Below are 910449 nucleotides of genomic sequence, written 5' to 3' on the forward strand. Positions count from 1 at the left end.
TGAGCCGCCGCGCGTCGGACCACGCTCTCGGCCTTGGCAGGCGGAGCGTCGAACCATTCCCCTTTTTTGGCGTAGCCCAGCCGCCGCAGGGTCTTGTGCGCGAGCCATTCAGCATGGCGGCGCCCAAGCGTGGGAGCAGCGACATACAGGTGGTAGCCCCTGTCGGGGTCACCGGTGTTGTAGCTGCTCAGCCTGCGGCGGGGATCGTTGGTCTGGCCTACCTTGACCCATCCGGGGAAGTGGGGATGGGTGATGACGTAGACGTAGCCAGACGGATCAGAAGTCTGACCCAAGGTCGTCGTCGAGTGCCAGTTCCTCCGGCACATAAGGGACGAGACGGCCGGTCACCCGGTCGTATCGAACACTGCCCGCCAGCCCGGTGATGCCCGAGTAGCGGTTCTTGAGGACGCGGAAGTTCGCCACGTCGCGCACCTCGTCCTCCTCGGACTGCTGGTTGCGCTCCAGGCCGATCACGATGTCGGACAGCTGGACGATGGAGTGGCTGCCCCGCAGGTGGGCAAGGCTGATCTCGGCGCCCTGTTCATGCCCCTTGTCGCCCGAGGGGCGGCGCAGGTGCGAGACGAGGTGCATCGACACTCCGGTCTCCTCGACGAGGGACCGCAGGTTCGTCATCAGCCGGTCGATGGTCTTGCGCTCATCGTCGTTGTCCTCCATGCCCGACACGATGATCGAGAGGTGGTCGAGGATGATCGTCCGGCATCCGCACCCGACCGCGAGGAACCGCAGCTTGGACAGGATGCTCTCGGACTGGATGGACCCGAAGTGGTCGAAGGTGAAGAACCGTCCGGTGCCCAGAGTTTCCTCATAGGCGCGGCGCAGCTCGTCCTTGGACACCTCGTTGCCGGGGAGGTGGATCGGCTTGTTGAGGTGGAGCCCGACCATCCGCTGGGCGGATCGGCGGACGTTCTCCTCGAGCGCGACATAGCCCACGTTCTGCCCTTCGAGCAGGCGGGCATAGCCGATCTCGGCGACGGCGGTGGACTTGCCCATGCCGGACCCGGAGGTCCAGGTCACGAGTTCGCCGAACCGCTCACCATAGGTGACGTCGTTGAGGCTGGCCCATGGGTACGGACGGCCGAGTTCGATCTCGGTCGTCAGCTGGTCCCACAGGTCGAGGCCGTTGACGATGCCGTCAGGCCGATAGAGCCGCGCCTCCCAGAAGGCCGACACGAACTCCTTGATCCGGCCGTCGACCAACATTTCGTTGGCGTCCTTGACCGGCAGCTCCATGACGTGAGCCTTGCCGGGGGTCAGGAGGCGGACGCACTCGTCGACCGCTTCCCGGCCCGGCTCGTCCATGTCGAAGCCAAAGATCACCACGTCGTAGCTCTCGAGGAACTCGAGGCTCGCCTTGACCGCCTTGGCAGCGGACTGAGCACCGTTCGGGATCGAGACGACCGGCCAGTTGCCGAGCATCTGGTACGCCGACATGGCGTCGATCTCGCCTTCGACGACAAGAATGCGTTTGCCCCCGTCCCGCCAGAGGTGCTGGCCGAACAGGGTTGCATCCTTGAAGTCACCGGTGGTGCGGAACTTCTTGCCGGCGGACCGGACCTTCTGGCCCACGATCTGCCCCGCCTTGTTGCGGTAGGGCGCGACCTGGACCTTCTGGCCTCGATCATCCTCGGCGATGAAGTAGCCGAACTTCTCGCACGTCGCCTCGTTCAGGCTCCGGGCCGGAATGGCCTGGTAGTGTCCGAAGGGGACGAGCGACTTGTCCTTGGGTTGCTTGGGGGCGGACGAAGGGGCCTCGCCCTCCGCCGTTTCATAGTGCTTGCAGGAGAAGCAGTAGCCATGCCCGTCGTCGTATCGCGCGAAGGCGTCGGACGATCCGCAGGTTGGGGCTGGGCAGGGAAGGCCGGTCTCGACGACCTCGCTCAACGGGCCTTCCAGCACTCGCGGACAGCGTCGAAGAACGAGGGAGCGTCGTTGTCCTTCCACTCCTCCGCGAACGCCCGGCCGGCCTCGGCGGAGGAGGCGATGAGCATCAGGACGAACAGGGTAAGCGCTGCGGGGATCAGGGCGAAGGCGAGGGCGAGGCGCCGCAGGAGCGTGTTCTTGATCCGGTAGATCAAAGCAGCACGACCATGTTGGGGCCGAGGACGGTGATGAACGTGACGAGTGTGGTGGCACACGCCAGCATGAGCCAAGCGAGAGGGGTCAAGAGTTTCCTCCGAATGTGGAAATGACGATGTTGCCGTCCGGCTTGAACCACGCGTTGTGGACGGTGAGACCCGGAGAGGCGTGTTGTTGCGCCTCCCATCGGGAGGCGAAATGCCAGAGCAGCCCGGTGGCTGGGTCGACCACATCGGCACCACGTCGGGCACCTAGGACGACCCAGAAGTCGGGCTTGCGATCAGGAAGCAGCGGAGAGCGCCTTCGGCTCCGGGGAGACGAAGTAGCGCGTGTACCGCTGACCCGTCGCCGGATGCTTGCGGTTCTGGCGCTGGACCTCGTAGCCGAGTGCCTCGAGGTCGTTGATGCGCCGGGCCAACGACATGATGCCGTAGTCGTCGATGGCCGAGCGCGGGGTGATGTACCCGACCATCTTGCAGTGGGTCAGGATTTGACGCAGCTGCGGGCGGAGTTTGTCCTGCACGTTAATCAATTGGATCAAGTCCCTCATCGTTCTCATTCACCTCACACCACCAGAGCCGGAAGCCGGGCTCCTCGCCCTTGCCTACCCAGCGTTTGACCACGGTCAGGGACACGATCTGCCTGTCATCCAGCCACGACTTCCCGAGCTTCGTGATCAGGTCCATCGGACCCTTCGCGAAGTTGTCCACGTCGCCCATCGGGGCCGTGTGGTCGGTCTTTTTGGGGGCCGGGCAGTTGACCTCGACGACGAGCGCCACGTTCCCCTTGAGTGGGACTGTGGGCATCGCCTCGATGGCCGGCTGCGCCGACTTGATCCAAGTCGTGTAGGATTTCGGGTAGTACGTTCCCCATCTTGTGACACGGGGACGCCCTGCCGGGACCGGCTTGCCGCCGATCCAAAGCGAAAAGAGGCCCGCGCGAGCGAGCCCCTTGAGTTGTTCGACCGCCGCTAGGGCGAGATTAGAAGTCGCCACCGTTATCGTCGCCGGTGTCACCATCGTCGCCGGCATCTGCACCGCCGTCGAAGTCCTCGACGTCGTTGATGTCGAAGCCGTCGATGTCGTCGAGCGCGTCGAGGTTGGCACCGCCGCCCGCGTTCTTCTTGACCAGCTGTACGACCGTCAACTGCAGGCTCACGCCGAACATGATGACGTCGATGATCTTCTTCCCCTCTTTCACCTTCTCGGTTTTCTTGTAGGCGTAGAGGGTGGTCACGTAGCGCACCTCGTCACCCGAGCGGGCTTCGATACCCTTCCTCAGGGCCTGCCGCTTCGTGTCGACGACCGTGGGCTTGTGCTTGGTCGAGGCCTTGAGGATGATCTTTCCCTCGAACTCCTCCTTGTCGCCCTCATACTCCTTCCACGGAAGATGAAGATCGGACAGGTCGTCGTTGGGGAACACCTCGGCCGCGAAGTCGCGCACCTTCTTCTCGTGGTCGGACATGTCCGTGTCGCCGTCGAGGACCAGCTGACCCTTGAACTTGTTGTCGGCGTACTGGCCCTTGGTGTCGGGCTTGTGGTGGTAGGCGTAGGCGGCAATGCCAACCGGGGTCACGAGCTTGACCTTCGGCTGCTTCGTCTTGGTCTCAGCCATGCGGCTCAGTTCCCTTCGATGTGCTTGGAATAGATGTCGCGAACGAGGCGCGTGAGCTTGCGCCGTTCGCTGCGGTCGAGGCGGGCCATGTCGAACACGACGCCCTCGGGAGTGGTCAGGTCGTAGTGGGCAGCGCCCATGCGGATGCGAATGCCGAGCATGTGGATGGTTCCTTTCAGCGAGAGGGGGACAGGCCGCGCGTCATCAGTTCGACCTGGAGGTCGAGCGGCAGCGGCTCGTGGCGGCGCCGGTGAAACTGGGCGGCGTCGATCAGTTCGTCGTTGGTCAGGTCCGACCACATGCGTGTTGCTCCGTCAGGGTGTTGCGCTTGTCAGGGCAAGAGGGTCCACTAAATGCGGACCCCTCGCCGTCAGGTCATTTGCCGGGGTACTGCGCCCACGGGAGCTGCCAGTGCGGGCCGTCCTTGAAGGACTTCCAGTCACCGCCCCACTCGATGGGGACGCCTTCCAGCTTGGCCGCCTCTTTCACGGCGCGGGCGAGCAAGTGGTAGAGCGGCCAGTCCCAGCGGATTTCCCCAACGAATGGGGCAATGTCGACGGCATGGGCGTAGCCGTTGGCAGCCGGAATGTGCCGGCTGTTCAGCGTGGTGCTGGCGCCCGAGGCCTTGAGCTGCTTCTGCCGGGCCAGAGTGCGAACCCCCTCGATCACGGTGAAGTCGACCGTCGAGAGTGTCAGGGCGCGGCGGATAACCCGCACCAGATCGGGATGGACGCCCGCGAGGTTGCCCTCGGAGCGCTTGGAGAACACGAACATGCGTGGCCTTTCAGTTATAGAGTTATGCTTGTCGTCAGGCAAAGAAGAACTCGGAGTCCAGGCACTCGGAGACGTCGAAGTCGCCGGGTACGATGAACTCCGAGTAGTGCGGAACCTCGGCCAGCCCCTCGGCCTGCGCGTTGAACTCCGCCTGCAGGATTTCCAGCCAGTCCTGCTGATACATGACCACGAACTGCTCGCGGAGGCACCGCGACAGGTCATCGACCCGCGCCGCGTGGACGCCGAAGCTGTCGTGGATCATGGCGAACGAGACGTTTGGACCCAGACGCTCGGCCATGGCGTTGACCGTCATGGTCAGGTGCGCCGCGTCGAACGAGTGGATCAGGTTGGGTGCCGCCGCCAGCATCTGCTTGCGACCCTGCAGCCCGCCCGTCCTGTCCTCCTCCCAGAGGACCAGCTTGCCCGCGATGGTGTTCAGGCGCAGCCGGTTGAGGGTGTAATAGGACTGTCGGACCTTGTTGCCGGTGGGCGTGGTAAAGTCGAACGGCTTCTCCGCCTCGGCGAGAGCCATCGCGGTGGCCTGCAGCCACGCCATGACCCCCTTGGCAGACGTGATGGTCTCGTCGAGAGCCGCCACGATCTTGTCCTTGAGGTAGGTTGCAGCCTGTCCCTTCTTGTCCATGCCCTCGGTGTGACCGTCGTTCATCAGCTGCTCGGCAATGCCGCGCTCGGTGACGCCGTAGGGCGTGGTCATCACGGCCCGCTTGACCACCTTGCGCGTGATCTTGCCGATCCACTCGTGCGCCAGGGCGACCCCCGCGACGGCGTCTTCCGACACCAGCCGCTCAACGACGGTGGCCACCTGTGTGTAGATGTCCTGCCGCACCTTGTTCGCCGCGACGTTGGTGGCACGGGCGCCGATGGGATCACGACCCATCGCCGACAGGTGCTGCAGCCCGTTGCACGACCCGTCCTGCGGGACGGGCTGGTGGGACACGTATGTGGTCGGGTCCACCAATGACCACGCCTCGTGCAGCTCCCGGCAGGTAGCGAGGAAGCCCCACGGCTCGTCAGCCTCGGCCCAGAATCGGCCCCCGTCTAAAGGGTCGACTGCGCTGTCGATGATCTGGACGCGATGCTCCTCGACCCACTTCACGCGAGCGGCCAGAGACATCTTGTCCTCGCCGAAGCAGTTGGCTGCGCGGATGCAGAGCCAGAACAGCCCGCGCTTGCCCAGCTCCACGCCCTCGGCGAACTCAAGGAGTGCCTTGCCGAAGTCGTCACACTGCGGGTGGAGACCCTGCGGCATCGGGTAGAACCGGGTGCGGAAGTCGAGGAAGTGCGGGAACCAGATCGCGGGCTGATTTCGCATGGTCTCGGCGATGTCGATCTGGGTGAGCAGCGCCTTGCGACGGCTCTCCATGCGGGCGTTGTGGCCGTGGATCGAGGACAGGTGGAACTTCCACTTGTTCCGCTCCTCCTCGGTCATCGCCTCCCACTCCTCGGTCGACTTCTTGGGGAGGTCGACGGTGTCAGCGTAGGGTAGCCCGCCCAGCTTGGAGCCGGACCGGTACGCCTCGGTCATCACGTCGAGCAGCCAGCCGTTGATCTTCCAGGGCGTCCGCTGGATGGCGTTGAGGGCGTGGAGGGTGCAATCCGACACCGGCGCTTCGAGCGCCCGGGTGTGGGTGTGCAGCCCGGTGCGGACGAGGTCCGTGTTCAGGAGGTAGTAGCCGCCTTCGTACTTCGACTGGGACTGGGTCAAGTTCTGCGCACTCTTGAGGATGGTGGGATGGCTGATGAAAGCGGGAGGGGATAGGCTCATGCCGCCACCTTCCAGTCTGCCGGAGGGATGATCGTGGGGAGCAGCGAGGGGCGGGACAGTTCACACTGCTGCCCGATGCGGAACAGCGCCTCCTTCGCCGCCTCGGTGAACACGAACTGCTTCTCGAAGCGCCCTCCACGGAGGCGAGCGTCCTCGATTTGGAACCATTCGGGCACCGCCTCTGAGAGCAGCATGAGGAGCCGGACGCCGAAGCTGATGCCGTCGTCACGGGTCCAGCGCTCCTCGCGCTTGCGGCCCATCTTCTCGCGGAGCCGCTTGAGGTTGCGGGCGTTCATGTCGTAGTTCTTGAAGAACCGGTCGACGGTCTCCTTGTCCGTCCCACGCCACTCCTCGAAGTCGATCTGGTCGCGGAGAGAGGCGTTGATGTCGGAGGCCAGCCCCGTCAGCGCCGGGTTGAACGTAAAGTCTCGAGGCATGAACGACATGCACTTCTTGACGGTGATGACGGCGAGCGTCTCGGCCTTGAACGTCAGGATGAGGAACCACCACGGAGCTGGACGTCCCCGCTCTCCGGCGGCAAGCCCATCGGCGGCCTCCTTCTGTGCCGCCTTGATCCGCTGGATCAGGAGGGGTACTGCCCGCTGCTGTAGCTGCGAGCCGAGTTCACTGTCAGCGACTCGCTGACTGTCGAGTTCGTCGCGGACCTTGCGGACCCCGCGCTCCACTCCGTCGAGTTCCCAATGCTTCTGCAGCTCGATGTCGTGCAGGTCTGGGGTGTGCCAAAATTGTGCCAAAAGCGCCTCTGGTAAAAAGGTGTTATGCGTCAGAGAGTTACGCTTCTACCTTCGCAAATAGACAAGGAACCCCAAGGGGTTAAGCCATTACGGGGGAACAGGTATTCCGAATGGTGATCACTCTTTTAATCGGATGGTCGAGGGTTCGATCCCCTCCCGGCATACCAATTCTTTCCGATCCGTCATTTTTCTTAACGCGATGATGGCGTCGCGAGCTTTGCTCGAGGCCGTGTCGCGCCGAGCCCCGCGCATCCAGCCGGCGCGTCAACGTAGGGCAGTCCGTTGGGGATGCGCATTGCGCCGGGCGGCACCTTGCACTAACGTCTTTCGTGACACGAAACGTAACCCCGCGATCGGGCGCCGCCGGCATCAGCCGGCTGTTGCGACCGAGCGGGACAGGAGTTTGATGGTGACCGATCTCGATCGGTCCGCAGTCGACGATCCGCCCACCGGCGGGTCGCGGCTCCGCCAACGCGACAGGCAGCCGCCTGCGCGCGGCCCTTCGGCCGGGGCGGACAGGCGGACACAAACCGGGCCCTCGCGAAGGCCACGCGGCCCGCTCTATGCCGCGCTCGACCTGGGCACGAACAATTGCCGGTTGCTCATTGCCCGGCCTCACGAAAACACCTTCCGCGTGCTCGATGGCTTCACCCGAATCGTCCGCCTGGGCGAGGGGCTTTCGAGCACCGGCCGGCTCTCCGATGCAGCGATGACGCGCACCCTCGAGGCCCTGAGGCTCTGCCGCAACAAGCTGCGCGAGCATGAGCCGACGCGCATGCGCCTCATCGCCACCGAGGCCTGCCGCGCCGCCGCGAATGGGGCCGAGTTCATCGCCCGCGTCGAGACCGAGCTCGGGCTGGCGCTCGAAATCGTCGACCGCCGGACCGAGGCCGAGCTCGCCGTCACTGGCTGTGCCGATCTCATCGAGAAGGACAGTGCGGGCGCGCTGATGTTCGACATCGGTGGCGGGTCGTCGGAACTGGCCTGGCTCGATTTTCGCGGCGGCCGCCCGCGCCGGCAGGGCAAGACGGCATCCTCGATCCGTTCCTGGCAATCGCTGCCGGTCGGCGTGGTGTCGATCGCCGAGAAATTCGGCGGCGTCGAAGTCAGCAGCGAGACCTTCGAGGCGATGGTCGCGTATGTCGCGAGCTTCCTCAGCCAGTTCCGTGGCCGCGAGCGGCTGCGCCAGATGATCGCCGAGCATCCCGTGCACCTCATCGGCACGTCGGGCACCGTCACGACGCTTGCCGGGCTGCATCTGGGGCTCGAACGCTACGAGCGTCAGAAGGTCGATGGCCTGTGGATGACGCGCCAGCAGGTGGACGATACGATGAAGGCGCTTCTGGGCATGTCGTTCGAGCGGCGCGTCAGCCACCCGTGCATCGGGCGCGACCGCGCCGATCTCGTTTTGCCCGGATGCGCGATCTTCGAGGCGATCCGCCGCGAATGGCCGACCGACCGGGTGCGCGTTGCCGATCGTGGCTTGCGCGAGGGCATTCTGATCTCGCTCATGGATGCGGATCGGTCCATGCGGGCCGGCGGCCAGATGGGGAAACGCTGATGGCCAAGGGCAAGGCAGGCGGCACGCTGGGCGGTGGCCGCATTTCTGAAAAGGACCTGAAGGTCCGCGTCAAGACGGCCAAGGGCCGAAAGATCGGGTCGACGCTGTGGCTGCAACGCCAGCTCAACGATCCTTACGTGGCCAAGGCGCGGTCCGAGGGCTATCGCTCGCGCGCCACCTACAAGCTGACCGAGCTCGATGAGCGCTATCGCCTGCTGCGCAAGGGCATGCGGGTGGTCGATCTGGGCGCCGCGCCGGGCGGCTGGTCGCAGATCGCGGCCAATGTCACCGGCTCGACGGACGAACACCCCCTGGTCGTGGGCATCGATTATCTCGACATGGACCCGATCCCCGGCGTCATCCTGCTCAAGAAGGATTTCACCGACGACGATGCGCCGCAGGTGCTGATCGACGCGATGGGCGGCTACAAGGCCGATCTCGTGATGTCGGACATGGCGGCGCCCACCACCGGCCATCGCGCCACCGACCATCTGCGCATCGTCAATCTCGTGGAACTCGCGGCCCATTTTGCCATCGACGTGCTCAACCCGGGCGGCACCTTCATCGCCAAGGTGTTCCAGGGTGGCACAGAGCATGAGCTGCTGTCGCTGCTGAAGCGCCATTTCGCGACGACACTGCACGCCAAGCCCAAGGCCTCGCGCAAGGAATCGGCGGAGACCTATCTGGTGGCGCGCGGCTTCAAGCCGGCTGGCCCCGTCGACCCTGATGGCGACACGGCCGAAGACTGAGCGGGCGCCGGCCCGGCGTCCGGACGCGGCCGGACAAGACTGGAGCTTCGCGCCGTTTCAGGAAACCGGTGAAAAGCTCTAGCCGCGCTGCCGGCGTTTCTGCCCCGAGATGTCGCTGCCGGCATCCCGCGGCAGGCCGAAGTAAAAGACCATCGCAATGGCGGAAAGCGCCGATACGGCCACCCATGCGACATGGAAATCGTCGAGGCCCACCGGTCCGCCGGTGATGTTGGCGCTCAATTCGAGCACGCCGCCGGCGATCGCCACACCGAGCGCGATGCTGATCTGCTGGGTCACGGCGGTGATCGCCGTGGCCTGGCCCACTTCATTGTCGGCGACCCCGGCATAGCCCATGGCGTTGTTGCCCGAAAAGAAGATCGAGCGCATCACGCCCCCGATCAGCAGGCAGCCCATGATGAGCGGCGCCGGTGTTTCCGGCCCGAAAAAGGCGTTGGCGACCATGGTGAGGCTGGCAATCGCGATGGCAAAGGTCAGCACCCATTTGAAGCCGACGGCTGCGAAGAGCCGCTCCGCCACCACTTTTGAGAACATCGCGCCCACGGCGCTGGCAAAGGTGATGAGACCGGATTCGAGCGGCGTCATCCCGAAACCCAGTTGCAGCATCAGCGGCAGCAGGAAGGGCAGGGCGCCGAGCCCGGTGCGAAAGATCGCGCCCGAGAGCACCGACACGCGGTAGAGCCGTTTGCGCAACAGGCGGAAATCGAGCAACGGCGCGCTCTTCCTGCGGCTCGAGACCAGATAGGCCGCGCCCGCGAGCAGCCCGATGACCGCTGATCCGATGCCCGCGATGGGGGGCAGGGCCGGCAGGCTGATCACCGAGAGCCCGAAGATCAGCCCTGAAAACCAGATGGCGCAGAGCAGGAAGCCGCTCTTGTCGAGCGGCCGGGGCTCGCGCTTCTCGATCTTGGGCAAGAATTTCGAGGCCAGCACGATGCCGATGAGGCCGATGGGCACATTGATCAGGAAGATCCAGTGCCATGTGAAGATGGTGGTGATGAACCCGCCCAGCGGCGGGCCGACCATCGGCCCTATCAGGCCGGGCAGGGTGAGCCAGGCCATGGCGCCCACCAGTTCGCTGCGCGGCGTCACCCGCACTAGCACTAGCCGTGCGATAGGCGTCATCATCGAGGCGCCGAAGCCTTGCAGGAAGCGCGAGGCGACGAAGGTTTCGAGCGAATAGGAGGCCGCGCAGCAGAGCGATCCGACCACGAAGATGCCGATCGCCATGCGGAAGACAGTGTTGGCGCCGAACCGGTCGGCGATCCAGCCGCTCACCGGAATGAAGATCGCCAGTGCGACGAAATAGGCGGTGAAGGCCAGCTTCAGCGCGATGGGATCGGTACCGATATCGGCCGCGATCGCCGGCAGCGACGTGGCGATGACCGTCGAATCCATGTTCTCCATGAACAGGGCGACGGCCAGGATGAGCGGGGTGATGCGGTTCAACTGCGTAAGCGGGCCTGGTCGAGTCAGCGGGTGGGAAATTCTAGACCAACCCTTGGTCCCAGTCATGCCGCAAGCCACTAGCCTTTGTGATGAGGTGGCATGAGGGTCATTCGCGCCGCGCTCTAGGCAAAGCCGGGGACCGGTGCTAATGACCCTCGCCAACCCGGAACGCGGCGCGAGTCGCCGGCCCGGGCTTCCAGCTTTTGTCGCATCCTGCAGCGGGAAGGGGCCATCCCTTGGCGAAGATCATTTCATCCATCACCGGCGAGAGCGCCCTGACCTTTGACGACGTGCTGCTGCAGCCGGCGCATTCCGATGTGCTGCCCAGCCAGGTCGACATCAGCACCAGGGTGACCAAGGACATTTCGCTCAACATCCCGATCCTGTCCTCGGCGATGGATACCGTCACCGAGAGCACCATGGCCATCGCCATGGCGCAGGCCGGCGGCATGGGTGTGATCCACAAGAACCTTGATATCGGCGTCCAGGCCGAGAATGTCCGCGCGGTCAAGAGCTTCGAGAGCGGCATGGTGGTCAACCCCATCACCATCGGCCCCGACGCCACCCTTGCCGATGCGCTCAACCTCATGGAAGCCAACCGCATCTCCGGCATTCCGGTGGTGGAAAATGGCGGGCGCGGCGGCCGGAATCTGGGGCGTCTCGTCGGCATCCTCACCAATCGCGACGTGCGTTTCGCATCCAATCCGCGCCAGCCCGTTTCCGAGCTCATGACCCATGAGAACCTCATCACCGTGCGCGACGGGGTGAGCAAGGATGACGCCAAGCGCCTCCTCCACACCAACCGCATCGAAAAGCTGCTGGTCGTGGACGATGAAGGCCGCTGTGTCGGGCTCATCACGGTCAAGGATATCGAGAAGGCCCAGCTCAATCCCCATGCCGTCAAGGACGCGCAGGGCCGGTTGCGCGTCGCGGCTGCCACGGGTGTCGGCGATGCCGGCTTCGAGCGCTCGCTGGCGCTGATCGATGCCGGTGTCGATCTCCTCGTCATCGATACGGCCCATGGCCATTCCGAGGGCGTGCTGCGGGCCGTCGAGCGCGTCAAGCGCGAGAGCAATTCGACCCGCATCGTCGCCGGCAACGTCGCGACGGCGGCAGCGACCCGCGCGCTCATCGACATGGGCGCCGATTGCGTCAAGGTCGGCATCGGGCCGGGCTCGATCTGCACCACCCGCATCGTTGCGGGCGTCGGCGTGCCGCAGCTGGCAGCCGTCATGTCCTGCGCCGAAGAGGCTGATCGTCAGGGCATTCCGGTCATCGCCGATGGCGGCATCAAGTTCTCGGGCGACTTGGCCAAGGCGCTCGCGGGCGGCGCCTCCTGCGCCATGATCGGTTCGCTCCTTGCTGGCACCGACGAAAGCCCGGGCGAGGTCTATCTCTACCAGGGCCGCTCCTACAAATCCTATCGCGGCATGGGCTCGGTCGGCGCCATGGCCCGCGGCTCGGCGGATCGCTATTTCCAGCAGGAAGTCAACGACACGCTCAAGCTCGTGCCCGAAGGCATCGAGGGGCAGGTGCCCTACAAGGGCGCCGCCAACCATGTGCTGCACCAGCTTGCGGGCGGCCTGCGCGCGGCCATGGGCTATACCGGCGCTCACACGCTGCGCGAATTCCGCGACAAGGCGGTGTTCGTGAAGATCTCCGGCGCGGCCTTGAGCGAAAGCCATGTGCATGACGTCTCGATCACGCGCGAAAGCCCCAATTACCGCGTCGGAAAGTAACTTTCATGACGGGTAACGCGCTCTGGCTGATCGCCTCGCTCCTGGTCCTGGGGCTCCTGCCCCTAGGCCTGGTGCTGCGCCTCGGCGCCATCCGCCTGCCGCTGGTGTTCTCGGGCAAGGTCAAAGTCCGCGACATCGCGCTCTCGCGCACCAGCTGGCCCGAAGATGAAAAGAAGGTGTCGAACGCCTTCGACAACCAGTTCCAGCTGCCAGTGCTTTACGCGGTGGCCGTCTTCATCGCGTTGGCGATGGGGCCAGGGCTCCTTGAGGTCGTTCTGGGCTGGGCGTTCGTCGTCTCGCGTTATGGGCATGCGGCCATCCACATCACCAGCAACCACATCTTCCGCCGCTTCTGGGCCTATTGCATAGGGCTCGGGCTGCTTTGGGCCCTGTGGCTCTGGCTCATCATCCGCTGGGTGATGCTTCTTGCCTCTGGAGTATCCGCATGAGACTGCCGGGCCGTATGGCCGCCGCCATCGCCGTGCTCGAGGATATCGAGAGCCATCGCCGTCCCGTCGCCGAGGCGCTGAAGGCGTGGGGGCTGGCCAATCGCTTTGCCGGCGCGGGCGATCGCGCGGCCATCGGCAACCTTGTTTATGACGGCCTCCGCCGCAAGCGCAGCCATGGCTGGGCGATGCAGTCCGAGGCCGCCCGTGCGCTGGTCCTTTCGGTCGTCGTGCGCGAATGGGGCGAAAGCCCGGAGAGCCTCGCCACGCTTTTCGCGGATGATCCGCATGCGCCGGCGGCCTTGAGCCCCGATGAGGTTGCGCGCCTTTCTGCCACAGATCCTCTGGCCGGTGCCCCCGCCGCTGTCGTTGCCGACCTGCCGGACTGGATCGCGGCCCTCCTCGAGATCAGCCTTGGGCACGACTGGATCGTCGAAGGGCAGGGGCTCACCGGCCGCCCGCCGCTCGACCTGCGCGCCAATCTGCTCAAGTCCGACCGGGCTCGGGTGATGAAGGCGCTGTCGCGCTTTTCGCCCCAGGAAGGTCCGACGAGCCCCTGGGGTCTGCGCCTCGCCGCCGGCCCGCGCGATGCCCGCACGCCCAATGTGCTGACCGATGAAGCCTGGCTCAAGGGCTGGGTGGAGGTGCAGGATCAGGGCAGCCAGGTCGTTTCGCTCCTCTGCGGCGTCCAGCCCGGCGAGCAGGTGCTCGATCTCTGCGCCGGCGCCGGCGGCAAGACCCTCGCTCTGGCTGCGCTCATGGGCAACAAGGGCCAGATCTTCGCCCATGACAGCGACCGCACCCGCCTCGCCCCGATCTACGATCGCCTGAAGCGCGCCGGCGTGCGCAATGTGCAGGTCCGCCCGCCGGCCGAGACTGCGCTCGATGATCTGGTGGGCCGCATGGATCGCGTCGTCGTCGATGCGCCCTGCACTGGCTCGGGCACCTGGCGGCGCCAGCCGCACGCCAAGTGGAAGCTGACGCCGGAGCAACTGGCCCTGCGGGTCGCCGAGCAGCAGCAGATCCTCGATGATGCCGCGCGCTTCGTGAAGCCGGGCGGCAGTCTTGCCTATATCACCTGTTCGGTCCTGCCAGACGAGAACGGCGCCCAGGCGCAGGCCTTTCTCGCGCGCCACCCTGAGTTCCGCGTCGTGCCGGGGCATGGCCTCTGGCACAAGGCGTTTGGCGGCAGCGGTGCGCGGGCCCGGTTCACCGCTGAGGGCGGCATCCTGCTCACCCCCGCGACCACCGGCACCGACGGGTTCTACATCGCGAGATTCGAACGGGCTCAGTGAACCTGGCGCCAGGGTCGGGCGTTAATGGGTCATGACCCAGCCCACCTCGCCCTCGGCATCGCTGAACAATCCCCGCTCCTGGCTCGTGCTGGGATTTTTCATCCTGCTCGTCGTCGGTGTCGGCGGGCTGATCGGCACGCAGTCCATCCCCGGCCCTTGGTATGAATCGCTGACCAAGCCGCCCTTCAATCCGCCCAACTGGATTTTCGGGCCGGTCTGGTTCACCCTTTACGTGCTGATCGCCATAGCCGGCTGGCGCACCTTCGCGGTGGTTGGCGGCGACTGGGTCAAAGGTCTCTGGATCGCGCAGATGCTGCTCAACTGGGCCTGGTCCCCGGTCTGGTTCAACCTGCAGCAGGTCTGGGTCGCCCTTGCCATAATCATCGTGATGCTCGCCACGATCCTGCTCTTTATCGCCGACCGCTGGAACCGTGATCGATTGGCCGCTGCACTGTTCGTGCCCTATGCTGCATGGGTGAGCTTCGCCACTCTGCTCAATCTTTCCATTGCGATTTTGAACTGAAGTCCGTCATTTTGACTTGAGATGCTTGCGCGCCTGCCCGATCCTCCTCGGGCTGGCGCGTAATGCATTCGAGGCCCCTGGTGACGTCCCCGCTGACCCTAGACGCGTTTCTCGGCGAGCTTTTCGATCCCGGCAAGGCCCTGACCCACATCCCCTATATGCTGCTCGTCGTGTCGATGCTGATGCGCGACATGAGTTGGCTCAGGGCCTTTGCCATCACCGCCGGCGTCATCCGCATCTTCAACCGTTCTTTCGTTGACCAGGATTTCATCGTCGCCTTCTGGGAGACGGCGCTGGTCGGCATCAATGTCGGGCAATTGATGGTGCTGTGGTACTACGCCAAGCGTGCCCGCTTCTCCGAAGAGGAGAAGATGCTCATCTCAAACCTCGATCCATCGGTCTCGCGGCGCACCGTGCGCCGCCTGCTGCGGCTCGGCGAGTGGCGCAATGTCGAGGGCGATACGGTGCTGATCGAGGAGGGCCGGCCGGTCGCCAATCTCGTGTTCGTGGCCGAAGGCGTGGCGCAGATCGAGCGCGGGGAGCGCATCGTGGCGGTTTGCGGGCCGGGCGATTTCCTCGGCGAAATGAGCTTTGTTTCTGGCAAGCCCGCCAATGCCACCGTGCGCACCGCGCGGCCCGGCCGCATCCTGAGCTTCCCGCAATCGTCCCTCCGCCACGCCATGCGCAACGACGAGGAGCTGCGCCAGGCAGTGGAATCGGGGCTCAACCGCAATCTCGTGGGCAAGCTCGCAAAGTCCGGCTGACGCCAAGATCCTTGTAACAAAACTGTCGTCAAACTGGAGGAGAGGGCCCTGCGGCGGATCAGCTAGACCCGCGCGGCGAACAGGCGATGCCATTGCGCATCTTGCGGGACGGGCCATGGATTTTTCACTGCCGGAGCTTTTGCGCGGGCTCTCCAATCCGGTCACGCTGTTCGGCCATTTCACCTATGCCTTGCTGATCATCTCGATGCTGATGCGCAGCATGGTCTGGCTTCGGGTGCTCGCCGTTGTGTCGGGTAGCTGCAAGGTCATCTATCGCGCATTCTTCCTCGTCGATCCCGTCAGCGTGTTCTGGGAGGCGATCTTCACGATCGTCAACATCATCCAGCTCATACTGATCTGGTACTACCAATACCGCCACCGCTTCGACGCCGAGGAAAAGCATTTCGCCGAGCAGATGCCCCGCGGCATCGATCGCTCCTCGATCAGGCGCTTCCTCGCGCTCGGCACAGTCACTGCGCTCGACCCGGATATGGAGATGACGCGGCAGGGGCAGGCCGTGGCCGATCTCACCTATATCGCCGAGGGCATCGTCAAGGTGGAGGCCGATGGCAAGCTGCTCGCCATCTGCGGGCCGGGCGACTGGATCGGCGAGCTGAGCTTCCTCTCCGGGCGCGAGGCAACCGCCACGGCCACGGTGGTCAAGCCCACCCGCGTCATCCGCTTCAACCAGCAGCGCCTGCACACCGCCATCGCCCGCGACGCGGCCCTGCGTCGTACGCTCGAAACGGCACTCAACCGCAATCTTGCCGGCAAGCTGACCCGCAGCAATGCCATGGGTGCCATGCCCGGCTGAGGCAGGTTCACGGCCATCGGGCGCTTGCGGAATGGCGGCTGCGCGCGTAAAGCCACGCCATGATCGAGAGCACCGCCAGCATGCCCGCAGACTCCATCCTCATCATCGATTTCGGTTCGCAGGTAACCCAACTGATCGCGCGCCGTCTGCGCGAAACCGGGGTCTATTGCGAGATCCATCCGTTCCAGAACGCCGATGCCGCCTTTGCCGCGATGAAGCCGAAAGGCGTCGTGTTTTCGGGCGGGCCTGCATCGGTGCTCGATGAGGGCAGTCCGCGCGCGCCGCAGGCCGTCTTCGCCTCGGGCGTGCCCATCCTCGCCATCTGCTACGGGCAGCAGACGCTTGCGCACCAGCTCGGCGGCCGGGTCGAGGGCGGACATAATCGCGAATTCGGCCGTGCCGACGTCACCATCCACGAGCCCAGCCGCCTTTATGAGGGCGTGTGGGAGGTGGGCCAGCGTTATCCGGTGTGGATGAGCCATGGCGATCGCGTGACCGAGTTGCCCGAGGGCTTCAAGGTCGTCGGTACCTCCGAGAACGCGCCCTTCGCCATCGCGGTCAACGAGGACAAGCGCTACTACACCACCATGTTCCACCCCGAGGTGGTGCATACCCCCGATGGTGGCAGGCTGCTCGCCAATTTCGTGCGCAACATCGTCGGGCTCGAGGCGGACTGGACGATGTCGGCCTATCGCCAGCGTGCCGTCGAGAAAATCCGCGCGCAGGTGGGGTCGGGCAGGGTGCTTTGCGCCCTTTCCGGGGGCGTCGATTCCTCGGTTGCTGCCATCCTGATCCACGAGGCTATCGGCGACCAGCTGACCTGCGTCTTCGTCGATCATGGCCTCATGCGGCTGAACGAGGCCGATGAAGTGGTCTCGATGTTCCGCGACCACTACAATATCCCGCTTGTCCACGTGAACGCGGCCGACAAGTTCATCGGCGCGCTCGAGGGCGAGGCGGACCCCGAAACCAAGCGCAAGACCATCGGCCGCCTCTTCATCGAGGTGTTCGAGGAGGAGGCGGCGAGGATCGGCGGGGCCCAGTTCCTCGCCCAGGGCACGCTCTATCCCGACGTCATCGAGAGCGTCAGTTTTTCGGGCGGTCCCTCGGTCACCATCAAGAGCCACCACAATGTCGGCGGCCTGCCCGAGCGCATGAACATGCAGCTTGTCGAACCGCTGCGCGAGTTGTTCAAGGACGAGGTTCGGGCACTTGGCCGTGAACTCGGCCTGCCCGATCGTTTCGTCGGCCGTCACCCCTTCCCGGGCCCCGGCCTCGCCATCCGCCTGCCGGGTGGCGTCACGCGAGAAAAGCTCGACATCCTGCGCAAGGCCGACGCCATCTATCTCGACGAGATCCGCAAGGCCGGGCTTTACGACAAGATCTGGCAGGCCTTCGCCGTGCTCCTGCCGGTGCAGACCGTGGGCGTCATGGGCGATGGCCGGACCTACGAGTTCGTCTGCGCCCTTCGCGCCGTGACTTCGGTCGACGGCATGACGGCTGATTTCTTCCCCTACGACATGAACTTCCTCGGCCGCGCCGCCACCCGCATCATCAACGAAGTCCGCGGCATCAACCGCGTCGTCTACGACGTCACCAGCAAACCCCCCGGCACTATCGAGTGGGAATAATTCGCGCCCACCCAAACGCCGCCGATAACCGCCGGCCTCCCTCCGTAACACACTGAAAATCAACAATTTTCTCTTCGCCGTCTTTCGCCGTCAATCGCTGGGCAAGCCTCGAGATCGACGGCGGAGTTGACGGTATGGGGCGTCTTGTGACATCGCAGATTTTCATATACCGTCATGGCTTAGAGAGCTTGTGACGGTATTTTTTTGACCTTATTCCATTGAGAATAAAGGATAATTCACCGTCAGGATTGGTCGATTTTGGCCTGACGGTATTTTTAGCGGCTCTCTGGCGACTTTTGAACGATCTAGGAGGGGCCGATGCTTACCGATGCGGCAATCAAGGCACTGAAACCAAAGGATAAATTATACAAGGTCTCCGACCGTGACGGTATGTATGTCGTCGTAAACCCGTCGGGCGCCGTCGTGTTCCGCTATGACTACCGTATGCACGGTCGACGCGAGACCTTGACCCTCGGCAGATACGGGCCGGCGGGCCTCTCTCTGGCCCGTGCGCGGGAGAAGCTGATCGACGCGCAGCGCTCAATTCAGGAAGGGCGGTCGCCCGCCCAAGAGAAGCAGCGGGAGAAGCGCCGCATCAGGGAAGCAAAGAGCTTTGGCGAGTTTGGCGAACGCTGGCTGCAAGAGCACCGGATGGCGGAGAGCACCCGCGCGATGCGGCGCTCGATCTACGAGCGTGACATTCTGCCGACGTTCCGCAACCGCCTGCTGACGGAGATCACGCCCGAGGATCTCCGGGCTATGTGCGACAAGGTGAAGAAGCGGGGAGCGCCTGCCACGGCCGTCCATGTGCGTGACATTGTGAAGCTAGTCTTCGCTTTCGCGAAGCTGCACGGCGAGAAGGTGCCGAACCCCGCCGAAGAGGTCGGGCCGGCCTCGATCGCGACGTTCGTTCCCAAGGATCGCTCGCTCTCGCCCGCCGAAATTCGGGTGATGCTCGGCCAGCTAGAGCATGTGGCGACGCTGCCGACAATCCGGCTCGGTCTGAAGCTGATCCTGCTCACGATGGTCCGCAAGAGCGAGTTGCAGGACGCGGTGTGGGATGAGGTCGACTTCGAGAATGCGGTGTGGTCGATCCCGAAGGAGCGGATGAAGCGTTCCAAGCCGCACAACGTCTATCTGTGCGAACAGTCGCTCGACATCCTTGTCGCGCTCAAGACCTGTGCTGGCAATTCGCGCTACCTGCTGCCCTCGCGCTACGACGCGGATGCGCCGATGTCGCGCGCGACCTTCAACCGCGTCACCACGGCGGTCGTCGTGCAAGCCAAGAAGGCGGGCCTGCCGCTGGAACCGTTCACCGTGCATGACCTTCGCCGCACGGGCTCGACGCTGCTCAACGAGCTGGGCTTCAACAGCGACTGGATCGAGAAATGCCTGGCGCACGAGGACGGGCGCTCTTCGCGCGGCGTCTATAACAAGGCCGAGTATGAGCACCAGCGCCGCCACATGATGCAGGAATGGGGCAATTTGATCGACGCATGGGTCGGTGGCCAGAAGTACACCCCGACGCTCTATCCGGCTTCCATGGACCTCCTAGCCCCGGAGCCTAGCCTTTGACCGGACGGGTCTTCCTGAGCGTAACGTTGGGCGCCGGCGCACGCTTGGCCGTCTTCGCCTTGGAGGCTCGGCGGCGTTCTTCAAGCCAGGCCTCGACTTCGCCGAGGTCCCACACGACGGTTCGAGAGGTCAGGTAGAAGCGCTGCGGAAACTCGCCGCGCTGCTCCATCTCGTAGATGGTCGTGTCGGCCAGGGGAACGATCTCTCGAAGCTGGTGCCTGCGGATGGTGCGTTTGTTGAGAGGCGCCGGTGTCTGGCTCATCGTCCAGCCCCACCGTCTGCGATCCTGCCATTCCATGTATTCATGCCAGACCTCCTTTAATGTGGCCGGGTCAGCGACTTGGCTGCATTCCCGGCGTCTGACGAACCATGGCGAAGGACCGGCCGACGGTAGCGTGCCGCATTCGCGTTCGCTCGCGCACGGCACCCCAACCAACCGGGTTCGCACGATATGCAGTGATTAGGGGGCGCTAATCACCGCAGATCGTGCGGCGATTATTCTGGTGAGAGCGGAATCCGCCCGATGGGAGCGCAACGGCGTCGCCGGTACGACCCCCCGCCGGCATGGCAGTCAGCCCGTGGTGCGCCGGGCCTTGGCGAACCCTCGATCGGACGAGATGAAGCGTTCGAGCATCGGCACGATGAGCTTGGCGGGTTCGATGGGCGCACCGCCTTCGGCGAGGAGGCGGCCGTAGTCGGTGAGGTCGCGATGGAGCGCGGCGGGCAGCTCCAGCGCGATCTTCATGGGTTTGTCGTCGGCGATGGGGCCGAGCTTCAGCTTGGTCATGGTCAGCTCCTATAGGGTTCGAGTACCAAATCCTTGGTGACGATGACACGGACCGGGAAGCCGGGCCGGATGGTCAGCGTCGGCGGGACCTGCAACTGACGCTGGACGATCTGCTGACCGGCCTGATTGATGGTGTCCTGCGCGCCGTCGCGGATGGCGCGGATCAGGCGGTCGTTATCGTCGGTGGCGAGTTCCGCGCCGACGCCGAGCAGCGTCGAGAGCGCGGCAGCCTTGGCGAGATCCCACCAGTTATAATCGACGCCATCCTCCAGTCCGGCATAGCCTTGCGTGTCGGCGCCCGGCTGGCGCTCGAGAACGAAAGAGCGGCCATTCGGCATAATGAGGCGGTTCCAGACGAGCAGCACGCGGCGCTGCCCGAACTGGACGCTGTTGTCATACTGGCCGATGAGCCGCGTTCCCTGCGGCACGAGCAGGGTGCTGCCTGTTGGGCTGTCATAGATGTTCTCCGTGACCTGCGCGGTGATCTGGCCGGGAAGATCGGAACGGATACCGGTGATGAGCGCGGCTGAGATGACGGCTCCGGCTTGCAGGACGAAGGGCGATGCCGGCGGCGTGACGCGATCCGGCGTCACGGTGCGCCGATCGACCGCCGCATTGAGGAAAGCAAGTTGCCGGTCCTGGGCGCTCGGTTGCCCTGTGGCGGCGCTGCCGGGGTCAAACCCCGCAAGGCCGGGCGTGGCTCCCGGCATCGCGGCGGCCGTCGAGCCCTGCCGCGACTGGAAGAAGACGGTGCTGAGGCGCGCGGCTTCCTCCTCGGCGCGGCGGTGTTGCTCGGCCTCGTCGACGCCCGGCGTCGGAACGACAGGCGGCACGACGGGCTGACCGGCGTTCTGGGCGGACAAGATGGGGCCGCCGAGATCGCCCGGCAGGGCCGGGCCGAGGATCGGACCAATATAGTCGCGTGGTAGCCCGGCGAGACCGTCGGCGGTCTGCCGGTTGGCGGTGGAATAGAGTTCTTCCCCGCCATCGCCCGGCCCGCGTGTCTGGAGCGCATAGATGAGCGCCCCGCCGATGCCGACCATGGCGACGGCGGCAACGCCGGCGAGTATCTTGCGCGATAGGCGGGTGACCCGGGGCGCTTCGGCGCGCAGGCGCATGGGGGTGGCGCTGGTTTCGGTATCGCTCATGACTGCGGCCTCCCGTCGGTGCGGACGATTCTGACGGTCTGCTGGCGGTCGCCGCTACCAAGGCGCAGCTCGGCCGCGCCGAACAGGCGATCGACGATCAGGATGTGTTGATAGACGCGGGTATTGGCGATCTGGGCTTCACCCTCGGGGCCGATAACGACGATCGGCGGCATTTCGCCCTGCACGATGCCGCGCGGGAATTCGACATACACACGGCGGCCATCGTCATAGACGGCGACGGGCTTCCATGGCGGATTGCTGGAGCCGGTCAGGCCATAGCGATAATTGCGCGCGGCCATGGCCGGAATGACCGGCGTTGCCGGAACGGCCTGCCGCCCGCCGCCTGCCGGCTGCGGATAAGACCAGGACACGGCCGGCATGTAGGGCTTCTCGCCGGAACGCAGCTCGACCATGTAGGTGCGCCGGTCGGTGGTGATGACGAGATTGGTTGTGATGTCGGCGCGCGTCGGTTTTACCAGCACATGGACACGGCGGGCGACGCCGGAGCCGGATTCCGTGTCGCCGATCATCCAGCGGGCGGTATCGCCGGCAGCGATCGGTCCCGCGCCGGTCAGGCTTTCGCCGGGTTCGAGCGCGATATTGGTGATTTGGCCGGGCGCGGCATAGACCTGATAGAGCGCGCCTTCCGACCACGGATAGACCTGAATGGCGTTGAAGTAGCCTTCGCGGCGCGGCTGCACACGCGCTGCGGCGTTGGCATTCTCGACACGGCCGGTCGCCGTGCTGGCGGCCTGACCGCGGCGTGCGACCGTCCAGGCTGGAGGCACATGCAGCGGTTTCAGCCGCTCGTCCGTCACGGCTGCGGGAATGGCCGGAAGCGGCGGGACGCTATTGTCGTAGCTGATCTGCGGCGGCTTGGTGGAGGCGCAGCCGGCGAGCATGGTCGCCGATAACAACAGCGCGGGAACGGCAGATGTGCGAATACTCCGGTTCATTGGCCCATCTCCCGCGACCAGTTGATGGCGTTGACATAGATGCCGAGCGGATTGGCTTTTAGCCTATCGGCGTCTCGGGGTGGCTGGAGGCCGATAGTGAGGATCGCGGTCCAGCGCTCCGTGCCGGAGAGCTGGCCGTTCTCGAAGTGCCGCTCCGTCCAGGCGACACGGAAGCTGTCCGGCGAAGCGCGAATGACGCTGGAAACGTCCACCGCGATCTGCTGCTTGCCGACCTTGGTGAACGGGTCGTTGGTGCGGGCGTAGTCGTTGAGCGCGCCCGCACTGCGGTCGGTCGTCCACTCATAGGCGCGAAGCCAGTTCTGGCGCACAATGATGGGATCGGCCGGGATCGAGCGGACCTGTTCGATGAAGCGGGCGAGATGCCATGCGATCTGCGGATCGGTCGGCCGATAGTCGGCAGTCGCCGGCGCGACGGTCTGGGCCTGGCCGAGCTTGTCGACCTGCACCACCCAGGGAACAACGGTCCCTTGCACCGACTGCCAGACGAGCGCGGCGGCAAAACCGCCAGAGAGAACCAGCGAGCCGAAGGCCATGTATCGCCAGTTCTTAGCCTGTACACGGGCTGATCCGATGCGCTCATCCCAGACCTGCGCGGCTTTCTGATAGGGCGTCTCGGGTTGCGGGGTTTTGCAGTAATGCGTGGCGGGTCGTCGAAACAGGTTCATGAGCGTTCACTTTCAGAGAGGTTGACGGAAGAGCCGGAGCCGTGGCTGTCGCCGGAGCGGACGGCGTGGGTCGTGGTCTGGACGCCGTGCGAAAGGCGCTGAGAGCGCTGCATTCGCTTCGCCCAATCGGGCTGGCCCTTGGCGGTATGGGTGGCGGAAGCGGCGTCGGCTGCGGCATCGGCCGAACCGCCGAATGTCCCCATGGTCGAAGAGCCGCCCGTGACGCTGAAGCCGCTTTTCACGCCATCGGAGAAGCTGGACTTGACGCTGGCCGAGGCGCGGCGCCGCGGCGACATGGCGCCGGAGCCTGCCGAGCGTCCGACGCCGCCAAGACCGGATGCGGCACCCGCCGCACCGGACTGGCCAAGCGAACCAAGGCTGAAGGCCGCGGATGCCTCACCGGCGGCTGTCGCACCGCCGCGCACGGCTGCGGCTCCACCTGACAGCATGGCGGCTCCACCGCGCGCAGCGAGCATCGCGCCGCCGCCCACGGCCATGGTCGCGCCGGCGGCGGCGAGACCCGTGCCAACGGCAGCCCCCGCGCCAAGCTGCGGACCGCCGCTGACCAGGCCGGAAGCGATACCGGGACCGAAGATGCCGAGGCCAAGGAGAGACAGGGCGGCGAGCACGACAGCCATGGCGTCGTCGATGCTCGGTGTCTGTCCGCCGAAGCCTTGGGTGAACTGGCTGAACAGGGTCGAGCCGATGCCGATGATGACGGCGAGCACGAGAACCTTGATGCCGCTGGAGATGACGTTGCCAAGGACGCGCTCGGCCATGAACGCGGTCTTGCCGAAGAGACCGAACGGAATAAGGACGAAGCCGGCGAGCGTTGTCAGCTTGAATTCGATTAAGGTGACGAAGAGCTGGATGGCCAGAATGAAGAAGGCGAGGATGACCAGCGCCCAGGCGAAGAGCAGGCACGCGATCTGGATGAAGTTTTCAAAGAATGCGACCCAGCCCATCAGATCGGAAATGGATTCGAGCAGCGGCCGGGCGGCATCGAGGCCGGTCTGCGCGACCGTGCCGGGGCGCATCAGGTCGGCGGTCGAGAAGCCGGTGCCCGACGCTTTGAGGCCAAGCCCGGCGAAGCTGTCGAAGACGATCTTCGCGAGGTTGTTCCAGTTGGAAATCAGGTAGGCAAAGGCCCCGACGAACAGCGTCTTCTTGACGAGGCGTGCGATGATGTCGTCATCGGCGCCCCAGGACCAGACCAGCGCAGCCAGCGTGACATCGATGACGATGAGCGTGGTAGCGATAAAAGTGACCTCGCCGCCGAGCAGCCCGAATCCGCTGTCGATGTAACGGGTGAAGGTGCCGAGAAATGTGTCGATGACTCCGCTGCCGCCCATGCATCACCGCCTTTCGATTTGCGCGGGCGATGCCGGAGCCGGCGTGCGCCCAAGGAAGCGGTTGCGGGTCTCCGCCCAGACGCGCAAGCATTCAGGGTCATCCGCGGCCTTCTGGCCGAGCTGCTGGCAGCGGCGCTGGCCTTCGCGCAGCGGATCGGAAGTAGGTTGGAGAATGCGCACCGGCGAAGATGCCGGCGCGTCCTCTTTGCGGGTCAGCTCGATCATCGTCGCCATGACGGCGACGGCGACGAACACAATAGCGCCGAGGCGGGCCAGCATCTTGCCGTCCATGGGAATGCTCCTTCTGGCGGTTACTTGCCTGTGTTGAACATCTGCGCGTTGCCCGGCTGGTAGCCCGCGCCTGGCGTCAGAAAGCGGCGGCGCTGTTCGCCGGCCCTGTTCGGCGGCGGCGGCCCGTTCGGCCTCCGTGAGTGCGCTGGCACGGCCATTCGAGGCGAGCAGCGCCACGAGATCCGAAAGCTGCTGCGACTGGAGCGCGAGAAGCTGGTTGCCCGCCTGCGCCGCTTGCAAAGCGCCGGTCGCGTCCTGGCTCTGGTCGATCAGCGCCGACATCTGCGCGCGGTTGCTGTCGATGTTGCCGACAGCACCGGCCTGCACGCGCATGGCATCCTGTAGGCCGCCGACGGTGTTTTGCCAGCGCGAGCGCGCATTGACGACGAGCTGCTGGTCGGTGGCCGACATCGAGACGTTGCCGTACTGGCTCTGGAACGCCTGGTCGATCTTCTGGACGTCGAAGGCGATGTTCTGCGCTTGGCCGAGAAGCTGCTGGGTCTTCTGGACGTTCTGCTGCAAGGTCTGGAGGGCAGAGAACGGCAGGCTGGCGAGGTTCTTGGCCTGATTGATAAGCATCTGCGCTTCATTCTGAAGCGAGGTGATCTGATGGGTGATCTGCTCCAGCGTGCGCGCTGCCGTCAGGACGTTCTGTGCATAGTTCGTCGGGTCATAGACGATGCGCCAAGCATTGGCCGGCGTCGCCATCATCGGCGAGAAGGTCACCGGTGCCGCGGCGAGCACGGTTGTCAAACGGCGCGCAATATTGCCCCCCGATCGGCGTCCAATCTTGACCCCTTGATGAGCTGATACGGTGAGGAGGCGGCGCGGCGAAGCTGGTCGGGTTTGCGCAGCCGCGCCGGCTCCGGGTCGCTGGCGGCGCGTGGCTCAGAGCCTGTTCTTGAAGCGCCAGCTCTCGTTGCCGGTCTCGACGATGTCGCAGTGGTGGGTCAGCCGGTCGAGGAGCGCGGTGGTCATCTTGGCGTCGCCGAAGACGGAGGGCCATTCGCCGAAGGCGAGGTTCGTAGTGACGATGACGGAGCTCTGTTCGTAGAGCCTGCTGATCAGGTGGAACAGCAACTGGCCGCCGGACTGGGCGAAGGGCAGATAGCCGAGTTCGTCGAGGACGATGAAGTCCATCCGCGAGAGATAGTCGGCCATGCGACCCTGCCTGCCGGCGCGTGCCTCGGCCTCGAGCTTGTTGACGAGATCGACGACGTTGAAGAAGCGCCCCCGCGCGCCGGCACGGATGCAGGCGCGGGCGATCGCGATGGCGAGATGGGTCTTGCCGGTCCCCGTGCCGCCGACGAGGACGACATTGCGCTGATGGGCGATGAAGTTGCCGCCGGACAGGTCGCGGACGAGCGTCTCGTTGAGCGGCGTGCCGTCGAAGACGAAGTCGCCGACGTCCTTGGCGAGCGGCAGCTTGGCGATGGTGATCTGGTACTTGATCGATCGCGCCTGCTTCTCGGCGATCTCGGCTGAGAGCAGATCGCCGACGATGCGCTGGGGTTCGTGCTGGCGCTTCACCGCCGTGGTGATGATCTCGTCGAAGGCGGTCTTCATGCCATAGAGCTTGAGCTCGCCCATTGTGGCGAGAATCTCCGAGCGTTCCATCACACGGCTCTCCTGAGGCTGTCGTATCGGGCACAATCGGCGGCGGGCTCATGGCGCAGGCGCAGCGCATCGGGCGTCATGATGGTGATCGCGGCTGCCGGCTCCCGGCGCCGGGCCAGGATGTTGAGAATGACGTCGGCGGAATGCACGCCCTGCTTCAATGCCTCGGCGCAGGCGGCTTCGACCGCCGGCAAGCCGTCGCTCAGCACCGCGGTCAGGATATCGACCATCTGCCGGTCACCATCCTGCGCCGCCGCCAACTTCCGACGCACCCGGTCGAGTGCAGCTGGAAGGATCCAGTCCTTGAAGGGCGCGCCATTGCGCAGGGCGCCCGGCTTGCGGGCCAGCACCGGAACATAGTGCCAGGGATCGAAGGTCGTCTGATCGCGGCCGTAGGACCGGGCGTGCTCCCCGACGATGCGACCGTCCTGACGCAGCTCGATCCGATCGGCATAGGCGCGGATCTCGACGGGCCGGCCGATCGCGCTGGCTGCGACCGAGTACTTGTTGTTGTCGAAGCGGACCAGGCAGGTCTTCGACACAGCTGCCGGCAACGCATGGAAGCCGTCGAAGCGCCCGACATAGGGAACGAGACTCGGCCGCTCGGCTTCGAAGGCCTCCCAGATCGTCACGTCGCGTCGCTCGGGATGGCGATGCGCCTTGGCATAGCTGATCGCCTGATCCATCCGCCAGGCGTTCAGCTCGTCATAGTTCTTGACCCTGAGCCTGGGCGCGAAGAAGCGCTCGCGCACGAGGCCGACCTGGTTCTCGACCTGACCCTTCTCCCAGCCAGAGGCCGGCGTGCAGGCGACGGGGTCGACCAGGTAATGGCTGCACATCTGCAGGAAGCGCCGGTTATAGGCCCGCTCCTTGCCGACGAAGATGGTCTCCACCGCCGTCTTCATGTTGTCGTAGATGCCGCGCGTGCAGGCGCCCTTGAAGAAGGCGAAGCCCCGGTCGTGGGCATCGAAGACCATCTCCTGGCTCTCGCGGGGGTAGGCCCGTACGAACAGCATGCGCGAATGACAGAGCCGCAGATGGGCGACCTTCACCTTGGTCGTCGCGCCGTTGATGACGACGATCTCGTGGCTCCAGTCGAACTGGTAGGCTTCACCGGGCGCGAAGCTCAGCGGGACATAGGCATCGGCGGTGACCGCCGACTGCTCGCGGCGCCAACCCCGCGCGTAGCGGCGAACGGCATCATAGCTGCCCTCGTAACCGCGGCCACGCAGCTCCTCGAAGATCCGGATCAGCGTCAGCCGCTCACGCGCCGGCTTGCCTTCGTTGATCATCAGCAGCCGGTCCAGATCCGGACGCCAGGGCCCGATCTTCGGCTGCGGCTGAACCGTCCGCTCGTACTCGAACGACGTTGCGCCCGAGCGCAGCACCTTGCGCACCGTGTTCCGTGAGACATGAAGCTCGCGGACAATCTCCTTGATCGTCTTGCCCCGGACCGAAAACTCGCGCCGGATCCGCGCAGTCGTATCCACGCCCTTCATCCCCCGCCCGCCCGTCTGAAACCAAAACGGGCAATCTCACCGAAACCGGCTCAAGGGGGTCAAAGTTGGACGCCGATCTCCCGCCTTACGGGGTCAAACTTGCACGCCGAAACACACGCTCCGCTGCCTCATCGCCAAGGGCCTCGCGCACGGCGGCAAGGATGTGAGCCTTGGTGATGCGCCCGAAATAGCTCCGCACGGTCGGCGTCCAGTGCGCCGTCATGTCGAGCGTCACCGCCGTCGCCAGCTTGTTCGCCGTTTCATGGGCGCAGCGCTTGGTGGTTTCCCACGCCAGTTTCACCGCATTGACGGTCAGCGAGGCGCAATGCGCCAGCAGGGCCATCAGGCTCGCATGGTCCAGACCGGCGACGAACTCCCAGAGGTCCGCCACGTCGCGCGGCATGTCTGCCGCCCATCCACCATGGCGATCCACGAGCATCTTCGTCGTCGCCGTGTCCTCGATGCCGTCCGCGTGGGCGGCGAGGTAATTGCTCGTCGGGCTGATTTCGAGGCAATGGGCCGTGCTGCCGCCCCGGTAGTAGGTCTGCACGGCGAGCGTATGAACCACGGCGATCAACGCCATGTCCGGCTGCTCGCCAAGGGCGAGGCGCAGGCCAAGGGTGCGATGCGCGGTCAGGTCGCGAATGAGCGCGTCCGACAGCGGCTTGCCCGCATCCCCGGCGTCTTCTTCCGGCTCGGCTTCGGGAAGGTCGTCGCCTTCGCCGTCCTCGCCGTCGTTGTGGAGGATTTCACCGTTGGCGTTGACGCGCACCCCGTCGAGGACGGTTTCCCCATTTTCTGCGGTTTCCGCTTCCGGCTCCGTTGCCTCGTCCTCGGCGCGGATGAAGCCGCGCTCGATCCGCACGTCGCCGTCATGGGCGACGACGACGAACACGCCGGCGCGCGCGATATCGTCGGGATCGTAGGCGCGGCGCTTGGCGTCGATCCGCTCGATCTCGGCTTCAAGCTCGGCAAGGCGCGTATCCACCTCGGCCGGGAGGTCGACATCGGCGTCCTCCCATTCTGCGTTCAGATGCTCAAGCTCGTCCTGCGCCGCGTCGTAGGCAACCGCGTCGGCCTCGGAGAGCTGCACCGGATGCGGATAGACACGACGCAGCCCGTGGGCGTGGGGGAAGTCGAGATAGGCGGCGCTCCACTTCCAGCCCTCGGCCTGCTGCACCTCGGCGGCGATCCCTTCCAGCTTCTCGACGGCAAGCCGGTCCAGCAAGGCCGGGTCTTCAAAGAAGCCGCCGCGATCCTCGGTAAACAGGTCGCGGATGATGGTGCCGCCTGCCTCGGTATAGGCTTGCGCGCCGACGAAGACCGCGCAGCGATCCGTCGCGGGCACGTTCATCTTGGTCAGGTCGCGCCGGATGATCGACGGGTCGCGGTTATAGGACAGGTTCTCATAGACGTGTTCCTGACGCGCGTGATCGTCGGTGATGGCGAAGGCCATCAACTGATCCAAGGTCAGGTCGCCGTCGCGATAGATCTGCAACAGCTTCGGGCTGACAGCGCCGAGACGCATCCGCTGCTTGACGACATGGGCGGTCACGCCGAACCGGGCGGCGATTTCCTCCGCGCCCCATCCCCGATCCTCCGCAAGCTCGCGGAAGCGCTCGAACTGATCGGCGGGGTGCAAGTCCTCGCGCGTCACGTTCTCGTCAAGGCTGATCTCCGCCACATCGTTCGCCGTGTCGATGACGCAGCGGATCGGCTCGGTCTTCTTGATCTGCTTGCGCTTTACGCGAAGCATCTGCGCCAGCCTGCGGCCTTCACCGATGCTGACGAGATAGCAGCCGGTCGGCCCGCCCTCGGCGTTCGTTTCCGGCTCCACCACTAGATTTTGCAGGATGCCCTTGGCGGCGATGCTCGCCGCCTTCGCCTCGATGGACGCCTCGCTGTGCGGGGTCTTGCGGGCGTTCTTCGGATGCTTCTTGAGCTTGTTGAGCGGGATGAAAACGGTCGTGCCGTGTTCGGCGGTTGCGGCGGTATTGGCATTCTTGGTCATGGTCTTGATCCTCATGGGCTTGGGTTGGAGCGCAGCGCTGCGCTGCAACCCTGGCCGTCGCCGAGACCGGGGGGTGCAAGGTGCAAGGGCGACCGGGACGGAGGGGGATCACCCGGCCTGCACAAGCGGATCGGAGCTCTTGGCGAGAGTGAGAAACACGCATCCGCGCGGAAGGCTGGGGAGACCGTCCCGGTCGAGCGTCAGCGATCCCTTGCGCCGCGCCAGGGGGCGGAGCCCCAAGCAATCGGCACGGCCAGAGCGGAGCGGCGGCCGGGGGCGAAGACCGGATCAGAACGTGAGACGATGGAAAACATGAAGCTCTGAGATTTTGATCGCAGTGCTCCTTTGGTCTCCGGTAGATTCCCGCTTCAGTTTAACTATGATTATCAGCAACGCGAATGCGTTCTGGGGGGTGGCAGAGAAGTGCGGGTAAGGCGTCTAAATATCACAAATTTCCGTGGCATCTCGCAAGGCAGTGTTGATTTTGTCGGACACACACTGCTCGTCGGCGGCAACAACATCGGAAAATCAACCGTATGCGAGGCGCTCGATCTCGTGCTCGGACCAGAAAGACTATTTCGTCGGCCGGTCGTTGATGAGCATGACTTCCATTGTGGGAAGTATCTCGACGACAAGGGAGCGCCGATAGAAATCCGTATTGAAGCAGTTCTGATTGAGCTTTCCGACGAAGCGAGGCGACGATTCGGAGGTCATCTACGGCGCTGGAACGACAAGGACGGAGTGTTTCTGGATGAAGATGCGGATGCGCTGGATCAAGCCGATGGTGCTGATGCGATTTGGGCTTTGCCGCTGCTCTTCGTCGGGCGCTATGACCGGGAAGAGGATGACTTCATCGGCAATACGTTCTTCGATCACCCTACCAAGGAAGTCGATGCGCTTTACGAGGAAACCGAGATCCAACTGGGTCAAGGTCGTGCTCTATTCACTCGCGCGCATAAGCGGCTTTGCGGGTTCGTGTTTTTGCGCACACTTAGGACCGGCTCCCGGGCGCTGAGCCTCCAACGCGGATCGTTGCTCGATTCTGTCCTCAAGCTCGGAGGAGCAGGCGCGGTGGAGATGTGGCAGGATACGTTGTCGCGTCTTCAAGGGCTGGATCCAGCCATCGGCGAAATCGCGCAATTAAAGCATATCCGCGACGAAGTGCGTTCGCGGATGGGGCGTTTCGTCAACCTGGCACCAGGTGATGACTCAACGGGGTTCTTCGCGTCAGACCTGACACGCGAGCATTTGCGCGAGGTGGTGCGCCTGTTCATTGCCGCTCAGCCAGGTCAGCATCTGGTGCCATTCGGGCGATTGGGCACTGGCTCGATAAACCTGCTTGTCTTTGCACTGCTGACCTTCATCGCGGAGCTGAAGGACAAACAATCTGTCATCTTTGCCATGGAGGAGCCGGAAATTGCCCTGCCGCCGCATACGCAGCGCCGCGTGACTCGGTTCGTGCTTGCAGAGATGGGGCAGTCGATCGTCACTTCGCACTCGCCCTATGTGATCGAGCAGTTCGACCCCGAGCAAATCGTCATACTCAATCGGGATGAAAATGGTTCGCTGAATGGGCGACCAATCGACGCGGCCGCGGTGAAGCCCAAAACCTTCCGAGCGGAACGGCGCCAGTTCGCCGAAGCGATCTTGAGTCGCGCGGTACTGGTTGTGGAAGGATCGACCGAGGCATCCCTGTTTCCAATTGCATCGTCGATTACGGAAGCAAGCCTCGGCTCGGACGCCTACACGCATTTCGATCTAGCTGGCGTCAGTATCTTCAATGCGGGCGGCGATGGCGCCGTGCCCCGACATGGACCTGTGTTCTCTGCGCTCGGCAAACTGTCTTTCGGATTCTACGATAAGCCCAATGCCGCGCTGGCTGCGGACGCCACGGAGAAACTGAAGGGTTACACCCAGTTCTGGGAATCGCCGGAGAAGGGCATTGAAAACGTCCTGCTGAAACAGATGCCCGTCGCGGTGGTCCGTCGATTTCTTGAAGAGGTAAAGAGCCGTTCGGACTATCCGCCAGTCGGCGCCTATGATCCGGCGGCCGGAGACGCCGATGTTCTCACGCTGGCTAGCAAGGTGCTGAAGGCGCGCAAGGGCGACGCTTACGGCTACGCCGCCATGCTGATCGCACAATGCCAGGACGCCAACGAACTGCCGGCGACCGTCCGTGAGATTTTGGAGACGATCCACAAGGCGCTGAGCGCGGTTCCGGAAGACATTGCTGTACCGCCACCGCCGCCAGATGACTTCGCGGACCTGCTCGGATGAAGGTGGAACTGTGCGACAAGCGTAAAGCGATCATCGCGCAGGACGGGCACCTTCTGGTGCTAGGCGGTCCCGGTTCCGGCAAAACCACCGTCGCCATGTTCAAAGCACAGAAGCGGTTCGCCGAGTTGAAACCCGGTCAGGAAATCCTTTTCCTGAGTTTCTCGCGCGCGGCGATCCGCCAGGTTCTCTTGCGTTGCAGGGAAATCCTGTCGCCGGCGGAACGACGCGCGGTGACCGTGCAGACCTATCATGCCTTCTGCATGGAACTGCTGGAGGCCCACGGTCGCTTGCTGAGCGGCAAACCCGTGCGTTTCCTCTACCCCGGCGATGAGAGGCTTCAGAGGTCATCTTTCGACGGGGATTGGAACTTGGAGCGCCAACGGCAGGCGGCTGAGTCCGGCCTTTATTGTTTCGATCTTTTCGCTTCCGGAACTGCCGAATTGCTCGAACGCTGCGCCGCGTTGCGCGAACTGATTGCCGACCGCTTTCCGATGATTATCGTCGATGAGTTCCAAGACACGGATGACAATCAGTGGCGGATCGTACAGGCGCTGTCGGGCGTCACAGATGTTTTCTGTCTCGCCGATCCTGAGCAACGCATCTTCGACTATCGAGATGACATTGATCCACGGCGGCTCGACATTCTACGCGAGACCATCAAGGTTACGGAATTCGATCTCGGTGGTGAGAACCACCGCAGCCCGAACGCCGGCATCCTGAAGTTCGCCGATGCTGTGTTGCGCAACCAAAGCCCGTTGCCCGAGACACCGGATGTTAAGCAGGCGAGCTATTGGCCAAATGCGTTTGCTGCGACGGTCCATGCTGCGGTCATATGGACGTTCTCGGCCCTGCGGAAGAAGGGCGTTCAAAATCCAAGCGTCGCGGTTCTCGCGCGCAGCAATGCGCTGATCTCCGACCTATCAGCGATCCTGTCCGAGCCGCACACTTACAACAACCAGCCTTTGGCCATCGTCGAGCACGACGTGGTTTGGGACGCTGAGCTTTCGGCCGCCGCCGCCATCGTTGTTGCGTCGATTCTCGAATGGCCGACGGCTTCGGCTGTCGCGAGCCTTGTACGGACATTGCGACTGATCTCAGCCTACTACAAGCTGAAGAACGCAGAGGAACCGACCAAGACTGCGGCAGACCATGCGCGGAAATATGAAGAGGCTGCGGCTAAGGTTGAGAAGGGCGACGCACCGCGTATCAATGCAGCGAAGGAGCTAGTTGCCGCCCACGCGACCACGATCGAACTGACTGGCGATCCCGTTGCCGACTGGAAGGTCGCACGTCGCGTCCTCCAAGATATTCCGGCGCTGGCTGAACTGTTCCGGGAAGTCCGGCTGGTCCGGCTGTTCCGGGCGACGGATGCTCTCGCCTCCGGGCTGGGCGAACGATGGCTAGCTACAGGCAGCTATGCCGGGGTGAGCGAACTGGTGAAGCACATTCTCGAACAGGAGCGGCTCATTGCGGTGGAGCGCGATCCACAGGGTTGTGTTCTGATGAACATGCACAAGTCAAAGGGGAAGGAGTTCGATGGTGTCGTTCTTGTCGAAGGCGCCTTTAAGTCCGGCTTCTTCAACGAACGTGAGAAGCCTCCCTTCGAGCCGAGCCGCAGGCTGCTGCGTGTGGCCCTGACCCGCGCGCGGACTTTGGTCATGATCGTCCGTCCCCAGAAGGCGCGGCCGCTGGTCGATTAGGCGACTGTATGGCGACGGAGACGACCGGCACCGGAAAATGGACGCAGGCGGGCGTCCCCCACAAGGGCTGGAGCTGTGTCGACATTGAGGAATTAGAGGAACAGGAGCATCTCTGTGAGATGTGCGAGGGTACCCGCAGAAGGGGTCGGCCGAGACGCAAGGCTCGGGCGCAGGGGAAGGCTTTCCCCTTCCAATCGGCACCAACGCTATTCGTCAAAAAGGGGCGGTCTCCGCGCGATAGGCCACAATGCCGCTCGTTGCAAGCTGTCAGAAAATCACGCATATTTCTGACAGGGGGATGGCCATGCAACGCTTGACCGAACAAATTCTTGCACATGCGGATGGGCTGCCTGAAGGCAGGCCGGTCGCGGCCAAAAGTTTGCTCCACCTCGGAAACCGGGCGGCGGTGGATCAGGCTCTGTCGCGCCTTGCCGAACGGGGACAACTGCTTCGGGCTGGGCGGGGTGTGTATCTGTTGCCCGTTACGAGTCGGTTCGGTGTGAGGGCTCCGTCAGTGGAGCTTGCGGTGGAAGCGATCGCCGCCCAGCGCGGTGAGGTCATCGTCTCGAGCGGTGCGGCCGCCGCCAACCGTCTTGGGCTTACCACACAGGTGCCGGCCCGGTCGGTCTATCTGACGTCGGGGCGCTCCAGAAAGATGAGACTTGGCGACCAGCTCGTCGAGCTTCGCCATGCACCACGATGGCAACTCGCGCTGGCTCACCGGCCCGTGGGCGAGGCGATACGAGCCTTAGCATGGTTAGGGCCCGACAGGGCCGAGACAGCCCTGCGGACCTTGAAGGGGAAGCTTGCACCCGCTGCCTTCAACGAATTGGCCGCAGCGGCGCCGCAGCTTCCGACATGGCTGGCGCGCAACGTCGGGAAGGTCGCGCATGGCTGATTCATTCCACCTCGCCGAGATCGAGTTCGCGGACGTCATACCCGTCGGCGACAAGTTGACCGCGGCGCCGCTGTCCTGGCGTCGGAGCTGAAATGTTGCGACAGGCGGCCAAACGAACCCGAACAAAACGCGCACCGCCGATCGAGCCTGCACTTGGCTGGACCTATCTCTCTCGCGAGGCGCTCTCCCGCGCGAAGGCGCAGATGGACGAAGAGTCCATGGGCGTGCGCGACGAGATCGGTTTCCTGACGATCCACCAGCGTTACGCCGACCGCTTCTTTCCGGGCACATCGGTCCTGCATACCCGCGCCCGCTACGCGATTTTCGTGCCTTGGCTGTTCGAGGATCTCGCGGGCATGGTCGGACCGGCTGCGCAGCGCGCCTTGCGTGAGCGCGAGAGATTGCTCGCCGGACGGCTGAGCGACGCGGGCGAAGCCCAGGTGATCGGCGGCCGTGTCTTTCCAAAGCCCTCAAGCCAGCCGCCGTCCACCGTCTATTGGAACGCGCTCGCGGCTTGGGCGATTTTGCGCCCGCGACCGGACGGTCGGACGATTTCCCGTGGGCAGGCGCATGGGTTGCTGAAGACCGTCGGTTCGCCCATCGACGATGATGGTCAGCCTCTCCTGAGCTTTGAGCCGCCTTTCGTGCGGCTTCCCGATCGTCCGAGCAACTGGCAGAGTGGAGACATCACGCTTCGCCTAAAGAAGGCGGAGGCCGGGTTCCTGCGTGAGCGGCTGGCGCAGCTACGTGGCAATGGCGGCCGTGAACTGTCGCTGCTGGCAAGGCTGGTCAGAACCGAGGCAGCGGCTCCTGCCGAGATGTGGGCCAACGAAACATACGCCATCGCCGGCGCCGATCAGGGCCCGCTTGTCCGCGCGCAGCAGGCCGCCAGTCTCGCGGGCATCGGCCGCGCCATCTACGACGCGCTGCTGGAGCGGATCGTCGAGATCGATGACAAGCGGGATATCTCGACCCGTCACCGCGAGCATCTTGGGGTTATCCTCGCGGAGCAGGGTCCGATCGCAGCCGGGCTCGATATAGCGGCGCTCGAAGCGGACATTGGGTCTCTGCCGGCGAAACTGCTTGCTGTGGTCACGGCAACGAGGGACTGGATCGCTGCGGGATCGGGGAATCCTGTCGCGCTTTCCGACGTCTATACCGCAGCCGAGGCGCGCAAGGGACCGCGCGCGCGGCTTGCGCCGACCCCCAATGGGCGGGCGCGCCGACTCGAGTGGTCGAGCGATGAACATGGCTTGGCCGGACCCCTCCATTACCGGTGGCAGCAGGTCAGTACGCTTCTCGACGATCTGGCGGATCCCGAATGAGCGGCGCGGTCGACAGTTGGCCAGCTCTTTCGTTTCTGGAAGGCCTGCGTCCCGGCCCTGACGAGAATGTCGAATTGGCGTTGCTGGCGTCTTATTCGGCAGACCTTGGATCGATCGGCGCGGCCTTGCTAGCCCTCGCCGGCAAGGACAATGAGGCGGGGCGAGGCAGCCCCTCCGATTTCGCCGATGCCGTTGAACGCCTGCGCGGCAAGGTGCGGATCATCATCCAGCGCGGTCGGCTTGCGAAGATGCGGCGAACGCCGCGTATCGCGGCGGTGCTGGACCAATTCGTGCGGGAAGTCGATTTCGACGAAGCTGCCCATAGCTGGCATCCCAAGGCTGCGTTGGTACGGACACGGAGCGAAGGCGGCGAGATCGGGTGGCGGCTCTGGATCGGAAGCCGAAATCTCACCGAGTGCGTCAACCGCGACATCGGGCTTCTGCTGGTGTCAGGGGAGAATGGCGGAGGCCCGATCTCCGGGGCAGGCGATCTGGCACGCGCGTTAGCTGAGCGTGCCGAGCTCAAGGGAGTCCGGCCTGCTTCCCTCGCGACTGCGATTACGAAGATCCCGTGGCGAGCGCCCGCCGGCGTGCGCGTCGAGCGAATTCGCTGGTCTACGGGGACAGGAGGCCTGCAAGCTCCAGTTCCACCGGCAGGGGCCGATGAAATCGTCGTCGTTAGCCCGTTCATCGATAAGAATTTCTTGGCCGGACAAGTGTCGAAGGGGCCGAAGCCGGCCCGTCGCGTGCTGCTAACGACCATGCGCGAGATCGAGCGGGTTGGCCCGTCGCTCTCCTCGTTCGACGATTTGTTGGCGCTGGATGCGCCGGATTATCCCATCGGCGACCCGGAGCCGGAGCAGGCGAACACCGGATCGGCATCTGACGCAGACACTGCGGATGACGAGGAGGCAGAGATCGGCCGAGGCCTCCATGCCAAATTGCTGTTCGTGCGCGCGGGACGAAAGCGGACCCTATGGCTCGGAAGCGCGAACGCCACCATGCGGGCGTGGACGGGCCGCAACGCGGAGGTCATCGCTGAGTTGCAGATCACTGAGGCGCTGGAGAAAGGTCTGAGGGTTTTGCTCGGCTCGGCGCGGATCGTCGAGGCGCCGGATACCGAATATCCGCCGGACGCGGCGGCGCTGGAAGAAGAAGCGCTCGAGCGAGCTCGGGCGCAGGTCGCAGCGCGATGGGCGAGCACGCTCAGCATCGACGGGGATGAGGTCCATCTTGTCCATGGTTCCGATCTCTATCCCGATGGACCGCATCCTGAGGAAGCCGACATCGTGCTCGAAGTCGGCGCCTTGCACGGCGAGCTAAAAGCATGGCCGCGGCGACAGACGACGGTGGCGCTTGGGCCCACGCTTCCTGCCGAACGAAGCGAGTTCGTGCGCTTGCGTGTCAGCCGCAGCGAGAAGGGACTTTCCTGGCTGCAGCGCGCGCCCGCCGACCCGCCTTTCGGCGAAGAGCGCGATCGCGCGGCCTTCGTGCGATTTCTGGGAGCGAGGGGCTTCCTTCTCTGGCTGGCAGGACTGTTGGCTGATGATGGCCGCGATGGGGAGGATGACTGGACGATCGAGAAGCAACAGGATCGTGCAGCCCCCGGTGTAAATCCAGCGCTCGATCCCGCACTTCCGACGCTGGAGGAGATGCTCGCGGCCTGGTCGCGCGATCGAAACAAGTTCCGCGAAATCGAACGCCGCGTTTCAGAATACCTGCCTGCCGTTCTGGAGCAGGCGGCCCAGGAAGACCTGCAAACCGCTGCGATGTTGCGGCGCTTCGAGGAACTGTGGGGCAAGCTGCGGATCGGCCTCGGCGAAGAGCGCAAGGAGAAGCGTCGGTGAGCGCCCCCAAGCCGTTCCAGGCAGCAGCCGTCGATGCCGCGCTCTCGGCTTTTGCCAATCAGGGCGGGCGCCGACGCTTTCTGGTGGCCGATGAAGTCGGATTGGGAAAGACTATCGTCGCGAAGGAAGTCGCGCGCCGTATGTCGGAAGACGGTGAGCGGCCTCTCGTTATCTATTACATCGCCAACGGCCATGCGGTCTCCCACCAGAACAAGGGGCGCGTCGTCAGCTTCCTCGACGAGCCGGAACGTAAGGCGGCTGTCGCGACGCCGGATCGCCTTTCCCTGATCGCGGTCTCGAAGCGGTCCGACAAGCCGGTTCTGATCTATGCGCTGACGCCGGCGACGTCCTTCCCCGGCGCGCGTGCTCGCCTGACCGGCGGAAGAAAAGAGGAGCGGGCATTTCTCAAGGTGCTGCTGGACCGGGCTTACCCGGCGTTCGCTCGCGATCTCGATCCGGCCGTATTGCGCCTGAGCGTTGGCGCTTCCTGGGACTGGCTGGTCGAGGATGCCGAGAGGAAGCTCGCCGCGGCGCCACCGCATCTGACACGGCGGTTTCGCGAGGCGCTGGCGGCTGAATTTGGAGAGCCCGTGCGCGAAAGGCTCGAGCAAGCTCTGTATGGTGACGAGGAGCGGAAGATAAAGCCGCTCAAACCGACCACCTTCGTCGGTCATCTTCGTCGGGCCCTGGCGCTGGCGACCCTACGTCATCAGCCGCCCGATTTGGTCATTCTGGATGAGTTTCAGCGTTACAGGCAGCTATTGGACGAAAAGGACGCCGACCCGCTCCTCAAGGCCCTGCTGGAGCCCTACGGGTCAGTGGCTCGGCCAGCCATCCTGCTCCTCAGCGCAACACCCTACCGGCTGCTCAGCACGCGATGGGAGGAAGCCCAGGGCGCGCTCGCGCACGCCGAGTTGCTGGAGTTGATCGAGTTCCTCGCCGGCTCCGATGTCCGTGACCGCGCAAAGTCTCTGTTTTCTGATTTCGGCGACAAGTTGCGGGACATCGCGGTGCATGCGGAGGCGACCGATCCCCGCCTGGAGATCGAGATCAACGAGGCTGCCGGACTCAGAGATGCTCTTCGCGCACTGCTGACACCGGTCATGTCCAGGACAGAGCGGGACAGCGTCGCCTCGGGCGATCCGTTGGCTGGAACGCAATTCCTTGCGGCGGAGCCGATAGCTGAAGACTTCCAAATCTATCGGCATCTAGCAGACAGCTTTCCTGAAGACGTGCGCTACGAAGCGCTGCCCTATTGGTCGTCTGTCCCGCTGCCGGCCCAATCCCTCGGGCCTCGGTACGCGGCTTGGAAGCGCGCAACCATCAAGGCCGCGCCGAAGCTCACGAAGATGACACGGGAGCGCCGCAACAAGCTGGATGCGCCAGCGAGTTGGCCTGACGCGAAACTCAGGGCGCTCAGCGCCGCAGCGCCGGCGAAACTTCTATCCTTGCCGTGGGTCGCGCCCTCTCTACCGTGGTGGCCGCTTGCCGGCGGCTGGAAGGGTATAGTCGCCGACCCGAAACTGCTGATGTTCAGCCGGTTTCGAGCGACTCCGCCGAGCGTGGCGGCGCTCCTGAGTTTCGGGGTCGAAGCGTCATGCCTTCCCCGACAGCGTGGCGGCTACGAGAAAGCCTATCGGCGGCGGCGCTTCAAACTGGCGGCCGTTCCCGGACCGGTCATGGCCGCCTTTCATCCGTCACCATGGCTCATCCGGCATACGGATCCGCTCGCGAAAGCGGGGGAGACGATCGGTGCTATCCGCAAGCAGGTGAGGCGGCAGATTCTCGCGGCACTTCCCAAGGGGATCATCGAGAAGGACACGGTGAAGGCCCGTCGACGGCACCGATCCATCGGCCGGACCTTGGCCGCGATAGAACGGGCGGCCGGGCTGTCAGAACAGTCTGCTGCTGCTTGGAGCAGCGCCGTCGGGGAGGATCGCGCCGCCCGGTCCGCCGTCCTTAAATGGCGACAGACGCCAACGATCGAGCGCCTCTCGCCGGCCGAACTCAATGATCTCGTCGACTATGCCATCGGCGCGCCGGGCGTGGTGCTCGGCCGAGCGCTATTGCGGCATGACCCGACAATCCTTGATCCGGCGCGCTATAGTGAACTCGTTCAATTGAGCTGGCAGGGCTTGCGCGCGTATCTCGACAATCCGGTGATCCTGTCGTCCCTGCCGGGCAAGAACGCGGTCGATCAGGTGATGGGCGCCGTCGTCGATGGCGGTTTCGAAAGTGTCCTCGACGAGCATTTCTGGCTTCGCGCGCAGAATCTTCCAGAGGGTGCGGCGGGCCTTGCCAAGGATTTGCACTCTTCGCTCGGCCTGCGGGCGGGTAGTTTCAGCTTTCACAGTATTGGCGGGCCAGCGCACAAGATACCGGTACGGTCCCATGTCGCTGTTCCGTTCGGCGACGCCGAGACGGAACCGGCCGGCAAGGTGAATGGAGCGCTCGCGCCATCCGCGCCAGCGCGGCCGGACGAAGTCCGTCGGAGCTTCAACACGCCGTTCTGGCCGCATGTGCTGGCAACGACGTCGGTCGGACAGGAAGGTCTGGATTTCCATCCCTGGTGTTCGCATGTCGTGCATTGGGATTTGTCCTCCAACCCGCTCGACCTTGAGCAGCGCGAAGGTCGCGTTCAGCGCTACGCCGGGCTGGCGGTGAGGCGGCGACTTTCGAACATGTTGCGCGAAGAAGCTCTTGGACGCGTGGTTGTGTCGGGCGGCTCTGCTTGGCATCACCTGCAGCGGCAGGCGGAGAAGCTGGTTGATGTGAGCGGCCTTCGACCTTGGTGGGTGCTTGAGAATGCTGAGATCAGCCGCCACGTCTTCGAACGTCCATTTGGCCGGGACATGAGCCGCTTCGCCCAGCTTCGCGAGCAGCGCATGATCTACCGACTGGCGTTGGGCCAGCCCAACCAGGAGGACTTCATCGAGATTCTTGCGCGCGGCGGCGAGGCGACCCGCGTATTGCTGAGCCCGCTTGTGCTGGATCTCTCCGCTATGGGGCTACGTCAGGCACCCGAACCAGCCGCCCCGGATTGTCGCAGTGCCACACGGTTCCCCCTTCCCCTGGACCAAATGGGGTGATACAAATCCTCGGATAATAGATGCCACACTCCGAGCCTACGTATCGTGCCCGAAACCGCGTCCCAGCGCCGCATTGCCCACTCCGTGCTCACAGCGCGCGGTATTGCGCGTCTCGCCGAGCTGCGGGCGGCTGGAGTGACCGCGGCAACTATGAGCCGCATGGAGCGGGATGGCGAGGTGCTCCGACTTGCGCGAGGGCTTTATCAACTCCCTGATGCGCCGCTCGACGCGCATCACAGTCTGGCCGAGGCAGCGAAACGGGTGCCTAAGGGTGTGGTCTGCCTCGTCTCAGCCCTCGCGTTCCATCAACTTACCGATCAGCTCCCAAGGCAGGTGTGGATCGCCATTGGCCAAAAAGATTGGGCCCCAAAAGCAGATGGCACGCCAGTTCGGCTCGTGCGCTTCACGGATCGCCTCCTTACGGAAGGCGTCGAATCCCACACCGTCGAAGGGGTGCCCGTAAAGGTCTTTGAGGTCGCGAAGACAATCGCCGACTGCTTCCGGTATCGCAACAAGATCGGCCTGTCGGTGGCGATTGAAGGTCTCCAGGAGGCGCTGCGTCAACGCAAGACAACGCCTGGCGAAATCGTCAGGCAAGCGGAGCGAGGAGCGATCGCGACGGTCATTCGACCTTATCTCGAGGCGCTGACCGCCAATGGCTAAGGAGCTCAAAAATATCGGCGCTTCGGTGCGCGCCCGCCTCCTGCAGGTCGCCAAGGCAAGTGGCCAGAGCTTTGATCTTGTCTTAACGCGCTTTGCGCTCGAACGGCTCCTCTTCCGGCTCAGCCAATCACCGCATGCGGACCGCTTCGTTCTGAAAGGCGCGATGCTGATGATGAGTTGGTTCGAGGATCCACATCGCGGCACGCGTGACCTCGATCTGTTGGGGTTTGGTGACCCTGAACCTGAGGCGATGCTCGGGACATTTCGGGACATCCTGGCGCTCAACGATGATGATGGTGTGGAATTTGACGTCGACGCCCTTCGCGTCGATCGCATTCGCGAAGAGCTCGAATATGGCGGGCTGAGGCTGCGGACAACCGCCTCGATCAGCGGCGCCAGGATCAATCTGACGATCGACATCGGCTTCGGTGATGCGGTGGAACCCGGCGCGGAGATGCTCGACTATCCCACCATGTTAGCTTTTGCCGCACCGCGTCTGCGTGCGTACGCGCGCGAAACTGTTATTGCTGAGAAGTTTCAGGCGATGGTCGCGCTCGGACGCGCGAACAGTCGCATGAAGGATTTCTACGACATCTGGATCCTCAGCAAGTCATTCGATTTCGCCGGCGACAGGCTCGCGCGCGCGATCGCTGCGACGTTTGCCCGGCGCGAGACAGCGGTTCCTGTCGATTTGCCCGATGCACTAACGTCGGCTTTCGCCAACGATGAACAAAAACAGCGACAGTGGAACGCCTTTGTCAGAGACGTTTCCGCCAATCCGGGAAGCTTGGAAGATGTCGTGACCAGCCTGGCCGAGTTTCTAATGCCGCGCGCTATACAAGCGCGCGCTTCAAATAATAATGGTTCAAAGTTGTAATTCAGATATCTCTTTTCGAGATGACTGAAGAGGGGGCGTCGTGGATATATTCGATCTCGATCAGGCGTTGATAGAGCGATACGAATCGTTCGCGCGCTCCTTTTCGGAGATTCATGCGCCGGAAATCCGTGCTCAGGTTGATGCTGCATATAACGAGCAGCGTTTTTGGCCGGAGCCGCTCATTACCATCAATCCGCATTTCGAGGCCGGTCATTCTGTCAAACAGCTTGTCGCTCAAGGCGTGTTGGATCCGGCCCTCAGCAAGATATTCGCCAGCGGTTCGGATCGGGCGCCGATCAAGCTTCACCGCCACCAGGAGCGTGCTGTCGCGAAAGCGCGCAATGGTGAGAGTTTCATCGTCACAACCGGTACGGGGTCCGGAAAATCGCTCTGCTTTTTCGTGCCGATCGTCGATGCAGTCCTGCGCGCACGGCGCGCAGGCGAGGCGCAGCGGACGCGCGCGATCATCATCTATCCCATGAACGCGTTGGCCAACAGCCAACTTGAGGAGCTCGAAAAGTTCATCGGCGGCTCAGGGGTCGAAGAGGAGTTACGCCCGACCTTTGGCCGCTATACAGGCCAAGAGAGCGATGCGGATCGACAAGCCATCGCCAAGGCCAAACCCGACATTTTGCTCACGAACTTCATGATGCTCGAATTGCTCATGACGCGTCAGGACGAGCTCGATCGTGCCGTCATCGCCAATGCGCACGGCTTGGATTTCCTGGTCCTGGACGAACTGCACACATATCGCGGCCGCCAGGGCGCGGACGTCGCGATGCTGGTGCGTCGCGTCAAAGACCGCCTCGTCAAAGAGGGCAAGCTGCTTTGCATCGGTACGTCAGCGACGATGTCGAGCGCGCAGGATGAGATCGAGCGAGCAAGTGCCGTTGCTCGTGTCGGCAAGCTCATTTTTGGCGAAGAACTGAGTTCAGCCTCGATCATTGACGAGAACCTCGCGCGGGCCACGGACCCCAACATCAAAAGCACCAGCCTCGGAGTATCCCTCGTGGGTGCAATCCGAGCGCCTATCCCGGCTACGCTCACGGATAAGGAGCTGTACAGCAATCCGCTTGCCTGCTGGATCGAGACTGAAATTGGACTCGCTGAAGGCGAAAAATTGCGGCGTCGCCCACCCATGACGTTGAGCGACGCGACCTCCAAACTGGCAGCTCAGACGAACATTCCCTCTGGGGAATGCAGGAGCGCTCTTGCCGGAATGCTGTCTTTGATGGGGCGTCGCGAAGATCTTCGCGGCGGCATCAGCGATCGTGCATTTCTGGCGTTTAAGCTTCATCGCTTTATTTCCGGCGCGGGGCATGCCTACGCAACGATCGAATCTGCCAGCGGTCGGCGTGTCGTGTTGGAAGGGCAGGTCTTCCACCCCTCCGATCCGAATGCGCGTTTATATCCGGTCTTCTTTTGCCGAGAATGTGGCCAAGAACACCATAGCGTGCGCATTGAGAATGCGCTCGATGGTATCCGGGTTCTTGCGCGGGCCATCGACGAGCCGGCGAGTGAAGACCCAGAACCAGACGGTTCGCGAACCGGCTTCCTAATTCCCGCGGTCAATGCCGACTTTCAGTTCGGCGGCGCTGTCGCTGACTATCCGGACGATTGGCAGGAAACCACGCCGGCAGGCCAGGAACGCCTTAAAGGAGGGCACCGCGGCAAGCATGAGGGGCAACTCCTTTTTGTGAAGCCTGATGGGTCGCTCGGCGATGATGGGGTGCCAGCCTGGTTCTTCAGCGGCAAATATCGCTTCTGCCCCCATTGCCGCCATCAGCCACCTCAACAGGCACGCGACATCAACAAGCTGGCGGGCCTGTCGGCTGAAGGCCGCAGTTCGGCGACGACGCTCATCGTCTCGACCATCCTGGCTTGGATGGAGGCCGACGGAACGCTTGAGGAAAGCACCCGCAAGCTTCTGGGATTCACAGACAATCGGCAGGATGCGGCCCTGCAGGCTGGGCACTTCAATGACTTCATTTTCGTCAGCTTGCTCCGTGGCGGTATCTTACGTGCCGTGCGGGACGCGGGTCAGAAGGGCTTGGCGGACGTTCGATTCGGGGAGGCTGTTCGCACGGCGCTTGGCTTCGATCTGGAGGAATCTGAGCGGCTATCCGATTGGATGGCCGATCCGCGCGTAAAGGGATTCCACAACCGGCAGGCCGCCGAGGAAGTGCTGACGTCGATCTTGGCACATCGCGTATGGGCGGATCTTCGGAAGGGCTGGCGCTTCACAAATCCCAATCTCGAAGAAGCCGGCCTCGTGGAGGTGCGGTTTCCGGGACTGAGTGAACTCGCAAGCGATGACGAGGAGTTTTCCGACAATCCGCGACTGGCGGCCAGCACGCCCCAACTGCGGGCCCGGCTCTTCACGCTGCTTTTCGACTATATGCGTCGCGGCCTTGCGATTGCCACCGAAGCGTTGGATCGCCAGCGAATATTGCAGGTCGCCGAGACGTCCAGAAATCACCTGCGCGATCCCTGGCTGATCGATCAAAACGAAGAACAGGAACTGCGGCAGGCCGGGTTCCTGATGATTGATCCGCCGAGCAAGGCGGAGATCAGCGCGGCGGAAGATGTTCTGATTGTGCGAGCCGGCTGGCGGACGGCGTTGGGTAAGGCCCTGCGCAGCAAGGATCTGTGGGGGGAGCCGCTTCCAGTCAAAGAGTATGACGATGTGATCGCCACGCTCCTGCGTGCGGCCGAAAACCACCAGGTCGTCCGGCGGGTGGTCACCGGCGGAGACGCTCCTGCGTGGCGCCTGTCGTCGACCGCCTTGCGCCTCTTTCCAGCCATCAAGAGGGCCGACGGGAAACGCGAAAATCCATTTTTCCGTGCGCTCTACGAGGATGTCGCCGAGATGCTTGGGCAGGAAGGTAACTTGCCCTTCGCCTTCGAGGCTCGGGAGCACACTGCGCAAGTCGATCAAAAAGTTCGTGCTTGGCGCGAAGATCGATTTCGGTTCGGGAAGTCAGATATCGAAAGGATCGCCCAGAATCGGGACGAAATGCGCCAGGAAGGCGAACCCGCGAGTTTCCTCCCGGCGCTGTTCTGCTCTCCCACGATGGAGCTCGGTGTCGATATCAGCGCGCTGAACGCCGTATTTCTCCGGAACGCACCGCCAACACCGGCAAATTACGTGCAGCGAGCCGGCCGTGCTGGCCGCAGTGGTCAAGCAGCGCTGGTCGTTACCTATTGCGCTGCGCAGTCCCCCCACGACCAATATTACTTCAATAATCGGCAGGGGCTTGTCGCGGGCGTGGTGAAGCCGCCAGCCCTCGATCTTGCCAATCGAGATCTGCTGCGGAGCCACCTCCATGCCGAATGGCTGGCGGCTGCCGTGGTGCCGCTGAAGCCAGCCATCCCTGAAAACTTGAACATGGCAACACCGGAGATGCCGATCTCCGATCCAATCCAGGCGGCGTTCGAAAAGCTTGCCGCAAGCGGAGCCGCAAAGCCGACGATGCGCCGCCTTCTTGATCAGACTGTTAGTGCGGTCGAGTTGGCCGACGCTCCGTGGCTGGCCGATATCGATGCCTTCGTCGATGAAACCAACCGGGAAGCCGCGCAGAATTTCGCAAGCAGCTTCAGCCGGTGGCGGGAGCTCTACCGAAGCGCACGTCGCGAGCAGGATGAGGCGCATCAAATCCAGCAGAAGACGTCCTTCAAACCGGGTGAACGAAAAGAGGCTGCGCGCCGTCATTTCCGGGCGACTGAAGAACTTGACATGCTAGAGCGCGGACAAGCTTCGAACGGCTCCGATTTTTATACTTATCGCTATCTGGCGACCGAAGGATTTCTGCCAGGATACAACTTCCCGCGTCTCCCGCTCTACGCTTTCATCCCTGCGACCAAGCGTGCGGCCGTCCTGCAAAGGCCGCGTTTTCTCGCCATTTCCGAGTTCGGTCCCAACAGCCTGATTTATCACGAGGGGCGCGCCTATCGGGTTGTTCGTGCGAAGCTGCCGGCGCACGGTCGCCTCGACGACGGTAAACTGGCAACCACCAGCCTTATCCTGTGCGGCGAGTGCGGAGCGGCTCACACCGATGACAAGCTCGAGCGATGCCATGCGTGCGGCGCGTCGTTGGCCGGTGTGGATCGGCTCGACAATGTCTATCGAATCGACAATGTCGAAACGGCGCCGTCGTCTCGGATCACGGCGAATGATGAAGACCGGCAAAGGCGCGGCTTCGAGATCCAGACCGTTTTCCAGTGGCAATTCGAAAAGGGCGTTCCCGATATCCGCACGCTCACCTTGCGCTCGGAAAAAGGGCCGTTGCTGCTTCTCGATTATGGCGCGCGCGCGAAGCTATCGCGCGTCAACAAGGGACTTCGCCGTCGGAAGTCCAAGTCGATAAACGGGTTCTGCATCGATCCGACGTCAGGCCGATGGGTAAAGGATACGCTCAACGGCGGGGATGATGATGATATGGACGTTACGATCCCGAAGTCGCAGCGCATCGTACCGATCGTCGAGGACCATAAGAACGCGCTTCTGGTGCGGCCGCTTGCAAATTTTGACGAGCGGCAGATGGCAACCCTGCAGCACGCTCTTCTGCGAGGCATCCAGATTGTTGCCGAGCTTGAAGAAGGCGAACTCTTGGGCGAGCCGTTGCCTGCGCGCGAGGATCGCAAGGCAATCCTGCTTTACGAGGCGACCGAGGGGGGAGCGGGTGTTCTGAATCGCCTTGTCTCCGATCCGCGGCGAACGGCGGAGATCGCCCGTCAGGCGCTAGATCTCATGCACTATGATTTCGCGCCGGATGGGACTGGTCTCAAGGAGCGGTCGGATGCGTGCGTCGCTGGCTGTTACCGCTGCCTGCTCTCCTACTTCAATCAGCCCGACCATAATCTGATCGATCGTCGCGACGCGGAGGTCACAGCCTTTCTCTGCCAGCTTGCAGAGCCTGAGGTCGTGCAGGCAGAGCCGGTGGAGGCCGAAAGGGGCTGGCTTGGTGCGATAGGCCGGTGGGGATTGCCAGCACCATCCCCGCGCAAGGTCGACGGCACCTTATACGAGCTTTATTGGCCAAGCTTTCAGGTGCTCGCGGTGTCAGGTCGTGTACCGGACGGGCTTGTTACGGCATGCGCCGACTTGGGGGTGGATGTCGTCGAGCTTCCCGAGGTGCCTGGCGAAGCCGCGCCGAGGGAATTGATTGAATTACTGGGGGCGGCATAGTGGAAGCAGTTAGATTTTCCCCGGGGGATCTTGTCGAGGCGCGGGGACGCGAATGGGTCGTCCTTCCGTCTCCGGATGACGACATCCTCAATGTGCGGCCATTATCGGGCTCGGAGGCGGATGCGCAACGGATTGCGCTCGCGCTTGAAGTCAATCCCGTCAGGCCTGCGCGATTTGCTCCACCAACACCCGACCGGCGAGACACCCAGGACGGTGCGCGGTTGCTAGCAGATGCGCTGCGTCTGTCGCTTCGCCGAGGTGCCGGCCCGTTTCGAAGCGCCGCGCATCTCGGCGTGGAGCCGCGTGCCTATCAGCTCGTGCCACTGATGATGGCCTTGAAGCTGCCGGTGGTGCGGTTGCTGATCGCCGACGATGTGGGGATCGGCAAGACGATCGAGGCGGGATTGATCGTCCGCGAGATGCTCGACCGTGGTCTGATCGACCGCTTCTCCGTGCTGTGTCCGCCTCATCTCGTCGAGCAATGGGTGAGTGAGCTTGCAGAGAAGTTCGACATTGACGCCGTGGCCGTCACCTCGGCTAGGGCGCGCAGCTTGGAGCGGGGGCTTCCCGCGGCTCAAAGCCTTTTTGAGGCCTATCCGCACACTGTCGTTAGCCTCGACTATATCAAGGCCGACAGCCGCCGCGACGAATTTGCCCGGGCGTGCCCCTCCCTTGTGATCGTTGATGAAGCACACGCCTGCATCGGCGGGGACCGCGGCAGGCATCAGCGTTTCGAGCTTCTCGAACGCCTGGCCTCCGACGAGGAGCGTCACATGCTGCTGCTGACGGCCACACCGCACAGCGGTGATGAAGCGGCGTTCGATCGTCTGCTAAGCCTCATTAGCCCGGACTTCGCGGGAGGGCCTCAAGGCGATGAGAATGCGCGCACGCGATATGCTCGCCGCCTTGCCCAGCATTATGTCCAGCGGCGCCGACCCGACATCACGGAGTCCGGCTGGCACGAAAAGCGAACCTTCCCTGTTCACCAGGTGAAGGATGAGCCCTTCAGTCTCAGCGGCGAATTTAGCGCGTTCCATGATCGTGCCCTGGACTACTGCCTGGCTGTTACCCAGCGCGCCGGCGCCGACCAGCGCAGCCGACGGCTTGCTTTCTGGGGGACGCTCGCGCTCATGCGGTGCATCGGCTCCTCGCCGGCAGCCGCCACAAACGCGCTGCGCAAGCGCATGGCCGGGGTGGCGGATGAAGAGGCGATGCAGCCCGTCGTGTTCGACGAAGATGAAGGCCTGCTCGACCAAGGCGATGTGGAGCCTGGCACGGCTAGCGCCAGCGCCGAAGAGCGCGGTGAACTCGCCGAGCTGATCGCGATTGCAGAGTCCCTTGATCGCCGCCGTGGCGAGGATCCCAAGATGGCGCGGCTGCTGAAGGTTCTAAAAGGGTTACTTCAGGAAGGAGCCAAACCGGTCGTCTTCTGTCGGTTCATCGCAACGGCGGAGGCGCTGGGCGAGGAGATCAAGCGCGCTTGGCCAAAGGCTGACGTGACAGTCGTGACAGGACGCCTGCCGCCTGAAGAGCGACGAACTCGCATAGATCAGCTCGAGGATTCCGAGAGTCGAATCCTCGTCGCGACCGACTGCCTGTCCGAGGGGATCAATCTGCAAGCGCTGTTCGATGCCGTCGTTCATTACGATCTTAGCTGGAATCCGACCCGACATCAGCAGCGCGAGGGGCGCGTCGACCGATTTGGTCAGCGTTCGCCGGTCGTCCGCTCGGTGACGATCTTCGGCGACAACAGTGCGATCGATGGCGCAGTCCTGCAGGTCATCCTGCGAAAAGCGGACGCTATTCGTAAGGCGACAGGCATTTCGGTGCCGATGCCCGAAGACAGCGAAGGCGTGACCTCCGCGCTCATGCAAGCACTCATGCTTCGCGCTGGCGGACACCGAGAGCAGTTGGCTTTCGATTTCGGCCTTTCCAGCGAGCGCCTCGATAGCAAATGGCGCGACGCGGAGGAAAACGCGAAAGCAAGCCGTGCGCGCTATGCGCAAGGTGCGCTGAAACCCGACGACGTGCTGCCGGAGTGGCGGCAGATGCGTGCGCTGAACGGCGGCCCGACCGAAGTTGCGCGCTTCACGGAACGTGCTTTGAAGCGCGCCGGTGCACCACTGCAGAAGGCCGATCAACATCATCTAGTGCATCTGGATGCGATGCCTGACGCTATCAAGGAACGCTTGGAAGCGCGTGGTCTACGTGGGACGCGAAGGGTCGGCTTTGAGGATGATCCGGCGCCGGGCGTGACACATCTCGGGCGTATCCACCCCCTGGTTGCAAGTTTGGCAGAAAGCTTGGCGGAGGGGTCGCTAGATCCGGAAGGGGCAGCATTCCGTCCCCTTGGCCGATGCGGCGCCTGGCGCACCCGCGCTGTCGCCCAGATGACAACACTGATGCTGTTGCGCCTTCGTTTCAAGCTTATCACCAGCGGTCGCACAAACCGCCTGTTGCTGGCCGAGGAAGCGACGGGGATCGCGTTCGGCGGATTGACTCCGGTGCCGATTGTCGAAGGGCATTCCGCCCTGGAGCTTCTCGAGGCGGAGGCGGCCGGAAATCTCGATGAACTCGCCGCTGCGCGTCAGCTCCAGAGAGCTCACGAACGACTGGTCAGCTATCAATCGGCGATAGAGGCCTTCGCCGCCGAACGCGGAGCGGCGCTTTCTGCCGACCATCTTCGGCTGACGGAAGCCGCGCGCGGCGGAGCGACGGTTGAGGTCGTTCCTGTTTTGCCAGCGGACGTCATAGGTCTTTATGTCCTCCTTCCGGAGGGCGAGTGATGGCCCGCCATCTCAAGCGCGCTGCCAATATCGGGCTCACTGCCGTCTCGATCGAGGGAGGATTGATCTCTCCCGATCAGGTTGCGGCGATCGCCGCCACCGCTCCAGACCAGAAAGCAGCCGCGGAATATGGCTGCCCCAAAGGAACGAACCTGCGTGACGAGATCACGCGCTATTTCAGGATCGGCCAAGCGCATTGGCAGGCATATGCCAGATTAGCGGCGCCGACCGAGGTTCAGACTACCGCCTTTGTTAAGAGCCTGCTTGAGGAGGCCTTCGGGTTTGAAGGCCTACACGGCCCGAATGTTCATCAGCAGGATGGTCATACTTATAGTATCACCCTTGAGGCAAAGGGCGGCAGGGTGCCCATCGTCGTGGCCGCACCTCTCTCTGAAGCAGATGCGTTCACCAAATCGCTTTCGCACCTTGGCGACGATCATGGCGGCACGATCCCGAGGCGTTCGCCGAGCGTGTTGCTCCAAGACTGGCTCAACGCGAACTCCGAGTTCTTATGGGGTCTGGTTTTTTGCTGGCGACCGCCTCCGCCTCATGCGGGACAACGCCAGCTTCACCCGCCCAACCTATATCGAAGCGGACCTGGGCGCGATTTTCCGCGATGAGATGTTCTCGGATTTCACCGCAACGTGGCTGCTCATCCATGCAACGCGTTTTGGAGCCGAGGGGGCTTCTTCCGTAGACTGCGCATTAGAGAGGTGGCGTGAAAGCGGACTTAAAGCAGGCACCGCCGCGCGTGAGAGGCTCAGAGAGAATGTTGAGGAGGCGTTGCTAGCCCTTGGACAAGGCTTTCTCGATGCCAACCCTGAGCTACGCAGCAAATTGGATGATGGTGTTCTCGACATCCACGGCTGGTTCGAACAGCTTTTGCGGATTGTATATAGACTGATCTTTCTCGCTGTGGCGGAGGATCGTGATCTGCTACATGCGCCCGACGCATCGGTCTCGTCACGAGATCTCTACACCTCTGCCTACAGCTTCAATCACATGAGGGAACGTTCTACTCGGCGATCGCCGCACGACCATCACCATGACGCGTGGGAAGCAGCCAAGATCGTCTTCAGAGGATTGCAGCAGGGGGAGCAACTCTTGGGCTTGCCGCCGCTCGGGGCGCTTTTTGCTCAAGGGCGAACATCCGACCTAGATAATTTGAAGCTGCCAAATCGAGCATTTCTGCGCGCGATTTTCCAGCTGAGCTGGCTGGTTGAAGACGGCCGGCGCCTCCGCATCAACTGGCGTGATATGGCGACGGAAGAGTTGGGATCGGTTTATGAGGGTCTTCTTGAACTGGTGCCTACCCGGGAAGACAACGGTCGTCGTTTTTCCTTTGTAGGCGGTGCAGAGGCCCGCGGAAACGCACGAAAGACGAGCGGTAGCTATTACACACCAGATGGCCTGGTTCAGACATTACTTGATGGCGTGCTCAATCCGGCTCTCGAACGCGCCGAGGCCGAAGGCGGTGCAGAGGCGATCCTCTCTCTTTCCGTGATCGATCCAGCATGCGGTTCCGGCCATTTTCTTCTTGGGGCGGCACGCAGAATGGCAAGCCGTGTTGCGCTCCTGCGGAGCAGCGAAGCGCCAGATTATCCAGCAGCCATGCGCGATGTCGCTAGCCACTGCATCCACGGGGTGGATCGAAATCCAATGGCCGTGGAGTTGGCCAAGGTTGCCATGTGGATCGAAAGCGTAGAGCCCGGTAAGCCGCTTACTTTCCTCGACAGTAATATCCGCTGTGGAGATAGCCTCATCGGCGTCTTTGACATCGAGATGTTGAAGAGAGGGGTTCCTGACGAGGCATACAAGCCACTCACGGGCGATGATAAGGAAATCGCCAGAGCATACGGACGGTACAATAAGCAACAGCGAGATGGCAAAGGCGCGACCGGCTTGCTGTCCGAACTGCGGCCTCCGGAAAGCTTGTCCCGCGCCGACCAAAAACTTCACGCTTTGCCGGAAGACGATTTGAGGCAGGTAGAAGCGAAAAGTCGTGGATTTGACGAGCTGCGCGCATCGCTTGACTGGCAGCGGCTGAAGTCGGCGAGCGATCTTTATGTGGCTGCTTATCTTTATACCGCTGCTTACTTTGCTCGCAAATCCTCAGCTGCGTCGAGTTTCGATGATCTGCCAATCACCGGACACGTGTGGAATGCGGCCGGAGGCCGAAACGTGCCGCAGCATCTGGTGGATGGCGCGAGGAAGACCTCTGATGTGGTGCGAGCGTTTCACTGGCACATCGAGTTTCCAAGAATTTTCAATGCCCCAGACCCTGGCCGCCGTGGGTTTGACGTAGTTATCGGTAATCCGCCCTGGGAGCGCATAAAGCTACAGGAGCAAGAGTTCTTTGCAGCCCGTTCACCAGACATCGCTGGTGCTCGCAATAAGGCTGAACGTGAAAAGCTCATCAAGAAGTTGGAGAAGGCCGAACCAGATTCGCCTGACGGCCAACTCTGGGCCGAGTTTCAGTTTGCCAAGCGTACCGCGGAGGCAAGCAGCGAGTTTGTTCGGACGGCCGGCAGGTATCCCCTCACGGGGAGAGGCGATGTCAACACTTATGCGTTATTTGCTGAGCTTTTCTTTCAATTGACCAACGCACGCGGATTCGCGGGCGTCATAGTGCCCACGGGCATTGCGACTGATCTCTCGACTTCGGCCTTCTTTGGTGAGCTTATCGAGCGATCACGCTTGATGAAACTTCTGAGCTTCTACGAAATCCGGCGCTGGTTCAAAGGTACTGACGATCGGAAGGCGTTCTGTATCTTGATGATCGGTGAGGCTGGGGGAGCAGCCGACTTTTGCTTTGATATTGAGAATATTGAAGATATCGATGATCCTCGACGGAGTTTCAAACTCACCTCAAGTCAGATCGCGCGTATAAATCCGAACACAAGGACGGCACCTGTATTTCGGTCGCGTGCGGATGCAGACATAACGGCAAAGCTTTATGTTCGAGCGCCGGTGCTAGTCGAACAACGGAGTGAAGAGAGTGGCGGCGATGCGAACCCATGGGGGATCACGTTCCAAACGCTATTCCACATGTCCAACGACTCGCATCTATTTGCGACGGCGCAGGCCTTGGAAGCTGAAGGTTGGATTCGCGACGGAGTGGATTGGATTCGCCGTGGCGACCCTCCAAGCGAACGTCGTGTTCCGCTCTACGAAGCTAAGATGACTCATCTTTTCGATCACCGCTGGGCGACCTATGCCGGCGGATCGGTTGATGACGAGGAGGGGGCCCGGGATTGTACGCCAGCTGAGAAGCAGAATCCAAACTTCGAGACCACGCCACGTTATTGGGTACCAGAGGAGCATGTGAGGGTTGGTCTGGCCCGGGTTCCTGCGAGCCTCAAACGAGGCTTTCGGGAGGGTAATGCGGATCGGATCCTCAAGAGCCTTACCGAATGGTTGGTGGGATACTGGGCCGCGAGTGGGGAGAGACTCCAGGAGCCCGAGCTAGCGCGGATATTGGGTCACCACAGTTGGCGATCAATTTTAGGAAGCTCTGCCGATCGCTTCTCAATGGAAATAAAAACCATTGGGATCGGAAGGGAGATGCAGCGAGAGACGCCGCTGACTGCCGAAGATATCGAGTTCTTGAGTCACGGTTCGCGTGATCCGCTCGCTCTTGCCGCTGCGCTACTTACTCGCAAGCAGCCACGCTGGCTCATGGGGTGGCGCAGAAATGCCAGGACTGCGGACGAGAGAACGTGGATACCGAGTGTCCTGCCCAAGGTCGGCGTAGGCGATAGTATCTTTCTATGGAACACGGTTGTCGCCGATCCGAAGGCAGCCGCTGTATTGTTGGCCAACGCCTCGTCCTTAACAGCGGACTTCGCCGCAAGGCAGAAAGTCGGTGGGACTAATCTGAGCTTCTACTTCGTTCAGCAGTTTCCAGTCCTTCCGCCCTCGTCGTTCTCATCCCAGGACGTAGACTTTGTAGCTGAACGGGTATTGGAACTCTCGTATACAAGTCATGCGATGCGTCCTTGGGCAGAGGATCTTGGGTATGATGGACCGGCGTTTGGTTGGCACGAAGATCGCCGCATGGACTTGCGAGCAGAGCTCGATGCTTTCTATGCGCTTAAATACGGCCTTTCTCGAGACGAACTGAGGTATGTGCTCGATCCAGGCGACGTGAAGGGCAGAGATTATCCCTCAGAGACTTTTCGTGTGCTCAAAGCCAATGAAGAACGTCGCTTTAACGAATTTCGTACTCAGCGTCTCGTGCTTGGCGCCTACGATCGGCTGTCTAACGCGCATTTAGTGGCGAATCCGATCGAGCTTCGAACATCTCGTGCAAAGCTGCTTGTAGATGCCTTATCCGACAACGCCTGGGCTCGAACGGCGCAACCGCAGCCGGGCGACGTTGGCGCCGTGTTGGCTGCAATTCTTAAGACAATGGACGGTCCTAAGCCGATCCGTGATGTACGTCTCGTTGCCGCTTTGGCCATCGAGCCGCGCCTACTTACTCCGCTCTTGCCCGCTACCAAAGCGGCCGAGTGGAGTCGCCTGGTAGGGGCAGAGGCCGATCCTCTTGCCAGCAATGTCGCGACATTCGTCGCAAGGAACAACGCAGCGTGGGGCGCCGCACTTCGAAACCACCGCGGCAACGGACGATTGGTGGAGGATGTCCAGCGTGGAACATGGGCGTCTGGCCCCGGTTTGGACGCCATCGACACTTCCGGATGGCCTGACGGTCGCGCAGGCTTCGTGTTCGGTGCTCTCGAGAACATCAACCTAGACGCGGCGGTGGATTCGCTGCCCGCTGACATACAGCAGTGGGTGATCAATGCCGCAGCAGCCTGACCTTCTCGACCCGCAGCTTCTGACGGTAAGCCCCACTGAAGGGTTCGAAGGGCCGCGGCTTTGGGTTCGACGACTTGTCATATGGAAGGAGCCTGGTGGGGAGAAGGTGCGGGACATCGAGCTTCGCCCCGGCCTGAACATCGTCTGGTCACCTGATGGAGCAGATGATGCCGCCTCGGTAGGTCAAACAAATGCCGTCGGGCATGGTAGCGGCAAAACGCTTTTCTGCCGGCTTATCCGCTATTGCCTTGGCGAGGATCGCTTCGCCACCGAGCCTCAGCGTGATCGGATCGGCACTGCATTCCTGAACGGCATCGTGGGTGCCGAGATCATGCTAGACGGAATCTGCTGGGCGATCCTTCGCCCACTTGGCGCGCGTCGGCGGCATATGGCTGTACCGGGCGGAAATCTCGACGAGATCGCCGCTGGTGAGGGCGCTTCAACGGGAATGGAGCCGTTCGTCGAGGCGATCGATCAGCAAATCATCACCACCGCGCTGGCGCAATTGGTTCGCCCGCAAGCGAACGGGCATATTTGGCCGATCGCGCTCGCCTGGCTCACGCGGGACCAAGAGTGTCGATTTGACGATGTCCTTGACTGGCGGTCGCCGGCCTCGGACTCCGATTCACCGATGCCCGCGAGCGGACAGGAGAAGGGACCAAGGCTTGAGGCGCTCCGTTCGTTTCTGATGGCGATCACGCCTGAGGAACAGGCCACGCGTGGTGAAGTGAATAGCCTCAGCGAGGAGCGCCGAGTCCTGGATCAAGAGATTGGCCATCGCCGGTGGGAAATCGAACGCACACAAACACGGCTCGTTATGGGGCTAGGCCTTGAGGGGCAGTCGCTTCCAGAGATGCCATTGCTGATCGACCTCATGCGTAGGTCCGCCAGCACGCGCTTGGCGTCGGCAAGTAAGATTCCGACTGGTGGCGATGCTGAGCTCGCCGCAGCACGCGAGCAACGAGAGGCCGCGAGAAATGAATGGGCGCGCCTCGAAGGCGAACGTATCCGCATCGGGGCGCTAATCCCCGCTGAAGAACGTACATTGGCGATGATACGCGGGGAATTGCCGGGGCTTTCCTATTCGAAAGTCGAAGCTGAAAGCCCGATATGCCCGATATGTGAAGTCCCCATCGACCGCGCCCTGGCAGAGGGCTGCAAGCTCTCGCACAGAATTCCTGATGCCGACGCCTGCCGGCAGCGTTGGAATCAACGACAGGCTGATCACGACTCCCAAGCGAAGCGAGTTGAAGATCTGAGGCAAGAGCATACGAAGCTCTTGCCCCAGATTGCTCTGGCCAAGCAGCATTTCGATCGATCCGTTGATAACGTCACGAACATCGAGAAGACCAGGGATGCCCGAGAGTCCACTTGGTACACCGCCCGCAGGCTCCAGGACGATGTCGAACGCCTTGCCGAACTCTTCGATGCGCAAGAGGCAGGTATCAAGCGTCTGCGCGAATTGGGCACAAAACTAGAAACCGAGAGAGAAAGGCTGGGCGCCTTTCGTGACAAACAGGCCAGGGTTTTCGGACGCATGAGCGAGAAGTTCGACCCGATCGTCCGACGGTTGGTCGGCCACGATGCAAAGGGCCGGATCACCCTTAGCGGGAACGGGCTTGATCTATCGGTAGACATGGGCGGCGACCGGAGGACAGCCGCGATCGACTCTCTCAAGGTTCTGGCTTTCGACCTTGCTGCGATGTGCGTGAGCATCGAAGGCGCGACACGTGTGCCGTCATTCCTGCTTCACGACAGCCCACGTGAGGCCGATCTTGGCTTGTCAATTTATGGACGGCTCTTCGATATCGTTCAGGATTTGGAGCGCGTCGGTGGAAAACCACTGTTTCAGTACATCGTAACCACAACCACGGCACCTCCAACTGAGTTCAGGGGACGTCCGTACCTGCAGCTGAAATTGCATGGCGATCCGCCCGCACAGCGCTTGCTCGGGGTCGACCTATGAGCAGCACCGAAGGGCGTCTTCCGGCTTATCCCTTCGGCCTTCTTTCTGAGCTGCGCGATGCCGCGAACGAGCATGGATACCGTATTGGCCCTGAAGAGGCTGGTGGATGGATCTTTTTCCGGTCGGCCAGTGCGCCAGGGGAGATCGGACTGGCCGCCGCAAACGGCACCGGTCCATTCTTTCTGTCTCTGATGCTGCCGGGAGTGGCGCGAGCGCTGGACGCCCAACCCGCAGCACCTTGCGCCAAAGGTCACGCAAGTGCCTTCATATTTGCTACGCGTGATGAGTTGCATGCCGGGGTCCAAGCTGTGTACCGCCTGTCGGTTAGCCTGCCCAACTTTCCCCTTGAGAAATACGAAAACGCTGTCTCGGGGATCGGCGAGACTGAAGGCGAACGCGCACAAAAATTTAGGATCGGACAAAATATCTTTCGCGATGCCCTGATGGAATACTGGAACGGAACCTGCCCGATGAGTGGAATTTCGAGTCCTGCGCTGCTGAGGGCCTCGCACATGATCCCATGGTCGGATTGCACGACCGACGCACAGCGCCTCGACGTGCATAACGGACTTCTACTGTCCGCTCTGTGGGACTCCGCATTCGATGCGGGGCTGGTGGCATTTGATGACGACGGTTTGGTTTTGACTTCTGCTCGTTTGGAGGATGCTGCGCTTCACGCCTTGTCCTTAGATAAAGCGCCGAGGCTGCAGTTGCGCGATGAGCATCGGCCTTACCTTGCCCATCATCGTAACCACGTTTGGATCCGGAATTGATGGTGGCAGGCGCTCCGAGCCTGCACGAGGGGGTTGGGTTGGACTTCGAAGATCTGCTGACAGCGCTGGAGCCCCCGCTGAACCATGCCGGCACCGCCACGCAGCCTGCTGAGTTCAAGGAATGAGCGGGCCTGTGTCGACAGCCGGACTGGGGACGTCGACCAAGCTGATTGCTTTGACCAAGCATACCAAGCACGGCCACGTACCAAGCCCGGTTTCACCGTATTTTGCGGCGCCCGCGGCGCAGTCGGCCTTGTCTTTCAACTCGATTGCCTTGGCCGCCGCCATCGCGAGGACGGCGACGACTTGGGATGATGCACCCGTTGTCCTACTCGACGGATTGCAGCAAAGCGCACTGATTGAACTGGAGACTTTGCTCCAAGATGGATCGGCCTTTGCGCTCGAATCTCATTTCAAATTCCTCGCGGATACCGCCGGGTCGCAGTTTGCGGCCAAGGTCGGCGCCGGCATTGCCCACCTCTATATGGATGCTCTCGGCTACGCATGGCGAGCAAACGCAGCGTGCCTCTCGTCGTCGCTCGATCCTCATGCGGATTTCATTTACGAAGGTGGCAACGCGTCCGGCCATGGTGTTGTGCTCGCCGAGGCGCACGGTTCGTTCGCCAAGGATGCGAGCGCTGCCAAGATAGCGAATGCGGCGAAGAGAAAGTACGTCAAACAGGTAAAGCCCTTTGTCGCGAAGCCTTCGCCGTTCGGTAAGGTCATCCACGGCTATTCGATTGCATTCGGCGCGAAGCCCACGGTAGCGGGGAGCTTCCTGGCCGTATCGGAGACGCGGATCTCGAAGCCACGAAAACGACCTCCATCGCCAGGTGACCCGCAGAGAGGCGCGATCCCCGAAGGCACGCCGGCGCCGATGGCTCTTGCGACCCATCGCTCGAACTTTCTCTTGATGGGGGCGCCGGAGGTAACGAATTGGATCGACTGGATCCGCTTGCCAGACTCCCCAGCTCCCGAGCGACATGACGTTCCGTTTCTTCGACTAGGCTATGCCGGACGAGCCTATTTGGCTGCGCCTCGGTGTTTTTTGCGGCCGGGCGGCTCTCCGTGGTGGATCGAGGATTTCTTCGATCATCCAGAGTGGTGGCGGCTTGCTCGGCGCGCGCATTTGTCGGTATCGGGTCACCCTGGCTTCGACTTCGGCTGGTTCGCGATCGAGGAGAAAGCTGGAAGCGAATTCTTGAACGCACTCAGCAATGCGATCCGCAACCGAGCGGTCGGGCTGCCGACAACGATGAGGCTTCCGACCCTCGAACCAACAGGCTTTTCGCTCTCCGCGGAAGATCGCATTGCTCGGGCCGACGCAGACGAGCCTTACCAGTATGCGCTTTTCCGCGACGGCTTGGCCCTTCTGGGAGAGCCGTTCCGAGGGCGGCCGCGCGATGTGGTTGTCTGGTCGCCCGATGAAGGGATGGCGCTCGGATGATGCGCATCGGGTCGCGTCGCATAGCCCACTGTGCTATGAGTTCGTGACGGTACTTTCTTGGTTCTCAGCGAGACTCGTCTGCGCCGTCGAAAATAGGTCTTGAGAGGCGATAGATATCGATAGATATCGAAATCGCACAAAAAAATTTCGTGCGATTTTCCCTTTAAAATCAATACCGTAAGATTTTGACGGTCCGCGGGTCGGCTTTCGGCGTCGAAGGCAAGAAAAAACCAAGCTAGATCAATGGCCTAACTGGGTTTAGAACAATCGAGTGGGAATGACCGGCATCTAGCCGAAGGCAAAGCTGGATCTGTGAACTTGGGCCGCGGCAGCAGGCGGGTGCCGCGCAACTACCGCACGCTCGATTGTCGGCCATGAGTACGGCGATCGCCCGGCTGTCGCACGTCGATCACGTCTAGTCCGGCGCCCTGATTCCGACCGTCACCGCTGGAGCGCGCGACAGCGAGCCGACGACGTGCGCTGGAAGCAGTCGCCCGTGTCGGTGTCGGCTCGCGTGGATGGGATACCTGCCAGCCATCCCAATCCCGCCGCGCCGTCTCCTGCGATGATGCTGGCGAAATGGTCGCCCCATCACGACGCGCCGCCTGCTGGCCCATGAGGCAAGCGAAAAGCAGCTTTTGACCGGCGTAGCGGACACAATTTACGCGCGCCAAGCCAAAGCACTTATTCCAGCTTCGCACACCGGAGTGTCCAGTGAGGCTCGATCTCGTATCGAGCCTGGCCGCTTCTCCAACAACGAGACCGCCGCCAGCGACACTGCCAACCACGTGCCGAAAACGTAGCCGCTAAAGCATCAGAGGGGAGCAATGGCGGAGAGGAAGTCAGCCCTTTTTCTGTTTTTGTCGGCAGTGTTGGCAACAACAGGCCGATTTCTGGGAGTTTTCCCTATCTCCGGTTGCCACTGGTGCCAGTTCAGGCATTGTTGACAACCTCTCCCATTAGGAACGGCGTTAGGGATGGCCAAGGATAAGCTGCGCGATAGTCAGGTGCGGGCCACGTCCAAGCCCGGTCTGCTCGGTGATGGGGACGGTCTATATCTGCGCGTCTCTGCCGCAGGCCGCAAGAGCTGGGTTTTCATCTTCATCAGGCAAGGCAAGCGGCGCGAGATGGGGCTGGGTCCCTACGGCTCGGGAACGGGGCAGGTGACCCTTGCATTGGCTCGGGAGAAGGCGACCGAGGCGAGGCGCATCCTGGGCGCCGGTGGCGATCCTTTCGCCGACATGGCTGAGAGGCAGAAGCGCACGGAGATCAAGACCTTCGGCCAAGCGGCTGATGCGCTGCTTAAGGCCAAGGGCGACACGTTCCGAAACGCGAAGCACCAGGATCAATGGCGAATGACGCTTTCCGATTCCTACTGCGAGCGGCTGCGCAAGATCCCGGTGGCCAACGTGACGACCGAGGACGTTATAGCCGTTCTGCAGCCGCACTGGCTTCTCAAGCACGAAACCGCCTCGCGGCTGCGCGGGCGGATCGAGAAAGTGCTGGATTTCGCCCGAGCCAAAGGCAGGCGCGACGGTGACAATCCTGCGCGATGGAAGGGCAACGTCGAGGTGCATCTGCCGAAGCCAGCGCAGCCGATGGCGCGCGGTCATCATGCTGCGATGGCATATGCCGACCTGCCGAGTTTCATGGCCGAGCTGAAGCAACAGAAGGGCACTGGTGCCAAAGCGCTGGAATTCAGGATCCTGACCGCTGCGCGGACTGGCGAGACGCTTGGGGCAGTGTGGAGCGAATTCGACCTGGCGAACGGGCTGTGGGTGATCCCCGCCGGCAGAATGAAGAGCCATCGAGAGCACCGCGTGCCGCTGACCGACGAGGCGCTGGCGGTTCTTGCCTGGGCCGATGAGCATAGGCGCGGCGACTACGTCTTTGCGGGCATGAAGGCCGGTCGGCCACTGTCGAATATGTCGCTCGCAAAAGTCCTCAAATCGATGGAGCGGGACGTCACCACGCACGGCTTCCGATCATCGTTCCGGGACTGGGCAGCAGAGAAGACGAACTTTCCCAGTGAGATAGCGGAACAAGCACTTGCTCACATTACTGGCACCTTGACAGAAAGAGCATATCGGCGGGGGGACGCTATCGACAAAAGGCGTAAGCTTCTGACCGCTTGGGCAAAGTATGTGTCAAGACCAAACACTGTTGAAAAGTGAAAGCGGACTCCGAGGCGTACTCGCAGCCTCCAAGTGTTCTTTTTTAGTTCCTTTCACTTTGCCCGGTTGCGCATCGTTATCTTTATTGCAAGTGCTGGAAACAGGCACGAGCAAGGACAGCGCAAATGGACGCATTCCCCACCCTCATTTCGATGAACGAAGTCTGCCGCGTCACGACGTTGAGCAGGACGGCCATCAATAATTTCCGCCGCGCAGGCCAGTTTCCTGAGCCGGTCCCGCTCGGCGAAAAAAGGTTCGCATTTCTCGCGGCCGATGTTGCCCGGTGGATCGAGGCCCGCGCGAAACAGCGCGGCAAGAGCAAGCCGGCCGATCGCGAGCAGGCCGCATGAAGCGGCGCCAGCGGCAATTCGATGCCGAGAGAATGACAGTCGGCACTCGCCCGATTGGCTCCATCAAGCTTGATCCTGGGCGAGGCTTTCTCTGCTCTGACGGCGATGGGGTCTTTCTGGGCGTACGGATGACGCTGACCGACGCTCGATCGGCCCTGCTCGAGCACGACCGAGCCCGACAGGTGGCTCTGCGCGAGATCCACGGATGAAGCCGGTTCTGTTCCCGAGCAATGAGGCGCAGGGCTTGTCGTTGCGCAAGAGCCTGCGGCTGCTGGTGGCGCTGCGGCGGAAACTGATGGGCTCCGTTGGGTATGCCAGCGGCTGGGCCCGAGCCGCGGCCTATGTGTCGCGCCTGCTCGACGGTGAGGCCATGACGACCACCACCGTGATGCGTCGCGCCGAACAGATTGGGCTGATGGTTGGCGTCGATATGAGCTTCGGAATGATCTTGCGGGCAACAGACGAAGTGTCGGCCTCGATCATCAAGATTTCAGCCGAGCAGATCGGCAGTGACGTGGGTCTGACGCAAGCGGAGCGCACCGCGATCGGCGACCGCCGCATGCGCTGGCTCGATGCCAAGGATGAGAACAAGGTGGCACGGGCCAAGCGACTGAAGAGGGAGAGCGAGGCACGTCGCCGCGCCCAGCAGGGCGCGACGCCACGAAGCCAGTCCATGGCAGCGACAAAGCCTTGGGAGGCATTGAATATTTCAGAATCCACCTATCGGCGCCGCAAGCGGATGACCGGAATTCGTGGTGCTGGAGAGTCTATAGAAGAAACACAACTCCACGAAAAACGGTCACGGCCCGGCAAACTCCACGAAAAACGGTCAACGGAAAGGGTATCCCATGCGTCGTCGCGGCCCTGAGCAATTGTCCCTTCTCGATTGGGTGACACCGAGGACGGTTATTCCATTCCCCTGTGGCGCCCGCCTTGGGCGGGCTCGACAGGTTGCCAGAGACATCGGCAAGCGCACCACCGAGGCCGGCAAGGATGCAGCATGGGACCGGCATGTGGCAGCGCTGACTGACGAGCTGACCCGTCACGGTGCCACCCCCGACCAGATCAATGCCGAACTCAACAGGTTCGTCGCCTTGTGCGATCGGTTGATGGCACCGGGCGCGGATCGGCGCGAGGGGTGACGGGGTGGCCTCGATCTCTGGCGCCCCCGACCGGCGGACCCGCGCGGCCCCTACACTCGCGCATTTTATTTTTCGGAATCGGGAATCCGGATTGCGCGGGGCACTGGCCGGCCGCGAGGCGGCCGCAGCCAGTGCCAAGCCTGCTGGCTACATCGATGCAGGCAGCGGGCAAGCTGCCTGCATTCTCCCTGCCGCTACCAGGACATGCTGATCGATGGTAGCAGCCGCCCGAAAGTATGGCGCCGGAGCCCGCCGCGTCTATCGCGCGCCGGATGATCAGGCCCGCCGGCACCGGCTGCGTGAGCTGCTGTGCCGCGGGGACGCTAAAGCGGCCGCGGCGGTGATCGATGCCCTGCCGCGCCCGCTGCCTGCCCGGCTGCCTAGCGCTCTGCGGGATGGTGCCATCGTGGCCGCGGCCGACTGGCTCGCTATGGGCTGGCCAAGTCTCTCGCAGCGGCAACTGGCGGAGATCATCGGCGACATGGGCGATGCCCTCGAGCGCGGTGGCACCCCCAGAGCCGAGAGCCCCGCCATGTCACTGGCACCGGCCGATCGGGCGGAACTGAGGGAGCGTTTGGCGCCGGCCCTCGGCTGGGCCCCATGGCCAGGCACGGATCGGATCCGGCGCCTTCTTCGGGAGAATCATCAGCGCGGCGCCGACGTCGCGAAGCGAACGAGTGGGGCGTAAATGAGTAGAGATACGCCCCACTGATCCGGGCCATGGTGCCTCTCAGACGAGAGGAACCGATGAGCATTCTCAACTTCGCCAGCACAAAATCCGCCGCTGCAATTGCGGCATCCATCCCGGGTGATCGATCCGCAGCTATCGCCGAGGCCTTGGCGTCGACGGTGCCGGCTGGGCTCACCAGCAAGAGCGCGGCGCTCTCCGAGTTGCGCGCGCGCCATACCGAGCTCTGGGATGCGCATCGCGCTGCGATTGCTGCCCACATAGCGGAAAGCACCCCCGCCACGCGCAATGCGGTGACAGACACCAAGGCGGCGATGGACGAACTGGCCGAGCCCATCGCCAAGGCCCGGGCCGAGGTGCGCCGGGAGCGGGAGAAGTTCGAGCCGACCTTTCATCGTCAGGTGAAGACGCTCTATCGCCCGCTGGTCGATCGCTTGCAGGTGGCGCGGGACGTGCTCGGCGAAGTTCAGGCCGAGCTCGCCGCGATCGATGCGGCAGCCAACCAGCTCGGCATGAGCGTGCCGAACCGCGCAGGCGGCATGCCCTCGCTGCCCTTGCTCGATGCCCTGATCGAAGGACTGGCCGACGATGCCCAGACCTCAGCTTGAGAAGCCGCTCCACGTCTGCGGCTATGTCATTCCTTTCGGTCGCGAAGTGCCGATCGGCGGGTTGCGGGAGAGCGTTTCGCACGGCGCTTTCAAGCCGACAGCGCGCAACATCGGCCTGCAGTTCGCCGAGCATGTCTTCGGCGAAACTACCGAATATGCCCGAACCAAGGACGGGTCACTGACGGTTTGGGCCGACGATTTCGGCCTCGCATTCGAGGCGCACTTGAAGCCCGTCGCGGGCGTGCAGGGCTTCATCAACAGCGTGCGGGATCACTTGACCGACGGAGTCTCGATCGGCTTCGGCGAGATGTATGGCGGCGAGGCCTGGGATGCGGACGGCAAATTCAGGATGATCAACTCAGCCTCGATCGAGCACATCTCCGCGGTGAACCGGCCGGCCTATGGCGAGTGGACTGGAATATGGCATGCGGAGCGCGAACCGCGGCATCTGCCCCAGCATCTGACCGACCTCGCCAATCGCTGGCGAGCCGGTCTTTGCAATCGAACGATGATTGCCGGGCTGGGCATCGGCCCAGCGGCAGTCGCAACACGCATCTCGGCCGGCGCCTCTCCATCGTCAGCCAAGAAGGGCGGGCACATGGCCGTACCGCCCGTTGCGCGTGAGGCCGGGGCGGACCGTAATTTCCGCCCCGGCCATACCCGGGAGTATGCGAGGGAGATCCTCGCGCTCTTGAACGCTCTGAGGCTGCCACGAACTGCCATTATGGGCGCCTCGGGCTTCCACGCTGTCGCCCGGCTGAGACAGATGGCCGAGGCCAAGGGCATTCGCATCTGATGGTGCAGGGGCTGGGCCTCACGCTCCGGCTGGGGCTCACCAGGCGCCAGGACAAGCCGGCCGAGCCCGAGCCGCAGGAGCGGCAGGCGCCGGCAGCCGAGCTCGATGAGGCGCCGGCCGACGACGAAGAGGAGCCAGCCTATGCCGCCGATTGACGATGCCGACGATGACGTGGACCCGAAGCTGCGGCCGTTTCTCGCCGCGATCGACATGATCCAGACGGCGCAGGCCTTTGGCGGTTTCGACAGCGGGCCGTTCGGCCGAGCGCTTGTCGCGCGCGGCGCGGCGCTGATGCTGGTGACACGCGGCCCGGCAGAGACCGCCGAACTTTTGCGGCAGACGGCCGCGCGCCTCGATCGAAAGGGAAACTGATGGCGACCGATGTTGAAAGGCTGGTTGTCCAGCTATCCGCCGACCTGCGCCAGTATCAAAACGCCATGAACAAGGCCATGGGCGTCACCAATACCAAGGCGAGGGAAATCGAACGCCGCTTTGAGCGAATGTCGGGCACAAGCGTGGCCAGCTTTCAAAGGATCGGCGAGCGCGGCGCCGCAGGGCTCCGCCCCATCGGTGCCCAGACGTCCAATATTGCGGCGCAACTTCAAGATGTTGGCGTGCAACTGGCCGGCGGTCAGAGCCCCTTTCTCATTGCACTGCAGCAGGGAACGCAACTGAGCGCCGCTCTGGGCACGGGCCAAGGGCTGAGGGGCACCCTGGCCGGTCTTGCCGCAGGCTTTGGCTCCCTGCTCAATCCCGTGTCGCTCGCGACGATCGGGCTGATCGGCCTGGGCGGAGCGGCGGTGCAATACTTCGGGATGCTGCTCCAGGACGGGGCGGCCTCAGAGGAGCAGCTGAAGGAACAAGAGCAGCTGATCCGGCAGGTGGCCGATCGCTGGGGTGACGCTGTTCCCGCGCTTCAGGAATATGTGCGGCAGCTGGACCTGGCGAAGAGCACTCAGGACCTGAATCAGGCGACCGATATCGCGGTCGCCGGCATCTACCAGTCCATTGCCTCGACGGTTCGCGATGACCTGCGGCCCGAGCTGGTTGCAGCCCGTGTGGACCTTCAACAGCTGGGCGCGGATGCGCAGGAGCTCGACACGCTCCAGGCTGCTTTCGACGATCTCGCGCGCAAGGCCGATGAGGGCAAGGCCAGCGGCGCTGACCTCGAGGCGATCATCAAGCTCTTGTCCAACTCGACGGCCGGCAGCACGCCGATCGTGCAGGGGCTGGTGACAGTGCTTGGCAATCTGCGAGCCCAGTTCGACGAGGCGGCGGCAGCCGCCCAGCGGTTGCAGACTCAGACCGCCGAGGCTCTGGGCAACGTGCCGACGGCTGCGAGCTTCATCGCCGAGCAGGAGAGGCTCAACGCCCTGACCAGCGATCAGCTGGCCCTCGAAGCAGAGATCGGACGCATCAAGGCCGAGGCCAGCCGGGCCGACATCCTCCTGACTGAGGAGCAGGCCCTGGCGCTGGCCCAGCAGCGCCTGGCTGCCGAAGAGCGCCGAGCCCAGCTGACGAGCGATGGACGGAATGCCGGCCGCGCTACGCAGGAGGCGCTGAAAGAGCAGCAAGCGGTGCTCGAGCTGATCCAAGTGCTCGAGCTCGAGCTGGCCACCCTTGGCGCCAGTGACACGCAGAAGGAGATCAGCAACGCCCTACGGCAGGCGGGCGCTGCGGCGACCGATGAGCAGCGGCAGCGGATCGTTGAGCTGGTGACGGCCAAGCAGGCGGAGCTTGCCGCGACCGAGCAGCTGAACAATTCCCTTCGGCAGTTCTCCGACATCAGCAAGTCGGCGCTGCAGAGCTTCATCAGCGACATCCGGCAGGGCACCGACGCCACGACGGCTCTGGGCAATGCGCTGGGCAATATCGGCGATAAGATCCTGAACCTCGGGATCGACCTTGCACTGAACAGCCTGTTCTCTGGCCTGACCGGTGGGCTGGGCGGTGTGACCGGTGGCGCCTTCGGGTCGGGCCTCTGGGGTTCGGCGATCTTCGGTGGCTTCCGGGCTAAGGGTGGACCAGTCACCCCCGGCCGCGCCTACGTCGTAGGCGAGAAAGGACCGGAGCTTATGATGCCTGGCCAGAGCGGGATGATCGTTCCGAACCTGCCGGCTCCTGCCGCCGCAGCGGCGGGTGGCGGCGGCAAGCTGACTATCACGCTCGGCCCCGGCCTCGAGGCATCCATGCTAGACCAGGCAGCCCAGCAGTCCGTCGAGATCGTGAAGACGATGACGCCACGCATGATCAACAGGCAGGCCCCGACTGCCGTGGCGCAGAGCCAGCGCAACCGCGTGGCATAGGGGACCTATTGGCTGTTGTGAAACGCATCGATGTCTTGGGACACTTGTGCTGCGGCCTTCTTTGCCGCCTCCATTTCTCCCACGGCTACCAGCGGACCAACGTGCATGAGGTACTGCTCAGCGAAGTGGAGCTTTTGTTCGAGCGAAGCGACTTCAGGCCCGAGCAGTTCAGGGACCGGAAGGCCTAGACCGTCGGCCATAGCCCACATCGCGCCTGCGTTGGCGACGAAGCTTTCCTGCCAGGCGACCTGCCGGCGATTGGAAGGTTTGGCAAGAGCGAGGTTCGTCTTCAGCCTGGCCATGAGTGCAGCTAAGCGCTTTGACGGATCTTGAGCCGCGGCAGCGGGCACCTGATCCTGCGCGTCGCGAAGCTCGGTGGACAGTCGGGTTACCTCTTGCTGAAGTCGAGCCAGATCCTCCTTCTTCGCATCAATCCTGCCATTTAGGGTCTGAATGTGCTGGCGTCCCCAAGCCAGCCCTATTCCCAATCCTAGCGAGAAGACCAAGAACCCACCGGTTAGCAATGGCAGCGGGTCGCTTGATACCTTTCCCCAATAGGCCTCTAGCCAACCAGTTATGTCCACAAATTCCCCCGTCGCTATTGGCTGGGTCAATATGGCTTGAGGCGGGGGCGCCCTCAATCCCTGAGACTTGATGCCCGGCCGGACCCGCGGTCCCTGCACTCGCAGATTTTTTTCTTGGTTTCGTGATTCAGGGGTGCGAACCGGCAGCAGCCATGGCTGCCGCAAGCCCCGGCGAGCCTGCATTCAAGCCGCAACGCTATGTTGAACGATGGCGCGGAACTGGTATTTTCCAGCGAACAGTTCGCAGTGAGGTTCGCATGCAGCGCAAGATGGCCAAGAACCTGCCGACCGATCGTCACCGCGGCGGGGCAGCCTTCGTCGAGACGCGCACCGGTGCCTTCTATGGGCGCTTGGGCTATCTGGCCGGGCTAGGCCGGCCGGCCAAGAGGATCGCCGAGGAGCTGGGCGGGAGGTATGCCCCGAATACATCAACGCCACGCTGCGACGGTGGGGCGTGAGGCGCACCCGGCGACACACCTTCTGCCAGGTGCCGATGACACACCAGCTGCGCAAGGCGGTGGAATATCGGGCCGAGAAGGAGGGGATGAGCCCTGATGACGATCTGCGCAAACTGATCGCCGACGCGGTAGTGCACGATTGACCCCGATGCACAGCATCAAAGCTCTTGGCCTCCATCTGTATTTGTGACGGAGCTGCGGGCAGTATCGTGACGTAACACGGATGTTCCACCAAAGGATCATGCTTTCGACATCGCGCTTTCAACGCCGTCGACCTTGGTTGAGACGCTGGCGAATTCTGTGGAATATCGTCATGCCGCGCCGAAGCTAGAAAATTTCGATCTTCCTACCTGGAGTATCGAGCCCCTAATAATGTGGAGAGGAGGCCTAACATGGATTTTCAGGATCGGGTCAAAGATTGGATGGTCGCCTGTTTCGATACCGGAGCGACGTTCGACGTTCAGGAGCGTCTACACCGTTTTCTTGAAGAAGCGTTAGAATTGGCACAAGCCGCCGGCGGATCACGAGATGAAGCAATCGCCCTTGTGGAATACGTCTTTTCGCGACCTGCCGGGGAACCGCGCCTAGAAGCCGGCGGGGTGATTTTGACATTAGCCGGACTGTGCTCTGCTTCCGGGTTCGACATGATCGAGGCCGGTGAGGCCGAACTGGCGCGCAATTGGGATCGGATCGACATCATCAGAGCAAAACGCGCTGCTCGCCCCCGCAATTCGCCGCTGCCACAGCGCACCTGATTTTCGCCCTCTACAACCAACGAAACAACTTCATCGCGCCACATGCTGAACATTTCGTTCGACACAATCGAATTGAAGAAGCGATGCTGCGAGTACGCGACCGCCGAGGCGGCATATGGAGCGCTAGACGGCCGTGCCTTGTTCACTGCATTGGCGGACGCCGAGGCCATGGAGAACGCGGCTGACTGGATCGACTTCCGCAGCCCCGAGCTATCAGTTCAGAATGACGGTTCTCTTCTTCTAGTTTTTGGCTCAAACTTGTTTGCGAGACTGATTCCTGTGGGATCGAAGTTCGAAAGGGCTGACGATGGCAGCGTAACGTGGCACACGGTGCGGTATCTGAAGCTGGTTCAGATAGGGAACAGACACCGATGGACGAGCAGGCAGCAACCGACTGGTTCTCCAAGCCAGGCGACGCCGTCCGGGCCGTTATGCACCGCCGGGGCGTTAGCGCCCAAGAACTGTCTGCCGCATTCGAAGAGGGCATGAACACCGTGCGCGCTATCTGCGACGGTTCACTCGCCATCAATCCGAAAATTGCAAGCGTCCTTGCTGATCGTTTGGGCGGGGACGAGGCCTTCTGGTTAAAGCGTCAAGCCAATTTTGAGGTCGCGATCAATCGCGCCGTCGCGATGGCAGCGGCTTCTGAGCCTGAGGCGTGGCTGACCCGCGTGCCGGCTCCGAGCGGCAGGAAGCTGCCGGCCAACATCAATGCCGACAAGCTGCGCGAAGAACTGCGCAGCCGACTCGTGTATTTCAACGTCCCCAAGTTCGACTCTTGGGAACAGCAATACGGTTCACTGATCGGAGCGACTCGCTTCCGAACATCCGAGACCTTTAAGTCATCCGATGAAGCTGTCTTGCGCTGGCTTCGTCGTGGTGAAATGGAGGCCGAGCTGTCTGAAACCGGCGTTTGGAGCCCAGGTAATCTTCAGGATCGATTGGAGCAGATTCGCAAGCTGGTGCACGTGTCCAAGCCCGAGAGGTTCCTACCGTCTCTTCGTGCACTCTTCGCCGAGGTCGGCGTCGCCCTCATTGTTGTGCGTGCACCTAACGGTTGCCGCGCAAGTGGCGCAAGCCGCATGGTCTCGCCGGACAAGTCAATGATCCTGATGAGCTTCCGGCACCGCTCTGACGACCATTTCTGGTTCACTTTGTTCCACGAGATCGGCCACCTCCTTCTTCACAAGGCGGCGACTTTCGTGGATCAAGACGACACGTTTGGCGACGAGCAGAGCGAGCGTGAAGCAAACGATTTTGCCAGTTCTTGCCTAATCCCGATCGACCGGGTCGGAGAGCTCGAGGAGATTAACCCGACGCGGGATTCAATCATTAGGTTCAGTCGGTCAGTGGGCGTCTCTCCCGGAATTACTGTCGGCCAGCTGCAGCACCGCAAAGTGCTCGCCCATAACCAGATGAATTCGCTGAAACGCCGCTGGACTTGGGACGAGATCGAACCCGCACTCGTCTAGCCCTTGAAGTGCACGAAGTTCGTCGGGCTCTTCTGCCAATTGCAAAGAGCGTCCTCCATGACGTGCATGCCCACGCCGAGAACGCCGTCCAGCTCGTCCACGAGATCCTGCAATGCCTCAGGCCCCGTGCTGCTGTCTGCGCTTCCATCGAACAACAAGCGCGCGCCACGCGCCGGGCCGGTTGCGCCTTTAAAATAGGCCTGTCCAGCATGGATAGGAGCGATGCCGTATCGGCCGATCAGGGCAAGATAATCGAACTTCGCCAGCCGACCGAAGCTGAGGACGGTCATGCTGCTGTATAGGTGATCGAAAATGATGCCAGGCTCATTGCCGGCTTTCCTCACCTCTTCGGCGAAGAATACTTTATGGCCAGCGGCGCCAATCCACTCGAGATAGGTCGCCAGCACTTTCCCGAAGGGCCGGTTCGAGTTCGGATCGAGGCTCTCGTACTTCCTGTGGTTGCCGAACTTGCCGCCGATGCAGGTCCAGTTGGCTGCCAGCCAATCGACAAAGGACTGCGGATCCGCGGCGACCGTCTGCCAAGTCCATATCCCTTGTCCGAGTTTCCCGTAGATGTGCCGAAGCCGCAGCCAACCAGTGTCCGCAGGTCGTGCCAGATGGGTCATGAGGAAAATAAGCCAAGCCGCCTCTTCAACATCACCGTTCTGCATGTGATAGGCGACCGCGCGCTCAGCATCGAAACCAGCGTCATTTGGATCCGCTCTTCTCGGCGCAACCGCTTTGCGCTGGACCAGTTTATAGTAGTCCTCGCGCCGGAGGCTGGCGACGAACTGCACCGCCAGCGTGTCAAGTGCGACGAGGTTGGCAATTCCCGGCAACATCCGGATATTGTAGCTAAAACCCTGCAGGCCGTCGGTGATCTCCTGCTTCTGCTTCTGTCTCGTCGGCCAGATCAATCGCGCGTCTCCCGCGAACGGAATGTGCGGCGCCTTAAAGTGCGCCGACCATCGATATAGTTCTTGTAGATGGGGGTAGTCACGGCATCCCGCAACGCGTCCAATGCAGCATCGTTCCCCGCCGCCCAGAAGGCCTGATATAGGCGGACGATGTCGGCCCAGTAGTCGTCGGGCGCAACGGCGAACGCGTCGACGGACTCGCCATGCCGAAGCATGTCTTCAACACTAAGCAGCGCCGGAACAAGTTCGAACGGCGAGCCATCAGGCATTCGCGGCATCTCCACCGTCCTTTGGTGCCCCTCCTCCAGATACTGAGCCGCGGCCTCGAGCTTGTCGTCGTAGATGTGCATGCTGCCGACGTAGTGGTAGTACTCGCCGAGCTCCATCCCGAGCGTCCTAGCCATCATCTCTTGAATCATAGTGAAGCAGAACACGTCGTGCGGCAGGCCGAAATAGGCGTCGTTCGACCGCATGGTCACTGATAGATGCAGGCGTTCCTCGCGGCACAGCACCTGCAACGTGGTGGTGCATGGGATCTCCAGATAGCGCTTGGCGATGTCCTCGGCATTGAACAGCTGGATGACGGCCCTACGCGATCCCGGCGTCTTCTTGAGAAAGGCAATGACGCTGTCGACCTGATTGATGTTGCCGCGCATAGTAAAGAGCCTTGGACCATAAGCGCCGTGTATGGTCCCGTTCTCAGCATCATGCACGTATCGAGGGACATAAGGTTCAACGAATTCTAGCTTATCGGACCCGGACAGATACCAAAGTAGCTCACCCAAAGCGCTGAATGGCTTTCCGCGATCCTCGGAGCGGCTCAATCGGGCTTGCGGCCTCGTTAAACGAAGGGTCACCCCGAGCAGTTCACGCGTACCGCCCCGGGAACCGGTATTCATGGCGCCTCGCTGGATCAATGCTTCGTATAGATGCACGAGCAGGCCGTCCAAACTTTCTTCGGTGATTTCCAAATCAGTTCTCCCCTTGAGCAAAGCTCAAGGATTTCGGAGGCGTGTGCAATATTGTTCTTTTAGATTTTGCCTCGATTCAAACAATTGACCCAGGGATGGAGAGGGCCGACCGCGTTAGGGCATGCCTGAGCACCAGAGAGCGCTGCAATCAGCAGAGATCAAGCCTTTATGAACGAGCGGCTTGCGGGCGACTACAACATTGCCCCCGAGCCAAGGAACATCTACTCGAACCGTTCCCATGATGAGAATGCCCTTGTGCAACCCGAGAGCAGGGCCCTGTATCAGCGCCTACTCGATCAAGGCTGGACCGACGCGCTGCGCAAGTAGCACCCACGCGAGACGATCTACACATTCTGGGACTACATGCGGCAGAGATGGGAGCGGGATGCGGGGCTGCGCCTCGACCATTTGCTGCTGAGCAAGCAAGTGACCCGTCGCCTGGTCTCGGCCGGTGTCGATCGGGACGTCCGCGGCATGCCGGGCGCCAGCGATCATGCACCCGCGTGGATCATAGTGAACGCGGAGGTATAGGTCAGGCTTCTCCGCCTCAAAGCGGCAACTGCCATGCCGCGAGGGGAATAAATGCGACCGAGGCAACGCCGAGCCCAATAGCGGCGAACTGTGTGACCGTCATCATCTTCAGTTCGCGCGACCCGTTTGGAAGTGGCTCGCCCGGATCTATCAACAGCCTGACGTTTGTGTGAAGCGCGAAGAAACGACCGGAATAGCCCCAGTTGTAGTAGGTTACCAATCCTGAGATGAAGATGGCCACAAGCCCAGCAATCAGGCACCACATTGTGGATCGCAGGTCCGCTGTGGGCAGGCGCTCTGCTAGCTGCGCGACGAGGACTAGTCCGCCGAAGTGAGCAGCCGCCACGGTTGCAATGAGCCACCGACCATACTGGCCGACTTGATCCATTGCGAATTTCCAGCCCTCTTTTTGAACCGAATGGAACGCTTGACGTGCATCTCGGAAATCCTGGACTGAGATGCCGGCCTCCCCAGTTAGGGCTGGCTGCTGTGCTGGGGAGGGGGGCTCAACTCCCGGATGGTGTAAATCACAGCGTCGATGGCGCCATTCAAGGAGGCGAGCTCGTCGATTTCGTCTTCTGTCCAAGTTCGATGTTCACGGGACGCGACGGTCGCCAAGAGTCTTCTGCGCTCGATGAGCAGCTGAAGGTGTGCCTGAAGTTCCTGCATGATCTCCCCCCGGGTCGCCAAATGTGTAGCAGGGCTCCACAAGACGTAACAGCATCGGGTGCAGAAAGTCGGGATGAGCCCTGATGACTATCTGCGCAAACTGATCGCCGACGCGGTGGTGCCGCGCTGATCAGCGCTTGCGTCGCAGCTCGGCCATGCGCTCGACGGCTGCAGCAGCAAGGTCGGAGTAGATATCCGCGAGGGCCTCAGCCGCCGCGATGACCTCATCGGGTTGGTCATCATCCTCAATGTCTTGCAGAAGCGCGTCGGCTGCCTGGGCATGCTTTTCGAGGCCCTGATAGATCGCGACGGCCTGATCATGGGTCATTGCGGGCGAATTCAGTGCCGGCGGCACGTCAGTGACAAGCTGCTTTGCGATCCGGCCGCGCTCATCAAGCTCTTTCATCCAATCCATGGCTCTGCCCCCGTTGCTCAACGCATGAGGCGGCAAAAACCCCACGAGCGCAAGCCATCCACCCCTTGGCGAGGGTGGTGCTTGTCGATTGCTCAAAAAGGGTGCATCGTGTCCGTGGGCGTCAGAACCCGGACCAGTGATAGGCAGACAGATCGGTTGGCGCCGACCTTGCTGCCGATGCGTGAGAGCCTTGGCGGGCTCAACAGCGCTTTACGGACGCGCTTGGCGGCGCGCCGAACTCGGCCATTTAGGCCGGGGGCGGGCGCTATGTCCAGAGGGGCAACCCTTAAAAGTGTCCGGCCTGTCTCACTGGCAGGTTCTGAACCCCCGGCTGCCGGTCTGTCACCGGCACGGGCCTTCAGAAGCCCCAACCAGTGAGCCAACCATGACCCTCTCAATTCGCCGTAGGATGCGCCAGCAGACCAAAGACGCTGCGCAGGCCAGTACCCTTCCGTGCCCCGTCTTCCGTCAACTGAACAGGCTGTGCCGATTTCTCGGCGCCTCCTGCTTGCGGGCGGGGGTGCACTGGTCTCGACCGCAGCCTTTGGGCACGCCAGTAGCGTCGGCACTGGCCGAAGATCCTGCAACACGCGTCGCTCGGCTGGCCGAAGAGCTTTCCGTTGCGCTCGACAGCTATGTCAGCGGTTCCTTCCGTGCCATCATCGAGCCCGACAGCAAGTCGACCTGCCCGGTGCTGTTCCAGAATCGGCGCCGGCTCGATGCTCGCGACAGGCTCAACCGCGCCATGGGCGCGTCGCGCGATGCCTTGGCGGAAATCTATGGCTGCGATCCGGCTGACCACTCGTTTATCGGCGAGCGCAAGGGCGCGGTGGTGATCGCCGCGATGCCACCGACCGAGCGAGTGGTATGGGACTTCGAGGCGGTGTCGTGATGGGCGCGCAGCATCAGCCGGCACGCATCGAGCTTACGGCGAAGGCCGAGGCCTATGTCGAGCATCAGCGCCGCAAAGCCTTCCGAGCCCGGATCGAGGCTTGCCTCGATGAGGTCCACGCAATGATCGAGATCCTCGATCGTCTGGATGGCGACTGCGACCTCGAGCCGAACCTCGGGGCTCCTGAGATTCCGCCGCTGCGGCTTGTGGCCTGCAACGGCAATCTCTCGGGCTGGGGCAGGGAGCAGGGCGACCAAAGGCGCTGGGCTCAAGGCGCCGAGGATGACACCGAGCACGAGGACGAGCACGGCGGCGACATCCAAGACGAGCCGCACGACGCCTTGAGCGAGGGCAACGACGAGCTCGACCTCGGCTGGTCAGAATCGGTCGTCCAAGGCTGCGGAATGTGCGCACAGGGCAATATCGAGCGCGACGGCGACATGCCGGGCGGATCGCTGATCGCAGCCGAATAGGATCGAGACCGTTATGAACTGGCTTAGGATTTGAGGGCTCCCTAAAGGGGAAACGCCAATCAAATCAACATCATAATCGAAGGGGCTGGCGGAGAGGAAGGGATTCGAACCCTCGAGACAGCTTTTGACCGTCTGCTCCCTTAGCAGGGGAGTGCCTTCGACCTCTCGGCCACCTCTCCGGCACGCGAGGGTCTAGCCGCGAATCGTCGGCGAGACAAGCGAATTCGCGCCGGGCTGGGTGATTAGGCGGAGCCGCCTGTCACGGTGGACCTGCGCCCGGCCTGAGGCTGTCCATATCCACTTCCGAGTTGGCCCGGGCAAATAAAAAAGGCCGGTGCGATGGCACCGGCCCGGCATGTCGAGATCTCGGGGCAGGGTCAGTGGTTGACGACCACCAGGGCCCCGACGGTCACGCGCTCGTACAGATCGGTGACGTCTTCATTGGTGAGGCGGATGCAGCCCGAGGATACCGCCTGGCCGATCGACCACGGCTCCGAGGTGCCATGGATGCGGTAGAGCGTCGAGCCGATATAGAGCGCGCGGGCGCCGAGCGGATTGTCCGGGCCGCCGGGCATGTAGGCCGGCAGGTCGGGAACGCGCTTGCGCATGGCAGCCGGCGGGGTCCAGCCGGGCCACTCGGCCTTGCGGGTGATGCGATGGGTGCCCGACCACGCGAAACCGTCGCGGCCGACGCCGACGCCATATTTCAGCGCCTTGCCGTCTTCCATCACGAGATAGAGGCGACGCTCGCCCGTCTCGACGACGACGGTGCCCGGCTTGTACTTGCTGGCATACTCAACGACCTCGCGCCGGATCGGGCTGCCGCCGCGCGAGCGCGTGGCGACGGCAGACGCGTCTTCCCACTGATTGGAATCGGGATTGTAGACGCGGGCCGCATGGGCGGGAACCACGGTGCCGAGCGACAGCAGCGCGGCGCATAGAATGGCGATGAAGGCTTTCAGTCTGGTCATCTCGTATTGCGTCCCTGACGGCTTCGCCTCCGGCATCCTCTCGATCCGGCGGCAGGATGAAGGTGCATAGCGCGACGCGTCACACGCGAACAGGCGCCACGCCACGATTCGAACACGCCCGCCACACCTTGCGATCATTGTGTTGCCGCATTGTCGCGGTGGAAAGTCACCAATCCGTGATGTCAGCGTTGACACGCAGGCGAATCCACCCTTAGAGCCGCCGTAGAGGGGTGGAGGGGCGTCGATGAACGACTTTTTCAAATGAGCGACATCTTCAAGCGTCAGGCCGCCGAGGCGGCGATGGCCGAGCTTAGGCCCGGCATGCGGCTCGGCCTCGGCACGGGATCGACGGCGCGGCACTTCGTGGACCTTCTGGGCGCGCGGGTGGCTGAGGGCTTCGCGTGCCTCTGCATCCCCACCTCCGAGCAGACCGCTGCGCAGGCGCGCAGCCTCGGCATTCCGCTGACCGATCTCGACGCGACCCCGGAGCTCGACCTGACGGTTGACGGGGCCGACGAGATCGGGCCCGGGCTCAGCCTCATCAAGGGCGGCGGGGGTGCGCTGCTGCGTGAAAAGATCGTGGCGGCCGCGTCTTCGCGCATGGTGGTCATCGCCGATATGAGCAAGGTGGTGCCGGCGCTCGGCGCCTTCCCGCTGCCCGTCGAAGTCAATCGTTTCGGCCTCGAGGCCACCCGGCGCGCCGTTGCCGCGGTGCTGCACGCCATCGCGCCCGGCGGGGCGCTGTCGCTGCGGCAGGGGGCGGGTGGACAGCCCTTTGAAACCGACGGCGGACACCTCATTCTCGACGCATCTTTTGGCCGCATTTCCGATCCAGAAGCCGTGTCGAGGGCCCTGCTGGATATTCCAGGCGTGGTGCAGCACGGGCTTTTCATCGGCCTGGCGAGCAAGGCCTATATTGCCGGGCCGGATGGCCTCGTGACATATGAGGGCTGAAGCGGCGAAGCGGGGGCTTGCGGGCACCCGTTCCGACACCAAGGCCAGAAGCGAGATGGACAAAGCCATGATCAAGACCACACGGCATTTTGCGCGGGCCCTGACCGGGGCGCTGCTGGCGTCGATGGTACTCGCCGCCATGCCCGCTCAGGCGCAGGAGCTGGCGCCCCAGCATGTGGCGATCGCGCGCAAATATGTGGACCTGACCGACCGTGCCGGCATCTTCGAGGTGGCCCTGGTCGAGACCGCCGTGGCTACCATGCGGCAAATTTCGTCGCAAAACCCGACCCTCGTCGAGCAGACCGACGAGGCGATCAAGAAAACGCTCGAGACCTACCGGGCCCGCAAGGACGAGCTGCTCAACCAGTTTGCCCGCGTCTATGCGCTGAGCTTCACCGAAGACGAACTGACCCAGATCGTGACCTTCTACGAGACGCCGGTGGGTCGGAAGCTGACCGCGGCCAATCCCACCATCAATTCCAGTGTTGCTACGGTCATGAGCGTCTTCCAGCGCAATCTGCAGACCGAATTCTTCGCCAGCGTGCGCGCCGAGCTCGCCGCGGCGGGCTTCAACGTCTGATCCTTGCGCCGTGATCGGCGGCATCGGGGCTCCGGCATGTCCGGAGCCTTTTTTCATGCGACCGGCGGTCGCCATCGTTTCGGCCTGAGGGAGATCCTGCAATGACGCGCAGCTACGATCTTGTGGTGATCGGGGCCGGTTCCGGAGGGGTGAGGGCGGCCCGGGTGGCGGCCAATCTGGGCGCCAGTGTCGCCATCATCGAGGATTACCGGGTCGGGGGCACCTGCGTCATCCGCGGATGCGTGCCCAAGAAGCTCTATGTCTATGCCAGCCGCTTCGCCGACATGTTCGAGATTGCCGGCTCCTTCGGCTGGACCGTCGAGGCCAGTTTTGACTGGGCGACCCTCGTGGCCAACAAGCAGCGCGAGATCGACAGGCTCGAAAAGGCCTATACCGCCGGGCTCGAGGGCTCGGGCGTCGAGATCATCCGCGATCGGGGCACCATCGCCGGCCCCAATTCTGTCCGCCTGCGCGACGCCGGCGAGACGCTCGAAGCCAAGACCATCCTCATCTCGACCGGCGGCCATCCCTCGAAGCCGGCCATTCCGGGCGCCGAGCTGGGCATCACCTCCAACGAGGCTTTCGACCTCAAGACCCTGCCGCATTCGATCCTCATTGAGGGCGGCGGCTATGTCGCGGTCGAATTCGCGACGATCTTTGCCGGCCTCGGCGTCAAGACCACGCTGGTCTATCGCGGCGAGCGCATCCTGCGCGGCTTCGATGACGATCTGCGCACCGGCATGGAAGCGGGCATGCAGATGCGCGGCATCCAGTTCATCTACGGCACCACAATCTGCGGCCTGTCGCAGGCCGGACAGGATGTTTCGGTCACCCTCAGCAATGATGTGGTGGCGCCCTATGGCGCCGTGATGTTTGCCACCGGGCGCGCGCCCAATATCCACGGGCTGGGCCTCGAGACCGCGGGCGTGGCGCTGACCGAGACCGGCGCCATCGCGGTCGACGCCTATTCGCGCACCAGCTGCCCATCGATCTATGCGGTTGGCGACGTGACCGGCCGGATCGCGCTGACCCCGGTGGCGATCCGCGAAGGCCAGGCCTTCGCCGAAACGGTGTTCAACAACACTCCCACCGCCGTCGACCACAGCCTTGTGGGCACCGCCGTCTTCGGCGAGCCCGAAGCGGCGGCCGTCGGCCTCACCGAGCATGATGCGGCGTGCGCGCACAAGGACATCGACGTCTACCTCGCCCGCTTCCGGCCGATGATCAACACGCTTTCCCAGCGTTCGGAGCGCATGGTGATGAAGCTCGTGACGCTGCCCGACGGAGGCAGGGTCATCGGCTGCCACATTCTGGGGCCGGGTGCCGCCGAGATCGTGCAGATGGCCGCCATACCCATGGCGATGAAGGCCGACAAGGCTGATTTCGACCGGGCCATCGCCATGCATCCCACCGCCGCCGAGGAGCTGGTGACGTTCAAGGCGCCGTCCTGCCGTTATCGCGGCGGCATCCGCCAATAGTTGCGGCCCCACCGGGGCCGAATGCGCTTGGCAGGGCAGGTGGCGCTTGCTAGAGGGCTCGGAACCCCGAAGGTGCCCCCGGAGAGCATGAGGATCATGAGCAACTGGACCCCGCAAAGCTGGCGCGACAAGCCGATTTCACAGGTTCCGGCCTATCCCGATCCCGAGGCCCTCGCGCAGGTCGAGCGTCGGCTGGCGACCTTCCCGCCGCTGGTGTTCGCCGGTGAGGCGCGCGATCTCAAGGCCCAACTGGCCGAGGTTGCGGCGGGCCGGGCCTTCCTGCTGCAGGGCGGCGATTGCGCCGAAAGCTTCGCCGAGCACGGGGCCGACCACATCCGCGACTTTTTCCGCGCCTTCCTGCAGATGGCGGTGGTGCTGACCCATGGGGCCAGCAAGCCGGTGGTGAAGGTGGGTCGCATCGCCGGCCAGTTCGCCAAGCCGCGCTCGGCCGATACCGAGACCGTCGACGGGGTGACGCTGCCCTCTTATCGCGGCGACATCATCAACGACATCGATTTTTCCGACAAGGGACGCACGCCCGATCCCGAGCGCCAGCTCGAGGCCTATCGGCAGTCCGCCGCGACCCTCAACCTTCTGCGCGCCTTCGCCTCGGGCGGCTATGCCGATCTGGCGCGCGTGCATGAATGGACGATGGGCTTCATGAAGGGCTCGGCGGCCTATCCGCGCTTCGAGGCGGTGGCCGAAAAGATCGACGACGCCATCGATTTCATGCGTGCCCTGGGCCTCACCTCGGACAACACGCCGGCGCTGCGCCAGACCAAGTTCTTCACGAGCCACGAAGCGCTGCTGCTTGGCTATGAGGAGGCGATGACACGGCGCGACTCGATCACCAACGACTGGTACGCCACGAGCGGCCACATGCTGTGGATCGGCGATCGCACCCGCCAGCCGGGGGGCGCCCATGTCGAGTATTTCGCCGGCATCCGCAATCCCATCGGCATCAAATGCGGCCCGACGCTCGATCCGGCCGAGTTGCCCGTGCTGCTCGACCGTCTCAACCCCGACAACGAAGCGGGCCGCATGACCCTGATCTGCCGCTTCGGCTCGGACAAGATCGCCGACCGCCTGCCGGCGCTGATCGATGTCGTCAAGGCGAGTGGGCACACCGTGGTGTGGTGCTGCGACCCCATGCACGGCAACACCGTCAAGGCCTCGTCGGGCTACAAGACGCGTCCGTTCGAACGCATCCTTTCGGAGGCGCAGAGCTTTTTCGACATCCACCGCCAGATGGGCACCTATGCCGGCGGCGTGCATATCGAGATGACCGGCGACGACGTGACCGAGTGCACCGGTGGCACGCAGGCGGTGACCGAAGCGGGCCTCAAGGACCGCTACCACACCTATTGCGATCCGCGTCTCAACGCCAATCAGGCGCTGGAGTTGGCGTTCCTCGTGGCCGAGGAGCTCTCCCGCGTCCCGGCATCTCGCCGAGCGCCGGTTACCACGATATAATAAAGTTAAAGGTGGGAAGCGTCGCTGGGTGTTAGCTAGGGCGCTTCGACCCCTGCCACGCAAATCAGGCAGCCGGTAAGCCGGCGCCCCACGGACGGTGAACGGTATGCCCAAGACCTTATTTCCCGGGGCATCGCCGGAACTGCGAGCACGGCTGGAGCGGGATCCCACCGTCCACCTGGCCAACAGCTTCGACTGGTCGCAGACTGAAATCGGGCCGATCACCGAATGGCCTGAAGCCCTGCGCGCGGCCGTCCGGCTGATGATGGCCACCGAAGTGCCGATGGTCATGCTGGCCGGCGCGCAATCGGGCACCCTCATCTACAACAGGGGCTACGCCGAGTTCGCTGGCGACCGTCACCCGGCGATCTTCGGCAAGCCGGTCGAGACGGCCTGGCCCGAGATCGCTGCGTTCAATCGCGAAAACATGCGGCGTGGCTTTGCCGGCGAAAGCTGGTACCTGGCTGACCAGGAGCTGGTGCTTGACCGGCACGGCCTTGCCGAATCCGCATGGATGAACCTCAATTACTCTCCAGTGCTCGACGAGAGCGGCACTCCGCTCGCCATCATGGTCGTCGTCATCGAGACCACTCAGCGGGTGCTGGCCAACCGGGCCCTCGCCGAAAGCCGGCAGAAGCTCGACCTGGCGCTGTCGGCTTCAGGGCTCGTGGGCACCTGGGACTGGGATGTGGTCAACGACCGGGTGACGGCCGACGAACGCTTCGCCAGCCTGTTCAGCGTCCCGGTCGAGGCGGCCAGCGCCGGCGTGCCGATCGACCAGTTCGTCAACGCCATCCATCCGCACGACCAGAAGCGTGTATCGGGCGAAATCGCGCAGGCGCTCGAGCGCGGCGGAGAGACGCGCATGGAATACCGTCTGGTGCGCCCCGATGGCTCGACGGCCTGGGTGGTCGCCTCCGGCACCGTCATCCACGACGACGAGGGCAGGGCGGTCCGCTTTCCGGGCGTCGTCGTCGATATCAGCGACCAGAAGGCCATCGCCAACGCCCTGGCCGAAAGCGAAGCCCGCTTCCGCACGCTCGCCGACACCATGCCGCAGATGGTCTGGTCCACCCAGCCCGACGGCTATCACGACTACTACAATGCCCGCTGGTACGAATTCACCGGCATCCCGCAGGGCACCACCGACGGATCGGGCTGGAACAACATGTTCCATCCCGACGATCAGGGGCGGGCCTGGCAGGTCTGGAAGCATTCGCTGGCGACCGGCGAGCCCTATCGCATCGAATATCGCCTGCGCCACCGCAGCGGCGAATATCGCTGGGTGCTGGGGCAGGCCCTGCCGATCCGCGACGAATATGGCCGCATCATGCGCTGGTTCGGCACCTGCACCGATATCCATGAGGGCAAGCTCATCGCCGAAGAGCGCGACATGGTCGCCCAGGAGCTGAGCCATCGCATCAAGAACATCTTTTCGGTGATCACCGGCATCGTCAGCCTCTCGGCCCGCACCCGTCCCGAGGCCAAGGAGTTCGCCGATCAGCTGCGCGCCCGAATCTTTGCGCTCGGTCGCGCGCATGATTTCGTGCGGCCCCATTCCAAGGCCTCGGCCGGCACCAGCGTTGCGGCCTCGTTGCGCTCGCTGATCACCGAGCTGCTCAGCCCCTACCAGCAGCAGGGCGGGCGCGAGCGGGTGATCTTCGAGGGCGAGGATGCGCCGATCGACGAGGGCGCGGCGACCCCGCTGGCTCTGCTCTTCCACGAGATGGCGACCAACGCGGCCAAATATGGTGCGCTCTCGACCGAGCAGGGCGTCATCCGCGTCACCTGCCGCATCGATGGCGAGGATTGCCACCTGACCTGGAAGGAAGAGGGCGGGCCCCCGACGCTGGCCGCGCCCACGGGGCAGGGCTTCGGGTCCAAACTGATCACGCTGAGCGTCGAAGGTCAGCTGCGCGGCTCGATGGAGCGCATCTGGGACGATGACGGCCTGCGCGTCGAATTGCGCCTGCCGCTGGCGTCGCTCAGCCGATCGGCGCGGCTGCAAACCCGGCAGAGCCCTGCCAGCGATCAAACAGCCTGAGCCGACGCGGCGGCCTTGCAGCCTCCGCCTTTTCACGCAGCGAAATCGCGAACGCCACGGCCTGCTCGAGCTCGGTGCCATCGGCCGGCTTGGGCAGCACCCCTATCGTGCCCGGCACGCCGTCGCCAAGCTGCGAGGGATTGGCGGTGATGAACAGCACCGTCACGCCACGATCGGCCAGCGTGCGACCCACATCGATACCGGTCGGTCCGTCGACGAGGTTCAGATCGACAAGCGCAATGTCGGCGTCGTCGGCAAGCGCAAGGGCCGTACGCCGGTCCGCCGCGATGCCGACTGGCTCATGGCCCATGTCCGCGATGATCGATTCGATTTCGGCGGCGACGAAAATCTCGTCTTCCACCACCAGAATTCTGCTCATGGCCATGTCCTTCACCGGTCTCTGTCCGGGTCGACTTCGGTGATTGCAACGCGCCAGCATGGTCGCGGTTGCCGCGCAAGCGGGTGTGCAATGCAGCCATTCAATAAAATACGATGCATGTTTAACAGACGCTGAAGGGAGGCTTTAACCAACACCCGTTTGCGACCTGACCGTCAGTTTAGCGGAACATTAACCCTAACAGGGCATAAAGACTGCAAGTTTGCACCGCGTTTTTCTGAGGTTTGCCATGTTGCGCACGGCCGTGAGTACCCTTGCCCTGATGATGGCGACTGTGCCGGCCATGGCTGCCGACTGGGACGAGTGGTCGGATGCCGACATGTCCTTCCGCGGCTCGCAATGGGTGGAGCCCAAGGACTGGACCGAACTGGGGGACGGCACCGACTCCCTCGGCTTCGAATTCGGCACGCGCTACTGGTATTCGCTCGGGGCGCATTCGAGCAGCGTGGGCGGGCTCGACAAGACCACCGAGGATGCGGCGCACTTCGTCGAAGGCCATCTGCGCATCGAGGATGCGCGGACCCGCACCTATGCCAAGGGCCTCGCCGGCTACGCCATGGCGGTGCGCGGCAGCTATGACACCGGGCTCCGGACGGGCGAAACCCTCGACGGGCAGATCGGCTATATCGGCGCCGATATGGGCTACATGGCCTTCGGCAGCACCGAGCCGACCGAAGGCTTCGGGCCCTTGCTGGGCTATCTCTACTGGAACGACTCGCCGCGTACGACGCGAGAGGGCTACACCACCAATACCGCCGTCACCGACTGGTCGCCCGACACTGGCCAATGGTCCCTGGGCTTTGATAGCCAGGACGACAACATGGACATCCATGCCCTTCGGCTCGGCGTCCAGACGCGCGCCAAACTGGGCGAGATGATCGATGTGACGGCCGAACTTGCCGCGGTGCCCTATGCCCATGTCAGCGGCACACTGGGGTCGCACAGCAGCAATTCGGGCCCGGCGTCCTATCCGGTGTGCAATGTCACCCCGCCGGATTCCTGCCCCACCTACAGCTTCCAGTCCTCTCCCACCACCTTTTCGGGCTGGGGTTATGGCGCCATGGGCGAGCTGATGGTCGGGCTCCATCCCACCGAAAACCTCACCTTCCGGCTGGGCGGCCGGGCCTGGTACCTGCAGGGCACCCATGACGCCACCTATACCCGCCTGTCGGTAACGCCGCCGCAATTGCAGGCCCAGGTGCCGGTCTATGCCGATGATGGGGTGACCATCGAAGGCTATCGCGATCCCGATCCGCTCTACGGTGCGCCAAGCTCGGGCACCGAGGATTTCATCCAAACCTCGAACCCCTTCTCGCTCATGCGCTACGGCCTGCTGGCCGAACTGACCTACCGGTTCTAATCGGCCGGCCCGTCCGAGCTTGCTTGCCCTGCCGGGGGCTAAGCGATAAGTCTGCCGCGTCTTTTCCAACCGGACGCGCGCCTTGACCAATCGGCTTCGCATCGCCCTCGCACAGCTCAATCCCAAGGTCGGCGCGCTCGCGGGCAACCTCGCCCTGGCGCGCGCCGCTTATGCCGAGGCCGTCGCCGCCGGCGCCGACATCGTCATGTTTTCCGAGCTGTTCCTCGCCGGCTATTTCCCGGAGGACCTGCTCTTCAAGCCGCGCTTCGTCAGCGATGCGATGGCGGCTGCTGAAGCCTTGGTGGCCGAAACGACAGCCGGCGGCCCGGTGCTGGTCCTGCCCACCATCTGGCGCGATGGCGAGGTGCTGCGCAACGCGGTGCTCGTCGCCGAGGGTGGGGCGATCACGGCGCTGCGCTGGAAGCGCGAGCTGCCCAATGACGATGTGTTCTACGAACAGCGGTATTTCGCGCCCGGCCCGCTGCCCGAGCCGGTGACGATCCGCGGCGTATCGATCGGCATCCCGATCTGCGAGGATATCTGGCACCCTGAAGTCTGCGGCCATCTCAAGGCTCTGGGTGCCGAGCTCATGCTGTGCCCCAACGGCTCGCCCTATTGGCGCAACAAGCAGCACGAGCGCATGAACCTCGTCCGCGCCCGCGTCGCCGAGGATGGCGTGCCCATGCTCTATCTTAACCAGGTCGGCGGGCAGGATGAGCTGGTCTTTGATGGCGCCTCCTTTGCCATCGAGCCGGGCAACCGGCTGGTACTGCAGGGCCGCTCCTTTGGAACGGACATGCTGATTTCCGACTGGGAGAGGCAGCCCGAGGGCTGGCGCTGCACGACCCCCGCGATCACGCCGCTGTCTAAGGTGGACGAGGCGCCGTGGCAGGCGGCGATGCTGGGCCTGCGCGACTATGTCGAAAAGAACGGCTTCAAGAGCGTCCTGCTCGGCCTCTCCGGCGGCATCGACAGCGCCGTGGTGGCTGCGCTCGCAGTCGATGCCCTGGGCGCCGAACGCGTCCATTCCATCATGCTGCCCTATCGCTACACCTCGCCCGAAAGCCTCAAGGACGCCGAGGATTGCGCCAAAAGGCTCGGCGTGCGCTACGACGTGCTGCCGATCGGCCCCCCGGTCGAGGCGGCCCTTGCCGAGCTTGCACCCGTCTTTTCCGATCGCCCCGCCGATCTCACCGAGGAGAACATCCAGTCCCGCATGCGCGGGGTCTATCTGATGGCGATCTCCAACAAGCTTGGCGGGCTGCTGCTGACCACCGGCAACAAGTCGGAGATGGCGGTGGGCTATGCCACGCTCTATGGCGACATGAATGGCGGCTTCAACCCCATCAAGGACATGCTGAAGATGGAGGTCTACCATCTTGCCGCCTGGCGCAATGCCCATCTCCCGCTGGGCGCCCTCGGACCCTCCGGCGAGGTCATCCCCCAGGCCATCATCGACAAGGCCCCGAGCGCCGAGCTGCGCCCCGACCAGACCGACCAGCAGAGCCTGCCGCCTTACCCCATTCTCGATGAAATCATCACCGGCCTCGTCGAGAACGAGCTGTCCGTCGCCGAAGTGGTCCGCAATGGCGAAGGCCGTTTCGATGGCGACCTCGTGCGGCGCATCGAGCGGATGATTTATCTCGCCGAATACAAGCGCCGGCAATCGGCGCCCGGCGTCAAGCTCAGCCGCAAGGCCTTCGGGCTGGGCCGGAAATATCCCATCACCAGCGGCTATCGCGACGGGAGCGGTTCATGAGCGTAGAGCAGGCCGTCATCGTCCGTTACGCACCATCCCCCACCGGCCGCCTGCATCTGGGCAATGCGCGCCCGGCGCTGCTCAACTGGCTTTTTGCGCTGCGCCACGGCGGCACCTATGTGCTGCGGCTCGACGATACCGATCACGCGCGGTCGACCGAGGCTTTTGCGCAAGGCATCATCGAGGATCTCGCCTGGCTCGGCATCACCCCGGCCCGCATCGAACGCCAGAGCGCGCGCAAGGCGATCCACGACGCGGCCCGCGACCGCCTGATCGCATCGGGGCGGCTCTATCGCTGCTACGAGACAGAGGACGAGCTCGACCGCAGGCGCGCCCGCGCCCGCACCATGGGCCGCCCGCCGATCTATGATCGCGCCGGCCTGAGGCTGACCGACGCCGACCACGAGCGCTATGCAGCCGAGGGTCGCAAGCCGCATTGGCGCTTCCGGCTCGACGGGCGGCCCGTCGCCTTCACCGACCTCATCAAGGGGCCGCAGACGGTCAATACCGCATCGATGTCCGATCCCGTGCTGGTGCGCGAGGATGGCAGCTATCTCTACACGCTGCCCTCGGTGGTCGACGATATCGAGATGGGCATCACCCATGTCATTCGCGGCGAGGATCACGTCTCCAATACCGGCACGCAGATCGAGATCTTCGAGGCGCTGGGCGGTCCGGTCCCGCTTTTCGCGCACCACAATCTGCTGACCGGCGCCGATGGCGAAGGCCTGTCCAAGCGGCTGGGGTCACTGTCGCTGGCCGATCTGCGCACCGAGGGCTATGAGCCGCTCGCCGTTGCGCTCGTCGCCGTCCTCACCGGCACCAGCCTGCCGGTCGCGCCGCAGCCGTCGCTCGCCGCTCTTGCCGAGATCTTCGATCTGGCGATGGTGTCGCACGGGCCGGCGCGTTTCGATCCGGCCGAACTCGACAGCCTCAATGCGCGGCTGCTGCACGAAACCGGCTTTGATGCGCTGCGCGACCGTCTCGCCGCCCATGGCGTCGCCAATGAACCAATGTGGCTGGCCCTGCGCGGCAATGTCGCGCGGCTGGGTGATGTGGCCGAACTCGCGCGGCTCGTCACCGGCCCCGTCACGCCCGTCATCGCCGACGAGGATCGCGCCTTCATGGCAGCGGCGCGCGAAGCCCTGCCTGAGGAGCCGTGGGATGATGGGGTGTGGGATCGCTGGATAGCCGCCGTCAAGTCCGCGACCGGCCGCAAGGGCAGGGGGCTCTTCATGCCCCTGCGCCTCGCGCTGACCGGCCGTGACGACGGCCCTGAACTCAGGTCCCTGCTGCCGCTGTTGGGGCGTAGGGCGTGTCTGGACCGACTATCCTGACGGTTTTTTCCCCGAACTGAACCAGACGCATCGGCTCGGCCGCATTGGCTGAGGCGATGGGCATGGCCGGCGGGTCCTCGCCCGGCGCATGCGGTCGGCGCCGCGGCAGCGGCACCGACACGAACTGGCTGGGATCGACCGCGGCCGCCTGGATCACGCCGCGCCCGCGCGGATCGCGCACCGGCAGGGGCACCATCCGGCCATCGACTTCGAGCGTCGATCGCGCCTGCCCGGTCTCGGTCAGCGCCGTCGTGATCGTGCCCGTGCCGTAGGTCTGCGGCTTGCAGCTGTTGGTGAGATCGACGGCGGTGCGGTACTTGAAGGCGTTGGGCAGGGCCGAATAGGGCTCCCCGAAGAGGTTGCGCATCTGCTCGGGCGTCTGGCCGGGATTGTCGTGCATGTAGAGCTCGACATCCACCCCTGGACATTGCTCGGCGCACATGGCGGCATCGTTGGAGGCATAATCGGCCAGCGTCGAATAGCTGATCGGCCAGTAATAGCCGTCGCTCTTGCGCACGCAGAGGGTGCGCACGGTGTGATAGCTGCCATAGCCGCGGAATTCCTCTCCGCGAATGCCGCCGCCGCCGTCAAAACCCTGGTCGGCGCCACCGCCGGTGAACCCGCCAAAGAGCTGCTCGAAGAACCCGCCACGATTGGCTTGGCGGTTCACCGTGGCCGAGGAGCCGGTATTGCAGCGGAAACGGGCGCTTTCCTGCAGAATGGCCTCGCGCTGCTGGGCCACGGCATCGCCGGTATCGACCTGTCGGCTCAGCGCCGCCACCTCGTCGCGCGCCGAAAGAATGCGCCGCGCCAGATCCTGGCACTGCCGGGGCAGGGGCTGCCCGCGGCGCGCCAGATCGTTGCAGCCAGTGCGCACATAGGTGCTTTCGGCCCGCTGCAGGTCAGTCGAGACGCTGCGCAATTGCTGCGAATTGTTCTGGCGCGACCGGAACTGTCCGTTCTGCTCGAGGCTGGCGAGCGATTGGGCGAGGCGCGCGCAATTGGCTGACTGCGCATAGGCGCCATGGGCATCGAGCCCGACGATCGCCGCCGCCATGAACATGAGGAGCATGGCGCGAAGAACGACGGCGGACGTTGTACGGAAGGTGGAAGAAGTCATGAAATCAGCGAGTCTCCTTGCGCATCGCCTAGCCCGACAATATGCCGAAACGGCGACGCCGCACAGTCATCGGTGGCCGCGCAATGCTGCGCGAAACGCCGCCCCCTCCCAAAGGTTCCGCCTCACGCCGAAATGATCGGCCGCGATGCCAACGTGAACAGCCGCCGATGTCGCTTCTCAGCGGCCAAGGTAGTCTCGCTGTGCCGGGCACGCGACCGCGAAATCGAGCATGCGACCGGCCGGAAAGCGATGGAGCCCCTGATGCGACTGAACCGCCTGAGCCTGGCCGCCGCCGTCACGATCATCGCCCTCGGCAACATGGTGCCGCTGCACGCGCAGGATGCGCTGCCCGCACCCGACCCCGCCATCGCCAGCATGTCGCCCGATGAACTCGTCACGACGCGCGAGAACAAGATGAAGGAGAATGGCGGCATACTGCGCAGCGCCGCGGGGCTCACCGGCGCCGCCGCTGAAGAGGCGGCCACCACGCTCTTGCAGAACTATGTCGATTTCATTCCCCTGTTCGATCAGCGGTCGCAGTCGGCCCTCACCAACAGCGCCCTGCCCATCGCCTGGGAGGACTGGGCCGGATTTTCCGCCCTCTTCGAGCAAAGCCAGCAGGCGGCGCTCGCGATGAAAACGGCAGCCGGGGCGGGCGATCAGGCGGGCTACGTCAAGGCTGTGGAGACGCTCGGCGGCCTCTGCGGCCAGTGCCACGGCAAATATCGCCTCTAGGCCGGTCCATCACCTGCGCACAACGCGCGATCCCTCATCGCTCATGGCCGGCGGCGTGTCCGTCGGCCATCGGGGAAAGGGCTTGCTTTTGCCCCTGAGGCAAAGCAAGGTGGTGGGATGAAAACCAATTCGTTGATCGGCATCTGCTGCTCGATTATTAGCCGCTGACCACAGTCGCGCGGCCTGGTTTTCTTCATCCCTGTCTTGAGCTGAAAGAACCCGAGCGCCGCGCGCGTGACCCCGTGTCCGCCCGCGAGGAATTCCATGACGTCCGGCCCGCAGCTCAGGCTCTACAATACGCTTACCCGATCCAAGGATGTCTTTACCCCGATCGATCCGGGCAATGTGCGCATGTATGTGTGCGGGCCCACGGTTTACGACTATGCCCATATCGGCAATGCCCGCCCGGCCATCGTCTTCGACCTGCTGTTCCGGGTGCTGCGGCATGTCTATGGCGCCGACCACGTCACCTATGTCCGCAACATCACCGACGTGGACGACAAGATCAACGCGCGGGCGGCGCGTGATTTTCCCGAGCTGCCGTTGAACGAGGCGATCCGCCGGCTGACCGAGACCACGGCCGCGCAATATCAGAAGGACGTGACGGCGCTGGGCTGCCTTGCGCCCACCGTCCAGCCCCGCGCCACCGAATTCGTGCTGCCTCGCGCCGATGGCAAGGCGGACATGACGACCCTGATTCAAAATCTCATCGAACGCGGCCATGCCTATGCCGCCAATGGAGAAATCCTGTTCGATACCGCCTCGATGCCCGACTATGGCAGGCTCTCGCAGCGCCGCCTCGAGGACCAGCAGGCCGGCGCGCGCATTGCCGTCGATGCCCACAAGAAGAACCCGGAAGATTTCGTGCTCTGGAAGGCCTCGTCCGCCGGCGAGCCCGGCTGGCCCGCCCACTTCCATCTCCCCGATGGTGAGGTGACGATCACCGGCCGGCCGGGGTGGCATATCGAGTGCTCGGCCATGTCGGCGGCCTATCTGGGCGAAGTTTTCGATATCCATGGCGGTGGGCTCGACCTCATCTTCCCCCACCACGAAAACGAGATCGCCCAGAGCCGCTGCGCCCATGGCACCGATGTCATGGCCAATGTGTGGATGCACAACGGCTTCCTCCAGGTGGAGGGCAAAAAGATGTCGAAGTCCGAAGGCAACTTCATCACCATCCACGAACTGCTCGAGACCGAGAAATTCGGCGGCCGCAAATGGCCCGGCGAAGTGCTTCGCCTGGCTATGCTGATGACCCATTATCGCGAGCCCATAGATTTCACTGTACGGCGATTGCAGGAGGCGGAAGCAAAACTGGTGTCTTGGTACGAGGCATTAGTGCAGGCCGATCCAGTTGCGGACTTTCGCTCTGCCGCAGGCCAATATTCCGGAGATCTATATAATGACCTCCCCGAATTCGTAGACGCTCTCCTGGACGATATAAATTGCTCTCGTACGGTCACTGCAATTGATGGGCTGAGAAAGAAGCTTAGCAAAGAAAGCGCGCCTTTATTCGCTTATGCGATCAACTTAATGGGCGTCGACCTCGAAAGCTTTGACACATGGTATCGCGATCGAATGGCGAGCGTACCCGAGGAACAGGAAATTCAGACGCTCGTTGATCAACGCACGGCTTTTATCCTGATGGGTCAGTGGTCGGATGCAGATGAAATTCGCGCACGTCTCCTGACATGGGGTGTCGTACTGCGAGATGAGAAGGATCCCGTCACCGGCGAGCGCCGGACCAAATGGGAGCTGAAGCGATGATCGACCACACCGGCATTCACGTCACCGACTATGCCAAGGCCAAGACCTTCTACGACGCCATCTTCGGCGCCATGGGCGGCGGCATGCTGATGGAAGTGCCCGAGCAGTATACCGGCGGCTGGAAGGTCGTGGGCTATGGCCGCGAGCAGCCCGTGTTCTGGCTGAGCGAGGCCAAGGATGCCGGTCCCGGCCGGCACACCGCATTCGCGGCCCGCAATCGCGCCGAAGTCGATGCGTTTTACGCCGCGGCCATGGCCGCCGGCGGCAAGGATAATGGCGGGCCCGGCATCCGCGCCGATTACCACCCCAATTATTACGCCGCCTTCGTCATCGACCCGGATGGAAACAACATAGAAGCGGTGTGTCATGCCCCGGAATGAGACCCTGACGGGCGGCTGCCAGTGCGGCGCCGTCCGGTTCGCCACCAAGCTCGTCGGCCGTGGCTCCATCTGCCACTGCCGCATGTGCCAGAAGGCCTTTGGCGGCTTTTTCGGCCCGCTGGTCACCACCCATGACGGGCACTGGACACGCGGAGAACCAAAGTGGTTTCAAAGCTCCAACGCCGCGCGCCGCGCCTTTTGCGGGGAGTGCGGCACCCCGCTCGCCTATGAGACGCGCTTCGGGCTCGAACTCGCCATAGGCGCCTTCGACGATCCCGAGGCGGTGGCCCCGCAGATCCAGGTCAACCCTGCCGACAAGCTTGGCTTTTTCGATCATCTGGCGCAATTGCCGGTGCGTGACGATGCCGGCCCCGAATGGCGCGACTTCATGGCCGGCATCCACTCCAACCAGCACCCCGACCATGACACGGCCGACTGGCCGGCAAAGAACCGCGAGTAGACGCTTATGGATCGCGAACGCCTCTATATCTTCGACACCACTCTGCGCGACGGTGCGCAGACGGCCGGCATCGAGTTCTCTGTAGAGGACAAGATTTCGATCGTCCGGCTGCTCGAGGATCTGGGCGTCGATTACATCGAGGGGGGCTATCCCGGCGCCAATGTCGTCGATGATGCGTTCTTTTCGCAAAAGCGTACCCGGCGCGCGACCTTTACCGCCTTCGGCATGACCAAGCGGGCAGGGCGCTCGGCCGCCAATGATCCCGGCCTGCAGGCCGTGATCGGTTCGGCCGCCTCTGCCACCTGTCTCGTCGCCAAGGCCTGGGACCATCAGATCACCACTGCCCTGGGCATCGGCATCGACGAAAACCTGCGCAACATGGCCGATTCCGTCGCCGCGTCCGTCGCATCGGGCAAGGAGACGATGATCGATTGCGAGCATTTCTTCGATGGCTGGAAGAGCAACCGCGATTATGCCCTGCGCTTCGTGAAGACGGCCATCGATGCCGGGGCCCGCTGGGTGGTGCTGTGCGACACCAACGGCGGGACCATGCCCAGCGAGATCGCCGATATCGTCAGGGATGTGCAGACCGTGGCACCGGGCGACCGGCTCGGCATCCATGCCCATGACGATACCGGGCAGGCCGTGGCCAACACGCTGTCGGCGGTTCTGGCCGGCGTTCGCCAGATCCAGGGAACGCTCAATGGCATCGGCGAGCGCTGCGGCAACGCCAATCTCGTGACCCTTATTCCCACCCTGATGCTGAAGCCGGTGTTTGCCGAGCGCTTCGCCCTGGGGCTGAGCGAAGCGCAGCTGGCCGACATCACCCGCATCTCGCGCGCCTTCGATGACCGGATCAATCGCGGCTCGGCGCGGCAGGCGCCCTATGTCGGGGCTTCGGCCTTCGCGACCAAGGCGGGCATCCACGCCTCGGCCATCGCCAAGGATGTTTCGTCCTACGAGCACGTGCCGCCCGAGACGGTGGGCAACGAGCGCAACATCATGGTGTCGCAGCAGGCGGGCAAGTCGAACCTGCTGACGGCGCTGTCGCGCCACGGCATCGCCATCGAGAAGGACGACAGCCGCCTCGACAAGCTGCTCCGGACTGTCAAGGAGCGGGAATCGCGCGGCTATTCCTATGATGGCGCCGATGCGAGCTTCGTCGTCCTCGCCCGCAAGGTGCTGGGCACGCTGCCCGATTTCTTCACCGTCGAGAGCTACCGCGCCAGCGTCGAGCGGCGGCACAATGCCCGTGGCGAGCTCATCACCATGACCGAGGCGGTGGTGAAGATCCGCGTCGGCGACGACCTGCTGATGTCGGTGGCCGAAGGCAACGGCCCGGTCAACGCGCTCGATCTGGCGATGCGCAAGGATTTGGGGCGCTATTCAGAGCATATCGAGGATCTCGAGCTCGTCGACTTCAAGGTGCGGATCCTCAACGGCGGCACGGGCGCGGTCACCCGTGTACTGGTCGAAAGCCGCGATGGCACGGGCGAGAGCTGGTACACGATGGGGGTATCGCCCAACCTCATCGATGCGTCTTTCGAAGCTCTTTATGAATCGCTAACCTACAAACTGCTGAAGGTTGGAGCGCAACCGCTCCGGCCGTGAGTCGCGGGGCAGGCCGGTATGGGCCGTTGGGCCCGCGCATGGCTTGGGCAGGAGGGTCCCATGGCCAGGGATGATCGCAGGCGCATGATCCTCGTCTCCGTGGCCGGCGCCGCGGTGACCGTGCTCGTCGTCGTCTCGCTCACCATCGGGCCGACGCTGATCGGGTGCCTTGCCAATCGCAAGGGTTGGGCGGCGTGCCTGCGCCAGCAGAGCGTGGAACGCGGCCTCTTGCCACCCGGCGTGCCCGCCACCACGCCCGCCGCCGCCGATGTCACCCAAGGCCCCTCGCGTCTCGAAACCGGGCAGTCCGCGCTTCAGGAGCCTGTCGCCGCGCCGACGCTTCTGGTGCGGGCAGCTGGGCAGGCGGCCGGCTGGGTGCGTCCTTCCGGGCAGGGCGCGGCACAGGGCGCCACGGCGCTCCGTCCCCTCATCGGCATCGCCGAGGGCGCTGTGCGATCGGCCGGGGACCAACCGCCAAGGCTGCGCGAGATTTTCCGCGGCGCGGCCCTTCTGCGCCCACCCCTGGCCTCCGCCCAACCCGTTGGCAAATGGGCCGGCAATCGGCGCGAGATCGCGATGGCCGATGCGCGGGCGCCGCTGATGTTCGTCCCGCCGCTGGCCGAGGCCCGGGTCACAGGTCGCGCGGTCGCCGACACGCGCCTCAAACCCGACATGCTCCGCGCCGCCGCACGCCTTGCGCCGCCTCTGGGCGATGCGCAAGTCGAAGGGCGGTTGCGGCTTGCCGCCATTTCTGAAGCAGACGTCCGCAGCACCGCTACCGGCGCGGCCCGGCTCGTGCTGCCGAGGCTAAGGCAGGCGGAGGCCCTGGGGACGCCGCGCAGCGACTGGCGCCTCCATGTCGCCACCTCACGGGCCGCAGGCGCTGCGACCGTTCCGCCGCCGCTCGTCGCTCTGGGCACGGCACTCGGCGGCAGCGAACCTCAGATCGCGCCACAGCGCATCCGCGTGGCCTCGCGCCTCGTCTGGCCCATGCCCGAAACTGCAACGGGGCGCGCGCTGACGGGTCAGCGTCACGAACAGGCCGCCGGGCTCGCGATGGGCCTCGCGCAGATCGCGCCCGTCACGCCGCCCGCCACCGGATCGGTCAGTGCAACGAGCGCGCCTCCGCCGGCCGACCGCGCCGCCGAGACCCCCGCCATACCCCAGATGCCGCCGCCGCCGCTGCCGCCCCCGGTGCGCACGCCGTCCGAGGCGCCTCAGCCGCCCGCAGGCGCGCCATCACCTCGCGTCCAGCTCTCGCAGGCGCAGGGCACCCCACCCGCGCCCGTCCCCGCCGAACGCCGCAGCCCGTCCGCTGCACTGCCGGAGACGCAGCGGCGGATCGCAGCCGACTACGACGTGGTGCGTGGCGATACGCTCTGGGGCATTTCCCGTCGCGCCTATGGTGCCGGCCGGCATTTCCGCGTCATCTTCGAAGCCAATCGCGCAGTGATCGCCGATCCCGACCTGATTTTCCCCGGCCAGAGGCTCGCGATCCCCGAGACGGCCGGGCGCTGAGCCCGGCGCGCACTTGTCTGGCAGGGGCCCTCGCACTATATCGGTGTTCGACGATTAAAGAGGGTCCCATGCAGGACGAAGATCTGGCCGGCGTGATGCGGGCCCTCGGCCACCCGGTGCGGCTGTCCATCATGCGCATGCTCGCGGCGCAGCGGCAGAACCCCTGCTGCTGCACCGATGTGACGCAGTCGTTGCCCCTGGCGCAATCGACGGTCTCCCAGCACATCAAGGTGCTGCTCGATGCCGGGCTGATCGAGCGGCAGGCGCGCGGCACGCGCAATTGCTACACCCTGCGCATCGAGCGGCTGGCCGCAGTCAACCAGGCCTGTGGCGGGCTCTTTTCCGGCCTGTGCAAGCCCACGGCAACGCCTCACCTCGCAAACGAACTCGCCTGATGGTCCAGCAGAACGGGCCGGCCGGGAAGCCCAAGGTTTCCGGTGACGAGGGCGCGCTCCTCTCCACGGTGCGCAATCTGTGGACCTATATGTGGCCCGACAACCGGCCCGATCTGCGCCTGCGAGTCATGCTCGCCATCGCGGCGCTGCTGGTCTCCAAGGTCGCGATCACGCTCGTGCCCTTCGCCTACAAGGGCATTGTCGATTCGCTCGATGGCGCGGCGCCCGATGGCCCCTTGGTCATGGGGCTGGCCGTGCCCATCGTGCTCGTCATCGCCTATGGGCTGGCGAACGTCTTTGATGCCGGCTTTCAGCAATTGCGCGACGTGCTGTTCGCCAGCGTCGGCCAGCATGCGGTGCGGCGACTCGCCAACGAGACTTTCGAGCACATGCACCGGCTCTCGCTGCGCTTCCACCTGGCGCGGCGGACGGGCGGGCTGTCGCGCGTCATCGAGCGCGGCACCAAGGGCATCGAGACCGTGGTGCGCTTCACCATGCTCAACACCGCCCCGACGCTGGTGGAGTTCATCATCGTCGGCATCATCTTTGCCGTGATGTTCGGGATCTCCTATCTCGGCGTGCTGGTGGTGACGGTCTGGGCCTATCTCTATTTCACCATCAAGGCCTCGAACTGGCGTATTTCCATCCGTCGCGACATGAACATGAGCGACACGGACGCCAACTCCAAGGCCATCGACAGCCTGCTCAATTTCGAGACGGTGAAGTATTTCGCCAACGAGAAGATGGAGGCGCGCCGCTTCGACGAAGCGATGGCCGGCTATGAACGCTCGGCCATCCGCATCTGGACCTCGCTCGGCGTGCTCAATTTCGGGCAGGCGGCCATCTTCTACACCGGGCTGATCGTCATCAGCATCATGTCGGTGAATGGCGTCATGAGTGGCGCGCTGACGCTGGGCGATTTCGTTCTGCTCAACACCTTCCTCATGCAGGTCTACCGCCCGCTCAACTTCATCGGCTTCGTCTATCGCGAAATCCGGCAGGGGCTGACGGACATCGAGGAGATGTTCAAGCTCCTCGACCAGAAGCCCGAGATCGAGGATCGCCCCGGCGCCAAGCCGCTCGCGGTCACCGGGCCGGTCATCCGCTTCAACGATGTGCATTTCGCCTATGATGCCGAACGGCCGATCCTCAAGGGCGTGTCCTTCGAGATCCCCGCCGGCCATACCGTAGCCGTGGTGGGTCCTTCGGGGGCCGGAAAGTCGACGCTGTCGCGGCTGCTCTACCGCTTCTACGACGTCGGTTCGGGCGCCATTACCATCGACGGGCAGGATCTGCGCGACGTGACGCAGGAGAGCCTGCGCGCCAGGATCGGCATGGTGCCGCAGGATACGGTGCTCTTTAACGACTCCATCGCCTACAACATCCGCTACGGCCGGCCCGACGCCAATGACGAGGAGGTGCGCCGCGCCGCCGACATGGCGCAGATCGGCCCCTTCATCGCCACGCTGCCCAAGGGCTATGACAGCCAGGTGGGCGAACGCGGCCTCAAGCTCTCGGGTGGCGAAAAGCAGCGCGTCGCCATCGCGCGCACCATCCTCAAGGCCCCGCCGATCCTCATTCTCGATGAGGCGACCTCGGCGCTCGACACCAAGACCGAGCAGGATATCCAGTCGGCGCTCGACGTGGTGTCGGCCAACCGCACGACGCTCGTGATCGCCCACCGGCTCTCGACGGTGGTCAACGCCAACGAGATCATCGTGCTCAAGGATGGCCAGATCGCCGAGCGCGGCACGCATTTCGATCTCCTCGGCCGGCAGGGGCTTTACGCCCAGATGTGGAGCCGGCAGCGCGAAGCGACCGAGGCCGAGGAGCGGGCCCGGCGCGTGGCGGCCGATGCCGAGGGACTGCTGGGGCCGGCGCGCACCAGCGTCTAGCCTCGCGGGTATCCAACCGAGGGCGAAACGCGCTAGGAACTGCCGCAGCCCCTTGCGGCGCCGCGTCCCGATTGAGGGTCGCGTGCACCGCATCGAGGCGCCCCAGCGGACGACCTGCCGATAATGCTGCGCGTAAACCTGATCGCCAACTTCCTGGGCCAGGGCTGGTCGGCCCTGATGCAGCTCGCCTTCGTGCCGGTCTACATCCAGTTCCTCGGCATCGAGGCCTATGGGCTCGTGGGTTTTTTCACCGTGCTGCACCTGATGGTGGCGCTGCTCGATGGCGGCATCCTCGCCACCGTCAATCGCACCATGGCGCGTTTCACCGGCGGGCAGGGTACCGCCGAGGAGGTGCGCGACCTGCTGCGCAGCGCCGAGTTCGTTCTGGCCGGTTTCTGCACGCTTGCCGCCATCGTCATCGCTCTGGCCTCGGGCTTTATCGCCGGCGGATGGTTGCAGCCCGGCAGCCTCTCCCATCAAAGCGTGCAGCTTTCGGTGATGCTGATGGGCGTCGTCGTGGCCCTGCGGGTCATGGAGGGGATCTATCGCGCCTCCATCATCGGCCTGCAGCGGCAGGTGCGGTTCAACGTCGTCTATGCCTTTATCGTCACCCTCCGCAATGGCGGAGCGGCACTCGTCGTGGCGCTGATCTCGCCGACCATCGAGGCGTTCTTCATCTTCCAGGTGATCGCGGGCATCGTCAGCATCGCCGTGCTCTTCGGCTTTGCCGTCGGCGCCCTGCCCAAGGCCACGCGGCGGGGGCGGTTCTCCTGGCCGGTGCTAAAGGCCGCCGCGCCCTTTGCCTTCGGCGTGTTCCTGATCAGCGGCACCTACATGCTCTATTCGCAGGCCGACAAGCTGCTGCTGCCGCGCCTCGTCGGGCTTGCCGATTATGGCCATTACGCGCTGGCTTCGCTCGCGACCATGGCGCTGATCCTCGTCTCCGGACCCCTGTCGATTTCGGTCATTCCCCGCATGAACCAACTGGTGGCGCGCAGCGACATGGTCAATCTGCGCTACACCTTCCACCTCGTGTCGCAGCTCAAATGCGCGCTCTTGGGAACCGCTGCTTTGGTGCTTGCCGCCTTTGCCCAGCCCGCTCTAACCCTCTGGACGGGGCAGGCGGATGTGGCCGCCGCAACCGCGCCCATCCTCACTATCCTCGTTATCGGGCAGCTCGTTCACAGCTTTACCGGCATGCCCAACCAGTTGCGCGTGAGCTTTGGCGAGACGCGACTCAACCGGCGCGTGAACATGCTGGGGCTGGTGCTGATCGTGCCCGGCGTGGTGCTCGGCGCGACCGTCGCCGGCGTCACGGGCGCCGCCATCGCCGCGGCGCTCACCAGCTGCGCCATGTTTCTCGTGGTGGCTCGTTTCGGCTTCGATGACAGCCTGCCCGACCTGCGCCGGCAATATCTGCGCGACGATATCGTGCTGCCGCTGGCGGCGGCCGGAGCGGTCACGCTGGCCTGGCGCTGGGCGCTGCCCGATGATCTGATGCAAGGGTGGCCGGCGCTGCCGCTGTTCGCGCTCGTTTCAGCCACCACGCTCGTCGCCGCGCTCGCCGCCGCCCCTGCCTGCCGTCAGGCAGCGGCACAGGAAATCAGCCGGCTGCGGAAGCGCGCGGGGCGTTGAGATCGTCCTCACCCGCCGCCTTGGGCAGCGGAAAGACCACGTCGTAGCCCCAGTTGAAGACAAAGGCATAGACCATGTAGAAGCCGGCAAAGGCCAGGTCCATGATCAGCGCCTGCCACAGGCTAATGCCCAGATACCACGCCATGAACGGCAGCAGCATGGTCAGCAGCCCCAGCTCGAACAGCACGGCATGGCCGATGCGAATCGGCACCGTCTTGACCACGCTGCCCCTCAGCCGGCGCATGGCATGGTCGAAGCCCAGGTTGTAGACATAGTTCCACCCCATCGCGACCGTGGCGGCGACGAGGCTGACGATGCCGACATCATGCAGGGGCATATGGAAGACGAGCGCCCCGAGCGGGGTGACGAGCGCGAGCCCGAGCACCTCGAAGCACAAAGCGTGGCGGATACGATCGCGTGTGGTGCGCATGGGCGCCTCCTTCAACTGCCGGGTCGTCCCGACTGCCTTGCCCTGATGGGGGAGGTCGTCCTCGCAGATCCTGCGTCCCGCAGGAGGATTGGCGCGCCCAAGGGGAATCGAACCCCTGTTCCCGCCGTGAGAGGGCGGTGTCCTGACCGCTAGACGATGGGCGCGGTCTTAGTCAGATCGTCCTCATCATGACGAAAGTCAATCCTGAGGAAGTGCGTGGCGCGCCCTAGGGGAATCGAACCCCTCTCTCCACCGTGAAAGGGTGGCGTCCTAACCGATAGACGAAGGGCGCTAACGCGAGGCACCGTATAGGCGGCGAAGCTGCTGAGCGCAAGAGACTTTCTTCGCTTTTCTCCACCCTCAGCAGCTGAAAGTGACGGGCGTCTTCCGGCCACGCGGGCGCTCGCGCACATCCACATGGATGAAGGGGTGGTTGTAGTAGCAGCCCAGCCCGCCAACGCCGCTGTGCCGCATGCCATAGGCGATCAGCTTCTCCTTGGGCACGCCGGGAATGTAGAAATCGGCCGCCATGCACTTCATGTGATAGGAGGCGTCGGCCCCACCGACCTTGCCGTTGTAGAACGGGTCGCGATAGCCCGAATTCATCACGACCTTCTTGCCGAAATGGCCCTCGAAATCCCAGATCACGAATCGCAGGGCAGGGGTCAGGCAGATGGCGTTGACATTGTCGTGCGCAATGAACGTGCCCAGCGAGCGATCGAGCCCCCTGTAACCGCTGCCATTGCTCGAGGCGAAAAAGGCCAGCGGTGCGCAGCCCGCCACGAGCCCCGTCATCAGCAGGGCGCCTATCAGTTTCTTCATCGTCGCTTCCCCGGTTCGCAGAACTGGCGAACCCCGGCCGTCGCGACGTGACGCACCACCCTGCCAGAGCGCAGCGCTGCCCGCTGCGAAATGACTGGCGGCGCCGCGGCGACCAGGATGGGGGGAAGCTAGACCGGCTTGGCTAAGCCGGCCCTAAGAGGCGTGGTTAAGCGGCTCTTACCACTTACCGGTATTGGGCATCGAGGCCCAGGGCTCGGCAGGCGCCAGCGGCTTGCCCTTCTGCAGCAGCTCCACCGAAATCTCGTCGGGCGAGCGCACGAAGGCCATGTTGCCGTCGCGCGGCGGACGATTGATGGTGATGCCCATTGCCTGCAGATGCGCGCAGGTGGCGTAGATATCGTCGACTTCATAGGCGAGATGGCCGAAATTGCGCCCGCCGCTATAGGTTTCCGGGTCCCAGTTATAGGTCAATTCCACCTGCGCGTCGGGCTGGCCTTCCGGGGCAAGGAAGATCAGCGTGTAGCGTCCCTTCTCGTTCTCGGAGCGGCGGATTTCCTTGAGCCCGAGGCCTTCGCAGTAAAAGCGCAGGCTGGCATCGACATCGGTGACGCGCACCATGGTGTGAAGATATTTCATCGCATCGGCCTTCTTGAGGTTAGAAGATGAGCAGGGGCTGTTTCCCTAGCGCCACAGCGGGGCCTCGACAACAGCCGAGCAGCCAACAACAGCTCTTCAGACCCTTCCATCGCGTCCGAAAGATGGTAATCACTGCTTAACTTTTGGCAGTGAATCGGCCAGACTGTGGCAGGTTTGTGGAGTACTCCGTCGTTCGGCGGATCGGGTGTGAGGGCGCGACATGGGAGTGAAATCCTCCGCAGATGCCGATGCGGCGGTGCCGCAGGCGCGTGGCATGGCGGATGAGCGCTCCCCCTCAGGCCCGGGTGGCGACATGGACGTGGTTGAAATCGTCGGTGCCATCAAATGGTTCGACGTCGCCAAGGGCTTTGGCTTCATCGTGCCCGATGATGGGCGCCCCGATGTGCTTTTGCACGTGACCTGCCTCCGCCGCGACGGCTTCCAGACTGCCTATGAGGGCGCGCGCGTCGTCTGCGAAGCCATGGCGCGGCCCGGCGGCCTCCAGGCCTTCCGCATTCTCTCGATGGACGAATCGACGGCGCGCCATCCCTCGCAGATGCCTGCGGCGCGCACCCATGTGACGGTCGAGCCCGAAAGCGCGCTCGAGCGGCTCGAGGTCAAGTGGTTCAACCGCATCAAGGGCTTCGGCTTCCTTACCAAGGGCGAAGGCTATCCCGATATCTTCGTCCACATGGAAACCCTGCGCCGCTTCGGGCTGACCGAGTTGCGGCCGGGACAATTCGTGCTCGTTCGCTACGGCAATGGGCCCAAGGGCCTCATGGTTGCCGAAATCCGCCCCGATGGTTGGGGAGAGGCGCCGGCGTCCCACTGACCGGGCCTGCCCAGGATAAAGCCGATGCGCCCAGATTTCACCACCACCCTGCGCCGCCCCTTCGCCCGCCTCATGGCGATCGTGCTGTTCACGATGGCCCTCGCCGCGTGCAGCGCCGCCGAGGACAAGGTGACGATCACGACGGCCGCCGGCGCTTCGCACAGCTTCACCGTGGAACTGGTCGATACCGATGAAAGTCGGGCCCGCGGGCTCATGTATCGCACCGAGCTTGCGCCCGATGCAGGCATGCTCTTCGACTTCATCGACGAGCGGCCGGTGAGCTTCTGGATGATGAACACCTTCATCCCGCTCGACATGATCTTCGTGGCGAGCGACGGCACCATCCGCAACATCCACGCCAATGCCGTGCCGCAGGACCGCACGTCGATTCCCTCGGATGGGCCGGTGCGCTTCGTGCTCGAAATTCCCGGCGGCCGTGCTGCGGAACTTGGCATCAGCGCCGGCGACCGCATGGCGCATCCGCGTATCGGCAGCGATTCATGACGCTGGCGGCCGGCGCCGCGCTCCTCGCATCACTGCTGCTGATCGGCCTGGCCGGTTTCCATGCCGCCCTCGCCATGGGCGCGCCCTGGGGCGCCTATGCCTGGGGCGGGCAGCACAAGGGCGCGCTGCCGCAGCGGCTGCAATGGGGCAGCGCGGCCTCCGTGCCCGTCGTTCTGGGCATGGCGGTGGTGCTGCTGATCCGCACCGGGCTCTTGCACCCGCAGCTCTCGGCGGCCATGGAATGGGCAGTCTGGGCGATCTTCCTTTATCTCGTGCTCAACGCGGTCGCCAACTGGCGCTCCGAGAGTGAGCAGGAGCGCCGCGTGATGGGCCCGCTGGCAACCGGGCTTGCGCTACTGGTCGCAATCGTCGCCTTCAACACCTGATCTGACGCGCTGGGAGTGCCTCGGCACGCTGCCAGTCCTTGCTGTGCCGCATGCCTGCGGCGATCCGGCATCGCCCTTCGCCGCGCGGACCGCTCAAGCCCCAAAAGCAAACCGGCCGGAGCGTGAGCCCCGGCCGGTTCGATATCCAATGATCGCGCCGGAAAACCGGCGATGATCTTAGAAGTGGAAGTTCACGCCAGCACGGATCGCGTGCGAGGTGAGCGCGATGGTCGGGTTGATCCCGCCGGTGTCGTACACGGCATCGCCGTAATCGCTGTAGCGATACTCGAGGTTGAGCGAGACGTTGTCGGCAACGGCCACGTCGACACCGGCACCGATGGTCCAGCCGATGTGGGTCTGGCTGTCTTCTTCGGGCAGGTTGTTCGAACGGGTGCCGCCGGCGACGGCGAGACCGCCGGTGATGTATGGCATGAAGTTGCCGCCATCGAAGCCGAGCTTGGCGCGGAGCGAGCCTTCCCAGTCGATCGTCTGAACGGTGTCGAAGGTGGTGATATCGCCCGAGGCATTGGACCAGGAGATGTCAGCGACCACGCCGCCAACGACTGCGTCGGACAGGTAGAAGTTGGCACCGACCTGCGCACCGAGCAGCCAGCCCGACGGCGAAATGTCGTTCGTGCCCGGGCCCGAAGTGTGGTCGGCTTCGGCCGAGATGTAGCCGACATGCACGCCGACATACGGGCCTTCCCACAGGCCGCTGACCATCGGGGCAGCAACCACGGGCGGGGCGGGGACGTAGAGATCGGCGGCCTGGGCGGCGGCCGGAGCAGCCACGACGGCGGCTGCCAGCATCAGAGTCTTGGTAAAGCGCATTAAGGCCTCCTCGGCTATTAACGTCAGGGCACAATCTTCCAACGATCCTTAAAAGGCAATTTCCAAACATCCTTAACGCCCCATTTTCGCGCCATTTCAGCCGGCTTTGCCCTTTGGTGTTGCAGATTGGTCATGATTTAGGCGGTTCGGGCTTGCCCGCCGCCCCATTTTAGGCAGGTCGAACCCGACTCACTGCACTAGCACGGCATGGCGGCAGCCAAAGCCATGCACCCGCACATCAGCCTCCCCGAGGCTCAGCCCCGTGACGTCGAAGGCGGCATTGAGGATGCCATCCACGAGCGGCGCGACGGGCGCCAGAGCCAGTCGCACGGCGCTCTCATAGGCCGGTCGCAGCAGCCCGTTGAGCAGATTGAGCCCCAGAAGGGTTACCTCCACATCGAGATCCTCGAGCAGGCTCGCCGTCAGCGATTGCGCGGCGGTGCGGGTCGAGGCCGTGCGGATGGTGCCGGCCGGCACGTCGGCGGCCGTGAAGGCGAGGTTGGTCCAGCTCTCCGATTGCGCCGCCACATCGGCACTGCCGGTGATGCGCACCGCGTTCACCACCGAAACCAGTTGTGCGGCGCTCACCGAAGGTGGCGATGCCATGGCCGTGAGCGCCGCATCGCCGACCTCGCCGATTTGCGCCCGCGCTATGCCCGGGCGGGCCGCGATCACCGCTGTGGCGCCCTGTGGCCGGCCCGGCGGGCAGGAGAGGTCGGTGAGCCGCGCCTCGGCCGAGGCGGCCTCGAGATAGATCGGCAGGCGGATGCCCGTGCCCTGCAACAGCCCCGTTCCGGCGACAGTCACGAGCAGCCGCAGGCGCAATTGCGCCGTCCGCACGATTGTGCCCTCGCGCCCCACGCCGAACCAGCCGCTGCCTTGCGGCGGCTCGCCCACAACGATGGCGAGGCTGGTGCCGAGCAGCCCCGGCACCTGGAGCGAGACGCCGAGGCTCGCCTGATTGCGGCCATTAGCGAGCGATGCGGCGGCCCCGAGCAGTTCGATGACCCCGATTCGGGCATCGAGCCCGGCAGTCTCGGTGCCGATGCCGAGCGCGCCGAGCAGCCCGAGACCGAAGAGGCGATTGCCGCGCAGCCGCAATCCGGCGCCCACGGCGCCCGCGATATTTGTGGTCGCCGCGCCGGCTTCGCTGTTACGGCCGAGCACGGCGGCGGCGGCGGAAACGAGGTCGGAGAGCGCGAACTCGCTCGCGAGCAACTGGTCATAGGTGCCGGCCGAAAGCGACAGGCGGCCAGCCAGCGCGTCGAGCAGGTCGGCAACGGCGATGTCGGCGCCCAGGAGCCGATCATAGCCCATCACACCGGCCGAGGCCGAAATGCCGAGAAGCCCGTTGAGAAGCGTATTGGCCACGCCGCCCTCGAGGCTGGCAAGGCGCGATCCGACCGAAAACGCCGCTCGCGCCGAGGCCGCGGCGGTGGCGCTGACCGCGATATCGGGCGGACCGAACAGGCTGCGATAGAAATAGAGCGAGCCGGGGCGCCGCAGCGTCACGCGCACCGCATCGGGCGAAGCGCTCCCCGCCACAAAGCGCTGATGGGCCGCAAGCGCATCGGTGCCGCTATAGGCCCCGGTTTCGACCCCGACGCGCACGCCCAGCGCCGCCATCTCTGCAAGGCTGCGCCCGGCATCGAGCTGGCGCGCATCGACCAGCGCCAGCCGCGTCCGCTCTGCGGCATTGGCAGGGTCGCCGGCCGCATGGATCGCCGCCAGATCCACCGCTGCCTGCATGGCGCGGCGTTCATGGTGCAGCATCGCCTCATCGACCATCAGCGCCGCGGTGCCGATGATGACGGGCAGGGTGATGGAAAACAGCAGCGCGAAATTGCCGCCCTCGTCGCGGCAGAACCGCTTCAGCAGCTGACGCAGGCCCATGGCTCATGCGCCGCCATTGCGGATGGTGGCGCGGTGGCGGATGGCCTTGCCCGGGCCGGGCAGGGGCACGCCGAGGTTCCAGATCGGCAGCGCCGACGCATCATAGGTCAGCGTAACGAGGAACTGGTTGGCCTCGCTTGCCGAAGGCCCTGCCTCCACCCCCACCGCACCCAGCCCGAGCAGCGGATAGACCGCCGCGTTCCGATCGATGAAGCCGGTGGCAAGGTTGATGCGCTCGGCATCCGACAGGCCGGCCACGGAGGCGCGGGCGGCATCGGCGGCCAGCTGTTGCAGCGAGTGCGAGGCTGCAAGATAAAGCCCATAGGCGAGGCTGCCCATCACGAGAAACAGGAAGACGGGCAGGATGAGCGCGAATTCGACGGCCGATGCACCGCGCGCGCAGGTGCGAAAGTGCCGTTTCTCCCCAACAACAGCCATCTTGGTCATCTCCGGTGAGTGCGCCGGCAATCATGGACCGAGCTCGCCCAGAGACGGTTATTGCGGCTCTGCTCAGAGTACTGATGGGAGGCTCGCCACTACTTACGGAGAGAGCGCAGCATCGGCGCAGTGCGGAGACATCGACTGCGTCGGACGAAATGGATGAACCGGCAAGGGCTTGCGGCGCTCCCACCACAGGCCGCACCCTCACATCGCGGCCAACACCGGTGGAGGCAGCCGCCGATACGGCGCAAAACCCGCGTTAACCATCGCTGAGAGGAGTGAGAAAGCGTGGCGACCCCGGCGTGACTCGAACACGCAACCACTCGCTTAGAAGGCGAGTGCTCTATCCGGTTGAGCTACGGGGCCTCTCGCGCCGAGCTTCCTGCCCCAGAGCGCGCGCGCGCGCAAGGGAAATCCGGCCGCGCCACGCTGCGCTTGCCCGCTGCGTGGCTTCGTGGCAAAGCCGATGGCGGATGCCAGCAGGGGAGAGCTGCATGAACGGGGTGAGGGCGAAAGCCGGCCGGATCGTCATGGCGCTGGGCGCGCTCGGTCTTTGCACCTTTGCCACGACGGCGCAGGAGGCGACGGTGCAACTGGCGCGGGGCGCCTCATCGCCCTCGCTCGCTGCGCTTGAAACCAGCCTTGCCGCGGCCGGGCTGGGCTTTGGCGAAACGCTGGTTGCCGGCGATGCCGAAGCACAGCGCGCCGGGCTGCTCGATCTCGCCCTCGCGAGCGCGCCGCCCATGGTGCTGGTCATGCCCTTTGATCGCACCAGCCGCGATCTGGCGCAGGTCGGCGCCTTGGCCGATCTCCGGCCCGCTCTGGCGCTCGAGGATGTCTCGGCGCTCATCGATCCGGCCTGCGTGGTCGAGGGGCGGCTCGCCTGCATCCCCATCGGCTCGGGAAGCGATTGCGGCCCGGCCGGTCCGATCGCGGTCGTCTTTCCGGCCAGCGATGACCAGCGCGTCGTTGCGCTGCAATGGCAGACGGCGCTCACACTTTTCGATGCCGAGATTGCCGGTGCCCTGGGCACGGGCGGTTTCTGCACCCAGCCAGCACGGGAAGGCTGACCATGAAGACGATCAAGGGGCCGGGCATCTTTCTGGCCCAGTTCGCGGGCGACAGCGCGCCATTCGACAGTTTCGATGCCATCTGCGGCTGGGCCGCCGGGCTTGGCTACAAGGGCGTGCAGGTGCCAACCTGGGTCTCCTCGCTGATCGATCTCCGGCTGGCCGCCGAGAGCCGCACCTATTGCGACGAGCTGGCCGGCACCGCCGCGCGCCACGGGCTCGTCATCACCGAGCTTTCCACCCATCTCCAGGGCCAGCTGGTGGCCGCCCATCCGGCCTATGATGCGATGCTCGATGGCTTCGCGCCAAAGGCGCTGCACGGCAAGCCGGCGGAGCGGCAGCGCTGGGCCGTCGACCAGCTGCATCTCGCGGCCAAGGCCTCGCGCAATCTGGGGCTGTCGGCGCATGCCACCTTCTCGGGAGCGCTGGCCTGGCCGTACCTCTATCCCTTCCCGCAGCGGCCGGCCGGGCTGATCGAGGAGGCCTTCGACGAGCTCGCTCGGCGTTGGCATCCGATCCTCGATGCCTTCGAGCAAGAGGGCATCGATCTCTGCTACGAAATCCATCCCGGCGAAGACCTACATGACGGGGTGAGCTACGAGATGTTCCTCGAGCGCGTCAACAATCACGCCCGCGCCAATCTGCTCTATGATCCCAGCCACTTCGTGCTGCAGCAGCTCGACTATCTCGCCTATATCGACATCTATCACCCGCGCATAAAGATGTTTCACGTCAAGGATGCCGAGTTCAACCCCACGGGCCGGCAGGGCGTCTATGGCGGTTATCAGAGCTGGGTCGATCGGGCAGGGCGCTTCCGCTCGCTCGGCGATGGGCAGGTGGATTTCGGCGCGGTCTTTTCCAAGCTGACCCAATATGATTTCCCCGGCTGGGCCGTGCTCGAATGGGAATGCGCCCTCAAGCATCCCGAAGATGGCGCGCGCGAAGGCGCCCAGTTCATCTCGGCCCATATCATCCGCGTCACCGAGCGCGCTTTCGACGATTTCGCGGCGGCCGGCACCGATCGCGCCGCCAACCGCCGGCTGCTGGGCCTGGGCGAGGAGAGCTGAACATGGCTGAGACCGGAGCACGCAAGATCAGGCTCGGGATGGTGGGCGGCGGCAGCGGCGCCTTCATCGGGGCCGTGCACCGCATCGTCGCGCGGATCGATGGCGATTACGATCTCGTCGCCGGCGCCTTTTCCTCCCGCGCCGAGATATCGCGCGCGAGCGGCGCCGCCATCGGGCTCGACCCGGCCCGCGTCTATGGCAGCTATGACGAGATGGCGAGGGCCGAGGCCGGCCGGCCCGACGGTATCGAGGCGGTTGCCATCGTTACGCCCAATCACCTGCATGCCGGGCCGGCACGCGCCTTTCTCGAAGCGGGCATCCACGTCATCTGCGACAAGCCGCTGACGGCGACGCTCGCGGAGGCCGAGGCGCTGGCCAAAGTCGAGCCGCGCAACGGCGCAAAGTTCCTCCTCACCCACAACTACACCGGATTTCCGCTGATCCGGCAGGCCCGCAAGATGGTAGCCGATGGGCTGCTCGGCACCCTGCGCATGGTCAATGTCGAATATGCGCAGGATTGGCTGACAAAGCCCGTCGAGAGCAAACAGGCCGAATGGCGGCTCGATCCGGCCCGCTCGGGGGCGGGCGGCGCTATCGGCGATATCGGCACGCATGCCTATAATCTCATGCGCTTCGTAGTCGGCCAGAAGCCCGAGGCATTGGCAGCCGATCTTGCCGCCCTCGTGCCGGGGCGGGTGCTCGACGACAATGTCAACATCCTCCTGCGCTTCGCGGGCGGCGCGCGCGGCATGCTCTGGGCCAGCCAGGTCGCGCCCGGCAACGAGAACGGTCTGCGGCTGCGGATATACGGCGATCGCGCCGGGCTCGACTGGAGCCAGGAAGATCCCAACCGCCTCCATTACACGCCCTTCGGCGAACCCCGGCAGATCCTGACGCGGGGCGGGCCGATGGCCGGCGTCGGCGGGGCCGCGCCTGGCACGGGCGTCCGCGTGCCCTCCGGCCACCCCGAAGGCTATCTCGAAGCCTTCGCCACCCTCTACGCCGAATTCGCCGCCGTGATCCGTGGCGACACCGAACCCGCCGACCGCCTGCCCTCGCTCGCCGACGGCCTCGAAGGCGTCCGCTTCATCGACACCGCCGTCAGATCCAGCCAGTCCGACAGCCGCTGGCTGCCGCTCTGAACCTTCTTTCTCCCCTCGAGTAGAAGGCGCCCCCTTTGCCTTCTCCCCTGAGGGGAGAACGTGGCCCGAAGGGCCGGATGAGGGGTTCAGATTATGGGCTTAGCCGAGACCCCGAACCCCTCTCCCCGGCGGGGACAGGGGGCGATAGGGCCGAGAGCGGGGCGTAAGCCAATAGTGGCACGAGGGTGCCCCCTTTGCCTTCTCCCCTCGAGGGGAGAAGTTGGCCCGCAGGGCCGGATGAGGGGTTCAGATTATGCGCTCAAGCCGAGAAGCTGAACCCCTCACCCCAGCCCTCTCCCCTCAGGGGAGAGCGAGCCCACTCCCCACCTCCAGCACGATCTTTCCGATATGCCGGCTCGTCTCCATCCGCGCATGCGCATCGGCCGCCTTCGCGAGCGGAAACACGCTGTCGACCACCGGCTTGAACCGGCCATCGGCAACCCACGGCCACACCCGGTCGCGCACCGCCGCGACGATCGCGGTCTTTTCCGCATCGGGGCGGCTGCGGAGCGTGGAGCCGGTGATGCGCAGGCGGTTCATCATCACGCGGGCGAGATCGAGTTCGCCCATCCTTCCGCCGGAAAAGGCGATGATCGCAAGGCGGCCGCCCGGCGCCAGCGCCTTGATGTTGCCCGGCAGATAGGACCCGCCGATGATGTCGAGAATGACATCGACGCCCTTGCCGAACTCGGCCTTGATCACGCCGGCGAAGTCTTCCTCGCGGTAGTTGATCGCCCGTTCGGCCCCCAATGCCCGGGCGGCTTCAGCCTTTTCGGCCGACCCGACCGTCACGCTCACCTTCGCCCCATGCAGCCGCGCCATCTGGATGGCGGTGACCCCGATACCGCTCGTGCCGCCATGCACCAGCAGGTGCTCGCCCGGCGCAAGCGCGGCGGTGTCGAACACATTGGTCCACACCGTGGCGATGGCCTCGATCAGCGTCGCGCCTTCGACAAAGGAGAGCCGGTCGGGCAGCGGCAGCACATGCCCGGCATTGGCCGTGCAATAGCCAGCATGGCCACCCCCGGCGAGCAGCGCGACGACGCGGTCTCCGATCGCCCAGCCCGAAACGCCGTCGCCCAGCGCCGAAATCGTGCCGGAAACCTCGAGCCCCGGCAGGTCCGAGGCGCCCGCCGGTGGCGGATAGACCCCGCGCCGCTGGGCCAGATCGGCGCCGTTGAGGCCAGCCGCTGCCACCTTGATCAGCACCTCGCCCGGACCCGGTTGGGGGATCGGCCGGCGCGTCAAGGCCAGCACCTCGGGGCCGCCCTTGCCGGCGATTTCAATGGCGGGCATGTCGGTCATAGGCTGTCTCCGGTCAAAATGGTCAGGCTTTGCAGCGCGTATCGATGAACGCCCCGACCTGCCTTTGCATCTCTGCATCGTCCCAGAGCCGCGCGTCCACCATGCTGGCGCTGAGTTCCAGCACCGGCAGGCCGGCTTTTTCGAGGCTGGTGCGGCAGATTTCCGTGCCATAGGCCGAAAGCCTGTCGCCCTGAGGGGTCAGCATCACGGCGCCATGGGCACCAAAGGCTTCCGCCTGCTCGAGAATCCATCCGGCCATCCAGGGCGGCAGATGCAGCTGCTCATTCATCGAGATCGACCGGGCTGCCAGCGCGCGCAGCGGATCGTCGTCGAAATATTTGCGATAACCGTCCGAAAAGAAGTTCGTGTACATCGACCAGACGAACACCGCGCCATGGCTTTCCTCGAAGGCGCGGTAAAAGCCGGTGTTGAACCACAGCCCGGTGTTGATCCAGAGCAGCCGCACCTTCTCGTTGCCGCAGATGCCATAGCCGGTATCGACCCGCTGCTGGATCTCCTCGACATAGCTGCGCATGTGGTCCACCGCCCATTGCGAGCCGCGATTCCAGGTGGCCGCCATCACATTGGTCAGCTGGTCGGGCAGGGCGACCGGGCAGGGCCGCGCCTTGGCGATCAGGTCGCGGGCTTCCGCTGCAAGTTCGCCGGCCTCGTTGATGCGGTGCATCTCCTCGGCCAGCGTGTCGCGGTTGAGCTTGCGCCCCAGCACGCCTTCGGAAAAGCCGATCAGCGCCTCGATCTGCTCCACCTGATAATCGAGCCGGTGGCTTTCATAGAGCCATTCCCAGTTGCGCTGCGCATGGTTCCACCAGTCGGGAACCAACCGCGTCTGCGAGGGCGTATCGAGATAGAAGGCCGGGCAGTCGAAGGCGCCGGCCCATTGGGCGGTGATGCGCTGGGCGTAGTCGCCGCGCAACCGGTCGAGGATCAGCGCCGGGCGCGGCAACCCGCCATAGGGCGCCTTTTCCGGGTTGCCATCCAGCGTCGTCATCATCGGCAGGCTGAGATAGCGCGGCAGGTCGTGGTGATAGCCCAGCCGGTCCATCAGGTCGAAATAATGCGGCGACAGCCGCTTGGCCGCGATGATCGAGGAGTACCAGGTGTTGGTCACCAGCGGCACGTCCATCGCGTGGAAGATCTCGTGCGGCGAAACCGCCGCTGCGATCACATAGGGTTCGCCTTCCTCGATAGCGCGGTGCTGGAAATCCTTGAACCAGGATTTCTGCTTGTCCCGCGCCCGTGCGGTCGCGGCGAGCCGGTCCCCATCCGCTTCGGTGTCGGCTGCCGGCGAGGGCTTGGTTGCGGCGGTCATCGGCTGAGCTCCCGCACGAAGGTGGCGATGTCCGTCTGCGTCCGGTCATCGATGGACCAGTAGGATTGGCCGGTTAGGAGAATTGAAGCGACGCCGATCGCCTCGAGCGCCCGCTTCTGGGCGGGGTAGTCCCAGCCCAGCGTGTCGTCATGCGCCTCGAGCGCAAAGATCACGCCATCCACCGCCGCGTCCCGCACCCGGGCAATGAACTCGGCATCGACCGCCTCCTGCGGCAGGCGCCGCGGGCTCGGACGATGGGTCATGCAATGGGCAACCAGCGCCTGCATCGGATCATCGCTGTCCCCCACGGGGGTCTCATAAAGCGTTTCGCCCCAGTCATGATCGTCGGCCACGATCGTGGCCCCGGTGGCTTCCACCGCCCTGTAGAACCCATCATGCTCCTGCGGGCTACCCTTGATCATCAGGCGCGGTCCAGGCACGATGGTCTCGTGATGGGTCACGGCTTCGGCGATCAGGGCCGCTAACGCGTCCACAGGCAGCACCTGCCCGCAGCCGGCAAGGCGCAGCGCGGTGGTGCCACTGATCGCGGGGGGCGTCGTCCGCCGTCTGGCAACGATAGTGCCAAACCCCCTCCGCGCCGCGTCATGGCTGGCAATCGCATCCGCAATCGCCTTGTCGCTGATCGGCGCACCCGCGATCCCTCCAAGCCGAGTGCGCAACTCCTCCATTCGCGCCCGCACATAGCGAGCCGTATAGTCGAACGGGGTCTGGAGCAGATCGAAGAGGTGTAGTGCCGGCAGCCGCAGCTCCGGTTCGGTCGTCCGGATGTGCTCGACGAGGTAATAGAACTGCAGCAGCCCCTCGGAGCTACGCGGCACCACGATCAGGTCGAGAAAGCCGTAGTCCCCGGCCAGCAGCTTTTCGACTATGGCGCGCAGATAGCCCTCGCGCACCGGCTCCATATAGGCATCCGAGCGCGCCGTGCCGCGTGCCGGATCGCCGACGAGGCGGAGGGGGAACATGCCCGCGGCGGTGATGAGCTCGGTCGGCACCGTTGCACCCAGCACCCCGATCACTCTGCCGCCGTGGGCATAAAACCGGCGCGCTTCCGCTTCACGATCAGCATAGATCGATGCAATGTCTTCGAGCCGGTGTGCGGGCCCGGCGCTCACAACACGCCTCCAACCCGCATTTCGTCGATCTGGGCACGCGAATAGCCCAATTCCAACAGGATTTCATCGGTATGCTGACCGAGGTCAGGCGCGCTTTCGGTGCTGCCGGGGCCATCCTCATCGGCCGCGAAACCGGCATTGACCACCTTCATCGTCCGGTCGAGCACCGGCACGTCGATTTCGGTAAAGGTCTCGCGCCCCTCGAAATAGGGGTGCCGCGCAATGCCGGGAAGATCGCGCACCACCGCACAGGGTATCCCATTGGCGTTGAACGCAATTTCCCACGCCTCGGCACTGCGCGTCTTGAGCGTGTCGATGATTGCGGCGCGCAGCGGCTCTGCATTCTCCCATCGGCCGGCGGGGTCGCTAAACCTTTGATCTTCAAGAAGTTCCGGCAGGTTCAGCACCTTGCAGAGGCTGGCAAACTGCTCATTGGTATTCGCGCCGATCGATAGCGGCCGATCCGCCGTCGGAAACATGTCGGCAGTAGCACTGAGGCTGAAGCCGCGATTTCCAACCCGCTTAGGCTCGTCGCCGGTGCCGAAATACTTGAGCAGCATCGAGCTCATCAGCACCATCGATGCGTCGAGCATGCTCACATCAAGAAACTGCCCGCTGCCACCGCGCTCTCGTCGCAGCAATGCTGAAATAATTGCAAATGCCGCGAGGTGACCAGAGAAGGTATCGATTACAGGAAAGCCCACCTTTGTTGGCGGATCATCCGGTTCGCCTTGCAGAGACATCAATCCCGACATGGCCTGCGCAATATGATCATAGGCAGGATTGTCGCGCAGGATCGAGTCCTGTCCATAGCCCGAGATCGCGCAATAGATCAGCCTGGGATTGAGCTTGCGGCAATCCTCCCAGCCGAAGCCCTTGCGCGCAAGCACGCCTGGCCGGAAATTCTCAACCAGAACATCGGCTTCGATGACGAGCTTTCGCAGCACCTCCAGCCCTTCGGGCTTGGCAATGTCGAGCGTTATCGAGCGCTTGCCGGCATTATACCCGATGAAGTTCGCCGAGTTCCGCCCGAACCGTTTGTCATGCCCATAATACCGCATCACGTCGCCGGCGCCGGGCCGCTCGACCTTGATCACGTCGGCACCCAGCAGCACCAGCTGGCGGGTGCAGAACGGCCCGGCCATCACATGGCTGAGATCGAGAATGCGGATGCCATCCAGAGCGCGTGCCATATGCCAAGCCTAATCAGTTGTTCGAAAACGGAAATTTCAGGAGCGCGCCCTCTCGAAAGGGCGCGAGTGTCGCGGCGATGTCGGTGCTGTCCTCAAGGTCCAGCAGGGCACTAAAGCCTACCCGGGCGGCCTCGTCGGTTACCGAGCGGCGGGTGCAGTCGTGGAACTTGGTCCAGGCTTCGTCTTCGGTCAGCGGATCGCGCGGCCCGCGCCACTCGCCGCTTTCGCCAGCTTCTTCAAGCACTTGGCCGCTGATGAGACGCACGGTCAGCCGGCTGCGAAAGTCCACCGGCCCCTTGGGGCTGCCATCGGCAAGCCCGCCAACACTGGTCCTCGCCATCAGGCTTCGGATGGCCGGATCGTTGAACGCGCCACCCTCGAAATCGCCCAGTCGAACCTGCCCCTGCGACAGCGCCCGCGCCACCACGTATTGAAGGCTGAACTTCGAGGCCAGGGGCGTCTGTGGATCAGGCGTGTCGATGTTGAGAAGGCGGGTTGGATTGATGCGGATATCGATGCCAGCGATCTGATCGGGCTCGATGTTCTGCTCCCGCCGCAGTTTCAGCGCCAGCGCGATCGAGGAGTGCGTGCTGCCGCAGCAGGGATAGAGCTTGGGCCCGAGCTCTGTCGTTTCGATGGTCGAGGGGCTCATCCAGCCGCCGAGCACTTCATCCACGTCTGGCGCATCCAAGCCATTGAAAACGTGAAAGAAACCGTTCCGGCCGTCGAGCGCTGTCTCGCGGGCCGAAAAGCCCTGTTGCGCGAGGAGTGCCGCCATCACCCCGTGGCGGGCCGCCTGGCCGCAATGCAGCGGCTTGGTCATCGACCCGATATTGCCGCCAATGCCCGATGCCAGCGACGCCGCGATGCAGAGCGCCGTGGCCGTCGCCTCGGTATCGAGGTCGAGCAAAGTGGTCGCGGCGGCGGTCGCTCCGAAGATGCCGATCGTCGCACTTGGGTGCCAGCCGCGATGGAGGTGCGCCGGCACGCTGGCAATGCCGATCCGCATTGCCGCTTCAAATCCAAGCACATAGGCGAGCAGTGCCCGCCTTCCGCTGGCCCCGCAGTGCTCGCCCAAAGCCAGTAGTGCCGGGACGAGAACCGCGGACGGATGCAGCATGGCGGCAGTGGCGCAATCGTCATAATCGAGCGCGTGCGCGGCTGTGCCGTTGATCAGCGCGGCATCGAGCGGGCCCGTGGTGGCCCCGATCCCCAGAAGCGTCGATCGACCTGTTGCTCCTGCCATACCCGGCAAAGCGAGAAGGTGCTGCAAGGCCGGCTCACCCATCCCCCCCAGCGTAACGCCGACCGTGTCGAGCATAGCGTCCCGGGCCCATCGCCTCGACAGTGCGGAAAGCGGGGCGCTGCGGCTCGCCACGAGCCGCTCCGCCAGCGCGGTCGCGAGCGGTGCCGTACCGCCTTTGTCTCCTGAGCCCCTCATGTGCCGGCCTCTGTCGTTTGCATCAGGCGCAATGGCCTTGCGTCCAATGCAAGTGCATGGTTATCTGTCATAACTAAAAAATCAAGCATGTTCGCCCGGCTGGTCCGGAGTCGACGGCAGGGGGAGGGCAGATGACGGTCGCTACGACGCGCTCCATCATATCCGGTGAGGCGGGGGCACAGACGGCGCCCCGGGTGCAGGTGCGCAACCTCAGCAAGATCTATCGCACCCGACGGGGCGAGCACGTCGCACTCGACAATGTCTCGATCGATATTGGCGCCGGCGAGTTCGTCGTCCTTCTGGGGCCGAGCGGGTGCGGAAAAACCACGCTGCTGCGCTGCATTGCCGGGCTCGAAGAGCCCGATGGCGGTGAAATCCACATCAACGGCAAGCTGGTCTATTCGTCGTCGGCCGGCATCTCCGTGCCGCCCGAGGGGCGGGCGCTCAACATGGTCTTCCAGTCCTATGCGCTCTGGCCGCATATGTCGGTGGTCGACAATGTCGCCTATCCGCTGCGCAACGCCCGTGCATCGACGAGCGAGGCACGCGCCAGGGCCGCCGAAACACTTGAACTTGTGGGACTTGGCGCCTTCACGGCAGCCTATCCCGGCCAGTTGAGCGGAGGGCAGCAGCAGCGCGTGGCGCTCGCGCGCTCGATCGTTTCCAATGACGGGCTGGTGCTGTTTGACGAGCCGCTGTCCAATCTCGACGCCAAGGTGCGCGACCGTCTGCGGGTGGAACTGCTGAACCTGCAAAGCCGCATCGGCTTTTCGGCCGTCTATGTCACCCATGACCAGATGGAAGCCCTTGCGCTGGCTGATCGCGTCGCGGTGATGGATGTGGGGCGGATCGCCCAGATCGGTTCGGCCCGCGATATCTATGATCGGCCGACATCGCGCTACGTGGCCGACTTCGTGGGGTCCGCCAACGAGATTGCCGGGCGGATCGTCAGTTCGTCCGAGGGCGTCGCTATCGAGACGCCGATGGGCCGTCTCAGCGGCGTTGCCGGGAGCGACCGGCTGGCCGAGGGCGCCAAGGCGATCGCCATGGTGCGGCCCGAGCACTGCATTCTGGCTTCGCCGGGATCGGCAGCGTCGGGCAACCAGGTCGAGGGCGTTGTGGAGCGCTCGCTCTATCTCGGGCCCGTTGTGCAGCATTTCATCATGGTGGGCGAGCAGCAGTTGACCGTCAGCGTCTCCGGTGGCGAAGGACTGCAGCCCGGCTCGCGGGTCGCCATCGGTTTTGCAGCGGACCGGACCCGGATTTTTGCAGCTTAGGAGCGACGCGATGGACGCCACCACCCGCGCCGCCCCGACGCGCAAGGCCAGCGCCCTCGCCGGGGCCATTCGCAACATGACGTGGTTCAGCGCCGTTTTGTGGGCGCTGATGGCCATCGTCGGCCTTCTCGTAGTCTATCCGCTGCTGACCGCGCTCATCCATGAATTCGATCAGGTGGTGATCGGATTGGGCGAGTTGGGGCAGGGCGATCTCGCCGCCTCGGTGCCTACAGTGTTGTGGAACACCTTCGTTGTCGTGGTGGGTGGAACAGTCATTGCGCTCGTCATCGGGTCGGCGCTGGCCTGGGCCAATGAACGCAGCGATGCCAGCCTGGGGTGGATCGGTCAGCTCCTGCCGCTGGCCGCGCTGATCGTTCCGCCCATTGCCGGCGTCATCGGCTGGGCAGTGCTGCTCGATCCGCGCGCCGGGCTGATGAACCACTTCATCCGCAACATGCTGGCGCCCTTGGGCATCAGCTTCGATACCGGCCCGTTCAATATCTACACAATGGCCGGCCTCGTGATCATCACGGGGCTTTACATCGTGCCCTATGTGTATCTGGTGGTGTCTGCGGCCCTGCAGCGGCTCGACCCGGCCGTGGAGGAGGCGTCCCGTGTCTCTGGCGCCAACCCGTTCAAGACGCTCTACCGCGTAACGCTTCCCGCGGTTCGGCCGTCGCTGGTGGCCTCCGCGCTGCTTGGCGTGATCTCCGGGGTGAGCCTGTTCTCCGTTCCCGCGATTTTGGGCGGCGGCGCCCGCATCGACGTGCTCTCGGTGTTCATCTACCGGCTGCTGAGCGTCTATCCCACGCGCATCGGACCGGCGCTGGTTCTGGCGATGGGCATGCTCGTGCTGGTGCAAGTGCTTCTTGTGGCACAGCATCTGTTGATCAGGCGCGGGCAGAGCGCCGCGATCGGCGGGCGCGGCTTCCGGGGCACGCGGGTCAAGCTCGGGCCGTTCCGCTATCTCGTGCTAGCCATGGCGGCGCTCTATCTGCTCGCGACGGCGGTGCTGCCGCTGCTGGGGCTGCTGCTTGTGTCATTGCAGCCGTTCTGGACGCCTTCCATCAACTGGGCGACGCTGACGCTCGACAATTTCAAATTCGTGTTGCTCGAGAACAAGACGACGGTCAGCGCGCTCATCAACAGCATGTGGCTGGGCTTCGTCGTCGCAAGCTTCAACATGCTGCTGACCGGCGCGACCACGCTGCACTTTGTGCGCAATCCAGCCGCGCGCCGGCTTGCGGACTCGCTCACCGGCATGCCGGCGACCATTCCCCATACCGTCATCGGCGTCGCCTTCATCCTGGCGTTCAGCCAGCCGCCGCTACGCATCTATGGCACGACCGCGATCCTGCTGCTGGCCTATGTGGTGATGACGCTGCCCTATGCCGCCCGCGCCGCCAGCGCCGCCGCCGACACCATCGGCATCGAGCTGGGCGAGGCATCGCGCATCAACAAGGCCAGCGATCTCGTGACCCTCTGGCGCATCATGCTGCCGCTCGCCCTGCCGGGACTCGTGGCCGGCTGGATCATGGTGTTCGTGCACACAGTGGGCGAGATCACCGCCTCGGCCTTTCTTTCGGGCACCAACAACCCGGTCATCGGACGCGTGCTGCTCGATTTCTGGACATTCGGCAATTTCCCGCAGGTGGCGTCGCTGGCGCTGATCATCACGGTGATCAGCTCGACCTTCGTGGGGCTGATGTTGCTCGTGACGCGGCGTCGGCATGCGGTAACCGTGAGCTGACGCGAAAAGACAGACTTACCGGCGACCCGAAAACGGGCGCCAGCCAAGGAGGACCATATGACCATCGCAAAGACCGCACTGCATCGCCGGGGGCTGCTCAAGGCCATCGGACTATTAGTGGCTGCCCCGCTGCTGCTCTCGACGAGCATCACCGGCGCCATGGCGCAGATCAGCGAAGAGCTGATCGCGGCAGCCAAGGCCGAAGGTAGCGGCACGATCTATACCAGCATCGACCCCACCATCATGGCCAATGTCGCCCGGGCCTTCCAGAAGGCCTATGGCATCCCGGTCGATATCCAGCGTGCGAGCTCGTCCGCGCTCGCGCAGCGCTTCAACGCTGAGACGGAATCCAACAATTTCATCGCTGACGTCTATTACAGCACCGACCGTGCCTTCCACGACGAGTCGGGCGGCAATGGTCGCTTCCTGCCGGTGACGGAACTGGCGGGTTATGCCGAATGGCCCGCAGAGGCCAAGGACGAGACCTCCATCGTCATCGGCTACAATCCCTATTCGCTGATCTGGAACACGCAACTGGTACCCGAGGGGCTGACCAGCTGGGAAGACCTGATCGATCCCAAGTGGAAGGGCAAGGTCATGCTGACCGATCCGCGGATCGGGGTGACGTCGAACCAGTTCTACAAGATGTTCCGCGAAATTTATGGCGACGATTTCCTGCGCAAGCTGGGCGAGAACGCCACCTATTCGCCCAGCGCCGTGCCCGGCATCCAGCAGGTTGCCGCCGGCGCCCAGGCGATCTATGCGCCCGGCATCCACCAGGTTGCCGTCGGCCTGCTCGACAAGGGCGCTCCGCTGGGGGAAGCGTTCCCCGAGCCGACGATTTCGTCCAACAATATCGCGAGCCTCGTAGCCACGGCGCCCCATCCCAATGTCGCCAAGCTTTTCGTCAGCTTCCTGATGACGCCCGAGGCGCAGGCCATCAACAACCAGGATGGCTGGTCGCCGATCGAAGGCATCGAGGGAACGCGCGAGATGCCGCAGACCGTGGATATCGACCCCGAGGAAACCGCGGCCGAGGTGCCGGAGCTCCTGCAACTGCTCGGCCTGCAGCAGTAAGCCGATCGATCAGAGGCAAATGCCCGCCGTCCGGACATCCGTCCGGGCGGCGGTTTCGTTCAGCGGGGTGGGCGCACGCCAGAGAGGAATGCCGTAACCGCTTCGCGATGGGCGTTGCTCGTATAGCACATCGCCTGCGCAGTCCGGCCGCGCTCGAAGACATTGTCGAGCGAAGCTTCGAGTGAGCCGTTGAGAATGGTCTTGCCCAGTGCAAGGGCGAGGGGCGATCCGCTCGAAAGCTCGGTGGCCCAGGCGACGGCCTCCTCCACCAGCGTCTCTTCGCCGCCGCCGCGATCGGCTAGTCCGATGGCAAGCGCCTCGTCCTGACGCACCGTGCGGCCCGAAAAGATCAGTTCCTTGGCACGTGGAAGGCCGATGCGACGCGGCAGCAGATAGAGCCCGCCGCCATCGGGCACGAGGCCCATGCGGATATAGCTCATGGCAAAGCTCGCCTTAGGGGCTGCGATGATGAGGTCGCAGGCCAGAGCGAGATCGCAGCCGAGCCCGGCCGCCGCCCCGTTGACGGCGGCGATGGTCGGCTTGGGCAGGCGGGTGAGCGTGGCGATGAGCTGCTGGGTCAGCGCCTGGCTCTGCCAGCCGGCGGCGGCGATCTCTCCCGAACCCGCCTCCAGCCGCGCGCCCATGGCCTTGATGTCGCCGCCGGCGCAGAAGGCGGGGCCGGCGCCCGTCAACACTACTGCCTTCACCGAAGGGGCAGCCGCCAGTCGCTCGCAGGCTGCGATCATGGCGCGGCGGGTTGGATCATCGAAGGCATTGCGCGCCTCGGGGCGCGACAGGGTGAGGATGGCAACGGCACCCTCGCGCCTCTCGATGATGGCAGCGGAGTTCTCGGCGGCATCGGTCATGGCTCGGTCCCCGTATCTGCCCGATCTCAGTGCCCGCCGGCCAGGCGCTTTTCTCCCGCCTCGATCCGGATCGGCAGCACGTTTTGGGCCGGCGGCAGGGGGCAGACGGCGAATTCGGTGAAGGCGCAGGGCGGGTTGATGGCCTTGTTGAAATCGAGCACGATTGTCTTGTCCGTCACCTCCTCGCCATAGACGAAACGGCAGGCGGCATAGGTGCTGTCGCGCGATGTCAGGTCGCGGATGACGAATTGCGGGCTTTGCGGCGTACCGTGGGTGGCGAGGAGTTCATAGGCCACGCCATCCTTGCTGAAGACCGCCTTGTGACTGGCCTCGACCTCGGTGGTGATGGCCTTGGACGTGGTGATGGTGAGCCCCATCGGCGCGTCGAGCTTCACCCACTCGGCCGTCAGTCGCCAGCTCGGATCGTAGGGGAAATACGCGATGGGCGGCAGGGCGTCGCCCGCCTTCGATGCGGTATCGCGCACGCGCAAGGCATTTTCGCCGTTGAGCGTTGTGACCTCGAGCAGCAGCGTGCCAGAGGTGAAGCGCGGCGGGTGCGCCTTGGAGAGGGCGAGCGTGATGGGTGCGCCGCCATCGGCGGGCGTGTAGGTAACGCCACCTTCGTGGTCCTGGGTGAGTGTGCCGACATGGGCGGGCCCGGCCGGAAGCACGATGTCGTTGTCCGAGGCGCTGCCCATACGCACCGTACCTTCCGACAGCCACTCGCGCGCTATGATGTTGAGCCAGCCATCGGGCGCCTTCAGCGCCTCGAGGCGGCGGGCCTGCCACTGGAGATAGGCTTTGTGCTGGTCGGTCATGATCGTGTGTCCTTGAGGGATAGGCGCGGTACGCTGGCAAGCAACCGCTGCGTATAGGGGTGCTGGGGTCGGGCCAGAACTTCGGCTGTGTCGCCGCTTTCGACGATGCGGCTGCGTTCGAGGATGACGATGCGGCGGCAGAGCGCGGCCACCACGCCGATATCGTGGGAAACGAACAGCAGGCTCATCCTGGTGCCGAGGCTGGCCAGCAGTTCGACAATGCGGATCTTGGTCGTGAGATCGAGCGCGCTCACGGCCTCGTCGGCCAGCAACAGGCGAGGACCCGCCACGATGGCTCGGGCGATGGCGATGCGCTGGCGCTGGCCCCCGGAGAACTGGTGCGGATAGCGCCCGGCGGCATCGGCATCGAGCCCCACCGACGACAGGGCATCGGCCACCATCTGCCGGTGGTCGCCGGGAATGCGCAGCGATCGCAGGGGTTCTGCGATGATGGACGATATCTTCTGGCGCGGATCGAGCGACGAATAGGGGTCCTGGAAGACGATCTGCGCCTGCCGACGAAACTGCCGCATGAAGGCGGCGTTGCGCGGATCAAGCGACGCACCATCGAAGGTGATGGTTCCGCTATCGGGCCGGGCCAGTCCCAGCAGCAGACGGAGCAGGGTGGTCTTGCCAGAGCCGGATTCGCCTACGAGGCCGACCGTGTCGCCGCTCTCCATCGCGAACGAGACATCATCGAGAATGCGGCGCTCGGCGGTATAGCCGAAGCTGACCCGGTCGACGCTGATGAGGGTCATTGCCGCCCCTCCAGCGCCGCATCGAAGCGCCGCGCCGCCGACAGCAGGCTGCGTGTGTAATCGTGAGCCGGCTCGGAAAAGACCCGCGCAACCGGCCCCGATTCAACGGCAACGCCCTGGCGCAGCACGATGACCTGCTCCACAGCGCTTGCGACCAGCGGCAGGTCGTGGCTGATGAACAGCAGCGCCATATTGCGGTCGCGGACCAGCCGGTCGAGCAGCGCCATGATCTCGGCCTGTGTGGTGACATCGAGGGCGGTGGTCGGCTCGTCGGCGATCAGCAGGTCCGGCTCGCAGGCAATTGCCATCGCAATCGCAACGCGCTGCCTCTGCCCGCCGGATAGCTCATGCGGATAGGCCCGCGCGATGCGCACCGGATCGGGCAGGGCGACATCGACCATGATGGCGAGCACAGCCGCATCGAGCGCCTGGCCCGAAAGCGGCCGGCCATCGCGGCGCGCCCGCCGCCGCAACGGCTCGCGGATCTGCCGACCCACCCGCATCAGTGGATCGAGCGCGGTCAGGGGCTCTTGGAAGACGATGGCGACAGCCTTCCCCCGCAACTGATCGAGGTCGCGGTCCGCGGCGCCGACGACCTCGCGACCGGCCAGCTTCACCGATCCGCTGGCGCGCAGCCCCGGCGCAAGCAGGCCAGTCGCAGCTAGCGCGGTGAGTGATTTGCCGGAGCCCGATTCCCCGATCAGCCCGAGCCGCTCGCCGCGTTGCAGGGTCAGCGACAGAGTATCGACGAGGACCTTGGTTGCCGAACGAACGCTCAACCCGGTGATCTCGAGCAGCGGGCTCATGACAACGTCCTCGCGGCATCGATCCGCGCCCGCAGCCCATCGGCCAGCAGGTTGACGCCGATCGCGAGGGAAACGAGTGCAATACCGGGTGCGATGGCGCCCAAGGGAGCGGTGTAGACCGTGCCCTGCGCCTCCTGCAGCATCCGGCCCCACGAAGCATTGGGCGGTGGCGCGCCGAGCCCCAGGTAAGAAAGCGAAGCTTCCGCGATCACGGCCAGCCCGAACTGGAGGGCGAAATTCACCGAGAGCGTCGGCCAGATATTGGGCAGCACATGGATCGCGACGATCTTGGGCCAGCTCGAGCCGGAGGTTCGCGCGGCGGTGATGTAATCCATAACCAGCACGCGCTTGGCGAGAATGCGCGTGAGGCGTGCGACGATGGCTGAAAGCGCGATGCCAAGCGCGACGATGGCAGAGCCGAGGCTCGCCGTATCGCTGGCTGCCACCACCAACATGGCGATGAGCAGGGTCGGGAAGGCGATGAGGATATCGAGGGTGGCGGCCAGCGCATCATCGAGCCAGCGGCTGGCAAAGGCCGCCAGGATGCCGATGCTGACCCCGATGGTGGCCCCGATCGCCACGGCGCCAAGGCCCACGGTCAGGGCGATGCGGCTGCCGATCATCAACTGGGTAAAGAGGTCTCGCCCCAGCCGGTCCGTGCCCACCCAATGGGCAAGGCTCGCTCCTTCGAGCCGGCCACCGGTGAAGGCGTTGGGCTCATAGGGCAGCCAGACGAGGGTCAGTAGGCCGATGGCGATGTGCAGGCCGACCAGCATTATACCTGCCATGAGGGTGAGCGAGACGATACCCCTCCGGCGGTTCGGCGATGCAGCAACGTCACTCATGCCTCCACCCGCGTCCGCCCGCGCAGGCGCGGGTCGATGAGGCGCTGCGCAAGATCTGCGGCAAAGCCGATGATGAGCACCAGCAGCGTCGAGACGAACAGCACGCCCTGCACATTTGGGTAGTCGCGCTGCTGAATCGCGAGCAGAAGCATAGATCCGAGGCCGGGCAGGCTGAAGACGCGCTCGATGACGACGGCGCCGAGAAAGGTCGTCGCCAGCTCGATGCCGAGGATCGAGATCACCGGAACCGCGCCATTGCGCAGCCCGTGCCTGACGAGCGCCTCGGTGAAACCCGCGCCGAGCGCGCGTGCCGTCCGCAGATAGTCGCTGCCCAGCACATCGAGCGTTGCGGCGCGGACATAGCGCAAAAGCGACGCGCCCATCACGAGCCCGATGGTGAGCGCGGGCAGCACCATGCCGATGGCCGCTTCACCAAAATTGCTCCAGCCGCGCAGGGGGAAGCCACCCGATGGCAGCCAGCGGAGGTTTATCGCAAAGAGCGTCACCAAGAGGATGCCCACCCAGAAAACCGGGATAGCGATGCCGAGCTGGGAGATGACGGAGATCGCCGCGCCATACCAGCGATCGGCGCGAATGGCCGACAGCATGCCGAGCGGCACGGCGAGGGTGATGGCGATCAGAAAGCCCAGCGCGGTCAGCGGCAGGGTCACCGACATGCGGTTGCCGATCTCTTCGAGCACCGAAGCGCGGCTGACAAAGGATGTGCCGAGATCGAGCCGCGCGAGATTTCCGATGAACGTGCCGAACTGCACATGCAGCGGCTGGTCCGACCCCACCTGCGCCCGCGCCGCTTCGATCTGCTGCGGCGTCGCGCCGACGCCGAGCAGCGCGTTGGCCGGATCGCCGGGCAGAAGGCGCAGGAGCACGAACAGCACCACCGCCGCAACGAAGAGCGAGACGATGAGAATCAGCGTGCGGCGGAGGGTGTAGGCGAGAATGGCGGACGTCCTTGCGCGAGGGGTGTCGCAACAATAGCGGGGCTTAAAAGGCAAAGCCACCGGCTGGTCGGCCGGTGGCGGTTTTTGCGGGCAGAGCCAGTCCGGCGAGATGCTGGACTGGCCTGCGGTGAGCGCTTCAGCGCAAGCGCTTCAAGGCTCGAAGCCTATTGAGCTTTCTCGATGTCATAGGCGAAGAACTGCGAGTTCAGCCCGTTGACCGGATAGCCGGTGACATTGGCCGCCGACACCACGATCTGCGGATAGAGATAGAGCCAGTTGCTGGCCGCATCCTCGGCGATGATCTTGTTGGCCTCGGTGAGTTTCTCGAACTGCTCGGCTTCCGAGCCGGCGGCCTCGGCGTCGGCGATAAGCTTGACCACGTCGGGATTGTTGTAACCCCAGTAGAAGTCGGGATTGCCGTAGAAAACGATGTCGCGGTGGTTGACGTGCTCTTGCAGCGTCGCCTCGAAATTCCGCTCCTGGTAGATCTTGGTATACCATTCATTGGCGGTGATGATGTTGATGTTCACCGTGACGCCGATCTTGGCATATTCGGTCTGCAGGAACTGCGCGACGATCGGGTGCGGATCATAGTCCGGCGTATCCAGGGTGAAGGTGAAGCCATCGGGATAGCCGGCTTCGGCGAGCAGGGCCTTGGCGCTCTCGACGTCATAGGCATCGACGCCCGTGAGATCGACATACCACGGATCGGTAGGGGGCACGAACGAGCCGATCAGCGTGCCGTAATCGCCCCAGATCGAATTGAGCAGCCGCGCCTTGTCGGTGGCTCGGGCGAGGGCCTTGCGTACCTTGACGTTGTCGAAGGGGGCCACCCGGTCGTTATAGGCGAGCAGTTCCTTGGTGGTCGAGGCGCCCTCAGTGACCGTGTAGCTCGGATTGCCGCTGAACTGGGCCAGCGAATCCGGGCTCTGCACCGAGGTGATGATGTCAATGGCGTTGGTCAGCAGGGCGTTATTCAGCGCCGTGGCATCGGTGAAATAGGTGTAGATCACCTCGCCATTGCTGGGGGCCTCGCCCCAATAGCCATCAAAGCGCGAGAGCGCGAGGGCCGAGCCCCGACGCCATTCGGCAAGGGTGTATGGGCCGGTACCGTCCTCGGCCGAGGTGATGTCGCCCGCCGCGTCGTTGACGATCCAGACATAGGAGAGGTTGTAGGGCAGGGAAATCGACCGCGCGGACAGCGTGATCACGACCGTCTGGTCATCAGGTGTCTCGATGCCGGCAATGGTGGAGAGGCTGCGCTTGCGCGAGCTTTTGGAGGCTTCGGCAGTGACGCGCTCGATGGAGTATTTGACGTCGGCGGCGGTCAGGGGATCGCCGGAGTGGAAGGTCACGCCTTCCTTGAGCTTGAAGGTATAGGTGAGGCCATCCTCGCTCGCCTCGTAGCTCTCGACGAGGCGCGGCTCGACGGTGCCGGCATCGGTCAGTTGAAACAGCGCCTCATAGACATTGCCGTTGAAGGCCTCGTTGATGCCCTGGCCGGCGCCGGCGGTGTTGTCGAGGTTCTGCGGCTCGTAGAGCGATCCGATGCGGATGCTGGCGTCAGGGTTGAAGCCCTGCCCGAGCGCGATTGCCGAAAAGCTTGCGCCGGCAAGAAGGGCGGCGACGAAAAGCAGGGGCCTGGAGGTCATGGTAGTATCTCGGTTGAAAGCGTTGAGCCAATATAGCCCATGACCTGCCGCGTCTCCATCGCCGCCGCAATCATGGGCTTGCGCGTGCAGAGCGTCACGGCGAATGAATTTTCCACCGGCGTACGGGCGGAGAAACGATACATCTCCGAGCGCCTCGGAACGCTCATGCGCTGATGGTCAGGCGTCGAGCACTTCGGTCAGCCGCAGGATCCGGCGATCAGGCACCACCGGCGCATCGGCAGAAAGCCCGATGCCGAAGGGGTCGTACCAGATGCCCGTCATGCCCAGCCGCTGCGGCGCCAGAACGTCCCAGACGAGATCATCCCCGATCATCCCTGCGTCCTGAGGGTCGACCGCGAGTGCCGCAAGAGTATGCACATAGGCCCGGCCGTCGGGCTTGCCGAAACCGGCCTCCTCCTCGACCTGGATGTGATCGAAGCGATGGCGCAGACCGAAGCGGTCGATCTTGGCATTCTGCACCTCGGTCGCGCCGTTGGTCACGAGCCCGAGCTTGAGCCCACGCGCACGGAAGGTGTCGATGACGGCCAAGGCGTCGGGATAGAGGTACATGTTCTCTTCGCGATAGGCGGCGTAGCGATCGGCGATGGCGTCGGCGACAGTATCGAGCCCCGTGAACCCGGCCGAAAGGACGGCGTTGCGCACGACCGATCGCCTTGTCGCGACGGCCTGGAGCCGCCAGCGACGACGATTGTCGTCATCGCTGAGGAAACTCGCGGTGCTGTCGGCAATCACCGTCGCGACAGCGCCCGGATCATGGCCGGCAAGCCCCTCCGCAAACTCGCGCACTACCGCATGCCACGCCGGGGCCGGATTGGCGTAGGCGAAGATCAGCGTATCATCGAGATCAAAGAGAACCGCCCGTTTCATCGCGCACGCCCGTCGTAATGGCTAAGAATGACGGCAGCGGCGGCCCCGAGATCGACGCTGCATCCCAAGCTTGCGAGAGCCTGCCCGACCGCCAGGACGCCGGTCAGCACCGGCTGGAGTGCTGCGCGCGGACTTGTGTGGTTGAGCCGGACAAGCCTTTCGGCAGCTTCCCCGATACCGGGACCTATGCCGGTATCGAAGGGCGCAAGGGCGGAGAGCAGGTTGCCGATCCCGATGCCCGGTGGCGGTACGGCCGCCGTGGTGAGGTTGGATGCGCGATCCGGCGACACGAACGCTGTCAGTCCGAGGGCGACGAGCCCTGCCCGGGTGGCCTCCGCGGCGCGGGCGTGGCGGGCGATGACTGCGGCAAGCCCTTCGCGCTCGACCCGGTCGAGGGCGGCATCGAGGGCATGAAGCTCGAGCGCCGAGGGCATGCCGGGCAAGGCGCCGCGCCCCTTGTCGAGCCAGTTGTGCTTGAGATCGAGCAGCGAGAGAGAGGAGAGTTCCGGCGCGCCGGGCGCGAGAAGCCGCTCCCACGCAGCCGGGCTCACCGACAGCGCCGAGAGGCCGGCCGATCCGCCAAGCGATTTCTGCGCGCCGATGACGGCGATGTCGATGCCCAATGCATCGACATCGAGCTCGTGGCCACCCACCGAGGCCACGGCATCGACGATGACCAGCGCACCAGCGGCCCCGGCTGCACGCGCGATGGGCTCGAGCGGATTGAGAATGCCGCTCGAGGATTCTGCGTGGACGAGCGCTACGAGGTCGTAACCGCCTTTGGCCAGTTCGGCCTCGACGGCTGGAGCCTCGATCGGTTGCCCGCCCGAGGCGCGCAGATCGGTCACCTCCGCACCGGCCCGGCACAGCCAGCGGCCGAACCAGTCGCCATAGGGGCTTGTCACGATATTGAGGGCGCGCATGCCCCGGCGGGGGAGACTGGTCGCCACGGCTTCGAGCGCAAGGATTGCCTCGCCCTGGACGATCAGCACATCGTTTTTCGTGTTGAGGATCGCAGCCAGCCGGTCCGCAAGTTCGGCCATCCGGCTGGGCGGAAACGGTGGAATATCGAGAAGGGCGGCGGCGGCGAGGGCAGGGATCATCTAGGCCTCTCTTGATGAAGACGGGGCACGGCGGCGATCAGCGCGCGCGCCATGGGGGACGAGGGCTGGGCGATGACTCGGCCGGTGGGACCGGTTTCCACGATCCTACCCGCGTCCATGATCGCGACCCTGTGGGCCACCGCTTTGACGACTGCGAGATCATGGGAGACGAAGAGATAGGCCAACCCATCCTGGCGTTGCAGCTCGACGAGCAGGTCGAGGATCTGGCCCCTGATCGACACATCGAGCGCCGATACCGCTTCATCGAGCACAATGAGCCGGGGCTCGCAGGCCAAGGCCCGCGCGAGGGCGACACGCTGTCGCTGGCCGCCCGAAATCTCCCCGATCCCGCGATCAAGAAGGCTGGCAGGCAGCTGAACGCGGTCGAGCAGGGCGTTGGCCCTCATGCGCCACTGGCCGCGCGGCGCGAGCCTGTGGATGCGCAGAGGATCGGTGATCGCGGAAAGGACGCTGGCGCGCGGGTTGAAGGCGCCGAGCGGATCCTGGAACACCATCTGCATCAGCCGGCGCTGGCGGCGCAGGGCGCTGCCCTTGAGCCCCAGCCAGTCCTGCCCGGCAAAGCTGACCTCGCCGGCATCGGGTTCGATGAGACGCGTGATGACGCGGGCAAGGGTGGATTTGCCGCTGCCCGAGGGCCCCAGAAGTCCCAGCGTCTCGCCGGCCGACAGGGTGATCGACACGTCATCAAGCGCGGTGACCCGTCGGCCGCCGCTGATGAAGCGCCGGCTGATGGAATTGGCAACGAGCAGGGGCTCTGCACCGTCCGTCGCGAGGCCTTCCTTCATGGCACCGTCCGTCCGATGCGCGGGGTATCGGTAAGGTCGATATGCGTGCCGAGAAGATGGCGGGTATAATCGGCCTGCGGCGTCTCCACCAATTGCAGCGCCGGGGCCAGTTCGACGAGCCGAGCCTGATGCATCACCGCGATGCGGTCGGCAAGGCTCGCCGCCAGCGCGATGTCATGGGTGATGAGGATCAGCGCCATGCCATCGGCGGCGCAGAGGTCGCGGAAGAGCGCCACGATTTCGGCCTGCACGAGCACGTCGAGCGCACTGGTTGCCTCGTCGGCGATGAGCAGGCGGGGCCGGGCGGCGATGGCTGCCGCGATCGCGATCCGCTGGCGTTGCCCGCCCGAAAACTGGTGTGGATAGGCCCGCATCGCCAGTTCCGGATCCGGAATGCGGACGCGGCCCAGAAGTTCGAGCGCAAGGATGCCGGCCTTTTCCCAATCCAGCCCGAGATGGCGCTGCGCGGCCTCGGCCACCTGCTCGCCGATGCGCAGCACCGGATTTAGACTTGCGCCCGGATCCTGGAACACCATGCCGAAATCGGCTCCAGCCCTGGCGCTGCGGCCGAGCGAGGGCCAGGTGATGTTGCCCGAAAGCCTCGCACCGCGTGGCAGGAGGCCTGCCAGAGCGAGCGCAAGCGTGCTCTTGCCCGACCCGCTCTCTCCGATGATCGCGAGCTTTTCGCCGGGCGCGATGTCGAGGGAGACAGCGTCGAGCGCAGGCTCTGCCTGACGGGGGTAAGTTACGGACAATTCCGTCAGGTGCAGCAGTGCCGTCACGCCCGATCCCTCCGGGCGAGCATGGTGGCGAGACCCTCACCGAAGAGGTACACGCCGATGACGGTTGCCACCAGAGCGAGGCCCGGCACGATGGAGAGGTAGGGCGCCGAGCGCAGGACGCTACGGCCTTCGGCGATCATCGAGCCCCAGGTTACGATGTTGGGATCGCCCAGCCCGAGGAAGGACAGCGCCGCTTCGGTCAGCACCGCGCCGGCGACGATGACCGCGCTCAGGGCTAGGACCGGAGGGATGGCGTTGGGCAGCACTTCGCGCAGCGCGATCTCGAGCGGATGCATGCCGATGATGCGAGCCGAAGCGACATAATCGCGCTCGCGGATCGACAGCACTTCGGCGCGCGCCAATCTTGCCGGTCCGGTCCAGGCCCCGAGCGCAATGGCAAAAATTACCACCGGCAAGGTCGGCTGCGCCACGCTGACAAAGGCAAGCGCCAGCAGGAAGCCGGGCACGATCTGGAACGCGTCGACCACCCGCATCAGCGCTTCGTCGACGAGGCCGCCGGCAAAGCCCGCCAGCGTACCGATGATCGCGCCGATGGCCACAGCGACCAGCGCCGCAGCGATGCCCACCAGCAGCGACGCCCGCGCGCCATGCACGAGCCCGGCAAGCACATTCCGGCCCAACCGATCGGTGCCGAGCGGGAACGCGGGATCGGCAAACGGCACCAGCAGCGGTCGGCCGGCGATGCGAAGCGGATCGCCCGGAAACAATAGCGGCGCCAGGAGCGCGATGGCGGCAAGCACGAGCAAAAGCAGCGCGCCGATCACGCCTTCCGGCGAGCCGATGAACCGTCGAACCGCACTCACGAGGACACCTCTGAGGCACCCACGCGCGGATCGAGGAGCACATAGATGAGGTCGATGACGATGTTGACGCAGATCACCAGCAGCGCGCTGACCACGATGATGCCCATCAGCAGGGGCGCGTCGCGCAGGCCAACTGCCTCCTGCGCCAGCCGGCCGAAGCCGGGAATGGCAAAGACGCTTTCGATGACGACGCTGCCGCCCAGCATCGATGCGGCCTGGAGCCCCAGCATGGTCACTACCGGCAGCAACGCGTTGCGCGCAACATGGCGCAGCACGATCCGAGACGGCGCAAGACCCTTGGCGCGGGCGGCGCGGACGAAATCGAGCCGCCAGATCTCGGCCATTCCGGCGCGCATCAGCCGCAGGAAGAGCGCCAGATAGATCAGCGCGAGCGCCGAGACGGGCAGCACCAGATGGCGGGCGATGTCGAGCGCACGGTCGAGGCCCTCCTTGCCCGAGGCGATCGTCTCGATGCCGGAGGTCGGAAACCAGCGCAACTGCACCGCAAAGGTGATAGACAGGACCAGCCCCAGCCAGAAGCTCGGCACGGCGTAAAGGGCCAGCGAGCCGATCGACAGCACGCGATCGCGAAGGCTGCCCGGCTTTGCGCCGGCTACGATGCCGAGCAGGGTGCCGAATACGAACGAGAGCGCGGTGGCGCTGCCCATGAGGTAAAGCGTGTTGGGCAGCCGCTCGAGGATGAGCCCGGCGATCGGCCGGTTGAACCCCACCGACCAGCCGAGATCGAAGCGCAGGAGCGAACCGAGATAAAGCCAGAGCCGGCTCAGCGCCGACTGATCCAGCCCGTAACTCTGCCGCAACTGCGCAACCAGCGCGGCATCACCGCCTCCGATGGACACCAGATAGGCATCGACCGCATCGCCAGATGCCGATTCCAGCAGAAAGAACGTGCCGACGACCACGATCAGCAGCACAGGAATGCTGCTGATCGCGCGACGTCCCACGAGGCGCAGGGCACGGTTCAAGATGGCGCCGACTCCGGTTCCGGGATCAGCCTATCACTGCTCCAGGGCCACATCCGCCCAGTTTGACACGGCCCAGCGCGGATTGTTGCCGACATTGAGCACGGATGTGCGGGCCACCGTGATGAAGCCCCATTCGGCGACGTTGATCAGCGGCAGGTCCTCTGCCACCTTCTCCTGAAGCGTGTTGTAGAGTGCGGTGCGGGCCTCGGTATCCACCGTTTCGGCCGCCTGGTCGATCAGGGCGTCGATCTCGGCATTGGCGTAGCCGCCCTGGTTGGAGAAGCTGACCCCGGCCGGCGTGCCCGAGCGCAGCAGGATGGTGGTTGAAATCGCCGGATCGCCGCGGAAGACCGGCGGCGCAACGGCAAGATCGAAATCATGGTCCGTATAGACTGCCTTCTGGTGGGCGGCGGAGTCGTTGTTGACCAATTGCGCATCGATGCCGATTTCGGCAAGCGCCTGCCGCAGATAATCGCCGAACTGACGGGTCTCGTTGAAATAGGGAGCCGGCAGCAGCTTGAGCGAGAACCGCACGCCATTGGCGCCGCGCGGATAGCCTGCCGCATCGAGCAATTCGTTGGCCTTGGCGACATCGAAGTCGTATTGCGGCACATCCGGATTGTAGAATTCCGGCGCGTTCTGCGGCACGAGGCCGGTGGCCGGCTTGGCATAGCCGAGGAAGATTGTGTCGATGACGAACTGCTTGTCGATGGCATGGGCGATCGCCCGGCGCACCTCGACATTGGCCAGCTCGGCGCGGCGGTGATTGATCTCCACCACCAGCTGATAGGTCAGGCCCTCATAACCCTTGGAGACGACCTCGATACCCGGCACCTGCGAGATGCGTGCAAGGTCGGCGAGCGGGACAGCGGAGAACGCCGCGAGGTGAATTTCCTCGGCTTCTAGCGCGCCGGCCGCGGCGGCACGATCGGGCAGGACGCGGTAGATGATCTCGTCGAGCCTCGGCTGGCCTTCGCCCCAATACTCGGCGTTGCGCTCGAGCCGGTAATACTCACCAGGACGATATTCGGCGAACTTGAACGGTCCGGTGCCCACGAGTGCGGCATTGGCCGGGTTGGCCGCGATGTCCGTGCCTTCATAGAGATGACGGGGCAGTACGCTCGTCACCACCGGCAGCGCGTTGCGCAGCAACTGGAAGGGGGTGGGCTTGGAGAAGTTGAACACTGCCGTCAGGTCGTCAGGCGTGTCGACGCTTTCGAGATTGGCGAAGACGATGCGCCCGAGGTTCTGCAGCGGCTTCCAGACCTCGATGGCCGAGAAGGCGACGTCGGCCGACGTAAAGGGCTGCCCGTCATGCCAGACTACGCCCTCGCGCAGCTTGAACGTCGCGCTGAGGCCATCCTCAGACCCTTCCCACGACACCGCAAGCCGCGGTACGACCCCTCCCTCAGCCTCGAAATCGGCTTCCGCAAGCGCCTCGATCACTTTGCTGGAAATGAAGAACACGCCGTTGGACGCGACGATCGCAGGGTTGAGGTTGCGCGGCTCGGAATCCGCAGCCACGATCAGCCGCCCGCCGCTCGGCGTATCCTGGGCAAAGGACCACGAGGGCAGGGCAGTCGAGGCCAGCAAAAGCCCGGCTCCCTGAAGAACTCGTCTGCGCGAATAGAGGGCCATCATCATCTCCTTCGAAGCCGGGCGTCCCGCCTCGGCTGCACTGGATGAACATTAGCCCAGTTGTTTGGCCGAGCGCGAGGCACGGCCGCCTCATCTTGCCGAGCCGAGGAGCATTGCTTTTCGAGACAACCGCGCATCGCGAGACTGGCATGGCGCAAAGAGACCCGCCTTCCAAGAGTCGGTGCAAAAGCCGCTATGGAGAGAGGAGGATGGTGGGCCCGGCAGGACTCGAACCTGCAACCAGACCGTTATGAGCGGTCGGCTCTAACCATTGAGCTACAGGCCCATCCTCAGGGCGCGATGCGCATCGGTGATTAGCCCAGTGGCGCCCGGCGATCAAGACAAGGGGGCTGCAATGGAAGGTGTTGGAAAGCGCCTCAAACCATCAAAATGCATTGCGCGGCAGTTGAGAGGTCTTTGCGCGCAGTGCACTCTCGTTTCGCGGCAGAATCAGCCCTCGGCTTGCGTCGGCGAGGCACAACGTCCTGGTAGGCGGCAAGTCCGATGGTCAGACGGTCCTATGGTGTCGTGGCGCTGCTTGTGGGCGCGGTGGTGATCGCGGGCCTGGCTTTCCACCTCACGGCTCTGCGCTCCGAAACCATCCATGTCGCCGAACGCGAGGCGCTCAACCTGCGCGGCGCTCTCGTCGAACATGTCGTCCAGACACTGACCAGCATCGATCTGTCGCTGCTTGGCATCGCGCGCGAGATGTCGGCCTCAAGTGAGGACATCGCGTCGTCCCGCCTCTTGCGGGGCGGACTCGAGACACGGCGGGATGTGTTGAGCAACGTGCTGGCCTATGTCGTCGCGGACGTCGACGGCAAGGTGATCGCCAGTTCGGGCGGCGACTGGATCAATTCGCTCTCTGAACTGGCCCCGCCCGAGTTCTGGTCCGGCGCAGCGGTCAACGACCACACGCTGAGCGCGCCGCGCAGGGACCTCGCCGGGCCGGCCCAGGGACGCTGGGTGACGTCCATGACCCGCGCCATCGAACAGGACGATCAGCGGGTCGGCGTGGTTGTGGCGGTCATCTCGATCGAGCAGCTGCATGCGTTCCAGCGCTCGCTGGTGCCAGGCGATCGCGATACGTCGGGGCTGGTCACCGCACAGGGCATAGCCTTGACGCGCACGCCTTATGACGAGACGGTTCCCGGGCAGGATCTCTCGAACGGCCCCCTGTTCGAGCGGCTGAGGACGGCGGATGATGGCCTCTATCTCGCCGAAGCCCTCATCGATGGCGAACGCCGGATTTCTGCCTATACGCGAGTGCCGGAATTCTCGCTGGTGGCCTATGTCGGTCTTTCGGAGGCGGACAGGCTGGCGAGCTGGACGCTGCTGGCGATCGTCGAGATCATTCTTGCCAGCTTCGTGCTCGTCGCCATCGGGCTGGGCACGATATTTCTCGATCGCAGTTATCGCGCGCGGGAAAAGCTTGCCAGCGAGCGCCAGTCGACGCTGCGCGCTCTGGCGGAGGCAACGGCGATGCTCGTCGCTTCCGAGGGGCCTGCAACGCTGATGGCAAGGCTCGATGCCGTGCTTCTCGCCATCGTGCCGCATCGGCGTGCGAGAGCCCTGCTGTTTTCGACCCACGGTTCCGAGACCACGCCACCACTGAGCGGAGGCGGCGGCATCGTCAGCGCGCCGATCGTGAAGCCGGATGGCAAGGAGGTGGGCCTCATCGAGGCTGTCACGTCCGGCCGCGGGCAGGAGGATGCCGATCTTGTTTGGGCGCTCCGCCAGCTTGGCGCATTGACCGGCCTCGTGCTGGAGCGGCTCGAGGCCGCGATGCGCATCAACGAGGCACTGCAGCGCGCGGAAGCCGAAAGCGAGGAGGCGGACCGGGCGCGCGGCGCTCTCGATGCGATCTACTCAACCCTCACCGACGCCGTCGTCGCCTTCGATTCGCGCTGGCACATCATCTATGCCAATCCCGCCACGCTCGCCCTCACGCAGAGGGGGGCGGACCGCCTGATGGGTCGTTTGGTCTGGCAGCTGTTCCCGGGGCTGCTCGGAACCCCGTTCGAGGATGAGCTCAGGCGCGCCGCGGCGGCGCGCGAGCGGGCGACGTTCGAATTCTATTACGCACCCGAGGCTCTGTGGTTTTCCGTCAACGCATTCCCCCAGGAATTGGGGATGACGGCCATGCTGCGTGACGTCACGGCGCAAAAGGACACCGAGGCGCAGTTGCGCCAGTCGCAGCGCATGGAGGCCGTCGGTCAATTGACGGGCGGGGTGGCGCATGACTTCAACAATCTGCTCACGGTGATCATCGGCAATATCGACGACCTGCTCGAAGACCGTAGCGAGCGCGATCCCGCGACCAGCCAGCTGCGCATGGCCCTCAAGGCGGCGGAGCGGGCCGCTGAGCTGACGCAGCGCCTTCTCGCGTTCTCCCGCAAGCAGGCGCTCGACCCCCGCGCTGTCGATATCAATGGCCTCCTCGGCCAGCTCGAGCCGCTGGTGCAGCGCACCATGGGCGACGCCATCGACATTGTCTTCATTCTCGACAAGGCCATCGATCGGGCCATGGTCGATGCGGGGCAGCTCGAAAGCGCGCTGCTCAACCTGGCGATCAATGCCCTGCATGCCATGCCCGAGGGCGGCAAGCTGACGATCGAGACGAGCATGGCCTATCTCGATCGGGACTATGCCGGCAGCCGGCTCGAGGTGGCCGAAGGCCATTATATCTGCATCTCGGTGACCGATACGGGATCGGGCATGACGCCCGATGTACTGGAGAGGGTGTTCGAACCGTTTTTCACCACCAAGCCGGCGGGCCTCGGCACCGGGCTTGGTCTTTCGATGGCCTATGGCTTCGTCAAGCAGTCCAAGGGACATATCAGCATCTATAGCGAGCCCGCCATGGGCACGACGGTGCGGATCTATCTTCCCCGGGCGCGTGTGGAAGGCGTGGAGGCGAGGCAACTGCCGGAAGCGGTGGCGGTTCCGACGGGCAGCGAACGCATTCTCGTCGTCGAAGACGAGGCTCTCGTGCGCCATCACGCTGTGAACATTCTCACCGGCCTCGGCTATCACGTGGTGGTAGTGGAGGATGGCACGGGGGCTCTCGCCGCACTCGACGGGCAGGAGGTTTTCGATCTCCTTCTTGTCGACGTCGTGCTCGGTGGTGGCCTCACCGGGCGCCAGATTTCGGAAGCAGCCCAGGCGCTACAGGAGGGCATCAAGGTGCTCTTCATGTCGGGCTACACTGAAAACGCCATCGTTCATCATGGCCGGCTGGATCAGGGCGTGCATCTTCTGGGCAAACCCTTTCGCAAGGCAGACATCGCGAAAAAGGTGCGTGCAGTTCTCGACGAATGAACCCTGCCTCAAAAGCACAGGGCGAAAACGCAGGGTCACTTTAACCAAGGCATAAAGGTATTCCCGTATCCACATCCCTCTGGACGGTTGGAGCTGGCATGCCTGCTAAAGTAATGCGGCGTCTGAAATCGGACGAACGGCGATCGGGGGATTGCGCCATGGAGCCGGTTGGGGGAATCGGACCGGGTCAGAGGGTTGTTGTGATCGACGACGACCCCTGGGTCCGTGAGACGCTCGTGCAGATGACGGCCCGCCTCGGGCTCGATGCACACGGGGTTGTTCCGGATGAGAGGGTGTTCGATCAGCTCAGGGACCTCACGCCCGATCTGGTCGTGCTCGATCTCTCGCTGGGACGATCCGATGCAGTGCAGGTTCTCAATCATCTGGCATTGCAGAATTTTTCGGGTCTCGTTCTGCTCGTGAGCGGCATCGACCCGCAGACGCTCGACAATGTCCGGGCCATGGGCGCGCGCCGCGGCTTGCGGATGATGTCGCCACTGCGCAAGCCTGTCAGATCCGCCGACCTCGCCCGGGTCCTATCAGAGGCGACCGAACCCGAGGCCGGAGGCCTCGCGGTTCTCGATGCCCAGCCCACCCGGCGCGTCAACGTCGCCCATGCCCTGGCCCAGGGCTGGCTCGAGCTCTGGTACCAGCCCAAGATCTGCGTTCCGACCGGGAAGGTGGTCGGTGCCGAGGCGCTGATCCGGATGCGGCATCCCGAGCTTGGCATCATCCCGCCCGTATCCTTCGTGCCCGCATCCGGCAGCACCGCCTATGAAGACATGACGCAGTTCGTGATCGAAACGGCATCGCGCCACCACCGCGATCTTCCGATCTTCGCCCAGGGCGTCAAATTCTCGATCAATGCCTCCATCGCGCTCATGCAGAAGTCGACCTTCGTCGACATGATCCGCGATGCCTGGCCCAATCCGTTCGCGCATCCGGGCCTGATCATCGAGGTCACCGAAGACGAAGTGGTGAGCGACATTCTGGCCGCCCATGAGGTTGCCACCCAACTCAAGCTGCACAATGTCGAGCTTTCGATCGATGATTTCGGCTCCGGCTATTCGTCGTTTTCCCGGTTTCGCGAGCTGCCATTCGCCGAACTCAAGCTCGACCGCAGCTTCGTGACGGGCGCCGGCAGCGATCTGCGCAAGCGGGCCGTGTGCCGTGCGGCTTCTGCGCTCGCCCACAGCTTCCATGTGCGCTCGGTTGCCGAGGGCGTCGAAAGCGCCGAGGATCTGGCGGTTATCCGCGATTGCCAGTTCGACGAGGCGCAGGGCTATTATTTTGCCCGGCCCGTGCCGTTCGATGCCTTCCGCACCAGCCTCGTCGACGCCTTCAATCGGCCGGGCAGCGGCGATTTAAAGCGGCATCCGGCCTGAGGCAGACAGGAGGGGCGATGCTGGACGAGTTGCGGGCCTTCCTGGGGCGATTGCGCGGCGCCGGCGAACCGGATCGGGCTGGCGAGGATATCGCCATACCGGCACGGCTTGCCTCCGAGCCGCAACCGGAAGGGGACGAGCCTCAAACCCAGCGCGTGGAGCAGCCGCAGGATTTCGACCTGCGACTGGCGCAACTGAGCAGCGCCGCGCGCGCGGCCGGTGCCGCGGTTGTCGCCGGCGCCGTCGAGATGCTCGGGCTCGATGACATTCGCGCTGCCCTAGGCGATCGCTGGCCAGTGCTCGCCGATGCGATCATGGCGAGCGCCGATCACGAGCTCTCCCAGGCGCTGCGCCCAGCGGATTTCTACCGGCGCAATGGCGATGTCGGGTTCATCGTCTGCTTCGCTGATCTGGGCGTGACGGAGGCGCGCGCGGCCGGTGAGGATATTTCCCAGCGCATCCGTGCCGCCATCCTGCGCGATTTTCCCGAGCTTGCAACAGCCCTCAAGGTCGAACCGTTCATCGCCGAGGTTTCCCCCGAGAGACTGGCGCGGGGTTCCGCGACGAGCCTGATCGAGGCGCTGCACGGGTCGCTCGGCGACATGCGTCACGAAGCCCAGCAGGTCGCCAAGCGCTACCGCGCCTCGCTGGTCACCAATTTCAACCTGATCTTCGTGCCTGCCATCCATGCCCGCAGCCGCGTGACGATCTACAATCGCGCCGTGCTCGAAACGACGGCCGGATGCGCGACGCTCGAGCAGTTCCAGGCCCTCGCCGATGCCAAGCAGGTCACCCAGACCCTGGCCGAACTCGATTATATCGTGTTCACCAAGGCCCTGACGGCGCTGCACAAGGCTCTCAAGAGCCGTCGCGGCGTGATCGTGCTGATCCCGGTGAACTATTCGACGCTGGCGGTGCGGGCGACGCAGGATGAGTATGTGCGCCTGCTCGACATGCTGCCCCCGGCCTATCAGCGCCTCGTGGGCCTCGAGATTTCCGGCGTGCCGGCCACTGCGACCAAGGCTCATCTCACCACCATCGTGGAGCGCCTGCGCCCGCATGTGAAGTGGCTGGCAGTGGATGTGCAGAGCCTCGAAGCGCGCGGCGCGCTGCTTGGCATCGACGGCATCTGGGCCTTGTCCTGCAATCTGGCGGGGGCGAACAGCGCCGATCCGCGATTGCTGCCGCGCCTGCGCGAATTCGTCTCGACGGCCAATGCGTCGCGGCTCAGCACCCTCGCGCATGGCGCCAACTCCATCGGCGCCGCCCTTGCTGCCTGCGATGCCGGCTTCACCTGCGTCGATGGCCCGGCCGTGCACGCAGGGTCCGATGTGCCGCGCGTGGCGGCAGTATCGCCGCCGCAACTGCGCGCCGCCGCCGGCACGACCCGCGCGGCCCGCCGATGGTAACGCCCGCAATGCCGACATTTTTGCCGTCTTCTTCAGGAGAGATCCCCGTGTACGACACCGTCTCCGACCGGCTGGTACTGATCGAATCGCGGCCCGGTTCGCTGGCGGTGGTGGGCGAACGGGCCAACCCGCTTGGGCTGGACTGGCTGGGCATGGAGGCCGGCGACCTGGCGTCTCTTGCGCGCGTGGCGCCCAGCCACATCGCTGTCGACATCGATGGCGGCGATCCCGAGACCGTCCTTCAGTCCGTGGCGCAGGCCGCATCGGCCGCGATGGTCATGCTGGTAGGAAAATGCGATCCGGAGCGCGCCGACCGGCTCGAGCGTCTGGCCTTTGAATTGGGGCTGGCCGTCATCGGGGGCTGCGTCGCGCGAACCGATGTTGACGCGATCGACGGGTTCCTGTCGTTGCAGGGCATGCCGCCCGCCGCTGCCGAAGCGGGGCTCGCGCCAGGGTCCGGCCTCAGTTTGCGGGATGTGGACCTCGCCGCTGCCCTCACCGATGGCCAGCTCTTCATCGTGCTGCATCCGCGCATCGGGTGCTGCGATGGGCGTCTCGATGGCTTCGAAGCTCTCCTGCGCTGGCATCATCCCGAACTGGGGGCTTTGAGCGCGGCGCAGTTCATCGAACAGGCCGAGCGACTGGGCTTGCAGGAATCGGTCACCGACTTCGTGCTGGGGGAAAGCCTGGGCTGGCTTGCCCGTTCGCGCGCCGCCGGCGCCACCATGTCCGTCAATCTCTCGATGGGGTCGCTGGCCGAGCCCGATCTCTGCGAGCGCGTGCTGCATCACTGCGATCGCCATGAGGTGTCGCCGAGCCGCCTTACGCTCGAAGTACAGGCGCAACCCGGTCACCTCGGAGAAGCCTCGCTCGCCGCCATGGCGCGCATGCGCTCGCATGGCGTGCGGTTCGCACTCGATGATTTCGATGTTTCGGAGATGAGCCTGGGGCAGCTCGTCCGGCTGCCCATCGACGACGTGAAGCTTGATCGTCAGACCATCGGGGCGGCTACGGGCAGCGAGGAGACGCGCCGGCTGATCGTCGCGACCGTCGCTGCGGCACGCGCCCTCGGCCTGCGTACGGTTGCCGAAGGCGTCGAAACGCTCGAAACTTTGACGCTCCTGCGGTCCGCAGGCTGCGATCTGGCGCAGGGCTATTTCATTTCGCGGCCGATGCTGCCCCCGGCTGCCCTTGCCTGGATGGGCGCTGCGGCCTGATGTAGCGGCAGAGCACGTGGGCAATGATGGCGGGATGGTAAACTTCCCGTTACGCTTCTCGGCGCTACGGATTGCTCCGGCGCGCAGACATGATTCGCAAGTCGGTTGATCCAGAGGATAACGACGAGATGGGCGGCACAGGCGTCGACCTCCCATTTGATGGCAAGAGCCTGCAACTGCTGTCGCAAGCCGTCGCGCGACTGAAGGATATGGTCGTCATCACTGAGGCGCCCACCCAAGAGGGGGAGGGGCCGCGGATTGTCTTCGTGAACCCCGCCTTCACCCGCATCATGGGTTACGCGCCCGAAGACGTCATTGGCCGCACCCCGCGCTTCATGCAGGGTGGGCGCACGCAGCGCAGCGAGCTCGATCGTATTCGCAGGGCTCTGGAGGCCGGCGAGCCGGTGACGGCACAGGTCATCAACTACACGCGCGCGGGAAGCGAAGTCTGGTTGGACCTCGATATCTCGCCCATCATCGGTGAGAACGGCCGGCCGACGCACTGGATCGCCATCGAGCGCGACATCACCCTGCGCAAGGTCCGTGAGTTGGCGCACGCCACCGAGAGCGCCGTGATCGATATGGTCGCCGCGGGCGCCGGGCTTCAGCCGATCCTCGAAAAGATCACCCGTGCGATCGACAGCCTCTCGCCAAAGGGGCGCTCCTCGATCCTGCTGCTCAATGATGGCGAACGCTATCTGAGCGTCGGCGCGGCACCGAACCTGCCGCAAACTTTCAGCGCCGCCATCGACGGGCTCCCCATCGGACCGGTTGCCGGATCCTGCGGCACGGCCATGCATCGCAAATCGCGGGTCATCGCCACGGATATCGCGACGGACCCTCTCTGGGTGCCTTATCGACGCCTGGCGCTCGACCATGGGCTGCATGCCTGCAGGTCCGATCCGATCTTCGGGCGCAATGGCCGGGTGATCGGCAGTCTCGCGGTTTACTACCCCGATGCGCGCGAGCCCGACCCCATAGATCTGGCGCTGATCGAACGGCTGGGTCGCGTCGCCGGCAATGCGATCGAGCGCATTACTCAGGACCTGGCCCTTCGCGACAGCGAGGAACGGTTCCGGATGGTGGCGCGGGTCGCCGCCGATGTGGTGTGGGACTGGGACATCGCGCGCGGCCGTCTCTGGTTCGGCGAGGGGCTGTCGAGCCATTTCGGCTATGAGCCCGCAGAGCCCGAACTCGGCATCGAATCGTGGCTTCTGCGCATCCATCCGGACGACAGGGAGCGGGTCGATGCCGACCTGCGGGCGTTTGTTGCGTCCAAGCGCTCGTCGTGGATCGGCGAATATCGCCTCATCAGGGCCGATGGATCGGTTGCCCAGGTTCGCGATCGTGGAGCCGTGGTCCGTGATGCGCGCGGACTTGCGACGCGCATGGTCGGCAGCATGGTGGACATCACCAACGAGCAGGCGCTGCAGGAGGCGGTGCTGCGCTCGCAGCGCATGGAGGCGATGGGGCAGCTCACCGGCGGCATCGCCCATGATTTCAACAATCTGCTGACCGTCATTCTCGGCAATGCCGAAATGCTCGGTGAGGCTTTGGCCGATGACCCGCAGCTGGGTGCGCTGGCCGGCATCACGCGCATGGCGGCCGAGCGCGGCGCGGAACTGACGGGAAGCCTGTTGGCCTTTGCGCGAAAGCAGGCGCTCGACCCCAAGCCCACGGATGTCAATCGGCTGGTCTCAGGACTCGACGGGCTACTGCGGCGCACGCTGGGCGAACATGTCGAGATCGAGATCGTTCGCGGTGGCGGCCTGTGGGCGGCGATGGTGGATGGGCCGCAACTGGAAAGTGCAATCCTCAATCTCTGCATCAACGCGCGTGACGCCATGCCCGATGGCGGACTGCTGACCATCGAACTGGCCAATGCCCATCTCGACGATGCCTATGCAGCCATGCACGACGAGGTGTCGCCCGGCCAGTATGTGCTGATCGCCGTGTCCGATACCGGTGTGGGAATGCCAGCCAAAATCGCCGAGCGGGCGTTCGATCCGTTCTTCACAACCAAGGAGATGGGCCGGGGCAGCGGGCTGGGGCTCAGCATGGTGCATGGCTTCGTCAAGCAGTCGCGTGGCCATGTGAAGATCTATTCCGAGGTCGGAGAGGGCACGAGCGTAAAGCTCTACCTGCCGCGCGCCCATCGCGGGGCAACGGGGCTCGAGGCGCCGAGCCCGCCTGCGCGGTCCGTGCGAGGGTCGGGCCGCATCCTGCTGGTCGAGGATGACAGCCTCGTCCGCGAGCATGTCTGCGACCAGTTGAGCGGGCTCGGTTACGAGGTCACCAGCGTCGCCAATGCGCGCGCGGCGCTCGACCTCTTTCAACAGGGCGCGACCTTCGACCTGCTGTTCACCGATGTGGTGATGCCCGGGGGCATGAGCGGCAGGCAGCTGGCCGAAGCGGTACAGCAGATCCATCCGGACCTGCCTGTTCTGTTCACCTCCGGCTATACCGAGAACGCCATCGTCCATCAGGGCCGTCTCGATCCCGGCGTTCACCTTCTGCAAAAGCCCTATCGCCGTGCCGATCTGGCCGCCAAGGTCAAGCAGGTCATGGAGCAGGGCTAGGCCCGACCGGTTCCGCAGCGTCTTTGCCCTCAACCGAGCCAGTCGATCCGCGGCGACGGTGTGCTTTTACCGCGCTCGGCCCCCATGGAACGAATGCTGTGTCGCCCGGTTAACAATGCCTTGAGATAGGCAGTAAAGGACCTTGCCTGCATGCGTGGCATTGTGGCAACACTGCCGGCGCGACAGGGGGATATCGTGAGCGACAAGCTCAAATTTGGCACCAGCGGCCTGCGAGGGCTCGCGGGCGAGCTGCTCGACGGCTCGGCCCAGAGATACACGGCAGCATTCCTGCTCTATCTGCGCGAAGTCGGCAAGGTCGGCTCGGGTGAGGTGTTCATCGCGCGCGATCTGCGCGCCAGCAGTCCCGCCATCGCCGCCGATGTCGCCGCAGCGATCGCGGGCGTTGGCTTGACGCCGGTGGACATCGGTACGTTGCCGACACCGGCGCTGGCACTGCATGCCATGGCCAATGATGCGCCCTCAATAATGATCACCGGCAGCCATATCCCGGCGGATCGTAACGGGCTGAAATTCTATACCCCGCGCGGTGAGATCACCAAGGCCGACGAGGCAGGCATCCTTGCCGCGCTGCCCAAGGCCGGCGGGCCCTTTCCGCCCGCCATACCGCGCGATGCCTTTGCCCAGGCCGGCGATCGTTACAGGCGGCGCTATCTCGGATTGCTGCCGCCGGGTCTGCTCAATGGCTGGCGCATCGGCGTCTTCGAGCACTCGTCAGTCGCCCGCGATATCCTGGTGTCGCTGCTCACCCGAGCCGGTGCCGAGGTTTTGCGGCTGGGCAGGGCCGAGAGCTTTGTGGCCGTGGACACCGAGGCCACCCAGGATCCCCTGTTCAGTGCTCGTCAGCGCTGGATCGATTCCTACCGGCTCGACGGCATCGTCTCCACCGATGGCGATGCCGATCGGCCTCTGGTCATCGATGGCAAGGGCGGCTTCCTACGCGGCGATCTGCTCGGCCTGCTGACGGCGCGGCTCGTTGGCGCCCAATCCATCGTCACCCCCGTGACATCGAATTCGGCAATCGAAACCAAGGGCGGCGTTGCCAATGTCCGCCGCACCCGGGTGGGTTCGCCCTATGTGATCACGGGCATGGAGGGTGCACGTGCCGGCAGCGAGGGCGTCATCGTCGGCTTCGAGGCCAATGGAGGAGTGCTGCTGGGCGACACGGTGACCGTCAATGGCGTGACGCTGGCCGCTCTTCCCACCCGCGACGCGGTTCTGCCAATCCTGGCGGCCTTGAGCATTGCGGCGCAAAGCCGGTGCGGGCTTGCCGATCTCACCGATGCCGTCGGCCTCAGCCATGCGCTGAGCGACAGGATCCAGGACGTCAATATCGATAAGGCCGCGGAGTTCGTCCGTCGCCTCACCAAGGAAACGAGCTACGCCGCCGCCTATTTCGTCGGCGCGGGAAAGCCGGTCGGTCTCTCGAGCATCGATGGACCGCGGTTCCGGCTCTCGGGCGGCGAGATCGTGCATTATCGCCCCTCCGGCAACGCGCCGGAGCTGCGATGCTATGTCGAAGCCAAGACACCGGAGCGTGCCCGGACTTTGCTTGACTGGGGCCTCAAGGCCGCGGCCGAAGCGGTCGGCGGCACGCGCTGAAGCCTCCTCGTCGCTCAGACGGGCTCGGGGGTGTAACCGGCGTCCGTGATGGCCGTCCGGGCGATCCTTGCGTCGCCTGACACGCTGACGATGTGGTGTTCGAGGTCGATGTCCACCGCAGCGTCGGGCAGGGCCTTGGCAAGAGCATTGCGTACGGTGCCGACGCAGTGGCCGCAGGTCATGTCGTTGACCTGAAAGCGGGCAGGGGCCTGTTCAGTGGCCATGATGGTCTCTTTGGTTGGCGAGGTCATTGAGGATCGGACAGTCCGGACGATCATCGCCCGAACAGCAATGCACCAGGTGGCGCAGGGTATCGGTCATCGCCTGCATCTCGGCGATGCGCTTTTCGAGATCGGCAACATGCTGCACGGCGATGGCTCTGACATCGGCGCTGGATCGGGTGCGATCCTGCCAGAGTGCCAGCAAAGCCTCGGTCTCCGGCATGGAAAAGCCGAGGTCGCGCGCGCGCCGGATGAAGCGCAGCCGATGCACGTCCTCCGTGCTGTAGACGCGGTAGTTGTTGCCGGTGCGCAGCGGCGCGCGGATGAGCCCGATGGACTCGTAATAGCGGATCATCTTGGCGCTGACACCCGATGCGCGAGAGGCTTCGCCGATATTCATCGCCCAGCCTCCCCGCCGATGTTTACGCCACGCAGCCGCAGCGCGTTGCCGACCACGAACACACTCGAGAGCGCCATCGCGCCGGCTGCAAGCATGGGCGACAGAGAAAGGCCGAACGCCGGATAGAGCAGGCCGGCGGCCACTGGGATCAGCAGCACGTTGTATCCAAATGCCCAGATGAGGTTCTCGGCGATGTTGCGCGTCGTCGCCCGGCTAAGCGCGATGGCCTTGGGAACCCCCATCGGATCACCGCCGACCAGCACCACGTCGGCGCTCTCCATCGCGATTTCGGTTCCGGTTCCCATGGCGATGCCGATATCGGCCGCTGCCAGCGCCGGCGCATCGTTGATGCCGTCGCCGACAAAGGCAACCCGGCCATTGGCGCTGCGCAGGGCGTTGACGATATCGGCCTTGTCGCCGGGCAGAACCTCGGCTCTGACATCGGCGATACCCAGCGTTTCGGCGATGGCGGCGGCGGTGCGGGCATTGTCGCCGGTAATCATCGTGACGCCTATGCCCCGTCCGCGCAACTGCCTGACGGCAGCGGCGGCGCTGGGCTTCAGCGTGTCGGATATGGCAAAGAGCGCGGCGAGGCGCCCGTCTATGGCGAGATAGACCGGCGAAGCCCCGATGCCGGAGAATTTGGCGGCGGCGTCGGCGAGCGCAGTCGTGGTAATGCCCTCGGCGGCAAGATGTCGGGCGGCGCCGACCAGAATCTCATGCCCGTCTATACGTGCCGAAATCCCGTGCCCCGCCGTGGCGGCGAAGCTATCGGCAGGGGCGAGCGACAGACCGCGCACCTTGGCCGCACGCACCAGCGCGTCGCCCAGAGGGTGCTCGGAGTTCTGCTCCGCCGAGGCCGCCAGGCGCAGCGCGTCGGCTTCATCGAACCCCTCGGCCATCGCGATGCCGGTGAGTTCGGGGCGTCCCACGGTCATTGTGCCGGTCTTGTCGAATGCGACGTGGCGAACACCGCCAAGGCCCTGCAGGGCATCGCCACGGCGGAACAGCACGCCCAGCGCCGCTGCCCGGCCGCTTCCCACGAGGATCGATGTCGGCGTGGCCAGTCCCATGGCACAGGGGCAGGCTATGATCAGCACGGCCACCGCATGGGTCATCGCCAGCGAGACATCGCCAGTCAGCACCAGCCACACCCCCAGAGTGAGGATCGAAAGGCCCAGCACGGCCGGCACGAACCAGTAGGTGATCTTGTCGACGAGCAACTGGATCGGCAGCTTGTCGGCCTGCGCGTCCTCCACGAGCCGGATGATCTGCGCCAGCGTGGTATCGGCGCCGATCCGCTCGGCACGAAAGCGGAAACTGCCATTGGTGGCGATGCTTCCGCCGATGGCGGTGTCGCCGGGTGAGCGCGATACGGGCACCGGCTCGCCGGTCAGCATCGATTCATCGATATGGGAGGCTCCCGAAATGATCGTGCCGTCGACAGGCACGCGATCGCCCGGCCGCACTTCGAGGATGTCGCCGACGGCGATGGCCTCCGCGGGAATGTCGAGCACAACGCCGGCCTCGACGCGGCGCGCGCGCGGCGCCTGCAACTGCGCAATGGCGCGGATGGCCTCGCCGGCACGGCCCCGGGCACGTGCCTCGAGCAGTCGTCCGAGCAGGATCAGGGTGACAATGACGGCCGCGGCCTCGAAATACACCCCGCCCTGGCCAGCCGGCAGCAGCGTCGGCAAGAACGTCGCGATGCTGGAATAGGACCAAGCCGCGAGCGTGCCGATCGCGACCAGTGCGTTCATCTCCGGCGCGCCGCGCAGCAGCGCCGGTATGCCCTTGGCGAGAAATCGAAATCCGGGGCCGAACAGCACTGCCGTGGCAAGGGCGAAGTAGGCGATGTTCAGCGTCGCTTGAGGCACGAGCCCCAGCAGCCAGTGATGCATGCCGGGAACGAGATGGCTGCCCATTTCGAGCATGAAAAGCGGCAGCGTCAGCGCGGCTGCGATCGAGAGATCGCGCAGGAGGCCGGAATCTTCGTCCTCGTGCCGATGGTCATGAGCCGCACCGGAAGCAGCCCGCTGCTCGTGCGGCACGGCCTCATAGCCGGCTGCCTCGATGGCGGCGGTTATGGCAGGGACCGCGGTCTCGCGATTGTCGACCATCACAGTGGCCCGCCCAGTCGCCAGGTTGACGGACGCGGACCTGACATCGGGCAGCTTGGTGATGGCCCGCTCGACGCGCCCCACGCAGGACGCACAGGTCATGCCCTTTACATCGATATCGATGCGGGTGGCGGCGGATGTCACGGCAGAGTTCATGGCAACTCCCCTTTCGCCACCTCATGTAGGGATTGCCATCATGGGAAGGTCAAGGGGGCACTACGAGGGCCGCCGGCTATTCTCTTATGACGATGAAAACCGCCGCGCTCGCCATCATCAGCGCGGCCGACTTGTTGAGTCGCGACAAGGCCTTCGGGCTGCGGAAGAACTCCCGTGCCGCCGCAGCCAGAGCCGCATAGGCGCAGCCCACCGCCAGCAGCACCACGGTCACTATGATGACGAGTTCGGTGAAGGCGAGGGCGGTTACGGGCCGGTCGAGCGGCAGCAGGGTCGGCAGCAGCGCCAGATAGAACACGATGGTCTTTGGATTGCCCAGCGTCAGCGCAAAGCCCGAGAGAAATGTCCGCAGAGGCGTCTCGGGAGCACGCGCGCCGATCTGTTCCTTGCCGGGCCGCGCACTCCAGAACGTCCAGGCGATATAGAGCAGATAGGCCGCGCCCGCCCAGCGGATGAGGGTAAAGGCCTGCCCGAACCAGGTGGCCACGGCAGCCAGCCCGAACACGGCGAAAACCAGATAGATGAGGTCGCCGGCCAATATTCCCAGCACCATGAAGAAGCCGGCCTTGAAGCCCCCGCCCAGCGCCCGCGCCACCACCGCTGCGACACCCGGCCCGGGCACGATGACGGCAATGGCATAGGCTAGCGTGAAGGCGGCGAGGGTGACGAAATCCATCTGGGCAACTCCAAAAGCGGGCGGAGCTTATGGGGGCCAAAGGCAAAAAGCAATATGGTCAGCAATGCTGTCCTAATGCCTCTCACAGCTGCGTGAGGAACTCCGTGAAGGTTAACGCGTTGATCGCAACCCGGAGGTCTACACACATGCTTAGGCGAACCATCTCGCCGGCCCATGCGATGCGTCTCGAGCGCATGCAGGCCAGCACCAATTTCGAACGCGTCCTTGCCAACGCCGCTCAGCTGTCGCTGGTGCTGATCGGCTTCGTGGTGCTGCTGGCCGCGCTGAAGACAGGGCAGGTGATCCTTGCGCCTGTCTCGGTGGCCATTGTCATCGGGCTGATGTTCGGTCCGGTCGCCGACATGATGGAAAAGCGGGGAGTGCCGCCGTTTTTATCCGCCGGCGTGGTCGTGCTGCTGCTGCTGGGCTTGATCGCCGCGGGCGGCTTTCTCTTTGCCGGTCCCCTTTCCGAATGGATCGAGCGCGCCCCGGCGATCTGGGAAAAGCTGCGTTCCGAGCTGACCACCCTGCGCCAGCCGCTGGAGGCTCTGGGGGCTATCCAGCAGCAGGTTCAAGGGGCCATCGGCGGTGGCGGCGAGGGGGTCACCGTCACCATGGCCGATGACGGCAGCGCCGTGCGCGAACTCGCCTTCCTCGCTCCGGCGGTGCTGGCGCAGATCGGCATCTTCCTTGCCAGTCTCTATTTCTTCATGGCTACGCGGTCGGATTTTCGCATCTCGGTGCTGTCGCTCTGCGTAACGCGCCGCATGCGCTGGCGCACCGCGCATGTGTTCCGGGATGTCGAGCAGAAGGTCTCGAAGTTCCTCCTCTCGATCACCATGATCAATGCCGGGGTGGGCGTCGTTACCACCCTCGTGATGTGGGCGCTGGGTGTGCCTTCGCCCATGCTCTGGGGCGCGCTGGCCTTCGTCGCCAACTACATTCCCTTCGTGGGCCAGTTCACCATGCTGGTGCTGCTGTTCGCCGTGGGTCTCGGCACCCGCACTGGTATCGAGCAGGCGGTCATTCCCGTATTCGCTTACTGGGTCGTGACCCTCATCGAGAGCCAGCTGATCACCCCGCATGTGCTGGGCCGCACCATCACGCTCAACCCGTTCATGATCTTTCTCTCGCTCGCCTTCTGGCTGTGGGCCTGGGGACCGGTCGGGGGCGTGGTGGCCATTCCCTCGCTCCTGATCCTCTACTCCATCGTCCATCACATCCTGCCCTCCCGGCCGCTGGCTGTGCGCAAGCCCAAGGCGAATGCGAGGCTGCTCGATCGCGAGGCGACCAAAGACGAGCGGGCGGCTGAGGCCAAGCTGAGGGAGGCGGAAGCCGAGGTCAAAGCCGGCGAACCGGCCTTGCCCTGAATAGACCGACAATAAAGAAAAGGGGCCCGCTGGGCCCCTTTGCGTTTCTGATGCCAGCCGGCAATCAGTGCTTTTCTTCGGCCTTCGGCGACTTCTTGGCCTTCGGGCCGGGGATGGCCTTGGGACGCGCCGGGCGCGGCGGCGCCGCGATCAGTTCGAGCTTGGCATCTGGTCCAACGCCGACAACCGCAACGGTCACCGTGCCACCGTTCTGAAGCTCTCCGAACAGCACCTGATCGGCCAGCGGCTTCTTGACATATTCTTGGATGACCCGGCCGAGCGGCCGTGCACCCATCTTTTCGTCGTATCCGCGCGAGGCCAGCCATTCGGCTGCTTCCGGGGTCAGGTTGATCGTCACGCCGCGTTCGGCCAGCTGGCCTTCGAGCTGGAGCACGAACTTCTCCACCACCTGCCGCACCACGGCCGGGGGCAGGGGCCCGAACGAAATGATCGCATCGAGCCGGTTGCGGAATTCCGGCGTGAACATCCGGTTGATCGCTTCCTCGTCATCGCCCTGTTCGCGCTTGCGCCCGAAGCCGATCGGCGATTTTTGCAGCTCCATGGCCCCCACATTCGAGGTCATGATCAGGATGACATTGCGGAAATCGACCGACTTGCCGTTGTGGTCGGTCAGCTTGCCGTGGTCCATCACCTGCAACAGGATGTTGAACAGGTCCGGATGGGCTTTCTCGATCTCGTCGAGCAGCACCACCGAATGCGGGTGCTGGTCGACGCCATCGGTCAGCAATCCGCCCTGGTCAAACCCAACATAGCCCGGAGGCGCGCCGATCAGCCGGCTGACCGTATGGCGCTCCATATATTCGGACATGTCGAAGCGCAGCAGTTCCACCCCGAGCGTATCGGCGAGCTGCTTGGCCACTTCGGTCTTGCCCACGCCGGTCGGCCCGGTGAAGAGGTAGGAGCCGATCGGCTTTTCCGGTTCGCGCAGCCCTGCACGTGCCAGCTTGATCGCCGAGGCCAGAGCCGTGATGGCCATGTCCTGCCCGTAAACCACCGTGCGCAGGCTGTTCTCGAGCCCGGCCAGCAGTTCGGTATCGGATTTCGAGACCGATTTGGGCGGGATGCGCGCCATCGAGGCGATGGTGTTCTCGATATCCTCGACGTCGATGATCTCCTTGCGATCTGCAGGAGGCACCAGCATCTGGCTCGCGCCGGTCTCGTCGATCACGTCGATCGCCTTGTCGGGCAGCTTGCGGTCGTTGATGTAGCGCGCCGACAGCTCGACGGCCGCCTTGAGCGCATCGTCGGTATATTTGAGCTTGTGGAAGGTCTCGAAATAGGGGCGAAGACCCTTCACGATCTCGATCGCGTCAGGGATCGAGGGCTCATTGACGTCGATCTTCTGGAAACGCCGGACGAGAGCCCGGTCCTTTTCGAAGAACTGGCGATATTCCTTGTAGGTCGTCGAGCCGATGCAGCGGATGGCACCCGAAGCCAAAGCGGGCTTGAGGAGGTTCGAAGCATCGAGCGCGCCGCCGGAAGTGGCGCCGGCGCCGATCATGGTGTGGATTTCGTCGATGAAGAGCACGGCGTCGGGAAGCTTCTCGAGCTCCTTCATCACCGATTTCAGGCGCTCCTCGAAATCGCCGCGATAGCGCGTGCCGGCGAGCAATGCGCCCATGTCGAGCGCATAGATCACGGCATTGTTGAGCACCTCGGGCACGTCGCCTTCGATGATCTTGCGCGCCAGCCCTTCGGCGATCGCAGTCTTGCCCACGCCGGCATCGCCGACATAGATCGGGTTGTTCTTGGAGCGGCGGCACAGCACCTGGATGGTGCGGCGCAGCTCGGGGTCGCGACCGATCAGCGGATCGATCTTGCCCGCGCGGGCCTTCTCGTTGAGATTGACGCAGAAATCGGCGAGGGCCGATGTCTGGTTGCCACCGCGCTCGCCCTCCTCATGCCCGTTCGCGCCCGGTTCGCTACCACGCACTCTGCGCTCCTCGGTGGGCCCCGACTTGGTGATGCCGTGGGCGATGAAGTTGACGGCGTCGAGCCGGCTCATATCCTGCTGTTCGAGGAAATAAGCGGCGTGGCTTTCGCGCTCGGCAAAGATCGCGACGAGCACATTGGCACCCGTCACTTCTTCCTTGCCGGACGACTGGACGTGGATCACTGCGCGCTGGATGACCCGCTGGAACGCAGCGGTGGGGCGCGCATCCTGCCCGTTTGGCACGACGAGGCTGTCGAGCTCCTCGTTGATGAAATCCTCGAGATCACCCTTGAGCGCTTCGATATCGACATCGCAACCGGTCAGCACCGCGATGGTATCGCGGTCTTCGGTCAGGGCGAGAAGCAGATGCTCGAGCGTGGCAAATTCGTGCGCGCGCTGCCGGGCATAATTCATGGCCTGGTGGAGGGCCTTCTCCAAGCCGCGGGAAAATGAAGGCATGGCAGCTTCCTATTGCTTTTCCATTACGCACTGAAGCGGATGCTGGTTCTTTCGGGCAGCATCCATGACGCGGGTCACCTTGGTCTCGGCAACCTCGTAGGGATACACGCCGCACTCGCCCACCCCTTGGGTGTGAACATGCAGCATGATCGCCATCGCGTCTTCACGCGATTTGTTGAACACATCCTGCAGCACCATCACGACGAATTCCATCGGGGTATAGTCGTCGTTGAGCAGCAGGACGCGGTAGAGACTGGGACGTTTGGTCTTGGGGCGAACCTTGGTAACCGTGCCGGTTTCGCGATCGGAGTGGTCACCGCCATTCCCTCCGCGACCCGGTTCGTCCGGGCCGGACACAAGGCGCATCACCGGTGCGTGGTCCGGCGTGGCCGCGTGGGGAAGCATCATATTCAACCTGAGTTTGAACCCTTCGCTAAGCAGCGAGCCGAGGCCATTATGTAGGCAAAATTCCCCTGCTGTTAAGGCCCCGTCGTTCAATCTTTCCCTCGGGCCCGGGGCGCCATTTTCCTGCCCCGGCCGTGCCATCAATTTAGCGGGCATTTTACCGAATGGTAATCGGCGGCCCTTAGGTTGAGCGTGCGTAAGGCGCCTTCTGCTGGTCTTGGGGAAGCGGCAGCAGGCGACGATCGATGTGTAACGGGTGAGTCAACGACCCGAGTTTCAAGAGTTGGAGTAACGGGGTGGGTTTCCACACGGCTTTTTCCTCAAGGCGCGGTGCTTTCGCGCGGGCCCTGGTCGCGATGTTCGTCGCGGTCCTGGCCATGGCGACCTTCGCCCAGCCTGCAGCGGCGCAGAACCTGCGCAAATATGCGGGCATCGTGGTCGATGCAAAGACCGGCAAGGTTCTCTACGAGAGCGACGCCGACGCGACCCGCTATCCCGCGTCGGTGACCAAGGTCATGACCCTGTATGTCCTGTTCCAGGAATTGCAGGCGGGCAACGTCAAGCTCTCAGACAAGATGACGGTCTCCAAGCACGCCGCCTCGGCGGTGCCGACCAAGCTCGGGCTCAAGGCCGGGGCGACGATTTCGGTCGAGGACGCCATCAAGTCGCTCGTGACGCTTTCGGCCAACGACATGGCCCGCGTCATCGCCGAGCACATCTCGGGCTCCGAAAGCGCCTTCGCCCGTCGCATGACCGAGACGGCCAAGGGCCTCGGGATGAGCAAGACCACCTATCGCAACGCATCCGGCCTGCCCGATAGCGGGCAGAAGACTACGGCGCGCGATCAGGTTATCCTCGGCATCGCCGTCTACCAGCATTTCCCGAAATATTACGAATATTTCCAGACGCGCAGCTTCAGCTTCGGCAAGCGCACCTATGGCAATCACAACCGACTGCTCGGCTCCAACGGCGTCGATGGCATCAAGACCGGCTATATCAACGCCTCGGGCTTCAACCTGCTGACCGCCGCGCGCTCCAGCAATCGCCACATCGTGGTGGTCGGCTTCGGCTTCAACACCTCGTCGGCCCGCGACAGCAAGGTGCGCGAGCTCGTCCGCTCCTATCTGCCCAAGGCGCGTCAGGGGGATTACCTGCAGACCGCGATGATCCCGAAGCCGGGCCGTGGTGCAGGGACCACCCGCGTTGCCGTTGCCCAGCCCACCATGGTCGTGCCCGCGCCGCGTCCGAGTTTCCGGCTGGCCTCTGCCGTCGTTGCCGCGTCCGCTCCTGCGCCCACGGCTGCGCCGCAGCCCGTGACCATCACCACCGACAATATCGCCGTCGCCTCCATCGGTGGCCCGGTGCCCGCAGCCCGTCCCGCGGCGCCCGCTGATATCGGCGTGCCCAATGCCGTGGCAGCGGCCAGTGCGCTCGGTGGCGTGCAGGAGGACCGGCCTCTGGATGTGATCGGCGCATGGCTCAGCGAGACCTTCTCGCTCGGCGCGCCGCCGGCTGCGCTCGGGCAGACCCGCCCCTCCGCCCCGCTGCTGCCCCCGGTCGGGGTTGGCGCCGATGGCCAGCCGGTCGACCTGATGACCAGCGGCAGCTCTTCGGTCGCCGCCCGTCAGCCCGATCAGCCCGTCATCCAGCAGGTGGCGGCCCACTCCGCCGCCGCCGCGCCGCAGTCGGGTGGCTGGATCGTGCAGATCGGTGCGGCTCCGAGCGAGTCGGGTGCCAATTCGCTGATCAGCGATGCAGCCTCCAAGGTCGGCGGGCTCGGTTCACGCCAGTCCTATATCGAGCGGTTCGAAAAGAACGGCCAGGTGTTCTATCGCGCCCGCTTCGGCGGCTTCGACGGCCGGGATGCGGCCAACACCATGTGCAATGAACTCAAGAAGGCAAAGATGAGCTGTCTCGCCATGCAGAGCTAGAACTCGGCAGGCCCGTCTCCGTCGCGCGTGTGGCGGCGGGGCAGGGCGGCTCACCATAGGGAAGCACGTTTGTGGCATGTGTCTGGAGTAGCCCAAATGAGCGAATTGAATGGCCTCAGCGATCTGGCCAGCTTCGAGGGCCGGTCGGCTCTCACCCAAAAGGATACCGCAGCCCGTCGTCGCGCCCTCAAGGGCCTCACGGCGCGGATCGAGAATGGCGGTCCCCGCCGTACGGTCAGCGAATTGCTGGCCGTGGTGATGACACTCTCGGCCCGCACGCGACGCATGGCGGCCGAGCCGGTGGTGATTGACCTCGATGTCTTTGCGCCCAATGGCCGTCGTGCCGTCCATCTGCGGCTGCCCGGGGCGTGAGGCCTCGTTCTACGATTGGCCGGCGGGGCTCTTGAGGGCAAAGCCGATCATCATCACGAGATAGATGAGGCCGGGGGCGAGAATCGCTTCGAGCCCGAACCGGCCATAGAGCAGGGCTCCTGCGAGGCCGCCAACGAGCAGGGCGGTCCACACCTGAAGCTGCTGGAGCCAGCGCCAGGGGGGCGCCTTGCCCAAAATGGCGGCAGCCAGATCCTGCCCGGCGGCAAAGAGCGTGCCCGTGACGAAGGTCGCGCCAAGCCGGGCGCCACTGCCGCTGAATGGCAGTGTGGCGTTCTGGGCCCCTGCGCCTGCGGCCAGAACCATCATGGCCTGCGCCGCCGGCCAACCGGCCGCACGGAGCGCAAGAGCCACGCCAAGCGTCGCGATGACGAAGGCGAGCACCATGCTGGGGCCCCAGCGGCGCGACCGATAGCCGAGAAAGGCGCCGATGAAACTGCCGCCAAAGAACATCGCCACCAGCCCTGCGGGCAGGGCGACCAGCTGTTCCATGCCTCCGATTGCGGCGCCCAGCTGCGTGGTGTTGCCGCTCATGAACGAGGTGAAATAACCGCCGAGCTCGATGAACCCGACCACATCGATGAACCCGGCGCAGGCAGTCAGCAACAGGCCCAGCATCAGGCGCCGTTGCGGTGTCATGGGTCAGTCCAGCGCCCTGGAGATCGCGGTGGCCAGTTCGGCAAGCTCGCCATCATCGGCCTTGCCGCCGCCATGCCGGCCGAGCTCGACGCCCTCATAGACCGGGATCAGATGGAAGTGCAGGTGAAAGACCGTCTGCCCCGCTGGCGCTTCGTTGAACTGGGCTAGCCTGATACCGTCGGCCCCGGTCGCCTTGAGCACGGCGCGTGCCAGCCGCTGCACGAGGGGCATGACGGCGCCCAGCGTCTCCGGATCGGCATCGAGCAGGTTTCGCGACGGCGCCTTGGGTATGACCAGCAGATGGCCGCGCGATTGCGGAAAGATATCCAGCATTGCAAGCGCCGTCTCATCTTCATGCACGCGATGGCAGGGCAGTTCGCCGCGCAGGATGCGGCCGAAGATATTCTGGGGATCGTAGGTCATCAGGCGCTGTTCCGAAGGGCGGCCGCGGCCGCGTTGGATCGAAGCGGCACGTAATCCGCGATGGTTTCCTCGATGACGTCCACGGCGCGACCGGTGCCATCCTCGAGCAGCAGCTTTTCCCGCAGCGCCATGGCCGCAGCCGCAAAGCTGGTCTCGGTATCGAGATCCTCGAGCGCCTGGGCGAGAATGGCCGGCGTCAGCTTGCGCAGCCTAACCGGCCTCGGCCCGCAGCCCAGGTCGTAGACGCGCTGGCCCCAATAAGGCTGATCGAAGAACTGCGGCACAACGAACGTCGGGCGGCCGGCATAAAGCCCGGCATAGGTGGTTCCCGCGCCACCATGGTGGACGACCGCCTTGACGTGGTTGAAGAGCTTGGTGTGCGGTGCGCGAGCGATGGCATAGACGGTCGGCGGCAGTTCGTCGAGCTTGAGCCCGCCCCAGCCCTGGCTGATCACGGCCCGCCCGCCCCAGATCGACAGGGCCTTGGTGATGATCTCGGTATTGCGCTGGGCGCCCCACGGCATCGAGCCGAAACCGAGATAGATCGGTGCCGGACCGCGCTCGAGGAAGGCGCGAAAATCGTCGGGGGGTTCCCAGCCGGTCTGGTCCTCCAGCCGCCAGAAGCCCGTGACCGTGGTCGTTTCGGGCCAATCGGCCGGGGCCGGGGAGATCGCAGCCGAATAGGCATGCAGCGCCGGAAGCAGTTGCCCATGCGAATTGTGGGTGAACCCACCGCGCGCCGGCCGCTTCAATCCGAGCAGCTTGCGGCGAAGGCGATCGCGCGGAAAGTCGTTATAGGTCTGCTGCGCGCTCTGCACGACGTAGGAGAGCTTGTTGAGGATCGGATCGAGGCGCGTGCGGCTGAACAGAGGCTCCAGCGGCGGGCCCTCATAGGCGCAGTAGGGAAACTCGCCGGTCGGATTGAGCGGTTGCAGCGCCGTCATGATGGCGGGAATGTCGAGCACCTCGGCCACGTCGATGGCGAAGGTGGTGTTCATGTGGAAGACGATGGCGTCGGCCCCCTGGGCCAGCGTCCACACTTCACGATTGGCCTGCTTGAGGATCTTCTGGCCTTCACGCAGCAGCACCGGCATGTGCAGCAGGCTGCTGCGCGACATGACGCTCTCGAACTGGCTCATGCGCAGGAAGTTCTGGATATTGGAGCCCAGGCTGTGGAACTCCACGCCGTGCCCTTCCACGAACTCCTCAAAATCGGCGGATGTGCCGAGAACGACGGAAAAGCCGCGCTTCTGAAGGGCCAGCGAAAGGGCCACGAAGGGCGCGACATCGCCCATCGTTCCGATCGCTGCTATCGCCACGCGTCGTGTCATGCCGTTCAACGCTCCCACGGCGGCGCTGTGGTGCAAGGCTGCACCACCTCAACCGCCCACGCTGCGGTCAGCTGCCGGCCGCCTGAGGCTGATCGGGGCCTGCCGCATTCTCCGGCTTGAGTAGCCGGAACCGGATGTAGTTCCAATAGGCCAGCGTCGTCAATGTCACCGGCACGTAGGTAAATCCGCGACGGATGAAGAAAAGTGCAATGGATACGGCCGTTTCCGCCGACATCAGACCCTTGCCCATGGCAGAGGTGAACGCCGAAGGCACGATGTGGCGATAAAGGATGTCAGGGTCGATGTCATACTGGCGCGCCTTCACGGCGAAGGCGCGCTTGGAGGTCGAATAGTCCCTAAGCTCTGCCATCCCCATGTCGCCATGAAGCTCGACTTCGGACCCGAGGCCCCAGACTTCTGGCGGCGTCAGGCGGTCCTTGCCGATGGTGCGGAACATCTCGATGAGATCGACGAAGGTGGTGTAATTGGCATTCCAGCAATCATCGCTCTTGGCGCCGTGCGACAGGATCAGCACATCGGCCCGCTCGAGCTTCTCGCGCATCCGCTCATAGTCGCCGGCCGAGAAATCGACGCCGGACTTGGCGGTCTCGACAATACCCCCGAGGCGTTCGAGCCGCGATTTCATCGCCGATCCGAACGCGCCCGAAGCGCCGGTGATCACGAAGCGGCGCCCCTCGATCTGGCAGCCCTTGGCGAAGATGACGTCGAAGATGTTGATGAACGAGGAATAGAAGGCGTTGGGAAAGATGTGGTGCATGGCGTGGTAGGACTTGCCTACCCACCACAGGCCGAAACGGCCGCTGACCCGATCCATCTGCATGTGGTTGAAATCCATGCCTTCTTCCCACACCACCCAGATGACCATGATGGTGCGGATGACAGCTACTGCCGCGACCGGCTCCCACGGCATGACGAAAAAGAACAACAGCGTGCCCAGCATCGAGGTGCCGTATTCGGGCAGCACATGCAGCCAGATATTCTGCATCCGATAGGCCGGATCGATCTTCATCTCCGGCGTCAGGAACTTGTGGTGCACCCAATGCCAGCGGCTGAAGGTACGCAACAGCCTGTTGGGCGAGTGCTGCCAGCGGTGCAGCAGATAATGCAGCCCGTCGAACAGCAAGGTGGAGGCGAGAAAAACCACCGCTGCCTGAACGATGAAGACGCCGATCTGCCAGACTAATTCCATGCTTAAACTCCGTAGACCTCCGCATCCTAACGATCCTGAGGCGGAATGTCTCCTTTTCGGAACGGTGTATAGCGGGCCAGCACGTCCTGGCTCTCTTCCACCGCCTCGCGTTCCTGCTCGAGAAACCGTGCAACGGCCTGTCGCAGGCCCTTGTGGCCGATCCAGTGCGCCGAGCGCGTCGTGGCGGGGCCGTAGCCGCGCGCCAGCTTATGTTCGCCCTGCGCACCGGCTTCGATTCGGGACAGGCCGTGCGACAGTGCGAAGTCGATGGCCTGATAGTAGCAGAGTTCGAAGTGGAGAAAAGCTATGCTCCGTGTCGCACCCCAGTACCGGCCGTAAAGCGCGTCCTTTCCGATCAGGCTCAGGGTCCCGGCAACGGGCTCGTCTCCCTCATAGGCAAACATCAGCAGAACCCTGTCGGCCATGGCAGCCGACAGCATCGAGAAGAACGCCCGGTTGAGGTAGGGTCGTCCCCATTTCCGGCTGCCGGTATCGATGTAGAAGTCGTAGAACCGGTCCCACACCGCTTCGGTCAGGTCCGCGCCCGTGAGCCAGCGGATGGTCAGGCCCTCGGTGGCCTCGCGCCGTTCCCGCCGCAACTGCTTGCGATGGCGCGACGAGAGCGAGCCGAGAAAGCCCTCGAAGTTTCCATAGCCGGCATCGTGCCAGTGGAACTGGGTATCGGTGCGCAGGAGCCAGCCGGCACGCTCGGCCAGATCGGCCTCGTCCTCCGTCATGAACGTCGCATGCGCCGAGGAAATGCCGTTGCGGTCGGCAAGACCCGCCACCGCCTGCATGAGTGCCGCCTTGCCAGCCTCGGTTTTTGCAAGGAATCGCGGGCCGGTTACCGGGGTAAAGGGCACGCAGATCTGCATCTTGGGGTAATAGCTACCCCCGGCGCGCTCGAAGGCGTCGGCCCATCCATGATCGAAGACATATTCACCCTGGGAATGGCTCTTGAGGTAGAGCGGCGCGATGCCGGCAATGGTCTTGTCCTCGCCGCGCAACACGATGTGCTGCGGCTGCCACCCGGTCTCCACCGAGGGACTCCCGGACGCCTCGAGGGCCGCAAAGAACGCGTGATCGAGAAAAGGATTGTCGGGGCGTCCCGCGTCTCCGGGCAAAAGCCCGTTCCAGCTCCCGGCGTCGATCGCGCCGACGCCGTCGACGATATCGAGCGTAAAGGTCGTTTCACTCACTCGGGCGTGAACCCCTCGAAGACGATCTGGTCCGAAGCGCTCTGCGCATCTCGTGCTTCTACGCGGCTGCGGATGGTCCAGACCGTAACCGGCTTGCCCAGACTGCGGAACAAACGGATGGCGGGCAGGTCCAGCGCATCCTTGCTGGCGGAGATGAAATCGAAGCGCGTCCACGGCCAATGGAGAAGATGGCGGAGGAAGCGCCTGCGAGATGGCGAAAGATGGGCAGTGTCCTCATCGGACCCGTCATACAGCTCGGTGATGATGCCACGCGGACCCATGAAGCCGAAGCGAGAGACCAGCGCAACCAGCGCCGGATCAAAGGATTCAAGAGCGATCGGGCCGGCATAACCGGAGGCCTGGTCGGCGACGGTCTTGGCCAGCATGCCCGTCGCGGCCCCCGACTGCTGCTTCAGTTCGACCTGCAGCAGCACCCGTCCCCGGACCTGGTCGAGCAGTTGGTGAAAGCGCTGCGGCGTGTCTGCCGAACTGCTGCCGAGAAGCGGGATGGCGCAGAGCTCGTCGGCGGTCAGGTCGATGACCCGCCCCCTGCGCCCCGTCAGGCGATCGAGCGTTGCGTCATGGAACACCACCGGCACGCCATCGCGCGTCAGTTGCAGGTCGCATTCGATGGCATAGCCGGCGGCGACGGCGCGCTCGAAAGCCGTGCGCGAGTTCTCGATGATGCCGGCCGCCCGATCATGCAGGCCGCGATGGGCGATCGGCGTGTCGAATACGGGCCGGGGCATGCTGGAACTCGCGTGAGATGGATGGGGTCAGGCCCTGGCCTATACCTCTACGATCGCCTCGATTTCCACGGCTGCGCCGAGCGGCAGCGCCGCGACACCGAAGGCAGACCGCGCATGCCGTCCCTTGTCGCCCAGAACCCCGATGATGAGGTTCGAACCGCCATTGGCCACAAGGTGCTGTTCGTTGAATTCGGGGGCCGAGCAGACGAAAACCGAGAGCTTCAACACCCGCTTGATCGCTTCGAGATCGATGCCTGCGGAGTGGACGATCTGCGCCAGCACATTGAGCGCCGCCAGCTCTGCCGCATTGCCACCCTGCACCACGTTCATCGTGTCACCCAGCCGACCGGTCACGACGCCCGCATCGCTGGCCGAAATCTGGCCGGAAACGTAAAGGATATTGCCCGAGCGGGTGACCGGCACGTAGCTCGCGACAGGCGCGCGCGGGGTGGGCAGCTCATATCCATACTGGCGGAGGCGGTCGAGGGCTGTGGTCATCGAGGTGTCCCTTTTGGTTCATCGTCTTTGTCGAGCGGCGGCCGGCTGGGGCGGCGCCCGTAGAGCTTGCCGCGCACGAGGGCCTCGCGGCCGAATCGTTCGCGTACCCTGTCCATAGCGCGTTCAGCCGCGGCGCGTCTTGCGATCCCGGGGTCGAGGAGGTCTGCGGGATCGTCGGCTTCGGCGCGTGTGAGCCCGCTGACGCCGATGCCGATGAGCCTGAACGGCGTGCCGTCCACCTCGCGCGCCAGCAGCTGCAGTCCGGCTTGATAGAGCGTGCCGGCCAGCTGCGTGCCGATCATCAGGTGGCGGGCCCGTGTCCGCAAGCGGAAATCCGCCGTCTTGAGCTTGAGCGTCACCGTGTCGCCTGCCAGCTGCTTGGTCTTGAGCCGCTCGGACAGGCGCTCGCAGAGCGCGAGCAGCTCGGTCGACAGGGCTTCGAAATCGGCAAGATCGGCGTTGAACGTGCTTTCGGACGAGACGGTCTTCATCTCATGGTCGGTCTCGACGGCACGGGCATCCTCGCCCAGCGCCAGCCGGCTCAGCCTCAGTCCCGTCTCGCCATAGAGCCGGATAAGGTCGTGCTGCGGGCGGGCCTGGATGTCGGCGAGGGTGTGGAAACCGTCGCGCCGCAATTTTTCGGCAAACACCTTGCCGACCCCGAAGATGATGTCGACCTGCTGCCGAGCCAGGAAGCCTACCGTCTCCGCCCTGCCGATCAGCGCAAAGCCGCGCGGCTTGTCGAGGTCCGAGGCGATCTTGGCGAGGAACTTGTTGTGCGAGAGCCCGACGGAAACCGTGATGCCCAGATCGCGCTCGATCTCGCGGGAGAGGCGTGACAGCACCTGCGCCGGCGGCGCCTTGTGCAATTGCTGGGTGCCGGAAAGATCGAGAAACGCCTCGTCGATCGAGAGCGGCTGCACCGAAGGGGTCAGTGCGTCCATGCGGGCGCGGATCTGCCGGCTGACGCCGACATATTTGGCCATGTCGGGCTTTATCACCGTGGCCTGCGGGCACAATTCGCGCGCCTTGAACATCGGCATGGCCGAGCGCACACCATATTGCCGGGCGATGTAGCAACAGGTCGAGACCACCCCGCGCACCCCGCCGCCGATGATCAGCGGCTTGTCCCGAAGGCTCGGGTCATCGCGCTTTTCGATCGACGCGTAAAAGGCATCGCAGTCGATATGCGCAATCGCGAGCGCGTCGAGTTCGGAGTGGACGAGCAGGCGCGGCGACCCGCATTCCGGGCAGCGCGGGGGAGGGGTCTCGCGCCTGCCCCAGCGATCGCAATCCCGGCAGAGAAAATGCAGGTCGGCCATCGTTCAGGACTGCGGGTTGAGCCGCTGCCAGACGGCCATGAAGCGTTCCGGCGCAATGCCGGCGTTCGAGCAGAGCGCCAGCAGCAGCGGTTCGTTGCGGGCGAAATGGTCGATGAGCCCGCTCGCCAGAGCGGGCGTTCCGCGCGCAGCCATCAGGGACCGTCCGTCATATCCGGTCTCGGCCATGAAGGCGGCGAGCGCCTCGGGATTTTCGGCGAGGTAGCCAAGGCACAGCTCACCAAGTTGTGTCGTGGCCGGCACTGCCGATTGTTCGCGGATAGGCATCCCAGTGTCCTCGGGCAGCGTTCGTCATTGATGTTAAACCCTTCATCGGGCAGAACACAGGGGGCTGCGCTGGCCCGACAGGGGAATCGCCATGTCCGACAGGACGCGTCCGAAGACGGTGATGATCGTCGAGGACAACGAGCTCAACATGAAGCTGTTCAATGACCTGCTGGAGTCGCAGGGCTATATGGTGATCCAGACCCGAAACGGCATGGAAGCGCTTGAGCTGGCGCGTGCGCATCACCCCGACCTGATCCTGATGGATATCCAGCTGCCCGAGGTTTCGGGCCTCGTCGTCACCAAATGGCTCAAGGAAGACGACGAACTTGCGGCCATTCCGGTCATCGCCGTCACCGCCTTCGCGATGAAGGGTGACGAGGAGCGCATACTGGCCGGCGGCTGCGAGGGCTACATCTCCAAGCCCATCTCCGTGCCTCACTTTTTGGAAACCATTGCCCGCTACATTGGCCCTGCACGATAGCCGGGGGCTTCTCCCCGGCTGATCCATCAGGACAGTGCGGGGGCAAGGATTCGTGACGGCTCGGGTGCTGATCGTTGACGACGTCCCGGCCAATATCAGGTTGCTCGAAGCCCGCCTGTCCGCCGAATATTTCGACGTTCGCGCCGCCACCTCCGGCCCCGCCGCCCTCGATCTCTGCTTTGCCGGTGGCGTCGATGTGGTGCTGCTCGATGTCATGATGCCGGGCATGGACGGCTTTGAGGTCTGCCGCCGGCTCAAGGCCGATCCGCGCACCCAGCACGTTCCCGTCCTGATGATCACTGCGCTGGACCAGCAGAGCGATCGCGTGCGCGGCCTGCAAGTGGGCGCCGACGATTTCATCAGCAAGCCGGTCGATGATCTCCAGCTGCTTGCCCGCGTGCGCTCTCTGTCCCGCCTCAAGCTCCTGACCGACGAGTTGCGGGCCCGCGCGCGCACCGGTGGTGACATTGCCGCCGACGATATCATGCCGGCCGCGGAATCAATGACGCCCGACAATGCCCGCATCCTGCTTGTCGATCCCGACCTGCGCTCGGCCCGCCGCACCATCGAGCAGCTTGGCGCGCGCCACGATGTCGAGATGCTGTCCGAGCCCGAGGAGGTTCCTGCGCGGATCGCGGGTGGCGAGTTCGAGCTCGTCATCGTCAGCATGGCACTTGGCGACCACGACCCGCTGAGGGTGGCCTCGCAACTGCGCACCATGGAACAGGCGCGAACCCTGCCCATCCTCCTCGTTGCCGAGGAGGCCGACCGGGCCCGGGTCATGCGCGGGCTCGACCTCGGCATCAACGACTTCATCCTGCGTCCGGTGGAAAAGAGCGAACTTCTGGCTCGCGTCGCCACGCAGGTGCGCCGGCACAGATACGCCCAGGCGCTGCGGGACAATCTCTCCAATACCCTCGCGCTCGCCATCACCGACCAGCTCACCGGCCTCTACAACCGCCGCTATTTCGACCGCCACCTGACCCTGATGATGGAAAAGGCGCGCGAGCAGGACCGCGATATGGCGGTGATGCTGATCGACATGGACTACTTCAAGACCGTCAACGACACCCATGGTCATGATGTCGGCGATGCCGTGCTGCGCGAATTCGCATTGCGGCTGCGGCGCAATATCCGCGGCGTCGACTTGCCCTGCCGGTTGGGCGGCGAGGAATTCGTCGTGCTGATGCCCGATATCGACCTGCGCAATGCCGAGGGTGTTGCAGAACGCGTGCGTTCGGCGGTTGCCGACCGGCCTTTTGCCGGCGAGGACGCGCGCAGCTTCGGGCTCACCGTATCGGTGGGGGTGGCGCTCAACGAGCTGGCGGACGATACCCCCGACTCGCTGCTCAAGCGCGCCGATGTCGCGCTCTATCGCGCCAAGCGGGAGGGGCGGAACCGGGTGATCTTCGACGCCGCTTGAGGCGTGGAAAAAACCGGGCGACCCGATCCTGTCTCGGCATTAGCCGGCGGTAAGGTTAACGTTTCATTATATTGGCGGGCCAGGGTTGATGCCGGGCCTGAAAAGAGTACCTTCGCGCTCAAGGAGACGCGGCCGACGCGCCGAGCCTCCGCTGCATTCCCTACGGTCAACCTCAGGTCCGCCGCAACTCCTGGGTCCGTAGGGAGGCTGGTCCGGCAAGGCTAGAGTGGCCTCTTCGACACGCCGAGCCGGACCAGCCACTCCGATCCGCAATCGCCCATCACGCGATCGCAGCAAAAAGCCCCGCATCGATGATGCGGGGCTTTTTCATTCAGATCTGGAAGCGATCACTTATTTGATCTTGGCTTCCTTGAAGTCGACATGCTTGCGCACCACCGGATCATACTTCTTGAACGTAAGCTTCTCGGTCTGGGTGCGCGAGTTCTTCTTGGTGACGTAGAAAAATCCGGTGTCGGCCGTTGAGACGAGACGGATCTTGATCGTGTTGGTCTTGGCCATCGTGTTATCCTTGAAACACCGAGCCGCGCGGCAGGCGCGCGGCAATCAATTCGGGCGCAAACTACGGATTTCCGGCCCGAAGTCAAGCGCGACAGAGGGTCAGATCGCCGGCTGACCGGCACTTGCCGGACCGGCGCCATTGCGGCTCGTGCGATAGCGCATGAGCGTTTCCTCATTGGGCGGATAGGTGCCGGGCAGGGGGCGGCCGGCCGCGATCTCGCCGATGACAAAGGCCTCGAGCTGCTCCTGTTGCCAGGCCTCCTCGGCCACCTCCTCGGCGATTTCGCGCGGCACCACCATCACCCCATCGCCATCGCCCACCATGATGTCACCCGGAAAGACCGGTGCCGTCCCGCAGCCGATCGGCAGGTTGATATCGATGGCGTGGTGACGCGTCAGATTGGTAGGGGCCGATGGCGTGGCGCAATAGGTCTGGATCGGCAGGGCCGCGATGTCGTCGGCATCCCGGAGCCCGCCATCGGTCACGACGCCGGCGCAGCCCCGCACCACGAGGCGCGTGAGGAGAATCGCCCCCGCTGAGGCCGCCGTCGCGTCCCCGCGACAATCCATCACCAGCACATGGCCCGACGGAATGGTCTCCACTGCGTGGCGCTGGGGGTGGCGCGGATCGCGGAAGGCGGCGAGCACGTCGAGATCTTCGCGTGCAGGGATGTAGCGCAGCGTGAAGGCAGGCCCCACCATCGTCGCCTTGCGCGTCGAGAGCCGCTTGACGCCCTGCACGAACTGGCAGCGCAGACCCCGGCGGAACAGGGTGGTGGCGAGGGTAGCCGTACTCACCTCGAGGAATTTCTTCCTCAGCTCGGGAGCCATGGGCGCGAGAATGTCGGTCATGGCAGGTCTCCTAACCCTTGACGGCGCCGCCGGTGAGCGCCTGGACGATGAAGCGTTGCAGGATGATGAACATGGTCACCGCAGGCAGCATGGCGATCACCGATGCAGCCGCGAGATAGGGAATGGTCACTTCGCCTTCGGTCTGTCCGGGCGCGAAATTCAGCACGCCGATCGAGATGGGCAGTAATTCGCTGCGCTGGAGCAGGATGAAGGGGATGATGAACTGGCTCCACGAGGAGATGACGTTGAAAATCAGCGCCGCCGCGAGGCCGGGCATGGCCAGCGGCAGGATCACCAGCCGCAGCACCTGGAGCCGGCTCGCACCATCGATCCGCGCCGCTTCGTCGAGCGAGGCCGGGATCGAATCGAAGAAGCCCTTGAGCAGCCAGACGGTGAACGGGATCTCCACCGTGATGTAGATCAGGATCACGCCCAGATGGCTGTCGAGCAGGTTGAGCTGCTCGTAGTAGCGATAGAGCGGAATGGCGATCACCATCGAGGAGATCATCTGATAGACGAGCAGCAACAGCAGCAGCTGCTTGTCGAAGCGGAACCGCAGACGCGAGAAGGCATAGGCTGCGGGCGCCGAGACGAGGATGCAGCCGAGCACCGAGAAGGTGGTGAGGAATACAGAGTTCCACAGCATGCGGCCGATGGTCGTTTCGGTCAGCACATAGATGTAGGTCGAGAGATTGAAGCTCTGCGGCAGGAAGGTCGGCGGCCAGGTGAACACTTCGGTCCGGCTCTTCATCGAGAGCATTACGACCATGATGATCGGGAAGAGTGCGATGGTGACGGCCACGGCGAACCCCAGATAGAGCCCGATATTGCCCAAGAGCCTGAGGCGCGGATTGCCGACGTGATTCTGTGTCTGCTCCATGTGCATAATCCTCAATCGGCCTGGCGGTTGACGCGCAGCAGCCAGAGATAGACGAGCGTCATCAGAAGGTTGATGGCGAGCAGCAGAACCGCGACGGCGGCACCCCGCCCCAGATTCATGAACTTGAAGACCTGCTGGTAGACGCTGAGCCCGATGACTTCGGTGGCGCGCGCCGGGCCGCCCTCGGTAAGCGCCACGATCAGGTCGAAGGTGTTGACCCCGCTGATCGTCATCAGCACGAGCGAGACGAACACCACCGGCACCAGCTGTGGCAGCGTCACGTAGCGGAACCGCGCCCAGGCATTGGCCCCGTCGATCCGCGCCGCCTCATAGAGTTCAGCGGGTATCTTCTGCAGGCCCGCGTAGAGGATGATCATGGTGAAGGCGACACCGCGCCAGACATTGGCCAGGATGGCCGTCAGCAGCGCCAGCCGGGTGTCGGTGAGGAAGGGCACGGAGGTGCCGAAGGCTTCCGAAATCCAGTAGTTGAGCAGCCCATGGCTCGATGTGGAGAGCAGCAGCTTCCAGAGCACGCCCACGATCACGCCGGGGATCACCCAGGCCGCGAGGATGGAGGTGCGCACCACCACCATGCCCTTGAGACCGCGCTTGACGCCCGCATCGATGGCCAGCGCCAGCAGCATGCCCAGCGTCAGCTTGAGCAGCACGCTGCCACCGGCAAAGATCAGCGTGATCTGGAGGCTGCGCATCGTCGCCGGATCACGGAAGAGCCGGCGATAGGAATCGAAGCCATATTCGTAGTCGCCACCGATGAGGCTGGCATTGGTGAAGCTCAGGCGGATCACATCGAGCAGCGGCCAGGTGTAGAACACCAGCAGGAAGAGCCCGGCAGGCAGCAGCCAGAACAGCGGCGCTTCCTGCATCCTTGTCCAGAGGCCGACGCTTCGGCCGAGGCTTTGCGCTTTGGTCACGGCTGTGATCCCAGGGAGGAGAGAAAGGCGGGCCAGCATGGCGGCCCGCCGGCAGGGTCAGTGGGAGTTCGCGCGCGCGATCAGAGCTCGAGCTCTACGGTTGCCCAGGCCTCGTCGACGGCCTGTTCGGGCGTTGCCGCGCCCAGCACGACCTGCTGGAAGGCATTGGCGATGGCCGTTGCCACGACATTGTAGTGCTTGCCATTGGCCATGGGCATGGCCAGCGACACGCCATCGGCGAGGCTCTTATCGAGCGGGTTGTTGACGAAGGCCGTGTACTTGTCGAGCGCGGAGAGACGCGTCGGGGTGTAGCCGCCGGCCTCGCCCCAGCGGGCCATGGCCCAAGGGCCGATATAGGTGTCCATCAGGAGGTCGGTGATCAGCGCCTGCTTTTGCGCGTCCTTGGTGAACATCGCCCAGCTCCAGCCGCCCTGATACATCACGGGCGCGGCGCCATCGAGCTGCGGCATGGGCGCGAAAGCCCATTTGTCGCCATCGGGCGTGGCACGGATGCCGCCGCCCATGAAGGTGCCGCCCAGAACGAACGGCATCTCGCCCGCCGTGACGCGGGAGACGACGTCGCCGGTCGCCGAGAAGGACACGACATCGGACGGCATCACGCCGGCATCGACCTGCTCCTTGTACCAGGACAGCACGCGGATGAGGATGTCGCGATTCTCGCCCTCTCCGAAGACCGGGGTGGAATCGGCGTCATCGGCCATGATCTGACCGCCGAGGCTGGCGACATGGCTCATGAGAGTGAGGCGCATGATCTCGGGACCGCCGAGCACGAAGAGCCCGTAGCGGAAGCCGTTCTGGTCCTTGAGCGCCGCGGCCTGGGTCGCGAGCTCTTCGAGCGAGGCGGGCGGGGTCGGCACCAGATCCTTCCGGTACCACAGGCCATAGGTATAGGCCGTGATCTGGAGGTACTTCACCTCGCCGGTCTCGGGATCCGTCATGGCGTCGAGAATGCCGGGAATAAAGTCGGCCTTGTCGCCCTCCGACAGATAAGGATCGAACGGCTGGGTCAGGCTGTAGAATTTCTGGAAGTCGCGATCCTCGGTCATGATGACGTCGGCGGCGCGGTCTGCGGCGGCATCCTGCAGGCGCTTGGCCACGATCACGGCGTCGTCGCCCTGCTGCACCTGCACCTCGATCTTCACGTCGGGATGCCGATGAATCCAGCTGTCGAACGCCTCGGTCAGCGCATTGCGGCGACGCTCGTCATTGGACTGGTGCGAATAGCCAAAGCGCGGCGACATGGTGATGGTGATCGGCGCATCGGGGCGGCCGATGACTTCCGGGGTAACGAGGCTCTCCTGCGCGCCGGCCATGCCGGGCACCAGCAAGCCGATGATGGTGAGCGGGGCGAGCCAGGCACGGCGCAGCCGTGCAGGGGTGGTCATGGTCCTCATGCAATCCTCCTCCAGAGTGAACGCAGGTCGCGACGATCTCTGCCGTCGCCGTCCGGCCAGTCCGAACCGTGGCCGGATTTGCGCGTCACCCCGAGTTTTTGTCAAGCGAGATTTTATGACTTTTTACAACTTAGCATCGGTCTCAACCTCTGCAGCGTGCCGCATCCGCCTTCCGTTCACCTTGTCCAGCCGAGCCCGTCACAGACCTGTAAGGAGTTGTAATTAACCGCATCGCGGTGCTAGAAGCGCCTCAACAGATCGGTGAGGGCGAGATGAAGATTACCGGGATCAAGACCTTTCTCATGCGGGCAGGCCCGCCGCGCAATCCGCTGGCCCAGCCCAGTGCCGATGCCACCCCCAGCTTTTCGACCGGCCAGCCCGACAACGGCACGCGGCACTGGCTGTTCGTCAAGGTCACGACCGATGAAGGCATAACCGGCATCGGCGAGGGCAGCGGCTGGCCCGTGGTGGTCGAGGCCGCGGTGCGCGATCTCGCGCCTGTCGTCATCGATGAGGATCCGGCCGATATCGAGCGGCTCTGGCAGAAGATGTTCGTCGCCCAGATGGGGCACGGCCAGACGGGCACCGTCGGGGCAGGGGCCATCACCGCCATAGAGACCGCGCTCTGGGACATCAAGGGCAAGGTGCTCGGCACGCCGGTGTGGAATCTCCTGGGCGGCAAGATGCGCGACCGCATCCGCGTCTATGGCCATGCCAGCACGCCCGAGCAGGCCCGCGCCTATGTCGAGATGGGCTACACCGCGCTCAAGACGGGTGGCGTGCACCGCGTGCCCGAGAAGGTGGCGCGGCTGCGCGATGCCTTAGGACCCGAGATCGATCTGATGCTCGACCTGCACGGCGCGCCCTGGCTCACCACCAAGGACGCGATGATCATCGGGCGCAGCCTCGAGCAGTATCGTCCGCTGTTCTGGGAGGATCCGGTGGCGCCCGAAAACATCGACGGCTTGCGGCGGTTGCGCGACGCGGTCGCCATTCCGCTCGCGGCCGGCGAGCGCTGGGCCAATATCTGGGGCCTCAACCAGTTGCTCGGCGAAGGGCTGGTCGATGTCGTGCAACCCGATACCGGCCGATCCGGCGGCATCTCGCAGATGAAAAAGATCGCGGCGATGGCCGAGGCCCGCTTCATCACCGTGGCGCCGCACGCCGGCTCGCTCGGGCCGGTGGCCGAATATGCGGCGATCCACGTCATGGCGGCGATCCCCAACGCGCTGGTGCTTGAACGCTTCGCGCTCGATTGGGAGCCGCGCGAGCGCGTCATCGACCCGAGCCCCGAAATCGTCGATGGCCATGTCATCGTGCCCACGGCCCCGGGGCTGGGCGTCGACATCGTCGAGGAAGAGGTGGCCAAATATCCGCCGGGCCACAACGTCGCCGTGCGCGGCACCGCCAAGGTCAATGCCTATGAGGCCGGCACCTTCAGGGAGGCCGTCTACGTCCAGACCCGCTGGCAGCGCCAGTCGGTGTTTCCCAAATGACGGGGCGGCCCGCAGCCATTATGATGGATGGTGGGCCCATCCTCTCTGATACGGGCCGGGAAGCAGCGGATATCCTGACGGTGAGTGACGACACAACCAGCACGCAGACAAGGCAGCGCAGTCTCGCCGATATCGTCTACGAGCAGGTGCTCGCCGAGATCGTCGATGGCGTCTTTGCCGAAAATTCGCGCCTGCCGGCCGAAGGCGCGCTGGCCGAGCGATTCGGCGTGTCGCGGCCTGTCGTGCGCGAGGCGCTGGCACGGCTGCGCGACGATGGTCTCATCGTCTCCCGCCAGGGATCGGGCAGCTATGTCACCGCGCGGCCGGCCCGGGCGGTGCGCGCGCTGGCGCCCCTCTCGTCGATCTCGGACATGCAGCGCTGCTTCGAGTTTCGCGTCGGCGTGGAGGGCGATGCCGCCTATCAGGCTGCCCTGAGGCGCTCGGACGCCGACATCGCGCAATTGCGCACCGCGTTCGCGGCGCTCGACGATGTGGTGAGGCGCAATGCGCTCGGCGTCACCGAGGATTACGATTTTCACCTCGCGGTGTGCCTCGCGACGCACAACCGCTTCTATGTGGGGATGCTGGAATTCCTGCGCGAGAACATGGTGATGGGCATCAACCTCACGCGCAATCTGTCGCTCAGGCGTTCGTCCGAGCGATTGAAGCTCATCCAGTCCGAGCATGCTGCCGTCGTCGATGCCATCGTCGCGGGCGATGCCGAGGCGGCGCGGCTCGCGATGCGGGCGCATATCGAGAATGCCAAGAGGCGCGTGTTCGAGGGCGTCGACGAAGACATGGGCGCCTGAGTGGCGCCCATTTCGCTTTTCAGACCTCGGGGATCTCGCGCGGCCGGTTGGGATCAAAGCCATGCATGCGGTTGGCCCATTGCAGGCCCACGAGCCCGCCCTTGATGGAAGGCAGCATGGCGAGCGGCAGGATCACGGCCAGCGGCAGCATGGTGTAGAGATAGGTCAACGGATTGACCTGCATGGCGATTTCCATGTGCAGCATGATGCCGACAAGCAGATGCCCGACGATCATGATGGCGATATAGGGCGGGCCATCATCGGCGCGGTGATGCTTGAGCTCTTCGCCACACGCATCGCAGCTGTCAGCAACCTTGAGATAGCCGCGGAACATGTGACCCTCGCCGCAATGCGGGCATTTGAGCTTCATGCCGTTCCAGATGGCCCGGCCGACATCGCGCTTGTCCTGCGCCACGATCTTCACGCCCATGTCTATTTCTTCCTTCGGCCCGACGGCGGAGCCTTGCCGCCGCTGCGAGTGCGTCCCGTTGGTCGTCCCTTATACGTCCTAGATGGGCTTCGCCCGGCGCGTTTGAAATTGGACGGATTGACGCGGGTGCCCTCGGACAACAACTCGAAGCGCAGGGCGCCGGCAAGCGGTGCCACTTCGAGCAGCCGGACGGTCACCGTGTCGCCGAGTCGGAACATCTCGCCCGTGCGGTCTCCCACCAGCGCCTGTTCCTCTTCGACATGACGATAATAGTCCTCACCGATCGTGGAGGCCGGGATGAAGCCATCGGCCCCGGTATCGCTCAGCCGCACGAAGAGCCCGGCCCGCGTGACCCCGGCGATTCGTCCGGTGAACCGCGCGCCGATCTGACCGGCGAGGAAATGCGCCATCAGCCGGTCGACGGTTTCGCGCTCGGCCGACATGGCGCGCCGCTCGGTAGCCGAGATGTGCTGGGCGATGCCGACCAGCCGGCTCTCGTCCTCCTCCCTCAGACCGTCGCTGCCAAAGCCCAGCGCCGAAATCAGCGCGCGGTGCACGATGAGGTCGGCATAGCGTCGGATGGGCGAGGTGAAGTGGGCATAACGGTCCAGGTTGAGCCCGAAATGCCCGTAATTTTCCGGCGAGTATTCAGCCTGCGCCTGGCTGCGCAGCACCATCTCCGAAACCTGGTGGCTCTTGCCGCCGGCCTCGGCCTTGGCGAGCACGCGGTTGAAGTGTTCGGGTCGCACCGCATCTCCCGCCTGGAACGACAGCTCCAGCGAGCCGAGGAATTCGCGCAGCGCGAGCAGCTTTTCTTCGCTCGGCACGTCATGCACGCGATAGACCAGCGGGGAGCGATGCTTTTCGAGCGTCTCGGCCGCCGCCACATTGGCCGCGATCATCATCTCTTCGATCAGCCGGTGCGCATCGAGGCGCTCGGGCACGCGAATGTCGCTGACCATACCATTGGCGTCGAGGATGATCTTGCGCTCGGGCAGGTCGAGATCGAGCGGCCCCCTGCGCGTGCGCGCCCTCTTCATGCTCTCATAAGCGGCCCAGAGCGGCTTGAGGATTGTCTCGAGCAGGGGGCCGGTGACATCGTCCGGGCGCCCGTCGATGGCCGCCTGTGCCTGCTCATAGGCGAGCTTGCCGGCGGAGCGGAACAGCACGCGATGGAAGCTGTGGCTCTTCTTGTGGCCCTCGGCATCGATGACCATGCGCAGCGCAAGCGCCGGCCGGTTGACCCCGGGTTTGAGCGAACATAGCTCGTTCGAAATCCGCTCGGGCAGCATCGGCACCACCCGGTCGGGAAAATAGACCGAGTTGCCGCGCAGATACGCCTCGCGATCGAGCGCGCTGCCGGGCCGGACATAAGCCGCGACATCAGCAATGGCGATGTGGATGATGTGGCCGCCCGGATTGCTCGGGTCGCTGTCGGGCTCGGCATGCACCGCGTCGTCATGATCCTTGGCATCGGCCGGATCTATGGTGATGAGCGGAATATCGCGCCAGTCCTCGCGCCCCGAAAGCGTCGCCTCCTTTGCCGCTTCTGCCTCCTGCAAGGCTGCGGTTGGGAAGCGATAGGGGATTTCGAGGCTGTGGATGGCGATCATGCTGACCGCCCCTTCGCTTGCCGGATTGCCGATTACCGACACAACCTTGGCCCGCGGGATCATCAGCCGGCCGCTGGGCTTGACCTCCACTTCCACGAGGTCGCCATCGCGCGCCTCGCCGAGATCGCCCAGGTGGATCCGCATCTCGCGCTGCTTGCGATCGACCGGAATGAGCCGCGCACCCTCCTCGTCGCGCCGCACGATGCCGATCTGCCCGCGGCGCGGCTTGTCGAGGATCTTCATCGGGCGGGCGGTGTAGACCGGAATGCTGCCATCGCCCGCATCGATGCGCGCCAGGATGCGGTCGCCGGGGCCCGGCACCACGCGCGCCGACTTGCCGCCCAGAATGCTGACCCGAGGGGCAGGGCCCTCGTCCTCGCTCCAGTTCGCCGGCAATCCGTAGAGCGCTTCGGGATCGGCGTCGGTAGGAATATCGAGCACGGTCACGGCGGGCAGGGTGGCCGCCCGGCGCAGCGTGCGACGCTTGCGCGAGATATGGCCTTCGCCTTCGAGCTGCTTCAGGAGATCGCGAAAAGGGGCCCGCATGGAGCCGCCTATGCCGAAATGGCGCACCAGGTCGCGCTTGGTATCGAGGCCGGGCACATTGGCCATGGCATCGAGCACCGCCTCGCGCGACGGCAGGCTCGGCAGCTTTTCGGTATCGTCTTGGGGTATGCGGGGCATCGGGCCTTCCAGCAGCGGGGAATCAAGCGCGCGGAGGGCAACCGCGTCATCCTGCAATAAGATAGGACGCGCGATGCGGTTTCCCAAGAGCGGCGATTTCCGGGCGGTCAGCCCCGGCCGCTGCATCGAGGCCGGGCCTCCTGTGAGGGTCAGGCCTCGACGGACTTAGCCTTGCTGGTCGGTGTCGACTTGGCGGGAGCCTTTTTCGCGGCCGGCTTCTTTGCGGCAGGCTTTTTAGCCGTCGCGGCTTTTTCGGCCGGAGCCGCCTTGCTCTTGCTCGCGGTCTTGGCGGCGGTAGTCTTGCCCGTTGCCTTGGTAGCAGTTTTGCGCGCCGGCTTCTTGGTCGCGCCCGCACGTTCGGCCAGCAGTTCGAGCGCCTGCTCGATCGTTACGTCCTCGGGCTTTGTCGTCTTGGGCAGGGTGGCATTGACCTTGCCCTGGTTGACATAAGGCCCATATCGTCCATCGCGCACGGTGATGGCGCCATCGGCATGCTCGAAGCTCTTGATCGCCGCGGGCGTAGCGGTCCGCCGCCCGCCGCCTGCCGCCTTGGCCGCGATCAGGTCGACGGCGCGGTTGAGGCCGACGGTGAACACTTCCTCGACATCGGACAGGTTGGCATATTTGCCATCATGGAGCACGAACGGCCCGTAGCGGCCGATGCCCGCCGTGATGGGCTGGCCGGTCTCGGGATGCAGGCCCACGAGGCGCGGCAGCGACAGAAGTTCGAGCGCTTTCTCAAGCGTCAGCGACGCCGGCGTCCAGCCCTTGGGCAGGCTTGAGCGCTTGGGCTCGCTGCCTTCGCCAAGCTGCACATATGGCCCGAAGCGGCCCGATTTCAGGAAGATCTGTTCCCCCGAGTCCGGGTCGGTGCCGAGCACGCCATCGCCCGATGCTTCTGCCGTGGCGCCGGTCGCGGCATCCGAAAGCTGCATGGTGTGGCGGCACTCGGGGTAGTTCGAGCAGCCGATGAAGGCCCCGAATTTGCCGATCTTGAGCGAAAGCTGGCCCGTGCCGCAGGAAGGGCACGCGCGTGGATCCGAGCCATCGGGCTTTTCGGGAAAGATGTGATCCTTGAGCAGGTCGTTGAGCGCGTCGAGCACCTCCGACACCCGCAGGTCCTTTATCTCCTCGACCTGATGGTGGAACTGCCGCCAGAAGTCGCGCAGCACGTCCTTCCACTCGAGCTTGCCGTCCGAAATGAGGTCGAGCTGCTCCTCGAGGCTGGCGGTAAAGCCATATTCCACGTAACGCGCAAAGAAGCTCTCGAGGAACGCTGTAACGATGCGGCCGCGATCCTCGGGCACCAGCGCCCGCTTTTCGAGCCGCACGTAATTGCGGTCCTGCAGCACGGTGATGGTCGCCGCGTAGGTCGAGGGCCGGCCGATGCCGAGCTCCTCCATCTTCTTGATCAGGCTCGCTTCGGTATAGCGGGGCGGCGGCTGGGTGAAGTGCTGCTCGATATCGCAGCTCTTGAGCGCCGGGCGATCGCCTTCGGCTAGCGCAGGCAGCTCGCGGCTGTCCTCGTCTTCCGCATCGTCCTGGCGATCTTCGCGGGCTTCCACGCCATACAGCGCGAGGAAGCCGGGGAAGGTCACGACCGATCCCACCGCACGCAGGGCGATCTCGCGGCCGGCATTTTCAACCGCGATATCGGCAGTGGTGCGCTCGATTTCGGCGGCCCGCATCTGGCTGGCCAGCGTGCGGCGCCAGATCAGCCCGTAAAGCTTTTGCTGGTCGGCTTCGAGATCGCGCGAGGCATCGGGATGCCGGAACATGTCGGTGGGGCGGATGGCCTCGTGGGCCTCCTGCGCATTCTTGGCCTTGCTCTGATAGAGCCGCGGCGTTGGCGGCAGATAGGCCGTGCCGAATTCCTTTTCGATCGAACGGCGCGCCTGCTCGATCGCCTCGGGGGCCATCTGCACGCCGTCGGTTCGCATATAGGTGATGACACCTGCCTCGTAGAGGCGCTGGGCCGCCTGCATGGTGCGCGAGGGCGAAAAGCCCAACCGCGACGAGGCATCCTGCTGCAGGCTCGAGGTGGTGAAGGGGGCGTAGGGATTGCGCCGCGTCGGCTTCTTCTCGACGCCCGTCACACGGAAGGCGCCGCGATCGATCGCAGCCTTGATGGCCGCCGCCTCATCGCCATTGCCAATATCGAGCTTGTCGGTCTTGTTGCCATCCACCGCATAGAGGCGGGCCGGGAACACCTTGCCCGACTTTTCGAGATTGGCGATGATGCTCCAGTATTCCTGGGGCTTGAACCGCTCGATCTCGGCCTCGCGATCGCACACGAGACGCAGCGAAACGGACTGCACGCGCCCCGCGGAGCGAGAACCCGGCAGCTTGCGCCACAGGATCGGCGAGAGGGTGAACCCCACGAGATAATCGAGGGCGCGGCGCGCCAGATAGGCATCGACGAGGTCCTCGTCGATGGCGCGGGGGTGCTTCATCGCCTCGGTGATCGCCGACTTGGTGATGGCGTTGAAGACAACGCGGCTGACCGGCTTGTCCTTGATCGCCTTCTTTTCCCTGAGCACGTCCAGAACGTGCCAGGCAATCGCCTCGCCTTCGCGATCGGGGTCGGATGCCAGGATGATCTCGTCGGCTTCCTTCACGGCCCGCGCGATCTCGGCGACGTGCTTCTTGGAGCCGGCGTCGATCTCCCAGCTCATCGCGAAATCGTCATCGGGCAACACCGAGCCATCCTTGGATGGCAGGTCGCGGATGTGGCCAAAGCTCGCGAGAACCTCGTAGTCCTTGCCGAGATATTTGTTGATCGTCTTGGCCTTGGCCGGACTTTCAACGATGACGAGCTTCATTCGGGGTGGTTCCTGGCGCCGCTTCGATGCGGGCGCAACATGGTGAAGCGCCTCTCGGGTGTCAACCAACATCGCGGAAAGGGCATGGCGGCCGCTCTGGCCGAAGCGCTGCGCCGTGTCAGGCGCGCAACGAGACCAGTTGCCCGCTCGACCATTCGAGCCGGCCTTCGAGATCGAGCTCGATCAACAGGATTTGCATCGCTGCGGCCCGGATGCCGGTCTCCGACACAAGGTCGTCCACCGCCGTCGGCGTTATTGAGAGTGCCGAAATCAGCCGCGCCCGATCGCTCTCTGCCGGCGGCTCGGTCGGCGCCCCCAATTCGGCGATCTCGGGGGTCCAGTCCGGCTCGAAGAGCTGGGTGCGGCTCGGGTCGGCCGTCTGCAACACCTCGACGATGTCAGCCGCCGACGTGATGAGCCTTGCGCCCTGCTGGATCAGCGCATTGCCGCCTTCCGCGCGGGGGTCGAGCGGCGATCCGGGCACCGCAAACACCTCACGGTTCTGCTCGAGAGCCAGCCGCGCCGTGATCAGCGAGCCGGAGCGTTTGGCCGCTTCAACCACCAGAACGCCGAGCGAGAGGCCGGACACGAGCCGATTGCGCCGGGGAAAGTCCCGCGCCCTCGGCTCCCAGCCCAGCGGCATTTCCGTCAGCAGCCATCCACCGCGATCCGCAATCTCCTCGGCCAGCGGCAGGTTTTCGGCCGGATAGATGCGATCAAGACCACCAGCGAGCACGGCCACGGTGCCGGTGTCGAGCGTCGCCTGATGCGCCGCCGCATCGATGCCGCGGGCGAGGCCCGAAACGACCACAAAGCCGGCTTCGCCCAGGTCGCGTGACAGGATGCGGGTGAGCTTCTGCCCCGCAGCGGAGGCATTGCGCGCGCCCACCACGCCGACGGTGCGTCCAAGGTCCATGCGGCGCGCGCCCACGATGGTCACCAGCGGCGGTGGGCCGGAGATGTGATGCAGCAGCGGCGGGTAATCGGGTTCGCCGGCGGCCACCATGCGTCCGCCTAAGCGCTCGGTGGCGGCGATTTCGTCCTCGGCTTCGCCCTTGCTGGGCACGCGGCTCGCCACCCCCGACCGACCGGCGATATGGGGCAGGGCCTCGAGCGCCGCCTCGGCCGAACCGAAGCGATTGAGCAATTGCCTGAAGGTGACCCCGCCGACATTATCCGTGCGGATAAGGCGCAACCACGCGACGCGCTGGGCCGGCGAGAGCTGCCTGCCGCGCGCGCCGCTCATCTCAGCGCGGCTTTCCGCCGGAGCTCCCGATCCGGGGTTCGGTGCCCTGGATCAGCCTCGCGATGTTGGAGCGATGCTTGATGAAGAGGAGTACGGCCAGAAAAGCGGTTGTGGCCGCAAGGATCGGCCCATCCCACGCATAGGCAAAAAGCGGTGCCGTCGCCGCCGCCGTCAGTGCCGCCAGCGATGAGAACCGCTGCGCGAAGGCGATCACCAGCCAGGTGGCACAAAAGATCAGCCCGATGATCCAGTTGAGCGCCATCAGCACGCCGATGAAGGTCGCGACACCCTTGCCGCCCTTGAATTTGAGCCAGACGGGAAAGACATGGCCGAGGAACGCACCGATCGCCGCGCCATGCACGATCAGCGCGCCGTCGAGAGAGCTTTCCCAGCCCTGGAAGGGCAGGATGAAATAGCGAGCGATCAGCACCGCAACCGCGCCCTTGAGCGCGTCGAGAAGCAATGTCGCGGCAGCCAGCTTCTTGTTGCCGGTGCGTAAAACGTTGGTGGCCCCGATATTCCCCGAGCCGATCGACCGGATATCGCCGAGCCCGGCCGCGCGCGTCAGCAGCAGTCCGAAGGGGATCGAGCCCAGCAGATAGCCGGTGAGCAGGGCAAAGATCGCGCGAATGATGATATCGGTCGCGCCCGTGGCCGATTCTACCCCCATGCTACCGCCCCTCCTCGTGGGCGAACACCGTTTCGCCCGCCACCACGGTCCGCATCACCTTGCCAGCAAGTCTCGCGCCTTCAAAGCTCGTATTGCGCGAGCGCGAGCGGAAACTGGCTTCCTTGACCACCCAGGGGTAGTCGAGGTCGATGACGACGAGATCGGCCGGTGCGCCCCTGGCCAGCCGCCCCGCCTCGAGCCCCAGGATTTCAGCCGGCCGCGAGGTCATCGCCCCAAGCATCCGCAGCAGCGGAACGTCCCCCGAATGCACCAGCCGTAGGGCCGCCGCCAGCAGCGTCTCGAGCCCGATGGCGCCATCGGACGCTTCGCCGAAGGGCTGGCGCTTGACCTCGCTATCCTGCGGATCATGATCGGAATGAATGACATCGACGGTGCCATCGGCGAGCCCCGCCACCAGCGCGCGGCGATCATCCTCGCTGCGCAGCGGGGGATTGAGCCGGAAGAAACTGCGATAGGATCCGATATCGTTTTCGTTCAACGTCAACGAGTTGATCGAGGCGCCGCATGTGGCGCGCGAACCCCGGCGGCGCGCTTCCGCCATGATCTCGACGCTCCGGGCGGTGGAGATCTGTGCCGCGTGATAGCGCACCCCGGTGAGGTCGGCGAGGGCCAGGTCGCGCGAGAGCGGAATGCTCTCGGCCTCGCCAGGAATGCCCTTGAGCCCAAGCATCGTCGCCAGCGGCCCCTCGTTCATCACCCCTTCGCCAGCAAGGCTGTTATCCCGCACATGGTGGAAGACGGGCATGTCGAAATTGGCCGCATATGAGAAAGCCGACCGCAGGAGGCCGGTGGACTGGATCGACTGGCGCCCATCCGACAGGCAGACCGCGCCGGCCTCCTGGAGCAAGCCGAATTCCGTCAGCTCCTTGCCGGCCAGCCCGCGCGTGATGGCGCCGGCCGCGAGCACATTGACCCTGGCCGTGGCCTTGGCGCGGCGCTGGAGATAGTCCACCATCGCCCCTTCATCGATCACCGGCGTCGTGTCGGGCATGGCGAGAAAGCTGGTGACGCCACCGGCCGCTGCCGCCTGTCCGGCACTAGCCAGCGTCTCGCGATATTCGTGTCCCGGCTCGCCGGTGAACACCCGAAGATCGATGAGCCCCGGCGCCACGGCCAGTCCGCCAACATCAATAATCTCGGCATCGGCCGGCGCACCCGACATGCCGCCTTCGACCATATCGGCAATGCGCCCGTTCTCGATGAGCAACGCGCCGCGCGAATCGCGGCCGCTGGCGGGATCGAGGATGCGGGCATTGCTGAAAACCAGCGGACGGGGGCTCATCGCGCACCTCCCGAAAGCAGCGCATCGAGCACGGCCATGCGCACGGCGACGCCCATCTCGACCTGTTCGGTGATGACCGACCGGCTGCCATCGGCGATGGCGGGATCGATCTCGACGCCGCGATTCATCGGGCCGGGATGCATTACGATGGCGTCCGGCCGCGCAAAGCCGAGCTTTTCTTCATCGAGGCCATAGAACCGGTAATATTCCCGCACCGAGGGGATCATCCGCCCGCTGGCCCGCTCGTGCTGAAGGCGAAGCATCATCACCACATCGGCGTCGCGCAGGCCGGCCTCCATATCGGTATGCACTTCGGTGGCCAACTGGTCGATGCCGCGCGGCAAAAGGGTGCGCGGCGCCACCACGCGGGTGCGCACATTGAGCGCGCCCAGCAGCAGCAGGTTCGAGCGTGCGACGCGCGAATGCGCGATGTCCCCACAGATGGCGACGGTCAGCCCGGCCAGCCGGCCCTTGTGACGGCGAATGGTCAGCGCATCGAGCAGCGCCTGTGTGGGATGCTCATGGGCGCCGTCCCCGGCATTGATCACCGAGCACCCGACCTTCTGCGACAGCAACTCCACCGCCCCCGCCGCCGAGTGGCGCACGATGATGACATCAGGCTGCATGGCGTTCAGCGTCGCGGCCGTGTCTATCAGCGTCTCGCCCTTGCTCACCGAAGAGGTGCGCACCGACATGTTGACCACGAGCGCGCCAAGCCGCTTGCCGGCGATCTCGAACGACCCCTGCGTGCGCGTCGAGGCTTCGAAGAAGAGGTTGATCTGGGTCTTGCCCGACAGCGTCGGCAGGGACTTTCGCTCCTGCCGGGATACGGGGATCATCGCCTCGGCGCGGTCGAGCAGGTTCAGGATGTCGGGGGGAGAAAGCTGGGCGATGCCAAGCAGATGCCGATGCGGGAAGGGCGTGCTTGCGCGCAGAGCTTCCGTGGAAGCGGTGTCGGGCATGGGCGGACGTGTCCTCGGGTCAGCGCGGTCTAGCGGCAGCGCCTCGCCGGGGCAAGAGATTTGCGCCCTTCGGCGAGGTCTATCCCCGGCGAAGCCGATCGAGCGCCCCCTGCAGGATGTAGCTTGCGGCGAGCTTGTCTACGATTTCGGCCCGCCGGTCGCGCCTGAGATCGGCCTCGATCATCATGCGCGTGACCGCGCTGGTCGAGAGCCGCTCATCCCAGAACACCAGCGGCAGAGGCAGCACCCGCGCCAAGTTGCGCGCGAAAGCCCGGGTCGACTGCGCCCTCGGACCCTCGCTGCCATCCATGTTGAGCGGTAATCCGAGCACGATGCCGCCGATGGCATTCTCGCCCACCAGCGCCACGATCCGCTCGGCATCCTGGGTGAATTTCAGCCGCTTGATGGTCTCGAGCGGTGTCGCCGAATAGCGCATGCCATCCGATATGGCGACGCCGATGGTCTTGGTCCCGAGATCGAGCCCCATCAATCGGCCCGATGCCGGCAGTTGCGAAAGGTCGTGTTCGTGCATGAGGCGACCTATCATCAAATCCGGCGGCCTGCGAGTCGCGCGACGACTGGAGGCCTGCGTCAAACATGAAACTGACATGGTTTGGAGGCTCGACGCTGCGGGTGCATCTGGGCGGGCGAATCGTCGTGGTCGATGAAGAGGATGCGCCAGACGGCATCGACCGTGCAGAGCTTCTGTCGGGTGCCGATTTCAGCGTCGGGTTTGCCAGCCAGTCCCTGCCAGGGCTTGATCCGCGCAACTGGCAGCCGCCCAGATCCGCGGCGCTGCTCGATGACGGGCAGACCGACATCGCGATTGGCCGCCTTGCTGCCGACGCGCTTCTCGTTTCGGCTGCCGGCGAGCCGCCGCTCGTCCTGGCGCATGCCGAACTGCCCGAGGCCGGTCGATGGACCCGCGAGGCCGTTGTGGTGGCGTTTTCCGTGCCTGCGGCGCTGTCGGGGCTGAAGCTTTGGGCGCCGCGGCTGATCGCGCTCGCGGTGGCGCCCAAGGCTGCCGAAACGGCCTTTTCAGCCCTTGCCGCCGAGGCCGGAGGCACCGGTTTGATGCTGCTCGAGCCCGGGCTAGCGCTGGAAGTTTGACACCGGCCGGGTGCACGGTGTTTAAGACCTCGATCAAACCGCCACTTCCGAGGGTTCCATGTCGGTCGACGCCGCCACCGTCAAGCGTATCGGGCGCCTTGCGCGCATCCGCATCGAGGAAAACGAGGTCGAGACCTATCGCGGCGAGCTCAACGCCATCCTCGGCTTCGTGGCCCAGCTCGACGAAGTCAATATCGAGGGCGTCGAACCCATGACATCGGTGACGCCGATGGCGCTGCGGCGCCGCGACGACAAGGTGACCGATGGCAATTATGCCGAAGCCGTGGTCGCCAACGCGCCCTTGACCGAAGACAATTTCTTCATGGTGCCCAAGGTGGTGGAATAGGCTCATGGCCGTCTCCATCGCCATAGAGAGCCCGTTGCAGGATGAAGTGCGTGCCCTCGTGGCGGCGCTCAACGCCTATCTGTCGCCGCTCTCGCCGCCCGAATTCCAGTTCAAGATGACCGTCGAGCAGATGGCGGGCGCCGATACGACCGTCTTCATCGCGCGCGATGAGAGCGGCCGGGCGGTCGGCTGCGGAGCGCTGCGCCTGCACGCCGATGGCCTCGGCGAGGTCAAGCGCATGTATACGCTGCCCGAGGTGCGCGGCCAGCGCGTCGGCCGGGCGCTGCTCGATGCCATCGTGGGTCTTGCGCGCAGCAAGGGCCTCGCCGTGGTGATGCTCGAAACCGGCGGCCCCGATGCCATGCCGGAGGCCAAGAGGCTCTATACCCGCTACGGCTTTACCCCGCGCGGACCCTTCCTCGATTATCCGGAAAGCCCGTGGTCGGCTTTTTACGAGCTGCGCCTTGATGGGGAGGCGTCCCGATGAAGCCCCTCATCCTCGCCATGCTGCTCCTTGCCACGCCGGCCGTCGCGCAGGAAGATCTGCGCATCGACACATCGCGCCTGCACGTCACCGATCCTGCTGCCTGCGTGGCGCTCGAGGACAAGGGCGTCGATGCCTGGCTCGACATCGATTTTCGCGCACTGACCTTCGCGCGCGGTATCCAGTCGATGGAGTTCGACTGCCGCTTCTTCGACGTCAAGTCGAGCGAGGGCAGCACGCATCTGTTCATCGATGCGGTCTGCTCCACCCCCGGCGAGGTTTATCCCGACACCTTTGCCGCGATTCCGGTCTCGGAGACCGAGATCCAGGTCGTTTCCGGACGCGACGCGAGCCTCGCTCTTGCCGGCCTTATCGAGCCGCAAGACCCCGAGGCGCTGCCCGGCGCCACCACCTACACACGCTGCGACACCCTGAGCGAGATACCCCGTTGACCGACCTGACCAGACTGAGCATCGCCGACGCCCGCAAGGGCCTCGATGCCAAGACCTTTTCGGCCCGCGAACTGACGGACGCCTATCTTGCGGCCATCGAGGCAGCCAATCCGGCGCTCAACGCCTATGTCGCGGTCACACCGGACAAGGCCCGGGACATGGCAGAGGCCAGCGACGCGCGCATCGCCAAGGGTGAGGCCGGGCCGCTCGAAGGCATTCCGCTGGGCATCAAGGATCTCTTCGGCACCAAGGGCGTGCATACCCAGGCGGCCAGCCACATCCTTGATGGCTTCAAGCCCGGCTATGAGTCCTCCGTCACCAGCAATCTCTGGCGCGATGGCGCGGTGATGCTGGGAAAGCTCAACATGGACGAGTTCGCCATGGGCTCATCCAACGAGACATCCTATTACGGGCCGGTGGTGAACCCCTGGCGCGCCAAGGGCTCGGATACCGATCTCGTGCCGGGCGGCTCGTCGGGTGGCTCGGCCTCGGCCGTGGCCGCCTGGCTCTGCGCCGGCGCGACCGCGACCGATACCGGCGGGTCCATCCGTCAGCCCGCCGCCTTCACCGGCACCGTCGGCATCAAGCCGACTTATGGGCGCTGCTCGCGCTGGGGCGTCGTCGCCTTTGCCTCCTCGCTCGATCAGGCTGGCCCCATCGCCCGCACCGTTGAGGATGCGGCGCTGATGATGACCTCGATGTCGGGTTTTGACCCCAAGGATTCCACCAGCGTCGATCTCGCGGTTCCCGATTTCGCAGCCGCGGTGGAGCGTGGAGTCAAGGGGCTCGTCATCGGCGTGCCTCGCGAATACCGCATGGATGGCATGCCCCAGGAGATCGAGGCGCTCTGGCAGGAGGGGCTGAGCTGGCTCAAGGCCGAGGGCGCCGAGATCCGCGACATCTCGTTGCCGCACACGAAATATGCCCTGCCGGCCTATTACATCGTGGCCCCCGCCGAGGCCTCGTCCAATCTGGCGCGCTATGACGGCGTCAAATACGGGCTGCGGGTCACGGGCAAGGACATCACCGATCTGTACGAGATGAGCCGCGCCGCCGGCTTCGGCCGCGAGGTCAAGCGCCGCGTCATGATCGGCACCTATGTGCTGTCGGCCGGCTATTACGATGCCTACTACGTCCGCGCCCAGAAGGTCCGCACGCTCATCAAGCGCGATTTCGAGCAGGTCTTTGCGGCCGGTGTCGATGCTATCCTTACGCCCGCCACGCCGTCGGCCGCCTTTGGCATTGGCGACGCGGCGATGAAGGCCGATCCGGTCAAAATGTATCTCAACGACATCTTCACCGTGACCGTGAACATGGCGGGGCTGCCCGGCATCGCCGTGCCGGCCGGCATGGACGGGCAGGGGCTTCCGCTCGGCCTCCAGCTCATCGGCAAGCCCTTCGACGAGGAGACGCTTTTTGCCGCAGCGCGCGTCATCGAGCGCTCGGCAGGTCTCGACCTCAGCCCGGCAAAATGGTGGTAAACATGGGACAGGACGTCTTTTCCACCCTTGATTGGTCGGCTCCACCCAAGGACATGTCCAAGCCGCTCCAGGCCATGTGGTGGCTCAAGAAGGGCAGCCTGCGGGTCGGCCCCGAATGGGAACAGGCCCATGCCATCGTGCAGGCCATGGAAGGTGTCATGGAGTTCGACTGGGTGCATGCGCTGATGCACTGGATCGAGGCCGACATGGGCAATGCCGACTACTGGTATCGCCGCGCCGGCAAGAAGCGCGCCATGCCCAGCGTGGCCGCCGAATGGGAACATATCGCCCGCGAACTGAGCGGCATGGCACGCCACTGAAGCATTTCCTATATCCTGCGCATACGCAGCGGCGCAGTCTGGGTCTGCTGTCCCAGTTGCGCAGGAGAAGGTCATGGGCTCCGTCATCGTCAGGTCGCTCGGCATCACCGCCATCGCGGTCACGCTGACTTTTCTCCTGAGCTTTGCCATCAGGGGCTGGGCCGGAGCGCCGATCGATACGGTCGTGATCGTCTCTGACGCGCTCATTCCCATCGTCATCACCTTCCCGCTGTCGCTCTTCGTTTTCCACCAGGGCGAGCAGCTGCGGCGGGCGCATGAGGAGCTCAAGCTCGCCCATAGCGTGCTGACCTGCCGCGCCAGCCATGACGGGTTGACAGGGCTCCTCAATCGCGAGTCGTTCCTCGCTCAGATCGATCTCACCCGCTTCGACGAGCGCCGGGGCGTGCTGCTCATCGTCGATGCCGACCATTTCAAGCGCATCAACGACACCTGCGGACATGAGGCGGGCGACGAAGCCCTGCGCCGGATCAGCACGGCCATCACCTCGGCGCTGCCTCTGTCCGGCGCGACCGGCCGGTTGGGCGGGGAGGAATTCGGCATCCTGCTGCGGGGCGCCAGCCTCGCCCAAGCCCGTTCGCTCGCGGAAGCGGTACGTCTTGCCGTGCAGGCGACGGCATTCGCGCCCGCCGGTTGCGAGCCCGTGCCGCTTTCCGTGAGCATCGGGGGTGCCCATTGCGTCACTGGAGCCGAAACCGCAGACATCCTGCGTGCCGCCGATCGCTGCCTTTATGATGCCAAGCGCCAGGGTCGCAACCGCGTCGTCTTTGCCAGTGGGCTGAGCCCGGCGGGCTCCGTCGCAGCCTGATCGGCAGCGCGGCAATCGGGCCGCCAAAGGTTGAATTTCATTTTCGCCCGGTGCAAACCTCTGGAACAGACAAGGGAGACAGCACCGAGTGACCAAAGCGCCAGAGGCCTGCGAAACCAAGGAAGACGTGCGCGCCGAGATCGACCGGATCGACCAGGCGCTGCTGAGGCTCTTTGCCGAGCGGCACACCTATGTCACCCGCATGGCCCACATCAAGACCGATCCCCACGAGGCCTATGACAAGGCGCGGATCGATGCCATCATCTCAAAGCAGCGCAAGCGCGCCGAGGAACTGGAGCTCGACGAGGACCAGGCCGAGTTGCTGTGGCGCACGTTGATCGACTGGAACGTCAATTACGAGAAGGGCATCATCGTCGCGCGCAAGCGCATGGGATAGCCCAGCAGGAGCCGCCATGTATCCGACCGTCGCGATCAGAACCGCGCTGTCCGCCGAGGCGGAGACGCTCGCCGACATCGGATATGTCGCCTGGGATCGCGATCTGCGCCCGTTCCTCGCCGGTGCCGCAGCCTCGCGCGAGGTGCAGCGCGAACGGCTCGACCGCGACGTTGCCACCCATATCGCGCGCATCATCGTCGCCGACGTCGATGGTGTCGCCACCGGCTGGTGCATGCGGGCCCGCGGACTGAGCTACATCCCCTATCTCTTCGTTACGCCCCTGCTGCAGAACCAAGGCATCGGCTCGATGCTGCTGCGCCGCATGGAGACGATCTTCGAGCTCGAGGGGGCGGGCTATGTCCAGCTCGATACGCTGGCCGACAACGTGCGCGCCGTCACCTTCTACCAGCGTCAGGGCTATCGCATCCTGGCGCTGAAGCCACAGGGCCGGGTGGCCGGCGACACCACGATGAGCGTTCGGCTCGAAAAGCCGCTCTCGCCCTATCGCGGCCAGCTCGACGAGTAGGGTCGCCCAGCCTCGATCTGGGCCTGCGCCTGTTGCATTTGCTGTGCGGCGGGTTAGAACCGGCCAGAGATCAATGCCGGGACGGAACGCCTTGACCATCATCGACACGCGCACGCCCAACCCCAAGAGCTTCATCCAGGGGGCAACGGGCGATTGGGAAGTGATCATCGGCATGGAAGTCCATGCCCAGGTGACATCCGAGAGCAAGCTGTTCTCGGGGTCTTCGACGCTGTTCGGCAATCCGCCCAACGCCAATGTCAGCTTCGTGGATGCGGCGATGCCCGGCATGCTGCCCGTGATCAACGAGGAGTGCGTGCGCCAGGCCGTGCGCACCGGTCTCGGGCTCAAGGCGCAGATCAACAAGCGCTCGATCTTCGATCGCAAGAACTATTTCTACCCCGACCTGCCGCAGGGCTATCAGATCTCGCAGTACAAGGACCCGATCGTGGGCGAGGGCAAGGTGCTCCTCGACATGGGCGATGAGACCATCGAGATCGGCATCGAACGCCTGCATCTCGAGCAGGACGCCGGCAAGTCCATCCACGATCAGCATCCCTCGATGAGCTTCGTCGATCTCAATCGCTCCGGCGTGGCGCTGATGGAGATCGTCTCCAAGCCCGACCTGCGCTCCTCGGACGAGGCCAAGGCCTATCTCTCCAAGCTCCGCACCATCCTGCGCTATCTCGGCACCTGCGATGGCAATATGGAGCAGGGCTCGATGCGCGCCGACATCAACGTCTCGGTGCGCAAGCCCGGCGGCGCCTTCGGCACGCGCTGCGAGATCAAGAACGTCAATTCCATGCGCTTTGCCGGCCAGGCAATCGAGTTCGAGGCCCGTCGCCAGATCGACATCCTCGAATCGGGCGGCACGATCGACCAGGAGACGCGGCTCTACGATCCCAAGACCGGCGAGACCCGCTCGATGCGCTCCAAGGAAGAAGCGCATGACTATCGCTACTTCCCCGACCCGGACCTCCTGCCGCTCGAATTCGACGATGCCTTCATCGCCATGCTGGCTGAGGGTCTGCCCGAGCTGCCCGACGAGAAGAAGGCCCGCTTCGTGCGCGACTATGGCGTCACCCCTTATGACGCGATGGTGCTGACGCTCGAAAAGGAATCCGGCGATTATTTCGAGGCGGTGGCCAAGGGTCGCGATGGCAAGCTCGCCGCCAACTGGATGATCAACGAACTTTTCGGCCGCCTCAACAAGGAGGGCAAGTCCCTCGCCGAGAGCCCTGTCGATGCCGGCCAGCTCGGCGCCATCGTCGATCTCATCGGCTCGGGCGCGATCTCGGGCAAGATCGGCAAGGACCTGTTCGAGATCGTTTGGACTGAGGGTGGGGATCCGGCCCGCATCGTCGATGAGCGCGGCATGAAGCAGGTGACCGACACCGGCGCCATCGAAAAGATCATCGACGAGATCATCGCCGCCAATCCCGACCAGGTCGAGAAGGTCAAGGCGAAGCCTACCATGATCGGCTGGTTCGTGGGTCAGGCGATGAAGGTCTCGGGCGGCAAGGCCAATCCGCAGGCGCTCAACGCACTGATGAAGCAGAAGCTCGGCATCGAGTAGTCATCCTCAAGAGGAGTTCGACATGGCGACGGTTTCAGTTTCCCTCCGCAGCGTAACCGATACCGGCGCGGCCATGGGCTGGGCCGGAGGCCACACCGTCGTCATCGATCGCAATTCTGGCAAGGCAGGCGGCACCGGGCTTGGCTTCAATGGTGCGCAGATGCTCGGGCTCGCCATCGGCGGCTGCTTCTGCAACGACCTGCGCTACAAGGCCGAGGAGATGGGCATCACCATCGTCTCCATCGCCGTGGACGTTGCGCTCGAGCTCGGTGGCCAGCCCAGCCGCGTGCTCGGCTGCGACCTCGCGGTAACCGTCATGTCGGATGATGCGAATGCCGACATCGCGGGTCTCGTCGCGCAGTCCGAACAGGCCTCTACCATCGGCCAGTCGGTCATCACCGGCTTTCCGGTCAGGGTCCGCGCCTCCTGATCGGCCTCAGGGGCCTGTAGCTGGCGGGATGCCCGAGCGATCGGCGCGGCGCCCGCCCGTCAACCGTCGCCACAGCCGCCCGTCGAGCAGCAGCAGTCCGAGAAAGATGCCCACCATGCCGGCGATATGGCTGGGCTCGACATGCTCGCCCAGAAACGCGATGCCGAGGATGACGGCCGAGACCGGCGCGATGAAGGTGACGGAGGTGAAATTGGTCGCCCCGATCCGTGGCAGGATGCGGTACATCACCTGATAGGCGAACGTGGTGGCGATGAGACCGATGCCGAACGCCGCGCCCCATGTCTCGGCGCGCTCGATCTCCGGCAATCCTTCGAAGACTAGCGCTGCCGAAACAGCGCCGATCGCCGCTCCCGTGAGGCTCAGCGCCGCCACAGTGGAGGCTTCGATGCCCCGGAAAATGCGCGCGTAATTGAGCGAGACCGCGTAACATAGCGTCGCCGCAAGGCAGGTCAGGATGGCCCAGAGCTGGCTCGATCCGCCGCCCGCCAAAGCGGGTGCGGCAAGGATGGCGACGCCCGCGAACCCTGCGATGACGCCGGCAGTTTTCTGCGGCGTCGCGCGTTCGCCGCCCTTCCAGAGCTGCGACACGAGCACCGTCATGATCGGCGTCATCGCATTGATGATCGCAGCGACGCCGGCGGCCAGATGCCCCTGCGCCAAGGGAAAGAGCGCGAAGGGGATAGCGTAGCAGATGAGGCCATAAACGAGGAAATGTCCGTAGATCATCGGGTCGCGCGGCAGCGGGCGCCGCAGCGCCACGAGCACGGCCCAGCACCCTGCCGCCCCGATCGTGACGCGAAGTGCCGAAACCCAGAAGGGGCCGAGCTCGCGAATCAGGATCGCGTTGAACAGGAACGACGTTCCCCAGATCGTGCCGAGCAGCACGACCCAGAACCAGTCTCGCAGCGACATGAGGTTCCTCCGCGGATGCCTCGGCTATAGGCCCGGGCTCAGGCGGCGTCGAACCGTTTTTGACGATCGGGTCCATCACATTCGGTGATGGATGCCATCACCCGAGCCGTGCCTCGCCCCGCGCCACCATCGCCAGAGCCGCAGGGTAGAGCCGATGCTCTTCCACCAGCACCCGTTGCGTCAGCGTCTCGCGCGTATCGTCGGGATATACCGGAATGCGCGCCTGCGCGATGGTCGGCCCGTCATCGAGCGCGGGCGTCACCCAATGCACCGTGCAGCCATGTTCGGTGGCTCCCGCCGCCAGAGCCTGCCCATGAGTATCGAGGCCCTTGTAGAGCGGCAGCAGCGAGGGATGAATGTTGATCATCCGGCCCTGCCAGCGGGTCACGAAACCGAGGGAAAGGATGCGCATGAAGCCGGCGAGGCAGACGATGTCGGCCTGCCAGCCCGTCAGCACGCGATCGATCTCGGTGTCGAAGGCGGCGCGATCGGAAAAATCCCGATGCGATGCCGATGCCGTGGCGATCCCGTTGGCGCGGGCAAAATCGAGCCCGGCAGCCTCCGCCTTGTTGGAGAACACCCCGATGATCTCGGCCGGATAGTCGGGATCGCGAGCTGCCTCGACCAAAGCAGCCATGTTCGAGCCGCGCCCGGAAATCAGTACGGCGACGCGCTTCCTCGTCGTCACAGGGGCAGTGCGCCGTCAAACACCACGGCTGCCCCGGTGCGCGCCTCGAGCCGCCCGATGGCATGGGCCGGTTCGCCCGCCGCCGTCAGATGCGCGATCACGGCATCGGCCTCGTCGGCCGCAACCGCCAGCACCATGCCGACGCCGCAATTGAACGTCCGCACCATCTCGTCCTGCGACAGCCCGCCGACCCGCGCCAGCCAGGCAAAAACCGGCGGCAGACCGACCTTGTGCAGGTCGATCCGCGCGGAGAGGCTATCGGGCAGCACGCGGGGAATATTGTCCACGAAGCCCCCGCCGGTGATATGGGCCATCGCCTTGATACCAAGCCCGTCGCGCAGCGCCGCCAGCAGCGGCTTCACATAGATCCGCGTCGGGGTCAGCAGCGCGTCCGAGAGCGACTGCGTCTCGTCGAACGGAGCCGGCAGGAACCAGTCGAGCCCGGAAATCTCGACTACGCGTCGCACCAGCGAGAAGCCGTTGGAGTGTACGCCAGAAGAAGGCAGGGCGACGAGCACATCGCCCTCAGCGACATCAGCGCGCGGCAGCAGCGTGCCGCGTTCGGCGGCGCCCACCGCAAAGCCGGCCAGATCGTAGTCGTGCCCGTGATACATGCCCGGCATCTCGGCGGTTTCCCCGCCGATCAGCGCACACCCGGCGATCCGACAGCCTTCGGCGATGCCGTTGACGATCGCGGTCCCGGTCTCCACGTCGAGCCGGCCGGTGGCGAAGTAATCGAGGAAAAACAGCGGCTCTGCGCCCTGCACGATGATGTCGTTGACGCACATCGCCACGAGATCGATGCCGATCGTCTTGTGGTTGCCGGTGTCGATGGCAATCTTGAGCTTGGTGCCCACGCCATCATTGGCCGCAACCAGCACCGGATCGACGAAACCCGCCGCCTTGAGGTCGAACAGGCCTCCGAAGCCGCCGATCTCCGCATCGGCTCCGGGGCGCCGCGTGGAACGAACGGCGGGCTTGATGGCTTCCACAAGGGCATTGCCGGCATCGATATCGACGCCGGCGCGCTTGTATGAGAGGCCGTTTAATGGCAGGTTTTGCACGTCGGTCATGGACTTGGCAGCCGGCTCGGTCGGGCGAGAACGTCCCTGCGCTGATAGCGGCTCCCCCTCCAGTGTGCAAGGGCAAGACAGGGACATGACACTGCGGAATCAAGTTCTGGCCTGGGTCGGCATCTGCCTTCTGGCCATACTGACGCTTTGGCTGTTCAGGTCCATCCTGCTGCCCTTCGTCATCGGCATCGCGCTGGCCTATCTGCTGAACCCCATTGTCAGCACGTTGCAGCGGCTCGGCATTTCGCGGGGGCTCGGCACGGCCACCGTGCTTCTGGTGGTGGTCTCGATCATCATCGGTCTCTTCGTGATGGTCGTGCCGCTTCTCGTCGACCAGATCTTCGGCCTGCTTGCCCGCCTGCCGCGCTATGTCGCCGATCTGCAGGCGCTTGCCGAAGACATCGTGCCGCAGGTTGCCGCCTGGCTCGGGCCAGAACGCTCCGCGCAGTTACAGGCGACCGTCGGCGAGGTCATCTCGAATGCCACCGGCATGATCGGGGCGCTGACCGCCACAATTGCTGCCAGTGGCGCCACGCTGCTCAACATGGTGGCCATCATCGTGGTCACACCCGTCGTCGCGTTCTATACGCTGATGGACTGGGACAAGATGGTTCGCGGGCTCGATGATCTGCTGCCGCGACGGCACCGCGACGAAATCAAGGGCATTCTCTCCGAGATCGATCGCTCCATGCACGGCGTGCTGCGCGGGCAGGGCAGCGTGATTCTCATCCTCGCGGCGTTCTACGCCACTGCGCTCACGCTTGCCGGGCTCAATTTCGGCCTCGCGATCGGGCTCATCGGCGGGCTCTTCTCCTTCGTCCCGTTCCTGGGCTTCGCGCTCGGCATCGTCCTGTCGGTTGGTGTCGCCATCGTCCAGTTCTGGCCAAACTACTGGATGGTGATCGTCATCATCGCCATCTACCTCATCGGCCAGTTCATTGAGGGCAACATCCTCTATCCCAAGCTTGTGGGCTCCTCGATCAACATCAACCCTGTCTGGCTGATGTTCGCGCTGCTCGCCTTCGGCCTGCTGTTCGGCTTTGTCGGCCTGCTGCTGGCGGTGCCGCTTGCGGCCATCGCCGGTGTTCTCACCCGCTACGCTGTCCGCAAATACAAGGCATCGAGCCTTTATTCCGGCACCGCCCAGCCGGCCCCCGCGCTCATTACTTCGGCCAATGCACCGCGTCCCGGTGCCAAGGTATGAGGCCGTTTCGCCAATGAAAAGCGCGCCGCGGCAGCTGCCCTTCGCCTACGAGATGGAGGCGTCTCACGCCGAGGATGATTTCATCGTCGGCGAGGGCAATCTGCTCGCGCACGGGCATCTTCTGGCCTGGCCCCGATGGCCCGGGCCGCTGACGCTCATCGAGGGCCCCGCCAGCACCGGCAAGTCCCATCTCGCCCGGATCTGGGCCGAGCGCAGCGGCGCGCGGATCGTCACCCCGCTTCGGATTGCGGCCATGGCGGCGGAGGGGGGCGGCAGCCCGATCGTCATAGAGGACATCGATCGCGAGGGCTTCGACGAGCGGGCCCTGTTCCACCTCCTCAATCAGTCGATGCGCGATGGGCGCAGCGTGCTGATGACGGCGCGGACCCCCGTCGCCGCATGGCCCTACGCCACCGATGACGTGCGCTCCCGCGCCCGGCTGGCCGCGCGTTTTGCCCTTGCCGTCACCGATGACATCGCATTGTCACAGATGCTGGTGAAACTGTTCAGCGACCGTCAGGTGAAGGTCGAACCGCGCGTGATCGCCTATCTCGCCGCACGCATGGAGCGTTCGGCCGAGGCGGCGGTCCGTCTCGTCGAAACCATCGATCGGCTGGCTCTGGCCCGCGGCGTCGCGATCAGCCGCGCCGTTGCCGCCGAAGCCCTGGCGATCCATGAGGGGACGACGGATGCGTGGCTCGTCAACGGGTCCGGGGATGCAGGCGATGAATGAGATGACCGTAACCGAGACTGTCGATCCGGCGCCCGACGCCCTGTCCCTGCGCAACAGCCCGGCGCGCTTCGTCAACCGCGAGGTGAGCTGGCTGCAGTTCAACATGCGCGTGCTGGAGGAGGCGGGCAACACCAACCATCCGCTGCTCGAGCGTCTGCGCTTCGTGTCGATCTCGGCCAACAATCTCGACGAATTCTTCATGGTGCGCGTCGCCGGCCTCAAGGGTCAGCTGCGGGCCGGCATGGTGCGCCAGAGCGCCGATGGCATGACGCCGGCGGAGCAGCTCGAAGAGATCGCGACGCTCGCCCAGCATCTGCATCTCGAGCAGCAGGACCATTGGCAGAACCTGCGCGAGGAACTCTTCGCGCGCGACGTGGTCATCCACGAGCCCAACGACCTCAAGAGCGAGCAGCTCAAATATCTCGAACGGCTGTTCAAGGAAGAGATCTTCCCGGTCCTGACGCCCATCGCCATCGATCCGGCGCATCCCTTCCCGTTCATCCCCAATCTCGGCTTCACGCTCGCCTTTGAGATGGTGCGCCCCAATTCGACGCAGTCGCTGACCGCGCTCGTGCGCGTGCCGGGCAATCTCGATCGGTTCATCACGCTGCCGGGCAGCCTCGCCACCGAGGGCCGCGTCGAGGTCGTCACCATCGACACGCTGATCGATCTGTTTTTCCACAAGCTGTTTCCCGGCTACGAGGTCGCCGGCTCCGGTGCCTTTCGCGTCATCCGCGACAGTGAGATCGAGATCGATGACGAGGCGGCCGATCTCGTGGTCGAGTTCGAATCGGCGCTGCGCCAAAGGCGTCGCGGGCAGGTCATCCGGCTCGAGATCGAGAGCCGCATGCCGCGCAGCCTGCGCCGGCAGATTTCCGAGCGGCTCAACGTCACCGATGCCGACACGTTCGATGTCGAGGGCTTTCTCGGCCTCGCCGATGCGGCGCGCATCTGCGACATCAACCGTCCCGACCTCAAGTTCCAGCCCTATATCCCGCGCTTTCCCGAGCGGGTGCGCGACTATAATGGCGATATCTTCGCGGCCGTGCGGGCCAAGGATTTGCTCGTCCACCATCCCTTCGAGAGCTTCGATGTGGTGGCGCAGTTCCTCGTGCAGGCGGCGCGCGACCCCGATGTCGTCGCCATCAAGCAGACGCTCTACCGCACCTCGCGCGACAGCCCCATCGTCAAGGCGCTCGTGCTGGCTGCCGAATCGGGCAAGTCGGTCACGGCGCTCGTCGAGCTCAAGGCGCGCTTTGACGAAGAGGCCAATATCCGCTGGGCGCGCGACCTCGAGCGAGCAGGGGCCCAGGTGGTATTCGGCTTCGTCGAGCTCAAGACCCATGCCAAGATGAGCCAGGTGGTGCGCCGCGAGCAGGGCAAGCTCGTCTCCTACTGCCACCTCGGCACCGGCAATTATCACCCCATCACCGCCAAGATTTATACCGACCTCAGCTTTTTCACCGTCGATCCGGCGATCACCCGCGATGTTGCGCGCGTCTTCAACTTCATCACCGGATATTCCCGCCCGACCGAGCTCGAAGCTCTGGCCGCCTCGCCGGTCAATCTCAGGCAGACGCTGCTCGATTGCATTGCGCGCGAAGTCGAGTTCGCCGAGCGCGGCGAGCCGGCCACCATCTGGCTCAAGATGAATGCGCTGGTCGATCCCGAGATCATAGACGCGCTCTACGACGCCGGGCGGAAGGGCGTGCGCATCGAGCTCATCGTGCGCGGCATCTGCTGCCTCAGGCCCGGCATACCGGGCTTTTCGGACAATATTCGCGTCAAGTCGCTGGTCGGCCGGTTCCTCGAGCATTCGCGCATCTACTGCTTCGGCAATGGCGAGCCGATGCCGTCGCGGCGCGCCCGGGTCTACATGTCCTCGGCCGATCTCATGCAGCGCAATCTCGACTGGCGCGTTGAAGTGATGGTGCCCATCCTCAACAAGACGGTGCACAAGCAAATTCTGGATCGCATGCTGGTGGCCTATCTCAAGGACAATCAGCAGAGCTGGGAAGTGTTGCCCGATGGCAGTTCGCACCGCATCCGCTTGCGCGAGGGCGAAGAGCCCTTTAATGCCCATAACTACTTCATGACCAACGCCAGCCTCTCGGGTCGCGGAAGCGCAACGGTTCGGGAGCGCGAAGAAGGTGACGAGTGATAGGATTCTGGGGCACTGACGCCGATCCCACCGCGCAGGGGCGCATCAAGGGCGCCCAGCCGGTGGCGGTGCTCGATATCGGGTCGAACTCCGTCCGTCTCGTGGTCTATGAGCGTCTCGCCCGCGCGCTGACCCCGCTCTACAACGAAAAATCGAGCTGCGCGCTCGGGCGCGGCATCGCCAAGACCGGGCGTCTGGCCGATGCCAACATGGCCCGCGCCATCACCGCCATCAAACGCTTCGCCCTCGTGGCCCGCCTGATGCGCGTGGGGCAGGTGCATGTACTCGCCACCTCTGCGGTGCGAGAGGCGAGCAATCGAGACGAATTTGTCGCCGAGGTTACCCGCATCATGCTAGCCCCGGTGCGCGTGCTCTCGGGTGCCGAAGAGGCCCACTATGCGGCGCTCGGCATCGTCGCGGGCATGCCGGGCTTTTCGGGCGTCGTCGGCGATCTGGGCGGCGGCAGCCTCGAACTCTCTGCCATGACGGGTCCCGACGAGTCAGAAGGCGAAACTCATCCTCTCGGCGTCATTCGCCTCCAGGACGATTCGGATGGCGACCCGGCCAAGGCGGTCAAGATCGCGCGCGCGGTGCTCAAGGAGTCGCCCCTTGCCCGCGGCCATGCCAGTGGGCTCTTCTGCGCCATCGGCGGCACATGGCGCTCGCTCGCCAAGCAGCATCAGGTGCTGCGCGATTATCCGCTGCACATGGTGCAGCATTATTCCGTGCCGTCCGAGGACATTCTCCAGCTCTGCGACGAGATCGTCGCCACCACCTCGGCCGGCAAGTCGATGCCGGGCGCAGATGCCGTCAGCTCCTCCCGCCGCGATCTCGTGCCCTTTGGCGCCGTGGTCATGGGCGAACTGATCCGGCTTGGCCAGTTCCACACAGTGATGTTTTCGGCCCTTGGCGTGCGCGAGGGCTATCTCTATGGCGAGCTCGATGCCGCCGAAAAGGCCGTCGATCCGCTGTTGCAGGGGGCCGAGGAGCTCTCGGTGCTCCGCTCGCGCTCGCCCCAGCACGGCGAGGATCTGATCGGCTTTACCGGCCAGTTTCTCGAAGCTGCCGGATTGTCCGAGACCGAGGAAGAGCGTCGCCTGCGCATTGTCGCATGCCATCTCGCCGATATCGGCTGGCGCGGCCATCCCGACTATCGCGGCGCCCAGAGCGTCGACATGGTCGCCTACAGCTCGCTTTCGGGCATTGACCATCCCGGCCGCGCCTTCATTGGCGAGGTCACGGCGGTGCGCTATGCCGGGCTGAAGCACAAATCGGTCACCCCGGCGCTGCTCAATTTGCTGTCGCCCGAAAGCACCGCCCGCGCCAAGATGATCGGGGCGGCCATGCGGGTCGCCTATCCGATGTCGGCGGCCATGCCCGGCATCCTGCCGCGCGTGCGCTTCAGCGCCGAGGGCGAGACGCTGACGCTGCACCTGCCCGAAGACCTCGCCTTTCTCGATGGCGAGCACCTGCGCGGGCGCATGGAGCAGTTCGCCAGCGTCACGCCCTTCAAGGCCATCGCCATCGTCGTCGGCTGACCCGCGCAAAGGCAGGCACGAGGCCTGCCTTGCTACTTCTCGATTTCGATCTCGATCACGCCCTTGCGCGTCGCCGCCAGCCCAAGGCGCCCGTGCTTGATGGCGAGTGCCTTTTCCCCGAAGAGCTTACGCCGCCAGCCCTTGAGCGCAGGCACGTCGGCATCGTCATCGAGCACCAGGGCGTCGATATCCTCGGAATTGGCGATGATGCGCCCAGCCACGCCATGCTGCTCTGAGACGGCCTTGAGCAGCACGCGCACGAGGTCGCCCACGGCACCCTTGGGCGACGGCCCCCGCTGCCGGTCGGGCATATCGGGCAATTCCGATTTGGGCAGCTCCTCGACACCCTTGAGCAGGGCGATGATTTCGCCGGCGGCGCTCGAACGGCCATAGCCTCGCTGCACGGCGCGCAGCTTTTCGAAGGCTTCGGGCGTCAGCGGGCGCTGCATGGCCAGTTCCACCACCGCTTCATCCTTGAGAACGCGGCTGCGCGGCTGGTCGGTCTCCTGCGCCCGCCGCTCGCGCCATTCGGCGATGACCTTCAAGGCCGCCAGATCGCGCGGCCGCGACAGCTTGGCCTTGATGCGCTCCCAGGCCTGCTCGGGCTTGACCACATAGGTATCGATGCTGTTGAGCGTGTCGAGTTCGTCCGCCACCCAGTCCTGGCGCCGGGTGCGCTCCACCTGGTCCTTGAGCGCCTTGTAGATGTCGCGGAGGTGGGTGACGTCGGCGAGCGCATAGCGCAGCTGCTTGTCGGTCAGCGGGCGGTGTGACCAGTCCGTGAAGCGCGACGACTTGTCGATCTCCTCATTGACGATGGCGCGCACGAGGTTGTCGTAGGAGATGCTGTCGCCGAAACCGCAGACGCTGGCCGCGATCTGCGTGTCATAGATGTTCACCGGCACCTTGCCGGTGGCTTTCACGAAGATCTCGATATCCTGCCGGGCCGCATGGAAGACCTTGGTCACCTCGGCATTGGCGAGCAGCGCATAGAAGGGCTGCAGGCTGAGCCCATCCGCGAGGGGATCGACGAGAACCGCTTCATCCTCGGTGGCCATCTGCAGAAGGCAGAGACGGGGCCAGTAGGTCGTCTCCCGGAGGAATTCCGTGTCGACGGTGACGTAGTCGAATTCGGCGGCGCGCCGGCAGAACTCGGCGAGTTCCCCTGTGGTGCGGATCACATCCATGCAATCGGTCTCGTTTCTTCTCTCTTTACGCTCATAACAGGCACAGCCTGCGGGCTCCAGATGCCAATAGGCCCGCCTGGGCCGCCAACTTGACAAATCGGGCCCTGCATGCGCTTGTCGCGCCCCGATCCGTTGCCCCATTCCAGCACGAGACTGCCATGCATCGCTACCGTTCGCACACCTGTGCAGGCCTTTCCGCCAGCGACGTTGGCAACACCGCCCGTCTTTCGGGGTGGGTGCACCGCGTCCGCGACCATGGCGGCCTGCTTTTCATCGATCTGCGCGACCATTACGGCATCACCCAATGCGTGATCGACCCTGATTCTCCGGCCTTCAAGGCGGCTGAGTCGGTGCGGTCCGAATGGGTCATCCGGGTCGATGGCGAGGTCAAGGCCCGCACGCCCGAGACCGTCAACCCCAACCTGCCGACCGGGGCAATCGAGCTCTTCATCCGCGAGCTCGAAGTCTTGGGCAAGGCAGCAGAGCTGCCGCTGCCGGTGTTCGGCGAACCCGACTATCCCGAAGATACGCGCCTGCGCTATCGCTTCATCGATCTGCGTCGCGAGACGCTGCACGCCAATATCGTCAAGCGCACCAAGATCATCACCTCGATGCGCCGCCGCATGCACGATATCGGCTTTGCCGAATATTCGACGCCGATCCTGACCGCATCCTCGCCTGAGGGTGCGCGCGACTTCCTCGTGCCCAGCCGCATCCATCAGGGCAAGTTTTTTGCCTTGCCGCAGGCCCCCCAGCAATACAAGCAGCTGCTGATGGTGGCCGGCTTCGACCGCTATTTCCAAATCGCGCCCTGCTTCCGCGACGAGGACCCGCGCGCCGATCGCCTGCCGGGCGAGTTCTACCAGCTCGATCTCGAGATGAGCTTCGTCACCCAGGAAGACGTGTGGGACACGATGGAGCCGGTGCTGCGCGGCGTCTTCGAGGAGTTCGCCGAGGGCAAGCGCGTGACCCAGACCTTCCCGCGCATCCCTTATGACGTGGCGCTGCGCAAATACGGCTCCGACAAGCCCGACCTGCGCAACCCCATCGAGATGCAGGCGGTGACCGATCACTTCCGCGATTCCGGCTTCAAGGTCTTTGCCAACCAGATCGCCTCGGACCCCAAGGTCGAGGTCTGGGCGATTCCCGCGCCGAGCGGCGGCAGCCGCGCCTTCTGCGACCGCATGAACGCCTGGGCGCAGGGGCAGGGGCAGCCGGGCCTCGGCTACATCTTCTTCAAGGACGGGCAGGGCTCCGGCCCGGTCGCCAAGAACATCGGCGAGGACCGCACCGCGGCCATCCGCGAGCAGCTCGGGCTTGCCGATGGCGATGCGGTGTTCTTCGTGCTTGGCCGGCCCGAGAAGTTCTACAAGTTCGCCGGCGAGGCCCGCACCCGCATCGGCACCGAGCTCAATCTGGTCGATACCGAGCAGTTCGCGCTCTGCTGGATCGTCGACTTCCCGTTCTACGAGTGGAACGAGGACGAAAAGCAGCTCGAATTCGCCCACAACCCCTTCTCGATGCCCCAGGGTGGGCGCGAGGCGCTCGAGAGCGGCGATCCGCTCGCCATCAAGGCGTTCCAGTACGACGCGGTCTGCAATGGCTACGAGATCGCCTCCGGGTCGATCCGTAACCAGGAGCCCGAGACCATGGTCGCGGCCTTCGAGAAGGTCGGGCTGTCGCGCCAGGATGTCGAGGATCGTTTTGGCGGCCTCTATCGCGCCTTCCAGTATGGCGCGCCGCCCCATGGCGGCATGGCGGCCGGTGTCGATCGCGTCGTGATGCTGCTCTGCGGCGTGCAGAACCTGCGCGAAATCACGCTCTTCCCGATGAACCAGCAGGCAGAAGACCTGCTGATGAATGCGCCGTCGGAAGCGTCGCCCAAGCAACTGCGCGAACTCGGCCTGCGCGTGCTGCCGCCGCAGAAATAGCGGTTGCGGGGCGCGGCGGTTAGCGCCCTGTTAAAGCTCGCCAGTTAACCATGCCGGTGTCGCGCGATCCTCGCGGGTTGCGCGCAACACGCCGGGCATGGGGGCCCGGAAGCGTCACGGGCGGGGTCGGCGGACGGTGCGGTCGCGGTATTCCAACGTCTTCATGCTGCTCGCTGCCATCGCCGCCTTCGTGCCGGTGATGGGCGTCGATTTCCTGCTCGATGGTTATGTGCGCGTGCGCGAAAGCGCCGCCCTTCAGCAATCGGTCGACGAAATCGCCCGCAAGGTCCAGACCAGCGCCTATGATGGCGTGGCCGCCCTGCGGCGCATCCTCGCCGACAGCCCCTCGCTCTGCACGCCCACCTTCATGGCCAATGTCCACCAGCAGATGGAGCAGAGCCTGCATCTGCGCCAGGTGCTCGTCGAAAATGCTGATGGCGTGCAGTATTGCGATGCGCTCGGCCGTCCGCAGGCCATAACCGCCCTTGCCAAGCCCCTGAGCGTTCCAGGTCACACCGAGACCCTCTCCGTCGTGCGGCTCGGCACGCTCGCCATGCCGGTGCTGCAGGTCACCCAGGGCTTCGGCACCAACCGCCGCGTCTCAGCCTTCGTGCCGGTCTTACCCACGGCGGCCGAGGACATGCTCGCCGGGCTCAAGCCGACATCGAGCGTCCGCATGACGCTTACCGATGGCACCGGCATCATTTCGGCCGGCGATTCGACCGGCGTCGAAGCCCGCTCGGGCACCGAATATCTTGTGTCCGAAGCCTTTGCCGGCGAGCTGCCGATCCGCATCGAAGCCGCCGTGCCCTTCGCCATCGTGCGCGCCGATTATGCCGAGCTCGATGTCAGCTTCACCCTCATCGCCTGCATGATGAGTGCCGCCTTCTTCCTGCTCGCCCTGCAATATGTCCGGCGCTCGCAACTGCCGGCCTTCGATCTCGAACGCGCCATCGCCGCCGGCGAGCTCAAGCCCTATTACCAGCCGGTGATCAATCTGCGCACCGGCACGCTGGCCGGCTGTGAAGTGCTGTGCCGGTGGGAAAAGCGCAATGGCGAGCTCGTGCCGCCCGGCTCGTTCATCGATTATGCCGAGGTCACCGGCCTCGCCATTCCGATGACGCTGAGCCTCATGCAGCAGGTGCGCAGCGATCTGGGCGAACTCAGCCGCGAAGTCCCCGATCTCAAGATTTCGATCAACCTGTTCGAAGGCCACTTCCGCGATGGCACCATCGTCGAGGACGTGCAGGCGATCTTCGGCGGCTCGCCCATCAGCTTCCGGCAACTGGTGTTCGAGATCACCGAACGGCGGCCGCTCGACAATTCCGTCCAGGTCAACAGCGTCATCGCCGGCCTGCACGCGCTCGGCGCGCGGCTCGCCATGGACGATGCCGGCACCGGCCATTCCAATCTCGCCTATATGCAGACGCTGGGCGTCGATGTGATCAAGATCGACCGGGTGTTCATCGACATGATCAAGCCCGGCACCACGCAGGTCCCGGTGCTCGATGGGCTGATCTCCATGGCGCGCGACCTCGGCACCGAGATCGTGGCCGAAGGCGTCGAGACCGAGGCGCAGGCCCTCTATCTGCGCGCGCGTGGCGTAGTGATGGCGCAGGGCTTCCTCTTTGCCCCCGCGCTGCGGCCGGGCGCCTTCCGCGATCTGGCCCGGGCATTGCAGAGCCCGCCCGAGCGGGCGGAGCTTCCCGCGCCCGAGGCCGCCGCCTGAAGGCGGCATCGGGTCTTTTCTTCGCATCCGATTAGTGGCAGGAACACCCGGCCAAACGAGGGATGCCCATGTCCGCCGATCCGACCGAGCAGAAGCGAGCGCTGCGCGAAGCCGCGCTGCATTTCCATGAATTCCCCAAGCCGGGCAAGCTCGAGATCCAGCCGACAAAGCCGCTTGGCAACCAGCGCGATCTGGCACTCGCCTATTCGCCCGGCGTTGCTGCCCCCTGCGAGGAGATCGCCAGCGACGGCGAAGCGGCCTTCCGCTACACCTCGCGCGGCAACCTCGTCGCCGTTATCTCCAACGGCACGGCCGTGCTCGGCCTTGGCAATATCGGCGCGCTGGCGTCCAAGCCGGTGATGGAGGGCAAGGCCGTCCTCTTCAAGAAATTCGCCGGCATCGACGTCTTCGACCTCGAGATCGACGAGATCGACCCCAAGCGCTTCATCGAGGCCGTCGCGCCCTTGTGGCCGACGTTCGGCGGCATCAACCTCGAGGATATCCGCGCCCCCGACTGCTTCGAGATCGAGGAAGCGCTGCGCGAGCGCATGCCGATCCCGGTCTTTCACGACGACCAGCACGGCACCGCCATCATCGTCGGCGCTGCGGTGCTCAACGGGCTCGAACTGGCCGGCAAGCGCATCGAGGACGTCAAGATCTGCACCTCGGGTGCAGGTGCCGCCGCCATCGCCTGCCTCAACGTTCTGGTCGGGCTCGGCGCCCGCCACGAAAACATCTGGGTCGCCGACAAGGACGGCCTCGTGACCCACCGGCGCAACGACGTCAATGACAAGTGGCGCGGCCAGTTCAGGCGCGTCAGCGAGGCTACGACGCTGGCCGAGGTCATCGACGGCGCCGACGTGTTCCTCGGGCTTTCGGCCGCCGGGGCGCTCAAGCCCGAGATGGTCAAGCGCATGGGGCCCAAGCCGCTGATCCTCGCGCTCGCCAATCCCGTGCCCGAGATCATGCCCGAGGAGGCGCGCGAGCTCCGTCCCGACGCCATGGTCTGCACCGGGCGCTCGGACTTCCCCAACCAGGTCAACAACGTCCTCTGCTTCCCCTTCATCTTCCGTGGCGCGCTCGACGTTCAGGCCACCACGATCAATGAGGAAATGAAGCTCGCTGCCGTGCGGGCCATCGCCAAGCTCGCCCATGAGCCGGGCCTCGAAGTCTCACCCTCGGGCGCCCCGGCGGTCTATGGACCCGACCACATCATCCCCAATCCCTTCGACCAGCGGCTGATCCTGCGCATCGCCCCGGCCGTGGCACGGGCCGCGATGGAATCGGGCGTCGCCAAGCGGCCGATCGAGGATTGGGAGGCCTATCAGGACAGCCTCAACCGCTTCGTGTTCCGCTCCGGCCTCGTGATGAAGCCGATCATCGATCGTGCCCAGGGGCAGGGCAAGCGCATCGCCTTCGCCGATGGCGAGGACGAGCGCGTGCTGCGCGCCGCCCAGGTGCTGCTCGAAGAGCGCATCGCCCGGCCGATCCTCATCGGCCGCCCGGCGGTCATCGAGGCGCGCATCGAGCGGTTCGGCCTCAATCTCAGGCTCGATTCCGACATCGAGATCATCAATCCCGAGGATGATCCGCGCTATCGCGACTATGTTTCGCTGTTCCACTCGCTGGTCGGTCGCAAGGGCGTCACGCCCGACACCGCCCGCACCATTGTGCGCACCAACACCACCGTGATCGGTGCGCTGGCGGTCAAGCGCGGCGAGGCCGATGGGCTGATCTGCGGCCTGCAGGGCCAGTACATCAAGCATGTGCGCGATATCCGCTCGGTGCTCGGCCTGCAGGAAAGCGTGCGCGACGTTTCGGCGCTCTCCATGCTGATCATGCCGCGCGGGGTGTTCTTCCTCGCCGACACCTATGTGCACATGGACCCGACGCCGGAAGAAATCGTCGGCATCGCCCTGGCCGCCCGCAGCCATCTCAAGCGCTTCAACATCGAAGCCAAGGCGGCGCTGCTGTCCTATTCGAACTTCGGTTCGCGCGATGGCGAAACGGCCTACAAGATGCGCGAGGCCTATCGGCTCCTGAAGGCCGCTGCGCCCGACATGATCGTCGAGGGCGAGATGCAGGGCGATCTGGCGCTCAACGAAGGGCTGCGCGAGCGCTACATCCCGGACTCGATCCTTTCGGGCGAAGCGAACCTGCTGCTTTTCCCCAATCTCGATTCCGCCAACCTGTCGATGACGCTGCTCAAGGAAATGACAAACGCCCTTTCGGTCGGCCCCATCCTGATGGGTCCGGGCGCGCCGGCCCATATCCTTGCGCCATCGGTCACGAGCCGCGGCATCGTCAACATGGCTGCCATCACCGCCAGCGAGGCCGTCACCGGGGTCTGAGAAGCATGGCTAGCCCGCACGGATCAGCGGGATGGCCATGTCCTTGCGGAAGAGGTGGATGAGCACGCGCAGCGCCTCGCCCTCGGGCCCCACCAGCCCCGGATTGCGGGCAAGGGCGGCCGCCGCGTCGTCATGGGCCAGTTGCAGCAGGTGCCGGTGCACGTCGGGCACCGCCAGCCGATAGCCGGGCATCCCCGATTGGCGCGTGCCCAGAAGGTCGCCCTGGCCGCGCAGTTCCAGGTCCTTCTCGGCGATCTCGAAACCGTCCTCGCTCTTCCTGATGGTTTCGAGCCGCGCTTCGGCGGTCGGGCTCAGCCCGCCCTTGTAGAGCAGAAGGCAGGCCGAGCGGCCCGATCCGCGCCCGACGCGGCCGCGCAGCTGATGCAGTTGCGCGAGCCCGAAGCGCTCGGCATGCTCGATGATCATGATCGTGGCATTGGGCACGTCGACACCCACCTCGATCACCGTGGTGGCAACGAGCAGGCTCGTCCGCCCGGCCGAAAAATCATGCATCGCCTTCTGCTTGGCGGCGGCGCTCATCCGCCCGTGCACGAGGGACACCCGCTCCCCGAACACTTTTTGCAGCTCCGCGTACCGATCCTCGGCGGAAACGATATCGAGCACTTCGCTCTCTTCCACCAGCGGGGTCACCCAATATGCTTGCGCGCCCGCTTCGATCCGAGCCTTGAGCCGCGCAACGATGCGGTCATAGTCCGAGATCGACAGCACGGCCGTGTCGATAGGCTGCCGCCCGGCCGGCTTCTGGCGCAGCACGCTGACCGCCATGTCGCCGAAATGCGTCAGCACCAGCGTGCGCGGAATGGGCGTCGCTGTCATCACCAGAAGATCGGTGTCGCGGCCTTTTTCGGAGAGAGCGAGCCGCTGGTGCACGCCGAAGCGATGCTGCTCGTCCACCACCGTCAACCCCAGATTGGCGAAGGCGACGCCCGACTGGAAGAGCGCGTGGGTGCCCACCACGATGCTGGTCTCGCCCGATGCGATGCCGGCGAGTGCAGCGCGCCGTTCGCCCGCCGCCATCTTGCCGGTCAAGAGCTCGATGCCGAGTCCGACCGCGTCGCAAAGCGGCTTCAGCGTCCGATAATGCTGCGCGGCGAGAAGTTCTGTCGGCGCCATCAGCGCCGATTGTGCGCCGCTTTCGGCCATGGCCGCCATGGTCATCAGCGCCACGACCGTCTTGCCCGAACCCACATCGCCCTGCAGCAGCCGCGACATGCGATCGGGATGCACGAGATCCGCACGGATTTCGGCGATCGCCTGCCTCTGGCCGTCGGTCAGCGAAAAGGGCAGGGCGGCTTCGACCCGTGTCGTGATCTCGCCGGTCAGCATCCGCGATACGCCGCGCGCCGTCACCACCTCCGATCGCACCATCATCAGCGCCAGCTGCCCGGCGAAATATTCGTCATAGGCGAGCCGCATGCGCGCCGGTCCGCCGAGATCGCCCTGCGACGGGCTCTCGGGCCGATGCACCATGCCGATGGCCTCGCGGAAGCCCGGCCAGTTGCCGCCGGCAAAGCGCTCGGGCGGTATCCATTCGGGCAACTGGGGCACGGATCCGAGCGCCTGACCCACGAGCTTGGTCAGCGCCTTCGCTGCCAGCCCATGGGTCAGCGGATAAACCGGCTCGACCAGCGGCAGCTTCTCGAAATCCTCAACCGGCACGATGTAGTCGGGATGGGTGATCTGCTTTTCGCCATTGAAAAACCCGATCGTGCCCGAAACGAACCGCTCTTCGCCAACCGGCAGGGCGCGTTCCACCCAGCCGCCCTGTGCGCGGAAGAACACCAGCTGCACCTCGCCCGTCTCATCATGGGTGAAGACCCGATGCGGCACATGCGGCTTGCCGCGCGGCGGCGGCTGGTGGCGATCGACATGCAGGCGCAGCGTCGCGATATGCCCCACATAGGTGTTGGCCGCCCCATCCATCCGACGGCGATCGACGATGCCCGACGGCATATGGAGCAGCAGGTCGAGAACCACCGCCTCCTGACCCTCGGGCGCGCCGAAAAATCGCGCGAGCAGGGCGGAGAGCTGTGGCCCGACGCCCTTGATGGAGCTGAGCGAGCGAAACAGCGGATCGAGAACGGGCGGGCGCGACATGCCCTCTTATAGGCGATGCCGATGCGATCCGCAGCACGCCCGCTTGCGTTCAACAGCTATCGCGACGGCCGCTGCAACCGGTGGTCGGCCACGTCGTTGCTGACAAGCCGGGCTTCGCGGCGTAAACAACGGCTCCACATCGAAGAGACGCCCCGCCCATGGCCCTTTCCAAAGTCGCCGGTGAAGACATTTCCACGCGCCGTCGGCGCCTGCGCTATCGCGCCTGGCATCGCGGCATGCGCGAGATGGACCTGATCCTCGGGCCCTATGTCGACGAGCATATCGGGACGATGGAAGAGCCGGCGCTGGACCGGCTCGAAGTGCTGATGGACGAACTCGATGCCGATCTGCTGGCCTGGATCCTGGGGCAGGAGCCGGCCCCTGCCGATCTCGATCCGCAGCTCATTGCCGATCTCGCCGCCCATTGCCGCGAAAGGCACCGGACATGAATGCACCCTTCCACCCCGGTGACCGCCGCACCATCGGCAACGTGCCCGATGGCATGCAGCCGATCATCCTGGCGCGCCTCGTCGAACAGCGCCTCAAATCCGAGCCCGATGCCCGCGTCGCACTGGTCTTCGTGGCCCGCGACGGGCGACGCATGCAGCGCATGGCTGAGATTCTCGGGCAACTGCTGCCGGGACACCCCATCGCGACCCTGCCGGCCTGGGATTGCCTGCCCTATGATCGCGTCTCGCCCAATGGCGTCACCATCGCCGCACGCATGTCGGCACTGGCAGCGCTCACGTCGCCCTCGACCAAGGGGCTGATCGTCCTCACCGCCACCAATGCGCTGGTGCAGAAGCTGCCCCCGCGCGACGTGGTTGCGGGCATGTCGTTCTCGGCGCGCTCGGGGCAGGTGGTCGATAGCGAAAAGCTCATCGCCTGGGCCACCAACAACGGCTATCTGCGCGTGCCCACGGTGCGCGAGGCCGGCGAGTTCGCCGTGCGCGGCGGCCTCGTCGATCTCTACCCGGCAAGTTCAGAAGTGCCGCTGCGCTTCGATTTCTTCGGCAAGCAGCTCGAATCGATCCGCACTTTCGATGCCGGCACCCAGCGCACCACCGGCCAGCTCAAGCGCGTCGATCTGGCGCCGATGAGCGAGGTGCTGCTCAACGAAACCACGATCAAGCGCTTCCGCAGCCGCTATACGGCAGCCTTTGGCGGCAACACGGTCGATGATCCGCTCTATGCGGCTGTCAGTTCCGGCCAGCGCTTTTCGGGCATCGAGCACTGGCTGCCCTTCTTTTACGATACCCTCGAGCCTCTCGCTGCCTATTCGGGCGAGGCGCCTATGGTGTTCGACGAACAAGCCCGCGAGGCTCTGGCCGAGCGTCGCGTGCAGATCGGCGACTATTATGCCGCCCGCGAACAGGCGCGCACCGCCAAGCCCGGCACCGCTACTACCGGCGCGCCCTACAAGCCGGTTCCGCCCGACCAGCTTTACGAGATGGAAGGCGATCCCTATGCGCTGGCCTGGGCGGCCCCGCTCATTCAGTTCACGCCTTTTGCGGCGGCGGGCACCGAGGATGCGGGCGGGCGGCTGGCGCACAACTTCGCCGCCGAGCGCCAGCGCACCGATTCCAACCTCTTCCAGTCGGTGGTCGATTTTCTCGATGGCGAGCGTCGGGCAGGGCGCCGCACCATAATCACCTGCTGGTCCGATGGCTCGCGCGACCGCATGGCCCAGGTGCTCGCCGACCACGGCCTCGAGCATCCGCACATGGCCGAGAACTGGCGCGACGCCGAAACCACGAGCGCCGAAACCACCGCGCTGGTGGTGCTCGAACTCGAATCCGGTTTCTCAACCAGCACGCATACGGTCCTGTCCGAACAGGATATTCTGGGCGAGCGGCTCTTGCGCCCGCAGAAGCGCCGCAAGGCCAGCGATGCGCTGACCGAGGCGGCGAGCCTCGCCGCCGGCGATCTCGTTGTGCATGTCGATCACGGCATCGGCCGCTTCATCGGGCTCAAGGCCATCGAGGTCTCCGGCGCCCCGCATGATTGCGTCGAAATCGAATATGCCGGCAACACCAAGCTCTATCTGCCGGTCGAGAACATCGAGCTGCTCTCGCGCTACGGCTCGGATGCCGTCGTGGAACTCGACAAGCTCGGCGGCGTCGCCTGGCAGGCCAAGAAGAGCCGCCTCAAGCAGCGCATCCGCGAGATGGCGGGCCAGCTCATCAAGATCGCGGCAGCCCGGCAGCTGGTCAAGGCCGAGCCGGTCGATCTCTCGAGCGGCGCCTATGAGGAATTCGCGGCCCGCTTCCCCTATGACGAGACGGAAGACCAGCTCATCGCCATTTCGGCCATTCTCGACGATCTGACCTCGGGCCGCGTCATGGATCGGCTCGTCTGCGGCGATGTGGGCTTCGGCAAGACAGAGGTGGGCCTGCGCGCCGCCTTCGCCGTCGCGCTCAGCGGCAAGCAGGTCGCCGTCGTCGTGCCCACCACGCTTCTGGCCCGCCAGCACTTCAAGACCTTCCGGGATCGCTTTGCCGGCCTGCCGGTGCGTGTCGCTCAGGCCTCGCGCCTCGTCACCGCTGCCGAGCTCAAGGCCACCAAGGAAGGGCTGGCCGAGGGGCAGGTCGATATCGTCGTAGGCACCCACGCGCTCCTCAGCAAGACCATCAGGTTCAAGGATCTCGGGCTCCTCATCGTCGACGAGGAGCAGCATTTCGGCGTCGGCCACAAGGAGCGCCTCAAGGAGCTCAAGGCCAATGTCCATGTGCTGACGCTAACCGCGACGCCCATCCCGCGCACGCTGCAGCTCGCCCTCACCGGGGTACGCGATCTGTCGCTCCTCGCCACCCCGCCGGTCGATCGCCTCGCCGTGCGCACCTTCGTCTCGCCCTTCGATCCGCTGTCGATTCGCGAGGCGCTCCTGCGCGAGAAATACCGTGGCGGACAGGCCTTCTATGTCGTGCCCCGAATCAAGGACCAGCCCGACATCGCCGAATTCCTGCGGGCGCAGGTGCCTGAAGTGTCGTTCGTCGTTGCCAACGGCCAGATGCCGCCGTCTGAACTCGACGACATCATGAACAATTTCTACGACGGCAAGTTCGACGTGCTGGTTTCCACAACCATCGTCGAATCTGGCCTCGACATCCCCAATGCCAACACGCTGATCGTGCATCGCGCCGACCAGTTCGGGCTGGCCCAGCTCTACCAGATCCGGGGCCGCATCGGCCGTGCCAAGCAGCGCGCCTATGCGCTCTTCACCATCCCCGCCGACCAGAAGCTCACCGACACCGCCGAGCGCCGTCTGACGGTTCTGCAATCGCTTGAAAGCCTCGGCGCCGGCTTCCAGCTGGCCAGCCACGATCTCGACATCCGCGGGGCGGGCAACCTGCTGGGCGAGGAACAGTCCGGCCATATCCGCGAAGTCGGCTACGAGCTCTACCAGTCTATGCTCGAGGAAGCCGTCGCGGCCCTCAAGGATGGCGAGGAGGATTATGTCGACACCAACGAGTGGAGCCCGCAGATTTCGCTCGGCATGCCGGTGATGATCCCCGAGCATTACGTGCCCGACCTGCAACTGCGCATGCAGCTCTACCGGCGCCTGGGCGACCTCAAGACGGCCCGCGACATCGATGCGGCGGGCGCCGAACTCATCGATCGCTTCGGCCCACTGCCGGAGGAAGTCGAGGCGCTGCTCAAGGTCATCCTCGTCAAGGCGCTCTGCCGCACCGCCAATGTCGAAAAGGTCGATGCCGGCCCCAAGGGCGCGGTCATCACGCTGCGCAATGGCGAGTTCCCCGATCCGTCGGGCCTCGTGCGCATGGTTTCCGACCCCGCGATGCAGGTGCGCATCAAGCCCGATCAAAAGCTGGTGTTCGTGCGCAGCTGGCCGACCCCCGAATCGCGTCTCAAGGGCACGGCCGCCATCCTCGTCAAAATGGCCCGTCTGGCCGAAGGAAAGGCCGCCTGAGCGTCAACCGCGCCACACCGGCGCGGGAATGGCTTGGCCAGCTTGGCCCGGTCATGTTATTGCCCGAATTCGCGCCTTGAACGGCGTCAGATTTAGGGGTGGCTGCGTCGCCCCGAGGGAAGAACGCCAAGGAAGCTCGATGACGCCCAGAAACACCATTGCTGCCGCGCTCGCCGTTCTCGCACTCGCTCTGCCCGTCGGCTCTGTCTTTGCGCAGGACCAGGGAGGCGCGGCCGCGCCCGCGGCGGCGCCTGCTGCTGCGGCGGCAGCTCCGGCAGAGCGTCGGCCGACCGATAACTGGCTTAAGGTCTGCGATCCGCTCGAGGACGGCAAGAAGGCCTGCCTGATGCGCCAGGTCGTTGCCGGGCCGAACAACCAGTTCCTCGGCTCGTTCCTCCTGCGCGACAACCCCAATGAGGAGAGCCGCCTGCTGGCGGTTGCGGCCGTGCCGCTCGGGGTGCTGCTGCCCTTCGGCCTCACCTGGCAGATCGATGGCGGCAAGCCCGTCCGCGTGCCCTTCATGCTCTGCGACCCGCAGTCCTGCGCCACGCAGCTCGTGATCAACGAGGCCTATGTGCAGAGCCTCAAGCGCGGCGGCAAGCTGACGCTGACGGCCAAGAACCGGCAGAATCAGGATCTGGTCATCGAGATCAACCTGGCTGGCTTCACCGCCGTCTATGATGGCGATGCGCAGATGACGCTGCAGGAATTCAACCAGGATACCAGCGGCGAAGCGCAGCTCGAGCGCATGCTGCAGGATCGTGCCGAGCAGCTTCGCCGCCAGCTCGACAGTGGTGCCGCCCCCGCCAACGGCACCGCGCCCGCCAACAGCCAGTAAGGCTCGCGTAGCTGGTCGAATGAAAAAGGGCGCCCTCGCGGCGCCCTTTGTTTTTGGTCTCAGGCCTTGCCGCTGCCGCCCATGCCCAGCGAAAACGCCTGGCGGCGGAGGAAAGGCAGGCTCTTGAGCGCCCAGAGCCCGCCCGCCCTCAGCGCCTGCGCCGGCAGCATGCCGGCCACCAGCGAGCGATAGAGCCCTTCCACCATCGTGCTCGTGCGCACGAGGTCCGTTGCGCGCCGCTCGGCATAGGCCCGGCTTGCCGCTTCGGCCCAGCCGGCCTCCGCCCTGTCTCGGGCCAACACTGCATCGACGAGATCGGCCACATCGCGCAGACCCAGGTTGAGCCCCTGTGCCCCGATGGGTGGAAAGGCATGGGCGGCCTCGCCCACGAGCGCCAGTCCCTCCATGCCCGCCGGGCTCGCCGACAGGATGGATAGGGGGAAGATCGCACTTGGGCTTGCAAGGCTGATCGCGCCGAACAGCCCGCAGGAGCGTTCGCGCAGCGCCGCGAGCAGGGCCTCTTCCCCGCCATCGCGCGCCCTCGCCAGCACGGCCGGATCGTCGATCCAGACGAGATTGGCGCGGTCCTCGCCGGCCGGCACCAGCGTGAACGGGCCGCGCGGATAGTGGAACTCGACAGAGGTTTCACCCAGCGGCCGCCCCAGTCGCAAATCGGCCACGAGCGCAGCTTCGCCGAGCCGGCTGTCGCGGGTAGTGAATTGGCCGGCGCCCCGCACCGTCGAGCGCTTGCCATCGGCCCCTACCACCAGGGCCGTCTCGACGCTGCCGCCATCGGCGAGCGCGATGCGCCAGCCATTGCTGGTCCGCGAGAGGGCCGTGGCTCCGGTCGCGACCGTCACGAGCCCGATGGTCGCCGAGACCGCGGCGAAAACCTCCGCCAGCCTCATATTGGGAAAATTCCAGCCAAACGCCGGCAGCCCTGCCTCAGCGCTGTCAAACAGCGTTTCGGGCGCGCGGATCAGCCGGTTGGTCATATCGATGATGCGGATGCGCCCGAGCCGATGCCCGATCGCGGCCGGATCGGCCACGAGACCGGCCTCCTGCAACCAGCGAACCGAAGGCATCATCAGCGCCGAGGTGCGCCGGTCGGGCGGGGCGGTGGGAGCCAGGTGCATCACCTCAACGCCATGCCGCGCCAGCGCCGTCGCGGCGGCCAGCCCCACGAGCCCGCCGCCAACCACCGCGATTTCGCTGCGCCGTTCGTGCATCGTGCTGCCCTCCATGAGCTCGTGCGACCTCTATCAACCGTCCCATAACGGCGCCAGTGCGCATCGGGTCGCGGCGTGGCGGGGGATTTCATCAACAGCGCTCTTCCAAGCTGCTGATCGCCCGCATAGAACGGATGGTCATACAATCCTCCGGAGCCGCCGAATGCTCGAACTGCTCAGTGATCCCAATGTCTGGGTCGCGTTCGCCACCTTGACGGTCATGGAGATCGTCCTCGGTATCGACAATATCGTCTTCATCTCGGTGCTCGTTTCGCGGCTGCCGCGCGAACAGGCCGAATTCGCCCGCAAGCTCGGCATCGGGCTCGCGCTCGTCTTCCGCATCCTGCTGCTGTTCCTCATCAGCTGGATCGTGCAGCTCAAAGACCCGGTCTTCACCCAGTTCGGTGTGGAGTTCTCGTGGAAGGACATCATCCTCATCGCGGGCGGCGGCTTCCTCATCTACAAGGCCACCCATGAGATGCATGCGGCCATCGAGGATGACCATGAGGTCACCGTTGGCGGCGCGGCGCAGGCGACGCTGCAGGCCATCCTGCTGCAGATCGTCATCATCGACATGGTCTTCTCGATCGATTCGATCATCACCGCCGTCGGCATGATCCCGGCCGATCAGGTCGCCGTCATGGTTGCCGCCGTGCTCGTCGCGGTCGCCGTGATGTTCGTCGCCTCGGGTCCGATCGCGCGGTTCGTCGCCGAGCATCCCACCACCAAGATGCTGGCGCTCGCTTTCCTGCTGCTGATCGGCGTGACGCTGGTGGCCGATGGGCTCGGCTTCTACATCCCCAAGGGCTACATCTACTCGGCCATGGCCTTCTCGGTGCTGGTCGAGGCCGTCAACATCTTCGCAAAGCGGCGCAAGGGTCGGCACAAGAAGGCAGCGGCAGCCTCCGGCGTCACCCCGTTCACCGGCGATACCGGCTCGGTGTCGGTCGGCGAAGCGTTGTCGGCCATTGGCGGGCAGGGCGCCGCTGCGGCACCCGTCGCATCGTCGACCGTACGCACAGCCGGCTCGGCAGCACCCGCCGCACCGCGCAAGATTACCCCCGTCACCCGCGCCCAGTCGCGCCCGAAGTCGGCGCCGAGGAAGCCCAAATGACGGGGGCTTTCCTCGTCCGCACCCATGGCGGCGCCGACGCCATGGAGTGGACCGAGCACGACCCGGGCCAGCCTGGCCCGGGTGAGGTGCGCATCCGCCACACCGCGATCGGCCTCAACTTCATCGATACCTACCAGCGCAGCGGCCTTTATCCGATGAAGCTGCCCTTCGTGCCCGGTAACGAGGGTGCGGGCAGGGTCGTGGCCATCGGCGAGGGCGTCGAGGGCATCGCCATCGGTGATCGGCTGGCCTATCAGGGCGTTGCCGGCGCCTATGCCGAGGAGCGGCTGCTGCCGGTCTCGCGCGCCGTGCCGATCCCCGACGACATCGATGACGAGACCGCCGCTTCCGTGCTGCTCAAGGGCCTCACCGCCTATTATCTCCTGCACCTGACCTGGCCGCTCAGGGCCGGCGAAACCATCCTCTTCCACGCCGCCGCCGGCGGCACGGGCCTCATCGCCTGCCAATGGGCCGCCGCGATCGGAGCCACCGTCATCGGCACGGTCGGATCGGACGAAAAGGTGGCGCTCGCCCGCAACAATGGCTGCGCCCATGTCATCAATTACCGCAGCGAGGATTTCGTCGCCCGCGTCCGCGAACTGACCGGGGGCAGGGGCGTCGATGTCGTCTATGATTCGGTGGGCAAGGACACCTTCGAGCGCTCGCTCGAGTGTCTGCGCCCGCGCGGGCTGATGGTGAGCTTCGGCAATTCCACCGGCCCGGTCGCCGTGCCCGATCTCGGCATTCTTGCCCGCAAGGGCAGCCTGTTCCTCACCCGGCCGACCGGGGCGAGCTATTTCCAGACGCGCGCCGATACCCTTGCGGCGGCCGATGCCCTTTGGGCCATCATTCGCTCGGGCAAGGTGCGCGTTCATATCGGCCAGCGGTTTGCGCTGTCTGAGGCGCCCGCGGCGCATCGGGCGCTCGAAGGGCGCGGCACGGTCGGCTCCAGCCTTCTGCTGCCGTGATCGGCAGCGTCTGGACAGGCGCTGCCGCTAGCGATAAAGCCGTTGCCATGCGGGCAGGTGGCAGAGTGGTCGATTGCTCCGGTCTTGAAAACCGGCGGGCGCGCAAGCGTTCCGGGGGTTCGAATCCCTCCCTGCCCGCCACTCTTCTGGCCCTGCCATGAAGCCGCTGATCCAGCCCCTGGGCGATCGGGGCATGGTGGTGCGGTTCGGCACCGCGCTCGATGATGGCGCCAACAGCCGCGCCATCTCGCTGGCGCGCCGGGTCGAGGCCGCCGCTATCGAGGGTGTCGACGCCGCGACGCCCGGGCTGGTCTCGGTGTTCATCGCCTACGACCCCCACCACATCGGCTTTGCCCGTCTTGCCGGCGAGATACGTATTCTCGCCAATGGGCCGGATGGTGCCGATACAGCGTCGCGCGCCCACGATCTGCCGGTCCGCTATGGCGGCCTTGACGGGCCGGACCTCGGGCCAGTCGCCGATGCGCTCGGCCTCTCGCCCGAAGCCTTCATCGCCGCCCATCGGAACGACACGCTGCGCGTCCTCGCCATCGGCTTTGCGCCCGGCTTTGCCTATTGCGGGTTTCATCGTGAAAACCTCGCCATTCCTCGCCGACGCGAGGTGCGCCAGACCGTGCCGGCCGGCTCCATCCTTTTCGCTGCTCGCCAGACCGCGATTGCCGCAACCGAGATTCCCACCGGCTGGCATGTCATCGGGCGCACCGAGACGCCGACCCTGATGCTCGCGCCCGACGCCGCCCATTGCCTCCTCAAAGCCGGCGATGCCGTGCGTTTCCACGAGGCGCGGCCATGAGCGCTCTCATCCGCATCCTGCGCGCCGCACCGCTCACCACCGTGCAGGATCTGGGCCGGCCCAAGGCCCGCGCCATCGGCCTCTCCGCATCGGGACCCATGGACCGCTCGGCTTATGCCGAGGCCAGTGCACTCCTCGGCCAGGCCGGTGATACCGCCCTCGAATTCACGCGTGCGGGCCTCGCTCTCACTGTCGATCATGGGGCGATCAGCGTGGCCTGGGCCGGTGGAACATTTCGCGTCCGGCACAACACCGACGCTCTGCCTTGGCCCGGCATGGCCGAGATCGCTGCCGGCGATCTGCTGGAGATCGAGCCCGGGCCAGCGGGCAATTACGGCTATCTGCGTTTTGACGCCGAAGCCGGTATCGACCCCGTCCTCGGCAGCCGCGCCACGCATCTGACGGCGCGCATCGGGGGGCTTGATGGCCGGGCCCTCAAGGCGGGCGACACCATCGCCTTTTCGGGCGAGGCGTTGCCCGTTATCCGGCATTCGTCCCCGGCACGGCCCGAGGGACCCATCCGCGTCGTCTGGAGCCTTCACGCCGATCTTTTCTCGCCCACCACGCGGCAGCGTTTCGTCTCCTCGCCCCTGCGCATCTCGTCGCGGCTCGATCGCATGGGCGTGCGGCTCGAGGATAGGGCGGGCGTTTTTGCCGGCAGCACCATCCTGTCGCTCGTGTCCGATGCCATCGTCCCCGGTGATATCCAGATCCTTGGCGACGGCACGCCGATCGTCCTGATGCGTGACCACCAGACCACCGGCGGCTATCCGCGTATCGCCACCGTGATTTCGGCTGATCTCGACCGGTTCGCCCAGCTTCGGCCGGGATCGGATGTCCGCTTCATGCCGGTCACCCTTGACCATGCGCAGGCCGTTTCAAGGAGCGCTCAGTGATGCAGATCGATCTCAATGCCGATCTCGGCGAGGGCATGGGGCACGATGATGCGCTGCTCGACATCGTCACCAGCGCCTCCATCGCCTGTGGCGGGCATGCCGGCGATGACGCGACCATCCGCCACGTCCTGCGCGCCTGCAAGGCCAAGGGCGTGCGCGCCGGCGCCCATCCGGGCTATGCCGACAAGCCGCGCTTCGGCCGTTTCCGCCTCGTGCTGCCGCTCGGCACGCTCCTCGCTCAGATCCGCGGCCAGCTCGATCTCATCCGCCGTATCGCCCATGAGGAGGATGTGCCGCTGCGCTACGTCAAGCTGCATGGCGCCCTCGCCAATCAGACGGCCGAGGAACTGGCGCTCGCCGTAGCCGTCTTCGGCACCGTCGAAGCCATGGATCGCACGCTGGCCGTGCTTGCGCTCGACAACAGCGCCCAGGTGCGCGCCGCCAATGCCGTCGGGCTGCCGGTCATCCGCGAAGCCTATGCCGATCGCGCCTATACCGCCGATGGCCTGCTCGCGCCCCGCACGCTCGAAGGCGCCGTGATCCATGATCGCCAGGCGGTTGTAGACCGCTGCCTTCGCCTCGCGCGTGATGGCGAGATCGTCGCCATCGATGGCACCGTCTTTGCCTCGCAGGCGCGCTCCATCTGCCTGCATGGCGATACACCCGGGGCGGTCGAACTCGCCCGCCATATCCGCGCCGCGCTCGAAGCCGAAGGGATCAGGGTTGCGGCCGAGCCTGTGGACGCTTGACGCGCGGCCTTTGGCCTTCCGCCCTCAGCCTGCCAAGATGCGGGTCCAAAGGAATCGCCCATGAGTACCGGTCCCGGCTTCGTCCATCTCCACATCCATTCGGCCTATTCGCTGCTCGAAGGCGCGCTGCCCATCGCGCGCCTGCTTGATCTGGCCAAGGCCGACAAGCAGCCCGCCATCGGCATCGCCGATACCAACAACCTCTTCGGTGCGCTCGAATTTTCCGAGAAGGCCGCGGGCAAGGGCATCCAGCCCCTGATCGGCGTCGAACTCTCCATCGATTTCGGCGACCGCGACGAGCGCGCCAATGAGCGGACGGATCGGGGCTATTCGGGCAAGAGCGCGCTCGTGCTGATGGCGATGGGCGCCGAGGGCTTCGCCAATATCTCGCGCATTGTCAGCCGCGCCTATCTCGATGGCGAGCATGGCAATGTCTGCGCCCGGCTCGACTGGCTGGATCGTGCCAGTGCCCAGGGTATCATCTGCCTGTCCGGCGGCCCCGAAGGTGCCATCGATCCCTTGCTTTCGAGCGGGCTCGAAGGCCCGGCGCTGGCCCGGCTCGACCGATTGCACGCGCTCTTTGACGATCGCTTCTATATCGAACTCCAGCGCCATGGCCGGCCGCAGGAAACGATCAACGAGCCCCGGCTCATCGATTACGCCTATGCCAGGGGCGTGCCGCTCGTCGCCACCAACGAACCGTTCTACGCCGCGCGCGACGATTACGAGGCCCATGACGCGCTCCTGGCCATCGCCGGGGGCACCGTGCTCGCCCAGACCGAGCGCCGCCAGCTTTCGGACGCGCATCACTTCCGCAGCCGCGCCGAAATGCGCGAAACCTTCGCAGACCTGCCCGAGGCCCTCGACAACACCGTCGAGATCGCCCGCCGCATCGCCTGGCGGCCCAAGAAGCGCAATCCCATCCTGCCCAAATTCGCCGCGGCCCCGGACCTCACGGAGGCCGATGCGGTGGCCGCCGAAGCCGACGCCTTGCGCGCCATGGCCGAGGAGGGCCTGCGCGAACGTCTGGCCACAGTCGGGACCGCGCCCGGCAAGACCGAAGCCGAATATTGGGACCGCCTGAACTTCGAGCTGGGCATCATCCAGTCGATGAAGTTTCCCGGCTATTTCCTGATCGTTGCAGACTTTATCCGCTGGTCGAAGGCGCATGGCATCCCCGTGGGTCCGGGGCGCGGCTCGGGCGCGGGCTCGCTCGTGGCCTTCGCTACCACCATCACCGACCTCGATCCCTTGCGCTACAACCTGCTGTTCGAGCGCTTCCTCAATCCCGAGCGCGTCTCGATGCCGGATTTCGACATCGACTTCTGCCAGGATCGCCGGGAGGAGGTGATCCGCTACGTCCAGAAGAAATATGGCGAAGCCCAGGTCGCCCAGATCATCACCTTCGGAACCTTGCAGGCGCGCGCCGTGCTGCGCGACGTCGGCCGCGTGCTGCAGATGCCCTATGGGCAGGTCGACCGCATCGCCAAGCTGGTGCCCGCAAATCCGGCCGATCCGTGGACGCTCGAACGCGCCCTCAAGGAAGTGCCGCAGCTGCGCATGATGGCCGACGAGGATGAGTCGGTAGCCGAGCTCCTCGCCATCGGGCAGAAGCTCGAGGGTCTCTACCGCCACGCCTCCACCCATGCCGCCGGCCTCGTGATCGGTGACCGACCGTTGCAGGAGCTCGTGCCGCTTTACCGCGACCCGCGCTCGGATATGCCGGTCACCCAGTACAACATGAAGCTGGTGGAGCAGGCCGGCCTCGTGAAGTTCGACTTCCTCGGCCTCAAGACCCTCACCGTCATCAAACGCGCCGTCGACATCATCCGCCGCGATATCGATCCCGATTTCGCCATCGAGCGCATCCCCATCGACGATGTGCCCACCTACAAGCTCTATTCGGCCGGCGATACGGCAGGCGTCTTCCAGGTTGAAGGCGCCGGCATGCGGCGCGCCCTGACCGACATGAAGCCCGACCGCTTCGAGGATATCATCGCCATAGTGGCGCTCTACCGGCCGGGCCCGATGGACAATATCCCGCTCTTCTGCGCCCGAAAGCGCGGCGACGAAGAGATCGAATACCCGCACGATGCGCTCAAGACCGTTCTCGACGAGACCTATGGCATCATCGTCTACCAGGAACAGGTGATGCAGATCGCCCAGCTCATTTCGGGCTATTCGCTGGGAGAAGCCGATCTGCTGCGCCGCGCCATGGGCAAGAAGATCAAGGCCGAGATGGATGCCCAGCGCGAGCGCTTCGCCGAAGGCTGCGTGCGCTACGGGCTGAAGCCGGCGCTCGCCGATACCATCTTCGACCTCCTGGCCAAGTTCGCCAATTACGGCTTCAACAAGAGCCACGCGGCGACTTATGCGCTGGTCTCCTACCAGACGGCCTATCTCAAGGCGCATTATCCGCACGCCTTCTACGCCGCCTCGATGACGCTCGACATGGGTAACACCGACAAGCTCAACGAATTCCGCCGCGACATCCGCAAGCACGGCATCGAGATCGTGCCGCCCTGCGTCAACCGCTCGGATTCGATCTTCGACGCGCGCGATGGCCGCATCTATTATGCCATCGGCGCCATCAAGGGCGTGGGGCAGGCGGTTGCCGAGCACATCGTTGCGGCTCGCGGAGATCGCCCCTTCAGCGATCTCGCCGATTTCGCCACCCGCGTCGATCCGCGCATCATCAACCGGCGGACCCTCGAAACCCTCGTCAATGCCGGCGCGCTGGATGGGCTCGTACCCCGCCGCGAGCAGGCTTTTTCGGCCATCGATGCCATCATCGGCACGGCGCAGCGCACCTCTGCCAACAAATCCGACGGCATTTCGGACATGTTCGCCTCCGAAAAGCCCGAGCCGATCGTGCTGCCGCAGGCGGTCGCCGCCTGGACACCGGCCGAGCGGCTCGAGCGCGAGCACACCGCCATCGGCTTTCATCTCTCCGGCCATCCGCTCGACGAATATGCGGGGCTGTTCGAAAAGCTCAGGGTGCAGAGCTGGGTCGATTTCGAGCGCGCGGTCAAGGAAGGCTACACGCGGGCAGGGCGGCTCGCCGGCTCTATCGGCGCCCGCAATGATCGCCGCACCCGCAAGGGCGCGCCGATGAGCATCCTGACGCTGTCCGATCCCAGCGGCACCTATGAGTGCATCGTCTTTTCCGAGCAGATCGGCACCCTGAGCGACGTGCTCCAGCCCGGCGCCTCGGTAATCCTGACCGTGGAGGCGGACGAGCGGCCGGACGGGGTCAGCCTCAGGCTGATCGGCGCCGAATCGATCACCGCCGCGTCCGAAAAGCTCGGGCGGCGCCTCACGGTGTTTGCCGGAGATGCCAGTTGCCTCCAGCCCATTCGCGCGCAGTTGCGGCCGGGTGGGGAAGGCGTGGTCAGTTTCATCGTCATCCGCGATGGCGGGTCGCGCGAATACGAGATCGAACTCAAGGAGCGCTACCGCGTCACCCCCGAACTGGCCGGCGGCATCAAGGCGCTTCCGGGCGTCACCGACGTGCGCCTCAACTGACCCGGCAGGTGCCGCCAAGGCAACGCGGCGCTTGTCAGCATGCCAATTCTCACCTATATCGCCCACGCGTCCGATGGTCGGGCGCGATCTCACACACGTGGCCGGGCCTGCCGTTTATCGGCCGGTCCATCCGGTGACGGGACTTCCCGTCGCTCTTAGGCATACGTGGCGGAACAACCGGAAAAGGAAGACCGCAATGGCATTGCCAGATTTCTCCATGCGCCAGCTGCTCGAAGCCGGCGTCCATTTCGGCCACCAGAAGCATCGCTGGAACCCGAAGATGGAACGCTTCATCTTCGGCGTGCGCAACGACATCCACATTCTCGATCTGGGCCAGACCGTGCCGCTGCTGCAGCGCGCGCTGCAGCAGATCAGCGACACCGTCGCCGATGGCGGCCGCGTGCTGCTGGTCGGCACCAAGCGCCAGGCCGCTCCGGTGGTTGCCGAGGCTGCCCGCCAGTCGGCCCAGTATTTCGTCAATTCCCGCTGGCTCGGTGGCACGCTGACCAACTGGCAGACCATTTCGCACTCGATCGCGCGTCTGCGCGAGCTCGAGGCGCAGGAGGCGGATGGCTTCCAGGGCCTGACCAAGAAGGAGCGCCTGCTGCTCGATCGCGAGAAGGAGCGCCTTGAGCGTGATCTTGGCGGCATCAAGGACATGGGCAACCTGCCCAACCTGCTGTTCGTCATCGACACCAACAAGGAAGCCAATGCCATCAAGGAGGCACGTCGCCTCGGCATTCCGGTGATTGCGGTGATCGATTCGAACTCCGATCCCGATGTCGTCGACTTCCCGATCCCGGGCAATGACGACGCCAGCCGCGCTCTCGAGCTTTATTGCTCGCTGGTTGCGCGCGCCTGCATCGACGGCATTGCGCGCTCCTCGACCTCGCGTGGTGCCGATCTTGGCGCCGCCGAGACCGCTCCGGAAGAGCCGGCGCTCGCCGAAGACGCGCCCGCCAGCGCCTGATTGTTCTCGGGAATCGGGATTGCCCGGTTCCCGCTTCCGCTGTTCAAAGAATGAGGCGGCAGCCCGTAAAGGGGCCGCCAGAGAGGTGACACCATGGCTATCACGGCCCAGCAGGTCAAAGAGCTCCGCGACTCCACCGGCGTCGGCATGATGGACTGCAAGAAGGCGCTCGCCGAGACCAATGGCGACATGGAAGCCGCCATCGACTGGCTGCGTACCCGCGGCCTCGCCAAGGCTGCCAAGAAGGCTGGTCGCGTCGCGGCCGAGGGCCTCGTCGCCGTTGCCATCGAAGGTACCAGCGGCGCTATCGTCGAGGTCAATTCCGAGACCGACTTCGTTGCCCGCAACCAGCAGTTCCAGGATATCGTGGGCAACATCGCCCAGCTGGCGCTCGCCACCGGCGGCAATGTCGAAACCCTCGGTGCTGCCGACTATCCGGGCACCGGCCGTTCGGTCACCGATGAGCTGACCAACGCCATCGCCACGATCGGCGAGAACATGACCCTGCGCCGCAGCGCCGTGGTCTCGGTCACCGATGGCGTCGTCGGCAACTATGTCCACAATGCCGTCAAGCCCGGCATGGGCAAGCTGGCGATCGTCGTGGGTCTTCAATCCACCGGCAACAAGGATGTGCTGGCCCCCCTGGGCAAGCAGATCGCGATGCACATCGCCAACACCGCGCCGCTCTCGGTTTCGTCCGAGGACATCGATCCCGAGATCGTTGCGCGCGAGCGTGCGATCTTCGCCGAGCAGGCCCGTGAATCGGGCAAGCCCGACGACATCGTCGCCAAGATGGTCGAAGGCCGCGTCCGCAAGTACTACGAGGAAGTCACGCTCCTCGCGCAGGTCTTTGTGATCGACGGCGAGCGTCGCGTCTCCGACGTCATCAAGGCCGCCGAGGCCGAGGCTGGCGCCCCGATCAAGGTCACCGGCTTTGTCCGCTACGCCCTGGGCGAAGGCATCGCCAAGGAAGAGACCGACTTCGCCGCCGAAGTCGCTGCGACGGCCGGCGTCAACTGAGTTGACACAGCGTGACGCGGAGCGATCCGCGTCACCTCCTGGCGGAGGCTGCGCCTTCCCCGCCCCTTATGTCATAAAGGCTCGTGGTGCGGTCCATCTGCGCCCAGGGCAGCGGCTACACGAGGCATAGAATGGGCTCCCCCGCCTATAAACGCATCTTGCTCAAGGTTTCCGGCGAGGTGCTCGCTGGCGACCAGTCCTTCGGCATCGAGCCGAAATTCCTGCACGCTATGGCCCGCCAGATCGCCGACGCGCAGCGCTCGGGCCTGCAGATCGCCATCGTCATCGGCGCCGGCAACATTTTCCGCGGCATGGCCGTGGCCGCCAAGGGCGCCGACCGGGTTACCGGCGACGTCATGGGCATGCTTGGCACGGTGATCAATTCGCTGGCGCTCGGCGATGCCATCGAGCAGGCCGGCGTGCCGGTCAAGGTCTATACCTCCGTGCCCATGCCCACCGTGGCCGATACCTTCACGGCCCGCGATGCAACCGCGGCCCTGGCTGATGGTTATGTGGTCGTGTGTGCCGGAGGCACGGGAAACCCGTTCTTCACCACCGATACCGCTGCCGCTCTCAAGGCCATCGAGCTGCGCTGCGACGTGCTGCTCAAGGGCACCAAGGTCGATGGCGTCTACAGCGCCGATCCGCGTACCGATCCGGCGGCCGAACGCTATGAGACGGTGAGCTATGAGGAAGTCATCGCCCGCAACCTGCAGGTGATGGATACGGCAGCCTTTGCCCTTGCCCGGGACAACGGCTTGCCCATACTAGTCTACGCTCTGGGCGACGCAGATGGCCTCATGGGCGTTCTGACCGGGCGTACAAGAAGCACGCGCGTAGGATAACGCGCCCCAGACAAGGGAGACATCCGTGGCCCAGTCCTTCTCGGTCGACGAACTCAAGACCCGCATGCACAAGACGATCGCCTCGCTGCGCGACGAACTTGGCGGCCTGCGCACCGGCCGTGCCAGTGCCAGCCTGCTCGAGCCGGTCACCGTCGATGCCTATGGCTCCAAGATGCCGCTCAACCAGGTCGCCACCGTCAGCGTCCCCGAGCCGCGCATGCTGTCCGTGCAGGTATGGGATCGCAGCATGGCCGGCGCCGTCGACAAGGCCATCCGCAATTCCGGCCTGGGCCTCAACCCCATGACCGAGGGCGCGGTGATTCGCGTGCCGCTTCCCGAGCTCAATGAAGAGCGCCGCCGTGAATTGAGCAAAGTTGCCCATAATTATGCCGAACAGGCCCGTGTGGCGGTGCGGCACATTCGCCGCGACGGCATGGACCTTCTCAAGAAGTTGGAGAAGGACGGCATTATGGGGCAGGATGAAGCGCGCGGGCTCGGCGACAAGGTCCAGAAGGTGACCGACGACGCCGTGTCCGAAATCGATGCCGTGGTGGCAGCGAAGGAACAGGAAATCATGCAGGTCTGACCTGCCATCCTTTCACGCGCCCCCCGGAGGGCTGCCGATGTCCGTCGATCCCGCCATAAGTCCTCGCTCCGGCCACACCTCTGGCCTGAAGATTCCCGGCCATCTGGGGGTCATCATGGACGGCAACGGACGCTGGGCGACGGCGCGGGGCAAGCCGCGCACCGAGGGGCATGTGGCGGGCGTCCGGGCCCTCCGCCGGCTCGTCGAACTCTGCATCCGCTATGGCGTCGCGCACCTGACCGTCTTCAGCTTCTCCTCGGAGAACTGGAGCCGGCCGCACGAGGAAATCTCCTTCATTTTCGCGCTGTTGCGGCGTTTCGTTGCCACCGATCTCGAATCGCTGATGAGCAACAACGTCAAGGTGCGCATCATCGGCCTGCGCGAGGGGCTCGATCCCTCCCTGTGCCGGTTGATCGACGATGTCGAGCGCCGCACCGCCGACAATACCGGGCTCAACCTCATCGTCGCCTTCAACTATGGCGGCAAGGCCGATATCGTTCAGGCCACCCGGCAGATCGCGGCTGAAGTGGCAGCGGGCCGGCTCGCGCCCTCCGCCATCACCGAAGACACCATCAATCGCGCTCTCTACACCTCGGGCATCCCCGACCCCGATGTCATCGTCCGCACCAGCGGCGAGCAGCGCGTTTCCAATTTCCTGCTCTGGCAGGGCGCCTATGCGGAATTGATCTTCGTCGAGGAGAACTGGCCCGATTTCGACGAAAATTCCTTCCTGCGCGTACTCGAGGCCTATTCGGCGCGGGATCGTCGCTTTGGCGGCGTCGGGACCTTCAAGCGGTGAGCGACACGCCACCCTCCGCCGATCAGGAACAGTCTGCCCGCCGGAGATGGGCCGATCTGGGGCCGCGTTTCGCCTCGGCCGCCGTGCTCGTTCCGCTCACCTGCCTCGCGCTCTATTTCGGCGGCTATTTCTTTGCGGCCGTCGTCGGCGCCGTTTTCGCCGGTGCCTATCGCGAATGGGAGCGCATGGTCACCCTGCAGCCGCTAACCCCGTTCGGCGGCGTGCTGATCGGGGCCGTGGCGCTTTCGGCACTGGTGCAGCCGGCTTTCGGGCCATGGGCAGGGCTCGGGGTGTCCGCACTCGCGGCGCTTGCCGCGCTCGTCCGTGGCGGGCAGGCGGCGCCCTGGCGGGCCTTCGGCCTCGTCTTTTTCGGCCTCGTCATCGTCGCGCTGGTGATGCTGCGCGGGTCGGGCAGCGAAGGCATCGCCGCCGGGGTGTTCCTCGGCTCGGTCATCTGGCTCACCGATACCGGAGCCTTCTTCACCGGTCGGCAGGTCGGCGGCGAGCGGCTGGCGCCCGATATTTCCCCCTCCAAGACGTGGTCGGGTGCCATTGGCGGGCTCGCCCTCGGGGTTACCGCGGGCATCATGCTCTGGATCGTGTTCACCGATTCCCCGCTATGGATCGGGATGCTGATCTCGGTCGTGCTCAGCATTCTGGGGCAGTCCGGCGATCTTGCCGAAAGCGCGCTTAAGCGCCGCTTCCGCGTCAAGGACAGCGGCGACATCATCCCCGGCCATGGCGGGCTGATGGATCGGCTCGACAGCCTGACCTTCGGGGTGATCTTCCTCTGCATCGTCGGCGCGATGCATGCCGGCACCGATGCGGTCGCGCGTGGATTGCTCTTCTGGTAGGCTGCGGCAGCACGGCGCTTGCGCCCGGGGCTGTTCAACCGCAATCTTGACGCAAAGCCGGTCAACAAGTCCGGCGCCGCGGGGCTCCCGCGCGTTTCCGGACGTATGGAGATCGAACTGTTCGAACCGTCCCTGCAGCTGCTTTACGCCATCCCGGCCTTTCTCCTGGTCCTGACCATTATCGTGTTCGTGCACGAGATGGGGCATTATCTCGTTGCCCGCTGGAACGGCATCGCCATCCAGGCTTTCTCGATCGGTTTTGGCCCGGAAGTGATCGGCTTTACCGATCGGCGGGGCACGCGGTGGAAGCTCTCGGCCATTCCGCTCGGCGGCTATGTCCGCTTCGTTGGCGACATGAATCCGGCTGGCGTGCCGGACCATGAGGCGATCGCGGCCGCCGATCCGGAACTGGCGCGCAGCCTGTTTGTCAACAAATCCGTATGGCGCCGCATGGCCGTGGTGCTTGCCGGTCCGGTCGCCAATCTCATCTTCACTTTCCTCGTGCTCTACGCGCTTCTGCTCGGCTATGGCCGCTACACGCTGCCTCCCGTCATCGACGAGGTGATGGCCGGCTCCGTCGCGGCGGAGGCAGGTCTTGCGCCGGGCGATCGCATCGTTGCCGTCGACGGATACCGCGTCAGCGGGTTCGAGGATTTCCAGCGGCTGGTCGCGACCGCGCCCGAGCGCCAGGTCACCGTCGAGCTCGAGCGGGCAGGGGCTCCGCTCACCCTCGCCATGACGCCTGCGGCCACCGAGATCACCGACCGCTTCGGCAACACCCATCGCGTCGGCCGCATCGGGGTCACGCGCAATGTCGAGGATACCGACGTCACGCTCTATCATCCGGGGCCGGTCGAGGCCGTGTCCCTGACGCTTGAGGAAATGCGCTTCATCGTGCAGCGCACCGGCGAGTTCCTGGGCGACTTCTTCGTCGGGCGCGGCGATATCGAACAAATCGGCGGGCCGGTAAAGGTCGCGCGGGTCTCGGGCGAGGTGGCGACAATGGGGGTCATCGCGCTCATCAACCTCATGGCGCTGCTGTCGCTCAATATCGGCATTTTCAACCTGCTGCCCATTCCCATGCTCGATGGCGGGCACCTGGCCTACTACGCCTATGAGGCGGTCCGCGGCAAACCCATGAGCCAGAAGCTGCAGGAGCTGGGCTTTCGGTTCGGCTTTGCCATCGTGGTTTCGCTGATGGTTTTCACCCTCTTTAACGACACCATCCTCGAAGCCCTGCGGCGCTGGTCTTAACCCTATGTTTACCCAGCTTTTCCGGGTGTTGCCGGAATGCACGGCCACCAATCTTTTGGTAACCGCGTCGCCTGATGGCGCTTGCCCGTGGTTAAAATACCGGTAAAACCTAAAGCTGGAGTTGGCTGGGAAAGCGCTGTGCATGGCGATTCTCCCGGCAGTGGTCGCAAAGGCAATATTACGATGATCGATCCCAAGAAGCTGATGTGCGGTGCCCTCCTGGCTCCCGCCCTCATGATTGGCGCGACGCTCACCGGGGTGGGCGGCCCGCTTATCGGGGTCGAGGCAGCGCAGGCGCAGACGGTCAGTCGCATCAGCGTCAGCGGAAACAGCCGGGTCGACTCTGCCACTGTGATTTCCTACCTCTCGATCCGGCAGGGTGATCAGGCGAGCCGGGCGGCGATCGATGCCTCCATCGCCTCGCTCTATGCCACCGGGCTCTTCAGCTCGGTGACCGTGGGCGTGTCGGGCTCGACGCTCAATGTGCGCGTCGTCGAGAACCCGATCGTCGCTTCGGTCCTGTTCGAGGGCAATCGCCGCTTCCCCGATGCCGAGCTGCTCTCGATGGTCGATGTCGCCACGCGCGGCAGCGTCAGCCCCGAGCGCCTGAATGCCGATACCGAGTCCATCAGGCTCGCCTATCAGCGCGCCGGCTTTTCCAATGTCAGCGTCACCACGCGGCAGGAAGTAACCGATACCGGTCGCCAGCGCATTGTCTTCGTGATCAACGAGGGTGATCGCACCGGCATCAGCGCCATCAATTTCACCGGCAACAATTCCATCGATGCGGGCACCCTCAAGGGAATCATCCGCACCAAGGAATCGCACCTGTTGTCGTGGCTCTTCAAGGATGACGAGTACAGCGCCGACAAGCTGATGCTCGACCGTGAGCTCATCCGCCAGTACTACGCCAATCGCGGTTTCCCCGATGCGCAGGTGACGTCGGCCGTCGCCGAATACGACGCCAGCCGCAACGGCTATTTCATCAACTTCACCGTGGTCGAAGGCGACCGCTACCGCTTCGGCAATATCGGTGTCGAAACCAGCATTCCCGGCCTCGATGCCAACCGCCTCACCGGTGCCATCCGTACCCGTGAGGGTGGTCGGTATTCGCTCGCCGAGCTGCAGCGGTCTGCCGAGGATCTCGCCTTCGAGGCGACCGGGCAGGGCTATGCCTTCGCCGACGTGCGCCCGCGCCTCGATCGCGACATCGCCACCGGCACGTTCAACGTCACTTATCTCGTCGATGAGGGTGCGCGCATCTATGTCGAGCGCATCAACATCACCGGCAACCTCAAGACCCGCGACTACGTGATCCGTCGCGAGCTCGAGTTCGGTGAAGGCGACCCCTTCAACCGTTCCATCGTGCAGCGTGGCCGCACCGCCATCGAGCGTCTGGGCTTCTTCTCCAAGGTCGCCGTTTCGACCGCGCCGGGCAGCTCGCCTGATCGCGTCGTGATCAATGTCGATGTTGAAGAGCAGTCCACCGGCGATTACGGCATCTCGGCCGGCTACTCGACCGATGACGGTATCCTGGGCGAAGTGTCGGTCACCGAGCGCAACTTCCTCGGTCGCGGCCAGTATCTGCGCGCCTCGGTCGGCGCCACCGGTTCGGGCCAGACCTACGAGTTCTCCTTCACTGAGCCCCGCTTCATGGGTCTCAAGGTGTCCTCGGGCATCGACGTCTATCACCGCAATTCCGATGAGTCGGATTCCAACCGCTATGGCAGCACCTCCACGGGCGGCCAGCTGCGGCTCGGCCTGCCGGTGACGCGTGATCTGTCGCTGACCGGTCTGGTCGGCGTCGAAACCCGCAAGATCACCGATCTCGAAGCCCCCTTCACCTATCTTCTGGGTGGCGATGGCTCGACCGGTATCGAGGCGGACTTCAACAAGGCCTGGGTTGGTTACAGCCTCGTCTATAACGGGCTCGACGATCCCAAGAAGCCGCGCGAGGGTCTCTACGCCACCTTCTCGCAGCAATATGTCGGCTGGGATCACAACTACCTCAAGACCGAGGCGCGGGCCCGCTACTTCATGCCCGTTCTCGATGACAGCGGCATCGTGGCCAGCGTCCGCGGTCAGGCCGGTATCATCAACGCGCTCGGTGACGAGGCCGTCAGCCCGTTCGAGACCTTCCGTCCCGGCGCAACGCTGGTGCGGGGTTTCGAGGGTCGTGGCCTTGGCCCGCGTCATGCCGTGTCCGAGGAAATCCTCGGCGTCACCAGCTATGCCGGCATCTCCGCCGAAGTCGAATTCCCGATCCCGATGCTGCCCGACAATTTCGGCGTCAGCGGCGCGGTCTGGGCCGACGCGGCCTGGATTGACGGTGCGGGTGGCGACTTCCCGGTTCTCGCCGGCAGCATCGACGATCCGCTGAAGGCCTCGGTCGGCGCCTCGATCATCTGGGACTCGCCCTTTGGCCCGCTGCGCGGCGATTTCGCCTATGTCCTCAACAAGGCGACGCTCGACAAGAGCCAGGTGTTCCAGCTCACCATGCAGAGCCTGCTCTGATCGCTGGGCAATTGCGAAACGGCCCCGTTCCTTTGGGAGCGGGGCTTTTTCTTTGCCCGGGCGTCTTTCGTCCAAGCAATGCTTGCGGCCCGGGCGGGCGCATGAGACAGTCCGCCCCAGTTCTTCCCGATCGTCTCCAGCATTCTCCACATGGTCGATATTCGTTTTCATCACACCGCCGGCCCCCTCGCTCTGGCGGACCTGATGGCGGACGTCGGCTATGTCAGCGATCGGCGCCTCCCGCAGCTTGAGGTCGCGGGCGCCGCCGAGCTCGACGAGGCCGATGCGCAAACCATCGTGCTCGCAGCCGGCAAGCCCTATCGCGATGGCCTGCGCCACACGCGCGCCGGCGTCGCAATAGTCTCGCCCGAGCTCTCCGTTGATGTGCCCGAGGGCACATTCGCCATCGTCGATACCAGGCCCCATCTGCTGTTTTCCGCCATTCTCGAGCGGCTCTATCCCGGCAATACCCGCGCCGTGCAGCTACGCGCGCTCAATCCGGGCGCCGAAGGCGAGATCATCATCGAGCGCGGCGTGTCGATCGGCGCCAATGTGGTCATCGGGGCAGGGGCCGAGATCGGGCGCGGCACCATCATCGGGGCCAACACGGTCATCGGAGCCGGTGTAGCCATCGGGCGCGACTGCGTCATCGGAGCCAACTGCACCATAGAATGCGCCTATCTTGGCAATGGCGTCGTGCTCCAGTCCGGCGTCCGCATCGGTCAGGAGGGCTTCGGCTGGCTCGACCATGGCCGGGGCAACCGCAAGATCCCGCAACTGGGTCGCGTCATCATCCAGGATCGCGTCGAGATCGGTGCCAATTCCACGGTAGATCGCGGCGCCCTGGGCGATACCGTGATCGGGGATGGCACCAAGATCGATAATCTCGTCCAGGTCGGCCACAATTGCCGTATCGGGCGGCTGTGCCTGATCGCTGCCAAGGCGGGCCTTGCCGGCGGCTCCATTCTGGGCGATGGCGTTCTGCTCGGTGGTGGTGCCGGTCTGGCCGGCCACCTCACCATCGGCAGCGGTTCGATCGTCTATGCAGGGGCCGGGGTCACAAAGAGCTGGCCCGAAGGTTCGAAGATCATCGGCGCCCCGGCGCGCGAGATTCGTGAATTTTGGAAAGAGGCGGCCACCATCCGTCGCCTGATGAAGGGAGAACGGCCGTGACCGATGGCGGGAAGGAACTGGGCAGGCTCGAGATCGACGACATCCTGAAATGCCTGCCGCATCGCTATCCTTTCCTGATGATCGATCGGATCATCGACATCGATGGCGATGACGCGGCCGTGGGTATCAAGAACGTCACCTATAACGAGCCGATCTTTCAGGGCCATTTTCCGGACAAGCCGGTGTTTCCCGGCGTCCTGATCATCGAAGCCATGGCGCAGACGGCGGGGGCCATCGTCATCGCCCATGATGCGGCCGACGGCACCAAGAACATCGTTTTGATGCTCACCATCGACAAGGCCAAGTTCCGCAAGCCGGCGGGACCCGGCGACCGGATCGAGTTCCACATCAAGAAGATCCAGCGCCGCCGCACCGTCGGTCGCTACGAGGCGCGCGCCATCGTCGATGGCGTGCTGATCGCCGAGGCCGAGGTCGGCGCGATGATCGTGCCGCAATGATCGATCCCGGCGCGGTCATCCATCCCACCGCCATCGTTGCGCCGGGCGCCAGGATCGGCGCGGGCGCCGTCATCGGGCCCTATTGCATCGTGGGCGGCGGGGTCGGTCTCGGCGAAGGGGTCGAGCTCGTATCCCATGTGGTGGTCGACGGGTTTTCCGATATCGGGCCGGGCACCAAGATCTATCCCTTCACCTCCATCGGCAAGCCGCCGCAAGATCTGAAATATGAGGGCGAGCCGAGCCGGCTCAGCATCGGCGCCCGCTGCGTCATTCGCGAGAATGTCACCATCAATCCCGGCACGCGCGGCGGCACCATGCTCACCAGCATCGGCGATGACTGCCTGCTGATGGCCTCCTCGCATGTGGCGCATGATTGCCAGGTCGGCAATCGCGTTGTGCTCGCCAATTATGTCGGGCTCGCCGGCCACGTCACCATCGGCGATCACGTCGCCTTTGGCGGCATGTGCGCGGTGCACCAGTTCGTCCGCATCGGCGCCCATGCCTTCATCGGCGCGCAGAGCATGGTCGATGCCGATGTCATTCCCTATGGAATGGCGGTCGGCAACCGGGCCCGTCTTGCGGGCCTCAACCTTGTGGGCCTCAAGCGCCGCAAGTTCGAGCGCGAGGCCATTCATCGCCTGCGCGCCGCGTACCGGATGATCTTTTCGGCCGAAGGCACGCTGCGCGAGCGCGTCGAGGACGCGACCGGCCTTTTTGCCGATGATCCGCTGGTGCAGGATGTGCTGAGGTTCATCACCGCCGCTTCGGATCGGTCCATCTGCCTGCCCCGCAACGGGCGGGACGAAGACTGAGGTGACGACGCGGCTGGCGCTGATCGTCGGCTCGGGCGCGCTCGTGCCCGAAGTCGTCGCCGCCGCGCAGCAGCGTGGCTTCGCGCTCCGGGTCCTCAGCCTCAAGCGGCGGGCCGATCTCAAGGGGCTCGACGCCATCCCGTTCAGGCTCTCGGATCCAGATGCTGCAGTCGCGGCGATCAGGGCGTTCGGCGCCACGCATTTTGCCCTGGCCGGCGGCGTCAGCCTGTCCGATATTGCGCGCGAGACGCTGGCGGGCTTCTTTTCCGGCTCCGGCTTGCACTCGATGGGCGATACCGAGCTCTCCGATCTGGTCGCGCGGCTCGAAACCCTCACGGGCGCCAGCCCGCTCGGCGTGCACGAAATCGCGCCCCATCTTCTGGCCTCGGCGGGGTCGCTCGGCGGCCCGGCGCCCACCCCCGCGCAGCACGATGCGGCCCGTTATGGCCTTGGCCTCGGGCGAAAAGCCGGCAGTCTCGATCTCGGCCAGGCCGTTGTCGTGGCCGGTCGGCGTGCGGTGGCGGTCGAAGATATCGGCGGCACCGACCAGCTCATCGCCCGGGTTCGGCGGCTCAGATGGCGTGGCCTCGTCGCCGATGGGGCGTCTCCGCTCGTGCTGGCCAAATGTCCCAAGCCGCAGCAGCCGCTTTTCGTCGATCTGCCCGCCATCGGCCCGCGCACTGTTGCCAACGCGAAGAAGGCCGGCATCGGGCTGATCGCGGTCGCGGCGGGTGGCACCATCGTTATCCAGCGCCAGCAGGTGCGGGCGCTCGCTGATCGGCTCGGCGTCGCGGTGTTCGGGTATACTGATGCGTGAACCGCTGTCGCTCTTCATTCTTGCCGGCGAACCCTCGGGCGATCGTATCGGTGCCGATCTCGTGCGGCGCCTCAAAGCTCGCGTGCCGCTCGCGCTTCAGGGCGTGGGGGGCGAGGCCCTGATCGGGCAGGGGCTCAGGAGCCTTTTTCCCATGTCCGAACTCTCGGTCATGGGCTGGAGCGATGTGTTGCCGCGCCTCCCGCTGCTCCTCTGGCGTGTGCGACAGGTGGCGCGGGCCATCCTGTCGTCGCGGCCCGATATCGTGGTGCTTGTCGACTCGCAGGTGTTTTCCAAGCTCGTTGCCCGGCAGGTGCGGGCAGGGGGCGGGCGCATGCCCATCCTGCTTTATGTCGCTCCGGCCGTTTGGGCGTGGAAGCCCGAGCGGGCGCTCGCCCTTCCGGCACTGTTCGATGAAATTTTGTCCGTGCTGCCCTTCGAGCCGGCCGCCATGCGCGATCTGGGCGGGCCCGAAACGCATTATGTCGGGCATCCTGCGCTGGAGGCGATACCATTCATCCCGGGCCGTCCGGCCGACGGGCCCATCCTGCTGCTCCCCGGCAGCCGGGTCGGACAGATGCGGCGCCACTTGCCCCTGATGCGCGCAGTCGCCGAAGGCCTCAAGCAGTCAGGCGCAGACAGATTGGCGATTCTGGCGCCATCGTCTCTCCAGCCCCGGATCACCCAGGCGGTAGCCGACTGGCCGGTCGTGCCGGCGGTGGTGAGCGGAGAGGCGGGCAGGGGGCGGCTTTTTGCCGAGGCGCGAATGGCCGTGGCCATCAGCGGCACCATCACGCTCGAGCTTGCACTGGCCGGCGTCCCGATGGTCGTGACCTATCTGGGCGATCGTGGGCAGGCGCGGCGCTTCCGCCGCTACGGCGTGCGCTTTGCCGCCCTGCCCAATATTCTGATGCAGGCGTCGGTCGTACCGGAAATTCTGATGGAAGCACCGGAGCCCGCGCGTCTCGCCGAGGCGGCGGTCGGGCTTTATCGCGATTCCGAGGCGCAGGCCGCGCAGCGCTCGGCTTTTGCGGCCCTGCGCCGCACAATGGAAACCGGCACGCCGGAAGATCCGCGCGAGGACCCGGCGGACCGGGTGCTCGCGCATCTGGCTTGAGAGCCGATCAGCGCTGGGCGATCGGGGTATAGTCGCGGGCAGTGGCGCCGTTATAGAGCTGGCGCGGGCGACCGATCTTCTTCTGCGGGTCGGCGATCATTTCCTTCCACTGGCTGATCCAGCCAACGGTGCGGGCCACTGCGAACAGCACGGTGAACATCGAGGTCGGGAAGCCGATCGCGTCCAGGATCACGCCCGAGTAGAAATCGACGTTCGGATAGAGCTTGCGCTCGACGAAATATTCGTCCTCGAGCGCAATGCGTTCCAGTTCCTTGGCAACCTGCAAGGTCGGGTTGTTCTCCACGCCCAGGATGTCGAGCACGCGGGCCGCCGTCGCCTGCATCACCTTGGCGCGCGGGTCGTAATTCTTGTAGACGCGGTGCCCGAAGCCCATCAGGCGGAACGGATCGTTCTTGTCCTTGGCGCGGCGGATATATTCGGGGATCCGGTCGACGGTGCCGATCTGGCGCAGCATGTTGAGCGCCGCTTCATTGGCCCCGCCATGCGCCGGGCCCCAGAGGCAGGCCACGCCCGCTGCGATACAGGCGAAGGGGTTGGCATCCGAAGAGCCCGAGAGGCGCACCGTCGAGGTCGAGGCGTTCTGCTCGTGATCGGCATGCAGCGTGAAGATCAGGTCCATCGCCCGGGCGATCTCGGGGTCGACCTTGTATTCTTCCGCCGGCACCGCAAAGCACATGTGCAGGAAGTTCGACGCGTAATCGAGATCGTTGCGCGGATAGACGAAGGGCTGGCCCACCGAATATTTGTAGGCCATCGCCGCCAGCGTCGGCAGCTTGGCGATCATGCGGATCGAGGCGATCTCGCGCTGCTGCGGGTCATTGATGTCGGTGGAGTCGTGGTAGAACGCCGCCATGGCGCCAACCACGCCGGTCAGCACCGCCATCGGATGTGCATCGCGACGGAAGCCGCGATAGAAATAGTGCATCTGCTCATGCACCATGGTGTGGCGCGTCACGCGCTGGTCGAAATCGGCCATCTGGGCCTGGTCCGGCAGTTCGCCATACAACAGCAGGTAGCACACTTCGAGGAAGTTGCTCTTGTCGGCCAGCTGTTCGATCGGGTAGCCGCGATAGAGCAGCTCGCCCTTGTCGCCGTCGATATAGGTGATGGCGCTGTCGCACGCCGCGGTCGAGGTGAAGCCGGGATCGTAGGTGAACAGACCGGTCTTGGCATAAAGCGATCGGATATCGATGACGTCCGGTCCCACGGTTCCGCCCAGAACGGGGAATTCGTAGGTCTTCTCGCCTATCGTCAGTTTCGCCATGGTTTCGGTCATATCGTTCTCCTTGCGGCGCGGACGTCCGATCAGACGGTCTGACAAGACGGAGCCGACGGTGGAAATCAGGCAGAAAAGCCTGAGTTGGCGTATCCCATTTGGCCCTTCTGCGCAACAAATGGGCGAATAAAGCTGACCTATCTTACTTGAGATTGATCGCCGATACGGGCCAGCGACTCGGCCTTGCCAATCAGCACCATCACCTCGAAAATGCCCGGTGAGACGGTCCGTCCGGTCAGCGCGGCGCGCAGCGGCTGGGCCACCTTGCCCAGTTTCAACCCCTTGTCCTCGGCAAAAGCCCGCATCGCGCCATCGATGGCCGGCACCTGCCAGTCCTCGAGCCCGGCGAGCACGCTCGCGGCCTCCCCCAGCATCGCCCGCGCCTCCGGGGTGAGTTGCTGCGCCGCAGCTGCGTCGGGCGTGATCGGCCGCACGGCATAGATGAACTGTGCCAGGTCGATGAGTTCGAGAATGGTCTTGGCGCGCGGCTGCAGCTCGGGCAGGGCGGCCAGAACCGTGTCGGCATTAGCGCTCAACCCCGCAAAATCGCTTGAGCGACCGACCTCGCGAGCGGTTTCGAGCATCACCTTGTAGAGCCGGTCGGGGTCGGCGGCGCGGATATAGTGGCCGTTGATGTTCTCGAGCTTGACGAAATCGAACCGCGCCGCGCCCTTGTTGAGCCCGTCGAGATCGAACCACTCAACCATCTGCTCGGTCGAGAAGATCTCGTCGTCGCCATGGCTCCAGCCGAGCCGGGCGAGGTAGTTCCTCACCGCCTCGGGCAGGTAGCCGAGCTGGCGATAGGCCTCCACACCCAGCGCGCCGTGGCGCTTGGAGAGCTTGGCGCCGTCCGGCCCGTGGATCAGCGGAATATGGGCCATCTCCGGCACGTGCCAGCCCATGGCGTTGTAGATCACGATCTGCCGGGCCGCATTGGTCAGGTGATCGTCGCCACGCATGATGTGGGTCACGCCCATGTCGTGGTCGTCAACCACCACGGCATGCATATAGGTCGGCGTGCCGTCCGAGCGCAGGATGATGAAGTCGTCGAGGTTCTCGGCCTTGAACACCACCTCGCCCTGCACATGGTCATGCACCACGATTTCGCCGGTCTGCGGCGCCTTGATGCGGATCACCGGCGCCACGCCGGCCGGAGCTTCCGAGGGGTCGCGGTCGCGCCAGCGCCCGTCATAGCGCGGCGGCTTGCCGGCCGCGCGGGCCTCTTCGCGCATCTGCGCCAGCTCGTCCTGCGAGCAGTAGCAGTAATAGGCCTTGCCGCGTGCCAGCAGTTCGTGTGCCACCTCGGCATGCCGGGGCGCGCGCGAGAACTGCATATAGGGCTCGCCATCCCAGTCGAGCCCGAGCCAGCGCAGCCCGTCGAAAATCGCCTCCACCGCTGCGTCCGTCGATCGCTCGCGGTCGGTATCCTCGATGCGCAGCAGGAACTTGCCGCCGGTTTTTCGCGCATAGGCCCAGCAGAACAGGGCCGTGCGTGCCCCACCGATATGCAGGTAACCGGTGGGCGAAGGGGCGAAGCGGGTAACGACTGTCTGTGCCATGAGTGCTGGAAGCTGTCCCGAAAAAGGCCTGCCGTTTCCGGCTTGGCGGGGTTGCGCGGCCGTGTGTAGCATGACGGGCGGCAGGCGCAAGGGCAGCGCCGAGCCCAACACCGAGGGCAAGGCAAGTACGGGTGGGGGCCCGTGGTTCATGACCGATGATCGCACCGATCTGGCCCTGCCCGCGCCCCCGCCGCCAGCGCTGCGCTCGGACACGACCGCTCCGGTGCTGCGAAACCCTCTGCGCTTTCCGACATCGGCGCTCAGGCTGCGCCGGCGCACGCTCGGGCTCGGCGCCGCCTGCACCGCGGCGCTCGATGCGCGGCGGCTCTTTTGCCTCGTTCCCTTCGCGCTGCTCGCCGGGCTCATCATCTACGCTGCCCTGCCGGTGGAGCCAGCACCATGGGCGCTGCCCACAGCCGCGCTCGCTGTCGTCCTGCTCGCGCTCTTCCGTCTCATCCCGACGCGGCCTGCGGTTCTCACTCTTTCGGCCGCTTTCGGCTTTGCCCTCCTGCCGCTCCATGCGGCTCTGTTCGCCACCCCCATGCTCGCCTTTCCGGCCTATGGCGCCTATGAGGCGACGATCGACGAGATCCTCTCCGAAAGCCAGACCGAGCGACGGATGATCGTGTCCGCGATCACCCCCATCGATGGCGCCCGCCCGCTCGACATCCGCCGCGCCCGCATCTTCGCCGCCGCCGACACGCCGCTGCGCGCCGGCGATCGCATCGCCGCAAATTTTCGGCTCGCGCCCGTACCCGGCCCGGTCCTTCCCGGCGCGTTCGACGCCGAGTTTCATGCTTATTTCGCCGGCATCGGCGCTTATGGCACCGTCACCAGCGATCTTCGGCGCATTGCGCCGGCCGAGGGCTTCGCCTTATCCCGCGCGGTCGATGAGTTGCGCCGCAGCATTGGCGAGCGGATTTCCAGCGTCCTCAGCGGTCCGGCCGCCGCCATCGGCTGGGCCATGGTCGTGGGCGACCAAAGCTTCATCAGCGACGAGGTGCGCGAGGTGATGGCCGCCTCGGGCCTCGCGCACATCTATTCCATCTCCGGCCTCCACCTCTCGATCGTCGCGGGCGGCGCCTTCTGGCTGTTGCGGGCCGGTCTCGCGCTCTGGCCGGCATCGGTCGGCTGGCCGATCAAGAAGATCGCGGCGGTCGCCGGCCTGCTCGCCGCTTCCGCCTATCTCATGCTTGCCGGCGGCCCGGCCAACATCCCCGCCTTCCGGTCCACCCTCATGCTCGGGCTCATTTTCGGGGCCGTTCTGGTGGGCCGTCGCGCCCTCACCATGCGCAATGTCGCCATCGCCGCGATCGTCATCATCCTCATCGATCCGCCCAGCATTTTTCGCCCCAGCTTCCAGCTGTCCTTTGCTGCCGTGGTCGCGCTCATCGGCGCCTATGAACTGCCCCGCCAGCCGCGCGAACGGGCGAGGGGCATGCCGTCGCGCATGGCCGGCGCCATATGGGCCACGGCGCTCACCAGCCTCGTGGCCGGGCTCGCGACGCTCCTGTTTTCGGCCTATCATTTCCAGCAGACCGCGCCCCTCGGGGTCGTCGGCAATCTCATGATGCTGCCGGTTCTGACCTTCGTCATCATGCCCTTCGGCGTGCTCTCGGTGCTGGCTATGCCGCTCGGGCTCGATCCGTTCCTGTTGCCCATCATGGGCTGGGGCATTGACCGCATGCTCGATATCGCCACGCTCGTCACCGGCTGGAGCGTGGGTCTCGAGCAGAACCCGATCCTCGCGCCCGCGGCTCTCGTCATCGGCTTTGCCGCGCTCGGCTGGTTTGCCTTCTTCCCGGGCTGGTGGCGCCTGGCAGGGCCGGCATTGGCCGTGCCGCTGATCGCGTTTTTCGGCTTTGATCAGCGGCCCGATGTCATCATCGCCGATTCCACCCAGGCCATAGCGGTCCGGGCTGGCGAAACCTATGGCCTCCTGGCCGGCCGGACGGGCAGTTTTGCCGTCGATGTCTGGTCGGATCATTATCGGCGCGACATCGACGCCCAGCTGTCGGGCGCCCGCTGCGACGCGACCGCCTGCCTGCATGACGGCCCGCAGTTCCGCACCGCGCTTGTCCTCGGCTCAGATGCGTTCTCAGAGGATTGTGCCTGGGCCCACCTCATCGTCACGCGCCTGCGGGCCCCGATGTTCTGCGCGGCTCCCGTCGTCATCGATGCCGGCGCCATCGCGCGGGGCGGGGTGCACTGGCTGCGCTGGAGCGGAGACGGCTTTGAAATCCGCACCGCGAGGGTCGCCACCAGCCGCCCCTGGCGCGCTGATCTGCGCTGATACCAATAGCGGCACCGCCAGTCTGCGGGGCGCCACATGTTCGGCCGCTCCGCGCCATTGGCACGTCGGACTCAAGATCCGCTGGCAACACCATCCCAATCGCAGGCTCACCCTTCCGGGGTGTCTCGAGTCGAAGGGACCCGCCCGCCCGCCCGCAATGGCAGGAAAGTCTTTACAGCCGCGGGATGGGATCGGGCTGTCCGGGCACGTCCACGTTCAGTGCAAAAATGCTGCCCGCATGCGGCTGCTTTTCCAGGTCTTCGGGCGAAAGGCCCTCCCGCGCCGTCGTGACATAGAGCGTGCGCAGATCCGCCCCGCCGAAAGCCGGGCAGGTGACATTGCTGGCGGGCACCTCAACCACGCGATCGATGCTGCCATCGGGCGCGTGCCGCACCACGCAGCCGCCGCCCCACCGCGCGCTCCAGAGATATCCCGCCGAATCGACCACCGCGCCATCCGGCTTGCCGCGATGGCCGTCGGTCGAGGCGAAATCGCGCCAGGGGCCCACCGGCTTGCCCGTCTCGGGATCGAGCGGCGCAGACCGGATCACGCCGGTCTCCGTATCGGTGAAATATCCGATCCGCCCGTCTGGTGAAAAGCAGATGGCGTTCGGAATTGTGATGTTGGCGATGATCGTTTCGATCTGCCCGTCGCGATACCAGTAGATCGCGCCGGCACCCGGATCGGCGCCGCCGCGTCGGCTCATCGTGCCGATCCACCAGCTGCCCGAGGGATGCAACCGGCAGTCATTGGAGCGATTGCCGTCGCGATCGGCCTCGATCGCGATAACCCGCTCCGCCGTGTCCCGCGGCATGCTGAACCGGTAGACACCGGAAGCCGAGACGATGGCCAGATGATTGGCATCGAGCGCCGCACCCGCGCTCACCGGTTCGTCGAAGGTGAAGCGATCCACCATGTGACCGTCCGGCCGCGCCGAATACAGGGTCTGGTTGACGATGTCGAACCAGAAGAGGCGTCCAACCATGCTGTTCCAGAACGGACCCTCGCCCAGTTCGCACCGGCAATCGACGAACAGTTCCGCAGTGCTCAACTTGCCTTCTCCGCGTCATAGGCCTCGACGGCGCGGCGCGCCCGGTCGGCGATTTCATCGAACCGCATGCCCGGCTTGTAGAGATAGGTGCCCAGCCCGAATCCGGCACATCCTGCCGCGAAGAACTCGCGGAAATTGTCCGGGTTCGCCCCGCCCACGGCATAAAGCGGCACCTTGGGCGGCAGCACCGCCTTCATCGCGCGGATGCCCTTGGCGCCCAGCACTTCGGCGGGAAAGAACTTGAGCCCGTCGGCTCCGGCGCGCAGCGCGGCGAAGGCCTCCGTAGGCGTCAGCACGCCGGGATAGGAAGCGAGCCCGCGTGCCTTGGTGCGCCCGATGACATCGGCATTGGTATCGGGAGAAACAACGAAGCTGCCACCGGCATCGGCCACCGCATCGGCACCCTCGGGGGTGAGCACCGTACCGGCCCCGATCCTTGCCTGCGTGCCAAAATGGCGCGCCGCAGCCGCGATCGATTTCAGCGGCTCGGGCGAATTGAGGGGCACCTCGATGAGCCCGATGCCGGCCCGGACCAGCACGTCGCAGACATTGATGGTCTCGGCCGGGGTGATGCCGCGCAGGATCGCGATGATATGACGATGCTCGATCATAGGAGTTCCCTTGCTGCCCTGAGCCCGGCCAACGTGCAGTCGGTGGCATCGACGATGCGGCTCTTCCGCCCGATCGCGGCAAGCCCCCGGCCATAAAGCGCGCACAGCGCGGTGCTGCCGATCAGCGGTACCTCCTCATCGCCTCCCCAGTTGCGGAACCCCGCAATCTCGGTGCCGATGAGAAGCCCCGACAGGAAGCCCCGGCACCATGAGGGCGATTTGCCCGAAAGCAAGGCCCCGGTGCGCACGCGAAAGAGGCTCGACAACAGCCGTTCCGGCCGCGCCAGCGCAGCCTCGACCCCGTCGTCGAAACCGGCCTCACGCTCGCTTTCTACCACGTCGCCGGCCAGCGAATGGCGCAGAACCGTGTGCTGGGCGAGCGCCTCGAACACTTCTCCCGTCATCGCAGAGCCAAAGCGGGTCAGCCTGCGCCCGTCGAGCTCGGCCCATTTGCAATGGGTGCCGGGCAGAACCGCGAGGCCGGAAAACCCCGGCAGCAGCCGCGAGAGGCCGAGAAGCTGGGTCTCTTCGCCGCGCATCACATCTTCGCTGCCCACGCCCTTGTGGCAGACGCCGGGCTGGATGCGCGCGCTCAGGCCCGGCCTCGTGCCTAGGGGTTCGACCGCCGAGAGCGCCAGCCCGCCCAGTTCGGCAGGCACCTCAAGATAGGGGGCTTCCCGCCAGCCCTGCCGCGCTCCTGCCATGCCGCAGATCAGCACCTCCAGCGGGGCGCCGGCGGGGATGGCCATGTCGGTCAGCAATAGATCGAGAGCGGCGGGGTAGGCCTCGGGCGTAAGCCGCGCCATGCCCGCCTCGGACCGTGCGGACGCCACGATGCCGCCATCGGCCGATACGCCCCAGGCGCGGACATTCGACGTTCCCCAATCCACCGCCACCCAGGCGACCGATTCCCCCATAGCGCTCCTCCCCAGGCCGAAACCGCCAGGACCCTAGATCATTTCGTCTACCGGTTGAACGCGGAAACGCCCAATCGCCGCGCGATCTCGAAGCCTTAGTAGCGGCGCAGCAGGCCCACGAGCCGGCCCTGCACCTTGACGCGATCCTGAGGGAAAATGCGCGTCTCATAGGCCGGATTGGCAGCCTCGAGCGCGACCGACTGCCCCTTGCGCCGCAGGCGCTTGAGGGTTGCTTCCTGATCATCGACCAATGCCACGACGATCTCGCCGGTCACCGCCGAATCCTGCTTCTTGATGATGACGGTATCGCCATCGAAGATGCCCGCATCGATCATCGAATCGCCGCGCACTTCGAGCGCGTAATGATCCCCGCCGCCGAGCATTTCGGGCGGCACGCCGATGGTGTGGCTGTGGCTCTGGATCGCCTCGATCGGCGTGCCCGCCGCGATCCTGCCCATTACCGGCACCATCACCGGGCGCCCGCTGTCATCGGGCGATGGGGCAGAGCTGACCGCGGCCGGCCGCGGCGGCGGCGCAGCCACGCGCCCCAGCGTGCCCTCGATCACGCTCGGCTCGAACTTCGCCTTGCGGCCGCCCAGCGATGGATTCATCGAATCGGGCAGGCGCACCACTTCCATCGCCCTGGCCCGGTTGGGCAGGCGCCGGATGAAGCCGCGCTCCTCGAGCGCCGTGATCAACCTGTGGATGCCCGATTTCGACTTGAGGTCGAGCGCATCCTTCATCTCGTCGAAGGATGGCGGAATGCCGCTCTCCTTCATGCGCTCGTGGATGAACATGAGCAGTTCGTGCTGCTTGCGCGTCAGCATTTCGGACCCCCGGCGCAGATTCGGAACAAAGACTGAACGTTTATAGGTGTTCCAGTTCTGTTCTGCAACCGATGATCTTATCCTTCGTCAAGAAGAACGAAGCGCCGGGCCACCATATGGTGCGAAAGGCTGCGGGCCGGCACGCGCCCCGGCACCAGCATGTCGGCAAGGCCGGCGCTGTCGGGCAGCAGGGAGGCATCGACCAGAACCGTGGAAAAGCCTGGCCGCAGGCCCATTCTTGCTTCCTCCACGAGGCTCCAGAGCCGGCTGCGCAGGTCGAGCGCGGCCTCGCAGGCCGGACAGGCCGCGCCGCCCTCATGCGCATGCGGGGCGGAAAGCCTGAGTACGGCGACGCCGGGCCCGCCCACCAGTGCCGGCCCGCCATCGACGATCTTGACGCCGATTCGCTGCGGCAGTCCGTCGCCGCGTTCGGCTCGGAGCGGGCTCAAGCGGCCTTCTCCACCGCGCCGGGGATGTAGTTGAGCACCGGACCGAGCCAGCGTTCCACCTCTGCCACCGCCATGCCCTTGCGGCGTGCGTAGTCTTCCACCTGGTCGCGTTCCACCTTCGCCACGCCAAAGTAGTAGCTTTCGGGATGGGCAATATAGAGGCCCGAAACCGATGATCCCGGCCACATCGCATAGCTCTCCGTGAGCCGCACGCCCACCGCGCGCTCGGCATCGAGCAGGCGGAACAGCGTCGTCTTTTCGGTGTGGTCGGGCTGGGCGGGATAGCCCGGGGCAGGGCGGATACCCGAATAGGGTTCCCCGATCAGCTCATGGGGCGCATAGGCCTCGTCCCGCGCATAGCCCCAGAGCTCGCGGCGCACGCGCTCATGCATATACTCGGCCAGGGCTTCGGCGAAGCGATCCGCCAAGGCCTTGACGAGAATGGAGGAATAATCGTCATTGGCCTTCTCGAAGCGCTCGGCGATCGCCACCTCCTCGGGCCCAGCCGTCACCACGAACCCGCCGACATGATCCTGCTTGCCGCTGTCGCTGGGGGCGACGAAATCGGCCAGCGCCATATTGGGCTTGTCGCCGGTTTTGGAGAGCTGCTGGCGCAGGGTGAACAAGGTGGCGAGCGGGGTCTGCCGCGCCGCGTCGGCGTAAAGCGCGATGTCGTCGCCCACCGCATTGGCCGGCCAGAACCCGACCACCGCCTTGGGCCTGAACCAGCCTTCCGCGATGATCCTGCCCAGCATCTCCTGCGCATCGGCAAAAAGCTGGCGCGCCGCAGCGCCCTGCGCCGGATCGTCGAGAAGCTTGGGGTAGACGCCCTTCATCTCCCAGGTCTGGAAAAACGGCGTCCAGTCGATATAGCGCGCGAGCGTCGCAAGATCGAAATTCTCGAACACCTTCGTGCCGAGAAAGCTCGGGGCAGGGGGCGCATAGGCGCTCCAGTCCGGCACGAAGCGGTTCTCGCGGGCTCGCGCCAGCGGCAGCCGCTGCTTTTCGGCCTCGCTGCGCGCATGCCGCTCGGCCACCTGCCGATATTCATCGCGCACAGTGCGGGCATAGTCGGCTTTTGCATCGGGCGAAAGCAGGCTCGAGACCACGCCAACGGCGCGGCTCGCATCATTGACATAGACCGTCTGGCCCCGCCGATAGCGCGGATCGATCTTGACGGCCGTATGCACGCGGCTCGTCGTCGCCCCGCCGATCAGAAGCGGGATGGCGAACCCCTCGCGCTCCATTTCGCTCGCCACATGCACCATTTCATCGAGCGAGGGGGTGATGAGGCCGGAGAGCCCGATCACGTCCACCTTCTCGCGCCGCGCCGTCTCGAGGATGGTCTGGCTTGGCACCATCACGCCCAGATCGATGATCTCGTAATTGTTGCAGGCGAGAACCACGCCCACGATGTTCTTGCCGATGTCGTGCACGTCGCCCTTCACCGTTGCCATCAGCACCTTGCCGGCGCTCTGGCGGCCCGATGCGTCGCCATTGGCGGCCTTTTCGGCCTCCATATAGGGCATGAGATAGGCCACTGCCTGCTTCATAACCCGGGCCGATTTCACCACCTGGGGCAGAAACATCTTGCCGGCGCCAAAGAGGTCGCCCACCACGTTCATGCCGGCCATCAGCGGGCCTTCGATCACGTGCAGCGGGCGCTGCGCGGCCTGGCGCGCTTCCTCCACGTCGATTTCGATGAACTCGGTGATGCCGTTGACCAGCGCATGGGTCAGGCGTTCGCCCACCGGCCGCTCGCGCCAGGCCAGGTCCTTGCCGCGCGCTTCCTTGCCGGCCGTGCCCTTGTACTGCTCGGCGAGGTCGAGCAGCCGCTCGGTGGAATCGCTGCGCCGGTTGAGCACCACGTCCTCGCAGGCCTCGCGCAGGCCCGGCTCGATGGTGTCATAGACCGCGAGCTGGCCTGCATTGACGATGCCCATGTCCATCCCCGCCTGGATGGCGTGGTAGAGGAACACCGCATGCATCGCCTCGCGCACCGGCTCGTTGCCGCGAAACGAGAAGGAGAGGTTCGAAACGCCGCCCGAAATATGCACATGGGGCAGGGTGGCCTTGATGCGCCGCGTCGCCTCGATGAAGTCGACACCGTAATTGTCGTGCTCCTCGATCCCCGTCGCCACCGCGAAGATGTTGGGATCAAAGATGATGTCCTCGGGCGGAAACCCGACCGCATCGACCAAGAGCCGATAGGCGCGGGTGCAGATTTCCACCTTCCGGGCCTCGGTATCGGCCTGGCCCTTTTCGTCGAAGGCCATCACCACCACCGCCGCGCCATAGCGCCGGCAGAGTTGCGCCTGCGCGAGGAAGGCTGCCTCGCCCTCCTTCATCGAGATGGAATTGACGATGGCCTTGCCCTGCACGCATTTGAGCCCGGCCTCGATCACCTCCCATTTGGAGGAATCGATCATGATCGGCACGCGTGCGATATCGGGCTCGGCGGCCAGCAGGTTGAGGAATTCCGTCATCGCCTTCTTGGAGTCGATGAGGCCTTCATCCATGTTGATGTCGATGATCTGCGCGCCATTGTCGACCTGGTCGCGCGCCACCTCGAGTGCCGTGGCATAGTCCCCGCCGGTGATGAGCTTGCGAAACCGGGCCGAGCCGGTAACATTGGTGCGCTCGCCCACATTCACGAAGGGAATTTCATCGGTCAGAGTGAAGGGCTCGAGCCCCGCAAGGCGCAGCCGCGTCTCGATCTCGGGAATGGCGCGAGGCGGGTAGGGGGCCACTGCCCGCGCGATCGCTGCGATGTGTTCGGGCGTCGAGCCGCAGCAACCGCCCACGATGTTGACGAGGCCTTCCGCCGCGAATTCGGCGATCTGGGCCGCCATGAACTCCGGGCTCTCGTCATACTGGCCCATCTCGTTGGGCAGGCCGGCATTGGGATAAGCGCAGATCAGCGTGTCGCAGACGCCTGAAAGCTCGGCCAGATGCGCGCGCATGGCGCTGGCCCCGAGCGCGCAATTGAGCCCGAAGGTCACGGGGCGCGCATGGCGCAGCGAGTGCCAGAAGGCCGTCGGGGTCTGGCCCGACAGCGTTCGACCCGAAAGATCGGTGATCGTGCCCGAAATCATGATCGGCAGGCGCAGCCCACGCGCCTCGAACTCGGCCTCGGCGGCAAAGAGCCCGGCCTTGGTATTGAGCGTATCTGTGATGGTCTCGAACAGCAGCAGGTCCGACCCGCCCTCGATCAGCCCCGCGATCGCCTCGCGATACGCCACCACAAGATCGTCGAAGCTGATCGCCCTGTGGCCCGGATTGTTGACGTCCGTCGACATCGAGGCCGTCTTGGTGGTGGGCCCCAGCGCGCCGGCCACGAACCGCCGCCGCCCATCGGTCGCCTCGGCGCGGCGGGCGGCGCGCACTGCCACTTCGGCGCCGGCCTTGTTGAGCTCGAACACCAGCTCTTCCATCCGGTAATCGGCCTGCGCCACCGAGGTCGAGGAGAAGGTGTTGGTCTCGAGAATATCCGCGCCCGCAAGCGCATAGGCCAGGTGCAGGTCTTCGATTGCCTGGGCCTGCGTCAGCACCAGAAGGTCGTTATTGCCACGCACCGGCACCGGCCATGCGGCAAAGCGGGCGCCGCGGAAATCCTCCTCCTCGAGCCGCAGCTTCTGGATCATGGTGCCCATCGCGCCGTCGAGAATAAGGATCCTCTTTTCGGCTGCGGCCTTGAGCGCAGCGGCGACATCGCTTGTCGATGGGCGTGCGGCGGCGTCGGTCTGGGGCATGGCAAGGTCCTCGGCTAGCCGCGCCATCACGCGGCATACTCGCCATATAAAGATATCTTTATATGATTACCAGCCCCGACCTTGGGCGGAGCCTTGCCTGGTGGGCGACTATCCGCGCCCCCCTGAGAACCTCATGCTGAGGAGCGCAAAGGCGCGTCTCGAAGCACAAGTGTCGGGCGCGCCCCACCTGTCATCCAAGCAGAGAACAGCGAGGGCAGGGCAAGACAATCTAGCCACTTCGATACCGCGCCATGCACTCGTGCTTCGAGACGCGGCTCCGCCGCTCCTCAGCATGAGGGCGGATAGAGGGTGCCAACTGAATGAAAGTTGAGTCGCTTTCAGCCTACCCGCGACCTCCCTGAGAACCTCATGCTGAGGAGCGCCTAAAGGCGCGTCTCGAAGCACGAGGTTCGGGCGCCACCGCTGTCGTTCAGGTGCCACGAACTGACACCAAAGAAGGTGTCCGCACACAGCCCCGCCACAACCACGGCGTCATTCCGGCGAATGCCGGAAGCCAGTTTCGAATTGCGCCACCGCAGACAGAGGTCCCTGTTTCCACAGGACGACGGGGAGGGCATCCGTGGCACCGACCCGCCCAGGCCCGCGTGCCAGTCCTCCTAAAGCAGGAGCCTCCTTCACACCAACCACACCCGCAACCGACCCCCGGCAAGACCATCCAAGCGACCATAGCAGTCGGCCCGAAAGCGACAGCGAGATCCACACGCCTCACGACGCCTTTTCGATTTCGGAATGGCTCTTGAGCACCCGGTCGCCATCCTCCTGCGTGATGAGATAAGCCGGCTCGTCCTGGCTGGCCTTGCGGGTGATCTCCTTGCCCTTGATCGTGCGCGTCACGTCATCGGTGAAGCTCTCGTCGATCTTGCCCCGGGCCGTACCTTTGCCCCAGCTCCAGCTGACTTCGGTGCCTTTGCGATAGGTCGTCATCGTCGAACTCCTCGAACCATCCGCCCGATCAATGCCGCCGTGAACCACGCCGTTCCCAGCTCGAGATGATGTGTCGGCAGACCTGTCCGTGATGCCGGCGGATCGGAGTCCCGACGCAAGTGGCGCCCGAAACCTCAGATGGCCATCCGTAGCCGCGGCGCCTCCGTGTTCAAAAGCCCGCCGGCGCACCGGCGCGGCGATACGGACGCTGCAATTCCCGAGCACACCGTGCGCCTCCAGAGCACCCAAGACACCATACCCAAGCTGCGACGCCACGCTGGCGCACCCGTGCCGCCACACCCACGGCGTCATTCCGGCGGATGCCGGAATCCGGTTTCCCTTCCAAGTCCGCCAATCGCCATCCGCGCATCCCACGGGCGACCAACCACCCAACGCCACCGGCATCCATCCTCCCACGGGGCAGGCCCAGCACCATCAGAGGCGAGGGCACCACCCAAACCAACCTCCAACGCACCAGCCGACGGCCAAACCCGCCCCCAGCCAACCCACGTAGCCATTCGCATAAGATATATTATGGAACTATCCGATGCGGTAAACCCGCCGCGATACCACCATTCCGCCGATCCGCTTGCCGATCCCCGGGCCGCCTGATAGCCCGTCGTCAGTCCGCACCGAGGTCTCATTCGCCATGCAGATTAGTCTTACCGACGCCCCCGAGGATAAAATCCTCAAGGCCATCGCCGATGGGCTCACCGCGTTCAACGAGGAGGATGTCGGTCCGTCCGCGCGCCGGCCGCTCGTCGTGTCCATCACCGATGATGATGGCACGATCCTCGGCGGCATGTCGGGCTACACCGCCTGGGGCTGGCTCTACATCCAGTGGCTGTGGCTCGATCAGAGCCTGCGCGGCCAGAAGCTCGCCGGCCGCATCCTGCAGATGGCCGAGGCCGAAGCGGTCAAGCGCGGTTGCCAGGCGGCCTTCATCGATACCTTCAACCCCATCGCGCTCAAGGCCTATCAGCGCCAGGGCTACGAAATCTTCGGCGAGCTGCCCGAGTTTCCCAAGGGCCGCACCCGCACCTTCCTCAAGAAGTTCCTGCCGCCCGCCTGATGGAAATCCGCAACGGCTGTCGCTGACTAGCCTCTGGCGCCGCGCAGGCCCACCACGCAGGCCGCGATGATGATCGCGCCGCCGATCCACAGGGTCAGGCCCGGCACCTCACCGAAAAACACATAGCCGAACATCGCCGCCCAGAGCAGCGCCGTGTAGTCTACGAGCGCAAACAGCGAGGCCGGGATCATCTTGAGCGCAACGACAAACAGCAGATAGCCCGCCGTGCCCAGCACCCCGAGCGCCACCACCATCAGCCATTCGACGCCCTGCGGCATCACGAAGCCCGTCGCCATCGTCGCCGGCAGCGCAGCGGCCGCCACCATCATGGCCTGCGCAAAGGTGATCGCCGTGGCCGGCTCATCGGAGGCCTGCACCTTGAGCAGCACGATGCCGCCAGCATAAAACAATGGCGCCGCAAACGCCGCCGCCCACGCCAGCCAGCTGGTAGTCCCGCCGAGCCCAGCCTCGCTGTTGCCGAGCACGATCACCACCGATCCCACCAGCGCCATGGCCACGGCCGTCATCACCGCGCCCGTGATTGTCTCGCGCAGGAAAATCGCGCTCAGAACCCCGACATAGACCGGGCCGGTCATGGCGAGCGCCGTGGTCAGCGCGAGCGGCAATCCGCTCAGCGCGTAAAAGAACGACATCGCCGTGAGGCCCACCAGCACGGCGCGCGCGGCGTGGCGCCACAGCAGCTCCCGGCGCGGCCAGGCCTTGCGGAACGCGAGGATATAGATGCCGAGGATGACGCCCGTGCCGCCAAAGCGGAAGAACACGAGTTCCGCCGTGGGTATCGTCGGGGCCAGCGCCTTTACCACCACGTCGAGCAGCGTGAAGGCGGCCATGCCGAGCGCCGCGAGCCCCAGCGCCCGTGGCGCTGCGGCAGCCGGCCGAACCGTGGGTTTGGCGCTCACCCCGCCACCTTGCCGCCGGTCATCGGGGTCTTGACCCCGGTGGTGGTCGGAAAGCTGATCGGCAGATCGCGCAGACGCCGCACCGCCAGCAGCGCAAAGCACTCCGCCTCGATGGCATCGCCGCGCCAGCCCACCGCCTCGGCCGGAATGGCCTTTACACCCGCGCGCTGGGGCAGCAATGCCATGATCGCCGGATTGCGCCGCCCGCCGCCGCACACGATCAGCCGGTCCGGCCGGCGCGGCAGCAGGTCGAGCGCCTTGCCCACGGCGGCGCAGGTGAAGGCGGTCAGCGTCGCGGCACCGTCCGTGTCAGTCAGCCCCTCGGCCATCGCGGCCGAAAAATCGAACCGGTCGAGGGATTTGGGGAATGGCGCGGTCATGTAGCGATGCTCGAGCAGCCGTGCCAGCCGCTCTTCGTCCACCGTGCCGGCGAGCGCCAAACGACCATCGCGGTCCATTTCACCCAGGGCGCGCTCGCGCACGAAATCATTGATCGGGGCGTTGGCCGGGCCGGTGTCGAAGGCGATCACGGCGTCGGCGCCATCCCACCAGGTGATGTTGGCCACCCCGCCCAGATTGAGAACCGCCGTGTCGCCAGTCGTGCCCAGGGCGCGCAGCAGCGCCGCGTGATAGCTCGCTGAGAGCGGAGCGCCCTGCCCGCCCGATCGCACGTCGGCGGTGCGGAAATCATAGACCACTTTGGTGCCCAGCATCTCGGCCATCAGCGCGCCGTCGCCGAGCTGGCGGGTGTCGCCGATACGCGTTGCCGTCGGCGCGCGATGCAGCACCGTCTGCCCGTGAAACCCCACGGCGCCGATCTCGCTCATCCGCAGCCCGTTCGATTCCACCAGCGCCCGCACCGCCTTGGCCTGCGCCCGGGTCAGCGCCGCCTCGGCATCGGCAAATATCGCCGGCTCGGGCCCCTCGAAGTTCCAGGCGCGCGCCGCAGCCACGGTGTCCACCAGCAGCGCCCGCACATCCTCGCCATAAGGCGCCAGCGTCCACGGGCCGAATTCGGTCACCGTCACGCCGTCGGTCTTGAGCATGGCGACGTCGATATTGCCGTCCAGCACGGTGCCGGTCATCAGCCCGACTGCCCAGATGGGTTCCACCCGTTCCTCCCTCGCGGCCGTTTCGGCCGTTATGATCAGGCCTAGCGCAGGGCCTCGCCGATGATGGTGCCCACGGCTGGCCGTAGCGCAAAGATGCCGCTGTCGAAATGCCGGCTCGGATGCACGCGGTTGGTCAGAAGCGTCCAGGCCAGCCCGGCCTCAAAATCGATCCACAGCCCCGTGCCGGTGAAGCCGGTGTGGCCGATGGTTGCAACCGAACAGCTCGTGCCGCCCGACCAGCCCATATAGGGGTGCTCCCAGCCATGGGTGCGCCGCGCGGAGATCGGGGTGCGCATCAGGCGAATGGCGTTGGCCGAAGCCCTCTGCCCGTCGAGCAGCCCCTGCGCAAAATCGAGCACGCCTGCCGCCGTTCCGAAGAGCCCGGCATGGCCCGAGCCTTGGAGCGCATAGCAGTTCTCGTCATGCACCTCGCCCACCATAACCCTGCCGCGCCAGGCGCAATATTCGGTGGCGGCGGTGTCGCCCGGCTCGGGGCGCCACGAGAAGCCGGTTTCGAGCGGAAAGTCGCGGATCATCCGGCCTTCCAGCCGTTCCAGCGCGATGCCGAGCAGGATGAAATTGATGTCCGAATAGGCCGGCATGCCCTGCCGCCACTCGCGTTGCAGCACGAAGGCGCGCAGCGTCGCGGGGTCCTGCCCATAGGTATAGAGCGGCTCGACGGCGGGAAACGGCGTCTGGTGCCCCAGGCACTGCCGGAACGTCACCTGCCGTTCCCAGCAATCGGGATGATACTGGCGAAAGTCCGGAATCACGCTGGTGATCGGCGCATCGAGATCGATCCGCCCGGCATCGACCTGCGCGAGAATGCGCGTCGTCGTGAAGATCACCTTGCTCATCGAGGCGAGGTCAAACCACGTGCCTTCGCTCATCGGCCGGCTCTCGGGCACGATTTGCGCGCGCCCGGCATGACGTAGCACCCGCTGCCCATCGGCCGTCACGAGCCCGAGCACCCCACCCGGTATCCGCCCCGAGGCTATCGCGTCGGCCACGGGCGCAAATGCAAGGTCTGCGATGCTGTCGAGGGTTTTCTCAGTGGCTGTCATGCTGATCTTTTGTTGTCGTCACTTCCATCCGTATCCCGGGCAAAGGCCCCCTCACCCGGCGCTACCGCGCCGACCTCTCCCCCAAAGGGAGAGGTGAAGAGCGCCCCACTTAACCTCTCCCTTCGGGGGAGAGGTCGGCCGAAGGACGGGTGAGGGGGCCTTGCCGCTTGCGCTGACCGCCGCAATTGCGCACCCCAAACCCAAAATTCCGCAGCCAGAAATCACCATATCCACCGCTCGCCACCAAGGCCCCCTCACCCGCGACTACGTCGCGACCTCTCCCCCAGAGGGAGAGGTGAATCGGTCCCACTACCACATCCGTTCTTTACCTCTCCCTTCGGGGGAGAGGTCTGCCAATTCCGGGCCAAGGCCCCCTCACCCGCGACTGCGTCGCGACCTCTGCCTCAGAGGGAGAGGTGAATCGGTCCCACTACCCCATCCGTTCTTTACCTCTCCCTTCGGGGGAGAGGTCGGCCGAAGGCCGGGTGAGGGGGCCTTGCCGCCTGCGCTGAACCTAGCCATCCACCCCACCCATCACGCCGCCTCATACAAATGGCACGCCACATCGGCCACGCCGCCCTCGCGCCGCACAAGCGCCGGGCGGTCGGCGCTGCACACCGGCATCGCCATCGGGCACCGTGTATGGAAGGCACAGCCGGTGGGTGGGTTCGCGGGATCGGGCAATTCACCCTTGAGCACGGTGCGTTGGCGCGCCCTGCCCTCGCCCGGCCGCGGAATGGCCGAAAGCAGCGCCTGCGTATAGGGGTGGCGCGGGCTTTCCATGATCGCCTCGGCCGGCCCGATCTCGACGATCCGGCCCAGATACATCACCGCGATGCGGTCCGAAACGTGCCGGATCACCGACAGATCATGGCTGATGAAGAGGATCGAGAGTCCGAGCCGACGCCTCAGATCGGCGATCAGGTTGATGATCTGGCTCTGGATCGACACATCGAGGGCAGACACCGCCTCATCGGCCACGATCAGCTTGGGCTCGAGCGCCAGAGCCCGGGCAATGGCAATGCGCTGCCGCTGCCCGCCTGAAAACTCATGCGGAAAGCGCTTGCCGGCATCCTCGGGCAGCCCCACCAGCCCGAGCAGTTCGGCCACCCGTGCCCGCCGGCTGTCGCTCGTGCCAATGCCATGCACCACCAGCGGTTCGCCTATGATTCCGCCCACGGTGTGGCGCGGGTTGAGCGAACCGAACGGGTCCTGGAACACGATCTGCAGGTCGCGCCGCGCCGCCTTCATGCCGCTTTTAGAGAGCGTCATGAGGTCCTTGCCATCAAAGCGGATGGCTCCGCCGTCGGGCTCAATCAGGCGCAGCAGCGCCCGTCCCAGCGTCGATTTTCCGCAACCCGATTCGCCCACCACGCCCAGCACTTCGCCCGGCGCGATGGCAAACGACACTTCGGAAACCGCCTTCACCCGCGCGCCATTGGCGCCCGGATACGTCTTGGTCAGCCCCTCGACGGCGATCAGCGCAGTGTTGTCCATCAGGGTGCCGGCCTTTCCGCCGGGTTCCAGCACCGCACCTTGTGGGCCTCGCCTTCAAGCTCCGGGAGCGTCTCGGCGCACACCCCGATCATGGCGTGGCAGCGCGGGTGATAGGTGCAGCCCTTCGGCCGCTTGCCCGGCGGCGGCACCGTGCCGGGAATGGCCGGCAGCGCCGTTCCGGGCGGGTTCGAGGCAGGAATGGTGCGCAGCAGCGCCTCGGTATAGCGGTGCATCGGATGCGCAAAGAGCTGCTCGGCCGGCGCCTCTTCCACGATGCGCCCGCCATACATCACCGCCACGCGGTCGCAATAGCTCGAAACCACCCCCAGATCATGGGTGATCAGCAGCACCGCCATGCCCTTTTCGCGCCGCAGATCGTCGATGAGTTCGAGGATCTGCGCCTGCACCGTCACGTCGAGCGCAGTGGTCGGCTCGTCGGCCACCAGCAGCTCGGGGTCGCAGGCGAGCGCCATCGCGATCATCACGCGCTGCCGCTGCCCGCCCGAAAGCTGGTGCGGAAACCGCTCCAGCGCTGCCTTGGGCGAGGGTATCCCCACCCGCCCCAGCAGTTCCGCCGCCCGGTCGAGCGCGTCTCTGCGGCTGACGGGGCGATGCAGCCGCACCGTCTCGGCGATCTGGTCGCCGATGGAAAAGACCGGATTGAGACTCGTCATCGGCTCCTGGAAGATCATCGCGATCTCGTCGCCGCGCAGCGCCTCGAGCCCCTTCTCGTCGAGCCCGAGGATGTCCTTGTCCTTGAACCTGATGCTGCCGCCGGTGATCCGCATCGGCGGTTCGGCGATGAGCCGCATGATCGAGAGCGCGGTCACCGACTTGCCGCAACCGCTCTCGCCCACCAGCCCCACCATCTCGCCGGCGCCGATGGTGAGATTGACCCCCTCGAGGATCGGGCGACCATGCGCGGCGATCTCGAGGCCCTCGATGGCGAGCAGCGGCGGAAAGGAAGACGGCGTGGGCATGGTCGGTCCGGTTCGGGCTCCTCTTGATGGAGCGGGGCGGCCCGCTCCTCGATCCCCCGCATTCCGGGGGCTTTCGAGGCGCTTGCCCGAGCCGAATTTGTACCATAGCGTGAGGGTTGTCCAGACTGGTATTATGATTGGTATTAGATTGGGCTTGTGCTAGGCTTTCCTGACGCGGAGGGGTCCGCGCTTTGGCGCCGCTGCTTTCGGGTCGCGCCATGAAGCTGCACGACGAACGCTCTTGGAGGTAACATGTCGTTCAAAACGCTCACCATGTCCCTGTTCGCAGGCACCATGCTGGCTGGCGCTTCCGTCGCTGCGCCGCTGCAGGTGGCCATCGATTCCTCGCCCGCCGGGCTCGATCCGCATCTGATCACCGCCTTCAACAGCGTCGTGATCGTGCAGAACAACATCTATGAAGGCCTTACCGCCATCGCGCAGGACCTCTCGGTGGTCCCGGCCCTGGCCGAAAGCTGGACGATCTCGGAAGACGGCAAGACCTATACCTTCAAGCTGGCCGCCGGCGTCACCTTCCACGATGGCACCGCCTTCGATGCCGAGGATGTCGCTGCCTCGATCCGCCGCGTGCAGTCGGCCGATATCGCCTCCCCGCTCGCCAGCCGCGTCACGCCGATCACATCGATCAATATCGTCGACCCGCTGACGATCGAACTGGGCATGGATGCGCCCTTCGCGCCCATCCTCACCTCGCTCTCCACCGTCGCCATCGTGCCGGCCGAAGCCGAGACCAACAAGGAAGCGCTCCAGCAGGTGCCGGTGGGCACCGGGCCGTTCAAGTTCGTCGAGTGGCAGCCCAATGGCTTCATCCGCCTCGAGGCCAATGCCGACTACCGCGTGGCCGGCAAGCCGTCGCTTGAAGGCGTCACCTTCAACTTCGTGCCTGAGTCCGCCACCCGCCAGGTCGGCGTCACCTCGGGCCAGTATCACCTCCTGCCTGGCATCGATCCGGCCACGGCGCTCCAGCTCCAGGGCCAGCCCAATGTCACGGTCGAGGAAACCCGCGACCTCTCCTACACCCTCATCGGCATGAACGCCGAGCGCGCCCCCTTCACCGATGCCCGCGTCCGCGAGGCGGTCAATTACGCGCTCAACCGTGACGAGATCATCCAGGGCGCGCTGTTCGGCGCCGGCGTGCCGGCCGGCCCGCTCTCGCCCGCCCTCGTCAACTGGGCCATCGATACCTCCGAATATGCCTGCTACACGCAGGATGTGGAGAAGGCCAAGGCGCTGCTCGCCGAAGCCGGCGTCACCACCCCGGTCAAGGTCACCATGCCCGTTCTGCCGCGTCAGGACGTGCGCGACATCGCCCAGGTCGTGCAGCAGCAGCTTGCGGCCGTCGGCATCGAGGTCGAGCTTGTGAACCAGGAAATCGGCCAGTTCGTGCAGGATTGGCGCAATTCCAATTTCGACATGTTCGCCTCGGCCAATGGCGGCAGCCCCGATCCGGATGAATATTTCTACCGCACCTTCCGCACCGGCGGCTCCACCAACGTCTTCAAATACTCCGATGCCGAGATCGACAGCTGGCTCGATGCCGGCCGGTCGGAGACCGATGCGGCGGCCCGCAAGGCCACCTATGACGAGGTGCAGACCAAGCTGGCCTGCCAGGGCCCGGCCGCGCACATCGCTTATGGCAACTACTTCACGGCCGTGAACGCCGCCGTGCAGGGCTTCGAAATCTACGCCAACGGCCGCCTCACCAGCCTCGTCGACGTGACGCTCAACTGATCCTTGCGGGCTGCCATCCGCGCAGCCCGTAGCCTTCATCCGGGGCGCCCTCATCCTGAGGTGCTTTGCGCCAGCAAAGCCTCGAAGGACGAGGGTGCACCTCGCGGAACGGCCCATCCATGCCCCTGCGCTTTTTCCTCGCCCGGCTCATCGATCTCGTCGTGGTGCTGTTCGGCATCTCCATCGTGGTCTTCCTGATGATCCGCCTCATCCCCGGCGATGCGGTGGCCATCATGCTGGGCGCCAATACCGAGATCACGCCCGAAAGCATCGCCGAACTGCGCGGCCGGCTGGGGCTCGACCGGCCGATGATCGAGCAGTATTTCGTCTGGATCTCGGGCGTCCTCCAGGGCGATTTCGGCACTTCGATCTGGACGGGCCGGCCCGTCTCCGAAGAAATTGCCGCCAATATCTGGCCCACCATCGAGCTCACCCTGCTCTCGGTGCTGTTCGGCGCCGCCTTCTCCATTCCGCTCGGCGCCTTCATGGCGCAGGCGCGCGGGCGTGGCAGCGAAGTGGCTGTGCGCGTCGGGGCCATCGCCGGGCTCACCATCCCGTCCTTCTGGCTCGGCATCGTTTCCATCTTCATGGTCTCCAAGCTGTTCCCCGGCTGGCAGGCGCTCGGCTACGTGCCCTTCACGCAGGATCCGCTGGGTAATCTCTCGCGCATGATCCTGCCGGTCATCGCCCTCTCGCTGCCCATGCTCGCCAATCTCTCGCGCCTCGTGCGCTCGGCCATGCTCGATGCGCTGGGGCAGGATTATGTGCGCACGGCCAAGGCCAAGGGCGCGCCGCGCCGCGTCGTGGTCTACAAGCACGCGCTGCGCAATGCGCTCATTCCCTTCGTCACGAGCGTCGGCGTCTCGGCCGGCTATCTCCTGGGTGGCGCCATCGTCATCGAGCAGGTGTTTGCCATTCCCGGGCTCGGCCGCCTTGTGCTCGGCGCGATCTCCGAGCGCAATTACCCGCTGGTGCAGGCCACCATCCTCGTGATGACGGCCGGCTTCGTCATCGTCAATTTCCTCGTTGACCTGCTCTATGCGGTCATCGACCCCCGGATTTCGCGGCGATGATTGCGTTTTTCCGCCAGAACAAGCTGCTCACCTTCGCGGCGGTGTTCGTCGCCATCCAGGTGCTGCTCGCCATCTTCGCGCCCATCGTCTCCCCGCACGATCCCTTCGTGCAGGTCATGGTGCAGCGCATGAAGGGCCCCAACGCGCTCAACTGGCTCGGCACCGATCAGCTCGGGCGCGATGTCTTCGCGCGCATTCTCTATGGCTACCGCACCTCGCTGCTCACCTGCCTGGCCGCCGTGGTCATGGCGCTCCTCGCCGGCGGCTCGCTCGGCATGCTCGCCGCCTATTATCGCGGCTGGTTCGATCGCATCGTCATGCGCTTCATGGATGTGCTCTTCGCCTTCCCCATCATGCTGCTCGCCATCGCGGTCATCGCCGTGCTCGGCCCCAACATGTGGAGCGCGGCGATCGCCATCGCTATCGTCTACACGCCCATCTTCGCGCGCCTGCTGCGCGGGCCGGCCCTCGTCATCTGCGAGAGCGAATATGTGCTGGGCGCCAAGGCGATCGGCGCGGGCGACATGCGCATCATCTTCCTGCACCTTTTGCCCAACATCGCCTCGGTGGCGCTGGTGCAGACCTCGCTGCTGCTCTCGGCCGCCATCCTCGTTGAAGCCTCGCTGTCCTTCCTCGGCCTCGGCGCCCAGCCGCCCGTGCCCTCGCTGGGGCTGATGCTGTCCGAAGGCCGCAATTTCCTCCTGCTCTCCCCCTGGCCTGCCGTCTTTGCCGGCTTCGCCATCCTCTTCCTCTCCTTCGGCTTCAACCTCCTGGGCGACGCCCTCCGCGACACCCTCGACCCCCGCCTGAGAGGACGCGATTAAGGTCTGCCCGCATCCCCGCTCCACCGACGGTGCCATCCCCACGCTCACCCCCTGCGTCATTACCGCCCCGCCCACGGGGTCATTCCCGCGAAGGCGAATGCAGTTCTGGGATCGCGGCAAGCCGCAGCGAGCCTGGCAAGGCCCCCTCACCCGGCGCTACGCGCCGACCTCTCCCCCAAAGGGAGAGGTAAAGGGTGCCCCTCAATTTAATCGCGCACTGTTCCAGCGGCCCTTGCACCACCTCTCCCTTCGGGGGCTTCGAAGCGACGGCGGAGCCGGGCAATCCGTCCGGTGGACGGATTGAAGCTGAGAAGGCCATGAGAGCTACGCTCGAATGGCGTGAGGTCGGCCGAAGGCCGGGTGAGGGGGCCTTGCCCCAAACGCGATCGCAAGACACGTTCAATCAATGTAAACCCAACCCCCACCACCAGAACGCTCGCCATGCGCCTCACCACCAGCATCGACCGCTTCCCGCTTCGCCAGCGCTTCACCATCGCGCGCGGCTCCAAGACCGAGGCGGTGGTGGTCAACGCCACCCTGAGCGATGGGACGCATGAGGGCCGTGGCGAGTGCGTGCCCTATGCCCGCTATGGCGAAACCGTGGAGGGTGTTCGCGCCGCCATCGATGCGCTTGCCCCAGCCATCGCCGCAGGCCTCGACCGCACGGCGCTACAGTCGGCTCTGCCGCCCGGCGCCGCCCGCAATGCGCTCGATTGCGCCTTCTGGGACCTGGAGGCAAAACGCGCCGGCCGCCGCGTCGCCGACCTTGCCACCCTGCCCGCGCCAGCCCCTGTCGCCACCTGCTTCACCATCAGCCTCGACACGCCCGAGACCATGGCTGAGGCCGCGAGTCGGGCCGCCCATTTGCCTCTTCTCAAGCTCAAGCTGGGCGCCGAAGGTGACGAGCATCGTCTCACCGCCATCCGCTCCGCTGTCCCGCAGACCCGGCTGGTGGTCGATGCCAATGAGGGCTGGCGGATGGATGTGCTGCCTGCGCGCCTCGCGCTCTGCGCCCGCCTCGGCATCGCGCTCGTCGAACAGCCCCTGCCCGCCGCCAACGATGCGGCGCTCGCCACCATCGCGCACCCCGTGCCCATCTGCGCCGATGAGAGCGTGCATGCCCATCTCGGCGATCTCGCCGGCCGCTACGACGCCATCAACATCAAGCTCGACAAGACGGGCGGGCTGACGGAAGCCATCGCGCTGGCGCAGGCCGCGCGCGCTGCGGGGCTCAAAATCATGGTGGGCTGCATGGTGGGCTCGTCGCTGGCCATGGCCCCGGCCCTGCTGCTCGCGCCTTGCGCGAGCTGGGTCGATCTCGATGGTCCACTGCTGCTCGCGCAGGATCGCGAGCCTGGTCTTGCCATCACAGATGGCGTCATCGCGCCCTTTGGCACCGAAGTCTGGGGCTGATCAGCCGGCGCTGGTATCCGTCAGCACGCGGCCCGCGCTCACATCGATGCGCATGCCATCGAAGGCCGGCTCGACGAAATCCGGCGTTTCCCCACGCAGCGTCTCATAATCGAGATCGATATGCAGGTTGGTCAGCACCGCCTGCTTGGGCCTGTGCTGGTCGACCAGCGCCAGCGACTCCGTGAGGCTCAGATGGCTCGGATGCGGCGTGCGCCGCAGCGCGTCGAGCACCCACACATCGAGGCCGCTCACCGCAGCTTCCGACTCGGGCGGAATGCCCGAGAGATCGCAGGAATAGGCGAAGCGCCCGATCCTGAACCCCAGCGAGTCGATGTTCCCATGCACCTGCCGGAAGGCCGAAACCGTCAGCGGGCCGCCGGCGCCGGTGACCGTCACGGTCTCGCCGGGCTCGATGATGTTCTGGTTGAGGATCGGCGGATATTCGCTGTTGGGCGGCGCGGTGAAGCAATAGGCGAAGGCCGAGACGATGCGGTTGGCCGCCTCCTGGCTGAAATAGACGTCCACCCGCTTGCGGCTGTTGAGCGCCAGCACCCGCAGATCGTCGATCCCATGGGTGTGGTCCGCATGCTCATGGGTGTAGAACACCGCATCCACGGCCCCGACCCGCGCATCGAGCAACTGCTCGCGCAGGTCGCAGCCGGTATCGACGATGATCCGCGTCGGCGTCTCGACGCCAGGCGCGAAGGCTTCCACCAGCAGCGCGCAGCGCCGCCGCCGGTTGCGCGGATTGACGGGGTCGCAATCGCCCCATTTATTGCCCAGCCGCGGCACCCCGCCCGATGAGCCGCAACCCATGATGGTCGCGATGATCCGCTGCCCGGTCACGCCCCGACCCCGGTCTTGCTGAACAGCCGCCCGAAATTGGCTGTCGTTTCCGCCGCCAGCGCCTCGAGACTCAGCCCGCGCACGTCTGCCAGCTTTTCCGCCGTGTGCCGCACGAAGGCCGGCTCATTGTCCGCCCCGCGATGCGGGATCGGCGCGAGATAGGGCGCGTCGGTTTCCACCAGATACCGGTCGGCCGGCACTTCGCGGGCCACGGCCCGGATCTCCTCGGCATTCCGGAAGGTGATGATGCCCGAAAACGAGAGATACCCGCCCAGCTCCAGCCCTGTCCGCGCCAGCTCGCGCCCCGCGGTGAAGCAGTGGAGAACAAAGGGGAAAACGCCTTTTTCCGCCTCATCCTTCAATATGTTGGCCATGTCCTCATCGGCCGAGCGGCTGTGGATAACCAGTGGAAGACCTGTGGATCGCGCTGCCGCGATATGGCGCCGCAACCCCGTTGCCTGCGCCTCGCGCGGCGCGTTGTCATAGAAATAATCGAGCCCAGCCTCCCCGATGCCGACGCAGCGCGGATGCTCGGAAAGCCCGATCAGGTCCTTTGTCAATACATGCAGTTCCTCGTGGGCATTGTGCGGATGCGTCCCCACCGTGCACCACACCTGCTCATTGGCCTCGGCAATGGCGCGAATGGTCGCAAACCGCTCCACCCGCGTGCCGATGGTCACCATGCCGGTCACCCCGGCCGCCTCGGCGCGCGCCAACACCCCCGGCAAATCCGCCGCCAGCTGCTCGAAATCAAGATGGCAATGGCTGTCGATCAGCATGACGTCGATCCGCCTTCCACCCACCGCGTCATTCCTGCGAAAGCAGGACTCTCTGTTTGACGATGCTGGCCAAGTGAACGGAGATTCCTGCTTTCGCAGGAATGACCCCGAGGTTGGGTTGAACGCCCAGCCCCCATCGGCGCCGCAACAGCCCCCCTCCCGCCCGCAACAGCCTCATCCTGAGGTGAGAAGGCGAAGCCGCAGCCTCGAAGGACGAGGCGTGCCACGATGCTCTCGCCCCGCAGGACCGCACCCAAGCCCCCCGTCACGCCTTGGGCACCTCGAACTTGCGGAACACCGGCTGCGGCACGGGCAGCTGGGTGCCGGCCACCAGCCCGATACCCTCGGCCCCGGCCCGCTCGATGGTCCGCTCTGCTTCTGGCACCGCAAGCGCATCGAGCATCTTGGCCGCCGAAGCCGGCACGAAGGCCAGCGCGGCGATCGCGGCCCGGCGCACCACATCGGCGGTCACGGTCAGGATCGTGCCCATGCGCGCAAGGTCGGCCTTCAGCCCCCAGGGCGCTTGCTCGGCGAAATAGAGGTTGGCGGCGTTGAGCAGCGTCACGAATTCCGCCGTCGCCTCATGCACCAGCTGCTGGTCCATCGCGACGGTCATCCTGCCGATGGTCTCGCGCGCCAGCGTAAGGATCGCGAGATCGACATCGGCCGGCGCCGCCTCGGGCAGCACGCCGCCGAAGTTCTTCTGGATCATCGAGAGCGAGCGCTGCGCCAGATTGCCAAAATTATTGGCGAGATCGGCATTCGAGCGGTTGATCAGCTTCTCGTTGGAATAATCCCCGTCCTGCCCGAACGACACTTCGCGCAGGAAGAAATAGCGCACCGGGTCGGCCCCGAATTCCTCAACCAGCGCAAAGGGATCGATGACATTGCCGAGGCTCTTGCTCATCTTCTGCCCATCCACGGTCAGAAACCCGTGGGCGAAGACGCGATGCGGCACCTCGAGCCCCGCGCTCATCAGAAAGGCGGGCCAGTAGACGGTGTGGAAGCGGATGATGTCCTTGCCGATCACATGCAGATCGGCCGGCCAGAAGGTGCGGAAAGCCTCACTCTTGTCGTCGGGAAACCCGACCCCGGTGATGTAGTTGGTGAGCGCGTCCACCCACACATACATCACATGCCCATCCGCCCCCGGCACCGGGATGCCCCAGTCGAAGGTGGTGCGCGAAATCGAGAGATCCTGCAGCCCGCCCTTTACGAACGAGATGATCTCGTTGCGCCGCTCCCGCGGCGCGATGAAATCGGGATTGGCCTCGTAGAGGTCGAGCAGCTTCTGCTGGTAGGCCGAGAGGCGGAAGAAATAGGTCGGCTCTTCCACCCACTCCACCTCGGCGCCCGAAGGCGCGAAGCGCTTGCCGTCCTTCTCGGTCAGCTCGGCCTCGTCGAAATAGGCCTCGTCGCGCACCGAATACCAGCCCTTGTAGGTCGACTGGAAGATATCGCCATTGCTGCTGGCCGCCATGCGCTTCCAGATGTCCTGGCTCGCTGCGTGGTGGCGCGGTTCCGTGGTGCGGATGAAATCGTCGTTCGAGATCTCGAGCACGCCCGCCAGCCGCTTGAACTCGGCCGAGTTGCGATCCGCCAGTTCGCGCGGGGTCACGCCCTCGCGCGCGGCGGTCTGCACCATCTTGATGCCGTGCTCGTCCGTGCCGGTGAGAAAGAACACCTCACGCCCCTCGAGCCGCTTCCAGCGGGCGATGGCATCGGTGGCGATCATTTCATAGGCATGCCCGATATGCGGGGCGCCATTGGGATAGGAGATCGCGGTGGTCACATAAAAGGGCTTGGCGGTCATCGGGGCTCGGCGGGGGTGCGCGAAAAATGCGCCCTCATGGCGTCGAAGACCGAAACCAGCGTCTGCCTGAAATCGAGGTTGAGGCTGTCGGCATCCGAGAAAAGGGCCTGCGCCTTCTCCCATAGCTCGGAGGCTGAGGCAAGCCGCCTGCGCGCCTCGGGGCCCGCAAGCGCCGCATCGCGCGCCTCCTGCGCGATCCGCTCAAGCATCAATTCGCGCGCGAACCGTGCTGCCGCTCCATCGCGATCCCCGCCCAGCGCATCGGCCAGCGCCAGCTGGCTGCCGCGCTCGGTGGTCGCGGGGCTTTCGAGCCATCCCCGCAAGGCCGCGATGCCGGTGGCATCGGCCAGCTTCAACGCCTCGAAGCCCCGCCGCGGCCGTCCCTGCGCCAGCCCCACCGCATCGCCGATGCGCTGGGCCGGTGCACCGGCCGCCTCCAGCACCGCGCGCACCCCTGCATCGGGCAGTGGCCTCAGCGCGATCTGGTGGCAGCGCGATTTGATGGTCGGCAGCAACCCGCCGGGCCGGTGTGAAATCAGCAGGAAGGCGGTGTCGGGCGGCGGCTCCTCGAGGATTTTCAGCAGCGCATTGGCGGCGCTGGCATTGGCGTCGTCGATCGCGTCGATGATCGCCACCCGATGCCCGGCCCGCCCGCGCGTATGGTGCATCCGGTCCTTGAGCGCACGCACCTCATCCACCCGGATGACGGTATAGAACCCCTTGGTGTCGCGCGGCGCCTTGCGCAAAACGAAGAGATTGGGGTGCGATCCGGCGCGCACCTGCTCGTCCACCCGGTGCGCATCCTCGTCGCCCGTCGCAGTCAGGATCTCGCGCGCCAGCGTAAAAGCAAAAGTCGCCTTGCCGATGCCCAGCGGTCCGTGGATCATCATGCCGCTCGGCAGCCGCCCCGCCGCGATTTGATCGCGCACGGCAGCGAGCTGCGCCTCGTGCCCCACCAGGGTCGGCGTCAGCTCCGGGGGCGCCACACCCTCGATGTGGTCGGCCTCGCGTTGCGGTGCGTCCTCGCTCACGCGCCCGGCCCGGCCACCGTCTCGGGATAGCGACGCGTGATCGTGTCCCAGATTTCCTGTTCCAGGGCCTCGGCACCCTGATTGGCCGGTATCACCACGCAGCGCTCGGGATTGTCGCGCGCGATGGCCAGAAATGCCTCGCGCAGCCGCTGGTGCCAGTCGAGCTCTTCCTTCTCGAACCGGTCGCCGGTCGCAACGAGAGCCTCTTCAGGCGCCCGCTCCCGCACCCGCTCGAAGGCGAGGGCCGGGTCCATGTCGAGCACGAAGGTCAGGTCGGGCTTGCGCCCGTCGAGCGCCAGCACCTCGAGCGCCGCGATCAGCTTCTCCTCCACCCCGCCCGTCAGCCCCTGATAGGCGCGGGTGGAATCGTGGAAGCGGTCCGAGACAACCCATTTGCCGCTCTCGAGGCTGGGCGCCACGAGCTGCTTGACGTGGTCGAGCCGCGCCGCTGCGAACAGCACCGCCTCCGCCCCTGCACCCCAGCTTTCGGGCCGTCCCTGCAGGATGAACGAGCGGATCGCCTCCGCCCGTGGCGTTCCGCCGGGCTCGCGCGTCCGCACCGCCCCGATCGAGACCTTGGCGAGATTGTCGACGAGCCGCCTGGCCTGGGTGGATTTGCCCACCCCCTCCCCGCCTTCGAAGGTGATGAACCGCGCCTTGCCGCGCCCGGGCATGTCAAGCATCGCCATCGCCTTTCGACGCCGGGATCGTCACAGCCAGCCCAGCGCCAGCTGCTTCAGCGCATCGGTGGCCTGGCGCACGATGTCGCCCTTGTCCACCGTCTTGCCGGCATAAAGCGGGGTCTGCTGCACCGCATCGCCATTGCAGAAGAGGTTGAGCGTCGCCACCTGCGCGCCCTCGTCCACAGGCGGGCGCAGCGGGCCCTCATAGGTGATCGTGCCCGTCGGGCAATCGCGCGCGCCGCGCGGCATGAAGAGCTCGATCTTGTCCTTGCCCACCAGCGGCACAGATCCGTCGGCCCCACCATAGACATTGGCCCAGCCCACGATCTCGTCGCCCTCATAGAGCGTCACGAGTTCGAAGCCGCGCGTGCCCCAGGTGATGAGCTTGCGCCCTTCCTCGGCCCGCTCGCGCTCATTGGCGAGACCGTGCAGCACGGCGATCAGGCGTCGGCCGCCCTGCGTCGTCGAGGCCACGATGCCGTAGCCGGCTGCCTGGGTGTGGCCGGTTTTGAGGCCATCCACCCCGATGCCCATCTCGACCAGCGAATTGCGGTTGGGCTGGCGGATCTTGTTCCACGTCATCTCGGATTCCGAGAAATAATGGTACCAGTCCGGATAATCGCGAATGAGGTGGCGGCCCAGATCGGCGAGGTCCCGTGCCGTCGAATATTGCTCGGGGTCCGGCAGCCCGGTCGCATTGGTGAAGTGCGAGCCTTCGAGCCCCAGCTCCTCGGCCTTGCGGTTCATGATGTTGGCGAAGGTCTCCTCGGTGCCGCCGATGCCTTCCGCCAGCGCGATCGCCGCGTCATTGCCCGACTGGATGATCACCGAGCGCAACAGGTCCTCTACGCGGATGCGTGAATTGACCTCGGCGAACATGGTCGAGCCGCCCGAGGTGGTGCCGCCCTCGCGCCACGCCTTTTCGGAGATGAAGAATTCCTCGTCCATGCTGAGCCGGCCGCGTGCGATCTCGTCAAAGACCACTGCAACCGTCATCAGCTTGGCCATGCTGGCCGGTTCGAGCCGCTCGTCGGCGTCCTTCTGGAACAGCACCGTGCCGGTCTCGTGGTCCATCAACACGGCGAAGGGCGCCTTGGTGTTGAAGTCCTGCGCCTTTACGGCAAGTCCCGAGACGGAGCTTGCCAGCGCAATCCCGAACGCAAAGGCTATGGTCATGGCGCGCATGCGGCGTCCTCCCCTTTCCGCTGGCATCCGGCGGGCAACCGATCTGCCTCGGCGGCTCCATCTCGCCACTGCCCCTGCCCGGGCCGCGGCGCTCTTTGAGCCTATGGAATAGACCCCAGCCTAGTACAGGACAATGTCCCCAAGGCCAAGTTCGCTGGCCAGGGCGAGCACATCGGCGCGATCCACGCCGGGCTTGAGGCCCCTGATGCTCACCTGCGTGCGCGGGGTGCCGTCCTGCGTGATTTCAGTCAGCTCCACCGCCGCCAGCCGCGCAAAGGCCATGGCTGTCTCGCGCGCCTTGTCGGCCGCAAAGCTGCCGATCAACGCCTGCATCGCTTCGCCCTGGGGCGGCGCGATGGTGCCGCTGGCCATGGCGCTGGCTGCCGAGGCCGCGCCGGTCTCTACCGGTGCCATCGCGGCGCCATCGGCGTAGCCGAACATCGAGAACATGCCCCGCGCCATGTCGCCCAGATTGCCGGGACCCTGACCCTGCATCGGCTGCGGTTGAGGAATTGAGGGATCGACCATCGCGATCATCGTGCGCCCGCGTTCGAGCGTCGTCTGCCGGTCGACGCTCGCCATCAGCATGCGGGTGTCGTCGCCCTCGAGCGGCGCCGGCCCCACATACTGCACATGCACATTGCCCACCCCATGCCCCACATAGCCGAGGATCTCGGCAGCGCGGTGCGACAGGTCGATGACCCGGCCGCTCATGTAAGGTCCGCGATCATTGACCCGCACCAGCACGGATCGCCCCGTATCGGTGTTGGTCACCCGCGCATACGAAGGCAACGGCATGGTCGGGTGCGCCGCCGTGATGGCATTGGCCGAAAAGATCTCGCCATTGGCCGTCAGCCGGCCATGGAAGTCCGAGCCATACCACGAGGCCTGGCCACGAGCCTCATAGCTGGGGTCTTCGCTGGGCGTGTAGACCTTGCCGCGAACCGTATAGGGCTTGCCCACGAGATAGCGTCCACCCCCGCGCGGCGGATTGGGATTGCTCGTCACGCGCGGCGAAACCTTGACGCCGAATTCCTTGCTCGAAAACGCATCCCGCTTCACGGACGCTCCGAGATCGGCGAAGCCGCCACAGGCGGCCAGCAGCGGCAGCGTCACGACGGCAAGGGCGGCGAAGCGCATGCGGCGCGTCATCGATCGGGTCGGGGAGGGGCTGGTCAACTCGGCGGTCCGATATAAGAGGTGGTCGTCGATCGCCGCACTCTAAACGACCCATTCGCCCCGCGCCCGCCCCAAGCGTCGGCATGGTTTCTCATCGCTTAATTTGATTCAAATTGCCGCGATCTGCATCTCGACACGTCATGCCACGCGACTTCGTCGATTTCCCACGGTTTTGCGGCATTCCCGCACGGTATCTCACAGTGCCGCCTGTTAAGTTTCGGCACGATTCGCGTCCCTGTTCGAAAGTTATCCCCATGCAGCCATCCCGTGATCTCGACGGCCTCGTTGCCATCATGGCCGCCCTTCGCGACCCTCAGACCGGCTGTCCCTGGGATATCGTTCAGGACTTTGCCTCCATCCGGCACTACACCATCGAGGAAGCCTATGAGGTCGCCGACGCCATTGAGCGCAGCGATTTTGTTGCGCTGCGCGAGGAGCTTGGCGACCTTATCCTCCAGCCCGTCTATCACGCCCAAATGGCCGCGGAGGCCGGGCTTTTCGATATCGCCGACGTCATTGAAACGGTGACCCAGAAGCTCATCCGCAGGCATCCGCATGTCTTCGGCACCAATCGAGAAGCCGACGCCGAAGCCGCCCAGGGTCGCTGGGAGGCCATCAAGGCCGAGGAACGTCGGAAAAAGGCCGAAAATCAAGGCCCTGACGCCCCTCTCCCCTCCCTGCTCGACGATGTTCCCGCCCCCCTGCCCGCCCTCGCCCGCGCCCAGAAACTCACCAAGCGCGCCGCCTCGATCGGCTTCGACTGGCCCGATATTCCGGCCGTCATCGCCAAGGTGCGTGAGGAGTTCGACGAGGTCCAAGCCGCTGAAACACAAGAGGAAAAGCAGGAGGAGGTAGGCGATCTCCTGTTCGCTGTCGCCAATCTGGCACGCAAGCTCGGCGTCGATCCGGAGGCGGCGCTCCGCGACGCCAACCTCAAATTCACCCGCCGATTCCATTACGTCGAATCGCGCTGCCGCGAAGATAGCGTGGCCCCCGCCGAAGCTGGCCTAGACCGGCTCGACGGCTACTGGAATGAGATCAGGGCGAAAGACAAGAAGCGGGACTAAGCCGCTGCTCGGTCAATCTTTTTCCAACCTGTCCCCGAACCGTTCGGCGAAGGCTATACTGTGCCGAGGTTCAACCCGAACCTCATAGACCTGGTCGGTCTCGCCCGGCTCGCCTCGGTTCACGACTTCCGAATGGCTGTAGAGCCAGGCGACATCGGCGCCATCCTGATGAGCGATGCGCACCTTGAAGGTCCGGCTCTCCGCGCCCATCGCCCGCTCGATGGTCTGGAGCAGGAGGTCGATGCCCTCCCCCGTCTGGGCCGAGACCGGCACCGAGGCAAACACCCGCCCGGCCGGCTGTACGCCAGCCAGCGCGGGTCGCTCGCCATCGCCGGCCCGTTCGAGCATGTCGACCTTGTTCCAGACCTCGATGATCGCGACCTTCTCGCCGCTAACCCCAAGCTCCGCCAACACTTTCAGCACGTCGCTGGCCTGCGCGGCATGGTCGGCATTGGCCACGTCCCGCACATGCAGGATCACGTCGGCATCCACCACCTCTTCGAGCGTGGCGCGAAACGCAGCAACCAGGTCGGTCGGCAGGTCGGCAACGAAGCCCACGGTATCGGACAGCATCACCTCGCGCCCATGCGGCAGCTCGATCTTGCGGATCGTGGTATCGAGCGTCGCAAAAAGCAGGTCCTTTGCGAAGACGCCGGCCCCGGTCAGCCGATTGAAAAGGCTCGACTTTCCGGCATTGGTGTAGCCCACCAGAGCGACAGTGCTGAACGGCACCGCATCGCGTCGCCCGCGCTGCTGGGCTCGCGTCTTGCGCACCTTCTCGATGCGATCTTCGAGATGGGCAATGCGCTCCTGCAGCAGCCGCCGATCGCTTTCGATCTGCGTCTCACCCGGACCGCCCAGGAAGCCGAAGCCGCCCCGCTGCCGCTCCAGATGGGTCCAGGACCGGACCAGTCGGCTCTTCTGATAATTGAGATGGGCAAGCTCGACCTGCAGCACGCCCTCGCGCGTCGCAGCCCGTTCACCGAAAATCTCGAGAATCAGCGCCGTGCGATCGAGCACCTTGGCGCCCGTCTCGCGCTCCAGATTGCGCTGCTGGATGGGCGACAGCGCCGTGTCCACCAGCACGAGCTCGACGCCCATCTCCTTGACGCGCTTGGTGATTTCCGCGACGTGGCCAGCCCCGAGAAATGTTGCGGGACGGACCTCGCGCACCTTCATGATCTCGGAAAAGGCGATGTCGAGCCGAATGGCCTCGGCAAGACCTTCGAACTCGGCCTTGCGCGCCTCCACCCCATGCAGGTTGGCTTGTCCCCGCACATCGGGAATGATGAGCCCGGCACGTGTGGGGGCGGCGCGCTGGTCGATCAGGCCATCATCGTCCCGACCATCCTCGTGGATGTCACCCATGAAGCGGCCCGATCACTCGCTGTCGGCCGTATGCTCGGGATCGAAAAGCTGGATCGGCGCACCGGGCATGATCGTCGAAATGGCGTGCTTGTAGACCAGTTGCGACTGGGCGTCGCGACGCAGCAACAAGCAGAAATTGTCGAACCAGGTGATCACGCCCTGAAGCTTGACGCCGTTCACGAGGAAAATGGTCACCGGGACCTTGTTCTTGCGGACGTGGTTGAGGAACGAATCTTGAAGGTTCGGGCTTCTCTCGACGGGCATTTTGAGCCTCTTCTGGGGCAGCACTGACGCTTTGCTGCCACTTGTCCGTTTCTGTTGGCGGCCGGCTTGGGGTGCCGCCGTCGCCATGGAAAGTGCACCTTTCCACCGCAATCATTTATCGCACATCCGCGCCCTTCTGCATACCCGCAGCCGAAATCTCTCAGAGCCCCAGCGACTTGATCTTGCGGTGCAGCGCACTGCGCTCCATGCCCACGAATTCAGCAGTCTTCGAGATATTCCCCCCAAACCGCTCGATCTGCGCCAGCAGATACTGGCGCTCGAACACCTCGCGCGCCTCGCGCAGCGGCAGGCTCATGAGATGGGCCGAAGCATCGGTGTCGCCCACCGTCGGCAGCACTTCGCCGATGTCCGAAGGGAGCATGGCGGCCGTGATGACGCCGTTCTCGGGCGCCTGATCCTTCATGAGGATCAGCAGTCGCTCGATCGAATTGCGAAGCTGGCGGGCATTGCCGGGCCAGTCCTGCGCCTGGAGGACGGCGAGGGCATCTTCGCCGATCACCATCGCGCGCAGGTTGTGCATGCGGCACACCTGCTCGATGAAGAGATCAACCAGCGGCGGAATGTCTTCCCGCCGCTCCCGCAACGGCGTCAGCTGAATGGGCACGATCGACAGGCGATGGAAGAGGTCGGAACGGAACCCGCCGCCCTCGATGGCCTGCGCAACGTTCTGCGAGCTGGAGGACACCACCCGCACGTCGATAGGTACCGGCACGGTGCCCCCGACTCGGAGAAAGCGGTTTTCCACCAGCGTCCGCAACAGCGCGGCCTGGGCGGGTGCCGGGAGGCTTGCGACCTCGGACAGATAGAGCGTTCCGCCATGGGCACGTTCGAGAGCCCCGACTTCCGTACGCAGCGTGCCCATGCGCTCGCGTGCCTCTCGCCCGAAGAGAACCGTCTGCACCTCATCGGGCGCATAGAGCGAGCAGTTGATCTCGACGAATGGCGCGTCCGCCCGCTGGCTGCGCTGGTGAATGAGGCGCGCACACAGGCCCTTGCCGCTGCCTGATGCTCCAGAAATGAAGACGCGCGAATTGGTTGGCGCCGATTTCTCGATCACGGCCCGAACCTGCTGCAACGCCGGCGAGGCGCCGGCCAGTTCAGCCGCCTTGATGCTGGAGCGCTCGCGCAGATCCGCCACTTCGGACTTGAGCCGGGAGGCCTCCATGGCGCGCTGCGTGATCAGCAGCAGGCGATCGATCTTGAACGGCTTCTCGATATAGTCATAGGCGCCGCGCTTGATGGCCGAGACGGCGGTCTCGACATTGCCATGGCCCGAAATCATCACCACCGGCAGGTCGGGATGCTGGCTCTGGAAGACGTCGAGCAATTGCAGCCCGTCGAGCCGCGAACCCTGCATCCAGATGTCGAGAAACACCAGGCTGGGTCGCCGCTTCGCGATCTCGTTGAGACCCGAATCGGCATCGTGCGCCTGCCGGGCCTCATACCCCTCGTCCTCCAGAATGCCTGCGATCAGGTCCCGGATGTCGTCTTCGTCGTCGATGATCAGAATATCGCGTGCCATCAGGTGCTCGCTGCCGCCGGGACGGCTGGCTCCTCTATTTCGTCACGGGGCCTGCTGTCGCCCTCTTGCATTGCTGCGTCCAATCCTCCGGCATCCGCCCCGGCGCCGTTATGACTGGTGTCTTGGTCAGGCTTGTGTGCAACCGGCTCATCGGCGCCGGCAGCGTCGTCGTCCGTGGCCTTGCCGCGCGGCAGGGTGAATGCAAAGCAGGCCCCTATCCGGCCTGCCTCGTCGGGCTCGGCATCGACCAGTTCGACCCGACCCCCGTGCTGTTCGATGATCTTGGCCACTATGGCAAGACCCAGTCCCGTGCCCTTTTCACGCGTGGTTATATAGGGTTCGAGCAGACGCTGGCGGTTTTCCTTCGGCCACCCCTTGCCGTTATCGCAAATCGAAACCCGCACATGGGTATCCTGCGGCTGGGCGTCAACGGTGATGACCGGGTTGCGAATTGCCTCCAACCCTGCGCCCTCGATCGCTTCTACTGCATTCTTGATCAAATTCGTCAAGCATTGCGAGATCAGCCTGGCGTCGAAAAAGGCGCTGATCGGCTGCTCGGGCAGGTTCACCCAGATATCGATGGCCGGAAGGCGGACGCTTTCAAGGAACACGGCCTGCCGGATGGTATCGGAGAGATCGCCCTTTTCCGGCTGGGCGGCAGGCATGCGGGCGAAGGACGAGAACTCGTCGACCATCCGCCCGATATCGCCCACCTGCCGGATGATGGTGTTGATGCATTTGTCAAAAACGTCGCGATCGCCCTCGAGCCGCTCGCCGTAACGGCGGCGCAGGCGCTCGGCCGAAAGCTGGATGGGCGTCAGCGGGTTCTTGATTTCGTGGGCGATGCGTCGCGCCACATCCGCCCAGGCCCCGGTGCGCTGTGCCGACAAAAGGTCGGTAATATCGTCCAGCGTTGCCACGAAGCCCTTGGATTCCGTCATCGATCCTTCGCGGGTGATCTGCACCTGATAGGTGCGGTAATCCGGCCCAGAGCCCAGTTCGATCTGGTCGCGCGTCTGTCCACGGCGGGCGGACATGGCGCGCTCGACGATCGGGGCGAGTTGGGGAATGACCTTCGCGATTGGCTCTCCGATCACTGAAACCTCATCTCGCGACAGCATTTCGGCGGCGCGCGCATTGACCAGTGTCACGGCCCCGAACGGATCGAGGCCGATAATGCCGGCCGACACGCCTTCCACCACTGCTTCGGTAAACTGCCGCCGCTTCTCATTGGTTTCATTGGCTTCGAGCAGCGCCTGCCGCTGCGTCTTGAGCTGGTGGGTCATGCGGTTGAAGCGATTGGAGAGATCGCGCAGATCACCGCGACCCGCCTGAACCGGCACCTGCACATCGAGATCGCCGGCACTGACCCGGCTCGACGCAATCATGAGATTTCGGATCGGATCGACGAAGCGGTTCGCCATCGCGATGCCGGTCCAGAGCGCCGCCAGCAGCAGCACCAGTGCAAGGCCGACATAGGTGATGGTGACCGTGATCTGGAACACCAGCCGGTTGGACGCATATTCGCGATACTCGGTGATGTTCTCGTCGGTCAGTCGCATGAACTCGAGCACGACCGGGTCTACCTGTCGGGCGACGAACAGGTAGGTGTCGGTATAGCCGCGCAGCTTTACCACCGAGCCCACCAGATTGGTCCGACCCGGCGCGATGAGGGTCGGCACCCCCTCCTCCACCCCTTCGGTCAGGCCATCGGGCACGCGCGGTACCGTCCCTGGCGCGTTGATCTGGGCCCGCATGAGGGTGTCCCCGGACGCGTCGATCAGCGAGGTGAAGGGCAGCGAGCGGGTGGTGGCCAAGGCCGTCAGGATGCGCTGGAAGCGCTCGCGATCGGTCTGGTAGGTACCGCGAGCCTGTTCGAGCTCGGTCGCGACCCAGATGATGTCGTCTCGCAAGACCTGCGCGTGCTCGAGCATGTACGAGCGTGCCACCAGTCGGGAGCTTTCGACGATGGTGCGGGTGCGCTCCGAGAACCACTGATCGAGGCCCTGATTGAGCGAAAAAGTCGCCACGACCGCCACCAGAGCCGCCGGGATGGCGGCAACCAGGGCGAAAAGCGTCACCATGCGCAGTTGTAGCCCTGAACCGGCTTCCTTGCGCCAGCGCGATTGCAGCAGGAGCAGCGCTTCGGTGAGCACGAGCGCAATCAGCATCAGCACGAGGATGCCGTTGGCGACCCAGATGACGGTCCAGATTTCCGGCGTCGGCTCGATATCCGTGCCGCCGGTGAGGATCAGGAACGATCCTACCGAGACGAGCACGGCCGAAATCACCACCACCAGACCAAGTGCACGAATGGCCTGTTTGGAGCGATCCCCGAAGAACGCAACAGCAGCGACAGCCGGATTGGCCCGGCTGTCCGACAGATCAGCGCTGGCCATCGCGACATCGTTCATGTTCAGAGCCGGGTTCGGATCAGTCGGGACCTACCATGCTCCCTTTGTCGACGTCGACCCTTGGGGATAAATGTTGCCGAAATGTGACAGCGATCGGCGTTAGGTCGAACGCGCACCACAGAGGCGCGCCCGCCTAACCCTGACGGCGGCTCTGCTTGACGATCTCGATCGAATGCGTCCTGATCTTCTTGCGCAGGGTGTTGCGGTTGAGGCCAAGCAGGTCGGCCGCCTTGATCTGGTTTCCGCCGCAGGCGTTGAGCGCCATGGCGATCAGGGGCGCTTCGACGCGATCGATCACACGCTGATAAAGTCCCGGCGGTGGCAGATCCGGTTCATGTTCGCGCAGCAGCTGTGCGACATGGGTTTCGACGGCTGTCGAGACGTCCACCGGTCCGGTGGTGGCCACCAGAGGCTGCCGCTCGGCAATGTTGAGCTCCGACTGCACGATCTCGAGCGAAATCTGCTCGTCGGCATAAAGCGCGGTGAGGCGGCGAACGAGGTTTTCGAGTTCGCGGACGTTGCCTGGCCAGGAATAGTTCTGCATGAGGCGAATCGCCTCTGACGAGATGGTCTTGACCGGCTCGCCCTCGGTTTGGCTGGCCCGCAGGAAATGCTGCACCAGATCGCCGATGTCGTCGACGCGTTCGCGCAGCGGCGGCAGGCGGATGGGCACGACGTTGAGGCGATAATAGAGATCTTCACGAAACAGGCCCTGCCGGATCATCTGGCCGAGGTCCCGATGGGTTGCGGCGACGATGCGGACATTGGACTTGATCGGCGTCCGACCCCCGACCATCGTGTATTCGCCCTCCTGCAGCACGCGGAGGAGCCGGGTCTGGGCATCCATCGGCATGTCGCCGATCTCATCGAGGAACAGCGTGCCCCCCTCGGCCTGCTCGAAGCGACCGGAGGACCGGGAGGTCGCCCCCGTGAATGCCCCCTTCTCGTGGCCGAAGAGTTCGGCCTCGATCAGATCGCGCGGAATAGCCGCCATGTTGATGGCGACGAAGGGTCCGTTTCGGCGCTTGCCGAAATTATGTAGGGCCTTGGCCACGAGCTCCTTGCCGGTGCCGCTCTCGCCGGTGATCATCACCGTCAGATCGGTCTGCATGAGCCGCGCAAGGGCCCTGTAGATGTCCTGCATCGCCGTCGAGCGACCTACGAGCGGCATCTGCTCGCCCGGTTCGTCGGCCTTGCGCTCGGCAGGCGTGGGCTTCTTGGCATCGGCCAGGGCCCGCGCCACCACCGACAGCACCTCCGTGATGTCGAAGGGCTTTGGCAGATATTCGTAGGCGCCCATCTCGTTGGCGCGGATCGCCGTCATGAAGGTGTTCTGCGCGCTCATCACCACCATGGGCAGGTCGGGCCTGAGCTTCTTGATCTTGGGCATGATGTCGAAGGCATTGCCATCGGGCATCATCACGTCGGTGATGAGAAGATCGCCCTCCCCGCGGCTCACCCAATTCCACATGGTCGAGAGATTGCCCGTGGGCCGCACTTCATACCCGGCGCGTGTCAGCGCCTGATTAAGCACCATGCGGATGGCCGCATCGTCATCGGCGAGCAAGATGGTGTGGCCGCTCATGATGATTTCGCCTCTTTCTTGTGCGCCACGAAGCCACCGCCGCTCGCGACGGGCAGGAGAATGCGGAAGCGGGTGCGGCCGGGCCGGCTATCGCAGTCAATGACCCCGCCATGGTCGCCGATGATCTTGGCCACGAGCGCCAGGCCCAGTCCGGATCCGTTGGTCTTGGTGGTAACGAAGGGATCGAAGAGGATGGGCAGCAGGTCGGACGGCACGCCCGGCCCGTTGTCTTCGATGACGATCTCGAGCGGCAGCGAAATGCGCTGCGAAATGCCCTGCACGGAAATCCGGATGCCCGGCCGGAAGGCGGTGGAGATGCGGATCTCGGGCTTCTGCGTGTGCTCGAGGGCTTCGGCCGCATTCTTGATGAGGTTGAGGAAGACCTGCACGAGCTGGTCTCGATTGCCCAGCACCGGCGGCAGCGAGGGATCATACTCCTCGGTGAAATCGATGCCGCGGGCCACCCCGTTGCGCGCAAGCAGCTTCACCCGATCGAGCACCACATGGATGTTGATCGGTTCGCGATCGAGCGGGCGGTCATCGCCGAACACCTCGACGCGGTCGATGAGGTCGACGATGCGATCGGTTTCCTCACGGATGAGGCGCGCGAGCGGCAATTCCTCGGAGGCAACGCTCTGCTCGAGCAGCTGGGCGGCGCCCCTGATGCCAGAGAGCGGGTTCTTGATCTCGTGGGCCATCATCGATGCGAGGCCGGTGACCGAGCGGGCGGCGCCGCGACTGACCAGTTGCCGATCGATCTTGTCGGCCATGGTGCGCTCCTGAAAGAGCAGCGCAACCTGACCTTCGAGCTCGGCCATCGGTGTGCCGAAGACGTCGACGACCCGCTCGTCCCCGAAACGGGATGACCCCACCCGGACACGGTATTCCGTCATGGGGGCGCGACGTTCGGCCACCGATTCCACGAGCCCGATGATCGGCGAGCCGAATGCAATGAGGTCATCGAGCTTCTGGCGGCTGAGCACGCTCAGCGATGCGCCGAAGAAGGCCTCCGCCGCGTAGTTGACGAACATCACGGTCCGGCTCTCGTTGACCACGAGGATGGGCTGCGGCAAAGCCTGGAGAATGGCGGCCGAGAGCGCGCCGAGCGCGTCGGACTTCATGCGGCTTCCTTTCGGCCAGAAACGAGCGCCTCGCGAAAAAGACTGATCGCCTCGCGCGGGCTATCCGAGGTCAGCATCGTCTGGCGCAGGGCCTTGGGCGGCTCTGCGCCCTGCCCTTCGAGGTACCAGTCGAGATGCTTGCGCGCGATGCGAACTCCGAGCGCGCTGCCATAGAGCGTGAGGATATCCTCGTAATGCTCGGTGACGAGGTCGATCAGGGCCTCGCCCTCGGGAGCGCGTCCGGCGTCAGCGCCCGCCAAGGCTGCGCCGACCTGTCCAACGATCCAGGGACGCCCCTGCGCGCCGCGCCCGATCATCACTGCGGCGGCGCCCGATTGCGACAGCGCGTCCTGCGCGGCATCGAGCGTCGTGATGTCCCCATTGATCACCACCGGCACGCGAACGGCCTCGACGACCTCCCGCACCGGGGCCCAGCGCGCCTGCCCCTTGTAGAACTGTTCCCGCGTCCGGCCGTGGACGGTGACCATCCTGACGCCAAGGGCCTCCGCGCGCCGCGCCATGTCAGCTGCGTTGAGGCTTTCGTCGTTCCAGCCGAGGCGCATCTTGATCGTCACCGGCAGCCCCACCGTCATCACGGCCTCTACAAGCCGCATCGCAAGGTCCGGCACGCGCATCAGCGCCGACCCGGCATACCCATTGGTGACGCGCTTGGACGGACAGCCGAAATTGATATCGAGCACATCGGCGCCCGCGTCGCGCGCGATGGCTGCGCCGCGCGCCATCCATTCGGGCTCGCAGCCGGCAAGCTGCACCACATGCGGAATGCCGGAGACGCGGCCGAGTTTGCGCACCATATCCGCATGGCCCGTTGACAGCGCCGAACTCGCCACCATTTCTGACACGACAAGGCCGGCGCCGAACCGGTGGGCCAGCTTGCGCATCGGCGCATCGGTAATGCCAGCCATGGGCGCCAGAAACGCCCGGTTGGGCAATTCGTGGCCCCCGATGCTCAAGGGTAAGGCAGTGGTGGAAAGCGCGTGCACGCGAAACGCTCAATTCGCTGAAGTGCCTGCACAATAGTCAAAAAGCGTTCGACTGCAACCGCTTTTGCTGGGCTTGCCCTGCCCATGTGGTAACCGCTATGGCATCGATACCGCAGGGAGGTTGAGCATGGCCGTCGCGCAGCGGATCGCCGTCATTATCGTAGCTGCCGGCAAGGGCGAGCGTGCGAGCCGCGATGGCGATCCTGAGCCAAAGCAGTATCGCCTTCTGGCCGGCAAGCCCGTGCTGTCCCGGACCGTCGAAGCTTTCCTCGCAATCGACGCCATCGACCATGTCGTTCCTGTCATCCATGCCGACCATCAACAGCGCTACGCAAGGCTCGCTCTGGGCCATGATCGGCTGCATCCTCCGGTCATCGGGGGCGCGACGCGTCAGGCCTCGGTGCGCGCCGGGCTCGAAGCGCTGGCACCGCTGAGGCCAGACATTGTGCTGATCCAGGACGCCGCGCGCCCATTTGCGGATGCCGAGCTTATCGGGGGGGTCATCGCGGCGCTCGAGAGCGCGCAGGCCTCGCTGCCCGTGACGCCAGTCACCGATACCATCAAGCGCTCGAGCGACGGACGCCTGGTCGAGCGGACGGAGGATCGGCAGACACTGTTTGCCGCCCAGACACCGCAGGGCTTCCGCTTCCCGCAAATCCTTTCGGCCCATCTGCGGGCAGCGCGACTGCCGCGCGAATTCACCGACGACGCGGCGATTGCCGAATGGGCGGGGCTCGACGTCGTCCTGACACCTGGCAGCCTTCGCAACATCAAGCTGACGATGCCCGGCGATTTCGAGCGCGCCGAGCGCATGATTCTGGGAGATCGCCGGATGGAGACGCGTATCGGCACGGGCTATGACGTGCACCCCTTCGATGACGGGCAATCGGTCTGGCTCGCCGGCGTCGAAATTGCGCACACCCGCAAGCTCAAGGGCCACTCCGATGCCGATGTGGCCCTGCATGCGCTCTGCGATGCCATCTATGGGGCGCTTGGCGAGGGCGATATCGGTCATCATTTTCCGCCCAGCGATATGAAGTGGAAGGGCGCCGCCTCACGCATTTTCCTCGAGCATGCGGCTGGGCTCGTGGCCGCGCGTGGCGGGCGCATCGTCAATCTCGACATCACCATCGTGGCCGAGGCGCCGCGGATCGGGGCACATGTGCCGGCGATGCGGGACGTCATCGGCGCCATCTGCGGCATCAACCCAAGCCGCGTGGCGGTCAAGGCAACAACCAACGAGAAAATCGGCTTCGTGGGGCGGGAAGAGGGGATTTGCGCCATCGCCTCGGCATCTGTCGAATTGCCGAGGCAGGACTGATCCGATGCAGATGCCGCCCGACATCGACGCACTGGCCCGCGAGGCCGTGGCTGCGCTGATCGCCCGGCGGCTGACCGTCTCGACGGCGGAGAGTTGCACGGGTGGATTGATCGCCGGAGCGTTGACGTCCGTGGCGGGATCGTCCGAGGTGGTCTATGGCGGCTTCGTCACCTATGCCAACGAAGCCAAAATCGCCATGATCGGCGTGCCCTGGGCCCTGCTCAAGTCGCATGGCGCGGTTTCGAAAGAGGTGGCCATCGCCATGGCCGAAGGGGCACTGGCCGCTGCCGGCACGCACATTGCCGTTGCAGTGACGGGCGTCGCCGGTCCGGGTGCCTCCGAGGCCAAACCTGCCGGGCTTGTGCATTTCGCCCTGGCCGGGCCCGATGGCGTGCGCCATCTGCAACGACAGTTCAGTGGGCTCGATCGTGCAGGCGTGCGCCACGCCACTGTAGTTGAGGCGCTCAGGATGATCATCGCTGCGGCAAAGAGCGGCTAGAGCTTAAATTGTCGCGTTTCCGGACGGCAAACCGGTATCCCCTTTGCCTCGAAACGCTCTCGCCTCAGCCAAACCGCCGGTCCGCCTCGGCGACGAACGCATCCATGATCTCGCCCTGCTTCGCCGCGAAGGCGGGCTCGGCAACGGCTGCGATCAGCGGATTTGATATCTTGAAATCGATGTCGAAGGTGACGCGCGTCCCCTGCCCTTCGGGCTCGAACCGCCACGTGCTGTCGAGATAGGCGAACGGCCCATCGACCGCCTTGGCGCGGATGGTGCGCGCCGCCTCGTCCATGGTCACCCGGCTTGTGTAGGACTGGGTGACCGGTCCGAAGCGGATCGTCATCTTGGCGAACCGCTCATTGGCGGCAAGAGGACGGTCGGTCCACACCCTCATCGCTGAGCAGTTCGGCACGAAGCTGGGATAGGTCTCGAGATCGGCTACGAGCGCAAACATCGAGCCAGGCAGATGCGGCACGTGCCGCTCGAAAAACAGGTCGGGCATGGATCAGCGCTGCGCCGCGAGCCGTGCGGCCTTGAGGCGAGCAAAATCCTCGCCCGCATGGTGGGACGAGCGGGTCAGCGGTGAAGCGGACACGAGGTGGAAGCCCTTGGTCTTGGCGATGGTCGCGTAGGACTTGAACTCGTCTGGCGTCACGAAGCGCAGCACCGGATGGTGCTTGCGGGTCGGCTGAAGATACTGCCCGATTGTGAGGAAATCCACATCGGCCGAGCGCAGGTCGTCCATCAACTGCAACACTTCGTTCCGCTCTTCGCCCAGTCCGACCATGATGCCGGACTTGGTGAACATGGTCGGGTCGAGTTCCTTGACCTTCTGCAACAGCCGGATCGAGTGGAAATAGCGCGCGCCCGGGCGAACCTTCAGATATTTCGAGGGCACCGTCTCCAGATTGTGGTTGAACACGTCGGGCTTCGCAGCCACCACGATTTCGAGCGCGCCGTCCTTGCGCAGGAAATCGGGCGTCAGGATCTCGATGGTGGTGCGCGGAGTGCGCGCCCGGATCGCAAGGATGACATCGGCGAAATGCCGGGCCCCGCCATCGGGCAGATCATCCCGATCGACCGATGTGATGACGACATGCTCGAGCCCGAGCGTATCCACGGCCTTCGCCACGTTCTCCGGCTCGTTGGGATCGAGCGGCAGCGGCAGGCCGGTGCGTACGTTGCAGAAGGCGCAGGCGCGTGTGCACACCTCGCCCATGATCATCATCGTCGCGTGCTTCTTGCTCCAGCACTCCCCGATATTGGGGCAGCCGGCTTCCTCGCACACGGTGACGAGATTGTTCTCGCGCACGATCTTCTGGGTTTCGCGGTAAACCGGCGAGCCCGGCGCGCGCACGCGGATCCAGTCCGGCTTGCGCAGCACTTCGGTATCGGGGCGATTGGCCTTTTCGGGGTGCCGGGGACGGCTGTCGATCAGCGTAACCACGTGTGTTCTCCGATCAAGGGTTCCGAGCCGGAGCTTTGGCCGGAACCTGGAAGAGCGACGCGATGCCCCAGCCCAACGCGCCGAAGATGAGGCCGGGCAACGCCCCGGCAACGACTGCAGTCCAGAAGGCCGTGAGCCCCTCGACCGGCACCATGTTGAGCTTCACATGGCTCGCGCCGGGATACAGCAGCTCCACCGTGCCCGCGACAAGCCCGACGGATGTCCAGAAGATGAGGAGCACAAGGAAGATACGGCGCCGAATGGACATGGGTTCTCCTCAGGCGACCAGCCGCGCCGCCAGAATGACGATGACGGCGCCGCCCGTGGCGATGATGAATTCGCGCAGCCAGACATTATCGACGGGAATGGCAATGCCGAAATAGGACACAATGAAGCCCCCGACAATAGAGCCGAGAAGCCCAGCTGCGAGATAGCGGATCAGGCCCGTGCCGCCGACGATGCGGCTGGCCAGCCAGCCGGCCGCGAGGCCCACGAGCACCCAGATCAGGATCTGCTGTCCATCCATCCCGATCGGCTCCGGTGGCACGAGGCTGTTGCCCATCAGATATTGAGTGCCCGACCATAGGCGTCAAGCACGCTTTCCTTCATCGTCTCGCTCAGGGTCGGATGCGGGAAGATGGTGTGCATCAGCTCTTCCTCGGTGGTCTCGAGGTTCATGGCAACGACGAAACCCTGGATCAGCTCGGTGACTTCGGCGCCCACCATATGGGCTCCCAGCAGTTCTCCGGTCTTGGCGTCGAAGATGGTCTTGACCAGCCCGTCGGGCTCGCCCAAGGCCACGGCCTTGCCATTGCCGATGAAGGGGAAGCGCCCGACCTTGATGTCGCGTCCGGCTTCCTTCGCCTTGGCTTCGGTCATCCCCACGCTCGCCACCTGCGGCTCGCAATAGGTGCAGCCGGGCACCTTGGACTTGTCGAGGCCGTGAACCTTGTGGCCGGCGATGGTTTCGACGGCGATCACCGCTTCGTGCTCGGCCTTGTGCGCCAGCATGGGCGGGCCCGCGACGTCGCCGATGGCCCAGACACCCGGCACGTTGGTGCGACCATGGCCGTCAACGACGATGGCGCCGCGATCCAGCTTGACGCCGACTGTCTCCAGTCCGAGACCTTCGGTATTGCACACGACGCCAACCGCAGAAATCAGCCTGTCACCGGCAACCTGCTGCTTGTCGCCCGACTTCAGCGCGACATGGGCAACGACGCCCTTGGCCGACTTCTCGACCTTTTCGACCTTGGCATCGGTCAGGAACTTGATGCCGCGCTTTTCGAGCCGCTTGCGCACATGAGCGGCGATCTCGGAATCCTCGACAGGCAGGATCTGCGGCAGGAGCTCAATGACCGTAACTTCCGCGCCCATGGATCGGTAGAAAGAGGCGAATTCGATGCCGATGGCGCCTGATCCCATGACCACCAGCGACTTGGGCATTTCGGCAGGGACCATGGCCTCGAAATAGGTCCAGATCCGATCACCATCGGGCTCGATGCCGGGCAATACACGCGGGCGCGCGCCTGTGGCGATGATCACGTTCTTGGCTGTGTAGGTACCTGGGCCGAGCGTCGACTTCGGCGGCGGAACCTGGGGGTCCATCGCCTTCTTTTTCGTTTTTTCGACCACCACGGTGCCGGCTTTCTCCAGCCGCGCCTCGCCCCAGATGATGTCGACCTTGTTCTTCTTCATGAGGAACTGGACGCCGGTATTCATCTGGGTCGCGATGCCACGCGAGCGCTTGACGATGGCGCCCATGTCGAACCCCGGCGCGCCGGCGGAGAGGCCGTAATCCTTGGCATGCTGCATGTGCCCGTAGATTTCTGCCGAGCGCAGCAGCGCCTTGGTCGGTATGCAGCCCCAGTTCGAGCAGATGCCGGCCATGTGCTCGCGCTCGACGATCGCCGTCTTGAGCCCGAGCTGGGCGGCACGAATGGCCGCGATATATCCGCCGGGGCCCGCACCGATGACGATGAGGTCGTAGCTGTCGGCCATTGCGGGCTCCTAGATCTTGAGAATGGACTTGACGACCGGCACGAGCCCCTCGCCGATCGCACGGGTGTTGGCCGCATCGAGGTGAACGCCATCGATCGGCGTGGCTTTCGCCACGGTCGCAGCGTCGAAATAGCCGCAGCCCAGCTCTTTGGCGATCCGCCCGTAATAAAACGAAAAGAGCTTGGCCTCATCTGCGCGCGGCGCAAACATCGGGTGCAGGTCCTTGTGGTCCGTCTCGACCGTCAGCGGCGGCGAGACGATCACCACTTCGGGCACCTTAAAGCCCGGCATATAGGGATGGTGCCGCACGATTTCCACAAGTCGCTTCACGCCCATGGCAGCGCCGAACGCCGTGCCGTTGATGAAGAGCTTGAGATCGTTAGTGCCAAGGAAAATGATCACCAGATCGAGCGGCGCGTGCGTCTGCAAAAGCGTCGGCAGCACGCGCGCGCCATTGCGATCGAAGGCGGCGGCGTTGTCGTCGAAAACCGTAGTGCGCCCGCCAAGACCTTCGGCGATGACACGCGCCACGCCGCCAAGGCCAGCCTCCAGCACGCTGGGCCACCTGTCTTCATAGGCATGGCGTCCGAACACCGCAGCATCGTGCCCGTAGGTGAGGCTGTCGCCATAGGCGAGGATGGTTTTCATCTAAACTCTCTCATTCCACCTTGGCGGCAGCGTCCACACTCATTGCATCTGGGACGCAAGCTTTTGCAGGGTAAGGCCACCAATGCCAAAACTGAAGCGCACCGGAGCGCCTGCCTTAAGACCAAAAGCATTGCCTTTGGTGCTCTGCCGGATCCAATGGCCACCCATTAGCGGAGACGCGCATACCGGTTCCCCGCGGCCTTTGGCAAACTCAACGCAAAGCATGTTGAAATTGCCTCCCCGCTTTAGAAACCACTTACCCGCCTCAATCTTCTTCGAATAGCCAGACCAAGCCAGCAAACCGCCGTCAGGCGCGAAATACATCACTCCCGTCCCGGAGAATTGCAGCCGCCGCCGTACAAAATCTGGCTGAGGGCGGATCGCGATCAGCATTGTATAGCCGCTCACGAATTTCTTTGCCTGTGCCGATGACCCGTAAAAGAAGCTCTCGACCAATGCCTTGTCAGCGTTGATTACAGCGGCATCTTGCGCGCTTGCGGGCGCAGCCAAACCAAGTGACACTAGCAACGCCAAGACCGTCAGCAATGACTTCATCAAATCCCCCGAATAGAAGTGAGCGTCATTATCTAACGTGATTTGAACTGATCAAGCCAGCATCATTACCGGATTTTCGATCAGCCCCTTGAAGGCGGCCAGAAGTTCGGCCCCCAGCGCACCATCGACCGAGCGGTGATCGCAGGAGAGCGTGACGGTCATGAAGGTACCGGTCTTGATCTCGCCCCTTTCGGCGTAGACCCGCTCCTCGCCAGCCCCGACCGCAAGGATTGTCCCGTGCGGCGGGTTGATCACGGCGGCAAAGTGCTTGATGCCGTACATGCCCAGATTGGAGACCGAGGACGCGCCGCCCTGATATTCATGCGGGGCGAGCTTCCGGCTCCGGGCGCGCCCGGCAAGGTCTTTCACCTCTTCGGAGATCTGACGCAGCGACTTGGTCTCGACGGCCTTCACCACCGGAGTGAAGAGGCCACCGGGCACGGCCACGGCAACCGCCACATCGGCATGCTTGTGCAGCAGGATCGCGTCTCCCGCCCAGGTCGCGTTCGCCGAAGGTACGGCCATCAGCGCATGGCCCCAGGCCTTGACGATGAAATCGTTGACCGAGAGCTTGTAGGCCGGCTTGCCGTCCTTGTCCTTGGGGGCCAGTGCGTTGATCTGCTCGCGCGCAGCCATCAGCGCATCGATGCGACAATCGAGCGTGAGATAGAAATGCGGCACCGTCTGCTTGGATTCGGTGAGGCGCGCTGCCACCACCTTGCGCATGCCATCGGCGGGAACGAGCTCGTAGCTGCCCTCGGGATAGAGCGCCAGAACCTGGGCCTTGGTCATTCCGGCAGGCGTGGCTGCGGAACCGGCCGAAGCCGGCGGCGCGGCGGAAGGCGCGGCCTTGGGCTGGGCTTTCCCCGAGCTTGCGGCCTCGACATCGGCCTTGATCACGCGGCCTTTCGGGCCCGATCCGGCAATCGCCGAAAGATCGAGACCCGCTTCCTTTGCCAGCCGCCGGGCCAGCGGCGAGGCGAAGACGCGACCGCTATCAGCCTTCTGAGGCGCGCTCGAACCGGTGTTGCTGTTGGCGACCGAAGGCGCAGCCGCCGGAGCGCTGGCTTTACTCGCGGCTGCCGCGGGCTTTGCCGCATCCGAGCCGGTTGTCGACTTCGCGGCATCGGTCTTGGCCGCTTGGGATTTTGCGGCCTCAGGCTTGGGCTGCGGCTCGGCCTCTGCGGTCTCGCCCTCTTCGAGGAGCACAGCGATGATCGCGTTGACCTTTACACCCTCGGTGCCCTCGGCAACCAGGATCTTGCCGATCTTGCCCTCGTCGACCGCCTCGACTTCCATGGTGGCCTTGTCGGTCTCGATCTCTGCAATCACGTCGCCCGAAGAGACGGTGTCACCCTCCTTGACGTGCCATTTGGCGAGCTTGCCCTCTTCCATCGTCGGGGAGAGCGCCGGCATGGTGATGTTGATCGGCATGACCTCAGCTCCGGTAGGTGACGGCGTTGACGGCGGCGATTACTTCGTCGACGTTGGGCAGCGCCAGCTTCTCGAGATTTGCGGCATAGGGCATCGGCACGTCCTTGCCGGTGACTCGGGTGACCGGCGCATCGAGATAATCGAACGCCTTCTCCATCAGCTGCGCCGCGATCTCGGCGCCGATGCCGCCCTGCGGCCAACCTTCTTCGACGGTGACGCAGCGGCCGGTCTTCTTGACCGACTCGATGACCGTATCGATGTCCATCGGGCGCAGCGTGCGCAGATCGATCAGCTCGACATCGACACCCTGGGCAACCAGCTTTTCCGTTGCCTGTGTCGCGTAGCGCATGCCCATCGAGAACGAGACGATGGTGACATCCTTGCCCTTGCGGGCGATCCGCGCCTTGCCGATGGGCAGCACGTAATCGTCGACCTTGGGCACGAGCCCGGTCGAACCGTAGAGAATTTCGTTTTCAAGGAAGACGACCGGCGTATTGGACCGGATCGCCGCCTTGAGGAGACCCTTGGCGTCCGCCGCGCTATAAGGCGCGATGACGTAGAGACCGGGCACATGGCTGTACCAGGCCGAAAAGTCCTGGCTATGCTGGGCCGCAACGCGAGCCGCAGCGCCATTGGGTCCGCGGAACACGATCGGCGCCGTCACCTGCCCGCCCGACATGTAGAGCTGCTTGGCGGCCGAGTTGATGATCTGGTCGATCGCCTGCATGGCGAAATTCCAGGTCATGAACTCGACGATCGGACGCAGCCCGGCGAAGGCTGCGCCAACACCGATGCCGGCAAAACCGTGTTCGGTGATCGGGGTATCGATGATGCGCTTGGCCCCGAACTCCTGCAGCAGGCCCTGGGTGATCTTGTAGGCGCCCTGATACTCGGCGACTTCCTCGCCCATGACGAAGACCGTCTCGTCACGCCGAAGCTCTTCGGCCATGGCCTCGTTGAGCGCCTGGCGAACCGTCATTTCCACCATCTCGACCCCTTCGGGCAGATCGGGATCGGCAGCGGCTTCGAGCCGCGGCGCTGCGGGTGCCTTGGTCTCGTTGACGGTCGGCATCGAGGTTTCAGCGGCGGCCGCATCGGGCCCGGGCTTCTCGCTCTCGGCAGGCGCGGCTTCGGCCTTGGGCGCAGCCTCGCTCTCCTGCTCGCCTTCGGCCAGAACCAGCGCGATGGGCGTGTTGACCTTCACGCCTTCGGTGCCGGCCTCGACGAGGATTTTGGTGACGGTGCCGGAATCGACCGACTCGACTTCCATCGTTGCCTTGTCGGTCTCGATCTCGGCAAGAACGTCGCCGGGCGATACGGTATCCCCGACTTTCACGAGCCACTTGGCGAGCTTGCCCTCTTCCATCGTCGGGCTGAGGGCGGGCATCAGGATATTGGGCATGGGCGGGCTCCGGAGCGCGGGGCTATGCGGCATTGCCGGTCAGGATATTGACCAGCACAAGAAGCATGAACGGGAAAAAGGCCAGCAGGAAAACCTTGCGACCGTGCTTGAAACTGTCGATGGCGCCGGCACTGCCCGGGCCGCTGATCGCAGCGGCGGCGGAAAAGTTGCCGGTTCCGAGGTTGAACATTGCCGCAATCTTTTGGCCCTGTGGCGCAAGACGCGCCACCCCGACCCACCCCATCACCATCCGCGCAAAGCCATAAGCGGCGATGGCCCAGACGATGAAGCCGAGGATAAAGATCGCCGCCTGCATCAGGCTTCGGCGTAGACGTCGGTCCAGAGTTCGGACACGTCCGGCTCCGGATCTGAGGTGGCAAAGTCAGCGGCTTCGGTAACGATGGCGCGGATTTCGGTCTCGATCAGCTTGAGGCTTTCCTCGCTGCCATAACCGCGGTCGAGGATGCGTTTCTTGCTCTGCTCGATCGGATCGCGCTCGGCGCGCATGGTCGAGACTTCGTCCTTGGAGCGGTATTTTGCCGGGTCGGACATCGAGTGACCGCGATAACGGTAGGTCATCATCTCGAGGATATAGGGGCCCTTGCCCGAGCGCGCATGCTCGATCGCACGGGCCGCAGCATCACGCACCAGGCGCACATCCATGCCGTCGACCTGTTCGCCCTCGATGCCGAACCCGATGCCGCGGCGCGAGAAATCGGTCTGTGCCGAGGCGCGTTCCACCGAGGTCCCCATGGCGTAGCGGTTGTTCTCGATGATGTAGACGACCGGCAGGTTCCAGAGCTTGGCCATATTGAAGCTCTCATAGACCTGGCCCTGATTGGCTGCGCCGTCGCCGAAATAGGTGAGGCTGACAGTGTTCTCGCCACGATACTTGGCGGCAAACGCCAGTCCGGTGCCAAGCGATACCTGCGCGCCGACGATGCCGTTGCCGCCATAGAAGCGGTGCTCGTTGGAGAACATGTGCATCGAGCCGCCCTTGCCTTTCGACAAGCCACCACCGCGCCCGGTGAGTTCGGCCATCACGCCCTTCGGCTCCATGCCGATGACCAGCATGTGGCCATGGTCGCGATAGCCCGTGATCGAGGCGTCGCCTTCCTGGCTGGCCATGTTGATGCCGGTGACGACGGCTTCCTGACCGATGTAGAGATGGCAGAACCCGCCGATCAGGCCCATGCCATACATCTGGCCGGCCTTTTCCTCGAAGCGGCGGATCAGCAGCATGTCGCGATAGGCGCGCAGCTCCTCGTCCTTGGTGAAATCGGGTACGTTGGACTGAGCCGATGATGCGACCTTGGCGGCCGCGGCTTTGCGCGCCATGAGCTGTGCTCCGGGTTGTAGACGACAGGCAGCTCGCGCAACCCTGAGAGGATCGCGACCTGTTGAAGCTAAACCATTCCCGACGCTAACGCCAGCCTCGTCTAAGACACGTTGGAAACACAGCAAAGCCTTGTATAATCGAACATTTATCGGATAAACTGATCTTCAGTTAATCAGCGTGATGAGCCTGAAGTCGGTTGATTGGTCGCGGGATCGACCATGATCACGACGTCGCTCTCCTTGGCCATGGCCAGAAGAGCCCGCGCGCGTTCAGAAACGATATCGGGATCGAGCCTGTCGGCGCGGAACAGCTCTACGCGATGACGATAGGCATCGATCTCGGCCTGCAGCGCCGCCGAATCCGCCTCGAGCGCGACGATATCGGCCTGCATCTGCTTTTGGCCTTCGAAACCGAACTGGCCACCGATGGCGTGATAGGCCAGATAACCCTGAAATGCGACAAGCGCTCCTGCCAAGGCGAGCGGACGCCAGAAGGCTGGTCTTTTGAGGCGAGTAGGCATGGGTCGACCTGTTGCGGCGGGAACGTCTGCGACACTGGGCCCAGAGGGTTAAGAGAGCGTTGCCGTTCTCAGAACTCGTTCCAGTCCGGGTCGATGGCGGCAGAGCCAGCCGAGAGATATCGCCGCGACGCGGCCGACTGCGGCCGTGCCGATGGCGATTTCATCGGGCGATCCGGCGAACGCATCTCCGGTCCGCGGCCGCCCTTGAGGCGCTGCTGCGCCGACGCAGCGACGGGCTCCCCGAGCACGAAGGCGTCCACGATGCCATCGAGCGCGCTCGCCTGTCCTTCGGTTTGCTCGATGGCGGCGTTGGTCTCCTCGACAAGGGCGGCATTGTGCTGCGTCATCTCGTCGATCTGGCGTATGGCGGTCGCAACCTCGGCCAGCGTGCCCGATTGCTGTTGGGTGGCAGCGGCGATCTGGTTGAGCAGCGCGCTGCTTTCGTGAATGCCTTCGAGCATGATGCTGACCTTGTTGGCCGCCTCGGCAACCAGCCGCGTACCGCCGGTGACTTCGGTGCCGCTCTGCTCGATCAATGCCTTGACCTCGGCCGAAGCCTGCGCCGCCGATTGCGCCAGCCGACGCACCTCGACCGCGACGACGGCAAAGCCCCTGCCCGCTTCGCCGGCCCGCGCAGCCTCCACGGACGCGTTGAGCGCCAGCAGATTGGTCTGGAAGGCGATGTCGTCGATCATCCCGATGATGCTGGAGATCTTGCCCGACGAGGCTGAAATCCGGCCCATCGCATCGCTGGCCTTGGCGACGACGGTTCCCGCCTCTTCCGCCGTGCGAGACACGGACTTTGCCTTGCTCGAGGCGCTGACGGCGCGGTCGGCATTTTCACTGACGGTGAAGGTCAGCTGCTCCATCGCGGCGCTGGTTTCCTCGACGGCGGCGGCCTGCTTGGTGGTGCGTTCGGCCAGGTCGTTCGCGCCAGAGAGGATTTCGCCGGTCGCAGTCTTCAGCGCGCTCGAGGTCTGGCGCAGGCGGCCCACGATGTCGGCGAAGGTTTCCACCGTGTCGTTGAAGGCGATGCGCAGCGCGTCGAGATCGCCGCTGAAATTTTCGGAAATGCGTGATGTCAGGTCGCCCTTGGCCAAGGTCGCCAGAGCCGACCCGAGCGAGGCGACGGCCGCCTTGCGTGCGGTGGCCTCGGTGGCATCGGTGGCAAATTTCACCACCTTGTAGGGCTTGCCGTTGAGATCGAAGATCGGGTTGTAGGAGGCCTGGATCCACACCTCCCGCCCGCCCTTGCCGATGCGGCAGTATTCGGCGGCCGTGTATTCGCCGCGGCGCAGTTTCTCCCAGAACTGGCGGTAATCCTCGGTCTCGGCATGCTGCGGATCGACGAACATCCGGTGGTGCCGACCTTTGATCTCGGCCAGATCATAGCCAAGAGCGCGGCAGAAATTCTCGTTGGCATCGAGGATGATGCCCTGCAGGTCGAACTCGATGACAGCCTGGGCCCGGTTGATCGCGGCCAACTGGCTCTGGGCGTCCGAGGTCTCGCGCTTCTGCCGGCTGACGTCAGCCGCGACCTTCAGGATCTTGAAAGGCGCGCCCTTCCGGTCGACGACGGGATTGTAGGAGGCCTGGATCCACACTTCGCGGCCGCCCTTGGCCAGGCGGCGAAACTCTCCGCTCTCGAACCGGCCGGCGCGAAGCCGCTCCCAGAAGGCTGCATATTCAGGGGCTTCGGCTTCTCCGGGGGCGAGGAACATGCGGTGGTGCTGGCCCACGATCTCTTCGAGACCATAGCCCATGGCCTTGAGAAAATTGTCGTTGGCCTTGAGGATCCGGCCTTCGGGATCGAACTCGATCATGGCCTGCGAGCGCGACAGGGCCGCCAACGCAGCCTCATCCTCGGTCGCGCGGCGACCCTTCAGCGACAACAGCATCATCCATTCCCCAAGCAACGCTTGCTGCGTTGCCTGAAGATGCGCCACGATGATTAAGGCGAGGTCAACGACAACTTCGGCACTTTGCGCAGAGCCGAAGCTGTCAAAGTCTTTACGGGAATCAGCTCTTGAGAATTGAGCGCCCTGCATAGACTGCGGCGGCGCCGAGCTGTTCTTCGATGCGAATCAACTGGTTATACTTGGCCAGGCGATCAGATCGCGACAGCGAGCCGGTTTTGATCTGCCCGCAATTGAGCGCGACGGCCAGATCCGCAATCGTCGAATCCTCCGTCTCACCCGAGCGGTGCGACATCACCGAGCTATAGCCGGCCCTGTGCGCCGTATCGACGGCATCGAGGGTTTCGGACAGCGAGCCGATCTGGTTGACCTTAACCAGGATGGAATTGGCCACGCCCATGCTGATGCCCGACTTCAGCCGGCTCGTATTGGTCACGAACAGATCGTCGCCCACCAGCTGCACGGATTTGCCGATGGCCTGGGTCAGCGCCTTCCAGCCCTCCCAGTCATCCTCGGCCATACCATCCTCGATGGAGATGATGGGAAAGCGCTTCGTCAGGTCTTCGAGATAGCGCACCATTTCGTCGGCCCCAAGCGTGCGGCCCTCGCCGGTCATCTCATACTTGCCACCCTTGAAATATTCGGTGGAGGCGCAGTCGAGCGCGAGGCAGACATCGTCGCCCGGCACATAGCCGGCCTTCTCGATCGACGCCATGATGAAGCCGAGTGCGTCTTCGGCGGATTTGAGGTTGGGCGCAAACCCTCCCTCGTCGCCCACATTGGTGTTGTGGCCCTGCGCCGAGAGACCCTTCTTCAGCGTATGGAAAATCTCGGCGCCCATGCGCACCGCTTCGGCGATGCTTTCGGCACCCACCGGCATGATCATGAATTCCTGCATGTCGATGGGGTTATCGGCATGCGCGCCGCCATTGATGATGTTCATCATCGGCACCGGAAGCACATGCGCGTTCGGCCCGCCGATATAGCGGTAGAGCGGCAGCGCGCTGCTCTCGGCGGCAGCGCGGGCAACGGCCAGCGACACCCCAAGGATTGCGTTCGCCCCCACGCGGCTCTTGTTGGGCGTGCCATCAAGGGCGATCAGCGTCCGGTCGATTGTGATCTGCTCGAGGGCATCCATGCCCTGGATTTCCGACAGGATTTCGGTGTTGACGAAATCGACTGCCTTGGTCACGCCCTTGCCCATATAGGGCCTGCCGCCATCGCGCAGTTCCACCGCTTCGTGCGCACCGGTCGAAGCGCCGGACGGAACCGCCGCACGCCCGAAGCTGCCATCGTCGAGCACGACATCGACCTCGACGGTCGGATTGCCGCGGCTGTCGAAGATCTGGCGAGCGGTGACATCGAGGATAGTGGACATGGGCATGCCTTTCGCGGTGAAGCCATCACGGTGCGCCCCTTCCTAGAATGGGCCTTTGGCAAGGGAAAGCGAAATCGGGGCTGCCACAGCGATGGAGCCTGACCCTATGAAAAAAGGCGGCCACCGGGGCCGCCTTTCGAGAGGATTTTGCGCTATGTGCGCGTGTCAGTTCCAGTAGCGCGGAACCTTGTAATAGTCGTAGGCCTGATCGCGATGGGCACGACCATCCTCGCGGGTCAACTCCGAGATCGAATCGTGCGGGGCCGCCTCGAGCTGCTCCTTGGTGTAAGGAACGACATAGGCATCATACTCGGGGTTGAAATCGAGCACCGCCCACGGCACCGGATGGAATTTCTCACCGATCCCGAGAAAGCCGCCAAAGCCGATCACGGCGAACATGATGGCATTGTCGGTTTTGTCGAGAACCACGTCCTCGATCTTGCCGATGGTCTTGCCAGTCTGGTCCTTGACGTCGGTGCCGATGACGCGCGAGGCGCGAATGGCTGCGGTATGGCCGGACAGAGTGGTCATCTCGGTCTCCTTTGTTGTTGGGATGAAAGCCTAACGGCCGAGGGCATCTGGGGTTCCGGAAAGATCGGTGCGCCCACGCGTCGCGCTTGACCCACAAGAAGCGCTGATATTCTGCTTCGGGCGATGCCATCGGAGCTTGCACCCATGCGTGACCGTCTGAAATCGCTCATCGATTCCCCGGCCTGGGAGCGGGCGATCATCGCCATCATCCTGCTCAATGCGCTGATCCTCGGCCTCGAAACTGACCCCGGCATCATGGCGCGGTTCGGCTGGGTGCTGCAGGGGCTGGACCGCATCATCCTGGCGATCTTCGTGGTAGAGATCCTCGTGCGCCTCTACGTGCACGGGTTGAAGTTTTTTCGCGATCCCTGGAGTCTCTTTGACTTTGCGGTGGTCGCCATTGCGCTTCTGCCCGCTACGGGCCCCTTGCAGGTTCTGCGTGCGCTGCGCATCCTCAGGGTCATGCGGCTGATCTCGGTGGTGCCGTCGCTGCGCCGCGTCATTGGCGGGCTGATTGCGGCCCTGCCCGGCATGGCGTCGATCATCGTGCTTCTGGCACTCGTCTTCTACGTGTTCGCCGTGATGGCCACCAACCTCTTCGGAGCATCATTCCCCGATTGGTTCGGTTCGATCGGTGCCTCGGTCTACACGCTCTTCCAGGTGATGACGCTCGAAAGCTGGTCGATGGGCATCGTGCGCCCCGTCATGGAAGTCTACCCCCAGGCCTGGCTCTTCTTCGTGCCCTTCATCGTGAGCACGACCTACGCCGTGCTCAATCTGTTCATCGGTGTCATCGTATCGGCGATGCAGCAGGATGCGGAATCGGCTGCCGAGACGAGCCGGGAAGAGCTGCGCAATGGCAACGAGGCCGTGCTCGAGGAATTGCGAGCCCTGAGGGCAGAAATCGCCGCACTCCGGCGCGAGCGGGAGCGCTAGGATTAAGGCTCATCCCGCTTGTGCGCATCGATGAGCCGCTCGGCCTGTTCGGCCTTGGCTGCCTCCGCTGCCCGTTCGGCCTTGGTGCGGCCGTAGCGGATGCGGTTTTCCTGCGCCTGCTGTTCTTTCTCAGCCTTAGCGCGCGCCTTGCGGGCCTTGCTGAGCGACAGGATGTCCGCCATGGCGCAGTCGCTCAGACGAGCCGGCTCTGTTCCACTGCCGCCGAGATGAAGCTGGCGAACAGCGGATGCGGCTCGAAGGGACGCGACTTGAGCTCAGGATGGAACTGCACGCCGATGAACCACGGATGGTCGGTGCGCTCGACGATCTCGGGCAGCTTGCCATCGGGTGAGACGCCGGAGAACAGCAGCCCGTTCTTTTCAAGGAGCTTGCGGTAGTCCATGTTCACCTCGTAGCGGTGACGATGGCGCTCGGAAATCCGCGTGGTGCCGTAGATGTCGGCCACCCGGCTGCCGCGCGTCAGCTGCGCCGGATAGGCGCCGAGCCGCATGGTGCCGCCCATGTCGCCGGCGGCGGAGCGCGTTTCCTTGTCGTTGCCCTTGACCCATTCGGTCATCAGGCCCACCACCGGCTCCTTGGTCGGGCCGAATTCGGTGGTGCCGGCGCTGCGGATGCCGGCGGTGTTGCGCGCGGCCTCGATGCACGCCATCTGCATGCCGAAGCAGATGCCGAAATAGGGTACGCCCTTGAGCCGGGCGAAGCGCGCCGCTTCGATCTTGCCAGCCGAACCACGCTCGCCAAAGCCTCCCGGCACGAGGATGCCATGGATGTGCTCGAGGTAAGGCGCCGGATCATCCCGCTCGAAAATCTCGGAGTCGATCCAGTTGAGATTAACCTTGACGCGGTTGGCGATGCCGCCATGGGCCAGCGCTTCCGAGAGCGACTTATAGGCGTCCTTGAGACCGGTATACTTGCCCACGATGGCAATGTTCACGGTGCCTTCGGGGTTATGCAGGCGCTCCGAGACGTCACGCCACGCCGCGAGGTCGGGCTCTGCCGCATCCTTGATGCCGAAGGCCGCCAGGATTTCCCGATCGAGCCCTTCCTGATGATAGGCAAGCGGCACGTCGTAGATCGAGCCGACATCGAGACCCTGGATGACGGCGCTCTCGCGCACGTTGCAAAAGAGCGCCAGCTTGCGCTTGTCGGATGCAGGGATCGGCCTGTCGCAGCGCACCAGCAGCACGTCGGGCATGATGCCGATCGAGCGCAGCTCGGCCACCGAATGCTGGGTCGGCTTGGTCTTGAGCTCGCCCGCCGAGGGGATATAGGGCATCAGGGTCAGGTGCAGATAGACCGCGCTGCCCCGCGGCAATTCATTGCCGAGCTGCCGGATGGCCTCGAAAAAGGGCAGGCCCTCGATATCGCCGACCGTTCCACCGATCTCGACGAGCACGAAGTCGAACTCTTCATTGCCTTCGAGCACGAAATTCTTGATCGCGTCGGTGACGTGCGGGATCACCTGCACCGTGGCGCCGAGATAATCGCCCCGGCGCTCCTTGGCGATGATGTCGGAATAGATGCGGCCGGTCGTGATGTTGTCGCGCTTGTTGGCGGAGCGGCCAGTGAAGCGCTCGTAGTGACCCAGATCGAGATCGGTCTCGGCACCGTCATCGGTGACGAAGACTTCGCCGTGCTGGGTCGGCGACATCGTGCCGGGATCGACGTTGAGATAGGGGTCCAGCTTGCGCAGGCGGACCTTGTAGCCACGCGCCTGCAGAACCGCGCCAAGTGCGGCTGACGCCAGCCCCTTGCCCAGCGAGGACACCACGCCTCCGGTTATGAACACGTACCGAGCCATGGGCGATCACCTTACGTCTGTCGTTATCACGAAGAGCGCATCGCTCTCCAAAAGAAGAAGGGGATGTCGCCATCCCCTTCTCCGATTTTCGTCTTCGGCCGCTGCCTCAGTTGCCGGCAGCCGCGGGCGCCGGTGCGGTTTCAGGCGCCGTGGGAGCGGGCTGAGGAACATTGAGGCCCGAATCGCCGGCAGGCGCAGCCGGTGCCGGAACAGGCAGCTCGCCGCTCGTCTGCGACTGAAGCTGGTTAAGGGCATCGAGCACGCTGCCGCCGCCGGTGCCAGTGCCGCCTGCGCCCACTGGATCTGCGATGCCGTCGAGGATGGACTGGGTCGGTCGATCGATCTCTGCCAGGATGGTCAGGCCGATCGCCGTCGCCATGAACAGCGTCGCGAGGATCGCGGTCGTGCGGGTCAGGAGGTTCGCCGAACCCCGCACGGTAAGTAATCCGCCACCGGAATTCGTGCCCATGCCGAGGCCGCCGCCTTCGGATCGCTGGATGAGGATCACGACGATCAGCGCCAGAACGATCAGCAAATAGGCAACGATCAGGACATTGGCCATTGAAAAGGACCTTGCTCGCGGGGATTGCGGGGCCTTCTACACGCATGCCCCGGCAAATGCCATATCCGAGCGCCGAATAATTCCGGGCCCGTTCAGAGGGCCGAGATAATGGCGAAGAAGTCTTTTGCCAAGAGGCTTGCGCCGCCCACCAGCCCGCCATCGACGTTATCAACCGCCAGAATCTCGCGCGCATTGCCTGGCTTGAGAGATCCGCCGTAGAGAATGCGGACGCTGTGTCCACCCTCTCCGAACCGCTCGACCAGCCTTCTGCGGATCGCCTCGTGCATCTCGGCAATGTCCGCGAGCGTTGGCGTGAGCCCGGTGCCGATCGCCCAGACAGGCTCGTAGGCGATGACGATTCCCTCTGTGGGGACACCATCGGGGATCGATCCATCCAACTGGCGCTCCACGACGCGCACCGCCTCGCCGGAGAGGCGCTGGCTTTCCGTTTCCCCCACGCAGACGATGGGAATGAGGTCGGTTGCGACGGCAGCCGCAGCCTTCTCCCGCACCGCTTCGTCGGTTTCGCCATGGTCGGCGCGGCGCTCGGAGTGCCCTACGATAACGAAGCGCGCGCCCGCGTCTTTCAGCATGGCGGCCGAGATGTCGCCGGTATGCGCGCCTGAGGCACGGGCGTGACAGTCCTGCCCGCCCGTGGCGATCCCGCTTCGGCCCAGCCTCTCCCTCATCGCCATCAGTAATGTGGCCGGGGGACAGAGCGCCACCTCCCCGCCCCGGGCGACGCCGTGCGTGGCGACCAATGTGGCGAGCGCCTCGGCCTCGGCGAGGGCGGCGGTGACCCCGTTCATCTTCCAGTTGCCTGCGATAAGGGGAATGGGGCGAAGCGGCACGCGAGTCTCCTTAATTCTTGCTTTGGCCGGGACTTTGCCATAACCCGTCAGGGCCGCAACCCGCCTGGAAATGCAACTTTATGCTCGATAGTCTGCGCAATCTCGGTCGTACCTTTATCGGCAAGGTGCTCGTGGCCCTGCTCATCCTGGGCACAGCCAGCTTCGGCATTTCGAACGTGATCTTCGACCTGGGAGGCAACACGGTTGCCCGTGTCGGGGATGCAGACATTTCAGCGCGCGAGTTCCAGCGCAGCTATAATGCCCAGCTCAATCAATATGCCCAGCAGACTGGTCGCGTGCCGACCCCTGCCGAGGCGGAATCGCTGGGCATCCCGTCGGTCGTGCTGATGCGGCTCGGAGCCGATACGGCGCTGGCCCGGCTCGGCCAGACCTATGGTCTCGGCGTATCGGACAGCCGGCTTGGCCAGATGGTCCGCCAGGATCCTTCCTTTGCCGGCGCCGTCGGTCAGTTCGACCGCGCGAGCTTCGTGCGCGTCCTCCAGCAGAGCGGCTTTACCGAGGCCGAGTATTTCGAGCTCCAGGCGCAAGCCGCACGCCGCCAGCAACTGTCCGCGGCGTTCCTTGCCGACTACTCCCTACCAGAGACGGCGATGCAGCTTGTGGGTCGCTACGCCGGTGACACGCGGACGATCGACTATTTCGTGCTTGGCGATGAAAGCCTGCTGCCGCCCGCAGAGCCGACCGAGGAGGAGCTCGCCGCCTATCTGACGGAGAACCAGTCGCGGTTCCGGACCGTCGAGACGCGCACGGCGCAGATCATGATCTTGAGCCCGCAAAGCCTTGCCGATGGCATCGACATTACCGAAGAGGCGATCGCGGCCGAATTCGAGCGCACGCGCGATCAGCGCGCTGCCAGCGAGCGGCGCACCATCCAGCAGGTCGTGCTCAACACCGATGCGCTGCGCAGCGCCTTCGAGGAGGGCCTTGCCGCTGGTCGGAGCTTCGACGATCTGGTCGACGAAACCGGCGCGTCGGTGATCGAACTGGGCACCCTTGCCCGGTCCGAAGTGGCCGACCCCAACCTCGCCCGCGAAGCGTTCGCGCTCGACCCCAGCACCTTTGCCATCATCCCGGGCATCGGTGGCCGTCGTGCCATCAACGTCACCGCCATCGAGAGCGGATCGACCGCGACGCTCGATGAAACGCGCGATCCCATCCGCCAGAGCCTCGCGCTTGCCGAAGCGCGCCGCCAGCAGACCCAGGTGCTCGACCAGATCGAAGAGTTCCGCGCGGCGCTGCGTCCCCTGCCGGAAATCGCCGAGCGTTTCGGCCTCACGGTCGAAACCGTCGATGTCTCCGCCACCGGTGCCGGACTTGAGGGCATCGAGGAGCTTCCGGCCGGCGGCAGCCAGCTCGTGGCAACGGCTCTCTTTGCCGCTGTCGAGGGCCGCCTCGCGCCCGGCGTCGCGCTCGGCTCCAACGCCCATGCGTGGTTTGACCTCGAGGCGATCGAACCCGCCCGCGACCAGACGCTGGACGAAGTTCGCGACGCCGTTGTTGCTGCCATCACGGCAGAGCGCACTGCCGCAGCCTTGGCCGAGCAGGTCGATACGGTCGTTGCGAGGCTCGATGGCGGCGAGGATTTCGCGAACGTCGCCATCAGCCTCAATCAGTTCCCGGAGCTGTCGCCTCCCCTCGGCCGCAATGGCGATGGTTCGGCTGTGCTTACGACGGAAGTGGCAGAGGCTGTGTTCAGCGGTGGCATCGGCCACTCCGGCGCGGCCCGCAACGCCAATGGCGACTATGTGATCTTCAAGGTCGTCGATGTCGTCCCGGCGCCCGAGGGATCGGCCGAGCGGGTGCGCGATTTCCTCCAGACCTCGGCGCGCAACGCGCTTTACGCCGAGTTCGTCTCGGGGCTGCGCGACACGGCTGGCCTGCGGATCAACCAGCAGGCCCTCACCAACCTGCTCGCGACGGCAACCGGAAACTAGGCGATGGCCGACAGCGACTTCGAGAGCTTTGCCGCCGGTTACGCTGCCGGCCGCGCGCAGATCGTCTTCCGCCGCATCGTGGCCGATCTCGAGACGCCGGTCGGGACTTACCTCAAGCTCGCCGACGGCCGCAAAAATACCTTCCTGCTCGAATCGGTGCAGGGCGGCTCATCCAAGGGCCGCTATTCGATGATCGGCTGCGAGCCGGACGTGATCATGCGCGTCCGCAACGGCAAGGCCGAGATCAATCGCAACGCGCTGTTCGATCTCGAGGCCTTCACGCCGCTTGATGCGGCACCCCTCGATGCGCTGCGGGCCCTCGTCGCCGAGAGCCAGGCCGAGGTGCCGGCCGGTCTCCCCTCCACCGCAGCCGGTGTCTATGGCTATCTCGGCTATGACATGGTCCGGCAGATGGAGGCACTGCCCGACGGCAATCCGGATGTGCTGGGCACGCCCGATGCGGTGCTGATGCGCCCCTCGGTGCTCGCGATCTTCGATACGCTCAAGGACGAACTCTACCTTACCGCCCCGGTCTATGTGCAGCCGGGCGTTGGCGCCCGGCAGGCCTGGGAAGGGGCACAGGCACGGATGGACGAGGCCCTCGGGCGCCTGAGCCGCGCGCCGATGGCGACCGGCACCCTGCCCGAACGCACCAGCATCGCGGTCACCAGCAACACTACCCGCGAGCGTTACGCCCAGATGGTCGAAGAAGCACGCGAGTACATCAAGGCCGGCGACATCTTCCAGGTCGTCCTCAGCCAGCGCTTCGAGGCCGACTTCGACCTTCCGGCAACTTCCCTCTACCGGGCGCTGCGCCGCACCAACCCCTCCCCCTACATGTATTTCCTGGATTTCGAGGATTTCTCGATCGCCGGCTCGTCCCCGGAAATTCTCGTTCGGGTGCAGAAGGGCGAAGTGACCATCCGGCCCATCGCCGGGACGCGCAAGCGGGGCTCGACCCCGACGCGTGACCGTGAACTGGCCGAAGAGCTGCTCTCGGACCCCAAGGAGCGCGCCGAGCACCTGATGCTGCTCGATCTCGGCCGCAACGATGTCGGCCGGGTCGCCAAGATCGGCACCGTGCGGGTGACCGACAAGTTCTTCCTCGAATATTACTCGCACGTGATGCACATCGTGTCGAATGTGGTCGGCCAACTCGATCCGGTTCATGATTTCGTCGATGCGCTGACGGCTGGGTTTCCGGCTGGCACTGTCTCCGGGGCGCCCAAGGTGCGGGCGATGGAAATCATCGATGCGCTGGAATCGAGCCGGCGCGGCATTTATGGCGGCTGCGTGGGCTATTTCGGCGCCGATGGCTCGATGGACACCTGCATCGTGCTGCGCACCGCTATCATCAAGGATGGCAAGCTGTTCGTTCAGGCCGGCGCCGGTATCGTGGCCGACAGCAAGGCCGAGCTTGAACAGCTCGAATGCGAAAACAAGGCCCGCGCCCTGTTCAGCGCCGCCGAAGAAGCATTACGTTATGCAGGCGAAGCGCGCGTCGGCCAGTAGATGCGCCGAACGCCTGAGCGCGCCGAGGGGCTGCGCCCTTAACGACGAGGTCCAGGGGATCACCGATGCAACTGCTCGTCATCGATAATTACGACAGCTTCACCTACAATCTCGTGCACTTTCTGGGTGAACTGGGCGCAGAGCCCTGGGTCGTCCGCAACGACAAGATCACGCTGGGAGAGATCGAAACCCGCGCGCCAGACGCCATCGTGCTGTCTCCGGGCCCCTGCACGCCCAACGAGGCGGGCATCTGCCTGCCGCTGATAGAACGCTTTGCCGGGCAGATTCCCATTCTCGGCGTCTGCCTCGGCCATCAGGCCATCGGCCAGGCAATGGGCGGTGATGTGATCCGCGCGCCGCACCTGATGCACGGCAAGACCAGCCCCATCAACCACACCGGCAAGGGGCTGTTCAGAGGGCTCAATTCCGGGTTCGAGGCAACGCGCTATCACTCGCTGATCGTCAAGGCCGAGACCCTGCCGGCGGTGCTCGAGGTGACGGCCACGACCGAGGATGGTCTTATCATGGGCCTCCAGCACAAATCGCTGCCGGTGCATGGGGTGCAGTTCCATCCCGAGAGCATCGCCTCGGAAAACGGGCATGCCCTCTTGCAGAATTTCCTGAACCTCGCGCGCGACTTCAATCTCGGAAAGGCAGCCTGATGGACGTAAAGGGCGCCTTGGCGCGCATCGGCGACGGCAAGGACCTGACCGGCGAGGAAATGCGCTCGGTGATGAGCGCGATCATGTCGGGCGAGGCCACCCCCAGCCAGATCGGCGCCTTCCTCATGGGCATGCGCGTCAAGGGCGAGACGGTGGGCGAGATTGCTGCCGCCGTTTCGATCCTGCGGCAGAAGATGGTGCCGGTCGCGGCCCCTGCCGGCGCCATCGACATCGTCGGCACCGGCGGCGACGCCAAGGGGTCGCTCAATATTTCCTCGGCCACCGCCTTCGTCGTGGCGGCTGCGGGAATCCCCGTGGCCAAGCACGGCAACCGCGCCCTGTCCTCCAAGTCCGGATCGGCGGAAGTCCTCCAGGCGCTCGGTATCCGGCTTGACCTGACGCCCGAGCAGATCGGCCGCTGCATTGCCGAAGCCGGCATCGGCTTCATGTTCGCACCCCAGCACCATCCCGCGATGAAGCATGTTGGCCCCACCCGCATGGAGCTGGGCACGCGCACCATGTTCAACCTGCTGGGGCCGCAGTCGAACCCGGCCGGCGTGAGGCACTATCTGCTGGGTGTGTTCGCGCGCGAATGGGTGGAGCCGGTTGCCGCGGCGCTGCTCGCCAACCGCACGCTTTCGGCCTGGGTCGTGCATGGCAGCGACGGGCTCGACGAGATGACGACCACGGGGCCGACTTTCGTCGCCTCCATCCGCGAGGGCAATCTCACGAGCTTCGAGGTGACGCCCGAAGACGCCGGACTGCCGCGATCGAAGATCGAGGATCTCATCGGTGGCGATCCGCAGTACAATGCCGGCCGGCTGCGCGCCCTTCTCGAGGGCGAAGAGTCGCCCTATCGCGACATCGTGCTCCTCAATGCCGCCGCTGCCCTGATCGTGGGCGGCAAGGCCGAAACCCTGCCGGAGGGTGTCGATATCGCCCGCAGGCAGATCGATGACGGGCACGCCAAGGCGCGGCTCGACGCCCTCATTGCCATATCGAACGGTTGAACTCATGTCCGATATCCTGACCCGCATCGAAGCCTACAAGCGCGACGAGATCGCTGCGGCAAAAGCCGCGCATCCCTGGGCCGACGTGGTGGCCCGCGCTCACGATGCGCCTCCGGTGCGTCCCTTCCTCAGCGCCCTCAAGGCGCGCCGTGCGCGGGGCGAGTTTGCCCTGATCGCCGAGGTGAAGAAGGCGAGCCCCTCGAAGGGCCTGATCCGTCCCGACTTCAACCCCGCCGCAATCGCGCGCGACTACGAGACGGCGGGCGCCGCATGCCTCTCGGTCCTTACGGATGGGCCCTCTTTCCAGGGCGCGCCTGAGTATCTGATCGCGGCCCGAGAGGCGACCAGCCTCCCCGTGCTGCGCAAAGATTTTCTCTTCGAAACCTACCAGGTCGCCGAGGCGCGGGCGATGGGCGCCGACTGTATCCTCGTCATCCTCGATGCGGTCGGCGACGATGTTGCCCGCTTCCTGATGGATGCCGCCGAGGAATGGAAGATGGACGTGCTCGTCGAAGTTCACGACCAGATCGAGCTCGATCGGGCGCTGGGTCTCGACGCGCCCTTCATCGGCATCAACAACCGCAACCTGCGCACCTTCGAAACGACGCTCACCACCTCGTTCAACCTCGCGGGCGGAGTGCCGGAAGGGACGCATCTGGTCTCCGAGAGCGGCATCCGCGATCATTCCGATCTGCTGCAGCTGGAAAAAGCCGGCATCGGCACCTTCCTCGTGGGCGAGAGCCTCATGCGACAGGCCGATGTGGTGGCCGCCACGCGCAAGCTCTTGACCGGCGATCTGGAGGCTGTGTCGTGAGCCTCACGCATCTGAACGCCCGCGGCGAAGCGCATATCGTCAATGTGGGCGACAAGGCCGTGACGCAGCGTCGCGCGGTCGCGCACGGCACGATCGAGATGCAGGCCGAAACGCTTGCGCTCATCATGGGCGGTGGCCTCAAGAAGGGCGATGCCATAGCGGTGGCGCGCATTGCCGGCATCATGGCCGCCAAGAAGACCGCCGATCTCATTCCACTCTGCCACCCGATCCCGCTCACCAGTGTCACCGTCGACATCTCTGCCCTGCCCTCCGGCGAAGGCATCGAGGTGGTGGCAACTGCCGAGACCAATGGCCAGACCGGGGTGGAGATGGAGGCGCTGACCGCCGCCAGCGTGGCGCTGCTCACGCTTTACGACATGGCCAAGGCCCGCGACCGCGGCATGCGGATGACAGGGATCGAACTGCTCGCCAAATCTGGCGGCAAATCGGGCGATTACAGGAAGGAAGGCTGATGCTGGCGGTTGAAGAGGCACTGAAGCGCATCTACGGCCACATCAAGCCGCTGGGCACCGAGACCGTTCCCCTTCGTGCCGCCGCCAATCGCGTTCTCGCCGAGCCGGTCATTGCCCGGCACAACCAGCCGCCCTTCGATTCGAGCGCCATGGATGGCTATGCGGTCCGTGCCGCCGAGGCCGGGATCGGCAGGTCGCTGACGCTGGCCGGTACCGCCCAGGCCGGCCAACGCTTCGTTGGCATGATGGATCGCGGCCAGTGCGTGCGTATCTTTACCGGCGCGCCGCTGCCGATCGGCGCCGATGCCGTCGTTATGCAGGAAGAAACCGAGGTTCACGGCAATCAGATCAGCTTCCTCGAAGCGGTCAGGGTGGGCCAGTCGGTGCGCCGGCAGGGCAATGATTTCAAGCGCGGCGATGCGCTGATCGCGCCCGGCACGCTGCTGACCCCTGCCCGCATCTCGCTTGCGGCCGCATCTAACCTGCCCGAGCTCGTGGTCAACCGGCGGCCGCGTATCGCCATTCTCAGTTCCGGCGACGAGCTGGTGCAACCGGGCTCGAGCATCGGTGCCGACCAGATCGTCTCGTCCAACAATTTCGGGCTCGCCGCGCTCCTGTCGCCCTTTGCCGAACGCGTCGTCGACCTAGGCATCGTGCGCGACGACCCCAAGGCGATCGAGGCGGCGCTGCTGTCGGCCTTCGACGACGGCATCGACGTGCTAATCACCAGCGGCGGCGCCAGCGTCGGGGATCGCGACTATATGCAGGAGGTCTTGAAGGACCTCGGCGTCGCGATGGATTTCTGGAAGCTGCGCATGCGTCCGGGCAAGCCGCTGATGTTTGGGGTCCGCGGGCGCACGCTGATCTTCGGGCTGCCCGGCAATCCGGTCTCCGCGATGGCTACCGCCCATGTCGTGGTCAAGCCGACCTTGAAGCGCATCGTCGGGCTGGCCGAGACCGAATGGCCGCGCTTCACCGTTGCGCTCGCAGGGCCCTTGCCCGCCAACGGGCCGCGGCGGCACTATCTGCGCGGCAAGCTCATCCGCAACGATTTCGGCATGCTCGAAGTGGACCCCATTTCGGAAACCGACAGCGGTCACATCTCCTCGCTCGCCGCGTCGGACTGCTTCATCGTGCAACCGGAAAATGACGAAGGCCGAAGCAAGGGCTCGGTGATCGAGGTCATACCGCTCGACTGGGGCTGAAAATTCTGCTGGCTGTCGTCGATTCCGGCTTTTGCCACTCGACGTGAGGGTGGGCGGCGCGCGGTGCGTCAGCCAGATGAGGAGCACGATCCATGCGCATGATTTTCGTCAACCTGCCGGTCAAGGACATCGTCGAGGCGCGCGCGTTCTACGCAGAGCTCGGCTTTCCGCATAATCCCGCTTTCTCCGACGATAGCGCCACCTGCATCGTCATCTCGGAACAGATCTACGCCATGCTTTTGCAGCATGAGCGCTTCTCGACCTTTGTGCGCCAGCCGATCGCAGACGCCAACACAACCACCCAGGTGCTCCTGGCACTTTCGTGCGACAGCCGTGGCGAGGTCGATGCCCTGCACGCCAAGGCCCTTGCGGCAGGCGGGCGCGATTGGATGCCCGCGCAGGATCATGGCTTCATGTATGGCAGGAGCTTCCAGGATCTCGATGGCCATGTGTGGGAGCTGACATGGATGGATCCGGCATCCATTCCCGGTTGACCCCAACGCAACCCGCCTGTCGCGTCCGGCGTTCACACGCTGATGTGAATGCCGCCCGGTCCCGGTCGGCCTCGGACCCAGCGTCAAGGATATCTCAATGAAGCTCCGCACCCTCGTCGCCCTGGCGACCCTACCCCTCGTTCTCGCGGCCTGCGGCGACAACAACGCCAATGTCGCCGCTCCGGCCGGACAGGCGCCGGCCGCTCAGCCCGCCGCCGCCGCTCCTGCCGCGACGAGCCCGGCTGCGGCGCCAAGCAGTGCGGCGGGGGCGGCTGCGGCGAGCGCCTCGGGGTCCGATACGGAGGAATTGGGCTTCCTCTGGGGCCAGTGGGCAGCCGATCTGGCCTGGTGCCGCGATCAGACGAATGGCTCACCCATCACCATCACTTCGGAGCGGTTCGAGGGCGCCGAGAACGACTGCGCGATGTCGGGCGTGACCGACAATGGCGATGGCAGCTATTCGACCTCGCTCGCCTGCCAGGGCGAGGGCCAGCAGACCACCGAGCCGCTGGTGATGACGCCGATCTTTTCACCCTCTGGCGAAGGGCTCGTGCTCCGCTATCCCGATCGCGGCGGTGAAGCGACAACGCTTTACCGCTGTTCCTGACGCGGGGTCCTCAGGCGCTGAGGCAAATGAAAGCCGTCGAGCCGAACGCTCTGACGGGCTTTGTCGTTAGAGGCGAGCTGTGACAGGGCCTCAGCGTTTCGCAGCGGCGGCCTTGCGGTCGCGGCGGTCGGCGCGCCAGCGCTTGAACCGGCGTTCGCCACGCAGGATCGCGCTGTTGAGCGGGTGCTGGAGGAACGGCAGGTCGATCGCCAGCATTAGCAGCCCCAGCGGCAGCATCCATATGCCCAGCACGGGCAGGAAGCTGAAGATGCCGCCGAGAACCAGTACGATGCCGAGCGGAATCCTGAGGATCCGCGATGATGGTTTCCTGACCCAGGCGATGAAGCGTGCCGTCAACGGAAACCGGCGGCTGATGCGTTCGAACTGACGGTCGAGGCGGGCAGAATTCTTCGGAGCCATCATAGGTGGTTCACCCCCGGGCTGGACAGTGACGCTATCGAGCAGGCGTCCAAGGCAGTTTTTGGGACGCCGCCGGCAGACGGAAGCTTTGACAGAGAATTAATCCATTCTGGCCAATATTGCCTTAACGGCAGCGCCGTGCGGGTTCGCGTCACCGGCATGGGCGCCACCTCACGCCTGGAGCCCGCATGCACACCACCCGACGCCGTTCCATACTCGCCATTTCAGTTAGCCTTGCCATGATGAGCCTCTCCGGCTGCGCCTCGCTTGGCGGCTTCGGTGGGCTGGGCTGGGCGCAGATGTCGGAAAAGGAATGCCTCGTCAGGGCGATGTATTTCGAATCCAATCGTTCCAGTCCCGACGGCATGCTCGCCGTGGGCTCTGTAGTGATGAACCGCGTTGCCGACCATCGTTACCCCAAATCCGTCTGCGGCGTCGTCGGCCAGAAGAACCAGTTTGCCGAGGGCGTGCTCGACCGCAAGATGACCGAGCCCAAAAGCGTCGCACTTGCCAGCCAGGTTGCCGATGCGGTGCTGCGCGGCGAGCGCCATGCCGGGGTTCAGGCCGCCCAGCACTTCCACACGGCCGGCCTGACCTTCCCCTACACCAACATGCACTATGTGCTCGTCGCCGGCGGCAACGCCTTTTACGAGAAGCGCTAGCGCCGGCTGACGTCTCGAAACGCCCTAGAAATCCCCGCCGACGTCGAGGTCCCCGCCACCATCGTCTGCGGGCATATCATCGGCAGGCATATCTTCGGGCGCAGCCTCGGCCGCATTGGCTTCGCCACCGCCGAACATGCCGGCGATGGCGCTGCCCAGGAGGACGCCACCCGTGACGCCGAGCGCTGTCTGCGCCGCGCCTGCGAGAAAACCCCCGCCGCCCGCGCCACGCTGACGATCCCACGGGCCGCGATTGGCCGGCTGTTCGGGCACGGGAGCGGTCTGGGTCTGGCGCGGATTTTGTCGACCGCCATCGCCAAAAATGCTGTCGAAGAAGCCGCCGCGGCTCTGACCCTGCTGTTCGAGCTCGGCGATGCGCTGCTGGGCGGCTTCAAGCGCCCGCTCCTGCACGATGATGGTCTGCGCCATGTAGTAACCGGCGCCTTGCGTGCGCGCCCCCTCCTCCTGGATCAGGGCCTCGGCCTCATGATCCCGATCGGGATTGCGGCGGGCGACATCCCGCAGCCGGTCGAAAAGGCTCTCGATGGCGCGGCGGTCTTCGGGAGCGAGCATGGCGGTCTTCCTCCTGCACTGGGCTGAGACAGGAGATGGGAATCCCCTGCCTCGCCTGCAACGGTGCCGGACCGGGTGGCGTTGCGATCAGCCAAGAAAATCGCGCTTGCCGATCGGTACGCCGTTATGGCGCAGGATGGCGTAGGCCGTCGTTACGTGGAAATAGAAATTGGGCAGCGCGCGGGTCAGCACATAGCTCTGGCCATCGACCACGACTTCCCCCGACCGCATCTTGAGCGTGATGCTGCGGGTCTCGCTGCCATCGATATCGCCGGCTGAAAAGCTGTTAGCGAAATCCACGGCCTTGCCGATACGGGCCTTGAGATCGGCCAGCGTCTTTTCATCATCGGGCCAGGCCGGGATGTCGCGACCCGCCAGTCGCGCGAGCGAACCCTTCACATGATCGGTGGCCGACTGCACCTGGAACGAAAGCGGATGCATGTCGGGGGCAAGCCTCGACCCCACCAGCACATCGGAATTGAACTTCTTTTCATCGGCATAGGCCTGGGCCTTGTCGAGATTGTCGCGCAACGCCGTCAGAAGGCGGACGTAGACGGGTACGGTCACGGCATAAAGTGAGAGCGTCATCAGAGTTTCCTGCGAGATTGGCCTGTCGAAGGACTCAACAGCAAAAGCCCAAGGACTGTATCATTGCGCGGCGTCCAAAGGCACATGGCCCGCATCAAGGAGTGATCGCATGTCTCGCAGGCAAATCGGCTTCCGCATCGGCATCTGCGCGCTGGTCGCGCTTGCCGCCCCGCCCGCCTGGGCCCAGACCAGCGATGAAAGCGACCCCATCACCATCATGGGCACAGCCTATACCGGCGAGACGCCGCCGGACATCGCGCTGGTCAAGCAGCGCTTCATCGCCATCCATGGTGAAGACTGCGACTGGGCCATAACCGGCAGCCCCGAGATGCGCGAGCCGGAAACCTTCGACTTCACCTTCCGCTACAGCTTTGACGAAGACGGCGATCCGGATCGCCCGCTCAAGATCTATCGCTTTTTCTGCAATCAGGGCGCCTACAACCAGCAGCACGCCTATTTCGCCTGGACCGAGGATGGCCTTCGCCCCCTCAGCTTTGCCGTGCCGGTGACCGTGGCCACCTTCACCGACCCCGGAAACAGCGACAGCGACGTGGAAAGCCTCACAATGCTCGGCTTTACCACCCAGCGCACCCTGACCAATTCGGAGATCGACGCGGAAACCGGCACCATCCTCTCGACGAGCTATTGGCGCGGTATCGGCGACGCGTCCTCCAGCGTCACCTGGCGGTTGGTCGAGGGTGACTATGTGATGGAAAGCTACGATGTCGACCATTCCTACAATGGCAAGGTCGATCCGGAGCGCGTGGTGGACTATTCCGCCGCGGCGCGCTGAAAAAAGGCCGCAATCCCGTCTCCGGAATTGCGGCCTCGAATTCGGACCGGGGCCGCCTTTTGAGGGCTTGGGGGCAGGCAGCCCCGGTCACGTGTGTTCGCCAGTGCATGGGTCGTTTGCAGTCATCCAGCGAACACCACAAGATATCGGCGGCGTTTGCGGCGAAAGAAGAGCCGTCACGGGAAGGTGATCGGTCCCGGCTTGAGTGCGCGCCATTGCTCAAAGCGGGCGAAATGCCTATGCATCTGCCCATTCTGACCATGGGACGTAAAGATGCCGACGCTCAGCCCAGAACCGATGGAAACGCGAGCCTTCAACGACCCGCAGGCCGCGTGGGACTATATCGCCGCCATCTATGACCGGCAGACCGGCTTCATCCGCGACCATCTCTACGGGCTGATGGATGGGCGGATACCGGCAGGGCGAGTTCGCGCCTTCTATCCCGAGGTGCAGGTCCGTTCGACGAGCTATGGCAAATCCGCTTCGACGCTGCCCTATGGCTATCTGCACACCCCCGGGCTCTACCGCACCACGCTGACGGCGCCGGACCTGTTCCGCACCTATCTGATCGAGCAGTTCGCCGTGCTGCTCAAGAACCACAACACGGCCATCGAGGTCGGCGTCTCCTCGACGCCCATCCCGCTGCACTTTGCCGTCGGCACGCGCGAGCATCTCAATGGCGAGGTGCTGAACGAGATCGGCATTCCGCTGCGCGATATCTTTGACGCGCCGGACCTGGCCGATACGGATGACGAGATCGCCAACGGCACCTATGTGCCCCCGCGTGGCGGGCCCTACCCGCTGTCGGCCTTCACGGCGCCCCGCATCGACTATTCGCTGCATCGGCTCAGCCACTACACCGGCACGGATGCCGAGCACTTCCAGAATTTCGTGATCTTCACCAACTACCAGTTCTATATCGACGAGTTCTGCCGTGTTGCCCGTCAATACATGGCCGACGGGCATGAGCATTATGATGCGCTGGTGGAGCCGGGCAATCTCGTGACCCGCAACGCCCGGCTCGGCGGCAGCGTGGACGGCCAGGGCGCCACGCGCATGCCGCAGATGCCCGCCTACCACCTCACCTCGTCGCGCAGCCGCGGCATTACCATGGTCAATATCGGCGTCGGGCCTTCCAACGCCAAGACCATCACCGACCACATCGCGGTGCTCAGGCCCCATGCCTGGATCATGCTCGGCCATTGCGCCGGCCTGCGCAACTCGCAAGAACTGGGCGATTATGTGCTGGCCCACGCCTATGTGCGCGAAGACCATGTGCTCGACGCCGATCTGCCCGTGAATGTGCCCATCCCGGCGCTCGCCGAAGTGCAGGTCGCGCTGCAGCAGGCTGTGACCGAGATCACCCAGCTCGAAGGGCTTGAAACCAAGCGCATCATGCGCACCGGGACGGTCGCAACCTTCGACAATCGCAACTGGGAGCTGCGCGACCAGAAGGAAATCACCCAGCGGCTGTCGCAGTCCCGTGCGGTTGCGCTCGATATGGAAAGCGCCACCATCGCCGCAAACGGCTTCCGCTTCCGCGTGCCCTACGGCACCCTGCTCTGCGTTTCCGACAAGCCCCTGCATGGCGAGCTCAAGCTGCCCGGCATGGCGTCGTCCTTTTATCGCACGCAGGTCAACCGGCACTTGCTCATCGGCATCAGGGCCATGGAAATCCTGCGCGACGAGCCTGCCGAGCGGCTGCATTCGCGCAAGCTGCGCAGCTTTGCCGAGACGGCGTTCCAGTAGGGCGGCGCTCTACTCGACCGTCACCGACTTCGCGAGGTTGCGCGGCTGGTCCACGTCCGTCCCCATGAAGACGGCCGTGTGATAGGCGAGCAGCTGCACGGGAATGGTCGCGAGGATCGGCGCGACAAAGCTCGACACTTTCGGGATCAGGATGATGTCGGCGATGCCGTGGCCGGCCTGCGCCGCGCCATCCTCGTCGGTGATGAGGATGATCCGCCCGCCGCGCGCCGCTACTTCCTGCATGTTGGAGAGCGTCTTTTCCATCAAGGGGTCAGAGGGCGCCACCACGATCACCGGCATGCTCTCGTCCACCAGCGCGATCGGCCCGTGCTTCAGTTCGCCCGCCGCATAGCCTTCTGCATGGATGTAGCTGATTTCCTTGAGCTTGAGAGCGCCTTCCATGGCTACCGGATACATCGGTCCCCGGCCCAGATAGAGCACATCCTTGGCCTTTGAGAGGCTCTTGGCGATCTCGACGATCTGCCCCTCCGATTTCAGCGCCTTCGAAACGGCGCTCGGCAGGCTGATCAGCGCCCGCACCAGTTCGGCCTCGGCCTCAGGCCCGATCGCGCCGCGCGCGACCCCGGCAGCAAGCGCGAGACTGGCGAGCGCTGAGAGCTGTGCCGTCAGCGCCTTGGTCGATGCCACGCCGATCTCGGGTCCGCAGAGCGTCGGGAACACCACCTGGCTTTCGCGCGCAATGGTCGATTCCCGCACATTGACGAGGCTGGCCACGTGCTGGCCCTGCCCGGCGCAATAGCGCAGCGCGGCGAGGGTGTCGGCAGTCTCGCCCGATTGCGAGATGAACAGCGACAGCCCGTCCGCCTGCAGAGGCGGCTCGCGGTAGCGAAATTCGGACGCCACATCGATATCGACCGGCAGCCGCGCCAGTTTCTCGAACCAGTATTTGGCGATCGAGCCAGCAAAATACGCCGTGCCGCAGGCCGACATCGTCAGCCGCGAGAGCCTGGCGAAATCGAACGGCAATGTCTCGCGCAAGGCGACCCGCTCGGCGCCCATGTCGAGATAGTGGCTCAGGGTATGCGAGATCGTCTCGGGCTGCTCGTAGATCTCCTTGGCCATGAAATGGCGGTGGTTGCCCTTGTCGACCATCAGCGCCGAGGCGGCGGAGACCTGCTGCTCGCGCTGCACGATGCCATCCTGCCCGTCGCGGATGGTGACGCCGCGCGGTGTCAGCACCGCCCAGTCGCCGTCCTGCAGGTAGGAGAGGCGCGAGGTGAAGGGCGCCAGCGCCATGGCGTCCGAGCCCAGATACATCTCGGTGTCGCCATAGCCTATGGCGAGCGGCGCGCCCCGCCGCGCCGCGATCAGCATGGTGTCCTCGCCCTTGAACAGGAAGGCGAGCGCGAACGCGCCGCGCAGCACCCGCAAGGTGCGCCCGACCGCCATCTCGGGATCGAGGCCGCGATCGAGTTCGCGGCTGACCCACAGCGCCACGGATTCGGTATCCGTCTGCGTCTTGGGCAGATAGCCATCGCGCGCCAGATCGGCGAGCAGCTCGCGGAAATTTTCGATGATGCCGTTATGCACCACCGCCACACGCTCTGTCGCATGGGGGTGCGCATTGGCTTCGGTGGGCGCGCCATGGGTCGCCCAGCGCGTATGCCCGATGCCGATGCGGCCTTCGAGCGGCTCGAAGGACAGCTTCTGGGCCAGATTGCCCAGCTTGCCCTCGGCCCGGCGCCGGGCGATGTTGCCGCCCTCGAGCGTCGCGACGCCGGCGCTGTCATAGCCGCGATATTCGAGGCGCTTCAGCGCATCCACCAGCCGGGGCGCGACCGGCGCCGTTCCGATGATTCCAACGATGCCGCACATGGCCTAACCCTCCGACCGTGCCTTGCGCGCAGCCTTCTTGGCGGCGGCGCGCTCCCTCAGCTTTGATGCATAGCCGAGGCGATTTTCCTGCCGCGCGCGCCCGAGCGCCAGCGCGTCGGGCTCCACATTCCGCGTGATCACGCTGCCCGAGCCAACATAGGCCCCGGCGCCGATCGTGACGGGCGCAACCAGCGACGAGTTCGAGCCGATGAAAGCACCTTCCCCGATCACGGTGATGTCCTTGTTCACCCCATCATAATTGCAGGTGATGGTGCCGGCCCCGAGATTGGCCTTGGCGCCGATCTCTGCGTCGCCCACATAGCTCAAATGGTTGAGCTTGGCACCCTTGCCGATATTGGCCTTCTTCACCTCGACGAAATTGCCGACCTTCACGCCTTCGGCGAGCACCGCCTCCGGGCGCAGGCGGGCGAAGGGGCCGATCTCGCAGCCCTCCCCGATCGTTGCGCCCTCGATATGGCTGAAGGCCCTGATCACAGCCCCGTCGGCCACCGACACGCCTGGCCCGAACACCACATTGGGCTCAATCACCACGTCGCGGCCGATCGTCGTATCCCACGAAAAGAACACGCTCTGCGGATCGCGCAACGTCACGCCCTGCGCCATGAAGTCGTCGCGCCGCAACTCCTGGAACTGGGCTTCGGCCTGGGCCAGCTTGCGGCGGTCATCGACGCCGATCACCTCGTCAGCCGAAGCCTCGAACACCTCGATATGCCGCCCGTCCCCATTGGCGAGCTCGACGGCATCGGTGAGGTAATACTCGCCCTTGGCGTTGGCATTGCCGATGCGGTCGATCACCGAGCGCAGTGTTGCGCAGCGAAAGCCCATGATGCCGGAATTACAGAGCGTGATGGCCCGTTCCGCCTCGGTCGCATCCTTGTGCTCGCGGATTGCCAAGAGCCTCCCGCCATCGGTGAGCAGCCGGCCATAGCCGGTCGCATCGGCCGGCCTGAAGCCGACAACCACGATGTCAGCGCCCGCATCCAGCCTGGCGGCGACGGCCTGAAGCGTTGCGCGCGACACCAGCGGCGTGTCGGCATAAAGCACCAGTACGGCACCTTCCGAATGTGCATAGGCAGCTTCGGCCTGGCGCACGGCATGGGCGGTGCCGAGCCGCTCGCTCTGGGTCGAGAACCGCGCATCCGGCGCCATCAGCGACACGGCTGCGCTCACCGCGTCATGGCCGGGCCCGATTACGACCGCAAGCCCTGCTGCGCCTGCGCCCAGCGCCGCGCGCACCGCATGTCCGACCATCGGCAGCCCGCCCACCGGATGCAGCACCTTGGGCAATGCGGATTTCATCCGCGTGCCTTCACCCGCCGCAAGAATGATCGCAGTCAGTTCCGCCATGTCGTCCGTCCACCCTCGTGCCCTGCGGCAATCGCTCGTCCCGATTTATGGCAGCAACGTGTTGGCAATCCGATAACGAGGTGAACCAGTGGTAAACTGCCACGGCTTGATTCGAACAGCGAACCCACCGGAGCACCAGCCTTGCGACGCCTGAGCGACCATATTCGGCCCGCCGACGTCACCCTCTGGGGCGGGATAGCCCTTGGCTGCTGGGCTGCCGCTGTGCTTGCAGCAAACGTCTCGGCGCTTGTGCCCCCCAGCATGCTGGCCGGGTTGCACGCCTCGCGCCTCGATGGCGGAACGCTCAACCAGTTGCGCGGGCAGGTGGCGGGCCTTGAAGCAGATGCCGCACGCCTGCGCCGCGAGACGGCAGCTCTCGAACGCCGCTTCGACATGACCCAGCAGCAGGCCGGCACTGTCACCCAGCGCGTCGGCGCCCTCGAATCGAGCATTCCGCGGCTGCTCGAGGCACTGCCCAAGACGGCCGAGATCGATCGGTCGGCCCTGACCGCATCGACCGATGCCAACGGCCCGCAGCGCTTCGAAGCCGAAGGGGGCTCCGTCGTCGTCAGACACTCCCCGCTCGTTCCGCCCGCGCCGCTCGAAATGCCCATCGATGGTACAGACACCCAGCCTCTTCCCGCCGCGCTGGAGAGTGATGACGCCGCAACCGGTGATCTCGGCATCGCCATCGGGCCGGCCGTGGATGAGGCCGGAGCCGGGGCGGAATGGGCCGAACTCGAAGCACGCGTCGGCGCCCTGCTGATCGGACTGCGCCCCGTGCTGGGTGACGGCGAAGCAGGCGACGGCCGGCGCATCATTGCGGGACCGGTGGCCGGCGAGACCGAGGCCACCACGCTCTGCACCCATCTCGAAATGGTCGCGGTCACCTGCGCGCCGGCGCCTTATGTCGGCGATCCGATTGCCGCTGGCGGCTGATGCTCACCGCAAAGGCGCGGCGATCGTGTCTGGCCGTGCGGGATCAAACAGCTCGTTGGCCCAGAGCACCACGATGAGCTGGTCGGGGCCGATATTGGTCACGTCGTGGCTCCAGCCCGGCACCGTCTCGACCACCTGCAACTGATCCGAGGATGTCTCGAGCGCATGCGTTTCGCCCGACACCATATGGCGAAACCTGAAGCGCGCCTGTCCCTGCACGACGAGGAACTTTTCCGTCTTGCTGTGATGATAGTGGCCGCCGCGCGTCACCCCGGGCAAGGCCGTGAACACCGAGACCTGCCCGCTGTCCCCCGTCTTCAGAAATTCTGCAAAGAGGCCGCGCTGGTCCTCATGGGCGCGCAAGGGGTAGGCGAAATTCTGCGGCGGCACATAGCTGAGATAGGTCGCATGCAAGGCCCGAACCAGCCCGGAGCCGACCGGCGCCGTGACCAGCGAGGTCCGGCTGTCCCGAAAAGCCCGGATCTGGTCGGCGAGAGACCCGATGGTGATCCGGTGCACCGGACCGGGCGCCGCGCTCTGGCCGCTCGTAGCGATGGAGACGAACGCATCGATCAGGTCATCGATGTAGAGCAGCCCGATCTCGGCTGCCGGATCGTCGATGCGGACGGGCAGGCCGCGCGCGATGTTGTGGCAGAAGGTGGCGACGACAGAGTTGTAGTCCGGTCGGCACCATTTGCCGAACACGTTGGGCAGCCGCAGGACATGAACGGGTGCACCCGTGCGCAGACCATAGGCGCGGACAATGTCCTCGGCGTCGCGCTTGGATCGGCCATAGGGTGTGTCGCGCGCCGCCTGGATGGAGGAGGCCAGCACCAGCGGCACGATACGCCCCTGACCCGCCAGCGCGTCCACGATGCGCTGCGTGAACACGACATTGCCCGACCAGAACTCGGCAGGGTCCGCCGGACGGTTCACGCCCGCCAGATGCACGACAAGATCGACCCCTGAAAAGAGGTCCGAAAGTTGCGCGTCATCTGCCTTGTGCGGAATACCTACTGCCTCAACGCCGCGCTCGCTCAGCGCCAGCATGAGATTGGAACCGATGAACCCCCCGGCGCCCGTCACGCCGACGCGAAGCACCGCCGCGCTCATATCAGCCCCAGCCGAGCGAGCTCATCGGCCAAAGGCGAGTCGGCGTCATTGCCCTCGCCACCGAGATCGGCTGGTGCCTCCTTGGGGTCGAGATAGCGCCAGCCCTGGAAGGGGCGCTTCGGCCGAGGCGACACGCGAATGAGGTCTGGCGCCATGATGATGTCGCAACAGCCCTTGCCCTCGCCATCAGTGGCAGCGGCCAGCCGCAGGATGCGCTGTCGCGCCCTGATGACGCCCGAGATCACCCAATAGATCGAGCCCCTGCCCTCGATCTCCTCGGCGCGCTTGGGCATCATGCGGGTGCGATGCACATGCACGTCCTCGCCATAATCGGCGCCCCACCAATGGGCGCGCTCGCTGCGATAGCTTTCGAGTTCCTCAAGCGTCGAGATGCCGACGCAGAGCTTGATCAGGTGCATTGGAGACTGGGCCATTTCGGCGCTGCTTCTGCCATGCCGTGGATTTGGCGTCCATGCCCCGCAAGGCCCTCCGACGATGAGAGAAGGGGCGCCCGTGGCCCGGCGCCCCTCCAAAATCCCCTCCGATCAGGGTCGGGCCGACCTAGAGGCCGGCGATCACGGAGACTACGAGCCCCATCGCAAGCAGACAGATGAACGTCCACGACAGGCTCGGTAACGCGGCACGCCATGATGCGGCCTTTTCCTGGCTTCGCACAGTCGCTCCTTCTTACCGTTATCCGCCGATCCGCGCCTGGCGCGGCCGACATACGAATCGTTAACCGCGTCGCCCCTGCCTCGCAAGTGACCGCAAAGCCACACAGTCCGGCCTCACACCCGGCTAGAAAAGGTCGAACCAGAGGCCAGCTATGCTCAAAAAGGCAAAAAAGCCAATGACATCGGTCAACGTGGTCACAAACGTGCCCGACGCCACCGCCGGGTCCGCCTTGAGACGATTGAGCAGCAAGGGGATGAGGACGCCGGCGCTGCCGGCCACGAACATGTTGATGATCATCGCCATGGCAATCACCGCGCCGAGGCCGGGATTGCCGTAGCGGAGCGTGGTCACGATGCCGATCAGCACCGCAAATACCGCCCCGTTGACCACGCCGACGATCATTTCGCGCGAAATGAGCCGCATCACCTTGCGCCGGTCGAGTTCGTGCATGGCGAGGGCGCGGACGGTGACCGTCATGGTCTGCGTCGCCGCATTGCCGCCCATCGAAGCGACGATGGGCATCAGCGCCGCGAGCGCCACCATCTGCTCGATGGTGGCATTGAAGAGCCCGATGACCAGCGAAGCCAGTATGGCGGTGACGAGGTTGACGCAGAGCCAGACCAGCCGGCTCTTGAGCGCGCCGAAGACGCTGTCGGAGATTTCCTCGTCGCCCACGCCGGCCATGCGCTGGATATCTTCGGTGGCCTCTTCCTGGATCACGTCGACGATGTCGTCGATGGTCAGAACGCCCACCAGCCGCACAGCGTCGTCAACCACGCCGACCTCGACGAGGTCGTAGCGCTCGAATGTGCGCGCCGCCTCCTCCTGGTCCGACGCGGCGGGCACCGTCAAAGGGTCGGCATTCATGATGTCGGCGATGCGGATGTCGCGCTTGCTGCGCAGGAACTTGTCGAGCGAGAGCGTGCCCAGCAGGCGGTAGCCGGGATCAACGACGTAGATCTGGTAGAACTCGTCAGGCAGGTCTTTGTCGGCCCGCAGATAGTCGATCGTCTGCCCGACCGTCCAGAACGGCGGGATGGCGATGAAATCGGTCTGCATCCGGCGCCCGGCCGAATCCTCGGGATAGTCGAGGCTGCGCTTGAGGCTCAGGCGCTCGAAGGCCGGCAGCTGGTTGAGAATTTCTTCCCGGTCGCCGGGCTCGATATCCTCGAGGATGAAGACGGCGTCGTCGCTATCGAGCTCGGCCACGCCACGCGCGATATCAGCGTTCGGGATCGCCTCGATGAGGTCGGCGCGAACCGCGTCGTCGACCTCGGTCAGCGCTGAATAGTCGAATGCGTCGCCCAATAGCGTCACGAGCGCGAGCCGTTCGTCCTGCTCCAGCGCCTCGATGACATCGCCGGCATCAGCCGAATGCAGCGGCTCCATGAGCGCGGAAAGACGCTCGATATCCCCGGCGCGAAGGGCGTCGCGCAGCCCATCGAGCCAGCGCGCACTGACATGCCCGGTCTCGTCGCGAAGGGCGTCGGGCGCGATGCCTCCGGCTTCGCCGGCGGCGCCTGTGGTCTCATCTGTCATGGCTGGCCCGTTGCTGGCGAGAGGCGGGATGGATGAAGATGTAGCCTTTTGCCTCGGCCGGCGCCACCCACGCTCTGCATTTTGAGCCCCGCCAGAAAATCAGCCCGTGCCACATTGCCGGATTGTGGACCGCGCCTGTACAAGCCCGCTGAAGATCGTCTCGAACCCCGCAAGGCCTGCCTGACATGTCATTTCAACCTGCCGGCATTGCCTCGGCTGCACGTGTTTGGGCATCCTGATGGCGCACATGCTCGTCACGGGCGGAGCCGGCTTCGTGGGCCAGCATCTCTGCCAGCGCCTCCTTTCGGCCGGGCACGCCGTTACCGCCATCGATGATCTCTCGACCGGCAGCGCGCGAGCCGTCGAGCGCCTTTCGGGCAATGCAGGCTTCACCTTTGTTCAGCACGATGTCTGTCACCCTTATGCGGTCGAGGCGGATCTCATCTTCAATCTCGCCTGCCCGGCCTCGCCCCGACACTACCAGGCCGACCCCATCCACACCCTGCGCACCAGCGTGCTGGGCGCGATCAATGCGCTGGATCTGGCGCGTACGCTTTCGGTGCCTCTGGTGCAGGCCTCGACCTCTGAAGTCTACGGCGACCCGCAGGTCCATCCGCAGCACGAGGATTATTGGGGCCACGTCAACCCGATCGGCCCGCGCTCCTGCTATGATGAAGGCAAGCGCGCTGCCGAAACGCTGTGCTTCGATTACCGGCGCATGCACGGCGTCGACGCCCGCATCGTGCGCATCTTCAACACCTACGGCCCCGGAATGGCGGTGGAAGACGGCCGCGTCGTCTCTACGCTGATCATCCAGGCGCTGCGCGGCGAACCGCTGACGCTGTTTGGTGATGGCATGCAGACGCGCTCGTTCTGCTATGTCGACGACCTGGTGTCCGGCCTCATTGCAATGGCCGGGCCGGGCGGAGCCGAGGGCGGTCCGATCAATCTGGGCAATCCGGGTGAATTCAGCATGATCGCGCTGGCTGAGCGCGTGCTTGAGCTGACCGGCAGCAATTCGCCGATCATCTTCCAACCGTTGCCCCAGGACGATCCGCGTCAGCGCCAGCCTGACATCAGCCGAGCGATCACTCAGCTGGGCTGGCGGCCTGTGACCGATCTGCGCGAGGGTCTCCAGCGAACCATCGACAGCTTCCGCGATATCGTCGTTGACGCGTAAGCCACACCGGACGACCAACAGGAGGTCCTGATGCCAGCAACCACCGAAATGGCCCGCCTGCGCCGCGAGGTCGATTCCCTCGTCGCCGCGGTCGAACAGGACATGCGTCCCAACGCCAAGGCCCCGATGACCGCCTCTGCCCGCCTGTCGCTGCGGTCCGATCTTGAACAATGCATGCAGCGGCTCGACGAACTGCGCACCCTGCTCGCCGGCTGATCCTGCATCCTTCCAGCGTGCCGCGGCCGCTGTTTTCTCTTTGTTAACCAGGATCTTGGCTGCCACGATTTGGCGATAATTTTAATCGAATTGCCGCCTATCCCCTCCTCCGACATTGACCAGACGCTGCGCGCCGACGTCGCGGCGAGGAGGATAATATGACTGCACCGCGCCACTGCCATTCCTGCTCCGGCCCCCGCCCCCGCGCCGCCATCCGCTGCCCCTGGTGCCTGCGGGACTATGATGCAGCGCCCATGCGCCCGCAGCACCTCTTCGCCCATTTCGAAGGAGAATCGGCGCGCATGTCCGCGCCGGTGCGCGCGTCCATCCACGCCCGTTAGACACCGCCAGATGAGGAAGCGAAGGAGGTTGCGCAGCGCCCTGCGCAGCCTTGATGAAGGCGCGACACACCCTCGCGACTGAGCGCCAAAAACAGAAAAGGCCCGCCTGAGGCGAGCCCTTCATCTGTCCAGCGACGAACGCTGAAGTTTCCCTTGGTGCGGTCGAGAAGACTCGAACTTCCACGCCTTGCGGCACAGCGACCTCAACGCTGCGCGTCTACCAATTCCGCCACGACCGCACGCCAGGGGAACGCTTCGATGTCGTCCCGAAGCGAGCGAGCATGTAGCAAATCGAATCCCCGGGCTCAAGCGGTTAAATCGAAAATCGACACGATCCGCGCATCACCGCGTGCGCACATGCTTTTCGGTCACCTCGACCGACAGCCTGCCGTCCTCGACACGGATCTCGCCGCGGGCCACCAGGGTCTTGTTGGCATAGATGCGCATCGGGTCCGTTTCGGTCGTGTCGAGTTCGATGACCGCCCCGCGACCCAGGCGCAGCAGATGGTGGATCGGCATCGTCGCCGAGCCCAGTTCCACGGTGATATCGACTTCAATTGCCGTCAGACTGTCCATACATAGGCCCCACGGGCCGAATCCGGCCTCTCTGTCGCACGATCGGAGCATTCGACCCGCATGGTTACCCAATCGTTAACGAGCCCCTCTCCCGCCTGCGATTCGCCTGCAAAGCTCAAGCGCGCCGCTGGCGCCGCCGTGGGCTGGATCATCAGCGAGGGGCTGACGGGGTATCCGCTGGCGCTTGAGACGATGAAGGCCCATGCCACCGCGGTGGCTGCGGGCGAAGCGCGCGAGGCCGTCTGGCTGGTCGAGCATCCGCCGCTTTACACCTCAGGCACGTCGGCCAAAGAGACCGATCTCCTCGCTCCCGAGCGATTCCCCGTCTATGCGGCCGGCCGAGGCGGGCAGTTCACCTATCATGGTCCGGGGCAGCGCGTGGTCTACCTCATGCTCGATCTCAAGGAACGCGGCCGCGACATCCGCTGCTTCGTGCAGGGGCTAGAGGGCTGGATCATCGACACGCTCGCCGCCTTCAACATCAAGGGCGAGCGGCGCGAGGGCCAGGTCGGGGTCTGGGTGGCGCGTCCCGAGCGCGGGCCCGGCCGCTACGACAAGATCGCGGCGCTCGGCGTGCGCGTGTCGCGCTGGGTGAGCTTTCACGGCGTCTCGATCAATATCGCGCCCGATCTTGCCCACTATGCCGGCATCGTACCCTGCGGTATCACCGATCAGGGAATCACCAGCCTTGAAGATCTGGGGCAGCTTGTTGGCATGCCCGAGTTCGACGGCGCACTGCGCCGCAATTTCGAGCGTCGATTCGGGCCGGCCGAACGTGCGGCACCCGAAACCCTTGTATCCGGCTCCTGAGCGCAGCATCCTGCCGCGACAGCGAATCCGCCTTGCGCCGAAAGGGACGGGCCATGCCGATCGAGGACATCAAGAAAATCCTGCTCAGCCCCGCCCTGTTCAGGCTCGACAGGCGGCTGGCACCAAGTCTCGTGCCCCTGCTCTATGCGGTGGGGCTGTTCGGCGTCCTCATCTGGGCGGTGAAGCATCTCTTCGCCACCTTCGGCGAGAATTTCGGCAATGGCCTCTGGGGCCTGCTCGAAATCATCACCTTCGGCACGCTGGCTCTTATCGGCCTGCGGATCCTGTGCGAGGGCGTGCTCGCCTATTTCCGCATGGCCGATGACGAGGGCGCGCTCGAGCCCGAGCATCGCGTGCCCTCGACGCTGCTCGAGGACATCACCGACGCGCTCGAGGATATTGCCGACGTCGTCGATGACGAGGACGACTACATCACGCCGGCCACCGACCCGCCGCCCTATGCATCCGGTCGCCCCGGCGAACCATCATCCGGCGCCGGCGCGAGACGCCCCGGATATCGTCGCACGGCGCGGCGCACCCCTGCGCCACGCCCCTGATTGCTGGTCCCCGGCGCGATGGCGCGCTGGTGGAGCTTTTCGTGCGTTCAGTCCTTGTCGACGCTCCAGGCGCCGGGACCCGCGAAGACGAGATAGAGGAAGACAAAGCAGAACAGGATGGCCGCGTCGCCCATATTGGCCACGGGCCACGGGCTCATCGGTGCGTGACCTAGCCAGTAGGCGACGGCCATGGTGCCCGAGGAGATGAACGCGGCGATGCGGGTCTGGAACCCGACCAGCATCAAGAGGCCAGCCACGAGTTCGATGATCCCGGCGGCGTAGAAAAGACCATTCATCTCCATCGGGAAGCCGACGGGGAAGGCGAAGAGCTTCTGGGTGCCATGGGCGATGAACAGCAGCGAGGACACGATGCGCAGCGCGCCAAGCGCCTTCGGCGCATGCGGAGACAGGTTTGAAAAGATGGCCATGATGAGGGTTCCGATTTGAGAGGCGGCAAACCGACAGCATGCGCCTGCCCGGGTCGAGCCGCCTAAATCCGAACGCTGCGTTCGCTAAACCCTATTGAGCGCGGTGCCCGCAGCCACCACATGGCACCCTTGCAGCGCGACGCTGCCCTCTTTCTTGCTTTTCCTGCCGTTTCGGCTATGAGGCTGGCGCTCATGAACCATCAGACACCCAAGATCGGTCTGGTCAGCCTCGGCTGCCCGAAGGCCCTCGTCGACAGCGAGCGCATCCTGACCACCCTCAGGGCGCAGGGCTATGCCTTTTCGCGCGATTATGAGGGCGCGGACATGGTGATCGTCAACACCTGCGGCTTTCTCGACAGCGCCAAGGCCGAGAGCCTTGAGGCCATCGGTGAGGCGCTGGCTGAAAACGGCAAGGTCATCGTCACGGGCTGCCTCGGCGTCGAGGAAAGCCTGATTCGCGAGACCCATCCCTCCGTGCTTTCGGTCACCGGACCGCACCAGTATGAAGCCGTCGTCGCTGCGGTGCACCAGCATCTACCCCCGGTGCCCAATCGCTTCGTCGATCTCGTGCCCGAACAGGGCCTGCGGCTGACGCCCAAGCATTACGCCTATCTGAAGATTTCCGAAGGCTGCAACAATCGCTGCAGCTTCTGCATCATCCCGCAGATCCGCGGCGACCTTGCCTCGCGCCCTATTGCCAGCGTGCTTTACGAGGCCGAGCGACTGGTCAAGGCCGGCGTCAAGGAAATCCTGGTCATCTCGCAGGATACGAGCGCCTATGGCCTCGATCTGCGGTATGCGCCCTCGCCCTATCACGGGCGTCAGGTCGAGGCGCGGCTGCAGACCCTCGCCGAGGAGCTGGGCCAGCTCGATGCCTGGGTGCGGCTGCACTATGTCTACCCCTACCCGCATGTCGACGGCATCATTCCGTTGATGGCCGAGGGCAAGATCCTCCCCTATCTCGACATTCCCTTCCAGCATGCGGCGCCCTCGGTGCTCAAGGCGATGCGGCGGCCGGCCAATCAGGTCAAGACGCTCGACCGCATCAAGGCCTGGCGCGCCATCTGCCCCGATCTCGCCATCCGCTCGAACTTCATCGTCGGCTTCCCCGGCGAGACGGACGCGGATTTCGAGTTCCTGCTCGACTGGCTCGAAGAGGCCGAGATCGACCGCATCGGCTGCTTTGAATACGAGCCGGTGACCGGCGCCACCGCCAACGAACTCGAGGGCATCGTGCCCGACGAGGTGCGGCGGGAGCGCTATGAGCGGCTGATGGAAGTGGCGCAGGATATTTCTGCGCACAGGCTCTCGCAGCGTGTCGGCCGCACCATCGAGGCCCTCGTCGATGACGTTCGGCCCGCCGAGAACATCGCGCTCGCCCGTTCGCAGTGGGATGCGCCCGAGATCGACGGGCAGGTCATCATCGCCAACGCCGCCGGCATCAAGCCCGGCGACATGGTGACGGTCACCGTCACGGGGTCGGACGAATACGACCTCTTTGCCACTCCGGTCGGTCGGTGACGCTGCCGCATAGCGCGCATCAGATCGCCCTGCCCCGTGGCCGCGTGCTCTCGCTGGGCGCGCGTCCCACGATCATGGGCATCCTCAACCTCACGCCCGACAGCTTCTCTGATGGCGGGCAGCATGAGGGTGTCGATGCCGGCCTTGTCCATGCCGCGGCGATGGTCGCCGAAGGCGCCGACATTCTCGACATAGGCGGCGAGAGCACCCGACCCGGGGCCACGCTGGTCCCCGTCCAGGATGAACTCGATCGGGTCGTGCCAGCGCTGCTGGCCCTGCGCGCCTCCGGCATGACCCTGCCGATTTCCATCGACACCTACAAACCGCTCGTGGCCCATCAGGCGCTCGAGGCCGGCGCCGACATCATCAACGATGTCCACGGCCTGCAGCGCGCGCCGGAAATGGCGGAAATCGCTGCCCTTTTCGGCGCACCGGTCATCGTCATGCACTGGGATGAAAAGCGCGATCCCGCGCGCGATATCATGTCCGCCATACTGGCATTCTTCGAGCGGTCGCTGCGCATCGCCGAGGCGGCGGGGCTTGAGCGCGACAAGCTCATCCTCGATCCCGGGTTCGGCTTCGGCAAATCGCTGGACGAGAACTACGCCATCCTGCGCCGGCTGGGCGAACTGCATGTGCTGGGGCTGCCGGTGCTTGCCGGCACCTCTCGCAAGTCGATGATCGGCCGACTGCTCGACAAGCCCACCGACCAGCGGCTTTCGGGCACACTTGCGACATCCGTCATTGCCTATGGCGCGGGCGCGCATATCTTCCGCGTGCATGACGTGGCAGCCAACCGCGATGCGTTGCGCGTCGCTCACGCGACGGCTTACGGATTAGAGGGAGCTTGAGCCCATGGACAAGGCGTTCGACGGCGACCGCATCATTCTCACCGATCTGGGCTTTTACGGCTATCATGGTCTGATGATCGAGGAGAACAGGCTCGGCCAGCGGTTTTTCATCGATCTCACCTGCGGGGTCGATCTGGCCGAGCCGGCGCGAACCGACCATGTCGGGGCCACCATCTCCTATGCCGAAATCTACGACGTGGTGCGCGTGGCCTTCGACGAAAAGCGCTTCAAGCTCATCGAAGCGCTCGGCCAGCACATCGTCGACCGGCTGTTCGCGGCCTTCCCCTCGATTCGCTGGGTCCAGATCCGCGTCCGCAAGCCGGAGGCGCCGATCGCCATGGTGCGGGGCGAGGCTGCCATAGAACTGCACCGCCATCGGGTGGATGCCGCTTGAGCCGCGCCTATCTCGGGCTGGGCGCCAATATCGGAGACCCCGCGGCCCAGTTGGCTGAAGCCCGCAGGCGCATTGCAGCGCTGCCCGGCACCGCCATCGTCGCGCTCTCCGATGAAATCGCGACGCCGGCCTGGGGCAAGACCGACCAGCCGGATTTTCTCAACCAGGTCGTGGCGATCGACACCAGCCTTCCCCCGCACCGATTGCTCGAAGCCTGCCTCGAAATCGAGCACGTCATGGGCCGGGTGCGCATCGAACGCTGGGGTCCACGCCTCATCGATATCGACATCATCGCCTATGATCGTCTGGTGCTTGCCGACCCCCGGCTGACCCTGCCCCATCCGCACGCGGCGGCGCGGGCTTTCGTCATCGATCCGCTCCGGCAGGTCGCTCCCGACATTGCCGACTGGATTGCCGCGCAAAACCGGGCCTGAGGGCGTTCCACCCACCACACCGCCTCAAAAGCAAAAGGGCCGGCCCGCAGGCCAGCCCTTTCGAAACGTTTGGAAAGCGCTGATCAGCGCTTGGAGAACTGGAAGGACCGACGGGCCTTGGCGCGACCGTACTTTTTGCGCTCGACCACGCGGCTGTCGCGGGTCAGGAAGCCACCCTTCTTGAGCACGGCGCGAAGCTCGGGCTCGAAATGGGTGAGCGCCTGCGAAATGCCATGGCGCAGCGCGCCGGCCTGGCCGGAAAGACCGCCGCCCGACACGGTGGCGACCACGTCATACTGGTCGACGCGCGAGGCCGCCACGATCGGCTGCTGCAGGATCATCTGCAGAACCGGGCGGGCGAAGAAGGCATCGTAGTCCTTGCCATTGACGGTGATCTTGCCGTTGCCCGGCTTGATCCAAACGCGTGCAATGGCGTTCTTGCGCTTGCCGGTGGCATAGGCACGGCCCTGGTCGTCGAGCTTCTGCACATGCACGGGCGCGTCATTGGCCGCGCTGACGGTCGCGACGCTGCCCAGATCTTCGAGGGAGGAGATGATCTCGGCCATTACTGAGCCCTGACATTCTTGGTGTTGAAGGACGCGACGTCGATCTTCTGGGGCTGCTGGGCCTCATGCGGATGCTCGGCACCGGCATAGACGCGCAGATTCTTGAGCTGGGCGCGCGACAGCGGGCCACCCGGCAGCATGCGGCGCACGGCGTTCTCGAGCACGCGCTCGGGGAAGCGGCCTTCGAGCAGCTGGCGCTGCGTGCGGCCCTTGATGCCGCCCGGATGATTGGTGTGCCAGTAGAAGACGCGCTGGTCGAGCTTGCGGCCCGTCAGCTTGACCTTGTCGGCATTGATCACGACGACATTGTCGCCCATGTCCATATGCGGGGTGAAGGTCGGCAGGTGCTTGCCGCGCAGGCGCATGGCGATGATCGAGGCCACACGGCCCACCACCAGGTCGGTGGCATCGATCAACACCCACTTCTTGCTGATCTCGCTCGGTTTGGCCGAGTAGGTGCTCATGCTTGTGGTTCCTTGGAAAGTCTGAAGGATGCCGGAACATCCCCTGTTCGGCGCCCGTCTAGACGCTCCGAAGGAACCCGTCAAGCATGTTTTAATTCCGCTGCGTTATCAATCACTTACAAGCGCGGTATGATATTACCGCCGCGTAAGGTCCGCAACATACAGTGTAACGAGCCCCAGCAGCATGAAGGCCAGAACCTGATGCCCGAGCGCCATCCAGATTGGCACCGACATCAGCAGCGTTCCGATGCCCAGAGCCGCCTGCAGGATGGTGATGACGCCGATACGCGGCAGCCAGCCATGAACGCCCGAAAATCCGCCCGTCCGGCTGCGCAGAAACAGTAGCAGCGCGATATAGGCCAGAATGCCATAGGCCAGCATGCGGTGGATGAACTGCACCGTGAGGTTGTTCTCGAACACATTGCGCCAGGCCGGATCCATCACCCAGAGGCCATTGGGGATGATGGCGCCGTCCATCAGCGGCCAGGTGTTGTAGCCCATGCCGGCGTCGAGCCCGGCAACCAGACCACCCCAGAACAGCTGCACGAGAATGGCGATGCCCAGCACCACCACCGGCCAGGCCCCGCGCTCATCGGCATGCACGAGCTTGGGCCGCTCCAGCCGGCGCGCCACCCAGACGATGGCGCAGAACAGCAAGGATGCGGCACTCAGATGCGTCGCCAGCCGATACTGGCTCACCGAGGTGAGCTCCGTCAGCCCCGACGAAACCATCCACCAGCCGAGAAATCCCTGGAAGCCGCCCAAAAGAAAGAGCCCGCCCAAGGGCAGCGCGAGATCGCGCGAGAGCCGACCCTGCGCGAGGAAAACCAGGAACGGCACCGCAAAGGCCACGCCGAGGAAACGGCCCAGGAACCGGTGCGCCCATTCCCACCAGAAGATGTACTTGAAGTCGTCAAGCGTCATCCAGGAGTTGAGCAGCGTGTATTGCGGGATCTGCTTGTAGGCTTCGAACTCGGCCTGCCAGTCGGCATCGCTGAGCGGCGGAATCGTGCCCGACAGCGGCCGCCACGAAGTGATCGAAAGCCCCGATTCGGTGAGGCGCGTCGCCCCGCCCACCACCACCATCAGCAGCACGAGCCCGGCCATCACCCAGAGCCAGATGCGCACGGGCCTCAACCTGTCCGCTCTTAGAGTGTGGTGAAGGCTGGTATCGGCGGCAATGCTGGTCATGGGCGGCTCCATGCGGCGAAATCAGGTCGCGATGACGCATTCCGGCACGCTGCGCGGACTGCTAGAGCGTGTTGGTCGCGGGCGACGGCGCAGATCGAATGCGCTTGCCGACGTGGCTCTAGGCCTCCATACGCAGGGAGGCAAGGTTAGAGATTGCCGCAGGCTGGTGATGTGATGACGCAGCGCAACCGCAAGCTTTTCGGCACCATCCTGATGGTGCTGCTGATCGTGGTCTATTCGGCGCTCGCGACGGCTCTCTACCTGGCGCTGTTCACCGGCGCGCCGCCATGGGTGCTGATCCTCTATTTCGCGATCGCCGGCCTCGGCTGGGGCATCCCGGCTGCCGGGATCATCCGCTTCATGGCACGCCCCGACTGATCGCAGGGTCCTTGTCCATCAGCGAAAAGAGCGCGCCTGTCGCCAGCACTTCCACATGCCGCCGCTGCTGGAAGAGCCCGTTGAGCGAGATGCGCGGCAGCGAGGTCAGCCTGTCTTTGTGGCGCGCGTAAATCCCGCCGGGTCGCGTCGTCACCGCGGTCTTGAGCCCGAGCGCCTCCGCCATCGCATATTCCCTCTCCCCGGCCGCGACGGCGCTGCCGATGGGGTAGGAGAAATGCTCCGGCGCCCGGCCGAACTGCGCCTTGAGGATGGCGATCGACTGCGCCATCTCGTTGCGCGCTTCCGATGCGCTCAAAAGCGCGAGTTCAGCGTGGTTGACCGTATGCGCCCCGAGCGTGCACAGCGGCTCCTCGGCAAAGGTCGCGAGCGCGCCCCAATCCATGATGAGACTGCGGCAATGGGCCGTGAGATCGAAGCCATATCCCTCGGCAAACGCGGCCATCGCTTCGGCGCGGCGCGGCTCGGGCAGACTGCGCAGATGGGCATAGATCGCCGCAAACGCCGCCCCCTTCTCCTGATGGGTCGCACTTGGCAACTCGTCGCTGCCGAACCGCACATGCGGCTGGGCCGCCACGATATCTTCGAGCGCCTGCCACCACACCTGCCCGACCCCATCGACGAATGCCGTCGGAACATAGAGCGTGAACGGGCAGCGCTGGCGTCGCAGTATCGGCAGCGCGTGGACGAGCGTGTCACGATAGGCATCGTCAAAGGTGAAGGAGACGAAGGGCCGCTGGGGCCTCGGCGCCCCGATACGCACCACAGCCTCATCAAGACTGACGGTCTCGAAGCCCAGCGCCCGCACTCGGCTGATCACGTAGTCGAGATAGTCCGGCGTGACCTGGAGGATGTCATTGGGCGAAAACGCTGCCGGCGGGTCCGGCAGCACGCGATGAAGCGTGAAGATGATACCCCGGCACGAGGATGCCCGCCGGATCAGATGCGTGATCTGGCTGGCCCAGAGCAGGTCGAATGCCGCAGCGAAAGCCCGGTAGCGCCAGCCCCTCACTCACGCAGTCTCGGCGCTGTCGGGCGGCGAAACGATCTGCGCCCCGGCAAAGCCGAGCGCCTCGGCCTCCTCGGTCGCCGCCTCGATCGGCAGGCGATCCTCGCGATCGCGCGAGACCAGCACCAGCCTGCAATCGATGCCGGCAAACACCGCGAGGCTCGAGGCAAGGCTCAGCCGGCCTGTCGAGACGATCACGACCTCATAGAGATCCGAAAGCGCCTCGATGAGCGTCAGCGGCTTCATCGAGCGGCGCTCGAGCTTGCGGATGGTGCCCCATGGCACATTGGCGAGCCCGTCATGAACCTTGTGAACCACGTCCCCGAAGCTCGATCCGTCCGAGGCGAGGTCGGTCAGCCCCGCCGCCCCAGTGACTTGACCGCTGCCGGCATCGACGGTCACCACGCTGAGCCCCCGCGCCGTGGCGTCGGCAGCCAGCTTTTCCGACACGAGCCGGCAATCGGCCTCGTCCTCGACGCCCGCCAGCACGATGACGCGGGCGCGGCCGAGCGCGATATCGGCCGAAAGATTGCTGAGCGGCGTTCCCGCCTCGGCCTGTCGCGGACCGACATCGGCACGACGCAATTCGCTGACCGCTGCTGCGGCGGCCGCAGGCTGGGCGACCGCTGCCACAACCGGCGCTACCGACGCCCTATCCTGTGCCGGCGCTGACGCCACACTCTGGTCCACCATCTCGATGCGCCGCTCGGTGACCATTTCGGTTGGAGGATACGTCTCCGGCTGCGTCACCCGGGCGTAGGATCCGGGCGAGCGGCTGACAAGGGCGCGGCCGGACATCAGCTCGCCAAAGAGGATGCCACCCACCTGCAACATGATCGCGACGAAAGCGACGGCGCCCAGCGTAAGCCCGGTCTTGGGCGAAGCGGGTGTCACCGAAGGCGCCGCGATGGTCACGACACGCACGTCGGGCAGGATGGAATTGGATTCGGTGCGCGACAGCGCCTCGCGATAGCGCCCCAGATAGCTTTCGAGCAGGTCGCGCTGCGCACGGGCCTCGCGCTCGAGCGCATCGAGCTGAACCGTGCTTTCGGTCGCCGTGGAGGCCGTGATCTTAACCCGGGCCAGGTCGTCGCGCAGCGATGCCTCGATATCGCCTTCCACCCGCGCCTCGGCGTCAAGCCCGGTGGCCACGCGGCGCGCTTCGGCAGCGATCTGCGCATTGACCTCGCCGATCTGCGCCCTCAGCGCCTGCATGGTCGGGTGGCTGTCGAGCAGCGTCGCGGAACGCTGGGCCAGCTCGGCCTGAAGATCGGCACGGTTCTGCGTCAGTTGCGCGATGATCGGGTTGGCGCGAATGTCGGTCACCCCGTCGATCGGCTGCCCCGATGCCAAGACGCTGCGGATCAGCGCTGCCCGGCTCGCGGCGTTGTTCTTGCGCTCCTGGGCGGCGTTGATCTGGTCCGAGATGGTGCTGAGCTGCTGGTCGGGCAAGCTCGTCTGGTTTGACCCCATGAAGAGATCGTTGCGGATGCGATATTGCGCGACGGCCGCCTCGGCCTCCTGCACGCGGGTGCGGAGTTTGGTGATCTCCTGCTCCAGCCAGCCCGAGGCTTCGGCAGTGTCGGCGAGCGTCAGATCGGCCCGGCGCTTGACATGGGCGTTGGCAATCGCATTGGCGAGCCGGGCCGCAAGCTGCGGATCCTCGGAGGTCACCGAGACCGAGATGATCGCCGAATCGCGTTCGCGCGACACGCTCAGCCGGTCGTAGAGATTGGAGAGCACCTGCTGGTCGATATTGCGCCGCTCGTCGGCACGCCCCAGCAGCCGCATCACGAAGCCGACCGGCGAGAAGCCGGCATCGGCAAATTCGGGCACCGTGCGCAGGTTCTCGCTGTCGATCACCGATAAAAGCGTGTCGCGCGAGCGGATGAGTTCGATCTGGCTCGACATCAGCGCCTCGGCGCTGATGCTGCTCTGCGGCGAGGCGCCGGTGAAGGCGTTCTGCCGCTGCTCGACCAGCACGCCCGCCGAGCTTTCATAGAGCCGCGGCATCAGCATCAGGATGACGAAGGTGATGACGAGCAGCGCCACCGTTACCACGATCACCCGCAGCCAACGCGACAGCACCGCCCTCAGCAGCTCGGCAATGTCGACCCGGACATCCGAGTCGTCGGCGGTATTGGCGGTCATGGGCTGCTCCTGCTCCCCATGTCTATGCGCCAGCATGGTAAGAATTCGGTTAAGGCCCTCTTCGGAGAGCCGCACATTGCGACGACGGCTCCCTGGACTAGGGGATTGTTAACCACGTCGGTCCACAATGCCGATCATTGCAATTGGATCGGAACAGCTGTCGTGACGCGTTGGCGCAAGGCCCTGGCTGCCCTTTTTCTCGTTACGCTTTCGGGCTGCGCCCTGAGCCCGCGGCCTGCTACCTATCCGGTCGAGGTCAAGGGCCCCTACACGCTCGATACCGGCGACGTCGTGCGCGTGTCCGTCTATGGCGAGGAAAGCCTTTCGACCACCTACAAGGTCGAGGATACGGGCGCCATTTCCGTGCCGCTGGTCGGAGTCGTACCGGTGCGCGGCTCGACGACCCAACAGGCAGGCGCCCGGCTTGCGGCGGCGCTGGCCAACGGCTTCCTGCGTAATCCGAATGTCGCGGTCGAAATCGATACCTACCGGCCCTTTTTCATCCAGGGCGCCGTGCGCAATGGCGGGCAGTTTCCCTATGTCTACGGCATGACGGTGCGCGCCGCGATCAGCACGGCGGGCGGCTTTTCCGACACCGCCGATCGCAGCAAGGCCATCCTCTATCGCCGCTCGGGCAGCGAAATGTCCAAGGGCGGCGTCGAGCTCGATTTCCCCATCTATCCCGGCGATACCATCGTCGTGCAGGAACGCTGGTTCTAGGAGATGGCCGAGCGTCCCCTCCGGATCCTCCAGGTCCTGCGCGCGCCGCTCGGAGGGCTTTTCCGCCACGTCAACGACCTGACCCGCGAGCTTTCGGCGCGCGGCCATCAGATCGGCCTCGTGGTCGATAATCTCGTCTCGGACGGGCTTACGCGCGAGCGCCTGCAGGCGCTCGGGGGTTCGACCGCGCTCGGCATCCATCACTTCCCGATGCCCCGCGTCATCGGCCCCGGCGACCTCACCACCCCCTTTGCCGTCCGCGCCCTGGCCGACAGGCTGGGGGCCGAGGTGATGCACGGGCATGGCGCCAAGGGCGGCGTCTGCGCCCGAATCGCGCGCATCGGCCGCAAGAACCGCGTTGCCCTATACACCACCCATGGCGGGGTGCTGAACTACCGCCCGGGCTCGATGCAGAGCCGTGTCTTTCTTGGTCTCGAACACCAGCTGCTGCGCTTTACCGATGGCATCGTGTTCGAGAGCGACTTCGCCCGCCGCACCTTCATCGAGCGGATCGGCCAGCCCGACTGCGAGGCGCCGGTCATCCATAATGGCCTTACCGCACACGAATTCGACCCGATCGTGCGCAACCCCGACGCGGCCGATTTCGTCTTCATCGGCGAGTTCCGCGGCGCCAAGGGCATCGATGTCCTCATGCGCGCCCTCGCCCCGCTGAGGGCGCCCGACGGACGTCCCGCGACGCTGGTGGCGGCAGGCGATGGTCCGATGATGGGCGAGATCAGGCAGCTCATTGCCAGCCTGGGGCTGGGCGATCGCGTCACCCTCCTCGGCGTCGCCCCGGCCCGCCCCACCCTGGCGCGCGGACGCTGCATGGTGGTGCCATCCCTCGCCGAATCGCTGCCCTATGTCGTTCTCGAGGGCGCCTCCGGCGGTCTTCCGGTCATTTCCACCAATGTCGGCGGCATCTCCGAGCTCTTTGGCGGCCTCTCGCACCAGCTCGTGCCGCCCAGCAACGACAAGGCCCTTGGCGCCGCGATGCAGGCCTATCTCGATGATCCCGAGCCCATGGAAGCGCAGGCACGCGCCCATGTCGACTACATCAAGCCCCGGTTTTCGGTCTGCACCATGACCGATGGTATAGAAGCGCTTTACCATCGCGCGCTTGCGCGCCGGCAAAGGTCGATTGCCTCGGACTGATTTCACTTCCCATTCATGGCTGCGGTCCTAGCGTCGCGACAGTTTCACACTGTCCGTATTGGCGACCATGTTCAGCCTCGACCCCCGCAAGACAGCCGCAGAGCATATCGTCGCCGGTCCCTCCAGCGACTCCAATCTCAGCGAAGCCGCGCGGCAGATCATCGCCAAACCCGCCGATGCAACCCTGTCGGCATCCGTCGTGGTCGGGCTTGCGCAGGCCATCGAAGCCCTTCTGATCGGCACGCTCGGCTGGGCGATCTATGAAAGCTATGTGCGCGGACAGGACGATTCGTTCTATGTGCCGGTGATCTTTGCGGCTGTGCTGGTCGCCAACATCCTCTTCAACGTCGTCCGCACCCATCGCATCGCAGCCTACCGCACCGTGGTGCAGCAGAGCGGCCGCGTTCTGGCCGCATGGACGCTCGTCATTCTCCTCATCGGCACGGCGGTGTTCTTCTTCAGGGCGCAGGACCAGGTTTCCCGCGTCTGGCTCGTGAGCTGGTATATCGGCGGCGGCGGCGCCCTCCTGCTTTATCGTATGTCGCTGCGCGCCCTTGTGCTGCGCTGGACGGCGCAGGGCCGCCTCAAGCGCCGCGCCGTCATCGTGGGCGGCGGCAAGGATGCCGAGCCGCTGATCGATGCCATCCAGCACGGCGCGGAAAACGACATCGTGCTCATGGGCCTCTTCGACGATCGCGATGACGAACGCTCGCCGCTGCTCGTTGCGGGCTTCCAAAAGCTGGGGCGGGTCTCGGACCTCGTGGAATTCGCCAGGCTGACGCGCGTCGATCTGGTGATCGTCTCGATGCCGCTTTCCGCCGAAAAGCGCGTGCTCCAGATGATGAAGCAGCTCTGGGTCCTGCCGGTGGATATCCGGCTTTCGGCCCACATGAACCAGCTCCGCTTCACCCACAAGGCCTATTCCTATATCGGCGACGTGCCTGTCTTTGACATGGCCGATCGCCCGATTTCGGACTGGAACCTCGTGTTCAAGTGGCTTTTCGACAAGGTCGTCGCCCTTGTCGCGCTCGTGCTGCTCTCGCCGATCATGCTGGCCACCGCCATTGCCATCAAGCTCGAGAGCAAGGGGCCCGTCATCTTCCGCCAGAAGCGTCATGGCTTCAACAACGAGCTCATCGAGGTCTACAAATTCCGCTCGATGTACACCGACAAGACCGATGCCGGCGCTTCAAAGCTCGTGACCAAGAACGATCCGCGCGTCACCCGCGTCGGCCGGTTCATCCGCAAGACCTCGATCGACGAGCTGCCGCAGCTCATCAACGTCCTCCAGGGTCGCCTGTCGATCGTCGGGCCCCGCCCGCACGCACTTCAGGCCAAGGCCGACAACAAGCTCTATTACGAGGCCGTGGATGGCTATTTCGCTCGCCACAAGGTCAAGCCCGGCATCACGGGATGGGCGCAGATCAACGGATGGCGGGGTGAGACGGACACGGTCGACAAGATCATGCAGCGCGTCAACCACGACCTCTACTACATCGAGAACTGGTCCATCCTGTTCGACATCTACATCCTGATCATGACGCCGGTCTCGCTGCTGTCGCGCAACGAGGGCGCCTATTGATGCGGTCGAGGCCGCCCGCCCTGCGCTTGGGCCGCCCCTACACGCATTTGCGTTTTGGCGCCGCGTTCGCCCGATGCGATGGTGCAGGCCTGTCGCCCAGAGCGGGGCTTTTGCCATGACCACAGACATCGGCACCTTCGCCTCCCGCCCGCGCGACGGCATCAGCCTCGGCGCCCTGCGGTTCACGCTGTTTTCGCTCCGGAACCTCATCTTTTTCACCGCCGTCCTGGCGATGAACTACACCCTGATGCGGCCTTCGCCGGTCGACCTGCTTTACATCACCTCGTTCATCTTCACCTTCCTCTACATGGTGTCGATGCAGAAGCTTGCCGTCACGCCGCGCACGCTCATCTTCTCGATGATCCTCGCGGCCTGGGCGATCTCATTCCTAGTCGCCTCTCTGCCCCATCTTAGCCAGGCCTTCGTCACCTTCGAGCTTCTGGCCAAGACCTTCGCGATCTCGATCGGCTTCATCGCCGCCTTCGTGTCGATGACCTGGACACGGCGGCATTTCGAGACCTTCATGGCGGTCTATATCGCCTCCTGCGTCATCGCGGCGATCCTTGGCACCATAGGCTTCCTGACGCAGCTCGAACTGCTCACCTGGGACGGGCGGGCCAAGGGGCTGATCGATGATCCGAACATGTATGGCTCGTTCCTGATCCCGGCGATCGTCTTCTGTTCCTATTTCCTGTCGCGCGGACAAGGCAGCAAGATCGTGCTGGGCGGCGCCATCGCCGTGGTGATGCTCGGCATCCTGCTGTCATTTTCGCGCATCGGCGTGGTCGCGGCGGTATTCTGCCTTCTCACCTACATCGTCTTCCACAATCGTCGTCATCCGGGCCGGCTGGTGCTCATCGTGGCGGGTCTCGCGGTGACCGGCGTGATCATCTTCATCTTCGCCAGCCTCACCTCGGCCGAGTTCATGGACAAGCTGCTCGACCGGCTGACCTTCGCCAAATCCTATGATCTGGGCGAGGAAGGCCGCTATCGCCGCTACCTGCTGGTGCTGCCGATGATCCTGCAGGATCCGATCGGGCTTGGCGTCCTCCAGCTCGAAAAGATCTTCCCCGAGCCCATCCACAACATCTGGCTCAGCTCCTTCGTCAATTATGGCTGGGGCGGCGGGTTCAGCTACATCACCCTCGCCGTGGGCAGCGTTGTGGTCTCGATCCTCAACTATCGCCGCACCCGCAGCGAACTGGCGATCGCGCTCCTGCTCTCGCTGGCGGGAATCATCTTCTGCTCCTCCCTGCATGAGGGTGAGCACTGGCGGCATTCCTGGCTGTTCTACGGGCTGGTCTGGGGCTTCAACGCGTCGCTGATGATGCCTGCGGCAAAGCCCGCTGCCGCACCGAAAGCGCCGATCCGCAGCGCATCGCCGCCGGATCTGCGCGCTGCAGCCCTTGCCGAATTGCGCGGGCGGATCCGGCGCTGATCAGCTGAGCGTGGCAAGCTCTGGCATCGCCAGATAAGCCACGCCCAACTGCGCCGTGCCTTGTGCGAAATGATCGGCCTGCGATCGTGCCAGATCGGTTTCGGCATGCGAGCCGATCCAGGCGAGCAGCGCCATGCGTCGCAGCAGCACCATCGTGTCGAGGGCAGCCAGATCGACGGGGCCGAGCCTGCGATGCCGGGCATACCCCCTGAGCCAGGCCGCCTTAAGCGCCGGAACCTGCGGGCTCGTCTCGATGAACGAGATCGCGGCGGCAAAGTCGTAGACGAACCAGCAGAAGCCGCAGTCATCGAAATCGATGAGCGTAGTACGCCCTGGCGCGACCAGCAGGTTGGCCAGCCGCATGTCGGCGTGGATCAGCCCGAACCGGTCGGGGCCGGTGCCGTAGGCGGCCAGATCCCGGCGCAGGCGATGATCGACGGCGTCCAGTGTCGCGCGCACCGTGCCCACATGCGGTGCCGCGCGCCAGTCGCCCCACAAGCCCCCGGCGTCGAGCACGCCCCCCGCGCTCCACACCTGGCGGGCAAATCCTGCGGGCGGCTGCCAGGATTGGACATGCAGATGCGCCTCGGCGGCATAGGCGCCGATGGTTTCAAACAGCGGCTCGAGCGCATCGTGGGGCTGCGGCTCGCATCCGGGCTCGAGATGGAACATCACGGCGAAGCGGTCCGGCTCCACCTCCTGGATCGCCTGCCCGTCCAGCCCCGCAATCACGCGCGGCAGCGGGATCGTCGTGTCGCGCGCCAGAGCAGCAAGCCACGCCAGTTCACTGCCGATGCTCGCCCGGCTCTGATAGCCAGGCCGATGCAGCCGCAGGATCCTTGGCGCATACCCCTCCGCTTCGAGCCGGAAGGTGTGGTTTTCCGAAAGGTTGATGAGCCGGGGCGATAGCCCGGCGGCTTCTGGCCACCGGGCAAGCCAGGGGCGCGGATCGGGCAGGGTCAAACCGTCGGTGCCTCAGTAATAGCCGGGGCCGGCCCAGCCCAGCCCGCTCGTCGCGCAGTCCCGCACCTTGGTGACGGTCATCTCGCTCGAGGTTGCCGGGTCATATTCCTGCGCGGCCAATCGGCGGTCGCTGACCGCGGCGATGACGATGCCATCGCCCGCCGCGTTGAAGCCGACGCGCACGATCGTCTTGCCCGTCTCGCCACAGGCCTTGGCCTCCGTTGCGCTGTCGGCCGCAACGATGGTGACGCCCTCGAAACCCTCGCGGCGAATCTCGGTCAGCATCGCGGTACGCAGGGCCTCGGCAGCGGCCTCGTCGCGGGCAAAGACATCCCCGTCCTGGCTCGCCTGCGCGTAAGCGGCATTGTAGGCGGCCCAGACGATCACCTCGAGATCAAGGCCGGTGGGGAACGCCGGATCGAAATTGCTGACCGCTGTCGCGCTGAGCTCGACCGGCGGCAACGCCGGCGTTGCCGGGACCAGATCGCCTGATATGCCGGCTGCCTCGATCGCCGCTTTGGCGTCGGCTGCGCCCTTGGCCGCGGCGGCATATCCGCCGGCCATCAGCGCCTCGACGGTGATCGCGTGGCAGGCAAGGCCATCCATCGCAACCTGATAAACGGCCTGCGGCTCGGGATTTCCCGCGACATAGCCCGCATGGCAGACGCCATTCTGCTTGAGCGCGAAGGGGATAAGGCGCGGCGTCACCGCACCGGCTTCGAAACTGGCAAAGGGCGTCTGGAACTGCGGGAAGATCGCGATCTCGCCCTCGTTCACCTCCTCGCCGGTGAAGTCGGTGGAGATGAAGAAGAGCCCGGCATGGCCCAGCAGCGCCTCGCCATCGATCATGAACGGATTGAACACATCGGGTCCGACCGCATCCATGCCTGCGGCGTCGGCGAAATAGAGGATCGCCTCGCCAACCAGCGCAACCGGCGAACCGTCCGCCGGCGTGGTCACGTCCTGAGCCAGCGCCGGGCCAGAGCCCAGCCCGATCATCGCAAGGCTCAGCGCGATGCCGCTGATCCTGCCGGTAGACTTGCCTCTGCTCATCGACGGTCTCCTCGCCCTTGCCGACACGTCATCTTCTCATCTGGATGCGGGCGCGCGTCAATCGTCGACGCGCGCCTCCACCATCAATGGCTGCCAACGGGCACGGCACCTGCTTCGCCCTTGGGCCGCTTCACGAAGAAGGCGGCCGCAACCAGCAGCAACGAAATGAAGGCGCCGCAGAGGAACGCCGCATGGATGCCGCCCGCTTCCGCCACCACCGGGGCCACCCCGGCCGAGGTCAGCCGCGCTGTTTCGATGGTCATCAGCGAAACAAAGAGCGCGATGCCTGCCGCCCCCGCCACCTGCTGAAGCGTGCCGACCACGGCGCTGCCATGCGAATAGAGCCGCGACGGAAGCGCGGCGAGCCCGGAGGTGAAGAGCGGCGTGAACATCAGCGCCAGCCCGATGCTGAGCGCGATATGCATGGTCAGCAGCCATCCCATCGCACTGGTCTCGTTGAGCAGCGTCATGCTCCACAAGGCGCCCGAGGTGATGATTGCGCCGGGCACCAGCAGCGGGGTCGGCCCCAGCCGGTCGAAAGCCCGGCCCACGAACGGCGCCATCAGCCCCATCACCAGCCCGCCGGGCAGGAGCAGCAGGCCGCTCGTGATCGGGGTCAGCCCGAGCACGTTCTGCATGTAGAGCGGCAGGAGGATGATGGTGCCGAACAGCGCCATCATCGCCACGGCCAGCATCAGCACCGCCACGGTGAAGATCGGCGAGATGAAGGTGCGCAGATCCAGAAGCGCCCTGTCGGATTTCTGCAGCTGCAACTGGCGCAGCACGAACAGCACGATGATCACCGAACCGCCGACGATCGGCATCCAAACGGGCGGCCCCTCATGGCCCCCGACCGCCTCGCCGATCGCCGAGAGCCCGTAGACCAGCCCGCCGAAGCCCAGCGCCGAGAGCAGCACCGAGAGGAGGTCGAGCGGCGCATAGCGCGGCGTCGTGACGTTGACGATGCGCAGATGCCCCAGCACCAGCGCTCCGAGCGCGATCGGCAGCACCAGCCAGAACATCCAGCGCCAGTCGAGATAATTGAGGATGATGCCCGAAATCGTCGGGCCGAGCGCCGGGGCCACCGAAATGACGATGGAGATGTTCCCCATGGTCCGCCCGCGCGTCTCGGGCGGCACGAGGTTCATGACCGTCGTCATCAGCAGCGGCATCATGATGGCCGTACCGACCGCCTGGATAACCCGCCCGGCCACCAGCATCGGAAAGCCGGGGGCCAGCGCGCAGACGAGCGTGCCCACCGCAAAGCTCGACATGGCGACGAGAAAGACCGGCCTCGTATTGAGCCGTTGGAGCAGGAAGCCGGTGATCGGGATCACGACGGCCATAGTCAGGAGAAACGCCGTGGTCAGCCATTGCGCGAGGCTGGCCGAAATCGCCAGGTCCTCCATGAGCCGCGGCAGCGCCACGCCCATGATCGTCTCGTTGAGAATGACGACGAAGGCCGAGATCAGCAGCAGCCCGATGACGAGCCGGTTGCGGGCCGCCTCTTCGGCGGAGATCGGTGCATGCGCCAGGGGCTGCATGGGGGAAGCTTGCATTCTGGCGCCTCTCTGGTGCCGTTGAAAGCGGCCGGGCCCATGAAAAGGGTCCGGCTCGGCTGTCGGCACCGCCACCGGCTCTCCTCCCCAGGGCGCCGGCGTCGGTATCGGGCGCGAAGCCCTTACTGCAGGTCGGCGGCGACCTTGACGCTCAGCATCTTGTCGGGATCACGGACAGGCTCACCGCGCTTGATCAGGTCGACATTTTCCATGCCTTCGATGACCTTGCCCCACACGGTATACTGCTTGTCGAGGAACCGCGCGTCGCCAAAGCAGATGAAGAACTGCGAATTGGCGCTGTCGGGGCTCTGCGCCCGCGCCATCGAGGCCGTGCCCCGCACATGCGGCTCGGCGTTGAATTCCTGCTTGAGGTTCGGATACTTCGAACCGCCGGTGCCGCGGCCATCCGGGCAGCCGGTCTGGGCCATGAAGCCCTCGATCACGCGGTGGAAGACGATGCCGTCGTAAAAGCCTTCACGCGCCAGCTTCTTGATATGAGCGACGTGGTTGGGCGCGAGGTCGGGCCGCATGGCGATGACCACCTTGCCCTTGGTCGTTTCGATCACGAGCGTGTTTTCGGGGTCGGCATAGGTGCTCATGTGAGCCTCCTTATTGTTTTTAGTTTCGATATTCGATGCGGGCCGAGATCATGCGGTCGGGGTTGGCCACCATGCCGCTGGGCGGAGCGCCCTTCTCGAGCCCATCCACCAGTTCCATGCCCGAGACGACGGTGCCGAAAACAGTATAGGCGCCGTCCAGGTGCCGCGAGTCGGCGGTGACGATGAAGAACTGCGAATTGGCGCTGTTGGGGTCATTGGTGCGCGCCGCGCCCACCACGCCGCGCACGAAGGGCTCGGACGAGAACTCGGCCGGCAGGTCGGGCAGCTCTGAGCCACCGGCGCCGGTGCCGGTCGGGTCACCGGTCTGGGCCATGAAGTCGGCGATGACGCGGTGGAACACCACCCCGTCATAGAACCCCTGCCCGGCCAGCGTCACGATGCGCTCCACATGCTGGGGCGCCAGGTCGGGGCGCAGCGCGATGTCGATCGTGCCGCCCTCGACGGCGATCAGCAGATGCGGATTGCCCTGCTGGGCCTGCGCAAGTCCGGCACTGCCGAGCGCCATCATCGCGAAGGCGGAGACGAGCACGGCCCGGCGGCCGAAACGGGAAGCAAGGGACGTCATGATCTGTTGAGCGCCTTGAAAACGAGGGAAGGAACGAAGGCGGAGACATCGCCGCCCATCTCGGCGATCTGCCGGACGAGTGTGGCGGAGATATGCCGCACATGCGGGCTGGAGGGCACGAAGACGGTCTGGAGATCGGGCGCCATCTGCGCGTTCATCCCCACCATCTGCATCTCGTAATTGTAGTCGGTGGTGTCGCGCAGCCCGCGAATGATCAGCTTGGCCCCGTTTTGGCGCGCCGCATGCACCATGAGGCCGGAAAATTCGACGACGGTGATCTCGGTCTGGGTGCGCTTGGCCGTGGGCTCGAGGGTAGCGCGCAACAGCGCCATGCGATCCTCATGCGCAAACAGCCCGGCCTTGGCGTGGTGCGTGCCCACCGCCACGATCAGGGTGTCCACCAGCTTGCAGGCCCGCTCGATGACATCGAGATGCCCGTTGGTGACCGGATCGAACGAACCGGGATAAAAGCCGACCAGCCTGCTCATGCGTCTCCCCTTGCGCGCGGGGGGTTGTGTCACGTCATGCCGATCAAGGCAAGGCGGCCATGCTCTCACTGGCTTCGAGGGTCAGGCGCGTTTCTGCAGCGCCAGCCATACCCCGCCCAGCATGAGGATGAGCCCCGAGCCCCTGCTGATCAGCCGCACCCGCGCCGCGCTGAGCAGGCCGCGCGCCTGCCCGGCTATGACGGCATAGAGCGCATCGGTAGACCCGGCGATGGTCATGAAGATCAGCCCCAGCACCACCACCTGCCCAAAGGCCGGCCGGGATGGATCGACGAATTGCGGCAGGAACGCACCGAGAAAGATCAGCGCCTTGGGATTGGAGAGGATGACCAGAAAACCCTCCACCGCCAGCCGCACCCGCGACCGGCGATGATCGGCTTCGGCCCGCCCCAGATGTCCATCGCTGCGCAGCATGCGATAGCCCAGCCAGATGAGATAGGCCGCACCCACGAGCTTGATCCAGTCGAAGGCCCAGCCCATGAAAGCCACGAGCGCCTGCATGCCCAGGGCGACAACGGCCGTCATCACCAAAAAGCCCGCCTGCGTGCCCGCCACGATGGCGAGACCGGCACCGGTTCCACGCGACAGTGCATTGGCCACGATCACTGTCACCGTGGGGCCGGGCACGATGGCCAGTGCGAGGCAGGCAATGACATAAGGCACGAGAAGAGCAGGATCGATCATGGCAAGGCTCCGGACGCGCCCGGAACCATCCACGCCGCCGGATGAAAAGCAAGGGCTGCGATGGCCCCTGCTTTCGTCAGCGGCGATCCGTCCTCAGTGCCCCGCCTTGTAGAGCCGCATGGCCCAGCCGAAGAGCCCCACCGAGAACACTACCATCAGGATGCCGGCCAGAACCACGAGCACGAACGCGCTCATGAGCGGCGCGATGATCATCACGATGCCGAAGAGCACATACATCACCCCAGACAGCAGCACCGGCCAGATCTTGGCGTACATTTCGCGCTCGCGCAAAATGACCATGATCTCCATCACGCCCACGAAGATCGCCTGGAACGCCACGAGGTAGATGAAGAACCACACCGTCACGAGCGTGGCGAGAATCGGGCTCAGCAGCACCAGGAGGCCGGTGAGGATCGAGAGCACGTTGCGCACCACGTCGAACCAGAAATTCCCGGTCTTGGCGCCCCCGAAGGTGATCGACCATAGCCCGAAGACCCCGTCGACGAGGAAGATGATGCCGCCCGCCACTACGAGAATGGCGAGCGCAGGGCCCGGAAAGACGATGGCGTAAAGCCCCGCAAGGAGCATCACGAGGCCCCTCAGCCCCGTCAGTATGGATGGCAGTCTGCTTTTACCCGACTCAGCCATGATGGCCTCCACGATGTCTGCACATCGCCAAGCCTATCCCACCCATGCCGGCTGGCAATTGCGGCAGGTCAATTGCCGGCGCATGGCAGCCCCGCCGGCCCGGCGTTGGCCGGGATCAGCCCAGCGCCGCCTTCACCTGCCCCGAGACCTTGCCGAAATCCATGCGCCCCGGATATTTGCCGCGCAGAAGCGCGATCACCTTGCCCATGTCCTTCATGCCCTCGGCGCCGGTCTCGGCGATGGCATCACGGATGGCGGCTTCGGTTTCCTCGGCCGTCATGGCGCGCGGCAGGAACTCGGCGAGGATCGCGATCTCCTCGCGCTCGACGAGCGCCAGATCCTCGCGCCCGGCCTTTTCGTAGATCGAGAGGCTCTCCTCGCGCTGCTTGACCATCTTTTGCAGCATGGGCAGCAGATCGGCGTCCGAGAGCGCGTCCTTGCCCAGTCCCCTCGCCTCGATATCCTTGTCCTTGATCGCGGCGTTGACGGCGCGCAAAGTGGCGGTGCGGCGGGCGTCCCGGGCCTTCATGGCCTGCTTGTAGGCTTCGTTGATCGCGTCACGCATGGCAACTCTCCGCTTGTTCCGGTGTTTTCGCTATCCATATACGCACTATCGCTGGGGCGCCACTTGCGCTCCATCGGGCCTCCCCCTATGAGGAGCGCTCAACCGACAGCATCGATTTTGGAGGCCCGACCGTGACCGGCTGGCAGCAATCCCCCACGACCGCCCTTCTCATCCTTGCCGACGGAACGCGCCTCGAGGGACAGGGGCTGGGCGCCATCGGCCATGCGGCCGGCGAAGTGTGCTTCAACACCGCCATGACCGGCTACCAGGAGATTCTCACCGATCCCTCCTATGCCGGGCAGATCATCACCTTCACCTTTCCCCATATCGGCAATGTCGGGGCCAATGACGAGGATATCGAGACCGTCAACATGGCCTCGCTCTCGGGCGTGAGGGGCTGCGTGCTCCGCGCCGATATCACCAACCCCTCCAACTGGCGGGCGGTGGAAAAGCTCGACGCCTGGCTCAAGAAGCGCAACATCATCGGCATTGCCGGCATCGACACGCGCGCGCTGACCGCCCGCATCCGCGAAAACGGCATGCCCAATGGCGTCATCGCGCATTCGCCCGACGGCTATTTCGACGAGCCTTCGATTCTCGCCGAACTCAAGGCCTTCCCGGGCCTCGAGGGCCTCGATCTCGCCAAGGAAGTCACCACCGCACAGACCTATCACTGGGACCAGACCGGCTGGACCCGTGAAAACGGCTACGGCACGCTCGAGAACCCCGAATTCCACATCGTCGCCATCGATTATGGCGCCAAGCGCAACATCCTGCGCTGCCTTGCCGACCAGGGCGCGCGCGTCACCGTGGTGCCGGCAACCGCCACCCCGGCCGATGTCATGGCCCACAAGCCCGATGGCATTTTCCTCTCCAATGGCCCGGGCGATCCGGCCGCCACCGGCAAATATGCGGTGCCCACCATCCGCAAGCTCATGGATACCGGCAAGCCGATGTTCGGCATCTGCCTCGGCCACCAGCTGCTCGGTCTCGCCGTCGGCGGCAAGACCAGCAAGATGCATCAGGGCCATCACGGCGCCAATCATCCGGTCAAGGACCTGACCACCGGCAAGGTCGAGATCACCTCGATGAACCATGGCTTTGCCGTCGATGCCGACAGCCTGCCGGCCGGCGTGACCCAGACCCATGTGTCGCTGTTCGATGGCTCGAATGCCGGCCTGTCGGTCGATGGCAAGCCGATCTTCTCGGTGCAGTACCATCCCGAAGCCAGCCCCGGCCCGCGCGACAGCCACTATCTCTTCACCCGCTTCCTCAACCAGGTGCGCGTGCAGAAGGGCCTGCCGGCCAAGCCCGAGACGGTCAAGCTCGGCGAAGAATAACCGCCGACTGGAACACCGTCGAACTAAGAAAGGGCGCGATCAACCGCACCCTTTTGCTTTGTCAGAGACCGAGCTTGGCCACCAGCGCCTCGAACTCCTGCTGGTTGAGCTGCCCGCTGCCATCGGTATCGGCGGCTGTGAAGTCAGCCTCGCTGAGATCGGGAATGACCACCCGGCCCTCCCTGAGGCTGACGCTGCCGTCCTGGTCGGCATCGACTGATTCGAAATCGCCGATGCTCTGCGCGATTGCCGGCACCGTCAGTGCAACCACCGCCATCGCGGCCAGAATTGTCCTCATCGCTTTTCGCTCTCCCTTATGGTGTCGAAACGTGCGCGGTGCCGATGCTGGCATCGGCGGCCGGCCGGATGCCGGCTCAGGTTTCCTCCCCCGCGCGCCGCGATCAGTCTGCGGCGATTTTCGCTTGAGGACCAGTCTTCGGGCCTGCGACAATGTCGCATCGTCCGACAATCAGCGCCAGAGCGTCAGCAGCGCGCCGTCCGGCCCGGTCACCGGATCGCAGGTCGGCAGCGCGAGGCCTGCGATGCGCTTGTCGGCGGCGGGGCGGTCGGCGGGCAGCCCACGCATCACGTCCCAGTCCTCCTGCCCCAGCGGATAGGCTCCCACGAGCTTGAACCCGCCTGACGTTGCGACGCGGCGATGCGCCACCCCGGCGGGGATGACGATGATGTCGCCCCGCGCCACATGCACATACTGCCCCTTCGGCCCGCCCATCTGCAGCGTCGCTTCTCCGGCTATGACGCCGAGCGTCTCATGGGCAGTCGAATGATAGTGGTGGTAGTCGAAGACGCTGTCGCGCCACAGCGGCACCCAGTCATTGCTCCGGAAATGCGCCTCCATCGCTTCTGCCGTGGCCGAAAGAGCCGCGCTCGGCTCGCAATAGATCAGCACCGGGAACCGGCTGTTGGGAAAGCTGCCGTCATCGTCAAAACTCAGGACCTGCGGCGCGGCCTCAGACATTTGCGGCGAAGGTGTCGCACTGGCTGACATCGCCGGTCTGGAAGCCGCGCTGGAACCACGTCATGCGCTGCTGGCTCGTGCCGTGATTGAAGGTCTTGGGCACGGCATAGCCCTGCATGCGCTCCTGCAAGGTGTCATCGCCGATCTGGTCGGCGGCGTTGATCGCCTCCTCGATGTCGCCATTTTCCAGCAGGTTCTGCTGCCCGGCGTAATTGGCCCAGATGCCGGCATAGCAATCGGCCTGCAGCTCGATCCTCACCGACCAGCGATTGGCCTCTTCCTGCGACAGGCCCTGCCGGGCGCGATTGAACTCGGGCAAAATCCCGGTCACCTGCTGAACGTGATGACCGACCTCGTGCGCCAGCACATAGGCCTGCGCGAAATCGCCGGGTGCGCCGAACTGGCTGCGCAGCTCGTCATAGAACGACAGGTCGATATAGACCGACTGGTCGACCGGGCAATAGAACGGACCGGTGCGCGCATCGGCCACCCCGCATCCCGAATTGGTCTGGGCGGTGAACAGGATGACCTGGGGCGGGGTGTAGTCGAGATTGTTCTGCGCGAACACATCCTCCCACAACCGCTCGTTCTCGCGCACCACCACGCCGACGAAATCGGCAAGCTCATCCTCGCCGGCTTCGGGAAGCGGCCGACTCTGCGCCGAGCTGCCGGCCGGCGCCACGGCCCCGCCGCCACCGGTCAGCATGTCGAGCGGGTTCTGCCCGGTCGCAAACCAGATGATGCCGAGAATGACGATAATCCCGACAATCCCGCCGATGCCTCCGCCACCGGCCCGCCCGGTCGGGATGGGCAGGCGCATGCCCCCGCCATTGCGGCCGAAGGGGTTGCCGCCCATGCGGCCGAACCCGCCCATTCCCCCCGTGCCTCGACGGTCCTGGATGTTCGAGCTGCGCTCGCGTCCGCGCCACTTCATGGTGATCTCCCTCTGCTCGGCCCAAGACTAGCCTTTCGGCAATCGCTTGGGGAGCCATGCCCCGGTGCTGCCAAACTCGCTTGGGGCCGCCGAAGTTCCGGCCGAAACCGCCACGGCAAGAATTTGACCAGATGGTCGAAATATTCCTAGGATGCGGCGTCCGTCACGGCCGCGTCACCATGCCGGAACTAGAACCACGCATCGCACCCGCCTGCCGATCCGGCCGGCACCGGCGCTGCTCGCAGCGCAACCAAGGAGAACCCGATGAAACGTGACTATGTCCTGTCCCGACGTGCCTTCATCGCAGGCACCGCGAGCGCCGGAGCGGCCCTGACCATCCTGCACCCCTTCGCCGTTCAGGCGCAGGAAAACGAAGCGCATCTGCGTATCATGGAAACCACCGACCTGCATGTGGCGGTGTTCCCATACGACTACTATGCCGACGCTGCCAACGACACGCTGGGCCTTGCCCGCACCGCGGCGATCATCGAGCAAATCCGCGCAGAAGCCGGCAATTCCCTGCTGTTCGACAATGGCGACCTGATCCAGGGCAACCCGATGGGCGACTATATCGCCTACGAAAAGGGTCTCGCCGAAGGCACCGTGCACCCGATGATCGCGGCCATGAACACACTCGGCTATGACGCGGCGACGCTGGGCAATCACGAGTTCAACTATGGCCTCGACTACCTCGCGGCCGCAGTCGACGACGCCGATTTCCCCTTCGTTTCCGCCAACATCGTCGATGGCCCGGAACTCGGGGCCGACGCCACCACCGACAAGACCCTCTTTCCGCCCTATCGCATCATCGAAAAGCAGATCGTCGACGGCACCGGCGCGAGCCACCCGATCCGCATCGGCGTCATCGGCTTCGTGCCGCCCCAGATCCTTACCTGGGATGCCACTCACCTCACCGGCAAGGTCGCCGTCCGCGACATCGTCGAGACTGCACAGGCCTTTGTGCCCAGGATGCGCGAAGAGGGCGCCGATATCATCGTCGCCCTTTCCCACTCCGGCATCGTCGCGGGCCCGCATGTGCCGGGCATGGAAAACGCCTCGCTCCAGCTCGCCGCCGTCGAGGGCATCGATGTGGTGCTTACCGGCCACCACCACCTGGTTTTCCCCGGCCCCAACTATGCCGATATCGAGGGCGCCGACATCGCGGCGGGCACGCTCAACGGCAAGCCGGCCGTCATGCCCGGCTTCTGGGGCAGCCATATGGGGCTGATCGACCTGCTGCTGCGCCGCAGCGCCGATGGCACCTGGACCATCGCCTCGCACACCTCGGAAGCCCGGCCGATCTCCGAGCGTGTCGATGGCAAGGTGCGGGCCCTGGTCGAATCGGTCCCGACCGTCCTCGCCGCCGCCCAGACCGACCATGACGAGACCCTCGCCTATGTCCGCCGCGCCGTCGGCGAGACGGCCGCGCCGCTGCACTCCTATTTCGCGCTCGTCGCCGACGATCCGTCCGTGCAGATCGTCAACATCGCGCAGAAATGGTACATCGAGCAGATGATGAAGGGCACCGAATGGGAGGCCTTGCCGATCCTCTCCGCGGCTGCGCCCTTCAAGGCCGGTGGTCGCGGCGGCCCGGAATATTACACCGACGTGCCGGTGGGCCCCGTGGCGATCAAGAACGTCGCCGACCTCTATCTCTATCCCAACACCATCCATTCGGTGGTGATCACCGGGGCCGACGTCAAGAACTGGCTCGAACGCGCCGCCGGCATGTTCAACCAGGTCGAGCCCGGCGCAACCGACGCACCGCTGATCAACCCCGATTTCCCATCCTACAATTTCGACGTCATCGACGGGGTCACGTACCGCATCGACCTGAGCCAGCCCTCGCGCTACTCCTCGGATGGCAAGGAGGTGCTCAACCCCGATGCCAGCCGTATCGTCGACCTGATGTATGATGGCGCCCCCATTGATCCGGCACAGCGCTTCGTGGTGGCCACCAACAATTATCGCGCCGGCGGCGGCGGCGGCTTCCCCGGCATCAACAGCTCGGTGATCAACTTCATCGGGCCCGATACCAACCGCGACATCATCGTGCGCTACATCATCGAGAACGGCACGATCAACCCGGCCGCCGACAACAACTGGTCGCTGGCGCCCATGCCCGGCACCACGGTTCTGTTCGAGACCGGGCCAAAGGCGGCTGGGCTCGTCGCAGACGTCAAGGCGGTCAGGATTGAACCGACCGGCCAGACCAGCGACACCGGCTTCGGCATCTACCGCATCACGCTTTAAAAAAGGAAGGCGGCCCTCCGTGAGGAGGGCCGCCTCTTGCAATCGTCCGGATGGATTACTGCCCGTCCGGAACGACGTCCACGCTGACGGCGGGCACGTCGACATCGAGCGTGCCGCTTGCGCCGCCATTATTGTTGGCAAGGAAAATATATCCGATACCGATTGCCGCAAGAATTACCACAACGGCGAGAATGACTGCTGCTCCGCCGCCGCCACGCTCGACGATGACTGTTTCGCGCTCCGGGATTGCCATGTCCAAGCTCCTTTGATCTTCGGCCTGATAACGGCTGGCCCATCGGCCGGTTCCCCGACGCCACAAAATCTTGCTTTACGGCCGCGCCCCTGCCCGCTACCTGCCGATGCCGGTAATCCGGACGGAGCCGTTTCATGCTTATATTTCGCGATGCCGAAGCCGATGACCTGCCCTTTATCGTCGGGCTCTCGATCGCCTCGGCGGTCGGCAGCGCGCCGGACGCAGGCCAGGACTGGTCGGGGCCGGGCTATCGCGCCGCTCTTGCCGCCATCACCGCCGATCCCAACCAGCGGCTGGTGATCGTGGAGCGTGATGGCGCGCGCGTCGGCACGCTGCAACTGAGCTTCATTCCCGGCGTTCTGCGCGGCGGCATGTGGCGGCTTCTGCTCGAAAGCGTCCATGTCGTGCCCGAAGCGCGCTCGCAGGGCATCGGCGCCCGGATGATCGGCTGGGCGATGGACGAGGCGCGGGCTCGCGGCTGCGGCCTCGTGCAGCTCACCTCCAACAAGGCTAGGCTCGACGCGCACCGGTTTTACCGGCGTCTCGGCTTCGAGCAGAGCCATGAGGGGTTCAAGTTCTGGCTGTGAGCACCCGCAAGCCTTCCGCCCTGCCCACCCTGATCGGCTTTGGCGCCGTGCTGCTCTGGTCGCTGCTGGCGGTGATGACAGCGGCAAGCGGCAGCGTGCCGCCCTTCCAGCTCCTCGCCATGACCTTCGCCATCGGCAGCCTGGCGAGCATGGCGCTCTGGCCCTTTCGCCCCGGCGCCGCCAAGGCGCTCCGTCAGCCCGCGCTCGCCTGGATGGTCGGGGTGGGCGGGCTTTTCGGCTATCATTTCCTCTACTTCACGGCCTTGCGCAACGCGCCGCCCGTGGAGGCCGGGCTTCTGAACTATCTCTGGCCGATGCTCATAGTGCTGTTCTCGGCCCTGCTGCCGGGCGAAAGGCTGCGATGGCACCATGTGGCAGGAGCCGCGATCGCCCTTTGCGGCGCCGTCATCGTTGTTGCGAGCGGCAGCGACGGCCTCACCATCCGTGCCGAATATGCCCTGGGCTATGGCGCGGCCCTGCTCGCCGCCATCTTCTGGGCCGCCTATTCGGTGCTGTCGCGCAAGCTTGCCGATGTGCCCACCGATGCGGTCACCGGCTTCTGTCTCGTCACGGCACTCTTGTCGGCCGCCTGCCATCTTGCGCTTGAAACGACCGTCTGGCCGGCGAGCACACTCGAATGGCTGGCCGTGATCGGCCTCGGGCTCGGGCCCGTCGGCCTTGCCTTTTATGCTTGGGATATCGGGGTCAAGCGCGGCGACATCCAGGTGCTCGGCGCCGCCTCCTACGCGGCGCCGCTGCTTTCGACGCTGCTGCTCGTGGTCTTCGGCTATGCCAGCCTGACCCCCGCGATCCTAGTCGCCGGGCTGCTCATAACTCTCGGCGCTGTGCTGGCAGCGCGCGACATGCTGTTCACGCGCCGCCGCTGAAAGAGGACCAACTCAGCGCAGGTTGACGTTTTCCGGCTTCGGCCCGCGCTTGCCGTTCACGTCGTCGAGTTCGGCGATCGCCGCCATCTCCTCGGGCGCGAGGCTGAAGTCGAAGACGTCGAAATTCTCGGCGATGCGCCCCGGCGTTACGGACTTGGGGATCACGATCAGCCCCTGGTCGAGATGCCAGCGCAGCATCACCTGCGCAGTGGTCTTGTCATGTTTGTCGGCGATTTCCGTCAGCACGGGATGGCTGAAGAACTCGCCGCGCCCCAGGGGGCTCCAGCTCTCGATGGCGATATTGTGCGCCGCGTGGATCGCGCGCACGCCGCGCTGCTGATAGCCCGGATGCAGCTCGATCTGGTTGACCACCGGCACCACCCCGGTCTCCCCGATGATGCGCTCGAGATGCTCGGGCAGGAAGTTGGAGACGCCGACGGAGCGCACCCGCCCCTCTTCGCGCAGCCTCACCATGGCCTTCCAGCTCTCCACATAGCGGTCGGTCGCCGGCATCGGCCAATGGATGAGGAACAGGTCCATCACCGCGATGCCCAGCCGCGCCATGCTTTCATCGAAGCTCGACAGCGTCGAATCATAGCCCTGGTTGCGGTTGTGCAGCTTGGAGGTGATGTAGAGCCGGTCGCGCGCGCAGTCGCTCTCGCGGATCGCGATGCCGACGCCCGCCTCGTTCTCATAGGCCTGCGCAGTATCGATCAGGCGATAGCCCACGCGAATCGCCTCGCCGACGGCCGCCGGCGCCTCTGCGTCGGGCACCTGCCACACGCCGAAGCCAAGTTGCGGAATGCTCGTGCCGTCGTTGAGCGTGATGCGGGGCTGCTGGGGCATCTTCGTCCTCTTTGCTTCAATAGCCTTGACCTGCGCCCTTGGGCGCGACGGCGCGACTAGACAGCATCACGGAACATCGATCAACCGCCGGGCCGACGCTTCAGCGTACCAGCGCCCCATCGTTTGCCCGCTCGAGCACCGACGCAGCAACCGCTCCGGCATGCCGCACGGCCGCTTCGCTGAGGGTGGGATGCAGCAGGAACGCGAGGCTCGTCTCGCCCAGCTCGCGCGCATTGGGCAGCGGCGACGCCGGCCGCCACGGCGTGCCGTCAAAGGCCTTTTCGCGATAGACCTCGCTGCACGATCCCGAAAAGCACGGCACTCCGGCAGCGCTGATCTCGGAGACGATCCGCTCCCGCGTCCAGCCCGGCCCGAGCCGGGTCGGGTCGAGATAAGCGTAGAACCGATACTGCGCGTGAACCTCCGGCCCGTCGGCAGTATCGAAGCGGGCCTGCGGCATGCGGATCACGCCGCGCTGCTCGGCACCGGCGAGGGCCTCGGCAAGGGCGCGTGCCAGCGCGTTGCGCCGCGGGGTCCAGTCCGCCATCCGGGCCAGCTGGATGCGCCCGAGCACCGCCTGAATCTCGAGCATCCGCCAGTTGGTGCCGAAACTCTCATGCAGCCAGCGAAATCCCGGCGGATGCTGGCGGTTGTAGACCGCATCCCAATCCTTGCCATGGTCCTTGAACGACCACATCCGGCGCCACAGCGCCTCGTCATTGGTCGTGACCATGCCGCCTTCGCCGCCCGTGGTCATGATTTTGTCCTGGCAGAACGACCACGCCGCAACATGTCCGATGCTGCCCACCGACCGGCCACGATAGCGCGCGCCATGGGCCTGGGCGCAATCCTCGATGACGAACAGCCCATGCGCCTCGGCCAGCGCCATGATCGGGTCCATCTCGCAGGGCCAGCCGCCGAGATGCACGGGGACGATCGCCTTCGTCCGCGGCGTGATCATCGGCGCGATCGTCTCGGCAGTGATATTGCCGCTGTCGCGGTCAATATCGGCAAACACCGGCGTCGCGCCGGCATTCACCACGCTCGACACCGAGGCAAGGAACGTGCGCGGCGTCACGATCACCTCGTCGCCCGACCCGATGCCCAGCCCCTCGAGCGCCAGATCGAGGGCCACCGTGCCATTGGTCAGCGCGATCGCGTGACGGGTCCCGACCCAGCGCGCGAACTCCGTTTCGAAGTCGCGGCATTCGGTCCCGGTCCAGTAATTGACCTTGCCCGAGGCCAGTACCCGCGTCACCGCAGCGATTTCTTCCGCGCTGTAATGCGGCCACGGAGCGTAGTCGGGAATACTGGCCATTGTCAGTCTTTCGGTCGAGCGGGAACACCGATCATCACGCTACCGGCTTCGACATCCTTCGTCACTACCGCGCCCATGCCGATGATGGCTCCCGCCCCGATGCGCAACGGCCTGCCGGGCGTGCCCTGCCGGATCACCGCGCCGGCCCCGATATAGGCGCCCTCGCCCACCACCACATTGCCGTTGCAGCGCACGCCCGGCGCAAGCGTCACGTAATCGCCGAGCACGCAATCATGGGCCACATAGCAATGGGCGTTGATCTGCACGAAATCGCCGATGACGGTATCCGCCCCAATGAGCGAAAACGGCCCGATACAGGCGCCCTCCCCGATCCGGGCGCGCTCCAGCACCTGGGTGGGCGGCGCGATCAGCGTCTCGAACCCCACGCCGGCCGACCGGCATCGCTCGCCGATCCGCCGGCGCAGCGTCGCATCGGCAAGAGAAATGAGCACGCTTCTCGACTCGGTCGGAAGCTCCAGAAAACCGGGCCAGTCCACCACCTCATGGCCCTCGACCACCGGGCGCGGCTGGCCATCGTCGATGAACACATGCCGGATCGCGCCGGGGTCGAAGGGCATGGCGCGCAGCATCGACATCACTTCGCGGCCCATGCCGCCCGCGCCATAGATGCCGATCAGCCGCATCCTCTAGCGGCCCTCGCCCTTGCGCACCGGGCTCGTGCCTTCAAAGCGCGGCATCGTCGTGCCGCCACCGGCATCTATGCCATCGCGCCGCAACACCTTGATCACGGTGAGGCCGAGGATCCGCAGATCGAGCAGAAAGCTCAGATGATCGACATACCAGATGTCGAGCTCGAATTTCTCCCGCCAGTCGATGAGGTTACGGCCCTTCACCTGCGCCAGCCCGGTGACCCCGGGGCGCACATCGTGCCGCCGCGCCTGCGATTCGCTGTAGAGCGGCAGGTAATCCATCAACAGGGGCCGCGGTCCGACGAGGCTCATGTCACCGCGCAGCACGTTCCAGAGCTGTGGCAACTCGTCGAGGCTGGTGGCCCTCAGCCATCGGCCCAGCGGGGTCAGCCGCTCCGCATCGCTGCGCAGCCGGCCCTCGGCATCGAAGGCGTCGATCATCGAACGAAATTTCAAGAGCTCGAATGGCTGGCCATGGAGGCCGGGGCGCTTCTGCCGAAAGACCACGGGAGTGCCCATCTGAAGGCGCACGGCCAGCGCCACGAGCCCGATCACCGGAGACAGCAGCACCAGCAGCAGCGCGGCCACGACCACGTCGAGCCCGCGCTTGATCCTCGCATAGATGCGCTCACGCGGCATTGGCGGCGGTCCTCAGAACCTCTGCGATCTTGCCGACGCCATGGGCGACCGACAGGTGCGACTCATAGAACATCCGGCCGCGTTCGCCCATCCGGCTGCGCGCCTCCTCGGGCATGTCCGCAAGCGCGATCACCGCCTGGGCCAGAGCCGAAGGGTCCTGCGGCGGCACCACCAGCCCGCAGCCGGCGCGTTCGACGAGTTCGGCGGCATCGCCCCGCACGCCCATGATCACCGGCCGGCCCGCCGCCATATAGGCCTGCGTCTTGGAGGGAACGGTCAGTTCGAACAGCGGATCGTCGGCCAGATGCACCAGCAGCGCATCGGCCTGCTGCAGATAGGCATCCACCTCCGCCATCGGCACACGCGGCAAAAAGAAAACGTTGTCAGCCTTGAGCCGCCGAGCCTCATCCCGGAGCCCATCCTCGGCAATCCCGCTGCCCAGGAAGATGAACCTGATGCCCGGGCGGGCGGCGCGGACGCGCGCAGCGGCCGCGATGACCGTCTCCAGTGCCTGGGCCAGCCCCAGATTACCCGCAAACAGCACGGTGAATTCCGCTTCGGGCCAGCCCAACGGCCGGTGCTCGCCCTGCTGCCGCAGAGGCAGGTCGGCCCAGTTGTGTACTACCTCAAGTTTTTGCGCCGGCACGCCGCGCGCCGCGAGCGCTCGCGCCATGCCGTGGGACTGCGCGATGATCCGGCGCGAGCGCGCATAGACGAAGCGGCATATCCAGCCCACGCCCGTCACCAGTGGCGTCGCGTCCGCCATGCCGGTGGCCTTGAGCGAATCGGGCCAGAGGTCCTGCACTTCGAGCACCACAGGCCTGCGCCACACGATCTCTGCCAGCACCGCCGCAAGCCCGACGGTTATGGGCGGATGGTAGACGTGGATGACATCATGCTTTCCGCGGGCCACCAGCAGCAGATACCAGAAGACCGAAAAGCAGAAGCTCAGATAATTGAGGGCCCGGCCCAGCGCATTGCGGTCATGGCTGGGGTAAAGCGCCAGTCGCGTGGCCCTGATGCCATCGGCTTCCTCCCGCGACATCGGCCGGATGCGGAAGCCGGGATAGACGCGCCCGCCCGGATAATTGGGGAAGCCGGTGACGACTTCAACATCCATGCCGGTGTCCCGCAACGCCTTTACGAAGGCCAGCCCCTTGGGCACCGGCTCCGGATCGAACCATTGCGACACGAACAGCACGCGCAGCGCGCGCCCGCCGCTGGCCTTGTCTATCGTCACGACGACCACACTCACTCACCCCGCCAGCCGTAGAGGCCGGCGGCGACGTCGAGCCATAGGACACATCCGATCTGCGATGCAACGGGCGTATCTTTGGAACTGTGGCCCACTTGCTACGGTGGCTCGCTTGTCTTGAGTTCACTTCCTGTTAATCTCCCCGCGCGTCGCCAGTTCGAGGGTGGCGCCCGCCTTGTGTACCCGTGTCGGAGTTCGCCTGTTGCGCATTGCAGCCCTCGTCTGTGGTCTTCTTGCCGGCGCCGTAGGGCTCTGGATGGGGTTGTTCGCGCCGCACGCAGCCGGTTTCGACCTCGAGGCCGCCGGAACGCTGGTGCGCCTTGCACTGCTGATCGCGCTCTTCGTGGTGCCGATGATCAGCCTCGGGGGGGCGGTTCTCGCGCTCAGCAATCTCCGGCTCGGCGCGATCGTCATGCTTGCCGGCGCCGTATGCTGGCTGCTGGTGGGGGTCGCCACAGGCAATCACGTCACCCCGGCCATCGGCATCGCCATCCTGCTTTCGGTGGCCGGTGCCATCGTGGCCTTCGTTGCCGACAGTGGCGTGCTGCCCGATGGGCCCGATCTTTCGTCGCTCTTTTCCCTGCCCAGCCGCCAGAAGCCGGCCCGCAACCGGCCGCGCCTGATGCGCGAACGCTTCGTTGACGAGAGCGCCGACGACGATGAGATCGAAGAGGAGCCTGCTCCCGTTCGTCGTCGTCCCGCACCGCGTCCGCAGCCCGTGATGCGTGCCGCCGTGGCGCCGGCCCCGGTCGCGATAGAGCCCGTCCGTGCCCGCCGGGTCGAGCCTGCACCGGCTTCCCGCCCTCGCCGCGATGTGCAGCCCGAATATTTCGAGGATCACTCGATCGAGTTCCGCGTCGATCCCACCGATCCCGATGGCCGCCAGATGGGCGCGGCGCGTGGTTATCGCCAGGGCTACGAGGCCGAATATGCCCTCCTCGAGCGCGCCCAGGGCAGCTGGAGCACGCGGGTCGCTGGTTTCCTCCAGGCCGCCTTTGCATTGATTTTCGTGGGCGGGCTTGGCGGGCTCGTTACGGTTGATTACCTGCGAGGCCCCGAGTCGCTTTTGTTCGGACGCACCCAGAGCGGTGCTGTCGCGACGCAGTCCGCCCAGCCCATGCCGCCCGTTCCCGTCATCGCGCCGGCCCCCCCGTCCCAGCCGACCGCGATTCAGAACGTGCCGTCGCTCGATGCGCTGATCACTGCAACCAGTGCCGGCCGGGCCCTGCCCACCGCCGTTGCCAGCCTCTCGTCGGCGCCCGTGGTGCCCGAGCCGCTCCACACCCAGCCCTTGCAGTTCGATCCCAACGCACCCGCCAATGCCCTCGTCCCGTCGCAGGGCGCAGCCGTTGCACCGCGACAGGTCGGCGTGCCGTCTCCCGTGCCATCCGATGCCTTCCTGTCCGCGCCGGCCCCGGTCGCCGCTGTCGCCGCGCCGGCCGGTCCTACTCCCTTCCCGCGGCCCCGCATCCAGCGCTCGGCGCAGCGTGACGAGGTTGCGAGCCTCGCTTCGGTCCAGACCGCGTCGAACAGCTTTGCCGATCCCTTCGCCTATTGCGCCGCGCGCGGTACCGATCATCGTCCCGATCCCAGCCTGATCCAGGCCGACCTTCCCCTCGCCATGGTGCAGAATCTGCGCCAGATGCGCGGCGCCATGTCGGCTCCGGCACGCTGGCGCTGCGCCGACAGCAAGGTTTACGTGTGCATCGAGACCTCGGGCGCCGTCTGCTCGGTGACACCCAATGCCCAGCAGATGATCGCCTATTGCCAGGCCAATCCCGGCACCCGCAACATCGCCGCCCCCGGTGGCATGTGGAGTTGCGAGGGCGCGCGCCCGGTCATTCCGGCCGGTGAAGTCTGGCCGGTCGATGCCTATGGCTACCTGCCGCGTGCCTGGGTCGCCGCCGCACCCACCCGCTGATGCGTTGAATTGGCGCGCCTCGGCGCTGGAAATCCTCTCGCGCTTCGGCTAAGGAGCGCTCCTAACCACATCGGACGCGCCTTTTCCTGCGTGCAACAGCGCCAGGCGATGGCGCGCGCCGGCCTCAATGCAGGCAGCCCGGCTTCCAGAGCCGGTTTCGCGTCACAAAGCTGAGACAGGACCCATGCCCAAACGCACCGACATCAAATCGATCCTCATCATCGGTGCCGGGCCCATCATCATCGGGCAGGCGTGCGAATTCGACTATTCCGGCACCCAGGCGGTCAAGGCGCTCAAGGACGAAGGCTACCGGATCATCCTGGTCAACTCCAATCCGGCGACGATCATGACCGATCCGGATCTGGCCGACGCCACCTATATGGAGCCGATCACCCCCGAGGTCGTCGCCAAGATCATCGAGAAGGAGCGCCCCGACGCGCTCCTGCCCACCATGGGCGGCCAGACTGCGCTCAACTGCGCGCTGTCGCTGCGCAAGATGGGGGTGCTCGATCAATTCAACGTCGAGATGATTGGCGCCACCGCCGATGCCATCGACAAGGCCGAGGATCGCGAGCTCTTCCGCGATGCCATGAAGAAGATCGGGCTCGAGACCCCGCGCTCGATGCTCGCCCACAACACCATCGAGGCCCTGCAGGCGCTCGACGTCATCGGCCTGCCTGCCATCATCCGCCCGAGCTTCACGCTCGGCGGCACCGGCGGCGGCATCGCCTACAACCGCGAGGAATACCTCACCATCTGCGAGAGCGGCATCGACGCCTCGCCCACCAATGAAGTCCTGATCGAGGAAAGCGTCCTCGGCTGGAAAGAATACGAGATGGAGGTCGTTCGCGACAAGAACGACAACTGCATCATCATCTGCTCGATCGAGAACCTCGATCCGATGGGCGTGCATACCGGCGATTCGATCACGGTTGCCCCCGCCCTCACGCTCACCGACAAGGAATATCAGGTGATGCGCGATGCCTCGCTCGCGGTTCTGCGCGAGATCGGCGTCGAAACCGGCGGCTCGAACGTCCAGTTCGCCATCAACCCGGCCGACGGGCGCATGATCGTCATCGAGATGAACCCGCGCGTGTCGCGCTCCTCGGCGCTCGCATCCAAGGCCACGGGCTTCCCCATCGCCAAGGTCGCGGCCCGGCTTGCCGTCGGCTATACGCTCGACGAGCTCGAAAACGACATCACCGGCGGCGCGACCCCGGCGAGCTTCGAGCCCAGCATCGACTACGTCGTCACCAAGATCCCGCGCTTCGCTTTCGAGAAGTTTCCGGGCGCCGACAACCGCCTCACTACATCGATGAAGTCGGTGGGCGAGGCGATGGCCATCGGCCGCACCTTCCAGGAATCGCTGCAGAAGGCTCTGCGCAGCCTCGAGACCGGGCTTACCGGCCTCAACGAGATCGGCATACCCGGCCTCGGCCTCAATGAGGACGAGAACCGCAACGCCATCCGTGCCGCCGTCGCCGTGGCGACCCCGCAGCGGCTGCTGCATGTGGCCGAAGCGATGCGGCTCGGCATGTCGCTCGAAGACATTCATGAGGCGAGCAAGATCGATCCGTGGTTCCTCGAACAGATCCACGGCATCGTCGAGATGGAAAAGAAGGTCCGCCAGCTCGGCCTGCCCCAACAGCCGGCTCCCATGCGGCGCCTCAAGTCCATGGGCTTTTCCGATGCGCGCCTCGCCGAACTCGCCGGCCTCAAGGCCTCCGATGTGCGCAAGCTGCGCACCGGTCTGGGCGTCCGTCCGGTCTACAAGCGCATCGACACTTCGGCGGCCGAATTCGCGTCACCCACCGCCTACATGTATTCCACCTACGAAGTGCCCTTCGCCGGCACGGTCGAGAACGAGGCGCGGCCCTCCGATCGCAAGAAGGTGGTGATCCTGGGTGGCGGGCCCAACCGCATCGGCCAGGGCATCGAGTTCGATTATTGCTGCTGCCATGCCGCTTTCGCGCTCGCCGAGGCCGGCTATGAGACCATCATGGTCAACTGCAACCCCGAGACGGTCTCGACCGACTACGATACCTCCGACCGGCTCTATTTCGAGCCGCTAACGGAAGAAGACGTCGTCGAGATCCTCGAGCTCGAAAAATCCAACGGCACGCTGCATGGGGTGATCGTGCAGTTCGGCGGCCAGACCCCGCTCAACCTCGCCGATGCCGTCGAGCGCGCCGGCGTGCCGATCCTGGGCACCCAGCCCTCCTCGATCGACCTCGCCGAAGACCGCGATCTCTTCTCCAAGCTCATCGGCCGGCTCGAGCTGAACCAGCCCAAGAACGGCATCGCCTATTCGCTCGAACAGGCACGCCTCGTGGCCGAAAAGCTCGGCTATCCGCTCGTCATCCGCCCGTCCTACGTGCTTGGCGGCCGCGCGATGCAGATCGTCCATTCGCCGTCCGAATTCGAGCACTATGTGCAGGGCACGCTTACGAGCCTCGTGCCGCCCGATATCCTGTCGCGCTATCCCAACGACAAGACCGGCCAGATCAATTCGGTGCTGGCCGAAAACCCGCTGCTGTTCGATGGCTATTTGAGCCGCGCCATCGAGATCGATGTCGACTGCCTGTCCGATGGCAAGGACGTGTTCGTCTGCGGTATCATGGAGCATATCGAGGAGGCTGGCATCCATTCGGGCGACAGCGCCTGCTCGCTGCCCCCCCAGCATCTCGATGAAGCCACCCTCGCCGAACTCAAGCGCCAGGCGACCGAACTCGCCCTCGCGCTCAAGGTCGGCGGGCTGATGAACATCCAGTTCGCCCTCAAGGACGGGGTGATCTACATCCTCGAGGTCAATCCGCGCGCCTCGCGTACCGTGCCCTTCGTGGCCAAGGTCATCGGCACGCCTATCGCCAAGATCGCCTCGCGCATCATGGCCGGCGAAAGCCTTGCCAGCTTCAATCTCACCGAGCGCAAGCTCAACCATGTGGGCGTCAAGGAAGCGGTGTTCCCCTTCAACCGCTTCCCCGGGGTCGATACGGTGCTGGGCCCCGAGATGAAGTCGACCGGCGAGGTCATCGGGCTCGATCTCGATTACGCGCTGGCCTTTGCCAAGTCGCAAATGGGTGCCGGCAGCAAGGTGCCGCGCCAGGGCACGGTTTTCGTCTCGGTGCGCGACGAGGACAAGGCGCTGGTCATCGAATCGATGCGCCGGCTGGTCGCCGCCGGCTTCACAATCGTCGCCACCAGCGGCACGCAGCGTTATCTCAGCGAAAACGGCGTGGCCGCCACCAAGGTCAACAAGGTGCTCGAAGGCCGGCCGCATATCGTCGATTCGATGAAGAATGGCGGCGTGCAGCTGGTGATCAACACCACCGATGGCGCCAAGTCGATCTCCGACAGCCGCGACATCCGCCGTACTGCGCTGATGGGCAAGATCCCCTATTACACCACCATTCCCGGCGCGGTCGCCGCGGTGGAGGGTATCATCGCCTACCAGCAGGGCGCTCTCGTCGTGCGCCCCTTGCAGGATTACTTTCGCGACTGAGTTTTAGAGGAGCGCCCCGGTCTTGGGGCGCTCCACTTCTGCCTGTTGCTGATCCGGCCTATGCTCCCCAGCGAAAGCGGGGGGAACCATGCCGAAGCCAGACACTGTCGACGCCTACATCGCCAGCCTCGAACCCCACACCGCTCACATCATCGAGCAGGTTCGAGATCTGATGCACGCCATCGATCCGGAGGTGGTCGAAGCCGTAAAATACGGCATGCCGAAATTTTCCTATGCCGGCACCTATCTCTTTGCCGGCGCGTGGAAAAAGCATCTCGGCCTTTATCCGGTCTACCCCGCCGATCCGGTCTTGGAAGAGCGCATCGCCCCCTTCCGCAGCGGCAGCGACACGGTGCGTTTCCTCTATAAAGACCCCATTCCGATGGACCTCATCGAGGCCATCGCCCGCGCTCGAATCGCCGCTCCCTAACGTGGCGATTGCGCGTGAACGCGCCAGTCATGCTGCGTTCAGCTTGAGCCCCTATTGAATATCGTCGTTGTTCAAAAGTTGGTTTGGGGACCAGAATGAAAAAGCAGATCGTCGCGATCTTGATCGCCGCCGCCATGATCGTACCGGCACAGGCCGACGAAATCAGCGATACCATCCGCGAGGCCCTCGAGGCTTACGAGGCGCAGAATATCTCGGGCGCCAGCCAGTCGCTCAACTATGCCATCCAGCTCATCAGCCAGATGAATTCGGATCGCTTCGCTCAATTGCTGCCGGCCGCCCTGCCGGGCTGGACGGCCGAAGAGATCGAGAGCGAAAGCGCCGGCATGGCGATGTTCGGCGGCGGCATGCAGGTAGCGCGCAGCTATAGTGGCGGATCAGGCGATATCCGCGTCGAGATGATCGGCGATTCCCCGATCCTCGGGCAGTTCATCGGCATCTTCTCCAACCCGGCGATGATGTCGGCGATGGGCAAGCCAGTGCGCGTCGGCAGCCAGAACGGGCTCGAAGATCAGGATGGCAAGCTGACCTTCGTGGTCGCCAATCGCTTCCTTGTCACCATCGAAGGCGGCGCTGGCCGCGACGACAAGCTCGCTTATGCCAATGCCATCGATTTCAACGCCCTGTCGCGGTTCGGTTCATGATCCGGCGCGCAACCGCTCTCGTGGCCGCCCTTGCGGTGGCCACGCCTGCCCTTTCGGCTGAAATCGACGAGACGATCGCAGCCTTTATCGGCGCTCCGGGCTTCGTCGTTGCCGATGCGGCCGACGCCAATGATACGCTCGCCGGCCAGTGGACGCGCACCGATCTGATAGCGCCCGGTGGCAATGTCGGCCCTGTCGAGCAAGCCATCCTCCTTGCGGGGGCGGACGCTGCCCTCGATCACACCCGCACCTCCATCGCTTATGGCGAAGTCCTCGTCGAGGAGGATGGTGCGCCGGCGCGCTACAGTTTCGTCGAGCTCAGGCGCTACAATCTGGGTCCGGCGCTGCACGCGGCGCTGGTCGATCAACTGGGTGCCGAGAACGTCGCCGAGCTTTCCGAATTCGGCGAAGGGCCGCACCGGGCCTGGCGCCTCGTGTTCTTCCCCGTGATGGGGTCGGTCGCGGCACTTCTCGACGTCAGCGCCCGCGATATCGGCGATGATGAAGCAGCGTCCGATGAGTGCGGCGGGCGGCCGTGCCTCGATCCCGACGCCACGCTCGACGCGCGCGCCGAATGGTCGGAGGCCGATGCCGTGCTTGCCGACTGGACGCCGAATTTCCTCGATCGCGTCGATGGCGTTGCCACCGAGGCCCAGGCCATCGCCGAACTCGAGATCGCCCAGTATCTCGCCACCAGTGATGGCGGCGACTATCTCTGGACGGGCGGCGAACACCCCGAGGCGGTCGGCGACGCAACGCCCTTCCGCTTTTACGAGATCGACCGCAATCTTGGGCAGGAGCTGGTCGTCGACGCGCTGTCGGTCAACACCGAGCTCAACGACGACTCCATCCGCGACATGCTGGTGCGCCGCATCGATGTCGCCGGCGAGGTCTACTGGCTCAACGCGGCCATTCCGCGCTGACTGGAGCGTTTCCAGGCGAAGTGGATACCGGTTCGCCGTCCGGAAACGCGAAAAAACAAAGACTTAGAGACGCCGGCGCGCCTGTCACGCGCCGGCCTTGTCAATGCAGCGACGGCGCTGCCTCGACAGTCTCCGCCTTGGCTGCCTCCGCCGGGCGCAGATCGGCGACAGCTGCTTGGGCAGCGCGGCGCGCGACGATAACCAGCCCCATCACCGGCTCGCCGCGATCCTCGCGTAAAGCCTCCTCGTGCGCCGAGATGAGGGTGAACCCCGCCTCTGAAAGTGCCGCGAGCGTCGCCGCCTTTCCATGCGCATAACGCAGGCTCGGGCGCAGCACGAAGGCCTCGGGCCCGGCATGGGTTTCCACCGAGAACGCGAAGAGCCCGCCCGGACGCAGCACCCGCGCAACGCCCTCGAACAGCGGCGGCAAGGCGCCGCAATAAACGAACACATCGGCCGCCGTGACGATATCGACGAGATCGGCACTGCCAGCGAGATAGGCGTTGAGTTCCGCCTCGCTCAACTCGTCATAGATTCCCTTGAGCCGCGCCTCGGCCAGCATGCCGGCCGAGAGGTCGATGCCCGTAAGATGCGACACGGGCCGCCGCAGATGCTCGCCCATGAGCCCGGTGCCGCAGCCCAGGTCGAGCGCCTTGGCGACGCGCTCGACACCTGCATCCGCCATTGCCACGTTCAATCCCGCGGCGATGAGGCCCGGAACCCGATAGCCCAGCCGCTGCAGCAGCGCGGCATCGAAATCATCGGCATAGGTGTCAAAGAGCGCCGCCACATAGCCCGGCTCTGTGCGGTCGGGCGCGATCGCCGCGCCATGTACGGCGAGCTTGAGTGTGGCTCCGAAAATGCCTTCGGCGTCGCGCGCGGCGAGTTCACGCCACGCCGCGATGGCGCCGGCCACATCGCCTGCCGCCTCCCGGAACCGGCCGAGCAGGTCGAGCCCGGCGGGCCAGTCCGGCACCCGTTCGAGCGCCTGTTCCATCAGGTCGGCGGCTGCGGCGGGGTCGCCGCCGATAAAGAGCATCTGCGCATAGGACGCGCGGCGGTCGGCGATCAGGTCGCCAGAAGACAGGAGTGTCTTGGTCACGATGGGTCCGGAAAGGGACCGGCGAAGGCCGGCGCGCGCATTTGCCCCAAAACCGGGGGAAAAGCAATGCCCGCCGGCAGGTGGCGCTTGCCGTGCCGGCTTCAATCTCTATGGTCGGGTTTCCGATCGCGGCTCGACCGGCCTTGCGCTTTACGCCGCACGCCGGTCACCCCGTCCTCCGCCGCCGCTTTCGCCCACCCGGACCCTCGGTTCCCGGGGCGTTTGCTGTCGTCATCTTGCCATATTGTCGAAAACAAAGTTTCGCGCTACGGTCCCCTGCGTCGAATAGATCGGTACTGTCGGCAGCGGGCGTTACTGGCGCCCATGACGGCTGTGCATTCCGGGCGTTTGATTGGCTGGGTCGTCCCAATTGGGGTGGTGACCGCCACGGCATAGACTGCGAGAGGGACTTATATGGCTACCGGCACTGTGAAATGGTTCAACGGTCAGAAGGGCTTCGGATTCATCCAGCCCGACGAGGGCGGGGCTGATGTGTTCGTGCACATTTCTGCCGTGCAGCGGTCTGGCCTCAATGGCCTCGATGAGGGGCAGAAGGTCAACTACGAGATCGTCAAGGACAAGCGCACCGGCAAGTCCGCAGCCGATAACCTGTCTCCGGCCTGATATCAAACCGGCGATTGCGACAGAATTCGGCGCGGCCTCCGGCTGCGCCGTTTGATTTTGGGGCCTTTTGCGGGTTGTAAATCCGCGCCCTGCCCCGCCATATCAGCAGGCGGCGATGCGATGTCGCCTGGGCAGCTTGACCGGCCTTTTCGGCAAAGGCAGTCTTCGCCCACATATCCCAAGCACGCTGAGGCGCAAGGGCCCGATGGGCCCCCGTGCCGATTTTGACATGGAAGAGACAATGGACAAGATACCCATGACCCCCGCCGGCTATGCGGCACTCCAGGAGGAGTATCGCCGCCGCACGAGCGAGGATCGTCCGCGCATCATCGAGGCCATTGCCGAAGCGCGCGCCCATGGCGATCTGTCGGAAAACGCCGAGTACAGCGCCGCCAAGGAGCAGCAGAGCCTCAACGAAGGCCGCATCCAGGAGCTCGAGGGCATACTGGCGCTCGCCGATATCATCGATGTCTCCAAGATCGCGGGCAACACCGTCAAGTTCGGCGCCACGGTCAGGATCGTCGATGAAGGGTCCGACGAGGAGAAGTCCTACACCCTCGTGGGCGATCAGGAAGCCGACGCCAGCAATGGCCGCATCTCGATTTCCTCGCCCATCGCCCGGGCCATGATCGGCAAGCAGGTGGGTGATTCGTTCGAGGTCATGGCGCCGGGCGGCTCGCGCGGCTACGAAATTCTCGACCTCAAATACGTCTGATTCCCACATGTCGTGCATTGCGGGCCCGAAGGGGGTCCGCAATGTTGCTTTTCGGTGCGTCACGGCGCGGCATCTCGCCACTTTGGTGCCAGCCGGCTTGAACAGGCCGGCGTCCAAGCCCTATCTTAGCCTTTGGTCGGATAGTGCGGAGAAAGCGTCGCGATGCACGCCAAAGTCATCATCATAGGATCGGGCCCGGCGGGCTACACGGCCGCCATCTACGCCGCGCGTGCGATGCTCGAGCCCCTGATGATCGCCGGCATGCAGCCGGGCGGTCAGCTCACCATCACATCAGATGTCGAGAATTACCCCGGCTTCGCCGATGTCATCCAGGGCCCCTGGCTGATGGAGCAGATGCGGGCCCAGGCTGAGCATGTGGGCACCCGCATCGAGAACGATCTCATCGTATCGGTCGATTTCGATCGCCGGCCCTTCGTGCTCACCGGCGACAGCGGCAAGCGCTACACCTGCGATTCCCTCATCATCGCCACGGGCGCGCAGGCCAAATGGCTTGGGCTGCCGTCGGAAGAGAAGTTCAAGGGCTTTGGCGTCTCGGCCTGCGCCACCTGCGACGGGTTCTTTTACCGCAACAAGCATGTGCTTGTGGTGGGCGGCGGCAACACCGCCGTCGAGGAAGCGCTCTTCCTCACCAATTTCGCCAGCAAGGTCACGGTCATCCACCGTCGCGACTCCTTCCGCGCCGAACGCATCCTGCAGCAGCGCCTCTTCAAGCATCCCAAGATCGAGGTGCGCTGGAATACGGAGCTCGCCGACGTCACCGGTGCCGCCATGCCCCCTTCGGTCAATGGCGCAGTGCTGCGCGATCTGGTGTCCGGCGCCACCGAAACGCTGGCGGTCGATGGCATTTTCGTCGCCATCGGGCATGCGCCCGCCACCGCGGTGTTTTCGGGCAAGCTCGACATGAAGCCGGGCGGCTACCTCCAGGTGAAGCCGGGCACGAGCCAGACCAATATTCCCGGTGTCTTTGCAGCGGGGGACGTCACCGACGATGTCTATCGCCAGGCCGTCACGGCGGCGGGCATGGGCTGCATGGCCGCGCTCGAGGCCGAGAAATATCTCGCCGCTCACGAACTCGCAGAAGCGGCCGAATAGGCCATGCTGGATTGGGACAAGCTCCGCATCTTCCACACCGCGGCCGAGGCCGGCAGCTTCACCCACGCCGCCGAAAAGCTCAACATGAGCCAGTCGGCGGTATCGCGGCAGATTTCCGCACTCGAGGATGACCTCAAGCTCAAGCTCTTCATCCGCCACGCCCGCGGGCTCGTGCTGACCGAGGTCGGCGAGCAGCTGTTTCGCACCGCGCATCGCATGCACTGGGAGCTCCAGCAGGTCGAGACCCAGATGTCCGAAAGCCAGGAGGTACCCACCGGGCCTCTCGTGGTTACCACCACCGTCGGCATCGGGTCGAGCTGGCTGGCATCGCGCATCAACGAGTTCCTGCCGCTCTATCCCGAAATCCAGATCGAGATCCGCCTCAACGATGCCGAGCTCGATCTCGCCATGCGTGAGGCCGATGTCGCCATCCGCCTGCACCGGCCCAACCAGTCCGAGATGATCCAGCGCAAGCTGTTCACGGTGCACAACCACTTCTATGCGTCCGAGGACTATCTGGCCCGGCATGGCGAGCCCGGCACGGTCGAAGCCCTCGATTCCGAGAATCACCGCGTCATCACCTTCGGCGAGCCGGTGCCCTCTTATCTCGGCGACATCAATTTCCTCGAGCGCTTGGGGCGGCCCGATTCCAGCCCGCGTCGGCCTGTGCTCAAGGTCAATGCCATCTACGGCATGATGCAGGCTGCGCGCGCCGGCATCGGCATCGCCATGCTGCCCGATTACGTCACCGAGAACGAGCAATCGCTGCATCGGGTGCTTCCGGGCATCGATATTCCCTCATACGAGGCCTATTTCGTCTACCCGCCGGCCCTCAAGAACTCCAAGCGCGTCGGGGTCTTCCGCGACTTTCTCGTCAACAAGGCGCGTGAGTGGAGCTTCTGAGCCCTCTCGCCTGAGTGGGTCGCCAGCCGCATGCGATCAGCGCATGGCTGGCATGTTGTCGCACTGCCTTGAACGAATACCCTGCCCTGCCTATTTCCTGCGCATCGGCATCGGTTGGTCCCCTCCCTCCACCACCCATGTCGGTACCTCCAAGTGAGAGTCATGCTCTCGCTCCCTTGGCCCCGCCTCCCCCTCAGGCGGGGCCTTATTTTTTCCGCACAGTCTTTTATCATGCTGCCGACCACGCAAGCAGGCTGATGCTTAATCGGGCAGCATTGCTGACCCTTCCCTGCATGGGGCGCATAGCTGGCATGACCTTGGCCGCATTGCTGAAACCGGCCGATGCCATCATATTCGTACTTGTCGATGCGGTCCGGCCGTCTCCTCCTCCCTCGGTCCCGACCAGTCGACACCCGGTAGCCGTCGTTCCTCCTCCCTCGACGGATACCACCCGGCAAGTGGCGTTTCCTCCTCCCTCGTCCACTTGCCATCACTTTTGAGATTTGAACTTCGGTTCGATCGCAAGGCTCCATCTTCGGATGGAGCCTTTTTTTTGGCCGGTCGGCTGGACTGACTTTGGAGGGGCGGCGTGCCCGGATTGATGAGGCAAAGGAAAGAAGATGGATTCCGGCTTTCGCCGGAATGACGGGGGCTTGGGAGACGTTGGGTGACGGTTTCCGAGCCGGTCTGCAGCGTCTCATTGGTCTACCGATTCATCTCCCATCATCCCACCCTCTCCCCGTCATCCCGGCGAAAGCCGGGATCCAGTTCCCGGGCGCGCCCCGGCCCCACCACTATCCACGCCGCCCCGCCCCCACCCCACCGGCCCACCCCCTGCATGGCAGCCCTGCCGAACCGGCATTTGTCCAAGGGGCCGGCGTGGCGCATATATCGGGTCAAGAGATCGCGGTCCTCCTCCTCCCTGACCGCCTCTCTCTGATCTGCGGCTCTGTCGCAGATCCAGGGCCCCGCTCTCCCCTCGAGCGGGGCCCTTTTTCGTTCAGGCGATGCCGTCGCAGAACGCCTGGATGCGCGCCACGGCCTGCTGCAATTCGCTGTCGGCTGCGGCGTAGGAGAGGCGGAAATGCCCCGGCAGGCCGAAGGCCGAGCCCTGCACCAGCGCAACGCCCGTCTCTTCGAGCAGGGCGATGACGAAATCGGCATCGGTCGCGAGCGTCATGCCCGACCGGCTCTTGCGTCCGAGCAGAGCCGCGCATGAGGGAAACACATAGAATGCGCCTTCGGGCACGAGGCAGGTCAGCCCGTTGGCGGCATTGAGCCCAGCCGCCACCATGTCGCGGCGCCCCTGGAATGTCTTTCGCCAATCGGCCAGAAAATCCTGCGGCCCTTCGAGCGCGGCCACGGCGGCCCATTGCGATATCGAGGCGGGATTGGTGGTGGATTGGCTCTGCAGCTTCAGCATCGCGCCCAGCAGCTCGCGCGGGCCCGTGCAATAGCCGATGCGCCAGCCGGTCATGGCGTGCGATTTCGAGACCCCGTTCATCGTCAGCGTGCGCGGCTGCAACCTGGGCTCCACCTCCGCGATGGTCGCGAAGGCCCTGCCGTCATAGACGAGGCATTCATAGATATCGTCGGTGAGGATATGCACATGCTCATGAGCCAAGAGCACATCGGCCAGCCCGCGCAATTCCTCGGCCGTATAGGCCGCTCCCGTGGGGTTCGACGGCGTGTTGAGGATCAGCCACTTGGTCTTTGGCGTGATCGCGGCGGCAAGCGCCTCGGGCGAAAGCTTGAAGCCCGTCGTGGCATCGGCGACGGCGAAGACCGGCTCCGCGCCGCACAGGCGCACGATCTCGGGATAGCTCACCCAATAGGGTACCGGCACCACAACCTCGTCGCCGGGGTTAAGCGTCGCCATCATCGCGTTGAAGATGATCTGCTTGCCGCCCGATGAGACGAAGCAGTCGGCCGCCGTCACATCCAGCCCGTTGTCGCGCCGGAATTTGCCGGCCACCGCTTCCTTGAGCTCGGGAATGCCGTCGACATTGGTGTAGCGGGTATGGCCGGCGTTCATCGCCGCGATCGCGGCCTCGCGCACATGCAGCGGCGTGTTAAAATCGGGCTCGCCGGCCGCCAGCGCGATCACGTCACGCCCGGCCCGCTTCAAGTCGGCGGCCTTGCGCGTCACGGCTACGGTTGCCGATGGCTGGATGCGGCCCAGTGCCTCGGACAGAAAACCCATCTCAGTCTCCCCTGAACAAGGAGACGACTGTTAGTGCCTGCCCCGATCCGAGACAAGCAGCAGCGCGTGGTCAGACGCCCGGCAGCAAGGTGTTCGACGCCGTCGTCACCGAGATCGTCACCGGCTGCGCCGATGCCGGCATCGACAGAAGGATCGCCAGCACAAGGCAGATGGTGACCGGGATAAGTGTCATGCGCGTATGCAATTGCATGGCTCAAGCCTCCTCACGAAACGCAGTTGCCGCGGAAATGCCTCACTTCCGCCTTTGCGGCTCCATCACCAATACGCACAAGGCTGCCATTGGATCGCTGCCTTCACCCTGAAGTTATTCCAGTGAGTACCCTTATGACCGATGTGACCGCGCTTCCCGCCTCCGCCACTCCTGCTCCAGAGCATGAGGAGGCCGGCAAGGCGCAGCGGCCCTCGCCCCGTCAGCTCTGGGGCAAATTCGTGCGCTGGCCCCGGCTCCCGGTCATCTCGTTCTCCCTCACCATCGCTGCGGCAGGCATCGGGCTGCTCGCCGGCGTGCTCCCGGCCCAGGTCGAGCGGTTGACGCCCCAGATCGATACCGCCGTGGTGCTGCTGTTCGTGCCGCTCTGCATCCTCGTGCTCGCCATTCTCGCCGAAGCCGTGCGGCTGAGCCCGCGCGGGCCGGTCCGCATCCGCGACGACCGCCCGATGCGTACGCTCACCGGCTGGTCGCCGCCGCGCGCCTGATCACGGGGCGCAATAGTCCGAAAGGCCGAAACAGCGGCGCTTGTGGGTCCGCGCCGTTGCGGTAACATCCCTTGGCGGATGGAGGACCCCGATATGCATGTCGAAGCAATCTTGCAGACCAAGGGCGGCACGGTTCACACGGTGCGCAGCACCGAGCTGATCGCCACAGCCATAGCAGTGCTCAACCAGCGGCGGATCGGTGCCGTGGTGGTCGTCGATGATGCCGGGCATGTGGCGGGCATTCTGTCCGAACGCGACATCGTGCGCCGCATGGGCAGCGATCCCAACAGCTTCCTCTCGACCCCGATCAGCCAGAGCATGACCCGCGCCGTGGTCACCTGCACGCGCCAGACCTCGCTCGACGAGGTGCTCGAGATGATGACCGAGCGGCGCATCCGCCACATGCCGGTGGTCGAGGGCGAGAGCCTCGTGGGCATCATCTCCATCGGCGACGTGGTCAAGCGCAAGATCGAGTTGACGGAGCAGGAAGCGGCGGCGCTGCGCGACTATATCGCCTCGTGAGTTGAAGCGTGACATGAGGATGGCACGCTAAAGGCTTGCCCTGGCGCTACATTACCAAGCTGTCCAAATCTTCATTTCACGGCAATGATCACGTGGGGATCGGGGGGATAGTGTCAGGGCGTCGGCGTTCGGCCGGCTCCCATGCAAAGGATCCTCCCATGACCTCCCTCTCCTTCCGGCCTGGCCGCTCCCTTGCCGCCCTCGCCGTGGCCGCCATGGCCCTTGCCGCCGTGCCCGCCGTCCAGGCCCATGATTTAGGCCAGGGCCGTAATTTCGATCGCCATGATCAGATGCGGGGCGATGCCCGCGGTCCGGATCGGGCCATGCGCGGCGACCGCCGTGGCCCCGGCATGCAGATGCGCGGCGAAGGGCGGGCCGACATGCTCGTCTCCTTCTCCTGCGCGCCGCGCGCCGCCGAGCGGCTCGAAGTCGGCCTCGTGCGCCTCTCGCACCGCCTCGAGCTGAGCGGCACCCAGCAGCCGCTGTTCGATGCCTTCCGCACCTCGGCCCTCACCGCCCAGACCGGGCTCGCCGACAGCTGCGAGACGCTGCGCCCCGATCCGGCCGCCGAGACCGCAGCGCCGGCCGCCGATCCGGTTCAGTCGATCCGTGACCGGCTCTCGGTCGAATCGGCACGCATCGCCGCCATCGAATCCGTGCTGCCCGACTATGAGGCGTTCGTCACGAGCCTCACCCCCGAGCAGTCGGCGCTCCTGGCGCCTCCGTCGCGCGAACGCGTGGGCGAGATGCGCGGCGGTCGCGGCGAAGGCCGTGGCGGCTGGCGTCAGCATCACCAGGGCCCGCGCGGCCGGATGCAGCCCGCTCCCCAGCCGCCCGCCGCCGACGCTCCGGCTCCGGCCCCGCAGGGCTGATCCGTTGCGCCATTGATGACAAAGCCCGGGGCATCGTCCCCGGGCTTCCCCGTTGCCGATACGGGGCTAAACCATTACCACTTTCGTCCGTCGCAGCGTCAGCCGGACCATCCGCCCCATGCAAGAACCTAAGCTCGTTCTCGATCCCGCACGCATCCGGGCGGAATTCCCGGCCTTCCGCCAGCCCGGCCTTCAGGATCAGGCGTTCTTCGAGAATGCCGGGGGCTCCTATACCTGCGCGCCCGTGCTCAACCGCATGAAGCATTTCTACTGGAGCACCAAGGTCCAGCCCTATGGCGCCTACGGCACCTCGCGCGAGGCGGGCGACGCGATGGATCTCGCCTATCGCCGCATCGCACAGGCGCTGAACCTGCCGGTCGACTGGGTGCATTTCGGCCCCTCCACTTCGGCCAACACCTATGTTTTGGGCCGCGCTTTCGAGGGCTGGCTGAAGCCGGGCGACGCCATCATCGTCACCAATCAGGATCACGAGGCCAATTCGGGCGCCTGGCGCAAGCTCGCCGCCATCGGCGTAGACGTGCGCGAGTGGAAGGTCGATCGCACCACCGGCCGCCTGTCGCTTACCGCGCTCGATCCGCTGATCGATGCCAAGGTCCGCATGGTGGCGATGCCCCATTGCTCCAACATCGTGGGCGAGATCAACCCGGTCGAAGAGGTGGTGCGCCGCGCCCGCTCCGTCGGCGCCATCACCGTGGTCGATGGTGTGTCCTACGCCCCCCACGGCCTGCCCGACGTGCTTGCGCTGGGCTGCGACATCTATCTGTTTTCCGCCTACAAGACCTATGGCCCGCATCAGGGCATCATGGCCGTGCGTCCCGGCCTCGCGATGGAATTGCCCAACCAGGGTCATTTCTTCAACGAGGGCAAGCTGCGCTACCGGCTCAACCCGGCCGGTCCCGACCATGCGCAGGTCGCGGCTTCGGCCGGCATTGCCGATTATCTCGAAACCGTCGCGGAAATCGCGGGTCCGGGCATTTCCGGCATCACGCCCTTCCATCGCGCCCATTCGGCCATGCGCCAGCAGGAGCAGGCCCTCCTCGCCCCGCTGCTCGATTACCTCAAGGGTCGCAACAGCATCCGCCTCATCGGCCCGGACGATCCGGCCATCCGCGCGCCGACCGTATCTTTGGCGACCGACCAGCCCGGCGTTGTCCTCGCGCAAAAGCTTGCCGAGCACGGCATCATGGCCGGTGGCGGGCATTTCTATGCCTATCGCCTGCTCGAGGCGGTCGGCATCGATCCCCAGCATGGCGTGCTGCGCCTCTCCTTCACCCACTACACCCACCCCGACGAGGTGCAGCGCCTGATCACGGCGCTCGATGCCGTGCTGCAATGAGGCTCCTGGGCGGCACTATCCTGTGGAGGGCGCCGCCCGCCATCTCGCGGCCTCGCCCGTGTCGAGGCAAAAGACCGGCATAGACGGCACGGGAACGGCATGGCCAAGCTCTACTTCTCCTATGCGGCGATGAATGCCGGCAAATCCACCCTCCTCCTCCAGGCGGCCTATAATTATCGCGAGCGCGGCATGCAGACGCTGCTGCTCACGGCGGCGCTCGATGATCGGGCCGGCAAGGGCGTCATCGCCTCGCGGCTCGGGCTCAGCGAAACCGCCGACCTGTTCAATGCCACCGACGATCTGTTCGCCAAGGTCGAGGCCCTGCTCAAAAGCGGGCCGCTGCATTGCATCCTTGTCGACGAAGCCCAGTTTCTCACCGCCGATCAGGTGTGGCAGTTGGCGCGCGTCGCCGATCGGCTCGGCGTGCCGGTGATGTGCTATGGCCTGCGCACCGATTTCCAGGGCCGGCTCTTTCCAGGCTCATCGGAGCTGCTCGCCATCGCCGATTCCCTGCGAGAAATCCGCACCATCTGCGAATGTGGGGCCAAGGCCACCATGGTGGTGCGGTTGAACGCACAGGGCGCCGTCATCACCGAGGGCGACCAGGTCGATATCGGCGGCAATGAGCGCTATTTGTCCCTGTGCCGCCGGCATTGGGAAGAACGCACCGGACGTTGGACGAGGGCTTGAACCATGCAGGGCACTTCCACTGAACCCCGCGGCGCACTGACCATCCGCACGCTAGCCATGCCGGCCGATACCAACCCGGCCGGCGATATCTTCGGCGGCTGGGTGATGAGCCAGATGGACATCGCCGGCGCCATCGCCGCCGTCGAGCGCGTCAAGGGCCGGGTGGTCACCGTCGCCGTCGAGGCAATGACCTTCATCGCCCCCGTCAAGGTCGGCGATATCCTCTGCGTCTACTGCTCGGTCGAGCGCGTCGGCAAGACCTCGATCACCATCGCCATCGAAGCCTGGGTCAAACGCGAACGGCTGGGCGACCGGGTCAAGGTCACTGATGGCCAGTTCGTTTATGTCGCGCTGGGCGAAGACGGCAGGAAGCGCCTCATCTCGAGCTAGGGTGAGAGGCGATGGCGTCGCCGTTCTTTGCTCGCATAAAGTCCGACCTGCTCCAAATCGTTCGCAGCGTGCCCCCTGGTGCTGTGATCACTTACGCCGACCTTGCCGGCCATCTGGACATTTCCGCGCGCCAGGCCGCTTATATCCTCGCCACCCTTACACCGATCGAGGCCGAAACCATCCCATGGCATCGCGTTCTGGCTTCGGACGGAACGCTGGGGGCGTCTCGCAAGGGAAAGAGAGGCGATGCGCAACGGGAACGCCTCCGGCGCGAAGGTCATGGTTTCCTCGGCGAAAACCTGCTCGACTTCGAAGCTCTCTGCAGGCGCGTGGCCGAGCTGCCCCATGGCCTTCCGCCGCAAACCCGCCCGCCGGATGCGCCGCCTGCAAAACGCGTTCGCGGGAGCTGAGCGCCCGTCCAATACTGCACGCTTCGTTCAGATGGGGTTCAGCCCCGTTGCCGTTAATGGGCCCCAGCGGTTGGTTCCAAATCACCGGTTAACGATGAGCGTCGAATGCAAGCATCGGCGTTGGAACTAACTTGAAAACCAGCCCGTTATAAGAGCCGACTTGGTCAGTTGGCCCGTCAGGAGCGTCACATGAAGGCCCGTACCCGCAAACTTGTTCTCAACATCGCCACCGGCGTCGCGCTTGCCGCGACCGCTGCCGTGGTGTTCACGCCTGCCATGGCGCAGGCCGCGCCGGCCGAGGCTACGGCCAATGTCAATGTGCGCTCGGGTCCGGGCACCGGCTTCGGCGTCGTCGGCCAGCTGCGCGCCGGCCAGGATATCGATGTGGGCGAGTGCCAGTCGAGCTTCTGTTATGTTCAGGGCGCCAATATCAGCGGCTGGGTCTCTGCCAGCTACCTCTCCTATGCCGGTCCGAGCCGTCCCGGCCCGTCGCGGCCCGAACCCAGCCGTCCCGAGCCCTCGCGTCCCGATGTCGGCTTCGGCGTCCAGATCGGACCCGGCGGCGTGTCGATCGGCATCGGCACCCCGGGCTTCAATCCGCCGCGTCCTGACCGTCCGGATCGCCCCGGCCGTCCCGATCGCGAGGCCTGCTTTTACGAGCATGCCGATTATGCCGGCCGCAGCTTCTGCATGAATGCCGGCGATTCCATCAACAACCTGGCGCGTTTCGGCAACTGGAACGACCGCATCTCGTCGATCGACAATGATCGGCTGAGCGTCACGGTCTGCGAACATGCTGATTTCCGCGGCACCTGCCGCACCTACACCACCAGCACCCGTTCGCTCGGCCGCCTGAACGACCAGATCTCTTCGATCCGGGTTAACCGCTGACCGGCAGGAGATCGGGGGTCTCGGCGATCCACCATCGCCGACCCGGTCTCCCACCAGCCACGGCTGAGTGGCATTGCCACGGATTGACCTCCAGCCCGGATCAGGGGGCACCGCATTTCGATGCGGTGCCCTTTTTCATGCGCCATCGAGAGTGGCTAGAGCCGCAGGTCCGCGTCCTCGCGCGGCAGGATGTGCTTGAGGTCATAGACCACTCCACCCGACCGCCCCAGCGCCCTGATCCCCTCGGAGCCCAAAGCGCGGAACGCTTTGTGCGCCACCGCCACCACGATGCCGTCATAGCTGCCCGGCTCGGGCGTGTCGGTCAGGGTGAGCCCATATTCATGCATCGCTTCGTCGGCATCGACCATCGGGTCGGTGATCTCGACCGTGCAGCCGAAGCTCTTGAGCTCGGCCACGATATCCACCACGCGCGAATTGCGCAGATCGGGCACGTCCTCCTTGAAGGCAAGCCCCATCACCAGCACCCGGCTGCGACCGACTTCGACATTGCGCCGGATCAGCGCCTTCACCAGCTGCGCTGCGACATAGCTGCCCATGCCGTCATTGATCCGCCGGCCGGCAAGGATCATCTCGGGATGGTAGCCGATCGCCTGCGCCTTGTGCGTCAGGTAATAGGGATCGACCCCGATGCAGTGTCCGCCCACCAGCCCGGGCCTGAACGGCAGGAAGTTCCACTTGCTGCCCGCCGCCTCCAGCACCGCCTGGGTATCGATCTCCATGCGGTTGAAGATCAGCGCCAGCTCGTTGACGAGCGCGATATTGACGTCGCGCTGGGTGTTCTCGATCACCTTGGCGGCCTCCGCCACCTTGATCGAGGGCGCCTTGTGCGTGCCCGCTCGCACCACCGTGCGATAAAGCGCATCCACGAGCTCCGCCACCTCGGGCGTCGAGCCCGATGTCACCTTCCGGATATCGGGCAGCCTGTGCGTCTTGTCGCCGGGGTTGATGCGTTCGGGCGAATACCCCACGAAGAAATCGCGGTTGAAGACCAGCCCGGATTCTCTTTCCAGCACCGGCACGCAATCATCCTCGGTCGCGCCGGGATAGACGGTGGATTCATAGATCACGAGCCCGCCCGGCTTCAGCGCCCGCCCCACGGTGCGGCTGGCCGACAGCAGCGGCCCAAGGTCTGGCCGCTTGTAGGCATCGATAGGCGTCGGCACCGTGACGATGAAGGTGTTTGCCTCGCCAAGCGCTGCCGGATCGCTGGCAAAGCGCAGCGCCGTGGCCTCGGCCAGTTCCTCCCCGCTCATCTCGTTGGTGCGGTCGTGGCCGGCCTCGAGCTCGGCGATGCGCGCCGCGTTGATGTCGAAGCCGATCACCGGCCGCACCCCGCCAAAGGCCGCAGCCAGCGGCAGTCCGACATAGCCCAGCCCGATGATGGCGAGCTTCAGATCGTCGAGCCCCAGGGGCATATCACACTCCGAAATAGCTGCGATACCACGCTGCGAACCGCGCCACGCCGACCTTCACCGGCGTCCGCTCCCAGTCGCCCAGCATGCGGGTCAGGCGGCTGACATCGGCATGCGTATCGGGCACATCGCCGGGCTGGAGCGGCAGATATTCGCGGATCGCCTTGCGCCCGAGCGCCTCTTCCAGCGCGTCGACATAATCCACCAGCTGCACGGGGCTGTTGTTGCCGACATTGAAGATGCGGAACGGCGCATTGCTCGCGGCCGGATCGGGGTTCGAGGCGTCCCAGTTAGGGTCCGGTGCCGCGATGGCATCGCTCGCGCGCACCACTGCCTCCACCACATCGGCGACATAGGTGAAATCGCGCATGTGGTTGCCATTGTTGAAGAGCCGTATCGGCTCCCCGGCAAGGATGGCCTTGGTGAACAGGAACAGCGCCATGTCCGGCCGCCCGAACGGCCCGTAAACGGTAAAGAACCGCAGGCCCGTCGTCGGCAGGCGGAACAGATGGCTGTAGCTGTGCGCCATCAACTCGTTGGCGCGCTTGGTCGCCGCATAGAACTGCAATGGGTGGTCGACGCCCTCGGCTTCCGAGAACGGCAGTTTCGTATTGGCGCCATAGACACTGCTGGTCGAGGCATAGGTGAGGTGCGGCACCGCGCCATACCGGCAGCATTCGAGCAGATGGGTGAAGCCCGTGATATTGCTCTCCACATAGGAGAGCGGATTTTCGAGGCTGTAGCGCACCCCCGCCTGCGCGGCGAGATGGATCACCCGGTCGAAGCGATCGCCCGCGAACACCGCCTCCATGGCGGCCTTGTCGGCGATGTTGATCTCGTGGAAGCCGAACCGCTCCCCGCCGGCCGCGCGCAGCTGCGCCAGCCGCGCCTGCTTCAGCCTGGGATCGTAATAGGGGTTGAGATTGTCGACCCCGACCACGCTGTCGCCACGATCGAGCAACCGGCGCGTCGTGTGATAGCCGATGAAGCCGGCGCTGCCGGTCACCAAAACGCGCATCGTTCACCCCAGCCTGTTTCCCGCCACTGGTAGAGTTTGCGAAAGTCACGGTCAATCTGATCTGTTCACGAAGTTTGGAACGAAACTCCGGGGACCGCGTTTTTTCGCCATACGGTAGCAAAGAAGGAAAAACACAATGGCTATCCCGGAACGCGAAACCGTTTACAACGAAACCACCACCACCACCGCCCGCCCCGTCTACACCCGTGAATCCAGCTCCACCGGCTGGTTCGTCGGCATCATCGTGGCGCTGGCCCTCCTCGCCATCGGCTATCTCGTGTTCTCGGCCAATTCCGGCCCTGCCACGACCAATGTCGACATCACCACGCCCCCGCCGGTGACTGACACGACGACCACCCCGATGACTACGACCCCGATGGCGCCCGCCGAGACCGCTCCGGCTCCGGTCGAGCCCGTGACCCCGGCTCCGGTTGAGCCCGCGGCTCCCGCCGCTCCGGTCGAGACCGCTCCGACCCCGGCCGCCCCGGTCGCCCAGTAATCGGGCAGATCATCGTGCCTCCCCTCCCTGAGGCCACAAAGAACCCCGGATCTCCATCCGGGGTTCTTTGCATTTGGGCCCCAGGCGCGGTGGCGCATCTTGCGTGCGGCTCGCGCCATACCTAAGTGCGCAGGGTCACACATCAGGATCGGCCAATGTTCAACTTCAACGATATCGTCAAGGCGCTGCAGACCGACCCGAACACCCGCAAGCAGGCAATGACCGGTGCCGCGGGCCTCGCCGCCGGCATGCTGCTGAGCGGGGGCGGTCTCGGCAAGATGGTCAAGGGCGGCGCCAAGCTGGGCGCCCTCGCCGCCGTCGGCGGGCTCGCCTATCAGGCCTGGCAGAAGCACCAGCAGTCCCAGGCCGGCACCTCACCGCTTCCCTCACCGCGCGAGGACGCGTTCTTTCCCGCCGCCGAGCCCGAGCAGGAAGAGCTGGGCAAGACGCTCGTCCGCGCCATGATCGCCGCCGCCAAGGCCGATGGCCGCATCGATGCCGAGGAGCAGCAGGCCATTTTCAAGCGCCTCGAAGCCATGCCGCTTTCGGCCGACGAAAAGGCCTTCGTCTTCGACCAGCTCAATGCGCCCCTCGATATCGAGGCCGTCATCCGCCGGGCCGATACGCCCGAGCACGCAGCGGAAATCTATGCGGCCTCGCTCGTCGCGATCACCGCCGATACCGAAGCCGAGCAGGCCTATCTCGCCAATCTGGCACGCAGGCTCAACCTGGCCCCCGGCCTCGTCGCCGAAATCCATCGCACCGCAGGCCAGCAGGCGCCGGCACCGGCTCCCTCGCCATGGAGCTATACGCCCTCGCCCAGCAACGTCTGATCGGGCTCGGGGCCGGTTACACCGGTGTTCCGTCTTGCGCGGCACTCTCGGCAAGGCCATGTCTCGGCCAAATGCAATGGAGAGTGCCGCCATGGAGCTTGGGCTTTATTCCTTCGTCGAGAACACGCTCGAGCATTTCAGCGGGCGAACCCAGAGCCCGGCCGAGCGCGTCCGCGACCTGCTCGAGGAAATCGAGTTGGCCGACCAGCTCGGCCTCGATTTCTTCGGGCTCGGCGAGCATCATCGGCCCGACTATGTCGCGAGCGCGCCGGTCACGCTTCTGGCCGCCGCCGCTGCCCGCACCAAATCCATCCGCCTCTCGACCGCCGTCACGGTGTTGAGCTCCGAAGACCCGGTGCGCGTCTACCAGCAGTTTTCGACCCTCGATCTCATCTCCAACGGCCGCGCCGAGATCATGGCGGGGCGCGGCTCCTTCATCGAAAGCTTCCCGCTCTTTGGCCATGAACTCGAAGACTATGATGACCTCTTCGAGGAAAAGCTCGCCATGCTGCTAGCCATCCGCGAGGGCGGCAAGATCTCCTGGCCCGGCAGCAAGCACACCCGCGCCATCCCTGATCTCGCGATCTATCCCGAGCCGGTGCAAAAGCCCATCCCGCTCTGGATCGCGGTCGGCGGCACGCCCAATTCCGTAGCGCGCGCAGCCTATTACGAGCTTCCGCTGATGATTGCGATCATCGGCGGACAACCGCGCCAGTTCGCGCCTTTGGCCGATTTCTACCGCCAGACGCTCGAAAAGCTGGGCAAGAACGTCAAGACCCCGATGGGCATCTCGGCCCATGGCTTCATCGCCGCCGACAGCCGTGAAGCCCGCGACATCGCCTTTCCGGCCCATCAGGAGACCATGAACCGCATCGGCCGCGAGCGCGGCTGGGGTCCCACCGGGCGCGACCAGTTCGAAGCCGGCACCACCCCGCAGGGCGCCTATTTCATCGGCTCGCCGCAAGAGATCATCGACAAGGTGCTGATGCAGCACGAATGGTTCGGCCACCAGCGCTTCGGCCTGCAATTCTCGGTCGGCACCCTGCCGCATGACAAGGTGATGAAAGCCATCGAGCTCTTCGGCACAGTGGTCAAGCCAGCCATCGACAAGGCGCTCGGGCGCTGAGTGGATCACGCGCGCCGCACCCTCATCGAGAGGCGCCGGCAGTTCACCTGGCCGGGCTATGAGAGCTATGCCGATGCCGGGCTCGAGGGCGACTATGTCAGCCCCTACCAGCTCAGCTGCGGCAATCCCTCTGGCCCGGTGCTGCTGACCTATAATTTCCTCGATGCGCCGACGGCGCGTCGAGAGGTCGCTCGCCTGCGTCAGTCAGGCTACCTGCCCGAAATGCCGTTCAACAGGGTGCTGGACCGTGCCCTGGCGATGGCCGGGCTCGAACGTGCCGATCTCTACGTCACGCACGCCTTCCACCTGCTCGCCCGCAGCCGCTCCGAAACGCTACCGGCCCGGGCCGTCGAGGCGTCTTTCGATGCCGTGGCGCGCCATGAGATCGCCGGCCGCCCCGTCATCGCGCTGGGTCAGGTCGCAGCCATCCAGTGCCGGCGGCATGGCATCGCGCACCTGCCGCTCCCGCATCCCAGCGCGCGCGGCCAGAGCTTCGAAACGCGCGCCAGCGTTCTGGCCGACGCGCTGCTTTCAACTACTTCCCGCTGCGCTTCAGCGACTTGATGTTGAGCGGCGGCAGCCCGGACTTCTGCGCGATCTCGCGATCCTGCGCTTCGATCGCGGCCTTGGCCGGCTCGTCGCCATCCAGCCCGCCCAGCAGATTGGCCTCCACCTTGCGGTTGGAGCGCTGCGAGCCGTCCTCGTAGATCACGTCGAACAGCACATATTCCACGCGGGCGGTTGGCTTCTTGGCCATGACGAAACTCCGGTCATCAAACTATCGGGGACGGAACGCAGAGGCCGCCTAAAGGGCCGCGCGGACCATGGTCAGAAACGCCAAAGCCCTGCCCATGCGTCCGCCCGGACGCATGCGGCATCGGCCCGTGCGGTAAAATTCAGCCGAACAGGCGGTCGCCCTGCTCGTCGACGATCTGGCGGCCCTTGGCCAGCGTGTAGGTCTGGGCATCTTCCTTGGAGCCGAACCGGTCGGCCCGCACGAAATCATGCCGCTTCAGCGCGCCATCGATTTCCTTCTCGATGGTCCCGGCCAGCTGGAACTCGCTGCCGGCTGGCAGGAGCGTCGCCCTGATGGTGAAGCCCTTGTAGACCTCCTGCGGCGCATTGGTCCCGGTCGCCACGCCCGAGTCATCGCCACCGCCGGCCCCGAACAGCTTCTTCCAGAAAGACATCGGCCTTGCTCCTTGCGTGACAGACGGCCCTGTGTAGTCGAGGCGATGGAGTGGAGCAAGCGATGCCCCGCTATTCGGCCGCCTCCGACCCGCTTCGCAGTTCACCAGCAACCTGCATCTCACGCCGCAGCCATTCGGGCGCGATATCGAAGTCGTTTGGCCAGGTCAGCGCGCCATAGTCCAGAAACACGCGGTCGAACATCTCACGCGATTAGAGCTCGGGAATGAGCCCTCTTCCGGTCTCGATCAAAGATTTGAAGTCATGCTCGCCGGAGGTGCCGTCGCTGAAGACGACAGACAGTCGAAACGGACCCGTCACCTCGCACTGCTTAACTCTTACGGGCATCCAGTCCCTCAATCCGCAGCGGCGCCTCGTCACGACCAGCCCGGCGCCAGTTCTCCAGCAAGTCCTCGCGATGCAGCTGGCACCATTGCGCCACCAGCCGAGCCGCGGCCGGAGGCAGATGGCCGTCGGTCACCTGCCAGGCGGCGGATGGTCCCTCACAGACATGCGGATGGCGACGCCGTAGAAAATCGAGATCGTCGGCATCGCCAGCCATCATCAATTGTCGAGGAAGCTCCTGAGCTTGCGGCTGCGGCTCGGATGCTTGAGCTTGCGCAGGGCCTTGGCCTCGATCTGGCGGATACGCTCGCGCGTCACCGAGAACTGCTGGCCCACTTCCTCGAGCGTGTGGTCGGTGTTCATGCCGATACCGAAGCGCATGCGCAGCACGCGTTCCTCGCGCGGAGTGAGCGATGCCAGCACCCGCGTCGTCGTCTCGCGCAGATTGCTCTGAATCGCAGCGTCGATCGGCTGGATGGCGTTCACGTCCGGGATGAAATCCCCGAGGTTCGAATCCTCCTCGTCACCGATCGGGGTTTCGAGGCTGATCGGCTCCTTGGCGATCTTCAAGACCTTGCGGACCTTGTCGAGCGGCATCTGGAGCTTTTCGGACAGCTCCTCGGGCGTCGGCTCGCGGCCGATCTCGTGCAGCATCTGCCGGCTGGTGCGGACGATCTTGTTGATCGTCTCGATCATGTGCACCGGAATGCGGATGGTGCGCGCCTGATCGGCGATCGAACGGGTGATGGCCTGCCGGATCCACCAGGTCGCATAGGTCGAGAACTTGTAGCCGCGCCGGTACTCGAACTTGTCCACCGCCTTCATCAGGCCGATATTGCCTTCCTGGATCAGATCCAGGAACTGCAGCCCGCGATTGGTGTATTTCTTGGCGATCGAGATCACGAGGCGCAGATTGGCCTCGACCATCTCCTTCTTGGCGATGGCCGCTTCACGCTCGCCCTTCTGCACCTTGTTGACGATGCGGCGATACTCGGCGATGTCGAGACCCGTCTCGGAAGCCAGCGCGAAGATTTCCCCGCGCAGGTCGAGAATGGTCGCCACCTCGCGCTTCACGAACTCCGCCCAGCCCCGGCCCGGCCGTACGGCCACCGTCTCATGCCAGCGCGGATCGAGCTCGGCGCCGAAATAGGCGTTGAGGAATTCGTCGCGCTTGATGCCGTAGCTTTCGGCCAGCCGCAGCAGCCGGCCTTCGATCCGCACGAGGCGCTTGTTGATGTCGTAAAGCTGCTCGACAAGGCTCTCGATGCGGCTCTGATTGAGCGAGAGCGACTTCACGTCCCCGATCACCTGGCTGCGCAGCGAGCTCAGGCGCTCGACTTCCTCCGAGCTTGCGGGCGACTTCGACGCCAGCCGGTCCTCGGCATGGCGGTCCTGCAAGGCGCGCATCTGGCCATAGGCCTCGGCGATGCGGTCGAAGGTCTCCACCACCTGCGGCTTCAGTTCCGCTTCCATCGCCGAGAGCGACAGCGAGTTCTCGAAATCGTCGTCGTCGTCCTCCACCGGGTCCTGCGGCGGGGTCGGCTCTTCGGGCACGTAGTCGTCGTCCTCGCCGCCCGAGCGGGTCGGCGCCTTCTTGGCCGGCTTGGCCGAGCGGTCGTCGCGCGCCGGCTCGGCGCGGTCTTCCTGCGGCATCACCGGGGCGGCCTGCTTGGCATCGGGGCCGGCATAGGTCGCTTCGAGATCGATGATGTCGCGCAAAAGAATTTCGGCATTCGCCAGCTGGTCGCGCCAGATGATGATGGCCTGGAAGGTCAGCGGGCTTTCGCAGAGCCCGGCGATCATCGTCTCGCGCCCGGCCTCGATGCGCTTGGCGATGGCGATTTCGCCCTCGCGGCTGAGGAGTTCGACCGATCCCATCTCGCGCAGATACATCCGCACCGGATCGTCGGTGCGGTCCGAGCCCTCGCGGGTGTTGGACTTGCTGGCGATGGCCGTGCCGGTCTTTTCGGCCAGCTCGGTGCTTTCTTCCTCGGCGGTGTCGGGCTCGGCCTCCTCGACCTCGTCCTCGTCGACGACATTGATGCCCATGTCCGAGAACATCGCCATGATGTCCTCGATCTGGTCGGTTGAGACCTCTTCCGAGGGTAGCACCGAATTCAGTTCTTCATAGGTGACATAGCCGCGCTTCTTGGCGACCTTGATCAGCTTTTTTACGGCAGCGTCCGAAAGGTCGAGCAACGGGCTGTCGGGCGCGTCGGCGCCGGCGGTCTCCGGCTTCTCGTTGTCTTTCGTCTGCTGGGGTGCTGCCTTAGTGGCCATTGAGCTGCTCCGCGAGGCCCGTTCCGATTCGGGCGTCGTTGCCTCTTAAGTGGTGATGGCTCAAGACTTGGTAAAGGATAGCGAACGAAAGCGCCCCCGCGCCAACGTCACATGTCCGTCATCCGCACTTCGCGATAGGCTGATTCGCCTCAACGCGAAACCGCGCGTACCCGCCGCCCCCCTCAGAGGCTGCGTGCCGCGCGCCCGGATAACGAACCAAACCCTTCGATCAAAGCCTCGGTGCCATCGACGGTCGTGATCTGGTTCTGGATGTCTCGCAGCCTCTCGAAGGTTTCTTCGCTCGGGTCTTCGCCCAGCGCCAGCTCGGCTGCCTTGAGTTCCCTATTTAGCTCAATCGATTTGTAATGCAAGGCCAGCGCGTGTTTTAGCCCGGTTTCCGCGTCTGATTCGGCAGCTTCGGCGTCGCTTTGCCAGATGCCCTGCCGCATCAGCAGCTGCCGCATCCGCTCGAGCGCCTCGCCATGTCCGCGCGCGCCCAGCGCCAGCGTCAGCCCCTGCCCATCGAGGTCGTGATCATGGGTCACGAGGTCGATCACCGCCCCCAGCAGCTCGCGCGCCGCCGCACTCGGCAGGTCGAGCGCCGCCAGCGTTTCGAGCCGCGGCTCCACCAGCCGCGGATGGTTGACCAGCGCCATGATGATCGCCGCCTCGCGCGGGCTCGGGTCGTCCGCGCGCCCTGGCTTCAAAAGCCGCGAATTGCGCAGCATGTCCGAAACGACGACGCGCGGACTGGGCTGGCTGCGCCCGCCCGGCCGCCACTGGCCACCCTCGTTCCGGCCGCGCTGGCCCTGCCCCTCATTGCGCCAGCCGCCCGAGCGCCGCATCGGCTGGAAGAAGGCCGAGAGTTTTTCCTCGAAGGCCTGCATGTAATGCCGCCGCACCGATGCATCCTGAATGCTCTGCGCCCGCTCGCGCAGCCGCGCTTCAAGCGCCGCCCGCGCCTCGGGCGTTTCCGGCAGCGTTCCGTGCGTCTCGATCCCCCAGATCGCATCCGAGAGCGTCTTGGCGCGATCGAGCACGTCGGCGAAGGCTTCGCGGCCATGCTTGAGGATCAGATCGTCGGGGTCGAGCCCCTCGGGCAGCGTCGCGATGCGCACCGTCTTGCCCGGCTTGAGCAGCGGCAGCGCGAGCAGCGCCGCGCGCTCTGCCGCGCGAAGCCCGGCCGCATCGCCGTCAAAGCACAGGATCGGCACGTCCTGCAGGCTCCACAGCAGCGCCAGGTGATCCTCGGTCAGCGCCGTCCCCAGGGGCGCGATCGTGCCCTCGAAGCCCGCCATCACCGCGGCGATCACGTCGAGATAGCCCTCCACCACCACCAGCGGCTTGCCGTCGCGCGCCGCCTGCCGGGCCGAATGGCCGTTATAGAGCGTCAGCCGCTTGTGGAAGAGCTCGGTCTCGGGCGAGTTGAGATATTTGGCCGGCACGTCGGTGGAAAGCGCCCGTCCGCCGAACGCGATCACCCTGCCGCGCATGTCCGAAATCGGAAACATCACCCGGTTGCGGAACCGGTCATAGGGAAGCGGCTGCTCCTCGCGCACGATCACGAGGCCGGTATCGACCATCTCCTGCGCCGAGACGCCATTGGCCGCCAGATGCTCCTTGAGACCGTTGCGGCTGTCGGGCGCAAAGCCGATGCGGAAGCGCGCCTGCGCCTGCGCCGACACTCCACGCTCGTTGAGATAGCCGCGCGCCCGCGCGCCGATATTGTGCGACAGTGCCGCCTCGAAATACTGCGTCGCCAGTTCCATCACGTCGAACAGGGTGCGCCGCTGCGCCTCGCGCTTTTCGGTGCGTTCGTCGCGTGCCGGCATCGGCAGCCCGGCCATGCCGGCCAGCCGCTCCACCGCCTCTGGAAAGCTCAGGCCGGCCTTTTCGACGAGAAAGCGGAAATGGTCACCCGTCGCCTTGCAGCCGAAGCAGTGATAGATGCCCTTGCGGTCATCGGCGTGGAAGCTCGGCGTCTTCTCGCCATGGAACGGGCAGCAGGCCCAGAAATCCCCGCGTCCCGGCTGGCTCTTGCGCTTGTCCCAGATGACATGCTCGCCCACCACCTGCGAAATCGGCAGGCGCTGGCGGATCTCATCGAGGAAGCTGTCTGAAAAGCGCATTGTCGGCCGATGTCGTCCGTCAAAAACTACAAAACCGACGGCCGTCGTTTATGACAGCTTTGTACCGCCTGCGCCATGGCGATGCTGGATGCGCCGCAGCGCCAGCCACACCAGCAGCAGCACGGCCGGCACGAGCAGCGCCAGCGTCCACTGCTTGGTTGGCGTATCCAGCCCGGCCCCACCGAGTACATAGCTCATGATGCCGATGGCGTAGTAGGAAATCGCGATGGTCGAAAGCCCCTCGACGGTTTTTTGCAGCCGATACTGGCTGCGCCCGGTCTCCGAAATCCCTTCGAGCAGCGCCCGGCTTTGCAGCTCCACATCGAGCCCGATGCGGGTGTTGAGCAGGCGGATGGCGCTGTCGATCTTGCCCGCCAGTGCCTCCTGCCGCTTCTCGAAAGCCCGGCAGGTGGCGATGGCCGGGTCGATCCGGTTCCTCAGAAACCGCCGCAACGTCGATGCGTAACCCACTGATTCCTCATCGAGACGCCCGAGCCTGTCCATCAGCACATCGGCATAGGCAAAGGTCGCGGCAAAGCGGAAGCCTGTCGCTTCCCCCAGCCGCCCGGCCGCCACCGACATCTTGTGCAGCAGGTCGAGGGTTTCCCGCGCCTCTTCCACCGTATCGACCTCGCTCATCGCCTCGAGCGTGCGCGCCACCTCGTCCTCGAGCCGCGCCAGTTCCGGCCCCCGCTCGCGTGCTGGCGCCAGCCCCAGCAGCGCATAGGTGCGATAGGTCTCGATTTCGAGCAGGCGCCGCACCAGCACGGCCCGCCGCACCGTGCTGAGCGCGCCGCAGGCGAATTCGAACCGGGTGAAGCCGTCGTCATCGGGCTTGAAATCGCTTGCGATCTGCCCGGTCCGCGCTTCGATCCACGACACGCACAGGCTTCCGAGGTTGAAGGTCGGGATCAGCTTTTCGGGCACTTCCAGCGCATCGACGAGGTCGACGCGCGTCGCCACCAGCAGCGTGCAATCGGCCAGCGCCTCGAGCCCGATGCCCTCGGGCCAGGCCGCCCGTTCAGGCCCCGCTGCCAGCCAGGAGAGCGTAACGAATTCGGTATGCAGTTCCCATGTCACGCTGCATCCCATCGCCTCATAGCTGTGCTGGCGGCCCGTAGGCACGGGCAGCCCGGCATCGCGGCACCATTGTGCGAAGCGGGCCATGGCGCGCGAGGCGGCGTCCGGCCCCTCGGGCAGCGAAACCGCGATGCGCCGCACCCGCCCCTTGGCCGGCACGAAGACGATGGGGCGTGCATGCACCTCGTCTGCCACGAGCCGGCGTGCAGGGTGGTCGGCAAAGGGCGCACTGGTCATCATCGGGCCTCGCTCGGCGCGCTCGGCGCCACGGGCCCAGACTAGTGCGTCGGCGCTGCGCCGGCCTGCGACAAACTCGTCAACCGGCCCTCGCCGGGCTCAGACATTGGTCGAAGCCGGCGCCGTTGCGCCGGCCCCCTGCGCCCGTCAGCCTTCGGCCACCGGCTCCACATCGCCATCGGCATCGGTCTCGCTGATGCGTTCCACCGACACCACCTTCTCGCCCTCGGCAGTGCGGAAGATGCGCACGCCCTTGCTGGCACGGCTGGCAAAGCGGATGCCATCCACCGGCACGCGGATCAGCTGCCCACTGTTGGAGACGAGCATGATCTGGTCGGCTTCTTCCACCGGGAAGGCGGCAATCAGCTGGCCGATCTCGTCGAGCTTGCGCTGGTCGGTCGCCTTGATGCCCTTGCCGCCGCGATTGGAAATGCGGAACTCGTAGGACGAGGAGCGCTTGCCATAGCCATGGGCGTTGATCGAGAGCACGAACTGCTCGGCAGCCCCCATATCGGCATAGCGCGATACCGAAAGCTGCACCGCGCCCGTGCCATCGGCCTCGTCCTCGACATCGGCGTCGGTTTCGACCTCGCCATCCTCGCCCGTCGCGGCCCGGCGGATCGCGCCCGACTGCTTGAGATAGGCGGCGCGTTCTTCCGGCGACGCATCGACATGGCGCAGGATCGCCATCGAGATCACCCGATCATCCTCGCCCAGGCTGATGCCGCGCACGCCTGTCGAGGTGCCCGTCGAGCCATTGCCGCCAAAGACGCGCAGGTCCGTCGACTGGAAGCGGATGCACTGCCCCAGCGCCGTGGTCAGCAGCACGTCGTCATTCTCGCCCGAAAGCTCGACCCCGATGATGTGCTGGGTCGTATCGTCGAACTCCATCACGCGCTTGCCCAGCGTCGTGCGCGGCACGCAGTCAGAGAGCTTGTTGCGCCTGACCGAGCCGGTATTGGTGGCGAACATCACGTCCAGCCCCTCCCAGCTCGCCTCGTCCTGCGGCAACGGCACGATCGAGGTGATGCGTTCGCCCGCATCGAGCGGCAGCAGGTTGATCAGCGCCTTGCCGCGCGATTGCGGCTCGGCCACCGGCAGGCGCCACACCTTGAGCTTGTAGACCTGTCCGAGAGACGAGAAGAACAGCACCGGCTGGTGCGTATTGGCCACGAACAGCCGGGTGACGAAATCCTCGTCGCGCGTCGCCATGCCCGAGCGGCCCTTGCCCCCGCGCTTCTGCGCCCGATAGGCCGAAAGCGGCACGCGCTTGATGTAGCCGCCATGGGTGACGGTCACCACCATATCCTCGCGGGCGATCAGGTCCTCGTCCTCGAAGTCCCCCGCGCTGTCCTCGATCGATGTGCGCCGCGGCTTGGCGAACTGTTCGCGGATTTCGCTCAGCTCCTCGCGGATGATCGCGATGACCCGCTCGCGGCTGCGCAGGATGTCGAGATAATCCGCGATCGATGCGCCCAGCCCGTTGAGCTCGTCCCCGATCTCGTCGCGCCCGAGCGCGGTGAGGCGCGACAGCGTCAGCGCGAGGATCGCCCGGGCCTGTTCTTCGGACAGCCGGAAGGTGCCGTCGGCGTTCATCCGGTGGCGCGGATCGTCGATGAGCGCGATCAACGGGGCCACGTCGGCGGCCGGCCAGTCGCGTTCGATCAGCCGCTCGCGCGCCGTCGCCGGATCGGGCGCGGTGCGGATGAGGTGGATCACCTCGTCGATATTGGCGACGGCCACCGCGAGCCCGACCAGCACATGGGCGCGATCGCGCGCCTTGTTGAGCAGGAACCGCGCCCTGCGCGTCACCACCTCGAAGCGGAAATCGATGAAGGCCTGGAGGATGGATTTGAGCCCCATCAGCTCCGGCTTGCCGCCATTGAGCGCCACGAAATTGCAGCCGAACGAGGTCTGCAGCGGCGTGAACCGGTACAGCTGGTTCAGCACCACATCGGCGACGGCGTCGCGCTTCAATTCCACCACCACGCGCAGGCCGTGGCGGTCGGATTCGTCGCGCAGGTCCGAGATGCCCTCGATGCGCTTTTCGCGCACCAGTTCGGCCATCTTCTCGATCATCACCGACTTGTTCACCTGATAGGGAATCTCGGTGATGATCAGCGCCTCGCGCTCGCGGCGCACCTCTTCCACATGCACCCGGCCGCGCATCAGCACCGAGCCGCGGCCCGTCTCATAGGCCGAGCGGATGCCGGCCCGCCCGAGGATGATCGCGGCGGTCGGGAAATCGGGTCCCGGCAGGACGGTCATCAGATCGTCCACGGTCACCGTGGCATCGTCCATCAGCATGAGCGTGGCGTCGATCACCTCGCCCAGATTGTGCGTCGGCACATTGGTGGCCATGCCCACCGCGATACCGCCGCCGCCATTGACGAGCAGGTTCGGGAACCGCGCCGGCAGCACCACCGGCTCGTGTTCCGAGCCGTCGTAATTGTCCTTGAAGTCGACGGTGTCCTTGTCGAGGTCCTCGAGCATCGTGCCCGTGACCTTCTCCATGCGCACCTCGGTGTAGCGCATGGCCGCCGGCATATCGCCGTCGATGGAGCCGAAATTGCCCTGCCCGTCGATGAGCAGCTGGCCCATCGAGAAGTCCTGCGCCATGCGCACCAGCGCCATGTAGACCGACTGGTCGCCATGCGGGTGGTACTTGCCGATCACGTCGCCGACGACGCGCGCCGACTTGCGATAGGGCTTGTTCCACTCGTAGCCGTTCTCGCTCATCGAGAAGAGAATGCGCCGGTGCACCGGCTTGAGGCCGTCGCGCACATCGGGCAGCGCGCGGCTCACGATCACGCTCATGGCGTAATCGAGATAGGACCGGCGCATTTCGTCGGTGATCGAGATGGGGGCGATGTCCGAAGGCGGCAAAGCCTGGCCTTCCCCGTCTGGCGTGTCAGTCACTGGGCATTCGTCCTTGTGCGCGTCTCAGGGGAGAAAGAGAATCACTCCGACCGGCAAACGCATTGTCTTTCAACCCTCTGGGCACTTGTCCTCAGCCTGTCTCTGAGAATTGCGCCCGAGTATCGAGGCATCTGGTGCTTATAGCCGATTCCGCCTCAAAGAGCCACGAATGCTGGGTTTGCGGCCCAAATCCCCAGCAAAAGCACTGATTTGGCCGCCTCGGGGCTCCGGCGCTACTCGCTGTCGGCCCCGTGGGCACGACGCGATGCGGTGATCTCGGCGTGGTTTTCAGACGCCCAGCGGATCAGGTGCCCCAGCGGCGCCACCATCGAATGGCCGAGCCCGGTGAGGCTGTATTCCACCGAGGGCGGCTTGGTGTCGAACACCTGCCGGGCCACCAGCCCGTCCTGCTCAAGCCCGCGCAGGCTCTGGGCCAGCATCTTCTGGCTGATGTCTGGGATCTCGCGCCTCAGGCTGTTGAACCGGCGCGGACTTTCGGCCAGCGTCATGATCAGCAGCATGCTCCATTTGTCGCTGATCTTGTCGAGCACCTGCCGCACCGGGCAGGCACTCGCCGGCCCGCCGCGACTGGCCGCCCAGCGCTCCACGAAGATCGCCGCATCGTCCGCCCCGTCGCGTCTCGTGATGTCGGTCACTTGGGTTACCTCCGGGTTACCTCCTCCCCGCACGGTGCCTTCTTGCGCCGCGCCGCCGGAAAGATAGATACCAGTCACCAACGGAGAGTTAGTGGCCTGCCCCTGCGCTGGCAAGCGGCTCTCCGGCCAAAACGGAGACTGGAATGACCAAGTTCAAGGATAAGACGCTGCTGGTAACCGGCGCATCGGGCCATCTCGGCCGCATCGCCGTCGAGGAACTGCTCGCCCGTGGCGCAACGAACATCATCGCCGCCACCCGCGATCCGTCCAAGATCGCCGATCTCGCCGCCAGGGGCGTCACCGTCCGCAAGCTCGATTTCGATGATGCGGCCACCCTCGCTCCCGCCTTTGCGGGCGTCGATCGCGTGCTGCTAGTCAGCACCGACTCCGTCGGCCGGCGCGGCGTTCAGCACAAGGCTGCGGTCGATGCCATCAAGGCGGCCGGCGTCGCCCATATCGTCTACACCTCCGCCCCCGCCGCCCGCCCCGATCCCGATGCCGGCCTTGCCCCGGAGCATTTCTGGACCGAGGTGGCGATTGCCGCCAGCGGGCTCGATTTCACCATCCTGCGCAACCACATGTATGCCGAAAACAACCTGATGAGCGCTGCCCAGACCATCGCCTCGGGGCAGCTTTACGGGCTGCAGGGCGATCGCGGCACCGCCTATGTCGCACGCGCCGATACCGCCCGCACCGCCGCCGGCGCACTGCTTTCGGCCGAAGGCAAGTCCATCGCCGATGTCACGGGTCCGGCCGTCGTCACCAACACCGATCTTGCCGCAGTGCTCGCCCGCCTCTCGGGCAAGCCCGTCGCAAGCGTCCCGCTCAGCGTCGACCAGTTGCGTGGCGGCATGCAGGCGGCCGGACTGCCTGCGCCGCTGGTCGATATTCTCGTCGCCTTCCAGCGCGATGCGACGCAGGGTTATCACGCCATCGTGACGGACACGGTCAGGCGCTATTCCGGCCGCGAGCCGCAGGCGCTCGAAGCGGTGCTGGCGCCCCTTCTCGCCAGCTCGAAATGATCGCGCGGCTGCGCGCCGGCCACATCAGACGAGGGCGCCCAGGCGACGCAGGATGACAACACCGCCCGGAATTTGCGGCTGAAAGCCCCGCAAAAGCTGGACGCTCCCTGTCCCTGCCCGTAGTAATCCCGGCCATTACCATCATGGCCGGGAATCGGGACAGACATATGAATTCGATTGGCAAGCGCATCGGCGACTTCTTCGCGCGGCATCGCTCCATCGGATTTGGTCTCGAAAGGATCGGCTTTCTTACCATCGCCCACACAAAGCTGGTGGCCCTCCTCGTCATCGCCTTCACCGCGCTCACGCTGTCGGTCATCCCGCGCGCCAATGTCGATGGCGACCTGCTGCGCGTCTTTGCCAATTCGGGTCCCCATTACGACAGCTATGCCGCGCTGTCCGAAAGCTTCGGCACCTTCGAGGAAGACATCTATATCCTCGTGACTTCGCCGACCCTCACCGAGCCCGAAACGCTCGAGCGGCTGCGCGAGCTGGCCTTCGATGTCGAACTCAGCACCTATGCGGTGGGCACGCTGTCGCCCTTCTCGCTGCGCGCCCCCGATGGCGCGGGCGGCTCGGTGCCGGCCGTGCCCGAGGGCATGGAGAGCGCCGAGGATGTCAGGCAGGCGCTGAGCACCCTGCAGCAGACCGATCCGATGATGCGCAACCTGATCACTCCCGATCTCTCGGGCATCGTGATCATCATGTTTCCCAATGCCGAGCTCACCCGCGACGAGGGCACGGCGGGCATGATCGCCGATCTCCGTGCCGTCATCGCGCCCTACCAGACGGGCGATGTGCAGATCGAACTCACAGGCCCCCCGGTCTGGACCTCAGAGATGCTCAATGCGGCCGTCGACGATCAGGTCAAGTTCACCGTCTACGGCTTCTCGCTGGGAGCGCTGATCGCGCTTTTCGGGCTGCGCTCCTTCTGGGGCGCCATCATCGTCGCCTCGGCGCCCTTCGTGGCCGTGATGTGGACCATGGGCACCATCCTCCTGGTCTTCGGCTCGTTCTCGTTCCTCACCATCATCGTCACCACGGTCTGCCTCGTGGTGGCGTTTTCCGAGAGCATGTTCTTCACCTACAACTGGCTCAATTTCTGGCGCGATGGCATGGACCCGCGCGAGGCGGTGGCCCGCACCATCCGACAGGTTGGGCCCGCCTCGGCGCTCACCATGGTCACGACGGCCATCGCCTTCGGCTCGCTCGGGCTCGCGCCCGGCCAGGGCATCCAGGAATTCGCCATGGCGGGCGTCATCGGCTCCTTCCTCACCTTCCTGGTCATCATGACCTTCCTGCCGCTCGTGCTCTTCCTCGCCGTGCGGCTGGGGCTCAAGCTGCCCAAGACGCCGTCGGCGGCGCTGACGGCGGCCCTGCCCTTTTCATGGAGCGTGGTGTCGCGCTTCGCCCGGCCCCTGGCGGTGGTATCGGTGGTGGTCACCACCCTGCTGCTCATCCCCTATTTCCTCATCCAGCCGCGCTTTTCCTTCGAGGATTTCGTCGCCAGCGATTCCACCGCGATTTCTGCGGCCGAGGAGATCGACGAGGGCGTGGGAGGCGTCGCGCCGATCTATGTCCGCGTGCCGCTGCTCGATGCCAATCCGGACGTGTCCGACCGCGATTACGAGACGATCCGCACCGTCCACGAGATCCTCGAAGCCCAGCTGGGTGAGAACAAGGTCATCTCCGCCGCCGCCATGACCCATTACACCGAGGGCGGGTTCAGCCGCGCCGAGGTGCTGTCGGCCGTGGGCCCCTTCATGCGCCAGCGCTTCGTCACCGATGACGGCACCGAGGCGCTGGTCACCGGCTTCATGCCCACTATCGTGGAATCCGATCGCCTCAAGCAGGTGGTCGCCGATACCCAGCAGGCACTGGCCGATGCCGGCGTTGTAGACGCCGATGTCGGCGGCTTCCGCATCCTCACCACCTTTGCCACCGACGATATCGTGCGCAATCTCCAGCTCTGCCTGACGCTGAGCGTGCTCGTGAACATCGCCGTCATCGGCTTTGCCTTCCGCTCGGTGCGCCTCGCAATGGCCTCCGCCATCCCCAACCTCTTCCCGATCCTGGGCACCGAGGCGTGGCTCTGGATGTCGGGCGCCGGGCTTCAGCTCACCACCGTCCTGGCCCTCACCATCGCCTTCGGCATCGCGGTCAACGACACGATCCACTTCCTCTCCCATTACCTGCATGATCGCAGGGTGGAGGGGCGCGATCATCGCGAGGCTGTGCGCCACACCATCACCCGTATCGGCGGCGCGATCGTGGCCACCACCATCATCCTGTGCGCCGGCACGGCCGTGGTCGCCTTCTCGGAATTGCCGCAGGTGGCGATGTTCGGGCAGCTCTTCGTGCTCTCGATCGCGCTGGCGCTCCTGGGCGATCTCTTCATCCTCCCCGCCCTGCTCGTCGCGGGCGGCCGCTTCTTTGATCCTGTGCGCCGCAAGGCGCCCCAGGTTGATGCAAAGCCCGTGGAGGCAACCGGTCAGGATTAGCTGCGTTCACGTCTTCGCCATGTCTTGCGCTTAGACTTGCTGGACAGGACGCAATGCTGCATCTGTGAAGTGCCTGTGTGCGTCCGACCTCGTGCGACGCTGGCAAAATGTCGCAAGAGCGGGTATTGCTGCGCGCCACATTGGCGGCATCGGCCATGATTCTGGCCATGCGCGCTGTTTCGCCGGGGGGCGAAGACGAGATTGACTTGGAGGCACTGAGAGAATGAGCATGTTTCGGCCCCTGCTGCGCAATGTAGCGCTTGTCGGCCTTGTCCTGTCGTCCGCGCTGGTCGCCGCCCCGACCCAGGCAGCCCGCGCGGAGATCGAGTTCCTGTCCGGCTATCTCGGGGAGTGGCGCGGTCGCGGCACCCTCACCGGCGCCAGCTCGGAAACCGTCGTTTGCCGGCTGACCCTCAGCCCCGGCAATTCCGACAAGATCAACTACAATGGTCGCTGCACCATGGCGGGCAACAACCTCGCCATCCAGGGCACGCTGGCCTATGTCGATTCCTCGCGCCGCTACGAGGCGGTGATGTCCACCAATGCCACCTTCCAGGGCGTGGCCGTGGGCCAGCGTCGCGGCAATGGCGTGGTCTTCAACCTGCAGGAGCGCAATCGCGCCGACGGGCAGGACATGTCGATCACCGCCGCCATCGCGCTGCAGAACGGCAAGATCGACGTCAACTTCAAGGTCACCGACGCCAAGAGCGGCGGCACCATGCAGGCGAGCGTCCCGTTCAGCAAGTAACGGACGCATAAATCCAAGTGTTAAAGGGCGGCCTCATGGTCGCCCTTTTGCTTTTTGGTCGGCCTCAGGCCTCGGCCGGCGTGGGCGAGCCCGCATAGGCGGCCGAAAGCTGCCGGTAATATTTCGAGTTGAGCGCGTAGATCGTCACCAGCACGCCCAAAAGGCCGGCAATGGTGAACACCAGCGCGATGCCGCGCGGTGCGCCGGTGCCGAACCAGCCCCCGATGGCCTCGGCGCCGGAGCCATCGGTCATGAACGGGATCACGACGAATTCCGTCAGTGGCCCGATGAGGAAAGCCGTCAGCGGCGAGGCCGCCTGCTCGAGCGATTGCGCGAAGCCGAACACGCGCCCCTGCCGCTCCTGTGGCACCACCTTTTGCAGCGTCGTCTGTTCGGCTGCCTCCGCGAAGGGGCCGAGCAGCATCCACACGAAGCACCCCGCCACCAGCAGCCAGATCGACGACTGGATGGTGAAGACGCAGCACACCGACCAGGTGATCACATTGGCAAGCAGCAGCGTGCGCAGAGGATTTTTGCCCAGTCCCAGCCGTGCCACCAGGATGCCGCCCAGGATGAACGCCGTCGAAATGCCACCGAACAGGAGCCCCCAGGTCTGCACCGAAACCATCGAGAGCCCATAGGCATCGAGCAGCGCCATGAAGATGCCGCCGAGGAAATTGTTGAAGGTGGCAAAAAAGATGAGCGCGAAGAGCCCCGGCACTGCCGCCACCACGCGGATGGTTCCCGCGATATCGACCTTGCCCTTCGTCCCGCTGTCCGGCCCCGCCTCCGGGCGCGGTTCGTCGATCCGCACCGTGGTGATGTGGACAAATGCCAGCGCGGTCACGGCGAGCGCGAAGATCAGCACGCCCATCATGCCGGTCCAGGCCACCAGCACGCCCGAGATCACCGATGTGGTCAGAAACCCGATGCCGGTCGCCAGCCCAACGAGGCCGTTGGCCTTGTCGCGCCGCTCCTCGGGGATCAACAGGGTCACGAGCGTTGGCAGCGCGATCGAGCGGATATTGCCTGCCAGCACGCCCAGCATCGAGGCCAGCACGAACGACCAGAGCGCCGGCCCATAGGGATCGCGGAAGGCGTCGCCCGGCAGCGTCAGCAGCAAGACGAGCGCCAGCCCGTAGAATGCGAACGACACCGCGCTCGATCCCGCCATCACCCTCAGCTTGGGATTATGGTCGACGATGCTGCCCAGCCAGAAGCCGAGCCCGGCCGTGAAAACCAGATAGATCCCGGCGATCATGCCGGTCGCAAACACCGACTGGGTCTCGAGATAGACCCAGAAGGTGATGGCGAACCACACGGTGAAATTGGTGATGTTGGCAACCAGCGTGTTGCCGAGAACCTGATGAAACGGTGTCATCGTCTTGATCCATGCAGAGCCCAGAGCCCGTCACGGACGTCCTGAGGCTCGGAAAATCGGTAGAATGCCTATGCCCCGAGCCGGCGCGAGGCCGGTCGGGACGCCACCGCCGCGCCCTGCGCGATGGCTCCTGCACTGCTGATTTCCGAGCCGTGCGCGCCTTGAGCGCGAAGGCTCAGAACGGGATGTCGTCGTCCCCGCCGCTCTCGAAGGCCGGCTGTTGGGAGGGTCGGCGCTCGCCGCGTCCGCCCCCTTCGCCGCCGCCCCGGCCGCCAAAGCCGCCCGATCCGCCGCCACCGCCACCGCCACCGCCCGAGGAAAAGCCGCTGCTGCCCCCGCCATAGCCGCCACCACCGCCGCCGCCCTCGCCTTCACCCCGCCCGTCGAGCATGGTGAGGTTCGAGTTGAAGCCCTGCAGCACAACTTCGGTGGAATAGCGATCGGCGCCGCTCTGGTCCTGCCACTTGCGGGTCTGGAGCTGGCCTTCGAGATAGACCTTGCTGCCCTTGCGCAGATATTGCTCGGCAACCTTGGCAAGGCCTTCCGAGAAGATCACCACGCGATGCCATTCGGTGCGCTCGCGGCGCTCGCCCGAATTGCGGTCACGCCAGGTTTCCGACGTCGCGACGCTGAGATTGACGACCTTGCCGCCCGAGGGCAGGTTGCGCACTTCCGGGTCGGCACCGAGATTGCCCACCAGGATCACCTTGTTCACGCTGCCGGCCATGGCTCGTCCTCTTCGTCGCTTATGGCGCCTGGCACGAACCCGGCGCGGGCCGCCCGGACTATACAGAACCCGCCGGCCTGGCGAGCCCGAAATCGGGCGCATCCACAGTTTATGCCGACGATGTTCCTACTATGTTCGCATTTCCGGCTGTGTCAAGCCGCAACTGAGGCGGGCAGCAGCTGCCGCATCATCCTGCGATAGAGCCGATAGGCCGGCCCATTGAGCCCCATTCGCGACAAGGCCGCCGCCGGCACGATCACCCGCCAGTAGAGCCCCAGCAACTGCCGGCGCCCCGCCTCGGAGCCCATAAGCCGCCGCGCGACGGCGGGCGCTTCGGTGTAATACCGCGCAATATCGGCCCGGCCCTCTGCGAACCCGCTCATCCAGCCATCGCGCAGCCGCCTCAGGCTCTGGAGCTCCCAGCAATCATCTCTGAGCCCCACTACGGCGCAGCAGGCGGTGGTGAGAAAACAGCTGATATCGGGGTCATCGAAGATGATGTCGTTGAGGCTCGGCGCGCAGGGCGTCGTCGCGTCCCGCTCACGCATCCGCTCCATCCCCGCGATCACCGTCTCGTCGACGAATGCTGTGAAGCTCGGCGTGTCCACCGTGATGGCGCTGTAGGCAACCCCGCCGGACATGAGTTCGGCTTTGAACGGCAGGTCCGAGCGCAGCGCCTGATAGATCGTCAGCGCCGCATTGCCGCTGAAGCCCTGCGCGGTCGTGTTGGGGTCGAAACTGCCCTTGGCGAAGGCGAAGCCGCCTATGCTCGTATCGCCGCTCGTCAGTTGCAGCCCGATCAGGGCATCCTGGTCATGGGCAATCTGCACGACGCCGTAGAGGTTGCCGTCGCGCAACAGCGCCGTGATCGGGAAGGCGAGCGCGATCGTGCTGATCCCGATCGTGCCGTTTTCAAAGCGCACCAGTTCGCCCTTGATGGCCGCCTGGGCCGATTTCCGCCCCTCCGTCCACGTGCCATCGTAAAGCACGATCTCCTCGCCCAGCGCCGCGATGGGCGTCAGGAAGGTGAACTGCGCCTTGTCCGCCTCGATGAGGTAATTGGGCTCGCCATTGAATTCGGTGCCCAGATTATAGCTGATCTGGCAGGGCGCGCTCTCGGCTCTGGCCGGTCTCAGGCCCGCTATCGCGCCCACCCCCACGGCCGACAGAGCCGCCAGAAACCGCCGTCTTCCGCTCGAATGCATTGCCCTCATGCCCCCGTCCCCATTGCCATGCTGAGCTTGGACGCTTGGCGAGGCAAGTATCCTTGGCGCAAAATTGCGGGGCGCGATGGGCGAAATCACGCCTTGACCATTGCCCTCTTGTTCTGCTTGTGTTCGCCGACCTTTCGGCAATCCGCAATGTCTGCTGCGCCGTAACTCCATGTGGCGTCTGCAATGCGGCTGCGATCATTGTCATCGGGCGTTTATATGCGGCACCCCTGACACCATCTGACCGTTGTCTTGCCTTAAGGTGCCTTCTTCCCAGACTGGATCGATCATGGCCGACCTGCCCAATCCCAACCGAGACATCGTTATCCGCGGCGCGCGCGAGCACAATCTCAAGGGGGTCGACCTGCGCCTGCCGCGCGACAGGCTGATCGTGATGACGGGGCTGTCGGGTTCGGGCAAGTCATCGCTGGCGTTCGACACCATTTATGCCGAAGGCCAGCGCCGCTATGTCGAGAGCCTCTCGGCCTATGCCCGCCAGTTCCTCGAAATGATGCAGAAGCCCGATGTCGAGCACATCGAGGGCCTCTCGCCCGCCATCTCGATCGAGCAGAAGACCACGAGCCGCAATCCGCGCTCGACGGTGGGTACCGTCACCGAAATCTACGATTATCTGCGCCTGCTGTTTGCCCGCGTCGGCATTCCCTATTCGCCCGCCACCGGCCTGCCGATCGAAAGCCAGACCGTCAGCCAGATGGTCGACCGCGTCCTGGCCCTGCCCGAAGGCACGCGGCTCTATCTGATGGCGCCGATGGTGCGCGGCCGCAAGGGCGAGTTCAAGAAGGAGCTTGCCGATCTCCAGCGCAAGGGCTTCCAGCGCGTGCGCATCGATGGCACGCTTCACGACATCGAGGATGCCCCGGCGCTCGACAAGAAATACAAGCACGATCTCGACGTGGTGGTGGATCGCCTCGTCACCGGCCCGGAGATTGCCGGCCGGCTGGCCGAGAGCTTTGAAACTGCGCTCAAGATCGCTGATGGCATCGCGATCGTCGAATATGCCGACGAGCAGAACGAGGATGGCAGCCCGCGCAGCATTACCTTCTCGGAAAAGTTCGCCTGCCCCGTCTCCGGCTTCACGATTTCGGAGATCGAGCCGCGCCTCTTTTCCTTCAACAACCCCTTCGGCGCCTGCCCGGTCTGCGACGGGCTGGGCACCGAGGCCAAGATCGATGCCAATCTGGTGGTGCCCGATATCACCCTGTCGCTGCGCGATGGTGCGGTGCTGCCCTGGAGCCGCACCTCGGCGCCCTATTACCAGCAGACCCTCAATGCCGTGACCAAGCATTTCGGCGCCTCCACCGGCACCGCCTGGGAGGAGCTGCCCTTCGAGGTGCAGCATGCGGTGCTCTATGGCACCGGCAAGACCCCGATCACCTTCGTCTATGACGATGGCCTGCGCACCTACAAGACCACCAAGCCCTTCGAGGGCGTGATCGGCAATCTCGAGCGCCGCTACAAGGAGACCGAGAGCGCCGGCATGCGCGAGGAGATCGAGAAATACATGTCGGCCGCGCCCTGCGTCGCCTGCAATGGCTATCGCCTCAAGCCCGAGGCGCTGGCCGTCAAGATTGATGGCCTGCATATCGGCCAGGTCTCCGAGCAGTCGATCCGTTCGGCCCATCGCTGGTTCGCCGATCTCTCCTCCAAGCTCAACGAGACCCAGAGCGCCATCGGCGAGCGCATCCTCAAGGAGATTCGCGAGCGGCTCACCTTCCTTGTCGATGTCGGGCTCGATTACCTGACGCTGGCGCGCAATTCCGGCACGCTCTCGGGTGGCGAAAGCCAGCGCATCCGGCTGGCCAGCCAGATCGGCTCGGGGCTCACCGGCGTGCTCTATGTGCTCGACGAGCCCTCGATCGGCCTGCACCAGCGCGACAATGCCCGGCTGCTCGAAACCCTGAGGCGCCTGCGCGACCTGGGCAATACCGTCATCGTCGTCGAGCATGACGAGGACGCGATCCTCACCGCCGATTATGTCGTCGATATCGGCCCCGGCGCCGGCGTCAATGGCGGCCATATCGTAGCCGAAGGCACGCCCCAGCAGATCATCGACCATCCCGACAGCATCACGGGCAAATATCTTTCGGGCCGGCTCGGCATCGAGATCCCGTCGGAGCGGCGCCAGCCCAATCCGGCCCGCAAGCTGCATCTGGATGGCGCCACCGGCAACAATCTCAAGAATGTCTCGGTCGATGTGCCGCTCGGCTGCTTCGTCGCGGTCACCGGCGTTTCGGGCGGCGGCAAGTCGACGCTCATGATCGACACGCTCTACCAGGCCATGTCGCGGCGGCTCAACGGCGCGCGCGTCAACCCGGCCCCGCACAATCATCTCACCGGGCTCGAACTACTCGACAAGATCATCGACATCGACCAAAGCCCCATCGGGCGCACACCGCGCTCCAACCCCGCCACCTACACGGGCGCCTTCACGCCCTTGCGCGAGTGGTTCGCGGGCCTGCCCGAAGCCAAGGCCCGTGGCTACGGGCCCGGCCGCTTCTCCTTCAACGTCAAGGGCGGGCGCTGCGAGAAATGCGAGGGCGACGGCGTCATCAAGATCGAGATGCACTTCCTGCCCGACGTCTACGTCACCTGCGAGGTCTGCAAGGGCAAGCGCTACAATCGCGAGACGCTCGAGGTGCAGTTCAAGGGCAAGTCGATCGCCGACGTGCTCGACATGACCATCGACGAGGCCGCCGAGTTCTTCTCGGCCGTACCCTCCATCCGCGACAAGTTCACCACACTGCAGCGCGTCGGGCTGGGCTATATCAAGGTGGGGCAGCCGGCCACCACGCTTTCGGGTGGCGAGGCGCAGCGCGTCAAGCTCTCCAAGGAGCTTTCCAAGCGCGCCACGGGCCGCACGCTCTACATGCTGGACGAGCCGACGACCGGCCTGCATTTCCACGACGTCGCCAAGCTGCTCGAGGTGCTCCACGAGCTCGTCGAGACCGGCAACACCGTCGTCGTCATCGAGCACAATCTCGAAGTCATCAAGACGGCCGACTGGCTGATCGATCTCGGCCCCGAGGGCGGCGATGGCGGCGGTGAAATCGTCGGCGTCGGCACGCCGGAGGAACTGGCGGAAAACCCGCGCTCGCACACCGGCACCTTCCTCAAGGAGGTCATGGCCCGCCGGCCCCTCCGCCGCGAGGCCGCCGAATAGCCCTTTGCACGCCCGGCTCCATGCGCATCCCGCATGGAGCCCTTGAGCCCCGGGCGCTATCTCCGCTTCTCAAATCCCCGCACACTCCAACCTGGCGAAACCGTCGATAGGATTGACCGTCATGTTTGTCCGAGCCGTCTGGCGCATGCAGCGGCTGGTCGACATCAAGCAGACGCTGCGGGAGATGGATGTTCCCACGACACGCGACGCCGACATGCTCGGCCTCTCGGGTCCGGACTTTTCCAAGATGACCCGCGGCCTGTTCGACCGGAAACCCTGAGCCGCAAACTGTGCATCCGGCACCTCAGGCCGCTGTCTCCCCGGAGGCGGCGGCCAACAGCATGTGTACCAACACAATTGCATAGCTTTCGCGCGTGCCTGCCACGTGTATGCATCGAACTTGCCAGTGCTGCGTGGCACACGCTTAACGCCCGGTGAACGTTCACAAGCCAAGCCCTGCACACAGTGCATGGCGGTTCTGACCAATCACCGCCTGCTCAACCCACCCGAACCGCCCTAGATAAAGGTCGTCAACAACGGGAGAACTTCCATGGGTATCCGCAATACATTCCGCCGCTGGGCCGCTTATCAGCAGACGGTGCGCGAACTGAACGCCCTCGACAACCGCCAGCTCAATGATCTGGGCATCGTCCGCACCGATATCGGCCGCATCGCGCGCGATCATGCCAAGACGATCTGACCGTCTGGCGCCTCTGACGACTTCGTTTCGAACGCCCGCCTCTCCTTGAGATGCGGGCGTTTCCTTTTTCGACTTGCGCGTTACTGTTCGGCTAAGGCGTTGACCGCGCCCGCAGCTCTTCATAGGAGACGCAGACCGTCTTCGTATAGGCCGGCCGATCGCGGATACGACGGTAATAGGCTTCCACATTTGGCGTGTCGGGGCGCTGTATATCCATGGTGTACCACCGGTAGAGCGCGGCACCGACGACAATATCGCCATAGCTCATACTACCGCCCGCCACAAATGCCCGATCGCGCAACTGCGCATCGAGTATAGAAAACGCATTGGCCGCCGTTTTAAGCGCTGCTTGTATTGCCGCAGGATCCTGCTTTTCGACTGGCGTCCGCACCGTCAGCCAGAACACCGCAAGCCATGCCGGCTGAAACGTTGTTGCAGTCCAGTCGGTCCATTGGTCCACAATAGCCCGCTCGGCAACATCTTCGCGCCACAGCGTCATCGCACCATATCTTGCCGCAAGGTAGCGGACGATCGCGTGGCTCTCCCAAATAACCAGGCCACCGTCTCTCAGCGTCGGCACCAGCTTATTGGGGTTCATCGCCACATAGTCTGGCGATCCCGTACCCCCATGGCGGCCGCCCAGCGGAATCTGCTCATAGGGCACGCCCAGTTCTTCGAGCGCCCAGCCAACCTTCTGCACGTTGGACGACGTCGGCCGTCCCCATAATGTTATCGCCATCACCCCTCCAAGCGCGATTGCACCGCCCCCGGCCCCTTGCTATCTCCAACCCATGAAAACCAAGTCAAACCAACCTGTTCACGTCATCGGCGGCGGTCTCGCCGGCAGTGAAGCCGCCTGGCAGGCCGCCGAGTCGGGCGCCACCGTCATCCTGCACGAAATGCGCCCCGTGCGAACCACCGACGCGCACCAGACCGAGAGCCTCGCCGAGCTCGTCTGCTCGAACAGCTTCCGCTCGGATGATTACCGCCACAACGCCGTTGGTCTCCTGCACGAGGAATTGCGGCGCTGCAATTCGCTGATCATGCGGGCCGCGGACCATCACGCTCTTCCCGCCGGTGGCGCCTTAGCCGTTGATCGGCATGGGTTTTCTGACTTCGTGTCCCAGGCGATTGCTGCTCACCCGCGCATCGAGCTGCGCCGCGAGGAGATTGCCGGGCTTCCCCCCGCCGAGTGGCAGAACGTCATTATCGCCACGGGACCACTCACCTCGCCTCCGCTCGCCGAGGCCATCGGGTCGCTCACCGGCGAGGATGCGCTGGCCTTCTTCGATGCCATCGCCCCCATCGTGCACGGCGACACGATCGACTACGACATCGTCTGGGCCCAGTCGCGCTACGACAAGCCGGGCCCCGCCGGCACGGGCGCGGATTACCTCAATTGCCCCATGACGGAACAGCAATATAACGCCTTCGTCAATGCGTTGCTGGTGGCCCCGCTGCACGAGTTCAAGGAGTGGGAGAAGGTCCCCTATTTCGATGGCTGCCTGCCCATCGAGGTGATGGCCTCGCGCGGGCGGGAGACCCTGCGCCACGGCCCCATGAAGCCGGTCGGGCTCACCAATCCCCGCGATCCGCTGGTCAAGCCCTATGCCATCGTGCAACTGCGGCAGGACAATGCGCTGGGGACGCTCTGGAACATCGTCGGCTTCCAGACCAAGATGCGCTACGGCGTGCAGGCCGACATCTTGCGCATGATCCCGGGCCTCGAAAATGCGCAGTTCGCCCGCCTCGGCGGACTGCACCGGAACACATTCCTTAATTCGCCCAAGGTCTTGCAGCCCGACCTCACCCTGCGCGCCGATCCGCGCCTGCGCTTTGCCGGCCAGGTCACGGGGGTCGAGGGCTATGTGGAAAGCACGGCTGTCGGGCTGATCGCCGGGCGCCTTGCGGCCGCCGAATCGCGCGGGGAAACGCTGCCCACACCGCCGCCCAGCACCGCGCTGGGTGCACTCATCGCCCACATCACCGGCGGGCATCTGGAAGCAGAAGCCTATTCGGGCGCCCGCAGCTTCCAGCCGATGAACGTCAATTTCGGTCTGTTCCCGCCTGTTTCGATTACCAAGCCCGAAGGCCATGTCGGCCGTTGGAAGTCGACCGAAAAGACGTTGGCGAAAAAGGAAGCGATCACGAGCCGGGCGCTGCAGGATCTCGAGGCGTGGCGCTAGTTTTGGGACCTTCGCCGGCGAAGATCACACCCGACAGTCCGTAGACTGATACTTCGCCGCTCGCCCCGACCTCAAAGCTCAGATCATCGATGATGAGCCGATAGGCTCTGCCGGCCAGCACGAAATCCAGGACAGGATCCGTGAGTGTCTCGCCCTCTTGTCGGTCCAGCCAGGCGGCGAGGTCGATAGCAACGGACTGCCGTGGCACAGGTGTTCCGTCCGAGACCACGAGCTCAGCTGCCTTCACCACGAAAGCCAGGCCGGCACTGGCATTGCCGGTGCTGCCATAGGCCGAGAACGCGCCAATAAAAAACGGCGTGTCAGCGACATTGACCTCAATGGCCCGATCGCGGGAGCGGTATTGGCGCAGTTCATCAGGCAGCGCCGCCTCTGGAATGCCGAGAGCCTGTCGCAAAGCATAAGGGCCTGCAAGCCGGTCGTAGGCCACGCCCCGTGCCTCGGCGATCCGTAACAGCACGGCGCGTCCCTCATCGCCCTCATAGGCGAGATAGTCCAGAGCGCCACGTGCGCGCTCAGCCGCTTCGGGGGTCATCGGAGAAATTGCGATGGCCGTTTCGAGGCGCCGGGTCTGATCGGCGCGTGGCCAGGCCTCGACGTTCCAGGGCCCGATGCTCGCGATGAGCAGGAACAGCCCGGCTAGCGCGGGGATAAGGCGAATATCGCCTTTTCCCAGCAGATGAAAGCCGGTGAGCGAAGCCGCGCACAGCCCGCCCCAGATCAGGCCTACGCGCTCCGGCGTCAGCCCATAGGCAGCGATACGCTGCCACACCGCCAGGGCGAAAAGTCCGAGGGGTACGATCGTAAGCCACCACCAGAACCGCAGGAAAAACCGGACGACAGGCTGCCTGTCGAAACCGCTCGGATAAAGAATGAGCCAGGTGGCCGCACCGGTGATGGTGAAACCCATCACCATCCAGCCCAGCATGCCTTTGGGCAACGTACCCGTGACGATGATCTGGAGGCAGTAGGCGAGCAGGATCAGCGCATAGGCCAGCAGCATCGGCACGAGCACGAAGGGCCCGAGGAACCCCGAGGCACGTTGCAGCAACTCCGGCGTCTGCGCGTCGAAACCGACACCATCAGGGTGAGGCTGCACGGCCAGCCAATACACCGGGACGAAGAAGACCCCGATGACCGGGAGGACCCACTTGTAGAACACGGCTTCGACATCGAGGCCGAACAGCACGCCAAGCGAGCGCTCGATGGCAACCGTACCCAACGCAAGGACGAGGAAGGCGAGCAGTGCGAAAGCGGCAGTAGCCACCGCGACATTGTTGAGCCACCAGAACCGCATCTGCATCGCCTGGCGTTCGCTGCCTTGCCCGACACGGGTCGAGGCGGCAAGCGATAGCCAAAGCACGGCGACCACCGGCAGCGCATAAGGCACGTAAAGGTTTGTCCAATCGGGCAGGAAGGCCAGCATGGCGAGCACCGGCACCATCCAGGCGAGAGCCATCCCGAGAGCATGGCGTTCAGGCCGAGCTTCTCGATACAGCACCCCTGCCGCAGCCACCATCGCTCCGGTGGCAAGGCCCGCCGACAGACGGGCCCAGAGCTCGGAGTCCAGTTTGACCAGCTCGTTGATCCAGCCCAGGGTCACGGCGGTGAGCGCCGCAAGCAACAGAATTGCGAAAGGAAAGCGAGCGAGGGTGGCGGCCATGTCGGGTGCGAGCCGACCGAAAAGCTTTTGCCACCGCATGGTCATCTCCGGCTGTTGCGCCAGGTCCAAAGCGACAGCGCAAAGAGCTTCTGCCAGTCTGCCTGTTGGCGGGACGGCTGGAAAGCCTGCCCACCCCCGGTCCAGTCACGGAGCTGCCGCTCGATCAGCGCCATTTGCGCGAAAGCGGGTCGCACGGTGGGCGGCATTTTGCCGATCGCCGCTTTTGCCTTGGCAAGATGCTCACCGGCAAAATCATGGATTTGCCCCAGCGCTTCCGCCAAACCTTCACTGAGGGTGCCCGAGAAAATCTCGCCCTCGGTGACGCCATTGGCAGAGAGCACGGACCAAGGCAGGAAGATCCGGCCCTGCGCCGCATTGTGGCCGAAGCTTCGCAGGTGCCCGACATACGCGTGGGCAACGCCCAGATGTCCGGCGGCATCGGCCGTGTCGCCCTCGGGCCTCCCGCCCAGCATCAGCGCGACGAACTGATACAGCGTCGAGACTGTCTCGCCGGCATAGCCTTCGAACGATGTGATGTCGGGCATCGGGTCGTCATAAAGATCGAACCTCCGTGCCGCGAGCAGGCGAAGCAGGGGGACGGTCGGCAGTTGGTGCTTGGCGAGCACGTCCAGAAGCGCTGCGGCGAGTGGGTTCTGTCGGACGGCACCGTGATCCTGCCCCTGCAAAGCATCTGACCACCATTGCAGGCGGATATCACCGGCCCGCGGGTCGCGCACCCGATCGCGGATGCTGGCCACCTCTGCATTGAACGCATAGAGGGCCTGGGAATCTCGGCGAATTGAGGCGGGCAGCATCAATGAGGCGAAGTAGCGATCGCGATCAAGGCGCCGCAACTCGCTGGCGACGTAATCCGAACCTGCTGCCAGCTCGGTCATGCCTTAGCGGACGCGTGGAACGGCGATCAATGCCGCGGCAATGGAGCGTTGCTCTGCAAGCAGCACGTTATAGGTGCGGACGGCGCCTCCGGTCGCGATGGGCTCCACGACCACAGCAAGTTCGCGCAGTTGCGCGCGAAGGTCTTTTGGGAAGGCGGCGATGTCCATGCCCATCCCAACCAGCAGCACGTCGATGCTGCCGGCTTCGGCAAGCACAGGCGCCAGGGCCTCGACGTTTATGCCGCTAGCTGCTTCGGGAGCCCAGCCATACATTCCCGAGGGAAGGCAGAGCAGGGAGCCGCGATGCGACATCCCTGCAAAGCGAAAACCGCCATTGCCATAGGCCTCGATTGGCACCTGCTGGGGGTAGTGACCGAGATCCTCCAAGGGCAATCAGACGGCGGCGCCGTCGGCGCGCCGCTCCTTTGCGGGGGGCGCATCGACCTGCTCGGGCCGCGACCGCAGCCCCAGATAGATGAGGATGGGCGCGGCGATGAAGATTGACGAGTAGGTGCCGATCAGCACGCCGAAGATCATCGACAACACGAAGCTGCGGATGACTTCGCCGCCGAAAATGACGAGTGCGCCGAGAGCCATCAGCGTGGTGGGACCAGTCAGAACGGTTCGGCTCAGCGTCGAGTTCATCGCCATATCGAGCAGTGCCGGCATCGGTATCTTGCGATACTTTCGCATGTATTCGCGGACGCGATCGTAAACCACGATCGTGTCGTTGAGCGAATAGCCGATAATGGTCAGAATGGCCGCAATACTCGACTGGTTGAACTCGATGCCGGTAAGCGACATGAAGCCGAGCGTGATCACCACGTCGTGCACCGTGGAGACTACGGCGCCCACGGCAAACTGCCACTCGAAGCGGAACCACAGGTAGATCAGTATGCCGAGAACTGCCACGGACAGGCCGATGGCGCTCGAGAGGGCCAGTTCGCCCGAGACCGTGCCGCTCACCGCCTCGATACGGCGGATCTCGTAATTCTCGGCCGTCAGCGCGTCACGCACCTGCTCGACCGCCGCCTGCTGCTCGGTATCGTCATCTGACTGCGCTTCGATCTGGATCAGGAGGTCTTCGGGCGCACCGAAGCCCTGCACCTGCACGTCGCCGAGATCGAGCGCGCCGAGCACCTCGCGGACCCGCGCCGGGTCGGCCGGACCGTCATTGGACTGAACCTCGATCGAGGAGCCGCCCTTGAAGTCGATGCCCAAGTTCAGCCCCTGCACCGCGAAGAGCCCGATCGAAACGACCGAGAGGATCATCGAGGCGAGAAGCGCCGCCCGGCTCCACTTCATGAAGGGCAGCTTGGTGTTGTCGGGAATGAAACGCGTCAGCTGAACCTTGAGGGTCTTGGGACGCTTCCACGCGAACCACCGGCCCACGATCAGGAGGGTGATGAAATAGGCCGTAAAGAGCGTCGACATGATGCCGAGCGCTAGGGTAACCGCAAAGCCCTGCACCGGGCCGGAGCCCAGGTAAAAGAGCACCACGGCCGCGATGAACGTCGTGACGTTGGAGTCGAGAATGGCGCTCATCGCGTTGGTGAAGCCGGCCTGGATGGCCTGAACGGACGTTCGTCCGTTGTTCACCTCTTCGCGTATGCGCTCGAAGATCAGCACGTTGGCGTCGACCGCCATGCCCATGGTGAGCACGATGCCGGCTATGCCCGGCAAGGTCAGCGTCGCGCCAAGCAGCGTCAGCGCTCCGACCATCATCACGATGTTGAGGATGAGCGCGAGATTGGCGAAAATGCCAAACGTGCCATAGGCGATCAGCATAAAGACGATGGTGGTGACGCCGGCGATTATGCCGGCGATGACGCCGCCACGCACGCTATCGGCACCCAGGCTCGGGCCGACCGAACGCTCTTCGATGATATCGAGCGTCGCCGGCAGCGCGCCGGCGCGGAGCAGCACAGCAAGGTCATTGGCACTCTGGGTCGTGAAGCTGCCCGAGATCTGCCCCGTACCGCCGGTAATAGGCTGCTGGATGACCGGAGCGGTGATCACCTGGTTGTCGAGCACGATGGCGAAGCGACGATTGACGTTGCGCGAGGTGATCTCGCCGAAGGTCAGCGCACCGCGGGTATCGAAGCGGAAGGTGACGACCGGCCGGGTGGTCTGCTGGTCATAGCCGGGCTGGGAATCAACCAGCGACTCGCCGCCGATGGCCACGTCTTCATAGAGCAGCTCGGCGCCGCCTTCGGCGCTCGGCACGATCATGGTGCCGGGCGGCAGCCCCTGCTGCTCGGCCTGGGCCGCCGTCATGCCCGGATAGACAAGATGGAAAGTCAGGCGCGCCGTGCGCGAAATGATGTCCTTGAGGCGGTCGGAATCTTCGAAGCCCGGCACCTGGACCAGCACGCGATCGGCGCCCTGGCGCTGGATGATCGGCTCGGTGGTGCCAAGTTCGTCGACGCGGTTGCGAATGACTTCGAGCGACTGCGAGACGATCGAGGACATGCGCTCGGTGACACCGGCCTCGGTGAGCCCGACGACGATGCGGCCATCCGGCGTGGTCGAGTACTCATATTCAGGCGTGCCGACGCCCGCGAAAATCGAACCCGTGATATTGACCTGCAGGGTCTCCAGAGCCTGGCGGGCGGCATCGAGCTGGCTCGGATCGGTCAACTCGACCGTGATCGAGCGTTCCTGCGTGGTGATGATGTTGCCGATGCCGTTCTGGTTGGCCAGAACTGTGCGCGCATCGCGCCTGAGCTTGGTCAGGCTTTCGGTGACGATGCCCTCCCGATTGACCTGCAAGAGCAGATAGGAGCCGCCCTGAAGGTCGAGTCCCATCACCATCTGCTGCTTTGGCAGCCAGTCCGGCAGCACTGCGATGGTGTCGCGCGAAAGGAAGTTCGGAACCGCCGACAGCACTCCGAGAAGTGCGACGATAAGGATGACTATCGTGCGGATGGGCGAGAAATGCAGCATGGATCGACGATTCCGAAAAGATTGCGCCTAATGCGTGGCCTGCGGCGCGAGATCAGGCTTTGGCGTCGCTCACCGGCTCGGCCTTGGTGCGCACGTCGGCGATCATGTGGCGCACGATCTTGACGCGGGTGCCCTGCGCGATCTCGACCTCGAGATCCTCGCCATCGACCGCCTTGGTGACCTTGCCCACGATGCCGCCGGTGGTGACGACGGTGTCGCCGCGACGGATCGCCGCGAGCATGGCCTGCTGCGCTTTGAGCCGCTTCTGCTGCGGGCGGAAGATCAGGAGCCAGAAAATGACGATGAGCAGCAGAATCGGCATCAACGACACGAAGATGTCGGCTGCGCCTCCGGTACCACCTGCGGCCTGCGCATAGGCGGGTGTCACGAACATAGGGGGGCTCCTTGCTAGTCGAAATGGCTGTGCACTTGCTGGACGGCCGGCACCGCTTCCCTGTAGGAACGCATCCGGCGGTGGCGATGACCACCCGGCACAAAATCGCGCGGACTATACAGGCGGGTGGGGTGAATGCAAAGCCATTCCGGCAGGCAGGTCAGGCGGGCGACAGGAGGAAAATGCCAATGAATCAAGATGCCCTCGACACAATCGCAACCTCCCTGCAGAAAATCGTCACGCTGCTTGAGGAGCAGTCCGGCAAGTCGGGCCCTGCCCTGCCCGCGCTCGGTGATGCCGACGCCTATCACTGGAACGCGGAAACCGGGCGCCTTGACCCGGTCAGGAAAGTGGCGCGTGTCGATCTAGACCTGCTTCGCGGCATCGAAGGCTTGCGCGATACCCTGCTCGCCAACACGCGGCAGTTCGCGCGGGGCCATGGCGCCAACAACGCGCTGCTCTGGGGCGCGCGAGGCATGGGCAAGAGCTCGCTGGTCAAGGCGATCCATGCCGATATCAATGCCAACCCCGAGCCGGGTGCGCAGCGGCTGATCCTGATCGAGATCAGCCGGGAAGACATCGAGACGCTGCCGCAGCTGATGCGCATCATCTCCAACGAGGACGCGCGCTTCATCGTCTTTTGCGACGATCTGTCCTTCGACAAAGACGAGACCAGCTACAAATCGCTCAAGACCATCCTCGATGGCGGCCTCGAGGGACGGCCCTCCAATGTGCTGTTCTACGCCACCTCGAACCGCCGCCATCTCATGCCGCGCGACATGATCGACAATGAGCGGGCCACAGCCATCAGCCCCGGCGAAGCGGTGGACGAGAAGGTCTCGCTCTCGGACCGGTTCGGCCTTTGGCTGGGCTTCCACAATTGCGACCAGCCCACCTACCTTGCGATGATCCGCGGCTATTGCGACGCCTATGGCCTGTCTATCAGTGACGAGGACCTGCGCGCCCGCGCCATCGAATGGGCGGCGACGCGCGGCGGCCGCTCTGGCCGCGTCGCGATCCAGTTCGTGCGCGACCTGGCGGGTGAACTCGGGCGCGCCGTGCCCTGAACGAAAAAGGGCGCCATCGGCGCCCTCGTCTCGTCTGCGTGCAGTTGGGGATCAGCCGGCCAGCAGCGGAACCGGATCGACCGGCGTTGCGCCCTTGCGCAGCTCGAAATGCAGCTGCGGCTTGCTGACCGAGCCCGATGCACCGACAGAGCCGATATTGTCGCCGCGGTTGACGGTGTCGCCGCGATTGACGGCAATGGTCTTGAGGTGGGCATAGGCCGACACATAGCCATTGGAATGGCGCACCAGCACGAGGTTGCCATAGCCGGCCACGCCGTCGCCCGTATAGATCACCGTGCCATTCTCGGCGGCTCGCACTGCGGCGCCTTCGGCGGCTTCGATGTTGATGCCGGTGCCGCGCGACTGAGCAAAGTCGGTGATGACCTTGCCCGAGAGCGGCCAGCGGAACTTCTCGGCGCCCGAAACCTGCGGCTCGGCCAGGCTGGTCGCCACCGGCGCACGCTGGACAGGGGCCTGGACCGCGACAGTCTCACGCTCCTGCAAGGCCCGCTCGGGCAGAGCCGGAGCGGCCGTGGGCGCCGCAAGGGCGTTCACCACAGGCGAACTGGTGGTGTTGTCCTCGCTGGCGACAGGCGCCGGCCCGATGGCGCGGCTAGCAACCTGTGTGGTGCTGCGGCCCGGAATGGTCAGGCGCTGGCCCACGAAGATCTTGTCGGGCGAGGACATGCCATTGGCCTGAACGATGGCCTGCGCCGTGGTGTTGTAGCGGCGCGCGATGGCATAGAGCGACTCGCCGCTCTCGATGACATGCACGCCGGCTTCGGCAGGGATAGAGGCGACGGCCTGCTGGGGGAGCGCGGCCGACGGCGGCGGCATCAGCGGAGCAGGCCGGGGCGCCATGGTCATGGGAGCGGCAGAAGGCTGCGCGGACATGGTGGATGGGTTCCCGTTGGATGTGGACGACGTCAGAACTGGCAGGTCCCGGGTCGTCACCGACCCTTCGGCGGGAGCGGGCTGGAAACCCGGCGATCCGCCGATCATGCGGTTCGCGCCGCCGCGGATATCCTGCGGCGGAACAAACGGCCCTGCGGCAACCCGCATCGACTGGCTCTGCTGCACCGGCGGCAGGCTGCTCGGCATGGGCTGGTTGAGGGAACTCTGGCCGATCGATCCGGTTGAACCGGTCATCGTTCGATCCGAGAAGCCCAGCCCACCGAGCGAGCTGCACCCTGCCAGAGCCGCCGTGCCGGCAAAAAGGCCGACCATGGCTGCAGTCTTCAGTGCTGTGCCGGCTACGCGATTACTCATGAAACCACTCGTACAAGGCTACTCAACGCCCCTGACACTAGGGCGTTAAGGTAAAGACGAGTTTAAGTCCGATGCGATTTGCGCCAAATTGCGCGGGGCCGATTAGCGATGCCTTAGGGTTACCCGCAAAGGCGCTCAGAGCGCCCCGAGAGCCCCATCGAGCGCCGAAACGAGCCCGAAATCGGTGACCTGCAGCAGCACGGGCGTCACCGTCACCGCCCTGCCCTTGTGCAGCATCTCGAAATCGCTTGCCGGATCGAGCGGCTTGGGCGTCTCGGGGATGGCCACGAAGAAATGGCCCGGATTGTCGCTCTGGTAGTAGCGCATGGGCGAGCGGGCGAAACGCTGCGCAGGAACGAGCCGCATGCCCTGCACCTTATCGGGCGCACAGGGCGGGAAATTGACATTGAAATAAGCCTGAGCGGAGAGGCCCGGCCGAGCGGCGGCGGTGGCGATGATGGCGCGGATGGCGGCCTCGCCATGGGCGACAGCGGCGTCCCAGACCACTTCGCGGCTCTGCTCGTAGTTCACGCCCTGCGAGAGCGCGATGCCGAGGGCACCCTGCAAGGCCCCTTCGCGCGCGCCGGCGGCCGTACCCGAGCAGTTGATGATATCGCCCAAATTCTGCCCGTTGTTGATGCCCGAAAGCACCACATCCGGCGGGGCACCGCCCATCAGCTTCGTCGCACCAGCAATGACGCAATCGGCCGGCGAACCTCCATGGATCGCGAACTGGCGCGGGCCGCGCTCGTCGATCCGCAATTCGCGGCCGAAGGAAATCCGGTGCCCGGCACCGCTCTGGTTGCCATCGGGCGCAACCAGCCAGACCTCGGACGATATGCGCAGCGCGATCTCGTGCAGGATGCGGATGCCGGGCGCATCGATCCCGTCGTCATTGGTGATGAGGATGCGCAGGGGCGTGCTCACGAGCGACCGCCGATGCTGGTCAGCCCTCCCATATAAGGCTGTAGCACCGCAGGGACGGCGATCGAGCCATCTTCCTGCTGATAATTTTCCATGACTGCGATCAGCGCACGCCCGACGGCAACGCCCGAGCCGTTGAGGGTGTGCACATAGCCCATCTTGCCCTCGGCGGTGCGATAGCGCGCGTCCATCCGGCGGGCCTGGAAATCGCCGCAGACCGACACCGAGGAAATCTCGCGATAAGTATCCTGACCGGGCAGCCAGGCTTCGATGTCGTAGGTCTTCTGGGCCCCAAAGCCCATATCGCCCGTGCAGAGCGCCATCACCCGGTAATGAATGCCGAGCTTCTGGAGCACCGCTTCGGCACAACCCAGCATGCGCTCATGCTCGTCGATGGAGGCCTCGGGCGTCGTGATCGACACCATCTCGACCTTGTTGAACTGGTGCTGGCGCAGCATGCCACGTGTATCGCGCCCCGCAGATCCGGCCTCCGAGCGAAAGCAAGGCGTGAGGGCGGCAAAGCGCAGCGGCAATTCCGCCTCAGCGACGATGCTCTCGCGCACGAGATTGGTCAGCGGCACCTCTGCTGTGGGAATGAGCGCGAGCCGCCCGTCACCATGCGGGGTGAAGAACAGGTCGTCTTCGAACTTCGGCAACTGCCCGGTACCCAGCAGAGCTTCGTCGCGCACGAGCAGCGGCGGCTGCACTTCGGTATAGCCATGCTGGTCGACATGCAGGTCGAGCATGAACTGGCCGATAGCCCGCTCGAGCCGCGCCAGATGCGACTTGAGGACCACGAAGCGCGCGCCGGAAATTTTGGCCGCGACTTCGAAATCCATCTGCCCAAGGGCTTCGCCGAGCTCGAAATGCTGCCTGGGCGCAAAGCTCAACTCGGGCTTTGCAGGCCGCGACGCCGCTGCTGTCGTCTCCGACCCGTTGGGGCCGAAATAGGGCTGGTTGCCGGTTTCGTCCGCGCCATCGGGCACGCCCTCTAGCGGCAGGTTCGGCAGGGCGGCGAGCATGTCACGCAAGGCGGCGTCGGCTTCACGCTCCTGCTTTTCGCCCTGCTGGATCGTATCCTTGAGCGCTGCGACCTCGGCCATAAGGGCCTGCGCGCGGGCTTCATCCTTTTGTGCCTTGGCCTGCCCGATCTCCTTGGAAAGCGCGTTGCGCCGCTCCTGCGCATCCTGAAGCGTGGCGATCACGGCCTTGCGGGCGTCGTCGAGCGCCAGGAGATCGGCGGCCCGGCGAGCCTCGCCCTTGCGGCGGGCCATGCCCCGGTCGAAGGCCTCGGCATTGGCCCTGATCCATTTGATGTCGAACATAAAGCTGGCCTCGATCAGTGCTGACGTGCCGACGAACTAGCGCATTCCGGAGGCTTAAGGAAGCGTGCGACGCCCCTGGCGGCATCGGCTGCAACTCCGATGCCAGCTGCCAAGAGCTGAGAGCGTCAGCTGGCCTGCTGCTGGGCCGCTTCGCGCTGCGCCCGCCGCTTTTCGATGAACTTCACCGAGAGAATCGCTGCCTCGTAAAGAAGATAGACGGGCATGGCGAGGCCGATCTGCGAGATCGGATCGGGCGGGGTAATGAAGGCGGCAACCGCAAGAATGCCCACGATGGCATAGCGCCGACCCTTCTTGAGCTGGTCGGAATTGACCAGCTCGATCTGCGCCAGAAGCGTCAGCACAACCGGCAGCTGGAAGCAGATGCCGAAGGCGATGATCAGCGTCATCGCGAGGCTGAGATACTCGCTGACCCGCACCAGCATCTCGATCTCCTCGGTCTGCATGGCCATGAAGAACCGCATGACCATGGGCAGAACGACGAAATAGACGAGCGTGGCGCCGACGAAAAAGAAGATCGGCGTGGCCACGAGATACGGGATGAACGCCTTGCGCTCCTTGCGATAAAGGCCAGGCGCGACGAACTGGTAGACCTCGACCGCCAGATACGGGAAGCCGATGAAAAGGGCGCCGAAGAAGGCGACGCTGAGTTGAGTAAAGAAGAATTCCTGTGGCGCCGTGTAGATCAGCCGCACATCCTCGGGCACCGGCGCCACGGAGCGATAGGGCTCGACAAGGATGTCGAAGATCTGCGAGGCCACGAGAAAGCAGCCGATCAGCAGAATGAAGAGCACGATCAGCGAACGGATCAGGCGCTTGCGGAGCTCGATAAGGTGATCGAGCAGCGGCGCTTCGCTGCCCGCCAGCTCATCTTCCTCAGAGACCGTCGCACCAAGCTTCTTCTGGTCAGCCATTCAGTCCGCCTTGGGCTCGGCAGGAAGCGGTGCCGCATGGGGCTCGCGCGGGGATAGGGCTACGGTCGGCGCGACAGGTGCAGGCGCAGGCGCCGAGGCCGGCTCCACCGTTGCGCTGCCCTGCGCTGTTGAAGTGGCCGCATCGGTCGCGGCCCCAGCCTTGGCCGGAGCCCCCTCCGGCTTCACTTCATCGGAAGCAACGGTGGGCGGCGGCGCGACGACGGCGTTGATGCGCGGCACTTCGACATTGGGCACGTCCTCAACGGGCGAAAGTGCTGCATCGTGCCTGGGCAAGGGCTTGCCGGCAGCCATCACCGGGGCCATGCCCGCGGCCTGACGAATTTCGTTCACGACGCTCTGCGCGTTGGGATCGGCGGGCTTGATGGCGCCCGAGGGCTCCACCTTGCCGCTTGGCGTCGTCGTGTTGAATTCCTTGCGGATCGATTCGGCCGTCGCCTTCAGCGGGTTGGTGATTGTCGTGCGGATGTTGCGCACTTCGTCGAGCCCGGCGGAGCGGTTGATCTCTCGCTGGAAGTCCGCGCCCATCTTGCGGATCATGGCCACGAACTTGCCGGCCTTGTTCATCAGAACCGGCAGGTCCTTGGGCCCAATGACGATCAGCGCCACGACGCCGATCACCATCATCTCCGTCCAGCTGAAACCGAGCATGAGCTATCCTAACTGACCGACTGCGTCGGCCAAGCCGATCCGCTGCGGATCAGGCGTCCTTGCTCTTGTCGGTCTCGCGAGCCTCGACTGTGGTGCTCGCATCGATCTGTGCCGGCGGCACCTTGTCCTCGTCCTTGAGACCTTTCTGGAAGGCTTTGATTCCAGAGGCCACTTCACCCATCATGCCGGAAATCTTCCCACGCCCGAAGAGCAGAAGGACGACGACCGCAACGACAATGATTCCCCAGATGCCCGGCGCGTGCATGTCTTCTCTCCCTGCCTAACTCACACGTAGCACTTGCCCGAACAAATAGGTTCAATCTAGGTCAAACACAAGGACGTGTTCCGGCCTGAGGCGCAGGTGAATGTCCTTTCCCGGCACCAGAGCGGCATCGGACGCCTGCCGGATCTCCAGCGGCCGGTCGAGCCCCTCGACCCTGACCTCGCAAAGATCGATGCCGACGGCGCCGCGGATCGATACGATTCGCCCCGGCACTCCCTGCCCCGGCGCGACGAGTTCAAGCGGGCCCACGGGCCTGAGGGCGACCACGATACGCGCTCCATCCGCCCGGCCGGGGGCAGGAACGGGGCCGAGTGGGGTCGCTGCCATGCCGGACGAGACTTTTGCGACGATTTCGCTCAGCGGCGAGAAAAACCGCGCGGCCCCCAGGTCGACCGGCGTGCGGTAGATGGCGCGCGCGGTATCGATCTGCGCGATCCGCCCGCGACGAAGTAACGCAACGCGGTCCCCCAGCAGCATGGCCTCTTCGGGATCATGAGTGACGATGATCGTGGTGGCGTGCGTCTCGCGGAGAATCGCGAGCGTCTCGCCCCGCACCGTCTCGCGCATGCGCGCATCAAGGCTCGAGAACGGTTCGTCGAGCATCAAGAGGCCGGGCCGCGGCGCGATGGAGCGCGCCAGAGCCAGCCGCTGCTGCTGCCCACCCGAGAGCATGTGCGGATAGTCGCGCTCGCGCTCGGCCAAACCCACCCGTCGCAGGGCCTGCCGGGCTTGAGCCAGAGCGGCAGCGCGCCCGATCCGGCGGAGCCCGAAGGTGACGTTCTCGAGCAGCGAGAGATGCGGGAACAGGGCAAAATCCTGGAACATCATGCCGATACCGCGCCTGTCTGGCGGCAACGAGAACCCGGCGGCGGCGACCACGCGCTCGTTGATGCGCACCTGTCCCGCCGTGACCGGCAGGATGCCGGCCGCAACGCGAAGCAGCGTCGATTTGCCAGATCCCGATTCCCCGAGAAGGCAGACGATCTCGCCCGGCTTCAAAGCCAGCGATAGCCCATCGAGGACTTTCTTGCCCCCAAGGACCGCATCGACGGCGTCAAAGGACAGCCCGGCGGCAAAGCTCACACCCGCGGTGCCCCGGGGGCCCCAGGCTGCGTCGTCCCGATCCGGCTCAATCTGCGTCATGCGTTCCGATCCTCTTCCGGGCTCTCTTCGAGCCCCGGATCGTCGGGGTCAAGCGGTTCCTCATCCTCGCGCAGCGGACCATCGAAAGGCAGCGGCACCTGCATGCCGGGCGGAAGGCGGGCCGACAGCAGCCCTGCGCCCTTGAGATCCTCGAGCCCGGGCAGGTCTGCCAGCGCTTCGAGACCGAAATGGTCGAGGAAAGCCTCGGTCGTTCCGTAGGTCACCGGGCGCCCCGGCGTACGCCGACGCCCACGCATCCGCACCCAGCCCGTTTCCATCAGGATATCGAGCGTGCCCTTGCCGGTCGAAACGCCGCGCACCTCCTCGATTTCAGCGCGTGTCGCCGGCTGGTGATAGGCAATGATCGACAATGTCTCGAGCGCTGCGCGCGACAAGGGCCGCGCTTCGAGGCTTTCACGCTTCAGAATGAAGGACAGGTCTTCGGCCGTTCGGAAAGCCCAGCGCGAACCCCGACGGACCAGGTTGACGCCGCGACCCGCATAGCGCCGCTGCAGTTGCGCAAGCAGCGCATCGGGCTGGGCCTGTGGGTCGAGATAGGGCGCGATTTCGGCGGCCGAAAGCGGTTCGGCTGAGGCGAATAGGACAGCCTCGACGATGCGCAGATTGCGTTCGAGATTATCGTCGCGCTCGGTGTCATCCCTCGCGCGGGTCATGAGGCGCCTCCGTCGCGCGCCTTGCGCCTCAGCAGAAGCGGGCCGAAGGGCAGGCTCTGCTGCACGTCCAGTTGCCCCTGCCGCACAAGTTCGAGGCTGGAGGCAAAGGTGGACGCGAGCGCCGTCACGCGTTCGGCGGCCGACCCAACATGGCGCCCGAGATACACTTCGAGCGGTACCCATTCGGCGGTGTCGCCGATGAGCGTCTGGAGGATGGCCCGCGCCTCCTGCAGCGACCAAACAGTGCGGTGTATCGGCTGATAATCGGCTGGCGCAGTGCGTTCCCGCTGGCTCGCATAGGCCTTCAACAGGCCAAAGAGATCAGCCTCCCACAAGGCACGTCGCACGATGGCGATCGGCTCCGGGGCGCCGCGCGCGAAGACATCCCGACCGCGTTGGGGCCGGTCGAGCAGGCGGGTGGCCGCCTTGCGCATCGCTTCGAGGCGCTTGAGCCTGAACTGAAGCACCGCGGCCAGCATCTCGCCCGAAGGCTCGTCGTCATTGGTCGTCTGGGGCACCATCAGGCGGCTCTTGAGATAGACGAGCCAGGCCGCCATCACGAGGTAGTCGGCCGCCACCTCTATGCGCTTGTCGCGAACCGTGTCGATGAAGCCCAGATACTGCTCCGCCAGCGCCAAGACGGATATGCGCGACATGTCCACCTTCTGGCGGCGGGCAAGCTCCAGCAGCAGATCGAGGGGTCCCTCATAGGCGCCGAGCTCGACATAGAGAACGTCCGCGTTCGCCAGGGCGCCATCAGGGGCCGTGTCGATCCGGTCGTTCGATGAATGTGCACTATTCATGCGCGCGACATTTGCCGCGCGCACCCTGTCGGTCAAGCTCTGCGTTGCCGGCGCGCTCAGCTGTTGGTCGCGAAGCAATCCCCGCCATTGCTCTTGATGGCGGCGCAGATCTGCGTCGCGCTCTGGAGCGAGTTGGCCGGCAGCCGCACGCGATAGGTCACCCGCCCGCCATTGAGCTCGGCACGCTGGATCACCAGCCCCTGCCCGTTGAAGAGACTGCCCCAGCGCGACTGGATGATACCGGCCTGCTGGCGGGCTTCACCCTCCGTGGGCAGCGACATCATCTGCACATAGGCGTTGGCATTGCCGCCGCTCGACACGGTGGCGGCAGGCGCTGCCGCCGGAGCGGCCGGCTGCCCGATCACCGCAGTCACCGGGTTGCTCGCCGGCTGCGCTGCGGCAAGCGCGGCGAGCCGACTTTCGCGATTGGTGAGCCTGGGCTGAGGGACAGGCGCCACCAGCGCAGTGTTAAGCGTGGCCTCGGGGTTGATGCTGACGGGCGCATCGGGCGTGACGGCCGGCACTGCGGTGGATGGGCCGAGAGCGAGCGTGCCAGCCGGTGGACTACCGGCGGGCGTTGCACCCGAGGCATTGGGCAGGATCGTGCGCGGCTGATTCTCGGTTGCCGCCAGCAGTTCCGACTGCGCGGCGAGGCCACCCGGCAGTTGCGGCACGTTGGGCCGGTCCACCGGCAGCGCGGAGGTGCCGGCGACGGCGTCGTCACTGCTCACGATGGTGCCGTCCGGCCGCACGGTGACAGTGCGGACCTTGCGGTTGGCAAGCTCGTTTTCGCCGCCTTCGCCCGCTGCCGATGGTGGCACCTCGGCGATGACATCGGCGACATTGGTCTCGTCGCGCGGCACGAGCTGCTCGCCCCCGCTCGCGGTAACGCCATCGAGCTGGTTGAACACCACCGATTGCTGCTCGGTCGTCGTACTGGTAGCGGGCGCCGCGACCTTGGCAGGTCCGGCATCGGCGCTGAGCACTGGTGCGGCGCCGTCTTCACGGCCTGTATTCAGCACCCAGTAAAGCCCAAGGCTCGCGGCAACCAGAAGTACGCCGGCCAAAGCCAGTCCGATGAACGGACGCAGCCCGCTGCCCTCAGAGCGCGCAGCCTTCTGCCGCCGCTCACGTCGATACTTGCCTTCCTTGGGCGCAGCCTCGGCGGCGACGCGGCCGATTTCCGAACCGGTCGCTGCGGCAGCGGCGAGAATGGCCTGCTCGGCGGCCTCGACGCCGGCGTCCGGCTCCTTGATTGCGCTTTTGCGCGGCGGAAACTGGCTGCCGAGCGGCGGCACCACCGGAGCGGCCGGCGCGCCCTGCGACGGCGGCTGGCGCACTGCGCCCGTCGGTGCGGCAGAGGTGGCCTGCGGCTTGGGGGGCACGATGTCGCGCGGCGTCAGATCCACGCGAACCGCTTCGCCAATCAGGCTCTCGATCTCGGCCATCGGATCGTCGAAATCGTCGGCGGCGGCGCGCGCGCGGTCATGCCCGTGATGGGGCGAAATCGGCGGGACTGCGAAGCTGTCGGCGTCGGGTTCCCGGCGAGCAGGCGACGGTCCGCGCATCGATTGCAGCATGGATGGCGGCACGGGGTTCGCGCGCTGCACGGGCGGCTGGCGCTGCTCGATGCTGTCGAGGTTGACCCGCGGCAGCGGCGCAGCGGCGGCCCTTGCATCCGCTGCGTCCAGATCGGCACGGATCAGGGCTGCGATGGGATCAAGAACGTTGGAGCCGGCATCGGCCTCAGCAGATTTTGCGGTCGCTGGTCCCTGCCCCGAAACCTGCGGCGTTCCGGACCCAAAGCCGAAGTCGAAATCGAAGTCCCCTGCTGTGCTCGGAGCCCCGGAGGCAGGCTGCGGGTTCGGCGCGCGCCGTGGCTCGCTGCCGATATCGAGCGTCGGCTCGATCCGGCGCTGGGGCTCGGACGCAGCAGCACGCTGCGGTTCGGGACGCGATTGTTCGGACTTGGCAACGGATATGGCCGGAATTTCGATGCGCGGCGCTTCGACTTTCGGGCTCTCGAAACGCAACGGGCCGGGCTCGCGCGCTTCCGCACGGGTGAAAGCGGGCAGCTCGTCGGCTACCGGTGTCGGCTCCGGCTTCACCGGCTCGACGGGCAAGGCATCGGGGCGGGCGGCGATAGACGGGCCACCGGGAATACGCGGCTCGAAGCGTGACTGCTGGGGCGGAGCATCCGGCGAAACCGCAGGAGCGGGCCGCGCTGTCTCGGCCGCCTGGCCTTCCGGATGCACGGAGGGCCTCAGCATCGGCGCTGTGTCGCGAGCTTCCGGCTTGGGTTCGACCGTCGCCTCGGCCGAGGACGACTGCACCTGCGCTTCCGGGCTGGCCTGTTTTTTCTGCAGCACGCTCAACGGCTCGGTATTCACCACCGGCTTGAGGTCAGGCAACGCGCCAAAATCGAATTTGCTGGCCTGCGGCTGTGCGGGAGCCACTGACGGCGCCTGCACGAGGGGCGCGGCAGCTTTTTGCGTTGGCATCTCGCCCACGCGCGGCGCAGCCGGAGCAACGGTGGGTGGCTTTTCAGCAGCAAGTTTTTCCGCGGGCGGCCGTGCCGAAGCGCTAGCGTCGATGGCGGGCTTTGGAGCCGGACCCACGGCGAGGGGCTGATCCATGCCCGGAATGCGGATCGTGGGCGTCGCAGGCCGCTGCTGGGCCGGCGCTGGATTGACGGGTGCCGACTGCGGAGCCGGCGCTTGGCCGACCGGCTTCGGCGATGCCGCAGCCTTGGGCGGGGCGGCTGGCACGTCCACGGGCGTGTCCATGCCCGGAATACGGATACGCGAGGGGGCGGCCGGAGCCGGGGGCGGCGTGACCTTGGTGGTCGACGGCGCCTTTTCGTCCGATGCAGGAGCAGTGCTGGCCATCAGCCGCGCCAATTCCGCAATCAGATCGTCGGATTTATCGGCCTGGTCTGCCATATGATTCACTGCCCCACATGGCAGTGCCTTCTACTAAGACACGCACTGTCCAGAGACGCGCCCGATATCGGGGGGAGTCATCACGCCAATGCGCCGGAATTATGAAAGTTCGTCCGGCGCAGAGACCCCCAATAGTGTCAGGCCATTCACCAGAACCTGACGCACGGCGTCGACCAGTGCGAGTCGCGCCAGTGTCAGTTTTGGATCGTCTGAATTAACAAAGCGTAAGCCAACCTCCTCCTTGCCCTTCGCCCACAACCCATGCAGCGCGCTCGCAAGCTCATAAAGATAGAATGCGATACGATGCGGCTCATGCGCAAGGGCCGCCGATGCAACGATGCGGGGCCATTGCGCGATGACCTTGATGAGCTCGAGTTCGGCCGGATGGTCGAGCAGGGAGAGGTCGGCAGAGGCAAGCGCGGGCGCCGAACTGTCGAGCCCAGGCATGTCCTTGCCGGCATTGCGGAAGATAGAGCGGCAGCGCGCATGGGCGTACTGCACGTAAAACACCGGGTTGTCGCGCGTCTGCGCCTTGACCTCGAGGAAGTCGAAGTCGAGCGTCGCGTCGTTCCGCCGGTAGAGCAGCATGAAGCGGGTGGCGTCCGAGCCGACCTCGTCCACAACATCGGCCAGCGTGACGAGATCGCCCGACCGCTTGCTCATCTTGACGGGCTCGCCCCCGCGCAGGAGCCGCACCAACTGGCAGATGCGCACATCCATGTCCGCCTCGCCCTCCGACACGGCTTTCACCGCCGCCTGCAGGCGCTTGACGTAGCCGGAGTGGTCGGCGCCCAGCACATTGATCATGTGCTTGTATCCCCGCAGATATTTGTTGCGGTGATAGGCGATGTCAGCGGCGAAATAGGTGTAGGAGCCGTCGGACTTGATCAGAGGCCGATCGACATCGTCACCCCAGTCGGTGGCCCGGAACAGGGTCTGCTCACGGTCTTCCCAATCGTCAGGGGTCTTCCCCTTGGGCGGATCGAGCCTGCCGTCGTAGATCATGCCCTTCTCCCTCAGCCAGTCGAGCGTCTGCGCGATGTCGCCATCGGCGCCATGCAGCGTGCGCTCAGAGAAGAAGACGTCGTGCGCGATGCCAAGCTTGGCGAGATCGGCACGAATAAGTTCGAGCATGGCAGAGACCACCCGCTCCTTGACGAGCGGCATCGTCTCGTCCTCAGGCCGCGAGAGCAGCGAAGCGCCGAATTCAGCTGCCAGCGCCTGGCCCACCGGCACGAGATAGTCGCCCGGATAGAGCCCGGGCGGGATTTCGATGGCTTCGCCAAGCGCCTCGCGATAGCGCAGCAGCGCCGAGCGGGCGAGCACGTCGATCTGCCCACCGGCATCGTTGATGTAATATTCCCGCGTCACCGCAAAGCCGGCATAGGCGAGCAGCGAAGCGAGCGCATCGCCGAACACCGCGCCGCGCGTATGGCCCACATGCATCGGTCCGGTCGGATTGGCCGAAACGTACTCGACATTGACCTTTTCGCCGCCGCCCAGATCAGCCCGACCGAAATCGGCTCCGCCCTCGGCCACCCGCGCGAGCAGACCGTGCCAGACCGGCGTTGCAAGCCGGAAATTGATGAAGCCGGGGCCCGCCACCTCGATCGACGTGACGTCCGGGTCTCCCTCGAAGGCCTCGACGAGCTTCGACGCGACCGCGCGCGGGCTCTGGCCCAGGGGCTTGGCCGCGACCATCGCGGCGTTCGAGGAAAGATCGCCATGGGCGGGATCGCGCGGGGGCTCCACCACCATGCGGCCGAGGAGATCGGCCGGCAGGTCGGGGTAGAGCTTTTTCATCGCATCGGCGACGCGGACGGCAAACTGCGCGAAAACGTCCATCTTGTCCTTCTGTGCAGACGGGGCGGCATCGATCGGCGCCTGGCAGGCGCCGGTCCGGAGCGCTGGGCCTAGCCCAATAGCGGGGAAGCGTCAAACAGGCGGGAATATTCGGCCAGCGCATAGGGGTCCGTCATCCCGGCAATGAAGTCCGCGACGATGCGAGCTTTCGGCCCTGCCCCCGATGCTGCCGCGAACGCGGCACCCCAGCGCCCCGGCATGTCGCCCGCCTGCATGTATCGCTTGAAGAGCGCCGCGACCACGTCCTGGCTCGCGCGAACGGGCGCCATCACGCTGTCATGGCGATAGACCCGCTCGAACAAAAACGCCTTGAGCCGCGCTTCGTCGGCGGCGAGAGGGCTTGAGAACGCGATGAACCCCTGCCCGGCCCCGCGCACCGCATCGGCACTTTGAGGCGCCAGCGCGGCGATGCGCTGGTCGCTCGCACGAATGGCGTCCTCGATCATGCGGGTGATCAGCCGGCGCTGGATTTCATGGGCCTGCCGTCCGGGCTCGATGTCGGGCCAGCGGCCCACCACCTCCTCGGCAATGGGCCCTACAAGCGGCACGGCGCGGAGATCGGAGGGCGTCAAAAGACCGGCACGCAGGGCATCGTCGATATCGTGGGCGTCATAGGCGATATCGTCGGCGATCGCCGCAACCTGCGCCTCGAGCGAGGCGTAGGTTTGGGGCTCAAGAGCCGGGCCATCGGGAATATCGGCGAGCGCGGCCATGTCGCCATCGAACGGACCATTGTGCTTGAGCATGCCTTCGAGCGTCTCCCAGGAGAGATTGAGCCCGTCATGCTCGGCATAGCGATTTTCGAGCAGCGTCACGACCCGCAGGGCCTGGAGGTTATGGTCGAAACCGCCATAAGGCGCCATCAGCTCTGCCAGCACGCGCTCCCCCGCATGGCCGAAAGGCGTGTGCCCCAGGTCGTGCGCGAGCGCGACGGCTTCGGCGAGGTCTTCGTCGAGTCGCAGCGCCCGCGCGATGGACCGCGCGATCTGGCTCACTTCCAGCGTATGCGTCAGCCGCGTGCGAAAATGCTGGCCCTCGTGATGCAGAAACACCTGCGTCTTGTGCTGCAGCCGCCGGAATGCGGTGGAATGGATAATCCTGTCCCGATCGCGCTGGAACTCCGACCGCGTCGGACTGTCGGTCGTCGCATGGCGCCGGCCGCGGCTTTGCGTGGCACGCGATGCGTAGGGTGCAAGGCTCATCGGCTTGGGTGGACCTTTTATTTGACGTGGCGCGTTATTAGATTACCACGTGTGATAACGCAGGCCCCGCCAACCGGGACGCAGACCATGACCATCTCCCTAGCACCCAATGCCGTGAACCTCACAGAGCGTGCTGCGCGCCGTATCGGCCGCATTCTCTCGAAACAGGCGCCGAACATGGCGCTTCGCATCTCCGTGTCAGGCGGGGGCTGCTCGGGCTTCCAGTACGAATACGCCGTGGTGCCGGATGCTGCCGGGGACGACGATGTGCGGCTCGAGCGCGACGAGGCCCGGGTGCTGATCGATTCGCTCAGCCTCGAATTCATGGGCGGCGCCGAAATCGACTTTGTTGATGATCTCATCGGCCAGTCGTTCCAGATCCGCAATCCCAATGCCGTCGCCTCCTGCGGCTGCGGAACGAGTTTTGCCGTCGCCTGACACGGCGATGGTTGCCTCCCCGGGCAGGCGGCTTTAGCCTCACGCGCCCGAAGGAGGCCAGATTCATGCGCATCGCGACCTGGAATATCAACGGCATCAAGGCGCGCCTTGGGCTCCTCTTGACCTGGCTGGAGCAGGAAAAGCCCGACATTGTCGGGTTGCAGGAGATCAAATCGGTCGATGAGGGCTTCCCTCGCGCCGAGATCGAAGCGCTGGGCTACAATGTCGAAACCTTCGGGCAGAAGAGCTGGAACGGCGTGGCCCTGCTCTCCCGCCTGCCCTTCGATGAAGTGCATCGCGGCCTGCCCGGCGATGACAGCGACGAACAGGCCCGGCTGATCGAGGGCGTCTTCTCCATCGAGCAGGGCGTGGTCCGGGTGTGCAACATCTACCTGCCCAACGGCAATCCGGTCGATTCGCCGAAATTCCCCTACAAGCTGGCCTGGATGGATCGCCTCGCGACCTTTTGCGAGAAACGGCTGGCGCTTGAAGAACCCTTCATTCTCATGGGTGATTTCAACATCATCCCCGCCCCCATCGACGCACACGACCCCGAGGCCTGGTGGGGAGACGCGCTGTTCCGCCCCGAAAGCCAGGAGCGCTTTCGCGCCTTGCTGAACCTCGGGCTGCGCGATGGCCTGCGCGAGGTTACAGACGAAGCCAGCTACACCTTCTGGGATTTTCAGGCGGGCGCATGGCGTCGCAATAACGGTATCCGCATCGATCACCTGCTGCTGTCGCCGCAAGCCGCTGACCGGCTCGAAATGGTGAAGGTGCATCGCGACGTGCGCGGCTGGGACAAGCCCTCGGACCACGTGCCGGTTGAGGGCCGCTTCACGCTTTAAGGTCTGAAAATGCACGCCCCGCAGATCGGGGGCGGCCGTGTTCACTCAAAGGCCGCTGAACCTCGGGCTCAGCGCGTCTGCAAGCCGGGCGGCCTCCTGCCGCTGCTCTGGCGAGGCGATGGACATAGCGCTGGTCAGCATGTCGCGGATCCAGTTCTCGTCACCCGTCCCGGCGGAACGTCGCCCGGCCACGGTCAGCCACATCAGGCCCTCCACGGGCTGGGCCTCGATGCCGTTGCCGTTGAAGAGAATGTCGCCCAGCTTGGCCTGCGCCGGCACATAACCCTTCTGGGCCGCCGAATAGAGATAGCGCGCGCCGCGCAGATGATTGCCGCCGCCACTTTCCAGATAGCGCTCGCCCACCCGGTATTGCGCCTCAGCCTCACCGAAATAATCGGCGGCGTGCAGGATGAGCCGATCGGCCTTGCCGGGATCGGCGCTGAGGTCGGCAGCCGGAAGCCCCTCGCGGTAATACTCACCCACCTTGACGAAGGACTGGGCCACGATGTCAGCCTCGATGCCTTCGGGTGCCGCATTGGCGTATTCATTGGCGATCTGCGAGAAATAACCGAAGGCCTTCACCGGATCCTTGGCAACGCCATTGCCGTTTTCATACATATTGCCCAGGTGCCAGAGCGCCATGGGCTCGCCGGCAGCGGCGGCGCCTTCGAGTGCCGACATGAGGTCGGCTCCCGAAACTCCGGCCTGCGCGCCATCGAGCATCCCAGCCATGGCTTCGGCAGCATCGAGCGCCGTATTGGCCTGCGCCGATGCCGGGGAAACCGCTGCAAGACCCATGATCACGAATGAACCGGCCGCTACGGAGATGAGGGTTCGATTGACCCTTTGCATCCGCATGACACTCCCTACCCACCTGAGGCGCAGACCCTTGACGGGTCCAGCCAACTCACCAGCCACACACGGACTGCGAGGCCGTGAACCGGCCGCCGCAGATCGGGGAGCGGGGTGTCGAAGTGTTGCGAAACCGTTAGGATTTCGCACTTTCCACTCTCCCGCCCCCACGTTCCCTGATCCTCTTTTAGGGTCAGATTGTGGCGCCGCCAGTGACCAAAATGTTGAGGTGACCCCGGCAAAAGCGGGATTCGAAATCCTTGTTGCAAATTGGTCACTGAGGCGAAAACCGGGGTGGTTAAGGTCGTACTGACGCCGTGCCGAAAGGGCGTCAGCCGAGCCGTGCCAGGGCCTCCTGCAGCTTGGCAAGGGTTTCGACCGCCTCGGCGCGACGGCTCTTTTGCTCCTCGATCACCTCGGGCGGCGCCTTGGCGACGAACTGCGGATTGTCGAGCTTGCGATCGATCTTGCCGACATCGTCGGTGAGCTTGCCGATGTCCTTGCCCAGTCGCGCACGCTCGGCATCGAGGTCGATCATGCCCGCCAGAGGCAGCGCGTAAGTCGCCTCACCGATCACCATCTGCGCCGAGCTCGGCGGCACCTCTTCGGCATAGTCCACCGTCTCGAGCCGCGCGAGGCGGGAGAGCGCCGGCAGGTGGGTCGTGATCCGCGAGCGCGTGTCGTCGGCCGCGCCCACCACCACGAGTTTGGCCTTGGCGCCCGCCGGCACGTTCATCTCGGTGCGCACCGAGCGGATGCCGGAGACGAGCGCGAGAAGCCAGCCCATCTCGGCATCGGCGGCCTCATCCTCGAGACCAGCCAGTGCCGGCCATTCGCTGATGATCAGCAGCTTTTCTCGCGCCGGGCCGGTCTTGCCGGTCTCGGCCCACAGCTCTTCGGTCACGAACGGCATGAAGGGATGCAGCAGCTTCAGGATCTGGTCGAGCACGTAGGCTGCCGTTGCCCGGGTCTCGGCGGCCGCCTCGGCGTCCTCGCCGGTAAAGACCGGCTTTGCGAGTTCCACATACCAGTCGCAGAACGTGCCCCAGACGAAGTCGTAGGCGGCGTTGGCGGCTTCGTTGAACTTGTACTCCTCGATGCCACGCGTCACCGAGGCCACCGCCTTCGCCGTGGCGCTGACGATCCAGCGATTGAGCGCCTGGCTATTCGCCCTGGGGTCATATCCCTCGACGCGGCGGCACTCGTTCATCTCGAGGAAGCGCGCGGCGTTCCAGAGCTTGGTGACGAAGTTGCGATAGCCCTCCACCCGGCTCATCGCCAGCCGCAGGTCGCGGCCCTGCGCAGCCATAGCCGCAAGGGTGAAGCGCGTTGCGTCGGCGCCATAGCCATCGACCAGCTCGAGCGGGTCAATGACGTTGCCCTTGGTCTTGCTCATCTTCTGGCCGTTCTCGTCGCGGACCAGCGCATGCACATAGACGGTATGGAACGGCTCCTTGTCGAGGAACTCGATGCCCATCATCATCATCCGGGCGACCCAGAAGAAGATGATGTCGAAGCCGGTGACGAGCACGTCGGTCTGGTAGTAGCGACGGAGCTCAGGCGTATCCTCGGGCCAGCCCAGCGTCGAGAACGGCCAGAGCGCCGAGGAGAACCAGGTGTCGAGCACGTCCTCGTCGCGATGCAGCGGCGCCTTGGCGTCGCGCAGCTCGGCAAAGGGGTCACTAGCCTTGACCCTGCCCCAGGCCTCGGCATCCTTGCGGTCCTTCTGCGTCTGCTCGAAGCCGGTCAGGGCGCGCTGGAATTCGGGCGAATTGAGGCCATCGGTGTAGAACTCCACGGCCCGCCCGTAATAGGCGATGGCCTGCTCGCGCGCCTCCGCTTCCGTGCCTGCCACGAAGCATTTCGGGCCTGCCGCCGCATTGCCGAAATCGGGGTCGCTGGGCATGCGGGGACCGTACCAGGCCGGAATCTGGTGGCCCCACCACAGCTGGCGCGAGATGCACCACGGCTTGATGTTCTCCATCCAGGCGAAATAGGTGTTCTCCCAGCTCTGGGGCACGAATTTCGTCCGCCCCTCGCGCACCGAAGCGAGCGCGGGCTTGGCCAACACCTCGGCATTGACGAACCACTGGTCTGTGAGGAACGGCTCGATCACCACCTGCTTGGACTTCTCATCATGAGGCACCATGATGGTCTTGTCCTCGGCCTTGACCAGCACGCCGATGGCCTCGAGATCCGCGAGGATTGCCTTGCGCGCCTCGAACCGGTCGAGCCCGCGATAGGCCTTGGGCGCATAGCCATTGATACGCGCCGAGGTGGTGAAGACGTTGATCGGCTTGAGATTGTGCCGCTCGCCGACCTCGAAATCGTTGAAATCATGGGCCGGCGTGATCTTCACGGCGCCGGAGCCCAGCTCCGGATCGGCATACTCGTCGGCGATGATCGGAATGCGCCGCCCCACCAGCGGCAGCAGCACATGCTTGCCCACCAAGTGCTTGTAGCGTTCATCCTCCGGATGCACGGCCACGGCCACGTCGCCCAGCATGGTCTCGGGCCGGGTCGTGGCCACGACGATCGAGTCCTCTGAGTTCTCCACCGGGTAGCGCAGGTGCCACATCTTGCCGGCGGTCTCGATGTTTTCCACCTCGAGATCGGAGATGGCCGTTTCCAGCCCCGGATGCCAGTTCACCAGCCGCTTGGCGCGGTAGATCAGGCCCTTGCGATAGAGTTCGACGAAGACCTTGCGCACAGCCTCCGAGAGGCCCTCATCCATGGTGAAGCGCTCGCGGGACCAGTCGGCCGAAGCGCCCAGCCGGTGCAGCTGCTTGAGAATGGTGCCGCCGCTTTCCGCCTTCCACTCCCACACCCGGCGCAGGAATTCCTCGCGCCCGAGTTCGCGCCGCGTCGGCTGCTGGCGCTCGGCCAGCTTGCGCTCCACGATCATCTGCGTGGCGATGCCGGCATGGTCGGTGCCTGGCTGCCACAGCACATCCTTGCCACGCATGCGCTCGAAGCGGATGAGGATATCCTGGATGGTGTTGTTGAGCGCGTGCCCGATATGGAGCGACCCCGTCACATTGGGCGGCGGAATGACGATGGTGAAGGTTTCCGCGCCCGGCTTGGCACCGGCGCCGGCCTTGAACGCGCCCGCTTCGAGCCACGTCTCGTAAATCCGCGTCTCGACGGCGGCCGGCTCGTAGGTCTTTTCGATCATCGTGCAGTCCATGCAGGTGCGCCCGCTGCCGGGGCGGCGCGGGCGAGAGGGATCGGGGGTCTTCTAAAGCAAGAGGGGACGGACCGAGTCAACAGCAGCCGCTGCCACCCGCCTCCGCGACGTCAATCGACGCCGCGGGAGACGCGCTCGATTTCCTTTTCCACCATGCGTTCAACCACTGCAGGAAGGTTCTCGTCGAGCCATTCCTTCAGCATGGGGCGCATCATGTCGCGAATGAGGTCTTCGAGTGTGATGCCGGGCGCCACGGCCGAAAGCCCATTGAGGCGAGCAAAGGTGCTGCGCACGGCGGCCTTGGTCGCGGGTTCGAGCAACTCTTCCGCGATATCGGCGCTGAGGGTCGGATCGGGCAGCGGGCTCGGGCGCGGGTCCATTCTGGGCGTCTCCATGCGCGGTTCGGCCCTTGCTGAAGAAAGAGGGGCCGGGCGGGGCTCAGGCTTCGCGGCGGGCTGAAGAGGCGCCGCCACAGCAGCACGCGCTTCGTTCGCAGCCCCGGCAGCGCTCGGCTCCTCGCCCACGAATGTGATATCGTCGGGATCGATGAGCTCGGCCGGCACGGCAAATTCCGGAGCAGCCTCCGCGGCCTGCGGATCCTGGATCAGTTCGGCGAAGCTCCGCGGCCTTGCGGACACGTCATCAGCCACGATCTGCGAGGGCTTAAGGGCCAGCGGCTTGTCGTCATCCTCGGCCTTTGCAGGTGCGGGCCGGGGCGTCAGCTTGGGCGGCTCCGCCGCCGCAACGGGGGCCGGCTTTCCACCGGGCGTCGCTGCGCGCCCGGTGGCTGCATCGTCATCGGCGATGATCTGCCGGATCGAGGACAGGATTTCGTCCATCGAGGGTTCTTTTGCCGCCGGCTTGTTCATGAGCGCCTCTCGTGCCGCACGCGGCACCGCCCGGGCGCCGCAACGATGGGGATGATTCGTTGATCCACAGTCTATGTCGGGGATCGGAATGGCAAAACGGCGGCCTTTCGGCCGCCGTCGCTTTCAACAGGCAATTGCCGGTGCCGCCTATTCGATGAACGCGTAGTCCGACCAGATCTCCTCGACAGCCGCGATATAGCCATCGGCGGATTTGACCTGCACGTTGAGGCGAAGATCGCGCGCATTGAGCCGGCCCGTCGCCGCTATCAGCGAGAACGAGGCGATGGTTCGGGTTGCGGTGGCGCCGATCAGGCTCTCCTGCGCCGAGGTGAGTTCCGCCTGTGCATTGAGCACATCGAGGGTCGTGCTCTGCCCCACATCACGTTCGGCCACGACGCCTTCGACCACGAGCCGCTGCGATTCGACGGCCGTCCGGGCGGACTGGATCTGCGCATTGGCGTTCTGGAGCGTTGCCCAGGCCGTGGTCACGGCCTCGCGCACCTGGTCGCGGGTCGAAAGCGCTTCGAACTCGCTCTGGATGGCCAGCAGGTTGGCCTTGCGCATCGCCGCGCCATTGGCGCCACCCGAATAGATCGGGATCGACAATTGCAGGCCCACCGAGCCCGATACGCCAGCCTGCCCCCGATTGGTCTGGCTGTTGCCGAAGCAGTTGATGGTGCAGAGATTGCCGATCAGCGTCAGCGTCGGGCCGAAGGCGGCGCGGGCCGCTTCATACCCGGCCTGCGAGACGCGGATCGAGGCCTGCGCCGAAAGCACGGCCGGGTGCCGGGTCTCGGCCGAACGGATGGCCGGCTCGAGTGCCGACGGTACGAGGCCGTTGAAATTGTAGTCGGCGCTGAGATTTGCAGGCTTGCGCCCCACCCAGCGTTCATAGCTGGCCTGGCTGATCTGGAGATTGCCGATGGCAACGCGGTATCCGGCCGTTGCCTGGGCGAGACGGGCCCGCGCCTGCGACACGTCGATGCGGGTGCCCTCGCCGATGCGCAGCCGCTCATCGGCCGAATCGACCTGCGCCTGGAAAAAGCGCATATTCTCCGCGCGCAGCTCGACGAGCTGGGTATCGCGGATGACATTCATGTAGGCCTGCGCGACGGAGAGCAGCACGTTCTGCTCCTGATTGCGCATGGCGTATGTCGCCACCTCGGTCAGCGCGCGCGCCTGCTCGATCTGCGACTCGGTGCGGAAATTGTCCCACAGCGTCTGCCGGTAGCTGAACCCGCCCGAGAAATCGACGGCGCTGTTGAAGCCCGACTCCGTGCCGATCGAAAAAGCATTGGTGAAATCGGCAGAAAACCCGATCGACGGCAGCTTGCCCGCCTTGCGGGCCGCGATGTCCTCGGCCGAAGCCTTGACGCTCAGAAGCGCCGACATGATGTCGGGATTATTGGCGTAGGCATATTCCAATGCCTGCTTCAGGGTCACGGCAAAAGCCGGCCCCTGCAAAAATGCGAGCGCAGCGATAATCGCCGCGGCACGCAAGAGACGCTTAGGCAGCATGAGACGACCTCCGATGCCATCGACACTAGGCGGGGCAGCGCCTCACCACAACATGCGTCAAAAGGTGTTGCACAAATTAAACACGACAAATCTTTCGTCGTGACTGGTCCGCCACAGTCCTGCTGAACGGCTGATCAGGCCCAAACCGTCATCACTGCACGGAGCTTCGCGGCTTCAGAAGACGAAGCCGTTCGGCCGTTTGAAGCCCGGCAGCTCCGGCATGGTCGCATCGAATTCCGGGTAGCCGGCGGCCTTGTGCCCCGAACGGACCAGAACATGCGCGCGGGTGCGCCCATTTTCGCGCAGCAGGCCAACGAGCCGCCCCCCATCGGTCAGCATCTGCAGCAGGCCGGGCGGCACTTCCTCCACCACACCCTCCAGCATGATGGCGTCGAAAGGCGCGTGAGCCCTGGCCGCCTCGTAGGAGCCTTCAAGAATTCGCGTATTTCCCACGCCCTGCCCGGCCAATGTCCGGGCGGCATGGGCGGCAAGGCCGGCATCGGCCTCGACAGCCACCACTTCAGCCGCCAGCCGAGCAAGGATCGCTGTGGCATATCCGCTCGAGGCGCCGACATGGAGCACGCGTTCGCCGGGCGCGATGGCGGCAAGCTGGATCAGGCGAGCCAAAGGCATCGGAGCTGCCAGCTGCCGCTGGCCACCGGGAGCCGGCAAGGACTGGTCGAGATAGGCCAGCTGCGCGCGGCTGGGATCGACGAAGGCCTCGCGGGGAACCGAACCCATGGCTGCCAGCAGCCGCTTGTCGGTAACGTCATTGGGACGCAGCTGGCTTTCCACCATGCGCCACCGCGCTTCAGCCTGATCGACCAATCCAGCCTCCATCCTATGCAAGGCGCGCCTCTGGGGCGGGCATCGCGGTGAAAACACAGAGCGTGAGGAAATTCAATCGCGAGCGCCCATTCGAACCGAACCGCTCGGCAGGACACTGCACCGCAATCATCGCTATCTGGGAAACTGGAGGCCACGTCCGGAATCGAACCGGAATACACGGATTTGCAATCCTCATCCGCCCTTTGATATCCTTATACTTTTTGGCATCGTGTGCCGTGCGTGTGCCGTTCAGCCAAAAAGAGCAGCTTCGGCGGCGGCCAATTCGGAGCCGTCATCCCCTCTCGGAAACAGGTGACCGTAGACGTTCAGCGTCATGGCGATCGTGGAGTGTCCAAGCCGTTCCTGAACGACTTTCGGCGGCAGCTCGAGGCCTCCATCGGCGCGGCGATTGATCAGCCAGCTGGCATGGAAGTGCCGCAGGCAGTGAAGGCCCGTGTATTTAGGCGCAAGAATCGGATTGCCCTTGGCGTCGAGATCGCCCGTCTCCCGCGTCACCCCTGCGCGGATCTGCGCAGGGGCAAAGCCCATGGCAATGATGGGCTGGTGCGCCTCGGGCTCGCCCTTGAGGTTGGGAAACACCAACCCCTTGTCGCTTTTGGTGCCGGCCTTCTTCCAGTCTTTCAGCGTGTTCGCCACGATCGGCGGCAGCGGCACCTCGCGCTCGCCGGCTTCCGACTTCGGCCGGCCGATGGCCTTGAAGCGATCGGCGCGCTGCCGCACGTGCAGCACGCGCTTCTCAAGGTCTACATCTCGCCAACATAGCCCGCGCAGCTCGGATGAGCGCAAGCCGGTGAAGATGGCGGTGACCAGCAATGGCCGCCAGCGGCCTTCCAGATTCGCGAGGATGGCCCTCACTTCTTCCGGGCTGGGGATATCAACCCCGACGCGCAGCTTGCCCGTGGCGCGCTTCTGCGCCCGTGCATCGGCGGAGCCGCGTCGGCCGCGCATGTCGCGGATGGGGTTGCGGTTGCAGAGGCCGCGCTCCTGCGCGTCTCCGATGAGGCTGCCGAGCGAAACCAGAATCTTGCGGATCATCGCCGGGCTCCGCCCATTGTCGGCAAGCCTCTCTTCAAAGGCTCGAGCGGCGGGAAGCGTGAAGGCGTTCATGCGGATTTCGCCGATGAACGGGACGATATGCAGGTTCAGGTGCTGCCGATACTGGTCGACCGTGGTGCGTTCGCGCCCTGCCCGCTCTTTGGCGGCAATCCACAGCTTGCCCGCCTCGGCGATCGTGGCGCTGGCAGCGTCTGCAACATGCGCGCCATCCGCAACCTCTGTGGAAGCCCGTTTCTCGAAGGCCTCGGCATCCTTCTTGAGCTTGAAGTTCTTCCGGTGACGCTTGCCGGCCTGATCCACATAGTCCGCCTGCCAGGCCTCCCGCTCAACGCCCTGGGCGGTAGTCCATCTCCGCTTATGAACGGACATTAGGAGGCTCCTAGCTTGATCTCACCTTCGGGCTCGGCGCGCGCAAGGCAGGGTCTGCTGAATGTCAGGCAGACCCCCTGTGGAAAACTGCGCAGCCCTCGGCGGATTCTCGACCGTTTGAATTCAATGGGTTAGGCCAAACATGAGAACGAATGCAGATTGTCGCAGGTTTGCATGTGGACGGATGCGATTATATTGGCGGTTAACGGGGCGCAGTGCATAGAACGGAGCAAGTGAGAACACATGTGTCGCGGATTAGGGGCGTCCATCATTAACATTTGCGCGGCAATCAACTGCGATCATGCTGTTACTCGTCGGGGTGTGGGGGCAGTTGGATGGCCTTCCTAATAGTCTCTTCGGCCCCCTCCCAATATTCCGGGTGTTCCTTGAGGCTCTTTGTAAGGACGTTGGCCAAGTGCTCTGCCACCTGGTGGTTTGGGCCGCTCGCCGCGATACGGTGAAACTCTTCAATGTCTTTGATCAGGGCCGAGATCGGGTAAATGCGCGGATACTTCTCGTCGAGCGTCGCGACTATCTCGGCATTCATCGATCTGCCGTTCCGCTCTGCAGCGGCTTTGATGCGGTCACGCATGCCGTCAGGGAGGCGCAAAACGTACTTATCTTGGGGTTGCGCTTGGGGCTTCGGCATCGGCTCGATCTGCATTTCATCACTGGCGGCTAATAGCCAGCATTTTGCCGCTTGACGCAAGCATGGCTATTAGCCATTCATGGTGTGGCTAATAGCCATGGTTAAGGAGACGTGAGTGAGGCAACAGTTAGATAAGATAATGCTCCGCTTGCCTGACGGGATGCGTGACCGCATCCGCAACAAGGCGGCAGCCAACCGTCGATCGATGAATGCTGAGATCGTCCATTATCTCGACCGCGCATTGGTGGCCGAGGAAGCAAGTGGCGCGCTCGGGGCGGCAACCCCGGCGCGCCGTGATCATCCCCACCCTGTGCAAGGAAATGAGCATGAACGGGACCTCGTCTAGCACCCATTCCGCCAAAGCAGCAACATCTCCGTCGATGAGCCGGCGTCGGCTGATGCTCGCCATGGCTGGCACCACGGCCGCCCTGGCCGCGCCCGCTGCTGCCGTCGATCGGCTTATGCAGCCCTATCCCGAGATCAATGAGCATCCCGCAGATCGCATCGAGCGGCTTTCCGCCGAAATGGCCGACGCACTCGCCGAATATGCAGGAGGCCAGTTCCGGGCCGTGGTGCTGCCCGATGGGGACGTGAGCCTGCAAAACATCAATGCCCCGCCCGCGATGCTTGCCGAAGGGCACGCGCGGATCACGATCGGTCGCAAGGCGTACCTGATCGACACCGCCGACCTGCCCAGCCACACGGTGCGCGAAGTGCGCGATCCCGAATGCCCCGAATGGGGACCGGGGCACGAAACCCTCATCTCCCCTCGGCCGGGCAGCCGCTATGTGGTGATGCGGCACGATGGCAAGATCATCGCCTCGGAGTTGAGCGAATACGCCACCATCGGCACCCGCGTGGATCCCCGCGTCGGCATTCTGCCGCCTAGGGATGAAGGCGCCTATTCCGTCCGGTTCGGCTGCATGGTGCTGGGCCGTGTGATCGATGAGGTGGTGGCATGACGGACGCCATTACCGAGACTGACCAGCTCGATCTCTTGTGGGGCTGCGACGAGATCGCAGCCTTCATCCGGTGCTCGCGGCGGCAGTGTTATCACCTGCTCGAAACTCGGGCGATCCCCGCCCAGCTGGTGCGGGGCCGCTGGTGCGCCAGCCGGGCCGCGCTGCGGGCCTTCTTCTCCACGCCGATGGTGAAGGCGGGATAAATGACAGTAACAGTGCCTGGAAGGGCAAAACGGGTTCCCGATAATATCGAGGACGCCGTGGGGCGGCGCTCACACTTTTCGATCAGCCGGCTGGGCAAGGGCTGGTGCATCACGGTGCACCGGCGCGGCCGGCCCGACACCGTCACCATCTGCGCGACCGAGGGCGAGGCCAACAGGCTTCGCCAGCGGCTCTCCTCCGAAGGGCTGATCGGCCTCAATGGGGGTGCGATATGATCAAGCCTTTCAATGCGTTGGCCTGCGTAGCGCACAGTTCTGCGCATAGGGGCGGATAAATGGCCCAGACATTGCAAAAGCCTTGCCGGTGGGCGCGCCTCGCGCCTGCCGGCTTCACCGTCACCATCGTTTCGCGAGGGCTGCGATGAACCCTTCGGCATGGTCCTGGCGGCACGCCATCGTCAAGTCCGACCTGCCGCCGGTGACCCGGCATGTGCTCCTGACCCTTTCGGTCTTCATGAACGACATGGGCGGTGGTTGCTACCCGAGCACAAAGAGGCTCGCGGAATGTACCGGTCTGAGTGAGCGAACCGTCTGCACCCACCTGGCGGCCGCAGCGGATCGCGGGTGGCTGATCATCACGCAGCACGGGTTCAAAGGGCGAAAATGGAAGGCGCATCAGTACGAGGCCGCATGGCCGCAAGGTGCTGAAGGAGGTTCAGCGCCTCATGCTGAAGGTGCTGAAAGAGGTTCAGTGCCCCAACCCCCTGAGGCACTGAACGTGGTGCAACGAGGCACTGAAGGAGGTTCAGTCTATACTTCCAATAGAACTAACTATCTCTCTAGCGCGGGCGCACGAGCGCCGCGTAACGTGTTGCTCGATGTGCTCGATGAGCCAACCGCCGATGCGCTGCTGGTGCATTTCGAGCGGATGAAGCAACCGCTCGACGAGTATCGGGCTGAGCTCAAGGCGTCTCAGCTAGCAGAGCACGATGATCCTAACGCAGCGGCTCGGCTGCTGATCAAGCGAGCTTGGGTCAACTACGAGCCTGAGTGGCAGCCCAGCCCTCGCAGGGCTGGGGAGGATGATGGGGGCGGCAAGGCCAAGCCCCCAGCCACCCGCTTCGTGCACGCTGCCAAGGCCAAACCGACATGGCGCTGGTGCTGCGCCAAGACGGGCCACGATCCCAAGCAGGTCGATGAGCGCGGAGGCTGGGAGTTCCCTGCCGATCTGCTCGATGAGTTCCTGAACCTGCCGGCAGCGGAGCACGCCAATGGCCAGTGGTAAGCGTTTCGTCGCGGAGGATGGGCGGTGCTTCGTTCCGGTTGTGATCACAGAAGCCCGCGCGTTCGCCCGTGCCTGCCTTGAGGTTTGGGCCGAAGGCGAGGGCAAGGATCGCCGCGCCCGCATGTGGATGATGGACTTCAAGGCGCTCAGCGTCCCCTTGCAATACATCGAACCGGCACGAGCGCGGATGCCTGCCATCATCGCCGAAATCGAAGCCGAGGCGCGGCGCCGCAACAGGCGGTGACCACACCCACCGGGGGTGGTTGCCAACTTTGGGTCACGGGCGGTGACCGGTGCTCGGGCCTTCGTGCAAGATAGGACGGAATTGGAGTTTTCTGGTTATGTCTCAGTCACTTGGGAAAAAAATGTTGCCGTTGAGCCCGGAGCGGTTCGATCAGTTACTAGCGCCCCGGCCCAGTTCGCCCGTCATCTGGGGCGCGAAGCGGATCGCCGATCGCATCGGCCGGAGTGAGGATTTTGTGCGTCGGACTTTGGTGCACTTGCCTGGTTCGCCGGTGCAGCGCCGGGGCCGAAATCTCTGCGCCCTCGATGCCGAGCTGCTCGCCTTCTTCGGAGCCAATGGGAAAAGCTGACAGGTTTGCCCGCTTGAGCACCTAACAAGCCCAGTCGACCGTGCCGCGCCGGGTGCCCATGCTTATCGGCATGAAGCTCGGACCGTTTGAAATCACCCTCGGCCGCAAGGCTCTGACCGATGAGCAGCTGCTCGACATGCTCGGCGGCGGGCGCGAGACATCGAGTGGCATCGCGGTGTCGACGGCAACGGCGCTTCAGGTGCCGGCCGTGCAGGCTGCGGTTCGGACCATCAGCGAGGCGGTGGCGTCGCTCAGGATCGGCGTTGTCGAGATCGCAGAGGACGGCACCGAGACCGATGCGCGCGAACATCCCGCACACGCCCTGCTCACCGGCGAAGCCAATGAATGGACCTCGAGCTTCGAGCTGATCCGCACGCTGATGGTCGACGCCTTGACCCGCGATGCCGGCGGGCTGGGCTGGGTCAACTCGGTCCGGGGCGAGCCCGTTGAGATCATCCGGTACACGCCCGGCATCATCGCCGCGGAGTATGACGCGGACGGTTCGGGCCGCCCGACTTATCGGATCAACGGGCGCCCGACGCCGGCCAGCGAGATCGTCCATCTGCGGGGCGCCTTCGACAAGTCGCCCGTGACGCTTGCCCGCGAGGCCATCGGCACTGCCCTGGTCATGGAGAAGCATGCCGCCCGGCTGTTCGGCCATGGCGCGCGCCCAGGTGGCGTCATCGAGACGCCCAAGCCGGTGGGCGAAGAGGGCGTCAAGAAGATGCTCAAGGGCTGGGCCATCTCGCAGGAAGGCTCGGACAATGCCGGCAAAACGGCCGTGCTGTGGGACGGTGCTCAATGGAAGCAGATGACCCTCTCGAGCGTCGATGCGCAGTTCCAGCAGCTCCGGCTCTTCCAGCTCCAAGAGATCGCGCGGGCCTTCAACATCCCGGCAGTGATGCTTGGTGACCTCAGCCGCGCGACCTGGTCGAACTCAGCCGAGATGCAGCGCATGTTCCTGCTGCTCTGCCTCGAGCCGTGGCTGCTCGCCCTTGAGGGCGCGCTGCGCCGCGCGCTGTTTACCCGCGAGGATCGGCCGCGCTTCGCCATCCGCATCGAGCGCGACGACTTCAGCAAGGTCGACTTGTCGGTGCTGGCCGTGGCGATCAACGGGCTCGTGAGCAGCCGGACGATCAACCCTAACACTGCCCGCGAATGGCTCGGCCTGCCCCCGCGTGACGGCGGCGAGGAATACGCCAACCCGAACACCGGCAGTTCCCAGCCCGGAGCCTTACCGGCGCGCCGGACTGACGCGCCCCCAAACCAGCCCGACGATGAGGATGATCCCGATGCGCAAGCCTAGGATGCACCCGCTCCCCCCTAGCCCGCTGATCGGTCACTTCCACAAGGCGCCAGACGGCACAAAAATATTCGTCTTCTTCGATCTGCCCGAAAATCTCGAGCGCATCGAGAGGCTGCTGGCGGCCAACGACCCGGACCGCCTGCATCGCAGCGGCCACGTGGTGATCGTCTTTCCCGAGGGGGTAAGTGTTCATGCAACTCAGTGACGTAACCGGCAACGCAATTGATCAGGACAAAGGCCGCGCGATCGAGCTGGTTGACCCGTTCACCGGTGAGGCAACGGGGCTGCGGCTTTGGCTGGTCGGTCCGGACAGCGACACCGCGCGGCGCGCTCGGCTGGCTTTGACGGATGAGCTTACCGCCCTGGCCGATGCCGATGGCCGCGTGAGCGCTGAGCATCGCGAAGCGGCACGGCTCAATTGTCTCGCCAAGCATGTGCAGCGTTGGGACGTGCAGGAGGCGGGGCACCCTGTGCCGTTCACCACTGGCAACCTGCTGACCCTCCTGCGAGTGCATTGGGTGCAGGCTCAGGTCGACGCCTTCGCAGGCGATCGCCGCAACTTCGCGCCGGGGGCCTGACCATGGATCGGGTCTTTCTCGAAACCAAGATCATGGCGACCGACGATGGGGCCATCAGCGGCATCGCCTGGAAGTTCGGCGCCCCGGACCGGATCGGCGACTGGATTGAGCCAGGCGCCTTCAAGGGCGCCAAGCTGCCCATTCCGATGCTTTTCGGCCACGATATGAACGATCCCATCGGGACATGGGATGGGGCTGACGAGAAGTCGGACGGTCTGCATCTGTTCGGCAAGCTCCTGGTCGATGACCTCCAACGCGCCCGCGAAGTGCGCGCCCTTGTGAAGTCCGGCGCGGTGCGCGGCATCTCTGTGGGCTTCATCACCAAGAAGGCGAGCGCCCGCACCGGGGGCGGCCGGACCATCAAATCCCTCGAATTGCTTGAAGCGTCTTTGGTGACGGTGCCCATGCATCCCGGCGCGCGGGTCACCAGCGCGAAGTCAGCCATCGATGCCCTGCGCATCGCCGAGGCAATCAACCGCGCCAGCGTGGCGCTCAGAAAAGGAGCCTGACGTGCAGCACGTCTCTCATCGCGCCATTTTTGCCGGTGCAATTGAACTCAAGGGCGAAGACGACGATCCGATCAATGTTGTGACCAAGTCGCTCGAGGATCTGCAGAAGGCCGTCGACGAACGCCTCAAGAAGGTCGAAGGCGGTGCCGAGCTCAAGGCCCTGATGGATCGCATCGCCGACCTCGAGAAGAAGGCGAACCGCCCAGGCGGCCCGAAGCCGGCCGACGAACAGGCGGCCGTCGAGCGCAAAGCCTTTGCCTCGCTGCTCCGCACCGGCTCGGATGCGGAGATCAAGGCAGCCTCGTCGGATACCGACCCGGCTGGTGGCTATTTCGTGCTGCCGACGATCGACCTGACCGTGCGCCAACTTATGACCGACCTGTCGCCCCTGCGCGGCCTGGCGGACGTGGTCTCGATCTCAACCGACAAGTACGAGCGCTTCTACAGCCTCGGCGCGCGCGGTGCCCAGTGGGTGAGCGAGCGCGACACCCGTCCGCAGGACACCGACCGGCCCGAGCTCATCAAGCATACCTATGGCGTCTCGGAGCTTTACGCCGCACCGGCGTCGACCCGGCAGCTGCTCGATGATGCCGCCGTCGACATCGCCACCTGGCTGATCAACGACGCCACCCATGACTTCGCCGAGACCGAAGGTGAAGCCTTCCTCGAGGGGGATGGCGTCGAAGGCAAGCCTCGCGGCTTGCTCGACTACGGAACCACGAACGAGAAGGACTTCACCCGCGCCTGGGGCAAGCACCAGTACATCCCCGCCGGCCATGCCTCGGCGCCGACCGACGCGAACCTGGTGACCGCATGTATCGCCATCGTCGCCAAGCTTCGCAAGCCATACAAGGCGAACGCCACCTGGCTCATGAACTCGACCACGGCCGCGCGGCTCATGGGGATCGTCGACGAGAATGGTCGGCGTCTCTGGGCCCCGACCGGGAACCTCATCGAGGGCGTCGAGCACCCGCTGCTCGGCTATCGCGTCGAGATCGATGAAGGCATGCCCGATATCGCCGATGGTGCCGGTGCGCACCCGATCGCCTTCGGCGACTTCCGGCAGGGCTACGTCATCGTCGATCGGCAGGGCGTTCGGATCACTCGCGACGAGCTCACCCAGAAGGGGCGCGTGATCTTCGACGTCTACAAGCGCGTCGGCGGCGGCGCCGGGGACTTCAACGCCATCAAGTTCATCAAGATCGCGGCCTCCTGAGGCCCGGTCTAGGAAAGGACCCGCGCCATGCGCAAAGACAGCCATTCGAACGTCAACGTCGTCGCCTCCCTGGTACCCGCCGTGCAGGCCGCCACACTGAAAGGCTCGACGATCGACACCAAGGGCTTCTATTCGGCCCTGCTCATCGTCAATACCGGGGCGATTGCCAGCGCCGGTGACTACGTCGTGACGATGGAGCACAGCGACACCACTACTGATGGCGACTTCACCACGGTGCCGGTGGCCGACAAGATCGGCACTCTGCCCTCCACGCTCGCAGCGAGCACGGTCTATCGGCAGGCCTACATCGGCAGCAAGCGGTACCTGCGCGCCGTGATCACCAAGACGGGCGGCACCTCAATTGCCGCCGGAGCAGTGTTCGTACTCGGCATGCCGCAGCTGGCTCCGGTGGCGTGACATGGCAACGCTGCTTGAGATTGCGACAGAGCCCGATGTGTCTGACGAATTTACCGTCGCGGGCACGGACATCGTCACCCTGGTTCTAACCGGCACGGATGGGGGCATTGATGTTCGGGCCGCCGTCGAAATCCAGATCAAGGCCGATGGCGAATTCTATCCGGTCGCCCATCTCGACGGCGCCAGTGGCCAACGCGCTTTGGCAGTCCACGCACCTGGCGTCTATCGGGTTGCGCGAACGAGCAGCGGCGCCCCTTGCGGCGTCGTGAGCGCAACCTGACCCATGCCCCGGCGCGCCCCATCCATATGCGGCCTGTGCGGCAAGCTCCATCCGAAGGGTGAGAAATGCGCTCGGGCCGTGGCCATGGCGAAGGCGCGCCACGCGCGGGCTGATGCCAAGCGGCCGAATGCTGCGGCCCGAGGATATGACCGGGAGTGGGGCCAGCTCCGCGCGGACTTTCTCCGGGTCTATCCCGGATGCAAGCGGTGCGGCGGGCCGGCCACTCTGGTCGACCATATCGTTCCGATCCGGGTGGCGCCGCACCGGCGCCTCGACCCGGCCAATCTTCAATCGCTATGCGCCTCCTGCCATTCGGGCGCCAAGCAGTCGGCGGATCGCCGCAAATATGGAGCTGATCGATGACCGCCTTTCTCGCGGGCAACACCAAAACTTACATCGGCGGGGCCATGGCGCCGGCCGTTTATGATGACCTGCTGGCCTCGGCCTTCAACAGCCAGAGCTGGACCGAGATCAAGGGCGTCGAATCCATCGGCGCCTTCGGCGAGACCAGCGAAGTCGTGGCAGCGAATGCCATCGGCCAGAAGCGCCCGCTCAAGCTCTCGGGGCAGGAAGATCCCGGCACCATCGAGGTTGTGCTCAACTTCAACTCGTCCGACGCCGGGCAGCTCGCGCTCATGGCGGCGCGCAAGGCGAAGGAGAACCGCGCCTTCCGCGTGGTGATGGACGATGCGCCGGCCGGCGGCACGCCCAGCGAACGGCTCTTCGTCGCCCTGGTGACGGCGGCGCCCGAGCAGCTCGATACGGTCAACGCGGTGACCAAGGTCAATGCGGCCCTGGCCATCAACTCCAATGTCGTGAAGGTCGCGGCGGCCGGCGCCGGCACTGCACCGGTCAACACCGTGCTGCCCGCCATCTCGGGCACGGCTGAGACCGGCGAGACGCTGACCGCCACTTCCGGCACCTGGACGGGCTCGCCGACGCCTTCCTATGGGTATCAGTGGTTCAGTGGCGGGGAGTCGATCCCCGGCGCGACCGCGAGCACCTACGAGATCGAGGCCAGCGACGAAGGCAACACCATCACGGTGCTGGTCACCGCGACCAACGTCAATGGCGTGGCCTACGCGATGAGCGCGGCGACCGCGACCGTCACTGACGGGGCCTGATCATGGCGGTCGACCTGACGCTGGCCAAGGCGCACATGAACATCACCGGTTCCGGTGATGACACGATCATCACGCACTATATCGCCGCAGCCGATGCACAGGTTACCTCGCAGCTTGGTACGGGGGTGGATGACATCCCCGAGGCAATCTTCGATCAAGCGGTGCTGATGCTCGCGGCTCACTGGTACGAAAACCGCGAGGCCGTGGTGGTCGGCCTGTCGGCGGCTTTCCTGCCGATGGGCGTGGCCGAGATCATCCGCGAGTATCGAGCCTACAGCTTCGCCGATGTGGAGCCGACCGATGGCGGATGATGGTGGGCTCGCCAGGCTCAATCGTCGCATGGCCGCAATCCCCAAGGCAGTGCGCGATGCGCTCCAGCCGGCGCTCGACAAGGGCGCCGATGAGATGGTGCGCAAGATGAAGAGCATGGCACCGAAAGAGGATGGCGATCTTGTTGGCTCCATCCGAAAGGAACCGGGCCGGCATGAGCTGGGGCGCCGCATCGTTGCCGGCGGTGCGGCCACCACGAAGCCCGTCGCCGAGGGCCATTCGGCCAAATACGACTATGCGGTAGGGCAGGAATTCGGAACCGCCGAGATGGAGGCTCAGCCCTTCTTCCACCCGGCCAAGCGCGAGGTGGCGCCAAGGGCAAGGAACCGGCTGAAGCGCGAAGCCCGCAAGGCCATTCGCAGCATCTGGGGCAAGCCATGAGCGCGGACCTTGCCCTTCAGAAGGCCATCGGCGCCCGCCTGGCTGCGGCCTCGGGCGTGACTGCGCTTGTGCCGGCGGCCAACATTCTCGACCGGAACGCCCGGCCCAACCCCGACCCCTCGATCATCATCGGCGACGGGCAGGCACTGCCCGATGGCGACTATGCCCGCGCCGTTCAGCGCATCACGATAGACCTGCACATCTGGAAGAAAGAGCCCAGCCTTGCGGGGGTGAAAGCCATTGCCGGCGCGGTGCGCACTGCCGTGCGCGCCGGTCGACCGGCGCTTGATGCGCCCTATGTGTGCGGCGGCTGGCACGTCAGCGCCATGCGCTATCTGCGCGACCCCGATGGCGAAACGAGCCATAGCGTCGTCACCATCGAAGCGCTCATCAGTGAGGGGGCATGATGCGCGCCGGCAAGCTCGATCGCACGATCATCATCGAAGCGCAGGGCGCCGCTACGCTCGACGAGTACCGCACCCCGACGCTTGCATGGTCGACCTTCGCCACGGTGCGCGCCGAGCTGGTGCAGGCCTCGACGGCTGAATTCCTTCGGGCCTATGGAGAAGCGGCGGACGCGGTACTGATCTTCCGCATTCGATGGCTCGATGGGCTCACGGTCAAGCATCGCGTCAGCTATGCCGGCCGCATCCTCAACATCCGCGAGATCGTCGAGATCAACCGCCGGCGCGGCCTCGAGCTGCGCTGCGACGAGGTGCGCGCATGACACCCGAGCAGTTCACCGAGATCAACCTGGACCTCGATGAGCTTGACCGGCTCGCCCAGACTATGGCGAAGGGCCTCGCTCGGCGCGACCTGATCTCGGCCATCAGGCGGGTGCGGCGGGTGTGCGCCGATGCACTCGATGATCGGGGGGCGCAATGAAAGGCCAAAAGCCCCAGCTGATGGTCATCAATGGGAGCCTGGGGCAGTTCCCGCCTCCGCCCGCATGGCTGGCCGAAGAGGCCAAGGCCGAGTGGCGCCGCATGCAGCCCTACCTCGAGGAACGCAAGGCGCTCAACGACATCGACCTTGCCAATCTCGAAAACTACTGCGTCGCCCAGGGCCGGGTTCGCGAATGCGAAGCGGCCATGGTCGGCATCAACGACATCGATCGGAAGGCCAAGCTCTGGCGCATGCAGAAGCAGGCAATGGATGCGGCACGGGTGCTGGGCGGCGAGCTGGGCCTGACGCCCATGGCGCGCAGCCGGCCGGCCTTCCGCGAGCCCAGCCTGTTCGATGATGACGAGCAGGGCGAGGACCCAACCGCAATTGCCTGACACCTTCCCTCACTGGATCTATGACGGCTCGGAGATCCCCGACCCCTTCGGCCATGGCGATCGGGCGGTGCGATTCCTGCGCGCCCTGCGGCACCCCAAGAGCACCCTGCCGAACAAGGCCTTCCAGCTCGATCCGTGGCAGGAGCGCGTGGTGCGCCGCATCTATGGGCCGCGCCATGATGACGGCACCCGCGTAGTCAAAACGGTGGTGCTGCTCCTGCCGCGCGGCAATCGCAAGACCAGCCTCGCGGCAGCGATCGGGCTCCTGCATACGATCGGGCCCGAGCGGGTGCCGCAGGGTGAAGCGATCTTCGCGGCTGCCGATCGCAAGCAGGCCGGCATCGCCTTCAAGGAAGCGCTCGGCATCATCCGGAGCGACAAGCGCCTGGTGGCCGCCACCGGCATTTATGATGCCCACAATAGCGCAAAGAAGATCGCGTACCACAAGGAGGGTGTCGCCCTCGAGGTGATCAGCTCCGATGCCGGCACCCAGCACGGCCGAACCCCGGCGTTCGTCCTGGCCGATGAAATCCATATCTGGCCTAACCGGCTGCTCTGGGAAGCCCTGACCACCGGGCTCGATAAGACCGACAATCCTCTGCTGGTGGTCGCCACCACGGCCGGCCGAGGGCAAGAGAATGTGGCCTGGGAGGTGGTTGAGGACGCCCGAAAGGTGGCGAGGGGCGAAGTCGACGATGCCTCCATCCTGCCGATCCTCTTCGAAGCGCCGCGCGATGCTGACTGGCAGGATGAAGGGTTGTGGCACCGGGTGAACCCCGGCCTGCGCCACGGCTATCCCAGCCTCGACGGCTTTCGCCGGCATGCCCGCCGCGCGGCCCGCAGCGTGGGCGAGCGGCAATCGCTGCGCCAGCTGAAGCTTAACATATGGCTTGATGCGGCGACCGACCCGTTCGTCGATATGGATGTGTACGACGCCGGCGCCAAGCCCGTCGACATCGATGCCCTCGCCGAGGAACCCTGCTGGCTGGCCGTCGACCTCTCCTCGACCACCGACCTTTCCGTCATCGTCGCGTGCTGGCGCACGGCGGACGGCTACGCCCTGGCGGCATGGTTCTTCTGCCCGGAAGAAAACATCAGTCAGCGCGAGGACGCCTCGGGCGCCAGTTATGCGCAGTGGGTGGAAGAAGGGCTCATCGAGGCAACGGACGGCAATACCATCGACTACCGCCGCATCGAGGCCAAGCTGGTGGAGCTTTGCGAGATCCTCAATGTGCGCGAGATCGCCTTCGATCCCCACATGGCCCGGCAGGTACAGCCGCAGATCCTCGAGATGGGTCTGCCGGCCGTCGACATGCGCCAAATCCCCAGCCTCATGATGCCGGCATATCTGGAAACGGAGCGGGCGCTGCTGGCCGAGGAAGTGCGCCACGGCGGCAATCCCGTTCTGCGCCACTGCTTTGGCAACGTCGCGGTGAAACGCAACGATTCCGGCCATGTGGTGAAGTTCACGAAGTCGCAGCGCTGGCTGTCGATCGATGGCGCAGTGGCGGCTGCCATGGCCATCTCGCGATGCGCGGCCGGCGAAAGCAACGTCTCGTCATACGAGGATGCGCCCGACGATATCGAATCGTGGGCCATGGCATAAGGAGGCCGGCATGGCCGATGAAGGCAGCGCAGAGAAGCTGGCAATCGATCTCGAGGCGCGGGTGACCGACCTCGAAAAGGGCATGGTGCGGGCTCAGGCCATCGCAAATAAGGCCTATGCCGGTTTGAAGAAAGGGTCGAGTAGCGCCACCCGGCAAATGGAAGCCGACATGGCGCGCTCCACGAGCTTCATCAACAATGCCCTGGCCTCGACCTCGACCCGGATGGGCACTTTTACCCGATCCGGGCTTGGCGGCATGACGGCGGGCTTCCTCGGCGCCGTCGCGCCGATCCTGTCGGTGACGGCGGCGCTCAATACGGCACGCGCGGCGCTCTCGGACTTCGACCGGATCGGCAAGAACGCCAAGGCGAGCGGGCTTGGGGCCGAAGCCTTTCAGGAACTGGCCTATGCCGCCGAGCTGGGCGGTGTTGCAACCGAAACCTTTGCCAAGTCGATGGAGGCGCTCAACCGCAATGTCGGCATGGCGGCCGTGGGCAAGGGCGAGCTGGTGGAAAAGCTCAAGCAGTTGAACCCGCAGCTGCTCGCCAACATCGTCGCCACCGGATCGCAGGAAGAGCGGCTGCGCCTTGTGGCCGATGCGCTCGAGGCGGAAAGCGATGCCAGCCAGAAGGCCGCAATCGCCACGGCCGTCTTCGGCGATGCCGGGGTGCGCATGGTCGAGATGTTAAAGGGTGGCTCCAAGGCTCTAGACGATACGGCCGACAAAGCGCGCAAGCTCGGCATTGTAGTTTCGTCCGACCTCATCGCCCGAGCCGAGGAACTGAACGACGAATTCACCACGGCCACCCGCGTGATGGACATGCAATTCAAGCAGGTGCTGATCGACCTGGCGCCGCTGCTGATCGGCACCGCGCAGCTGGCGGGCGGTCTCGCCTGGGCGATCAGGCAGGTGGTCGACGCCTTCAAAGAGCTCGACATGAAGTCGACGGCCGGGCTGGCCGAGCGGCAGGCGACGATCAAGGATCTTCTCTCGCGCAACGCCGGCACGGCCGCGCAAGTCGATTCTGCCGGCTTCATCGTGCCTGGCAGCCCAATGTCGGTCGGCATTCCGGCCGAACAGGTTGCGCAACTCGAGGCCGAGCTGGCCGCCATCGAGGCCGTGCTCGAAACCCGCCGCAAGCTTGATGAGGCGCGCAATGCCCCGCTAGTGGTTCCTCCTGGTGGCGGGGGTGGCGGCAGCGTCGGCGGCTCTTCGGAAGACAAGGCCGCCCAGATCATCGCCGCGCTCGAGGCCGAGCGGGCAGCGATCGGGCTGACGGCCGTGGAGGTGGAGAAGCTTTCGGTCCTTCGGCAGGCCGGCGCCGACGCAACCGACATCCAGAAGCAGCGCATCATCGAGCTGGTGCAGGCCATCAACGATGAGCAAGCGGCGGCGGAAATCCGCGCCTCGACCGAAGGGCCGTTCGAAGTCATGACCGCCCAGCTCGATGAGCTGGAAGGCCTGCTCGCCCGCGGTGCTATCTCATGGGATGAATACGGGCAGGCTGCGATGCGCGCCCGCGCCATGGCCGCAGGCGAGGCCCTTGCCATGGTGGGCCAGATTACCGGCGCCATGACCCAGCTGTTCGAAGACAATAAGGCCCTGCAGCTCGCCAATGTCGGCGTGAACACAGCGGCGGGCGTCGCCAAGACGCTGGCCGACTATGGGGGCACGCCGTGGGGCTGGGCGGCCGTGGCGGGCGTGGTGGCATCCGGCGCGGCGCAGGCGGCGGCGATCATGGGCGCGCGGCCGGGCAGTTCCTCGGCGGCCGGCGCGGCTGCCAACACTGGTGCGGCTGTTGCAGCAGCCCCGCAGCAGGCACGGCAGATCGGCGGCACGGTGGTCATCAACGGTGACAGCTTCGGACCCTCGCATATTGAAGGGGTGATCAACCAGATCACAGATATGGTCAACGCTGATGGCGCGGCCAATCTGGTCCTGGCGATCGAGCGGGCGAGGCGCTGATGGCCAGCCCCGACCGCCTGCACCAGATCCTTGCTGACAACCTCAAGGTACATCTCGCCGGCCGGCCGATGAGGGTGCCCGAACCACTGCGCCCGCTCTGGGGCTGGTTTGCCGAATTGAGCGCGGCGCGCAGCTGGCACGCCAACGGGCCAAACCCGATCACATTCGCCGAGATCGAGGCCTATGGCAGGCTCATGGGCTGGCCCTTTCGCCCGCAGGACGTGGCGGCGATCCGCAAGCTTGATGAGGTTTGGCTTGCAGCAACCCTCGCCCGCATGGCGCCCGAGGGCGGCAAGGCGCGGCCTGTTCCAACCCAGCCCCTGACGACGGCGGCGTTCGATGCGGTGTTCGGATGAAGAAGCGGCGGCGATCGGCCCGAATAAAGGCATACTCAGACTTCGCCCTCGATGAGCGGGAAAGCCGCCTCCGGCAAGAGGGTGTGATTTATCGTCCTATCAATGGCCGGCCGAAGACGGGTCTTTCGCAACAAGAACAGAAGTCGGCCATCGCGCGCGTGGTGAAACTGATGTCCGAATGGCGGGCTAGTCCCTTTGAGCATGAGGCGGCATGTGTCAATGGACTGCGCTCGCAGCTGTGCCTCGACAGCGTGCCGTGGCATCCTGCCGATACTCAGGCGCGGGAAATAGTAGGCGCGGCAGAACGCGAGCTCGGCCTGAAGCGGCCCACCTGGTCGGAAGGTCAGCCCGAGCACATCGCGTCACATGACAATTGTGCATATTGCGCGGCGCCGTTGAGCGATGACCAGATCGCCCATGGTGATCGCTTTTGTTCTTCAGACTGCGCCCGATCCGTGGCTCGCCGGATTAGAAGCCGTGACAGTGCACGTCATTGCGAAGTACTCGCCTCGGCTCGGCGAGTCGTTCAAATCAGCCGCAGACCAGAGTCAACATGCAAGTGCTGCGGAAAGACGTTTCGGCCCAGAGGGGGTACAGCAGCACCAAAGTACTGCTCTGAGAAGTGCATGGGCATCGCAAAGCGGACGATGCCAGAGGCGATATGTGCAAATCCTGATTGTGGAAAAACCTTTCGCCTCGCGACGAAGAAACGGTTGGAGACGCAGCGCTTCTGCAGTAAAGCATGCGTCGACCATTCCCGCCGGCGACATAGCTGGCTTTTCGAGCGTGACTACCAATGCCAAATCTGCGGCTCGGCGTTCCGCTCGACGCATAGTGCGCCGAGGTACTGCTCTAATAGTTGCAACATATTAGCTTCGCGCTGGTCTCGCGGGATAAGCGTTCCAAAGAAAGTCACCCCGCGGGCACTTGATTATTTTGTGTTGCGCCCGGCCGAAGCCGCGCGGCCCAAATGGCTAAGCCCTGCACGATTCGATGAGCTTGCGGAGCGCGGTGGTCGCGCTTGCTAAAGTCGTATGTCGGAACCGTCGTCGCTGGCTAGGCGGCGATCGAGTTCGCGTTCGGCTCTTGCGTCCGCCATTTCCTGCGAGTTGCTGTTCAATGCCTGGATAAGGCCTCGAAGCAGGTCGTTGGTCTCCTGCTGGAGTTCGGCCTGTCGGTCGACCGACCGCTTTAACTCATACATCATTTCGTCGAGCTGATCGCTCATGGGCGTTCTCCCGTTCTCATCCGTGTGGCTAATCGTGTGCCATGGATTTGCGGGACACAATTGGGATTCGTTGAAATGCCTTGCGAATCTTTGGCACACGGCCGGCACATGAAAAAGGCCCGGATCGCTCCGAGCCTGCCGCAAGTCCCTGCAAAATCTAGTGAATTTTTGGAGGCCACGTCCGGAATCGAACCGGAATACACGGATTTGCAATCCGCTGCGTAACCACTCCGCCACGTGGCCTCTGGAGCGGCGTTTTAGTGAATGCTGACAGGGCACGCAAGGGCCTGAACGCATGCGCCACAAAAATCACGCTCGGCTAAGCCCTTGGTACCAGTGCTTCAAGCGCGAATTGAAATGGTGCCGCCGGTCAGCCGGCGACACCATTATCGTAACACGAGATCAGAGGCCGAAGCGCAGGGTCGCTTCGACGCTGTGCGCGCCGGCCGCATCGAGCGTCACCGGATCATCGCCGCCGTCAACCAGCTCGACTTCGCCGCGATAGGAGTACTTGTAACGGCCACCGAGCGACACGCCGTCGGTCAGCTGGAATTCGAGACCGGCAAAGGCCTGGGCACCCCAGGTCCAGCCATTGTCATCGAGGGCATCAGGGCCAAACTCGCCGGCGGGCACGGAGAGCGCAACGTTGACGGCACCGATACCGGCGCCAACATAGGGGCGCCAACCGCCGAGATCCACGCCATAGACCGCATTGGCGAAGAGACCGAGAGCAGAAGCATCGCCCTCCACGTCCGTCGCGCCGAGGCCGTCGATCTCCGCTTCGCTGAGGCCGGCCATGGCGTAGCTGACCTCACCCTCGAAGGCGAGGCCCATGTCGGTGAGGAAGCCTACCGACGCGCCGATGGTGTAGCCCGAATCGGTGGTGACATCGGCTCCGACGGTGTCGCCGCCGAGCTCGAAGCTCGCACCCGAGGTGGTGCCGGCAAGCCAGCCGCCATGCAGGCCGATATACAGGTTCGAAGCGGTCGGCGGCAGGATTTCCGGTGCCGGTGCGGGCACATAGAGGTCGGCGGCGTAGGCCGAGCCGATCGATGCGGCCAGCACGGCCGAGGCGAGAAGAAGCGTCTTCATGGGAGCCCCCCAGTGGTTTTGCTACCAAATTCTTAACACCAGAGGGGCGCTTGAAAAGCCCGTCCGCGATGCCGCCTGCAAATTGCCGCCGCCTGTTGCTTAACCGCCTCACCTCTGCGCGCCCGCATCAGGGCCAACTTATTTGGGCGGGCCCGTGAACGAAAATCGAAGGTCCACGTTGTTCGCAGCAGAGGCACAATACAACGGGAGCACCTGATGAAAAAAGCAGCGTCCATTTTTGCAGTCGCAGCCATGGCCCTTACCAGCTTTACGGCCAGCGCCATTCCGGCGGCGGCGCAGTCCTTCAGCTTCGGCATGGGCAGCCGTGATGGCTATGTGAACGTCCAGTCGCGCAATTTCGAGCGCCGTGGCAACAATTATTACTACAACAACCACCGTGGCTATCGCGAACGCCGTCCGGGCTATCGCTATCACAATGGCTGGTGGTTCCCGCCCGCAGCGTTCGTGTTTGGCTCGATCGTCGGCGGCGCCATCGCCAGCGGCATCGCCCGTGAAAGCCGCGGCGGTTCCTACAGCGCCCATGTGGCCTGGTGTTCGGATCGCTATCGCTCGTATCGCGCGTCCGACAACACCTTCCAGCCCTATAACGGCCCCCGTCAACAGTGCATTTCGCCCTACTGATCGGCTGACCGGCTGGACTGAGAAGAGCGGCCTCCTTCGGGGGGCCGCTTTTTTTGCTGTCCGGCCCCATATCGGCTCATGCTAGATCGGGGCCATGAGCAACGCGCCCCCCTCCTCACCCGCCAAGCCTGGCCTTCCCGTCCAACCCGTAATCGCCGGCGTCCTTGCCGCCATGGTCGGCTATGCCAGCACCTTCGCGCTGGTCCTCGCCGGCCTTGCCGCCGCTGGCGCGACCCCCGCGCAGGCTGCTTCGGGATTGCTGGCCTCGACCCTTGCGGTCGCGCTGCTCAACATCGCCGTGGCGATGCAAACGCGAGTTCCGATCTCGTTCGCATGGTCGACGCCGGGCGTGGCGCTGCTGCTGAGCATCGGATCGCCGGAGGGCGGGTTTGCCGCAACCATCGGCGCGTTCATCACGGCCGGGGCGCTCGTCGTTCTCGCAGGGCTTTGGCCGCGCTTCGCGCGTCTCGTATCGGCCATACCGTCGAGCATCGCCAACGCGATGCTGGCCGGCATCCTGCTGTCGCTGTGCCTTGCGCCGCTGAGAGCCGTCGCCGAGATGCCGATGCTGGCGCTGCCCGTCATCCTTGCCTGGGCCCTGGCCCTGCGATTCGTGCGCCGCTATGCCGTGCCAGTGGCCGTGCTCGTCACGGTGCTCGTTCTCGCGACCACCACCAGCCTGCCCCCCGGCGCCTTCGACCAGGCCTGGCCGACGCCCGAATTCGTGTTTCCCGTGTTTACGCTCGACGCCACGATCCGCATCGCCCTGCCGCTCTTTGTCGTCACCATGGCCTCGCAGAACCTACCTGGGCTGGCCGTGATGCGCGCCAACGCCTATGCGGTGCGCCCGTCGCCGCTCTTCGTCCTCACCGGGCTCGCCAGCATCACAGCGGCCCCCTTCGGCGGTCATAGCGTCAATCTCGCGGCCATCACCGCCGCGATCTGTGCCGGCCCGGAAGCCGGTCCCGATCCGGCACGGCGGTGGATCGCGCCGGTTGCTGCCGGGTTCGCCTATCTGGCTCTGGCGCTGGCGGCCGGGCTCGCGGCGGCCTTCATCGTCGCATCGCCGCCCCTGCTCATCGAATCGGTCGCCGGGCTAGCCCTGATGACCAGCCTTGCCGGGGCACTAGCGGGCGCTCTCGATGATCCGGACGCCCGCCTGCCGGCCACGGTCACTTTCGTGACGGCCGCATCCGGGATCACGGTGCTCGGCATCGGCGCGGCCTTCTGGGGCATCCTTGCGGGGCTGGTGCTGGGATGGCTGATGCGGCGGCCAAAACCGTGACAATTGCCACTGTGATTCTGGCAGGGGGCAAGGGCACCCGCCTCGGCACCGTGGACAAGGCGCAGCTGCGTCTCTGGGGCGAGACCCTGCGGGACCACGTTCTCGCGCGCCTGCCAGGGGACGGCCCGATCCTCATAGCCATCGGCTCCGGCCGTTCAGACCGTCCCCTGCCCGACGGCGTGGTCGCGATAGCAGATGGCGCCGGTGATTCCGGTCCCCTCGCCGGAGTGTTGTCGGCGGCGCGTTGGCTCGCCTCACGCCGGCCCGACTGCACCCTACTCCACAGCGTGCCCGTCGATTCCCCTTTTCTGCCCCTCAACCTCGCGGCAACCCTCGAGCGCGCCCTGCCGCCTCATTGCGCGGCCATCTTTCCCCGTTGCCACGCGCAGGTGGCATGGGCGCATGGGCTGTGGCGGATCGAGGCCCTTCTCGCCGCCGGCAAATCGCTCGAGCCGCCTCTTCCGGGGCCACGCGGGCTCGCAGCGGGCGTGAACACGGCCGTGCTCGACTGGCCGGCCGATGGCGATGAGGATCCCTTCGCCGGCATCAACACCCTTGCCGAGCTCCTGGCGGCCACGCGCAAATTTGCTCGCGCGAACAATCCACAAGAGGTGAAATCAGGGCTTGGCAAAGCCGATCAAACCGGCTAAACGGACCCTGCCTTGCAGGTCAGGGCGTGTTCCGCGATAGCTCAGTTGGTAGAGCGTTCGACTGTTAATCGAATGGTCGCTGGTTCGAGTCCAGCTCGCGGAGCCATTTTTCCCAACCCAGTCAAATCTATGGGACTGATGCGCACTATGGTGCGCAGGGGTCATGCTGGCTGCGTTCGCCCGCTGGCCTAACAGCTTTGCGTACCAGAACCGAGGGCGTCAGAGCTGCAGGGTAAGTATCGCGGCCGTGCCCTGTGGCATCCGCTCATAGCGGAAGCTGCCGCCCAGTCCCGACGCCATCGCCTTGACGATACGGCTGCCAAGCCCGGTTCCCTTGACCGCACCGTCCCCCGCATAACCGATGCCGTTATCGATGACGGCCAGCTCGCCCTGGCCTTCACCCACCGTGCGGAAGCGGACGAGGATTTCGCCGCACCTCCCGTCCGGGAAGGCGTATTTGATGGCGTTGGTCACGAGTTCGGTGACGACGACACCGAGCGATACGGCCTTGTCGGTCGCCACCCGGGCGCCCTCGAGTTCGGTGCTGAGCTTAACCTGTCGATCGCCTTCGGCCACCGAGGTCACCAGGTGCTCGAGCAGGCCTTCGACATATTCATCGAGCGACACACCGCTGACGTCATCGGAGGCGTAGAGGCGGCGATGCACCAGCGAGACTGCGTAGATGCGGGCCTGGGTCTCTTCCAGCGCATCGCGGGCTGCCTGGTCCTGCACGGCCTTGGCCTGGAGGCTGACGAGCGAGGAAACGAGCGCCAGGCTGTTGGCCACCCGATGATTGACTTCGCGCAACAGCATTTCGGCCCTGTCGCGAGCGGCCCGCACAGCGGCCTCGGCAGCGATGCGCTCAGCCTCGAACCGGGCCTTCTGCGCCGCCTGCTCCAGTGCTGCGATCAAAAGGACCGTGAAGTCTTCGCTGACCGTCTTAGGCACGAAGTCGACGGCGCCAGCCTTCAGCGCGGAAACTGCGATGGCCGTTTCCGCCGAGCCGGTGACATAGACGATGGGCGGCGCCCCCTCGCGCTGTCCGAGTTCGGCGATGAGGTCCAGTCCGATGCCGCCGGGCAGATAGTGGTCGAGCGCAATGATGTCGATGCCGCCCTGTTCGAGCCGGCCGAGCGCCGCTTCCGCGTGAGGGGCGTGCACCACCTCGAATCCGACGCGACCGAGCCTGCGCTGGACCAGTCGGACCAGCGCATCGTCGTCATCGACATACAGCACACGGATCGGCGCGGAGGACATCAGGCGGTTTCCGGCACCTGGATCACCGAGAAGAACAGCCCCAGCTGCCGGATGGCATTGGCGAAGCTCTCATAATTGACCGGCTTGGTGATGTAGACATTGGCGCCAAGGTCGTAGCAGCGCTGGATCTCGCGGCTGTCGTCCGTGGTGGTCAGCACCACGACCGGCGAGCGCTTGGTGTGGACATTGGACTTGATCTTGGCGAGAATGTCGACGCCCGTCATGTCGGGCAGGTTGAGGTCGAGCAGCACCAGAAGCTGGCGGCCGGCACTGACTTCTCCGCTGCCATCGGCGCCGAACAGGTAATCGAGCGCGACGGTTCCGTTCTGGAACGGGATGATCTCGTTGTTGACGCCGGCGCGGCGGATGTTCTTCTCGATCAGGCGCGCATGGCCTTCATCATCCTCGATCATGATGATCGTTACGGGGCGGATATCCTGACTCATTTGGCATTCCCTTCCGGGGCGATAGCGAGAGCTCTGGGCAGTATCACGGTGAAGGCGGTGCCTTTGCCGAACTCGGAGGCCACGGTAATCTCGCCGCCGAGATTGCGCACCACGGATCGGACAAAGGCGAGGCCGATACCTTCACCCGGCTGGTCTTGTGCGCCCGAGCGCCTGAACAATTCGAAAATACGTTCGAGATCCTGTCCCGCGACGCCTCGGCCATTGTCGATGACTTCGATCGCGACGCGGTTTCCCGGCATCTGCCGTCCGCGGATGGTGATTTCGAGCGGCCGGCCCTTCTGACGGTATTTTACCGCATTGTCGAGCAGGTTTCCGAAGATCTGCTCCAGCGCAAGCCGGTCCGAGCGGATTGCGGGCACCTGAACGTCCAGAACCACCTGCCCCTCGCCCTCGGCCACCTGATGCTGCACGGCATCGGCGGCGGCCCGGAGCAGCGCATCGAGTTCGATCCGCTCGGGCCTGAGCACGCGTCGGCCTTCGCGCGAGAGCTTCAGGATGGCGTTGATCAGCCCATCCATCTTGCGGGTCGATGAGCGGATGAAACCGATGGCCTCGGGCAGATCCTCGGTCGCGGCGAGCCGGGCGGCTTCAATTTCGGGATCGTCGCCGCCGGCCCGCTCGATGACGGCACGGACGTTCTTGACGCTTTCTTCGAGCTCGCTGGTAAAGCCCATGATGTTGACCAGCGGCGCGCGCAGGTCATGGGTGACGATATAGGCGAAGCGCTGGATCTCCTCATTGGCGCGCGCGAGATCGGCGGTGCGCTCGTTCACCCGGCCCTCGAGCTCGGTATTGAGGGTGCGCACCTCATCGCGGGCCTGCGTCAACTCCCGCGTATAGCGCACGACCAGCAATGCCGCGCCACCGACGACGAGAATGATGATCAGCCCGCCGATGATATTGACGAGCCGCTGCGCATTGGCGTTCGCGCGCTGGTCGCTCACGCCCGTCGTGAGCCTCTCGTCGGCTGCATCGATAATGGCGCCGAGGAAGAACAGGCTTTCCTCCATCAGCTGCCGCCCAACATCGTTGGCGACGAGAGCCTGCGCCTCCGCCTCACGTCCCGCGCGCCGCAGCGCGATGGTCTCTTCCATCTCGCGCTGCTTGGCGGCGATCGCGTCCTTGAGCCGCGCCATGGGTTCGGTCGCCTGCGGATAGGGGACGAGTATGGACTCGAGCGCAGCGATCTGAGCGGGAAGCTGCGCTACTGCGGCGGTATAGGGTTCGAGATAGACGTCCTGCCCGGTGATGAGAAAGCCGCGTTGGCCACCCTCGGCCTGGGTCAGGGAATAGCGCAGGCCGACGGCAGCTACGCGGGCCTCGCGCGCCTCGATAACTTCGTCGAAAAAGCTCTGGCTGCGCTCGCCCAGCCAGATTGTGGTCCCCACGATGGCCAGGAGCGCCACAAGCCCGCCGATCAGCAGCAGGATCGTGGAACGGATGAAGGTCCGGCTGGTTACGGGCATGAGGCGGCACCTGCTTCGGGAGACGATTGTCCGTTCGTGATCAAATCTGGCGCGAGGGCTTGAGCAGGGCACTTCGTCGCGGCATGGAACGTGCGCGCCAATCCATGCGTTGGGCGCGTGACTTCCAGCGTCGAATTCTGCATGTAGGTTCCATGACCAGCGTTCTCCACGGCCGCCGCATCCTCATCGTCGAAGATGATGTCCTGCTCGCACTCGAACTCGAGGATATGTTGCAGGAGGCCGGGTGCGAAGTGGTCGGGCCGGTGGCGCAGCTCAAGACTGCGCTCGACGTTATTGACGCGAACCCGCTTGATGCCGCGCTGATGGATCTCAATCTGCGCGGCGAGCTGTCCTACCCGGCGATTGACGCGCTGCGCCAGCGCGGCGTGCCGGTGATTGTCGCGAGCGGTTATGCCGAACTGCCCAGCGTGCGGCAGAAACTCGACGGCATGCCGCTGTTGGGCAAGCCCTATGATCTCGAGCGCATCCGCGCCACGCTCGAGGGCATGCTGGTGCCCGCCGACGCCTGAACGGACCATCGAGCGGGCTGAAATCGTCCCTGTGCCGTTGCGCATCGCGTCAGTCTGCCGGAAAACGCAAATGACATGAGAAGCCCTCGGGCGCGAAGCTGATCGTGGCCTCGCCATCGAGGTCGTGGGCGAGGCTCCGCTCGAGCAGCGTCGTGCCAAAGCCGGCACGCTTGGGCGCCTCGACCGCCGGCCCCCCCTGCTCTTGCCAGTGGATATGCACGAGGCGGCGATCGCCATCCTCCTCGATAGTCCAGCGCGCCGTAACCGATCCCGTCTCGACCGACAGGGCGCCATGCCGAACGGCATTGGTGGCCAGTTCATGCAGCACGAGACTGAGAGTCAGCGCCGCCTTGGGCGAAAGCGCAACATGGGGTCCGCCGATCTCGAAAGCCCGATCCTCGCGGCGAAACGGACGAAGCGTGCGCTCCATCACCTGGGCGAGGTCGGTCTCGCTCCAGTTGGCCTCGAAAACCAGCGCATGCGCATCCGACAGCGCCCTGAGGCGGCTGATCAGGATGGTTTCGTAATCCTCGACGCTGTGCGCGCTCTTGGCGGTCCGGCGCGCGATCGACATCACGGTGGCCAGCGTGTTCTTCACCCGATGGCTGAGCTCTGCCACCAGCATCTGCAGCCGTTCTTCGGTACGGCGGCGTTCGATGCGCTCGCGATATTCGGCCACGGCCCGCTCTACCGCAGCGGGAAGGCGAATGAGCTTTTGCTTGAGCACATAATCGGTCGCGCCGCTGGTAAAGGAGGCAATCGCCGTCTCCTCCCCCAGAACCCCCGAAACGAAAATGAAGGGGGTCTCGCGCAGGCGTTCGCGCGCAAAACGCAGCGCCGAAAGCCCGTCGAAACCCGGTAGCGAATAGTCGCAGAGGATGGCGTCGTATCCGCCACGCTGAAGCGCCGCCAGATAGTCCTCGCGTCCCACGACGCGATCGACTTCCGGTATCGGCGCCAGCTTGGCGAGATACTCGCAGATCAGCTCGGCATCGAATGCGCTGTCTTCGAGCAGCAGCAGACGAAGCGGCTTGGGCGTCGGCGAAGGGGCCGACATCGAGGCGGTCATGATCAGCGCAATCTCGGGGGCGGTTCGTTAAGGATGGCCCAGAACACCCCAAGATCCTGGATTGCCTCGAAAAATTCCCGGAATTCGACAGGCTTGACCACGAAGGCGTTGACGCCCAGCTCATAGCTGCGCACGAGGTCGCGTTCCTCGCGCGAGGAGGTTAGCATCACGATGGGGATGTGGCGCAGGGCCGGATCCCCCTTGACCTTCTCCAGCACCTCCAGCCCATCGATCTTGGGCAGCTTGAGGTCGAGCAGCACGACTGCCGGACTGCTGTCGGGCCGACCGGCATGTTCACCCTGTCCATAGAGGTAGTTGAGCGCGTCCTCGCCGTCGCGGACGGTGACGATCTCATTGGCCAGCTGGCACTTTTCCAGCGCCGCCAGCGTCAGCTCCAGGTCGCGCGGATTGTCCTCGACGAGAAGGATGGGCCGCAGATCAGACATCGCTCTCTCCTTCGCCCGGCACTGGCAGGGAAAAATGAAAATGGGCACCCGCCCCGACTTCGCCTTCGGCCCAGATGCGGCCGCCGTGTCGCTCGACGATACGGCGCGCCAGAGCCAATCCTATGCCGGTGCCTTCGAAATCCTCGGCGCGCTGCAGCCTTTGAAACACTCCGAAGAGCTTGTCCTTATAGGCCATGTCGAATCCCACGCCATTGTCTTTGACATGGTAAACGCTTTCCCCGTCACGGTCTTCGCCCCTTATGCTGATCTCCGCGCGGTCCAGCGGTCCGGTGTATTTCACCGCGTTCTCGACGAGGTTGAACCACACCTGCCTGATCAGCGTCGGGTCGCCCCACGCATTGGGCAAAGGCCCGATCTGCCAGTCGATCTCCCGACCGGCCGTCTTGAGTTCCAGGGAATGCCGCACCTCGCGCACCAGCTTTCCCGTATCGATAGTGCGCGGCAATATGCTCACGCGGCCCACATGCGAGAAATTGAGCAGATCGTCAACGAGCTGCCCGGCGGCACGCGCCGCTTCGCCGATGCTTTCGAGATAATGGCGGGATTTGCCGTCGAGGTTCGTCTCGCGCTCGCGCAGCAGCTCCGCATAGCCCACGATATGGCGGAAGGGCGCCCGCAGGTCGTGGGAGACCGAGTACGAGAAGGCCTCCAGCTCCTTGTTGGACTTCTGCAGCTCTTCGGCCAGCTCGGCCACTTCCTCGGCCCGGCGCAGCACGATGCCGACGATCGCGGCCCTGAGATTTGCCGCCGCATCGCGCTCGGGATCCGTCCAGGGACGCGCGGTAAAGCGCACGAGCTCCTGCCAGGATGCAAAGGATTGTCTCGGGTGTATCCGCCCGTGCTCAGTCACTACCTTGTGCGGCTCGCCGGCCCAGCGCACCGTCCGCGTCACCTCCGGGCGGAACCAGAGCAGCCAGCTCGTATGGTAATCGGAAATCGGCACTGCCAACACGCCGCTCGCGACATCCGCCAGCCGCTCGGCTTCGGGCCAGATCAAGGGCAGGCTCGCGGTATCCCAGGGCAGCCCGTCGGCAATCGTCGCGAGCTGCGAAACGATCCAGCTCACATCGTCTGGCTCGGGCGTTGCACCGATGAGGATGGGCGCTTCGCCATCGACGATGATCGCCGCGCCGGTCGCGTCGACCAGTTCCAGTAGCGCCTCGGGCATGGCTTCGAGCCCGCGCGTCCACTGGCCCGAGCTGGTCATCGAGGCCAGAAGGTGCGAGTGGAGCTGCCCGAGCGCAAGGCGACGCGCAGCATCCGCGCCGCGAAGGCGAGCCGCGATCTCGGACGCCACCAGCTGCACCGAAAAATCGCAGAGACCGCGCATCTGCAACGACACCAGATGCGGCTGGGCGCTATGGCAGGCCACGAGGCCCCACAGCACCCCATCCACCATGATCGAGACGGACATGGAGGCCAGCGTCCCCATGTTGCGCATATACTCAAGATGCACAGGCGAAACGCTGCGCAGCACCGAATGGCTCAGATCGAGCCCCGGGCCGACGCGCGGACCGAGGGATTCGATCGGCACCGGAGCATAGCCCGCGTTCGGGATGATCCGCGTCCGGTTGAGAGCGTAAAGCTGCCGGGCCTGCGCCGGAATATCGGAGGCCGGAAACCTGAGCCCGAGATAGCTCGGCAGCCGGCCATTGCCATCCTCGCCTTCGACCAGCCCATTCCAGTCCGCATCGAACTGGTAGACCAGCGCACGATCAAACCCCGTCAGCGAGCGGATGAAACGCGCCGTGTGTGCGAGCAGTGCCGGAATATCGGGTGCGCCTGTCAGGTCTTCGGCAAAGCGCCGGACACGCGGAAACAACAGCTCCAGCGGTTCGCGGCCCTCGGCGGGTGCGGCCTCGAATTCGAGGATAAGGAGATCGCCGCTGCGATGAGCAACACTCTGCAGCACGCGGCCGGCGAGGCTGCCCTGCCATTCGCTCGACGGCAAGTCACCGGCGAGCCAGCGGCCGAGTACCCCGACCAGAGGCGCGGCCTCCGGAAGCGCCCTGAGATCGAGCGCCATGGGACCCAGCCAGTCCATCGCAGTCCTGCTCGCGCCGATCACCTTGAGCGATGCCGGATCGAGCACGAGAAGCGCGCCATGCGGCTGTATCGCGCCGGGCCGATGGATGGGCTCGCGCGCACAGGCGTCCAGATCAGTCATTGCACTCATAGGTTCCATGCCCGCTTCGTCGGATCGGCACGCGCCATATGGCTGGCCTCCGCCATCCTCGCTTCTGGGGCTGACGAACGTTGCTGTTCTACAACACCGACAGGCGTCTGTAACCCCAGCCCAGCGCCCTCCTGCGACGATGGCGGCATGCTCTGCTAAAGCCGGAATGCGCAGGGCCGCACTGACGTTGCAGGCCCTTCGGCTCAATCCCTGCGCGGGGCCCACTCCATCCGCATGTAGACGCCCCCTGCCCTCAGTTCGTCCAGCATCTGGGCGATGCGCTTGTCGCGCGTCTCAGTTCGTTTGGCCCTGCCGATCCAGCCCAGATAGTCATTGCGCTGATAGGCAGGCCTTGCCTCGTAGCGAGATCGCAAACCTTCGCCCTCAAGCAACCGCGCGATATCCTCGGGCATTTCATTGATGGCCCGGGTGAGACGGGCACTATCGACAGTCATGCAGGCACCTCCGGAACGCAACAGGAACATCCTGACAGCGCCGGAGCGTTACGGCAATCCGGGAGAGATCTTTTTGCGCGCCCTCGTCACCATCATCAGCCTCGCTGTAGCCGATCTCGAACGATCGCTGGCGTTTTACCGCGACGGCATGGGTCTTCCGACAACCGGCATCGCGGCGCCCGAGCACGGAGGCGACCATATCGCCTTTGCGTTCGATGGCGGGGTATCGCTCGTGCTCTACGATCGCCGCAAGCTGGCAGAACTGGGGAGCTCCGGGGCGACAGGCGGCACCATTCTGACCCAACCGGTCGAGCAGCGCGAGGATGTGGACGCCGTGCTGGCCCAGGCCCATGCTGCAGGCGGACGCCGGCTCGGTCCGCCCCGGTCCGAAAGCTGGGGTTATTCGGGCTATTTCGCCGACCCGGACGGTCATATCTGGGAGATCGTCTGGCTTGCCGAACAATAGGCCGGACCAGACGACCGCGACCATACACCCAAACTAAGGAGGCCGAGCATGGATAGAAAAATCTGCGTCGTCACCGGCGCGACCAATGGCGTCGGGCTCGAAACGGCCCGGGCTCTGGCCAATCGCGGGGCCACCGTCGCCGTACTCGGGCGCAATGGGCAGAAGGGCGCGGAAACGCTGGCATCGCTCCGCAAGACGGCGCGCCATCCCGATGCCCTGCGCTTTTTCCAGGCCGACCTTGCTGACCTTTCGCAGGTGCGGCGCCTTGGGAGCGAATTGGGGCAGGCCTATCCCCGCATCGATGTGCTGATCAACAATGCCGGGCTCATCAATGCGCGGCGCCGCGTGACCGTCGATGGCTTCGAGGAGACCTTCGCGGTCAACCACCTCGCCCATTTCCTGCTGACCGGCCTGCTGCTCGAGCCCCTCCGCGCCGCCCCTGCTGCGCGCATCGTCAATCTCTCGTCCAACGCCCATCTCGCCGGTCGGCTCGATCTCGACGATCTTAATCGCGAGCATCGCCGCTACTCGACCTTCGGGGCCTATGGCGATTCAAAGCTCGCCAACCTTTATTTCACCTACGAGCTGGCCCGGAGGCTGTCCGGCACACCGATCACGGTGAACGCCGTGCATCCGGGCGCCGTGGCGAGCGGCTTTTCCCTCAACAATGGCGGTGTGGCGAGTTTTGTCATGGGGCTCGTCCGCCCCTTCTTCCTTTCGTCGGAAAAAGGCGCGCTCACCTCGATCCATGTTGCATCGGCGCCAGAACTCGCCGGCGTCACGGGGCGCTATTTCTACAAAAGCCGCGAAAAGCAGAGCTCGAAGCTCTCGCACGACACAGCCATCGCCCAGCGCCTCTGGGCTCTGAGCGAGACCATGACGGGCATACGCTATCCCTGAGGCGGGTTTCAGCCTGCCTAGGGAAAGAGTTGTCCGAACAATTCGTCGGCCAGCGCCGGGGGCTGCGCCACCGCACCATGCAGAACGAGGTCCGGCGCCTCGGGCGGCTCGAAGGGGCTGTCGATGCCGGTGAAATTCCTGATCTCCCCGCGCCGTGCCTTGGCATAGAGCCCCTTGGGATCGCGCGCCTCGCAGACCTCGAGCGGGGTATCGACATAGACCTCCGTAAAGCGGATATCGCCGGCAATCTCGCGCGCCAGCCGCCTCTCGTTGCGGAAGGGCGAGATGAACGAGACGAGCACGATCAGCCCAGCATCGGCCATCAGCCGCGCCACTTCTGCGACGCGACGGATGTTTTCCACCCGCGCTTCCTCAGTGAAGCCGAGGTTCTTGTTGAGCCCGTGGCGGACGTTGTCGCCATCGAGGATATAGGCGTGCCGGCCCTCGGCGGTCAGGCGCTTTTCCACCAGATTGGCGATGCTCGACTTGCCCGAGCCCGAAAGCCCGGTGAACCAGACGATCGCGGGTTGCTGCCCCTTGAGCCGCGCCCGCACCGCCCGGTTCACATCGAAGCTCTGGTAGGAGAGGTTCTGCGCCCGCCGCAGCCCGAAATCGATGGTGCCGGCACCGAGCGTCGCATTGGTCAGCCGGTCGATCAGGATGAAGGCGCCCGTCCGCGCATTCTCGGCATAGGGGTCGAACACCAGTGGCCTGTCGGTAGCAATCGTGACGGTGCCCACCTCGTTGAGCCCTAACCGCTTGGCGGCGCTCTGTTCGAGGGTGTTGACGTTGGTGCGGAATTTCAGATCGGTCAGCGAGGCCGGCACGATCTGGTTGCCCACCCGGAGCAGGTAGGAGCGGCCGGGGATCGCCGGCTCGTCGGCCATCCACACCACGCGCGCCTGGAACTGCGTCGAGACGTCCGGCGTCTCGCCCGGATGCACGAGCACATCGCCGCGCGACACGTCGATCTCGCGGTCGAGCACCAGCGTCACCGCCTGCCCGGCCACCGCCTCCGACAGATCGCCGTCCATGGTGACGATCCGCGCGATACGCGCCGGCTTGCGCGACGCCGCCACCAGCACCTCGTCGCCGACGCGCACCAGGCCCGAGGCCAGCGTGCCCGAGAAACCGCGGAAATCGAGATCGGGCCGGTTCACCCACTGAACCGGGAACCGGAAGGGCCGCGCGCTCTCGTCTTCCGTCACATCGAGCGCTTCGAGATAGGGCACGAGCTGGGCGCCACGATGCCACGCCGTATTCCCGCTCGGGGTCAGGATGTTGTCGCCGTTGAGCGCCGAGACCGGGATCGCCTCCAGGCTCGCAAACCCGAGTGGCGCGGCAAAGGCGCGATATTCCGCCTCGATCTGCCGGAACACGTCTTCGGAATAGTCCACGAGGTCGATCTTGTTGACCACCAGTACCACATGCTTCACCCCGATCAGCGAGAGGATGAAACTGTGCCGCCGCGTCTGGGTCAGAAGCCCCTTGCGCGCGTCCACCAGCAGCAGGGCGACATCGGCGTTCGACGCACCGGTCGCCATGTTGCGGGTATACTGCTCATGGCCCGGCGTATCGGCCATGATGAACTTGCGCCGCGCGGTCGAAAAGAACCGGTAGGCGACGTCGATGGTAATGCCCTGCTCGCGCTCGGCGACGAGCCCATCCACCAGCAACGAAAAGTCGATGCCCTCGGCGCCGGTCGTTCGATTCCGGCTCTCGGCCTTGAGGCTCGCGAGCTGGTCATCGAGGATGAGCTGGCTGTCATAGAGCAACCGTCCGATCAGCGTCGACTTGCCGTCATCCACGCTGCCGCAGGTCAGGACGCGCAACAGCCCCTTGCCGGTCTGTTCGGCGAGCCAGTTTTCGAGCGCGAGCGCCGAGGAGTCTTGTGCCCGCAGCATCAGAAATACCCTTCCTGCTTCTTTTTTTCCATCGAGCCCTGCTGGTCGGAATCGATGAGCCGCCCTTCGCGCTCCGAGGTGCGCGAGGCCTGCATTTCCATGATGATGGCGGGCAGGTCGGCCGCGTCCGAGCGGATCGCGCCCGTCAGCGGATAGCAGCCGAGCGTGCGGAACCGCACCACCTCCTCGCGCGGCGTCTCGCCCGGTTGCAGCGGCAGGCGCGCGTCATCCACCATGATCAGCGTGCCCTGCCGCTCCACCACGGGCCGGGCCTTGGCGAAATAGAGCGGCACGATGGGGATGTCTTCCTGGTAAATGTAGGTCCAGATATCGAGCTCGGTCCAGTTCGAGAGCGGAAACACCCGCAGGCTCTCGCCCGGCGCCAGTCGCGTGTTGAACAGCCGCCAGAGTTCGGGCCGCTGGTTCTTGGGGTCCCATGCATGGGATGCGTTGCGGTGCGAAAAGATGCGCTCCTTGGCACGGCTCTTTTCCTCGTCGCGCCGCGCTCCGCCGATCGCCGCATCGTATCGGCCCGCGTTCAGCGCCTGGCGCAGCGCCTGGGTCTTCATGATGTCGGTGTAGCGCGCCGAGCCATGGTCGAACGGATTGACGTTGGCCGCCCGTCCTTCCTCATTGGTGTGCACCAGCAGCTCGAAGCCATGCTGCTCGGCCATCGCGCTACGGAACGCGATCATCTCGCGGAATTTCCACGTCGTATCGACATGGAGAAGCGGAAAGGGGATGCGGCTGGGGAAAAACGCCTTGCGCGCCAGATGCAGCAGCACGCTCGAATCCTTGCCGATCGAATAAAGCATCACTGGCCGCTCGAACGCCGCTGCCACCTCGCGAAAGATTTCGATGCTCTCGGCTTCGAGCATCTGCAGATGAGTAAGCCGGGTGGCGCCTTGAGGCATGGGTAGAGGATCCGGAACGCGAGAATTGACCGGCAGATAACGCCCGCAACCGCCCCGCAGCAAGCCAGGCGGCATACGCTAGGGCGTGAACCATCACCCCCCTTTGCGCGTATTCCACCCCGCGTGGTCGCACCGGGCCGTTGACGGGTCGATCGCCAGCATTCCGGGCCACCGGGCCGGCCGAAGAAGGAAAAGTTTTTTATGCCCTCCGCCGCCCTCGTCTGGTTCCGCACTGATCTGCGCCTCGCCGACAACCCCGCCCTCGCCGCAGCCCTCAGGCAGGAGGGCGATGCAACGGCCCTCTTCATCCACGAGACCGATCCGGCCCTGCGCCCGATCGGGGCCGCCGCGCGCTGGTGGCAGCACCATGCGCTCGAGCGCCTCGGCCGCGACCTCGCGGAAATCGGCATCTCCCTGCGGGTCAAAACCGGCCATGCGCAGGCCGTCATCGAGGCGGTCGTGAAGGATGCCGGCATCACCCACGCCTTCTGGAACCGCCGCTACGCCCCCGCCGAATGCGACCATGACGCGGCGATCAAGCAGGCGCTGAAGCAGGCAGGCGTCGAGACCCAGTCCTTCAACAGCCACCTGCTCGTCGAGCCCTTCGATATCGCCACCGGCGCAGGCACCCCCTATGGCGTCTTCTCGCCCTTCTGGAAGGCACTGCGCCAGCGCGACAATCCAAGCCCCGCCCGGCGCCCCGCCTCGCATCGCAAGGCGATCCCCGTCCCGAAGGCGGGCTTTGATACAGATTATGCCGAGCCCCATTGGGCCGGCAAATTCCACGACCATTGGCGGGTGGGAGAAGCCGCTGCCCTCGACGTGCTGGACAGGTTCCTAAACGAGCGCCTCAAGGACTATCCCGAAGGCCGAGACATTCCGGGCAAGGATATCACCTCGCAACTCTCGCCGTATCTGAGGCACGGCGAGATCGGCCCGCGCCAGATCTGGCACCGCACTCTCGCCTTTGCCGAAGCCCACCCCGCGCTCGCTGGCCAGGCCGAGAAATTCCTCTCCGAAGTCGGCTGGCGCGAATTCTCCTATCACCTCCTGCATCACCGGCCCGACATTGCGCGCAAGCCGATGCAGGAAAAATACGCCCGCCTCGCCTGGCGCGACGCGCCCGCAGCGCTCGAGGACTGGCGACGCGGCCGCACCGGCATACCCATCGTCGACGCCGGCATGCGGCAATTGTGGGAAACCGGCTGGATGCATAACCGCGTCCGCATGCTCGTGGCATCGCTTCTCGCCAAGAACCTCCTCATCGACTGGCGCGAGGGCGAGGCCTGGTTCTGGGATACGCTGGTGGATGCAGATATCGCAAACAATCCGGCGAGCTGGCAATGGGTGGCCGGCAGCGGCGCCGATGCCGCGCCCTATTTCCGCATCTTCAATCCGGTGACGCAGGGCGAGCGCCATGATCCCGCCGGCGACTATGTGCGCAAATGGGTGCCGGAGCTCGCAGGCCTGCCCGACCAGTGGATCCATAAGCCTGCCGACGGACCGACTGATGTCCTGCGCAAAGCCGGCGTCACCATCGGAAAGACCTATCCGGGCCCGATCGTCGATCTCGGCACCAGCCGGCAGCGCGCTCTCGATGCCTTGAAGGCACTCTGATCGCCCGGCGCATATTCTTTCCATTCCGGCGGCGGGATTTGGACGATCTTGCCCTCGTGCGGCAGGCGAGCGAAATGTCCTGCCAGCGGGCTGGCCTGCGCCTTGGCAGTGCGGGATGGGGACACTAGGTTCGGGGCACTCCTTCCCCCGGTACGGTCCCCATGTCCAAGCATAAAGACGTCGTTTCAGCCATCGGCAACACTCCGCTCATCCGTCTCAACCGGGTATCGGATGCCACTGGCTGCGACATCTGGGGCAAGGCGGAATTCCTCAATCCCGGCCAGTCGGTCAAAGATCGCGCGGCGCTCTACATCATCCGCGATGCGGAACGGCGCGGCGTCCTGCGGCCCGGCGGCACCATCGTCGAGGGCACGGCGGGCAATACCGGCATCGGACTGGCGCTTGTTGCCGATGCGCTGGGCTATAAGTCGGTGATCGTCATTCCCGATACCCAGAGCCAGGAGAAGAAGGACGCGCTGCGCCTCATGGGTGCGACGCTGATCGAGGTGCCGGCCAAGCCCTACAAGAACCCCAACAACTACGTGAAGCTCTCTGGCCGCCTCGCCGAAAAGCTCGCCGCCGAACTGCCGGAGGGCGCCATCTGGGCCAACCAGTTCGACAATGTCGCCAACCGCCAGGCCCATATCGAAGGCACCGGCCCCGAAATCCTTGCCCAGACCGACGGCAAGGTCGATGGCTTCATCTGCTCGGTCGGCTCCGGCGGCACGCTCGCGGGCGTGTCTATGGCGCTCAAGGCCAGCAACCCCGCTATCCAGATCGGGCTCGCCGATCCCGAGGGCGCAGCGCTCTACAGCTACTACACCGATGGCGTGCTCAAATCCGAAGGCAACTCGATCACCGAGGGCATCGGCCAGGGGCGCATCACCGCCAATCTCGAGGGCGCGGTGGTGGATCGCGCCTATCAGATCCCCGACAGCGAGGCCCTGCCCTATGTCTTCGACCTGCTCGAGCATGAGGGCCTCTGCCTCGGGGGCTCGAGCGGCATCAACATCGCCGGCGCCGTAAGGCTCGCGCGCGATCTGGGGCCGGGCAAGACCATCGTCACCATCCTCTGCGACTATGGCAACCGCTACCAGTCCAAGCTCTACAACCCGGCCTTCCTGCGCGAGAAGAACTTGCCCGTCCCGCACTGGCTCGACCACCCCGCGCAGATTGACATTTCCTCGGTGATGCTGCCCGATCCGGCCTGATTTAGCCGGGCAGCCCCATGACAGACTTCGTCTTCCGCTCTGACAGCTATGCACGGAGCCTTTCCGCCACCGTCACCGCCATCGGCGATAACGGTGCATTCGAGCTCGACCGCACCAATTTCTACGCGACCTCGGGCGGCCAGCCGGGCGATACGGGCAAGGCCATTACCACCGACGGGCAAATCATCGCGCTCTCCGGCGCAATCCATCCCGATGGTGACAAGACGCGCATCCTGCACCTGCCGGCCGAAGGCCAGCCTCCAGTTTCCCTCGGCGACGTCCTCACTCTCGACCTCGATTGGGATCGCCGCTACGCGCTGATGCGTATGCACACCGCGCTACACCTGCTCTCGGTCGTCTTCCCCTTCCCTGTGACCGGCGGATCGATTGGGGAGGACAAGGGCCGGCTTGATTTCGACATGACCGAAGTGCCGCCCGATCTGGCCGCGCTCGAAACTGCGCTCAACGCCATGGTTTCAGCCGATCACCCGGTCACCGGGGAGTGGATCACGGACGCCGAAATGGCGGCCAAGCCCGATCTCATCAAGACCATGAAGGTCAAGCCGCCGATGGGCCAGGGCCGCGTGCGCCTCATCCGCATTGGGGATGTCGACCTGCAGCCCTGCGGTGGCACGCATGTGGCCCGCACCGGCGAGATCGGGCCGCTGCGCATCGGCAAGATCGAGAAGAAAGGCCGCGAGAACCGCCGCGTCAGCCTGCACTTCGCCTGACGGCCGTTATTCGACCGGCGGTGCGAAGAGCAGCCCACCATTGAGCCACAGCGCGTTCTGCCCCCGCACGACAGGCGCGCCAGTATCTGGGCCGAAATTGCGGTTGAAGATCTCGCCGTAATTGCCGACCGCGCGGATCACGTCGCTGATGAAGTTGGGCGACAACCCCAATCCCGGCCCAAAGCTGCCTTCCATGCCGAGCAGCCGACGAATGGAATGCGTCTTGGCGGCGGTCAGCGATTCGATGTTGAGCGAGGACACCCCGACCTCCTCGGCATTGATCAGCGCAAAGAGCACCCAGCGCACGATGTCGAACCATTGCGCATCGCCCTCGCGGATCACGGGTCCGAATGCGTCCTTCGAGATGCGCTCGGGCAGGATGCGATGCGCCGCTGGTTCCGGCAGGCTGCGGCGGATGGCGTGGAGCCAGCTTGCCGCCGTCGTCACCGCATCACAGAGCCCGGTCCGATAGGCAACTGTCAGGTCCTCGCGATCCTCATAGAGCACTTCCTCGTAGCTCACCTGATTGGTGAAGAAGAAGTCGCGCAGGCGGACAAGTTCCTCCCCGCCATCCAGCACGCAGACCTTCACATTATCGAGCTCATAAGCCGACACCGCGCCCAGCTCCTGCGGCACCATGAAGGCCTGGCCATCAAAGAACGAGATGCCGACATAGGTCGCGCCATAGCGGCTGTCGCGCCCCATGGTCCAAGGCGCGTTGCGCACGACGATGTCAATATCGCCCGCCTGCAGCAGCGCAAAGCGGCTTTCCCCGCGCAGCGGGCGGAATTCCATCCGGTCGGGGTCCCCGAACACGGCTGCCGCCATGGCGCGACAGAAATCGATATCGAAGCCGGTCCAGCGTCCATCGGCATTGAGCTGCGCAAAGCCGGGCAGCGGATCGGTGGAGGCGCAGATGAGATACCCTCGCGCCCGCACTGTCTCGAGCGTCAGCCCGCTCATGGCGTCCACCTGCGCCCGTGCCGGCAGGGCAAAGAGCCCCGACGCAAAGACCATCGCCAGAGCCATGAGCCATGCGGGCAGCACCCGACCCGGATGGATCAGGCCACGCAAGCGGGCACGCAAAAAGACCTGCACATCAGACTCCCTTCGGTCGCAGGCCCATCATCAACATGGCCCTCGAAGGGTCAAGTGCAGCCGGCCGGGATCACGCCTATGCGAAGCCCGGCCGCCGGTCGATCACTTCGGCGCCATGCGCCCCCTGATCAGTGCAGGATCTGGCTGAGGAACAGCTTGGTGCGCTCGTGCTGCGGGTTGGAGAAGAACGCCTCGGGCTCGTTCTGCTCGATGATCTGGCCCTGATCCATGAAGATCACGCGATTGGCCACCTGCCGGGCAAAGCCCATCTCATGGGTCACGCAGATCATCGTCATGCCGTCCTCGGCCAGGTCGACCATCACCTCGAGCACTTCCTTGATCATCTCGGGGTCGAGCGCCGAGGTCGGCTCGTCGAACAGCATGATCTTGGGGTTCATGCACAGCGACCGGGCAATCGCGACGCGCTGCTGCTGGCCTCCCGACAGCTGGCCCGGGAACTTGGCCGCCTGCTCGGGGATCTTCACGCGCGTCAGGTACTTCATTGCGGTTTCCTCGGCCTCGGCCTTGGGAATGCCGCGCACCCAGATCGGCGCCAGCGTCAGGTTCTGCAGGATGGTCAGGTGCGGAAAGAGATTGAAGTGCTGGAACACCATCCCAACCTCGCGCCGAACCTCATCGATGCGCTTGATGTCCGAGGTGAGCTCGATGCCATCGACGACGATGGTGCCCTTTTGGTGCTCCTCGAGCCGGTTGATGCAGCGGATGAGCGTCGATTTGCCAGAGCCGGAAGGCCCGGCGATGACGATGCGCTCGCCCTTCATCACCTTGAGGTTGATGTCGCGCAGCACGTGGAAGTCGGCATACCATTTATGCATGCCGGCGATCTCGATGGCGACTTCGGATTTGGAGACGCTCATGCGCGAGCGCTGGGCGTCCGCGGCAGGCGCAGTCTGCGAAGCAGGTTGCATGGTCACCTCTTGTGGCCGGTATGGAGGCGGCGCTCCATGTAGATCGAATAGCGGGACATGGCGAAGCAGAAGACCCAGAACACGAAGCCGGCAAAGATATAGCCGGTCACCGCGTGCGTGGGTGAGGACCAGTTGATATCCGACCCCGCTGCCCGCACGGTATTGAGGAGCTCGAAGATGCCGATGATCGACACGAGCGATGTATCCTTGAACAGCGCGATGAAGGTGTTCACGATGCCCGGGATCACGTGCTTGAGCGCCTGCGGCAGGATGATCAGGCCCATGGTCTTGGGCTTGTTCAGCCCCAGCGCATAGGCCGCCTCATACTGGCCACGCGGCATGGCCTGCAGGCCGCCGCGCACCACTTCGGCCATATAGGCGCTCTCGAACAGGATGATCCCGACGATGGCGCGGGCCAGATTGTCCACCGACACGCCCTGCGGCATGAACAGCGGAAACATCACCGAGGCCATGAACAGCACGGTGATGAGCGGCACCGCGCGCCAGAGTTCGATGAACCCCACGCAGAACGCCTTGATGATCGGCAGCTTGGATTGCCGCCCGAGCGCCAGGAGGATGCCGATGGGGGTCGAGGCGATGATGCCGATCAGGGAGATGATCAGCGTGAGGGTCAGCCCGCCCCAGAAATTGGTCGGCACCGGCCTCAGCCCGAAGACGCCGCCCGCCATCAGGAAATAGGCGACGACGGGATAGACGAGAAAGAACATCACCGCTGCCGTCCGCTTGAAGGGCGCGCGGGGCACCAGCAGCGGCAGGATGAAGATGATGCCCAAAAGGAACATCACATTGACGCGCCAGATTTGGTCGACGGGATAGAACCCGTAGATGAAGAAGTTGAAGCGCCCCTGGATGAACACCCAGCAGGCTCCAACGCCCTCGAAGCGGCAGGCTTCCCCGCGCAATCCCTCGGGGTCGCTCCAGACCGCATCGGTCACGAGAAACTGCCAGAGCGGCGGCACGAGCCACGCCACGAACAGCATGGCGATGATGGTCATCGCGGTGTCGCCCGGCGTGGCGAAGAGGTTGGTGCGCAGCCAGGCGACGAGCCCGGTGGAGCGCTTGGGCGGCAGCGCCGCCGGTTCCATCTGGCTTCTGACGAAGACTGTCGTATCGGTCATTGCGCCCTCCTCACCGTTCCACCAGCGCAACGCGCGAATTGTACCAGTTCATCACGATCGAGGTGGTGAGCGAGAAGGTCAGATAGACCAGCATCGCCATGCCGATGATCTCGATGGCCCGGCCGCTCTGGTTGAGCGCGGTGCCCACATAGACGTTGACCAGTTCGGGAAAACCGATGGCAGCACCCAGCGAGGAGTTCTTGGTGAGGTTGAGATACTGGCTCGTCAACGGCGGAATGATCACGCGCATCGCCTGGGGCACGATCACCAGCCGCAACCGGTCACCTTCCTTGAGGCCGAGGGCCGAGGCGGCCTCGGTCTGCCCATGGCTCACCGACTGGATGCCGGCGCGCACGATCTCTGCGATGAAGGCGGCGGTGTAGACCACGAGCCCGAGGACCAGCGCCGTCAATTCGGGCGGCGCGGTAAAGCCGCCGCGGAAATTGAACCCGCGCAGTTCGGGGAAATCGAAGGCGATCCGGGTGCCCGAGATGAAATAGACGAGAAAGATCGGCACGATGATGATCGCCAGCATCGGCAGCCAGACCGGGCGACGCCGGCCGGTGTTTTCGATCTGCTTGAGGCTCCAGCGCCGGAATACCAGCCCTGCGATCACCGCGACGACGATCGCCACAGCCAAGAAGATGAAACGGTCGTCGGGCACGAGGGCGGGCAGGTTGAGGCCACGCTGGTGCAGCGCGATGCCGAAGGGCAGCGTGATGGCATTGCGCACGGCCGGCAGCGCGTTCAGCATCAGGAAATACCAGAACAGCAGCTGCAGCAGCAGCGGCATGTTGCGGATCGTCTCGACATAGATCGCTGCGAACTGCCGGATGAGGAAATTGGACGAGAGCCGCGCGATGCCGATGACGAAGCCAAGCATCGTGGCTAGCACGATGCCGATCGAGGCGACGAGCAGCGTGTTGAGAATGCCGACGAAATAGACCTGGAGATAGCTCGAGGCGCGGTCGAACGGGATGAGCGAGAAGCTGATGCCGAAGCCGGCGGGCTGGTCGAGAAAGGCGAATCCGGTCTGCTTGTTCTGGGCCGCCAGGTTCTGCTGGGCGTTGCTCGCGAGCCACCAGAACAGCGCCACGACGCCGACGACGAGAAGTCCCTGGTAGATGAAGGCGCGAAAGCGCGGGTCGTTGTAGAAGGCCGAGTTGGCTTGCGCCGGCACGCGGGCCGGCTGCGTCTCGATCGGGACGCTCTTGTCAGGCATGGACACCCCCTGGGTCGCTGCGCGGCCCGCCCTGCCGTCTCATGACGCGGGCGTAGACGAGGAGTCGCGGCGCCCCTCGAAGGCAGCGCCGCGACCGTCGTTGGGGCTTAGCGGATCGGCGGGGCGTACTGGATGCCGCCGTCGGTCCAGAGCGCATTCAGGCCGCGAGCCAGGGCCAGCGGGGTCGAGGGACCGACATGACGGTCATAGGCCTCGCCGTAATTACCGATGTGCTTGATGATGCGATAGGCCCAGTCGGCGGTGAGGCCGATCGGCCCGCCGAAATCACCCTCGACGCCGAGCAGGCGGCGGATCTCGGGGTTCTCGGAGCCAAGCATGTCATCGACATTGGCCTGGGTCACGCCCAGTTCTTCAGCGTTGAGCAGCGCGAAATAGGTCCAGCGGGCAATGTTGAACCACTGCGGATCGCCGGCGCGCACCACGGGGCCGAGCGGCTCCTTGGAGATGATCTCGGGCAGGATGGTGTGGGCGGACGGATCCGGGAACTCGGTGCGCTCGGCGGCGATGGCCGAGGAGTCCGTGGTATAGGCGTCGCAACGGCCGTCGAGATAGGCCTGCACCACTTCCGAGCGGGTCACGAACACGACGGTGTCGATCTCCAGCCCATTGGCGGCGGCATAGTCAGCGAGGTTGAGTTCGGTGGTGGTGCCCGATTCGACGCAGACGGCGGCGCCATCGAGTTCGGCGGCCGAGGTGATGCCGTCGGCATTGCGCACGACGAAGCCCTGCCCGTCATAGAACATCGTGCCCACAAAGGAGAGGCCGAGATCGGTGTCGCGGGTCATGGTCCAGGTGGTTGTGCGCGAGAGCACGTCCACATTGCCATTGCCCAGGCTTTCGAAGCGGGCCGCCGAGGTCAGCGGCACATAGCGCACTGCATCGGGGTCATCGAACACCGCGGCGCCAAGCGCACGGCAGTAATCAACCTCCAGACCGACCCAGTTATTGTTCTGGTCCGGGTTGGAGAAGCCCGGCACGCCTTCGGTAACGCCGCACAGCACATGGCCGCGCGCCTTGACGTCATCAAGCGTCTGCGCCTGTACGGCGGTTGCCGTGAGACCGAGCGCGGCCGACAGTGCAATCGTTAGGAATTTCTTGGACATTGTTGACTGCCTTTTGTTTCCTGACCCTTTTTATCCCGGCTGGACGTCGTTCTGCCGTCCCCGGCGGCACCTCCGCTTTCAGAGCGGATGCGATGCTGCTAACCATCGAACCGACAATTCAAAGGCGCGTCAAGCGCCATGGCCGCAATAAGGCAGCAAACCTGACTGTTTGTTGTTCAACAGGCTTCTTTGACCGCATTTTTGGCAGGACAAACAGACGATGACCGAATTCCCGGGCGGAAAGCCCGCAAAACCCGCGACTGAAACGCTTTTGACCCATATGGGGCGCGCCCCGGCGCAGCAGTTCGGGTTCGTCAACACGCCCGCCTATCGCGGCTCGACGGTCGTTTTTCCCACCCTCGACGCCCTCGACGACTACTCCATCGCCTACCGTTATGGCCGTCAGGGCAGCCCCACGACGCGGGGCATCGAGGAGATGATCTCCGAACTCGAGGGCGCGGCCGGCACGCTTCTGGCCCCCTCCGGCCTCGCAGCGATCACGCTCGCGCTGCTCGCGGTGGTCTCGGCAGGCGATGACATCCTCGTGACCGACAGCGTCTATGAGCCGACCCGCGCCTTCTGCGATGGCCTTCTGGCGCGTCTCGGCGTCACCACGCGCTATTACGATCCGCGCATCGGCGCCGGCATCGAATCGCTTTTTACCGATCGCACCCGCGCGGTTTTCGTCGAAAGCCCGGGTTCTCATACCTTCGAGATGCAGGATCTGCCGGCCATTGCCACGGTGGCCAAGGCTCGCGGGGCGGCCGTTATCGTCGACAATTCCTGGGCCACTCCGCTCTTTCACCGGCCTCTGGCGCTGGGCGCCGACCTCGTCGTGCATGCCGGCACCAAAATGTTCGTGGGGCATTCGGACGCGATGTCGGGCACAGTATCGGCCACGGCCCAGTTCTGGCCGGCACTTGCCAAAGCCCATCGCCAGCTGGGGGTTGCGGTCGGCCCAGACGATGCCTTCCTCGTTGCGCGCGGCATGCGCACGCTCGCCATCCGCATGAAGGAACACGAGCAGCGCGCCCTTGCCCTTGCCGACTGGCTGACCGATCGGCCCGGCGTCATCAGGGTCATCCACCCTGCCCGCCCCGACCATCCCGACCATGCGATCTACCGCCGCGATTTCAGCGGATCGGGCAGTCTTTTCGGCGTGGTGCTCGAGGAGGGTCCCCGCGAAGCCATCGCTGCGTTCGTCGATGGGCTTGAGCTCTTCAGCATGGGCTATAGCTGGGGCGGCTATGAAAGCCTCATCCTGCCCTCGAAGGTCGCCCATGTGCGCACGGCGACGCGATTCGAGCCCGGCGGAACGCTCTTCCGCATCCATGTGGGCTTCGAAGCGCTCGATGACCTTAAGGCCGATCTGTCCGCCGGCCTCGCGCGCTACCGCGAGCGGCTCTGAAACAGCGCGGCAAGGCCCGCGAGCGGGCGGCGCCTGATGGCGCCATCCGCTTCACGCGCAAAGAGCCAGCCTCTGCGGACAAAGACATTGCGCACCGCAAACGCCAGCACCGTGCCCACCACGGCGCCGGCCAGCACGTCGCTGGGGAAATGCACGCCGATCACCACGCGCGAAATGCCGACCAGCACGGCCACGACCAGCAGCGGCCAGAATGCCTTGGGCCAGAGAAAGCCTATGGCATAGGCCAGCGCGAAGGAGGTTGTCGTGTGCCCGGATGGAAAGCTCTGGAAGCTGTGGTCGTTGACGAAATGCTGGAAGCCCAGCGCCCCCACCGCATCGAGGTTTTCGGGCCGCCCCCGCCCCAGCAGGCGCTTGACGATGGCGGTGAAGAGCCCCGGAAAGCCGACGCAGATAAAGATGAACGCGAAGATCTGCGCTCCCTCGCCCAGCGCCGACTTCCACGGCTCGGGTCGCGTCAGCGCGGCCGCGATGCCGAGCAGTATGGCGAGGGCAAGCGTGGGCAGCAGCACCCAGTCCGAAAGCCCGTAATTGGTGATGGACAAAAACGCCGTGCGACCGGCTTCGGGCAGCGCCTGCGCGCCGCGCGACAGGGCTTCGTCGAACGGAATGACGAGGGCCAGCATGGCGACGAGCGCCAGGATGACGAAGGGCAGGGTTCGGCGCGACAGGCCCGGCGGCCAGGACTTGTAGAGATGGCTCATGGCACTCCATCGCCCGTCTTCGCGCCTGTCGTCAATGCGCCCGCTTGCCCTTTGCCTGCGGACGGGCTAACGGAAGAGCCACGCTGCACGGGGTATAGCTCAGCCTGGTAGAGCACCGGTTTTGGGAACCGGGGGCCGAGTGTTCGAATCACTCTACCCCGACCAGCGGCGACAGAATTCGGATGTGATTGCAGATGACGGCACGGATCTACAGGCCCGCCCCCAATGCGATGCAGAGCGGTCGCGGCAAATCGCGCCAATGGGTTCTGGTGCATGAGCAGGCTTCCCCCCGGCAGATCGAGCCGCTGATGGGCTATACCGGCTCGGGCGATACCACCCAGCAGGTTCGGCTGGCTTTCGACACGCTCGAAGACGCCGAAGCCTACGCCCAGCGCAACGGCATCGCCTACACCGTGCAGCCGGCCCACCAGAGCGTGCCCAAGCGCGCCAGCTATTCCGACAATTTCCGCTTCGACCGCAAGACGCCCTGGACGCACTGAGCCGGGAGCCGGCAAGGCCCCCGCAACACACGTCAGGAGCGGCCTCCCGGCAGCGCCCGTAAGGCCCCGAATCCCTTCACGGCTTGGTCGTGATCAGCCCCTGCGCCCGTCTCCCAAGGCCATCGCCAGGGCGGCAATGACGGAAAAGACCGGGGTATGGACCTCCCGCGCTCGGGCGAGCGCGAGTGGGGCGCGGAAGAGGCTGTCGACTTCCAGCATGCGCCCGGCGCGACGATCCTGAAGCAACGAGGGCTCGCGATCGGGCGCCTGCGCGAGAAGAGCATCGGCGCGGGGCGGCAAATCGCTGAGATCGGCGCCGCAGGATGCGGCGATGGCGCAGATTTCGGCGATGAGCGCCCGCGACAGGGCGCCGATGGCGGGGTCTTCGCGCACGACGCTGGAGTGCCGCTCGGTGAGAAGGGCAAGGCTAGACGCCGAGAGATTGAGCACCAGCTTGCGCCAGATTTCCCCAACGATGTCATCGGCTTGCGGCGACTGGATGCCAGTGTCGATGAAGACTTCGCGCAGGCGCGCAACGCGCTCCGAGGCCCGGCCATCGATCTCCCCGATCACAAGACGGGGCGGGCGCGGCGGATCGGCGTGGATGATACCGGGCGCCATCAGACTGTTGGCAGAGGTGACGACGCCGCCCATCGCGCTGCTGCCGATATGCCAGCGCAGCTCTCCTTCAGGATCGAGGAAGCCCAGATCGGGCCATGGTCCGGCAGGCGACGGGCTGAGCGGCAACCACCACGGAGTGCCGTTCTGCACGAAGATCGCGGGCGCGCCCGGCGCGAGCAGCGCGGCAATGGAGCGGGCTGCCGCTGGCTGGGCGTAGGCCTTGAGGGTCACCAGCACCGCATCATGGGTGCCGAGGTCCGTAACCGTGTCGGAGACGCGGGGCGCAAAGCGCAGGCGCTCCTCGCCATAATGGAGAACGATGCCGTTCCGCGCGATAGCCTCGCGCTGCGCCCCGCGCGCCACCACCGCGACGTCATGCCCGGCGAACCCGAGGCGCAGGGCCAGATGGCTGCCGACGGCGCCGGCCCCAAACACGGCGATACGCATCAGGTGGTGCTGCCGGAGGGAGTCGTGAGCCCGAGTTCTGCAAGGATTTCCGCGGTGTGCTCGCCGAGCCGGGGCACGGGGCCGCGCGCGGTGCGGGTCGCGCCGGGGACGAGGAAGCCGCTGCCGATAACGGGCATCGGGCCCGCCTCGCTCTCGACATGGCTGATAAGGCCGCGACCTTCCATGTGCGCGCTGCCCGCGGTCTCGGCCATGGTCCGGGTGGCGCCGGCCGGAATGCCGGCAGCGACCAGCATCTCCTCCCATTCGATGGCATCGCGTGAGGCAAGCCGCGCCTCGATGGCAGCGACGAATTCATCGGCGTGGGCATCGCGGGCCGACGCGGTAGAAAAGCGGGGATCAGCGAGAATCTCGGGCGCCCCGATGATACCGCAGAACGTCTCGAGCCAGCGCGGATTGAGCGCGGCCACAAAGATGCGCCGATCGCGAGCGCGGTAGCGGCCCATGGTGGCCCGCCGGCCATGCGAGGATGGGCCGCCGAGCAGGGATGCGGTAACGTTGCCCGAGGCCAGCACCAGCGCCGCATCGAGCATCGAGACATCGAGCCGCTGCCCGCGCCCGTCGCGCCCGCGCGCGATGAGCGCGGCGAGAATGCCGGAAAAGGCGACATAGCCGGTGAAGGGATCGAGCATGCCGATGCCGAGATCAAGACCATCCTCGTCGCCCAGATAGCTGTCGCCCAGGCCCGAGACGGCCTGCACCGACCATTCGATGGCCGGCATGGCGCGCATCGGCCCCTCCTGCCCGTATCCGCTGATGGAGCAGGAGATGAGGCGCGGGTAGCGGGCGTGGAGGTCATCCCAGTCGAGCCCCAGCTTGGCGGCGGCGCCGGGCTTGAAGTTTTCGACCACGATATCGGCCGTGTCGATCAGCCGGGCGAGAGCCTCGCGGCAGAATTCGGACTTGAGATCGAGCACCACCGAACGCTTGCCGGCGTTCACCGCGCCGAAGCGGCCATGCGGCCGGGGGCGGAAATCATCGCCGGCGGGCGGCTCGATCTTGATGATGTCGGCGCCCAGAAGCGACAGATGGTGCGTGCAGAAGGGACCCGCGAGCGCGTGGGTAAGGTCGATGACGCGCACACCCTCCAGCGCCATCATGGCAGCGACCTCTGGCTGGCGACCTCATGCAGTTCGGGACGCGCGAGGGCGGATGCGAGGGGGGAGAGGGTTGAAAGGCTGTCGATCTCCATCACAAGGTCGAGCAGCCGCTCGGCTCCGGCTTCGCCGATGGCGGGGCGGGCCAGCCGGCGGAACTTGGCGACGACGGCCTCGGGGGCAATCTCGTTGCCCGGGCCGCCGGGGCGCTGGGCATTGTAGACGGTGCGGGTGGTGCCATCGCGCAACCGCGCCACGAGCCGCGAGGCATGGCGCAGGCCGAGCCCGCCGCTCTCGATATGGGGATCGACGGCAAACTGCACCCGCTCGGTGAGGGCCAGGATGGCCGGATCGGCGAGGCGGTCGGGCGCGAACTGCTCGACAAAGGCATCGCCGTCAAGCAGCGCGACGGCGGCGGCGTACCTGCCATTCATCTGGGCGGCGACGACATCGTTGGGGCGATAGCGCCATCCGACATTAGAGACCGCGATGCTGCCCATATGCACCTCGAGCGTCTCGAGCGCATCAGCAGTGACACCGCTGGCACGCAGCTGGCGCACGCCTTCCACCACCGTTTGCGCGCTGGCGCAGGTCGAATAGATCTTGAAGCCAACGCCGCCGGAGAGCCAGGTCTCGCCGAGATCGGCCAGCAGCGCACCGCGATCGCCATCGCAGCCCATGGTGGCGAGCAGCCCGCCGAACGGCTCTTCGATTGCTGTGCGGGCGCCGGTAAAGCCACGCCGGGCGAGCAGCCCGGCCGTGACCCCCGCCGAGGCAGCGTGGCCGGCGTGGAAACGCTTGGCCATCCCACCCGTCCGGGCAGCGTAGAGCCCCGAGGCCTGCGTGGCGCCGAGCGCCAGCGTTGCGGTCGCCGCATCGGCATCGAGCCCGAGCAGCCGGGCAGCAGAGGCTGCGGCGGCGACGGCGCCGAGCGTGCCCGTGGGGTGGAAGCCGCTGAGCCCATGGCCGCGACCGGCGGCGACGCCCAGCCGGATGCCGGTCTCATAGCCGGCGGCAAGGGCTGTGAGCAGCTCCGCGCCGGTGGCGCCGGTCATTTCGCCCAGCGCGAGGGCAGCGGGCACGGTCACCGAGCCGGGATGGATCTGGCCGCTCAGATGCACATCGTCGAGCTCGAAGCCGTGCACCGCGGTGCCATTGGCGAGCGCGGCTGCAACCGCCCCCGATGTCTCGCCGAAGCCCCAGAGCCGGCAATCGCCCTGAGCGCTCTCACTGGCCACGCTTGCAGTGATGCGCCCCCAGGGCTGAAGCGCACCGAACAGCCCGCAGCCCAGCGTATCGAGGAGGCAGAGCTTGAGATGGTCGCGAATGACGGATGGGACATCGCCCGCATCAAGCTCGGCGATCCATGACCCGAGAGCGGCGGTGATCGGCGGGCCGGCGGGCGCGGCATCCGCCCTCATTTGACCACCTCGTGCAGCAGGGTGAGCTTCTCGATGGCCTTTTCGTCGGGCACCACCCCCAGGCCGGGCCGCTCGCTGGGGCTGACATGGCCATCTTCGAGGATATAGGTGGGCTCGGGCACGAGCGGATCGGGCCCGCCGACCCCGAGGCCGAACAGGAATTCGCCGGCCGGCATGACGCGGACGGGCGGCAGGCTGGCGTGGAAATGGATGCCGGCAGCGGCTTCGAGCTGGGAGAATGCGGCAAGCCCGCCGACATTGACGAGGATGTCTGCCGCCTCGGCGATGGCCGCCACCTTCATCGCCTTGCGGATGCCGCCGACCTTGTAGAGCTTGATGCAGAACACATCGACCGCCTGACGTCTGGCGAGTTCGAGTGCGTCGTCGAGCGTCATCAGGCTTTCATCGGCCATGATCGGCACACCGCGCGCGGCGGCGCGAATGCGCGCCAGCCCGTCGAAATTGTCGCGCGCCACGGGCTGTTCAAGATAATCGAGGCGATCCTCGGACAGGCGCTCCAGCACCTGGATCGATTCGGCGACCGTCCAGCCGGTATTGGGGTCGATGCCGATGGTGACATCCTCGCCCAACGCTTGGCGCACCGCCTTGAAGTTGGCGATATCCTGTCGGTAGCCATCGGGATGGCCGGCCTTGAGGCAGAGGGTGCGCACGCCGAATTCCTCGACGGCGCGGCGGCATTCGGCGATCATGCCATCCGGCGTTGGCGCGAGGCTCACCGACCATTCGAGCGGAATGCGATCGTAGCAGCGCCCGCCGATCAGGCGGAAGACAGGCAGCTCGACGGCCTTGCCCATGGCATCATGCAGGGCGTGATCGATGGCGGCACGCGCCTGCACATTTCCGGGCAGCGCGTTGTCGAACGCGGCAATGATTGCCTCACCGTCATAAATGCTGCGGCCGATGAGGCGCGGCGCGTAGATATCGCGGATGGCGGCCACCATCCCTGCCCCGGTATCGGGCAGGAAATGGCTCGGCGCGATGGGCCTTATCTGGCCGTAACCAACGACGCCTTCGGCATGGATCTTGACCATCACCGGCTTGCCCAGAAACGTGCCGCGCGCGCCGGTATCGTAGGGCCCGCTCGATCCCAGACGCTGCAGCCGCGTCGTCAGGTCGGTCACCAGGATCTCGACACGCTCGATTTTCATGGCCGCTCCAGACTTAAAGGCTTCAACACCAGCGATCGACTGTTTCCGCCGATTGACAGGGTTGTAGGTATCTTCTAGCTGTTTGTCTACAGGATGAAATCTACTTTCATTAGATGAAAAGGACGATCTGATGAGCGACAGCAGGCGCCCCGCTTCCGAAGATGGCGAGCCGCGCGGCTATCGCGTCAACGTGCTCGATCGCGCCATCGCCGTCCTCAAGACCTTCACTCTTGCAGAACCCAGCCTGACCCTGAGCGAGATCGCGCAGCGCGCCGATCTGCATGTCAGCACCTGCCTCAGGCTGCTCTCCACCCTGCGCCACCACGGGCTGGTATCGCGCAGCGAGGAGGATGGGCGCTACCGGCTGGGCTACGAGGTTCTGGCGATCGCCGAGATCGCTCGTTCGGGCAGCGGTCTCGTCGATTGGGCCATGCCGGTGATGCGCGAGCTGGCCGATCAGTTTGATGAAACGGTGGTGATCAGCGCCCGGGTGGGCGACTACCGCATCGACCTCGACCAGATCATCGGCCAGCAATCGGTACGCCGGGTGATCGCGCTGGGCGAACGCAAGCCGCTCTACGCCGGCGCCGCGAGCCGGGTGCTGCTCTCGGGCTTCACCGATGCCCAGCTCGATGCCTATCTGGAGCGCGTGACGCTGCGCAAGCTCGCCGATCAGACGATCACCGACCCCGATACGCTCCGCCGGGTCATCGCCGATGTCCGGCGCGATGGCTATGCCGAAAGCGTGCAGGAACAATCCGATGCCGGCGGCGCCGGCGTTTCCGCCGCCATCTTCGGGGCGCGCAACGAGATCGTGGGCGTCATCGGCGTCTCGGTCCCGCAATTCCGCTTCACCCCGTCGCTGAGGGCCCAGCTGATACCGGCAGTGCTCAGCGGCGCGGCACGGATTTCACGCGTCATCGGCGGAACGGGGCGGAAAACCGCCTGACCCAGTCGACCCCGCGCCAGCCGCGGAGCCAGAAGAGTTTGCAGGGAGGAACCAATGCAGACGGCACACCAGGGGGGCGGCCCTGCCCCCACCGCGCCTGCGGTGATCCGGGCTCGGGGCATCGATCATTATTACGAAGGCCAGACCGGCTGGATCCATGCCCTAAGCCATCTCGACCTCGACATCCCGCGCGAGGAATTCCTCTGCATCATCGGCCCGTCCGGCTGCGGCAAGAGCACGTTTCTCAAGATCGTTGCCGGCCTCGTCGAGCCCAGCGCCGGCGAGATCCTGCTCGATGGCAAGAAAATCACCGGGCCCGGCCCCGATCGCGGCATCGTCTTTCAGGAGCCGGCGCTGTTTGCCTGGCGCACGGTGATCGGCAATGTCGAATTCGGCCTGCAGATGCAGAAGATGCCCAAGGCGCAGGCGCGTGAGCGGGCCCAGCAGGTGCTCGACATCGTCGGGCTCGGGCATGTGACCAATCTCTACCCCTACCAGCTGTCGGGCGGCATGCGGCACCGCGTGGCCGTGGCGCGGGCCTGGGCGCTGACCAGCGCCAAGCTGCTCCTGATGGACGAGCCGTTCTCGGCCATCGACGCCATCAACCGCATGACCTTGCAGGACTACCTCATCGACACCTGGATGAAGGAAAAGCGCACGGTTCTCTACGTCACCCACGATATCGACGAGGCGGTCTACCTGGCCGACCGCATCCTTTTGATGCGGCCGTCGCCCGGTCGGATCGGGCGCTATTTCCATGTCGACATGGAGCGCCCGCGCGACCGAAACAGCGCCGAATTCGCTGCGCTCAAGGCCGAGATCACCGAGGAAATGCACAAGTCGGCCGATGACGGCTACGAGAGCGACGACGCCTCGGCCCATGCGGGAGTGGCAGCATGACCTACGAGAACACCGCGGCCAAATCGCTGCTCGAGGGCAGCGCCATTCCCCCCCGCACCCGGCCGGCAGCGCGCACTTCCGAGGATTTTGCCCGGCACGAGCGCGACAAGAAGCGCAAGCTGGCGTTGCGCCGGGTCTTACGCGGCGCCATAGGCATCGGCGGGCTGCTCGTGCTCTGGCACGTCATGTCGGTGGCCTATAACCTGCAGCTGATCCTGCCTCCACCGATGGCGGTGCTGCAGCGCGTCTTCGGCATGCTGACGCTTGACGATACGCGCTGGCTCTATGGGCCCAATGTCTATGTGCACCTGGCGCAGAGCTTCCAGCGCGCCATGATCGGCTTCGGCCTCGCCGCGATCCTCGGCATTCCGCTGGGGCTGCTCGTCGGGCGCATCGCCATCGTGCGCGAATTCCTGCAACCGATCATCAAGGCCTTCTACCCCGTGCCGGGCATCGCCTGGATCCCGCTTGCCATCCTCTGGTTCGGGCTCTCCGATACCGCCGTGATCTTCGTGGTGTTCATGACGGCGTTCTTCCCGCTCTATTTCAGCGCGGAAGCCGGCGCCCGGCAGATCAGCCCGATCCTAATCGATGCCGGCCGCTGCTTTGGCGCCAACGGATTGACGCTGTTCTACCGCGTCATCCTGCCGGCGACCGTGCCGTTCATCACCACCGGGCTGCGCATCGGTCTCGGCGGCGCTTGGCGCATGATCGTGGCGGGGGAAATGCTCGCCTCTTCGGCCGGTATCGGCTTCATGCTGATGGAAGCCCGCTTCCAGTTCCGCGCCGTGGACCTGATGACCGCGATGATCCTGATCTCGATCGTGGGCTACCTCACCGAACTGCTCATCGTGCGGCTGGTGGAAAAACGCACCACCGAAAAATGGGAAGTCAAATCGGCCTGATGCTCCGGGGAGGGAGCATGGGGCCAGGGCCTTCGGGCCAAGGGAGGACCACAATGAAAGCACTGAAAACCATCGCTGCCGCGCTGGCGATCGTGGGTCTTTCTAACGCGGCCGGGATGGCGCAGGACAAGCTGCCGGTGCGGATCGGCTGGCTCAAGGCGAGCCTGACCACCATCGCCCAGGCAATCGCCGAGGAAGAGCAGCTCTACGACGCCAACGGGCTGGCCCCGACGATCACCGCCATCCAGTCGGGCGGCAATGCGACGGGCATCGAGGCGCTGCTGCGCGGCGATTTCGACGTCTATTTCGGCGCCATGTCCGAGCTGGCCCGGCTCAACGGGGTCGCGCTCGAACAGGGTGGACAGCCGCCGCTGGCGGCAGTGGCGATCGGTACGCCGGGCGCCACCCACCTCGTGGTCGGCAATGACGTGCCTTTTGAGACCGTCGAGGACCTGCGCGGGTTGACGCTGGGCGTAAGCTCGCTGGGCTCGATCCATCTCGTGATGTTCCGGCATTATCTCGCAAGCCAGGGGCTGACGACCGACGCGCTGGGGCTGACACTTCTTCGCGTCGGGGCCAGCGACATGCCTCCGGCACTCCTCACCAATCAGATCGACGGCTTCCTGCACTCCCAGCCCACGCCGAGCGTCGCCGAGGCGCGCGGGGCCGGCAAGGTGGCGCTGGCGCCCCAGGACATGGGCGAAGTCGGGCTCTCCCCGACCTCGGCCATCATGGTCAGGCGCGACTGGGCGGCGGCCAACCCGGAGACGGTGACGCGCGTCATCGCCACCTTCCGGCAGGCCAGCGAGATGTTCGGCACCCTGCCCGAGGATCGGCTGGTGGCCATCGCGCAGGCGGCGATCGGCTCGGAGGACGACCTGATCCGGCGCGCCATGACCTCGGTCAACCCACGGCTCGTGGACGATTTCGAGGCCGGGGCCGATATCTACTGGCGCACCGAGATCAGCGCCATGAAGGAGCGCGGCGAGCTCATCGAGAGCTTCGAGCGTGAGCATATGTTCGACTTTTCTTACGCCGACCGCTGAGGGGCGATCGGAACAAGGCCCCGGCAGCGCCGGGGCCGCACTGTTTCCTGGAGGAGGAACATCATGGGTTTGCTCGCAAAAGTGCTGCTGGGGGCCGGACTGGCCGCCGCAATGACCGCCAGTGCCCTTCCGGCGCTGGCGCAGGAGCCGACGACCGTGCGCATCGGCTGGCTCAGGTCGAGCCTGTCGCTGATCATGCACCCGATCGCGGTGGAAGAAGGCTTTTATGCCAGGAACGGCATCAACCCCGTGGTCACCGAGGTGCGCTCGGGCGATGGCGGCATCGGCACGCAGTCGGTGATGACGGGGGATCTCGATATCTATATCGGGGTGGTGAGCGATGTGGCCAAGCTCAACTCCAACGCCAAGGATATAGGACAGGAGCCGCCGCTGGTGGTGGCGGCGCTGGGTTCGCCCGGAGCGACCAATCTCGTGCTGCGCAACGCTGTGCCGTTCGAGACCATCGCCGATATCAAGGGCCTGCGCATCGGGGTGAGCTCGCTGGGCTCGGCCCATCTTGTGACCTTCCGCCACTATCTGGCCGAACAGAACACCAGCGTTGAAGACCTGCAATTGCAGCTGGTGCGGGTTGGCGGCAGCGACATGCCGGCGGCGCTCGTGTCCAACCAGATCGACGGTTTCCTGCATTCCCAGCCGACCCCGGCCATCGCCATCGCGACGGGGGAGGCCAAGCTCGTGCTGGCGCCGAGCCAGATGGGCACGGCCGGCACCTCGCCCAATGTCGGCATCATCGCCTCGCGCAAATGGGCGGCCGAAAATGGCGACACCTTGGCCCGCGTGGTGAAATCGCTCCAGGAGGCAAGCGCCGCCTATTCCGCCATGCCGGTTGAGCGCGTGGTGGAGATCGCGGTGAAGTATCTGGGCGGCGACCCGGCCACCATCGCCGCATCGCATCCCTTCGTCGATCCGCGCATCGTCGATCTGCGCGCCGGCGCCGACACCTATTGGTCGGTGGAAATGTCGGCGATGAAGGAGCGCGGCGAAGTGGCCGAAAGCTTCGAACAGGCCGACATGTTCGATTTCGACCTCGCCCAGTAAAGTCCAGAGGCCACGATGAGCGAGGGCGTGTCGCGGGTTCTGTCGACCCATGTCGCAACGACGCGCAGCGCTGACCTGCCCCGCCATGCCATGGAGCAGGCCCGGCTCTCGCTCATCGATGCTTTGGGCGTCACGCTCGGGGCCAGCGGTCTCGGCGAAGGCTGCGATGCCTTTGCCGAGATTGCCCGCGAGACGGCGCCCGGCGGACATGCGGTGGTACCGGGCTACGGCTTTGCGACCTCCGCGCCCATGGCCGCCTGGGTCAATGGCGCGATGGCCCACGCCCTTGATTTCGAGGACACCCATGACCATGCCATCGCCCATCCGCATGCGGCGGCGATTGCCGCTGCGCTGGCGCTGTGCGGCGACCCGGCGCGTCCGGTGAGCGGCACCGAACTGCTCGGAGCCATCGCCGTTTCAGGCGATCTCGTCTGCCGGCTGGCGGCGAGTTTCAGGGTCAATCCCGATGGCTTTGGCTGGCACACAACGCCATGGCTCGGGGTCTTTGGCGCGGCCACCGCAGCGGGCCAGTTGCTCGGGCTCGATGCCGACGGGATGCGCGCGGCCTGGTCGCTGGCGCTCTCGCAGATGTCGTCCTTCGGCGCGCTCCGCCACAGCCCGGGCTCGCATATCCGCGCGGTGCGCGACGGCTTCGCGGCCAAGGCCGGAGTGCTGGGCGCCATGCTGGCAGCGCGCGGGGTTCTGGGCTTTGCCGAACCGCTCGAGGGCAAGGCCGGCTTTTTCGACGCGGTAGCACGGCGCGAGGTCGATACGGCGCCGATCCTCGACGGGCTTGGAACGGTGTGGCGTGGCGCCGAAGTCAGCTTCAAGCCGTGGCCCTGCTGCCGGGGCACCCATTCCTATGTCGAGGCGGGGCTGCGCATCCGCGCCCTGCCGGGCTATTCGCTTTTGGCGCTGGGCGTCATCGAGGCAGTGGTGAGCGAGAAGAACCGCATGCTCTGCGAACCGACCGCGCACAAGCGGCGCCCCGATACGGCGATCGGCGCCAAGTTCAGCATTCCCTTCACGCTGGCGACCGCTTTGGTGAAGGGGCGGGTCGACCTCGCCTCGTTTTTCCCCGAGGCCCTGGCCGATGCCGAGGTGCTGGCGGTGGCAGAGCGGATCACCTGCCGGATCGACCCCACCATTCCTCTACGCGACACGGTCTCAGGCACGGTGCGGCTGAGCCTCGACGGCACCGGGCACGAAGTGCGGGTGTCGCCCGCGCCGGGCCATCCGGACCTGCCGATGACGCCGGCGCAAATGCGCGGCAAGTTCGAGGATTGCGCCAGCCACGCGCGCACAGCGCTTCCGCCCGGGCGCCGCGCGGCACTCTGGGCGCAATTGCAGGACGTCGCTTCCCTCCCCACGATGGGGCCCGTGATGGACCTGATGCGGGCCGACTGAGGCTCAGTCGGGAGCGTCGAGCACCGGGCCGCCCGGGGCATAGTTGAAGAGCTCGAGGCGGAACGCATCCTCCCCCGGCTTGCGCGCGAGGATGGTGAGGCTGCCCGGCCCGACAGGAATGATCCGCCTGGGCTCGAGCCCGAGCAGCGCTTGCAGCAACGCGCGGATGACCCCGCCATGGCAGACGAGCAGCACCCGGTCGGCGGCCTCGAGCGCCGGGGCGACGACCCCGCTCGTGCGCGCGACGAAATCGGCCCAGAGTTCGCCGCCCGGCGGGGCCGCCTGCCCTGCTCGCCAGCCGCGATAACCCTCGGGGTCGGTCGCCACGATGTCGGCGATATCCCGACCGGTCCAGTCCCCGACATCGACTTCGCGCAGGCGCGGTTCGGGCACGGCGTCGGCAAAGCCGAGAAGTTCGGCCGTGCGATGGGCTCGCAAAAGATCGGAGGTCAGGGCGCGGTCGGGCGCGAGCGCGCGGATGGTGTCGGCCAGCGCCAGGGCCTGCGCTTCGCCCTTGTCGGAGAGCCCGATATTGGCCTGGCCTTGCAGCCGGCGCAGCGCGTTCCACTCGGATTCGCCATGCCGGACGAGAAGAAGCCGCTTCATTGCAGACGCTCCCCTGTCGCTCCAAAGAGTGCGGCGGGGCTCGGTGGCAGGATGAAATGCACGCTGTCTCCAACCGTGAAATGCGGTGCCTGATCGACCACGGCGGTGAGCCGTCTGTCGCCCGATGTGCCGGTGATCATGATGCGGCCGGCAACGGGGCTCGCTTCGGCAAATTCGAAGGCGAGGCTGTCAGGCGTCGGCTGGGCGGAAACCCGCATGTCCTCGGGGCGATACATGAGGCTAACGCCCTGAGGATGGCCGGCGGCCAGAACCGGCGGCAGCGCCGAGACCGGCACGAGATTGGCTGGCGGGGTGCCCACGAAGGTCGCGACAAAGGCTGTCGCCGGTCTCGCCACCAGCTCCGCGGGCGGGCCGAACTGCTCGACACGGCCGGCATTGAGCACCGCGACATGGCTCGCCATGGTCATCGCCTCGACCTGATCATGGGTGACATAGACCGAAGTAGCCCCGGTGGCGCGGTGCACGCGCAGCAATTCGGTGCGCATCTCGACGCGCAGCTTGGCATCGAGATTGGACAGCGGCTCATCGAACAGCAGGATGCCCGGCTTGGGCGCGATCATCCGCGCGATGGCGACGCGCTGCTGCTGGCCCCCCGAAATCTCGTTGGGGTAGCGCTGCGCCAGCGCGCCGATGCCGAGCAGGCCCAGCACCTCGCTGACCCGCGCCTGCCGTTCGGCCTTGTCCAGCCCCTTGACCTTGAGCGGCCAGTCGACATTGCCAGCCACCGTCATATGCGGCCAGAGGGCGTAAGACTGGAAGACCAGCCCGACATTGCGGCGCGAGGGATCGATGGTCCAGCCCTTCTCGCCATCCGAGACGGTGTCCTCACCAAAGACGATGCGGCCGGCGCTGGGCGTTTCGAGGCCCGCCAGCATGCGCAGCATGGTGGATTTGCCGCAGCCGGAGGGCCCCACCAAAACGAGGAACGCGCCCTTGGGCACCTCGATGTTCACATCCTTGACGGCATCGAAGCTGCCGAAGGACTTGCCGAGCGTTTCAAGGCGGATCATGTGCGTTCTCAGGACTTGAGCCAGGGCTGCGACTTGGTCTGGAGGCGATTGGCCAGAAGCGTCGCGGCGATGGAGATGACGAGAATGACGACGGTGATGGCGTTGGCGAACTGCCCGAAGCCTTCCGAGGCATAGCGGTAGGCCAGAACCGACAGCAGCGGCGTGGTGGGGGTGAAAAGCAGCACGACCAGCGAGAGATCGCGCATGATCTTGACGAAGACGATGAGTGCGCCGGCGGCCAGCCCCCGGCTCGCGAGCGGCACGGTGATAGCGAGAAGCCGGCGCGGGAAGCTCGCGCCCGTCATGCGGGCACTTTCATCGAGATCGCCCGACACCTGCTGGATCACGGCCCGCCCGGTCTGCACCGCGAACGGCATCAGATAGGCCGTGGCGGCCAGAACGAGCAGCGGGAAGGTTCCGTAAAGCGCCGGCATCGGCCCGATTGGGGCGCCGAAGAGCGCGATATAGGCGGCCCCGAAGGCAATGCCGGGCACGAGCAGCGGCAAAAAGCTCAGCTGATTGATGGTACCCGAGAGCGGGCCCCTACCATAGCGGGCCAAAACGAAGGCGACCAGCAGCCCGACGATCGTCGTGGTGATGGCCACCGCAACGCCCAGGCTCAGCGTCATGCCCGTGGCCGAAACGATGAAGGGGTTCGAGAAAATGCCCGGCTGCCCTTGCGCAAAGCTCGGGTTGGACAGCCCCACCCAGTAATGCAGCGTCCAGTTCGAAAAGAGCGCCGAGGACGAAGGGGCCAGCGATGACGCGATGAGGATCGCCACCGGAACGATGGTGGTCAAGACGCAGATCAAGAGCGCGGCGAGAAACAGCGGCATCCGCGCCGCGCCCAGATCGAAGCGCTTGGCGCGCCCGCCCTTGCCGGTGATGGTGGCGTAGGAGCGGCGCCCGGACACCACGGCATTGCCGGCCCAGAGGAACAGCGCCGAAATCAGGATCAGCAGGATGGCCACGACATAGCCACGCGCCGTCTGGCCCACTTCGATGAGCCCGAACAGCCGCGTCGCCATGGTCTGCATCCGTACAGGCAGGCCGAGCAGCGCGGGCGCCGCGAAATTGGAAACGGCGCCGGCAAAGGTCAGCGAAGCGCCGGCCACAACCGCCGGCAGTGCCACCGGCAGCACGATGCCGAAGAGGATGCGGCCACGCTTGGCCCCGGCGATCTGCGCGGCTTCGACGAGATCGGAATTAACGGTCGCGAGCGCCGCCGCGATGACCGTGAAGGCGAGCGAATAATAGTGCGCGATGAGCACGATCAGCGTCGGCACCATGCCCCAGGAGAGCCAGTCGGGAATGGCGAGCCCGAGCCCTTCGAGAAAGCCCGACTGCCCTCCGACGCGCGAATTGCGGAACAGCGAGCCCCAGGCGAGCGCGGTGGCAAAGCTCGGGATCATGAAGGGCAGCGTGGCCAGAAGCCCGATGGTGCGGCGGAAGGGCACGTCGGTCATCACCACGAGCCAGGCGAGGAAGCCCCCGATCAGCACGCAGCCGCACGCCACCCCGACCCCGAGGATCAGCGTATTGCCGAGCGGCACCCAGAGCAGGTTGCGCGACAGCCGGCCGGTGGTCACTTCGCTCCAGGCGATGATGGCGCCGGGCGAGAGCGTATCGAGCACGATGCGCAAAAGCGGGGCGGCGATCAGCACGCCGACCAGCGCCAGAACGCTGAGCTTGAGCAGCAGCACGCCATCGAGGCGAAGGCCCTGCCGCAGGGTCATGGTGGACATCGCTTTGTTCCGGTCCTTGCCGTTCTCAAGGGTCCCCGACCATGCCGGGAACCCCGCTTGCGGGAGGAAAGACTATTGCAGCGACAGCACGAGGTCGCCGACCTCCTGCCGGATCTTGGCGGTGGCCGAGGGATCGATCGACCAGGCGATGAAGTCGGCGAGCGGCACCGCATCGGGGTGGCTGACGATATCGCTGCGGGTGGCATAGTCACCGGCGACGTAGAAGGGCGCAAAGCCCGCCCCGCCCGTCTCGCTGTCGTCCCCCATCAGGAAATCGATGGCGAGGCGCGCGGCGGCCGGATGGGGCGCATTGGCGGCAACCGCCAGCACGGCCGGGAAGATGATGCCGTTGGACGGCTCGACGGTGTTGGCCACCTGCAGCGCCCAGCCCTCATCCTCATTGTCGCGGCGGTCGGAGTAGGAGGTGAAGCCGACGGGCGGGTTCTGCTGGCCCTTGGCGCCGACGGCGGAATTGACGTCGTCGGTCGAGGACAGAAGGATCAAGTCGTTCTCGAACAGATCGACGATGAACTGCTCGCCGGCATTGGTGATGCCATCATCAAGCGCGATGGGCTGGCCGAACTGCGCCTCATAGGCGTCGGCCATCTCATCGGCGCGCAGCACGAACTCGGTCATCAGGTCGAGATAATCGCCGCGCTGGAGCGGATCGACCATCAGCACCTTGCCCGCCCAGTCGGGCGTTGTCAGCTGCCAGAGATTGGTGATCGGCGACCCATCGGGATAGGCTTCCTCGTTATACATCAGCACCTTGGTGGAAAGGCGCTGGGCCAGCAGCGGCGATTTCTCGTTGTCCTCGAGAAGCCCCTCGACGCGCGGCGGCACGTAGCGCGCCACGAGGCCTGGTTCCAGCAGATCGCGGAACACCACCGGCGCATCCGAAATGTAGACCACATCGACATTGGCGATGCCGGCGGTGGCCTCGGCCTTGATGCGGGTGATCTGCTCGGTGGAGGACATGTCATAGGCGATCATGTCGATGCCCGGATAGGCGGCCTCGAAGGCGGTCTCGACCCGCGCGATGCGGCTGGTGAAGGCATAAACGGTCACCGAGCCTTCGGCCTGGGCCAGCGGCAGCAGCTCCTCGGCGCTAAGCGCATCGAGGTTGGCATCCTGCGCATAGGCCGGCAGGGCGACGCCGGCGAGCAGCGCGAGGGCGAGAGTGGTCGTTCGGGCAGTCCTGTTGGTCATGGTTATCCTCCTCGGATTGAAGCGCCCCATGCGCTTCGATGCACGCCGTTTTTCATGGTTAAGTGACACGTGCATGAAAACTTGCAGTATTGTGGCGAACGACGGCGCCTGCCGACGCTGCCGCTATTCGAAGGCGTCGATGAGCTGTCCCAGCTTTTCCAGATTGTCGAGCGAGCCGCGCGGATCGACCTTGGCCATCGCCAGAACCAAGCCGTTGCAGATGGCCATGGGCACGGTGAGGGTCTGGAACGCATCCTGCCGCCCTGCCCGGGGCGCGAACAGCAGATGCTGCGCGGCCGGCTGAAGCGATGGCCCGACCGTGCCCGAGACCACGACGCTCGCCGCCCCGATCCCGGCCGCATGCTCGAACAGCGCGGCGTAATGGGTCGGTTGGCGGCGAAAAGCGAAGCCGAACAGCGCGTCTTCTGGCCCCATGACCAGCAATTGCTCGGCCAGGTCGCGCCCGTCGCCTGTGAGCAGCACGACCGGCCGCCCCATGCGGCGCAGGCGCCGCTCCATCAGCACGGCGAGGGCCTGCGCATTGCCGCGCGCGAAGATGAAGATGCGGCGCGCCCCGGCGAGGGCCGCAGCAGCGGCAAGAATGGCCTCATCATCGAGATACTGCTCGATGCGCGCCAAGGCCTCGATTTCCTGCCGGATGAGGTCGGACAAGAGCCCCGCCTCGGTGCCCTGCTGCAAGGTGTTGCGCACCCGTGCCGCCGGATCGGCGCGCACGATGAACTCTTCCTGGATCGCCGCGCGGAACCGGGAATAACTGGGATAGCCGAGCTTCTTGGCAAGACGCGATGCCGTCGCCTCATGCACGCCGATGCTCTGGGCCAGATTGCTCGCCGTGCCCAGCGCCACGTCGCGCGGGCTGTTGAGAATCTGCTTGATGAGCTGGTGCTCCGCAGGCGTCAGCTGCTCGGCCACCTCGCGGAATCGGTCAATAACGGACATTGTCTTCTCCCTGCCCGCAGACATACCGCGTCGCACGTTACCTTGCAATACGATTCATTTATGCAAGCTCGCTTGCAGGTCGATTTTCCCCCGAAGGAGACCCCGAACCGATGAGCCGCCTCATCCTGCTCAACAAGCCCTTCGGCGTCCTCTCCCAGTTCAGCCGTTCCGAAGGCGAGACGGGCCCCACGCTGGCCGATTTCGTAAGCGTTCCAGATGTCTACCCAGCCGGCCGGCTCGACAAGGACAGTGAAGGGTTGCTGCTTCTCACCGATGACGGGCGGTTGCAGGCCGAACTCTCCGACCCGCGCTTCAAGCTGCCCAAGACCTATCTCGTGCAGGTCGAGGGCAGCCCGTCCGAGCCGGCTCTCGCGGCCCTGCGCAAAGGCGTGGTTCTGCGCGATGGCCCGACCCGGCCGGCTCTTGCCGAAGCGATCGATCCGCCCGAACTCTGGCCCCGCGACCCGCCGGTACGGTTCCGCAAGAGCGTTCCCGACCACTGGATCGCCCTGACCATCACCGAGGGCCGCAACCGGCAGGTTCGGCGCATGACGGCTGCTGTGGGCCTGCCGACGCTCCGGCTGGTGCGCTGGCGCATCGGTGCGCTCACCCTCGAAGGTCTGGCCCCCGGCCAGTGGCGCGACGCCACGTCGGGCGAACGACCTCTGCCCGCCACGCCCTCACCGCCGCCCCGCCCCCGGTCGAACCGTTAGCCGCCCACTCAACGCACCACCGCTTTCGTCTCGTCCCGAATTACGAATATCGCAAATTCTGACGACATATTTGTGTCCATTCGTCAAAAAACATGTCTTAGACTGTTGTCCTTATGCCTTGCATTGGCTACGAGGCAAGGGAGGCACAATTTCTGGAACTGAACATGCGGGACACAACCACCCTCAGCGCCACCGAGCAGGCGCGCGTCGACGCGCTGCATGCAGAGGCTATCGTCATCGACGGCTCCATCGTGGCCGAGCTGGGGCCGGCCCATTTCGACCGCTACAAGCGCGGCGGGGTGACTGCGATCAACCATACCGTCACCGAACCCTATGCGGACCTCGCTGCCGGGCTCAGGCAGGTCAACGCCTGCCGGCGCTGGATCGCGGCGAATGCCGACAAGGTTCTGCTGGCTGAGACCGTCGCTGACATCCACGAGGCCAAGGCCTCGGGACGCGAAGCCATCATCTTCGGGCCCCAGGATACCGAGATGATCGGGCTCGATCTCAGCCTTTTGGGCACGTTCTACGATCTGGGCATCCGCATCCTTCAGCTCACCTACCAGCGCCAGAACTGGATCGGGTCCGGCTGCGGCGAAAAGAGCGACGATGGCCTCTCCAATTACGGCCGCGCCTTCGTCAAGGAAATGAACCAGCTCGGCATCGTGGTCGATGTGTCCCATTGCGGGCAGCGCACCTCGGTCGAGGCGATGGAAGCTTCCGAAAAGCCGATCTTCATCACCCATTCGCTGTGCCACTCCCTGTCGCCCCATATCCGCGCCAAGACCGATGACACTATCCGGGCGCTGGGCCAGCATGGCGGCGTGATGGGCATCACCGGCCTCTCGCCCTTCCTCTATTATCCCGACAAGCCGACCACCCAGCCCGACATTGCGCGGCTCGTGGAGCATATCGACCATATCGTCGAGCTGGCCGGCATCGACAGTGTCGGCATCGGTCTTGATTTCGACGAGACCTTCACGCCCGAAAAGCGCGCCAAGTTTGCCGGCAAGCATGGCAGCCTTCTGGGCGAATGGCCCTGGGAAGAGCGGCGCTGCAAGACGCTCAACACCGCAGCCGACTTCCCCAATGTCACGGCTGGCCTCGTCAAGCGCGGCTATTCGGATGAGGACATCAGGAAGGTCCTCGGCGGCAACTGGCTGCGCGTCATGCAGGCCAACTGGAAGGCCTGACACGGCCGCGCGTGCCCGCCACCAACCTGCAGGGACGGACCCCATCGTCCGGCCCTTGCCTGACAATTCACTGACAGGCGGGGCAGCGCCCTGTCAGGGCTCCCGGCCTAGACTGTCCGGTGTCGAATCCGTGCTGCGGGACCTCCACAGCCGGCCGATGCAGGCGACGCCGGGCTTATCGCCCCCGCCCTACGCACCGGCGTCGCCATTTTTCCGCTCTCCGCCGCGAGGCCCCTACTCGGATCAACCCTCGGGCGTGCCCGCGCCGGGCAGCGACATCGCCACGGCCAGCCCCCCGAGCGGGGATCGGCTGATCGCGAGCCTGCCGCCATTGAGCTCGAGAATTTCCGAGGCGATGGCGATGCCGAAGCCACTGCCCTTGCCGCCCTGGTCGAGTCGCTCGCCCCTCGGGCCGAGACGGGCGATGTCTTCGGCACCCAGGCCGGGCCCGTCGTCTTCCACAAGCACCTCCACGAAATCTCCCACCACGGCGCCCGACACGCGGATCTCGTGCTCGGCCCATTGGCAGGCATTTTCGAGGATCACCCCGAGCAGCTCGATCAGATCCTGCGGGTCGAGATTGACCCCGATTCCGGCATCGAGGTTGAACGTCCAGCCCAGGCGTTCCCCTTCGGCGGTCTTTTCCAGCACGCGCGCAATCCGCAGCACCGCATCCTTGAGCGGGGAGCGCATGACGTGGCTGGCAGGGCGGTGGCGCAGGCGGGCGAGCCGCAACTGGTAGTCGATGCGCGCCGACATCTCGTCGGACATGCTGTCGAGCGTCTCGGCCGCCTCGTCCTCACCCTTGTCGCGCAGCCGCAGCGCGGTCGCGGCAATTACCGCCAGCGGCGTCTTGAGGCCATGGGCGAGGTCGGAGGCCCGCATCCGCGCGAACACCAGCGAGCGGTCCCGCGCCTCGAGCAGGTCGTTCACCTCCCGCACGAGCGGCCCGACTTCGGTGGGAAAGCTGCCGACGAGTCGCTCGGCTTCGCCCCGCCGCACCGATTGCAGCGAAAGGCGCAGCGCCTCGAGCGGCCGCAGCCCCAGCTGCACCTGCACCCAGGCGACAAGCGTCAGCGCCAGCCCGAGCACCAGCAGGGCGAGGCTCATTTCGCTGCCGAACGCGGCGATCGCCTGGTCGATGACCCGCCGATCCTCGGCGACGATGATCCGGTAGCGACGCGGGCCGGCATCGGCTTCTGCGAACTGCACGTCGAGCCAGACCGACACCAGCCTCTGCCGGTCGGGCCCATCGAGTTCGACCATCCCGGCCGCAGCGCCCGGCAATACGAGAACACCATCCACCAGCGATGGCGAGCGCGCCGACCGTCCGCTGTCGAGATCCTCGATCTGCCAGTAAAGCCCCGAAAGCGGCAGCGCGTAGCGGGGGTCGGCGAGGGGGGCGAGAAGCGCCGGCGTTTCGGCTTCGGGGTCGATGAGCGCGACGGCCCGGTTCAGATTGGCATCGAGATCGGCGGCCACCCGCCGCTCGATATGGGTGCTGAACATATAGAGCAGCACGATGCCGGCCATAAGCACCGCAACGGCCACCAGCACCGCCGCCAGCAGCAGCAGGCGCAGGCGAAGCGAATGCTGTTTCACCCGGCATCGTCTCCCATGTAGTAGCCGAAGCCGCGCCGCGTCTTGATTGCATCGGTGCCCACCCGGCGTCGCACGCGCCCCACCAGCACCTCCACCGAGTTGGAAGCGCGGTCGTAATCCTGGCTGTAGAGGTGCTCGATGATTTCCATCTGCGAGACGACGCGGCCGCGCTGGTTGGCGAGAAACGCAACGAGACGATATTCCTGCGGGGTGAGGTTGAGCGGCACGCCGCCCCTCACCACCCGCATCAGGCGCGTATCCACCACCAGATCGTCGACGACGATCTGCGAGGAGGCATGCCCGCCGGCGCGCCGGATCAGCGCCTTGACGCGCGCCACCACCTCCTCGATGCGGAAGGGTTTGACGACATAGTCATCGGCGCCGGCCTCGATGCCCTCGACGCGCTCCTCCCACTGTCCGCGCGCCGTGAGAATGAGCACGGGCACCGAGACATCGGCCTTGCGCCAGCGCTTGAGGATCGTCAGGCCATCGAGCCGCGGCAGCCCGAGATCGAGCAAAACGGCATCGAACCCTTCGGTCTCGCCGCGAAAATGGGCGTCCTCGCCATCATCGGTCACCTCGGCGACGAAGCCCGCGGCCCGCATGGCCCGCGCCAGCATGTCCTGGATGCGCGGATCGTCTTCGGCGATCAGAACGCGCATCTATCGCACCGGCCGCCCTGACCGGGCGTAGTAGAAGGCCGTCTCGACCTGGCCGCGGGGCCGCAGGATCTTGAGTTCATAAACGAGGATGCCGCCCACATTGAGCAGCCGCGTGTCGATGATCCGGCCCGCGCCGGCCTCGAGCGCGATGCTGGCGATCTGGTCGAACGGCAGGGCACGACCCGACTGCACCGCCTCGCTCGGCACTTCGACGGCAACAGGCGCCCCAGCCGCATTTCCTCCGGAGACCTGCCCGCCCTGCCCGGAATTGCTGCCTGCATTGCCCTGCCCCTGGGATGAATTACCCTGCCCTCCCGACTGTCCGGACGTGCCGGAAGAAGAATTGCCCTGGCCATTCCCGTTGCCCTGGCCATTCCCGTTACCCTGGCCATTGCCGTTCCCGTCGGCGCCATTGCCCGAATTGCTGCCCGGAGGACTGCCGCTATTGCTATCGGGTCCATTGCCATTGCCGTTTTCAGAGCCGTTGCCCTGGCCGTTTTCGGAGCCGTTGCCATTGCCCTGGCCATTCTCCGATCCGTTGCCGCCGGCATTTCCCGAATTGCCCTGGCCCAGCGCGGGCGAAGCCAGGCAGGCCACGAGCGTGACCAGAACAGCGAGGCTTTGCGCGAAGGCACACGGCTTCATCATTGCACGATAGCCAATTCAACCTGACAATTCGCTGACCGGACACTGGCGCAAAACCGTCCGCAGCAAAGCTTCCCCCATGGGAATCCGACTTTTGTGCGATCAGCCTCACGCAACCATCACGCCGACGTGACGTTGCGGGCAAGTGCGTATGGTGGGCGGGGGCCTACCGGAGACAAGACATGGCTCGCACCGCCCTGATGACCCTTCTCTACGTGACCAGTATCGGCACGTTGTTCTTAGCCTATTCGGCAGTGCCGGTTTAGCCGTGACTGTCGGGGGACAATGACAACAAGCCGGGGCACATGGAGATAAAAATGACGATAAGAAGACTTGCTTCCAGTGTGGCGACCGCCGCACTTCTTGCTGCAATGCCCTTGGGCATGGGTATTGGCTTGAGCCTGGTTCCGACCAGCGTACAGGCGCAACAGGTGAGCGTCAGCTTCGACCTGTTCTATGAGCGCCTTCGCCCTCACGGCACCTGGGTCCGGCACGACCGGTTCCGCTATGTCTGGTGCCCGGCCGTCGATCGCGATTGGCGGCCCTACACGCGCGGCCACTGGGTCTACCTGGCCGATCGCGGCTGGTATTTCGCCTCCGACGAGCCCTTCGCCTGGGCCGGCTATCATTATGGTCGCTGGTACGACGATGCGCGCCTCGGCTGGTGCTGGGTGCCCGGCACCACATGGGCTCCCGCCTGGGTGGCCTGGCGCCGTGCGCCCGATTATGTGGGCTGGGCCCCGCTGCAGCCGCAGAGCGACGGCTTTGCCGTTTCCATCGAGGTCAATGTCGGCGAACCGCCGGAGGATGACTGGTTCTTCGTGCCGGTCCGCAGCTTCCTAGAGCCCAACCTCTCGGTTGCGGTCATCTATTCCGACAGGGACCCCGAGCTGTATCGGCGCACCGAATATGTCGGGCCGGTGATCGTTCAGAACAACATCGTCATCAACACGGTCATCGACATCGACATCATTGCCCAGGAAACCGGGCAGGAGGTTCCCGTCGTCGAAGCCGCCGCGGTCGATGATCCCGAGGCCGCCGGCACCGCCGAGGGCGATACCGTGCCGGTCTTTGCCCCCGAGATCGAGGCGCCCGCCGAAGATACCGCCCCACCCGATGCCGTCGAACCCGAGGAAGCCGAGCAGCAGCGCGGACAAGCGGCGGGCGAGGACACCGAGGCCGAAAGCGACGACGAGGCGCAGGCTCCCGGTAATGCTGCGGGCGAAGCGACTGACGAAGGCGAGACCAGCGATCAACCGGCTGAAGCCGATGATGCGGCGGATTGCCCGGAGGGTCAGGTGCTCCAGGATGGCAGCTGCGTCGCCGCCCCGGCCGAGCCCGCGACCGAGGAGGCCGAAGAGGCAGCAGAAGAGCCCGCTGCGGAAGGCGAGCAGGCTCCGGCTCAGGAGGCTCCGGCTCAGGAGGCTCCCGCCGATGCTCCGGCCAACCAGACCGAGCAGCAGCCCGCCGACGCACAGGCTCCTGCCGAGCAGCCAGCCGCCGATCAGGCCCCCGCTCCCGAGCAGCCTGCCCAGCAGCAACCGGCCGAGCAGCCGGCCCAGGCGGCAGAGCCCGCCCAGCCGGCCGAACCTGCTCAACCCGCCGAGCCTGCCCAGCAGGCAGAGCCGCAGGCCGCAGCGCCTGCCGAGCAGCCTGCCGGAGCGCCGGCGCCCTGCCCCGAAGGTCAGGTCGCGACACCCGGAGGCGCGTGTCGGCCGGCCAACTGATCTGAAGCGGCTTCCGCATCGCGCGGAAGCCGCCTTCTCTTCGACGAGGCCTCAGGGCGTGTCGGAGGTCGCCAGTGTCCAGGCATTGAGCCGCTGGCCGCTGAAGCGTTCGGGCTCGGCGATCATGGTGGCGAAGGCGGGCGCCAACCGGTCGGGCTCCACCCATTTCTGCTTGAGCGCGTCGCTGTAATTGCGTTCCGACATCGGCGTGCGCATGTACATGCCGGGCGTCACCGTCATGGAATGGATGCCGAGCGCAGCCCCTTCGAGCGCGATGCTTTTCGAAAATCCCTCGAGCCCGTGCTTGGTGGCGCAATAGGCGGTCTCGTCCGCAAACCCCTCGATCCCCGAGCGCGAAGAGACGAAGATAAAGACGCCCCTCCCAGCTTCAGCCATGCCCGGCCAGGCCGCGCGCGCCAGCTGGAAGCCCGCTTGCAGCCCCACATTGGTGGTCCGCTGGAAGTCCGAAAGCGTCATCGCGGCAAGCGGCTTGGGGTCGAGGATGGCGGCGTTGTGGATCACCGCATCGATCCGCCCCAGCCGCGCGAGAATCGCGGCGATGGCTTCCGCCGTGGCCGTGGCATCGCTGAGATCGGCGACGTGTGCCGCCTCGGGCTGGCCGCAGGCTGCCGCCGTTTCGGCGAGAGCCCCGGCATTATAGTCGACGAGCGCCAGCCGCGCCCCGAGCCCGGCCAGGTGCCGGGCAATCGCCGCGCCGAGCCCGAGGGCCGCGCCGGTCACGATGACGGAGCGGCCCGCGATCGGGCTCACGCCCGGCGCTCCTCGGCCGGCAGGTCGACCCAGGCGCGTGTTTCGGTCGATTGCCGCACCGCATCGAGCACGCGCTGGTTGGCCAGCCCATCAAAAAAGCTCGCGCCCTGGCGCAGCGAGCGTCCCTCGCTGATCGCGGTGGCGAATTCGCGCAGCGCGGCGACCACCGAGACGTTCCAGATGCCCTTGTTGAGCCCCTCGAGCGCCGCGTTCGGATCGGGCTGGGTGACCTCCTCGAAACCCTGGCCGGCCTTGGCGAAATAGAGCTTCTCGTCTTCGTTCGAGAGCGTGATCGAGCCCTTCGAGCCGAACACCTGCGTCAGATTGCCGATATTGTTGGCGGCGACCCCGCTCATGAACACCTGCGCCAGCGCGCCCGAGCCCATGCGCAGGGTGAAATAGGAGACGTCGTCCGCCGTGGCCGTCCACGCTTCGCCCGTCGCCTTGTCGATGCGGTCGGGCAGCATGGTCAGGGCCTCGCCCACCACCGAGGCCACCGGCCCGAACCACCAGCGCAGCATGTCGACCTGATGGCTGCCATTGGCGCCCAGCCGGCCGCCGCCATGTTCGGCAAGGCTCCACCAGTCGCCTTTTGGCCGGCTCGCCGGATTGGCCCAGCTCGCCCCGATATTGGCGACATGGGCATGGCGGATCTCGCCCAGCTCGCCCTCTGCGATCAGCCGCGCCACATGCATGCGGTTGGGGTTGAAGCGAAGTTCATGGTCGATCATGTGCACGCGGCCGAGCGCCTCGGCCTTGTCGAGCATGGCCTTGGCCTCGCCGGCATGCATGGCGGTGGGCTTTTCGCACACCACATGCGCGCCGGCATCGAGCGCGGCCAGCGTCATTTCGGCATGGGTATCGGTGGGGGTCGCGATCAGCACCGCATCGACTTTGTGACGGTCGAGCATCTCGCGCCAGTCGGCATAGGCGTGGGCGATACCGAAGGCGTCGGCCGCCGAACGGGCGCTTTCGAGCCGGCCCGAGGCGATGGCGACCGTCTCGGCGCCCGGAACGTGGCGGAGGGCGGGCAGATAGGCCGCGCGCGCAAAGCTCGCGCCGATGATGGCAAATTTCATGGGTCAATCCTGCTGTTAAAGCCGATCCGGCGAAGAGCCGAAGCTCCTCGCCGGATCGCCGGTCGTGCAAGGGTCAGGCGTTGGTCTTGAGGCGCGGATCGAGGAAGTCGCGCAGCCAGTCGCCCAGGATGTTGAAGCTCAGAACCGTCATGACGATGGCCATGCCGGGGAAGAACGCCAGCCACCATTTGTTGGCCATCAGCTGGTCGCGGCTGTCGGCGAGCATGGCGCCCCAGGTCGGCACGTTGGGCGGCACGCCGAGGCCGAGGAAGGAGAGCGAGGCTTCCGACAGGATCACCGAGGCGACGTTGAACGAGGCGATCACGGTGAGCGGCGCCACGATATTGGGCAGGATGGTCCGGAAGATCACGAGGACGGTGGGATCGCCCAGCGCCCGCGCCGCCTCGACGAATTCCTTCTCGCGCAGTGATAGCGTCTGCGCTCGCACGATGCGGGCATAGGTCACCCACTGCCCGATGCCGAGCACGATGATGATGTTCATCACCCCCGGCCCGAGGATCACGAGGAACATGATGGCGAGCAGGATGAACGGGAAGGCCAGCTGGATATCGCCCAGACGCATGATCACGTCGTCGATCCAGCCGCCGAAATAGCCCGAGACCAGCCCGGCGATCACCCCGATCGTGCCGCCCACCATGATGGCGCAGATGCCCACGAGCAGCGAGACGCGGGCGCCGTAGAGCAGCCGCGAGAACACGTCGCGTCCGAGCCCGTCGCTGCCCAGATACATCATGCCCTGCCGGCCGGCCGTCATCGGGTCGGCGAGGCGCAGCATGATGTTCTGGCGGTTGGGGTCCATGGGCGAGATCCACGGCCCGAAGATCGCGGCGAACGCCACGCACAGGAGTACGAAGATGGCGACCAGCGGCCAGCGCGCCGCCACCAGCGAGCGCATGGCCCGGCGCATCTCGCGCCGGCGGTTCGAGATCGGCTTTGCAGCCACTGCGGGGCCGGGAAGAGTTTCGGTGGTCATGTCCGGCCTCCTAGAGTTTCACGCGCGGATCGATCTTGGCATAGATCAGGTCCACGATGAGGTTGAGGGTGATGAAGACGAGGGCGAGGATCACCACGGCGGCCTGCACCACGGGGATGTCGCGCTGGTTGATGGCGTTGAAGATCAGCCGGCCGATGCCGGGCCAGGAGAACACCATCTCCACCACGACCACGCCGCCGAGGAGGAAGCCGAATTCGAGCCCGATCATCGTCACCACGGGCAGCCAGGCATTGCGCAGCGCGTGGCGAATGACCACCGCGGTTTCGCTGATGCCCTTGGCCCGGGCGGTGCGCACATAATCCTGCCCCAGCACTTCGAGCATTGATGAGCGCACGAGGCGGGCATTGCGCGAGATGGAATAGAAGGCCACCGCGAAGCCGGGCATGATCAGGTAATAGAGCGCCTGCGGCAGCTGGCTGAAGGCCCTCACCACATCGCCCTGCACGAGCGGCATGATGAACGGCACATGGCCCGAAATCGGCAGGAACCGCATTTGCAGCCCCAGGAACATGATCATCATGATGCCCAGCCAGAAACTGGGGATGGATTGTCCGGCCATGGCCACGGTCATGATCGAGCCATCCACCGGCGTGCCGCGGTTGAGCGCGGCGGCCACGCCCAGCGGGATGGCGACCACGATGGCCAGCATCATGGCAAACAGCGTCAACTCGATCGTTGCCGGCAGCGCTTCGAGCACGGCTCCGAGCGCCGGCCGCTTGTAGGAGAGCGAATTGCCGAAATCGCCCTGCACCAGCTTGCCGATGAAGGTCAGATACTGCTCGTGCAGCGGCCGGTCGAAGCCGAGCGCCGCGCGGGTCTGGATGATCTCTTCTTCCGTCGCCCGCTCGCTGACGTAGAGATAGGTGGGGTCGCCGCTCATCTGCAGCGCCAGGAAGGTGATGAGCGTCACGCCAATGATGACGACGAGGCTCTGCAGCAGCCGGCGAATGATGAAGGTCATGCGAATTGGCCCTCAAGGCTTGGGTGGGGTGCGCGGCCCCGGCGGGGCCGCGCGACGTTTCAGGTCAGCTGGCGAGCGTCTCAGCTTGCGAGCTTGGCGTTGAAGAGTTCGATCTCTTCGTCGCGGCGCGGCGTCCAGTCGATGCGGTCCGACACACCATAGTGGTCCGGCTGGAAGTAGAGCATCAGCCACGGGCCCTCTTCGTAGAAGAGCTTGAGCATGCGGTTGATGATCGGGCGGGCCTCTTCCGGGGTCGGAGCGGCCAGCGCCAGGGCCCAGTCGGCGAACCAGCGTTCGTCGGTCCAGCTCTGGTAGTTGGTGGCCCCGTCGGGGGTCGAGAACAGGCTCATGTCATAGAGCGGGTTCCACGTCACACCGCCCTGCCCAAGGAAGAACAGCGGGCCCATGGTCTTGGTGCGCAGCAGCGGCGAATAGACCGAGGCCCATTCGAGCAGCTCGACTTCGGTCTGCACGCCCACATCGGTCAGGAACTGGCCGATGGCCTGGACCACGGCGGCGTCGTTGAGGTAACGGCCGCGCGGACCCTGCAGGCGGATGGTGAAGCGCACGCCATTGGCGTCGCGCGGATAGCCGGCCTCGTCGAGCAGCTTTTCGGCCATTTCCGGATCATAGGGAATGGGCTGCAGCTCGGGATTGCCGTTGGGCGGGTTGACGAGGCTGGTCATGCGCTCGCAGGTGGCGCCGAGCAGCTGCTCGCAGATGGCGGGCACGTCCACGGCATACTGCAGGGCGAAGCGGACCTTGGGGTCCTGGATCTCCTTGGCACCCGGGAGATCGGCGACGCCGGCACCCAGATTGTAGCCGATCTGCATGCGGCGGGTGCCGCTCACGCTCTTGACCTCGGCCGTACCGGAGGCATTCACGGCCTCGATCTGGTCGGGGGACACGTTGGTGATGATGTCGACATTGCCCGCGATCAGCTCGGCGGTACGGGTCGAGGCTTCCGGAATGATGCGGAAGATGATGGTGTCGAAGGTGCCCGGATCCTTGACCTTCTCGAGCACGATCTGCGAGCCGCGCTCCCACGAGGCCAGACGGTAAGAGCCCGAACCGATGGGGCTCGCCGACGCCTGGTCGAGCGTCATCTTCTCGTAGCTGTCCTTGCAGTGCACATAGACCTGGGCGAGCATGCCCAGCGCCAGCGAGGTGCGCGCCTTGACGTTGATCTTGACGTTGAGCTCGTCGACCACTTCGGCCGACTGGAAGCCCAGCGTGGTGTAGACGAAGCCCGGCGTGTTGCCGGTGAACCCGTTCGCCTTGTCGGCGGCGCGGTTGAACGTATAGGCCACGTCCTCGGCGGTCAGCGGTTCGCCGTCCTCGCAGGTGAGGCCGGACTTGAGCGTGAAGGTGTAGGCCAGCCCGTCCTCGCTGACGGCGGTCTTGTCGACCAGATAGGGCTGAACCTCGCCCTCATAGGTCACGGTGAACAGCGTCGCGAAGATGTGCTTTGCGATGTTGGCGTTGTCGCGGCTCGAAATCTGCGCCGGGTCGAAGGTCGAGGCGTCGGCGCCAAAGCCCACCACGACGGTGTTGTCGGGGGGCGCGGCGAGCGCCTGGCCGGCCAGCGCCATGAGCGCCACGCCGGAAACGGCAAGGAGACGTTTGATCATAGGAAGCCCTCAGGATTGCATGCGCTGTGCGGCAGTGAAGGCTTCGCGGACCCACCGGGCCCGCGAAGCCGGTGACGGGATCAGCCGCCCGAAACGATGTTGGTTTCGAACAGGTAGACTTTTTCGTCGCGGCGCGGCTGGAAGTCGACGCGCTTGGAGACGCCGTAGAAGTCCGGCTGGAAGTAGAGCATCAGCCACGGCGGATCATTGTAGAAGACTTCGAGCATGCGATCGATGACGACGCGGCGCTCTTCGTCGGTGGTGGCAGCCGAGATCTCGGCCCAGCCGTCGAACCACTCGGGATTGCTCCACTCGGTGTAGTTGGTGCCGGCGGTCGGGGTCGACAGGTCGGTCATGTCGTAGAGCGGGCTCCACGTGCCACCGCCGGTGCCCAGCAGGAACATCGGGCCGGCATCATGGCTGCGGATCAGCGGCACATAGACCGAGGCCCATTCGAGCAGCTCGACCTCGGTGTTGACGCCCACATCGGTCAGGTACTGGCCGATGGCGAGCGCGACGTTGGCATCGTTGAGGTAACGGCCGCGGGGCGCCTGCATCTTGATCGAGAAGCGGGTGCCATCGGCGCCGCGCGGATACCCGGCTTCGTCGAGCAGCTTCTCGGCCATCTCCGGATCATACGGATAGGGTTCGAGATTGGGGTTGTCGTTGGGCGGGTTGACCAGCCCGTCGGCACGCACGCACTCGAAGTTCAGCAGCTGCTTGCAGATGGTGGGCACGTCCACGGCATACTGCAGGGCAACGCGCACCGCCGTATCCTGGATCGCCTTGCCGCCCGGGGTGGCATCGGCGAAGGCGGCCTTCTGGTTGAAGCCGACATAGATGCGGCGAGTGCCCTGCACGGCCTTGACTTCGGCCGAGCCGGAGTTGTTGACCGCGTCGAGCTGGTCGGGCGCCACGTTGGTGATGATGTCGACATTGCCGGCGATCAGCTCGGCCGAGCGGGTCGAGGCTTCCGGAATGACGCGCCAGATGATGCTGGCGGCCTTGGCTTCGTCTTCCTTGACGCGTTCGAGCACGACCTGGCTGCCCGGCTGCCACGAGGCGAGCTTGTAGGGGCCCGATCCGATCGGCTTGGCGGCAGCGTCCTCGAGCGACTTGCCCTCGTAGCTGTCCTTGCAGTGGATGAAGACTTCGGCGATGAGGCCGAACGACACCGGGTTCTTGCGGCCCAGATTGATCTTGACCTCGCGGTCGCTGACCGCTTCGGCAGACTGGAACTGGATCGAGGAATAGACGAAGCCCGGGGTATTGCCCGTGAAGTTGTTCGCCTTGTCGGCGGCGCGGTTGAACGAAAAGGCGGCATCCTCGGCGGTCAGCGCCTCGCCGTCCTCGCACATCAGCCCTTCGCGAAGGGTGTAGGTGTAGGACATGCCGTCCTCGGCCTCGACATAGCTTTCGGCCAGGTCGGGCACGATCTCGCCTTCGGGGGTGATCTCATAGAGCGTCCCGAAGATATGCTTGGCGATGTTGGAATTGTCGCGGCTCGAGATGTTTGCCGGGTCGAAGGTATTGATGTCGGCGCTGATGCCGACAACGATCGTGTCGGCGGCCGGCTGGGCCTGGGCAGCGATGGGCGCGGCAACGACCGCTACGCCCGCGAGGAGCAGGCTTCTCAGTCTGGTCATCGTGGTAACTCCCTGTTGAGGTCAATCTGGCGCGCCGTCCCCCCAAGGGCGGGCCCTTGCGCCAGTTCCAATCGGCCATGCGGAGCATCCCCGCATGACGGGCTTGCATGAAGGCACACTCGACCACGCCCGGAGATGTGCACGAAAAGTGCGGCATCCCCCGGATGGCAGGCCTCCCACTCGAACGGCATGGACGCACGACCCGAAGGGCCCCGCGCCTTTGGCCCCCTCCCAAGCCGCAGCCGGCCGGACGGGCCGGGATGCGTGCTGCATGGAAGGGGGAATTTGCTCATCGTCAGCTTCCCGCCGACGCTGGTGTCTGTGCCGCGCCCACACGGGGCACGGTGTCGAGCTCGGCGCACCGAACCGCCCTCCCCTCCGTGGAGGAAAGGATTGCGGCTTCGATCATCCTGAGCGAGGAGAGGTGGTCGCGGCCCGAGCATTTGAGCTCCGCCTCGCCCTTGAGCGCCGCGACGAACGCTGCGAGCACGGCGACCGCGTCGTGATACCACTGCTCATAGGGCGGCAGGCCCACCGGGGTCAGCTGCGCATCGCCATGGCGGGCAAAGCTGAGCTGGCCGAACTGGTCGCCCTGCATCACCACGCCGCCGGTGCAGTCATGGCGCCAGGTGAAGCCCGGCTCCTGCCAGCCCGATTGCCAGAGCCCCTGATAGTTGACGATCACCCCGTTGTCGAAGGTGATCAGCGCGCTGACATTGGCGTCGTCGGCATACATCGACCAGCTGGGGTTGAAGGTCTTGGCATAGATCTCCACCGGCTCGGCCCGGTAGACGTAGCGCATCAGGTCGAAATGGTGGATCGACTGCTCCCACAGCATGGGCTGGTCCATGGTGAGGGGATATTTGTTGAGCCGCGCCAGCCGCCCGTCGCGCCAGCGCTCATAGGTGAAGCGGCCGAATTCAGGCTGCCCCACATCCTCGGCAAAAAGCCGGAAGGTGCGCTGCGTCACATCGAGGAAGCGGAAATTGAGGCCCACCATCAGCGGCACGCCGGCCTCTTCGGCCATCGCCACATAGCGGGCGGCGAGGGCGACATCGTCAGCCAGCGGCTTTTCGGCGAGGATCGGCAGCTTCGCCCGGCACGCCGCCTCCATCTGCGCCTCGCGTCCGCCCGGCGGGGTCGAGAGCAGCACGGCGTCGGCCTCGATCTGCGCGATGATCGACAGATCAGCGGACGCGACCGCCTCGGGCCACTGCGCCTTGGCCCGCTCACGCGCCGCCTCGGAGGGATCGATCATGCCCACGATGGTGCAGTCGGGATTGTCGCGGATCACCCGCATCCAGAACTGCGCCCGGGCCCCGAGGCCCACCAGAATGATGCGGATGGTCATCGGGCCGCCTCCATCATGCGCGACAGGCCGGTGGCGAGTGGCGTCCAGCCATAGAGCGCGCCGGGCGCGATCCGCGTGCTCGACATCGGCTTGCGCGCGGCAAAGGCCGGGGGATCATGGGCGATGACACCCACGTCGAAGGCGGCGGCTATGCGTCTTGCCAGGTCCATGTCTGCGATCGCCTCCCCCGAGGTGAGGTGGTAGACGCCGCTGATCGCCGGCTCTCGATCGAGCAGTGCCAGCAGAGCATGCGGCAGGTCGGGCCCATAGGTCCAGTCACGATGTGAGGCGGGGCTCTCCACCATCACCGGCGCGCCGCGACGCCCGGCATCGATCCAGCGGCGCATGGGCGACAGGTTGCGCCGCGTCTCGCGCACCGCTTCGGCCTCGCCATAGATCGGCCCGAGCCGGATCGAGATGGCACGCATCGCCGGCCCGGACAGGCCTTCGACAAACATCTCCCCGGCGCGCTTGGCCAGCGCATAGGGAATAGAGGCGGTGGCAGCCATGTCCTCGAGCAGCACATCCTCGCCATCGTCGGCTCCGAACACACCCGAGGAGGAGATGAAGACGAAATCGCTCGCCCCGCAGCGCGTCGCAAAATCCAGCGCCGTGAACGTCAGGTCGCAATTGAGCTTGAGATGGGCCACGGGGCTGAGCCCGAAATCCTCGGGGCTCGTGGTCACAGCCGCCCCATGGATGACGATGTCGAACCGCCCCAGATCCTCGGGCATGCCCTGAGCCAGGTCGCACTCGATGAGCGTCGAGCCCGACAGCCGCGCCCGCGCCGCGCTGTCGAAGCGCGCATCGAGCCCGGTGACCGATAGCCCGGCACGCGCCAGCCCCTCCGCAAGGCATGTGCCCACGAAACCGCCCGCGCCGGTGATCAGCACGTTGCGGCTCATGCGCTGATCCCCAGCTCGTTCGGCGCGATCTGCGAGGCCGATCGCGTATGGTCCGAGATCAGCGAGATGGCGAGGATCATGTCGCCCTTTTCGATGGCGCGGATGATCGGCGGATGGTTGGCCGCCACCTGCCGGATGTCGCGATTGGCGCTGTTGCGCAGCGCCATGATCTGGCGGATGCGCAGATAGAGGTTTTCCCAAAGCCCCAGCAGCAGGCTGTGGTCGGCGAGCCGGATGAGCGTGCGGTGGAAGGCTTCGTCGGCGGCCATCAGGCCGGGGAAATCGCCGCGCTCGGCGGCTGCGAACATGGCGTCGCTATGGGCGTGAAGCTCCGAGACGTCGGTGCCGCGCTCGACGATCCTGCGGATGGCGAAGGCTTCGAACTGCTCGCGCAGGCTGTAGACCTCCTCCACCTCGCGCAGCGTCAGCGGCTTCACCCGCTTGCCCTTGTAGGCGACGCTTTCGATCAGCCCGTCGGCTTCGAGGATCTGGATGGCCTCGCGCACCGGGGCGCGCGACACGTTGAGCTGCTCGGCCAGCGCCATTTCGACGATCGGGGTGCCCGGCTTCATCGTGCCATCGACGATCGCCTGGCGGATGATCTCGGCCACCGAGACGCGCAACGGCACGTTCTCGATGCGGGAGATGTCGATGGCACCATCCTCGCGCGCCATGGTCAGGCTCCAGTGCCGTGGGCCAGCGAGACGGCGCGGGCAATCGCCGCGTCATGATCGCGCGAGAGCCGCACGAAGGGCGGGCGCACCACCGCATAGGCCTCGTCCTTGTGGCGGGCAGCGGTGGCGGCCTTGATCGCGGGGATGAGCGGCAAGCCCTCGAAGATCTTGCGCACTTCGGTCACGCCCGCCGCGATGCCCGCTTCGCGTTCCGTGCCCAGCGCCGCCATCAGCGCCTTGATGTTGCGCGCATTCACATTGGCCGAGGCGCTGATGCACCCGGCGCCGCCGGCGGCAACGTTCTGCGGCACGAGCGCCTCGGAGGCCGAATAGGTCTCGAGCTCGGGGAAGGCCTTGATGATCGAATGGGTATTGTCCCAGTTGCCCGAGCTGTCCTTGAGCCCCACGAAGATACCGGGGTGCTTTTTCATCAGCGCCTCGATCAGTGAGAGGGTGATCGGCACGCCGGTCATCTGGGGAATGTGGTAGAGGTAGATCCTGAGCCGGCTGTCGGCCACCCCGTCGATGATCGCCGAATAGCTGTCCACCAGCCCCTGCTCGGGCACGCCCTTGTAGTAGAAGGGCGGCAGCATCAGCGCGCCGAGGCAGCCCTGCTGCACCGCATGCCGCGTCAGCGCGATGCTATCGGTCAGCGCCGCGCAGCCCGTTCCGGGGATCAGCCGGTCGGCGGCAATGCCGCTCTCGACCAGCGCTTCGAGCATTTCGATCCGCTCGGCCACCGACATCGAATTGGCTTCGCTGGTCGTGCCGAAAGGTGCCAGCCCATCGGCGCCATCGGCGAGCAGCACCTTGCTGTTGGCTATGAACCGCTCGCGGTCGATCGTCAGGTCCGGCCTGAACGGGGTGATGGCGGGCACGAAAAGCTTGGGCGTTCTGGTCATTGTCATGCGTCCTTCCCGGCAAGGGTCAGCGGGGGGATGTCCTGGAATTCGTCGTCGTCGGGCCGGCCGCGCCACATCAGCACGGCAAAGCTGCCATCGCGATCGAGCACGCTGGCCCCGGCATGCCAGACGCCGCGCGCATAGATCACGCCTTGCGTTCCCGGCACCGCAAAGCTCAGCACCTTCTCGAGATCGGGGCTGCCATCGGCGAGCGAGGGGCAGACGGTCACGATGTAGCGCTCCACGTCGAGCGGGATGAAGGCCTGCGCCGCATGCGGATGGCGCTCGAGCTTGGCGACGGTCGCCGGCAGCGCACTGGGCCGGTTGAAATTGGTGTGCAGCACCGGCGCCAGCCCTTCGACCGGCATCTGATCCGAATAGAAGGCGCGCTGACCATAAGCGGCCGGCCGCGTTATGAAACGGCCGAACGGCGCGAAGGCCTCGGCGGAAGGCTGGGGCTGAAGCGCCACGCTGCGGCTCATGCGGCACCTGCCGGCGGCATCGCCGCCCGCCAATGGGCCGCGATATCGGCGCGCTTTGCGACCCACACACCGTCGGTCGCGGTGATGTGGTCGATGAAGGCTTCGAGCGCAGCGAACCGCCCCGGATGCCCGATGACGCGCGGATGCAGCCCCACCGACATCATGCGCGGCGTGGTCTGCCCCTCGCGATGCAGCACGTTGAAGGTGTCGATCAGGAATTCTGCGAAATCGGCGGCCCGCGTGATCCCGCCCGAGGCCAAAAGCTTGGCGTCGTTGGTCACCAGCGAATAGGGCACCACCAGGTGCGACTTGCCCTCGATTTCGGTCCAGTAGGGCACTTCGTCATTATAGGCGTCGCTGTCATAGCGATAGCCCCCATGCTCGACCACGAGCCGGCGCGTGTGCTGGGATCGGCTGTACCGGCAATACCAGCCGGCGGGCGGGCGCCCCACGGCACGCTCGATCGTCTCATAGGCCTTGGCGATGTGCTCGCGTTCGGTCGCCTCGTCGAGCCGGTAATGCTCGATCCAGCGATAGCCATGCGCCACCACGTCCCAGTCTGTCGCCGCGATGGCCGCGGCGACTTTCGGATTGCGTTCGAGCGCCAGCGCCGCCGCGCAGATGGTGGCGGGCAGGCCGCGCTCGGCGAACAGGCGGTGCAACCGCCAATAGCCGACGCGCGAGCCATACTCATACATGCTCTCGGAGGCGAGGTCGCGGTCGCCCTGCGGCACGCGCGGAGCGTTGACCTCGATGAGCGCCGCTTCCGAGCGCCCATCGCCATCGCCGATCGAATATTCCGTGCCTTCCTCGTAGTTGATCACGAAGTTGACCGCGACGCCGGCACCGCCCGGCCAGCGTATGGTCGGCGGCCGGTCTGCATAACCCACCAAGTCGCGAGCAGCACTCATTCGATCCGCAACCCCTTGCGCGAGCCCGTTCAGGCGCGCTTGCCTTCGACCTTGTTGAAGAAGCAGCACCAGTCCCCGGTATTGACGCTGACCAGCGCCCGGAGCCCGAAGATCATGCCATCGGCCGGAGCGACCAGCTTGCCCTGCTCGTCCCCGAAGATGTTGATGATGGTGGCGATGAGATCGCCCTTCTTCATCGGCTTTAGGAAATCGACGCCCGGTGCCGGCACGAACATGCCCGAGGCGGGCGCCAGAAGCGGCTCCTGCTGGCCCTTGGTGGCATCGGTCGGGTAGGTCGCCTGGCCCGGATACATCTTGTAGTGGCGCAGGATGTTGATGATGGAATCTGCCAGGTCGCGCGCGACCTTGGCAAAGCCCGCCGGTGATGTCGCCGAGCGCCCGCCCAGCTCCACCGTGATGCCGGTTTTGCCCATCGCCTTCATCTGCGCCATGGGCGAGCCCTTGGGCATGGTGTTGCTCATGATGCAGCCCCAGCCCTCGCCCATCGCCATGGCGAGTTCCACCGCTGCGGGCGTCTCGTCCACGAAGATAGCCTTGGCGAGATAGGAGTGCGCCCCGCCCGAATGGATCGAGATCTCGAGGTCGGCGACCTTGCTCAGCCATTCCGAATGGGCAAAGGCGACGCGCTCGCTGAGGTAGCCGTCCGGCCGCCCCGGATAGATCCGGTTCATGTCGAACGAGAAGGTATCGAGCGGATTGCCGCGATTGGCGTTCTCGAACGCCATGACGTTGACCACCGGCACCAGCACGAGCGTGCCGGCAAGCTGGCTCGGATCGACCTCGCGCATAGCCAGCACGCAGGCCATCGGGCCTTCCGGCTCGTCGCCGTGGATGGCCCCGTTGACCCAGAACACCGGGCCGCCCTTGGCGCCGTTGATCACGACGACGGGAATTTCCACCTTGGTGCCGCCGGCGAGCGTGGTGACGGGAATGGCCCCGCGCACCACCTGGCCGGGCGCTGCCACGGCCGATCCGACGGTTATCGTCCTCGGTTCAGACATGCTCAGATACCCTTGTAGGCGTTATACTTTTCGAGTTCTTCAGGGGTGTAGACCTGCATGAACTCGATCTCGATGCCGCCGGCATCATTGTCGAGAAAGGCGACATAGCCTTCCGGATGCGGATGGCTGCCATAGACGCCGCAGGCCTTGCAGATGCGCAGATCGGCGCCCTGCGACTTGGCGTGCTCGAGCGCCTTGTCGATGTTCTCGACCTCGTAGCAGATGTGGTGCAGGCCTTCCCCGCCACGCTCCTTGATCCAGGCGTCGAAGCGCCCGCCCTCTTCGAGCGACTGCGAGAGCTGGTATTCGATACCGCCCAGGTTGAAGAGCGCCACGCGGTTCTTGGACTTGGGATAGTCCACGATGGCGGTATCGGCGGGCACATGCAGGAAGCGGGCATAGGCGTCGAGCGCGGCCTTGGCGTCGCGCACGGCGAACGCCATGTGCTTGATGCCCTTGACGTTCGGATTGTCGGATTTCACGGACATGGAAGTCTCCCTCAGGCAGCCGGCGCCTTGCGCTCGGCCCTTATTGTGTTGACGACGGTCTGGATGCGGCTCATGGCCTCGCGAATGCGTGCGACCGGCTGGGTCAGCGACATGCGCACGAAATCATCGGTGTAATCGCCATAGATCGTGCCGGGATAGACAAGCACCCTGCCCTCGGCGAGCAGCTTCTGGCAGAACTCGCTGGCCGGCAGGCCGGTGGCCGCGACATTGGCATAGACATAGAAGGCGCCCTGCGGCTCGGCATAGGGAATGCCGATGGCATCGAGCCCTTCGCACATCGCCTTGCGCCGCTCGTCATAGGTCTGGCGCATCTCCTCGACGCAATCCTGCGAGCCGGTCAGCGCCGCGAGCGCGGCATGCTGGCTCACCGACGCCGTCGAGATCGCGAAGGCGTGGTTGACCTCTGCCATCGCCACGATCAATTCGCGCGGCCCGGCGAAGTAGCCGATGCGCCAGCCGGTCATCGCATAGGCCTTCGAGAAGCCCGAGAGCGTGATTGTGCGCTCGCGCATGCCCGGCAGCGCCGCCACCGGCTGGATGCGCTGGTTGCCATAGGTCAGGCGCGCATAGATCTCGTCGGAAATGACGATCAGGTCGTGCTCGATCGCCAGCTGGGCGATCTTGGCGACCTCGTCGGGCGGGGTCACCGTGCCGGTGGGGTTGTTGGGGTTGATCAGCACCAGCACGCGGGATTTCGGCGTGATATGGGCCTTCACCATTTCGGCGGTGAGCGTGAAGTTGGTCTCCATGCTCATGCGCACCTGCACCACCTTGGCGTCCGAGAGCTCGGCAGCCTGGCTGTACGGGTTGTAGCCCGGGCATGGCACGATGATCTCGTCGCCCGGATTGAGCAGCGACAGCGCGATCACGAACATGGCGTGCTGGCCGCCGGGTGTCACCACGATCTCGTCGGGGGAATAATCGGCCCCGCCATAGGCCTTGATGTTCTCGGCGATCGCCTTGCGCAGCGCCGGCAACCCGAGCGGGTGGCCGTAATGGGTTTCCCCGCGGCCCAGCGCATCCTGGCCGGCCTTGACGATATGGGCTGGCGTATCGAGATCGGGATCACCACGACCAAGGCGGATGACGTCCGTCAGCCCTTCCGCAATGTTGGCCATGCGGGTGATGATGTGCTCTTCCTTGAGCTTGATGCGGTTCGCCAGCCGATTGGCGTGCAGGCCTTGCGCCTCCATCACTTCCTCCCTCACAGGCTGTAGATTTCTTGGTACTTCTTGGTCAGGTAGGCCACATAGGGCTCGGGATCGAGCGTGCGGCCGGTGGTGCGCACCAGCAGCGTGTCGCGGCTGTAGCGACGACCATGCTGGTGGATGTTCTCGACCATGAAATGCCGCAGCGGCTCATAGTCGCCATTGGCGAGGCCCGAGGCGATGCCGGGGTCCTTGCTGGCGGTTTCGAACAGCTGGCCGGCCATCACATTGCCGATCGTATAGTTGCAGAAGGTGCCGATCTGGCCTGATGACCAGTGCACGTCCTGCAGCACGCCCTTGGCGTCGCTGGGCACCTCGAGCCCGAGATACTCCTTGATCTTGGCGTTCCAGGCCTCAGGCAGGTCCTTGACCTTGAGCGAGCCGTCGATCAGCGCCGCCTCGATATCGGTGCGCAGCATGATGTGCAGGTCATAGGTCAGCTCGTCGGCCTCGACGCGGATGAAGCCGGGGCGCACGCGGTTGATGGCGCGCCAGAATTCCTCCACCGACACATCGCCCAGCTGCTCGGGGAAATATTCCTTCGCGACGTCGAAATTGTTGTCCCAGAAGGCGCGGGCCCGGCCGACATGGTTTTCCCACAGGCGCGACTGCGACTCATGGGCGCCAAAGCTCACCCCGCCCACGGCATAGAGCCCCACCATGTCGGTGGCGAAGGGGGTGCGGGTATAGGCGGGGTCGACGCCCTGCTCGTAGAGCCCGTGGCCCGTCTCGTGCAGCGTGCCGAAAAGGCTCGCCGGCAGGTAGTTGCGGTAATAGCGGGTGGTGATGCGCACGTCGTTGCGGGTGAACGACACCTCGAACGGATGAACCGTCGTATCGAGCCGGCCGCGCTCGAAATCATAGCCGACGGCCGCAGAGAGCCGGCGCCCCAGCTCGTACTGGGTCTCGATGGGATAATCGCGCTCGAGGAAATCGAAGCGCGGCGGCTGCTTTTCGCCGATGGCGCGCACGAGCGGAATGATGGCCTCGCGCAGCCGGTTGAACAGCGGCTTCAGCGACGCGACGGTCTCGCCCGGCTCGAACCGGTACATCAGCGCGTCATAGGGGTGCTCGGAATAGCCGATGGCCTCGGCCATCTCGCGGTTGAGCGCGACGGTCTTTTCGAGATGCGGCGCGAAGCTGGCGAAATCGCTCTCGGAGCGCGCCTTCATCCAGATGGCGTGGCCGATGGACCCCAGCTCGGCGCGCTGGCGCGTCAGGTCGGCGGGAATGCGCGAATGATAGTCGATGGCCTCGCGCACCTGGGCGACCATCTGCTTTTCCACAGCATCATCGCTTTTCGAGGCGACTTCAGCCTCCGCCGCATCGAGCGCGGAGCGAGTCGCATCCGAAACCAAGAGGTCGCGGGTCAGCACCGAGAGGGTCGCCAGCTGCTTGCTGCGCGTCTCATGCCCGCCATGGGGCATCATCGTGCGCGCATCCCAGTTGAGGATCGACTGGGCGTTGAGCAGGTCGTTGACCCGTCCAACGGTTTCCATAAGGCGAGCGTAACCCATTGACCCCAATACCCTTTCTGCTTCTCCGCAGCTTTGTGCCGCTTGTTTCATCATCCGCTTGACGGCGCCGGACGACTGTGCGTTGATGTCGTTTATTAGATTGTCGACAATCTGACGTTCTTATCGTCAACAGGGATTTCGGTGGTTGTCAAGCGATGCGGACGAGGGGTCAGAAAATAACGGGAGGTCAGCAATGAGCGGCGCACAGGCCGGGCTCGGACACAACGCCGATCGACTGGTGGGCATGGCCGTATGCGGCTATGTCAGCCAGCCTTCGATCAGGCCGGGCGCATACACACACTATCCGGATGGCAAGGGCGTGATTCTGCCCGGCATGTTCGGGGTGACTTACAACGCACGGGCCGGAGACAGGGCGTTTGGCTGGGCCGGCGACCATGTGGAGCCGGGCGTGTCCATCGCCCATCCCGATGAGAAGAGCGATTTCGCGCTCCATTACCTCACCTGCATCGGCAACGAGGCGACGGTGACCTCGGGCATGGCCAAGGGCGCCAAGGGCATCGTCACCGGCGAGCATGCGCGCCTGCTGGTCGACTTTCCCGATGAGGTTAACGAAAAGCTCAATATCGGCGACCAGATCCAGATCGAGGCCATCGGACGCGGCATCGCGCTCGATGATTTCCCCGGCATCGAGTTCAAGAAGACCAGCCCGAAATTCTTCGAGGCCATGCGCCTCAGCCTTACCGGCAACGGCGTGGTCAAGGTGCCCGTCGCCATGGAATTGCCCATCGAGATCATGGGCTCGGGCGCCGAGCTCAACGCCGAATATGTCGACCAGGATCTGATGAGCGGCGACCGCAAGCTCATGGCAGACCTGGGCGTCGACCAGATGAAGCTGGGCGATCTCATCGCCATCCGCCACGCCGACCATCACTTCGGCCGCTCCTACCGCAAGGGCTCGGTGTCGATCGCGCTTTGCATCCATGGCGATTCGATCATGACCGGCCACGGGCCGGGCATCCTCACCCTCATGACGGCGACGGACGGAACCCTCGATTTCGAGATCGATCCCTCCGCCAACATCGCCAACTATTTCGGAATTGGACGGTCGAAATGAGCATTTCCGTCAACACCAACGACCTCGTCTCCGTCTCGGTGGGCGGCAGCATCGCCCATCCGGGCTTCCCGGGCCTGCCCGCCGAACCCTATCGGCTCGCAGCCGATGGCCGGCCCTTCCTGCTGCCGGCCTGGGGCGGCATCGTCTACAACGTCTCGGTGGGCGACAGCGCCTTCGGCTGGGCGGCGGACTGCATCCATCCCGGCGTCTCGATCCGCGGCGGCGACGATGCCAAGAATCGCGGCCTCAACATCTTCGCCTGCCTGGGCAACACCGCCATGGTGATGACCGGCCGGGCGCAGGGCGCCAAGGGCATCGTCACCGGCAAGTCGGGCCGCTTCTCCGAACAGGTCATCGTCCATTTCCCCAAATCGGTCCGCAAGGACATGTCGGTGGGCGACCAGATCGTCGTGCGCTCCAAGGGCACCGGCATGGTGGTCGAGGGCCATCCCGAGATCGCGCTCAAGGGCCTGTCGCCCGAACTCTTCGAGGCCCTGCCGAAGCGCGTCACAGATGGCCGGCTCGAAATCGGCGTCGTCGCCACCATTCCCGCCCATCTCGTGGGCGCGGGCGCCGGCCTCACCTCCGAGGGTGGCAGCCTTCACATGCAGTCCACCGACCGCGAAGCCATCCGCGAGGCCGGGCTCGACCAGTTGCGGCTGGGCGATCTCGTCGCCTTCGAGAACACCGATAGTCGCTACAACCACGGTTATCTGCGCGGCGCCATGTCGATCGGCGTCGTCGGACAGACCGATGGCCCGCGTGCCGGCTACGGCCCCGGCGTCACCGTCATCATGACGGCGGCCAAGGGCGAGCTCGGCTGCTATTCGGCCCCGGGCACCAACATCAAGACCCTGCTCGGGCTCGAGGACTGAGCGCCGTGGCCATCTCGCTCACCAATGTGACGCGCGAAAGCCTGCGGGCCTTCCTTCTGGAAGGTTTCCGCGGGCTCGGCCTCCCGGCCGGCGATGCGGCGATCTTTGCCGATGCGCTGATCTTTTCGGAGCTGCGCTTCCACCCCGGCCATGGCCAGGGCGTGCGCCGCATCCGCCGCTATCAGGAGCGGATCGGCCATAAGCTCGTCGATCCCGCCGCCGCCTTCGAGATCATCAAGGAGAGCCCTGCCCTCGCCCTTGTCGATGCCCATAACGGCATCGGCACGGTGGCCGCCGCCAAGGCTATGGAGCTGGCGATACGGAAGGCCAAGGTCTGCGGCATCGGCCAGGTCATCGTGCGCAACTCCACCCATTACGGGTCGTCGGCCGTGCATGCCTGCCAGGCCGTCGAGCAGGGCTGCATCGGCATGGCCTACACCAATGCCGGGCCCGAAATGGCCCCCTGGGGCGCCCGCGAAGGCGCGGTCGGCACCAATCCCTGGGGCATCGCCGCCCCCACCGGCCTCGGCTTCCCCGTGGTCATGGATTTCGCGCTCACCACCGCCGGCAAGGGCATGATGCGCTGGCACGCCCGCGAGGGCAAAAAGATGCCGCTCGACTGGGCGCTGACCCCGGATGGCCATGTCACGGACGATCCGGAGGCCGCCATGACCGGCGCGCTGCTCGGCATCGGCGAATACAAGGGCTATGGCCTCGCCTTCATGACCGATGTGCTCACCGGCGTCATCGGCGGCGGCGGCTTCGGGCTCATCCCATATGCCGACGAGCGCAGGCTCGACGTGTCGCACAGCCTTACCGCCATCGATATCGAGTGGTTCATGCCGCTCGAAACCTTCAAGGCGCGCATGAACGACTTTGCAGAGATGGTGAAGTCGCGCAAGCTCCGCCCCGGCTTTTCCGAGGTGCTGCTGCCCGGCGAGCAGGAGGCGCGCCGCGTCGAGACCAAGTCCGCCAAGGGCGTGCCGCTCGACGACGAAGTGCTCGCCGATCTTCAGGCGCTCGGCCGCGAAATGGGATTGTCCGCCGAGATCGAGATCGTCGGCCCCTATGAGGGAGGCCGGCTGTGAGCGCGCTGGCCCGCACCGCTCTGGCTCCCCTTGGCGCGGATTTCCGCGCCGAGATCCGCAACGGACTTCGCCGCAAGGCCGAAGCGCACGGGCTCGATGGCGTGCTGCTGCTCTTGCCCGCCAATCTCACCTATGCCACCGGCTTCCATTTCTCGGTCAATGAGCGGCCCATCGGCCTCTATGTGCCGGTTGATGGCGAGCCGACGCTCTTCGTGCCGCTGCTCGAACTCGAAAACGCCCAGTCCGTGCCGGGCGTCGTCATTTCCACCTATGAGGAATATCCCGGCACCGTGCCGCCCATCCTCTTCATGGTGGCCAGCAGCGGCGCCAACCGCATCGCCATCGACATGCTCGATGCGCGCATGGTCCAGCCGCTCTCGGCGCTGGTTGCCGAACTCGTGCTCGAAGATCTCTGCGCCGAGCTGCGCTATATCAAGACCGAGGCCGAGCTGGCGCTGACCCGCGAGGCGGCGCATTTCGCCGATCTCTGCCTTGAACGTCTGCTCCACAATGGCGGTGCCATCATTTCGGGTGGCGGCAGCGAACTCGATCTTCTCGCCGATTGCGTCGGCCATGCCCGCTCGGCCCTGCTCGAAGCCCATGGCGCGGCCTTCGCCGGCACCAAGCTCGGCATCACCGCCTCGGTCCATTCCGGGCCGAGGGCTGCCCTGCCCCATGGCGCCACCAGCCACCGCAAGCCGCTGCGGGGCGAAACGCTGATTGCCGGCATCGGCTGTTCGCTCGGCGGCTATCATGCCGAGAGCGGGGTCACGCTTGTGGTCGCCGAAATGGATGCCGAGCAGCGCCGCGTCATGCAGGCCATGGAGGCCTGCAACGATGCCGCCGTTTCGGCCTTGCGGCCCGGCGCGCTCTGCCAGGCGGTCAACGAGGCGGCGATGGAGCCATTGCTCAAGGCCGGCCTCGGTCAGGCCATCCGCCATCGCATCGGCCACGGCATGGGCGCCGAGGGGCACGAAGCGCCGTGGCTCGCCCCCGGCGACCGCACGCCAGTTGCCGCCAACATGGTGTTTTCCAACGAGCCCGGCGTCTACCGGCCGGATCGCGACGGCTACCGCACCATCAACACCATGATCGTCCATGCCGACGGGGTCGAGATCCCCAGTCGCTTCCAGGCCGATCATCCCATCGACACCCGCATTCTAGCGCTCTGAGAGGCCGAAAATGCCCGAGCCCCCGTTCTGGCACTACACCAAGATCATCAAGCCGATGTTCCCCGCCAAGGCGGTCGACCAGATCGTTCTGGGCCGGCTGATCACGGCGCGCGGCGACGAGATCATCCCCGAGGGCTTCATGGAAGTCCGCGGCGGCAAGATCGTGCGCGTCGGCGCCCGCGCCGATCTCGGCACCCTGCCCGATGACATCCCGACCCATGATACCGGCGGCAAGACCGTCATGCCCGGCATGGCGAACTCGCACGCCCATCTTTCATGGGATGGCATTCACGAGCTCTCGTTCCAGTCGATGTACGACCCGCCGGAGATGCGGGCCTACAAGGCTGCCGGCAACATGCTGAAATCGCTGCGCGCCGGCATTACGCTGGTGCGCGATCTCGGGGTCCACAACGCCAACCTGTTCACCAAGCAGGCGGTGGCGCAGGGCATCTTCCCCGGTCCGCGACTGCTGGTTTCGGGCGAAAGCATCATCCAGACCGGCGGGCACACCTACTGGGTCTGCCGCGAGGCTTCGGGCGCCGACGAGATGCGCCGCGCGGTGCGCGACCAGGTCAAGGGCGGTGCCGATCTCATCAAGATCATGGCCTGCCACGATACCCTCGAATTCACCGATGCCGAGCTCGAGGCGGTGATCGACGAGGCCCATCGCAATCGCCTGCCAATCACCGCGCACGCCACCTATGATGCCTGCATCCGGCGCGTCGCCGAGTTCGGCGTCGACTGCGTCGAGCATGGCGGCTCGATGAGCGACGAGACCATCCAAGTCCTCCTGGACAAGAAGATTCCCATCGTCACCACCTTCTCGGCGCTGGTCATGCAGGCCAAGCCGGAGATCGCCCGCGCCTTTGGCATTCCCGAGTGGAAGATCGCCGAGCGGCAGAAGGCGGTGGGCGACAAGACGCGCTTCGATGGCCTCGTGCGGGCGTCCAAGGCCGGCGTGCCGATCGTCTTTGGCACCGATGCCGGAAGCCCCGCCGTCGAGCATGATTCCATCGCCCCCGAACTCGACTTCATGGTCGAGGTCGGCGTCTGCCCCGACCGGCTCGATGCGCTGCGCGCCATCACCATCAGGGCGGCCCAACTTTCAAAACTGGACAAGAAGATCGGCTCGCTGGAGGCCGGCAAGGAAGCCGACTTCATCGTGGTCGACGGCAAGCCGGACGAGGACCTCTTTGCGCTCGAACGCGTGCGCGAGACCTGGATCGCCGGCAAGAGGATGCACTGACATGAGCGCCATCGCAGACAAGCTGACCAACCGCATCGTCGAGGAAGACCTCTCCTTCCGCTCGAAGATGCTGGGCATCGCCGCCACCATGACCAATGTCATCGCCATGGGGCGCGGCGACCCCGATTTCCACACCCCGGCCCATATCGTTGCCGCCGCCAAGAAGGCGATCGACGAGAACCAGCACCATTATACCCCGCCCAACGGCATCCCGGCGCTGCGCTCGGCCATCGCCGCCGATCTGGGCAAGCAGTACGGGCTCGACTATGCCGCCGAGGACATCATCGTCACCGCCGGCGTGCAGGAATCGATCACGCTCATCATGCTGGCGCTGATCAATCCGGGCGATGAGGTGCTCATCACCTCGCCCCGCTTCATGACCTATGACACGGCGGTGAAATTCGCCGGCGGCGTGCCCGTCCCCGTGCCAACCTTCCAGAAGGATGATTTCGCTCTCGACATCGACGAGATCGAAAAGCGCATCACGCCCAAGACCCGCATGTTCGTGCTGGTCTCGCCCAACAACCCGACCGGCGCCGTCACCCCGCCCGATGTGATCCGCAAGATCGCCGATCTCGCCATCAAGCACGATTTCATCGTCGTCTCCGACGAGATCTACGCCAAGATCATCTATGACGGTCACGAGCACCTCTCCATCGGCACCCTGCCGGGGATGAAGGAGCGCACCATCACGCTCAACGGCTTTTCCAAGAGCTATGCGATGACCGGCTGGCGCGTCGGCTATCTCGCGGCGCCTTCGGACTTCGTCCACAAGGTCACCGAGATGCGGCACACGCTCTCGATCAACACCTGCACCGTCTCCCAGTATGCCGCGCTCGCCGCCGTCACCGGCCCGCAAGAGCCGGTCGACGAGATGATCCGCGAATATACCGAGCGGCGGGACTATCTGCTGCCGGCGCTCGATGCGATGGGGCTGACCTATGGCGTGCCCGGTGGCGCGTTCTACGTCTACATCAACGTCTCGGGCACCGGCATGTCGACGCCCGAATTCTGCGAGAAGCTCCTGCGCGAGACCGGGGTGATGATGTTCCCCGGCACTATGTTCGGCGACCATGACCCGAGCTATATCCGCCTTTCCTTCCTGCAGCCTCTGCCCGTCATCAAGGATGCGGTGGAGCGCATGAAGGGCTTCATGGCCCGCCACGCCAAGGCTGCCGCCTGATGGACAAGCCCAACCCGAACGAGAAATTCGTCGGCATCCAGGTCAGCCCGATCAGCTTTCTCGACGAGGGCGTCGATACGGTTCTCGACACCCTCAAGGATCGTGTCGGCGTCAACGTCCTGATGCTGGGCACCGTCTCCTGGCTCGGGCTCAAGACCGGCCGGTCGATCTCGCACAAGCTCGATGGCTGGCCAGACCATGGCGTGCCCGAGCCCTTCGCGATGAAGGGCGGCGCCTATTTCAACCCCGACCCGGCCTATTACAACGGCACCTTCATCAAGGATTACCGCGCCCGCGACCCCGAATTCGCCGGCAAGGACATCCTCAAGATGGTCATCCCGGCCGCCCATGCCCGCGGCATGAAGGTCTTCATCGAGCTGATGGAGCCGTTCTTTAAATATACCGGGCACGGCTCGACCAACACGGTCGATATCCCCAACCTCGCCCAGGCCATGGAGATCGACATCTTCGGCCGCCTCTCGGGCGACCCCTCCACCAGCCACCCGGATTATCGCAACTGGATCCTCTCGATGATCGAGGATCAGGTGCGCAATCATGCGCTCGATGGCGTGATGTGGTGCAACGAGCGCAATTCCCCGCTCGATACCCTCATCCAGGGCGGCGCGCCGGGCGACTTCTCCACCCATGCCCGCCGCGAGGCGATGGAACGCGGCATCGATGTCGAAGCCTGCCGCCGCGCGCTCCTCAACCTCTATGATTTCATGCAGGAGGCGGCGGCGGGCAAGAGCTTCGCCGATGGCGCCTTCGTCACATTCATCCGCACCCTCTGGGATAATCCCGAGGCGCTGGTGTGGGAAAAGTTCTGGCTCGAGCGCAACAAGGATCTCGATCGCGAGCTCTATGGGCTGGTCAAATGGTGCAAGCCCGGCCTGCCCTTCGGCCTCAATGTCTGGAACCGCAATCATTTCAACATCTTCCGCAAGGCCCAGTGGCCCTGGGAAGAGCAGACCCGCTATGCCGACTGGGTCAAGCCCATCACCTACCAGCACCAGGCCGGAGAGGTCTTCACGAAAGAACTCGGCTTTTTCCAGAAGACCATCCTGCGCGATTTCTCGCCCGATGAAGCCACCGCCGTGCTCTACCGGCTGCTCGGGCTCAAGGAGGCGCCGTTCTCGGGGCTCATCGCAGCCGGCATGGACCCCGACACCTACGTCCATGGCCAGTGCGCCGATGCGCTGCGCGGCGTCAACGGCAAGGCCAAGGTCTATATGGGCATCGGCGTCGATGCCCCGCGCACCAAGCCCGAAACGGCGAAGATGACCCCCGACATCGCCTATCGCTCGGTGATGGCGACCTATCGCGCCGGTGGCCATGGCGTGGTGCTGGCGCCCAACTACGCCTCGATGCACCTCACCAACCTCGATGGCGTCGCCAAGGCCCTCGACGAACTGGGGCTCAGATAGTGGCCGGTATCCAGACCATCATCCGCAACGCCACCGTCCTCACCCCTGAAGGGCTGATCGAGCGCGACGTGGCGATCTCGGAGGGCGGCATCGCTGCCCTCCTGCCGCGCGGCGAAGGCACGGCTCCAGAAATCATCGATGGCACCGGCCGGCACCTCCTGCCCGGCGCCATCGACATTCACTTCCACATCCGCGCGCCCGCCTATCCCGATCGCGGCACGGTCGAGAGCGAGACGCGCGCGGCGGCCGCCGGCGGCATCACCACGCTGTTCGAGATGCCGATCTCCAAGCCCTGCTGCAACACCGCCGAGCGCGTCGAGATGCGCAAGGCCCATTTCGCCGAGCATGCCTTCATCAATTTCGGCCTCATCGCCGCGCCGGGCGACCTCAGCAGAGAGGGCGTCGCCGCCATGCGCGATGCCGGCGCCGTCGCCTTCAAGATCTTCACCACCCCGGCACCCGAAGGCCGCGACGATGAATTCTTCGGGCTCGCCTTCCCCGACGAGGCCGACCAGCTCGCCGCGCTGCGCGCCGCCGCCCGCGTCGGCCTGCCCGTCATCGCCCATGCCGAAAGCGCGCAGCTGCTCGCCCATGCCGAGCGGGTGGCCCATGGCCTCGATCTGGCCGATGCGCGCACCCATCTGGCGGCCCGGCCCGATATCTGCGAGGCCGTCGCCGTCGCCAAGCTCCTCACAATGAACATGGATGCGGGCGCGAGGCTCCACATTGCCCATGTCACCTCGGCGCGCACCGTCGATGTGCTGCGGCGCTTCCGCGGCACCTCGGACTTTTCGGCCGAGACCTGCCCGCATTACCTCTTCCGCACCGAGGCCGACGTTACCCGCGCCGGGGTCTTTGCCAAGATCAACCCGCCGGTGCGCACCAAGGCCGATCAGGATGCGCTGTGGGATGCCATCCGCGATGGCACCATCGCCCATGTCACCACCGACCACGCCGCCTTCTCGCATGCCGAAAAGCTCGCCAGCGCCAACAACTTCCTCGAGGCCCCCCCGGGCACGCCGGGGTCCGAGGTTCTGGTGCCCGGCATGCTCGATGCGGTGGCAAAGGGCCGGATCAGCCTCGAAAAGGCCATGGCGCTGCTCTCGGGCAATGCCGCCCGCCGCTTCGGGCTCACCGACAAGGGCCGCATCGCGCCGGGGGCCGATGCCGATCTCATTCTCGTCGATCTTGCCGCAGAGACAGAAATCCGCCCCGATACCATGCTGAGTTTCGCCCGCGATGTGGCACAACTCTATCATGGCGCGCGCTTCACCGGCCGCGTGCTGCGCACCATCGTGGCGGGCAAAACCGTCTATGATGGTGCCATTCTTGCCGCCCCCGGCTCCGGCCGGTTCACCTCTCCCCTCGCAGCCCCGGCCTACGCGCCCGAAAGAATGAGCGCCTGACCATGCAAGCAGCCTCTCCCCAAACCGCCCCTCCCAAGGCCGGCACGCCGCTTCTGGAGGTCCAAGACCTCCACACCTCGTTCATCGTGGGCGAAGGGCAGACCGTGCGCGCCGTCGACGGGGTCAGCTTCGTCGTCAATGCCGGGGAGACCCTCGCCATCGTGGGCGAATCCGGGTCTGGCAAATCGGTCACCAGCCTCTCGATCATGCGGCTCCTGCCCAAGAAGATCGGCAAGATCTCCAAGGGCACCATCCGCCTGCGCGGCCGCGACCTCGTGCCCATCTCCGACCGCGAGATGCGCAATGTGCGCGGCAACGACATCGGCATGATCTTCCAGGAGCCGATGACCAGCCTCAACCCGGTGCACACCATCGGCCAGCAGATCGCCGAGGTGGTCATCCAGCACCAGAAGGTCTCGAAATCCGAGGGCATGAAGCGCGCCATCGAGATGCTCGAGGTCGTGGGCATTCCCGAGCCGGCGCGCCGCGCCGCGCAATATCCCCACGAGATGTCGGGCGGCATGCGCCAGCGTGCGATGATTGCCATGGCGCTCTCCTGCGAGCCCAGCGTGCTGATTGCCGACGAGCCGACCACCGCGCTCGACGTCACCATCCAGGCGCAGATCCTCGATCTCATGCGCAACCTCCAGGAACGGCTGGGGATGGCGATCGTGTTCATCACCCACGATCTCGGCGTCGTGGCTGAAATGGCCCAGCGCGTCGTCGTCATGTATGCCGGCCAGGTGGTCGAGACCGGCACCGTGGAAGAGATCTTCACCCGTCCGCTGATGCCCTACACATCGGGCCTGATGCAGTCGATCCCGCGCATGGGCGCCGAGGAGAAGACGCGCCTCCAGGCCATTCCCGGCTATGTGCCGCTGCTCACCAAGCTCCCCAGCGGCTGCCGCTTCCGCACCCGCTGCGCCTATGCCGAGGAGCGCTGCGCAACGAGCGAACCGCCGCTCGAGCAGCTCGAGAACGGGCGCAGCGTCCGCTGCATCCGCTGGAAGGAACTGGATCTGCCGACGAGGGCCTCAGCATGACCAAGCCCGTCATCCCCCCCAATGCGGCGTCCGGCCAGCAGGATGCGCTGCTCACCGTCACCAATCTCAAGAAGTACTTTCCCATCAAGGGCGGGGTCTTCAATCGCGTGATAAACCACGTGAAGGCCGTCAACGATGTGTCCTTCTCCATCAAGCGCGGCGAGGTGGTGGGCCTCGTGGGCGAGTCCGGCTCGGGCAAGACCACGGTGGGCCGCACCGTCCTGAGGCTCGAGGAGCCCACCGACGGCAGCATCGTCTTCGATGGCACCGACATCACCCGGCTGAGCAAGCCCGAGATGCGGCGCTATCGCAAGCGCATGCAGATCGTCTTCCAGGATCCCTATGCCAGCCTCAACCCGCGCGAGAAAATCCGCACCATGCTGGGTCACGCGCTGGCCGTGCACCATATCGGCAGGCCCGAGGAGCGCGAGGACCGCATCGTCAAGCTGCTCGAACAGGTTGGCCTCACCGGTGATTATCTCGACCGCTTCCCGCACGAGTTCTCGGGCGGCCAGCGCCAGCGCATCGGCATCGCCCGCGCCCTTGCGGTAGAGCCCGATTTCATCGTCGCCGACGAACCGGTCTCGGCCCTCGACGTCTCGATCCAGGCGCAGGTGGTCAACCTGCTCGAAGACCTCAAGGCCGAGTTCAACCTCACCATGCTCTTCATCGCCCATGATCTGGCGGTGGTCGAGCATATCTCCGATCGTGTGATCGTGATGTATCTGGGCCGCGTCATGGAGATTGCGCCCACCCGCAAGCTCTACCGCTCGCCCAACCATCCCTACACAAAGGCTCTGCTCTCGGCGGTGCCCAACCCCGATGCACGGGCCCGCCCGGACCGCATCATCCTCAAGGGCGATATTCCGAGCCCGATCAATCCGCCATCGGGCTGCGTCTTCCGCACCCGCTGCCCCATCGCCATCCCCGATTGCGCCAAGGTGATCCCGGTGCCGACCGAAGTGTCGCCCGGCCATTTCAGCGCCTGCATCCGCACCGCGCCGCAGGGCGCCGCCCTTTCCACGCCTGAACTCCAGGACGCGCCATGACCGAACTCGACGTTCGCTTCGACCGCTACTACACCTACGCCGAAATGACCGAGCGGCTTCAGGCGCTCGTTTCGGCCTTCCCGCACCTCGCCAAACTGACATCGCTCGCCAAGTCCTTCGAGGGCCGCGATGTCTGGCTGGTCGAGATCGGCAATGCCAAGACCGGCCCGCTCGAGGACAAGCCCGGCTATTACATTGACGGGCAGATCCACGCCGAAGAGCACGCCACCAGCGCCACCGCGCTTTATGCCGTCTGGCATCTCCTCACCCAATACGGCAAGGACGAGGAGGTCACCCGCCTCGTCGACACGCAGGCCTTCTACATCCTGCCGCGCATCAATCCCGATGGGGCCGAGCTTTCGCTCCAGCCGCCCTATTTCAACTGGTGCGGCAATGGCCGTTTCCAGCCCGGCTTCGATCGCATCGAGGGCCTCATCCCCGAGGATATCGATGGCGACGGCTTCCTCGTCTGGATGCGCGTGCCCGATCCCAAGGGCGAGTGGAAGAAGAACCCCGACAATCCCGACATCATGGTCCAGCGCAAGCCGGGCGAGGAAGGTGGGGAGTATTTCCGGCTCTATCCGGAGGGCTCGATCCGCAATTATGACGGGGTCAACGTGCCGGTCGAAAAGCCCTTCGACGGCAACATGAACCGTAATTTCCCGACCCACTGGTCGCCGCAGGAATATGGCGCCGGCGAGCATCCGCTCTCCGAGCCTGAAGCCTTCGGCATGGCCAAGTTCATCCTCAGCCATCCCAATATCTGCGGCATGTGTGCCTACCATACCCATGGCGGCATCATCCTTCGCCCCTCGATGACCAAGCCCGACAGCGCCATGAGCGCGCGCGACATCAATCTCTACAAGGAGATCGGCAAGGTCGGCACCGAGCTCACCGGCTATCCCACCGTCTCGATCTACGAGGAATTCACGCCCGACAAATCCGTCGTGCGCCGCGGCGGCCTGATGGACTGGACCTATGAGGAGATGGGCATCATCTCCTTCGGCACCGAGCTCTGGGATCTCGAACGCACCGCCGGCGTGCCCAAGGAAGGCTATTACAACCTCTATCCGCGCAATGCCGAGGTGCAGCAGAAGGTCTACACCTATGTGAAGGCCCATATGGCCGAAAAGGGCTGGCGCGACTGGAAGCCCTTCGATCACCCGCAGCTGGGCCGGATCGAGATCGGCGGCATGGTCAATATCTGGAGCTACCGCAACCCGCCGGGCAATCTGCTCGAAGAGATCTGCCGCCAGAACGTGCTGTTCAACCTGCGCCACGCTGCAGCGGCCCCGCAGGTCAAAATCGATGATCTCAGCGTCACCGCGCTCGGCGCCGACCTCTACAAGGTGCGGGCGGTCATCGCCAATCACGGCTATCTGCCCACCAACCTCTCCGACGTGGCGATCGCCAACAAGGTGGCCAAGCCCGTCACCGCGACCATTGCGGTCGAGGGCGGCGAGCTGGTGATGAACCCGGAGAAGGCCGATCTCGGCAATCTCGCCGGCCGCAACGAGCGCCTCTATCCCTGGTCGCCCTGGGGCCAGCAATGGACCGCCAATGCCCGCCCGGTCGAATGGCTGGTGCGTGCGCCCAAGGGGGCGACCATCACCGTCACCAGCCGCAGCCAGAAGGGCGGCACGCAGCGCGCCACCCATACCGTCTGATCTACACTTTACCCTTCCTGTCCCCCGACTGCCCCGGTTCGCTTCCGCGATCCGGGGCTTTTCTTTGTCAGGGCGACTTGGTCGTCACGGGGCCTTGGACGTCCCCGCCAGCTCCTGCACCATGTCCCAGGCGCGGATGCGCTTGTCGGTGATGCCCGAAGCATCCTGCAGCGCCAGGTGGATGAAGGCCGGGGTCAGCTCCATCGGGTCCTTCCAGATCTTGCGCAGCTCCGGGGGGTAGGTGATCTCGCTCATCGCCGTATGCATCGGGTGCCCCGGCGTGATGGTGTTGACCGACACATTGAAGGGCGTGAACTCGTGGCTCAGCGAGCGCGACAGCCCCTCCAGCCCGAATTTCGAAGCGCAATAGGTTGATTCATCGAGCCCGCCGACCACCCCGGCATTGCTCGACACATTGATGATCGCCCCAGCCCGCCGCGCCTTCATCCCCGGCGCCACGGCCCGCGTGCAGAGGAACGGCCCGCGCAGGTTGACCGCCATTAGACGGTCCCAATCCGCCACCGACACGGCCTCCACCGGGTTGTAGAAGATGATGCCGGCATTGTTGACCAAAACGTCGATCCGCCCCGCCTCGGCCTCGATGGCGGCGAACACCTTGGCCACCTCCGCGGCATCAGTCAGGTCGAGCCGCTGCGGCCGGATATCGCCGGGCTCTTCGGCCAGCGTCGCCACCTCGTCGGCGAGCATATCGAGCGCATAGACCACCGCGCCTTCACTGGCATAGGCGCGCGCCACCGCCCGCCCCAGCCCGCGCGCCGCGCCGGTGACGACCGCGATCTTGCCGTCCAGAACCCCGCTCACGTCGCGACCCTCCCGCCATCGATCAGAAGCCCGATGCCGGTGATGAACGAGGATTGCTTCGAGGCAAGGAACAGCACCGCCTCGCCAATCTCGTCGCCCGTGCCCATCCGCCCCATCGGCGTGATAGACCGCCATTTCTGTTCGAGCTGCGCCGGATCGGCAGCAAGGTCGAGATTGCGCCGGTTCATTCCCGTGTCGATGACGCCGGGGTTGATGGCGTTGCAGCGGATGTTGCGCGTCGCATATTCGATGGCGATCACCCGCGTCATCGACATGATGCCACCCTTGGATGCCGCATAGGAGAGATTGCCCCCTACATTGGCAAAGGCGCTCACCGAAGAATTGTTGACGATGGTGCCGCCGCCATTGCGCAGCAGAGCCGGCAGCGCATGCTTGCAGCCAAAGAACGTGCCCTTGAGGTTGACGTCGATCACCCGCTCGAACAGCGCCTCGCTCACCTGGTCCGATGGCGTCACCGGCTGCTCGATGCCGGCATTGTTGAAGATCGTATCGAGCTTGCCGAACCGCGTCTCGGCATGCGCGACGAGCCCGGCGACATCGGCTTCCACCGACACATCGCAGCGCAAAAAGCTGATCTCGCCGCCGGCCGCTTTCGCCTCGGCTTCGAGCGAGGCCCCGCCGGCCGTGTCGACATCCCCGACCACGACCCTGGCGCCTTCGCGCGCAAACAGCAGCGCTGTCGCGCGCCCCATGCCGTCCGCGCCCCCGGTAACGATGGCCACCATGCCATCAAGTCTCTTTTGCATCTCAATCCCCAGATCAAGCCGGCCAAAGGGCCGGGATTTCATGGTTAACTCGCTCTCGAAGCGGATGTCCGGGCCCTGCCCCAACGCGCATCCGCATTGCGATCCCCACAAAGAGGACCCCAAGATGGTCGATGGTATCGAACTCTCCAGCCCGCCCGATGTCTGGCCCGTGCCGGGCTACGAGCATGTCGCCCGCGCCGGCGATTTCATCTTCGTTGCCGGCCAGGTCGCCCGCAATTCCGAGGGCGTCATGGTCGGGCCCGGCAATGCCGCGCTCCAGATCGAGCAGGTCTACAAGAATATCGGCGCCATCCTCCGCCATGTCGGGGCCACGCCCCAGCATGTGGTCAAGATCAACACCATCCTCGTCGACCGCGACGACGGCGCCGCCGTCACCGCCGCGCGCAAGGCGTTCTTCGGCGATCATCGTCCGCCCCATACCGGCATCATCATCGCGGGCCTCGGCTCGCCCGAGGTCCGCGTCGAAGTCGAAGTGGTGGCCTACCTGCCGCAAAAGACGTCGTAACCGCGATCAGCCCAGCGACAGGGCGCGGGCCACCCGGTCCGCGCCATAGTCCCGCTCGGCGGCGGCCCGGCTCACCTTTTCCTCGCGCAGGTCACGCGCGATATCGGCCAGCGCCCGCTCGGCCGGGTCGCCATAGCCGCCCGCTCCGAGCGTCTCCACCCGGATGATTTCGCCCGCCATCAGCACGAGGCCGGTGGCCTTGGAGTGCAACTCCTCCTCCTGCGCCGTACCCGGATTGCGCCTGATCCGCGTGACATTGGAGGGCTTGCCGCCGAACACGCCTGGCGCCGGCACGATATGGGCGTCCGAGCGTGCCGAGAACGTCGTGTTGTCCTGCCGCGCCCGGATCTGGCGTGCCATGCCCATGCCGCCGCGATGCCGCCCGGCCCCGCCGGAATCGGGCACCAGCGCGTATTCATCGAGCAGCAGCGGATATTCGAGCTCAAGCGCCTCGGCCGGCAGGTTGGTGGAATTGACCGTGTGCACATGCACCGCGTCCATCCCGTCGCGATCGGCGAAGGCGCCCGCGCCTCCGCCCATGCTTTCGGGATAGACATAGGTGGCGTTGCGCTGCGGATGCCAGCCCGAGACCGAAACGGCCGAGGTGGAATCGTTGCACGAGGCCATTACCTGCTCGGCCGGCAGCGCCTGGTAAAGCGCCCCGAACACCGCCCCGCAGAGCCGGTTCGAGGTCACCGCCCGCGCCGCCACCGCCGCGGGCGCCTTGGGGTTGACGATGGTCCCTGATGGCGCGGTGATCTCGATGGGGTCGATGATCCCCTGATTGGGCATCAGCCCCGGATCGAGCACGGCCTTGACGCAATAATAGATCGACGCCTTGAGCGCACTGTCGGGCAGGTTGATCGCCCCGCGCGCCTGCGGTCCCGAGCCATCGAAATCGAAGGACAACCGGTCCCCCGCGATCGTCGCGGTGCAGACGATCGGCACCGGCGCGCCGGGAAACCCGTCATCATCCATCGCCCGCTCGAAGCGATAAACGCCATCGGGCAGCGCCGCGACGCGGTTGCGCAGCCGCCGCCGCGTATAGGCGAGAATGTCCTCGATGGCCTGCTCCACCGCCGGCCAGCCCATCCGCTCGATCAACTGCACCAGCATCGCGCCGCCGCGCACATTGGTGCCCACCTGGGTCCTCAAATCCAGCAGCCGCTCCTCGGGGTCGCGGGTGTTGTGGGCGATGAGTTCGAGCAGGTCCTCGTCAATCTGCCCGCCCCGCGCGATGCGGATGATGGGCAGCCTGATGCCCTCTTCAAAAATCGAACGCGACGCGCCTGAGGTCGAGCCCGGCGTCTTGCCGCCCACATCGGCATGATGGGCGATATTGCCGCAAAAGAAGCGGACCTTGCCCTCGTGATGCACCGGCGTGATGATTGAGATGTCCGGCAGATGGCTGCCGCCCGCCAGATACGGGTCGTTGGCGATGAAGGCATCGCCCTCCGCCATCGCCTCGAGCGGATAGCGCTTCAGCATCGCCTCGACCGCGCCGATCATCGCGCCCAGATGAATGGGAATATGGTCGGCCTGGGTGATCAGCCGCCCGCTGGCATCGAACAGCGCCGTGGAACAGTCGCGCCGCTCCTTGATGTTGGACGAGAAGGACGAGCGGATGAGGATCGAGCCCATGTCCTCGGCGATCGCCAGCAGCCGGTTGGAGAACACCTCCATCTGGATCGGGTCGGCGATATGGTCCTGCACGGCGGTCATCACTTGGTCCTCACGATCAGATTGCCCCAGCGGTCGGCGTGCACGCTCTGGCCGGGCAGGATGAGGCTCGTGGCGCTCATCTCGTTGATGATGGCCGGGCCGGCGATATCGGTCTCGGCCGGCAGCAGCCCGCGGGCATAGATGGGCGTGTCCATCCATCCATGGGCCGCGTCCATGTAGACGGGGCGCGAACCCGTCTTCGCCCCATCGAGCGAGGGCCCGCCCGGCACCTCGATCTGTGGCGCCTTGCGCACGATGCCAATGGCCTGCACCCGCGCCGACACGAACTGAATGTCGCGATGCCGGATGTCGTAGCCATATTCCTTGGTGTGCGCGGCGTGGAAGCGGTTGGCCACCTCCGCGATATCGCCGGCCCCGAGCCCGTCGCAATCCACCTTCACTTCGAAATTCTGCCCGCGATAGCGCGCGTCGAGCAGCCGCTTGAACCGCCGGTCGTCCTGGGCCACCCCTTCGCTGTCGAGCCAGGCCTCGCCCTCGGCCTCCATCGCCGCGAAAAGCTCGAGCACCGTCGCCCACGAGCCTTCGCTCGCATCGGCGAAATGGCTGCGCACATAGTCGGATGAGAGATCGGTCAAAAGCATGCCACGCGCGCACACCGTGCCCGGCTCGCGCGGAATGAGAATACGCGGCAGCCCGCATTCGATCGCCACTTCGCCCGCATGCAGCGGCCCCGCGCCGCCAAAGGCGCAGAGGGCGAATTCGGACATGTCATAGCCCTTTTCCACCGACACCGAGCGAATGGCGCGGCTCATATTGGCGTTGGCGATCTGGATGATGCCATGCGCCGCTGCTTCCAGCGACAGCCCGAGCGGGGTCGCGACCGTGTCGGTGATCACCCGCCGTGCGGCCTCGAGATCGATCTGCATCCGCCCGCCCAGAAGCGTGCGCGCATCGAGCCGCCCCAGGCAGAGATTGGCATCGGTGATAGTCGGCTCCGTGCCCCCCAGCCCATAGGCCACCGGCCCCGGCGCCGCACCCGCCGAGCGCGGCCCCACCTTGAGTGCGCCGGCGTCGTCGATCGAGGCGATCGACCCGCCCCCCGCACCGATGACATGGATGTCGAGCATCGGCGTCTTCACCGGATAGCCGGCCACGAGCCGTGCGCTCGTAAAGAGCGGCGTCGACTGATGGATCAGCGACACGTCCGTCGAGGTACCGCCAACGTCGAAGGTGATGAGGTTAGGCAGCCCCGCGATGCGGCCGATTTCTGCGGCGCCCACCACGCCCGCCGCCGGCCCCGACACGCAGGTGCGCACCGGGCTGGCATAGACCGTATCGACCGACATCAGCCCGCCATTGGAATGGATGGTGTAGGGCTCGGCCGGAATGCCGACATCGGCGACGCGCTTGCGGAAGCGCTTGAGATAGGCGCCCATCTTGGGACCCACAAAGGCGTTCACCGCCACCGTCGACATGCGCTCGAATTCACGGAATTCGGGCAGGATTTCGCTCGAGAGCGACACATAGGCATCGGGCAACAGCCGCGCCACCACATCGCGGGCCCGCGCCTCGTGCTCTGGGCGGCGATAGGAGTGCAAAAAGCAGATCGCGACGCTTTCGACCCCGGCGGCGGCCAGCTTTTCCACCGCCGCTTCGAGGGAGGCGTCGTCGAGCGCCGTCAGGACCTCGCCATCGGGGCCAACGCGTTCGGCCACCTCGACGCGGCGGTCGCGCGGCACCAGCACGGGCGGCTTTTCGATGCGATAATCATAGATCGAGGGCCGCGCCTGCCGCCCCAGTTCGAGCACGTCGCGAAAGCCCCTGGTGGTCACGAGCCCGGTCTTTGCCCCGCGTCGCTCGATGACGATATTGGTCGCAACCGTCGTGCCATGGGCGAGATACCTGACATCGCCCGCCGCTAGGCCGAACTCGGCCAGCATGCCGCGCAGCCCGTTCTCGATCGCCTCGGACGGATCATGCGGGGTCGAGGGCGTCTTGTAGAAGAACACCTCCCCCGTCGCTTCATTGTGCAGGGTGAAGTCCGTGAACGTCCCGCCGACGTCGACGCCAATTCTATGCATGAGGGGTCCGGCTATCCGCTGTTGAAGCCGATGGATCGCGCGGCCACCGGCACCGCCAACGCCGGCATCGAGCCCATCGGCCCACCAACGTCTAATTGTAGATTGTCACACAATATACAGAGCGGCAACAGGGCGCGGGTGTGCCGGCGATCCCTATCGCCGTACCCGCCCACTTTCCTTCTTAAGCAAATTTTGCCTGTGCCCAACGCCTGTTCCCGCCCCAAAGGGTCGTGAGTTGGAAGCGTACCCTCACCCCAGCCACGGACCACCTCCTCCCCCTTGACGGGGGAGGCCGGGAGGGGGTGAAGCCCGGGACACTGGAGTTGGCAGCGACCCCTCAGCGCGTCAGCGACAGGGCCTGCTCGGTCTTGCGGGCAATCAGCAGCATGTGATCCTCGAGCGCCTGCTCGATGGCGGTCATGCTGGTTTCGGGTTTTGCGATTTCAGACACGATCCAGTCGCGCAGCTCTTCGTGCTGGCGGGGAATGGCTTCGAGATTGCCGTCGCGGAACCGTTCGTAGTTGAACACGATGAGGACATGCCGCGAGATCGTGTCCCACAGCGTGCCGACAATGGCGTTGTTGGCCGCCTTGCGGATGGCGCGGTGGAATTCGAGATCGGCCACCAGCGAATTGCGGATGCTGCCGGCCGCCGCCGAAGCCCGCATGCGCTCGATGGCGGGCTCGAGCGCGTCGAGCTTCTCGGTGCCGTTGCGCCAGTTGATGATCGCGTCACGCAAGAGGTACGATTCGAGGCTGAGCCGCACCTCCATCACCTGCTGGGTCACCTGCGGATCGAACGCGGTGACGCGATAGCCGCGATGGCCGCCCCCGCTGATGATGCCCTGCGCATGCAACACCTTCAGCGCCTCGCGCACCGGCACGCGGCTCACGCCGAGCTTTTCCACCAGCGTCGTTTCCACGAGGCGGGCTCCGGGCGCCAGCGCGCGTGTCGATATGGCCTCGGCGATGGTATCGGCGACGCTCTCGGACAAGGACCGGCGCAGCGGCTGCGGCAGGTCGGGTCGGGTCGGCAGGCTGTTCAACACGGTTCCTCGCCGGACGCTGGTCGGCCCTCGGGCGATCGGTCCGCAACAATGCCCACGATCCTCTTCGGACCATGCAGTCTCAGCCCTTAGCTCTGCCCTGCCCTGCGCGCAAGTGCCGCAGCGCCACACCGGGCTGCGGCTTTGGTCGCAGCGGCGCCCGTCAGCCCCGGGCGCGCAACCCATGCAGATGCCTGAGCAGCCCCTGCGTCGAGCTGTCGTGATCGCCCGCCGAAGCCTCGCCCATCACCTTGGGCAGCAGCGCCTTGGCCAGCTGCTTGCCCAGCTCCACGCCCCACTGGTCATAGGAATTGACGTTCCAGATCGTGCCCTGCACGAACACCTTATGCTCGTAAAGCGCCACGAGCGCGCCCAGCGTCTCGGGGTCGAGTTGGCGATACATCAAGGTGTTGGAGGGGCGGTTGCCCGGAAACACCTTGTGCGGCGCCAGCGCCTTGATCCGCCCCTTGTCGAGCCCCGTGCCCTTCAGCTCGGCGATCGCTTCATCCTCGGTCTTGCCCAGCATCAGCGCTTCGGACTGGGCCAGCACATTGGCCAGGAGCTTGTCGTGATGGGGCGGCAGGCTCTCATGGGGAATGGCGGCGACGAGGAAGTCGCAGGGGATCACCTCGGTGCCCTGGTGGATGAGCTGGTAGAAGGCGTGCTGGCCATTGGTGCCCGGCTCGCCCCAGATCACCGGGCCCGTGGCCCAGCCCACGGGCTTGCCCGCAAGCGTCACGCCCTTGCCATTGCTCTCCATGTCGAGCTGCTGCAGATAGGCCGGCAGGCGCGACAGCCGCTGGTCATAGGGCAGCACCGCGTGGGTCGCAAAGCCCCAGGCATTGCGATACCACACCCCCAGAAGCCCCAGGATCACCGGCAGGTTCTGCTCCAGCGGCGTCTCACGGAAATGCCGATCCATGCCGGCCGCGCCCCTGAGGAACGCCTCGAACACATCAAAGCCCACCGCCAGCGCCACCGGCAGGCCGATGGCCGACCACACCGAATAGCGCCCGCCCACCCAGTCCCAAAACCCGAAGATGCGGTCGGCCTTGATGCCGAAGGCGTCGCAGGCGGCAAGGTTGGTGGAGACGGCGGCGAAATGGTCGCCCACGGCCGCATCGCCCAGCGCCCCCGCAAGCCAGGCCCGCGCCGAATTGGCGTTGGTCATCGTCTCGTCGGTGGTGAAGGTCTTGGAGGCGACGATGAACAGCGTCCGCGCCGGATCGAGACCCTTGAGCGTATCGGCCAGATGCGCGCCATCGACGTTGGAGACGTAATGGCACCGGAGGTCGGGCCGCGTATAGGGCGCAAGCGCCAGCGTCGCCATCACCGGTCCGAGGTCCGAGCCGCCGATGCCGATATTGACGATATCGGCGAAGGCGCCGCCCGTGCCGGCGATCGTCCCGTCCCGAACCGCCGTCACGAAGCTGCGCATGCGCCCCAGCACCTCGCGCACCCCCGGCATCACGTCGGCGCCATCGGCCATCACCGCGCCATCGCCCTGATGGCGCAGCGCCGTGTGCAGAACCGCCCGGTCCTCCGTTTCGTTCAGGTGCTCGCCCCGGAACATCGCATCACGCCGGGGCTCGAGCTCCACCTGCCGCGCAAAGGCAAACAGCGCCGCCAGCGCCTCGGCATCGATGCGGTTCTTGGAATAGTCGAGCAGCATGTCACCATGCGCCGCCGAAAAGCGCGAGAACCGCTGCGGATCGGACGCGAACATCGCGCGCATGGTGGTTTTCGCCACCCGGTCCTTGTGGCTTTCGAGTTGGGCGAAGGCGGCCTTGCGTCCCATGGTCAGCGTCCTCGTGTTCGGTCTTGAGCGAGCGCGGTCAGGCGAGCGGCGGCAGATCCCCGCGCGCCCATCCGTTCCGCGTTTCGACGGCGAAATCGGCCATGCGCCCTGCCGAAATGGCGGTGCGCGCGCCGGCCGTCAGCTCCTGATAGTAATGCAGATTGATCTGGCTGAGCAGCATGGCGCCCAGCATTTCCTCGGCCTTGACGAGGTGATGGAGATAGGCGCGCGAAAACCGCCGGCAATTGGGGTTGGGCGAAGCCTCGTCGAGCGGCCGGTGATCGTCCTTGTGGCGGGCATTCTTGAGATTGATCACCCCGAACCGGGTATAGGCGTGCCCGTGCCGCCCGGCGCGCGTGGGGTGCACGCAATCGAACATGTCGACGCCCCGCTCGATGCCACCCAGAATGTCGTCGGGCTTGCCTACGCCCATCAGGTAGCGCGGCCGATCCTGCGGCATCAGCGGGGTGAGGTCCGACAGCACGCGGAACATCACCTCCTGCGGCTCGCCCACCGCCAGCCCGCCGATCGAATAGCCGTGAAAGCCGATGTCCTGAAGCCCGGCCGCCGAGCGCGCCCGAAGCTCGGGGTCATCGCCCCCCTGCACGATGCCGAACAGCGCCCGCCCCGGCGCCTCGGCAAACGCATCCTTGGAGCGCTGCGCCCAGCGCAGCGACAATTCCATCGCCCGCTCGATCTCGCGGTGCTCCGCCGGCAGCGCGATGCATTCGTCGAGCTGCATGATGATGTCGCTGTCGAGCAGCTTCTGGATCTCGATCGACCGCTCCGGGGTCAGCTCATGCGCCGACCCATCGATATGGGAACGGAACGTCACGCCCTTTTCAGTCAGCTTCCTGAGCTTGGCCAGCGACATGACCTGGAACCCGCCCGAATCGGTGAGGATCGGCCGCGCCCAGTCCATGAACTCATGCAGCCCCCCGAGCCGCGCCACGCGCTCGGCGCCCGGCCGCAGCATCAGGTGATAGGTATTGCCCAAAAGGATGTCAGCACCGGTCTCGCGCACCTGCTCGGGATAAAGCCCCTTCACCGTGCCGGCCGTACCCACCGGCATGAAGGCCGGCGTATTGATCGCCCCGCGATGCGTATCAATCCGCCCCCGCCGCGCCATGCCATCGGTGGCCTCAAGGGTAAAGGTCACGGGGCTGGTCATGGGCAGATATCCTCGCAGCCCTCATCCTGAGGTGCCCTGCACAGCAAGGCCTCGAAGGACGAGGGCCGAGCGCAGGAACCTCTCCCGGGCAGACCGCGCGCCATCATCGGCTCAGCCGCAAACGCCCCCCTCATTCCTCATCCCCCGGCGCACGGAACAGCAGCGAACCATCCCCATAGGAATAGAACCGGTAGCCAGAGGCGATCGCATGGGCATAGGCCTTGCGCATCTCGTCATAGCCGGCAAAGGCCGAGACCAGCATGAAGAGCGTCGAGCGCGGCAGGTGGAAATTGGTCATCAGCACGTCCACGGCGCGGAAGCGGAAGCCTGGGGTGATGAAAATGTCGGTTTCCCCGATGAAGGGTGCGATCCGGCCGGTGGCCCGTGCCGCCGTTTCGAGCAGCCGCAGGCTGGTGGTGCCCACCGCCACGATCCGTCCGCCCGCCGCCCGCGCCGCTTCGAGCCGCTCGGCGGTGGCGGCAGTCAGCTCGCCCCATTCGGCATGCATGCGATGCTCGGAGAGGTCCTCCACCTTCATGGGCAGGAAGGTGCCCGCGCCCACATGCAGCGTCACGCGTTCGAGTGCCACGCCCCGGTCGGCCAGCCTTTGCAGCAGCGCCTCGGTGAAATGCAGGCCCGCCGTTGGCGCCGCGACCGCGCCATCAACCGCCGCATAGACGGTCTGGTAATCGACGCTGTCGCGCGGCTCCACCCCGCGCTTGGCCCCGATATAGGGCGGCAGCGGCATGGCGCCATGCGCCTTGATCGCCTCGTCGAGTTCGGCTCCGCCGAGTTCGAATTCCAGCGTCACCTCGCCGGTATCGCCCTTGCCGGCCACCCGGGCACGCATCGGCTGGCCCTGCCCCTCGCCGCCGCCCAGTTCGAGCGCATCGAGCACATGCAGCCGCTTGGCCGGCCGGGCAAAAGCCCGCCAGGTGTTGGCATCCACCCGCTTGTGCAGGTTGAACGAGACGCTCGAGCGGTTCTCCCCGCGAATGCGCGTGCCCGAAAGCTCGGCCGGCAGAACCCGCGTATCATTGACCACCAGCACGTCGCCGGGCCTCAGGATCTCGACGAGATCGGTCACATGCCGGTCTTCGAGCCGCCCCTTTTCGCCAACCAGCAGCAGCCGCGCGCTGTCACGCGGCTCGGCCGGATGGAGCGCGATGAGGTCATTGGGCAGCTCGAAATCGAAATCGGAAACGCGCATGAAGGGCCGGGCTTTGAAGGGTCGGTCTGGCTTAGCCGCCCCCCGCCCATCCGGTCAATCTTTCCCTCGCCAATGCGGCCGATTGGCCACGATGGTCGGGCTCCGACCGCATCGAACACCAACCCATCGCGGGCCCCTCTTCACCTCCCCCTTAATGGGGGAGGCCGGGAGGGGGTGGAGCCGACCGCACAAAGTCCAGACAAGACCGCGCCCCTACCCGAACGAACACGCCACCGCCCAGGCCCCGGTACCCACGATCTCCACAACCCCGCCCACCGCGTCGCCACCATCGACACTGAAGAGGCGCAGCCGGACCCGCACCTCCGCGCCATCATCATCGCGCAGATCGATGCGGATCGCATCGCCGGTGCCGTAACTCTGTCCCGCGACCAGCAGCGCGGCGCCGGGCGGACCGTCCATCGACCAGCGCCGGCCCTCAGCCTCGATCTCGGCACCAAGCGGCACGATACCGGCAATACCGGCGAGCGGTATATGCACGGTCAGATCCTGCCCCTCGCACATCAGCCCCTGCCCGGCCGTCGCCGGCGCGCAGAGGGCGAGCAGCGCCGCCAGAACCCCGATCGGCCTCATGGCCCTTCGCAGCTCACCGCCCAGGCACCCAGGCCATCGATCGCCAGTGTGCCGGCCTGCACGAAGACCTCGCCCTCCATCACGCGGAAGACGCGGAGCGATGCGACGGGCGCGTTGAAATTGTCGTCGAGCACGTCGACGAGCAGCATTTCCGCATCGCCGAAGGCCTGCCCCACCATCGCGCCGGCGCCATCGCCATAGGCAGGGTCCGATGTCCATTGCCGCGGACCCGGTGCGCGCAGCGTGACCGCGATGGGCGCCACCACGCTTGCATGATGGGGCAGCAGCAGGCCGATCTCGGCCTCGCTCGCGGCATCGCCGCAATACATCCATTCGGTGGCCAAAGCCGGCTCGATCGCCGTGATCAGCGCAAGGCCAAGCAGCACACTTCGCATCGTCAGTCCTCCCGTTCAGGGCCGGGCATGGCATGCCGGCCGCTCCCGATCCAGCTGTTCACGCCAGAGAGCAGTCCGGCACTGAACCCGGCCTGAACGAGACGGCTCAGGCGGTGAGGTCGCGCGGCGGCGTCAGGCCGTTGATCAGCGAGGCCGTCGTCACCGTATTGGCGAGGAGGCAGGCGATGGTCATCGGACCCACCCCGCCCGGCACCGGCGTGATCGCGCCGGCCACCGCCTTGGCGCCCTCGAAATCGACGTCGCCCACGAGCCGCGTCTTGCCCGGTCCCTTCTCGGGCGCATCGATGCGGTTGATGCCCACATCGATCACGGTCGCGCCCGGCTTGATCCACTCGCCGGCAATCATCTTCGCTCGCCCCACAGCGGCCACGACGATATCGGCCCGCCGCACCACCTCGGCCAGGTCGCGGGTGCGCGAATGCGCCATGGTCACGGTGCAATTCTCGCGCAGCAGCAGCTGCGCCATCGGCTTGCCCACGAGGTTCGAGCGCCCGATCACCACCGCGTCGAGCCCCGCCATGCTCTCGAATTCATTGCGCAACAGCATGAGGCACCCCAAAGGCGTGCACGACACCGGCCCCGGCAGCCCGATTGCCAGCCGCCCGACGCTGCCGGGGGTAAAGCAGTCGACATCTTTTTCCGGCGCGATGGCGAGGATCACGCGGGTCGGATCGATCTGGGCCGGCAGGGGCAGCTGCACCAGAATGCCGTGGATCTTCGGATCGGCATTGAGCCGGGTGATCAGCCCCAGGAGCTCGGCTTCGCTGGTGGTCTCGGGCAGCTCGTATTTTTCCGAGTGCATGCCAACCTCGGCGGTCTGCCGCGCCTTGTTGGTCACATAGACCTGGCTGGCCGGGTCATGCCCCACGATCACGACGGCGAGGCCGGGGGTCAGCTGATGGTCCGTCTTGAGGCGGTTTACGTGGCCCGCGATCCGCCCCCTCAGATCTTCCGCAAAGGCCTTGCCGTCGATGATCCGCGCCGTCATGCCGATACTCCCCGTTTCCCGCGGCATATGAACCATAAGGATCGGCTTTTCAATTGGCCGGACTTATTCACACCAGCCGGCTGGCCATGTCCATCCAGGTCAGTGCCCCGACGCTGAAGCCGCTCAGAACCACGAACGCCATGAAATCCTTGAAAAAGTTCAGCATGGACCGCATCTCCGTTGTTTCTGTTTTGTTCTTATATTCTTCTTTTGTTCCTGTCTACTCCACAGCCAATCCACAGGCTTATCCACTGCCCGGATGGTTAAGATCGACGGCGCGCGCACGCACAGGCAGCGCCAGCAGCGGCCACCGTGCGGCACATTGCGTCGCAGCAGATCAGAGGGTGATGGGTTCCACGCGGCCACGCCGAAGCGTCACGATCCGGTCGGCCTTGCGCGCCAGATCATGGTTGTGGGTCGCGATCAGCGCCGCGGCCCCCTCCTCGCGGATGAGCCCGGCGAGCGCCTTGAACACAAGGTCGCTGGTCTCGGGATCGAGATTGCCAGTCGGCTCGTCGGCGAGGATCACGCGGGGGTGATTCGCGGCCGCTCGGGCGATGGCGACGCGCTGTTGCTCGCCGCCGGAAAGCTCTGCCGGCCGGTGCAACGCGCGCGGACCAACATTCAGCATGTCCAGCAGCGTTTGCGCACGGTTTTGCGCAGAATTCGACGTGTAGCCTGAGATCAATTGTGGCATCGCCACGTTCTCGAGCGCGCTGAATTCGGGCAAAAGATTATGGAACTGGTAGACATAGCCGATGGTATCGCGCCGCATCAGCGTGCGCCCACGTTCGCCCAGCCCCATCGTCGGCGTGCCGCAGATGGTCACTTCCCCCGCCTGCGGGCGCTCCAGCAATCCCCCGATATGCAGCAGCGTCGACTTGCCGGCACCCGATGGCGCGACGATGGCGACGATCTCGCCGCTCTTGACCGAAAGATACGCGTCCTCAAGCACATGGACGGCCTTGTCCCCCTCGCCGTAACTGTGCTTCACCCCTTCGAGAACCAGATGCGCATCACTCATAGCGCAGCGCCTCCACGGGCTCATACTGCGCCGCCCGCCAAGCGGGATAAAGTGTCGCGAGGAACGAAAGGCTGAGCGACAGCGCCACCACGAGTCCCACCTCCCCGGCATTGACCTTCGAGGGCAGCGTCGAGAGGAAGAACACCTCCGGCGGGAACAGCGTGACCCCGAGAGTATTGGAGATAAAGGCCCGCAGCGTCTCGGCATTTGCCGCAATCAGCAGGCCCAGCCCCAGGCCGATCAGCGTGCCTGCGACCCCGATCGCCGTGCCGGTCATCGAGAAAATCCGCATGATCGAGCCACGCGTCGCGCCCATGGTGCGCAAGACGGCGATGTCGCGCCCCTTATCCTTCACCAGCATCACCAGAGACGAAATGATGTTGAAGGCAGCGACGAGGATGATCATCGACAATATCGTGAACATCACGACGCGTTCGACCTGGAGCGCAGAAAAGAACGTTTCGTTGCGCTGCTGCCAGTCCGTCATCGTCATCGGCCGAGTGACTTGCGACTGAATGCGCGTGCGCATCGTGGCGATATCATCAGGATCGTCGATGAAGATCTCGATGGCGTTGGCGCGGTAGACACGCTGATAGGCCGCGTCGATTTCTTCGTCCGTCGCTAGAACATCAGGCGGCTCGGCGCCCTCGACGAGCACGTCGTCATAGGCCTTGAAATAGTCCTGCGCCGCCTGCATCGACATATAGAGGTAGAAACTGTCGAACTCGACCATGCCGAGATTGAAGACGACGCTGACCGGATAGGACCGGATCTGCGGCGTCCGCCCGAACGGCGTCAACGTGCCATTGGGGTTGACCAGCGTCACGATATCCCCGGCCGACACGCCGAGCCGGTTGGCGAGCCGCGAGCCGATGGCGACGCCATTGCCCTCATCCCATCCGTCCCAGCTGCCCATCACGGCGGATTTATAAAGCAGATCAAGCTTTTGCACCGAAGCGAACTCGATGCCGCGCGCCGAGACGCCGGTGGATTCGGTCAGCCCGGACGCCAGGGCCTGCCCTTCCACGAAGGGCACCGCAAAGCGCACGCCGGGCACACCTTCGATGGCGCCAACCGTCTCCTTGTAGTCGGTCAACCGCTCCTCGAGGGGATAGGCGGAAAAATGTCCGTTCAATCCCAATATCTTGGACAAGAGCTCATCGCGAAAGCCGTTCATCACCGACATCACGACGATCAGCGTCGCGACCCCAATGGCAATGCCCGTCAGCGTCAGCGCCGCGATCACCGAAATGAACGCATCCTTGCGGCGGGCCCGCAGATAGCGCCCCGCCACGAGGAATTCGAAGCGCGAGAACGGCCCGGCGCCGCCGCGACTATCGTCGACGACCTGGCTCAAACGGCGTCCCGCCGCTGCGGAATGATCAACGTCTTCAAGCGGTTGACGGCATCGCCGATGGGCAGCGTCTCGCGCTCGCCCGATTTCCTGTGCTTGATTTCAGCCATGCCCTCCTTGAGCCCGCGCGGGCCAACGATCAGCTGATAGGGGATGCCGATGAGGTCGGCGGTGGCAAACTTGCCGCCGGCACCCTGGTCGCGATCGTCGTAAGCCACATCGATGCCCTCGCTTTCGAGGCGGGCATAAAGCTCCTCGCAGGCTGAATCGGATGCGGAATCGCCGACCTTGAGGTTGATGACCACGGCCTCGAACGGCGCGACACTCACCGGCCAGACGATGCCGGCCTCGTCATGGCTGGCCTCGATCACGGCCGGCACCAGCCGGCTCGGGCCGATGCCGTAAGACCCCATATGCACGGTGACGTCCTTCCCATCCGGACCGGTGACGGTCGCCTTCATGGGCTCGGAATACTTGGTGCCGAAGTAGAAAATATGGCCGACCTCGATGCCCCGCGCCGAAAGCCGCTTGTGCTCGGGCACATCAGCCTCAAAGGCCGGCATGTCCACCATTTCCTCGGTGGCGGCGTAGAGCGAGGTCCAGTCCTGGAAGATCGGCTCGAGATCGCCGCAGAAATCGGTGTCGATGGCCGGAATGGGCTTATCGAGCAGGTCGGCATGGCAGAATACGGCGCTTTCGCCAGTCTCGGCCAGGATGATGAACTCATGGCTGAGATTGCCGCCGATCGGCCCGGTATCGGCACGCATCGGAATGGCGGTCAGCCCCATGCGATGGAAGGTGCGCAGATAGGCCACGAACATGCGGTAATAGGCCTTCACCGCCGAGGCTTCGTCGAGATCGAAGGAATAGGCGTCCTTCATCAGGAATTCGCGGCTGCGCATGGTGCCAAAACGCGGACGCACCTCGTCGCGGAACTTCCACTGCACGTGATAAAGATTGAGCGGCAAGTCCTTGTACGAGCGCACGAAACCGCGGAAAATGTCGGTGATCATCTCCTCATTGGTCGGCCCGTAGAGCATGTCGCGCTCATGCCGATCCTTGATGCGCAGCATCTCCTTGCCATAGGCATCGTAGCGCCCGCTCTCGCGCCAGAGATCGGCCGATTGCAGCGTCGGCATCAGCAGCTGAATGGCGCCCGAGCGGTTCTGCTCCTCCTCGATGATCCGCACGATCTTGTTGAGCACCTTCAACCCGAGCGGCAGCCAGGAATAGCTGCCGGCCGCCTGTTGGCGGACCATGCCGGCGCGCAGCATCAACTGGTGCGAGATGATCTCGGCTTCCTTGGGCGTCTCTTTGAGAACGGGAAGGAAGTAACGGGAAAGGCGCATGTCGTCCTCGGGAACGCGACGGAATCGGGCCTCATCCCTATAGCCTCGGCGGACCCAAACCGGAACCTCTTTCGCAGGCACGGGGCGCCACGCGATTCGGTAAAGACTACTGACCAAACCTGTGTAAAATTCCCATGGCAGCCATGCAGAATCTGCTTGGCAGCGACTGCTTGGGTTGTTAGGTTCGGCGCCAATAAAACATAGGCAACTTCAAGTTGCCCGACGCCGACAACGTCAAGGGAGGAGCGTTGGCCGCCACTCTAGGGTGCGCGTAAGACCAGCGTAATTGTCGCGAAACTCATACCAAGCAGGGCCCTCGGGTCCTGCTTTTTTATTTCGCCCTCTGAAATGCGAGAAGGTCTGCCACCAAAGCAAGCAAACCTTCACCGTGCTATCGGAATAGGCAAATCGACGCAGAAAGGCGACGGCCGCTCAGGAGGCAGCCGTCAGCTCCAGTATTGGCGCAGCAGCGGGTTCGAAAGCCCCCACATCAGCAGCGCCATGATGAGGGCGGCGAGCACGCTCGTTACCAGCAGCTTGGGCCAGAGCCTAAGCACGGCGGGAGCCCCGGGCTCGGAGCCCCGGATCACCTGCCCTGCGTCGACCTGGCTGCGCGCGCCAAAGGGCAGCACCATGAACAGCGTCAGCCACCAGACCACGAAATAGATCGCGATGAGGCTGCCGATCTGCATGACTACACTCCGTGGACGAAAACGGTGACGTTGGGCTTGCGGCCCCAGAATGCCCCGACCTCCCCGCGCAGCGACCGCATGATCGCGGTCTGCAGCACTTCGGTGTCGGCGCGGCGCTTTGGCGGAACACTCTTTAGCGTGCCTGCCACCGTCTTCTCAATCAGCTGCGATAGCGACTCTTCGTCATCCTCGACCTGCGGTAGGCCCTCGACCACGATCTGCGGGCCGGCTACGACATGACCGCGCGTATCGACGCAAAGGCTGACGACGATATGGCCGCCAAAGGAAAGCCGGCGCCGGCCGCGAACGCCGCTTTCGTCGGGCGTACAGAGCACATTGCCATCGAGATAGAGCTCGCCGGTCGGCACCTCCGCCGGGAAGTGGGCAACCTCCGGGAAGAGTCGCACCAGATCGCCATTGCGGGCATGCACCACATTGGGCACGCCATGCTCCCGCGCCAGTTTCGCATGCGCTTCGAGATGCACCGCCTCGCCATGCACCGGCACGAGGACGCTGGGCTTCACCCAGTCATAGAGCCGGCGCAGTTCCTCGCGGCGGGGATGGCCCGTGACATGCACCAGCGCATTGGTCTGGGTCACCACCTCAATGCCGCGATCGATGAAGAGATTCTGGATGTCGATGACTTCGCGCTCATTGCCGGGAATGGCCCAGGATGAAAAGATCACCCGGTCGCCGGCATTGAGATCGATCGCCGGGTGCTCCTGGCGGGCGATGCGGGCGACGGCGGCCCGCGCCTCGCCCTGGCTGCCGGTGCAGATCAGCACCACCTTGTTGCGCGGCAAGGTCGCGAACATGTCCTGGTCAAGCAGCGGCGGCACGTCTTCGAGCATGCCCAGTTCGCGGGCGATGCCCGAGATACGGTGCATGGCCCGGCCCGACAGCACCACCTGCCGCCCAGCCTTGGCCGCAGCGCGCGCGATCGAGATGATGCGCCCCACATTCGAGGCAAAAGTGGTGACCGCAACGCGATGCGGCGCCTCGGCGATGAGCCGTTCGAGATTGGCCCCGACCTCGTGTTCGCTCGGGCTTTCGCCCTCCTTGAGGGCGTTGGTGGAATCGCAGATCAGCGCCAGGGGCTCGCCCGTTTCGCCGATGGCCTTGAGGCGCGCAACATCGGTCGGCGGCGAGCCGACGGGATCGGGATCGAGCTTCCAGTCGCCGGTGTGCAGAACGCGCCCGATCGGGGTGGAAATCAGCAGGGCGCAGCTTTCGGGAATGGAATGCGCCACCCCGATCGGCTCCACCGTGAACGGACCCACGGAAAAAGCGCGGCCCGGACGCATGAGCGTTACGTTGACGTTTTCGACGATCTGGTCCGAGGCTCGCTTGGCGGCCAGCATAGCGGCAGTGAACGCCGTGCAGAACACGGGCTTGTCGAAGGCCGGCCAGAGATCGAGCACCGCGCCGTAATGGTCTTCGTGACTGTGGGTTAGAACGAGACCCACGACATCGTCGGCGCGCTCTTCGAGAAAGCTGGGATCAGCCATGATGAGCTCGATGCCCGGCTCGGCGGGTCCGCCGAAGGTGACGCCGCAATCGACCACCAGCCATTTGCGGCGGCGTGGCGGGCCAAAGCCATAGGCCCCCATGTTCATGCCGATTTCGCCAACGCCGCCCAGGGCGACGAACACGAGTTCGTCTTTTGTCGTTGCAGCCATAGGGGTGCCGATCCTGATTATGTGCGGCCCGAAGTGGCCGTCGCTCCAAAATGTACATCGCCAGCCGTTATGGCGATGGTGCCGCGTGCGCCATCGCGCACGATCAACCGGCCGAATTCGTCTATCGTCTCAAAAATACCGCGCACGACCTGGCCATCATGGCTGATCGCAACCTCGCTGCCCAGCCCCGCCGCGTGGCGACGCCAGCGCGCCAGCACATCGGCAACGCCACGGCCACCGGCCCATAGCTCGAAGGCATCGACCCAGGCATCGGCCAGCGCGGCAAACACCGCCTCGGCCGAAACCGGGGTGCCAAGCGCGTGAAGGCAGGTGGCGGGGTAAGGCAGCCCGGTGGGCGCCGCCACGATGTTGACGCCGAAGCCGATGACGATCGCCATCCGTCCGTCCGGCAGGCCCTGCGCCTCGAGCAGGATGCCGGCGAGCTTGCCACCGTCAGCGATGACATCGTTCGGCCATTTGAGCGCCAGCCGTGCGGCATGACCCTGCCCTGTCAAGCCATCGGCACCGTCGACCCCGATACGCAGCGCACTGGCAGGCAGATTGCCGGAGAGCGCCTCCTGCAAAGCGATGCCGGCAACAAAGCCCAGCGTCGCGACCGATGCGGCATCGCCCTCGTGCACGATCAGGAGGCTTGCGGCGAGATTGCCCGACGGGCTCTCCCACACACGGCCGCGCCGCCCCCGACCCTCGGTCTGTTGAAGCGCAGCGAACCAGACGTCCCCGGCATCGCCCCTGCGGGCACTGGCCATGGCCTCTGAACTGGTCGAGCCTATGCTGTCATAACCGAACAATCTGTAGCCGCGCATCGCAGCGCGCGGCCCCAGCCAGAAACCCGCCACTAGAACAGACTTCCCGCGGCCGCCTGGGCCAGATTGGTAAGCGAATGGCCGACCGTTGCGAAATAGGTGACGATGAGAAAGCCCGACGCGCCCATGACGATGGCAAGCTCACGCGGAGCGGGAGCGAACTGGATGACCGGCTCGTCGAAATACATCGTCTTGACCACACGCAGATAGTAGAACGCCGATACGGCGCTCGCCAGCATGCCGATCACTGCCAGAACGAAGAGCTGCGCTTCGATGGCCGCGAGGAACACGTGCCATTTGGCAAAGAAGCCGGCCAGCGGCGGCAAGCCGACGAGCGAGAACATCAGCACCGCCATGATGCCGGCCGCAAAGGGCCTGGTGCGGGCCAGTCCGGCCAGTTCCGTGATGGTCTCGACATGCCCGGTCTCGGTCCGAAGCGAGAGGATGCAGGCAAAGAGCCCGACCGTCATGGTGAGATAGATCGCCATGTAGATGGCGACGCCTTCCACGCCCGTCTCGGTGCCCGAAGAGAGGCCCACCAGCGCGAACCCCACATGCCCGATCGAGGAGTAGGCGATGAGGCGCTTGAGGTTGTTCTGCCCGATCGCGGCGAAGGCGGCGAGCACCATCGAGGCGATCGACAGGAAGATGACGATCTGCTGCCAGTCCCCGGTGATCGGCCCGAAGCTGACCGTCACGAGGCGGATCAGCAATGCCATTGCAGCCACCTTGGGCGCTGCCGCAAAAAAGGCCGTAACGGGGGTCGGAGCGCCTTCGTAAACGTCGGGCGTCCACATATGGAAGGGGACCGCCGAGATCTTGAAGGCGACGCCGGCGAGCAGAAAAACCATGCCGAAGATGAGGCCGACCGACCGCTCGCCCTCGGCAATGGTGCCGACGATGAGATCGAGCTGGGTATGGCCCGTGAAGCCGTAGATCAGCGAGGCGCCATAAAGCAGCATGCCTGACGACAAGGCGCCCAGAACGAAATATTTGAGGCCGGCTTCCGTCGCCTTGGCACTGTCGCGACGCATCGCGGCGATGACGTAGAGCGACAAGGACTGAAGCTCGAGCCCGACATAGACGCTCATCAGGTCATTGGCCGAGACCATCATCATCATGCCCAGTGTCGCGAGGAGGATGAGGATGGAGAACTCGAACTTGTTGAGCCCGTTCTCGCGTGCGCTGTTGAACGAGAGCACCAGCGCCAGCGCCGATGCACCGAGCACGAGCGCCTTCATGTAGCGCGAGAAGGCATCCTCGATGAACCCGCCATTGAACACCTGCCCGACATTGGGCTGGAAGACGACGAGACCGAGCACGGCCACGAGCAGCACCACGGCCGCAATGGCGACGCCCTCATAGCGGTCCTTGCTGAACAGCACCCCGGCGAGCAGCAGCACCAGCGCACCAATGGCGAGCACGACTTCGGGGAGGGCCGGCGCCAGCGCGGCAAAGCTCGTGAGATCGGATTCCATCGGCGCCTCCTAGTGCGCCGCCACGGCGACGGGCGCGACGGCCCCCGTGGCGTTGGCGAAGTTGGTGACCAGAAGGTCGATAGAGGCCGCGGTCGCATCGAGGATCGGCGCCGGATAGAAGCCGAACAGGATGGTGAGCAGCACCAGCGGCACCATCACGGCAATCTCGCGACGATCGAGATCGAGGATGCCCTTGAGGGAGTCCTTGGTCAGCGCGCCATAGATCACGCGGCGATAGAGCCAGAGCGCATAGGCTGCCGAGAGGATGACGCCGAAGGCCGCAAAGAACGCAGCCCAGGTGTTGACCTGGAAGACGGCGATCATCGTCAGGAATTCCCCGACGAAACCCGACGTGCCCGGCAGGCCGACATTGGCCATGGTGAACACCATGAACACGAAGGCATAGCGCGGCATGCGCTCGACCAGCCCGCCATAGGCCGCGATCTCGCGGGTGTGCATGCGGTCATAGATGACGCCAACCGACAGGAAGAGCGCCGCCGACACGATGCCGTGGGAGAGCATCTGGAACACCGCACCCTGAACGCCCATGACGTTGCCGGCGAAGATGCCCATGGTGACGAAGCCCATATGCGCCACCGACGAATAGGCGATCAGCTTCTTGATGTCGGTCTGCACCAGCGCGATGACCGAGGTGATGATGATGGCGGCGACCGAGAGCGTGAAGACGAAGGGCTGGAAGGTGAGCGAGGCATCCGGGAACATCGCCAGCGAGAACCGGATGAAGCCATAACCGCCGAGCTTGAGGAGGATGGCGGCAAGGATCACCGAGCCGGCGGTGGGCGCCTCGACGTGGGCTTCCGGCAGCCAGCGATGGAAGGGCCACATCGGCATCTTGACGGCAAAGGACGCAAAGAACGCGATCCACAGCCAGAACTGCGCTTCGGGTGCGAAGCTGAAGGCGAGCAGCGCCCGGATGTCGAGCGTACCGGCCTGCCAGTACATGTACATGATGCCCAGGAGCATCAGTACCGAGCCGACGAAGGTGTAAAAGAAGAACTTGTAGCTCGCCTGGATGCGCCGCTTGCCGCCCCAGATGCCGATGATGAGGAACATCGGAATGAGGCTGCCTTCGAAGAAGACATAGAACATGGCCAGATCGAGCGTGGCGAACACACCCAGCATCAGCGTCTCGAGCACGAGGAACACGAGCATGTACTCGCGCACGCGTTCGGTGACGCCCCAGCTCGAGACGACCACGGCCGGCATCAGGAACGCGGTGAGCACCACGAACAGGACCGAGATCCCGTCGACACCCATGCGGTAGCCGATCGAGCTGCCGATCCACTCATGGTTTTCCACGAACTGGAAGCCGGGATTGGCCGGATCGAACATCGCCCAGAGCCACAGCGACAGCACGAAGGTGATGCTGGTCACCACCAGCGCGATCCAGCGCACGGTGTTGGCGCCGGCCTCGTCGCGTGCCGGCACGAACAGCAGCAGAGCCGCGCCGGCGAGCGGCAGGAAGGTGATGATCGAGAGGATCGCGTCGGAGATGTTCATCACAGAAGGCCCCCGGCCGCGATGGCCCAGGTCAACAGCGCTGCAATGCCGATCAGCATCGCAAAGGCGTAGTGGTAGAGATAGCCCGACTGCAGGCGGACGACACGGTTGGTGACGTCCTTGACCCGCGCTCCGAGCCCTTCGACGAGGCTTTGGTCGATGAGCCAGTCATCGAACCAGCGCCACAATGCCCGCCCCGCCGCAAGCGTCGGCCGCACGAAGATGCGGTCATAGAGCTCGTCGAAGTACCACTTGTTCAGCAGGAACTTGTAGAGCCCCGGATTGGACGCGGCGATGCGCCCGGGCACCTGCGGCCGATAGATGTACATGTACCAGGCGGTCACGAAGCCGATGATCATGGCAAACGTGGCGCTCCACTTCACCCACAGCGGTACGTGATGGGCCGCGTCGATCAGCTCGCCATCGACGACGAGCGACCCGGCGAAGAAGTGAACGACATGCTCGGCATGGCCGAAGAAGCTCTCATAGAAGACGACGCCTGCCAGAACCGCGCCGACAGCCAGCACATAGAGCGGCACCAGCATGACATTGGGGCTCTCATGGGCATTGTCATAGGCACTGCCATGGTGATGGGCATGCCCATGATCGTCGGCATTGTCGTCGTCGATCGGCTCATGATGCGTTTCGGCGGCGGCATGAGCCGGATCGGGATGCGGACCAGTCGCGGCATGCTGCGCGTCGCGCGGGCTGCCGTGGAAGGTCAGGTGGATCAGTCGCCAGCTGTAGAAGCTGGTGAACAGCGCCGCAACCACGAGCATCCAGAAGGCCAGAAGGCCGGCCTGGGTATTGAGCGCGTAGGCTGCCTCGATGATAGAATCCTTGGAGAAGAAACCAGCAAAGCCGAGCGGGAGACCAGGGATGCCGACGCCGGTCAACGCCAGCGTGCCGATGATCATCATCCAGTAGGTGATCGGGATCTTCTTGCGCAGGCCGCCCATGTTCCGCATGTCCTGCTCATGGTGCATGGCGTGGATCACCGAGCCGGCGCCGAGGAACAGCAGGGCCTTGAAGAAGGCGTGGGTAAAGAGGTGAAACACACCGGCGGAATAAGCCCCCGCCCCCAGCGCCACAAACATGTAGCCCAGCTGCGAGCAGGTGGAATAGGCGATGACGCGCTTGATGTCGTTCTGCACCAGCCCGACCGTTGCCGCGAAAAAGGCCGTGATGGCGCCGATCACCAGGACCACCGTCATGGCGACGCTCGAGAGCTCGAACATCGGCGACAGGCGGGCGACCATGAACACGCCGGCCGTCACCATGGTGGCGGCGTGGATCAGCGCGGAGACGGGCGTCGGGCCCTCCATCGCGTCCGGCAGCCAGGTGTGGAGCAGGAACTGTGCCGACTTGCCCATGGCGCCCATGAACAGCAGCAGGCAGATGACCGTCATCGCATGCAGGTCCCACGACAGGAACCGGAATGTGGTGTCGGCATAGTCGGGCAGCGCATGGAACGCGCCGTCGAAATCGAGATGCCCGAGGATTAGGAACGCGCCGAAAATGCCCAGCGCGAAACCGAAATCGCCGACGCGGTTGACCACGAACGCCTTCATCGCGGCCGCATTGGCCGAAGGCCGCGTGTACCAGAACCCGATCAGCAGATAGGACGCGAGGCCCACGCCTTCCCAGCCGAAGAACATCTGGAGGAAATTGTCGGCCGTCACCAGCATCAGCATGGCGAAGGTAAAGAGCGAGAGATAGGCGAAGAACCGCGAGCGATGCGGATCCTCATGCATGTAGCCGATCGAATAGACGTGCACGAGGCTCGAGACGGTCGTCACCACCACCAGCATGATGGCTGTGAGGGTATCGACGCGCAGGATCCAGCGCAGGTCGAGTTCGCCCGAGGTGATCCAACGCATCACCTCGACGCGCATGACCGTGGCATGGCCCTCGGCTTCGGCAGCGGCCTCGGCCGGGAACCAGAAGCCGACAAAGACGATCCAGCTCAGCACCGCCGAGACGATCAGCAGGCCGGTGGTGATGAACTCGCTCGTGCGATGGCCGATGGTGCGGCCAAGCAGCCCCGCGATCAGCGCCCCGATCAGCGGGAAGAAGACGATTGCCTGGATCATCGCCGATCAGCCCTTCATCATATTGATGTCGTCGACCGCAATCGAGCCGCGGTTGCGGAAGAAGATCACGAGGATCGCAAGGCCGATCGCCGCCTCGGCGGCAGCCACCGTGAGGATCAGGAGCGCGAAGATCTGCCCGGCCAGATCGCCCAGCTCGGCCGAAAAGGCGACGAAGTTGATGTTGACCGCCAGGAGGATCAGCTCGACCGACATCAGGATGACGATGACGTTCTTGCGATTGAGAAAGATGCCGAACACGCCCAGCGTGAACAGGATGGCCGCCACGGTCAGGTAATGACCGAGCCCGATGCCCGATGCTGCAAGCATTTTAAAGCCCCTGCCCCGATTTCACTTTGACGGTGCGGACGCCATCGCGGCCGCGCGCCACCTGCTTGAACACATCCTGCCGCTTGACGCCCGGCTTGTGCCGCAGCGTCAGGACGATCGCGCCGATCATGGCGACCAGAAGCACCGCGCCCGCCGCCTGGAACAGATAGACGTAGCGGGTATAGAGCACCTGGCCGATGGCGCGGGTATTGTCGATCGTCGCATCGATGGGCATGGCGCTCGAGGCCGCCGCGTTGGGCGCTACCACGAAGGTGCCGGCGACCAGCAGCAGTTCGAGCAAGAGGATGATGCCGACCAGCGCGCCGATCGGCATGTATTGCAGCACGCCCTTGCGCAGCTCGGCGAAATCCACATCGAGCATCATCACGACGAAGAGGAAGAGCACCGCGACGGCGCCGACATAGACGACGATCAGGATGAGCGCGAGGAATTCGGCGCCGGCCAGCATGAAGAGGCCGGCCGAATTCACGAAGCACAGGATGAGGAACAGCACCGAGTGCACGGGGTTGCGCGACGAGATCACCATCAGCGCCGAAGCGACGGCGATGGTGGAAAAGACGTAGAAGAAAAACAGCGGCAGGGTCATCGCGGTCACCGGTAGGGTGCGTCGAGGCTGATGTTCTGCGCGATCTCGCGCTCCCACCGATCGCCATTGGCAAGGAGACGCTCCTTGGAGAAATAGAGCTCCTCGCGGGTTTCCGTCGCGAACTCGAAATTCGGACCTTCCACGATGGCATCCACCGGGCACGCCTCCTGGCAGAAGCCGCAATAGATGCACTTCACCATGTCGATGTCGTAGCGCACGGTGCGGCGCGTGCCGTCGTTCTGACGCGGGCCGGCCTCGATGGTGATGGCCTGTGCCGGGCAGATCGCTTCGCAGAGCTTGCAGGCGATGCAGCGCTCTTCGCCATTGGGATAGCGCCGCAGTGCGTGCTCGCCGCGGAAACGCGGGCTCACGGGGCCCTTCTCGAACGGATAGTTCACCGTCGGCTTGGGGCTGAAGAACTGCCGCATGGCAAGGAAGAAGGTCGAGACGAACTCGCGCATCAGCAAGCCGTCAATGAACTGTATCGCGCGCATCAGGCGATACCTCCGTGCCAGCCCCAGCCCGTGAGCTTGAGGACGAAGGCCACCACGATGATCATCACCAGCGAGATCGGCAGGAAGACCTTCCAGCCGATCCGCATCAGCTGATCATAGCGGTAGCGGGGCACCATGGCCTTGGCCATGGCGAACATGAAGAAGACAAGCGAAACCTTGAGGACAAACCAGAAGATGCCCGGCAGCCAGGTGAAGGGCGGCAGATCGATCGGCGCGGCCCAGCCCCCGAGGAACAGGATCGTCGTCATGGCGCACATGAGCAGGATCGAGACATACTCGCCCAGCATGAACATCATGTAGGGGGTGGACGAATACTCGACCATGAAGCCAGCCACGAGCTCGGATTCGCCTTCCGGAAGATCGAAGGGCGGGCGGTTCGTCTCGGCAAGAGCCGAGATGAAGAAGATCACGAACATCGGGAAGAGCGGCAGCCAGAACCAGTTGAGCACGCTCAGCCACGGCACGCCCAGCATATGGGCCAGACCCATCTCCTGCTGCGCGATCACGATATGCGAAAGGTTCAGCGAGCCCACGCAGAGCAGGACGGTGACGATGACGAAGCCGATCGAGACTTCGTAGGAAACCATCTGCGCCGCCGAGCGCAGGGCGCCGAGGAACGGGTATTTCGAGTTCGATGCCCAGCCACCCATGATGACGCCGTAGACGCCGAGCGAGGAGATCGCGAAGATATAGAGGATGCCCACATTGATGTCGGCCATCGCCAGCCCGGCGCCGACGGGGATCACCGCCCAGGCGGAAAGGGCGAGAAGCACCGTGACGAGCGGGGCGAGCAGGAAGACGACCTTGTCCGCCCCCGCCGGGATCACCGGCTCCTTGAAGACGAACTTCAGGAGATCGGCAAAGCTCTGCAGCAGGCCGAACGGGCCCACCACATTGGGGCCGCGACGGATCTGCACCGCCGCCCACACCTTGCGATCGGCCAGGAGGATGAAGGCGGTGAATACAAGCAGCGCCACCAGCAGCAACAGGGCCTTGTAGATAAAGCCGATCTGCGTGCCCAACCCCAGGATGGGGATCCCGAGCAGGTAGTCGAGCGCCGAACCGATGACGTCCATGTTCAGTCCTACTCCGCCGCCTGCCGGAGCCCCGACGCGAGCTGGGCGCATTCGCCCATCACGGCCGACGCTCGCGCGATCGGATTGGTGAGATAGAATTCGCTGATCGGCGACGGGAAGCCGCCTGTCTGGGTCTTCGTCGCATTGCCGGCAAGCCGTACGAGATCAGCCGCAGCCTCGGGCGCGATCGCATCGAGCCGCGCCATGTGCGGATACTCGGCATAAAGCTGGCGGCGCAGATCGGCAAGTGAGTCGAAGCCGAGCGGCCTGCCGATCACCGCCGAGAGCGCCCGGATGATCGCCCATTCCTCGCGCGCATCGCCGGGCGGGAAGACGGCGCGATTGGCCATCTGCACCCTGCCCTCGGTATTCACATAGGTGCCGCTCTTTTCGGTATAGGCGGCGCCGGGCAGGATGACGTCGGCGCGGTGCGCGCCGGCATCGCCATGGCTGCCGATATAGACCACGAAGGCGTTGCCCATGCTCGACATGTCGTATTCGTCGGCACCCAAAAGGAAGAGCACGTCGAGCTCGCCCTTCTGCGCCTTGGCCATCTGGTCGGCCGAGCAGACGCCGCCGTCATGGGGCACGAAGCCGATATCGAGCCCGCCGACCCGGCTTGCAGCGCTGTGGAGAACGGCAAAGCCGTTCCAGCCCTCGGCGCGGTCGCCCGCGCCCTGCGCGATCTTGGCGGCAAGCGCCAGAACGTCCCGGCCCGGCTGCTTGCCGACCGATCCATGCGAGAGCGCGCGTTCACCCACGATCACCAGCGGACGCTGGGCCTTGGCGAGAACCTCGCCGAAGCCGCGTCCTGCGGCGATCTCTGCAAGGGTTTCAAAGCCCTGGCCCAGATGCTGGTAGGGATAGGTCAGATCGACCTTGGCCCCGATCAGTGCCACAGGCACGCCCTTGGCGCGCCAGAGCTTGCGGATGCGGGCATTGAGAACGGCGGCTTCATAGCGCGGGTTGGACCCGATGATGAGCACCGCATCGGCGTCCTCGATCCCCGCGATGGTGGGATTGAAGAGATAGCTCGCCCGACCCCATTTCGGATCGAGCCCCGACATCGGCGGGCGCACATCGGTGTTGCCCGAGCCCAGCGCCGTCATCAGCGCCTTCATGGCGAACATGTCTTCGACCGACGAAAGGTCGCCGGCGATGGCGCCGATGCGGTTGCCGCCGGCCGAGCCTTTGATCGCCTTGGCGACCGCCGCGAAGGCGTCGGCCCAGCTGGCCGCCTGCAAGCGCCCGGCCTTGTTGCGCACATAGGGCCGATCGAGCCGCTGGCTCTTGAGCCCATCCCACACGAAGCGGGTCTTGTCCGAAATCCATTCCTCGTTGATCGCTTCGTTGACGCGCGGCAGGATGCGCATCACCTCGCGACCACGGGCGTCGACGCGGATATTGGAGCCCACGGCATCCATCACGTCGATCGATTCCGTCTTGTTGAGCTCCCACGGCCGCGCCGAGAAGGCATAGGGCCGCGAGGTCAGCGCGCCGACCGGGCAGAGATCGATGACATTGCCCTGCAGCTCGCTCGACAGCGACTTTTCGAGATAGGTCGTGATCTCGGCATCCTCGCCGCGACCGATCAGGCCCATTTCGGAGATGCCGGCGACTTCGGTGGTGAAGCGCACGCAGCGGGTGCAGTGGATGCACCGGTTCATCGAGGTCTTGACCAGCGGCCCGATATATTTGTCCTCGACCGCCCGCTTGTTCTCGGCATAGCGGTTCTTGTCCACGCCATAGGCCATGGCCTGGTCCTGCAGGTCGCACTCGCCGCCCTGATCGCAGATCGGGCAATCGAGCGGATGGTTGATCAGCAGGAACTCCATCACGCCTTCGCGGGCCTTCTTGACCATCGGCGTGTTGGTGAACATTTCGGGCGGCTCACCATTGGGGCCCGGACGCAGGTCCTTGACCGACATGGCGCAAGAGGCCTGCGGCTTGGGCGGCCCGCCCTTCACTTCCACGAGGCACATGCGGCAATTGCCGGCCACGGAAAGCCGCTCGTGATAGCAGAAGCGCGGAATTTCCGCCCCGGCAGCCTCGGCGGCCTGCATCAGGGTGAAATAGTCAGGGACCTCAACGAGTTGCCCGTCGACCTTGATCTGAGCCATCGGCTTACTCCGCGGCAATCGACGGCACGGCGCCGTCGCTGGTCGAGGACCAGGTATATTGATCGATCCGCTCTTCGATGACGTGGCGGAAATTGCGGATCAGCCCCTGGATCGGCCAGGCCGCGGCATCTCCGAGCGCGCAGATGGTGTGGCCTTCCACCTGCTTGGTCACCTCGAACAGCATGTCGATTTCGCGCTTCTGGGCGCGGCCTTCCACCATGCGGGCCATGACGCGCATCATCCAGCCGGTGCCTTCGCGGCACGGGGTGCACTGGCCGCAGCTCTCATGCTTGTAGAAGGCCGAGAGGCGCCAGATGGCCTTGATGATGTCGGTCTGCTTGTCCATCACGATGACGGCGGCGGTTCCCAGCGAAGAACCAACCTCCTTGAGACCGTCGAAATCCATATAGGCGTTGCGGATCTTCTCGCCGGGCACGCAGGGCACCGAGGCCCCGCCGGGGATGACGGCGAGCAGATTGTCCCAGCCGCCGCGGATGCCGCCGCAATGCTTTTCGATCATCTCCTCGAAGGTCACGCCCATGGCCTCCTCGAAGGTGGCCGGGGTATTCACATGGCCCGAGACGCACATCAGCTTGGTGCCGGTATTGTTTGCGCGCCCGATGCCGGCGAACCATGAGCCACCGCGCCGGAGGATTTCGGGCACCACGGCGATCGATTCGACATTGTTGACGGTGGTCGGGCAACCCCAGACGCCCATGGCGGCGGGGAATGGCGGCTTCAGGCGCGGCTGGCCCTTCTTGCCCTCGAGGCTCTCGAGCAGCGCGGTTTCCTCGCCGCAGATATAGGCGCCGGCGCCGTGATGCACGATGATGTCGAAATCCCAGCCGTGGACATTGTCCTTGCCGATCAGGCGGGCGTCATAGGCCTCCTGCACCGCATGCTCGAGATGCTGGCGCTCGCGAATGAATTCGCCGCGCACATAGATGATCGCGACATGCGCATCCATAGCGCGCCCGGCGATCAGGCAGCCTTCGACCAGATGGTGCGGATCGTGGCGCAGGATCTCACGATCCTTGCAGGTGCCGGGCTCGGATTCGTCGGCATTGACGACGAGATAATGCGGCCGCCCGTCATTGACCTTGGGCATGAAGGTCCATTTGAGCGCGGTGGGGAAACCGGCGCCGCCGCGCCCCCTCAGCCCGGACGCCTTGACCTCGTTGGTGATCCAGTCGCGCCCGAGATCGATGAACTCGCGCGTGCCGACCCAACCGCCCCGCGCCTTTGCGCCTTCAAGGCGCCAGTCGCGCTGGCCGTAGAGATTGGTGAAAATGCGGTCCTTGTCGGCGAGCATGGTTCAGCCTGCCCTGTTGCGCGAAACGAGAAAAAGAAACCAGAACGCGACGCCCAGCGCCGCCGCAGCGATGGTCACCACGGCATCGAGCGGCAGGATCGCGGGAAGCAGCAGCCGGAAGATCACCATGGCCGCGAGCACGAAGCCCACCCCGAGCAGGATGGTCTTGAGCGAGAATTCGATCTGCATGTGCGATTTCGCCATCAGCGCGGATCCTTCCCGAAGCGGCGACGATACTCCTCGATCCCGCCCACGGCCAGAGCGTCGGCCTGGGCCAGCCAGTTGTCACGCGCCACCCGGCCGCGGAAGCCCAGTTCGCCCTCGACCAGCGCGATCTGCTCCTGGGTCAGCTTGCCGAGCTGGGCATAGGTGACGATGCCGATCTCGTTCAACGCCTTCTCGATCCCCGGGCCGATGCCGGTGATGAGCTTGAGGTTGTCGGCCGGGCCCTCGGGGCGATCGAGCAGCTGCTTGCGCACCTTGCGGGCCGGACGATCCTCGACACCCGCCGCGCTCGCGCCGTCGCCGGGCGCATTGGCCACCGGCTTGTCGGGGGCCCTGCCCTCGTCGATCTTGCCGGCCGGCGACTCGGCGCCGGTCGCACCGGGCCGCATGGCGTCGGTATCGGCCGCGAGGGACGAGGCTCCGGCGTCGTTGCGTTCGGCTTCGGCTTCGGCGGTAGTCACCTTGGTCTCGGGCCCACCCGGGCTCTTGATGGCAGGCGCGGCTTCTTCGCTCACCTCGCGCTTGCGACCCGGCGTCGTCGGCTCCTGGGCAGGCGCTGCTGCGGCAGGTTGTGCAGCCTGAGCGGGCGCAGCCGGGCTCGGCAGCGGAGCGGTGCGCTCGCGACGCGCGGTCGGCTCTTCGGTGAGCGTCGAAGCGCCGGCCTCAGGCGCTGAATAGATGCGCGCGATTTGCGGGCCGGGACGCACAGTGTCGCCCCGCCCGGCGGCGAAGGCGTCGATGATCTCTTCCATCCGCGCCGGGGTCAGGTCTTCATAGGTGTCGTGGAAAATCGCCACCATGGGCGCATTCACACACGCGCCCAGGCACTCGACCTCTTCCCAAGACAGCGTGCCGTCATCGTTGAGATGGAACGGCTCGGGATGGATCTTGCGCTGGCACACCGATCGAATGTCCTCGGCGCCCCGCAGCATGCAGGGCGTCGTGCCGCAGACCTGGATATGGGCGCGGGTGCCGACGGGCTTGAGCTGGAACTGCGTATAAAAGGTCGCGACCTCGAGCACGCGGATATAGGGCATACCCAGCATCTTGGCGATCGACTCGATCGCCGCCCGGCTGATCCAGCCATCCTGGTCCTGCGCGCGCATCAGAAGCGGGATGACCGCCGATTGCTGCCGGCCCGCGGGATATTCAGCAATCTTGCGCTCGGCCCAGCGCGCATTGTCCTCGCTGAAGGCGAAGGTCGGGGGCTGCACGGCCTCATCTGCAAGTCGACGTACCGACATGGTTCAGTATTCCAGATCGTTGGCGCGGGCGGTGACGGGACGACGGCTCATCGGTCGACCTCGCCGAACACGATGTCGAGCGAGCCCAGAATGGCCGCCACGTCGGCCAGCATGTAGCCTTGGCAGAGGTAATCCATGGCCTGGAGATGCGCGAAACCCGGCGCACGGATCTTGCAGCGATAGGGCTTGTTGGTGCCGTCGCTGACCAGATAGACGCCGAACTCGCCCTTGGGCGCCTCGACTGCGGCATAGACCTCGCCCGCCGGCACCTTGTAGCCTTCGGTGTAGAGCTTGAAGTGATGGATGAGGGCCTCCATCGAGCCCTTCATCTCGGCGCGCTTGGGCGGCACGACCTTGCCGTCGGTCGAAGACACGGGCCCCTGCCCTTCCGGCCGGTTCAGCTTTTCCACGCACTGCTTCATGATGCGGGTCGATTGCCGCATCTCTTCCATGCGGATCAGATAGCGATCGTAGCAATCGCCATTCGAGCCGACGGGAATGTCGAAATCGAGCTCGTCATAGCACTCATAGGGCTGGCTCTTGCGCAGGTCCCAGGCCGCACCCGAGCCCCGCACCAGAACGCCCGAGAACCCCCAGGCCCACGCATCGGCAAGCGAAATGGCGCCGATATCGGCATTGCGCTGCTTGAAGATACGGTTGCCGGTCAGGAGCTGGTCGATATCCTCGAGCGCCGGCAGGAAGGTCTCGCAGAACCGGCCGATGTCATCGACCAGATCCTGCGGCAGGTCCTGGTGCACACCGCCGGGGCGGATATAGGCGGCATGCATGCGGCTGCCCGAGGCGCGTTCATAGAACACCATGAGCTGCTCGCGCTGCTCGAACCCCCAGAGCGGCGGGGTCAGCGCACCGATGTCCATCGCCTGCGTGGTGACGTTCATCAGATGCGACAGCAGCCGCCCGATCTCGGAATAGAGCACGCGGATCAGCTGTCCGCGCCGCGGCACCTCGAGGTCGAGGAGCTTTTCCACCGCAAGCGCGAAGGCATGCTCCTGGTTCATCGGCGCGACATAGTCGAGCCGGTCGAAATAGGGCACGGCCTGCAGATAGGTCTTGGTCTCGATCAGCTTTTCGGTGCCGCGATGCAAAAGCCCGATATGGGGATCGACGCGCTGCACGATCTCGCCATCGAGCTCCAGCACGAGCCGCAGCACGCCATGGGCGGAAGGGTGAACAGGGCCGAAATTGAGCGTGAAATTGCGAACCTCGGCTTCCGAGGAGATGGCGTCCATCGTCATGATCTGGCCTTTTCGTCGCCCGGCAGCACGTAATCTGTTCCCTCCCAGGGCGAGAGGTAGTCGAAGCTGCGAAATTCCTGTGCCAGCTTCACCGGCTCGTAGACGACGCGCTTGCGCTCTTCGTCGTAGCGCACTTCCACATAGCCGGTGGTGGGAAAGTCCTTGCGCAGCGGATGCCCGTCAAAGCCGTAATCGGTCAGGATGCGCCGCAGGTCCGGATGCCCGGAGAACAGGATGCCATAAAGGTCGTAGGCCTCGCGCTCGAACCAGTCGGCGCCGGGAAAAAGCCCGGTGATGCTCTCGACCGGTGTATCGCCATCCACCTGCAGCTTGACGCGGATGCGGTGATTGAGGGCCGGGCTCAGCAGGTGGTAGACGACCTCGAAGCGCTCCTCGCGCTCGGGATAGTCGGCCCCGCATACATCGATGATGCTCGTGAAGCGGCAGCGATCGTCATCGCGCAGGAACTGCACCACCGTGCGAATCGCCGTGCGCGCAATAACGATGGTCAGCTCGCCATAGGCGATGCGGTGGTCGAGGACCGCTTCACCGAGCGCGCCGACAACATGCCCGGACAAGGTCTCGAGCGCCGCAAGTCGTTCTGCATGTGCCATGACCGATCCTATCTCTCGATCGTGCCGGTACGCCGGATCTTCTTCTGCAACAGCAGAATGCCGTAGAGCAGCGCTTCGGCCGTCGGCGGGCATCCGGGGACATAGACGTCCACCGGCAGTACGCGATCACAGCCGCGCACCACCGAGTAGGAATAGTGATAATAGCCCCCGCCATTGGCGCAGGAGCCCATCGAGATGACGTAGCGCGGCTCCGGCATCTGGTCGTAGACCTTGCGCAGCGCCGGGGCCATCTTGTTGGTCAGCGTACCAGCCACGATCAGCACGTCGGACTGGCGCGGCGAGGCGCGCGGGGCAACACCGAAGCGCTCGATGTCGTAGCGCGGCATCGACATCTGCATCATCTCGACGGCGCAGCAGGCCAGGCCCGTCTGCATCCACATCAGCGAGCCGGTCCGGGCCCAGGTGATCAGGTCATCGACGGCAGCAACGAGAAAGCCCTTATCGGAGAGCTCGTCCGACATCTCGGCAAAATACGGGTCGTTGGCGCCGATCGGCCGGCCGGTCGCCGGATCGATGCGCCCCGTCGGCTGCGGCGCAACGATGGTGCGCGTGGTGCTCAATCCCATTCCAGGGCCCCTTTCCGCCACTCATAGACGAAACCGATGGTCAATACGCCCAGAAACACCATCATGGACCAGAAGCCGAACCAGCCAATGTCGTTAAAGGCCACCGCCCATGGAAACAGGAAGGCGACTTCCAGGTCGAAGATGATGAAGAGGATCGAGACGAGGTAGAACCTCACGTCGAACTTCATGCGTGCGTCATCGAAGGCGTTGAAGCCGCATTCGAAGGCAGACACTTTTTCGGGATCGGGGCGCTTTATCGCCACGAGGAAGGGCGCGACCAGAAGGGCCAGCCCTATGACGGCACTCAGGCCGATGAACAGGACGATCGGCAGATAGTCGCTGAGCAGGTCGGTCATGCGGCAGCAGTCCAATGGCTCGGCCGGCCGGGGATCTGGCCGGCGACGCCCGCGCGCGTGGACCCTTGAATGATCTCGTTCCGCGGGGGGTCGATGTTGCGATGGGCTTATCCCACCGACCCCACCGATTCAAGGGAAACAAAACCTGACTAGCGTAGTCTTGTTATCCCTGTGAATGTCGTAAAATCTGTTCGTCGTACAGAGTTTCAGGGGCTTAGCGGATGTGCCACAGCAGGCCGCCACTCACCTTGCCGCCATCGGGACCGCCCCCGAAGGCACCCAGCCCGAGCGCCTCGCCACGCACCCCCAGCTGGTCGGTCACGGCAAACTCCACGCCGCCGCCAAAGGCATAGGAAAGGTCGCCGTCCACCCAGCCACCACCGGCCGTGCCATAGAGCAGCGCGTTGTCGCTGACATAGCCGCCGGCCTTGGCAAGCAACAGCGTGTCGAAGCCCACGAGCCCGTCGCCATTGTAGAGCAGCTCGGCCTGCACCTCTGCGCCCGCGAGGATGGCGTCGGTGACCGCGAAATTGTTACCGGCGACGACGCCGACCGTGCCCACCGTGCCGGCCTCGTCGAGGGCACCCGCCCCCAGCGTGCCACCGAGATAGAATCCCTCGAAATTGAAATAGGGGCTGACCGGCGCCGGCCCGAGCCCGCTGTCGCCACCAAAGAAATCAGCCGCCGACGCGCCGGTGACACACGGTGCAGCAAGAGCGACAGCCAGAGCCAGTCCACGCGCAGTCTTGATCATCGCCGAACTCCATGAAGCGAACCCGACTCATTATGCGCGCGCGACAGGGGGACGGGCCAGCCAGGTGCCGGACATCTCTCAAGCTACGGCTAAAATTGTATCAATCGCGGCCACGGACTGGCGACGCCGTCTGGCCTCTGTGTGCCAGAATGAAACAATCGGCTCAGAAGTGGAAATTGGCGCCCAGGCTGAACTGGTTGCCAGCGTCTCCGCCATTGTTGGGCAGCTCCCGCAGATACTGGCCGCGCAGCGTCACATCGTCATTGAGCGCCAGTTCGACGCCACCCCCGAGCAGGAAGGCGTCCTCGGCAGTCGTGCCCAGCTGCAGGCCATAGCCGCCTGCGGCGTACACCATCACCTCGTCGCTCACGAACACCCCTGCCCGCCCCAGCAACTGGCCATAGGCGGTCGTGTCGCCCTCGACGGCCAGCCCCTGCACCGAGACTTCCGCGCCCACCAGCACGAACTCGAGCGCCGCGTTGTAGCCCAGCGAAACACCAAGCCCCACGGCTTCGGCATCGCCTCCCAGCTGGCCGACGCCATAGACGCCCGCATAGAACCCGGACCAGTCCGGTCCGGTCGCCGAATCGTGGATGGGAACGTCGGCCATGCCGAGCGGCACCGTGATGGGATCGGCCGCCATGGCCGGGGCTGTCATGATGAGAGTGGCAAGGGCAATCGCTGCGCGCATCCTGAATGCTCCCGATCCTTCAGGCCATCGCGACGACATCGCGACCCTGGCAGAACAACGCCCAGACATATGGGGTCGTTCGATGCAGATTTGAAGATGTCTGGAAAAGGAGCCAACTGCGGAAGCAGTGGCGGGAGTGACGGGGCTCGAACCCGCGACCTCCGGCGTGACAGGCCGGCGCTCTAACCAACTGAGCTACACCCCCGCAGCGCGACTTGTGCTCGCGGAGTGGCGTCTGTTTATTCAGCCCTCGCTCCCAAGTCAAGCGCCCCTATCGCATTATTTTGGGACGATTTTTTCGGGAAGACTGGTGGGCGGTGACGGTCTCGAACCGCCGACCCTCTCGGTGTAAACGAGATGCTCTACCAACTGAGCTAACCGCCCGCGGATCGGCGACGCCGACGATCCACAAGCAGGGCTCTAGGGCTTTGTCGGGCCCTCGTCAACACGGTGGCGGCCCGAAAAAGATTGGCCCCGGCTTGCGCACGGGGCCATCGATGCGACTGTGTTCCGTCAGGACGCGCCGGAGTGCCTCTTGAACCTCCGGCGCCTGCCGATCAGTTCAGCGCGTCCTTGAGGCCCTTGCCGGGCTTGAACTTGGCCTGGTTGGAGGCCGGGATGTTGATCTCTGCACCAGTGGCAGGATTGCGGCCTACGCTCGCCTTGCGCTTGGACACCGAGAAGGTGCCGAACCCGACCAGGCGCACTTCGTCGCCGCCCTTGAGCGAGGCGGTGATCGCGTCGAACACCGCGTCGACGGCGTCGCCGGCCTGCGCCTTGGTCAGCCCCGCCTTTTCGGCGACGACGCCGATCAGATCGTTCTTGTTGGACATAGCGTTTCCTCACGAATGATAAGCCCGCCGCAAGGGGCGAACCAAAACGCGGCCACACTTTGTCGATTCTGGCCGTAAAGCAAGGATTTCCGGGGCTTTCGGCCATCCGAACCGGGCAAAGCTGTTAATGAGACGCCAATTTCGCGCCCTGTTCGTCTCGATCACGCGCGCTGCACAAGAAAGAACCGCAGAGCGCGAGGCCCGTGACCCCGATGATTCGCGCCTATGCGCGGCGCGCCATGGCCGTTCCGATGAGGATACCCGCGAACGCAGGAATCACGACCGCCGCCACGATCAGGACGATGAGCGTCGTCGGGCCGGGCGACAAAAGCGCGGCGCCCACGAGAACAAGGCCGCTCAGCATCATCAGGCGGCCCGTCCAGAGCTGGGTCACGCGCCAGATGCGCGGGTCCGACATGATCTGGGGCAGCCGCACGCCGGCAAGCCGATTCGGGCGCGATTTCGGCAGGGCGTTGCCGAGGCAAAGGATCTGCAGCCCCACCATCAGGGCGATCAGCCGAGGCATATCGACATCCAAGCCCAGCCCCAGGGCCAGCGTGGCGAGGGACAGCGCCAGTGCCAGGGCGACAACGCTGCTGAGGGCGACCGACATCACATGGCGTGAGGCGTCGAGGTCGCCGCGAAACCGCGGCAGGCGCAGCACCGCCCCGAGGGCCACCACGACCAGTGCCAGCAGCGCCGGCAGCGCGAGGGCGATCGCTGCCGGCGCAAAGCGATCCGGCGCCCCCGAAAGCCCCCAATGCACCGGCAGCGACCGGTCGAGGGGGATGAGCGCATAGCCGCAAATGGTGGTGACCAGCAGAACCGCAAGCAGGATGCGGGTCAGGGGCGAAAGCACCGAGTGGCTCGTCATGGCTTTTTCTCCGTCAGGTCGAGCAGGCCTTTCAGCGCGTCTTCGAGCACGCTGAGATTGAGGTGGTAGATGAGGCTGGTGCCCTGTCGTTCGACCGTCACCAGCTCCGCGTCGCGCAACTTGGCGAAATGGGCAGAGAGGGTCGGCTTGCTGAGCTCGAAATGCCCCGCAAGCTCGCCGGCGCTCATCGGTCCGGCCTTGAGCCGCGAGAGAACCTCGCGCCGCACCGGATGCGAGAGCGCCTCGAAGACGGTGTTGATCGGCAAGACCAGGCTCCAGTTCGCTGTCCGCGCTCTTATTTCGTTGTTTCTCTAATTAGAGTCAAGTCGAACAATCTGAAAAAGCAAAAGCGGCGCCTCCCATGGGAAGGCGCCGCTGGAGCTATCAGGGGCCTCGACCTCGCCGAGGCCGCTGCCTTAATGCGTCATGCCGGCCGTGGCCTCGTCGGTGTCGGCGGCCGGAGTGGCCGGCGCCGGCTTTTCCTCGAAGGTCCATTCGATCGGCTCGGGCTGCCGGATGAGAGCGCGGCTCAGCACCTCGTCCATGCGTGACACCGGCACGATCTCCATGCCCTTTGTGACGATCTCGGGGATTTCCTTGAGATCGCGCACATTCTCCTGCGGAATGAGCACGGTCTTGATACCCGAGCGCAGCGCCGCGAGGAGCTTTTCCTTGAGCCCGCCGATGGGCAGCACCCTGCCCCGCAGCGTCACCTCGCCCGTCATCGCCACGTCGTGACGCACGGGAATGCCCGTCATCACCGAGACGATGGCGGTCGCCATGCCGATGCCCGCCGACGGACCGTCCTTGGGCGTCGCGCCCTCCGGCACGTGGACGTGGATGTCGCGCGTGTCGAACATGGGCGGCTTGATGCCGAGATCGACCGCGCGCGAACGGACATAGCCGGTCGCCGCCGAGATCGATTCCTTCATCACCTCCTTGAGGTTGCCCGTCACCGTCATGCGGCCCTTGCCATGGGTCATCACGCCTTCGATGGTCAGGATTTCCCCGCCCACCGGCGTCCAGGCCAGGCCCGTCACCACGCCCACCTGCGGCTCGGCATCGATCTCGCCATGCTTGAAGATCGGCGCCCCGAGATAATCCTCGAGCAGCGTGTCATCGATGGTGATGACCTTCTGCTTGGAGGTGAGGATGGCCCGCACCGCCTTGCGCATCAGCTTGGAGATCTCGCGCTTGAGATTGCGCACGCCGGCTTCACGCGTGTAGCGCTGGATCAGCGTGGTCAGCTGCGCGTCCGGCAGAACGAACTCGGCGGCGCTCAGCCCGTTCTCGCCCAGCGATTCCGGGATGAGGTGGCGCCGTGCGATCTCGAACTTCTCCTCTTCGGTGTAACCCGAGAGGCGAATGATCTCCATCCGGTCCATCAGCGGGCCCGGAATGTTGAGCGTGTTCGAGGTCGTCACGAACATCACGTCGCTGAGGTCGTATTCAACCTCGAGATAATGGTCGACGAAGGTGCTGTTCTGTTCGGGGTCGAGCACCTCGAGCAGCGCAGAGGACGGATCGCCGCGGAAGTCCATGCCCATCTTGTCGATCTCGTCGAGCAGGAAGAGCGGGTTGGACTTGCCGGTCTTGCGCATCGACTGCACGACCTTGCCCGGCATCGAGCCGATATAGGTCCGGCGGTGTCCGCGGATCTCGGCTTCGTCACGCACCCCGCCCAGCGACATGCGCACGAATTCGCGGCCCGTCGCCTTGGCGATCGACTTGCCCAGCGAGGTCTTGCCCACGCCCGGAGGACCGACGAGGCAGAGGATCGGCCCCTTCAGCTTGCCGGTGCGGCTCTGCACCGCGAGGTACTCCAGAATGCGCTCCTTGACCTTTTCGAGGCCATAATGGTCCGCATCCAGCACCTCCTGGGCATAGTTCAGGTCGCGCTTGATCTTGCTCTTCTTGCCCCAGGGCAGCCCGAGCAGCCAGTCGAGATAATTGCGGACGACCGTCGCCTCGGCGGACATCGGGCTCATCTGCTTGAGCTTCTTGAGCTCGGCCTCGGCCTTCTTGCGCGCCTCCTTGGAGAACTTGGTCGACTTGATGCGTTCCTCGAGCTCGTTGAGCTCGTTGGAGCTGTCATCGCCGTCGCCCAGCTCGCGCTGGATCGCCTTCATCTGCTCGTTGAGGTAATATTCGCGCTGCGTCTTCTCCATCTGGCGCTTCACCCGCGAACGGATGCGCTTTTCCACCTGGAGCACGCCAATCTCGCCTTCCATCAGGCCGAGGATCTTCTGCAGCCGCTCGGCCACCGCGATGGTTGCGAGCAGGTCTTCCTTCTCGGGGATCTTGATCACGAGATGGCTGGCGATGGTGTCGGCCAGCTTGGAATAATCGTCGATCTGGCCGACGGCCGCGACGACCTCCTGCGAGATCTTCTTGTTCAGCTTGACGTAGTTTTCGAACTCGCTCTGGGCCGAGCGCGCCAGGGCCTCGAGCTCGACAGCGTCGGCTTCGGGTTCGTCGAGCGTCTCTGCGGAGGCTTCGAAATACTCCGCGGTCTGCACATAGGCATCGATGCGCGCACGCCGCAGGCCTTCGACGAGCACCTTCACGGTGCCATCGGGCAGCTTGAGCAGCTGCAGCACGGTCGCGATGGTGCCGGTGCTGTAGATGTCCTCGGGGGCAGGATCATCGTCCTGCGCGTTCTTCTGCGTCACGACAAGAATGTGCTTGTCGTCGCGCATGACTTCTTCGAGCGCCTTGACCGACTTCTCGCGCCCCACGAACAGGGGAACGATCATGCCCGGAAAGACAACGATGTCGCGGAGCGGTAGGACGGGGTAGACGCGGTCCCGATCGAACGCGGCGCCGCCTGAAGTGACGTCCGACATATCTTATCCTTTCAAGGGCATCGCCGCCTTGCGGAAGGTGATGCCCGTATGTGGCAGCCGTTCGGGCCCTCCTGTGAGCGACCCATCCGACTCTGCCTATTAGATAGGCCCGTACCCATGATGCACAAGCCAAAGCGGGGATAATTGTGAGGGTTGCATGACACACCCCGCATGCATTCTGGTACGGGCTGGGCCCCGAGCGGATCAGCACAAAGCCATCCGCCGGCCCTTGGCTGGCGGATGGCTCATTTTGCTCCCGTCCGGGATCGGAGCGATCAGGCGCTCGTGGAGAGCGCCTCGTCCTTCTTGCGATCGGCGTAGATGTAGAGCGGGCGGGCATCCTTGCCTTCCACCACATCGGCGCTGATCACCACCTCTTCCACGCCCTCGAGCGAGGGCAGGTCGTACATGGTGTCGAGCAGGATCGCTTCCATGATCGAGCGCAGGCCGCGCGCGCCGGTCTTGCGCTCGATGGCCTTCTTGGCGATCGCCTTGAGGGCGTCCTCGTGGAAGGTCAGCTCGACCTCTTCCATCGAGAACAGCCGCTGATACTGGCGCACCAGCGCGTTCTTGGGCGCAGTGAGGATGTCTATGAGCGCCGCTTCGTCGAGGTCCTCGAGCGTGGCGATCACCGGCAGGCGGCCGATGAATTCGGGGATGAGCCCGAACCGCACCAGATCCTCCGGCGCGACGTCGGCGAGCACTTCGCCCACGCGGCGATCGCGCGGATCCTTGACCACAGCGCCAAAGCCGATCGAGGAACCCTCGCCGCGCGCGGCGATGATCTTTTCGAGCCCGGCAAAGGCGCCGCCGCAGATGAACAGGATGTTGGTCGTATCCACCTGCAGGAATTCCTGCTGCGGATGCTTGCGGCCACCCTGGGGCGGAACCGACGCGACCGTGCCTTCCATGATCTTGAGCAGGGCCTGCTGCACGCCCTCGCCCGAAACGTCACGGGTGATCGAGGGATTGTCGGACTTGCGGCTGATCTTGTCGACCTCGTCGATATAGACGATGCCGCGCTGCGCCTTCTCGACATTGTAGTCGGCGGCCTGCAGCAGCTTGAGGATGATGTTTTCCACGTCCTCGCCGACATAGCCGGCTTCGGTCAGGGTCGTGGCGTCGGCCATGGTGAAGGGCACGTCGAGAATGCGGGCCAGCGTCTGGGCCAGAAGCGTCTTCCCGCAGCCGGTGGGGCCGACGAGCAGGATGTTGGATTTCGACAGCTCGACATCCTGATTCTTGGTCGCGTGGTGCAGCCGCTTGTAGTGGTTGTGCACGGCAACCGAGAGGACCTTCTTGGCGCGATACTGGCCAATGACGTAGTCGTCCAGCACCTTGCAGATTTCCGCGGGCGTTGGCACGCCATCGCGGGACTTCACCATCGAGGTCTTGTTTTCCTCGCGAATGATGTCCATGCACAGCTCGACGCACTCATCGCAGATGAACACGGTCGGGCCGGCAATGAGCTTCCTGACTTCGTGCTGAGACTTGCCGCAGAACGAGCAATACAGCGTGTTCTTCGAGGTCTCGCCGTTCGAATTGTCCTTGGACATCCAGTCGCTCCCGGGAGGGTCGCTCCCTTAACCCCGCATCGGCGATACGCTAACGCAGGACACCTAAAGAAAGTTTGATGCGGGCCGACCTTATCGGCGGCACCGCACCCACGCAATTACACGGGTGTCACACTCCCGTGTCCATAATCACTTACGCTTAACAGCGTTGCGTTCACGACGCATCCGGCACTTCGCGCTTCTCGAAGACGTTGTCGATGATGCCGAAAGCCTTGGCCTCGGAGGGGTCCATGAAACGATCGCGCTCGAGGGCGTTCTCGATCTCCTCATAGGTGCGGCCGGTGTGCTTCTCATAGATCTGGTTGAGCCGGCGCTTGAGCCCCTCGACCATGCGCGCATGGATGAGGATGTCGGTCACCTGGCCCTGGAACCCGCCCGAAGGCTGGTGCACCATGATCTGGGCGTGCGGCAGCGCGGCGCGCATGCCCTTTTCGCCGGCAGTCAGCAGCAGCGAACCCATCGAGGCGGCCTGCCCCATGCAGAGTGTTGCCACCGGCGGACGGATGAACTGCATCGTGTCGTAGATGCCCAGCCCCGCCGTGACGACACCGCCCGGCGAATTGATGTACATCCAGATTTCCTTCTTCGGATTTTCCGACTCAAGGAACAGCAACTGGGCATTGATCAGCCCGGCCATGTTGTCCTCGACCACGCCGGTCACGAAGATGATGCGCTCGCGCAGCAGCCTGGAATAAATATCGAACGCCCGCTCGCCGCGATTGGACTGCTCGACCACCATCGGAACGAGCGTGTTCATATAGGTGTCGATGGGATCTCTCATTCCGGATGCCTCTGGGTTTGGAAACGAATCGGTGTGACGAACCGATTGCAGACGGGACCGCGTTAAGCTGCGGTAAAGCGCACAGATAGGCGCAGCTCAGCCCGGCTTCAATAGCGCGCCGGGGGCGCGGCGCACAACCCTTCCCGCCTTGCAAGCCTGCATCGAACGGGGCCATCATGGCGCATTCGTCCTGACCCTCTTGCGGGCACTGCCATGAACGCTCCTTTTCGCATCGACATGCCCGGCAAGCGCGCCGCCGCCGATCCGCGCAACCCGCAGTTTTTCGGCAATCCCTATGCCTTTTATACCGATCTGCATGCCGGCCTGCCCGCCTTCCACTGGGATGATTATCGCCACTGGTGCTTTTCGGGCTTCAGGGATGTCAGCGCGCTGCTGCGCGACCGGCGCTTCGGCCGCCAAATCCTGCATGTCGCGACGCGCGAGGAGGTCGGCCTGCCCCCTCCCAAGCCGCATGCGGCCGATTTCGACCGGGCCGAAGCCTATTCGCTTCTCAACCTCGAGCCACCCGAGCACACGAGGCTGCGCGGTCTGGTCAACCGCGCCTTCGTGTCGCGACAGGTGGAGCAGCTGCGCCCGCGTGTCCTGAGCCTCGCCGATGAGATGATCGACCGGTTCGAGGCAGCCGGCGAGGTCGAGATCATCCGGGCCTTTGCCGCGCCCATCCCGGCCATCATCATCGCCGAACTCATCGGCCTGCCGGCCGAGATGGCCCCGCAATTGCTCGACTGGTCGAACCGCATGGTGCGCATGTACATGTACGGGGTCGACGAGGCGACGGAGCGCGACGCCAACGCCGCATCGCGCGAGTTCATGGATTACGTCGCTTCCGAACTCGATAACCGCCGCCGCAAGCCGCGCGTCGACCTGCTCACCCACATGCTGGAAGCCGAGATCGACGGGCAGAAACTTGGGCAGGACGAGGTGGTCTCCACCGCCATCCTGCTGCTCAATGCCGGCCACGAGGCCACCGTCCACACCACCGGCAACGGCATCAAGGCCATCCTCGAATCAGGCCTCGACCCCCGGACGATGTTCGCCGACGATCGTCAGACCGCCGCGACGGTCGAGGAATGCCTGCGTTTTGATGCGCCACTGCACATGTTCACCCGTTACGCCCTCGAGCCGGTGACGCTCGATAACGGCCTCACCTTGCGCAAAGGCGACGTGGTGGGGCTGATGCTGGGCGCCGCCAATCGCGATCCGTCGCGCTTCAGCGACCCCGATCGCTTCGATCCGTTCCGCACCGATGGCGGCAATGTCAGCTTCGGGGCCGGCATTCACTTCTGCATCGGCGCGCCCCTCGCCCGGCTGGAATTGCAGATCGCCATGCGCCGGCTGTTCGAGCGCTTGCCGGGCCTCAGGATCGCCCAGCCGCCACGCTACGCCAACGTCTTCCACTTCCACGGGCTGGAGCGGCTCGACCTCGCCTGGTGAGGCTCAGGCCGAAAACGAAACCGCGACCCCGCGCTTGCGGAAATAGGCCTGCATCAGCTTGCGGCCCTGGCGATTGCTCTGCGCCAGCTTTGCGGGCTCGAACACCGCCTCTTTGGCGCCTTCGCGCGCCATGGCGGCCTTCAGCGCCGCGATATGGGTGTCGAGATCCTCATTGTCGGCCTTGATCGAGGCATAGATATTGTCGATCGCCTGGGCGAGGGTGATGTCGCTCATTGTCTTGCATCCCGAATGCGTGTCGGCGCTTCACTGACGTGGGCGCGCCCCGAGGTCAAGCCATCACCGCAAAGAGGCCGGTGTGATCGCCGCCATCGCATCGGCGATGAGATCGGGCAGATCATCGGAAACAAGGCCGGGCCGGCCATGGCGCAGCGCCGCATCGCCATGCAGCCACACGGCGGCGCAGGTGGCTTCTAACCCCGTCATGCCGCGCGCCAGAAGCCCCGCGATCATGCCAGCAAGTACGTCGCCCGAGCCGGCGGTGGCCAGAAGCGGGCTCGCATGCGCGTTGATCACCGCTCGGCCGTCGGGCGCCGCGACCACCGTGTCGCCGCCCTTGAGCACGACAATCGCCCCCGATCGCTCCGCCGCCACCCGAGCCTGATCGACCTTGCTCCCCTCGATCCGTCCAAAAAGCCGCGCGAACTCCCCGCCATGCGGGGTCAGCACCACCGGCCGGTCGGGTCGCCGGGCGATCGCCGCGAACAGGGTGTCGGGCGTATGGGCAAAGCTCGTCAGCGCATCGGCATCCAGAACCGCGGCAACACCCGAGGCGAGAATGGCAAGGCTGGCCTCCCGCGTCGTCTCCCCCACGCTGGCGGCCGGTCCGATCACGGCGGCATCGATCTTGCCCGCCGCGATGGCCTCGGCAAGCGCCTCCGGCCCCGCCGCCTCGCGCAGCATGATCGCGGTCACCTGCGCCGCATGCACCTGGAGCGCGTCCCGGCTGCCCACGAGCGTCACGAGGCCCGCGCCGATGCGCAGCGCCGCCCGCGCCGAGAGCCGCGCCGCGCCCGTATTGAGCAGCCCGCCCGAGACCACCATCACCGCACCCCGGCCATATTTGTGCCCGCCCGCATCGAGCGGAGGCAGTGACCAGAGCTCCGGCGTATTTTGGCGCAGCGTGACGCCGATTGTTTCCAGCACCGCGCCCGGTATGCCGATATCGACGACGCTCAGTCGGCCGCTCTGGCCGCGGCCCGGCAGCAGCAGATGGCCCGGCTTCTTGCGGAAAAAGGTGATCGTGCGGTCGGCCTTGATTGCGATGCCGCGAACCGCGCCGGTCGCACCGTCGACCCCGCTCGGTATGTCGATGGCAAAGACTGGTCGGCCGCTCCGGTTCACGGCATCGATCACCCGGGCCATGTCGCCTGAAACGTCGCGGCTCAAGCCCGCCCCCAGCAACGCGTCCACGACGATCGCACAGCCCGCAAGGGCATCGGGCGACAAGGGAAGCGTCTCCCCCGTCCAGGCCTCGGCATTGGTGCGCGCGTCGGGTGGCAGCGCATCGATATGGCCTGAAAAGGCGACGTGTACCGGCCATCCCGCCGCCGCGAGCCGCCGCGCCACCACGAAACCGTCCCCGCCATTATTGCCCTGCCCGCAGAGCACCACCACGGGTTGCGGCGCAGCGTTGAGGCGCACCGCATCGGCCACCGCCTTGCCGGCGGCCTCCATCAGCGCAAGCCCCGTCCTGCCCTGCCCGATCGCGAGCTCATCGGCCCGCGCCATCTCCGATGGCGTGAGCAGGGCGGTGCCCTCGAAATCAGCCACGTCATCCTCCGGTCCGTGCCATTAAAGACTAACGCGGATCACCGCCCGAGGTCATGACGCTCGGCAAAAAAGAAAGGGCCGCCCCGAAGGACGGCCCCTGTTCTCATCCACCCTGCGATCAATGATCGTGGTGGTCGTGTTCGTCATGGTGATGATGCTCTTCGGGCACATCATCGTCCGACTGGATGAGCTTGGCGAGTTCCTCGCGGGTCATCGGCTTGTCGGTCGATTCGGCCAGCTCGATGACGTAGTCCACGACCTTGTTCTCGAAGACCGGGGCGCGCAGCGAAGCCAGCGCCTGCGGGTTCTTGCGATAATAGTCGTAAACCTGCTGCTCCTGGCCCTGGAAGCGGCGGACCTCGGCGATCAGCGCCTGCTGGTGCTCCTCGTCGGTCACCTCGATCTTGTTGAGGTTGCCGATCTCGGCCACCACGAGCCCGAGGCGCACGCGGCGCTCGGCGATCTTGCGATACTGCTCCCGCGCTTCGGCTTCGGTCGTGCCCTCGTCCTCGAAGGTGCGGCCGTGATGCTCGATCTCGTGCGTCACGCGCTGCCAGATGGTGTTGAACTCGGCGTCCACCAGCTGCTGGGGCACGTCGAACTTGTGGCCATCATCGAGTGCGTCGAGCACCTGCCGCTTGATGTGCTGGCGGCCCATCGAGGTCAGCGCAGCCTGCATCTGCTCCTTGACGGCCGAGCGCAGCGCATCGAGGTTCTCGAGGCCGAGGCGCTTGGCGAACTCGTCGTCGAGCTCACCGGCCTTGGGGGCATCGGCGTGCAGCACGGTCACCTCGAACTCGGCCTTCTTGCCCGAGAGGTCGGCATTGCCGTAATCCTCGGGGAAAGTGACTTCGATGGTGCGGGTCTCGCCCTTCTTCATCCCGATCAGCTGCTCTTCGAAGCCGGGGATGAATTCGCCCGAGCCCACCGTCAGATGCGCATGGTCGGATTTGCCGCCGGGGAACTCGACCCCGTCGATGCGGCCGACGAAGGTCAGCCCGAGCCGGTCGCCATCGGCAACCACGGCATCGTCGCCCTTGTCCTCATAGCCGCGATTCTGCCGGAAGATGCGCTCCATCTCCTTGTCGATATCGGCGTCGACGACCTCGACCACGGGGCGCTCGAGCTTGAGGCCCTTGAGCTCCATGACGCTGACCGAGGGCAGCACTTCATACTCGACCTCGAAGGAGAGATCGGCCTCGCCGTCGAGCACGCGGTTGATCTCGGCCTGATCCTGCGGCAGGTCGATCTTGGGCTGCACGGCAGCGCGCTCGGAGCGCTCCTCGAGGGAGGAGTTGACGCCCGAATTGATCGCGTCCTGCATCACTTCGGACATGGCGGAGCGGCCATAGACCTTCTTGAGGTGCGACATCGGCACCTTGCCGGGGCGGAAGCCCTTGAGCGTCGCCTTGCCCTTGATTTCGTCGAGCTTGGCGTCCAGCCGGCCGTTGAGGTCAGCGGCGGGGATAACCACCGTGAGTTTGCGCTTCAGCCCTTCGTTAAGGGTCTCGGTGACCTGCATTGGGTTGTCCCATCCTAAGATTCACAGTGGCCAGGCCGGGGTCTTTCCTCCCGACAGCTGCCGGGCCGACGGACTTTCTGGTGCGGGTGAGAGGACTTGAACCTCCACGCCTTGCGGCGCTGGAACCTAAATCCAGTGCGTCTACCAGTTCCGCCACACCCGCGAGCCGCCCGGCTGGCCGGGTCGCGTGCATCTATCGCATGTTGCAGGGGCAGTCAAAGCCTGAATGGCCGGGGCTTTGGCGGCCCTGACCGGCGACAGCCGACGGACACCCGACCGGCGCTCAAGCGACCAGCGCGGTTATGATCAAGTTTTGGGCATATTGCTCACATATTGATCACGAGCCGCCCACGGGGATCGCGAAAGCGTTTCAGCAAACCATGCTACGGCAAGGAGGCATAAGGGTTTTTCATTCCTTCGGACGACATGGCACGCCCCATGCATACCGAGTGGCGGTATCCGAAAGGGGCCTGCAGCGCCGTCGGCGTTGCCATGAACGAGACGAGGATCCGCGCCAGTTGCCAAGGGCTGGCAGGGAACCGAGGTGGAGGCCTGAATGAAAAAGATCGAGGCTATCGTAAAGCCGTTCAAGCTCGACGAGGTCAAGGAAGCGCTGCAGGAAGTAGGCCTGCAGGGCATCACCGTCACGGAGGCCAAGGGCTTCGGCCGGCAGAAGGGTCACACCGAACTCTATCGTGGCGCAGAATATGTCGTGGATTTCCTGCCCAAGGTGAAGGTCGAGGTTGTCTGCCCCGACGAGTTGGCCGAGAAGGCGATCGAGGCCATCCGCAACGCTGCGCAGACGGGTCGCATCGGCGACGGCAAGATCTTCGTCTATTCCATCGAGCAGGCGATCCGCATCCGGACGGGCGAATTCGGCGACGACGCACTCTAGGCCCTTTCGCCTCGGGACGGCGTCAGCCCCAAAAGACACAACCGACTTCCAACAGGGGAAATACCCATGACTACAGCCAGCGATATTCTCAAGAAGATCAAGGAAGAGAACATCAAGTATGTCGACCTTCGCTTCACCGACATCCGTGGCAAGCTCCAGCACGTGACGATGGACGTCAGTGTCGTCGACGAAGACCTGTTCGAAGAAGGCACGATGTTCGACGGCTCCTCGATCGCCGGCTGGAAGGCAATCAACGAGTCCGACATGGTGCTGATGCCCGATCCGGCCTCTGCCTATGTCGATCCGTTCTTTGGCGCACCGACCCTTGCGGTCAACTGCGACATTCTCGAGCCCCTGACCTACCAGCCCTATAACCGCGATCCGCGCACCACCGCCAAGAAGGCCGAAGCCTATCTCAAGGCGTCGGGCATCGGCGACAGCGTCGTGTTCGGTCCCGAGCCGGAATTCTTCCTGTTCGACGACGTCCGCTATTCCAACACCACCTATAAGGTCGGTTTCCAGGTTGATGCCGGCGAGCTGCCGACCAACAACGACACCGAATACGAATCGGGCAACACCGGCCACCATATCGGCATCAAGAAGGGCTACTTCCCCGTGCCCCCGCTCGACAGCGCGCAGGACATTCGCGGCGAGATGCTCGCCGCCATGGCCGACATGGGCGTGGTCGTGGAAAAGCACCACCACGAAGTGGCCTCGGCCCAGCACGAGCTCGGCATCAAGTTCCAGCCGATGATCAAGTCGGCCGATGACGTGCAGATCTACAAGTATGTCATCCAGCAGGTCGCCAATGCCTATGGCAAGTCGGCCACCTTCATGCCCAAGCCCATCTATGGCGACAACGGCTCGGGCATGCATTGCCACCAGTCGATCTGGAAGGACGGCAAGCCGCTGTTCGCCGGTGACCAGTATGCCGGCCTGTCGATGGATGCCCTCTACTACATCGGCGGCATCATCAAGCATGCCAAGGCGATCAACGCCTTCACCAACCCGACCACCAACAGCTACAAGCGCCTGGTGCCCGGCTTCGAAGCCCCCGTGCTGCTGGCCTACTCGGCCCGCAACCGTTCGGCCTCGTGCCGCATCCCCTTCGGCCAGTCGCCGAAGGCCAAGCGCGTCGAGGTCCGCTTCCCCGATCCGCTGGCGAACCCCTATCTCGGCTTTGCCGCGCTGCTGATGGCCGGCATCGACGGCATCAAGAACAAGATCCACCCCGGCGACCCGATGGACAAGGATCTCTACGAACTGCCGCGCGAAGAGCTCAAGCAGATCCCGACCGTGTCGGGCTCGCTGCGTGAAGCCCTCGAGAACCTCGACAAGGACCGTGCCTTCCTCACCGCCGGCGGCGTGTTCGATGACGACCAGATCGACAGCTATATCGAGCTCAAGATGACCGAAGTCATCAAGTTCGAGCACACTCCGCATCCGGTCGAATATGAGATGTATTACTCGGCCTGAGGCCTTCTATCTCGACTATGGAAAGGGCCCCGGAAGGGGCCCTTTTTGCATTCTGGTGTCGCGGCAGACAGGCGGACTGGTGCGCCCTGCCCCTTACTGAACCACGACGTAGAACTTCTTGACGCGTTCCACCGTCTTCCAGATCCCCACCCAGCCATCCTTGAGCAGGAAGGCATCGCCCGCCTTGAAGGTCTTGATCGTGCCGTCGCTGTCGGTGAGCTCCACCACGCCTTCCACAAGATAGCACCACTCGCAGCTGCCGCCCTTGTTGACGTGCCAGGCGCCGGGCTCGCATTCCCACATGCCGGTCAGCACGCTGCCATTGCGCGCCGTGTCGACGGGCCAGCTCTTCTGGTCGGGATTGCCCGAAATGATCCGGTCGGCCGGCGGGCGCTTGAGGTTGGGCGCGCCCAGCGCGGCCGGATCGATCTGAGTGATGTGGGACATGTCGGCTCCGCATTTGAAATCGGAGCGCAGAGTGCGTCGCCCCGCTGGGGCCGCGCAAACAATGGTTCGGAATGAAAGTGATGCGAGGCGTGTCAGGCGAGGTAGAACAACGCGGCCAGAACGAGGCTGAGCCCATGGCTGGCCACGCGTTGGGCAGACCGGTACGCGATACTGAAAAACCCGGTCCACCCGCCACTGTGCGTGGCCCTGCCCCCCGCCGAGGGTGACGCAATACGAACCGGCGAGGCGTGACGCATACGGCTACTCCGGACAAAAACCGTATGTCCGGAGTTCTAGCAGCCGCCCCTTAAGGAAGTGTGGCCAAAGGGCAAACCAAAGGTAAACGGCTCAGGCCGGGCGCAGCCGCCGCACCTCGAGGATGTCCCCCGTGCAGGCGCGCACGGTCAAAAGATAGACCCAGCCGCCCCGTGTGCCGCGTGCCTCGATGAGCCCGCGGTTGTTCGGCGCCATGGTGACATTGGCATAGCCCTGGTCGCGGATGGCCTGCCGAACCGACGCGTCGGTCAGAAGGCAGAGCTGCGGCACGCGGATGCGGCCGTCGTCGCGGTCCCAGCCGAAGCCGAAACTGAAGCCCTGCGCCTGGGCGGGCAGCGCCGCTCCCAGTGCAACGACGCCGGCCAGCGCCAGCGCGGCGATCCGGCGGCGGGCCGGCGATTTGAACGAGACCGTTCGGTTTATTCTCGACATGGCCACCTCTCGGGGAATGGGCGCAGCCCCCAGTCCGGATGGACTGAGGGCTTTGCCTCTCAACTTAGCGCGTCACGGCCGGTTTCAGAAGTTGAACTGGAGACCGAAGCCCGGCCCGCCGGGGCCGCGACCACCGCCGCCACGGCGCAGGCGCTCGACGCGATCGACCTCGCCCGTGCAGCGGTTGACCCGCATCGAATACCAGCCGCCGCCACGGTGCCAGCGTGCAACCACCTCGACACGGTCGCGACCCAGTTCGCGGCGGACCTCGACGTCGCGAAAGCCGTAATCCTGCACGGCGCGACGCACTTCGCGGTCATTCATGCACCAGCGGCCGGGACGGTCCCAGTTCGGGCCGCCGGGCCGGCGCTGGTCGTTGCCGAACCCGAAGGAGAAGCTGTTGGGGCCGCTGGGGCCGACGCCGAGCTGGAAGTTGAAGCGCGGCTCGGCCTGCGCCTGCGCCGGCATCGTCGCCATGACGGTGGAAGAGCCGAGGACGAGGGCCAGGAGCGCAGCGCGTCCGGCAGACTTGAACTTGGCGGTGGTGGTGCTCATCGTGAAGCTCCTCGATCTGCGGGGTGTTGCCCGCTTGTGAGCCTTGTTGTGCACTCTCGTGCTTGAACGCTCCCGGAACCCTCTGTTCATCTTCCGTTCATCTCGCAGCTGTGCTAGCCAGCAGGGTGCATAGCGCGGTGGACCCCCGTCCAACGCCTTTTATGGAGGCGACAGCTTGAGCCACGATCTGTTTGGAGCAGCGATGGATCCGGCAGCGGAAACGGCGCGCACTCCGTCAGGATCGCCGACTCCTGCCCCCCAGCCGCGATCCCGCGCCCAGCAGCCGGCCGCCGCGGCAGCCCACACCTATTCGGCAGCCGATATCGAGGTGCTCGAAGGCCTCGAGCCCGTGCGCCGCCGCCCGGGCATGTATATCGGGGGCACCGACAGCAATGCGCTGCATCACCTCTTCGCCGAGGTGATCGACAATTCGATGGACGAGGCCATTGCCGGCCACGCCACGCGGATCGAGGTGCATTTCGGCGAGGATGGCTATCTGACCGTCACCGATAACGGCCGCGGCATTCCCGTCGAGAACCACCCGAAATTCCCCGGGCGCTCGACCCTCGAAATCATCATGACCACGCTGCATGCCGGGGGCAAATTCGATTCCAAGGCCTACGAAACCTCCGGCGGCCTGCATGGCGTCGGCGTCTCGGTGGTCAATGCGCTGTCGGATGATCTCGTCGTCGAGGTGGCGCGCGACCAGATGCTCTATCGCCAGCGCTTCCAGCGCGGCAAGCCGGTGACGGCGGTCGAAACCGTCGGCCGCGTCAACAATCGGCGCGGCACCAGCACCCGCTTCCATCCCGACCCCGAAATCTTCCGGGACAAGGCCCAGTTCTCCGCTGCCCGCCTTTTCCGCATGACGCGGGCCAAGGCCTATCTCTTCGGCGGCGTCGAGCTGCGCTGGTCGTGCGATGCATCGCTGGCCACCAGCGAAGTGCCGGAAAAGCAGAGCTTCCATTATCCCGGCGGTCTCAAGGATTTTCTTGAGGACCGGATCGCCGGCGAGCCCCGCATCACCGACGAAATCTTCTCGGGCCGCTCCGGCAAGCCGGGCAGTCACGGCGCTACCGAATGGGCGATTGCCTGGTGCCTCGGCGATGGCTTCGTCAACTCCTACTGCAACACCGTCCCCACGGCCGAGGGCGGAACCCATGAGAGCGGCCTGCGCGTCGCGCTGTTGCGCGGGCTGCGCAATTACGCTGATCTCACCGGCAACAAGCGCGCTTCTGCCCTGACGGCCGAGGACGTGCTGGGCCACTGCAGCGCCATGCTCTCGGTATTCGTGCGCGAGCCCGAATTCGTCGGGCAGACCAAGGACAAGCTATCCTCCCCCGAGGCGACCCGTATCGTCGATACCGCCCTCAAGGACGCGTTCGACCACTGGCTCGCGGCCTCGCCCGCACAGGCCAGCAAGCTTCTCGACTGGAGCATCGAGCGCGCCGAGGAGCGGCTGCGCCGCCGCAAGGAAAAGGAAGTCGACCGCCAGAGCGCCACGCGCAAGCTGCGCCTGCCCGGCAAGCTGGCCGATTGCACGCAGACGGCGGCGCAGGGCGCCGAGATCTTCATCGTCGAGGGCGATTCGGCGGGCGGCAGCGCCAAGCAGGCCCGCGCCCGCGCCAGCCAGGCGGTTCTGCCGCTGCGCGGCAAGATCCTCAACGTCGCCGGCGCCAGCCGCGACAAGGTCCAGGCGAGCCAGGCGATTTCCGACCTCATCCAGGCGCTGGGCTGCGGCACGCGCGATCGCTATCGCGAGGATGATCTGCGCTACGACAAGGTCATCCTGATGACCGACGCCGATGTCGATGGCGCCCATATCGCGACGCTGCTGATGACCTTCTTCTACCAGGAGATGCCCAAGCTCATCGAGAACGGCCATCTGTTCCTGGCGCTGCCCCCGCTCTACCGCATCACCCAGGGCGGCAAGACGCTCTATGCGCGGGACGACGCCCATCGCGACGAGTTGCTCGAAACCGAATTTTCGGGTCGCGGCAAACCGGACATCACCCGCTTCAAGGGCCTCGGCGAGATGCCGCACGCGCATCTGCGCGAAACCACCATGGATCCGCGCACCCGCACGCTCTTGCAGGTGCGCATCGTCGATGATCGCGACGAAACGCGCCTCACCGTCGATCGCCTGATGGGCAACAAGCCGGAAGCGCGGTTCGATTTCATCCAGGCCAATGCTGCCTTCGTGACCGATCTGGACGTCTGAAGCAGGGGAATCGGCCCCAGAGGCCCGAGATTGCCGCAATTGCGGCCGAATGCCGTTGACTCACAAGGGGTTTCGGCTATGTTCCGCGTCGGTCAAGGGTATAGACCCCTCGGCAGGCTCGGCCACGCGCTCATGCCGCCATTTCACCCGCCCTTGCTTGGACAAAGAATTTGACCAGTGACTTCTCGGGGCTCGGCCTCTCCGACAAGGTGACAGAAGCAGTTGCCGCCGCCGGATATACCAAGCCCACCGAAATTCAGGCCCAGGCCATCCCGCATGTCCTTCAGAAGAGGGACATAATCGGCATCGCGCAGACCGGTACGGGCAAGACGGCCAGCTTTGTGCTGCCCATGCTGACCCTGCTCGAAAGCGGCCGCGCCCGTGCGCGCATGCCCCGCACCCTCATTCTCGAACCGACGCGCGAACTCGCCGCGCAGGTGCATGAGAATTTCGAGAAATACGGCAAGAACCACAAGCTGTCGGTTGCCCTGCTGATCGGCGGCGTGTCGTTCGAAGATCAGAATCGCGTGCTTGATCGCGGCGCCGACGTGCTGATCGCCACGCCCGGCCGCATGCTCGACCAGTTCGAGCGCGGGCGCATCCTGTTGACCGGCGTCGATATTCTCGTCATCGACGAGGCCGACCGCATGCTCGACATGGGCTTCATTCCCGATATCGAGCGCATTTGCGGGCTCCTGCCGGCGCGCCGGCAGACGCTGTTCTTCTCGGCCACCATGCCGCCCGAGATCCAGAAGCTGACCAGCCGGTTCCTCCGCGATCCGGTTCGCCTCGAAGTGGCGCGGCAGAATTCCACGGCCGAAACCATCGAGCAGCGCCTGGTGAAGGTCTCCGGCAAGCCCGACGAAAAGCGCGAGACGCTGCGGCGCCTGATCCGCGCCGAGAGCGGGCTCACCAACGCCATCATCTTCTGCAATCGCAAGCGCGACGTGGCCACCCTCGCCCGTTCGCTCGAGCGCCATGGCTTTTCGGCCGGTGCGCTGCATGGCGACATGGACCAGAAGAGCCGGATGGAGACGCTCGACGCCTTCAAGGCCGACAGGCTGACCCTGCTGGTCGCCAGCGACGTCGCCGCGCGCGGGCTCGATATTCCGGCCGTGAGCCACGTCTTCAACTTCGACGCGCCTACCCATGCCGAGGACTATGTCCATCGCATCGGTCGCACGGGCCGGGCCGGGCGCTCGGGCGTGTCGATCACGCTGATGGGCCCCTCCGATGGCAAGTATATCGATGCCATCCAGAAGCTGATCCAGCGCGATATTCCGCTCGCCGATGCCGGTGGTGAGGCGCAGGCGCCTGCGCCGTCGCGCGGCGAAGACGGAAGCGAAGAGAATGCGCTTGCGCCGCGGGGTCGTCGCGGTCGCGCGCGTCGTGGTCGCACCTCCGACAATGAAACGGCCGAACCTCCCGCGCGCCGCGCCGCGAGCGAGGCTCGCCCCGAGGCCGAAAAGCCGGCTGCGGAACCGCGTCGCCGTCCTGCAGAGCGGCCGGCAGCTGCCGCCCCGGCCCCCGAGAAGGAGCGCCGCGGCGAACGGCCGAGGCGCGCCCGCTCTCAAGACATCGACGACGCTGACGGCCCCGTGGGATTTGGTCCTGACAGTCCCGTGCCGGCCTTCTTGTTGCGGTCTTCGCGCATCAATTGAGTTTGCTGCGGCGCGCTTGCGCGGGCCGCAGAAACATCGCGCATTTTATGCAGAAATCCCCGTTGTTTTACTGAGGGATTTACCGGCCGTTAAGCGCCCAGGGCCGATGATCCGCACCGCGTCGTCAGCTGTGAGTGTGGGGCTTGCGTGTCTGAACAGGAATTCCGAAGAGCACTGGGCTATGGCAATGCCGCGCTGGATCTGCTCAAGCGCGGCTCCATCCCGCCCTATCCGCAATTCTACGAGCTGTTCTACACCTATTCCACCGGGGTCAATCCGGAGCTGAATTCGCGCGTCAACGCCATCTTTCGCGAAGGCGGCGCCTCGTCCGAACTGGCCCAACGGCTTTATGACGAGTTCCTCAAGGCGCAGGATACCAACGAGCGCATCAGCAGCGTCTCCGAGCGCATGTCGCGGCGGCTCGAGGCGGTGCATGATGCCATCGATACCGCCATGGCCTCCGCCAGCGCCTATTCCGGCACGCTCGAAACCGCGAGCTCGGATCTCGATGGCGCAGGCGATGCCGGCAGCCTGCGAGCCCTGGCGCAACGCCTGCTCGATGAGACCCATGCCATGCAGCAGGCCAACGAGCAGCTCGAGACCAAGCTCGAAGCCTCGCGCCAGGACATCGCCGACCTCCAGCGCGATCTCGACGAGGTCCGCCGAGATTCGATGCTCGATCCCCTCACCCGCATCGCCAATCGCCGCACCTTCGACGAAGGCCTGATCCATGCGATGCAGGATGCGGCCGGCAACGGGCACCAGCTCAGCCTGCTGCTGCTCGATATCGATCACTTCAAGCGCTTCAACGATACCTGGGGCCACCAGACCGGCGATCAGGTGCTGCGCCTCGTCGCCATGACGCTCAAATCCAACATCAAGGGTCGCGACATGGCGGCCCGTTATGGTGGCGAGGAGTTCGTCGCCATCCTGCCCCAGACCGATCTCGACGGCGCGCGCATCGTGGCCGACAATATCCGGCGCGCGATCCAGTCCAAGGAGCTGCTCAAGCGCTCCACCAACGAAAAGCTTGGGCGCATCACCGCTTCGCTCGGGGTTGCGAGCTTCCATGTCGGGGAGAGTGCCGGCACGCTGATCGAGCGCGCCGACCGCTGCCTCTACGCCGCCAAGCATGCGGGCAGAAACCGCGTCTATTCGGAAATCGAGCTGCAGCTGCGCGATACCGCAGCGGCCTGAAGCCTCAGGCGCTGGCGCGCGCTTCGCTCAGCGATTTGAGGTCCGCGGCCTTGAGGTGCACGCTTTCCCCGCACCCGCACGATCCCGTCTGGTTGGGATTCTTGAAGGTGAAGCCCGAGGTCAGCAGCGTTTCCTCGAAATCCATCACTGTTCCCAGAAGGAACAGCGTCGCCTTGGGTTCGATATAGACATTGACACCCCTGTCGGCGACGTGGTCGTCGCCTGGCACCGGCTCGGCCACATAGGTCATGGTATAGGCCATGCCCGCACAGCCGGCATTCTTGACGCCGACGCGCACCCCGGTCACCGGCTTGTCGGAATCGGCCATGATCTCGCGAACCCGCTCGGCGGCGGCTTCGGTCAGCGACATGATCTTCATGCGGCACCTTTCATCGTCATAAGACGATATATAGGACATCCAGCGTCAGATTACCACCAGTTGAGAGCGACCTGCGCCTCTTCGGACATGCGGCTCGCATCCCATGGCGGATCGAACACCATGTTGACCGTAACGTCCTGGATGCCCTCGACGTTGCGCGCCGCATTTTCCACCCAGCCCGGCATTTCGCCGGCCACCGGGCAGCCCGGCGCGGTCAGCGTCATGTCGATGGTCAGGTTGCGGTCATCGTCGAGATCGACCTTGTAAATGAGGCCAAGCTCGTAGATGTCGACGGGAATTTCGGGATCGTAGACGGTCTTGAGCGCCGCGATCAGGTCGGCGGTGATGCGCTCCACATCCCCCGCCGGGATCGAGGCGGCGACGCTGGGCGTGATACGGACGCCATCGGCTGCCGCTGCGCTTTCGGAGATGTCTTCTGTCATGATCAAGACCTAGCTGAAGAAACGGCGCGCCTTTTCGATGCCTTCGACCAGCGCATCGATATCGTCCTTGCCGCTATATAGGCCGAGCGACGCGCGGCAGGTAGAGGTAACGCCAAACCTTTGCAGCAGCGGCATGGCGCAATGGGTGCCGGCGCGCACCGCGATGCCGTAGCGATCAAGGATCGTCGCCACATCATGGGCATGGGCGCCACGCATCTCGAACGAGAAAATGCCGCCCTTGCCCGGAGCATCGCCGATCAGCCGCAGGTCGTTGATCCGCCGCAGGCGTTCGGTGCCATAGGCGGTGACCTCGGCCTCGTGCGCCGCAATCGCATCGCGTCCGATCGCCTCGACATAGTCGATGGCCGCTCCCAGCCCGATGGCCTGCACGATGGGCGGCGTACCGGCCTCGAACCGGTGCGGCGGCTCGTTATAGGTCACGCCCTCGCGCGTCACCGTGTCGATCATCTCGCCGCCACCCTGATAGGGCTGCATGCGGGCCAACAGATCGCGCTTGCCGTAGAGCACGCCGATGCCGGTCGGCCCGTAGAGCTTGTGGCCGGTCATCACGTAGAAATCGACATCGAGCGCCCTGACGTCGACCGTCTGGTGCACGACGCCCTGACTGCCATCGACGAGCACCGGGATGCCCCGCGCATGCGCCATCTCGACGATCTCGGCGATCGGCAGGATGGTGCCGGTGACATTCGACATCTGCGTGATGGCCACCATGCGCGTGCGCGAGGAGAGGCTCGCCGCGAACGCATCGAGGCTGAAGCTGCCATCGTCGGCAACATCGACCCAGCGGATCACCGCGCCCTTGCGCTCGCGGTGGAAATGCCAAGGCACGATATTGGAATGGTGCTCGAGGATCGAGAGCACGATCTCGTCGCCCTCCCCGATCGTCGGCCCCAGAAAACTCTGCGCCACGAGGTTGATGGCCTCGGTGGTGGATTTGGTGAAAATGATCTCGTCGAGGCTGCCGGCGCCTAGAAACCGCCGCACCCGCTCGCGCCCGCCCTCATAGGCTTCGGTGGCGCGGTTGGCGAGCGTATGCAGGCCACGATGCACATTGGCATATTCGTGCCGGAAGGCATGGTCCATGCGATCGAGCACCTGCACCGGCTTTTGCGCCGATGCGCCGCTGTCGAGATAGACCAGCCGATTGCCGTGGATTACCTCCGAGAGGATCGGGAAATCGGCGCGGACGCTTGCAAGATCGAAAGTCATGGGTCCAGTTCCGTTCTTCACCCCTCCGATGGCCGGAGAGGCGAAGGTGCCATCACGTCAGTTGCCCAGCGGCCAGCTGTCGATCACCGCCTGCAGCGCTTCGTTGAGTTCGGCATCCTCGATGCCGTCCAGCAGTTCGGCGAGGAAGGCGCGCACCAGCATGGTCTCGGCCTCGGCCTTCGGAATGCCGCGGCTCATCAGGTAGAAAAGCGAATCCTCGTCGAGCTGGCCGCAGGTCGATCCATGGCCGCACACCACGTCATCGGCATAGATTTCGAGCTCGGGCTTGGACAGAATCTCTGCTTCGTCCGACAGCATCAGCCCCTGCGCCATGAACTTGGCGTCGGTCTTCTGCGCATCGCGCGCCACCACCAGCCGGCCCTGGATCACAGATTTGCTGCGCCCGCGCGCGATGGTCTTGAACAAAGGCTTGGACGATGTGTGCGGCACCGCATGGGTCGCATCCATCGTGATGTCGGCATGCTGGCCATCTGCCACGAGGTTGAGCCCCGTGATTTCGCCATAGGCGCCCGCGCCCTCGTAATAGGGAAAGAGGTGTGTCCGTGCGAGCCCTGCCCCGGCATGGATGGCAAGGGTGCGCAGCTGGGCGGCCTCGGCGAGGCGATATTCGTTGGTGGCGAAATGGGCTGCCTTGCGGCTCGACCGGTCGATCGTCACATGCGTCAGCCGGGCGCCCTTGCCGAGCGCAACATAGGTCGCGTGATTGGCGACATGGGCGGCGTCCGAGCCCGAATAGCTCTCGACGATCGTGGCGCTGGCGCCATCGGCGACATAGACCTTGACCGAAGACAGCGTGTGGCCCGCTCCGCCCTCGCTGCGCCGGTCGATATGGATCACCGGATCGACGCTGCCCTCGAGCGTCAGCGACAGGCTGCGATCGACCAGCGCGCCATTGAGGCGAACCAGCACATCGTCGCGCGCCGAGAGCGCCGAGCCCTCGGAATGGCCGAGGATCACGCCTGCCGGCGCAGTGCCCGTGTTCTGGATTTCGCCATTGACGATCATCACCCGGAAGCTGCCTGGAACCTCGAAGGCGGCCGGGCCGGTGCCCGTCGCAGCCTTGGCGATGGCCGGCACGCTGCGCAGCAGCGTCTTCAAATCGGTGTAATGGTAGCTCTCGACCCGCCGAGTGGGCAGGCCCGAACCGGCCAGCCGCTCGGCCTCGGCGGTGGCGCCGGCCGCTTTCAGCTGCTCGATGAGAACGGTCTCGGCCGGGCCGAGCCTTACGGGCACATGCATGGTCATTCCCGCCTCAAGCCGCCTTGGTCTCGTCAAAGCCCGCATAGCCCTTGGCTTCGAGCTCGAGGGCCAGCGACTTGTCGCCGCTCTCGACGATCCGGCCGTCCGAGAACACATGCACCACATCGGGCACGATGTGGTTGAGCAGCCGCTGGTAATGGGTGATCACCAGCATGGCCCGCTCGCCGTCGCGCAGCGCGTTTACACCATGCGAAACCACCTGCAGCGCATCGATATCGAGGCCGGAATCGGTTTCGTCGAGCACGCACATCTTGGGGCGAAGCAGCGCCATCTGCAGCACTTCGGCACGCTTCTTCTCGCCGCCCGAGAACCCGACATTGAGGGCGCGCTTGAGCATATCGCTGTCGATGCGCAGCGCGGCGCCCGCTTCCTTGACCGCGCGCATGAAATCGGGCGTCGAAATCTCGCCCTCCCCACGCGCCTTGCGCTGGGCGTTCATGGCCGCCTTGAGGAAGGTCATGGTGGCGACGCCGGGGATCTCGATGGGATACTGGAAGGCGAGGAACAGCCCGGCTGCGGCGCGCTCGTCGGCCTCCATCTCGAGGATGTTCTGCCCGTCGAGCAGCACTTCGCCCTCGGTGACCTCATAGTCCTCCTTGCCGGCCAGCACATAGGAGAGTGTGGACTTGCCCGAGCCGTTGCGGCCCATGATGGCATGCACCTCTCCACGCGGCACGATAAGGTTCACGCCCTTGAGGATCTCCCGCTCCTCGATGCGGACATGCAGGTTGCGAATTTCCAGCATGGGCGTGGTCATGTGTCTTCTCCAGTATCCTCGCCGTCCCAATAGTCGACGGCGCTGTCCTTGCGTCCGATGTAAAAGAATGCGGCGGCCTGCATGCTGCCCCCGCGGGGCACTCCGGCAGACACCGCAAATTTCCCGCTGTCGGGATAGTCCATGATGTCGGGGTCGTTGCGCGTCGAGATGGCGAGATAGCGCAGATCCGCACCCGAGGTATTGCGCAGCTGGTGGGCCGTCTCGACGCCGCCGGCCGGAGCCGCGATCACGTCGCCCGCCTGCACCGGCCAGATATCGTCGCCCAGCTGATACTCGCCCGCGCCTTCGAGGATGATGAACATCTCCTCGTTTGTGCGGTGGCTGTGGCGGGGATAGGCCGCCTTGCCCGGCGGCACCACCAGATACTGGGCGCCAAGCTGCTCCATGCCGACAAGTCCGCCGATGCGCCCGGCAGACCCCGCAAAGCGGCGGCCCTTGCCCACGGCGCGCATGGACAGGTCAGCGATGTTGATCACGGGCTTGGTCATGGCGCGGTCACTTAGGCTCCAGCGGTCAGCCGACGCTGCCTTCGAGGCTGATCGAGATCAGCTTCTGGGTTTCCACCATGAATTCCATCGGCAGGTGCTGCAGCACGTCGCGCACGAAGCCATTGACGATCAGCGCCACCGCTTCCTCCTCGGAAAGCCCGCGCTGCTGGCAATAGAACATCTGGTCGTCCGAGATCTTGGAGGTTGTCGCCTCGTGCTCGAAAACGGCCGTGCCGTTGCGGCTTTCGATATAGGGCACGGTGTGCGCGCCGCACTTGTCGCCGATCAGCAGGCTGTCGCACTGGGTGAAATTTCGCGCGCCCTTCGCCTTGGCATGGGCCGAAACCTGCCCGCGATAGGTGTTGTCGGAAAAGCCCGCCGCGATGCCCTTGGAGATGATCCGGCTCGTGGTGTTCTTGCCCAGATGGATCATCTTGGTGCCGCTATCGACCTGCTGATAGCCGTTCGAGATGGCGATGGAGTAGAACTCGCCGCGGCTCTCGTCGCCGCGCAGGATACAGCTGGGATATTTCCAGGTGATGGCCGAGCCGGTTTCCACCTGCGTCCAGGAAATCTTGGAGCGCGCGCCACGGCAATCGCCACGCTTGGTGACGAAATTATAGATGCCGCCCTTGCCGTCCTTGTCGCCCGGATACCAGTTTTGCACCGTCGAGTACTTGATCTCGGCATCGTCGAGCGCCACGAGTTCGACCACTGCGGCATGCAGCTGGTTCTCGTCGCGCATCGGGGCGGTGCAGCCCTCGAGATAGCTCACATAGGAGCCTTCCTCGGCGATGATCAGCGTGCGCTCGAACTGGCCGGTCTTTTTCTCGTTGATGCGGAAATAGGTTGAGAGCTCCATCGGGCAGCGCACGCCCTTGGGGATGTAGACGAACGATCCGTCGGTGAAGACCGCCGAATTCAGCGTCGCGTAATAATTGTCCGTCACCGGCACGACCGAGCCGAGATATTTCTGCACGAGCTCGGGGTGTTCGCGCACCGCCTCCGAGATCGAGCAGAAGATGATGCCCTGCTTGGCCAGTTCGGCGCGGAAGGTGGTGACCACCGAAACCGAATCCATCACCGCGTCCACGGCGACCTGCGCACCCTCGACCCCTGCGAGAATGGCCCGCTCCTTGAGCGGCACGCCGAGCTTTTCGTACATTTCGAGCAGCGCCGGGTCGACCTCGTCGAGGCTCTTGGGCGCCTGGCTCTTCTTGGGCGCGGCGTAAAAATACATGTCCTGGAAATCGAGCTTGGGGTAGTGCACCCGCGCCCAGGTCGGCTCCGTCATGGTCAGCCAGCGCCGATAGGCCTCGAGCCGCCAGTCGAGCATCCAGGCGGGCTCGTTCTTCTTGGCCGAGATGAAGCGCACCGTGTCCTCGCTGAGCCCGATGGGCGCACGCTCGGACTCGATCTCGGTCTCGAAGCCGTATTTGTACTTGTCCACGTCGAGCGCGAGAACCTGGTCGACGGTTTCCCGGTCGATGTTTTCCTTGAGGGTCGGGATGTCGTACTGGGCCATCTTCCTGTCCTAAGCTGCTCGGCCGCGGCGCTGCCTGTGGCGCGCCAGAACCTGTTCGAATGCATTGAGGAAGGCATCGACGTCATCCTGCGTCGAAGACCATCCCAGGCTCACCCGCAGGGCCGAGCCGGCGATATCCCGCCCGATGCCCATGGCGGCAAGCACATGGCTGGGCGCCACCTTGCCCGAGGAGCAGGCCGACCCTGAGGATACGGAAACGCCCGCAAGGTCAAGGCCCATCATCGCAACGCTGCTCGCCACGCCGGGCACGGCAAAATTCACGACGCCCAGATTACGCGGCGCCCCCTGCCCGAAGATCACGGCATCGGGCGCGAGCGCCATGATGCCGCATTCGAGCCGCTCGCCCAGAGCCTCGAGCCCCGCCGCGCCATGGCGGCCGGGGAAGGCCTTGGCTGCCGCACCGAAGGCCGCGATCAGCGCCACCGCCTCGGTGCCGCCGCGCCGACCCTGCTCCTGCCCGCCGCCCGGGATCAGCCGGACGCCGTCGCAATGCGATTTGACGAGCAGCGCGCCGATACCCGCCGGCGCCCCGATCTTGTGTCCGCTCACGGCCATCATATCGGTAGCGCTGGCGCCGAAGTCGAGGGGCACGCGCCCGAAAGCCTGCACCGCATCGACAAACAGCACATGCCGCGTCGGCCCGACCCTGCGCTCGATCTCGGCCATTGGCTGGATGACGCCGGTTTCATTGTTGGCGGCCTGTACACAGACCAGCAGCGTCTCGCCGGCCGCATCGGCGGCAGCGAGCGCCGCCACGAGATCCTCGATGCGCAGCACGCCAAAAGCATCAAGGCCCATCGTCGTCACCGGCAGGCCCGTGGCCGCGACGGCCGCATGCACCGCTGCATGCTCTCCGGCCCCCACGACGAGACGATGGACGCCGAAGGCGCGTGCGCCCCCGATCACGGCCTGCGCGATCGCTTCGGTCGCCGATCCGGTGAACACCACCTCCTGCCGACGCGCGCCCGCAAGAGCGGCAACCGCATCCCGCGCCGCCTCGAGCAGGGCCCGCTGCGCCCGTCCATGGGCGTGCACCGATGACGGATTGCCGACGAGCGACAGCGCCTCGAGCATCGCGTCGCGCGCTTCGGGCAGAAGCGGGGCGGAGGCATTGTGATCGAGATAGCGCAGCAAGCCGCTCATCGCCCTGTTCCGGGAGCGTGCCACTCCCCACTTCATCCCGGCACCGAGCGAGAGGGACGGCGCCGGCTGACCGAAACACTTCTTGAAATTCGACGGCCACTTTCTCTAAAAGGGGCCAGACGCGCCAAACTTGGCGCATTTTTCGTCAACCGACAGCGCGGAACCAGTTTCGAATAATTCTAAACTGATTTTTCGCCCCTTGTTTTATGGAGCGGCGGCCCATTCGTCAAGCCGTCGGCTCCGTGCCGACGCCGGGTCGGACAGGGGCGTCGCGGCCCGAAGGAATTGAGCAGCATGCCCGAAGTGATCTTCAACGGTCCCGATGGACGCCTCGAAGGCCGGTACCAGCCCGGCAAGGAGCCCAACGCCCCCATCGCCATCGTGCTGCATCCGCATCCCGAGTTCGGCGGCACGATGAACAACCAGATCGTGTACCATCTCTTTTATATGTTCGCGCAGCGCGGCTTTGCGGTCCTGCGCTTCAACTCGCGCGGCGTCGGCCGGTCGCAGGGCACTTTCGATCACGGCATCGGGGAGCTGTCCGATGCCGCCGCTGCGCTCGACTGGCTGCAGGCCCTCAACCGCGAGAGCCGCGGCTGCTGGATCGCCGGCTTCTCCTTCGGCGCCTGGATCGGCATGCAGCTCCTGATGCGCCGGCCCGAGGTCGAAGGCTTCATCTCGGTCACCCCGCCCGAAAACCTTTACGACTTCTCCTTCCTCGCCCCCTGCCCGTCTTCCGGCCTCATCATCCATGGCGACAAGGACCGCGTGGCGCCGCCATCGGCCGTGCAGAAGCTCGTCGACAAGCTCAAGACCCAGAAGGGCATCACCATCGAGCAGCAGATCGTCGAGGGTGCCAACCATTTCTACGAAGGCAAGGTCGAGGACCTTGTCGGCAAGTGCAGCGAATATCTCGACCGCCGCCGGGCCGAGATCGCTGCCGGCGGCGGGCGCTGATCCAGGGCGCAAGACCGCGATCCATTGGAAGGGGCCTCATCCTGAGCCTGTCGAAGGACGGGGTCCCGCGTGCACCGACCTCTGGTTTGAAATGCCATGAGGTCCTCACAAGGCTTTCATGGTTCAGGCATGACCAAGTTCAAATCCGATTTCCTCCGCACGCTCGACGAGCGCGGCTTCATCCACCAGATCTCCGACCCCGAGGGCCTCGATGCGCAGGCCGCATCGGGCACCATCACCGGCTATATCGGCTATGATCCGACGGCGGCGAGCCTGCATGTGGGCCACCTCACCCAGATCATGATGCTGCACTGGCTGCAGGCCACCGGCCACCGTCCCATCGCGCTGATGGGTGGCGGCACGGGCATGATCGGAGACCCCAGCTTCAAGGACGAGGCGCGCAAGCTCCTGGGCATCGAGGCGCTGCACTCCAATATCGAGGGCATCAAGCAGAAATTCGGCAATTTCCTCGCCTTCGAGGAAACCGGCGGCAATGCCATCATGGCCAACAATGCCGATTGGCTCCTGGCGCTCAACTATGTCGAATTCCTGCGCGATGTCGGCCAGCACTTCTCGGTCAACCGCATGCTGAGCTTTGATTCGGTCAAGCTGCGCATCGACCGCGAGCAGTCGCTGAGCTTCCTCGAATTCAACTACATGATCCTGCAGGCCTATGACTTCGTCGAGCTCAACAAGCGCTATGGCTGCGTGTTGCAGATGGGCGGCTCGGATCAGTGGGGCAACATTGTCAACGGCATCGACCTCGGCCACCGCATGCTGGGCCGGCAGTTCTACGCCCTGACCTCGCCGCTGCTCACCACCGCCTCGGGCCAGAAGATGGGCAAGACCGCCGGCGGCGCGGTGTGGCTCAATGCCGATATGATGAGCGTCTATGATTTCTGGCAGTATTGGCGCAATGCCGAGGACGCCGATGTCGAGCGCTTCATGAAGCTCTTCACCGTGCTGCCCCTCGATGAGATCGCCCGCGTGGTTGGCGGTGACATCAACGAGGCCAAGAAGCGCCTCGCCACCGAAGTCACCGCAATGGTGCACGGCCGGCCCGCCGCCGAGGAAGCCGCGGAGACGGCGCGCGCCACCTTCGAGACCGGCGCGCTCGATCTCTCGCTCCCCACGGCCGAAATCACCCATGCCGAACTCGTGTCGGGCATCGGAGTGCTGGCGGCGCTCGTCAAGGCCGGCCTCGCGGCCTCCAATGGCGAGGCCCGGCGGCATGTCGCCTCGGGCGCGGTGCGCATCAATGATGCGCTGATCGAGGATGACAAGCTGGTGCTTGCCGACAATGCCCTGCTGCCAGAAGGCGTCATCAAGCTCTCGGTCGGCAAGAAGCGCCATGCGCTGATCAAGCCGATCTGAGGCTGATCCCGCCCCGCCTGCAAAAAGGCCCGGCTTCTGCCGGGCCTTTTCTTATTGCGGGGTTTCGGTGCGGGGTGCGCGCGGTTGCTCGCGGGCCCGATACTCGAAGAGCGTGCGGAACGCCCCGGGCACGAGCGCCGAGAGCGGATTGACGATGAAATTGGGTTTGTCGAGCGGTCCGCGCACCGCGAATGTCACCCCGAACAACCCCTCACCGTCGCGCCCGCCCAGCAGCGGCCCGAAGATCGGCAGCTTCTGGAAGGCGTTGTTGAGCCCGAACAGCGGCACATAGGTGCCCGTAAGGTCATACTGGCCCCGGTCGGTATAGATGAAGCCGCGCATGGTGCCGCCCACCATATCGCCCGAAAGCACCGCTTCGGAAACCTCCACCCGATCCGAGCGGCGCACGAAATCCACCTGCCCGCTGCGGAACGACAGCTTGTTCTGCCGAGAGATCAGCTGGCGGGATTCGCTGTGGTTGCCGAGGATCTGCGCCACATTGTCCTCATCGACGATGGCGAAGTTCCGGATGCTGAACTGGCCGCGATCGACATTGGCGCTGGTGTCGGTATCGAGCACCAGCACGCCCTCGCCACCCTCGACATTGGGGTAGACGTTGAGGAAGCGCAGCAGCGTGCCCATGTCGTTGAAGGCCACCGACGTGGCGCGGCTGCCAGAGGCGTTGTTCGTCGTCACCGACACCGAGCGGTTGCCGCCCAGCTGCGCCTGCAATCCCACGCGCCGGAGATCCGTTCCGCGCAGCGACAGGTCGAGATCCACATTATAGGCCGTGGTGCGATAGAACCCCAGCGCCCGGTCGAGCTGCGCATCCACCACCAGCGTCTGCGTCAGGGGCGGGGTCGCCCCGCTCGCTGCGCCGCTGCCTCCGCCGCCGGCGGCACCGGGCGTCAGGTTGATGAAGCGGCTCAGCATCGGCTTCAAATCGAGTTGCTGGCCGCGCAGCCGCACCTCGTAGCCATCATTGATCGGTGTCAGCGAGAGCTGCGCCGAATCGCCCGGGTTGAGCGCGAAGGTCGTGAACTGCGCCGATTGCAGACCCTTGGCCGTATCGATCTGCAACCCGCCCATCAGCTTGACGTCGCCGAAGGCCAGGTCGATCTGGCTCATCTCGGTCAGCGTGCCGTCCTGCCGCACCGCCGCCTTGAAAGAGCCGGGCACGCCCGCGGCTTTCGAGATCCCGATATCGCGGACGGTGACGCCCGCCTTTTCGAGGTCGATCGCCAGTTGCAGGCTCTTGTCGGGCATCGGCCGGGCCACGAATGTCACGTCGCCCGAAAGGAACGCCGAGGCATCAAAGCCCATCTTGGCGAGGTCCTGGGCGTTCAGCGTCGCGCTCAGCAGGATTTCGGGGGCCGGCATCTCTTCGGCGATCTGCCCCGAGATCGAGAGGTCCGCGGTCAGCCCCTGCACGTCGGCCTTGCCGCCGATCGTGTATCCGGCCTGCGTCGCCGCAAAGGTGAGTTGGCCATTGTTGATGGTGAAATTCTCAATCGGCGCGGTGCTGGCAAAATCAAGCACGCGGCCATTGATGGCATAGTCGAGCGACTTGGTCTCGCCCTTGCCGTCGAGCAGGATGGTCGCCACCAGCCCCAGCGTCAGATTGCCATCGAGCGCCTTGATGTCGAGCGGCAGGTCGCCCGCCTCCGACAGCGCCTGCGGCTGCTGCTCCTGCGCCAGGGCCACGAGCGCCGGGATGTCGCCCGAGAGATCGCCCGAGATTTCGATGACGCGTTCGTCCGGCCGGTCGTTGTCGATGATCATCGCGGCGTTCGCCACCGAGATCGCGCCGTTCTGGGTATCGAGCCGCGCTCCGTCGGCCGCGATCGTCACCTGTCCGTCGCGGATCTGCAGGATGGTCCGGCCATCGATGGCCAAGGGCGCCATCGTCTCGATTGGAATGATGTGCACGCCGCGCCCGACCATGTCGATGCTCATCGAATTGGGCGGCAGCGGCTGCCCGTCGACCAGCGTCCCGACGGGGAAATTGTATTTCATGGTCGCGGTTTCGACCACGCCCGTGGTGATGTTCTTGACGAACCAGTCGCGATTGTCGCGCGACAGGAAATAGGGCCAGAGCCGCTTGAGATCGTCAGCGCTCACCCCTTCGCCGGCCACCGTCATCTCGAAGCCCATGCCGCTGCGCAGCATGTCGATGCGGCCCTTGCTGGCGATTCTCGCGCCATCGTCCTTTTCGGCCACGAACTGGTCGATGCCCAGCGCGCCATAGAGCGGGGCCGACCAGCCGCTGAACGAAAGCCTGTCGAAGGCCGTCTCGGGGGCTGCCATGTCATTGGGGTGGAGCCGCAGGCCCTTGCCGTTCATCGACATGCTGACCGTGGGCCCATAGAGCTCGTCGAGCCCGAGCAGGAAGATGCCAGACATCGTGCCGCTGCTCTGCCCCACCGAGAGCTGGGACTCGGCCAGCGTGAACTGCCCTTTGATCGGGTCCCAGTCGATCTGCATGATCGAGCTTGCGACCGGGAAATAGTCGTTCTCGATCCTGAGATCGGTGCCCGTCACATCGACGTTGAAGCGCCCGCCGATGAGCTTGCCTGTGTCTACCGCAAAGCTCACATCCATCGAGAGGGCGCTGGCGCCGGCAAGCGCCACCATGCTGTCCTCGTCGTTGATGAACGGCAGGAACGAGGCGAAATCGACATTGGTCACCGAGGCGCGCAGATGCGTGCGCCCATCGGCTTCGGGCGCCCGCTCGACCTCCCCGCTCATCACCGTGCCGCCGAAGCTGGCCGAGAACGTGCCCTTCACCGCCCGCCCGCTCGCCGTGGGGGCGATATCGAGAGTGATGTCCTCGAAGGTGCGGAAGATACCATAGACGGCGTCATTCATGTCGAGCGTGCCGTCACGGATCACGAGGCGCGAGAACGTGCCGTTGCGCGCCTGCGCCATGATGTCGGCGACACCCTTTTCGGCCGCCTCGAGATTGTAGATCAGCCAGTCATTGTCCGAGCGCATCTGCATGCTGGCCCCGGCCGGCAGGCTGCCGCGCACATTGATGCCGTCGGACGAAAAATCCACCGATGGAAACGCTGCCGAACCCTCCAGCACCCGGATCACCGTGGGCGAACCGCTTTCGTCCCGCTCGATCTCGAGATTGGCGAGGCGCGGCCCGAACAGATCCTGGTTGATCTGGATATGAGGCTCGACCAGCGTCACCACCGCGCCGGGCTGGCCCACAAGCGTGCGCAGCGGCGAAAAGCCCACTTCGAGCGCGCCCATGCGCAGCCGGGCCCCGATCGTCGTGTCGGTGTAGGTCACGGTGGAAAACCGGATCACCGGCAGCGTGCCGCCCTCGACCGCCAGCGCCATGTCGCCCAGTTCGAGATCGCTGCCCGGAGGCAGGGAGGCGAGAACGAAGCTGCGCACCTGCTGGGCCATGAACGGCACCGGCACGGGCGTGATCAGCAGCACGAGGTAGAGCACCACGAACAAGGCGAACGGAATGCCCAGCAATCCCAGCACGAGGCGCGGCAGAACGCGCCTTTTCGCAGGCGGCTCGATCGTTTGTTCCGACTCGGGCGTCTGGCTCACTGGATCCGTCTTGAACCGATAGCGTAGTGGCGCGCCAACCGGACAGAATCGGCACGTGGGGCTTGTGACTTGCCCAACGATGCCGGCTGCAATATGGCACTTGCGCCTTCCTTCGCACGTCCGAGCCACGACCGGAAGAGTCCATGAGCATGATCGCCCCCGGCACCCCTGCCCCAGACTTCGTTCTCGATGCCGATGACGGCACCCGGTTCCGCCTCTCCGAGCACAGGGGCCGGCCGGTAGTTCTGGTCTTCTACCCGCAGGATGACACCGAGGGCTGCACCGTCGAAATGCTGGAATTCTCGGCCCTAGCCGCCGAATTCGCGGCCGAGGGCGCCGTCGTCGTCGGCATTTCGCCCGATCCGGTGGCGAGCCATTGCGCCTTCCGCGACAAATTCGCGCTCGCCATTCCCCTCTTGGCCGACCCGGATCTGGTCACCATCAAGGCCTTTGGCGTCTGGGGCGAAAAACAGCTCTATGGCCGGGTCTATGAGGGGCTGATCCGCACCTCCGTGCTGGTCAATGCCGAGGGCCAGGTCCGGGCCGTCACGCGCGCCACGCGAATCAAGGGCCATGCCGCCAAGATGCTGGCAGCCGTCCGCGCCCTGCCCTGATGGGCTGAACCTGCCACCCGCTTGGCGTTTGATTAACCTTAACGCGGCATGATCGTCCTCGCGTCACTCTCGTGTGCGGGGAGTTCAGTCAGTTGCGTAGCGTACCCATCCAGAAGCCCTTCGGGGCTCAGTCTCCACGTCCGGCCGGGCCATCCGGCATCAGGCCCGCCCTCTTCTACGGCATGTTCGGGCTGCTGCTCGCCACCAATGTCGCAACCGGCGTCGCGTTCCTCATGGCACCCGACATTTCGCGGCTCATGGGCGACCAGACCGATCTCATCGTCTCGGCCTATGAGGATCGCATCGCAACGATGCGGCTCGAGGTCGATCGCCTGCATTCGCGCCAGTTCGCGCAGGCCGGCGATCTCAACCTGCAGCTGCAGGAGCTGGCCCAGCAGCAGGAAGTGCTGACCGAGCAGCATCACTATGTTCGCCAGCTGGCGGCCCGCGCCGAGGAGCTTGGCCTGCGGACGGCCGCCGCGCCCAGCACGGGCGTCGATCCCCTGATCACCGGCTCCGTGTCGGCCACAGGCCAGGGCGACGTGCTCGCAACCGCCCGCTCCGTCACCACCATGCTCGAGGAATCGCGGCTGGCCATGGCGGCGATCTCGGTCGAGGCGAGGCGCTCCACCGATGCCATCGTCTCCGAATTGCAGTCGCTGGGGCTCGGCACCAGCCTGCCCGGCACGGCGGGCGCGATGGGCGGCCCGCTGCTTCCGGCACGGCCCGGCGAGGATGCTGGCGATCTCATCGAAGACGCCAATGCCGTCGCCGATGCGCTGGCGCGCTACAAGGCTGCGCGCAAGGCCATCGCCACGGCCCCCATCCACCGCCCCATCGCAGCCTCGGCCCGCTCCAGTTCGGGCTTTGGCAACCGCACAGACCCCTTCACGCGCGGCAAGGCCTTCCATGCCGGGCTCGACTTCGCTGCGCCCACGGGCACCGTCGTCACCAGCGCCGGCGATGGTCGCGTCAGCTTCGTCGGGGTGCGCTCAGGCTATGGCAAGGTGGTGGAGGTCACCCATTCGGATGGTCTTGTGACGCGCTATGCGCATCTCTCGGCCTTCATTGCGCGCGAGGGCCAGTCGGTGCAGACCGGCACGCCCATCGCCAAGGTCGGCTCGACGGGCCGCTCCACCGGCCCGCACCTGCATTTCGAGGTGCGCAAGGCCGATCGCCCGCTCGATCCCAGCCGCTTCCTCGCCGCCGGCCGGCGGCTGGCACGCCTCGTGGGCACGCCAGCCTGAGAGCCGATCAGCTCGCGTCGCTATTGTCGCGATCGAGCCTCGCCGCAAGCGAAGCTTCCATGAACTGGTCGAGATCGCCGTCGAGCACCGCCCCGGTGTTCGAGGTTTCCACCCCGGTGCGCAGGTCCTTCACCATCTGGTAGGGCTGCAGCACATAGGAGCGGATCTGGTGGCCCCAGCCGATATCGGTCTTGGAGGCCGCCTCCGCATTGGCCGCTTCCTCGCGCTTCTGGAGTTCCTGCTCATAGAGCCGGGCCTTCAGCATCTCCATCGCCTTGGCGCGGTTCTTGTGCTGGCTGCGCTCCTGCTGGCAGGCCACCACGATGCCCGAAGGCACGTGGGTGATGCGGATGGCGCTGTCCGTGGTGTTCACGTGCTGGCCGCCGGCGCCCGATGAGCGATAGGTATCCACCTTGAGATCGGCTTCGTTGATCTCGATATTGATGGTGTCGTCCACCACCGGATAGACCCACGCGCTCGAAAAGCTCGTATGGCGACGCGCCGCGCTGTCGAAGGGCGAAATCCGCACCAGCCGGTGCACGCCGCTCTCGGTCTTGAGCCAGCCATAGGCATTGTGGCCCTTCACCTGGATGGTGGCGGATTTGATGCCGGCCTCTTCGCCGTCGTGGAACTCGATCGATTCCACCTTGAACTTCCGGCGCTCGGCCCAGCGGGTATACATGCGCAAAAGCATGTTGGCCCAGTCCTGGCTCTCGGTCCCGCCAGCCCCGGCATGGATTTCGAGATAGGCGTCGTTGGCGTCGGCTTCGCCCGAGAGCAGCGTCTCGACCTGGATGCGCCGGGCCTGCACCTTGGCCTCGAGCAGGGCCTTTTCGGCCTCCTCCACGATCTCGGCATCGCCTTCGGCCTCGCCGAGTTCGATCAGCTCGCGATTGTCGCTGATCGCCGATTCGAGGCCGCGCACGGCTTCGATCTGCACCGCGAGTTCGTCGCGCTGGCGCATAAGCTCACGCGCCTTGTTGGCGTCGTTCCAGAATTCGGGCGCCTCGGATTGGGCGTTCAGATGGTCGAGGCGGGCTTGTGCTGTATCCCAGTCAAAGATGCCTCCTCAGCAGGCTTATGACCTGCTCGATTTCAGCCACGACCTTCTCGATTTCCATACGCATGGGCATTCCTTTCGTCGCCCGGTGATTTAGACGACGCAGCCCGGTCGTTCAACCCGTGACGCCGCAAACCGCCCGCCGCATGGCAAAAGGGACCGGTTCGATCCGGTCCCTCTCATTGCGTTGCCGATCAGAACAGCCCGCCGCGACCCTGGTTGCCGCCGCCCGGCCAGAAGCTCGGCATGCCGCGATTACCGCCACCGACTTCGGCTGGCGGCTGTGGCCGCTCGACGGGCGCCGATGTGCCGAAGAAACTGCCCCCGCCGCTGCTGGCGCCCGAAGCCTGCTGCTCGATGCTGGTGAAGGCGTTCGAATCCACCCCGATCACCGAGGTCACGAGGTTGGGGCCGGTGCCGGGCTTGAAGGCCTCGTAGATCGCGGCCTGCCCGGCATTGGCCTTGACCCCGGTTGCCGGATCGATCCACACCTGCGCCATGCCCTGGGGCATGTTGAAGGGGGTCGGCGGCTCGCCGGCCAGGGCCTTTTCCATGAATTTTGTGAAGATCGGCACGGCCAGTTCGCCGCCGGTGGCCTGCTTGCCCATGTTGCGCGGCCGGTCGAACCCGACATAGACGCCCACGGCCAGTTCGGGCGTGAAGCCCACGAACCAGGCATCCTTGTAGTCGTTCGAGGTGCCGGTCTTGCCGGCTACCGGGCGATTGAGCGACTTGGCCGCAGTGCCCGTGCCGCGCTGCACGACGCCTTCCATCATCGAGGTGATCTGGTAGGCGGTCATCGGGTCGAGCACCTGCTCGCGATTGTCGATGATCAGCGGCTCGGGCTGGTTGCTCCATTCGGTCACACCGCAGCCATCGCAGACGCGCTCGTCATGGCGATAGACGGTATTGCCATAGCGGTCCTGGATGCGGTCGATCAGCGTCGGGGTGATGCGCCGCCCGCCATTGGCGATGGTGGCATAGGCCGCCGTCATCCGCATGTCGGTGGTCTCGCCCGCGCCCAGCGACATCGCCAGCACCGGCGTCAGCTTGTCGTAGATGCCGAACATGCGCGCATACTCGGTGATCAACGGCATGCCGATATCCTGCGCCAGCCGCACGGTCATCACGTTACGGCTGCGCTCGATGCCGCGCCGCAGGGTCTGCGGGCCGTAAAATTGCTGCGCATAGTTTTCGGGCCGCCACACCGAGCCATCGGCATTGATGATCTCGAGCGGCGCATCGAGCACCACCGAGGCCGGGGTGTAGCCATTGTCGAGCGCTGCGGCATAAACGAGCGGCTTGAACGACGAACCCGGCTGGCGCAGCGCCTGCGTGGCGCGGTTGAATTCCGATGCCGAGAACGAGAAGCCACCCACCATCGCCAGCACGCGTCCGGTGCGCGGGTCCATGGCGACGATCGCGCCTTCGAGTTCGGGCACCTGTTGCAGGGTGAAACTGCCCTGCTTGTCGGGCACCTGCGAGACATAGACGACGTCACCGGCCTTGAGCACGTCCTGAAGCTTGGGCCTCAGCCACTTGACGTCGGGCCCGGCCAGCGTGCCCGTCACGCGCTCGCCCGAGGGCTGGCCATCCGGCCCTGCAAACGGCCGCAGCCCGATCTGGGCCTCGTTGTTGCCCATCTCGAGCACCACGGCGAGGCGCCATTCGGGCACGTCGCTCAGCGGCTTGACCTCCCAGACCGCCTTGCCCCAGTCCTCGCCGAGTTCCACGCTCGCCACCGGTCCGCGGAAGCCCTCGCCCTGGTCATAGGCGATGAGCCCGTCCATCAGCGCGCGGCGTGCATAATCCTGCAGCTTGGGGTTGAGCGTGGTGCGCACCGAAAGCCCGCCGCCATAAAGCTGGTCCTCGCCATAGAGCTGGCCGAGCTGGCGGCGCACTTCCTCGGTGAAATACTCGGCCGAAAACAGCTGGCTGCCCGACTGGCGCGGCAGCACGTTGAGGTCCTCGGCCTTGGAGGCAGCCGCCTCCTCGGGGGTCACATAGCCGTTCTCGACCATGCGATCGATCACCCAGTTGCGGCGCTCGATCGCCGCTTCCTTGCGGCGGAACGGATGGTAATTGTTGGGGCCCTTGGGCAGCGCGGCGATATAGGCGATCTCGGCAAGCGTCAGCTGGTAGAGCGCCTTGTCGAAATAATTCAGCGCCGCCGCCGCCACGCCATAGGAATTGAGGCCGAGGAAGATCTCGTTGAGATAAAGCTCGAGGATCTTGTCCTTGGAGAAGGTCGACTCGATCCTGAGCGCGAGGATCGCTTCCTGGATCTTTCGGTCCCAGGTCTGCTCGGAGGTCAGGAGGAAGTTCTTGGCCACCTGCTGGGTAATGGTCGAGCCACCGCCCTGGATCGCCGAACTGCCATCGATGCGTGCCATGATGTTGTCGCGGATGGCGCGGGCGATACCGTCCACGGCGAGGCCACCGTGATTGTAGAAATCCTTGTCTTCGGCCGAGAGAAACGCCTGGATCAGCTTGGCCGGGATCGTCTCGATCGGCTGGAACAGCCGGCGCTCGCGGGCATATTCTGCCAGCAGCGTACCATCGGCGGCATGCACGCGCGTCGTGACCGGAGGCTGGTAATCCTTGAGCACCGTATAGTCGGGCAGCGTCGCGGACAGCTGGCCGAGATAGACCGCACCCACGGCGACGGCGCCGAGCGCACAGAAGATCCCGAAGCCGAAAAGCCAGCCAAACAGTCTCAGCATGAACGCTTCACCCCGATGTCATGAACGTGCCCGCGCAGGCCGGATCGCCGCGCACTCTCTGGAATCATAACAGAGAGGGGCGGAATTGTGGATACCGGGCCGCCCCGCCATGGAAATTCGCCGCAGCGACAGGTCCGCCCCGCTAGCGTTGCTGGCTTGCAACAGTTGCGTCGGCGCCCGTTTCGAGCTCATCGAAATAATGCGCGATGCCCCGCGCCAGCGCATCCACCACCCGGTCGCGCCAGCCATCGGTCAGAAGATTCTGGATGTCGTCGGCATTGGAGAGAAAGCCCAACTCGACCAGCACCGAGGGCACGTCGGGCGCCTGCAGCACGAAGAAATCCGCCTGCCGCACCGGAAAGCGCCGCAGCGTCACCGAGGGTTCGAGCTGATGCACGATGGCCTGCGCCGCGACATAGGATTGCCGCCGCATCTCGCGCCGCATCAGGTCGACGAGGATATCGACCACCTGCGGGGTCATCTCGGGCATGGCGAAGCCGGCGATGATGTCACGCTTGTTCTCGCTCTCGGCCAGCACGCGGTCGAGCACGTCGGTTGCACGCTCGTCGCGGGTATAGACGCTGGCGCCGCGGATCTCGGGCTGCTGGAAGCTGTCGGCATGCAGCGAGATGAAGAGATCGGCCTTGTTCTGCCGCGCGATCGCCACCCGCTCCTCGAGCCTGAGATAAATATCGTCCTCACGGGTCAGCGCCACGTCGAAGCGGCCCGAATCCACCAGCAGGTCGCGCAGCTGCTTGGCATAGCCGAGCACGATCGCCTTTTCGTGCACCCCGCTCGGGGCGGTCGCGCCATTGTCGATGCCGCCATGGCCCGGATCGATGATCACGAGGGGCCGCACGTCGCTCGATGGCACCGCCACGGGCACGGCCGCTCCCGGCTCGGTGGAAGGCTCGCCCAGAGCCAGCACCGGCTCCGGTCCCGTTTCGGCCGCCAGAACCGCCTGCGAGGCGGCAAGATGCGCTGCGGCGCGCGTCGCGAACGCTGCCGGGGTATCGGGAATGATGTCGACCACCAGTCGCGCCGGCTGGTCGGCCACGGCATCGAGCACATAGGCCTGCTGCACCTGCGCCGGCCCCGAAAGAGACAACAGGGTCCTGACCCGGTCGACATCGAGCTGGCTGATCTCGAAGCCGCGGACCAGCCCCTCCCCGGCCACTTCGGGCAGGTCGGGCACGTTGACCCCGCCCATGCGCACGTCGATGGCGATGCGTTCGGGGTCGGCCAGCGTGGCGATGGCGAATTCCGTCGTGCGTGACAGATCGACGATCAGCCGCGCGCGATCGGGCGTCGAGGAAACGCGCACCCCCGTCACCTGCCCCGCCGCCTCGCCCGAAAGCGCCTGCGCGTCGGCCGGCGCGGAGACCACGGCGTTCGCCGGGCTGTTTGCAGGGGTCGCCTCCTGCGCCTGAAGCGGTTGCCACAAGGCCAGGGCAGCAATGAGAGAAACGGCAAGACAGCCAAGTGTCGGCAGGCTGCGGTGCGGTTTGCGGCTGGAGCGTCTCACGCGCACTGTCTCTGGGAACGGATCGGAAGCGCTACGGGATGGCGACCGAATGGGGCGAATCGACGGCACGCCCGCCATCCCGGTCATCGCAATGCCCGCTAGCGCCGGCCAGTTGTACTGGCAAGATGTTCAAGACGAAGGCTCCGCAAATCCCCCCGCAGGTCTGGCGGGTTTTGACTTTCCTGTTGCCAATTGGCAGCAACATCCCTAAAGCCTTGGATCGAGGCGCGATGCGGCCTCGCTGGCTCCGAAGGTTTACCGGGGCGCCAGGCGGGCCGCAGCAGGACTGGCCGGCGTCGCCGGCACGGGCCCCGTCAGTTGCGGTACGGCGACGCCTCTCACGGCTTCCGGCTCACGCATGGCCGGATGGCCGCGCCAGGACACCCCCCGTCCCGGCACGGCCCCAGAGGAAGAGGTCTATGACCGAACGGCCGACACGCCTTGGCGCGGACACCATCAACGAAAGCGCCATCGTTGTCCTTTGCCGCCCGGTTTTGACCGCAGGCAGCAGCGCAGTGCGCGCTTCACGCCACAGATGCGGCGTCTCGGACGCCTTTATTTTTAAACCATACGCCTCGCATGGCGCCATTCCGACAGGACCGGCCACACAGCCGGCACGTCCCGACACACAGTGTCATGGCCCGCGACGGCGCGGAGTGCAGCTTTATGGCTACCAAGAGAATGCTGGTGGATGGCATCCACCCGGAAGAGACACGGATTGTCGTCACCAACGGTAACCGCCTCGAGGAGTTCGATTTCGAATCCGCCCAGCGGCGGCAGCTGAGGGGCAATATCTACCTCGCTAAGGTCACGCGGGTCGAACCCTCGCTCCAGGCGGCCTTCGTCGAATATGGCGGCAACCGCCACGGCTTCCTCGCCTTTTCGGAAATCCATCCCGACTATTACCAGATCCCGGTTGCCGATCGCGAAGCCCTGCTGCGCGAGGAAGAAGCCGAGGACGCCCAGGCCGACGAAGACGCGCCCGAAGCCGAAGCCGGCCAGCCCGACGCCTCCTCCGCAACGCCCGATGGCGAGGGCGAGGATGGTCATGAGGACAACGGCCATATCGAACAGGCCCCGGCCAATACCGAGCCGGTGGAATCGATGGGTGGCGGGGATGCGCTCGAGGATCTCAACGAGCGCCGGCGACATTCTCCGTCGCGCCGCTCCTACAAGATCCAGGAAGTCATCAAGCGCCGCCAGGTGATGCTGGTCCAGGTGGTCAAGGAAGAGCGCGGCAACAAGGGCGCGGCTCTCACCACCTATCTCTCGCTTGCCGGCCGCTATTCGGTGCTGATGCCCAATACCGCACGCGGCGGTGGCATTTCGCGCAAGATCACCAACGCTGCCGATCGTAAGCGCCTCAAGGAGATCGTCGGCGATCTCGAGGTACCCCCGGGCCAGGGCATCATCCTGCGCACGGCCGGTGCGAGCCGCACCAAGGCCGAAGTGAAGCGCGATTTCGAATACCTGCAGCGCCTGTGGGAAAATGTCCGCACCCTCACGCTCCAGTCCACCGCGCCCTGCCTCGTCTACGAGGAAGGCTCGCTGATCAAGCGCACCATCCGCGATCTCTATTCCAAGGAGATCGACGAGCTTCTGGTCGCCGGTGAGGATGCCTATCGCGAGGCGCGCGACTTCATGGGCATGATCATGCCCAGCCATGCGCGCAACGTGCAGCTCTACAACGACGAGCAGCCGATCTTTTCGCGCTACACCGTCGAGAGCCAGCTCGACCAGATGTTCTCGCCCCAGGTCACTCTGCCCTCGGGCGGCTACATCGTGATCAACCCGACCGAGGCGCTGGTCTCGATCGACGTCAATTCCGGGCGCGCCACCAAGGAACACTCGATCGAGGAAACCGCGCTCCAGACCAATCTGGAAGCGGCCGAGGAAATCGCGCGCCAGCTGCGGCTGCGCGACCTTGCCGGCCTCATCGTCATCGACTTCATCGACATGATGGAGAACCGTTCCAACAGGGCCGTCGAGCGCAAGCTCAAGGATTGCCTCAAGAACGACCGTGCCCGCATCCAGGTCGGCCGCATCAGCCATTTCGGCCTGATGGAAATGAGCCGCCAGCGCATCCGCCACGGCGTCATCGAAAGCTCCACCCATATCTGCGCCCATTGCGCCGGCACCGGCCGCGTACGCTCGGTGGAAAGCCTGGCGCTGCTCGTCATGCGCGCCGTGGAAGACCATGTGCTGCGCAAGCCGGGGCAGTCGATCAACGTCAAGGTGCCGACCGAAGTCGCGCTTTATCTGCTCAACGCCAAGCGCAGCCAGCTCAACGCCATCGAGGCGCGTCACCAGCTCTCGATCACCATCCTGGCCGATGACACGCTGGTTGCCGGCAGCCACTTCCTCATCGAGCGCGGCGAAGCCCGCGCCCTGCCCGCCCCCGAGCCGGTGCGCGGTCCCGTGCGCGTCGACAACGCCACCTTTGCCGAGATCGATCTCGAAGCCGAGGGCGACCTCGAAGCCGAAGAGAGCGCCGACGAAGAAGCCGATGCCCTGGCTCCGGCCGAAGATCGGTCCGCACGCGGCGATGGCGAGGGTTCGGAACGCTCCGGCCGCCGCCGTCGGCGTCGCCGCCGTGGCGGTGGTGCCGATCGCGCCGACGAGGCTGCCCAGCCCGTGCAGCGCGCTGCCGCAGCGGCCGACGAGGAAGCTTCCGAGGAGGCCGAGGATGGCGATGCGGAGGCCGTCGAGGCCGAAGCCGGTGGTGATGAGAGCGCCGAGGGCCGTCGTCGCCGTCGTCGCGGTCGCCGTGGTGGCCGTCGCAACCGTCGTCCCGAGGATGGCGTGGTCGCCGAGCCCAATGGCGAGGCCCCGGTCGATGCCGAAGCGGTCGTGGCTGATGCGGTCGAGGCTCCGGTAGCCGAGGACGCCCCCGTCGAGAGCCTGGCCGCCGAGCCGGTTCCCGTCGAGGCTGCCGAAGCGACCCCGACCGAGGCCGTCGAGGCGCCCAAGCCGCGCCGCAGCCGCAAGAAGGCCACGGAGACCCCGGCAGAGGGCGAAGCCGCCCCGGCGGACGCCGAGGCTGCAAAGCCCAAGCGTTCACGCAAGAAGGCAGCCCCTGCCGAAGCCGAGGCGACCGAGGCTCCTCAGGCAGCAGAAGCAGCCGAGGCTCCGGCCAAGCCCCGTCGCAGCCGCAAGAAGGCGGCGGCGCCCGATGAGGCACCTGCGGCCGATGCCGTGGCCGCCGATACGGCAGACGCTGCTCCGGTTGAAGCCGAAGCCGCCGATGCCGGCGAGGCCCAGCCCACTCCTGCCGCTCAGCCGGCGGCTGCGCCCAGCGAAACGGTGACCGAGGCCGCCGCCCCCGAAGCCGCAGCCGAGGTGGCCGAAGACAATCGTCCGCGCCGGACGCGCAAGAGCCTGCCGGCCGACGAGATCGTCGTGTCGTCCAACGCGGCGGCGCCGGCTGAAGGCGAAAAGCCCAAGAAGGTCGGCTGGTGGCAGCGCCGCCTCGGCCTCGGCTGATCGCTAGAAATTTCGAAGGCCCGGCTACCAAGCCGGGCCTTCTGCGTTTTCACCCACAACAATCAAAAGAGGAGAAACCCCAATGGCCTATATCGATGCGTTCTGCTGCTCGGTGCCCAGGGAGAAGCTCGAGGCCTACAAGGCCCTCGTCCACAAGATGGCGCCGCTGTGGAAGGAACTCGGCGCCTCCGGCTACATGGAAGCGGTCGGCGACGACGTGCCCATGGGCGAACTCACCTCCTTTCCGCGTGCCGTGCAGGCGGGCGAGGACGACATCGTGATGATCTCGTTCCTGACCTATCCGGACAAGGCGGCGCGCGACAAGGTCGGCGAAGCCATGATGAGCGACGCCCGGCTCCAGGCGCTGTTCGAGGAGATGGGCCAGCTCACCGACATGAAGCTGATGATCTATGGCGGCTTCCAGCCCATCGTGATGGGCTGAACCGACTACCGGCTGAGCCAGCCTCCGAGGCGCTCCAGCGCCTCGGTCATCGTCGCCTCGGTGCCGGCATAGGAAAAGCGCACATAGCGCCCGCCATCGCGGCGGTCGAAATCGATCCCCGGCGTTGCCGCCACCCCCGCCTCCGCCAGCATCGCCTTGCAGAACTCCAGCGACTGGTTGGTGAAGGCCGAGGCATCGGCATAGGCGTAGAACGCACCGTCCGAAGGCGCCCCGACGCCGAACCCCAGCTGCGCCAGCCCCTCGGTCAACAGCACCCGATTGCGGCCATAGCCTTCGCGCTGCACCTCGGAATAGGCGGTGGTTTCGAGCGCGGCGAGGCCCGCGACCTGGCTCAGGCTCGGTGCGGAAATGAAGAGGTTCTGCTGCAGCATCTCTGCGCGGCGCACCAGCGCCTCGGGCAGCACCAGCCAGCCGATGCGCCAGCCGGTCATGCAGAAATATTTCGAGAAGCTGTTGACGATGATCGCCTCATCCGTCGTCTCGAGCGCGCTGGCGCAGCGCATGCCATGGCTCAGCCCATGATAGATCTCGTCCGAGATGAGCCGCACCCCGAGCCGCCGGCAGGTCTCGACCACCCCTGCCATCCCCTCGGGCGAAATCATCGCGCCGGTCGGGTTGGCCGGCGAAGCAAACAGCAGCCCCTCGAACGGCTCCGCGCGGAACGCCGCCTCGATCATCTCCGCATCGAGCCGCCATCCCGTCTCGGGCGACAGCGCGATCTCGCGCGCCGAAAAGCCCAGCGCCGCGATCGTGTTGAGATAGGCAGGGTAACCCGGCCGCGTCACCGCTATGCGCGCGCCCGGAGCGAACGCCGATAGAAACGCCAGGATGAAGCCGGCCGACGACCCCATGGTCACGAGGATATGCTCGGGGTCGACCTCCGCGCCATGCCGCTCGCGATACCACCGCGCCAGCCGCGCCCGCAATTCGGGCATCCCCTTGGCATGGGTGTAGCGCTGCGGCAGCGCCAGCGCGTCCACAGCGGCCCGCCGCACCTCGGGCGCGGGCGGCACGCAGGGCTCGCCCACCTCGAGATGGCAGATCGATCGCCCCTGCCCCTCGAGCTGACGCGCCAGCGCCAGGATCTCCATGGCGTGGAACGGGGTCAGCCCGTCATCGGCATGGCCCTCGGGCAGGTCGTGCTGCGGCGGCAAGGCGGGCATCTGGCTCTCCTCTGAGCACATCGGGCGCCCGACGCCTACCGGCTCGAGGCCCTCACCTCAACCTCAATTCCGACCTCAACAGGAATTGAGCGCCGGGCCTCGACCCGGCACGGCAATTTGATGCTAAGAGGCACGGCAAGAGGCCGCTCCCGGCCCCGCGTCACACGAATCGCAGGAGCCCGCATGTCGCGCTCGACACTCGTTCTGGGCCTTCTCTGCGGCGCACTGGCCGGCGCGCTCGGCACCACGCTCTACCACCAGTCCCAGCCCACCGACGAGGCGCGCATCCGCGCCATCGTCAGCGAAGCCATCGCCGGCGGCACCGCGACGGCGACGGCGGCGCTCGATCCCTCCGTCATCAACCCGATGATCGAGGCCTATCTGATGTCTGATCCGCGCGTGCTGCAGCGCCTGTCGAGCGCCCTCGATACCGAACTGCGGACCGAGCAGCGCGAGACCTCGCGCGTCGCCCTCGCCAGTGCGCAGGAGCAGATCTACGCCGATCCCGCCAACATCGTCCTCGGCAATCCCGAGGGCGATGTGACGCTGGTCGAGCTCTTCGACTACAATTGCAGCTTCTGCCGCAATGCCCTGCCCGATCTCGCCGAACTGCTCGAGAGCGATCCCGGGCTCAAGGTCGTGCTCAAGGAATTCCCCATCCTTTCACGCGAGTCGGTCGAGGCGGCCCGCGTGGCGCTCGTCGTCGCGGGCAAGGACGACATCGATTACTGGGCCTTCCATGAGGCGCTGTTCACCAGCCGCGGGCAGGTCAGCGGACAGACCGCGCTGGCCGCCGCCCAGCAGCTGGGCCTGAGCCCGGTCAGCGTCGAGCTCGACATGCAGTCCCAGCCGGTCACCGATGCGCTGACCCGCACCGTGGCGCTGGCCCGCCAGCTCAACATCACCGGCACCCCCACCTATATCCTGGGCGACGAGATCATCCCTGGCGCCGTCGGCATCGAGACCCTGCGCGAAAAGATCGCCAACATCCGCGCCTGCGGCAGCACGCAATGCAGTTCCTGAGGGTCGAAGCCCGCCTTGGCTTTGCCTTTCTCGTGCATTTCGTATAGTGCCGCTTGCGCTGGCAGAGGGGCCGGTGCAGAAGGCGGTATCATGGCCAAGGACGTTCTGGTTCTCAACGGACCCAATCTCAACATGCTCGGCGTGCGCGAGCCGGGCACCTATGGCGCCCAGACGCTCGCCGATATCGAGGCGATGTGCCGGGCCGAGGGCGAGGCGCTCGGGCTTGCGGTGGAATGCCGCCAGTCCAACCACGAGGGCGAGCTCGTCACCTGGATCCAGCAGGCGCTGGGCCGATACGCGGCCATCGTCATCAATCCGGGCGCCTATTCGCACACTTCGGTGGCCATTCACGACGCGATCCGCGCCGTGGCCCTCCCGGTCATCGAAGTTCACATTTCCAACATCTACACCCGCGAAGCCTTCCGCCATCACTCCTATGTCTCGCCCGTGGCGAGCGGTGTGTTGTGCGGGTTCGGGCCTCTCGGATACCGGCTGGCGCTGATCGCGCTGGCGGACAAGCTGAAATAGACGGTCGGCCCAGGAGGCGACGCCATCATGACCAAGCCATCGCAGGTGGACCAGGATCTGATCCGCACCATCGCCGAGCTGCTCAACGAGCAGAATCTCGCTGAAATCGAGATCGAGCGCGACGATTTCCGCGTCCGCGTCACGCGCAGCTACGCCGCGCCCGCCGGTCCGGCGATGCAGGCCTATGCCGCGCCCATGCCTTACCCGGCAGCGCCCGCGCCTGCCGCTCCGGCTGCGGCGCCCGCCGCTGCGGCAGCGCCCAGCACGGCCGAAGATCTCGCCTCCAACCCCGGCACCCTCACCTCCCCGATGGTGGGCACGGCCTATGCGGCGCCCGAGCCCGGCGCCAAGAAGTTCGTGGAAGTCGGCTCCAAGGTCTCCGAGGGCCAGACCATCCTCATCGTGGAAGCGATGAAGACCATGAACCAGATCCCCGCGCATCGCTCGGGCACTGTCACCCGCATCCTGTTCGAGGATGCCCTGCCGGTCGAATACGGCCAGCCGCTCGCCGTCATCGAATAGCCGGAGGCAGCCTTGTTTCAGAAGGTCCTTATCGCCAATCGCGGCGAGATCGCGCTGCGCATCCTCCGGGCCTGCAAGGATTTGGGCATCCAGACCGTGGCGGTGCATTCGGTCGCCGATTCGAACGCCATGCATGTCCGGCTGGCCGACGAGAGTGTCTGCATCGGCCCCAACCCGGCCCGCGACAGCTATCTCAACATTCCCTCGATCCTGGCCGCCTGCGAAATCACCGGCGCCGATGCGGTGCATCCGGGCTATGGATTTCTGTCCGAGAATGCGCGCTTTGCCCGCATCCTCACCGAGCACAAGATCACCTTCATCGGCCCGTCCTCGCACCATATCGAGATCATGGGCGACAAGATCACGGCCAAGAAGACGGCCGTCGAGCTCGGCATTCCCGTGGTGCCCGGTTCTGCCGGCGCCGTCTCGACCGAAGAGGAAGCCCGCCGCACCGCGGCCGAAATCGGCTATCCGGTGCTGATCAAGGCCACTGCCGGCGGCGGTGGCCGCGGCATGAAGGTTGCGCCCTCGGAAGCCGATCTCATCGTCGCCTGGTCAACGGCGCGGTCCGAGGCCAAGGCCGCCTTCGGCAATGATTCCGTCTACATGGAAAAATACCTCGCCAAGCCGCGCCATATCGAGGTGCAGGTGATGGGCGATGGCCAGGGCAATGCCGTGCATCTGGGAACGCGCGACTGCTCCTTGCAGCGGCGTCACCAGAAGATCTGGGAAGAGGCCTCGGCGCCGACCGTGCCCAAGGACCAGCAGATGCGCATCGGCGAAATCTGCGCTGCTGCCATGCGCAAGCTCAAATACTCGGGCGCCGGCACCATCGAGTTCCTCTACGAGAATGGCGAGTTCTACTTCATCGAGATGAACACCCGCCTGCAGGTGGAGCATCCGGTGACCGAGCGCATCACCGGCATCGATATCGTCTACGAGCAGATCCGCGTCGCCTCGGGCGAAACCCTCTCGATCGAGCAGGACAAGGTGCCCTTCTACGGCCATGCCATCGAGGTGCGCATCAACGCCGAAGATCCGCAGACCTTCGCGCCTTCGCCGGGCAAGATCAGCTTCTATCATCCGGCCGGCGGCGTCGGCGTGCGCGTCGACAGCGCCGTTTATCAGGGCTACACGATCCCGCCCTATTACGACTCGCTGATCGGCAAGCTCATCGTCTATGGCCGTACCCGCGAGGAGTGCCTGCAGCGCCTCAGGCGCGCCATCGACGAATTCGTGGTCGATGGCGTCAAGACGACGCTGCCGCTCTTCCAGCGGCTGATCAAGGAGCCCGATATCCTCTCAGGCAATTACGACATCCACTGGCTCGAAAAATACCTCGCGGCCAACAAGGTCTGACGCCCCTTTCGGCATCCGGCATATCCTGCCGGATGCCCCTGCCTCGTCCGGGCGACACTCTCCCGTTCGCCTGGGTCCACTGCGTCTCGAACCGCTCCCGGAGCCCCGACGGCGAACCATGGCGCGCAAGTCAGACCCCTTCGCCATCGAGATCACGCCCGAGCTCATCCTGCGCGCCTACCGCGCCGGCATCTTCCCCATGGCCGAGGATGCCGAGGACACTGACCTCTTCTGGGTCTCGCCCGAGCAGCGCGGCATTCTCCCGCTCGATGGGCTCCACATCTCCAAAAGCCTGCGCAAGCGCCTCAAGACGCACGGCTTTGCGGTGCGGGTCGATACTGATTTCGAGGCGGTGATCGAGGGCTGCGCCACGGCCGGCTCGGAACGCGACAGCACCTGGATCAATGCCACCATCCGCCGCGTCTATGGCGAGCTGTTCACCCGAGGCTATGTCCACACCGTCGAAGTCTGGGACGGGTCAGCGCTGGTCGGCGGGCTTTACGGGCTTTCGCTGGGAGGCGCGTTCTTCGGGGAATCCATGTTCCACAGGGCGACCGATGCCAGCAAGATTGCGCTGGTCCACCTCGTCGAGCGGCTGCGGGCCGGCGGCTACAGCCTGCTCGATACGCAGTTCGTCACCCCGCATCTGGCCAGTCTCGGCGGCATCGAAGTGCCCCGCGCCGAATACGAGCTGATGCTGGCGCGTGCTCTGGCCGAGCGCGGCGATTATTTCGCCTTCGACCGGCCAGGCGCCTGACGCATTAGCGCCTCATCCCGCGATCAGGCGACGCCGAGCTTCTTTTGCAGCTTGGTCGAGGATGTCGTGTACTGGAACACCACGCGCTCGTCCGGCGACACGATCTTCTTGGCCGCCTGCGCCATCAGCGCCGCTTCATGGAAGCCCGACAGGATCAGCTTGAGCTTGCCCGGATAGGTGTTGATGTCGCCGATGGCGAAAACGCCCGGCACCGAGGTGGCGAATTTCTCGGTATCCACCGCGATCAGATTGTCATTGAGCTCGAGGCCCCAATCGCCCACCGGCCCGAGCTTCATCGTCAGCCCGAAAAACGGCAGCATGCGCGTTGCCGGCAGGCTGACATCGCCGGCTTCGGTGGCAAAATGCACCCGGCTCAACTGGCCGTTCTCGCCCTCGACCCTGGCGATCTGCCCGATGAGGAGGGAAATCTTGCCCTCGGACACCAGGTCTTCCATCTTATTGACCGAATCCGGCGCGCCGCGAAACGCCCTGCGGCGATGCACCAGCGTCAGCGTCCGCACGATCGGCTGCAGGTTCAATGTCCAGTCGAGCGCCGAATCGCCGCCGCCCACGATCACCACGTCCTGATCGCGGAAGTCATCCATGCGGCGCACCGCATAGAACACCGACTTGCCCTCATAGGCGTCGATGCCCTCGACCGGTGGCCGCTTGGCCTGGAACGAACCGCCGCCCGCCGCGATCACCACCACCTTGCAGATGAAAGTCTCATCCGCATCGGTGGTCAGCTGGAAGCGCCCGTCGGGCAGCTTGTCGAGCTTGGTCACCATGCGCGAGAAATGGAACTGCGGCCCGAACGGCGCGATCTGCGCCATCAGATTGTCGGTCAGCCCCTGGCCCGTGATCACGGGAAAGCCGGGAATATCGTAGATCGGCTTTTCCGGATAGAGCTCGGCGCACTGGCCGCCCGGCCGGTCGAGAATGTCGATCACATGGCATTTGAGGTCCAGAAGGCCAAGCTCGAACACCGCGAACAGCCCGACCGGGCCCCCGCCGATGATCACGACGTCTGTCTCGAACGTGTTCTGGCTCATTTGCTCTCTGTCCTTCATGGCGCCCGCCGAAGCCGGCGCTGCAATCGGCCGAGCCCGGCCACCGCCCCGTTCGCACGGGGGGACCGGATCGGCTCCCGTCTCAAGCGACCGCCGCTACTGTGCCCTGCGCAGGAAGGGCCGGGTACCCACCGGCACCTCGGTCGTGCCGACCGGCTGGTAGAACAGGTTGACGGTTGCCAGTTGCCCGGATTCGAGCGCCCGGCGGGTCGGCTCGTGCGTTACAACGAAAGCCGTGATCCCGCAACGGCGCATCAGCGGCACCTGGTCGGCGAGGACATCGCCCACCGCCCGGATCTCGCCGGTATATCCGAACCGCTCGGAGAGGAGCCGTGCGGTCGAATAGCCGCGCCCATCGGTAAAGGCCGGAAAGGCGATCGCGATCGACGCGAAGCGTAAGAGATCGGCCTCCACCTGCTCCACCTGATCGGCCGGGGATACATGCAGTCCGATTGGATGCGGATTGGACAGGAATGCCACGCGATTGCGCAGGAATACGTCGACAGGCACGTGCGCGTAACGCGCCGTTTCGGGGCTGTCGGTCTCCGCCCATGCCCGGAACGGATCAGCGGTGAAAGCGCCATCCTTCCACAAATTCTTCTGGCCGATCATGGGCTTGGCGATGGCTCCGTTGAAATCGAAATGGATGCCGCATTCCTTTTTGTTGAACCCGCGCCAGCGGCCGGCACGCGGGTCCTCACCCGCCGCCACCACGCTGGTACAAGGGGCACAACCTATTGATTTGTAACCCTTATCATAAAGTGGATGCTCGGGCAGCCCATGTTGCGCCTTGTACGCGTTGACATCGCTGTCGGAGAAGTACGCCAAGGGGTTGATCTTTATGCGATCATCCGAGGTCAGCTCGAAATGCGGCAGCACGCCGCGCTCCGCCGTCTGGTAGCGCTTGCGCCCGGTCACCCAGCCGCCAAATTGTGCCGTAACCGGTTCCAGCGGCTCGGTTTTCCGGATGTGGCAGCACGAATCGGGATCGCGCTCCCACAGCTGTCCGTCCGGATCGAATCGCGCCACATCCGCCGGGTCCGGATGCAGTGCCGTCACCCGTGTCAGCCCGAAGCGCTGCCGCAGCGTCTCGACATAGGCCAGCGTCTCGGCAAAATGCTTCCCGGTTTCAAGGAAATAGACCGGCAATGCCCGGTCCACCTGCGACACCAGATGCAGCAGAACCGCCGAATCAGCCCCGAACGACGATACGATCGCAATATCGCCCGGCAGCACCTCCTCGATGGCGTAGCGCAGCACCCCCAGCGCATCCATCTCGTCGAACATGCCGTTGAGCGCAATGACCCCCAGCGCCCTCAGCTTGTCGGGCTTGGCCGGCGTAATGGCGAGCTTAGGCAGTCCCATAAAGAGCCTCCTTGAAGGGTGCGTCGCCCAGCCGCCGATAGGCAGAAATGAAAGGTTCGTCAGGGGTTTGGCGCCGGGCGATATAGGCTTCGACCAGCCGCTCGATCGCCGCCGGAACGGCCTCCGCCTCAAAGCCCGGCCCGAGGATCTTGCCGATCGCGGCGGCTTCGGTTCCGTCACCGCCCACCGTGATCTGGTAGAGTTCGGTGCCCTTCTTCTCCACCCCCAGAATGCCGATATGGCCCACATGGTGGTGCCCACAGGCATTGATGCAGCCCGAAATCTTGATCTTGAGCGCCCCGATCTCCTTCTGCCGCTCCGGCGCCGCAAACCGGCGGCTGATCTCCTGCGCGATGGGGATCGAGCGCGCATTGGCCAGCGCACAGTAATCGAGACCCGGGCAGGCGATCATGTCGGAGATGAGCCCCGCATTGCCTTCCGCCAGGCCGGCCTCGACCAGGGCCACATAGACGGCGGGCAGATCACTCACAAGCACATGCGGCAGAACGAGATTCTGCTCGTGGCTGACGCGGAGTTCATCGAACGAATAGCGCTCCGCAAGATCGGCGACCGCCTCCATCTGCGCGTCGGTCGCGTCGCCCGGTGCCGCACCGATCGGCTTCAGCGAGATGGTCACCGACACATAGCCGGGCACGCGGTGCGGGTGGAGATTGTTCTCGAGCCAGCTTCCATAAGCGGCATCGAGGATCTTCTCGCGGGCAATATCGATCGCCGCCACGGGCAGGGACTTGAACGGCGGAGGAGCGAAATAGGCGCCGATCCGATCGAGTTCTTCCTGCGGAAGAGTCAGCCTGCCGCCGCGGACCTGCGCGAATTCTTCCTCGACCTGCGCCTTTATTGTCTCGAGACCCTCCTCATGCACGAGGATCTTGATACGCGCCTTGTATTTATTGTCGCGCCGGCCATAGCGATTATACACCCGCATGATGCTTTCGAGATAGCTCAGCAGGTGCTCGTGTGGCACATAGGCATTGATCAGCTTGCCGATCATGGGCGTCCGGCCCAGCCCGCCACCCACATAGACCGACCAGCCGATCTCACCGGCCCCGTTGAGTGCAGCCATCAAGCCGATGTCGTGGAACTTGATTGCCGCCCGGTCATTGGGCGATCCCGTCAGCGCGATCTTGAACTTGCGCGGCAAGAAGGTGAATTCAGGATGAAGGCTCGACCATTGGCGCAGTATTTCGCCGACCGGACGGGGGTCGATGATTTCATCTGCGGCCGCACCGGCAAACTGGTCGGTCGTGACATTGCGGATGCAATTGCCCGACGTCTGGATGGCATGCATTTCCACCGACGCAAGATCCGCGAGGATTGACGGAATATCGCGCAGTTTCGGCCAGTTATACTGGATGTTCTGCCGGGTGGTGAAATGCCCATAGCCCCGATCATATGTCCGGGCGAGATGGGCCAGCATCCGCATCTGTCGCGACGACAGCGTGCCGTAAGGCACAGCGACCCGCAGCATATAGGCATGCAGTTGCAGGTAGAGCCCGTTCATCAGCCGCAGGGGGCGGAACTGATCCTCGCTCAGCTCGCCACTGATGCGGCGGCGCACCTGGTCTGAAAACTGGGCCGTACGCTCGCGGACGAAGGCCGCGTCGAACTCGTCATATCGATACATGGCTGTCCTCGTCGAGGTGCTGGCGCTCGAATGCCGGGGCGGTCGGCCCGGCGGCCCTGATCCGTTCGCGGATGCGCAATGGCACGACCACCCTGTCGACGAGCTTCACAGCTTCGACCTCGAGCGAAAGAATGCGACCCGTCTTTTTCGTTGCGGCGATTGCAGCGTCGCGCGCCTCCGCCTCTTCGGGCAGAAAGATGCGTGCCGCCTGCAAATCCTCGACCCAGCGCCCCTCGGTGTCGAGATAAACGGTGGCGCCGGAAAGCAGTTCGTTGCCGGTGAGGATGTCCATCACGCAACCCTTTGCTGAAGTTGATCTATCGGGAGAGCGTCGGCCCAGTCACCCGCCGCGACCGCATCGCCGACCAGGATCACCGCCGGTCCCTGCGGAAACTGGCCGGCGCCGGAAGCAAGCCCGGAGAGCGTGCCCAGGCTCGCCTTCCGGTCGGCTCTTCCGGCATTGACGACGATGCCGACCGGGGTCGCCCCCGGCAGGCCGTGAGCCATCAGCCGTGCCGCTGTCTCGGCCGCGATCGACTTGCCCATGTAAAGCGCCAGCGACAGGCCCGAGCCTGCGAGGCTGGCCCAGTGCCGCAGCGCCTCGTCATCGGCACCGTGGGCCGTGGCGAACACGACGCCGGACGAGACCTTGCGCAAGGTCAGCGGCGATGCGGTATCTGCGGCTGCGGCAAGGGCGGCGGTCACTCCGGGCACGATCGTGTAGGGGATTCCGGCCTTCCGAAGGGCAGCGATCTCCTCGCCTGCCCGCCCGAAAACCATCGGATCGCCGCTCTTTAGCCGCGCGACCCGCTTGCCTTCGCCCGCCAGCCGCACCAGCAGGGTATTGATCTGGGCTTGGCTGAACGAATGATGTCCCTTGGTCTTTCCGACCGGAATACGCTCGGCGTCGCGACGCCCCATCTCAACCACGGCCGCCGGCACCAGCTGATCATGAACGATGACATCGGCTTCCTGCAGCAGCCGCTGGGCACGGAGGGTCAGGAGGTCTTCGGCGCCCGGCCCGGCGCCGATCAGCCACACCTCGCCCTTTGCCTCAGCCGCCGCATGACGCAACAGCAGCGCCTCGGCGCCGGTGGCGTCGGCGATCACGGGCGACGTCACAAGCGCCTCGTAGAACCGGCGGCGAGTAGCGCCGTCCTGAATCAGTGCTTCAACCTTGTGGCGCAAGCTGCCGGCAAGACTCGCCAATTTGCCGAGCGCGGGAGGAAGCATCGCCTCGATGCGGGCGCGGATGAGGCGTGCGAGAACAGGCGATGCCCCCTCGCTGCTGATGGCGATGGTCAGCGGTGCGCGATCGACGATCGAGGGCGTGTAGAAATCGCAGCGCGATGGCCTGTCGACGACATTGCACGGAATGCCGGCGGCCCGCGCCATGCGCTCGGCCGCGCGGCCTTCGGGACCATAATCGGCGATAAAGACGAGCGCGGCCCCCAGAAAATCGCAAGGGACGGGGGCACGCGACACGGGCGTCACCGCAAACTCGGAAAAGTCGACGTCCATCGCGCTCGACGCGACATGGATATCGGCCCGGGTCTTGGCGAGCAGGCGCACTTTGGCCAAGGCTTCATCGCCCCCGCCGACGACGAGAACCTTGCGCCCGGCAACCTTGACCGAGACGGGAAATGTGGTGAGTTCGCCCATGTCCGGGTATCCGATTTCGCGCTTGGACATACGGCCTTTGCCGCACCGCCTCAAGCGCGCGGGCCGCAAAGGCGGGAGTATTTCCCTTTGCCGCAAGGCACTAGAATGGCGGTCTAAAGCGCCGGGCGCCGTAGCAAATCCGTTTCAGATCGTCTTGTCGCCCACCCAAGCTGCTGGCAGGTTGCGACGTCCCAACGGGGACCATGAGGGAGCTCGATGATGACGAGACTGGGCCTGGCAGCGCTTTTGACGGCACTCTCCGCGACACTGGCGATGGCCCAGACGCCCTTGCCGATTGTCAGTGACGCAACGGTCGCGGACGGGCAGGCGGCGCCCTTTGAAGGCAACTGGTCCATCATGAAGCCAGGCGGGGACCGCACGAGCGAAACCGACAGCTGCGCCATGCCGGCCAGCATTCAGGCCGACGGACCCACCGCCATCACCTATGCGTCCTCAACGGGTGCCGAGTTTTCCTTCGCGCTGGCCGACGAAAATGACGCCACGACGTGGCAGGGCGAATTCGATCGTATCGCCGTCTGGCAGGGTCCTGACGCGTTCCTGCTCTATTCCCGCCTCGCCGATGGCACTCCCGATACGGCTGAAGCCTATCTCTACGAACGCTGCCCGATCTGGCCGCGGACGAGCTATGAGGGCGCGGTTCCCGGAGCGCTCGAACCCTTCGTCGGCGCATGGCAGGAGGCGGTTCCCCCCGCCCGGGGTGCCGAACCGTTGCAGATCGTCGGCGCCTGTAATGATCCCACAATCTTCGAGATCAGCGGGCCGACCACGCTCAAGCGCACGATTGCCGGGCAGCCGGATTACACGCTGGAAATCCGGGCCCGCGGCACCGATACGGTCGTGCCCAATCCCCGGGCTGGCTATGCGCCCAGCGTGATCGTGTGGGTGTCGCCAGACCGGTTCCACTTCCACATCATCGACATTTTCGGGGGCACGAACTGGTTCAGCCCCGTGATCTATACCCGGTGCGCGCCGTGAGCAGGATACGGCGCGGTGAACGTATAGCCGTGGCGATGCTGTCGGTTCTCGTCACGGCGCTCTCCCATCCCGCGAACGCGCAGGATTTTCCCCGGCAGGGCTATGAGGGCGCTCCCAACGGTCTGGCGGCGCCCTTCGCCGGCCAATGGGGCATGAAGTTTCCCGAGCCTGAGGGCACGATCGTTTCTGCGATCATCGTGTCCTGCGACGATCCCATCCGGATCGAGGCCGTCGATGACACGCATATTTCCTATGGATCGCCCGGGCGCGAGCCCGCGCTGTTCGAGGTTTTCGCCTTCGAGGGCAGAACGACATGGGCTCCGCCGACGGCCGAGACCTACATCGCCGTGTGGCTCGACCCCGACAGCTTCCACCTCCACAGAACCGAAATGGGGCGCGCGGACTGGGCCGACCCGCGCCTCTATTTCCGCTGCGAGAGCTGAGGCCAGGCGTCAGCCCTGCCGGCTCGGCACGTGGAAGACCGCGCCCTCAAACGCATCCTTGACCTTGATCTGGCACGAGAGCCGGCTTTCGGGCCGCACGTCGAAGGCGAAATCGAGCATGTCCTCTTCCATCGAGGACGGGCCGCCGATGGTGTCGGACCACGCCGCATCGACATAGACATGGCAGGTGGCGCAGGTGCAGGCGCCGCCGCATTCGGCAACGATCCCCGGCACGCCATTCATGATGGCGGTTTCCATCACGGTCGCGCCGACATCGGCTTCGGTGTCATGGCGCGTGCCATCGGCTTCGACGAAGGTGATGTTGGGCATGATCGCTTCCGGGGCTTTGGGGACGCGTCGCATATAGCGAGCACCGCCCTGCCCCGCAAGGCGCCTAGTCCGGCATGCGAGAAATGCGCTCGGACAGCCAGGTCTCCGCCTCCGCAACCGCCAACGCCAGATCCTCGATCCGCTCGGGATTGACGACGCCGCTGTCGCGCAGCTCGGCTTCGGCACCGGCCGACAGTTCGCCGATCGTCCACGCCCCGACGCCGCGCGCCGCCAGCCCGAGCATCTTGAGATCGACCGCCAACCCTTCCACGTCGGTGCTGGCCGTGACGCGTGAAAAATAGAGCGTCAGCCGGTCTTTGAACTGGCGCAAAATCTCGTCCATCAGCCCCGGATCGCCCAGGGACTGCCGGTCGAGAAACTCCAGATCCAGTGGATCGGCACGGCGCGGCCTTGTTTTGGCCGCATCCTGAGGGGCGATCTGGGCAGATGGAACTGCAACTGATTTGAACCGGTCCACGCCGCTGCCCCCTGCGCCTTCGGGTCACCGTAGCGGCAGGCGGTGAACAGGCGATTAAGCCAGGCGCCGGCGGGCGTTTTCCACCGGGTCGGGCAAAATTAACCTTCGCTTAAGAAAGCGTTCAGGATGCGTAAAATTGAATGTATAAGGAAACTCCACGAGCATGAGGCAGCGTGGGGTCGAAGGGCGGGTCTGCGGGCATTTGAATCGCATTTTACCCAAATGGACACTGGCCCGGAAACGGGTGACGGTCCATGACAGCTCTAGAGGCCCGGCCTTTCGCAATCCAGCCGACTAAAGAGTTGTAAAGAGTATGGCGAAGAAATCCACGACCCCCCAAGGTGATCCCGCAACTCTGGCTTTCTCCGCCGTCGAGGATGCCCTCAAGGATTCGGTTTTCGGCCTCGAAGGGGCCGAGGACAAGCCGGCTCAACCCCAAAAACCCGCAACGCGCCCGGCACAGCCCGAGCCCTCGTCGCGCACCGAGCGTGCCCGCGCCGCCGACAAGATCGCGGCCCAAGCGGGGACGGTCGCCAATGACGATCGGCTGCAGGGATCCAAGATCCTCTACGGGTTGCAGAGCAAGTCGTCCAACACCCCGACCGTGGTTGCGAGCGTCGTTTCGGCTGGATGGGTGCTCGCCATCGCGCTCGTGCTGTTCGTTCGCCATGGCGGGGAAATGGGGACCCCTGCCTTCCTGGCCTCCAATGATTTCATCGGCCTCGTCGCCCTCGCGATCATTCCCGTGATGGGCTTTTTCGCCATCGCGACGCTGGTGCGCCGTGCGCAGGAATTGCGCAACGCCGCCACCGCCGTGACCCACGCCGCCATTCGCCTGGCCGAGCCCGAAACCACCGCGTCCGAAAAAGTCGCCTCGGTGGGCCAGGCCGTTCGCCGCGAAGTCAACGCGCTAGGCGATGGGCTTGAGCGTGCCCTGTCGCGCGCCGGCGAGCTCGAAGTGATGATCCACAACGAAGTCACCGCTCTCGAGCGCACCTATTCCGACAACGAATCGCGCATGCGGGCACTGATCCAGGAACTCGCCAGCCAGCGCGAGGCCGTGATCACCAACACCGAGCGCGTCCGCGAAGCCATCACCGAAAGCCATACCGGCCTCGTCTTCGATCTCGACATGATCAGCCAGCGCATCGCGGGCACGATCGTGGAATCGGGCGGCAACCTCACCAAGTCGCTGGAAACGGCCGGCAATTCGCTCAATTCCGCCTTTGGCGAGCGCACCGAGAGCTTCGTATCGCTGATCGATCAGCGCACCAGCCACCTGCTCGTGGCGCTCGATGACAGCGCAAGCCGCCTCAACCTGACGCTCGAGGACCGCGCCGGCGCCATCTCCAACGCCTTCGAGACCCGCACGAGCGAGCTCAGCACCGTCATCGATGGCCGCATGAACGCGCTGACCGAAGCGCTCGACAGCCGTGCCATCACGCTGTCGGATGCCATCGACAACCGCACATCCAGCCTCGCCAAGCTTCTTAGCCAGGGCGGCATCACCCTGCTCGACCAGCTGCGCGATCGCGGCCAGGAGGTCTCGAGCGAGCTCGACATCATCGGCACCCGCATCGCCAGCGATATCGCTGCACGTACCACCGAAGCGGAATCGTTGATCTCGAACCTCTCCAAGCAGCTCGACGAAAGCGTTTCCATCCAGGTCAACGCCATGGAAAGCCGGCTACAGTCGGCGATGATCGAGCTCAACGGCGCGCTCGACGACACCACCGAGAAGGCCCGCATCACGCTGATGGGCGCCGGCTCGGAAAACCTCTCCCAGTTCGACAATCGCCTCCAGGAGATCGCCGGTGCGATCGACAGCCGGCTCGGGCTGCTCGACGGCGTTCTGGGCGACAAGGGCGAGAAGGTCATCGCCGCGCTCGACAAGCACAATGCCCAGTTCTCGGCGCGCGCCAACGTGCTCGAAATGGCTCTCGACGAGAAGTCGGGTCATTTCAATGAGCAGGTCAGCCAGCGCACCCGCGAGATGACCGAGACGCTCAACCAGCGGGCCAAGAACATCACCGAGGCGATTTCCACCCGCTCGCGCGAGCTGTCGGAATCGCTCGAGGGCCACGTCCAGCTGATCTCGGATGCGCTCGATATCCGCACCGAAACGCTCAACCAGTCGCTCGATCAGCGCACCGAGGTGCTCGGCGACGCGCTCGAAACCCATACCCGGGCGTTCGCTCAGACGCTCGACAGCAAGACCCGCACGCTCTCGGACGCCCTTGACGGCAAGACGAGGATCCTCGGCGATACCCTGCAGGAGCGCGCACAGGTTCTCTCTGAGGCCATCGACGAGCGCACCCTGACGCTCGGCGACGTGATCGAGAACCGCACCAAGTCGTTCAACGAAGCCATCGAAGTCAGCTCGCGTCAGCTCTCGCACGCCATCGACGAGCGCACCCAGCTCATCGGCGATGCCCTCGATCGTCGCACCGCGCAGATCAACGACACGCTGCAGACCCGGGCCCGCGAACTCAACGACACGATGGCCGGTCGCGCCCAGGAGCTCAACGACGCTCTCGCCGCCCGCACCACGGAGTTCGACGAGACCATCGCGGCGCGCAATGCGGAGGTTGAGGCAACGCTACAGCGTGAGGTGCGGACGCTCGGCGCCTCCCTCGATACGAGGACGCAGGAACTCGCCCGCACCGTCAGCGTGCGCTCCAACGAGCTCTCCGAGGCCCTCAATACCCGCACCACCCAGCTGGGCGAAACGCTGGGCACGCATACGGCCGCCCTTGCCACGGCAATCGGCGACCGTACCGCAGAGCTCGCCCGCACCATCGATGCTCAGGGCTCGGCCGCGCGCGAGCGCATCGACCAGAGCCTGCGCATGGTTTCCGACACCATGGCCGATCGCGCCCATGCCGTGTCGACCCTGATCGCCGGCAAGGTCGCCGAGGTGAACGAGAATCTCGGGCGTGGCGTCGACAGCGCCATCCTGCGGATCGCGGAAGCCGAAGGTGGTGTCTCGACGCGCATCGAAGAGGCTGCCTCGACCGTCGGGGACAGCGCCCGCCGCGCCGCCGACATCATCGAGACCGGCGTCAATTCGGCCCGCAAGTCCATCGTCGATATCGTCGACCAGCGCCTGGGCACCCTGCCCGAGGCCATCACGGCCCGCGCCGAGATCACCGCAGAACGCCTGTCGACGCTCAACACGGCGATCAATACGACGCTCGTGCAGTCGATGACCGATCTCGAGGCCGGTGCCGACCGTCTGGGCGAAACCATCTCGCGCCGCATCGAAACAGCGACCGTCAACATCTCGGCCGACGTCACCGATACGGCAAACCGCATGGACCTCGCAGTGCGCAATGCGCTCGAGCAGATCAATGCCGCCGCCGCCTCGATCGAGGACGTGGTGACCAACAAGGCGGTCGTCGCAACTGATGTGATCGAAACCCGCATCACCTCGCTCAACCGCAGCGTCAGCGAGCACACCACGGGCTTTGCCAATCTGGTCGAAGAGCGCACCGAGCTGCTCGGCTCGGTCCTCTCCAACCACAACCAGGTGCTGCAGAACTCGCTGGCCGACAGCGCCCGCAACGCCGAAGAGATCATGGCGACCTCGACCTCGCGCATCCTCAGCGATGTGACGGCGGCGCTCGGCAAGCTCAACGATTCCAACATGCTCCTCCAGAAGGTGCTCGACACCTCCACCGCCAATCTGGCGCATCTGGAAAGCAGCGTGGCGGCGCAGACGGCCTCCTATTCCTCGACCGTTCGCGACGCGATCGGCACCACCGAGGAAGCCGGCCGGATGGTGTCCGAGCATGTGGGTGCGCTCCAGAGCGCCATTCGCGGCATGGTCGGCGAGTTCGGCAGCCTCTTGGGCAGCCTCAACGCCGAAGCCCAGACGATCGACGCGGCGGCCGCCAACCTCAACAGCGCCAGCGAACTTTCGCTTTCCGCGCTGGAAGAGCGGCGCGGCGCGATGGATGCCCTGGCCACGAGCTTCACCTCGCGGGCCGATGAGATCGACACCCGCATGCGCGGCTTCGCTCAGGCCATCGCAGAAACGGTCAACGACACCGAGCGCCGCCTGATGACGGCCCGGGCGACGATGGAAGATGTCCTCGCGGCTAATTCCACCACCATCGCCGATGCCCTCGAGGCCAATTCCGGCAGCGTCTCGCAGGCGATGTTCAACTCGAGCAATCTGCTGCAGACGGCCCTCGCCGACTCCACCGCGCAGGTTCGCTCGGTGCTCTCGACCACGACCGACCAGGTGCAGCATGCTCTGGCTGGCACCCGCGACGATGTGCGCTCGGCGCTTATCGAAACCGTCGACCAGGTCCAGAATGCGCTGGTCAACACGCAGGATCAGGTTCAAGCCACACTCGCCGCCACCGCCGGCCAGGTGCAGGAGAGCATCCAGTCCTCGACCGAAGAGGTCCAGACCAGCATTTCCTCGGTCACCGGTCAGGTCCGCTCGGTGATCTTCGAGGCCCGTGAGGATGTCCGCACGGCCCTCACCGATACCGCCCATCAGGTGCAGGCCGTGCTGGGCAGCGCCCAGGAACAGGCCCAGGCCTCTCTCGCGGCTTCGACCAACATCGTGCAGGCCAGCCTCGCAGCCTCCACCGAACAGGTCCAGGCGAGCCTCTCGGCCTCGACCGAGCAGGTGCAGGCCAGCATGGCGGCATCGGCTGAGCAGGTTCAGGCGTCGCTTGGCTCCACCCTCGATCAGGTGCAGAGCGTTCTCGCCACGACCCGCGACGACGTTCGCGAAACGGTCACCGCCTCTGCCGAGCAGGTCCAGGGCGCGCTGTCGTCGACCCGCGAGCAGATCGAGGGCGTGCTCCATGCGGCCCGCGAGGACGTGCGCGAGACCGTCGCCGTGTCCGTCGACCAACTTCAGGGCGCGCTCACTGCGACCCGCGAGCAGGTTCAGGGCGTCATGGTCACCACCCGCGACGAAGTTCGCGACACGGTGGCCCTGTCGGTCGACCAGCTCCAGGGGGCACTCGTGTCCACCCGCGAGCAGGTGGCCCAGAGCCTCGGCGATACGGTGGAGCAGGTGCAGGCCGTGCTCAACACCACCCGCAACGAAGTCCGCGAGACTGTCGGCGCCTCCGTCGATCAGCTTCAGGGCGCGCTGTCCTCCACCCGCGAGCAGGTGCAGACCGATCTCGCCGATACCGTCGAGCAGGTCCGTGGCGTCATCGTCGGCACCCGTGACGAGGTGCAGCTGGCCATTTCGGGCACCGGCGAAGAAGTGCGCACCGTTCTGGCGCAGACCGAAGATCAGGTCCGCCTGTCGCTCTCGAACACGCGCAACGAAATCCAGGTTGCCCTCGCCGAAGCCGGCGAGCTGACCCGGAGCCAGGTCACCGATACCCGCAGCATCGTGCGCACGGTGCTTCAGGAAACCGGCGAGCAGGTTCAGTCGCTGCTCGGCGCGACGCGCGAGGACGTTCGCTCGGCGCTCGAGGAGACCGGCGGTCAGGTCGAGACCGTGCTCACCACCACCCGCAATCAGGTGCGCGAGACCCTCGTCTCCACCACCGAGCAGGTGCAGAGCGCACTGGTGTCCACCTCCGATCAGGTGCAGACCGCCATGGTCGGCACCGCCGATACAGTGCAGTCGGTGCTCACCACCACGCGTGACGAAGTGCAGGCAGCGCTCTCTTCGACCGGCGACAAGGTCGAGGCCGCGATTGCCGGCACGGGCGAAAAGCTCGAAGGGGCGGTTGCCGCTACCACCGAGCGCGTCGTGGCCCGCATGGGCGAGCTCAGCAAGTCGGCCGGCAACGAGGGCGAAAAGGCCTCCGATCTCCTGCGCCAGACCCAGCAGGCGATGATCCTCGAGATGCAGCAGGCCCTCGAGGAGGCGACCCGTCGCTTCAACGACACCGCCACCGCCATGCGCGCGACGGCCAAGGAAGTCGGCAGCGAGCTCGAAGCCACCCGTTCCGAACTGGCGCGCGGCGTGATCGAGCTGCCCGAGGAAACCAAGGCCAGCGCCGCGGCGATGCGCCGCGTGGTTGCCGAGCAGATCGAAGCCCTGTCCGAACTCAATGCGATCGTGCGGGCCCAGCCGGCCACTCACGATACAAATGAGCGTCGGTCAGGTGGCGGCCAGCAGGCTCCGCGCCCGAGCCAGCCGGCGGCTCGCGTCGAGGCAGAACCGGCTGCCCCGCGCCCGCAGGCCCCGCGTGCTCCCGAACCGGCGCCCGCAGCGCGTGTCGATGCGGTCGTGGCCGAAGCGGCCAAGCCCCGTCCCCAGGCGGCTCCCGCGCAGACCGTGACGGCCCAGCGCGAAGAAAAGTCAGGTGGCGGCTGGCTGCGCGATGTGCTGCGCAACGCCACGGCTCCGGCCGCGCCCGCTCCGCAGCCCCAGCAGGGCAACTTCACCTCGCTGACCGACGACATAGCCCGTGCGATGGAGCCGGCGGCCTTGGCAGAAGCCTGGCAGCGCTATCAGGCTGGCGAGCAGAATGTATTCTCGCGCCGGATTTATACGCTCACCGGCCAGGGCACCTATGACGAGGTGCGCAAGCGCCTGCAGCGCGATGCCGAGTTCGCCCGCACCGCCGGCACCTACATGTCGGAGTTCGAGCAGCTGCTGAAGCGTGCGGCCGCAGGCCCCGAGCCTGTCGCCGAAACCCGCGAGCACCTGCTGTCCGATCGCGGCAAGGTCTACACCATGCTGGCCCATGCCAGCGGCCGCCTCGGCTGACATCCGACACACTGACACTGCGCAACGGCTCCCCTCGGGGAGCCGTTTTGCTTTGAGGGGATAGTTCCATCTGAAGGCTGGCCGACGCCGGATTCCCACGACACGGCGTCGTGGCTGCCGCGTGCGAAAATGCGTCCAGCGGGAGTTGCCGCGGGGTCGGCAGAGCGTCGCGAGGCCGGTGTGCAGGGGCTTGGCGGTTCGGAGACGCTGAGACATGCACCTGATGCGCTTGATCGTCTCACCGGGGCGGCAAGAAGCTCTACCAGTCCAGGTAACGACCCAGCCGGTTAAGCAGCCCGCAGATCGGGAATACCGCCTTGCAGGCCTCGCCGCAGCCTCAGCGCCAGCGCTCGTGCCGGGGGTGCATCAGCAGGATGGAGATGAAGACCAGCACCGCCCCCACGAGGCACATCAGGCTGGCACCGTAAAAGGCACCCGGCCCGAAGGCGGCGGTGAGATAGCCGAAGCCGGCCAGTGCCAGCACGGTGACGATCTGCCGGATGACGGTGAAAAAGCTCTGCGCTTCGGCGGCGATATCTTCGGTCGTCCAGTTCGCGATGAAGTTGACGATGCCGAGATAGGAGAGCCCGAAGGTCAGCATGTTGGCGACCTGCAGGATCAAGAGACCCCAGATCGGCGGTTCGAGCGCAAAGCCGCCCCAGCGCACGATGCCGGCGATACAGGCCAGGAGCAGCATGTGGCGGGCGGAGAACCGTCGAGCCAAGGGCGCGAAAAACAGCATCGCCACCACTTCGGCGATGGGGGCGGCTGCCCAGAGCGGGCCGATGATGCCTGGCGGGATCCCCTGCTCGCGCCAGAGCAGCGCGCCAAACCCCATCTGCATCATGTGGCTGCCATGCAGCAGCGCAGCCCCGATGAGCGGCAGGAGAAACCACGGCCGGAACACCTGCCTGAGCCGCGTCGCAACCAGCGGGCTCTTGCGCTTCTTTTTTGCCTGCGCATCGCCCGACGCCGTGACCGAAGCGCGGAACATCGGCAGCTGCAGCGCAAAAATCATGCGCAATATCGCGCCGATGAGAATCAGCGGCAGGAACAGGCCCAGACCCCACGCCTCGATGATGATGCCGGCCAGAACCGTCATCACCACGAAGCCGATGGTGCCCCAGACGCGCACGAGCGAAAATTCAGAACCGACCCGGCGGCAAAGCCTGACGGCTGCCGCATCGACCACGGGCGCGATGGCCTGGAACGGCACCACCACCAGCGTCCACACGATCAGCAGCCCGATATAGCCATCGACGAAGAACATGCCGATCGGCGCAATCGCCCCGATGATGGAGCCCACGACGATCGTCGATCGCCAGTCCCCTGCCTTGTCCGCGATGCGCCCAACGACCTGGTTGAACAGGATCATCAGGAAGAACGGCATGGCGTTGATGATGCCGATCTGCTCGGGCGTGATGCCCTTTTCCGTGAGCCAGATGCCCATATAGGGGTTGGAGACAGCGCCCGTCAGAAACATCACGCTGTAGAACTGGGCGGTTCTGCCGACCGGCGTGAAAAGGCGCTCCGCCAGTGGCTGGCCCATCGGATCGGTGCTCCCGGGAAAATCGACGCAAGATAACCGGCAACAGCCGTCCAGCCGACAATGCGCCGCATCGCCCGCAAGGGCAAGCGCTTGGTCCGGTTAACTCAATTCCGGCCCGACCTTGGGTCGCCTCAGGCGCAGCCGCCGCATCCGACGCGGCGGCACCGGCTCGCTCCAGCGGATGAGTTCGAACTGGCCGTCGTCGGTCTCCACGATCGCCGTGCAGCTCTCCACCCAGTCGCCGGTATTGATGTAGTGCACCCCGAGCCGGTCATGGATATCGGCGAAATGGATATGCCCGCAGATGACGCCATCGACGCCCGATTGCTGCGCCTCATGCACCAGCGCTTCCTCGAAGCGGCCGATGACGCTGACGGCGTTCTTCACCTTCTGCTTGGCCCAGGCCGAGAGCGACCAATACGTCAGCCCGAGGCGACGGCGGACCCAGTTGATGACGCTGTTGACGCGCAACGCGAAATTATAGGCCCAGTCGCCGACATGGGCGAGCCATTTGGCGTTCATCACCACCACGTCGAACTGATCGCCGTGAATGACGAGATAGGTCTTGCCCGCAGCCGTGGTGTGGATCGCCCGATCGACGAACTCGATTTCGCCGAAATAGGTGCCGAGATAATCGCGCAGGAATTCGTCGTGGTTGCCGGGCAGCACCACGATCCGGCTGCCACCGGCAAGCTTTGCCAGCATCAGTTCGATCAGAACGTCATATTCGGCCGGCCAGTGCCAGGTCTTCGCGAGGCGCCAGCCATCGACGATGTCGCCGACGAGGTAGATCGTCTCGGCCCGATGCCAGCGCAGGAAATCGATGAGCTGGTTGACGCGGGCCGGACGCATGCCCAGATGCACGTCGGAGAGAAACAGCGCCCGCACATGTCGGACCTGACGTTCTTCCGCCGTATCGAGCATCCGCCCTCCATCGAACCCGGCCACCAATCAGTGGCAATGCCGGCCGACCATAAACGCTTGCCCGGGGCGGGTGAACAGCAAACCGCGCGCGCGCACCGATTTCAGCCCGTCGAACGGCCCATCCGGCCCTTGAGCGCCACGATACGCCCATAGCTTTCCTCGATACGGGCCCTGAAGGCGGGGTCGGCTTCGGCTTCCTCAACGAGAATCGCGCGCACTTCGTCGCCAAGGCTCGCACGTGGTTTGGAGGTGTTGGAAAACAGCAGCACGTCCATGCCGGCCAGCACGGCACGCCTGACCGTTTCGCGCAGCCCGTAATGCTGGCGTATCGCGCCCATTTCGAGGTCGTCGCTGATCACGACGCCCTTGAAGCCAAGATCGTCGCGCAGCACCCCGGTGATCCACTCGGGCGAAAGACTTGCCGGCAGCGGCGAGATATCGGTTTTGACCAGGTGACCGACCATGACAAAATCGGAATAGCCCTGCGCGATCAGCGCGCGATAAGGCGCCAGCTCGGTGTCATCCCAGCTCTCTGTGATATCCACGTAACCCTCATGCGTGTCCCCCGCGCTCGAACCGTGACCGGGAAAATGCTTGAGCGATGTGACGAGGCCCGCCGCCTGATGAGCGGCGATCGCCTGCTCGGCATAGGCCGTCACGATATTGGCGCCTGCCGAAAACGATCGCCCGAACTTGGCAATGACCGGATTGGCGGGATTGGTCGCAAGATCGACCACGGGGGTGAAATTGACGTTGAACCCCCAGGCCGCCACGGCGTCGGCCTGGTGCTCGAACAGCACCCGCGCCTCGGCCACTGACCGGCTTGAAGCGATGGCTGCGGCCGAGGGAATTTCCTCAAAGCCCACGGCTCGCGTCAAGCGCTCGACCGATCCGCCCTCCTGGTCGAGCGAGATGAAGGGGGGCAGATCAGGCGTCGCGGCCAGAAACCCACGGTTCATTTCCGTCACCGCATCGCGGCTCGCCACATTCGTGCGCAGATACATCACCCCGCCGATTTCGCCCTCGGCCAGTTGCGTGGTTACGGCCCTGACAGATGCGTCACCGGCCGAATCGCCGCTGAACCCCAGAAGGATCATCTGGCCGGCCATCTCGTCGAGCGTCTGGGCAAAGGCAGGCGCGGTTGCGAGCGCCAGGGCGGCTGCAAGCGTAGAAAGAAAAAGGCGCATCAGACGTCTCCGCCGCGAATCAAGGGGCGCAAATTGAGAGAGGATTGAGGCGGAAACAGCGGCCCGTGCCGAAGTTCCCCGCTCCCTGTTCATGACAGATGCGAGCTTTCCGCAGCCCTCCCGTTAACTGCTTTCGGCTAGCATGGCCATGACAGACTTGTGACGGCCCACACTATCGGGCGCGGTTTCCAGCCAGTCGGTGCAACATTTGAGGACGTGCAGATGATGAAAGTCTCTTTCGCTGCGGCCGCTATTGCCGGCCTCGTCTTGAGCAGCATCAGTGCCCCGGCTTTTTCACAGAGCGGGGGCAGCGGATCGTGCCAGACACTTTCGGAAACCAATCCGGCTGCCTATCAGCAGCTCTGTGTCGTCCCGCGTGAATATCCCGATTTCGGCGACCAGATCCAGGGCGATGGCGACGCCCCCTCGCCCTGCATCGGGTTCCTGCCCAAGAATGCTCAATGGGGCGATCGCGTTCAGGTCGCTGCGCCCTGCCCGGGCTGATGGCCATGGCGCGCTTAGCCTCGGCCCCATTCGGCGGATCGGCACTGAAGCGCTTCCGAGCGAATGTACAAGCCCGCGCTTACCGGCGCGGGCTTGACTTCATATAGCGTCGCGCCCAGACTACCGGTTCTTGCGGTTGGCGATGAGGTCGTCCACCACCGCGGGGTCGGCGAGCGTCGAGGTATCGCCCAGCGCGCTGAACTCGTTCTCGGCCACCTTGCGCAGGATGCGCCGCATGATCTTGCCCGAACGCGTCTTGGGCAGGCCTGGCGTGAACTGGATCAGGTCGGGCGCCGCGATCGGCCCGATTTCCTTGCGCACCCAGGTCCGCAACTCGGCGGCCAGTGCATCGCTCGCCACCTCGCCCGCCATGAGGGTGACATAGCAGTAGATGCCCTGCCCCTTGATGTCGTGCGGATAGCCGACAACGGCGGCTTCCGAGACCTTGGGATGCGCAACCAGCGCACTTTCGATCTCCGCCGTCCCGAGCCGATGCCCCGAGACGTTGAGCACGTCATCGACCCGGCCGGTGATCCAGTAATAGCCGTCGGCATCGCGCCGGCAGCCATCGCCGGTGAAATAATAGCCCTTGTAGGTCTCGAAATAGGTGGAAACGAAGCGCTGGTGATCCCCATAGACAGTGCGCATCTGCCCCGGCCAGCTATCGGCGATGCAGAGCACGCCTTCGGCCTTGGTCTGCTCCTGCAGCTTGCCTTCGGGCGATAAAACCACGGGCTGCACGCCATAAAAGGGCTTTGTGGCCGAGCCCGGCTTGGCTGGAATGGCGCCGGGCAAGGGCGTGATCATGAAGCCGCCCGTCTCGGTCTGCCACCAAGTATCGACGATCTCGCAGCGGCCACGCCCCACATGTTTATGGTACCAGAGCCAGGCTTCTGGGTTGATCGGCTCGCCCACCGAACCCAGCAGCCGCAGGCTCGAGAGATCGGCCTTGGCGACCCATTCGGCCCCCGCTCCCATCAGCGCACGGATGGCCGTGGGCGCGGTGTAGAAGATCGAAACCTTGTGCCTGTCCACCACCTGCCAGAAGCGGCTGGCATCGGGCCAGTTGGGCACGCCCTCGAACATCAGCGTCGTCGCACCATTGGCGAGCGGACCATAGACGATATAGCTGTGCCCGGTGACCCAGCCGATATCGGCGGTGCACCAATAGACCTCGCCCTCGCGATAATCGAAGACCGTCTCATGGGTCAAAGAGGCCCAGACGATATAGCCGCCCGTCGTATGCAGCACGCCCTTGGGCTTGCCGGTCGAGCCCGAGGTATAGAGGATGAACAGCGGGTCTTCGGCATTCATCGGCTCGGGATCGCAGAAGGGCTCGATGCCCGCCGCCGCCTCGTGCCACCACACGTCGCGGCTGCCCTTTATGGCGATGTCGGCCCCGGTATTGCGCACCACCAGCACCTTCTCGACGCCCGGCGCGTTTTCGAGCGCTATATCAACATTTTTCTTGAGCGCGACGGTCTTGCCGCCGCGCCGGCCTTCGTCCGCCGTGATGACGATGCGGCTGTCGCAATCATTGATGCGGCCGGCCAGCGCATCCGGCGAGAAGCCGGCAAAGACCACCGAATGCACCGCCCCGATGCGCGCGCAGGCAAGCATCGCATAGCCAGCCTCGGGGATCATCGGCATATAGATGGTGACGCGCTCGCCCTTGCGGACGCCGAGGCTTTTCAGCACGTTGGCGAAGCGGCAGACCTCCGAATGGAGCTGGCCATAGGTGATGTGCCGCGCGTCCGCCTTCGGGTCGTCGGGCTCCCAGATGATGGCGACCTGATCGCCACGGGTCGCAAGATGCCGATCGATGCAATTGGCCGCGATATTGAGCGCGCCATCCTCGAACCAGCGGATCGAGACATCGGGATAGGCGAAGCTCGTGTTCTTGACCTTGGTGAAGGGCGCGATCCAGTCGATCCGCTGCGCCTGCTCGGCCCAGAAGGCATCGGGCTCGGTTATCGAGCGCCGATAGAGCTCTTCATACTGCGCGGCCGTGGTGCGGGTGCGCGCCAGGGTCTCGGCGCTCGGCTGGAAAACAAGGTCTTGGGACATACCAACTCCTCCCATGAAGTCGTGCCCGTTCTAGACATTGCGGCAAGTGGGGGCAAGCCGGGCCCGTTCCGCCCGGCGGGCCGGGCGTCGGCTGCCATCAGTGCGCTGCGCGCTGCCGCCAGCGGGCGATGATCGAGACATCGATGCCCGTCGCCAGCCGCGCCGTGGCCCAGAGGGCGAATGACCACGCGGTGATCGAAGCCAGTGCGGCGAGGGCTGCACCCATCAATCCGTGTTCCGGCACGAGGATCTGGTTGCCGAGAACCAGCACAACCATGCCGAGCGTCACGCCGGGCAGGCTCAGATGCGGCTTGTCATGCATCGACAGGACGAGCGCGGCCGGCCCGAAGGCCGAGCGCACGACGAGCGCGAGGCAGAGGATGAGCAGCGGGCCATAGCCGGGGGCGAAATCGGGCCCGAACAGCATGAGCATCAGCGGCCCGCCGATCGCCATGCCGGCGCACAGCACCAGCGCAAGCCCGCACGCCACCAGATTGGCATCGCCGATCTTGCGCGCGAAGCCGGCTCGATCATCGCGTCCGCCGGCCTCGAATATGTCGGGCACGATGACGGAATAAACCGCCACCACCCCGAACGAGACAAGGGCGAAGACGCGCGCGCACACCCCGAAGATCGCCAGCTCCTCGCGGCTCATATGGCCCGCGAGCAACAGCAGGTCGATGTCGAAATAAAAATCTGTGGCCAGCCCGATCAGCACCAGCGGCACCGAAAAGCGCCACCAGCGCGCAACGGGCGCGGCACGGGGCGGCTTCTCCTTCGGCACGGTCCGCGCCGCCTGAACCACGAACAGCAGATGCACCAGCGACAACCCGGCATAGCCGAAGGCGAAGATGCCGATGAGCAGCACGAGAGCCAAGGGACCATCGCCATGCGCCAGGAGCGCAGCGACAATCAGCGACGTGACCAGGACGAACGGGCGAAAGAGCGTATCGGCCGTAAAGCCCCAGAGCGGGCGCTTGAGCCCGATGAGCACAGCGCCGTTGAAAAACACCAGCGCCGTACCCGCCGCCATCACCACCGCCGGCACGAGATGGCCGGCAAGCGCCTGTCCCGGCTCGCCCAGCAGCGGCGCTATAACGGGCAGCAGCACGCCAGCCAGGATCGCCATGGCGGCGATATAGACATAGGCATGGCCAATGAAGCGCCACAGCATGTGCCCATCCTGGGCCGCGGCATATTCGGCGGAAAAATAGGTGCCGACGGCCTGAAACCCGAGCGGCAGGGCGACGGCCAGCAGGTTGATCGCTGCCAGCAGCAGCAGATATTCCCCGAGGACAGGCGCCCCCCAGAGTCGCGCGATCGCAGCCTGCGCGAGAAATGTTACCCCCGCGCCACCGATGCGCGCGGCAAAGATGATCGCCGATTGCGAGGCAAGCCGCCCCTTGATGCCCATCAGTCGTCCCTGCCCTGCGCAGCCTGCCTGTCGCCTGCGCGGCCCTGGTCCGGCTTTGCGCCTTCTGGCCGCAACCGCTCCAGAACATGGGTGGCGCGGCGCTGCACCGCGCGCATGGCGAAGGCGGCGTGCCCGACCAGCTTTGGCAGCGGCCGGCTGGCATAGATGCCGACGGCCGGCACGGGCTCGATCACCCCGGCCGTACCCACCATGCCCTTCTTGAACTGGTGGAGGCCGGCAAACCCATCCGTGCCGCCAAGATCGTACCAGCGCGCCCGCGTATTGTCGCGCAGCCAGCGGATCACATGCCAGTGGAGGAAGTAGCCGGCCCGGAGATCGAGCGCTTCGCTGTCGGTGGCGCCATAAAGATAGACCGCCCGAAGCCCGGCCTTGAAGATGATCGCACCCGCGATCGCCCTGCCCTCCCGCCGCACGAAGAACAGCTCCGGGCGCAGGCGGGGATCCGCGATGGACAACAGGTCGGGCACCGTTTCATAGGCCGAATGGTCCGGGAATTTCTTGCGGTCGACCATCGTCTCGTAAAGCGCATCGAACAGCGGCCGGCTCTCGGGCCCGGCATGCTCGAAGCTCAGCCCCGCCTTTTCGGACTTGTTGAGATGGTAGCGCCATTTCTGCGCAAAGGCCTTGCGCCGCGCCTCGTCAGGCAGGCGAAGATCGACGATGTAGCGATTGGGAAACAAAAGCTCCGGCTTGGCGGAAAAGCCGCGCCGCTCGAGCACCTCGCTTTCGGGATTGCGCGCAGAGATGCTCGCCCTTGGCAGGATCGAAAGGGTCATTCCTCGCCGGTCGGCATACTCCTCCATCAGCGCCGAAATCATCGTCTCGTAACGGGCTTCGGCCCCGTCCGAGACTTCGTCGGCGAGCATGGGCGCCCATTTGGCCACCGCGATCGCGCCGAGCCCCAGCGGCACGCGCTGGATCATCATCAGCGCCCCGCCGAGCACCGTCCCGCCGCTTTCGACCAGCACCGGCTCGAGCACAACGCCCGGCCAGCGCCGCGCCGAAAACGCCACCAGTTGCTCCTGACAGACACCATCGAAATCGGCCACCACGCTGTCCCACTCGGCTACAGGCACGCGCCGGAGCGTCGCCATAATGGCTGCGGCAGCAGGTTGAGTGCTGAGGGTGGCGGCGTGCGGCATGGCGGGCGATCCGTGACCGGGATGCGATGCCGGCAATCCTAGCCAGTCGAACATGAGCAATTTGCCAACGGGCCCGGGCCCCGGCATCTTCGCCGTCGGACTGGTTAGCAAACTGCCAGCGACATCGAAAAAAGCCCACACAAGCAAAAGGGCGCCATCCGATGGACAGCGCCCCTGACGTCAAGCGTTTGTCCTGGCTCAACCCTTGATGAAGGGAATGGCCGGCAGGGTATGCCCGAGCACCTGGTCGAGCCCTTCATAGCCCATCTTGAGCGCCACATAGAGGATGACGAGCAGGCCGATCCAGGCGATCCAGCGGAACTTGTTGAGCACATTGGCAATATAGGCGGAGGCAACGCCCATCAGCGCCACAGACAGCAGCAGCCCGAAGATCAGCACTTCGGGATGATCGTGGGCCGCACCGGCCACGGCCAGCACGTTGTCGAGCGACATCGACACGTCGGCGATCAGGATCTGGATGGCCGCCTGGCGCAGCGTCTTGCGCGGGGCGCCCTTGGCAACCGTACCGTCCTTGTTGAGGTCGGCATCGGCCAGAGCTTCGGTCGCCGCATGCTCTTCGGCATGCGAGACGGTGAGCTCGCGATACATCTTCCAGCAGACCCAGAGCAGCAGCACGCCGCCCGCGATCAAGAGGCCGCCGCCGAGCGCAAGCAACTGCGTGGTGATCAGGGCAAAGCAGATGCGCAGCACGGTTGCCGCGGCAATGCCGATCAGGATGGCCTTCTTGCGCTGGTCGGCCGGCAGGCCGGCAGCCGCAAGCCCGATGACTATGGCGTTGTCACCGGCAAGGACCAGATCGATCATGATGACTTGGAGGAAGGCGGACAGCGCCTCCCCGGTGAAGAGATTTGTTATGAAGTCCACGGCCAGACCTGTTGCGTGGTTTCGAGGAGACGAAACGGTCTTGGGCAGGCCCTCCGTCGCGCGCTGTCATACAGCGTCAGCCGCCCCCTGCGAAGAGCCCCCTGCGACATCTTGTACGATTCTTTAGGCCTAGCGGCCCATCCGGCGAAGCGAAGAGCTCTGCCGATCACCAGGCCCCGACGCTACGATTCGCAGCGAAACGTCCGATACTCCGGCAGCGCGCGAGGTCGGACCCGGCTGCAAGCCAAATCGATTGTCAAATGGGCATCCCCATGCTCCCCTCCATCATTGCGGGCGCAAAGTGGGGACGATGCGCGGCGCAGGGTCGAGGGAGGGTTTCGGTGTTCAGCAAGACTTTTGTCGTCGGCGCCGTGTTGCTTGCAACCTGTAGTCATGCACAGGCTCAAGATGGCGCGCGTGCCTACCATCCGGTGCCCAAAGGCACGAATTTCGCAAGCCTGACTGTAACGGCGCAGCAGCTGACCATCGCAGGCAGCGAATTTGGCGTGGCGGTCGTCACGCCCTCTTACCAGGGCTATTTCGAATTGGCCGGCACCGCGAGCGCGTTCCTGATCGGCATGCCGATTGGCAGTCTTTCTGCCGCTCTCGATACCGGTTTTGGAATCGTCAATCTCGAAACCGATGTCGCACCGGGCGACATGTTCATTGGCGGGCAGTTAGGTTTGTTCGGGTCGCCATCGCTGGGGCCGATGGATTACGCTCAGTACAAGCCCGGTCTTCAAGCCATTGCTGCCGCTAAGCTGTTCCTGCCAACCGGAGACTACGATTCCTCCCGGCTCTTGAACCTGGGCGGCAACCGCTGGTCGCTGCAGGCAAGCCTTCCGATCAGCTACATCCTGGCCGACACTCTGCTGGACCCGGATCTGACGACGTTCGAGCTTGTGCCCAGTGTGCATATTTTTGGCGACAACGACGACCCGTTCGGGTCCTCGACCGTGGCCAGCCAAGAGCCGCTATTCCTCCTGGAGGCCCACGTGACCCGCAATTTTGGCCCCTCGGTATGGGCGGCGCTGGACGGATATTATGTTCGGGGCGGTGAGACATCATCCAACGGCGTGCCGGACGGAAACGCGCAGGAGACCCTGTCGCTGGGGGCGACGCTGGGCTTGGTACTGAGCCCATCCCTGGCTATGCGCGCCAGTTACGTTGAACAGGTCTATTCGACGGTGTCTGATTCAAGTTTTCGAAGCGTCCGGGTCACGTCCGCTTACAGGTTCTAGCGGCAGTCGCTGACGGCGATACGCAACGCCGCGTTGCCAGCAGTGCGGAAAAAACTTAGGGCGCCAACGGCGCCCTTCGTAATTCCACCAAAGATATCAACCGCTTACGCGGAGGGCTTGGTGGGTGCACAAGGACTCGAACCTTGGACCCGCTGATTAAGAGTCAGCTGCTCTACCATCTGAGCTATGCACCCTGGGCCGAGCGGGTGTCTAGCAAAGCGATCCGGTGCTGTCCAGCGTCAGTTCGCACTTTTGGCAAATCAATGCTCTGCTAAGCTCAGAAGGCGCAGCGCAGGCTCGTCGGAGTGCGAGGCAGAGGGCTCGGGGGAGCGATGACGATCACAGAGGACAATCAGCTGGCCTTTGCCTGGCTGGGCGGACACGCGCTGGCCCTGGGCCTGGCAATGCTGATTCTCGCCATCGGCTATGTCTCGGCACGCTGGCTATCAGGCGTGATCAAGCGCCTGCTGCCGCGCGCCTATGGCGTCGACAAGAACTTCACGCCGCTCCTCGCCCAGGCCACCTATTACGGCGTCATCGTGCTGTCGGTGGTGATGGCGCTCAATCTTGTGGGCGTGCAATCGACGTCGATTCTCGCCGTGCTCGGCGCGGCCGGCCTTGCCATCGCGCTGGCGCTGCAGGGCACGCTGTCCAACATCGCCTCGGGCCTGATGCTCGTGCTGCTGCGGCCCGTCGCGATCGGGGAATACATCACAAGTGATGGCGGGGTGTCCGGCATCGTCGTCGAGATCGGGCTTTTCGGCACCCGTCTGCGGACCACCAGCGGCCTCTATGTCTTCATCCCGAACCAGAAGCTCTTCGCCTCGGCGATCACCAATCACAGCCGGGAGGTGCGCAGGCGCGTCGATATCACGGTCACCATGCCCGATGCGCTCGATATCGCCCGCGCCCGCAAGGTGCTGCTGCGGATCGCCACCAGCGATCGCCGCGTGCTCGTCGATCCGGCGCCCACCGTGCATGTCGACAGTTTTTCGGGCTCGTCGGTCACCCTCCAGCTGCGGGCCTGGACGCAGACGCCCGACTACCTGCCGACGCTCTATGCCCTGACCGAGGAGGCAAAGCTCGCGCTCGACAGGGCGCTGACGGGAGAGGAGCGCAGCCAGATCAATGTCGTGCCCGACCAGACCACGCCGCGCCCCGACAGCATTCCCAAGCCATAAGGCGGCTCAGGAGGCCGGGTTGTCCTTGGTACCGAGAAGCGCCTTGTCGCCCCAGATCTCGCGCAGCCGCGCATCGCGGCCGCAGAAGAAGCGGTACGAGGTGTAGTGGGCGGCGTTGTTGATGTAGAAATCCTGATGATAATCTTCGGCGCGGTAGAAGGTCTTGCCCTCGACGATGGCGGTGGCCGGCGTCCGTCCGAGCTCTGCCTTCACGGCCTCTTTGCTGGCCTCGGCGGCGGCGGTCTCGTCGGGGCTGGCGGTAAAGATGCCTGTGCGGTAGCTCGGCCCCTTGTCGCAGAACTGGCCCTCGGCATCGAAGGGATCGACCGAATGCCAGAAGACCGTCAGCAGCTTGTCGTAGGACGTCACGGTCGGGTCGTAAGTCACTTCCACCGCTTCGTAATGTCCGGTGGTCTTATCGCGGGTGACGGTATCGTAAGTGGCCGTCGCCGCTTCCCCGCCGATATAGCCCGAGACCGTGGCGGTCACCCCCTGCACCTTGTCGAAATCCGATTCCACGCACCAGAAGCACCCGCCGGCGAACACGGCGGTCGCCGTCTGCTGGGCTGCGGCGGGAAGCGCGGGCGCCCAACTCAGCGCGACGGCAAGGGCGAGCGTGAAAACTTGGTTCGAAATCCGCATGAGGGTCTCCCGTGGCGCGCTTCTGCGCCCGCAAGGAGTGCCCCGAGGCGGATCGAAGCTCAAGACAAAGTTCCGTTAACCCGGGGCCTCACTCGTTGCGCAGCAGGGCGCGGAAGGTCTCGAAATCGAGCACGTTGTTACGCGGCCGCTGCGGCCGGTGCGGGGTCTCGTCCATGAGCTGGATGGTGCGCTCTATGATCTGTCGCAGTTGCAGCGAATGGATATCCTCATCGCGCAGCATCGATGCCGCGCGCTGCAGATGATCGCGCGCAAGGAGATAAGTCGGAGGCAATGGGGTCTCCTGAAGCACGGGCCGGGAACCGGACTGTCTGGTTTCGGGCGCCGACGCCTGAGAATCGCCGGCAACGAGGAGAGTCTGCGCCTGCATGCTTGTCGGCTCCTTTCCGGCCGATGGTCGATTTGAATCAAATCGTCATCATTTTCGGTCAAGCCCCTGATTCAATTCTATTATGCATGACAATTTTTCGGCGCTGCCGTCGTCGCACGAGGCTCTGGCGTTAACCTGAGCCCTGATTAGACTGCGCCCCGGGGGGAGAGCATTGATGTCCAGCCGCCACTTCACGCCGCTCGCTGCGGGCCTGCCACAGACGGTGCCCTTTGTGGGGCCCGAAGCGATCGAGCGGCGCGTCGGCCAACCCATCCGGGCCCGCATCGGCGCCAATGAGAGCAATTTCGGTCCCTCGCCACGGGTCATCGCCGCGATGCAGGCGGCGGCGCCCGAGATCTGGCGCTATGGCGACCCCGAGGTGCATCTGCTGCGCTCGGCGCTGGCGCGGCATCTGGGCGTGCCGCACGCCAATGTCGTTGTGGGAGAAGGCATAGACGGGCTGCACGGCCTCATCGCCCGGCTGGTGATCGCACCGGGCGATGTGGCGGTCACTTCGCTGGGCGCCTATCCCACCTTCAACTACCATGTGACCGGTTTCGGCGGCCGCATCAGTTTCGTGCCCTATGCCGGCGATCGCGAGGACCTCGAGGGCCTTCTCGCCGCCACCCGGCGCGAGGAGCGCTGCAAGGTCGTCTATCTCTCCAACCCCGACAATCCGATGGGGAGCTGGTGGAGCGCCGCCGACCTCGAGGCCTTCATCGCCGCCGTGCCCGAGCATGTGCTCATTCTGCTCGATGAAGCCTATTGCGAGACCGCCCCTGCCGGCACCCTGCCCGACCTCGATAGCGCACGGCCAAATCTCATTCGCACCCGCACCTTCTCCAAGGCCTATGGCCTTGCCGGGATGCGGGTGGGCTACGGCATCGGGGAGGCCGGCTTCATCGCCGGCTTCGATGCGGTGCGCAATCATTTCGGTGTCACCCGCATGGGCCAGGTAGCGGCGCTCGCAGCGCTCGAGGATCAGGCCTGGCTGACCGAGGTCGTACAGCGCATCACCGCAGCACGCGACCGCATCGGGGCCATCGCCGCAGACAGCGGCCTCGTCGCCCTGCCCTCGGCGACAAATTTCGTCGCCGTCGACTGCGGCCGCGACGGCGCCTATGCGCTTGCCGTGCTCAAGGCGCTCGAAGCGCGCGGCGTCTTCGTGCGCAAGCCGATGGCGCACCCGCTCGATCGCTGCATCAGGATCAGCGCCGGCCTTCCCGCCGATCTCGATATTCTCGCTGACGAATTGCCCCGCGCTCTGAAAGCCGCCGATGGCGCGTGAGCAGCGGCCGCCCCCGCGCCGCCTTCCCTCGCCAGTGCGGCTTTATGCTCGCGTCGCGCTCGCCGCGGTTTTGTCGGGCCTCGTGGTGGCCAGCGTCGGGCTCGAGCGGATGAGCATCGTGCTGGGGCTGGCCTATGCGGCGATCGGGCTGCTGTCGTTCCTGACCTATGGCGTCGACAAGCGGCTCGCCGAGGCGGGCGGCTGGCGGATACCCGAAAACCAGCTGCACCTGCTCGATCTGCTCTGCGGCATCATCGGCGGGCTTCTGGGCCAGCTCGCCTTCCGGCACAAGATTTCCAAGCCGGGCTTCGGCGCCACGAGTTTCGTGATCGCCGCGCTGCATGCCGGCCTGCTCGGCAGCCTTGCAACCGGCCTGCTGGATCCGGCAGCGATAGGGTCCCTCGTCGCAGCGTTCGCTTGATGCCGCGCCCAACCGGGACGCGGCACCCGCTTCACGCGTTCAGCTCGCGACGGCTTCCGTGGCGCCCTGGGCCGCGGCCCCGCGCTCGATCATCAGGCGGTTGACGGCGTTGAGATAGGCGCGCGCCGACGCCACCAGCGTATCGGGCTCGGCGGCATTGCCCGAGGCGATGCGGCCATTCATCTCGAGCCGCACATGGGCCGAGGCCTGCGCGTCGGTGCCACCGGTCACGCCATCGACGGCATAGAGCACCAGATGCGGGTCCTTGCCCACGGCCTGCTTGATGGCGTTGAAGATCGCGTCGACCGAGCCGGTGCCATCGAAGCTGGCGCGCACTTCGCGCCCATCCACCGACAGCACCAGGTCGCAGCGATGCATGCCGCCGGTCTTGGAGACGACTTCCATGTCCACGAGCCGGATCCGGTCGTCCACCGATCCGGCCTCGTCATCGACAAGCGCGACGATGTCGGCGTCATAGACGTGCTTCTTGCGGTCAGCCAGGTCCTTGAAGCGCTGGAACGCTTCCTGGAAGGCGTTTTCGCCCAGCTCGTAGCCCAGTTCGCGCAGCTTGTCCTTGAAGGCGGCGCGGCCCGAATGCTTGCCCATCACCAGAGTCGTTTCCTTGATGCCCACGCTTTCGGGCGTCATGATCTCGTAAGTCTGGGCATTCTTGAGCATGCCATCCTGATGGATGCCGCTCTCATGGGCGAAGGCGTTCTTGCCCACGATGGCCTTGTTGTACTGCACGGGGAAATTCGCTGCCGCCGATACGATGCGGCTGGCGCGGCTGAGATGAGTCGATTCGATATTGGTCGCGTAAGGCATGGCATCGGCGCGGGTGCGCAGCGCCATCACGATCTCCTCGAGCGCCGCATTGCCGGCGCGTTCGCCCAGCCCGTTGATCGTGCACTCCACCTGCCGCGCGCCGCCGCGCACAGCAGCCAGCGAATTGGCCACCGCCAGCCCCAGATCATTATGGCAATGGGCCGAGAAGATGACCGTGTCGGCGCCCGGCACGCGCTCGATGATCGAGCGGAACATCGCCTCATGTTCTTCAGGCACGGCATAGCCCACAGTGTCGGGCAGGTTGATCGTCGTCGCCCCGGCGCGGATGGCCAGTTCCACGCAGCGCGCCAGATAGTCGATGGGGGTGCGCGTCGCGTCCATCGCGCTCCACTCGACATTGTCGGTGAGGTTGCGCGCCTGTGCCACAGTAGCGCTGATGATCTCCAGAACCTGCTCCTCGGTCTTTTTCATCTGATGGGCCAGATGGATCGGCGAGGTGGAGACGAAGGTATGGATGCGGCCCTGCCGGGCATGGCGGACGGCCTCGCCGGCCCGCGCGATATCGGCTGGAATGGCGCGGGCGAGGCCGGCGACCACGGCATTCTTCACATGCTTGGCAACAGCCACCACCGCTTCGAAATCGCCATTCGAGGCGATGGGAAAGCCGGCTTCGATGATGTCGACGCCCATCTCGTCGAGGGCTTCGGCCACCTGCAGTTTTTCGTCCAGCGTCATCGTGGCGCCGGGGCTCTGCTCGCCATCGCGCAGCGTGGTGTCGAAAATGAAGACGCGTTCGGTGTTGCTCGTACCGGTTGCAGCAGCGCTCATAAATCTGGTCCTTGGAAAACCGGCCGGGGCAAAAGCCTCACGCAGCCGGACGAATTATCGTTCGGTCGGTTTTATCTGCACTCCCCTGACCACCCGTCCGCATGCGGACCGCCGGTACTCAGGGGCTGATAAGGAGAAGGAGCGCGGGAAGCAGCAGCAAGGCAACAGCGATCATCGCCCGGCTCACAATGGCCTGGCGCTCGCTGGCTGCAATGGCGATGGCGCGGTTGCGCTGCATGGCTTCCATCCGGTTGCGCGTGCACCATGCCGCATGCAGCCAGGGTGTGCAAGCGCTGATTGCCGGCGGGGATAGCCATCGACAGAACGAAGTGCTCGGGCACCGGCGTGCCGGGGCCCGTTACGCGAGAGGCATCAGGCCGCGAGCCGGTCCACATGCGACACAAGATTATCCATCGTGCGTGCCGTACCGACGTCGATCCCGAGCTTCAGATACATGTCCAGATGCTCATCCGAACCGCAAGTGATGCACACGGTCATCAGTGTGCCCCCATCCCGGTCATCGAGAGTGACACGCCCCAGCGCGCCATTGGCGTCGAATACCAGCGTGTCCGGGGCGGCGATCTCTTTATACACCCCCGTGAATGGCATATGCGGCTGACCGGCGGGCACGAAGGCAAAGCCGCCGCCAATCCGAAGATCGATTTCGCAACGGGCGAGCGGCGCGCCTGAAGGGTCCCACCACATGCGGACATGGTCGGGCTCCGTCCAGGCGGCAAAGACCTTCGCCGGCGACGCGGCGAACCGCCGCCAGAGTGTGATGGTGTGGGCCTGCCGATCGATGGCGATCGTCTGGGCCGGGGTCGAACGTTCGGCATTCGCAAGCATCACTTGTCCTCCATGGTGCCCAGATGGGCGTCGAGATTGTCGAGCCGCTGTTCCCATTGCCGCTGGAACGGCTCGATCCAGTCGGCAATTGCCTTCAGGCCGTGCGGCGATAGTCGCCGGGGCCGGCGCTGCGCCTCACGGCCCGTTTCCACCAGTCCCGCTTCTTCGAGCACCTTGAGGTGCTTGGAGACGGTCGGCTGGGTGAGATTGAACGGTGCCATGAGTTCGCTGACGCTCGCCTCCCCCGCTGCCAGCCGAACAAGCATGGCACGGCGGGTCGGGTCGGCCAGCGCTCCAAAAATGGCATCCAACTGCGTTTGCTTTTGTATTTCCATTAAGCTATATAGCCATCTATCAATGTAAGAGTCAATGGCCCTTCAAGCGCCGCGAGCCGCCGCAAATGCAAAGCCCGCCAGCGACGCTGACGGGCTTTATAAAGAGACAAGAATGCGCCTTGAGGCGATCAGGCGTCGAGATCGAGCACCCCGCGCCCAACGACAACCGCATGTCCGCCGATTCCCGCATGGGTCAGCGCGTCGCCGTCCTTGCGGAGCTGGACGTGGATCAGGCTGGGGCGGCCCATCTCGTGGCCTTGCCGGATGCGGTAGGCCGACTGGCCCTCGAGCGCCTCGCGTGCGAGGAGCCCGACCAGCGCCGCCGCGGCCGAACCCGTCGCCGGGTCCTCGGCGATGCCGGCGAGCGGCGCGAACATACGTGCTGCGAGGTCATTGGCCGGCTCGCCAGGCGTTTCGGTAAAGGCATAGACCTTGCCCATGCCGATCGGGAACGTCTCCCGCCAGTTCGCCCGCTGCGGCTGCATACGCGCCAGCACGGCCGGCGACCGAACCGGCACGAGGTAGAAGGGCACACCGGCCGACATCACGGCCGGCTGGTACGGCCCGAAGCCGATATCCTCGATATCGATGCCCAGCGCGATGGCCAGAGCCGCGGCATCCGGGGGCGAACCGGCCTCGCTCGGCAGCTTGGGGAGCGCGAATCGGGCAAAGCCCGAACGCTTGTCCATCTGGTCGAGCACGCAGGTCACGACGCCGATCTGCTCTTCGAAGCGGATGGCGGTCGCCCGCGTCTGTATCGCCAGCGCCACCGCCGAGCCCACCGTGGGGTGGCCTGCAAACGGCAGCTCGGACTTGGGGGTGAAAATCCGCAACGCCGCGGTGTGACGCTCGGATTTCGCGTCGGTGATGAAGGCGGTCTCAGAAAGATTGAACTCGGCGGCGATCGCCTGCATGCGCACATCGCTCAGATGATCGGCCTTGAACACCACGGCGAGCGGATTGCCCTGCAGCCGTTCGGTGGTGAAGACATCGAGCAGGACGTAATCGAGTTTCATCGCATTCCCCCGGACAGTCGCAGCCGGGTGTGCAATCCGGGCCGCGCGCTGTCAAGCAGGCGGCCGCTCAGTCGAGCGCGATGGCCGAAATGTCCTTGCCCAGCACCTCGGCGATCGCCGCCACGATGAGCTTGTGGTCCTCGCGCTCGGGCAGTCCCGAAATGATCGCGGCGCCGATCATGCCGGCATTGGCGATCCGGATCGGAAAGCCGCCGCCCGCCAGAACATAGTCATTGGGGTCGAGCCCGCGGCGCGGCGGAAAGACGTCGCCGTCCCAGCTCTTTTCGAGCACGATGCGATAGGTCGATTTGGCGAAGCGCTGCACGGTATTGGCCTTGCGGCGCACCCAGTGCGGGTTGTCCCCTGTCGTGCCGGCCAGCGCAGAATAAAACAGCGGCCTGTCCCAGGTGCGGACATCGATCACCACGCCCTGTTGCCGCGATACGGCCATCCGCCGGGCCGCAAGACCGATCTCGAAGGCGACGCCTTCATCGAACTGATGGAACACCAGCGCCTCTTCCTGCGCGATGATCCGGCGAATGTCCTCGGCCTTGTCCATGCGGTCCTCCCTGCGACGCCTTTCAGGTGCCATAGAGAGAAGTCCCGAACAAGCCTCAGCGACCGACATCCTTTTGCGGATGCCGCGCTTTTTCAGTATCCTTGTCGTTCACGTCGCGTCCCATGTCGTCGAGATTGTCGTCGACCTGCCGGCCCGTGCGATGCTTCATCTCTTCGACGTCCGGCACGGTCCTGTCGGGTTTGCTTGCCATCATCGGTCTCCTTGCTGGGTGACCAACGCCGCCCTGCCCCGCCCGTTCCGCGCCATGAGAAAGGGCGCCGCGATGGCCTCGCGACGCCCTTTCCAAATCGGCGATGGTCCCGTGCCAGACGCCCGGGACGCTGCCTTTAGTTCTTGGCCTTGTCGACGAGGGCGCCGGCCTTGATCCACGGCATCATGCCGCGCAGCTTTTCGCCCACTTCCTCGATCTGGTGCTCGTCATGCAGGCGACGGGTCGCCTTGAAGCGCGAGCCGCCCGAACGATGCTCCTGCATCCATTCGGAGGTGAACTTGCCCGACTGGATGTCATGCAGCACGCGCTTCATCTCGGCCTTGGTTTCCGAGGTGATGATGCGCGGGCCCGAGACATACTCGCCCCACTCGGCGGTGTTGGAGATCGAGTAGTTCATGTTGGCGATGCCGCCCTGGTAGATCAGGTCGACGATCAGCTTCACTTCGTGCAGGCACTCGAAATAGGCCATTTCGGGGGCATAGCCGGCTTCCACCAGCGTCTCGAAGCCGCCACGGATGAGCTCAACGAGGCCGCCGCACAGCACGACCTGCTCGCCGAACAGGTCGGTCTCGCATTCCTCGCGGAAATTGGTCTCGATGACGCCCGAGCGGCCGCCGCCGACGCCCGAGGCATAGGCCAGCGCGATGTCATGGGCATTGCCCGAGGCATCCTGATGCACAGCGATCAGGCACGGCACGCCGCCGCCCTTGACGAACTCGCCGCGCACGGTGTGGCCCGGGCCCTTCGGCGCGATCATGATCACGTCGACGGTCTTCTTGGGCTCGATCAGGTTGAAGTGCACGTTGAGCCCATGGGCGAAGGCGATCGCTGCGCCGTCGCGGATATTGGGCTCGATATGCTGCTTGTAGATGTCGGCCTGCAGCTCGTCGGGGGTCAGCATCATGATCACGTCGGCCCAGGCCGAGGCATCGGCGACGCTCATCACCTTGAGACCTTCGCCCTCGGCCTTCTTGGCGGAAGCCGAACCCGGACGCAGGCCGACCACGATGTCCTTCACGCCCGAATCGCGCAGGTTCAGCGTGTGCGCATGACCCTGGCTGCCATAGCCGATGATCGCGACCTTCTTGTTCTTGATGATGTTGAGATCGGCATCCCGATCGTAATAAACGCGCATGGTTGTCTCCCCTTTTGGCGTCCGGCCCAGCGGGCCCTCTTTCGTCTTCGGCAGCGGAGCATTTGGCCCGCCCCGCCTGCCAAGCCTGTCAATCCGCGCCGTACAGCGCGAAAAATCTCTCGGTCGCGGTCGCCGCGTCCTTCTCGATCTGCTCGGGTGTCAGTGTCAGGTCCTCGCCCAAGAGCATGCGGATCTGCAGGTCGCGCACCACCAGCCCGAAAAAGGTGCGGAAAGCTTCCTCGCTGTCGGTGAACCGCAGGAGGCGCGCGTCGCGCCCCGCCTCCAGCACCGGCTTCAGCCTCCGGCGTACCGCCAGCGGTCCGTTTTCGAGCACGATCGCGCCCATCCCGGTCTTTTCCACCGCCGCATGCGCGATAGCGAGGCGATTGAGCACCACCGAGATGCGGCCTGAAAGCGTCGAGAGAAGATCGCTGGCGAACTGCTGCACGCTGGCGCGCAGCGTCTCGGCATCGAGCCTGCGACGATCGACGCGCGGCTGGCGCACCTTGGCCGCCTGCCACTGCACCGTCGCCGTCAGCAGCCCGTCACGATCACCGAACCATTTGTAGAGCGATTCCTTGGAGCAGCTGGCGCGCCGCGCCACCGCCGTCATGGTCAGCCCGTCGCCGCTTTCCACGAGCAGGTCGAGCGCGGCCGTCAGCACCTGCTGCTGGCGCGGCGTCCAGGTCTCGTCGCGTGTCGGCGTTGCGCTCACATCTCCCTCCCACGCCGCCGCAGCGGCTGGCCATTCCGTACCGTAACGTACGGTTCGGTTCAAGTGCCATTTCGCGGCGTGGGCTTGCAGGGGCGGCGTGGGCTGTCTATCTCTGCTTCATCGTATTTTGCCGATAGTCGGAGTGCCCCTTGTCCTCGCGCCTCTTCACGCCCTATTCGAGCCGCAGCCTCACCCTGCGCAACCGCACCGTCGTTGCGCCCATGTGCCAGTATTCGGCCGTGGATGGCCTCGCCAATGACTGGCATCTCGTGCATCTGGGACGCTTCGCGCTCGGGGGCTTCGGCCTCGTGATCCTCGAGGCGACGGGCGTCGTGCCCGAGGGCCGTATCTCCTATGCCGATCTCGGGCTCTGGTCGGATGCGCACGTCGCCCCGCTGAAGCGCATCGTCGATTTCCTGCATCAGAACGGATCGGCCGCCGGCATCCAACTCGCCCATGCCGGGCGGAAGGCCTCGACGCCCCTGCCCTGGCGCAAGGGCTTTGACGAGACCGAGGCCGAAAAACCGCAGGTGGGCTTCACGGCCTGGACGCCCGTGGCGCCGAGTGCTGAAATCCATGCCGAGAACCAGAATTTCACCCCGCCCGCCGCGCTCGACAAGGCCGGCATGCAGGCCATCATCGATGCCTTCGTGGCCTCCACCCATCGCGCCCTTGAGGCGGGCTTCGACATGGTCGAGGTGCATGCCGCCCATGGCTACCTCCTCAACCAGTTCCTCTCGCCCCTCGCCAACCATCGCACCGACGCGTATGGCGGCAGCCGCGAGAACCGCATGCGCTTCCCCCTCGAGGTGATCGACGCGGTGCGCGCCGCCTGGCCGGCAGATCGGTCGCTGGCCGTGCGCATCTCGGTCTCCGACAATCACCCCGATGGCTGGCAGCCCGAGGATTCGGTGGCGTTTGCCCGCATAATGAAGGGCCATGGCGTCGATATCGTCGATTGTTCCTCGGGCGGCTTCTCGGGCGGGCGCATCGCACCCGGCCCGCTCTACCAGGTGCCGTTCTCCGAGATCATCCGTCGCGAGGCGGGCATCGACACGATGGCCGTGGGCCTCATCGACCGGCCCGAAGACGCCGAAGCCATTCTGGAAAAGGGTGAGGCTGATCTCGTCGCGCTGGCGCGCGGCGCCCTCGATGACCCCAACTGGCCCGTGCATGCCCGCGCCGCGCTCGAAGGCCGGACCGACTATGGCCTCTGGCCCAAGCAGGCCGGTAACCGCATGCGCGACCGCGACAAATCCCTCGGAATCGCCTGATGCCTGCCGGAAATCCGGCGCATTCCCGGCGCCGGATATTGCACACTACGGAGGATGGACGATGACGACCAAGGCTGCATTACTGGCGCTGCTCGCATTGTGGGGCGTGGGCTCCCTCGTGGCCCTGCCCGCTGCCGCTCAGGAGACCTCGGGCGAAGAAGCGGCCGAGGACGAGAGCGCCGAGCGCCTGCTCACCAACCGTGTCTGGTCACGCGTCGAGGATGACGGGCTACCGGGCAAGAAGGTGATCTTCCTCTCCGACGGCACGCTGGTGCAGGACAGTTGCTGGGAGACCTACCGTCTCTCGCCTTGGTCGATGACCTCCGAGACAGCGCTGAGCTGGAACGAGGACGGCATGGACATCCCCGCCGAGATCGTCTCGATCTCGGGCGAGGAACTGGTGCTCAAACTCTCTCTGGTCGGCGGACAGACCGACGAGCAGCGCTATCGCGTCGCCGAAGTCCCCTATCTCTGCCCCGACATGCCGAAATAGCACCGGCAGCACCGCTGCCGGCCGCGCCTCGACTTTACAGGATGACCTGCGTGCCGATTTCCACCACCCGTCCCGTGGGGATGTGGAAATACTCCGTCGCGTCGGTGGCGTTTCGAGCCAGCCGCATGAACATCTTGTCCTGCCAGTAACGGATGAGACCGCGCTTGTGCGAGGGCTTCAACGACCGGCGCGACAGGAAGAACGACGTCGACATGATGTCGAACTTCCACCCCAGCTTGCGCGCGAGGCCCAGCGCCTTCGGAATATTGGGCGTCTCCATATAGCCGAAGGTGATGATCACCCGGTAGAACAGGTCGTTATACGCGTCGATCAGCACCTTCTCGTCGTCGGGCACGCGCGGCGCCGACGAGGTCAGCACCGTGAGGATGACGTTCTGCTCGTGCAGCACCTTGTAGTGCTTGAGGCTGTGCAGGAGCGCGGTGGGCGCCCCTTCGATATCGCTGGTCAAAAAGATCGCGGTGCCCGGCACCACGGTGGGGCGCTTCTTGGCGAGGTTCTCGACGAGGAATTCGAGCGGCACCTCTTCGCGTCGCGTCTTTTCGGCAAGCCTGCGACGTCCCGACATCCAGGTGGACATCAGCGTGGCCAGCACCACGGCCACCGCCGCCGGCACCCAGCCACCTTGGAAGAGCTTGGTGACGTTGGCGGCGAAAAAGCCCAGATCGATGAGCAGGAATGGCGTCATCACCATCAGCGTGGCGATGGGATGCCATTTCCATACGCGCCACATCACGATGCCAAGCAGCACAACCGTCACCAGCATCACGCCTGAAACGGCGATTCCATAGGCATTGGAGAGCTCTCCCGAACTGCCGAACGACACCACCAGCAAGAGCACGAAGATCATCAGGAAGACGTTGACCTGCGGCATGTAGATCTGGCCCGACTGCGTCTCGGAGGTATGCAGCACGGTCATGCGGGGCAGAAGGTTGAGCGCGATGGCCTGCTGGGTCAGCGAATAGGCGCCGGTGATCACGGCCTGGCTTGCGATGATGGTGGCACAGGTCGCGAGCCCGATCATTGGGATCAGCCCCCAGGCGGGCACCATCTCGAAGAAGGGGTGATCAACCGAACCCGGCTCGTGCGACAGCACATAGGCGCCCTGCCCGAAATAATTGAGCAAGAGACAGGGGAAGACCATGATGAACCAGGCGGTGACGATCGGCTTCCGGCCGAAATGCCCCAGATCGACATAGAGCCCCTCCACGCCTGTCACGGCAAGAAAGACTGCGCCCAGAACCAGCGCCGCCAGATCCGGATGGGTGGCAAGGAACAGGATGCCATAGGCAGGGTTGAGCGCCAGCAGCACCTGCGGATTGACCACGATGTGGCTGAGGCCCACGACGCCCATAACCAGGAACCAGACGGCGGTGACCGGCCCGAACACCTTCGAGACGCCCGCCGTACCGAAGCGCTGCACCATGAAGACGCCGATGATGATCACAAAGGTGACCGGCACCACCCAGCGCTCCAGATCAGGGGCCACCACGGTCACCCCTTCGACGGCCGAGAGCACCGATATGGCGGGTGTGATGATCGCATCGCCGAAGAATAGCGCCGCCCCGACCACGCCGATGGCGATGATCCATCCGGGAGCCTTGGCAAAACTGGACGCCGCCAGCGACATGAGCGACAGGGTGCCACCTTCGCCCTTGTTGTCGGCCCGGGTGACGAAGAAGATGTACTTGACCGTAACGGTGATGGTCAGCGCCCAGATGATGAGCGAAAGCAGGCCCAGCACTTCAGCTTCGAAATTAGCCTGCGGCCCGCCGGGACGCACGGAAAGCGCCTGCCGGAAAGCGTAGATCGGGCTGGTACCTATATCGCCATAGACGACGCCCAGTGCGCCGAGCACGAGCATCCGGAATTCATTGCTTTTGTGGCTGGACTGACCGGTCGCTACAACACCGGCTGTTTCGCCGGGCGTCTTGGTCTGCGTCATGTACCTTGCTCACCCTGTTTGGGGTGGCGGGCGGTTTACACCCCGCGCGAAGCAGGCTCAACACAAATCGGTCGCGGGTCTGGTCACGTCGACGCGGACGGCACGTGAGGTGCCATCCGCGTCTCTGGGGCAGCGGCGCCTGCGAGCGGAGAGAACTCGCCGCCGGGGCCGCTCGTGAGCGGGCTCAGGCCTCGCGCGCTGCCTTGGTCGCGTTGGTCCACCAGACGAGATTGTCGAGCACGTCCGGCACGAAGGGGTCGAAACCGCCCTTCACATCGTCCCAGCTCTTCTGGCCGAACATGATCGGCACGAAGTCCGAACCGCCGATATGGATCGCCTGACGGACCGGCACGGCCTGCAGTTCGACGAAGATGTTGCGCAGGTGCTCCACCGCACGCGCGCCGCCCACCGAGCCATAACCGACAAAGGCAACGGCCTTGCGGATGAACGGCTTGTAAGCTTGGTCGAGCGCGTTCTTGAGCGCGCCGGTGATCGAGCGGTTATACTCGGCCACGACCACGATGTAGCCGTCGAATTCGTTGAGGCGGGCCTGCCAGCGCAGCACTTCCGGGTCGGTCGAGGGCGCCCAGAGGTCGGATGCGGGAGCATCGAAGAAGGGAAGCTTGTAGTCGGCCAGGTCGATCAGCTCGGCCTCGATGTCACCGCGCTTCTGCGCATGCTCGAGGATCCATTTCGCCGGCTTGTCGCCGAAGCGGGTCGGACGCGTGCTGCTGATGATCACGCCAATCTTGGGCTTGGACATTCTGCTCTCCGGTATCAAATTGTAACCGAGCGCAGATATGTGACTATTACGGCAGACCGCAAGCAGGCACGCCGGTGAACCGTAGGCACACCCGTGTAACCCGCTCGCTCACGGCGTTGGCTTTCGCAGAAATTGGGCAGGCGATTCAGCCACTTATCTGTGACGTTCGAGCCGAGGGCGACCCTCACCGTGGATCAGCCCGATCGCAGCGATGCACTGTTCGGTAATCCTGACCGATCAGGCGCGACCCCCGCTCTCCAGAACACTGGTGTAGCGACGCACAGCCTCGGCGAATCCCATCACCAGCGCGTCCGAGGTGATGGCATGGCCGATCGAGACCTCGTCCACCCACGGTACGGCAGCCAGAAATTGCGGCAGGTTCTCGAGCGTCAGATCATGGCCGGCATTGATGCCGAGCCCCGCCGCATGGGCCGCCTGCGCCGTCGCCGAAAGCCGGTCGAGATGCAGGTCCGCCTGTGCGCCGCCCAACGCCCCGCCATAAGGACCGGTGAAAAGCTCGATCCGGTCGGCGCCGATCTCGCGCGCATCGGGCGGCACGGCTGGGTCTTCATCGATGAACAGCGATACCCGCATGCCCCCGGCCTTGAGCCGCGTGATGGCCGGCACGAGCACTGCCCGCGCCTTGCGCACCTGCCAGCCATGATCGGAGGTCGACTGCTCCGGGCTGTCGGGCACCAGCGTCACCTGCTGCGGGCGCACCGCTTCGCAGAGCGCGAGGAAAGCTTCGCTCGGATAGCCCTCGATATTGAACTCCCGATCGGGAAAATCGCGCAGGAGCGATTTGAGCGCAAAGACGTCGTCCCGCCTGATATGGCGCTCGTCGGGCCGCGGATGCACCGTCAGCCCGGCCGCGCCCGCCTCGAGCACGAGCCGGCCGATGCCGGTTACGCTGGGCCAGGGCAGATTGCGCCGGTTGCGCAGCTGGGCGACGGCGTTGAGGTTTACCGAGAGCTTGGTCATCGTGTTGGTCACATGCCTTCCGCGCCGCGCGAGATCGCGGCCAGCCCGGTGCGCACCACCTCGACCAGCCCGAGCGGCACCATGAGGGCGATGAAGCTGTCGATCTTGCTGGGCTTGCCGGTCACCTCGAACACGAAGCTCTCGGTGGTCGCATCCACCACCTGCGCGCGGAAGGCATCGGCCAGCCGCAACGTCTCCACCCGCTGGTCGCCGGTGCCGGCCACCTTGACCAGCGCCAGCTCGCGCTCCAGCGCCTTGCCGTCCGCGGTCAGGTCATAAACCTTGTGCACCGGCACCAGCCGCTCGAGCTGCAGCTTGATCTGCAACAGCACCTTGGGCGTCGCCACCGTCACCACGGTTATGCGCGACAGGTGCTTTTCGTGCTCCGTTTCGCTGACCGTCAGCGAGTCGATATTGTACCCGCGCGCCGCGAAGAGCCCGACGATGCGGGCCAGAATCCCCGGCTCGTTGTCGACCAGCACCGACAGCGTGTGGCGCTCGGGCTTCTGAGTTTCAGCGGAGAGAAAGTAGGCCGAGCCGCTGGGCTGCAGATGTGCGTTCATGTCTCTTGTCCTCTGGGCCGTTGCGCCCGAACCTCGTCCTTCGACAAGCTCAGGATGAGGTTCTCCGATTGCTCGGCGTCCTCGAACGCCCTCATGGTGAGCCTGTCGAACCACGAGGGCGGGGCGTGCCGTTCTAGACCAGCTGCCGCCCCTTGGCGTCGATCACCGAGCCGATATCCTCGGCGAAGTCGGGCAGGATCATCTCGTTATGCGGCTTGCCCGAGGGGATCATCGGCAGGCAGTTCTCGTCCTTTTCCACCAGCACGTCGAACACCACGGGACCATCATGGTCGAGCATCGCTGCGATCGCCGCGTCGAGCTCGGCGGGATCGTCGCACCTTATGCCCTTGGCGCCATAGGCCTCGGCCAGCTTGACGAAATCGGGCAGGCTTTCCGAATAGGAATGCGCATAGCGGCTGCCATGCAGCAGGTCCTGCCACTGCCGGACCATGCCCATGCGTTCGTTGTTGAGGATGAAGATCTTGATCGGCAGCCGGTACTGCACTGCCGTCGAGAGCTCCTGCATGGTCATCTGCACGCTGGCCTCGCCGGCGATGTCGATCACCACCGCATCCGGGTGCGCCACCTGCACGCCCACGGCGGCCGGCAGGCCATAGCCCATCGTGCCGAGGCCGCCCGAGGTCATCCAGCGATTGGGCTGCTCGAAGTGGAAATGCTGGGCCGCCCACATCTGGTGCTGGCCGACTTCGGTGGTGATGAACACCTCGCGCCCCTTGGTCGCCTCGTAGAGGCGCTGGATGGCGTGCTGCGGCTTGATGGTCGTGTCCGAATTGCGGAAGCCCAGCGAATTGCGCTTGCGCCAGCCCGCGATCTCCTCCCACCACGGCGCCAGGGCCTCAGTGCGCGGCTCGTTGGTCTTGGACCGCCAGATGCGCACCATCTCTTCGAGCACCAGCCCGCAATCGCCGATGATCGGCAGGTCGATGCGGACATTCTTGTTGATCGAGGAGGGGTCGATATCGACGTGGATCTTCACCGAATTGGGCGAGAAGGCATCGAGCCGGCCGGTGATGCGATCATCAAACCGCGCCCCGATATTGATCATCAGGTCGCAGTCATGCATCGCCATGTTGGCTTCGTAGGTGCCGTGCATGCCCAGCATCCCCATCCACTGCGGATGCGAGCCCGGGAACGAGCCGAGACCCATCAGCGTCGAGGTCACCGGGAAGCCGGTGAGTTCGGCCAGCTCGCGCAGCGTCTCGGACGCCTCGGGGCCGGAATTGACCACGCCGCCACCGGTATAAAAGATCGGCCGGCGCGCCTTCAGCATCAGGTCGACGGCGGCCGCGATGGCGCCCGAATCGCCCTGGCTCGGCGGGTTGTAGCTCTTGTGGCGCGAGGTGCCGATCTCGTCGGCGGTGAGATAGGTGCCCATCGCGAACTGGACATCCTTGGGAATGTCGACGAGCACCGGGCCCGGCCGGCCGGAGCGCGCGATGTGGAAAGCCTCGTGCAGGACACGCGGCAGGTCGTTGACCGACTTCACCAGATAATTGTGCTTGGTGCAGCTGCGCGTGATGCCGACCGTGTCGCATTCCTGAAACGCGTCCGAGCCGATCAGCGCCGTCGGCACCTGGGCCGAGATGACCACGATGGGGATGGAATCCATCAGCGCATCTGTGAGCGGGGTGACAACGTTGGTCGCCCCCGGCCCGGACGTCACCAGCACGACGCCGACCTTGCCCGTCGAGCGGGCATAGCCCTCGGCCATGTGCCCGGCGCCCTGCTCGTGCCGCACGAGGATATGCTGCACCTTGTCCTGCTGGAACATCGCATCATAGATCGGCAGCGCCGCACCGCCGGGATAACCGAAGATGTGCTCGACCCCCTGATCGGCGAGGGCCCGCACCACCATTTCGGCACCGGTCATCTGTTCGGCCATCGTCTTCATCCTCCTCTTGCTCCCGCCACACGCACTGGGAGATTTGGTCACTGTGCTTCGCGGCGGAAGCGGCCAATAAAAAAGGCCCCCGGGGGAGCCTTGAGGTGCGCACCGAATTGTCGCGAGGAATTACCTCACGATCTCGATGCGCACAGATACTACGATAAGTGAATGCATGGAACCGCCATCCGGCTTTGTGGGCATAGTGATAGGCAGGCTTTGCCGGCCCTGTCAACCCTCGCAAGGCCTCACAATCGCGCAATAAAAAGGCCGACGCCCGAAGGCGCCGGCCGTCTCAAGCCAGAGGGCGTGGCTCGATTAGCGGTAGTTGGAGGGGCAGGCAGCCACGAACTGGCGGCCATTGGCGCGCTGGTAGACGCACTGTCCCGGATTGTCGACGGCACGGCCCAGAAGCCCGCCGGCCACCGCGCCCACGGCAGCGCCAGCAAGGGCCGCGCCGGGCGACCCCGTCGCGACGCCCGCGATGGTCCCGCCGGTCACGGCGCCGAAAGTGGCCGCGCGTTCGGCGGTGGTGCAGGCCGTCAGCATCAGGGCGGTGGCTACGGTGGCGAGGATGGTTTTCATCAAGGAGCACTCCGGGGCATGCGTTTGTTCTCCTGCCCAAATGCCTCAGGCCCCGATCGGTTCCGCTCCCTTTCTTCTCATCACCCGATGCAGTAGTGCTTGCCGCTGCAAACCGATCAGGCACGATGATGACAAACGAGGCAACGGCGCCGGCCAGCGGCGACGGCAAGACGAGCTTTTCCCACTGGATCGCCGAGATGCGGGCCCTGCTCTCGCTCGGCGCGCCGCTGATTCTCGCTCAGCTGGCGCAGAACGCGCTCTTTACCACTGACGTCATCATGATGGGCTGGCTGGGCCCCGAGTCCCTTGCAGCCGGCATGCTTGCCACCGCTTTCATGAATACCTTCATGATCGGCGGCATCGCTATGCTCAGCGTCGTGGCCGCACTTGTGGCTCAGGCGCGCGGCGCGGGCGACAGCAAGGGCGTGCGGCGCACTGTGCGGCAGGGTCTGTGGGTGGCGATTGCCGTCTCGCTCGTGCTCTGGCCCATCCTCTGGCAGGTGCGCCCGGTGCTGTCAGCCCTCGGCCAGGCGCCCGTCGCCATCGATCGCGCTGAAGAGTACGTGCACGTCGCCATGTGGCTGGTGCTGCCCGGCCTCTGCTACGTCGTCTTTCGCTCCTTCCTCTCGGCGCTCCAGCAGACGCGCGTCATCCTTCTGGTCACGATCGGGGCCGTCGCGCTCAACGCCCTGCTCAACTGGGCGCTGATTTTCGGCAATTTCGGCATGCCGCGCCTCGAATTGCGCGGGGCGGCGATTGCCACCCTCATCGTCAACATCTTCATGTTCGCGGCCCTGGCATTCTACGCCGTCCGCCATCGCCGCTTCCGCCGCTACCATGTCTTTGCCCGCTTCTGGCGGGCCGACTGGCAGCGCTTCCTCGCGATCATTCGCGTCGGCGCGCCCATCGGCTTCATGGTGCTGGCCGAAGTGGCGCTGTTCAGCATGGCTGCCGTGCTCATGGGCCGGCTCGGCACCAACGAGCTTGCCGCCCACGCGGTGGCGCTGCAATGCGCCTCAACCGCCTTCATGGTGCCGCTGGGGCTGAGCCAGGCAACGACGGTGCGCGTCGGCCTGGCCTATGGTGCCGGCGACCGCGCAGGCGTGGCGCGGGCTGGCTGGGGCGCGATGATCGTCACGCTCGCCTTCATGACCACCACCTGCCTGCTCTTCATCTTCTACTCCGACGCGCTTGTCGGCCTCTTCCTCGACCAGGACGATCCGGCCAATTTCGAAGCCCTGCGCCTTGCGGCCACCTATGTGGTGATCGGCGGCATCTTCCAGCTTGTCGATGGGGCGCAGGTCAGCGCCGCTGGAGCACTACGCGGCCTGTCCGATACCACCGCCCCGATGATTATCGCGCTTTTAGGCTACTGGGCCGTGGGCTTCCCGATCGCATGGATCGCCGGCATCGTGCTCGACTGGCGCGGCGTCGGCGTATGGCTCGGCCTGGCTGGAGGATTGGCCTTCGTGGCGGTGGTGCTGACCACGCGCTTTGCGATGCGCGAGCGGCTCGGCCTCCTGCCGCCCTTGCCGGCTCAGTAGCCGGCAAGCTTGGGCGCGAAGTCGGCGCGGAACCGCTCGCCGGGCGCGCCCGGCATAAGGGCTGCGGAGCGGAACATGGCGCTGAGCGCCGAACAGAGCGCCGGATCGTCGGGCGATCCGCCGGCAATGCTCTCGACATAGCTCAGCGGATGGCCGTCGCGCGCCATCTGCGCGAACACGGCGCTCCAGTCAGCCTCGAGCACGGGGGGATGAATTTCGGGGTTCTCGATGGCCGCGACCACCGCTGCGAAATAGGCCGCCGACTGCACGTCGATGGCCGCCGAAAACTGCGATGCGACGCCCGACTGGAAAAGCGCACCGGTGCCGTCCTGCGCAAACGCCGTGCACACCTCGCTGCCCGCGACCCGATCGACCTCGGCCATGAAGGCGCCCAGAACGCCCATCATCAGCCGGTGCTGCGGGCCGGGCGCAAAGCGCAGCCGCTCGGCATAGCGCTTGCGCGTATCGGACATCATCGCGAAAAGCCGTTCGAGCTTCTGGTCGAGCGTCAGGTCGGCATGCCGCAGCGCCCGCGCCGCCGCGAGAAGCGCCTCGTGGTCACGCGGAAAATCCGCATCGAGGATCGCCAGCGTGCGGGCATTGCGCTGCTGGAACACCTGCTCGACATTCTCGCTCGGCGGGTTCTTGGCCGCCTCCTTGCCCTTTCCGGGCACGCCGAGCGCGACCCCGCCCAGAAGAAGGCCGATGGCGATGCTTGCTGAAAAAAAACGTCTGGCGGAGGAGATCATATGGGGATTTTGGCGAGACCCGGCAGTCTGGTCAAGCACCCCCTTCATCCCTCTCGCCAAGACCAGTCCGCCAAGACCAGTCCCCCATGCGCCCGCGCAGCCAGGTCCGCTGCCGCTTGGCATACTGGCGCGAGGCGATCACCGCTCTCTCGATCATCGTCTCGCGGTCGATCCGACCATCCAGCCAGGCGCTGATTTCCGGCACGCCGATCGCCTTCATCGCCGGCAGGCCCGGGTCGAGCTCCAGCGCCCGCAGCGCCTCAACCTCCTCGATCGCACCCTGCTCCAGCATGGCCCGGAAACGGCGGTCTATCCGCTCAGCCACGACATCGCGCGGCGGGCTGATCACGATCCGCTCGACACGAGCCCCCTCGAGCAGGCCCCGGTCCATCTGCGACTGAAACCGCGCCAGCGACCGTCCCGTCGCCTCGAGCACCGCAAGCGCCCTGACCACCCGCTGCGGGTCCGGCGCCGCAAGGCGTGCCGCCATCTCGGGGTCCCGCTCTGCGATCAGCCGACCCCGCCCCTCGGCATCGAGCGGCGCCACCAGCGACTCGATCCGTGCGACGACCTCCGGCGGCACCTTTGGCACATCGGCAAAGCCATGGATCAGCGCATCGAAGTAAAGCCCCGTCCCGCCAACGATGACGAACGGCTTGCTCGCCAGGTCCGGCCGGGCCAGTAGCCCGGCCACGTCATCGCGCCAGGCGCCGGTTGAGTACCGGATGGCAGGATCGACATGGCCATAGAGCAGATGCGGCACGGCCAGAGCGCCCGCCGGCCGCGCGGTCAACACCTTCAGCACATCATAAACCTGTATGGCATCGGCATTGACCACGACGCCACCCATTTCCTCGGCCATCCGCGCCGCCAGCGCCGACTTGCCGCTTGCGGTCGGACCCGCTATCAGGACCACCTGCCGGCCCGCAGCCGTCCCCGGCCCTTCCCGCGAGCTCTCCTTCATGTCCGACACCGTTCTCTGCCTCATCGCCAATCCGGCCGATTCCGACCTCGACGTCGCGCTCGCCGCGTCCATCCACAAGGATGTGGGCGGCGAACTCAACTGGCTCGATCACTCCGTTGCCTGCGAGATCATCGCGCCCAAGTCAACCGAGGCGCTTTCGATCGCGCGGGATCGCATCGGGCGCAAGGCTGTCGATGCCGCGCTGGTGCCCCAACACGGACGGCGCAAGAATTTGCTCATCGCGGACATGGATTCCACGATGATTGAACAGGAATGCATCGACGAACTCGCTGCGGCGCTGGGCATAAAGGACGCCGTCGCCGAGATCACCGCCCGCGCCATGAATGGCGAACTCGATTTCGAACAGGCCCTCGACACCCGCGTCGCCCTGCTCAAGGACCTCGACCTCAAGGCGATGGAAGAGGTTCGCCGAGAGCGCATTACCCTGGCGCCGGGCGGCCGCACGCTCGTGCAGACCATGAAGGCCTATGGGGGATATACCGCGCTGGTCTCTGGCGGATTTACCTATTTCGCCGACTATTTCGCCGAGCGCATCGGGTTCGACGAAGCCGTCGCCAACGTGCTCGAACTCGAAAACAACCGCCTGACCGGCACGGTGCGCAAGCCCATCGTCGACAAGGACACCAAGCGCACCCGCCTCATCGCCCTCGCCGAGGAGCGCAACCTGCCGCTCTCGGCCACCATGGCGGTCGGCGACGGTGCCAACGACCTCGAAATGATCGGCATCGCCGGAATGGGCGTCGCCCTCCACGCCAAACCCTCCGTAGCCGAGAAATCGCCCATTCGCATCGACCATGGCGATCTCACCGCTCTCCTTTATCTTCAAGGGTTTAGCGAAGAAGACTTCATCCGATGATCCTGGAAACCGATCACCTGCTGCTGAGGCCTTGGCGCGAGGAAGACCGCGCACCCTTCGCCCGCATGGTCGGCGATCCGGTCGTCATGCGCTTTTACACGCGGACCCGTTCGCGTGCCGACGCCGATCTCTGGATTGACAAGATGCGTCAAGGACTTGACGAGGGGACAAGCCATTTCCTCGCCGCCGAGCAGAAGAGCGACGGCGCCTTCGTCGGGCTGATCGGAACCGCCGCCATAACCCACGCCCTGCCCGGCAACCCGCATACGGAAATCGGGTGGATCATCGACAAGCCCTTCTGGGGCAAGGGTTTTGCGCCCGAGGGCGCGCGCGCCCACCTGCACCACGCCTGGTACGAGCTGGGTCGCGACGAGGTCGTCGCCTTCACCTATCGCGGCAATTTGCCGAGCCAGAAGGTGATGGAAAAGATCGGCATGTCGCGGGATTTGCAGGGCGATTTCGACCACCCTGCCATCGCGCCCAGCCATCCCATCCGCCCGCACGTGCTCTACCGCGCGGCGCGCCCGGCCTGACCGTCAGCCGAGCCGCACCGCCACGAACCGGCTTCCTCCGGCCGGGTCCGAGATCTTGAACAGCACGGCCGGGCGACCAGCCTCCTTGGCCTCCCCAACCATGGCCATGATCTGGTCGACGGTCTCGATCCGCACCTGATTGACCTCCTCGACCAGCACCCCTTCCAGAAAGCCCTTGCGCGAGGCGTCTGAGCCCTGCACGACGCGGGTGACCACCACCCCCTGAATCTCCGGCGCCAGTGCCAGATCGGCGCGCGCAGCATCGTCGAGAGGCGCCACGTCGAAGCCCACGAGATCGGAGAGACCGGGCGGACCTGCGGGCTCTTCGGCCTCCTCATCGTTCGTCGTCGGCGGGGGTAGTACCGGCTCGGGCGCGGCGGCCTCGGCCATCATCTGCTCACCCACTTCGAGCCGTCCGAGCTCGATGGTCAGCACCATCTGCTCGCCGCGGCGCAAGAGCGTCACCGGCACGGACCGCCCGACCGCCGTTTCAGCCACGATGCGCGGCAGATCCCGCATCCGCCGGATGGGCTTGCCGTCGAACTCGAGGATGATGTCGCCTTCGAGCACCACCCCATCCGAGGGGCCGCTGTCCGTGACATCGACAACCAGCGCGCCGGCGGTATCGGGGCGGCCCAGGCTCGCCGCGATATCGTCGGTCACGTCCTGAATGCCGACGCCGAGCCAGCCACGCCGGGTCTCGCCGAATTCGGCGAGCTGGTCGATCACCGGTCGCGCCAGGTTCACCGGCACAGCAAAGCCGATGCCGAGCGAGGATCCTCCACGCGCGATGATGGCTGTGTTGATGCCGACCACCTTGCCCTGCATGTCGAACAGCGGACCGCCCGAATTGCCCTGATTGATCGAGGCATCGGTCTGGATGAAATTGTCATAGGGCCCGGACTGAATGTCGCGATTGCGGGCCGAAACGATCCCGAGCGTCACCGATCCACCAAGCCCGAACGGGTTGCCGATTGCCATCACCCAGTCGCCCACCAGCGCCGCGTCGCTGTCGCCGAATTCGACATAGGGCAGCGAGCGATTGGCGCTGATGCGGAGCACCGCGAGGTCGGTCTTGTCATCCTTGCCAACAACCGTCGCCACATGGCGCGTTCCATCATTGAGGAAGACGAGGATCTCGGAGGCGCCATCGATGACATGGTTGTTGGTGACGATCAGGCCGTCGGGCGCGATGATGAAGCCCGAGCCGAGGCTGCGGGCCTCTTCCATCAGATCCTGGCCCATGCCGCTGTTGGGATTGAGCTCGTCAAAAAGCTCCTCGAGCGGCGACCCGTCCGGCACGTCGGGAAACGGCATGCCACGGCCCGACGGCATGCGCCGGGCGGTGCCGATATTGACCACGGCGGGCGAGAGCGTCGAGGCAAGCCCGGAAACGGAGGCCGGCCCGGCCATTGTCTGAGCCTGTGCGGTAGCCGGCAGCGCGACGGCCGCCATCCCGAGTAGCAGCCCGGCCATAGCCAGGGCTTTGCCCGTCGTCCGAAGTGTCATCATGATCCCGCCCCTGCACCCTATCCGCCGCGCAACAGCCAGAGAACGACAAGTGCCACGGCCGCGCAAGCAAGACCACCAGCACGTAAAGTTGATGCCGGCATCGATTCGATCGATGCCAGCATCCTTTTCATCTGGTCTGGAAAAGCGGCGTAGACGAGGCCTTCGAGCGCCAGGGCAAGAGCCAGCGCCGAAAGCAGCTCGATCACGGCGTCGCTTGGGTCACGGGCGCAGGCGCGGTCGGCGTCACCTCGGGCACCACCGGCTGTGCCGCGGGCGCAGCGGCCGGAGCCGAGACGGTCGGCAAGCCTTCAGATCCGAAATACCGGAAGAACTCGGAATCCGGCGTCAGCACCATCGTGGTCCCGGACGCGCCCAGTGCCGTACGATAGGACTGCATCGAGCGATAGAACTCGAAGAAGCCCGGATCGCGCTGGAACGCATCGGCGAAGATGCGCGAGCGCTGGCCTTCGCCCTGACCGCGGAGGATTTCGGCCTCGCGCTGCGCCGCCGCAAGGATTTCCACAGCCTGACGATCGGCAATGGCGCGCAGCGACTGGGCCTGTTCCTGGCCACGGGCACGCAGCAATGCGGCCTCGGCCAGACGCTCGGCCTTCATGCGCTCGAAGGTCTGCTGCGACACCTGCTGAGTCAGGTCGGTGCGCTGGATGCGAACGTCGACGATGTCGATGCCGAGTTCGGCCATGTCGGTGCGGATGAGGTCGCGGGCCTCGCGCATCATCTGCGGACGCTGCTCGGAGAGCGCCGCATTGAATTCGCGCAGACCATAGACCTGACGAAGGGCAGCATCGAAACGCGTCGCGATACGGCTTTCGACCGTCCGCAGATCGCCCAGCGCACGCTCGCGGAACAGGCGCGGATTGACGATGCGGTAGGTGAGGAACGCCTCGACTTCGTAGAACTGGCCGCCCGAAACCTGCAGCGTCATGTTGCCGATGTCGTAGCGCAGCAGCCGGTCCTCAACGATCTGAACCTGCTCGAAGAACGTCGTCGGAACCTTGAAGTAGAGCCCCGGCTCGGTGTGGATACGGTCGATGGCGCCGAAGCGCGTGACGATGGCCTGTTCACGCTCGTTGACGATGAACACCGACGAAAACAGGGCATAAAGGGCGAAGGCTACGACAGCAGCCAGAATGACAAGACGGTTCATCGCTTATCTCCCCGCCGCGCTGTTATTGCGCAGTTCATTGAGCGGCAGATAAGGCACGACTCCCGATCCCCCTGCGCCATTTTCGATGATGACCTTCTCGGAACCGCCGAGAACCTGTTCCATCGTCTCAAGGAAAAGGCGCTTGCGGGTCACTTCGGGAGCAAGGGCGTATTCCTCATACACCGAGACGAAGCGGGCCGCCTCACCTTCTGCTTCCTGCACGACGCGGTTCGCATAGGCTGCCGCATCTTCGCGCACCTGCGCGGCCTGGCCTCGAGCATCGCCGAGCAAAGTATTGGCGTAGGAGCGGGCTTCTTCCTGGAAGCGGTCCTCGTCCTGCTGGGCACGCTGCACTTCGTCGAAGGCGTCCGCCACTTCGGTCGGCGGCGCGACGTTCTCGATTGCGACCTGGCTCACGCGCACGCCGAGCCCGTAGCTGTCGAGAATGGACTGCGTGATCTGCTGCACTTCGATCTGGATGCCGGCGCGGTCATCGCGGAAGATGTCCTGGGCCGGACGCCGGCCGACGACCTCGCGCATCGCGCTTTCGCCAGCGCTCGCGACCATGTCTTCGGGATCGCGCACATTGATGAGATAGGCCGGAGCATCATTGACCGACCACAGCACCGAGAAGCGCACATCCACGATGTTCTGGTCGCCCGACAGCATCAGGCCCTGATTGTTGGCAGCATTGGCGCGTCCCGACGGCATCGAGCCGATTGTGGTTTGGTTTTCGGTGATCACCACCTTCTCGACCATCTCGACCGGCCAGAACATGAAATGCAGCCCGGGCGCACTGAGCTCGGTCTTGGCCTTGCCGAACAGGAATTCGACACCGACTTCCTGCGGCGCCACGGTATAGATGGAGTTCACGCCCCAGAACGCGAGAAGCGCCAGCGCACCGCCCACGAAAGCCCACTTGCCGCCCGGCAGACCCGACGGCAGCCCGCTCTGGAAGCGGTCCCGGCCACGGTTGAGGATTTCTTCGAGGTTCGGCGTGCCGCCATTGTTGGGACGGCGCGGGCCGCCGCCCCCACCGCCACCGCCCGGCGACTGACCCCAGGGCCCCCCAGTGTTGCGACCTCCGCCGCCACCCGTGTTGTTGTCCCAGGGCATCGCGTACCTTTCACAGATCGGAATATGTGCCGTTTATATAGGGAACGCCTCTGCGCGGATCAACGTTTTGCGCCGGCCATTCTGGTGTAGAGCACGGCGCGGAATGACGCAGCATCGCGGGGGTCCGAGGGCACGTCCAGCACCGTCTCGGCCTTCCATGTATCGGCCATGATCGGTGGGAAGGTGATCTCGCCCTCAGGCGACAGATCGACATGGCTGATATACAATCTTTCGGCCTGTGGCATCGCCTGCCGATAGATCTCTCCACCCCCCACGATCATGACTTCGGACGCCCCGTCCGCGACCGCGATCCGCTGTGCCAGCGCCAGGGCGGCGTCGAGATCATTGACGACGATCACCCCATCGGGCTGGTAGCCGGCCTGGCGGGTGACCACGATGTTGGTGCGTCCCGGCAAGGGCCGCCCGACGGTCTCGTACTGCTTGCGCCCCATGACGATCGGCTTGCCCAGCGTCATGCGCTTGAAAAACGCCAGGTCTGAGGGAATGCGCCAGGGAATGCCGCCATCGGCCCCGATGACGCCGTTGCGCGCCACCGCCGCGATCATCGCGATCGGAACGCTCATCGCGCCAGCGCCTCGAGCGCCGGCCCATCCACGCGGCAGTTCTTCCACTCGTGCATGATGCGGGCGCCCATGGCCTCATAGAAGGCAATCGAGGGCGCGTTCCAGTCGAGCACCTGCCAGTCGAGCCGCCCCAGCCCCTCGCGCTGGCAGATGCCCGCCAGATGCTGCAACAGGGCCTTGCCGTGACCGCCCCCGCGCGCCGATGGCTCGACATAAAGGTCCTGCAGATAGATGCCGTGCCGGCCCTGGAAGGTGGAAAAGCTGTAATACCACACGGCAAACCCAACGGGCACGCCATCGACCTCGACGAAATCGCAGAAGGCCCGCGGATTGGCGCAGAACAGATCCCGATCGAGACCTTCGGCCGTCGCGGCGACCTGGTCGAGCAGCCTTTCGTACTCGGCCAGCCCACGGATGAACGTCAGCACCTGCTGGGCGTCGCCGGCGATAGCGCGACGAATCCGTCTCACTGCGCGGGCTCCAGCCGGTTGAGGATCAGCACGTGCAATTCCTCGGTCGGGTAGAAGTCGGTCTTGCGCATCTCGAACGTCGTCGGCCCGATCTTTTCGACCCCTTCGCCGCAAAACGACACGAGGTTTTCCGGCGCGCCCTTGTCGATCACGAGGCGGAAGGACCCGATGGGTCCGTTCCAGTTCGCACCCGTCGAGAGGATGTAGGAAATCCAGCTTTCCGTGAACGGCGCGCTCCACGGCTCTCCCGGCGTCATCGTGCGTTCGACGGCGCCGATGAAGGCATCGTCCATGCAGTATTTCCGCATATAGTCGGCACGGGGATCATAGCCCTCATAGGGTTCGGCCATGAAGGCCACTCCCGCCGTGCCTCCGACGCTGGGCGTGTAGCTGTGTTCGATGATCACCGGCTCGCCGACCGGGAAATCGGCCTCGAAAGTGTAAGTAGCGCGATAGGTCCAGAACGGCAGAAAGTCTTCCTGCCAGCCCTGCCCCGCATCGAACCGCTCCGACATCAGCAGCCCGAGGCCGCGCAGCCGCAGCTTCTCGGCCTCGTCGAGCGCGTTGGTGGCCGCCCGGGCAGCGTCAGAGTTCGGCATCAGGGGCAGGCCCAGTTCACGCAGCAGATCGCTGCGCTCGACCCCGGCTGCGAAGGCATAGTCATGCAGTTCGGTCTCGACCGGCTCGCCATTGACCGTGGTGATGAAGCCGAAGAGATTGTCCTGGTCCTCGCCCGGCAAGGCCAGCGGCGACCAGTGATCGGCCGCGATATCGGGCAGCGGGAAGGCGATCAGCACCCGCTGGTCGGCTTCGCCCTCGTTGAGAAATTCATAGCGGACGCGGATCTCCTCGGTGGAGATGAAGAGATCTTCCGACACCATCCGGATGTCTTCGTTGACCACGAAGACGAGGCCGCCCGTGGTGAGCTCTGCCGCCGTATCATTGCCCAGCGCCGGCAGGGCCAACGCCGCCAGCCCGAGGCCCCAAACCCCCACCAATGCCCTTTTCATACCGACACCTTCGCCTTGATATGCGGGTGCGGATCATAACCCTCGAAGATGAAATCCTCGAAGACGAATTCTTCGAGTTCGCGACGGTCTGGGTTGATGATCAGCTTGGGCAGCGACCGGGGTTCGCGGCTCAATTGCAGGCGCGCCTGCTCGAAATGATCGCGATAAAGATGCACGTCCCCGAAGCTGTGAACGAAATCGCCCGGCTTGAGGCCCGTGACCTGCGCCATCATGTGGGTGAGCAGCGCGTAGGAGGCGATGTTGAACGGCACGCCGAGAAAGAGATCGGCGGAGCGCTGGTAGAGCTGGCAGGAAAGCCGCCCGTCGGCGACATAGAACTGGAAGAGACAATGGCATGGCGGCAAGGCCATGTCGTCCACCTCTGCCGGGTTCCATGCTGTGACGATGTGGCGGCGCGATTGCGGGTTTTCGCGGATGGAGCGAACCACCGCCGCGATCTGGTCGATGGTGCCCCCCTGCCCGTCAGGCCAGCTGCGCCACTGGCTGCCATAGACCGGGCCCAGATCGCCATTGTCGTCGGCCCACTCGTCCCAGATACGAACGCCACGCTCCTGAAGCCAGCGCACATTGGTTTCGCCGCGCAGGAACCAGAGCAGCTCGTAGACGATGGATTTGAGATGGAGCTTCTTGGTGGTGACGAGCGGGAAGCCCTCCGCCAGATCAAACCGCATCTGATGCCCGAATACCGAGCGGGTACCGGTGCCGGTGCGATCGGGTCGGTCGGTGCCGGTTTCGAGAACGCGGCGCATAAGGTCGAGATAAGCGTGCATGGGCGGCGATACTAGTTCGATTCGGGGCCGCGCAGCTTGTCTCCAACGAGTTTCGTCAGCAGGGCGATCTGCTCGTCCTGCCGCTCGACAAGCGCCTTGAGTTCGGCGTTCCGCATGGCATCGAGCTTTTCATGAAGCGCCATGATCTCGATTTCGGCCTTTAGATTGACGGCATAGTCATGCTGGGACACCAGCCTGTCCTTGGCGGCCTGCCGGTTCTGGCTCATCATGATAACCGGCGCCTGCACCGCCGCGAGCATCGAGAGGATGAGATTGAGGAATATGAAGGGATAGGGGTCAAAACCTGCGCCCCGCAACGCCAGATTTCCACCCGTCCACACCATGAGCAGCACCCCGAAGCCGATCAGGAACCGCCAGGACCCGCCAAATGCGGCGACGCCGTCCGAAAGGCGATCACCCAGGGACAGCTTCTGGTCGAAATCCGCCGTGGCATCGCGAGCGAGCGGACGGCGACCGAGGGCTTTTTCGAGCACGTGCCGCTCGGTTGGGTTGAGGCTTTCGGCAGCCTTGCCGAAATACCGGCCGGCGGCCCGGCCGAGATGCTCGCTTTCGCCATCGCTCATTCTGGCCTCCATCCTGCTCTCCCGAAATGCCGGGCGATACACTTAGACAGCGCAGGTCAGGAAGGCGAAGGCGTTTTTTTCGCGCGCTCGATGCGCCGCAGACCAAAGGCAATGGCCATGCGCGTCTTGAACGGGGGCCGCATATAGTCCGCCTGGTGTGTCATCAGCACATCGTAGGTCCGGCACAGCGCGCGCATCTGGGACTCGCTGTCGGGCTCGAACCCCAGGCCGTGCTCGAGCTGCCCGAACCGCCAGTTGTGGCGCCCCTTGATGCCCAGATGCTGCACGCGGCTCTGCACTGTTGCGAGCATGGGAATGCCCCGCGCCGCAAAAAGCCCGCTGTAGCGGTTGTCGATGTGATCCTGGCCCTCGAGTTCTCTGAGCGCGAGCGCAACAAGGTCTCGTGTCCAGAATGTGCCGGCATTGCCGAGCCGCTGTTTTTCGAGCAGGTCGGGCGCTACCGAAACACCTGTATGCATCGTCGAGTTGTAGAGGCTCAACAGCCCCGATTGGCTTGCAAGACGTGCCATGCCGACGGCAAGCGCGTCGGTGTTGGCGATCAGATCGTCGTCCAGAAAGAACAGATACTCATGCCGGCTCGTGAGAAAGTGCCGCCATATCCTGGAGATCGTTCCCGACGGACCCACATTTGTCTCGCTGCGCGAGACTGAAAGCCGGCCTTTACGCACAAACGCTTCAAGATCGAGCGTTGGGCTGGCATCGTCGAAAATCACGATCTCATAAGGTTCGTCGCTCTTGAGTTCGCATGCGGTATTGATGCAATAGCCGAGCAGTTCAGGCCGTTCGTAACTGGGTATCGCGACCAGTATCGACATTATCTTGCGCTCGCCAGGGCATGCCAACCACCCTCCGAGCAATAAGCCGCGCTCGTTAGAGTGGCAAGTACGCCGCTCCTCGGGATCGGCACGCAGCCCATTGCATCCGCGCTGGCGGCTCCCTATATTCCGCGTGCCGGCAACGGCTATGGCGATAAATTGCCATCGTAATAAACCCATCGGACCCGGGGGCAGTGCCCGGCGCCTCCACCAATCCCTGTCGCTGGCAGGGCCATGGGGGCGAAACAGGCTCGACGAGGGCGTAAAGGGTGTGTTTTCGCTCGGCATGGTACCGCCGATATCGGACCAAACTTATAGTTGCCAACGACAACTATGCTGGGCGTCGTCTCCTCGCTGCTTAAGCGAGTCGACACACCCGATCTAAAGCCCTGCCGTTCTAGCAGGCGGTAGGCGGGGTTCGCAGGCACCTGGCAACAGAAGCCTGCACTTTCCTCCCCTGTCGGCATGTCTTAGCGCTTGAAACCGAACCGCCTTGTGCGCTGTTATGCGCGCGCAGATTCTGCGCAGCCGAATTGCCTTCAAGGCTGGCTGGGTGGTGAAGCCTGCCAACCGACAAGGGCGCCCATGGCCGAAGATCTCATCCGCTACGACATTCTGGCTCAGGAAGCGCTGCGCAGCGTCGTTCGCAAGGTGCTGGCCGAAGTCGCGCGAACCGGCTTGCCCGGCGACCATCACTTCTTCATCTCCTTCGTCACCCAGGCGCCCGGCGTGCGGGTGTCGCAGAAGCTGCTCGCCCAGTACGACAAGGAAATGACCATCGTGCTCCAGAACCAGTTCTGGGACCTGAAGGTTACCGACACCGGCTTCGAGGTTGGCCTGTCCTTTGACGGGCAGCCCGAAATCCTCGTCATTCCCTTCTCCGCCATAAAGGGCTTCTTCGATCCGTCCGTTCAGTTCGGGTTGCAGTTCGATGTGGCCGCCGGCGCCCATCCGGATGCCGATCTCGCCGATGCAGCGGATGAAGAGCTGGAATCGGCGGTCGCTGCTGGTGCAGCGCAGCCGGCTGCCGAGCCTGCCGGCGAGAAAGTCGTGAGCCTCGACAGCTTCCGCAAGAAGCCCTGATCCGGTGAAGAAGCGATCGCTGTCGATCGCGGGGCACCGCACGAGCGTCGCGCTCGAGCCCGAATTCTGGGAGGGTGCCGAGGCCCTCGCGGCCGAGCGCGGCGTCAGTCTCGTCGATCTCATCCGGGATATCGACGAGGCCCGGACCGGCACCAATCTGTCATCGGCAATTCGTGTGGCGGTGCTGGCCTGGTATCGCGAAGCTTCGGCCCGCCGGACGAATGGCAGTGTTTCGGGCTGAAACAGCGCTTATCGCGCGGTAACGCAGCCAGCGAACGCCACAAGCCGCCCCAACGCGACACTCAATGTCTTTAGTTCGGCCGCGCGCCCAGCCCGATATCCTGCGGCGGCTGGGCCGGATTGAGCGATCGGCGGAGCAGGTCTAGGCGCGCGGCTTCGGCGCGACGGGCCTCTTCGGCAATCCGCGCCGCCTCGGCTTCCCGCGCCAGACGCGCAGCCTCCTCGGTCTCGGCCTGCTGCGACGCCTGTTCCGCCTGCGCTGCGGCGGCCCGCGCCTCATCCTCGGCCCGCAGACGCTCGAGCCGTTCGACTTCCACCTCAAGCGCCCGCACCATGATCGCATCGACCATGCCGCCGGCATCGATCCGGCGCGAGGGATTGGCGAGGGTGCCCGAGAGCACCGCCTGAATCCGCCCCGTGGTTTCGGTGATGAGGCCCTCCTCCCCGATCGGCGCGGCTGGCGTCATCGTATAGGTGCCCTCGATCCCCAGATCATCGAGCCTGATGGCACCCGAGCCGAAAATGCGGACTTCCGGCGTAGCCAGCGACAGGTTGGGGCTGCGCACCACGCCCCCCGCGATCGTGAAGCCGCCTCTGGCTTCGGAGACGACCAGCGCGCCATCGGCCGCGCGCGCTTCGATGGTCTGGGCAAGGGTGGCGGGGTCCTCGTCCAAAATGCCATCAAGCGCGGCAATATCGGCAAAGGCCGCCGGGTCGAAACCCTCGACCCTGAGGTCCGCGATCGCATAGGTCCCCTCGCCGCTCATCGCCCGCGCCATGTCGCGCAGGCTGGCGCCGGTGGCATCGAACCGCATCGAAAAATCGGCCCTGCCGTCCATGGCCTCGGCCAGTACGGGGGGCAGGATAGCATCGAGCGCGACGCCATCGAAGCTGGTGCGCCCGGTGATCTGCTTTTGCTCGAACGGCCCGGCGCAGCACACCGTCACATCGAGTTCAGCCTCGCCGCCGCCCATCTCGCCCGAAAGCCCGCGCAAACGGATATTGGTGGCATCCCAGTCGAAGTCGAAATCCACCGATTGCATCAGGGGCTGGCTCGCGAGCAGCAAAGCGTCTGCGCTCACCCGGATGCGGCCGGTCGTGCTGCGCGCCGAGGTGCCGAGGGCGATCGGCCCTTCCGGCCACACCCCCTCGCCGCCCGCCACGAGGCTCGCCGGACCGGTCAATGCCCCGAGCACCGCTTCTGCCGTCAATGAAGGCGTGGTGAAGGCCCCGGTGATGCTGCCGCGGCCAGCCGGTTCGCGGGCGTAGGACAGCGTGCCTCGCGCGATTTCGGCCTCCGGAGCGCCCATCACGATATCGTTGAGGGCAAGTGCGCGATCGCCGTCGAACGCCATCGTCGCGGTGGCTTCCACCCGGGGAAGCGCGATACCGCCCGCCCCGAACTGCCCCAGCAGCGATCCGGCATCGTCGAGGTGGAGTTCGAGGCTGCCCGCGCCGCGAGGCCGCGAAGGGTCGGCGAACTGGACCTCCCCGGAAAAGCCGAGCAGGTCCTCGCCCGCCTCGATGAGAATCGAGGTCGCCAGGCGCTGGTCGAGGGCGCCCTTGGCCGTCGCAATCACCTGCGCGCCGTCATCGGCGGCGCCCAGGGCCAGAGCGCCGAGCCCCAGTTGCGCGGCAAGGTCGTCGGCCCGTCCGGAGGACAAAGCGAGCCGTGCGTCCATCGGGGCCGAGAGCACCCGGGCAATCCCCTGCGACAGCCGCGCCTCCAGATCGACATCGGAGGCACCGGCCCGACCGGCGACCGTGAGCACCTGCCCGCCTTCGCCATCGGGCGGCGAGAGCTCGAGCGCGACATCGAGCGGCAGGGCCGGAGACAGCCGGGCCCGCAGCCCCGGCGGGGTGCCTAGCGCATCATGGATCCGCGCGATGGCCCCGGCATCCGGGCTGAGGACGACGAGGGTGCCCTGTCCGCTGAATTCGGGACGCGCCAGCGTGCCGAACGCCGTGAGGGCCAGATTGGCCCTGATCCCACCGAAATCCTCGGCAGACAGGGTCTCGAATTCCAGGACGCCGCCTTCCCAGACGCCTTGGGCCGCAAGACCGCGGCCCGCGACCCCATAGACCTCCATCGCCTCGGCATTGAGGGCAAAACTGCCGCGCGGAAAGCTGTAGGCAAAGCGCGCATCGGCGCTGACATCGGGGAGCAGTGCTCCGAGCGCCGCGCTCTGAGCCGCAGTCATGGGAGAAAACGCGGCGCTGAGGGTCAGATAGCGCGACGGACCAAAGCCGATCTCGGCGGCCACGGCATGCTCGACCCCATCGAGCCGGAATGTCGCGTCGGCAAAGCGCAGGCTCTGGTCTTCGATCAGAAGCGAGCCCGCGATGCGCCCCGGCACGGCCAGAAGGGAAGCGCCCGGCGCAACACCGCGCCAGAGCGCGGCAAGGCCGTCGAGCCGTTGCGCCTCGACCGACGCAATGCCATCGAAGGCGGTATTGTCGTTGCGGTCGCGATAGACGAGCCCGGCCACTGCGAGGCGGGCATTGCCCGGCAGGTTTGCCGTGAAGTCCGAAACATCCCACCGCCGGCCATCGGTGGTCGCATCGAACCGCACCTGCCGCAGACTGAGGGCGCGCAGGTTGACCTCACCGATATCGACGCGCACCGTGCCCGGCAGGGGCGGCAGCGGGATGCGGGGGATCTCGCTCAGCTGGCGCACGAGTTCATAGGGCAGTATTCCGGTCTCGGCCGTCGCATCGCGCGGCGGCAGCACCATCGATGCGCCTTCGATCAGGGCGTTGAACCGGCGTCCTTCACCCAGCGTCATTTCAGCCAGCCCGGTGAGCCGGGTCGCGGGGCGATTGGCGTCGGGCAGGATGGTGAGATCGGGCATCAGCACTTTGTCGGGCGATACCTCCACCCGTCCGCTGACCACGAGGTCGCCTGCCCCGACATCGCCGGCCTCCCCGCCATCGGTCGATCGCGGTGGCGGCTGACGCAGGCTCGCTTGCCCGATAAAACCGGGCGTCAGTCCCGTCGTCAGAATGCCGTCGGCGGTGAGGCTGAAATGGCCGTCATCGGGCCGCAGAAAGACAGAAAGCTGAGCCGCGCCATCCGGATCGAGCGCGGATGTCTGCACGCGCGCCGTGACCCCGGCGCCTTCATAAACGCCGGTCCCCTGGAAGCCGAAGGGTCCGCGCAGCGCATCGAGGCGCATGTCGCCGGTGATGGCATCGACGAGCAGCGAATCTCCCGACCGGGAATCGAGCACCTGGATGAGGCCATTGGTGATCCGGGCGCTCTGGGCCCAAATGTTCGAGCTCGAAATTCGTCCGGGCAAGGTGATCTCGGTATCGATCCGTCCCTCGGCATCCACCCGTATCGCCACCTGCGGGCGATCGAGGACCAGACGCGTGATGCGGTAGTGATCGCGCAGGAAATCGACGAGCGAAAACTCCGCTTCCACCGACGCGATGCGCACCGAGGGGGCGTCATCGGGGCCTATCACGACGTCGTTGAGCCGCATCACCGGCTGGGGCAGAAGCGTGAAACCGATATCGCCGGCGATCTCCACCTCGGCACCCAGCACCTCCGAGGCGATGGCTTCCATGCGTCCGCGATAGTCGCCCCATTGAATGAAGCGCGGGACGATGAAGGCGCCGGAGATGGCGAGAATGGCGAGAATGCCGATGACGATGAAAAGGCGATTGAGCACGGGGCCTGGGAATCTCTGAACTGTGTCGCGCAACTCTAAAGGATCGTGCCGTTCAGCGTCACCCCGCTTTCCCCGATAGCCCCTGCAAAGCGCACCGGCCGCGCTCCTTTCGGATGCGCGGCCGGCCGGCAGTCTCTTGTCGCAGGGCTCAGTCGATCTGGCCGATCGGGAAGAACAGCGTTTCACCCGAGCTGTCGGCGACGCCGTCATTGTCGGTGATCACGTAGCCGATCCCGCTCGCATCGATCGCAAAGCTCTCGACCTTGTCCACGATGTAGCCGTTGCTCTTGGCAAGGTCGGGGATGAAATCGCGCACCAGTTCCTTCTTCACCACCGGCAGCGTCGTGCCGATTTCGGCCGGCACCATCTCGCTGAGGGCAACGCGATAGAGCGCTTTCAGCTGAGCCTTGTCGCCGATCTGGTTGTCGCGCTCGACGATATAGGCATGCTCTCCATGGATGGTGATTTCGGACAGACCAACCCAGGCGCCCTCGGCCGCAGCCTCGAGCGGATAGGCGACAGCGCCCCAGGTGCGGCTCGACGGCATGTAGGCGAGCAGCTTGACCTGACCCTTGGGATCATCGCCCCACTCGCGCTGCATGGCGATCCAGAGCGTTTCGGTTTCGCCTTCGCCCGTGCGGGCTATGCCCTCGGCGCCGAAACGAAGCTCGGCTCCGCGCAACGCTGTCGGGAAGGGCACTTCGGCAACGATCGCGCCATTGGCATTCACCCGATAGAGCGCATGTGGGGTCAGCCGCGCGCTATCCCCCTCGGACGCCAGCCAGAAGCCGCCATTGCCATCGAGCGTAATGCCCTCGAGATCCAGCTTTTGCGCCGGATCGCCCGAGCGCGTGACAATGGTCTTGGCGGTGATGCGGGCCGGCGAGACGTTGGCATCGATGGTGTAGATGGCCGGCGCCGAAGACAGCACGCTGTCGCTGACCGCGTAGAGAATGCCTGGCATTTCAGCATCGGCGACGGCACCGGACAGCGCCGCCCAGCCGATTGGGCGTCCATCGGCGTCGAGGTCCGAGATCAGTTGCGGATAAAGGGCCGGTCCTTCGGCCATTTCATAGACCATCACATGGCTGCCCACGCCGCCATCTTCACGCAGGTCGACCTCATTGGCGGTGGCGAGGAGATTGCGCGAGGTAATGGCCACCAGTCCCTCGGGCGAGATGCCCGAAGGCAGCACCTGCACGAATTCGGGCGCGGCACCGGTGTCCCTGTAGACGGAGATCAGCGAGGACCGCTCCTCGGCGATGAAGATGTACTGGGTGTCGCCAAAGGTCGCGACCTCCAGTCCCTCGGGCTCCACGCCCTTGGAATTGCGGGCTTCGGGATAATGACCGACGCGGGCGGCATAATGGTCGAGTGCGTTAGCGGCCTCGAACAACACCTCGCCGCTCCTGGACATGATGGTAAAGCCGCGCGAGCCGCCCTTCCAGTCGCCCTCGTTGGCGATCACGAGACGCTCGGTGTCCAGCCACTTGATCGAGTCGGGCTCGCGGACGCGGTCCTCCTGCTGGCCGCTGAAGCTCAGGGCGCCATCGCGACGCGTATCGACATCGGTCACGGTGGTGCTGCCGGCAGAGAATTGGCTGACAACCTCGCCCGTCACGCCGTTGACGATCACGATGGCGTTGTTTTCCTGCAGCGTCAGCGCGATCTCGTCGTTGTCGTTGAAATCAACGAATTCGGGCTCGGGATCTTCACCGAACACCTCGGCAACGTCGGTGACGTCGACCGTGCGGACGCTGGCGGCCGCAACGTCGAAGATGACGAGGAAGCCGGCAGGCATCTGCGGCAGGCCGCCCTCGCCGGCCTCTTCGTCACGCTCGTTTTCGATGGCGATGGCCAGCAGAGTGCCGGCCGCGTTGCGTGCGACCGAATCCGGCTGGCCGCCAAGATCGTATTCCGCGTCCACCGACTGGCTGGCGATATCCACGGCGACCAGCTTGCCCGAGGGACTGGTGAAGCTGTCCGAGGTGTTGACGCCGACATAGGCCTTGTTGCCGATCACAGCCACTGAGGTGGGCTCGCCTTCGAGCACAAGGTACCCAGCCGCGACCGGCGCGCCGGGATCGGTGATGTCCACGAAGCCGATGCCACCGCCAGGACTGTCGGAATAGATCAGCATCATGCCGTCTTCGGTCGCCGTAACGATTTCAGACGAGGTGGCCTCGGCATCAGGCGCGTTCAGAGCAACCGGAAAGCTGGCAACGCGGTTGAAAGACATGTCGGCCTGCGCTGACGCGGTGCCGAGGAGAAGGCTGGCGGTGATGAGTGCAAGGAGACGCTTGGCTTGCATGGGAACCCCGATGATCCTTTGACCAACGGTGCCTAGCCAAGCTCGAAGAACTCGGTGTGACGAAGCGATGACGCCTGTGTGACAGGCCCTGCGCATATACAGCGACCCCACCCGTCCCTATATTGCCGCAAAGAACAAACAGAGATTCGTCAAGACCGTACGAGGCGCCCCTGCCGGGCTCGAGCTCGGCAGGACGGCGCATCGGAGACCCATATGCCCCCAAGTGTCCCCCTGCCCGATCGCCAGCGCGCGGGCGCCATCACCGGCCAGTTCAACCGGCCGGCGGCCGATTCCGCCTTTCTGCAGGGGCTCAATGCCGAGCAGCGCGATGCGGTGCTCTCGACCGAAGGACCGCTGCTCGTGCTGGCCGGCGCGGGGACGGGCAAGACCCGGGTGTTAACGACGCGCATCGCGCATATCCTCACCTCGCGGCGGGCGCGCGGCGGCGAAATCCTGTCGGTGACCTTCACCAACAAAGCCGCGCGCGAGATGAAGGAGCGCATCGCCCATCTCGTCGGCGCCACGGTCGAGGGCATGCCGTGGCTGGGCACCTTTCACTCGATCGGCGCGCGCATCCTGCGCCGCCATGCCGAACTCGTCGGGCTGCGTTCGGACTTCACCATCCTCGATACTGATGACCAGATCCGGCTGATCAAGCAGTTGCTCGAGGCCGAGAACATCGACGAGAAGCGCTGGCCGGCGCGGCAGTTCGCCGGGCTGCTCGACGGCTGGAAGAACCGCGGCCTGATGCCATCCGACGTCGTGCCGGCCGAGTCCGCCTTCTTTGCCAATGGCAAGGCGATCAAGCTTTACGCTGACTATCAGCAGCGGCTCCGCGATCTCAATGCCGCCGATTTCGGCGACCTGCTGCTGCTGTGCATCGACGTCTTCCGCCAGCACCCGGACGTGCTGGCCGAATACCATCGGCGCTTCCGCTACATGCTGGTGGATGAGTACCAGGACAGCAATATCGCCCAGTACCTCTGGCTGCGCCTGCTGGCGCAGGGCAAGCCGGCGTCGGAAGCCAATATCTGCGTTGTGGGCGACGATGACCAGTCGATCTATGGCTGGCGCGGCGCCGAGGTCGACAACATCCTGCGCTTCGAGAAGGATTTTCCCGGCGCCAAGGTGATCCGGCTCGAGCGCAACTATCGCTCCACCGCCAATATCCTGGCCGCAGCCAGCCATCTCATCGCGAACAATGAAAGCCGGCTCGGCAAGACCCTCCAGACCGATGGCGGGGTCGCGGGCGAAAAGGTCGGCGTCACCTCAGTCTGGGACAGCGAGGAGGAAGCCCGCCAGATCGGGCAGGAGATCGAAGACCTCCAGCGCCGCGGCGAGAGCCTCAACTCCATGGCCATCCTCGTGCGCGCCTCGTTCCAGATGCGCGAGTTCGAAGAGCGGTTCATCACCCTGGGGTTGAACTATCGCGTCATCGGCGGCCCGCGTTTCTACGAGCGCCGCGAAATCCGCGATGCGCTCGCCTATCTGCGGCTGATCGCCAACCCGACGGACGACCTCGCCTTCGAGCGCATCGTCAACGTGCCCAAGCGCGGCATCGGCGACACGACGATCAAGGTGCTGTTCGACACGGCCCGCCACCAGAAGGTGCCGATGGTCAATGCCGTGCGCATGCTGGTGGAGACTGAAGAGCTCAAGCCCAAGCAGCGCAGCACCCTGCGCGGCCTTGTCGGCCAGTTCGACGACTGGGCCGAGCGCTCGCGCAGCGTGCCCCATCACGAGCTCGCCCAGCAGGTGCTGGACGAGAGCGGCTATACCGAGATGTGGCAGCAGGACAAGTCGCCCGATTCACCGGGCCGGCTCGAAAACCTCAAGGAACTCGTGCGCTCCATGGAGGAGTTCGAGAGCCTCGGAGGCTTTCTCGAACACATCGCGCTCGTGATGGACCGCGACAGCGGCGAGGCCGAGGATGCCGTTTCGATCATGACGCTGCATTCGGCCAAGGGGCTGGAATTCGATACGGTTTTCCTGCCGGGCTGGGAGGAAGGCCTGTTTCCTCACCAGCGCGCGCTCGATGAATCGGGTCGCGCCGGGCTGGAAGAGGAACGGCGCCTCGCCTATGTGGGGCTGACGCGCGCCAAGCGGCGGCTGCGGCTTTCGGTGGCGCAGAACCGGCGTATCCACGGGCTGTGGCAGGCAGCGATCCCGTCGCGCTTTCTCGACGAGCTGCCGGCCGATGTCGTCGAGGTCAAGGATACGGGCTCGGCCTATGGCGGCTATGGCTATGGCGGCCGCGCGGCCAACCGCTTCTCCACCGCCGACCCCTTCGACAGCCTTTACGAGACGCCTGGCTGGCAGCGCGCCAAGGCGCAGCAGGCCAATCGCCGCTCTCCGGGACCCACGACGATCGATGGCGAACTGGTGGCGCGCTCGGTCGATCTCGGCTCAGGCTCCGCCTACCGGGTCGGCGACACCGTCGTGCATCTCAAATTCGGCAGCGGCGTTGTGGTGGCCATCGAGGGCAATAAGCTCTCTATCGATTTCGAGGCCGGGCGCAAGAAGGTGCTCGACAGCTTCATCAGGAAAGGCTGAGCCATGATCATCTCCACCACGCCCACGCTCGAGGGCCGCGCCATCCGCGACTATATGGGCATCGTCACCGGCGAGGTGATCATCGGCGCCAACATCTTCCGCGATCTGTTTGCCGGCATTCGCGACATCGTGGGCGGCCGCGCCGGCGCCTATGAGGGCGCCCTGCGCGATGCGCGGCGCATTGCCTTCGAGGAGCTCAAGGAGGAAGCCCGCCGGCTCGGCGCCGACGCCGTGGTGGCGGTCGATATCGATTATGAAGTCGTCGGCCAGGGCGGCTCGATGCTGATGGTCTCGGTGTCCGGCACCGCCGTCAGGCTCAGCTGATCGCCCGCCCCGTCTTGCCCTAAGGCACGAAGACGCTCACCGCATCGGGCCGGATGAGGAAATGCGCCGGCGTCTGGGTGACGATGTCCCCATCGGTATTGACGTTGCGCGGACGGCTGGTGCGAATGTCGAATTCGCGGCTCTTGGCCGTCCGCACCTCCTGCCATGCGCCGTGCTCGCCGCGCCGGAATGAGGCCATCATCAGCGCCAGCTTCCAGACATTGTCCATCTCGAGGCTGTAGAGATCGAGATGGCCATCATCGATGGTGGCGCCCGAATGGATGACATTGCCGCCGCCATAATGGCGGCCATTGCCCACCGCGATCTGGTAGGTACGCACCTTGCGCTCGCCACTGTCCTCGATGATCGTGGCCGAGAACGGCCGCGCCGACATCACGACCCGCAACGCCGACAGCGCATAGCCCAGCCGGCCCCAGCGCTTCTTGATCTCGGGGCTCAGGCGATCCGCGAGATCGGCCGCAAGCCCGATGCTGGCGACGTTGAAGAACGGGTGCCCATTCACCTGCCCCAGGTCGATCCGACGGGTCCGGCCGCGCACGATGATGTCGGCAGCCCGGACCGGATCGTCCGGAATCTCCAGCGTCCGCGCCAGATCGTTGGCCGTGCCCATCGGAATGATGCCCATCGGCAGCCCGGTCTCGAGCACGCCCATGGCCGCCGAATTGATGGTACCGTCGCCCCCGCAGACCACGACCATGTCGAAGTCCGCGCCGCGCGCTGCTATATCGCGCGCCACTTCCTCGCGGGTCTCGAAGCGCTCGACATAGACATCGAGCCCGCCGTCCCGCAGGCGATCGAGCACCGGATCGATCGCCTCACGCCCCCGTCGCGCATTGGGATTGACCAGCATCAGGGCACGTCGTGCTACGGGCACGGATAAGGGGCTTGAATTCAATGAGACACGATCTCTGGCAATGAGGTCTAGCCTAGGTGAGGCCGGCTGACGTCCGGCACAAGGGCCGGCATCGCGCCTTTCCGCAATTTAATGGGCGCGCCAGCTCATCCGCCGGGCGGACCGGCGACGCTGCGCGCAGTCGCCCGCCCCAATTGCCGCTCCCGCCAGATGATGAAGAGCCCCGAGGCGATGATCACCACTCCTCCGGCGACCAGTTGCCAGGTCGGCACCTCGGCAAAGATCAGATAGCCGACGACCCCGCTCAGAATGAGCGAGAGATAATCGAAGGGCGCCAGCACCGACATGTCGGCGTGCCGGCACGCCTCGGTCATGAACATCTGGCCGGCAAAACTGCACAACCCCATGAACAGCAGCATCAGCCACTGCTCGGCAGTCGGCATCACCCAGCCCCAGGGCAAAGTGAGGAGGCTGAAGCCCATCGAGGTGATGAAGAAATAGAGCACGATGGTGGTCGATCGCTCCGTCTGCACGAGTTTCCGGATGATCAGCAGCACGGCGGCCGAGAAGAAGCAGGCCGTGATCGCGGCGACGACGCCGAACGCGGCCCCCTGACCCCAGTCGAATTCGGACGAGAACACCGTAAGGCGCGGGCTGACGATCAGCACCATGCCGAAGAGCCCCGCCGCCACAGCGCCCCAGCGATAGAGGCGAACCGTCTCGTGCAGCACGATGGCACTGAGGATCACGACGAGCAGTGGCGTGCCGAAGCTGATCGCGACCGATTCCGGCAGCGGCAGCTGGGTGATCGAGATCACGCCAAGCCCCATGCCGATCGTGCCCATGAAGCCGCGCCACACATGCCCGATCGGCCGCCTGGTCCGCAGCATGAACAGCAGCTGCCCCCTGAAGGCCAGCATCGCCAGCATGGGCAACAGCGAGAACACGCAGCGGAAAAACAGCAATTCGCCAACGGGGAGTTCCCCGGCGATCTTGATGAAGACCATCATGCCGACAAAGGCGCAGATCGATGCGACCTTGAGCCCGATGCCGCGCATCGTGTCGCCCCCGATGGGCGGCAGGGCGGGCAGAACGGGCTTGGGCTCGATAGTCACGTGCTGCGATCCGCATCGCGGTTGAGATCACCGCAGGCCCTAGCTTGAACGATGCTTTGCCATGCCATTGCAAGCAATAGATGCGGGCCGCGCGATTGTTCCGCGTCCCGAAACCATATGGCCCTTTTGCCGATCGCCCGAGGCCTCAGGACGATGGCGGCAGCGGTCTCCGCGCCAGACGGCTCGACCTGTGTTCGCGGAAGATCAGGAACAGCCCCGAGCCAACCACCACCATGCCCCCGAGGAGCATCTGCCAGGTCGGCACGTCGCCGAAAATCACATAGCCGATGGCGATGCTGATCAGCAGCGAGGAATAGTCGAACGGCGCTACCACCGACATGTCGGCATGGCGGAAGCTCTCAGTCAGCAGGATCTGCCCCACGCCGCCTGCCACCCCGGCAAGCACCAGCATCGCGGTCGTCGACCAGTCGAGCGCCACCCAGCCAAAGGGGAAGGTCGCAAGGCCAATCAGCGCCGAAATCGCCGAGAAGTAAAACACGATGGTCGCCGATCGCTCGGTGCGCACGAGGTTGCGCACCAGAAGCATGGCGCCGGCCCCAAAGCAGCACCCCAGCAGCGCCGCGCTGACGCCCAGAACGGGATTACCCGGCCCGATGAGCCCGCCATCGAACACGGTGAGGCGCGGCCAGATGATGATCATCACGCCCACGAGCCCGACCAGCACGGCGGTCCAGCGATAGGCCCGCACCACTTCCTTGAAGATGATGGCGCTGAACACAACGATCAGAAACGGCGTGGCATAGCCGATCGCCACCGCCTCGGGCAGCGGCAGGTTGATGAGGGCCAGGATCCCGAAACTCAGCCCTCCCGTACCCACCACCCCGCGCCAGACATGCCCGATCGGGTTGCTGGTCTTGAAGCCGACCGACAGCTCCCCGCGCAGCGCCAGGAAGATGATGATCGGCACGATGGCGAAAAACGCCCGGAAGAACACCAGCTGTCCCAAAGGCACGCCTTCGGCGGCCTTGAGCAGCCCCTGCATGCTCACCAGCACCATCACCGAGGCCAGCTTGAACCCGATCCCCACCATCGCATTGCGCTGGCCCGGCTGGCGGGCCGCTGGTGGGTTCTGCTCGGTTGGCTCGGGCACGGGCTGACACCGGATCGACCGGAACGGGTCCGGCCGCGTTGAGGAGAGGGTCCTGGGGCAGCCCGAGCAATGACGCGCAAGGCCGGTCGGCGCAAGGGCCTATTGGCAGGCGCACGGAATAATCGGTGGGAACCAGCGCGGCCCCGCGCCACTTCTGTGTGGGCGCCGGGGGACGTGCTACACAACGGTCCAGCGCCTTGGGGAATGGACGCGAGACATGACCGACATCGTGCGTGCCATAGTGGGCAATATCCACATCGTGGCCATCTTCTTTGCCGCCAACTACGCGCTGGCGGCGCTCTGCGCCGTGCGCGAAATCCTGGCCTCCCGCACCTCGCAGGGCTCGATCGCCTGGCTTCTCTCGCTCCTGTTCTTCCCCTTTCCCGTGGCGCTCATCTATCTCGTCTTCGGCTGGAAGTTCTTCGACGGCTATCAGGAACGTCGCCTGCAGAGCCGCAACGCGCGGCCCCTGCGCGCCCAGGACCTCAAGGTCATCGACCGCGAGACCACCGATGACTGGCCAGTGCTCACCCGCGTGTCCGGCGTGCCGTTCAACTCGGGCAACGATACGCGCCTCCTCATCGACGGACAGGCAACCTTCGATTCGATCTTCGAGGGCATTTCGCAGGCCAAGCGCTACCTCTTCGTGCAGTTCTATATCGTGCGCGACGATGCCCTGGGGCGCGAACTTGCCGTGCGGCTGGCTGAGCGCGCCCGCGCCGGCGTCAGGGTCTACCTGCTCTATGACGATGTCGGGTCGACGGATCTGCCGCGCCGTTACCGCGACGAGCTTCGCGCCGCAGGCGTGAAAGTTGCCGGCTTCAACCAGCGCCACAAATTCCTGCGCATTTACGGGCCGATGCGCATCAATTACCGCAACCACCGCAAGATCGTGGTGGTCGACGGCAAGGTCGCCTGGACCGGTGGCATCAATGTCGGAATCGAGTATCTGGGGCAGGACCCCAAATTCGGCCATTGGCGCGATACCCATCTGCGCATCGAAGGCCCGGCAGCGCTCGCCTGCGCCCTCATCTTCCGCGAGGACTGGGAATGGGCCACCGGCGATGCCCTGCCCTTCGAGCCGCCCGCCGAAGTGGAAACCCCCGGCAACGTGCCGGCCCTCGTGATGGCTACCGGCCCGGCCGACCGCCTCGAATCCTGCGCCATCGCCTTCACCGATGTCATCGCCCAGGCCCGCAAGCGGCTGTGGATCGTCTCGCCCTATTTCGTGCCCGATACCGATGTGCGCACAGCTTTGCTCGCTGCCGTGCTGCGCGGGGTGGATGTGCGCGTCATGCTGCCTGAAAAGCCCGACCACAAGATCGTCTGGCACGCCAGCAACGCCCATGCCGACCACATGGTCAAACGCGGCGTCGGCGTTTATCGCTACACCGCCGGCTTTCTCCACCAGAAGGTCCTATTGGTCGACGACAAGATCACCAGCGTCGGCAGCGTCAATTTCGACAACCGCTCGTTCGCGATCAATTTCGAGATCACCGTCTGGATGCCGCACGCATCGATGATCGAAGCGGTCGAGGCAATGCTGGTCGATGATTTCGCCCGCTGCCGCAAGGTGGGCAAAGCCGAAGCCGCCGACCGGTCCTATTTCGATCGGCTGATCAATTCGGCCGCCCGCCTCGTTTCCCCCATCCTCTGATCCCAGTGCCCATGTTTTCAGTTGCCTCCTACAATATCCGCAAGAGCGTCGGCACCGACTGGCGCCGCCGCCCCGGCCGCATCCTCGAAGTGCTGGACGAGATCGACGCCGACATCGTCGCTCTCCAGGAGATCGACCGCCGGTTCGGCAGTCGCACGAGCTCGATCCCGCCCGAGGCGATCGAGCACGAAAGCCCTTACACCGCCCTTCGGTTTGGCCCACGCCCGGCGAGCCTCGGCTGGCACGGCAACACCATCCTCGTGCGCAAGGGGCTCGAAATCCTCGACACCCGCCGCATCGTGCTGCCCGCGCTCGAGCCGCGCGGCGCAGTTCTGGCCGATGTGCGCTTCGATGCCCAGCGGGTGCGGTTCATCGGCATGCATCTGGGCCTCGTCGGCTTCTGGCGCACGCGGCAGAGCCTTGCGGTGCTCGACTTCATCGAAAAGCTGGAGGAGCGCCTGCCGACCGTAATCATGGGCGATCTCAACCAGTGGACCGCCGATGGCGGCAGCGTCGGCCGTTTCGCGCAGCACCACCACGTCATCGCACCGGGTCCGAGCTTCCATGCCAGCCGCCCGGTCGTCGCCCTCGATCGCATCATCACGAGCCGCGACATCGCCCTGATGCAGGCTGGCGTGCACCTGTCCGAACGCTCGCGCAAGGCATCCGATCACCTGCCCGTCTGGGCGCGCCTCAAGATCGATGCCGCGCACTGAACCTCTGGCGGCGCCATTGACAAGGGCCCGGCAAGGCGCAAAACCAGCGCTGAAAACGAGGACTTCGCGCCGATGGCCGACCAGATCACCCTGCCCGCCCACCTGACCCGCGACCAGGCCTATGCTCTGGTCGATGCCGTGATGGCGCGCGAGGACCTCGCCATGACCGCCTCGGCCTATGAGGACGAGGCAACCGGCGAATGGATTTTCGAGGCCATGTCGGAGACCGAGCCCGATCTCGAGGCGTTCCGCGCGCTGGCGGTCGAGGTGCTCGATGGCGACGTGGACTTCACCGTCGAGCCCATCGACCCGGAGGTCAACTGGGTGGCGCGCTCGCTCGAGGGCCTGCATGCCGTACAGGCGGGATCGTTCTTCGTCCATGGCAGCCATGACGAGACGCCTGCCCCGGCCGGTTCGACAACCATCCGCATCGACGCGGCGCAGGCTTTCGGCACCGGCCATCACGAGACCACCACCGGCTGTCTCGAAGCCATCGACCGGGCTCTGAAACTCCGCCGCTATCGCAATCTGGTGGATATCGGCACGGGCACCGGACTTCTCGCCATCGCGCTCGCCAAGCGCAGCCGCCAGCGCGTGCTCGCGACCGACATCGATCCGGTCGCAACCGATACCGCCAAGGACAACGCCAGGGAAAATGGCGTGGGCCGGCTGATTACCGCCATCACCGCCGACGGCCTGTCGCATCCCGCCATTTCCCGGGGAGCGCCCTACGATCTTCTGGTCGCCAACATTCTGGCCGGGCCGCTGGTCTCGATCGCCCCGGATGTCGCGCGCGTCACCGCCCGCGGTGCCACCATCATCCTTTCGGGAATCCTCGCCCATCAGGCAACCCGCGTCGCCTCGGCCTATGCCGGCTCGGGCATGCATCTGCGCCGCAAGCTCCTGCGGCGCGGGTGGGCTACGCTTGTGCTCGAGCGCAGCTGACGCCCCTTCCTGAAAAGCAAAATCCCCGGCCTTGCGGACCGGGGACCAAACTCTCGAAACCGAAACGACCGATCGATCAGGGGCGCTTGGTGAAGCTGCCGATCAGCTGATGCTGGAAGCGCGCATCCCGCTGACGAGCCACTTCGCGCGACCGCACTTCGATCACGGCGTTCAGGGACTTGCGGAAATCGTACTTGTTCTCGGGCATTTCGTATCTCGTTACCTGTGCCGGTACACTACCGACACTGTTGATTTAGTCTGCCACCCACCGAGTCTGAAGCGCTGAATCCGCAGACCAGCCATTCGCGGCGGGAGGGGCGGGTTAACGAACCCTTTCGACCCCTTGGCCGTATCAGCGCGACGGCTTGTCGAGATCGCGACGGGCAAAGTTGTAGCGGTCGATATGGTACTGGGCCTGGCGCTCACGGCCTTCGATAATGGCGTCGAGGGCCTTGCGGAAGAAGCTCTTGGTCTCGGTCATCGCGGTCTCCATCGCATTTGGTGCATTTGCGTTTCGATGCTCTATAGATAGGCACATGCATCGTTTTGGTTAGGGCCCGCGGCACAGCGCAGCCATGCCGTGGACGCAGGACAGTGAAGGACTGCCATGTTGCTCGACGATATTCCCCCGGCGCAATTCCAGACCTTCGAGGTCAAGTCCGATCCGGAAAAAGTGGCTCCGCGCCTGACCTTGCTGCGCAAGACGATGGAAAACTCCGGCGTTGATGCCTTTCTCGTACCGCGCGCCGATGCGCATCGCGGTGAGTCCGTGCCGCCGGGGGATGCGCGGCTTGCATACCTGACCGGCTTTACGGGCTCGGCTGGGCTGGCGGTTGTCGGGCGCAGCAAGGCGGCTCTCTTCGTCGACAGCCGTTACACGCTCCAGGCGCCCGCGCAGACCGATACGCGCAAGTTCGATGTGGTGGAGATCAATCAGGCCGCCATGCCGGCAGGCATTGCCAGCTATGTCAGGAAGGGTGGCGTCGTCGGCTATGATCCGTGGCTGCATACCCCCGGCGAGATCCGCGATCTTGAGGGCAAGCTCGCCGGCCACGCGACGCTGCGCCCGCTCGACAACCTTGTCGATGCCATATGGCCCGATCGCCCAGCAGCGCCCGTCACGCCGGTCGAAACTCTGGGCGACAATCGCGCCGGCAAGTCGAGCGCGCAAAAGATCGCCGAGCTTCAGGCGACGCTTGCCGCCGACAAGGCCGACGCCACGGTGCTCACCCTGCCCGATTCCATCTGCTGGCTGCTCAATATCAGGGCGCGTGACGTGCCCAACACGCCCTTCCTCCTGGGCTTCTGCATCGTGCCCCGGCGTGGCCGTCCCACCCTTTACCTCGCGCCGGAAAAGATCACCGCCGAGCTGCGCGCGGCTCTAGGCGACCGCGTGGCGCTCGCGCCCACCGGCAAGCTCCTGCCCGCCATCACCCGCCTCGCTGCCGGCGGCCGCCGCATCGCGATCGATCCGGCCAGTTGCCCCGTCGCCATCGTCGAGGCGGCCAAGGCAGGCAATGCCGAAGCCGTGCTCGAAAAGCCCGATCCCGTCCGCCTGCCCAAGGCGCGCAAGAACGATGCGGAAATCGGCGGCATGAAGGAGGCGCACCGGATCGACGGCGTCGCCATGGCCCGCTTCCTCGCCTGGTTCGACGAAGCGGCCCCGAAGGGCGGTCTCGACGAGATCACGGTTGTCAGCGCCCTCGAGGCCTTCCGCCGGGCAGATGCGAGCGCTGTCGACAACAGCTTCGATACCATCGCCGGCGCGGGCGCCAATGGCGCGATCGTGCATTACCGGGTCGACAGAAAATCGAACCGCATGCTGGTCCCCGGCGAACTGATGCTGGTCGATTCGGGCGGGCAGTATCTCTCGGGCACCACCGACATAACCCGCACCATCTCATCCGGCCCGGCCGGGTCAGAGGAAAAGGACCGGTTCACACGCGTCCTCAAGGGCATGATCGCGATCTCGACCGCTCGCTTCCCCAAGGGCACATCGGGCGCGCAGATCGACATCCTGGCGCGCCAGTTCCTCTGGCAGGCCGGCGTGACCTACAATCACGGCACCGGCCATGGCGTCGGCGCATTCCTCTCGGTTCATGAGGGGCCGATCGGCATTTCGAGCCGGTTCTCTACCCCGCTTGAGCCCGGCATGATCCTCTCCAATGAGCCCGGCTACTACAAATCCGGCGCCTATGGCATCCGCATCGAGAACCTCGTGCTCGTAATACCGAGCGACGTCGGCGATGGCTGGCTCGAATTCGAGACGCTGACCCTCGCGCCGATCGATCGGCGCCTCATCGATCTGGCGCTGCTGCTGCCCCATGAGCGCGAGTGGCTCGATGCCTATCACCGCCGGGTCCTCAACGAAATCGGCCCGCTCGTCGAGCCTCGCGTGCGGGCCTGGCTCGAAAAGGCGACCGCTCCCCTCTGAGGGAGCGGCACCCATCAATTGCCGAAGGGGTCGACGGTCAAAAGCCAGCTGTAGAGCCAGTTTTCCCCTTCGCCCATCGAGGCGATGTCATCGACCTTCCAGCCATCGCTCTCGCGGACCATGGCAATGCTCATCAGGCTGGGCGCGCCGAAATTGCGAAAGCTGACAGTGGCGATGGCACGGTCGCCGAGCACGGCGGGTTCGGCAATCAGCAGATCGAAGGGAAAGAAGGCATCGCCCTGCACGAAGGGATCGAAATTGGCCAGGTCGTCGGAGTGGTCCGCCGAGGCCGCCACGGTGCTTGTCTGGTTCTGGCGAATGTCTTCGAGGCGGGCCGAGAGGAACCGGCCTATGTCGCCGCGCTCGGCCTGCCCCTGATAGGGCTGGTAAATGGCTTCGAGCAGCGCCTTGGGCGTATCGAAGGCGAGCGCCGGACCAGCCAGCGTACTGAGGAGGATTGCAAAGGCCAGGCGGGCGTGGCGCATGTCTTGCCCCTTGAAAGATCCGCTAGTGCTTCAACCCCTCAGCGCCTAGCAGTGCGTTGAGGCGCAAAAATGGTGGCAATGGGCCGGTCCGGCGTCATCGCCCCGCCATTTCAAGCCATTGTTCCTCGCTCACGACCAGAATGCCGAGCTCTTCTGCCTTCTTGAGCTTGCTGCCAGCCCCGGGCCCGGCGACGAGAATATCGGTATTGGCCGAAACCGATCCGGCAACCTTGGCGCCCAGGCGCTCGGCCATGGCCTTGGCTTCGCTGCGCGACAGCTTTTCCAGAGTACCGGTGAAGACCACTGTCTTGCCCGCGACCTGGCTGTCGGCGGAGACCGTCACGACATAGGGGTTGGGCCGGACCTGGGCGAGAAGCGCATCGAGCGCCTCGACGTTTCGGGCATTGGCGAAGAAGTCGCGAACCGAGCGCCAGACCGTATCGCCGATGCCGTTGATCGAGGGAAAGGCATCGTGCAGCGCCGCGCCCTCGGCAGCCGAGGCAAGGCCTGCGGCCCGAAAGCCGTCAATGGTGCCGAAATGCCGAGCCAGGAGCGCCGCCGTCGTTTCCCCGACATGGCGGATACCCAAGGCAAACAGAAACCGGTCGAGTTCGGGCTGGCGCCGGGCATTGATGGCGGCAAAGAGCTTGTCGAGCCCCTCATAGGTGCGTTCGTCGGCAGAGAGCACCTTCTTGCGCGCCTTGCCGGTCGCTTTCTCGCGCTCCGCCGCCTGCTGCTCGCGCCGCTTGAAGAGCGCCGCCCGCACCGCCTCTGGCCTCCCTTCCAGCGTGAAGATATCGGCGGGCGTTTTCACCAGCCCTTCGCTGAAGAACAGGTCGATATTCTCGGCGCCGAGGCCCTCGATATCCATCGCCCCGCGCGCCACGAAATGCCTCAACCGCTCCACAGCCTGTGCCGGGCAGATCAGTTCGCCCGAGCAGCGGCGGCGCGAATCCTCCTTGCCGGTCTTCTCGTTGAGCTCGCGTGTCGCCTCTGACCCGCAGACCGGGCAGGTGTGCGGAAACTCATAGGGCACGGCGTCGGCCGGCCGTTTTTCGAGCAGAACCGACACGATCTGCGGAATGACGTCGCCGGCCCGCTGGATGGTGACCGTATCGCCGATGCGGATATCCACCCCACCGCGGATCGGCTCGCCGAAACTGTCGCGCCCGGCAATGTAATCCTCATTGTGCAGGGTGACGTTTTCCACCACCACCCCGCCCACCGTGACCGGCTCGAGCCGTGCCACCGGCGCCAATGTGCCGGTGCGCCCCACCTGGATGTCGATACGGCGCACGACAGTCGTCGCCTGTTCAGCGGGAAACTTGTGGGCAACGGCCCAGCGCGGCTCGCTCGTCACCGTGCCCCAGCGCTGCTGCAGGGCAATGGAATCAAGCTTGTAGACGACGCCGTCGATATCGTAGCCCAGCGACGCACGCTGCGCTTCGATGAGGCGATAATGGGCCAGCAGCGCCTCGATCGTTTCGGCGCGGATCATCAGGGGACTGACCGCAAAGCCCCAGTCGGCAAATTTGCGCACCGCTTCGAACTGGGTTGCTGCCGGCTCCTCGCTGGCGCCCCCCCAGGCATAGGCAAAGAATCTGAGATTGCGGCTCGCGGTTACGCGCGGATCCTTCTGCCGCAGCGACCCAGCCGCCGTGTTGCGCGGGTTGACATAATCCTGGCCGCCCGTCGCCGCCGACCGCGCCTTCAGCGCCTGGAACTCGGCATAGGTCATGTAGACCTCGCCGCGAATCTCGATGATCTCGGGCCAGCCGCTGCCTGAAAGCCGGTGCGGAATATCGGCGATGGTCTTGAGGTTTTCGGTGATGTCCTCGCCCACCGTGCCATCGCCGCGCGTTGCGCCGCGCACCAGCATACCGCTCTCGTAGCGCAGCGATGCCGAAAGCCCGTCGATCTTGGGTTCGGCGGTGAAGCTGAGGTCAAGGCCCTCGTCGCGCGCGAAAAAGCGCCGCGCCCGATCGACGAAATCGACCACATCCTGGTCCGAATAGGCCTTGGCGAGGCTCAGCATCGGCACGGCATGGCGTACCTTCTCGAAGCCTTCGGCCGGGGGCGCGCCGACCTTGCCCGAAAGCGAATCCGGCCGCACGAGCTCGGGAAACGCCGTCTCGATCAGCAGGTAGCGCCGCTTGAAATCGTCATACTCGGCGTCCGAAATCTCGGGCGCGTCATTCTGGTGATAGGCGATGTCGGCGGCAGCGATGAGCGCATGCAGCCGTTCGAGCTCGGCCCGCGCCTCGGCTTCCGAATAATTCTCGATCTCGGGAGTGGCCGAACTCATGCCGAAACCTCCTCGAGCAGCCGCCGCGCCGCAGCCCGTGCCTCCTCGGTCACCGAAGCGCCCGACAGCATGCGCGCCACTTCCTCGCGCCTCAGCCCGCCGTCGAGCGGCCGCACATGGGTGCGCATGAACGCGCCCTCCGCGATGGCCTGCTTTTCGATGAGCAGGTGATGGCCGGCACGCGCCGCCACCTGCGGCGCATGCGTCACCGCGAGCACCTGCACCGTCCGCGACAGCCGCGACAGCCGGCGCCCGATGGCATCGGCCACCGCCCCGCCCACGCCGGTATCGATCTCGTCGAACACCAGCACGGGCGCCGATCCCTTGTCGGCCAGAACGACTTTGAGCGCGAGCAGGAAGCGGCTGAGCTCGCCGCCCGAGGCAACCTTGAGCATCGGGCCGGGCAAGGTGCCGGGATTGGTCTGCACGACGAAGCTCACCGTGTCGTAGCCGCTGTTGGCCACGCGCTCGGTATCGGTGGTCACTTCCGCGATAAAGCGCGCAGATCCCAGCTTGAGGTCCGGCAGTTCCTGCCCCACCGCATCCGAGAGCGCGGCGGAGGCGGTGCGCCGCAGCTCTGCCAACTCGGTCGCCGCCAGATGATAAGCCGCACGCGCCGCACCGGCTTCCGCCTCGAGCCGGGCGGCCACCTGCTCCCCGCTTTGCAGCGCTTCGAGGTCGGCCTCGTATCGTGCCAGAACCGCCGGCAGTTCGTCGCACAGCACCTGATGCTTGCGGGCGGCGGCGCGCAGGGCAAACAGCCGCTCCTCGGTCTGTTCAAGCTCCAGCGGATCGAAGGCCATCTCGCGCTTGATCGCCTCGAGCGCCTCGCTGGTCTGGTCGAGCTGGACCAGCGCCGCATCCAGCGCATCGACGAGCGGCGCGAAAATCGACTGCCCCGAATCCACCTTGCGACCGAGCCGCCGCATCAACTGCGCCAGTTCTCCCGAAGGCGACGAGGGCCCGTTGAGAACGTCATCGGCCTCGCGCACCTCTTCGGCGGATCGCTCGAGCTGCTGAAGCCGGTGGCGGCGTTCGGCCAGCTCGTCCTCCTCGCCCACACCGGGCGCGAGCTTGGTCAATTCCTCCACGACATGCCGCGCGTAATCCTCGCGCGCTGCCGCCTCGGCCACCTGGGCGCGCTGCGCGGCAAGTCGCGCCTCCGCGTCCGACAGCGCCGCATGGGCACTCGCCACGATCGCAACCGCCCGGCCATGCCCGCCATAGGCGTCGAGCAACGCCCGATGCGTGGCCGGATCGACCAGGGCGCGATCATCATGCTGACCGTGGATTTCGACGACCAGCCGCCCGACCTGTTGCAGCAGCGCGGCGCTCACGGGCTGGTCGTTGATATAGGCGCGCGTCCGCCCGTCGCCGAACTGCATGCGACGCAGGATGATGTCCTCGTCATCGGCGATGCCGTTGTCCTTGAGCAGCGCGCGCGCCGCATGGGGCGCGGGCAGCTGGAAGACGGCGACCACCTGGCCGCTGTCGCTTCCGGCCCGCACCAGCGAGGCATCGCCGCGCCCACCCAGCGCCAGCGTCAATGCATCGAGCAGGATCGACTTGCCGGCGCCGGTTTCGCCGGTCAGCACGGTCAGGCCGACATCGAGCCCGAGATCGAGCTGGTCGATCAAAACGATATTGCGAACCGAAAGCGCGCTCAGCATCTCGAGCCCCTGCCCGTCACCGCGTCAATTATCGCGGAGGCGAACAAACAAGCAACATCTATCTGGCGCGGGTGAAGCCGAAATGCGGCTCACCCTCTCCGAACGGCGCTGGCCAGCGGGCTGCCGGAGTTGAGGTTGGGCGACAGGCCCTGCTTTTCGAGCAGGGCAAAGGCCTGCTTGTACCAGCTGCTCGAGGGATAGTTGTGCCCCAGCACCGCGGCAGCCGTCTGCGCCTCACCGACGAGGCCCAGCAGAAGATTGGCCTCGGTCAGCCGGTAGAGGGCTTCCTCGATATGGGTCGATGTCTGGTACTGCTCGACCACGACGCGGAAGCGGTTGATGGCGGCGGTGTACTGGCCGTTGCCGAGATAATAGCGCCCCACCGACATTTCCTTGCCGGCCATCTGGTCGGTGGCGACCAGCATCTTGTCCTTGGCGTCCTTGGCGTATTCGCTCTTGGGATAGTTCGAGACCACCAGCTGGAACGTCTCGATGGCGTTGCGCGACAATTGCTGGTCGCGCGTGATGTCCTTGATCTGCCCGTAATAGGACGATCCCTTGAGCCACAGGATATAGGGCGTCTCGGGCGACGCCGGATAAAGCGCCATGTAGCGGTCCGCAGCCAGCACCGCCTCTTCATATTTGCCGATGCGGAAATTGGCATAGACCGTCATCAGTTGCGCCTTCTCCTTGAACTCGGAGTAAGGATGCTGACGCTCGAGCTTCTGCAGGGTGGTGATGGCGCCGTTGAAGCGCTGGCCATCCATGTCCGCAAGCGCGCTCTGATAGAGCGTCTCGGGCGGCACGATGGCTTCTTCCTTGATCTTGGTCGGGCCGAACAGGTTGCAGGCCGAGAGGGCGGCAGCAAGACCGATGATGGCGAGGATACGCCCGGCCCGGCCGGTATGCTGCGCTATTGCCTTGAGAATCACGAACTGCCCCGTACTGTTGCGCGCCACGAGAGACGTGCCGACTACCCACGAAAAGGATCAAAACTGTGGCGCGGCGGCGTCAGCCGACCGACCGCAGATATGGCCGCACGGCCAGGCCCTCGGGTACATCGTCGAGAGCATCGAAAGCCAGCGGCAGATCCTCGGCCGAGACTATCTCATAGTTTGCGTCGCTGCCAAACAGGCTGTGCAGCACAAGCGCGTTAAGCGCATGCCCGCCTTTGTATGAGCGGAAGCGCCCGTAGATCGGCAGGCCGCAAAGGGCGAGGTCGCCAAGCGCGTCGAGCAGCTTGTGGCGCACGAACTCGTCCTCATAGCGCAACCCGCCCGGATTGAGGATCTTGTCCTGATCGACCGTGATCGAATTGTCGAGCGAGGACCCCAGCGCATAGCCGGCCTGGCGCAGGATCTTGGCGTCGCGCACGAAACCGAAGGTGCGGGCGCGCGACACGTCCTCGAAATAGCGGCGCGGCGTCCAGTCGAAGATCATCCGCTGCCGGCCGATGACGCGGCTGTCGAAGTCGATCTCAAGATCGAGCATCCGCCCGTTATAGGGTTCGAGCGCCGCCATCGCGTCATTGTTGCGCACGATGACCTGCCGCATGATCTTGATGAACTTGCGGTTGATCGGCTGCACCTCGAGCCCGACCGCCATGATGGCGTCGACGAAAGGCGCCGCACTGCCATCGAGGATGGGGCATTCGTTGCCGGTGAGGGTAATGCGCGCATTGTCGACGCCGAGGCCCGAAAGGGCCGAAATCACATGCTCCACGGTGGCCACCGAGACGCTGTCGCCAAGGTCGATGGTGGTGCACAAGGTGGTGCGGGTCACGCGCGAAAAATGCACCTGCACGGGCGGCGTCGACCGCCCATCCTCGAAGGATCGCACGATGGTGTAGCCGGAATCCGGCGCGCCCGGTGCAATGCGCAGCGATACGGGCAGCCCGCTATGCACGCCAAAACCGCTGAAATCGAGCGCCGCTGCCAGAGTGCGCTGCCGCGCCGATAGTTTCTGCATGGTTTTGTCGCTCCGAAGCCAGCTGCGGCTCAAAAGTCTTAGCCAATAAAAACCCGGCGCGGAAGCCGCACCGGGTCGAGCCGATCGCTAATCGGGCCTTGCCTCAACCATGCTTGCGCAGGAAGGAGGGAATCTCGAGCTGGTCGCGCTGGGTGCCCTGCGGCACCGGACGGCCATGCGCGTCATACTGGCCCTGGGCGCCCTCGCGGGGGGCCGAAACCTGCGGATTCCGGGGCGCGCCGGCTTCAATGGCGCTGCGCGCTGCGGCATCGGCGCTGCCCTGATGGGGGCGATCGGTCTCGCCGGCCCGCAGGTTCAGGCCGACATTCGAGGCGAGGCGCTTGAACAGGGCGCGGGCATTTCGCGGCTCGGCATCCTGCTTTTCTTGGCCATCGAGTGACCTTCTGGCAACAGCCGGAAACTCCTCGGTCCGCGGCATCCGGCGCTGCAGGTCCGGCCGCTCGGCGCTCGAGGGCACATAGACCGACGGAATGGGCGAATCGACGGGGCGCGGCGCGTCCTCGTACGGGTCGTGGCTGGCCGAGGGAATGTAGGGCTCGACTTCGATGCCATCGTCCTCGGCATAGTGGCGCTGCTGCGGCGCGTGGCTGATCGCCTCGGCCACGGCCATCTGCACCTGCGATTCGAGAGCGGGCTGCGGGGCGGCCGGCGGCGCGACCATGGTCGGCTGCGGCTGGGCCTGCATCTGGGCATACTGCTCGGCACCGGCATGCGGACGACGTACGGCGAGCGGAGCACGACCCGGATTGGCCTTCATCGGCTCGAGAGCCTGCACCATGGTGGCATCGGTGCCCGTGGCGACCACCGAGACGCGGATAGTGCCGGTCATGTTGGGGTCGAAGGTAGCGCCCAGGATGATGTTGGCGTCCTGATCGACTTCCTCGCGGATGCGGCTGGCGGCCTCGTCGACTTCGTAGAGCGTCAGGTCCGGCCCGCCGGTGATCGAGATCAGCAGACCGCGCGCGCCCTGCATGGACACGTCGTCGAGCAGCGGGTTGGCGATCGCCGCCTCGGCCGCGTGCCGCGCACGGTCATCACCCGAAGCCTCGCCCGTACCCATCATCGCCTTGCCCATGCCGCGCATTACGGCGCGAACGTCGGCGAAGTCGAGATTGATCAGGCCTTCTTTGACCATCAGGTCGGTGATGCAGGCGACGCCCGAGAACAGCACCTGGTCGGCCATCGCGAAGGCGTCGGCGAAGGTGGTCTTCTCGTTGGCGACGCGGAAGAGGTTCTGGTTCGGAATGATGATCAGGGTGTCGACATGCCGGTGAAGCTCGTCGATCCCCTCTTCGGCCAGACGGGCACGCCGGTTGCCTTCGAAGGCGAAGGGCTTGGTGACGACGCCGACCGTGAGGATCCCCTGCTCACGGGCTGCGCGGGCCACCACGGGGGCTGCGCCCGTGCCGGTGCCACCACCCATGCCCGCGGTGATGAACACCATGTGCGAGCCCGAGAGGTGATCGTTGATTTCGTCGAAGCTTTCTTCGGCCGCTGCGCGACCCACTTCCGGGTGCGAACCGGCGCCGAGCCCCTCGGTCACCGACACACCCAGCTGGATGATGCGGGGCGCTTTCGAGAGCGCGAGAGCCTGCGCGTCGGTATTGGCCACGACGAAGTCGACCCCGTCGAGCCCGGAAGTGATCATGTTGTTGACGGCGTTGCCGCCGGCACCGCCGACACCGAATACGGTGATGCGGGGCTTGAGTTCCTGGATATCCGGAATCGTGAGGTTGATCGTCATGGAGGACCCCATAGTGGCGTGTGGGTCCAGTTTTAGTCGCCAAATCGTTAACCGCGCCCTAACGATTGCGCCGATTGCATTAACGGGTGTGCAATCTGCAAGGCGAGACCATGGCGCGCTAACGGCCCGTTAACCCTGGATTTGCGGGGGTTCAGGCGGGGTCGATGACCGCCTGGGCGAGGATTTCGATGCGCAGGCCTTCGGCCATCAATTCCTTAACGACCACGGTCGCGCGCACCGGATAAGGGGCCTTGAAGAACTCGCCATAGACCTTGTTCATCCCCGGTCCGTCGGCACGGTCGACGAGAAAAACCTGTACCTGCACGATGTTGGCCAAAGTGCCGCCGGCTGCGCGCATCGACTGCTCGAGGTTGAGCAGCGCCCTGCGGGTCTGCACCTCGATCGGACCTTTTTCGATTTCGCCGGTCTTGGGATCCTCGGCAACCACCACGGTCCAGTAGAGCCGGCCGTCGCGAATAGCGTCGGAGACGGGGCCGGTGGAGGGGGCGATGCCGGTGTCGATATGGTCCATGGAGCGATAAATTCTTTCAGAGAGCTGTCTTGAGCCATCCCCCGACGCGGGCGAGATAGCCGTCGGATCCGATGAGCCGGCGCGAGGCGCGCGGTTCGGAATATTCCTGCCCGCACACCTGCGGATAGATCAGCATGCCGGCAACGGCGGCAAAGGCGGGCCCCTTGGCGATGTCGGGCAGGCCCGAAATGCCCATCGGCCTGCCATTGCGCACATTGCGCGCCAGCATGCGGCGGGCCACCTCCGGCAGACCGGTGAGGTCGCTTGCCCCTCCCGTCAAAACGAAGCGGCGCCCGCACACATCCATCATGCCGGTCGCCTGCATGCGATCACGCACGGCGGTGAGGATTTCCTCGATCCGCGGCCGCAGGATGCGGGTGAGGTGCGAGCGCGGAATCTGCCCCGGGGCCTCGTCATGCGTAGCGCCCACCGGCACGACGGGGATCAGTTCCCGCTCGTCGGCCTGGCCGGGCAGCACGCTGCCATAGACCGTCTTGAGGCGCTCGGCGTCAGCGACGCTGACCGAGAGCGTGCGCGCGATATCGAGGGTCAGGTGGTGGCCGCCGATCGCAATGGCATCGGAATAGACGAGGTGCCCGTCGGAAAACACCGCAACGGTCGTCGTCGCGCCCCCCATGTCCACCGCCGCCACCCCCAGCTCGGCTTCGTCATCCACCAGCGATGCGAGGCCCGATGCATAAGGGGTCGCCACCAGCGCCTCGATCTCGAGGTGGCAGCGATTGAGCACCAGTTCGATATTGCGCATCGCGAGGGTTTCGGAGGACACCACCGCGACATCGATGCCGAGCTTTTCGCCCACCATGCCGAGCGGATCGCGCACGCCGCGCTGACCGTCGAGCGAATAGCCGATGGGCATGGCGTGGATGATCGAGCGTTCCGGCCGCACGCTGCGCTGGTTGACGGCGCGCAGCACGCGCTGGATATCGGCCTTCTCGACCTCCTGCCCGCCCAGATTGACATTGGCGGAGAAGGTTTCGGACCCCAGCCTGCCGGCCGTGACGTTGACCACCACCGACTGTACCGTCAGCCCGGCGGCGCGTTCGGCCATGCCGACCACGGTGCGCACCGACTGCTCGGCCTTGTCGAGATCGGTGATCACCCCGCTCTTGATGCCGCTCGAGGGACCGTAACCGAAGCCGATGACCTGGGCCACATGGCTGCGCCCCTTGAGCGCCCTGCCCTCGGGTCGCGGCACCAGCCGCGCGATGACGCAGCAGAGCTTGGTCGACCCGATATCGAGCACGGAGACGAGGCTGGTCCGCCCCGGCTGCACGGGCTTGAGGCGCGCGGTCATCGCATCGGTGATCATGATCTCTTCTTTCCGGCTGCCTTGCGCTCGGCTTCGATCTGCGCGGCGGCGTCCTCGCCCGGCTCGAGCGCCACGAGGCCGGGAACGCGCAGGTCGATCACCGTGACGTCACGGTCGAGCAGGCGATAGTCGCGCTGATACTGGGCCAGCTGCACGAGCGCCTGCGCCACGCCCTGCTCGGGCAGCTGCACTCTGAGGCCGGTCTGGAAGATCAGGTCCCAGCGCCGGTCGCTGATGCGGCTGAGCGCGGCGATGCCGGCCTTGAGATCGGGATGCTGGGCCAGCGCGCGGATCATCACCTGCGCGTCATCGGCCGCACCCGACCCGATCACCAGCGGCAGCTCGCCGAAGGCGCCATCGGTGGTGCCGATGCGACGGCCCTGCACGTCCACGAGATAGGTGACCCCCGCCACGCGCCACCGCGCCACGGGTTCACGCTCGACGATGGCGACTTCGAGACGGTCGGGATAGACCTTGCGCACCGAGGCACTCTCGACAGCCTGCAGCCATTCGAGACGCATGCGCGCCTTGTCGACGTCATAGGTCAGGGTCGAATTGCCGTTGCCCATGGTCAGCAGCGCGAAGATATCGCGCTCGCGGGTCAGGCGCTGGCCGCTGATCTCGATGGCGTTGATGCCGAAGCCGGCGGATGCGAACCGCCCCTGTACCAGGTCGGTTGCGCTGGCAAGACCGGTGGAAATGTGGTCGCGCGCTTCATAAAGGCCGACGCCCGCTGCCAAGACGACCACGCCGGCCATGGCGAGCTTTAGCGCCCGGCGATGAAGCACCCAGGCGTGACGGGCGGTCGCGACCATGCGTCGGGGCAGGCTGCGCGGCCTGAACGGGGCGGGAAGCTGTCGGGGATCGACGGGTTCGGCCGAAGCCAGGAACACATTGCTCCCTACCTGTTGCAACTCGCATCCTCCACCATCCAGGAGACCAGCTCCTCGAAGGAGTGGCCCGCATGCCGCGCCTGTTCGGGCACGAGCGACACCTCGGTCATACCCGGCTGGGTATTGATCTCGAGGCAGACCAGCTCGCCATCGGGTCCGGCCTGTTCGTTGAAGCGGAAGTCGGTCCGCGACACGCCCCGGCAGCCCATGGCGGCATGCGCCTTGAGGGCCATATTCTGCACTTTGTCGTAAATTTTCGGTTGAATTGGCGCGGGGATGATGTGGTGCGAACCGCCGGCGCTGTATTTTGCCTCGTAATTGTAGAAGGCGAGGTCGGTGACGATCTCGGTTACCCCGAGCGCCACGTCGCCCATCACCGCGCAGGTCAGCTCCCGGCCCGGCACATAGCGCTCCACCATCAGCATCTCGCCGCCCTTCCAGTCGGCCCCGAGAATCTCCTGGGGCGGATGGCTCTGGTCGGCCTTGACGATGAAGATGCCGTTCGAGGATCCGTCGGCCACCGGCTTGATCACATAGGGCGGCGCCATCACATGGGCGCGCGCCACTTCCGCACGATTGGCCACGACGTGGTCGGTCACGGGAATGCCGGCGGCCTTGAAGACGATCTTGGCCTGGTGCTTGTCCATCGCCATGGCCGAGGCCAGCACGCCCGAATGGGTGTAGGGAATGCGCAGATATTCGAGCAGGCCCTGGATGGTGCCATCTTCGCCGAACCGGCCATGCAGCGCGTTGAAGGCGACATCGGGCTTGAGCGCCGAGAGTACCGCCGCAACGTCGTGCCCGACATCGACTTCGGTCACCTGATAGCCCGAGCGCGCCAGCGCCTCGGCACAGCCCCGCCCCGAGCGCAGCGACACCGCGCGTTCGTTCGAAAGGCCGCCCATGAGGACGGCAACGTGCTTGGTCATTGGCTGGACTCCGAACTGAAACAGGGGAGGAAGGCCCCCTCCCCCGCCGCTTCGCGGCGACCTCTCCCCCGAGGGAGAGGTGAAGAATTGGTCCGGGCGTGCCGCATCGTCACCTCTCCCTTGGGGGAGAGGTCGGCCGAAGGCCGGGTGAGGGGGCCTTGCCGCTGCAACTGTGACAGCATGATCACACCGCACCCGTGAACACGTCGCCATCGAGGAACTCGCGCACCTCGTGGCCCGGCACGAAATGCCCCATGCGGCGGATTTCCCAGCGCAGTTCGATGCCCGAATGCGCCCGCACGCGGTTGCGCACCGTCTCGCCCAGCGTCTCGATGTCGTGGGCGGTCGCATCCTCGACATTGAGCAGGAAATTGGCGTGCAGTTCGCTCATCTGCGCCCCGCCCACCCGCAACCCGCGGCAGCCTGCGGCGTCGATCAGCTTCCAGCTCGAATGCCCCTCGGGGTTCTTGAAGGTGGATCCGCCGGTCTTGGCCTTGGTCGGCTGCGAGCTTTCGCGCTTCTCGGTGATCTCGCGCATGCGATTGAGGATGTCATCCTTGTCGCCGGCAAAGCCCTGATAGACCGCCGACGTGAACACCGCTCCGCGCGGCCCGTTCGACTTGCGGTAGAGGTAGCCCATATCCGCATTGGTCAGGGTCACGATCTCGCCCTGCCGGGTCACCGCACGCAGTTCCACCATGCGGTCGCGCGTTTCGGTGCCATAGCACCCAGCATTCATGTAGAGCGCGCCACCAATGCCGCCCGGAATGCCGCGATAGAAGGTCAGCCCGTCGATGCCCGCCTCGGCAGCGGCCGTCGCGACCTTGACGTCAGGCAGCGATGTGCCGACGCGCAGGCGATGCCCATCGAGAACCTCGATCTGTCCAAACGCCCGGCCCGCCAGGCGGATGACGACGCCATCGAGGCCGCCGTCGCGCACCAGCAGGTTCGAGCCGAGCCCGATCACTGTCACGCGGATGTCCTCTGGCAGGTTTCTCAGGAAAAAGGCCAGATCGTCCTCGTCAGCCGGCGAGAAGAACAGCTGCGCCGGCCCGCCGACGCGAAACCACGTCACCTCGGACAGCGGCTGGTTGGGCGTCAGCCGCCCGCGCACCTCGGAAATCCAGGGCGAGAGGCTGGGGATGAGATCGGGCCAGCTCATGACACCGGCTCCGCATCGATGAGCTTGCCCAGCTCGCCCGGCAGGCTGGCGGCCCATTGCGTGATGTTGCCGGCCCCCAGGCACACGACGTAATCGCCATCCTCGGCGCGGCCGGCCAGCAACGGCGCCAGCGCCTCGGGCCTGTCGATGATCCGCGCGTCGCGATGCCCGCGCGCCCTTATGCGGTTCACCAGCTCCTCATGCGTCACGCCCGGGATCGGCTGCTCGCCCGCCGCATAAACCGGCGCGACGATGACCGTATCGGCATCGTTGAAGCAGGCGGCAAAATCGTTGAACAGGTCGTTGAGGCGGCTGTAGCGGTGCGGCTGCACCACCGCGATCACGTCGCGGCGCGCCGACTGCCGGGCAGCCCGCAGCACGGAAGCGATCTCGACCGGGTGATGCCCGTAATCGTCGATGACAGTGATGCCCCCGACCACGCCGGTCCGCGTAAAGCGCCGCTTGACGCCCGAGAACCCGCGCAGCCCCTTGCGGATGGCCTCGGCCGGCACCTTGAGCTGGTCGGCGACCGCGATCGCGGCCGTCGCGTTGAGGGCATTGTGCTCGCCCGGCATCGGCAGGCTCAACCCCTCGATGCGGAGATGGGTCATGCGGATGCGGTCGCGGATTTCGACGGCGAAATGGCTCTGGCCGTCCCGCGTCTCGAGATCGACCAGCCGCACATCCGCCTGCGGATTGCGGCCATAGGTGATGACGCGGCGATCGCGGATCTGCCCCACCAGCGCCTGCACTTCGGGATGGTCGAGGCACATCACGGCAAAGCCGTAGAAGGGCACGTTCTCGACGAAGTTGAGGAACGCCTTCCGCACCCCGTCGAAATCCCGATAGTGATCGAGATGCTCGGGGTCGATATTGGTGACCACGGCGACATCGGCAGGCAGCTTGACGAAGGTGCCGTCGCTCTCGTCGGCCTCCACCACCATCCACTCGCCCGAGCCGAGCCGCGCATTGGTGCCATAGGCATTGATGATGCCGCCATTGATGACCGTAGGGTCCATGCTGCCGGCATCGAGCAGGGTCGCGACCAGCGTGGTCGTCGTCGTCTTGCCATGCGTGCCGCCAATGGCGATGGCATTCTTGAAGCGCATGATTTCGGCGAGCATCTCGGCGCGGCGCACCACCGGCAGGCCGCGCGCACGCGCCGCGTCGAGCTCGGGATTGCCCTTCTTGATCGCCGAGGAGATCACCACGACGGCGGCATCGCGCAGGTTTTCAGCCCTTTGTCCCACATCGACATGAATGCCCATCTCGCGCAGCCGCTGGACATTGGCGCTTTCCGAGGCGTCCGAGCCGCGCACCGGATAGCCCTGGTCGTGCAGGATCTCGGCGATGCCGCTCATGCCGATGCCACCGATGCCCACGAAGTGCACCGGCCCGATATTGCGCGGCATTTTCATCTGGATACTGCTCCGTTAGCCTTTGCGCCGCTGCGGCGTGCGAGCCGCTCGGCCATGTCCGCCAGAGCCTCGACGGCCTGCGGTTTTCCCAATCCTGCGGCGGCGCCGGACGCTGCGATCAGGGCAGCCGGATCACCCAAAAGTGAGGCAAGTCTGCTCGCAAGCAAAGAGGGCGAAAGCGTGGCCTGCTCCATAAGCCAGCCGGCGCCGGCCTTCTCCACCAGCAGCGCATTGTTCTTCTGGTCCGCGTCGAGCGCCCCCGGCAGCGGCACGAGGATGGCGGGTCGCCCCAGAACGCCCAGTTCCGCGATGGTCGAGGCCCCCGACCGTGCGATGACGAGATGGCTCGCCGCGATGCGCTCGGGCAGATCATCGAAAAACGCCGCCAGTTCGACATTCACCTTGGCCTGCCGATAGGCTTCCGCCACCCGGTCGAGGTCCTCGGGCCGGCACTGCTGCGTCACGAGCAGGCGGGATCGCAGATCCTCGGGCAGCTCGGCGATGGCAGGCGGCACGAGTTCTGAAAACACCCGCGCGCCCTGGCTGCCGCCAAAGACCACGAGCCGCAACAGGTCCGCAGGGCCAGTCGGAGGATAGGGCGCATGGGCCACGGCCCGCACCCGATCGCGCACCGGATTGCCGGTGATCGTCGTCTTGGCCGCGAAGGCCTCTGCCTTGAGCGTTGTCTCAAAGCTCGTTGCCAGCGCATTGGCGCGGCTTGCCAGCGCCCGGTTGGCCCGCCCCATCACGGCGTTCTGTTCGTGCAGCAGGCCGGGAATGCCAAGAAGGCGCGCGGCCATGAACGGCGGATAGACAGGGTAGCCGCCGAACCCGACCACGGCATCGGGCGCGATACCACGCAGCTTCTGCGCCGCGACGGCTATGCCCCAGGTGATCTTGGTGCCGGCCACGAGGAACTTCACCGGGCTTCTGACCGACGGCGTTGCCGAGGGCACCACATGGATCGCCTTGGCCGGAAAGCGCCCGCCATGGTCGGCGACGCGATGATCGGTCATGAGGTGGATTTCATGGCCGCGACGGCGCAGTTCCTGCGCCAGCGCCATGGCGGGAAAGAGATGCCCGCCGGTGCCGCCGGCCATCAGCACGAAGCGGCTCATTCGGCCGCCACCATGGCGCTGCGATAGGCCGGCAGGCCTGTCGTCATCCGCTCCTCGGGGCGCGCGCGCGTCAGCGACAGCACCAGCCCCATGGCAAAGGCAATCGCGATCATCGAAGTGCCGCCATAGGACACGAAGGGCAGCGTCATGCCTTTGGGCGGCACGAGGTTGAGATTGACCGCAAGGTTGATGCCGCACTGCATGGCGAACTGGATTGCGAGGGTCGACGCGGCGAGGCGAGCAAAGAGGCTGCTCTGGGCCTGCGCACCGACCAGCGCGCGCACCACGATGAAGCCGATCAGGCCCACCAGCACGAGGCAAAAGAGGATGCCGAACTCGCCCGCCGCCGCCGAGAACACATAATCGGCATGGGCGTCGGGAATGGCCTTGCTGGCCAGCGATTCACCCGGCCCGCGCCCGAACCAGCCGCCCTCGAGCAGCGAGGCCAGCGCCTTGTCGATCTGGTAGGTATTGCCGCCGCCTTCGGGGTTGATGAAGGTGTCGATGCGGCGGGCAAAGTGCGGGAAGAACATATAGGCGCCAAACAGCAGCCCGACCCCGACAAAGGCCAGCGCGAAGATCAGCAGCCAGGAGATGCCCGAAAGGAACAGGAGCGCCGCCCAGGTCGCGAGCACCAGTGCCGTCTGCCCGATATCGGGCTGGAGCAGCAGCGCTCCAACGATGAGGCCCATGAGCCCCGTGGCCAGGATGCGCGCCGGCATGTCGCGGCGCTTCATCGATTCGGCGAAGAGCCAGGCGCCGATCACGGCAAAGAACGGCTTCACGAATTCGGAGGGCTGCAGCGACTGGCCGGCAAAGCTCAGCCACCGCCGCGCACCCTTGACCTCGACGCCGAAGCGCAGCGTCGCCCAGAGCAGCACGATGCTGACGGCAAGCCCGGCGATCGCGGCGACGCGCGCCTGCCGATGCGTCAGGAAGGATGTGGCGATCAGCACCCCGATGGTGGGAATGATGAACAGCGCATGCCGGATGACGAAATGCCAGGGGCTGAGCCCGAGGCGCTCGGCCACGGCCGGGCTGGCGGCGAAGCTCATCACCATGCCGCAGGTCATCAGCAGCATGAGGGCCGCGAGAAGCGGCTTGTCGACGGTCCACCACCATTCGGCGATGGGCGTCTTTCTGGCGCGCGAAAACATGATCTGACCCGCCCTGCCCGGCGGTCCCTGTCGCAACAATCGGGACAGTCTAGGCCGCTTTGGTTAGCAGAGCGTGACCGACCGGCGCATTTTGCAACGCCGGCCCGGGTCGTCAGCGCAGCTTGAGGGACGAAAGCCCGATCAGCGCCAGCACCAGCGAGATGATCCAGAAGCGGATCACCACCTGGCTTTCGGTCCAGCCCAGATGCTCGAAATGGTGGTGGATCGGCGCCATCTTGAACACGCGCTTGCCGGTCAGGCGGAACGAGGCGACCTGCACGATCACCGAGACGGTTTCGAGCACGAAGAGCCCCCCCACGATGGCGAGAACGATCTCGTGCTTGGTCGCCACCGCGATAGCCCCCAGCGCGCCGCCGAGCGCCAGCGAACCGGTATCGCCCATGAAGATCTGCGCCGGCGGGGCATTGAACCACAGGAACCCCAGCCCGGCCCCGATCAGCGCGCCGCACACCACCGAAAGCTCGGCCGTGCCCGGCACGTAATTGATCAGCAGGTAGTCGGCATAGGTCACCGAGCCCACGAGATAGGCGATGAGCCCGAAGCAGGCGGCCGCCACCATCACGGGCACGATCGCCAGCCCGTCGAGCCCGTCGGTAAGGTTCACCGAATTGCCCGCCGAAACGATCACGAAGGCGCCAAAGATCAGGAAGAACCAGCCCATGTCGAGCGCCAGCCCCTTCACGAAGGGGAAGAGCAGCGAATTGGAGAAGGCCGGGTCGCCGAGCTTGGAGAGGAAAAAACAGGCAATAAGGCCGACCAGTGCCTCGAGCAGCAGCCTCTGCCGACCCGAAAACCCGGCATGCGACATGCGCTTGACCTTGAGATAATCGTCATAAAGCCCGATGGCGCCGAACGAGACGGTGACGAAGAGCACCACCCAGACATAGCCGTTCGAGAGGTTCGACCACAAAAGGATCGAGCTCACCGCGCCCGAAAGGATCATCAGCCCGCCCATTGTGGGCGTGCCCTTCTTGGTCAGCAGGTGGCCCGCAGGGCCGTCCTCGCGGATGGGCTGGCCTTTGCCCTGCTTGACCCGCAGCAGCCGGATCATGCCGGGGCCGAACATGAACACGAAGAACAGCGCCGTCACCACCGCGCCAGCGGTGCGGAAGGTAATGTAGCGGAAGACGTTGAAGGCTGCGAGGCTGTCGCCCAACTGGCCGAGGAAATACAGCATGCTCTAAGCGTCCTCTCCCGGCGCCGTCTGGCGCCCTATGCGAAGGTCTCGCGGATGCGCCGCACGAGACCCGCAAGTCGCACGCCTTTGGACCCTTTGACCATAACCGAGTCGCCGGGCGCAAGGCCGCCGAGGATCGTTTCCGCCAGTTGCTCAACGCTTTCGGCATGGGCTGTGACCTGCCCGTCACCCAGGGCATCGCGCAGGGCGGCCATGCCCTTGCCGATGAGGTAAATCTCTGTCGCGCCGGTCGCCTTCACGGCGTCGGCAAGGCTGCGATGGAGGTTCGGGCTTTCGGGTCCCAGTTCCAGCATGTCGCCCAGCACCAGCACCTTTCGGCCCGATGGCGGGGTGATGCCGGAATAGACCTCCATCGCTGCCCGCATGGAAGCGGTGTTGGCGTTGTAGCTCTCATCCACGAGCAGCAGGGGCTTCTTTGGGTTGCCCAGCCTCAGCGTCTCCCCACGCCCCTCGGGCGCCGCGAACTGGCCGAGAGCCCCGATGGCCGACATCGCCCCCCCGCCCACGAGCGCATTGACCACGATGGCAGCGGTGGCATTGGCGATCATGTGCCGGCCGGGCACACGAAGGGCGAGGCGCTGCACCTGGCCCTCATGGCTGATCGTGGCGTGGGTCACGCCATCGCTGACGCGTGGCGCACCGATATGCCAGTCCGAACTCTCGTCGAACCCGTAGGTCACGATGTTGGTAATGCCCAGCCGTCGCGCCGCACCCATCAGCACATGCAGATAATCATGGTCGGCGTTGAACACCGCCGTCCCGCCGGGTTCGAGGCTCAGAAGGATCTCCGCCTTGGCTTCGGCGATGGCGGTGACCGAGGGGAAAAACTCGAGATGGGCCGGCGCCACCGAGGTCACGAGGGCGATATGGGGCCGCACCATCTTGACCAGATTGGCGATTTCCCCGGCATGGTTCATGCCGATCTCGAAGACGCCGAAGGGCACGTTGCGCGGCAGGTTCGCCAGCATCAACGGCACGCCCCAGTGATTGTTGTAGCTCTTGATCGAGGCATGCACCTTGCCCGATGCCGCGAGCACGGTGCGCACCGCTTCCTTGGTCGATGTCTTGCCGACGCTTCCGGTGATGGCGACGATCTGCCCGGTGCTGCGCTCGCGTGCCGCGCGCGCCAAGGCTTCGAGCGCCTTCATCGGGTCGCGCACCCCGATCACGCCCTTGCGGCCCAGCGCCGGCGCCCGGTCTGCCGAAACCAGCGCCGCAGCCGCGCCCGCATCGAGGGCCGCACCGACGAAATCATGCCCGTCATGAGTGTCGCCCTTGATCGCGACAAAGAGCGCACCGGGCTGGATGTCGCGGGAATCGATCGAAACCGCGGTCACCGCCTGCGCGGTCACGCCATCGGCATAGCCATTGGTGGCGGCGACGATCTCGGCGATCGTCCAGAGAGGGCTGGCAAGCTCGTTCATCCGCGCCCCGCCAGCGTCTCGGTCACGACTTCATGGTCGGAGAAGTGGTGCTTGGTGGTGCCCACGATCTGGTAGTCCTCATGTCCCTTGCCGGCGATCAGCAGCACGTCGCCGGGCCCGAGAAGCCCGATGCCGTGGGCGATGGCGGCGCGACGGTCGGCGATTTCCTGCGCGCCTGGCGCTGCGGCCAGCACGGCGGCGCGGATGGCGGCGGGATCTTCGGTGCGCGGATTGTCGTCGGTCACGATGACGATGTCGGCCCCCTCGCTGGCTGCCTTGCCCATCATCGGGCGCTTGCCGGGATCGCGGTCGCCCCCTGCCCCGATGACGACGATGAGCCTCCCGCTGGCATAGGGTCGCAGCGCCAGAAGCGCCGTCTCCAGCGCCACCGGCTTGTGGGCGTAATCGACGAAGATGGCGGCGCCATTGTGTTCGGCTACCCGCTCCAGCCGCCCGCGCGCGCCCTTGAGGGTCGAGAGCGCCGCTATCGCCTCCCCGTGCGGCGCCCCGGCAGAAAGCGCCAGGGCCAGCGCCATGATGGCATTGTGGGCCTGGAAGGCTCCGGTCAGCGGCAGGAGGAAGCTGACGGGCTCGCCCACCAGCCGCCCGGTGACGCGCTGGCCATAGCCCTCGTTCTCGATGGCGGCGATCTCGAAATAGGCGCCCTCGCGTCCCACCGTCAGCAGCGTCACGCCCGCTTCGAGCGCGGCGTTGACGAAGGGTGGGCTCCACGCATCATCGACATTGACCACCGCCGCCCCGCCCGGCGCGATCAGATGGCGGAAGAGCCTCAGCTTGGCTTCGGCATAGGTTTCCATATCGGCATGATAGTCGAGATGGTCGCGCGAGAGATTGGTGAAGCCGACCGCGCGGAAGGCGATCCCGTCGACGCGGCGCTGGTCGAGCCCCTGGCTCGAGGCTTCGAGCGCCACATGGTCGATGCCGGCCTCGGCCAGCTTCTGCAGCGCCCTGTGCAGGGTCAGTGCATCGGGCGTCGTCAATTCGCCGGCCGCGATGCCCGCATCGGTCTCGACCCCGACGGTCCCGAGGCTCGCGGCCCGGATGCCGCAGGCCGACCAGATCTGGCGCACGAAGGACACCACCGACGATTTGCCGTTGGTGCCAGTAACGGCAACCGCAACCGACGGCTGCGGCGGATAGCTCCGCGCGGCGGCCCTGGCATAGGCAGCCCGCACATCCTCGACCACCACAACCGGCACGCCCGGATCGGTGTCGGCGGGCCGGTCGGAAACGATGACCACGGCGCCCCGCGCCACAGCCTCCGCCGCAAAGGCCAGCCCGTGCACCCGCGTGCCGGGGCCGGCGAAAAAGGCTTGCCCCGCAGCTACGGCCCGGCTGTCGGCTTCCACGCCCGTTACGACGATGGCAGGCACGTCGCCCGCATGCGAGCCGGCAAGGAGGTCAGAGAGACGGAACGCCAAGTCGGTTCTCCGGAGCAGGGGCGCGGGCCATCGAGGCCGGAACGAGCGCCTGATCCAGCATTTCGCTGAAATCGGGGGCGATTCCCAGCATCGGCGCGACACGCTTGACGATTCGGCCGGTGACTTCTCCGGCATTCCAGCCGGCCGTGGTACCCGACTGCGGCGTTTCCTTCTGCGGCTCGTCGACGAGGATCACCATCGCATATTGCGGATCATCGAGCGGAAAGGCCGAGGCGAAGACCGCAAGCGTCTTGCTCGACGAATATCGGCCATCCACGACCTTTTCCGCCGTGCCCGTCTTGCCGCCAGTGCGATAGCCACGCGCCTCGCGATCCATGCGCGACCCCGACCCGTCGATGGCATTGAGCCGCATCAGATAGCGGATCTGCGCGCTCGTCTGGGGCGAGATCACCGGTTCGTAGAGCGGGCGCGCCGCGGCTTCGTCCCGCTTGTAGAGCGTCACCGGCACCATCATGCCGTCATTGACGAAGGCGGCCATCGCCTTGGCCATGTGCAGGGGCGAAACCGAGAGCCCATGGCCAAAGCTGGCCGTGGCCGCGACGATCTCCGAGAATTTTTCCGGCACCACCGGATTGCGCCGCTCGGGCAGTTCGATCTGCATCGGCTTGTCCATGCCCAGCTTGGTCAGGAAGGCGCGGAACTCGTCCTTGCCCATGGCCTGCATGATCCGGATCGTGCCGATATTGGAGGAATATTTGTAGACCTCCGAGGTGCTCAGCACGCGGTGCTTGCCATGGAAATCGTCGATGGTGAAGCGACCGAAGCGGATGCCGAAGCGCGCATCGAAATTGTCGGTCAGCCGCACCCGCCCGCTGTCGATGGCGCCCGCAAAGGTAACCGTCTTGAACGTCGAGCCCAGTTCATAGATGCCGGATGTGATGCGATTGAACCGCTGGTCCTTCTTGCCATCATAGAGCTCGAAGGCGGAGGCGGGATTGTTGGGGTCGAAATCGGGCAGCGACACCATGGCGAGCACTTCGCCGGTGCGCACATCGACCATCACGCCGGCAGCGGCGATCGCCTTGTAGCGGGTGAAGGTGTCGAGAAGCTCCGAATACATCACGTGCTGCACGCGCGCATCGATCGAGAGGCTGACCGGCGCCAGCGCCCGGTCGCGTGCCAGCCCGAGTTCCTGCAGCAGCGCGACGTCGCGGTCGTCCATGTTCTTTTCGATGCCGGCGATGCCCTGGTTGTCGATGTTCACCGCGCCCAGGATATGGGAGGCCTCGCGGCCGCCCGGATAGAACCGCTTGGATTCGGTGACGAAATCGAGGCCGGGAATGCCGAGCTGGAAGATGCGGTCGGCAACCGCCGGGGTCAGCTCGCGCTTGACCCAGACGAAGCCCCGATCCCCCGTCAGCCGGCGGCGCAGCCAGTCGGCATCGAGTTCCGGCAGCACCGTGCGCAGGGCCGTCACCGCCTCCTCGACATCGATGATGCGGCGCGGCTCGGCAAACAGCGAGGGCACGCGGATATCGACGGCCATTTCAAGCCCGTTCCGGTCAAGGATCGGCGGCCGCGTCGCGGTGATGGCGTCGCGCGTCTGCCCCTCGATCGAGGTCTCGACCACCACCGAGCCGAGCTGCACCAGCCGCCCGGCAATGACGCCGAAGACCAGGATCAGCCCGAAGATCACCCAGCGAATGCGGGCCCGGGTCAGCTGGCTGCGCGATTTGCGCGAGCCTTCGAGCGCGATTGTGGGAACGGCCGCTTCGCTTGCCAGGCTCATTGCGATGCCCCGATGATCAGTTGTTCAATGGGATCGATGCCCGAATCGAGCGCTTCGAAAAGCGCATCGAGCGCCGCCTTGTCCGGCGCGGGCTTGCGCATCGGCAGGTTGTCGAGCCGGCCGAACTGCTCGGGGCGGACAGGCTTCAGGCCCAGTGCCGCCTCGTGGCGCACCACGATGGGCGCCACATGGCTGGGCTGGTTGAGATAGGCCCAGTCAGCCTTGAGCATCGACAAATCGGCCTGCTGCTTGTCGATCAGCCGTTCGAGTTCCACCTTGGTGCTGGCGGTTTCCTCCACGGCATATTTGAGGCCGTAGACGCCCACCAGCGCCGCAATACTCGTGCACACGAGGATGACGTTGAGCGTGCGGATCATGCGAGCCTCCTCGAAAGCGGCACGCCGAGGCCTTCGGCTGAGGCCGGGCGCGCCGGCGCTTCGGTGCGCGTGGCGCTGCGCAGGGTCGCGGAACGGGCGCGCGGATTGCGCTCCGTCTCGGCTGCGCCCGCCCGCACCGGCTTGCGGATCTGGGCCCAGCGCGGCGCGGCCTGTCCGCGCACCGGCAGATGGCGGGAGGGTGTGGGATCGGATTTTTCAGCATCGAGGAAGCGCTTGACGATGCGATCCTCGAGCGAATGGAAGCTGACGACGGCGAGCCGCCCGCCGGGGGCAAGCAGCCGCTCGCTGGCGAAGAGCCCCGCGACCAGCTCATGCAGCTCGCCATTGACCGCGATCCGCAGCGCCTGGAAGCTGCGCGTGGCCGGATGCATCTCGCCCGGCTTGCGCCCGATGACGGTCTCGATCAGCCGGGCCAGTTCGGCGGTCGTGGAAAGAGGCTTTTCGGCGCGTGCCGCAACGATGGCGGTGGCGATGCGACGGGCCTTGCGTTCCTCGCCATAGGCGAAGAGCAGGTCGGTCAGCCGGGCTTCGCTCAGGGTGTTGACGAGGTCCGCGGCGCTTTCGCCTTCCCCCGACATGCGCATGTCGAGCGGCCCGTCGCGCAGGAACGAGAAGCCGCGCACCGCCTCGTCGAGCTGCATCGAGGACACCCCGATATCGAGCACAACGCCATCGACGGGCCCGCCCGCGAGCGTATCGAGTTCGGAAAACTGGCCGGGCACGAAGGTGAACCGATCCGGGTAGAGAGTCGCGAGTCGCTCGGCATGGGGCAGCACATTGGGGTCGCGATCGATCGCGACCACGCTCGCCCCCGCCGCCAGCAGCGCCTGCGAATATCCCCCTGCCCCAAACGTGCCATCGAGGATGCGGGCACCCTCTAACGGCGCGAGCGCCTCGAGCACTTCGGCAAGCAGCACCGGAACATGCGGGGTATCGGCACGCGCGTCGGCGGGCCGGGGCGCATCAGGTTGCGCCGGCGCTTGCGGGCTCTCCTGGGCCATGGTTTCCGTCCGCTCCATCCGGCAACAAGGCCGGTACGCTGGTTGAGCCGGGTTTTGCCCGGCGATCGCCTGCATATTGAGGAAGGGAGTTTAACAATCCGTTTGCCATGCCCGCTGCCCGGCAACCGGCGATCAGTAGTGCGGGGGCGGCGGCTCCTTGCCCGGCAGGTCGCGACGCCCCGCCTCGGCCTCGGCGATTTCGGCCTCGAGCCGATCCACGAGGCGCTTCAACCGCTCCATTTCCCGCCATTGCCGCGTCACGATCTCGTTGAGATCCTCGATGGCGCGATCCTGATGGGTCAGGCGCATTTCGAGCGCGAGGACGCGCGCGGTCAGTTGAGGGCTGTCGACCATCGCTTTATCCCCAGAATAAATTGCCAGTTGGCCTGTAAGCCGGGTTCTGTAAGGCCCGCGCCTCGCGACGCGGACGTGACGGCCATTCCTCTAGGCGACGGCTTGCGCCGCAGCTCGAGCAACCAACCCGGACGACCGGCCTCGAAACCGGCCTGAGGTTGCCCTCGCGTCGTCCCTATTTGGTTTTGCTCCCGGTGGGGTTTACCATGCGGGTCCTGTTACCAGTCCCCCGGTGCGCTCTTACCGCAGCGATCCATGTCCCATCACCAAGGCATTGAGATACCTTGTAAAAATGCCATCCGACATGCTCCCGTTGCCCCGGTGTTGATGGAGCATGGGAGCGGCTGGAGCCGATGGTACGGGTCAGGCTGAGCGACAAGCGGTTGGACGCAATTCGCCCGAAGAACAGGGCTTACGACATCTGGGACAGCGAGGCGCCCGGCCTGATCGTTCGGGTCACCCCTCTCGGCCACCGCTCCTATATGCTCTGCCGGCGAATGCCGGGCAAGACCAATCCGACCCGCCGGCTGATCGCCGAGGTGGGCGCCGTGCAACAGGAGGCAGCCCGCAAGATCGCGCGCGACTGGACAGCGCTGGTCGTGCAGGGGGTCGATCCCGGCAGTCTTCGTATGCAGCAGACGGCCGAAAAGCCCGTGCTGACCTTCCGGGTGCTGGCCGAGACGTACATCAAGAAGCGCGTCCGTGCCCTCCGTCGCGGCGCGGCAGCCGAGCGTGAGGTGCGGCAGCTTATCGACCGATGGGGCAAGCTGCCCGTACCGGAACTCACCCGGACGCAGGTGGTCGCGTTCGTTGAGGAGCTCGGTGCCCGCTCCCCGTCCATGGCTCACCGGCTGTTCGCGCACCTTCGCGCCCTGTTCAACTGGGCTCGGGAACGCGGCACGGTAGAGGTGTCGCCCTGTGACATGATCCGGCCGGGCAAGCTCACTGGGAACCTCGAGCCGCGCCAACGAACCCTGACCGAGGCCGAGGTCCGCGCCTTCTGGATCGCCACCGGAAACATTCCTTACCCCCACGGCCCGCTACACCGACTGGTCCTGCTGACCGGAGCGAGGCTGCGCGAAGTGGCGGACGCGCAGTGGGACGAATTCGACCTGACCGAGAAGGTCTGGAACGTGCCGCCGGAGCGGAATAAGAGCCGCGCCATCCACATCGTGCCGCTCTCGGACGAGGCGGTTCGGCTGATCACCGCCCTGCCCCGCTATCGCTATTGCCCGTTCCTGTTCACCGCCGACGAGCGCAACGCCGTGCGCAACATGCATACGCCCAAGGCCCGGATCGATGACGAGATGAGGAAAGTTCTCGGGCGGCAGCCCACGCCGTGGGTGGTGCACGACCTGCGGCGCGTCGTCCGGAGCCGCATGGCGGAGATGGGAATACGCGAGGAAGTCGCCGAGCGCGTGCTCGGCCACGGGGCGAAGGACAAGCTGGTCCGGACCTACAACACCTACAGCTACCTGCCCGAAGTGCGGGAGGCGCTGGACCGGTGGGGCGAGGTGGTGGGGAAGTAGGGGTGAACCGACAGTTCGGCTCAGGCACCTTCAGAGCGCCGGTGTTGGATTATCACGGTTGGTGATATTTCATTTGCGCCTCAGGCCGAATCGTGCGACGAAGCCTTTGTGATGATTGTTCACGCAGTACCCGTCTATCGTTGGGGCCTCTGGCCCTGTGGAGGCGTGAAAGCCTCCAATTCAATCCCGACGACCGGTAGGGAGCGAGGCCGCGCGCCGCACCCGCCCGGGATCGGGTGCGGCAAATTCGAGGTAAAAACGACGCTGAACTGCTCCTCTGTTCGACGGGCGCCAACAATCCAGTTGGCGGAACAGAAGGAACTACAAAGTGAACGACAAACGTCATCACCAGCGTCGTCGCCGCCGGCTCAACTGGGGGGTGGTCTTTAAGACCATCACCTTTCTTGGGCAGGCAATCTACTACGTTGCCCGCTTCTGGTTCTCGGACCGGGAGTAAGCGGCGACCTCGAAACTAGCCGGAGGATTACGGTATGCCCGAACTGAAACGCCCTATGATCAACGATGCGCTCCGTCTGGTGCGCCTGTATTGGGGATATTCTCAGGCTGACCTCGCCAAAGACCTCGACCTCTCGCAGTCGATGATCTCGGAGATCGAACGTGGTGCCAAGGCGGTTACCTTAGATGTTTTGGAAAGGTACAGTGGCAAGCTGGGCATACGGATGTCGCAACTCCTGTTCTTCGCAGAGGAATTGGAAACTGAACCCGCGCAGAGGCGGGGCAAACTCCTCGTAGCTGGTCACGTATTGAAGCTTCTGGAGAACTTGGCGCCGGTGAACCTTTAAATGCCGGTCACTAAGAAGGTGCAGCGCGCAGAGCGCTATCCAATCGCTCGCTCCCCTTTCAGCATGCGGCCCACCCAACGCGAGGTCGCAAGGCTGCTTGGAGAGAGCCGCGACAACCTTCGGCGTCTCGTGAACTACAAGGAGCAGTTCGTCCAGCGGCGCGACCTTGAGATAAACGGAAAGTTGCGTCACCTCGCCTACCCCGAGTCCAGGCTCCGGTCTGCCCACGAACGGCTGAAGTTCCACCTGAACAAGATTCAGCAGCCCGCCTATCTATTCAGCCCGCGCCGTGGCAAAAGCCAGCGGGACAATGCCGCACTCCATCTGGAGCAGGTCCAATATCTGACGCTGGACCTGAAGCAGTTCTACCCTTCGACGACCAGTGCCATGGTGCGCAGGTGGTTCATTAACGACTTAGGGATGTATCAAGACGTAGCGGGTCTCATGACCCACCTCGTCACCATCGACGACAAAGTTTCGTTCGGTTCGCCCCTGACTCCTGTGCTGTGCACGATGGTGCATCGCAGAATGTTCGACCAGATCGCGGATATCTGCCGCGCGCGTGGGCTGAACATGTCGTTGTGGGTCGACGACCTGACCATCTCGGGTCAGTTCGTAACTCGGGAAGTTCTGCGAGAAGTTAGGACCGTGGTCCGAGCGTTCGGCCTGAAGACGCACAAGATCAAATATCGAACTGGCAACCGCCCTGTCTTCATCACCGGCATCGGGGTAGTTGGTTCCAACCTTGTCGCCCCGGCCAAGATGAACTTGAAGATTAAGGCAGCATGGGAGGCCTACCACGCGGCACAGACGGACGCCGAGCGGGATGCCTGCGCTCAACACCTACTGACCCTACTGGGAACAGTCAGGCACATAGCGCGCCGAGGCAGTCCCTTGGCCCGGCGGGTTGCTGACCAGATGAACTCTCTACGCCAGAAGCGAGCCGTATTGACGGTGACGACCACGACCCGTTCTGCTCAAGCGGGCGCAGCGCTAATCGCAAACGACGCAGTCGGCGACCCGTTCTAAGCCTGCGTCATCCGACAGGCATGACCCACACCACCGCCTGCCCCTTCCGGGCCTTCGCCCTGAGCCGGTTGCCCACGTTCATCCTCGCCTGCCCGACATTCAGCCGTTCGTAGGCTGGATTCCACACCCCATTCGCCTCGGCCAGCGCGCGCAGCTTGACCCGATCGACCCGCCCGTTGTCGTCGGCCACTGCCTTGCTCAGCTGCTGGGCGAAGTCGTCCGGCTTGTGGTCGCGCTTATAGTCGGGCTTGATCACCGAGCGGCTCGGCTTCGGTGCGGGTGCCTCGACGGGCTGCTGCCCGTCTGACGCGGTTCCCCTGCGCGGACGGCCCCCCTTGAACGCGGGCACGAGTTCCGCCTCGACCTCGTCCACGGCGGCGGTCTCGCCGTCCTGATCGTGATCGAGGGCAGCAGCGTCGGATGCGGCGGCGTTCTGCTGCGCCGGCAGTGGATTCTTGCGGGGGCGACCGGGACGACGGGGTGCGGTAGTGGCGGTGCTGATCTTGGTCATAGTGAGCTCCGAGGTTGTGGCTTCGTTGACAACACAACGGAAACACGCCCGGCAGCTTGGAACAATTCCCCATACATTCCAGTGCGTTAGACCAATTCCCCATGACCCTTAGGCGGCTCGCCTGTAGCCATTTATCTGAGGTTTAGGTCTCGCTACCCAGATCGTGCTGCTCGGTGTCAGGCAGCGAATCGAATGCAAGCAACACGGGCTTGCGTTCGTCCTGCGCAGCCCAGCGCCACACCTCGAACATAGCCGCTCGGTACGGCCCAACGAACCCGCCGGGCCACAATTCGCTGTCTGGAGACGACCGCAGTTGCTCGTTGGTCCGATAAATATAGAATTGAGTCTGGCCCTCTAGGACGCGCTGCTTGCCAACCTTCACTAGGCCTTGGAAGGCTTTGTGAAGCTCGAAGAGCGCCTTCTTGGTATCCATTGGAAACTGGCGACGCCCCGCCAGCAAGTCGCGCGCGAAGCGTTCAGAGAACCCGCCGATCTCGGCCACATCTCGGGCTGAGAGGCCGAGGTAGGAACACATGGTGGCGTAAAGCGCATCCTGACGATGGTTCGTCATTCTCTTCTCTCCTGAGAGGCGCGGCCCGATGCCGTCTGCCTGACCACAGTTCTAGTTCCGTTTTCGGAACTTCGCAAGGGGTTTGTCCAGCGTACAGATGGACGGCCGGGGTCACTGCGGGGGGGGCCATCAACCGGCTCGACAGAGATGCGGCTTAGCGGGAGCCGTATCGGGAGACCCGAGCCCTGCCTGCGCTACATCTATAGCGGCGGGCCTCGTCTCACGTCTCCCGATACCCTAGGAGCGCAGAGACGAGGGTATCGGTGGCTCATAGGGGCGCCACGGCCATGGCGAGGAGGCCCGAGACCACCAGCAGCAGGAACAGTGCGGCGCCCGTCACCGCAGCAACAGAGGCGTTCCCGCCCGCTGCCTCGCCCGCAGGCGTCCGAGAACACCAGCCATGACGCTGCCGGTCGAGAGAGTGGAATAGCGCGGCAGCCAGACCCCGTTAGCCTCAGCGAGTCGCCGCAGCTTCTCGCGGTCAGTGCGCCCGTCAACACCGGCGGCGAAGCGCCGGACCTGTTCCCCGAGAGCGTCGGGGCGCTGCTGGGAACCGGCACGGTCCGGCTCATGCCCGCGCGCCTCGCGGGCGTCGACATCGAGGGCGAGCAGCGAGAACGTCTCGGGCGCACGAAGGCAAGCGAGCTCGAACGCATCTGCCAGCGACATTCCCGGGCGACGCTGGGCGCGCGCGGCCGAGGCGAGGTGAACCTGAGCCCCTGCCCGCGTCAGCGGCTCAGTGCCGGCCATTCCACTTGGCCCAGATCGCCTGCGTGGTGTCGACCGGCTTTGCCGGCTTCGCCGCGTTGCGGTGGTTCCAGATGGTGATGGCGTCGAGCGTGATCGGGCGCGACGGCTGATCGCTGCACCAGCGGGCGTGGAACGCGTGCCCGAGGCTCGAGCGCTGCCACTCCTGCTCGTGGGCGCTGTAGAAGTCGGTGTCGCCCCGCGCCAGCGCGTCGGCCAGCGCGTCCATCAGCACGATCTCGTGCGGCGCCACCTGCCGGTGTTCCTCGACTTGAACTCTGCTCATCTTTCATCCTTTCCAGTTTCGACCGGGTCGGGGCCGGAGGCCTTGTGCGCTTGCCCCGACCCGGCCTGTGAGACCGGCGCGCCCATCAACGCCCGGCCACTGGCTCCATTTCGGGGCTAGGTCCCCTGAGGGCGGAACCGAAACCCTCTCGCCGCCGTCCCAAGTTCGGCAGCAAGCTTGTCACGCCAGCCCGAGAACAGCTTTCGGGTCGGCATTCGGCCGGCGCAGCACCACGGTGCCCACCTCGGCCATGATCATGATCAGCGCCTCTTCGCGGCGCTCGGCATTGAGCAACTGACCGTCGAGCTCCTTGAGCTTGCGGGCCTTGTCGAGTTCGCCGAGCGTGAAGCGGCCTTGAAGCTGCGCATCGACCTCCTGTTCAAGCCGGCGCACGACGGCGTCAGGGTTGAGAAAGCAGAGATAGGCCAGCGTCGGGTCGGGTTCGGCGCTAGCCAGATCGATGGCGACGCCGTGGTGAATGGCGCCGACGAGGCGCACGCGGTCGGCCATCATCTTGACCCACGGGCGGATGCGGGCCTTGGCTTCTGACGCACTCATCGGAGCGCGCTCGATCCGCTTGCGCTCGGCAGTAAGCGCGGCGATCAGGTCGCGCAGTTCGGAAAGCCCCTGCCCGTAAGGCTTGCCTGCGAAGACTGCAGGAGGCTCCAAGGGGACGGGCGCGAACCGGCCGGTGTGCTTGTCCAGCCAGCGTTCAAGCGCGGCGACGAGACCATTGAGAGCCTGCCACTGCCGGCCACGTTCCGCCTGCAAGGCGCGGGCAGCCTCGTACTCAGTCTTGAGCCGGTCGAGCCGATCATAGGCCTCCTGCCGGCGCGCGTCGAACTTCTTGGCGTCGGCAGCGTGCGCTGCCTCGGACGCCTCGGTGGGGGAGCCGTCCCGGCCCATGCGGAGCGGCGCGAGGGTGACCTGCCGGAGGTCGAGCTTTTCATACTCAGCAACGAGGCGCTCGGCGGGGATGAGGTCGCTGTCGGGGCCGCGAAAGGCGAAAACGGCGGACTGGGCGGCTTCGTACAGGACGCGAGCGTCGTCGCGGGCGCGGCGTAGGGCGACGAGCTTTCCGGCGGCAGTGGCCGGCAGTCCCTCCGGCAGCGTGGCGACAGGATCGGAAACGGTGATGGTGGGCGCGGGCGCGTCAGGCGCGGCGGTGATGAACATGGCTCAGGGCTCCGGGTGGCAGCAAGCGACCGGCCGGGCAGCCTTCCGCGAGCCGGCACAGGCGCGGCCCGAGGGCACGGAGAATGCATAGGCATGGAACACGGGCTGCCCCACCGGTCTCGGTCTTCTCCGAAAACCGAAACATGGCGCGGGGCTCGGCACAATTTGGAATTCGGTTCGGAGAGGCAGGTGAAGCGGGCGGGCGGCTGACCCGCTCGGCGAGGGGCCTGCGGCAGGTCAACGGGTAAGAAAATTCTCCGCGATATTCCATGCTCAAGGGGGGCCTGAGCTTTCTGCCGCCCCATATAGGGCTGGCACCGGGGAGGACCCGAACTTGAGGGAATTCAGACCGGCGCCGGCGCCGTCACAGCTACCGCGTCCGTCACGCTGTGACGACTGCGCACCGACCGAGAGAGCCCGCCGTCCGGGGCCTGTGACCCTCCGACACCCCCGTCACACCTCGGTGCCCAGCGTATACCCCTATCGGGACCCCCGGCGGCCCTGCCCGGCGGTCCCCTCTCTGACCCCCAACCCCCTCAGAGGAGATGGGACGGTGTGACGGTTAGGCCAAGATGCCCGGCCGACGGGGCCTCGCACCCGTCACACCAGCCCGTCACATCTGGCGTCACACCGCGCATTACCACAGACCACATGACATGTTGGTGAGCACGACCCACATCTGCCGACCTGACTGATCACCGACCCGGCCACGGTGATCACCCCTCTGAGGATCGACCACAGCGCTCAGAATTTGCCCCCGGACATCTTGTTAGCAACTTGCTCACGCCGGTTCTTCTCGCGCTGCCGGGCCTGGGCTCCTTCCATCGGAATAATCTCGGCAAGTTCGCTTACCGTACTCGCTTCCGGCAGGTGTTGATCCTCTCCATCCACCTCGTGCCATACCATAGAGTGCCCCATATACTGCTCGAAGCCGCGCCGCGCCTCGGCAAGCGAAGGAAAGTTGGTGATGACGCGGGGCCGACTGCTCATGCCTCGGACCTCAGGTCGCTGTGTCTCGGGCAGTTGCGGATTGTCCATGCGCAGCTGGGTGTAGTCGAAATCTCCGATCCCAAGGTACTGGCGCAACTGCTTCAACATCTTCTGCATGGGGGGCACGAAGCGGATATTGCGCTGGCGAAGCGCAATCTGCAGCGACACCAGCAGCGCCTGCGTCGACACCGCAGCCGGCCAGAACCGGGCTGCGCCCGCCTTCTCATCGTCCAGCTTGGGCGACTGAGCCCAACCAAGGTCTTCTGGTAGCAGCTGTCCGCCCATCAGGGTCTCGAGCCACCAGTCGCGTACCGGGTCCAGTTCCTCAAGCTTGAGGTCCAGCAGGTCCTTGTTCTTGAGATTGATGACCGGAATGGTCGCGTCGTACTCAAGTTCGTGCGCCAGATACTGGTGCAGACGTGCCGGCCCCCCATTCTCCAGTTCGTGCACCACGCGCGCGATGAGTTCGGACGAGGCTTTGCGTTCGCCCAAATGAACGGTGGTGTGGCGACGGTCATCGCGCTCGGCTAGAGCGGCCCGGTCATAGTTCGAGGTCATGATGAGGCGCAGGTGGTTACGCACTTGATAGGCGTTGACGCCTTTCGGCTCGATGGTGTGCGTCGGGTCAGTGATCAGTCGCTTGATGACCGGGCGGTGTTCCTTGTCGCCCGGCCATAGGGCCTCGGCCGAATGCAGCAGCAGAATGTCGGCGAGGTGTGCGTTGAAATGACCGGTGACATGTCGAGCGTCCGACACTTCCATGTAGTGGCGTCCCAGAATGCGTCCGACATACTCCACCGCCAGCGACTTCCCCGCACCCTGCCGCCCGATCCAGACCGGTGCGGTGCGCGGCTTCTTGCCCGGCTCCCGCAGCATCTGGGCAAACCAGTTGAGGTGCCAGCGATACACCTCCTCGTCGCCGCCGCAAATCACGTCGCGCAGCAGTTCGAGCCACGCATCGCATGACCCGGCCGTCGAAGGCTCCTCGGCCCAACCGCGCCACATGTTCAACACGCGGGGCACGTCACCACCGGGAACGAAATCCAACGCGTCGTACTCGCGGCGCCGGGGGCTGATGAACCATGACCGGGCCTTGTTCTTCCGCGTGACCTTGCCGGTTTCATCTTTCGACTCGTAGAAGTCCGTGGCCCGCATGTCGAAGAACGCATCCTTGGTCATGTAGGACCACGGGGCGTCGGCCTGCGGCGGGTCGAGGTCAACGATGCGGAACGATCCCTTCATATTCACCGCCGCGAAGCGGTCGTTGTAGTCGGTGATGAAGTCCTCGTTGTCGGAGGCCCACTTAACGATGGCCTCCACCACCGGCACCAGCGAGTTGCCGACAAGCTTACGAAGCTTGCCCGCCCCAGCCGTGGCAACACCCTTCTGATCCCGCGCGAAGGTAAGGCGGATGGTCCGCAACCGCGACGTCTCGGAGTCACCCTCCCGCTCCATCACGGCAGCGATGACCGCCTCGACATCTTCCTGTGCCCAGCCCCGGTGCATCAGCAGGCCGGTGAGCGGCAAAAGGTGATTGTTGCGGACGCCGCTGCCCCACAGGTGTTCGGATATCAGCGCCGCGACGACCGTCATTCGGAACGCCTTGACGAGGCGGTCGACCTGATCCGGGGCGACTTCCGGCTGCCCGCCCTCGCTCCAAGCGATGACTTCCCCCGTGCCCTCGTGGATCGAACCAGGAAATACGGTCTGATGACCGTCGCCTCGCAACTCAATGACGGTTTCGTCGCGAATCGGGTCGAGGGCTTTAAGGTGACGAAAAACGATGTCGGTCGGCACCCTGTAGAGACGGTGCGAGCGCGGCTTGCCGTTGCGGCCGAAAACGGCATCTGTGGGGGGAAAAAACTTCTCGGCGAAGAACACTGCCGAATTGGTATCGAGATCGACATCGATCAGTCCACCATGCGACGGACCCAGCGCCATACCGATGCCGAAATCCCCCTTCCGCCAGAAGTCCTCTCCTGGCGGAAGGTAATCAGGCTTCTCAAATCCGCCCGAAATAGCGGATTTGCTCGCTGCATGAAGAGCGACCGGTTTGAAGCCATGGCGCATAGCCCAGTCGAGGGTCTCCATGACCTCGGGGGCGCTCTTGATGCCTTTAGCCATTAGCAGGCCCCTGGAGAGACAGCTTGATGCAGACGCTCCGCGTGTCCCAGTATTCCTCGGGGATGTCGCTCGAAACGTCGTAGCCCCTGAACTTGGGCCGTGCTGCCTGAAGCTTGACATGAACCCTCATGCGGCTCGGGAGCGTAACCGTAATGCCGACGGCGCCGCGCTTTTCCTGAGCGGGAGCATTGCGGGAAGCCGCAATATGTCCGAGGTCGAACGAGACATCCACATTGCTACCCAAGGCAGTCCAGTTGGCATTCTCAATCGCCACCTCGAGCGCACCCGAGGGAAAGCAGATCGCGTGCATCAGGGGAGCACCGTCGCCGTCGAGGAAGAGATCCCCGAGGCAAAGGGTGGCGACAAGAGGATCGACGCGGTCGATGAAGATGCCGTCGGCCAGACCGATAATAACCGGCGTCGTGTCGAACAACTTCGCGATCACCGTCTCCGAACGCTGGAGAATTCCCGGAGCAAGGGTTTCCCGCCCGCCATAGAGCTTCGCAACGGTCGATTCCAAATCGATGACCGTGACACGCGAAAGGTCACGGGGGCTGCTACGGCGGGCATATTGCCCGCCGTCCTGCCCCGTGGTTTCATCAGGTTTCGACGGCTTCGGCTGGCTGTCGGTCTTCATGACCCCGCGCTCAATGCCCCCGAGCGCGGGGTCGTTCTTCTTATCGTCAGCAGACATGGCTGCCTCCTATTCTATGGCGCACATCGGTGCGCCGATGGAACATCGAGGCGTCGGCTATGACTGAGGCGTAGTGATACTACCCAACTCGCCGACTCCCCGGCGCGTCTCGCCGGGCGCGGCCACCTCGCGGCGGGGAGCCGTCCGGTGGCCGCTGCATCTGGCGAGATGCGCAAGTCTAGCGAAACATGGGAGGTATGCTTCTGACCAAGACCCGGACTGTCGCACGGAACTGCGGAGTCAGGTGCGCTTACGGGGCCGGTTCCCGGCGCGCTTTCGTTGGCTGATGCCGATCGGTGCCCCGGAGAATGTGGTTCAGGTCGTGGTGTATAGTGAACGCTTCGGCGTGATCCGCTTGGGGCAGATTTTTCAGCAGCGCGACCACCAGCTTGACCACTGGGTGGTCGGGCACTTGGAAGGTTTCGCCCTCGAAGTTCTGGCTAGCTCGGGACGGCGGGGGAGTTGCCGGTTCGAGGTTTTCATCGATCTGTTCAGGCGACAAAGGTCGTGCCTTTTGCCACACTGCCAGCACTTCGCGGACGAGGGCGCGCCGGACTCCAGCCTCCATCCCACGAGGGTTGTCCAAGAACTCGTTCCACTCGTCCGGCGACAGAAAGCCGGGGTTCGCGTACTGGGCACCGTTGTGCTCAAGGTCGAACCTGAGGTGGTAGAGTGCGGTGGCCGTGGCAAATTCTGCGACCGCCGCGTCCGATAGATCATATCCTGCGAACTTGGACAGCAACTCTCGGTCCATGCGGAACACGAGCCGCCGCGCGAGTTCTCGGACTGCTGGCGGGTGGTGTTCGGGATCAGACGAGAATGCTCCGTACAAAAACCGGTCTTCGCTCGGATGGTCGAAGTCCCCGTCGCGGGCTGCTCGGAAGTGGCGCAACAAGGCACCAATTTGCGCCTTCCGACGCTCGTCGTTCTTGTCTGCCATCTCGCGCCTCTCGCCATGAGGTGGGCGGCTGTCGCGCCCTACCCTAATCCGAACATGGCGAGGCATATGGGGACAAGGTGGAACTGTAACGGCCCCCGCCACCCCCTGTAGACCTGCGCCAGTTACTGTAAGAAGGTGACGAAGCAGGAGGGAACTGATGGGGAAGCAGATCAAGTTGGAAGTCTCGGTCTACTACAGCGACAACAGCAGGCGCATACACCTTTTGTTCGGCGATTTTCGAGCGACCGTAAGTGGCAGTCCCGAGCGCGTGAACTACCATCCCGAACTGGTCCGAAAGCTGGGCCAAGTTCTGAGAGAAGCTGGCAAGCCGGCACCGCAGACGCATCTTGATGATAGGGATCAGCGCAGTTGAGCAACTCGATTCTATTGGAGCAGGGTTTCCAGCTTGTGGGGTCGTGGAAGACGGCCGAATGCAGACCCTATCGATCGGCAGCGTGGCTCAGATATCAACCGGGATTATACGCGTTCGTGGTCAACTCTACTGTCGTATACGTGGGTTTGAGCAATTCGCTGCACAGCCGTCTGCGCAACTACGGGAACCGAGCGTTCCGAAACGGTAGCGTCCCACAACGCGGGGCTCACATAGGGATTGCAGCTTCGGTTGGTGCAAATTTCGAGGTCGTCGTCTTCGCTAAGGTGCTGGAAGGTGCCGACGATGTGACGTTGTTGGCTCAGGAGACGGCGCTAATCAACGCCTTGAGGCCTGCTTGGAACAGGACCTATTCTCGTCTGTAGATGTTGCTCCCGGCCCGACTGCTCAGCCGTTGCTCCCGGGTTGATGTGCGCTCTCGTCGGGCGACACCTCAACAGGCCAGTTTCTTCTTTGGAAACAGCACCTTGACGCCCCCAAGGTGCCGAAGGGGCGAGCCTCTCGACCCACCCCTTCCACATTTCGTTGCCAGTTGGCCTGTAAGCCGGGTTCTGTATGGCCCGCGCCTCGCGACGCGGACGTGACGGCCATTCCTCTAGGCGACGGCTTGCGCCGCAGCTCGAGCAACCAACCCGGACGACCAGCCTCGAAACCGGCCTGAGGTTGCCCTCGCGTCGTCCCTATTTGGTTTTGCTCCCGGTGGGGTTTACCATGCGGGTCCTGTTACCAGTCCCCCGGTGCGCTCTTACCGCACCCTTTCACCCTTGCCGCGGCCGAGGCCGGGCGGTTTGCTTTCTGTGGCACTTTCCCTGGGGTCGCCCCCGCCGGCCGTTAGCCGGCACCGCATTTCGATGGAGCCCGGACTTTCCTCGCGCCGGCGCTTGCGCACCGGCCCGCGGCCGTCCGGCCAACTGGCCCCGCGATGTAGGGAGCCGCAGGCCACTCCGTCAAGAGATCTTGCGGCGCGTCAACAGCCCATAGGCCTGATTGATCGCCGCCATGCGACCGGTGGCAACCGCAATCAGCTCCTCGGGCACGCCCTTGGCGATCAGCCGATCCGGATGATGCTCGGCCACGAGCCGGCGATAGACCCGCCGGATTTCATCCGCATCCGCGCCCTGCGCCAGACCCAGCACCGCCCATGGGTCGACCCCGTCATCGGAGAGCACATGCTGCGCGGCGAGCTGCTCGAACCGTGCATCATCGAACCCGAAAATGCCGCTGACGCGCTTGAGGTAATCAAGCTCGGCCTCGTGGATCAGCCCGTCGGCGCTGGCGATATAGAATAGACCGTCAAGAACGTGCTCGAGCGTGTCGGGACTGTCACGGAAGAACCGCCCGACCTTTCCTGCATAGGCCTCGAATCCCGCCACATCCTGCTTGGCGAGATCGAAGACGCGCTGCACCTGCTCCTCGATCGCGGGCGGAATATCCACCGTCCGGCTGAAGGCGCGCATCTCGGCTGCCGTTACGACGCCGTCGGCCACCGCCATTTTGGCCGACAAAGCGATCAAAGCGAGGGTAAAGGCGGCATCGCGGCCACCGGGCAGCCAGGTGTCGGGATCGAACAGATTGGCAAGCGAGCCGACGATCCCGGTCCGCCGCGAGACCGATCCCAAAATGCCGGCAATACGATCCCTGACGGACACGGCGCGCTCCGATTCGGCGCGAGGATAATGGCTGGGACAGAAATTGAAAGCCGCCCGCCCCACCAACCGGCGCACCGAGCAATCCCGCCCGCTGCTCCGCAGCGGAACAGGAAGGGTTTCGATCAGCGGCGCGTGACCCAGCATCATGGCTTACCAGCGGCTATAGGGGCTGTCGCTGAGCCAGAAGCCGCCCGGCACATAGTCGCGGCTGTCGCCGACATCGGCGGGAGGCAGCGGACGCCGTGGCGTCTGGTAGCGGGGCGCCGGCTCATCCTCGGCCAGAAGCCCGCGGCTCGCGAGATAATCGGCCAGCGAGCCAGACTGCCAGCCCGCCAGATCATCCTGCGTGATGATGCGGCCCTCGTTGGAGGGCGCCGGGCGGACGGGCTGTCCGATGCTGGCTTCATCGATGATCAGCGGCGCGTCGGCGGGGCGCGACGGCGCGATGGGCCCCGGCGTGGCAGCTGTCGTGGGATAGGCCGGCGGATAACTGGGCAGTGCGGCGGTTTGCACGCCTGCAAGGTCGGGCCGGTTGGCCGGGCGCAGGTCGCGCGGCAGCGGATAGGGCACCGCCTGCCGGGCATCGACCGCCGCCACCTGCGTGGTCGCGCCAGCAGCGGGCACCGACCCGGTGGGAGCCGAGGGCAGGATCGGAATGGTGTTCGCTGCGGCCGGCGGCGTCGTACGCGGCACGGCGGGCTTTGCCGGCGCCGCCGTCCCGCCATCGGAGATATAGCTCGGAAGCGCCTTGCCACCCGAGACGAAGCGATCAACCGGATCGCTGCTGTTGGCAGGCGCTGCATTCGTGGATGCGGTGCGCACCGGATCGACAGTGGCGGCGGCAGGCGCACGATCGATCTCGAGCACGGGGCGGCCGGTCGCGGCGGCAGGCACAGCAGCCGTTGTCGCCTCGCTTCTCGGCACGACGGGAATGGCCGTTGACGGCACCGCCTGCGGCTGCGCGCTCATGCTGCGCTCGCCCTGCCCGCCATTGAACATCTCGACGGATGGCACGGCCACAACGACGATCAGGCCGGTCCAGGCCAGGGCGCTGGTGATCTTCGGGTTGAGTTTCATCGCTCGCTATCCCGCAACTGACCCTCCCCCACGCGGGAAGGGACGCCAATAACATGGCCGATTTATGGATCGGCAGGTCGGACAGGATGCGACGTTCGCGATGAACCGCGTCTGAACGGTCAGGCCGTCGCCTGCGCCTCCGGCCGGATGCCGAGAAGGCGCGCCAGCGCCATCACCAGATTGGCGCGGTTGAGGGTGTAGAAGTGAAACTCCGTCACCCCGGCATCGACCAGTTCGAGCACCTGCTCGGCCGCCACCGCCGCCGCCACCAGCGCGTGGGTCTCGGGATCCTCCTCCAGCCCCTCGAACCGCTCGGCCAGCCACGAGGGAATGGTCGCCCCGCAGCGCGCGGCAAAGCCGGCGATCTGCCTGAAACTGTGGATCGGCTGGATGCCCGGCACGATGGGCGCGGTGATTCCGGCCCGCCGGGCCCGGTCCACCAGCCGCAGGTAATCGGCGTTGGAAAAGAACATCTGCGTGATGGCGCGATTGGCACCCGCATCGATCTTGCGCTTGAGGTTGTCGATATCGGCCTGCCAATCGGCACTCTGCGGATGCTTTTCGGGATAGGCAGCCACCGAGATGTCGAAATCGCCCAGCCGCCTGATGCCTGCCACAAGGTCCGCGGCATTGCGGTAGCCCTCCGGGTGCGGAGTGAAGGGCTGCCCGACACCCTCCGGCGGGTCCCCGCGCAGCGCCACGATCCTGTTGACCCCGGCGGCGCGATAGCCTTCGACCACCGCATCGACCTCTTCGCGGGACGCGCCGACGCAGGTGAGGTGCGCCGCGCTCGGCACGCCCGTCGTGGCCTCGATGCGGCTCACCATGCGCAGGGTGCGCTCGCGGGTCGAGCCCCCTGCCCCATAGGTCACCGACACGAAACGCGGGTTGAGCGGAGCCAGCCGGTTGATGCTCTCCCAGAAGCGGGCTTCCATCGCATCGGTCTTGGGCGGGAAGAATTCGAACGACACCGAGAGCGGCGGGCGCTGGGCCGGGCTCTGCCGGCTCATGCGGGCTTCATCGAGGAGGGTGACGCTCACGAGGCGCTCCTTTTCTGGTCGACCAGATGCCACAGCGAGACCGTGAGGCCGGCGGGATCGGCGGGATTGGGAAAATGGCGGATTTCGGCCACCGACAGCCGGGCGGCACTCGCCCAGCCCTGCATCTGGCTTTCGGAAAGGCCGAGGCGGCGATGCGCCTGTTCGGTGCGCAGGAATTCGTGGGCATGCGGGGCAAAATCCACCACCACCACGCTGCCCCCCGCAGCCAGCCCGTTGCGGGCGGCGGCCAGCATCCGCCCCGGATCGTCGAAATAATGCAGCACCTGATGCAGCACCACGACGTCGGCGGCCCGCGTCCCCGGCTCGAGATCGAGGATGTCGCCAAGGCGCACCTGCGCATTGGCGATGCCGGCAGCGGCAAGTTTGGCCCGGGCCACCGCGATCATCTCGCGGCTCGAATCGATGCCGACGCCCTGCCGGTAGAGCGGGGCCAGCAGTTCCAGCATCCGCCCTGTGCCAGTACCGAGATCAAGCAGCGTGTCGATCTGCCGCCCGGCCAGGATTTCGAGGGTTGCCGCTTCAACGGCCGCCTCGGGCACATGCAGGGCCCGCAACTGGTCCCAGCTGCCGGCGACCTTGGCGAAAAACGCCGTCGCCTGTGCGTGCTGGGCGGCGCGGATCGCGGCGAGCCGTTCCCTGTCGGCGGCATTTGCCGCATCGTCAGGGTCGAGTGCGCCGAGGAGCCAGCCGACGAGATCGCTGCCGGGCGGGCGATCGGCCAGCCGGTAATAGGCCCAGGCGCCCTCGGCATGGCGCTCGACCAGCCCGGCATCGGCGAGAAGTTTCAGATGGCGCGACACCCGAGGCTGGCTCTGCCCCAGAATCGCGGTGATGTCCTTGACCGAGAGTTCCCCGGCGCCCAGCAGCGCGAGCACGCGCAGCCTCGTGTCCTCGCCTGCGGCCCGCAGGGCACTCACCAATGTTCCGGCATCGACCATCTGACCGCCTGAGTGGATATAAAGATTTCTTTATATCCCGTCGCAGCATCGGTCCAGAGGCAAGTTGGCCCCTGCGTCAGGCTGCGCCGGCGGCGCGATCCTCGGCGGTCGCCCGGCGACGGAAGGCATGGGCCCGCCACAGGTCGAAGAGCTCGGTTGCCTCGTCCTGCTCCAGAGACTGGAAGCGCTTGTGCATGGCGGCGATCTCGGCCTCGGTCGGCATGTCGCGCCACGGCATGGTCGCGATCATCGCGTCAAAGAGGCTCGCCGGAACGCCGAGCGCCCGCATCGCCACCGTCACTGCCGAATAGTCCTGCATGGCGAGCCATTTGACCATCACCTCGGGCGCGATCTTGAGCTGCACCGCCAGCGCCGCCGCCGTGTGATGGCCGTAGCCGAAGCGCGCGAAGCGGGCCATGGCGCGCTCGTTGAGCTGCTTGCGGTCCGACAGCGCCTTGACCTGATTGTAGGCCACCTTCCAGTCATGGCTGGAAAAGCCGGCGCGATTGCGCATCCGGTTGTAGACCATGGCGTTGACGGCACCCGCCGTCACCGGGTCGACTGGCTGCACCCGCTGCCCGAGAACCTCGAGCACCTTGTCGCCCGCCGAGAGGATTTCGGAGCGCAGCGCCTTCCAGTCGATGTCGGATCGGCCGCGCAAATCCTCCGCCAGCCGCACATTTTCGCGCGCCCGGGCCACGAGGCGCTCGAGCATGTCGAGGCCGAGCTCGGCCTTGCGGTTGCGCACGAGCTGGGCAACCGAAGTATCCCCACCATGCTCGACGATGGCCTCGCCCACGCGCTCGGTGAGCTTGGAGCGGCTGGCGATCGCCACCCGATGGGCTTCGCTCTGCTTGGCCACGATGTCGATCAGATCGTCATCGGAGAGGACATTGGAAAATTCGAGCAGCGGCGCCGCTACCTGATATTCGTCATTGGCGAGCTTGACTACCACATTGCCGGGCGCGCGGTCGAGCGGCGCCAGAAGCTGGGCCACATGCGAGCGCGCCTCCACCTCCACCAGTTCGGCGAGCTGGCACAGCACTTCGTCATACTGGGCGACCTGCTCATCGTCGCAGCGATCGGACACATAGGAGTAAAGCTGGGCCATGTTGCGGAACAGCTTGTCGCGCTCGATGCTGCTGGCTTCGCCATTGAGCACGCGGAACGAGGAAAACGCCCGCTTGCCTTCGTCCATTTCGTCCATGTCGCGGTCTCCCCGGCAAGTGCCGTCGTGCCAAACTACTGCCTAGCCCCTCGCAGGCCGCTGAAGGCGACCGCACGATGTTGAACAAAATTGGCCGTGCTCCTGCAAAGCTTCGTTAATGCCCGCACGCCCTCCGGCCACATCGTTAATACCCTGTTACGCCTCGCGAAAACAAAAGGCCCCGTCCCTCTTTTGGGGGACGAGGCCTCAACGCTTTTCAGACCGTCAGGGTTCAGACGAGATCGAAGCGGTCGGCATTCATCACCTTGGTCCAGGCCGCAACGAAGTCGGTCACGAACTTCTGTCCGGCATCGGCCGAGCCGTAAACCTCGGCGATGGCGCGCAGCTGGGCGTGCGACCCGAAGATGAGGTCGACGCGGGTGCCCGTCCAGCGCGAGGCGCCGGTCTTGCGGTCACGTCCCTCATAAACCCCGTCCTGGCCCGGAGCGGGCTGCCAGACCGTGTCCATGCCCAGAAGGTTCATGAAGAAATCGTTGGTCAGCTGGCCCACGCGATGGGTGAAGACGCCATGCGCCGCGCCGCCATGATTGGCACCCAGCACCCGCAGACCGCCGAGCAGCACCGTCATTTCGGGCGCCGTCAGCGTCAGCAATTGCGCCCGGTCGACCATCGCCTCCTCGGGCTTCATGAACAGGGTCTTTTGCGAGTGCTTGTAGTTCCGGAACGCATCCTGGCGCGGCTCGAGCGCCCCGAAGGAGAGCGCGTCGGTCTGTTCGGCCGACGCATCCATGCGGCCGGGCGTGAAGGGCGCGGTCACCGCAAAGCCTGCATCCAGCGCCGCCTTCTCGACCCCGGCATTGCCGGCGAGCACGATGAGGTCGGCCAGCGAGATGCGCTTGTTGCCGGTCTGGGCGCCGTTGAACTCGGCCTGGATGGCTTCGAGCGTCGCCAGCACCTTGGCAAGCTTGCCCGGCTCATTGACCTCCCAGTCCTTCTGCGGGGCGAGGCGGATGCGCGCGCCATTGGCGCCGCCGCGCTTGTCCGAGCTGCGGAAGGTCGAGGCCGAGGCCCATGCGGTCGAGACGAGTTCGGAGACGCTGAGGCCCGAGCCCAGGATGCGCTGCTTGAGGGCCGCCACGTCCTGGTCCTCGACCAGCGGATGGTCGACGGCCGGGATCGGATCCTGCCAGATCAGCGTCTCGGCCGGCACCAGCTTGCCCTTGTAACGGGGCGCCGGACCCATGTCGCGATGGGTCAGCTTGAACCAGGCGCGCGCGAAGGCGTCGTTGAAGGCCTCTGGGTTCTCGTAGAAATGCCGCGAGATCTTCTCATAGGCGGGATCGAAGCGCAGCGACAGATCGGTGGTCAGCATGCGCGGGCGATGCTTGCGGGCCGGATCGAACGCGTCCGGCACGTCGGCCACGGCGGCCCTGGCCTCCCACTGCCAGGCGCCGGCCGGGCTCTTGGTCAGCTCCCACTCGTTTTCGAAGAGATTCTTGAAAAAGAAATTGTTCCAGCGCGTCGGGGTCTGGGTCCAGATCACCTCGGGCCCGCCCGTGATGGCGTCGGCGCCGAGGCCGGTACCGAACTTGCTGGTCCAGCCCAGGCCCTGCGCCTCGACGTCCCCGCCCTCCGGCTCGACGCCGATCAGGGAGGGGTCGCCAGCGCCATGGGTCTTGCCCAGCGTATGGCCGCCCGCGATCAGCGCCACGGTTTCCTCGTCGTTCATCGCCATGCGGGCGAAGGTCTCGCGGATGTCGCGCGCCGCCGCCACCGGGTCAGGCTTGCCGTTGGGGCCTTCGGGGTTGACGTAGATGAGGCCCATCTGCACCGCGCCCAGCGGCTCGGCCAGCTGGCGCTCGCCCGAATAGCGCTCGTCGCCCAGCCAAGTGCCTTCCGGACCCCAGTAGAGCTCCTCGGGCTCCCACACATCGGCTCGCCCGCCTGCAAAGCCGAAGGTCTTGAAGCCGCAATCCTCGAGCGCGACGTTGCCGGCGAGCACCATCAGGTCGGCCCACGAAATCTTGCGGCCATATTTCTGCTTGATCGGCCAAAGCAGCCGGCGGGCCTTGTCGAGATTGGCGTTGTCGGGCCAGCTGTTGAGCGGGGCGAAGCGCTGCTGCCCCTGCCCGGCGCCGCCGCGACCATCGGTGATGCGATAGGTGCCGGCGCTGTGCCAGGCCATGCGGATGAAGAGCCCGCCATAATGGCCGAAATCGGCCGGCCACCAGTCCTGCGACTGGGTCATCAAAGCGTGCAGGTCCTTGATCACCGCATCGATGTCGAGGCTTTCGAATTCCTTGGCGTAATCGAAGGTCTCGCCCATGGGGTCGGATTTCTGCGTGTGCCGGTGCAGAACGCCGATGTCGAGCTGGTTGGGCCACCAGTCACGGTTGCCGCGCCCGCGTGGAGTGTGCGCCACCGGGCACTTGCCCGAGCCCTGGCTGGCCTGGTCTGTGGTTGCGTCCATCGTCTGTCTCCGGTGCTTGGTCTGGTTCGGATCGATCCTGCAAGCCTGGCATGCGCACTTGGGGCGCGCCTTGACCTTGCTCAAATCGTCCGGCTTTCCGGTTTTTGAACCATTCCAGATTGCGAGGCAAGTTGATTGATCTGATCGCTGTGATAAGTTTGTCTTATCATGCACTTCACCCTCAAGCAGCTGCGCTACTTCGTGGCCCTCGTCGAAACCGGGCATTTCGGCCGCGCCGCCGAGCGCTGCAACATCACCCAGCCCGCCCTGTCCCAGCAGATCCGCCAGCTTGAGGAGAGCTTTGGCCGCCCCCTGATCGACCGGCTCGGCCGCATGGCCACGCCGACCCCGGTGGGTCGCGACGTTCTGGCGCAGGCGCGTGCGGTGCTCGATGCCGCCGATGCCCTCGAAGCCTTCGCGCAAGGCGCCATCGGCGCGCCGCAGCGCCCGCTCCGCTTCGGGCTTATTCCCACCGTGGCGCCTTATCTCCTGCCCGATATCTATCCGCTCCTGACGGCGGCCTTTCCGTCAGTGTCCTTCTCGATCAGCGAGGGCCGGACCGAGTTGCTGCTCGCCGAACTGTCGGATGGCCGGCTCGATCTGGCCCTCGTCGCCAGCCCCGCCCCGCCCGGCGGGCCGCGACTGGTATCGGTGGCGCTCCGCGAGGACCCCTTCGTGCTCGCCACTCCGCCCGGAGAGGCCCGCGTCGCGCCCATCGCCCTCAGCGACATCGATCGCTCGCGCATGCTGTTGCTCGATGAGGGCCATTGCCTGCGCGATCAGGCGATCGCGGCCTGCGGCCTGCCGGAGGGCGCCGGCGGCCGGACCTTCGCGGCCACCTCGCTCTCGACCATCGTGGAATTCGTCGCCAGCGGACAGGGCATAACCCTCCTGCCCTCGATCGCCCTGAGGAAGGAGGCGGCGGACGGGCGCATCGCCATCCATCCGCTGGCCCCACCGGGCGCCGGGCGCATGCTGTCGCTGGTCTGGCGCGAGGCGGCCCCGCATCGCGACCTGTTCCAGGCGGTCGCCACGACGCTGCGCGACGGCCTCAACCCGCTGCCGTCGGCGCCCTTTTCGCCCGATCAGTCGAACAGCGTCTTTTCCGGGAGCAGTCCGGGATAGATCGGCTGCTCCCAGATCCTGACGCTCACCACCTCGCCGAGCTCGACACGGCCCTCGCTCTCGACCCAGGCCACAAGCCCGCGCCGATGCTTTGCCGCAGCAACGAAGCCGAGTTCGATGTCGGGCCGGCGCGGCACATGCCGCATGATGGCAGCACCCGACTTGCGGCACGGCGCGTTGTCACCATCGACGCGCACCGTGGCGCCGCCTTCGAACATCAGCAGCGTGCGCGGGGGCAATCGCGTCAGATGCGGCACGCCCTCGATGAGAATATTGCCGCCGATCCATTCGGGGCGGATTTCGGCAATGTTCAGCGCCTCGGCCGTTGCCGCCAGTTCGTCGGGCGAAAGTATGGAGAGCTGGCGCTCGTTGCGCACCGGCGTGCCGCGCCGGTGCCAGGGCTCGCGCGAGGTGCTCTTGCGGATCATCCCCGCATGGCGGTCGCCCTCGATGCCGTCGAAGGTCAGGTCGAGACGCTCGACCGGTACGGTTTCGAAGTCGCTGCCCGGGGCGTGGTAAAGGCCGGCGACCCTGCCCTTGAGGGTGCGGCCCGGCAGGATGTCGATCATGTCGCTCCTCCAGCTGTGGTCTTGCGGACACGGCGGATCGAGTCGGCCGTGTAGACGCCAAGAGATAGCCAGATCAGCCCGAAGCTGAGAAGCCGCAACCCGTTGAGCGTCTCCCCGAACACCGTGATGGCGATGATGAACTGCAGCGTCGGGCCCAGATATTGGAGCATACCGATGGTGATGAGGCGCAACCGCTGCACCCCATAGGCAAAGCACAAAAGCGGCAGCGCCGTCGCCGGGCCGGTGAGCAGCAGCAGCCCGATCGAGAGCCCGTCATCATAGGCCCCGACGCCGTCGGTCGCGGCGCTGTAGAGAATGAACAGCAGCGCCACGGGCGCCAGCACCAGCGTTTCGACGAACAGCCCCGGCGTCGAGGCAACCTTGGCCGTCTTGCGGAAATAGGCATAGAACGCGAAGCTGCCGGCCAGCCCGAGCGCGATATAGGGCACCCCGCCCAGCCCCGCCGCCTGGATCGCAAGCGCAATGAGCGCAATCGCAATCGCGATGCCCTGCATGCGGTTGTTGCGCTCGCCCAAAAGCACCATGCCGATCGCCACGTTGAGCATCGGATTGATGAAATAGCCGAAGGCCGCCTCGAGGGCCTGCCCGTTGACCACCGCATAGCAGAAGATCGACCAGTTGATGGCCAAAAGCACGGCGCTCAGCGCCATCTGGCGCAGCGTCTGCCGGTCGGCGATGGCCGCCACCACCTCGCGCATGCGCCGGCTGGCAATGAGGATGGCCCCCACGAAGACGAGCGAAAACAGCGTGCGATAGGCCACGACCAAGAGGGGCGGCACATGCTCGAGCGCGTTGAACAGCAGGGATAGAAATCCCCATTGGAAATAGGCCGCGAGTGCCGCGAAGAGGCCAAGCACCGTCTCGCTGCGCAGCGTGCGGTCCTTCGATGCCTCGATGTTCATCTTGTCGCTCCGGCTTTGGGACCCGTGCTGGCCCGTCGCGCTTCTATCAGCGCCCCTCCGGCCCGACCAATCAGAGTTTGTTATGCCGCGATGACGCGCCGGGGCACCAGGGCGTTTCCAAGCCGAAGTGCATATCGGTTCGAACCCTGCAGCCGGTCCGCTCGTTGATCAGCGTCAAGGACAGCAGGCCCCTGGCCTGCGATCCTTGGCCAACCGGTCACCGGAACACCAAAGAGGAGAATGCAATGAAGCCCACCGTCACCTGGATCCTGATCGCCGATGGCGCGCAGGCCCGCGTGCTCGAGCATGCCGGGCCGGGCAAGGGACTGACGCAGGTCGAGGACCTCGTCTTCTCGGGTTCCCGCCGCAAGGCCCGCGAGATCATGGCGGACAGGCCGGGCCGCAGCTTTGCCTCGGCCGGCACCAAGCGCAGCGCCATGGAGCCGCGCACCGATCCGGTGGAGCATGAGGAGGCCGAATTCGTGCGCGGCGTTGCCGAGGAGCTTGAGCAGCATCACGCAAGGGGCGCGTTTCAGCGCCTCATCGTGGCTGCGGCGCCTAACGCGCTGGGCGATCTGCGGCCCGTTCTCAGCAACGGTGTGCGCGAGGCGATCGTCGCCGAGCTTGCCAAGGACCTGACCAACGTCCCGACCGCCCAGCTCGACAAGCACTTCAGCGAGTTCCTGCCGGTCTGATCACGCCTGCCCGGCGCCCCCCGCGGGCGGCGTCGGGCGAAAGGCATGCACCGGCGCTCAGGCCTCGTCCGGCTCGATCTCGTCGGCCTCGCCGGTCAGCGCCTCGAGAAACTGCAACAAGAGCGAATCGAACAGCTCCGGCCGCTCGAGATTGGGCAGGTGCGCCGCCCCCTCGATCACCACGGCAAACGCCGTCTCGAGCTCATCGGAAAGCTCGGAATGCCGCTCCACGATATGAGGGAAATCGAGCTCGCCCACCATCAGCAGCACCGGCAGGGTCAGCGTGGCGACGACGTCGATGGCCGGATCGGCCTCTTCCTCGCCCCGCGGCGGACCATTGCGCAGCACCTGCCCGTTCATCGCCAGAAACAGGTCGCGGGCCGGCCCCTCGACCCGCCCCGACGCCTCCAGCGGTCCATCGAGCCAGAGATGGGCGTGGATGCGGTTGGCGCTGTCGAAATTGCGCCGCTCGAGCGCATAATCCGCCGCATCCATCAGTCCCTCGGCCGCGTCGGGCAGCAGCGGCTCGTCATCTCCCGAGATAGCTGTCCCCACCAGCACGAGGCCGATGCTACGATTGGGGTGCTCGATGGCGAAATCGATCGCCAGCGCACCGCCGCTGCCGCAGCCGACGAGAATCGCGGCATGGATGCTGAGCTTGTCGAGCACGATTTCGAGGTCGTTGACATGGGTGAACGGCTCGTCGGGCGCCTCGGTCTCGCCATGGCCGCGCCGGTCATAGCTCATTACGTGATAGCCGGCGGCCGCCACGGCGCGCATCTGGGCGGCCCACATCCGCCGGTCGGCCATGCTGTCATGCAGGAAGACGACAGGCAGCCCGAACCCGTCGGTTTCCCCGCGCAGCATCGCACCATCGGAGGCAACTTCGAAACGGCTCACCATGGCGCGCATCTCCTTCAATCAAAGGCCGGCGACATAGCATCGGCCTTCCGCCTTGGCCAGAGCGCAGGGCCCGCTCGCCGCCTTGTGGCGCAACCACCGGCATGGGATGATTGCGAATGACCCCAGCCTCCCATCCCGACCGCCTGCTGCTCGCCATTGCCGGAGCCCTTGGCGCCATCGGCGTTGCCACCGCTGCGGCAGCGAGCCATCGCGGCGGTGAAAACCTCGCCATCGCCGCCAATTTCATGCTGGTGCACGCGCCGGCCCTTGTGGGCTTGAGCCTGATGCCGAGGGGCCGGCTCATCCGCCTCGCCGCCTATCTGCTCGCGCTCGGCCTCGTGCTCTTTGCCGGCGATCTGGCGACGCGCGAACTCCAAGCCCGCGCACTCTTTCCGCTTGCCGCGCCGCTCGGCGGCTTCGGGCTGATCGGGGGCTGGCTCCTCGTCACCGTCGCGGCCATCATCGGCTGGAAAAAGCCGGGCTGAACCCTTAGCTCGGCAGCGTCAGCACCACCGGCCCGCTGCGGGTGGCAACAATGGTGTGCTCATACTGCACCGTGGGCGCCATGGGCTCGGCATAGAGCGTCCATTCGTCGTCATCGCCGTTTTCGGCCCAGTCCGCGCCCAGCGACAGAAACGGCTCGACGGTCAGCACCAGCCCATTGCTCGCCACCCGCCGCTCTGATCGGTCCGGCCAGGTGGCGATCGCCTCAGGCGCATCGTGGAGGCTGCGGCCCACCCCGTGGCTGGCGAGGTTGCGCACCAGCGAATAGCCATTCTTCTTGGCAAAGAGCCCCACCGCATTGCCGATGCCGCGCAGGGGCTTGTCTGCCCCCACCGCGCCGATGCCGGCCCACATCGCCCGCTTGCCGTCGCGCACCAGTTTCTCGATGCGCGGATCGACCGGCGGCACGGCGAACGACGCGCCGGTATCGGCAAAAAACCCGTTCTTTTCCGCCGACACGTCGATATTGACGAGGTCGCCGGCCCGGATCACGCGCGGACCCGGAATGCCATGCGCGATCTCCTCGTTGACGCTGATGCAGGTAGCGCCCGGAAAGCCATAGGCCAGTTCAGGCGCCGAGCGCGCACCCTCGGCCTCCATCAGCCTGCGGCCCAGCGCGTCGAGTTCGGCGGTGGTGATGCCGGGCTCGAGCGCATTGCGCATGGCCTCCAGCACATTGGCGCAGATGCGCCCGATCTGCCGGAGGCCTTCGAGTTCCTCTTCGCTGGTAACCGTCACCCCTAGCGCTCGAGCGGCTTGTAGGTCGCGCGCTTCGGGTTCACCGCATCGGCACCGAGCCGCCGGATCTTGTCCTGTTCGTAATCGTGGAAATTGCCCTCGAACCATTCCACATGGCTGTTGCCCTCGAAGGCGAGCATGTGGGTGGCGAGACGGTCGAGGAACATGCGGTCGTGGCTGATGATCACGGCGCAGCCGGCGAATTCCTCAAGCGCCTCTTCGAGCGCGGCGAGGGTTTCGGTGTCGAGATCGTTGGTCGGTTCGTCGAGGAGCAGCACGTTGGCGCCCGACTTCAGCATCTTGGCAAGGTGCACGCGGTTGCGCTGTCCGCCCGAGAGATTGCCGACCTTCTGCTGCTGGTCGGTGCCCTTGAAGTTGAAGGCCGAGGTATAGGCTCGCGAGTTCATCTCGCGCTTGCCCAGCATCAAGAGCTCATTGCCGCCCGAGATTTCTTCCCACACCGTCTTGTTGGGGTTGAGCGTATCGCGGCTCTGGTCGACATAGCCCAGATGCACGGCCGGCGCGACGGTGATCGAGCCGGAATCGGGCTGCTCCTGCCCGGTCAGCATGCGGAAGAGCGTGGTCTTGCCCGCCCCGTTCGGGCCGATCACGCCCACGATGCCGCCCGGCGGCAGCTTGAAGCTCAGATTGTCGATGAGCAGCCGGTCGCCATAGCTCTTGGACACGCCCTCGATATCGATGACGTTCTGCCCGAGCCGTTCGCCGGGCGGAATGATGATCTGGGCCGAGGACGACTGGGTGCGCGCCTCGTTGATCTTGACCAGCTCGTCATAGGCCCGGATACGCGCCTTGGACTTGGCCTGGCGGGCCTGCGGGCTCTGGCCCATCCATTCCTTTTCGCGCTCCAGCACCTTGGCGCGCGCCGCATCCTCGGATTTTTCCTGTGCGAAGCGCTTGGCCTTGGCCTCGAGATAGGCGGAATAATTGCCCTCATACGGCACGCCGCGGCCGCGATCGAGCTCGAGAATCCAGCCCGTGACATTGTCGAGGAAGTAGCGGTCGTGGGTGATGATCAGCACCGCGCCCTCGAACTCGCGCAAATGCCGCTCCAGCCACGCCGTGGTCTCGGCATCGAGATGGTTGGTCGGTTCGTCGAGCAGCAGCAAGTCGGGCTTGGAGAGCAGCAGCGCGCAGAGCGCCACGCGACGCTTCTCGCCGCCCGAGAGCTTGGTGACATCGGCATCGCCGGGCGGGCAGCCCAGCGCTTCCATCGCCACTTCCACCTGCGATTCGAGATCCCAGAGGTTTTCCGCATCGATCCGGTCCTGCAAGGCGGTCGCCTCGTCGGCCGTCTCGTCGGAATAGTTCATCATCAGCTCGTTGTAGCGGTCGACCACCGCCTTCTTTTCGGCCACGCCGGTCATGACGTTGCCGAGCACGTTGAGCTGTTCGTCGAGCTGGGGCTCCTGCGGCAGGTAGCCGAGCTTGGCGCCCTGCGACAGCCAGGCCTCGCCGGTGAAATCGGTATCGATGCCGGCCATGATCTTGAGCAGCGTCGACTTGCCCGAGCCGTTGGGGCCGAGCACGCCGATCTTGGCGTCGGGGTAGAAGCTGAGGTGGATGTTGTCGAGCACCTTCTTGCCCCCGGCATAGGCCTTGGACATTCCGTGCATGTGATAGATGAACTGGCGCGCCATAAGGCTCGGGCCCCTTCGCTGAGCGTGATCTTCGATTTGGGGCCGTATTTAGGGCAATGCTCCCTGCCCCGCAATGGCGCGACGGCTGGTCGCGGCGGGGAACGAGACTTCGGCACCGCCCGTTGGGCTTTCATTCCCAAAGCCAGCGTCAGGACCGATCATGCCCAATCTCTGGTACAAGAACGCCATCGTCTATTGCGTCGATGTGGAGAAATTCATGGACGCCTCTGGCGATGGCACGGGCGATTTCGCCGGCCTCGCCGACCGGCTCGACCATCTCGAGCGCCTCGGGGTCACCTGCATCTGGCTCAATCCGTTCTTCCCCTCGCCTAATCGCGACAATGGCTACGACATCACCGACTACTACGGCGTCGACCCGCGCTACGGCACGCTGGGCGATTTCGTCGAGTTCATGCACGCTGCCCGCGATCGCGGCATGCGGGTGATCATCGACCTCGTGGTCAACCACACCTCCACCGATCATCCGTGGTTTCAGGCAGCGCGCTCCGACGAAAACTCCCCCTTCCGCGACTGGTATGTGTGGAGCAAGGAAAAGCCAGAAAACGCCCATGAAGGCATGGTGTTTCCCGGCGTGCAGGATTCCATCTGGAGCTATGACCGCACCGCCAAGGCCTGGTATCTCCACCGCTTCTACGACCACCAGGCCGATCTCAACACCGCCAACCCGGCGGTGCGCGAAGAGATCCTCAAGATCATGGGCTTCTGGTTGGCGCTGGGCGTCTCGGGCTTCCGGCTCGATGCCGTGCCCTTCCTCATCGACACCAAGGGCATGAAGCTCGAACCGGGCAGTTTCGACCCCTATTCCCTCCTCACCGAGATGCACGACTTCATGGCCTGGCGCCGCGCCGGCGCGGTGCTGCTGGCCGAGGCCAACATCCCCTACTCAGACGCCCCGGCCTATTTCGATGGCGGGGATCGGATGAACATGATCTTCGACTTCATGCTCAACCAGCACCTCTTCCTCTCGCTGGCGCGTGGCACCGCCGCCCCCCTCCGCCACACGCTCCAGAACAGGCCCCGCCCGGATGGATTGGGCCAGTGGGCCAATTTCCTGCGCAATCACGACGAACTCGACCTCGGCCGCCTTTCCATCGCCGAGCGCGAAGAGGCGTTCGCGGCGCTTGGGCCGGATGCGTCGATGCAAATCTACGAGCGCGGCTTGCGCCGTCGCCTCGCCCCGATGCTTGAGGGCGACATGAGCCGCCTCAAGCTCGCCTATTCGCTGCTCTTTGCCCTGCCGGGCACGCCGGTGCTCTGGTATGGCGAGGAGATCGGCATGGGCGAAAACCTCGCTCTCCCCGAACGCGAGGCCGTGCGAACGCCGATGCAATGGGCAGACGAGCCCAATGCCGGCTTCTCGCGTGCCGCAACCGCCAACCTCATCCAGCCCATCCTCGCCGATGGCGATTTCGGCTACCAGAACGTCAATGTCGCCCAGCAGGTCCGCGAGCCCGGCTCGCTGCTGCGCTCGATCACCCGGCTCGTGCAGACGCGGCGCTCCACGCCCGAGATCGGCTGGGGCGAGTGGGAGCTCGTCGATGTGGGCCGCGATGACGTTCTGGCGCTGAGCTACAGCTGGCGCGGCGCGCGGGTCGTTACCGTGCACAATTTCTCGCCCGAGCCGGTCAGTTTTCCGCTCGAGATCGACGGCATCGATCGCTTCGAGCCGCTGCTGGCAGACCATGATGCGCAGAGCGCCATCCTGCGCGGTGAGACGCTCGACATGGCGGGCTTCGGCTTCTGCTGGCTGCGCTGCGACGGACCGCGCAAATGAGGCGCACGAGGCTTTCGCTGCGCTATCGGCTCTGTACGATCACGCCGCTCCACCCCAGCCCGTCATATTCCTGGTAGCCCAGCGTGCGCGCAAAGGCCACGAGCCGCCCGCTCGCATCGATATAGCTGCCGCGCTTGCGGCCCCGCGTTTCGAGCGAGAAGGTGCGGAACATCTGCTCTTTGTCGCTCGAAGCGATGATGCGTCCATTACCATCGATCAGCATGACGGTGGTCTTGTCGCGATCGACCTGGTTGAGGCAGGCCTCGGTCTCGACCACCGACTGCCCCTGCGCCTGCCAGTCGAAATAGACGCCCAGAACGCCGAGCGGCGCGCCATGGGTGCCACCGCCCTGCCGCACCGCCGCTGCATAGACCAGCACCTGCCGGCCGTCATGCTGGGGGCTGCGACGCACCTCGTCCACCGTATACTCGTCGCCCGAGCGCGAGCGCAGCGCCGCCTCGAACCAGGGGCTGCCGGCAAGATCGGTTCCGATCAGCCGGGGGCGATATTGGGGATTGGCATTGGCCACCACCCGCCCACGCGCGTCCAGAAGCACGAGGTCCGAATAGACCGAATAATAGCGGTGGATCACCCCGAGCCGCTCGCTGGCATGGGCCAACGCGCTGCCATCGGGCGCCCCCAGCGCCTGCCACAGCGCCGAATCGGTCGCCCACCAGCGCACATCGGCGGTGCGCTCATAAAGATTGCGTACGATCAGCTGCACCAGCGCCTGCGCCATGTCGACCAGCCGCTCGCCCTCCAGCCCATCCACCAGCGAGCGCGACAGGGCGATCCGCTGATGCACGGTGGACTGGAACTTGTCGGCGATTTCGGCCGCCTGCTCGGCCAGCCGCTGCACCTCGTGGGCCACCACCGCGAAGCTCTTGCCGGCATCCCCCGCCCGCGCCGCCTCGATCACGGCGTTGAGCGCGAGGAGCTTTGTCTGCATCACCACCTGGCGGTTGGCGCCACCGAACTTGCCGAGGTCCGAATTGATCGTCTCGATCACGTCGCGCATGCCCATGGGAGAATCGGCTTCGACGGAAATCGGCTGCAGTGAATTCATCGACCTCGGCCCCGCTGCGTTTCGTGGCGCACAGAATGGGGCCGAGGGGTTTACGGATCGTTCAGCGTTCGCGCCGATCGCCGATTGCGGGCGAAAAATCATCCAGCGTGGCGGGCCGCCGCCCGTCACAGCCCAACCTCACGGCATGACGCGGCGCGATGCGGCCATGGCGTTCTCCTGCCGAACCGTCTCGCGGCGATCGGGGGTGACGCACACCACGTCACCGCCAAACGCCTCGCGCCAGACAAAGCCCGGAATGCAGGTGTTGGGGCCATACGCGCCACGCGGGTCGATGCGGCTGCGCGCCGCCCGGTTCTCGTCGGCAACGGTCTGCCGCGAGGCCGGCGTCACGCATACGACGTCGCCCCGCGCCGCCTCGCGCCAGACGAACCCGTCCCGGCAGGTATCCGGGCCATAGGCCAGCAGCCGCAGCGACGGCCCCTGCCGGTTTTCCTCGCGCACCTGCGCGCGCCGGTCGGGCGTCACGCACACCACATCCCCGCCAAAGGCCTCGCGCCAGACAAAGCCGGCGAGGCAGGTATTGGGGCCATAGGCGCCGCGCGGATCGACGCGGCTGCGGGCCGAGCTGTTTTCATCCGCCGCAATGGCGCGCGAACTCGGCGTGACGCAGACATGGTCGCCCGGCGCCGCATCGCGCCAGACATAACCGTCCCGACAGGTGTCGGGACCATAAGGCTGGGCCATGGCGACCGGTGCCACGGCGAAGCCGGCGACCGAAACCGCAAATGTGACAAGAGCTTCGGTAACAAGACGCATCAGTCCCTCCATCGGTGCGCCGCTGCCCCGGCGTGATGGCGATAGAAGGCCATGAGCCCGCTGTATCGGCACTGAATGCCGGTTTCAGATCCCGTTCAGCTCTCGATCCACACCGGAACCGACTTGAAGGCAGGCGTCTTCGAGCGCGGGTCCGAGGCCCGGCCCACCAGCACATTGGCTTCGGGGTAATAAGCCATCGCACTTCCGCGCGGCAGATCGAACCCCTTGACGTGGCCAGCCATGCGCCCCGCCGCCGATGCCAGCGTGATCGCCTGCCCTTCGCTCACCCCGAAAGCCGCCATGTCATCGCGATTAAGAAAGATCGCATCGCGGCCCGCGCCGTCGCGATAGCTGTCGGTTTCCTCGTAGATGATCGAGTTGAACTGCCCCTCCGACCGCACCGTGGCGAGCGTCAGCGGCGCATCGGCATGGCGCGGCAGGGGCGTCACCACGAAATGCCCCTTGCCGTCCGCCGTGCCGAATTCGGGCGCATGCATCACCCGGTTGCGGATGTGGAATTCGCGCTTGGCCACATCGATATCGGCCAGTTGCTCGAGGCCCGGCACGATGCGCGCGATGGCTTCGCGCACATGCCGATGCTCCTTGAAGGCGGCAAAATCGATCGGGCTCCCGGGCAGCAGACGCTCGGCCAGATCGCAGAGGATCACCGTTTCGGGCCGCACCGTGTCGAGCCGGGTAATGCCGCCATCCGACAACCGGATGAAGTTGAACATCGATTCCTGCGTCGTGGGCGACCATTCCTCGTCGCGCGCCGTCACCGGCAGGATGATGCTTTCGCCCTCCCCCTGCCCGTGCACATGGCCGCGATTGAGCGTGGTGGTGAGATAGAGCTTGAAGCCGATCGAGCCCAAGGCCTTGTCTGCAAAGGCGGTATCGGGCGTCGCCGCCCAGAGATTGCCGCCCATGATCACCGCCGCATCGATCTCCCCGCGCGCCGCCGCCTCGAGCCCGGCCAGCGTGTCGAAGCCCTTTTCACGGCTGAGCGTGATGCCGAACGCCGCCTCCATTCGCGCGAACACGGCTTCGGACACGAGCGGCTTCACCCCGATGGTGCCGATGCCCTGCACGTTGGAATGCCCGCGCAAGGGCAGGAGCCCCGCGCCCGGCCGCCCGATCATGCCGCGCAGCAGCGCCAGATTGGCGATGGCCTCGACATTTTCCACCCCATGCACATGGTGCGTCATGCCCATGCCCCAAGCGAAGACGACATTGCGCGCCTGCCCGTAGCGGATGGCAATGTGCTCGATCTCCTCCTCGGAAACTCCGCTCTCCGCAACGATGCGCGACCACGCCAGCGCCTGCAGATCGGCCTCGAACGCAGCGAAGCCCTCGGTGTGCCGCTCGATGAAGGCGCGCTCCTCGAATTGCATTTCGAGCAGCGCCTTGGCGAGCCCCTTCATCAGCGCGATGTCGCCGCCGATGCGCGGCTGTACATAGTCGGACGCGATCTCGCTGCCGCCCTTGAGCATCGAGGTCGGCGATTTCGGCACCGCGAACTTGACCAGCCCCGGCTCGCGCGCCGGATTGATCACGATCACCTCCCCGCCCCGGTCCCGGCAGGCCTTGAGCATATGGATGAAGCGCGGATGGTTGGACGATGGGTTGGCGCCGATCACGAAGATCAGGTCGGCCTTGGTCAAATCCTCGAGCTCGACCGTCGCCGTGCCCTTGCCGATCGTGGTGCCCAGCCCCTCGCTCGTCGCCTGATGGCAATAATAGGAGCAGTTGTTGACATTGTTGGTGCCCCAGGCCCGCGCCAGCAACTGGAACACGAAGCCCGCCTCGTTCGACGAGCGGCCCGAGGAATAAAAAAAGCTCCGCGACGGGTTCGTGGCCCTGAGGCGCTCGGCCACCCGCGCCATGGCGAAGTCCCAATCCACCGGCCTGTAGCGATCCTCGCCCGGCCCCTTGTGCAGCGGCGTATCGAGCCGGCCCAGCGTCTCCATCTCCTTGCCCGACAGCTCGCGCAGATCGGCGAGGGAGTGTTCGAAGACTTCGTGCGGCATGCCCGGCTGGATGTCGGTGGATTGCGCCTGCACCGATTTGTTGCACACCGAGGGAAACTCCCCCAGCTCGTTGGTCATCCCGCCCTTCTGCCCGCCCATGCCATAGGCGCAGGCCTTGCAGGTGTTCTTGGCCGTCAGCGCCTTGGCCGCCTTGCCCACGCCGATCCGCGCCACGGTCTGCAGCGTGTAGAGCACCTTTTTGGGGCCGCCTCCGACGATGGGCGAGGATGAGGACATTGCGCGATCTCCTTGGAACCCCAGTATGGGCGAACCGGCCCATGCCTGACAATGCGAGACCGGCAAGAGGTACGCCCGCCATGGCCGTGCGACCCGCAAGGCTTTAGCCTTGCGCCTCCCGATCGCGAGATTCGCCATGCCAGCCGTGCCAAATCCCCTCGACCCGGCCCACCTCCTCCTCGCCTTCCTCAGCGGCGGGCTCTTGACGCTGATGGTCGATTTCAACGGCCTCGTGGGCCTTCATGGCGGCGTGCTTTATTCCTCATGGGTCGCCCATGGCACCGGCACCGTCGCCGCGATCATCTTTCTCGTAGCCCTGCATGTTCTGAAGCCGTCCGCAAGCGGCACACGCCGGCCCGCCCCTCTCTGGGCCTATCTCGGCGGCATTTCAGGTGCGGTGACGGTGATGCTGACCTCTGCCTCCGTCAACACGGCCCTGGCCCTCTCGGGCACGCTCGCCCTCGGGCTCGCCGGACAGGTGGCATTTTCCCTCGCCAGCGATCGCTGGGGCCTGTTCGGCCTGCCCCGGCGCATCCTCCGGCCGCGGAATGGGCTCGCGATCCTGATGATCGTCGGCGGATCGCTGCTCATCATCTTCGGGAATGGCTGAGCATGGTCACCGCAATCTCCTTCGCCCTCGCCGCCGGCATCCTTGTCTCGCTGTCGCGCCAGCTCAACGGCCGCCTCGCCCTCTCGACCAGCGCCCTCACCGCTTCGTTCTGGAACCACGCGGTCGGCTTTGCCGCCCTCACCCTCCTCGGCCTCGTGATCGGCGGGCTCTGGCCAGAAGGCGCGCTCGATGCGCCATGGTACGCCTATTTCGGCGGCACCATCGGCGTCATCTTCGTGGCATCGGGCAGCTGGCTCGTCGCGCGCATCGGCGCCACCAACACCGCCCTGCTCGTCATCGGCGGGCAGATGGTCTCGGGCGTCGTACTCGATGCCCTGCGCGGCGCCAGCGCCAACACCCTGCTCACCGCGCTCGGCGTCGCCCTCATCATCGGCGGCATGGCGCTCACCAGTAGGCGGTGAACGGGCTCACGCCTTGAACGGGTCGAGCGTTCGCACGCCAAACGGCTCGAAGTCGCGGACATTGCGCGTCACCACCACCAGATCGTTGACCATGGCGGTCGCCGCGATCAAGGCGTCTTCGATGTGATGATCGGCCCGCCTGTCCATCAGCTTCGCCCAGCAGCGAAAAGCTGCGGCATCGACGGGCAGCACATTGAAGGCTTGCGACACCTGATCCAGCCAGGCCTCGATCTCCACGGCTCTTGCCGCGTCCTGGCGCCGCGTGATCTCGATACCCGCCTGGATTTCGCCGATCGTCACCGCGGACATGTAGAGCGCGTTCTCGGGCACTGCCTCGAGCCAGGCCAGCACGCCGCCATGTGGTCGGACATGACGCAGTTCGGAAACGACATTGGTGTCGAGCAGATAGCTCATCAGGGGATGTCGATCGGCCGGCGGCTCTGCCGGCCGCGCTCCGGCAGCTCCAGGTCCCCGCGCGCGTCCTGCGACAAAAGCAGAGCCTTGAGGGTCGGGCGCGCACGATCCTGCAGTCGCTCCCAGTCCGACATCGCAACCAGCACGGCCTCCGGCCGACCGCGCCGCGACACCACCTGCGGGCCTTCGCTGAGGCACGTTTCCAAAAACTCGCTGAACCGCGCCTTGGCGTCCTGCACTGGCCAGAGCTTCATTTACACCTCCATCTGACTAGTCATAAACTAGTCAGATGGAAAAGCTGTTTCAAGCCTATTGCGACATCGTCGAGCGGTGTGCCCAGCCGGTCATGCGCTTCTCGATCCAGGCCATCAGCGCGTACATCGCGATGCCCTCGATCGCCAGCATGATGAGCCCAGCAAACACCAGCGGCACGTTGAAGTTCGATTGCGCCGAGGCCATCATGTTGCCCAGCCCGTTATTGGAGGCCACGGTCTCGCTCACCACCGATCCTACGAAGGCCAGCGTGATCGCGACTTTGAGCGAGCCGAAGAAATAGGGCATCGAGCGCGGGATGCCGACCTTGAGCATGATGTCGAGCTTCTTTGCCCCCAGCGCCCGCAGCACGTCCTCGGTCTCGGGCTCGATGGTGGCGAGGCCCGTGGCCACGTTGACGACGATTGGGAAGAACGAGATCAGGAACGCCGTCAGCACCGCCGGCACCGTGCCGATGCCGAACCAGATGACGAGGATCGGCACCAGCGCCACTTTGGGGATGGCGTTGAACCCCACCATGATGGGGTAAAGTCCGGCATAGATCGATTTTGACCAGCCGATGAAGAGCCCGATGCCGAGCCCGGCAGCAACCGCGATCAGGAAGCCGAGCACGGTGGTGTAGAGCGTCTGCAGCGAATTCTTCCAGATCGGCGACCAGTATTGCGCGATGGCCTGGAAAACCCGCGTCGGGGTCGGCAGGATCGTGTGCGGCAGGCCCGAGATCCTGACCCCGATCTCCCAGATCACGAAGAGCCCGATGGTGTAGAGAACCGGGGCCAGCCGGATCCAGTTGATGCGGAAGGCCGGCTTGGGCGGCGTGCCGGCAACAGCCGTATTCTCGGTGATCACGCTCATGCGACAGCCCTCGCGGTGGCGATTTCTCCGTGCAGCTTCTGCACCATCTCGTTGAAGGCCGGCTCATACATGATGGAGAGGTCACGCGGCCGCGCGAAGGGTACGCGATGCTCGGCCACCACCCTGCCCGGCCTCGCGCTCATCACATAGACTGTGTCGGCGAGGAACACGCTTTCGCGCAGGTCATGGGTCACGAGCACGATGGTCACGTCCTGGCTCGCATGCAGGTCGCGGATGACGCACCAGAGCTCTTCACGCGTGAAGGCGTCGAGCGCCCCGAACGGCTCGTCGAGCATCAGCAGTTCGGGCTCGTGGATCAGCGCCCGGCAGAGATTGGCGCGCTGCTGCATGCCACCCGACAACTGCCAGGGAAACTTGTCACCAAAGCCCTTGAGCCCCACGGTTTCGAGCAGCGCCTCGGCCTTGGCGACATACTCCTTCTTGTTGGCGCGCAGCCGATGACGATGCCTCTCGACGATCTCGAGCGGCAGCAGGATATTGTCGAGCGTCGTGCGCCAGGGCAGCATGGTGGGGTTCTGAAACGCCATCCCCACGATCGAGACCGGCTTGGTCACCCTGTCCCCGGCCACCGTCACCACCCCCGCTTGCGGGATGTGCAGCCCGGTCACGAGCTTCATCAGCGTGGACTTGCCGCAGCCCGAGGGCCCGACCACGGCGACGAATTCCCCGCGCTCGATGGCCATGTCGAGGCCCGAAACCGCCAGCGTGCCCTGCGGCCCGCCATAGCGCATGTCGACGTTTGAGATGCTGACGAGGGGCATTGGCTTACTCCGGTCGTCCGGGCGTCATCCCGGCGAAAGCCGGGACCCAGTTGCACTGTGGCAGGACACTGGCTTCCGGCTGGCGCCGCAATGACGTCCGGACCGTTGGCATTACGGCAGCATGCGCTCTTCGGCGGGGGGCAGATAGCTCGCATCGAACACGTCCGCGGCCGTCACCGCGCCCTTGAGCGCCATCGAGATCTTGAGCGTCTCGATCGATGCGGCAAGCCGCGCCTCGTCGATGCCGCCAAAGCCGTTCTCGACCACATAGGGCGTCTTGATGTTCATCTCGTTGGCCATGGTCAGGCGCGCCGTCTCGGTATCGATGTTGAGCGTCTCGTTACGCTGCAATACCGCCGCCGCACCGGCTGCCGGATCGGCCACCGCATCGGCGAAGCCCTTGGCGAGGGCCTTGAGGAAGCCCTTGACCGCATCGGGATTGGCCTCGGCGAAGGCCTCGTTGACCATGATGGCGTTGCCGTAGAGGTTGAGCCCATGATCGGCAAAGAGGATCGTCGAGATATCCTCGTCGGGCACGCCATTGGCCTTGAGGTTGAGGATCACCGAGAAGGCAAAACCGAACACTCCATCGACATCGCCCGATGCCAGCATCGGCTCGCGCACGGGGAAGCCGATGCTTTCAATGGTGATCGTGGAGGTATCGAGGCCCGCTGCCGCCACGAAGGCCGGCCACTGCGCGAAGGCGCCATCGGGCGGAGGCGCGCCGAGCTTCTTGCCTTCGAGCGATTTGGGGTCGGATGTGACCCCCTTGGAGACGCGGCCGATGACCGAGAAAACCGGCTTGTCATAGACCATCATCACGGCCTTGACGGGCTGGGCCGGATCTTCATCGAGGAACTTGATCAGCGAATTGATGTCGCCGAACCCCATCTGGTAGGCGCCGGTCGCGACGCGGGGAATGGCTTCCACCGAGCCGTTGCCGGTGTCGATGGTGACATTGAGGCCCTCATCGGCGAAATAGCCGCGGTCCTGCGCCAGCAGGAACCCGGCCGCCGGGCCTTCGAAACGCCAGTCGAGCGTGAACTTGATGTCGGTCTGGGCCAGCGCGGCGCCCGGAAAGGCGGCGGCAAAGGCAACGCCGCCCAATACGGCCGTGGCAGCGGCGGCAAGACGGCGCCGGGAGATGCTGAGGGTCATGTGCTGCGGTCCCTGATAAATGACGTGCAGTATCAAGATCGGGAGCCGGCAGGCTTGGCAAGCGGATTCAGCGCCTTCTTCAAGCAGTTCCGCGATTTGCCGAAAATTGAGCCGCACTGCTCATGAAATCATCGCGCTTTTGCACAGGCTATGGTCAGTGCTGCGTGCACAAGGGGCGCGATCTGTTCGCGCCCCTCCTGGAGAGCCGGAGATTCGGCTGCGACCTCTTGCGAAGTCAGTAGACATAGACAACCAGCTGGCCATTCTGCGGGGTCACTGCAAAAACGCGGCTGGCATTGTAATTGGTACGGCTGAGCGAGGTGGTGATCAGCGCATCGGAGGCGACAGCCTGGGTCAGCTGGTTGCCCTTGCCGGTCGCGGCCAGTTGGCCCGAAACGCGGTTGCGGACATCGGGGCACACGCGCACCGGCACCACCTGCACGCCGCTGGCCCGGCTCCAGCTCCGCTGGTCGATCCGCGTATTGTTGAAGGCCTGGAGGATCTGGGCGTCGCTGGCGCCCACGCAGGCGCCATTCGCCGCGCCGACACCAAGCCCGCCGCTGCCGGGACCACCCGGTCCGCCGGGATTGCCCGGACCACCGGGGCCGCCAGGGCCACCCGGGCCGCCAGGCCCGCCGGGGCCACCATTGCCACCGCCGCCGATCCCGATGCCGATATCGAGCAGATTGCCGCCGCCGACGCCGACATTGGCGCGCACATTGTTGTTGAGCAGGCCCACATTCGCGTTGAGCAGCCCGTTATTGCCGCCATTGCTCACATTGGCATTGACGAGGTTGCGGTTATTGCCACGCGGGAAAAGGTTGGCATCGACCACATTGCCGTTGCCGCCGCCGAGCCCGACATTGACGGGGCCCGAGGTTCCGGCTTCGCCGCTGCCGATATTGATCAGCGAGCCGCTATCGCCGCCACCGATCAGGCCACCACCACCCGAGCCGCCGCCCGAACCCGATCCGCCCGATCCTCCGGAGCCACCGCTCGAGCCTCCGCCCAGCGAGTCACCCAGACCCGACACAGCATCGCCAACACCGCTGACGATATCGCCTACGCCACTCAACAATTGGGCCTTGGCTGGCACCGTCATTACAAGAGCACCGGCCGTTGCCACTACGAGGCCCGCCAGAGCGTTTACTGTCGTCCTATTCATAGCTCTCTCCATCTCTGCGACTTTTCGATCGCATCAAAGAAACGAGCATTGCTGGACACAGTTTCCTAAGATGAACATGGTCCCGTCGGTAAAACCCCCACATTCTGCCTCGTTACAATCTTAATCAGCGCACAATTGTCTTTGTTTATTCACGACTTGGCCAAATCCGTGAACGCTTATCACGAATGCGTGATAATCAATATAGAGAATTGCTTCAATTATCATATGTCAATCATGATAACGCAATCGTACGATGATTGCGTTATCATGATTGTTGCGCAAAACAAAAAGGCGCGGGACCGAAGTCCCGCGCCTCCTTCGACCCTGACAACAAGGGAGCGTCAGCCCTTGCTGCCCATGGTCGTTTCGCCCGGCAGAGCCGGAGCCGGTCAGCTCTCGCTGGAGTCTGTGTAGATCACCAGGGAGCCATTGTTGCTGTTGCTGACACCGATAACGTCCGAGACGTCGATATTGTTGCCCGACAGCGCGTCGTTCAGCGAAGAATTGCCATTGATGGAGTCCCGCAGCAGAGCAAGGTCCGTGGCGTTGTTGGAGAGAGCTTCGTTCAGGAGGTTGGCGTCGAAGTCGTTGAAGGCATCAGCCACATCGATCACGCGCAACTCCGACACGTTGCCGATGTCGCCAATCTCGTTGCTGAGCGCGCCCGAATTCAGAGCGTTGATGAACTCGCTGAAATTTCCGACGTCCGATACGTCGCCGACCGAGCCGACATCGCCGGCGTTGCCGGTCACATTGCCGACCGCGCCGGTCACCCCGCCCACCGTATCGCTGATGGTGCTGGACGTGTCGCCACCCACGGTGCCGCCAATGGTGCTGTCAACCGTGTCGCTCACGCCGCCCACGGTATCGGTGACGGTAGAAGTGACGCTGTCGACAACGCCACCGAGGCCGCCATTATTGTTGCTCTGGGCCATCGCCGGGCCGGCAGTCAGCGCGATCAGGAGGGCGGCGATGGAAAGTCCGGAAGTCGTCTTCATTCTTCTTGTCCTTACAAAGGGTTGTAGTCTTTTTATACGACGCTTGTCGAACCACCCAGCCTGGTTCGCGGGGTTAACGGAGCGCTACTGGAATGGTTGCAGCTTGCTTTATTCCCGATGCTCAGCCCTTCGAATGAGTTGAGCGTAATCAGCTGCTGCCGGATAGGGTCAGGCGCAAGGTACGGGTGGCGTATGCCCCCGAGCTGTCGCCGGCGAGACCCTGCGCAAATCCCAGCCGATAGCCGAACATTTCGGTCAGCCGTCCTTCCAGCGCCGCGCCGAATTCCAGCTTGCGCTTGACGGCTTCAGTGCCGATCAGGCCCTGCTCATGGCTGGCATCGAGCGAGACGAGCAGAGTGCTTTCACTGGGACCAGGATGGGCGAGGCGCATCGCCGCCACGATTTTTCGGGAGGCGGCCCCATCGACAGGATCGAACAGTTCGAGGTCGATGCCAGCAGCGCCGCCGATCTGGACGTCTCCGATGCGCGTCTCTGCCTCTATCCGCCCCACCGGCAGCCATCCCACCGCAAGACCACCCGGGTCAAAATAGGACTCTGCACCCGCATCGGCCTTCAGGGTCAGGTCGGGCACCGGCCGTGCCTCCAGCCCCAGCCTCAGGCCTAAAGCGGAAAAGGCGGTCCGACCGAAGGCCAGACTGTCGTCGGCAGGCACCCGGACGTTCCGATATTGGGCGGCCCCGTTCAGAACCGTGTCGGCGCCAATCACCACCTCGTGGCGCCCCGAAAATGTGAGCATGCCGACGTCCGGAGAAAGCCGCTCCGCCGCGACCGGCAGCGTTGGAAAACTCGTCGGATCGTTCATCACCCCACGCAGCGAGACGCCCGCGGTGCTTCGACGGATCCCGGCCTCTTCGGCAACGAGTTCGAAGCCGACCTCGCCTTGCGTCCGTTCGCTGCGCAGCGGCACCAGCAGATCGCCAATCAGCAGAAACTTGCCGTCCGACTCGCGCGTCAGGGCCGCCGATCCGCGCAAGACCATCCCTGGGAGCGGCACCTCGATCGACCCGCCGCCGCGAGCCACCCAGTCATCGGCCTCCCCGAAAGACTGGTGATGACGCGTCTCTGCGCTGATCGTGCCGCGCAGCACCGCCCACCCCAGGTCGAGACCGACCGCGACCGCATGGCCCTGCTCGACAAAGAGATCGGCTCCGCCTGCCGGCGTATCGGTGGCGTTGTCTGTCCAACCCGATGTAACGGACGCCTCATACCGCGCCTCTGATGCGACCGCCCCGAAGGCCCATGCAGCAACGATAAAGGCCGTAACAAAGATGATGCGCATGCCGAGACCCCCAAGGTGAGACGCTCAGCATTGAAAGCGCATGGTAAATGCCGCTGCCCCCGCCGCCTACGCACTACCGCGTGCACACAAATCCGGCCCCCATCCGCACTTGCCCGTTGCGGCCCCGCGAACCGTTGGTAAGGCCGCATCCCCCAGCTTTCGGGGGGTATCGGCAAAAAGGGGGCTTAGCCGTGAACACTGATATTGGCGCCGCGCTCAGGGCCTATCGTATCGGTCGCGGCATCAGGCAGGCTGCGCTGGCACAAAGCCTTGGCGTCGCGCAGAGCCAGGTCAGCCGCTGGGAAAGCGGCCGCGAGCAACCCCGTGCGGAAAACCTCGAAGCCGTGCGCACGCTGATCTGGGGCGAGGCCGGCGATCCGCTGGCGGCGCTGCGCCATTTCGTCTCGACCTCCGAACAGAGCCTGCTGCTGATCGACAAGGATCACCGCATCATCGCGAAATCGCGGGCTCTGGCTGGCGATCCTTCGCCGCTGCAGCAATTTGGCTGGGTGCTCGATCCCGCCGAAAATCCCGGCTTCGAGCCGCTTTATGCCCGTTATCGGGCCATCCTCGCCGATCCGTGCGGCATCATTGGGCTCGAATTCGAGCTGCCCTTCATGCTTGGCGGCTCGCCCTGGCTGGCGCGGGTGCGCAAGACCATCTACCGCGTCGCCGGTGTGTCCGTCTGCCTTGCCGAACTCTCGTTCCAGCCCCGGCCTGCGGGGCTCTCGCACACGCCGCGCTGTGTCGAGCACCAGCTCGCGGCCGCGCCCTTCGCCGATCCCGAGCCACGGTCGGATCGCATCGCCCGCCTGCCCATGCGAAAGACCCGTGCCTATTTCGGCACGGGTCCCGCAGGGGTCGGAAGCCGCATGCGGTGAGGGGCTGGGGCGGTCACCGCACCGCCTCCGACCTCTGCCGGGGGGACATTCGCGAACGAATGTCCCGGCCCGCCGCTACCGGTGCTTGCCACCGGATTGGGACGTGCTCGACCTGTTTCCGCTCAGGATGCCGCTCAGCAGCGAATTGCCGCTGCCGATGCCGCTGAGGATCGAGCTGTTGTTGCCCACGGCCACCGTGTTGCCGTTGAGCACGTTGATATCGCGCGTGGTGAGCCCCACGACGGCCGAAGTCACGCCCGAAAGCAGCGACCCGGACTTTCCGCCATATCCGCCGTTTCCGAACAGACCACCGGCCTGGGCGGCGCCGGGCATGGCGAGAGCAGCGACGGTTGCAATGATGATGAGTGTTTTCATTTTCTGTTGTCTCCCTGTTGTTTGGCCTCGTCGACACCGGGATTAAGACAACATTAGGCATGATCAGCCAATACAAGGCACGCTGAATATGCGCATTATGCATTTAGCCGGGCAGTATTGGTTAATTCTGGCAGCAAAAAGGGCTCCGGGCGGCAAGGCCCGGAGCCCTTCGAGGCGTCGGTGCAAACAACCTCTGCCGAAGGCATGAATCCTTCGGTATCCGCAGTTTGCCACGGCGCGGCCATCCGGGTCCATGCCCCGACAGAACGCGGCAAGGCTCCGCGTCTCGAACCGCCTCTTTACCAATGATTAAATTGTAAGCAGCCCTCAGCACCGGTGCTCAGAGAACCGGCACCACGCCTCCGGATGGCCTATCCGGCGCGCTGGCCCGGCTCTCTCCGAAAATCGTAACAGTGAGCGAAATCAGGCCCTTAATGTTTTAGTCCTGCCGTGGCACGGGCCTTGCAAATACTCCAGCGGTGCAAACAACCACTGTCGGAGGTAAATATGACAGGACTGAACCGCAGCTTCGCTGGGCTCGGACTTGGAGTCGCATTCGCGCTCGGCGCGCTGGCCGCCGCGCCCGCAATGGCTCAGGAGACCATCAAGGTCGGCATCCTGCATTCGCTCTCGGGCACGATGGCGATTTCCGAAACAACTCTCAAAGACACGATGCTGTTCCTCATCGAACAGCAGAACGCAGCCGGTGGCGTGCTGGGCAAGCAGCTCGAGCCGGTCGTGGTCGACATCGCCTCCGACTGGCCGCTGGCCGCCGAACTCGCCCGCCAGCTGATCGAGGTCGACAATGTCGACGTGGTCTTCGGCTGCTGGACCTCGGTGTGCCGCAAGTCCGTGCTGCCGGTGTTCGAGGAGCTGAACTCGCTGCTCTTCTACCCCGTCCAGTACGAGGGCGAGGAAAGCCAGCGCAATGTCTTCTACACCGGCGCCTCGCCCAACCAGCAGGCCATCCCGGCGGTCGACTACCTCATGAACGAAGAAGGCGTCGAGCGCTGGGTTCTCGCCGGCACCGACTATGTCTACCCGCAGACCACCAACAAGATCCTCGAGCAATACCTCAAGGACAAGGGTGTCGCTGCCGAAGACATCATGATCAACTACACCCCGTTCGGCCATTCCGACTGGCAGACCATCGTCTCCGACATCAAGACCTTCGGCTCGGCTGGCAAGAAGACCGCCGTCGTCTCCACCATCAACGGCGACGCCAACGTGCCGTTCTACCGCGAACTGGGCAACCAGGGCGTCGCGGCCGAGGACATCCCCGTCGTCGCCTTCTCGGTGGGCGAAGAGGAGCTGTCGGGCTTCGACACCACCCCGCTGGTCGGGCACCTGGCCGCATGGAACTACTTCATGTCGGTCGATACCCCCGAAAACGCCGAGTTCATTGAAGCCTGGCAGACCTTCATTGGCTCCACCGACCGCGTCACCAACGACCCGATGGAAGCCCATTACATCGGCTTCAACCTCTGGGTTAAGGCCGTCGAGGCCGCCGGCTCCACCGAAGCCGATGCGGTGATCGACTCCATCGTCGGCCTCGAGACCCCGAACCTTACCGGCGGCACTGCCACCATGCTCGCCAACCACCACATCACCAAGCCTGTGCTGATCGGCGAAATCCAGGATGACGGACAGTTCTTCGTCGTCTGGGAGACCGAAGACCTCGTTCCGGGCGACGCCTGGTCCGATTTCCTCCCCGAATCCAAGATGCTCGAGGCCGATTGGACCGCCCCGATCAATTGCGGCAACTACAACACCGAGACCAAGACCTGCATCGGCTCCGCCAGCTGATGCCATCGTGACCAGGGAGCCGGCGCTCAGGCGCCGGTTCCCCCGCCATGCCCCGGGCGCCCGCCGCCCTAGCCCTTCGTCCCCCGGATCGGGAACCCGCCCCTGATGACGCCTGCCCGCTCCTTCATTGGCCTTGTTCTCTCCCTGCTGCTGCTTGCCGGCGCTACACCGCTGCGCGCGCAGGAAACAACGCCCGCCAACGCGATCACCGCGCCCGTGGCATCGGCCGCCACGGATCCGGCAGCGCTCGTCGCCGCCATGGGCGAAGCCAATCTCCGCGAACTCGGCGCCATCGTCACCGAGCTCGCCGCCACCGAGGACACAGCCGTCGTCCCGGCGCTCCAGGCGCTCGCTGCCGGCACGCTCTATCTCGACAAGGCCACCGGCGCCGTCGTGATCGTGGCCGGCGGTAATCGGCTCGATCCGCTGACCCAGGCGGTGATCGGCCCCGAATCCGCCGCCGACCTCACGCGCATCCGCGTCAACAACAGCCTGCGCCGCGACATCGCGGCTGCACTCGGCGCCATGACGCTGATGAACGACGACCCGCGCACCCGCATGAGCGCGGCCCGCGCCATGATGGCCAATGTCGACGATGCCAATCTGCCGCTCCTCGATGAAGCCATCGCCGCCGAGACCGACACCGCCGTCCGCGCCCTGATGCAGGTGGCGCGCGGGGTCACGCTCCTGCGCTCGGCCGACGCCAGCCTCGCCGACAAGCTCGCAGCCGTCCCCGTCGTCGCCCAGTCCGGCGAGCGCGACGCAGCCACCGTGCTCACCGCCGCCCGCGCCAATGCGCCCGCCGAGCTCGATGCCGCCATCGCCTCGGCCCTGGCCGGGCTCGAGCAGGAGCGGGCCGTGTGGAACGCGCTCCAGAATGTCTGGTTCGGCATTTCGCTCGGCTCGGTTCTTCTCCTCGCCGCCATCGGCCTTGCCATCACCTTCGGGGTCATGGGGGTCATCAACATGGCCCATGGCGAGATGGTGATGCTTGGCGCCTACACTACCTTCCTCGTGCAGCTCTTCATCCGCCAGAATTTCCCGGGCCTGCTCGATTATTCGCTGCTGATCGCCCTCCCCGCCGCCTTCCTCGTCACGGCGGCCATCGGTGTCGGCATCGAGCGCGGCATCATTCGCTGGCTCTACGGAAGGCCGCTGGAAACGCTGCTCGCCACCTGGGGCCTCTCGCTCATTCTGCAACAGGCGGTGCGCACCACATTCGGGCCGACCAACCAGATGGTGATCGCCCCCACCTGGATGTCGGGCTCCTTCCAGTTCTACGGCCTTTCGATCACCTATGGCCGGTTCTGGATCGTCATCTTCGCCATGATCGTCTTCGCGCTGCTTTTGCTGGTGCTCAACCGCACGGCGCTGGGCCTCCAGATGCGCGCCGTAACCCAGAACCGCCGCATGGCCTCGGCCATGGGCATCCGCACGCCTTTCGTCGATGCCATGACCTTCGGGCTCGGCTCGGGCATTGCCGGGCTCGCCGGCGTCGCCCTCACCCAGATCGACAACATCTCCCCCAATCTGGGGCAGAACTACATCATCGACAGCTTCATGGTCGTGGTGTTCGGCGGGGTCGGCAATCTCTGGGGCACGTTGGTGGGTGCCATGACGCTGGGCATCGCCAACAAGTTCCTCGAGCCCTATGCCGGCGCCGTGCTCGGCAAGATCCTCATCCTCGTGCTCATCATCCTCTTCATCCAGCGCCGCCCCCGCGGCCTCTTCGCCCTCAAGGGCCGGGCGGTGGAGCAGTGAGCGACCGAAGGGCTGCGATGCGTGCGTTTTCGTCCCGTCGCCCCTCAGGGGAGAGGGACAGGGTGAGGGGTGAATGCCCATCAGTTGGCCGCGGATCTGAACCCCTCATCCGGCGCTTCGCGCCACCTTCTCCCCTCAGGGGAGAAGGGAGACTGCGCCTCCGGAGTATCTGCCCATGCTGACCCAGGCCCTGTTTCGCGCCCTTGATCGCAAGGCGATCTGGCTCGTCGCCATCTTTGTCGGCCTTGCGATCGCCGTCCCGGCGCTCAACCTGCTCGTGCCGCCGGGCCAGTTCGGCCATGTGCCCACCTATATGGTGTCGCTCTTCGGCAAGTATCTGAGCTACGCCATCCTGGCCCTCGCGCTCGATCTCGTCTGGGGATATTGCGGCATTCTCTCGCTCGGCCACGGCGCCTTCTTCGCGCTCGGCGGCTATGCCATGGGCATGTATCTGATGCGCCAGATCGGCACGCGCGGGGTCTATGGCCACCCCACCCTGCCCGACTTCATGGTGTTCCTGAACTGGCGCGAGCTGCCCTGGTACTGGTGGGGCTTCGATAATTTCTGGTTCGCCGCGCTGATGGTCATGGCCGTGCCGGGGCTTCTCGCCTTCGTCTTCGGCTGGTTCGCCTTCCGCAGCCGCGTCACGGGCGTCTATCTCTCGATCATCACCCAGGCGATGACGTTTGCCCTGCTGCTTGCCTTCTTTCGCAACGACATGGGCTTTGGCGGCAATAACGGGCTGACCGACTTCAAGGATATCCTCGGCGTCCCGGTTCAGGCGCAGACCACCCGCGTCGCGCTCTTTGCCGCCACGGCTCTGTTCCTCGCCCTCTCGGTGCTCATCTGCTCGATGATCGTCAATTCCAAGCTCGGCAAGGTGATGGTCGCGGTGCGCGATGCCGAAAGCCGCACCCGCTTCATCGGCTACCGCGTCGAATATGTGAAGCTCTTCGCCTTCACCGTCTCGGCCATCATGGCGGGCATTGCCGGCGCGCTCTATGTGCCGCAGGTGGGCATCATCAACCCCGGCGAGTTCGAGCCCGGTAATTCCATCGAAGTGGTGATCTGGACCGCAGTCGGCGGGCGCGGCACCATCATCGGGCCCATCATCGGCGCCATCCTCGTCAATATGGGCAAATCCTACTTCACCGCCGCCCTGCCCGAATACTGGCTCTTTGCGCTCGGCGCCCTCTTCGTCTTCGTCACGCTGTTCATGCCCAAGGGCATTGTCGGGCTCGTCGGCCAGGCCCGCGCCATGCTGCAAAAGCGCGAGAACCGGCAGGCGCCGCCCGACCAGCCCGCTGCCCCGGCGCGCTCGGCAGCCGCCGAAGCCGGCATCGATGCCCAGCCCAAGCCCGCGGAGTAGACCATGAACGACGCACAGGACACGATGCTTTATCTCAACGGCGTCTCGGTGGCGTTCGATGGGTTCAAGGCCATCAACAACCTCTCGATCATCGTCCGCCCCGCCGAGATGCTCGCCATCATCGGCCCCAATGGCGCCGGCAAGACCACGATGATGGACATCATCACCGGCAAGACCCGGCCCGATGCCGGCGAGGTCTATTTCGACGGCCGCACCGACCTCACCCGGCTCGACGAGGCGGCCATCGCCAATCTCGGCATCGGCCGCAAGTTCCAGAAGCCGACCGTGTTCGAGAGCCAGACCGTCTGGAACAATATCGAGCTGGCGCTGAAGAAGCCGCGCGGCATCTTCCCCACCCTCTTTTATACCGCATCGAAGGCCGACATCGCCCGCATCGAGGAGATCCTCGAAACCGTCCGCCTCGCCCATCGCCGCGACGCGCTTGCCGCCGATCTCAGCCATGGGCAGAAGCAGTGGCTCGAAATCGGCATGCTCCTTGCGCAGGACCCCAAGCTCCTGCTCGTCGACGAACCCGTGGCCGGCATGACCGACAGCGAGACCGAGGAGACCGCCAAGCTGCTGAAATCGATCAGCGTGACGCGGTCTGTCGTCGTGGTCGAGCACGACATGAGCTTCGTGCGCGAGCTCGATACCCGCGTCGTCTGCCTCGCCGAGGGCTCTGTGCTGGCCGAAGGCTCGCTCGATCAGGTCAGCGCCAATCCCATCGTCATCGAACGCTATCTGGGCCGCTGATGCAGTCGATCCTGCACCCCCGGCACCATGTCTCCCACGCACCTCGCTCCACCTCCCCCTTCACGGGGGAGGCTGGGAGGGGGGCTGTCCCCGCAGGAGCCCAGTCATGAGCACCGCCCTCTCGATCCGCGCCATCAACCTGCATTACGGCGCCGCACAGGCGCTGCGCGGGGTCAGCATCGATTGCGCACCCGGCCGCATCACCGCCGTGCTCGGGCGCAACGGGGTGGGTAAATCCTCGACGCTCAGGGCCATCACCGGCATCAACTCGGTTTCGGCCGGCGAGATCGTCTTCGATAGCGAGACCCTCAGGAAGACCCCGCCCTACAAGCGCGCCCGAATGGGGCTCGGCTATGTGCCGCAGGGCCGCGAGATCTTCCCCCTGCTCACCGTCAGGGAGAACCTCGAGACCGGCTTTGCCGGCCTCAAGGGCAAGGACAAGTCCATTCCGGACTATATTTTCGAGCTGTTCCCCGTGCTCAAGTCGATGCTTGGGCGGCGGGGCGGCGACCTCTCGGGTGGCCAGCAGCAGCAGCTGGCAATCGGCCGTGCTCTGGTCACCCGACCCAAAGTGCTGGTGCTGGATGAACCCACCGAAGGCATCCAGCCCTCGATCATCAAGGATATCGGCCGCGCCCTGCAGTTCCTGCGCGACGAGAAATCCATGACCATCCTGCTCGTCGAGCAGTATCTCGATTTCTGCCGCGAGATCGCCGACGACATCTACGTCATGGATCGCGGCGAGATCATGCACAAGGGCCCCGCGAGCGATCTGGACAAGCCCGAGGTGCGCAGGCATCTGATGGTGTGACCAACTCCATGGGAGCCGCCGCCATCCGATTAGAGCCCACCGCCCCGCCCGTGATGCAGCGCGCCCGCGGTGCCGGCCGCATCCTCGTGGCCGGCGATGATGGCCGAACACGGCTCCGCACCCTCTATCAGGAGGGCTGCGCCAAGCTTCGCCTGCCCAATACCCATGACGGCTCGGTGCAGGCGGTGCTGATCAACACTGCCGGCGGGCTCACCGGCGGGGACCGCATCGACTGGCAGGCCGAGGCCGGCGCCCATGCCCGGCTCGTGCTCACCACCCAGGCCTGCGAGCGCCTCTACCGCTCCACCGGCCCCGATGCCGTGGTCGAGACCCGCCTCACCGTCGGCGAAAATGCCCGCATCGACTGGCTGCCGCAGGAAACCATCCTCTTTTCCGGCAGCCGCCTGCGACGCGCGCTTTCGGTCGATCTGGCACCCGACGCGACCTTCCTTGCCGTCGAATCCATCATCCTTGGGCGCGAGGCGATGGGCGAGGATGCGCGCGACGCCCATCTCTTCGACACCTGGCGTATCCGCGTTGGGGGTCGGCTCGTTCATGCCGAGGCCAACCGCATCGATGGCGACACCTGGTCGCGCGACGGGCTCGCGGCGCTGGCCGGCAACCGCGCCTTCGCCACCATCCTCCTGATCGCGCCCGATGCCGCCCGGCGGCTCGACGCCGTCCGCGCCCTCCTGCCGGCCAAATCCCTCAGCGCCGCAAGCGCGGTGGCCGGCCGCCTCGTCATCCGCGCTGCCGCACCCTCCGGCCTTGCCTTGCGGCGGATCATTGCGCCAATACTGAACCAACTCTCCGGCGCCGGCAGCCTGCCGCGCCTCTGGCACCTCTAGGACCCCTCGCCCATGAACCTCACGCCCCGCGAAAAGGACAAGCTGCTGATCGCCATGGCCGCCAACGTTGCGCGCCGCAGGCTCGAACGCGGCGTCAAGCTCAACCATCCCGAGGCGATCGCGCTCATCACCGATTTCGTCGTCGAAGGCGCCCGCGACGGCCGCCCGGTCGCCGAACTGATGGAAGCGGGCGCCCATGTCGTCACCCGAGCGCAGGTGATGGAAGGCATCGCCGAGATGATCCACGATGTGCAGGTCGAGGCCACCTTCCCCGATGGCACCAAGCTCGTCACCGTCCACCAGCCGATCCGCTAGCGCCATGCTCGAACTCCGCCCCTCCTGCGAATGCTGCGACAAGGATCTGCCGCCCGACGCGGCCGACGCCATGATCTGCAGCTTCGAATGCACCTTCTGCACCAGTTGCGTCGATGAAAAGCTCGGCGGCAGATGCCCCAATTGCGGCGGCAATTTCGTGCCCCGCCCGATCCGCCCGGCCGGCAAGCTGGCCAACAATCCCCCGTCCACAATCCGCGTGTTCAAGCCATCCGGCTGCGCGCCCAAGGCCGTGTGAATCAATCATGATCCCAGGCGAAATCATCCCCATGGCCGGCGATATCGAGCTTAATGCCGGTGCCGAGCAGATCACCATCGAAGTGGCCAATACCGGCGATCGCCCCATTCAGGTGGGCAGCCATTACCATTTCTACGAGACCAATGCCGGACTGCGCTTTGATCGCGAAAAGGCGCGCGGCATGCGGCTCGATATCGCCGCCGGCACCGCCGTGCGCTTCGAGCCCGGCCAGGCCCGCGAGGTGCGGCTCGTGCCGCTGTCGGGCGATCGCATCGTCCACGGCTTCCAGGGCAAGGTGATGGGCGCGCTCTGAGGCGGAACAGCGGGCAAAATCCCCCCGCCCCCGCCTCGGCCCCTTGCATCACGGGGCTGGTGATGACATTGGCTTGGGCCGACCGAGCAAATCGAGGCGCCGATGTCCCAGAAGCCCCTTCCCCTCAAGCACCGCCTCGCGGCGCAACTTGTCGATCTTTCCAATGGCGGCAAGCAGGATCGCGAGATTGCCGGGCTCGTGGGCGGGTTGGCCATGGCCATCGCCGACAAGCTCAAAAAGCCCGACTGGCTCGCCGCCAAGGCAGCCATGGGCGATGCCGAGCGCATGGTGCTGCTCGCCGATTTCGACAAGACCATCCCCGAGCGCCTCAAGCAGGGCCATGGCAAGCATGTCTATGCCATGCAGCTGCTCGGCATTTCGGTGGCCGTGGCCGGCGATCCCGATCCGGAACTGCGTGATGGCGAAAAGCTGCTCGACGACTATGTCGTGGCCGCCGAAAAGCTCTATCGCGCCGTCGATTCCGCCCGCAAGCGCGCCTGATCGGCGCGTCTCCGCCTCATAGTGACGGGGAAGGCCCTCGGCCTCCCCCCGCGGATCGGCCTCAGTCCTTGGGCTCGAGCGAGCGCAGATAGACCACGATGGCCTGCACGTCCTCGGGCTTCATCTTGGCGTAATAGGCATAGGCCATCGGCGGCATCATCGGATTGCCATCGGGCCGCACGCCGGCCGTGATCATCTTGGCGATGTCTTCATCCGAGTAGTCGGCGAGCCCCGTCGGGGTGATGTTGGGCGACACCGAAATGCCCCACGGCCCGTGGAATTCGTTGCCGCCCGCGCCCAGCGACGTCTCGAACTGCGCGATGCCGTTCTCCATCGGGGTGTGGCAGACGATGCAGTGGCCGAGGGGACCCGCGAGATATTCGCCATACTCCGCAGTCACGCCCTCGGGGATCGACGCCACGCTGGTGATCGGCGGGCCATAGGCCGGCGGCAGAGGCATGCGATAGGTCGACGTGCCGGGGTCGTTCTCCACCGCCGGCACCGTGCGCAGATACTGCACGATGGAGGCGAGGTCGTCGTCCGAAATGCCCTTGTAGACCTCGAACGGCATCGGCGGCCCGATCAGGCTGCCATCGGGGCGGATGCCCTCGCGAATCGCCCGCGCCAGCTCCGCATCGCTCCAACCGCTGATCCGGCTCGCCGGCGTGATGTTGGGCGCGATCGCGGTGAAGGCCTCGACATCTTCCACCAGGCGCCCGCTCAGCGCCTTGGTCTCATCGAAGCCCTGCGGCCCGATAGGTGTGTGGCAGCTGCCGCACGCCCCGATCGATGTCACGATATATTCGCCCCGCTCGACGCTGGGGGCGGCCTGCGCGCCGGCAATGGTCGCAGCAAGCCCTGCGGCTGCCAAAGCAATTGATTTCATTATCGTCGTCCCTCTCCAAGACCGCGACACAATGCCTCGGATCGGTCCGAAAATAAATTTGAATTTCGTCTTCAGCTTTATCTGTATTGCGGCCATTCGCCGAATTTTTTGGCAGGGTGCTGGACAGCCTCATCGTTAGGCGGTGATATGCGGCTCCTGCCTTACGCCCGAGGTTTTCATGCCTGCCCGCATCTCCCGCGCCACCTATGCCGACATGTATGGCCCCACCACCGGCGACCGCGTCCGCCTCGCCGATACGGAGCTCATCATCGAGGTGGAGAAGGATTTCACCACCTATGGAGAAGAGGTGAAGTTCGGCGGCGGCAAGGTCATCCGCGACGGCATGGGCCAGTCGCAGCGCACGCGCGCCGAGGGCGCCGTCGATACCGTCATTACCAATGCGCTCGTCGTCGATGTCACCGGCATCTACAAGGCCGATATCGGCTTGAAGGATGGGCGCATCGTCGGCATCGGCAAGGCAGGCAATCCCGATACCCAGCCCGGCGTCACCATCATCATCGGGCCTTCCACCGAGGCCATCGCGGGCGAAGGCAAGATCCTCACCGCCGGCGGCATGGATGCCCATATTCACTTCATCTGCCCCCAGCAGATCGAGGAAGCGCTGATGTCGGGCGTCACCACCATGCTGGGCGGCGGCTCGGGCCCGGCTCATGGCACGCTCGCCACCACCTGCACAGGCGCCTGGCATATCGAGCGCATGCTCGAAAGCTTCGATGCCTTCCCGATGAATCTGGCGCTCGCCGGCAAGGGCAATGCCAGCCGGGCCGCTCCGCTCGAGGAGATGATCCTCTCGGGCGCCTCCTGCCTCAAGCTGCACGAGGATTGGGGCACCACCCCCGCTGCCATCGACAACTGCCTCACGGTTGCCGACGCCTTCGACGTGCAGGTGATGATCCACACCGATACGCTCAATGAGAGCGGTTTCGTGGAAGACACCGTGGCCGCCTTCAAGGGCCGCACCATCCACGCTTTCCACACCGAGGGTGCCGGCGGCGGGCATGCGCCCGACATCATCAAGGTGGCGGGGCTGCCCAACGTCATCCCCTCCTCCACCAACCCGACGCGGCCCTATACCCGCAACACCATCGCCGAGCATCTCGATATGCTGATGGTGTGCCACCACCTCTCGCCCTCCATTCCCGAAGACGTCGCCTTCGCCGAAAGCCGCATCCGCAAGGAGACGATCGCCGCAGAAGATATCCTGCACGATATCGGCGCCTTCTCGGTCATCTCCTCCGATAGCCAGGCCATGGGCCGCGTCGGCGAAGTGTTGATCCGCACCTGGCAGACGGCCGACAAGATGAAGCGCCAGCGCGGCAAGCTGCCGGAGGAAAAGGGCGACAACGACAATTTCCGCGTCCGCCGCTATATCGCCAAATACACCATCAACCCCGCCATCGCGCATGGGCTTTCGGCCCATATCGGCTCGGTCGAAGTGGGCAAGCGCGCCGACCTCGTGCTCTGGAACCCGGCCTTTTTCGGCGTGAAGCCCGAAATGGTCCTGCTCGGCGGCGTCATCGCGGCCGCTCCGATGGGCGATCCCAACGCCTCCATTCCCACCCCGCAGCCCATGCATTACCGCCCGATGTTCGGCGCCTATGGCAAGTCGGTGTCGCGCTCCTCGGTCACCTTCGTTTCCCGCGCCGCCCATGAGGCGGGTCTCCGCGCCCGCCTCGGCGTCGAAAAAACCATGCTTCCGGTCGAAAACACCCGCTCGGGCATCGGCAAGGCCGCAATGCTCCTCAACGACGCCACCCCCCATATCGAAGTCGACCCCGAAACCTACGAAGTCCGCGCCGACGGCATCCTCCTCACCTGCGAACCAGCCACTGTACTCCCCATGGCCCAGCGGTATTTTTTGTTCTGATCTGGTCGTCGCCTTGATGGCTGCGTGATTGTGGGAAGCATTCGCGCAGTATCTTCTACGTACCGCTACTGCTATCCTTCCACCGATTGGGGGATAGAGAGCAGTGCGCGCGTTTAGATCTGCCGGCGCCCGTCTTCTACGTGCGCTTGGATGCCTTTGCGTCGGCCTCTGCGGAGCGGCTGCAAGCCTTGTCGGCCTTGCCCTCCTGGGCATGGTCGTGCCGCACCCGTCGACCGCCCGGTTCGCAGACGCGCCGCGGCCCCATCAGGTGCTGGTCATCGCCAACACCATCCACACCGACCTCGCCATCCCCGTCGATCCGCGCTCCCTTGCGACTTTCGCGGAGCTCGCTGGCACCGACCTGCCCATTCATCATCCCGACGCGCAATGGCTGCTTTTCGGCTGGGGTGGGCGCTCATTCTATCTCGAAACGCCCACGCTGGCCGATATCCGGCCGGGCCCGCTCTTCCGCGCGCTGACGCTCGACAGCTCCGTCATGCATGTCGACGTTCTGGGCGCACTCGATCCAAACTATCCGGGCGTCACCACACTGGCGCTCACCGACGATGCCTATTCCGCTCTTCTTTCGGCTATCTCCCAGAGCTTTCTCAGGCGAGACGACGCGATCGTGCCGATCGAGGGCTATTCGTTCGGCGCCGTGGACCGGTTCTACGAAGCAAATGGCCTCTTCAACGCCTTTGCCGGCTGCAATACCTGGACGGCGCGGATGCTGCGGTCCGCAGGCATCGCTACGGGCCTGTGGAATGCACTGCCCTCCTCCCTCGAGACATCGCTGCGCTGGTTCAATCGGGAGGCACTGGATTGAGCCGTCGCGGGGCGGCAAATTCTTTGCTGTTCTGATCGTCCGCTTCTAGCGCTATACTGCCGTCCATGAACAGGATCGATCCTAGGCGGACTGCGGGTTACGATGAGGATTTCGCGCTCTGGAGCGCGGAACAGGCTGCGCTTTTGCGCGCGGGCCGGCTCGACCGCATCGATCTCGAAAACGTCGCCGAGGAGATCGCGAGCTTGGGGCGAAGTGACAAAAGGGAAATCGCCAGCCGCCTTGTGGTGCTCATTGCGCACCTGCTGAAATACCGGTTCCAGCCATCAGCGCGCAGCAACAGCTGGCGCGCCACGATCCTCGGACAGCGAATGGCAATTGCGGGCCTGATTGAGGATAGTCCCAGTCTCCGCGCCTATCCAGGCACGATGATCGACAGGCAATACCGATTGGCAAGGCTAGAAGCGTCCGGAGAAACCGACCTTCCCGAGCACACCTTCCCCGAAACCTGCCCCTGGACCATCGCCCAGATCCTCGACCCCGATTTCCTGCCCGAGTAGCCGGACCACCGCCACACGCCGGCCGCTTTTGCAGTATGCGGTGGCTGCTTCGGTACCGATCCGCAGGGACGACATCATGAAGACGCCGCTTGCCGCCGCCCTCGCGCTTTGCCTTTCCCTCTGCGCCCTCCCCGCCGCGGCGGTCGAGGCCCCGCTGATCCTCAGCCTCGGGGCCGCTGGCAACGCCGAACGCAATGTGGTGCGCTACGAATGCGAGGATGGGGTGGAGCGTGTCGTCACCTACATCAATGCCGCCCCCAACTTCCTCGCGCTGGTTTCCATCGAGGAGCAGACTTTTGTCATGGCCGCCGGGCTTGCCGCATCGGGCGTTCGCTATGCCGCCGGCCAATATGCCTGGTGGTCTGCCGGCCCCGAGGCCGATCTTTACGATCTGACAGAGGGCGAGGATGCCGCCCCCATCGCCCATTGCTTCGAGATCACCGAAACGCCTTGAGCCCTGCGGCGTTCTCGCGGGTCCGTCTCGCGCTTGTGGAATTTACTTTCCCTTCCACCGCTCTAAAGTGACTTTCGGGTGGGAAGCCCGAACCTGAGAGTGCCCATGCCTGAGACGTTCCGCGCCATCCGCTATCTGGCGCCCGACCCCGCAGCCAGCTGCTGGGATGTTCTGGTGCTCAAGAGCGACGAGCGCCGCGTCCGCCGCCGCCGGCTCGAGCTGGTGCATGGCGATTTCGTGCTGGTCGATTTCCCCGAAACCATCGATCTCGAAGACAATGGCAGGCTCGAGCTCGAGGACGGGCGCTTCGTCGGCATTTCGGCAGCCGAGGAGCTGCTCTACGAGATCCGGGCGAAGGATCCGGTGCATCTCATGCAGCTCTGCTGGCACCTGGGCAACCGCCACACCCCCACCCAGATCGCGCGCGAGTGGGATGGCCTCGGCCAGCGCATCCTGATCCGCCGGGACCATGTGCTGCGCCGCATGCTCGAACAGCTGGGCGCCACCGTCACCGAGATCAGCGAGCCTTTCTCGCCCGTCGCCGGGGCCTATCACGGCCATGGCGAGCATGATCATGGCGACAAGAGCCACGCCCTCCTCAATCGATGAGCGCGCCCCTCCAGAAGCTTCTTGCCTGGCTCTCGCCCGCCTTTCCCATCGGCGCCTTCGCCTGGTCGGCCGGACTTGAATCGGCAATTGCGGAAGGCGCCGTAAGCGATTCCGCCACCACGCGAAACTGGATCGAGACGGCGCTCCGCGTCGGGGGACTGCGCACCGACGCCACCCTTTGCGCCCGCGCCTGGGATGCCGCGGCGCGCGCTGAGGACCTCGCCGCCATCGCCGATCTCGCCATCGCCCTCGTGCCGGCCGCCGAGCGGCTGGCCGAGACCATTGCGATGGGCGAGGCCTTCGCAACCGCCGCGCGGGCCTGGCCCTCCGATGTGTTCGCGCGCCTGCCCCGCCCCTGCCCCTATCCGGTCGCCGTCGGCGCCATCGGGGCCGCCCATGATGTGCCGCGCGAGGCGGCCATCACCGCCTTTCTTGCTGCCACCGTCCATGGCCAGATTTCGGTCGCGGTCCGCCTCGTGCCTATCGGGCAGACCGATGGGCTGAGGATCCTTGCCGCCCTCGAGCCCGTCATTGCCGAGATCGCCGCCGAGGCCGCGGCGACCGCGCTGGACGATATCGGCGCCATGGGCTACGCCGCAGATATCGCGCAGATGCGCCACGAGACCCAGACAACGCGAATCTTCCGCTCATGAGCATGCTTCTCGCCGCCCTCGTCTTCATCCCGCTCCTCGCCGTCGCCATGGGCTATGCGCTCTGGAGCGTGGGCGCCACCTGGCCGATCCGCAACCAGGAGCTTCTGGCCAAGACGGTGGTCGGCACGCCCGGCATCACCCGGATGCCTTCGCGCTGGACATCTCTACTCGCTGCCATTCTCACCCTTGGCGCCGGCATCACCGCCCTGTCTCTGGCCGATCACGACAGCGGCGGAACCTGGCTCACCCTTCTGGGCATCGTCTGCGCCGCCGCCTTCCTCGCCCGGGGCTGGGCGGGTTATCGGCCGGAATGGCGCCGCCGCTATTCCGAAATGCCCTTTGCCGATCTCGACCGCCGGGTCTACTCTCCGGGGGCCCTCGCCATCGGCCTGGGCTTTGTCGCTCTCGTGATCATGAGGCTTTTATGAGCTCCCTCAACGGCCCCCTGCGCGTCGGCATCGGCGGCCCGGTCGGCTCGGGCAAGACCACGCTCTGCGAGATGCTGCTCAAGGCGATGCGTGACCGCTATTCCATGGCGGTCGTCACCAACGACATCTATACTCGCGAGGATGCCCTCATCCTCTCGCGCGTGCAGGCGATTTCGGAAGACCGCATCGTCGGGGTCGAAACCGGCGGCTGCCCGCACACCGCCATCCGCGAGGATGCTTCGCTCAACCTCGCAGCCATCGCCGATCTCAATGCCCGCTTCCCCGATCTCGATATCATCCTGATCGAATCAGGCGGCGACAATCTTGCCGCCACCTTCTCGCCCGATCTCGCCGACATCACGCTCTACGTCATCTCGGTGGCCCAAGGCGAAAAAGTGCCGCGCAAGGGCGGCCCGGCCATTTCCCGCTCCGATCTCCTCGTCATCACCCACACCGACCTGGCCGAGCATGTGCATGCCAGCCTCGCGGTCATGGAGGCCGACACCATCAAGGTGCGCGAAGGCCGGCCGTATGTCTTCACCGACCTGTTGCGCCGCGAAAACCTCGAGGAAATCATCGCCTTCATCGAAACCATGGGCGGGCTGACCACGGCCCGCGCGGCGGAATAGCGGCAGGCCATGGCTGACGAGGCTGTCTTCCTGCGGCGGCCTCTGCTCGCCGCCCATCCCGCACCCTTCCCGGCCTGGCCCGATGGCTTCGCCCTGTTCGGCCTCGCCGAGGGCGAAGAGCCCATCGTCCACGCCCTGCTCCGCGCGGCTCATGGCGAGGCCTCGACCCATCTCGCCGACCCGGCAGACTGGTGGGCCCAGATCACCCGCGATCCCGAATTTTCCCGCGATCTCTGCCTTGTCGTGCGCGACGCCACCCGCGCGCCCGTCGGCTTCGCCCTGTGCTGGAGCGGCGGGTTCATCGCCGAGATCGCGGTGGAACAAGGCGTACGCGGCAGGGGCCTCGGCGAAAACCTCCTCCGCGCCTGCCTAAAGGCGCTAGAACGCCTCGGCGCCCCCCACGCCCGCCTCCGCTGCCAGGTCGAACCAGAAGACGGCCCCCTCCGCTCCGCCGCCGCGCGACTGGGCTTTGTGGCGGAATAGGCGGGGCGGAATTATAAACCAGCGCGCCCGTCGGCCCCATGGTTCGAGACGCGGCTAAAGCCGCTCCTCACCATGAGATTTCTTACGAACTTCATACAGGTCCTCACCCTGAGGAGCGCCAACGGCGCGTCTCGAAGGGCGACGACCGTGGTCCCCGCCCCCTCGCCACTCCCTACGTCGTTCCTACGAAAGCAGGAACCTCCGTTGGCGATGCAGATCCGGTCAACAAAGACTGCTGCTTCCCCAAGGAACGACCTGGGTCAATACGACTCTCCTCTCGGCCTCTCCACCATCCCGCATGCCTCGGCTCCTGCGTCCCCTCTCCCTTTGGGGGAGAGGGCCAGGGTGAGGGGGCCTTGCCGCTTGCGCCATCGCAAGGCCCCCTCACCCGGCCTACAGCCGACCTCTCCCCCAAAGGGAGAGGTGAAGAAAGCTCTGAAAGTGAGAAGACCCGCACAAGCAATAGGGCCGACTGCTGCATCCTCTGAGGCAGACGTCGTTCCTGCGAAAGCAGGAGCCTCAATTTGCGATGCGAATCCGGTAACAGAGGTTCCTGCTTTCGGAGGAACGACCTGGTGGGGTGGCGTATTAAGTCGCTCCCGCCCCCATGGTTCGAGACGCGGCTAAAGCCGCTCCTCACCATGAGGTCTCTCAACTATCGCGTATGCACCGGCTCCAGCGTCCGCTCTCCCCTCATGGTCTTCTCCCCTCAAATCGCTCCGGTGGAGCGATTTGAGGGGAGAAGACCATGAGAGCTACGCTCGAATGGCGTGAGGGACAGGGTGAGGGGCCCAGCTGCTTGCGCGATCGCAAGGCGCCCTCTCCCAGCCTGCCAAACACCAGCCCTCAGCCCGCCGGCACCAGCACCACCACCGAGCGGGCGGGGACCTTTGCACGACCATCGGCGATCGTTACCTCAGCGCTGTCGTCGGACTGCAGACCGACTACCCACTCGCCCTCAGGCAGCCCGCAATCCACCGCGTCGATCCAGCGGTTGAACCACACCAGCACCCGGTCGCCATCCACGTCGAGCAGCATGCCGAGAACCGAACCACCGGCGTCCGACCAGTCGCCCTCGGTCATCTCGCGTCCGTCGGGGTGCAGCCACACCACGTCGCGCTGCCCGTCATGGTCTTCGCCATTGAGGAAGCGGTCGGTGGTCAGCGCCGGATGCGCCTTGCGGAACGCGTGCAGGCCGGCGACAAAATCGACGAGGTTGCCGTCGGCATTTTCCCAGTCGACCCAGGTGATCTCGTTGTCCTGAGCATAGGCGTTGTTGTTGCCGCCCTGGCTGCGGCCCATCTCGTCGCCCTGCTGGATCATCGGAATGCCGCGCGACATGAAGAGCGTCGCCAGCATGGCGCGAATGTCGCGCTTGCGGGCAGCGATTACACCCTCGTCCTCGGTCGGGCCTTCGACACCGCAATTCCACGAGGAATTGTGGCTGTGGCCATCACGATTGTTCTCGCCATTGGCCTCATTGTGCTTGTCGTTGTAGCTCACCACGTCGGCAAGCGTGAACCCGTCATGCACGGCGAGGAAATTGACGCCATGGCTCGGCTTGCGACCGGCATGGTTGAAGACTTCGGCCGATCCCGCGACCTTGCCAGCCAGCGCTCCGAGCTTGCTGTCGTCGCCGCGCCAGAACGAGCGGATATCGTCGCGATAGGTGTCGTTCCACTCGCGGAACTCGTCGCCGAACTGTCCGAGCTGATAGCCGCCCGGGCCCGGATCCCAAGGCTCGGCCACCAGCAGGCACTGGCTCAGCAGCGGATCGGCCTTGATCGCCTTGATCATTTCGGCTTCGGGGTTGAAGGCCGGCTCGCGGCCCAGCACCGGCGCCAGGTCGAAGCGGAAGCCGGTCACCCCCATCTCCTCGACCCAGTAGCGCAGCGAATCGATCACCAGCCTCTGGGTTGCGGGATGGTCGCAGCGCAGGGTGTTACCCGTGCCGGAATCGTTGACGAGGTGCTGCTTTCCGTCCACTTCCACGAAGCGGTAATAGGTCTTGGCGTCGAGCCCCATCAGGCTCAGCATCGGCCCGTTGGCATCGCCCTCCCCGGTATGGTTGTAGACCACGTCGAGGATCACCGAGATGCCGTTTTCGCGGTAAAGGTCCGTCATCACCCGCAATTCCTGCGGTCCGCGCGGCGCCAGCCGCGGGTCGATGGCGAAATAGGTCACCGGGTTATAGCCCCAGGCATTGGTCAGCCCCAGCGAGGGCAGGTGCCCGTCATCCACCCATGCCGCAATCGGCATGAACTCGATGGTGTCGACGCCCAGATATTTGAAATGATCGATGACACGCTGGGTCGAGAATGCCGCGATCGAACCACGCAGCGGCCCCTGCACGCTCGGGTGCCGCATGGTGAAGCCGCGCACATTGAGCTCGTAGACGAGCTCGGGAATATCCTTGCGCGGTTCGGCCGAGGGATTGCGATGGCCGATCACGATGGCCTTGGGCACGAGCGGCGCCGTATCCACCGCATCCTCGCGCGGCAGCCGCAGGCGCGGCGAGCGCACGAACACGCGGTCGATGCGCTTGGCATAGGGGTCGACGAGCAGCTTGTTGGGGTCGAAGAACAGCCCCTGGTCGGGAATATACTCGCCATCGGCGCGCAGCCCGTAGCGCGTTCCGGCATCGACGCCTTCGATCAGCACCGCATGCACATGGTTCTCATGCACGTCGGTCTCGATGCGCGCGATCTCCTCGTCCATCTCGTTGAAGATGGAAATCCAGATCGCTGAGGCCGTCTCGGAATAGACGGCAAAATTCACGCCCTCGGGCACGACGGTCGCGCCGAGCTGGTCGGTGCGCCCGCCGCCGGGGATGGGCTTTATGGTCATGTCTTGCTTGATCTCAGGTGATGACGCTGGGTTCGGTGCGTCCGGTGCGTTCGCGGATTCCGGCGATCCGGTCGGCCAACTCGATGAGGGAGTGGAGGGCCGACTGGGGGTCGAGATCGTGCTGTCCATGTGGGGGCTCATACCGTTCGAGGTAGACCCGCAACGTCGCCCCCACCGTCCCGGTTCCGGACAGTCTGAACACAAGCCGCGATCCGTCCGAAAACCCGATGCGGACGCCCTGTCTGGCGCTGACCGAGCCGTCGACGGGGTCGATATAGGTAAAGTCGTCGGCATAGGCGACGGTCTTGCCCTCGAGCGTGGAGCCCGCCAGCTGCGGCAGCTTTTCGCGCAGCGCCTGCATCAGCCCGTTGGCGGCGCCGGCATCGACTTCGTCATAATCGTGCCGGGTGTAGTAATTGCGCCCGAACTCGCGCCAGTGGCTCGTGACGATGGCATCGACGCTTTCGCGCCGCGCCGCGAGAATGTTGAGCCAGAGCAGCACGGCCCAGAGCCCGTCCTTTTCGCGCACATGGTTCGACCCCGTGCCCGCGCTCTCTTCCCCACAGATGGTGACGCGGCCGGCATCGAGCAGATTGCCGAAGAATTTCCACCCCGTCGGGGTCTCGTGCATCTCGATGCCGAGCTTTTCGGCCACCCGGTCGGCGGCGGCGCTGGTCGGCATCGAGCGCGCGATGCCCGCAATCCCGGCCCGATAGCCCGGCGCCAGAAGCGCATTGGCGGCCAGGAGCGCTAGGGAATCCGATGGCGTCACGAACCGGCCCTTGCCGATGATCAGGTTGCGGTCGCCATCGCCATCGGAAGCGGCGCCGAAATCAGGCCCGTCCGGGCTCATCAGCAGGTCGTAGAGGTCCTTGGCATAGACGAGGTTGGGGTCGGGATGCCCGCCGCCGAAATCGGGCGACGGCGTGCCGTTGATCACGGTCCCCTTCGGCGCGCCCAGCATGCCTTCAAGGATGGCCGTGGCGTAAGGGCCGGTTACCGCATGCATCGCATCGAACTTCATGGTGAAGCCGGAGGCGAACATGGCGCGGATGGCGTCGAAATCAAACAGCGTCTGCATCAGCGCCGCATAGTCGGCGACCGGGTCGACCACCTCGACCACGAGCCCGCCCGCCTCCTGCCGGCCGATGCGCGACAGATCGACATCAGCCACATCCGCCATCTCGTAGCGGTCGATCACCTGCGTGCGCTTATGCACCTCTTCAGTGAATTTCTCGGGCGCCGGCCCGCCATTGCCGACATTGTACTTGATGCCAAAATCGCCATCCGGACCGCCCGGATTGTGGCTGGCCGAGAGCACCAGTCCGCCCAGCGCCTTGTTGTGGCGGATGAGGTGGCTCGCCGCCGGCGTCGAGAGCAGCCCGCCCTGCCCCACGATCACGCGCGCAAAGCCCTTGGCCGCCGCCAGCTTGATCGCCTTCTGGATCACCTCGGCATTGTAATACCGGCCGTCCCCGCCGATCACGAGCGTCTCGCCCGCCACATCGGGCAGCGTATCGAAGATCGCCTGGATGAAGGCCTCGGCATAATGGGGCTGCATGAAGACGCTGGTGCGCTTGCGCAGGCCAGAGGTGCCCGGCTTCTGGTCGCCGAAGGGCGTGATATCAGTCTTGCGTATGCTCATGTGCCTCAAGTCCCAGGAGACGGCGATAGAGATCGGCATAGTGCCGGGCGCTGGTCGCCCAGGATACGTCCGATACCATCCCGCGGCGCTGTATTTTCTGCCAGATCTTCTGGTCGCGATGGAGCCCGATGGTGCGGGTGATGGCATCCGACAGCGCCTCGGCGGTCGCTGGCGAGAACACGATGCCCGTGGCAACCCCAGCCTCGACCGCCGCCAGATTGGCGTCGATCACCGTATCGGCGAGGCCCCCGACGCGCGCCACCAGCGGCACGCAGCCATAGCGCAGCCCATAGAGTTGCGTGAGCCCGCAGGGCTCGAAGCGCGAGGGCACGAGCATCACGTCGGCCCCGCCCTGGATCAGGTGCGATAGCTGCTCGTCATAGCCGCGCACGAAGCCCACCCGGCCCGGATAGCGCAGCGCCGCATCGGCGAAGCCGGCTTCGAGCACCGGATCGCCCGAGCCCAGCACGCAGAGCGTCGCGCCCTGCATCACGAGGCCGTCGACCGCCTCGAGCAGCATGTCCATGCCCTTCTGCCAGGTCAGCCGGCTGACCACGGCAAAAAGCGGCCCCGGCGTATGGTCGAGCCGGAAGCGCTCGCGCAGGGCGGCGGCATTGGCCGCCCGTCCCTCGATCGCGGTCGCGTCATAGACCTGGCGCAGCGCCGGATCGGTCGCGGGGTTCCACGCGTCAATATCGATGCCGTTGATGATGCCGTGCAGATCGCCCGAGCGCGAGCGCAGCAGACCCTCGAGCCCCATGCCATATTCAGGCGTCATGATCTCGCGCGCATAGGTCGGGCTGACCGTCGTGATCGCATCGGCATTCTGCAACGCCGATTTGAGGTACCCGATGCCGCCGAAATACTCGATCGCGCCATCCGAGGCGGCTCGGAAATCCATGCGCAGATCGTGGAAGATGTCCCAGCCGAACTGCCCCTGGAACGCGATATTGTGCACCGTGTGCACGGTCTTGACCCCGGTGGGGGCATTATAGGCGATATAGGCGGGCACCAGCCCCGCCTGCCAGTCATGCCCATGCACGATGGCCGGGCGATAGCCCGCCACCGCCCCTCGCGCCAGTTCATAGGCGGCGTAAGAGAGCGCGGCGAAGCGCCGTGCATTGTCGGGCCAGTCCCGTCCGTCGGTCCCCAGATACGGGCTGCCCGGCCGCAGGAACAGATGGGGCGCGTCGAGCACGAAGAGCGACAGCCCCTTGGCCTCGCCCGAAAGCAGCCGCGCCGTGCCGCCGAAATAGTCCGGCATGTCGAGCACGATCTCGGCCGTCTCGAGCGCCGCGGTCACCGCCGGATAGCCCGGCACGAGGGTGCGCATCCGCACACCCTCCGAAGCGAGCGCACCCGGGAGCGCGCCCGCGACATCGGCCAGACCGCCCGTCTTGACGAGCGGGTAGAGTTCGGAGGTGACCGAGACAACCTCGATCATCTGCTGGCCAGGTAGCGATCGATCATCGGCTGGGTGATCAGCGTCACCCCTTCATCGGTGCGTCGGAACCATTTGCGGTCGAATTCCGGGTCCTCGCCCACCACAAGTCCCTCGGGCACGTTGACGCCGCGATCGAGCACCACCTTGCGCAGGCGTACCCCGCGACCGATCTCGCAATAGGGCAGCACCACCGCCTCATGCAGTTCGGAATAGGAATGCACCTTGCTTCCGGTGGAGAGCAGCGTGCGGTTCACCGAAGCGCCCGAAACGATGCACCCGCCCGACACAAGCGAGGCCACCGCCTGCCCGCGCCGTCCGTCGAGATCGTGGACGAACTTGGCCGGCGGGGTGATCTCGGCATAGGTCCAGATCGGCCAGTCCCGGTCGTAGAGGTCGAGCTGCGGGAGGGGGTCGGTCAGGTCGATATTGGCCTTCCAGTAGGCGTCCACCGTGCCCACGTCGCGCCAATAGGCCACGTCTTCGTTGGCCGACCGCACGCAGGAGCGGTTGAACCGGTGCGCCCAGGCCGAGCCGTTCTTGACGAGATAGGGAATGATGTCCTTGCCGAAATCGCGGCTCGAGCCTTCGGTCGCCGCATCGCGCCTGAGCTGGTCCATCAGGAACCGCGTCTCGAAGACATAGATGCCCATCGAGGCCAGCGCCATGTCCGGCTTGTCCGGAATGCCCGGCGGATCGGCCGGCTTTTCGACGAAATCGACCACCCGGTCGCGACCGTCTACATGCATCACGCCGAAGCCGCGCGCTTCGAGCCGCGGCACTTCGAGGCAGCCGATCGTCACGTCTGCGCCGGTGTCCACATGCTGGCGCAGCATGATTTCATAGTCCATCTTGTAGATATGGTCGCCTGCCAGCACCACGATGTAGCGCGGACCATAATCCTGGATGATGTCCATGTTTTGGTAGACCGCATCGGCGGTACCGGCATACCACATATCCTCGCGCACCCGCTGGCTGGCCGGCAGCACGTCGAAACTCTCGTTTCGCTCGGTGCGCAGGAAGTTCCAGCCCCTTTGCAGGTGCCGGATCAGGCTGTGCGCCTGATACTGGGTTGCCACCGAGATGCGCCGGATACCCGAATTCAGCGCATTGGAGAGCGCGAAGTCGATGATGCGCGACTTGCCGCCGAAATAGACGGCAGGCTTGGCGCGGCGGTCGGTCATTTCATAAAGCCGGGTACCCCGACCGCCTGCCAGCACATAGGCCATGGCATCACGCGCGAGCGGTGAGGGTGTCCTGTAGTCGGCCATGCTCTCCTCCTTGGCCAAAAAAGCTGTTCAGCGGCCCTGATCGTCGTCCGCTTCAAAAACAAGATACAATGTCGCCAAAGGCGGCAGTGTGAAATCCGCATAGGCAGGCCATCCGCCATCCTTGGCCGGATGGGCGATGACGATGCCCTGATTGCCCGAATTGGATCCACCATACCAACCGGCATCGGTGTTGATCCGTTCCCGCCAACGCCCCGCTTTCGGCATCGGCACGCGATAGCCCTCCCGCGGAACCGGCGTCATGTTGGCGATCGCCACGACCGGATCGCTGCCCGGCGTCTGCCGCACCCAGGCAAAGACCGAATTGGCGTGATCGTTGCCGATGAGCCAGCCAAAGCCTTCCGGCTCGCAATCGCGCTCATAGAGCGCGGGCAGCCCGCGATAGGCGGCGTTGAGGTCCCCGATCAGCCGCCTAATGCCCTCATGCATGCTGGCATCGAGCAGCCACCAGTCGAGCCCCTTGGCCTCGCTCCACTCCTCGCGCTGGGCGAATTCCTGCCCCATGAACAAAAGCTTCTTGCCCGGCCAGGCCCACATGAAGGCGTAATAGGCCCTGAGCCCGGCAAATTGCTGCCAGTCATCGCCCGGCATCTTCTCGATCAGCGAGCCCTTGCCATGCACCACCTCGTCATGGCTGAGCGGCAGAACGAAGTTCTCCGAGAACCCGTAAAGCGCCGCGAACGTCATGTCGTGATGGTGAAACCGCCGGTGGATCGGGTTGCGGCTCATGTAGCGCAGGGTGTCGTTCATGAACCCCATGTTCCACTTGAACCCGAAGCCCAGCCCGCCCGCATGGGTCGGGGCCGAAACCCCGCTCCATGAGGTGGATTCCTCGGCGATCATGAAGGCGCCCGGATGCAGCCGGTAGGCCTCGGCATTCACCCTTTGCAGGAAGGCGACGGCCTCGAGGTTCTGGTTGCCGCCATGCTGGTTGGGCACCCATTCGCCCTGCTTGCGCGAATAGTCGAGATAAAGCATCGAGGCCACGGCATCGACGCGCAGCCCGTCGAGATGGAATTCCTCGAGCCAGTAAAGCGCATTGTTGACGAGGAAAGCCGACACCTCCCGGCGCCCGAAATTGTAGATCGCCGTGTTCCAGTCCGGGTGATAGCCCTGTCGCGGATCGGCATGCTCATAGAGCGCCGTGCCATCGAACCGGGCCAGCCCGTGCTCGTCGGTGGGGAAATGCGCCGGCACCCAGTCGAGGATCACCCCCAGCCCTGCGGCATGGGCGGCATCCACGAAGCGCTTGAACCCCGCCGGATCGCCGAAGCGCGCCGTCGGCGCATAAAGCCCGGTCGGCTGGTAGCCCCAGCTCGGATCATAGGGATGCTCGGTGATCGGCAGGAGCTCGATATGGGTGAAGCCGAGATCCTGCGCATAGGGAATGAGCTGCTCGGCCAGCTGGTCATAGCTCATGAAGGTGCCATCGGCGCGCCTCCGCCAGCTGCCCAGATGCACCTCGTAGATGGCCATGGGCGTGCGTCGCCAGTCCCGCTCGGCGCGCCGCTCCATGTAGTCGGCATCGGTCCAGTCGAACGGCGTCGGGTCTGCGACCACCGAGGCGGTCTTTGGCCGCATTTCAGACTGCCGCGCATAGGGGTCGGCCTTGAGCGGCAGCAGCGTGCCGTCGGCGCCCACGATCTCGTATTTGTAGAGCGTGCCGGGCCCGACCCCGGGCACGAACACCTCCCAGATGCCGGTGCCGAGCCTCAGCCGCATGGCGTGCCGGCGCCCGTCCCAGTCATTGAAGGGCCCGACCACCGAGACGCGCCGCGCATTGGGCGCCCAGACAGCGAAATGCACCCCCTCCACGCCCTCGAAGCTGATGGCATGGGCCCCGAGCTTGTCGAAGAGCCGCAGATGGCTGCCCTCGGCGATGTAATAATCATCCATCGGGCCCAGCACGGGCCCGAAGCTGTAGGGGTCCTGCACGCTCCACTCGCCGCCGGCATTGCTGGCGCGATAGCGGATGGGCTGGCGCTGCGTGATCGCGACCTTGCCCTCGAAGAACCCCTCGGCGTGTCGACGCGTAAGCGCGCCCAGCGCCGTGCCGTCCGCCGCGAAGGCCTCGAGCGTCTCGGCATGCGGCACGAAGGCCCGCACCACCCAGCCGTCCGGGGTTTCCTGCAGGCCCAGCACCCCGAACGGATCGGAGTGCCGGCCTGCCACGATTGCGTCGACGGCCTCTGCGTCCGCCTGCCACCCAGCCTTGGACATCGCCATCAGGTCCTTGCCACCGGCACGTTCCAGATATCCTCGGCATATTGCCGGATCGTCCGGTCCGACGAGAACCAGCCCATATGGGCGGTGTTGCGGATCGCCATCGCCCACCAGCGCCGCGGATCGCTCCAGATGGCGTCGACCTTACGCTGGGCCGCCGCATAGGCATCAAAGTCGCGCGCCACCATGAACCAGTCATGGTCGTAAAGCCCGCCCACCAGGTCGCGATAGCGGTTGGGATCGTCGGGCGAGAACACCCCCGAGGCGATCGATTCCAGCGCGTCCTTGAGGGTTGGCGAATTGTCGATCACCGAGCGTGGCACCTCGCTGCGGCCGCGCTTGTCGGCCACCTGCTGGGCGGTGAGCCCGAAGATCACCATGTTCTTGTCGCCCACCTGTTCGAGCATCTCGACATTGGCGCCATCGAGCGTCCCTATGGTGAGCGCGCCATTGAGCGCGAACTTCATGTTGCCGGTGCCCGAGGCTTCCATGCCGGCGGTCGAAATCTGCTCGGACAGGTCTGCGGCGGGGATGATGGTCTCGGCGAGACTGACATTGTAGTTTGGCAGGAAGACCACCTTGAGAAGGCCGCGCACCGCCGGATCGCCATTGATCACGCGGGCTACGTCGTTGATCAACTTGATGATCAGCTTTGCGTTCCAATAGCCCGGCGCCGCCTTGCCCGCGAACACCTTCACCCGCGGCACCCAGGCCTTCTCGGGATGCGCCCTTATGGCCGAGTAGAGCGCCACCGCCTCGATGATGTTGAGCAGCTGGCGCTTGTATTCGTGGATGCGCTTGATCTGCACGTCGAACATCGCGTCGGGCGACACGACGACATTCATCCGCTGCTTGATGAGCAGCGCCAGAGCCTCCTTGTTGGCGCGCTTCACCGCCGCGAACTGCTGCTGGAAGATCGGATCATCGGCATGCGCATCGAGCGCCGTCAGCTTTTCGATATCGTCGAGGAAGTCCGGCCCGATCCGCTCGGTGATCAGCTTGGTCAGCCGCGGATTGCACTGCATCAGCCAGCGGCGCGGCGTCACACCGTTGGTCTTGTTGTTGATGCGCTCGGGATAGAGCCTGTGCAGATCCGAGAACACCGTTTGCTTCATGAGCTCGGTGTGCAGCGCCGAAACCCCGTTGATCGAGTGGCTGCCCACGAAGGCCAGCTGCCCCATCCGCACCCGGCGCGTGCCGTGCTCGTCGATCAGCGAGATGCTGGCGATCTGCCGGTCGTTGAACCCCGCCCTTTCGCGCGCCTCGGTCAGCACTTCGGCATTGATCGAATAGATGATCTGCATGTGGCGCGGCAAAAGCCGCTCGAGCAGCGCCACCGGCCAGCTTTCGAGCGCCTCGGGCAACAGCGTGTGGTTGGTATAGCCGAAAACCCCGCGCGTCAGCGTCCAGGCCTGCGCCCATTTCAGCCCGTGCTGGTCCATCAGGATGCGCATCAGTTCGGCGACCGAAATGGCCGGATGGGTGTCGTTGAGCTGGATGGCCACCTTGTCGGCCAGCGAACCCAGGTCGCCATATTGCTGCAGATGCCGCCGCACGATGTCCTGCAGCGAAGCTGAGGAGAAGAAGAACTCCTGCCGCAGCCGCAGCGCCTGCCCGGCCGGGGTTGAATCGGCAGGGTAGAGAACGCGCGTAATCGCTTCTGCCTTCGCGCTTTCTTCCAGAGCGCCGATATGGTCGCCCGAGTTGAACCGGTCGAGCAGGATCGGGTCGATCGGCTGGGCGCTCCACAGCCGCAGCGTGTTCACGCGCGCGCCGCGCCAGCCCACGATCGGGGTATCGAAAGCCACCGCCAGAAGGTGTTCGGACGGCCGCCACTCATGCCGCAGCGACCCGTCGGGCTCGGTAATGGGCTCCACATGGCCGCCAAATCCGATTTCATAGGCGCTTTCGCGCCGCTCGAACTCCCACGGATTGCCGTGTGCCAGCCAGTCCTCGGGCAGCTCCACCTGCCAGCCTTCGCTCATCTCCTGCCGGAAGAGCCCGTGCGCATAGCGGATGCCATAGCCATAGGCCGGAATGCCGATCGAGGACATGGATTCGAGAAAGCACGCCGCCAGCCGCCCAAGGCCACCATTGCCGAGCGCCGCATCGGGCTCGAGGCTGATCAGATCGCCAAGGTCGACCTTGAGGTTTTTCAAAGCCTGCTGCACGGGCTCCATCAGGCCGATATTGCTCATGGCGTCCCGCATCAGCCGCCCGATGAGAAATTCGAGGCTGAGGTAATAGACGCGCTTGTGCGAGGTGCGCCACGTCTGCCGGCTCGACTCCATCCACTGGTCGATCACGCGGTCGCGCACCGCGAGGATGGTGGCCTTCAGCCAGTCATGCGGGCGCGCAACGATCGGATCCTTGCCGACCGAATAGGTCAGCTTCTCGATAATCTCGGACTGCAGCGCCTCAGCGGTGAGCGCACGGGGCTCGGGGCGGGGCGCATCGTAGACGATTGGCTTTTGCATGACGCAATCCGGTTTTCATGACGATGTGTTCCCCTCGAACAACATGCAGTCTTGCACCAAACCGTCGCAGTGGGAAGTCCCGCCGCATTTCTGCCCAACACGCTTACTTTGCAGGCGCCATCCCTGCCTGCTTGTCGAGCACCACCGGCTCGCTGGGCCTGGCTGTCACGCCGCTTTCGCGGGCCTGATCCTCGGCATTGGAGAGCAGCAGCCCCTTGCCGGCCTGCAGGCCGCCCAGCATCTGGGCCTCGAAGCGGCGCATGTCGTTCTCGCGCACCTGCTCCATCACGTCGGCGATCTCGTCATCGGTGGCGCCCAGTTCGCGGATGGTCTCGGCCCCGAAGACCAGCGCCGATTCGAGCAGTTCGCGCTTCTGGAAGGTCACGCCCAGCTTTGCGAGCGCTATGGCATGGCCGCGGTCATAGGCACGCGCCATCACCTTGGCGAGCGGGAATTCGTGCCGCACGAGCTCGGCGATGCGCAGCGCCGCCTCCTTGTCGTCGACACAGATCAGGATCACCGCCGCATGCCCTGCCCCGGCGGCGCGCAGCACGTCGAGCCGCGTGCCATCGCCATAATAGACCTTGAAGCCGAACTGCGAGGCCGCCCGGATCATGTCGGTGTCGTTGTCGATGATCGACAGGCGATGCCGCATCCGCAGCAGCGGCTGGCTGGCGATCTGCCCGAACCGGCCGAACCCGATGATCAGCACCGCTTCGCTCAGCCCGTCCGCCACCTCGATTCCATCCATCGAGGGCGAGGCCGAGCGCGGCATTATCAACCGCATGCCCGCCACCGCCAGCGGCGTCAGCACCATCGAGATGATGATCGTCGCGGTGAAGATCGCGTTGGTCTCCCCGTCGATCAGCCCGGCCGACTGCGCCGTCGTATAGAGCACGAAGGCGAATTCGCCGCCCTGGGCCATCAGCACGGCCCGTTCGAGCGCCTCGCCATGCGATGAGCGCAACAGCCGCGCCACCGCATAGATCACGGCGGCCTTGAGCACCATGAACAACGCCACCGCGAGCGCCACGAGCTGCCGGTTGTCCCCCACCACTGCGAGATCGAGCGACATGCCGACCGCAAGGAAGAACAGCCCCAGCAGGATGCCGCGGAACGGCTCCACATCGGCTTCGAGCTGATGCTTGAAGGTCGAGGTCGAAAGCATCACCCCGGCGAGAAACGCGCCCATCGCCATCGAGAGCCCGCCCAGCTGCATGATCAGCGCCGCGCCCAGCACCACCAGCAGCGCAGCGGCGGTCATCACCTCGCGCGCCTTGGATGCGGCGAGCAGCGAAAACACCGGGTTCAATATCCACCGTCCCGCCGCCACCAGCGCCAGCACGGCGCCCAGCGCCACCCCGATCCCGATCATGCGCGTCGACATGTCGACATCCCCGGCCGAGGGCGCGAGGATGGCGACGAGCGCCAGAAGCGGCACGATTGCGAGGTCCTCGAGCAGCAGGATGGAGACCATCTTCTGCCCGTTGGGCTGGCTCAGCGATCCGCGCTCCTGCAGCATCTGCATCACGATGGCTGTCGAGGTCAGAACGAAGCCGAGCCCGAACACGAAGGCCACGGCCGGCGCAAATCCCAGCCATATGCCCACGAAGGTCAGCACCGCGCCGCAGGCACCGACCTGGATCATGCCCAGCCCGAAGATCTGCCGCCTCAGGCTCCAGAGCTTGCGCGGCTCCATCTCGAGCCCGATGATGAAGAGGAACATCACCACCCCGAGTTCGGCGGCATGCAGCACGGCCAGCGGGTCGGCGATCAGCCTCAGCCCATAGGGGCCGAGCGCGAGCCCGGCCGCCAGATAGCCCAGCACCGAACCCAGCCCCAGCCTGCGGAAAATCGGCACCGCGATGACGCCGGCGGCGAGCAGCGCCACCACCGGAACCAGGTCGATAGCCCCGTGGGCCGCCTCCGCTGCATGCGCCACTGCTTCGCCGGCCATCATCGTCCTCGCTGGGTTCTGGCGAAGACATGCCTCCGCCGCGAAAGGCGGTCAAGGCTTCATCGCAATTTTACGATGAAAGCCAATTGCCCTCGCTGGCGCGACCGGGCCTGTCGGCCGCCTAAATGCCGCATTCAGGCCGGGTTCAGGCCCGCTTTGCTTTTCTCATCGCCATCGAACGGAGCGAAACATCGCCCCGTCAAGCAGAGGGAAACAGAACCATGTCGAAGATCAAGTCTACGGCCGTCGCCGCACTTGCCGTGGCCGGCGTGCTGATGTCCGCCGCCGCCGCGCTCGCCGACTCCCCCGCCGTCGCCACCAGCGCGGTCAATGTCCGCACCGGTCCGGGCACCGGCTATGCCGTGGTCGGGCAGCTCAGCGCCGGACAGAACGTCAACGTCCTCCAGCAGCAGGGCAGCTGGTGTTACGTCCAGGCCCATGTCAGCGGCTGGTCGTCCTGCTCCTATCTCGCGGCCGGCGGTGGTGGTGGCGGTGGCGGCGGTGGCGGCGGTGGCGGCTCGAACCCTGAAATCCCCTTCAATTTCGGCGTCACCGTCGGCCCCGGCGGTCCCTCGATCTCGTTCGGCGTCGGCAACGCGCCCCCGCCGCCCCCGCCGGCTGCCAATCCGCGCGTCTGCTTCTACAAGAACAGCAATTTTGGCGGCCAGCAGTGGTGCGTGAACTCCGGCACCAATGTCGCCAATGTCGGCGGCGGCTGGAACAACACCATCTCCTCGGTCCGCGTCTATGGGGGCGCCTCGGTCCAGGTCTGCAAGAACCCGGGCTATGCCGGAGGCTGCACGGTCTATGCCAACAACCGCGCCAACCTCAATGGCGGCTTCAACAACAACATCTCGTCCTTCCAGGTCTACTGATCGCAGCGTCCAGGCGTCCCTCACCCAACCTCTCGAAAGGCGAGGGACGCCCACCGATCGCCCCCTCTCCGGCGTCATTCCGGCAAAAGCCGGAATCCAGTTTGCCATGCTCACAGCAACACAAAATTCTGCGCCCCCGGCAAAGGCCCCCTCACCCGGCGCTACGCGCCGACCTCTCCCCCAAAGGGAGAGGTGGTGCGAGAGCCTTTCAGACGGTGCAAAGTAGACACGAAGGCCGGTCCTTACCTCTCCCTTCGGGGGAGAGGTCGGCCGAAGGCCGGGTGAGGGGGCCTTGCCCCAAGTTCCGACCTATCGTCAGCCTTCCCCCCACCCTTGCACCCCCTCCACAACCAGTGCATCATTGCAACTGGTTGTTCTGGAGACTGCATGCTCGATACCGCCCGGTCCGGTTGCCCCATCAATCTCTCGCTCGAAGTGTTCGGGGATCGGTGGAGCCTCATCGTCATCCGCGACATCATGTTCGGCAATCGCCGCCATTATCGCACCCTGCTGACGCGGTCGGAGGAAGGCATCGCCTCCAACATCCTTGCCGACCGGCTGAAGCGGCTGGTCGCGCTGGGCCTCCTCACCCGCGCCGACGATCCTAGCCACAGCCAGAAGGCCATCTACTCCCTCGCCGAGCCGGCGATAGAGCTCGTGCCCGTCTTCGCCCAGCTCGGTGCCTGGGGCCGGCGGCACCTGCCGGTTTCGGCCGAACTTTCCATCCGCGCCCAGCTGCTCGAGGAGGGTGGTCCCGCGATGTGGGCGGCCTTCATGGATGAGCTGCGCGTCATCCATCTCGGCGCCACGCCGGAACCGGGCGCCCGCTCGGTCATTGCGGAGTTGACCGCGGCCTATGACAAGCTGGTGAGCGCGCGCGCCGCCGATGCGCTCCCCCCTGACAAAGCCTGACACACGCCCTATCTATCGGGTTCGCTTCCGACCAGATCCGGAGACCACCATGGCCACGTCGAAGAAGGCCCCCTCGGCCGAATTTTCAATCGACGATTTCCTCTCCGAGATCGAGAAGGGCGAGGATATCGCCGCCAGCAAGCCCCTGCCCCAGGAGCGGCTGCGCAACAAGCGTGCCCTCGACAACGCCGCCCGCCGCGCCGCCGAAGCACAGGATGCCCTGATCGCCAAGGCCGATGGCCCGCTGCCGACGCCCAAGCCGCGCAAATCCTCGAAGCCTCATTCTGACGAGGCGCAAAACGCCGTCTCGAAGCCTCATCCTGAGGAGGCGCGCAGCGCCGTCTCGAAGGACGAGGCCCCCTCGGCAAAGCCCAAGCGCTCAGCTGCCACCGGCATGTCGCTCAAGGCGCCGAAATCCAGGGCCAATTCCGTCGAGCGCCCCGCCAATCTCGATGGCTTTTCCGAGCCGGCGCAGGCCGGCTTCGGCCATGTCGCCTCTCGCGCCACCCGAGACAAGGTTTCCGCCCGCGACATCTCGCGCGCTGCCGCCAAGGATCCCGACACCATGGAGCAGATGCGCGGCGCCCTCGCCAGCGCCCGCTCCAATATCGGCACCACGCCGATGCCCTCGGGCACCCAGCAGGTGGCGAAAATCGGCACCGAGGTCGGCAATGTCGGCATTTCCGCCACCGTGCGCGCGCTCGAGCAGATCATCCTGCATGGCCGCAAGGAGGTGGAGGGCAATGATGCCTGGCGGCCCCACCGCCCGGCGCGGCCGCCCAAGGCCGGCGGCGGCATTCCGTTCCGCTTCGTCTCGCCCTACGAGCCCAAGGGCGATCAGCCCACCGCCATCGCCGAGCTGGTCGAGGGCGCCAATAATGGCGAGACCGACCAGGTGCTGCTCGGCGTCACCGGCTCGGGCAAGACCTACACCATGGCGCAGACCATCGCGCGCACCGGCCGCCCGGCGCTGATCCTCGCGCACAACAAGACGCTCGCGGCCCAGCTCTATGGCGAGTTCAAGGCTTTCTTCCCCGACAACGCGGTCGAGTACTTCGTCTCCTACTACGATTACTACCAGCCCGAGGCCTACGTTCCGCGCACCGATACCTATATCGAGAAGGAATCGACCATCAACGAGCAGATCGACCGGATGCGCCACGCGGCCACCCGCGCGATCCTCGAGCGCGACGACGTCATCATCGTGGCCTCCGTTTCCTGCATCTACGGCATCGGCTCGGTGGAAGACTACACCGCCATGACCATCGATCTGGCCAAGGGCCAGCGCATCGACCAGCGCGAATTCCTGCGCGCGCTGTCGCAGCTGCAATACAAGCGCGGCGATGCCGGCTTCACCCGCGGCACCTTCCGGGTGCGGGGCGATACCGTCGAGCTGTTCCCCGCCCACTATGAGGATGCCGCCTGGCGCATTACGCTCTTTGGCAACGAGATCGAGTCCATCGCCGAGTTCGATCCGCTGACCGGCAAGAAGAGCTCCGATCTCAACGCCATCCGCGTCTTTGCCAATTCCCACCACGTCACGCCCCGCGCCACCCTCACCGGCGCGATCCGCGAGATCCGGATGGAGCTGGCCGCCCGCCTGCAGGAGCTCAACGGCGCCGGCCGCTTCCTCGAGGCGCAGCGGCTCGAGCAGCGGACACTCTTTGACCTCGAGATGATGGAGGCCACCGGCTCGTGTGCGGGCATCGAGAATTATTCGCGCTACTTCTCCGGCCGCCGGCCCGGCGAGCCGCCGCCGACGCTGTTCGAATACCTGCCCGATGACGCGCTCGTCTTCGTTGATGAGAGCCACGTCACCATCGGGCAGCTGGGCGCCATGTATCGCGGCGATCTCAGGCGCAAGGCGACGCTGGCCGAATATGGCTTCCGCCTGCCCTCCTGCATGGATAACCGGCCGCTCCGCTTCGAGGAGTGGAACGCCATGCGCCCGCAGACCGTCTATGTCTCGGCCACCCCCGGCAGCTGGGAGCTTGAGCAGAGCGGCGGCACCTTTGTCGAGCAGGTCATCCGGCCCACCGGCCTCATCGATCCGCCCGTCGAGATCCGTCCCGCCAAGACCCAGGTCGATGATGTCGTCGACGAGATCCGCAAGACGGCCGCTACCGGCTATCGCACCCTGGTCACCGTGCTCACCAAGAAGATGGCCGAGGATCTGACCGAATATCTGCACGAGCAGGGCCTCAAGGTCCGCTACATGCATTCCGATATCGACACCATCGAGCGCATCGAGATCATCCGCGATCTGCGGCTCGGCGCCTTCGACGTGCTGGTGGGCATCAACCTGTTGCGCGAGGGTCTCGACATTCCCGAATGCGGGCTCGTCGCCATTCTCGATGCCGACAAGGAGGGCTTCCTGCGCTCCGAGACGTCACTGATCCAGACCATCGGCCGCGCCGCGCGCAATGTCGATGGCCGGGTGGTGCTCTATGCCGATGGCATGACCGGTTCCATGGAGCGCGCCATAGCCGAAACCAACCGCCGGCGCGAAAAGCAGGTGGCCTATAACGAGGCCAACGGCATCACCCCGCAATCGGTGCGCTCCAACATCCACGACATCGTCGACAGCGTCTACGAGCGCGACCATGTCTCGGTGTCGATCGGCAAGGGCAAGGACGGCAAGGAAAAGATCGTCGCCGGCGACAATCTCGCCGCCGTCATCAAGGATCTCGAACGCGAAATGCGCGAGGCCGCCACCAACCTCGAATTCGAGAAAGCCGCCAAGCTCAGGGATGAGGTCAAGCGGCTCCGCACCATGGAGCTAGATGTGCTGGAGGGAACAGTCGACTAACCGAAAGCGCAGACCTCAGAGGAGATCGCAGCAAAAAGGAAACTGGACTCCTTCGGGCGGTGGCTATTAGAACTGGGATCAGCGCAGAAGTGCGGTATCGCAACGCTTCTAACCTTAGCCGGACAGTCAGACGGACCTCGTCACCTCCAGCTATTTTGGTCAATTTCACTAGCACCTTGAGGTGCCGATAAAAGACCTATTCTAACTGCCGACCCCCGGGATGACCCTCATGAAAAGGCATAGCTCTGTTTCATTGCTGGATGCCATTGAGAACAGCCTATACGCTTTAGGCCGTCCAGCTACATCCAAAGAAATTGCCAAGCACATAAAGACTAGTTCAAATATCAGCGCAGCTTTGGGTGGAGCTACGCCTCATAAGACCGTTCAGGCTCGAATTGCGGTGGACATCACTTCAAAAAAAGGGAAGTCTCGTTTTTATCGTTACGCACCCTCAACTTTCGCGCTCAGGGCACTTTCAGAAGTCTATCCGACCGCATACAGACGCGTATACGTGGGCTTTGATAGGCGCCGGCAGATGCTGGCAACCCCAACTCTTTTCGTCAATCCGTACTCTTTACCCCCCTCAATACGTAGCGGCTACTTCAACAAAAATCATTATCCTATCCATCTCCTAAAAACTGTTGCACTTTCGTGGATTAGCCCCAGAACAAAACGACCAAAGCATTTCTTGTCAGTAAATTCCTTTATACTCCTCATAAATGACGGTCATGTTCTAACTTTTGAGCCGTCTAAATATGATGAAAATTATCATTCTATTTCTCAAGCTATAACAATAGGACTCCATGGCCATTTTCGTGAAAACGATATTAATTTGTTTGACAAGACGGGAGTCGGCTTCAATTGGGCCGTGGAGAGAGAGGTTCATCAGTTTTTAAGCAAGTTTTCCGGATATCATTACAATAACGTTACGGCACCCCAATTTCTCGGCTTTGTCAGGGATGATGCGTCGCTGGAACGCTCGAATGCGTTCGGAGTGGTTGCTTGCGTTCAGATTCCACGAATTTCCGTTGAAAACCATCGCCTAGGCTACCGCAATTTAAATTGGCGACCACTTGGATCCTTGCCAAACGACTTTGTTATGTTCGATAGTTGGTCAAAATACGTTTTTGCTAGTATGGATTTGGGGGATCAGTGAATTCACCCTTTCAACCGCTGTTCCTACATTTTCTGAATCGCGAGCTTATGCTAATAAGACAGAAGTCTTGGAAGCCAACTGAAATTGCCAAGTTTATTCGACTTACCGCCATTATGACAGCTGGACGCCTGAACGCTCCGTTCGGCCAAGCGCATGAGATGCTTTACAAGTCGCCTGATCTTATCCGCCTGGTAGGGACATTAGTTTCAAACCGACGACTGACCCTAACGTCTGCCCCAAACGACCCTTGGTCATTTTTTGATCAGCGGCGAGAACTATACTCAGAAAACAGGAGCGCTTACAGAAATTACTTTAGTCCAAGTTATAATAGATTAATGAATGACCTGTATGCGCAGTCTAGAAACCTAAGAACTACTAATCATATTAAAGAAAAACTGGTGACGCTTGCGACTACGGGACTTTCGGGAAATACATTTTCAACGGAAGACGCCGCCTTTGTTAAGACTCAACGCGCTTTTGTAACAGGAGCACTGATCGACAATCCAATCGGTGCTACATTCAGTATTTACCTAAAGCAAAAAATTTCGCCTCAGCCGGATGCGTCCTATCGATTAGGCAACATCTCGACTAGGGCGTTCTCTGATCATTATCAGGAGGTCCACGCTACTGTTTCGCCTACCGGTTTATATTTTGACGAATTTATAGAAGACTATGATAAATATCCACTATATGATATTGATTTGAATTTTATCCTTATTGCCCGACTCGGGCTGGACAAAATAGTAACAATCGCAGATTATGATACTTTCTTTAACTCATTCGCTCGGCATGAACACTTGTTTCGATTTGTCGAAATGAAAGATATGTTGTTTGAATCTATATTAAATAAGTTGCGCCGAATAGATAACATATTTTCTCCTAATCAAGAACATATAAAGCAAGAGCTAAGACAATTTTCGTTCGCAGAAATAGGTCGCGGCTTTGTAAGTGATCCCACTATATTCGCCGAAAAAATTCGCAATGCAATAGATGCGCGTTCAAAATCCGACCGGGGCTACGCAGAGAGTTTGGAGGACGATATTTCAAAAAAAGTAAGTAGGACACGCATCGCTTTATTCACCGCAACTAAATTGGAAGACGAAGTATTACGAGCACAGCTCGCACAGTTTGGGTTTATACCAGCTGGCCGAGAAACTGGTCCGGAAGGCTATTATAACGTTTATTCAATATACGACCAAGTCCACGTCATACATGTGCGCACGGGTATGGGCTCGGGTGGATTGCATGGCAGCCAGCGAGTGGCTCACGACTTTTTGGCGGCTGTCAATGTTGAGATGGCAATCGCAGTGGGCATATGTTTTGGAGTCGATAGTTCAAAACAGTCTTTCGGTGACGTCCTCGTAGCAGAGCAGTTCACACTCTATGAGCCTGCCAAGGTACAGGATGGTGTGATGGCCTTTCGAGGGGATAGAATTCCTGCGGAGGCTAGGCTTGTATCATATGGCCACGCATCCGCGGCCGATGGCCTAGAGCATGCAGTGCACGTCGGAGCAATATTGACAGGCGAAAAGCTAGTTGATGACGCCCTCTTTAAAGCGACCATATTGGCGGCTAACGGAAAGGCAGTTGGCGGCGAGATGGAAACCGGGGGATTAGTTACATCATGCCTTGCAAAGCAAGTCCGCTTCGGAATGGCGAAAGGTATTTGCGATTTCGCCGACAAGAAGTCTGACGATGCTCAAGAATTGGCAGCTACCAATGCCGTTAAGCTTGTTTTGAACTTTATTAGAGAAACATGGGTCGAGAAGGTGAACTGAATACTTTCCGGCGCCAGTGAAAAACTTATGTTACTTCGCCGAGCCTACCCTGTTGTACATATCTCACTTATGATCAGCATGGAAGCCCAGTCATCCAAATGTTCTACTACATGTTGGGCTTAGCCTTCAGGGTTCACGTCCAGGGTTATGTCGCTGAGTCTATTCTACTAGGCCGGACGACCTTAGGCATAGACACCCGCAATCATATATGGAACAAAACAGGAACATCCTCGCCCAGGGATTCCCTCATGCTCTCCTTCACCACCCAGCTTGCCGGCCGCTCGTTTCGCGAATTGCCCCTCACCCCCGACGAGGCCCTGCGCATGGCCGAGGTCGGGTTTCGCTTTGCCGAGTTCAATCCGGAGGCGGGGCGGTTTCGGCTCAGCCAGCCTTATGAGCTCGTGATCATTCCCGATCGCAACAGCCTCACCATCCGGCAGGAGCCTCCTCTCCGGCCGCGCAGCATCGCGTGAAGGGCCAAAGGCTCCAGGCCCTTGCCTCCCGATCCCGATTCTCTTGCTCAACATCAGCCGGCCGCCTATCGGTAGGGCTCATAGCCAACGCGTCGGCCCGCGATCGGGTCGGCGTCCCGAGTCCCGAGGGTTTGTCGATGTCGCCTCTGCCCACGCTGTCGCTGTCGCCGCTGCTCACCATCGAGGTGCAGTTGGGCAAGCCCGAGGAGATGGGCGCCACCCCCGGCGGGCATCGCCGCATCGTGCCCATTGTCGGCGGCCGGTTCTTTGGCGAGCGGCTCAATGGCGTGGTGCGCAATTTCGGCGCCGACTGGCAAACCATCCGCCCCGACGGGCTGGCCGAGATCGACACCCGCTACATGCTCGAAACCGATGATGGCGCCATCCTCGACATCCGCAATATCGGCGTCCGTCACGGCCCGCCCGACATCATGGCGCGTGTCGGGCGCGGCGAGGCGGTCGATCCCGCGCTCTACTATATGCGCACCCATTCCCGCCTCGAAACCGGCGACCCCCGCTACCAGTGGCTCAACCGCCTCATCTGCCTCGGCACCGGCGCCCGCTCCGCCACCACCGTCACCATGGTGATTTCCGCGGTGGAATAGGCAGGAGCGCTGGCGAGCAAAGAGCCCTCATGGCGGAGCGCTCTTCACCGCGTCGAACGAGGCCTGAGCCCTCATGCTGAGGAGCGCCAGAGGCGCGTCTCGAAGCACGAGGGCGGGCCCCACAGCAAGCGAACCTCGCCCTTCGAGACGCCCCTCCGGGGCTCCTCAGGGTGAGGTCCTCTCTTTACCTCTCCCCCAAAGGGAGAGGTAAGAGGCGACATCGCACTCCCCCCTCAAAGCTCCTCCGCCAGCCCGATCAATATCCCCTCCGGCCCACGGATGTAGCAGAGCCGATAGACATCGCCATATTGCACCACCTCGCCTTCGAGCACGGCGCCGAGCCCCGTGAGGCGCTCGAGCGTGTCGTCGAGGTTCTCCACCGCGAACATCACGCGCAGATAGCCCAGCGCGTTGACCGGGGCGGTGCGGTGATCGGCGATCACCTCGGGCCGGAAAAAGCGCGAGAGTTCGAGCCGGCTGTGGCCGTCGGGGGTGCGCATCATGGCGATCTCGACATGCTGGTCGCCCAGCCCCGTTACCCGCCCGGCCCACTCCCCCTCAATGGCCTGCCGCCCCTCGAGCTCGAGCCCAAGTTCGGCGAAAAACGCCACTGCGGCATCGAGGTCGGCAACCACGATGCCGACATTGTCCATTCGCTTGAGCGCCATCGGTCCGGCTCCGGCTGGTAAGGCCACCTACCCTGAACCCGCCGCGCCCGATCCGCAAGCGAAGCCCTCAGCCCTCGGCCAGCCCCATCGGATAGAGCGCGGTGACGAAGAACGCCCCCGAATAGAGCCGCTCCCAGCGATAATGCTGCACCGCCGCGCGGATCAGCGGGGTCGCGCGCGCCACCACATCCGCATCGCCCGACAGCAGCGCGATCCAGCCCGCCCAGAGGGGCTCGCGCATGAGGTGCTCTTCATAGATCTTGCGCGGATTGGACCGGAACCAGTCGAGCCGCTGCCGGTTTGCCACCGCCAGTGCCGTATCGATATCGGGCTGCTCGCGCCAATGCGCATTGAGCCCGCGCCAGTCGAGCCGATAGGCCGTCGGCTCGTCATTGTCGAACCAGCGATGCTGCGAAATATAGTGGATCGCCGCCTCGCCATTGGCCCGCAAGCCGGCGCGGAACATCTCGGCGATGGCCGGGTCGGTTTCGAGCGCCGCCATCTCGGCCAGCCCCGCCTGCGCCGTCGCCGAAATCCAGAAGGGCGGATTGTCGGGGTAGCCGATCCAGCTGCCGGGGTTGCCATAAAGCGCCCCGCGCGCGCAGAGTTCGAGCCGGCTCGGGCCCTTGTTGTTGTCGCGCTCGTGCAGCCGCTCTGCATAGAGCCGCAGCCAGCGGTCGCGATTGGCGGTGTCGAGCTCCGCCATGATGCGGTGCGCGAACAAAAGCCTCGGGGCATGCACGAAATTGAAATGCGCCCAGCTGCCGCGATAACCGAAGCCCGGCCCGGCATCGCAGGGCATCGACCAGCCGGTCTCCATCAACGCCCGGCAAAGCCCGATCATCGCGCCGGTGATCGTCTCGCGCTCCTCGGCGGTCGGGATGCCCGACTTGAGATAGCGCCAGAAGCCATAGAGCCACGGGCTGGTCTGGTCGTCCGAGCCCACGGGAGGGTGGCTCTTGCCATCCTCGGCGATCGAGCGGGCGACGAAACCCGGCCTATCGCCCACCGTCCCCAGCCGCATCAGCGCCCGGGCCAGCCCCCGCGCCCGATCCACGGTCTGCGGCCGCCGCCACGGCTCGGGCCGGGCGGACAGCCCCGCCAGCATCAGCCCGGTGAAGAAGGCGCCGTTTTCCACCGGCGTCCACCACGCCATGGCGTTGGGGCGGCAGGCCTGCATGTCGGCGGCGTCGGGAAAGTCGGCCTCGCCATTGCGGCCGGCATAATCGAGCAGGAAGCCGAAGCGCGGATGCACGAAGCGCCGGAAGATCTCGTCCTCGGCCGCGCCGATCGCCTGCCGCACATCTCCATGGCGCATGTCATCCATCGCCGCCTCCCGCAAATTTTTATCAATACGTATTGTGAACACCTCAACGCCTAAACCCGCGCCGAAAGCTTGTCAATCGCACCTCCAACAGGACTGCGACTCGAACTTCACGGTTCTGGCGCGTCAATTCGATGGATCCAACACGTATATTGACGGTCATGCGTGCGAGCTTTCTGTCGACCCAGACCCACATCCTCCCCCTTGACAGCCTGATCCTAGGGCGGATAGCCTCGTCGTCAATTCGTATTGATAACCCGGTCAACCGGTCGCCATCGCTGCCGCCGCAGCGTGCACATCCTGGAGGAGAGCATGACCACATCCGCTATGTCCCTGAACCGCCGTCGTCTTCTGGCCCTGGCCGGCGCTGCCAGCGGCGCCGCCATCCTGGCCGGCATGCCCCTGCCCGCCCGCGCCCAGGGCAGCGGCAAGCTCACCGTCTGGGTCTTCGACCAGACCACCTCGACCAAGCTCAAGGAAGGCTTCCCCCTCGCCTATCCCGGCTATGAGCTTGAAATCGTTCAGATGCCGGCCGCCGATCTGATCCAGCGCCTCGTCATCGCGCTGCAGGGCGGCCAGGGCCTGCCCGATGTCGTGCAGATCCTCACCCGCGAAACCGGCGCCCTCTTTGCCACCGGCCAGTTCATGGACATGACGGCCGAACTCGAGCCGCTCCGCGCCAATTTCCCCGAGGGCATCCTGCTCGACAATGAGGGCGAGCTCATCACCTTCATCCAGGGCCCCGGCAATATGGGCTTCTGGGTCAACCGCGCGGCGCTCGAAACCCACGGCCTCGCCATCGATCCCGAGGGCACTTGGGCCGATGTCGTCGCCGTAGCCCGCGAGCTCAAGGAGAAGTCGGGCGGCAAGTCCCACGTCTTCATCCAGCCGCCGGGCGCCAATGGCTTCCTGATGTTCAACGGCTACTTCAACGCCCGCGGCGGCAATTGGTGGGATGCTTCGGGCAATCTCGTCGCAGACGCGGAACTGGCTGCCGATACGCTGCAATTCTTCGTCGATCTCAAGACCGAAGGCCTCTCCTACGATACCGTCTGGTCGGCCCCGAACTACTGGGACCTCATCAAGGACAACACCATCGTCGGCTACACCATGAACTATGCGGTGGGCTCGACCAACCTCAAGCGCAACGTGCCCGACCAGTCCGGCCAGTGGCAGCTGGTCACCTGGCCGCGATGGAATGCCGGCGAGCCCCAGCGCACCGGCAATTTCGGCGGGCACGTCTATGCCGCGCTGCGCAACGCGCCCAATCCCCAGGGTGCCAAGGACGTGGTAATGTGGTGGCTTTCCGAGGCCGGCATAAAGGCGCAGTTCGAAACCGTGGGCACGCTCGCTTACGCACCGGCCCGCGATGTGGTCGATCTCAATATCCCCGACCCGTATTTCGGCGGCCAGACCGTGCTGTCCGACCTGATCTCGGTGCCCTTCCCGCAATTCTACTACCAGCATTGGACCGAAACGACCTCGGCCCTGACAAACGCGGTCGATCAGGCCCTTTCGGGCGCCAAGACCGCCCGCGAGGCGATCGACGAGGCGCTGGCCGAGCTCCGGGCCATCTGACCCTCATGACCACCAGCGCTCCTCCCGACGCTGCCGGCCGGGCCGTTCCCCACAAGGAACGGCCCGAAACGGCTGGAAAGAGCCTCCCCCGGCGGAGATCCGGCGGCGGCGAACCGCGCTGGGCGCCTTATGGCTTCATCACGCCCTTCTTCCTCCTCTTCCTGCCCTTTGGCGCCGGCTCGATCCTGCTCGCCGTCGCCATGGCCTTCCTCTCCTGGCCCTTGGGCCGCGCCCCGAGCTTCGCGGGCGTCGACAATTTCCGGGCGGTCTTGTTCGATCCCGTCTTCCGCACCGGCATGTGGAACACGCTGCGCATGCTGGTAGTGTTCCTCATGGTGCTGATGCCATTGGCGATTTTCGTCGCGGTGGCGATCAACCAGTTGAGCCGCCGCACGGTGAATGTCGTGCAGATCGTGCTCTTTGCCCCCGTCACGATGTCGCTGATCGCTGTCTCGGTGATCTTCTCGCTGCTCTATGATGACAATGTCGGGCTGCTCAACAATCTCCTGCGCGGGATGGGCCTTTCCGGCCTGCCCTTCCTGTCGAGCCCCGATTTCGCGCCCTGGGCCATCGTCGCCATGCGCGTCTGGCGCGTGCTCGGCTATTACGCGATCATGCTCTATGCCGGGCTGCAATCGATCCCCGACGAGCTCTACGAGGCCGCAGCCATCGATGGTGCCGGCTGGTGGTCGCGGCTCTGGCACATCACCCTGCCCATGCTGCAACCGGTCACGCTCTTCGTGCTCGTCGCTGCCTCGGTGGCCTCGTGGGAAGTGTTCGCCGAGCCCAATGTGCTGACCGACGGCGGGCCGGCCCGCTCCACCTACACGGCCGTGATGTACATTTTCGAGACCTCGTTCGGTAAGTTCAACCTCGGGCGCGGCGCGGCCGCCTCGGTGCTGCTCGCCATCGCGATCATCTCCACCACGCTCATCGTTTCGCGCCTGCTGCGGAGCCGGCACCAATGATCCCGCTGTCGCTGCCCGGCCGCCTCGCCACCTGGGCCTTTGTCGGCCTCGTCACCCTCATCTGCGCCCTGCCGCTCTACTGGCTGATCCTGTCCTCGATCAAGCCGGTGGAGCTCCTGGCGCAGGTTTCGCTTATTCCTCAGCAGGTTACGCTGCAAAATTACGCTGAGGCCTTCGCTTCGCCGGTGCCGCGCTGGCTCTTCAACACCGTGCTGATCGCGGTCTTGACCACCGCTCTAGGTCTCGCTGTCGCGACGCTCGCGGCTTTCGGCTTTGCCCGTTACCGCTTCCGGGGCAAGACGGTGCTGTTCGCGCTCGTCATCGCCAGCCTCGCCATTCCCGAATACGCTTCCGTGCTGCCCACCTTCGCCATCATGCGCGAACTGGGGCTGCTCAACACCTATGCGGCGGTGGTCTTGCCCATGGCGGCAAACGCCCTCGTCCTCTTCCTCCTCCGGCAGTATTTCACCCAGTTGCCCGCCGAGCTCTTCGATGCCGCCCGCATCGATGGGGCCAGCGAAATCCGCGTCTTCTGGTCCGTCGCCCTGCCCCTCGTGCGGCCGGGCTTGGGCGCTGCGGGCCTCATCCTCTTCCTTTCGAGCTGGAACGCCTATCTCCTGCCGCTGGTGATGATGAGCCGCACCGAGGAATTCACCATTCCGGTCGGCCTCGCCTTCCTCCATTCACAACTCAATACCGGCTACATGGAAATTTCGCCTTGGGGCGCGGTCACCGCCGGCACGGTTCTGTCCATCATGCCGCTGATCATCTGCCTCATGCTGATGCAGCGCCACTTCGTGGCTGGGCTGACCGCCGGCGCAGTCAAATCATGAGGGTTTTCAAGGGGTGACCCGGTGCCCGGCTTGACAACAGGGCACCTGCGGCGGCTCATGCGCATCATGATCGAGCAAGCGGCAGCGGCACAATGACGGAGGATCGCGCACCGCGCCGCAGGCTGACCTCCAAGGATGTCGCGGCCCATGCCGGCGTCTCGCAAAGCGTCGTGTCCTTCTATTTCACCGGCAAGCGCCCCGTGGGTGAGGACGCGCGCAAGCGCATCGAGACGGCCATCGCCGAGCTCGACTACCGCCCCAACCGCGTCGCCCAGAGCCTGCGCACCCGCTCCACCGGGCAGATCGCGGTGTTCATTCCCTATATCTCCAACCCCATCTACGCCGCCTTCGCGGCCGGGGCGGAGATTGCGCTGGCCAAGGCCGGCTACCTCACCGTCATCTTTTCGAACCGCGAGGTGCCGGCGCAGGTCGAGGCCTATTTCGACATGGTCGCCGACAGCCGCGTTGATGGGCTGCTGCTCTTTCCCTTCCAGGATGATGTCGCCCGCATTGAAAAGCTGCGCGCCACCGGCATTCCCATCGTCTTCGTCGATCGCACCGTGCCGATCGCGCCCAAGGGCCGGCCCATCGATTCCGTCGTGGTCGACAACGAAGGCGCCGTGCGCAACGCCATCGCCCATCTGTTGCGGCAGGGCCATCGCCGCATCGGCTTCATTTCCTCGGCCAACGCCACCTTCGGCACCCCGCGCCTCGAAGGCTACAAGAAGGCCTTCGCCGATCTCGGCCTCGTGCCGCCGCCCGAATACATCGCGCTTGGCGGCGGACGCGTCGAGGACGGATTTCGCATGGCTAGCCAATTGCTTGCCGACGTACCCGACATGACGGCGCTGATGGTCTCGGTGAACATGCCGACGCTCGGCGCGCTCGATGCGGTGCATCGGGCCGGCCTCGCCGTTCCCGACCAGATTTCGTTCATCGGCTATGATTCAGACGATGACACCCATCGCCTGCCCGAGCGCATCGCCGCCATCCGCTATCCCGCCATGCGGCTGGGGCAGGAAGCGGCCGAAATGCTGGTCCGCCGCCTGCGCGAGGAAGGCGACGCCCCGGGCCGGGCCACGCAGATGGGCCCCGACCTTTATCTCGGCGCCTCCACCCGCGCGCTCTGATCATCGGCCCTTGCTCGGACCAGCCCGATCTGTTTCGCTCTATAGATGACCGAGGCGACAAAGACTGAAGACGAGACCCGCCGGGCCATCGAGGCCGTCTGGCGCATCGAGGCGCCGCGGCTCGTCGCCGGCCTCGCCCGCTTCACCCGCGATCTGAGCCGGGCCGAAGACCTGGCGCAGGACGCCTTGCTCGCCGCCTTCCGGCATTGGCCGGCCGACGGCATCCCTCGCAATCCGGCCGCCTGGCTGATGGCCGCCGCCAAGCGCCGCGCCATCGACGGCTTCCGGCATGATCGCATGCGTTCGGAAAAGCTCCGGCAGGTCGGCGCTGATCTCGCCACCGACCAGGAGCTCGAAGGCGAGGATGTCGAAGCCCGGCTTATCGCCAGCCTCGACGATGACCTTCATGACAACCGGCTCGGCCTCATCTTCGCCACCTGCCATCCCCTGCTCTCCCCGGAGGCAAGGGCAGCCCTGACGCTGCGGGTCGTCGCGGGGCTTTCGACCGAGGAGATCGCCCGCGCCTTTCTTGCGGCCGAGCCGACGATCGCGCAGCGCATCGTACGCGCCAAGAAATCCCTTGCCGAGGCCGGCGTCCCGTTCGAAATCCCGCGCGGCGCGGAGCGAGCCGAGCGCCTGCCCTCGGTGCTCGAGATCGTCTACCTGATCTTCAACGAGGGCTATGCCGCCACATCGGGCGACGATCTCCTGCGCCCCCGCCTCTGCCAGGATGCCCTGCGACTGGGCCGCAGCCTTGCCGCTCTCATGCCCGAGGAGCCGGAAGTCCTCGGGCTTCTGGCGCTGATGGCTCTGCAGGCCTCGCGCCTGCGGGCGCGACAGGCGAGCGACGGCACGCCCATCCTGCTGCTCGACCAGGATCGCAGCCGCTGGGACCGGGTGCTGATCCGGCATGGGCTCGACACCCTCCACCGGGCGCTTGCCCTGCCCCAAGGCGCCGGCCCCTACACGCTCCAGGCCGCCATCGCCGCCTGTCACGCCCGTGCCGCCGAGGCCAAGGACACCGACTGGCGCCAGATCGCGGCCATCTATGAGGCGCTGTGGCGCCGCGATCCCTCACCGGTCATCGCGCTCAACCGCGCCGTCGCCGTCTCGATGGCCTTTGGTCCCGAGGCCGCGCTGCCGCTGCTCGATACGCTCAGTGCTGATGGCGCGCTCAAGGATTATCATTTGCTGCCCGCCGCGCGCGGCGACCTGCTGGAGCGGCTCGGCCGGATCGAGGAAGCCGGCGCCGAATTCCGCCGCGCCGCCAGCCTCACCCGCAACAGCCGCGAACGCGCCCTGCTGATGGCCCGCGCCTCTGCTTCCCTTCTCCCCCGAGGGGAAACCGCCGCCGCCCTTCTCCCCTGAGGAGAGAAGGTGGCCCGCAGGGCCGGATGAGGGGTTCAGATCCTCAGATAGGCACCATCGACTATCCACCCATCCGCTCGAACCACGCAATCAGCGCAGCGCTGTTGGCCACACCCGCCGCCCGCATCAGCCGGGCCCGGTGCGCCTCGACGGTGCGCGGCGACAGCCCCAGTTCGCGGGCGATATCGGGGCTGCTTCGGCCCGCCGCAACGAGCGTCAGGATCTGCGCCTGGCGCGGCGTCAGCCCGCTGGACGGCACCGGCCTGCCGGTGGGCTGGCAGATATAAAGCGCGAGCGCGAGCGGATCCTCGCCCCCGAGCGCACGCCCATCCATCCGCGCCCAGAACCTCCTGCCCTCGCGATCCTGCATGATCCGTTCGTCCGAGTAGACGAGGCCCGCCGCCATGCCCCGCCGCCAGCGCCGGCCGATGGCGACGAAATCCTCGAGATCGGGATAGAGCGCCTTGAAGCTCATGCCGCTGAGCGTCTCGCGGTCATGGCCGAAAAGGCCGGCAAACTCGACATTGCAGGCCCTGATGATCCGATGCGCTGCGACGCAGGCCGGCACGGGAAGATCAACGATCCGGAGCGTCTCGAACGCAGCAACTGAGGACATGCTCATAGGGTAGAAATACGACTCTCGGCGACCGCGCCGCAAGCGTTAGACTTCAACACAAATGCGCTGGGGAGGCGCGACCCATGACAAACGCCGATTGCCTCTGGCAGCCCTCCGCGGCGCGCGCCTCAAGCTCCAACATGGCCCGCTTTCATCGCCTCACCACGGGGCGGCACGGCCTTGCGGACGATGACATCGCAGGGCTCGCCCGCTGGAGTGTTGCCGATCCGGAAGGCTTCTGGAGCGCGCTCTGGGATTTTTCCAGCATCGTCGGCGAGAAGGGCGACCGCGTCATTCTCCCTGGAGCCCACATCACGGAGACCCGCTTTTTCCCCGATGCGCGGCTCAATTACGCGGAAACCGTGCTGCGGGATCCTGACGACCGCCTCGCCCTCATCGCCTGCCGCGACGATGGGTCGAGCCGCCGGCTGACGCGGCGCGCGCTCCATGCCCTCGTCTCCCGCATCGCGCAGGCACTGCGCGCAGAGGGCATCGGGGTCGGCGACCGGGTGGCCGCCATCGTCATCAATGATGTAGAATCGATCGCAAGCTACCTCGCCTGCGCCGCCATCGGCGCGGTCTGGGCTTCGTGCTCGCCCGATTTCGGCCCCGAAGCGGCGGCCGACCGGCTGGCCCAGATCGAGCCGAAGCTGCTCTTGGCGGTCCCAAATTACAGCTATGCCGGCAAGCACATCGAGATCGGCGCATCCATCCGCGCCGTAGCGGCCGCGCCCTCGATCACCCGCATCGTCACCTTCGGCGCCCCGGCCGGCGATTACGGCAAGCCGGCACTCGCGCTTGAGGACTGGCTCGCGCCTTTCCCGGAAGCCCCGATTGCCTACGAGCGCCTGCCCTTCGACGCGCCCATGGCGATCCTCTTTTCCTCGGGCACCACCGGCAAGCCCAAGGGCATCGTGCATCGCGCCGGCGGGCTGCTCCTCAAGCATATGAGCGAGCATCTGCTTCATTGCGACCTCAAGCCCGAGGATACGCTTTTCTACTTCACCACCTGCGGCTGGATGATGTGGAACTGGCAGATCAGCGGGCTCGCCGCCGGAGCAACGCTGGTGAGCTTCGACGGCAGCCCCTTTCACCCCGACAAGACGCACCTGCCCGATCTCATCGACCGGGAAAAAATCACTATTTTCGGCACCTCGGCTAAATATATCGACAGCCTCGCCAAGGGCGGCTGTACGCCAAGGACGACGCATGACCTCGCAAGCCTGCGCGCCGTTCTGTCGACCGGATCACCGCTGATCCCGTCGAGCTACGACTATATCTATCACGACTGGAAGGCGGACCTGCACCTAGCCTCGATCTCGGGCGGTACCGATATCTGCGGCTGCTTCCTCGGCGGCAACCCGCGGCTGCCGGTCTATCGCGGCGAGATGCAGGGGGCGATTCTCGGGCTCGATGTCACGACACTCGACCCCGACACGGGACGGGAGGCCGCGCCGGGCGAAGCCGGTGAACTGGTATGCCGCAATGCCCACCCCTCGATGCCCTTGGGTTTCTGGAACGACCCCGATGGCAGCCGCTACCGGGCGGCTTATTTCGAGCCTTGGCCCGAAATCTGGCGCCATGGCGACCGGCTCGAACGCACCAGCCATGGCGGCTTCGTCATCCAGGGGCGATCCGACACCACCCTCAATCCCGGCGGCGTCCGCATCGGCACGGCCGAGCTCTATCGCCAGGTCGAGGCCATATCCGAGATCGAGGAAGCCATCGCCGTGGGGCAGAACTGGCAGGGCGACCAGCGCATCGTGCTCTTCGTCAAGCTGCGCGAGGGCGCGGCGCTCGATTCCGGGCTCATCGACATCATCCGCAAGCGCATCAGGTCCGGCGCAAGCCCGCGCCATGTCCCGTCAAAGATCATCGCGGTCCCGGCCATTCCGCGCACCCGCTCGGGAAAGATCTCTGAGATCGCCGTGCGCGACACCATCCACGGGCGTAAGATCAACAACAGCGGCGCCCTCGCCAATCCCGAGGACCTCGATCACTATCGGGACCTTCCCCAGCTGCGCGATTAGGCCGGCGCGTCCGGCTTTCCAAATCGGATCAAGCTGTTAAGATCGCGCCACCATCGGACGGGAGGCCGGTGGACGCTTTGGCACGGCACCATGCCGTCATCCAACTGTCATATCACCGTCATAAGCCCCGTAGGTCAGGGAGGACCCGCCATGGCCAGCGTCGATGTCATCGCCGCCACCAAGAGCTTCGGCAAAACCCCCGTGCTGCGCGGGGTCGATCTTGCGATCGCCGATGGCGAATTTCTCGCTTTGCTCGGCCCCTCGGGCTGCGGCAAGACCACGCTGCTGCGCCTCATCGCCGGGCTCGAGCGGCTGGGCAGCGGCGAAATCCGCATCGATGGCGAGGTGATGGAAGGGCCCGGCCGGTTCGTTGATCCCGAGGATCGGCATCTGGGCATGGTCTTCCAGTCCTACGCGCTCTGGCCGCATATGAGCGTGCGCCGCAATGTCGAGTTCGGCCTTGCGATGCGCGGCGTCGCGAGACCCGAGCGCCGCCAGAGGGTGGCGTCGGCCCTCGCCGCCGTCGGCCTCACGGGGCTCGAAGACCGGCGCCCGCAGGCACTGTCGGGCGGCCAGCGGCAACGCGCGGCGCTCGCCCGCTGCATCGCGCTCTCGCCCCGCATCATCCTGCTCGACGAGCCGCTCGCCAATCTCGACGCCCATCTGCGCCACGCCATGCAGCAGGAATTCCGCCGCCTGCATCGCGAGACCGGCACGACCTTCGTCTTCGTCACCCACGACCAGTCCGAGGCCATGGCGCTTGCCGACCGGGTCGCCGTGATGGACAAGGGCCAGTTGCAGCAGGTCGGTACGCCGGAAGCGCTTTATGCCGAACCGGCCACAGCCATGGTGGCCGCCTTTGTCGGCAAGGGCGCGCTGCTTCCGGTGGCGGTCGAGGGCAGGTCCCAGGGCGGCAGCCTTTCCATCACGCTCGCCGGCCACCGCATCGAGAGCCGGGGCGACGCTGCGCCGGGCCCGGGACTACTTTGCCTCAGGCCCGACGACGTTGTTATCGTCCCAGCAAATTTCCCCGGCAGCCTGCCCGCACGCGTTGCCGAGGTCAGCTATCGCGGCGGGCACTACGCGGTTGATCTCGTTCTCCCCGCCCTGCCCGGCCATCGCATCGAAGCCAGCATGCGCCATGCGCCGCAACCGGGCGAAGCGGTGAGCCTGCAGTTCGAGGGTGGCTGGGTGCTGGCCGCGCCGGATGCAGTCAGGGCCGAGGCCGCCTGATGCGGCTGACTGCACTTTCGGGCCTCGGGAGCAAGGGGCCTGCCTGCTTCCTCCTCGAGACCGATGGCAGGCGCATCCTGCTCGATTGCGGCAAGGGCCCCGATGACGAGGCCGTCCCTGATCTTACTGACGTCGGCCCCGTCGATGCGATCGTTCTGTCGCATGCCCATCCCGACCATTTCGGCGCGCTCGACCTCTCGGCGCAGCTTGGCCGCCCGCCGATCTACACCACGGCTCTGACCGCCGAGATCGCGGGCGCCCATCGGCATGGCGAAATCCGGCCCCTGCCCTTGTGCGGCGCAGCCGACATCCTCGACGTACCCGTGCTGACAGGGCGCGCCGGACACGCGCCGGGTGGCATCTGGATCCGCTTCGGTGGCGACGATGGTCTGCTCTATACCGGCGATTTCTGCCACGAGGGCGTGCTCTTCCCCGTCGATCCCTTTCCAACAGCGCGACTGCTGGTGGCCGATGCCGCCTATGGGGTTTACGAGGACAGGCTCGAGACCGGCATCGCCGCCCTGCTCGACCTGGCGCGAAAGGGGCCCATGCTGTTGCCCGTGCCGGCCGCCGGACGCGGGCTGGAGATTGCCGTCCTCTTGCATGAAGCCGGGTTTCCGATCGGCCTCTGCCCCGCACACACGGCCATGGTACAATTGCTGCTCGCCCATCCCGACGGGCCTTCGGTGCCGGAGCGCGACCGTCTCGCTAAAGTGCTTGCCGCGGCGCGGCCGCTCGATACCGACTCCAAACCGGAGGGCGTTGCCCTTGCCGCAAGCGCCAATGCCGAATCGGGATTGGCGAGAACGCTGATTACCGCATGGGCCGGTCGTGCTGAGATCGTCTTTACCGGCCATCGCGCCCGCGGCACGGCCTCGGCCGATCTGGTGGACAGGGGCGCGGCCCGCTTCATCCGCTGGAACGTCCATCCGCTCCGCAGCCACCTCGTCGGCCTGCTGCAAGCCGTGAGACCCGAGCAGGCGATGCTGGCATTCCTGCCCGAGCCCGCCTTGTCCGCCCTCACCGCTTCCCTGCCCGGACCGGCGCGCTTCATCCCTCCTGAAGACGATCCGCGTCACCGCGCTGTCATGAGGCTCGGCTAATGGCCCGCCACCGTCACATTTCGGATTTTTTGTTCAACAGAAAGGCCCATCGATGAAAGCCGCTCTTGCAGCCCTCGCCACGGCGTTTGCCGTCGCCGCCCTGCCCGCCGTGGCGCTTGCCCAGGCCGGTGGCACCATAACCGTCTACACGAGCCAGCCGACCGAGCAGATGGCGGCCGTGGTCGAAGCCTTTAACGCCGAGCATCCCGGCATCACCGTCGAGGTCTTCCGCTCCGGCACGACGGAACTGATGAGCAAGATGCAGGCCGAGATCGCGGCCGGCCAGGTGCAGGCCGACGTGCTGCTGATCGCCGATGCCGTCGCGATGACCCAGGTCAAGGATCAGGGCCTGCTCTATGCCTATGCGGATGCACCGGTCGAGGCCCTTCCGGCGGCTGTGGTCGACCCCGACAAGACCTTCTTTGGCACCAAGCTGATCACCACCGGCATCATCTACAACACCAGCCTCGTTTCCACTCCGCCCACCTCATGGGCCGACCTCACCAAGCCCGAGATTGCTTCGGGCCTGATCATGCCGAGCCCGCTCTATTCGGGCGCCGCCGTCATCCATGTCGGCACCATGGTGCAGCAGCCCCAGTTCGGCTGGGATTTCTACGAGGCTCTCGCCGACAACGGCGCGATCGCCGGCCAGGGCAATGGCACGGTCGTCGAGGCGGTGAGCCGGGGCGAAAAGCCCTATGGCATCATCATCGAATACATGGCGCTCAATGCCAAGAAGGCCGGCTCGCCTGTCGATTTCGTCTTCCCAAGTGAAGGGGTGTCCTCGATCACCCAGCCCATCGCAATCCTCGCGGGCTCTGACAATATCGACGCCGCCAAGGTTTTCGTGGATTGGCAGCTCTCGCGCACGGCGCAGGAACAGTCGGTCGAGCAGGGCTATTTCCCCATTCTTGATGGGGTCAATCCGCCCGAGGGCTATCCCGCCGTCTCGTCGCTGACTATCCTTGAGGCCGATCCGGCACAGATGCTGGCCGATGACGCCGACAACAAGAAGACCTTCGCAGACCTCTTTGGTGGCTGACCTCGCATCTTTGGCCGCGGTATCGACGCCGCGGCCGCCCCGACCTGAACGCCTGCGCATTCCCGGCGAGCAGTTGCTGCTTGCCGGGCTCTTCTTGTACGTGCTGGTGCTCGTCGTCCTGCCCCTGGGACGCCTCTTCATCGAAGGGCTGAAGCAGGGCGAGGCCGGCGAATGGCTGGGCGTCGTGCGCGAGGCCTGGGCCGGCCGGTCCTTCGGCCGCGCCTTCTGGAACACGCTGGTGGCAGCCGGCGCGTCGACGCTGCTGTCGGTGGTGCTGGGCACGGGGGCCGCACTTTTGCTGCGGCTGACCGACCTGCCCGGCCGCGCGGCGCTCATGTTCCTCATGCTGCTGCCCATGCTGATTCCGCCGCAGATTTCGGCGCTGGCCTGGATCGGGCTGGGCGGCCCATCGAGCCCCATTCTGGGCCTCCTGGGGCTGGCACCACCACCGGGTACCACCAACCCGCTCTATTCGATGGGCGGCATTATCTGGGTGATGGGGCTCGAGCATGCCCCGCTCGTGCTGCTCGCAGTCGCCGCTGGTCTCGCTTCGGTGCCGCGCGATCTCATCGAAGCCGGCCGCATCGTCGGCGCGAGACCGGCGCGCGTCGTCGTGCACATCATCCTGCCGGCCATAGCCCCCTCCGTGCTCGCGGGTGCTGCCCTGGCCTTCGTATCGGCCATCGGCAATTTCGGTGTCCCGGCGCTCCTCGGGATTCCGGGCCGGGTGACGTTGCTTACCACCCTGATCTACCAGCGCCTCAACGGCTTCGGACCATCGGTTCTGGGCGAGGTGGCAGCCATCGCCTTCGTACTGGTGGGGCTCGCCATAGCGGGCCTCGCCATCCGCACCATCATCCAGCGCCGATCAGGTGCAGCCATCGATCGCACGGGACCGATCGCCGACCCGTTCGCACTTGGCCGGCTGCGGCTGCCCGTAGGTGTCCTCACCTGGGTGGGTGTGCTGCTGATCTCGGTGCTGCCGCTTCTTGCGCTCATCGCGACGGCGCTCGTGCCCGCGCTGGGCGTCAAGCTCAGCCTTGAGACGCTGTCTTTCGCCAATTTCGCCTGGGTACTGTCGGGCAGCGCCATGGTGCAGCGGGCGTTCGTCAACAGCACGATACTGGCGCTCATCGCCTCGGCCATCTGCTGCATCGTGGCAGTTCCGCTGGCCTATTTCGCGGTCACCCGCCGGAACAGGCTGGCCCAGTTGCTCGATCTGCTCTCGGATGCACCCTATGCGGTACCAGGCACGGTGCTGGCGATCGGAATCATCATCGTGTTCCTGCCGCCCCTGCCGGTGCTCGGCTTTTCGATCTATGGCAGCTTCGCCATCATCCTGGCCGCCTATCTCTCACGATTCCTGCTGCTCGCCCTGCGGCCTGTCGCTGCCACGCTGCGCACGGTCGATCCGGGGCTGGAAGAGGCAGCGCGCATCGTCGGCACGCCCCCGCTGCGCCGGCTCTGGCACGTGATGACGCCCATCGTCCTGCCCTCGGCGCTCGCCGGCGGGCTGCTGATCTTCATGAGCGCCTTCAACGAACTGACCCTGTCGGCCCTGCTCTGGTCAACCGGCACGGAGACGCTCGGGGTGATGGTGTTCTTCCTGCAATATGAGGGCAATTCGCCCGCCGCGGCGGCGCTCGCCACCGTGATCACGGCGGCGGTCATGATCCTTGCGCTCATCGTCGATGTCATCGGCCGCCGCTTCGCGCCCGGCGTGGTCCCCTGGCAGGTGTGAAGGGGACCTCGCCTGTGGCGGCCTCAGCCGCGGCCGTAAAGCGGCATGCCGCTTGCCATGACGGTGATGAACGGAATGTTTGCCTCGAGAGGCAAGCTCGCCATGTGCAGGATGGCCTTGCCCACATGGTCGACATCCATGCGCGGTTCGCTCATGACGCTACCATTGGCCTGAAGCGTGCCCGATGCCATGCGAGCCGACATGTCGGTGACGGCGTTGCCGATATCGATCTGCCCGCCCGCAATGTTGGCCGCCCTGCCATCCAGAGTGATGGATTTGGTGAGGCCGGTAATCGCGTGCTTGGTCGCCGTATAGGGCGCCGCATTGGGACGGGGCGCATAGGCCGAGATCGACCCATTGTTGATGATCCGGCCACCCTGCGGGGACTGGGCCTTCATCACCCGCATCGCCGCCCGGGCGCAAAGCATGACGCCAAAGAGATTGACGTCGATGATGGACTTGAGGTCATCGACCTTCAATTCGTCCAAGGGCACGGCAGGCACATTGACGCCGGCATTGTTGAACAGGAGATCGAGCCGACCGAACCGGCTCACCGTCTCGTCAAAAAGCGCGTCGACCGATGCCGCATCGGTGACATTGGCGGCGATCGGGTGAATGCCGGAATGGCCTGCGGCGGTCTGTTCGAGCGCGTCGAGACGACGCCCGGCCACCACCACCGTCCATCCTGCACTGGCCAGCGTGTGTGCCACGCTGCGGCCGATGCCGCTGCCGCCTCCGGTGACGATTGCGATCCTGCTGTCAGCCATGGTGCCGTTCTCCTCTCATGCGCCGGATCGCGATCCGGCAGCGCGCATTGCTGTTTCATCACTGTCAGAAGCGACGCGAATCTTCCATCGTCAGGTTCAATTACCACCACCAGAAACAGGCGGATGCCGCGCATGGTGCCACCATGGCAGGCGCGTCCGATCGCTGGCTTCGCTCCGGGAATCCTCATGCCCCGCTTCTCAGCCAATCTTGGTTTCCTCTGGGCCGACCGCCCGCTGCTCGCCCGCATCGCAGCGGCAGGCGAGGCCGGCTTCCGCGCAATCGAACTGCATTACCCCTACGAAACTCCACCTCAAGCGGTACGTGACGCCTGCGCACAGACCCGGGTGAAATTGCTGGGCATCAACACGGCCATCGGCTCCGAACCTCCCGACAGCGGGCTCGCTGCGCTGCCCGGCCGCGAAGCTGAAGCGCGCGCACGGATCGAGGCGGCTCTCAACTATGCTGTAGCGGCTGGCGGCACGGCAGTGCATGTCATGGCCGGAAAAGTGCCCTCCGAGCTCAGGGCGAAGGCGCGCCAGACCCTCATCTCCAATCTCCGGCACGCCGCCGGCCGCGCGGAAGCGCTTGGCCTCACGATCCTGCTTGAACCGATCAACCGGCGCGACATGCCTGATTATTTCTACGATGGCGTCGAAGATGCAGCCGCGATCATCGCCGAGCTGGACAGCCCGGCGGTCCGCCTGATGTTCGACTGCTATCATGTGGGCGTCATGCAGGGCGATGTGCTGACGCGCCTGCGCACCCATCTCCCGATCATCGGACACATCCAGTTCGCGGCCGTACCCAGCCGGGCCGAGCCCGACGAAGGCGAGCTCAATTATCCGGCGATTTTCGCCGAGATCGACCGGCTCGGCTATGCCGGGTGGGTCGGTGCCGAATATCGCCCTCGCGCAGACACCGACGACGGACTGGGATGGTTCAGGGCCTCGCGAACCCGTTAATCAAGAGCAGCCAGCTCAGCACGGATTTCCGCATCATGTTCGCCGAGCCTTGGCGAGCGGCGGGCGTGGGCCATCGGCTCACCGTCCAGCACCAAGGGCGTGCGCACCCCGGGAACGCCGTCCCGCTCGATCCGCATCTCGCGATGCTCGACCTGCGGGTCGGCAAAGACGTCGGCGACCGTATTGATCGGTCCGGCCGGAACGCCCTTCACCTCTAGGGCCTTGACGAGCGTATCGCGCTGCCAGTTCCGCGTCCGCGCCGAGAGCACGTGCGACAACGTCGCGCGGTTGGCGACGCGGTCGGCATTGGAGAGGAAGCGCGGGTCGGTGGCCAGCTCGGCCAGCCCGAGCACCCCGACGAAACGGGCGAACTGCCCGTCATTGCCCACCGCAACGATCAGATGGCCATCAGCGGTCGGAAAGGTCTGATAGGGCGCGATATTGGGATGGGCGTTGCCCAGCCGCTTGGGGGTATTCCCCGTGGCGAGAAAATTCATTGCCTGGTTGGCAAGCACCCCCGCCATGGAATCGAGCAGCGCGATATCGATATGCTTGCCGCGTCCGGTGCGCTCGCGCTCGGCGAGTGCGGCCTGGATGCCGATGACGCCGTAGAGACCGGAAAAGATGTCGGCAAAGGCCACGCCGATCTTTTCGGGCGGGCCATCGGGCTCCCCCGTCAGGTCCATGATGCCGCCCATGCCCTGCACGAGGAAATCATAGCCGGCGCGGTCGCGATACGGCCCGTCCTGCCCGAAGCCGGTGATCGAACAGTAAACGAGACGGGGAAATGCGGTGCTGAGCGTAGTGTAGTCGAGCCCGAACTTTTCGAGGCCGCCCACCTTGAAGTTCTCGACCACCACATCGGCCGTGCCAATCAGCTTGCGCACGATTGCCAGATTATCGGCATCGCGGAAATCGGCGATCATCGAGCGCTTGCCGCGATTGCAGGCGTGAAAATATGCCGCGCTGCGCTCGCCGCCGACATCGATGAAGGGCGGCCCCCATGTGCGAGTATCGTCGCCCTGCGGGCTTTCGACCTTGATGACGTCGGCGCCCAGATCGGCCAGCGTCTGGCCAATCCAGGGGCCTGCCAGGATCCGCGCCAGTTCGACGACGCGCAGGCCCGCGAGCGGCCCGGGCATCAGGCGAAGGCCTGGATGCCGGTCTGCGCCCGGCCCAGGATCAGCGCATGCACGTCGTGCGTGCCCTCATAGGTATTCACAGTCTCCAGATTCTGGGCATGGCGCATCACCTGGTATTCGATCTGGATGCCGTTGCCGCCATGCATGTCGCGCGCCATGCGGGCGATATCGAGCGCCTTGCCGCAATTGTTGCGCTTGATCAGCGACACCATCTCCGGGGACGCGCGGGCTTCGTCGAAAAGCCGCCCCACTCGCAGCGCTGCCTGCAGCCCGAGCGCGATCTCCGTCTGCATGTCAGCCAGCTTCTTCTGGTACAGCTGGTTGGCGGCCAGGGGCTTGCCGAACTGCTTGCGATCCATGCCATAGGCGTGCGTGCGCTTCCAGCAGTCCTCGGCCGCCCCCATCACGCCCCAGGCAATGCCGTAGCGCGCGCGGTTAAGGCAGCCGAACGGCCCCTTTAGGCCCTGAACATTGGGCAGAAGCGCCTCTTCACCCACCTCGACATTGTCGAGCACGATCTCGCCGGTGATCGAGGCGCGCAGCGACAGCTTGCCGCCAATCTTGGGCGCCGATAGCCCCTTCATCCCTTTTTCGAGCACGAAGCCGCGAATGGCACCGCCATGGGCCTCGGACTTCGCCCAGACGACGAAAACATCGGCGATCGGCGAATTGGAAATCCAGGTCTTGTTGCCATGCAGGCGATACCCGCCCTCGATCTTCGCGGCCCGGGTCGTCATGCCGCCGGGATCGGACCCGGCATCGGGCTCGGTCAGCCCGAAGCAGCCGATCCACTCGCCCGTGGCCAGCTTGGGCAGGTATTTCTGCCGCTGTTCTTCGCTGCCATAGGCATAGATCGGGTACATCACGAGCGAGGATTGCACGCTCATCATCGAGCGGAAGCCCGAATCGATGCGCTCGACTTCGCGCGCGACGAGACCATAGGCGACATACCCGGCCCCGACCCCGCCATAGGCCTCGGGCACCGTCACGCCCAAAAGCCCCATCGCCCCCATCTCGCGGAAAATCTCGGGGTCGGTATGCTCCTCAAGATAGGCATGCTCGACGCGCGTCGCGAGGCTTTCGGCCGCAAAGGCCTGCGCCGTGTCGCGGATCATCCGCTCTTCCTCGGTCAGCTGATCCTCGAAGCGGAAGGGATCCTGCCAGTCGAAGCTGCTGAGTTCGGGGCGGTCCTTGGCGGAAAGCTCGGGGTGCGACATGGGGGCCTCGTCAATTCATCACGCGCATGGATAGCATCGTCGCAAGTCCCCGTATAACAAGTTATCCACTGCACTTGATGCGTTCCGATCATGGATCCGCCGATGAACGACATCCATCTCCCGCGTCTGGGCGAACTGCAATGCTTCGTCGCTGCGGCGCGGCTCGGCGGCACGACGCAGGCGGCAGGCCAGCTCAACCTGACCCAGAGCGCCGTCAGCCGCTCGATCAACGCCATGGAGGAGCGGCTGGGGGTGAGGCTGTTCCACCGCGTCAGGCGGCGCATCGTGCTCTCCGATGCCGGGCGCGCCATGCTTCCCGAGGCAGAGGCGATTCTTGCGCGCCTCAGCGAAGCCTCGCTGACGGTCATGGCCTTTGGTGGACGCGCGCAGGTCCTCCGACTGGCCGCCCTGCCCAGCTTTTCCTCCGCCTGGCTCGTGCCCCGCCTCGCCGCCTTCCGCCGTCATGCGCCCGATATCACCTTTGATCTCAGCGCCCGCCTCGATCCCCCGAACTTTACGAGCGAGGCTCTCGATGCCGCCATCCTGCGGCTTTCGGGCAAGCCGGCCGACGGCGTGATCGCCGACATCCTGATGGACGAGACGCTGGTGGTGGTGGCCGCCCCCTCACTCCTCGATCCCCGCCCGGGAAAGGGAGACGGCCTGCCTGACCTGCCGCTGCTGCAACAGGCGACGCGCCCCGGCCTCTGGCTCGACTGGTTTCGTCATACCGGACGGGACATGCGCACCATTCTGCCCGGCGCGCGCTTCACCCATTTCGACATGGTGCTGGCCGCCGCGATCGCAGGCATGGGCATTGCGCTCGTGCCGGAACTCCTGGCGGCCGAGCCACTGGCTCGCGGCACCCTTGCCCTTGCCTCGGACAGGCGCCTCAACTCCGACACGCCCTACGCGCTGACCTACCCGGCCCGCTCGCTGGACCTGCCGGCGTTCCGGCAGTTCCGCGACTGGCTGGTCGACGATGCGCGAGCCGCGCGCTGATCAGTCCGAGAGGCCCCGCCCCTCGACCGGCCAGATGGCTTCGAGCACGCTCCCGTGCACCACATGCAGAAAGTCGTGCAGGTTCACGGTGGGGTCGCAATGGGGCACGGTGCATTCGAGCACCGCGCCGATGGGTGGCGCGGGCACGCCCGGATCGGTCTTGACGCGCCCGAACTCATCGCCGGCCCATTCCATCCGGCCTATCCGCCGTCCTTGGTGAAAAACCGTCGGGAGCGGGCCGTCGAGCGCAAAGCTCTTGGACCCGGCATCGGTGATGGCCTCGCCGGCGGGGCTCATGGCGATGACGCCGACGGCAACGAACAGCGCGGCGGGAAACACGAGCTCGCCACTGCCATCGAGATCGGTGGGCAGATAGCCTTCATCCATGAACACATAGGACCCGGCCTGAACCTCCGTCAGCAGCCCCACCTCGAAATCGAGCGCGTGGCTGCCGGTGCCGCCGCCCGAGATGATGCGCGGGGCAAGCCCCTCTGCCCGCAACGCTTCGATCATCGGAACGAGCCGCGCATTGGTCGCCTCATTGGCGAGGCGGCGCTCCCGATGATCGAAGATATGCTGCACCTTGCCGTTATAGGCCTGCACCCCCGCATAAATCAGACCCTCGGTCTGGGTGATCCGGCGTGCCAGCGACACAGCCATGCCCGGATCGGTGACCCCCGTCCGCCCCAGCCCCGTGTCGCAATCGACCAACACCTCGAGCCTTGTGCCGGCAGCGACAGCAGCAGCGCCGAAGCCATCGATCAGATCCTCGCGGTCGGCCACGACGATGATCTCCGCAGTCCGTGCGGCTTCCGCCAGTCGACGGATCTTGCCGGGGTGCGAGACCGGTGCGGTCAGCATCAACCGGTCGATGCCGCCCGCGTGCAGGGCCAGCAGCTCGCCGGTCTTGGCGCAGGCGATGCCCAGCGCCCCCGCCGCCAGTTGACGGCGCGCGATCTCGACGCTCTTGTGTGATTTGGCGTGGGGCCTCAGCCCCATGCCGGCCCGCTCCGCCAGTGCCGCAAGCCTGGCGATACTCGCTTCCATCACATCGGCATCAACGATCAGCGCCGGGGTCTCGAGCCGAGCCCTGCCGCCACTCCGGCCGATCAGGGCAGCGTTGTAGCCTGCAACGCCTCTCATTGTCGGTTCTCCCTGAGCGTTCGGGTTGCTATAGCGTCCACAGTACCCGTTGCGGCATCAATCACGACGCCATAATCGCGCCGGGCGCCCTCGATCGTCACCTTGCCCGACACGACATCATCCAGAACCCGCGCCGGCTCGCGTGCGAAAGCGGGGCCGAACCCGCCGCCTCCCGCGCCCACGAGCCGGAACCGGTCGCCCTCCCTGGCAGAAAAGCCACGCATCGGCATGGTCGGCAGGCTTTCGGTCTCACCATTGCGCCGCACGAGATGATGCGCCGACGGACCACCTTTGCCACCACCTTCGAGCCCATAAGGCGGATGGGTACGGCGATCGCCGCGCAGGGTGAAGCCCATGTCTTTGAGAAAGCGGAACTCGCGCACGAACCCGAGCCCGCCGCGGAAGGTGCCGGGCCCACCGCTGTCGGGCACGAGCCCATAGGCCGTCACTTCCACCGGCATTTCAGCTTCGATCATCTCGACGGGCTGGTTGGAGAGATTGGCTGCAGGATTGGAAACCCCTTCGAGCCCATCGCGATCGGCCCGCGCCCCCCAACTGCCCACCAGCATCTCGTTGAGCACGAAGGAGCGGCCCTGCCATTGCCCACCCGCCGCGAGCAGATATGGACCACCCTCGGTGCCCCCCATCGCGCGCTCGGGCACGGCCGCCGCCAGCGCCTGCATGATGGCATCGAAAACGCGATACCCCACCACACCCCGCGCACCGCAAGCCGCCGGATAGATCGGGTTCAGCAGGCACCCCTCAGGCGCACGCACGGTGATGGGGCGGAAATAGCCCTCGCAATTAGGAATATCGACGCGCGCGAGGCAGCGTATGGCCGTGAAGGCCGCCGATTCAGGGAGCGAAATCGGGCAGTTGATCGAGGCTGCAACCTGTCCCGACGTACCCGCGAAATCGATGTCGATCGTATCGCCGGAGACCGTCACCGTCGCGCGGATGCGGATGGGTTCCGGGGCCTCTCCGAGCCCATCTAGAAAATCTTCACCAACATAGACCCCGTCGGGCAGTTCGCGGATCGTCTGGCGCATCATCGCTTCGGCATGATCGTGCAGGGCTTCGATATAGCGCCGGAGATCGATGCGGCCATACCGCTCCAGCAGGGCGACAAGCCCCCGTTCAGCCGTCGCACAGGCCGCCATCTGGGCGCGCAGGTCACCCAGCACCTCAACCGGCTGGCGCGAATTGGCGGCGATGAGATCGAGCAGCGACTGGTTGGGCCGCCCCTCCTCGTAAAGCTTCATCAGCGGAATGCGCAGCCCTTCCTGCTGAATCTCGGTGGCGTAGATCGCGACGCTTCCCGGCACGATGCCACCCAGATCCGTATGGTGCGCCACCGTGGCCGCAAAACCGGCCAGTTCGCCGCCATGGAAAATCGGCTTCATCACATAGATGTCGGGCAGGTGCTGGCCGCCCGAGCCGTAGGGGTCGTTGGTGATGAGCACGTCCCCGGGCCTCAGCCCCTCGCCAAACCGCTCCCGGATGAACCGCATCACGCGCGGGAACGAGCAGAGCTGGATGGGCAGGGTCAGGCCCTGCGCGATCACCTGCCCGTCTGCATCGCAGAGCCCCGTGGAATAATCCATGATGTCGCGCACTACGGGGGAATAGGCCGAGCGCATGATGATGAGCGCCATCTCGTCGGCGATCGAGGCGAGGCCGTTGCGGATGACTTCGAGGGTGATCGGATCGATCCTGCGATCGGGCTGCATGCTCATTGTCCCCTCACCAGCATCTCGATCGTACCATCGGCCATCAGCCGCGCGTCCGTGCCGGGCGGCACCACACAGGTCGCATCATAATCCTCGATGATCAGCGGGCCGGCCCGCCAGTCGGAGCTCAAATCGTCCCTGCCGATGACGGGCGAGAGCAAGGTCCCACCGGGGAAGTCGACCCTGCGATCCTTGCGCAGCATGGCGGGTGACGCAGCGAAGCCGTTGATCTCAGAGGCTGCGGGCACGCGGATCGAGAGGCGGAGATTGACCAGTTGCACCGGATCGCTGTCGGAACGATGCCCATAGGTGCGGGCATGCTCGGCATGGAAAGCCTCGATCAGCGGAGCGACGCCCCCTTCGGTCAGTGCCGGAACATTGAGCTCATAGGCCTGCCCGAAATAGCGCAGGTCGGCCGAGAGGCGGAAATTGGCGGATACAAGGTCATGTCCCTCCGCTTCCATCGCTGCCCGACCCCGCGCCTTGATATCCTCCCCGAGCGCCGCAAAAGTGTCGGCGCTCAGGCTGCCCGCATCGCGCAGCACCGGCTGCACGAAATCCTGCTCGGCATCCGAGCGCAATAAGCCCAGCCCCGAAAACACGCCCGCTGCCGGCGGCACGAGGATGCGCCTGATGCCAAGCGCAGCCGCGATATCGGCAGCGACCACCGGTCCGTTACCGCCGAAGGCAACCAGCGTAAAATCGCGCGGATCGCGTCCGCGATAGGTTGAAACGGCCTTGACCGCCCGGGTCATGGTGGAGACGGCAAGCTGCAGCACGCCGCGCGCCGTCGTCGTCACATCCTGCCCGAGAGGGCCGGCGATCTGCTCGAACAGCGCGCGTCTTGCGCCCTCGGCGTCGACAGCGATCGAGCCCCCCGCCAGCGTCTCGGGATTGATGTAGCCCAGCGTCACGAACACATCGGTCAAGGTGGCATGAATGCCACCGCGCCCATAGGCCACAGGTCCCGGAAACGCCCCCGCGCTTTGCGGGCCGACCGTCACCCGGCCCTGCCCGTCAAGCGCGACAATGCTGCCCCCGCCTGCACCGATTTCCGAGACGTCGATGAACGGCATCTTGATCGGGTAGCCGCCACCCTTGACGAGCTTGGACGAGAGATTGATGCCGGCCCCCACCTCATACTCGTCAGTGCGCGCCGCTTCCCCGTTTTCGACCAGCGCAGCCTTGGCCGTGGTCCCGCCCATGTCGAAGGAGATGATGTTCGCGGTTCCCGACGCGCCCTGCCCCAGCCGTGCACATGCGATAACGCCCGCCGCCGGCCCTGATTCTACAAGCGCGGCCGCCCGCGTCACCGCTCGCCCCAGCCGCATGATGCCACCGCCCGAATGCATCATCTCGATGGGTGCCGTGATGCCGATATGAGCGAGCCGGGCTTCGAGCGCCTCGGCATAGCGACGGATCACCGGGCCGACATAGGCGTTGACCACCGCAGTGGACGTCCGCTCATATTCCCGGATCTCGGGCAGGATGTCCGACCCCCGGCAGATATAGACGCTCGCACCCAGCGCCTCGCGCAGCATGGCTTCGGCGCGAATCTCGTGGTCCGCATTGGCGTAGGCATGCAGGAAGCTGATCGCCACCGCCTCGATGCCCGCCCTTCTAAAGACTTCAGCCGCCGCCGCCACATCGCTCTCATCGAGCGGCACCCGCACGTTGCCATCTGGCCCGAGCCGTTCCCGCACCTCGAGGCGAAACTGGCGCGGCACGAGCGGCGGCGGCTTGTCATAGGCCAAGTCATAAAGCACCGGCACGCGCAACCTGCGCATCTCCAGCACGTCCTTGAAGCCTGCGGTCGTGACGAGCCCAGTGCGGGCGCCCTTCATTTCGAGAATGGTGTTTGTAGCGACTGTCGTGGCATGCACGATGCCGGTGATGGACGCAGGATCGATGCCGAGTTCGCCGACGAGCGCCGCCAATCCCTCCGCGATCCCGCGGCTATAGTCGTCGGGCGTCGATGCAATTTTGCGGATCTCCAACCGGCCTGTCGCATCGACGAGCGCAATATCGGTGAACGTGCCACCGATATCGATCCCCACTCGAAATCCTGCGCCCATTCCCCGCCCCCGCCTTCAATCTCCGAACAGGCTATCCCTTCGAAGCGATAGGGACCAATTGATTGCACTGCTGTGGCTGATAGTCTGAGCCTATCATGCGGATCACTTTGGCCCAGATCGAAGCGTTTTACTGGATCGCGCGCCTGGGCAGTTTCCACGCTGCCGCGCGCCAGCTCAACCTCACGCAGCCCTCGATATCGGGACGCATCCGCGAGCTCGAGCGGGAGCTGGGCAACCCGCTCTTCGATCGCACCGGCGGCAAGGCGCGGCTGACAGCCGCCGGACGATCCATCCTCGACCGGTCCGAGACCCTGCTCGGCCTTGCCCGCGACATCGAAGGCGGAGCGCAGCCGGATGGGCTGCGCGGGCTCCTGCGGCTCGGCGTCGTGGAGACAGTCGCCCACCTCGCGCTCGCCGAACTCGTGGCGGCGCTCCGGGCCCGTCACCCCCTCTTGCGCATCGAGCTCAGCGTCGATATCGGCGCCAACCTCCTGCGCCAGCTTGACGATCGGCAGCTGGATGTGGCGGTAACCACCGATGCGCAAGCCTCGCCGGGCATCAGCATACGCCCCATCGGCGAAATCGATCTGGCGTGGCTGGGTCCTTCGGGGCACCCCCTTGCCGACACGGTTCTCACCCCCCGCGCGCTCTCTGGGGAGACGGTCTTCACCCAGCCGGAGGGTTCGACCATAGGTCGCGCCATCGGCGATTGGTTCGCGTCTGCTGAGGCAACCCCCGGCGCACTTTCGGGCTGCACATCGCTCAGCATCACGGCCGAACTTGTGGCCTCCGGCTTAGGCTTTGCCATTCTGACCCCGGCGATCCTCCGGCCGGACGTCGCAGCGCGCATTCATCGCTTCACGGCCGATCCTCCTCTGACACCGCGTCGTCTGTCCGTAGCCGCGCTGTCCGAACTGCCTGACCGAGACATTGGCTTCATCGCGGATCTCGTCGCGCAAGCCTTCACCTCGCGTGCCGCTCTCAGCACCAGCTCTGCGGCAGGCGGTCGCATTTGATCTGGATCAACGCTGCCGGCCGCATGCGGCCAGATACTCGGCGTGTCTCGCACAGGAGGACGCCATGCCGCTCTTTTCACTTGTCGTCGTTGCCGGAGTGATCTTCGCCTTCGCGCTTTTCATGACAGTGCTTGCCATCACGGCAAAGATGAGCCTCTCGGCGACCCATAGCTAAGGGCAGCATCATGCTCCAGGACGTGTTCGGGCTTGGCGCAGGCCCTTCTCCGGCCTTAGAGTGGCGCGGGGAGAGGACGATGCAGCCCGAAAGACGCGACATCCACAATTCCACGACGCCGGCGCTTTGCATGAGTTGCGAGGCCCGGCACAATGGGATGTGCGGCGTTCTCGATGCCAAGCAGCTTCTGCTGATGTCGCGCCACACCCGCATCGAGACGCATGCGGCGGGCACGGAGCTGATCGGGGACTCCACCCCCATCACCTCTTACGCCAATGTCATGCGCGGGGTGATCAAGCTCACCAAGATTCTCGAAGACGGCCGGCAACAGGTGGTCGGGCTGCAATTTGCGCCCGATTTCCTGGGCCGCCTCTTCGGCGAGGAACACCGCGTCAATGCCGAGGCGGCCTCGGAGGTCACAATCTGCCGGGTTCCAAAAACCGCACTCGAGCAGCTCGTTGCCGACAGTCCTGCGCTCGAGCACAGGCTGATGCAGCAGGCGCTGCGTGAACTCGACGACGCCCGAGACTGGATGCTGACCCTGGGGCGCAAGACGGCAGCCGAAAAGGTCGCGAGCTTCCTTTACCTCATCGCCACACATATCGACCCGGCGGCTTTTGCCCGCCGGCCCGACAGCGCCAGCTTCGACCTGCCGCTGGGTCGCGCCGACATTGGCGACTTCCTCGGGCTCACCATCGAAACCGTCTCCCGGCAGTTGACAAAGCTGAGGACCGACAAGGTCATCACCATCGTCAACACGCGGCATGTCGACATTCCCGATCTCGCCCGCCTCAAGGGCCGCTGCGGCTGACTATTTGCGGTGCCGGGCGAGCAGCCGGCGCTCGAAATGAGCCACCGTCAGATAGGCTGCCAGCGTGGTCAGCGTCGCCACGATCACCACCTGCCAGACCAGCACGAAGCGGAACTGCGTGTAGGAATCCTGGATAAGATAGCCAAGCCCTGCATTGGACGCGACATATTCGGCCAGCATCGTGCCGCCGATCGCCGCCGGAGCGGTGATGCGGAGCGCGGTGAAGAGGTAAGGCAGCGCGTAGGGCAGCCGCAGCTTCCAGAACAGCTGCCAGGGATTGGCATCGAGGATCCGGAACAGCTCCACCTGGCTGCGTGGTGCGGCCTTGAGCCCGCGGCTGACATTCACGAGGGTGGGGAAAAAGCACACCACCGCCGCCACCGTGACCACTGTCGAGTGCCCGAACCCGACCATCAGCGTGATGAGCGGCGTGATGGCGACCATCGGCACGCTCTTGATGGCGAGCGCCAGCGGCATGATGCCGGCCCGCGCCGTGGGGCTCCAGGTGACGAGGAAGGCCACGGCGATCGAGACCACATTGCCGATGATGAAGCCCGCCGAGGCTTCCAGCACGGTGATGCCCCAGCCGCGCGACAGCATGCCGGCATTGCGGACGAAGCCGGTGACCAGATCGGTCGGCTTGGGCAGGATGTAGATGGGGATCTGCCAGAGCGTCGTCGCGGCCTGCCAGGCCAGGATGATCAGCAGCACGAAGATAGGAGAACCCCAGCGCAGGGCGAAGCGATAGGCGCCGGAGCGGGATGCGGCGGCAGGAGCGCCGATTTCGGCCATGGCCATCAATCCTCCTCGCGGAGCGGCTCGCTGCGCCGTCCGATCACCAGATATTCGATCAGCAGGATGAGGCAGAAACCCGTGGCCGCCAGCAGCGCGCAGGCCACCATGCAGGCCCACAAGAGCGGCACATCGTAATTGAGGAGGGCGATGAGGATCTGCGAGCCCAACCCCGAGCGCGAGCCGATCCATTCGGCGACGGTCGCGCCCAGCACCGCCTGCGGCGCCGCAATCTTGAGGCCGGCAAAGATATAGGGCAGCGCGAAGGGGATTTTCACCTTGGTCAAGGTCTGCAGCCAATGCGCATCGAGGATGTGCATGAGCTCGAGCGTCGACCGCTCGGACGATCGGAGCCCCCGCAACGCGCCGTTGAGGACGGGAAAGAAAGTCGCGAGTGCCGCGATGATGATTTTCGGCGTGTAGCCGATGCCGAACCAGATCACGAGCAGCGGGATGATGGCCAGCATCGGCAGCGCATGCAGCAGCACAACCGAATTGGCCAGCGCCGCCTCGACCGTGGGGAACCGCACGAAGATCACGGCGAGGACGATGGAAATGCTCGCCCCGATGCAGAAGCCGGAAATAGCGGCGACGATCGTCGGTTGCACCGAGATCAGCAGCAGTCCGGCATGGCGCGCAACATAGGTCACGAGCACGCTCGGCGGCGGGATGATCGGGTTGACACCAGGCACGAAGAGCCGGGCCGCGACTTCCCACAGGGCCAGGAGGATGAGGATCGCAGCCAGCGACTTGAGCCGACGGCTCACGGGGGGAGCAAGGGTCAGCGCCGCGCTCATCACGCCGCCTCGGTCTCGAAGGGACGATAGAGCGCCTCGCCGGTGCGGGCCACAAGGTCGAAAAATTCGGGCGCGCGCTGCATCTGCGCGGTGCGCGGGCGAGGCAGTGTCACGGGGATCGTCGTGGTGATCGTCGCAGGGCGCGGCGACATGACGAAAATTCGGTCGCTCATCAGCACCGCTTCCGAAATCGAATGCGTCACCAGAACCGCCGTGATCCCCACCTCCGTCCAGATCTTCAGGAGGTCGATATTGAGGCGGTTGCGGGTGATCTCGTCGAGCGCGCCAAAGGGCTCGTCGAGCAGCAGCACCTTGGGGTTGAGCACCAGGGCGCGCGCAATCGCCACGCGCTGCCGCATGCCACCGGACAACTGCCAGGGCAGCGCATCGCGGAAATCCTTGAGCCCGACCAGCTCGAGCAGGTCATCGATCGAGCGCGCGCCCGGTACCGCCGACTTGCCGGCGATCTCGAGCGGCAGTGCGATATTGTCATAGACGCTGCGCCAGGGCAGGAGATTGGCCTCCTGGAACACCATGCCGATCTGGCGGCGCTTGCGAATCTCGCCGGGCGACACGCCATCGATGGTTACCGATCCGGTGCTGGGGCTTTCGAGGTCGCCGAGCATACGCAGCACGGTGGACTTGCCGCAGCCCGATGGCCCGATCAGCGCCACGAACTCGCCGCGCGCAATCGCGAGATCGACACGTTCCACGGCATGAACGCGGTTGGCGCCATCGACAAAGGTCTTCGATACGCCTTCGAGCACGATGCTGACGTCACTCATGACCCGGTCCCTCACTGGTCAGGTGGAGGCCGGCGCCTGATGCGCCGGCCGATTGAAGCGTCAGGCGGCGTGAGCGCGCTCGACGAAGCTCTGGTCGATAAGGTCTGAGAGCTCGACAGGGGCAGCCAGGATATCCATCGCCCGGATCTGCTCGAGCGAGGTTTCCGCACCTTCCATGTCGACAGCCAGAAGCGGCAATTCGCGCCCCGGCGGCTGGATGAATTCGAGCGAGCCCTGCACCTGCTGCTTTTGCTGCTCCGGATTGAGCTGCAGGCTAGGGGAGCGTTCGACCACATAGGCCGCGGCAGCCTCGGGATCGTCGATCACAGCCTGCTGGCCGGCGATCATCGCCTTGAGCCAGGAAACGATCTCGTCGCCGCGATCTGCGAGCGTCTGCTCCATGGCAAAGATCGTGAGGAAGTGCTCGGGCGCCCCGATGGTGTTGCGGGTCATGATGTGGTTGTCGATGCCCTGGAGCTTCAGGGTGATGTGCTGGTTCACAGCCGTCCCCCAATAGCCATCGATCTGGCCCGAAACCAGCGGCGTGATATCGCCGGCCACCGGCACGATGGTCATTTGGTCTTCGCTGATCCCGGCTTCCTTGAGAATGATCGACCACGGCAGGCGCGCGCCACCCTGCAGGCCGATGCGCTTGCCCACGGCATCCTGGGGCGTCTTGATGGGGTTGCCGGCGAGGCTGATGAGCCCAACGGGCGAGGAACGGAAGAAGGCACCGATGACCTTGACCGGGATGCCATTCGAACGTGCCAGGGCCGCTTGGGTGATGGCGCCGCCCAGCCCGACCGGGGCCGTCCCGCCGGCAACCGACTGCACGGGATCGACCTGTGGCCCACCGGGTACGAAGCTCTGCTTGATGCCCTGCGCAACATCGAGATCGAGCTTTTCAGCCATGAACAGCGATGCGAAGTCGCCGGTTTCGATCCAGTTGAGCTGGACAGGGAAATCCGCCGCCTGCTGGGCCCGGGCGACGCCGCCCAAGCCTGCTGCAAGCAGGCCGGCGCCGCCGAGCGCGAGAGCATGTCGCCGGCTAAGGCGCGGCATGAAAAGGGAATGGGTCATCTCTGTCTCTCCAACACCCCTGAGGGGCACCCCGGGGACCCGGTTCGAGCGGCGGAAGCCCGCAGAACCAGCCCTGTAATCGATTTCAGTAAATTCCGGCTTTTTGGTCCTGTCAACTGGCTCCACGCAATTCTCTGCGCAGAAAGTGGGCTGAACTGAACTTTGCCAGAAAAATGCTCAAAGCCTCGCAATTCCGAGCATTTCCGTCTCGGAACTGGCCTGCTTCCGCAGTCTTTCGCATGCCGACTTTCTCACCGCTGAAACGAGCTTTCGGCCGTTTCACGCAGTCAGTCGCTCCTTTGCCTCCAGCGGCGGCATCGATGATGTGCGGACAATCAGCCTGTGCGGCAGATAGAACGTCTCGGCCGCTTCCGGGCCAGCCAGCAGGCTAGTGAACGAGGCTTCGGCGATTGCATCAAAATCGACACCCACAGTGGTCACCGTGGGTCGCCACTCGGCGGCCAGCGGAAGCTCCTCGCAACAGACGAGGCTCATGTCCTCAGGCACCCTGAGGCCGCGATCGCTGGCGGCCTGCAAGGCACCGATAGCCATGCGCATGTTGATGGCTACGACGCCGAACGGATGCCCAGGCTGTCCGAGCCCCTCCTTCCCATACCGATCGAACACCGCCTCCATGGCCCGACGGCTCTGGTCCACGGCGAAATCGCCATCAAGGACCCATTGCGGGTGGTCTTTGTAGCCAAGCTCGGAACAGGCGCGCTCGAAACCCCCCAGCCGCTCCCGCGACAGCGGCGACCGCCAGCTGCCGCCGATGAACAGGATCGGCCAGCGCCCCTGCGTCGCCAGATGCAGCGTCGCGAGATGCGAGATCGCCTGATAGCGCGGCACGATGGCCGGCACCCTGCCCCCGACCTCCTGTGAACTCGAGACCACCATGAGCCCGCGCGCCTGGGCCGCCGCGATGGCCTCGAGCACGGGGGGCGTCGAGAGATCATCGGCGGTGGCCAGCACCACACCGTAGATATCGGAGGTGCGGAACTCGTTCAAAAGGCGGATGAGCCGCTCTTCGCTGTGATCGAGATCGCAGAGCAGCACCTTGTAGCCCAGCGATTCGCCATGTCGCGACAAGGCCTTGGCGAAGGCACCCTGGAAGGGCTGCGATATGTCGCCGACAAGGAGCGCAACAGTGCGCACGGCACCGGCCCTGAGGCCGGACGCAAGCGCGTTCGGGCTGTAATCAAGCGCCTTGACGGCCGCGAGCACGCGATCGCGCTTTTCCTCGGTCACGAGGTCGGGCCGGTTGAGGACCCGGGAGACGGTGGCTGGAGATACGCCGGCAGCGCGTGCGACATCAGTTATGCGTGCCATGGCGCCCTCCCTCGCAATCAATCGGTCTGAGCCAGCAGTTCGGCCAGTTCATCATTGCTCATCGCCTCAAAGAATTCGAGCGATACTGTTTCGACCACCCTGCGCCCCTCATCCCCGAAATGGGCGGTGCGCAGGCTCACGGGGCTGCCGCAATGGCGCCCCACATCGAGCCCCCAGAAGGCCGGATGGGCAAGGGTCAATGGCAGCACACCCTGCCCGGCCGATCGTCCGTCGATCTGCAACTGAACGGCGGCCGAACCATCATCCCGCCGGAGAAGGGTGACCGACACTTCCCTCTCCGAACCCGTCAGGCGCGCGTCCGAGTCAATCATGGAGCGTCGGCCCAGCGCGTTGTGCTCGAACTCGACCCGATCGCCCAGGATATGCAGGCTGTAGCCGCCCTGCTGCGAACCGCTCGATACCAGCACGGCATCCTGCCCCGGCCGCCAACTTCGGAGCCGGGCAGTAAGGCGCATGGACCGGGAGGTGGCGGTTACCCCGCTCGACACAGGCAGATGCCCGTTTTCCGGGCGTAGAATCAAGCGCTTGCGATTAACCAGCTGGTAGGGCGTGCGGGTCATCGACAGGAGTTCGACGAGCGTCCGATCATCGAGTGGCAGCACGCCGTTCGCCGAGGCCTCGCGCCACCACAAATCCACGAGATCGGCCAGGCGCTGCGGCTGGGCATCAGCGAGGTCGTGGTTCTCGGCGAAGTCGGCGGTCGTATCGTAGAGGCGCCATTGGTCCTCTTCGTAGGGCGTCCCCGGCACATGCTCGGTGACGGCCTTCCAGCCCTCGTGCCAGATGGCGCGGTGACCGAACATTTCCCAGTACTGCGTCGGGCGCGGGGCGGCCGCCGTGCTGTCGGTAAAACCGGGCCGAAGACTGCTGCCGTCGCAGTCGTTCGTGGATAGTCCGCAGCAGTCGAGGATCGTGGCGCCTAAATCGATGACATGAGCGAAGCCATTGCGTATGCTGCCCTTTTCGACGCCACCGGCGGGCCAGCTGACGATGAGCGGCGAGCGCACGCCACCCAGATCGACCGACTGCTTGTAGCGCCGGAACGGGGTGTTGCCCGCCATGGCCCAGCCCAAGGGATAATGCGCCGGGCCTTCAGGCCCGCCGATATCCTCGATGCGCTGCATCTGCTCGGCGACCGAAAGCGGCACCCCGCTATAGGGGCCGTTGATGTCGACGGTGCCGTTGGGACCACCCTCACGGCTGGCGCCATTGTCGGAAAAAACGCTGATCAGCGTAGTCTCGAGAAGACCCAGCGCTTCGAGCCGGTCAAGGATGCGGCCGATTTCGCGGTCGGCATGCTCGAGGAAGGCAGCGAAGGCGGCCTGGAGGCGGGTGAAGAGACGACGCTCATCATTCCCAAGATCATCCCACGCCCGAATGCCCGGATTGCGCGGCGTCAGCGCGGTTCCGGGCGGCACGAGGCCCAGGGCGATCTGGCGAGCCAGCCGGTCCTCGCGCGTCCGATCCCACCCCTTGGCGAAAATTGGCTCATATTTGTCAATGAGTTCGCGCGGCGCCTGCAAAGGCGCGTGAGTGGCGCCGGGCGCAAAGACCATGAAGAACGGGTCGTGCGGGCGGAAGACGGCATGGTCCGAAACCATGGCAATCGCCCGATCGGCGAGATCGGCGCTGAGGTGGTAGCCATCGCCGGTGGGCGGAGTGATGAAGCGGTTGTCCTCGCAGAGTTCGGGGGTGAACTGGTCGGTGCAACCATCGAGGAAGCCGTAAAATCGGTCAAAACCCCGCTGGAGCGGCCATTGCCCGAACGGCCCGGCAGGGGTGATCTCGTGCTGCGGGGTCAGGTGCCATTTGCCAACGAGATAGGTGCCGTATCCGGCTCCGCGCAGGGTCTCGGACAGCATCGGCGCTTCGGGGTCAACGCGGCCGCGCGAATTGGGAAAGCCGGTGTCGATATCGGCGAGGAACCGCATGCCGACGCGATGGTGATTGCGCCCGGTGAGAAAGGAGGCGCGCGTTGGCGAACAGAGCGGCGTGACGTGGAAGTTGTTGTAAATCAGACCATTACGAGCAAGTCGATCGAGATTGGGCGTTTCGATCTCGCTGCCGAAACAGCCCAGATCGGCCCAACCCATGTCGTCGAAAATGATCGACAGCACATTCGGCGCAGCCGGATTGCGCGGCCCCAGAGGCTGCCACCACGGCTCGGATTCGGCAAAGGTGCGCCCTACCCGGCCGCCAAAACCGGCATCGATCCGGTTCATGCCGCCACCCCATCGAGCCCAAACCGCACGAAGGCTTCGGGCGGTGCTTCGAGCTCGCAGAAGAGGTCGAAGAGGTGGCGCTCCATGCGGGCACATATAACCGGATCATCGATCGGCTGGGTCTGGCCGGGGTCGGCCGCCGAATCGAAGAGGCGGGTGACGCAGTCCTCGAAGATACGCCCTTCCATGATGGCGGGGATATTGTCGGGGGTGGCGAGGGGCTTTGTGCGCAGGAGCGGCATGCCCTTGGAAAAGCCGAAGGGGGGGACCAGTTCAGCAGCCGAAAGCTCCTGAACACCAAATCTTTTATGCATGCGCGTCGGCATCAGCGTGTATTCGTAAAGATTATCCGCCGTCATCGGCTCGGGATAGCGCAGATAGGTGTAGCGCCCATCGGTGACGTTGCAGGCGGCGCCGAAATAGCCGTAGAGCGCCGCCTCGCGGACCGGCGCGTCACCGGCAAGGACCGGCAGCAGCGATCGTCCCGTGACTTCATCGGGCACCGGAAGGCCATGGAAACCCAGGATTGTGGGCATGAGATCGACCGCCTGGGTCAGGCTCGCGCGCCGGGCGCCGCCCTGGTCGGCGAAATCGGGATGGTAGACAAGCAGTGGAATGCGGGCGAGCTCGTCATAGATCGGCATGACGTTCTTGCCCCACCAGTCATGCTCGCCCAGAAGAAAGCCATGGTCGGTCGAGACGATCAGGGCCGTGTCCTTCCAGAGATCGTATCGGTTGAAGAGATCGAGCAGGCGCCCGAAATATTCGTCGCACATCGAAACGAGGGCTGCATAATTGCTCTCGATTTCAGCCTTTTCTTCATCGCTCCAATTGCCGCGCCCGTAGGTCGGCCAGTCGATGATTGGGCCCGAATAGTTCGTCTTGTGCCTCGCCTTGAAGCGCTCGGGCACGAAGAAGGGCTCGTGCGGATCGAAGGCCTCGATCTGCAAAAACCAGTTGTCGTCGTGCTTGTTGGTCTCGATGAAGTCGAGGCTATGGCGGAAGACCTGGGTGGTCGGGTGGTCCGCCTCATCGGCCATATAGTCGCGATTGACGTAATAGGTGTTGAGGTAAGGCCGGATCTGCGAGGGATGGAAGGTCTGGCGGAAGCGCGCGGTATCAGGCTTGACCACGCCCTTCCAGTGATCCGAGCCATTGCCCCGCACCAGTTCCCATGAAGAAAATCGCGGATGATATGTTGCACCTCCATCCATGAAATAGTGATTATGGTCTGTTACCAGATGCGAGTATACGCCGTTTGACTTCAGGATTTCGGGCAGGGAATTGTCGAACGGCTCGAGTGGACCCCAGTTGCGATGCAGCATGCCGAGGCGCCCCGTCTGCAGATCGCGCCGCGCCGGCATGCAGGGCATGGAGCCGACATAATGGGTGTCGAACGTGATGGCGCGCTCCGAAAAGCGCTGGAAATTCGGGGTATTGGCCGGATTGCCACCGTAGGGCGAGATGGCCTTGCGGTTGAGGGAATCGAAGAGGACGAAAACGGTCTTCACGCAGGTCTTCCCGGAGCTTGGCCCGGCGGCACAAAGGGGTGCCAGGCCTGATTTCGGTTATATGTCAGCGGCGCCAGGGCCCTTTCGGGCACACGCGTGCCCGTCAAACCCTGCGCGAAATGGGTACCAATCGCGTGCGCCATCGACGAGATCACAGCCGCATTGGTGTTTGTGTCGGGAAGCGGGGCGATTTCGTCGCATCCTGCCCCGACGGCGTGCAACGTGCGATGGCCGTCGGCCCAATCCAGCAGCTTGAACTGATGGTCACGCGCCATGCGCAGATCGCCATACTCGCCGAAAACGATCTCACGCTCTGGTGCTGTGCCCTTAAGGATGGGCAGCAGGCTTCGCCCCGGGGAGGTCGGCTGCGGACCCGCACCGGCCGCTTCGAGCAGCGTCGCGTGCAGATCGCAGTGGTCGGCGAAGCCGCGCTCGCGCCGGGATTTCGGAATGCCGGGGCCCGCCATCAGCAGCGGAATGCGGATCGAGGGATCAAGCATGTTCTGCGGCCGGCTGGCATTGCCCTTGCCCCAGACCCCATGCTGGCCAAGGCAGAGGCCATGATCGGCGGTGTAGACGACGAGCGTGTCTTCGAGAACGCCCTGCCCTGCCAGCCGATCGAGCACCGCGCCGACCGACTGGTCGATATGGGTGACGGCGGCGCAATACTGCGCCCGGGCTTCGGCCTGCGCCTCGGCCGATGGCCCTGGCGACTCCGGATTGACGAGGCCAGGGAGCGGATTGCCGGCATCAAGGCGGGTGAAATTGCTGCCGCGATAGCGTGAAACAAGCTTTTCAGGCTGAGCATTGAAGGGCGAATGGGTGGCATAGAGCCCGACAAAGAGGAAGAACGGCCTCGCCCTGTCGCGGGCATCGAGCCAGGCCAGCGTCTCGCGGGTCAGGATGGTGGTGAGGTTGCCGGTCTCGCGGAGGATCTCGCCATTGCGGGAAAAGCCATTATCGCCATCGTGATGGATGGGATATTCGCCCGAGAGCGCGAACCAGTGCGAAAAGCCCGGTTGCGGCTCGGCATCGCGCCCGACATGCCATTTGCCGATGAAGGCGCAGTCATAGCCTTCGGCGGCGAGGCGGGTGGCGATGGTCTCTCGCCCCGCGAGCCAGGGCCGATCAAACTGCGGCTGAGACTGGAGAAAATCATGCACGCCATGCTGGCTGGGCATGAGGCCGGTGAAAAAGCTCGCCCGCGCCGGGGAGCATACGGGCGTGGCGGTGAAGGCATTTTCGAACACCGTGCCGTGGCGCGCGAGGCAATCGAGCGCCGGCGCCTCGATCACCGGGTCGCCATAGCAGGGCAAGGCCCATTGCGCATGGTCATCGGTGAGGAACACCACGATGTTGGGCTGGTGTGCGGACATGGCGGCGCGGGACGGGACCGGGATTGTGAAATCGATTTCAGATTTCCATTTGGCCGGGGGATTGTCAATGGGGGTGTGGGGATGGGGTGGCTGGGGAACTGGGCTTGAGCCAGACGACCATCCGGCGCTGGAAGGGGCGCGATACCGTCGGCCGGAGCACAGGAAGGCCATGAGCGCTATGCACGAATGGCTCGGCACAGGGGCGTCTCAAAGGGCGAGGGCCGGGTGGACCGAGTGCACGTCCTCGTCCTTCGAGACGGGGCTGCGCCCCTCCTCAGGATGAGGACTACGCAGGCGCAGTCCGGCGCGAAGACTCGACACCCGGCTCCTCACTCTCGCGGCGCTCATCACCATGAGGGCGCTACCCTGCATTCATGATCTGTCCCCTAGCCTCCTCCCAACCACAGAAAAGGACCTCACCCTGAGGAGCCCCGATAGGGGCGTTTCGAAGGGCGAGGTCCGGGTTTACCGAGCGCACGTCCCTCGTCCTTCGAGACGGGCTCCGCCCCTCCTCAGGATGAGGACTGAGCGGGAGCAGTCAGGTGCCGGTCATGCCTGCGGAGAGATTGAGCAAGCGGCGAGGCCCCTCACCCGGCCTAACGGCCGACCTCGCGCCGAGCATAGCTCTCATGGCCTTCTCGGCTTCAATCCGTCCACCGGACGGATTGATCGGCCTCGCCGGCGTCTCGAAGCCCCCAAAGGGAGAGGTGAAGAGGGCGCGAGTATCCTTGCCCTCCCGCCACCCGCACAAAAAAAGGCCCGCCGGAGCGGGCCTTTGAGGTCATCGGGGGAGGACCCGATCAGATGATGCCGGAGAGCTGGCGGCGCAGCATGGGGAAGGTGTCGCCCAGAAGCGATTGCGGCCACGGCACGTTGAGCAGGACATCGAACAGCACGAAGATCGCGATCCACAGCGGCACCGAGATGAGCAGGGCGCGCCGCCATGTGAGCTTGCCCTCGACCCGCATAAACAGCGGCATGTAGAGCAGCATGGACGGCAGGAGACCGATCAGCAGCGTGCCGCCGAACAGCGCGAGGGGATAGAGCGCCATCACGCCGACCCGGCGATAGGCCTCGCCCTCGGGCATGCCCGCAAGCGCGTCTGAGTTGGGGTTGCGCTTGACCGCCGTGATCGGCACGCCGCTGCGCACCTTGAGCCAGGTGGCGATGGCCATGCAGATGATGAAGATCAGCGCCGCTGCGGCAACCGTCTGCGGCATGAGCTTGGCGGCAAAGCGCCAGTCGCCCGAAGTGAGGAAGGCGAGACCGAAGAACAGCGCCATCGCCACCCAGATGGCCGGCACGGCGAAGCGATCGACGGGCGACAGCGTCTCGACAGGATCGGCGGCCGCGGCAGCCGCACCCGCGCCGGAGGCAACGGCAGGAGCGGCGACCGTAGCCTTCTTGCGGTTGAGATCGCGCAGGAACTGGTAGAGCCGGAAGATGAGGTAGACCACCGGGATCATGAAGATGATGATCACGCCGGGACGCTGCAGCCAGTCGAACCCATAGCGGCTGGTGGAGATGAAGAGATATTGCTCGACAAGCCCACCCAGCACGACGCCGAGCAGCAGCGCAGCGCGCGGCCAGCCGAAGCGCTTCATGACCCAGCCGACGATGCCCGCGCCCAAAAGCACGATGAGATCGCCGATATCGCGGGTGGCCTGGTAGGCACCGATGAAGATGATGGCCATCACCGTGGGCACGAGAATGCCGGCGGGGATGAGCGCGAGCTTGGCCAGCTGGCTCACGAAGGCAAAGCAGATGGCTGCGCCGAGGATGTTGCCGATCACCAGCGTCCAGACGATGGTGTAGGTGATGTCGAGATTTTCGGACAGCAGCTTGGGGCCCGGCTGGATGCCGTGCATGATGAAGGCGCCGAGCAGGATGGCCATGGTGGCGCTGCCCGGAATGCCGAAGGCGATGGTGGGCACAAGGGCCCCGCCCTCCTTGGAATTGTTGGCAGCCTCAGCCGCGATCACGCCGCGCACGTCGCCGGTGCCGAAGGTCTTCTGCCCATCCTTGACGGCGCGGGCGGCCGAGCCATAGGCGATCCAGTCGATGGTGGCGCCGCCCAGACCCGGCACGGCGCCGAGCACCGAGCCCAGCCAGGACGAGTTGAGCACGATGCGCCAGTTCTTGAGCGCATCGCGCACGCCCTGCATCTGGCCGCCCTTGGTGATCTTGGCCTGATCGCCGGCGATGGCCTGCTTGGAGGCGCCCACATCGATGATCTCGGGGATGGCGAAAAGCCCGAGCACCAGCGCAACGATCGGCAGACCTTCCCAGAGGTAAAGGGTATCGAAGGTCCAGCGCAGCGTGCCGGTCTGGCTCTCATCGCCCACCGAGGCGAGGATGACGCCGAACGACGCGGCGACGAGCCCCTTGAGGATCTGCCCCTGGCTGACGGCCGCGACAAGCATGAGGCCCAGAACGCAGAGCGCGAGCAGCTCGGGCGTGCCGAAGGCCAGCATGAAGGGCCGCAGCACGGGGATGGAAATGCCGAGAAGGATGGCGCCGAAAAGCCCGCCCAGCACCGAGGCGGTGTAGGAGGCGCCGAGCGCCCGGGCAGCCTCGCCCCGTCGCGCCATGGGATAGCCATCCATGACGGTCGCGGCCGAGCCGGCGCCGCCGGGAACGCCCAGCATGATTGAAGGAATGGTATCGGCCGTGGGGGTGACGGACCACATGCCGATGAGGAACGCCATGGCCGCATAGGGGTCCATCGCATAGGTGAACGGCAGCAGCAGGGCCATGCCCACCAGGCCGCCGATGCCGGGCACGACGCCGATGAACAGCCCGAGCGCGACGCCGCCGAACAGGATCAAGAGACGCAGCGGATCGGCTATGATGCCGAGCGCCTCGAAGGCCGGTGCTAACAGGTCCATGGTTCCTCCTATCAGTCGTTGGACGAGCGGCGCAGTGCCGCCCGCCGATCAGCCGGCGTCGCTACAGGAGCGACGCGCCCGCCCCTCGCGGATCAGCGGCCATCCAGTTCAGGCACGTCGAACTCTTCCCAGCCCGGCACATCGGCGACTTCCGAGAAGGGTTCGCCGAAGGGCCGCGTCGCATCAACCCCGACGGCCGAGGAAATGCGCTCGGGCCGCGGCCGGGAGAGATCGACCGACGGATCGGACGGCCCGGCGGGCAGGTTGTCGATGACGATGATGTCCTTGGCCGGCCGCACGCGGAAGGACAGGGCCCAGTCGATCTCGTTGGGATTGCGCACATCGATATCGGGATCAACCACGATGACCCATTTGGGCCGGGTATTGCTGGTCATGGCGGCAAGGATCACCTGCCGCGCCTCGCCGGCAAAGCGCGGCTCCATGGCGATGACCATGTGGAACGACACCCCGCCGGCCGGCGACACGGCGATCTGCCGGATCGTCGGGAACTGCTTGGAGAGGGAGCGCCAGAGCGAGGCCTCGAACGGGATCTGCTTGAGGATATGGTTCTCGGTGACCGGCTTGCCGGTCAGCAGCCCCTGGAACAGCCCGCCCTTCCTGTGCGTGATGGCCTTGATATAGGCCAGGGGCTTCATAGAGGCGGGCGTGTAATAGCCGGTATATTCGCCCAGCGGCCCTTCCATGACGTTCTTTTCGAGATCGACCTCGAGCTCGATGACGAACTCGGCGGTGGCGGGCACTTCGAGATCGACCGAATGGGCCTTGACCATCTCGACCGGCGCGCCGCGCAGCCCGCCCGCCACCGACCAGTCATCGGTCTGGTCGTGCACCTGCACCTGGGCGGCATAGGCGATCACCGGATCGACGCCGAGCACGATGGCGGCTTCGCATTTCACCCCCATCTGCCGGCACTTGATGATGTTCTTGCCAAAGCGGTGGAAGGGCTGGGCCGAGAACGAGACGATGTTCTTGCCCAGGATGAGGAAGCGGTAATGCCCGATATCGGGGACGCCGGTTTCCGGATCCTTGGAGACCACGAGGCCGGGGGTGATGTAGGGCCCGCCATCCTTGGAGCTATAAGTGGGCACCGGCAGGCGGGTGAGATCGATATCATCCCCGGTGATGATCACTTCGTGACAGGGCGCCGGGCCCGACCACTGCACCGACGGGATCGGATTATCGAGCCCCTTCAACACCTTCTCGAAGATGGTGGATTCATCGGCTTCAAAGGCGAGCAGCGCCTTGGAGCGGGTGGAATAGATATTGGAGACGAGCGGATGATCGGCACCCGTGTCGTTGAACTGCAGGGCCGGGCCCTGCAGGACATAGGAATGCTTCATGACCTTGCTGACATCGGTCAGTGGCACGTGCCGGTCTATGTCGATGAGTTCCCGCTTCGAGCGCAACACTGCGAGAAACTCGCGAAAGTCGTTATAGGGCACGCTGTCCTCCCTGCCCGGCCAGATCCCTCGGCCGGCGACGCTCCCGGCAGCGCCTTGTCCCTCCGTAAGCCGCCTGAACCGGGCGCGGCATGACGATGACCGTCGCCTGAACGCCCCTCTCCCCGGGGCCAGGCGGCAGTATGATTATCAGTCTGTCATACAGAGTTGCCTTCCCAAACCGCCCGTGGCAAATTCAAACTCCGGAAGGGTTCTATTTTGCCAGTGAATTTAGCCTCTATCGAGCTGAAACTGCTTGTGGTTTTCGACGCCATGCTGGTGGAACGCAGCGTGACGCGCGTCGGCTATCGCCTCGGCATGTCGCAGCCGGCGGTGTCGAACGCGCTCAACCGGCTGCGCGACCTGCTCAAGGATCAGCTGTTTCTGCGCACCGGCGAAGGCATGGTGCCCACCGCCCGGGCGCTGGAACTGGGCGAGCCGCTGCAGCAGGCGCTGCGCCAGATCGAACGCGCGCTGGAGCCTGCGGCCTTCCAGCCGCGCGAGCTCGACTGGACGTTCAACCTGGCGGTTTCGGACTATGTGTCGGTGGTGTTTTTGCCTGCGCTCATCGCGCATATGAGCGCCGTGGCGCCGGCAGTGAAGCTGCACATCCAGTCCAAGCGCAATCCCGAGGTTTCGGGCCTGCTCGACAACAGCGAGGCCGACCTCGCCATCGGCATCATTCCGGACCTGCCGCGAAGGTTTCGGCGGGCGCAGCTGTTTCGCGACCGCTATGTCTGCATGATGCGAGCCGACCACCCGCTGGCCGGCAGCCCGATCAGCCTCGCCGATTTCCAGGCCATCGACCATCTCGCCATCAAGCCCAGCGCCCACGAGATCAGCCGCGCCGACCGGCTGCTGCACAAGCAGGGCGTGCGCCGCAAGATCGCCACCACGGCACAGCAATTGCTGGCCGCACCGGCCATCGTCTCGCGCTCGGACCTGGTGGTGCTGGTGTTCGAGCGGGTGGTGGATTATTTCGACCGCGACGCCTTCTATTTCTGCCCGGCGCCGGTGGATGACATGTGGTTCCGTGTCTCGGCGGTGTGGAACCAGGCGCACAATGAAGACGCCGCCGCCAAATGGCTCCGCCGCCAGGTCATCGAGGTTGCCAGCCGGATGGAGCCACCCGAGGAACCCCGCCCCGCACGCGCCGCTTTGCCGCTGCCAAGGCGACGGGCGCGGGTGGATGTGGCGGGGTGATTGGGGGTGCCCGAACCTCGTGCTTCGAGACGCGCCGAGTGGCGCTCCTCAGCATGAGGTTCTCCCTCATCTCTCCCTTGGGGGAGAGGTGAGGCGGCCTTGGCACAGGAGAGATCGCAAGGCCCCTCACCCTGACCCTCTCCCCGGCGGGGAGAGGGGACGCAGGAGCCGCAATTACAGTGTTGGCGACATACACCAGGGTCGTTCGTGTGGAAGCGGGAACCTCTGTTACCGGGCCGGTACCGCAAACGGAGGTCCCTGCTTTCGCACGGACGACCCGGGGATGGGAGGGATTCGGTGCCCGAACCTCGCCCTTCGAGACGCGCCGTTGGCGCTCCTCAGGGTGAGGTTCTCATTGGTCCGCCGCCTGGGCGCGAGCCGCGCGGCGGGCGAGTTTTTGGGGGGAGAAGACGGGGTCGAGATTGAAGAGGCGCTGGGCGTTGCCGCCGAGGATGTTGCGCTTGGCCTGCTCATCAAGGAACGGCAGGTCGTAGATGGTGGACGGCAGGTCCATGTCCCAGTGCGGATAGTCGGACGAATAGAGCAGCTGGCTGGGCGCATCCATCATCTCGAAGGTGACTTCGAGAGCCTTGCGATTGTTCACCATTTCCATCGGCTGGGTGGTGAAGAACATGTCGCGCATATAGTCGGACGGGCGCTTCTTGAGCAGCGGCGCGTCGGAGGGGCGCATCATGTATTCATTGTCGAGCCGCTGCATGAGGAAGGGCACCCAGGCAAGACCGCTCTCGATCCACAGCGTCTTGAGCTTGGGGAAGCGCTCGGGCATGCCGTTCACGACCCAGTTGGTCATGTGCAGCATGTTGTGCCAGGCAAAGCCAAGAGCATGCACGGCGATGAAGCGGTTGGTGAGCTTCATCGACTGGTCGGACCAGGTGAACATGGCGTGGAAGCCGAGCGGCAGGTTGCGCTCCTGCAGGGCGGCATAGGTCTTTGAATAGGCGTTGTCATAGACCGGGCGATAATGGGTCGCCACCATCATGAAGCCGACGACGCCGGGCTTGTCGCCATATTTCTCGACGGTGCGCAGGCAGGCATCGGGATCGTTGAAGGGGAGGTAGAGCATCGACTTGATGCGCGGCTCCTCGGCCAGCACCCGCTCGCACAGCCACTGGTTGTAGCCATCGGCAAGCGCGACCTCGACCTCGACCCGGGGGCAGACCGCCAGATTGAGCATCGGGGTGGGGAACATGATGGCCATGTCGACCCCGAGCGGATCCATCCAGCGGCGCATCAGGGTGATGTCGCGATGCGGCTCGGGGGGCACGATCTCCTTGCCGCGGCGCGGATAGCGGGTGATGCGACCAGTGAGCTCCTGGTAGGAGCCATCGATGGAGGTGATGCCGCCGCGCGACATGCCCTGGAACATCGCCTCCTGCCGGATGACCGGATCGGGGATGTATTCGATGATCTCCTTGAAAGCCTCGGTCTCGTAGTGGTGGCTATCCACATCGACGATGAGGAAATCCTCGTAGCCCCGCTTGATCGCCTGCTTTTCGGCATTGGCGAGGTGCTGGGTCGAATCGAAATGATCGGCCGAGGGCTCGCGGAAGGGCAGATCGGACGGGGGAAAATGCGTGTTCATGACAGGCCTCCCTGAAGTGTTATGGCTTGCCCTGGCCGCCACCCAGACCCGAAAAGGTCTGCCAGGCGCCGAGCTCGAAAACCGAAAGCTGGACGCTGTCGAGCAGCGCCGAGCAGGAAATGGTGACATCGGTGACCGACACGCCGCTGTTGCCGCCAAAGGGGCGGACGGGCGCGCCGGCCTGCACCTTGGCGGCATAGACGCGCACCACTGCGGCATAGAGCGCGCCGAGCGCCTCGTCGGGCACCGCATCGAGCGTATCGGCATCGATGGCTTCGTTGACGAGCCCGGTGAGTTCGGCGGAAAGCTCGGAAAAGCGCTGGGCTTCAGGGGAGCGTGACATAGATGTCGCCTTCCTGCCGGACGATCTCGAAGCGCCTGAGGCGCAGCCGATCGTCGGCGACGTTGATGCCGGTCTTCAAATGATACTCGTAGCCGTGCCAGGGGCAGACGATGTGCATGTCGTCCTCGTCGAGCAGCTGGCCGAGATAATTGCCGTTCCTGTCGATGTTTTCCTTGATGCCGGCCATGCGCACGCCCTCGCAGGCCGGACCGCCCTGATGCGGGCAGAGGTTCTGGTAGGCGTAGAATTCCCCGCCCTGGCGCAGAACGCCGATCTCGATCTCGCCCACCGTGACGATGCGGCAACCGCCATCGGCGATCTCATCGGGCGCGCAAACTCTTATGGTGGTGGCCATGCTCTCCCCTCGCAGGTCTCTGCCGTATTTGGTAAGGTACCATACTATTACGAGCGGCCTCCGTGGCTGTCAATAGGACGGTATGACAGAGTGGACGGCCGGGGTTGCGGTGGCGGAGGCGGACGCGCTAACGAGGGACAAGGAGACGCCATGATCGACATCGACCCCCAGCACGCCCGGCTGTCCGGCGACGAGACCTTGCCCGAAGTGGGGCTGGGGCTGTTGCTGCGCGAGGCCGACCAGAGCTTCAACCGGCTGCTGCGCGGCAAGCTGGCCGAACATGGCGTAACGTTCGGTCAGTTCCAGCACCTGCGCCATCTCTGGGCCGAGGACGGGCTGACGCAGGTGGAAATCTCGCGCCGCATCGGCATCGAGAAGGCCTCCTCGACCTCGATCGTGGAATCGCTCGAACGCGCCGGCTGGATCCTCCGCGAACGCGACGGGTCGGACCGCCGCAAGATCCGCATCGTGCTGACGGCGGACGGTCGCGGACTGGAGGCGCGGCTGTGGGATTGCGCGCGCGACACCAACCGCGTCGCCGCGCAGGGATTCAGGCCCGCCGAGATGGCGGCGCTGTTTGCCGGGCTGACGCGGGTGATCGAGAATTTGAAGGCTGGGCGGTAGGGGGATGGAGTGCGGGGTTGGCTCGCGGCTGGAGCCGATAGACTGAACCCCTCATCCGGCCCTGACGGGCCACCTTCTCCCCTCGAGGGGAGAAGGGAAAAGGGGCATTTGCGCCGGTCTTTCGCCCCCCAGCTTTCGCCCCCCAGCTTTCGCCCCAGTCTCGGCTCTATCGCTCCCTCTCCCCGCTGGGGAGAGGGTTGGGGTGAGGGGTTCAGGCTCTCGGCTCGAGCCGCAAATCTGAACCTCTCATCCGGTCCTTCGGACCACCTTCTCCCCTCGAGGGGAGAAGGGAAAAAGGGCCCCTTCGCTGTCGGCTCTTTCGCCCCCTCTCCCCGCTGGGGAGAGGGTTGGGGTGAGGGGTTCAGGCTCTCGGCTCGAGCCGCAAATCTGAACCCCTCATCCGGTCCTTCGGACCACCTTCTTCCCTCGAGGGGAGAAGGGAAAGGGGCCCTAACCTCTAACCAGCGCCTCGAGTTCGCCGGCGAGTTCGGCGGGCACTTCGAGGGGGGTGAAGTGGCGGGCTTTGGGGAGGACGCGCAGCGTGGCGCCAGGGATGGCGGCAGCGAGGGCTTCGGCCATGGCGATGGGGGTGGCGTAATCCTCCTCGCCCACGAGGATGCGGGTGGGAACGGTAAAGCCGGGCAGCGCGGCACGGATATCGGCGGCGCCCAACATGCGGCAGGTGGCGCCATAGGCGGCGACATCATTGGCGACGAAAACCTGAAGCGCACGCTGCAGCGAGGGCGGGTTCTGCGCGAGGAAGGCCTCGCTGACCCAGCGCGATTTCTGGAAGGCGATGAGGGACGCCATGCCCTCGGCCTCGGCCTTGTCGGCGCGTTCGGCCCATTGCTCGGGGGCCTTTTCGCCATACCAGGCGGTGGTGTCGAAGAGCCCGAGGCCGGCAACGCGGGCCGGATGGCGGGCAGCGAAGGCGAGGCTGACGCAGCCGCCCATCGAGGCCCCGGCGATCACGGCCGTCTGCCAGCCGGCGTCGTCGAGGATGGCGGCGAGGTCATCGCCGAACTGCTCGACGGTGTAAGGCCCGACGGGCTTGCCCGACCGGCCATGGCCGCGGCAATCATAGGTGATGACGCTGGCAAAGGGGGTGAGCAGCGGCACCAGTTCGTCCCAGAAGCTCGCATCCATGGCGAGCGCGTGAACGAGCGCGATGCGGCCGGGCCCCTGCCCCTCATGCAGGCGCCACGCCAGCGGCGTGCCGTCGGGCGCCGTTGCGGTCCGATATCCTGCCCCGTTCTCTTCGCCCGGCTGTGCCATGATGATCTCCAAGAGACTGTGTCTGTCGCGGGCGGTTGTAGTATGGTCGGACGGCGCGCTTCAAGCCCGCCCTGCCCCCGTGGCGTCGCTTTATCCGCAGAGCCGGCTGGACAGGGCGCCCTCGGGTGCGGAATATCCGCGCCGTTTCAGGAAGGAGCCCCCTCATGTCCGACCTCGCCCTAGACGGGCCGCACTGGACCTTCGCGCTTGCCGTCTATCGCCAGCCCGGCGTGTCGGAGGCGTGCCTTGCCTTGCAGGACGGATGCGGGCTCGACGTCAATACGCTGCTGGTGGGGCTTTATGCGTGGTCGGTGGGCGATGACGGCTTTGCCGGCGACCGGCTTGCCGACATAGATGCCGCCATTGAGCCGATGCGCGAGGGCGTGGTCAAGCCGCTCCGGGGGGTGCGGCGTCAGATGAAGGGCATGGCGGAAGCCCGGTTCGGAGTCGCCTGGGACGGGGTGCGCAACCGCGTGAAATCGGCCGAGCTTTCAGCCGAGCAGTTCGAGCAGGCGCTTTTGGCAAATCATGTGATGCCGGGTGGCGCAAGCCAGGGATCGGCCCGTGCGGCGGGCGAGGCGATCGTGGACTTTTATGCCGGCCGGGCGGGCGCCTCGGCGGCAGATTTCGCAGGCCCGTTGGCCGTAGTCGTCGCGGCCGCCGAGGCGGCGGCGCGATGATGCGGCAGGACGTGGTGCTGCTCGACCGGGCGACGGATGCCGAAACGGGGCTGATGGAAAAGCTCGAGGCGCATCGGCTGGGGCGCTATCACAGCGCCATCTCGCTCTTGATCTTCGACGGCGCAGGCCGGCAACTGGTGCAGCGGCGCGCGGCGGGCAAATATCACGGCGGTGGGCTCTGGGCGAATGCCTGTTGCAGCCACCCCCTGCCCGGCGAGAGCGTGGCCGATGCGGCGGTGCGACGGGCGCGCGAGGAGCTCGGGATTGCCCCGAGCCTCAGGCCCGCGGGCACCATCCGCTACCGCGCCCCGGTGCCCGCTGCGGCCGAGCCCGATGGCCGGCTGATCGAGCATGAACATGTGAGCCTGTTCGTGGGCCGCCATGACGGCCCGGTCGAGCCCCATCCCGAGGAAAGCGACGCGACGGAATGGCTGGAAAGAGCCGCGCTTCTGGCGGCAATCGGCGCGGGCGGCTTCGTGCCGTGGTTCGCGCTCTATATGCGCACCCTGCCCGAGCGGCCCGATGACTGGCGGGCCGAGGCCGATTACGGCTATTTCGACCTGATGTGAGGCGCCCGCATAAGCGGGCGCCTCTCAGTCTCGATTACTCCTCGAAGCCCTTTTCGAGCGCGACCTTCAACTCTTCGACGACCTCGGTGGGGGTGGCAAAGATGGTGTCGACGATCTTCTGAACGCCTGCCGCATCGACCGGATTGAGGCTGGCGCCCCGCGCTTCGACATCGGCGATGAAGGCAGGGTCCTTGACCATCTGGTCGAAGGCCGAGGCCAGTGCCGCGAAGCGATCATCAGGCATTTCGGGCGGAGCGAGCAGCGCGCGGCCGATATCGCCGGCGGCCGAGAAGAAGCGCATCGCCGCCTTGGCCTCGGGATCGTCGGTCAGTTCTTCCATGGTGGGCACGTCGGGCAGGTCGGGCAGGCGCTGGAGCCCGAACTGCACGAGCGGCTTGATCTGGCCGGAGGCCATTTCGGCCTGATGGCTGACCTTCCAGGTGGTCCACACATTGGCGTTGACGTCGATCTCGTTGCGCAGGAGCGCGAGGATCGTGGCCGAGCCGCCTTCATAACCGCAGACCATCTTGAGCTTCATGCCGGTGAAATAGCGCATGATGGCCGGGGCCTGCGAAGAGGCGGTGGTGCGCCCCGAGCAGCCGGCAAAGGCTTCGGTGGTGTAGAGATCCTCGACCGTCTTGACCGCCGAACCCTCGCGCACCATCAGCACCGAGGCGACGTTGGTGAACGAGCCGATATAGCGCATCTTGGCCAGATCCCACCGGCTCGCCTCGGGGGTGAGCAGCTGGGTATGGGCGAGCGTTTCGGGGAAGAGCGCGATCATCGAGCCGTCGCGCGGGGCGCGATTGTAGAAATAGGCCGCCGCCACCGAGCCGCCACCGCCGGGCATCGACTGCACGACGACGGTGGGATTGCCCGGAATGAACTTGGCGATGTGCTGGGCCGTGACCTGCGAATAAAGGTCATAGGACCCTCCCGGCGGATGGCCGATGAGGATGGTGAGCAATTGCCCCGAATAGAACTGCTCGACGCTCTCCTGCGCGGTGGCCGGCTGGGCAAGGCCCAGGGCCAGCGCCGCCGCCGAAATGAGCCCGAACAGGGCACCACGTCTCCTGATGGTCATGAGTTTTCCTCCCTCGTGTGACCCGAACCAGCATCTCGCGGTCGCGGCCCCTCCTCAGGCGGTTGCGAGCGCGAGATGATATGGACAGATTGTCGCATCGTATGACAGTATCACGATGAGGACAATCGGGGCGGCGGGCCGTGATGCGGAATTTTCTTGCCCGCGCCAGATGAGGGACGAGGACGATAATCATGAGCATTGCACAGCTTGACGCTGAGCCGCGCAAGCAGCTTCTGCACGAGGCGAGCCCGGCGGAATGGGGGCTGCGGCAGACGATGGCGGCGGCCTTCCGGCTGGGCTACCATTTCAACTGGAACCGTGTGCTCTCCAACCATATCAGCGCCCGGCATCCCGACCGGCCCGACTGGTTCATCATGAACCCCTATGGTCTGGGCTGGGACGAAATCTCCGCCTCGACGCTCGTGACGGTGGACCTTACGGGCAAGGTTCTGAGCCATGAGGGGGTGGAACTGGCCCCGGCGGGCTTCAACTTCCACAGCGGCATTTTGCGCGAGCGGCCCGACCTCAACAGCACCATACACGTGCATCCGGTGGCCGGGGTGGTGATCGCCTCGACCATGGAGGGGCTGGTCATCTCGGACCAGACGAGCCTGCATATCTACGGGCAGGTCGGCTACCACGATTTCGAGGGCTTCGCGCAGGAGGACGAGGAGGTGCCCCGCATCCTGCGTGATCTGGGCGAGGGCAAGCTGCTGATCATGCGCAATCACGGGCTTCTGAGCGTGGGCGAAAGCGTGCCCGAGGCCTTCATGCTGATGCGGCGGCTGATCGCGGCCTGCGAGATCCAGGAGCGGCTGATGGCGACGGGGGCGGAAATCCGCCGCATCCCGCAGGAGGTGCTAGATTTCACCGCCGCCCAGCTCGCGACCAAAAAGAAGAAGCGCAATTATGCCGGGGTGGAATGGGCCTATCATCTCCGGATGCTCGACCGGATCGACCCCGGCTACAAGGACTGATCGAAAAGGAGCGTTTCGGCGGTGCGCCGAACCGGCGAGACGCTCCAGATGCCGCTCTTGTCGCCGCACATCATCTCGTGAAGTGCTGGCGCAGCAACCGCTTGCCGCCTCCGTCCGTTGCTGCACCCGACACCAACAGGAGGCCCGGCATGGCCAAGGACCATCACGACGATCACCAGCTTTCCCCCGCCGAGGCGCAGGATCGCATCTGGGAACTCGCCAAGAAGATCGACATCTGCATGTTCACCACCTGGGATGGCACCCAGCAGCAGAGCCGGCCGCTGTCGGCGCGCGTGCGCCGAGAGGAACACGCGATCTATTTCCTCGTCGATGTCGAGGGGCACAAGAATATCGAGATCGATAAGTTTCCGACTGTCTCGTGCGCCTGGGCGGACAATGATGCCCATCGCTATGTAGTGATCGCGGGCGAAGCCAAGGTCACCAATGATCGCGCCAAGATCGCCGATCTGTGGACCGATTTCGACAAGGCATGGTGGGAGGACCAGAACGATCCCTCGATCCGCCTGCTCACCGTGACGCCCGCCAATGGCGAGCTGTGGGACGCGCCCAACAAGCTGATCTCGGGCGCCAAGATGGCGCTGGCTGCCCTGACCGGCAAGGCTCCGGACATGGGCGACAACGCCGCCGTCCGCCTCTGATCCGGCCCGATCCCCGCGCGCAGGCCGCGCGGGGACACTCCCATCAGAGCTGGGGAGCTGCCGGAGCCTTGAGCGTCGCGATTTCGGCGCGCAGGGCCGCAAGCTCGCGCTCCTGCGACTGGACCAGCTCGCGCAGCGCCTCGAAATCCTCGCGCTTGACGAGATCCATGTCGGCCACGATTCGCTCGAGCTGGGCCTTGAACACGGTCTCGGCCTCGCGGCGCACGCCGTCTGCAACGCCGGCGGCGCTGTTCATGAGGCGGCCGACATCGTCGAAAATCCTGTTCTGATTCATGGGCCGAACCTTCTGGCTGGTCTGTGGGTTGGGGGCATTATGCCCTATGTAGGGGCAAGCTGCCGACTTGACCAGAGCCACCCCGGCTGGGCAAGGTCGCGCCGACCTGAGCCGGGAGCCTGCCGCCTTGCCTTTCCCCCAAATCGATCCCGTGGCCTTTGCGCTCGGCCCCCTCGTCATCCGCTGGTATGCGCTGGCCTATCTGGGCGGCGTCGTGCTCGGGGCCGCCTATGCCACGACGCTCCTCGCAAAGGCCTCGCTGTGGCGAAACAACACACCGCCCTTCGCTCCCGCCGCCATCTGGGACTTCGCCTTCTGGGCCGTGCTCGGCATCGTGATCGGCGGGCGGCTGGGCTATGTGCTGTTCTACAACCTGCCCTATTACGCCCAGCACCCGCTCGAAGCGCTGATGCTGTGGGATGGCGGCATGTCGTTCCATGGCGGGCTTGGCGGCATCATGGTGGCGATGATCTGGTTCACACGATCGCAGGGCGGCAATCCCCTTTCGGGCCTCGATCTTTTAGGCGCGATCGGCACGATCGGGCTGTTTCTGGGGCGCATCGCCAATTTCATCAATGCCGAGCTCTACGGCGCCCCGACCACCCTGCCCTGGGGCGTCATATTCCCCACCGATCCCGAGCAGGTGCCGCGCCACCCCAGCCAGCTCTATGAAGCGGCGCTCGAAGGCATCGTGCTCTTCATCGTCATCCGCTACGCAACCCATGTCGCCTACAGCCTGAGGCGGCCCGGCGAGGTGGCGGGCATTTTCGGCATCGGCTACGCGCTTTCGCGCATCGCGGTGGAGTTCGTGCGCCTGCCGGACGCGCAGCTGGGCTATCTCCATGGCGGCTGGCTGACCATGGGCATGGTGCTGTCCCTCCCCATCCTCGTCGCCGGCATCGGGCTCGTCGTCTTTGCAAGAAGAAGCCGCCGTGTCTGAAACTGACCTATCGGACCGCATCAAGCTCGAGATCGAAACCGGCGGGCCGATGTCGGTGGCCCGCTACATGGCGCTGTGCCTCAGCCACCCAAGGCAGGGCTATTACCGCGCCGGAGATCCTCTGGGTGCGGCGGGCGATTTCATCACCGCGCCCGAGATTTCGCAGATGTTCGGCGAGCTCGTGGGGCTGTTCATCGCGACGCTCTGGCAGCAGATGGGTTCGCCGCGGCGCTTCGACCTTCTCGAGCTCGGCCCCGGTCGCGGCACGCTGATGCAGGACGCGCTGCGGGTCGCGAGCCGGGTTCCGGGGCTGGCGGGGTCGCTGCGGCTGTCGCTGTTTGAATCGAGCCCCGGCCTGCGCGCCGAACAGGCGGCGCGGCTCGCTCCCTTTGCGCCGGTCTGGAGCGAGGACATCGTGCCCGATGGCGATGCGCCGCTGATCGTCATCGCCAATGAATTCTTCGATGCCCTGCCGATCCGGCAATTCGTGAAGGGCGGCGAGGGCTGGCATGAGCGCGAAATCGGGCTGGCGGACGACGCGCTTGCCTTCGGGCTCTCGCCCACCCCCCTGCCCTCGGGCAGCCTGCCGCCGCAACTGGCCGGGGCAGAGGCGGGTGAAGTGTTCGAACTGGGGCTGGCCGCCCGGCAGGTAACGCAGAGGCTGGCGGAGGCGGTGCGGGTGCGCGGCGGGGCGGTTCTGGCCATCGATTATGGCTATGAGGGCCCGCGCACGGGCGAAACGCTGCAGGGCGTGCGGCGCCATGCCTTTGCCGACCCGCTCTCGGCCCCCGGGCTCGTCGATCTCTCCGCCCATGTCGATTTCGGCGCGCTGGCCGAGATCGGTCGCAAGGCGGGGCTGGCGGTGGCGCCGATCACGGCGCAGGGGATTTTCCTCACGCGGCTCGGCATTGGCGAGCGTGCGGCGGCGCTTGCCAAGGCGAACCACTCGGAGGCCGAAAGCCTCGCGCGCGCGCTCGAGCGGCTCGTCGCGCCCGATGAGATGGGTACGCTTTTCAAAGCCTTCTGCATGCACAGCCCCGGCCTCCAGCCCCCCGGATTTGCGCCATGAGCATCCCCTATCTCGAAAGCCCCGCCCTCAAGACCGCGTCGACCATCCGCCACGGCTTTTTCGGCCGGCGCGGCGGCCATTCGGTGGGGGAGTTCGCCTCGCTCAACGTCTCCTTCTCGGTGGGCGACAGCGAGCCGATGGTCCGGCGCAACCGGGCCGATGTGGCTGGCGCGCTGGGATTTGCCCCCGAGGCGCTGATGGTGATGCGGCAGGTGCATTCGAGCCGTGTGGTGAGGCTCGAAGGGCTGTCGCCAGACATCGGCACCATCGAGGCCGACGGCATGGTGACGCGCGTTCCCGGCGTGCTCTTGGGCATCCTCACGGCCGACTGCGCGCCGGTGCTGCTCGCCGATGCCGAGGCGGGCGTCATCGGCGCCTTCCATGCCGGCTGGCGCGGCGCGGTCGATGGCGTGGCGCAGCGGACGGTGGAGGCGATGGTGCAGGCGGGCGCGACGGCGCAGCGCATCGTTGCGGCCATCGGGCCGACCATTTCGCAGCGCAATTACGAAGTGGGGCCGGACTTTGCCCGCGACCTGCTGGGCAGGCATCCCGACGCCGCCCACCGCATCAGCCGGCCCGATGGCGGGCGCGATCATTTCGACCTGCCCGGCTTCGTCTTCGACAGGCTGCTGGAAGCCGGGGTGGGCCGGGTGCATGACCTCGGCGAGTGCACCTATGCCCAGCCGCGACGCTATTTCTCGCACCGCTTCGCAACGCACGGGCAGGCGCGCACGGGGCGCCAGATCGCCGTCATCGGCCTGTCATGAATCGTTGGGCTTTCGCCCAAAGTCACGTTGCGCCCGCCATGGCGCTTCGCTATGGGTGCCGCCATCGGGAGCGCCCCCAGGGGGCCAAGCACAGGATCGCGCCATGAAGCTCGTCACCGGCAACTCCAACCGCGCTCTCGCCGAAGCCGTGGCCTCTTATCTCGAGATGCCGCTCGCCGACTGCACGGTGAAGCGCTTCGCGGACAAGGAAATCTACGTCGAAATCCATGAAAATGTCCGTGGCGAGGACGTCTTCATCCTGCAATCGACCTCGTTTCCGGCCAATGACAATCTGATGGAATTGCTGATCCTGACCGATGCGCTGCGGCGCTCGTCGGCACGGCGGATCACGGCGGTGGTGCCCTATTTCGGCTACGCACGGCAGGATCGCAAATCGACGCCGCGCACGCCCATTTCGGCAAAGCTCGTCGCCAACCTGATCGTCGAGTCGGGTGTCAATCGCGTCATAACGCTCGATCTGCACGCCGCCCAGATCCAGGGCTTCTTCGACATCCCCACCGACAATCTCTATTCCGCCCCGGTGATGACGCGCGACATCGAAGCCCATTACGGCAAGGACAATGTGATGATCGTGTCGCCCGATGTGGGCGGCGTGGCGCGGGCCCGAGCGATTGCCCAGCGCATCGGCGCCGATCTCGCCATCGTCGACAAGCGCCGCCCGCGCGCCGGAGTGTCGGAGGTGATGAACATCATCGGCGATGTCTCGGGGCAGTCCTGCATCCTGATCGACGACATCGTCGATTCGGGCGGCACGCTGGTCAATGCCGCCGATGCGCTGCTCAAGGCCGGAGCCAAGGCGGTTTCGGCCTATATCACCCATGGCGTTCTCTCTGAGGGCGCCAGCGAGCGCATCGGCAAGAGCCGGCTCAAGGAGCTGGTGATCACCGATTCGATCGGGGCCACCGATGCGGTCAAGGCGACCGGCAATATCCGCCGCATCTCGATCGCGCCGCTGATCGGCGAGGCCGTGGCGCGCACGGCCAGTGAGCAGAGCGTTTCGAGCCTGTTCGACTAGCGGCTCACGCCGCCCGGTCGGCCGCGATGGCGACGGGCGTCTCCTCGTTGGCGCTGGCGAGCGTGACCCGGTTACGCCCCGAGGATTTCGAGGCGTAAAGGGCGCGGTCGGCGACGACGAGCAGTTCGTCGAGCTCGGCGCCATTGTCCGGAAAGAGCGCAACGCCCATCGATACGGTGATGCGCGGCAGCGTGCCGCCCGCATAGCTCAAGGTGAGATCGGCGATGCCGGCCCGCAGCTGCTCGACCTTTTCGAGCGCATCCTGACGAGTGACCTCGCGCAGGACGAGGACGAATTCCTCGCCACCGAGCCGGAACAGCCAATCGCCTTCGCGGATATTGTCCTGCAGCGAGCCGGCGACCGCGATCAGCGCCGCGTCTCCCGCGGCATGACCGTGGAGGTCGTTGAAGCGCTTGAAGTGATCGACATCGAGCATGACGAAGGCCAGCGACCGCTCGAAGCGCGCCGCCTGCGCGATCTCCTTGCCCGCGATGACCTCGAGATAGCGACGGTTGAAGCTGTTGGTCAACGGATCGCGGATCGACTGCTCGGCCAGCGTCTCGCGCAGCCGCAGATTGGCGAGCGTGAGGCCGAGCTGACGCGCCACCATCTCGACGCGGCGCCTGTCGGGCAGGCCTTTGGCCAGTTCGATGTCGTTGAGGGCCGCCTCGACGGGGTCGAGCCGCGCCAGGGTCAGAAGACCGAGCGTTTCGCCATGGGCGATGAGCGGCACGCAGATGGTGTCGCAATCGCTGCCGCAACCGAGATGCGAGCAGGTCGGCGTACCGGCCTTGTCGTGGTGCCGGGCATGGGGCTGGCCGCGGCGCAGGCCCCAGCAGGCATCGGGGGAAAACACTTCGGCATCGTTGGAGCCGCCCCAGGTCGAGAGGCGCAGCAGCTGGTTGCGCGAGGCGGCATAGACGCTGACGGAGCCGGCATAGCCGGGAAACAGGCCCTTGAGAAATTCCGCCGAAAGCGCGGCGACTTCGGCCATGCTGTTGCAGCTTTGCAGGAAATTGCTGCCGTCGTTGATCTGGGCGATTTCGTTGCGCTCATGCTCGAGCGCCTTGAGGCTCTCGTCGAGCGTTTCGGCATAGGTCGCGCTCGATGCGGCAGCCGCCGTCCGTTCGCGCAGCTGCATGCGCAGCGACATGTAGACATAGGTAATGAGCGCCAGCGAGCCGAAGATGAAGACGATGGCGGAGGCGTAAAGCCCGAGCTGCGCCCACAGATTCTGCCGCTGCCGTTCCTCGAGGAGAATCGCTTCTTCAGCCTCGATCTCGGCAATCATCGCTCGGACGCGCGTCATGATGGCAGAGCCGTCATTCTGGCGGACCTGATCGATGGCGGCGCGCGGATCGCCGTCCGAATGCAGCTGGATGACCGAGGCAAGCCGCGCGAGGCGCTCGCGGCTCAGCCGGGCGACTTCCGAGAACCGCTCGGCCTGCACCGGATTGTCGTTGAAGGCGGCACGAAGCCGGTCGATGCGCTCGCTGAAGCCGTAAATGGCCTGGTGGTAAGGGGCGAGCTGGGTGGTGTCGGAGGTGAGCAGATAGCCGCGCTCGGCTGTTTCGGCGGAAACCAGAAGCACGTGCAGCGACGCCAGATCCTTCTGCACGCCCAAGGAATGCTTGACCCAGGACGAGGCCTGGATCATGCGGTCGAGCGCGACGAACAGCAGCGCGCTGTTGCCCGCCACGAGGGCGAGCACGAAGCCGATGACGACAATCTGCCGAAGCGAACGCTTGAACATCATCCCAAACCCCGGCGGACGGAACGCCGCACATAACATATGATAACGAGCAACAGTTAGCGTTGCCTTGCCATGCCCGGCTCAATGCAGGGAAAAGCCCGGCATGCTTGCCTGTTTCGCGGCTTTCCACTATAGCCCACGCCCATGAAGCGCTCGTCACCCCTGGAGGACGGGCGCGCGGCCTTTTGGCCGCACCAACCCGGAACGGAAGTATCCGATGCCTTACGAATTCAAGGCCAAGGCCAGAAGCGGAGTGGGCAAGGGGGCCGCTCGTGCACTGCGTCGCGAGGGCCTGATCCCTGCTGTCATCTATGGCGAAAAGAAGCCCCCTCTTCCCATCGCCATCTCGACCAATGAAGCCAACAAGCGCATCTATGCCGGCGGCTTCCTCTCGCACGTCATCTCCATCGACGTGGACGGCGAAAAGCACAGCGTGATCCCGCGCGACTACCAGCTCGATCCGGTCAAGGATTTCCCGCTGCATGTCGATTTCCTGCGCGTCTCCGCCAATGCCCGCATCGATGTGGAAGTGCATGTCGCTTTCATCAACGAAGAGCAGAGCCCGGGCCTGAAGCGCGGCGGCACGCTCAACATCGTGCGTCACACGGTCGAGCTTTCCTGCCCCGCCGATGCCATTCCGGAATCGGTCGAAGTCGACCTGACCGGTACCGATATCGGTGATTCGATCCACATCTCGGCGGTGACCCTGCCGCAGGGCATCGAGCCGACGATCAAGGATCGCGACTTCACCATCGCGACGCTGGTTGCCCCCTCGAGCCTCAAGTCCGAAGAAGCCGGCAGCACCGGCGCCTGATCTTCCGGCCTATCGCCGATGACAAGCGACAAGGCGGCCCCATGGGTCGCCTTTTCCGTTCCGGCCCCTGCGGCATACCCTCGAAAGGGCCCTGCCGACGGTGCCCAGCGCAAGGACCGCCACGATGCAGCTGCTCGCAGGCCTCGGAAATCCCGGCGACGGCTATCGCCACAACCGCCACAATATCGGCTTCATGGCCATCGAGGCGATTGCCCGGCGCCATGGTTTCCCGCCCTTCCGGCAGAAATTCTCGGGGCTGGTGAGCGAAGGCAGTATCGGGGGCGAACGGGCCCTGCTGCTGATGCCGCAGACCTTCATGAACCGCTCGGGCGACAGCGTCACGGCAGCCGCACGCTTCTACAAGATCGAGAACGCCGCGATCACCGTCTTTCACGACGAGCTCGATCTGGCGCCCGGCAAGGTGCGGGTGAAGCGCGGCGGCGGCAATGGCGGGCATAACGGGCTGCGCTCCATCGATCCGCAGATCGGGCTCGATTATCGGCGCGTGCGGCTCGGCATCGGCCACCCCGGATCGAAGGAGGCGGTGAACCACCATGTGCTCGGTGATTTCGCCAAGGCCGACGCGGTGTGGCTGGAGCCGCTGCTCGATGCGATCGCCGAGCATGCGGGGATGCTGGTGGCCGGGGACGAGAGCGGCTTCATGAACAAGCTGGCGGGCAACAGCGCCCAATCGGCCGGCGCGCCGGCCGAGGACCGTCCTAAAGGTCCTGCTAAGGGCCAGAGCCATATCCGCCAGGCCCGCACCACCGCCTCGCAGGCGAAGGTGCCGGAAACCGGGCCGATGGCCGCGATGCTCAAAAAGCTCTTCAAGGGCGAATAGCCCGCCTCGCCTCGGCCGCCGGCACGGATTGACATAACCCGGCGCGCGGCCGATTTAGCGCCAACACGAATTGATGGAGACACCCCATGGGTTTCAAGATGGGCATCGTCGGACTGCCCAATGTGGGCAAGTCCACCCTCTTTAACGCGCTGACCCGCACGGCGGCGGCGCAGGCGGCCAATTTTCCCTTCTGCACCATCGAGCCCAATGTGGGCGAGGTCGCGGTGCCGGATGCACGACTCGACAAGCTGGCGGTGATCGGCAAGAGCCAGCAGGTCATTCCGGCGCGCATGAGCTTTGTCGATATCGCCGGGCTCGTGAAAGGCGCGAGCCAGGGCGAAGGGCTGGGCAACCAGTTTCTCGCCAATATCCGCGAATGCGACGCGATTGCCTATGTGCTGCGCTGCTTTGAGGATGGCAACATCATCCATGTCGCCAACAAGGTCGATCCGCTCGCCGATGCCGAAGTGGTCGAGACCGAGCTGATGCTCGCCGATCTCGAAAGCCTCGAGAAGCGCCGCACGGGCGTCGAGAAAAAGGCCAAGCAGGGCGACAAGGACGCCAAGCTGACCCTCGAGCTCATCGATCGCTCGCTGGTGCTGCTGCGCGACGGCAAGTCGGCGCGGCTGGTCAAGCGCAGTGCCGACGAGGAAAAGGCGTTTCGCGAGCTGCAGCTGCTGACCTCCAAGCCCGCGCTCTATGTCTGCAATGTCGATGAGGGTTCGGCCGCCGAGGGCAATGCCATGTCGCGGCAGGTGGAGGCCTATGCGGCCCAGCACAATGCGGCGGTGATCGTCATCTCTGCCGAGATCGAGAGCCAGCTTGCGCAGCTGCCCGATGCCGAGCAGGCCGAATATCTCGACAGCCTCGGGTTGACCGAGCCCGGCCTCAACCGGCTGATCCGCGAGGCCTATCAGCTGCTGGGGCTGCAGACCTACTTCACCGTGGGTCCCAAGGAGGCGCGGGCCTGGACCATCCACAAGGGCGACCGTGCCCCGCAGGCGGCCGGCGTCATCCACTCCGACTTCGAACGCGGCTTCATCCGCGCCCAGACGATCGGTTATGACGATTACGTCGCGCTTGGTGGAGAAGTGCCGGCTAAGGAAGCCGGCAAGGCGCGCGACGAAGGCAAGGAGTATGTCGTTAAGGATGGCGATGTGATGCTCTTCAAGTTCAACACCTGACATCATCATCCTCCCCTCGCCTGCGGGATGAGGGCTATGGTCCTGATCGCTGCACCCGGGCCCGCCGCGCGCGGAGCGTGGGGCAGCCATGCGCGGGCGCGCTTGCCTCGGGCCCGGGGATTGGCTACGCGCCAAGGTTGACGTATAGGGAAACATCATGACCCATCCGACACCATGCTCGATCCGCCACTTCGAGGCCCTCGCGCCCGGCGAGACCTTCGCGCTCGGCACGATCCGCGTGACGCGCGACATGATCATCGGGTTCGCGACGCAGTTCGACCCCCTGCCCTTCCATCTCGACGAGGAAGCGGCGCGCAAGTCGCTGCTCGGCGGGCTCGCCGCGAGTGGCTGGCAGACCGGCGCGCTGAGCCTGAGGCTCCTGCACGAAGGTCCGCTCGCGACCATTGCCGGGCTGCGGATCGGGGCGGTCAACGGCCTCAAATGGCGCAAGCCTGTGCTGGTGGATGACACCATCACGGGCAAGGCGACGATCGTGGCGCTGCGGCCCGAACATGCGCGCCCCAACGGCATCGCCGTGTTCGGCCTCGACATCGCCAACCAGCATGGGGACAGCGTGATGACGCTCGAGATCGACATCGTCGTGGCCCGCAAGCCGGCCGCTTCGGGAGACGCGTCATGACCCGCTGGTTCGAGGACGTCAGCCTCAACGATGCCTTTCCGCTCGGCAGCCATCGCTTCACGGCCGAGGAGATCGCCGCATTCTCGGCGCAGTATGATCCTTTCACCAACCTATCGGGCGCGGCGCAGCCCGAGGCATCGGGCTGGCATGTGGCCAGCCTTTGTCATCGCTACATGGTCGATGCCATTGCGGCCGAAGCCGAGCGCCTGAGCGCGGCGGGGCAGACGCCGGGCATCTCGGGGCCATCCCCCGGCGTCAATCGCATGGATTTTCCCGTGCCCGTGCATGCGGGGGACACGGTGGCCTTCACGCTCTGGGTGACGGCCAAGCGCCCCTCGCAATCGCTGCCGGGCTGGGGCGTTCTGACCAACAGGCTCGAAGGCGTGAACCAGCATGGCGCAATCGTTTACCGCGCCGAGGTGGTGGCTTTCAGCAAATTGCGCGATTATCGCATGCCGCTGCGCCTCAGGCTCGCTTGGGCGTTGACCCGCCTGCCGGGCCTGCGCAAGCTGGCGCACCACAGACGCTAGAGTTGGAATCAGCCATGGCCCTCCGCCGGATCCTCCTGTCGACCACCCTGCTTCTCGCGCTGGCCGGTACCGCGACGGCCCAGATCAGCCCGGTTGAAGGCAATTGGGCCTGCATTGCCGATATCGATGGCTCCAAATCGGGCATTCTGACCGTGTTTGCCGGCAGCTATGGCTATGCCTCGGCCAATTACCAAAGCGCCGCATCGGGCACCGGCAACGCCCAGCTGGCCTCCGACGGGCTGACCTTCATCGACGGCAATCTGCGCGAAAAGGCAGGCGTCGAGGTGGGCCTTCTGAGCTTCGATGCCGAGGCGCGCGACGTGCTGGTGCTGCGCACGGTGGAAAAGCCGATCCTCACCTGCCGGCCGCGCCGCCCCTGACGGCGGGACCGCGATCTCCTGCCTTTAGATGACAGGATGGTGCGCTAGCCTCATGGCGAAGGAGAACGCCATGAGCCATTTTGCCAGCTGCCATTGCGGCGCCGTCCGCATCGCCGTGCCCTCACTGCCCGCCGAGGTGACATCGTGCACCTGCACCTACTGCGCGCGTACCGGCGCGCTCTGGGCCTATTACGCCATCGATGAGGTGCGGGAGCTGGTGACGGACGGCAAGGCGACCTATGCGCCCAACATCCTCAACGAACACCATTTCTGCGCCCGCTGCGGCATGACCACCCATGGCAGTTCGCCGGACTGGTCACTGGCGGATGCGGAGAACCAGACGGTGCCGACAACGCGCATCGCGGCGATCAATGTGCGGATGCTCGAAGACGTGGATTTCACCACGCTGAGCGTCGTCACAATCGACGGCCGCACGCTCTGGTAGAGATCTCGGTCGCGGTTCCGGACGGCGAACCGGTCCCACTTCGCGTGGAAACGCTCTGCGCCCGCTCAGTGCCCCTCGAACTCGACGAGGCTCGTGAGCGCGATGCCCTGATCGCGCAGGCGCTGGCCGCCCGGCAGATCGACGAGATCGATGACGAAGCCGGCATGTTCGATGGTCGCGCCGGTGCGGCGGATTAGGGACACGGCGGCTAACGCCGTGCCGCCGGTGGCGATCAGATCATCGACCAGCAGCACGCGGTCTCCCGCATCAAGCACATCGGCATGGATCTCGATGGTGTCGACGCCATATTCGAGCGCGTAGTTCTGGCCCAGCGTCTGTCCGGGCAGCTTGCCCTTCTTGCGGATCGGGATGAAGCCGACGCCCATGGCGATGGCGACACCGGCGCCGAAGATGAAACCGCGCGCTTCGATACCCGCGACATGGGTGATTCCGATGCCCCGATGCGCCGCCGCGATGGCCTCGACGCTCTGCCGGAACCCCTCGGGGTGCTCGATCAGCGTGGTGATATCGCGGAAGAGGATCCCCTTCTTGGGATAATCCGGAATGGTACGGATGAGCGATTTGAGGTCAAGCGACATCGCGAACGGTCCGGGTCGTGAAGGGAAATGCGGGGGATGAGGCCGATCAGCGGCCCTTGAGCAGGCGCCGCGCCAGGACGCCGGCGCCATAAGCCGCAGACCGCGTGGTCTCGGCGGCGGCCTGCCGGGCAGCGGGCGTCATCAGATGCGGAGCGGCCTTCATGCCGGCGCGCACCACGGGATGACGCGCGACGGTGACGGCGACGGTAACCGCAGTCACGGCAAGACGAATAACCGACACCAGCAGCCTCCTGCATCACAATCCTAGCCCGCCAGATTGAGCACGGCACGGGCCCGAGCGCAAGTCTGGCAGAAAGCACAAGGCGCACGCTTCGGTGAGAAGCGCGCGCCCTGGCAAGCCGTTCGGCGATTTAGGCTAGTGTTCGACCTTGGCCCAGAGGCGGCGCTTGACCGCCCACATCAGGCCGGCAAACAGGAAGAGGAACAGCATGACGCGGAAGCCGGCTTCCTTGCGCGAGACCATGTGCGGATCGGCCATCCACTGCATGAAGGCCGCGACGTCGCGCGAATACTGGTCGAGCGTCAGCGGCACGGCGGCCTCGCCCTCTCCGACCTCATAGGTGATGAGCCCATCGGCGAGCGGCGGACCCATGCCGATGGCGTGGCCGGGGAAATAGTCGTTGTAATACTTGCCTTCAGCGAGTTCGAAGCCTTCGGGCGCGGAGGCCGGAACCTCCTCGTGATAGCCGGTCAGCAGCGCGTAGATATAGTCGGCGCCGCCTTCTTGATAGGCGGTGAAGTAGTTGAGGATCCACCACGGGAAGGGCTGGGTGGTGCCGCGTGCCTTGGCCAGAACCGAGAAATCGGGCGGATAGGCGCCGCCATTGGCGTCGCGGGCATCCTGCTCGGTCGGGAACGGATTGGGCCAGCGATCGGCAGCGACACGCGGACGCTGCCCGGTCTCGGCGGTGGCATCGGCGATCTGGTATTCCGCCGCCAGCGCCTTGACCTGCTCCTCGGAGAAGCCGGGGCCACCCGGCTCATAGAGGTTGCGGAAGGCGATGAGGCGGGCGCCGTGGCAGGACGAGCAGACCTCGCGGAAGATCTGGAAACCGCGCTGGAGCTGGTTCTGGTCGTAGGTTCCGAACGGGCCTGAGAAGCTCCAGCTCTGCTTCTGGATCTCCTTGCCCGCTTCGGCCGCGACCACGGCCCCGGCCCCGGCCAGCCCGAAGGTCACCAGGACGGCAGCGATGATGGACTTTACTCTGATCATTGGTGCGGTTCCGGTGATTATTCGGCGGGCACGGCAGCGCCGGCCGACCCGGAATGGGGCTTGGCGAGCACGGCCTCGGAAATGCTGGTGGGCAGGGGCTTCGGCGTCTCGAAGCGGCTCAGCAGCGGCAGAACGATGAGGAAGTAGGCGAAATAGTAGGCCGTGCAGATCTTGGCGAAGATGACATACACACCCTCGGCCGGAGCGGCGCCCAGATAGGTGAGGCCGATGAAGTTGATGACGAACAGCCAGTAGAACCACTTGAACATCGGGCGGAACGTGCCCGAACGCACCTTGGAGCCATCGAGCCAGGGCAGAGCGAACAGCACCAGCAGGGCGCCGCCCATCGCGATCACGCCGCCCAGCTTGCTGTCGATGAACAGCACGTTGAAATCGATGGCGCGCAGGATGGTGTAGAAGGGCAGCAGGTACCATTCCGGCACGATATGGGCCGGCGTCACCTGGCTGTTGGCCATGATGTAGTTGTCCGGATGCCCCAGGATGTCGGGGGCAAAGAACACGAACCAGGCGAAGGGGATGAAGAACACGATGATCGCGAAGAGGTCCTTCATCGTGTAGTACGGATGGAACGGAACCGTGTCGCGGGTCGACTTCACTTCGACGCCGATCGGATTGTTGTTGCCCGGAACGTGCAGCGCCCAGATGTGCAGCACCACCACCGCGGCCACGACGAAGGGCAGCAGGTAATGCAGCGAGAAGAAGCGGTTGAGGGTGGCGTTATCGACCGCAAAGCCACCGCGCAGCAGCTGCAGCAGGGGTTCGCCCAGCACGGGAATGGCCGAGAAGATGTTGGTGATAACGGTGGCGCCCCAGAAGCTCATCTGACCCCAGGGCAGCACATAGCCCATGAAGGCGATGGCCATCACGAGGATGAAGATGATGACGCCCAGCATCCACAGGATCTCGCGCGGCGCCTTGTAGGAGCCGAAATAGAGCCCGCGGAAGATGTGGATATAGAGGGCCGCAAAGAACATCGAGGCGCCCACGGCGTGCACCGCCTGGATGATGCGGCCGCCATTGACGTCGCGGCGGATGTGTTCGACCGAGTCGAAGGCCATCGCAACGTTCGGCGTGTAGTGCATCGCCAGCACCACGCCGGTGATGATCTGGATGACCAGCATCACCGCGAGAATGGCGCCGAAGGTCCACCAGTAGTTGAGGTTCTTGGGCGTGGGGAAATCCATCAGGTGCTCTTTGGAGAACCTGACGAGCGGCAGACGATCGTCCAGCCACTTCTCGACCGGATTGCTGGGGTTATAGGTGCTCTCGTGACCCGACATGGTCAAATTCCCCCTTAGCCGATCTGCACGACAGTATCGGAAATGAATTCATAGGGCGGCAGCACCAGGTTGGTGGGCGCCGGGCCCCGGCGGATACGGCCCGCCGTATCGTAATGCGAGCCGTGGCACGGGCAGAACCAGCCATCGTAATCGCCCGAGTCGCCCACCGGCACGCAGCCCAGATGGGTGCAGTTGGCGATCATGATCAGATACTGCTCGTGGCCGGGCTTGGTACGCTCTTCGTCGGTGGCCGGATCCTTGAGGTCGGACAGCGGAACGGCCCGCGCCTCCTCGATCTCGGCCGCGGTGCGATGCCGCACGAACACCGGCAGGCCGCGCCAGGTGATGGTCACCGACTGGCCTTCCGCAATTGCGCCCACATCGAATTCGATGGTCGCGAGCGCGAGCACCGATGCGTCGGGGTTGAGCTGGTTGATCAGAGGCCAGGCGACACCGGCGACACCCACCGCGCCGACTGCGCCGGCTGCGACGTAAAGGAAGTCGCGGCGACCGCTGTTCGGTCCATCCTTGAGATCGTTGTTAGGAGCTGTCGCCAAGGCTGAATGTCCCCGTCTGTTTCCGTCTTCCGCGCGGGCCCGACGCAACCGGACCTCGGCCAGCCGCAGCCGCCGCCAGCCCTAGCAGGGCGCGCGATTTGCCGGTCCTTTTTGCACTCTCTCTAGAACTTGTCCAGTCTGCGGGCAGGTGACTTGCCACATCTGCGACACTATACCCTGCTGCCGCTGAGCCCCTCGATCGGGGCAGGAGACCATCGCCTTGGAGCTTGCCCTCTATCAACCCGACATCGCCCGCAATACCGGCATGATGATGCGGCTGGGCGCCTGCCTCGGGGTGCGTGTGCATATCATCCACCCGGCCGGGTTCCCCGTGTCGCAGGCCGGGCTGCGGCGGGGTGGGCTCGATTATGTCGAAAAGGCCGACTGGCTCGAACATGACGATTACCCGCACTTCCTGAGCTGGCTCAGGGCGGAGGGCCGGCGGATGGTGCTTTTGACGACGCGCGCGGAGACGAGCCTTTATGAGGCTCAATTCCTGCGCGACGATGTGCTGATGATGGGGCGCGAGACCGCGGGCGTGCCCGACGCCATTGCGGCGGATGCCGACCTCAGCCTGCGCATCCCCATGCGGCCCGGCCTCCGCTCGTTCAACGTCGCGATGGCCGCGAGCCTGGCGCTGGGCGAGGCGCTGCGACAGACCGGCGCATTGCCGGGGGCGGGCTGATCGGATTTGCGCTCGATCAATGCTCGCCGCGCCGCAAGCGGGCTTGTGGGCCCGCGCGGATAGCCACAAAAGCCAAGGACCTTCAAATGCCCCTGCCCCACGACATCGAAGACAAAAAGAGCAGAGCCAGCGCCTGGTTCAGGGCGCTTCGCGACCAGATCTGCTCGGCCTTCGAGGCGCTGGAAGACAGTGTCGCTGGCCCCAACAGCGAAATGCCGGCCGGTCGATTCGTCCGCGAGCCCTGGGACCGGACGGATCATTCGGGAGCGCCGGGTGGCGGCGGCCAGATGAGCATGCTGCATGGCCGGGTGTTCGAGAAGGCTGGCGTGCACATCTCGACCGTGCATGGCAGTTTTTCGCCCGACTTCGCCAAGCAGATGCCGGGGACCGAGGACGGCTCGGGGTTCTGGGCCTCGGGCATTTCGCTGATCGTGCACCCCTGGAACCCCAATGTGCCGGCCGTGCACATGAACACGCGCATGGTGGTGACCGGCAAGCACTGGTTCGGCGGCGGCGCCGACCTCACCCCGGTGCTCGACCGGCGGCGGACACAGGACGACCCGGACACCGCCGACTTCCACGCCGCGATGAAGGCAGCCTGCGCGCCGCATCCGCAGGTGGACTATGATCGCTACAAGAGCTGGTGCGACGAGTATTTCTATCTGCCGCACCGCAAGGAGCCGCGCGGCATCGGCGGCATCTTCTATGACCACCATGATAGCGGCGATTGGGACGCGGACTTCGCGTTCACCCAGGATGTCGGCAAGGCCTTCCTCTCGGTCTATCCCGAGCTCGTGCGCCGCAATTACGAGATGCCGTGGACGGAGGCCGATCGCGACGAGCAGCTGGTGCGGCGCGGGCGCTATGTCGAGTTCAACCTGCTTTATGATCGCGGCACGATGTTCGGGCTGAAGACAGGGGGCAATGTGCGCTCGATTCTTTCTTCCATGCCCCCTGCCGTGAAATGGCCGTGAGGATGGCTGCCGGGTGCTGAGCGAAATCTCCATCACCGGCTATCGCTCGATCCGGCAGTTGCGGCTGCCGCTTCGACGCGTGACGGTGGTTGTGGGCGCCAACGGCACCGGCAAGACCAATCTCTATCGTGCCATCGCGCTGCTGCAGGGCGCCGCGAGCGGCAGCCTCGCCCGCGACATCGCCGCCGAGGGCGGGATGGATTCGGTGTTCTGGGCCGGCGGGCGTAAGACCGGCTCGGCCCCGCTCGAGGAGGAGGCCGGCAACTGGGTTCACAGCGTGCGCAAGGACCAGTCCCACCGCATCGCCATCGCCGCGCGGTTCGACCGCGATGAGGGGCTGGACTACAGCCTCGAACTCGGCGCCCCCATTCCCGGTCGCGGCCTGCCCGGCGAGGCGGTGGTCAAATCCGAGCAGGTCGCGATGGCTGGCGGCAAGCGGAGCGTGACCCTGCTCGACCGCAAGGCGAGCGGCCTCAGGGTGCGCGGCATCGAGGGGCGGTGGGAGGAGCCGGGCCTCGAACTGCTGGGCAGCGAGACGGCCCTGTCGATGGTGGCGGCGAGCCATCCGCAGATCGCCAATCTGCGCCAGGCCATGCTGCAATGGCGCTTTTATCAGGGCTTTCGCACCGATCCCGCCTCGCCTTTGCGCAAGCCTTCGGCCTCGGCCTCGGCGACCCATCTCGATGCCGATGGCGGCAATCTCGCTGCGGTCTTTGCGACGCTGGCGTGGATCCGCGAGGACACTCGGGCGCTCGATGCCGCCATCGACCAGGCCTTTCCCGGGGCGAAGCTCGAGATCGGCGGCGACGCCGACGGGCTGCGCATCGCGCTGCGCTACAGGGATTATCCGTTCAGGCCGTTCTCAGTGGCTGAGCTTTCGGACGGAACGCTGCAGTTTCTGGCGCTTGCCGGCGCGTTGCTTAGCTATCGTCCGCCCCCGCTGCTGGTACTCAACGAGCCGGAGGCCAGCCTCCATCCCGACATCGTGCCCGCCATCGGCGCGATGGTGGCCGAGGCGGCGAGAACCTCGCAGATCATCGTGGTCACCCATTCGACGATCCTCGCCGATGCGATCGCCGAAGCCACCGGCGCCCGGCCGATGCGGCTGCTGCGCGACGGCAACGGCACGGAGGTGGAAGGCTACAATGCCCTGATGGGGCGGTTCGACGACGAGGATTGAGACGTCGTCCTGTCGCATCGCCGGCGAACGGGGTGGGAGCCTTTGGCGGTGACAGGCGTTGCCTCGAGAGCGGCGGCGCCGGGCTCATGCCCTCGTGACAGGCCCCGCTACGCCGTCCCGAAACACCTCAAAGGAGTTTTGAGATGAAGCAGTTCGCATGTGGAACTCTTGTTCCCGGTTGCGCGTGGCATACCCAGGCCGAGGAGACGGCCGAAGTCGTGCGCCGCGCCGCCGACCATCTGCGCAGTGCTCATGGCGAGGCCGTCATCCGTCCGGACATGGTCGACCGCGTCAAGGAGCGGATCGAGGACGTTCGTTCGAACTAGCCTCGGACGTGCCTCAGGCGCCGGGGGGGACGACATCCTCGAGCAGCGCCTCTCGCCCGAGCGCAAAGCCGCTTTCGAGCCAGAGGCGTTCGAGCCGGGCCAGTTCGGCGCCCAGCGCCGGACCGGTCCGATAGCCGAGCGCCATCAGATCGCGTCCATTCACAGGCAGGCTCGGCACCGAAATGGCGCCGAGCTGATCAAGCACGGCCTGCCGGCCGGCATTGCTCCAGCCCGCCAGGGTGGCAGCGACGTCGAGCCCGTCGGCGAGGCTGCCCGGCTGGCGATAGGCGGCCTCATGAAGACGAAAATCGGCGAGGAGGCGGGCGGCGGCGAGGACCGCAAGGCCGGCATCGATCTCGTCATTGGAGAGCCGCCACTGGCTCTTGATGGCCTCGGGCCGCTCATCGGCGAGAATCAGCGCGAGCCGCGCCTGAATGTCGGGCCGGAAAACCCGCCGCTCATAGGCGTGGAGATAAGCGAGTGTCGCGTCCGGCAGCGGCAGCACGCCGCTTTCGGCCATTGCCCGCAGGGTGATCGCGATCCGCGGAAGCGCCAGCATCCGGCGCATTTCATGGCCGATTCGTTCGGCCGACACCGATGCCAGCTGCCGCGCCGCATGCCGGCAGGCGGCGAGACCCTCGGCATCGAAGGTTTCCCCGCCATGGCTCGCTGAAAAGCGGAAGAACCGCAGGATGCGCAGCCGATCCTCGGCGATGCGCCGCTCGGGATCTCCGATGAAGCGAACGCGGCCTGCGCGGCAGTCATCGAGCCCCCCGAGCGGATCGAAAAGCCTGCCATCCCTGTCGCAATAGAGCGCATTGAGGGTGAAGTCGCGCCGGGCGGCGTCGCGTGCCCAGTCCTGCCCGAAGCGGACGCGGGCGTGCCGGCCATCGGTCTCGACATCCTCTCTCAGCGTCGTGACTTCGGCGACGGTATCGCCCAGCCGCAGCGTGACCGTGCCGTGATCGATGCCGGTGGGATAGGCCGCAATCCCGTTGGCCTCGGCCCGCGCGAGCACCTCTTCGGGCAAGAGCTCGGTGGCCAGATCGAGATCGGAGACGGGGCGGCCAAGATCGAGGATGGTGTCCCTGACGATGCCGCCGACGGCGCGCGTTCTTTTATCCTCGCCGTCGAGCACGCGAAAAAGGGCCTGCGTCTCGGCCGAACGCAGCCAGGGCGCGGCCGCAAGGCGCGCCTCGGCCGAGCCCGGCATCAGGCCGCCTCCGCCGAGGATGCGAGATCGCGGAAGCGGCGCGTGAGGTTGGCGGTGATCCCCCAGATGGTGCGGCTCTCATGCAGCAATCGCCAGCTCGTACGCGCCGCACCCGCCTGTCCCAGGCGCTGCGGCACATAGTTCTCGGACGCCAGCACATAGGGCAAAGGCACCTCGAACACCGCCTCGACTTCGCTCGGATTGGCCACGAAGGGCCCGCGCGGCCGGACCTCGGCGACCACAGGGGTGATGAGGTAGTTCGTGCCCGAGAGATAACGCGGCATGAAGCCCAGAATGCGCGCATCGGCGGGCGCGAGGCCAACCTCCTCACCCGCCTCGCGGAGCGCCGCATGAGCGGCATCCGCATCGGTGGGATCAATCTTGCCGCCGGGAAAGGCCACCTGCCCCGAATGCGCCCGAAGGCTGCTCGAGCGTTTGGTAAAGAGGAGCGCTGTGCCCTGCGGCCGGCGCACCAGCGCAATCAGCACTGCGGCCGGCACGGGCGGACGGGGATGGGGAATGTCTGGCACCCAATCGGGCGGCGGCAGGGCGATGCCGGCCCCCTGCTCGGGTGCCGGCAGCAGCCGTGCTGCGATGCGTGCAATCAGCTCGTCTTCGCCGATCAATGGCAGATCCGGTTTCAATCCGGCTGGCGGGCGCCCCAGGCAGAGACAGGGCCTGCGATGCGGATTGCCAGCAGAGGATCGTCAGAGTGCAGCAGGACGCGATTAGGATCAACCGGTCCGGGCCAGATGATGTTGCCCGGCGTGGTGGGGGTGTAGCCGAGCGGGCAATAGTAATCCTGATCCCCGATCAGCACCACGAAGCGGCCATCGCCACGCTCCATGGCGCGCCGGGTGACCTCGCGGGCGAGGAGCTTGCCGGCGCCGCGCTTGCGGAAATCGGGGTGCGTGGCCAGCGGCCCGAGCATCCAGCCATTGATGCCACCGATGCTGATCGGCGTCATCCACACCGAACCGCAGGGCGTGCCGTCGGATTCGGCGACAAGGCTCAGCGAGGGATCGATGGGGTAGCGCTCGCGGACGCGGAATGCCGTGCGCGCGAAGCGGCCGGGGCCGAAGGCGATGGCATGCAGGTCATCGATGAAGGCGTCATCGGCAGGCGTCGCCTGGCGGACGACGGGCATGCCGGGCACGGGCGAGTAGGCGTGGTCAGCCGAACGGGCGGTGGGGAGGATCATCTATCAGGGTCCGGAAGCGCGAGAAAAGGTTCCGGCTGCACAGGGGCAGACGGGCGCGACCACTAGGGTCGTCGGTTCACCTGAAAGACCTTCTCCATCCTAGACGCCTCCACGCCTCTGGTGCGGCCGGCACCAGAAAGTGCTTCGCGCTGGTTGGAAAATCATCCATTGCCCGGCAAATTTCAAGTGGCAGGGCACAGCAATTTTTCGGCCAGGCTGGCGTTTCCGGCGGGAACCCCTAAATGAGCACCATTACCGAGGCGACGCGAAGCGAGGACCCCATGGGACAACTGGTCGACGGCAAATGGTCGAGCCAATGGTACGATACGAGCAAGACCGGCGGCCGCTTCAAACGGGACCAGGCGGGCTTTCGCAACTGGGTGACGGCTGACGGCTCGCCGGGCCCTTCGGGCGAAGGTGGCTTTCCCGCAGAATCGGGGCGCTACCACCTCTACGTGTCCTATGCCTGCCCCTGGGCCCACCGCACGCTGATCTTCCGTGCGCTCAAGGGTCTCGAACCCCATATCGGGGTGTCGGTAGTGGATGCCAAGATGCCCGACGAGACCGGCTGGACCTTCGATGGCGAGACCTCGACCGGCGATGCGGTCAACGGCAAGGCGCGGCTCTGGGAAATCTATACCCTCGCCCGGCCCGACTATACCGGCCGCGTCACGGTACCGGTGCTTTGGGACACGAAGCGCCAGACCATCGTTTCCAACGAGAGCGCCGAAATCATCCGGATGCTCAATTCGGCCTTCAACGACATCACCGGCAATGACGAGGATTATTATCCCGAGCCGCTGCGCGAGCGGATCGATGCTGTTAATGCGCGGGTCTATGACGACATCAACAACGGCGTCTACAAGGCGGGCTTCGCAACCACGCAGGAGGCCTATGACGAGGCGGTGACGGCGCTGTTCAAGGCGCTGGACTGGGCCGAAGGCCTGCTCGGCGAAACCGCCTATCTCGCAGGCGATGTGGTGACCGAGGCGGACTGGCGGCTCTTTACGACGCTCCTGCGCTTCGATGCGGTCTATCACGGCCACTTCAAGTGCAATCTGCGCCGGCTGGCGGACTACCCCAACCTCTCGCACTACCTCACCGGGCTCTATCACTGGCCCGGCATCCGCGAGACGGTGCATATGGACCATATCCGCACCCATTATTACTGGAGCCACAAGACCATCAATCCGCACCAGATCGTGCCCGTGGGTCCCGTGCCCGAGTTCCTGCGCTGATCTGCCGGTCACCAGAGCGGGGATCGCGGGGCGTCTCCCGCGATCTCGCGCAGGCGCCGCAGCGTCGAATCGCTGATATCCTCGGGCAGCGACGCGAGCGGAAACCACTCGCCCGCCACGATCTCGATATTGGGCCGGAACGGGGTGCCGACGGCGCAGTCGTGGCAGAGATAGAGCGCGACATGGTCGCGATCGGTGACCGCATTGGTCTGGTGGTAGAGGCCGAAAAGCACAAGCGGCGCGGTGGCGAGGAGGCCCGTCTCCTCGCGCATCTCGCGGGCCGCCGCGTCGGGTGCCGATTCGCCCGGATCGACGCCGCCGCCGGGAAAATGCCAGCCCGGCAGATAGCGGTGCCGGATGAGGAACACGCGATCCTCGGCGAGAATTGCCACGCGAACCCCAAGCGTCATGCGCTTTACGGTGCCGGCGGCAAAGAGATAGGCCCGCGTCCTCAGCTTTTGCCAGCGCGTCAGTTGCATGAAGCCTCCCTTTTGGGCAGATTGGTCTACGAGACGCCTTCCGAGATTCAACGAGCACCCCGGCACATACACTTGGCCATACCATCGGTCTGCGCTGATTTACGACTCGCGCAATGACAACACTCGCCCATATCTCCGATGTGCATCTGGCCCCGCTGCCGCCCGTGCGGCTGCGCGAACTGATGAGCAAGCGCCTGACCGGCTGGCTCAACTGGCGTATCCGCCGGCACAACACGCTCTCGGGCGACGGACTCGCCAACCTCGTGCGCCACATGCGCGAGCAGCGCCCCGACATGGTTGCAGTCACCGGCGACCTGGTCAACCTGGCCATCGATGCCGAGTTCAACGCGGCCTATAACTGGCTGCAGACCATTGGCGACCCTGAGCAGGTCTGCGTATCGCCGGGCAATCACGACGCCTATGTGAAGGGCGCGCTGACCCGTGCCCGCAGCCGCTGGGGCGACTATATCGATGGCGAGAAGGTGGACGACCAGCCCTTCCCCTTCGTGCGTCGGGTGGGCGAGGTCGCGATCATCTCCTGCTCGAGCGCGGTGCCGTCGGCGCCCTGGTTCGCCATCGGCAAGTTCGAGGAAGAGCAGGCCCGGCGGCTGGCGCAATGCCTGCGCATCATGGGCAATGCCGGTTATTTCCGCGTGGTGCTCATCCACCATCCGCCCAACGCCGAAGCGCGGCATCCACGGCTCGGGCTTTATGGTGCCAACCTCTTCCGCGACGTGATCGCCGAGCATGGCGCCGAACTGATCCTGCACGGCCATACGCACCAGAGCTCGATGTTCTCGGTGCCCGGGCCCGGAGCGGACGTGCCGGTGGTGGGCGTGGCCGCGGCGGGCTCTGCCCAGTCCGAGCATGGCGGGGATGATCCGGCGCGCTACAACCTCTTCAAGATCGAGCGGCTGGGCACCACATGGTCGTGCGTGATGCGCGAATATGGCTTCCAGCGCCTTGGTGCCGACATCGTCCTGCGGCTCAACGTCCGCATCTATTGAGCGCGGCTGGCTCGCCTCCGCACAGTTTGGCCGGAGTGTCCGACGTGAGCGTCGAAAGTTTTTCAGTCCTGAGCCCGAGCTTCGACGCCACGACGGGCCTGGTGCGGTTTCCCTACCGGCTGGGTGGCCTGCCCTTCACCGAAACGCTCGGCTTTCCCGAGGGCTTCGATGCGAGCGTCGCCGGGACGGCATCGTTCCAGAAACTGCTCGAACTGACCGCCGTGGTTCTGGGGGTGAGCTATTACAAGCTCCTCGCCCCGCTGACGGTCGATTGCGGCGCCATCGCGCTGACGGCCGACGAAGCGGCGCTGGCGCTCGACATCTACACGAACGGGCTGGGCGAGTTCTATGCGCGCAACGGGCTTGCGCAGATGGACCGGGTGCAGATCAGGGCCGCGCCGGACACCGGCCCTCGCCCGGCAGCGCCGCTGCTGGCCGCCCGCGCGCTGCTGCCGATCGGGGGCGGCAAGGATTCGCTCGTGAGCGTGCAACTGCTCGAGCATGCGGGCATCGATTTCACTCCCTTTGCGGTCAACGCCAAGGGGCCGATCCTCTCCTCGGTCGAAACCATCGGGCGTGCCCCTCTCTATGTCACCCGCGCGCTCGACAAGGAGATGATCAGGCTCGCCAAGATGCCGGGCTATCTCAACGGCCATGTGCCCTCGACGGCGATCAACTCGATGATCGCCGCGCTGACGGCGCTGTTGTTCGGATATGACCGCATCCTGCTCTCCAACGAGCGTTCGGCAAGCGAAGGCAATGCCGTGTTCGACGGTCGCGAAGTGAACCACCAGCATTCCAAGTCGCTCGATTTCGAAGCGATGATCGCCGGTGTGCTGGCGGGGGCGACGGGCGGCGCGCTCGGCTATTTCTCGCTGCTGCGGCCGTTTTCGGAGGCCCATATCGCGGCGCTGTTCGCGCGCGAAGACCGGTTCGACGCGGTGTTTTCGAGCTGCAACCAGAATTTCCGCATTGCCGGGCATGACGGGCCGCTCTGGTGCGGCAAATGCCCCAAATGTCATTTCGTCTTCCTCATCCTCGCCCCGGCCATGAGCAGGGCGCGGCTCTCGGGCATTTTCGGCGCCGATCTGCTCGACAAACGCGAAAACCTTGCCTCGTTCCGGACGCTGACGGGTCTCGCCGGGCAGAAGCCGTGGGAATGCGTTGGCGAGATTCTCGAAGCGGCCGCCTGCCTGCACCAGCTCTCGAAAATTCCGGACTGGTCCGATCATGAGATTGTCCGCGTGCTGGGGCCCGAGCTTCTCGCCCAATATGGCGAGGCGCGGCTCGAATCAGCCTATTCTGAACTGATGAAGCCGGATGCGCGCCATCTCCTGCCGCCCGACCTCGCCGGGAGGATCCTTGCAGATGCGTCTTGACCAACCCGTGCTGCTTTATGGCGCCGGCCGCGAGGCCCGCTCGACGCTCGCCTTCATCCGGGCAAGGGCGCCCGAACTCAAGGTCTATGTCACCGTCGATTCTGGTGAGGCGGACCTGCCGGGCACCGAGACCATCGCGCCGGTCGATCTCACCGATGCCATCGCCGCACGGCGCTTTGCCACCATCGTGAAGAGCCCGGGCGTGTCGCGCTACCGGCCGGTGTTCGCGCTGGCGCGCGAAGCGGGCATCGCGGTCACCTCCAACCTCAATCTCTGGGGCGAGACCTATCGCGCCGGCCGCACCGTCATCGCGATTACCGGCACCAAGGGCAAATCGACGACCGCGACGCTGCTGCACCTGATGCTCGTGAATTTGGGCCTCGATGCGGGCCTTGCCGGTAATGTCGGGCTGGCGCCGCTCGAAATCGCCGACCGGCACAGGATCGTGGTGTTCGAGCTCTCGAGCTACCAGACCGCCGACATGGCGTTCACGCCCGACCTTGCCGGGCTGACCAATCTCTCGCCCGAGCACACCGACTGGCACCGCACCGTCGAGCGCTATTATGCCGACAAGCTCAACCTCATCGATCGGGACACGGCCTTTCCGGTCGCCCTTGGCCGTGCGGCGCGCATGACGCCGCGCGTGCTCGAAGCGGTGCGCGATACGAGCCGGCTGATCCCGCCGCTCGCGCCCTTTCTCGATGACCGCGTCGCGGCGGCAGCCGCGCGCTCGCGGCTCAAGGGCGCGCATAATCTCGACAACGCGCGCCTTGCTGCCGAACTGGCGTTGAAGGCCGGCGGCACCATTGAGGGCGTGCTGGCGGGCATCGCCGCCTTCACCCCCCTGCCCCATCGGCTCGAGGAGCACGAGGTCGGGGGCCTCGCCTTCGTCGATGATTCGATTTCGACCACGCCCGAGGCGACCAAGGCCGCACTCGGCGCCTATTCCGGGCGGCGGATCGCGCTGGTCGCCGGCGGACATGAGCGGCAGCAGGATTACACCGAACTGGCCGGCATGCTGGAGGCTGCGGGCGTGACCCTGCTCGTGACCCTACCGGTAACCGGCGACCGCCTCGCCTCGGCCGCCTATGCGGCGGCACCGGGCGTCGAGGTGCTCGAAGCGGCCAGCCTCGAAGCGGCGATGGAGGCACTCGCCCACCGGCGCGACCGCTTCGACACGGTGATCCTCTCGCCCGGCGCGCCGAGCTACGGACAGATGCTGCGGCCGGGAATCGTGTTCAAGAATTTCGAGGAGCGCGGCACGGCGTTCATCGCGCTCGCACGGAGTCTTTTCGGACATGGCTGAGCTCATCGAGGATCCTCTTTATCGCGATCCGCGGCTGGTGAGGTTCTACGACACGCTCAATCAGTGGGGGCCGGACGATACGTTCATCTCTGGCCTTGCGGAGCAGGCGCGATCCGTCCTGGATCTTGGCTGCGGAACCGGCCGGCTCGCGGCCGCCCTCGCACCGGGACGGCAGGTCACCGGCGTCGACCCGGCGCGCGCCATGCTCGAAGTCGGCCGGCAGCGCCAGGGTGGATCTGAAGTCGAGTGGATCGAATCCGACGCGCGCCATGTCCGCACCGGCCGCCTCTATGACCTTGTGGTCATGACGGGACATGTCTTCCAGGTCTTCCTCGCCGAGGCCGACCAGCTTGCGGTGTTGCACACGGTAAAGGCCCATCTGGCCCCGGGCGGGCGGTTCATTTTCGATACGCGGAACCCCGCCATACGGAGCTGGGAGGGGCGCAACCGGGCCAACACGCTCAAGCGCATCGATCACCCGGATCTTGGTGCGGTCGAAACGTGGAACGAGACGCATTTCGACGAAGAGACCGGCGTGCTCACCTATGTCAACGGCTTCCGGATCGTTGCGACGGGCGAAGACCTGTCGGGCAGCGCCTCGATCCGGTACACGCCGCAGGATCGCGTCGAGGCCATGCTTGCCGAGGCCGGCCTCGTGGTGGAGCGATGGATGGGCGACTGGACAGGTGGTCCGATCGGGCCTGAGCAGCCAGAGATCATTCCGATCGGAACTAACGCCTGGGATTGATGACGACGCGGCCTGCGACGCCGCCGGCGAGGATGCGCTCGGCGTAGGTCGGGATTTCGGCCAGCCCGATTTCGGTGACCATGCGCTCATAGGCGCCGGCCACGAAGAGGCTCGAGAGCCGATCCCAGAGGGCGACGCGCATCTCGTAGGGCACGGTCACGCTGTTGATGCCGAGGAGGGATACGCCGCGCAGGATGAAGGGAATGACGCTCGCCTCGAAGCTGACGCCGGCAGCGTTGCCGACGGCGGCGACAGCACCATCGGAGCGGATTTTCTTCAAGAGTTCAGGCAGCATGGCGCCGCCGACGGTGTCTATGGCGCCGGCGAAACGCTCCTTGTCGAGGACCTTGCCGGACTGCGTCATGATGGCATCGCGCCCCAGCACCTCGCTGGCGCCGAGGCGCAGCAAGGGCTCGGCCAGTTCGGGCCTGCCGCTGATCGCCACCACCCTGTAGCCGAGGCGGCCGAGCATCATCACCGCCTGAGAACCGACGCCGCCGCCAGCGCCGGTGACGACGATTTCGCCCGATTGCGGCGCAATGCCGAGGAGCCGCAGCCGATTGACGGCGAGCATCACCGTCAGCCCCGCCGTGCCGAGCACCATGGAGTCGCGGGTGGAAAGGCGCTTCGGCAGGGGCACGAGCCAGTCGGCCTTGACCCGCGCGCGCTCGGCAAACCCGCCCCAATGGCTTTCGCCGACGCGCCAGCCGGTGAGGATCACAGCCTGGCCCGGATGGTAGCGCGCATCGCGGCTTTCGATGACGCGGCCGGCAAAATCCACCCCGCCGACATGCGGATAGCTGCGCACGAGATTGCCGAGCCCGCCAAGGCAGAGCCCATCCTTGTAGTTGAAGCCGGCCCATTCGACCGAGACGAGAACATCGCCCTCGGGCAGGTGCTCAATAGGCAGGCGCTCGACCCTGTTGGTCACCTCGCCGGCCTCGTCGCGCTGCGTCAGCAGTGCCCGGAACTCCATGCTTCCCCCAATCCCGGCGACACTTGCGATCGCCTTCCCGTGCACCCGATGCAGAGGCTCAATCGGCGCGCAAAGCCCCTCGATTACCGGCAGGAATCACTTCACTGAAAGCAACCGGCGGTATCCTGCAAATTGCAGGACAGGATCGCAATGGCCGTGACAGACAGCCAAGGGCCGCCGGCCCCTCATCAGTCCTTCTTGTCGGGAAGCGCCTTGCGTTTGGTGCTGGCCAGGTCGTCGAGCTGCTTTTCCGTCATGGATTGATACATCTGCTGGGACGCGCCCTTGAGGTCCCCCACTTTGGCGTCGCCTCGCTTTGCGGCCAGTGCAGCGCCTGCGGCTTTCTGCTGAGCCTTCGACTGTGCGGGCATGATCTGTCTCCCTGTGCAAGAGACTCACGTAACGTCCGCCTAGAGGTCGTGTTCCCGCTCGCGGTCATGATGGGGATGATCGCGGCCGACGATCTTGTGCGAAAAGGCCTTGAGCAGCCCCAGCACGATCAGCGCGAAGGCGGCGACGGCGGCAGCGATGATGTAAAAGCCCAGCGCCGAGGCGACGCCCACCGCGCCCGCGAGCCACATGCCCGCCCCGGTCGTCAGCCCACGCACCGAGCCCTGGCCGCGAAAGATCGCCCCGGCCCCGAGGAAGGCGATGCCGGCCGTGACCGCCTCGACCGCACGGATCGGATCGACGCGGCCGGCATCGGTGGCCGAGCCGAGATAATAGATTTCGAAGGCGAGGATGGTGAAGAGCGCCGCCGCCACCGAGACGAGAATGTGCGTGCGCAGCCCCGCGCCGCCGGAATTGGCTTCGCGCTCATAGCCGATGACACCGCCCAGTATTGCCGCCACGCCGAGCCGAACCAGGATCACCTGTTCGCTCATATAGGTTCGCGCAAAGCCGAGTTCCGCAGCCCAATCCATCGTGTTCCATCCTGCCCATTGATGTGTGCATCAACATTTTGCAACATTTGAAGTTCCCGAGGTTGAAATGGAAATGCGGGCTGGGTTGCGGTAACCTCCCATCAATGTGGCACGGCTTACCGTTCCGCTTACGGGCCTTCCGCGCCGATAGAAGCGAAACGATGTTGAACCGCGAGCTGATCAGAAAGTCGCTCCAGGGACCGTTCGGTACCAGCCTTCTGGCCCCGGTCGTGATCACCCTGATCATCGCCGGCACCGCCATCGTGCTCTTTATCGTGTCGTCTTCAGCCCAGCTCGACCGGCTCGGCACCGAGCGCCAGACATCGATCGTCGCGGCCAGTCTCACGGCACTGCGCGGTGACGTCGTCCGCCAGCAGATGAGCGTGGTGGCGGCTGCCGGTGCATCCACAAGCGCTGGAGCGGCGGATGGGGGCGCGGGATTCGAGCCCCTCGCACGGCCTCTGCTCGACATATTCGGCCACGATATGGTGGCCATTGTTGATGACAACGACGTTCAGGTGTTTGCCGCCGACGGCAGGGGTTCGGTGCAGCCCGGAGCGGCGGGCCCGCTGCTCGCCGCGCTCGTCCCGACGCTCGGGCGCGCGCGCGCCATGGCGCAGCAGAAGCCGGGCATGGGGCAAGCGGTTTCGGATTATCTCGCCTTCGAAGGCAGGCCGGTGCTGGCTTCGATCATGCCCCTGCCCGACCCCGCCCGCACTCTCCTGCACGTATCGGTCAAGACGCTCGATGGCGAGGTGGCGCAGGCGCTCGGCAGCGGTGGCCTGCTCGATGAGCCGACCTTCACCACGACGCGCAGCGACGACCCCAGCCGAGCGGTCTACCCGCTCATCGACGCCAATGGGCGCTTCGTGGCGTTTCTCGAATGGTCGGTGTTCCGACCCGGCCGGCTGGTCATGCAGTCGACGGCGCCGGCCATCGGCGTAGCGGTGCTGGTCGTCACCGTGATGGTGCTTCTTCTTCTGGATCAGATCGGGCGACATTCGGCAGCCCTCAAGTCCAGCCGCTCGGCAGCCCAGCGGCAGGCGACGCACGACCCCCTCACCGATCTCTACAATCGCAGCCATTTCGATGCGGTGCTGGGCCGGACGCTTGCAGCGGGCAACAGGCGGGAGGGCCTGTCGCTGCTGATGCTCGATCTCGACCGGTTCAAGCATGTCAACGACACGCTGGGCCATGAGGCGGGCGACGAATTGCTGCGCTGCGTGAGCCACAGGCTGCGTGGCCTCGTGGCCCCCGACGATGTGATCGCGCGGCTCGGCGGGGACGAATTCGGCATCATCGGGCAGGCCGCCGATCCGCAGGCGGCCCTGGCGCAGGGCAATGCCATCGTCGAGGCCATGAGCCTGCCCTTCGTGCTGCGCGGCAGCGAGGTGTTTGTCGGCGTCTCGGTTGGCGTGGTGCTGGCCGAGCGGCGGGACCGGGATCGACTGGAGCTGACCCGCAAGGCCGATATCGCGCTTTACGAGGCCAAGGCCGGCGGCCGCAACCGCGTGGTGATGTTCGAGCCGGCCATGAACGAGCTGCTGCAAAGCCGCCACCGGATCGAAGCCGACCTGCGGGAGGCCCTGCGGCGCACCGACCAGATTTCGGTCGCCTTCCAGCCGCTGGTGGAAGGACGCTCTGGCCGCGTCGATGGCGCGGAGGCGCTGGTGCGCTGGCGCCACCCGACACTGGGCCAGGTCTCGCCCGCTCAGTTCGTACCCATCGCCGAGGGCACCGGGCTGATCGAAAGCTTGGGCGAGGTGGTTCTGAGGCAGGCCTGCATCATGGGCGCGCGCTGGCCGGGAATGACGATTGCCGTCAACATCTCGCCCACCCAGCTGCGCAACCCGAAATTCCCCGACCGTGTCTTCGCGCTTCTCGATGAGACGGGGATGCGCCCCGACGATCTCGAACTCGAGATCACCGAAGGCATCCTGATCGAGGACGGTCAGGTGGCCTCCGAAAGCCTGCGCCGCTTCCGTACCGCCGGGATCAAGATCGCGCTCGACGATTTCGGCACCGGCTATTCCTCGCTCAATTATCTCAAGCGCTATGCGGTGGACCGGATCAAGATCGACCGGTCCTTCGTGAGCCAGCTGGCCCCCGATGTCGCCTCCACCGCCATCGTCCAGGCGATGATCACCCTCGCCCACGCGCTGGGCATCAAGACCACCGCCGAGGGCGTCGAGACCGCAGAGCAGATGTCGGCGCTGCGCGCCATGGGGTGCGACACCTACCAGGGCTATCTGCTCTCGGCGCCGCTGAGCCCGGCCGACGTCGAAGCTGTATTCAACAGGGACCGTAACCTGCACCTGCACCGCGAAGCACGTACGGCCTGAGCAGCAGTTTTAAACTGCCCCTAGGACGGCGGCCAGCCGCGCCTCGCGGATGCGCAGGCCGCCCCGCGCAATGGTCTCGCCGGTCCACAAACGGGCCAGTCGGCCGCGCTCGAACAGCGTGAACAGGCAAGGGGCGATATAGCTGGCGCGGCAGACGGCGGGCGTGTTTTGCAGGAAGCTGGCCACCTGGCGGGTGGCCTCGGCCATCTGCTTTTTCCGCCCGCGCTCGGCGGTGGCGGGCTCCATCGCGGCGAGCACCTCGCCCGCCATGGCGCTGGCATGCAGGGTGCGGAAATCCTTGGCCGTGACCGGCACGCCGGAGGCCTCGCGCAGATAGGCGTTGATCTGGCTGGTGTTGAGGGCATGCACCTTGCCCTCGGCATCGCGCCATTGCAGCAGCCGCTTGCCGGGAATGGCAAGGATCGACGCGATGGCGGCCGACAGCCGTGCATCGGTAAAGCAATAGGTCGCCGTCTTGCCGCTCTTGGCCGGGAAGGTGACGCAGACCTCCTCGCCATTGACATTCACGTCGCGGCAATAAAGCGTGCCGGCGCCGCGCGTGCCATTGGTCGCAAGATAGCGCTCCCGGCCGACGCGCATCGCGGTGCGATCGATCAGCGCCACGCCGATAGCGATGGCGAGAAGGCGACTGCCGGCTTCGGCCTGGAGATCGCGCTGCACGGCGCGACGAATGCGCGGCAGCGCCTCGGACAGGGCCATGAGCTGGCGCGTCTTCTTGCGATCGCGCCGCACGGTCCACTCGCCATGATAGATATACTGGATGCGGCCGGCGGCATCGGTGCCGCAGGCCTGGATATGGGCGTGCGGCTCGTGGGCCACGCGCACATCCTGCCACGCCGGCGGAATGCCGAGCGCCTTGATTCGGGCGACGAGCTCGGGCTCGCGCAGGATGCTGCCATCGTCGGCGACAAGCACGTGGCCCCGGCCGCGACGAACGCGGCGCAGGGCGAGCTGATCGCGACGGATGCGCTTTAGCCTCATGGCTGCGCCGGAATTTCCGGCATCGGCTGGCCGGCCATGTAGACGAAATAGATGATGGCAAAGAGCACGATGATGCCGATGAGCGAGATCACCAAGACTCGCAGGTTCATGCGACGCTTGTTGCCCTGGCGAACTTCGGTGGTCGACTTGTGCGGATCGTAAGTCATTCGTGCCCCTGTGGTGTTGCCTGATCGATGCGATCGATCCAATCGAGCTAGCAACGCGGCGGTGCCATGCGCGGTTCCGGCTTGACCCGGCAGGCGCCGCGACCGACTGTCGCCTCACCACCTGGGAGACGACATGACCGACACAGCCCAATTGGCCCGCATGATCGAGGCCGGATCCGGCCGGATCGCCGCTGACCGCGTGATCAGGAATGTGCGGCTGCTCGATGTGATCACCGGTGCGATCACGGCGTGCGACATCGCCATCGTCGGCGACAGGATCGTGGGCACGCACCACGCCTATGAGGGCATCGAAACCATCGAGGGCCATGGCCGGTTCGCAGTGCCCGGCTTCATAGATACGCACCTGCACATCGAATCCTCGCTGGTGACCCCGCAGGAATTCGACCGCTGCGTGCTGCCCCATGGCGTGACCACGGCGATCTGCGACCCGCATGAAATGGCCAATGTGCTTGGGGCCGAGGCCATCGACTGGTTTCTGCGCTCGGCCGAAACCACGATCATGGATATCCGCGTCAACCTCTCGTCCTGCGTGCCGGCCACCGGTTTCGAGACCAATGGCGCGACGCTCGAAATCGAGGATCTGCTGCCGTTCCGCGACCACCCGAAGGTCATCGGCCTCGCCGAGATGATGAATTTTCCCGGCGTGCTCGCCGGCGACCCCGGCATTCTGGCTAAGCTTGCGGCCTTCCAGGACGGGCATATCGACGGGCATGCGCCGCTGCTCTCGGGGCTCGGGCTCAACGGCTATGCGGCGGCCGGCATCCGCACCGACCATGAGGCGACGAGCCTTGCCGAGGCGCAGGAAAAGCTGGCGCGCGGCATGGCCATCCTCATCCGCGAAGGTTCGGTCTCCAAGGACCTCGAGGCGCTGGCCCCCCTGCTCACGGCCGACACGTCGAGCTTCGTCGCGCTCTGCACCGATGACCGCAACCCGCTCGACATCGCCGAAGAGGGGCACCTCGACAGCTCCATCCGCCGGCTGATCGGGCGCGGCTGCCCGCTCCACCACGTCTATCGCGCCGCCTCGCATTCGGCCGCCCGCATCTTCGGCGTGCGCGATCGCGGACTCCTGGCGCCCGGATGGCGGGCGGACATCGTGCTGCTCGATAGTCTGGAGGACTGCAGGGTCAGCGACGTGATCGCGGGTGGAAAGCTCGTTACGCCCGAAAGCTTTGCGCAGCGCCGGCCGGTGGCGATAACCGGGCTCGCTTCGGTCAAGGCCGAACCGGTCTCCGCTGCGACCTTCAGGACCCCGGCCATGCCGGGTCGCAACGAAACGCCGGTGATCGGGGTAAAGCCCGGCCTCATCCTCACCTTCCGCGAGAGTGCCACCCTTGCACGCGACGAGGAGGATAATCTGGCGCCCGACCTGGAAAAAGACGTCATCAAGGTCGCGGTGATCGAACGGCATGGCCGCAACGGCAATGTCGGGCGCAGTTTCGTCACGGGCTTTGGCCTGAAGCGCGGCGCCATCGCCTCGTCGGTGGGCCATGACAGCCATAACATCACGGTCGTCGGGGTCTCGGATGCGGACATGGCGACCGCCGTCAACCGGCTCATCGCGATCGGCGGCGGGTTCGTAGTGGCCGAGGGCGGCGCGGTCACGGCCGAGCTGGCCCTGCCGATTGCAGGCCTCATGAGCGACCAGCCCTTCGAGGCGGTGGCCCACCAGCTCGAAATCCTGCGCGAGGCGGCACGCGCGCTCGACTGCGTGTTGCCCGAGCCCTTCTTGCAGGTCGCGTTCCTCGCCCTGCCGGTCATCCCGCATCTCAAAATGACCGATCGGGGTCTCTTTGACGTCGACGCCTTCGATTTCGTCAGCTGAAGGCGCAGCAGCAGGAGCGGCACCATGGGTCTGGCCAGTTTTTTCCTCGCCCGCGCGGCGCGCCTGCCCAAGCGGCTCTTCCCTGCCGGGCATACCAAGGGCCTCTCCATCCCCATGCGCGATGGGGTGATGCTGGAGGCTGCCCATTATTTTCCGCGCGCCGAGGGCCCGCACCCCACCATCCTGATGCGCATGCCCTATGGCCTCAAGGGGTTTGACACCGTCGCCGAATGCTATGCGGAACGCGGCTTCAACGTGCTGATCGAGGCCTGTCGCGGCACCGCCGGCTCTGGCGGCGAATTCGATCCCCTCGCTAATGAGCGGGAGGATGGGCTTGCCACCCTCGACTGGCTCGGGCAGCAGCCCTGGTATGACGGGCGGCTGGGCACCTCCGGTCCCTCTTATCTGGGCTATGCACAATGGGCCATCTGCGACGCGCTGCCCGAACGCTCGGCGATGTCGACCAAGGTCACGAGCGCCGAGTTCGAGAGCGTCGTCTTCCCCGGCGGCGCGCTGCATCTGGGGCTCTGGCTCTCGTGGATGCAGGTGGTGGAGGGCATTCGCCGCAATCCCGTCGTCACGGCGCAGCGCATGGTCTCGGGCGGCATCGAGAAGGCGACGCGGGCAGCGGCGATGAAGCTGCCGCTGATCAATGCCGACAAGCGGCTGACCCGCAACGCGGTGCCCTTCTGGCGGCGCTGGCTGGTCGAAGCGGTCGACAACCCCGCCTTCTGGGCGCGGATGGACCATACCCATCGGCTTGGGCCCAAGACGCCGCCCAACCACTTCATCTCAGGCTGGTACGACTTCATGGTCGACCAGCTTTTGCGCGACTACCAGACATTGGTCTCGGCGGGGCATCGGCCCTACCTCACCGTCGGGCCCTGGACCCACATTACCGGCGAGATGCAGACCGAGAGCGTGCGCGAAACGCTGATCTGGATGCGCAGCCAGCTGCTCGATGACAGCACGGGGCTGCGCGACAAGCCGGTGCGCATCCATATCAGCGGCGGACCCGGCTGGCAGGAGTTCGACCACTATCCGCCCCGGCCGCCCGAACCGGAGATCTGGCATCTGCAAGGCAGCAAGCGACTTGCCCCCGAGGCGCCCTCCCCATCCCCGCCCGATCGTTATCGCTACGATCCGGCGAAGCCTACGCCCAATGTCGGGGGGGCGATGTTTGCGTTTACAGGGGCCGGACCGGTGGACAACGCGCCGCTCGAAAAGCGCAAGGACGTGCTGGTCTACACCTCAGATCCGCTGGCTGAAGACGTGACCGTGATCGGCAATGTCGAAGCCTGGCTCTTTGCGCGCGCCAGCCTGCCGACGGCCGATTTCTTCGTCAGGCTCTGCGATGTCGATGAAAAGGGCGTCTCGACCAATATCTGCGACGGGCTGGTGCGCCAGCGCGCGGGTGCGGCGACCGGGCCGGACGGGGTGTGGTCGATCCCCATCCGCCTCCACGCCACGGCGCACCGCTTCGCGGCGGGTCATCGGCTGCGGGTGATCGTCGCCTCGGGCGCCCATCCGCGCTTTGCCCGCAACACCGGCACCGACGAGCCTGTGGGCAGCGCGACGACGCTTATTGCCGCCGATATCGAGGTTTTCCACGATCCGGACCATCCGAGCAGCATCAGTTTGCCGGTGTGTATGGTTTGAGGGGGGTGGCGGCAGGATGGGCCGCCGGCCGTTCATCTCGGCGTAGGTGGTCTGGGCCTCACAAGGATTCACGACAGTCTGACACCGCAAACTGGATTCCCGCCTTCGCGGGAATCCAGCTTTGGTTCAAAAAGTCCTCAACAAGGAGTCTACACCGCTAACGCGACCCCTGTGAGTCGACAGTGGCACCACGAGCAGACGGCGAGGGCCATAAGCCCCTCCGCGCAAACCCTCAGCCAGCCGCCTTCACCCGTTCGCGTGCCGCATGCAGCAGCGGCTCGGTATAGCCCGAGGGCTGCTTTGCGCCCTTGAGCGCCAGATCAAGCGCGGCCTGGAAGGCGATGGAGGTGGCGAAATTTCCGGCCATCGGCTGGTAGAGCGGATCGCCTTCGTTCTGCTTGTCGACCACGGCGGCCATGCGCTCGAAGGTCTGCCGCACTTCCGGCTCGGTCACCACGCCATGCAGCAGCCAGTTGGCCAGCGCCTGGCTCGAAATGCGGCAGGTGGCGCGGTCTTCCATCAGCCCGACATTGTTGATGTCGGGCACCTTGGAGCAGCCGACGCCCTGATCGACCCAGCGCACCACATAGCCCAGGATGCCCTGGGCATTGTTCTCGATCTCGCGCTTGATCTGCTCGCGGGTGAGTTCGGTGCGGTCGAGCGCCGGCATCGAGAACAGCGCATCGAGCCCCGGCACCGGCTGATTGTGGCGACGCTTCTGGGCCTCGAAGACATCGACCTGATGATAGTGCAGCGCGTGCAGCGTCGCGGCCGTCGGCGACGGCACCCAGGCGGTGTTGGCGCCGGCATTGGGGTGCCCGATCTTCTGGCGCAGCATCTCGGCCATGTCGTCGGGGCGCGCCCACATGCCCTTGCCGATCTGCGCCCGGCCTGAAAAACCCGCAGCAAGCCCGATCAGCACGTTGCGATCCTCGTAGGAGGACAGCCACTTTTCGGACCGCACCTGATCCTTGCGCAGCACTGCGCCGGCACGCATCGAGGTGTGGATTTCGTCGCCGGTGCGATCGAGGAAGCCGGTATTGATGAAGAACACCCGGCGCCGCGCCGCATAAATCGCCGCCTTGAGGTTAGCGGAGGTGCGCCGCTCCTCATCCATGATGCCGATCTTGATGCTTTCGGGCTTGAGCCCGAGAATGCTCTCGACCGCCGCGAAGATCTCGCAGGCGAAGGTCACCTCCTCGGGCCCGTGCATCTTGGGTTTGACCACATAGATCGCCCCGGTGCGCGAATTGGTGGTGTCGTGCATGGCGCAGAGCGCTGTGACGAACGCATCGAGCAGGCCCTCGCCGATCGGCTGGCCTTCGGCGTCGAGCACGGCGCGGGTCGTCATCAGATGCCCGACATTGCGCACGAGCAGCAGCGCGCGGCCCTTGAGCACGAGCGGCTTGCCATCCCTGGCGGAGCGATAGGTGCGATCCGGATTGAGCCGGCGCTCGATGGTGCGGCCGCCCTTCTCGAAGCTTTCGGTCAGCGTGCCATCCATCAGGCCGAGCCAGTTGGCATAGACCCCGACCTTGTCTTCCGCATCGACAGCCGCGACCGAGTCCTCGCAATCCTGGATCGTAGTCAGCGCCGATTCGAGCACGACGTCGGACAAGCCGGCCGGGTGGGCGGAACCCACGGGCGTGGTGCGATCAAGCACCAGCTCGGCATGCAGCCCGTTATGGACGAGCAGGATCACCGCCCGCCCGCCCTCTTCGGCATAGCCGACGAACTGGCTGGCATCCTTGAGCTTGGTCGGGCCCGAAATCGTATCGATGGCGAGCGCGGCGATGCCGGCGGTCTCGGCCACGACATAAGCCGTCACATCCTTGTGGCTGCCTTTGGCGAGCGGGAAGGCCTCGTCGAGAAACTCGGCGGCCCGCGCCACGACGGCGGCGCCACGGGCGGCATTGTAGCCCTTGCCCGGCGCCAGATCGCCCGCGCGCGAAACCGCATCGGTGCCGTAAAGCGCATCGTAAAGGCTGCCCCAGCGGGCGTTGGCGGCATTCAGCGCATAGCGGGCGTTGGAGACCGGCACCACCAGCTGCGGCCCGCAGATGCTGGCGATCTCGGGATCGAGCCCCTCGGTTTCGATGGAGAAATCGGCCGGCTCATCGACCAGATAGCCGATCTCGCGCAGGAAGCGCTGGTAGCCGGCGGGATTGTTGGAGACCGGGCCGTTCTCGATGTGCCACTGATCGATGCGGCTTTGCAGGTGCTCGCGGATGGCGAGCAGTTCGCGGTTGCGCGGCCCCGCCTCGGCCACGAGATGGGCAAAGCCCTGCCATACCGCAGCCGGATCGAGCGGCAGACCCTTGAGGGCGCGGGTCTCGACGAATTGCGCCAGCTGGGCATCGACCGTAAGGCCTGCGCGTTCGACAGTGTTCGTCATGGGACCGCCCTCTTTCGTTCGGTTGGATCGGCCTTGATCAGGCCGGCAGGCGGGATTTTTGCGCCGCGCCCGCTACATACGTCTCGACGACCGCCCTGTCATCCCCGCATGTCTGGAGCAGAAACAGTTCTTCCTCGAGGGAATTTACCGTTTCCATGCGCAGCCTCATCTGCGGGGTGGCGGTGGCATCAAGGACCACGAGATCGGCCTCCATGCCGCTGACGATGGCGCCGATGCGGTGCTCGAGGCCCAGCGCCCGCGCATTGCCCAGCGTCGCCATGTAGATGGCGCTGAGCGGATCGAGCCGCTGGCCCTGCACCTGCAGAACCTTGTAGCCCTCGTCTAGCGTGCGCAGCATCGCGTAATTGGTGCCGCCGCCCACATCGGTCGCAAGCGCTACCCGCGCCCCGGCCTCGCGCAGACGCTGGTGGTTGAAGAGGCCTGAGCCGAGGAACAGGTTCGATGTGGGGCAGAAGACGGCAACCGATCGCGTTTCGACCAGAAGGCCGACTTCGCGATCGGTGAGGTGGATGCAATGGCCCAGAAGCGTCCGCGGGCCCAGGAGCCCGTAGCGCTCATAGATGCCCAGATAGTCGGCCACATTGGGATAGAGCGAGCGGGCAAACTCGATTTCCGCAAGGTTCTCGTCGACATGGGTCTGGATATGGAGATCCGGGTACTGGCGCGCCAGCGCCTGCGTGGCCTCCATCTGCTCGGGGGTCGAGGTGATGGCAAAGCGCGGGCTGATGGAGTAGTGCGCCCGGCCCCGGCCATGCCAGCGCTCGATCAGCGCCACCGACTGGTCATAGCCCGTCTGCGCCGTGTCGCGCAGGGCCTGCGGGGCATGGCGGTCCATCATCACCTTGCCGGCTACCATCAGCATGTTGCGCTCTGCCGCCGCAGCAAAAAACGCATCGACCGATTGCGGATGCACCGTGCAATAGGCCGCCGCGGTGGTGGTTCCGTGGCGCACGAGTTCGTCGAGGAAGCGCCCGGCAATGCGCTCTGCATGGGCCGGGTCGGCAAAACGCTGCTCTTCCACGAAGGTGTAGGTGTTGAGCCATTCGAGCAGGCTGCCGGCATAGGAGCCGATCACCTGCATCTGCGGATAATGGATGTGGGCGTCGATGAAGCCGGGCAGGATGAGGTTGGGCCGGTGATCGACCAGCTCGGCGCCATCGGCCAGCCCGTCGAACCACGTACCGGCAAAGACGATGGCGCCATCGGCGATGAGCACCGCGCCATCCTCGAAATAGCTGTAGCTTGCCGTATCGCCGCGGCCTTGGGGCTCGGCGAAAAAGCTGAGGACACGCCCGCGCAGGACCCTTTTCACCGCCCCGATCCCTCGCGGAACCAGGCGACGATCAGCGCCCGCTCGGCATCGGTCATCTCCGAGACATTGCCAGGGGGCATGGCATGGCTCCAGCCGGACTGGATGGCGATCTCATGGGCATGGTTGGCGACCGCGATGGGCGTATCGAGAATGACGTTCTTGGGCGGCTGGTGCACCCCGTCCCACACCGGCTCGGCGGTGTGGCACATGACGCAGCGCGTATCGACGATCTGCGACACGGCCACGAAATGCGGGCTGGCCTCGAACGCGGCGGCGCTGGGCGAGAGCACGGTCTCTGCCCCGGTCGGCAGCTTGGGCGAGGTTGAAAGCCAGGCAATGACGAGGAAAAGGGCCACGGCCACCGCCCAGGTCCAGTGCGGATTGCCCTTTCGCGCGTGGCGGGTGTTGAAGTAATGCCGGATGACGACGCCGACGAGAAAGATCAGCGCCGCGATCAGCCAGTTCCACTGTGTCGCGAAGGCCAGCGGATAATGGCTCGAGAGCATGAAGAAGATGACGGGCAGCGTCAGATAGTTGTTGTGCAGGCTCCGCTGCTTGGCGATCTTGCCATATTTGGCGTCCGGCACCCGCCCAGCCTTGAGATCGGCGACCACGATCTTCTGGTTGGGGATGATGATCATGAACACATTGGCGCTCATGATGGTGGCGGTGAACACACCCATATGCAGCATGGCGGCGCGGCCGGTGAAGACCTGCGTATAGGCCCAGGCCATCGCCACGAGGATGGCGAACAGCACCAGCATCAACCCGTTGGTGGAGTTGCCCACGGGCGACTTGCAGAGGGTGTCATAGACCAGCCAGCCCAGTGCGATCGAGCCCATCGAAATGAGGATTGCGACCCAGTTGGGCACGTCGAGCACGTTGCGATCGATGAGATAGAGATCGGCTCCGACGTAATAGACGATGACGAGCAGGGAAAAGCCCGAAAGCCAGGTGGCGTAGCTCTCCCATTTGAACCAGGTCAGGTGCTCGGGCAGGAATTCGGGCGCCACGAGATATTTCTGGATGTGGTAGAACCCGCCCCCATGCACCTGCCATTCCTCGCCATGGGCGAGCGGAGGCAGGCTCGGCGTCTTGCGCAGCCCAAGATCGAGCGCGATGAAATAGAAGGACGAGCCGATCCACGCGATCGCGGTGATCACATGCAGCCAGCGGGCGGCAAAGCTCAGCCATTCCCAGAAGATCGCGAAGTCAGTCATGGCGTGCTCGTCCGCAGGTTCAGATTCAGGCCGTAACCCGTGCCCGTGGGCATAAAGACTGGATTTCCGCTTTCGCGGGAATGACGTCGTGGGTGGGCAGGCGCTTTCGAGGCGGTGTAATGCTCAGATCTTCACAGTGCGTCTGTGTCAGGCCACGCAGATCAACGCACACGGGCTATGAGCAGACAAGCGCCCCCTTTCCGGATGCGGAACGAGGGCGCTTCCCTCGAGCCTTACTCTACGACGCTCACGCCTTCGACATACCAGTCCACGGCCCAGAACTCGCCGTCGTCGATGATGTCGCCGGCGGCAACGCGCTCGGTGCCGGTGTTGTCGTTGATCGGGCCGGCGAAGGGGTGCAGCGAGCCATCGATGATGGCGTTCTTGACCTCTTCGGCCTTGGCGACGACGTCGGCCGCAAGGTTCGGGTTATAGGGCCCGATCAGCACTTCGCCTTCCTTGAGGCCCGGCCAGACGCTGCCATTGGTCCAGGTGCCATCGATCAGCGACTGCACGGCCTGCACGTAATAGGGGCCCCAATGGTCGATGATCGAGGTCAGGTGCGTGTTGGGCGCAAAGGCGCTCATGTCGGCGCCCTGGCCGAAAACGCCCACGATGCCCGAGGATTCCGCGATCTGCGGGATGACCGGACCGTCGGTGTGCTGGGTGATGACGTCGACGCCCTGGGCGATCAGCGAGCGGGCGAGATCGGCCTCGCGCGGCGGATCGAACCAGCTGCCGACATAGACGGCGGTGACTTCGACTTCGGGGTTCACCTTGCGCGCCGCGAGCGCGAAGGCGTTGATGCCCATCACCACTTCGGGGATCGGCATGGAGCCGACATAGGCGATCTTGTTGGTCTTGGTGGTCAGGCCCGCAATGGTGCCGAGCACGGCGCGGCCTTCATGGAACTTGGCATTGTAGAGCGCGACGTTGGGCGCGGTCAGGTTGCCGGTGGCCCATTCGAAGCGGGTGTCGGGGAACTGGCGGGCGACGCGGTGGATATAATCGCCATAGCCGAAGCTCGTGCCGAAGATCAGCTGATGGCCCTGCTGGGCCAGTTCGCGGAACACGCGTTCGCTATCCGGGCCTTCGGCGACATTGGTGACCACGGTGGTCTCGACCTTGTCCTCGCCGATGGCGTCGAGCATGAACAGCCGGCCCTGGTCGTGGCCATAATTCCAGCCATTGTCGTCAGGAGTGCCGATCAGCACGAAACCGACCTTCACCTTTTCCTGGGCGAAGGCCTGGCCGCCCAGCAGCGGCAGCGCTGCGGCGGCACCGCCCAGTTGCATGATATGGCGGCGATTGAGTCTCATCATGTCGTGTCTCCTGATGTTCACGATGAAGCGGGGTCACCCGGCGGGCGAAAAGGGTTTGCCGAGGCAGGCCGGCGCACTGGTGCTGCCCTTGCGGCTGAGCGAGATCAAGACCAGCACGAGAATGGTCGCGAGATAGGGCAGTGCGGCCCAGAACTCGGAGGGAAAGATGCGGAAGCCACCGCCGGAGGTCTTGGCATAGACTTCGAGCGTCATCAAAAGCCCGAAGATGTAGGCGCCGGCGAGCAGGCGATAGGGGCGCCAGGCGGCGAAGACGACGAGCGCCAGCGCGATCCAGCCGCGCCCGGCCGTCAGCCGCTCGGCCCATTGCGGGGTGAGCATCAAGGGGAAGCAGGCGCCACCGATGCCGGCCATAGCCCCGCCAAAGAGCACGGCCAGGTAGCGCACTCCGATCACCGGATAGCCGATGGAATGGGCGGAGGTGTCGGATTCCCCGATGGCGCGCAGGATCAGCCCGGATCGCGTGCGCATCAGGAAAAACCAGACCGCAACCACCATGGCGAGCGAGAGATAGACCAGTGGCGAGTAGCCGAAGATCACCCGCCAGATCGGATCATTGGCGAGTGCGGGCGGAAAGAGCGGCCCCAGCGTCGGCACCGGCTGGCCGGTGAAGGGTCGGCCGACAAGCGCGGTGAGGCCCGTTCCGAGGATGGTGAGCGCCAGCCCGGTCGCCACCTGATTTGCCGAAAGCGACAGGGTCAGGACCGCAAACAGCAGGGCCGCGAAGGCGCCGGCAAGGGCCGCGCTGCCGATGGCGAGATAGGGATTGCCGGTGGTCAGCATCACGGCGGCGGTGGTCATGGCGCCGATCAGCATCATGCCTTCGACGCCCAGATTGAGCACGCCGCTCTTTTCCACCACCAGTTCGCCCAGCGCCGCGAGCAGGATGGGCGTGGAGGCGGCCACGAGAGTGACGATGAAGGGGACGATGAGGGCGCTGTTCATGCCGGCCTCGCGGAAGTCTTGGGCTCGACTGCCCGGAACCGGTGACGCACGAAGAAATCCGCCGCCAGAAGCAGGAACAGAACCATCGCCTGGAACACCCCGACCGCCGCAAACGGCAGCCGCATGGTCGTCTGCGCCACCTCGCCGCCCACGAAGGTGATGGCGAGGATGATGCCGGCGAAGAGGCAACCGATGGGATGGAGCCGGCCAAGAAAGGCGACGATGATGGCGGTGAAGCCGTAATTGGTCGGAAACTGCGGCACGAGCCGACCGAACGGGCCGGCGGCTTCGAGAATGCCGGCAAGCCCCGCCAGCGCCCCGCTCAGCAGCAGCGCCATCCAGACCGTGCGATCGGCCGAAAATCCGCCATAGCGCGCGGCATGGGGCGCAAGTCCGACGGTGCGGATCTGGAAGCCGAAGACCGAACGCGACATCACCAGCCAGACGATCAGCGCCACCGCGATGGCGATCGGGGTGCCCAGATGGATGATGGTGCCCGGCACCACATAGGGCAGCGACTGGTCAAGCGAGAACAGCACCGTCTGCGGCTGGCCCATCGCCGTCGGGCTCTTCCACGGCCCGAAGACGAGGTAGTTGAGGAGATTCACCGACGCGTAGGTCAGCATCAGCGTGGTCAGGATCTCGTTGACGCGGAAGCGCGTGCGCAAGAAGGCGGGGATCGCGGCATAGGCCGCCCCGCCCGCCATGCCGGCCACGAGCATCAGCGGCAGGATCCACGGGCCGCTGAGATTGTAGGTGAGGAGCGCAACGCCGGTGCCGGCGATGGCGCCGACGATATATTGCCCCTCGGCCCCGATGTTCCAGACATTGGCGCGATAGGCCACCGACAGCCCCACCGCGATGATCACCAGCGGCGAGGCTTTGACCGCGAGGTCCTGCCATTTATAGGGGTTGGTGAGGGGCGTGAGGAAGATCTCGCGCACCGCCCCGATACCGTCATAGCCCATCACCGAGAACAGCAGCGCCCCCAGCACGGCGGTGATCGCCAGCGCCAGGATCGGCGCCAGATAGAGCATCAGGCGGCTGGGTTCGGCGCGCTTTTCAAGCCGGAACTGCAATCTGGCCTCCCGGTGCGATATGCACTTCATCCTCGGTGCCGTGCACACCGCCCATCAGGAGGCCGATCTCCTCGATCGAGACGGCGCCCACATCGAGCGGCTTGCTCAGGCGGCCGCCATTGATCACCAGCAGCGTATCCGAGAGCGCAAGCAATTCATCGAGGTCCTGGCTGATCACGACGATGGCCGAGCCCGCCGCCGCGAGATCGACCAGCGCCTGATGGATGGCCGCCGCCGCGCCCGCATCGACGCCCCAGGTCGGCTGACTGACCACCAGCACGGAGGGGTTTTGCAGGATTTCGCGGCCCATGATGTATTTCTGCAGATTGCCGCCCGAGAGCGAGCCGGCCGTAGAATGCGGGCCCAGCGCCTTGACGGCGAACTGCGCTATGACCTTGCCGGTATAGGTTTTTGCCGCGCCCGAATTGATCAGCCCGGCCAACACCATCTTGAGCCGGTCCCGCGCGGTGAGCACGCTGTTGTCCGAAAGGCTGAAATCGCCGACCGCCGCGTGGCCGTTGCGCTCCTCGGGCACGGCGCAGAGCCCGAGGCGGCGCCGGGCGGTCGTGCCCATCAAACCGATCGGGGTACCGTCGAGCCGGACGGCATCGCCATGGGTGCCGAGGATTTCGCCCGAGAGCGCATCGAGCAAGGCGTTCTGCCCGTTGCCGGCGACCCCGGCGATGCCGAGGATTTCACCGGCCCTCACCGCAAAGCTCGCGCTGTCGATGGCCACACCGAACTCGTCTTCGGCAAGCGTCGTGAGACCGGAAACCAACAGCCGCTCCTTGCCGAAGCGGCGATTGGGATCCTTGCTGATGTCCTTGAGGCTCGCGCCGATCATCTTTTCGGCCATGGAGCGCGGCGTCTCGACGCGCGGATCGAGGGTCGCCACAAGCTTGCCACCGCGCAGGATGGTGGCCGTGTGGCAGAGCGCCCGGATTTCGTGCAGCTTGTGCGAGATGTAGAGGATCGAGCGCCCTTCCGCGGAGAGGCGCCGCAGCACCGCGAACAGCGCCTCAACCTCCTGCGGGGTCAGAACCGACGTCGGCTCGTCCATGATCAGCAATTGCGGATCGAGCAGCAGCGCGCGCACGATCTCGATGCGCTGCCGCTCGCCCACCGACAGCGTGGCGACCACGCGATGCGGGTCGAGCACCAGCCCGTACTGGCTCATCACGGCCCGCACCTTGGCCTCGAGCTCGCGCTGCGTGAGCTTTGCGTCGAGGCCCAGCGCGATGTTTTCCAGCACCGTCATCGCATCGAACAGCGAGAAATGCTGGAACACCATGCCGATGCCCAGCCGGCGCGCCGCCTTGGGGTTGGCGATGGTCACGATCTCGCCATTCCAGGCGATGGTGCCGGCATCGGGCTGCATGATGCCGTAGATCATCTTGACGAGGGTGGATTTGCCCGCGCCATTTTCGCCCAGCAGCGCGTGGATCTCGCCAGCGCGGACCGAAAAGCTCACATCGTCATTGGCCAGCACGCCGGGGAACCGCTTGGTGATCCCCTTGAGCGCGAGCCGCACCGGCGCATCAATGCTCATCAGCCGCCCCCACCAATGCCCCCGTAGGCAGTTGCGCGCCCGTCAGTCCAGCTTCCCGAGAGGCACTGTGGACCAAAATTTCCGCCGCCGCCAGTGCCGCGATCACCGCCGGGCGCTTGTCGCGCAAACCGAGGCTGCCGATGGGCAGGCGCAGCTGCGCCAATTGCTCGCGGGTGCCGCCTTCGCCCTCGAACCAGCTGGCAAAGCGCGCCCGCTTGGTCCTGGAGCCCACCATGCCGACATAGGCCGCATCGCCGCGTGCGAGCGCCTCACGCGCGATGAGGAAATCGAGCGCGTGGTCGTGGGTGAGAATGGCAAAGACGCTGCCGGCCGGCGCCCGGCGCACCACGGCCTCGGGCATCGCCACGGCCTGCCCGGCGACACCCTCCGGCAGATGCTGGAGCGTCTCGGGGCGCGTGTCGATTACAGTGACGCGGAAGGGCAGCGGCGCCAGCGCCAGCGCCAGCGCGCGCCCCACATGCCCGGCTCCGAAGATGAATACCGGCCGCCGGCCGGCATCGGCGCGTTCGAGGCGGGCGGTGAGGCGGTCCGCTTCTGCAGCGTCAACCACCCGCATTGCCACCTCGACGCGGCCGCCGCAGCATTGGCCGATTTCGGGGCCGAGCGGCACATCCATGGTGCCGGGCGGCAGGCCATCGCGAAGCGCCTGCCGGGCGCGTCGGATCACCATATGCTCCAGCGCCCCGCCCCCGATGGTGCCGATGAGCGCCTCGGGCGCGATGACCATGAAGGTGCCAGCCTCGCGCGGGCTCGACCCCCGGACGACGAGAAGTTCGGCGACGATGGCGGCCGGCTCACGGCTGAGGAAGACGGCGAGCGAGGCGGCGTCGAGTGCCATCACGCCGGGCGCTCTGTGCGCATGCGCTTAATGCCCATCAACACGCGCTCCGGCGTGACCGGCGTATCGAGGCGCGGCGCGACGCGATAGTCCGCCTCCGAGGCCACCGCCATCGAGAGGGCTTCGACCACCGACATGGCCAGCATCAGCGGCGGCTCGCCCACCGCCTTGGAGCGGCCGATGGTCATCTCCCTGTTCTGGCTCCATTCGGCCAGCCTGACGTTGAAGATCGGCGGCACATCTGAGGCCAGCGGGATCTTGTAGGTGGATGGCGCATGAGTGCGCAGCTGCCCGCGCGCATCCCATACCAGTTCCTCGGTGGTCAGCCACCCCATGCCCTGGATGAAGCCACCCTCGATCTGCCCCAGATCGATGACCGGATTGAGCGAACGCCCCACATCGTGGAGGATATCGACCCGATCGACGGTGTATTCGCCGGTCAGCGTATCGATGGTCACTTCCGACACCGAGGCGCCATAGGCGAAGTAATAGAACGGCCGGCCGCGTCCATTGGCCCGGTCCCAGTGGATGTCCGGGGTCTTGTAGAAGCCGGCAGCCGAAAGCTGCACGCGGCTGAGATAGGCCGAGGCCACGAGCTCGGAGAACGCGACGAACTGCCGGCCGGCCATGATGCCCCCCGGCACCCAGGCGACATCGGCTTCCGCAACCTCGTAGATGCGGGCCGCATGGGCCGCGAGCCGCGCCTTGATCTGCCGGGCCGCGTCATAGGCGGCCATGCCGTTGAGATCGGAGCCGGACGAGGCTGCCGTGGCCGAGGTGTTGGGCACCTTGCCGGTCGTCGTCGCCATGATCTTGATGGCCTCGAGCCCGACCCCGAAGGCATCGGCCAGCACCTGCGCCACCTTGATGTAGAGCCCCTGCCCCATCTCGGTGCCGCCATGGGAGAGATGGATCGAGCCGTCGCGATAGACATGCACCAGCGCGCCGGCCTGATTGTACCAGGTGGCCGTGAACGAGATGCCGAACTTCACCGGGGTCAGGGCGATGCCCTTGCGCAGCACTCCGCCCATGGTGTTGAACGCCAGCACCGCCTTACGGCGCGCCTGATAATCGGAACTGGTCTCGAGCTCGTCGACCAGCCGGCCGATGATGTTGTCGGTCACCGTCTGGTGGTAGGGCGTGACGTTGCGATCGTCAGTGCCGTAGAAATTGGCCTTGCGGATATCGAGCGGATCCTTGCCCAGGCCATAGGCGATGTCCTCGATCCAGCGCTCGGCCGCCATCATGCCCTGCGGCCCGCCAAAGCCGCGAAACGCGGTGTTGGAGACAGTGTTGGTGTAAAGCGGCTCGGAGCGCACCTTAACCGCCGGATACCAATAGGCATTGTCGGCGTGGAACAGCGCCCGGTCGGTCACCGGCCCCGAAAGGTCCGAGGAAAAGCCGCAGCGCGCGGCATAGACCGCGTCGACGGCCTGGATGCGACCATCGTCATCATAGCCGACATCGTAGTCGACGACGAAATCATGCCGCTTGCCGGTCGCCTGCATGTCGTCGTCGCGATCGGGGCGGATCTTGACGGGCCGGTTCCAGCGCTTGGCGGCGAGGGCCGCAACCGCCGCAAAGAGGTTGCCCTGCGTCTCCTTGCCACCAAAGCCTCCGCCCATGCGGCGGACATTGACCGTCACGGCATGCTGGGAAATGCCCAGCACATGCGCCACCATCAGCTGTACCTCGGAGGGGTGCTGGGTGGAGGAGTGAATGATGACATCCTCATCCTCGCCCGGAATGGCGAAGGCGATCTGCCCTTCGAGATAGAAATGGTCCTGCCCGCCGATGGCGATGCGGCCCTTGATCCTGCGCGGGGCTGCCTCGAGCCCGGCCTCGACATCGCCGCGCCTCAGCGTCAGCGGCTCGGTGACCAGCGTCCCGCCCGCCGCCCGCGCCGCATCGACATCGAGCGCCGCCGGCAGGTCGCGCCAGGTGATCCGCGCCAGCCGCGCCGCCCGCCGCGCCGCTTCGCGCGTTTCCCCGATCACGGCGAAGATCGGCTGGCCCCAGAAATGCACCTTGCCGACCGCGAAGATCGGCTCGTCATGCTTGTGGCTGGGGCTGACGTCGTTTTCGCCCGGAATATCGTCGGCCGTGAGGATGCCGAAGACGCCCGGCGCCGTCCGTACCGCCTCGAAATCGATCGCGACGATCTCGGCATGGGCCCGGTCCGAGAGCGCTAGATAGGCATGCAGCGTGCCAACCGGCTCGACCATGTCATCGATATATTCGGCCCGGCCCGACACGTGCTTGTGTCCGGAATCGTGCCTCAAGTCCTGATGCATGACCGGGGCGGGAATGGTGGAATGCTTGTTCATCACGCCACCTGCCGCACGAGCCGCTCGGCCCTGCCTTGTGTCTCGGCAAAGAAGCGTCGGAGGAGGTTCTGAGCCACCAGCAGACGGTAGGCGGCGCTTGCACGCATGTCGGTGATGGGCTGGAAGTCCTCGGCGAAGGCCGGCAGCGCGGCAAGGACCGTCGCCTCGGACCAGGGCTGGCCGACAAGCGCCGCCTCTACCGCCTTCGCCCGCTTCGGGGTCGCGGCCATGCCGCCGAAAGCGATGCGCGCGGATGTCACCGTGCCGGCCTCGACCTTGACGCGAAACGCACCCAGCAGGGAGGAAATATCCTCCTCGCGGCGCTTGGCAATCTTGTAGCAGCCGAGATGCTCGCCTGTGGGCAGATGCGGCACCGCGACGCTCTCGACGAATTCGCCCTGCTGCCGGTCCTGCTTGCCATAGGCGATGAAGAAATCCTCGAGCGGCAGCGTGCGGCGCTCCTGGCCCCTGCGCAACGTAACCGTGGCGCCCAGCGCGATCAGCGGCGGCGGGGTGTCCCCGATCGGCGAGCCATTGGCGATATTGCCGCCGACCGTGCCCATCGCCCGCACCTGCTCGCCGCCGATGCGGTTCCAGAGCCCCGAGAGCGCCGGAATACGGGCGACGAGCGCCGCCTCCGCCTCGCGATAGGACACGGCCGCGCCCAGCGTCACGACGCCATCGGCATCGCTGACGCGATGCAGTTCGGGCAGATGGGAGACAAAGATCAGGGGGCCGATATCGCGCATGAACTTCGTGACCCAGAGCCCCACATCGGTGGCCCCGGCCACGATGGTGGCGCCGGGGTTTTCGGCATAGGCATCGGCCAGATCATCGACGCTTGCGGGCACGATCACCCGGTCCTTGCCGCTGCCCACTTCGATGCGGTCGGTGTTGCGCAGGCCGGCGAGCCGGTCCGCCATCGCCTGCCGATGGGCAACAAGCGGATCGGCGCCCGGCTCTCCCGCCACCGCCTGCGCGGCGCGGATGATGGGGGCGTAGCCCGTGCAGCGGCAGAGATTGCCCTGAAGCGCCTTTTCGACCTCGGTGCGGCTCGGCTGTGGAGTGCCCATCCACAGCGCATAGAGCGCCATCACGAAGCCCGGCGTGCAGAAGCCGCATTGGCTGCCGTGATGATCGACCATCGCCTGCTGCACCGGATGCAGCGGGCCGTTGGGCACCGAGAGATGCTCGATCGTCACCACATGGGTGGCGTTGAGCGAGCCGGTAAACCTTATGCAGGCATTGACAGGCTCATAGACCAGCCCCGCCTCCGTCAGCCGCCCCACCAGCACCGTGCAGGCGCCGCAATCGCCTTCCGCGCAGCCTTCCTTGGTGCCGCGCAGCCGGCGATCGAGGCGCAGGAAATCGAGCAGCGTCTGCGTTGCCGGCAGCGTGTCGAGCGCGATCTCGGCATCGTTGAGGATGAAGCGGATGGCGTTGGCGGGGTCAGTCATGAGGCGAAATCCACACCCGTCATCAGCTGCCCCGATAGGTCGAATAGGCGAAGGGCGAGACCAGCAGCGGCACGTGATAATGCGATTTTTCGCTCAGGACGAAGCGGATGGGCACAATCTCGAGGAAAGGCATCTCGATCTCGACACCGAGCCGCTCGAAATACTGCCCGACGTGAAAATGCAGCTCGTAGGCCCCGAGCTGGAACGACGGGCCGGCCAGGAGCGGCGCGTCGAGCCGGCCATCGGCATTGGTATAGCTCTGGGCGATCAGGTGCGTATGATCGCCATGCACCATGTGAAGGTCGATCGCCATGCCGCGGGCCGGATGGCCGTGCATGGTATCGAGGACGTGCGTGGTCAGGCGCGGTTCTCCCGCCATGGCCCCTCCGGATGTTTTCAGCATGACGCACTATCGACGCAAATCGCGCCGGTTCCAAGAGGGCCTGCACGAAATTTTACCAACTGGTCCAGTTTGCCCTCGCCTCGGGCAGCCAAAGGCGTCAGCCATCTTGCCTCGGGACCGGCCCGGCGCGATAACCGGAGCCGGACGACGAAAGGCACGACAATGCGTTACCCCCGCGACATGTATGGCTACGGCCCCAACCCGCCCCACGCCAACTGGCCGGGCGGCGCCAATGTCGCGGTGCAGTTTGTGCTCAATTACGAAGAGGGCGGCGAGAACAATATCCTGCATGGCGATGCCGCTTCGGAAGCGTTCCTCGTCGACGTCATCGGCGCCGCGCCATGGCCGGGCAAGCGGCACTGGAACGTCGAATCGATGTACGAATATGGGGCACGCGCCGGCTTCTGGCGGCTCCACCGCCTCTTCACCAGCCGCAACCTGCCCGTCACCGTCTATGGCGTCGCCACCGCGCTCGAGCGCTCACCGGCCCAGGTGAAGGCGATGCTCGATGCCGACTGGGAAATCGCCAGCCACGGGCTGAAATGGATCGACTATCGCGACCACGATATCGAGCACGAGCGCCGCGACCTGCATGAGGCCGTGCGCATCCATACCGAGATCACCGGCTCACGGCCCGTGGGCTGGTATTGCGGCCGCACCTCGGTCAACACGGTGGACCTCGCCTCCGAGGAGGGCGGCTTCACCTATGTGTCGGATACCTATGACGACGACCTGCCCTATTACCGCGAGCATCTGGGCAGCCCGCAGCTGATCATTCCCTATTCGCTCGCCACCAACGACATGCGGTTTACGACCGCATCGGGCTTTCCCAATGGCGAAGCCTATTTCCAGATGCTCAAGGACAGTTTCGACGTGCTCTGGGACGAGGGCGCGGCCGGATCGCCCAAGATGATGTCGGTGGGGCTGCATTGCCGGCTCGTCGGCATGCCGGGGCGTATCGCCGGGCTCATCCGCTTCCTCGATTACATCGAGAGCCGGGGCAAGGTGTGGGTTGCAAAGCGCATCGACATCGCCGAGCACTGGCTGCGCGAACATCCCTTCGTCGAGCAGACGGTTCGCCCCAGCCGCCTGCCCTATGATGATTTCGCCCAGCTTTTCGGCTCGATCTTCGAGCATTCCGAATGGGTGGCCGAGCGCGCCTATCGGCGTGAACTCGGCCCGGCCCACGATACGGCGGTGGGGCTGCATGCGGTGATGGCCCGCGTTTTCCGCACGGCCAGCCCGGAGGAGCGGCTCGGGGTGCTCAACGCCCATCCCGACCTTGCCGGCAAGCTCGCCGCGGCGCGCCGCCTGACCGCAGCCTCAAGCGAGGAGCAGGCCTCGGCCGGCCTCGACGCCCTGACCGATGCCGAGCGCGAGCGGTTTACCACGCTCAATGCCGCCTATGTCGAGCGCTTCGGCTTCCCCTTCATCATCGCGGTCAAGGACAATACCAAAGCTACGATCCTTGCGGCTTTCGAGCGGCGGCTCGGCAATGATCGGGAGACCGAATTCGCCGAGGCCTGCCGCCAGGTCGAACGCATCGCCTTCATCCGGCTGAGCCAGATCCTGCCCTAGGATCTGCGGCGTCAGCCGGTATCATTTGTAGAAGCCGTCGCGCAGGGTGATGCCGTGCTCGACATAGACCTTCATGCCGCACAGCATGCCGGTCCAGGCCTCGCAATTGCCGAAGGCCGATTTGAACCCGGCGGCTGACGGGCGGAAGCCCTCTTCGGTGATGGAGACGCGCGTGCGGGTATCGCCGTCGAGCGGCTCGAACTCCATGGTCACTGTGGTGTCGTAAAGCCCGCCCGGATCATCGTCGGGAGCGGCCTCCCAGCGCAGGACGATCCTGCGTTCGGGCACGACCTCGACCACAGTGACCGGGAACGCGCCGGGAAAATCGTGGAAATCCCAGGTTACGGTCGCGCCAGTCTCGAGCCGCCCCTTGGCCCCGCCGGTGGTGAAATAGCCCGAGAGCTTGGCGGGATCCACCACCGCTTCGAAGACCTCGCGCACCGGTCGCGCGATGCGCCCCGAAACCGTGAAGCGGGGCACGATGCCCTCATCATTATCGTCCGTCATGGCACCTTCCTCCTTGCGTCAGTGCCGATTATGTTATAAAAATATAACATGTCAAGCGACGACCAGGACGAGAGACTTTTCAAGGCCTTGGCCAATGGCCTGCGCCGCCGCATGCTCGATGCGCTGAAGGCTGACCCGCTGACCACGGGCATGATGGTCGAGAAATTTCCAGGGCTCGATCGCTGCACAATCATGCAGCACCTCAAGGTGCTCGAAGAGGCTGGGCTCGTGATCGTCGAACGGCGCGGCCGCGAGCGCTGGAACCACCTCAACGCCCTGCCCTTCCGCGATATCCATGCCCGCTGGATCGGCCCGTACGCCGCCCTCGCGGCCGAGGGCCTTGCCGGGCTGCGCGACAGGCTCGAACCCTGAACGCCGGCGGCAACCCCTTGTGCACAAGATGGCGGCAAGGCTAAGTCAGCAGCGGAGGGCCCATCGATGTACGCGCTTTATATCGCCAACAAGAACTATTCGTCCTGGTCGCTGCGCCCCTGGCTCCTGATGCGGGAGACGGGGATTGCGTTCGAGGAGCGTCTGCAGGTGTTCGGCGGCGGGTCCAACTACGCGGCGTTCCGCAGCTTTTCGCCCTCGGGAAAGGTCCCGGCGCTCATCGATGGCAACCTGACGGTGTGGGATAGCCTGGCCATTGCCGAATATCTCGCAGAGGCCCATGAGGGGATCTGGCCGGCCGACCGGGCAGCCCGCGCCTGGGCCCGCTCCGCCGCCGCCGAGATGCATTCGGGGTTTTCGGCCCTGCGCACAACCTGCGGCATGAATTGCGGCCTGCGGGTGAAGCTGCACGCCGTGCCCGAGGCGGTTGCGGCCGATCTGCGACGGATCGACGAACTCTGGCGCGAGGGCCTCACCCGCTTCGGTGGCCCCTTCCTAGCGGGCGACCGGTTCACGGCCGTCGACGCCTTCTATGCCCCTGTCGCCTTCCGCATGCAGACCTATGGCCTTTCGGTCTCCCCCGAGGCCGCCGCCTATCGCGATCGCCTGCTGGGCCTGCCCGGCATGCGCAACTGGTATCAGGCGGCCCTAGCGGAAACCTGGCGCGATGCGGGCCATGAGGACGAAATCGCCCACTGGGGCGTCGTCACCGCCAACCATCGCGCCGGCTGACCGGCCGTTTTTCCCACGCAAACCTATCAGAGACTGCCCTTGACGACCTATGCCAGCCCCGCAGCCGGCCATCCGGGCCAAGAGACGATCCATACCGGCCGCGCCGTGTTCACCGAGGCCTATGCCGTCATTCCCCATGGGGTGATGCGCGACATCGTCACGAGCTACCTGCCGCACTGGCTCGACACCCGCGCCTGGATCATCGCGCGCCCGATGACGGGGTTCTCCGAGACGTTCTCGCAATATGTCGTCGAAGTAGCCCCCGGTGGCGGCAGCCAGCAACCCGAGCCGAACCCCGCCGCGGAGGGCGTGATCTTCGTGGTTGCCGGGGCGGCAAGCCTGTCGATTGCCGGGGAACAGCATGAGCTCGCGCCGGGCGGCTATGCCTTCCTGCCTCCCGCCTGTCGCTGGACGCTGACCAACCCCGGCTCGGAGCCGCTGCGCTTCCATTGGATCCGCAAGCGCTATGAGGCGGTCGAGGGTATCGCTGCGCCCGAGCCCTTCGTGACCAACGAGCAGTACCAGCCGATCCGCTGGATGCCCGGCACCGGCGACACCTGGGGCACCACCCGCTTCGTCGACCCCCTCGATCTGCGGCACGACATGCATGTCAACATCGTCACGCTGGAGCGTGGCGCGGTCATTCCCTTCGAGGAAACCCATGTCATGGAGCACGGCCTTTATGTGCTCGAGGGCAAGGCAGTCTATCGCCTCAATCGCGACTGGGTGGAGGTCGAGGCCGGCGATTTCATGTGGCTGCGCGCCTTCTGCCCGCAGGCCTGCTATGCCGGCCCGGCACGGTTCCGGTACCTGCTCTACAAGGACGTCAACCGCCACGCCCGGCTCAATCTGTAGCGCGGCGAACCGGATTCATCGCGCGAGGGAGAGCGATCATGCGTCTGAAACTTATGGGATTTTGCGCTGCCATGGCGCTCACGGCTGGCGGCGCTTTCGCCGAAGCCCCGGTCCAGACCTATCAGAACCTGCTGACCCCGCTGATTGCAGGGGGCACTGATGTGGTCGGCAGCCCGCTCAACTATCCCGAAGGCCCGGTCAACATCACCTCGGCCATCGTCACCATTCCGGCCGGCGGTGAAACCGGCTGGCACCTTCACGAGGTGCCGCTTTTCGCCCATATCCTCGAGGGCGAACTCACCGTCGACTATGGCGAAAAGGGCACCAAGGTGTTCCGCGCCGGCGAGAGCGTGTTCGAAGCGGTCAACTGGCCCCATAACGGCACCAATACCGGCACGGGCCCGGTGCGCATCCTCGCGGTCTATATGGGCGGCGGGGAAGCGCGCAACACCGTGACGCTGCCAAAGCCGCAATGAGCGGCCCCTTTGCCACCATCATCGTTGAGCCTCTGACCCGCGAGGCCTTCGCGCCTTTCGGGCAGGTGATCACGACCGAGGGTGCGGCGAGCTATCCGATCAACGAGGGCATGACCGACCGATACAACGATCTCGCCCCGGTCGAACTGGGCGGCGAGACGCCGCGCCCGTTGATCTCGATCTTTCGCGGCCGGCCCTATGCCCTTCCACTGACTCTTAAATTGGTCGAGCGCCATCCGCTGGGCAGCCAGGCGTTCATGCCGCTTGCGCAGCGCCCCTTTCTCGTCACCGTCGCGCCCGACGAAGACGGCCGCCCGGGCCAGCCCCGCAGCTTTTTGGTGCCGCTGTCGACCGGGATCAATATCGGCCGCAATGTCTGGCATGGAGTACTGACCCCGCTGGAGGCCGAAAGCGATTTCCTCGTCGTCGATCGCGGCGGCCCGGGCAACAATCTCGAACTCTTCCACTTCCCCGACCCGCCGCTGATCGTCTCGGCTTAGGGGGGCTCTCGCAGTCACCCTGTCATCGGCAAGCCGCTGGAAAACACCCTGGGCAGTTGACCCCGGCGATGAGGCGACGCACTTTCGCCGAGCAATCAGAAGGACACGCGCACTTGGACAAGGCCGAACTCATTTCCCGCCTGCTCGACGTGATCGAGAACGACATCGCGCCGCGCACGCGGACCGGTGTGGCGAAGGGCAACAAGTTGTTTGGCGCCGCGATCCTGCGCAAGTCGGACCTGTCGCTGGTGCTGGCCGAGACCAATAACGAGATCGAAAATCCGCTGTGGCATGGGGAAATGCACGCCATCAAGCGGTTCTACGAATTGCCTGCCGAAACGCGACCTGCGCCGCAGGACTGCATTTTTCTCTGCACCCACGAGCCCTGCTCGCTCTGCCTTTCGGGCATAACCTGGTCGGGCTTCGACAATTTTTATTATCTCTTCAGCCACGAACAGAGCCGAGACAGCTTCGCCATTCCCTACGACATCCAGATCCTCAAGGCCGTCTATGCCGTGCCCGATCCGGACCGTGTCGAAGCCGACCCGGATCGGCCGCTCTACAATCGCACCAACCGGTATTTTTCGAGCTACGATATCGCGGCGCTGGTGGCCGAACTCGATCGCGGTCAGCGCGAGCGCCTGCTCGAACGCTTCGACAATCTGTCGGCGCTCTATGCGGACCTTTCAGCCGTGTATCAGGCCGACAAGGGCAAAAAGGGCATTCCCTTGAGCTGACCAAGCTGCCCGGCTCGCGCATGGCTGCTGGCAGCCAAGCGGGCGGAACGACAGGCCGATCCATGCGTTGCGTCAATGACCACGGATATGGAGAGGCCTCTGATGACCGACACCGGTTTGGATGGCGCAGCCGCATCGCTTCCGCAGGATGCGGTGCCGCCACTGCCCCGCCTGGCGATTTTCAGCGATTTCGACGGCACGCTCGTCGATATCGCGCCGACACCGGACACGATCTCCGTGCCCTCCGACATGGCGGCGATGCTCGAGACGGTGTCGCGCGACCTCGACGGCGCCTTCGCCATCATCAGCGGCCGGCCCATCCATGATCTCGACAGGCATCTCGACAACGTGCCGCTGGCCGCAGCCGGCTCGCATGGCGCCGAGCGCCGCCTTGCAGACGGCAGCAGCATCGGCATTCCCGACGAGGTGAGTGCCGAGGCGCGCGAGATCGCGGCGCGGCTGGAACAGTTCGTCGCCCGCCATCAGGGCTTGCTGCTCGAGGTCAAGCCGGCAGCGGTGGCGCTGCATTATCGGCAGGCTCCGCAACTTCAGGGCGAAAGCCTTGCCGCCATGCGCACGGTGCTCGAGGCCATAACCGGCTTTTCGATCGTCGAGGGCAAGATGGTGGTGGAGGCGCGGCCGCGCGATGTGAGCAAGGGCCTCGCCATAGCCGCCTTCATGCAGGAAGCCCCGTTCCGCGGTCGGACCCCGGTCTTCTTCGGCGACGACGTGACGGACGAAGATGGCTTCCGCGCCGTCCAGGAGCTGGGCGGCGTCGGCATCAAGGTGGGCCCGGGCGAGACCGTGGCGCGCCTGCGCATCGAGGATGTGCCATCGGCCCGCAATGTCATTCGCAAGCTGGGAGAAGACGCGGCGCGCAAGGCCGCCTGATCGTCAGCCCCCAAATCAATCGAGGAGACTTCACCGGCATGAGCCGCATCGTCATCGTTTCGAACCGTACCCCGAGCAAAACCGTCGCCGCTGGCGGGCTTGCAGTAGCCCTTCGAAAAACCCTGGCGACGCGCGATGGCTTCTGGTTCGGCTGGTCGGGCCGGCATGCTGAAAAACCGTCATCGGAGGCGATGTTCGAGTCCATCGATGGCCTGCAGGTGGGCAGCATCGATCTCAATCGCGAGGACTTTCAGGCCTATTACGCGGGGTTCTCGAACTCCATCCTGTGGCCGGCCTTTCACCTCAGGCTCGACCTCGCGACCTTCGAGGGTCACTGGTATGAAGGCTATAGGCGGGTTAATGCGCAGTTCGCGCGGGCGCTCGTGCCACATTTGAAGCCGGACGACATCATCTGGGTGCATGACTATCACCTGATCCCGCTCGCCACCGAATTGCGGGCGCTGGGTGCGCGCAACCGCATCGGGTTCTACCTGCACATCCCCTTCCCCACCACCGATGCGCTCTACGCCATTCCGCACCACCAGGAGCTGATGCGCGACCTGTCGCGCTACAATCTCGTGGGCATGCAGGCCAATCGCGACGTTGCCGCCTTCACCGAATTCGCCGAGCACCAGGCGCCCCCGACGCTTTCGGGCAATCCGGTCAAGACCGCCGATTTCTCGAAGACGCAGGTCACCGCCTTTCCCATCGGGTCGGACCCCGATGCCTTCGCCAAGCTCGCCACCAGCCCGGCGGCAGTGCGCATGATCAAGCGCATGGAGCGGGCGATGAATGGGCAGGCGTTAATCCTCGGGGTCGACCGGCTCGACTATTCCAAGGGGCTTCCACAGCGCGTCGAGGCCTATGAGAAGCTTCTCGCCAACAATGCCGCGCTGCGCCGGCAGGTCCACCTGCTGCAGGTGGCGCCGCCCTCGCGCGACAGCATCAAGGAGTACAAGGAGACCAGCGACACGCTCGATGCCATGTGCGGTAAGGTGATGGGCCATTTCGCCGAGCCGGACTGGCAGCCGCTGACCTATGTGAAGCGCGCCTACGGCCAGCCCAGCCTAGCCGGGCTCTATCGCATGGCGCGGATCGGGCTGGTGACGCCGCTGCGGGACGGCATGAATCTCGTGGCCCATGAATATGTCGCATCGCAGGACCCGCAAAACCCCGGCGTGCTGGTGCTCTCGCGCTTTGCGGGTGCCGCCGAGATCTTCGACGCGGCGCTTTTGGTCAATCCCTTCGATACCGACGAGACTGCAGAGGCCATGCGCCTGGCGCTCATCATGCCGCTTGAGGAGCGCAAGGCCCGCTGGCAGGCGCTGTTCGATGCAGCCAAGACCTATTCGGTCGACAACTGGGCGGCGCTCTATCTCGATGCGCTGAGCGCCACCAAGGGCGGCAAGCGGAAGGGCCCGCCGGCTGCGGATGCTCTGCCGGATGCGGGCCAGGTTGCGGCATTTTTCAAGGATCTGGCGACGGTCTACAAGGCCGGCTCGGCTCAGGGGGCATCAGCCTCCTGAGCGGTCGGCAGGCCGTGTCAGG

The 910449-nt window shown here is 65.1% G+C and carries 849 protein-coding genes, 14 tRNA genes, 2 other RNA genes and 4 pseudogenes (1 of these 869 only partly in view); 379 read left to right on the plus strand and 490 right to left on the minus strand.

Annotation, left to right across the window (positions count from 1 at the left end):
* The 11 genes from BT183_RS03145 to BT183_RS03185 all read right to left on the minus strand — a co-directional run.
* Positions 1-293: the 5' portion of a GIY-YIG nuclease family protein gene (locus BT183_RS03145; RefSeq protein WP_072338944.1), read on the minus strand. The gene continues 31 nt to the left of window position 1, outside the view; the window shows 293 of its 324 coding nt (coding positions 1-293); its start codon is at positions 291-293; its stop codon lies off the left edge, out of view.
* The gene (locus BT183_RS03150; protein ID WP_072338946.1) at positions 277-1902 is read right to left on the minus strand and encodes a DnaB-like helicase C-terminal domain-containing protein; all 1626 of its coding nucleotides are present in this window, start codon (positions 1900-1902) and stop codon (positions 277-279) included. Before BT183_RS03150 ends, BT183_RS03145 begins: the two co-directional genes overlap by 17 nt.
* Positions 1899-2096 carry a hypothetical protein gene (locus BT183_RS03155; RefSeq protein ID WP_072338948.1) on the minus strand — a complete coding sequence of 66 codons (198 nt, stop codon included), beginning with the start codon at positions 2094-2096 and terminating at the stop codon, positions 1899-1901. The genes BT183_RS03150 and BT183_RS03155 overlap by 4 nt, the downstream gene beginning before the upstream one ends.
* Positions 2097-2377: 281 nt before the next feature.
* A complete protein-coding gene (locus BT183_RS03160; RefSeq protein WP_177282367.1) occupies positions 2378-2638 on the minus strand; it encodes a helix-turn-helix domain-containing protein in 261 nt (86 codons plus the stop codon).
* Positions 2622-3128 carry a RusA family crossover junction endodeoxyribonuclease gene (locus BT183_RS03165; protein WP_084603217.1) on the minus strand — a complete coding sequence of 169 codons (507 nt, stop codon included), beginning with the start codon at positions 3126-3128 and terminating at the stop codon, positions 2622-2624. Before BT183_RS03165 ends, BT183_RS03160 begins: the two co-directional genes overlap by 17 nt.
* On the minus strand, positions 3079-3711 hold the full coding sequence (locus tag BT183_RS03170) for an ssDNA-binding protein (protein WP_072338954.1): 633 nt from the start codon (positions 3709-3711) through the stop codon (positions 3079-3081). The genes BT183_RS03165 and BT183_RS03170 overlap by 50 nt, the downstream gene beginning before the upstream one ends.
* A 5-nt stretch (positions 3712-3716) precedes the next feature.
* Positions 3717-3872, minus strand: a complete 156-nt coding sequence (locus tag BT183_RS20665; protein ID WP_177282369.1) for a hypothetical protein — start codon at positions 3870-3872, stop codon at positions 3717-3719.
* Between the two features lie 14 nt (positions 3873-3886).
* Positions 3887-4012: a hypothetical protein gene (locus BT183_RS21120; RefSeq protein WP_280173904.1), complete on the minus strand. Its 126-nt coding sequence runs from the start codon at positions 4010-4012 to the stop codon at positions 3887-3889.
* A gap of 74 nt (positions 4013-4086) precedes the next feature.
* Entirely contained in the window at positions 4087-4485 is a 399-nt protein-coding gene (locus BT183_RS03175; protein ID WP_072338956.1) for a M15 family metallopeptidase, read from the minus strand.
* Positions 4486-4519: 34 nt separating this feature from the next.
* A complete protein-coding gene (locus BT183_RS03180) occupies positions 4520-6271 on the minus strand; it encodes a DNA-directed RNA polymerase (protein WP_084603218.1) in 1752 nt (583 codons plus the stop codon).
* Positions 6268-7026, minus strand: coding sequence for a hypothetical protein (locus tag BT183_RS03185; RefSeq protein ID WP_072338958.1), 759 nt, complete (start codon positions 7024-7026; stop codon positions 6268-6270). The genes BT183_RS03180 and BT183_RS03185 overlap by 4 nt, the downstream gene beginning before the upstream one ends.
* Before the next feature lie 406 nt (positions 7027-7432).
* Between BT183_RS03185 and BT183_RS03190 the strand changes: the two genes are divergently transcribed.
* Positions 7433-8587, plus strand: a complete 1155-nt coding sequence (locus BT183_RS03190) for a Ppx/GppA phosphatase family protein (protein WP_425290538.1) — start codon at positions 7433-7435, stop codon at positions 8585-8587.
* Positions 8587-9336, plus strand: coding sequence for an RlmE family RNA methyltransferase (locus tag BT183_RS03195; protein ID WP_072338960.1), 750 nt, complete (start codon positions 8587-8589; stop codon positions 9334-9336). The genes BT183_RS03190 and BT183_RS03195 overlap by 1 nt, the downstream gene beginning before the upstream one ends.
* 78 nt (positions 9337-9414) lie before the next feature.
* On the opposite strand, the gene BT183_RS03200 is transcribed toward BT183_RS03195, so the two are convergent.
* Positions 9415-10803: an MFS transporter gene (locus tag BT183_RS03200; RefSeq protein ID WP_072338962.1), complete on the minus strand. Its 1389-nt coding sequence runs from the start codon at positions 10801-10803 to the stop codon at positions 9415-9417.
* Positions 10804-11039: 236 nt separating this feature from the next.
* Here BT183_RS03200 and guaB point away from each other — a divergent pair, with 236 nt between their 5' ends.
* From guaB to BT183_RS03240, 8 genes are all read left to right on the plus strand, one after another.
* On the plus strand, positions 11040-12542 hold the full coding sequence (gene guaB, locus BT183_RS03205) for an IMP dehydrogenase (RefSeq protein ID WP_072338964.1): 1503 nt from the start codon (positions 11040-11042) through the stop codon (positions 12540-12542).
* Between the two features lie 5 nt (positions 12543-12547).
* A complete protein-coding gene (locus tag BT183_RS03210) occupies positions 12548-12991 on the plus strand; it encodes an MAPEG family protein (protein WP_072338966.1) in 444 nt (147 codons plus the stop codon).
* Entirely contained in the window at positions 12988-14283 is a 1296-nt protein-coding gene (locus BT183_RS03215) for an RsmB/NOP family class I SAM-dependent RNA methyltransferase (protein ID WP_072338967.1), read from the plus strand. Before BT183_RS03210 ends, BT183_RS03215 begins: the two co-directional genes overlap by 4 nt.
* Positions 14284-14314: 31 nt before the next feature.
* The gene (locus tag BT183_RS03220; RefSeq protein ID WP_084603219.1) at positions 14315-14806 is read left to right on the plus strand and encodes a TspO/MBR family protein; all 492 of its coding nucleotides are present in this window, start codon (positions 14315-14317) and stop codon (positions 14804-14806) included.
* Positions 14807-14886: 80 nt separating this feature from the next.
* Complete coding sequence (locus BT183_RS03225) at positions 14887-15570, plus strand: Crp/Fnr family transcriptional regulator (protein WP_177282371.1); 684 nt, start codon at positions 14887-14889, stop codon at positions 15568-15570.
* Positions 15571-15685: 115 nt separating this feature from the next.
* Positions 15686-16384, plus strand: coding sequence for a Crp/Fnr family transcriptional regulator (locus BT183_RS03230; protein ID WP_072338971.1), 699 nt, complete (start codon positions 15686-15688; stop codon positions 16382-16384).
* Between the two features lie 59 nt (positions 16385-16443).
* Complete coding sequence (gene guaA, locus BT183_RS03235) at positions 16444-18015, plus strand: glutamine-hydrolyzing GMP synthase (protein WP_244545239.1); 1572 nt, start codon at positions 16444-16446, stop codon at positions 18013-18015.
* Between the two features lie 318 nt (positions 18016-18333).
* A complete protein-coding gene (locus BT183_RS03240; RefSeq protein WP_072338972.1) occupies positions 18334-19590 on the plus strand; it encodes a tyrosine-type recombinase/integrase in 1257 nt (418 codons plus the stop codon).
* On the opposite strand, the gene BT183_RS03245 is transcribed toward BT183_RS03240, so the two are convergent.
* From BT183_RS03245 to BT183_RS03295, 11 genes and pseudogenes are all read right to left on the minus strand, one after another.
* Positions 19580-19852 carry a helix-turn-helix transcriptional regulator gene (locus BT183_RS03245; RefSeq protein WP_072338973.1) on the minus strand — a complete coding sequence of 91 codons (273 nt, stop codon included), beginning with the start codon at positions 19850-19852 and terminating at the stop codon, positions 19580-19582. The genes BT183_RS03240 and BT183_RS03245 overlap by 11 nt on opposite strands.
* Before the next feature lie 309 nt (positions 19853-20161).
* A complete protein-coding gene (locus tag BT183_RS03250) occupies positions 20162-20377 on the minus strand; it encodes a DUF2274 domain-containing protein (protein ID WP_072338975.1) in 216 nt (71 codons plus the stop codon).
* Between the two features lie 2 nt (positions 20378-20379).
* Complete coding sequence (locus BT183_RS03255; protein ID WP_072338977.1) at positions 20380-21525, minus strand: TraB/TrbI/VirB10 family type IV secretion system protein; 1146 nt, start codon at positions 21523-21525, stop codon at positions 20380-20382.
* On the minus strand, positions 21522-22481 hold the full coding sequence (gene trbG / locus BT183_RS03260) for a P-type conjugative transfer protein TrbG (RefSeq protein WP_072338979.1): 960 nt from the start codon (positions 22479-22481) through the stop codon (positions 21522-21524). The genes BT183_RS03255 and trbG overlap by 4 nt, the downstream gene beginning before the upstream one ends.
* A complete protein-coding gene (gene trbF, locus BT183_RS03265) occupies positions 22478-23167 on the minus strand; it encodes a conjugal transfer protein TrbF (protein ID WP_072338982.1) in 690 nt (229 codons plus the stop codon). The genes trbG and trbF overlap by 4 nt, the downstream gene beginning before the upstream one ends.
* Entirely contained in the window at positions 23164-24519 is a 1356-nt protein-coding gene (gene trbL / locus BT183_RS03270) for a P-type conjugative transfer protein TrbL (RefSeq protein WP_072338984.1), read from the minus strand. Before trbL ends, trbF begins: the two co-directional genes overlap by 4 nt.
* Before the next feature lie 3 nt (positions 24520-24522).
* On the minus strand, positions 24523-24810 hold the full coding sequence (gene trbK-alt, locus BT183_RS03275; protein WP_072338986.1) for a putative entry exclusion protein TrbK-alt: 288 nt from the start codon (positions 24808-24810) through the stop codon (positions 24523-24525).
* Between the two features lie 20 nt (positions 24811-24830).
* A pseudogene (trbJ, locus tag BT183_RS03280) lies at positions 24831-25575 on the minus strand (P-type conjugative transfer protein TrbJ).
* A 123-nt stretch (positions 25576-25698) separates the two neighbouring features.
* Complete coding sequence (istB, locus tag BT183_RS03285) at positions 25699-26427, minus strand: IS21-like element helper ATPase IstB (RefSeq protein ID WP_072338988.1); 729 nt, start codon at positions 26425-26427, stop codon at positions 25699-25701.
* Entirely contained in the window at positions 26427-27926 is a 1500-nt protein-coding gene (gene istA, locus BT183_RS03290) for an IS21 family transposase (protein ID WP_072338990.1), read from the minus strand. Before istA ends, istB begins: the two co-directional genes overlap by 1 nt.
* A gap of 85 nt (positions 27927-28011) precedes the next feature.
* The gene (locus BT183_RS03295) at positions 28012-29937 is read right to left on the minus strand and encodes a ParB/RepB/Spo0J family partition protein (RefSeq protein ID WP_084603380.1); all 1926 of its coding nucleotides are present in this window, start codon (positions 29935-29937) and stop codon (positions 28012-28014) included.
* A 423-nt stretch (positions 29938-30360) separates the two neighbouring features.
* On the opposite strand from BT183_RS03295, the gene BT183_RS03300 reads away from it, so the two are divergent.
* From BT183_RS03300 to BT183_RS03420, 25 genes are all read left to right on the plus strand, one after another.
* Positions 30361-32214 (plus strand): AAA family ATPase, encoded by a 1854-nt coding sequence (locus tag BT183_RS03300; RefSeq protein ID WP_072338991.1) that lies wholly within the window; start codon positions 30361-30363, stop codon positions 32212-32214.
* Positions 32211-33914 (plus strand): UvrD-helicase domain-containing protein, encoded by a 1704-nt coding sequence (locus BT183_RS03305; RefSeq protein ID WP_072338993.1) that lies wholly within the window; start codon positions 32211-32213, stop codon positions 33912-33914. The genes BT183_RS03300 and BT183_RS03305 overlap by 4 nt, the downstream gene beginning before the upstream one ends.
* A gap of 304 nt (positions 33915-34218) precedes the next feature.
* Complete coding sequence (locus BT183_RS03315; protein ID WP_072341458.1) at positions 34219-34812, plus strand: DUF6088 family protein; 594 nt, start codon at positions 34219-34221, stop codon at positions 34810-34812.
* Positions 34813-34904: 92 nt separating this feature from the next.
* A complete protein-coding gene (locus BT183_RS03320) occupies positions 34905-36137 on the plus strand; it encodes a DUF6361 family protein (protein ID WP_072338997.1) in 1233 nt (410 codons plus the stop codon).
* The gene (locus BT183_RS03325) at positions 36134-37984 is read left to right on the plus strand and encodes a phospholipase D family protein (protein WP_072338999.1); all 1851 of its coding nucleotides are present in this window, start codon (positions 36134-36136) and stop codon (positions 37982-37984) included. Before BT183_RS03320 ends, BT183_RS03325 begins: the two co-directional genes overlap by 4 nt.
* A complete protein-coding gene (locus tag BT183_RS03330) occupies positions 37981-41073 on the plus strand; it encodes a C-terminal helicase domain-containing protein (protein ID WP_072339001.1) in 3093 nt (1030 codons plus the stop codon). The genes BT183_RS03325 and BT183_RS03330 overlap by 4 nt, the downstream gene beginning before the upstream one ends.
* Positions 41074-41118: 45 nt before the next feature.
* Positions 41119-41736, plus strand: a complete 618-nt coding sequence (locus tag BT183_RS03335; protein ID WP_072339004.1) for a type IV toxin-antitoxin system AbiEi family antitoxin domain-containing protein — start codon at positions 41119-41121, stop codon at positions 41734-41736.
* Positions 41729-42613 carry a nucleotidyl transferase AbiEii/AbiGii toxin family protein gene (locus BT183_RS03340; protein ID WP_072339006.1) on the plus strand — a complete coding sequence of 295 codons (885 nt, stop codon included), beginning with the start codon at positions 41729-41731 and terminating at the stop codon, positions 42611-42613. Before BT183_RS03335 ends, BT183_RS03340 begins: the two co-directional genes overlap by 8 nt.
* A gap of 40 nt (positions 42614-42653) precedes the next feature.
* A complete protein-coding gene (locus tag BT183_RS03345) occupies positions 42654-47801 on the plus strand; it encodes a DEAD/DEAH box helicase (RefSeq protein ID WP_072339008.1) in 5148 nt (1715 codons plus the stop codon).
* A complete protein-coding gene (locus BT183_RS03350; RefSeq protein WP_072339010.1) occupies positions 47801-50587 on the plus strand; it encodes a DEAD/DEAH box helicase in 2787 nt (928 codons plus the stop codon). Before BT183_RS03345 ends, BT183_RS03350 begins: the two co-directional genes overlap by 1 nt.
* On the plus strand, positions 50587-51207 hold the full coding sequence (locus tag BT183_RS20910; protein ID WP_210185436.1) for a hypothetical protein: 621 nt from the start codon (positions 50587-50589) through the stop codon (positions 51205-51207). The genes BT183_RS03350 and BT183_RS20910 overlap by 1 nt, the downstream gene beginning before the upstream one ends.
* On the plus strand, positions 51137-55405 hold the full coding sequence (locus tag BT183_RS03355) for an Eco57I restriction-modification methylase domain-containing protein (protein ID WP_210185437.1): 4269 nt from the start codon (positions 51137-51139) through the stop codon (positions 55403-55405). Before BT183_RS20910 ends, BT183_RS03355 begins: the two co-directional genes overlap by 71 nt.
* Complete coding sequence (locus tag BT183_RS03360; protein WP_177282373.1) at positions 55389-57371, plus strand: coiled-coil domain-containing protein; 1983 nt, start codon at positions 55389-55391, stop codon at positions 57369-57371. The genes BT183_RS03355 and BT183_RS03360 overlap by 17 nt, the downstream gene beginning before the upstream one ends.
* Positions 57368-58144 (plus strand): HNH endonuclease, encoded by a 777-nt coding sequence (locus BT183_RS03365; RefSeq protein WP_072339012.1) that lies wholly within the window; start codon positions 57368-57370, stop codon positions 58142-58144. The genes BT183_RS03360 and BT183_RS03365 overlap by 4 nt, the downstream gene beginning before the upstream one ends.
* A 133-nt stretch (positions 58145-58277) precedes the next feature.
* The gene (locus tag BT183_RS03370; protein ID WP_143145644.1) at positions 58278-59591 is read left to right on the plus strand and encodes a hypothetical protein; all 1314 of its coding nucleotides are present in this window, start codon (positions 58278-58280) and stop codon (positions 59589-59591) included.
* A gap of 977 nt (positions 59592-60568) precedes the next feature.
* Positions 60569-61765 carry a tyrosine-type recombinase/integrase gene (locus BT183_RS03375; protein WP_072339016.1) on the plus strand — a complete coding sequence of 399 codons (1197 nt, stop codon included), beginning with the start codon at positions 60569-60571 and terminating at the stop codon, positions 61763-61765.
* Between the two features lie 125 nt (positions 61766-61890).
* Positions 61891-62115, plus strand: a complete 225-nt coding sequence (locus BT183_RS03380) for a helix-turn-helix transcriptional regulator (RefSeq protein WP_072339018.1) — start codon at positions 61891-61893, stop codon at positions 62113-62115.
* A 205-nt stretch (positions 62116-62320) separates the two neighbouring features.
* Positions 62321-62983, plus strand: a complete 663-nt coding sequence (locus BT183_RS03390) for a hypothetical protein (RefSeq protein ID WP_072339022.1) — start codon at positions 62321-62323, stop codon at positions 62981-62983.
* A complete protein-coding gene (locus BT183_RS20670) occupies positions 62964-63257 on the plus strand; it encodes a DUF6074 family protein (RefSeq protein ID WP_177282375.1) in 294 nt (97 codons plus the stop codon). Before BT183_RS03390 ends, BT183_RS20670 begins: the two co-directional genes overlap by 20 nt.
* Before the next feature lie 214 nt (positions 63258-63471).
* Positions 63472-63945: a hypothetical protein gene (locus BT183_RS03400; RefSeq protein ID WP_072339026.1), complete on the plus strand. Its 474-nt coding sequence runs from the start codon at positions 63472-63474 to the stop codon at positions 63943-63945.
* Positions 63946-64004: 59 nt separating this feature from the next.
* The gene (locus BT183_RS03405; protein ID WP_072339028.1) at positions 64005-64553 is read left to right on the plus strand and encodes a hypothetical protein; all 549 of its coding nucleotides are present in this window, start codon (positions 64005-64007) and stop codon (positions 64551-64553) included.
* Positions 64534-65349, plus strand: a complete 816-nt coding sequence (locus BT183_RS03410; protein ID WP_072339030.1) for an HK97 family phage prohead protease — start codon at positions 64534-64536, stop codon at positions 65347-65349. Before BT183_RS03405 ends, BT183_RS03410 begins: the two co-directional genes overlap by 20 nt.
* Entirely contained in the window at positions 65349-65504 is a 156-nt protein-coding gene (locus tag BT183_RS20675; RefSeq protein ID WP_177282379.1) for a hypothetical protein, read from the plus strand. Before BT183_RS03410 ends, BT183_RS20675 begins: the two co-directional genes overlap by 1 nt.
* Positions 65491-65721, plus strand: coding sequence for a hypothetical protein (locus BT183_RS03415; RefSeq protein ID WP_072339032.1), 231 nt, complete (start codon positions 65491-65493; stop codon positions 65719-65721). The genes BT183_RS20675 and BT183_RS03415 overlap by 14 nt, the downstream gene beginning before the upstream one ends.
* On the plus strand, positions 65721-67655 hold the full coding sequence (locus tag BT183_RS03420; protein WP_072339034.1) for a phage tail length tape measure family protein: 1935 nt from the start codon (positions 65721-65723) through the stop codon (positions 67653-67655). The genes BT183_RS03415 and BT183_RS03420 overlap by 1 nt, the downstream gene beginning before the upstream one ends.
* 5 nt (positions 67656-67660) lie before the next feature.
* On the opposite strand, the gene BT183_RS03425 is transcribed toward BT183_RS03420, so the two are convergent.
* Positions 67661-68161 carry a hypothetical protein gene (locus BT183_RS03425; RefSeq protein ID WP_143145645.1) on the minus strand — a complete coding sequence of 167 codons (501 nt, stop codon included), beginning with the start codon at positions 68159-68161 and terminating at the stop codon, positions 67661-67663.
* 335 nt (positions 68162-68496) lie between these two features.
* Between BT183_RS03425 and BT183_RS03430 the strand changes: the two genes are divergently transcribed.
* The 3 genes from BT183_RS03430 (at position 68497) to BT183_RS03440 (ending at position 70924) form a co-directional block, all read left to right on the plus strand.
* Positions 68497-68697 carry a hypothetical protein gene (locus BT183_RS03430; RefSeq protein WP_072339037.1) on the plus strand — a complete coding sequence of 67 codons (201 nt, stop codon included), beginning with the start codon at positions 68497-68499 and terminating at the stop codon, positions 68695-68697.
* A gap of 392 nt (positions 68698-69089) precedes the next feature.
* Positions 69090-69452, plus strand: a complete 363-nt coding sequence (locus tag BT183_RS03435; RefSeq protein WP_072339039.1) for a hypothetical protein — start codon at positions 69090-69092, stop codon at positions 69450-69452.
* 371 nt (positions 69453-69823) lie between these two features.
* Positions 69824-70924: an ImmA/IrrE family metallo-endopeptidase gene (locus tag BT183_RS03440; RefSeq protein ID WP_072339041.1), complete on the plus strand. Its 1101-nt coding sequence runs from the start codon at positions 69824-69826 to the stop codon at positions 70922-70924.
* Here BT183_RS03440 and BT183_RS03445 read toward each other — a convergent pair.
* Both BT183_RS03445 and BT183_RS03450 read right to left on the minus strand, forming a co-directional pair.
* A complete protein-coding gene (locus tag BT183_RS03445; RefSeq protein ID WP_072339043.1) occupies positions 70921-71841 on the minus strand; it encodes an alpha-glutamyl/putrescinyl thymine pyrophosphorylase clade 3 protein in 921 nt (306 codons plus the stop codon). The genes BT183_RS03440 and BT183_RS03445 overlap by 4 nt on opposite strands.
* Positions 71838-72812, minus strand: a complete 975-nt coding sequence (locus BT183_RS03450; protein WP_072341464.1) for a thymidylate synthase — start codon at positions 72810-72812, stop codon at positions 71838-71840. Before BT183_RS03450 ends, BT183_RS03445 begins: the two co-directional genes overlap by 4 nt.
* Positions 72813-72992: 180 nt before the next feature.
* Here BT183_RS03450 and BT183_RS20980 point away from each other — a divergent pair.
* Positions 72993-73343: pseudogene (locus BT183_RS20980) on the plus strand (exodeoxyribonuclease III); the annotation flags it as partial.
* Positions 73344-73359: 16 nt separating this feature from the next.
* Here the strand turns inward: BT183_RS20980 and BT183_RS03460 are convergent.
* Together BT183_RS03460 and BT183_RS03470 are read right to left on the minus strand one after the other, a co-directional pair.
* Positions 73360-73731, minus strand: a complete 372-nt coding sequence (locus BT183_RS03460) for a hypothetical protein (protein WP_072339045.1) — start codon at positions 73729-73731, stop codon at positions 73360-73362.
* A 411-nt stretch (positions 73732-74142) separates the two neighbouring features.
* The gene (locus BT183_RS03470; RefSeq protein ID WP_143145646.1) at positions 74143-74472 is read right to left on the minus strand and encodes a hypothetical protein; all 330 of its coding nucleotides are present in this window, start codon (positions 74470-74472) and stop codon (positions 74143-74145) included.
* Between the two features lie 340 nt (positions 74473-74812).
* Here BT183_RS03470 and BT183_RS03475 point away from each other — a divergent pair, with 340 nt between their 5' ends.
* Positions 74813-75319, plus strand: a complete 507-nt coding sequence (locus tag BT183_RS03475; RefSeq protein WP_143145647.1) for a hypothetical protein — start codon at positions 74813-74815, stop codon at positions 75317-75319.
* Entirely contained in the window at positions 75319-75792 is a 474-nt protein-coding gene (locus BT183_RS03480; protein WP_072339053.1) for a hypothetical protein, read from the plus strand. Before BT183_RS03475 ends, BT183_RS03480 begins: the two co-directional genes overlap by 1 nt.
* 86 nt (positions 75793-75878) lie before the next feature.
* Here the strand turns inward: BT183_RS03480 and BT183_RS03485 are convergent.
* Together BT183_RS03485 and BT183_RS03490 are read right to left on the minus strand one after the other, a co-directional pair.
* Positions 75879-75971, minus strand: a tRNA-Ser gene (locus tag BT183_RS03485).
* A 198-nt stretch (positions 75972-76169) separates the two neighbouring features.
* Complete coding sequence (locus tag BT183_RS03490; protein WP_072339055.1) at positions 76170-76763, minus strand: L,D-transpeptidase; 594 nt, start codon at positions 76761-76763, stop codon at positions 76170-76172.
* Positions 76764-77024: 261 nt separating this feature from the next.
* Here BT183_RS03490 and rpiA point away from each other — a divergent pair, with 261 nt between their 5' ends.
* The 5 genes from rpiA to BT183_RS03515 all read left to right on the plus strand — a co-directional run bounded on the left by rpiA (position 77025) and on the right by BT183_RS03515 (position 83292).
* Positions 77025-77717 (plus strand): ribose-5-phosphate isomerase RpiA, encoded by a 693-nt coding sequence (gene rpiA, locus BT183_RS03495; protein ID WP_072339057.1) that lies wholly within the window; start codon positions 77025-77027, stop codon positions 77715-77717.
* Between the two features lie 67 nt (positions 77718-77784).
* On the plus strand, positions 77785-78297 hold the full coding sequence (locus tag BT183_RS03500) for a DUF2059 domain-containing protein (protein WP_177282381.1): 513 nt from the start codon (positions 77785-77787) through the stop codon (positions 78295-78297).
* 101 nt (positions 78298-78398) lie between these two features.
* Entirely contained in the window at positions 78399-79775 is a 1377-nt protein-coding gene (gene gorA / locus BT183_RS03505; RefSeq protein WP_072339062.1) for a glutathione-disulfide reductase, read from the plus strand.
* Between the two features lie 93 nt (positions 79776-79868).
* A complete protein-coding gene (locus BT183_RS03510) occupies positions 79869-81248 on the plus strand; it encodes a class II 3-deoxy-7-phosphoheptulonate synthase (protein WP_143145726.1) in 1380 nt (459 codons plus the stop codon).
* A gap of 106 nt (positions 81249-81354) precedes the next feature.
* Positions 81355-83292, plus strand: a complete 1938-nt coding sequence (locus BT183_RS03515) for a PAS domain-containing sensor histidine kinase (RefSeq protein ID WP_072339066.1) — start codon at positions 81355-81357, stop codon at positions 83290-83292.
* Here BT183_RS03515 and BT183_RS03520 read toward each other — a convergent pair.
* Complete coding sequence (locus BT183_RS03520) at positions 83234-83671, minus strand: response regulator (RefSeq protein WP_084603382.1); 438 nt, start codon at positions 83669-83671, stop codon at positions 83234-83236. The genes BT183_RS03515 and BT183_RS03520 overlap by 59 nt on opposite strands.
* A 247-nt stretch (positions 83672-83918) precedes the next feature.
* On the opposite strand from BT183_RS03520, the gene BT183_RS03525 reads away from it, so the two are divergent.
* The 3 genes from BT183_RS03525 (at position 83919) to gltX (BT183_RS03535) (ending at position 88145) form a co-directional block, all read left to right on the plus strand.
* Positions 83919-85049 (plus strand): hypothetical protein, encoded by a 1131-nt coding sequence (locus tag BT183_RS03525; protein WP_072339070.1) that lies wholly within the window; start codon positions 83919-83921, stop codon positions 85047-85049.
* A gap of 82 nt (positions 85050-85131) precedes the next feature.
* Entirely contained in the window at positions 85132-86808 is a 1677-nt protein-coding gene (locus tag BT183_RS03530; RefSeq protein WP_072339071.1) for an NAD+ synthase, read from the plus strand.
* Positions 86805-88145: a glutamate--tRNA ligase gene (gene gltX / locus BT183_RS03535; RefSeq protein ID WP_072339073.1), complete on the plus strand. Its 1341-nt coding sequence runs from the start codon at positions 86805-86807 to the stop codon at positions 88143-88145. Before BT183_RS03530 ends, gltX (BT183_RS03535) begins: the two co-directional genes overlap by 4 nt.
* Here the strand turns inward: gltX (BT183_RS03535) and BT183_RS03540 are convergent.
* Positions 88090-89265: a DUF2865 domain-containing protein gene (locus BT183_RS03540; protein WP_084603222.1), complete on the minus strand. Its 1176-nt coding sequence runs from the start codon at positions 89263-89265 to the stop codon at positions 88090-88092. The two genes, gltX (BT183_RS03535) and BT183_RS03540, sit on opposite strands and share 56 nt — an antisense overlap.
* Positions 89266-89397: 132 nt before the next feature.
* On the opposite strand from BT183_RS03540, the gene BT183_RS03545 reads away from it, so the two are divergent.
* The 9 genes from BT183_RS03545 (at position 89398) to BT183_RS03585 (ending at position 99661) form a co-directional block, all read left to right on the plus strand.
* The gene (locus BT183_RS03545; RefSeq protein WP_072339077.1) at positions 89398-90000 is read left to right on the plus strand and encodes a cytochrome c; all 603 of its coding nucleotides are present in this window, start codon (positions 89398-89400) and stop codon (positions 89998-90000) included.
* Positions 90001-90264: 264 nt separating this feature from the next.
* Positions 90265-91767 carry a cysteine--tRNA ligase gene (gene cysS / locus BT183_RS03550; protein ID WP_072339079.1) on the plus strand — a complete coding sequence of 501 codons (1503 nt, stop codon included), beginning with the start codon at positions 90265-90267 and terminating at the stop codon, positions 91765-91767.
* Positions 91764-92147: a VOC family protein gene (locus tag BT183_RS03555; protein ID WP_072339081.1), complete on the plus strand. Its 384-nt coding sequence runs from the start codon at positions 91764-91766 to the stop codon at positions 92145-92147. Before cysS ends, BT183_RS03555 begins: the two co-directional genes overlap by 4 nt.
* On the plus strand, positions 92134-92607 hold the full coding sequence (locus BT183_RS03560; protein WP_072339083.1) for a GFA family protein: 474 nt from the start codon (positions 92134-92136) through the stop codon (positions 92605-92607). Before BT183_RS03555 ends, BT183_RS03560 begins: the two co-directional genes overlap by 14 nt.
* Before the next feature lie 6 nt (positions 92608-92613).
* Entirely contained in the window at positions 92614-94218 is a 1605-nt protein-coding gene (cimA, locus tag BT183_RS03565) for a citramalate synthase (RefSeq protein ID WP_072339085.1), read from the plus strand.
* A 60-nt stretch (positions 94219-94278) separates the two neighbouring features.
* Positions 94279-95736: a LysM peptidoglycan-binding domain-containing protein gene (locus BT183_RS03570; RefSeq protein ID WP_143145648.1), complete on the plus strand. Its 1458-nt coding sequence runs from the start codon at positions 94279-94281 to the stop codon at positions 95734-95736.
* Between the two features lie 68 nt (positions 95737-95804).
* A complete protein-coding gene (locus tag BT183_RS03575) occupies positions 95805-96131 on the plus strand; it encodes an ArsR/SmtB family transcription factor (RefSeq protein WP_072339089.1) in 327 nt (108 codons plus the stop codon).
* Entirely contained in the window at positions 96131-98026 is a 1896-nt protein-coding gene (locus BT183_RS03580; RefSeq protein WP_072339091.1) for an ABCB family ABC transporter ATP-binding protein/permease, read from the plus strand. The genes BT183_RS03575 and BT183_RS03580 overlap by 1 nt, the downstream gene beginning before the upstream one ends.
* A gap of 123 nt (positions 98027-98149) precedes the next feature.
* On the plus strand, positions 98150-99661 hold the full coding sequence (locus BT183_RS03585; protein WP_072339093.1) for a lipopolysaccharide biosynthesis protein: 1512 nt from the start codon (positions 98150-98152) through the stop codon (positions 99659-99661).
* Here BT183_RS03585 and BT183_RS03590 read toward each other — a convergent pair.
* From BT183_RS03590 to BT183_RS03610, 5 genes are all read right to left on the minus strand, one after another.
* Positions 99630-100091, minus strand: a complete 462-nt coding sequence (locus tag BT183_RS03590; RefSeq protein WP_072341467.1) for a PACE efflux transporter — start codon at positions 100089-100091, stop codon at positions 99630-99632. The genes BT183_RS03585 and BT183_RS03590 overlap by 32 nt on opposite strands.
* Positions 100092-100180: 89 nt before the next feature.
* Positions 100181-100255: transfer RNA gene (locus BT183_RS03595), tRNA-Glu, on the minus strand.
* Between the two features lie 53 nt (positions 100256-100308).
* Positions 100309-100383, minus strand: a tRNA-Glu gene (locus BT183_RS03600).
* Between the two features lie 68 nt (positions 100384-100451).
* On the minus strand, positions 100452-100913 hold the full coding sequence (locus BT183_RS03605; protein ID WP_072339095.1) for a YcbK family protein: 462 nt from the start codon (positions 100911-100913) through the stop codon (positions 100452-100454).
* 177 nt (positions 100914-101090) lie between these two features.
* Positions 101091-101510, minus strand: a complete 420-nt coding sequence (locus tag BT183_RS03610) for a VOC family protein (RefSeq protein WP_072339097.1) — start codon at positions 101508-101510, stop codon at positions 101091-101093.
* A 274-nt stretch (positions 101511-101784) separates the two neighbouring features.
* Here BT183_RS03610 and BT183_RS03615 point away from each other — a divergent pair, with 274 nt between their 5' ends.
* Genes BT183_RS03615 through BT183_RS03625 form a run of 3 tightly spaced genes read left to right on the plus strand, consistent with a single transcriptional unit; the run spans position 101785 to position 103232 of the window.
* Entirely contained in the window at positions 101785-102342 is a 558-nt protein-coding gene (locus BT183_RS03615) for a cold-shock protein (protein ID WP_143145727.1), read from the plus strand.
* Positions 102343-102366: 24 nt separating this feature from the next.
* Positions 102367-102846 (plus strand): DUF192 domain-containing protein, encoded by a 480-nt coding sequence (locus tag BT183_RS03620; protein WP_072339101.1) that lies wholly within the window; start codon positions 102367-102369, stop codon positions 102844-102846.
* The gene (locus tag BT183_RS03625) at positions 102843-103232 is read left to right on the plus strand and encodes a hypothetical protein (protein WP_072339103.1); all 390 of its coding nucleotides are present in this window, start codon (positions 102843-102845) and stop codon (positions 103230-103232) included. Before BT183_RS03620 ends, BT183_RS03625 begins: the two co-directional genes overlap by 4 nt.
* A 177-nt stretch (positions 103233-103409) precedes the next feature.
* Here the strand turns inward: BT183_RS03625 and BT183_RS03630 are convergent, their stop codons facing one another.
* From BT183_RS03630 to BT183_RS03645, 4 genes are all read right to left on the minus strand, one after another.
* Positions 103410-104063 (minus strand): outer membrane protein, encoded by a 654-nt coding sequence (locus BT183_RS03630; RefSeq protein WP_072339105.1) that lies wholly within the window; start codon positions 104061-104063, stop codon positions 103410-103412.
* Between the two features lie 189 nt (positions 104064-104252).
* Positions 104253-105956, minus strand: a complete 1704-nt coding sequence (locus BT183_RS03635) for a TadG family pilus assembly protein (protein ID WP_072339107.1) — start codon at positions 105954-105956, stop codon at positions 104253-104255.
* Between the two features lie 3 nt (positions 105957-105959).
* Positions 105960-106394, minus strand: coding sequence for a TadE/TadG family type IV pilus assembly protein (locus BT183_RS03640; RefSeq protein WP_084603384.1), 435 nt, complete (start codon positions 106392-106394; stop codon positions 105960-105962).
* Between the two features lie 292 nt (positions 106395-106686).
* A tRNA-Arg gene (locus tag BT183_RS03645) sits at positions 106687-106763 on the minus strand.
* A 128-nt stretch (positions 106764-106891) separates the two neighbouring features.
* Between BT183_RS03645 and BT183_RS03650 the strand changes: the two genes are divergently transcribed.
* From BT183_RS03650 to BT183_RS03660, 3 genes are read left to right on the plus strand one after another with little or no spacing between them, the layout of a single operon-like run.
* Positions 106892-107467, plus strand: coding sequence for a hypothetical protein (locus BT183_RS03650; protein WP_072339111.1), 576 nt, complete (start codon positions 106892-106894; stop codon positions 107465-107467).
* Between the two features lie 2 nt (positions 107468-107469).
* Positions 107470-108534, plus strand: coding sequence for a sugar phosphate isomerase/epimerase family protein (locus tag BT183_RS03655; RefSeq protein ID WP_072339113.1), 1065 nt, complete (start codon positions 107470-107472; stop codon positions 108532-108534).
* A gap of 2 nt (positions 108535-108536) precedes the next feature.
* Positions 108537-109676 carry a Gfo/Idh/MocA family protein gene (locus tag BT183_RS03660; RefSeq protein WP_244545240.1) on the plus strand — a complete coding sequence of 380 codons (1140 nt, stop codon included), beginning with the start codon at positions 108537-108539 and terminating at the stop codon, positions 109674-109676.
* A gap of 300 nt (positions 109677-109976) precedes the next feature.
* On the opposite strand, the gene BT183_RS03665 is transcribed toward BT183_RS03660, so the two are convergent.
* Genes BT183_RS03665 through BT183_RS03685 form a run of 5 tightly spaced genes read right to left on the minus strand, consistent with a single transcriptional unit; the run spans position 109977 to position 116078 of the window.
* A complete protein-coding gene (locus BT183_RS03665) occupies positions 109977-110981 on the minus strand; it encodes an NAD(P)H-quinone oxidoreductase (RefSeq protein WP_072339117.1) in 1005 nt (334 codons plus the stop codon).
* 22 nt (positions 110982-111003) lie between these two features.
* Positions 111004-112311, minus strand: a complete 1308-nt coding sequence (locus tag BT183_RS03670; RefSeq protein ID WP_072339119.1) for a 2-hydroxyacyl-CoA dehydratase family protein — start codon at positions 112309-112311, stop codon at positions 111004-111006.
* A complete protein-coding gene (locus BT183_RS03675; protein ID WP_072339121.1) occupies positions 112308-113444 on the minus strand; it encodes a 2-hydroxyacyl-CoA dehydratase subunit D in 1137 nt (378 codons plus the stop codon). The genes BT183_RS03670 and BT183_RS03675 overlap by 4 nt, the downstream gene beginning before the upstream one ends.
* Positions 113441-114637 (minus strand): CaiB/BaiF CoA transferase family protein, encoded by a 1197-nt coding sequence (locus BT183_RS03680; RefSeq protein WP_072339122.1) that lies wholly within the window; start codon positions 114635-114637, stop codon positions 113441-113443. Before BT183_RS03680 ends, BT183_RS03675 begins: the two co-directional genes overlap by 4 nt.
* 13 nt (positions 114638-114650) lie before the next feature.
* The gene (locus BT183_RS03685) at positions 114651-116078 is read right to left on the minus strand and encodes an MmgE/PrpD family protein (protein ID WP_072339124.1); all 1428 of its coding nucleotides are present in this window, start codon (positions 116076-116078) and stop codon (positions 114651-114653) included.
* 131 nt (positions 116079-116209) lie between these two features.
* Here BT183_RS03685 and BT183_RS03690 point away from each other — a divergent pair, with 131 nt between their 5' ends.
* The 3 genes from BT183_RS03690 to BT183_RS03700 are packed head-to-tail and all read left to right on the plus strand — an operon-like array spanning position 116210 to position 120182.
* On the plus strand, positions 116210-117355 hold the full coding sequence (locus BT183_RS03690) for an ABC transporter ATP-binding protein (protein ID WP_072339126.1): 1146 nt from the start codon (positions 116210-116212) through the stop codon (positions 117353-117355).
* Between the two features lie 10 nt (positions 117356-117365).
* Entirely contained in the window at positions 117366-119105 is a 1740-nt protein-coding gene (locus tag BT183_RS03695; RefSeq protein ID WP_084603223.1) for an ABC transporter permease, read from the plus strand.
* 57 nt (positions 119106-119162) lie between these two features.
* A complete protein-coding gene (locus BT183_RS03700; RefSeq protein WP_072339128.1) occupies positions 119163-120182 on the plus strand; it encodes an ABC transporter substrate-binding protein in 1020 nt (339 codons plus the stop codon).
* A gap of 59 nt (positions 120183-120241) precedes the next feature.
* On the opposite strand, the gene BT183_RS03705 is transcribed toward BT183_RS03700, so the two are convergent.
* From BT183_RS03705 to BT183_RS03775, 16 genes are all read right to left on the minus strand, one after another.
* Positions 120242-121048, minus strand: a complete 807-nt coding sequence (locus BT183_RS03705) for an enoyl-CoA hydratase/isomerase family protein (RefSeq protein ID WP_072339130.1) — start codon at positions 121046-121048, stop codon at positions 120242-120244.
* 26 nt (positions 121049-121074) lie between these two features.
* Entirely contained in the window at positions 121075-121866 is a 792-nt protein-coding gene (locus tag BT183_RS03710; RefSeq protein ID WP_072339132.1) for a DUF1684 domain-containing protein, read from the minus strand.
* Positions 121863-122624 (minus strand): ABC transporter ATP-binding protein, encoded by a 762-nt coding sequence (locus tag BT183_RS03715; protein ID WP_072339134.1) that lies wholly within the window; start codon positions 122622-122624, stop codon positions 121863-121865. The genes BT183_RS03710 and BT183_RS03715 overlap by 4 nt, the downstream gene beginning before the upstream one ends.
* Positions 122621-123430, minus strand: coding sequence for an ATP-binding cassette domain-containing protein (locus BT183_RS03720; protein ID WP_072339136.1), 810 nt, complete (start codon positions 123428-123430; stop codon positions 122621-122623). The genes BT183_RS03715 and BT183_RS03720 overlap by 4 nt, the downstream gene beginning before the upstream one ends.
* Entirely contained in the window at positions 123427-124275 is an 849-nt protein-coding gene (locus BT183_RS03725; protein ID WP_072339138.1) for an ABC transporter permease, read from the minus strand. The genes BT183_RS03720 and BT183_RS03725 overlap by 4 nt, the downstream gene beginning before the upstream one ends.
* Positions 124272-125174 (minus strand): ABC transporter permease, encoded by a 903-nt coding sequence (locus BT183_RS03730; protein WP_244545279.1) that lies wholly within the window; start codon positions 125172-125174, stop codon positions 124272-124274. Before BT183_RS03730 ends, BT183_RS03725 begins: the two co-directional genes overlap by 4 nt.
* 224 nt (positions 125175-125398) lie before the next feature.
* The gene (locus tag BT183_RS03735; RefSeq protein WP_084603224.1) at positions 125399-126886 is read right to left on the minus strand and encodes an ABC transporter substrate-binding protein; all 1488 of its coding nucleotides are present in this window, start codon (positions 126884-126886) and stop codon (positions 125399-125401) included.
* Positions 126883-127029 carry a hypothetical protein gene (locus tag BT183_RS20680; RefSeq protein ID WP_177282383.1) on the minus strand — a complete coding sequence of 49 codons (147 nt, stop codon included), beginning with the start codon at positions 127027-127029 and terminating at the stop codon, positions 126883-126885. Before BT183_RS20680 ends, BT183_RS03735 begins: the two co-directional genes overlap by 4 nt.
* Before the next feature lie 34 nt (positions 127030-127063).
* Complete coding sequence (locus BT183_RS03740) at positions 127064-127774, minus strand: HAD family hydrolase (protein ID WP_072339140.1); 711 nt, start codon at positions 127772-127774, stop codon at positions 127064-127066.
* A complete protein-coding gene (locus BT183_RS03745) occupies positions 127771-128874 on the minus strand; it encodes a pyridoxal-phosphate-dependent aminotransferase family protein (RefSeq protein ID WP_072341477.1) in 1104 nt (367 codons plus the stop codon). The genes BT183_RS03740 and BT183_RS03745 overlap by 4 nt, the downstream gene beginning before the upstream one ends.
* On the minus strand, positions 128874-129683 hold the full coding sequence (locus tag BT183_RS03750) for an ABC transporter ATP-binding protein (protein WP_072339142.1): 810 nt from the start codon (positions 129681-129683) through the stop codon (positions 128874-128876). Before BT183_RS03750 ends, BT183_RS03745 begins: the two co-directional genes overlap by 1 nt.
* Positions 129680-130465, minus strand: coding sequence for an ATP-binding cassette domain-containing protein (locus BT183_RS03755; protein ID WP_072339144.1), 786 nt, complete (start codon positions 130463-130465; stop codon positions 129680-129682). Before BT183_RS03755 ends, BT183_RS03750 begins: the two co-directional genes overlap by 4 nt.
* The gene (locus BT183_RS03760) at positions 130462-131289 is read right to left on the minus strand and encodes an ABC transporter permease (protein ID WP_072339146.1); all 828 of its coding nucleotides are present in this window, start codon (positions 131287-131289) and stop codon (positions 130462-130464) included. The genes BT183_RS03755 and BT183_RS03760 overlap by 4 nt, the downstream gene beginning before the upstream one ends.
* Entirely contained in the window at positions 131286-132275 is a 990-nt protein-coding gene (locus tag BT183_RS03765; RefSeq protein ID WP_072339147.1) for an ABC transporter permease, read from the minus strand. The genes BT183_RS03760 and BT183_RS03765 overlap by 4 nt, the downstream gene beginning before the upstream one ends.
* Positions 132276-132308: 33 nt before the next feature.
* Entirely contained in the window at positions 132309-133919 is a 1611-nt protein-coding gene (locus BT183_RS03770; protein ID WP_072339149.1) for an ABC transporter substrate-binding protein, read from the minus strand.
* Positions 133920-134123: 204 nt separating this feature from the next.
* A tRNA-Ile gene (locus tag BT183_RS03775) sits at positions 134124-134199 on the minus strand.
* A gap of 218 nt (positions 134200-134417) precedes the next feature.
* On the opposite strand from BT183_RS03775, the gene BT183_RS03780 reads away from it, so the two are divergent.
* The 6 genes from BT183_RS03780 to BT183_RS03805 all read left to right on the plus strand — a co-directional run bounded on the left by BT183_RS03780 (position 134418) and on the right by BT183_RS03805 (position 145444).
* Positions 134418-137234, plus strand: a complete 2817-nt coding sequence (locus BT183_RS03780; RefSeq protein ID WP_084603225.1) for an ATP-binding protein — start codon at positions 134418-134420, stop codon at positions 137232-137234.
* A gap of 200 nt (positions 137235-137434) precedes the next feature.
* Positions 137435-138619 carry an EAL domain-containing response regulator gene (locus BT183_RS03785; protein ID WP_072339153.1) on the plus strand — a complete coding sequence of 395 codons (1185 nt, stop codon included), beginning with the start codon at positions 137435-137437 and terminating at the stop codon, positions 138617-138619.
* Between the two features lie 17 nt (positions 138620-138636).
* Positions 138637-140028: a hypothetical protein gene (locus tag BT183_RS03790; protein ID WP_072339155.1), complete on the plus strand. Its 1392-nt coding sequence runs from the start codon at positions 138637-138639 to the stop codon at positions 140026-140028.
* Positions 140029-140075: 47 nt separating this feature from the next.
* The gene (locus BT183_RS03795; RefSeq protein WP_072339157.1) at positions 140076-141245 is read left to right on the plus strand and encodes an EAL domain-containing protein; all 1170 of its coding nucleotides are present in this window, start codon (positions 140076-140078) and stop codon (positions 141243-141245) included.
* Positions 141246-141334: 89 nt separating this feature from the next.
* Entirely contained in the window at positions 141335-143824 is a 2490-nt protein-coding gene (locus tag BT183_RS03800; RefSeq protein WP_072339159.1) for a PAS domain-containing protein, read from the plus strand.
* 192 nt (positions 143825-144016) lie between these two features.
* A complete protein-coding gene (locus BT183_RS03805) occupies positions 144017-145444 on the plus strand; it encodes a phosphohexomutase domain-containing protein (RefSeq protein WP_072341480.1) in 1428 nt (475 codons plus the stop codon).
* A gap of 14 nt (positions 145445-145458) precedes the next feature.
* Here BT183_RS03805 and BT183_RS03810 read toward each other — a convergent pair whose 3' ends face one another.
* From BT183_RS03810 to BT183_RS03825, 4 genes are all read right to left on the minus strand, one after another.
* On the minus strand, positions 145459-145668 hold the full coding sequence (locus tag BT183_RS03810; RefSeq protein ID WP_072339161.1) for a heavy-metal-associated domain-containing protein: 210 nt from the start codon (positions 145666-145668) through the stop codon (positions 145459-145461).
* Positions 145658-146065, minus strand: a complete 408-nt coding sequence (cueR, locus tag BT183_RS03815; protein ID WP_072339163.1) for a Cu(I)-responsive transcriptional regulator — start codon at positions 146063-146065, stop codon at positions 145658-145660. The genes BT183_RS03810 and cueR overlap by 11 nt, the downstream gene beginning before the upstream one ends.
* Positions 146062-148341, minus strand: coding sequence for a heavy metal translocating P-type ATPase (locus tag BT183_RS03820; protein ID WP_072339164.1), 2280 nt, complete (start codon positions 148339-148341; stop codon positions 146062-146064). The genes cueR and BT183_RS03820 overlap by 4 nt, the downstream gene beginning before the upstream one ends.
* A gap of 76 nt (positions 148342-148417) precedes the next feature.
* Positions 148418-149035 (minus strand): LysE family translocator, encoded by a 618-nt coding sequence (locus BT183_RS03825; protein WP_072339166.1) that lies wholly within the window; start codon positions 149033-149035, stop codon positions 148418-148420.
* A 146-nt stretch (positions 149036-149181) separates the two neighbouring features.
* Here BT183_RS03825 and BT183_RS03830 point away from each other — a divergent pair, with 146 nt between their 5' ends.
* Positions 149182-150405, plus strand: a complete 1224-nt coding sequence (locus BT183_RS03830) for an AI-2E family transporter (protein ID WP_177282385.1) — start codon at positions 149182-149184, stop codon at positions 150403-150405.
* Between the two features lie 64 nt (positions 150406-150469).
* Here the strand turns inward: BT183_RS03830 and clpA are convergent, their stop codons facing one another.
* On the minus strand, positions 150470-152818 hold the full coding sequence (gene clpA / locus BT183_RS03835) for an ATP-dependent Clp protease ATP-binding subunit ClpA (RefSeq protein WP_072339170.1): 2349 nt from the start codon (positions 152816-152818) through the stop codon (positions 150470-150472).
* Between the two features lie 9 nt (positions 152819-152827).
* The gene (gene clpS / locus BT183_RS03840; RefSeq protein ID WP_072341483.1) at positions 152828-153184 is read right to left on the minus strand and encodes an ATP-dependent Clp protease adapter ClpS; all 357 of its coding nucleotides are present in this window, start codon (positions 153182-153184) and stop codon (positions 152828-152830) included.
* Positions 153185-153579: 395 nt separating this feature from the next.
* Here clpS and BT183_RS03845 point away from each other — a divergent pair, with 395 nt between their 5' ends.
* Together BT183_RS03845 and BT183_RS03850 are read left to right on the plus strand one after the other, a co-directional pair.
* Positions 153580-155154, plus strand: coding sequence for a D-alanyl-D-alanine carboxypeptidase (locus tag BT183_RS03845; protein WP_072339172.1), 1575 nt, complete (start codon positions 153580-153582; stop codon positions 155152-155154).
* Between the two features lie 96 nt (positions 155155-155250).
* Positions 155251-155526, plus strand: coding sequence for a hypothetical protein (locus BT183_RS03850; protein WP_072339174.1), 276 nt, complete (start codon positions 155251-155253; stop codon positions 155524-155526).
* 9 nt (positions 155527-155535) lie between these two features.
* On the opposite strand, the gene BT183_RS03855 is transcribed toward BT183_RS03850, so the two are convergent.
* The 9 genes from BT183_RS03855 to BT183_RS03895 all read right to left on the minus strand — a co-directional run bounded on the left by BT183_RS03855 (position 155536) and on the right by BT183_RS03895 (position 163200).
* A complete protein-coding gene (locus tag BT183_RS03855) occupies positions 155536-156183 on the minus strand; it encodes a YoaK family protein (RefSeq protein WP_072339176.1) in 648 nt (215 codons plus the stop codon).
* A 3-nt stretch (positions 156184-156186) separates the two neighbouring features.
* The gene (locus BT183_RS03860) at positions 156187-156609 is read right to left on the minus strand and encodes an HIT family protein (protein WP_143145651.1); all 423 of its coding nucleotides are present in this window, start codon (positions 156607-156609) and stop codon (positions 156187-156189) included.
* Positions 156606-157937 (minus strand): glycosyltransferase, encoded by a 1332-nt coding sequence (locus BT183_RS03865; protein WP_084603230.1) that lies wholly within the window; start codon positions 157935-157937, stop codon positions 156606-156608. Before BT183_RS03865 ends, BT183_RS03860 begins: the two co-directional genes overlap by 4 nt.
* 67 nt (positions 157938-158004) lie before the next feature.
* On the minus strand, positions 158005-159147 hold the full coding sequence (locus BT183_RS03870) for a sterol desaturase family protein (RefSeq protein ID WP_072339182.1): 1143 nt from the start codon (positions 159145-159147) through the stop codon (positions 158005-158007).
* Between the two features lie 26 nt (positions 159148-159173).
* Positions 159174-160346: a GNAT family N-acetyltransferase gene (locus tag BT183_RS03875; protein ID WP_072339184.1), complete on the minus strand. Its 1173-nt coding sequence runs from the start codon at positions 160344-160346 to the stop codon at positions 159174-159176.
* The gene (locus BT183_RS03880) at positions 160343-161095 is read right to left on the minus strand and encodes a glycerophosphodiester phosphodiesterase family protein (RefSeq protein ID WP_072339186.1); all 753 of its coding nucleotides are present in this window, start codon (positions 161093-161095) and stop codon (positions 160343-160345) included. Before BT183_RS03880 ends, BT183_RS03875 begins: the two co-directional genes overlap by 4 nt.
* 39 nt (positions 161096-161134) lie before the next feature.
* Complete coding sequence (locus BT183_RS03885; protein ID WP_072339188.1) at positions 161135-161593, minus strand: RidA family protein; 459 nt, start codon at positions 161591-161593, stop codon at positions 161135-161137.
* Positions 161590-162915: a DNA polymerase IV gene (locus tag BT183_RS03890; protein ID WP_072339196.1), complete on the minus strand. Its 1326-nt coding sequence runs from the start codon at positions 162913-162915 to the stop codon at positions 161590-161592. The genes BT183_RS03885 and BT183_RS03890 overlap by 4 nt, the downstream gene beginning before the upstream one ends.
* Positions 162916-162918: 3 nt before the next feature.
* Complete coding sequence (locus tag BT183_RS03895) at positions 162919-163200, minus strand: DUF3572 family protein (RefSeq protein ID WP_072339198.1); 282 nt, start codon at positions 163198-163200, stop codon at positions 162919-162921.
* 91 nt (positions 163201-163291) lie between these two features.
* Here BT183_RS03895 and BT183_RS03900 point away from each other — a divergent pair, with 91 nt between their 5' ends.
* Positions 163292-163681, plus strand: a complete 390-nt coding sequence (locus tag BT183_RS03900; protein WP_072339200.1) for a response regulator — start codon at positions 163292-163294, stop codon at positions 163679-163681.
* A 52-nt stretch (positions 163682-163733) separates the two neighbouring features.
* Complete coding sequence (locus BT183_RS03905; RefSeq protein ID WP_072339202.1) at positions 163734-165104, plus strand: PleD family two-component system response regulator; 1371 nt, start codon at positions 163734-163736, stop codon at positions 165102-165104.
* Positions 165105-165455: 351 nt separating this feature from the next.
* Here BT183_RS03905 and rpmG read toward each other — a convergent pair whose 3' ends face one another.
* From rpmG to BT183_RS03930, 5 genes are all read right to left on the minus strand, one after another.
* Positions 165456-165623 carry a 50S ribosomal protein L33 gene (gene rpmG / locus BT183_RS03910; protein WP_072339204.1) on the minus strand — a complete coding sequence of 56 codons (168 nt, stop codon included), beginning with the start codon at positions 165621-165623 and terminating at the stop codon, positions 165456-165458.
* A 99-nt stretch (positions 165624-165722) separates the two neighbouring features.
* On the minus strand, positions 165723-166475 hold the full coding sequence (locus BT183_RS03915) for a ribonuclease activity regulator RraA (protein ID WP_072339205.1): 753 nt from the start codon (positions 166473-166475) through the stop codon (positions 165723-165725).
* Positions 166476-166485: 10 nt separating this feature from the next.
* Entirely contained in the window at positions 166486-167355 is an 870-nt protein-coding gene (locus BT183_RS03920) for a carbohydrate ABC transporter permease (protein ID WP_072339207.1), read from the minus strand.
* Between the two features lie 11 nt (positions 167356-167366).
* Positions 167367-168287: a carbohydrate ABC transporter permease gene (locus BT183_RS03925; RefSeq protein ID WP_177282387.1), complete on the minus strand. Its 921-nt coding sequence runs from the start codon at positions 168285-168287 to the stop codon at positions 167367-167369.
* An 80-nt stretch (positions 168288-168367) separates the two neighbouring features.
* The gene (locus tag BT183_RS03930; protein WP_072339209.1) at positions 168368-169702 is read right to left on the minus strand and encodes a type 2 periplasmic-binding domain-containing protein; all 1335 of its coding nucleotides are present in this window, start codon (positions 169700-169702) and stop codon (positions 168368-168370) included.
* Between the two features lie 272 nt (positions 169703-169974).
* Between BT183_RS03930 and BT183_RS03935 the strand changes: the two genes are divergently transcribed.
* Both BT183_RS03935 and BT183_RS03940 read left to right on the plus strand, forming a co-directional pair.
* A complete protein-coding gene (locus tag BT183_RS03935) occupies positions 169975-171198 on the plus strand; it encodes a mandelate racemase/muconate lactonizing enzyme family protein (protein WP_072339211.1) in 1224 nt (407 codons plus the stop codon).
* Between the two features lie 80 nt (positions 171199-171278).
* Complete coding sequence (locus BT183_RS03940; RefSeq protein WP_072341489.1) at positions 171279-172007, plus strand: FadR/GntR family transcriptional regulator; 729 nt, start codon at positions 171279-171281, stop codon at positions 172005-172007.
* A gap of 19 nt (positions 172008-172026) precedes the next feature.
* Here the strand turns inward: BT183_RS03940 and BT183_RS03945 are convergent, their stop codons facing one another.
* From BT183_RS03945 to ruvX, 8 genes are all read right to left on the minus strand, one after another.
* A complete protein-coding gene (locus BT183_RS03945) occupies positions 172027-172437 on the minus strand; it encodes a DUF983 domain-containing protein (RefSeq protein WP_072339213.1) in 411 nt (136 codons plus the stop codon).
* Between the two features lie 2 nt (positions 172438-172439).
* Complete coding sequence (gene rnr / locus BT183_RS03950) at positions 172440-174734, minus strand: ribonuclease R (protein ID WP_084603387.1); 2295 nt, start codon at positions 174732-174734, stop codon at positions 172440-172442.
* Positions 174735-174883: 149 nt separating this feature from the next.
* Positions 174884-177556, minus strand: coding sequence for a type I DNA topoisomerase (gene topA / locus BT183_RS03955; RefSeq protein WP_072339217.1), 2673 nt, complete (start codon positions 177554-177556; stop codon positions 174884-174886).
* Between the two features lie 118 nt (positions 177557-177674).
* Complete coding sequence (gene dprA, locus BT183_RS03960; protein WP_072339219.1) at positions 177675-178802, minus strand: DNA-processing protein DprA; 1128 nt, start codon at positions 178800-178802, stop codon at positions 177675-177677.
* A 1-nt stretch (position 178803) separates the two neighbouring features.
* Complete coding sequence (gene plsY, locus BT183_RS03965; RefSeq protein WP_072339221.1) at positions 178804-179472, minus strand: glycerol-3-phosphate 1-O-acyltransferase PlsY; 669 nt, start codon at positions 179470-179472, stop codon at positions 178804-178806.
* Between the two features lies 1 nt (position 179473).
* Positions 179474-180775, minus strand: coding sequence for a dihydroorotase (pyrC, locus tag BT183_RS03970; RefSeq protein ID WP_072339223.1), 1302 nt, complete (start codon positions 180773-180775; stop codon positions 179474-179476).
* On the minus strand, positions 180772-181737 hold the full coding sequence (locus tag BT183_RS03975; protein ID WP_072339225.1) for an aspartate carbamoyltransferase catalytic subunit: 966 nt from the start codon (positions 181735-181737) through the stop codon (positions 180772-180774). Before BT183_RS03975 ends, pyrC begins: the two co-directional genes overlap by 4 nt.
* A gap of 79 nt (positions 181738-181816) precedes the next feature.
* Entirely contained in the window at positions 181817-182269 is a 453-nt protein-coding gene (ruvX, locus tag BT183_RS03980; RefSeq protein ID WP_143145652.1) for a Holliday junction resolvase RuvX, read from the minus strand.
* A 65-nt stretch (positions 182270-182334) separates the two neighbouring features.
* Between ruvX and BT183_RS03985 the strand changes: the two genes are divergently transcribed.
* The 11 genes from BT183_RS03985 to BT183_RS04035 all read left to right on the plus strand — a co-directional run bounded on the left by BT183_RS03985 (position 182335) and on the right by BT183_RS04035 (position 189682).
* A complete protein-coding gene (locus tag BT183_RS03985; RefSeq protein ID WP_143145653.1) occupies positions 182335-182847 on the plus strand; it encodes a hypothetical protein in 513 nt (170 codons plus the stop codon).
* Positions 182848-182905: 58 nt separating this feature from the next.
* On the plus strand, positions 182906-183193 hold the full coding sequence (gatC, locus tag BT183_RS03990) for an Asp-tRNA(Asn)/Glu-tRNA(Gln) amidotransferase subunit GatC (RefSeq protein WP_072339231.1): 288 nt from the start codon (positions 182906-182908) through the stop codon (positions 183191-183193).
* Positions 183194-183197: 4 nt separating this feature from the next.
* The gene (locus BT183_RS03995; protein ID WP_072339233.1) at positions 183198-183680 is read left to right on the plus strand and encodes a GNAT family N-acetyltransferase; all 483 of its coding nucleotides are present in this window, start codon (positions 183198-183200) and stop codon (positions 183678-183680) included.
* Positions 183677-184129: a hypothetical protein gene (locus BT183_RS04000; protein ID WP_072339235.1), complete on the plus strand. Its 453-nt coding sequence runs from the start codon at positions 183677-183679 to the stop codon at positions 184127-184129. Before BT183_RS03995 ends, BT183_RS04000 begins: the two co-directional genes overlap by 4 nt.
* Positions 184126-185610, plus strand: coding sequence for an Asp-tRNA(Asn)/Glu-tRNA(Gln) amidotransferase subunit GatA (gene gatA / locus BT183_RS04005; RefSeq protein ID WP_072339238.1), 1485 nt, complete (start codon positions 184126-184128; stop codon positions 185608-185610). Before BT183_RS04000 ends, gatA begins: the two co-directional genes overlap by 4 nt.
* A 53-nt stretch (positions 185611-185663) precedes the next feature.
* Complete coding sequence (locus BT183_RS04010) at positions 185664-185930, plus strand: hypothetical protein (RefSeq protein WP_244545241.1); 267 nt, start codon at positions 185664-185666, stop codon at positions 185928-185930.
* 73 nt (positions 185931-186003) lie between these two features.
* The gene (locus tag BT183_RS04015; RefSeq protein ID WP_072339243.1) at positions 186004-186756 is read left to right on the plus strand and encodes a GGDEF domain-containing protein; all 753 of its coding nucleotides are present in this window, start codon (positions 186004-186006) and stop codon (positions 186754-186756) included.
* A gap of 88 nt (positions 186757-186844) precedes the next feature.
* The gene (locus BT183_RS04020) at positions 186845-187153 is read left to right on the plus strand and encodes a chorismate mutase (RefSeq protein WP_072339245.1); all 309 of its coding nucleotides are present in this window, start codon (positions 186845-186847) and stop codon (positions 187151-187153) included.
* Between the two features lie 16 nt (positions 187154-187169).
* The gene (locus BT183_RS04025; protein ID WP_072339247.1) at positions 187170-187679 is read left to right on the plus strand and encodes a GNAT family N-acetyltransferase; all 510 of its coding nucleotides are present in this window, start codon (positions 187170-187172) and stop codon (positions 187677-187679) included.
* A 91-nt stretch (positions 187680-187770) separates the two neighbouring features.
* Positions 187771-189252: an Asp-tRNA(Asn)/Glu-tRNA(Gln) amidotransferase subunit GatB gene (gatB, locus tag BT183_RS04030; RefSeq protein WP_072339249.1), complete on the plus strand. Its 1482-nt coding sequence runs from the start codon at positions 187771-187773 to the stop codon at positions 189250-189252.
* 22 nt (positions 189253-189274) lie between these two features.
* Complete coding sequence (locus tag BT183_RS04035) at positions 189275-189682, plus strand: OsmC family protein (RefSeq protein WP_072339251.1); 408 nt, start codon at positions 189275-189277, stop codon at positions 189680-189682.
* 6 nt (positions 189683-189688) lie between these two features.
* Here the strand turns inward: BT183_RS04035 and BT183_RS04040 are convergent, their stop codons facing one another.
* From BT183_RS04040 to purM, 3 genes are all read right to left on the minus strand, one after another.
* Complete coding sequence (locus BT183_RS04040; protein ID WP_072339253.1) at positions 189689-190615, minus strand: DMT family transporter; 927 nt, start codon at positions 190613-190615, stop codon at positions 189689-189691.
* 97 nt (positions 190616-190712) lie between these two features.
* Entirely contained in the window at positions 190713-191252 is a 540-nt protein-coding gene (purN, locus tag BT183_RS04045) for a phosphoribosylglycinamide formyltransferase (RefSeq protein ID WP_072339256.1), read from the minus strand.
* Positions 191253-191299: 47 nt separating this feature from the next.
* Positions 191300-192376, minus strand: coding sequence for a phosphoribosylformylglycinamidine cyclo-ligase (gene purM / locus BT183_RS04050; protein ID WP_072339258.1), 1077 nt, complete (start codon positions 192374-192376; stop codon positions 191300-191302).
* An 85-nt stretch (positions 192377-192461) separates the two neighbouring features.
* On the opposite strand from purM, the gene BT183_RS04055 reads away from it, so the two are divergent.
* From BT183_RS04055 to BT183_RS04070, 4 genes are read left to right on the plus strand one after another with little or no spacing between them, the layout of a single operon-like run.
* On the plus strand, positions 192462-193580 hold the full coding sequence (locus BT183_RS04055; protein WP_072339260.1) for an AI-2E family transporter: 1119 nt from the start codon (positions 192462-192464) through the stop codon (positions 193578-193580).
* A gap of 13 nt (positions 193581-193593) precedes the next feature.
* Positions 193594-194313 carry a P-loop NTPase family protein gene (locus BT183_RS04060; protein WP_072339262.1) on the plus strand — a complete coding sequence of 240 codons (720 nt, stop codon included), beginning with the start codon at positions 193594-193596 and terminating at the stop codon, positions 194311-194313.
* Positions 194306-196474 carry an RNA degradosome polyphosphate kinase gene (locus BT183_RS04065; RefSeq protein ID WP_072341491.1) on the plus strand — a complete coding sequence of 723 codons (2169 nt, stop codon included), beginning with the start codon at positions 194306-194308 and terminating at the stop codon, positions 196472-196474. Before BT183_RS04060 ends, BT183_RS04065 begins: the two co-directional genes overlap by 8 nt.
* Complete coding sequence (locus BT183_RS04070) at positions 196471-198012, plus strand: Ppx/GppA phosphatase family protein (protein ID WP_084603236.1); 1542 nt, start codon at positions 196471-196473, stop codon at positions 198010-198012. The genes BT183_RS04065 and BT183_RS04070 overlap by 4 nt, the downstream gene beginning before the upstream one ends.
* 32 nt (positions 198013-198044) lie before the next feature.
* Here BT183_RS04070 and rnd read toward each other — a convergent pair whose 3' ends face one another.
* On the minus strand, positions 198045-199199 hold the full coding sequence (gene rnd, locus BT183_RS04075; RefSeq protein ID WP_143145654.1) for a ribonuclease D: 1155 nt from the start codon (positions 199197-199199) through the stop codon (positions 198045-198047).
* A gap of 158 nt (positions 199200-199357) precedes the next feature.
* On the opposite strand from rnd, the gene aspS reads away from it, so the two are divergent.
* The 3 genes from aspS to BT183_RS04090 all read left to right on the plus strand — a co-directional run bounded on the left by aspS (position 199358) and on the right by BT183_RS04090 (position 205210).
* Positions 199358-201130, plus strand: coding sequence for an aspartate--tRNA ligase (aspS, locus tag BT183_RS04080; protein ID WP_072339264.1), 1773 nt, complete (start codon positions 199358-199360; stop codon positions 201128-201130).
* Between the two features lie 136 nt (positions 201131-201266).
* Complete coding sequence (locus tag BT183_RS04085) at positions 201267-202859, plus strand: EAL domain-containing protein (RefSeq protein ID WP_072339266.1); 1593 nt, start codon at positions 201267-201269, stop codon at positions 202857-202859.
* A gap of 62 nt (positions 202860-202921) precedes the next feature.
* On the plus strand, positions 202922-205210 hold the full coding sequence (locus BT183_RS04090) for an NADP-dependent malic enzyme (RefSeq protein WP_425290539.1): 2289 nt from the start codon (positions 202922-202924) through the stop codon (positions 205208-205210).
* Between the two features lie 9 nt (positions 205211-205219).
* Here BT183_RS04090 and recG read toward each other — a convergent pair whose 3' ends face one another.
* Complete coding sequence (recG, locus tag BT183_RS04095) at positions 205220-207328, minus strand: ATP-dependent DNA helicase RecG (RefSeq protein ID WP_072339268.1); 2109 nt, start codon at positions 207326-207328, stop codon at positions 205220-205222.
* A gap of 158 nt (positions 207329-207486) precedes the next feature.
* Here recG and BT183_RS04100 point away from each other — a divergent pair, with 158 nt between their 5' ends.
* From BT183_RS04100 to BT183_RS04110, 3 genes are all read left to right on the plus strand, one after another.
* Positions 207487-207777, plus strand: a complete 291-nt coding sequence (locus tag BT183_RS04100; protein WP_072339270.1) for an FAD assembly factor SdhE — start codon at positions 207487-207489, stop codon at positions 207775-207777.
* Entirely contained in the window at positions 207774-211259 is a 3486-nt protein-coding gene (mfd, locus tag BT183_RS04105; protein WP_072339272.1) for a transcription-repair coupling factor, read from the plus strand. The genes BT183_RS04100 and mfd overlap by 4 nt, the downstream gene beginning before the upstream one ends.
* A gap of 139 nt (positions 211260-211398) precedes the next feature.
* On the plus strand, positions 211399-212097 hold the full coding sequence (locus BT183_RS04110) for an invasion associated locus B family protein (protein WP_072339274.1): 699 nt from the start codon (positions 211399-211401) through the stop codon (positions 212095-212097).
* Positions 212098-212156: 59 nt separating this feature from the next.
* Here the strand turns inward: BT183_RS04110 and BT183_RS04115 are convergent, their stop codons facing one another.
* Positions 212157-213326, minus strand: coding sequence for an FAD-dependent monooxygenase (locus tag BT183_RS04115; protein ID WP_072341503.1), 1170 nt, complete (start codon positions 213324-213326; stop codon positions 212157-212159).
* A 163-nt stretch (positions 213327-213489) separates the two neighbouring features.
* Between BT183_RS04115 and BT183_RS04120 the strand changes: the two are divergent.
* The 20 genes and pseudogenes from BT183_RS04120 to BT183_RS04215 all read left to right on the plus strand — a co-directional run.
* Positions 213490-214209 (plus strand): annotated as a pseudogene (locus BT183_RS04120) (TerC family protein); the annotation flags it as partial.
* Between the two features lie 227 nt (positions 214210-214436).
* A complete protein-coding gene (locus BT183_RS04125) occupies positions 214437-215408 on the plus strand; it encodes a quinone oxidoreductase family protein (protein WP_072339278.1) in 972 nt (323 codons plus the stop codon).
* 51 nt (positions 215409-215459) lie between these two features.
* Positions 215460-215549: transfer RNA gene (locus tag BT183_RS04130), tRNA-Ser, on the plus strand.
* A 16-nt stretch (positions 215550-215565) separates the two neighbouring features.
* Positions 215566-216219 (plus strand): 5-oxoprolinase subunit B family protein, encoded by a 654-nt coding sequence (locus BT183_RS04135; protein ID WP_072339280.1) that lies wholly within the window; start codon positions 215566-215568, stop codon positions 216217-216219.
* The gene (locus BT183_RS04140; protein WP_084603239.1) at positions 216216-217115 is read left to right on the plus strand and encodes a 5-oxoprolinase subunit C family protein; all 900 of its coding nucleotides are present in this window, start codon (positions 216216-216218) and stop codon (positions 217113-217115) included. The genes BT183_RS04135 and BT183_RS04140 overlap by 4 nt, the downstream gene beginning before the upstream one ends.
* The gene (locus tag BT183_RS04145) at positions 217115-217864 is read left to right on the plus strand and encodes a LamB/YcsF family protein (protein WP_072339284.1); all 750 of its coding nucleotides are present in this window, start codon (positions 217115-217117) and stop codon (positions 217862-217864) included. Before BT183_RS04140 ends, BT183_RS04145 begins: the two co-directional genes overlap by 1 nt.
* A 60-nt stretch (positions 217865-217924) precedes the next feature.
* Positions 217925-221389, plus strand: a complete 3465-nt coding sequence (gene dnaE / locus BT183_RS04150) for a DNA polymerase III subunit alpha (protein WP_072339286.1) — start codon at positions 217925-217927, stop codon at positions 221387-221389.
* 196 nt (positions 221390-221585) lie between these two features.
* The gene (gene rpsB, locus BT183_RS04155; protein WP_072339288.1) at positions 221586-222359 is read left to right on the plus strand and encodes a 30S ribosomal protein S2; all 774 of its coding nucleotides are present in this window, start codon (positions 221586-221588) and stop codon (positions 222357-222359) included.
* Positions 222360-222452: 93 nt separating this feature from the next.
* Positions 222453-223379 (plus strand): translation elongation factor Ts, encoded by a 927-nt coding sequence (tsf, locus tag BT183_RS04160; protein ID WP_072339290.1) that lies wholly within the window; start codon positions 222453-222455, stop codon positions 223377-223379.
* Positions 223380-223510: 131 nt separating this feature from the next.
* The gene (gene pyrH, locus BT183_RS04165) at positions 223511-224224 is read left to right on the plus strand and encodes a UMP kinase (protein ID WP_072339291.1); all 714 of its coding nucleotides are present in this window, start codon (positions 223511-223513) and stop codon (positions 224222-224224) included.
* Between the two features lie 25 nt (positions 224225-224249).
* Entirely contained in the window at positions 224250-224810 is a 561-nt protein-coding gene (frr, locus tag BT183_RS04170) for a ribosome recycling factor (RefSeq protein WP_072339292.1), read from the plus strand.
* A gap of 37 nt (positions 224811-224847) precedes the next feature.
* Entirely contained in the window at positions 224848-225609 is a 762-nt protein-coding gene (gene uppS / locus BT183_RS04175) for a polyprenyl diphosphate synthase (protein WP_072339294.1), read from the plus strand.
* Complete coding sequence (locus BT183_RS04180; protein ID WP_072339296.1) at positions 225606-226463, plus strand: phosphatidate cytidylyltransferase; 858 nt, start codon at positions 225606-225608, stop codon at positions 226461-226463. Before uppS ends, BT183_RS04180 begins: the two co-directional genes overlap by 4 nt.
* Before the next feature lie 105 nt (positions 226464-226568).
* On the plus strand, positions 226569-227717 hold the full coding sequence (rseP, locus tag BT183_RS04185) for an RIP metalloprotease RseP (protein ID WP_072341506.1): 1149 nt from the start codon (positions 226569-226571) through the stop codon (positions 227715-227717).
* Between the two features lie 183 nt (positions 227718-227900).
* The gene (gene bamA, locus BT183_RS04190) at positions 227901-230231 is read left to right on the plus strand and encodes an outer membrane protein assembly factor BamA (RefSeq protein WP_072339298.1); all 2331 of its coding nucleotides are present in this window, start codon (positions 227901-227903) and stop codon (positions 230229-230231) included.
* A 150-nt stretch (positions 230232-230381) separates the two neighbouring features.
* A complete protein-coding gene (lpxD, locus tag BT183_RS04195) occupies positions 230382-231404 on the plus strand; it encodes a UDP-3-O-(3-hydroxymyristoyl)glucosamine N-acyltransferase (protein WP_072339300.1) in 1023 nt (340 codons plus the stop codon).
* Positions 231401-231862 (plus strand): 3-hydroxyacyl-ACP dehydratase FabZ, encoded by a 462-nt coding sequence (gene fabZ, locus BT183_RS04200; protein WP_072339302.1) that lies wholly within the window; start codon positions 231401-231403, stop codon positions 231860-231862. The genes lpxD and fabZ overlap by 4 nt, the downstream gene beginning before the upstream one ends.
* Entirely contained in the window at positions 231859-232674 is an 816-nt protein-coding gene (gene lpxA, locus BT183_RS04205) for an acyl-ACP--UDP-N-acetylglucosamine O-acyltransferase (protein WP_072339304.1), read from the plus strand. Before fabZ ends, lpxA begins: the two co-directional genes overlap by 4 nt.
* 1 nt (position 232675) lies before the next feature.
* Positions 232676-233491: a UDP-2,3-diacylglucosamine diphosphatase LpxI domain-containing protein gene (lpxI, locus tag BT183_RS04210; protein ID WP_072339306.1), complete on the plus strand. Its 816-nt coding sequence runs from the start codon at positions 232676-232678 to the stop codon at positions 233489-233491.
* Complete coding sequence (locus tag BT183_RS04215) at positions 233484-234605, plus strand: lipid-A-disaccharide synthase (RefSeq protein WP_072339308.1); 1122 nt, start codon at positions 233484-233486, stop codon at positions 234603-234605. The genes lpxI and BT183_RS04215 overlap by 8 nt, the downstream gene beginning before the upstream one ends.
* 7 nt (positions 234606-234612) lie before the next feature.
* Here BT183_RS04215 and gltA read toward each other — a convergent pair whose 3' ends face one another.
* Both gltA and gltX (BT183_RS04225) read right to left on the minus strand, forming a co-directional pair.
* Positions 234613-235902, minus strand: coding sequence for a citrate synthase (gene gltA / locus BT183_RS04220; protein ID WP_072339310.1), 1290 nt, complete (start codon positions 235900-235902; stop codon positions 234613-234615).
* Positions 235903-236039: 137 nt separating this feature from the next.
* Positions 236040-237461: a glutamate--tRNA ligase gene (gene gltX / locus BT183_RS04225; RefSeq protein ID WP_072339312.1), complete on the minus strand. Its 1422-nt coding sequence runs from the start codon at positions 237459-237461 to the stop codon at positions 236040-236042.
* 70 nt (positions 237462-237531) lie between these two features.
* On the opposite strand from gltX (BT183_RS04225), the gene BT183_RS04230 reads away from it, so the two are divergent.
* Positions 237532-239754: a ComEC/Rec2 family competence protein gene (locus tag BT183_RS04230; RefSeq protein WP_072339313.1), complete on the plus strand. Its 2223-nt coding sequence runs from the start codon at positions 237532-237534 to the stop codon at positions 239752-239754.
* 172 nt (positions 239755-239926) lie between these two features.
* On the opposite strand, the gene BT183_RS04235 is transcribed toward BT183_RS04230, so the two are convergent.
* From BT183_RS04235 to BT183_RS04265, 7 genes are all read right to left on the minus strand, one after another.
* Positions 239927-240805: an SMP-30/gluconolactonase/LRE family protein gene (locus tag BT183_RS04235; RefSeq protein WP_072339315.1), complete on the minus strand. Its 879-nt coding sequence runs from the start codon at positions 240803-240805 to the stop codon at positions 239927-239929.
* On the minus strand, positions 240802-241416 hold the full coding sequence (locus BT183_RS04240) for a 2-dehydro-3-deoxy-6-phosphogalactonate aldolase (RefSeq protein ID WP_072339317.1): 615 nt from the start codon (positions 241414-241416) through the stop codon (positions 240802-240804). The genes BT183_RS04235 and BT183_RS04240 overlap by 4 nt, the downstream gene beginning before the upstream one ends.
* Positions 241413-242333, minus strand: a complete 921-nt coding sequence (locus BT183_RS04245; RefSeq protein WP_072339319.1) for a 2-dehydro-3-deoxygalactonokinase — start codon at positions 242331-242333, stop codon at positions 241413-241415. The genes BT183_RS04240 and BT183_RS04245 overlap by 4 nt, the downstream gene beginning before the upstream one ends.
* Positions 242334-242428: 95 nt before the next feature.
* On the minus strand, positions 242429-243160 hold the full coding sequence (gene lexA, locus BT183_RS04250) for a transcriptional repressor LexA (protein ID WP_072339321.1): 732 nt from the start codon (positions 243158-243160) through the stop codon (positions 242429-242431).
* Positions 243161-243237: 77 nt separating this feature from the next.
* Positions 243238-243609, minus strand: coding sequence for a hypothetical protein (locus tag BT183_RS04255; protein WP_072339323.1), 372 nt, complete (start codon positions 243607-243609; stop codon positions 243238-243240).
* On the minus strand, positions 243606-247361 hold the full coding sequence (gene metH, locus BT183_RS04260; protein ID WP_143145656.1) for a methionine synthase: 3756 nt from the start codon (positions 247359-247361) through the stop codon (positions 243606-243608). The genes BT183_RS04255 and metH overlap by 4 nt, the downstream gene beginning before the upstream one ends.
* A 726-nt stretch (positions 247362-248087) precedes the next feature.
* Complete coding sequence (locus BT183_RS04265) at positions 248088-248306, minus strand: hypervirulence associated TUDOR domain-containing protein (protein WP_072339326.1); 219 nt, start codon at positions 248304-248306, stop codon at positions 248088-248090.
* 649 nt (positions 248307-248955) lie between these two features.
* Between BT183_RS04265 and BT183_RS04270 the strand changes: the two genes are divergently transcribed.
* Positions 248956-249378 (plus strand): GNAT family N-acetyltransferase, encoded by a 423-nt coding sequence (locus BT183_RS04270; RefSeq protein WP_072339328.1) that lies wholly within the window; start codon positions 248956-248958, stop codon positions 249376-249378.
* Between the two features lie 26 nt (positions 249379-249404).
* On the opposite strand, the gene BT183_RS04275 is transcribed toward BT183_RS04270, so the two are convergent.
* The 5 genes from BT183_RS04275 to BT183_RS04295 form a co-directional block, all read right to left on the minus strand.
* Positions 249405-250298 (minus strand): DMT family transporter, encoded by an 894-nt coding sequence (locus BT183_RS04275; RefSeq protein WP_072339330.1) that lies wholly within the window; start codon positions 250296-250298, stop codon positions 249405-249407.
* Positions 250295-251410 (minus strand): anhydro-N-acetylmuramic acid kinase, encoded by a 1116-nt coding sequence (locus BT183_RS04280; protein ID WP_072339332.1) that lies wholly within the window; start codon positions 251408-251410, stop codon positions 250295-250297. The genes BT183_RS04275 and BT183_RS04280 overlap by 4 nt, the downstream gene beginning before the upstream one ends.
* A 41-nt stretch (positions 251411-251451) precedes the next feature.
* Positions 251452-252474, minus strand: coding sequence for a serine hydrolase domain-containing protein (locus BT183_RS04285; protein WP_072339334.1), 1023 nt, complete (start codon positions 252472-252474; stop codon positions 251452-251454).
* 534 nt (positions 252475-253008) lie between these two features.
* Positions 253009-253971: an ABC transporter ATP-binding protein gene (locus BT183_RS04290; protein ID WP_072341509.1), complete on the minus strand. Its 963-nt coding sequence runs from the start codon at positions 253969-253971 to the stop codon at positions 253009-253011.
* Positions 253971-254951 (minus strand): ABC transporter ATP-binding protein, encoded by a 981-nt coding sequence (locus tag BT183_RS04295; RefSeq protein ID WP_072339336.1) that lies wholly within the window; start codon positions 254949-254951, stop codon positions 253971-253973. The genes BT183_RS04290 and BT183_RS04295 overlap by 1 nt, the downstream gene beginning before the upstream one ends.
* A gap of 252 nt (positions 254952-255203) precedes the next feature.
* On the opposite strand from BT183_RS04295, the gene BT183_RS04300 reads away from it, so the two are divergent.
* The 4 genes from BT183_RS04300 (at position 255204) to dgcA (ending at position 260010) form a co-directional block, all read left to right on the plus strand.
* Positions 255204-256700 (plus strand): ABC transporter substrate-binding protein, encoded by a 1497-nt coding sequence (locus BT183_RS04300; RefSeq protein WP_072339337.1) that lies wholly within the window; start codon positions 255204-255206, stop codon positions 256698-256700.
* A gap of 119 nt (positions 256701-256819) precedes the next feature.
* Positions 256820-257773 carry an ABC transporter permease gene (locus BT183_RS04305; RefSeq protein ID WP_084603244.1) on the plus strand — a complete coding sequence of 318 codons (954 nt, stop codon included), beginning with the start codon at positions 256820-256822 and terminating at the stop codon, positions 257771-257773.
* On the plus strand, positions 257770-258597 hold the full coding sequence (locus tag BT183_RS04310; protein ID WP_072339339.1) for an ABC transporter permease: 828 nt from the start codon (positions 257770-257772) through the stop codon (positions 258595-258597). Before BT183_RS04305 ends, BT183_RS04310 begins: the two co-directional genes overlap by 4 nt.
* Positions 258598-259038: 441 nt before the next feature.
* A complete protein-coding gene (dgcA, locus tag BT183_RS04315) occupies positions 259039-260010 on the plus strand; it encodes an N-acetyl-D-Glu racemase DgcA (RefSeq protein ID WP_072339341.1) in 972 nt (323 codons plus the stop codon).
* On the opposite strand, the gene BT183_RS04320 is transcribed toward dgcA, so the two are convergent.
* The 7 genes from BT183_RS04320 to BT183_RS21125 all read right to left on the minus strand — a co-directional run bounded on the left by BT183_RS04320 (position 260011) and on the right by BT183_RS21125 (position 267526).
* Positions 260011-260856: an MBL fold metallo-hydrolase gene (locus BT183_RS04320; RefSeq protein WP_342077869.1), complete on the minus strand. Its 846-nt coding sequence runs from the start codon at positions 260854-260856 to the stop codon at positions 260011-260013.
* Positions 260853-261635 carry a TatD family hydrolase gene (locus BT183_RS04325; RefSeq protein WP_072339343.1) on the minus strand — a complete coding sequence of 261 codons (783 nt, stop codon included), beginning with the start codon at positions 261633-261635 and terminating at the stop codon, positions 260853-260855. The genes BT183_RS04320 and BT183_RS04325 overlap by 4 nt, the downstream gene beginning before the upstream one ends.
* A 265-nt stretch (positions 261636-261900) precedes the next feature.
* A complete protein-coding gene (gene metG, locus BT183_RS04330; RefSeq protein ID WP_072339345.1) occupies positions 261901-263448 on the minus strand; it encodes a methionine--tRNA ligase in 1548 nt (515 codons plus the stop codon).
* Positions 263445-264479: an AAA family ATPase gene (locus BT183_RS20985; protein ID WP_072339347.1), complete on the minus strand. Its 1035-nt coding sequence runs from the start codon at positions 264477-264479 to the stop codon at positions 263445-263447. Before BT183_RS20985 ends, metG begins: the two co-directional genes overlap by 4 nt.
* On the minus strand, positions 264476-265162 hold the full coding sequence (tmk, locus tag BT183_RS04340; RefSeq protein WP_244545242.1) for a dTMP kinase: 687 nt from the start codon (positions 265160-265162) through the stop codon (positions 264476-264478). The genes BT183_RS20985 and tmk overlap by 4 nt, the downstream gene beginning before the upstream one ends.
* Before the next feature lie 27 nt (positions 265163-265189).
* The gene (locus BT183_RS04345; protein WP_143145658.1) at positions 265190-266347 is read right to left on the minus strand and encodes a D-alanyl-D-alanine carboxypeptidase family protein; all 1158 of its coding nucleotides are present in this window, start codon (positions 266345-266347) and stop codon (positions 265190-265192) included.
* Positions 266348-266467: 120 nt separating this feature from the next.
* Positions 266468-267526, minus strand: a complete 1059-nt coding sequence (locus BT183_RS21125; protein WP_280173908.1) for a septal ring lytic transglycosylase RlpA family protein — start codon at positions 267524-267526, stop codon at positions 266468-266470.
* Between the two features lie 140 nt (positions 267527-267666).
* Here BT183_RS21125 and mazG point away from each other — a divergent pair, with 140 nt between their 5' ends.
* Positions 267667-268593: a nucleoside triphosphate pyrophosphohydrolase gene (gene mazG, locus BT183_RS04355; protein ID WP_342077876.1), complete on the plus strand. Its 927-nt coding sequence runs from the start codon at positions 267667-267669 to the stop codon at positions 268591-268593.
* A gap of 12 nt (positions 268594-268605) precedes the next feature.
* Here mazG and hflX read toward each other — a convergent pair whose 3' ends face one another.
* From hflX to dusB, 7 genes are all read right to left on the minus strand, one after another.
* Positions 268606-269961 carry a GTPase HflX gene (gene hflX / locus BT183_RS04360; RefSeq protein WP_072339355.1) on the minus strand — a complete coding sequence of 452 codons (1356 nt, stop codon included), beginning with the start codon at positions 269959-269961 and terminating at the stop codon, positions 268606-268608.
* A gap of 12 nt (positions 269962-269973) precedes the next feature.
* Positions 269974-270225 carry an RNA chaperone Hfq gene (gene hfq, locus BT183_RS04365; protein ID WP_072339357.1) on the minus strand — a complete coding sequence of 84 codons (252 nt, stop codon included), beginning with the start codon at positions 270223-270225 and terminating at the stop codon, positions 269974-269976.
* A 160-nt stretch (positions 270226-270385) separates the two neighbouring features.
* The gene (gene ntrX / locus BT183_RS04370; RefSeq protein WP_072339359.1) at positions 270386-271768 is read right to left on the minus strand and encodes a nitrogen assimilation response regulator NtrX; all 1383 of its coding nucleotides are present in this window, start codon (positions 271766-271768) and stop codon (positions 270386-270388) included.
* Positions 271768-274167 (minus strand): sensor histidine kinase NtrY-like, encoded by a 2400-nt coding sequence (locus BT183_RS04375; RefSeq protein ID WP_143145659.1) that lies wholly within the window; start codon positions 274165-274167, stop codon positions 271768-271770. The genes ntrX and BT183_RS04375 overlap by 1 nt, the downstream gene beginning before the upstream one ends.
* A 148-nt stretch (positions 274168-274315) precedes the next feature.
* Positions 274316-275767, minus strand: a complete 1452-nt coding sequence (ntrC, locus tag BT183_RS04380; protein WP_072339362.1) for a nitrogen regulation protein NR(I) — start codon at positions 275765-275767, stop codon at positions 274316-274318.
* The gene (locus BT183_RS04385) at positions 275764-276888 is read right to left on the minus strand and encodes a two-component system sensor histidine kinase NtrB (protein WP_072339364.1); all 1125 of its coding nucleotides are present in this window, start codon (positions 276886-276888) and stop codon (positions 275764-275766) included. Before BT183_RS04385 ends, ntrC begins: the two co-directional genes overlap by 4 nt.
* Complete coding sequence (dusB, locus tag BT183_RS04390; RefSeq protein WP_244545243.1) at positions 276885-277862, minus strand: tRNA dihydrouridine synthase DusB; 978 nt, start codon at positions 277860-277862, stop codon at positions 276885-276887. Before dusB ends, BT183_RS04385 begins: the two co-directional genes overlap by 4 nt.
* Positions 277863-278019: 157 nt before the next feature.
* Between dusB and BT183_RS04395 the strand changes: the two genes are divergently transcribed.
* Positions 278020-279213, plus strand: a complete 1194-nt coding sequence (locus tag BT183_RS04395; protein WP_072339368.1) for a bifunctional 2-C-methyl-D-erythritol 4-phosphate cytidylyltransferase/2-C-methyl-D-erythritol 2,4-cyclodiphosphate synthase — start codon at positions 278020-278022, stop codon at positions 279211-279213.
* Between the two features lie 4 nt (positions 279214-279217).
* Positions 279218-279712, plus strand: a complete 495-nt coding sequence (locus BT183_RS04400; RefSeq protein WP_244545244.1) for a CinA family protein — start codon at positions 279218-279220, stop codon at positions 279710-279712.
* A gap of 64 nt (positions 279713-279776) precedes the next feature.
* Here BT183_RS04400 and BT183_RS04405 read toward each other — a convergent pair whose 3' ends face one another.
* From BT183_RS04405 to BT183_RS04475, 15 genes are all read right to left on the minus strand, one after another.
* The gene (locus BT183_RS04405) at positions 279777-280217 is read right to left on the minus strand and encodes a type II toxin-antitoxin system RatA family toxin (RefSeq protein WP_072339370.1); all 441 of its coding nucleotides are present in this window, start codon (positions 280215-280217) and stop codon (positions 279777-279779) included.
* A 3-nt stretch (positions 280218-280220) separates the two neighbouring features.
* Positions 280221-281162, minus strand: a complete 942-nt coding sequence (lipA, locus tag BT183_RS04410; protein ID WP_072339372.1) for a lipoyl synthase — start codon at positions 281160-281162, stop codon at positions 280221-280223.
* A gap of 13 nt (positions 281163-281175) precedes the next feature.
* Positions 281176-281430 carry a hypothetical protein gene (locus tag BT183_RS04415; RefSeq protein WP_072339374.1) on the minus strand — a complete coding sequence of 85 codons (255 nt, stop codon included), beginning with the start codon at positions 281428-281430 and terminating at the stop codon, positions 281176-281178.
* A 9-nt stretch (positions 281431-281439) separates the two neighbouring features.
* On the minus strand, positions 281440-281688 hold the full coding sequence (locus BT183_RS04420) for a GlsB/YeaQ/YmgE family stress response membrane protein (RefSeq protein WP_072341521.1): 249 nt from the start codon (positions 281686-281688) through the stop codon (positions 281440-281442).
* Positions 281689-281723: 35 nt separating this feature from the next.
* Entirely contained in the window at positions 281724-283163 is a 1440-nt protein-coding gene (gene lpdA / locus BT183_RS04425; protein WP_072339378.1) for a dihydrolipoyl dehydrogenase, read from the minus strand.
* 9 nt (positions 283164-283172) lie between these two features.
* Positions 283173-283811: an SGNH/GDSL hydrolase family protein gene (locus tag BT183_RS04430; RefSeq protein ID WP_072339380.1), complete on the minus strand. Its 639-nt coding sequence runs from the start codon at positions 283809-283811 to the stop codon at positions 283173-283175.
* 39 nt (positions 283812-283850) lie between these two features.
* Positions 283851-284366 carry a hypothetical protein gene (locus BT183_RS04435; RefSeq protein ID WP_072339382.1) on the minus strand — a complete coding sequence of 172 codons (516 nt, stop codon included), beginning with the start codon at positions 284364-284366 and terminating at the stop codon, positions 283851-283853.
* A gap of 51 nt (positions 284367-284417) precedes the next feature.
* Entirely contained in the window at positions 284418-285800 is a 1383-nt protein-coding gene (locus tag BT183_RS04440; RefSeq protein ID WP_072339384.1) for a pyruvate dehydrogenase complex dihydrolipoamide acetyltransferase, read from the minus strand.
* 4 nt (positions 285801-285804) lie between these two features.
* Positions 285805-287202: a pyruvate dehydrogenase complex E1 component subunit beta gene (locus BT183_RS04445; RefSeq protein ID WP_072339386.1), complete on the minus strand. Its 1398-nt coding sequence runs from the start codon at positions 287200-287202 to the stop codon at positions 285805-285807.
* Between the two features lie 22 nt (positions 287203-287224).
* Positions 287225-287518 (minus strand): hypothetical protein, encoded by a 294-nt coding sequence (locus BT183_RS04450; protein ID WP_072339387.1) that lies wholly within the window; start codon positions 287516-287518, stop codon positions 287225-287227.
* Positions 287518-288540 carry a pyruvate dehydrogenase (acetyl-transferring) E1 component subunit alpha gene (pdhA, locus tag BT183_RS04455; RefSeq protein ID WP_072339388.1) on the minus strand — a complete coding sequence of 341 codons (1023 nt, stop codon included), beginning with the start codon at positions 288538-288540 and terminating at the stop codon, positions 287518-287520. Before pdhA ends, BT183_RS04450 begins: the two co-directional genes overlap by 1 nt.
* A gap of 173 nt (positions 288541-288713) precedes the next feature.
* On the minus strand, positions 288714-289061 hold the full coding sequence (locus tag BT183_RS04460; protein ID WP_084603247.1) for an FtsB family cell division protein: 348 nt from the start codon (positions 289059-289061) through the stop codon (positions 288714-288716).
* 68 nt (positions 289062-289129) lie between these two features.
* Positions 289130-290953, minus strand: a complete 1824-nt coding sequence (locus BT183_RS04465) for a methyl-accepting chemotaxis protein (RefSeq protein ID WP_483188818.1) — start codon at positions 290951-290953, stop codon at positions 289130-289132.
* Between the two features lie 127 nt (positions 290954-291080).
* Positions 291081-292355 (minus strand): phosphopyruvate hydratase, encoded by a 1275-nt coding sequence (gene eno / locus BT183_RS04470; protein WP_072341523.1) that lies wholly within the window; start codon positions 292353-292355, stop codon positions 291081-291083.
* Between the two features lie 165 nt (positions 292356-292520).
* Positions 292521-292886, minus strand: a complete 366-nt coding sequence (locus tag BT183_RS04475) for a PRC-barrel domain-containing protein (protein WP_072339391.1) — start codon at positions 292884-292886, stop codon at positions 292521-292523.
* Between the two features lie 144 nt (positions 292887-293030).
* Here BT183_RS04475 and BT183_RS04480 point away from each other — a divergent pair, with 144 nt between their 5' ends.
* Positions 293031-293822 (plus strand): ion transporter, encoded by a 792-nt coding sequence (locus BT183_RS04480; RefSeq protein WP_072339393.1) that lies wholly within the window; start codon positions 293031-293033, stop codon positions 293820-293822.
* A gap of 2 nt (positions 293823-293824) precedes the next feature.
* On the opposite strand, the gene BT183_RS04485 is transcribed toward BT183_RS04480, so the two are convergent.
* From BT183_RS04485 to tpiA, 4 genes are all read right to left on the minus strand, one after another.
* Positions 293825-294004 carry a DUF4169 family protein gene (locus BT183_RS04485; RefSeq protein WP_072339395.1) on the minus strand — a complete coding sequence of 60 codons (180 nt, stop codon included), beginning with the start codon at positions 294002-294004 and terminating at the stop codon, positions 293825-293827.
* A gap of 11 nt (positions 294005-294015) precedes the next feature.
* Positions 294016-295644: a CTP synthase gene (locus BT183_RS04490; protein WP_072339397.1), complete on the minus strand. Its 1629-nt coding sequence runs from the start codon at positions 295642-295644 to the stop codon at positions 294016-294018.
* Between the two features lie 106 nt (positions 295645-295750).
* Positions 295751-296206, minus strand: a complete 456-nt coding sequence (secG, locus tag BT183_RS04495; RefSeq protein ID WP_072339399.1) for a preprotein translocase subunit SecG — start codon at positions 296204-296206, stop codon at positions 295751-295753.
* A gap of 92 nt (positions 296207-296298) precedes the next feature.
* Complete coding sequence (gene tpiA, locus BT183_RS04500; protein ID WP_072339401.1) at positions 296299-297057, minus strand: triose-phosphate isomerase; 759 nt, start codon at positions 297055-297057, stop codon at positions 296299-296301.
* Between the two features lie 80 nt (positions 297058-297137).
* Between tpiA and BT183_RS04505 the strand changes: the two genes are divergently transcribed.
* The 9 genes from BT183_RS04505 (at position 297138) to BT183_RS20685 (ending at position 305789) form a co-directional block, all read left to right on the plus strand.
* Positions 297138-299012, plus strand: coding sequence for a peptidylprolyl isomerase (locus BT183_RS04505; RefSeq protein ID WP_072339403.1), 1875 nt, complete (start codon positions 297138-297140; stop codon positions 299010-299012).
* A 3-nt stretch (positions 299013-299015) separates the two neighbouring features.
* Entirely contained in the window at positions 299016-300524 is a 1509-nt protein-coding gene (gene trpE / locus BT183_RS04510) for an anthranilate synthase component I (protein ID WP_072339405.1), read from the plus strand.
* Positions 300525-300589: 65 nt separating this feature from the next.
* Positions 300590-301186, plus strand: a complete 597-nt coding sequence (locus tag BT183_RS04515) for an anthranilate synthase component II (RefSeq protein ID WP_072339407.1) — start codon at positions 300590-300592, stop codon at positions 301184-301186.
* Positions 301183-302196: an anthranilate phosphoribosyltransferase gene (gene trpD / locus BT183_RS04520; RefSeq protein WP_072339408.1), complete on the plus strand. Its 1014-nt coding sequence runs from the start codon at positions 301183-301185 to the stop codon at positions 302194-302196. Before BT183_RS04515 ends, trpD begins: the two co-directional genes overlap by 4 nt.
* A gap of 4 nt (positions 302197-302200) precedes the next feature.
* Complete coding sequence (gene trpC, locus BT183_RS04525; RefSeq protein ID WP_072339410.1) at positions 302201-303010, plus strand: indole-3-glycerol phosphate synthase TrpC; 810 nt, start codon at positions 302201-302203, stop codon at positions 303008-303010.
* A complete protein-coding gene (gene moaC / locus BT183_RS04530) occupies positions 303007-303483 on the plus strand; it encodes a cyclic pyranopterin monophosphate synthase MoaC (protein WP_072339412.1) in 477 nt (158 codons plus the stop codon). Before trpC ends, moaC begins: the two co-directional genes overlap by 4 nt.
* Positions 303483-304688: a molybdopterin molybdotransferase MoeA gene (locus tag BT183_RS04535; RefSeq protein ID WP_072339414.1), complete on the plus strand. Its 1206-nt coding sequence runs from the start codon at positions 303483-303485 to the stop codon at positions 304686-304688. Before moaC ends, BT183_RS04535 begins: the two co-directional genes overlap by 1 nt.
* Positions 304689-304780: 92 nt before the next feature.
* The gene (locus tag BT183_RS04540) at positions 304781-305182 is read left to right on the plus strand and encodes a VOC family protein (protein ID WP_072339416.1); all 402 of its coding nucleotides are present in this window, start codon (positions 304781-304783) and stop codon (positions 305180-305182) included.
* 97 nt (positions 305183-305279) lie between these two features.
* Positions 305280-305789, plus strand: coding sequence for a hypothetical protein (locus BT183_RS20685; RefSeq protein ID WP_072339418.1), 510 nt, complete (start codon positions 305280-305282; stop codon positions 305787-305789).
* A 90-nt stretch (positions 305790-305879) separates the two neighbouring features.
* Here the strand turns inward: BT183_RS20685 and BT183_RS04550 are convergent, their stop codons facing one another.
* Positions 305880-306212, minus strand: a complete 333-nt coding sequence (locus BT183_RS04550; RefSeq protein WP_425290540.1) for a hypothetical protein — start codon at positions 306210-306212, stop codon at positions 305880-305882.
* Between the two features lie 236 nt (positions 306213-306448).
* Here BT183_RS04550 and BT183_RS04555 point away from each other — a divergent pair.
* A pseudogene (locus BT183_RS04555) lies at positions 306449-306868 on the plus strand (cell wall hydrolase); the annotation flags it as partial.
* 27 nt (positions 306869-306895) lie between these two features.
* Here BT183_RS04555 and BT183_RS04560 read toward each other — a convergent pair.
* Entirely contained in the window at positions 306896-307444 is a 549-nt protein-coding gene (locus BT183_RS04560; protein WP_072339422.1) for a DUF2076 domain-containing protein, read from the minus strand.
* A gap of 87 nt (positions 307445-307531) precedes the next feature.
* Positions 307532-308032, minus strand: coding sequence for a DUF1993 domain-containing protein (locus tag BT183_RS04565; RefSeq protein ID WP_072339424.1), 501 nt, complete (start codon positions 308030-308032; stop codon positions 307532-307534).
* Between the two features lie 109 nt (positions 308033-308141).
* Between BT183_RS04565 and BT183_RS04570 the strand changes: the two genes are divergently transcribed.
* Complete coding sequence (locus BT183_RS04570) at positions 308142-308825, plus strand: DUF1176 domain-containing protein (RefSeq protein WP_072339426.1); 684 nt, start codon at positions 308142-308144, stop codon at positions 308823-308825.
* Between the two features lie 273 nt (positions 308826-309098).
* Positions 309099-310574 carry an AMP nucleosidase gene (locus BT183_RS04575; RefSeq protein ID WP_072339427.1) on the plus strand — a complete coding sequence of 492 codons (1476 nt, stop codon included), beginning with the start codon at positions 309099-309101 and terminating at the stop codon, positions 310572-310574.
* 9 nt (positions 310575-310583) lie between these two features.
* Here the strand turns inward: BT183_RS04575 and glmS are convergent, their stop codons facing one another.
* Together glmS and glmU are read right to left on the minus strand one after the other, a co-directional pair.
* Positions 310584-312410, minus strand: a complete 1827-nt coding sequence (gene glmS, locus BT183_RS04580; protein ID WP_072339429.1) for a glutamine--fructose-6-phosphate transaminase (isomerizing) — start codon at positions 312408-312410, stop codon at positions 310584-310586.
* 3 nt (positions 312411-312413) lie between these two features.
* Entirely contained in the window at positions 312414-313778 is a 1365-nt protein-coding gene (glmU, locus tag BT183_RS04585) for a bifunctional UDP-N-acetylglucosamine diphosphorylase/glucosamine-1-phosphate N-acetyltransferase GlmU (RefSeq protein WP_072339430.1), read from the minus strand.
* A gap of 141 nt (positions 313779-313919) precedes the next feature.
* Here glmU and BT183_RS04590 point away from each other — a divergent pair, with 141 nt between their 5' ends.
* Entirely contained in the window at positions 313920-314717 is a 798-nt protein-coding gene (locus BT183_RS04590; RefSeq protein WP_143145661.1) for a hypothetical protein, read from the plus strand.
* A gap of 3 nt (positions 314718-314720) precedes the next feature.
* Here BT183_RS04590 and wbjC read toward each other — a convergent pair whose 3' ends face one another.
* The 3 genes from wbjC to mgtE form a co-directional block, all read right to left on the minus strand.
* The gene (gene wbjC, locus BT183_RS04595; RefSeq protein ID WP_072339432.1) at positions 314721-315830 is read right to left on the minus strand and encodes a UDP-2-acetamido-2,6-beta-L-arabino-hexul-4-ose reductase; all 1110 of its coding nucleotides are present in this window, start codon (positions 315828-315830) and stop codon (positions 314721-314723) included.
* Positions 315827-316264: a DUF1489 family protein gene (locus tag BT183_RS04600; protein WP_072339433.1), complete on the minus strand. Its 438-nt coding sequence runs from the start codon at positions 316262-316264 to the stop codon at positions 315827-315829. The genes wbjC and BT183_RS04600 overlap by 4 nt, the downstream gene beginning before the upstream one ends.
* A gap of 364 nt (positions 316265-316628) precedes the next feature.
* On the minus strand, positions 316629-318044 hold the full coding sequence (gene mgtE, locus BT183_RS04605) for a magnesium transporter (RefSeq protein WP_072339435.1): 1416 nt from the start codon (positions 318042-318044) through the stop codon (positions 316629-316631).
* 238 nt (positions 318045-318282) lie between these two features.
* Between mgtE and BT183_RS04610 the strand changes: the two genes are divergently transcribed.
* Both BT183_RS04610 and BT183_RS20415 read left to right on the plus strand, forming a co-directional pair.
* Positions 318283-319224, plus strand: a complete 942-nt coding sequence (locus BT183_RS04610; RefSeq protein WP_072341530.1) for a UDP-glucuronic acid decarboxylase family protein — start codon at positions 318283-318285, stop codon at positions 319222-319224.
* 30 nt (positions 319225-319254) lie between these two features.
* Positions 319255-319440, plus strand: coding sequence for a hypothetical protein (locus tag BT183_RS20415; RefSeq protein WP_143145662.1), 186 nt, complete (start codon positions 319255-319257; stop codon positions 319438-319440).
* Between the two features lie 495 nt (positions 319441-319935).
* Here the strand turns inward: BT183_RS20415 and BT183_RS04615 are convergent.
* Positions 319936-320020, minus strand: a tRNA-Leu gene (locus tag BT183_RS04615).
* A gap of 103 nt (positions 320021-320123) precedes the next feature.
* Positions 320124-320357, minus strand: coding sequence for a FliM/FliN family flagellar motor switch protein (locus BT183_RS04620; protein ID WP_072339436.1), 234 nt, complete (start codon positions 320355-320357; stop codon positions 320124-320126).
* A 60-nt stretch (positions 320358-320417) separates the two neighbouring features.
* Between BT183_RS04620 and lipB the strand changes: the two genes are divergently transcribed.
* Complete coding sequence (gene lipB, locus BT183_RS04625) at positions 320418-321167, plus strand: lipoyl(octanoyl) transferase LipB (protein WP_072339437.1); 750 nt, start codon at positions 320418-320420, stop codon at positions 321165-321167.
* A 53-nt stretch (positions 321168-321220) separates the two neighbouring features.
* Positions 321221-321724 (plus strand): DUF4282 domain-containing protein, encoded by a 504-nt coding sequence (locus tag BT183_RS04630; RefSeq protein WP_072339438.1) that lies wholly within the window; start codon positions 321221-321223, stop codon positions 321722-321724.
* 47 nt (positions 321725-321771) lie between these two features.
* On the opposite strand, the gene BT183_RS04635 is transcribed toward BT183_RS04630, so the two are convergent.
* On the minus strand, positions 321772-322152 hold the full coding sequence (locus BT183_RS04635) for a DoxX family protein (RefSeq protein WP_072339439.1): 381 nt from the start codon (positions 322150-322152) through the stop codon (positions 321772-321774).
* A gap of 192 nt (positions 322153-322344) precedes the next feature.
* On the opposite strand from BT183_RS04635, the gene rimO reads away from it, so the two are divergent.
* The 4 genes from rimO (at position 322345) to folK (ending at position 325352) form a co-directional block, all read left to right on the plus strand.
* Positions 322345-323673 carry a 30S ribosomal protein S12 methylthiotransferase RimO gene (rimO, locus tag BT183_RS04640; protein ID WP_072341532.1) on the plus strand — a complete coding sequence of 443 codons (1329 nt, stop codon included), beginning with the start codon at positions 322345-322347 and terminating at the stop codon, positions 323671-323673.
* A gap of 74 nt (positions 323674-323747) precedes the next feature.
* Positions 323748-324524 carry a dihydropteroate synthase gene (folP, locus tag BT183_RS04645; RefSeq protein WP_084603390.1) on the plus strand — a complete coding sequence of 259 codons (777 nt, stop codon included), beginning with the start codon at positions 323748-323750 and terminating at the stop codon, positions 324522-324524.
* Between the two features lie 4 nt (positions 324525-324528).
* The gene (gene folB / locus BT183_RS04650; RefSeq protein WP_072339440.1) at positions 324529-324918 is read left to right on the plus strand and encodes a dihydroneopterin aldolase; all 390 of its coding nucleotides are present in this window, start codon (positions 324529-324531) and stop codon (positions 324916-324918) included.
* Entirely contained in the window at positions 324915-325352 is a 438-nt protein-coding gene (folK, locus tag BT183_RS04655; RefSeq protein ID WP_072339442.1) for a 2-amino-4-hydroxy-6-hydroxymethyldihydropteridine diphosphokinase, read from the plus strand. The genes folB and folK overlap by 4 nt, the downstream gene beginning before the upstream one ends.
* 83 nt (positions 325353-325435) lie before the next feature.
* On the opposite strand, the gene rpsI is transcribed toward folK, so the two are convergent.
* From rpsI to BT183_RS04670, 3 genes are all read right to left on the minus strand, one after another.
* A complete protein-coding gene (gene rpsI / locus BT183_RS04660; protein WP_072339443.1) occupies positions 325436-325918 on the minus strand; it encodes a 30S ribosomal protein S9 in 483 nt (160 codons plus the stop codon).
* Complete coding sequence (rplM, locus tag BT183_RS04665; RefSeq protein ID WP_072339445.1) at positions 325918-326382, minus strand: 50S ribosomal protein L13; 465 nt, start codon at positions 326380-326382, stop codon at positions 325918-325920. Before rplM ends, rpsI begins: the two co-directional genes overlap by 1 nt.
* A 135-nt stretch (positions 326383-326517) precedes the next feature.
* On the minus strand, positions 326518-327573 hold the full coding sequence (locus tag BT183_RS04670) for a COX15/CtaA family protein (protein ID WP_072341538.1): 1056 nt from the start codon (positions 327571-327573) through the stop codon (positions 326518-326520).
* Between the two features lie 174 nt (positions 327574-327747).
* Between BT183_RS04670 and BT183_RS04675 the strand changes: the two genes are divergently transcribed.
* Positions 327748-327951 (plus strand): DUF2842 domain-containing protein, encoded by a 204-nt coding sequence (locus BT183_RS04675; protein ID WP_072339447.1) that lies wholly within the window; start codon positions 327748-327750, stop codon positions 327949-327951.
* Here BT183_RS04675 and BT183_RS04680 read toward each other — a convergent pair.
* Both BT183_RS04680 and BT183_RS04685 read right to left on the minus strand, forming a co-directional pair.
* On the minus strand, positions 327932-328981 hold the full coding sequence (locus BT183_RS04680; protein WP_072339449.1) for a polysaccharide deacetylase family protein: 1050 nt from the start codon (positions 328979-328981) through the stop codon (positions 327932-327934). The genes BT183_RS04675 and BT183_RS04680 overlap by 20 nt on opposite strands.
* Positions 328982-331129, minus strand: coding sequence for a GumC family protein (locus tag BT183_RS04685; RefSeq protein ID WP_072339451.1), 2148 nt, complete (start codon positions 331127-331129; stop codon positions 328982-328984). It abuts the gene before it with no gap.
* 162 nt (positions 331130-331291) lie between these two features.
* On the opposite strand from BT183_RS04685, the gene BT183_RS04690 reads away from it, so the two are divergent.
* The 4 genes from BT183_RS04690 to BT183_RS04705 all read left to right on the plus strand — a co-directional run bounded on the left by BT183_RS04690 (position 331292) and on the right by BT183_RS04705 (position 336024).
* Positions 331292-331849 carry a polysaccharide biosynthesis/export family protein gene (locus BT183_RS04690; protein ID WP_072339453.1) on the plus strand — a complete coding sequence of 186 codons (558 nt, stop codon included), beginning with the start codon at positions 331292-331294 and terminating at the stop codon, positions 331847-331849.
* Between the two features lie 3 nt (positions 331850-331852).
* Positions 331853-333004, plus strand: coding sequence for a glycosyltransferase family 4 protein (locus tag BT183_RS04695; RefSeq protein ID WP_072339455.1), 1152 nt, complete (start codon positions 331853-331855; stop codon positions 333002-333004).
* Positions 333005-333071: 67 nt separating this feature from the next.
* A complete protein-coding gene (locus BT183_RS04700) occupies positions 333072-334586 on the plus strand; it encodes an undecaprenyl-phosphate glucose phosphotransferase (RefSeq protein WP_072339457.1) in 1515 nt (504 codons plus the stop codon).
* Positions 334587-334701: 115 nt separating this feature from the next.
* Positions 334702-336024 (plus strand): O-antigen ligase family protein, encoded by a 1323-nt coding sequence (locus BT183_RS04705; protein WP_072339459.1) that lies wholly within the window; start codon positions 334702-334704, stop codon positions 336022-336024.
* Here BT183_RS04705 and BT183_RS04710 read toward each other — a convergent pair whose 3' ends face one another.
* The 9 genes from BT183_RS04710 to BT183_RS04750 form a co-directional block, all read right to left on the minus strand.
* Positions 336025-336987, minus strand: a complete 963-nt coding sequence (locus tag BT183_RS04710; protein ID WP_072339461.1) for a phosphotransferase enzyme family protein — start codon at positions 336985-336987, stop codon at positions 336025-336027. It abuts the gene before it with no gap.
* A 12-nt stretch (positions 336988-336999) separates the two neighbouring features.
* Positions 337000-338040, minus strand: a complete 1041-nt coding sequence (locus tag BT183_RS04715; RefSeq protein WP_072339463.1) for a hypothetical protein — start codon at positions 338038-338040, stop codon at positions 337000-337002.
* 83 nt (positions 338041-338123) lie between these two features.
* Entirely contained in the window at positions 338124-339599 is a 1476-nt protein-coding gene (locus tag BT183_RS04720) for an MDR family MFS transporter (RefSeq protein WP_072339465.1), read from the minus strand.
* A gap of 122 nt (positions 339600-339721) precedes the next feature.
* The gene (locus BT183_RS04725) at positions 339722-340198 is read right to left on the minus strand and encodes a peptidylprolyl isomerase (RefSeq protein WP_072339467.1); all 477 of its coding nucleotides are present in this window, start codon (positions 340196-340198) and stop codon (positions 339722-339724) included.
* A gap of 19 nt (positions 340199-340217) precedes the next feature.
* A complete protein-coding gene (locus BT183_RS04730; RefSeq protein WP_072339469.1) occupies positions 340218-340784 on the minus strand; it encodes a peptidylprolyl isomerase in 567 nt (188 codons plus the stop codon).
* Positions 340781-341272, minus strand: coding sequence for a pantetheine-phosphate adenylyltransferase (gene coaD, locus BT183_RS04735; protein WP_072339472.1), 492 nt, complete (start codon positions 341270-341272; stop codon positions 340781-340783). Before coaD ends, BT183_RS04730 begins: the two co-directional genes overlap by 4 nt.
* A gap of 81 nt (positions 341273-341353) precedes the next feature.
* Positions 341354-341974, minus strand: a complete 621-nt coding sequence (locus BT183_RS04740; protein WP_072339474.1) for a LysE family translocator — start codon at positions 341972-341974, stop codon at positions 341354-341356.
* A gap of 93 nt (positions 341975-342067) precedes the next feature.
* Positions 342068-342622, minus strand: a complete 555-nt coding sequence (locus BT183_RS04745) for an HdeD family acid-resistance protein (RefSeq protein ID WP_143145663.1) — start codon at positions 342620-342622, stop codon at positions 342068-342070.
* A gap of 115 nt (positions 342623-342737) precedes the next feature.
* The gene (locus BT183_RS04750; RefSeq protein ID WP_072339478.1) at positions 342738-343187 is read right to left on the minus strand and encodes a GatB/YqeY domain-containing protein; all 450 of its coding nucleotides are present in this window, start codon (positions 343185-343187) and stop codon (positions 342738-342740) included.
* A 131-nt stretch (positions 343188-343318) separates the two neighbouring features.
* On the opposite strand from BT183_RS04750, the gene carA reads away from it, so the two are divergent.
* Complete coding sequence (gene carA / locus BT183_RS04755) at positions 343319-344527, plus strand: glutamine-hydrolyzing carbamoyl-phosphate synthase small subunit (protein WP_072339480.1); 1209 nt, start codon at positions 343319-343321, stop codon at positions 344525-344527.
* Between the two features lie 61 nt (positions 344528-344588).
* Here carA and BT183_RS20690 read toward each other — a convergent pair whose 3' ends face one another.
* The 3 genes from BT183_RS20690 to ypfJ all read right to left on the minus strand — a co-directional run bounded on the left by BT183_RS20690 (position 344589) and on the right by ypfJ (position 346440).
* Positions 344589-344825 carry an EF-hand domain-containing protein gene (locus BT183_RS20690; protein ID WP_072339482.1) on the minus strand — a complete coding sequence of 79 codons (237 nt, stop codon included), beginning with the start codon at positions 344823-344825 and terminating at the stop codon, positions 344589-344591.
* A 171-nt stretch (positions 344826-344996) separates the two neighbouring features.
* On the minus strand, positions 344997-345506 hold the full coding sequence (locus tag BT183_RS04765; protein ID WP_210185439.1) for a cupin domain-containing protein: 510 nt from the start codon (positions 345504-345506) through the stop codon (positions 344997-344999).
* Positions 345499-346440 carry a KPN_02809 family neutral zinc metallopeptidase gene (gene ypfJ, locus BT183_RS04770; RefSeq protein WP_072339486.1) on the minus strand — a complete coding sequence of 314 codons (942 nt, stop codon included), beginning with the start codon at positions 346438-346440 and terminating at the stop codon, positions 345499-345501. Before ypfJ ends, BT183_RS04765 begins: the two co-directional genes overlap by 8 nt.
* Before the next feature lie 264 nt (positions 346441-346704).
* On the opposite strand from ypfJ, the gene BT183_RS04775 reads away from it, so the two are divergent.
* Positions 346705-348693, plus strand: coding sequence for a bifunctional 2',3'-cyclic-nucleotide 2'-phosphodiesterase/3'-nucleotidase (locus BT183_RS04775; RefSeq protein ID WP_072339488.1), 1989 nt, complete (start codon positions 346705-346707; stop codon positions 348691-348693).
* A 55-nt stretch (positions 348694-348748) separates the two neighbouring features.
* Here the strand turns inward: BT183_RS04775 and BT183_RS04780 are convergent, their stop codons facing one another.
* On the minus strand, positions 348749-348946 hold the full coding sequence (locus BT183_RS04780) for a hypothetical protein (protein ID WP_072339490.1): 198 nt from the start codon (positions 348944-348946) through the stop codon (positions 348749-348751).
* 134 nt (positions 348947-349080) lie between these two features.
* Between BT183_RS04780 and BT183_RS04785 the strand changes: the two genes are divergently transcribed.
* Both BT183_RS04785 and yddG read left to right on the plus strand, forming a co-directional pair.
* The gene (locus tag BT183_RS04785) at positions 349081-349533 is read left to right on the plus strand and encodes a GNAT family N-acetyltransferase (RefSeq protein WP_072339492.1); all 453 of its coding nucleotides are present in this window, start codon (positions 349081-349083) and stop codon (positions 349531-349533) included.
* The gene (gene yddG, locus BT183_RS04790) at positions 349530-350420 is read left to right on the plus strand and encodes an aromatic amino acid exporter YddG (RefSeq protein WP_072339494.1); all 891 of its coding nucleotides are present in this window, start codon (positions 349530-349532) and stop codon (positions 350418-350420) included. Before BT183_RS04785 ends, yddG begins: the two co-directional genes overlap by 4 nt.
* Before the next feature lie 12 nt (positions 350421-350432).
* Here yddG and BT183_RS04795 read toward each other — a convergent pair whose 3' ends face one another.
* From BT183_RS04795 to BT183_RS04815, 5 genes are all read right to left on the minus strand, one after another.
* Positions 350433-351266: an aldo/keto reductase gene (locus BT183_RS04795; RefSeq protein ID WP_072339496.1), complete on the minus strand. Its 834-nt coding sequence runs from the start codon at positions 351264-351266 to the stop codon at positions 350433-350435.
* 100 nt (positions 351267-351366) lie between these two features.
* The gene (locus BT183_RS04800; RefSeq protein ID WP_072339498.1) at positions 351367-352584 is read right to left on the minus strand and encodes a DegT/DnrJ/EryC1/StrS family aminotransferase; all 1218 of its coding nucleotides are present in this window, start codon (positions 352582-352584) and stop codon (positions 351367-351369) included.
* Positions 352585-352586: 2 nt separating this feature from the next.
* Positions 352587-353228 carry an acetyltransferase gene (locus BT183_RS04805; protein WP_072339499.1) on the minus strand — a complete coding sequence of 214 codons (642 nt, stop codon included), beginning with the start codon at positions 353226-353228 and terminating at the stop codon, positions 352587-352589.
* Between the two features lie 3 nt (positions 353229-353231).
* Positions 353232-353873: a sugar transferase gene (locus BT183_RS04810; protein ID WP_072339500.1), complete on the minus strand. Its 642-nt coding sequence runs from the start codon at positions 353871-353873 to the stop codon at positions 353232-353234.
* Positions 353863-355128, minus strand: coding sequence for a glycosyltransferase family 4 protein (locus BT183_RS04815; RefSeq protein WP_210185440.1), 1266 nt, complete (start codon positions 355126-355128; stop codon positions 353863-353865). The genes BT183_RS04810 and BT183_RS04815 overlap by 11 nt, the downstream gene beginning before the upstream one ends.
* 202 nt (positions 355129-355330) lie before the next feature.
* Between BT183_RS04815 and BT183_RS04820 the strand changes: the two genes are divergently transcribed.
* From BT183_RS04820 to BT183_RS04840, 5 genes are all read left to right on the plus strand, one after another.
* Complete coding sequence (locus BT183_RS04820) at positions 355331-357049, plus strand: hypothetical protein (RefSeq protein ID WP_143145665.1); 1719 nt, start codon at positions 355331-355333, stop codon at positions 357047-357049.
* 184 nt (positions 357050-357233) lie between these two features.
* Complete coding sequence (carB, locus tag BT183_RS04825; RefSeq protein ID WP_072339504.1) at positions 357234-360551, plus strand: carbamoyl-phosphate synthase large subunit; 3318 nt, start codon at positions 357234-357236, stop codon at positions 360549-360551.
* 88 nt (positions 360552-360639) lie between these two features.
* A complete protein-coding gene (locus BT183_RS04830) occupies positions 360640-360981 on the plus strand; it encodes an iron chaperone (RefSeq protein ID WP_072339506.1) in 342 nt (113 codons plus the stop codon).
* 95 nt (positions 360982-361076) lie between these two features.
* A complete protein-coding gene (locus BT183_RS04835) occupies positions 361077-361643 on the plus strand; it encodes a hypothetical protein (protein ID WP_072339508.1) in 567 nt (188 codons plus the stop codon).
* Positions 361640-362566, plus strand: coding sequence for a hypothetical protein (locus BT183_RS04840; RefSeq protein ID WP_072339510.1), 927 nt, complete (start codon positions 361640-361642; stop codon positions 362564-362566). Before BT183_RS04835 ends, BT183_RS04840 begins: the two co-directional genes overlap by 4 nt.
* 100 nt (positions 362567-362666) lie before the next feature.
* Here BT183_RS04840 and BT183_RS04845 read toward each other — a convergent pair whose 3' ends face one another.
* Positions 362667-363668 (minus strand): class I SAM-dependent methyltransferase, encoded by a 1002-nt coding sequence (locus BT183_RS04845; protein WP_072339512.1) that lies wholly within the window; start codon positions 363666-363668, stop codon positions 362667-362669.
* Between the two features lie 414 nt (positions 363669-364082).
* Between BT183_RS04845 and BT183_RS04850 the strand changes: the two genes are divergently transcribed.
* The 4 genes from BT183_RS04850 (at position 364083) to BT183_RS04865 (ending at position 367023) form a co-directional block, all read left to right on the plus strand.
* The gene (locus tag BT183_RS04850) at positions 364083-364292 is read left to right on the plus strand and encodes a cold-shock protein (RefSeq protein ID WP_046137439.1); all 210 of its coding nucleotides are present in this window, start codon (positions 364083-364085) and stop codon (positions 364290-364292) included.
* 241 nt (positions 364293-364533) lie between these two features.
* The gene (greA, locus tag BT183_RS04855; protein WP_072341544.1) at positions 364534-365007 is read left to right on the plus strand and encodes a transcription elongation factor GreA; all 474 of its coding nucleotides are present in this window, start codon (positions 364534-364536) and stop codon (positions 365005-365007) included.
* Positions 365008-365169: 162 nt separating this feature from the next.
* The gene (gene trxB, locus BT183_RS04860) at positions 365170-366120 is read left to right on the plus strand and encodes a thioredoxin-disulfide reductase (protein WP_072339514.1); all 951 of its coding nucleotides are present in this window, start codon (positions 365170-365172) and stop codon (positions 366118-366120) included.
* Positions 366121-366123: 3 nt separating this feature from the next.
* The gene (locus BT183_RS04865; protein ID WP_072339516.1) at positions 366124-367023 is read left to right on the plus strand and encodes a LysR family transcriptional regulator; all 900 of its coding nucleotides are present in this window, start codon (positions 366124-366126) and stop codon (positions 367021-367023) included.
* 1000 nt (positions 367024-368023) lie between these two features.
* Here the strand turns inward: BT183_RS04865 and BT183_RS04870 are convergent.
* Both BT183_RS04870 and BT183_RS20695 read right to left on the minus strand, forming a co-directional pair.
* Positions 368024-369226: a pyridoxal phosphate-dependent aminotransferase gene (locus tag BT183_RS04870; protein WP_072339518.1), complete on the minus strand. Its 1203-nt coding sequence runs from the start codon at positions 369224-369226 to the stop codon at positions 368024-368026.
* Between the two features lie 70 nt (positions 369227-369296).
* Positions 369297-369437 carry a hypothetical protein gene (locus tag BT183_RS20695; protein WP_177282391.1) on the minus strand — a complete coding sequence of 47 codons (141 nt, stop codon included), beginning with the start codon at positions 369435-369437 and terminating at the stop codon, positions 369297-369299.
* Positions 369438-369571: 134 nt separating this feature from the next.
* On the opposite strand from BT183_RS20695, the gene BT183_RS04875 reads away from it, so the two are divergent.
* The 8 genes from BT183_RS04875 (at position 369572) to BT183_RS04910 (ending at position 375075) form a co-directional block, all read left to right on the plus strand.
* The gene (locus BT183_RS04875; RefSeq protein WP_072339521.1) at positions 369572-369943 is read left to right on the plus strand and encodes a hypothetical protein; all 372 of its coding nucleotides are present in this window, start codon (positions 369572-369574) and stop codon (positions 369941-369943) included.
* Positions 369944-370036: 93 nt separating this feature from the next.
* A complete protein-coding gene (locus tag BT183_RS04880) occupies positions 370037-370465 on the plus strand; it encodes a CBS domain-containing protein (protein WP_072341547.1) in 429 nt (142 codons plus the stop codon).
* Between the two features lie 158 nt (positions 370466-370623).
* Positions 370624-371337: a Spy/CpxP family protein refolding chaperone gene (locus tag BT183_RS04885; RefSeq protein WP_072339523.1), complete on the plus strand. Its 714-nt coding sequence runs from the start codon at positions 370624-370626 to the stop codon at positions 371335-371337.
* Positions 371338-371455: 118 nt separating this feature from the next.
* Positions 371456-372694, plus strand: coding sequence for an aminotransferase class V-fold PLP-dependent enzyme (locus BT183_RS04890; RefSeq protein WP_072339525.1), 1239 nt, complete (start codon positions 371456-371458; stop codon positions 372692-372694).
* 99 nt (positions 372695-372793) lie between these two features.
* Positions 372794-373384 carry a thymidine kinase gene (locus BT183_RS04895; protein WP_072339527.1) on the plus strand — a complete coding sequence of 197 codons (591 nt, stop codon included), beginning with the start codon at positions 372794-372796 and terminating at the stop codon, positions 373382-373384.
* Positions 373385-373387: 3 nt separating this feature from the next.
* Complete coding sequence (locus BT183_RS04900) at positions 373388-373774, plus strand: acyl-CoA thioesterase (RefSeq protein ID WP_072339529.1); 387 nt, start codon at positions 373388-373390, stop codon at positions 373772-373774.
* An 11-nt stretch (positions 373775-373785) separates the two neighbouring features.
* Positions 373786-374184 (plus strand): MGMT family protein, encoded by a 399-nt coding sequence (locus tag BT183_RS04905; RefSeq protein ID WP_072339531.1) that lies wholly within the window; start codon positions 373786-373788, stop codon positions 374182-374184.
* 189 nt (positions 374185-374373) lie between these two features.
* Entirely contained in the window at positions 374374-375075 is a 702-nt protein-coding gene (locus BT183_RS04910; RefSeq protein ID WP_072339533.1) for an SH3 domain-containing protein, read from the plus strand.
* Between the two features lie 155 nt (positions 375076-375230).
* Here BT183_RS04910 and tviB read toward each other — a convergent pair whose 3' ends face one another.
* Entirely contained in the window at positions 375231-376511 is a 1281-nt protein-coding gene (gene tviB, locus BT183_RS04915; RefSeq protein WP_072339535.1) for a Vi polysaccharide biosynthesis UDP-N-acetylglucosamine C-6 dehydrogenase TviB, read from the minus strand.
* Between the two features lies 1 nt (position 376512).
* Positions 376513-377526, minus strand: a complete 1014-nt coding sequence (locus BT183_RS04920) for an NAD-dependent epimerase (protein ID WP_072339537.1) — start codon at positions 377524-377526, stop codon at positions 376513-376515.
* Between the two features lie 136 nt (positions 377527-377662).
* Here BT183_RS04920 and BT183_RS21130 point away from each other — a divergent pair, with 136 nt between their 5' ends.
* The 4 genes from BT183_RS21130 to BT183_RS04940 all read left to right on the plus strand — a co-directional run bounded on the left by BT183_RS21130 (position 377663) and on the right by BT183_RS04940 (position 380548).
* On the plus strand, positions 377663-378025 hold the full coding sequence (locus BT183_RS21130) for a hypothetical protein (protein ID WP_072339539.1): 363 nt from the start codon (positions 377663-377665) through the stop codon (positions 378023-378025).
* A gap of 155 nt (positions 378026-378180) precedes the next feature.
* Positions 378181-378858 carry a tellurite resistance TerB family protein gene (locus tag BT183_RS04930; protein ID WP_072339541.1) on the plus strand — a complete coding sequence of 226 codons (678 nt, stop codon included), beginning with the start codon at positions 378181-378183 and terminating at the stop codon, positions 378856-378858.
* 91 nt (positions 378859-378949) lie between these two features.
* Positions 378950-379984, plus strand: a complete 1035-nt coding sequence (locus BT183_RS04935) for an Atu2307/SP_0267 family LLM class monooxygenase (protein ID WP_072341551.1) — start codon at positions 378950-378952, stop codon at positions 379982-379984.
* The gene (locus tag BT183_RS04940) at positions 379985-380548 is read left to right on the plus strand and encodes a uracil-DNA glycosylase family protein (RefSeq protein WP_072339543.1); all 564 of its coding nucleotides are present in this window, start codon (positions 379985-379987) and stop codon (positions 380546-380548) included.
* On the opposite strand, the gene BT183_RS04945 is transcribed toward BT183_RS04940, so the two are convergent.
* The 9 genes from BT183_RS04945 to BT183_RS04980 all read right to left on the minus strand — a co-directional run bounded on the left by BT183_RS04945 (position 380520) and on the right by BT183_RS04980 (position 390818).
* Positions 380520-380741, minus strand: a complete 222-nt coding sequence (locus BT183_RS04945) for a hypothetical protein (protein WP_072339545.1) — start codon at positions 380739-380741, stop codon at positions 380520-380522. The genes BT183_RS04940 and BT183_RS04945 overlap by 29 nt on opposite strands.
* Positions 380742-380880: 139 nt before the next feature.
* A complete protein-coding gene (locus tag BT183_RS04950; RefSeq protein WP_072339547.1) occupies positions 380881-381174 on the minus strand; it encodes an HlyU family transcriptional regulator in 294 nt (97 codons plus the stop codon).
* A 70-nt stretch (positions 381175-381244) separates the two neighbouring features.
* Positions 381245-381376 (minus strand): hypothetical protein, encoded by a 132-nt coding sequence (locus BT183_RS21135; RefSeq protein ID WP_280173910.1) that lies wholly within the window; start codon positions 381374-381376, stop codon positions 381245-381247.
* A gap of 127 nt (positions 381377-381503) precedes the next feature.
* The gene (locus tag BT183_RS20420) at positions 381504-381737 is read right to left on the minus strand and encodes a DUF4160 domain-containing protein (protein WP_210185441.1); all 234 of its coding nucleotides are present in this window, start codon (positions 381735-381737) and stop codon (positions 381504-381506) included.
* Entirely contained in the window at positions 381737-383797 is a 2061-nt protein-coding gene (gene rpoD / locus BT183_RS04960; protein WP_072339550.1) for an RNA polymerase sigma factor RpoD, read from the minus strand. Before rpoD ends, BT183_RS20420 begins: the two co-directional genes overlap by 1 nt.
* A 182-nt stretch (positions 383798-383979) precedes the next feature.
* Entirely contained in the window at positions 383980-385926 is a 1947-nt protein-coding gene (dnaG, locus tag BT183_RS04965) for a DNA primase (protein ID WP_072339552.1), read from the minus strand.
* A gap of 48 nt (positions 385927-385974) precedes the next feature.
* A complete protein-coding gene (locus tag BT183_RS04970; protein WP_177282393.1) occupies positions 385975-387243 on the minus strand; it encodes a DUF3422 domain-containing protein in 1269 nt (422 codons plus the stop codon).
* A gap of 147 nt (positions 387244-387390) precedes the next feature.
* Positions 387391-390087: a DNA gyrase subunit A gene (gyrA, locus tag BT183_RS04975; RefSeq protein ID WP_244545281.1), complete on the minus strand. Its 2697-nt coding sequence runs from the start codon at positions 390085-390087 to the stop codon at positions 387391-387393.
* A 308-nt stretch (positions 390088-390395) separates the two neighbouring features.
* Entirely contained in the window at positions 390396-390818 is a 423-nt protein-coding gene (locus BT183_RS04980; RefSeq protein WP_244545245.1) for a winged helix-turn-helix transcriptional regulator, read from the minus strand.
* A 143-nt stretch (positions 390819-390961) separates the two neighbouring features.
* Between BT183_RS04980 and BT183_RS04985 the strand changes: the two genes are divergently transcribed.
* The 3 genes from BT183_RS04985 (at position 390962) to BT183_RS04995 (ending at position 395089) form a co-directional block, all read left to right on the plus strand.
* Entirely contained in the window at positions 390962-391840 is an 879-nt protein-coding gene (locus BT183_RS04985) for an SDR family oxidoreductase (protein WP_072339558.1), read from the plus strand.
* Between the two features lie 167 nt (positions 391841-392007).
* Positions 392008-394341 carry an efflux RND transporter permease subunit gene (locus BT183_RS04990; protein ID WP_072339560.1) on the plus strand — a complete coding sequence of 778 codons (2334 nt, stop codon included), beginning with the start codon at positions 392008-392010 and terminating at the stop codon, positions 394339-394341.
* Between the two features lie 223 nt (positions 394342-394564).
* Positions 394565-395089 (plus strand): hypothetical protein, encoded by a 525-nt coding sequence (locus tag BT183_RS04995; protein ID WP_143145667.1) that lies wholly within the window; start codon positions 394565-394567, stop codon positions 395087-395089.
* Positions 395090-395153: 64 nt separating this feature from the next.
* Here BT183_RS04995 and BT183_RS05000 read toward each other — a convergent pair whose 3' ends face one another.
* From BT183_RS05000 to BT183_RS05010, 3 genes are all read right to left on the minus strand, one after another.
* On the minus strand, positions 395154-396470 hold the full coding sequence (locus BT183_RS05000) for an MFS transporter (RefSeq protein ID WP_072339564.1): 1317 nt from the start codon (positions 396468-396470) through the stop codon (positions 395154-395156).
* A 175-nt stretch (positions 396471-396645) separates the two neighbouring features.
* Complete coding sequence (gene ssb, locus BT183_RS05005) at positions 396646-397197, minus strand: single-stranded DNA-binding protein (protein ID WP_072339566.1); 552 nt, start codon at positions 397195-397197, stop codon at positions 396646-396648.
* Positions 397198-397349: 152 nt separating this feature from the next.
* Positions 397350-398411 (minus strand): hypothetical protein, encoded by a 1062-nt coding sequence (locus tag BT183_RS05010; protein ID WP_143145668.1) that lies wholly within the window; start codon positions 398409-398411, stop codon positions 397350-397352.
* Between the two features lie 286 nt (positions 398412-398697).
* On the opposite strand from BT183_RS05010, the gene uvrA reads away from it, so the two are divergent.
* The 3 genes from uvrA (at position 398698) to BT183_RS05020 (ending at position 402289) form a co-directional block, all read left to right on the plus strand.
* Complete coding sequence (gene uvrA / locus BT183_RS05015; RefSeq protein ID WP_072339570.1) at positions 398698-401589, plus strand: excinuclease ABC subunit UvrA; 2892 nt, start codon at positions 398698-398700, stop codon at positions 401587-401589.
* Positions 401590-401710: 121 nt separating this feature from the next.
* A complete protein-coding gene (locus BT183_RS20700; RefSeq protein ID WP_177282395.1) occupies positions 401711-401869 on the plus strand; it encodes a hypothetical protein in 159 nt (52 codons plus the stop codon).
* A 270-nt stretch (positions 401870-402139) separates the two neighbouring features.
* Positions 402140-402289, plus strand: coding sequence for a DUF1127 domain-containing protein (locus tag BT183_RS05020; protein WP_072339572.1), 150 nt, complete (start codon positions 402140-402142; stop codon positions 402287-402289).
* A 91-nt stretch (positions 402290-402380) separates the two neighbouring features.
* Here the strand turns inward: BT183_RS05020 and BT183_RS05025 are convergent, their stop codons facing one another.
* The gene (locus BT183_RS05025) at positions 402381-403028 is read right to left on the minus strand and encodes a glutathione S-transferase family protein (RefSeq protein WP_072339574.1); all 648 of its coding nucleotides are present in this window, start codon (positions 403026-403028) and stop codon (positions 402381-402383) included.
* Positions 403029-403080: 52 nt separating this feature from the next.
* On the opposite strand from BT183_RS05025, the gene trmFO reads away from it, so the two are divergent.
* A complete protein-coding gene (gene trmFO, locus BT183_RS05030; protein ID WP_072339576.1) occupies positions 403081-404475 on the plus strand; it encodes a methylenetetrahydrofolate--tRNA-(uracil(54)-C(5))-methyltransferase (FADH(2)-oxidizing) TrmFO in 1395 nt (464 codons plus the stop codon).
* Here trmFO and BT183_RS05035 read toward each other — a convergent pair.
* The 5 genes from BT183_RS05035 to yajC are packed head-to-tail and all read right to left on the minus strand — an operon-like array spanning position 404435 to position 410392.
* Complete coding sequence (locus BT183_RS05035; protein WP_177282397.1) at positions 404435-406195, minus strand: DUF4153 domain-containing protein; 1761 nt, start codon at positions 406193-406195, stop codon at positions 404435-404437. The genes trmFO and BT183_RS05035 overlap by 41 nt on opposite strands.
* 2 nt (positions 406196-406197) lie before the next feature.
* Positions 406198-407052 carry a phytoene/squalene synthase family protein gene (locus tag BT183_RS05040; RefSeq protein WP_072339580.1) on the minus strand — a complete coding sequence of 285 codons (855 nt, stop codon included), beginning with the start codon at positions 407050-407052 and terminating at the stop codon, positions 406198-406200.
* Positions 407053-407055: 3 nt separating this feature from the next.
* On the minus strand, positions 407056-407439 hold the full coding sequence (locus BT183_RS05045; protein WP_244545246.1) for an Mth938-like domain-containing protein: 384 nt from the start codon (positions 407437-407439) through the stop codon (positions 407056-407058).
* 6 nt (positions 407440-407445) lie between these two features.
* Positions 407446-409998: a protein translocase subunit SecD gene (secD, locus tag BT183_RS05050; protein ID WP_072339584.1), complete on the minus strand. Its 2553-nt coding sequence runs from the start codon at positions 409996-409998 to the stop codon at positions 407446-407448.
* Between the two features lie 52 nt (positions 409999-410050).
* Positions 410051-410392: a preprotein translocase subunit YajC gene (yajC, locus tag BT183_RS05055; RefSeq protein ID WP_072339586.1), complete on the minus strand. Its 342-nt coding sequence runs from the start codon at positions 410390-410392 to the stop codon at positions 410051-410053.
* A 188-nt stretch (positions 410393-410580) separates the two neighbouring features.
* Between yajC and BT183_RS05060 the strand changes: the two genes are divergently transcribed.
* Positions 410581-411459 carry an ATP-binding protein gene (locus tag BT183_RS05060; RefSeq protein WP_072339588.1) on the plus strand — a complete coding sequence of 293 codons (879 nt, stop codon included), beginning with the start codon at positions 410581-410583 and terminating at the stop codon, positions 411457-411459.
* Between the two features lie 51 nt (positions 411460-411510).
* Here BT183_RS05060 and BT183_RS05065 read toward each other — a convergent pair whose 3' ends face one another.
* From BT183_RS05065 to BT183_RS05120, 12 genes are all read right to left on the minus strand, one after another.
* Positions 411511-412728: a M23 family metallopeptidase gene (locus tag BT183_RS05065; RefSeq protein ID WP_084603253.1), complete on the minus strand. Its 1218-nt coding sequence runs from the start codon at positions 412726-412728 to the stop codon at positions 411511-411513.
* A gap of 135 nt (positions 412729-412863) precedes the next feature.
* Positions 412864-413655 (minus strand): 5'/3'-nucleotidase SurE, encoded by a 792-nt coding sequence (gene surE, locus BT183_RS05070; RefSeq protein WP_084603254.1) that lies wholly within the window; start codon positions 413653-413655, stop codon positions 412864-412866.
* Entirely contained in the window at positions 413652-414977 is a 1326-nt protein-coding gene (gene serS, locus BT183_RS05075; protein WP_072339592.1) for a serine--tRNA ligase, read from the minus strand. The genes surE and serS overlap by 4 nt, the downstream gene beginning before the upstream one ends.
* A 125-nt stretch (positions 414978-415102) precedes the next feature.
* Positions 415103-415909, minus strand: a complete 807-nt coding sequence (tatC, locus tag BT183_RS05080; protein WP_072339594.1) for a twin-arginine translocase subunit TatC — start codon at positions 415907-415909, stop codon at positions 415103-415105.
* Entirely contained in the window at positions 415910-416578 is a 669-nt protein-coding gene (gene tatB, locus BT183_RS05085) for a Sec-independent protein translocase protein TatB (RefSeq protein ID WP_072339596.1), read from the minus strand.
* Between the two features lie 49 nt (positions 416579-416627).
* The gene (locus BT183_RS05090; RefSeq protein ID WP_072339597.1) at positions 416628-416843 is read right to left on the minus strand and encodes a twin-arginine translocase TatA/TatE family subunit; all 216 of its coding nucleotides are present in this window, start codon (positions 416841-416843) and stop codon (positions 416628-416630) included.
* 51 nt (positions 416844-416894) lie between these two features.
* The gene (locus BT183_RS05095) at positions 416895-418004 is read right to left on the minus strand and encodes an ABC transporter ATP-binding protein (RefSeq protein WP_072339599.1); all 1110 of its coding nucleotides are present in this window, start codon (positions 418002-418004) and stop codon (positions 416895-416897) included.
* On the minus strand, positions 418001-418678 hold the full coding sequence (gene scpB / locus BT183_RS05100) for an SMC-Scp complex subunit ScpB (RefSeq protein WP_072339601.1): 678 nt from the start codon (positions 418676-418678) through the stop codon (positions 418001-418003). The genes BT183_RS05095 and scpB overlap by 4 nt, the downstream gene beginning before the upstream one ends.
* On the minus strand, positions 418675-419481 hold the full coding sequence (locus BT183_RS05105; RefSeq protein ID WP_084603395.1) for a segregation and condensation protein A: 807 nt from the start codon (positions 419479-419481) through the stop codon (positions 418675-418677). The genes scpB and BT183_RS05105 overlap by 4 nt, the downstream gene beginning before the upstream one ends.
* A 56-nt stretch (positions 419482-419537) precedes the next feature.
* Positions 419538-422423: an SPOR domain-containing protein gene (locus tag BT183_RS05110; protein WP_072339603.1), complete on the minus strand. Its 2886-nt coding sequence runs from the start codon at positions 422421-422423 to the stop codon at positions 419538-419540.
* A gap of 99 nt (positions 422424-422522) precedes the next feature.
* On the minus strand, positions 422523-424268 hold the full coding sequence (argS, locus tag BT183_RS05115; protein ID WP_072339605.1) for an arginine--tRNA ligase: 1746 nt from the start codon (positions 424266-424268) through the stop codon (positions 422523-422525).
* Between the two features lie 68 nt (positions 424269-424336).
* Positions 424337-425488, minus strand: coding sequence for a deoxyguanosinetriphosphate triphosphohydrolase (locus BT183_RS05120; RefSeq protein ID WP_072339607.1), 1152 nt, complete (start codon positions 425486-425488; stop codon positions 424337-424339).
* An 87-nt stretch (positions 425489-425575) separates the two neighbouring features.
* Between BT183_RS05120 and BT183_RS05125 the strand changes: the two genes are divergently transcribed.
* Together BT183_RS05125 and xth are read left to right on the plus strand one after the other, a co-directional pair.
* Positions 425576-425926: a HesB/IscA family protein gene (locus BT183_RS05125; protein ID WP_072341563.1), complete on the plus strand. Its 351-nt coding sequence runs from the start codon at positions 425576-425578 to the stop codon at positions 425924-425926.
* A gap of 65 nt (positions 425927-425991) precedes the next feature.
* Positions 425992-426771 carry an exodeoxyribonuclease III gene (xth, locus tag BT183_RS05130; RefSeq protein ID WP_072339608.1) on the plus strand — a complete coding sequence of 260 codons (780 nt, stop codon included), beginning with the start codon at positions 425992-425994 and terminating at the stop codon, positions 426769-426771.
* A 45-nt stretch (positions 426772-426816) separates the two neighbouring features.
* Here xth and BT183_RS05135 read toward each other — a convergent pair whose 3' ends face one another.
* From BT183_RS05135 to BT183_RS05165, 7 genes are all read right to left on the minus strand, one after another.
* Positions 426817-427623 (minus strand): tetratricopeptide repeat protein, encoded by an 807-nt coding sequence (locus BT183_RS05135; protein WP_177282399.1) that lies wholly within the window; start codon positions 427621-427623, stop codon positions 426817-426819.
* Positions 427624-427954: 331 nt separating this feature from the next.
* Positions 427955-430798, minus strand: coding sequence for a valine--tRNA ligase (locus tag BT183_RS05140; protein WP_072339612.1), 2844 nt, complete (start codon positions 430796-430798; stop codon positions 427955-427957).
* A 122-nt stretch (positions 430799-430920) separates the two neighbouring features.
* Positions 430921-431679, minus strand: a complete 759-nt coding sequence (locus BT183_RS21140; RefSeq protein ID WP_072339614.1) for a PopZ family protein — start codon at positions 431677-431679, stop codon at positions 430921-430923.
* 147 nt (positions 431680-431826) lie between these two features.
* On the minus strand, positions 431827-433122 hold the full coding sequence (locus BT183_RS05150) for a TolC family outer membrane protein (RefSeq protein WP_177282401.1): 1296 nt from the start codon (positions 433120-433122) through the stop codon (positions 431827-431829).
* Positions 433123-433371: 249 nt separating this feature from the next.
* Positions 433372-434025 carry a protein-L-isoaspartate O-methyltransferase family protein gene (locus BT183_RS05155; RefSeq protein WP_072341566.1) on the minus strand — a complete coding sequence of 218 codons (654 nt, stop codon included), beginning with the start codon at positions 434023-434025 and terminating at the stop codon, positions 433372-433374.
* A gap of 249 nt (positions 434026-434274) precedes the next feature.
* Positions 434275-435471, minus strand: a complete 1197-nt coding sequence (locus BT183_RS05160; RefSeq protein ID WP_072339618.1) for a tyrosine-type recombinase/integrase — start codon at positions 435469-435471, stop codon at positions 434275-434277.
* Positions 435472-435778: 307 nt separating this feature from the next.
* Positions 435779-436135: an Arc family DNA-binding protein gene (locus BT183_RS05165; protein WP_072339620.1), complete on the minus strand. Its 357-nt coding sequence runs from the start codon at positions 436133-436135 to the stop codon at positions 435779-435781.
* Between the two features lie 100 nt (positions 436136-436235).
* Here BT183_RS05165 and BT183_RS05170 point away from each other — a divergent pair, with 100 nt between their 5' ends.
* The 24 genes from BT183_RS05170 (at position 436236) to BT183_RS05280 (ending at position 450470) form a co-directional block, all read left to right on the plus strand.
* Positions 436236-436466 carry an Arc family DNA-binding protein gene (locus tag BT183_RS05170; protein WP_072339622.1) on the plus strand — a complete coding sequence of 77 codons (231 nt, stop codon included), beginning with the start codon at positions 436236-436238 and terminating at the stop codon, positions 436464-436466.
* A gap of 34 nt (positions 436467-436500) precedes the next feature.
* Positions 436501-437082: a hypothetical protein gene (locus tag BT183_RS05175; RefSeq protein ID WP_143145669.1), complete on the plus strand. Its 582-nt coding sequence runs from the start codon at positions 436501-436503 to the stop codon at positions 437080-437082.
* Complete coding sequence (locus BT183_RS05180) at positions 437079-437285, plus strand: hypothetical protein (protein WP_072339626.1); 207 nt, start codon at positions 437079-437081, stop codon at positions 437283-437285. Before BT183_RS05175 ends, BT183_RS05180 begins: the two co-directional genes overlap by 4 nt.
* 57 nt (positions 437286-437342) lie before the next feature.
* On the plus strand, positions 437343-437519 hold the full coding sequence (locus BT183_RS20705) for a hypothetical protein (protein ID WP_177282403.1): 177 nt from the start codon (positions 437343-437345) through the stop codon (positions 437517-437519).
* A 145-nt stretch (positions 437520-437664) separates the two neighbouring features.
* Positions 437665-438528 (plus strand): helix-turn-helix domain-containing protein, encoded by an 864-nt coding sequence (locus BT183_RS05185; RefSeq protein ID WP_072339628.1) that lies wholly within the window; start codon positions 437665-437667, stop codon positions 438526-438528.
* On the plus strand, positions 438515-438772 hold the full coding sequence (locus tag BT183_RS05190; RefSeq protein ID WP_143145670.1) for a hypothetical protein: 258 nt from the start codon (positions 438515-438517) through the stop codon (positions 438770-438772). The genes BT183_RS05185 and BT183_RS05190 overlap by 14 nt, the downstream gene beginning before the upstream one ends.
* 419 nt (positions 438773-439191) lie before the next feature.
* On the plus strand, positions 439192-440427 hold the full coding sequence (locus tag BT183_RS05200) for a phage portal protein (protein WP_084603397.1): 1236 nt from the start codon (positions 439192-439194) through the stop codon (positions 440425-440427).
* Positions 440414-440632, plus strand: a complete 219-nt coding sequence (locus BT183_RS05205) for a hypothetical protein (protein WP_143145671.1) — start codon at positions 440414-440416, stop codon at positions 440630-440632. Before BT183_RS05200 ends, BT183_RS05205 begins: the two co-directional genes overlap by 14 nt.
* The gene (locus tag BT183_RS05210) at positions 440619-441005 is read left to right on the plus strand and encodes a hypothetical protein (RefSeq protein ID WP_072339634.1); all 387 of its coding nucleotides are present in this window, start codon (positions 440619-440621) and stop codon (positions 441003-441005) included. The genes BT183_RS05205 and BT183_RS05210 overlap by 14 nt, the downstream gene beginning before the upstream one ends.
* Positions 441006-441007: 2 nt before the next feature.
* Entirely contained in the window at positions 441008-441514 is a 507-nt protein-coding gene (locus tag BT183_RS05215; protein WP_072339636.1) for an HK97 family phage prohead protease, read from the plus strand.
* Positions 441453-442730: a phage major capsid protein gene (locus BT183_RS05220; protein WP_084603258.1), complete on the plus strand. Its 1278-nt coding sequence runs from the start codon at positions 441453-441455 to the stop codon at positions 442728-442730. The genes BT183_RS05215 and BT183_RS05220 overlap by 62 nt, the downstream gene beginning before the upstream one ends.
* A gap of 27 nt (positions 442731-442757) precedes the next feature.
* Positions 442758-443147 (plus strand): hypothetical protein, encoded by a 390-nt coding sequence (locus BT183_RS05225; protein WP_072339640.1) that lies wholly within the window; start codon positions 442758-442760, stop codon positions 443145-443147.
* A gap of 1 nt (position 443148) precedes the next feature.
* Positions 443149-443427 carry a hypothetical protein gene (locus BT183_RS05230; RefSeq protein WP_072339642.1) on the plus strand — a complete coding sequence of 93 codons (279 nt, stop codon included), beginning with the start codon at positions 443149-443151 and terminating at the stop codon, positions 443425-443427.
* Positions 443428-443511: 84 nt separating this feature from the next.
* The gene (locus tag BT183_RS05235) at positions 443512-443790 is read left to right on the plus strand and encodes an HNH endonuclease (protein ID WP_210185442.1); all 279 of its coding nucleotides are present in this window, start codon (positions 443512-443514) and stop codon (positions 443788-443790) included.
* The gene (locus BT183_RS20710; RefSeq protein WP_072339646.1) at positions 443787-444551 is read left to right on the plus strand and encodes a hypothetical protein; all 765 of its coding nucleotides are present in this window, start codon (positions 443787-443789) and stop codon (positions 444549-444551) included. The genes BT183_RS05235 and BT183_RS20710 overlap by 4 nt, the downstream gene beginning before the upstream one ends.
* A gap of 2 nt (positions 444552-444553) precedes the next feature.
* Positions 444554-444862 (plus strand): head-tail connector protein, encoded by a 309-nt coding sequence (locus BT183_RS05245; protein ID WP_072339648.1) that lies wholly within the window; start codon positions 444554-444556, stop codon positions 444860-444862.
* Positions 444852-445262, plus strand: a complete 411-nt coding sequence (locus tag BT183_RS05250; protein ID WP_072339650.1) for an HK97-gp10 family putative phage morphogenesis protein — start codon at positions 444852-444854, stop codon at positions 445260-445262. Before BT183_RS05245 ends, BT183_RS05250 begins: the two co-directional genes overlap by 11 nt.
* Positions 445259-445669, plus strand: a complete 411-nt coding sequence (locus BT183_RS05255; RefSeq protein WP_072339652.1) for a DUF3168 domain-containing protein — start codon at positions 445259-445261, stop codon at positions 445667-445669. Before BT183_RS05250 ends, BT183_RS05255 begins: the two co-directional genes overlap by 4 nt.
* Complete coding sequence (locus BT183_RS05260; protein WP_244545247.1) at positions 445666-445989, plus strand: phage head closure protein; 324 nt, start codon at positions 445666-445668, stop codon at positions 445987-445989. Before BT183_RS05255 ends, BT183_RS05260 begins: the two co-directional genes overlap by 4 nt.
* Entirely contained in the window at positions 445986-446147 is a 162-nt protein-coding gene (locus tag BT183_RS20715) for a hypothetical protein (RefSeq protein ID WP_177282405.1), read from the plus strand. The genes BT183_RS05260 and BT183_RS20715 overlap by 4 nt, the downstream gene beginning before the upstream one ends.
* Positions 446144-446542, plus strand: coding sequence for a phage terminase small subunit P27 family (locus tag BT183_RS05265; protein ID WP_072339654.1), 399 nt, complete (start codon positions 446144-446146; stop codon positions 446540-446542). The genes BT183_RS20715 and BT183_RS05265 overlap by 4 nt, the downstream gene beginning before the upstream one ends.
* The gene (locus tag BT183_RS05270; RefSeq protein ID WP_072341576.1) at positions 446505-448148 is read left to right on the plus strand and encodes a terminase large subunit; all 1644 of its coding nucleotides are present in this window, start codon (positions 446505-446507) and stop codon (positions 448146-448148) included. Before BT183_RS05265 ends, BT183_RS05270 begins: the two co-directional genes overlap by 38 nt.
* A gap of 10 nt (positions 448149-448158) precedes the next feature.
* Positions 448159-450114 carry a hypothetical protein gene (locus tag BT183_RS05275; RefSeq protein WP_072339656.1) on the plus strand — a complete coding sequence of 652 codons (1956 nt, stop codon included), beginning with the start codon at positions 448159-448161 and terminating at the stop codon, positions 450112-450114.
* The gene (locus BT183_RS05280; protein WP_072339658.1) at positions 450114-450470 is read left to right on the plus strand and encodes a phage tail assembly chaperone; all 357 of its coding nucleotides are present in this window, start codon (positions 450114-450116) and stop codon (positions 450468-450470) included. The genes BT183_RS05275 and BT183_RS05280 overlap by 1 nt, the downstream gene beginning before the upstream one ends.
* A 1024-nt stretch (positions 450471-451494) precedes the next feature.
* Here the strand turns inward: BT183_RS05280 and BT183_RS05290 are convergent.
* From BT183_RS05290 to BT183_RS05300, 3 genes are all read right to left on the minus strand, one after another.
* A complete protein-coding gene (locus tag BT183_RS05290; RefSeq protein ID WP_072339662.1) occupies positions 451495-451698 on the minus strand; it encodes a hypothetical protein in 204 nt (67 codons plus the stop codon).
* Positions 451699-451867: 169 nt separating this feature from the next.
* Positions 451868-451941 (minus strand) — tRNA-Cys (locus BT183_RS05295).
* A gap of 159 nt (positions 451942-452100) precedes the next feature.
* Entirely contained in the window at positions 452101-452790 is a 690-nt protein-coding gene (locus BT183_RS05300) for an outer membrane protein (RefSeq protein WP_072339664.1), read from the minus strand.
* Between the two features lie 216 nt (positions 452791-453006).
* Here BT183_RS05300 and BT183_RS05305 point away from each other — a divergent pair, with 216 nt between their 5' ends.
* The 4 genes from BT183_RS05305 to BT183_RS05320 all read left to right on the plus strand — a co-directional run bounded on the left by BT183_RS05305 (position 453007) and on the right by BT183_RS05320 (position 455473).
* A complete protein-coding gene (locus BT183_RS05305) occupies positions 453007-453432 on the plus strand; it encodes a BA14K family protein (protein WP_072339666.1) in 426 nt (141 codons plus the stop codon).
* A gap of 94 nt (positions 453433-453526) precedes the next feature.
* Positions 453527-454717, plus strand: a complete 1191-nt coding sequence (locus BT183_RS05310; RefSeq protein WP_072339668.1) for a benzoate/H(+) symporter BenE family transporter — start codon at positions 453527-453529, stop codon at positions 454715-454717.
* Positions 454690-455367 carry a molybdenum cofactor guanylyltransferase gene (mobA, locus tag BT183_RS05315; RefSeq protein ID WP_072339670.1) on the plus strand — a complete coding sequence of 226 codons (678 nt, stop codon included), beginning with the start codon at positions 454690-454692 and terminating at the stop codon, positions 455365-455367. The genes BT183_RS05310 and mobA overlap by 28 nt, the downstream gene beginning before the upstream one ends.
* A gap of 30 nt (positions 455368-455397) precedes the next feature.
* A tRNA-Asn gene (locus tag BT183_RS05320) sits at positions 455398-455473 on the plus strand.
* Positions 455474-455586: 113 nt separating this feature from the next.
* On the opposite strand, the gene BT183_RS05325 is transcribed toward BT183_RS05320, so the two are convergent.
* Genes BT183_RS05325 through BT183_RS05335 form a run of 3 tightly spaced genes read right to left on the minus strand, consistent with a single transcriptional unit; the run spans position 455587 to position 458557 of the window.
* The gene (locus BT183_RS05325; protein ID WP_072339672.1) at positions 455587-456624 is read right to left on the minus strand and encodes a sensor histidine kinase; all 1038 of its coding nucleotides are present in this window, start codon (positions 456622-456624) and stop codon (positions 455587-455589) included.
* Positions 456624-457070 (minus strand): response regulator, encoded by a 447-nt coding sequence (locus tag BT183_RS05330; protein WP_072339674.1) that lies wholly within the window; start codon positions 457068-457070, stop codon positions 456624-456626. Before BT183_RS05330 ends, BT183_RS05325 begins: the two co-directional genes overlap by 1 nt.
* Positions 457067-458557, minus strand: coding sequence for a sensor histidine kinase (locus BT183_RS05335; protein WP_072339676.1), 1491 nt, complete (start codon positions 458555-458557; stop codon positions 457067-457069). The genes BT183_RS05330 and BT183_RS05335 overlap by 4 nt, the downstream gene beginning before the upstream one ends.
* Before the next feature lie 152 nt (positions 458558-458709).
* Between BT183_RS05335 and BT183_RS05340 the strand changes: the two genes are divergently transcribed.
* The gene (locus tag BT183_RS05340; protein WP_072339678.1) at positions 458710-459087 is read left to right on the plus strand and encodes a response regulator; all 378 of its coding nucleotides are present in this window, start codon (positions 458710-458712) and stop codon (positions 459085-459087) included.
* Positions 459088-459136: 49 nt separating this feature from the next.
* Here the strand turns inward: BT183_RS05340 and BT183_RS05345 are convergent, their stop codons facing one another.
* The 4 genes from BT183_RS05345 to BT183_RS05360 all read right to left on the minus strand — a co-directional run bounded on the left by BT183_RS05345 (position 459137) and on the right by BT183_RS05360 (position 463254).
* On the minus strand, positions 459137-460156 hold the full coding sequence (locus tag BT183_RS05345) for a sensor histidine kinase (protein WP_244545248.1): 1020 nt from the start codon (positions 460154-460156) through the stop codon (positions 459137-459139).
* A 2-nt stretch (positions 460157-460158) separates the two neighbouring features.
* Complete coding sequence (locus tag BT183_RS05350) at positions 460159-460602, minus strand: response regulator (RefSeq protein WP_072339680.1); 444 nt, start codon at positions 460600-460602, stop codon at positions 460159-460161.
* On the minus strand, positions 460595-462790 hold the full coding sequence (locus tag BT183_RS05355) for an ATP-binding protein (RefSeq protein ID WP_342078003.1): 2196 nt from the start codon (positions 462788-462790) through the stop codon (positions 460595-460597). Before BT183_RS05355 ends, BT183_RS05350 begins: the two co-directional genes overlap by 8 nt.
* Before the next feature lie 212 nt (positions 462791-463002).
* Positions 463003-463254, minus strand: coding sequence for a YdeI/OmpD-associated family protein (locus BT183_RS05360; protein WP_072339684.1), 252 nt, complete (start codon positions 463252-463254; stop codon positions 463003-463005).
* Here BT183_RS05360 and BT183_RS05365 point away from each other — a divergent pair.
* Positions 463253-463720 carry a VOC family protein gene (locus BT183_RS05365; protein WP_143145673.1) on the plus strand — a complete coding sequence of 156 codons (468 nt, stop codon included), beginning with the start codon at positions 463253-463255 and terminating at the stop codon, positions 463718-463720. The two genes, BT183_RS05360 and BT183_RS05365, sit on opposite strands and share 2 nt — an antisense overlap.
* Positions 463721-463768: 48 nt before the next feature.
* Positions 463769-464620 (plus strand): SDR family oxidoreductase, encoded by an 852-nt coding sequence (locus BT183_RS05370; protein WP_072339686.1) that lies wholly within the window; start codon positions 463769-463771, stop codon positions 464618-464620.
* A gap of 17 nt (positions 464621-464637) precedes the next feature.
* Here the strand turns inward: BT183_RS05370 and cysN are convergent, their stop codons facing one another.
* Both cysN and cysD read right to left on the minus strand, forming a co-directional pair.
* Positions 464638-466524, minus strand: coding sequence for a sulfate adenylyltransferase subunit CysN (cysN, locus tag BT183_RS05375; protein WP_072339688.1), 1887 nt, complete (start codon positions 466522-466524; stop codon positions 464638-464640).
* Positions 466524-467438, minus strand: a complete 915-nt coding sequence (cysD, locus tag BT183_RS05380; protein WP_072339690.1) for a sulfate adenylyltransferase subunit CysD — start codon at positions 467436-467438, stop codon at positions 466524-466526. The genes cysN and cysD overlap by 1 nt, the downstream gene beginning before the upstream one ends.
* A gap of 201 nt (positions 467439-467639) precedes the next feature.
* Between cysD and BT183_RS05385 the strand changes: the two genes are divergently transcribed.
* From BT183_RS05385 to BT183_RS05395, 3 genes are all read left to right on the plus strand, one after another.
* Complete coding sequence (locus tag BT183_RS05385; RefSeq protein ID WP_072339692.1) at positions 467640-469055, plus strand: cryptochrome/photolyase family protein; 1416 nt, start codon at positions 467640-467642, stop codon at positions 469053-469055.
* 161 nt (positions 469056-469216) lie between these two features.
* Positions 469217-470266 (plus strand): cysteine synthase A, encoded by a 1050-nt coding sequence (locus tag BT183_RS05390; RefSeq protein ID WP_072339695.1) that lies wholly within the window; start codon positions 469217-469219, stop codon positions 470264-470266.
* Between the two features lie 17 nt (positions 470267-470283).
* The gene (locus BT183_RS05395) at positions 470284-470997 is read left to right on the plus strand and encodes an alanyl-tRNA editing protein (RefSeq protein WP_072339697.1); all 714 of its coding nucleotides are present in this window, start codon (positions 470284-470286) and stop codon (positions 470995-470997) included.
* Between the two features lie 6 nt (positions 470998-471003).
* Here the strand turns inward: BT183_RS05395 and BT183_RS05400 are convergent, their stop codons facing one another.
* The 5 genes from BT183_RS05400 to BT183_RS05420 form a co-directional block, all read right to left on the minus strand.
* Positions 471004-472095: an amino acid ABC transporter substrate-binding protein gene (locus BT183_RS05400; RefSeq protein WP_084603261.1), complete on the minus strand. Its 1092-nt coding sequence runs from the start codon at positions 472093-472095 to the stop codon at positions 471004-471006.
* A 128-nt stretch (positions 472096-472223) separates the two neighbouring features.
* Positions 472224-473024, minus strand: a complete 801-nt coding sequence (locus BT183_RS05405; protein WP_072339699.1) for an amino acid ABC transporter ATP-binding protein — start codon at positions 473022-473024, stop codon at positions 472224-472226.
* A gap of 2 nt (positions 473025-473026) precedes the next feature.
* Positions 473027-474163 carry an amino acid ABC transporter permease gene (locus BT183_RS05410; protein WP_072339701.1) on the minus strand — a complete coding sequence of 379 codons (1137 nt, stop codon included), beginning with the start codon at positions 474161-474163 and terminating at the stop codon, positions 473027-473029.
* A gap of 10 nt (positions 474164-474173) precedes the next feature.
* Positions 474174-475385 carry an amino acid ABC transporter permease gene (locus BT183_RS05415; RefSeq protein WP_072341587.1) on the minus strand — a complete coding sequence of 404 codons (1212 nt, stop codon included), beginning with the start codon at positions 475383-475385 and terminating at the stop codon, positions 474174-474176.
* A 107-nt stretch (positions 475386-475492) separates the two neighbouring features.
* Positions 475493-476509 (minus strand): amino acid ABC transporter substrate-binding protein, encoded by a 1017-nt coding sequence (locus BT183_RS05420; protein ID WP_072339703.1) that lies wholly within the window; start codon positions 476507-476509, stop codon positions 475493-475495.
* A 220-nt stretch (positions 476510-476729) separates the two neighbouring features.
* Here BT183_RS05420 and metC point away from each other — a divergent pair, with 220 nt between their 5' ends.
* The gene (gene metC, locus BT183_RS05425) at positions 476730-477917 is read left to right on the plus strand and encodes a cystathionine beta-lyase (RefSeq protein ID WP_072339705.1); all 1188 of its coding nucleotides are present in this window, start codon (positions 476730-476732) and stop codon (positions 477915-477917) included.
* Here the strand turns inward: metC and BT183_RS05430 are convergent.
* Positions 477899-478639: a phosphatase PAP2 family protein gene (locus BT183_RS05430; protein WP_072339707.1), complete on the minus strand. Its 741-nt coding sequence runs from the start codon at positions 478637-478639 to the stop codon at positions 477899-477901. The two genes, metC and BT183_RS05430, sit on opposite strands and share 19 nt — an antisense overlap.
* Before the next feature lie 88 nt (positions 478640-478727).
* Between BT183_RS05430 and BT183_RS05435 the strand changes: the two genes are divergently transcribed.
* Together BT183_RS05435 and BT183_RS05440 are read left to right on the plus strand one after the other, a co-directional pair.
* Positions 478728-478804 (plus strand) — tRNA-Pro (locus BT183_RS05435).
* Positions 478805-478833: 29 nt separating this feature from the next.
* Entirely contained in the window at positions 478834-479139 is a 306-nt protein-coding gene (locus BT183_RS05440) for an ETC complex I subunit (RefSeq protein WP_072339709.1), read from the plus strand.
* A 93-nt stretch (positions 479140-479232) separates the two neighbouring features.
* Here BT183_RS05440 and BT183_RS05445 read toward each other — a convergent pair whose 3' ends face one another.
* Genes BT183_RS05445 through BT183_RS05460 form a run of 4 tightly spaced genes read right to left on the minus strand, consistent with a single transcriptional unit; the run spans position 479233 to position 483912 of the window.
* Complete coding sequence (locus BT183_RS05445; RefSeq protein ID WP_072339711.1) at positions 479233-480207, minus strand: ketopantoate reductase family protein; 975 nt, start codon at positions 480205-480207, stop codon at positions 479233-479235.
* Positions 480207-481325 (minus strand): CaiB/BaiF CoA transferase family protein, encoded by a 1119-nt coding sequence (locus BT183_RS05450; RefSeq protein WP_072339713.1) that lies wholly within the window; start codon positions 481323-481325, stop codon positions 480207-480209. The genes BT183_RS05445 and BT183_RS05450 overlap by 1 nt, the downstream gene beginning before the upstream one ends.
* Positions 481322-482743 carry an MmgE/PrpD family protein gene (locus BT183_RS05455; RefSeq protein ID WP_072339715.1) on the minus strand — a complete coding sequence of 474 codons (1422 nt, stop codon included), beginning with the start codon at positions 482741-482743 and terminating at the stop codon, positions 481322-481324. The genes BT183_RS05450 and BT183_RS05455 overlap by 4 nt, the downstream gene beginning before the upstream one ends.
* Complete coding sequence (locus BT183_RS05460) at positions 482740-483912, minus strand: mandelate racemase/muconate lactonizing enzyme family protein (protein ID WP_072339717.1); 1173 nt, start codon at positions 483910-483912, stop codon at positions 482740-482742. Before BT183_RS05460 ends, BT183_RS05455 begins: the two co-directional genes overlap by 4 nt.
* 130 nt (positions 483913-484042) lie before the next feature.
* Here BT183_RS05460 and BT183_RS05465 point away from each other — a divergent pair, with 130 nt between their 5' ends.
* The 6 genes from BT183_RS05465 to BT183_RS05490 all read left to right on the plus strand — a co-directional run bounded on the left by BT183_RS05465 (position 484043) and on the right by BT183_RS05490 (position 490178).
* The gene (locus BT183_RS05465; RefSeq protein ID WP_072339719.1) at positions 484043-484861 is read left to right on the plus strand and encodes an IclR family transcriptional regulator; all 819 of its coding nucleotides are present in this window, start codon (positions 484043-484045) and stop codon (positions 484859-484861) included.
* 54 nt (positions 484862-484915) lie between these two features.
* Positions 484916-485761 carry an ABC transporter ATP-binding protein gene (locus tag BT183_RS05470; RefSeq protein ID WP_084603262.1) on the plus strand — a complete coding sequence of 282 codons (846 nt, stop codon included), beginning with the start codon at positions 484916-484918 and terminating at the stop codon, positions 485759-485761.
* A complete protein-coding gene (locus BT183_RS05475; RefSeq protein WP_072339721.1) occupies positions 485758-486666 on the plus strand; it encodes an ABC transporter permease in 909 nt (302 codons plus the stop codon). The genes BT183_RS05470 and BT183_RS05475 overlap by 4 nt, the downstream gene beginning before the upstream one ends.
* 53 nt (positions 486667-486719) lie before the next feature.
* Positions 486720-487712, plus strand: coding sequence for an ABC transporter substrate-binding protein (locus BT183_RS05480; RefSeq protein ID WP_072339723.1), 993 nt, complete (start codon positions 486720-486722; stop codon positions 487710-487712).
* Between the two features lie 63 nt (positions 487713-487775).
* Positions 487776-488771, plus strand: a complete 996-nt coding sequence (locus tag BT183_RS05485; RefSeq protein ID WP_072339724.1) for an ABC transporter substrate-binding protein — start codon at positions 487776-487778, stop codon at positions 488769-488771.
* A 15-nt stretch (positions 488772-488786) separates the two neighbouring features.
* Entirely contained in the window at positions 488787-490178 is a 1392-nt protein-coding gene (locus BT183_RS05490) for an MmgE/PrpD family protein (RefSeq protein ID WP_072339725.1), read from the plus strand.
* A 3-nt stretch (positions 490179-490181) separates the two neighbouring features.
* Here BT183_RS05490 and BT183_RS05495 read toward each other — a convergent pair whose 3' ends face one another.
* From BT183_RS05495 to BT183_RS05515, 5 genes are all read right to left on the minus strand, one after another.
* The gene (locus BT183_RS05495; RefSeq protein ID WP_072339726.1) at positions 490182-490784 is read right to left on the minus strand and encodes a histidine phosphatase family protein; all 603 of its coding nucleotides are present in this window, start codon (positions 490782-490784) and stop codon (positions 490182-490184) included.
* Positions 490781-491815, minus strand: a complete 1035-nt coding sequence (locus tag BT183_RS05500) for an ABC transporter ATP-binding protein (RefSeq protein WP_072339728.1) — start codon at positions 491813-491815, stop codon at positions 490781-490783. The genes BT183_RS05495 and BT183_RS05500 overlap by 4 nt, the downstream gene beginning before the upstream one ends.
* 8 nt (positions 491816-491823) lie before the next feature.
* On the minus strand, positions 491824-493560 hold the full coding sequence (locus BT183_RS05505; RefSeq protein ID WP_072339730.1) for an ABC transporter permease: 1737 nt from the start codon (positions 493558-493560) through the stop codon (positions 491824-491826).
* A 72-nt stretch (positions 493561-493632) separates the two neighbouring features.
* On the minus strand, positions 493633-494769 hold the full coding sequence (locus tag BT183_RS05510; RefSeq protein WP_072339732.1) for an ABC transporter substrate-binding protein: 1137 nt from the start codon (positions 494767-494769) through the stop codon (positions 493633-493635).
* Positions 494770-494892: 123 nt separating this feature from the next.
* Positions 494893-495729, minus strand: a complete 837-nt coding sequence (locus BT183_RS05515) for a MurR/RpiR family transcriptional regulator (protein ID WP_072339734.1) — start codon at positions 495727-495729, stop codon at positions 494893-494895.
* Positions 495730-495839: 110 nt separating this feature from the next.
* On the opposite strand from BT183_RS05515, the gene BT183_RS05520 reads away from it, so the two are divergent.
* Complete coding sequence (locus BT183_RS05520; protein ID WP_072339736.1) at positions 495840-496442, plus strand: pseudouridine synthase; 603 nt, start codon at positions 495840-495842, stop codon at positions 496440-496442.
* Positions 496443-496606: 164 nt separating this feature from the next.
* A complete protein-coding gene (locus BT183_RS05525) occupies positions 496607-497635 on the plus strand; it encodes a dipeptidase (RefSeq protein WP_072339738.1) in 1029 nt (342 codons plus the stop codon).
* Positions 497636-497878: 243 nt separating this feature from the next.
* On the opposite strand, the gene BT183_RS05530 is transcribed toward BT183_RS05525, so the two are convergent.
* Genes BT183_RS05530 through BT183_RS05540 form a run of 3 tightly spaced genes read right to left on the minus strand, consistent with a single transcriptional unit; the run spans position 497879 to position 500547 of the window.
* Positions 497879-499237 carry an ATP-binding protein gene (locus BT183_RS05530; RefSeq protein ID WP_072339740.1) on the minus strand — a complete coding sequence of 453 codons (1359 nt, stop codon included), beginning with the start codon at positions 499235-499237 and terminating at the stop codon, positions 497879-497881.
* The gene (locus BT183_RS05535) at positions 499234-499899 is read right to left on the minus strand and encodes a response regulator transcription factor (RefSeq protein WP_072339742.1); all 666 of its coding nucleotides are present in this window, start codon (positions 499897-499899) and stop codon (positions 499234-499236) included. Before BT183_RS05535 ends, BT183_RS05530 begins: the two co-directional genes overlap by 4 nt.
* Positions 499900-500547 (minus strand): PepSY domain-containing protein, encoded by a 648-nt coding sequence (locus BT183_RS05540; protein WP_072339743.1) that lies wholly within the window; start codon positions 500545-500547, stop codon positions 499900-499902.
* Positions 500548-500939: 392 nt separating this feature from the next.
* Here BT183_RS05540 and BT183_RS05545 point away from each other — a divergent pair, with 392 nt between their 5' ends.
* Positions 500940-502271, plus strand: a complete 1332-nt coding sequence (locus BT183_RS05545) for a DUF6600 domain-containing protein (RefSeq protein ID WP_143145674.1) — start codon at positions 500940-500942, stop codon at positions 502269-502271.
* A 51-nt stretch (positions 502272-502322) separates the two neighbouring features.
* Here BT183_RS05545 and BT183_RS05550 read toward each other — a convergent pair whose 3' ends face one another.
* From BT183_RS05550 to BT183_RS05625, 16 genes are all read right to left on the minus strand, one after another.
* On the minus strand, positions 502323-503042 hold the full coding sequence (locus tag BT183_RS05550; RefSeq protein WP_072339746.1) for an SDR family NAD(P)-dependent oxidoreductase: 720 nt from the start codon (positions 503040-503042) through the stop codon (positions 502323-502325).
* The gene (locus BT183_RS05555) at positions 503039-504121 is read right to left on the minus strand and encodes a Gfo/Idh/MocA family protein (protein WP_072339748.1); all 1083 of its coding nucleotides are present in this window, start codon (positions 504119-504121) and stop codon (positions 503039-503041) included. Before BT183_RS05555 ends, BT183_RS05550 begins: the two co-directional genes overlap by 4 nt.
* Positions 504122-504194: 73 nt before the next feature.
* The gene (locus tag BT183_RS05560) at positions 504195-505115 is read right to left on the minus strand and encodes an ABC transporter permease (RefSeq protein WP_072339750.1); all 921 of its coding nucleotides are present in this window, start codon (positions 505113-505115) and stop codon (positions 504195-504197) included.
* Positions 505116-505125: 10 nt separating this feature from the next.
* Positions 505126-506097, minus strand: a complete 972-nt coding sequence (locus BT183_RS05565; protein WP_072339752.1) for an ABC transporter permease — start codon at positions 506095-506097, stop codon at positions 505126-505128.
* Positions 506098-506177: 80 nt separating this feature from the next.
* Positions 506178-507728 (minus strand): ABC transporter substrate-binding protein, encoded by a 1551-nt coding sequence (locus tag BT183_RS05570; protein WP_072339754.1) that lies wholly within the window; start codon positions 507726-507728, stop codon positions 506178-506180.
* Positions 507729-507808: 80 nt separating this feature from the next.
* Positions 507809-509374, minus strand: coding sequence for an ABC transporter substrate-binding protein (locus BT183_RS05575; RefSeq protein WP_072339756.1), 1566 nt, complete (start codon positions 509372-509374; stop codon positions 507809-507811).
* Positions 509375-509669: 295 nt separating this feature from the next.
* Entirely contained in the window at positions 509670-510725 is a 1056-nt protein-coding gene (locus BT183_RS05580) for a Gfo/Idh/MocA family protein (RefSeq protein ID WP_072339758.1), read from the minus strand.
* A complete protein-coding gene (locus BT183_RS05585; protein WP_072339760.1) occupies positions 510722-511630 on the minus strand; it encodes an NAD-dependent epimerase/dehydratase family protein in 909 nt (302 codons plus the stop codon). The genes BT183_RS05580 and BT183_RS05585 overlap by 4 nt, the downstream gene beginning before the upstream one ends.
* A complete protein-coding gene (locus tag BT183_RS05590) occupies positions 511627-512304 on the minus strand; it encodes a GntR family transcriptional regulator (RefSeq protein ID WP_072339762.1) in 678 nt (225 codons plus the stop codon). The genes BT183_RS05585 and BT183_RS05590 overlap by 4 nt, the downstream gene beginning before the upstream one ends.
* A 2-nt stretch (positions 512305-512306) precedes the next feature.
* Entirely contained in the window at positions 512307-513206 is a 900-nt protein-coding gene (locus BT183_RS05595; RefSeq protein WP_072339764.1) for a dihydrodipicolinate synthase family protein, read from the minus strand.
* 2 nt (positions 513207-513208) lie between these two features.
* The gene (locus tag BT183_RS05600) at positions 513209-513688 is read right to left on the minus strand and encodes an ureidoglycolate lyase (RefSeq protein ID WP_072341592.1); all 480 of its coding nucleotides are present in this window, start codon (positions 513686-513688) and stop codon (positions 513209-513211) included.
* On the minus strand, positions 513685-514599 hold the full coding sequence (locus tag BT183_RS05605) for a polysaccharide deacetylase family protein (RefSeq protein WP_072339766.1): 915 nt from the start codon (positions 514597-514599) through the stop codon (positions 513685-513687). The genes BT183_RS05600 and BT183_RS05605 overlap by 4 nt, the downstream gene beginning before the upstream one ends.
* Positions 514600-514628: 29 nt before the next feature.
* Positions 514629-515621, minus strand: a complete 993-nt coding sequence (locus BT183_RS05610; protein WP_072339767.1) for a succinylglutamate desuccinylase/aspartoacylase family protein — start codon at positions 515619-515621, stop codon at positions 514629-514631.
* 2 nt (positions 515622-515623) lie between these two features.
* Positions 515624-516109, minus strand: coding sequence for a VOC family protein (locus BT183_RS05615; RefSeq protein WP_072339769.1), 486 nt, complete (start codon positions 516107-516109; stop codon positions 515624-515626).
* 11 nt (positions 516110-516120) lie between these two features.
* Positions 516121-517323 (minus strand): pyridoxal phosphate-dependent aminotransferase, encoded by a 1203-nt coding sequence (locus BT183_RS05620; protein WP_072339771.1) that lies wholly within the window; start codon positions 517321-517323, stop codon positions 516121-516123.
* Between the two features lie 11 nt (positions 517324-517334).
* Positions 517335-518855, minus strand: a complete 1521-nt coding sequence (locus tag BT183_RS05625; RefSeq protein ID WP_244545249.1) for a carboxypeptidase M32 — start codon at positions 518853-518855, stop codon at positions 517335-517337.
* Between the two features lie 193 nt (positions 518856-519048).
* Between BT183_RS05625 and BT183_RS05630 the strand changes: the two genes are divergently transcribed.
* Genes BT183_RS05630 through BT183_RS05680 form a run of 11 tightly spaced genes read left to right on the plus strand, consistent with a single transcriptional unit; the run spans position 519049 to position 532083 of the window.
* Positions 519049-519930 (plus strand): DUF4438 domain-containing protein, encoded by an 882-nt coding sequence (locus BT183_RS05630; RefSeq protein ID WP_072339775.1) that lies wholly within the window; start codon positions 519049-519051, stop codon positions 519928-519930.
* On the plus strand, positions 519927-520805 hold the full coding sequence (locus BT183_RS05635; RefSeq protein WP_072339777.1) for a DUF4438 domain-containing protein: 879 nt from the start codon (positions 519927-519929) through the stop codon (positions 520803-520805). Before BT183_RS05630 ends, BT183_RS05635 begins: the two co-directional genes overlap by 4 nt.
* A 5-nt stretch (positions 520806-520810) precedes the next feature.
* On the plus strand, positions 520811-521893 hold the full coding sequence (locus tag BT183_RS05640) for an Ldh family oxidoreductase (protein ID WP_072339779.1): 1083 nt from the start codon (positions 520811-520813) through the stop codon (positions 521891-521893).
* Positions 521890-523065, plus strand: coding sequence for a M24 family metallopeptidase (locus BT183_RS05645; RefSeq protein ID WP_072339781.1), 1176 nt, complete (start codon positions 521890-521892; stop codon positions 523063-523065). The genes BT183_RS05640 and BT183_RS05645 overlap by 4 nt, the downstream gene beginning before the upstream one ends.
* A gap of 10 nt (positions 523066-523075) precedes the next feature.
* Complete coding sequence (locus tag BT183_RS05650; RefSeq protein ID WP_072339783.1) at positions 523076-524311, plus strand: amidohydrolase family protein; 1236 nt, start codon at positions 523076-523078, stop codon at positions 524309-524311.
* A gap of 1 nt (position 524312) precedes the next feature.
* A complete protein-coding gene (locus tag BT183_RS05655; protein WP_072339785.1) occupies positions 524313-525494 on the plus strand; it encodes a pyridoxal phosphate-dependent aminotransferase in 1182 nt (393 codons plus the stop codon).
* The gene (locus tag BT183_RS05660) at positions 525494-526918 is read left to right on the plus strand and encodes a hypothetical protein (RefSeq protein WP_072339787.1); all 1425 of its coding nucleotides are present in this window, start codon (positions 525494-525496) and stop codon (positions 526916-526918) included. The genes BT183_RS05655 and BT183_RS05660 overlap by 1 nt, the downstream gene beginning before the upstream one ends.
* Positions 526918-528324, plus strand: coding sequence for a dihydroorotase (locus tag BT183_RS05665; RefSeq protein ID WP_072339789.1), 1407 nt, complete (start codon positions 526918-526920; stop codon positions 528322-528324). The genes BT183_RS05660 and BT183_RS05665 overlap by 1 nt, the downstream gene beginning before the upstream one ends.
* A 2-nt stretch (positions 528325-528326) precedes the next feature.
* On the plus strand, positions 528327-529367 hold the full coding sequence (locus tag BT183_RS05670; protein WP_072339791.1) for an ABC transporter ATP-binding protein: 1041 nt from the start codon (positions 528327-528329) through the stop codon (positions 529365-529367).
* Positions 529364-530416: an ABC transporter ATP-binding protein gene (locus BT183_RS05675; protein WP_072339793.1), complete on the plus strand. Its 1053-nt coding sequence runs from the start codon at positions 529364-529366 to the stop codon at positions 530414-530416. Before BT183_RS05670 ends, BT183_RS05675 begins: the two co-directional genes overlap by 4 nt.
* Complete coding sequence (locus BT183_RS05680; RefSeq protein ID WP_072339795.1) at positions 530413-532083, plus strand: M14 family metallopeptidase; 1671 nt, start codon at positions 530413-530415, stop codon at positions 532081-532083. Before BT183_RS05675 ends, BT183_RS05680 begins: the two co-directional genes overlap by 4 nt.
* Before the next feature lie 84 nt (positions 532084-532167).
* Here BT183_RS05680 and BT183_RS05685 read toward each other — a convergent pair whose 3' ends face one another.
* Both BT183_RS05685 and BT183_RS05690 read right to left on the minus strand, forming a co-directional pair.
* Positions 532168-532905 carry an SDR family NAD(P)-dependent oxidoreductase gene (locus BT183_RS05685; protein WP_072339797.1) on the minus strand — a complete coding sequence of 246 codons (738 nt, stop codon included), beginning with the start codon at positions 532903-532905 and terminating at the stop codon, positions 532168-532170.
* On the minus strand, positions 532902-533672 hold the full coding sequence (locus BT183_RS05690; protein WP_072341594.1) for an SDR family NAD(P)-dependent oxidoreductase: 771 nt from the start codon (positions 533670-533672) through the stop codon (positions 532902-532904). The genes BT183_RS05685 and BT183_RS05690 overlap by 4 nt, the downstream gene beginning before the upstream one ends.
* A gap of 124 nt (positions 533673-533796) precedes the next feature.
* Between BT183_RS05690 and BT183_RS05695 the strand changes: the two genes are divergently transcribed.
* A complete protein-coding gene (locus tag BT183_RS05695; protein ID WP_072341597.1) occupies positions 533797-534198 on the plus strand; it encodes a RidA family protein in 402 nt (133 codons plus the stop codon).
* A gap of 6 nt (positions 534199-534204) precedes the next feature.
* On the opposite strand, the gene BT183_RS05700 is transcribed toward BT183_RS05695, so the two are convergent.
* The 40 genes from BT183_RS05700 to BT183_RS05895 all read right to left on the minus strand — a co-directional run bounded on the left by BT183_RS05700 (position 534205) and on the right by BT183_RS05895 (position 575790).
* Positions 534205-535920: a hydantoinase B/oxoprolinase family protein gene (locus tag BT183_RS05700; RefSeq protein ID WP_072339799.1), complete on the minus strand. Its 1716-nt coding sequence runs from the start codon at positions 535918-535920 to the stop codon at positions 534205-534207.
* On the minus strand, positions 535920-537962 hold the full coding sequence (locus BT183_RS05705) for a hydantoinase/oxoprolinase family protein (RefSeq protein WP_072339801.1): 2043 nt from the start codon (positions 537960-537962) through the stop codon (positions 535920-535922). Before BT183_RS05705 ends, BT183_RS05700 begins: the two co-directional genes overlap by 1 nt.
* Before the next feature lie 337 nt (positions 537963-538299).
* Positions 538300-539007: a GntR family transcriptional regulator gene (locus BT183_RS05710; RefSeq protein WP_072339803.1), complete on the minus strand. Its 708-nt coding sequence runs from the start codon at positions 539005-539007 to the stop codon at positions 538300-538302.
* Between the two features lie 163 nt (positions 539008-539170).
* Complete coding sequence (gene pgi / locus BT183_RS05715; protein WP_072339805.1) at positions 539171-540805, minus strand: glucose-6-phosphate isomerase; 1635 nt, start codon at positions 540803-540805, stop codon at positions 539171-539173.
* Between the two features lie 37 nt (positions 540806-540842).
* Positions 540843-541976, minus strand: a complete 1134-nt coding sequence (gene tgt, locus BT183_RS05720) for a tRNA guanosine(34) transglycosylase Tgt (protein WP_072339807.1) — start codon at positions 541974-541976, stop codon at positions 540843-540845.
* 130 nt (positions 541977-542106) lie between these two features.
* The gene (queA, locus tag BT183_RS05725) at positions 542107-543186 is read right to left on the minus strand and encodes a tRNA preQ1(34) S-adenosylmethionine ribosyltransferase-isomerase QueA (RefSeq protein WP_072339809.1); all 1080 of its coding nucleotides are present in this window, start codon (positions 543184-543186) and stop codon (positions 542107-542109) included.
* A 213-nt stretch (positions 543187-543399) separates the two neighbouring features.
* Positions 543400-543777: a hypothetical protein gene (locus tag BT183_RS05730; RefSeq protein WP_072339811.1), complete on the minus strand. Its 378-nt coding sequence runs from the start codon at positions 543775-543777 to the stop codon at positions 543400-543402.
* Positions 543774-544172, minus strand: a complete 399-nt coding sequence (locus BT183_RS05735; RefSeq protein WP_143145675.1) for a hypothetical protein — start codon at positions 544170-544172, stop codon at positions 543774-543776. Before BT183_RS05735 ends, BT183_RS05730 begins: the two co-directional genes overlap by 4 nt.
* Positions 544173-544278: 106 nt before the next feature.
* The gene (gene folD / locus BT183_RS05740) at positions 544279-545181 is read right to left on the minus strand and encodes a bifunctional methylenetetrahydrofolate dehydrogenase/methenyltetrahydrofolate cyclohydrolase FolD (protein WP_072339813.1); all 903 of its coding nucleotides are present in this window, start codon (positions 545179-545181) and stop codon (positions 544279-544281) included.
* Positions 545182-545518: 337 nt separating this feature from the next.
* Positions 545519-546205, minus strand: coding sequence for an ABC transporter ATP-binding protein (locus BT183_RS05745; RefSeq protein WP_072339814.1), 687 nt, complete (start codon positions 546203-546205; stop codon positions 545519-545521).
* On the minus strand, positions 546198-547562 hold the full coding sequence (locus tag BT183_RS05750; protein WP_072339815.1) for an ABC transporter permease: 1365 nt from the start codon (positions 547560-547562) through the stop codon (positions 546198-546200). The genes BT183_RS05745 and BT183_RS05750 overlap by 8 nt, the downstream gene beginning before the upstream one ends.
* Positions 547559-548908, minus strand: coding sequence for a proline--tRNA ligase (gene proS / locus BT183_RS05755; RefSeq protein ID WP_072339816.1), 1350 nt, complete (start codon positions 548906-548908; stop codon positions 547559-547561). Before proS ends, BT183_RS05750 begins: the two co-directional genes overlap by 4 nt.
* Before the next feature lie 446 nt (positions 548909-549354).
* Entirely contained in the window at positions 549355-549600 is a 246-nt protein-coding gene (locus tag BT183_RS05760; protein WP_072339819.1) for a DUF1467 family protein, read from the minus strand.
* A gap of 2 nt (positions 549601-549602) precedes the next feature.
* Positions 549603-551279 (minus strand): ribonuclease J, encoded by a 1677-nt coding sequence (locus BT183_RS05765; RefSeq protein WP_072339821.1) that lies wholly within the window; start codon positions 551277-551279, stop codon positions 549603-549605.
* A 17-nt stretch (positions 551280-551296) separates the two neighbouring features.
* Positions 551297-552106 (minus strand): biotin--[acetyl-CoA-carboxylase] ligase, encoded by an 810-nt coding sequence (locus BT183_RS05770; RefSeq protein ID WP_072341600.1) that lies wholly within the window; start codon positions 552104-552106, stop codon positions 551297-551299.
* A 32-nt stretch (positions 552107-552138) separates the two neighbouring features.
* Positions 552139-553584 carry an NADH-quinone oxidoreductase subunit NuoN gene (gene nuoN / locus BT183_RS05775; protein WP_072339823.1) on the minus strand — a complete coding sequence of 482 codons (1446 nt, stop codon included), beginning with the start codon at positions 553582-553584 and terminating at the stop codon, positions 552139-552141.
* Between the two features lie 9 nt (positions 553585-553593).
* Positions 553594-555105: an NADH-quinone oxidoreductase subunit M gene (locus BT183_RS05780; RefSeq protein ID WP_425290541.1), complete on the minus strand. Its 1512-nt coding sequence runs from the start codon at positions 555103-555105 to the stop codon at positions 553594-553596.
* A complete protein-coding gene (gene nuoL, locus BT183_RS05785) occupies positions 555105-557198 on the minus strand; it encodes an NADH-quinone oxidoreductase subunit L (RefSeq protein ID WP_072339825.1) in 2094 nt (697 codons plus the stop codon). The genes BT183_RS05780 and nuoL overlap by 1 nt, the downstream gene beginning before the upstream one ends.
* 6 nt (positions 557199-557204) lie before the next feature.
* Positions 557205-557525 carry an NADH-quinone oxidoreductase subunit NuoK gene (gene nuoK / locus BT183_RS05790; protein WP_072339827.1) on the minus strand — a complete coding sequence of 107 codons (321 nt, stop codon included), beginning with the start codon at positions 557523-557525 and terminating at the stop codon, positions 557205-557207.
* A 1-nt stretch (position 557526) separates the two neighbouring features.
* Positions 557527-558132 carry an NADH-quinone oxidoreductase subunit J gene (locus BT183_RS05795; RefSeq protein WP_072339829.1) on the minus strand — a complete coding sequence of 202 codons (606 nt, stop codon included), beginning with the start codon at positions 558130-558132 and terminating at the stop codon, positions 557527-557529.
* A gap of 5 nt (positions 558133-558137) precedes the next feature.
* Positions 558138-558626, minus strand: coding sequence for an NADH-quinone oxidoreductase subunit NuoI (gene nuoI, locus BT183_RS05800; protein WP_072339831.1), 489 nt, complete (start codon positions 558624-558626; stop codon positions 558138-558140).
* Entirely contained in the window at positions 558626-559723 is a 1098-nt protein-coding gene (nuoH, locus tag BT183_RS05805) for an NADH-quinone oxidoreductase subunit NuoH (RefSeq protein WP_084603270.1), read from the minus strand. Before nuoH ends, nuoI begins: the two co-directional genes overlap by 1 nt.
* 8 nt (positions 559724-559731) lie before the next feature.
* The gene (nuoG, locus tag BT183_RS05810; RefSeq protein ID WP_072339833.1) at positions 559732-561843 is read right to left on the minus strand and encodes an NADH-quinone oxidoreductase subunit NuoG; all 2112 of its coding nucleotides are present in this window, start codon (positions 561841-561843) and stop codon (positions 559732-559734) included.
* A gap of 4 nt (positions 561844-561847) precedes the next feature.
* On the minus strand, positions 561848-563155 hold the full coding sequence (gene nuoF, locus BT183_RS05815) for an NADH-quinone oxidoreductase subunit NuoF (RefSeq protein WP_072339835.1): 1308 nt from the start codon (positions 563153-563155) through the stop codon (positions 561848-561850).
* A gap of 3 nt (positions 563156-563158) precedes the next feature.
* Complete coding sequence (locus tag BT183_RS05820) at positions 563159-563359, minus strand: hypothetical protein (protein ID WP_072339837.1); 201 nt, start codon at positions 563357-563359, stop codon at positions 563159-563161.
* Positions 563359-564624: an NADH-quinone oxidoreductase subunit NuoE gene (nuoE, locus tag BT183_RS05825; RefSeq protein WP_072339839.1), complete on the minus strand. Its 1266-nt coding sequence runs from the start codon at positions 564622-564624 to the stop codon at positions 563359-563361. Before nuoE ends, BT183_RS05820 begins: the two co-directional genes overlap by 1 nt.
* Before the next feature lie 47 nt (positions 564625-564671).
* Positions 564672-565874: an NADH-quinone oxidoreductase subunit D gene (locus BT183_RS05830; RefSeq protein WP_072339841.1), complete on the minus strand. Its 1203-nt coding sequence runs from the start codon at positions 565872-565874 to the stop codon at positions 564672-564674.
* Positions 565875-565876: 2 nt separating this feature from the next.
* Positions 565877-566494: an NADH-quinone oxidoreductase subunit C gene (locus tag BT183_RS05835; protein ID WP_072339843.1), complete on the minus strand. Its 618-nt coding sequence runs from the start codon at positions 566492-566494 to the stop codon at positions 565877-565879.
* An 8-nt stretch (positions 566495-566502) separates the two neighbouring features.
* Positions 566503-567081: a NuoB/complex I 20 kDa subunit family protein gene (locus tag BT183_RS05840; RefSeq protein WP_072339845.1), complete on the minus strand. Its 579-nt coding sequence runs from the start codon at positions 567079-567081 to the stop codon at positions 566503-566505.
* Complete coding sequence (locus BT183_RS05845; protein WP_072339847.1) at positions 567072-567437, minus strand: NADH-quinone oxidoreductase subunit A; 366 nt, start codon at positions 567435-567437, stop codon at positions 567072-567074. Before BT183_RS05845 ends, BT183_RS05840 begins: the two co-directional genes overlap by 10 nt.
* Positions 567438-567651: 214 nt before the next feature.
* Positions 567652-568191, minus strand: a complete 540-nt coding sequence (locus BT183_RS05850) for a hypothetical protein (RefSeq protein WP_072339849.1) — start codon at positions 568189-568191, stop codon at positions 567652-567654.
* A 163-nt stretch (positions 568192-568354) separates the two neighbouring features.
* Complete coding sequence (locus BT183_RS05855) at positions 568355-568882, minus strand: outer membrane protein (protein WP_072339851.1); 528 nt, start codon at positions 568880-568882, stop codon at positions 568355-568357.
* A 128-nt stretch (positions 568883-569010) separates the two neighbouring features.
* A tRNA-Asp gene (locus BT183_RS05860) sits at positions 569011-569087 on the minus strand.
* Between the two features lie 103 nt (positions 569088-569190).
* A tRNA-Val gene (locus BT183_RS05865) sits at positions 569191-569266 on the minus strand.
* 173 nt (positions 569267-569439) lie between these two features.
* Complete coding sequence (locus BT183_RS05870; RefSeq protein ID WP_072339853.1) at positions 569440-569715, minus strand: HU family DNA-binding protein; 276 nt, start codon at positions 569713-569715, stop codon at positions 569440-569442.
* Between the two features lie 223 nt (positions 569716-569938).
* Positions 569939-570589, minus strand: coding sequence for an SdpI family protein (locus tag BT183_RS05875; RefSeq protein WP_072339854.1), 651 nt, complete (start codon positions 570587-570589; stop codon positions 569939-569941).
* On the minus strand, positions 570586-570855 hold the full coding sequence (locus BT183_RS05880) for a metalloregulator ArsR/SmtB family transcription factor (protein WP_244545250.1): 270 nt from the start codon (positions 570853-570855) through the stop codon (positions 570586-570588). Before BT183_RS05880 ends, BT183_RS05875 begins: the two co-directional genes overlap by 4 nt.
* A gap of 150 nt (positions 570856-571005) precedes the next feature.
* Complete coding sequence (gene lon, locus BT183_RS05885) at positions 571006-573435, minus strand: endopeptidase La (RefSeq protein WP_072339855.1); 2430 nt, start codon at positions 573433-573435, stop codon at positions 571006-571008.
* A gap of 275 nt (positions 573436-573710) precedes the next feature.
* Positions 573711-574991, minus strand: coding sequence for an ATP-dependent Clp protease ATP-binding subunit ClpX (gene clpX / locus BT183_RS05890; RefSeq protein ID WP_072339856.1), 1281 nt, complete (start codon positions 574989-574991; stop codon positions 573711-573713).
* Positions 574992-575163: 172 nt separating this feature from the next.
* The gene (locus BT183_RS05895; RefSeq protein ID WP_072339858.1) at positions 575164-575790 is read right to left on the minus strand and encodes an ATP-dependent Clp protease proteolytic subunit; all 627 of its coding nucleotides are present in this window, start codon (positions 575788-575790) and stop codon (positions 575164-575166) included.
* Positions 575791-576003: 213 nt separating this feature from the next.
* Between BT183_RS05895 and BT183_RS05900 the strand changes: the two genes are divergently transcribed.
* Positions 576004-577245, plus strand: coding sequence for a cytochrome P450 (locus BT183_RS05900; protein ID WP_072339860.1), 1242 nt, complete (start codon positions 576004-576006; stop codon positions 577243-577245).
* Between the two features lie 3 nt (positions 577246-577248).
* Here the strand turns inward: BT183_RS05900 and BT183_RS05905 are convergent, their stop codons facing one another.
* The 4 genes from BT183_RS05905 to BT183_RS05920 all read right to left on the minus strand — a co-directional run bounded on the left by BT183_RS05905 (position 577249) and on the right by BT183_RS05920 (position 580721).
* Complete coding sequence (locus BT183_RS05905; RefSeq protein WP_072339862.1) at positions 577249-577479, minus strand: hypothetical protein; 231 nt, start codon at positions 577477-577479, stop codon at positions 577249-577251.
* Between the two features lie 63 nt (positions 577480-577542).
* The gene (locus BT183_RS05910) at positions 577543-579036 is read right to left on the minus strand and encodes a bifunctional ADP-dependent NAD(P)H-hydrate dehydratase/NAD(P)H-hydrate epimerase (RefSeq protein WP_072339864.1); all 1494 of its coding nucleotides are present in this window, start codon (positions 579034-579036) and stop codon (positions 577543-577545) included.
* A gap of 118 nt (positions 579037-579154) precedes the next feature.
* The gene (gene tig / locus BT183_RS05915; protein WP_072339866.1) at positions 579155-580558 is read right to left on the minus strand and encodes a trigger factor; all 1404 of its coding nucleotides are present in this window, start codon (positions 580556-580558) and stop codon (positions 579155-579157) included.
* 78 nt (positions 580559-580636) lie between these two features.
* Positions 580637-580721, minus strand: a tRNA-Leu gene (locus BT183_RS05920).
* 393 nt (positions 580722-581114) lie between these two features.
* On the opposite strand from BT183_RS05920, the gene BT183_RS05925 reads away from it, so the two are divergent.
* Both BT183_RS05925 and glnA read left to right on the plus strand, forming a co-directional pair.
* Positions 581115-581453, plus strand: coding sequence for a P-II family nitrogen regulator (locus BT183_RS05925; RefSeq protein ID WP_035079039.1), 339 nt, complete (start codon positions 581115-581117; stop codon positions 581451-581453).
* A 66-nt stretch (positions 581454-581519) separates the two neighbouring features.
* Complete coding sequence (gene glnA, locus BT183_RS05930) at positions 581520-582929, plus strand: type I glutamate--ammonia ligase (protein ID WP_072339868.1); 1410 nt, start codon at positions 581520-581522, stop codon at positions 582927-582929.
* Between the two features lie 93 nt (positions 582930-583022).
* On the opposite strand, the gene BT183_RS05935 is transcribed toward glnA, so the two are convergent.
* The 3 genes from BT183_RS05935 to BT183_RS05945 form a co-directional block, all read right to left on the minus strand.
* A complete protein-coding gene (locus tag BT183_RS05935; RefSeq protein WP_072339870.1) occupies positions 583023-583376 on the minus strand; it encodes a cupin domain-containing protein in 354 nt (117 codons plus the stop codon).
* Positions 583377-583724: 348 nt separating this feature from the next.
* A complete protein-coding gene (locus BT183_RS05940; RefSeq protein ID WP_072339872.1) occupies positions 583725-584084 on the minus strand; it encodes a hypothetical protein in 360 nt (119 codons plus the stop codon).
* Between the two features lie 84 nt (positions 584085-584168).
* Positions 584169-584639, minus strand: a complete 471-nt coding sequence (locus BT183_RS05945) for a hypothetical protein (RefSeq protein ID WP_072339874.1) — start codon at positions 584637-584639, stop codon at positions 584169-584171.
* Between the two features lie 202 nt (positions 584640-584841).
* Here BT183_RS05945 and parE point away from each other — a divergent pair, with 202 nt between their 5' ends.
* The 3 genes from parE to BT183_RS05960 all read left to right on the plus strand — a co-directional run bounded on the left by parE (position 584842) and on the right by BT183_RS05960 (position 589718).
* Positions 584842-586860 (plus strand): DNA topoisomerase IV subunit B, encoded by a 2019-nt coding sequence (gene parE, locus BT183_RS05950; RefSeq protein ID WP_072339876.1) that lies wholly within the window; start codon positions 584842-584844, stop codon positions 586858-586860.
* A gap of 170 nt (positions 586861-587030) precedes the next feature.
* The gene (locus BT183_RS05955) at positions 587031-588521 is read left to right on the plus strand and encodes a DEAD/DEAH box helicase (protein WP_072339878.1); all 1491 of its coding nucleotides are present in this window, start codon (positions 587031-587033) and stop codon (positions 588519-588521) included.
* Positions 588522-588668: 147 nt separating this feature from the next.
* Complete coding sequence (locus BT183_RS05960; protein WP_072339880.1) at positions 588669-589718, plus strand: GGDEF domain-containing protein; 1050 nt, start codon at positions 588669-588671, stop codon at positions 589716-589718.
* Positions 589719-589722: 4 nt separating this feature from the next.
* On the opposite strand, the gene BT183_RS05965 is transcribed toward BT183_RS05960, so the two are convergent.
* From BT183_RS05965 to BT183_RS06000, 8 genes are read right to left on the minus strand one after another with little or no spacing between them, the layout of a single operon-like run.
* Positions 589723-590088, minus strand: coding sequence for a HesB/IscA family protein (locus BT183_RS05965; protein ID WP_084603401.1), 366 nt, complete (start codon positions 590086-590088; stop codon positions 589723-589725).
* Between the two features lie 59 nt (positions 590089-590147).
* Positions 590148-590540 carry an SUF system Fe-S cluster assembly protein gene (locus BT183_RS05970; protein ID WP_072339884.1) on the minus strand — a complete coding sequence of 131 codons (393 nt, stop codon included), beginning with the start codon at positions 590538-590540 and terminating at the stop codon, positions 590148-590150.
* 9 nt (positions 590541-590549) lie between these two features.
* The gene (locus BT183_RS05975) at positions 590550-591770 is read right to left on the minus strand and encodes a cysteine desulfurase (protein ID WP_072339885.1); all 1221 of its coding nucleotides are present in this window, start codon (positions 591768-591770) and stop codon (positions 590550-590552) included.
* 57 nt (positions 591771-591827) lie between these two features.
* Complete coding sequence (gene sufD, locus BT183_RS05980) at positions 591828-593036, minus strand: Fe-S cluster assembly protein SufD (protein ID WP_072339887.1); 1209 nt, start codon at positions 593034-593036, stop codon at positions 591828-591830.
* Between the two features lie 7 nt (positions 593037-593043).
* A complete protein-coding gene (sufC, locus tag BT183_RS05985) occupies positions 593044-593796 on the minus strand; it encodes a Fe-S cluster assembly ATPase SufC (protein WP_072341612.1) in 753 nt (250 codons plus the stop codon).
* A gap of 8 nt (positions 593797-593804) precedes the next feature.
* Positions 593805-594317: a cupin domain-containing protein gene (locus BT183_RS05990; RefSeq protein ID WP_072339889.1), complete on the minus strand. Its 513-nt coding sequence runs from the start codon at positions 594315-594317 to the stop codon at positions 593805-593807.
* Between the two features lie 25 nt (positions 594318-594342).
* Positions 594343-595842: a Fe-S cluster assembly protein SufB gene (gene sufB, locus BT183_RS05995; RefSeq protein ID WP_072339891.1), complete on the minus strand. Its 1500-nt coding sequence runs from the start codon at positions 595840-595842 to the stop codon at positions 594343-594345.
* A gap of 9 nt (positions 595843-595851) precedes the next feature.
* Positions 595852-597006 (minus strand): cysteine desulfurase family protein, encoded by a 1155-nt coding sequence (locus BT183_RS06000; RefSeq protein WP_072339893.1) that lies wholly within the window; start codon positions 597004-597006, stop codon positions 595852-595854.
* 294 nt (positions 597007-597300) lie between these two features.
* Between BT183_RS06000 and BT183_RS06005 the strand changes: the two genes are divergently transcribed.
* Both BT183_RS06005 and tyrS read left to right on the plus strand, forming a co-directional pair.
* Complete coding sequence (locus BT183_RS06005) at positions 597301-597963, plus strand: alpha/beta hydrolase (RefSeq protein WP_072339896.1); 663 nt, start codon at positions 597301-597303, stop codon at positions 597961-597963.
* Between the two features lie 129 nt (positions 597964-598092).
* Positions 598093-599337, plus strand: coding sequence for a tyrosine--tRNA ligase (gene tyrS / locus BT183_RS06010; protein WP_072339897.1), 1245 nt, complete (start codon positions 598093-598095; stop codon positions 599335-599337).
* Positions 599338-599388: 51 nt separating this feature from the next.
* On the opposite strand, the gene BT183_RS06015 is transcribed toward tyrS, so the two are convergent.
* Positions 599389-602907 carry a DUF3971 domain-containing protein gene (locus BT183_RS06015; RefSeq protein WP_072339899.1) on the minus strand — a complete coding sequence of 1173 codons (3519 nt, stop codon included), beginning with the start codon at positions 602905-602907 and terminating at the stop codon, positions 599389-599391.
* Positions 602908-603050: 143 nt separating this feature from the next.
* Here BT183_RS06015 and BT183_RS06020 point away from each other — a divergent pair, with 143 nt between their 5' ends.
* Positions 603051-603521, plus strand: coding sequence for a peroxiredoxin (locus BT183_RS06020; RefSeq protein WP_072339901.1), 471 nt, complete (start codon positions 603051-603053; stop codon positions 603519-603521).
* A gap of 92 nt (positions 603522-603613) precedes the next feature.
* Positions 603614-604768, plus strand: coding sequence for a M23 family metallopeptidase (locus BT183_RS06025; RefSeq protein ID WP_143145676.1), 1155 nt, complete (start codon positions 603614-603616; stop codon positions 604766-604768).
* 7 nt (positions 604769-604775) lie between these two features.
* Here the strand turns inward: BT183_RS06025 and prfB are convergent.
* The 3 genes from prfB to BT183_RS06040 form a co-directional block, all read right to left on the minus strand.
* Positions 604776-605895, minus strand: a protein-coding gene (gene prfB, locus BT183_RS06030) for a peptide chain release factor 2 (protein ID WP_342078095.1) whose coding sequence is annotated in 2 segments (ribosomal slippage) — positions 604776-605825 and positions 605827-605895 — 1119 coding nt in all. Because the reading frame shifts where the segments join, the coding sequence is not laid out codon by codon here.
* Between the two features lie 127 nt (positions 605896-606022).
* The gene (locus BT183_RS06035; protein WP_084603272.1) at positions 606023-608551 is read right to left on the minus strand and encodes a penicillin-binding protein 1A; all 2529 of its coding nucleotides are present in this window, start codon (positions 608549-608551) and stop codon (positions 606023-606025) included.
* A gap of 142 nt (positions 608552-608693) precedes the next feature.
* The gene (locus BT183_RS06040; RefSeq protein WP_177282407.1) at positions 608694-609938 is read right to left on the minus strand and encodes an N-acetylmuramoyl-L-alanine amidase; all 1245 of its coding nucleotides are present in this window, start codon (positions 609936-609938) and stop codon (positions 608694-608696) included.
* Between the two features lie 804 nt (positions 609939-610742).
* On the opposite strand from BT183_RS06040, the gene BT183_RS06045 reads away from it, so the two are divergent.
* Both BT183_RS06045 and BT183_RS06050 read left to right on the plus strand, forming a co-directional pair.
* Positions 610743-613559, plus strand: a complete 2817-nt coding sequence (locus BT183_RS06045) for an Rne/Rng family ribonuclease (RefSeq protein WP_072339909.1) — start codon at positions 610743-610745, stop codon at positions 613557-613559.
* 82 nt (positions 613560-613641) lie between these two features.
* A complete protein-coding gene (locus BT183_RS06050) occupies positions 613642-614001 on the plus strand; it encodes a DUF1428 domain-containing protein (protein WP_072339911.1) in 360 nt (119 codons plus the stop codon).
* A 5-nt stretch (positions 614002-614006) separates the two neighbouring features.
* Here the strand turns inward: BT183_RS06050 and BT183_RS06055 are convergent, their stop codons facing one another.
* Positions 614007-615185: a pyridoxal phosphate-dependent aminotransferase gene (locus BT183_RS06055; RefSeq protein ID WP_072339913.1), complete on the minus strand. Its 1179-nt coding sequence runs from the start codon at positions 615183-615185 to the stop codon at positions 614007-614009.
* Positions 615186-615368: 183 nt separating this feature from the next.
* Here BT183_RS06055 and BT183_RS06060 point away from each other — a divergent pair, with 183 nt between their 5' ends.
* From BT183_RS06060 to aat, 5 genes are all read left to right on the plus strand, one after another.
* Entirely contained in the window at positions 615369-616208 is an 840-nt protein-coding gene (locus BT183_RS06060; protein ID WP_177282409.1) for a DsbA family protein, read from the plus strand.
* Between the two features lie 90 nt (positions 616209-616298).
* The gene (gene aroQ, locus BT183_RS06065; RefSeq protein ID WP_072339915.1) at positions 616299-616736 is read left to right on the plus strand and encodes a type II 3-dehydroquinate dehydratase; all 438 of its coding nucleotides are present in this window, start codon (positions 616299-616301) and stop codon (positions 616734-616736) included.
* A 24-nt stretch (positions 616737-616760) separates the two neighbouring features.
* Positions 616761-617258 (plus strand): acetyl-CoA carboxylase biotin carboxyl carrier protein, encoded by a 498-nt coding sequence (gene accB / locus BT183_RS06070; protein ID WP_425290552.1) that lies wholly within the window; start codon positions 616761-616763, stop codon positions 617256-617258.
* Positions 617259-617270: 12 nt separating this feature from the next.
* Complete coding sequence (gene accC / locus BT183_RS06075; protein WP_072339919.1) at positions 617271-618617, plus strand: acetyl-CoA carboxylase biotin carboxylase subunit; 1347 nt, start codon at positions 617271-617273, stop codon at positions 618615-618617.
* A gap of 118 nt (positions 618618-618735) precedes the next feature.
* On the plus strand, positions 618736-619374 hold the full coding sequence (gene aat, locus BT183_RS06080; RefSeq protein ID WP_072339921.1) for a leucyl/phenylalanyl-tRNA--protein transferase: 639 nt from the start codon (positions 618736-618738) through the stop codon (positions 619372-619374).
* 23 nt (positions 619375-619397) lie between these two features.
* Here the strand turns inward: aat and BT183_RS06085 are convergent, their stop codons facing one another.
* The 5 genes from BT183_RS06085 to cysG form a co-directional block, all read right to left on the minus strand.
* Positions 619398-620426, minus strand: coding sequence for an NAD(P)/FAD-dependent oxidoreductase (locus BT183_RS06085; protein WP_072339923.1), 1029 nt, complete (start codon positions 620424-620426; stop codon positions 619398-619400).
* Between the two features lie 114 nt (positions 620427-620540).
* On the minus strand, positions 620541-621809 hold the full coding sequence (locus BT183_RS06090; protein WP_072339925.1) for a phosphoadenylyl-sulfate reductase: 1269 nt from the start codon (positions 621807-621809) through the stop codon (positions 620541-620543).
* Complete coding sequence (locus BT183_RS06095) at positions 621796-623454, minus strand: nitrite/sulfite reductase (protein ID WP_072339927.1); 1659 nt, start codon at positions 623452-623454, stop codon at positions 621796-621798. Before BT183_RS06095 ends, BT183_RS06090 begins: the two co-directional genes overlap by 14 nt.
* The gene (locus BT183_RS06100) at positions 623441-623746 is read right to left on the minus strand and encodes a DUF2849 domain-containing protein (RefSeq protein ID WP_072339929.1); all 306 of its coding nucleotides are present in this window, start codon (positions 623744-623746) and stop codon (positions 623441-623443) included. The genes BT183_RS06095 and BT183_RS06100 overlap by 14 nt, the downstream gene beginning before the upstream one ends.
* Positions 623746-625116 (minus strand): siroheme synthase CysG, encoded by a 1371-nt coding sequence (cysG, locus tag BT183_RS06105; protein ID WP_072341618.1) that lies wholly within the window; start codon positions 625114-625116, stop codon positions 623746-623748. Before cysG ends, BT183_RS06100 begins: the two co-directional genes overlap by 1 nt.
* A 219-nt stretch (positions 625117-625335) precedes the next feature.
* On the opposite strand from cysG, the gene BT183_RS06110 reads away from it, so the two are divergent.
* Both BT183_RS06110 and BT183_RS06115 read left to right on the plus strand, forming a co-directional pair.
* Positions 625336-626112, plus strand: a complete 777-nt coding sequence (locus tag BT183_RS06110) for a hypothetical protein (protein ID WP_143145678.1) — start codon at positions 625336-625338, stop codon at positions 626110-626112.
* Entirely contained in the window at positions 626109-626555 is a 447-nt protein-coding gene (locus BT183_RS06115) for a hypothetical protein (protein WP_143145679.1), read from the plus strand. Before BT183_RS06110 ends, BT183_RS06115 begins: the two co-directional genes overlap by 4 nt.
* A gap of 9 nt (positions 626556-626564) precedes the next feature.
* Here BT183_RS06115 and BT183_RS06120 read toward each other — a convergent pair whose 3' ends face one another.
* Both BT183_RS06120 and BT183_RS06125 read right to left on the minus strand, forming a co-directional pair.
* Positions 626565-626885, minus strand: a complete 321-nt coding sequence (locus BT183_RS06120) for a 2Fe-2S iron-sulfur cluster-binding protein (RefSeq protein WP_072341621.1) — start codon at positions 626883-626885, stop codon at positions 626565-626567.
* A gap of 64 nt (positions 626886-626949) precedes the next feature.
* Positions 626950-627363: a hypothetical protein gene (locus tag BT183_RS06125; protein WP_143145680.1), complete on the minus strand. Its 414-nt coding sequence runs from the start codon at positions 627361-627363 to the stop codon at positions 626950-626952.
* Positions 627364-627676: 313 nt separating this feature from the next.
* On the opposite strand from BT183_RS06125, the gene BT183_RS06130 reads away from it, so the two are divergent.
* A complete protein-coding gene (locus BT183_RS06130; RefSeq protein WP_072339937.1) occupies positions 627677-634063 on the plus strand; it encodes an apolipoprotein A-IV repeat region-like domain-containing protein in 6387 nt (2128 codons plus the stop codon).
* A gap of 337 nt (positions 634064-634400) precedes the next feature.
* Here BT183_RS06130 and BT183_RS06135 read toward each other — a convergent pair whose 3' ends face one another.
* From BT183_RS06135 to BT183_RS06145, 3 genes are all read right to left on the minus strand, one after another.
* Positions 634401-635612 (minus strand): MFS transporter, encoded by a 1212-nt coding sequence (locus tag BT183_RS06135; protein WP_072339939.1) that lies wholly within the window; start codon positions 635610-635612, stop codon positions 634401-634403.
* 99 nt (positions 635613-635711) lie between these two features.
* Positions 635712-636536, minus strand: a complete 825-nt coding sequence (locus BT183_RS06140) for a UDP-2,3-diacylglucosamine diphosphatase (RefSeq protein WP_072339941.1) — start codon at positions 636534-636536, stop codon at positions 635712-635714.
* Positions 636537-636637: 101 nt separating this feature from the next.
* The gene (locus BT183_RS06145) at positions 636638-637723 is read right to left on the minus strand and encodes a glycoside hydrolase family 3 N-terminal domain-containing protein (RefSeq protein ID WP_072339943.1); all 1086 of its coding nucleotides are present in this window, start codon (positions 637721-637723) and stop codon (positions 636638-636640) included.
* A 222-nt stretch (positions 637724-637945) separates the two neighbouring features.
* Here BT183_RS06145 and BT183_RS06150 point away from each other — a divergent pair, with 222 nt between their 5' ends.
* Complete coding sequence (locus tag BT183_RS06150) at positions 637946-638227, plus strand: hypothetical protein (RefSeq protein ID WP_072339945.1); 282 nt, start codon at positions 637946-637948, stop codon at positions 638225-638227.
* A 120-nt stretch (positions 638228-638347) separates the two neighbouring features.
* Here BT183_RS06150 and acs read toward each other — a convergent pair whose 3' ends face one another.
* The 4 genes from acs to BT183_RS06170 all read right to left on the minus strand — a co-directional run bounded on the left by acs (position 638348) and on the right by BT183_RS06170 (position 643747).
* Positions 638348-640294 carry an acetate--CoA ligase gene (acs, locus tag BT183_RS06155; RefSeq protein ID WP_072339946.1) on the minus strand — a complete coding sequence of 649 codons (1947 nt, stop codon included), beginning with the start codon at positions 640292-640294 and terminating at the stop codon, positions 638348-638350.
* A 97-nt stretch (positions 640295-640391) separates the two neighbouring features.
* Complete coding sequence (locus BT183_RS06160; RefSeq protein ID WP_072339948.1) at positions 640392-641708, minus strand: lipopolysaccharide biosynthesis protein; 1317 nt, start codon at positions 641706-641708, stop codon at positions 640392-640394.
* Positions 641708-642871, minus strand: a complete 1164-nt coding sequence (locus BT183_RS06165) for a lipid II:glycine glycyltransferase FemX (RefSeq protein ID WP_177282411.1) — start codon at positions 642869-642871, stop codon at positions 641708-641710. The genes BT183_RS06160 and BT183_RS06165 overlap by 1 nt, the downstream gene beginning before the upstream one ends.
* 198 nt (positions 642872-643069) lie before the next feature.
* Positions 643070-643747, minus strand: a complete 678-nt coding sequence (locus BT183_RS06170; protein ID WP_072341624.1) for a TerC family protein — start codon at positions 643745-643747, stop codon at positions 643070-643072.
* Between the two features lie 350 nt (positions 643748-644097).
* Here BT183_RS06170 and BT183_RS06175 point away from each other — a divergent pair, with 350 nt between their 5' ends.
* Positions 644098-644997 (plus strand): transporter, encoded by a 900-nt coding sequence (locus tag BT183_RS06175; protein ID WP_177282413.1) that lies wholly within the window; start codon positions 644098-644100, stop codon positions 644995-644997.
* A 118-nt stretch (positions 644998-645115) separates the two neighbouring features.
* Here the strand turns inward: BT183_RS06175 and BT183_RS06180 are convergent.
* A tRNA-Lys gene (locus BT183_RS06180) sits at positions 645116-645191 on the minus strand.
* A 138-nt stretch (positions 645192-645329) separates the two neighbouring features.
* Here BT183_RS06180 and BT183_RS06185 point away from each other — a divergent pair.
* Entirely contained in the window at positions 645330-646178 is an 849-nt protein-coding gene (locus tag BT183_RS06185) for a mechanosensitive ion channel family protein (protein ID WP_072339954.1), read from the plus strand.
* Positions 646179-646184: 6 nt separating this feature from the next.
* Here the strand turns inward: BT183_RS06185 and msrA are convergent, their stop codons facing one another.
* Positions 646185-646820: a peptide-methionine (S)-S-oxide reductase MsrA gene (gene msrA, locus BT183_RS06190; RefSeq protein WP_072339956.1), complete on the minus strand. Its 636-nt coding sequence runs from the start codon at positions 646818-646820 to the stop codon at positions 646185-646187.
* Positions 646821-646908: 88 nt separating this feature from the next.
* The gene (locus BT183_RS06195; RefSeq protein WP_143145681.1) at positions 646909-647112 is read right to left on the minus strand and encodes a hypothetical protein; all 204 of its coding nucleotides are present in this window, start codon (positions 647110-647112) and stop codon (positions 646909-646911) included.
* A gap of 271 nt (positions 647113-647383) precedes the next feature.
* Here BT183_RS06195 and BT183_RS06200 point away from each other — a divergent pair, with 271 nt between their 5' ends.
* The gene (locus BT183_RS06200; RefSeq protein WP_072339959.1) at positions 647384-648496 is read left to right on the plus strand and encodes a pyridoxal phosphate-dependent aminotransferase; all 1113 of its coding nucleotides are present in this window, start codon (positions 647384-647386) and stop codon (positions 648494-648496) included.
* Positions 648486-648917 (plus strand): DUF1294 domain-containing protein, encoded by a 432-nt coding sequence (locus BT183_RS06205; protein WP_210185443.1) that lies wholly within the window; start codon positions 648486-648488, stop codon positions 648915-648917. The genes BT183_RS06200 and BT183_RS06205 overlap by 11 nt, the downstream gene beginning before the upstream one ends.
* Positions 648918-648956: 39 nt before the next feature.
* Here BT183_RS06205 and BT183_RS06210 read toward each other — a convergent pair whose 3' ends face one another.
* From BT183_RS06210 to BT183_RS06240, 8 genes are all read right to left on the minus strand, one after another.
* Complete coding sequence (locus BT183_RS06210; RefSeq protein WP_072339960.1) at positions 648957-650531, minus strand: 2-isopropylmalate synthase; 1575 nt, start codon at positions 650529-650531, stop codon at positions 648957-648959.
* A 372-nt stretch (positions 650532-650903) separates the two neighbouring features.
* Positions 650904-651377, minus strand: coding sequence for an SRPBCC domain-containing protein (locus BT183_RS06215; RefSeq protein ID WP_072339961.1), 474 nt, complete (start codon positions 651375-651377; stop codon positions 650904-650906).
* Positions 651377-651712 carry an ArsR/SmtB family transcription factor gene (locus tag BT183_RS06220; RefSeq protein ID WP_072339962.1) on the minus strand — a complete coding sequence of 112 codons (336 nt, stop codon included), beginning with the start codon at positions 651710-651712 and terminating at the stop codon, positions 651377-651379. Before BT183_RS06220 ends, BT183_RS06215 begins: the two co-directional genes overlap by 1 nt.
* Positions 651713-651840: 128 nt before the next feature.
* Positions 651841-652728: a PhzF family phenazine biosynthesis protein gene (locus BT183_RS06225; RefSeq protein WP_072339963.1), complete on the minus strand. Its 888-nt coding sequence runs from the start codon at positions 652726-652728 to the stop codon at positions 651841-651843.
* Positions 652729-652795: 67 nt separating this feature from the next.
* On the minus strand, positions 652796-653287 hold the full coding sequence (locus BT183_RS06230; protein WP_072339965.1) for a heme-degrading domain-containing protein: 492 nt from the start codon (positions 653285-653287) through the stop codon (positions 652796-652798).
* A gap of 55 nt (positions 653288-653342) precedes the next feature.
* Entirely contained in the window at positions 653343-653498 is a 156-nt protein-coding gene (locus BT183_RS20720; RefSeq protein ID WP_177282415.1) for a hypothetical protein, read from the minus strand.
* Between the two features lie 136 nt (positions 653499-653634).
* Positions 653635-654654, minus strand: a complete 1020-nt coding sequence (ilvC, locus tag BT183_RS06235; protein ID WP_072339966.1) for a ketol-acid reductoisomerase — start codon at positions 654652-654654, stop codon at positions 653635-653637.
* Positions 654655-654742: 88 nt separating this feature from the next.
* Positions 654743-655369 (minus strand): TetR/AcrR family transcriptional regulator C-terminal domain-containing protein, encoded by a 627-nt coding sequence (locus tag BT183_RS06240; protein WP_072339968.1) that lies wholly within the window; start codon positions 655367-655369, stop codon positions 654743-654745.
* A 149-nt stretch (positions 655370-655518) separates the two neighbouring features.
* Between BT183_RS06240 and BT183_RS06245 the strand changes: the two genes are divergently transcribed.
* Positions 655519-656643 carry an NADH:flavin oxidoreductase/NADH oxidase gene (locus BT183_RS06245; RefSeq protein ID WP_072339970.1) on the plus strand — a complete coding sequence of 375 codons (1125 nt, stop codon included), beginning with the start codon at positions 655519-655521 and terminating at the stop codon, positions 656641-656643.
* A gap of 61 nt (positions 656644-656704) precedes the next feature.
* Positions 656705-657136 (plus strand): hypothetical protein, encoded by a 432-nt coding sequence (locus tag BT183_RS06250; protein ID WP_072339972.1) that lies wholly within the window; start codon positions 656705-656707, stop codon positions 657134-657136.
* A 34-nt stretch (positions 657137-657170) separates the two neighbouring features.
* On the opposite strand, the gene BT183_RS06255 is transcribed toward BT183_RS06250, so the two are convergent.
* The 6 genes from BT183_RS06255 to BT183_RS06280 all read right to left on the minus strand — a co-directional run bounded on the left by BT183_RS06255 (position 657171) and on the right by BT183_RS06280 (position 663894).
* Entirely contained in the window at positions 657171-659099 is a 1929-nt protein-coding gene (locus BT183_RS06255) for a potassium transporter Kup (RefSeq protein WP_072339974.1), read from the minus strand.
* 184 nt (positions 659100-659283) lie between these two features.
* Positions 659284-659862, minus strand: coding sequence for an NADPH-dependent FMN reductase (locus BT183_RS06260; protein ID WP_072339976.1), 579 nt, complete (start codon positions 659860-659862; stop codon positions 659284-659286).
* A gap of 237 nt (positions 659863-660099) precedes the next feature.
* Entirely contained in the window at positions 660100-660843 is a 744-nt protein-coding gene (locus tag BT183_RS06265; protein ID WP_072341629.1) for a pyridoxine 5'-phosphate synthase, read from the minus strand.
* An 8-nt stretch (positions 660844-660851) separates the two neighbouring features.
* Positions 660852-661406, minus strand: a complete 555-nt coding sequence (gene ilvN / locus BT183_RS06270) for an acetolactate synthase small subunit (protein ID WP_072339978.1) — start codon at positions 661404-661406, stop codon at positions 660852-660854.
* Between the two features lie 133 nt (positions 661407-661539).
* Positions 661540-663309, minus strand: coding sequence for an acetolactate synthase 3 large subunit (locus tag BT183_RS06275; RefSeq protein WP_072341632.1), 1770 nt, complete (start codon positions 663307-663309; stop codon positions 661540-661542).
* A 318-nt stretch (positions 663310-663627) separates the two neighbouring features.
* Positions 663628-663894, minus strand: coding sequence for a glycine zipper domain-containing protein (locus BT183_RS06280; RefSeq protein WP_072339980.1), 267 nt, complete (start codon positions 663892-663894; stop codon positions 663628-663630).
* A 125-nt stretch (positions 663895-664019) separates the two neighbouring features.
* On the opposite strand from BT183_RS06280, the gene BT183_RS06285 reads away from it, so the two are divergent.
* Complete coding sequence (locus BT183_RS06285; protein ID WP_072339982.1) at positions 664020-665438, plus strand: MATE family efflux transporter; 1419 nt, start codon at positions 664020-664022, stop codon at positions 665436-665438.
* Here the strand turns inward: BT183_RS06285 and BT183_RS06290 are convergent.
* Together BT183_RS06290 and miaA are read right to left on the minus strand one after the other, a co-directional pair.
* A complete protein-coding gene (locus BT183_RS06290; protein WP_072339984.1) occupies positions 665432-666187 on the minus strand; it encodes a hypothetical protein in 756 nt (251 codons plus the stop codon). The two genes, BT183_RS06285 and BT183_RS06290, sit on opposite strands and share 7 nt — an antisense overlap.
* A 31-nt stretch (positions 666188-666218) precedes the next feature.
* Complete coding sequence (gene miaA / locus BT183_RS06295) at positions 666219-667151, minus strand: tRNA (adenosine(37)-N6)-dimethylallyltransferase MiaA (protein ID WP_072339986.1); 933 nt, start codon at positions 667149-667151, stop codon at positions 666219-666221.
* Here miaA and serB point away from each other — a divergent pair.
* Together serB and BT183_RS06305 are read left to right on the plus strand one after the other, a co-directional pair.
* Positions 667150-668028 carry a phosphoserine phosphatase SerB gene (gene serB, locus BT183_RS06300; protein WP_072339988.1) on the plus strand — a complete coding sequence of 293 codons (879 nt, stop codon included), beginning with the start codon at positions 667150-667152 and terminating at the stop codon, positions 668026-668028. The genes miaA and serB overlap by 2 nt on opposite strands.
* On the plus strand, positions 668025-668561 hold the full coding sequence (locus BT183_RS06305) for a GNAT family N-acetyltransferase (RefSeq protein WP_072339990.1): 537 nt from the start codon (positions 668025-668027) through the stop codon (positions 668559-668561). Before serB ends, BT183_RS06305 begins: the two co-directional genes overlap by 4 nt.
* A gap of 3 nt (positions 668562-668564) precedes the next feature.
* Here the strand turns inward: BT183_RS06305 and BT183_RS06310 are convergent, their stop codons facing one another.
* The 10 genes from BT183_RS06310 to BT183_RS06355 are packed head-to-tail and all read right to left on the minus strand — an operon-like array spanning position 668565 to position 676632.
* Complete coding sequence (locus tag BT183_RS06310) at positions 668565-670073, minus strand: Do family serine endopeptidase (protein ID WP_072339992.1); 1509 nt, start codon at positions 670071-670073, stop codon at positions 668565-668567.
* 17 nt (positions 670074-670090) lie between these two features.
* Entirely contained in the window at positions 670091-670279 is a 189-nt protein-coding gene (locus BT183_RS06315; protein ID WP_072339994.1) for a DUF2065 domain-containing protein, read from the minus strand.
* Complete coding sequence (gene hflC / locus BT183_RS06320; RefSeq protein ID WP_072339997.1) at positions 670276-671241, minus strand: protease modulator HflC; 966 nt, start codon at positions 671239-671241, stop codon at positions 670276-670278. Before hflC ends, BT183_RS06315 begins: the two co-directional genes overlap by 4 nt.
* Before the next feature lie 3 nt (positions 671242-671244).
* Positions 671245-672357 carry an FtsH protease activity modulator HflK gene (gene hflK / locus BT183_RS06325; RefSeq protein ID WP_072339999.1) on the minus strand — a complete coding sequence of 371 codons (1113 nt, stop codon included), beginning with the start codon at positions 672355-672357 and terminating at the stop codon, positions 671245-671247.
* Between the two features lie 59 nt (positions 672358-672416).
* A complete protein-coding gene (locus BT183_RS06330; protein WP_072340001.1) occupies positions 672417-672941 on the minus strand; it encodes a dihydrofolate reductase in 525 nt (174 codons plus the stop codon).
* Positions 672938-673411 carry a GNAT family N-acetyltransferase gene (locus tag BT183_RS06335; protein ID WP_072340003.1) on the minus strand — a complete coding sequence of 158 codons (474 nt, stop codon included), beginning with the start codon at positions 673409-673411 and terminating at the stop codon, positions 672938-672940. Before BT183_RS06335 ends, BT183_RS06330 begins: the two co-directional genes overlap by 4 nt.
* Positions 673408-674421, minus strand: coding sequence for a DUF4424 domain-containing protein (locus BT183_RS06340; RefSeq protein ID WP_084603281.1), 1014 nt, complete (start codon positions 674419-674421; stop codon positions 673408-673410). Before BT183_RS06340 ends, BT183_RS06335 begins: the two co-directional genes overlap by 4 nt.
* A complete protein-coding gene (locus BT183_RS06345; protein ID WP_072340005.1) occupies positions 674418-675212 on the minus strand; it encodes a thymidylate synthase in 795 nt (264 codons plus the stop codon). Before BT183_RS06345 ends, BT183_RS06340 begins: the two co-directional genes overlap by 4 nt.
* A gap of 11 nt (positions 675213-675223) precedes the next feature.
* Positions 675224-675796, minus strand: coding sequence for a DUF1003 domain-containing protein (locus tag BT183_RS06350; RefSeq protein ID WP_244545251.1), 573 nt, complete (start codon positions 675794-675796; stop codon positions 675224-675226).
* A 56-nt stretch (positions 675797-675852) separates the two neighbouring features.
* Complete coding sequence (locus tag BT183_RS06355; RefSeq protein ID WP_072340009.1) at positions 675853-676632, minus strand: glycosyltransferase family 2 protein; 780 nt, start codon at positions 676630-676632, stop codon at positions 675853-675855.
* A 96-nt stretch (positions 676633-676728) separates the two neighbouring features.
* Between BT183_RS06355 and ssrA the strand changes: the two genes are divergently transcribed.
* The 3 genes from ssrA (at position 676729) to BT183_RS06370 (ending at position 677956) form a co-directional block, all read left to right on the plus strand.
* Positions 676729-677081, plus strand: a transfer-messenger RNA (tmRNA) gene (gene ssrA / locus BT183_RS06360).
* A gap of 136 nt (positions 677082-677217) precedes the next feature.
* The gene (locus BT183_RS06365) at positions 677218-677715 is read left to right on the plus strand and encodes an SspB family protein (RefSeq protein WP_072340011.1); all 498 of its coding nucleotides are present in this window, start codon (positions 677218-677220) and stop codon (positions 677713-677715) included.
* Positions 677716-677719: 4 nt separating this feature from the next.
* The gene (locus BT183_RS06370; RefSeq protein ID WP_072340013.1) at positions 677720-677956 is read left to right on the plus strand and encodes a ribbon-helix-helix domain-containing protein; all 237 of its coding nucleotides are present in this window, start codon (positions 677720-677722) and stop codon (positions 677954-677956) included.
* Positions 677957-678026: 70 nt separating this feature from the next.
* Here the strand turns inward: BT183_RS06370 and BT183_RS06375 are convergent, their stop codons facing one another.
* Together BT183_RS06375 and BT183_RS06380 are read right to left on the minus strand one after the other, a co-directional pair.
* The gene (locus tag BT183_RS06375) at positions 678027-681629 is read right to left on the minus strand and encodes an AsmA family protein (RefSeq protein WP_072340015.1); all 3603 of its coding nucleotides are present in this window, start codon (positions 681627-681629) and stop codon (positions 678027-678029) included.
* Positions 681630-681777: 148 nt separating this feature from the next.
* A complete protein-coding gene (locus tag BT183_RS06380; protein WP_072340017.1) occupies positions 681778-683940 on the minus strand; it encodes an esterase-like activity of phytase family protein in 2163 nt (720 codons plus the stop codon).
* 213 nt (positions 683941-684153) lie between these two features.
* Here BT183_RS06380 and BT183_RS06385 point away from each other — a divergent pair, with 213 nt between their 5' ends.
* Together BT183_RS06385 and BT183_RS06390 are read left to right on the plus strand one after the other, a co-directional pair.
* The gene (locus BT183_RS06385) at positions 684154-686493 is read left to right on the plus strand and encodes an ATP-dependent helicase (protein WP_072340019.1); all 2340 of its coding nucleotides are present in this window, start codon (positions 684154-684156) and stop codon (positions 686491-686493) included.
* Positions 686494-686496: 3 nt separating this feature from the next.
* The gene (locus BT183_RS06390) at positions 686497-686817 is read left to right on the plus strand and encodes a heavy metal-binding domain-containing protein (RefSeq protein ID WP_072340021.1); all 321 of its coding nucleotides are present in this window, start codon (positions 686497-686499) and stop codon (positions 686815-686817) included.
* Between the two features lie 19 nt (positions 686818-686836).
* Here the strand turns inward: BT183_RS06390 and BT183_RS06395 are convergent, their stop codons facing one another.
* From BT183_RS06395 to BT183_RS06405, 3 genes are all read right to left on the minus strand, one after another.
* Positions 686837-687733 (minus strand): lipid kinase, encoded by an 897-nt coding sequence (locus tag BT183_RS06395; RefSeq protein ID WP_425290543.1) that lies wholly within the window; start codon positions 687731-687733, stop codon positions 686837-686839.
* A 104-nt stretch (positions 687734-687837) separates the two neighbouring features.
* A complete protein-coding gene (locus BT183_RS06400) occupies positions 687838-688806 on the minus strand; it encodes a DMT family transporter (protein WP_084603284.1) in 969 nt (322 codons plus the stop codon).
* Positions 688807-688951: 145 nt separating this feature from the next.
* On the minus strand, positions 688952-689857 hold the full coding sequence (locus BT183_RS06405) for a DMT family transporter (protein WP_072341641.1): 906 nt from the start codon (positions 689855-689857) through the stop codon (positions 688952-688954).
* Positions 689858-690134: 277 nt separating this feature from the next.
* Here BT183_RS06405 and cls point away from each other — a divergent pair, with 277 nt between their 5' ends.
* The 3 genes from cls (at position 690135) to BT183_RS06420 (ending at position 693235) form a co-directional block, all read left to right on the plus strand.
* A complete protein-coding gene (gene cls / locus BT183_RS06410; RefSeq protein WP_084603285.1) occupies positions 690135-691574 on the plus strand; it encodes a cardiolipin synthase in 1440 nt (479 codons plus the stop codon).
* A gap of 11 nt (positions 691575-691585) precedes the next feature.
* Positions 691586-692290, plus strand: coding sequence for an endonuclease/exonuclease/phosphatase family protein (locus BT183_RS06415; protein ID WP_177282416.1), 705 nt, complete (start codon positions 691586-691588; stop codon positions 692288-692290).
* A 72-nt stretch (positions 692291-692362) separates the two neighbouring features.
* A complete protein-coding gene (locus tag BT183_RS06420) occupies positions 692363-693235 on the plus strand; it encodes a 50S ribosomal protein L11 methyltransferase (protein ID WP_072340027.1) in 873 nt (290 codons plus the stop codon).
* A gap of 76 nt (positions 693236-693311) precedes the next feature.
* Here the strand turns inward: BT183_RS06420 and BT183_RS21145 are convergent, their stop codons facing one another.
* Together BT183_RS21145 and BT183_RS21150 are read right to left on the minus strand one after the other, a co-directional pair.
* Positions 693312-693443 (minus strand): hypothetical protein, encoded by a 132-nt coding sequence (locus tag BT183_RS21145; protein ID WP_280173915.1) that lies wholly within the window; start codon positions 693441-693443, stop codon positions 693312-693314.
* A gap of 144 nt (positions 693444-693587) precedes the next feature.
* Entirely contained in the window at positions 693588-693716 is a 129-nt protein-coding gene (locus BT183_RS21150) for a hypothetical protein (RefSeq protein WP_280173917.1), read from the minus strand.
* Positions 693717-693842: 126 nt separating this feature from the next.
* Between BT183_RS21150 and BT183_RS06425 the strand changes: the two genes are divergently transcribed.
* Entirely contained in the window at positions 693843-695669 is a 1827-nt protein-coding gene (locus BT183_RS06425) for an aminopeptidase P family protein (protein WP_072340028.1), read from the plus strand.
* Between the two features lie 14 nt (positions 695670-695683).
* Here BT183_RS06425 and BT183_RS06430 read toward each other — a convergent pair whose 3' ends face one another.
* The 21 genes from BT183_RS06430 to BT183_RS06530 all read right to left on the minus strand — a co-directional run bounded on the left by BT183_RS06430 (position 695684) and on the right by BT183_RS06530 (position 719989).
* Positions 695684-696154, minus strand: a complete 471-nt coding sequence (locus tag BT183_RS06430; protein ID WP_072340030.1) for a hypothetical protein — start codon at positions 696152-696154, stop codon at positions 695684-695686.
* Between the two features lie 94 nt (positions 696155-696248).
* Positions 696249-698459 carry an NAD-dependent DNA ligase LigA gene (gene ligA, locus BT183_RS06435; RefSeq protein ID WP_072340032.1) on the minus strand — a complete coding sequence of 737 codons (2211 nt, stop codon included), beginning with the start codon at positions 698457-698459 and terminating at the stop codon, positions 696249-696251.
* Positions 698456-700129 carry a DNA repair protein RecN gene (gene recN, locus BT183_RS06440; RefSeq protein WP_072340034.1) on the minus strand — a complete coding sequence of 558 codons (1674 nt, stop codon included), beginning with the start codon at positions 700127-700129 and terminating at the stop codon, positions 698456-698458. The genes ligA and recN overlap by 4 nt, the downstream gene beginning before the upstream one ends.
* An 89-nt stretch (positions 700130-700218) precedes the next feature.
* Complete coding sequence (locus BT183_RS06445; protein ID WP_177282417.1) at positions 700219-701061, minus strand: outer membrane protein assembly factor BamD; 843 nt, start codon at positions 701059-701061, stop codon at positions 700219-700221.
* A gap of 79 nt (positions 701062-701140) precedes the next feature.
* On the minus strand, positions 701141-702097 hold the full coding sequence (gene lpxC, locus BT183_RS06450; RefSeq protein ID WP_143145683.1) for a UDP-3-O-acyl-N-acetylglucosamine deacetylase: 957 nt from the start codon (positions 702095-702097) through the stop codon (positions 701141-701143).
* A gap of 103 nt (positions 702098-702200) precedes the next feature.
* Positions 702201-703862 carry a cell division protein FtsZ gene (gene ftsZ, locus BT183_RS06455; RefSeq protein ID WP_072341650.1) on the minus strand — a complete coding sequence of 554 codons (1662 nt, stop codon included), beginning with the start codon at positions 703860-703862 and terminating at the stop codon, positions 702201-702203.
* A 151-nt stretch (positions 703863-704013) separates the two neighbouring features.
* Positions 704014-704394: a RidA family protein gene (locus BT183_RS06460; RefSeq protein ID WP_072340038.1), complete on the minus strand. Its 381-nt coding sequence runs from the start codon at positions 704392-704394 to the stop codon at positions 704014-704016.
* A 16-nt stretch (positions 704395-704410) separates the two neighbouring features.
* Positions 704411-705724 carry a cell division protein FtsA gene (ftsA, locus tag BT183_RS06465; RefSeq protein WP_072340040.1) on the minus strand — a complete coding sequence of 438 codons (1314 nt, stop codon included), beginning with the start codon at positions 705722-705724 and terminating at the stop codon, positions 704411-704413.
* Positions 705721-706617 carry a cell division protein FtsQ/DivIB gene (locus BT183_RS06470; RefSeq protein ID WP_143145684.1) on the minus strand — a complete coding sequence of 299 codons (897 nt, stop codon included), beginning with the start codon at positions 706615-706617 and terminating at the stop codon, positions 705721-705723. The genes ftsA and BT183_RS06470 overlap by 4 nt, the downstream gene beginning before the upstream one ends.
* A gap of 8 nt (positions 706618-706625) precedes the next feature.
* Positions 706626-707546, minus strand: coding sequence for a D-alanine--D-alanine ligase (locus BT183_RS06475; protein ID WP_072340044.1), 921 nt, complete (start codon positions 707544-707546; stop codon positions 706626-706628).
* Positions 707547-707730: 184 nt separating this feature from the next.
* The gene (gene murB, locus BT183_RS06480; protein WP_072340046.1) at positions 707731-708708 is read right to left on the minus strand and encodes a UDP-N-acetylmuramate dehydrogenase; all 978 of its coding nucleotides are present in this window, start codon (positions 708706-708708) and stop codon (positions 707731-707733) included.
* The gene (gene murC, locus BT183_RS06485; RefSeq protein ID WP_072340048.1) at positions 708705-710126 is read right to left on the minus strand and encodes a UDP-N-acetylmuramate--L-alanine ligase; all 1422 of its coding nucleotides are present in this window, start codon (positions 710124-710126) and stop codon (positions 708705-708707) included. Before murC ends, murB begins: the two co-directional genes overlap by 4 nt.
* The gene (gene murG, locus BT183_RS06490) at positions 710123-711244 is read right to left on the minus strand and encodes an undecaprenyldiphospho-muramoylpentapeptide beta-N-acetylglucosaminyltransferase (RefSeq protein ID WP_072340051.1); all 1122 of its coding nucleotides are present in this window, start codon (positions 711242-711244) and stop codon (positions 710123-710125) included. Before murG ends, murC begins: the two co-directional genes overlap by 4 nt.
* Positions 711241-712401 carry an FtsW/RodA/SpoVE family cell cycle protein gene (locus BT183_RS06495; RefSeq protein WP_072340053.1) on the minus strand — a complete coding sequence of 387 codons (1161 nt, stop codon included), beginning with the start codon at positions 712399-712401 and terminating at the stop codon, positions 711241-711243. The genes murG and BT183_RS06495 overlap by 4 nt, the downstream gene beginning before the upstream one ends.
* A 112-nt stretch (positions 712402-712513) precedes the next feature.
* Positions 712514-713599: a phospho-N-acetylmuramoyl-pentapeptide-transferase gene (gene mraY, locus BT183_RS06500; protein WP_072340055.1), complete on the minus strand. Its 1086-nt coding sequence runs from the start codon at positions 713597-713599 to the stop codon at positions 712514-712516.
* A 35-nt stretch (positions 713600-713634) separates the two neighbouring features.
* Positions 713635-715044 (minus strand): UDP-N-acetylmuramoyl-tripeptide--D-alanyl-D-alanine ligase, encoded by a 1410-nt coding sequence (locus BT183_RS06505; protein WP_072340057.1) that lies wholly within the window; start codon positions 715042-715044, stop codon positions 713635-713637.
* Positions 715041-716486, minus strand: coding sequence for a UDP-N-acetylmuramoyl-L-alanyl-D-glutamate--2,6-diaminopimelate ligase (locus tag BT183_RS06510; RefSeq protein ID WP_072340059.1), 1446 nt, complete (start codon positions 716484-716486; stop codon positions 715041-715043). The genes BT183_RS06505 and BT183_RS06510 overlap by 4 nt, the downstream gene beginning before the upstream one ends.
* Positions 716467-718236, minus strand: a complete 1770-nt coding sequence (locus BT183_RS06515; protein WP_072340060.1) for a peptidoglycan D,D-transpeptidase FtsI family protein — start codon at positions 718234-718236, stop codon at positions 716467-716469. The genes BT183_RS06510 and BT183_RS06515 overlap by 20 nt, the downstream gene beginning before the upstream one ends.
* Complete coding sequence (gene ftsL / locus BT183_RS06520; RefSeq protein ID WP_072340062.1) at positions 718233-718613, minus strand: cell division protein FtsL; 381 nt, start codon at positions 718611-718613, stop codon at positions 718233-718235. The genes BT183_RS06515 and ftsL overlap by 4 nt, the downstream gene beginning before the upstream one ends.
* Positions 718610-719635, minus strand: coding sequence for a 16S rRNA (cytosine(1402)-N(4))-methyltransferase RsmH (gene rsmH / locus BT183_RS06525; protein WP_072341653.1), 1026 nt, complete (start codon positions 719633-719635; stop codon positions 718610-718612). Before rsmH ends, ftsL begins: the two co-directional genes overlap by 4 nt.
* A gap of 132 nt (positions 719636-719767) precedes the next feature.
* A complete protein-coding gene (locus tag BT183_RS06530) occupies positions 719768-719989 on the minus strand; it encodes a SlyX family protein (RefSeq protein WP_072340064.1) in 222 nt (73 codons plus the stop codon).
* Positions 719990-720342: 353 nt separating this feature from the next.
* Between BT183_RS06530 and BT183_RS06535 the strand changes: the two genes are divergently transcribed.
* The 4 genes from BT183_RS06535 to BT183_RS06545 all read left to right on the plus strand — a co-directional run bounded on the left by BT183_RS06535 (position 720343) and on the right by BT183_RS06545 (position 723350).
* Entirely contained in the window at positions 720343-721518 is a 1176-nt protein-coding gene (locus tag BT183_RS06535) for a tyrosine-type recombinase/integrase (RefSeq protein ID WP_072340066.1), read from the plus strand.
* A 328-nt stretch (positions 721519-721846) separates the two neighbouring features.
* Positions 721847-721975: a DUF4426 domain-containing protein gene (locus BT183_RS21000; RefSeq protein WP_244545253.1), complete on the plus strand. Its 129-nt coding sequence runs from the start codon at positions 721847-721849 to the stop codon at positions 721973-721975.
* Positions 721976-722009: 34 nt separating this feature from the next.
* Positions 722010-722321 (plus strand): helix-turn-helix domain-containing protein, encoded by a 312-nt coding sequence (locus BT183_RS06540; RefSeq protein WP_084603287.1) that lies wholly within the window; start codon positions 722010-722012, stop codon positions 722319-722321.
* Positions 722322-723350: a reverse transcriptase family protein gene (locus BT183_RS06545; RefSeq protein WP_072340070.1), complete on the plus strand. Its 1029-nt coding sequence runs from the start codon at positions 722322-722324 to the stop codon at positions 723348-723350. It abuts the gene before it with no gap.
* Positions 723351-723357: 7 nt separating this feature from the next.
* Here BT183_RS06545 and BT183_RS06550 read toward each other — a convergent pair whose 3' ends face one another.
* The 8 genes from BT183_RS06550 to BT183_RS06585 form a co-directional block, all read right to left on the minus strand.
* Positions 723358-723861 (minus strand): hypothetical protein, encoded by a 504-nt coding sequence (locus BT183_RS06550; RefSeq protein ID WP_072340072.1) that lies wholly within the window; start codon positions 723859-723861, stop codon positions 723358-723360.
* A 142-nt stretch (positions 723862-724003) separates the two neighbouring features.
* Positions 724004-724432 carry a hypothetical protein gene (locus tag BT183_RS06555; RefSeq protein WP_072340074.1) on the minus strand — a complete coding sequence of 143 codons (429 nt, stop codon included), beginning with the start codon at positions 724430-724432 and terminating at the stop codon, positions 724004-724006.
* A gap of 336 nt (positions 724433-724768) precedes the next feature.
* On the minus strand, positions 724769-725182 hold the full coding sequence (locus BT183_RS06560) for a hypothetical protein (RefSeq protein WP_072340076.1): 414 nt from the start codon (positions 725180-725182) through the stop codon (positions 724769-724771).
* On the minus strand, positions 725169-725465 hold the full coding sequence (locus BT183_RS06565) for a hypothetical protein (RefSeq protein WP_143145685.1): 297 nt from the start codon (positions 725463-725465) through the stop codon (positions 725169-725171). Before BT183_RS06565 ends, BT183_RS06560 begins: the two co-directional genes overlap by 14 nt.
* Positions 725466-725645: 180 nt before the next feature.
* On the minus strand, positions 725646-726641 hold the full coding sequence (locus BT183_RS06570; protein ID WP_072340080.1) for a hypothetical protein: 996 nt from the start codon (positions 726639-726641) through the stop codon (positions 725646-725648).
* 744 nt (positions 726642-727385) lie between these two features.
* Complete coding sequence (locus BT183_RS06575; RefSeq protein WP_072340082.1) at positions 727386-729755, minus strand: DUF5906 domain-containing protein; 2370 nt, start codon at positions 729753-729755, stop codon at positions 727386-727388.
* Positions 729748-730449: a hypothetical protein gene (locus tag BT183_RS20725; protein ID WP_072340084.1), complete on the minus strand. Its 702-nt coding sequence runs from the start codon at positions 730447-730449 to the stop codon at positions 729748-729750. The genes BT183_RS06575 and BT183_RS20725 overlap by 8 nt, the downstream gene beginning before the upstream one ends.
* A gap of 250 nt (positions 730450-730699) precedes the next feature.
* Complete coding sequence (locus tag BT183_RS06585) at positions 730700-731389, minus strand: hypothetical protein (RefSeq protein ID WP_072340086.1); 690 nt, start codon at positions 731387-731389, stop codon at positions 730700-730702.
* Between the two features lie 157 nt (positions 731390-731546).
* On the opposite strand from BT183_RS06585, the gene BT183_RS20430 reads away from it, so the two are divergent.
* Positions 731547-731762: a hypothetical protein gene (locus BT183_RS20430; RefSeq protein ID WP_143145686.1), complete on the plus strand. Its 216-nt coding sequence runs from the start codon at positions 731547-731549 to the stop codon at positions 731760-731762.
* Between the two features lie 542 nt (positions 731763-732304).
* On the opposite strand, the gene rnpB is transcribed toward BT183_RS20430, so the two are convergent.
* The 7 genes from rnpB to katG form a co-directional block, all read right to left on the minus strand.
* Positions 732305-732695, minus strand: an RNA gene (gene rnpB, locus BT183_RS06590) — RNase P RNA component class A.
* 32 nt (positions 732696-732727) lie between these two features.
* Positions 732728-733429: a molecular chaperone DjiA gene (locus BT183_RS06595; protein ID WP_072341656.1), complete on the minus strand. Its 702-nt coding sequence runs from the start codon at positions 733427-733429 to the stop codon at positions 732728-732730.
* 150 nt (positions 733430-733579) lie between these two features.
* Entirely contained in the window at positions 733580-734506 is a 927-nt protein-coding gene (locus BT183_RS06600; RefSeq protein WP_072340088.1) for a hypothetical protein, read from the minus strand.
* A 119-nt stretch (positions 734507-734625) separates the two neighbouring features.
* A complete protein-coding gene (gene metF, locus BT183_RS06605; RefSeq protein ID WP_072341659.1) occupies positions 734626-735516 on the minus strand; it encodes a methylenetetrahydrofolate reductase [NAD(P)H] in 891 nt (296 codons plus the stop codon).
* 26 nt (positions 735517-735542) lie between these two features.
* Positions 735543-736484, minus strand: coding sequence for an ArsR/SmtB family transcription factor (locus BT183_RS06610; RefSeq protein ID WP_244545254.1), 942 nt, complete (start codon positions 736482-736484; stop codon positions 735543-735545).
* Positions 736485-736581: 97 nt separating this feature from the next.
* Positions 736582-737712 (minus strand): DUF2336 domain-containing protein, encoded by a 1131-nt coding sequence (locus tag BT183_RS06615; RefSeq protein WP_072340092.1) that lies wholly within the window; start codon positions 737710-737712, stop codon positions 736582-736584.
* A 232-nt stretch (positions 737713-737944) separates the two neighbouring features.
* Positions 737945-740143, minus strand: a complete 2199-nt coding sequence (gene katG / locus BT183_RS06620) for a catalase/peroxidase HPI (RefSeq protein ID WP_072340094.1) — start codon at positions 740141-740143, stop codon at positions 737945-737947.
* Between the two features lie 168 nt (positions 740144-740311).
* Between katG and BT183_RS06625 the strand changes: the two genes are divergently transcribed.
* Positions 740312-741268, plus strand: a complete 957-nt coding sequence (locus BT183_RS06625) for a hydrogen peroxide-inducible genes activator (protein WP_072340095.1) — start codon at positions 740312-740314, stop codon at positions 741266-741268.
* On the opposite strand, the gene BT183_RS06630 is transcribed toward BT183_RS06625, so the two are convergent.
* Together BT183_RS06630 and rarD are read right to left on the minus strand one after the other, a co-directional pair.
* A complete protein-coding gene (locus BT183_RS06630) occupies positions 741229-741837 on the minus strand; it encodes an MOSC domain-containing protein (protein WP_072340097.1) in 609 nt (202 codons plus the stop codon). The genes BT183_RS06625 and BT183_RS06630 overlap by 40 nt on opposite strands.
* Positions 741834-742760, minus strand: a complete 927-nt coding sequence (rarD, locus tag BT183_RS06635; RefSeq protein WP_072340098.1) for an EamA family transporter RarD — start codon at positions 742758-742760, stop codon at positions 741834-741836. Before rarD ends, BT183_RS06630 begins: the two co-directional genes overlap by 4 nt.
* 245 nt (positions 742761-743005) lie before the next feature.
* Between rarD and BT183_RS20730 the strand changes: the two genes are divergently transcribed.
* Positions 743006-743455, plus strand: a complete 450-nt coding sequence (locus tag BT183_RS20730) for a host attachment protein (RefSeq protein ID WP_072340100.1) — start codon at positions 743006-743008, stop codon at positions 743453-743455.
* Positions 743456-743512: 57 nt separating this feature from the next.
* On the opposite strand, the gene BT183_RS06645 is transcribed toward BT183_RS20730, so the two are convergent.
* Entirely contained in the window at positions 743513-744358 is an 846-nt protein-coding gene (locus tag BT183_RS06645; protein ID WP_072341662.1) for an alpha/beta fold hydrolase, read from the minus strand.
* 116 nt (positions 744359-744474) lie between these two features.
* Between BT183_RS06645 and BT183_RS06650 the strand changes: the two genes are divergently transcribed.
* Positions 744475-744843, plus strand: coding sequence for a DUF423 domain-containing protein (locus BT183_RS06650; RefSeq protein WP_072340102.1), 369 nt, complete (start codon positions 744475-744477; stop codon positions 744841-744843).
* Between the two features lie 4 nt (positions 744844-744847).
* Here BT183_RS06650 and map read toward each other — a convergent pair whose 3' ends face one another.
* Positions 744848-745600 (minus strand): type I methionyl aminopeptidase, encoded by a 753-nt coding sequence (map, locus tag BT183_RS06655; RefSeq protein WP_072340104.1) that lies wholly within the window; start codon positions 745598-745600, stop codon positions 744848-744850.
* Between the two features lie 2 nt (positions 745601-745602).
* Complete coding sequence (gene ettA / locus BT183_RS06660) at positions 745603-747258, minus strand: energy-dependent translational throttle protein EttA (protein WP_072340106.1); 1656 nt, start codon at positions 747256-747258, stop codon at positions 745603-745605.
* A 157-nt stretch (positions 747259-747415) separates the two neighbouring features.
* Between ettA and BT183_RS06665 the strand changes: the two genes are divergently transcribed.
* A complete protein-coding gene (locus BT183_RS06665) occupies positions 747416-749053 on the plus strand; it encodes an alpha-amylase family protein (RefSeq protein WP_072341665.1) in 1638 nt (545 codons plus the stop codon).
* A 22-nt stretch (positions 749054-749075) separates the two neighbouring features.
* Here the strand turns inward: BT183_RS06665 and BT183_RS21005 are convergent, their stop codons facing one another.
* The 3 genes from BT183_RS21005 to BT183_RS06680 all read right to left on the minus strand — a co-directional run bounded on the left by BT183_RS21005 (position 749076) and on the right by BT183_RS06680 (position 753160).
* Positions 749076-750119: a methyl-accepting chemotaxis protein gene (locus BT183_RS21005; protein WP_280173918.1), complete on the minus strand. Its 1044-nt coding sequence runs from the start codon at positions 750117-750119 to the stop codon at positions 749076-749078.
* Between the two features lie 138 nt (positions 750120-750257).
* A complete protein-coding gene (locus tag BT183_RS06675) occupies positions 750258-750896 on the minus strand; it encodes a hypothetical protein (protein WP_143145689.1) in 639 nt (212 codons plus the stop codon).
* A 95-nt stretch (positions 750897-750991) separates the two neighbouring features.
* Complete coding sequence (locus tag BT183_RS06680; RefSeq protein WP_072340108.1) at positions 750992-753160, minus strand: FdhF/YdeP family oxidoreductase; 2169 nt, start codon at positions 753158-753160, stop codon at positions 750992-750994.
* A 136-nt stretch (positions 753161-753296) separates the two neighbouring features.
* Between BT183_RS06680 and BT183_RS06685 the strand changes: the two genes are divergently transcribed.
* Positions 753297-753770 (plus strand): DMT family transporter, encoded by a 474-nt coding sequence (locus BT183_RS06685; RefSeq protein WP_072340110.1) that lies wholly within the window; start codon positions 753297-753299, stop codon positions 753768-753770.
* 2 nt (positions 753771-753772) lie between these two features.
* Positions 753773-754192 (plus strand): DMT family transporter, encoded by a 420-nt coding sequence (locus tag BT183_RS06690; RefSeq protein WP_072340112.1) that lies wholly within the window; start codon positions 753773-753775, stop codon positions 754190-754192.
* Positions 754193-754198: 6 nt separating this feature from the next.
* On the opposite strand, the gene BT183_RS06695 is transcribed toward BT183_RS06690, so the two are convergent.
* From BT183_RS06695 to BT183_RS06730, 8 genes are all read right to left on the minus strand, one after another.
* On the minus strand, positions 754199-754606 hold the full coding sequence (locus tag BT183_RS06695) for a type II toxin-antitoxin system VapC family toxin (protein ID WP_072340114.1): 408 nt from the start codon (positions 754604-754606) through the stop codon (positions 754199-754201).
* Positions 754606-754860: a type II toxin-antitoxin system Phd/YefM family antitoxin gene (locus BT183_RS06700; protein WP_072340116.1), complete on the minus strand. Its 255-nt coding sequence runs from the start codon at positions 754858-754860 to the stop codon at positions 754606-754608. The genes BT183_RS06695 and BT183_RS06700 overlap by 1 nt, the downstream gene beginning before the upstream one ends.
* A 55-nt stretch (positions 754861-754915) precedes the next feature.
* Complete coding sequence (locus tag BT183_RS06705; RefSeq protein ID WP_072340118.1) at positions 754916-755734, minus strand: ABC transporter permease; 819 nt, start codon at positions 755732-755734, stop codon at positions 754916-754918.
* Positions 755731-756486, minus strand: a complete 756-nt coding sequence (locus tag BT183_RS06710; RefSeq protein WP_072341671.1) for an ABC transporter ATP-binding protein — start codon at positions 756484-756486, stop codon at positions 755731-755733. The genes BT183_RS06705 and BT183_RS06710 overlap by 4 nt, the downstream gene beginning before the upstream one ends.
* A gap of 141 nt (positions 756487-756627) precedes the next feature.
* Positions 756628-757674, minus strand: a complete 1047-nt coding sequence (locus tag BT183_RS06715) for an ABC transporter substrate-binding protein (RefSeq protein ID WP_072340120.1) — start codon at positions 757672-757674, stop codon at positions 756628-756630.
* 235 nt (positions 757675-757909) lie between these two features.
* Positions 757910-758839 (minus strand): hypothetical protein, encoded by a 930-nt coding sequence (locus BT183_RS06720; RefSeq protein WP_143145690.1) that lies wholly within the window; start codon positions 758837-758839, stop codon positions 757910-757912.
* A gap of 389 nt (positions 758840-759228) precedes the next feature.
* Positions 759229-759837, minus strand: coding sequence for a hypothetical protein (locus BT183_RS06725; RefSeq protein ID WP_072340124.1), 609 nt, complete (start codon positions 759835-759837; stop codon positions 759229-759231).
* A gap of 148 nt (positions 759838-759985) precedes the next feature.
* Positions 759986-761137 carry a hypothetical protein gene (locus BT183_RS06730; protein WP_072340126.1) on the minus strand — a complete coding sequence of 384 codons (1152 nt, stop codon included), beginning with the start codon at positions 761135-761137 and terminating at the stop codon, positions 759986-759988.
* 191 nt (positions 761138-761328) lie between these two features.
* Here BT183_RS06730 and BT183_RS06735 point away from each other — a divergent pair, with 191 nt between their 5' ends.
* Entirely contained in the window at positions 761329-762018 is a 690-nt protein-coding gene (locus tag BT183_RS06735; protein ID WP_072340128.1) for a helix-turn-helix domain-containing protein, read from the plus strand.
* Between the two features lie 75 nt (positions 762019-762093).
* Here BT183_RS06735 and BT183_RS06740 read toward each other — a convergent pair whose 3' ends face one another.
* The gene (locus BT183_RS06740) at positions 762094-762393 is read right to left on the minus strand and encodes a hypothetical protein (RefSeq protein ID WP_072340131.1); all 300 of its coding nucleotides are present in this window, start codon (positions 762391-762393) and stop codon (positions 762094-762096) included.
* A gap of 507 nt (positions 762394-762900) precedes the next feature.
* Here BT183_RS06740 and urtA point away from each other — a divergent pair.
* The 10 genes from urtA to BT183_RS06790 all read left to right on the plus strand — a co-directional run bounded on the left by urtA (position 762901) and on the right by BT183_RS06790 (position 771126).
* A complete protein-coding gene (urtA, locus tag BT183_RS06745; RefSeq protein ID WP_072340133.1) occupies positions 762901-764199 on the plus strand; it encodes an urea ABC transporter substrate-binding protein in 1299 nt (432 codons plus the stop codon).
* Between the two features lie 105 nt (positions 764200-764304).
* A complete protein-coding gene (gene urtB / locus BT183_RS06750) occupies positions 764305-765960 on the plus strand; it encodes an urea ABC transporter permease subunit UrtB (RefSeq protein ID WP_072340135.1) in 1656 nt (551 codons plus the stop codon).
* Positions 765961-766135: 175 nt separating this feature from the next.
* Entirely contained in the window at positions 766136-767329 is a 1194-nt protein-coding gene (gene urtC, locus BT183_RS06755) for an urea ABC transporter permease subunit UrtC (RefSeq protein ID WP_072340137.1), read from the plus strand.
* A 3-nt stretch (positions 767330-767332) separates the two neighbouring features.
* Positions 767333-768082 (plus strand): urea ABC transporter ATP-binding protein UrtD, encoded by a 750-nt coding sequence (urtD, locus tag BT183_RS06760; protein WP_072340139.1) that lies wholly within the window; start codon positions 767333-767335, stop codon positions 768080-768082.
* Between the two features lie 106 nt (positions 768083-768188).
* Positions 768189-768893 carry an urea ABC transporter ATP-binding subunit UrtE gene (gene urtE / locus BT183_RS06765; RefSeq protein ID WP_072340141.1) on the plus strand — a complete coding sequence of 235 codons (705 nt, stop codon included), beginning with the start codon at positions 768189-768191 and terminating at the stop codon, positions 768891-768893.
* Positions 768890-769741: an urease accessory protein UreD gene (locus BT183_RS06770; protein WP_244545255.1), complete on the plus strand. Its 852-nt coding sequence runs from the start codon at positions 768890-768892 to the stop codon at positions 769739-769741. The genes urtE and BT183_RS06770 overlap by 4 nt, the downstream gene beginning before the upstream one ends.
* Positions 769742-769753: 12 nt before the next feature.
* Complete coding sequence (locus BT183_RS06775) at positions 769754-770056, plus strand: urease subunit gamma (RefSeq protein WP_072340142.1); 303 nt, start codon at positions 769754-769756, stop codon at positions 770054-770056.
* A gap of 4 nt (positions 770057-770060) precedes the next feature.
* Entirely contained in the window at positions 770061-770312 is a 252-nt protein-coding gene (locus BT183_RS06780) for a DUF1272 domain-containing protein (protein WP_072340144.1), read from the plus strand.
* A gap of 7 nt (positions 770313-770319) precedes the next feature.
* Complete coding sequence (locus BT183_RS06785) at positions 770320-770625, plus strand: urease subunit beta (RefSeq protein ID WP_072340146.1); 306 nt, start codon at positions 770320-770322, stop codon at positions 770623-770625.
* A 102-nt stretch (positions 770626-770727) separates the two neighbouring features.
* Positions 770728-771126: a hypothetical protein gene (locus BT183_RS06790; RefSeq protein ID WP_072340148.1), complete on the plus strand. Its 399-nt coding sequence runs from the start codon at positions 770728-770730 to the stop codon at positions 771124-771126.
* 61 nt (positions 771127-771187) lie between these two features.
* Here the strand turns inward: BT183_RS06790 and BT183_RS06795 are convergent, their stop codons facing one another.
* A complete protein-coding gene (locus BT183_RS06795; RefSeq protein WP_072340150.1) occupies positions 771188-772012 on the minus strand; it encodes a c-type cytochrome in 825 nt (274 codons plus the stop codon).
* 178 nt (positions 772013-772190) lie between these two features.
* Here BT183_RS06795 and ureC point away from each other — a divergent pair, with 178 nt between their 5' ends.
* From ureC to BT183_RS06840, 9 genes are all read left to right on the plus strand, one after another.
* A complete protein-coding gene (gene ureC, locus BT183_RS06800) occupies positions 772191-773900 on the plus strand; it encodes an urease subunit alpha (protein ID WP_072340152.1) in 1710 nt (569 codons plus the stop codon).
* A 103-nt stretch (positions 773901-774003) separates the two neighbouring features.
* Positions 774004-774726 carry a TIGR02117 family protein gene (locus tag BT183_RS06805; protein WP_072340155.1) on the plus strand — a complete coding sequence of 241 codons (723 nt, stop codon included), beginning with the start codon at positions 774004-774006 and terminating at the stop codon, positions 774724-774726.
* 65 nt (positions 774727-774791) lie between these two features.
* Complete coding sequence (locus tag BT183_RS06810; RefSeq protein ID WP_072340157.1) at positions 774792-775244, plus strand: DUF29 domain-containing protein; 453 nt, start codon at positions 774792-774794, stop codon at positions 775242-775244.
* Positions 775245-775320: 76 nt separating this feature from the next.
* Positions 775321-775698 carry an MliC family protein gene (locus BT183_RS06815; RefSeq protein WP_072340159.1) on the plus strand — a complete coding sequence of 126 codons (378 nt, stop codon included), beginning with the start codon at positions 775321-775323 and terminating at the stop codon, positions 775696-775698.
* Positions 775699-775803: 105 nt separating this feature from the next.
* A complete protein-coding gene (locus tag BT183_RS06820) occupies positions 775804-776307 on the plus strand; it encodes an urease accessory protein UreE (RefSeq protein ID WP_084603293.1) in 504 nt (167 codons plus the stop codon).
* On the plus strand, positions 776304-776960 hold the full coding sequence (locus tag BT183_RS06825; protein ID WP_072340162.1) for an urease accessory protein UreF: 657 nt from the start codon (positions 776304-776306) through the stop codon (positions 776958-776960). The genes BT183_RS06820 and BT183_RS06825 overlap by 4 nt, the downstream gene beginning before the upstream one ends.
* A complete protein-coding gene (locus BT183_RS06830; RefSeq protein WP_084603294.1) occupies positions 776957-777388 on the plus strand; it encodes a DUF3995 domain-containing protein in 432 nt (143 codons plus the stop codon). Before BT183_RS06825 ends, BT183_RS06830 begins: the two co-directional genes overlap by 4 nt.
* Positions 777385-778017 (plus strand): urease accessory protein UreG, encoded by a 633-nt coding sequence (gene ureG, locus BT183_RS06835; protein ID WP_072340166.1) that lies wholly within the window; start codon positions 777385-777387, stop codon positions 778015-778017. Before BT183_RS06830 ends, ureG begins: the two co-directional genes overlap by 4 nt.
* 9 nt (positions 778018-778026) lie before the next feature.
* Entirely contained in the window at positions 778027-778500 is a 474-nt protein-coding gene (locus tag BT183_RS06840) for a GNAT family N-acetyltransferase (protein WP_072340168.1), read from the plus strand.
* An 846-nt stretch (positions 778501-779346) separates the two neighbouring features.
* Here BT183_RS06840 and glgX read toward each other — a convergent pair.
* The 7 genes from glgX to BT183_RS06875 all read right to left on the minus strand — a co-directional run bounded on the left by glgX (position 779347) and on the right by BT183_RS06875 (position 792379).
* A complete protein-coding gene (glgX, locus tag BT183_RS06845; protein WP_072340170.1) occupies positions 779347-781347 on the minus strand; it encodes a glycogen debranching protein GlgX in 2001 nt (666 codons plus the stop codon).
* A 13-nt stretch (positions 781348-781360) separates the two neighbouring features.
* Positions 781361-782992, minus strand: coding sequence for an alpha-D-glucose phosphate-specific phosphoglucomutase (locus BT183_RS06850; protein WP_072340172.1), 1632 nt, complete (start codon positions 782990-782992; stop codon positions 781361-781363).
* Positions 782973-784433, minus strand: coding sequence for a glycogen synthase GlgA (gene glgA / locus BT183_RS06855; RefSeq protein ID WP_072341683.1), 1461 nt, complete (start codon positions 784431-784433; stop codon positions 782973-782975). Before glgA ends, BT183_RS06850 begins: the two co-directional genes overlap by 20 nt.
* Positions 784433-785704 carry a glucose-1-phosphate adenylyltransferase gene (gene glgC / locus BT183_RS06860; RefSeq protein WP_072341680.1) on the minus strand — a complete coding sequence of 424 codons (1272 nt, stop codon included), beginning with the start codon at positions 785702-785704 and terminating at the stop codon, positions 784433-784435. The genes glgA and glgC overlap by 1 nt, the downstream gene beginning before the upstream one ends.
* A 27-nt stretch (positions 785705-785731) precedes the next feature.
* Positions 785732-787948, minus strand: coding sequence for a 1,4-alpha-glucan branching protein GlgB (glgB, locus tag BT183_RS06865; protein ID WP_072340174.1), 2217 nt, complete (start codon positions 787946-787948; stop codon positions 785732-785734).
* On the minus strand, positions 787948-790422 hold the full coding sequence (locus tag BT183_RS06870) for a glycogen/starch/alpha-glucan phosphorylase (protein WP_072340176.1): 2475 nt from the start codon (positions 790420-790422) through the stop codon (positions 787948-787950). Before BT183_RS06870 ends, glgB begins: the two co-directional genes overlap by 1 nt.
* Positions 790423-790525: 103 nt before the next feature.
* Positions 790526-792379, minus strand: coding sequence for a monovalent cation:proton antiporter-2 (CPA2) family protein (locus tag BT183_RS06875; protein WP_072341686.1), 1854 nt, complete (start codon positions 792377-792379; stop codon positions 790526-790528).
* Positions 792380-792600: 221 nt separating this feature from the next.
* On the opposite strand from BT183_RS06875, the gene BT183_RS06880 reads away from it, so the two are divergent.
* The 7 genes from BT183_RS06880 (at position 792601) to BT183_RS06910 (ending at position 800987) form a co-directional block, all read left to right on the plus strand.
* Complete coding sequence (locus BT183_RS06880; protein ID WP_072340178.1) at positions 792601-793254, plus strand: SH3 domain-containing protein; 654 nt, start codon at positions 792601-792603, stop codon at positions 793252-793254.
* Positions 793255-793641: 387 nt separating this feature from the next.
* Positions 793642-794166: a winged helix-turn-helix transcriptional regulator gene (locus tag BT183_RS06885; protein ID WP_072340180.1), complete on the plus strand. Its 525-nt coding sequence runs from the start codon at positions 793642-793644 to the stop codon at positions 794164-794166.
* Positions 794167-794215: 49 nt separating this feature from the next.
* Positions 794216-796975, plus strand: a complete 2760-nt coding sequence (gene uvrB / locus BT183_RS06890; protein WP_280173919.1) for an excinuclease ABC subunit UvrB — start codon at positions 794216-794218, stop codon at positions 796973-796975.
* Between the two features lie 229 nt (positions 796976-797204).
* On the plus strand, positions 797205-798131 hold the full coding sequence (locus BT183_RS06895; RefSeq protein ID WP_177282418.1) for a winged helix-turn-helix domain-containing protein: 927 nt from the start codon (positions 797205-797207) through the stop codon (positions 798129-798131).
* On the plus strand, positions 798128-799909 hold the full coding sequence (locus BT183_RS20225) for a 5'-methylthioadenosine/S-adenosylhomocysteine nucleosidase family protein (protein ID WP_143145692.1): 1782 nt from the start codon (positions 798128-798130) through the stop codon (positions 799907-799909). The genes BT183_RS06895 and BT183_RS20225 overlap by 4 nt, the downstream gene beginning before the upstream one ends.
* 248 nt (positions 799910-800157) lie before the next feature.
* Positions 800158-800382: a hypothetical protein gene (locus tag BT183_RS06905; protein WP_072340186.1), complete on the plus strand. Its 225-nt coding sequence runs from the start codon at positions 800158-800160 to the stop codon at positions 800380-800382.
* A 137-nt stretch (positions 800383-800519) separates the two neighbouring features.
* Positions 800520-800987 (plus strand): DUF3237 domain-containing protein, encoded by a 468-nt coding sequence (locus BT183_RS06910; protein WP_072340188.1) that lies wholly within the window; start codon positions 800520-800522, stop codon positions 800985-800987.
* Positions 800988-801220: 233 nt separating this feature from the next.
* On the opposite strand, the gene BT183_RS06915 is transcribed toward BT183_RS06910, so the two are convergent.
* Both BT183_RS06915 and BT183_RS06920 read right to left on the minus strand, forming a co-directional pair.
* Positions 801221-801655: a VOC family protein gene (locus tag BT183_RS06915; RefSeq protein ID WP_072340190.1), complete on the minus strand. Its 435-nt coding sequence runs from the start codon at positions 801653-801655 to the stop codon at positions 801221-801223.
* Between the two features lie 67 nt (positions 801656-801722).
* Positions 801723-802982, minus strand: a complete 1260-nt coding sequence (locus tag BT183_RS06920; RefSeq protein ID WP_072340192.1) for a hypothetical protein — start codon at positions 802980-802982, stop codon at positions 801723-801725.
* A gap of 309 nt (positions 802983-803291) precedes the next feature.
* Here BT183_RS06920 and BT183_RS06925 point away from each other — a divergent pair, with 309 nt between their 5' ends.
* The 5 genes from BT183_RS06925 to BT183_RS06945 all read left to right on the plus strand — a co-directional run bounded on the left by BT183_RS06925 (position 803292) and on the right by BT183_RS06945 (position 808856).
* Entirely contained in the window at positions 803292-804557 is a 1266-nt protein-coding gene (locus BT183_RS06925; RefSeq protein ID WP_084603298.1) for an ABC transporter substrate-binding protein, read from the plus strand.
* A gap of 5 nt (positions 804558-804562) precedes the next feature.
* A complete protein-coding gene (locus BT183_RS06930; RefSeq protein WP_072340196.1) occupies positions 804563-805525 on the plus strand; it encodes a carbohydrate ABC transporter permease in 963 nt (320 codons plus the stop codon).
* Positions 805522-806358, plus strand: coding sequence for a carbohydrate ABC transporter permease (locus BT183_RS06935; RefSeq protein ID WP_072340198.1), 837 nt, complete (start codon positions 805522-805524; stop codon positions 806356-806358). The genes BT183_RS06930 and BT183_RS06935 overlap by 4 nt, the downstream gene beginning before the upstream one ends.
* A gap of 92 nt (positions 806359-806450) precedes the next feature.
* A complete protein-coding gene (locus BT183_RS06940; protein ID WP_072340200.1) occupies positions 806451-807488 on the plus strand; it encodes a LacI family DNA-binding transcriptional regulator in 1038 nt (345 codons plus the stop codon).
* 45 nt (positions 807489-807533) lie between these two features.
* The gene (locus BT183_RS06945) at positions 807534-808856 is read left to right on the plus strand and encodes an RNA polymerase sigma factor (protein WP_072340202.1); all 1323 of its coding nucleotides are present in this window, start codon (positions 807534-807536) and stop codon (positions 808854-808856) included.
* 61 nt (positions 808857-808917) lie between these two features.
* Here the strand turns inward: BT183_RS06945 and BT183_RS06950 are convergent, their stop codons facing one another.
* Positions 808918-809472: a helix-turn-helix transcriptional regulator gene (locus tag BT183_RS06950; RefSeq protein WP_143145693.1), complete on the minus strand. Its 555-nt coding sequence runs from the start codon at positions 809470-809472 to the stop codon at positions 808918-808920.
* A gap of 83 nt (positions 809473-809555) precedes the next feature.
* Between BT183_RS06950 and BT183_RS06955 the strand changes: the two genes are divergently transcribed.
* The 5 genes from BT183_RS06955 (at position 809556) to BT183_RS06975 (ending at position 816621) form a co-directional block, all read left to right on the plus strand.
* Complete coding sequence (locus tag BT183_RS06955; RefSeq protein ID WP_072340206.1) at positions 809556-811502, plus strand: acetoacetate--CoA ligase; 1947 nt, start codon at positions 809556-809558, stop codon at positions 811500-811502.
* A gap of 150 nt (positions 811503-811652) precedes the next feature.
* Positions 811653-812735 carry an ABC transporter ATP-binding protein gene (locus BT183_RS06960; protein ID WP_072340208.1) on the plus strand — a complete coding sequence of 361 codons (1083 nt, stop codon included), beginning with the start codon at positions 811653-811655 and terminating at the stop codon, positions 812733-812735.
* Complete coding sequence (locus BT183_RS06965) at positions 812735-813838, plus strand: MBL fold metallo-hydrolase (RefSeq protein WP_072340209.1); 1104 nt, start codon at positions 812735-812737, stop codon at positions 813836-813838. The genes BT183_RS06960 and BT183_RS06965 overlap by 1 nt, the downstream gene beginning before the upstream one ends.
* Before the next feature lie 52 nt (positions 813839-813890).
* Complete coding sequence (locus tag BT183_RS06970; protein WP_072340211.1) at positions 813891-814880, plus strand: ABC transporter substrate-binding protein; 990 nt, start codon at positions 813891-813893, stop codon at positions 814878-814880.
* Positions 814873-816621: an ABC transporter permease gene (locus BT183_RS06975; RefSeq protein ID WP_244545257.1), complete on the plus strand. Its 1749-nt coding sequence runs from the start codon at positions 814873-814875 to the stop codon at positions 816619-816621. Before BT183_RS06970 ends, BT183_RS06975 begins: the two co-directional genes overlap by 8 nt.
* A 23-nt stretch (positions 816622-816644) precedes the next feature.
* Here BT183_RS06975 and BT183_RS06980 read toward each other — a convergent pair whose 3' ends face one another.
* On the minus strand, positions 816645-817388 hold the full coding sequence (locus BT183_RS06980; RefSeq protein WP_072340213.1) for an SDR family oxidoreductase: 744 nt from the start codon (positions 817386-817388) through the stop codon (positions 816645-816647).
* Positions 817389-817574: 186 nt separating this feature from the next.
* On the opposite strand from BT183_RS06980, the gene BT183_RS06985 reads away from it, so the two are divergent.
* Entirely contained in the window at positions 817575-818351 is a 777-nt protein-coding gene (locus BT183_RS06985) for a hydroxypyruvate isomerase family protein (protein ID WP_072341693.1), read from the plus strand.
* On the opposite strand, the gene BT183_RS06990 is transcribed toward BT183_RS06985, so the two are convergent.
* The gene (locus BT183_RS06990; RefSeq protein ID WP_177282465.1) at positions 818348-819496 is read right to left on the minus strand and encodes a CaiB/BaiF CoA transferase family protein; all 1149 of its coding nucleotides are present in this window, start codon (positions 819494-819496) and stop codon (positions 818348-818350) included. The genes BT183_RS06985 and BT183_RS06990 overlap by 4 nt on opposite strands.
* Positions 819493-820710, minus strand: a complete 1218-nt coding sequence (locus BT183_RS06995) for an acyl-CoA dehydrogenase (protein ID WP_072340217.1) — start codon at positions 820708-820710, stop codon at positions 819493-819495. Before BT183_RS06995 ends, BT183_RS06990 begins: the two co-directional genes overlap by 4 nt.
* Positions 820711-820812: 102 nt before the next feature.
* On the opposite strand from BT183_RS06995, the gene BT183_RS07000 reads away from it, so the two are divergent.
* Positions 820813-821709 (plus strand): LysR substrate-binding domain-containing protein, encoded by an 897-nt coding sequence (locus tag BT183_RS07000; RefSeq protein ID WP_072341696.1) that lies wholly within the window; start codon positions 820813-820815, stop codon positions 821707-821709.
* On the opposite strand, the gene BT183_RS07005 is transcribed toward BT183_RS07000, so the two are convergent.
* The 3 genes from BT183_RS07005 to BT183_RS07015 are packed head-to-tail and all read right to left on the minus strand — an operon-like array spanning position 821710 to position 826639.
* Positions 821710-822852, minus strand: a complete 1143-nt coding sequence (locus BT183_RS07005; protein ID WP_072340219.1) for a DSD1 family PLP-dependent enzyme — start codon at positions 822850-822852, stop codon at positions 821710-821712.
* On the minus strand, positions 822849-824588 hold the full coding sequence (locus tag BT183_RS07010) for a hydantoinase B/oxoprolinase family protein (RefSeq protein ID WP_072340221.1): 1740 nt from the start codon (positions 824586-824588) through the stop codon (positions 822849-822851). Before BT183_RS07010 ends, BT183_RS07005 begins: the two co-directional genes overlap by 4 nt.
* Entirely contained in the window at positions 824585-826639 is a 2055-nt protein-coding gene (locus BT183_RS07015; protein WP_244545258.1) for a hydantoinase/oxoprolinase family protein, read from the minus strand. The genes BT183_RS07010 and BT183_RS07015 overlap by 4 nt, the downstream gene beginning before the upstream one ends.
* Positions 826640-826752: 113 nt before the next feature.
* Here BT183_RS07015 and BT183_RS07020 point away from each other — a divergent pair, with 113 nt between their 5' ends.
* Positions 826753-827673 (plus strand): LysR family transcriptional regulator, encoded by a 921-nt coding sequence (locus BT183_RS07020; protein WP_072340225.1) that lies wholly within the window; start codon positions 826753-826755, stop codon positions 827671-827673.
* A 254-nt stretch (positions 827674-827927) separates the two neighbouring features.
* Positions 827928-828659 (plus strand): Crp/Fnr family transcriptional regulator, encoded by a 732-nt coding sequence (locus tag BT183_RS07025; protein WP_072340227.1) that lies wholly within the window; start codon positions 827928-827930, stop codon positions 828657-828659.
* Here BT183_RS07025 and BT183_RS07030 read toward each other — a convergent pair whose 3' ends face one another.
* The 10 genes from BT183_RS07030 to BT183_RS07075 form a co-directional block, all read right to left on the minus strand.
* Entirely contained in the window at positions 828660-829457 is a 798-nt protein-coding gene (locus BT183_RS07030; protein WP_072340229.1) for an ABC transporter permease, read from the minus strand. It lies immediately after the preceding gene.
* Positions 829457-830248, minus strand: a complete 792-nt coding sequence (locus BT183_RS07035; protein ID WP_072340231.1) for an ABC transporter permease — start codon at positions 830246-830248, stop codon at positions 829457-829459. Before BT183_RS07035 ends, BT183_RS07030 begins: the two co-directional genes overlap by 1 nt.
* Positions 830248-831033, minus strand: coding sequence for an ABC transporter ATP-binding protein (locus tag BT183_RS07040; RefSeq protein ID WP_072340233.1), 786 nt, complete (start codon positions 831031-831033; stop codon positions 830248-830250). Before BT183_RS07040 ends, BT183_RS07035 begins: the two co-directional genes overlap by 1 nt.
* Before the next feature lie 60 nt (positions 831034-831093).
* Positions 831094-832113, minus strand: a complete 1020-nt coding sequence (locus tag BT183_RS07045; protein WP_072340235.1) for an ABC transporter substrate-binding protein — start codon at positions 832111-832113, stop codon at positions 831094-831096.
* A 279-nt stretch (positions 832114-832392) separates the two neighbouring features.
* Positions 832393-833442 (minus strand): LacI family DNA-binding transcriptional regulator, encoded by a 1050-nt coding sequence (locus BT183_RS07050; protein ID WP_072340237.1) that lies wholly within the window; start codon positions 833440-833442, stop codon positions 832393-832395.
* A gap of 17 nt (positions 833443-833459) precedes the next feature.
* Positions 833460-835685 carry an arylsulfatase gene (locus BT183_RS07055; protein WP_072340239.1) on the minus strand — a complete coding sequence of 742 codons (2226 nt, stop codon included), beginning with the start codon at positions 835683-835685 and terminating at the stop codon, positions 833460-833462.
* Positions 835682-837196 carry a sulfatase gene (locus tag BT183_RS07060; RefSeq protein ID WP_072340241.1) on the minus strand — a complete coding sequence of 505 codons (1515 nt, stop codon included), beginning with the start codon at positions 837194-837196 and terminating at the stop codon, positions 835682-835684. Before BT183_RS07060 ends, BT183_RS07055 begins: the two co-directional genes overlap by 4 nt.
* Positions 837193-838572: a sulfatase family protein gene (locus tag BT183_RS07065; protein ID WP_072340243.1), complete on the minus strand. Its 1380-nt coding sequence runs from the start codon at positions 838570-838572 to the stop codon at positions 837193-837195. Before BT183_RS07065 ends, BT183_RS07060 begins: the two co-directional genes overlap by 4 nt.
* A gap of 800 nt (positions 838573-839372) precedes the next feature.
* Positions 839373-841460: a tripartite tricarboxylate transporter permease gene (locus BT183_RS07070; RefSeq protein ID WP_072340245.1), complete on the minus strand. Its 2088-nt coding sequence runs from the start codon at positions 841458-841460 to the stop codon at positions 839373-839375.
* Positions 841461-841552: 92 nt separating this feature from the next.
* A complete protein-coding gene (locus BT183_RS07075) occupies positions 841553-842923 on the minus strand; it encodes a UbiD family decarboxylase (protein WP_072340247.1) in 1371 nt (456 codons plus the stop codon).
* Between the two features lie 222 nt (positions 842924-843145).
* Here BT183_RS07075 and BT183_RS07080 point away from each other — a divergent pair, with 222 nt between their 5' ends.
* Positions 843146-844123: a LysR family transcriptional regulator gene (locus tag BT183_RS07080; RefSeq protein WP_244545259.1), complete on the plus strand. Its 978-nt coding sequence runs from the start codon at positions 843146-843148 to the stop codon at positions 844121-844123.
* 352 nt (positions 844124-844475) lie between these two features.
* On the opposite strand, the gene BT183_RS07085 is transcribed toward BT183_RS07080, so the two are convergent.
* From BT183_RS07085 to BT183_RS07095, 3 genes are read right to left on the minus strand one after another with little or no spacing between them, the layout of a single operon-like run.
* Positions 844476-845726 carry an amidohydrolase family protein gene (locus BT183_RS07085; protein WP_072340251.1) on the minus strand — a complete coding sequence of 417 codons (1251 nt, stop codon included), beginning with the start codon at positions 845724-845726 and terminating at the stop codon, positions 844476-844478.
* A gap of 19 nt (positions 845727-845745) precedes the next feature.
* Complete coding sequence (locus BT183_RS07090; RefSeq protein WP_072340253.1) at positions 845746-846069, minus strand: hypothetical protein; 324 nt, start codon at positions 846067-846069, stop codon at positions 845746-845748.
* Positions 846053-846424 carry a Rieske (2Fe-2S) protein gene (locus BT183_RS07095; RefSeq protein WP_072340255.1) on the minus strand — a complete coding sequence of 124 codons (372 nt, stop codon included), beginning with the start codon at positions 846422-846424 and terminating at the stop codon, positions 846053-846055. The genes BT183_RS07090 and BT183_RS07095 overlap by 17 nt, the downstream gene beginning before the upstream one ends.
* Before the next feature lie 150 nt (positions 846425-846574).
* Here BT183_RS07095 and BT183_RS07100 point away from each other — a divergent pair, with 150 nt between their 5' ends.
* On the plus strand, positions 846575-847048 hold the full coding sequence (locus tag BT183_RS07100) for a MarR family winged helix-turn-helix transcriptional regulator (protein WP_072340258.1): 474 nt from the start codon (positions 846575-846577) through the stop codon (positions 847046-847048).
* A 450-nt stretch (positions 847049-847498) separates the two neighbouring features.
* Here BT183_RS07100 and BT183_RS07105 read toward each other — a convergent pair whose 3' ends face one another.
* Positions 847499-848323 (minus strand): alpha/beta fold hydrolase, encoded by an 825-nt coding sequence (locus BT183_RS07105; protein WP_072340261.1) that lies wholly within the window; start codon positions 848321-848323, stop codon positions 847499-847501.
* Positions 848324-848487: 164 nt separating this feature from the next.
* Here BT183_RS07105 and BT183_RS07110 point away from each other — a divergent pair, with 164 nt between their 5' ends.
* Both BT183_RS07110 and idi read left to right on the plus strand, forming a co-directional pair.
* A complete protein-coding gene (locus BT183_RS07110; protein WP_072340264.1) occupies positions 848488-849003 on the plus strand; it encodes a TIGR02444 family protein in 516 nt (171 codons plus the stop codon).
* Positions 849000-849572: an isopentenyl-diphosphate Delta-isomerase gene (idi, locus tag BT183_RS07115; protein ID WP_072340267.1), complete on the plus strand. Its 573-nt coding sequence runs from the start codon at positions 849000-849002 to the stop codon at positions 849570-849572. The genes BT183_RS07110 and idi overlap by 4 nt, the downstream gene beginning before the upstream one ends.
* Before the next feature lie 34 nt (positions 849573-849606).
* Here the strand turns inward: idi and BT183_RS07120 are convergent, their stop codons facing one another.
* Positions 849607-850656 carry a Bug family tripartite tricarboxylate transporter substrate binding protein gene (locus BT183_RS07120; RefSeq protein ID WP_084603302.1) on the minus strand — a complete coding sequence of 350 codons (1050 nt, stop codon included), beginning with the start codon at positions 850654-850656 and terminating at the stop codon, positions 849607-849609.
* Positions 850657-850847: 191 nt separating this feature from the next.
* Here BT183_RS07120 and BT183_RS07125 point away from each other — a divergent pair, with 191 nt between their 5' ends.
* Positions 850848-851633, plus strand: a complete 786-nt coding sequence (locus tag BT183_RS07125) for a class II aldolase/adducin family protein (RefSeq protein ID WP_072340270.1) — start codon at positions 850848-850850, stop codon at positions 851631-851633.
* A gap of 149 nt (positions 851634-851782) precedes the next feature.
* The gene (locus tag BT183_RS07130; protein WP_072340273.1) at positions 851783-852292 is read left to right on the plus strand and encodes a pyridoxamine 5'-phosphate oxidase family protein; all 510 of its coding nucleotides are present in this window, start codon (positions 851783-851785) and stop codon (positions 852290-852292) included.
* A 43-nt stretch (positions 852293-852335) separates the two neighbouring features.
* On the opposite strand, the gene BT183_RS07135 is transcribed toward BT183_RS07130, so the two are convergent.
* The gene (locus BT183_RS07135) at positions 852336-852587 is read right to left on the minus strand and encodes an accessory factor UbiK family protein (RefSeq protein WP_072340284.1); all 252 of its coding nucleotides are present in this window, start codon (positions 852585-852587) and stop codon (positions 852336-852338) included.
* Between the two features lie 127 nt (positions 852588-852714).
* Between BT183_RS07135 and lgt the strand changes: the two genes are divergently transcribed.
* The 4 genes from lgt to BT183_RS07155 all read left to right on the plus strand — a co-directional run bounded on the left by lgt (position 852715) and on the right by BT183_RS07155 (position 856399).
* Positions 852715-853527 (plus strand): prolipoprotein diacylglyceryl transferase, encoded by an 813-nt coding sequence (gene lgt / locus BT183_RS07140; RefSeq protein WP_084603303.1) that lies wholly within the window; start codon positions 852715-852717, stop codon positions 853525-853527.
* Complete coding sequence (locus BT183_RS07145) at positions 853520-854596, plus strand: class I SAM-dependent methyltransferase (protein ID WP_244545260.1); 1077 nt, start codon at positions 853520-853522, stop codon at positions 854594-854596. Before lgt ends, BT183_RS07145 begins: the two co-directional genes overlap by 8 nt.
* Positions 854593-855363 (plus strand): peptidoglycan editing factor PgeF, encoded by a 771-nt coding sequence (gene pgeF, locus BT183_RS07150; protein WP_072340287.1) that lies wholly within the window; start codon positions 854593-854595, stop codon positions 855361-855363. The genes BT183_RS07145 and pgeF overlap by 4 nt, the downstream gene beginning before the upstream one ends.
* A gap of 103 nt (positions 855364-855466) precedes the next feature.
* On the plus strand, positions 855467-856399 hold the full coding sequence (locus tag BT183_RS07155) for a ribose-phosphate pyrophosphokinase (protein ID WP_072340289.1): 933 nt from the start codon (positions 855467-855469) through the stop codon (positions 856397-856399).
* 4 nt (positions 856400-856403) lie between these two features.
* Here the strand turns inward: BT183_RS07155 and BT183_RS07160 are convergent, their stop codons facing one another.
* A complete protein-coding gene (locus tag BT183_RS07160; protein ID WP_072340292.1) occupies positions 856404-858155 on the minus strand; it encodes a sensor domain-containing diguanylate cyclase in 1752 nt (583 codons plus the stop codon).
* A 214-nt stretch (positions 858156-858369) separates the two neighbouring features.
* Between BT183_RS07160 and BT183_RS07165 the strand changes: the two genes are divergently transcribed.
* From BT183_RS07165 to BT183_RS07195, 7 genes are all read left to right on the plus strand, one after another.
* The gene (locus BT183_RS07165) at positions 858370-858966 is read left to right on the plus strand and encodes a 50S ribosomal protein L25/general stress protein Ctc (RefSeq protein ID WP_072340294.1); all 597 of its coding nucleotides are present in this window, start codon (positions 858370-858372) and stop codon (positions 858964-858966) included.
* A 124-nt stretch (positions 858967-859090) separates the two neighbouring features.
* Entirely contained in the window at positions 859091-859807 is a 717-nt protein-coding gene (gene pth / locus BT183_RS07170) for an aminoacyl-tRNA hydrolase (RefSeq protein ID WP_072340297.1), read from the plus strand.
* A gap of 86 nt (positions 859808-859893) precedes the next feature.
* Complete coding sequence (gene ychF, locus BT183_RS07175) at positions 859894-860991, plus strand: redox-regulated ATPase YchF (protein WP_072340300.1); 1098 nt, start codon at positions 859894-859896, stop codon at positions 860989-860991.
* 157 nt (positions 860992-861148) lie between these two features.
* Entirely contained in the window at positions 861149-861631 is a 483-nt protein-coding gene (locus BT183_RS07180) for a MaoC/PaaZ C-terminal domain-containing protein (RefSeq protein ID WP_072340303.1), read from the plus strand.
* Entirely contained in the window at positions 861628-862161 is a 534-nt protein-coding gene (locus BT183_RS07185) for a hotdog family protein (RefSeq protein ID WP_072340305.1), read from the plus strand. Before BT183_RS07180 ends, BT183_RS07185 begins: the two co-directional genes overlap by 4 nt.
* Before the next feature lie 14 nt (positions 862162-862175).
* Positions 862176-862541, plus strand: coding sequence for a hypothetical protein (locus BT183_RS07190; protein ID WP_072340308.1), 366 nt, complete (start codon positions 862176-862178; stop codon positions 862539-862541).
* A 70-nt stretch (positions 862542-862611) separates the two neighbouring features.
* A complete protein-coding gene (locus tag BT183_RS07195; protein ID WP_072341708.1) occupies positions 862612-862986 on the plus strand; it encodes a GFA family protein in 375 nt (124 codons plus the stop codon).
* Between the two features lie 65 nt (positions 862987-863051).
* Here BT183_RS07195 and BT183_RS07200 read toward each other — a convergent pair whose 3' ends face one another.
* The 5 genes from BT183_RS07200 to petA form a co-directional block, all read right to left on the minus strand.
* Complete coding sequence (locus BT183_RS07200; RefSeq protein ID WP_072340310.1) at positions 863052-863585, minus strand: adenine phosphoribosyltransferase; 534 nt, start codon at positions 863583-863585, stop codon at positions 863052-863054.
* Positions 863586-863631: 46 nt separating this feature from the next.
* Complete coding sequence (locus tag BT183_RS20435) at positions 863632-863826, minus strand: hypothetical protein (protein ID WP_143145695.1); 195 nt, start codon at positions 863824-863826, stop codon at positions 863632-863634.
* Positions 863827-863961: 135 nt separating this feature from the next.
* Positions 863962-864819: a cytochrome c1 gene (locus BT183_RS07205; RefSeq protein ID WP_072340313.1), complete on the minus strand. Its 858-nt coding sequence runs from the start codon at positions 864817-864819 to the stop codon at positions 863962-863964.
* Between the two features lie 17 nt (positions 864820-864836).
* Complete coding sequence (locus BT183_RS07210; protein WP_072340316.1) at positions 864837-866120, minus strand: cytochrome b; 1284 nt, start codon at positions 866118-866120, stop codon at positions 864837-864839.
* A 14-nt stretch (positions 866121-866134) separates the two neighbouring features.
* The gene (gene petA / locus BT183_RS07215) at positions 866135-866677 is read right to left on the minus strand and encodes a ubiquinol-cytochrome c reductase iron-sulfur subunit (RefSeq protein ID WP_072340318.1); all 543 of its coding nucleotides are present in this window, start codon (positions 866675-866677) and stop codon (positions 866135-866137) included.
* A 220-nt stretch (positions 866678-866897) separates the two neighbouring features.
* Between petA and BT183_RS07220 the strand changes: the two genes are divergently transcribed.
* The 4 genes from BT183_RS07220 (at position 866898) to BT183_RS07235 (ending at position 869842) form a co-directional block, all read left to right on the plus strand.
* Positions 866898-867362 (plus strand): tRNA (cytidine(34)-2'-O)-methyltransferase, encoded by a 465-nt coding sequence (locus tag BT183_RS07220; RefSeq protein ID WP_072340321.1) that lies wholly within the window; start codon positions 866898-866900, stop codon positions 867360-867362.
* A gap of 86 nt (positions 867363-867448) precedes the next feature.
* A complete protein-coding gene (gene hemF, locus BT183_RS07225; RefSeq protein WP_072340324.1) occupies positions 867449-868336 on the plus strand; it encodes an oxygen-dependent coproporphyrinogen oxidase in 888 nt (295 codons plus the stop codon).
* 13 nt (positions 868337-868349) lie between these two features.
* The gene (locus BT183_RS07230) at positions 868350-869516 is read left to right on the plus strand and encodes an AAA family ATPase (protein ID WP_072340327.1); all 1167 of its coding nucleotides are present in this window, start codon (positions 868350-868352) and stop codon (positions 869514-869516) included.
* A gap of 143 nt (positions 869517-869659) precedes the next feature.
* Positions 869660-869842 carry a DUF1059 domain-containing protein gene (locus BT183_RS07235; protein WP_072340330.1) on the plus strand — a complete coding sequence of 61 codons (183 nt, stop codon included), beginning with the start codon at positions 869660-869662 and terminating at the stop codon, positions 869840-869842.
* A gap of 13 nt (positions 869843-869855) precedes the next feature.
* On the opposite strand, the gene BT183_RS07240 is transcribed toward BT183_RS07235, so the two are convergent.
* From BT183_RS07240 to BT183_RS07250, 3 genes are read right to left on the minus strand one after another with little or no spacing between them, the layout of a single operon-like run.
* Complete coding sequence (locus BT183_RS07240; protein ID WP_072340333.1) at positions 869856-871055, minus strand: CCA tRNA nucleotidyltransferase; 1200 nt, start codon at positions 871053-871055, stop codon at positions 869856-869858.
* Positions 871055-871681, minus strand: coding sequence for a CoA pyrophosphatase (locus tag BT183_RS07245; protein WP_072340336.1), 627 nt, complete (start codon positions 871679-871681; stop codon positions 871055-871057). The genes BT183_RS07240 and BT183_RS07245 overlap by 1 nt, the downstream gene beginning before the upstream one ends.
* A 14-nt stretch (positions 871682-871695) precedes the next feature.
* Entirely contained in the window at positions 871696-872256 is a 561-nt protein-coding gene (locus tag BT183_RS07250) for a GNAT family N-acetyltransferase (protein WP_084603306.1), read from the minus strand.
* A gap of 281 nt (positions 872257-872537) precedes the next feature.
* On the opposite strand from BT183_RS07250, the gene BT183_RS07255 reads away from it, so the two are divergent.
* Positions 872538-873494, plus strand: coding sequence for a glutathione S-transferase family protein (locus BT183_RS07255; RefSeq protein WP_072341713.1), 957 nt, complete (start codon positions 872538-872540; stop codon positions 873492-873494).
* A gap of 8 nt (positions 873495-873502) precedes the next feature.
* Here BT183_RS07255 and BT183_RS07260 read toward each other — a convergent pair whose 3' ends face one another.
* Positions 873503-873973 (minus strand): NUDIX domain-containing protein, encoded by a 471-nt coding sequence (locus BT183_RS07260; RefSeq protein WP_084603307.1) that lies wholly within the window; start codon positions 873971-873973, stop codon positions 873503-873505.
* Between the two features lie 113 nt (positions 873974-874086).
* Between BT183_RS07260 and BT183_RS07265 the strand changes: the two genes are divergently transcribed.
* Genes BT183_RS07265 through BT183_RS07280 form a run of 4 tightly spaced genes read left to right on the plus strand, consistent with a single transcriptional unit; the run spans position 874087 to position 878413 of the window.
* Entirely contained in the window at positions 874087-874980 is an 894-nt protein-coding gene (locus BT183_RS07265; protein ID WP_072340339.1) for a metallophosphoesterase family protein, read from the plus strand.
* Positions 874981-875024: 44 nt separating this feature from the next.
* Positions 875025-876359 carry a MurL-like N-terminal domain-containing gene (locus BT183_RS07270; protein ID WP_143145696.1) on the plus strand — a complete coding sequence of 445 codons (1335 nt, stop codon included), beginning with the start codon at positions 875025-875027 and terminating at the stop codon, positions 876357-876359.
* Positions 876349-877665 carry a UDP-N-acetylmuramoyl-L-alanine--D-glutamate ligase gene (gene murD, locus BT183_RS07275; RefSeq protein ID WP_072340345.1) on the plus strand — a complete coding sequence of 439 codons (1317 nt, stop codon included), beginning with the start codon at positions 876349-876351 and terminating at the stop codon, positions 877663-877665. The genes BT183_RS07270 and murD overlap by 11 nt, the downstream gene beginning before the upstream one ends.
* Complete coding sequence (locus BT183_RS07280) at positions 877658-878413, plus strand: class I SAM-dependent methyltransferase (RefSeq protein WP_143145697.1); 756 nt, start codon at positions 877658-877660, stop codon at positions 878411-878413. The genes murD and BT183_RS07280 overlap by 8 nt, the downstream gene beginning before the upstream one ends.
* Here the strand turns inward: BT183_RS07280 and BT183_RS07285 are convergent.
* From BT183_RS07285 to BT183_RS07295, 3 genes are all read right to left on the minus strand, one after another.
* The gene (locus BT183_RS07285) at positions 878397-879389 is read right to left on the minus strand and encodes an acrylyl-CoA reductase family protein (protein WP_072340349.1); all 993 of its coding nucleotides are present in this window, start codon (positions 879387-879389) and stop codon (positions 878397-878399) included. The genes BT183_RS07280 and BT183_RS07285 overlap by 17 nt on opposite strands.
* Positions 879390-879577: 188 nt before the next feature.
* Positions 879578-879760 carry a DUF3008 family protein gene (locus BT183_RS07290; protein WP_072340352.1) on the minus strand — a complete coding sequence of 61 codons (183 nt, stop codon included), beginning with the start codon at positions 879758-879760 and terminating at the stop codon, positions 879578-879580.
* Positions 879761-879799: 39 nt separating this feature from the next.
* The gene (locus BT183_RS07295) at positions 879800-880312 is read right to left on the minus strand and encodes an MgtC/SapB family protein (protein ID WP_244545261.1); all 513 of its coding nucleotides are present in this window, start codon (positions 880310-880312) and stop codon (positions 879800-879802) included.
* 161 nt (positions 880313-880473) lie between these two features.
* Between BT183_RS07295 and BT183_RS07300 the strand changes: the two genes are divergently transcribed.
* Positions 880474-882654 carry a putative bifunctional diguanylate cyclase/phosphodiesterase gene (locus BT183_RS07300; protein ID WP_072340355.1) on the plus strand — a complete coding sequence of 727 codons (2181 nt, stop codon included), beginning with the start codon at positions 880474-880476 and terminating at the stop codon, positions 882652-882654.
* A 9-nt stretch (positions 882655-882663) separates the two neighbouring features.
* Here the strand turns inward: BT183_RS07300 and BT183_RS07305 are convergent, their stop codons facing one another.
* Together BT183_RS07305 and BT183_RS20735 are read right to left on the minus strand one after the other, a co-directional pair.
* Positions 882664-883656 (minus strand): DNA topoisomerase IB, encoded by a 993-nt coding sequence (locus BT183_RS07305; protein WP_072340358.1) that lies wholly within the window; start codon positions 883654-883656, stop codon positions 882664-882666.
* Positions 883653-883823: a hypothetical protein gene (locus tag BT183_RS20735; protein ID WP_177282419.1), complete on the minus strand. Its 171-nt coding sequence runs from the start codon at positions 883821-883823 to the stop codon at positions 883653-883655. The genes BT183_RS07305 and BT183_RS20735 overlap by 4 nt, the downstream gene beginning before the upstream one ends.
* Before the next feature lie 133 nt (positions 883824-883956).
* On the opposite strand from BT183_RS20735, the gene ade reads away from it, so the two are divergent.
* A complete protein-coding gene (gene ade / locus BT183_RS07310; protein WP_072340360.1) occupies positions 883957-885669 on the plus strand; it encodes an adenine deaminase in 1713 nt (570 codons plus the stop codon).
* Positions 885670-885693: 24 nt separating this feature from the next.
* The gene (locus BT183_RS07315; RefSeq protein ID WP_072340362.1) at positions 885694-887328 is read left to right on the plus strand and encodes a CocE/NonD family hydrolase; all 1635 of its coding nucleotides are present in this window, start codon (positions 885694-885696) and stop codon (positions 887326-887328) included.
* 232 nt (positions 887329-887560) lie between these two features.
* On the opposite strand, the gene BT183_RS07320 is transcribed toward BT183_RS07315, so the two are convergent.
* The 11 genes from BT183_RS07320 to uraH all read right to left on the minus strand — a co-directional run bounded on the left by BT183_RS07320 (position 887561) and on the right by uraH (position 902211).
* Positions 887561-889723 (minus strand): malate synthase G, encoded by a 2163-nt coding sequence (locus BT183_RS07320; RefSeq protein ID WP_072340364.1) that lies wholly within the window; start codon positions 889721-889723, stop codon positions 887561-887563.
* Positions 889724-889760: 37 nt separating this feature from the next.
* Positions 889761-891056 carry a guanine deaminase gene (gene guaD, locus BT183_RS07325; RefSeq protein WP_072340366.1) on the minus strand — a complete coding sequence of 432 codons (1296 nt, stop codon included), beginning with the start codon at positions 891054-891056 and terminating at the stop codon, positions 889761-889763.
* The gene (locus BT183_RS07330; protein WP_072340368.1) at positions 891053-892276 is read right to left on the minus strand and encodes a urate hydroxylase PuuD; all 1224 of its coding nucleotides are present in this window, start codon (positions 892274-892276) and stop codon (positions 891053-891055) included. Before BT183_RS07330 ends, guaD begins: the two co-directional genes overlap by 4 nt.
* A 233-nt stretch (positions 892277-892509) precedes the next feature.
* Complete coding sequence (locus tag BT183_RS07335; RefSeq protein WP_072340370.1) at positions 892510-893598, minus strand: BMP family ABC transporter substrate-binding protein; 1089 nt, start codon at positions 893596-893598, stop codon at positions 892510-892512.
* 33 nt (positions 893599-893631) lie between these two features.
* A complete protein-coding gene (locus BT183_RS07340; protein WP_072340373.1) occupies positions 893632-894561 on the minus strand; it encodes an ABC transporter permease in 930 nt (309 codons plus the stop codon).
* Positions 894558-895640 carry an ABC transporter permease gene (locus BT183_RS07345; RefSeq protein WP_244545262.1) on the minus strand — a complete coding sequence of 361 codons (1083 nt, stop codon included), beginning with the start codon at positions 895638-895640 and terminating at the stop codon, positions 894558-894560. The genes BT183_RS07340 and BT183_RS07345 overlap by 4 nt, the downstream gene beginning before the upstream one ends.
* Positions 895624-897189, minus strand: coding sequence for an ABC transporter ATP-binding protein (locus BT183_RS07350; RefSeq protein ID WP_072340379.1), 1566 nt, complete (start codon positions 897187-897189; stop codon positions 895624-895626). The genes BT183_RS07345 and BT183_RS07350 overlap by 17 nt, the downstream gene beginning before the upstream one ends.
* Positions 897179-898048 carry a xanthine dehydrogenase accessory protein XdhC gene (gene xdhC, locus BT183_RS07355; RefSeq protein WP_072340382.1) on the minus strand — a complete coding sequence of 290 codons (870 nt, stop codon included), beginning with the start codon at positions 898046-898048 and terminating at the stop codon, positions 897179-897181. The genes BT183_RS07350 and xdhC overlap by 11 nt, the downstream gene beginning before the upstream one ends.
* Entirely contained in the window at positions 898048-900375 is a 2328-nt protein-coding gene (gene xdhB / locus BT183_RS07360; RefSeq protein WP_072340385.1) for a xanthine dehydrogenase molybdopterin binding subunit, read from the minus strand. Before xdhB ends, xdhC begins: the two co-directional genes overlap by 1 nt.
* Entirely contained in the window at positions 900375-901832 is a 1458-nt protein-coding gene (gene xdhA, locus BT183_RS07365) for a xanthine dehydrogenase small subunit (protein ID WP_072340388.1), read from the minus strand. The genes xdhB and xdhA overlap by 1 nt, the downstream gene beginning before the upstream one ends.
* A gap of 22 nt (positions 901833-901854) precedes the next feature.
* A complete protein-coding gene (gene uraH / locus BT183_RS07370; protein WP_072340391.1) occupies positions 901855-902211 on the minus strand; it encodes a hydroxyisourate hydrolase in 357 nt (118 codons plus the stop codon).
* A 186-nt stretch (positions 902212-902397) separates the two neighbouring features.
* Between uraH and puuE the strand changes: the two genes are divergently transcribed.
* Complete coding sequence (gene puuE / locus BT183_RS07375) at positions 902398-903813, plus strand: allantoinase PuuE (protein WP_072340394.1); 1416 nt, start codon at positions 902398-902400, stop codon at positions 903811-903813.
* A gap of 21 nt (positions 903814-903834) precedes the next feature.
* Here puuE and BT183_RS07380 read toward each other — a convergent pair whose 3' ends face one another.
* Positions 903835-904320, minus strand: coding sequence for an SRPBCC domain-containing protein (locus tag BT183_RS07380; protein ID WP_072340396.1), 486 nt, complete (start codon positions 904318-904320; stop codon positions 903835-903837).
* Between the two features lie 48 nt (positions 904321-904368).
* Here BT183_RS07380 and BT183_RS07385 point away from each other — a divergent pair, with 48 nt between their 5' ends.
* The 8 genes from BT183_RS07385 to BT183_RS07420 all read left to right on the plus strand — a co-directional run bounded on the left by BT183_RS07385 (position 904369) and on the right by BT183_RS07420 (position 910427).
* A complete protein-coding gene (locus BT183_RS07385; RefSeq protein ID WP_072340399.1) occupies positions 904369-904692 on the plus strand; it encodes an ArsR/SmtB family transcription factor in 324 nt (107 codons plus the stop codon).
* A 66-nt stretch (positions 904693-904758) separates the two neighbouring features.
* Entirely contained in the window at positions 904759-905442 is a 684-nt protein-coding gene (locus BT183_RS07390) for a glutathione S-transferase family protein (RefSeq protein WP_072340402.1), read from the plus strand.
* A 33-nt stretch (positions 905443-905475) separates the two neighbouring features.
* Positions 905476-906297 carry a bifunctional allantoicase/(S)-ureidoglycine aminohydrolase gene (locus BT183_RS07395; protein ID WP_072340405.1) on the plus strand — a complete coding sequence of 274 codons (822 nt, stop codon included), beginning with the start codon at positions 905476-905478 and terminating at the stop codon, positions 906295-906297.
* Positions 906298-906335: 38 nt separating this feature from the next.
* Positions 906336-906773: a cupin domain-containing protein gene (locus BT183_RS07400; RefSeq protein WP_072340407.1), complete on the plus strand. Its 438-nt coding sequence runs from the start codon at positions 906336-906338 to the stop codon at positions 906771-906773.
* Positions 906770-907273, plus strand: coding sequence for an ureidoglycolate lyase (locus tag BT183_RS07405; RefSeq protein WP_072340409.1), 504 nt, complete (start codon positions 906770-906772; stop codon positions 907271-907273). The genes BT183_RS07400 and BT183_RS07405 overlap by 4 nt, the downstream gene beginning before the upstream one ends.
* Positions 907274-907341: 68 nt before the next feature.
* The gene (locus tag BT183_RS07410; protein WP_072340411.1) at positions 907342-908010 is read left to right on the plus strand and encodes a nucleoside deaminase; all 669 of its coding nucleotides are present in this window, start codon (positions 907342-907344) and stop codon (positions 908008-908010) included.
* Between the two features lie 102 nt (positions 908011-908112).
* Entirely contained in the window at positions 908113-908901 is a 789-nt protein-coding gene (gene otsB / locus BT183_RS07415) for a trehalose-phosphatase (protein ID WP_072340413.1), read from the plus strand.
* Between the two features lie 38 nt (positions 908902-908939).
* Positions 908940-910427, plus strand: coding sequence for an alpha,alpha-trehalose-phosphate synthase (UDP-forming) (locus BT183_RS07420; protein WP_072340416.1), 1488 nt, complete (start codon positions 908940-908942; stop codon positions 910425-910427).
* Positions 910428-910449 lie beyond the last annotated feature (22 nt).

The organism is Devosia enhydra (assembly GCF_900119845.1).
GTDB lineage: Bacteria > Pseudomonadota > Alphaproteobacteria > Rhizobiales > Devosiaceae > FPKU01.

What these genes read in the sequence shown, in the direction of transcription:
- tmk (WP_244545242.1), bottom strand. Translation starts at nt 265,162, where the DNA reads ATGCTTGACATGCCCGGGCGCGGCAAGGCGCGGTTCATCACCTTCGAA.
- sufB (WP_072339891.1), bottom strand. Translation starts at nt 595,842, where the DNA reads ATGGCCCAGTACGACATCCCGACCCTCAAGGAAAACATCGACCGGGAA.
- BT183_RS05135 (WP_177282399.1), bottom strand. Translation starts at nt 427,623, where the DNA reads ATGCAAAGGGTCAATCGAACCCTCATCTCCGTAGCGGCCGGTTCATTC.
- BT183_RS06815 (WP_072340159.1), top strand. Translation starts at nt 775,321, where the DNA reads ATGAAGACGCCGCTTGCCGCCGCCCTCGCGCTTTGCCTTTCCCTCTGC.
- puuE (WP_072340394.1), top strand. Translation starts at nt 902,398, where the DNA reads ATGCGTTACCCCCGCGACATGTATGGCTACGGCCCCAACCCGCCCCAC.
- BT183_RS05160 (WP_072339618.1), bottom strand. Translation starts at nt 435,471, where the DNA reads ATGTCCGTTCATAAGCGGAGATGGACTACCGCCCAGGGCGTTGAGCGG.
- BT183_RS05570 (WP_072339754.1), bottom strand. Translation starts at nt 507,728, where the DNA reads ATGATCAAACGTCTCCTTGCCGTTTCCGGCGTGGCGCTCATGGCGCTG.
- BT183_RS21145 (WP_280173915.1), bottom strand. Translation starts at nt 693,443, where the DNA reads ATGCCCGAGAACAAGTACGATTTCCGCAAGTCCCTGAACGCCGTGATC.
- BT183_RS06965 (WP_072340209.1), top strand. Translation starts at nt 812,735, where the DNA reads ATGCGGCTGACTGCACTTTCGGGCCTCGGGAGCAAGGGGCCTGCCTGC.
- BT183_RS06675 (WP_143145689.1), bottom strand. Translation starts at nt 750,896, where the DNA reads ATGCGTCTTGTTACCGAAGCTCTTGTCACATTTGCGGTTTCGGTCGCC.
- rsmH (WP_072341653.1), bottom strand. Translation starts at nt 719,635, where the DNA reads ATGGCCCAGGAGAGCCCGCAAGCGCCGGCGCAACCTGATGCGCCCCGG.
- BT183_RS06625 (WP_072340095.1), top strand. Translation starts at nt 740,312, where the DNA reads ATGCACTTCACCCTCAAGCAGCTGCGCTACTTCGTGGCCCTCGTCGAA.
- BT183_RS03655 (WP_072339113.1), top strand. Translation starts at nt 107,470, where the DNA reads ATGAAGACGATCAAGGGGCCGGGCATCTTTCTGGCCCAGTTCGCGGGC.
- BT183_RS06390 (WP_072340021.1), top strand. Translation starts at nt 686,497, where the DNA reads ATGATCATCTCCACCACGCCCACGCTCGAGGGCCGCGCCATCCGCGAC.
- BT183_RS03590 (WP_072341467.1), bottom strand. Translation starts at nt 100,091, where the DNA reads ATGCGCACCACACGCGATCGTATCCGCCACGCTTTGTGCTTCGAGGTG.
- BT183_RS04415 (WP_072339374.1), bottom strand. Translation starts at nt 281,430, where the DNA reads ATGTCCATTCGGCGCCGTATCTTCCTTGTGCTCCTCATCTTCTGGACA.
- gatC (WP_072339231.1), top strand. Translation starts at nt 182,906, where the DNA reads ATGTCGGTCGACGCCGCCACCGTCAAGCGTATCGGGCGCCTTGCGCGC.
- BT183_RS04745 (WP_143145663.1), bottom strand. Translation starts at nt 342,622, where the DNA reads ATGGCTGAGTCGGGTAAAAGCAGACTGCCATCCATACTGACGGGGCTG.
- BT183_RS04445 (WP_072339386.1), bottom strand. Translation starts at nt 287,202, where the DNA reads ATGCCCAATATCCTGATGCCCGCCCTCAGCCCGACGATGGAAGAGGGC.
- BT183_RS05845 (WP_072339847.1), bottom strand. Translation starts at nt 567,437, where the DNA reads ATGACCGACCTGCTCAGCGACTATCTGCCGATCGTCCTGTTCATCGGC.
- BT183_RS03740 (WP_072339140.1), bottom strand. Translation starts at nt 127,774, where the DNA reads ATGAAACGGGCGGTTCTCTTTGATCTCGATGATACGCTGATCTTCGCC.
- BT183_RS04540 (WP_072339416.1), top strand. Translation starts at nt 304,781, where the DNA reads ATGCGCATGATTTTCGTCAACCTGCCGGTCAAGGACATCGTCGAGGCG.
- BT183_RS03325 (WP_072338999.1), top strand. Translation starts at nt 36,134, where the DNA reads ATGAGCGGCGCGGTCGACAGTTGGCCAGCTCTTTCGTTTCTGGAAGGC.
- katG (WP_072340094.1), bottom strand. Translation starts at nt 740,143, where the DNA reads ATGGACGCAACCACAGACCAGGCCAGCCAGGGCTCGGGCAAGTGCCCG.
- BT183_RS05780 (WP_425290541.1), bottom strand. Translation starts at nt 555,105, where the DNA reads ATGAACATCTCCGACGCGATCCTCTCGATCATCACCTTCCTGCCGCTC.
- BT183_RS05385 (WP_072339692.1), top strand. Translation starts at nt 467,640, where the DNA reads ATGCCCTCCGCCGCCCTCGTCTGGTTCCGCACTGATCTGCGCCTCGCC.
- BT183_RS07025 (WP_072340227.1), top strand. Translation starts at nt 827,928, where the DNA reads ATGCAGCCCGAAAGACGCGACATCCACAATTCCACGACGCCGGCGCTT.
- BT183_RS04400 (WP_244545244.1), top strand. Translation starts at nt 279,218, where the DNA reads ATGCAGATGCCGCCCGACATCGACGCACTGGCCCGCGAGGCCGTGGCT.
- BT183_RS03545 (WP_072339077.1), top strand. Translation starts at nt 89,398, where the DNA reads ATGATCGGCCGCGATGCCAACGTGAACAGCCGCCGATGTCGCTTCTCA.
- tig (WP_072339866.1), bottom strand. Translation starts at nt 580,558, where the DNA reads ATGCAGGTCACCGAGACCCTTAACGAAGGGCTGAAGCGCAAACTCACG.
- BT183_RS05975 (WP_072339885.1), bottom strand. Translation starts at nt 591,770, where the DNA reads ATGACTTTCGATCTTGCAAGCGTCCGCGCCGATTTCCCGATCCTCTCG.
- hflX (WP_072339355.1), bottom strand. Translation starts at nt 269,961, where the DNA reads ATGGGTGACATCCACGAGGATGGTCGGGACGATGATGGCCTGATCGAC.
- gorA (WP_072339062.1), top strand. Translation starts at nt 78,399, where the DNA reads ATGACGCGCAGCTACGATCTTGTGGTGATCGGGGCCGGTTCCGGAGGG.
- BT183_RS06705 (WP_072340118.1), bottom strand. Translation starts at nt 755,734, where the DNA reads ATGAGCGTGATCACCGAGAATACGGCTGTTGCCGGCACGCCGCCCAAG.
- aroQ (WP_072339915.1), top strand. Translation starts at nt 616,299, where the DNA reads ATGGCCAAGGACGTTCTGGTTCTCAACGGACCCAATCTCAACATGCTC.
- BT183_RS06425 (WP_072340028.1), top strand. Translation starts at nt 693,843, where the DNA reads ATGTTGCTCGACGATATTCCCCCGGCGCAATTCCAGACCTTCGAGGTC.
- BT183_RS07265 (WP_072340339.1), top strand. Translation starts at nt 874,087, where the DNA reads ATGACAACACTCGCCCATATCTCCGATGTGCATCTGGCCCCGCTGCCG.
- BT183_RS04935 (WP_072341551.1), top strand. Translation starts at nt 378,950, where the DNA reads ATGGAGCTTGGGCTTTATTCCTTCGTCGAGAACACGCTCGAGCATTTC.
- BT183_RS07385 (WP_072340399.1), top strand. Translation starts at nt 904,369, where the DNA reads ATGTCAAGCGACGACCAGGACGAGAGACTTTTCAAGGCCTTGGCCAAT.
- BT183_RS06035 (WP_084603272.1), bottom strand. Translation starts at nt 608,551, where the DNA reads ATGCTGAGACTGTTTGGCTGGCTTTTCGGCTTCGGGATCTTCTGTGCG.
- BT183_RS04695 (WP_072339455.1), top strand. Translation starts at nt 331,853, where the DNA reads ATGGCCGAGCGTCCCCTCCGGATCCTCCAGGTCCTGCGCGCGCCGCTC.
- BT183_RS06790 (WP_072340148.1), top strand. Translation starts at nt 770,728, where the DNA reads ATGTCCCAGAAGCCCCTTCCCCTCAAGCACCGCCTCGCGGCGCAACTT.
- nuoK (WP_072339827.1), bottom strand. Translation starts at nt 557,525, where the DNA reads ATGCTTGCAGCATCGGGCATCGGGCTCGGTCATTACCTGACCGTGGCG.
- BT183_RS04810 (WP_072339500.1), bottom strand. Translation starts at nt 353,873, where the DNA reads ATGCCGCGTGAGCGCATCTATGCGAGGATCAAGCGCGGGCTCGACGTG.
- BT183_RS03695 (WP_084603223.1), top strand. Translation starts at nt 117,366, where the DNA reads ATGGACGCCACCACCCGCGCCGCCCCGACGCGCAAGGCCAGCGCCCTC.
- BT183_RS04140 (WP_084603239.1), top strand. Translation starts at nt 216,216, where the DNA reads ATGAGCGCTCTCATCCGCATCCTGCGCGCCGCACCGCTCACCACCGTG.
- BT183_RS06255 (WP_072339974.1), bottom strand. Translation starts at nt 659,099, where the DNA reads ATGACGCAGACCAAGACGCCCGGCGAAACAGCCGGTGTTGTAGCGACC.
- BT183_RS05625 (WP_244545249.1), bottom strand. Translation starts at nt 518,855, where the DNA reads ATGGGTTACGCTCGCCTTATGGAAACCGTTGGACGGGTCAACGACCTG.
- BT183_RS03975 (WP_072339225.1), bottom strand. Translation starts at nt 181,737, where the DNA reads ATGCCCGACACCGCTTCCACGGAAGCTCTGCGCGCAAGCACGCCCTTC.
- BT183_RS06085 (WP_072339923.1), bottom strand. Translation starts at nt 620,426, where the DNA reads ATGAGCCAGAACACGTTCGAGACAGACGTCGTGATCATCGGCGGGGGC.
- BT183_RS05700 (WP_072339799.1), bottom strand. Translation starts at nt 535,920, where the DNA reads ATGACCGCCGTGCAGGACCATATCGCCGACCCGATCCAGATGGAGGTG.
- rnd (WP_143145654.1), bottom strand. Translation starts at nt 199,199, where the DNA reads ATGGATGTGATCCGCACCACAGGGGAACTCGCCGAGTTCTGCCGGCGC.
- BT183_RS07085 (WP_072340251.1), bottom strand. Translation starts at nt 845,726, where the DNA reads ATGAACACGCATTTTCCCCCGTCCGATCTGCCCTTCCGCGAGCCCTCG.
- BT183_RS06820 (WP_084603293.1), top strand. Translation starts at nt 775,804, where the DNA reads ATGCCTGAGACGTTCCGCGCCATCCGCTATCTGGCGCCCGACCCCGCA.
- BT183_RS04990 (WP_072339560.1), top strand. Translation starts at nt 392,008, where the DNA reads ATGAATTCGATTGGCAAGCGCATCGGCGACTTCTTCGCGCGGCATCGC.
- BT183_RS06515 (WP_072340060.1), bottom strand. Translation starts at nt 718,236, where the DNA reads ATGAGCCTGGCAAGCGAAGCGGCCGTTCCCACAATCGCGCTCGAAGGC.
- BT183_RS06215 (WP_072339961.1), bottom strand. Translation starts at nt 651,377, where the DNA reads ATGCTTGCGAATGCCGAACGTTCGACCCCGGCCCAGACGATCGCCATC.
- BT183_RS03915 (WP_072339205.1), bottom strand. Translation starts at nt 166,475, where the DNA reads ATGACCGACATTCTCGCGCCCATGGCTCCCGAGCTGAGGAAGAAATTC.
- BT183_RS06415 (WP_177282416.1), top strand. Translation starts at nt 691,586, where the DNA reads ATGTTTTCAGTTGCCTCCTACAATATCCGCAAGAGCGTCGGCACCGAC.
- ntrC (WP_072339362.1), bottom strand. Translation starts at nt 275,767, where the DNA reads ATGAGCGGCCACACCATCTTGCTCGCCGATGACGATGCGGCCATCCGC.
- ettA (WP_072340106.1), bottom strand. Translation starts at nt 747,258, where the DNA reads ATGGCGCGCCAGTTCATCTATCACATGCACGGAATGTCCAAGGCCTAT.
- glmS (WP_072339429.1), bottom strand. Translation starts at nt 312,410, where the DNA reads ATGTGCGGCATCGTTGGAATCATCGGAACGGCGCCGGTCGCGCCCCGG.
- BT183_RS07000 (WP_072341696.1), top strand. Translation starts at nt 820,813, where the DNA reads ATGAACGACATCCATCTCCCGCGTCTGGGCGAACTGCAATGCTTCGTC.
- BT183_RS03430 (WP_072339037.1), top strand. Translation starts at nt 68,497, where the DNA reads ATGCAGCGCAAGATGGCCAAGAACCTGCCGACCGATCGTCACCGCGGC.
- BT183_RS04480 (WP_072339393.1), top strand. Translation starts at nt 293,031, where the DNA reads ATGCGTGACCGTCTGAAATCGCTCATCGATTCCCCGGCCTGGGAGCGG.
- BT183_RS05245 (WP_072339648.1), top strand. Translation starts at nt 444,554, where the DNA reads ATGGCGGTCGACCTGACGCTGGCCAAGGCGCACATGAACATCACCGGT.
- BT183_RS04110 (WP_072339274.1), top strand. Translation starts at nt 211,399, where the DNA reads ATGACGCCCAGAAACACCATTGCTGCCGCGCTCGCCGTTCTCGCACTC.
- BT183_RS04765 (WP_210185439.1), bottom strand. Translation starts at nt 345,506, where the DNA reads ATGTCTGAGGCCGCGCCGCAGGTCCTGAGTTTTGACGATGACGGCAGC.
- BT183_RS04065 (WP_072341491.1), top strand. Translation starts at nt 194,306, where the DNA reads ATGAATGAGATGACCGTAACCGAGACTGTCGATCCGGCGCCCGACGCC.
- BT183_RS05260 (WP_244545247.1), top strand. Translation starts at nt 445,666, where the DNA reads ATGATGCGCGCCGGCAAGCTCGATCGCACGATCATCATCGAAGCGCAG.
- BT183_RS20710 (WP_072339646.1), top strand. Translation starts at nt 443,787, where the DNA reads ATGACCGCCTTTCTCGCGGGCAACACCAAAACTTACATCGGCGGGGCC.
- BT183_RS07045 (WP_072340235.1), bottom strand. Translation starts at nt 832,113, where the DNA reads ATGACCCATTCCCTTTTCATGCCGCGCCTTAGCCGGCGACATGCTCTC.
- BT183_RS04970 (WP_177282393.1), bottom strand. Translation starts at nt 387,243, where the DNA reads ATGACCAGTGCGCCCTTTGCCGACCACCCTGCACGCCGGCTCGTGGCA.
- BT183_RS06940 (WP_072340200.1), top strand. Translation starts at nt 806,451, where the DNA reads ATGACGGAGGATCGCGCACCGCGCCGCAGGCTGACCTCCAAGGATGTC.
- BT183_RS06780 (WP_072340144.1), top strand. Translation starts at nt 770,061, where the DNA reads ATGCTCGAACTCCGCCCCTCCTGCGAATGCTGCGACAAGGATCTGCCG.
- BT183_RS06265 (WP_072341629.1), bottom strand. Translation starts at nt 660,843, where the DNA reads ATGACCAAGCTCTCGGTAAACCTCAACGCCGTCGCCCAGCTGCGCAAC.
- BT183_RS04405 (WP_072339370.1), bottom strand. Translation starts at nt 280,217, where the DNA reads ATGCCCGACCTGTTTTTCGAGCGGCACGTGCCGCATCTGCCTGGCTCG.
- BT183_RS05770 (WP_072341600.1), bottom strand. Translation starts at nt 552,106, where the DNA reads ATGCGCGGCTACAGATTGTTCGGTTATGACAGCATAGGCTCGACCAGT.
- gltA (WP_072339310.1), bottom strand. Translation starts at nt 235,902, where the DNA reads ATGACCGAAACCATGGCGAAACTGACGATAGGCGAGAAGACCTACGAA.
- BT183_RS20910 (WP_210185436.1), top strand. Translation starts at nt 50,587, where the DNA reads ATGGCCCGCCATCTCAAGCGCGCTGCCAATATCGGGCTCACTGCCGTC.
- rplM (WP_072339445.1), bottom strand. Translation starts at nt 326,382, where the DNA reads ATGAGCACCTACTCGGCCAAACCGAGCGAGATCAGCAAGAAGTGGGTG.
- BT183_RS07165 (WP_072340294.1), top strand. Translation starts at nt 858,370, where the DNA reads ATGCCTTACGAATTCAAGGCCAAGGCCAGAAGCGGAGTGGGCAAGGGG.
- BT183_RS04295 (WP_072339336.1), bottom strand. Translation starts at nt 254,951, where the DNA reads ATGCCCACGCCGTCTTCCTTTCCGCCGCTGCTCGCCATCGAGGGCCTC.
- ureG (WP_072340166.1), top strand. Translation starts at nt 777,385, where the DNA reads ATGAGCTCCCTCAACGGCCCCCTGCGCGTCGGCATCGGCGGCCCGGTC.
- BT183_RS03790 (WP_072339155.1), top strand. Translation starts at nt 138,637, where the DNA reads ATGCTGGACGAGTTGCGGGCCTTCCTGGGGCGATTGCGCGGCGCCGGC.
- xdhA (WP_072340388.1), bottom strand. Translation starts at nt 901,832, where the DNA reads ATGACTGACCCCGCCAACGCCATCCGCTTCATCCTCAACGATGCCGAG.
- BT183_RS07400 (WP_072340407.1), top strand. Translation starts at nt 906,336, where the DNA reads ATGCGTCTGAAACTTATGGGATTTTGCGCTGCCATGGCGCTCACGGCT.
- rseP (WP_072341506.1), top strand. Translation starts at nt 226,569, where the DNA reads ATGGAGATCGAACTGTTCGAACCGTCCCTGCAGCTGCTTTACGCCATC.
- BT183_RS06875 (WP_072341686.1), bottom strand. Translation starts at nt 792,379, where the DNA reads ATGGCCGGCGAAGCAGTGGCGCATGCAGCGGAGGCGGCCCACGGGGCT.
- BT183_RS05190 (WP_143145670.1), top strand. Translation starts at nt 438,515, where the DNA reads ATGGCCAGTGGTAAGCGTTTCGTCGCGGAGGATGGGCGGTGCTTCGTT.
- BT183_RS06285 (WP_072339982.1), top strand. Translation starts at nt 664,020, where the DNA reads ATGATGACAAACGAGGCAACGGCGCCGGCCAGCGGCGACGGCAAGACG.
- metC (WP_072339705.1), top strand. Translation starts at nt 476,730, where the DNA reads ATGACCGAATTCCCGGGCGGAAAGCCCGCAAAACCCGCGACTGAAACG.
- BT183_RS03240 (WP_072338972.1), top strand. Translation starts at nt 18,334, where the DNA reads ATGCTTACCGATGCGGCAATCAAGGCACTGAAACCAAAGGATAAATTA.
- glmU (WP_072339430.1), bottom strand. Translation starts at nt 313,778, where the DNA reads ATGGCGGAACTGACTGCGATCATTCTTGCGGCGGGTGAAGGCACGCGG.
- BT183_RS05565 (WP_072339752.1), bottom strand. Translation starts at nt 506,097, where the DNA reads ATGACCTTCATCATTCGCCGGCTGCTGCAGAGCCTCGTCGTCATCATT.
- BT183_RS05935 (WP_072339870.1), bottom strand. Translation starts at nt 583,376, where the DNA reads ATGTCCCACATCACTCAGATCGATCCGGCCGCGCTGGGCGCGCCCAAC.
- scpB (WP_072339601.1), bottom strand. Translation starts at nt 418,678, where the DNA reads ATGACCCGCGCGAGGGATGACACCGAGCGCGACGATAATCTCGAACGC.
- BT183_RS05325 (WP_072339672.1), bottom strand. Translation starts at nt 456,624, where the DNA reads ATGTCCTCCGCGCCGATCCGTGTGCTGTATGTCGATGACGACGATGCG.
- BT183_RS03475 (WP_143145647.1), top strand. Translation starts at nt 74,813, where the DNA reads ATGACCCTCTCAATTCGCCGTAGGATGCGCCAGCAGACCAAAGACGCT.
- mfd (WP_072339272.1), top strand. Translation starts at nt 207,774, where the DNA reads ATGAATGCACCCTTCCACCCCGGTGACCGCCGCACCATCGGCAACGTG.
- BT183_RS03555 (WP_072339081.1), top strand. Translation starts at nt 91,764, where the DNA reads ATGATCGACCACACCGGCATTCACGTCACCGACTATGCCAAGGCCAAG.
- metH (WP_143145656.1), bottom strand. Translation starts at nt 247,361, where the DNA reads ATGCCCCAGACCGACGCCGCCGCACGCCCATCGACAAGCGATGTCGCC.
- BT183_RS20735 (WP_177282419.1), bottom strand. Translation starts at nt 883,823, where the DNA reads ATGACTTACGATCCGCACAAGTCGACCACCGAAGTTCGCCAGGGCAAC.
- BT183_RS05575 (WP_072339756.1), bottom strand. Translation starts at nt 509,374, where the DNA reads ATGACCAGACTGAGAAGCCTGCTCCTCGCGGGCGTAGCGGTCGTTGCC.
- uvrA (WP_072339570.1), top strand. Translation starts at nt 398,698, where the DNA reads ATGGCCGACCTGCCCAATCCCAACCGAGACATCGTTATCCGCGGCGCG.
- BT183_RS05650 (WP_072339783.1), top strand. Translation starts at nt 523,076, where the DNA reads ATGCCCGAGCCCCCGTTCTGGCACTACACCAAGATCATCAAGCCGATG.
- BT183_RS06945 (WP_072340202.1), top strand. Translation starts at nt 807,534, where the DNA reads ATGACCGAGGCGACAAAGACTGAAGACGAGACCCGCCGGGCCATCGAG.
- BT183_RS04420 (WP_072341521.1), bottom strand. Translation starts at nt 281,688, where the DNA reads ATGGATGGACAGCAGATCCTGATCTGGGTGCTCGTGGGCCTCGCGGCC.
- BT183_RS03515 (WP_072339066.1), top strand. Translation starts at nt 81,355, where the DNA reads ATGCCCAAGACCTTATTTCCCGGGGCATCGCCGGAACTGCGAGCACGG.
- BT183_RS20415 (WP_143145662.1), top strand. Translation starts at nt 319,255, where the DNA reads ATGCCAGCAACCACCGAAATGGCCCGCCTGCGCCGCGAGGTCGATTCC.
- xth (WP_072339608.1), top strand. Translation starts at nt 425,992, where the DNA reads ATGCGCATCGCGACCTGGAATATCAACGGCATCAAGGCGCGCCTTGGG.
- BT183_RS03400 (WP_072339026.1), top strand. Translation starts at nt 63,472, where the DNA reads ATGGTAGCAGCCGCCCGAAAGTATGGCGCCGGAGCCCGCCGCGTCTAT.
- BT183_RS05300 (WP_072339664.1), bottom strand. Translation starts at nt 452,790, where the DNA reads ATGAAGACGCTTCTTCTCGCCTCGGCCGTGCTGGCCGCATCGATCGGC.
- BT183_RS05000 (WP_072339564.1), bottom strand. Translation starts at nt 396,470, where the DNA reads ATGACACCGTTTCATCAGGTTCTCGGCAACACGCTGGTTGCCAACATC.
- BT183_RS05395 (WP_072339697.1), top strand. Translation starts at nt 470,284, where the DNA reads ATGACAGACTTCGTCTTCCGCTCTGACAGCTATGCACGGAGCCTTTCC.
- BT183_RS04920 (WP_072339537.1), bottom strand. Translation starts at nt 377,526, where the DNA reads ATGCGCGTTTTGGTGACCGGCAGCGCCGGCTTCATCGGCTATCACACG.
- BT183_RS06405 (WP_072341641.1), bottom strand. Translation starts at nt 689,857, where the DNA reads ATGGTGGGGATCGGGTTCAAGCTGGCCTCGGTGATGGTGCTGGTGAGC.
- sufD (WP_072339887.1), bottom strand. Translation starts at nt 593,036, where the DNA reads ATGACCATGCATGTGCCCGTAAGGCTCGGCCCGGCCGAGACCGTTCTC.
- BT183_RS04300 (WP_072339337.1), top strand. Translation starts at nt 255,204, where the DNA reads ATGTCGTTCAAAACGCTCACCATGTCCCTGTTCGCAGGCACCATGCTG.
- BT183_RS06275 (WP_072341632.1), bottom strand. Translation starts at nt 663,309, where the DNA reads ATGGCCGAACAGATGACCGGTGCCGAAATGGTGGTGCGGGCCCTCGCC.
- BT183_RS03585 (WP_072339093.1), top strand. Translation starts at nt 98,150, where the DNA reads ATGCTGCGCGTAAACCTGATCGCCAACTTCCTGGGCCAGGGCTGGTCG.
- BT183_RS06570 (WP_072340080.1), bottom strand. Translation starts at nt 726,641, where the DNA reads ATGTTCATCACCGCCGCGCCTGACGCGCCCGCGCCCACCATCACCGTT.
- BT183_RS03900 (WP_072339200.1), top strand. Translation starts at nt 163,292, where the DNA reads ATGTCCGACAGGACGCGTCCGAAGACGGTGATGATCGTCGAGGACAAC.
- BT183_RS06700 (WP_072340116.1), bottom strand. Translation starts at nt 754,860, where the DNA reads ATGAAGCTCTGGCCAGTGCAGGACGCCAAGGCGCGGTTCAGCGAGTTT.
- BT183_RS04550 (WP_425290540.1), bottom strand. Translation starts at nt 306,212, where the DNA reads ATGATGGCTCCGAAGAATTCTGCCCGCCTCGACCGTCAGTTCGAACGC.
- BT183_RS03175 (WP_072338956.1), bottom strand. Translation starts at nt 4,485, where the DNA reads ATGTTCGTGTTCTCCAAGCGCTCCGAGGGCAACCTCGCGGGCGTCCAT.
- BT183_RS05250 (WP_072339650.1), top strand. Translation starts at nt 444,852, where the DNA reads ATGGCGGATGATGGTGGGCTCGCCAGGCTCAATCGTCGCATGGCCGCA.
- BT183_RS03665 (WP_072339117.1), bottom strand. Translation starts at nt 110,981, where the DNA reads ATGACCGACATGCCCGCCATTGAAATCGCCGGCAAGGGCGGCCCCGAG.
- BT183_RS05205 (WP_143145671.1), top strand. Translation starts at nt 440,414, where the DNA reads ATGCGCAAGCCTAGGATGCACCCGCTCCCCCCTAGCCCGCTGATCGGT.
- BT183_RS06910 (WP_072340188.1), top strand. Translation starts at nt 800,520, where the DNA reads ATGTCGCCTCTGCCCACGCTGTCGCTGTCGCCGCTGCTCACCATCGAG.
- BT183_RS07305 (WP_072340358.1), bottom strand. Translation starts at nt 883,656, where the DNA reads ATGAGGCTAAAGCGCATCCGTCGCGATCAGCTCGCCCTGCGCCGCGTT.
- BT183_RS06135 (WP_072339939.1), bottom strand. Translation starts at nt 635,612, where the DNA reads ATGGGCCAGCCACTGGCGGAGCGCCTTTTCACGCCGGTCGGCAGAACC.
- BT183_RS04375 (WP_143145659.1), bottom strand. Translation starts at nt 274,167, where the DNA reads ATGGCCAGCGCTGATCTGTCGGACAGCCGGGCCAATCCGGCTGTCGCT.
- BT183_RS03715 (WP_072339134.1), bottom strand. Translation starts at nt 122,624, where the DNA reads ATGACCCTCATCAGCGTCGACCGGGTCAGCTTCGGCTATACCGCCGAG.
- BT183_RS03480 (WP_072339053.1), top strand. Translation starts at nt 75,319, where the DNA reads ATGGGCGCGCAGCATCAGCCGGCACGCATCGAGCTTACGGCGAAGGCC.
- BT183_RS03705 (WP_072339130.1), bottom strand. Translation starts at nt 121,048, where the DNA reads ATGACCGATGCCGCCGAGAACTCCGCTGCCATCATCGAGAGGCGCGAG.
- BT183_RS04780 (WP_072339490.1), bottom strand. Translation starts at nt 348,946, where the DNA reads ATGGCAATCCCGGAGCGCGAAACAGTCATCGTCGAGCGTGGCGGCGGC.
- BT183_RS07205 (WP_072340313.1), bottom strand. Translation starts at nt 864,819, where the DNA reads ATGATCAGAGTAAAGTCCATCATCGCTGCCGTCCTGGTGACCTTCGGG.
- BT183_RS03825 (WP_072339166.1), bottom strand. Translation starts at nt 149,035, where the DNA reads ATGGATTTCGTCACCCTCGCCGCCTTCACGCTAGCCTATGCCATTGCC.
- BT183_RS20720 (WP_177282415.1), bottom strand. Translation starts at nt 653,498, where the DNA reads ATGGCAAGCAAACCCGACAGGACCGTGCCGGACGTCGAAGAGATGAAG.
- BT183_RS21140 (WP_072339614.1), bottom strand. Translation starts at nt 431,679, where the DNA reads ATGAACAAGCCGGCGGCAAAAGAACCCTCGATGGACGAAATCCTGTCC.
- BT183_RS04025 (WP_072339247.1), top strand. Translation starts at nt 187,170, where the DNA reads ATGTATCCGACCGTCGCGATCAGAACCGCGCTGTCCGCCGAGGCGGAG.
- BT183_RS03630 (WP_072339105.1), bottom strand. Translation starts at nt 104,063, where the DNA reads ATGCGCTTTACCAAGACTCTGATGCTGGCAGCCGCCGTCGTGGCTGCT.
- secD (WP_072339584.1), bottom strand. Translation starts at nt 409,998, where the DNA reads ATGCTGCATTTCTCGCCCATCCGCACGATAGTCATCCTTATCGTCGCA.
- BT183_RS07070 (WP_072340245.1), bottom strand. Translation starts at nt 841,460, where the DNA reads ATGGACCTGTTAGCACCGGCCTTCGAGGCGCTCGGCATCATAGCCGAT.
- BT183_RS03540 (WP_084603222.1), bottom strand. Translation starts at nt 89,265, where the DNA reads ATGACTTCTTCCACCTTCCGTACAACGTCCGCCGTCGTTCTTCGCGCC.
- BT183_RS05215 (WP_072339636.1), top strand. Translation starts at nt 441,008, where the DNA reads ATGGATCGGGTCTTTCTCGAAACCAAGATCATGGCGACCGACGATGGG.
- BT183_RS03195 (WP_072338960.1), top strand. Translation starts at nt 8,587, where the DNA reads ATGGCCAAGGGCAAGGCAGGCGGCACGCTGGGCGGTGGCCGCATTTCT.
- BT183_RS07155 (WP_072340289.1), top strand. Translation starts at nt 855,467, where the DNA reads ATGAAGCTCGTCACCGGCAACTCCAACCGCGCTCTCGCCGAAGCCGTG.
- nuoE (WP_072339839.1), bottom strand. Translation starts at nt 564,624, where the DNA reads ATGTCGGTACGTCGACTTGCAGATGAGGCCGTGCAGCCCCCGACCTTC.
- miaA (WP_072339986.1), bottom strand. Translation starts at nt 667,151, where the DNA reads ATGAAGGAGAGCTCGCGGGAAGGGCCGGGGACGGCTGCGGGCCGGCAG.
- glgB (WP_072340174.1), bottom strand. Translation starts at nt 787,948, where the DNA reads ATGGCGATGTCCAAGGCTGGGTGGCAGGCGGACGCAGAGGCCGTCGAC.
- BT183_RS20690 (WP_072339482.1), bottom strand. Translation starts at nt 344,825, where the DNA reads ATGAGGACAATTCTGGCCGCGATGGCGGTGGTTGCACTGACGGTGCCG.
- BT183_RS03500 (WP_177282381.1), top strand. Translation starts at nt 77,785, where the DNA reads ATGATCAAGACCACACGGCATTTTGCGCGGGCCCTGACCGGGGCGCTG.
- hemF (WP_072340324.1), top strand. Translation starts at nt 867,449, where the DNA reads ATGCCCCTGCCCCACGACATCGAAGACAAAAAGAGCAGAGCCAGCGCC.
- BT183_RS03525 (WP_072339070.1), top strand. Translation starts at nt 83,919, where the DNA reads ATGTTGCGCACGGCCGTGAGTACCCTTGCCCTGATGATGGCGACTGTG.
- BT183_RS06925 (WP_084603298.1), top strand. Translation starts at nt 803,292, where the DNA reads ATGACCACATCCGCTATGTCCCTGAACCGCCGTCGTCTTCTGGCCCTG.
- BT183_RS03830 (WP_177282385.1), top strand. Translation starts at nt 149,182, where the DNA reads ATGCTTAGGCGAACCATCTCGCCGGCCCATGCGATGCGTCTCGAGCGC.
- xdhC (WP_072340382.1), bottom strand. Translation starts at nt 898,048, where the DNA reads ATGGCACTCGACGCCGCCTCGCTCGCCGTCTTCCTCAGCCGTGAGCCG.
- otsB (WP_072340413.1), top strand. Translation starts at nt 908,113, where the DNA reads ATGACCGACACCGGTTTGGATGGCGCAGCCGCATCGCTTCCGCAGGAT.
- BT183_RS05480 (WP_072339723.1), top strand. Translation starts at nt 486,720, where the DNA reads ATGAAAGCACTGAAAACCATCGCTGCCGCGCTGGCGATCGTGGGTCTT.
- murG (WP_072340051.1), bottom strand. Translation starts at nt 711,244, where the DNA reads ATGAGCCGCTTCGTGCTGATGGCCGGCGGCACCGGCGGGCATCTCTTT.
- BT183_RS06385 (WP_072340019.1), top strand. Translation starts at nt 684,154, where the DNA reads ATGCCCCCAAGTGTCCCCCTGCCCGATCGCCAGCGCGCGGGCGCCATC.
- BT183_RS07125 (WP_072340270.1), top strand. Translation starts at nt 850,848, where the DNA reads ATGAGCATTGCACAGCTTGACGCTGAGCCGCGCAAGCAGCTTCTGCAC.
- BT183_RS03415 (WP_072339032.1), top strand. Translation starts at nt 65,491, where the DNA reads ATGCCGCCGATTGACGATGCCGACGATGACGTGGACCCGAAGCTGCGG.
- urtC (WP_072340137.1), top strand. Translation starts at nt 766,136, where the DNA reads ATGCTGACCCAGGCCCTGTTTCGCGCCCTTGATCGCAAGGCGATCTGG.
- BT183_RS06615 (WP_072340092.1), bottom strand. Translation starts at nt 737,712, where the DNA reads ATGGACGAAATGGACGAAGGCAAGCGGGCGTTTTCCTCGTTCCGCGTG.
- BT183_RS20725 (WP_072340084.1), bottom strand. Translation starts at nt 730,449, where the DNA reads ATGTCTGCTGACGATAAGAAGAACGACCCCGCGCTCGGGGGCATTGAG.
- BT183_RS03995 (WP_072339233.1), top strand. Translation starts at nt 183,198, where the DNA reads ATGGCCGTCTCCATCGCCATAGAGAGCCCGTTGCAGGATGAAGTGCGT.
- BT183_RS04840 (WP_072339510.1), top strand. Translation starts at nt 361,640, where the DNA reads ATGATCCGGCGCGCAACCGCTCTCGTGGCCGCCCTTGCGGTGGCCACG.
- tatC (WP_072339594.1), bottom strand. Translation starts at nt 415,909, where the DNA reads ATGGCTGACCAGAAGAAGCTTGGTGCGACGGTCTCTGAGGAAGATGAG.
- BT183_RS05305 (WP_072339666.1), top strand. Translation starts at nt 453,007, where the DNA reads ATGAAAAAAGCAGCGTCCATTTTTGCAGTCGCAGCCATGGCCCTTACC.
- BT183_RS06565 (WP_143145685.1), bottom strand. Translation starts at nt 725,465, where the DNA reads ATGAGCAGAGTTCAAGTCGAGGAACACCGGCAGGTGGCGCCGCACGAG.
- BT183_RS03365 (WP_072339012.1), top strand. Translation starts at nt 57,368, where the DNA reads ATGAGCAGCACCGAAGGGCGTCTTCCGGCTTATCCCTTCGGCCTTCTT.
- BT183_RS05490 (WP_072339725.1), top strand. Translation starts at nt 488,787, where the DNA reads ATGAGCGAGGGCGTGTCGCGGGTTCTGTCGACCCATGTCGCAACGACG.
- BT183_RS03725 (WP_072339138.1), bottom strand. Translation starts at nt 124,275, where the DNA reads ATGAGTGACGTTGCTGCATCGCCGAACCGCCGGAGGGGTATCGTCTCG.
- BT183_RS06345 (WP_072340005.1), bottom strand. Translation starts at nt 675,212, where the DNA reads ATGCACGCTTATCTCGACCTTATGCGCCGCGTTCTCGAAACCGGCACC.
- xdhB (WP_072340385.1), bottom strand. Translation starts at nt 900,375, where the DNA reads ATGAACAAGCATTCCACCATTCCCGCCCCGGTCATGCATCAGGACTTG.
- acs (WP_072339946.1), bottom strand. Translation starts at nt 640,294, where the DNA reads ATGTCCCAAGACCTTGTTTTCCAGCCGAGCGCCGAGACCCTGGCGCGC.
- BT183_RS05925 (WP_035079039.1), top strand. Translation starts at nt 581,115, where the DNA reads ATGAAAAAGATCGAGGCTATCGTAAAGCCGTTCAAGCTCGACGAGGTC.
- BT183_RS04875 (WP_072339521.1), top strand. Translation starts at nt 369,572, where the DNA reads ATGACCGATGTGACCGCGCTTCCCGCCTCCGCCACTCCTGCTCCAGAG.
- BT183_RS07090 (WP_072340253.1), bottom strand. Translation starts at nt 846,069, where the DNA reads ATGTCACGCTCCCCTGAAGCCCAGCGCTTTTCCGAGCTTTCCGCCGAA.
- BT183_RS03255 (WP_072338977.1), bottom strand. Translation starts at nt 21,525, where the DNA reads ATGAGCGATACCGAAACCAGCGCCACCCCCATGCGCCTGCGCGCCGAA.
- BT183_RS06695 (WP_072340114.1), bottom strand. Translation starts at nt 754,606, where the DNA reads ATGAGCTATCTGCTCGACACCAATGTCGTTTCCGAACTGCGTCATGTC.
- BT183_RS06550 (WP_072340072.1), bottom strand. Translation starts at nt 723,861, where the DNA reads ATGACCAAGATCAGCACCGCCACTACCGCACCCCGTCGTCCCGGTCGC.
- clpS (WP_072341483.1), bottom strand. Translation starts at nt 153,184, where the DNA reads ATGCGCCTTGTGTCCGGCCCGGACGAACCGGGTCGCGGAGGGAATGGC.
- BT183_RS05990 (WP_072339889.1), bottom strand. Translation starts at nt 594,317, where the DNA reads ATGACCAAGCCCGTGATCAACATCGCTGACCTGTCCATGCGCGCCGTG.
- BT183_RS06950 (WP_143145693.1), bottom strand. Translation starts at nt 809,472, where the DNA reads ATGTCCTCAGTTGCTGCGTTCGAGACGCTCCGGATCGTTGATCTTCCC.
- BT183_RS04880 (WP_072341547.1), top strand. Translation starts at nt 370,037, where the DNA reads ATGCATGTCGAAGCAATCTTGCAGACCAAGGGCGGCACGGTTCACACG.
- BT183_RS04100 (WP_072339270.1), top strand. Translation starts at nt 207,487, where the DNA reads ATGGCCCTTTCCAAAGTCGCCGGTGAAGACATTTCCACGCGCCGTCGG.
- BT183_RS03390 (WP_072339022.1), top strand. Translation starts at nt 62,321, where the DNA reads ATGAAGCCGGTTCTGTTCCCGAGCAATGAGGCGCAGGGCTTGTCGTTG.
- BT183_RS07295 (WP_244545261.1), bottom strand. Translation starts at nt 880,312, where the DNA reads ATGGATTGGGCTGCGGAACTCGGCTTTGCGCGAACCTATATGAGCGAA.
- BT183_RS07285 (WP_072340349.1), bottom strand. Translation starts at nt 879,389, where the DNA reads ATGGAGTTCCGGGCACTGCTGACGCAGCGCGACGAGGCCGGCGAGGTG.
- BT183_RS05475 (WP_072339721.1), top strand. Translation starts at nt 485,758, where the DNA reads ATGACCTACGAGAACACCGCGGCCAAATCGCTGCTCGAGGGCAGCGCC.
- BT183_RS03315 (WP_072341458.1), top strand. Translation starts at nt 34,219, where the DNA reads ATGCAACGCTTGACCGAACAAATTCTTGCACATGCGGATGGGCTGCCT.
- BT183_RS07250 (WP_084603306.1), bottom strand. Translation starts at nt 872,256, where the DNA reads ATGATCCTCCCCACCGCCCGTTCGGCTGACCACGCCTACTCGCCCGTG.
- BT183_RS05900 (WP_072339860.1), top strand. Translation starts at nt 576,004, where the DNA reads ATGAACGCTCCTTTTCGCATCGACATGCCCGGCAAGCGCGCCGCCGCC.
- BT183_RS05745 (WP_072339814.1), bottom strand. Translation starts at nt 546,205, where the DNA reads ATGAGTGATGCGCATCTGGTTCTCGAAGGGGTGAAGCACAGTTACGGC.
- BT183_RS03420 (WP_072339034.1), top strand. Translation starts at nt 65,721, where the DNA reads ATGGCGACCGATGTTGAAAGGCTGGTTGTCCAGCTATCCGCCGACCTG.
- BT183_RS06430 (WP_072340030.1), bottom strand. Translation starts at nt 696,154, where the DNA reads ATGCGCCACGCCCGCCTGGCCTTTGCAATCCTCCTCAGTACGCTGGCT.
- BT183_RS05410 (WP_072339701.1), bottom strand. Translation starts at nt 474,163, where the DNA reads ATGACCGATACGACAGTCTTCGTCAGAAGCCAGATGGAACCGGCGGCG.
- BT183_RS20730 (WP_072340100.1), top strand. Translation starts at nt 743,006, where the DNA reads ATGAAGCCCACCGTCACCTGGATCCTGATCGCCGATGGCGCGCAGGCC.
- lipB (WP_072339437.1), top strand. Translation starts at nt 320,418, where the DNA reads ATGGTTACCCAATCGTTAACGAGCCCCTCTCCCGCCTGCGATTCGCCT.
- trbK-alt (WP_072338986.1), bottom strand. Translation starts at nt 24,810, where the DNA reads ATGGACGGCAAGATGCTGGCCCGCCTCGGCGCTATTGTGTTCGTCGCC.
- BT183_RS04040 (WP_072339253.1), bottom strand. Translation starts at nt 190,615, where the DNA reads ATGTCGCTGCGAGACTGGTTCTGGGTCGTGCTGCTCGGCACGATCTGG.
- BT183_RS06460 (WP_072340038.1), bottom strand. Translation starts at nt 704,394, where the DNA reads ATGGACCATATCGACACCGGCATCGCCCCCTCCACCGGCCCCGTCTCC.
- sufC (WP_072341612.1), bottom strand. Translation starts at nt 593,796, where the DNA reads ATGCTGGAAATTCGCAACCTGCATGTCCGCATCGAGGAGCGGGAGATC.
- BT183_RS05440 (WP_072339709.1), top strand. Translation starts at nt 478,834, where the DNA reads ATGACGGCACGGATCTACAGGCCCGCCCCCAATGCGATGCAGAGCGGT.
- BT183_RS05835 (WP_072339843.1), bottom strand. Translation starts at nt 566,494, where the DNA reads ATGGCACATGCAGAACGACTTGCGGCGCTCGAGACCTTGTCCGGGCAT.
- BT183_RS04450 (WP_072339387.1), bottom strand. Translation starts at nt 287,518, where the DNA reads ATGCAGGCGGCGATCTTTATCCTCGGCTTCATCGTCTGGGCCATCGCC.
- BT183_RS04000 (WP_072339235.1), top strand. Translation starts at nt 183,677, where the DNA reads ATGAAGCCCCTCATCCTCGCCATGCTGCTCCTTGCCACGCCGGCCGTC.
- tsf (WP_072339290.1), top strand. Translation starts at nt 222,453, where the DNA reads ATGGCTATCACGGCCCAGCAGGTCAAAGAGCTCCGCGACTCCACCGGC.
- BT183_RS05360 (WP_072339684.1), bottom strand. Translation starts at nt 463,254, where the DNA reads ATGACTGTCGATAGTGCCCGTCTCACCCGGGCCATCAATGAAATGCCC.
- BT183_RS05495 (WP_072339726.1), bottom strand. Translation starts at nt 490,784, where the DNA reads ATGAAGCGGCTTCTTCTCGTCCGGCATGGCGAATCCGAGTGGAACGCG.
- BT183_RS05185 (WP_072339628.1), top strand. Translation starts at nt 437,665, where the DNA reads ATGAACCCTTCGGCATGGTCCTGGCGGCACGCCATCGTCAAGTCCGAC.
- BT183_RS03870 (WP_072339182.1), bottom strand. Translation starts at nt 159,147, where the DNA reads ATGGAATTAGTCTGGCAGATCGGCGTCTTCATCGTTCAGGCAGCGGTG.
- rnr (WP_084603387.1), bottom strand. Translation starts at nt 174,734, where the DNA reads ATGCCCCGCATACCCCAAGACGATACCGAAAAGCTGCCGAGCCTGCCG.
- BT183_RS07120 (WP_084603302.1), bottom strand. Translation starts at nt 850,656, where the DNA reads ATGACCATCAGGAGACGTGGTGCCCTGTTCGGGCTCATTTCGGCGGCG.
- BT183_RS06140 (WP_072339941.1), bottom strand. Translation starts at nt 636,536, where the DNA reads ATGCTCGATACGGCGGAAGAACGTCAGGTCCGACATGTGCGGGCGCTG.
- BT183_RS03170 (WP_072338954.1), bottom strand. Translation starts at nt 3,711, where the DNA reads ATGGCTGAGACCAAGACGAAGCAGCCGAAGGTCAAGCTCGTGACCCCG.
- BT183_RS05615 (WP_072339769.1), bottom strand. Translation starts at nt 516,109, where the DNA reads ATGTCCGTGAAATCCGACAATCCGAACGTCAAGGGCATCAAGCACATG.
- BT183_RS05390 (WP_072339695.1), top strand. Translation starts at nt 469,217, where the DNA reads ATGTCCAAGCATAAAGACGTCGTTTCAGCCATCGGCAACACTCCGCTC.
- BT183_RS04430 (WP_072339380.1), bottom strand. Translation starts at nt 283,811, where the DNA reads ATGAAAACCATCCTCGCCTATGGCGACAGCCTCACCTACGGGCACGAT.
- BT183_RS03440 (WP_072339041.1), top strand. Translation starts at nt 69,824, where the DNA reads ATGGACGAGCAGGCAGCAACCGACTGGTTCTCCAAGCCAGGCGACGCC.
- BT183_RS06505 (WP_072340057.1), bottom strand. Translation starts at nt 715,044, where the DNA reads ATGAACGAGCTTGCCAGCCCTCTCTGGACGATCGCCGAGATCGTCGCC.
- BT183_RS04060 (WP_072339262.1), top strand. Translation starts at nt 193,594, where the DNA reads ATGAAAAGCGCGCCGCGGCAGCTGCCCTTCGCCTACGAGATGGAGGCG.
- BT183_RS03650 (WP_072339111.1), top strand. Translation starts at nt 106,892, where the DNA reads ATGAACGGGGTGAGGGCGAAAGCCGGCCGGATCGTCATGGCGCTGGGC.
- BT183_RS03220 (WP_084603219.1), top strand. Translation starts at nt 14,315, where the DNA reads ATGACCCAGCCCACCTCGCCCTCGGCATCGCTGAACAATCCCCGCTCC.
- BT183_RS07030 (WP_072340229.1), bottom strand. Translation starts at nt 829,457, where the DNA reads ATGGCCATGGCCGAAATCGGCGCTCCTGCCGCCGCATCCCGCTCCGGC.
- murD (WP_072340345.1), top strand. Translation starts at nt 876,349, where the DNA reads ATGCGTCTTGACCAACCCGTGCTGCTTTATGGCGCCGGCCGCGAGGCC.
- cimA (WP_072339085.1), top strand. Translation starts at nt 92,614, where the DNA reads ATGGATCGCGAACGCCTCTATATCTTCGACACCACTCTGCGCGACGGT.
- BT183_RS06355 (WP_072340009.1), bottom strand. Translation starts at nt 676,632, where the DNA reads ATGTCGATACTGGTCGCGATACCCAGTTACGAACGGCCTGAACTGCTC.
- BT183_RS06690 (WP_072340112.1), top strand. Translation starts at nt 753,773, where the DNA reads ATGGTCACCGCAATCTCCTTCGCCCTCGCCGCCGGCATCCTTGTCTCG.
- folD (WP_072339813.1), bottom strand. Translation starts at nt 545,181, where the DNA reads ATGACGGCGCGGATCATCGACGGCAAGGCCTTTGCGGAAGATCTGAGG.
- BT183_RS05405 (WP_072339699.1), bottom strand. Translation starts at nt 473,024, where the DNA reads ATGCAACCTGCTTCGCAGACTGCGCCTGCCGCGGACGCCCAGCGCTCG.
- BT183_RS03375 (WP_072339016.1), top strand. Translation starts at nt 60,569, where the DNA reads ATGGCCAAGGATAAGCTGCGCGATAGTCAGGTGCGGGCCACGTCCAAG.
- BT183_RS05560 (WP_072339750.1), bottom strand. Translation starts at nt 505,115, where the DNA reads ATGACCACCGAAACTCTTCCCGGCCCCGCAGTGGCTGCAAAGCCGATC.
- pyrC (WP_072339223.1), bottom strand. Translation starts at nt 180,775, where the DNA reads ATGAGCCCCCGTCCGCTGGTTTTCAGCAATGCCCGCATCCTCGATCCC.
- BT183_RS03810 (WP_072339161.1), bottom strand. Translation starts at nt 145,668, where the DNA reads ATGGCCACTGAACAGGCCCCTGCCCGCTTTCAGGTCAACGACATGACC.
- BT183_RS03850 (WP_072339174.1), top strand. Translation starts at nt 155,251, where the DNA reads ATGAGCGAATTGAATGGCCTCAGCGATCTGGCCAGCTTCGAGGGCCGG.
- BT183_RS05695 (WP_072341597.1), top strand. Translation starts at nt 533,797, where the DNA reads ATGGTCGATGGTATCGAACTCTCCAGCCCGCCCGATGTCTGGCCCGTG.
- BT183_RS07010 (WP_072340221.1), bottom strand. Translation starts at nt 824,588, where the DNA reads ATGAGCATGCAGCCCGATCGCAGGATCGATCCGATCACCCTCGAAGTC.
- BT183_RS05680 (WP_072339795.1), top strand. Translation starts at nt 530,413, where the DNA reads ATGACCGAACTCGACGTTCGCTTCGACCGCTACTACACCTACGCCGAA.
- BT183_RS04730 (WP_072339469.1), bottom strand. Translation starts at nt 340,784, where the DNA reads ATGACGTCCCTTGCTTCCCGTTTCGGCCGCCGGGCCGTGCTCGTCTCC.
- BT183_RS03305 (WP_072338993.1), top strand. Translation starts at nt 32,211, where the DNA reads ATGAAGGTGGAACTGTGCGACAAGCGTAAAGCGATCATCGCGCAGGAC.
- BT183_RS06685 (WP_072340110.1), top strand. Translation starts at nt 753,297, where the DNA reads ATGCCAGCCGTGCCAAATCCCCTCGACCCGGCCCACCTCCTCCTCGCC.
- BT183_RS05870 (WP_072339853.1), bottom strand. Translation starts at nt 569,715, where the DNA reads ATGTCCAACAAGAACGATCTGATCGGCGTCGTCGCCGAAAAGGCGGGG.
- BT183_RS04245 (WP_072339319.1), bottom strand. Translation starts at nt 242,333, where the DNA reads ATGGGGGAATCGGTCGCCTGGGTGGCGGTGGATTGGGGAACGTCGAAT.
- BT183_RS04490 (WP_072339397.1), bottom strand. Translation starts at nt 295,644, where the DNA reads ATGGCTCGGTACGTGTTCATAACCGGAGGCGTGGTGTCCTCGCTGGGC.
- ilvC (WP_072339966.1), bottom strand. Translation starts at nt 654,654, where the DNA reads ATGCGCGTTTATTACGATCGGGATGCCGATCTCAACATCATCAAGAAC.
- BT183_RS03930 (WP_072339209.1), bottom strand. Translation starts at nt 169,702, where the DNA reads ATGAGGACCATGACCACCCCTGCACGGCTGCGCCGTGCCTGGCTCGCC.
- BT183_RS05420 (WP_072339703.1), bottom strand. Translation starts at nt 476,509, where the DNA reads ATGTCCAAGAAATTCCTAACGATTGCACTGTCGGCCGCGCTCGGTCTC.
- BT183_RS03460 (WP_072339045.1), bottom strand. Translation starts at nt 73,731, where the DNA reads ATGGATCAAGTCGGCCAGTATGGTCGGTGGCTCATTGCAACCGTGGCG.
- BT183_RS04345 (WP_143145658.1), bottom strand. Translation starts at nt 266,347, where the DNA reads ATGCGCGCCATGACCATAGCCTTTGCGTTCGGGATTGCGCTGGCAAGC.
- BT183_RS07340 (WP_072340373.1), bottom strand. Translation starts at nt 894,561, where the DNA reads ATGAACAGCGCCCTCATCGTCCCCTTCATCGTCACTCTCGTGGCCGCC.
- BT183_RS03700 (WP_072339128.1), top strand. Translation starts at nt 119,163, where the DNA reads ATGACCATCGCAAAGACCGCACTGCATCGCCGGGGGCTGCTCAAGGCC.
- BT183_RS04215 (WP_072339308.1), top strand. Translation starts at nt 233,484, where the DNA reads ATGCGTGAACCGCTGTCGCTCTTCATTCTTGCCGGCGAACCCTCGGGC.
- BT183_RS04460 (WP_084603247.1), bottom strand. Translation starts at nt 289,061, where the DNA reads ATGCCTACTCGCCTCAAAAGACCAGCCTTCTGGCGTCCGCTCGCCTTG.
- dgcA (WP_072339341.1), top strand. Translation starts at nt 259,039, where the DNA reads ATGCGCCTCACCACCAGCATCGACCGCTTCCCGCTTCGCCAGCGCTTC.
- BT183_RS06830 (WP_084603294.1), top strand. Translation starts at nt 776,957, where the DNA reads ATGAGCATGCTTCTCGCCGCCCTCGTCTTCATCCCGCTCCTCGCCGTC.
- BT183_RS05585 (WP_072339760.1), bottom strand. Translation starts at nt 511,630, where the DNA reads ATGAGCCGCAACGTGCTGATCACCGGCGCGGGCGGTTTCGTGGGCACA.
- BT183_RS07100 (WP_072340258.1), top strand. Translation starts at nt 846,575, where the DNA reads ATGATCGACATCGACCCCCAGCACGCCCGGCTGTCCGGCGACGAGACC.
- BT183_RS05895 (WP_072339858.1), bottom strand. Translation starts at nt 575,790, where the DNA reads ATGAGAGATCCCATCGACACCTATATGAACACGCTCGTTCCGATGGTG.
- dprA (WP_072339219.1), bottom strand. Translation starts at nt 178,802, where the DNA reads ATGAGCGGCGCGCGCGGCAGGCAGCTCTCGCCGGCCCAGCGCGTCGCG.
- BT183_RS03410 (WP_072339030.1), top strand. Translation starts at nt 64,534, where the DNA reads ATGCCCAGACCTCAGCTTGAGAAGCCGCTCCACGTCTGCGGCTATGTC.
- BT183_RS05340 (WP_072339678.1), top strand. Translation starts at nt 458,710, where the DNA reads ATGACCAGCGTTCTCCACGGCCGCCGCATCCTCATCGTCGAAGATGAT.
- coaD (WP_072339472.1), bottom strand. Translation starts at nt 341,272, where the DNA reads ATGAGCAGGCTGGTCGGCTTTTATCCCGGTTCGTTCGATCCGGTCACC.
- BT183_RS05230 (WP_072339642.1), top strand. Translation starts at nt 443,149, where the DNA reads ATGGCAACGCTGCTTGAGATTGCGACAGAGCCCGATGTGTCTGACGAA.
- BT183_RS05620 (WP_072339771.1), bottom strand. Translation starts at nt 517,323, where the DNA reads ATGGAGGCGCAAGGCCTGCACGCCAATCGGCTGGCGAACCGCATCAAG.
- bamA (WP_072339298.1), top strand. Translation starts at nt 227,901, where the DNA reads ATGATCGATCCCAAGAAGCTGATGTGCGGTGCCCTCCTGGCTCCCGCC.
- msrA (WP_072339956.1), bottom strand. Translation starts at nt 646,820, where the DNA reads ATGCGGATTTCGAACCAAGTTTTCACGCTCGCCCTTGCCGTCGCGCTG.
- BT183_RS05760 (WP_072339819.1), bottom strand. Translation starts at nt 549,600, where the DNA reads ATGCAGATCGGCAGCCTCATCGCGATCTATTTCGTGGTCTGGTGGCTG.
- BT183_RS05670 (WP_072339791.1), top strand. Translation starts at nt 528,327, where the DNA reads ATGCAAGCAGCCTCTCCCCAAACCGCCCCTCCCAAGGCCGGCACGCCG.
- BT183_RS06680 (WP_072340108.1), bottom strand. Translation starts at nt 753,160, where the DNA reads ATGTCCTCATCCTCGCCCATCGTCGGAGGCGGCCCCAAAAAGGTGCTC.
- BT183_RS04055 (WP_072339260.1), top strand. Translation starts at nt 192,462, where the DNA reads ATGACACTGCGGAATCAAGTTCTGGCCTGGGTCGGCATCTGCCTTCTG.
- BT183_RS03880 (WP_072339186.1), bottom strand. Translation starts at nt 161,095, where the DNA reads ATGCCCCGGCCCGTATTCGACACGCCGATCGCCCATCGCGGCCTGCAT.
- BT183_RS06120 (WP_072341621.1), bottom strand. Translation starts at nt 626,885, where the DNA reads ATGCCCAACATCACCTTCGTCGAAGCCGATGGCACGCGCCATGACACC.
- BT183_RS04675 (WP_072339447.1), top strand. Translation starts at nt 327,748, where the DNA reads ATGACGCAGCGCAACCGCAAGCTTTTCGGCACCATCCTGATGGTGCTG.
- BT183_RS03690 (WP_072339126.1), top strand. Translation starts at nt 116,210, where the DNA reads ATGACGGTCGCTACGACGCGCTCCATCATATCCGGTGAGGCGGGGGCA.
- BT183_RS07035 (WP_072340231.1), bottom strand. Translation starts at nt 830,248, where the DNA reads ATGAGCGCGGCGCTGACCCTTGCTCCCCCCGTGAGCCGTCGGCTCAAG.
- BT183_RS05210 (WP_072339634.1), top strand. Translation starts at nt 440,619, where the DNA reads ATGCAACTCAGTGACGTAACCGGCAACGCAATTGATCAGGACAAAGGC.
- BT183_RS06955 (WP_072340206.1), top strand. Translation starts at nt 809,556, where the DNA reads ATGACAAACGCCGATTGCCTCTGGCAGCCCTCCGCGGCGCGCGCCTCA.
- BT183_RS04900 (WP_072339529.1), top strand. Translation starts at nt 373,388, where the DNA reads ATGCAGGGCACTTCCACTGAACCCCGCGGCGCACTGACCATCCGCACG.
- BT183_RS07065 (WP_072340243.1), bottom strand. Translation starts at nt 838,572, where the DNA reads ATGTCCGCACACCAGCCCAACATCGTGGTGTTCCTCACCGATGACCAT.
- BT183_RS06560 (WP_072340076.1), bottom strand. Translation starts at nt 725,182, where the DNA reads ATGGCCGGCACTGAGCCGCTGACGCGGGCAGGGGCTCAGGTTCACCTC.
- BT183_RS03190 (WP_425290538.1), top strand. Translation starts at nt 7,433, where the DNA reads ATGGTGACCGATCTCGATCGGTCCGCAGTCGACGATCCGCCCACCGGC.
- trbL (WP_072338984.1), bottom strand. Translation starts at nt 24,519, where the DNA reads ATGGGCGGCAGCGGAGTCATCGACACATTTCTCGGCACCTTCACCCGT.
- BT183_RS05275 (WP_072339656.1), top strand. Translation starts at nt 448,159, where the DNA reads ATGGCCGATGAAGGCAGCGCAGAGAAGCTGGCAATCGATCTCGAGGCG.
- parE (WP_072339876.1), top strand. Translation starts at nt 584,842, where the DNA reads ATGGATCCGGCAGCGGAAACGGCGCGCACTCCGTCAGGATCGCCGACT.
- BT183_RS04395 (WP_072339368.1), top strand. Translation starts at nt 278,020, where the DNA reads ATGGCCGTCGCGCAGCGGATCGCCGTCATTATCGTAGCTGCCGGCAAG.
- BT183_RS05165 (WP_072339620.1), bottom strand. Translation starts at nt 436,135, where the DNA reads ATGCAGATCGAGCCGATGCCGAAGCCCCAAGCGCAACCCCAAGATAAG.
- BT183_RS06810 (WP_072340157.1), top strand. Translation starts at nt 774,792, where the DNA reads ATGAACAGGATCGATCCTAGGCGGACTGCGGGTTACGATGAGGATTTC.
- urtA (WP_072340133.1), top strand. Translation starts at nt 762,901, where the DNA reads ATGACAGGACTGAACCGCAGCTTCGCTGGGCTCGGACTTGGAGTCGCA.
- ssb (WP_072339566.1), bottom strand. Translation starts at nt 397,197, where the DNA reads ATGGCCGGCAGCGTGAACAAGGTGATCCTGGTGGGCAATCTCGGTGCC.
- pyrH (WP_072339291.1), top strand. Translation starts at nt 223,511, where the DNA reads ATGGGCTCCCCCGCCTATAAACGCATCTTGCTCAAGGTTTCCGGCGAG.
- BT183_RS05970 (WP_072339884.1), bottom strand. Translation starts at nt 590,540, where the DNA reads ATGACAGAAGACATCTCCGAAAGCGCAGCGGCAGCCGATGGCGTCCGT.
- BT183_RS03520 (WP_084603382.1), bottom strand. Translation starts at nt 83,671, where the DNA reads ATGAGCAGAATTCTGGTGGTGGAAGACGAGATTTTCGTCGCCGCCGAA.
- BT183_RS05540 (WP_072339743.1), bottom strand. Translation starts at nt 500,547, where the DNA reads ATGATGAAGCCGTGTGCCTTCGCGCAAAGCCTCGCTGTTCTGGTCACG.
- BT183_RS06785 (WP_072340146.1), top strand. Translation starts at nt 770,320, where the DNA reads ATGATCCCAGGCGAAATCATCCCCATGGCCGGCGATATCGAGCTTAAT.
- BT183_RS06110 (WP_143145678.1), top strand. Translation starts at nt 625,336, where the DNA reads ATGACGAGACTGGGCCTGGCAGCGCTTTTGACGGCACTCTCCGCGACA.
- BT183_RS04385 (WP_072339364.1), bottom strand. Translation starts at nt 276,888, where the DNA reads ATGAAGTCCGACGCGCTCGGCGCGCTCTCGGCCGCCATTCTCCAGGCT.
- rarD (WP_072340098.1), bottom strand. Translation starts at nt 742,760, where the DNA reads ATGAACATCGAGGCATCGAAGGACCGCACGCTGCGCAGCGAGACGGTG.
- BT183_RS06200 (WP_072339959.1), top strand. Translation starts at nt 647,384, where the DNA reads ATGTCCAGCCGCCACTTCACGCCGCTCGCTGCGGGCCTGCCACAGACG.
- BT183_RS05060 (WP_072339588.1), top strand. Translation starts at nt 410,581, where the DNA reads ATGAATCAAGATGCCCTCGACACAATCGCAACCTCCCTGCAGAAAATC.
- BT183_RS05485 (WP_072339724.1), top strand. Translation starts at nt 487,776, where the DNA reads ATGGGTTTGCTCGCAAAAGTGCTGCTGGGGGCCGGACTGGCCGCCGCA.
- BT183_RS04725 (WP_072339467.1), bottom strand. Translation starts at nt 340,198, where the DNA reads ATGAGCACCTATGCCGACCCCGAAAACACGCTCGTGATCGAAACGACC.
- BT183_RS03320 (WP_072338997.1), top strand. Translation starts at nt 34,905, where the DNA reads ATGTTGCGACAGGCGGCCAAACGAACCCGAACAAAACGCGCACCGCCG.
- cysN (WP_072339688.1), bottom strand. Translation starts at nt 466,524, where the DNA reads ATGCTGCGGGCACAAGACTCCTCGGCGCTCGCGCTCGAAAACTGGCTC.
- BT183_RS04285 (WP_072339334.1), bottom strand. Translation starts at nt 252,474, where the DNA reads ATGACAGCCACTGAGAAAACCCTCGACAGCATCGCAGACCTTGCATTT.
- mobA (WP_072339670.1), top strand. Translation starts at nt 454,690, where the DNA reads ATGGCTGATGCGGCGGCCAAAACCGTGACAATTGCCACTGTGATTCTG.
- BT183_RS07300 (WP_072340355.1), top strand. Translation starts at nt 880,474, where the DNA reads ATGTTGAACCGCGAGCTGATCAGAAAGTCGCTCCAGGGACCGTTCGGT.
- BT183_RS03735 (WP_084603224.1), bottom strand. Translation starts at nt 126,886, where the DNA reads ATGACCTCCAGGCCCCTGCTTTTCGTCGCCGCCCTTCTTGCCGGCGCA.
- ilvN (WP_072339978.1), bottom strand. Translation starts at nt 661,406, where the DNA reads ATGAACGCACATCTGCAGCCCAGCGGCTCGGCCTACTTTCTCTCCGCT.
- mazG (WP_342077876.1), top strand. Translation starts at nt 267,667, where the DNA reads ATGCCACGCGACTTCGTCGATTTCCCACGGTTTTGCGGCATTCCCGCA.
- BT183_RS04435 (WP_072339382.1), bottom strand. Translation starts at nt 284,366, where the DNA reads ATGAAGTCATTGCTGACGGTCTTGGCGTTGCTAGTGTCACTTGGTTTG.
- BT183_RS04700 (WP_072339457.1), top strand. Translation starts at nt 333,072, where the DNA reads ATGTTCAGCCTCGACCCCCGCAAGACAGCCGCAGAGCATATCGTCGCC.
- BT183_RS05090 (WP_072339597.1), bottom strand. Translation starts at nt 416,843, where the DNA reads ATGCACGCGCCGGGCATCTGGGGAATCATTGTCGTTGCGGTCGTCGTC.
- BT183_RS07055 (WP_072340239.1), bottom strand. Translation starts at nt 835,685, where the DNA reads ATGAACCGGATCGATGCCGGTTTTGGCGGCCGGGTAGGGCGCACCTTT.
- BT183_RS06185 (WP_072339954.1), top strand. Translation starts at nt 645,330, where the DNA reads ATGACGATCACAGAGGACAATCAGCTGGCCTTTGCCTGGCTGGGCGGA.
- BT183_RS03435 (WP_072339039.1), top strand. Translation starts at nt 69,090, where the DNA reads ATGGATTTTCAGGATCGGGTCAAAGATTGGATGGTCGCCTGTTTCGAT.
- BT183_RS03620 (WP_072339101.1), top strand. Translation starts at nt 102,367, where the DNA reads ATGCGCCCAGATTTCACCACCACCCTGCGCCGCCCCTTCGCCCGCCTC.
- folP (WP_084603390.1), top strand. Translation starts at nt 323,748, where the DNA reads ATGGGCATCCTCAACCTCACGCCCGACAGCTTCTCTGATGGCGGGCAG.
- trpE (WP_072339405.1), top strand. Translation starts at nt 299,016, where the DNA reads ATGGCCGACAGCGACTTCGAGAGCTTTGCCGCCGGTTACGCTGCCGGC.
- BT183_RS07315 (WP_072340362.1), top strand. Translation starts at nt 885,694, where the DNA reads ATGGGTCTGGCCAGTTTTTTCCTCGCCCGCGCGGCGCGCCTGCCCAAG.
- BT183_RS06000 (WP_072339893.1), bottom strand. Translation starts at nt 597,006, where the DNA reads ATGAGCGGCTTGCTGCGCTATCTCGATCACAATGCCTCCGCCCCGCTT.
- clpX (WP_072339856.1), bottom strand. Translation starts at nt 574,991, where the DNA reads ATGTCCAAGGACAATTCGAACGGCGAGACCTCGAAGAACACGCTGTAT.
- nuoL (WP_072339825.1), bottom strand. Translation starts at nt 557,198, where the DNA reads ATGATCCAGGCAATCGTCTTCTTCCCGCTGATCGGGGCGCTGATCGCG.
- BT183_RS05095 (WP_072339599.1), bottom strand. Translation starts at nt 418,004, where the DNA reads ATGACGCAGATTGAGCCGGATCGGGACGACGCAGCCTGGGGCCCCCGG.
- BT183_RS03230 (WP_072338971.1), top strand. Translation starts at nt 15,686, where the DNA reads ATGGATTTTTCACTGCCGGAGCTTTTGCGCGGGCTCTCCAATCCGGTC.
- BT183_RS07135 (WP_072340284.1), bottom strand. Translation starts at nt 852,587, where the DNA reads ATGAATCAGAACAGGATTTTCGACGATGTCGGCCGCCTCATGAACAGC.
- cueR (WP_072339163.1), bottom strand. Translation starts at nt 146,065, where the DNA reads ATGAATATCGGCGAAGCCTCTCGCGCATCGGGTGTCAGCGCCAAGATG.
- BT183_RS06795 (WP_072340150.1), bottom strand. Translation starts at nt 772,012, where the DNA reads ATGAAATCAATTGCTTTGGCAGCCGCAGGGCTTGCTGCGACCATTGCC.
- idi (WP_072340267.1), top strand. Translation starts at nt 849,000, where the DNA reads ATGATGCGGCAGGACGTGGTGCTGCTCGACCGGGCGACGGATGCCGAA.
- BT183_RS03605 (WP_072339095.1), bottom strand. Translation starts at nt 100,913, where the DNA reads ATGAAGAAACTGATAGGCGCCCTGCTGATGACGGGGCTCGTGGCGGGC.
- BT183_RS07235 (WP_072340330.1), top strand. Translation starts at nt 869,660, where the DNA reads ATGAAGCAGTTCGCATGTGGAACTCTTGTTCCCGGTTGCGCGTGGCAT.
- BT183_RS04800 (WP_072339498.1), bottom strand. Translation starts at nt 352,584, where the DNA reads ATGGCCAGTATTCCCGACTACGCTCCGTGGCCGCATTACAGCGCGGAA.
- BT183_RS05520 (WP_072339736.1), top strand. Translation starts at nt 495,840, where the DNA reads ATGAGCCGCCTCATCCTGCTCAACAAGCCCTTCGGCGTCCTCTCCCAG.
- BT183_RS06885 (WP_072340180.1), top strand. Translation starts at nt 793,642, where the DNA reads ATGCTCGATACCGCCCGGTCCGGTTGCCCCATCAATCTCTCGCTCGAA.
- BT183_RS07210 (WP_072340316.1), bottom strand. Translation starts at nt 866,120, where the DNA reads ATGTCGGGTCACGAGAGCACCTATAACCCCAGCAATCCGGTCGAGAAG.
- BT183_RS07410 (WP_072340411.1), top strand. Translation starts at nt 907,342, where the DNA reads ATGAGGCGACGCACTTTCGCCGAGCAATCAGAAGGACACGCGCACTTG.
- ftsZ (WP_072341650.1), bottom strand. Translation starts at nt 703,862, where the DNA reads ATGACGATCAACCTCACGATTCCGGATATCCAGGAACTCAAGCCCCGC.
- BT183_RS07160 (WP_072340292.1), bottom strand. Translation starts at nt 858,155, where the DNA reads ATGATGTTCAAGCGTTCGCTTCGGCAGATTGTCGTCATCGGCTTCGTG.
- BT183_RS03360 (WP_177282373.1), top strand. Translation starts at nt 55,389, where the DNA reads ATGCCGCAGCAGCCTGACCTTCTCGACCCGCAGCTTCTGACGGTAAGC.
- BT183_RS03340 (WP_072339006.1), top strand. Translation starts at nt 41,729, where the DNA reads ATGGCTAAGGAGCTCAAAAATATCGGCGCTTCGGTGCGCGCCCGCCTC.
- BT183_RS04240 (WP_072339317.1), bottom strand. Translation starts at nt 241,416, where the DNA reads ATGATCGAGCATCGTCATATCATCGCGATCCTGCGCGGCATCACCCCG.
- BT183_RS05510 (WP_072339732.1), bottom strand. Translation starts at nt 494,769, where the DNA reads ATGACCAACAGGACTGCCCGAACGACCACTCTCGCCCTCGCGCTGCTC.
- pgeF (WP_072340287.1), top strand. Translation starts at nt 854,593, where the DNA reads ATGAGCATCCCCTATCTCGAAAGCCCCGCCCTCAAGACCGCGTCGACC.
- ruvX (WP_143145652.1), bottom strand. Translation starts at nt 182,269, where the DNA reads ATGCACGAACACGACCTTTCGCAACTGCCGGCATCGGGCCGATTGATG.
- BT183_RS04270 (WP_072339328.1), top strand. Translation starts at nt 248,956, where the DNA reads ATGCAGATTAGTCTTACCGACGCCCCCGAGGATAAAATCCTCAAGGCC.
- BT183_RS07335 (WP_072340370.1), bottom strand. Translation starts at nt 893,598, where the DNA reads ATGATGAGACTCAATCGCCGCCATATCATGCAACTGGGCGGTGCCGCC.
- BT183_RS04910 (WP_072339533.1), top strand. Translation starts at nt 374,374, where the DNA reads ATGAAGGCCCGTACCCGCAAACTTGTTCTCAACATCGCCACCGGCGTC.
- BT183_RS03670 (WP_072339119.1), bottom strand. Translation starts at nt 112,311, where the DNA reads ATGACCGCCGCAACCAAGCCCTCGCCGGCAGCCGACACCGAAGCGGAT.
- trbG (WP_072338979.1), bottom strand. Translation starts at nt 22,481, where the DNA reads ATGAACCGGAGTATTCGCACATCTGCCGTTCCCGCGCTGTTGTTATCG.
- BT183_RS06305 (WP_072339990.1), top strand. Translation starts at nt 668,025, where the DNA reads ATGATCCTGGAAACCGATCACCTGCTGCTGAGGCCTTGGCGCGAGGAA.
- eno (WP_072341523.1), bottom strand. Translation starts at nt 292,355, where the DNA reads ATGTCCACTATCCTCGATGTCACCGCTCGCCAGATCTTCGACAGCCGC.
- BT183_RS05120 (WP_072339607.1), bottom strand. Translation starts at nt 425,488, where the DNA reads ATGAGCCTTGCACCCTACGCATCGCGTGCCACGCAAAGCCGCGGCCGG.
- BT183_RS06055 (WP_072339913.1), bottom strand. Translation starts at nt 615,185, where the DNA reads ATGCCCGCCTTGCCGCCGCAGCACGACCTGCCCGAGGGCCATGCCGAT.
- BT183_RS03895 (WP_072339198.1), bottom strand. Translation starts at nt 163,200, where the DNA reads ATGCCTATCCGCGAACAATCGGCAGTGCCGGCCACGACACAACTTGGT.
- BT183_RS04565 (WP_072339424.1), bottom strand. Translation starts at nt 308,032, where the DNA reads ATGACGCTCTCACTTTATGCCGTGACCGTACCCGTCTACGTCCGCCTT.
- proS (WP_072339816.1), bottom strand. Translation starts at nt 548,908, where the DNA reads ATGCGCCTTTCCCGTTACTTCCTTCCCGTTCTCAAAGAGACGCCCAAG.
- BT183_RS05330 (WP_072339674.1), bottom strand. Translation starts at nt 457,070, where the DNA reads ATGAGTCAGGATATCCGCCCCGTAACGATCATCATGATCGAGGATGAT.
- BT183_RS04995 (WP_143145667.1), top strand. Translation starts at nt 394,565, where the DNA reads ATGAGCATGTTTCGGCCCCTGCTGCGCAATGTAGCGCTTGTCGGCCTT.
- uppS (WP_072339294.1), top strand. Translation starts at nt 224,848, where the DNA reads ATGTCCGTCGATCCCGCCATAAGTCCTCGCTCCGGCCACACCTCTGGC.
- BT183_RS05830 (WP_072339841.1), bottom strand. Translation starts at nt 565,874, where the DNA reads ATGGACGCCATCTCCTCGGAAGCCGAGGTTCGCAATTTCACGCTCAAT.
- BT183_RS06840 (WP_072340168.1), top strand. Translation starts at nt 778,027, where the DNA reads ATGGCTGACGAGGCTGTCTTCCTGCGGCGGCCTCTGCTCGCCGCCCAT.
- BT183_RS03865 (WP_084603230.1), bottom strand. Translation starts at nt 157,937, where the DNA reads ATGACACGACGCGTGGCGATAGCAGCGATCGGAACGATGGGCGATGTC.
- murB (WP_072340046.1), bottom strand. Translation starts at nt 708,708, where the DNA reads ATGAGCTGGCCCGATCTCATCCCCAGCCTCTCGCCCTGGATTTCCGAG.
- BT183_RS04850 (WP_046137439.1), top strand. Translation starts at nt 364,083, where the DNA reads ATGGCTACCGGCACTGTGAAATGGTTCAACGGTCAGAAGGGCTTCGGA.
- BT183_RS06880 (WP_072340178.1), top strand. Translation starts at nt 792,601, where the DNA reads ATGTCGAAGATCAAGTCTACGGCCGTCGCCGCACTTGCCGTGGCCGGC.
- BT183_RS06150 (WP_072339945.1), top strand. Translation starts at nt 637,946, where the DNA reads ATGATGAAAGTCTCTTTCGCTGCGGCCGCTATTGCCGGCCTCGTCTTG.
- BT183_RS06850 (WP_072340172.1), bottom strand. Translation starts at nt 782,992, where the DNA reads ATGAGCATACGCAAGACTGATATCACGCCCTTCGGCGACCAGAAGCCG.
- BT183_RS21120 (WP_280173904.1), bottom strand. Translation starts at nt 4,012, where the DNA reads ATGTGGTCGGACCTGACCAACGACGAACTGATCGACGCCGCCCAGTTT.
- BT183_RS04895 (WP_072339527.1), top strand. Translation starts at nt 372,794, where the DNA reads ATGGCCAAGCTCTACTTCTCCTATGCGGCGATGAATGCCGGCAAATCC.
- BT183_RS05735 (WP_143145675.1), bottom strand. Translation starts at nt 544,172, where the DNA reads ATGCGAAGTGTGCTGCTTGGCCTTGCGCTGATCACGGCGATCGAGCCG.
- BT183_RS05455 (WP_072339715.1), bottom strand. Translation starts at nt 482,743, where the DNA reads ATGAGGGCGGATGCCGCGCCCGCCGGCCCGCCGATCACCGCCGCTCTC.
- urtB (WP_072340135.1), top strand. Translation starts at nt 764,305, where the DNA reads ATGACGCCTGCCCGCTCCTTCATTGGCCTTGTTCTCTCCCTGCTGCTG.
- BT183_RS05555 (WP_072339748.1), bottom strand. Translation starts at nt 504,121, where the DNA reads ATGAAATTTGCCATCATCGGCGCGAGCTTTGCGCGCGCGGCCTATCTG.
- gltX (WP_072339073.1), top strand. Translation starts at nt 86,805, where the DNA reads ATGAGCGTAGAGCAGGCCGTCATCGTCCGTTACGCACCATCCCCCACC.
- ureC (WP_072340152.1), top strand. Translation starts at nt 772,191, where the DNA reads ATGCCTGCCCGCATCTCCCGCGCCACCTATGCCGACATGTATGGCCCC.
- BT183_RS06045 (WP_072339909.1), top strand. Translation starts at nt 610,743, where the DNA reads ATGGCTACCAAGAGAATGCTGGTGGATGGCATCCACCCGGAAGAGACA.
- BT183_RS03710 (WP_072339132.1), bottom strand. Translation starts at nt 121,866, where the DNA reads ATGACCGACCAGCACAAAGCCTATCTCCAGTGGCAGGCCCGCCGCCTC.
- BT183_RS04325 (WP_072339343.1), bottom strand. Translation starts at nt 261,635, where the DNA reads ATGCTGATCGACAGCCATTGCCATCTTGATTTCGAGCAGCTGGCGGCG.
- cysD (WP_072339690.1), bottom strand. Translation starts at nt 467,438, where the DNA reads ATGCCTCAAGGCGCCACCCGGCTTACTCATCTGCAGATGCTCGAAGCC.
- glnA (WP_072339868.1), top strand. Translation starts at nt 581,520, where the DNA reads ATGACTACAGCCAGCGATATTCTCAAGAAGATCAAGGAAGAGAACATC.
- BT183_RS03560 (WP_072339083.1), top strand. Translation starts at nt 92,134, where the DNA reads ATGCCCCGGAATGAGACCCTGACGGGCGGCTGCCAGTGCGGCGCCGTC.
- BT183_RS06050 (WP_072339911.1), top strand. Translation starts at nt 613,642, where the DNA reads ATGGCCTATATCGATGCGTTCTGCTGCTCGGTGCCCAGGGAGAAGCTC.
- nuoG (WP_072339833.1), bottom strand. Translation starts at nt 561,843, where the DNA reads ATGGCTCAGATCAAGGTCGACGGGCAACTCGTTGAGGTCCCTGACTAT.
- BT183_RS06495 (WP_072340053.1), bottom strand. Translation starts at nt 712,401, where the DNA reads ATGTTTTCGCGCGCCAGAAAGACGCCCATCGCCGAATGGTGGTGGACC.
- BT183_RS06545 (WP_072340070.1), top strand. Translation starts at nt 722,322, where the DNA reads ATGCCGGTCACTAAGAAGGTGCAGCGCGCAGAGCGCTATCCAATCGCT.
- BT183_RS04145 (WP_072339284.1), top strand. Translation starts at nt 217,115, where the DNA reads ATGCAGATCGATCTCAATGCCGATCTCGGCGAGGGCATGGGGCACGAT.
- BT183_RS06915 (WP_072340190.1), bottom strand. Translation starts at nt 801,655, where the DNA reads ATGGCGCTCAAGCGAATGGACAATGTCGGCATCGTGGTTGCCGACCTC.
- BT183_RS06630 (WP_072340097.1), bottom strand. Translation starts at nt 741,837, where the DNA reads ATGATCGACATCCTGCCGGGCCGCACCCTCAAGGGCAGGGTCGCCGGC.
- BT183_RS05820 (WP_072339837.1), bottom strand. Translation starts at nt 563,359, where the DNA reads ATGGCGAAATCGCACATGCAGATCGAATTCTCGCTCAAGACCATCCTG.
- BT183_RS04830 (WP_072339506.1), top strand. Translation starts at nt 360,640, where the DNA reads ATGCCGAAGCCAGACACTGTCGACGCCTACATCGCCAGCCTCGAACCC.
- BT183_RS21005 (WP_280173918.1), bottom strand. Translation starts at nt 750,119, where the DNA reads ATGAATTCACTGCAGCCGATTTCCGTCGAAGCCGATTCTCCCATGGGC.
- BT183_RS07040 (WP_072340233.1), bottom strand. Translation starts at nt 831,033, where the DNA reads ATGAGTGACGTCAGCATCGTGCTCGAAGGCGTATCGAAGACCTTTGTC.
- BT183_RS04440 (WP_072339384.1), bottom strand. Translation starts at nt 285,800, where the DNA reads ATGCCGATCAACATCACCATGCCGGCGCTCTCCCCGACGATGGAAGAG.
- ftsL (WP_072340062.1), bottom strand. Translation starts at nt 718,613, where the DNA reads ATGATCCGCACGCTCAACGTCATCCTCGTGTGCACGAGTATTGCGGCG.
- BT183_RS05450 (WP_072339713.1), bottom strand. Translation starts at nt 481,325, where the DNA reads ATGATGGCGCTGGAGGGTGTGCGCGTCATCGACCTTACCCACGCGCTC.
- lpxD (WP_072339300.1), top strand. Translation starts at nt 230,382, where the DNA reads ATGGTCGATATTCGTTTTCATCACACCGCCGGCCCCCTCGCTCTGGCG.
- BT183_RS04600 (WP_072339433.1), bottom strand. Translation starts at nt 316,264, where the DNA reads ATGGCCCAGTCTCCAATGCACCTGATCAAGCTCTGCGTCGGCATCTCG.
- dnaE (WP_072339286.1), top strand. Translation starts at nt 217,925, where the DNA reads ATGAGTACCGGTCCCGGCTTCGTCCATCTCCACATCCATTCGGCCTAT.
- BT183_RS05535 (WP_072339742.1), bottom strand. Translation starts at nt 499,899, where the DNA reads ATGCGCGTTCTGATCGCCGAAGACGATCCGCGCATCCAGGACATGCTG.
- BT183_RS06895 (WP_177282418.1), top strand. Translation starts at nt 797,205, where the DNA reads ATGAAAAGGCATAGCTCTGTTTCATTGCTGGATGCCATTGAGAACAGC.
- trbF (WP_072338982.1), bottom strand. Translation starts at nt 23,167, where the DNA reads ATGAACCTGTTTCGACGACCCGCCACGCATTACTGCAAAACCCCGCAA.
- clpA (WP_072339170.1), bottom strand. Translation starts at nt 152,818, where the DNA reads ATGCCTTCATTTTCCCGCGGCTTGGAGAAGGCCCTCCACCAGGCCATG.
- BT183_RS06740 (WP_072340131.1), bottom strand. Translation starts at nt 762,393, where the DNA reads ATGAAAACACTCATCATCATTGCAACCGTCGCTGCTCTCGCCATGCCC.
- istB (WP_072338988.1), bottom strand. Translation starts at nt 26,427, where the DNA reads ATGGAACGCTCGGAGATTCTCGCCACAATGGGCGAGCTCAAGCTCTAT.
- BT183_RS05140 (WP_072339612.1), bottom strand. Translation starts at nt 430,798, where the DNA reads ATGATCGAAAAGACCTACGAGCCGGCCGCCGTCGAGACGCGGATTTAC.
- rpsB (WP_072339288.1), top strand. Translation starts at nt 221,586, where the DNA reads ATGGCATTGCCAGATTTCTCCATGCGCCAGCTGCTCGAAGCCGGCGTC.
- BT183_RS05470 (WP_084603262.1), top strand. Translation starts at nt 484,916, where the DNA reads ATGCAGACGGCACACCAGGGGGGCGGCCCTGCCCCCACCGCGCCTGCG.
- BT183_RS05110 (WP_072339603.1), bottom strand. Translation starts at nt 422,423, where the DNA reads ATGGCAGACCAGGCCGATAAATCCGACGATCTGATTGCGGAATTGGCG.
- BT183_RS03820 (WP_072339164.1), bottom strand. Translation starts at nt 148,341, where the DNA reads ATGAACTCTGCCGTGACATCCGCCGCCACCCGCATCGATATCGATGTA.
- BT183_RS06225 (WP_072339963.1), bottom strand. Translation starts at nt 652,728, where the DNA reads ATGAAACTCGATTACGTCCTGCTCGATGTCTTCACCACCGAACGGCTG.
- glgX (WP_072340170.1), bottom strand. Translation starts at nt 781,347, where the DNA reads ATGACCATAAAGCCCATCCCCGGCGGCGGGCGCACCGACCAGCTCGGC.
- BT183_RS07290 (WP_072340352.1), bottom strand. Translation starts at nt 879,760, where the DNA reads ATGCCCGCACAGTCGAAGGCTCAGCAGAAAGCCGCAGGCGCTGCACTG.
- BT183_RS06935 (WP_072340198.1), top strand. Translation starts at nt 805,522, where the DNA reads ATGATCCCGCTGTCGCTGCCCGGCCGCCTCGCCACCTGGGCCTTTGTC.
- BT183_RS04560 (WP_072339422.1), bottom strand. Translation starts at nt 307,444, where the DNA reads ATGCTCGCTCCCGAAGACCGCCGCGCCATCGAGAGCCTTTTCGACCGG.
- rpsI (WP_072339443.1), bottom strand. Translation starts at nt 325,918, where the DNA reads ATGGCCGAGATCATCTCCTCCCTCGAAGATCTGGGCAGCGTCGCGACC.
- BT183_RS04515 (WP_072339407.1), top strand. Translation starts at nt 300,590, where the DNA reads ATGCAACTGCTCGTCATCGATAATTACGACAGCTTCACCTACAATCTC.
- BT183_RS04885 (WP_072339523.1), top strand. Translation starts at nt 370,624, where the DNA reads ATGACCTCCCTCTCCTTCCGGCCTGGCCGCTCCCTTGCCGCCCTCGCC.
- BT183_RS03575 (WP_072339089.1), top strand. Translation starts at nt 95,805, where the DNA reads ATGCAGGACGAAGATCTGGCCGGCGTGATGCGGGCCCTCGGCCACCCG.
- carB (WP_072339504.1), top strand. Translation starts at nt 357,234, where the DNA reads ATGCCCAAACGCACCGACATCAAATCGATCCTCATCATCGGTGCCGGG.
- BT183_RS04930 (WP_072339541.1), top strand. Translation starts at nt 378,181, where the DNA reads ATGTTCAACTTCAACGATATCGTCAAGGCGCTGCAGACCGACCCGAAC.
- rpiA (WP_072339057.1), top strand. Translation starts at nt 77,025, where the DNA reads ATGAGCGACATCTTCAAGCGTCAGGCCGCCGAGGCGGCGATGGCCGAG.
- mraY (WP_072340055.1), bottom strand. Translation starts at nt 713,599, where the DNA reads ATGCTGTATTTCCTCGGCCAGTTGGGCGACAGCCTCGCAGCCTTCAAC.
- BT183_RS06645 (WP_072341662.1), bottom strand. Translation starts at nt 744,358, where the DNA reads ATGGTGAGCCGTTTCGAAGTTGCCTCCGATGGTGCGATGCTGCGCGGG.
- BT183_RS05200 (WP_084603397.1), top strand. Translation starts at nt 439,192, where the DNA reads ATGAAGCTCGGACCGTTTGAAATCACCCTCGGCCGCAAGGCTCTGACC.
- BT183_RS07200 (WP_072340310.1), bottom strand. Translation starts at nt 863,585, where the DNA reads ATGTCGCTTGACCTCAAATCGCTCATCCGTACCATTCCGGATTATCCC.
- murC (WP_072340048.1), bottom strand. Translation starts at nt 710,126, where the DNA reads ATGAAAATGCCGCGCAATATCGGGCCGGTGCACTTCGTGGGCATCGGT.
- BT183_RS05365 (WP_143145673.1), top strand. Translation starts at nt 463,253, where the DNA reads ATGCAGGCACCTCCGGAACGCAACAGGAACATCCTGACAGCGCCGGAG.
- BT183_RS07320 (WP_072340364.1), bottom strand. Translation starts at nt 889,723, where the DNA reads ATGACGAACACTGTCGAACGCGCAGGCCTTACGGTCGATGCCCAGCTG.
- BT183_RS06710 (WP_072341671.1), bottom strand. Translation starts at nt 756,486, where the DNA reads ATGCGCTATGGCGGGCCGCAGGGCACGCTGGCGGTTTCGGGCCTCGAC.
- BT183_RS04905 (WP_072339531.1), top strand. Translation starts at nt 373,786, where the DNA reads ATGGCGTCGCCGTTCTTTGCTCGCATAAAGTCCGACCTGCTCCAAATC.
- BT183_RS06825 (WP_072340162.1), top strand. Translation starts at nt 776,304, where the DNA reads ATGAGCGCGCCCCTCCAGAAGCTTCTTGCCTGGCTCTCGCCCGCCTTT.
- BT183_RS05225 (WP_072339640.1), top strand. Translation starts at nt 442,758, where the DNA reads ATGCGCAAAGACAGCCATTCGAACGTCAACGTCGTCGCCTCCCTGGTA.
- hfq (WP_072339357.1), bottom strand. Translation starts at nt 270,225, where the DNA reads ATGCCCGTCGAGAGAAGCCCGAACCTTCAAGATTCGTTCCTCAACCAC.
- BT183_RS06600 (WP_072340088.1), bottom strand. Translation starts at nt 734,506, where the DNA reads ATGAAACTCAACCCGAAGATCACCAGCGCCCTGGCCTGGACCGGCCTG.
- BT183_RS03380 (WP_072339018.1), top strand. Translation starts at nt 61,891, where the DNA reads ATGGACGCATTCCCCACCCTCATTTCGATGAACGAAGTCTGCCGCGTC.
- BT183_RS05655 (WP_072339785.1), top strand. Translation starts at nt 524,313, where the DNA reads ATGAGCGCCATCGCAGACAAGCTGACCAACCGCATCGTCGAGGAAGAC.
- ntrX (WP_072339359.1), bottom strand. Translation starts at nt 271,768, where the DNA reads ATGGCACGCGATATTCTGATCATCGACGACGAAGACGACATCCGGGAC.
- BT183_RS20715 (WP_177282405.1), top strand. Translation starts at nt 445,986, where the DNA reads ATGACACCCGAGCAGTTCACCGAGATCAACCTGGACCTCGATGAGCTT.
- BT183_RS06330 (WP_072340001.1), bottom strand. Translation starts at nt 672,941, where the DNA reads ATGAGCGTTCCGATCGCGATGATCGCGGCGGTGGCGCGCAACGGCGTC.
- BT183_RS04890 (WP_072339525.1), top strand. Translation starts at nt 371,456, where the DNA reads ATGCAAGAACCTAAGCTCGTTCTCGATCCCGCACGCATCCGGGCGGAA.
- BT183_RS07005 (WP_072340219.1), bottom strand. Translation starts at nt 822,852, where the DNA reads ATGAGAGGCGTTGCAGGCTACAACGCTGCCCTGATCGGCCGGAGTGGC.
- BT183_RS06290 (WP_072339984.1), bottom strand. Translation starts at nt 666,187, where the DNA reads ATGATCTCCTCCGCCAGACGTTTTTTTTCAGCAAGCATCGCCATCGGC.
- urtD (WP_072340139.1), top strand. Translation starts at nt 767,333, where the DNA reads ATGAACGACGCACAGGACACGATGCTTTATCTCAACGGCGTCTCGGTG.
- BT183_RS07180 (WP_072340303.1), top strand. Translation starts at nt 861,149, where the DNA reads ATGACCCATCCGACACCATGCTCGATCCGCCACTTCGAGGCCCTCGCG.
- BT183_RS06730 (WP_072340126.1), bottom strand. Translation starts at nt 761,137, where the DNA reads ATGCGCATCATCTTTGTTACGGCCTTTATCGTTGCTGCATGGGCCTTC.
- BT183_RS06970 (WP_072340211.1), top strand. Translation starts at nt 813,891, where the DNA reads ATGAAAGCCGCTCTTGCAGCCCTCGCCACGGCGTTTGCCGTCGCCGCC.
- lexA (WP_072339321.1), bottom strand. Translation starts at nt 243,160, where the DNA reads ATGCTGACGCGCAAGCAGCACGAACTGCTCATGTTCATCCACGAGCGC.
- BT183_RS05335 (WP_072339676.1), bottom strand. Translation starts at nt 458,557, where the DNA reads ATGCCCGTAACCAGCCGGACCTTCATCCGTTCCACGATCCTGCTGCTG.
- BT183_RS06980 (WP_072340213.1), bottom strand. Translation starts at nt 817,388, where the DNA reads ATGGCTGACAGCAGGATCGCAATCGTCACCGGAGGCGGCAGCGGCATC.
- BT183_RS04010 (WP_244545241.1), top strand. Translation starts at nt 185,664, where the DNA reads ATGTCCAAGCCGCTCCAGGCCATGTGGTGGCTCAAGAAGGGCAGCCTG.
- ftsA (WP_072340040.1), bottom strand. Translation starts at nt 705,724, where the DNA reads ATGATCACCGATGCGATGACCGCGCGCCTCAAGCCCGTGCAGCCGGGG.
- istA (WP_072338990.1), bottom strand. Translation starts at nt 27,926, where the DNA reads ATGAAGGGCGTGGATACGACTGCGCGGATCCGGCGCGAGTTTTCGGTC.
- BT183_RS05270 (WP_072341576.1), top strand. Translation starts at nt 446,505, where the DNA reads ATGACGAGCAGGGCGAGGACCCAACCGCAATTGCCTGACACCTTCCCT.
- BT183_RS07110 (WP_072340264.1), top strand. Translation starts at nt 848,488, where the DNA reads ATGTCCGACCTCGCCCTAGACGGGCCGCACTGGACCTTCGCGCTTGCC.
- BT183_RS04310 (WP_072339339.1), top strand. Translation starts at nt 257,770, where the DNA reads ATGATTGCGTTTTTCCGCCAGAACAAGCTGCTCACCTTCGCGGCGGTG.
- BT183_RS07280 (WP_143145697.1), top strand. Translation starts at nt 877,658, where the DNA reads ATGGCTGAGCTCATCGAGGATCCTCTTTATCGCGATCCGCGGCTGGTG.
- BT183_RS03685 (WP_072339124.1), bottom strand. Translation starts at nt 116,078, where the DNA reads ATGAGGGGCTCAGGAGACAAAGGCGGTACGGCACCGCTCGCGACCGCG.
- recN (WP_072340034.1), bottom strand. Translation starts at nt 700,129, where the DNA reads ATGCTGAGCGCGCTTTCGGTTCGCAATATCGTTTTGATCGACCAGCTC.
- BT183_RS05850 (WP_072339849.1), bottom strand. Translation starts at nt 568,191, where the DNA reads ATGATCAAGACTGCGCGTGGACTGGCTCTGGCTGTCGCTCTTGCTGCA.
- tyrS (WP_072339897.1), top strand. Translation starts at nt 598,093, where the DNA reads ATGACCAAGTTCAAATCCGATTTCCTCCGCACGCTCGACGAGCGCGGC.
- BT183_RS04795 (WP_072339496.1), bottom strand. Translation starts at nt 351,266, where the DNA reads ATGCCCCAGCAGCCCCGCATCACGCTCAACGACGGCACGAGCATTCCG.
- BT183_RS06210 (WP_072339960.1), bottom strand. Translation starts at nt 650,531, where the DNA reads ATGAGCGCTGCTGCAACCGGTACGAGCAACACCGAACGCGTCTTCATT.
- BT183_RS05610 (WP_072339767.1), bottom strand. Translation starts at nt 515,621, where the DNA reads ATGTCTGAACCGAGGACGATAACCGTCGGATCGGCCGTGGCAGCGCCC.
- BT183_RS05370 (WP_072339686.1), top strand. Translation starts at nt 463,769, where the DNA reads ATGGATAGAAAAATCTGCGTCGTCACCGGCGCGACCAATGGCGTCGGG.
- BT183_RS06530 (WP_072340064.1), bottom strand. Translation starts at nt 719,989, where the DNA reads ATGGTCGACAGCCCTCAACTGACCGCGCGCGTCCTCGCGCTCGAAATG.
- BT183_RS04125 (WP_072339278.1), top strand. Translation starts at nt 214,437, where the DNA reads ATGACGGGGGCTTTCCTCGTCCGCACCCATGGCGGCGCCGACGCCATG.
- argS (WP_072339605.1), bottom strand. Translation starts at nt 424,268, where the DNA reads ATGGACGTTTTCGCGCAGTTTGCCGTCCGCGTCGCCGATGCGATGAAA.
- BT183_RS04945 (WP_072339545.1), bottom strand. Translation starts at nt 380,741, where the DNA reads ATGGCCAAGAAGCCAACCGCCCGCGTGGAATATGTGCTGTTCGACGTG.
- BT183_RS04865 (WP_072339516.1), top strand. Translation starts at nt 366,124, where the DNA reads ATGCTGGATTGGGACAAGCTCCGCATCTTCCACACCGCGGCCGAGGCC.
- BT183_RS06220 (WP_072339962.1), bottom strand. Translation starts at nt 651,712, where the DNA reads ATGGAAATACAAAAGCAAACGCAGTTGGATGCCATTTTTGGAGCGCTG.
- BT183_RS04230 (WP_072339313.1), top strand. Translation starts at nt 237,532, where the DNA reads ATGACGGGCGGCAGGCGCAAGGGCAGCGCCGAGCCCAACACCGAGGGC.
- BT183_RS04015 (WP_072339243.1), top strand. Translation starts at nt 186,004, where the DNA reads ATGGGCTCCGTCATCGTCAGGTCGCTCGGCATCACCGCCATCGCGGTC.
- BT183_RS07260 (WP_084603307.1), bottom strand. Translation starts at nt 873,973, where the DNA reads ATGCAACTGACGCGCTGGCAAAAGCTGAGGACGCGGGCCTATCTCTTT.
- BT183_RS05025 (WP_072339574.1), bottom strand. Translation starts at nt 403,028, where the DNA reads ATGGCGATAACATTATGGGGACGGCCGACGTCGTCCAACGTGCAGAAG.
- BT183_RS03640 (WP_084603384.1), bottom strand. Translation starts at nt 106,394, where the DNA reads ATGGCTGTTGTTGGGGAGAAACGGCACTTTCGCACCTGCGCGCGCGGT.
- BT183_RS04985 (WP_072339558.1), top strand. Translation starts at nt 390,962, where the DNA reads ATGACCAAGTTCAAGGATAAGACGCTGCTGGTAACCGGCGCATCGGGC.
- BT183_RS03800 (WP_072339159.1), top strand. Translation starts at nt 141,335, where the DNA reads ATGATTCGCAAGTCGGTTGATCCAGAGGATAACGACGAGATGGGCGGC.
- hflC (WP_072339997.1), bottom strand. Translation starts at nt 671,241, where the DNA reads ATGAACCGTCTTGTCATTCTGGCTGCTGTCGTAGCCTTCGCCCTTTAT.
- guaA (WP_244545239.1), top strand. Translation starts at nt 16,444, where the DNA reads ATGATCGAGAGCACCGCCAGCATGCCCGCAGACTCCATCCTCATCATC.
- yajC (WP_072339586.1), bottom strand. Translation starts at nt 410,392, where the DNA reads ATGTTCGTGACACCCGCCTATGCGCAGGCCGCAGGTGGTACCGGAGGC.
- uvrB (WP_280173919.1), top strand. Translation starts at nt 794,216, where the DNA reads ATGGCCACGTCGAAGAAGGCCCCCTCGGCCGAATTTTCAATCGACGAT.
- BT183_RS03490 (WP_072339055.1), bottom strand. Translation starts at nt 76,763, where the DNA reads ATGACCAGACTGAAAGCCTTCATCGCCATTCTATGCGCCGCGCTGCTG.
- BT183_RS03720 (WP_072339136.1), bottom strand. Translation starts at nt 123,430, where the DNA reads ATGAGCCCGCTGCTCGAGATCACCGGGTTGAGCGTTCGTTCGGCAACC.
- BT183_RS05765 (WP_072339821.1), bottom strand. Translation starts at nt 551,279, where the DNA reads ATGGCTGCAACGACAAAAGACGAACTCGTGTTCGTCGCCCTGGGCGGC.
- BT183_RS05630 (WP_072339775.1), top strand. Translation starts at nt 519,049, where the DNA reads ATGAGCGGCGCACAGGCCGGGCTCGGACACAACGCCGATCGACTGGTG.
- BT183_RS05500 (WP_072339728.1), bottom strand. Translation starts at nt 491,815, where the DNA reads ATGATCCGCCTTGAAACGCTCGGCAAGTCCTTCGGCAGCTTCGATGCC.
- BT183_RS03210 (WP_072338966.1), top strand. Translation starts at nt 12,548, where the DNA reads ATGACGGGTAACGCGCTCTGGCTGATCGCCTCGCTCCTGGTCCTGGGG.
- BT183_RS20430 (WP_143145686.1), top strand. Translation starts at nt 731,547, where the DNA reads ATGGGGAAGCAGATCAAGTTGGAAGTCTCGGTCTACTACAGCGACAAC.
- pgi (WP_072339805.1), bottom strand. Translation starts at nt 540,805, where the DNA reads ATGGGACGCAAGGCCGCCTTCGCCCAACTCGAAAGCCACAAGGACCGG.
- BT183_RS07330 (WP_072340368.1), bottom strand. Translation starts at nt 892,276, where the DNA reads ATGACTGACTTCGCGATCTTCTGGGAATGGCTGAGCTTTGCCGCCCGC.
- BT183_RS06145 (WP_072339943.1), bottom strand. Translation starts at nt 637,723, where the DNA reads ATGCGCCTTTTTCTTTCTACGCTTGCAGCCGCCCTGGCGCTCGCAACC.
- gyrA (WP_244545281.1), bottom strand. Translation starts at nt 390,087, where the DNA reads ATGCGCCGGTCCTATCTCGATTACGCCATGAGCGTGATCGTGAGCCGC.
- BT183_RS03405 (WP_072339028.1), top strand. Translation starts at nt 64,005, where the DNA reads ATGAGCATTCTCAACTTCGCCAGCACAAAATCCGCCGCTGCAATTGCG.
- trpC (WP_072339410.1), top strand. Translation starts at nt 302,201, where the DNA reads ATGTCCGATATCCTGACCCGCATCGAAGCCTACAAGCGCGACGAGATC.
- BT183_RS07350 (WP_072340379.1), bottom strand. Translation starts at nt 897,189, where the DNA reads ATGAGCATTGATGCGCCGGTGCGGCTCGCGCTCAAGGGGATCACCAAG.
- BT183_RS05675 (WP_072339793.1), top strand. Translation starts at nt 529,364, where the DNA reads ATGACCAAGCCCGTCATCCCCCCCAATGCGGCGTCCGGCCAGCAGGAT.
- lon (WP_072339855.1), bottom strand. Translation starts at nt 573,435, where the DNA reads ATGTCGGACGTCACTTCAGGCGGCGCCGCGTTCGATCGGGACCGCGTC.
- BT183_RS05040 (WP_072339580.1), bottom strand. Translation starts at nt 407,052, where the DNA reads ATGACCGAGCTGGCAGCAGGTTCGGATTACGTCGCCAGCGAGTTGCGG.
- dnaG (WP_072339552.1), bottom strand. Translation starts at nt 385,926, where the DNA reads ATGCGCTTTTCAGACAGCTTCCTCGATGAGATCCGCCAGCGCCTGCCG.
- BT183_RS05035 (WP_177282397.1), bottom strand. Translation starts at nt 406,195, where the DNA reads ATGCGGTGGCAAAAGCTTTTCGGTCGGCTCGCACCCGACATGGCCGCC.
- BT183_RS05125 (WP_072341563.1), top strand. Translation starts at nt 425,576, where the DNA reads ATGACCATCTCCCTAGCACCCAATGCCGTGAACCTCACAGAGCGTGCT.
- BT183_RS06715 (WP_072340120.1), bottom strand. Translation starts at nt 757,674, where the DNA reads ATGACCCTCAGCATCTCCCGGCGCCGTCTTGCCGCCGCTGCCACGGCC.
- BT183_RS05855 (WP_072339851.1), bottom strand. Translation starts at nt 568,882, where the DNA reads ATGCGCGCAGCGATTGCCCTTGCCACTCTCATCATGACAGCCCCGGCC.
- BT183_RS05460 (WP_072339717.1), bottom strand. Translation starts at nt 483,912, where the DNA reads ATGAAAATCGAGCGTGTCGAGATCCTGGTGACCGACCTGACGACGCGG.
- BT183_RS03625 (WP_072339103.1), top strand. Translation starts at nt 102,843, where the DNA reads ATGACGCTGGCGGCCGGCGCCGCGCTCCTCGCATCACTGCTGCTGATC.
- BT183_RS05580 (WP_072339758.1), bottom strand. Translation starts at nt 510,725, where the DNA reads ATGACCATCCGCATCATTCTGGTGGGCCTCGGGGCCCGGGCGCAGTTC.
- BT183_RS06920 (WP_072340192.1), bottom strand. Translation starts at nt 802,982, where the DNA reads ATGGATGACATGCGCCATGGAGATGTGCGGCAGGCGATCGGCGCGGCC.
- BT183_RS04740 (WP_072339474.1), bottom strand. Translation starts at nt 341,974, where the DNA reads ATGATCGATCCTGCTCTTCTCGTGCCTTATGTCATTGCCTGCCTCGCA.
- BT183_RS03920 (WP_072339207.1), bottom strand. Translation starts at nt 167,355, where the DNA reads ATGGAGCAGACACAGAATCACGTCGGCAATCCGCGCCTCAGGCTCTTG.
- BT183_RS03770 (WP_072339149.1), bottom strand. Translation starts at nt 133,919, where the DNA reads ATGATGATGGCCCTCTATTCGCGCAGACGAGTTCTTCAGGGAGCCGGG.
- BT183_RS05345 (WP_244545248.1), bottom strand. Translation starts at nt 460,156, where the DNA reads ATGACCGCCTCGATGTCGGCCCCTTCGCCGACGCCCAAGCCGCTTCGT.
- BT183_RS07050 (WP_072340237.1), bottom strand. Translation starts at nt 833,442, where the DNA reads ATGGCACGCATAACTGATGTCGCACGCGCTGCCGGCGTATCTCCAGCC.
- pdhA (WP_072339388.1), bottom strand. Translation starts at nt 288,540, where the DNA reads ATGGCGCGCAAAGCCGCGGCCGCCAAGGTCGCATCATCGGCTCAGTCC.
- BT183_RS07130 (WP_072340273.1), top strand. Translation starts at nt 851,783, where the DNA reads ATGGCCAAGGACCATCACGACGATCACCAGCTTTCCCCCGCCGAGGCG.
- BT183_RS06340 (WP_084603281.1), bottom strand. Translation starts at nt 674,421, where the DNA reads ATGAAAAGGGCATTGGTGGGGGTTTGGGGCCTCGGGCTGGCGGCGTTG.
- BT183_RS06100 (WP_072339929.1), bottom strand. Translation starts at nt 623,746, where the DNA reads ATGGACATCCTCACCGGCAACGAACTGCTTTCCGGCGCCACCGTTTAT.
- BT183_RS06165 (WP_177282411.1), bottom strand. Translation starts at nt 642,871, where the DNA reads ATGCCGCACGCCGCCACCCTCAGCACTCAACCTGCTGCCGCAGCCATT.
- BT183_RS06870 (WP_072340176.1), bottom strand. Translation starts at nt 790,422, where the DNA reads ATGCAAAAGCCAATCGTCTACGATGCGCCCCGCCCCGAGCCCCGTGCG.
- BT183_RS06905 (WP_072340186.1), top strand. Translation starts at nt 800,158, where the DNA reads ATGCTCTCCTTCACCACCCAGCTTGCCGGCCGCTCGTTTCGCGAATTG.
- BT183_RS06250 (WP_072339972.1), top strand. Translation starts at nt 656,705, where the DNA reads ATGACGACCAAGGCTGCATTACTGGCGCTGCTCGCATTGTGGGGCGTG.
- glgC (WP_072341680.1), bottom strand. Translation starts at nt 785,704, where the DNA reads ATGGCCGACTACAGGACACCCTCACCGCTCGCGCGTGATGCCATGGCC.
- BT183_RS07380 (WP_072340396.1), bottom strand. Translation starts at nt 904,320, where the DNA reads ATGACGGACGATAATGATGAGGGCATCGTGCCCCGCTTCACGGTTTCG.
- BT183_RS03660 (WP_244545240.1), top strand. Translation starts at nt 108,537, where the DNA reads ATGGCTGAGACCGGAGCACGCAAGATCAGGCTCGGGATGGTGGGCGGC.
- greA (WP_072341544.1), top strand. Translation starts at nt 364,534, where the DNA reads ATGGACAAGATACCCATGACCCCCGCCGGCTATGCGGCACTCCAGGAG.
- metF (WP_072341659.1), bottom strand. Translation starts at nt 735,516, where the DNA reads ATGAGCCGGCAGAGCCCGGCCCAGCGCCCGCCGCTCTCGGTGTCGTTC.
- BT183_RS06650 (WP_072340102.1), top strand. Translation starts at nt 744,475, where the DNA reads ATGACCCCAGCCTCCCATCCCGACCGCCTGCTGCTCGCCATTGCCGGA.
- BT183_RS06350 (WP_244545251.1), bottom strand. Translation starts at nt 675,796, where the DNA reads ATGAGCGATGGCGAAAGCGAGCATCTCGGCCGGGCCGCCGGCCGGTAT.
- BT183_RS04705 (WP_072339459.1), top strand. Translation starts at nt 334,702, where the DNA reads ATGACCACAGACATCGGCACCTTCGCCTCCCGCCCGCGCGACGGCATC.
- BT183_RS05175 (WP_143145669.1), top strand. Translation starts at nt 436,501, where the DNA reads ATGAGCCGGCGTCGGCTGATGCTCGCCATGGCTGGCACCACGGCCGCC.
- BT183_RS07195 (WP_072341708.1), top strand. Translation starts at nt 862,612, where the DNA reads ATGAGCCATTTTGCCAGCTGCCATTGCGGCGCCGTCCGCATCGCCGTG.
- BT183_RS05605 (WP_072339766.1), bottom strand. Translation starts at nt 514,599, where the DNA reads ATGAGTGCTGCTCGCGACTTGGTGGGTTATGCAGACCGGCCGCCGACC.
- BT183_RS05965 (WP_084603401.1), bottom strand. Translation starts at nt 590,088, where the DNA reads ATGTCGCTGACCGAAGCCGCCGCCGAGCGGGTTCGCGAGATCATGGCC.
- BT183_RS03985 (WP_143145653.1), top strand. Translation starts at nt 182,335, where the DNA reads ATGAAACTGACATGGTTTGGAGGCTCGACGCTGCGGGTGCATCTGGGC.
- BT183_RS07020 (WP_072340225.1), top strand. Translation starts at nt 826,753, where the DNA reads ATGCGGATCACTTTGGCCCAGATCGAAGCGTTTTACTGGATCGCGCGC.
- BT183_RS05065 (WP_084603253.1), bottom strand. Translation starts at nt 412,728, where the DNA reads ATGAGTAATCGCGTAGCCGGCACAGCACTGAAGACTGCAGCCATGGTC.
- BT183_RS20680 (WP_177282383.1), bottom strand. Translation starts at nt 127,029, where the DNA reads ATGTATCGTTTCTCCGCCCGTACGCCGGTGGAAAATTCATTCGCCGTG.
- queA (WP_072339809.1), bottom strand. Translation starts at nt 543,186, where the DNA reads ATGCGCGTTTCCGATTTCGATTTCGAGCTGCCCAATGACCTCATCGCG.
- BT183_RS05525 (WP_072339738.1), top strand. Translation starts at nt 496,607, where the DNA reads ATGCGGGACACAACCACCCTCAGCGCCACCGAGCAGGCGCGCGTCGAC.
- tgt (WP_072339807.1), bottom strand. Translation starts at nt 541,976, where the DNA reads ATGACCAGCCCCGTGACCTTTACCCTTGAGGCCACCGATGGCATGGCG.
- BT183_RS21130 (WP_072339539.1), top strand. Translation starts at nt 377,663, where the DNA reads ATGGCTATCCCGGAACGCGAAACCGTTTACAACGAAACCACCACCACC.
- BT183_RS05705 (WP_072339801.1), bottom strand. Translation starts at nt 537,962, where the DNA reads ATGCATAGAATTGGCGTCGACGTCGGCGGGACGTTCACGGACTTCACC.
- BT183_RS05265 (WP_072339654.1), top strand. Translation starts at nt 446,144, where the DNA reads ATGAAAGGCCAAAAGCCCCAGCTGATGGTCATCAATGGGAGCCTGGGG.
- BT183_RS20685 (WP_072339418.1), top strand. Translation starts at nt 305,280, where the DNA reads ATGAAGCTCCGCACCCTCGTCGCCCTGGCGACCCTACCCCTCGTTCTC.
- BT183_RS20670 (WP_177282375.1), top strand. Translation starts at nt 62,964, where the DNA reads ATGCGTCGTCGCGGCCCTGAGCAATTGTCCCTTCTCGATTGGGTGACA.
- BT183_RS07390 (WP_072340402.1), top strand. Translation starts at nt 904,759, where the DNA reads ATGTACGCGCTTTATATCGCCAACAAGAACTATTCGTCCTGGTCGCTG.
- BT183_RS06775 (WP_072340142.1), top strand. Translation starts at nt 769,754, where the DNA reads ATGAACCTCACGCCCCGCGAAAAGGACAAGCTGCTGATCGCCATGGCC.
- BT183_RS03885 (WP_072339188.1), bottom strand. Translation starts at nt 161,593, where the DNA reads ATGACCACAGCCCTCGACCGCCTCCGCCAGTATGGATATGAGCTGCCC.
- BT183_RS03250 (WP_072338975.1), bottom strand. Translation starts at nt 20,377, where the DNA reads ATGACCAAGCTGAAGCTCGGCCCCATCGCCGACGACAAACCCATGAAG.
- cls (WP_084603285.1), top strand. Translation starts at nt 690,135, where the DNA reads ATGACCGACATCGTGCGTGCCATAGTGGGCAATATCCACATCGTGGCC.
- BT183_RS06555 (WP_072340074.1), bottom strand. Translation starts at nt 724,432, where the DNA reads ATGACGAACCATCGTCAGGATGCGCTTTACGCCACCATGTGTTCCTAC.
- BT183_RS04035 (WP_072339251.1), top strand. Translation starts at nt 189,275, where the DNA reads ATGGCGACGGTTTCAGTTTCCCTCCGCAGCGTAACCGATACCGGCGCG.
- BT183_RS06020 (WP_072339901.1), top strand. Translation starts at nt 603,051, where the DNA reads ATGAGCATGATCGCCCCCGGCACCCCTGCCCCAGACTTCGTTCTCGAT.
- hflK (WP_072339999.1), bottom strand. Translation starts at nt 672,357, where the DNA reads ATGCCCTGGGACAACAACACGGGTGGCGGCGGAGGTCGCAACACTGGG.
- BT183_RS06090 (WP_072339925.1), bottom strand. Translation starts at nt 621,809, where the DNA reads ATGGGACTGCCTAAGCTCGCCATTACGCCGGCCAAGCCCGACAAGCTG.
- BT183_RS03890 (WP_072339196.1), bottom strand. Translation starts at nt 162,915, where the DNA reads ATGGCCGACCTGCATTTTCTCTGCCGGGATTGCGATCGCTGGGGCAGG.
- urtE (WP_072340141.1), top strand. Translation starts at nt 768,189, where the DNA reads ATGAGCACCGCCCTCTCGATCCGCGCCATCAACCTGCATTACGGCGCC.
- BT183_RS03570 (WP_143145648.1), top strand. Translation starts at nt 94,279, where the DNA reads ATGGCCAGGGATGATCGCAGGCGCATGATCCTCGTCTCCGTGGCCGGC.
- rimO (WP_072341532.1), top strand. Translation starts at nt 322,345, where the DNA reads ATGAACCATCAGACACCCAAGATCGGTCTGGTCAGCCTCGGCTGCCCG.
- BT183_RS20700 (WP_177282395.1), top strand. Translation starts at nt 401,711, where the DNA reads ATGTTTGTCCGAGCCGTCTGGCGCATGCAGCGGCTGGTCGACATCAAG.
- BT183_RS06585 (WP_072340086.1), bottom strand. Translation starts at nt 731,389, where the DNA reads ATGGCAGACAAGAACGACGAGCGTCGGAAGGCGCAAATTGGTGCCTTG.
- BT183_RS06060 (WP_177282409.1), top strand. Translation starts at nt 615,369, where the DNA reads ATGTCGCGCTCGACACTCGTTCTGGGCCTTCTCTGCGGCGCACTGGCC.
- BT183_RS21135 (WP_280173910.1), bottom strand. Translation starts at nt 381,376, where the DNA reads ATGTTCGACCGCGTGTTTCTGGACTATGGCGCGCTGACCTGGCCAAAC.
- BT183_RS05840 (WP_072339845.1), bottom strand. Translation starts at nt 567,081, where the DNA reads ATGGGATTGAGCACCACGCGCACCATCGTTGCGCCGCAGCCGACGGGG.
- BT183_RS05730 (WP_072339811.1), bottom strand. Translation starts at nt 543,777, where the DNA reads ATGAGGCCGATCGGGGTTCTGGCGGCGCTGCTCGCCCTCTGCGCGCCG.
- BT183_RS03180 (WP_084603218.1), bottom strand. Translation starts at nt 6,271, where the DNA reads ATGAGCCTATCCCCTCCCGCTTTCATCAGCCATCCCACCATCCTCAAG.
- trxB (WP_072339514.1), top strand. Translation starts at nt 365,170, where the DNA reads ATGCACGCCAAAGTCATCATCATAGGATCGGGCCCGGCGGGCTACACG.
- BT183_RS04535 (WP_072339414.1), top strand. Translation starts at nt 303,483, where the DNA reads ATGCTGGCGGTTGAAGAGGCACTGAAGCGCATCTACGGCCACATCAAG.
- rpmG (WP_072339204.1), bottom strand. Translation starts at nt 165,623, where the DNA reads ATGGCCAAGACCAACACGATCAAGATCCGTCTCGTCTCAACGGCCGAC.
- BT183_RS05590 (WP_072339762.1), bottom strand. Translation starts at nt 512,304, where the DNA reads ATGGCGCGCGAGGATGGTGCCATCGACATCTCCCGCATCGAGAACGTG.
- ypfJ (WP_072339486.1), bottom strand. Translation starts at nt 346,440, where the DNA reads ATGAAGTGGCGCGGACGCGAGCGCAGCTCGAACATCCAGGACCGTCGA.
- folB (WP_072339440.1), top strand. Translation starts at nt 324,529, where the DNA reads ATGGACAAGGCGTTCGACGGCGACCGCATCATTCTCACCGATCTGGGC.
- BT183_RS21150 (WP_280173917.1), bottom strand. Translation starts at nt 693,716, where the DNA reads ATGACCGAGACCAAGAGCTTCTTCCGCAAGGCCCTCGACGCCATTATC.
- BT183_RS07185 (WP_072340305.1), top strand. Translation starts at nt 861,628, where the DNA reads ATGACCCGCTGGTTCGAGGACGTCAGCCTCAACGATGCCTTTCCGCTC.
- serB (WP_072339988.1), top strand. Translation starts at nt 667,150, where the DNA reads ATGTCCGACACCGTTCTCTGCCTCATCGCCAATCCGGCCGATTCCGAC.
- BT183_RS03635 (WP_072339107.1), bottom strand. Translation starts at nt 105,956, where the DNA reads ATGGGCCTGCGTCAGCTGCTGAAGCGGTTCTGCCGCGACGAGGGCGGC.
- pth (WP_072340297.1), top strand. Translation starts at nt 859,091, where the DNA reads ATGCAGCTGCTCGCAGGCCTCGGAAATCCCGGCGACGGCTATCGCCAC.
- BT183_RS06725 (WP_072340124.1), bottom strand. Translation starts at nt 759,837, where the DNA reads ATGAAGACGACTTCCGGACTTTCCATCGCCGCCCTCCTGATCGCGCTG.
- trmFO (WP_072339576.1), top strand. Translation starts at nt 403,081, where the DNA reads ATGAAAACCAAGTCAAACCAACCTGTTCACGTCATCGGCGGCGGTCTC.
- BT183_RS04715 (WP_072339463.1), bottom strand. Translation starts at nt 338,040, where the DNA reads ATGAGCAGAGGCAAGTCTACCGGCAGGATCAGCGGCATCGCGCTGAGC.
- cysS (WP_072339079.1), top strand. Translation starts at nt 90,265, where the DNA reads ATGACGTCCGGCCCGCAGCTCAGGCTCTACAATACGCTTACCCGATCC.
- BT183_RS05465 (WP_072339719.1), top strand. Translation starts at nt 484,043, where the DNA reads ATGAGCGACAGCAGGCGCCCCGCTTCCGAAGATGGCGAGCCGCGCGGC.
- BT183_RS06095 (WP_072339927.1), bottom strand. Translation starts at nt 623,454, where the DNA reads ATGTATCGATATGACGAGTTCGACGCGGCCTTCGTCCGCGAGCGTACG.
- BT183_RS03680 (WP_072339122.1), bottom strand. Translation starts at nt 114,637, where the DNA reads ATGGCACGCGCTCTGGATGGCATCCGCATTCTCGATCTCAGCCATGTG.
- BT183_RS04620 (WP_072339436.1), bottom strand. Translation starts at nt 320,357, where the DNA reads ATGGACAGTCTGACGGCAATTGAAGTCGATATCACCGTGGAACTGGGC.
- BT183_RS05280 (WP_072339658.1), top strand. Translation starts at nt 450,114, where the DNA reads ATGGCCAGCCCCGACCGCCTGCACCAGATCCTTGCTGACAACCTCAAG.
- BT183_RS03935 (WP_072339211.1), top strand. Translation starts at nt 169,975, where the DNA reads ATGAAGATTACCGGGATCAAGACCTTTCTCATGCGGGCAGGCCCGCCG.
- lpxC (WP_143145683.1), bottom strand. Translation starts at nt 702,097, where the DNA reads ATGCAGAAACTATCGGCGCGGCAGCGCACTCTGGCAGCGGCGCTCGAT.
- rpoD (WP_072339550.1), bottom strand. Translation starts at nt 383,797, where the DNA reads ATGGCCACTAAGGCAGCACCCCAGCAGACGAAAGACAACGAGAAGCCG.
- cysG (WP_072341618.1), bottom strand. Translation starts at nt 625,116, where the DNA reads ATGGGCGAACTCACCACATTTCCCGTCTCGGTCAAGGTTGCCGGGCGC.
- BT183_RS06005 (WP_072339896.1), top strand. Translation starts at nt 597,301, where the DNA reads ATGCCCGAAGTGATCTTCAACGGTCCCGATGGACGCCTCGAAGGCCGG.
- BT183_RS04750 (WP_072339478.1), bottom strand. Translation starts at nt 343,187, where the DNA reads ATGCGTGACGCGATCAACGAAGCCTACAAGCAGGCCATGAAGGCCCGG.
- ade (WP_072340360.1), top strand. Translation starts at nt 883,957, where the DNA reads ATGACCGACACAGCCCAATTGGCCCGCATGATCGAGGCCGGATCCGGC.
- purN (WP_072339256.1), bottom strand. Translation starts at nt 191,252, where the DNA reads ATGGCTGCTTTGGTCGAGGCAGCTCGCGATCCCGACTATCCGGCCGAG.
- BT183_RS05105 (WP_084603395.1), bottom strand. Translation starts at nt 419,481, where the DNA reads ATGAATAGTGCACATTCATCGAACGACCGGATCGACACGGCCCCTGAT.
- BT183_RS04475 (WP_072339391.1), bottom strand. Translation starts at nt 292,886, where the DNA reads ATGACCACTCTGTCCGGCCATACCGCAGCCATTCGCGCCTCGCGCGTC.
- BT183_RS04090 (WP_425290539.1), top strand. Translation starts at nt 202,922, where the DNA reads ATGCCCATGTCCGCCGATCCGACCGAGCAGAAGCGAGCGCTGCGCGAA.
- BT183_RS04775 (WP_072339488.1), top strand. Translation starts at nt 346,705, where the DNA reads ATGAAACGTGACTATGTCCTGTCCCGACGTGCCTTCATCGCAGGCACC.
- BT183_RS03215 (WP_072338967.1), top strand. Translation starts at nt 12,988, where the DNA reads ATGAGACTGCCGGGCCGTATGGCCGCCGCCATCGCCGTGCTCGAGGAT.
- BT183_RS03750 (WP_072339142.1), bottom strand. Translation starts at nt 129,683, where the DNA reads ATGAAGGAAGGCCTCGCGACGGACGGTGCAGAGCCCCTGCTCGTTGCC.
- BT183_RS07095 (WP_072340255.1), bottom strand. Translation starts at nt 846,424, where the DNA reads ATGGCCACCACCATAAGAGTTTGCGCGCCCGATGAGATCGCCGATGGC.
- BT183_RS07190 (WP_072340308.1), top strand. Translation starts at nt 862,176, where the DNA reads ATGGCCCTCCGCCGGATCCTCCTGTCGACCACCCTGCTTCTCGCGCTG.
- BT183_RS04505 (WP_072339403.1), top strand. Translation starts at nt 297,138, where the DNA reads ATGCTCGATAGTCTGCGCAATCTCGGTCGTACCTTTATCGGCAAGGTG.
- BT183_RS04135 (WP_072339280.1), top strand. Translation starts at nt 215,566, where the DNA reads ATGAAGCCGCTGATCCAGCCCCTGGGCGATCGGGGCATGGTGGTGCGG.
- BT183_RS06535 (WP_072340066.1), top strand. Translation starts at nt 720,343, where the DNA reads ATGGTACGGGTCAGGCTGAGCGACAAGCGGTTGGACGCAATTCGCCCG.
- BT183_RS05600 (WP_072341592.1), bottom strand. Translation starts at nt 513,688, where the DNA reads ATGAGCCGCAGCGTGGCGCTTCAGCCCCAGCCTTCCGCCGAGGCCTTC.
- BT183_RS05355 (WP_342078003.1), bottom strand. Translation starts at nt 462,790, where the DNA reads ATGACTGATCTGGACGCCTGTGCGCGCGAGCCCATCCATCGGCCCGGC.
- BT183_RS04305 (WP_084603244.1), top strand. Translation starts at nt 256,820, where the DNA reads ATGCCCCTGCGCTTTTTCCTCGCCCGGCTCATCGATCTCGTCGTGGTG.
- BT183_RS04630 (WP_072339438.1), top strand. Translation starts at nt 321,221, where the DNA reads ATGCCGATCGAGGACATCAAGAAAATCCTGCTCAGCCCCGCCCTGTTC.
- BT183_RS03580 (WP_072339091.1), top strand. Translation starts at nt 96,131, where the DNA reads ATGGTCCAGCAGAACGGGCCGGCCGGGAAGCCCAAGGTTTCCGGTGAC.
- nuoI (WP_072339831.1), bottom strand. Translation starts at nt 558,626, where the DNA reads ATGCGCGCGATACAGTTCATTGACGGCTTGCTGATGCGCGAGTTCGTC.
- BT183_RS05940 (WP_072339872.1), bottom strand. Translation starts at nt 584,084, where the DNA reads ATGTCGAGAATAAACCGAACGGTCTCGTTCAAATCGCCGGCCCGCCGC.
- nuoN (WP_072339823.1), bottom strand. Translation starts at nt 553,584, where the DNA reads ATGGAATCCGATCTCACGAGCTTTGCCGCGCTGGCGCCGGCCCTCCCC.
- BT183_RS04950 (WP_072339547.1), bottom strand. Translation starts at nt 381,174, where the DNA reads ATGTCTTTCTGGAAGAAGCTGTTCGGGGCCGGCGGTGGCGATGACTCG.
- BT183_RS20695 (WP_177282391.1), bottom strand. Translation starts at nt 369,437, where the DNA reads ATGCAATTGCATACGCGCATGACACTTATCCCGGTCACCATCTGCCTT.
- tviB (WP_072339535.1), bottom strand. Translation starts at nt 376,511, where the DNA reads ATGCCCCTGGGGCTCGACGATCTGAAGCTCGCCATCATCGGGCTGGGC.
- ligA (WP_072340032.1), bottom strand. Translation starts at nt 698,459, where the DNA reads ATGAGTTCGGCCACTCCCGAGATCGAGAATTATTCGGAAGCCGAGGCG.
- BT183_RS03610 (WP_072339097.1), bottom strand. Translation starts at nt 101,510, where the DNA reads ATGAAATATCTTCACACCATGGTGCGCGTCACCGATGTCGATGCCAGC.
- BT183_RS06985 (WP_072341693.1), top strand. Translation starts at nt 817,575, where the DNA reads ATGCCCCGCTTCTCAGCCAATCTTGGTTTCCTCTGGGCCGACCGCCCG.
- BT183_RS06260 (WP_072339976.1), bottom strand. Translation starts at nt 659,862, where the DNA reads ATGTCCAAGCCCAAGATTGGCGTGATCATCAGCAGCACGCGTCCGACC.
- BT183_RS04785 (WP_072339492.1), top strand. Translation starts at nt 349,081, where the DNA reads ATGCTTATATTTCGCGATGCCGAAGCCGATGACCTGCCCTTTATCGTC.
- BT183_RS20675 (WP_177282379.1), top strand. Translation starts at nt 65,349, where the DNA reads ATGGTGCAGGGGCTGGGCCTCACGCTCCGGCTGGGGCTCACCAGGCGC.
- gltX (WP_072339312.1), bottom strand. Translation starts at nt 237,461, where the DNA reads ATGGCACAGACAGTCGTTACCCGCTTCGCCCCTTCGCCCACCGGTTAC.
- metG (WP_072339345.1), bottom strand. Translation starts at nt 263,448, where the DNA reads ATGACCGCCAAGCCCTTTTATGTGACCACCGCGATCTCCTATCCCAAT.
- BT183_RS04805 (WP_072339499.1), bottom strand. Translation starts at nt 353,228, where the DNA reads ATGCGGCTGATCGGCATCTATGGCGCGGGCGGCATGGGCCGCGAAGTG.
- BT183_RS06960 (WP_072340208.1), top strand. Translation starts at nt 811,653, where the DNA reads ATGGCCAGCGTCGATGTCATCGCCGCCACCAAGAGCTTCGGCAAAACC.
- aspS (WP_072339264.1), top strand. Translation starts at nt 199,358, where the DNA reads ATGCATCGCTACCGTTCGCACACCTGTGCAGGCCTTTCCGCCAGCGAC.
- BT183_RS07255 (WP_072341713.1), top strand. Translation starts at nt 872,538, where the DNA reads ATGGGACAACTGGTCGACGGCAAATGGTCGAGCCAATGGTACGATACG.
- wbjC (WP_072339432.1), bottom strand. Translation starts at nt 315,830, where the DNA reads ATGAGCGCGGCGGTGCTTCGCGTCGGCGTGACGGGCGCCGGGGGGTTC.
- BT183_RS05635 (WP_072339777.1), top strand. Translation starts at nt 519,927, where the DNA reads ATGAGCATTTCCGTCAACACCAACGACCTCGTCTCCGTCTCGGTGGGC.
- BT183_RS03855 (WP_072339176.1), bottom strand. Translation starts at nt 156,183, where the DNA reads ATGACACCGCAACGGCGCCTGATGCTGGGCCTGTTGCTGACTGCCTGC.
- BT183_RS06230 (WP_072339965.1), bottom strand. Translation starts at nt 653,287, where the DNA reads ATGGACAAGGCCGAGGACATTCGCCGGATCATCGCGCAGGAAGAGGCG.
- lpdA (WP_072339378.1), bottom strand. Translation starts at nt 283,163, where the DNA reads ATGGCCGACAGCTACGACCTCATCGTCATCGGTGCGGGCCCCGGCGGA.
- BT183_RS03780 (WP_084603225.1), top strand. Translation starts at nt 134,418, where the DNA reads ATGGTCAGACGGTCCTATGGTGTCGTGGCGCTGCTTGTGGGCGCGGTG.
- BT183_RS05660 (WP_072339787.1), top strand. Translation starts at nt 525,494, where the DNA reads ATGGACAAGCCCAACCCGAACGAGAAATTCGTCGGCATCCAGGTCAGC.
- BT183_RS06475 (WP_072340044.1), bottom strand. Translation starts at nt 707,546, where the DNA reads ATGACCAAGCACGTTGCCGTCCTCATGGGCGGCCTTTCGAACGAACGC.
- BT183_RS04870 (WP_072339518.1), bottom strand. Translation starts at nt 369,226, where the DNA reads ATGGGTTTTCTGTCCGAGGCACTGGGCCGCATCCAGCCATCGGCAACC.
- BT183_RS07105 (WP_072340261.1), bottom strand. Translation starts at nt 848,323, where the DNA reads ATGGCACAGCCGGGCGAAGAGAACGGGGCAGGATATCGGACCGCAACG.
- tatB (WP_072339596.1), bottom strand. Translation starts at nt 416,578, where the DNA reads ATGCTCGGTTTCAGCTGGACGGAGATGATGGTGATCGGCGTCGTGGCG.
- BT183_RS05795 (WP_072339829.1), bottom strand. Translation starts at nt 558,132, where the DNA reads ATGACCCTGCCGCTGTTTTTCTTCTACGTCTTTTCCACCATCGCCGTC.
- BT183_RS06380 (WP_072340017.1), bottom strand. Translation starts at nt 683,940, where the DNA reads ATGCAAGCCAAGCGTCTCCTTGCACTCATCACCGCCAGCCTTCTCCTC.
- BT183_RS06420 (WP_072340027.1), top strand. Translation starts at nt 692,363, where the DNA reads ATGGCCGACCAGATCACCCTGCCCGCCCACCTGACCCGCGACCAGGCC.
- BT183_RS04685 (WP_072339451.1), bottom strand. Translation starts at nt 331,129, where the DNA reads ATGACCGCCAATACCGCCGACGACTCGGATGTCCGGGTCGACATTGCC.
- nuoH (WP_084603270.1), bottom strand. Translation starts at nt 559,723, where the DNA reads ATGGACGTCATCGGTTCGGCGCTCGACTACCTGCTCGGGATCCCCATC.
- BT183_RS04570 (WP_072339426.1), top strand. Translation starts at nt 308,142, where the DNA reads ATGTCTCGCAGGCAAATCGGCTTCCGCATCGGCATCTGCGCGCTGGTC.
- topA (WP_072339217.1), bottom strand. Translation starts at nt 177,556, where the DNA reads ATGAAGCTCGTCATCGTTGAAAGTCCGGCCAAGGCCAAGACGATCAAC.
- purM (WP_072339258.1), bottom strand. Translation starts at nt 192,376, where the DNA reads ATGACCGACGTGCAAAACCTGCCATTAAACGGCCTCTCATACAAGCGC.
- BT183_RS05505 (WP_072339730.1), bottom strand. Translation starts at nt 493,560, where the DNA reads ATGTCCACCATGACCCTGCGGCAGGGCCTTCGCCTCGATGGCGTGCTG.
- BT183_RS03355 (WP_210185437.1), top strand. Translation starts at nt 51,137, where the DNA reads ATGCGGGACAACGCCAGCTTCACCCGCCCAACCTATATCGAAGCGGAC.
- BT183_RS06310 (WP_072339992.1), bottom strand. Translation starts at nt 670,073, where the DNA reads ATGATGACACTTCGGACGACGGGCAAAGCCCTGGCTATGGCCGGGCTG.
- BT183_RS04835 (WP_072339508.1), top strand. Translation starts at nt 361,077, where the DNA reads ATGAAAAAGCAGATCGTCGCGATCTTGATCGCCGCCGCCATGATCGTA.
- BT183_RS03615 (WP_143145727.1), top strand. Translation starts at nt 101,785, where the DNA reads ATGGCGGATGAGCGCTCCCCCTCAGGCCCGGGTGGCGACATGGACGTG.
- BT183_RS07420 (WP_072340416.1), top strand. Translation starts at nt 908,940, where the DNA reads ATGAGCCGCATCGTCATCGTTTCGAACCGTACCCCGAGCAAAACCGTC.
- BT183_RS03845 (WP_072339172.1), top strand. Translation starts at nt 153,580, where the DNA reads ATGTTCGTCGCGGTCCTGGCCATGGCGACCTTCGCCCAGCCTGCAGCG.
- BT183_RS05235 (WP_210185442.1), top strand. Translation starts at nt 443,512, where the DNA reads ATGGCGAAGGCGCGCCACGCGCGGGCTGATGCCAAGCGGCCGAATGCT.
- BT183_RS04485 (WP_072339395.1), bottom strand. Translation starts at nt 294,004, where the DNA reads ATGGCGGACATCCTGTCGCTCAGCAAGGCCCGCAAGGCGCGCGCTAAG.
- BT183_RS06365 (WP_072340011.1), top strand. Translation starts at nt 677,218, where the DNA reads ATGGCCGAAGATCTCATCCGCTACGACATTCTGGCTCAGGAAGCGCTG.
- BT183_RS05310 (WP_072339668.1), top strand. Translation starts at nt 453,527, where the DNA reads ATGAGCAACGCGCCCCCCTCCTCACCCGCCAAGCCTGGCCTTCCCGTC.
- BT183_RS06930 (WP_072340196.1), top strand. Translation starts at nt 804,563, where the DNA reads ATGACCACCAGCGCTCCTCCCGACGCTGCCGGCCGGGCCGTTCCCCAC.
- BT183_RS06130 (WP_072339937.1), top strand. Translation starts at nt 627,677, where the DNA reads ATGGCGAAGAAATCCACGACCCCCCAAGGTGATCCCGCAACTCTGGCT.
- BT183_RS05180 (WP_072339626.1), top strand. Translation starts at nt 437,079, where the DNA reads ATGACGGACGCCATTACCGAGACTGACCAGCTCGATCTCTTGTGGGGC.
- BT183_RS04670 (WP_072341538.1), bottom strand. Translation starts at nt 327,573, where the DNA reads ATGACCAGCATTGCCGCCGATACCAGCCTTCACCACACTCTAAGAGCG.
- BT183_RS06540 (WP_084603287.1), top strand. Translation starts at nt 722,010, where the DNA reads ATGCCCGAACTGAAACGCCCTATGATCAACGATGCGCTCCGTCTGGTG.
- BT183_RS05595 (WP_072339764.1), bottom strand. Translation starts at nt 513,206, where the DNA reads ATGACCAGAACGCCCAAGCTTTTCGTGCCCGCCATCACCCCGTTCAGG.
- BT183_RS20420 (WP_210185441.1), bottom strand. Translation starts at nt 381,737, where the DNA reads ATGATGGCTGGCGATGCCGACGATCTCGATTTTCTACGGCGTCGCCAT.
- BT183_RS05350 (WP_072339680.1), bottom strand. Translation starts at nt 460,602, where the DNA reads ATGTCTGATCTGCGGCCCATCCTTCTCGTCGAGGACAATCCGCGCGAC.
- BT183_RS05430 (WP_072339707.1), bottom strand. Translation starts at nt 478,639, where the DNA reads ATGAGCCATCTCTACAAGTCCTGGCCGCCGGGCCTGTCGCGCCGAACC.
- BT183_RS04265 (WP_072339326.1), bottom strand. Translation starts at nt 248,306, where the DNA reads ATGACGACCTATCGCAAAGGCACCGAAGTCAGCTGGAGCTGGGGCAAA.
- BT183_RS06160 (WP_072339948.1), bottom strand. Translation starts at nt 641,708, where the DNA reads ATGGGCATCAAGGGGCGGCTTGCCTCGCAATCGGCGATCATCTTTGCC.
- BT183_RS03945 (WP_072339213.1), bottom strand. Translation starts at nt 172,437, where the DNA reads ATGGGCGTGAAGATCGTGGCGCAGGACAAGCGCGATGTCGGCCGGGCC.
- BT183_RS03165 (WP_084603217.1), bottom strand. Translation starts at nt 3,128, where the DNA reads ATGCCGGCGACGATGGTGACACCGGCGACGATAACGGTGGCGACTTCT.
- nuoF (WP_072339835.1), bottom strand. Translation starts at nt 563,155, where the DNA reads ATGCTCGCCGACAAGGACCGCATTTTCACCAATCTCTACGGCCAGCGC.
- BT183_RS05255 (WP_072339652.1), top strand. Translation starts at nt 445,259, where the DNA reads ATGAGCGCGGACCTTGCCCTTCAGAAGGCCATCGGCGCCCGCCTGGCT.
- BT183_RS07405 (WP_072340409.1), top strand. Translation starts at nt 906,770, where the DNA reads ATGAGCGGCCCCTTTGCCACCATCATCGTTGAGCCTCTGACCCGCGAG.
- recG (WP_072339268.1), bottom strand. Translation starts at nt 207,328, where the DNA reads ATGTCGCGCCCGCCCGTTCTCGATCCGCTGTTTCGCTCGCTCAGCTCC.
- BT183_RS03295 (WP_084603380.1), bottom strand. Translation starts at nt 29,937, where the DNA reads ATGACCAAGAATGCCAATACCGCCGCAACCGCCGAACACGGCACGACC.
- BT183_RS06575 (WP_072340082.1), bottom strand. Translation starts at nt 729,755, where the DNA reads ATGGCTAAAGGCATCAAGAGCGCCCCCGAGGTCATGGAGACCCTCGAC.
- BT183_RS04115 (WP_072341503.1), bottom strand. Translation starts at nt 213,326, where the DNA reads ATGCACGAACGGCGCAGCGAAATCGCGGTGGTTGGCGGCGGGCTCGTG.
- BT183_RS07240 (WP_072340333.1), bottom strand. Translation starts at nt 871,055, where the DNA reads ATGCCGGGCTCGGCCGAGGCGCGCCTTGCGGCCGCGCCCTGGCTGCGT.
- BT183_RS05690 (WP_072341594.1), bottom strand. Translation starts at nt 533,672, where the DNA reads ATGCAAAAGAGACTTGATGGCATGGTGGCCATCGTTACCGGGGGCGCG.
- BT183_RS04290 (WP_072341509.1), bottom strand. Translation starts at nt 253,971, where the DNA reads ATGGACAACACTGCGCTGATCGCCGTCGAGGGGCTGACCAAGACGTAT.
- BT183_RS05945 (WP_072339874.1), bottom strand. Translation starts at nt 584,639, where the DNA reads ATGAGCACCACCACCGCCAAGTTCAAGTCTGCCGGACGCGCTGCGCTC.
- BT183_RS05220 (WP_084603258.1), top strand. Translation starts at nt 441,453, where the DNA reads ATGCCCTGCGCATCGCCGAGGCAATCAACCGCGCCAGCGTGGCGCTCA.
- BT183_RS06995 (WP_072340217.1), bottom strand. Translation starts at nt 820,710, where the DNA reads ATGTCGCACCCCGAGCTTTCCGCCAAGGACCGCCCCGAACTCAGCAGC.
- BT183_RS04635 (WP_072339439.1), bottom strand. Translation starts at nt 322,152, where the DNA reads ATGGCCATCTTTTCAAACCTGTCTCCGCATGCGCCGAAGGCGCTTGGC.
- BT183_RS20665 (WP_177282369.1), bottom strand. Translation starts at nt 3,872, where the DNA reads ATGCTCGGCATTCGCATCCGCATGGGCGCTGCCCACTACGACCTGACC.
- BT183_RS03245 (WP_072338973.1), bottom strand. Translation starts at nt 19,852, where the DNA reads ATGAGCCAGACACCGGCGCCTCTCAACAAACGCACCATCCGCAGGCAC.
- BT183_RS05415 (WP_072341587.1), bottom strand. Translation starts at nt 475,385, where the DNA reads ATGCCTGACAAGAGCGTCCCGATCGAGACGCAGCCGGCCCGCGTGCCG.
- BT183_RS05905 (WP_072339862.1), bottom strand. Translation starts at nt 577,479, where the DNA reads ATGAGCGACATCACCCTCGCCCAGGCGATCGACAATATCTATGCCTCG.
- BT183_RS04575 (WP_072339427.1), top strand. Translation starts at nt 309,099, where the DNA reads ATGCCGACGCTCAGCCCAGAACCGATGGAAACGCGAGCCTTCAACGAC.
- BT183_RS05515 (WP_072339734.1), bottom strand. Translation starts at nt 495,729, where the DNA reads ATGTCCGTTATTGACCGATTCCGCGAGGTGGCCGAGCAGCTGACGCCT.
- uraH (WP_072340391.1), bottom strand. Translation starts at nt 902,211, where the DNA reads ATGGCGGGAGAACCGCGCCTGACCACGCACGTCCTCGATACCATGCAC.
- BT183_RS06720 (WP_143145690.1), bottom strand. Translation starts at nt 758,839, where the DNA reads ATGAATAGGACGACAGTAAACGCTCTGGCGGGCCTCGTAGTGGCAACG.
- aat (WP_072339921.1), top strand. Translation starts at nt 618,736, where the DNA reads ATGGCGCGCAAGTCAGACCCCTTCGCCATCGAGATCACGCCCGAGCTC.
- BT183_RS05290 (WP_072339662.1), bottom strand. Translation starts at nt 451,698, where the DNA reads ATGAGCGATCAGCTCGACGAAATGATGTATGAGTTAAAGCGGTCGGTC.
- lpxA (WP_072339304.1), top strand. Translation starts at nt 231,859, where the DNA reads ATGATCGATCCCGGCGCGGTCATCCATCCCACCGCCATCGTTGCGCCG.
- BT183_RS04610 (WP_072341530.1), top strand. Translation starts at nt 318,283, where the DNA reads ATGGCGCACATGCTCGTCACGGGCGGAGCCGGCTTCGTGGGCCAGCAT.
- plsY (WP_072339221.1), bottom strand. Translation starts at nt 179,472, where the DNA reads ATGGGGGTAGAATCGGCCACGGGCGCGACCGATATCATCATTCGCGCG.
- BT183_RS06205 (WP_210185443.1), top strand. Translation starts at nt 648,486, where the DNA reads ATGGCGCGTGAGCAGCGGCCGCCCCCGCGCCGCCTTCCCTCGCCAGTG.
- BT183_RS05010 (WP_143145668.1), bottom strand. Translation starts at nt 398,411, where the DNA reads ATGAGGGCAATGCATTCGAGCGGAAGACGGCGGTTTCTGGCGGCTCTG.
- serS (WP_072339592.1), bottom strand. Translation starts at nt 414,977, where the DNA reads ATGTTCGACATCAAATGGATCAGGGCCAATGCCGAGGCCTTCGACCGG.
- BT183_RS06280 (WP_072339980.1), bottom strand. Translation starts at nt 663,894, where the DNA reads ATGAAAACCATCCTCGCCACCGTAGCCACCGCCCTGATGCTGACGGCC.
- BT183_RS04720 (WP_072339465.1), bottom strand. Translation starts at nt 339,599, where the DNA reads ATGCAAGCTTCCCCCATGCAGCCCCTGGCGCATGCACCGATCTCCGCC.
- BT183_RS05445 (WP_072339711.1), bottom strand. Translation starts at nt 480,207, where the DNA reads ATGCGTATCGCCGTGTTTGGGGCCGGCGCCGTCGGCAGCCATCTGGCC.
- mgtE (WP_072339435.1), bottom strand. Translation starts at nt 318,044, where the DNA reads ATGACAGATGAGACCACAGGCGCCGCCGGCGAAGCCGGAGGCATCGCG.
- secG (WP_072339399.1), bottom strand. Translation starts at nt 296,206, where the DNA reads ATGGCCAATGTCCTGATCGTTGCCTATTTGCTGATCGTTCTGGCGCTG.
- BT183_RS05020 (WP_072339572.1), top strand. Translation starts at nt 402,140, where the DNA reads ATGGGTATCCGCAATACATTCCGCCGCTGGGCCGCTTATCAGCAGACG.
- BT183_RS05875 (WP_072339854.1), bottom strand. Translation starts at nt 570,589, where the DNA reads ATGACGAGCCACTCGGTGCTTTCGCCCCTGACCCGCATCCTGCTTGCG.
- ychF (WP_072340300.1), top strand. Translation starts at nt 859,894, where the DNA reads ATGGGTTTCAAGATGGGCATCGTCGGACTGCCCAATGTGGGCAAGTCC.